General features: G+C 61.4%; 816 protein-coding genes, 20 tRNA genes, 1 other RNA gene, 3 pseudogenes and 2 riboswitches (2 of these 842 running past the window's edge). Of the genes and pseudogenes, 501 read left to right on the top strand and 339 right to left on the bottom strand.

Going from position 1 to position 922,746, the window contains the following annotated elements:
• The 6 genes from JOE32_RS11370 to JOE32_RS11345 form a co-directional block, all read right to left on the bottom strand.
• A protein-coding gene (locus JOE32_RS11370; RefSeq protein ID WP_057007087.1) for a transporter crosses the window boundary here: on the bottom strand, nt 1-278 show its 5' portion. The gene continues 745 nt to the left of window position 1, outside the view; only the first 278 of its 1,023 coding nucleotides appear in the window; it begins with the start codon at nt 276-278; its stop codon lies off the left edge, out of view.
• Between the two features lie 100 nt (nt 279-378).
• On the bottom strand, nt 379-1,551 hold the full coding sequence (locus JOE32_RS11365) for a GAF domain-containing sensor histidine kinase (RefSeq protein ID WP_209984061.1): 1,173 nt from the start codon (nt 1,549-1,551) through the stop codon (nt 379-381).
• 171 nt (nt 1,552-1,722) lie between these two features.
• The gene (locus tag JOE32_RS11360) at nt 1,723-2,037 is read right to left on the bottom strand and encodes a PepSY domain-containing protein (protein WP_209984059.1); all 315 of its coding nucleotides are present in this window, start codon (nt 2,035-2,037) and stop codon (nt 1,723-1,725) included.
• Between the two features lie 89 nt (nt 2,038-2,126).
• The gene (locus JOE32_RS11355) at nt 2,127-3,254 is read right to left on the bottom strand and encodes a glycerophosphodiester phosphodiesterase family protein (RefSeq protein WP_209984056.1); all 1,128 of its coding nucleotides are present in this window, start codon (nt 3,252-3,254) and stop codon (nt 2,127-2,129) included.
• Nucleotides 3,255-3,432: 178 nt separating this feature from the next.
• Nucleotides 3,433-3,753 carry an antibiotic biosynthesis monooxygenase gene (locus JOE32_RS11350; protein ID WP_209984054.1) on the bottom strand — a complete coding sequence of 107 codons (321 nt, stop codon included), beginning with the start codon at nt 3,751-3,753 and terminating at the stop codon, nt 3,433-3,435.
• Nucleotides 3,750-4,457 carry a CTP synthase gene (locus JOE32_RS11345; RefSeq protein ID WP_209984052.1) on the bottom strand — a complete coding sequence of 236 codons (708 nt, stop codon included), beginning with the start codon at nt 4,455-4,457 and terminating at the stop codon, nt 3,750-3,752. Before JOE32_RS11345 ends, JOE32_RS11350 begins: the two co-directional genes overlap by 4 nt.
• Before the next feature lie 80 nt (nt 4,458-4,537).
• Here JOE32_RS11345 and JOE32_RS11340 point away from each other — a divergent pair, with 80 nt between their 5' ends.
• The gene (locus tag JOE32_RS11340) at nt 4,538-5,425 is read left to right on the top strand and encodes a LysR family transcriptional regulator (protein ID WP_209984050.1); all 888 of its coding nucleotides are present in this window, start codon (nt 4,538-4,540) and stop codon (nt 5,423-5,425) included.
• A 349-nt stretch (nt 5,426-5,774) separates the two neighbouring features.
• Here the strand turns inward: JOE32_RS11340 and JOE32_RS11335 are convergent, their stop codons facing one another.
• The 3 genes from JOE32_RS11335 to JOE32_RS11325 all read right to left on the bottom strand — a co-directional run bounded on the left by JOE32_RS11335 (nt 5,775) and on the right by JOE32_RS11325 (nt 9,226).
• On the bottom strand, nt 5,775-7,094 hold the full coding sequence (locus tag JOE32_RS11335) for a PAS domain-containing methyl-accepting chemotaxis protein (protein ID WP_209984048.1): 1,320 nt from the start codon (nt 7,092-7,094) through the stop codon (nt 5,775-5,777).
• 257 nt (nt 7,095-7,351) lie between these two features.
• Entirely contained in the window at nt 7,352-8,410 is a 1,059-nt protein-coding gene (locus tag JOE32_RS11330; protein WP_209984046.1) for a diguanylate cyclase, read from the bottom strand.
• A 177-nt stretch (nt 8,411-8,587) separates the two neighbouring features.
• Nucleotides 8,588-9,226 carry a TetR/AcrR family transcriptional regulator gene (locus tag JOE32_RS11325; RefSeq protein ID WP_209984044.1) on the bottom strand — a complete coding sequence of 213 codons (639 nt, stop codon included), beginning with the start codon at nt 9,224-9,226 and terminating at the stop codon, nt 8,588-8,590.
• A gap of 121 nt (nt 9,227-9,347) precedes the next feature.
• On the opposite strand from JOE32_RS11325, the gene JOE32_RS11320 reads away from it, so the two are divergent.
• Nucleotides 9,348-10,388, top strand: a complete 1,041-nt coding sequence (locus tag JOE32_RS11320) for an MBL fold metallo-hydrolase (RefSeq protein ID WP_209984042.1) — start codon at nt 9,348-9,350, stop codon at nt 10,386-10,388.
• A 109-nt stretch (nt 10,389-10,497) separates the two neighbouring features.
• Here JOE32_RS11320 and JOE32_RS11315 read toward each other — a convergent pair whose 3' ends face one another.
• From JOE32_RS11315 to JOE32_RS11280, 8 genes and pseudogenes are all read right to left on the bottom strand, one after another.
• Nucleotides 10,498-10,722: a hypothetical protein gene (locus tag JOE32_RS11315; protein ID WP_209984038.1), complete on the bottom strand. Its 225-nt coding sequence runs from the start codon at nt 10,720-10,722 to the stop codon at nt 10,498-10,500.
• Nucleotides 10,723-10,768: 46 nt separating this feature from the next.
• Entirely contained in the window at nt 10,769-11,149 is a 381-nt protein-coding gene (locus JOE32_RS11310; protein ID WP_209984036.1) for a helix-turn-helix transcriptional regulator, read from the bottom strand.
• Between the two features lie 106 nt (nt 11,150-11,255).
• The gene (locus JOE32_RS11305) at nt 11,256-12,209 is read right to left on the bottom strand and encodes a hypothetical protein (RefSeq protein WP_209984035.1); all 954 of its coding nucleotides are present in this window, start codon (nt 12,207-12,209) and stop codon (nt 11,256-11,258) included.
• Nucleotides 12,210-12,596: 387 nt separating this feature from the next.
• Nucleotides 12,597-13,244 (bottom strand): HAD-IB family hydrolase, encoded by a 648-nt coding sequence (locus tag JOE32_RS11300; protein ID WP_209984033.1) that lies wholly within the window; start codon nt 13,242-13,244, stop codon nt 12,597-12,599.
• 71 nt (nt 13,245-13,315) lie between these two features.
• Nucleotides 13,316-13,492, bottom strand: a pseudogene (locus tag JOE32_RS11295) (HNH endonuclease); the annotation flags it as partial.
• A complete protein-coding gene (locus tag JOE32_RS11290) occupies nt 13,493-14,083 on the bottom strand; it encodes a hypothetical protein (RefSeq protein ID WP_209984030.1) in 591 nt (196 codons plus the stop codon).
• Entirely contained in the window at nt 14,080-15,330 is a 1,251-nt protein-coding gene (locus JOE32_RS11285) for a ribonucleotide-diphosphate reductase subunit beta (protein WP_209984029.1), read from the bottom strand. The genes JOE32_RS11290 and JOE32_RS11285 overlap by 4 nt, the downstream gene beginning before the upstream one ends.
• 566 nt (nt 15,331-15,896) lie before the next feature.
• On the bottom strand, nt 15,897-16,166 hold the full coding sequence (locus JOE32_RS11280) for a DUF2790 domain-containing protein (RefSeq protein WP_209984027.1): 270 nt from the start codon (nt 16,164-16,166) through the stop codon (nt 15,897-15,899).
• A gap of 397 nt (nt 16,167-16,563) precedes the next feature.
• Between JOE32_RS11280 and acs the strand changes: the two genes are divergently transcribed.
• The 14 genes from acs to astE all read left to right on the top strand — a co-directional run bounded on the left by acs (nt 16,564) and on the right by astE (nt 32,437).
• Entirely contained in the window at nt 16,564-18,519 is a 1,956-nt protein-coding gene (gene acs / locus JOE32_RS11275) for an acetate--CoA ligase (protein WP_209984025.1), read from the top strand.
• 599 nt (nt 18,520-19,118) lie between these two features.
• The gene (locus tag JOE32_RS11270) at nt 19,119-19,904 is read left to right on the top strand and encodes an ABC transporter substrate-binding protein (protein ID WP_003233533.1); all 786 of its coding nucleotides are present in this window, start codon (nt 19,119-19,121) and stop codon (nt 19,902-19,904) included.
• Nucleotides 19,905-19,996: 92 nt separating this feature from the next.
• Nucleotides 19,997-20,686: an ABC transporter permease gene (locus tag JOE32_RS11265; RefSeq protein WP_057010047.1), complete on the top strand. Its 690-nt coding sequence runs from the start codon at nt 19,997-19,999 to the stop codon at nt 20,684-20,686.
• Nucleotides 20,683-21,381: an ABC transporter permease gene (locus JOE32_RS11260; protein WP_209984023.1), complete on the top strand. Its 699-nt coding sequence runs from the start codon at nt 20,683-20,685 to the stop codon at nt 21,379-21,381. Before JOE32_RS11265 ends, JOE32_RS11260 begins: the two co-directional genes overlap by 4 nt.
• A 1-nt stretch (nt 21,382) precedes the next feature.
• On the top strand, nt 21,383-22,495 hold the full coding sequence (locus JOE32_RS11255) for a succinylglutamate desuccinylase/aspartoacylase family protein (RefSeq protein ID WP_209984020.1): 1,113 nt from the start codon (nt 21,383-21,385) through the stop codon (nt 22,493-22,495).
• 27 nt (nt 22,496-22,522) lie between these two features.
• A complete protein-coding gene (locus JOE32_RS11250) occupies nt 22,523-23,287 on the top strand; it encodes an ATP-binding cassette domain-containing protein (RefSeq protein WP_209984018.1) in 765 nt (254 codons plus the stop codon).
• Between the two features lie 210 nt (nt 23,288-23,497).
• A complete protein-coding gene (locus JOE32_RS11245) occupies nt 23,498-24,478 on the top strand; it encodes a GlxA family transcriptional regulator (protein ID WP_057010051.1) in 981 nt (326 codons plus the stop codon).
• 224 nt (nt 24,479-24,702) lie between these two features.
• A complete protein-coding gene (locus tag JOE32_RS11240) occupies nt 24,703-25,923 on the top strand; it encodes an aspartate aminotransferase family protein (RefSeq protein ID WP_209984016.1) in 1,221 nt (406 codons plus the stop codon).
• A gap of 187 nt (nt 25,924-26,110) precedes the next feature.
• Nucleotides 26,111-27,130, top strand: a complete 1,020-nt coding sequence (aruF, locus tag JOE32_RS11235) for an arginine/ornithine succinyltransferase subunit alpha (protein WP_209984015.1) — start codon at nt 26,111-26,113, stop codon at nt 27,128-27,130.
• Between the two features lie 51 nt (nt 27,131-27,181).
• Nucleotides 27,182-28,207: an arginine N-succinyltransferase gene (gene astA / locus JOE32_RS11230; protein ID WP_209984012.1), complete on the top strand. Its 1,026-nt coding sequence runs from the start codon at nt 27,182-27,184 to the stop codon at nt 28,205-28,207.
• Complete coding sequence (gene astD / locus JOE32_RS11225) at nt 28,204-29,673, top strand: succinylglutamate-semialdehyde dehydrogenase (RefSeq protein ID WP_209990482.1); 1,470 nt, start codon at nt 28,204-28,206, stop codon at nt 29,671-29,673. The genes astA and astD overlap by 4 nt, the downstream gene beginning before the upstream one ends.
• A gap of 78 nt (nt 29,674-29,751) precedes the next feature.
• The gene (gene astB / locus JOE32_RS11220) at nt 29,752-31,098 is read left to right on the top strand and encodes an N-succinylarginine dihydrolase (protein WP_209984010.1); all 1,347 of its coding nucleotides are present in this window, start codon (nt 29,752-29,754) and stop codon (nt 31,096-31,098) included.
• A gap of 26 nt (nt 31,099-31,124) precedes the next feature.
• Complete coding sequence (locus JOE32_RS11215) at nt 31,125-31,415, top strand: hypothetical protein (RefSeq protein ID WP_003214319.1); 291 nt, start codon at nt 31,125-31,127, stop codon at nt 31,413-31,415.
• A gap of 11 nt (nt 31,416-31,426) precedes the next feature.
• Nucleotides 31,427-32,437, top strand: coding sequence for a succinylglutamate desuccinylase (gene astE / locus JOE32_RS11210; RefSeq protein WP_209984008.1), 1,011 nt, complete (start codon nt 31,427-31,429; stop codon nt 32,435-32,437).
• On the opposite strand, the gene JOE32_RS11205 is transcribed toward astE, so the two are convergent.
• Both JOE32_RS11205 and JOE32_RS11200 read right to left on the bottom strand, forming a co-directional pair.
• Nucleotides 32,430-33,926 carry a M91 family zinc metallopeptidase gene (locus tag JOE32_RS11205; protein WP_209984006.1) on the bottom strand — a complete coding sequence of 499 codons (1,497 nt, stop codon included), beginning with the start codon at nt 33,924-33,926 and terminating at the stop codon, nt 32,430-32,432. The two genes, astE and JOE32_RS11205, sit on opposite strands and share 8 nt — an antisense overlap.
• 138 nt (nt 33,927-34,064) lie before the next feature.
• Entirely contained in the window at nt 34,065-34,574 is a 510-nt protein-coding gene (locus JOE32_RS11200; RefSeq protein WP_209984004.1) for a 6,7-dimethyl-8-ribityllumazine synthase, read from the bottom strand.
• A gap of 114 nt (nt 34,575-34,688) precedes the next feature.
• Nucleotides 34,689-34,858: riboswitch (FMN riboswitch) on the bottom strand.
• Nucleotides 34,859-35,040: 182 nt separating this feature from the next.
• On the opposite strand from JOE32_RS11200, the gene ltaE reads away from it, so the two are divergent.
• The 8 genes from ltaE to mgtE all read left to right on the top strand — a co-directional run bounded on the left by ltaE (nt 35,041) and on the right by mgtE (nt 42,832).
• Nucleotides 35,041-36,045 carry a low-specificity L-threonine aldolase gene (ltaE, locus tag JOE32_RS11195; protein ID WP_209984002.1) on the top strand — a complete coding sequence of 335 codons (1,005 nt, stop codon included), beginning with the start codon at nt 35,041-35,043 and terminating at the stop codon, nt 36,043-36,045.
• A gap of 147 nt (nt 36,046-36,192) precedes the next feature.
• The gene (gene alaS / locus JOE32_RS11190; protein WP_209984000.1) at nt 36,193-38,811 is read left to right on the top strand and encodes an alanine--tRNA ligase; all 2,619 of its coding nucleotides are present in this window, start codon (nt 36,193-36,195) and stop codon (nt 38,809-38,811) included.
• 95 nt (nt 38,812-38,906) lie between these two features.
• The gene (locus JOE32_RS11185) at nt 38,907-40,148 is read left to right on the top strand and encodes an aspartate kinase (protein ID WP_209983998.1); all 1,242 of its coding nucleotides are present in this window, start codon (nt 38,907-38,909) and stop codon (nt 40,146-40,148) included.
• Nucleotides 40,149-40,321: 173 nt separating this feature from the next.
• Nucleotides 40,322-40,564, top strand: coding sequence for a carbon storage regulator CsrA (gene csrA, locus JOE32_RS11180; protein WP_231422923.1), 243 nt, complete (start codon nt 40,322-40,324; stop codon nt 40,562-40,564).
• A 62-nt stretch (nt 40,565-40,626) separates the two neighbouring features.
• Nucleotides 40,627-40,717 (top strand) — tRNA-Ser (locus JOE32_RS11175).
• Between the two features lie 108 nt (nt 40,718-40,825).
• A tRNA-Arg gene (locus tag JOE32_RS11170) sits at nt 40,826-40,902 on the top strand.
• Nucleotides 40,903-40,973: 71 nt separating this feature from the next.
• Nucleotides 40,974-41,050, top strand: a tRNA-Arg gene (locus JOE32_RS11165).
• Nucleotides 41,051-41,389: 339 nt separating this feature from the next.
• Nucleotides 41,390-42,832 carry a magnesium transporter gene (mgtE, locus tag JOE32_RS11160; RefSeq protein ID WP_003233511.1) on the top strand — a complete coding sequence of 481 codons (1,443 nt, stop codon included), beginning with the start codon at nt 41,390-41,392 and terminating at the stop codon, nt 42,830-42,832.
• Between the two features lie 113 nt (nt 42,833-42,945).
• On the opposite strand, the gene JOE32_RS11155 is transcribed toward mgtE, so the two are convergent.
• The 3 genes from JOE32_RS11155 to JOE32_RS11145 all read right to left on the bottom strand — a co-directional run bounded on the left by JOE32_RS11155 (nt 42,946) and on the right by JOE32_RS11145 (nt 44,097).
• Nucleotides 42,946-43,272, bottom strand: a complete 327-nt coding sequence (locus tag JOE32_RS11155) for an Arc family DNA-binding protein (RefSeq protein WP_003193592.1) — start codon at nt 43,270-43,272, stop codon at nt 42,946-42,948.
• A gap of 407 nt (nt 43,273-43,679) precedes the next feature.
• A complete protein-coding gene (locus tag JOE32_RS11150; RefSeq protein ID WP_209983996.1) occupies nt 43,680-43,859 on the bottom strand; it encodes a PA3371 family protein in 180 nt (59 codons plus the stop codon).
• A gap of 10 nt (nt 43,860-43,869) precedes the next feature.
• A complete protein-coding gene (locus JOE32_RS11145; protein ID WP_209990479.1) occupies nt 43,870-44,097 on the bottom strand; it encodes a hypothetical protein in 228 nt (75 codons plus the stop codon).
• Between the two features lie 348 nt (nt 44,098-44,445).
• Between JOE32_RS11145 and JOE32_RS11140 the strand changes: the two genes are divergently transcribed.
• Nucleotides 44,446-44,522, top strand: a tRNA-Arg gene (locus tag JOE32_RS11140).
• A 283-nt stretch (nt 44,523-44,805) separates the two neighbouring features.
• Nucleotides 44,806-46,191 (top strand): MFS transporter, encoded by a 1,386-nt coding sequence (locus tag JOE32_RS11135; RefSeq protein WP_209983994.1) that lies wholly within the window; start codon nt 44,806-44,808, stop codon nt 46,189-46,191.
• Between the two features lie 57 nt (nt 46,192-46,248).
• Here JOE32_RS11135 and JOE32_RS11130 read toward each other — a convergent pair whose 3' ends face one another.
• The 4 genes from JOE32_RS11130 to flgA all read right to left on the bottom strand — a co-directional run bounded on the left by JOE32_RS11130 (nt 46,249) and on the right by flgA (nt 48,840).
• Entirely contained in the window at nt 46,249-46,998 is a 750-nt protein-coding gene (locus JOE32_RS11130) for a flagellar brake protein (RefSeq protein ID WP_209983992.1), read from the bottom strand.
• Nucleotides 46,999-47,094: 96 nt separating this feature from the next.
• Nucleotides 47,095-47,565, bottom strand: a complete 471-nt coding sequence (locus tag JOE32_RS11125) for a flagellar protein FlgN (protein ID WP_209983990.1) — start codon at nt 47,563-47,565, stop codon at nt 47,095-47,097.
• A gap of 48 nt (nt 47,566-47,613) precedes the next feature.
• Nucleotides 47,614-47,940, bottom strand: a complete 327-nt coding sequence (flgM, locus tag JOE32_RS11120; protein ID WP_003233506.1) for a flagellar biosynthesis anti-sigma factor FlgM — start codon at nt 47,938-47,940, stop codon at nt 47,614-47,616.
• 141 nt (nt 47,941-48,081) lie between these two features.
• Nucleotides 48,082-48,840 carry a flagellar basal body P-ring formation chaperone FlgA gene (gene flgA, locus JOE32_RS11115; protein ID WP_209983988.1) on the bottom strand — a complete coding sequence of 253 codons (759 nt, stop codon included), beginning with the start codon at nt 48,838-48,840 and terminating at the stop codon, nt 48,082-48,084.
• A gap of 81 nt (nt 48,841-48,921) precedes the next feature.
• Here flgA and JOE32_RS11110 point away from each other — a divergent pair, with 81 nt between their 5' ends.
• A complete protein-coding gene (locus JOE32_RS11110) occupies nt 48,922-49,854 on the top strand; it encodes a chemotaxis protein CheV (RefSeq protein ID WP_057010069.1) in 933 nt (310 codons plus the stop codon).
• A 42-nt stretch (nt 49,855-49,896) separates the two neighbouring features.
• Nucleotides 49,897-50,724, top strand: a complete 828-nt coding sequence (gene cheR, locus JOE32_RS11105) for a protein-glutamate O-methyltransferase CheR (RefSeq protein ID WP_209983985.1) — start codon at nt 49,897-49,899, stop codon at nt 50,722-50,724.
• An 84-nt stretch (nt 50,725-50,808) separates the two neighbouring features.
• Here cheR and JOE32_RS11100 read toward each other — a convergent pair whose 3' ends face one another.
• The gene (locus tag JOE32_RS11100) at nt 50,809-51,591 is read right to left on the bottom strand and encodes a hypothetical protein (protein WP_209983983.1); all 783 of its coding nucleotides are present in this window, start codon (nt 51,589-51,591) and stop codon (nt 50,809-50,811) included.
• 324 nt (nt 51,592-51,915) lie between these two features.
• Between JOE32_RS11100 and flgB the strand changes: the two genes are divergently transcribed.
• The 5 genes from flgB to JOE32_RS11075 all read left to right on the top strand — a co-directional run bounded on the left by flgB (nt 51,916) and on the right by JOE32_RS11075 (nt 56,108).
• Nucleotides 51,916-52,323, top strand: a complete 408-nt coding sequence (flgB, locus tag JOE32_RS11095) for a flagellar basal body rod protein FlgB (RefSeq protein ID WP_003233501.1) — start codon at nt 51,916-51,918, stop codon at nt 52,321-52,323.
• Nucleotides 52,324-52,326: 3 nt separating this feature from the next.
• Nucleotides 52,327-52,770: a flagellar basal body rod protein FlgC gene (flgC, locus tag JOE32_RS11090; RefSeq protein WP_003233500.1), complete on the top strand. Its 444-nt coding sequence runs from the start codon at nt 52,327-52,329 to the stop codon at nt 52,768-52,770.
• Between the two features lie 16 nt (nt 52,771-52,786).
• Nucleotides 52,787-53,509: a flagellar hook assembly protein FlgD gene (locus tag JOE32_RS11085; RefSeq protein ID WP_209983982.1), complete on the top strand. Its 723-nt coding sequence runs from the start codon at nt 52,787-52,789 to the stop codon at nt 53,507-53,509.
• Nucleotides 53,510-53,540: 31 nt separating this feature from the next.
• The gene (gene flgE / locus JOE32_RS11080) at nt 53,541-54,857 is read left to right on the top strand and encodes a flagellar hook protein FlgE (protein WP_209983980.1); all 1,317 of its coding nucleotides are present in this window, start codon (nt 53,541-53,543) and stop codon (nt 54,855-54,857) included.
• Between the two features lie 174 nt (nt 54,858-55,031).
• Nucleotides 55,032-56,108 (top strand): hypothetical protein, encoded by a 1,077-nt coding sequence (locus JOE32_RS11075; protein ID WP_245229014.1) that lies wholly within the window; start codon nt 55,032-55,034, stop codon nt 56,106-56,108.
• 66 nt (nt 56,109-56,174) lie between these two features.
• Here JOE32_RS11075 and JOE32_RS11070 read toward each other — a convergent pair whose 3' ends face one another.
• Nucleotides 56,175-59,069 (bottom strand): ribonucleoside-diphosphate reductase subunit alpha, encoded by a 2,895-nt coding sequence (locus JOE32_RS11070; protein WP_209983977.1) that lies wholly within the window; start codon nt 59,067-59,069, stop codon nt 56,175-56,177.
• Nucleotides 59,070-59,670: 601 nt separating this feature from the next.
• Here JOE32_RS11070 and JOE32_RS11065 point away from each other — a divergent pair.
• Nucleotides 59,671-60,396, top strand: coding sequence for a response regulator (locus JOE32_RS11065; protein ID WP_209983974.1), 726 nt, complete (start codon nt 59,671-59,673; stop codon nt 60,394-60,396).
• A complete protein-coding gene (locus JOE32_RS11060; protein ID WP_209983972.1) occupies nt 60,393-62,003 on the top strand; it encodes an ATP-binding protein in 1,611 nt (536 codons plus the stop codon). Before JOE32_RS11065 ends, JOE32_RS11060 begins: the two co-directional genes overlap by 4 nt.
• Nucleotides 62,004-62,084: 81 nt before the next feature.
• Here the strand turns inward: JOE32_RS11060 and JOE32_RS11055 are convergent, their stop codons facing one another.
• Complete coding sequence (locus JOE32_RS11055) at nt 62,085-62,801, bottom strand: 4'-phosphopantetheinyl transferase superfamily protein (protein WP_209983970.1); 717 nt, start codon at nt 62,799-62,801, stop codon at nt 62,085-62,087.
• Nucleotides 62,802-63,050: 249 nt separating this feature from the next.
• Between JOE32_RS11055 and JOE32_RS11050 the strand changes: the two genes are divergently transcribed.
• From JOE32_RS11050 to JOE32_RS11030, 5 genes are all read left to right on the top strand, one after another.
• Nucleotides 63,051-63,728 carry a response regulator gene (locus tag JOE32_RS11050; RefSeq protein WP_003233491.1) on the top strand — a complete coding sequence of 226 codons (678 nt, stop codon included), beginning with the start codon at nt 63,051-63,053 and terminating at the stop codon, nt 63,726-63,728.
• A complete protein-coding gene (locus tag JOE32_RS11045) occupies nt 63,725-65,071 on the top strand; it encodes an ATP-binding protein (RefSeq protein ID WP_209983967.1) in 1,347 nt (448 codons plus the stop codon). Before JOE32_RS11050 ends, JOE32_RS11045 begins: the two co-directional genes overlap by 4 nt.
• A gap of 421 nt (nt 65,072-65,492) precedes the next feature.
• Nucleotides 65,493-66,824, top strand: coding sequence for a dicarboxylate/amino acid:cation symporter (locus JOE32_RS11040; RefSeq protein WP_209983965.1), 1,332 nt, complete (start codon nt 65,493-65,495; stop codon nt 66,822-66,824).
• Between the two features lie 145 nt (nt 66,825-66,969).
• The gene (locus tag JOE32_RS11035; protein WP_209983963.1) at nt 66,970-67,956 is read left to right on the top strand and encodes an XdhC family protein; all 987 of its coding nucleotides are present in this window, start codon (nt 66,970-66,972) and stop codon (nt 67,954-67,956) included.
• Complete coding sequence (locus JOE32_RS11030) at nt 67,953-68,531, top strand: nucleotidyltransferase family protein (RefSeq protein WP_209983961.1); 579 nt, start codon at nt 67,953-67,955, stop codon at nt 68,529-68,531. Before JOE32_RS11035 ends, JOE32_RS11030 begins: the two co-directional genes overlap by 4 nt.
• Before the next feature lie 698 nt (nt 68,532-69,229).
• Here the strand turns inward: JOE32_RS11030 and rne are convergent.
• Nucleotides 69,230-72,349 carry a ribonuclease E gene (gene rne, locus JOE32_RS11025; RefSeq protein ID WP_209983959.1) on the bottom strand — a complete coding sequence of 1,040 codons (3,120 nt, stop codon included), beginning with the start codon at nt 72,347-72,349 and terminating at the stop codon, nt 69,230-69,232.
• Between the two features lie 758 nt (nt 72,350-73,107).
• On the opposite strand from rne, the gene rluC reads away from it, so the two are divergent.
• The 3 genes from rluC to JOE32_RS11010 are packed head-to-tail and all read left to right on the top strand — an operon-like array spanning nt 73,108 to nt 75,721.
• Nucleotides 73,108-74,067 (top strand): 23S rRNA pseudouridine(955/2504/2580) synthase RluC, encoded by a 960-nt coding sequence (gene rluC, locus JOE32_RS11020; RefSeq protein ID WP_209983957.1) that lies wholly within the window; start codon nt 73,108-73,110, stop codon nt 74,065-74,067.
• A complete protein-coding gene (locus tag JOE32_RS11015) occupies nt 74,054-74,716 on the top strand; it encodes an HAD-IA family hydrolase (protein ID WP_209983955.1) in 663 nt (220 codons plus the stop codon). The genes rluC and JOE32_RS11015 overlap by 14 nt, the downstream gene beginning before the upstream one ends.
• 21 nt (nt 74,717-74,737) lie before the next feature.
• On the top strand, nt 74,738-75,721 hold the full coding sequence (locus JOE32_RS11010) for a S49 family peptidase (protein WP_209983953.1): 984 nt from the start codon (nt 74,738-74,740) through the stop codon (nt 75,719-75,721).
• Nucleotides 75,722-75,852: 131 nt separating this feature from the next.
• On the opposite strand, the gene JOE32_RS11005 is transcribed toward JOE32_RS11010, so the two are convergent.
• A complete protein-coding gene (locus tag JOE32_RS11005) occupies nt 75,853-76,431 on the bottom strand; it encodes a nucleoside triphosphate pyrophosphatase (RefSeq protein ID WP_209983951.1) in 579 nt (192 codons plus the stop codon).
• A gap of 105 nt (nt 76,432-76,536) precedes the next feature.
• Between JOE32_RS11005 and JOE32_RS11000 the strand changes: the two genes are divergently transcribed.
• From JOE32_RS11000 to JOE32_RS10905, 20 genes are all read left to right on the top strand, one after another.
• A complete protein-coding gene (locus JOE32_RS11000; RefSeq protein WP_003233480.1) occupies nt 76,537-77,067 on the top strand; it encodes a YceD family protein in 531 nt (176 codons plus the stop codon).
• A 13-nt stretch (nt 77,068-77,080) separates the two neighbouring features.
• Complete coding sequence (gene rpmF, locus JOE32_RS10995; protein WP_003179396.1) at nt 77,081-77,263, top strand: 50S ribosomal protein L32; 183 nt, start codon at nt 77,081-77,083, stop codon at nt 77,261-77,263.
• A gap of 4 nt (nt 77,264-77,267) precedes the next feature.
• Nucleotides 77,268-78,278 (top strand): phosphate acyltransferase PlsX, encoded by a 1,011-nt coding sequence (plsX, locus tag JOE32_RS10990; protein ID WP_209983949.1) that lies wholly within the window; start codon nt 77,268-77,270, stop codon nt 78,276-78,278.
• 126 nt (nt 78,279-78,404) lie between these two features.
• Nucleotides 78,405-79,343 carry an ACP S-malonyltransferase gene (gene fabD, locus JOE32_RS10985; protein ID WP_209983946.1) on the top strand — a complete coding sequence of 313 codons (939 nt, stop codon included), beginning with the start codon at nt 78,405-78,407 and terminating at the stop codon, nt 79,341-79,343.
• Between the two features lie 28 nt (nt 79,344-79,371).
• Nucleotides 79,372-80,115, top strand: coding sequence for a 3-oxoacyl-ACP reductase FabG (gene fabG / locus JOE32_RS10980; protein WP_209983944.1), 744 nt, complete (start codon nt 79,372-79,374; stop codon nt 80,113-80,115).
• A gap of 191 nt (nt 80,116-80,306) precedes the next feature.
• Nucleotides 80,307-80,543, top strand: a complete 237-nt coding sequence (gene acpP / locus JOE32_RS10975) for an acyl carrier protein (protein ID WP_003175607.1) — start codon at nt 80,307-80,309, stop codon at nt 80,541-80,543.
• Nucleotides 80,544-80,654: 111 nt separating this feature from the next.
• Nucleotides 80,655-81,899, top strand: a complete 1,245-nt coding sequence (fabF, locus tag JOE32_RS10970) for a beta-ketoacyl-ACP synthase II (RefSeq protein ID WP_209983942.1) — start codon at nt 80,655-80,657, stop codon at nt 81,897-81,899.
• Nucleotides 81,899-82,714 (top strand): aminodeoxychorismate lyase, encoded by an 816-nt coding sequence (gene pabC, locus JOE32_RS10965; protein ID WP_209983941.1) that lies wholly within the window; start codon nt 81,899-81,901, stop codon nt 82,712-82,714. The genes fabF and pabC overlap by 1 nt, the downstream gene beginning before the upstream one ends.
• 1 nt (nt 82,715) lies before the next feature.
• Entirely contained in the window at nt 82,716-83,837 is a 1,122-nt protein-coding gene (gene mltG, locus JOE32_RS10960) for an endolytic transglycosylase MltG (RefSeq protein WP_209983939.1), read from the top strand.
• A 19-nt stretch (nt 83,838-83,856) separates the two neighbouring features.
• Complete coding sequence (gene tmk / locus JOE32_RS10955) at nt 83,857-84,489, top strand: dTMP kinase (RefSeq protein WP_209983936.1); 633 nt, start codon at nt 83,857-83,859, stop codon at nt 84,487-84,489.
• Nucleotides 84,482-85,471 (top strand): DNA polymerase III subunit delta', encoded by a 990-nt coding sequence (locus tag JOE32_RS10950; RefSeq protein ID WP_015372760.1) that lies wholly within the window; start codon nt 84,482-84,484, stop codon nt 85,469-85,471. The genes tmk and JOE32_RS10950 overlap by 8 nt, the downstream gene beginning before the upstream one ends.
• 56 nt (nt 85,472-85,527) lie before the next feature.
• Nucleotides 85,528-86,313 carry a TatD family hydrolase gene (locus JOE32_RS10945; protein ID WP_209983934.1) on the top strand — a complete coding sequence of 262 codons (786 nt, stop codon included), beginning with the start codon at nt 85,528-85,530 and terminating at the stop codon, nt 86,311-86,313.
• Nucleotides 86,314-86,756: 443 nt separating this feature from the next.
• Nucleotides 86,757-87,425 (top strand): TetR/AcrR family transcriptional regulator, encoded by a 669-nt coding sequence (locus JOE32_RS10940; RefSeq protein WP_209983933.1) that lies wholly within the window; start codon nt 86,757-86,759, stop codon nt 87,423-87,425.
• Between the two features lie 139 nt (nt 87,426-87,564).
• Nucleotides 87,565-88,533, top strand: a complete 969-nt coding sequence (locus tag JOE32_RS10935; RefSeq protein ID WP_209983931.1) for a radical SAM protein — start codon at nt 87,565-87,567, stop codon at nt 88,531-88,533.
• Between the two features lie 138 nt (nt 88,534-88,671).
• On the top strand, nt 88,672-89,277 hold the full coding sequence (locus JOE32_RS10930; protein ID WP_003233456.1) for a DUF4823 domain-containing protein: 606 nt from the start codon (nt 88,672-88,674) through the stop codon (nt 89,275-89,277).
• A 16-nt stretch (nt 89,278-89,293) separates the two neighbouring features.
• The gene (locus tag JOE32_RS10925) at nt 89,294-89,854 is read left to right on the top strand and encodes a DUF1285 domain-containing protein (RefSeq protein ID WP_209983928.1); all 561 of its coding nucleotides are present in this window, start codon (nt 89,294-89,296) and stop codon (nt 89,852-89,854) included.
• A gap of 70 nt (nt 89,855-89,924) precedes the next feature.
• Nucleotides 89,925-90,638, top strand: a complete 714-nt coding sequence (locus tag JOE32_RS10920) for a GntR family transcriptional regulator (RefSeq protein WP_209983926.1) — start codon at nt 89,925-89,927, stop codon at nt 90,636-90,638.
• Nucleotides 90,635-91,636, top strand: coding sequence for an ADP-ribosylglycohydrolase family protein (locus JOE32_RS10915; RefSeq protein WP_209983924.1), 1,002 nt, complete (start codon nt 90,635-90,637; stop codon nt 91,634-91,636). Before JOE32_RS10920 ends, JOE32_RS10915 begins: the two co-directional genes overlap by 4 nt.
• A gap of 102 nt (nt 91,637-91,738) precedes the next feature.
• Nucleotides 91,739-93,205 carry a cytosine permease gene (locus JOE32_RS10910; protein WP_209983921.1) on the top strand — a complete coding sequence of 489 codons (1,467 nt, stop codon included), beginning with the start codon at nt 91,739-91,741 and terminating at the stop codon, nt 93,203-93,205.
• Nucleotides 93,198-94,115, top strand: a complete 918-nt coding sequence (locus JOE32_RS10905; RefSeq protein ID WP_209983919.1) for a PfkB family carbohydrate kinase — start codon at nt 93,198-93,200, stop codon at nt 94,113-94,115. Before JOE32_RS10910 ends, JOE32_RS10905 begins: the two co-directional genes overlap by 8 nt.
• Nucleotides 94,116-94,251: 136 nt before the next feature.
• Here the strand turns inward: JOE32_RS10905 and JOE32_RS10900 are convergent, their stop codons facing one another.
• Nucleotides 94,252-94,518 carry a hypothetical protein gene (locus JOE32_RS10900; protein WP_057010104.1) on the bottom strand — a complete coding sequence of 89 codons (267 nt, stop codon included), beginning with the start codon at nt 94,516-94,518 and terminating at the stop codon, nt 94,252-94,254.
• 51 nt (nt 94,519-94,569) lie between these two features.
• Nucleotides 94,570-94,908 (bottom strand): hypothetical protein, encoded by a 339-nt coding sequence (locus tag JOE32_RS10895; RefSeq protein ID WP_209983918.1) that lies wholly within the window; start codon nt 94,906-94,908, stop codon nt 94,570-94,572.
• 319 nt (nt 94,909-95,227) lie between these two features.
• Here JOE32_RS10895 and JOE32_RS10890 point away from each other — a divergent pair, with 319 nt between their 5' ends.
• The 8 genes from JOE32_RS10890 to JOE32_RS10855 all read left to right on the top strand — a co-directional run bounded on the left by JOE32_RS10890 (nt 95,228) and on the right by JOE32_RS10855 (nt 106,000).
• Nucleotides 95,228-99,265: a Pls/PosA family non-ribosomal peptide synthetase gene (locus JOE32_RS10890; protein WP_209983916.1), complete on the top strand. Its 4,038-nt coding sequence runs from the start codon at nt 95,228-95,230 to the stop codon at nt 99,263-99,265.
• Nucleotides 99,220-99,819 carry a 4'-phosphopantetheinyl transferase superfamily protein gene (locus tag JOE32_RS10885; protein WP_307496415.1) on the top strand — a complete coding sequence of 200 codons (600 nt, stop codon included), beginning with the start codon at nt 99,220-99,222 and terminating at the stop codon, nt 99,817-99,819. The genes JOE32_RS10890 and JOE32_RS10885 overlap by 46 nt, the downstream gene beginning before the upstream one ends.
• Before the next feature lie 65 nt (nt 99,820-99,884).
• Nucleotides 99,885-100,364, top strand: a complete 480-nt coding sequence (locus JOE32_RS10880) for a GNAT family N-acetyltransferase (protein WP_003193496.1) — start codon at nt 99,885-99,887, stop codon at nt 100,362-100,364.
• A 236-nt stretch (nt 100,365-100,600) separates the two neighbouring features.
• A complete protein-coding gene (locus JOE32_RS10875) occupies nt 100,601-101,422 on the top strand; it encodes an SDR family oxidoreductase (RefSeq protein WP_209983914.1) in 822 nt (273 codons plus the stop codon).
• Between the two features lie 32 nt (nt 101,423-101,454).
• On the top strand, nt 101,455-102,450 hold the full coding sequence (locus JOE32_RS10870) for a substrate-binding domain-containing protein (protein ID WP_245229013.1): 996 nt from the start codon (nt 101,455-101,457) through the stop codon (nt 102,448-102,450).
• Entirely contained in the window at nt 102,447-103,949 is a 1,503-nt protein-coding gene (gene araG, locus JOE32_RS10865; protein ID WP_209983910.1) for an L-arabinose ABC transporter ATP-binding protein AraG, read from the top strand. The genes JOE32_RS10870 and araG overlap by 4 nt, the downstream gene beginning before the upstream one ends.
• 9 nt (nt 103,950-103,958) lie before the next feature.
• On the top strand, nt 103,959-104,927 hold the full coding sequence (gene araH / locus JOE32_RS10860; protein WP_069665466.1) for an L-arabinose ABC transporter permease AraH: 969 nt from the start codon (nt 103,959-103,961) through the stop codon (nt 104,925-104,927).
• A 269-nt stretch (nt 104,928-105,196) separates the two neighbouring features.
• Nucleotides 105,197-106,000: an IclR family transcriptional regulator gene (locus JOE32_RS10855; RefSeq protein ID WP_209983908.1), complete on the top strand. Its 804-nt coding sequence runs from the start codon at nt 105,197-105,199 to the stop codon at nt 105,998-106,000.
• Here JOE32_RS10855 and JOE32_RS10850 read toward each other — a convergent pair whose 3' ends face one another.
• Complete coding sequence (locus JOE32_RS10850; protein WP_209983906.1) at nt 106,001-107,053, bottom strand: NAD(P)-dependent alcohol dehydrogenase; 1,053 nt, start codon at nt 107,051-107,053, stop codon at nt 106,001-106,003. It abuts the gene before it with no gap.
• A gap of 181 nt (nt 107,054-107,234) precedes the next feature.
• Here JOE32_RS10850 and JOE32_RS10845 point away from each other — a divergent pair, with 181 nt between their 5' ends.
• Nucleotides 107,235-108,128, top strand: a complete 894-nt coding sequence (locus tag JOE32_RS10845; protein WP_209983904.1) for an AraC family transcriptional regulator — start codon at nt 107,235-107,237, stop codon at nt 108,126-108,128.
• Nucleotides 108,129-108,214: 86 nt separating this feature from the next.
• On the opposite strand, the gene JOE32_RS10840 is transcribed toward JOE32_RS10845, so the two are convergent.
• Complete coding sequence (locus tag JOE32_RS10840; protein ID WP_209983902.1) at nt 108,215-109,879, bottom strand: electron transfer flavoprotein-ubiquinone oxidoreductase; 1,665 nt, start codon at nt 109,877-109,879, stop codon at nt 108,215-108,217.
• Nucleotides 109,880-110,399: 520 nt separating this feature from the next.
• On the opposite strand from JOE32_RS10840, the gene JOE32_RS10835 reads away from it, so the two are divergent.
• The 13 genes from JOE32_RS10835 (at nt 110,400) to JOE32_RS10775 (ending at nt 121,122) form a co-directional block, all read left to right on the top strand.
• Entirely contained in the window at nt 110,400-111,149 is a 750-nt protein-coding gene (locus JOE32_RS10835) for an electron transfer flavoprotein subunit beta/FixA family protein (RefSeq protein WP_122718035.1), read from the top strand.
• 2 nt (nt 111,150-111,151) lie between these two features.
• On the top strand, nt 111,152-112,081 hold the full coding sequence (locus JOE32_RS10830) for an FAD-binding protein (RefSeq protein WP_209983900.1): 930 nt from the start codon (nt 111,152-111,154) through the stop codon (nt 112,079-112,081).
• Nucleotides 112,082-112,152: 71 nt separating this feature from the next.
• Nucleotides 112,153-112,968 carry a transporter substrate-binding domain-containing protein gene (locus tag JOE32_RS10825; protein WP_209983898.1) on the top strand — a complete coding sequence of 272 codons (816 nt, stop codon included), beginning with the start codon at nt 112,153-112,155 and terminating at the stop codon, nt 112,966-112,968.
• 9 nt (nt 112,969-112,977) lie between these two features.
• A complete protein-coding gene (locus JOE32_RS10820) occupies nt 112,978-113,340 on the top strand; it encodes a DUF4398 domain-containing protein (protein WP_209983896.1) in 363 nt (120 codons plus the stop codon).
• Entirely contained in the window at nt 113,337-114,146 is an 810-nt protein-coding gene (locus tag JOE32_RS10815) for an OmpA family protein (protein WP_209983894.1), read from the top strand. The genes JOE32_RS10820 and JOE32_RS10815 overlap by 4 nt, the downstream gene beginning before the upstream one ends.
• Nucleotides 114,147-114,419: 273 nt before the next feature.
• The gene (locus JOE32_RS10810) at nt 114,420-115,859 is read left to right on the top strand and encodes a PLP-dependent aminotransferase family protein (protein WP_209983892.1); all 1,440 of its coding nucleotides are present in this window, start codon (nt 114,420-114,422) and stop codon (nt 115,857-115,859) included.
• A 104-nt stretch (nt 115,860-115,963) separates the two neighbouring features.
• Nucleotides 115,964-116,437, top strand: coding sequence for a translation initiation factor 2 (locus JOE32_RS10805; protein ID WP_209983888.1), 474 nt, complete (start codon nt 115,964-115,966; stop codon nt 116,435-116,437).
• Between the two features lie 159 nt (nt 116,438-116,596).
• Entirely contained in the window at nt 116,597-116,851 is a 255-nt protein-coding gene (locus JOE32_RS10800; protein WP_209983886.1) for a YkgJ family cysteine cluster protein, read from the top strand.
• Between the two features lie 41 nt (nt 116,852-116,892).
• Nucleotides 116,893-117,498, top strand: coding sequence for an START domain-containing protein (locus JOE32_RS10795; RefSeq protein WP_209983884.1), 606 nt, complete (start codon nt 116,893-116,895; stop codon nt 117,496-117,498).
• Between the two features lie 103 nt (nt 117,499-117,601).
• Nucleotides 117,602-117,838: a hypothetical protein gene (locus tag JOE32_RS10790; RefSeq protein ID WP_209983882.1), complete on the top strand. Its 237-nt coding sequence runs from the start codon at nt 117,602-117,604 to the stop codon at nt 117,836-117,838.
• Nucleotides 117,839-118,052: 214 nt separating this feature from the next.
• A complete protein-coding gene (locus JOE32_RS10785; protein ID WP_057009243.1) occupies nt 118,053-118,394 on the top strand; it encodes a ribonuclease E inhibitor RraB in 342 nt (113 codons plus the stop codon).
• A 400-nt stretch (nt 118,395-118,794) separates the two neighbouring features.
• On the top strand, nt 118,795-120,204 hold the full coding sequence (locus JOE32_RS10780; protein ID WP_209983880.1) for a circularly permuted type 2 ATP-grasp protein: 1,410 nt from the start codon (nt 118,795-118,797) through the stop codon (nt 120,202-120,204).
• 114 nt (nt 120,205-120,318) lie between these two features.
• Nucleotides 120,319-121,122: a transglutaminase family protein gene (locus JOE32_RS10775; RefSeq protein ID WP_209983878.1), complete on the top strand. Its 804-nt coding sequence runs from the start codon at nt 120,319-120,321 to the stop codon at nt 121,120-121,122.
• Nucleotides 121,123-121,147: 25 nt separating this feature from the next.
• Here JOE32_RS10775 and JOE32_RS10770 read toward each other — a convergent pair whose 3' ends face one another.
• Entirely contained in the window at nt 121,148-121,954 is an 807-nt protein-coding gene (locus JOE32_RS10770; protein WP_209983876.1) for a cytochrome c, read from the bottom strand.
• Between the two features lie 717 nt (nt 121,955-122,671).
• Here JOE32_RS10770 and JOE32_RS10765 point away from each other — a divergent pair.
• A complete protein-coding gene (locus tag JOE32_RS10765; protein WP_209983874.1) occupies nt 122,672-123,394 on the top strand; it encodes an amidotransferase in 723 nt (240 codons plus the stop codon).
• Here the strand turns inward: JOE32_RS10765 and JOE32_RS10760 are convergent.
• The 3 genes from JOE32_RS10760 to JOE32_RS10750 all read right to left on the bottom strand — a co-directional run bounded on the left by JOE32_RS10760 (nt 123,391) and on the right by JOE32_RS10750 (nt 126,098).
• Nucleotides 123,391-124,362, bottom strand: a complete 972-nt coding sequence (locus JOE32_RS10760; RefSeq protein ID WP_209983872.1) for a magnesium and cobalt transport protein CorA — start codon at nt 124,360-124,362, stop codon at nt 123,391-123,393. The two genes, JOE32_RS10765 and JOE32_RS10760, sit on opposite strands and share 4 nt — an antisense overlap.
• A gap of 88 nt (nt 124,363-124,450) precedes the next feature.
• Complete coding sequence (locus tag JOE32_RS10755; protein ID WP_209983869.1) at nt 124,451-125,191, bottom strand: 1-acylglycerol-3-phosphate O-acyltransferase; 741 nt, start codon at nt 125,189-125,191, stop codon at nt 124,451-124,453.
• A 214-nt stretch (nt 125,192-125,405) separates the two neighbouring features.
• Complete coding sequence (locus JOE32_RS10750; RefSeq protein WP_209983866.1) at nt 125,406-126,098, bottom strand: crotonase/enoyl-CoA hydratase family protein; 693 nt, start codon at nt 126,096-126,098, stop codon at nt 125,406-125,408.
• Between the two features lie 319 nt (nt 126,099-126,417).
• Here JOE32_RS10750 and JOE32_RS10745 point away from each other — a divergent pair.
• Both JOE32_RS10745 and JOE32_RS10740 read left to right on the top strand, forming a co-directional pair.
• Nucleotides 126,418-126,507: transfer RNA gene (locus JOE32_RS10745), tRNA-Ser, on the top strand.
• 162 nt (nt 126,508-126,669) lie between these two features.
• Nucleotides 126,670-126,924, top strand: coding sequence for a hypothetical protein (locus tag JOE32_RS10740; protein ID WP_245229012.1), 255 nt, complete (start codon nt 126,670-126,672; stop codon nt 126,922-126,924).
• Nucleotides 126,925-127,003: 79 nt separating this feature from the next.
• Here JOE32_RS10740 and JOE32_RS10735 read toward each other — a convergent pair whose 3' ends face one another.
• From JOE32_RS10735 to JOE32_RS10700, 8 genes are all read right to left on the bottom strand, one after another.
• Nucleotides 127,004-128,818, bottom strand: a complete 1,815-nt coding sequence (locus JOE32_RS10735; RefSeq protein WP_209983864.1) for an NACHT domain-containing protein — start codon at nt 128,816-128,818, stop codon at nt 127,004-127,006.
• 206 nt (nt 128,819-129,024) lie between these two features.
• The gene (locus JOE32_RS10730; RefSeq protein ID WP_209983862.1) at nt 129,025-130,188 is read right to left on the bottom strand and encodes a DUF3596 domain-containing protein; all 1,164 of its coding nucleotides are present in this window, start codon (nt 130,186-130,188) and stop codon (nt 129,025-129,027) included.
• Between the two features lie 583 nt (nt 130,189-130,771).
• Nucleotides 130,772-131,065 (bottom strand): hypothetical protein, encoded by a 294-nt coding sequence (locus JOE32_RS10725; RefSeq protein ID WP_209983860.1) that lies wholly within the window; start codon nt 131,063-131,065, stop codon nt 130,772-130,774.
• Nucleotides 131,066-131,080: 15 nt separating this feature from the next.
• Complete coding sequence (locus tag JOE32_RS10720; protein ID WP_209983858.1) at nt 131,081-133,879, bottom strand: toprim domain-containing protein; 2,799 nt, start codon at nt 133,877-133,879, stop codon at nt 131,081-131,083.
• Nucleotides 133,880-133,883: 4 nt separating this feature from the next.
• A complete protein-coding gene (locus tag JOE32_RS10715; RefSeq protein WP_209983856.1) occupies nt 133,884-134,117 on the bottom strand; it encodes a hypothetical protein in 234 nt (77 codons plus the stop codon).
• Between the two features lie 74 nt (nt 134,118-134,191).
• On the bottom strand, nt 134,192-134,428 hold the full coding sequence (locus JOE32_RS10710) for a hypothetical protein (RefSeq protein WP_209983853.1): 237 nt from the start codon (nt 134,426-134,428) through the stop codon (nt 134,192-134,194).
• On the bottom strand, nt 134,425-134,904 hold the full coding sequence (locus JOE32_RS10705; RefSeq protein WP_280922777.1) for a YmfL family putative regulatory protein: 480 nt from the start codon (nt 134,902-134,904) through the stop codon (nt 134,425-134,427). The genes JOE32_RS10710 and JOE32_RS10705 overlap by 4 nt, the downstream gene beginning before the upstream one ends.
• 29 nt (nt 134,905-134,933) lie before the next feature.
• Nucleotides 134,934-135,146: a hypothetical protein gene (locus tag JOE32_RS10700; RefSeq protein ID WP_032870897.1), complete on the bottom strand. Its 213-nt coding sequence runs from the start codon at nt 135,144-135,146 to the stop codon at nt 134,934-134,936.
• A 141-nt stretch (nt 135,147-135,287) separates the two neighbouring features.
• Here JOE32_RS10700 and JOE32_RS10695 point away from each other — a divergent pair, with 141 nt between their 5' ends.
• Nucleotides 135,288-135,581, top strand: coding sequence for a helix-turn-helix transcriptional regulator (locus tag JOE32_RS10695; protein WP_245229271.1), 294 nt, complete (start codon nt 135,288-135,290; stop codon nt 135,579-135,581).
• Nucleotides 135,582-135,656: 75 nt separating this feature from the next.
• The gene (locus JOE32_RS10690; RefSeq protein ID WP_209983848.1) at nt 135,657-135,842 is read left to right on the top strand and encodes a hypothetical protein; all 186 of its coding nucleotides are present in this window, start codon (nt 135,657-135,659) and stop codon (nt 135,840-135,842) included.
• A 38-nt stretch (nt 135,843-135,880) separates the two neighbouring features.
• Here the strand turns inward: JOE32_RS10690 and JOE32_RS10685 are convergent, their stop codons facing one another.
• The 3 genes from JOE32_RS10685 to JOE32_RS10675 form a co-directional block, all read right to left on the bottom strand.
• A complete protein-coding gene (locus JOE32_RS10685) occupies nt 135,881-136,138 on the bottom strand; it encodes an ogr/Delta-like zinc finger family protein (protein WP_209983845.1) in 258 nt (85 codons plus the stop codon).
• Between the two features lie 75 nt (nt 136,139-136,213).
• Nucleotides 136,214-137,083 carry a phage portal protein gene (locus JOE32_RS10680; RefSeq protein WP_209990467.1) on the bottom strand — a complete coding sequence of 290 codons (870 nt, stop codon included), beginning with the start codon at nt 137,081-137,083 and terminating at the stop codon, nt 136,214-136,216.
• Nucleotides 136,995-139,043 carry a terminase family protein gene (locus JOE32_RS10675; protein ID WP_209983843.1) on the bottom strand — a complete coding sequence of 683 codons (2,049 nt, stop codon included), beginning with the start codon at nt 139,041-139,043 and terminating at the stop codon, nt 136,995-136,997. Before JOE32_RS10675 ends, JOE32_RS10680 begins: the two co-directional genes overlap by 89 nt.
• Before the next feature lie 163 nt (nt 139,044-139,206).
• On the opposite strand from JOE32_RS10675, the gene JOE32_RS10670 reads away from it, so the two are divergent.
• The 25 genes from JOE32_RS10670 to JOE32_RS10550 all read left to right on the top strand — a co-directional run bounded on the left by JOE32_RS10670 (nt 139,207) and on the right by JOE32_RS10550 (nt 158,431).
• A complete protein-coding gene (locus JOE32_RS10670) occupies nt 139,207-140,124 on the top strand; it encodes a GPO family capsid scaffolding protein (RefSeq protein ID WP_209983841.1) in 918 nt (305 codons plus the stop codon).
• A gap of 1 nt (nt 140,125) precedes the next feature.
• Nucleotides 140,126-141,145 (top strand): phage major capsid protein, P2 family, encoded by a 1,020-nt coding sequence (locus JOE32_RS10665; RefSeq protein WP_003235225.1) that lies wholly within the window; start codon nt 140,126-140,128, stop codon nt 141,143-141,145.
• Nucleotides 141,142-141,870, top strand: a complete 729-nt coding sequence (gpM, locus tag JOE32_RS10660; protein ID WP_003235228.1) for a phage terminase small subunit — start codon at nt 141,142-141,144, stop codon at nt 141,868-141,870. Before JOE32_RS10665 ends, gpM begins: the two co-directional genes overlap by 4 nt.
• 99 nt (nt 141,871-141,969) lie before the next feature.
• A complete protein-coding gene (locus JOE32_RS10655; protein WP_209983840.1) occupies nt 141,970-142,440 on the top strand; it encodes a head completion/stabilization protein in 471 nt (156 codons plus the stop codon).
• Nucleotides 142,437-142,886 (top strand): phage tail protein, encoded by a 450-nt coding sequence (locus JOE32_RS10650; protein WP_209983838.1) that lies wholly within the window; start codon nt 142,437-142,439, stop codon nt 142,884-142,886. Before JOE32_RS10655 ends, JOE32_RS10650 begins: the two co-directional genes overlap by 4 nt.
• On the top strand, nt 142,876-143,556 hold the full coding sequence (locus tag JOE32_RS10645; protein ID WP_003235233.1) for a hypothetical protein: 681 nt from the start codon (nt 142,876-142,878) through the stop codon (nt 143,554-143,556). Before JOE32_RS10650 ends, JOE32_RS10645 begins: the two co-directional genes overlap by 11 nt.
• Before the next feature lie 11 nt (nt 143,557-143,567).
• Nucleotides 143,568-144,683, top strand: a complete 1,116-nt coding sequence (locus tag JOE32_RS10640; protein WP_209983835.1) for a DUF2586 domain-containing protein — start codon at nt 143,568-143,570, stop codon at nt 144,681-144,683.
• 6 nt (nt 144,684-144,689) lie between these two features.
• Entirely contained in the window at nt 144,690-145,139 is a 450-nt protein-coding gene (locus JOE32_RS10635; protein ID WP_003235237.1) for a phage protein, read from the top strand.
• Entirely contained in the window at nt 145,139-145,357 is a 219-nt protein-coding gene (locus JOE32_RS10630) for a TraR/DksA family transcriptional regulator (RefSeq protein WP_003235240.1), read from the top strand. Before JOE32_RS10635 ends, JOE32_RS10630 begins: the two co-directional genes overlap by 1 nt.
• Nucleotides 145,354-145,560, top strand: coding sequence for a hypothetical protein (locus tag JOE32_RS10625; protein WP_003235246.1), 207 nt, complete (start codon nt 145,354-145,356; stop codon nt 145,558-145,560). Before JOE32_RS10630 ends, JOE32_RS10625 begins: the two co-directional genes overlap by 4 nt.
• Entirely contained in the window at nt 145,557-146,090 is a 534-nt protein-coding gene (locus JOE32_RS10620; protein WP_209983833.1) for a lysozyme, read from the top strand. The genes JOE32_RS10625 and JOE32_RS10620 overlap by 4 nt, the downstream gene beginning before the upstream one ends.
• The gene (locus JOE32_RS10615; RefSeq protein WP_209983832.1) at nt 146,090-146,542 is read left to right on the top strand and encodes a lysis system i-spanin subunit Rz; all 453 of its coding nucleotides are present in this window, start codon (nt 146,090-146,092) and stop codon (nt 146,540-146,542) included. The genes JOE32_RS10620 and JOE32_RS10615 overlap by 1 nt, the downstream gene beginning before the upstream one ends.
• Nucleotides 146,543-146,576: 34 nt before the next feature.
• Nucleotides 146,577-146,864, top strand: coding sequence for a putative phage tail assembly chaperone (locus JOE32_RS10610; RefSeq protein WP_186751381.1), 288 nt, complete (start codon nt 146,577-146,579; stop codon nt 146,862-146,864).
• A 23-nt stretch (nt 146,865-146,887) separates the two neighbouring features.
• Nucleotides 146,888-147,028 (top strand): hypothetical protein, encoded by a 141-nt coding sequence (locus JOE32_RS10605; protein ID WP_003235253.1) that lies wholly within the window; start codon nt 146,888-146,890, stop codon nt 147,026-147,028.
• A gap of 6 nt (nt 147,029-147,034) precedes the next feature.
• A complete protein-coding gene (locus JOE32_RS10600; RefSeq protein ID WP_209983830.1) occupies nt 147,035-149,347 on the top strand; it encodes a phage tail tape measure protein in 2,313 nt (770 codons plus the stop codon).
• The gene (locus tag JOE32_RS10595; RefSeq protein ID WP_003235256.1) at nt 149,344-149,661 is read left to right on the top strand and encodes a DUF2590 family protein; all 318 of its coding nucleotides are present in this window, start codon (nt 149,344-149,346) and stop codon (nt 149,659-149,661) included. Before JOE32_RS10600 ends, JOE32_RS10595 begins: the two co-directional genes overlap by 4 nt.
• Entirely contained in the window at nt 149,658-150,830 is a 1,173-nt protein-coding gene (locus tag JOE32_RS10590) for a baseplate J/gp47 family protein (RefSeq protein WP_209983827.1), read from the top strand. The genes JOE32_RS10595 and JOE32_RS10590 overlap by 4 nt, the downstream gene beginning before the upstream one ends.
• A complete protein-coding gene (locus JOE32_RS10585) occupies nt 150,827-151,351 on the top strand; it encodes a phage tail protein (protein ID WP_003235260.1) in 525 nt (174 codons plus the stop codon). Before JOE32_RS10590 ends, JOE32_RS10585 begins: the two co-directional genes overlap by 4 nt.
• Before the next feature lie 8 nt (nt 151,352-151,359).
• Nucleotides 151,360-153,774 (top strand): phage tail protein, encoded by a 2,415-nt coding sequence (locus tag JOE32_RS10580; RefSeq protein ID WP_209983825.1) that lies wholly within the window; start codon nt 151,360-151,362, stop codon nt 153,772-153,774.
• Nucleotides 153,775-153,782: 8 nt separating this feature from the next.
• A complete protein-coding gene (locus JOE32_RS10575; protein WP_209983824.1) occupies nt 153,783-154,490 on the top strand; it encodes a hypothetical protein in 708 nt (235 codons plus the stop codon).
• Nucleotides 154,472-155,410: a hypothetical protein gene (locus JOE32_RS10570; protein ID WP_245229010.1), complete on the top strand. Its 939-nt coding sequence runs from the start codon at nt 154,472-154,474 to the stop codon at nt 155,408-155,410. Before JOE32_RS10575 ends, JOE32_RS10570 begins: the two co-directional genes overlap by 19 nt.
• Nucleotides 155,407-155,961, top strand: a complete 555-nt coding sequence (locus JOE32_RS10565) for a DNA-binding protein (protein ID WP_209983822.1) — start codon at nt 155,407-155,409, stop codon at nt 155,959-155,961. The genes JOE32_RS10570 and JOE32_RS10565 overlap by 4 nt, the downstream gene beginning before the upstream one ends.
• Complete coding sequence (locus JOE32_RS10560) at nt 155,958-156,662, top strand: hypothetical protein (protein ID WP_209983820.1); 705 nt, start codon at nt 155,958-155,960, stop codon at nt 156,660-156,662. The genes JOE32_RS10565 and JOE32_RS10560 overlap by 4 nt, the downstream gene beginning before the upstream one ends.
• Nucleotides 156,635-157,606 (top strand): hypothetical protein, encoded by a 972-nt coding sequence (locus JOE32_RS10555; RefSeq protein ID WP_209983817.1) that lies wholly within the window; start codon nt 156,635-156,637, stop codon nt 157,604-157,606. Before JOE32_RS10560 ends, JOE32_RS10555 begins: the two co-directional genes overlap by 28 nt.
• Nucleotides 157,607-157,660: 54 nt before the next feature.
• On the top strand, nt 157,661-158,431 hold the full coding sequence (locus JOE32_RS10550; protein ID WP_209983814.1) for a hypothetical protein: 771 nt from the start codon (nt 157,661-157,663) through the stop codon (nt 158,429-158,431).
• A 651-nt stretch (nt 158,432-159,082) separates the two neighbouring features.
• Here JOE32_RS10550 and JOE32_RS10545 read toward each other — a convergent pair.
• From JOE32_RS10545 to JOE32_RS10525, 5 genes are all read right to left on the bottom strand, one after another.
• Nucleotides 159,083-159,649 carry a helix-turn-helix transcriptional regulator gene (locus tag JOE32_RS10545; RefSeq protein WP_209983812.1) on the bottom strand — a complete coding sequence of 189 codons (567 nt, stop codon included), beginning with the start codon at nt 159,647-159,649 and terminating at the stop codon, nt 159,083-159,085.
• A gap of 701 nt (nt 159,650-160,350) precedes the next feature.
• Nucleotides 160,351-160,566 carry a hypothetical protein gene (locus tag JOE32_RS10540; RefSeq protein ID WP_209983810.1) on the bottom strand — a complete coding sequence of 72 codons (216 nt, stop codon included), beginning with the start codon at nt 160,564-160,566 and terminating at the stop codon, nt 160,351-160,353.
• 740 nt (nt 160,567-161,306) lie between these two features.
• Nucleotides 161,307-161,642, bottom strand: coding sequence for a hypothetical protein (locus tag JOE32_RS10535; protein ID WP_057009237.1), 336 nt, complete (start codon nt 161,640-161,642; stop codon nt 161,307-161,309).
• A 308-nt stretch (nt 161,643-161,950) separates the two neighbouring features.
• Complete coding sequence (locus JOE32_RS10530) at nt 161,951-162,529, bottom strand: DUF4337 domain-containing protein (protein WP_209983808.1); 579 nt, start codon at nt 162,527-162,529, stop codon at nt 161,951-161,953.
• Nucleotides 162,530-162,584: 55 nt separating this feature from the next.
• On the bottom strand, nt 162,585-162,950 hold the full coding sequence (locus tag JOE32_RS10525; protein WP_209983806.1) for a DUF2784 domain-containing protein: 366 nt from the start codon (nt 162,948-162,950) through the stop codon (nt 162,585-162,587).
• Between the two features lie 109 nt (nt 162,951-163,059).
• On the opposite strand from JOE32_RS10525, the gene JOE32_RS10520 reads away from it, so the two are divergent.
• Nucleotides 163,060-163,746 (top strand): HAD-IA family hydrolase, encoded by a 687-nt coding sequence (locus JOE32_RS10520; protein WP_209983804.1) that lies wholly within the window; start codon nt 163,060-163,062, stop codon nt 163,744-163,746.
• Between the two features lie 17 nt (nt 163,747-163,763).
• Here the strand turns inward: JOE32_RS10520 and JOE32_RS10515 are convergent, their stop codons facing one another.
• From JOE32_RS10515 to JOE32_RS10480, 8 genes are all read right to left on the bottom strand, one after another.
• A complete protein-coding gene (locus tag JOE32_RS10515; protein ID WP_209983802.1) occupies nt 163,764-164,492 on the bottom strand; it encodes an aspartate/glutamate racemase family protein in 729 nt (242 codons plus the stop codon).
• Between the two features lie 31 nt (nt 164,493-164,523).
• Nucleotides 164,524-165,258: a phosphoadenylyl-sulfate reductase gene (locus JOE32_RS10510; RefSeq protein WP_057009232.1), complete on the bottom strand. Its 735-nt coding sequence runs from the start codon at nt 165,256-165,258 to the stop codon at nt 164,524-164,526.
• A gap of 151 nt (nt 165,259-165,409) precedes the next feature.
• Nucleotides 165,410-165,766, bottom strand: a complete 357-nt coding sequence (locus tag JOE32_RS10505) for a transcriptional regulator (protein WP_209983800.1) — start codon at nt 165,764-165,766, stop codon at nt 165,410-165,412.
• A complete protein-coding gene (locus JOE32_RS10500) occupies nt 165,766-166,068 on the bottom strand; it encodes a type II toxin-antitoxin system HigB family toxin (protein ID WP_209983797.1) in 303 nt (100 codons plus the stop codon). Before JOE32_RS10500 ends, JOE32_RS10505 begins: the two co-directional genes overlap by 1 nt.
• A 226-nt stretch (nt 166,069-166,294) precedes the next feature.
• Nucleotides 166,295-167,638 carry an aminodeoxychorismate synthase component I gene (gene pabB, locus JOE32_RS10495; protein ID WP_209983795.1) on the bottom strand — a complete coding sequence of 448 codons (1,344 nt, stop codon included), beginning with the start codon at nt 167,636-167,638 and terminating at the stop codon, nt 166,295-166,297.
• A 192-nt stretch (nt 167,639-167,830) separates the two neighbouring features.
• The gene (locus tag JOE32_RS10490; protein ID WP_209983793.1) at nt 167,831-168,817 is read right to left on the bottom strand and encodes an alpha-L-glutamate ligase-like protein; all 987 of its coding nucleotides are present in this window, start codon (nt 168,815-168,817) and stop codon (nt 167,831-167,833) included.
• The gene (locus JOE32_RS10485; protein WP_209983791.1) at nt 168,817-170,349 is read right to left on the bottom strand and encodes an inactive transglutaminase family protein; all 1,533 of its coding nucleotides are present in this window, start codon (nt 170,347-170,349) and stop codon (nt 168,817-168,819) included. Before JOE32_RS10485 ends, JOE32_RS10490 begins: the two co-directional genes overlap by 1 nt.
• Nucleotides 170,350-170,354: 5 nt before the next feature.
• Nucleotides 170,355-170,891, bottom strand: coding sequence for an ATP-dependent zinc protease (locus tag JOE32_RS10480; protein ID WP_209983789.1), 537 nt, complete (start codon nt 170,889-170,891; stop codon nt 170,355-170,357).
• Between the two features lie 271 nt (nt 170,892-171,162).
• On the opposite strand from JOE32_RS10480, the gene JOE32_RS10475 reads away from it, so the two are divergent.
• From JOE32_RS10475 to JOE32_RS10450, 6 genes are all read left to right on the top strand, one after another.
• A complete protein-coding gene (locus JOE32_RS10475) occupies nt 171,163-171,876 on the top strand; it encodes a GntR family transcriptional regulator (RefSeq protein WP_209983788.1) in 714 nt (237 codons plus the stop codon).
• On the top strand, nt 171,873-172,766 hold the full coding sequence (prpB, locus tag JOE32_RS10470) for a methylisocitrate lyase (protein ID WP_209983786.1): 894 nt from the start codon (nt 171,873-171,875) through the stop codon (nt 172,764-172,766). The genes JOE32_RS10475 and prpB overlap by 4 nt, the downstream gene beginning before the upstream one ends.
• 42 nt (nt 172,767-172,808) lie before the next feature.
• Nucleotides 172,809-173,936, top strand: a complete 1,128-nt coding sequence (prpC, locus tag JOE32_RS10465; protein ID WP_209983783.1) for a 2-methylcitrate synthase — start codon at nt 172,809-172,811, stop codon at nt 173,934-173,936.
• A gap of 124 nt (nt 173,937-174,060) precedes the next feature.
• Nucleotides 174,061-176,655 (top strand): Fe/S-dependent 2-methylisocitrate dehydratase AcnD, encoded by a 2,595-nt coding sequence (gene acnD, locus JOE32_RS10460; protein WP_209983781.1) that lies wholly within the window; start codon nt 174,061-174,063, stop codon nt 176,653-176,655.
• A 10-nt stretch (nt 176,656-176,665) separates the two neighbouring features.
• The gene (gene prpF / locus JOE32_RS10455) at nt 176,666-177,856 is read left to right on the top strand and encodes a 2-methylaconitate cis-trans isomerase PrpF (protein ID WP_209983779.1); all 1,191 of its coding nucleotides are present in this window, start codon (nt 176,666-176,668) and stop codon (nt 177,854-177,856) included.
• Nucleotides 177,857-178,147: 291 nt separating this feature from the next.
• Nucleotides 178,148-179,077: a hypothetical protein gene (locus JOE32_RS10450; RefSeq protein WP_231421443.1), complete on the top strand. Its 930-nt coding sequence runs from the start codon at nt 178,148-178,150 to the stop codon at nt 179,075-179,077.
• A 65-nt stretch (nt 179,078-179,142) separates the two neighbouring features.
• Here JOE32_RS10450 and JOE32_RS10445 read toward each other — a convergent pair whose 3' ends face one another.
• The 5 genes from JOE32_RS10445 to JOE32_RS10425 are packed head-to-tail and all read right to left on the bottom strand — an operon-like array spanning nt 179,143 to nt 184,616.
• On the bottom strand, nt 179,143-179,871 hold the full coding sequence (locus JOE32_RS10445; protein ID WP_209983777.1) for an alanyl-tRNA editing protein: 729 nt from the start codon (nt 179,869-179,871) through the stop codon (nt 179,143-179,145).
• 2 nt (nt 179,872-179,873) lie between these two features.
• Nucleotides 179,874-180,866 carry a serine O-acetyltransferase gene (locus JOE32_RS10440; protein WP_209983776.1) on the bottom strand — a complete coding sequence of 331 codons (993 nt, stop codon included), beginning with the start codon at nt 180,864-180,866 and terminating at the stop codon, nt 179,874-179,876.
• A gap of 37 nt (nt 180,867-180,903) precedes the next feature.
• On the bottom strand, nt 180,904-181,818 hold the full coding sequence (locus JOE32_RS10435) for a PLP-dependent cysteine synthase family protein (protein WP_209983774.1): 915 nt from the start codon (nt 181,816-181,818) through the stop codon (nt 180,904-180,906).
• Nucleotides 181,819-181,833: 15 nt separating this feature from the next.
• On the bottom strand, nt 181,834-183,696 hold the full coding sequence (gene moeB / locus JOE32_RS10430; protein WP_209983772.1) for a molybdopterin-synthase adenylyltransferase MoeB: 1,863 nt from the start codon (nt 183,694-183,696) through the stop codon (nt 181,834-181,836).
• Between the two features lie 26 nt (nt 183,697-183,722).
• Entirely contained in the window at nt 183,723-184,616 is an 894-nt protein-coding gene (locus tag JOE32_RS10425) for an EamA family transporter (RefSeq protein ID WP_209990459.1), read from the bottom strand.
• Nucleotides 184,617-184,776: 160 nt separating this feature from the next.
• On the opposite strand from JOE32_RS10425, the gene JOE32_RS10420 reads away from it, so the two are divergent.
• The gene (locus JOE32_RS10420) at nt 184,777-186,201 is read left to right on the top strand and encodes a PLP-dependent aminotransferase family protein (RefSeq protein ID WP_209983770.1); all 1,425 of its coding nucleotides are present in this window, start codon (nt 184,777-184,779) and stop codon (nt 186,199-186,201) included.
• A 34-nt stretch (nt 186,202-186,235) separates the two neighbouring features.
• Here JOE32_RS10420 and JOE32_RS10415 read toward each other — a convergent pair whose 3' ends face one another.
• Nucleotides 186,236-187,054, bottom strand: coding sequence for a pyruvate, water dikinase regulatory protein (locus JOE32_RS10415; RefSeq protein ID WP_003230310.1), 819 nt, complete (start codon nt 187,052-187,054; stop codon nt 186,236-186,238).
• 179 nt (nt 187,055-187,233) lie between these two features.
• On the opposite strand from JOE32_RS10415, the gene ppsA reads away from it, so the two are divergent.
• The 8 genes from ppsA (at nt 187,234) to JOE32_RS10375 (ending at nt 195,314) form a co-directional block, all read left to right on the top strand.
• Nucleotides 187,234-189,609, top strand: coding sequence for a phosphoenolpyruvate synthase (gene ppsA, locus JOE32_RS10410; RefSeq protein WP_057009261.1), 2,376 nt, complete (start codon nt 187,234-187,236; stop codon nt 189,607-189,609).
• A gap of 106 nt (nt 189,610-189,715) precedes the next feature.
• A complete protein-coding gene (locus tag JOE32_RS10405; RefSeq protein ID WP_209983768.1) occupies nt 189,716-190,705 on the top strand; it encodes an alpha/beta fold hydrolase in 990 nt (329 codons plus the stop codon).
• Nucleotides 190,706-190,883: 178 nt separating this feature from the next.
• On the top strand, nt 190,884-191,372 hold the full coding sequence (gene rraA / locus JOE32_RS10400; RefSeq protein ID WP_209990456.1) for a ribonuclease E activity regulator RraA: 489 nt from the start codon (nt 190,884-190,886) through the stop codon (nt 191,370-191,372).
• 25 nt (nt 191,373-191,397) lie between these two features.
• Complete coding sequence (locus JOE32_RS10395) at nt 191,398-192,393, top strand: zinc transporter ZntB (RefSeq protein WP_209983766.1); 996 nt, start codon at nt 191,398-191,400, stop codon at nt 192,391-192,393.
• Between the two features lie 87 nt (nt 192,394-192,480).
• Nucleotides 192,481-192,723 (top strand): CrfX protein, encoded by a 243-nt coding sequence (locus tag JOE32_RS10390; RefSeq protein WP_209983764.1) that lies wholly within the window; start codon nt 192,481-192,483, stop codon nt 192,721-192,723.
• 2 nt (nt 192,724-192,725) lie between these two features.
• Nucleotides 192,726-193,550 carry a mechanosensitive ion channel domain-containing protein gene (locus JOE32_RS10385; protein WP_209983762.1) on the top strand — a complete coding sequence of 275 codons (825 nt, stop codon included), beginning with the start codon at nt 192,726-192,728 and terminating at the stop codon, nt 193,548-193,550.
• A gap of 85 nt (nt 193,551-193,635) precedes the next feature.
• Nucleotides 193,636-194,226, top strand: a complete 591-nt coding sequence (sigX, locus tag JOE32_RS10380) for an RNA polymerase sigma factor SigX (protein ID WP_209983760.1) — start codon at nt 193,636-193,638, stop codon at nt 194,224-194,226.
• 107 nt (nt 194,227-194,333) lie between these two features.
• On the top strand, nt 194,334-195,314 hold the full coding sequence (locus tag JOE32_RS10375; protein WP_003230320.1) for an OmpA family protein: 981 nt from the start codon (nt 194,334-194,336) through the stop codon (nt 195,312-195,314).
• 60 nt (nt 195,315-195,374) lie between these two features.
• On the opposite strand, the gene cobA is transcribed toward JOE32_RS10375, so the two are convergent.
• From cobA to JOE32_RS10335, 8 genes are all read right to left on the bottom strand, one after another.
• Nucleotides 195,375-196,118 carry a uroporphyrinogen-III C-methyltransferase gene (gene cobA / locus JOE32_RS10370; RefSeq protein ID WP_209983758.1) on the bottom strand — a complete coding sequence of 248 codons (744 nt, stop codon included), beginning with the start codon at nt 196,116-196,118 and terminating at the stop codon, nt 195,375-195,377.
• A gap of 10 nt (nt 196,119-196,128) precedes the next feature.
• Nucleotides 196,129-198,837 carry a nitrate reductase gene (locus JOE32_RS10365; protein ID WP_209983756.1) on the bottom strand — a complete coding sequence of 903 codons (2,709 nt, stop codon included), beginning with the start codon at nt 198,835-198,837 and terminating at the stop codon, nt 196,129-196,131.
• Complete coding sequence (gene nirD / locus JOE32_RS10360) at nt 198,837-199,154, bottom strand: nitrite reductase small subunit NirD (protein ID WP_003230326.1); 318 nt, start codon at nt 199,152-199,154, stop codon at nt 198,837-198,839. The genes JOE32_RS10365 and nirD overlap by 1 nt, the downstream gene beginning before the upstream one ends.
• Nucleotides 199,151-201,604 (bottom strand): nitrite reductase large subunit NirB, encoded by a 2,454-nt coding sequence (gene nirB, locus JOE32_RS10355; RefSeq protein ID WP_209983755.1) that lies wholly within the window; start codon nt 201,602-201,604, stop codon nt 199,151-199,153. The genes nirD and nirB overlap by 4 nt, the downstream gene beginning before the upstream one ends.
• 223 nt (nt 201,605-201,827) lie before the next feature.
• Nucleotides 201,828-203,498 (bottom strand): bifunctional protein-serine/threonine kinase/phosphatase, encoded by a 1,671-nt coding sequence (locus tag JOE32_RS10350; protein ID WP_209983753.1) that lies wholly within the window; start codon nt 203,496-203,498, stop codon nt 201,828-201,830.
• On the bottom strand, nt 203,498-204,709 hold the full coding sequence (locus JOE32_RS10345) for a nitrate/nitrite transporter (RefSeq protein ID WP_003230331.1): 1,212 nt from the start codon (nt 204,707-204,709) through the stop codon (nt 203,498-203,500). The genes JOE32_RS10350 and JOE32_RS10345 overlap by 1 nt, the downstream gene beginning before the upstream one ends.
• A gap of 414 nt (nt 204,710-205,123) precedes the next feature.
• Nucleotides 205,124-205,699 carry an ANTAR domain-containing protein gene (locus JOE32_RS10340; protein WP_209983751.1) on the bottom strand — a complete coding sequence of 192 codons (576 nt, stop codon included), beginning with the start codon at nt 205,697-205,699 and terminating at the stop codon, nt 205,124-205,126.
• A gap of 13 nt (nt 205,700-205,712) precedes the next feature.
• Nucleotides 205,713-206,939 carry a CmpA/NrtA family ABC transporter substrate-binding protein gene (locus tag JOE32_RS10335; protein ID WP_209983749.1) on the bottom strand — a complete coding sequence of 409 codons (1,227 nt, stop codon included), beginning with the start codon at nt 206,937-206,939 and terminating at the stop codon, nt 205,713-205,715.
• Between the two features lie 161 nt (nt 206,940-207,100).
• Here JOE32_RS10335 and sctC point away from each other — a divergent pair, with 161 nt between their 5' ends.
• The 4 genes from sctC to JOE32_RS10315 all read left to right on the top strand — a co-directional run bounded on the left by sctC (nt 207,101) and on the right by JOE32_RS10315 (nt 210,700).
• Entirely contained in the window at nt 207,101-208,558 is a 1,458-nt protein-coding gene (gene sctC, locus JOE32_RS10330) for a type III secretion system outer membrane ring subunit SctC (protein ID WP_307496349.1), read from the top strand.
• A 166-nt stretch (nt 208,559-208,724) separates the two neighbouring features.
• Nucleotides 208,725-209,120 carry a winged helix-turn-helix domain-containing protein gene (locus JOE32_RS10325; protein WP_209983746.1) on the top strand — a complete coding sequence of 132 codons (396 nt, stop codon included), beginning with the start codon at nt 208,725-208,727 and terminating at the stop codon, nt 209,118-209,120.
• Nucleotides 209,113-209,574, top strand: a complete 462-nt coding sequence (locus JOE32_RS10320) for a transglycosylase SLT domain-containing protein (RefSeq protein ID WP_209983744.1) — start codon at nt 209,113-209,115, stop codon at nt 209,572-209,574. Before JOE32_RS10325 ends, JOE32_RS10320 begins: the two co-directional genes overlap by 8 nt.
• Before the next feature lie 85 nt (nt 209,575-209,659).
• Nucleotides 209,660-210,700, top strand: coding sequence for a quinone-dependent dihydroorotate dehydrogenase (locus JOE32_RS10315; RefSeq protein ID WP_209983742.1), 1,041 nt, complete (start codon nt 209,660-209,662; stop codon nt 210,698-210,700).
• 750 nt (nt 210,701-211,450) lie between these two features.
• Here the strand turns inward: JOE32_RS10315 and JOE32_RS10310 are convergent.
• Nucleotides 211,451-211,666 carry a ribosome modulation factor gene (locus JOE32_RS10310; RefSeq protein WP_002553055.1) on the bottom strand — a complete coding sequence of 72 codons (216 nt, stop codon included), beginning with the start codon at nt 211,664-211,666 and terminating at the stop codon, nt 211,451-211,453.
• Between the two features lie 532 nt (nt 211,667-212,198).
• On the opposite strand from JOE32_RS10310, the gene rlmKL reads away from it, so the two are divergent.
• Both rlmKL and JOE32_RS10300 read left to right on the top strand, forming a co-directional pair.
• Nucleotides 212,199-214,463 carry a bifunctional 23S rRNA (guanine(2069)-N(7))-methyltransferase RlmK/23S rRNA (guanine(2445)-N(2))-methyltransferase RlmL gene (rlmKL, locus tag JOE32_RS10305; RefSeq protein ID WP_209983740.1) on the top strand — a complete coding sequence of 755 codons (2,265 nt, stop codon included), beginning with the start codon at nt 212,199-212,201 and terminating at the stop codon, nt 214,461-214,463.
• Nucleotides 214,464-214,599: 136 nt separating this feature from the next.
• Complete coding sequence (locus JOE32_RS10300) at nt 214,600-216,984, top strand: diguanylate cyclase (RefSeq protein ID WP_209983738.1); 2,385 nt, start codon at nt 214,600-214,602, stop codon at nt 216,982-216,984.
• 111 nt (nt 216,985-217,095) lie between these two features.
• Here JOE32_RS10300 and dacB read toward each other — a convergent pair whose 3' ends face one another.
• Together dacB and JOE32_RS10290 are read right to left on the bottom strand one after the other, a co-directional pair.
• The gene (gene dacB, locus JOE32_RS10295) at nt 217,096-218,556 is read right to left on the bottom strand and encodes a D-alanyl-D-alanine carboxypeptidase/D-alanyl-D-alanine-endopeptidase (RefSeq protein WP_209983736.1); all 1,461 of its coding nucleotides are present in this window, start codon (nt 218,554-218,556) and stop codon (nt 217,096-217,098) included.
• Nucleotides 218,557-218,860: 304 nt separating this feature from the next.
• Entirely contained in the window at nt 218,861-219,205 is a 345-nt protein-coding gene (locus JOE32_RS10290; protein WP_209983734.1) for a YggL family protein, read from the bottom strand.
• A gap of 245 nt (nt 219,206-219,450) precedes the next feature.
• Here JOE32_RS10290 and JOE32_RS10285 point away from each other — a divergent pair, with 245 nt between their 5' ends.
• Complete coding sequence (locus tag JOE32_RS10285) at nt 219,451-220,776, top strand: FAD-binding oxidoreductase (RefSeq protein WP_209983732.1); 1,326 nt, start codon at nt 219,451-219,453, stop codon at nt 220,774-220,776.
• 295 nt (nt 220,777-221,071) lie between these two features.
• On the opposite strand, the gene JOE32_RS10280 is transcribed toward JOE32_RS10285, so the two are convergent.
• Genes JOE32_RS10280 through JOE32_RS10270 form a run of 3 tightly spaced genes read right to left on the bottom strand, consistent with a single transcriptional unit; the run spans nt 221,072 to nt 224,150 of the window.
• The gene (locus tag JOE32_RS10280) at nt 221,072-222,535 is read right to left on the bottom strand and encodes an aldehyde dehydrogenase family protein (protein ID WP_209983730.1); all 1,464 of its coding nucleotides are present in this window, start codon (nt 222,533-222,535) and stop codon (nt 221,072-221,074) included.
• A 28-nt stretch (nt 222,536-222,563) separates the two neighbouring features.
• Nucleotides 222,564-223,277 carry a cupin domain-containing protein gene (locus tag JOE32_RS10275; protein ID WP_209983728.1) on the bottom strand — a complete coding sequence of 238 codons (714 nt, stop codon included), beginning with the start codon at nt 223,275-223,277 and terminating at the stop codon, nt 222,564-222,566.
• 21 nt (nt 223,278-223,298) lie between these two features.
• Nucleotides 223,299-224,150: a GNAT family N-acetyltransferase gene (locus JOE32_RS10270; protein WP_209983726.1), complete on the bottom strand. Its 852-nt coding sequence runs from the start codon at nt 224,148-224,150 to the stop codon at nt 223,299-223,301.
• Nucleotides 224,151-224,651: 501 nt separating this feature from the next.
• On the opposite strand from JOE32_RS10270, the gene JOE32_RS10265 reads away from it, so the two are divergent.
• From JOE32_RS10265 to JOE32_RS10230, 8 genes are all read left to right on the top strand, one after another.
• The gene (locus tag JOE32_RS10265) at nt 224,652-225,320 is read left to right on the top strand and encodes a haloacid dehalogenase type II (RefSeq protein WP_209983724.1); all 669 of its coding nucleotides are present in this window, start codon (nt 224,652-224,654) and stop codon (nt 225,318-225,320) included.
• Between the two features lie 30 nt (nt 225,321-225,350).
• Complete coding sequence (locus JOE32_RS10260; protein ID WP_209983722.1) at nt 225,351-226,625, top strand: FAD-binding oxidoreductase; 1,275 nt, start codon at nt 225,351-225,353, stop codon at nt 226,623-226,625.
• Between the two features lie 95 nt (nt 226,626-226,720).
• Complete coding sequence (locus tag JOE32_RS10255) at nt 226,721-228,358, top strand: ABC transporter substrate-binding protein (protein ID WP_209983720.1); 1,638 nt, start codon at nt 226,721-226,723, stop codon at nt 228,356-228,358.
• A gap of 13 nt (nt 228,359-228,371) precedes the next feature.
• Nucleotides 228,372-229,328 (top strand): ABC transporter permease, encoded by a 957-nt coding sequence (locus JOE32_RS10250; RefSeq protein WP_209983710.1) that lies wholly within the window; start codon nt 228,372-228,374, stop codon nt 229,326-229,328.
• Nucleotides 229,325-230,200, top strand: a complete 876-nt coding sequence (locus JOE32_RS10245; RefSeq protein ID WP_057009186.1) for an ABC transporter permease — start codon at nt 229,325-229,327, stop codon at nt 230,198-230,200. Before JOE32_RS10250 ends, JOE32_RS10245 begins: the two co-directional genes overlap by 4 nt.
• Before the next feature lies 1 nt (nt 230,201).
• Nucleotides 230,202-232,043, top strand: a complete 1,842-nt coding sequence (locus JOE32_RS10240; RefSeq protein ID WP_209983708.1) for an ABC transporter ATP-binding protein — start codon at nt 230,202-230,204, stop codon at nt 232,041-232,043.
• A gap of 34 nt (nt 232,044-232,077) precedes the next feature.
• Nucleotides 232,078-233,235 (top strand): acetylornithine deacetylase, encoded by a 1,158-nt coding sequence (gene argE, locus JOE32_RS10235; RefSeq protein WP_209983706.1) that lies wholly within the window; start codon nt 232,078-232,080, stop codon nt 233,233-233,235.
• A 117-nt stretch (nt 233,236-233,352) separates the two neighbouring features.
• Nucleotides 233,353-234,813: an NAD-dependent succinate-semialdehyde dehydrogenase gene (locus tag JOE32_RS10230; protein WP_209983704.1), complete on the top strand. Its 1,461-nt coding sequence runs from the start codon at nt 233,353-233,355 to the stop codon at nt 234,811-234,813.
• 821 nt (nt 234,814-235,634) lie between these two features.
• Here the strand turns inward: JOE32_RS10230 and JOE32_RS10225 are convergent.
• The gene (locus JOE32_RS10225) at nt 235,635-236,561 is read right to left on the bottom strand and encodes a glyoxylate/hydroxypyruvate reductase A (RefSeq protein ID WP_209983703.1); all 927 of its coding nucleotides are present in this window, start codon (nt 236,559-236,561) and stop codon (nt 235,635-235,637) included.
• A gap of 193 nt (nt 236,562-236,754) precedes the next feature.
• Here JOE32_RS10225 and gabT point away from each other — a divergent pair, with 193 nt between their 5' ends.
• The 3 genes from gabT to JOE32_RS10210 all read left to right on the top strand — a co-directional run bounded on the left by gabT (nt 236,755) and on the right by JOE32_RS10210 (nt 239,322).
• On the top strand, nt 236,755-238,047 hold the full coding sequence (gabT, locus tag JOE32_RS10220; protein ID WP_209983701.1) for a 4-aminobutyrate--2-oxoglutarate transaminase: 1,293 nt from the start codon (nt 236,755-236,757) through the stop codon (nt 238,045-238,047).
• Between the two features lie 94 nt (nt 238,048-238,141).
• Entirely contained in the window at nt 238,142-238,789 is a 648-nt protein-coding gene (locus tag JOE32_RS10215; protein ID WP_209983698.1) for a 2-haloalkanoic acid dehalogenase, read from the top strand.
• Nucleotides 238,790-238,833: 44 nt separating this feature from the next.
• Nucleotides 238,834-239,322: an Lrp/AsnC family transcriptional regulator gene (locus tag JOE32_RS10210; RefSeq protein WP_003230384.1), complete on the top strand. Its 489-nt coding sequence runs from the start codon at nt 238,834-238,836 to the stop codon at nt 239,320-239,322.
• Here the strand turns inward: JOE32_RS10210 and JOE32_RS10205 are convergent.
• Complete coding sequence (locus JOE32_RS10205) at nt 239,316-240,512, bottom strand: benzoate/H(+) symporter BenE family transporter (protein WP_209983697.1); 1,197 nt, start codon at nt 240,510-240,512, stop codon at nt 239,316-239,318. The genes JOE32_RS10210 and JOE32_RS10205 overlap by 7 nt on opposite strands.
• A gap of 226 nt (nt 240,513-240,738) precedes the next feature.
• Between JOE32_RS10205 and JOE32_RS10200 the strand changes: the two genes are divergently transcribed.
• The gene (locus JOE32_RS10200; RefSeq protein ID WP_209983695.1) at nt 240,739-241,503 is read left to right on the top strand and encodes a GntR family transcriptional regulator; all 765 of its coding nucleotides are present in this window, start codon (nt 240,739-240,741) and stop codon (nt 241,501-241,503) included.
• 635 nt (nt 241,504-242,138) lie between these two features.
• Here the strand turns inward: JOE32_RS10200 and guaD are convergent.
• From guaD to xdhA, 4 genes are all read right to left on the bottom strand, one after another.
• A complete protein-coding gene (guaD, locus tag JOE32_RS10195; RefSeq protein ID WP_209983694.1) occupies nt 242,139-243,443 on the bottom strand; it encodes a guanine deaminase in 1,305 nt (434 codons plus the stop codon).
• 12 nt (nt 243,444-243,455) lie between these two features.
• Nucleotides 243,456-244,295 carry a xanthine dehydrogenase accessory protein XdhC gene (gene xdhC / locus JOE32_RS10190; protein WP_209983692.1) on the bottom strand — a complete coding sequence of 280 codons (840 nt, stop codon included), beginning with the start codon at nt 244,293-244,295 and terminating at the stop codon, nt 243,456-243,458.
• A 110-nt stretch (nt 244,296-244,405) separates the two neighbouring features.
• Nucleotides 244,406-246,772, bottom strand: coding sequence for a xanthine dehydrogenase molybdopterin binding subunit (gene xdhB, locus JOE32_RS10185; RefSeq protein WP_209983690.1), 2,367 nt, complete (start codon nt 246,770-246,772; stop codon nt 244,406-244,408).
• The gene (gene xdhA, locus JOE32_RS10180; protein WP_209983688.1) at nt 246,765-248,213 is read right to left on the bottom strand and encodes a xanthine dehydrogenase small subunit; all 1,449 of its coding nucleotides are present in this window, start codon (nt 248,211-248,213) and stop codon (nt 246,765-246,767) included. Before xdhA ends, xdhB begins: the two co-directional genes overlap by 8 nt.
• Before the next feature lie 279 nt (nt 248,214-248,492).
• On the opposite strand from xdhA, the gene JOE32_RS10175 reads away from it, so the two are divergent.
• The 8 genes from JOE32_RS10175 (at nt 248,493) to JOE32_RS10140 (ending at nt 259,550) form a co-directional block, all read left to right on the top strand.
• Complete coding sequence (locus JOE32_RS10175) at nt 248,493-249,152, top strand: GntR family transcriptional regulator (RefSeq protein WP_209983685.1); 660 nt, start codon at nt 248,493-248,495, stop codon at nt 249,150-249,152.
• A 2-nt stretch (nt 249,153-249,154) separates the two neighbouring features.
• The gene (smc, locus tag JOE32_RS10170; RefSeq protein WP_209983683.1) at nt 249,155-252,643 is read left to right on the top strand and encodes a chromosome segregation protein SMC; all 3,489 of its coding nucleotides are present in this window, start codon (nt 249,155-249,157) and stop codon (nt 252,641-252,643) included.
• Nucleotides 252,644-252,901: 258 nt separating this feature from the next.
• On the top strand, nt 252,902-253,762 hold the full coding sequence (zipA, locus tag JOE32_RS10165; protein ID WP_209983681.1) for a cell division protein ZipA: 861 nt from the start codon (nt 252,902-252,904) through the stop codon (nt 253,760-253,762).
• Between the two features lie 87 nt (nt 253,763-253,849).
• On the top strand, nt 253,850-256,204 hold the full coding sequence (gene ligA / locus JOE32_RS10160; RefSeq protein WP_209983679.1) for an NAD-dependent DNA ligase LigA: 2,355 nt from the start codon (nt 253,850-253,852) through the stop codon (nt 256,202-256,204).
• A 66-nt stretch (nt 256,205-256,270) separates the two neighbouring features.
• Entirely contained in the window at nt 256,271-257,437 is a 1,167-nt protein-coding gene (locus tag JOE32_RS10155) for a putative zinc-binding metallopeptidase (protein WP_209983677.1), read from the top strand.
• Between the two features lie 143 nt (nt 257,438-257,580).
• Nucleotides 257,581-257,677: signal recognition particle sRNA small type (gene ffs, locus JOE32_RS10150), an RNA gene on the top strand.
• A gap of 195 nt (nt 257,678-257,872) precedes the next feature.
• On the top strand, nt 257,873-258,832 hold the full coding sequence (locus JOE32_RS10145; RefSeq protein WP_209983657.1) for an N-acetylmuramidase family protein: 960 nt from the start codon (nt 257,873-257,875) through the stop codon (nt 258,830-258,832).
• 133 nt (nt 258,833-258,965) lie between these two features.
• Nucleotides 258,966-259,550, top strand: a complete 585-nt coding sequence (locus JOE32_RS10140) for a hypothetical protein (RefSeq protein ID WP_209983655.1) — start codon at nt 258,966-258,968, stop codon at nt 259,548-259,550.
• Nucleotides 259,551-259,640: 90 nt separating this feature from the next.
• On the opposite strand, the gene JOE32_RS10135 is transcribed toward JOE32_RS10140, so the two are convergent.
• Nucleotides 259,641-260,393, bottom strand: a complete 753-nt coding sequence (locus tag JOE32_RS10135; RefSeq protein ID WP_209983653.1) for a transporter substrate-binding domain-containing protein — start codon at nt 260,391-260,393, stop codon at nt 259,641-259,643.
• A 133-nt stretch (nt 260,394-260,526) separates the two neighbouring features.
• Between JOE32_RS10135 and dnaX the strand changes: the two genes are divergently transcribed.
• The 4 genes from dnaX to recR all read left to right on the top strand — a co-directional run bounded on the left by dnaX (nt 260,527) and on the right by recR (nt 264,809).
• Nucleotides 260,527-262,587, top strand: a complete 2,061-nt coding sequence (gene dnaX / locus JOE32_RS10130; protein ID WP_209983651.1) for a DNA polymerase III subunit gamma/tau — start codon at nt 260,527-260,529, stop codon at nt 262,585-262,587.
• A gap of 47 nt (nt 262,588-262,634) precedes the next feature.
• The gene (locus JOE32_RS10125; protein WP_003230417.1) at nt 262,635-262,973 is read left to right on the top strand and encodes a YbaB/EbfC family nucleoid-associated protein; all 339 of its coding nucleotides are present in this window, start codon (nt 262,635-262,637) and stop codon (nt 262,971-262,973) included.
• 132 nt (nt 262,974-263,105) lie between these two features.
• Entirely contained in the window at nt 263,106-264,140 is a 1,035-nt protein-coding gene (locus JOE32_RS10120; RefSeq protein ID WP_209983649.1) for an NADP-dependent oxidoreductase, read from the top strand.
• Between the two features lie 66 nt (nt 264,141-264,206).
• The gene (gene recR, locus JOE32_RS10115) at nt 264,207-264,809 is read left to right on the top strand and encodes a recombination mediator RecR (protein ID WP_003230421.1); all 603 of its coding nucleotides are present in this window, start codon (nt 264,207-264,209) and stop codon (nt 264,807-264,809) included.
• Between the two features lie 87 nt (nt 264,810-264,896).
• Here recR and JOE32_RS10110 read toward each other — a convergent pair whose 3' ends face one another.
• The gene (locus JOE32_RS10110; protein WP_057009159.1) at nt 264,897-265,445 is read right to left on the bottom strand and encodes an adenine phosphoribosyltransferase; all 549 of its coding nucleotides are present in this window, start codon (nt 265,443-265,445) and stop codon (nt 264,897-264,899) included.
• 78 nt (nt 265,446-265,523) lie between these two features.
• Nucleotides 265,524-266,258, bottom strand: coding sequence for a fumarate/nitrate reduction transcriptional regulator Fnr (fnr, locus tag JOE32_RS10105; RefSeq protein ID WP_209983647.1), 735 nt, complete (start codon nt 266,256-266,258; stop codon nt 265,524-265,526).
• A gap of 153 nt (nt 266,259-266,411) precedes the next feature.
• On the opposite strand from fnr, the gene JOE32_RS10100 reads away from it, so the two are divergent.
• Entirely contained in the window at nt 266,412-266,879 is a 468-nt protein-coding gene (locus tag JOE32_RS10100; protein WP_209983644.1) for a hypothetical protein, read from the top strand.
• A 4-nt stretch (nt 266,880-266,883) separates the two neighbouring features.
• On the opposite strand, the gene hemN is transcribed toward JOE32_RS10100, so the two are convergent.
• From hemN to ccoN, 12 genes are all read right to left on the bottom strand, one after another.
• Nucleotides 266,884-268,266 carry an oxygen-independent coproporphyrinogen III oxidase gene (gene hemN, locus JOE32_RS10095; protein WP_209983642.1) on the bottom strand — a complete coding sequence of 461 codons (1,383 nt, stop codon included), beginning with the start codon at nt 268,264-268,266 and terminating at the stop codon, nt 266,884-266,886.
• Between the two features lie 102 nt (nt 268,267-268,368).
• Nucleotides 268,369-269,052 carry a sulfite exporter TauE/SafE family protein gene (locus tag JOE32_RS10090; RefSeq protein ID WP_209983640.1) on the bottom strand — a complete coding sequence of 228 codons (684 nt, stop codon included), beginning with the start codon at nt 269,050-269,052 and terminating at the stop codon, nt 268,369-268,371.
• Nucleotides 269,045-269,257 carry a cbb3-type cytochrome oxidase assembly protein CcoS gene (gene ccoS / locus JOE32_RS10085; RefSeq protein ID WP_209983638.1) on the bottom strand — a complete coding sequence of 71 codons (213 nt, stop codon included), beginning with the start codon at nt 269,255-269,257 and terminating at the stop codon, nt 269,045-269,047. The genes JOE32_RS10090 and ccoS overlap by 8 nt, the downstream gene beginning before the upstream one ends.
• A 2-nt stretch (nt 269,258-269,259) precedes the next feature.
• Nucleotides 269,260-271,719, bottom strand: coding sequence for a heavy metal translocating P-type ATPase (locus JOE32_RS10080; protein ID WP_209983637.1), 2,460 nt, complete (start codon nt 271,717-271,719; stop codon nt 269,260-269,262).
• A 62-nt stretch (nt 271,720-271,781) separates the two neighbouring features.
• A complete protein-coding gene (locus JOE32_RS10075; RefSeq protein ID WP_209983635.1) occupies nt 271,782-272,321 on the bottom strand; it encodes a FixH family protein in 540 nt (179 codons plus the stop codon).
• A gap of 15 nt (nt 272,322-272,336) precedes the next feature.
• Entirely contained in the window at nt 272,337-273,740 is a 1,404-nt protein-coding gene (ccoG, locus tag JOE32_RS10070; RefSeq protein ID WP_209983632.1) for a cytochrome c oxidase accessory protein CcoG, read from the bottom strand.
• A 15-nt stretch (nt 273,741-273,755) separates the two neighbouring features.
• Entirely contained in the window at nt 273,756-274,166 is a 411-nt protein-coding gene (locus JOE32_RS10065) for a type II toxin-antitoxin system VapC family toxin (protein ID WP_209983630.1), read from the bottom strand.
• Nucleotides 274,166-274,420 (bottom strand): type II toxin-antitoxin system Phd/YefM family antitoxin, encoded by a 255-nt coding sequence (locus JOE32_RS10060; RefSeq protein WP_209983628.1) that lies wholly within the window; start codon nt 274,418-274,420, stop codon nt 274,166-274,168. The genes JOE32_RS10065 and JOE32_RS10060 overlap by 1 nt, the downstream gene beginning before the upstream one ends.
• 121 nt (nt 274,421-274,541) lie before the next feature.
• On the bottom strand, nt 274,542-275,546 hold the full coding sequence (ccoP, locus tag JOE32_RS10055) for a cytochrome-c oxidase, cbb3-type subunit III (protein ID WP_209983625.1): 1,005 nt from the start codon (nt 275,544-275,546) through the stop codon (nt 274,542-274,544).
• Complete coding sequence (locus tag JOE32_RS10050; protein WP_209983624.1) at nt 275,543-275,728, bottom strand: cbb3-type cytochrome c oxidase subunit 3; 186 nt, start codon at nt 275,726-275,728, stop codon at nt 275,543-275,545. Before JOE32_RS10050 ends, ccoP begins: the two co-directional genes overlap by 4 nt.
• Before the next feature lie 4 nt (nt 275,729-275,732).
• On the bottom strand, nt 275,733-276,341 hold the full coding sequence (gene ccoO / locus JOE32_RS10045) for a cytochrome-c oxidase, cbb3-type subunit II (RefSeq protein ID WP_209983622.1): 609 nt from the start codon (nt 276,339-276,341) through the stop codon (nt 275,733-275,735).
• A complete protein-coding gene (gene ccoN, locus JOE32_RS10040) occupies nt 276,341-277,783 on the bottom strand; it encodes a cytochrome-c oxidase, cbb3-type subunit I (protein WP_209983620.1) in 1,443 nt (480 codons plus the stop codon). The genes ccoO and ccoN overlap by 1 nt, the downstream gene beginning before the upstream one ends.
• A 312-nt stretch (nt 277,784-278,095) precedes the next feature.
• On the opposite strand from ccoN, the gene JOE32_RS10035 reads away from it, so the two are divergent.
• Nucleotides 278,096-278,788, top strand: coding sequence for an alpha/beta family hydrolase (locus tag JOE32_RS10035; protein ID WP_209983618.1), 693 nt, complete (start codon nt 278,096-278,098; stop codon nt 278,786-278,788).
• Between the two features lie 95 nt (nt 278,789-278,883).
• On the opposite strand, the gene JOE32_RS10030 is transcribed toward JOE32_RS10035, so the two are convergent.
• From JOE32_RS10030 to JOE32_RS10020, 3 genes are all read right to left on the bottom strand, one after another.
• Nucleotides 278,884-280,449 (bottom strand): PAS domain-containing methyl-accepting chemotaxis protein, encoded by a 1,566-nt coding sequence (locus JOE32_RS10030; RefSeq protein ID WP_003230455.1) that lies wholly within the window; start codon nt 280,447-280,449, stop codon nt 278,884-278,886.
• A 53-nt stretch (nt 280,450-280,502) separates the two neighbouring features.
• A complete protein-coding gene (locus JOE32_RS10025; RefSeq protein WP_209983617.1) occupies nt 280,503-281,402 on the bottom strand; it encodes a DMT family transporter in 900 nt (299 codons plus the stop codon).
• 64 nt (nt 281,403-281,466) lie between these two features.
• Complete coding sequence (locus JOE32_RS10020) at nt 281,467-283,092, bottom strand: methyl-accepting chemotaxis protein (protein ID WP_209983615.1); 1,626 nt, start codon at nt 283,090-283,092, stop codon at nt 281,467-281,469.
• 306 nt (nt 283,093-283,398) lie between these two features.
• Between JOE32_RS10020 and aceK the strand changes: the two genes are divergently transcribed.
• The 5 genes from aceK to JOE32_RS09995 all read left to right on the top strand — a co-directional run bounded on the left by aceK (nt 283,399) and on the right by JOE32_RS09995 (nt 291,685).
• The gene (gene aceK, locus JOE32_RS10015) at nt 283,399-285,102 is read left to right on the top strand and encodes a bifunctional isocitrate dehydrogenase kinase/phosphatase (protein ID WP_209983612.1); all 1,704 of its coding nucleotides are present in this window, start codon (nt 283,399-283,401) and stop codon (nt 285,100-285,102) included.
• Between the two features lie 150 nt (nt 285,103-285,252).
• A complete protein-coding gene (gene hrpA / locus JOE32_RS10010) occupies nt 285,253-289,164 on the top strand; it encodes an ATP-dependent RNA helicase HrpA (RefSeq protein ID WP_209983610.1) in 3,912 nt (1,303 codons plus the stop codon).
• A gap of 502 nt (nt 289,165-289,666) precedes the next feature.
• The gene (locus JOE32_RS10005; RefSeq protein ID WP_209983608.1) at nt 289,667-290,788 is read left to right on the top strand and encodes a beta-ketoacyl-ACP synthase III; all 1,122 of its coding nucleotides are present in this window, start codon (nt 289,667-289,669) and stop codon (nt 290,786-290,788) included.
• 55 nt (nt 290,789-290,843) lie between these two features.
• Nucleotides 290,844-291,458, top strand: a complete 615-nt coding sequence (locus JOE32_RS10000) for an RNA polymerase sigma factor (RefSeq protein ID WP_209983606.1) — start codon at nt 290,844-290,846, stop codon at nt 291,456-291,458.
• On the top strand, nt 291,452-291,685 hold the full coding sequence (locus JOE32_RS09995) for a zf-HC2 domain-containing protein (RefSeq protein WP_209983605.1): 234 nt from the start codon (nt 291,452-291,454) through the stop codon (nt 291,683-291,685). Before JOE32_RS10000 ends, JOE32_RS09995 begins: the two co-directional genes overlap by 7 nt.
• A gap of 8 nt (nt 291,686-291,693) precedes the next feature.
• Here the strand turns inward: JOE32_RS09995 and JOE32_RS09990 are convergent, their stop codons facing one another.
• Complete coding sequence (locus JOE32_RS09990) at nt 291,694-293,016, bottom strand: putative porin (protein WP_209983603.1); 1,323 nt, start codon at nt 293,014-293,016, stop codon at nt 291,694-291,696.
• Between the two features lie 286 nt (nt 293,017-293,302).
• On the opposite strand from JOE32_RS09990, the gene JOE32_RS09985 reads away from it, so the two are divergent.
• Nucleotides 293,303-294,427, top strand: a complete 1,125-nt coding sequence (locus JOE32_RS09985) for a GNAT family N-acetyltransferase (RefSeq protein ID WP_209983601.1) — start codon at nt 293,303-293,305, stop codon at nt 294,425-294,427.
• Nucleotides 294,428-294,439: 12 nt separating this feature from the next.
• Here JOE32_RS09985 and aqpZ read toward each other — a convergent pair whose 3' ends face one another.
• The 4 genes from aqpZ to JOE32_RS09965 all read right to left on the bottom strand — a co-directional run bounded on the left by aqpZ (nt 294,440) and on the right by JOE32_RS09965 (nt 298,956).
• Complete coding sequence (gene aqpZ / locus JOE32_RS09980; protein ID WP_209983599.1) at nt 294,440-295,141, bottom strand: aquaporin Z; 702 nt, start codon at nt 295,139-295,141, stop codon at nt 294,440-294,442.
• Nucleotides 295,142-295,377: 236 nt separating this feature from the next.
• Entirely contained in the window at nt 295,378-297,210 is a 1,833-nt protein-coding gene (locus tag JOE32_RS09975; RefSeq protein WP_209983597.1) for an ABC transporter ATP-binding protein, read from the bottom strand.
• Nucleotides 297,211-297,290: 80 nt separating this feature from the next.
• Nucleotides 297,291-297,854: a peptidylprolyl isomerase gene (locus JOE32_RS09970; RefSeq protein ID WP_209983595.1), complete on the bottom strand. Its 564-nt coding sequence runs from the start codon at nt 297,852-297,854 to the stop codon at nt 297,291-297,293.
• A gap of 178 nt (nt 297,855-298,032) precedes the next feature.
• On the bottom strand, nt 298,033-298,956 hold the full coding sequence (locus JOE32_RS09965) for a LysR family transcriptional regulator (protein ID WP_003230476.1): 924 nt from the start codon (nt 298,954-298,956) through the stop codon (nt 298,033-298,035).
• Between the two features lie 49 nt (nt 298,957-299,005).
• Between JOE32_RS09965 and JOE32_RS09960 the strand changes: the two genes are divergently transcribed.
• Together JOE32_RS09960 and JOE32_RS09955 are read left to right on the top strand one after the other, a co-directional pair.
• A complete protein-coding gene (locus tag JOE32_RS09960; RefSeq protein WP_209983593.1) occupies nt 299,006-299,320 on the top strand; it encodes a 3-phosphoglycerate kinase in 315 nt (104 codons plus the stop codon).
• A gap of 405 nt (nt 299,321-299,725) precedes the next feature.
• Nucleotides 299,726-300,592: a carboxylate/amino acid/amine transporter gene (locus JOE32_RS09955; RefSeq protein WP_209983591.1), complete on the top strand. Its 867-nt coding sequence runs from the start codon at nt 299,726-299,728 to the stop codon at nt 300,590-300,592.
• Nucleotides 300,593-300,596: 4 nt separating this feature from the next.
• Here the strand turns inward: JOE32_RS09955 and JOE32_RS09950 are convergent, their stop codons facing one another.
• A complete protein-coding gene (locus tag JOE32_RS09950; RefSeq protein ID WP_209983589.1) occupies nt 300,597-301,877 on the bottom strand; it encodes a mechanosensitive ion channel family protein in 1,281 nt (426 codons plus the stop codon).
• Between the two features lie 194 nt (nt 301,878-302,071).
• On the opposite strand from JOE32_RS09950, the gene JOE32_RS09945 reads away from it, so the two are divergent.
• Together JOE32_RS09945 and JOE32_RS09940 are read left to right on the top strand one after the other, a co-directional pair.
• Entirely contained in the window at nt 302,072-303,418 is a 1,347-nt protein-coding gene (locus JOE32_RS09945; RefSeq protein ID WP_003230485.1) for a DEAD/DEAH box helicase, read from the top strand.
• 183 nt (nt 303,419-303,601) lie between these two features.
• Entirely contained in the window at nt 303,602-304,003 is a 402-nt protein-coding gene (locus JOE32_RS09940; RefSeq protein WP_209983587.1) for a transcriptional regulator, read from the top strand.
• A gap of 113 nt (nt 304,004-304,116) precedes the next feature.
• On the opposite strand, the gene JOE32_RS09935 is transcribed toward JOE32_RS09940, so the two are convergent.
• The 3 genes from JOE32_RS09935 to JOE32_RS09925 all read right to left on the bottom strand — a co-directional run bounded on the left by JOE32_RS09935 (nt 304,117) and on the right by JOE32_RS09925 (nt 306,154).
• Nucleotides 304,117-304,980, bottom strand: coding sequence for a DUF6279 family lipoprotein (locus JOE32_RS09935; RefSeq protein WP_209983585.1), 864 nt, complete (start codon nt 304,978-304,980; stop codon nt 304,117-304,119).
• A 65-nt stretch (nt 304,981-305,045) separates the two neighbouring features.
• Nucleotides 305,046-305,768 (bottom strand): TorF family putative porin, encoded by a 723-nt coding sequence (locus JOE32_RS09930; protein WP_209983583.1) that lies wholly within the window; start codon nt 305,766-305,768, stop codon nt 305,046-305,048.
• Nucleotides 305,769-305,974: 206 nt separating this feature from the next.
• Nucleotides 305,975-306,154 (bottom strand): hypothetical protein, encoded by a 180-nt coding sequence (locus tag JOE32_RS09925; RefSeq protein WP_003193095.1) that lies wholly within the window; start codon nt 306,152-306,154, stop codon nt 305,975-305,977.
• A gap of 323 nt (nt 306,155-306,477) precedes the next feature.
• On the opposite strand from JOE32_RS09925, the gene JOE32_RS09920 reads away from it, so the two are divergent.
• The 4 genes from JOE32_RS09920 to JOE32_RS25130 all read left to right on the top strand — a co-directional run bounded on the left by JOE32_RS09920 (nt 306,478) and on the right by JOE32_RS25130 (nt 309,692).
• A complete protein-coding gene (locus JOE32_RS09920; RefSeq protein ID WP_209983582.1) occupies nt 306,478-307,314 on the top strand; it encodes a S1-like domain-containing RNA-binding protein in 837 nt (278 codons plus the stop codon).
• 53 nt (nt 307,315-307,367) lie between these two features.
• Nucleotides 307,368-307,766: a DUF2177 family protein gene (locus JOE32_RS09915; protein WP_209983579.1), complete on the top strand. Its 399-nt coding sequence runs from the start codon at nt 307,368-307,370 to the stop codon at nt 307,764-307,766.
• Nucleotides 307,767-307,964: 198 nt separating this feature from the next.
• Nucleotides 307,965-309,407, top strand: coding sequence for an NCS1 family nucleobase:cation symporter-1 (locus JOE32_RS09910; protein WP_209983577.1), 1,443 nt, complete (start codon nt 307,965-307,967; stop codon nt 309,405-309,407).
• A gap of 162 nt (nt 309,408-309,569) precedes the next feature.
• Entirely contained in the window at nt 309,570-309,692 is a 123-nt protein-coding gene (locus JOE32_RS25130) for a PA1414 family protein (RefSeq protein ID WP_015372621.1), read from the top strand.
• Between the two features lie 115 nt (nt 309,693-309,807).
• On the opposite strand, the gene JOE32_RS09905 is transcribed toward JOE32_RS25130, so the two are convergent.
• Nucleotides 309,808-311,190 carry a sodium:solute symporter gene (locus JOE32_RS09905; RefSeq protein WP_209983575.1) on the bottom strand — a complete coding sequence of 461 codons (1,383 nt, stop codon included), beginning with the start codon at nt 311,188-311,190 and terminating at the stop codon, nt 309,808-309,810.
• Between the two features lie 128 nt (nt 311,191-311,318).
• Nucleotides 311,319-312,269 carry an agmatinase gene (gene speB, locus JOE32_RS09900; RefSeq protein ID WP_209983572.1) on the bottom strand — a complete coding sequence of 317 codons (951 nt, stop codon included), beginning with the start codon at nt 312,267-312,269 and terminating at the stop codon, nt 311,319-311,321.
• Between the two features lie 152 nt (nt 312,270-312,421).
• Here speB and JOE32_RS09895 point away from each other — a divergent pair, with 152 nt between their 5' ends.
• The 8 genes from JOE32_RS09895 to JOE32_RS09860 all read left to right on the top strand — a co-directional run bounded on the left by JOE32_RS09895 (nt 312,422) and on the right by JOE32_RS09860 (nt 326,100).
• Nucleotides 312,422-313,318: a LysR family transcriptional regulator gene (locus JOE32_RS09895; protein WP_209983570.1), complete on the top strand. Its 897-nt coding sequence runs from the start codon at nt 312,422-312,424 to the stop codon at nt 313,316-313,318.
• Between the two features lie 3 nt (nt 313,319-313,321).
• On the top strand, nt 313,322-313,918 hold the full coding sequence (locus tag JOE32_RS09890; protein ID WP_209983569.1) for a DTW domain-containing protein: 597 nt from the start codon (nt 313,322-313,324) through the stop codon (nt 313,916-313,918).
• Between the two features lie 106 nt (nt 313,919-314,024).
• The gene (locus JOE32_RS09885; RefSeq protein ID WP_245229006.1) at nt 314,025-319,889 is read left to right on the top strand and encodes a DUF6543 domain-containing protein; all 5,865 of its coding nucleotides are present in this window, start codon (nt 314,025-314,027) and stop codon (nt 319,887-319,889) included.
• 107 nt (nt 319,890-319,996) lie between these two features.
• Entirely contained in the window at nt 319,997-320,899 is a 903-nt protein-coding gene (gene cysM / locus JOE32_RS09880) for a cysteine synthase CysM (RefSeq protein WP_209983567.1), read from the top strand.
• Nucleotides 320,899-322,251, top strand: coding sequence for a 23S rRNA (uracil(1939)-C(5))-methyltransferase RlmD (rlmD, locus tag JOE32_RS09875; protein ID WP_209983565.1), 1,353 nt, complete (start codon nt 320,899-320,901; stop codon nt 322,249-322,251). The genes cysM and rlmD overlap by 1 nt, the downstream gene beginning before the upstream one ends.
• A gap of 121 nt (nt 322,252-322,372) precedes the next feature.
• Nucleotides 322,373-324,616 (top strand): GTP diphosphokinase, encoded by a 2,244-nt coding sequence (relA, locus tag JOE32_RS09870; protein ID WP_209983563.1) that lies wholly within the window; start codon nt 322,373-322,375, stop codon nt 324,614-324,616.
• Between the two features lie 79 nt (nt 324,617-324,695).
• Complete coding sequence (gene mazG / locus JOE32_RS09865) at nt 324,696-325,529, top strand: nucleoside triphosphate pyrophosphohydrolase (protein WP_209983561.1); 834 nt, start codon at nt 324,696-324,698, stop codon at nt 325,527-325,529.
• 25 nt (nt 325,530-325,554) lie between these two features.
• Nucleotides 325,555-326,100, top strand: coding sequence for a DUF2058 domain-containing protein (locus JOE32_RS09860; RefSeq protein WP_014719402.1), 546 nt, complete (start codon nt 325,555-325,557; stop codon nt 326,098-326,100).
• 98 nt (nt 326,101-326,198) lie between these two features.
• Here the strand turns inward: JOE32_RS09860 and JOE32_RS09855 are convergent, their stop codons facing one another.
• The 4 genes from JOE32_RS09855 to purM form a co-directional block, all read right to left on the bottom strand.
• Nucleotides 326,199-326,387, bottom strand: a complete 189-nt coding sequence (locus JOE32_RS09855; protein WP_209983560.1) for a hypothetical protein — start codon at nt 326,385-326,387, stop codon at nt 326,199-326,201.
• 355 nt (nt 326,388-326,742) lie between these two features.
• Complete coding sequence (locus JOE32_RS09850; RefSeq protein ID WP_003238835.1) at nt 326,743-327,456, bottom strand: DUF3108 domain-containing protein; 714 nt, start codon at nt 327,454-327,456, stop codon at nt 326,743-326,745.
• Nucleotides 327,457-327,464: 8 nt separating this feature from the next.
• A complete protein-coding gene (gene purN / locus JOE32_RS09845) occupies nt 327,465-328,115 on the bottom strand; it encodes a phosphoribosylglycinamide formyltransferase (protein WP_209983558.1) in 651 nt (216 codons plus the stop codon).
• The gene (gene purM, locus JOE32_RS09840) at nt 328,115-329,173 is read right to left on the bottom strand and encodes a phosphoribosylformylglycinamidine cyclo-ligase (RefSeq protein ID WP_209983556.1); all 1,059 of its coding nucleotides are present in this window, start codon (nt 329,171-329,173) and stop codon (nt 328,115-328,117) included. The genes purN and purM overlap by 1 nt, the downstream gene beginning before the upstream one ends.
• A 357-nt stretch (nt 329,174-329,530) precedes the next feature.
• Here purM and JOE32_RS09835 point away from each other — a divergent pair, with 357 nt between their 5' ends.
• The 5 genes from JOE32_RS09835 (at nt 329,531) to JOE32_RS09815 (ending at nt 334,118) form a co-directional block, all read left to right on the top strand.
• Nucleotides 329,531-330,571, top strand: coding sequence for a DUF2066 domain-containing protein (locus JOE32_RS09835; RefSeq protein ID WP_209983554.1), 1,041 nt, complete (start codon nt 329,531-329,533; stop codon nt 330,569-330,571).
• A 36-nt stretch (nt 330,572-330,607) separates the two neighbouring features.
• Entirely contained in the window at nt 330,608-331,681 is a 1,074-nt protein-coding gene (locus JOE32_RS09830) for an AI-2E family transporter (RefSeq protein WP_209983552.1), read from the top strand.
• Between the two features lie 203 nt (nt 331,682-331,884).
• Entirely contained in the window at nt 331,885-332,589 is a 705-nt protein-coding gene (gene hda / locus JOE32_RS09825) for a DnaA regulatory inactivator Hda (protein WP_209983550.1), read from the top strand.
• Nucleotides 332,590-332,798: 209 nt separating this feature from the next.
• Nucleotides 332,799-333,428, top strand: coding sequence for an NlpC/P60 family protein (locus tag JOE32_RS09820; protein ID WP_209983548.1), 630 nt, complete (start codon nt 332,799-332,801; stop codon nt 333,426-333,428).
• Nucleotides 333,429-333,572: 144 nt separating this feature from the next.
• A complete protein-coding gene (locus JOE32_RS09815) occupies nt 333,573-334,118 on the top strand; it encodes a C40 family peptidase (RefSeq protein WP_057010337.1) in 546 nt (181 codons plus the stop codon).
• Between the two features lie 121 nt (nt 334,119-334,239).
• Here JOE32_RS09815 and JOE32_RS09810 read toward each other — a convergent pair whose 3' ends face one another.
• Nucleotides 334,240-335,553, bottom strand: a complete 1,314-nt coding sequence (locus tag JOE32_RS09810) for a sorbosone dehydrogenase family protein (RefSeq protein ID WP_209983547.1) — start codon at nt 335,551-335,553, stop codon at nt 334,240-334,242.
• A gap of 99 nt (nt 335,554-335,652) precedes the next feature.
• A riboswitch (cobalamin riboswitch) is annotated at nt 335,653-335,908 on the top strand.
• Between the two features lie 79 nt (nt 335,909-335,987).
• Here JOE32_RS09810 and cobO point away from each other — a divergent pair.
• The 13 genes from cobO to JOE32_RS09745 all read left to right on the top strand — a co-directional run bounded on the left by cobO (nt 335,988) and on the right by JOE32_RS09745 (nt 348,573).
• Entirely contained in the window at nt 335,988-336,599 is a 612-nt protein-coding gene (gene cobO, locus JOE32_RS09805; protein WP_209983545.1) for a cob(I)yrinic acid a,c-diamide adenosyltransferase, read from the top strand.
• Nucleotides 336,596-337,951 (top strand): cobyrinate a,c-diamide synthase, encoded by a 1,356-nt coding sequence (locus JOE32_RS09800; protein ID WP_209983542.1) that lies wholly within the window; start codon nt 336,596-336,598, stop codon nt 337,949-337,951. The genes cobO and JOE32_RS09800 overlap by 4 nt, the downstream gene beginning before the upstream one ends.
• Complete coding sequence (gene bluB, locus JOE32_RS09795; RefSeq protein WP_209983541.1) at nt 337,948-338,598, top strand: 5,6-dimethylbenzimidazole synthase; 651 nt, start codon at nt 337,948-337,950, stop codon at nt 338,596-338,598. Before JOE32_RS09800 ends, bluB begins: the two co-directional genes overlap by 4 nt.
• A complete protein-coding gene (cbiB, locus tag JOE32_RS09790) occupies nt 338,595-339,503 on the top strand; it encodes an adenosylcobinamide-phosphate synthase CbiB (RefSeq protein ID WP_209983539.1) in 909 nt (302 codons plus the stop codon). The genes bluB and cbiB overlap by 4 nt, the downstream gene beginning before the upstream one ends.
• Nucleotides 339,496-340,485, top strand: coding sequence for a threonine-phosphate decarboxylase CobD (gene cobD, locus JOE32_RS09785; RefSeq protein WP_209983536.1), 990 nt, complete (start codon nt 339,496-339,498; stop codon nt 340,483-340,485). Before cbiB ends, cobD begins: the two co-directional genes overlap by 8 nt.
• A complete protein-coding gene (locus JOE32_RS09780) occupies nt 340,482-341,933 on the top strand; it encodes a cobyric acid synthase (RefSeq protein ID WP_209983534.1) in 1,452 nt (483 codons plus the stop codon). The genes cobD and JOE32_RS09780 overlap by 4 nt, the downstream gene beginning before the upstream one ends.
• Before the next feature lie 1,350 nt (nt 341,934-343,283).
• Complete coding sequence (gene cobU / locus JOE32_RS09775) at nt 343,284-343,805, top strand: bifunctional adenosylcobinamide kinase/adenosylcobinamide-phosphate guanylyltransferase (RefSeq protein WP_209983531.1); 522 nt, start codon at nt 343,284-343,286, stop codon at nt 343,803-343,805.
• A complete protein-coding gene (cobT, locus tag JOE32_RS09770) occupies nt 343,802-344,857 on the top strand; it encodes a nicotinate-nucleotide--dimethylbenzimidazole phosphoribosyltransferase (protein WP_209983529.1) in 1,056 nt (351 codons plus the stop codon). Before cobU ends, cobT begins: the two co-directional genes overlap by 4 nt.
• On the top strand, nt 344,854-345,429 hold the full coding sequence (cobC, locus tag JOE32_RS09765) for an alpha-ribazole phosphatase family protein (RefSeq protein ID WP_209983527.1): 576 nt from the start codon (nt 344,854-344,856) through the stop codon (nt 345,427-345,429). The genes cobT and cobC overlap by 4 nt, the downstream gene beginning before the upstream one ends.
• A 2-nt stretch (nt 345,430-345,431) precedes the next feature.
• Nucleotides 345,432-346,160, top strand: a complete 729-nt coding sequence (locus JOE32_RS09760) for an adenosylcobinamide-GDP ribazoletransferase (RefSeq protein ID WP_209983525.1) — start codon at nt 345,432-345,434, stop codon at nt 346,158-346,160.
• A gap of 42 nt (nt 346,161-346,202) precedes the next feature.
• Nucleotides 346,203-346,607: a MarR family winged helix-turn-helix transcriptional regulator gene (locus tag JOE32_RS09755; protein ID WP_209983523.1), complete on the top strand. Its 405-nt coding sequence runs from the start codon at nt 346,203-346,205 to the stop codon at nt 346,605-346,607.
• A 63-nt stretch (nt 346,608-346,670) separates the two neighbouring features.
• Complete coding sequence (locus JOE32_RS09750; protein WP_209990445.1) at nt 346,671-347,870, top strand: MFS transporter; 1,200 nt, start codon at nt 346,671-346,673, stop codon at nt 347,868-347,870.
• Between the two features lie 151 nt (nt 347,871-348,021).
• Entirely contained in the window at nt 348,022-348,573 is a 552-nt protein-coding gene (locus JOE32_RS09745; protein ID WP_209983521.1) for a redoxin domain-containing protein, read from the top strand.
• Nucleotides 348,574-348,638: 65 nt separating this feature from the next.
• On the opposite strand, the gene JOE32_RS09740 is transcribed toward JOE32_RS09745, so the two are convergent.
• The 3 genes from JOE32_RS09740 to JOE32_RS09730 all read right to left on the bottom strand — a co-directional run bounded on the left by JOE32_RS09740 (nt 348,639) and on the right by JOE32_RS09730 (nt 351,438).
• Complete coding sequence (locus JOE32_RS09740; protein ID WP_057010350.1) at nt 348,639-349,916, bottom strand: outer membrane protein transport protein; 1,278 nt, start codon at nt 349,914-349,916, stop codon at nt 348,639-348,641.
• 548 nt (nt 349,917-350,464) lie between these two features.
• Nucleotides 350,465-350,689: a hypothetical protein gene (locus JOE32_RS09735; RefSeq protein WP_003175353.1), complete on the bottom strand. Its 225-nt coding sequence runs from the start codon at nt 350,687-350,689 to the stop codon at nt 350,465-350,467.
• A 443-nt stretch (nt 350,690-351,132) separates the two neighbouring features.
• Nucleotides 351,133-351,438, bottom strand: a complete 306-nt coding sequence (locus JOE32_RS09730; RefSeq protein ID WP_209983520.1) for a hypothetical protein — start codon at nt 351,436-351,438, stop codon at nt 351,133-351,135.
• A 458-nt stretch (nt 351,439-351,896) separates the two neighbouring features.
• Between JOE32_RS09730 and JOE32_RS09725 the strand changes: the two genes are divergently transcribed.
• Together JOE32_RS09725 and rmuC are read left to right on the top strand one after the other, a co-directional pair.
• A complete protein-coding gene (locus JOE32_RS09725; RefSeq protein ID WP_209983518.1) occupies nt 351,897-352,220 on the top strand; it encodes a sel1 repeat family protein in 324 nt (107 codons plus the stop codon).
• A 175-nt stretch (nt 352,221-352,395) separates the two neighbouring features.
• On the top strand, nt 352,396-353,760 hold the full coding sequence (gene rmuC / locus JOE32_RS09720) for a DNA recombination protein RmuC (RefSeq protein WP_209990442.1): 1,365 nt from the start codon (nt 352,396-352,398) through the stop codon (nt 353,758-353,760).
• 124 nt (nt 353,761-353,884) lie between these two features.
• Here rmuC and JOE32_RS09715 read toward each other — a convergent pair whose 3' ends face one another.
• From JOE32_RS09715 to JOE32_RS09705, 3 genes are all read right to left on the bottom strand, one after another.
• Nucleotides 353,885-357,355: a PAS domain-containing hybrid sensor histidine kinase/response regulator gene (locus JOE32_RS09715; protein ID WP_209983516.1), complete on the bottom strand. Its 3,471-nt coding sequence runs from the start codon at nt 357,353-357,355 to the stop codon at nt 353,885-353,887.
• 101 nt (nt 357,356-357,456) lie between these two features.
• Nucleotides 357,457-357,840, bottom strand: coding sequence for a YbaN family protein (locus tag JOE32_RS09710; protein WP_209983514.1), 384 nt, complete (start codon nt 357,838-357,840; stop codon nt 357,457-357,459).
• Nucleotides 357,841-357,860: 20 nt separating this feature from the next.
• On the bottom strand, nt 357,861-358,448 hold the full coding sequence (locus JOE32_RS09705) for a YecA family protein (RefSeq protein ID WP_209983512.1): 588 nt from the start codon (nt 358,446-358,448) through the stop codon (nt 357,861-357,863).
• Between the two features lie 277 nt (nt 358,449-358,725).
• Here JOE32_RS09705 and recQ point away from each other — a divergent pair, with 277 nt between their 5' ends.
• Both recQ and JOE32_RS09695 read left to right on the top strand, forming a co-directional pair.
• Entirely contained in the window at nt 358,726-360,855 is a 2,130-nt protein-coding gene (recQ, locus tag JOE32_RS09700; RefSeq protein WP_209983510.1) for a DNA helicase RecQ, read from the top strand.
• A gap of 121 nt (nt 360,856-360,976) precedes the next feature.
• Complete coding sequence (locus JOE32_RS09695) at nt 360,977-361,411, top strand: MarR family transcriptional regulator (protein WP_057010357.1); 435 nt, start codon at nt 360,977-360,979, stop codon at nt 361,409-361,411.
• A gap of 458 nt (nt 361,412-361,869) precedes the next feature.
• Here the strand turns inward: JOE32_RS09695 and JOE32_RS09690 are convergent, their stop codons facing one another.
• On the bottom strand, nt 361,870-364,059 hold the full coding sequence (locus JOE32_RS09690) for a patatin-like phospholipase family protein (RefSeq protein ID WP_209990439.1): 2,190 nt from the start codon (nt 364,057-364,059) through the stop codon (nt 361,870-361,872).
• 84 nt (nt 364,060-364,143) lie between these two features.
• Between JOE32_RS09690 and JOE32_RS09685 the strand changes: the two genes are divergently transcribed.
• Nucleotides 364,144-364,431, top strand: a complete 288-nt coding sequence (locus JOE32_RS09685) for a SelT/SelW/SelH family protein (RefSeq protein ID WP_209983508.1) — start codon at nt 364,144-364,146, stop codon at nt 364,429-364,431.
• A gap of 3 nt (nt 364,432-364,434) precedes the next feature.
• Here JOE32_RS09685 and JOE32_RS09680 read toward each other — a convergent pair whose 3' ends face one another.
• Complete coding sequence (locus JOE32_RS09680; RefSeq protein WP_209983505.1) at nt 364,435-365,319, bottom strand: DMT family transporter; 885 nt, start codon at nt 365,317-365,319, stop codon at nt 364,435-364,437.
• A 221-nt stretch (nt 365,320-365,540) separates the two neighbouring features.
• Between JOE32_RS09680 and JOE32_RS09675 the strand changes: the two genes are divergently transcribed.
• Nucleotides 365,541-366,350: a UDP-2,3-diacylglucosamine diphosphatase gene (locus tag JOE32_RS09675; RefSeq protein WP_057010361.1), complete on the top strand. Its 810-nt coding sequence runs from the start codon at nt 365,541-365,543 to the stop codon at nt 366,348-366,350.
• A gap of 31 nt (nt 366,351-366,381) precedes the next feature.
• On the opposite strand, the gene JOE32_RS09670 is transcribed toward JOE32_RS09675, so the two are convergent.
• From JOE32_RS09670 to phhA, 3 genes are all read right to left on the bottom strand, one after another.
• On the bottom strand, nt 366,382-367,581 hold the full coding sequence (locus JOE32_RS09670) for an amino acid aminotransferase (protein ID WP_209983503.1): 1,200 nt from the start codon (nt 367,579-367,581) through the stop codon (nt 366,382-366,384).
• On the bottom strand, nt 367,578-367,934 hold the full coding sequence (locus tag JOE32_RS09665; protein WP_209983501.1) for a 4a-hydroxytetrahydrobiopterin dehydratase: 357 nt from the start codon (nt 367,932-367,934) through the stop codon (nt 367,578-367,580). The genes JOE32_RS09670 and JOE32_RS09665 overlap by 4 nt, the downstream gene beginning before the upstream one ends.
• Before the next feature lie 96 nt (nt 367,935-368,030).
• Nucleotides 368,031-368,822: a phenylalanine 4-monooxygenase gene (gene phhA / locus JOE32_RS09660; protein ID WP_209983499.1), complete on the bottom strand. Its 792-nt coding sequence runs from the start codon at nt 368,820-368,822 to the stop codon at nt 368,031-368,033.
• A 256-nt stretch (nt 368,823-369,078) separates the two neighbouring features.
• On the opposite strand from phhA, the gene JOE32_RS09655 reads away from it, so the two are divergent.
• The 12 genes from JOE32_RS09655 (at nt 369,079) to fliD (ending at nt 384,449) form a co-directional block, all read left to right on the top strand.
• The gene (locus tag JOE32_RS09655; protein ID WP_209983497.1) at nt 369,079-370,638 is read left to right on the top strand and encodes a sigma-54-dependent transcriptional regulator; all 1,560 of its coding nucleotides are present in this window, start codon (nt 369,079-369,081) and stop codon (nt 370,636-370,638) included.
• 599 nt (nt 370,639-371,237) lie between these two features.
• Nucleotides 371,238-371,978 (top strand): flagellar basal body rod protein FlgF, encoded by a 741-nt coding sequence (locus JOE32_RS09650; RefSeq protein WP_209983495.1) that lies wholly within the window; start codon nt 371,238-371,240, stop codon nt 371,976-371,978.
• 57 nt (nt 371,979-372,035) lie between these two features.
• On the top strand, nt 372,036-372,821 hold the full coding sequence (gene flgG, locus JOE32_RS09645; RefSeq protein WP_003230929.1) for a flagellar basal-body rod protein FlgG: 786 nt from the start codon (nt 372,036-372,038) through the stop codon (nt 372,819-372,821).
• Nucleotides 372,822-372,874: 53 nt separating this feature from the next.
• A complete protein-coding gene (gene flgH, locus JOE32_RS09640) occupies nt 372,875-373,570 on the top strand; it encodes a flagellar basal body L-ring protein FlgH (RefSeq protein WP_057008190.1) in 696 nt (231 codons plus the stop codon).
• Nucleotides 373,571-373,591: 21 nt separating this feature from the next.
• Nucleotides 373,592-374,698, top strand: coding sequence for a flagellar basal body P-ring protein FlgI (locus JOE32_RS09635; RefSeq protein WP_003230933.1), 1,107 nt, complete (start codon nt 373,592-373,594; stop codon nt 374,696-374,698).
• A gap of 4 nt (nt 374,699-374,702) precedes the next feature.
• Complete coding sequence (flgJ, locus tag JOE32_RS09630) at nt 374,703-375,971, top strand: flagellar assembly peptidoglycan hydrolase FlgJ (RefSeq protein ID WP_209983493.1); 1,269 nt, start codon at nt 374,703-374,705, stop codon at nt 375,969-375,971.
• Between the two features lie 10 nt (nt 375,972-375,981).
• Entirely contained in the window at nt 375,982-378,027 is a 2,046-nt protein-coding gene (gene flgK / locus JOE32_RS09625) for a flagellar hook-associated protein FlgK (protein ID WP_209983490.1), read from the top strand.
• A gap of 14 nt (nt 378,028-378,041) precedes the next feature.
• Entirely contained in the window at nt 378,042-379,646 is a 1,605-nt protein-coding gene (locus JOE32_RS09620; protein WP_209983488.1) for a flagellar hook-associated protein 3, read from the top strand.
• Between the two features lie 278 nt (nt 379,647-379,924).
• Nucleotides 379,925-380,854, top strand: a complete 930-nt coding sequence (locus tag JOE32_RS09615; RefSeq protein ID WP_209983487.1) for a ketoacyl-ACP synthase III — start codon at nt 379,925-379,927, stop codon at nt 380,852-380,854.
• A gap of 265 nt (nt 380,855-381,119) precedes the next feature.
• The gene (locus JOE32_RS09610) at nt 381,120-382,541 is read left to right on the top strand and encodes a flagellin (protein WP_209983484.1); all 1,422 of its coding nucleotides are present in this window, start codon (nt 381,120-381,122) and stop codon (nt 382,539-382,541) included.
• A 75-nt stretch (nt 382,542-382,616) separates the two neighbouring features.
• Complete coding sequence (locus JOE32_RS09605; RefSeq protein WP_209983482.1) at nt 382,617-382,967, top strand: flagellar protein FlaG; 351 nt, start codon at nt 382,617-382,619, stop codon at nt 382,965-382,967.
• Nucleotides 382,968-383,048: 81 nt separating this feature from the next.
• Nucleotides 383,049-384,449, top strand: coding sequence for a flagellar filament capping protein FliD (gene fliD, locus JOE32_RS09600; protein ID WP_209983479.1), 1,401 nt, complete (start codon nt 383,049-383,051; stop codon nt 384,447-384,449).
• Between the two features lie 310 nt (nt 384,450-384,759).
• Here fliD and JOE32_RS09595 read toward each other — a convergent pair whose 3' ends face one another.
• Nucleotides 384,760-389,082, bottom strand: coding sequence for a glycosyltransferase (locus JOE32_RS09595; protein WP_245229005.1), 4,323 nt, complete (start codon nt 389,080-389,082; stop codon nt 384,760-384,762).
• 55 nt (nt 389,083-389,137) lie between these two features.
• On the bottom strand, nt 389,138-390,262 hold the full coding sequence (locus JOE32_RS09590; protein ID WP_209983477.1) for a DegT/DnrJ/EryC1/StrS family aminotransferase: 1,125 nt from the start codon (nt 390,260-390,262) through the stop codon (nt 389,138-389,140).
• Nucleotides 390,263-390,482: 220 nt separating this feature from the next.
• Here JOE32_RS09590 and fliS point away from each other — a divergent pair, with 220 nt between their 5' ends.
• The 38 genes from fliS to yegS all read left to right on the top strand — a co-directional run bounded on the left by fliS (nt 390,483) and on the right by yegS (nt 427,740).
• Nucleotides 390,483-390,887, top strand: coding sequence for a flagellar export chaperone FliS (gene fliS / locus JOE32_RS09585; protein ID WP_209983475.1), 405 nt, complete (start codon nt 390,483-390,485; stop codon nt 390,885-390,887).
• Between the two features lie 25 nt (nt 390,888-390,912).
• A complete protein-coding gene (locus JOE32_RS09580) occupies nt 390,913-391,209 on the top strand; it encodes a hypothetical protein (protein WP_003230955.1) in 297 nt (98 codons plus the stop codon).
• 168 nt (nt 391,210-391,377) lie between these two features.
• Nucleotides 391,378-392,853: a sigma-54 dependent transcriptional regulator gene (locus JOE32_RS09575; protein ID WP_209983472.1), complete on the top strand. Its 1,476-nt coding sequence runs from the start codon at nt 391,378-391,380 to the stop codon at nt 392,851-392,853.
• Nucleotides 392,854-392,962: 109 nt separating this feature from the next.
• On the top strand, nt 392,963-394,174 hold the full coding sequence (locus tag JOE32_RS09570; RefSeq protein WP_209983471.1) for an ATP-binding protein: 1,212 nt from the start codon (nt 392,963-392,965) through the stop codon (nt 394,172-394,174).
• Nucleotides 394,175-394,178: 4 nt separating this feature from the next.
• Nucleotides 394,179-395,555, top strand: coding sequence for a sigma-54 dependent transcriptional regulator (locus JOE32_RS09565; RefSeq protein WP_209983469.1), 1,377 nt, complete (start codon nt 394,179-394,181; stop codon nt 395,553-395,555).
• 319 nt (nt 395,556-395,874) lie between these two features.
• Entirely contained in the window at nt 395,875-396,204 is a 330-nt protein-coding gene (fliE, locus tag JOE32_RS09560) for a flagellar hook-basal body complex protein FliE (protein ID WP_003230964.1), read from the top strand.
• A gap of 16 nt (nt 396,205-396,220) precedes the next feature.
• A complete protein-coding gene (gene fliF, locus JOE32_RS09555) occupies nt 396,221-397,996 on the top strand; it encodes a flagellar basal-body MS-ring/collar protein FliF (protein ID WP_209983466.1) in 1,776 nt (591 codons plus the stop codon).
• Nucleotides 397,989-399,008: a flagellar motor switch protein FliG gene (gene fliG / locus JOE32_RS09550; protein WP_003230967.1), complete on the top strand. Its 1,020-nt coding sequence runs from the start codon at nt 397,989-397,991 to the stop codon at nt 399,006-399,008. The genes fliF and fliG overlap by 8 nt, the downstream gene beginning before the upstream one ends.
• A 10-nt stretch (nt 399,009-399,018) precedes the next feature.
• A complete protein-coding gene (gene fliH, locus JOE32_RS09545; RefSeq protein ID WP_209983464.1) occupies nt 399,019-399,783 on the top strand; it encodes a flagellar assembly protein FliH in 765 nt (254 codons plus the stop codon).
• Entirely contained in the window at nt 399,773-401,131 is a 1,359-nt protein-coding gene (gene fliI, locus JOE32_RS09540; protein WP_209983463.1) for a flagellar protein export ATPase FliI, read from the top strand. The genes fliH and fliI overlap by 11 nt, the downstream gene beginning before the upstream one ends.
• Before the next feature lie 3 nt (nt 401,132-401,134).
• Nucleotides 401,135-401,584 (top strand): flagellar export protein FliJ, encoded by a 450-nt coding sequence (fliJ, locus tag JOE32_RS09535; protein WP_209983461.1) that lies wholly within the window; start codon nt 401,135-401,137, stop codon nt 401,582-401,584.
• A gap of 101 nt (nt 401,585-401,685) precedes the next feature.
• A complete protein-coding gene (locus tag JOE32_RS09530) occupies nt 401,686-401,991 on the top strand; it encodes an STAS domain-containing protein (RefSeq protein ID WP_209983459.1) in 306 nt (101 codons plus the stop codon).
• Complete coding sequence (locus JOE32_RS09525) at nt 401,988-403,706, top strand: fused response regulator/phosphatase (protein WP_209983457.1); 1,719 nt, start codon at nt 401,988-401,990, stop codon at nt 403,704-403,706. The genes JOE32_RS09530 and JOE32_RS09525 overlap by 4 nt, the downstream gene beginning before the upstream one ends.
• A 30-nt stretch (nt 403,707-403,736) precedes the next feature.
• The gene (locus JOE32_RS09520) at nt 403,737-404,075 is read left to right on the top strand and encodes an Hpt domain-containing protein (RefSeq protein ID WP_209983455.1); all 339 of its coding nucleotides are present in this window, start codon (nt 403,737-403,739) and stop codon (nt 404,073-404,075) included.
• Between the two features lie 407 nt (nt 404,076-404,482).
• Nucleotides 404,483-405,832, top strand: coding sequence for a flagellar hook-length control protein FliK (locus tag JOE32_RS09515; RefSeq protein WP_209983453.1), 1,350 nt, complete (start codon nt 404,483-404,485; stop codon nt 405,830-405,832).
• 206 nt (nt 405,833-406,038) lie between these two features.
• The gene (fliL, locus tag JOE32_RS09510; protein ID WP_209983451.1) at nt 406,039-406,551 is read left to right on the top strand and encodes a flagellar basal body-associated protein FliL; all 513 of its coding nucleotides are present in this window, start codon (nt 406,039-406,041) and stop codon (nt 406,549-406,551) included.
• A 9-nt stretch (nt 406,552-406,560) separates the two neighbouring features.
• On the top strand, nt 406,561-407,529 hold the full coding sequence (fliM, locus tag JOE32_RS09505; protein ID WP_209983449.1) for a flagellar motor switch protein FliM: 969 nt from the start codon (nt 406,561-406,563) through the stop codon (nt 407,527-407,529).
• Between the two features lie 43 nt (nt 407,530-407,572).
• Nucleotides 407,573-408,040: a flagellar motor switch protein FliN gene (fliN, locus tag JOE32_RS09500; protein ID WP_057008168.1), complete on the top strand. Its 468-nt coding sequence runs from the start codon at nt 407,573-407,575 to the stop codon at nt 408,038-408,040.
• A gap of 1 nt (nt 408,041) precedes the next feature.
• A complete protein-coding gene (fliO, locus tag JOE32_RS09495) occupies nt 408,042-408,476 on the top strand; it encodes a flagellar biosynthetic protein FliO (RefSeq protein ID WP_209983447.1) in 435 nt (144 codons plus the stop codon).
• The gene (fliP, locus tag JOE32_RS09490; protein WP_003236875.1) at nt 408,476-409,219 is read left to right on the top strand and encodes a flagellar type III secretion system pore protein FliP; all 744 of its coding nucleotides are present in this window, start codon (nt 408,476-408,478) and stop codon (nt 409,217-409,219) included. Before fliO ends, fliP begins: the two co-directional genes overlap by 1 nt.
• Before the next feature lie 4 nt (nt 409,220-409,223).
• Nucleotides 409,224-409,493: a flagellar biosynthesis protein FliQ gene (gene fliQ, locus JOE32_RS09485; RefSeq protein WP_209983445.1), complete on the top strand. Its 270-nt coding sequence runs from the start codon at nt 409,224-409,226 to the stop codon at nt 409,491-409,493.
• A 4-nt stretch (nt 409,494-409,497) separates the two neighbouring features.
• A complete protein-coding gene (fliR, locus tag JOE32_RS09480) occupies nt 409,498-410,283 on the top strand; it encodes a flagellar biosynthetic protein FliR (protein ID WP_209983443.1) in 786 nt (261 codons plus the stop codon).
• Between the two features lie 3 nt (nt 410,284-410,286).
• The gene (flhB, locus tag JOE32_RS09475; RefSeq protein ID WP_209983441.1) at nt 410,287-411,423 is read left to right on the top strand and encodes a flagellar biosynthesis protein FlhB; all 1,137 of its coding nucleotides are present in this window, start codon (nt 410,287-410,289) and stop codon (nt 411,421-411,423) included.
• A gap of 621 nt (nt 411,424-412,044) precedes the next feature.
• Entirely contained in the window at nt 412,045-414,174 is a 2,130-nt protein-coding gene (flhA, locus tag JOE32_RS09470) for a flagellar biosynthesis protein FlhA (protein WP_209983439.1), read from the top strand.
• Nucleotides 414,175-414,185: 11 nt separating this feature from the next.
• On the top strand, nt 414,186-415,502 hold the full coding sequence (gene flhF, locus JOE32_RS09465; protein ID WP_209983437.1) for a flagellar biosynthesis protein FlhF: 1,317 nt from the start codon (nt 414,186-414,188) through the stop codon (nt 415,500-415,502).
• A 105-nt stretch (nt 415,503-415,607) separates the two neighbouring features.
• A complete protein-coding gene (gene fleN / locus JOE32_RS09460; RefSeq protein ID WP_003192912.1) occupies nt 415,608-416,441 on the top strand; it encodes a flagellar synthesis regulator FleN in 834 nt (277 codons plus the stop codon).
• The gene (fliA, locus tag JOE32_RS09455) at nt 416,438-417,178 is read left to right on the top strand and encodes an RNA polymerase sigma factor FliA (RefSeq protein WP_057008163.1); all 741 of its coding nucleotides are present in this window, start codon (nt 416,438-416,440) and stop codon (nt 417,176-417,178) included. Before fleN ends, fliA begins: the two co-directional genes overlap by 4 nt.
• A gap of 167 nt (nt 417,179-417,345) precedes the next feature.
• Entirely contained in the window at nt 417,346-417,720 is a 375-nt protein-coding gene (locus JOE32_RS09450; protein ID WP_015885173.1) for a chemotaxis response regulator CheY, read from the top strand.
• A gap of 18 nt (nt 417,721-417,738) precedes the next feature.
• Nucleotides 417,739-418,527, top strand: a complete 789-nt coding sequence (locus JOE32_RS09445; RefSeq protein ID WP_209983435.1) for a protein phosphatase CheZ — start codon at nt 417,739-417,741, stop codon at nt 418,525-418,527.
• Nucleotides 418,528-418,538: 11 nt separating this feature from the next.
• Nucleotides 418,539-420,776, top strand: coding sequence for a chemotaxis protein CheA (locus JOE32_RS09440; protein ID WP_209983434.1), 2,238 nt, complete (start codon nt 418,539-418,541; stop codon nt 420,774-420,776).
• Between the two features lie 49 nt (nt 420,777-420,825).
• Complete coding sequence (locus tag JOE32_RS09435; RefSeq protein ID WP_209983431.1) at nt 420,826-421,959, top strand: chemotaxis response regulator protein-glutamate methylesterase; 1,134 nt, start codon at nt 420,826-420,828, stop codon at nt 421,957-421,959.
• Entirely contained in the window at nt 421,959-422,699 is a 741-nt protein-coding gene (locus JOE32_RS09430; RefSeq protein ID WP_003236851.1) for a flagellar motor protein, read from the top strand. Before JOE32_RS09435 ends, JOE32_RS09430 begins: the two co-directional genes overlap by 1 nt.
• A 15-nt stretch (nt 422,700-422,714) precedes the next feature.
• Nucleotides 422,715-423,602, top strand: coding sequence for a flagellar motor protein MotD (gene motD, locus JOE32_RS09425; protein WP_209983429.1), 888 nt, complete (start codon nt 422,715-422,717; stop codon nt 423,600-423,602).
• Nucleotides 423,603-423,653: 51 nt separating this feature from the next.
• Nucleotides 423,654-424,442, top strand: a complete 789-nt coding sequence (locus tag JOE32_RS09420) for a ParA family protein (protein WP_003236847.1) — start codon at nt 423,654-423,656, stop codon at nt 424,440-424,442.
• Nucleotides 424,442-425,230 carry a CheW domain-containing protein gene (locus JOE32_RS09415; RefSeq protein WP_209983427.1) on the top strand — a complete coding sequence of 263 codons (789 nt, stop codon included), beginning with the start codon at nt 424,442-424,444 and terminating at the stop codon, nt 425,228-425,230. Before JOE32_RS09420 ends, JOE32_RS09415 begins: the two co-directional genes overlap by 1 nt.
• Nucleotides 425,231-425,309: 79 nt before the next feature.
• Nucleotides 425,310-425,792 carry a chemotaxis protein CheW gene (locus JOE32_RS09410; protein ID WP_003236843.1) on the top strand — a complete coding sequence of 161 codons (483 nt, stop codon included), beginning with the start codon at nt 425,310-425,312 and terminating at the stop codon, nt 425,790-425,792.
• A complete protein-coding gene (locus tag JOE32_RS09405; RefSeq protein ID WP_209983424.1) occupies nt 425,793-426,185 on the top strand; it encodes a DUF2802 domain-containing protein in 393 nt (130 codons plus the stop codon).
• Between the two features lie 634 nt (nt 426,186-426,819).
• The gene (yegS, locus tag JOE32_RS09400) at nt 426,820-427,740 is read left to right on the top strand and encodes a lipid kinase YegS (RefSeq protein ID WP_209983422.1); all 921 of its coding nucleotides are present in this window, start codon (nt 426,820-426,822) and stop codon (nt 427,738-427,740) included.
• Here yegS and JOE32_RS09395 read toward each other — a convergent pair.
• The 3 genes from JOE32_RS09395 to JOE32_RS09385 all read right to left on the bottom strand — a co-directional run bounded on the left by JOE32_RS09395 (nt 427,699) and on the right by JOE32_RS09385 (nt 429,963).
• Nucleotides 427,699-428,358 (bottom strand): response regulator transcription factor, encoded by a 660-nt coding sequence (locus tag JOE32_RS09395; RefSeq protein WP_209983420.1) that lies wholly within the window; start codon nt 428,356-428,358, stop codon nt 427,699-427,701. The genes yegS and JOE32_RS09395 overlap by 42 nt on opposite strands.
• Entirely contained in the window at nt 428,355-429,248 is an 894-nt protein-coding gene (locus JOE32_RS09390) for a sensor histidine kinase (RefSeq protein ID WP_209990434.1), read from the bottom strand. Before JOE32_RS09390 ends, JOE32_RS09395 begins: the two co-directional genes overlap by 4 nt.
• Before the next feature lie 265 nt (nt 429,249-429,513).
• Nucleotides 429,514-429,963, bottom strand: coding sequence for a hypothetical protein (locus tag JOE32_RS09385; RefSeq protein ID WP_209983418.1), 450 nt, complete (start codon nt 429,961-429,963; stop codon nt 429,514-429,516).
• 539 nt (nt 429,964-430,502) lie between these two features.
• Between JOE32_RS09385 and JOE32_RS09380 the strand changes: the two genes are divergently transcribed.
• Both JOE32_RS09380 and JOE32_RS09375 read left to right on the top strand, forming a co-directional pair.
• A complete protein-coding gene (locus JOE32_RS09380; RefSeq protein WP_209983416.1) occupies nt 430,503-431,438 on the top strand; it encodes a chemotaxis protein CheV in 936 nt (311 codons plus the stop codon).
• 39 nt (nt 431,439-431,477) lie between these two features.
• Complete coding sequence (locus tag JOE32_RS09375) at nt 431,478-432,284, top strand: MOSC domain-containing protein (RefSeq protein WP_209983412.1); 807 nt, start codon at nt 431,478-431,480, stop codon at nt 432,282-432,284.
• 47 nt (nt 432,285-432,331) lie between these two features.
• Here the strand turns inward: JOE32_RS09375 and JOE32_RS09370 are convergent, their stop codons facing one another.
• Nucleotides 432,332-432,616 carry a pyrimidine/purine nucleoside phosphorylase gene (locus JOE32_RS09370; protein WP_209983410.1) on the bottom strand — a complete coding sequence of 95 codons (285 nt, stop codon included), beginning with the start codon at nt 432,614-432,616 and terminating at the stop codon, nt 432,332-432,334.
• Nucleotides 432,617-432,679: 63 nt separating this feature from the next.
• Nucleotides 432,680-433,222, bottom strand: a complete 543-nt coding sequence (locus JOE32_RS09365; RefSeq protein WP_209983409.1) for an exonuclease domain-containing protein — start codon at nt 433,220-433,222, stop codon at nt 432,680-432,682.
• A 232-nt stretch (nt 433,223-433,454) separates the two neighbouring features.
• Here JOE32_RS09365 and JOE32_RS09360 point away from each other — a divergent pair, with 232 nt between their 5' ends.
• Complete coding sequence (locus JOE32_RS09360) at nt 433,455-434,243, top strand: transporter substrate-binding domain-containing protein (RefSeq protein ID WP_209983407.1); 789 nt, start codon at nt 433,455-433,457, stop codon at nt 434,241-434,243.
• Between the two features lie 64 nt (nt 434,244-434,307).
• On the opposite strand, the gene JOE32_RS09355 is transcribed toward JOE32_RS09360, so the two are convergent.
• Entirely contained in the window at nt 434,308-434,859 is a 552-nt protein-coding gene (locus JOE32_RS09355) for an RNA polymerase factor sigma-70 (RefSeq protein ID WP_209983405.1), read from the bottom strand.
• Between the two features lie 300 nt (nt 434,860-435,159).
• Between JOE32_RS09355 and JOE32_RS09350 the strand changes: the two genes are divergently transcribed.
• Together JOE32_RS09350 and JOE32_RS09345 are read left to right on the top strand one after the other, a co-directional pair.
• The gene (locus JOE32_RS09350) at nt 435,160-435,912 is read left to right on the top strand and encodes a thioesterase domain-containing protein (RefSeq protein WP_209983403.1); all 753 of its coding nucleotides are present in this window, start codon (nt 435,160-435,162) and stop codon (nt 435,910-435,912) included.
• 50 nt (nt 435,913-435,962) lie between these two features.
• On the top strand, nt 435,963-448,865 hold the full coding sequence (locus JOE32_RS09345; RefSeq protein ID WP_209983401.1) for a non-ribosomal peptide synthetase: 12,903 nt from the start codon (nt 435,963-435,965) through the stop codon (nt 448,863-448,865).
• A 114-nt stretch (nt 448,866-448,979) separates the two neighbouring features.
• Here the strand turns inward: JOE32_RS09345 and dsbG are convergent, their stop codons facing one another.
• From dsbG to dsbD, 3 genes are read right to left on the bottom strand one after another with little or no spacing between them, the layout of a single operon-like run.
• Complete coding sequence (gene dsbG, locus JOE32_RS09340; RefSeq protein WP_209983399.1) at nt 448,980-449,741, bottom strand: thiol:disulfide interchange protein DsbG; 762 nt, start codon at nt 449,739-449,741, stop codon at nt 448,980-448,982.
• Nucleotides 449,717-450,562 (bottom strand): TlpA disulfide reductase family protein, encoded by an 846-nt coding sequence (locus JOE32_RS09335; RefSeq protein ID WP_209983397.1) that lies wholly within the window; start codon nt 450,560-450,562, stop codon nt 449,717-449,719. The genes dsbG and JOE32_RS09335 overlap by 25 nt, the downstream gene beginning before the upstream one ends.
• A complete protein-coding gene (dsbD, locus tag JOE32_RS09330) occupies nt 450,562-452,286 on the bottom strand; it encodes a protein-disulfide reductase DsbD (RefSeq protein WP_209983395.1) in 1,725 nt (574 codons plus the stop codon). The genes JOE32_RS09335 and dsbD overlap by 1 nt, the downstream gene beginning before the upstream one ends.
• Nucleotides 452,287-452,463: 177 nt before the next feature.
• Between dsbD and JOE32_RS09325 the strand changes: the two genes are divergently transcribed.
• The 5 genes from JOE32_RS09325 (at nt 452,464) to JOE32_RS09305 (ending at nt 457,443) form a co-directional block, all read left to right on the top strand.
• A complete protein-coding gene (locus JOE32_RS09325) occupies nt 452,464-453,159 on the top strand; it encodes a response regulator (RefSeq protein ID WP_209983393.1) in 696 nt (231 codons plus the stop codon).
• The gene (locus JOE32_RS09320; RefSeq protein ID WP_209983391.1) at nt 453,156-454,478 is read left to right on the top strand and encodes an ATP-binding protein; all 1,323 of its coding nucleotides are present in this window, start codon (nt 453,156-453,158) and stop codon (nt 454,476-454,478) included. Before JOE32_RS09325 ends, JOE32_RS09320 begins: the two co-directional genes overlap by 4 nt.
• Before the next feature lie 121 nt (nt 454,479-454,599).
• Nucleotides 454,600-455,367, top strand: a complete 768-nt coding sequence (locus JOE32_RS09315; protein WP_209983389.1) for an N-acetylmuramoyl-L-alanine amidase — start codon at nt 454,600-454,602, stop codon at nt 455,365-455,367.
• 371 nt (nt 455,368-455,738) lie between these two features.
• Nucleotides 455,739-457,139, top strand: a complete 1,401-nt coding sequence (locus tag JOE32_RS09310) for an aspartate aminotransferase family protein (protein ID WP_209983387.1) — start codon at nt 455,739-455,741, stop codon at nt 457,137-457,139.
• Nucleotides 457,140-457,221: 82 nt separating this feature from the next.
• Complete coding sequence (locus JOE32_RS09305; RefSeq protein ID WP_057008136.1) at nt 457,222-457,443, top strand: MbtH family protein; 222 nt, start codon at nt 457,222-457,224, stop codon at nt 457,441-457,443.
• Between the two features lie 105 nt (nt 457,444-457,548).
• On the opposite strand, the gene JOE32_RS09300 is transcribed toward JOE32_RS09305, so the two are convergent.
• The 6 genes from JOE32_RS09300 to minC all read right to left on the bottom strand — a co-directional run bounded on the left by JOE32_RS09300 (nt 457,549) and on the right by minC (nt 464,001).
• Complete coding sequence (locus tag JOE32_RS09300; protein WP_209983385.1) at nt 457,549-459,720, bottom strand: mechanosensitive ion channel domain-containing protein; 2,172 nt, start codon at nt 459,718-459,720, stop codon at nt 457,549-457,551.
• Between the two features lie 144 nt (nt 459,721-459,864).
• On the bottom strand, nt 459,865-461,154 hold the full coding sequence (locus tag JOE32_RS09295; protein WP_209983383.1) for a M18 family aminopeptidase: 1,290 nt from the start codon (nt 461,152-461,154) through the stop codon (nt 459,865-459,867).
• Between the two features lie 107 nt (nt 461,155-461,261).
• Complete coding sequence (locus tag JOE32_RS09290; RefSeq protein ID WP_209983381.1) at nt 461,262-461,897, bottom strand: RluA family pseudouridine synthase; 636 nt, start codon at nt 461,895-461,897, stop codon at nt 461,262-461,264.
• 96 nt (nt 461,898-461,993) lie between these two features.
• On the bottom strand, nt 461,994-462,248 hold the full coding sequence (minE, locus tag JOE32_RS09285) for a cell division topological specificity factor MinE (protein WP_003175252.1): 255 nt from the start codon (nt 462,246-462,248) through the stop codon (nt 461,994-461,996).
• Nucleotides 462,249-462,251: 3 nt separating this feature from the next.
• On the bottom strand, nt 462,252-463,064 hold the full coding sequence (minD, locus tag JOE32_RS09280) for a septum site-determining protein MinD (RefSeq protein ID WP_057008132.1): 813 nt from the start codon (nt 463,062-463,064) through the stop codon (nt 462,252-462,254).
• 199 nt (nt 463,065-463,263) lie between these two features.
• Nucleotides 463,264-464,001, bottom strand: coding sequence for a septum site-determining protein MinC (gene minC / locus JOE32_RS09275; RefSeq protein WP_209983379.1), 738 nt, complete (start codon nt 463,999-464,001; stop codon nt 463,264-463,266).
• Between the two features lie 118 nt (nt 464,002-464,119).
• Here minC and JOE32_RS09270 point away from each other — a divergent pair, with 118 nt between their 5' ends.
• Entirely contained in the window at nt 464,120-465,055 is a 936-nt protein-coding gene (locus JOE32_RS09270; RefSeq protein ID WP_209983377.1) for a lipid A biosynthesis lauroyl acyltransferase, read from the top strand.
• Nucleotides 465,056-465,085: 30 nt separating this feature from the next.
• Nucleotides 465,086-466,222, top strand: coding sequence for a patatin-like phospholipase family protein (locus tag JOE32_RS09265; protein ID WP_209983375.1), 1,137 nt, complete (start codon nt 465,086-465,088; stop codon nt 466,220-466,222).
• On the opposite strand, the gene JOE32_RS09260 is transcribed toward JOE32_RS09265, so the two are convergent.
• From JOE32_RS09260 to puuE, 6 genes are all read right to left on the bottom strand, one after another.
• Nucleotides 466,219-467,004: an outer membrane protein OmpK gene (locus JOE32_RS09260; protein WP_209983373.1), complete on the bottom strand. Its 786-nt coding sequence runs from the start codon at nt 467,002-467,004 to the stop codon at nt 466,219-466,221. The two genes, JOE32_RS09265 and JOE32_RS09260, sit on opposite strands and share 4 nt — an antisense overlap.
• A gap of 290 nt (nt 467,005-467,294) precedes the next feature.
• On the bottom strand, nt 467,295-468,578 hold the full coding sequence (locus tag JOE32_RS09255) for a urate hydroxylase PuuD (protein WP_209983372.1): 1,284 nt from the start codon (nt 468,576-468,578) through the stop codon (nt 467,295-467,297).
• 51 nt (nt 468,579-468,629) lie between these two features.
• A complete protein-coding gene (locus tag JOE32_RS09250; protein WP_209983370.1) occupies nt 468,630-469,133 on the bottom strand; it encodes an ureidoglycolate lyase in 504 nt (167 codons plus the stop codon).
• Between the two features lie 119 nt (nt 469,134-469,252).
• Nucleotides 469,253-470,248 carry an allantoicase gene (alc, locus tag JOE32_RS09245; RefSeq protein ID WP_209983368.1) on the bottom strand — a complete coding sequence of 332 codons (996 nt, stop codon included), beginning with the start codon at nt 470,246-470,248 and terminating at the stop codon, nt 469,253-469,255.
• Between the two features lie 40 nt (nt 470,249-470,288).
• A complete protein-coding gene (uraD, locus tag JOE32_RS09240; RefSeq protein ID WP_209983366.1) occupies nt 470,289-470,804 on the bottom strand; it encodes a 2-oxo-4-hydroxy-4-carboxy-5-ureidoimidazoline decarboxylase in 516 nt (171 codons plus the stop codon).
• A complete protein-coding gene (puuE, locus tag JOE32_RS09235; protein WP_209983364.1) occupies nt 470,801-471,727 on the bottom strand; it encodes an allantoinase PuuE in 927 nt (308 codons plus the stop codon). The genes uraD and puuE overlap by 4 nt, the downstream gene beginning before the upstream one ends.
• A gap of 426 nt (nt 471,728-472,153) precedes the next feature.
• Here puuE and uraH point away from each other — a divergent pair, with 426 nt between their 5' ends.
• Both uraH and JOE32_RS09225 read left to right on the top strand, forming a co-directional pair.
• Nucleotides 472,154-472,507: a hydroxyisourate hydrolase gene (gene uraH, locus JOE32_RS09230; RefSeq protein ID WP_209983362.1), complete on the top strand. Its 354-nt coding sequence runs from the start codon at nt 472,154-472,156 to the stop codon at nt 472,505-472,507.
• A 140-nt stretch (nt 472,508-472,647) separates the two neighbouring features.
• Nucleotides 472,648-477,849 (top strand): DUF6543 domain-containing protein, encoded by a 5,202-nt coding sequence (locus tag JOE32_RS09225; protein ID WP_209983361.1) that lies wholly within the window; start codon nt 472,648-472,650, stop codon nt 477,847-477,849.
• Here JOE32_RS09225 and JOE32_RS09220 read toward each other — a convergent pair.
• From JOE32_RS09220 to JOE32_RS09210, 3 genes are all read right to left on the bottom strand, one after another.
• Nucleotides 477,827-478,465 (bottom strand): LysE family translocator, encoded by a 639-nt coding sequence (locus JOE32_RS09220; protein WP_209983358.1) that lies wholly within the window; start codon nt 478,463-478,465, stop codon nt 477,827-477,829. The genes JOE32_RS09225 and JOE32_RS09220 overlap by 23 nt on opposite strands.
• A gap of 33 nt (nt 478,466-478,498) precedes the next feature.
• The gene (locus JOE32_RS09215; RefSeq protein ID WP_209983357.1) at nt 478,499-479,845 is read right to left on the bottom strand and encodes an NCS2 family permease; all 1,347 of its coding nucleotides are present in this window, start codon (nt 479,843-479,845) and stop codon (nt 478,499-478,501) included.
• Between the two features lie 186 nt (nt 479,846-480,031).
• Nucleotides 480,032-480,460, bottom strand: coding sequence for a MarR family transcriptional regulator (locus tag JOE32_RS09210; protein WP_209983355.1), 429 nt, complete (start codon nt 480,458-480,460; stop codon nt 480,032-480,034).
• A gap of 82 nt (nt 480,461-480,542) precedes the next feature.
• On the opposite strand from JOE32_RS09210, the gene JOE32_RS09205 reads away from it, so the two are divergent.
• Nucleotides 480,543-481,709 carry a PLP-dependent aminotransferase family protein gene (locus JOE32_RS09205; protein ID WP_209983352.1) on the top strand — a complete coding sequence of 389 codons (1,167 nt, stop codon included), beginning with the start codon at nt 480,543-480,545 and terminating at the stop codon, nt 481,707-481,709.
• Between the two features lie 10 nt (nt 481,710-481,719).
• On the top strand, nt 481,720-482,322 hold the full coding sequence (locus JOE32_RS09200; protein WP_209983350.1) for a glutathione S-transferase family protein: 603 nt from the start codon (nt 481,720-481,722) through the stop codon (nt 482,320-482,322).
• A gap of 33 nt (nt 482,323-482,355) precedes the next feature.
• Here the strand turns inward: JOE32_RS09200 and JOE32_RS09195 are convergent, their stop codons facing one another.
• Complete coding sequence (locus JOE32_RS09195; RefSeq protein ID WP_209983348.1) at nt 482,356-483,240, bottom strand: LysR family transcriptional regulator; 885 nt, start codon at nt 483,238-483,240, stop codon at nt 482,356-482,358.
• Nucleotides 483,241-483,351: 111 nt separating this feature from the next.
• On the opposite strand from JOE32_RS09195, the gene JOE32_RS09190 reads away from it, so the two are divergent.
• From JOE32_RS09190 to JOE32_RS09180, 3 genes are read left to right on the top strand one after another with little or no spacing between them, the layout of a single operon-like run.
• The gene (locus JOE32_RS09190; RefSeq protein WP_209983346.1) at nt 483,352-484,644 is read left to right on the top strand and encodes a citrate:proton symporter; all 1,293 of its coding nucleotides are present in this window, start codon (nt 483,352-483,354) and stop codon (nt 484,642-484,644) included.
• Nucleotide 484,645: 1 nt separating this feature from the next.
• Nucleotides 484,646-485,971, top strand: coding sequence for an acyclic terpene utilization AtuA family protein (locus tag JOE32_RS09185; RefSeq protein WP_209983344.1), 1,326 nt, complete (start codon nt 484,646-484,648; stop codon nt 485,969-485,971).
• Nucleotides 485,968-486,282, top strand: a complete 315-nt coding sequence (locus tag JOE32_RS09180; protein WP_209983343.1) for a hypothetical protein — start codon at nt 485,968-485,970, stop codon at nt 486,280-486,282. The genes JOE32_RS09185 and JOE32_RS09180 overlap by 4 nt, the downstream gene beginning before the upstream one ends.
• Before the next feature lie 460 nt (nt 486,283-486,742).
• Here JOE32_RS09180 and JOE32_RS09175 read toward each other — a convergent pair whose 3' ends face one another.
• From JOE32_RS09175 to JOE32_RS09155, 5 genes are all read right to left on the bottom strand, one after another.
• On the bottom strand, nt 486,743-487,114 hold the full coding sequence (locus JOE32_RS09175; protein WP_057008115.1) for a glutathione S-transferase N-terminal domain-containing protein: 372 nt from the start codon (nt 487,112-487,114) through the stop codon (nt 486,743-486,745).
• Nucleotides 487,115-487,218: 104 nt separating this feature from the next.
• On the bottom strand, nt 487,219-487,764 hold the full coding sequence (gene folE, locus JOE32_RS09170) for a GTP cyclohydrolase I FolE (RefSeq protein WP_003192797.1): 546 nt from the start codon (nt 487,762-487,764) through the stop codon (nt 487,219-487,221).
• Nucleotides 487,765-487,842: 78 nt separating this feature from the next.
• Nucleotides 487,843-488,400, bottom strand: coding sequence for a Smr/MutS family protein (locus tag JOE32_RS09165; protein WP_209983341.1), 558 nt, complete (start codon nt 488,398-488,400; stop codon nt 487,843-487,845).
• A 74-nt stretch (nt 488,401-488,474) separates the two neighbouring features.
• Nucleotides 488,475-488,795, bottom strand: a complete 321-nt coding sequence (locus tag JOE32_RS09160; RefSeq protein ID WP_209983339.1) for a hypothetical protein — start codon at nt 488,793-488,795, stop codon at nt 488,475-488,477.
• Between the two features lie 135 nt (nt 488,796-488,930).
• Entirely contained in the window at nt 488,931-489,521 is a 591-nt protein-coding gene (locus JOE32_RS09155) for a cysteine hydrolase family protein (RefSeq protein WP_209983337.1), read from the bottom strand.
• 238 nt (nt 489,522-489,759) lie between these two features.
• Between JOE32_RS09155 and prmB the strand changes: the two genes are divergently transcribed.
• Nucleotides 489,760-490,668, top strand: coding sequence for a 50S ribosomal protein L3 N(5)-glutamine methyltransferase (gene prmB, locus JOE32_RS09150; RefSeq protein ID WP_209983335.1), 909 nt, complete (start codon nt 489,760-489,762; stop codon nt 490,666-490,668).
• Nucleotides 490,669-490,734: 66 nt separating this feature from the next.
• Here the strand turns inward: prmB and JOE32_RS09145 are convergent, their stop codons facing one another.
• Nucleotides 490,735-491,541, bottom strand: coding sequence for a hypothetical protein (locus JOE32_RS09145; protein ID WP_209983333.1), 807 nt, complete (start codon nt 491,539-491,541; stop codon nt 490,735-490,737).
• A 99-nt stretch (nt 491,542-491,640) separates the two neighbouring features.
• Entirely contained in the window at nt 491,641-492,603 is a 963-nt protein-coding gene (locus JOE32_RS09140) for an alpha/beta fold hydrolase (protein ID WP_209983331.1), read from the bottom strand.
• Between the two features lie 142 nt (nt 492,604-492,745).
• Between JOE32_RS09140 and aroC the strand changes: the two genes are divergently transcribed.
• The 4 genes from aroC (at nt 492,746) to JOE32_RS09120 (ending at nt 496,132) form a co-directional block, all read left to right on the top strand.
• Nucleotides 492,746-493,837: a chorismate synthase gene (gene aroC / locus JOE32_RS09135; RefSeq protein ID WP_209983329.1), complete on the top strand. Its 1,092-nt coding sequence runs from the start codon at nt 492,746-492,748 to the stop codon at nt 493,835-493,837.
• A gap of 77 nt (nt 493,838-493,914) precedes the next feature.
• Entirely contained in the window at nt 493,915-495,078 is a 1,164-nt protein-coding gene (locus tag JOE32_RS09130; RefSeq protein ID WP_209983327.1) for an MFS transporter, read from the top strand.
• Complete coding sequence (locus JOE32_RS09125; protein ID WP_209983325.1) at nt 495,075-495,605, top strand: acireductone dioxygenase; 531 nt, start codon at nt 495,075-495,077, stop codon at nt 495,603-495,605. Before JOE32_RS09130 ends, JOE32_RS09125 begins: the two co-directional genes overlap by 4 nt.
• A 248-nt stretch (nt 495,606-495,853) precedes the next feature.
• Nucleotides 495,854-496,132 carry a helix-turn-helix transcriptional regulator gene (locus JOE32_RS09120; RefSeq protein ID WP_209983322.1) on the top strand — a complete coding sequence of 93 codons (279 nt, stop codon included), beginning with the start codon at nt 495,854-495,856 and terminating at the stop codon, nt 496,130-496,132.
• Nucleotides 496,133-496,194: 62 nt separating this feature from the next.
• On the opposite strand, the gene JOE32_RS09115 is transcribed toward JOE32_RS09120, so the two are convergent.
• The gene (locus JOE32_RS09115; RefSeq protein ID WP_003236719.1) at nt 496,195-496,473 is read right to left on the bottom strand and encodes a DUF3509 domain-containing protein; all 279 of its coding nucleotides are present in this window, start codon (nt 496,471-496,473) and stop codon (nt 496,195-496,197) included.
• Between the two features lie 366 nt (nt 496,474-496,839).
• Between JOE32_RS09115 and JOE32_RS09110 the strand changes: the two genes are divergently transcribed.
• The 4 genes from JOE32_RS09110 to JOE32_RS09095 all read left to right on the top strand — a co-directional run bounded on the left by JOE32_RS09110 (nt 496,840) and on the right by JOE32_RS09095 (nt 500,635).
• Nucleotides 496,840-497,355 (top strand): ankyrin repeat domain-containing protein, encoded by a 516-nt coding sequence (locus tag JOE32_RS09110; RefSeq protein WP_209983319.1) that lies wholly within the window; start codon nt 496,840-496,842, stop codon nt 497,353-497,355.
• Nucleotides 497,356-497,396: 41 nt separating this feature from the next.
• Nucleotides 497,397-497,927 (top strand): hypothetical protein, encoded by a 531-nt coding sequence (locus JOE32_RS09105; RefSeq protein WP_209983317.1) that lies wholly within the window; start codon nt 497,397-497,399, stop codon nt 497,925-497,927.
• A 68-nt stretch (nt 497,928-497,995) separates the two neighbouring features.
• Nucleotides 497,996-498,187 (top strand): PLDc N-terminal domain-containing protein, encoded by a 192-nt coding sequence (locus JOE32_RS09100; RefSeq protein ID WP_003172956.1) that lies wholly within the window; start codon nt 497,996-497,998, stop codon nt 498,185-498,187.
• A 360-nt stretch (nt 498,188-498,547) separates the two neighbouring features.
• Nucleotides 498,548-500,635 (top strand): LTA synthase family protein, encoded by a 2,088-nt coding sequence (locus JOE32_RS09095; RefSeq protein ID WP_209983315.1) that lies wholly within the window; start codon nt 498,548-498,550, stop codon nt 500,633-500,635.
• 53 nt (nt 500,636-500,688) lie between these two features.
• Here the strand turns inward: JOE32_RS09095 and JOE32_RS09090 are convergent, their stop codons facing one another.
• The gene (locus tag JOE32_RS09090; protein WP_003236711.1) at nt 500,689-500,841 is read right to left on the bottom strand and encodes a DUF3309 family protein; all 153 of its coding nucleotides are present in this window, start codon (nt 500,839-500,841) and stop codon (nt 500,689-500,691) included.
• A 329-nt stretch (nt 500,842-501,170) separates the two neighbouring features.
• Between JOE32_RS09090 and JOE32_RS09085 the strand changes: the two genes are divergently transcribed.
• Both JOE32_RS09085 and csrA (JOE32_RS09080) read left to right on the top strand, forming a co-directional pair.
• Nucleotides 501,171-501,986, top strand: a complete 816-nt coding sequence (locus JOE32_RS09085; RefSeq protein ID WP_209983313.1) for an SDR family oxidoreductase — start codon at nt 501,171-501,173, stop codon at nt 501,984-501,986.
• Between the two features lie 128 nt (nt 501,987-502,114).
• The gene (csrA, locus tag JOE32_RS09080) at nt 502,115-502,318 is read left to right on the top strand and encodes a carbon storage regulator CsrA (protein ID WP_209983311.1); all 204 of its coding nucleotides are present in this window, start codon (nt 502,115-502,117) and stop codon (nt 502,316-502,318) included.
• A gap of 10 nt (nt 502,319-502,328) precedes the next feature.
• Here csrA (JOE32_RS09080) and JOE32_RS09075 read toward each other — a convergent pair whose 3' ends face one another.
• The 5 genes from JOE32_RS09075 to mnmC all read right to left on the bottom strand — a co-directional run bounded on the left by JOE32_RS09075 (nt 502,329) and on the right by mnmC (nt 509,576).
• Nucleotides 502,329-502,556 (bottom strand): YheU family protein, encoded by a 228-nt coding sequence (locus JOE32_RS09075; protein ID WP_003236706.1) that lies wholly within the window; start codon nt 502,554-502,556, stop codon nt 502,329-502,331.
• Between the two features lie 59 nt (nt 502,557-502,615).
• Nucleotides 502,616-503,800, bottom strand: a complete 1,185-nt coding sequence (locus tag JOE32_RS09070; protein WP_057008098.1) for an osmoprotectant NAGGN system M42 family peptidase — start codon at nt 503,798-503,800, stop codon at nt 502,616-502,618.
• 144 nt (nt 503,801-503,944) lie between these two features.
• Nucleotides 503,945-505,690, bottom strand: a complete 1,746-nt coding sequence (gene ngg / locus JOE32_RS09065; RefSeq protein WP_209983309.1) for an N-acetylglutaminylglutamine synthetase — start codon at nt 505,688-505,690, stop codon at nt 503,945-503,947.
• A 3-nt stretch (nt 505,691-505,693) separates the two neighbouring features.
• A complete protein-coding gene (locus tag JOE32_RS09060; protein ID WP_209983307.1) occupies nt 505,694-507,466 on the bottom strand; it encodes an N-acetylglutaminylglutamine amidotransferase in 1,773 nt (590 codons plus the stop codon).
• A 127-nt stretch (nt 507,467-507,593) separates the two neighbouring features.
• On the bottom strand, nt 507,594-509,576 hold the full coding sequence (mnmC, locus tag JOE32_RS09055; protein WP_209983305.1) for a bifunctional tRNA (5-methylaminomethyl-2-thiouridine)(34)-methyltransferase MnmD/FAD-dependent 5-carboxymethylaminomethyl-2-thiouridine(34) oxidoreductase MnmC: 1,983 nt from the start codon (nt 509,574-509,576) through the stop codon (nt 507,594-507,596).
• A 141-nt stretch (nt 509,577-509,717) separates the two neighbouring features.
• Here mnmC and pap point away from each other — a divergent pair, with 141 nt between their 5' ends.
• The 3 genes from pap to JOE32_RS09040 all read left to right on the top strand — a co-directional run bounded on the left by pap (nt 509,718) and on the right by JOE32_RS09040 (nt 514,240).
• A complete protein-coding gene (pap, locus tag JOE32_RS09050; RefSeq protein ID WP_209983303.1) occupies nt 509,718-511,232 on the top strand; it encodes a polyphosphate:AMP phosphotransferase in 1,515 nt (504 codons plus the stop codon).
• 131 nt (nt 511,233-511,363) lie between these two features.
• The gene (locus JOE32_RS09045; protein WP_209983301.1) at nt 511,364-512,548 is read left to right on the top strand and encodes a thiolase family protein; all 1,185 of its coding nucleotides are present in this window, start codon (nt 511,364-511,366) and stop codon (nt 512,546-512,548) included.
• 735 nt (nt 512,549-513,283) lie between these two features.
• Nucleotides 513,284-514,240 (top strand): DMT family transporter, encoded by a 957-nt coding sequence (locus JOE32_RS09040; protein WP_209983299.1) that lies wholly within the window; start codon nt 513,284-513,286, stop codon nt 514,238-514,240.
• Between the two features lie 352 nt (nt 514,241-514,592).
• Here the strand turns inward: JOE32_RS09040 and JOE32_RS09035 are convergent, their stop codons facing one another.
• The gene (locus tag JOE32_RS09035) at nt 514,593-515,981 is read right to left on the bottom strand and encodes a class II fumarate hydratase (protein ID WP_209983297.1); all 1,389 of its coding nucleotides are present in this window, start codon (nt 515,979-515,981) and stop codon (nt 514,593-514,595) included.
• Nucleotides 515,982-516,173: 192 nt separating this feature from the next.
• Between JOE32_RS09035 and JOE32_RS09030 the strand changes: the two genes are divergently transcribed.
• From JOE32_RS09030 to JOE32_RS09000, 7 genes are all read left to right on the top strand, one after another.
• Nucleotides 516,174-516,692, top strand: coding sequence for a DUF2059 domain-containing protein (locus JOE32_RS09030; RefSeq protein ID WP_003236690.1), 519 nt, complete (start codon nt 516,174-516,176; stop codon nt 516,690-516,692).
• A gap of 6 nt (nt 516,693-516,698) precedes the next feature.
• Nucleotides 516,699-516,992, top strand: a complete 294-nt coding sequence (locus tag JOE32_RS09025) for a BolA family protein (RefSeq protein ID WP_209983295.1) — start codon at nt 516,699-516,701, stop codon at nt 516,990-516,992.
• 188 nt (nt 516,993-517,180) lie between these two features.
• Nucleotides 517,181-518,122 (top strand): rhodanese-related sulfurtransferase, encoded by a 942-nt coding sequence (locus JOE32_RS09020; RefSeq protein ID WP_209983293.1) that lies wholly within the window; start codon nt 517,181-517,183, stop codon nt 518,120-518,122.
• Between the two features lie 3 nt (nt 518,123-518,125).
• Entirely contained in the window at nt 518,126-518,761 is a 636-nt protein-coding gene (locus tag JOE32_RS09015; protein ID WP_209983292.1) for a DsbA family protein, read from the top strand.
• A gap of 1 nt (nt 518,762) precedes the next feature.
• On the top strand, nt 518,763-520,556 hold the full coding sequence (locus JOE32_RS09010) for an ABC transporter ATP-binding protein (RefSeq protein WP_209990432.1): 1,794 nt from the start codon (nt 518,763-518,765) through the stop codon (nt 520,554-520,556).
• Nucleotides 520,557-520,627: 71 nt separating this feature from the next.
• Nucleotides 520,628-523,090, top strand: a complete 2,463-nt coding sequence (locus tag JOE32_RS09005; protein ID WP_209983290.1) for an EAL domain-containing protein — start codon at nt 520,628-520,630, stop codon at nt 523,088-523,090.
• A gap of 45 nt (nt 523,091-523,135) precedes the next feature.
• Nucleotides 523,136-523,936, top strand: coding sequence for an iron-containing redox enzyme family protein (locus JOE32_RS09000; RefSeq protein WP_209983286.1), 801 nt, complete (start codon nt 523,136-523,138; stop codon nt 523,934-523,936).
• A gap of 21 nt (nt 523,937-523,957) precedes the next feature.
• On the opposite strand, the gene JOE32_RS08995 is transcribed toward JOE32_RS09000, so the two are convergent.
• Nucleotides 523,958-524,884, bottom strand: a complete 927-nt coding sequence (locus JOE32_RS08995) for a GGDEF domain-containing protein (RefSeq protein WP_209983284.1) — start codon at nt 524,882-524,884, stop codon at nt 523,958-523,960.
• A 168-nt stretch (nt 524,885-525,052) separates the two neighbouring features.
• Entirely contained in the window at nt 525,053-526,210 is a 1,158-nt protein-coding gene (gene lldD, locus JOE32_RS08990) for an FMN-dependent L-lactate dehydrogenase LldD (RefSeq protein WP_209983282.1), read from the bottom strand.
• Nucleotides 526,211-526,308: 98 nt separating this feature from the next.
• Between lldD and JOE32_RS08985 the strand changes: the two genes are divergently transcribed.
• The 4 genes from JOE32_RS08985 (at nt 526,309) to JOE32_RS08970 (ending at nt 529,565) form a co-directional block, all read left to right on the top strand.
• Nucleotides 526,309-527,205: a LysR family transcriptional regulator gene (locus JOE32_RS08985; RefSeq protein WP_209983280.1), complete on the top strand. Its 897-nt coding sequence runs from the start codon at nt 526,309-526,311 to the stop codon at nt 527,203-527,205.
• 60 nt (nt 527,206-527,265) lie between these two features.
• A tRNA-Asn gene (locus JOE32_RS08980) sits at nt 527,266-527,341 on the top strand.
• 127 nt (nt 527,342-527,468) lie between these two features.
• Nucleotides 527,469-528,263, top strand: coding sequence for a DNA/RNA non-specific endonuclease (locus JOE32_RS08975; RefSeq protein ID WP_209983278.1), 795 nt, complete (start codon nt 527,469-527,471; stop codon nt 528,261-528,263).
• Between the two features lie 90 nt (nt 528,264-528,353).
• Complete coding sequence (locus JOE32_RS08970) at nt 528,354-529,565, top strand: YeeE/YedE family protein (RefSeq protein WP_209983276.1); 1,212 nt, start codon at nt 528,354-528,356, stop codon at nt 529,563-529,565.
• 1 nt (nt 529,566) lies between these two features.
• On the opposite strand, the gene JOE32_RS08965 is transcribed toward JOE32_RS08970, so the two are convergent.
• Nucleotides 529,567-529,728 (bottom strand): DUF2986 domain-containing protein, encoded by a 162-nt coding sequence (locus JOE32_RS08965; protein WP_209983274.1) that lies wholly within the window; start codon nt 529,726-529,728, stop codon nt 529,567-529,569.
• A gap of 246 nt (nt 529,729-529,974) precedes the next feature.
• Between JOE32_RS08965 and JOE32_RS08960 the strand changes: the two genes are divergently transcribed.
• The 5 genes from JOE32_RS08960 (at nt 529,975) to JOE32_RS08940 (ending at nt 535,517) form a co-directional block, all read left to right on the top strand.
• Nucleotides 529,975-530,277 carry a type II toxin-antitoxin system RelE/ParE family toxin gene (locus tag JOE32_RS08960; RefSeq protein ID WP_209983273.1) on the top strand — a complete coding sequence of 101 codons (303 nt, stop codon included), beginning with the start codon at nt 529,975-529,977 and terminating at the stop codon, nt 530,275-530,277.
• A 1-nt stretch (nt 530,278) separates the two neighbouring features.
• Nucleotides 530,279-530,668 carry an addiction module antidote protein gene (locus JOE32_RS08955; RefSeq protein WP_209983270.1) on the top strand — a complete coding sequence of 130 codons (390 nt, stop codon included), beginning with the start codon at nt 530,279-530,281 and terminating at the stop codon, nt 530,666-530,668.
• Nucleotides 530,669-530,684: 16 nt separating this feature from the next.
• The gene (locus JOE32_RS08950) at nt 530,685-531,380 is read left to right on the top strand and encodes a tRNA (adenine(22)-N(1))-methyltransferase TrmK (protein WP_209983268.1); all 696 of its coding nucleotides are present in this window, start codon (nt 530,685-530,687) and stop codon (nt 531,378-531,380) included.
• Nucleotides 531,381-531,647: 267 nt separating this feature from the next.
• The gene (locus JOE32_RS08945; RefSeq protein ID WP_209983266.1) at nt 531,648-533,705 is read left to right on the top strand and encodes a methyl-accepting chemotaxis protein; all 2,058 of its coding nucleotides are present in this window, start codon (nt 531,648-531,650) and stop codon (nt 533,703-533,705) included.
• 75 nt (nt 533,706-533,780) lie between these two features.
• Nucleotides 533,781-535,517, top strand: a complete 1,737-nt coding sequence (locus JOE32_RS08940; protein WP_209983264.1) for an OPT family oligopeptide transporter — start codon at nt 533,781-533,783, stop codon at nt 535,515-535,517.
• Between the two features lie 325 nt (nt 535,518-535,842).
• Here the strand turns inward: JOE32_RS08940 and JOE32_RS08935 are convergent, their stop codons facing one another.
• Nucleotides 535,843-536,469, bottom strand: a complete 627-nt coding sequence (locus JOE32_RS08935) for a glutathione S-transferase (protein ID WP_209983262.1) — start codon at nt 536,467-536,469, stop codon at nt 535,843-535,845.
• 156 nt (nt 536,470-536,625) lie between these two features.
• Between JOE32_RS08935 and JOE32_RS08930 the strand changes: the two genes are divergently transcribed.
• The 3 genes from JOE32_RS08930 (at nt 536,626) to JOE32_RS08920 (ending at nt 540,009) form a co-directional block, all read left to right on the top strand.
• A complete protein-coding gene (locus JOE32_RS08930; protein ID WP_209983260.1) occupies nt 536,626-537,357 on the top strand; it encodes a BPL-N domain-containing protein in 732 nt (243 codons plus the stop codon).
• Nucleotides 537,358-537,493: 136 nt separating this feature from the next.
• Nucleotides 537,494-538,900: an amino acid permease gene (locus tag JOE32_RS08925; RefSeq protein WP_209983257.1), complete on the top strand. Its 1,407-nt coding sequence runs from the start codon at nt 537,494-537,496 to the stop codon at nt 538,898-538,900.
• Nucleotides 538,901-538,923: 23 nt separating this feature from the next.
• Nucleotides 538,924-540,009: a GlxA family transcriptional regulator gene (locus tag JOE32_RS08920; protein ID WP_209983255.1), complete on the top strand. Its 1,086-nt coding sequence runs from the start codon at nt 538,924-538,926 to the stop codon at nt 540,007-540,009.
• A 506-nt stretch (nt 540,010-540,515) separates the two neighbouring features.
• Here the strand turns inward: JOE32_RS08920 and JOE32_RS08915 are convergent.
• Together JOE32_RS08915 and JOE32_RS25125 are read right to left on the bottom strand one after the other, a co-directional pair.
• Nucleotides 540,516-542,138 carry a methyl-accepting chemotaxis protein gene (locus tag JOE32_RS08915; RefSeq protein ID WP_209983253.1) on the bottom strand — a complete coding sequence of 541 codons (1,623 nt, stop codon included), beginning with the start codon at nt 542,136-542,138 and terminating at the stop codon, nt 540,516-540,518.
• Between the two features lie 230 nt (nt 542,139-542,368).
• Nucleotides 542,369-543,673, bottom strand: a complete 1,305-nt coding sequence (locus JOE32_RS25125) for a PAS domain-containing protein (protein WP_209983251.1) — start codon at nt 543,671-543,673, stop codon at nt 542,369-542,371.
• A gap of 180 nt (nt 543,674-543,853) precedes the next feature.
• Here JOE32_RS25125 and msrA point away from each other — a divergent pair, with 180 nt between their 5' ends.
• Together msrA and JOE32_RS08900 are read left to right on the top strand one after the other, a co-directional pair.
• A complete protein-coding gene (gene msrA / locus JOE32_RS08905) occupies nt 543,854-544,360 on the top strand; it encodes a peptide-methionine (S)-S-oxide reductase MsrA (RefSeq protein ID WP_209983249.1) in 507 nt (168 codons plus the stop codon).
• A gap of 537 nt (nt 544,361-544,897) precedes the next feature.
• Entirely contained in the window at nt 544,898-546,043 is a 1,146-nt protein-coding gene (locus JOE32_RS08900; RefSeq protein ID WP_209983246.1) for a PD-(D/E)XK nuclease family protein, read from the top strand.
• Between the two features lie 88 nt (nt 546,044-546,131).
• On the opposite strand, the gene JOE32_RS24980 is transcribed toward JOE32_RS08900, so the two are convergent.
• Entirely contained in the window at nt 546,132-546,773 is a 642-nt protein-coding gene (locus JOE32_RS24980) for a GIY-YIG nuclease family protein (protein ID WP_245229003.1), read from the bottom strand.
• 109 nt (nt 546,774-546,882) lie between these two features.
• On the bottom strand, nt 546,883-547,239 hold the full coding sequence (locus tag JOE32_RS08890) for a hypothetical protein (protein ID WP_209983244.1): 357 nt from the start codon (nt 547,237-547,239) through the stop codon (nt 546,883-546,885).
• Nucleotides 547,240-547,278: 39 nt separating this feature from the next.
• Here JOE32_RS08890 and JOE32_RS24975 point away from each other — a divergent pair, with 39 nt between their 5' ends.
• From JOE32_RS24975 to JOE32_RS08855, 8 genes are all read left to right on the top strand, one after another.
• Nucleotides 547,279-547,530 (top strand): hypothetical protein, encoded by a 252-nt coding sequence (locus JOE32_RS24975; RefSeq protein WP_245229002.1) that lies wholly within the window; start codon nt 547,279-547,281, stop codon nt 547,528-547,530.
• A complete protein-coding gene (locus tag JOE32_RS08885; RefSeq protein ID WP_245229001.1) occupies nt 547,512-548,888 on the top strand; it encodes a DUF6119 family protein in 1,377 nt (458 codons plus the stop codon). Before JOE32_RS24975 ends, JOE32_RS08885 begins: the two co-directional genes overlap by 19 nt.
• Before the next feature lie 138 nt (nt 548,889-549,026).
• A complete protein-coding gene (locus tag JOE32_RS08880) occupies nt 549,027-549,494 on the top strand; it encodes a hypothetical protein (RefSeq protein ID WP_245229000.1) in 468 nt (155 codons plus the stop codon).
• An 11-nt stretch (nt 549,495-549,505) separates the two neighbouring features.
• Nucleotides 549,506-549,829: a hypothetical protein gene (locus JOE32_RS08875; protein WP_209983241.1), complete on the top strand. Its 324-nt coding sequence runs from the start codon at nt 549,506-549,508 to the stop codon at nt 549,827-549,829.
• 619 nt (nt 549,830-550,448) lie between these two features.
• The gene (locus tag JOE32_RS08870) at nt 550,449-550,649 is read left to right on the top strand and encodes a hypothetical protein (RefSeq protein ID WP_152668463.1); all 201 of its coding nucleotides are present in this window, start codon (nt 550,449-550,451) and stop codon (nt 550,647-550,649) included.
• Nucleotides 550,650-551,096: 447 nt separating this feature from the next.
• Nucleotides 551,097-551,396 carry a hypothetical protein gene (locus tag JOE32_RS08865; RefSeq protein WP_209983239.1) on the top strand — a complete coding sequence of 100 codons (300 nt, stop codon included), beginning with the start codon at nt 551,097-551,099 and terminating at the stop codon, nt 551,394-551,396.
• Nucleotides 551,397-551,516: 120 nt separating this feature from the next.
• Nucleotides 551,517-551,750, top strand: coding sequence for a hypothetical protein (locus JOE32_RS08860; RefSeq protein WP_057008200.1), 234 nt, complete (start codon nt 551,517-551,519; stop codon nt 551,748-551,750).
• A gap of 70 nt (nt 551,751-551,820) precedes the next feature.
• The gene (locus tag JOE32_RS08855; RefSeq protein WP_209983238.1) at nt 551,821-552,120 is read left to right on the top strand and encodes a hypothetical protein; all 300 of its coding nucleotides are present in this window, start codon (nt 551,821-551,823) and stop codon (nt 552,118-552,120) included.
• 53 nt (nt 552,121-552,173) lie between these two features.
• Here JOE32_RS08855 and JOE32_RS08850 read toward each other — a convergent pair whose 3' ends face one another.
• Nucleotides 552,174-552,410, bottom strand: coding sequence for a DUF6124 family protein (locus JOE32_RS08850; protein ID WP_209983236.1), 237 nt, complete (start codon nt 552,408-552,410; stop codon nt 552,174-552,176).
• Nucleotides 552,411-552,749: 339 nt separating this feature from the next.
• On the opposite strand from JOE32_RS08850, the gene JOE32_RS08845 reads away from it, so the two are divergent.
• Complete coding sequence (locus JOE32_RS08845) at nt 552,750-553,304, top strand: nucleotidyltransferase family protein (protein ID WP_209983235.1); 555 nt, start codon at nt 552,750-552,752, stop codon at nt 553,302-553,304.
• Between the two features lie 278 nt (nt 553,305-553,582).
• On the opposite strand, the gene JOE32_RS08840 is transcribed toward JOE32_RS08845, so the two are convergent.
• Nucleotides 553,583-553,966 carry a RidA family protein gene (locus tag JOE32_RS08840; RefSeq protein WP_209983234.1) on the bottom strand — a complete coding sequence of 128 codons (384 nt, stop codon included), beginning with the start codon at nt 553,964-553,966 and terminating at the stop codon, nt 553,583-553,585.
• A gap of 257 nt (nt 553,967-554,223) precedes the next feature.
• Between JOE32_RS08840 and JOE32_RS25165 the strand changes: the two genes are divergently transcribed.
• The 3 genes and pseudogenes from JOE32_RS25165 to JOE32_RS08825 all read left to right on the top strand — a co-directional run bounded on the left by JOE32_RS25165 (nt 554,224) and on the right by JOE32_RS08825 (nt 556,940).
• Nucleotides 554,224-555,174 carry an AraC family transcriptional regulator gene (locus JOE32_RS25165; protein ID WP_209983232.1) on the top strand — a complete coding sequence of 317 codons (951 nt, stop codon included), beginning with the start codon at nt 554,224-554,226 and terminating at the stop codon, nt 555,172-555,174.
• A gap of 90 nt (nt 555,175-555,264) precedes the next feature.
• A pseudogene (locus JOE32_RS08830) lies at nt 555,265-555,501 on the top strand (isochorismatase family protein); the annotation flags it as partial.
• 224 nt (nt 555,502-555,725) lie between these two features.
• A complete protein-coding gene (locus JOE32_RS08825; protein WP_209983229.1) occupies nt 555,726-556,940 on the top strand; it encodes an aldose 1-epimerase family protein in 1,215 nt (404 codons plus the stop codon).
• Between the two features lie 195 nt (nt 556,941-557,135).
• Here the strand turns inward: JOE32_RS08825 and JOE32_RS08820 are convergent, their stop codons facing one another.
• On the bottom strand, nt 557,136-557,552 hold the full coding sequence (locus JOE32_RS08820; RefSeq protein ID WP_307496145.1) for a GNAT family N-acetyltransferase: 417 nt from the start codon (nt 557,550-557,552) through the stop codon (nt 557,136-557,138).
• Between the two features lie 233 nt (nt 557,553-557,785).
• Here JOE32_RS08820 and JOE32_RS08815 point away from each other — a divergent pair.
• From JOE32_RS08815 to JOE32_RS08795, 5 genes and pseudogenes are all read left to right on the top strand, one after another.
• Nucleotides 557,786-557,929, top strand: a pseudogene (locus JOE32_RS08815) (GFA family protein); the annotation flags it as partial.
• Between the two features lie 154 nt (nt 557,930-558,083).
• Nucleotides 558,084-558,524: a TspO/MBR family protein gene (locus JOE32_RS08810; protein ID WP_003234380.1), complete on the top strand. Its 441-nt coding sequence runs from the start codon at nt 558,084-558,086 to the stop codon at nt 558,522-558,524.
• The gene (locus tag JOE32_RS08805; protein ID WP_209983225.1) at nt 558,524-559,450 is read left to right on the top strand and encodes an alpha/beta hydrolase; all 927 of its coding nucleotides are present in this window, start codon (nt 558,524-558,526) and stop codon (nt 559,448-559,450) included. The genes JOE32_RS08810 and JOE32_RS08805 overlap by 1 nt, the downstream gene beginning before the upstream one ends.
• 208 nt (nt 559,451-559,658) lie before the next feature.
• Complete coding sequence (locus JOE32_RS08800) at nt 559,659-559,883, top strand: hypothetical protein (RefSeq protein ID WP_209983223.1); 225 nt, start codon at nt 559,659-559,661, stop codon at nt 559,881-559,883.
• A 194-nt stretch (nt 559,884-560,077) separates the two neighbouring features.
• Nucleotides 560,078-563,902, top strand: coding sequence for a response regulator (locus JOE32_RS08795; RefSeq protein WP_209983221.1), 3,825 nt, complete (start codon nt 560,078-560,080; stop codon nt 563,900-563,902).
• Here the strand turns inward: JOE32_RS08795 and JOE32_RS08790 are convergent.
• The 4 genes from JOE32_RS08790 to JOE32_RS08775 all read right to left on the bottom strand — a co-directional run bounded on the left by JOE32_RS08790 (nt 563,894) and on the right by JOE32_RS08775 (nt 567,949).
• A complete protein-coding gene (locus tag JOE32_RS08790) occupies nt 563,894-564,658 on the bottom strand; it encodes an ABC transporter ATP-binding protein (protein WP_209983219.1) in 765 nt (254 codons plus the stop codon). The two genes, JOE32_RS08795 and JOE32_RS08790, sit on opposite strands and share 9 nt — an antisense overlap.
• Nucleotides 564,655-565,659, bottom strand: a complete 1,005-nt coding sequence (locus tag JOE32_RS08785) for an iron ABC transporter permease (protein ID WP_057008049.1) — start codon at nt 565,657-565,659, stop codon at nt 564,655-564,657. Before JOE32_RS08785 ends, JOE32_RS08790 begins: the two co-directional genes overlap by 4 nt.
• Nucleotides 565,656-566,669 (bottom strand): ABC transporter substrate-binding protein, encoded by a 1,014-nt coding sequence (locus tag JOE32_RS08780; RefSeq protein ID WP_209983216.1) that lies wholly within the window; start codon nt 566,667-566,669, stop codon nt 565,656-565,658. The genes JOE32_RS08785 and JOE32_RS08780 overlap by 4 nt, the downstream gene beginning before the upstream one ends.
• Before the next feature lie 350 nt (nt 566,670-567,019).
• Complete coding sequence (locus tag JOE32_RS08775; RefSeq protein ID WP_209983213.1) at nt 567,020-567,949, bottom strand: DNA/RNA non-specific endonuclease; 930 nt, start codon at nt 567,947-567,949, stop codon at nt 567,020-567,022.
• Nucleotides 567,950-568,082: 133 nt separating this feature from the next.
• On the opposite strand from JOE32_RS08775, the gene JOE32_RS08770 reads away from it, so the two are divergent.
• Together JOE32_RS08770 and JOE32_RS08765 are read left to right on the top strand one after the other, a co-directional pair.
• Complete coding sequence (locus JOE32_RS08770) at nt 568,083-569,144, top strand: M4 family metallopeptidase (RefSeq protein WP_209983210.1); 1,062 nt, start codon at nt 568,083-568,085, stop codon at nt 569,142-569,144.
• Between the two features lie 28 nt (nt 569,145-569,172).
• On the top strand, nt 569,173-569,478 hold the full coding sequence (locus JOE32_RS08765; protein WP_209983207.1) for a protealysin inhibitor emfourin: 306 nt from the start codon (nt 569,173-569,175) through the stop codon (nt 569,476-569,478).
• A gap of 12 nt (nt 569,479-569,490) precedes the next feature.
• On the opposite strand, the gene JOE32_RS08760 is transcribed toward JOE32_RS08765, so the two are convergent.
• Nucleotides 569,491-570,882, bottom strand: a complete 1,392-nt coding sequence (locus JOE32_RS08760) for an aldehyde dehydrogenase family protein (RefSeq protein WP_209983205.1) — start codon at nt 570,880-570,882, stop codon at nt 569,491-569,493.
• A gap of 102 nt (nt 570,883-570,984) precedes the next feature.
• Here JOE32_RS08760 and JOE32_RS08755 point away from each other — a divergent pair, with 102 nt between their 5' ends.
• Complete coding sequence (locus tag JOE32_RS08755; protein ID WP_209983203.1) at nt 570,985-571,848, top strand: LysR family transcriptional regulator; 864 nt, start codon at nt 570,985-570,987, stop codon at nt 571,846-571,848.
• A gap of 203 nt (nt 571,849-572,051) precedes the next feature.
• Here JOE32_RS08755 and JOE32_RS08750 read toward each other — a convergent pair whose 3' ends face one another.
• Both JOE32_RS08750 and JOE32_RS08745 read right to left on the bottom strand, forming a co-directional pair.
• The gene (locus tag JOE32_RS08750) at nt 572,052-572,267 is read right to left on the bottom strand and encodes a hypothetical protein (protein ID WP_015372505.1); all 216 of its coding nucleotides are present in this window, start codon (nt 572,265-572,267) and stop codon (nt 572,052-572,054) included.
• A gap of 99 nt (nt 572,268-572,366) precedes the next feature.
• Nucleotides 572,367-573,563, bottom strand: a complete 1,197-nt coding sequence (locus tag JOE32_RS08745; RefSeq protein WP_209983201.1) for an amino acid aminotransferase — start codon at nt 573,561-573,563, stop codon at nt 572,367-572,369.
• Between the two features lie 364 nt (nt 573,564-573,927).
• On the opposite strand from JOE32_RS08745, the gene uvrB reads away from it, so the two are divergent.
• The 11 genes from uvrB to JOE32_RS08690 all read left to right on the top strand — a co-directional run bounded on the left by uvrB (nt 573,928) and on the right by JOE32_RS08690 (nt 583,225).
• Nucleotides 573,928-575,943, top strand: coding sequence for an excinuclease ABC subunit UvrB (uvrB, locus tag JOE32_RS08740; protein ID WP_003234351.1), 2,016 nt, complete (start codon nt 573,928-573,930; stop codon nt 575,941-575,943).
• A 395-nt stretch (nt 575,944-576,338) separates the two neighbouring features.
• Nucleotides 576,339-577,820, top strand: a complete 1,482-nt coding sequence (gene gltX, locus JOE32_RS08735) for a glutamate--tRNA ligase (protein ID WP_209983199.1) — start codon at nt 576,339-576,341, stop codon at nt 577,818-577,820.
• A gap of 147 nt (nt 577,821-577,967) precedes the next feature.
• Nucleotides 577,968-578,043 (top strand) — tRNA-Ala (locus tag JOE32_RS08730).
• Nucleotides 578,044-578,121: 78 nt separating this feature from the next.
• A tRNA-Glu gene (locus JOE32_RS08725) sits at nt 578,122-578,197 on the top strand.
• Nucleotides 578,198-578,246: 49 nt separating this feature from the next.
• Nucleotides 578,247-578,322: transfer RNA gene (locus tag JOE32_RS08720), tRNA-Ala, on the top strand.
• 79 nt (nt 578,323-578,401) lie between these two features.
• Nucleotides 578,402-578,477: transfer RNA gene (locus tag JOE32_RS08715), tRNA-Glu, on the top strand.
• A gap of 181 nt (nt 578,478-578,658) precedes the next feature.
• The gene (locus JOE32_RS08710; protein WP_209983197.1) at nt 578,659-579,198 is read left to right on the top strand and encodes a TetR/AcrR family transcriptional regulator; all 540 of its coding nucleotides are present in this window, start codon (nt 578,659-578,661) and stop codon (nt 579,196-579,198) included.
• A gap of 38 nt (nt 579,199-579,236) precedes the next feature.
• Nucleotides 579,237-579,671 (top strand): thioesterase family protein, encoded by a 435-nt coding sequence (locus tag JOE32_RS08705; RefSeq protein WP_209983194.1) that lies wholly within the window; start codon nt 579,237-579,239, stop codon nt 579,669-579,671.
• 55 nt (nt 579,672-579,726) lie between these two features.
• Complete coding sequence (locus tag JOE32_RS08700; protein ID WP_209983192.1) at nt 579,727-580,686, top strand: tRNA-dihydrouridine synthase family protein; 960 nt, start codon at nt 579,727-579,729, stop codon at nt 580,684-580,686.
• A gap of 436 nt (nt 580,687-581,122) precedes the next feature.
• Complete coding sequence (locus JOE32_RS08695) at nt 581,123-582,262, top strand: hypothetical protein (protein ID WP_209983190.1); 1,140 nt, start codon at nt 581,123-581,125, stop codon at nt 582,260-582,262.
• A gap of 375 nt (nt 582,263-582,637) precedes the next feature.
• On the top strand, nt 582,638-583,225 hold the full coding sequence (locus JOE32_RS08690) for a hypothetical protein (protein ID WP_209983189.1): 588 nt from the start codon (nt 582,638-582,640) through the stop codon (nt 583,223-583,225).
• A 10-nt stretch (nt 583,226-583,235) separates the two neighbouring features.
• On the opposite strand, the gene JOE32_RS08685 is transcribed toward JOE32_RS08690, so the two are convergent.
• Together JOE32_RS08685 and JOE32_RS08680 are read right to left on the bottom strand one after the other, a co-directional pair.
• Nucleotides 583,236-585,353: a GGDEF domain-containing phosphodiesterase gene (locus tag JOE32_RS08685; RefSeq protein ID WP_209983187.1), complete on the bottom strand. Its 2,118-nt coding sequence runs from the start codon at nt 585,351-585,353 to the stop codon at nt 583,236-583,238.
• A gap of 66 nt (nt 585,354-585,419) precedes the next feature.
• Nucleotides 585,420-586,310, bottom strand: a complete 891-nt coding sequence (locus JOE32_RS08680) for a LysR family transcriptional regulator (protein ID WP_209983185.1) — start codon at nt 586,308-586,310, stop codon at nt 585,420-585,422.
• Between the two features lie 140 nt (nt 586,311-586,450).
• Between JOE32_RS08680 and leuC the strand changes: the two genes are divergently transcribed.
• The 19 genes from leuC (at nt 586,451) to JOE32_RS08585 (ending at nt 605,390) form a co-directional block, all read left to right on the top strand.
• Nucleotides 586,451-587,869, top strand: coding sequence for a 3-isopropylmalate dehydratase large subunit (gene leuC / locus JOE32_RS08675; RefSeq protein ID WP_209983183.1), 1,419 nt, complete (start codon nt 586,451-586,453; stop codon nt 587,867-587,869).
• Nucleotides 587,870-587,879: 10 nt separating this feature from the next.
• Nucleotides 587,880-588,524: a 3-isopropylmalate dehydratase small subunit gene (gene leuD / locus JOE32_RS08670; protein WP_209983181.1), complete on the top strand. Its 645-nt coding sequence runs from the start codon at nt 587,880-587,882 to the stop codon at nt 588,522-588,524.
• 129 nt (nt 588,525-588,653) lie between these two features.
• Nucleotides 588,654-589,418 carry a class I SAM-dependent methyltransferase gene (locus JOE32_RS08665; protein ID WP_209983180.1) on the top strand — a complete coding sequence of 255 codons (765 nt, stop codon included), beginning with the start codon at nt 588,654-588,656 and terminating at the stop codon, nt 589,416-589,418.
• Between the two features lie 52 nt (nt 589,419-589,470).
• Complete coding sequence (gene leuB / locus JOE32_RS08660; protein WP_209983178.1) at nt 589,471-590,553, top strand: 3-isopropylmalate dehydrogenase; 1,083 nt, start codon at nt 589,471-589,473, stop codon at nt 590,551-590,553.
• Between the two features lie 64 nt (nt 590,554-590,617).
• Nucleotides 590,618-591,730: an aspartate-semialdehyde dehydrogenase gene (asd, locus tag JOE32_RS08655; RefSeq protein WP_003234328.1), complete on the top strand. Its 1,113-nt coding sequence runs from the start codon at nt 590,618-590,620 to the stop codon at nt 591,728-591,730.
• Nucleotides 591,731-591,969: 239 nt separating this feature from the next.
• On the top strand, nt 591,970-592,980 hold the full coding sequence (locus JOE32_RS08650) for an aspartate-semialdehyde dehydrogenase (protein ID WP_209983176.1): 1,011 nt from the start codon (nt 591,970-591,972) through the stop codon (nt 592,978-592,980).
• 161 nt (nt 592,981-593,141) lie between these two features.
• A complete protein-coding gene (locus tag JOE32_RS08645; protein WP_209983172.1) occupies nt 593,142-595,706 on the top strand; it encodes a FimV family protein in 2,565 nt (854 codons plus the stop codon).
• 169 nt (nt 595,707-595,875) lie between these two features.
• Nucleotides 595,876-596,700, top strand: a complete 825-nt coding sequence (truA, locus tag JOE32_RS08640) for a tRNA pseudouridine(38-40) synthase TruA (RefSeq protein WP_209990423.1) — start codon at nt 595,876-595,878, stop codon at nt 596,698-596,700.
• Between the two features lie 64 nt (nt 596,701-596,764).
• Nucleotides 596,765-597,385 carry a phosphoribosylanthranilate isomerase gene (locus tag JOE32_RS08635; protein WP_209983169.1) on the top strand — a complete coding sequence of 207 codons (621 nt, stop codon included), beginning with the start codon at nt 596,765-596,767 and terminating at the stop codon, nt 597,383-597,385.
• A 245-nt stretch (nt 597,386-597,630) separates the two neighbouring features.
• The gene (gene accD, locus JOE32_RS08630; protein ID WP_003234319.1) at nt 597,631-598,551 is read left to right on the top strand and encodes an acetyl-CoA carboxylase, carboxyltransferase subunit beta; all 921 of its coding nucleotides are present in this window, start codon (nt 597,631-597,633) and stop codon (nt 598,549-598,551) included.
• Nucleotides 598,548-599,855 carry a bifunctional tetrahydrofolate synthase/dihydrofolate synthase gene (gene folC / locus JOE32_RS08625; RefSeq protein ID WP_209983167.1) on the top strand — a complete coding sequence of 436 codons (1,308 nt, stop codon included), beginning with the start codon at nt 598,548-598,550 and terminating at the stop codon, nt 599,853-599,855. Before accD ends, folC begins: the two co-directional genes overlap by 4 nt.
• Entirely contained in the window at nt 599,839-600,483 is a 645-nt protein-coding gene (locus tag JOE32_RS08620; RefSeq protein WP_209983164.1) for an SPOR domain-containing protein, read from the top strand. The genes folC and JOE32_RS08620 overlap by 17 nt, the downstream gene beginning before the upstream one ends.
• Before the next feature lie 248 nt (nt 600,484-600,731).
• The gene (locus tag JOE32_RS08615) at nt 600,732-601,289 is read left to right on the top strand and encodes a CvpA family protein (RefSeq protein ID WP_003234314.1); all 558 of its coding nucleotides are present in this window, start codon (nt 600,732-600,734) and stop codon (nt 601,287-601,289) included.
• Nucleotides 601,290-601,330: 41 nt separating this feature from the next.
• Nucleotides 601,331-602,836: an amidophosphoribosyltransferase gene (purF, locus tag JOE32_RS08610; protein WP_003234313.1), complete on the top strand. Its 1,506-nt coding sequence runs from the start codon at nt 601,331-601,333 to the stop codon at nt 602,834-602,836.
• Nucleotides 602,837-602,905: 69 nt separating this feature from the next.
• Nucleotides 602,906-604,117, top strand: a complete 1,212-nt coding sequence (locus JOE32_RS08605) for an O-succinylhomoserine sulfhydrylase (RefSeq protein ID WP_209983162.1) — start codon at nt 602,906-602,908, stop codon at nt 604,115-604,117.
• Nucleotides 604,114-604,893 carry an SDR family oxidoreductase gene (locus tag JOE32_RS08600; protein WP_209983160.1) on the top strand — a complete coding sequence of 260 codons (780 nt, stop codon included), beginning with the start codon at nt 604,114-604,116 and terminating at the stop codon, nt 604,891-604,893. The genes JOE32_RS08605 and JOE32_RS08600 overlap by 4 nt, the downstream gene beginning before the upstream one ends.
• Before the next feature lie 106 nt (nt 604,894-604,999).
• Nucleotides 605,000-605,075, top strand: a tRNA-Val gene (locus JOE32_RS08595).
• A 55-nt stretch (nt 605,076-605,130) separates the two neighbouring features.
• A tRNA-Asp gene (locus JOE32_RS08590) sits at nt 605,131-605,207 on the top strand.
• Between the two features lie 106 nt (nt 605,208-605,313).
• Nucleotides 605,314-605,390 (top strand) — tRNA-Asp (locus JOE32_RS08585).
• A 232-nt stretch (nt 605,391-605,622) separates the two neighbouring features.
• On the opposite strand, the gene JOE32_RS08580 is transcribed toward JOE32_RS08585, so the two are convergent.
• Nucleotides 605,623-606,906, bottom strand: a complete 1,284-nt coding sequence (locus tag JOE32_RS08580) for an FAD-binding oxidoreductase (RefSeq protein ID WP_209983159.1) — start codon at nt 606,904-606,906, stop codon at nt 605,623-605,625.
• 184 nt (nt 606,907-607,090) lie between these two features.
• Here JOE32_RS08580 and JOE32_RS08575 point away from each other — a divergent pair.
• The 4 genes from JOE32_RS08575 to JOE32_RS08560 all read left to right on the top strand — a co-directional run bounded on the left by JOE32_RS08575 (nt 607,091) and on the right by JOE32_RS08560 (nt 609,816).
• Nucleotides 607,091-607,167 (top strand) — tRNA-Val (locus tag JOE32_RS08575).
• An 803-nt stretch (nt 607,168-607,970) separates the two neighbouring features.
• Nucleotides 607,971-608,225, top strand: coding sequence for a hypothetical protein (locus JOE32_RS08570; protein WP_209983157.1), 255 nt, complete (start codon nt 607,971-607,973; stop codon nt 608,223-608,225).
• A gap of 75 nt (nt 608,226-608,300) precedes the next feature.
• Nucleotides 608,301-609,347 carry a reverse transcriptase family protein gene (locus JOE32_RS08565; protein ID WP_209983155.1) on the top strand — a complete coding sequence of 349 codons (1,047 nt, stop codon included), beginning with the start codon at nt 608,301-608,303 and terminating at the stop codon, nt 609,345-609,347.
• Nucleotides 609,348-609,435: 88 nt separating this feature from the next.
• Entirely contained in the window at nt 609,436-609,816 is a 381-nt protein-coding gene (locus JOE32_RS08560) for a hypothetical protein (protein WP_209983154.1), read from the top strand.
• A 382-nt stretch (nt 609,817-610,198) separates the two neighbouring features.
• Here the strand turns inward: JOE32_RS08560 and JOE32_RS08555 are convergent, their stop codons facing one another.
• Entirely contained in the window at nt 610,199-610,912 is a 714-nt protein-coding gene (locus JOE32_RS08555) for a recombinase family protein (protein WP_209983152.1), read from the bottom strand.
• A 66-nt stretch (nt 610,913-610,978) separates the two neighbouring features.
• On the bottom strand, nt 610,979-611,194 hold the full coding sequence (locus JOE32_RS08550) for a hypothetical protein (RefSeq protein WP_209983150.1): 216 nt from the start codon (nt 611,192-611,194) through the stop codon (nt 610,979-610,981).
• Between the two features lie 346 nt (nt 611,195-611,540).
• Between JOE32_RS08550 and JOE32_RS08545 the strand changes: the two genes are divergently transcribed.
• On the top strand, nt 611,541-613,511 hold the full coding sequence (locus JOE32_RS08545) for a DUF262 domain-containing protein (RefSeq protein WP_209983148.1): 1,971 nt from the start codon (nt 611,541-611,543) through the stop codon (nt 613,509-613,511).
• A gap of 165 nt (nt 613,512-613,676) precedes the next feature.
• On the opposite strand, the gene JOE32_RS08540 is transcribed toward JOE32_RS08545, so the two are convergent.
• A complete protein-coding gene (locus tag JOE32_RS08540) occupies nt 613,677-613,931 on the bottom strand; it encodes a helix-turn-helix transcriptional regulator (RefSeq protein WP_209983146.1) in 255 nt (84 codons plus the stop codon).
• A gap of 116 nt (nt 613,932-614,047) precedes the next feature.
• On the opposite strand from JOE32_RS08540, the gene JOE32_RS08535 reads away from it, so the two are divergent.
• Nucleotides 614,048-614,356 carry a hypothetical protein gene (locus JOE32_RS08535; RefSeq protein WP_209983144.1) on the top strand — a complete coding sequence of 103 codons (309 nt, stop codon included), beginning with the start codon at nt 614,048-614,050 and terminating at the stop codon, nt 614,354-614,356.
• 52 nt (nt 614,357-614,408) lie between these two features.
• Nucleotides 614,409-614,828, top strand: a complete 420-nt coding sequence (locus JOE32_RS08530; RefSeq protein WP_209983142.1) for a hypothetical protein — start codon at nt 614,409-614,411, stop codon at nt 614,826-614,828.
• Between the two features lie 500 nt (nt 614,829-615,328).
• Here the strand turns inward: JOE32_RS08530 and JOE32_RS08525 are convergent, their stop codons facing one another.
• The 3 genes from JOE32_RS08525 to JOE32_RS08515 all read right to left on the bottom strand — a co-directional run bounded on the left by JOE32_RS08525 (nt 615,329) and on the right by JOE32_RS08515 (nt 618,189).
• Nucleotides 615,329-616,036: a hypothetical protein gene (locus tag JOE32_RS08525; RefSeq protein WP_209983140.1), complete on the bottom strand. Its 708-nt coding sequence runs from the start codon at nt 616,034-616,036 to the stop codon at nt 615,329-615,331.
• A 531-nt stretch (nt 616,037-616,567) separates the two neighbouring features.
• Nucleotides 616,568-617,524, bottom strand: a complete 957-nt coding sequence (locus JOE32_RS08520; protein WP_209983138.1) for a site-specific integrase — start codon at nt 617,522-617,524, stop codon at nt 616,568-616,570.
• A 242-nt stretch (nt 617,525-617,766) separates the two neighbouring features.
• On the bottom strand, nt 617,767-618,189 hold the full coding sequence (locus JOE32_RS08515) for a hypothetical protein (protein ID WP_209983136.1): 423 nt from the start codon (nt 618,187-618,189) through the stop codon (nt 617,767-617,769).
• A gap of 492 nt (nt 618,190-618,681) precedes the next feature.
• Here JOE32_RS08515 and JOE32_RS08510 point away from each other — a divergent pair, with 492 nt between their 5' ends.
• Nucleotides 618,682-619,107 (top strand): GNAT family N-acetyltransferase, encoded by a 426-nt coding sequence (locus JOE32_RS08510; RefSeq protein ID WP_209983134.1) that lies wholly within the window; start codon nt 618,682-618,684, stop codon nt 619,105-619,107.
• A gap of 62 nt (nt 619,108-619,169) precedes the next feature.
• Here the strand turns inward: JOE32_RS08510 and JOE32_RS08505 are convergent, their stop codons facing one another.
• The 4 genes from JOE32_RS08505 to JOE32_RS08490 all read right to left on the bottom strand — a co-directional run bounded on the left by JOE32_RS08505 (nt 619,170) and on the right by JOE32_RS08490 (nt 621,998).
• Entirely contained in the window at nt 619,170-619,415 is a 246-nt protein-coding gene (locus tag JOE32_RS08505; RefSeq protein WP_209983132.1) for a hypothetical protein, read from the bottom strand.
• A 214-nt stretch (nt 619,416-619,629) separates the two neighbouring features.
• Nucleotides 619,630-621,027 (bottom strand): heavy metal sensor histidine kinase, encoded by a 1,398-nt coding sequence (locus JOE32_RS08500; RefSeq protein ID WP_209983130.1) that lies wholly within the window; start codon nt 621,025-621,027, stop codon nt 619,630-619,632.
• Entirely contained in the window at nt 621,024-621,695 is a 672-nt protein-coding gene (locus JOE32_RS08495; protein WP_209983129.1) for a heavy metal response regulator transcription factor, read from the bottom strand. The genes JOE32_RS08500 and JOE32_RS08495 overlap by 4 nt, the downstream gene beginning before the upstream one ends.
• Nucleotides 621,696-621,737: 42 nt before the next feature.
• Complete coding sequence (locus JOE32_RS08490) at nt 621,738-621,998, bottom strand: DUF2790 domain-containing protein (protein WP_209983127.1); 261 nt, start codon at nt 621,996-621,998, stop codon at nt 621,738-621,740.
• A 198-nt stretch (nt 621,999-622,196) separates the two neighbouring features.
• On the opposite strand from JOE32_RS08490, the gene JOE32_RS08485 reads away from it, so the two are divergent.
• A complete protein-coding gene (locus JOE32_RS08485; protein WP_209983125.1) occupies nt 622,197-622,874 on the top strand; it encodes an HAD family hydrolase in 678 nt (225 codons plus the stop codon).
• Nucleotides 622,875-622,893: 19 nt separating this feature from the next.
• On the opposite strand, the gene JOE32_RS08480 is transcribed toward JOE32_RS08485, so the two are convergent.
• The 3 genes from JOE32_RS08480 to csrA (JOE32_RS08470) form a co-directional block, all read right to left on the bottom strand.
• Nucleotides 622,894-623,190 (bottom strand): DUF1652 domain-containing protein, encoded by a 297-nt coding sequence (locus JOE32_RS08480; RefSeq protein WP_209983123.1) that lies wholly within the window; start codon nt 623,188-623,190, stop codon nt 622,894-622,896.
• Between the two features lie 83 nt (nt 623,191-623,273).
• Nucleotides 623,274-623,528 carry a hypothetical protein gene (locus JOE32_RS08475; protein WP_209983121.1) on the bottom strand — a complete coding sequence of 85 codons (255 nt, stop codon included), beginning with the start codon at nt 623,526-623,528 and terminating at the stop codon, nt 623,274-623,276.
• A 198-nt stretch (nt 623,529-623,726) separates the two neighbouring features.
• Entirely contained in the window at nt 623,727-623,921 is a 195-nt protein-coding gene (gene csrA / locus JOE32_RS08470) for a carbon storage regulator CsrA (RefSeq protein ID WP_209983119.1), read from the bottom strand.
• Nucleotides 623,922-624,167: 246 nt separating this feature from the next.
• On the opposite strand from csrA (JOE32_RS08470), the gene JOE32_RS08465 reads away from it, so the two are divergent.
• Nucleotides 624,168-624,548, top strand: a complete 381-nt coding sequence (locus JOE32_RS08465) for an SPOR domain-containing protein (protein ID WP_209983117.1) — start codon at nt 624,168-624,170, stop codon at nt 624,546-624,548.
• Nucleotides 624,549-624,576: 28 nt separating this feature from the next.
• On the opposite strand, the gene JOE32_RS08460 is transcribed toward JOE32_RS08465, so the two are convergent.
• The 3 genes from JOE32_RS08460 to JOE32_RS08450 form a co-directional block, all read right to left on the bottom strand.
• Nucleotides 624,577-625,266: an endonuclease I family protein gene (locus JOE32_RS08460; protein ID WP_209983115.1), complete on the bottom strand. Its 690-nt coding sequence runs from the start codon at nt 625,264-625,266 to the stop codon at nt 624,577-624,579.
• 4 nt (nt 625,267-625,270) lie between these two features.
• On the bottom strand, nt 625,271-625,522 hold the full coding sequence (locus JOE32_RS08455; protein ID WP_209983113.1) for a DUF1654 domain-containing protein: 252 nt from the start codon (nt 625,520-625,522) through the stop codon (nt 625,271-625,273).
• A 150-nt stretch (nt 625,523-625,672) separates the two neighbouring features.
• Complete coding sequence (locus JOE32_RS08450; RefSeq protein ID WP_057008010.1) at nt 625,673-626,761, bottom strand: asparaginase; 1,089 nt, start codon at nt 626,759-626,761, stop codon at nt 625,673-625,675.
• Between the two features lie 492 nt (nt 626,762-627,253).
• On the opposite strand from JOE32_RS08450, the gene JOE32_RS08445 reads away from it, so the two are divergent.
• The 7 genes from JOE32_RS08445 to JOE32_RS08415 are packed head-to-tail and all read left to right on the top strand — an operon-like array spanning nt 627,254 to nt 634,221.
• Nucleotides 627,254-628,213: a sugar ABC transporter substrate-binding protein gene (locus JOE32_RS08445; protein ID WP_209983111.1), complete on the top strand. Its 960-nt coding sequence runs from the start codon at nt 627,254-627,256 to the stop codon at nt 628,211-628,213.
• Between the two features lie 57 nt (nt 628,214-628,270).
• Nucleotides 628,271-629,824: a sugar ABC transporter ATP-binding protein gene (locus JOE32_RS08440; RefSeq protein WP_209983109.1), complete on the top strand. Its 1,554-nt coding sequence runs from the start codon at nt 628,271-628,273 to the stop codon at nt 629,822-629,824.
• On the top strand, nt 629,821-630,798 hold the full coding sequence (locus JOE32_RS08435; RefSeq protein ID WP_003234269.1) for an ABC transporter permease: 978 nt from the start codon (nt 629,821-629,823) through the stop codon (nt 630,796-630,798). The genes JOE32_RS08440 and JOE32_RS08435 overlap by 4 nt, the downstream gene beginning before the upstream one ends.
• 3 nt (nt 630,799-630,801) lie before the next feature.
• Nucleotides 630,802-631,824, top strand: a complete 1,023-nt coding sequence (locus JOE32_RS08430) for a LacI family DNA-binding transcriptional regulator (protein WP_209983106.1) — start codon at nt 630,802-630,804, stop codon at nt 631,822-631,824.
• 23 nt (nt 631,825-631,847) lie between these two features.
• A complete protein-coding gene (gene rbsK / locus JOE32_RS08425; RefSeq protein WP_209983104.1) occupies nt 631,848-632,765 on the top strand; it encodes a ribokinase in 918 nt (305 codons plus the stop codon).
• Nucleotides 632,762-633,166, top strand: a complete 405-nt coding sequence (gene rbsD / locus JOE32_RS08420) for a D-ribose pyranase (protein WP_209983102.1) — start codon at nt 632,762-632,764, stop codon at nt 633,164-633,166. The genes rbsK and rbsD overlap by 4 nt, the downstream gene beginning before the upstream one ends.
• Before the next feature lie 26 nt (nt 633,167-633,192).
• A complete protein-coding gene (locus tag JOE32_RS08415) occupies nt 633,193-634,221 on the top strand; it encodes a nucleoside hydrolase (protein WP_209983100.1) in 1,029 nt (342 codons plus the stop codon).
• Nucleotides 634,222-634,252: 31 nt separating this feature from the next.
• Here the strand turns inward: JOE32_RS08415 and JOE32_RS08410 are convergent, their stop codons facing one another.
• The gene (locus JOE32_RS08410) at nt 634,253-634,465 is read right to left on the bottom strand and encodes a hypothetical protein (protein ID WP_209983098.1); all 213 of its coding nucleotides are present in this window, start codon (nt 634,463-634,465) and stop codon (nt 634,253-634,255) included.
• Nucleotides 634,466-634,636: 171 nt separating this feature from the next.
• Here JOE32_RS08410 and JOE32_RS08405 point away from each other — a divergent pair, with 171 nt between their 5' ends.
• Nucleotides 634,637-634,945, top strand: coding sequence for a hypothetical protein (locus JOE32_RS08405; protein WP_209983096.1), 309 nt, complete (start codon nt 634,637-634,639; stop codon nt 634,943-634,945).
• Nucleotides 634,946-635,088: 143 nt separating this feature from the next.
• Nucleotides 635,089-635,409, top strand: a complete 321-nt coding sequence (locus tag JOE32_RS08400; RefSeq protein WP_209983094.1) for an I78 family peptidase inhibitor — start codon at nt 635,089-635,091, stop codon at nt 635,407-635,409.
• Between the two features lie 73 nt (nt 635,410-635,482).
• Here the strand turns inward: JOE32_RS08400 and JOE32_RS08395 are convergent, their stop codons facing one another.
• Nucleotides 635,483-635,695, bottom strand: a complete 213-nt coding sequence (locus tag JOE32_RS08395) for a cold-shock protein (protein ID WP_003234260.1) — start codon at nt 635,693-635,695, stop codon at nt 635,483-635,485.
• Between the two features lie 289 nt (nt 635,696-635,984).
• On the bottom strand, nt 635,985-636,299 hold the full coding sequence (locus JOE32_RS08390) for a hypothetical protein (protein ID WP_209983093.1): 315 nt from the start codon (nt 636,297-636,299) through the stop codon (nt 635,985-635,987).
• A gap of 366 nt (nt 636,300-636,665) precedes the next feature.
• Here JOE32_RS08390 and thrS point away from each other — a divergent pair, with 366 nt between their 5' ends.
• The 12 genes from thrS to JOE32_RS08330 all read left to right on the top strand — a co-directional run bounded on the left by thrS (nt 636,666) and on the right by JOE32_RS08330 (nt 652,965).
• Nucleotides 636,666-638,588 carry a threonine--tRNA ligase gene (gene thrS, locus JOE32_RS08385; RefSeq protein WP_209983090.1) on the top strand — a complete coding sequence of 641 codons (1,923 nt, stop codon included), beginning with the start codon at nt 636,666-636,668 and terminating at the stop codon, nt 638,586-638,588.
• Nucleotides 638,588-639,139 carry a translation initiation factor IF-3 gene (gene infC / locus JOE32_RS08380; RefSeq protein WP_015884933.1) on the top strand — a complete coding sequence of 184 codons (552 nt, stop codon included), beginning with the start codon at nt 638,588-638,590 and terminating at the stop codon, nt 639,137-639,139. Before thrS ends, infC begins: the two co-directional genes overlap by 1 nt.
• Nucleotides 639,140-639,199: 60 nt before the next feature.
• Entirely contained in the window at nt 639,200-639,394 is a 195-nt protein-coding gene (gene rpmI / locus JOE32_RS08375; protein WP_002553160.1) for a 50S ribosomal protein L35, read from the top strand.
• A gap of 29 nt (nt 639,395-639,423) precedes the next feature.
• Nucleotides 639,424-639,780 (top strand): 50S ribosomal protein L20, encoded by a 357-nt coding sequence (gene rplT, locus JOE32_RS08370; protein WP_003234252.1) that lies wholly within the window; start codon nt 639,424-639,426, stop codon nt 639,778-639,780.
• Nucleotides 639,781-639,889: 109 nt separating this feature from the next.
• Nucleotides 639,890-640,906, top strand: a complete 1,017-nt coding sequence (gene pheS / locus JOE32_RS08365) for a phenylalanine--tRNA ligase subunit alpha (RefSeq protein ID WP_209983088.1) — start codon at nt 639,890-639,892, stop codon at nt 640,904-640,906.
• A 26-nt stretch (nt 640,907-640,932) separates the two neighbouring features.
• Entirely contained in the window at nt 640,933-643,311 is a 2,379-nt protein-coding gene (gene pheT / locus JOE32_RS08360) for a phenylalanine--tRNA ligase subunit beta (RefSeq protein WP_209983086.1), read from the top strand.
• A 3-nt stretch (nt 643,312-643,314) separates the two neighbouring features.
• The gene (gene ihfA, locus JOE32_RS08355; RefSeq protein ID WP_002553164.1) at nt 643,315-643,617 is read left to right on the top strand and encodes an integration host factor subunit alpha; all 303 of its coding nucleotides are present in this window, start codon (nt 643,315-643,317) and stop codon (nt 643,615-643,617) included.
• Nucleotides 643,598-643,954: a MerR family transcriptional regulator gene (locus tag JOE32_RS08350; RefSeq protein ID WP_003174972.1), complete on the top strand. Its 357-nt coding sequence runs from the start codon at nt 643,598-643,600 to the stop codon at nt 643,952-643,954. The genes ihfA and JOE32_RS08350 overlap by 20 nt, the downstream gene beginning before the upstream one ends.
• Nucleotides 643,955-644,044: 90 nt before the next feature.
• Nucleotides 644,045-644,121 (top strand) — tRNA-Pro (locus JOE32_RS08345).
• Between the two features lie 326 nt (nt 644,122-644,447).
• A complete protein-coding gene (locus tag JOE32_RS08340; protein WP_209983084.1) occupies nt 644,448-651,077 on the top strand; it encodes a DUF3320 domain-containing protein in 6,630 nt (2,209 codons plus the stop codon).
• Nucleotides 651,078-651,373: 296 nt separating this feature from the next.
• Nucleotides 651,374-652,267, top strand: coding sequence for a hypothetical protein (locus tag JOE32_RS08335; RefSeq protein WP_231423048.1), 894 nt, complete (start codon nt 651,374-651,376; stop codon nt 652,265-652,267).
• Between the two features lie 386 nt (nt 652,268-652,653).
• Nucleotides 652,654-652,965, top strand: a complete 312-nt coding sequence (locus JOE32_RS08330) for a cupin (RefSeq protein WP_209983078.1) — start codon at nt 652,654-652,656, stop codon at nt 652,963-652,965.
• A 51-nt stretch (nt 652,966-653,016) separates the two neighbouring features.
• On the opposite strand, the gene JOE32_RS08325 is transcribed toward JOE32_RS08330, so the two are convergent.
• A complete protein-coding gene (locus JOE32_RS08325; protein ID WP_209983076.1) occupies nt 653,017-653,445 on the bottom strand; it encodes a VirK family protein in 429 nt (142 codons plus the stop codon).
• Nucleotides 653,446-653,686: 241 nt separating this feature from the next.
• Between JOE32_RS08325 and JOE32_RS08320 the strand changes: the two genes are divergently transcribed.
• Nucleotides 653,687-656,089 (top strand): TonB-dependent receptor, encoded by a 2,403-nt coding sequence (locus JOE32_RS08320; RefSeq protein ID WP_209983074.1) that lies wholly within the window; start codon nt 653,687-653,689, stop codon nt 656,087-656,089.
• 16 nt (nt 656,090-656,105) lie between these two features.
• Here JOE32_RS08320 and JOE32_RS08315 read toward each other — a convergent pair whose 3' ends face one another.
• From JOE32_RS08315 to JOE32_RS08295, 5 genes are all read right to left on the bottom strand, one after another.
• Nucleotides 656,106-656,969 carry a LysR family transcriptional regulator gene (locus JOE32_RS08315; RefSeq protein WP_209983072.1) on the bottom strand — a complete coding sequence of 288 codons (864 nt, stop codon included), beginning with the start codon at nt 656,967-656,969 and terminating at the stop codon, nt 656,106-656,108.
• 424 nt (nt 656,970-657,393) lie between these two features.
• Nucleotides 657,394-658,149 (bottom strand): alpha/beta hydrolase, encoded by a 756-nt coding sequence (locus JOE32_RS08310; RefSeq protein WP_209983070.1) that lies wholly within the window; start codon nt 658,147-658,149, stop codon nt 657,394-657,396.
• A gap of 107 nt (nt 658,150-658,256) precedes the next feature.
• Nucleotides 658,257-659,669 (bottom strand): efflux transporter outer membrane subunit, encoded by a 1,413-nt coding sequence (locus tag JOE32_RS08305; protein ID WP_307496093.1) that lies wholly within the window; start codon nt 659,667-659,669, stop codon nt 658,257-658,259.
• Nucleotides 659,662-661,635 carry a MacB family efflux pump subunit gene (locus tag JOE32_RS08300; protein ID WP_209983069.1) on the bottom strand — a complete coding sequence of 658 codons (1,974 nt, stop codon included), beginning with the start codon at nt 661,633-661,635 and terminating at the stop codon, nt 659,662-659,664. The genes JOE32_RS08305 and JOE32_RS08300 overlap by 8 nt, the downstream gene beginning before the upstream one ends.
• Nucleotide 661,636: 1 nt before the next feature.
• Nucleotides 661,637-662,785 (bottom strand): efflux RND transporter periplasmic adaptor subunit, encoded by a 1,149-nt coding sequence (locus JOE32_RS08295; RefSeq protein WP_209983067.1) that lies wholly within the window; start codon nt 662,783-662,785, stop codon nt 661,637-661,639.
• Nucleotides 662,786-663,067: 282 nt separating this feature from the next.
• Here JOE32_RS08295 and JOE32_RS08290 point away from each other — a divergent pair, with 282 nt between their 5' ends.
• From JOE32_RS08290 to JOE32_RS08270, 5 genes are all read left to right on the top strand, one after another.
• Nucleotides 663,068-663,550, top strand: a complete 483-nt coding sequence (locus tag JOE32_RS08290; protein WP_269325487.1) for a sigma-70 family RNA polymerase sigma factor — start codon at nt 663,068-663,070, stop codon at nt 663,548-663,550.
• A gap of 120 nt (nt 663,551-663,670) precedes the next feature.
• Complete coding sequence (locus tag JOE32_RS08285) at nt 663,671-665,008, top strand: SidA/IucD/PvdA family monooxygenase (protein ID WP_209983065.1); 1,338 nt, start codon at nt 663,671-663,673, stop codon at nt 665,006-665,008.
• A 100-nt stretch (nt 665,009-665,108) separates the two neighbouring features.
• Nucleotides 665,109-666,329 carry a putative DNA modification/repair radical SAM protein gene (locus tag JOE32_RS08280; RefSeq protein WP_057007625.1) on the top strand — a complete coding sequence of 407 codons (1,221 nt, stop codon included), beginning with the start codon at nt 665,109-665,111 and terminating at the stop codon, nt 666,327-666,329.
• Entirely contained in the window at nt 666,326-667,159 is an 834-nt protein-coding gene (locus JOE32_RS08275) for a TIGR03915 family putative DNA repair protein (protein WP_209983063.1), read from the top strand. The genes JOE32_RS08280 and JOE32_RS08275 overlap by 4 nt, the downstream gene beginning before the upstream one ends.
• 355 nt (nt 667,160-667,514) lie before the next feature.
• Nucleotides 667,515-668,408, top strand: coding sequence for a GNAT family acetyltransferase (locus JOE32_RS08270; protein ID WP_209983061.1), 894 nt, complete (start codon nt 667,515-667,517; stop codon nt 668,406-668,408).
• A gap of 127 nt (nt 668,409-668,535) precedes the next feature.
• On the opposite strand, the gene JOE32_RS08265 is transcribed toward JOE32_RS08270, so the two are convergent.
• The 5 genes from JOE32_RS08265 to JOE32_RS08245 all read right to left on the bottom strand — a co-directional run bounded on the left by JOE32_RS08265 (nt 668,536) and on the right by JOE32_RS08245 (nt 674,677).
• Nucleotides 668,536-669,555 (bottom strand): branched-chain amino acid aminotransferase, encoded by a 1,020-nt coding sequence (locus tag JOE32_RS08265; protein ID WP_209983059.1) that lies wholly within the window; start codon nt 669,553-669,555, stop codon nt 668,536-668,538.
• A gap of 190 nt (nt 669,556-669,745) precedes the next feature.
• On the bottom strand, nt 669,746-671,125 hold the full coding sequence (lpdA, locus tag JOE32_RS08260; RefSeq protein ID WP_209983057.1) for a dihydrolipoyl dehydrogenase: 1,380 nt from the start codon (nt 671,123-671,125) through the stop codon (nt 669,746-669,748).
• A gap of 4 nt (nt 671,126-671,129) precedes the next feature.
• Nucleotides 671,130-672,380, bottom strand: a complete 1,251-nt coding sequence (locus tag JOE32_RS08255; RefSeq protein ID WP_209983055.1) for a dihydrolipoamide acetyltransferase family protein — start codon at nt 672,378-672,380, stop codon at nt 671,130-671,132.
• Nucleotides 672,381-673,439: an alpha-ketoacid dehydrogenase subunit beta gene (locus tag JOE32_RS08250; protein WP_209983053.1), complete on the bottom strand. Its 1,059-nt coding sequence runs from the start codon at nt 673,437-673,439 to the stop codon at nt 672,381-672,383.
• 2 nt (nt 673,440-673,441) lie between these two features.
• The gene (locus JOE32_RS08245) at nt 673,442-674,677 is read right to left on the bottom strand and encodes a 3-methyl-2-oxobutanoate dehydrogenase (2-methylpropanoyl-transferring) subunit alpha (protein ID WP_209983051.1); all 1,236 of its coding nucleotides are present in this window, start codon (nt 674,675-674,677) and stop codon (nt 673,442-673,444) included.
• A gap of 195 nt (nt 674,678-674,872) precedes the next feature.
• On the opposite strand from JOE32_RS08245, the gene bkdR reads away from it, so the two are divergent.
• Entirely contained in the window at nt 674,873-675,361 is a 489-nt protein-coding gene (gene bkdR / locus JOE32_RS08240) for a Bkd operon transcriptional regulator BkdR (protein WP_003234208.1), read from the top strand.
• A 40-nt stretch (nt 675,362-675,401) separates the two neighbouring features.
• Here bkdR and JOE32_RS08235 read toward each other — a convergent pair whose 3' ends face one another.
• A complete protein-coding gene (locus JOE32_RS08235) occupies nt 675,402-676,265 on the bottom strand; it encodes an MBL fold metallo-hydrolase (protein ID WP_209983049.1) in 864 nt (287 codons plus the stop codon).
• A 94-nt stretch (nt 676,266-676,359) separates the two neighbouring features.
• On the opposite strand from JOE32_RS08235, the gene JOE32_RS08230 reads away from it, so the two are divergent.
• The 5 genes from JOE32_RS08230 (at nt 676,360) to JOE32_RS08210 (ending at nt 682,172) form a co-directional block, all read left to right on the top strand.
• Nucleotides 676,360-676,695, top strand: a complete 336-nt coding sequence (locus JOE32_RS08230) for a metalloregulator ArsR/SmtB family transcription factor (RefSeq protein WP_057007617.1) — start codon at nt 676,360-676,362, stop codon at nt 676,693-676,695.
• Between the two features lie 51 nt (nt 676,696-676,746).
• On the top strand, nt 676,747-677,991 hold the full coding sequence (locus JOE32_RS08225; RefSeq protein WP_209983047.1) for an FAD/NAD(P)-binding oxidoreductase: 1,245 nt from the start codon (nt 676,747-676,749) through the stop codon (nt 677,989-677,991).
• The gene (locus JOE32_RS08220; RefSeq protein WP_209983045.1) at nt 677,992-678,798 is read left to right on the top strand and encodes a sulfite exporter TauE/SafE family protein; all 807 of its coding nucleotides are present in this window, start codon (nt 677,992-677,994) and stop codon (nt 678,796-678,798) included.
• A 588-nt stretch (nt 678,799-679,386) separates the two neighbouring features.
• Complete coding sequence (locus tag JOE32_RS08215) at nt 679,387-681,030, top strand: MFS transporter (RefSeq protein WP_209983043.1); 1,644 nt, start codon at nt 679,387-679,389, stop codon at nt 681,028-681,030.
• A complete protein-coding gene (locus tag JOE32_RS08210) occupies nt 681,027-682,172 on the top strand; it encodes an HlyD family secretion protein (protein ID WP_209983041.1) in 1,146 nt (381 codons plus the stop codon). The genes JOE32_RS08215 and JOE32_RS08210 overlap by 4 nt, the downstream gene beginning before the upstream one ends.
• Nucleotides 682,173-682,537: 365 nt before the next feature.
• On the opposite strand, the gene JOE32_RS08205 is transcribed toward JOE32_RS08210, so the two are convergent.
• The 13 genes from JOE32_RS08205 to JOE32_RS08145 form a co-directional block, all read right to left on the bottom strand.
• Complete coding sequence (locus tag JOE32_RS08205) at nt 682,538-683,395, bottom strand: aldose 1-epimerase (protein ID WP_209983039.1); 858 nt, start codon at nt 683,393-683,395, stop codon at nt 682,538-682,540.
• Nucleotides 683,395-684,675 carry a TRAP transporter large permease gene (locus tag JOE32_RS08200; RefSeq protein ID WP_209983037.1) on the bottom strand — a complete coding sequence of 427 codons (1,281 nt, stop codon included), beginning with the start codon at nt 684,673-684,675 and terminating at the stop codon, nt 683,395-683,397. The genes JOE32_RS08205 and JOE32_RS08200 overlap by 1 nt, the downstream gene beginning before the upstream one ends.
• Before the next feature lies 1 nt (nt 684,676).
• Nucleotides 684,677-685,204: a TRAP transporter small permease gene (locus JOE32_RS08195; RefSeq protein ID WP_209983035.1), complete on the bottom strand. Its 528-nt coding sequence runs from the start codon at nt 685,202-685,204 to the stop codon at nt 684,677-684,679.
• A 63-nt stretch (nt 685,205-685,267) separates the two neighbouring features.
• A complete protein-coding gene (locus JOE32_RS08190; RefSeq protein WP_209983033.1) occupies nt 685,268-686,230 on the bottom strand; it encodes a TRAP transporter substrate-binding protein in 963 nt (320 codons plus the stop codon).
• A 52-nt stretch (nt 686,231-686,282) separates the two neighbouring features.
• Nucleotides 686,283-687,158, bottom strand: a complete 876-nt coding sequence (locus JOE32_RS08185; RefSeq protein ID WP_209983031.1) for an SMP-30/gluconolactonase/LRE family protein — start codon at nt 687,156-687,158, stop codon at nt 686,283-686,285.
• 30 nt (nt 687,159-687,188) lie between these two features.
• Nucleotides 687,189-688,004, bottom strand: a complete 816-nt coding sequence (locus JOE32_RS08180) for an NAD(P)-dependent oxidoreductase (protein ID WP_209983029.1) — start codon at nt 688,002-688,004, stop codon at nt 687,189-687,191.
• 170 nt (nt 688,005-688,174) lie between these two features.
• Entirely contained in the window at nt 688,175-689,437 is a 1,263-nt protein-coding gene (locus tag JOE32_RS08175) for an OprD family porin (RefSeq protein WP_209983027.1), read from the bottom strand.
• A 165-nt stretch (nt 689,438-689,602) separates the two neighbouring features.
• Nucleotides 689,603-690,457, bottom strand: a complete 855-nt coding sequence (gene copD, locus JOE32_RS08170; RefSeq protein ID WP_209983025.1) for a copper homeostasis membrane protein CopD — start codon at nt 690,455-690,457, stop codon at nt 689,603-689,605.
• A gap of 3 nt (nt 690,458-690,460) precedes the next feature.
• The gene (gene copC, locus JOE32_RS08165) at nt 690,461-690,826 is read right to left on the bottom strand and encodes a copper homeostasis periplasmic binding protein CopC (RefSeq protein ID WP_209983023.1); all 366 of its coding nucleotides are present in this window, start codon (nt 690,824-690,826) and stop codon (nt 690,461-690,463) included.
• 120 nt (nt 690,827-690,946) lie between these two features.
• Nucleotides 690,947-691,405, bottom strand: coding sequence for a transposase (locus JOE32_RS08160; protein WP_209983021.1), 459 nt, complete (start codon nt 691,403-691,405; stop codon nt 690,947-690,949).
• Between the two features lie 496 nt (nt 691,406-691,901).
• The gene (locus JOE32_RS08155; protein WP_209990415.1) at nt 691,902-693,311 is read right to left on the bottom strand and encodes an efflux transporter outer membrane subunit; all 1,410 of its coding nucleotides are present in this window, start codon (nt 693,309-693,311) and stop codon (nt 691,902-691,904) included.
• Complete coding sequence (locus JOE32_RS08150) at nt 693,295-694,458, bottom strand: efflux RND transporter periplasmic adaptor subunit (RefSeq protein WP_209983019.1); 1,164 nt, start codon at nt 694,456-694,458, stop codon at nt 693,295-693,297. Before JOE32_RS08150 ends, JOE32_RS08155 begins: the two co-directional genes overlap by 17 nt.
• Nucleotides 694,448-697,669 carry an efflux RND transporter permease subunit gene (locus JOE32_RS08145; RefSeq protein ID WP_209983017.1) on the bottom strand — a complete coding sequence of 1,074 codons (3,222 nt, stop codon included), beginning with the start codon at nt 697,667-697,669 and terminating at the stop codon, nt 694,448-694,450. Before JOE32_RS08145 ends, JOE32_RS08150 begins: the two co-directional genes overlap by 11 nt.
• A gap of 192 nt (nt 697,670-697,861) precedes the next feature.
• Between JOE32_RS08145 and JOE32_RS08140 the strand changes: the two genes are divergently transcribed.
• Entirely contained in the window at nt 697,862-698,266 is a 405-nt protein-coding gene (locus tag JOE32_RS08140) for a hypothetical protein (protein WP_209983015.1), read from the top strand.
• Here JOE32_RS08140 and JOE32_RS08135 read toward each other — a convergent pair.
• On the bottom strand, nt 698,247-698,414 hold the full coding sequence (locus tag JOE32_RS08135) for a hypothetical protein (protein ID WP_163001008.1): 168 nt from the start codon (nt 698,412-698,414) through the stop codon (nt 698,247-698,249). The genes JOE32_RS08140 and JOE32_RS08135 overlap by 20 nt on opposite strands.
• Nucleotides 698,415-698,602: 188 nt before the next feature.
• Between JOE32_RS08135 and JOE32_RS08130 the strand changes: the two genes are divergently transcribed.
• On the top strand, nt 698,603-699,265 hold the full coding sequence (locus JOE32_RS08130) for a peptidase C39 family protein (protein ID WP_209983013.1): 663 nt from the start codon (nt 698,603-698,605) through the stop codon (nt 699,263-699,265).
• Nucleotides 699,266-699,348: 83 nt separating this feature from the next.
• On the opposite strand, the gene pbpG is transcribed toward JOE32_RS08130, so the two are convergent.
• Complete coding sequence (gene pbpG, locus JOE32_RS08125) at nt 699,349-700,272, bottom strand: D-alanyl-D-alanine endopeptidase (RefSeq protein WP_209983012.1); 924 nt, start codon at nt 700,270-700,272, stop codon at nt 699,349-699,351.
• Between the two features lie 208 nt (nt 700,273-700,480).
• Nucleotides 700,481-701,335 carry a bifunctional methylenetetrahydrofolate dehydrogenase/methenyltetrahydrofolate cyclohydrolase FolD gene (folD, locus tag JOE32_RS08120; protein ID WP_209983010.1) on the bottom strand — a complete coding sequence of 285 codons (855 nt, stop codon included), beginning with the start codon at nt 701,333-701,335 and terminating at the stop codon, nt 700,481-700,483.
• 276 nt (nt 701,336-701,611) lie between these two features.
• On the opposite strand from folD, the gene JOE32_RS08115 reads away from it, so the two are divergent.
• From JOE32_RS08115 to JOE32_RS08065, 11 genes are all read left to right on the top strand, one after another.
• Nucleotides 701,612-701,688, top strand: a tRNA-Arg gene (locus tag JOE32_RS08115).
• A 32-nt stretch (nt 701,689-701,720) separates the two neighbouring features.
• Nucleotides 701,721-701,796, top strand: a tRNA-His gene (locus tag JOE32_RS08110).
• 56 nt (nt 701,797-701,852) lie between these two features.
• Nucleotides 701,853-701,937, top strand: a tRNA-Leu gene (locus JOE32_RS08105).
• A gap of 76 nt (nt 701,938-702,013) precedes the next feature.
• Nucleotides 702,014-702,089 (top strand) — tRNA-His (locus tag JOE32_RS08100).
• Nucleotides 702,090-702,484: 395 nt separating this feature from the next.
• Entirely contained in the window at nt 702,485-703,795 is a 1,311-nt protein-coding gene (tig, locus tag JOE32_RS08095) for a trigger factor (protein WP_209983008.1), read from the top strand.
• Nucleotides 703,796-703,886: 91 nt separating this feature from the next.
• On the top strand, nt 703,887-704,522 hold the full coding sequence (clpP, locus tag JOE32_RS08090) for an ATP-dependent Clp endopeptidase proteolytic subunit ClpP (RefSeq protein WP_003238276.1): 636 nt from the start codon (nt 703,887-703,889) through the stop codon (nt 704,520-704,522).
• Nucleotides 704,523-704,634: 112 nt separating this feature from the next.
• The gene (gene clpX / locus JOE32_RS08085; protein WP_003238279.1) at nt 704,635-705,918 is read left to right on the top strand and encodes an ATP-dependent Clp protease ATP-binding subunit ClpX; all 1,284 of its coding nucleotides are present in this window, start codon (nt 704,635-704,637) and stop codon (nt 705,916-705,918) included.
• 172 nt (nt 705,919-706,090) lie between these two features.
• Nucleotides 706,091-708,487, top strand: a complete 2,397-nt coding sequence (gene lon / locus JOE32_RS08080) for an endopeptidase La (RefSeq protein WP_209983006.1) — start codon at nt 706,091-706,093, stop codon at nt 708,485-708,487.
• 149 nt (nt 708,488-708,636) lie between these two features.
• Nucleotides 708,637-708,909, top strand: a complete 273-nt coding sequence (locus tag JOE32_RS08075) for an HU family DNA-binding protein (RefSeq protein ID WP_003174819.1) — start codon at nt 708,637-708,639, stop codon at nt 708,907-708,909.
• A gap of 229 nt (nt 708,910-709,138) precedes the next feature.
• Nucleotides 709,139-711,013, top strand: a complete 1,875-nt coding sequence (locus JOE32_RS08070) for a SurA N-terminal domain-containing protein (protein ID WP_209983005.1) — start codon at nt 709,139-709,141, stop codon at nt 711,011-711,013.
• 180 nt (nt 711,014-711,193) lie between these two features.
• Entirely contained in the window at nt 711,194-711,997 is an 804-nt protein-coding gene (locus JOE32_RS08065) for a DUF2242 domain-containing protein (RefSeq protein ID WP_209983003.1), read from the top strand.
• 236 nt (nt 711,998-712,233) lie between these two features.
• Here JOE32_RS08065 and JOE32_RS08060 read toward each other — a convergent pair whose 3' ends face one another.
• The 4 genes from JOE32_RS08060 to JOE32_RS08045 all read right to left on the bottom strand — a co-directional run bounded on the left by JOE32_RS08060 (nt 712,234) and on the right by JOE32_RS08045 (nt 717,774).
• Nucleotides 712,234-713,268, bottom strand: coding sequence for an AraC family transcriptional regulator (locus tag JOE32_RS08060; RefSeq protein WP_209983001.1), 1,035 nt, complete (start codon nt 713,266-713,268; stop codon nt 712,234-712,236).
• A 4-nt stretch (nt 713,269-713,272) separates the two neighbouring features.
• Nucleotides 713,273-714,403, bottom strand: coding sequence for a carbon-nitrogen hydrolase family protein (locus tag JOE32_RS08055; protein WP_209982999.1), 1,131 nt, complete (start codon nt 714,401-714,403; stop codon nt 713,273-713,275).
• A 190-nt stretch (nt 714,404-714,593) separates the two neighbouring features.
• Nucleotides 714,594-716,096, bottom strand: a complete 1,503-nt coding sequence (locus JOE32_RS08050; RefSeq protein WP_209982997.1) for a bifunctional diguanylate cyclase/phosphodiesterase — start codon at nt 716,094-716,096, stop codon at nt 714,594-714,596.
• A gap of 52 nt (nt 716,097-716,148) precedes the next feature.
• The gene (locus tag JOE32_RS08045) at nt 716,149-717,774 is read right to left on the bottom strand and encodes a methyl-accepting chemotaxis protein (protein WP_209982994.1); all 1,626 of its coding nucleotides are present in this window, start codon (nt 717,772-717,774) and stop codon (nt 716,149-716,151) included.
• A 338-nt stretch (nt 717,775-718,112) separates the two neighbouring features.
• On the opposite strand from JOE32_RS08045, the gene JOE32_RS08040 reads away from it, so the two are divergent.
• Both JOE32_RS08040 and JOE32_RS08035 read left to right on the top strand, forming a co-directional pair.
• Nucleotides 718,113-720,152 (top strand): NADPH-dependent 2,4-dienoyl-CoA reductase, encoded by a 2,040-nt coding sequence (locus JOE32_RS08040; RefSeq protein ID WP_209982993.1) that lies wholly within the window; start codon nt 718,113-718,115, stop codon nt 720,150-720,152.
• A gap of 57 nt (nt 720,153-720,209) precedes the next feature.
• Complete coding sequence (locus JOE32_RS08035; RefSeq protein WP_209982991.1) at nt 720,210-721,100, top strand: pyridoxal-phosphate dependent enzyme; 891 nt, start codon at nt 720,210-720,212, stop codon at nt 721,098-721,100.
• 123 nt (nt 721,101-721,223) lie between these two features.
• Here JOE32_RS08035 and JOE32_RS08030 read toward each other — a convergent pair whose 3' ends face one another.
• The 3 genes from JOE32_RS08030 to JOE32_RS08020 form a co-directional block, all read right to left on the bottom strand.
• Nucleotides 721,224-721,784: a cytochrome b gene (locus JOE32_RS08030; RefSeq protein WP_209982989.1), complete on the bottom strand. Its 561-nt coding sequence runs from the start codon at nt 721,782-721,784 to the stop codon at nt 721,224-721,226.
• A 114-nt stretch (nt 721,785-721,898) separates the two neighbouring features.
• The gene (gene phnX / locus JOE32_RS08025) at nt 721,899-722,726 is read right to left on the bottom strand and encodes a phosphonoacetaldehyde hydrolase (protein ID WP_209982987.1); all 828 of its coding nucleotides are present in this window, start codon (nt 722,724-722,726) and stop codon (nt 721,899-721,901) included.
• Between the two features lie 3 nt (nt 722,727-722,729).
• Nucleotides 722,730-723,842, bottom strand: a complete 1,113-nt coding sequence (locus tag JOE32_RS08020) for a 2-aminoethylphosphonate--pyruvate transaminase (protein WP_209982985.1) — start codon at nt 723,840-723,842, stop codon at nt 722,730-722,732.
• Nucleotides 723,843-723,954: 112 nt separating this feature from the next.
• Between JOE32_RS08020 and JOE32_RS08015 the strand changes: the two genes are divergently transcribed.
• Together JOE32_RS08015 and JOE32_RS08010 are read left to right on the top strand one after the other, a co-directional pair.
• Nucleotides 723,955-724,812, top strand: coding sequence for a LysR substrate-binding domain-containing protein (locus tag JOE32_RS08015; protein ID WP_209982983.1), 858 nt, complete (start codon nt 723,955-723,957; stop codon nt 724,810-724,812).
• A 100-nt stretch (nt 724,813-724,912) separates the two neighbouring features.
• On the top strand, nt 724,913-725,620 hold the full coding sequence (locus tag JOE32_RS08010; protein WP_057007583.1) for a YebC/PmpR family DNA-binding transcriptional regulator: 708 nt from the start codon (nt 724,913-724,915) through the stop codon (nt 725,618-725,620).
• A gap of 270 nt (nt 725,621-725,890) precedes the next feature.
• On the opposite strand, the gene JOE32_RS08005 is transcribed toward JOE32_RS08010, so the two are convergent.
• Together JOE32_RS08005 and zapE are read right to left on the bottom strand one after the other, a co-directional pair.
• Complete coding sequence (locus JOE32_RS08005; RefSeq protein ID WP_209982981.1) at nt 725,891-727,192, bottom strand: leucine-rich repeat-containing protein kinase family protein; 1,302 nt, start codon at nt 727,190-727,192, stop codon at nt 725,891-725,893.
• A 40-nt stretch (nt 727,193-727,232) separates the two neighbouring features.
• Entirely contained in the window at nt 727,233-728,324 is a 1,092-nt protein-coding gene (gene zapE / locus JOE32_RS08000) for a cell division protein ZapE (protein WP_209982979.1), read from the bottom strand.
• 192 nt (nt 728,325-728,516) lie between these two features.
• Between zapE and JOE32_RS07995 the strand changes: the two genes are divergently transcribed.
• The 7 genes from JOE32_RS07995 to JOE32_RS07965 all read left to right on the top strand — a co-directional run bounded on the left by JOE32_RS07995 (nt 728,517) and on the right by JOE32_RS07965 (nt 734,882).
• A complete protein-coding gene (locus tag JOE32_RS07995; protein WP_209990411.1) occupies nt 728,517-729,008 on the top strand; it encodes a spore coat U domain-containing protein in 492 nt (163 codons plus the stop codon).
• On the top strand, nt 729,002-729,544 hold the full coding sequence (locus JOE32_RS07990; RefSeq protein WP_209982976.1) for a spore coat U domain-containing protein: 543 nt from the start codon (nt 729,002-729,004) through the stop codon (nt 729,542-729,544). Before JOE32_RS07995 ends, JOE32_RS07990 begins: the two co-directional genes overlap by 7 nt.
• Before the next feature lie 18 nt (nt 729,545-729,562).
• Complete coding sequence (locus tag JOE32_RS07985; protein WP_209982974.1) at nt 729,563-730,105, top strand: spore coat protein U domain-containing protein; 543 nt, start codon at nt 729,563-729,565, stop codon at nt 730,103-730,105.
• 2 nt (nt 730,106-730,107) lie between these two features.
• Nucleotides 730,108-730,596 carry a spore coat U domain-containing protein gene (locus tag JOE32_RS07980; protein WP_057007578.1) on the top strand — a complete coding sequence of 163 codons (489 nt, stop codon included), beginning with the start codon at nt 730,108-730,110 and terminating at the stop codon, nt 730,594-730,596.
• Between the two features lie 25 nt (nt 730,597-730,621).
• Nucleotides 730,622-731,410 (top strand): molecular chaperone, encoded by a 789-nt coding sequence (locus tag JOE32_RS07975; protein WP_209982972.1) that lies wholly within the window; start codon nt 730,622-730,624, stop codon nt 731,408-731,410.
• Between the two features lie 111 nt (nt 731,411-731,521).
• Entirely contained in the window at nt 731,522-733,831 is a 2,310-nt protein-coding gene (locus tag JOE32_RS07970; RefSeq protein ID WP_245229227.1) for a fimbria/pilus outer membrane usher protein, read from the top strand.
• 70 nt (nt 733,832-733,901) lie between these two features.
• Complete coding sequence (locus JOE32_RS07965; protein ID WP_209982970.1) at nt 733,902-734,882, top strand: spore coat U domain-containing protein; 981 nt, start codon at nt 733,902-733,904, stop codon at nt 734,880-734,882.
• Here JOE32_RS07965 and JOE32_RS07960 read toward each other — a convergent pair.
• A complete protein-coding gene (locus JOE32_RS07960) occupies nt 734,879-735,616 on the bottom strand; it encodes an anti-sigma factor (RefSeq protein ID WP_209982968.1) in 738 nt (245 codons plus the stop codon). The two genes, JOE32_RS07965 and JOE32_RS07960, sit on opposite strands and share 4 nt — an antisense overlap.
• Nucleotides 735,613-736,119, bottom strand: coding sequence for a sigma-70 family RNA polymerase sigma factor (locus JOE32_RS07955; RefSeq protein ID WP_057007574.1), 507 nt, complete (start codon nt 736,117-736,119; stop codon nt 735,613-735,615). Before JOE32_RS07955 ends, JOE32_RS07960 begins: the two co-directional genes overlap by 4 nt.
• Nucleotides 736,120-736,289: 170 nt before the next feature.
• Between JOE32_RS07955 and JOE32_RS07950 the strand changes: the two genes are divergently transcribed.
• Together JOE32_RS07950 and JOE32_RS07945 are read left to right on the top strand one after the other, a co-directional pair.
• Nucleotides 736,290-737,372 (top strand): catalase family peroxidase, encoded by a 1,083-nt coding sequence (locus JOE32_RS07950; RefSeq protein WP_209982966.1) that lies wholly within the window; start codon nt 736,290-736,292, stop codon nt 737,370-737,372.
• Nucleotides 737,369-737,917 carry a cytochrome b gene (locus tag JOE32_RS07945; protein WP_209982964.1) on the top strand — a complete coding sequence of 183 codons (549 nt, stop codon included), beginning with the start codon at nt 737,369-737,371 and terminating at the stop codon, nt 737,915-737,917. Before JOE32_RS07950 ends, JOE32_RS07945 begins: the two co-directional genes overlap by 4 nt.
• Before the next feature lie 854 nt (nt 737,918-738,771).
• Here the strand turns inward: JOE32_RS07945 and JOE32_RS07940 are convergent.
• Together JOE32_RS07940 and JOE32_RS07935 are read right to left on the bottom strand one after the other, a co-directional pair.
• Entirely contained in the window at nt 738,772-739,923 is a 1,152-nt protein-coding gene (locus tag JOE32_RS07940; RefSeq protein ID WP_209982963.1) for a M14-type cytosolic carboxypeptidase, read from the bottom strand.
• A 460-nt stretch (nt 739,924-740,383) separates the two neighbouring features.
• Complete coding sequence (locus tag JOE32_RS07935; RefSeq protein ID WP_209982962.1) at nt 740,384-740,734, bottom strand: DUF3077 domain-containing protein; 351 nt, start codon at nt 740,732-740,734, stop codon at nt 740,384-740,386.
• Between the two features lie 129 nt (nt 740,735-740,863).
• Between JOE32_RS07935 and JOE32_RS07930 the strand changes: the two genes are divergently transcribed.
• Nucleotides 740,864-741,499 carry an XRE family transcriptional regulator gene (locus tag JOE32_RS07930; protein ID WP_209982961.1) on the top strand — a complete coding sequence of 212 codons (636 nt, stop codon included), beginning with the start codon at nt 740,864-740,866 and terminating at the stop codon, nt 741,497-741,499.
• On the opposite strand, the gene JOE32_RS07925 is transcribed toward JOE32_RS07930, so the two are convergent.
• From JOE32_RS07925 to JOE32_RS07910, 4 genes are read right to left on the bottom strand one after another with little or no spacing between them, the layout of a single operon-like run.
• Nucleotides 741,496-743,424, bottom strand: a complete 1,929-nt coding sequence (locus JOE32_RS07925) for an acetyl/propionyl/methylcrotonyl-CoA carboxylase subunit alpha (RefSeq protein WP_209982960.1) — start codon at nt 743,422-743,424, stop codon at nt 741,496-741,498. The two genes, JOE32_RS07930 and JOE32_RS07925, sit on opposite strands and share 4 nt — an antisense overlap.
• Nucleotides 743,421-744,227: a gamma-carboxygeranoyl-CoA hydratase gene (locus JOE32_RS07920; protein ID WP_209982958.1), complete on the bottom strand. Its 807-nt coding sequence runs from the start codon at nt 744,225-744,227 to the stop codon at nt 743,421-743,423. Before JOE32_RS07920 ends, JOE32_RS07925 begins: the two co-directional genes overlap by 4 nt.
• Before the next feature lie 15 nt (nt 744,228-744,242).
• Entirely contained in the window at nt 744,243-745,850 is a 1,608-nt protein-coding gene (locus JOE32_RS07915) for a carboxyl transferase domain-containing protein (RefSeq protein ID WP_209982956.1), read from the bottom strand.
• A gap of 11 nt (nt 745,851-745,861) precedes the next feature.
• Nucleotides 745,862-747,025, bottom strand: a complete 1,164-nt coding sequence (locus JOE32_RS07910; protein WP_209982954.1) for an isovaleryl-CoA dehydrogenase — start codon at nt 747,023-747,025, stop codon at nt 745,862-745,864.
• A 149-nt stretch (nt 747,026-747,174) separates the two neighbouring features.
• Here JOE32_RS07910 and JOE32_RS07905 point away from each other — a divergent pair, with 149 nt between their 5' ends.
• Nucleotides 747,175-748,809: an AMP-binding protein gene (locus JOE32_RS07905; protein WP_209982951.1), complete on the top strand. Its 1,635-nt coding sequence runs from the start codon at nt 747,175-747,177 to the stop codon at nt 748,807-748,809.
• Between the two features lie 707 nt (nt 748,810-749,516).
• Here the strand turns inward: JOE32_RS07905 and JOE32_RS07900 are convergent.
• The 3 genes from JOE32_RS07900 to JOE32_RS07890 form a co-directional block, all read right to left on the bottom strand.
• Entirely contained in the window at nt 749,517-750,416 is a 900-nt protein-coding gene (locus tag JOE32_RS07900; protein WP_209982949.1) for a hydroxymethylglutaryl-CoA lyase, read from the bottom strand.
• 16 nt (nt 750,417-750,432) lie between these two features.
• On the bottom strand, nt 750,433-750,825 hold the full coding sequence (locus tag JOE32_RS07895; RefSeq protein WP_209982947.1) for a MerR family DNA-binding transcriptional regulator: 393 nt from the start codon (nt 750,823-750,825) through the stop codon (nt 750,433-750,435).
• A gap of 138 nt (nt 750,826-750,963) precedes the next feature.
• Nucleotides 750,964-751,899: a LysR family transcriptional regulator gene (locus JOE32_RS07890; protein ID WP_003238359.1), complete on the bottom strand. Its 936-nt coding sequence runs from the start codon at nt 751,897-751,899 to the stop codon at nt 750,964-750,966.
• A gap of 151 nt (nt 751,900-752,050) precedes the next feature.
• Here JOE32_RS07890 and JOE32_RS07885 point away from each other — a divergent pair, with 151 nt between their 5' ends.
• Entirely contained in the window at nt 752,051-753,280 is a 1,230-nt protein-coding gene (locus JOE32_RS07885) for an acyl-CoA dehydrogenase (protein ID WP_057007562.1), read from the top strand.
• 121 nt (nt 753,281-753,401) lie between these two features.
• On the opposite strand, the gene JOE32_RS07880 is transcribed toward JOE32_RS07885, so the two are convergent.
• Together JOE32_RS07880 and xthA are read right to left on the bottom strand one after the other, a co-directional pair.
• Nucleotides 753,402-754,733, bottom strand: a complete 1,332-nt coding sequence (locus tag JOE32_RS07880) for a phosphate ABC transporter substrate-binding/OmpA family protein (RefSeq protein WP_209982945.1) — start codon at nt 754,731-754,733, stop codon at nt 753,402-753,404.
• 491 nt (nt 754,734-755,224) lie between these two features.
• Nucleotides 755,225-756,037 (bottom strand): exodeoxyribonuclease III, encoded by an 813-nt coding sequence (gene xthA / locus JOE32_RS07875; protein WP_209982943.1) that lies wholly within the window; start codon nt 756,035-756,037, stop codon nt 755,225-755,227.
• A 169-nt stretch (nt 756,038-756,206) separates the two neighbouring features.
• Here xthA and JOE32_RS07870 point away from each other — a divergent pair, with 169 nt between their 5' ends.
• The 7 genes from JOE32_RS07870 (at nt 756,207) to JOE32_RS07840 (ending at nt 767,239) form a co-directional block, all read left to right on the top strand.
• Nucleotides 756,207-756,857 (top strand): GNAT family N-acetyltransferase, encoded by a 651-nt coding sequence (locus JOE32_RS07870; RefSeq protein WP_209982941.1) that lies wholly within the window; start codon nt 756,207-756,209, stop codon nt 756,855-756,857.
• Between the two features lie 64 nt (nt 756,858-756,921).
• Nucleotides 756,922-758,649, top strand: a complete 1,728-nt coding sequence (locus JOE32_RS07865; protein WP_209982939.1) for an autotransporter assembly complex family protein — start codon at nt 756,922-756,924, stop codon at nt 758,647-758,649.
• Entirely contained in the window at nt 758,649-762,332 is a 3,684-nt protein-coding gene (locus JOE32_RS07860; protein ID WP_209982937.1) for a translocation/assembly module TamB domain-containing protein, read from the top strand. Before JOE32_RS07865 ends, JOE32_RS07860 begins: the two co-directional genes overlap by 1 nt.
• Before the next feature lie 238 nt (nt 762,333-762,570).
• Nucleotides 762,571-763,044, top strand: coding sequence for a MarR family transcriptional regulator (locus tag JOE32_RS07855; protein ID WP_209982935.1), 474 nt, complete (start codon nt 762,571-762,573; stop codon nt 763,042-763,044).
• Nucleotides 763,041-764,492, top strand: a complete 1,452-nt coding sequence (locus JOE32_RS07850; RefSeq protein WP_209982933.1) for an efflux transporter outer membrane subunit — start codon at nt 763,041-763,043, stop codon at nt 764,490-764,492. Before JOE32_RS07855 ends, JOE32_RS07850 begins: the two co-directional genes overlap by 4 nt.
• 15 nt (nt 764,493-764,507) lie before the next feature.
• Nucleotides 764,508-765,710 (top strand): HlyD family efflux transporter periplasmic adaptor subunit, encoded by a 1,203-nt coding sequence (locus JOE32_RS07845; RefSeq protein ID WP_209982931.1) that lies wholly within the window; start codon nt 764,508-764,510, stop codon nt 765,708-765,710.
• Entirely contained in the window at nt 765,710-767,239 is a 1,530-nt protein-coding gene (locus JOE32_RS07840; protein WP_209982929.1) for a DHA2 family efflux MFS transporter permease subunit, read from the top strand. Before JOE32_RS07845 ends, JOE32_RS07840 begins: the two co-directional genes overlap by 1 nt.
• A 72-nt stretch (nt 767,240-767,311) precedes the next feature.
• Here the strand turns inward: JOE32_RS07840 and lpxH are convergent, their stop codons facing one another.
• Nucleotides 767,312-768,061: a UDP-2,3-diacylglucosamine diphosphatase gene (gene lpxH / locus JOE32_RS07835; RefSeq protein WP_209982927.1), complete on the bottom strand. Its 750-nt coding sequence runs from the start codon at nt 768,059-768,061 to the stop codon at nt 767,312-767,314.
• Nucleotides 768,058-768,561 carry a peptidylprolyl isomerase gene (locus tag JOE32_RS07830; protein ID WP_209982926.1) on the bottom strand — a complete coding sequence of 168 codons (504 nt, stop codon included), beginning with the start codon at nt 768,559-768,561 and terminating at the stop codon, nt 768,058-768,060. The genes lpxH and JOE32_RS07830 overlap by 4 nt, the downstream gene beginning before the upstream one ends.
• A gap of 260 nt (nt 768,562-768,821) precedes the next feature.
• On the opposite strand from JOE32_RS07830, the gene JOE32_RS07825 reads away from it, so the two are divergent.
• The 5 genes from JOE32_RS07825 to JOE32_RS07805 all read left to right on the top strand — a co-directional run bounded on the left by JOE32_RS07825 (nt 768,822) and on the right by JOE32_RS07805 (nt 777,030).
• Nucleotides 768,822-770,522, top strand: a complete 1,701-nt coding sequence (locus tag JOE32_RS07825) for a glutamine--tRNA ligase/YqeY domain fusion protein (protein WP_209982924.1) — start codon at nt 768,822-768,824, stop codon at nt 770,520-770,522.
• Nucleotides 770,523-770,541: 19 nt separating this feature from the next.
• The gene (gene cysS, locus JOE32_RS07820; RefSeq protein ID WP_209982921.1) at nt 770,542-771,930 is read left to right on the top strand and encodes a cysteine--tRNA ligase; all 1,389 of its coding nucleotides are present in this window, start codon (nt 770,542-770,544) and stop codon (nt 771,928-771,930) included.
• A gap of 338 nt (nt 771,931-772,268) precedes the next feature.
• A complete protein-coding gene (locus JOE32_RS07815; protein WP_209982919.1) occupies nt 772,269-772,922 on the top strand; it encodes a hypothetical protein in 654 nt (217 codons plus the stop codon).
• 38 nt (nt 772,923-772,960) lie between these two features.
• Nucleotides 772,961-773,386: a hypothetical protein gene (locus JOE32_RS07810; protein ID WP_209982917.1), complete on the top strand. Its 426-nt coding sequence runs from the start codon at nt 772,961-772,963 to the stop codon at nt 773,384-773,386.
• A 284-nt stretch (nt 773,387-773,670) separates the two neighbouring features.
• A complete protein-coding gene (locus tag JOE32_RS07805) occupies nt 773,671-777,030 on the top strand; it encodes a hypothetical protein (RefSeq protein ID WP_209982915.1) in 3,360 nt (1,119 codons plus the stop codon).
• 28 nt (nt 777,031-777,058) lie between these two features.
• Here JOE32_RS07805 and JOE32_RS07800 read toward each other — a convergent pair whose 3' ends face one another.
• The 7 genes from JOE32_RS07800 to JOE32_RS07770 all read right to left on the bottom strand — a co-directional run bounded on the left by JOE32_RS07800 (nt 777,059) and on the right by JOE32_RS07770 (nt 784,179).
• The gene (locus JOE32_RS07800) at nt 777,059-777,397 is read right to left on the bottom strand and encodes a Na+/H+ antiporter subunit G (protein ID WP_209982912.1); all 339 of its coding nucleotides are present in this window, start codon (nt 777,395-777,397) and stop codon (nt 777,059-777,061) included.
• Complete coding sequence (locus JOE32_RS07795; RefSeq protein WP_010209507.1) at nt 777,394-777,672, bottom strand: K+/H+ antiporter subunit F; 279 nt, start codon at nt 777,670-777,672, stop codon at nt 777,394-777,396. The genes JOE32_RS07800 and JOE32_RS07795 overlap by 4 nt, the downstream gene beginning before the upstream one ends.
• Nucleotides 777,669-778,157: a Na+/H+ antiporter subunit E gene (locus tag JOE32_RS07790; protein WP_209982910.1), complete on the bottom strand. Its 489-nt coding sequence runs from the start codon at nt 778,155-778,157 to the stop codon at nt 777,669-777,671. Before JOE32_RS07790 ends, JOE32_RS07795 begins: the two co-directional genes overlap by 4 nt.
• Entirely contained in the window at nt 778,154-779,836 is a 1,683-nt protein-coding gene (locus JOE32_RS07785) for a monovalent cation/H+ antiporter subunit D (RefSeq protein WP_209982909.1), read from the bottom strand. The genes JOE32_RS07790 and JOE32_RS07785 overlap by 4 nt, the downstream gene beginning before the upstream one ends.
• Complete coding sequence (locus JOE32_RS07780) at nt 779,833-780,177, bottom strand: Na+/H+ antiporter subunit C (protein ID WP_003192163.1); 345 nt, start codon at nt 780,175-780,177, stop codon at nt 779,833-779,835. Before JOE32_RS07780 ends, JOE32_RS07785 begins: the two co-directional genes overlap by 4 nt.
• Nucleotides 780,177-783,098, bottom strand: a complete 2,922-nt coding sequence (locus JOE32_RS07775; protein ID WP_209982906.1) for a monovalent cation/H+ antiporter subunit A — start codon at nt 783,096-783,098, stop codon at nt 780,177-780,179. The genes JOE32_RS07780 and JOE32_RS07775 overlap by 1 nt, the downstream gene beginning before the upstream one ends.
• A 151-nt stretch (nt 783,099-783,249) precedes the next feature.
• Nucleotides 783,250-784,179 carry a DMT family transporter gene (locus JOE32_RS07770; protein WP_209982905.1) on the bottom strand — a complete coding sequence of 310 codons (930 nt, stop codon included), beginning with the start codon at nt 784,177-784,179 and terminating at the stop codon, nt 783,250-783,252.
• Between the two features lie 92 nt (nt 784,180-784,271).
• Here JOE32_RS07770 and JOE32_RS07765 point away from each other — a divergent pair, with 92 nt between their 5' ends.
• The 6 genes from JOE32_RS07765 (at nt 784,272) to JOE32_RS07740 (ending at nt 790,451) form a co-directional block, all read left to right on the top strand.
• Nucleotides 784,272-784,835, top strand: coding sequence for an XRE family transcriptional regulator (locus tag JOE32_RS07765; protein ID WP_209982903.1), 564 nt, complete (start codon nt 784,272-784,274; stop codon nt 784,833-784,835).
• 154 nt (nt 784,836-784,989) lie between these two features.
• Nucleotides 784,990-786,186, top strand: coding sequence for an SfnB family sulfur acquisition oxidoreductase (locus tag JOE32_RS07760; RefSeq protein WP_209982900.1), 1,197 nt, complete (start codon nt 784,990-784,992; stop codon nt 786,184-786,186).
• Between the two features lie 12 nt (nt 786,187-786,198).
• Nucleotides 786,199-786,525, top strand: coding sequence for an acyl-CoA dehydrogenase (locus tag JOE32_RS07755; RefSeq protein WP_209982899.1), 327 nt, complete (start codon nt 786,199-786,201; stop codon nt 786,523-786,525).
• Nucleotides 786,525-787,904 (top strand): LLM class flavin-dependent oxidoreductase, encoded by a 1,380-nt coding sequence (locus tag JOE32_RS07750; protein ID WP_209982897.1) that lies wholly within the window; start codon nt 786,525-786,527, stop codon nt 787,902-787,904. Before JOE32_RS07755 ends, JOE32_RS07750 begins: the two co-directional genes overlap by 1 nt.
• 372 nt (nt 787,905-788,276) lie before the next feature.
• On the top strand, nt 788,277-789,044 hold the full coding sequence (locus tag JOE32_RS07745; protein ID WP_209982895.1) for an ABC transporter ATP-binding protein: 768 nt from the start codon (nt 788,277-788,279) through the stop codon (nt 789,042-789,044).
• Between the two features lie 12 nt (nt 789,045-789,056).
• Nucleotides 789,057-790,451: an FAD/NAD(P)-binding protein gene (locus JOE32_RS07740; protein WP_209982892.1), complete on the top strand. Its 1,395-nt coding sequence runs from the start codon at nt 789,057-789,059 to the stop codon at nt 790,449-790,451.
• Between the two features lie 316 nt (nt 790,452-790,767).
• On the opposite strand, the gene JOE32_RS07735 is transcribed toward JOE32_RS07740, so the two are convergent.
• From JOE32_RS07735 to JOE32_RS07720, 4 genes are read right to left on the bottom strand one after another with little or no spacing between them, the layout of a single operon-like run.
• Nucleotides 790,768-792,015 carry an HlyD family efflux transporter periplasmic adaptor subunit gene (locus JOE32_RS07735; RefSeq protein WP_209982890.1) on the bottom strand — a complete coding sequence of 416 codons (1,248 nt, stop codon included), beginning with the start codon at nt 792,013-792,015 and terminating at the stop codon, nt 790,768-790,770.
• A complete protein-coding gene (locus JOE32_RS07730) occupies nt 792,005-793,483 on the bottom strand; it encodes a TolC family protein (protein ID WP_209982886.1) in 1,479 nt (492 codons plus the stop codon). The genes JOE32_RS07735 and JOE32_RS07730 overlap by 11 nt, the downstream gene beginning before the upstream one ends.
• Nucleotides 793,476-794,675, bottom strand: coding sequence for an ABC transporter permease (locus tag JOE32_RS07725; RefSeq protein ID WP_209982883.1), 1,200 nt, complete (start codon nt 794,673-794,675; stop codon nt 793,476-793,478). The genes JOE32_RS07730 and JOE32_RS07725 overlap by 8 nt, the downstream gene beginning before the upstream one ends.
• Nucleotides 794,672-795,373, bottom strand: a complete 702-nt coding sequence (locus JOE32_RS07720) for an ABC transporter ATP-binding protein (RefSeq protein WP_209982880.1) — start codon at nt 795,371-795,373, stop codon at nt 794,672-794,674. The genes JOE32_RS07725 and JOE32_RS07720 overlap by 4 nt, the downstream gene beginning before the upstream one ends.
• Nucleotides 795,374-795,733: 360 nt before the next feature.
• Here JOE32_RS07720 and JOE32_RS07715 point away from each other — a divergent pair, with 360 nt between their 5' ends.
• From JOE32_RS07715 to JOE32_RS07705, 3 genes are all read left to right on the top strand, one after another.
• Nucleotides 795,734-796,486: a TetR/AcrR family transcriptional regulator gene (locus JOE32_RS07715; RefSeq protein WP_209982879.1), complete on the top strand. Its 753-nt coding sequence runs from the start codon at nt 795,734-795,736 to the stop codon at nt 796,484-796,486.
• Between the two features lie 301 nt (nt 796,487-796,787).
• Nucleotides 796,788-800,462 (top strand): YncE family protein, encoded by a 3,675-nt coding sequence (locus JOE32_RS07710; RefSeq protein WP_209982876.1) that lies wholly within the window; start codon nt 796,788-796,790, stop codon nt 800,460-800,462.
• A gap of 293 nt (nt 800,463-800,755) precedes the next feature.
• A complete protein-coding gene (locus JOE32_RS07705; protein WP_209982873.1) occupies nt 800,756-804,544 on the top strand; it encodes an Ig-like domain-containing protein in 3,789 nt (1,262 codons plus the stop codon).
• A 75-nt stretch (nt 804,545-804,619) separates the two neighbouring features.
• Here the strand turns inward: JOE32_RS07705 and JOE32_RS07700 are convergent, their stop codons facing one another.
• Together JOE32_RS07700 and JOE32_RS07695 are read right to left on the bottom strand one after the other, a co-directional pair.
• Nucleotides 804,620-805,681 carry an FUSC family protein gene (locus JOE32_RS07700; protein ID WP_209982872.1) on the bottom strand — a complete coding sequence of 354 codons (1,062 nt, stop codon included), beginning with the start codon at nt 805,679-805,681 and terminating at the stop codon, nt 804,620-804,622.
• Nucleotides 805,682-805,816: 135 nt separating this feature from the next.
• Nucleotides 805,817-807,433, bottom strand: coding sequence for an NADP-dependent glyceraldehyde-3-phosphate dehydrogenase (locus tag JOE32_RS07695; protein ID WP_209982870.1), 1,617 nt, complete (start codon nt 807,431-807,433; stop codon nt 805,817-805,819).
• Between the two features lie 299 nt (nt 807,434-807,732).
• Here JOE32_RS07695 and JOE32_RS07690 point away from each other — a divergent pair, with 299 nt between their 5' ends.
• From JOE32_RS07690 to JOE32_RS07675, 4 genes are all read left to right on the top strand, one after another.
• On the top strand, nt 807,733-809,097 hold the full coding sequence (locus tag JOE32_RS07690) for an MFS transporter (RefSeq protein ID WP_209982868.1): 1,365 nt from the start codon (nt 807,733-807,735) through the stop codon (nt 809,095-809,097).
• Nucleotides 809,098-809,878: 781 nt separating this feature from the next.
• Nucleotides 809,879-811,018 carry an MFS transporter gene (locus JOE32_RS07685; RefSeq protein ID WP_209982866.1) on the top strand — a complete coding sequence of 380 codons (1,140 nt, stop codon included), beginning with the start codon at nt 809,879-809,881 and terminating at the stop codon, nt 811,016-811,018.
• A 56-nt stretch (nt 811,019-811,074) separates the two neighbouring features.
• On the top strand, nt 811,075-811,251 hold the full coding sequence (locus tag JOE32_RS07680; protein ID WP_209982864.1) for a hypothetical protein: 177 nt from the start codon (nt 811,075-811,077) through the stop codon (nt 811,249-811,251).
• 14 nt (nt 811,252-811,265) lie between these two features.
• Nucleotides 811,266-811,460 (top strand): DUF6021 family protein, encoded by a 195-nt coding sequence (locus JOE32_RS07675; RefSeq protein ID WP_057007528.1) that lies wholly within the window; start codon nt 811,266-811,268, stop codon nt 811,458-811,460.
• A gap of 32 nt (nt 811,461-811,492) precedes the next feature.
• Here JOE32_RS07675 and JOE32_RS07670 read toward each other — a convergent pair whose 3' ends face one another.
• The 25 genes from JOE32_RS07670 to JOE32_RS07550 all read right to left on the bottom strand — a co-directional run bounded on the left by JOE32_RS07670 (nt 811,493) and on the right by JOE32_RS07550 (nt 838,540).
• Nucleotides 811,493-811,729 (bottom strand): DUF6555 family protein, encoded by a 237-nt coding sequence (locus tag JOE32_RS07670; protein ID WP_209982862.1) that lies wholly within the window; start codon nt 811,727-811,729, stop codon nt 811,493-811,495.
• Between the two features lie 109 nt (nt 811,730-811,838).
• Nucleotides 811,839-812,153: a transcriptional regulator gene (locus JOE32_RS07665; RefSeq protein WP_209982860.1), complete on the bottom strand. Its 315-nt coding sequence runs from the start codon at nt 812,151-812,153 to the stop codon at nt 811,839-811,841.
• Nucleotides 812,143-812,493, bottom strand: a complete 351-nt coding sequence (locus JOE32_RS07660) for a toxin (RefSeq protein WP_209982858.1) — start codon at nt 812,491-812,493, stop codon at nt 812,143-812,145. Before JOE32_RS07660 ends, JOE32_RS07665 begins: the two co-directional genes overlap by 11 nt.
• A gap of 239 nt (nt 812,494-812,732) precedes the next feature.
• Entirely contained in the window at nt 812,733-814,196 is a 1,464-nt protein-coding gene (nuoN, locus tag JOE32_RS07655; protein ID WP_209982856.1) for an NADH-quinone oxidoreductase subunit NuoN, read from the bottom strand.
• 7 nt (nt 814,197-814,203) lie between these two features.
• A complete protein-coding gene (nuoM, locus tag JOE32_RS07650) occupies nt 814,204-815,736 on the bottom strand; it encodes an NADH-quinone oxidoreductase subunit M (protein WP_003232072.1) in 1,533 nt (510 codons plus the stop codon).
• A gap of 48 nt (nt 815,737-815,784) precedes the next feature.
• A complete protein-coding gene (nuoL, locus tag JOE32_RS07645) occupies nt 815,785-817,638 on the bottom strand; it encodes an NADH-quinone oxidoreductase subunit L (protein WP_209982854.1) in 1,854 nt (617 codons plus the stop codon).
• Nucleotides 817,635-817,943, bottom strand: a complete 309-nt coding sequence (gene nuoK, locus JOE32_RS07640) for an NADH-quinone oxidoreductase subunit NuoK (protein WP_003174727.1) — start codon at nt 817,941-817,943, stop codon at nt 817,635-817,637. Before nuoK ends, nuoL begins: the two co-directional genes overlap by 4 nt.
• A 2-nt stretch (nt 817,944-817,945) precedes the next feature.
• Nucleotides 817,946-818,449, bottom strand: a complete 504-nt coding sequence (gene nuoJ, locus JOE32_RS07635) for an NADH-quinone oxidoreductase subunit J (RefSeq protein ID WP_016974946.1) — start codon at nt 818,447-818,449, stop codon at nt 817,946-817,948.
• A 9-nt stretch (nt 818,450-818,458) separates the two neighbouring features.
• The gene (nuoI, locus tag JOE32_RS07630; RefSeq protein ID WP_003174725.1) at nt 818,459-819,007 is read right to left on the bottom strand and encodes an NADH-quinone oxidoreductase subunit NuoI; all 549 of its coding nucleotides are present in this window, start codon (nt 819,005-819,007) and stop codon (nt 818,459-818,461) included.
• A gap of 11 nt (nt 819,008-819,018) precedes the next feature.
• Nucleotides 819,019-820,026: an NADH-quinone oxidoreductase subunit NuoH gene (gene nuoH, locus JOE32_RS07625; RefSeq protein ID WP_003232075.1), complete on the bottom strand. Its 1,008-nt coding sequence runs from the start codon at nt 820,024-820,026 to the stop codon at nt 819,019-819,021.
• On the bottom strand, nt 820,023-822,737 hold the full coding sequence (gene nuoG, locus JOE32_RS07620) for an NADH-quinone oxidoreductase subunit NuoG (RefSeq protein WP_209982851.1): 2,715 nt from the start codon (nt 822,735-822,737) through the stop codon (nt 820,023-820,025). Before nuoG ends, nuoH begins: the two co-directional genes overlap by 4 nt.
• Nucleotides 822,738-822,872: 135 nt before the next feature.
• On the bottom strand, nt 822,873-824,231 hold the full coding sequence (gene nuoF, locus JOE32_RS07615) for an NADH-quinone oxidoreductase subunit NuoF (RefSeq protein WP_003232078.1): 1,359 nt from the start codon (nt 824,229-824,231) through the stop codon (nt 822,873-822,875).
• Nucleotides 824,228-824,725 carry an NADH-quinone oxidoreductase subunit NuoE gene (gene nuoE / locus JOE32_RS07610; protein ID WP_209982849.1) on the bottom strand — a complete coding sequence of 166 codons (498 nt, stop codon included), beginning with the start codon at nt 824,723-824,725 and terminating at the stop codon, nt 824,228-824,230. The genes nuoF and nuoE overlap by 4 nt, the downstream gene beginning before the upstream one ends.
• A gap of 2 nt (nt 824,726-824,727) precedes the next feature.
• Nucleotides 824,728-826,512, bottom strand: a complete 1,785-nt coding sequence (gene nuoC, locus JOE32_RS07605) for an NADH-quinone oxidoreductase subunit C/D (RefSeq protein ID WP_209982847.1) — start codon at nt 826,510-826,512, stop codon at nt 824,728-824,730.
• A gap of 71 nt (nt 826,513-826,583) precedes the next feature.
• Nucleotides 826,584-827,258 carry an NADH-quinone oxidoreductase subunit B gene (locus JOE32_RS07600; protein WP_012724951.1) on the bottom strand — a complete coding sequence of 225 codons (675 nt, stop codon included), beginning with the start codon at nt 827,256-827,258 and terminating at the stop codon, nt 826,584-826,586.
• Nucleotides 827,259-827,268: 10 nt separating this feature from the next.
• Complete coding sequence (locus JOE32_RS07595; protein ID WP_015372409.1) at nt 827,269-827,682, bottom strand: NADH-quinone oxidoreductase subunit A; 414 nt, start codon at nt 827,680-827,682, stop codon at nt 827,269-827,271.
• Between the two features lie 635 nt (nt 827,683-828,317).
• On the bottom strand, nt 828,318-829,643 hold the full coding sequence (gene aceA / locus JOE32_RS07590) for an isocitrate lyase (protein WP_209982845.1): 1,326 nt from the start codon (nt 829,641-829,643) through the stop codon (nt 828,318-828,320).
• Nucleotides 829,644-829,822: 179 nt separating this feature from the next.
• On the bottom strand, nt 829,823-830,548 hold the full coding sequence (locus JOE32_RS07585) for a secretin N-terminal domain-containing protein (RefSeq protein ID WP_209982842.1): 726 nt from the start codon (nt 830,546-830,548) through the stop codon (nt 829,823-829,825).
• Nucleotides 830,549-830,769: 221 nt separating this feature from the next.
• Nucleotides 830,770-831,192, bottom strand: a complete 423-nt coding sequence (locus JOE32_RS07580) for a GNAT family N-acetyltransferase (RefSeq protein ID WP_209982841.1) — start codon at nt 831,190-831,192, stop codon at nt 830,770-830,772.
• Nucleotides 831,185-832,351: a cupin domain-containing protein gene (locus JOE32_RS07575; protein ID WP_209982839.1), complete on the bottom strand. Its 1,167-nt coding sequence runs from the start codon at nt 832,349-832,351 to the stop codon at nt 831,185-831,187. The genes JOE32_RS07580 and JOE32_RS07575 overlap by 8 nt, the downstream gene beginning before the upstream one ends.
• Before the next feature lie 83 nt (nt 832,352-832,434).
• Nucleotides 832,435-833,805 carry an adenylosuccinate lyase gene (purB, locus tag JOE32_RS07570; RefSeq protein ID WP_209982837.1) on the bottom strand — a complete coding sequence of 457 codons (1,371 nt, stop codon included), beginning with the start codon at nt 833,803-833,805 and terminating at the stop codon, nt 832,435-832,437.
• Between the two features lie 125 nt (nt 833,806-833,930).
• On the bottom strand, nt 833,931-834,554 hold the full coding sequence (gene hflD / locus JOE32_RS07565) for a high frequency lysogenization protein HflD (protein WP_209982835.1): 624 nt from the start codon (nt 834,552-834,554) through the stop codon (nt 833,931-833,933).
• The gene (gene mnmA, locus JOE32_RS07560) at nt 834,551-835,675 is read right to left on the bottom strand and encodes a tRNA 2-thiouridine(34) synthase MnmA (protein ID WP_209982833.1); all 1,125 of its coding nucleotides are present in this window, start codon (nt 835,673-835,675) and stop codon (nt 834,551-834,553) included. Before mnmA ends, hflD begins: the two co-directional genes overlap by 4 nt.
• A 59-nt stretch (nt 835,676-835,734) precedes the next feature.
• Nucleotides 835,735-836,181: an NUDIX hydrolase gene (locus tag JOE32_RS07555; RefSeq protein ID WP_209982831.1), complete on the bottom strand. Its 447-nt coding sequence runs from the start codon at nt 836,179-836,181 to the stop codon at nt 835,735-835,737.
• A gap of 133 nt (nt 836,182-836,314) precedes the next feature.
• Complete coding sequence (locus tag JOE32_RS07550) at nt 836,315-838,540, bottom strand: NADP-dependent isocitrate dehydrogenase (RefSeq protein ID WP_209982828.1); 2,226 nt, start codon at nt 838,538-838,540, stop codon at nt 836,315-836,317.
• 497 nt (nt 838,541-839,037) lie between these two features.
• On the opposite strand from JOE32_RS07550, the gene icd reads away from it, so the two are divergent.
• Nucleotides 839,038-840,294, top strand: a complete 1,257-nt coding sequence (icd, locus tag JOE32_RS07545; RefSeq protein ID WP_209982826.1) for an NADP-dependent isocitrate dehydrogenase — start codon at nt 839,038-839,040, stop codon at nt 840,292-840,294.
• A 74-nt stretch (nt 840,295-840,368) separates the two neighbouring features.
• On the opposite strand, the gene cspD is transcribed toward icd, so the two are convergent.
• Nucleotides 840,369-840,674 (bottom strand): cold shock domain-containing protein CspD, encoded by a 306-nt coding sequence (gene cspD, locus JOE32_RS25110; RefSeq protein ID WP_209982824.1) that lies wholly within the window; start codon nt 840,672-840,674, stop codon nt 840,369-840,371.
• A gap of 223 nt (nt 840,675-840,897) precedes the next feature.
• On the opposite strand from cspD, the gene clpS reads away from it, so the two are divergent.
• Together clpS and clpA are read left to right on the top strand one after the other, a co-directional pair.
• Nucleotides 840,898-841,266: an ATP-dependent Clp protease adapter ClpS gene (gene clpS, locus JOE32_RS07535; RefSeq protein ID WP_057007511.1), complete on the top strand. Its 369-nt coding sequence runs from the start codon at nt 840,898-840,900 to the stop codon at nt 841,264-841,266.
• Between the two features lie 29 nt (nt 841,267-841,295).
• Nucleotides 841,296-843,566 (top strand): ATP-dependent Clp protease ATP-binding subunit ClpA, encoded by a 2,271-nt coding sequence (clpA, locus tag JOE32_RS07530; protein WP_057007510.1) that lies wholly within the window; start codon nt 841,296-841,298, stop codon nt 843,564-843,566.
• Nucleotides 843,567-843,728: 162 nt separating this feature from the next.
• Here the strand turns inward: clpA and infA are convergent, their stop codons facing one another.
• The 3 genes from infA to aat form a co-directional block, all read right to left on the bottom strand.
• Nucleotides 843,729-843,947, bottom strand: a complete 219-nt coding sequence (gene infA / locus JOE32_RS07525; RefSeq protein ID WP_002553999.1) for a translation initiation factor IF-1 — start codon at nt 843,945-843,947, stop codon at nt 843,729-843,731.
• A gap of 100 nt (nt 843,948-844,047) precedes the next feature.
• The gene (locus tag JOE32_RS07520; RefSeq protein WP_209982822.1) at nt 844,048-844,755 is read right to left on the bottom strand and encodes an arginyltransferase; all 708 of its coding nucleotides are present in this window, start codon (nt 844,753-844,755) and stop codon (nt 844,048-844,050) included.
• Nucleotides 844,756-844,811: 56 nt separating this feature from the next.
• Nucleotides 844,812-845,492: a leucyl/phenylalanyl-tRNA--protein transferase gene (aat, locus tag JOE32_RS07515; protein WP_209982820.1), complete on the bottom strand. Its 681-nt coding sequence runs from the start codon at nt 845,490-845,492 to the stop codon at nt 844,812-844,814.
• A gap of 498 nt (nt 845,493-845,990) precedes the next feature.
• Between aat and JOE32_RS07510 the strand changes: the two genes are divergently transcribed.
• The 6 genes from JOE32_RS07510 to cysG are packed head-to-tail and all read left to right on the top strand — an operon-like array spanning nt 845,991 to nt 853,493.
• Nucleotides 845,991-848,399, top strand: coding sequence for a DNA translocase FtsK (locus JOE32_RS07510; RefSeq protein ID WP_209982818.1), 2,409 nt, complete (start codon nt 845,991-845,993; stop codon nt 848,397-848,399).
• Between the two features lie 54 nt (nt 848,400-848,453).
• On the top strand, nt 848,454-849,077 hold the full coding sequence (gene lolA / locus JOE32_RS07505) for an outer membrane lipoprotein chaperone LolA (protein WP_057007506.1): 624 nt from the start codon (nt 848,454-848,456) through the stop codon (nt 849,075-849,077).
• 27 nt (nt 849,078-849,104) lie between these two features.
• On the top strand, nt 849,105-850,427 hold the full coding sequence (locus JOE32_RS07500; protein ID WP_209982816.1) for a replication-associated recombination protein A: 1,323 nt from the start codon (nt 849,105-849,107) through the stop codon (nt 850,425-850,427).
• Nucleotides 850,427-850,801, top strand: a complete 375-nt coding sequence (crcB, locus tag JOE32_RS07495; protein ID WP_209982814.1) for a fluoride efflux transporter CrcB — start codon at nt 850,427-850,429, stop codon at nt 850,799-850,801. Before JOE32_RS07500 ends, crcB begins: the two co-directional genes overlap by 1 nt.
• A gap of 16 nt (nt 850,802-850,817) precedes the next feature.
• On the top strand, nt 850,818-852,098 hold the full coding sequence (serS, locus tag JOE32_RS07490) for a serine--tRNA ligase (protein ID WP_209982812.1): 1,281 nt from the start codon (nt 850,818-850,820) through the stop codon (nt 852,096-852,098).
• Nucleotides 852,099-853,493 carry a siroheme synthase CysG gene (gene cysG / locus JOE32_RS07485; RefSeq protein WP_209982811.1) on the top strand — a complete coding sequence of 465 codons (1,395 nt, stop codon included), beginning with the start codon at nt 852,099-852,101 and terminating at the stop codon, nt 853,491-853,493. It begins immediately after the preceding gene.
• A gap of 224 nt (nt 853,494-853,717) precedes the next feature.
• Here cysG and JOE32_RS07480 read toward each other — a convergent pair whose 3' ends face one another.
• The 7 genes from JOE32_RS07480 to JOE32_RS07450 all read right to left on the bottom strand — a co-directional run bounded on the left by JOE32_RS07480 (nt 853,718) and on the right by JOE32_RS07450 (nt 857,818).
• A complete protein-coding gene (locus JOE32_RS07480; protein WP_209982808.1) occupies nt 853,718-854,713 on the bottom strand; it encodes a glutathione S-transferase family protein in 996 nt (331 codons plus the stop codon).
• Between the two features lie 88 nt (nt 854,714-854,801).
• Nucleotides 854,802-855,803, bottom strand: coding sequence for a glycosyl transferase family protein (locus tag JOE32_RS07475; RefSeq protein ID WP_209982806.1), 1,002 nt, complete (start codon nt 855,801-855,803; stop codon nt 854,802-854,804).
• Nucleotides 855,800-856,135, bottom strand: a complete 336-nt coding sequence (locus JOE32_RS07470; RefSeq protein WP_209982804.1) for a TusE/DsrC/DsvC family sulfur relay protein — start codon at nt 856,133-856,135, stop codon at nt 855,800-855,802. Before JOE32_RS07470 ends, JOE32_RS07475 begins: the two co-directional genes overlap by 4 nt.
• The gene (gene tusB / locus JOE32_RS07465; RefSeq protein WP_209982801.1) at nt 856,132-856,410 is read right to left on the bottom strand and encodes a sulfurtransferase complex subunit TusB; all 279 of its coding nucleotides are present in this window, start codon (nt 856,408-856,410) and stop codon (nt 856,132-856,134) included. Before tusB ends, JOE32_RS07470 begins: the two co-directional genes overlap by 4 nt.
• Nucleotides 856,410-856,760, bottom strand: coding sequence for a sulfurtransferase complex subunit TusC (gene tusC / locus JOE32_RS07460; protein WP_209982799.1), 351 nt, complete (start codon nt 856,758-856,760; stop codon nt 856,410-856,412). Before tusC ends, tusB begins: the two co-directional genes overlap by 1 nt.
• A gap of 1 nt (nt 856,761) precedes the next feature.
• A complete protein-coding gene (gene tusD, locus JOE32_RS07455; protein WP_209982798.1) occupies nt 856,762-857,154 on the bottom strand; it encodes a sulfurtransferase complex subunit TusD in 393 nt (130 codons plus the stop codon).
• Nucleotides 857,155-857,323: 169 nt separating this feature from the next.
• Nucleotides 857,324-857,818, bottom strand: coding sequence for a SprT family zinc-dependent metalloprotease (locus tag JOE32_RS07450; RefSeq protein ID WP_209982796.1), 495 nt, complete (start codon nt 857,816-857,818; stop codon nt 857,324-857,326).
• A gap of 178 nt (nt 857,819-857,996) precedes the next feature.
• On the opposite strand from JOE32_RS07450, the gene ttcA reads away from it, so the two are divergent.
• Both ttcA and JOE32_RS07440 read left to right on the top strand, forming a co-directional pair.
• Entirely contained in the window at nt 857,997-858,821 is an 825-nt protein-coding gene (gene ttcA / locus JOE32_RS07445; RefSeq protein WP_003232138.1) for a tRNA 2-thiocytidine(32) synthetase TtcA, read from the top strand.
• 67 nt (nt 858,822-858,888) lie between these two features.
• Nucleotides 858,889-859,560: a DNA-3-methyladenine glycosylase I gene (locus JOE32_RS07440; protein ID WP_209982794.1), complete on the top strand. Its 672-nt coding sequence runs from the start codon at nt 858,889-858,891 to the stop codon at nt 859,558-859,560.
• 81 nt (nt 859,561-859,641) lie between these two features.
• Here JOE32_RS07440 and wrbA read toward each other — a convergent pair whose 3' ends face one another.
• Both wrbA and arsC read right to left on the bottom strand, forming a co-directional pair.
• Nucleotides 859,642-860,247: an NAD(P)H:quinone oxidoreductase gene (gene wrbA / locus JOE32_RS07435; RefSeq protein WP_209982791.1), complete on the bottom strand. Its 606-nt coding sequence runs from the start codon at nt 860,245-860,247 to the stop codon at nt 859,642-859,644.
• Nucleotides 860,244-860,597: an arsenate reductase (glutaredoxin) gene (gene arsC, locus JOE32_RS07430; protein ID WP_209982789.1), complete on the bottom strand. Its 354-nt coding sequence runs from the start codon at nt 860,595-860,597 to the stop codon at nt 860,244-860,246. Before arsC ends, wrbA begins: the two co-directional genes overlap by 4 nt.
• Nucleotides 860,598-860,712: 115 nt before the next feature.
• On the opposite strand from arsC, the gene JOE32_RS07425 reads away from it, so the two are divergent.
• Nucleotides 860,713-861,174 carry a TlpA disulfide reductase family protein gene (locus JOE32_RS07425; protein WP_209982787.1) on the top strand — a complete coding sequence of 154 codons (462 nt, stop codon included), beginning with the start codon at nt 860,713-860,715 and terminating at the stop codon, nt 861,172-861,174.
• 132 nt (nt 861,175-861,306) lie between these two features.
• Here the strand turns inward: JOE32_RS07425 and JOE32_RS07420 are convergent, their stop codons facing one another.
• The 4 genes from JOE32_RS07420 to JOE32_RS07405 form a co-directional block, all read right to left on the bottom strand.
• Complete coding sequence (locus JOE32_RS07420) at nt 861,307-861,708, bottom strand: META domain-containing protein (protein ID WP_209982785.1); 402 nt, start codon at nt 861,706-861,708, stop codon at nt 861,307-861,309.
• On the bottom strand, nt 861,705-862,145 hold the full coding sequence (locus JOE32_RS07415) for a hypothetical protein (RefSeq protein WP_209982783.1): 441 nt from the start codon (nt 862,143-862,145) through the stop codon (nt 861,705-861,707). Before JOE32_RS07415 ends, JOE32_RS07420 begins: the two co-directional genes overlap by 4 nt.
• Nucleotides 862,146-862,226: 81 nt before the next feature.
• Nucleotides 862,227-864,980 (bottom strand): response regulator, encoded by a 2,754-nt coding sequence (locus JOE32_RS07410; protein ID WP_209982780.1) that lies wholly within the window; start codon nt 864,978-864,980, stop codon nt 862,227-862,229.
• Nucleotides 864,981-865,115: 135 nt separating this feature from the next.
• On the bottom strand, nt 865,116-865,631 hold the full coding sequence (locus JOE32_RS07405; protein ID WP_209982778.1) for a DUF2062 domain-containing protein: 516 nt from the start codon (nt 865,629-865,631) through the stop codon (nt 865,116-865,118).
• A 135-nt stretch (nt 865,632-865,766) separates the two neighbouring features.
• Between JOE32_RS07405 and JOE32_RS07400 the strand changes: the two genes are divergently transcribed.
• From JOE32_RS07400 to murB, 8 genes are all read left to right on the top strand, one after another.
• The gene (locus tag JOE32_RS07400; RefSeq protein ID WP_209982776.1) at nt 865,767-867,992 is read left to right on the top strand and encodes a DNA internalization-related competence protein ComEC/Rec2; all 2,226 of its coding nucleotides are present in this window, start codon (nt 865,767-865,769) and stop codon (nt 867,990-867,992) included.
• 94 nt (nt 867,993-868,086) lie between these two features.
• On the top strand, nt 868,087-868,722 hold the full coding sequence (locus JOE32_RS07395) for a MotA/TolQ/ExbB proton channel family protein (protein WP_209982775.1): 636 nt from the start codon (nt 868,087-868,089) through the stop codon (nt 868,720-868,722).
• A complete protein-coding gene (locus JOE32_RS07390) occupies nt 868,719-869,147 on the top strand; it encodes a biopolymer transporter ExbD (protein WP_209982774.1) in 429 nt (142 codons plus the stop codon). The genes JOE32_RS07395 and JOE32_RS07390 overlap by 4 nt, the downstream gene beginning before the upstream one ends.
• Nucleotides 869,147-870,157 (top strand): tetraacyldisaccharide 4'-kinase, encoded by a 1,011-nt coding sequence (gene lpxK, locus JOE32_RS07385; RefSeq protein WP_209982773.1) that lies wholly within the window; start codon nt 869,147-869,149, stop codon nt 870,155-870,157. Before JOE32_RS07390 ends, lpxK begins: the two co-directional genes overlap by 1 nt.
• A 24-nt stretch (nt 870,158-870,181) precedes the next feature.
• Nucleotides 870,182-870,367, top strand: coding sequence for a Trm112 family protein (locus JOE32_RS07380; RefSeq protein ID WP_003174668.1), 186 nt, complete (start codon nt 870,182-870,184; stop codon nt 870,365-870,367).
• Nucleotides 870,364-871,128, top strand: coding sequence for a 3-deoxy-manno-octulosonate cytidylyltransferase (kdsB, locus tag JOE32_RS07375; RefSeq protein ID WP_209982772.1), 765 nt, complete (start codon nt 870,364-870,366; stop codon nt 871,126-871,128). The genes JOE32_RS07380 and kdsB overlap by 4 nt, the downstream gene beginning before the upstream one ends.
• Nucleotides 871,128-871,592 carry a low molecular weight protein-tyrosine-phosphatase gene (locus tag JOE32_RS07370; protein ID WP_209982771.1) on the top strand — a complete coding sequence of 155 codons (465 nt, stop codon included), beginning with the start codon at nt 871,128-871,130 and terminating at the stop codon, nt 871,590-871,592. Before kdsB ends, JOE32_RS07370 begins: the two co-directional genes overlap by 1 nt.
• Nucleotides 871,589-872,608 (top strand): UDP-N-acetylmuramate dehydrogenase, encoded by a 1,020-nt coding sequence (gene murB / locus JOE32_RS07365; protein WP_209982770.1) that lies wholly within the window; start codon nt 871,589-871,591, stop codon nt 872,606-872,608. Before JOE32_RS07370 ends, murB begins: the two co-directional genes overlap by 4 nt.
• Nucleotides 872,609-872,678: 70 nt before the next feature.
• Here the strand turns inward: murB and JOE32_RS07360 are convergent, their stop codons facing one another.
• The gene (locus tag JOE32_RS07360) at nt 872,679-873,350 is read right to left on the bottom strand and encodes a Bax inhibitor-1/YccA family protein (protein ID WP_003174664.1); all 672 of its coding nucleotides are present in this window, start codon (nt 873,348-873,350) and stop codon (nt 872,679-872,681) included.
• A 152-nt stretch (nt 873,351-873,502) separates the two neighbouring features.
• On the opposite strand from JOE32_RS07360, the gene JOE32_RS07355 reads away from it, so the two are divergent.
• The 3 genes from JOE32_RS07355 to JOE32_RS07345 all read left to right on the top strand — a co-directional run bounded on the left by JOE32_RS07355 (nt 873,503) and on the right by JOE32_RS07345 (nt 876,464).
• Nucleotides 873,503-873,593 (top strand) — tRNA-Ser (locus JOE32_RS07355).
• Nucleotides 873,594-873,901: 308 nt separating this feature from the next.
• Nucleotides 873,902-875,818, top strand: coding sequence for a methyl-accepting chemotaxis protein (locus tag JOE32_RS07350; RefSeq protein ID WP_307497637.1), 1,917 nt, complete (start codon nt 873,902-873,904; stop codon nt 875,816-875,818).
• A 187-nt stretch (nt 875,819-876,005) separates the two neighbouring features.
• Nucleotides 876,006-876,464: an Hsp20 family protein gene (locus JOE32_RS07345; protein ID WP_003232172.1), complete on the top strand. Its 459-nt coding sequence runs from the start codon at nt 876,006-876,008 to the stop codon at nt 876,462-876,464.
• 94 nt (nt 876,465-876,558) lie between these two features.
• On the opposite strand, the gene JOE32_RS25105 is transcribed toward JOE32_RS07345, so the two are convergent.
• Nucleotides 876,559-876,693 (bottom strand): hypothetical protein, encoded by a 135-nt coding sequence (locus JOE32_RS25105; RefSeq protein WP_269325489.1) that lies wholly within the window; start codon nt 876,691-876,693, stop codon nt 876,559-876,561.
• Nucleotides 876,694-876,887: 194 nt separating this feature from the next.
• Between JOE32_RS25105 and JOE32_RS07340 the strand changes: the two genes are divergently transcribed.
• A complete protein-coding gene (locus tag JOE32_RS07340; protein ID WP_003232175.1) occupies nt 876,888-877,073 on the top strand; it encodes a hypothetical protein in 186 nt (61 codons plus the stop codon).
• Nucleotides 877,074-877,287: 214 nt separating this feature from the next.
• On the opposite strand, the gene JOE32_RS07335 is transcribed toward JOE32_RS07340, so the two are convergent.
• On the bottom strand, nt 877,288-878,250 hold the full coding sequence (locus JOE32_RS07335; protein ID WP_209982768.1) for a LysR family transcriptional regulator: 963 nt from the start codon (nt 878,248-878,250) through the stop codon (nt 877,288-877,290).
• A 110-nt stretch (nt 878,251-878,360) separates the two neighbouring features.
• Here JOE32_RS07335 and JOE32_RS07330 point away from each other — a divergent pair, with 110 nt between their 5' ends.
• Nucleotides 878,361-879,860: a CoA-acylating methylmalonate-semialdehyde dehydrogenase gene (locus tag JOE32_RS07330; protein ID WP_209982767.1), complete on the top strand. Its 1,500-nt coding sequence runs from the start codon at nt 878,361-878,363 to the stop codon at nt 879,858-879,860.
• Nucleotides 879,861-879,975: 115 nt separating this feature from the next.
• Here JOE32_RS07330 and JOE32_RS07325 read toward each other — a convergent pair whose 3' ends face one another.
• From JOE32_RS07325 to xylA, 4 genes are all read right to left on the bottom strand, one after another.
• Entirely contained in the window at nt 879,976-881,112 is a 1,137-nt protein-coding gene (locus JOE32_RS07325; protein ID WP_209982766.1) for a sugar ABC transporter permease, read from the bottom strand.
• Nucleotides 881,113-882,657, bottom strand: coding sequence for a D-xylose ABC transporter ATP-binding protein (gene xylG / locus JOE32_RS07320; protein WP_209982765.1), 1,545 nt, complete (start codon nt 882,655-882,657; stop codon nt 881,113-881,115). It lies immediately after the preceding gene.
• Nucleotides 882,658-882,662: 5 nt separating this feature from the next.
• Complete coding sequence (xylF, locus tag JOE32_RS07315; protein WP_209982763.1) at nt 882,663-883,664, bottom strand: D-xylose ABC transporter substrate-binding protein; 1,002 nt, start codon at nt 883,662-883,664, stop codon at nt 882,663-882,665.
• A gap of 272 nt (nt 883,665-883,936) precedes the next feature.
• Nucleotides 883,937-885,253: a xylose isomerase gene (gene xylA / locus JOE32_RS07310; RefSeq protein ID WP_209982761.1), complete on the bottom strand. Its 1,317-nt coding sequence runs from the start codon at nt 885,251-885,253 to the stop codon at nt 883,937-883,939.
• 213 nt (nt 885,254-885,466) lie between these two features.
• Here xylA and JOE32_RS07305 point away from each other — a divergent pair, with 213 nt between their 5' ends.
• From JOE32_RS07305 to JOE32_RS07285, 5 genes are all read left to right on the top strand, one after another.
• Nucleotides 885,467-886,879, top strand: a complete 1,413-nt coding sequence (locus JOE32_RS07305; RefSeq protein WP_209982759.1) for a PAAR domain-containing protein — start codon at nt 885,467-885,469, stop codon at nt 886,877-886,879.
• Nucleotides 886,876-887,265 carry a hypothetical protein gene (locus JOE32_RS07300; protein ID WP_209982757.1) on the top strand — a complete coding sequence of 130 codons (390 nt, stop codon included), beginning with the start codon at nt 886,876-886,878 and terminating at the stop codon, nt 887,263-887,265. Before JOE32_RS07305 ends, JOE32_RS07300 begins: the two co-directional genes overlap by 4 nt.
• A gap of 88 nt (nt 887,266-887,353) precedes the next feature.
• On the top strand, nt 887,354-888,604 hold the full coding sequence (locus tag JOE32_RS07295) for a XylR family transcriptional regulator (RefSeq protein ID WP_231422942.1): 1,251 nt from the start codon (nt 887,354-887,356) through the stop codon (nt 888,602-888,604).
• On the top strand, nt 888,591-889,820 hold the full coding sequence (locus JOE32_RS07290; RefSeq protein WP_245228993.1) for a type III secretion protein: 1,230 nt from the start codon (nt 888,591-888,593) through the stop codon (nt 889,818-889,820). The genes JOE32_RS07295 and JOE32_RS07290 overlap by 14 nt, the downstream gene beginning before the upstream one ends.
• Nucleotides 889,821-889,849: 29 nt before the next feature.
• Entirely contained in the window at nt 889,850-890,692 is an 843-nt protein-coding gene (locus JOE32_RS07285) for a hypothetical protein (protein WP_245228992.1), read from the top strand.
• Here the strand turns inward: JOE32_RS07285 and adeC are convergent.
• Complete coding sequence (adeC, locus tag JOE32_RS07280; RefSeq protein ID WP_209982755.1) at nt 890,689-892,110, bottom strand: AdeC/AdeK/OprM family multidrug efflux complex outer membrane factor; 1,422 nt, start codon at nt 892,108-892,110, stop codon at nt 890,689-890,691. The two genes, JOE32_RS07285 and adeC, sit on opposite strands and share 4 nt — an antisense overlap.
• Nucleotides 892,110-892,904: a helix-turn-helix transcriptional regulator gene (locus JOE32_RS07275; RefSeq protein WP_209982753.1), complete on the bottom strand. Its 795-nt coding sequence runs from the start codon at nt 892,902-892,904 to the stop codon at nt 892,110-892,112. The genes adeC and JOE32_RS07275 overlap by 1 nt, the downstream gene beginning before the upstream one ends.
• A gap of 478 nt (nt 892,905-893,382) precedes the next feature.
• On the opposite strand from JOE32_RS07275, the gene JOE32_RS07270 reads away from it, so the two are divergent.
• Nucleotides 893,383-899,652, top strand: a complete 6,270-nt coding sequence (locus JOE32_RS07270) for a non-ribosomal peptide synthetase (protein WP_209982752.1) — start codon at nt 893,383-893,385, stop codon at nt 899,650-899,652.
• A 144-nt stretch (nt 899,653-899,796) separates the two neighbouring features.
• Here JOE32_RS07270 and JOE32_RS07265 read toward each other — a convergent pair whose 3' ends face one another.
• The 4 genes from JOE32_RS07265 to JOE32_RS07250 form a co-directional block, all read right to left on the bottom strand.
• On the bottom strand, nt 899,797-900,093 hold the full coding sequence (locus JOE32_RS07265; protein ID WP_209982750.1) for a hypothetical protein: 297 nt from the start codon (nt 900,091-900,093) through the stop codon (nt 899,797-899,799).
• 747 nt (nt 900,094-900,840) lie between these two features.
• Nucleotides 900,841-902,358 carry a glycosyltransferase family 39 protein gene (locus JOE32_RS07260; RefSeq protein ID WP_209982748.1) on the bottom strand — a complete coding sequence of 506 codons (1,518 nt, stop codon included), beginning with the start codon at nt 902,356-902,358 and terminating at the stop codon, nt 900,841-900,843.
• 8 nt (nt 902,359-902,366) lie between these two features.
• A complete protein-coding gene (arnT, locus tag JOE32_RS07255; RefSeq protein WP_209982746.1) occupies nt 902,367-904,022 on the bottom strand; it encodes a lipid IV(A) 4-amino-4-deoxy-L-arabinosyltransferase in 1,656 nt (551 codons plus the stop codon).
• A 189-nt stretch (nt 904,023-904,211) separates the two neighbouring features.
• On the bottom strand, nt 904,212-904,886 hold the full coding sequence (locus JOE32_RS07250; RefSeq protein WP_209982743.1) for a histidine phosphatase family protein: 675 nt from the start codon (nt 904,884-904,886) through the stop codon (nt 904,212-904,214).
• A 272-nt stretch (nt 904,887-905,158) separates the two neighbouring features.
• On the opposite strand from JOE32_RS07250, the gene JOE32_RS07245 reads away from it, so the two are divergent.
• From JOE32_RS07245 to JOE32_RS07235, 3 genes are read left to right on the top strand one after another with little or no spacing between them, the layout of a single operon-like run.
• The gene (locus tag JOE32_RS07245; protein ID WP_209982741.1) at nt 905,159-905,827 is read left to right on the top strand and encodes an ABC transporter ATP-binding protein; all 669 of its coding nucleotides are present in this window, start codon (nt 905,159-905,161) and stop codon (nt 905,825-905,827) included.
• 1 nt (nt 905,828) lies between these two features.
• Entirely contained in the window at nt 905,829-908,291 is a 2,463-nt protein-coding gene (locus JOE32_RS07240; RefSeq protein WP_209982739.1) for an FtsX-like permease family protein, read from the top strand.
• Nucleotides 908,281-909,345 (top strand): lipocalin-like domain-containing protein, encoded by a 1,065-nt coding sequence (locus JOE32_RS07235; RefSeq protein ID WP_209982737.1) that lies wholly within the window; start codon nt 908,281-908,283, stop codon nt 909,343-909,345. Before JOE32_RS07240 ends, JOE32_RS07235 begins: the two co-directional genes overlap by 11 nt.
• Nucleotides 909,346-909,535: 190 nt before the next feature.
• Here the strand turns inward: JOE32_RS07235 and JOE32_RS07230 are convergent, their stop codons facing one another.
• The gene (locus tag JOE32_RS07230; protein WP_209982735.1) at nt 909,536-910,159 is read right to left on the bottom strand and encodes a GAD-like domain-containing protein; all 624 of its coding nucleotides are present in this window, start codon (nt 910,157-910,159) and stop codon (nt 909,536-909,538) included.
• Nucleotides 910,160-910,172: 13 nt separating this feature from the next.
• Nucleotides 910,173-911,510: a DUF6861 domain-containing protein gene (locus JOE32_RS07225; RefSeq protein ID WP_209982733.1), complete on the bottom strand. Its 1,338-nt coding sequence runs from the start codon at nt 911,508-911,510 to the stop codon at nt 910,173-910,175.
• Nucleotides 911,511-911,877: 367 nt separating this feature from the next.
• On the opposite strand from JOE32_RS07225, the gene lexA reads away from it, so the two are divergent.
• The 6 genes from lexA (at nt 911,878) to uvrA (ending at nt 921,935) form a co-directional block, all read left to right on the top strand.
• Nucleotides 911,878-912,495, top strand: coding sequence for a transcriptional repressor LexA (gene lexA, locus JOE32_RS07220; RefSeq protein ID WP_057007451.1), 618 nt, complete (start codon nt 911,878-911,880; stop codon nt 912,493-912,495).
• Nucleotides 912,495-913,109, top strand: a complete 615-nt coding sequence (gene imuA / locus JOE32_RS07215; RefSeq protein ID WP_209982732.1) for a translesion DNA synthesis-associated protein ImuA — start codon at nt 912,495-912,497, stop codon at nt 913,107-913,109. The genes lexA and imuA overlap by 1 nt, the downstream gene beginning before the upstream one ends.
• 7 nt (nt 913,110-913,116) lie before the next feature.
• The gene (locus JOE32_RS07210; RefSeq protein ID WP_209982729.1) at nt 913,117-914,532 is read left to right on the top strand and encodes a DNA polymerase Y family protein; all 1,416 of its coding nucleotides are present in this window, start codon (nt 913,117-913,119) and stop codon (nt 914,530-914,532) included.
• Nucleotides 914,508-917,600, top strand: coding sequence for an error-prone DNA polymerase (locus tag JOE32_RS07205; RefSeq protein ID WP_209982727.1), 3,093 nt, complete (start codon nt 914,508-914,510; stop codon nt 917,598-917,600). The genes JOE32_RS07210 and JOE32_RS07205 overlap by 25 nt, the downstream gene beginning before the upstream one ends.
• 106 nt (nt 917,601-917,706) lie before the next feature.
• Nucleotides 917,707-919,419 carry an ATP-binding protein gene (locus JOE32_RS07200; protein WP_209982725.1) on the top strand — a complete coding sequence of 571 codons (1,713 nt, stop codon included), beginning with the start codon at nt 917,707-917,709 and terminating at the stop codon, nt 919,417-919,419.
• Nucleotides 919,416-921,935, top strand: coding sequence for an excinuclease ABC subunit UvrA (gene uvrA, locus JOE32_RS07195; protein ID WP_209982723.1), 2,520 nt, complete (start codon nt 919,416-919,418; stop codon nt 921,933-921,935). Before JOE32_RS07200 ends, uvrA begins: the two co-directional genes overlap by 4 nt.
• Before the next feature lie 204 nt (nt 921,936-922,139).
• On the opposite strand, the gene tkt is transcribed toward uvrA, so the two are convergent.
• Nucleotides 922,140-922,746, bottom strand: partial view of a transketolase gene (gene tkt, locus JOE32_RS07190; protein ID WP_209982721.1) — the final stretch only. 1,448 nt of this gene lie beyond the right edge of the window; only the last 607 of its 2,055 coding nucleotides appear in the window; its start codon lies off the right edge, out of view; it ends in the stop codon at nt 922,140-922,142.

The following is a 922,746-nucleotide window of genomic DNA, read 5'->3' as shown; positions in this document are numbered from 1 at the left end:
TCCACATGTTCGATACGCGTGGAGCGCGAGCCCTCGTGCAGAGCTTCGAAGAACTCCTCGGGCAAATCCAGGTGCGCCTGCATCCAGCGTTCGCACGCGGCGTGGGCCAGGTTCAGGTGCAGCCACAAAAACTCGTCGGGGTCGGCCGGTTGTTGCAGGGCCTGCAGGGCGGTGGCGGAGTCGATCTGTTCGCCCTTTTCACCGGGGCGAAAACGGAAACCGTAAAGCAGGCCAAACAGATCGGGATCCTGGTGGCTGTGGTCAATGCTGTGGTTCATGGAGTCTCGCAGGGAAAGCGCCTGTAGGACGTTTCACAGGTTCGCATGCGCGAATCATTGCAAGGCTGGATGACGATTTTGTGACGCTTTGAAAACTTGCTCAGCGCGTCGTCAGCATGAAGGTGAAGCACGTCCCCGAATGCTCGCAGGTCGATACCTCCAGATCCCCACCGTGGGCGTCGGCAATCTGCTTGACGATATACAAACCCAGGCCCAGGCCTGCTTGCGGGGTGTCGGTGACGGGGCGCGCGTAGGGCTCGAACAGGCTAGGCAAGGCCTGCCGGCTGATCTGCCCGGAATTTTTTACCGAGAGCGTGAAGAGGCCATGCTCGATCTTCGCCGTGACGTCCACAGGTCCCTCAGGGCGCCCGTGATGGATGGCGTTGGCCACCAGGTTCGAGAGTAACTGCGCCAGGCGCTCGCGGTCGCCGTGGACGCCACGCAGGTCGCCGATATCGGCGCGAATCACCCGCGTGGGGTGCACGCTCTGCACTTCGGACACCACGTGTTGCAGGGCGCTCTGCAACCCTTCGCAATCGCTCAGGTGCAGCGGAATGCCGCTGCCCATGCGGCCACGGGCGAAATCCAGCACGTCTTCGACCAACTGCGCAGCACGCCGGCCGCTGGTGAGAATGTGCTGCACCAGCGGGTCGGTGGCCGCTGATGAATGCTTGCGCAGCAGGCGTTCGGCGCTGAAGTTGATGGCGAACAAGGGGTTGCGCAGGTCATGGCCCAGCACCGCGATAAATTGCTCGCGCAGTTCTGCGGTGCCACGTTCTTCGTGCAGTTGCGCTTCGGTATGTTGCAGGGCTTCTTCGGCTTCGATCTGCAGCGACAGCACCCGCGCGAACGACTCCATGGTGGATTGGATCGCGCTGCTGCGCAGGTTGGCGGGGTTGGTGTCGAGGGCGCAGATGGTGCCGAAAAAACGCCCGTCGGTGCGGAATACCGGCACCGAAATATAGCTTTCAAACTGGTAGATACGCGGCGTGTGGTGGTCGTGATAAAGCGGGTCTTCGCTGGCCTTGTCGATCACCACGGACACATGGGAGCCGCGGATCTCGTGGCAGATAGTGGTGGTCAGGTCCAGCTCGCCGCCGACCCCGAGGCCGAATTCCAGGTGGTCGAGCACGGCGCAGGCGGTCCAGGTGTCGTCGGTCACCCTGGCCACGGCAGCGAAGCGCAGGCCGGTCATGTCGCTGATGACCTGAAGCATCGCGGGCACGGCGCTGATCCGGCCAATGGTAGCGATGTCGGCAGCTTTTGGTTCCATGCAGCAGCCTCTGTGCGCAGCGTGAAGGGCGTGGTTCCCTGCCCGATGCGGGGGATTTTAACGACCTTGGGTGGCGTGAGGGTAATTTCCTTTAATAAAGTAGGAATTTTCCTGCGTCCATAAAAAAAAACCGCGCCACCCGAAGGTGGCGCGGTTTTTTGGGGATTCAACTCAAGTGTCTTGCTTGTTTTCCAGCACGGCACCGGTCTTGGCGTCGAGCTTCACTTCAAAGCGCTTGCCGGTGGTGTCGGTCAGGTCCACTTCGTAGACATACTGGTCAGCGAAGCCGTGTTTGGTGTCCAGCTCAGTGTCAGTGATCGAAGCGCCAGGGTGAGTTGCCACGGCTGCTGCGTTGAGCTTGTCGAAAGGCATCACGGCGCCCGACTTGAGCAGGCCATCAATGTGATCCGGACGAACATCCGCCTGAGCCAAACCGGCGGTCAGGGTCAGGGCGGTGGCAGCGAACAGGGCAGTCAAAGTTTTCATGGTGTGTCCTCTTGGGTGAACTGTTTAAGTGGCGCCAGATTAACCAGCGCAACTTAATTCATCCTTAATGGCGCACTGACACCAATGCCTCAGTATTTATAGTCGTTGAGCAGGTCCTGCACGCTGGACGACGGCCAGCGCTTGTAGAACTTCAGCAGTTCGGCCGCGCGGTTGGTGAAGATGCCGTCGACACCGGCGTTCATCACTTTTTCGAAATCCACCGGCTCATCGACGGTGTAGACGTGCACCAGCAGGCCTTTATCGTGGGTCAGTTTGTTCATTTGCGGTTTCACCAGGTCGGTGTAGCTCTGGTCACCGTGATGGGTCAGCTCGGCCGAAGGGCCGGTGCCGATGGCGCCAAGGTCCTTGGCCTGGTCGACCCATTTTTCGAACTCGGCGGCGTCTTTCGGCTCTTGCTTGGCGTAGTAGGCGGCCTTGGTCGGCTCGCCGGATTCGGCGAAGGTCTGTTTGGATTTCGGCTCGATGCTGCCTTCACCCACCCACAGCAGCAGAATCTTCGGCGTGTTCGGCATTTCCTTTTGCAACTCTTTGAGGCTCGACACCTCGAAGGTTTGCAGCACCACGCGGCCCTTGCCCTGGCCGACGCCGGTGTTGCTCTTGCCCAGCTTGGAGCCGGCGGAGCTCAGCCAGCCCTTGTCCAGCAGCTTGTTTTTGAGGTCGGCTTCGATGCCCGGGAATTGCTTGGGCTCCTTGGTCTCGATGTACAGGCCGGGTTTGTGCTGCGGGTTGCCTTCGGCGATCTTGATGATGTCGTCCAGGCTCTGGATTTTCAGGCCGACGAAGCCCGGGCGGGCGCGGTCCGGGTAAGCGGCGTTGAACCAGCTGCCGGCGTCGAGGGTTTGCAGTTCTTTCCAGGTGAACTCGTTGGCCGGCGCGTCTTTGCGCTCGGGGAACTTGGTAGCCACGTCGGTGGTGCGCTGCAGGTTATTGTCGTGCAGGGCAAACAGCACGCCGTCCTTGCTGCGCTGCAGGTCCATTTCCAGGTAGTCGGCGCCCAGGTCGCGCGCGACCTTGTAGGCCGCGGCGGTGGATTCGGGGGCATCGTAGGACGCACCACGGTGGGCGATGACGGCCGGGTAGGGGATGCCTTCGTTTGTCGCCAACTCGGCCGGGCTGATCGAGTCGGCTGCCTGCGCCTGGCCAAGACCGAGCATCAGTGCGAGCAGCAAAGCGCTCTTGGAAAACGTGACAGGCATAAGCGAAGTCCTTTCGTGGAGGTAACTTGAGAAGGCTTCCTTTTTAACAAGTGATTGTGAACGGCGCTATCACCAAACCGACATTAACGTGCGCGCGGGGTGTTTTAGGGTCTTTCTTGACCCGGTAAAGATCAAATTGTGGGGAGGGAGCAAGCCCCTCCCCACAGAGGTGTGCATTTCAGACTGAAAAGGCGTAAGCCCTTTCGACCTTGCACACGCGCGTATGAAACGCCGAATACCAGCTGGCGCGCCCTTGCTCGCGTACCTGCGTGTGCTCGGCGTTTTGCTTCCACGCCAGAATCGCCGCTTCGCTGCGCCAATACGAAACCGTAATCCCCAGCCCGTCCTCGCGCGCGGACTCCACGCCGAGGAACCCCGGTTGTTCGCGGGCCAGTTCCAGCATGCGCAGGGCTGCCTGGCCGTAACCCTGGTCCCCCTCGCTGCGCAGCGAGCTGAAGATCACCGCGTAGTAGGGCGGCGCGGGTGTGTTGGCGATCATGCCGAAAGCGCCTGGCAGGCCTTGAGCAGCGCCATCGCCAGTGGCGGCGTGGTGCCCTTGAGCGCCGCACGTTCGGGCTGGAACAGCGTGGCGACGAAGAACGGGTGGTTCAGCAGTTCGACGGCGCGCGGCTCGCCGGCGGCGTCGTGGCCGCTGGCAATCAAGTCGCCTTCCAGCAGAGCGCTTTCGAAGGCGGGGTTGATGCCGTAGCGGCAGCGGTAGCCTTCTTCGAGATCCAGCTGGCCGTAGGCATCGGCGATGCGGGTGTTGGGGACCAAACGTATGGTGTCGACCGCCTCCACCAACGCGCAGCCAAGCGGCGCGATCACCGCACGCTGGGCATCCGGCACCAGTTCACCGTGTTCGGCATCGGCCCAGCCCAGTACATGGCGGGCATATTCGAGCACAGCGTGCTGAAAACCGCCGCAGGTGCCGAGGAAAGGGCGCCGCTGTTCGCGGGCAAAACGCACCGCGCGCAAGGCGCCTTGCGTGTCGCGGTAGGGGCTGGCGGGCACGCACCAGAACCCGTCGAAACCCTGCAACAGCGCCGTGGAGGTGAGCGTGTCGGTGGCGAGCCACTTGACGTGCACCGTCAGGCCCAGGGTGTGCGCGGCCTGTTGCAGCGCGAGCGGGATCGCCTGGTGCGCGATCACATCCGGGTTGTAGTCGCCGATCAGGGCAATGTGCAGAGCGGTGGTTTTCATCAGAGGCATCCCATGGCTTGTTGTGTCCTGATGCGCACTATAGATTGGCGCTCACGCAATCAAAATTGGCGTTTTCCCACATGCTCAATGCAGCTACGCACTATCAAATCGACTACACCGACCTGTCCCTGATCCTGGCGCTGGTGCGCGGCGGTAGCCTGGCGCGGGCGGCGGCGTTGTTGCGGGTGGATGTGTCCACGGTGTTCCGCGCGGTGCGGCGGCTGGAGGCGGCACTGGGGCAAACGCTGTTTGAAAAAAGCCGCGCCGGTTACCTGCCCACCGGCCTGGCAAGCAACCTGGCGCAGCAGGCTGAACGTGCCGAGCAGGCCCTGGAAGCCGCGCGCATCGGTGTGGAGCAGGGCGGCGAGGTGATCAGCGGCACGGTACGCCTGACCTGCACCGACTCTGTGCTGCAAAGCCTGCTGCTGCCGGCATTGGCGCAGTTCATGCCGGCTTACCCGGCGCTGACGCTGGAGCTGAGCACGTCGAATGACTTTGCCAACCTCAGCCGCCGCGATGCCGACATTGCCCTGCGCCTGACCCGGACGCCGCCGCAGCACCTGGTCGGACGCAACCTGGGCAGCGTGGCGTATCGGGTGTGTGCCAGCGCCGAGTATGCGCGCCGGCACGCGGGCCGCGCGTTGGCCGAGCTGGACTGGATCGCGCCGGATGATTTCCTGCCCGATCACCCCACCGTTGCCTGGCGCCGTGAACACCTGCCGGGTGTGCGCCTCAGCTACCGCTGCAACAGCATGCTCTCGGTGACCGAACTGGTGCGGGCCGGGCTTGGGGTGGCGGCCTTGCCGGACTTTTTACTGGACGCGCAACTGCAACCCCTGGGGCCTGCGCTGGCAGGGCACAATACCGCGCTATGGCTGCTGACACGCCCGGATTGCCGGGCGTTGCGTTCGGTGGTGACGCTGTTTGAGCAGTTGGCGCAGCACGTGCCCGGAGCGAGGCCCAACTGAGGTATGCAGACTCGGATGTGCAGCAATTCCCAATGTGAGAGCAAGCTCAAATGTGGGAGCGTGTTTGACGGGGCGCTTCCAGATCAAAAGCAAAAGCAAAAGCGTGGCGGCCTGAGAGCCGACCGAAATGGTCTGCCGAACGCTGTACAAAATGTGGGAGGGGGCTTGCTCCCGATGGCGTCGGCCCAGCAAACATTGATGTTGAAGACCCACCGCTTTCGCGGGCAAGTCGAATCGTCGCACCGCCGCTCCCACAGGGGAGCTGCGCTTAACTGACTGGCATTAGGGCAAGTCCCCTCCCACATTAGGCACCCTTTGGCATTGGCACCGTTTGGCGGATCAAGCAGGGTCAGTTGCTGACCCGCTCACCGGCAAACGCACTCACTGCCTGCACCGCCTCGCTGGTGCCCTGGCGAATCTGCAGGATCACCGTGCCGGCGCGGTTGGCGAGGTCCACGCCGAGGGCTGCGCGGTCGCGGGTGCCGTCCATGCTGTCGATGGCCTGGCGGGTCTCTTCCTGGATCATTGCGATCATGCCGGATATTTCCATGGTCGAACCGCTGGTGCGGGCCGCCAGTTGCCGTACTTCATCGGCCACTACCGCAAAACCGCGGCCCTGTTCGCCGGCCCGTGCCGCCTCGATGGCCGCGTTGAGGGCCAGCAGGTTGGTCTGATCCGCAATCCCGCGAATGGTGTTGACGATGGCGGTGATCTGTTGCGAACGCTCGCCCAGTTTGGCGATCAGTTGCGACGAGCCGTCGATGTCTGCGGCAATTTCGCGCATGCCACTGGCCGATTGCTGAATCACCTCGGCGCCTTGTTCCGCGATGTCGCGGGTGCTGACGGAGATGTGATACGCCTGCGCCGCACTCGCGGCGTCGGCGGCATGTTGTTGCACGCGGGCGGTGATGTCGGAAGCGAACTTCACCACCTTGCACAGGCGCCCGCTGGCGTCGTACACCGGGTTGTAGTTGGCCTCGAGCCACACGGTCTGGCCATTTTTGTCGATTCGCTCGAACTGTCCGCTGAACAGTTCGCCCTGGTTAAGACGCTTCCAGAAATCGGCATAGGCCGCGCTGTTGGCCGATTCCGGCGTGCAGAACAGGCGGTGATGCTTGCCCTGAATCTGCGCCAGGCTGTAGCCCATACGCGTAAGGAAATTCTCGTTGGCGGTGATGATGGTGCCGTCGAGGTTGAACTCGATCACCGCCATGGCGCGGCCGATGGCTTCGAGTTTGGCGTTGGCCTCGCTTTCGGCCTGCAGGCGTGGGGTCACGTCCAAGGCGTACTTCACCACTTTGATCACAGTGCCCGCTTCGTCACGCACCGGGTTATAGCTGGCTTCCAACCACACCGACTGGCCATTGCTGCTCAGCCGCTCAACGGTGCCGGACTGAAACTGGCCATTGCGCAGTTGGGTCCACAGCTGGCTGTATTGCGCGCTGCGGGCAAATTCGGGCGTGCAGAACAGGCGGTGCGACTGGCCGATGACTTGCTCGGCGCGGTAGCCCATGGCTTGCAGAAAATTGTCATTGGCGCGCAACACGGTGCCTTGCAGGTCGAATTCGATCACGGCCATGGAACGCTCAATGGCGTCGAGCAGGCTGGATTGCTGGGCAAGGGTGTGTTGCAGGGCAGTGATGGTTTTTTTGTAGGCGTTGAATAGCATGTGCAGTGCTCGGACAAGCAACGTCGTGAGTTATCCATGGATTGGCGCTTGCCCCGTTTGGCGCTTGGCCTACGGCGGACGTGCTCATTGTCGACTTCCTGATGCCGACAGAAGGTGGAACGGGCTTATGAGTGATCAGCCTGACAACAAGTTCGCCCCAGGGGCAGGACCTTTTTTGGGCAGGTGACCGATAGTGGCATTATGCTGTCGCCGGAGGACGATGAAAGAAGATTCTGACGAGGTGTCGTACGACGACTTCAGGCGAAATGGGCAATCACCTGGTCGCTGACCTTGACCCGGTTGCGTCCGGTGTCCTTGGCGTCGTACAGCGCGCGGTCCGCCGCATTCAGCCACATCGAGGCATCGCTGAAGAAGGGCTGGAAATCCGCCAGGCCGATGCTCAGGCTGACCCTTAATTCGGGAATCTGCGGGTGACGGTAATTGCTGAAGGTCTCGCGCATGCGTTCCATGATCTGCGCGGCGTCAGCCAAAGGCATTTGCGGAAGAATCACACAGAACTCATCGCCGCCGTAACGCCCGGCCAGGTCCTTTTCCCGCAGCTTGCGTCGCAGTTCCAGGCTTAGCTCGCGCAGCACTGTGTCGCCAACGATGTGGCCGTGGGTGTCATTGATCTGCTTGAAGTGGTCGATATCGATCAGCGCAATGGTGGCGTGGCTGCGCTGTTGCTGGCACTCATGGAACTTGAGGTGCAGCAGGTCTTTCCAGGAGCCGTGGTTGAGCAGGCCAGTGAGGCTGTCAGTGCGGCTCAGGGCACCGAGCGCGCGTTTGTGTTCCGACAGTTTGATTGCCAATTGGTAACAGACCATGCCGATGGCCATGGGGTAGAGCGTCAACATCGGCAGGCAGCTGTAGACCTGAAGCCGGCTGACATCGGGGTTCAAGTGCACACCGAACAGCGCCCACGCCACTGCGATGCCGACGCCCTGGGCCAGCAGGCCGCGCAGGAACAGACGCTTGCCGCCGGCCGCGACATTGTTCATGGTGATCATCGACAGGATGGTCACGGTGGTCAGCGGTGTGAATTGCACGGCGGCGACCCAGAAGCCGCCGAACACCGAGTCGTACAGGAAGTTGCGCTGTTCGGCCTGGTAGGGAAATTGCGAACGGGTCGACAACTGGTACGCCGCATGCCCCCATATGAACCCGTTGAACAGCAGAAACGCCCACACCCAACCCGGCATGGCCAGCGGGTATAACGCACCGGTGACACTGATGCTGCCGACAACCAGGCCGATGATCCTTGGCTGGTAGATACGCCTGGCAAATGAAAGTCCTTTGCCTCGTCTGTTTTCCATAAATTCCTGGCCCAGCTGATTTTTTACAGGTACGGCGGTGCGCGTTCGCTGGATCAACCGTTGATCGGATAATGACCGGGAATATTGTCAGTTATTTGTAAGGGAATAATCAGTGGCCTTGGAGGCCATTTGCACAAATCGGGTGACGAATGCGCCAAAAGCGACCGTCGATGTCGCTTATGGCACAGTGCCAGTGAGGGGCGTGGGGCGGACTTCGTAGCCCGCGAGGAACAGGTCGATGGCCGACTCGATCACGCGGGCCTGTTCGGCCGCTTCCAGGGTGGGTTGGCCGAGGGTGATCTGCGGCCAGAACGCAAAGGCCTTGAGCAGGCTTTGGATCTGGTGCGCGGCGAACGCCGGGTCGGTGCAACTGAGGCGGCCATCGTCACGCGCGGCGCGCACCCATTGGGTAAAGCCTTCTTCGCGTGAGCTCAGGCGGTTGACCATATCCTGCGCGCGCTCCGGCGAATGGATGGTGGCGGCGATCGCCACGCGCGCCAGGTCGAGGAAGTTGGCGTCCGACATCATCTGCATCTTGGCGGCGAGCAAGCCGCGCAGTTGCTCACGCAACGGGCGGTCGCCGGCGTAGCTGATGTCGAGTTGCGCGACGCTGCTGGCCCAGAGTTGATGGAGGATCTCGGCGAACAGCTCCTCTTTGCTGGGGAAGTGGTTGTACACCGTGCGCTTGGAGACGCCGGCGGTGGCGGCAATCCTGTCCATGCTGGTGACCTCGAACCCATTGGCGCGAAACTCGGCGATGGCCGCCGCCACAATGGCTTCGCGCTTGCGGTCGGTGAGGCGTTGGGGGGCAGTCATGGCGGGCGATGGGCTCCGAGAGAAATTACACTCGGCAGTTTACTTGCTCCGGGTTTTGTTGCAATCTTGAAACTACACTGTGCAGTGTAATTTTCCCGCAGTTCGCAGGAGCTTTGTTGTAATGGCCACCACCTCATCCCAAGAAACCGCGCCTGCCGAGCAGGCACAGGGGCAGTTCAGCAACGGCACCCGGGTGCCCCACGGCGGGTTTGGCAAAACCCTGGGCATCTTCTGGAAGATGCTGTTCCACAAACCGCGCAACACGCGGCCGGTGGGCGAGATCCCGGTGCAACCCTTGACGCGTGAGCAACTGCTGGCCGCGCCCGATCACAGCGTGTTTCGCTTGGGACACTCCACCGTGTTGCTGAAAATGCGCGGCAAGTTCTGGCTCACCGACCCGGTGTTTGCCGAGCGCGCATCGCCTTTCAGTTGGGCCGGGCCCAAGCGGTTTCATCAGCCGCCCATCAGCCTTGCAGCGCTGCCGCCGCTGGAGGCGGTGATTCTGTCCCACAACCATTACGACCATCTGGACCGCAAGGCTGTCATCCAACTGGCCGACAAGACCCGTTACTTTCTGGCACCGCTCGGCGTGGGCGACACGCTGGTTAAATGGGGAGTGGACGCCAGCAAAGTGCAGCAACTGGACTGGTGGGAAGGAACGGAGGTGGAGGGCATTCGTTTCGTGGCCACGCCCGCCCAGCACTTTTCCGGGCGCGGGCTGTTTGATAGCAACCAGACCCTGTGGTGTTCGTGGGTGATGATCGATGCTGCGCGGCGCATTTTCTTCAGTGGCGACACCGGCTATTTCGACGGCTTCAAACGCATCGGCGAGCAGTACGGCCCGTTCGACCTGACGCTGATGGAAACCGGCGCCTATAACGTCGACTGGCCCCACGTGCACATGCAACCGGAGCAAACCCTGCAGGCCCACATCGACCTCAGGGGCCGCTGGCTGCTGCCGATTCACAACGGCACATTCGATCTGGCGTTCCACGCCTGGCACGAACCCTTCGACCGCATCATGGCCCTGGCCTGGGAGCGCAACGTGTCGATTACCACGCCGCCAATGGGGCAGGCGTTCAGCCTGAATCAACCGGAACGCGGGCACGCTTGGTGGCTGGAGGTTGAGACTCAAGGTGCGCAGGCGCGCGTCTCAAGCTGAGGCGCGGACACCTTTGGAAAATGACTTTTCAAGGTTTTTCAGCGTTGCTACAAGCGGCAGGGGAGTGCGACCTGATCACGGCACGGCCATGAAGGGGGCGCTATCCGGCTCACTCTGTGGCTGGGGCGATTCGATGATCTCCTGGTTTACCCAGGTGATATTCCAGAGCCTGAGCCCGCAAACCCGACTGCACCGCCTGCGCCTGCGGGAAGTGCGGCGCTACGGTGACCAGATACTGGAAGGCGGCAGCCGCCATGCTGACAGCACGGCATTCCTGGCCTGGGCCGCGCGCTACCATGGCAGCAACCACCGCCTGTGCAGTGCGTGTCGGCATGAACGCTGGTTGAAACCGCTGAAGTGTCCGGTTATTCGATTGGATACTACACACCATTCGGTTGAGGGGTTGATGAGTCAATTGATGACGCTGTTGAACCCATGAACCGCGAGAGAATGCCTGGGGCGGCCGGCTCGGGCGCGGCGGTATCAAACCGGCGCACACTCATCCCCCACCCCGGCGCAAACCCCGGGAAGAACACCAGGCCTTCAGCCTCCAACCGAAACGCCAGTGCCAGGCGCACCTCATCGTCCACCTGCGCGCGGCTTTCAAACTGTTGCACCGACGCCACCAAAACCCCGGCCTGGCGGGCCAGGTCTTCGTGGCTCCAGCCCAGCATGGCACGGGCCTGTACGCTGTGTTTGGCGGTGAATTGGTGCAGGACGATCTGCTGGTCTACGAACGAGCTCATTGCCAGAGAGGACATGGGGTTTCTCCAGGATTCGACGGGAAGGCAAACTATACTGGTTTTTTGTACAGTTGTTTGCGCCGTTCATCTACTGGGCAAATGTGCCGTGTGCACGCGCGACTGCTTAAAGCGTCTGCAGCCCCGGCGCTTCGCGAATAATCAGATGATCCAGGTTCTCGATATTCGCGCTGAACACCCCGAACGTCTGCTCGGGGTTCTTTTTGCTCGGCACCTGTTTCAGCTCCGGCGTCACGCCGTAGAAGAAGCAATACAACGCCCGCTCACTGCTCGCCGCCGCCTTGATCTGCTCCAGGAACGCCGTGCGCTTGCGGTAGTTCTCGATGAGTTTTTTGCTCAGGTACACGTTGACCGAATACGGTTTTTTGTCGAGCCACACCTTCTTGTCGAAGTCGATGCGAAAGCTGCTGGTGTAGTCCTTGATGGCCTTGATCCTGCCCCAGTAGATCAGGCCCTTGTTGTCCTGCAGGTATTCGATCTTCTTGAAAAACGTCCAATAGGTCGCGGTGTGCTCGCCGATCTTCAGCGGCATCGCCTTGAGCCGGTCCTTGTCGTCGATGTTCGACACATAGCATTCCACCGGGTGGGCGAACATGCTGGTCTTGTCCGGGGTGGTGTCGCTTGAACTCACGGGCAGGCTGACGCGGTTGGCGGACGGGTTCGCAGGCTCAGGCAAGGTCTGCCCCTGGCTGCCGGCCGCTGGCGTTTTGCGCGGGTAGCTACGGCGCGTCAATACAAATTCCGAGGGGAAATTATCCTCGCGCGCGTCGTCGCTTTCTCCGCTCGCCGCCTTGTGCAGGCTGGCATAGCGACAGCCGTCGATATGCTGGGTGCCGGTCCTGTTCTTGAAGTGCGGCGTGCGCAGGTAATTGACGTTTTTCGCGTTGAACGTGGCCAGCGTATTGCCCGCCTCGAACGCCGCCCGGCATGCATCGTTGGGGCACAGGAAGCTGTCCTTGTCGGAATCGTAGGCGGCGGTTTCGTCGAAATTCAGGTCTCGCACGTCGTAGATCGACAGCTTGTCATCGAGACTCAGGCTATAGGCCGTATCGAACTTCATGGGGGCTCGGGTCCGTGAGAGGGATGGCCCGATACTACGCAACTATCAGACTGACGCAGAGCAAAAATGTGGGAGGCTCCGCCAAGTCTCCGACTTAACGCTGTCGCGCAGCAAACTGGAGCCTATGTGGCGAGCGGGCTCGCCCCGCGTTGGGGGGCGCAGCGCCCCCAATCAAGGGAAACACGGTGTAACTGACGCTGCCCGGCGCACGGTTTTGGGGCTGCTGCGCAGCCCAACGCAGGACAAGCCTGATCGCCACAGGAATGTGGCTGCCTGGAATTTCAGGTTTTAAATCAAAAAGTTATTTTGTGTTTGATAAGAGCTGTCGAGCCCCAGCGAGGCAGCGATGGGATCGCCTGGGTCCACCGCCAACCCCCACTTCGCGCATCAACGCTGCAACCGCGGCCGCCGCTTCTTTTTCGCATGAAAATGCCGAAAATGCGCATCCTGCGCCGCCGCCAGCAATTCGCGATCCCCGCGCGTGTCGCCCCAGGCCCTGAGCCGATAGGCCCCCAGGTCCCCATACACGGCTTCAAGGCGCAGCACCTTGTTCTCGCAGCGGCAATTATTCCCCGTGAGCTTGCCGGTCAGCACGCCATCCACCACCTCAAGCTCGGTCCCGATCAAGCGGATCCCCAGCCGATCGGCAAACGGCTGCAACACCAACGCCGGCGACGCCGAACACAGCGTCACCACCGCCCCCGAGCCCAACTCCTGCTCCACCGACAACACACCCGCCGGGCGCATCAACCGCGCCCAATTGCGCTGGCAATACTCCTCGGCCTTGCGCTGCACCCACGTCTTCTCCACCCCGGCCATAAAGGTGCGGATCAACTGCGCCTTCAACTCGTCCCGACTGATCTGCCGCACCAGAAAGCGCAGCCCCGGCACCGCCAGCTTCACGATGCGGCCATAGAACGCACCCGTGCCGAAAGCGAACTTGAGAAAGGGCACGAAACTGTCGTGGTGGGTGAGGGTGCCGTCGAAGTCAAAGACAGAGAGTATTTTGGCGTCAGCGGGGCCGGCTTCGAGCATGTCTGGGTTCACGGATTGGCCTCGGTCCTATCGAATATGTTTGAAGGTGCATCAGGTGTGACCGCAGGAGTTTACTCCCGTGCCAATCTTCCGACTTTGGCGTAAAGCGCTTCAGTGAAAGCATCCCGGTCGCTCGACCGGTGACAACGCTGATGGCAATTGGGGCACAAGGCTACAGCATTGGAGATGCGATCCGAACCCTTCTGGGCGAGGTGCTTGACGTGATGTACTTCAAGAAATGGCTGGCCTTATAGATAGTCCATTTGTTCCAGCCGTTCACGCGCCTTGTCCAACGCAGCTTGTTGCTCGCATAACTGCCAGCGCAGGTTGATAAGCTGTTCTTTCTGCTGTGCGATTGTTAGCCCCGTGGAGTTATCCAGTAGCTGTTGCGCATGCTGTTGGATCCTTTCAATGTTGTAGACGACAAGGCCTACTCCACGCTTTGCAGAAAGCTTGTCTGCTTTGGCTAGATGTTGGGCTTTCAGCACGATGCCGCTTGCAATCAAACTACCGCCGGCTGCCGCAATGGTATAGCTGACAAGCGCGGCGGCCAGCTTAAGGTCGGTAAAGTATTTAGCTACTTCGACGTTAGCGGCGGCTTCTTGCAAACTATAGGACAGGTATCCACCCGCGAGGGCCAGGATAAAACCTATGATGCAGAGGACAAACGGTTTCCTGAAGACAAACCCACCGAGAAACATCCAGGTGGCCAGTCCGATTGCGGTGATTATGATTAGGGTGGAGTAAAGCATTTCCATTTGCTGAATCAACCTTCTAAATTCTATTTGCAAAAAAAAGAGCCGCTCAATGGGCAGCTCTTTTGATGGTTCTAACTTCAATCCCAGCTCAACGCACCACCCGTCTGATACTCGATCACGCGGGTTTCGAAGAAGTTTTTCTCTTTCTTCAAATCCATGATCTCACTCATCCACGGGAACGGGTTGGTCGTGCCTGGATACTCTTCCTTCAACCCAATCTGCGACAGACGGCGGTTAGCGATGAACTTGAGGTAATCCTCCATCATCGCCGCATTCATGCCGAGAACGCCGCGCGGCATGGTATCCCGCGCGTATTCAATCTCCAGTTGCGTACCCTGCAGAATCATCTGGGTCGCTTCTTCCTTCATCTCGGCATCCCACAGGTGCGGGTTTTCGATTTTGATCTGGTTGATCACGTCGATACCGAAGTTCAGGTGCATCGACTCATCGCGCAGGATGTACTGGAACTGCTCGGCCACGCCGGTCATTTTGTTGCGGCGGCCCATGGACAGGATCTGGGTGAAGCCGCAGTAGAAGAAGATGCCTTCCAATACGCAGTAGTAGGCGACCAGGTTGCGCAGCAGCTCTTTGTCGGTGTCGACGGTGCCGGTTTCGAACTTCGGATCGGAGATCGAGCGGGTGTACTTGAGGCCCCAGGCAGCCTTTTTGGCAACCGACGGAATCTCGTGGTACATGTTGAAGATCTCGCCTTCATCCATGGCCAGGGATTCGATGCAGTATTGGTAGGCGTGGGTGTGGATCGCTTCTTCGAAGGCCTGGCGCAGGATGTACTGGCGGCATTCCGGGTTGGTGATCAGGCGGTACACGGCCAGCACCAGGTTGTTGGCGACCAGCGAGTCGGCGGTGGAGAAGAAGCCGAGGTTGCGCATGACGATGCGGCGTTCGTCGTCGGTGAGGCCTTCGGGGGTTTTCCACAGGGCGATGTCGGCGGTCATGTTGACCTCTTGCGGCATCCAGTGGTTGGCGCAGCCGTCGAGGTACTTCTGCCAGGCCCAGTCGTATTTGAAAGGCACGAGCTGGTTGAGGTCGGCGCGGCAGTTGATCATGCGCTTTTCGTCGACGGCGACGCGGGCGGCGGAGCCTTCGAGTTCGGCGAGGCCTTCGGCGACGTCGAGTTTGTCCAGCGCTGCCTTGGCGCGCACGATGGCGGCGGAGTCACTGGCGGTAACGGCGCGGGCTTCGATGGCGGCTGCGGCGCCGGCACCGTCGAGGCGGTCCATGTTGGCTTCGGTGGCGTGGCCGGCATTGGCGCCTTTGGTGGCGACTTCGCCGTCTTCTTCTTTGTCGAATTCGTCCCAGCTCAGCATGACGTGTCGTCTCCTGCGTGAGGGCGCAAAGGTGCCCGTGTGAAACCGGATGGTTGGGTGTTCACACGGCCCTCGGGCCGCGGTGGATCTTAAGGAATCGTTTGTTGCAACAGCTCGCGCAGGCAAAAAAACGGAATGGGCTAACGGGTGCTGCGTGAGGCTTGAGGGGCGCAGGTGCAGGTGCTTGCCCTGGCGATGCCTCAGGTCTGGCTCTTCGTCCCTGTGTAAAGGGATATTGCAGGCCCGATTTACCCGCGCATTATAGGGAAAAAATCGGCTTTGTGTTGTGGCGGATGGTCACGGTGGGGGCGCAGGCAGGCGGGTATTTGGGCTAAGGCGAGGATTTACAGGGGGTTAGCGAGGCTGGAAATTTTTGAGGGGTGGTGGGGTGGTTTGTTGATGCCGGGGGGAGGGTATTTGGCGAGGATTGTGGTGGTGTGGCGGCTATCGCCTTCGCGAGCAAGCCCGCTCCCACAATGGGATTGGGGGCAGCGCCTGAATCGCATTCCAGTCAGCAAATGGCTCTTGGCCGCAAGAACGCTGTCCTGCGGCGAGCAAGAATCCGCTTATCCGTTGGAGCAACCGCCGCCCATCACGTGGTACTTGAGAATATGCCGCTGACCCTGGGAATCGTCATATTCCATTTGCACCGGTACCACGCGGCATACATCGGGAACGTTACTCATGTGCACCACCCTGGCGACATCGAGGTGGGTGCTGTAGCTGTAATCTTCAACAATCGGCGCGTCGCGGCCGGCCAGTTCGGTGGGGGCCTCGTCGGCCAGGGCGGCGGTGGCGCACAAGCTGCTGAGGGTCATTATCAATAAAGCTTTCATCGGGTCTGTCTACCTTTTTCAGGGCGAGAGGGGTCACGAGGCCCTTGTGAGGCCACGCGTGTCACTTGAGAGTTGGGACGTTCGGATTAACGTGGCCTGGGTGGGGGCTGTTGCGTTGTTAATCGCGGTGCCTTGTTGGCGGAGTTGATTTTAGGCGTGCGGGCGTTGTTCATATACCCGTGCTTTTGATAAACACTTTTGGTGGTTTTTGTAACAATCGGCCGGCCAGGGTTTTTTCAGTACGTCGCAAAGCGCCACGGGGCGCGGGCCAGAGCAGCAAGGGCTATGGCGGGGCAATTTGTAGGGTCTTGTTACTACCATCGTCGAATGGTTCTATAGGTCTGGCCCGGCTACAACGGGGCCATACAACAACAACTATGTCACCGAGGTAAGAAAGATGAGTGCGGCTTCCCTGTACCCCGTTCGTCCCGAAGTAGCAGCCAACACGCTGACCGACGAGGCGACCTACAAGGCGATGTACCAGCAGTCGGTGGTCAATCCCGATGGCTTCTGGCGCGAGCAAGCCCAGCGTCTGGACTGGATCAAGCCTTTCACCACGGTGAAGCAGACTTCGTTCGACGATCACCATGTCGACATCAAGTGGTTCGCCGATGGCACCTTGAACGTTTCCTACAATTGCCTGGACCGTCACCTCGCTGAGCGTGGCGACCAGATCGCGATCATCTGGGAGGGCGATGACCCTGCCGAGAGCCGCAACATCACTTACCGCGAGCTGCATGAGCAGGTCTGCAAGTTCGCCAACGCCCTGCGTGGCCAGGACGTGCACCGTGGCGACGTGGTGACCATCTACATGCCGATGATCCCCGAAGCCGTGGTCGCCATGCTGGCCTGTACCCGCATCGGCGCGATCCACTCGGTGGTGTTCGGTGGCTTTTCCCCGGAAGCCCTGGCCGGTCGCATCATCGACTGTAAGTCGAAAGTGGTGATCACCGCCGACGAAGGCATCCGTGCCGGTAAGAAGATTCCGCTCAAGGCCAACGTCGACGACGCGCTGACCAACCCGGAAACCAGCAGCATCCAGAAGGTCATCGTGTGCAAGCGCACCAATGGCGCGATCAAGTGGAACCAGCATCGCGACATCTGGTACGAAGACCTGATGAAAGTGGCCGGCACCGTGTGTGCGCCCAAAGAGATGGGCGCTGAAGAAGCGCTGTTCATCCTTTATACCTCCGGCTCCACCGGCAAGCCCAAGGGCGTGCAGCACACCACCGGCGGCTACCTGTTGTACGCGGCGCTCACCCATGAGCGCGTGTTCGACTACCGTCCGGGCGAAATCTACTGGTGCACCGCCGACGTTGGCTGGGTCACCGGCCACACCTACATCGTCTACGGCCCGCTGGCCAATGGCGCGACCACTTTGCTGTTCGAGGGCGTGCCGAACTACCCGGACATCACCCGGGTGGCGAAGATCGTCGACAAGCACAAGGTCAATATCCTCTACACCGCACCGACCGCAATCCGCGCAATGATGGCCTCGGGCACCGCTGCCTGCGAAGGCGCCGACGGCAGCAGCCTGCGTCTGCTCGGTTCGGTGGGTGAGCCGATCAACCCGGAAGCGTGGGACTGGTACTACAAGAACGTCGGCCAATCCCGTTGCCCGATTGTCGACACCTGGTGGCAGACCGAAACCGGCGGCAACATGATGAGCCCGCTGCCGGGCGCCCATGCGCTCAAGCCGGGTTCGGCGGCGCGGCCGTTCTTTGGCGTGGTGCCGGCGTTGGTGGATAACCTGGGCAACCTGATTGAAGGCGCCGCCGAAGGCAACCTGGTGATCCTCGATTCCTGGCCGGGCCAGGCGCGTACGCTGTTTGGCGACCATGACCGGTTTGTGGACACCTACTTCAAGACCTTCCGTGGCATGTACTTCACCGGTGACGGTGCGCGGCGTGACGAGGACGGCTACTACTGGATCACCGGGCGGGTGGACGACGTGCTGAACGTGTCCGGCCACCGCATGGGCACGGCGGAGATTGAAAGTGCCATGGTGGCGCACCCGAAAGTCGCGGAAGCGGCGGTGGTGGGCGTGCCGCACGACATCAAGGGGCAGGGCATCTATGTGTACGTCACCCTTAAAAATGGCGAAGAGCCGAACGAAGCGCTGCGCCTGGAGCTGAAGAACTGGGTGCGCAAGGAGATCGGCCCGATTGCCTCGCCGGACGTGATCCAGTGGGCGCCGGGCTTGCCGAAGACGCGTTCGGGGAAAATCATGCGGCGCATCCTGCGCAAGATTGCTACGGCTGAGTACGACGGGCTGGGCGACATCTCCACCCTGGCTGATCCGGGTGTGGTGGCGCAATTGATCGAAACGCACAAGACCATGAACGCCGCGTAAGGCTCGGCCAACACAGAAACTCCAATGTGGGAGGGGGCTTGCTCCCGATGGCGGCGTATCAGTCAAACCTCTGTGGCTGACACACCGCCCTCGGCAGCAACCCCCTCCCACATTTTTTGAGTCACATTTGCAGGGCCAATCTCTATTACCAATAAATATCCACTTCTGCAGTGACCGACTTCCTGGCGTTACCGCCCGGCGCAAATGTGTAACCCGCCGCCCAAACCTGAGGCATCCCCCTACACCCTCGCTCCAAAAAGCCGCACCCCCATCCCCCTTTGAAATAAGATTTAACACCACACTTGCCGTGCCAGAAGGGTTTGCGAATAATAGGCCCGCAATTTGCAGCATCAACAGGTTTAATATCTTTTGTCTCTGCATAAAAATCAGAGGCTGTCAATGTGCTGGAACCGCTTTCTCAGTGCTTCTGTAAATTGTTGTCGCATTGAAGAAATATCGGCTTCCGGCCTGTCGTTAGAATGCCGATCACTCGCTCGTCGTCGCAGGCTGTGCCTGAGCACGGACGCAGCGCCGCTATTCGCCGCATCGTGGGCCATGGCTCATACTGCTGTTTTGCCCTATACCGATGGAGTCCCATGATGAAGAAACTCGTGCTGTTGGGCGCCCTGGCGCTGTCCGTGTTGTCGATGCAGGCTTTCGCTGAAGGCAAGCCTCTGAAGATTGGTATCGAAGCGGCTTATCCTCCGTTTGCCTCCAAGGCGCCGGATGGCAGCATCGTCGGCTTTGACTACGACATCGGCAACGCCCTGTGCGAAGAGATGCAGGTCAAGTGCACCTGGGTCGAGCAGGAATTCGACGGCCTGATCCCTGCGCTGAAAGTGCGCAAGATCGACGCGATTCTGTCGTCCATGTCCATCACTGACGACCGCAAGAAGTCCGTGGACTTCACCAACCGCTACTACCTGACCCCGGCGCGCCTGGTATTGAAGGAAGGCACCACCGTCAGTGACAGCCTGGACGAACTCAAGGGCAAGAAGATCGGCGTACAGCGTGGCTCGATCCACGACCGTTTCGCCCGTGAAGTGCTGGCGCCAAAAGGTGCCGACATCAAGGGTTACAGCACCCAGAACGAAATCTACCTGGACGTGGCCGCCGGTCGCCTCGACGGCACTGTCGCCGACGCCACCCTGCTCGAAGACGGTTTCCTCAAGACCGACGCCGGCAAAGGCTACGCGTTCGTGGGCCCGGCCTTCACCGACGTCAAATACTTCGGCGACGGCGTAGGCATCGCGGTACGTAAAGGCGACAAGGAAAACCTGGACCGCATCAACGCAGCCATTGCCGCGATCCGTGCCAACGGCAAGTACCAGGCCATCGAGAAAAAGTACTTCAACTTCGACATTTACGGTCCTGAAACCAAGTAAACCGTCGTAGCTGTCCGTCCCCAATGGCGCAAGCAACAGAGCATTCTGAAGTTTGCGCCATTTTTTCATCCCCCTTTTCGAGGACCTGAATCATGTTGAAAGGCTACGGGGCCGTTATCCTCGATGGCGCATGGTTGACGCTTCAGCTCGCCTTGTCGTCGATGGCCTTGGCCATTGTTCTGGGTCTGATCGGGGTCGCGCTGCGCCTGTCGCCGGTGCGCTGGCTGGCCTGGCTGGGTGACTTGTACTCCACGGTGATCCGCGGGATCCCCGACCTGGTGCTGATCCTGCTGATTTTCTACGGCGGTCAGGACCTGCTCAACCGCGTCGCGCCGATGCTCGGCTTTGACGACTATATCGACTTGAACCCCATGGCCGCCGGCATCGGCACCCTGGGTTTCATCTTTGGCGCCTACCTGTCGGAAACTTTCCGCGGCGCCTTCATGGCCATTCCCAAGGGCCAGGCCGAGGCCGGCCTTGCGTATGGCATGAGCGCTTTCCAGGTGTTTTTCCGGGTGATGGTGCCGCAGATGATTCGGCTGGCGATCCCCGGGTTTACCAACAACTGGCTGGTGCTCACCAAGGCCACCGCGCTGATTTCAGTGGTGGGCCTGCAAGACATGATGTTCAAGGCCAAACAGGCGGCCGACGCCACCCGTGAGCCTTTTACCTTCTTCCTCGCAGTGGCGGCGATGTACCTGGTGATCACCAGTGTGTCGTTGCTGGCCTTGCGTTACCTCGAGAAGCGCTACTCGGTAGGCGTAAGGGCGGCCGATCTATGATCTTCGACTACAACGTCATCTGGGAGGCCATGCCGCTGTACCTCGGCGGCCTGCTGACCACCCTAAAACTGCTCGCCATTTCGCTGTTCTTCGGCCTGCTCGCTGCCTTGCCCCTGGGCCTGATGCGCGTGTCCAAACAGCCGATCGTCAACGGCATCGCCTGGCTCTATACCTACGTGATTCGCGGCACGCCGATGCTGGTGCAGCTGTTTTTGATCTACTACGGCCTGGCCCAGTTCGAAGCGGTACGCGAAAGCGTTCTCTGGCCGTGGCTGTCGAGCGCCACGTTCTGCGCGTGCCTGGCCTTTGCGATCAACACCAGCGCCTACACCGCCGAGATCATCGCCGGCAGTCTCAAGGCCACGCCCAATGGGGAGATCGAAGCGGCCAAGGCCATGGGTATGTCGCGCTATAAGCTGTACCGCCGCATCCTGTTGCCGTCGGCCCTTCGCCGTGCGCTGCCGCAATACAGCAACGAAGTGATCATGATGCTGCAGACCACGAGCCTGGCCTCCATCGTCACGCTGATCGACATCACCGGTGCCGCACGCACGGTGAACGCGCAGTATTACCTGCCGTTCGAAGCCTACATCACCGCCGGCGTGTTCTACCTGTGCCTGACCTTCATCCTGGTGCGCCTGTTCAAGTTGGCCGAGCGCCGCTGGCTGAGCTACCTGGCTCCACGGAAGCACTGATATGGAACGTATCGATCACCTGTTGCCCTGGGGCCACCTGGGCTGCGAGCGCCAACTGAGCGTGTTTCGCTTTGGCAGCGGCGAGCGCAAGGCCTATATCCAGGCCAGCCTGCACGCCGATGAACTGCCCGGCATGCGCGCCGCCTGGGAGCTGAAAAAACGCCTCACCGAACTGGAACAGCAAGGCGCCCTGAACGGGGTGATCGAGCTGGTGCCGGTGGCCAACCCGATGGGCCTGGGCCAGCTGTTGCAAGGCAGCCACCAGGGCCGTTTCGAAGTCGGCAGCGGCAAGAATTTCAACCGTGATTTCGTCGAACTCAGCGAGCCGGTGACGCAGTTGCTGCACGGCAAGCTTGGCGATGATCCCCATGCCAATGTGCGTCTGATTCGCCAGGCCATGAGCGACGCGCTCAACGCCTTGCCCGAACCCGGCAGCCAGTTGCAGGGCATGCAGCGCGTACTGCTGAGCCATGCCTGCACTGCCGACATCGTCCTCGACCTGCATTGCGACGCCGAAGCCGCGCTGCACATGTACGCATTGCCCCAGCACTGGCCGCAGTGGCGTTCGCTGGCGGCGCATTTGAATGTGAAGGTCGGTCTGCTGGCGGAAGATTCCGGCGGCAGCTCGTTCGACGAGGCCTGTTCGTTGCCGTGGCTGCGGTTGTCGCGGGCGTTCCCCGAGGCGCAGATCCCGCTGGCGTGCCTGGCGACCACCCTGGAGCTGGGCGGCCAGGCCGATACCGGGCGTGACGAAGCCATCTTCCACGCCGAAGGCATCCTCGCGTTTCTCGCCGAGCAGGGGCTGATCAAGGGCGAATGGCCCGCGCCGCAGTACGAGGCCTGCGAGGGCGTGCCCTTCGAAGGCACCGAGTTGCTGTTCGCGCCCCACGCCGGGGTGATCAGTTACCTGCGTAAAGCCGGTGAGCGGGTAGACGCCGGCGATGAAATTTTTGAAGTGATCGACCCCGTCAACGACCGCGTCAGCACCATTTGTGCGGGCACCTCGGGGGTGTTGTTCGCCGTTGAACGGCTGCGTTATGCCCAAGCGGGTTTCTGGCTGGCCAAGGTGGCGGGGCGCGAAGCGCTGCGTCACGGGCGCTTGCTCAACGACTGACCACCTGTTTTTGTGAGAACCGACCGCATGTACAAGCTTGAAGTCCAAGACCTGCATAAACGCTATGGCAGTCATGAAGTGCTCAAGGGCGTGTCCCTGGCCGCCGCGGCCGGTGATGTGATCAGCATCATCGGCTCCAGCGGTTCAGGCAAAAGCACCTTTTTGCGCTGCATCAACCTGCTGGAGCAGCCCCACGCCGGCAAGATTCTGCTCAACAACGAAGAGCTGAACCTGGTGGCCAACAAGGACGGCGCCCTGCGCGCCGCCGACCCCAAACAGTTGCAGCGCATGCGTTCACGGCTGTCCATGGTGTTCCAGCATTTCAACCTGTGGTCGCACATGACCGCGCTGGAAAACGTGATGGAAGCCCCGGTGCATGTGCTCGGCGTGTCGAAAAAAGACGCCCGCGAAAAGGCCGAGCACTACCTGGCCAAGGTCGGCGTAGGCCATCGCAAGGATGCCTTCCCCGGCCACATGTCCGGTGGCGAGCAGCAGCGCGTGGCGATTGCCCGCGCCCTGGCGATGGAACCGGAGGTGATGCTGTTCGACGAACCCACCTCGGCGCTCGACCCGGAGCTGGTGGGCGATGTGCTCAAGGTGATGCAGGACCTGGCCCAGGAAGGCCGCACCATGGTGGTGGTGACTCACGAAATGGGCTTTGCCCGTGAGGTGTCGAACCAGCTGGTGTTCCTGCACAAAGGCATCGTCGAGGAGCGCGGCAACCCGCGCGAAGTGCTGGTGAACCCGCAGTCCGAGCGCTTGCAGCAGTTCCTGTCCGGCAGCCTGAAATAGCCCTTACTGCCTGGAATTGCTTTTGCTTTATGTGGGAGGGGGCTTGCTCCCGATAGCAGTGTGTCAGTCAACACGTGTGTCTCTGCCATACCGCCATCGGGAGCAAGCCCCCTCCCACATTGATCTTCATCAGTTTTTGAGATTTGTGTTGGTTTACGGGCTAGCATTGGCCCTTGTCTTCATTACCGTTCTTCGTTTCGGATAGCCTCAATGACCGCCCACAAAATTGGTTTTCTCATCTGGCCCAGCACCAAGGCACTGACGCTTGCGCTGGCTGAGGAGGCTTTGCGCGTTGCTCAGCGGGTGCATCCGGAGGTGATCTACGAACTGTCGTTTCTGCACGCCGAGCCGCCGATCCATGGCGCCTGGCAACTGCCGGGCGAGCCGTGGGCGGGCAAGCTCGAAGGCTTTCAGAAATTGTTTCTGCTGGCGGACGAGCCGCCCACCGTCATCGCGTCCCAGCTCAGCAGCGCGCTCAAGCAACTGGTGCGCGCCGGCTGCGTGATCGGTGGCCTGTCGGCCGGTGTGTACCCGCTGGCCCAGCTCGGCCTGCTCGACGGCTACCGTGCCGCCGTGCACTGGCGCTGGCAGGACGACTTTGCCGAGCGCTTCCCCAAGGTCATTGCCACCAGCCACCTGTTCGACTGGGACCGCGACCGTCTGACGGCCTGCGGTGGCATGTCGGTGCTCGACCTGCTGCTGGCGGTGCTGGCCCGCGACCACGGCGCCGAGCTGGCCGGTGCCGTCTCCGAAGAACTGGTGGTGGAGCGCATCCGCGAAGGCGGCGAGCGCCAGCGTATTCCGCTGCAAAACCGCCTGGGCTCCAGCCATCCGAAGCTGACCCAGGCTGTACTGCTGATGGAAGCCAATATCGAAGAACCGCTGACCACCGATGAAATCGCCCAGCACGTGTGCGTGTCGCGACGACAACTGGAACGGATCTTCAAGCAATACCTCAACCGTGTTCCCAGCCAGTATTACCTGGAATTGCGCCTGAACAAGGCGCGCCAGATGCTCATGCAAACCAGCAAGTCGATCATCCAGATCGGCCTGTCGTGCGGCTTTTCCTCGGGGCCGCACTTCTCCAGCGCCTACCGCAACTTCTTCGGCGCCACCCCCCGTGAAGACCGCAACCAGCGCCGCAGCAGCAGCCCGTTCGAGTTGTCGTCGGTGCCGTCCGAGCGCGGTTGAGGTGTGAGGCGCAAAATTCCTGCGCCACTGCCGCAAAAAACCGTCTCATCCGTTTAAACTGCGCCATTGCGATGCTATATGTCGCATTGGCGTAAACCCGCGTAAAACCGGGGTTTGCGCTATAAGAAGTTGTCGCTTGGCGGCAAGGTCGCCCGGAAAACTGTCCTTACAATCCCTGCATCGTCCGCCAGTTTCAGGCGGGCGTTCCTCTTCAGGAGACTCCGATGTCCGTTGAGCAAGCCCCGGTGCAACGTGCCGATTTCGACCAGGTAATGGTGCCCAACTACGCACCCGCCGCCTTCATCCCGGTGCGTGGCCAAGGCTCGCGCGTGTGGGACCAGGCCGGTCGCGAGCTGATCGACTTTGCCGGCGGCATCGCGGTCAATGTGTTGGGCCATGCGCACCCCGCGCTGGTCGGTGCACTCACCGAACAGGCCAACCGGCTGTGGCATGTGTCCAACGTCTTCACCAATGAGCCGGCCCTGCGCCTGGCGCACAAGCTGATCGACGCCACCTTTGCCGAGCGCGTGTTCTTCTGCAACTCCGGCGCCGAAGCCAACGAGGCCGCGTTCAAGCTGGCCCGTCGCGTGGCGTTCGACCGGTTCGGCACTGAGAAGTACGAGATCATCGCCGCGCTCAACAGCTTCCACGGCCGGACCCTGTTCACCGTCAACGTCGGTGGCCAGTCCAAGTACTCCGATGGCTTCGGGCCTAAAATTACCGGCATCACCCACGTTCCTTATAACGACCTGGCCGCGCTGAAGGCTGCTGTGTCGGACAAGACCTGCGCAGTGGTGCTCGAACCGATCCAGGGCGAGGGCGGCGTATTGCCGGCCGAGCTGGCTTACCTGCAAGGCGCGCGCGAACTGTGCGATGCCAACGACGCGCTGCTGGTGTTCGACGAAGTGCAGACCGGCATGGGCCGCAGCGGTCACCTGTTCGCCTACCAGCACTACGGCGTGACGCCGGACATCCTCACCAGCGCCAAGAGCCTGGGCGGCGGTTTCCCGATTGCGGCGATGCTCACCACCGAAGCGCTGGCCAAACACCTGGTGGTCGGCACCCACGGCACCACTTACGGCGGCAACCCGCTGGCGTGCGCGGTGGCCGAAGCGGTGATCGACGTGATCAACACCCCGCACGTGTTGGCGGGCGTGAACGCCAAGCACGAGCAGTTCAAGGCGCGCCTGCAGCAGATCGGCACGCAATACGGCATTTTCAGCGAGGTGCGCGGCCTGGGCCTGTTGATCGGTTGCGTGCTCAGCGACGCATTCAAGGGCAGGGCCAAGGACGTGTTCAACGCGGCCGAGAAAGAAAACCTGATGGTCCTGCAAGCCGGCCCGGACGTGGTGCGTTTTGCGCCGAGTCTGGTGGTGGAAGAGGCAGACATCAACGAAGGCCTGGATCGTTTTGAGCGTGCGGTAAAAACGCTGACCCAGGCCTGATAAAAATCTATCCGCCGGACCAGACCCAATGTGGGAGGGGGCTTGCTCCCGATTGCTGTCTGTCAGTTGATACATCAGAGACTGATCCACCGCTATCGGGAGCAAGCCCCCTCCCACATTGGAACTGAGTTGTACCCGGGCTTCCCGGTATTTTCCCCATGAGTTTTTCGAGTTGAGGAGTGACCCCATGCTGGTGATGCGCCCCGCGCAAATGGCTGACCTGGGCGAGGTACAGCGTCTGGCTGCGGACAGCCCGATTGGTGTCACTTCCCTGCCGGACGATGTGGAACGCCTGAGCGACAAGATCGCCGCCAGCGAAGCCTCATTCGCCGCCGAGGTGAGTTTCAACGGCGAAGAAAGCTATTTCTTCGTGCTCGAAGACACCGCCACCGGCAAGCTCGCCGGTTGCTCGGCCATCGTTGCCTCGGCCGGTTACTCCGAGCCGTTCTACAGTTTCCGTAATGAAACCTTCGTGCACGCCTCCCGCGAGCTGAAGATCCACAACAAGATCCACGTGCTTTCCCAATGCCACGACCTGACCGGCAACAGCCTGCTCACCAGTTTCTACGTGGTGCCTGAGCTGGTCGGTTCGCCGTGGTCGGAACTCAATTCCCGTGGCCGCCTGCTGTTCGTCGCCAGCCACCCCGAGCGCTTTGCCGACTCGGTGGTGACCGAGATCGTCGGTTACAGCGACGAGAACGGTGATTCGCCATTCTGGGACGCCATTGGCCGCAACTTCTTCGACCTCAATTACGCCGCCGCCGAGCGCCTGTGCGGGCTCAAAAGCCGCACGTTTCTCGCCGAACTGATGCCCCATTACCCGATCTACGTGCCGCTGTTGCCGGACGCCGCCCAGGAGGCAATGGGCCAGGTGCACCCGCGGGCGCAGATCACGTTCGACATCCTCATGCGCGAAGGCTTCGAGACCGACCATTACATCGACATCTTCGACGGCGGCCCGACCCTGCACGCACGAGTCTCGGGCATTCGCTCGATTGCCCAGAGCCGCGTGGTGCCAGTGAAGATCGGTGAGATGGTCAAGGGCGCAGGCCGCCAGTACCTGGTCAGCAACGCGCAGTTGCAGGATTACCGCGCGGTGATGCTGGAGCTGGACTATGCGCCCGGCAAACCGGTGGTCCTCGACCTGGCGGCGGCTGAAGCGTTGGGCGTGGGCGAAGGCGCGAGTGTGCGTCTGGTTGCGGTTTAAAGAGAGAGTTTCGCGGGTGGCTGACCACAGCGGCCCGTTTGAGGAGATAGCATGATCGTTCGTCCCGTACGCAGCAGCGATTTACCGGCCCTGATTGATCTGGCGCGCAGCACCGGCACCGGCCTCACCACCTTGCCGGCCAACGAGGAACGCTTGACCCATCGGGTAGGCTGGGCCGAAAAGACCTTTCGTGGCGACGCCGGGCGCGGCGATGCCGACTACCTGTTCGTGCTGGAAAACGACGAAGGCCGGGTGGTGGGCATTTCCGCCATTGCCGGTGCCGTTGGCCTGCGCGAACCCTGGTACAACTTCCGTGTCGGCCTCACCGTCAGCGCCTCACAGGAGTTGAATATCTACCGCGAGATCCCGACGCTGTTTCTGGCCAACGACCTCACCGGCAATTCCGAATTGTGCTCGCTGTTTCTGCACGCCGATTACCGCAATGGCCTCAACGGCCGCATGCTGGCCAAGGCGCGCATGCTGTTTATCGCCGAGTTCCCGCAGTTGTTCGGCAACAAGATCATCGCCGAGATGCGCGGGGTGTCCAACGACGCCGGACGCTCGCCGTTCTGGGAAAGCCTGGGCCGCCACTTCTTCAAGATGGAATTCAGCCAGGCCGACTACCTCACCGGCGTGGGCAACAAGGCGTTCATTGCCGAACTGATGCCGAAGTTTCCGCTGTACAGCTGCTTTCTTTCCGAAGACGCGCGCAACGTGATTGGCAAGGTGCACCCCGATACCGAACCGGCGTTGAGCATGCTCAAGAGCGAGGGTTTCAGTTATCAGGGCTACGTGGATATTTTCGACGCCGGCCCGGCAGTGGAATGTGAAACCGCCAGGATCCGCGCGGTGCGCGACAGTCAGGCGCTGGTGCTGGCCATCGGCACGCCGGGGGACGACGCCACGCCGTTCCTGATCCATAACCGCAAGCGCGAAGACTGCCGCATCACCGCCGCGCCGGCGCGCCTGGCTGCCGGTACGCTGGTAGTCGACCCGCTGACCGCCAAGCGCCTGCAACTGGTGGTGGGTGATCAAGTGCGCGCCGTACCGTTGTCTGCTGCCCGGGAGTCGAAATAATGAATTCGCTGTATATCGCAGGAAGCTGGCTGGCCGGCCAGGGTGAGCTGTTCGAATCGCGCAACCCGGTGACCCAGCAGGTGCTGTGGGCCGGCCACGGCGCCACTGTGGAGCAGGTCGAGTCCGCCGTGCAGGCCGCGCGCCAGGCGTTCCCGGCCTGGGCCCGGCGCTCGCTGGAGGAGCGTATCAGCGTGCTCGAAGCCTTCGCGGCCATCCTGAAAAAGCGCGCCGATGAAATCGCCCGCTGCATCGGTGAAGAAACCGGCAAGCCCCTGTGGGAGTCGGCCACCGAAGTCACCAGCATGGCCAACAAGATTGCCATCTCGGTGCAAAGCTACCGTGAGCGCACCGGCGAGAAGAGCGGCCCTCTGGGCGACGCCACCGCCGTGCTGCGTCACAAACCCCACGGCGTGGTGGCGGTGTTCGGCCCGTACAACTTTCCGGGCCACTTGCCGAACGGGCATATCGTGCCGGCGTTGCTGGCGGGCAATACCGTGCTGTTCAAACCGAGCGAGCTGACTCCCAAAGTCGCCGAGCTGACCGTGCAATGCTGGATCGACGCCGGCCTGCCAGCGGGCGTGCTGAACCTGCTGCAGGGCGCACGCGAGACCGGCATCGCGCTGGCCGCCAACCCTGGCATCGACGGGTTGTTCTTCACCGGCTCCAGCCGCACCGGCAATCACCTGCACCAGCAGTTCTCCGGGCGCCCGGACAAGATCCTGGCCCTGGAAATGGGCGGCAATAACCCGCTGGTGGTCGATGAAGTGGCCGATGTGGATGCAGCGGTGTACACCATTATCCAGTCGGCATTCATCTCGGCCGGCCAGCGCTGCACCTGCGCGCGCCGCCTGCTGGTGCCGCAAGGCGCCTGGGGCGATGCCCTGCTCGCACGCCTGGTGGCGGTTTGCGCGACCCTCGAAGTGGGCGCGTTCGACCAGCAACCGGCACCGTTCATGGGCTCGGTGATTTCCCTCGCGGCGGCCAAGGCGTTGATGGACGCGCAGGAATGGATGCTGGCCAATGGCGCGGTCGCGCTGTTGGAGATGACTCAACCCCAGGACCAGGCCGCGCTGCTCACCCCGGGCATTATCGACGTGACGCACGTGAGCGAGCGCGAAGACGAAGAACTGTTCGGCCCGCTGCTGCAGGTGATTCGCTACGCCGATTTCGAGGCGGCGATTGTCGAGGCCAACAACACTCAATATGGCCTGGCCGCAGGCTTGCTGTCGGACTCCGAAGCGCGCTACCAGCAGTTCTGGCTGGAAAGCCGGGCGGGCATCGTCAACTGGAACAAGCAACTGACCGGTGCCGCCAGCACCGCGCCGTTCGGCGGGGTAGGCGCCTCGGGCAATCATCGCGCCAGTGCGTATTACGCGGCGGATTATTGCGCGTATCCGGTGGCGTCGCTGGAGACCCCGAGTCTGACGTTGCCAGCAGCACTGACCCCGGGCATCACGCTGCTCTGAAAGTGTGTGTGCCCTTGTGGGAGGGGTGTGTTGAGACTTTTGAAGCCTATAAAAACAGATGTTCGTGGAGCCTCGCCGATGAAATCCTGTGAAGTCAATTTTGACGGTCTAGTGGGGCCGACCCATAACTACGGCGGCTTGTCCTTCGGCAACGTCGCGTCCCAGAGCAACAGCCAGCAGCATTCCAACCCCAGGGAAGCGGCGTTGCAGGGCCTGCAGAAAATGAAGGCGCTGATGGACATGGGCTTTGTGCAAGGTGTGCTCGCGCCCCAGGAGCGCCCCGATGTGGCCGCCTTGCGCAGCCTTGGTTTCAGCGGCAGCGACGCGCAGGTCATCGAGCAGGCCGCCAGGCAGGCGATGCCGTTGCTGGTCGCCAGTTGCTCCGCCTCGAGCATGTGGGTGGCCAACGCCGCCACGGTCAGCCCGAGCGCCGATACCATTGACGGCCGCGTGCACTTCACCGCCGCCAACCTCAATTGCAAATACCACCGCAGCATCGAACACCCCACCACCAGCCGCGTGCTGGGGGCGATGTTCGCCGACGCGCGGCGCTTCGCCCATCACGCCGCCTTGCCGGCGGTGGCGCAGTTCGGCGACGAAGGCGCGGCCAACCACACGCGTTTTTGCCGCAGCTATGGCGAGGCCGGTGTGGAGTTTTTCGTGTTCGGCCGCAGCGCCTTCGACCCGCGCTACCCGGCGCCGCAGAAGTACCCGGCGCGCCAGACCCTGGAAGCGTCCCAGGCCGTCGCACGCCTGCACGGCCTGGCGGATGACGGCGTGGTCTACGCCCAGCAGAACCCGGCGGTGATCGATGCCGGTGTGTTCCACAACGATGTGATCGCGGTGGGCAATGGCGAGGTGCTGTTCTATCACGAGGATGCATTCCTCAACACCGAGCAGGTGCTCGCCGAACTGCACGGCAAGCTGGCCCGGCTGGGCGGCCATTTTCAGGCGGTGTGTGTGCCGCGCGCCGAGGTCAGCGTCGAGGACGCGGTGCGTTCCTACCTGTTCAACAGCCAGTTGCTGACCCGGCCGGACGGCTCGATGCTGCTGATCGTGCCGCAGGAGTGCCGTGCCAACGAGCGCGTGTGGCGTTACCTGCAAACCCTCACCACCGCCGGTGGCGTGATCCGCGAAGTCAAGGTGTTCGACCTCAAGCAAAGCATGCAGAACGGCGGCGGCCCGGCGTGCCTGCGCTTGCGCGTGGCATTGAACGAGACCGAACTGGCGGCGGTGAACCCGGGCGTTATCCTGACCGCGCAGCTGTACGAGACCCTTACTCAGTGGGTCGACAGACACTACCGCGACAGCCTGCGCGAAACCGACCTGGCTGACCCGCAATTGCTGATTGAGTGCCGGACGGCACTGGATGAACTGACGCAAATCCTTAAACTGGGCTCGGTTTATCCGTTCCAGATCAATTAATACCCATCCACGGCTGAGAGTTATTTATGACCACCGACACCCTGAAACTGATCCTCGAAGACACCGACGGCACCCAGCTGGAAACCTCCTGCACGCGCGTTGCCGTGGTCTGGCAGGGCAAGGAGATCTGGATCCAGCACGATGGCCGTGGCCAGTTGCTGATCGGTGTGGACGTGGAAGAGGGCGACGCCGAGTACGCCAACCTGCTGATGCGCCCGTTGGCCACCAACCTGATGAGCCTGCAACTGGAAATGGAACCGGCCGACGTCGAAGGCGATGACGACGATCACGTCCATGGCCCAGGCTGCAACCACTAAGGAAGCTGCGTATGCTCGCCCTCGGCAAACTGCTTGAACTGACCCTCGCCGGTCGTGAACCGGCGCAAAAAATTCAACTGACTGTCGACGGCGTGCAGATGCGCTGGCTCAGCGAGGGCGCGCTCGAAGTGCGCCCGCCGCAGGCCCTGGACGCCGGCGGCGACCTGCTGCTGTCGTCCGGCATCCATGGCAACGAAACCGCGCCGATCGAACTGCTCGACCGCCTGTTGCATGGCATCGCCCGGGGCGAGATCAAACCGCGTAACCGTATTCTGTTTCTGTTCGGTAACCCCGAGGCCATGCGTCGCGGCGAGCGTTACCTGGAACTGGACGTCAACCGGCTGTTCAATGGCCGGCATGAACAAAACATCGGCCCGGAGGCCATCCGCGCCGCCGAGCTCGAGCAACTGGCCCGCAGCTTTTTCAGCCTGCCGGGCCGCTGGCGCTTGCATTACGACCTGCACACCGCCATTCGCGGTTCGAAGATTGAGCAGTTTGCGCTTTACCCGTGGAAAGAAGGTCGCCAGCATTCGCGCCGCGAACTGGCGCGCCTGAGCGCCGCCGGCATGCAAGCGGTGCTGTTGCAGAATAAAGCCTCGATCACCTTTACCGCGTTCACCTATGAGCAGCTCGATGCCGAGGCCTTTACCCTGGAGTTGGGCAAGGCGCGGCCGTTCGGGCACAACCAGGGCGTTGATGTGTCGCGTCTGGAAACGCGCCTGACACAGATCATCGAGGGCACGGAGCCTGCGGGCGAGACCCTGGACGGCCTGCAACTGTTCGCGGTCGCCCGTGAGGTCATCAAACACAGCGACGCCTTCCTGATGCATCTTCCGGCAGACGTGGAAAACTTTTCGCAGTTGGACAAAGGCTACCTGCTGGCCGAAGACGTGGCCAAGACCCGCTGGGTGATCGAGGAGGAGGGCGCGCGCATTATCTTCCCCAACCCGAAGGTGAAGAATGGCCTGCGCGCCGGGATCCTGATCGTGCCGATCTCGGAGAGCGCCGCCGCGTTCAAATAGGTGGAGATGAATATTGCTTGCGCGGCGGCATGCCCAGCTCCTCTCGGATACCGTTTTCGGTGAACGGTGTGGCGTTGGTGTGGGTGGGTGGCGTGGACGGGTCATTGTCGAAATCGAAAGCAATGGCGTCTGTCGGCAGGCCGACTGCCTGAAGTTCGTGATTGGGGATGATCGGGCGCGGTTTGTTGCCGTCTGCACCGTCAAGGCTGGCGCCCTGCAACGAAGTGCCGGTGACGACGTTATAGGCATGGCACAGTTCGTGATAGAGCAACGGGATATTGCTCATTCGATTGCCGATGAACGAAGGGTTGTAATACACAGCGCCGCCATAGGAGGGCGTGCCGGGCCTGTTGTCCTGAATGAATGAGGGAGGCGTCGAAGCAGGGCTGGGCACGAACAGGCCATTGGCTTCGTCCTGCAGCTCATAAATGTTGATGGGTGTACCGCTGCGCAGTTCGGCGGCATCCAGCGCCCGGAACAGGTGCTGCCCGTTGGGCGAGTTGGCCAGCAGCTGCAAGTCATCGTTTACCCGCTGTTGAAATTCCACGCTGCCGATGACTCGTATGCCGCTGTTTTGCAGGGAGAGCGGTTGGATATCGGTCACCAGCGCTTGAGGGTGAGGGCACTCGGGTGAGGTGTCCGAGGGCGTCAAACCATGTGCGATGAACTGTCCTGCCGCTGCGAGGCCGCTGTTGGGGTTGGCGAAGACCTTGTCATCTGGTTTGAGCTGCGTGACCACGTCCAGCCCTTCGCCGGTATACAGCACGTTTGAGCGGGGGCCTGCCTGTATCAAGTCGTTGCCGGGGCCTCCTGTCAGGATGTTGTGCGCGCTCCCGCCCGTTAATTGATCGTCGCCTTCGCCGCCATTGATGAACGCCAGCCCGCTTGCGGCGATAACCTTGTCGTCTCCTGCGCCGGCGTAGACGGTCATTTCACCGTCTGCGAGGGAGAAAATCTGGTCCGCGCCGTCGCCCCCTTCGATATAGGCGGGGCCTCGGTGATTCAGGATTATATCGTTGCCAGGGCCTGCAAAAATGCGCGTATAGCCGCCTCCGGCGAAGATATGATCGTCACCTTCCCCCGAGTCGACCAGTATCGGCCGCGTCACGTTCTCGGCGATGTGGATCAAGTCGTTGCCACCCTGCGTTCGAAAGACGACGAACTGGTTCAACCCGGCCAGGGTAACCACAAAGTGCTCGCTATTGATCACCACCATGAGGCCGTTATCTTGAGGGCGTATATCGACGTGGATTCGGTCGTCCTCGTCGTGGGTGGTAAACACGATGTAGTCGTGAAGTTCATCGGCCAACTCTCGTTCGACGGTGACGAGAGGCGTTTGATGCAGCGTAATGAACGTCAGCGTTTTTTGAATATCGAGGTCTCTGTTGAGAGAGCGGGTGCGGCTGGCGGGCGCGCTGAGGCGGCCGTCAATGAGCCATTGAAGGTCAGCGCCACGAGGGGCAAGGGGAAGTGAAGGAACGTGAGACATGGTGACTCCGATGATGGTTGGGAAGCGCTTGTGAAAAGCGTCAACGCCATTACATCGTCGGTACCGCGGTTGCTGGCTTTACTTATATAGGATGCCCAATCGCACGGGACTGCCCGTGCGATTGGGCGGCAATCGGACTCAGCTGACGCGCTTTTGCAGCTCGCTCTGATAGATCGCGCGAATCTTGTGCAGCGTATCGGCACAGGTGCGCGCCGCTTCCTGGCCCTTGTGCACGAAGTGCTCGTAGAAGAAGGTGTGGTGCTCGCTGCCGGCGTGGAAGTGGTGCGGGGTGAGGGACACCGAGAACACCGGCACTTCGGTTTCCAGCTGCACCTGCATCAGGCCACTGACCACCGATTGGGCGACGAATTCGTGACGGTAGATGCCGCCGTCCACTACCAGCGCAGCGGCGACGATGCCGGCGTAACGGCCGGTCTTGGCCAGCAGCTTGGCGTGCAGGGGCATTTCAAAGGCGCCGCCGACTTCGAAGAAATCGATGTCCGATTCCTGGTAGCCCTGGGCGATCATTTCGGCGAGGAAGCCTTTGCGGGATTGGTCGACAATATCCTTGTGCCAGCAGGCCTGGATAAACGCGACGCGCTCGCCGTGATGGTTTTTGCTTTTGCTGTCGATAGCGGTGGGTTGCATGTTCTGACTCCTGTTTAAGAAAAAAACAGGGCGTTATGAATCGAATGGGATTTCAAGGGTACGAACAGCGACGTCATGCAGGCATGAGGTCGACGCGCGGCGCTTGGGTGCCAATCCCGTTCTCTCTTCATCCGGACTATGACCGTCGGCCCCGGGATCACACCGGGTCTGCTGACCTTGCCGCCGTCCTGCGTGAGCAGTTCGAGGCGCCAAGCGCTCGCGGGCTATGCACATTGCGCGCAATTACCGCCGGTGGGGAATTACACCCCGCCCTGAGAACGTTGCCGTCAGAACCCTGACGGCGAAGGGTTTTTAACACGGTTTTTGCAAAACTGCACGATTGCCGTATCGATCACCTAGATCGGTTTGTTTGATGGATATTCGATTCCTGACCACACAGGGCTTGATATTGCGCGGCGTTGCCCGCAGTAATCGTCACTACACCCCACCGTCAGAGGCCTGCTTGATGAACGTCATAGACCTGCGCAGCGACACCGTGACCCAACCCACGCCCGGTATGCTTGATGCCATGGCCACTGCCGCCACTGGCGATGACGTCTACGGCGAAGACCCCAGCGTCAATCGCCTGGAGGCCGAGCTGGCCCGGCGCCTGGGGTTTGCCGCCGCGCTGTTCGTGCCTACCGGCACCATGAGCAACCTGCTGGCGTTGATGGCCCACTGTGAGCGCGGCGAGGAGTACATCGTCGGCCAGCAGGCGCACACCTACAAATACGAAGGCGGTGGTGCGGCGGTGCTCGGTTCGATTCAACCCCAGCCACTGGAGGCGCAGGCCGACGGTTCCCTCGATCTGGGCCAGGTGCTGGAAGCGATCAAGCCCGACGATTTTCACTTCGCGCCTACCCGCCTGCTGGCGCTGGAAAACACCATGCAGGGCAAGGTCCTGTCGCTCGATTACCTGGCCAGGGCCCGCGCGTTTACCCACGAACATGGTCTGTCCCTGCACCTGGACGGCGCGCGGCTTTATAACGCGGCGGTCAAGCTGGGCGTGGAGGCGCGGGAGATCGCCCGGCATTTCGATTCGGTGTCGGTGTGCCTGTCCAAGGGCCTGGGCGCGCCAGTGGGCTCGGTGCTGTGCGGCTCCACAGCGCTGATCGCCAAGGCGCGGCGCCTGCGCAAGATGGTCGGTGGCGGCATGCGTCAGGCGGGGTCGCTGGCGGCGGCGGGGCTGTATGCGCTGGATCATCATGTGCAACGCCTGGCCGACGACCACGCCAACGCCCAGTGGCTGGGCGAGGCGCTGCGCGATGCCGGCTACCCCGTGGAGCCGGTGCAGACCAACATGGTCTACGTGCAGATGGGTGACCGTCACCAGGCGTTCAAGGATTTTGCTGGCGAAAGGGGCATCAAATTGAGCACGGCGCCACGCCTGCGTATGGTCACGCACATGGATGTGAACCGCACGCAGCTCGAACAGGTGGTGCGGGCATTTGTCGAGTTTTCGCGCAACTGACAGGTGCAGGCCGTCTAATTGAACGTTTCTATCGTATAAACACGCTGTACCCCCGGCAAAGGGCCGATATAATGCGGCCCTTTGCCGTCGCTCCGTCTGATGATGTTGCGCACTGGCCTTTGGCCGCAGCCTCCGTGGAAGAACCTAATGAAAAGCGCAGAAATCCGTGAAGCCTTCCTTCGCTTCTTCGAAGAGCAAGGTCACACCCGTGTCTCCTCCAGCTCCTTGATCCCAGGCAATGACCCGACCCTGCTGTTCACCAACGCGGGGATGAACCAGTTCAAGGACTGCTTCCTGGGCCAGGAAAAGCGCGCCTACACCCGCGCCACCAGCAGCCAGAAGTGCGTACGCGCCGGCGGCAAGAACAGCGACCTGGAGAATGTCGGTTACACCGCTCGCCACCACACCTTCTTCGAAATGCTGGGCAACTTCAGCTTCGGCGACTATTTCAAGAAAGATGCGATCACCTTCGCCTGGACCTTCCTCACCGGCGTGTTGAAGCTGCCCAAGGAAAAGCTCTGGGTCACCGTCTACGCGACGGACGACGAAGCCTATGACATCTGGACCCAACAGATCGGCGTGCCCGCCGAGCGCATGATTCGCATCGGCGACAACAAGGGCGCCCCGTACGCGTCCGACAACTTCTGGACCATGGGCGACACCGGCCCGTGCGGCCCCTGCACCGAGATTTTCTACGATCACGGCGCCGACATCTGGGGCGGCCCGCCGGGCTCGCCGGAAGAAGACGGCGACCGTTACATCGAAATCTGGAACAACGTGTTCATGCAGTTCAACCGCACCGCCGACGGCGTGTTGCATCCGCTGCCGGCGCCGTCGGTGGACACCGGCATGGGCCTGGAGCGGATCAGTGCGGTGATGCAGCACGTTCACTCCAACTATGAAATCGACCTGTTCACCAACCTGCTGAGCGCCTCGGCGGCGGCCATTGGCTGCGCCAATGAAAGCCAGTCTTCGCTCAAGGTGGTGTCCGACCACATCCGTTCCTGCGGTTTCCTGATCGCCGACGGCGTGCTGCCCTCCAACGAGGGCCGTGGCTACGTGCTGCGCCGCATCATCCGTCGCGCTTGCCGCCACGGTAACAAGCTGGGCGCCACTGGCAGCTTTTTCTACAAGATCGTCGCCGCGCTGGTGGCCGAGATGGGCGAGGCTTTCCCTGAGCTCAAGCAGCAGCAGACCAACATCGAGCGCGTGCTCAAGGCCGAGGAGGAGCAGTTCTCCAAGACCCTGGAACACGGCCTGAAAATTCTCGAACAGGATCTGGCCGAACTTAAAGGCACGGTCGTGCCGGGCGACGTGGTGTTCAAACTGTACGACACCTACGGCTTCCCGATGGACCTGACCGCCGACATCGCCCGTGAGCGCGAGCTGACCATCGATGAGGCCGGCTTTGAGCGTGAGATGGAGGCCCAGCGCGTGCGCGCCCGGTCCGCCAGCTCTTTTGGCCTGGATTACAACACCCTGGTCAAGGTCGACGTGCCGACCGAATTCATCGGCTACAAGGCGACCGCCGGCGCGGCCAAAATCGTTGCGATCTATAAGGACGGCAAATCCGTCGACGTGTTGAGCGAAGGCGAAGAAGCCGTCGTGGTGCTTGACCAGACGCCGTTCTACGCCGAATCCGGTGGCCAGATCGGTGACTGTGGTTTCCTCAGCTCCACGTCCGGGCGTTTTGATGTGCGTGACACCACCAAGACCGGCGGTGCGTTCCTGCATCACGGTGTGCTGGTGCTGGGCAATCTGACGGTCGGTGCGCCGGTCGACACCCAGGTGGATGCGGACGTGCGCCATGCCACCGCGCTGAACCACTCGGCCACCCACTTGCTGCACGCGGCCTTGCGCCAGGTGCTGGGCGAGCATGTCCAGCAGAAGGGTTCGCTGGTCGACAGCCAGCGCCTGCGCTTCGACTTCAGCCACTTTGAAGCGATCAAGCCTGCGCAGATCAAGGCCCTTGAAGACATCGTCAACGCCGAGATTCGTCGCAACACTCCGGTCGAGACCGAAGAAACCGATATCGACACCGCCAAGGCCAAGGGCGCGATGGCGCTGTTCGGCGAGAAGTATGGCGACAGCGTGCGCGTGCTGAGCATGGGCGGCGCATTCTCGGTGGAGCTGTGCGGCGGTATCCACGCCAACCGCACCGGCGACATCGCGCTGCTGAAAATTGTCAGCGAAGGCGGTGTGGCGTCTGGTGTGCGGCGTATCGAGGCGGTCACCGGTGCTGCGGCTCTGGCCTACCTGAATGCGGCCGAAGAACAACTCAAGGAAGCGGCCAGCCTGGTCAAGGGCAGCCGCGACAACCTGATCGACAAACTGTCCGCCGTGCTCGAGCGCAACCGTGCGCTGGAGAAGCAGCTGGAACAGTTGCAGGCCAAGGCGGCCAGTGCAGCGGGTGACGATCTGTCGGCCGCTGCAGTGGACGTCAAAGGTGTGAAAGTACTGGCGGCACGTCTGGACGGTCAGGACGGCAAGGCGTTGCTGGCCCTGGTCGATCAGTTGAAGAACAAGCTCGGCCGCGCAGTGATCCTGCTCGGCGGTGTGCATGAGGATAAGGTCGTGCTGGTTGCGGGTGTAACCAAGGACCTGACTGGCCAACTCAAAGCCGGTGATTTGATGAAACAGGCCGCTGCGGCAGTGGGCGGGAAGGGCGGTGGTCGCCCGGACATGGCGCAAGGCGGTGGTGTGGACGCCGGTGCCCTGGATGCGGCCCTGGCCCTGACCGTGCCATTTGTCGAAGCAGGTATTTAAGGCGCTGTTAAACGGCCCGCGACCCGGTCGCGGGCGGTTGAGTGCTGGTTGAATTGGAAATCAGGCGCCCCTTTACGGGCTGAGGCGGCTTAGAAATGGCTTTGATCGTACAGAAATTTGGAGGCACCTCGGTCGGCTCTGTCGAAAGAATCGAGCAGGTCGCCGACAAGGTTAAGAAGTTCCGCGACGCCGGCGATGACCTGGTGGTGGTGCTGTCGGCCATGAGCGGTGAAACCAATCGCCTGATCGAACTGGCCAAGGCCATCAGTGGCGATCAGCAACCGTTGCCGCGTGAGCTGGATGTGATCGTGTCCACCGGCGAGCAGGTGACCATTGGCTTGCTGGCCATGGCGCTGAACAGGCGCGGCGTGCCGGCGGTGTCCTACACGGGCAGCCAGGTGCGCATCCTGACCGACAGCGCGCATACCAAGGCGCGCATCCTGCAGATTGATGATCAGAAAATTCGTACTGATCTGAAAGCCGGTCGCGTGGTAGTGGTAGCAGGGTTCCAGGGGGTGGATGAGCACGGCAACATCACCACCCTCGGACGTGGCGGTTCGGACACCACGGGCGTTGCGCTGGCAGCGGCTCTCAAGGCGGATGAATGCCAGATCTACACCGATGTGGACGGCGTCTACACCACCGATCCGCGTGTCGTGTCCGTGGCTCAGCGCCTGGACAAGATTACCTTCGAAGAGATGCTGGAGATGGCCAGTCTCGGTTCCAAGGTGTTGCAGATTCGTGCGGTGGAGTTTGCCGGCAAGTACAACGTTCCGCTGCGCGTATTGCACAGCTTCAAAGAGGGTCCGGGCACCCTCATTACTATTGATGAAGAGGAATCCATGGAACAGCCGATCATTTCCGGCATCGCTTTCAACCGCGATGAAGCCAAGCTGACGATCCGTGGCGTGCCGGATACTCCGGGCGTGGCGTTCAAGATCCTCGGTCCGATCAGTGGCGCAAATATTGAAGTCGACATGATCGTGCAGAATGTTTCGCACGATAACACCACCGATTTCACCTTCACCGTGCACCGCAACGAGTACGATGCGGCCGAGCGTATCCTGCAGAACACCGCGAGCGGGATTGGCGCCCGTGAAGTGGTCGGCGATACCAAAATTGCCAAGGTGTCGATCGTGGGTGTGGGCATGCGTTCCCATGCCGGTGTTGCCAGCCGCATGTTCGAGGCCCTGGCCAAGGAAAGCATCAATATCCAGATGATCTCCACCTCGGAAATCAAAGTCTCGGTGGTGATTGAAGAGAAGTACCTGGAGCTTGCGGTGCGCGCGTTGCACACCGCTTTTGAGCTCGATGCGCCGGCCCGACAGGGCGAGTAAGGCAGTGCCGGAACGGCGCGGTATACCGCGCCTTTCCTTTTTTGTGGGGCGCGTGGTCTTTTGCGTCGGCTCGACAATACTCAGATGCAAGGTCTACCCGCTCCTGCAGCGTAGGCTGAGCGTTTTTTTTGCAGACTGTTGTTCCAGAACTGAAGTGCGTGAGGTGAAAGGTTATGTTGATTCTGACTCGTCGTTGCGCAGAAAGCCTGATTATCGGTGATGGCGAAATCACCGTGACCGTGCTCGGCGTCAAAGGCAATCAAGTGCGTATCGGGGTTAACGCTCCGAAAGAGGTAGCGGTCCACCGGGAGGAAATCTTCCAGCGGATCAGTAAGGAAAAGGAAAAGGAGAAAGAGCAGCAGGGACGTCAGCAGCAGGACGAGGACGAGGAAAACGACGAAGAACCAAGCCATTAATTTTTATCGCTTTTTGTGTTTGCAAACGGGGATGAACGTGGTTAATATACGCCCCGTGTTGCGGAGAGCTGGCCGAGTGGCCGAAGGCGCTCCCCTGCTAAGGGAGTACACCTCAAAAGGGTGTCGGGGGTTCGAATCCCCCGTTCTCCGCCATTATTTGCTTAGTACGTTGCAGTCTGGATTTATCGGTAAGTTGTTGAAATTACTCGAAAAAATCGCTTTACATAGAGATTGAACGGCCTATAATGCGCGGCAACAAATGCACTCGTAGCTCAGCTGGATAGAGTACTCGGCTACGAACCGAGCGGTCACAGGTTCGAATCCTGTCGAGTGCACCATTTAAGAGTCAATTGCAGCAATGCGGTGACTCGGCTTCAACCAGTTGTGATCTGGTCTAAAAACACAATCTGCACTCGTAGCTCAGCTGGATAGAGTACTCGGCTACGAACCGAGCGGTCACAGGTTCGAATCCTGTCGAGTGCACCATACAAACAAAAAGCCCGCCAAGTGCGGGCTTTTTGCCGTCTGGCGTTTGTGCAGGATTTCTCCTGATCCATCACCCTGATGTGTTTTCCGCCCGGGTTGCGACGTCGCAGTTCCCGGGTGCAGCTCAGGCTCAACTTTGCCTCGCAAGCGCTTGTTCTCTCCAGTTTTTTAAGATTAAAAGCCACCGAGCGGTGTATCATTGCGCCCGTCAGCCCCGCCGGGGCTTGTGGAATACCTCCATGGACTTACCCAGTAGTAACTCAGTAACCCGCTTTACCAATCATGAATTGACTGATTGATCCTTCCGGCGTGCCCCGCTGCTGGGAGTGGAGTTCGCCTATGACCGAAGTAGAAGTTAAGAAAACACAAGACAGCCTGCAGGATCGCCTGGCTCAAGTCATCGAGCTGCTGCAGCGCCAGCGCGTGGTCGAAGACCTCACGCATCGCCAGGAAGGCCCGAATCACGACCGCGTTGAAAACCTGGTCCATCGGCAAAACCTCGTCGAGCTGCAGCGCAAGCTCGATGACCTGCACTCCGCCGACGTCGCCTATATTCTTGAAGCCTTGCCGCTGGATGATCGACTGACGCTCTGGCAGTTGGTCAAGGCTGACCGCGACGGCGACATCCTGCTCGAAGTATCCGACTCCGTACGTGAAACCCTGATCGCCGACATGGACGATCACGAGTTGCTGGCCGCCGCCAAGGAAATGGACGCCGACGAACTGGCTGACCTTGCGCCTGAATTGCCGCGTGATGTTGTCCATGAGCTGATGGAGGCGCTGGACACCCAGCAGCGTGAGCGCGTGCGTTCAGCGCTGTCGTACGACGAGGACCAGGTCGGCGCCCTGATGGACTTCGAGATGGTCACCATTCGCGAAGACGTCAGCCTCGAGGTGGTTTTGCGCTACCTGCGCCGTCTGAAGGAGCTGCCAGGTCATACCGACAAGCTGTTCGTCGTCGACTATGAAGGCATCCTCAAGGGCGTGCTGCCGATCAAGCGCCTGCTGGTGAACGATCCGGAGAAGAAAGTTGCGGACTTGATGGCCAGCGATACCGTGAGCTTTCACCCGGACGAGGACGCGTATGACGCGGCCCAGGCCTTTGAACGTTATGACTTGATCTCGGCGCCGGTGGTTGACAAGAACGGCAAGTTGATTGGCCGTTTGACCATCGACGAAATCGTCGATCTGATTCGTGAAGAGAGTGAAACCGAAGTCCTCAACATGGCGGGTTTGCGTGAGGAGGAAGATATTTTTGCCTCGGTCTGGCGCTCGCTGCATAACCGCTGGGCATGGCTGGCGGTTAACCTGATTACCGCGTTCATCGCCTCGCGAGTCATCGGGCTGTTTGAAGGCTCGATTGAAAAGCTCGTGGCACTGGCGGCGTTGATGCCGATTGTGGCGGGCATCGGCGGTAACTCCGGTAACCAGACCATCACCATGATCGTGCGCGCGATGGCGCTGGATCAGGTGAGTACCGCCAACTCTTCCCGCTTGCTGCGCAAGGAGCTGGCCGTCGGGCTTATCAACGGTCTGGTGTGGGGTGGGGTGATCGGTGTGGTGGCCTACTTGCTGTATGGCAGTTGGTCGCTCGGCGTGGTGATGACTGCCGCCATGACGCTCAACCTGCTGTTGGCTGCGTTCATGGGCGTGTTGATTCCGATGACCCTGGCACGCCTTGGTCGCGACCCCGCAATGGGGGCGAGTGTCATGATCACAGCCATGACGGACAGCGGAGGTTTCTTCATCTTCCTCGGCTTGGCGACCATATTCCTGTTGTAAGGTGCTCTGTGGGAGCGAGCAAGCTCGCTCCTGATGAAGAGTGGCCCCTCAAATTTCAGGCAAAAAAAAGCCAGCATTCAGCTGGCTTCGGCTTTCAATTTTGCAATCTTGAATCAATTGGCTTCTGCGGCCGCCTCAACGTCGTGCGCGATAAGCGAAACGAGGGCATTCTGCTGGCGGTGGGAAAGCTGACGAAAGCGCTGCAGCAGCTCGCGTTCGTGCAGTGACAACTCCGGACTGTCCAGACGCATGCTCAGCTCTTCACCCAACGCACCTTCCTGAATAAGGCTCTGCTCCAGGCGCGCGATGATTTCAGAGTTCATGCTGCGGTGATGATTGCGAGCCACCTCGGCAATGCGTTCCCGCATACCGTCTGGCAGACGTACGACGAATTTGTCAGCCGTACGGCTGGAATAAATTGCCTGTTTCAATGGGCGCATATATTTAACCGGTTAGTTCAGGGGAGCGGTTTTTGGAATTGGCCGCAAGGATGAGTGTTAAGACAAGACTCACGACCAAAGTTCAACCCGAATTGCAAAGAGGTCGCATCATGCCTCAGATTCGACATTTCCTTGGCGTCAATTCTGTGACAAATATTGAACTGCCTAAAGGCTTTATGCCAGCACTGATTTGCATTTTTGCGGACTGGTTTGAATATTTTTTGCGTGGCGCGCGCGTTAAACGCGGATCAACACGCCAACCACCGCAGCGAATGTCTGGAGGGCGCACATCGTAAAGCAATATGGCTGTTTGCCCCTAGTGCTAAGACTAGTGGCATTCTGCCAATTTACTAGGTCTATACGACGTAAGGTAGGAGAAGGCGGGGGAGGTGGCGCAACAGCAGCTTTCAGCGCAGCACAGGATCGAACTTGATACGGCGACCGACGATCAGCGTGAGAACCAGCAATACAGCGAACACCGCACTGGCGATAAAGGCTTTGATTTGCCCCTCTTGCGCAGAGGCCTGAAGGCCAAAAGCGGCGCTGATCAGGGTTAGGCAGAGAAACAACCAGGAGGATTTGGACATGACAGCTTCCTTAGAAAACCCAGTGTTCAGCGGCGGGAGCTGACTGTGCATTCTGTGTGACGCGCACAGGCGTTTGCGCATTTGCAGTCATCACCGCCAATTGCGGACGCTGCTGCAGGTGGTGTGGAACGGGCTGGCGAAGCTGCGCAACGTCATCACCTGTGGTCGACTGGAAATGAAACATCACCAAAGCGGCGAGTGCCACGGTATTAAGGGCTAACAGAAGGGCACTGTTCATGTTCATGTTCTCCGCCGATTGCTCTGCCAGGTTGGTGATGGGTTGTCCGTGTAGGACTTGTCTTATAGAAGATATTGCAGATGCCGTGCCAATGTTTATTTTCAATAAAATCAATGGGTTGGGCTTAAGCAACTGGGCTTTCTGATTGCAATTTGCAATGCTGGCATTTTGGGGGAGTGCATTTTGCACGATGCCCTGCAAGTCCCGGTTTTACTGGGCCAAGTAGCGATCTGCCGGGCGAGGAATGACCTACACGTAAAAAGCCAACGGACGACATGACAAAACGGACCTTGGCCGTTAACATGCTCGCCGTCCGTCGCCATGCCTTTGGCCGGGCGACTGTCATTTGTCCCAGTAGCTCAATTGGATAGAGCATCCCCCTCCTAAGGGGAAGGTTGGCCGTTCGAACCGGCCCTGGGACACCAGATTCAAAGCCCCGCGCAGCTCATTTGGCTGGCGGGGCTTTTTTGTGCGCGCTCGGCGCGGATCCAGTCGAACCTTGGCACTGATCCGGGTTCACAGCAGGGGCATCCGGTATTTCTCTTAAAGGTGTACCTTCCATGCGCTCGCGCGGCGTCTGAGCTGTAGTTAATCATGCTGAACACATTAATCTCCGCAAACAGCGCGTATCGCCTGTCCGGATTCGGCGACGCGGGACTATCATTCCGCTAGCCCTGACCCTACTGCAAGGAGCCGCTCGGAACGCCGATGCGCCAAATCTGGAAATCTTTTCGAGCCCTTTATTTCGCCTCTTTGATGATGCTGATCGGCTCAGGCCTGCTCAGTACTTACCTGGCACTGCGCCTCGCGGCCGACCATGTCGACAGCCTGTGGGTGGGCGCCTTGATGGCGGCCAACTATTTCGGCCTGGTGCTGGGTGGCAAGATCGGGCACCGCCTGATTGCGCGCGTCGGGCATATTCGTGCCTACGCCACCTGTGCCGGCATCGTCGGTGCGGCTGTGCTGGGCCATGGCCTGATCAACTGGTTGCCGGCCTGGATCGTGCTGCGGGTCATTGTGGGCCTGGGCATGATGTGCCAATACATGGTCATCGAGAGTTGGCTCAATGAACAGGCCGAGGCCAAACAGCGTGGCTTGGTGTTCAGTGGTTATATGATCGCGTCCTACCTGGGGCTGGTACTGGGTCAGTTGATTCTAGTGATGCATCCCGCGCTCGGTCTGGAACTGCTGATGCTGGTGGCTTTGTGCTTTGCCCTGTGCCTGGTGCCGGTGGCCATGACGCGCCGCATTCACCCGGCACCCCTGCACCCGGCACCGATGGAGCCGCGCTTCTTTATAAAGCGCGTGCCACAGTCACTGAGCACAGTGCTGGGGGCCGGGTTGATCGTCGGTTCGTTCTACGGCTTGGCGCCGCTATATGCATCTCAGCAGGGGCTGACCACCGAACAGGTCGGCCTGTTCATGGGCTCGTGCATTTTCGCCGGGTTGTTGGTGCAGTGGCCGTTGGGCTGGTTGTCGGATCGCTATGACCGCGCGCTGCTGATCCGCTGTTTCGCCTTGTGCCTGGCGGTGGCGGCATTGCCGCTGGCGATCATGACCAGGGTGCCTCTGGAAGTGTTGTTCGTTGCTGGCTTTTTCTGTTCGCTGGTGCAGTTCTGCCTGTATCCGCTGGCCGTGGCGTTTTCCAATGATCATGTCGAGGGTGATCGTCGTGTGTCGCTGACGGCCATGCTACTGGTGACCTACGGCGTCGGTGCCAGCATCGGGCCGCTGTTGGCCGGTGTGGTCATGAAGATGTTTGGCAGCCACATGCTGTATGCGTTTTTCAGCCTGTGTGCCCTGGTCCTCGTATGGCGTATCCGGCCGAAGGCGGTGACCAACCTGCATCAGGTGGACGATGCGCCGCTGCACCACGTAGCGATGCCCGACAGCATGTCCAGCTCGCCACTGGTGGCTGCGCTGGATCCGCGCGTGGACGAGGCGGTGGTGCAGGAACAGATGCAGACGCCGGTTGCAGATCCTGAGCCTGAACCCGAGTCGCCGTCACCGGTTGACGAGCCAGGCGCTGAGGAACCCGCGGAACCAGTGGACCCGGACGAACACCCTCATGACCTGAGCAGGGCGCGCCCCTGAAAGCAAAAACGGGCAGATCCCATCAGGATCTGCCCGTTTTTTGTCGCGATTCGCTTGTCAGAAATCGTCGTCCTTGTCGAACCGACGTGCTTCACGTTGCAGCTGGTACACAAACCGTTCGACCTGACGCTGCACCAGCCCGCTCATGTTATGAAAGCGCACGCCGGCGAAGGTGGTATTGATACGATCTTCGAAATGCAGGTGACGCAACTCGACGGAGGTAGTCATGCTGCCAAAGGGCAGGGCGGCGATAAACCGGTCGTACACCTGGCCCAGTTGCAAACGCTCGGAGATGTCGCCTTCAAAGCGCAGCTTGCAGCCGGTAGCGGAGATATCCAGCAGTTTTCCGTTGACCGGAAATTTGAGCCTTTCGCCACCCAGCTCGATGTTCACCAGTTGCGCCAGCTTCAGCGCGGCGCGGAAGGCGTTACGGCGCTGATGATAAACCACCTCGTCCGGCATGCTGCCGGTATAGATACGGTGGCCGTCTTTCTCGCTGATTGTGAGGGTGCCCTTGCTTTCCCAAGCGACACGCACGCCATCGTGGAAGCCCTCGATGCGAAAGGGTTCGCCGCTTTCAAGGTGGCGCTCGCCGTCGCGCGGGATCATTTCGTCCATGACCAGAATCTTGCCGTCGCGGTCCACGTCCACCAGGTAGCTCTGGAAGCGCTGGCTGCGTTCGTGGAAGGTGATGATCAGCGGGTCATGACTTTCTTGCAGCATCCGCAACGTGCTGGCGATTTCCAGAGGCGTGGTGAGCACCTTGGGTGGCTGCGGGGCATCTTCCGCATTAAGGGCGTTGAACACGGTTCTTCCATCTCCAGACAATATACGACTACTCGCAAGAACCGGCATTTTGCCAGTATGTGGCGCGCCTTGGATAGGCCGCGCTGCAAACCAGCGTCAGGCTTGGCTACGGGTACTGGGTTTGACCAGGCGGGAGGTGGAACCCTGAGCGTTGTACAGCGCAGGTGGCTCACCGCCATGAAGTATGCGCAACTGGTTGGCGGTCGTAGCTTGCTGCAGCTGGATCGACTGGCCGTTGAGGAGGTTGGCTTCCTGGCACTGGGTGAGCAATTGATTGAGCGCTTTGCTCTGCTCCAGCAGTTGATCACCGACCGAGGAATGGCTGGCCAACTGGGCGAGACCGTCGTGGTCGGCCGGCAGGCCGAGGCTGGTGAGAATCTGGCTGCGCTTCTTGCCGTGCTGTTCGAGCAGGACAATCAACGATTGTTTGCGCGCCAGGATTTCTTCGAGCAAGGGCATGTCCCGACCGTAGAGGGCCAGGGATTCTTCTTTGAGCAGCTCGAGCAATTGTTGCGTCGGCGCCAGATCATCGATGATCAGTTCAAGCAAGGTTTCGTCGTGGTGCATGGCAGGCCTTGGGGTTTAAGCGTCCAAAAGCCCGGCGCAGGCCAGTGCCTAGCGCTCGGCTTCGAAATTAAGCAGCTTGCTGGCTACGCGGTTGCTGTCGACTTTATAGCTGCCATCGGCGATCGCCTGTTTCAATTCGGCCACGCGGGCCTTGTTGACAACCGGTTGGTCGCGCAGCGAGTCAGTGACCTTCTGCAACTGCTGAGCCTCATTGCTCAAGTGTACGGATTCCCCGCTCTGGCTGGCGCTGGCCTGTTCCGTCTTCGCGGCAGGCGCTGGCTGGGCCTTGGCTTCTGCGCTTTCCTTGGTGCCGCTGGTGCGCGTAGTACCTGGCAACGCCGGGGAGTTATTTAAACGGCTGAAATCGATGACCATGATAAAAAACCTCTGGGTATTTGGACGCTTGCCATGTTTTCGGCCATACCCAAACAAACTTTAGGCTCGATTGACAATAAAACTGCGCGCGCAGGCGTCTGGCCCACAGTGTAGGAAAACCCGGCGTCCTGTACCAGTGTTCTATAAAGCCACCTCCACTTGCCCGGGCGCCGTTACGCGCGCCTTGATCACACGGTTGGAGTTGAGGTTCTTCACCCGAATCTGTTCACTCATACCGCCGTTGGACAGCGCTTCCCCCGGCATTCTTACGTTCAGCCCGCCGCTGCTGGCGGAGATCACTACCTGATCGCCCTTGCGGATGACCTCGGCCTGCTCCAGATGCACCAGGGTTATCACCTGGTCGGTGACCACCGGTCGGGTAAGTTTCTGCCCGATGGCCTGGTCGACCGAGGTCAGATAGCCCTGGCTGATCTGACTGATGTCGCGTTCACGCATCACCACATCCTCGAAACCAATAATGCCGGTGCGTTTCAGCGGCCGCGCCACGACTACCACTTCGCGGAACAATTTGACCTGCGCCGGCACAAACACGGTCCAGGGCGACGCGCCTTCGCAACGTACTTTTACCGTTACACGCCCGATTGGCTGGGCCGGACTTTCCAGGCTGGCTGTCAATTCCTTGTCGCACATCGGCATACGCAGACGCGGGTCGAGCTGCTTGACTTCGATCTCATAACGGCCGGGCGTCTGTGTGCTCGCCAGATAATCTTCTACAGTGAACTCAAGAAAGCCCTGAGTGACGCCGATAAGGAGATCAGGCAGGGTGACGTTGTCGGCGCGAGCCGCTGCGCCTGAGCCCAAGGCAAGCAATGCCAGCGTGACGCAAAGCAATCTGCGGTACGTTGGAAGGCGTCGGGAAACTGTCGTTTTAAGGTCCATGACCAATAAATAGCAAAGCTCGTGCCGTTTAGAGTGGAGTGCGCGTCGCACCCCCAAAGGTTTTAGCGTAGGAGTCTGGGCATGGCAGGTGTAATGGATTCAGTAAACCAGCGCACACAGCTGGTAGGGCAGAATCGCCTCGAGTTGCTGCTGTTTCGTCTGGACGGCAAGCAGCTGTATGGCATCAACGTGTTTAAAGTGCGAGAAGTGCTGCAGTGCCCCAAGCTGACGATCATGCCCAAGTCCAGCCCGGTGGTGTGTGGCGTGGCCAACATCCGGGGCGCGACCATTCCGATTCTTGACCTGGCATTGGCCACCAGCGCCGCCGGGTTGCAGGACCGCCAGAACCCGTTCGTGATCATCACCGAGTACAACACCAAGACCCAGGGTTTCCTGGTGCGCTCGGTGGAGCGCATCGTCAACATGAACTGGGAAGAGATCCATCCGCCGCCCAAGGGCACCGGTCGCGATCACTACCTCACGGCAGTGACGCGGGTCGATAACCAGTTGGTGGAAATCATCGACGTGGAGAAGATCCTCGCCGAAGTGGCACCGACCTCGGAAACCATCTCGGTGGGCGTGGTGGATGCCGACACGGCGCACAAGGCGATTTCGTTGCGCGTGCTGACCGTGGATGACTCTTCCGTGGCGCGCAAGCAGGTGACCCGTTGCCTGCAGACCGTCGGCGTGGAAGTGGTGGCCCTCAATGATGGTCGCCAGGCCCTGGACTACCTGCGCAAGCTGGTGGACGAGGGCAAGAAGCCGGAAGAAGAGTTTCTGATGATGATTTCCGACATCGAGATGCCGGAAATGGACGGCTATACCCTGACGGCCGAGATACGCAACGATCCACGCATGCAAAAACTGCATATCATCCTGCATACTTCGTTGTCGGGTGTTTTCAATCAGGCCATGGTCAAGAAAGTCGGTGCCGATGACTTCCTCGCCAAATTCCGCCCTGATGACCTCGCATCCCGGGTAGTCGACCGGATCAAGGCAGCAGATCACGGCTAGGGGATTTCCCCTGGCGGTCACACGATTTAAGAGGCGGTATCTTTGTCTACGGGTAATTTGGATTTCGAACAGTTCCGGGTCTTCCTGGAAAAGGCCTGTGGCATATTGCTCGGTGAAAACAAGCAATATCTGGTATCCAGCCGCCTCAACAAGTTGATGGAGCTGCAGGGTATCAAGTCGCTGGGCGAGTTGGTGCAGCGCATCCAGGGCCAACCGCGCAGCGGGCTCAAGGAAATGGTGGTCGATGCCATGACCACCAACGAAACCCTGTGGTTTCGCGACACCTACCCGTTCGAGGTACTCAAGAACAAAGTACTGCCGGAAGCCATCAAGGCCAGCCCGGGTCAGCGTCTGCGTATCTGGTCGGCCGCCTGCTCGTCGGGGCAGGAGCCCTACTCGATCTCGATGGCCATCGATGAGTTCGAAAGAACCAATATCGGCCAGTTGAAAGCCGGTGCGCAGATCGTCGCCACCGACCTGTCCGGCACCATGCTCAACAACTGCAAGACCGGTGAGTACGACAGTCTGGCCCTGGGCCGGGGCCTGTCGCCGGAGCGGCTGCAGCGTTTCTTCGACCCCAAGGGCGCGGGACGCTGGGCGGTCAAGGCGCCGATCAAGAGCCGAGTGGAGTTTCGCTCGTTCAACCTGCTCGACAGCTACGCCAGCCTGGGCAAGTTCGACATGGTGTTTTGCCGCAACGTGCTGATCTACTTCTCGGCCGAGGTAAAGAAAGACATTCTGTTGCGCATCCACGGCACCCTCAAGCGCGGCGGCTATCTGTTCCTCGGTGCTTCGGAGGCACTCAACGGTCTGCCGGATCATTACCAGATGGTGCAATGCAGTCCCGGGATTATTTACCAGGCCAAGTGATGTTCACTTGAAAAAACGGGAGGCTCTGCAAAGGCCTCCCGTTTTTTATGCGCGCAGCAAACGAGACCCTTCAGCCAACCGTACTCAGGGCCTGAGCGTCATGCGGATATTGCTCAGGGACAGGCGATGAGCCCCCCTGGGCACCGTCTGGTTGAAAATGCCCAGCCGCACGCTGGTCGTCGCGGTGGCGGTGAATGACCCGGTTCCGGTCTGTGGTTGGGCCTGGGTAATGTTTTTTACGTCAGCGCCAATCCGGCTGCCGTTCATCGTCATGCACAAGGCCGAGCCATCGCTGACAGCAGAGCCGCCAATGACGTCGAAGCTGAAATCGTAAGTGCGCCCCGCAGTCACCGGTACTGCACGCGTGATGATGTGAGCGCTGACCGGCTGGCTGATGAGCAGGTCCACCACCACGCTGCTGTTAATAACGTGCAGTAATCCGCCCACGTAGGGCCCCTGGGGTACCCAGCCTTGAAGCGTGTTATCGCTGAAATCCCATACGGTGGCAGGAGGCGGCACGATGATGGGCAGGGGATTGATAAATACTCGCGCGGTTGGCGCAGCCGAGAGCAGCCTTGCGCGGTTGATGGACAGCAGCAGATGCACGAGGGTGCCTGCGCTGACTTCTACAAAACTTTTAGGGATCAGAAATTCGAGTTTGGGAGCGCTTTGGGCAATCTGAAAGCTCTGGTTGAACTCGCCACCACGCACAGTACTGCTCAGGGTCAGAAAGACCCTGTCGTCCTTTTCAACCGGGAAATCGGCAGTCAGTCCAGCGGAGTGACCGGTAATAAGTTGGGTGTTCAGCTCCGCAGGGGTGGGTGCTGAGTTTTGTTCGTTGAATCTTGGCAGCGGGATAATCAACATTTCAAACCTCTGCGGCACACATTAAGGGGGTCGCCGAATAAGGCCTCCAGGCGACAGATACCGCAACTGTCAGAAATGACAGTCAAGACCAACGGTGGTGTCTTCCTGCCCACTCAGTGAGGGTATTGACGGGTGGCCGTCCCTGCGTAAAGCGGCAAGCACCGTTGCCGCTTTACTGGCGCCACGCGGAAGCCGGTTGCCGCTTTTCTGGCATTGCTACCAGACCTGTTCCCGCAAACCCTTGAATTACGGGCCTTGCGCACATTGGCATGCGCCTTGCTATGACCTTGTTACGAACAGCAGGTCAGCCTAAAGGTTTCCGCCATGAGCATCAGCTTCGATAAAGCGCTCGGTATTCACGAACAAGCCCTGGGCTTTCGCGCAAAGCGTGCCGAAGTCCTGGCCAACAACATTGCCAACGCCGATACCCCGAACTACAAGGCTCGGGACCTGGACTTCTCCGCCGTGCTCGCCGCACAGCAGGACAAGACCCAGAACGGCACCTTCGCTTTGAACATGACCAACAGCCGTCATATTGAAGCGCAAGGCCTGAGCAGTGGTGACGAGTCGTTGCTGTATCGCACGCCGATGCAGCCGTCGATCGACCAGAACACCGTCGATGCTCAGTTGGAACAGTCGAACTACGCCGAGAACTCGGTGAACTTCCAGGCCAGTTTCACCCTGCTCAACAGCAAATTCAAAGGGCTGATGTCAGCCCTGCGTGGAGAGTAAGCCATGTCCCTGTCCAGTGTTTTCAATATTGCCGGTAGCGGCATGAGCGCCCAGACCACGCGCCTCAACACCGTGGCCAGTAACATCGCCAACGCCGAGACCGTGTCTTCGAGCATTGACCAGACCTACCGCGCTCGCCACCCGGTGTTCGCCACCATGTTCCAGGGTGGGCAGAGCGGCGGCAGCGATTCGTTGTTCCAGGATCAGGGCAATGCAGGCTCCGGCGTGCAAGTGCTGGGTGTGGTCGAGGACCAGAGCAACCTCGAGGCGCGTTACGAGCCCAACCATCCTGCTGCGAACGAAAAGGGTTATGTCTACTACCCCAACGTCAACGTGGTCGAGGAAATGGCGGACATGATCTCGGCCAGTCGCTCGTTCCAGACCAACGCGGAAATGATGAACACCGCCAAAACCATGATGCAGAAGGTCCTGACCCTGGGTCAGTGATAAGGGGCGCCAACTAATGGCCATCGTTGATACGTCAAACAACTCGGCAGTCCAGGACCTTTTCAATTCCAAGGTCAAGACCGCCCAGGACAACACCAGCCTCACTGACGCCGCCGCAGGCGCGACGGGCAGCCAGGCAATGGGCAAGGATGCTTTCCTGAAACTGCTGGTAACCCAGTTGAAAAACCAGGACCCCTTGTCGCCGCAGGACAACGGTGCGTTTGTGGCCCAACTGGCACAGTTCAGCAGCCTTGAAGGCATCAACAACCTGAACGACTCGGTCAAGGCGATTTCCACCAACGTGACCTCGTCGCAGGCGCTGCAAGCGTCTTCGCTGGTGGGCCGTTCGGTGATCACCCAGACCGACAAGACGCTGGTCGACACCAGCAAGAGCATGACCGGCTCCGTGAATGTGCTGGCGTCGGTGGGCAATGTCGCGGTCAAGATCACCGACAAGGACGGCAACACCGTGCGCACCCTCGACATGGGCGCCCAAAGCGCCGGTTCCCAGAGCTTTATCTGGGACGGCAAGAACGACAAGGGTGAGGTTGCGGCTGCGGGGACTTACACGTTCACGGCCACCACCAAGAATGACGCGGGTGATTCCGTCGCCCTGGCCACCTCGCTGCCGGCAACGGTGACCAGCGTGACCCTGAGCCAGACCGGCGGCGAAATGCTGCTCAACCTGGCAGGCGGAAGCAGTATCAAGCAGTCGCAAATCCAGACCATCGGTTTATAGAGCCCGCTAACTACGGTGCAAGGAGAAATACATGTCTTTTAACATCGGCCTTAGCGGCCTCTATGCGGCCAACAAACAACTGGACGTGACCGGCAACAACATCGCCAACGTTGCGACCACGGGCTTCAAGTCGTCCCGTGCGGAGTTCGCCGACATCTACGCGGCGTCCAAACTGGGCACCGGCCAGAACAGCATCGGCAACGGCGTGAACCTGGCGGCGGTATCCCAGCAGTTCACCCAGGGTGACGTGAACGGCAGCGGTGGCATCCTGGACATGGCGATCCAGGGCGGCGGCTTCTTCATCCAGAAGGGCAGCGACGGTGCCTTGCAATACACCCGCAGTGGCGCCTTCCGTGCCGACAAGGACGGCTACATCACCAACAACACCGGCACCTCGCGCCTGCAAGGTTATGCCGCGGATGACAACGGCAAGATCATCAAGGGCGGCCTGACCGACCTGCAACTGAACCTGTCGAACCTGCCGCCCAAAGCCTCCAGCAAAGTCGATTCGGCCAGTAACCTGAACTCCTCGGAGGTTGTGATCGACCAGGTGGCCAAGCCGTTCAACCCGAGCGACACCAGCACCTTCACCACCCAATACAGCACCACCTTGTATGACACCCAGGGCAATTCCCACGCCATGGTGCAATACATGGTCAAGTCGGACTCCAACCAGTGGAAGTCCTACACCTTGATCGATGGTCGCAACCCTGATGGCAGCGCGCCGACGGGCACCGGTGCTGTCGCCCCGGTGGCCTCGACGCTGTCGTTTGATACCGCCGGCAAGCTCACCGGTATCGTGACCCCGCCGAGCACGGCGTCCAACACCACGTTGACCATCTCCAACTGGGTGCCGGGCACTGTGACCAATGGCGTGTGGAAGGCTAACGGCGCTGCCGCCAACGCCGCGGGTGTGGCCGTCAACATGGCCACGATCACGCAGTACAACTCGGCCAGCTACCGCAACCCGCCGGTCACCGACGGTTACGCGACCGGCCAGATCACGGGTCTGAAGATCGACGGCAACGGTGTGCTGTTCGCGACCTTCAGCAACCAGCAGAGCAAGGCCATCGGCCAGCTCTCCCTGGCCAGCTTCAACAACGAACAAGGTTTGCAGCCGGCGGGCAGCACCACCTGGAGAGAAACCTTCGCCTCGGGCCAGCCGGGCTACGACACCCCGCAATCCGGCACCCTGGGTTCAATCGTGTCCAACTCCCTGGAGAACTCCAACGTCAACCTGACCAACGAGCTGGTGGACCTGATCAAGGCCCAGAGCAACTACCAGGCGAACGCCAAGACCATCTCCACCCAGAGCACCATCATGCAGACCATCATCCAGATGACCTGATGGGGTAGCGCTCCACAGAAAGCCCCTCTTTTTGAGGGGCTTTTTTCTGGGCGTAGGAAAACGCCAGCGGACTATCAGGTTATGCCTTGAAATGCCGGCGGGAGGAACGCGCCATGCCCGCTTTGCCACTGATGGGCCAGGGCCCACGAGGCTAACCAATCAAAGGGGCGGGTTATGTGGAATTCAGGGGTATCAGGGTTTGCTGGCGCACGTGCGGGCGTTACCCCGGGGGGAGCGCGTGGCGAGACGCCTGCGGTGGTGCCGGTGGCCGAGGTGGCGGCGCTCAAGCAGTTGCTGAATGAACTCTTCGATGCACAGCAGGACGGCAAAAGCCAGACGGTCAGGGAGACGCGCGACAAGCTCAATGCGTTGCGCGAGAAGATAGGCGATGAGCCGTTCAAGAACCTCCTCAAAAAATTGATTGAGGACGCGGATCGCAAGTTTCTTCAATTTCTCAAGCAGTTACTGAGCGGATGGTTTCCTGAGGACGATGCGGCCTTGCCTTCACTGCCGTTGCCGGGAGGCGGCGGTTCAGGCCCGCGCGTCAGGCCTGAAAATTTCGGTTCCGTAGAATCCATGAGCAACAAGCCCTTCACCCAAGGGGCGCGTTTTACCCATTACACACCCGACAAAAGCAATCCGGGTAAAAAGCCTGGGATGGGCAGAGAGCCTGGCAATATCTGGTCCGGGTTCAGGCAAGGGCCGGATGGGAACTGCGTAACGGTTTCAGCCATAAAAAGCGCGATGATGAAGTTCGGTCAGAAGCCCACCGATATTTTCCGCGACGTGAAAGCGGCTGGCGATGGTTGGGATGTTCAAATGCGAGATGGTTTCCAGCTCCACTTGAGCAAGGGCGAATTGCAGCAGGCCGCCCAGCAGGCCCGCTTCCTGGGCGATGATCCGGCGATGATGACCGACGCCAACTTTCTGTATGCCGCGAGTGCCAAACGGGCGCAGATGGAAGGCAACAATGGCTTTGGCGAGGGCAATGATCACAATGCCCGCAGGAGCTACCTGGATGCCCTGGTAAGCCTGAACGACGGTGAACATGCCAGCGAAGGCCTGGATCGTTTGGGGCTCAAGGGGCTTTACCGGCAATCGTCGCGTGATGAGCTCGCCAGCGGCGCGTTGGGCGTTGTGAACTACGGCGGCCATTCGATGGCGGTCATTGGCGGGCAGGTGGAGTTATGGGGGGGACGAGGTGGGCGCCCACAACAGGAGCAGCGCGGTGAAGCGTACGCCTTTGTGTAGAGTGGGCGAGGCATGAAAAAAGCCCGTCAACCTTTCGGTTGACGGGCTTCGAGTGACGCGCTCAGCTTATTGGCAAGCTTCGCAATCCGGCTCATCAATGGCGCAAGCCTTTGGCACTGGCGCCGGACCGGCTGGAGCAGCCAGCACCGAATCATCACCGTGGTTGCCGCTGGAAACCGCGTTCAGCTTGCCGGTGTTGATGGTCGACTTCTCGGTGCTGGTCGCAGCGAGGGCACGGAGGTAGTAGGTGGTTTTCAGGCCACGGTACCAGGCCATGCGGTAGGTCACGTCGAGCTTCTTGCCCGATGCGCCGGCGATGTACAGGTTCAGCGACTGCGCCTGGTCGATCCACTTCTGACGACGGCTGGCGGCGTCAACGATCCACTTGGTGTCCACTTCGAAGGCGGTCGCGTAGAGCTCTTTGAGCTCCTGCGGGATGCGCTCGATCTGCTGCACCGAACCGTCGTAGTACTTCAGGTCGTTGATCATGACCGAGTCCCACAGGCCGCGGGCTTTCAGGTCGCGCACCAGGTACGGGTTGATCACGGTGAATTCGCCCGACAGGTTCGATTTCACATACAGGTTCTGGTAGGTCGGTTCGATCGACTGCGACACGCCAGTGATATTGGCGATGGTTGCGGTCGGTGCGATGGCCATGATGTTGGAGTTACGAATGCCTTTTTGCACACGGGCACGTACCGGCGCCCAGTCCAGGGATTCGTTCAGGTCAACGTCGATGTACTTCTGGCCACGTTGCTCGATCAGGATCTGTTGCGAATCCAGCGGCAGGATGCCCTTGGACCACAGCGAACCCTGGAACGTCTCGTAGGCGCCGCGCTCGTCGGCCAGGTCGCAGGAAGCCTGGATCGCGTAGTAGCTGACCGCTTCCATGGACTTGTCGGCGAACTCGACCGCGGCATCCGAACCGTAAGGAATGTGCTGCAGGTACAGCGCGTCCTGGAAGCCCATGATGCCCAGACCGACCGGACGGTGCTTGAAGTTGGAGTTCTGCGCCTGTGGCACCGAGTAGTAGTTGATGTCGATCACGTTATCGAGCATGCGCACTGCGGTGTTGACGGTGCGTTCCAGCTTGGCGGTGTCCAGCTTGCCGTTGACGATGTGGTTCGGCAGGTTGATCGAGCCCAGGTTGCAGACGGCGATCTCGTCCTTGTTGGTGTTCAAGGTGATCTCGGTGCACAGGTTCGAGCTGTGGACCACGCCCACGTGCTGCTGCGGGCTGCGCAGGTTGCACGGGTCCTTGAAGGTCAGCCATGGGTGGCCGGTTTCGAACAGCATCGACAGCATCTTGCGCCACAGGTCTTTGGCCTGGATGGTCTTGAACAGCTTGATCTTGCCTGGGTACTGGGACAGGGCTTCGTAGTACTCGTAGCGCTCTTCGAAGGCCTTGCCGGTCAGGTCGTGCAGGTCCGGCACTTCGGACGGCGAGAACAGGGTCCACTGGCCGTCATCGAAGACGCGCTTCATGAACAGGTCCGGGATCCAGTTGGCGGTGTTCATGTCGTGGGTACGACGGCGATCATCACCGGTGTTCTTGCGCAGCTCGATGAACTCTTCAATGTCCATGTGCCAGGTTTCCAGGTAGGCACACACCGCGCCTTTGCGCTTGCCACCCTGGTTGACCGCTACGGCGGTGTCGTTCACGACTTTCAGGAACGGCACCACGCCCTGGGACTTGCCGTTGGTGCCCTTGATGTACGAACCCAGTGCGCGCACCGGAGTCCAGTCGTTGCCCAGGCCGCCGGCGAATTTGGACAGCATGGCGTTGTCATGGATCGCGTGGTAGATGCCCGACAGGTCATCCGGCACGGTGGTCAGGTAGCAGCTCGACAGCTGTGGACGCAGGGTGCCGGCGTTGAACAGCGTCGGGGTCGACGACATGTAGTCAAAGGACGACAACAGGTTGTAGAACTCGATGGCGCGGTCTTCTTTATGCTTCTCTTCAATCGCCAGGCCCATGGCCACGCGCATGAAGAACACCTGTGGCAGTTCGAAGCGGATACCGTCCTTGTGGATGAAGTAACGGTCGTACAGGGTTTGCAGGCCCAGGTAGGTGAACTGCTGGTCGCGCTCGTGGTTGATCGCCTTGCCGAGTTTTTCCAGGTCGAAGGTGGCCAGGATCGGGTTCAGCAATTCGTATTCGATACCCTTGGCGATGTAGGCCGGCAGGGCCTTGGCGTACAGGTCGGCCATCTCGTGGTGAGTGGCGCTGTCGGCCACGCCCAGGAAGCCCAGGCCTTCGGCACGCAGGGTGTCCATCAGCAGGCGCGCGGTCACGAACGAGTAGTTCGGCTCGCGTTCAACCAGGGTACGGGCGGTCATCACCAGGGCGGTGTTGACGTCGGTCAGGGCCACGCCGTCGTACAGGTTTTTCAGGGTTTCGCGCTGGATCAGCTCACCATCGACTTCTTCCAGGCCTTCGCAGGCCTCGGTGATGATGGTGTTCAGGCGGCCCAGGTCCAGTGGTGCAAACGAACCGTCGGCCAGGGTGATGCGGATCGACGGGTGAGCCTGTACCGCGGCGTCTTCGGCCGGGGCGCGCACGGCACGCTCTTTGGCGCGCGAATCGCGATAGATCACGTAGTCGCGGGCGACTTTCTGCTCGCCGGCACGCATCAGGGCCAGTTCAACCTGGTCCTGGATTTCTTCGATGTGGATGGTGCCGCCCGACGGCATGCGACGCTTGAAAGTCGCGGTGACCTGTTCGGTCAGGCGGGCAACGGTGTCGTGGATGCGCGACGAGGCGGCAGCATTGCCGCCTTCAACTGCAAGAAACGCTTTGGTGATGGCGACGGTGATCTTGTCATCGGTGTAAGGAACGACAGTGCCATTACGCTTGATCACGCGCAGTTGGCCAGGTGCGGTGGCGGACAGATCCAGGTTCGAATCAGCGGCCTGCGGCACGGAGCCCTGCGGGTTCTCGCGAGTTGTGTCGGTTTGCATGGGGGGGTTGTCTCCACGTTCTATATTTGATTGCGAGTGCCAGGCTTTTGCCTGCAACACCCGTACCGTTTTCCATATCGGGATGGAGAACAGCTGCCATCCGCTTAAGCGATTTGGTCTACTGAAAAAAATCGTTGGTTCTACGCTGCACACGCCATAAAAAACTTGAATCAGGGACTGCTTCTGTGGTTGGGCAAATTGGGCGAAAACCCCACATGTAGGGTCTACCTTGCCGCCGAGCTACAAGATAATGCGTTTTGGAGGGGTTAGCAACGCAGTAACCTGTGGATAACTCGTGGGTAAAATGTGTAAGAAAGGTTCAGTGCCGGTGTAGGCCGCATTACTGCTGCATCTGACCGTTTGTCGTTGAACATTCAGCTCGCAATGCAGGCCGTGCAATTTCGAAGGGCGCGAACCCTACCATAAAAAAAGGCGATCACCGAATGCACTTCCTGTCTTGTGTCAGAGGGCTGGCCCATGGCTACAATCGGCCTCACTTATGCCCCCCAAATATGACAAAGACGCTATGGTCTGCGCACATTCAAATGTGGGAAGGGGGTGGTGTCCGCCGGAGGGCGTTTCATAACAACGAGGATCACCCGTGGAGCAAGCACCCTGGCACCTGTTGATCGTCGAGGACGACGAGCGATTGGCCGAGCTGACCCGTGAGTACCTGCAGAGCAACGGCCTGCGGGTGTCGGTGGAAAGTAACGGTGCGCTGGCCGCGGCGCGCATCATTGCCGAGCAGCCGGACCTGGTGATCCTCGATCTGATGCTGCCCGGCGAGGACGGCCTGAGTATCTGCCGCAAGGTGCGCGCGCGGTATGACGGCGTGATCCTGATGCTCACCGCGCGCACTGACGACATGGACCAGATACAGGGCCTGGACCTGGGCGCCGACGACTATGTGTGCAAGCCGGTGCGCCCGCGCCTTTTATTGGCGCGCATCCAGGCATTGTTGCGGCGCAGCGAACCGGCAGAACCGACCAGCGCCCCTCACCAGCGCCGCCTGCAGTTCGGCCCGCTGGTGGTCGACAGTGCGCTGCGCGAAGCCTGGCTGCACGCTGTCGCTATCGAACTGACCAGCGCCGAATTCGACCTGCTCTGGCTGCTGGTGGCGAACGCCGGGCGCATTCTGTCCCGCGAGGAAATCTTCATCGCTCTGCGCGGCATCGGCTATGACGGCCAGGACCGCTCCATCGATGTGCGCATCTCACGCATTCGCCCCAAGATCGGCGACGACCCGATCCACCCGCGCCTGATCAAGACCATCCGCAGCAAAGGCTATCTGTTCGTCGCCCAAGCCGCTGCGGATACGTCGCTGTGAACTCGATCTTCCTGCGCATCTACGGCGGCATGTGCGCCGCCCTGGTCCTGGTGGCGCTGCTCGGCGTGCTGGCCCTGCACCTGCTCAACGAAGTGCGCAGCGACCAGTACCGCGAGCGCCTGGCCCACGGCACATTTGCGCTGATGGGCGACAACCTGCAAACCATGAACACCATCGAGCGTCAACGGGCCTTGGCCATGTGGGAACGTCTGCTGGGCATCCCCCTGCAACTGCGCCCACTGGCCGACGCCCGGTTGGACCTCGGCCAGCGCAGTCGCCTGCAGCGCGGCCAGGTACTGGTGGAGCAGACCGGGCCCCATGCCGCACGGGTGCTGCGCCTGGTCAGCGAACGGGAGCAACTGCTACTGACGGGCGACGTGCAGCAGATCAGCGAGCAACTGGCCCGTGCGACGATTTACCTGCTGGCCGACGAATTGGTGCGTTTCCCCGTGGCCGAGCAGCCGCAGCGCCTGGCCGCTCTGAAAGAGGCCAAGGGTTTTGGCTTTGATATGCACCTGTTGGCCCTCGACCAGGCGGATATGGACGACGACCAGCGCCGCCGCGTGACGGAAGGCGATACGGTGATGGCGCTGGGCAAGGGCGGTGACTCGATCCGCGTGTTTGCCGGCATGGCGGGCACGCCCTGGGTGCTGGAAATCGGTCCGCTGTATCAAATGAATCCGTATCCGGTGCAATGGCTGGTGCTGATTGCGCTGGCAGGCCTGACCCTGATCGGCTTGATCGTTTATTTTCTGGTGCGCCAGTTGGAGCGGCGCCTCAAAGGCCTGGAAGCTGCCGCCACGCGGATCGCCGAGGGTGATCTGCAAGTGCGTGTGCCGGCACGCGGTGCCGATTCGTTGGGTCGCCTGGCCGCTGCCTTTAATGGCATGGCCGAGCACCTGCAGCAATTGCTGGCGATTCAGCGCGAGCTGGTGCGTGCGGTGTCCCACGAATTGCGCACGCCGGTGGCACGTCTGCGTTTCGGCCTGGAAATGCTTGGCGACGCGGCCACGCCCGAAGCGCGACGCAAATACCTGGACGGGATGGACGGCGATATCCAGGACCTTGATGGCCTGGTCGACGAAATGCTCACCTACGCCCGGCTGGAGCAGGGCGCACCGGCGCTGAATTTTCAGCGGGTCGACCTCGATGCACTGCTCGATCAGGTCATCGGCGAGTTATCGCCACTGCGTCGCGAAGTCACCGTCAGTCGAGGTGACTGCCTGTCATCAGCGCAAGGGGATGACGCCTGGGTCGATGCCGAACCGCGCTACCTGCACCGCGCCCTGCAAAACCTGGTAAGCAATGCCATGCGCCACGCCCAGGCACATGTGTTGATCAGCTATCAGGTGGGCGCGTCGCAGTGCCGTATCGACGTTGAGGACGACGGACCGGGAGTGCCGCAAAGCGCCTGGGAACGCATCTTCACGCCGTTCCTGCGTCTGGACGACAGCCGCACCCGTGCCTCCGGTGGGCATGGCCTGGGCCTGTCGATCGTACGGCGGATTATTTACTGGCATGGCGGACGGGCATTGATCGCCAAGAGCCATAACCTGGGCGGGGCGTGTTTCAGCCTGAGCTGGCCGAGGGTGCAAGGTAAGCCCTGAGACCGCTATCGGGAGCAAGCCCCCTTCCATGTTTGGAATGCGTTCCCCTGTGGGAGGGGGCTTGCTCCCGATAGCGGTGTATCAGCCGCTGACAGCCACCAGACTCAACAATTGCCCGTCATTCACCACAAACTGCCCCTCCAGCTCCTTGCCATCGCACCACTCACTGGAAAGGTCCGTCAGCAACCGCAGCCGCACGTGACCTGTGTCCGACCAGTCCAGCACCTCGGCATGCTCAAAGTAGAAGCGCTTTTGCACAATCGGATACAAGGCCTTGAACAGGCTTTCTTTCACCGAAAACGTCAGGGTCACCACCTGTGCAATCTGTGCCTGCGGCAACAGGGCCATGCGCTGCAACTCATCGGCCGTCAGAATCTCTGCGGCCAGACGCTGCGCCCGCTCCAGTGTGAGCATGTTCTCCACATCCATCCCCAGCCCGCGCCACTGCGCCTTGTGGCCGACAATCGCCGCCGCATGCCCGGTGCTGTGGGTGATGGAACCGCTGATATGCCCCGGCCACACCGGCGCGCGATCGTCGCCAATTGCCGGGGTGTAGTCCAAATGATCAAGGCATTGCAGGGCGGCGCGGGCACACACGCGGCCGGCCAGGAACTCTGCCTGGCGCTTGGCCACCGAGCGCTGGATGCTCGCTGGCGGCGGCACTGCGCAGCGCTGAAAATCGCCGTTGTCCAACCGCGCCGGGTCAAAGCGGGTGCTGAAGAACACCGTGCCGGGCAGGGGCGCGGGCAGGGGCCAGTGGCTGTCGAGTGGGGTGCAGCATGTGGGTAGGGGCGTCATGCGCGGTATTTTGCCGAGTTGGCGCGCCAGTGGATACCCCGCAGTGGTTCAGGCCAGGTTCAGAGCTTGTTCAGGGGGAGTTCAGGGGCACGTGCGTAGTCTGCATGGGACCAGCCGTCGGGGTTCTGGGCTGTGCAGGCGGGTTACCGCCTCAGCGGCCAGTGCAACGGGATTAAAATACGCCAGCAAGACTTGCAGGGCCGCTATGATATCCCTCTGTCGGACAGTTGAATTGCCTTGGAGAGCCTTATGAAATTGCTGGTGGTGGAAGATGAGGCGCTGCTGCGTCATCACCTGTTGACCCGCCTGACCGACAGCGGGCACGTGGTCGAAGCCGTGGCCAATGCCGAAGAAGCCCTGTATCAGACCGGGCAGTTCAATCACGACCTGGCCATCATCGACCTGGGCCTGCCCGGCATGGGCGGCCTGGACCTGATCCGTAAACTGCGCAGCGACGCCAAGACGTTCCCGATCCTGATCCTCACTGCCCGTGGCAACTGGCAGGACAAGGTCGAAGGCCTGGCCTCCGGCGCCGACGACTATGTGGTCAAGCCGTTCCAGTTTGAAGAGCTGGAAGCGCGCATGAACGCCTTGCTGCGCCGCTCCAGCGGGTTCACCCAGTCGACCATCGTCGCAGGTCCCTTGCTGCTCGACCTCAATCGCAAGCAAGCCTCGCTCGATGAACAGCCGCTGGCGCTGACCGCCTACGAATACCGGATCCTCGAGTACCTGATGCGCCACCATCAGCAGGTGGTCGCCAAGGATCGCTTGATGGAACAGCTCTACCCTGACGACGACGAGCGCGACCCGAACGTCATCGAAGTGCTGGTCGGGCGTCTGCGCCGCAAGCTGGAAGGCCCGGCCGGGTTCAAGCCGATCGATACCGTGCGTGGCCTGGGCTACCTGTTCAATGAGCGCTGCCTTTGATTCGCTCGCTTCGCGTACGCCTGATGCTGGCGGCCGCCACCCTCGCCGTGCTGTTCATGCTGGGTTTGCTGCCGGCCATGCAGGGCGCGTTCAGTCTGGCGTTGCAGGATTCCATCGAGCAGCGTCTGGCGTCGGACGTGACGACCCTGATCTCGGCGGCGCGGGTTGAAAACAACCGCCTGCTGATGCCAGCGCAGTTGCCGGACGAGCGCTTCAACCTCACCGACAGCCGCCTGCTCGGCTATATCTACGACCGTGAGGGCCATCTGGTGTGGCGCTCGCGGGCGACCCAGGAAGAAAACATCAACTACAAGCCGCGCTATGACGGGCGCGGCAATGAGTTTGCGCGGATTCGCGAGGCCAACGGCCAGGAATTCTTCGTGTACGACGTGGAGGTCAAGCTGCTCGGCGGCAAGAGCGCCGCGTTCAGTATTGTCGCCCTGCAACCGGTGCGCGAATACCTGCTGACCCTCGAAGGCCTGCGCGAAAATCTCTACCTGGGCTTCGGCGCCGCGTTGCTGGTGCTGCTCACCCTGCTGTGGCTGGGCCTGACCTGGGGCCTGCAAGCCCTGCGACGGTTGAGTCAGGAACTCGACCAGATCGAGGGCGGCACCCGCGAAAGCCTCAGCGAGCAACACCCGCGCGAATTGCTGCGCCTGACCGGCTCTCTCAACCGCCTGCTGCACGGTGAGCGCGAGCAACGCGCACGCTATCGCGATTCCCTCGACGATCTGGCCCACAGCCTGAAAACCCCGCTGGCGGTGTTGCAGGGCGTGAGCGAAGACATGGCGCTGCGCCCGGCAGACCGCGATCAGGCCTGGGTGCTGCAATCGCAGATCGAGCGTATGAGCCAGCAGATCGGCTACCAGTTGCAGCGCGCCAGCTTGCGCAAAAGCGGCCTGGTGCGCCATCAGGTGCGGCTTGAGCCGGTGCTGCAAAGCCTGTGCGACACGCTGGACAAGGTGTACCGCGACAAGCGCGTGGCTGTGTCCTTCGACTTGCCGGATGAATGCTATGTGCCGATCGAGAAGGGTGCCTTGCTCGAACTGCTCGGCAACCTGCTGGAAAACGCCTACCGCCTGTGTGTGAGGGAGGTGCGTATCAGCCTGCTGGAAAACCTCGAAGGCGCCGAGCTGTGCATCGAGGACGACGGCCCCGGCGTACCTCCCGACCAGCGCGCGCGGATTCTGCAGCGCGGCGAACGGCTGGACCGTCAGCACCCGGGGCAGGGGATTGGCCTGGCGGTGGTCAAGGACATTATTGAAAGCTACGGCGCACGCTTGACCCTGGGCGATTCGCCATTGGGTGGCGCGGCGTTCAAGATTCATTTCCCGGCTGTTTGATCTTCATTGGCTACACTCGCCCTGTTGCAGGCAAGCCAGCGCCCACACTTTGATTGGTGAATCCAGGCAACTGTGGGCGCTGGCTTGCCTGCGAGAGCGTGCGTCCAGGCGCCACATCCCGCAAACTTATCTCACCAAGGCGGATATCCGCCACATTGTAGGACGATAGAGGTCGGTCCGGCGGAAATCCGCCACATTGTCTGACCCGGCCGGCCATGCCCGTCCATCGCTATCCCTGGCGTCTAAAGGCCTGACGGAAATTTCCGTAAAGTGGCACGGCGTTTGCGATCAAGATTACAGCGCAGGTGTGTTTCTACAGGCCTCGCAAACAACAAATCCCTCCAGTGCAGGAGGGTTCGCAATTCAAGTGTCGTGGGCAATGGCGGATATTTGCCACACGGGACGATTGAGGAACTTTGCAATGACGACTCGTCAGCCACTCTACAAATCCCTGTATTTCCAGGTGATCGTCGCAATCGTTATCGGTATTTTGCTCGGCCACTTCTACCCGGAGACCGGCGTGGCCCTCAAGCCACTGGGTGACGGCTTTATCAAGCTGATCAAAATGGTCATTGCCCCGATCATCTTCTGCACCGTTGTCAGCGGCATCGCTGGCATGCAAAGCATGAAATCGGTGGGAAAAACCGGCGGCTACGCGCTGCTGTACTTCGAAGTCGTTTCCACCATCGCCCTGCTGATCGGCCTGATCGTGGTGAACGTCGTGCAGCCGGGCGCCGGCATGCACATCGACGTCGCGACCCTGGATGCCTCCAAAGTCGCAGCGTACGTCACCGCCGGTAAAGACCAGAGCATCGTCGGCTTTATCCTCAATGTGATCCCGAACACCATCGTCGGCGCGTTCGCCAACGGCGATATCCTGCAAGTGCTGATGTTCTCGGTGATCTTCGGTTTCGCCCTGCATCGCCTGGGTGCCTACGGCAAGCCGGTGCTGGACTTCATCGATCGCTTCGCCCACGTGATGTTCAACATCATCAACATGATCATGAAGCTCGCGCCACTCGGTGCCCTGGGCGCCATGGCGTTCACCATCGGCGCCTACGGTGTGGGTTCGCTGGTGCAACTGGGCCAGTTGATGATCTGCTTCTACATCACCTGCCTGCTGTTCGTGCTGGTGGTGCTGGGCGGTATCTGCCGCGCCCACGGTTTCAGTGTGATCAAGCTGATCCGCTACATCCGTGAAGAGCTGCTGATCGTGCTGGGTACGTCTTCTTCCGAGTCGGCCCTGCCACGCATGCTGATCAAGATGGAGCGTCTGGGCGCGAAGAAATCCGTGGTGGGTCTGGTGATCCCGACCGGCTACTCGTTCAACCTCGACGGTACATCCATCTACCTGACCATGGCTGCCGTGTTCATCGCCCAGGCGACTGACACCCACATGGACATCACCCACCAGATCACCCTTCTGCTGGTGCTGCTGCTGTCCTCCAAAGGCGCTGCAGGCGTGACCGGTAGCGGCTTTATCGTGCTGGCCGCGACACTGTCGGCTGTCGGCCACCTGCCGGTTGCCGGCCTGGCGCTGATCCTGGGTATCGACCGCTTCATGTCCGAAGCCCGTGCGCTGACCAACCTGGTGGGTAACGCCGTTGCCACCATCGTTGTGGCCAAGTGGGTCAAGGAGCTGGACACCGACAAGCTGCAAAGCGAGTTGGCTTCCGGCGGCACCGGTATCTCGGAAACCCGCGAAGTCGACGACCTGGGCGTGGCCGAAGGCCCGACTCCGGTGGTCAAGTAAACCGCTGATGGCGTGAACTGACGCCAAGGCAACCCGCAAACGCCCCGACCTGTTCGGGGCGTTTGCGTTTGTACGCACGCCCTTTTGGAATTTTTTGCTTTAGAGTCAATCGATACCTCATCAACAAACGCTCACAGGAGGGTAGATGGACAGTGTGGATCTGAACGTCCTGCGTAGCGTATTGGCGTGGCGCCAGGCCGGGCATCGCGTGGTGCTGTACAGCGTGGTGCAGACCTGGGGCAGTGCGCCGCGTCCGCCTGGGGCGATGCTGGCCCTGCGCGGCGATGGCGTGGTGATTGGCTCGGTTTCCGGCGGCTGCATCGAGGATGACCTGATCGCGCGCCTGCAGGATGGCCGTCTGGCCGCTGACGGCCCGCCGGTGCAGATGGTGACCTATGGCGTTACCCGCGACGAGGCGGCGCGCTTTGGCCTGCCGTGCGGCGGCACCCTGCGCCTGACCGAGGAGCGGGTGGTGGAGTGGGAGTGGGTCGCGCAGCTGCTGGCACGCTGTGAGGATCACCAGATCGTTGCCCGCGAGCTGAACCTGGCCACGGGAGAGGTGACCCTCAGCGATGCCAGCAAGACCGATGTGGTGAGCGTTGACGACCAGCGTCTGCGGGCCATCTATGGACCGCGCTGGCGGTTGTTGCTGATCGGCGCCGGGCAACTGTCGCGGTACGTGGCGGAAATGGCGCGGCTGCTGGATTTCGAAGTGCTGATCTGCGACCCGCGCGAGGAATTTGTCTACGGCTGGGAAGAGCAGCACGGTCGCTTTGTGCCGGGCATGCCGGACGAAGCGGTGCTGAATATCCAGACCGACGAACGCACGGCCATCGTCTGCCTGACCCATGACCCTCGGTTGGACGACATGGCGTTGCTGACCGCGTTGAATTCCAGCGCGTTCTATATCGGCGCGCTGGGCTCGCGGGTCAACAGCCAGAAGCGCCGGGAAAACCTCGCAGAACTGGGCCTGTCGAATGAGGCCATTGCACGTTTGCATGGGCCGATCGGTTTGCACATCGGCAGCCACACCCCGGCGGAAATTGCGCTGTCGCTGATGGCGGAAATTGTCGCGATCAAGAATGGCGTGGCGCCGATGCAGAAAAAGCCGCTGGCGGCGGTGGCTGAGTGACGCTGACCGCGATTGTGCTGGCGGCGGGGCAGGGCAGTCGCTTTCGCGCCGAAACGGGCGAGGATAAGTTGCTGGCTCAATGTAGCGGCCGGGACGGCGTAACGCGGCCGGTGATCGAGCATGTTTTGCTGAACTTGCCTGAGCAGCTCGTCTCGCGGCTGTTGGTGACGTCGCCGGAACGTTCGGACGTCATTCGGTTGGCCAGGGCATATGGCTGCGAGGTCCTGCTGCTGCAATCGGCGGGGATGGGCGACAGCATCGCGGCGGCGATTGCGGCCAGTGCGTCTGCTGACGGTTGGTTGGTGGTGCTGGGGGATATGCCGTTTGTCCTGCCCGCGACTATCGAGCGTGTGATCGATGATCTGCAAAGCATCAATGTGCCAGTGCATGCCGGGCAGCGTGGGCATCCGGTTGCTTTCGGTCGGGCATTTGGCCCTTCGTTAATGGCGCTGACGGGGGATCGCGGCGCAAAGCCTCTGTTTGCTCAGGCTGCCGTGAAGCAAGTGCCAGTGAATGATGCCGGCGTACTCTGGGATGTGGATGTGCCGCAAGGGCTGAGTTTCAACGCAGACTAAAATGAGGGAGGCTCCATTACCTCTGTGGCGAGCGGGCAAGCCCTAATGCCGTTCAGTCAAGCGCAGATTCCCTGTGGCGAGCAGGCTTGTCCTGCGTTGGGCTGCGCAGCAGCCCCAGAGCCAGGCGCTGAGCCGTATCAGGTACACCGCGTTTTGCTTGATGGGGGGCGCTTCGCACCCCAACGCGGGGCAAGCCCGCTCGCCACAATAAGCCCACAAATTTTCCGTTCAGTTAAGCGCAGATTCCCTGTGGCGAGCAGGCTTGTCCTGCGTTGGGCTGCGCAGCAGCCCCAAAGCCAGACGCTGAGCCGTATCAGGTACACCGCGTTTTGCTCGATTGGGGGCGCTTCGCACCCCAACGCGGGGCAAGCCCGCTCGCCACAATAAGCCCACAAATTTTCCGTTCAGTTAAGCGCAGATTCCCTGTGGCGAGCAGGCTTGTCCTGCGTTGGGCTGCGCAGCAGCCCCAAAGCCAGGCGCTGAGCCGTATCAGGTACACCGCGTTTTGCTTGATGGGGGGCGCTTCGCACCCCAACGCGGGGCTAGCCCGCTCGCCACAGGGATGTGGCTGCCTGAAGTTTCGACCTTTAAAAATCAACACGTTATTTGGTATTTGATAAGCGTCTGCTGGTTAAGGCTTTTGGACAAAAAAAGCCCCGCCTGATCACTCAGGCGGGGCTTTTTAGTGGCTGATGGAATCAGGCGAGAGGTTTAGGCTCGTGCTCTTCTTCCTGGGCCTTTGAAGCCTGGGCAGCGGCGGCTGCCTCGGCTTCCTTGCGGCGGCGACGCACTTCACGTGGGTCGTTCGGCGCACGGCCGTTTTCAGTCAGGGCGCTGGCAGGTGCGGCTTCAACCACAGGGGCCGCCACTTCAGCTGCCACCGGCGCTTCAACTACTGGCGCGGGCTCGACGACCGGAGTCGGCTCAACCACCGGGGCAGGCTCGACGACGGTGACCTCGGCAACCGCGGCTGGCGCTTCTTCCTCTACAGGGGCAGGTGCCTCAACCGCAGCGGCCGGTTCGGCAGTCCACTGGAAGGCGGTCTGTTCTTCACGAACTTCACGCATTGCCGGGGCGGCTTCTTCGACAACCGGTGTTTCGACAGCCGGCGCCTCAACAGCTGCTTCAACCACGGGCTGAGGTTCGACCACTGGCGCAGGCTCTACGGCAACCACTTCGGTTTGCGGCTGGGCGTCACGCTCCAGTGCAACTTCCACTTCCGGAACCTCGGGGGTTTCGATCGGGGTAGTCGCCTCGACGACTGGCGCTTCAACCACTGCGGTTTCGGCGACAGGCGCTTCTGCAGCAGGGGTTTCTTCGACAGCAGCGGTGGCGCGTTCAGCCTGCTCGTGAGCCTGGGCTTCAGCCGGGGCACTGATGACCGAGCTGGCAACGGCAGCGGTAACGGCCAGGCCGGCGGCCAGTTCGTTGCCTGTTACTTCGGTGCCTGTCGCTTCGTTATTGGAGCCTTCAGCGTTTTCGCCGGTCTCTTCCGAGCCTTCGATCACATTGCCGTTGGCATCACGCTGACGCTCACGGCGGTTGCTGCGACGACGCTGACCACGGGAGCGGCGGCGTGGACGATCGCCTTCGGCGTTGTCCTGGCCATCTTCCTGCAGTTGCTCTTCGCCGGTCAGCACTTCTTCTTCGCTGCTGGCTTGAGCTTGCTCGGCACGTGGCTGACGCTCTTCACGCGGCTGGCGCGGTTGGCGCTCTTCACGTGGCGCGCGTTCTTCACGCGGCTGGCGAGCCGGGCGTTCTTCGGTGCTGGCGGCAGCGACGGCCGCAACGGCTGGCGAAGCGTCCAGTGGCTCGCGCAGTTCACGCACACGCTCTTCACGCTCGCCGCGCGGCTTGCGATCTTCGCGCGGTGCACGTGCGGTGCGAGGGGCGCGCTCTTCACGGGCTACGGTCGGGGTGTCCTCGCGGGCTTCACGGGGGGCACGCTCTTCACGCGGTGCGCGTTCTTCACGAGGCTTGCGCTCTTCGTCGCGACGACCATTGCGGTTACGGCTCTGCTGGCGGCCGTTACGGCGTTCTTCATTGCGCGCAGGGCGCTCGGCAGCAGGCTTTTCAGCCACAACCGGCGCAGCCGGCTCTTCCTTGGTGGCGAACAGGCTGACCAGCGACTTCACCAGGCCCTTGAACAGGCTAGGCTCAGGCAGGGCGGCCGGTGCGGCAACCGGTGCGGCGGCTTCAACCGGAACCGGCGCATTGGCACGTGCCGGCGCGGTCTTGACGGCGGCTTCCTGGCGAACCAGGGTGCGGGTCGCAGCGGCTGGCTGGACTTCTTCCACTTCGGCAGCGGCTGCGGCGATTTCGTAGCTGGATTGGCCGCTGTGGGCTTCCGGACTGTCATCACGCAGGCGTTGCACTTCGAAGTGCGGCGTCTCGAGGTGATCGTTCGGCAGGATGACGATGCGGGCACGGGTACGCAGTTCGATCTTGGTGATCGAGTTGCGTTTTTCGTTGAGCAGGAACGCGGCCACCGGGATCGGCACTTGTGCGCGGACTTCGGCGGTGCGGTCTTTCAGGGCTTCTTCTTCGATCAGGCGCAGGATCGCCAGGGACAGCGATTCGACGTCACGGATGATGCCGGTGCCGTTGCAGCGCGGGCAGACGATGCCGCTGCTTTCGCCCAGGGATGGACGCAGGCGCTGACGCGACATCTCCAGCAGGCCGAAGCGCGAGATGCGGCCCACTTGTACGCGGGCGCGGTCGGCTTCCAGGCACTCGCGGACTTTTTCTTCCACGGCGCGCTGGTTCTTGGCCGGGGTCATGTCGATGAAGTCGATCACGATCAGGCCGCCGATGTCACGCAGGCGCAGCTGGCGGGCGATTTCTTCAGCCGCTTCCAGGTTGGTCTGCAGGGCGGTTTCTTCGATGTCGCTGCCTTTGGTGGCGCGCGCCGAGTTGATGTCGATGGACACCAGGGCTTCGGTCGGGTCGATCACGATGGAGCCGCCGGAAGGCAGTTCGACCACACGCTGGAAGGCGGTCTCGATCTGGCTTTCGATCTGGAAACGGTTGAACAGCGGCACGCTGTCTTCGTACAGCTTGATCTTGCTGGCGTACTGCGGCATTACCTGGCGGATGAAGGTCAGGGCTTCGTCCTGGGCTTCAACGCTGTCGATCAGCACTTCGCCGATGTCCTGGCGCAGGTAGTCGCGGATGGCGCGGATGATCACGTTGCTTTCCTGGTAGATCAGGAACGGCGCGGAGCGATCCAGCGAAGCTTCTTTGATGGCGGTCCACAGTTGCAGCAGGTAGTCGAGGTCCCACTGCATTTCTTCGCTGCTGCGGCCAAGGCCGGCAGTGCGCACGATCAGGCCCATGTCGGCCGGAGCGATGAGGCCGTTGAGCGCTTCACGCAGTTCGTTGCGTTCTTCGCCTTCGATGCGACGGGAGATGCCGCCGGCACGCGGGTTGTTCGGCATCAGCACGAGGTAACGGCCGGCCAGGGAGATGAAGGTGGTCAGGGCGGCGCCCTTGTTGCCACGTTCTTCTTTCTCGACCTGAACGATAACTTCCTGGCCTTCGCTCAGGACGTCCTTGATGTTCACGCGGCCTTCGGGGGCTTTCTTGAAGTATTCGCGGGAGATTTCTTTGAGGGGCAGGAAGCCGTGGCGCTCGGAGCCGAAATCGACAAAGGCAGCCTCAAGGCTGGGTTCGATGCGAGTAATACGGCCTTTATAGATGTTGGCCTTCTTTTGCTCGCGCGCACCGGATTCGATGTCCAGGTCGTAGAGGCGCTGGCCATCTACCAGTGCAACACGCAACTCTTCGGGTTGAGTTGCGTTAATCAGCATTCTTTTCATGTTGTACCGTCGGTTTCCGGGCTGCCGGAAACGGCGTTCGGCACACACGACTTCTCACGGTCGGTGTCAGGTGCGTCAAGAGTGGTTGGCCACTCCAGTGTCCAGCAATACCTGCCAATTGGGCGGGCATCGCGACGGACGCGTCCTGCTTGTTAGCGGTGGTGACAAAGGCACCACTTCAACAAAAGCTAAGGTCAGGAGGAGGAATCAACCGGCGACTGTGGACGAGATGAAGCGTCTAAATATAAGCCTAGTGCTACACGGTCCGACGGTTGTGCATCTCCACCCTACACGTATCCCTGATAATTCGGGTGCTGCCGCGCGCAGAATCCGCAGCGGGTTGGCATTTACCGTGGGCTCCAATGGGGAGTCCACGCTCATGGCTAAACAAGACTCAATGTGGGCGACTGCGCTCACATCCAGCTCTTAACAGGCGTTGTTTCCGAAGCATTCGCCGTGGTCCGGCACAAGACTGACTGCACTTTGTGAACTGGCCGTAAATATCGGCGCAAAACGCGAGTATTCACTCTGCTTTCTGCACTCGCTTCAGGCCTCATGTCACCTGCGCTTGTTACAATCCTGAGCCTTCCAGGGTGGCAAACGCCCCGTAGGACGGCCTCGCGTCCTGATGAATTGCGATGGTCAGGGCCGGCAGTTTGCCGCAAGTCCTCTGTCCAGGCCGCTTTTGGCGGCGTTCGCGACTATAGCAGCAATGATTAAGTGCTTCAATTCCATAAAAAATTGTTATCATCGCCGCCATGACGACTACCGCCCCCCCGACCCCCAGCGTCCAGCTGCTTGAGGTCTCGCCGGAATATGCCGGCCAACGCATCGACAATTTTCTCCTGGCCAGGCTCAAGGGCGTGCCCAAGACCTTGATCTACCGCATTTTGCGTAAGGGCGAAGTGCGCGTGAACAAGGGCCGGATCAAGCCCGAATACAAGCTGCAGGCCGGCGATATCGTGCGGGTGCCGCCGGTACGTGTGCCTGAGCGTGACGAGCCGGTGCCGTTGGCACAAGGCCTGCTGCAGCGCCTCGAAGCCTCCATCGTGTTCGAAGATAACAAACTGATCGTAATCAACAAGCCCTGCGGCATTGCGGTGCACGGCGGCAGCGGCCTGAATTACGGCGTGATCGAGGCCTTTCGTCAGTTGCGCCCGGACGCCAAGGAACTGGAGCTGGTGCATCGCCTGGACCGGGACACGTCCGGCCTGCTGATGATCGCCAAAAAGCGCAGCATGCTGCGCCACCTGCACACCGCCCTGCGTGGCGACGGCGTGGATAAACGCTACATGGCACTGGTGCGTGGCAACTGGGCCAGCTCGATCAAGAGCGTGCGTGCACCGTTGCAGAAGAGCAACCTGCGCTCCGGCGAGCGCATGGTCGAAGTGGACGAGGAGGGCAAAGAAGCCCTGACCCTGTTCAAGGTGCTGCGGCGTTTCGGCGATTTTGCGACCATGGTCGAAGCCAAGCCGGTCACCGGACGTACTCATCAGATTCGCGTGCACACCCTGCATGCGGGCCACTGCATTGCCGGCGATACCAAGTATGGCGATGAGGGGTTCTCCAGGGAGATTCGCGATCTGGGTGGCAAGCGCCTGTTCCTGCACGCCTACATGCTCACGGTGCCGCTGCCCGATGGCGGTGAGTTGAAGTTGCAGGCGCCGGTCGACGAGATGTGGGCCAAGACCGTGGAGCGCCTGAGTGTCGCACCTTGACTACAAGCTGCTGATTTTTGATTGGGACGGTACGCTGGCCAACTCCATTGGCCGGATCGTCGAGTCGATGCACATGGCGTCGACCCGCTCGGGCTTTGAGCTGTGTTCGGATTTTGCGATCAAGGGCATCATCGGTCTGGGCCTGCCTGAAGCGATCCGCGCTTTGTACCCCGAGATCGGCGACGCCGAGTTGATCGCGTTCCGCAACCATTACGCCGACCACTACATCGCGCTGGAAGCCGAGCCTGCGCCGCTGTTCGAGGGCGTGGTGCAGTCGCTGGATGCGTTTCGCGCCGAGGGTTATCACTTGGCGGTTGCCACCGGCAAGGCGCGCCGCGGCCTTGACCGCGTACTCAAGGCCCATGGCTGGGAAGATTACTTCGACATCACCCGTGCCGCCGACGAGACTGCCAGCAAGCCCCATCCGCTGATGCTGGAGCAGATACTCGCTCATTGTGGCGTGTCGCCGCGTCAGGCCTTGATGGTGGGCGATGCCTCCTTCGACCTGATCATGGCGCGCAACGCCGGCATGGACAGTGTGGCGGTCAGCTACGGCGCCCAATCCGCCCAGGCCCTGCAGCAATACGAGCCCAGGCTGACCATTGATCATTTTTCGCAATTGCAGGCCTGGCTTGGCCAGGCCCAATAAGTTTTTGCCGGGGTTAAGCGTATGAGTGACGAGTGGAAAGCGCCTGAAAAGGCCGAAAGCGGTGATGACAAAAGCTGGAAGCTGCTGGAGAAGACTCTCCTGGCCAGTGTCCAGGAGCAGCGGCGTGCGCGGCGTTGGGGGATTTTCTTCAAACTGCTGACCTTCACTTACCTGTTGCTGATGCTGGCACTGTTCAGCCCGCTGATGGACATGGAAAAAAGCGCCACCCGTGGCGCCCACTACACTGCCTTGATCGAAGTGCGCGGGGTGATTGCCGACAAGGAACCCGCCAGTGCCGACAATATTGTCGGCAGCCTGCGTGCAGCGTTTGAAGACAGCAAGGTCAAGGGCGTGATCCTGCGCATCAACAGCCCGGGCGGCAGCCCGGTGCAGTCGGGCTATGTCTACGACGAGATTCGCCGCCTGCGTGCCCTGCACCCGGAGACCAAGCTGTACGCGGTGATTTCCGATCTGGGTGCTTCAGGGGCCTACTATATTGCCAGTGCCGCCGACCAGATCTATGCCGACAAGGCCAGCCTGGTGGGCTCCATTGGTGTGACGGCGGCCGGTTACGGTTTTGTCGGCACCATGGAAAAGCTCGGTGTGGAGCGGCGCACCTACACGTCGGGTGAGCACAAGGCGTTCCTGGACCCGTTCCAGCCGCAGAAGGCCGATGAAACCCAGTTCTGGCAGAGCGTGCTGGACACCACCCATCGCCAGTTCATCGCCAGTGTGAAGCAGGGTCGTGGTGATCGGCTGAAGGACAAGGACCATCCAGAGCTGTTTTCCGGGCTGGTGTGGTCGGGCGAGCAAGCCCTGCCGTTGGGCTTGATCGACGGCCTGGGCAGTGCCAGTTCGGTGGCGCGGGATGTGATCGGCGAGAAGGAGTTGGTTGACTTTACGGTAGAGGAATCGCCGTTTGACCGCTTCTCCAAGAAGCTCGGTGCCAGCGTGGCGGAGAAGCTGGCCTTGTATATGGGCTTCCAGGGGCCGGCGCTGCGCTGATCTCTCAAGGCCGATGTGATTCATAGGGGTGAGGGGGCTTGCTCCCGATAGCGGTGCATCAGTCAGCTTATCTACAAGCTGGCCCGCCGCAATCGGGAGCAAGCCCCGCCACATTTGGGTTGTGTGTGGCTTCAGGGGATTTGCACGCCTTCGGCCAGCAGCATGTCCACCAGTCGAATCAGCGGCAGGCCCACCAGGCTCGTGGCGTCTGGCCCTTCGGTACTCTGGAACAAGCTCACACCCAGTCCTTCAGCCTTGAAGCTGCCCGCGCAATCATAAGGTTGCTCGGTATGCAGGTAGCGCTCGATACGTTCGGCATTCAATTCACGCATCTGCACGGTAAACGTCACGCAGTCCACCTGGCAGCGCCCGGTCTGGCTGTTCAGCAGTGCCAGCCCGGTCAGGAAATTCACACGCTTGCCGCTCGCCGCCAGTAACTGTTCGCGGGCGTTTTCGAAGGTGTGCGGCTTGCCGATAATCCGGCCTTCCAGCGCGGCAACCTGATCGGAGCCGATAATCAAGTGTCCGGGATGGCTGCCGGCCAGGGCGCGAGCCTTGCCTTCGGCCAGGCGCTTGACCAGCTCGACCGCGGACTCATTCTGGCGATGGCTTTCGTCGATATCCGGCGAGCTGCACGTGAACGGCAGGTGCAGGCGGCTGAGCAATTGCCGGCGGTAAACCGAGCTGGATGCGAGTAATAAAGGCAGCATGGGCGTCTCCTCAAGGCAGCGGCCGATTCTAGCGGCGTGACCGGCTGACGCACAGGGCTGAATTTCCTTTGACATGGCCGGGTGCATCCCTATAATGCTGCGCCTATGTTGAATGACCCGATTCCACCTCACGTTGACCCGCGCAAATTGGCTGATCGTGGCACTTCCCTTCAAGGTGAAGTACTGCTGGCCGATTTGGAGAGACTCTGCGACCCGCTTTCCGACACTGTCGGTACGGTCCAGGCCAAATTCGTTTTTGAACGAGATGAACGTAAAGCTGTGGTCATTCACAGCGTTATCGACACCGAAGTCAAAATGGTTTGCCAGCGTTGTCTTGAGCTGGTCACCCTGCCAATCCACAGCGAGTGCAGTTATGCCGTGGTGAAGGAGGGTGCGAATACCCAGTCGTTGCCGAAAGGTTATGACGTGCTGGAACTGGGCGAAGATCCTTTGGATCTGCATGCACTGATCGAGGAAGAGCTTCTGCTCGCCTTGCCCATTGTGCCTGCTCATCATCCGGAAGAATGCCAGCAGCCGGAGGGGCTCGATGACGAGCCCGAACCGAGCGAGGACGAGGTAACGCGGTCCAACCCGTTCAGTGTATTGGCGCAGTTAAAGCGTGACCCAAACGTTTAGGAGTTAATCAATTATGGCTGTTCAGCAGAACAAAAAATCCCGCTCCGCCCGTGACATGCGTCGTTCCCACGATGCTCTCGAGGCTAGCACCCTGTCTGTAGAAAAAACCACCGGTGAAGTTCACCTGCGTCACCACGTATCGCCAGAAGGCGTATACCGTGGCCGTAAAGTGATCGACAAGGGCGCTGACGAGTAATCACTTGTCTGCTCAAGTCATCGCGATTGACGCAATGGGCGGGGACTTCGGTCCCCGCAGCATTGTTCAGGCCTGCATTGCCAGCCTGTCTGCCACGCCCTCGCTGCACCTGACCCTCGTCGGTCAACTCTCCCTACTTGAAGAATTGATTGCCAGCCATCCGGCGGTGGATCGCGCGCGCCTGACGATTACGCCGGCCAGCGAAACCATCGGTATGGATGAAAAGCCATCGATGGCCCTGCGCGGCAAGCCCGATTCTTCCATGCGGGTGGCCCTTGAGTTGTTGCGCGATGGCAAGGTGCAGGCCTGTGTCAGCGCCGGCAACACGGGGGCGTTGATGGCATTGTCGCGGCATGTGCTCAAGACGCTGCCGGGGATTGATCGGCCGGCAATGGTGGCGGCAATCCCGACGCAGAAAGGCTATTGCCAGCTGCTGGACCTGGGGGCCAACGTCGATTGCAGTGCCGAGCACCTGTTCCAGTTCGCGGTAATGGGCTCGGTGGCCGCCGAGGCGCTGGGCGTTTCCCGGCCGCGGGTAGCCCTGCTGAATATCGGCACCGAAGACATCAAGGGCAATCAGCAGGTCAAGCTTGCCGCTGGCTTGTTGCAAGGTGCGCGGGGCTTGAATTACATCGGCTTTGTCGAGGGCGACGGCTTGTACCGGGGCGAAGCCGATGTGGTGGTGTGCGACGGGTTTGTCGGCAATATACTGCTCAAGTCCAGCGAAGGCCTGGCGACCATGATTGCCGCGCGGATCGAAGCGTTGTTCAGGCAGAACCTGCTGTCGCGCATGGTCGGTGCGCTGGCGTTGCCCTTGATGCGTCGCTTGCAGGCTGACCTGGCACCGGCCCGGCATAACGGTGCAAGCTTTCTGGGTTTGCAGGGCATTGTGATCAAAAGCCACGGTTCAGCGGGTGTGCAGGGCTTTCAGAGTGCGATTGCGCGGGCCGTGATCGAGATCCAGGAAAACCTGCCGCAACGCCTGCACGGCCGTCTCGAGGACCTGTTGCCTTAGGCGAATCGACCCGGGAATGCTTAAATGTGACCGGCCAGTTCAATTGACCATCCAATCTGTCAGTTTCGTGCGCTCCCATCGTAGGGGTGAGCATTTTCTACGACCAGATCATTAGGGGCTTGTTACATGTCTACATCCCTCGCATTCGTCTTTCCAGGGCAGGGTTCGCAGTCCCTCGGCATGTTGGCCGAGCTGGGCGCGCAATTTCCGCTGATCCTGGACACCTTCAAGGAAGCTTCCGAGGCCCTGGGTTACGACCTCTGGGCACTGACCCAGCAAGGGCCGGAAGAGCAACTCAATCAAACCGATAAAACCCAGCCGGCCATCCTGACCGCCTCGATTGCCCTGTGGCGCGTGTGGCTGGCCGAAGGCGGCGCACATCCGGCATTTGTCGCCGGTCACAGCCTCGGCGAATACAGCGCCCTGGTAGCGGCCGGCAGCCTGACCCTTGCTGAGGCGGTCAAGCTGGTCGAGCGTCGTGGCCAGTTGATGCAGGAAGCCGTCCCGGCCGGGCAGGGCGGCATGGCCGCTATCCTCGGTCTGGACGACGCGGTAGTGATTCAGGCCTGTGCTGAGGCGGCCCAGGGTGAGGTGGTGAGCGCGGTAAACTTCAATTCCCCTGGCCAGGTGGTCATCGCCGGCGCCAAGGCTGCGGTCGAGCGCGCCATGGAAGGCTGCAAGGCACTTGGCGCCAAGCGTGCCTTGCCGTTGCCGGTGAGCGTGCCGTCGCATTGCGAGCTGATGCGCCCGGCAGCCGAGCGGTTTGCCGAGTCCATCGCCGCCATCGACTGGCAGGCGCCGCAGATCCCGCTGGTACAGAACGTCAGTGCGGCCGTTGCCGCCGATCTCGACACCCTCAAGCGCGACCTGCTGGAGCAGTTGTACAAGCCGGTCCGTTGGGTTGAATCGGTGCAGACCCTGGCCGCCAATGGCGCTACGCAGTTGGTCGAGTGCGGCCCGGGCAAAGTCCTGGCTGGCCTCAACAAGCGCTGCGCCGACGGCGTATCGACTGCCAACCTCAATACTCCGGATGCCTTTGCTGCCGCACTCGCGGCGCAGGCTTGACCCGATTTCGAACTTAGGAGAAGCCTGCATGAGTCTGCAAGGTAAAGTTGCACTGGTTACCGGCGCCAGCCGAGGCATTGGCCAGGCGATTGCCCTGGAACTGGGCCGTCAGGGCGCCGTTGTGATCGGTACCGCCACCTCCGCGCCGGGCGCCGAGCGCATTGCCGCGACCCTCAAGGAGCATGGCGTGCAGGGTACCGGTATGGAACTGAATGTGACCAGTGATGAGTCCGTCACGGCCGTACTGGCCGAGATCACGGCACAATTCGGCGCACCGGCTATTCTGGTCAACAATGCTGGCATCACCCGCGATAACCTGGTGATGCGCATGAAAGACGACGAGTGGTACGACGTGGTCGATACCAACCTGAACAGTCTGTTTCGCCTGTCCAAGGGCGTTTTGCGCGGCATGACCAAGGCGCGTTGGGGACGAATTATCAATATTGGCTCCGTAGTGGGTGCCATGGGCAACGCAGGCCAAGTAAACTATGCCTCCGCCAAGGCCGGCCTGGAAGGTTTCAGCCGTGCACTGGCGCGTGAAGTCGGCTCGCGTGCGATTACGGTCAACTCGGTGGCCCCTGGGTTCATCGACACCGATATGACCCGCGAACTGCCGCAAGCACAGCGTGACACCTTGCTTGCGCAGATTCCGCTGGGCCGTCTGGGCCAGGCTCAAGAGATCGCGAATGTGGTCACTTTTCTGGCATCCGACGGTGCGGCATACGTGACTGGGGCTACAATCCCAGTGAACGGCGGGATGTACATGAGTTAAATTGTGACGGATCGCTTCAAAAAAATGTCATACGAGCTGTCTAAAATCCGTTATAAAGCTGCAACTTAATTTATAGGCAGGTGGCCGACCGGGTACAGGGTGAAGCTTTCAGTTGAAAAGCTGAAATGGCTTTCTATACACTTACCCACTGGCCAGCTGCCTGAATTTGTCCATTAGGAGTTAAACAAGGTATGAGCACCATCGAAGAGCGCGTCAAGAAAATCGTTGCCGAGCAACTGGGCGTTAAGGAAGAAGAAGTGGTCAACACTGCCTCCTTCGTAGAAGACCTGGGTGCCGATTCCCTTGACACCGTTGAGCTGGTGATGGCTCTGGAAGAGGAATTCGAGACCGAAATCCCGGACGAAGAAGCTGAAAAAATCACTACTGTTCAAGCTGCTATCGACTACGTTACCAGCCACCAGGCGTAATAGTTTGTAGTCGTCGCTTGCTGTCAGGGAAAAACCGCACTGCTGTAACGGCGTGCGGTTTTTTCTTTAGCGCTGATGAAAAGTGTCGTCATCAAGAAAAAGGAGAGTGCTGTGTCGCGTAGACGCGTCGTAGTCACCGGTATGGGTATGTTGTCGCCACTGGGTACGGATGTGCCGAGCAGTTGGCAGGGCATTCTGGCTGGCCGCAGTGGTATCGGTCTGATCGAACATACGGACCTTTCTGCCTATTCCACCCGTTTTGGCGGCTCGGTAAAGGGCTTCAATGTCGAGGAATATCTCTCGATCAAAGAGTCCCGCAAGCTCGACCTGTTCATTCAATACGGCCTGGCCGCCGGTTTTCAGGCGGTGCGTAACGCAGGCCTGGAAGTCACCGACGCCAACCGTGAGCGTATCGGTGTGGCCATGGGCTCGGGTATTGGCGGTTTGACCAATATCGAAGAAACCAGCCGCATCCTGCACGATTCCGGCCCGCGTCGAATTTCACCGTTCTTCGTACCGGGCTCGATCATCAATATGATTTCCGGTTTCCTGTCCATCCACCTGGGTGCACAGGGCCCCAACTATGCCATTGCCACGGCGTGCACCACGGGCACCCATTGCATCGGCATGGCGGCGCGCAATATCGCCTACGACGAAGCTGACGTGATGATCGCCGGTGGCGCCGAGATGGCCGCCTGCGGGCTGGGTATGGGCGGCTTCGGTGCGTCCCGTGCGCTGTCGACCCGCAACGACGAGCCCACCCGTGCCAGTCGTCCGTGGGACAAGGGCCGTGATGGTTTCGTGCTGTCCGATGGCGCCGGTGCGTTGGTGCTCGAAGAACTGGAGCATGCCAGGGCGCGTGGCGCCACCATCTACGCCGAGCTGATCGGCTTTGGCATGAGTGGCGACGCCTTCCACATGACCTCGCCACCGGCCGACGGTGCCGGTGCTGCGCGGTGCATCACCAATGCCCTGCGCGATGCCAAGGTCAATGCCGACCAGGTGCAGTACATCAATGCCCACGGCACCTCGACGCCGACCGGCGACCTGGCGGAAGCCGAAGCCATCAAATCGGTGTTCGGCGAGCACGCCTACAAGCTGGCGGTCAGCTCCACCAAGTCCATGACCGGCCACTTGCTGGGTGCGGCGGGTGCGGTCGAGGCGATCTTCAGCGTGATGGCCATCAAGGACCAGGTCGCTCCGCCGACCACCAACCTCGATGAGCCGGACGAAGGCTGCGACCTGAACTTCGTGCCCCACGAAGCCCAGCCGATGCCGATCGACGTGGCAATTTCCAACTCGTTCGGTTTTGGTGGCACCAACGGTTCCCTGGTGTTCCGCCGGTTCGCCGAGTGATGCACAGTTGGGTCGACGGTCAGCCAGCGGACAGCGTGCCCCTGAAAGATCGCGGCCTGGCCTACGGTGACGGCCTGTTCGAGACCCTTGCGGTCAAGGGCGGGCGGCCGGTGCTGCTCGAGCGTCACCTGCAGCGTCTCGAAGAGGGTTGCAGGCGCCTCGCCCTGGCGGCGGATCACGGGTTGATCCGCAGCGAAGTACAGGCCTTTGCCGCCGCCCTGGGTGACGGCGTGCTCAAACTGATCCTCACCCGCGGCGACAGCCTGCGCGGCTATGGCATCAACCCCGGCGCCCCGCTGCGTCGAATTCTGCAAGGCTCTGCGCCTGCGACCTATCCCTTGGCCCATGAAACTGTCGGCATCCGCCTGTTTCCCTGCGCCACCCGTTTGGCCGAGCAGCCACTGCTGGCCGGCCTCAAGCACCTTAACCGTCTCGAACAAGTGATCGCCCGCGCGGAATGGCAGGACGCCGAGCATGCCGAAGGCCTGATGCTGGACATGTCCGGTCGCGTCATCGAAGGCGTGTTCAGCAACCTGTTTCTGGTGCGCAACGGCATGTTGCTGACCGCTGATCTGAATCGTTGCGGAGTGGCCGGGATAATGCGCGCCGAGATCCTGGCCCAGGCACAGGCGCTGGGCATCCCGGTGGCCGTGGCTGACATCAGCCTGGAGCACCTGCAGCAGGCCGATGAAGTCTTCGTCTGCAACAGCGTTTATGGCATTTGGCCGGTGCGCGGCTGTGCTGCGATGAGCTGGTCGGTTGGGCCGCTCACCCGTAAACTGCAAGGCATCGTTCGCGCGCTATTGGATATTTGAGTTGATACGAAAACTGATTGTACTGCTGCTGATCGGCCTGTTCTCGGCAGCGTTGCTGGTGGGGGTTGGCGCCTGGAAATACGAGTCTGCCTTCAAGCAGCCGTTGAAATTGTCCCAGGAGCAATTACTCGACGTACCGGCCGGGGCCACCCCGACCGGCACGTTCAACCGCCTGGAAAACGAAGGCGTGATCGACGGTGCCTTCTGGTTGCGTCTGTACTGGCGTTTCAACCTCGACGGCCAGCCTCTGCACAGCGGCGAATACCGCATGACCCCAGGCATGACGGCCCAGGACTTGATTGGTCTGTGGCAGCGCGGCGAAGTGGTGCAATACAGCCTGACCCTGGTCGAAGGCTGGAATTTCCGCCAGGTGCGGTCCGCGCTGGCCAGGCACGACACGATCGTGCAATCCCTTTCCGGTCTCAGCGACAGTGAAGTGATGGACAAGCTCGGTCATCCCGGCGTGTTCCCCGAGGGGCGCTTCTTCCCGGATACCTACCGCTTCGTGCGTGGCATGAGCGATGTCGAACTCCTGAAAAAAGCCTACAACCGCCTGGACGACGTACTCGCCCAGGAGTGGAGCAAGCGCGCCGCCGATGCGCCGTATACCGACCCTTACCAGGCGCTGATCATGGCGTCCCTGGTAGAGAAGGAAACCGGTGTGCCGGAAGAGCGCGCGCAGATCGCCGGGGTGTTTGTGCGCCGCCTGAAGATCGGCATGCAGTTGCAGACCGATCCCACCGTGATCTACGGCCTGGGTGAGCGCTACAACGGCAAGTTGACCCGCGCTCACCTCAAGGAAGCCAACCCCTATAACACCTACATGATTGCCGGCCTGCCGCCGACACCGATTGCCATGGTCGGCCGCGAGGCGATCCATGCCGCGTTGAACCCGGCGCCGGGCAGCAGCCTGTATTTCGTTGCCCGTGGCGATGGCAGCCATATCTTCTCCGACGACCTGGATGCGCATAATGCCGCCGTGCGCGAGTTTCAGCTCAAGCGCCGCGCCGATTACCGCTCCAGCCCGGCGCCGGCGGTGAAGCCGCTGGACGAAGTGACGCCGCCGGCCGACGCCCCGGTCGAGCCCGCGCCGGATACGGCCGCGCCGCAAAGCCCGCAATGACTCTGACTAAGGACCGCCTGTGACTGGCCTGTTTATTACCCTGGAAGGCCCGGAAGGCGCCGGCAAGAGCACCAACCGCGATTATTTGGCCGAGCGCCTGCGTGCGCAGGGTATCGAAGTGGTATTGACCCGCGAACCTGGCGGCACGCCCCTGGCCGAGCGCATCCGCGACGTACTGCTGGCCCCGGCGGATGAGCCGATGAACCCCGACACCGAGCTGCTGCTGGTGTTCGCCGCCCGTGCCCAGCACCTGGCCGAAGTGATTCGCCCGGCCCTGGCGCGCGGTGCGGTGGTGATCTGCGACCGGTTTACCGATTCCACCTACGCCTATCAAGGCGGTGGCCGGGGCCTGTGCCTTGAGCGCATCGCCAGCCTGGAAACCTTCGTGCAGGGCGATTTGCGTCCCGACCTGACGCTGCTGTTCGACCTGCCGGTGGACGTGGGCATGGCCCGCGCGAGTGCTCGTGGCCGCCTGGACCGGTTCGAGCTGGAAGGCCATGGCTTCTTCGATGCCGTACGCAGCGCCTTTATTCGCCGCGCCGAGGCCGAGCCTGCGCGTTATCACCTGCTGGACGCCGCCCAGCCGCTGGCCCGGGTGCAACGGAATATCGACGCCTTGCTGCCCACTTTGCTGGAGCGCGCCCGTGGCTGAAGCCTACCCGTGGCAGGACGGCCTTTGGCAGCAACTGGCCGGCCGTGCCCAGCACGCCCATGCCTATCTGCTGCACGGGCCGATCGGCATCGGCAAACGCGCTCTGGCCGAGCGCCTGATGGCCAGCCTGCTGTGCCAGCGCCCGGTCAACCTGCATGCTTGCGGTGAGTGCAAGTCCTGCCTGCTGCTCAAGGCCGGCAGCCACCCGGACAACTACCTGCTGGAACCTGAGGAAGCGGACAAGGCGATCAAGGTCGACCAGGTGCGCGACCTTGTCAGTTTCGTGGTGCAAACCGCGCAGATGGGCGGGCGCAAGGTGGTGCTGATCGAGCCGGTGGAAGCGATGAACATCAACGCCGCCAACGCGCTGCTCAAAAGTCTGGAAGAACCGTCCGGCGACACCGTACTGCTGCTGGTGAGCCACCAGTCCAGCCGTCTGTTACCGACTATTCGCAGCCGCTGCGTGCAGCAGGCATGCCCGTTACCCAGTGAGGCCATGAGCCTGCAATGGCTGGCGCAGGCGCTGCCGGACTGCGGCGAAGAAGAACGCGTGGAGCTGCTGACCCTGGCCGCTGGTTCACCCTTGGCCGCCGTGAAGCTGCAGGCTCAGGGCGTTCGCGAACAGCGCGCGCTGGTGGTGGACGGTGTGAAGAAGCTGCTCAAGCAAGAATTGTCCGCCACGCAACTGGCCGAAACCGCATGGAAGGATATTCCACTGTTGCTGTTGTTCGATTGGTTCTGCGACTGGTCGAGCCTGATCCTGCGCTATCAGTTGACCCAGGACGAAAGCGGCCTGGGTTTGCCGGATATGCGCAAGGTGGTGCAATACCTTGCGCAGAAAAGTGCGCAGGACAAGGTGCTGGCGATCCAGGACTGGATCCTCGCCCAGCGCCAGAAGGTACTCGGCAAGGCCAACCTCAATCGCGTGCTGTTGCTTGAAGCGCTGCTGGTGCAATGGGTCGGCCTGCTCGGCCGCCGTTAATTTCCACGGCCGACGGGTGTACCGTTGGCCCGCCACTCCTGAAGTCGTGATTTCCTATGCTCGTAGACTCCCATTGCCACCTCGACCGTCTTGACCTCGCCCAGCACGGCGGCTCCCTCGATGCCGCCCTGGAAGCGGCACGCCAGCGCGGGGTAGGGCACTTTCTGTGCATCGGCGTCAGCGCCGAGAACGCCGCCGACGTCAAGGCGCTGGCTGAGCGCTATGCCGATGTGGATTGCTCGGTGGGCATCCACCCGCTCGACCTCAAGCCCGGGGAGGCCCCGGCCCTCGACTGGCTGCTCGGCGAACTCGACCATCCGCGCGTGGTGGCCATCGGTGAAACCGGCCTGGACTACCACTACGAGCCCGAAGCCGCCGAGGTGCAGCAGGCCTCGTTCCGCCTTCACCTGCAAGCGGCCGGGCAGACCGGCAAACCGGTGATCGTCCACACCCGTGGCGCCCGCGCCGACACCCTGACCCTGCTGCGCGAAGCCGCGCTGCCACAGGCGGGCGTACTGCACTGCTTCACCGAAGATTGGGACATGGCCAAGGCCGCTCTGGACCTGGGCTTCTACATTTCACTGTCGGGCATCGTCACCTTCCGCAACGCCGATGCACTGCGCGATGTGGCCCGCCAGGTACCCGCCGACCGTTTGCTGGTGGAGACCGACTCGCCGTACCTGGCGCCGATCCCCCATCGCGGCAAGCCGAACCTGCCGGAATACGTGCGCGACGTGGCGGATTACCTGGCGATGCTGCGCGGGGAGTCTTACGAGCGTTTTGCCGAGCAGACGACCGAGAACTTCAAGCGCTTATTCCCCCTGGCACACGTCGCCGGCTGACCCGCTCAAATCGCAGGCAAAAAAAACCCGGGTTCTGGGGGGGTGAATCCGGGTTAAGACCATTAGGAGTTAACAAGGGCACTCAGTCCGTCGGTACCCAGGTCGCCGCGTCACTTGGGGGAGATGCCGCGCCGACAGTTGAAGTATTGATCAGTATTGGATTCAGTCCAGTCGCGACTGATCGTTTTTTAAACAGATTTGGAATACGCGCGCTTCCCTTGAGTTCTCATTGGGCAGGCACCGGGGCGGATTTCGCGTATTGTTTTTGACTGGTACGGGTAAAAACGTTGGCGTATTGAAGGTAAAGTGCCGGACGGGTTCACATAGGCGTTGCTCAACGACCGTTCAGTCGGGATAATCCCTCGCACCGGGTAAATCGTATCGCCGCGTATCCGTGGCCCTGCGCGAACCCTCCCATTCCGACCTCTGCAGAACTCTTCCTCATGCACAAAGAACCCCGTAAGGTCCGTGAGTTTCGCCGCCGTGAGCAGGAAATTCTCGACACCGCACTCAAGTTGTTTCTCGACCAGGGTGAAGACAGCGTCACCGTCGAGATGATCGCGGATGCCGTGGGTATCGGCAAAGGCACCATCTACAAGCACTTCAAGTCCAAGGCCGAGATCTACCTGCGCCTGATGCTCGACTACGAGCGTGATTTGAACGCGCTGCTGCACTCGGCCGACGTCGACAAGGACAAGGAAGCCCTGTCGCGGGCCTACTTCGAGTTCCGCATGCGGGACCCGCAGCGCTACCGCCTGTTCGATCGTCTGGAAGAGAAGGTGGTCAAAGGCCATCAAGTGCCGGAAATGGTCGAGGAACTGCACAAGATCCGCGCTTCCAACTTCGAACGCCTGACCTTGTTAATCAAAGGTCGCATCAGCGAAGGCAAGCTCGAAGACGTGCCGCCATACTTCCACTACTGCGCGGCCTGGGCTTTGGTGCATGGCGCCGTGGCGCTGTATCACTCGCCGTTCTGGAGCAATGTATTGGAAGACCAGGAAGGCTTTTTCCAGTTCCTGATGGACATCGGTGTGCGCATGGGCAACAAGCGCAAGCACAGCAGCGACCAGCCCGCCGCGGAGCCGAAAACCGGCGAGACCCCGGCCACGTGAGTCATTCGCCACGGTGATGGCGTGATGATTTACTGCCGGGCGCATTACCCCAGGAATATACTCAGGCATGGACCTTGCTAAAAGCTGAGTTATAAGTCAGTTTTCAGTGCGCCCGAATTATCCGCTGCCGGAGTGATCCATGATCGTTGATCGTCAAGGCAGGCGTTTTCGCAATTTGCGAATCAGCCTGACCTCAGCCTGCAATTACGCGTGTACCTACTGCGTGCCCGATGGCAAGCGGCTGGTGGCTGCCCAGGACGAACTCTCGGCCCAGGCCATGGCCCGTGGCGTGGCGTACCTGATCGAAGCGGCCGGTATCGACCGTCTGCGCATCACCGGCGGCGAGCCGCTGGTGAGCCCCAAGCTGGAAGCCTTCATGGGCGCCGTGGGGCAGATGGGGCTCAGTGATATCAGCCTGACCACCAATGGCCAGTTGCTCGCACGCAAACTGCCGCTGCTGGTGGACGCCGGTATTCGGCGCATCAATGTCTCTCTCGACACCCTGGACGCCGACGCTTTTCGCAGCATCGCCCGTGGCGGCGACCTGGCCACCGTCCTCGACGGCATGGACCAGGCCCGCGCCGCCGGCATCAAGATCAAGGTCAACATGGTGCCGCTGCGCGGGCAGAACCTCGACCAGGTCATGCCGCTGCTCGACTACTGCCTGGAGCGCGGCTATGAATTGCGCTTTATCGAATTGATGCGCATGGGCCATCTGGCGAGGGATTCCAACGCGTTCCTGCAGCAATTCGTCAGCCTGCAGCAACTGCTCAGCCTGATCGGCGAGCATCACGAATACCTGCAGGCCAACGCTCCCGTGGATGCCACGGCGGTACGTTATGAAGTGCCGGGCAAAGGCTTCTTCGGGGTGATCGCCAACGAGAGTGTGCCGTTCTGCCGTACCTGTTCGCGATTGCGGCTGTCGTCCACAGGTTGGTTGCACGGTTGCCTGTCGTCGAGTAACCGTCACTACGTCGGCGACCTGCTGGACAAGCCGCGCCATCAGGCACTGCCGGCCCTGCAAGGTCTGCTGATGAAGGCCTTGGGCGACAAACAGGAAGTAGCCTTTTCGGGCGGGGCAACAATCATGAAAATCATCGGCGGCTAACGCTATCCCGTGATTTCACAGCATCCATGTGGGAGGGGGCTTGCTCCCACATTTGATTTGGTTTCCCTGGAGCTGGCGCAGAATCTGCATCTCGTGCCCATTCGCCGGTTTTCCGTCACCGGCTTCTGGAGAATTGGGATGCGTAGTCTGGTTTTGTTGCTGGCGTCGTTGGCGCTGGGTGGTTGCATGACCGTCAGCGATATGGCCGAAGGCACTCGCTATCAAATGAGCGATGCCGGGTTACTTGACCATAGCGACACTCGCCGGACAGCCTCCGTGCGCATACAACCGGATTCCTTCGTCTTTATTGCCCAGGGCAGCTTCGTGCCCCCAGGCAGCGCCTACCCGCGCCCGAATGTGGTGGCCGAAGAAGCCTTCAACGGTTTCGTCGAGTATTTCCCCATGGTGCGCCGCGCCCGTAAACCCGAAGGTCTCGAACAGGCGATGTCCGAGGCCCGTGCGGCCGGTGCCCACTACCTGTTGTACTGCCGCTTTGCCGCCGCCGATGACCGTATAGGCAACGCCGACGAATGGTCGGATCAGGAGGCGCTTGACCGGGTAGGGCTGGACAGCGGTGTGATCCAGATCATGCTGATCGAGACCAGCACCCAGTATTTGATTGATACTGCACGTATTCGCAGTCGTGGCGGTTTACTGACGTTCCACGACAACAGGCCACAGGACCTGATTGCCCGCCCGCTCGCGCAATACGCGCGCAGCCTGCTGGGCATGAGCAATCAGTAACAACAAGGAGACCCCCATGACCGATTCCGCCAAGGCCAACGATCTGTTGGCGCAACTGCCCAAGGGCAAAGGGCCGGCGCCGGTGCATCTGTGGAACCCGGATTTCTGCGGCAACATCGACATGCGCATCGCCCGCGACGGCACCTGGTTCTATCAAGGCACGCCGATCGGGCGCAAGCCGATGGTCAAGCTGTTCTCCAACATCATCCGCCGCGACGGCGATGATTACTTTCTGATTACACCCGTGGAAAAGGTCGGCATCAGCGTGGATGACGCGCCGTTTGTGGCCGTTACCCTCGAGGTGCAAGGGCAGGGCGAAAGCCAGGTGCTGCGCTTTACCACCCACGTTGATGACGTTGTCGAGGCCGGCCAGGAACACCCGCTGCGGGTGGTCACCGACCCCGTCACCCAGCAACCTTCGCCTTATTTGCGCGTGCGCACCAACCTCGAAGCCCTGGTCCATCGCAATGTGTTCTACCAATTGGTGGAGCTTGCGGTGAGCCGTCCGATCAACGGCAGTCACTGGCTTGGGGTATGGAGCGGCGGGGTATTTTTCCCCATCGGCCTGGAGCCCTGAGGCCGCGATTTTCATCTCCCTGAAATAATTCGCTTGCTGCGACCCTGCGCTTTCGGTTATCAATTTGTACATGATTAGACATGTTCGATTTGATAAGAAAAAACGCGTCGTCGACGAGCTCATCCGCCGTATCGAAGCCGGGGTGATGGTCGACGGTTTCCTGCTGCCGGGCGAGCACCAGTTGGCCGAGGAGTTCGCGGTCAGCCGCGGCACTCTGCGTGAAGCGCTGGCCGAACTCAAGCGCCGCAATTACATCGCGACCCAGAGCGGCGTCGGCTCCATCGTCACCTTTGACGGCATGGTGCTGGACCAGCACAGCGGCTGGGCCCAGGCCCTGGCGGACACTGGCGCACGGGTCAACACCGATATCCTGCGCCTTGAAGCCGTGACCCGCAGCGACTTGCTCAGCCGCTTCGGCAGTGACCAGTTCATTGCCCTCGACCGGCGTCGGCGTACCACCGAAGGCACCGCCGTGTCCCTGGAGCGCTCGCTGATGCCCGCGTCCGGTGGCCTGGAAAGCCTGCCCCGCGTCGGCCTGATCGACAACTCCCTGACCATCACCCTGGCCGCCTACGGTTTCATTGGCGCCGCCGGCGACCAATGGATAGGCGCCGAGCCCCTGAACGATGAAGACGCCCGCTTGCTGGGCCGCCCCACGGGCACGGTGTTTCTCAAGGCTTCGCGCACCACATACGATCGGCGCGAGCGTTTCATGGAGTACGTCGAAAGCCTGCTCGACCCCGTGCACTTTCGCCTGCACCTGCAGTTTGGAGCTTCAAAATGACCCGTGAAAATCGCGCACTCGCCGCGTTCCAGGGCCTGGCCCTGGGCGATGCGCTCGGCATGCCCACCCAGTCCCTGAGCCGCGAACAGGTGCAGCAGCGCTTCGGCGCGATCACCGCCCTTGAAGCGGCCGGACCCGACCAGCCCATCGCACCGAACATGCCCGCCGGCTCCATCACCGATGACACCGAGCAGGCGATCCTGGTGGGCCAATTGCTGGTGGAGGGTCGGGGCAACATCGAGCCCACCGTGCTCGCCCAGCGCCTGATCGACTGGGAAGCGGCGATGCGCGCCAAGGGCTCCCAGGACCTGCTGGGCCCGTCCACCAAACGCGCCATCGACATGATCCTGGCCGGCCATACGCCGGAAGAATCAGGGCGCTACGGCACCACCAACGGCGCGGCCATGCGCATCACACCGGTGGGGATTGCCGCCGATATCAGCGACCCGGCGCGCTTCATCCAGGCGGTGATCCAGGCGTGCCAGGTCACCCACAACACCAGCCTGGGCATCTCCAGCGCGGCGGCAGTGGCGGCGGTGGTGTCGGCCGGCATCAATGGTGCGGACCTGGGCGAAGCCCTGAACATCGGCGTGCAGATCGCGCAAAAGGCCGAAGGCCACGGCCACTGGATCGCCGGCGGACGTATCTCCACGCGCATCAGTTGGGCACGCACCTTGAGCGTCGGCAGCGGCGACAAAGCCCTGTTCGCCGACTTGCTCTACGAACTGATCGGCACGTCCGTCGCTTCGCAGGAATCGGTGGTGGTGTCATTTGCCCTGGCCCAACAGGTGGCGGTCGGCGCGATGAACGCGTTTGAAGCCGTGTGCCTGGCCGCGAGCCTGGGCGGTGACACCGATACCATCGCCGCGATTCTCGGCGCCATGCTCGGCGCGTGCCTGGGTATGCAGTGCTGGCCGCAGGCATTGATTGAACAGGTCAAGCGCGTGAATGACCTGGACTTGCAGCCGTTGGTCCAGGGGCTGCTCGCATTGCGCTAACGCCACAGATCAAAAAAATCGCATTGAGTCAGGACCGCTGGCTACAGCTTCAACTTGAAGATTTGCCACAACCACAACAATACAGGCACCAGGAGCACCCCCATGAGCACCCCTTCTTCCGGCCAAAGCGCCGGGCAATTGGAAACACGCGGCATCGAACCGGTCCCGGAAGGCGAGTGCAACGGCCATCCGCTGCAGCTGTTCTGGGTGTGGTTCGCTGCCAACATCAGCATCCTCGGCTTGCCGCTCGGCGCCACGCTGGTAGCGTTTCGTGGCCTGGCCATCTGGCAGGCGATCATCGTCGCGATTCTCGGCGCCGCTGGTTCCTTTGCGGTGGTAGGGATCATTTCCATCGCCGGCCGTCGTGGCCGTGCGCCCAGCCTGACCCTGTCGCGCGCGATTTTCGGTGTGCGTGGCAATATCGGCCCGACGCTGGTGTCGCTGATGTCGCGCCTGGGCTGGGAAACCGTCAACACCACCACAGCCGCCTTTGTGCTGCTGTCGCTGTGTTCGATCCTGTTCGGCTCGCCGGTCGAGGCCAAGAGTGCACCTGTGCTCACGCTGATCTTCATCGGCATCTTCGTGCTGCTGACCCTGGCGGTCTCCGGTCTGGGCCATGCCACCCTGCTGGTGATCCAGAAGTGGGCCACCTACGTGTTCGGCGCCTTGAACATCCTGGTGGGCGGCTTCCTCTGCGCCACCATCGACTGGAGCGCGGTATTCAACGCCACCCCGGCACCCCTGAGCGCGATGATCATCGGCGTCGGCACCATGGCAGCCGGCACCGGCATCGGCTGGGCCAACGCCGGTGCCGACATGTCGCGCTACCAGCACCGCAGCGTCAAGGCGGTGCGTCTGGTGGCGTCCGCCGCGTTCGGTGCAGGCATCCCGCTGGTGCTGCTGATCACCCTCGGTGGCCTGCTGTCGGTGGGCAACAACGACCTGGCCTCGGCCACTGACCCGATCATCGCGATCCGCGACATGCTGCCCACCTGGATGGCCGTGCCGTACCTGATCACTGCGTTCGGCGGGCTGCTGCTGTCGAACAACCTGTCGGTGTACTCGGCCGGTCTCACCACCTTGACCCTCGGCCTGAAGGTCAAGCGCGTGCACGCAGTGATCGTCGATATCGTGGCGATCTTCGCCGGCTCCATCTACTTCATGCTGATCGCCGACAGCTTCTACGGCCCCTTCATCACCTTCATCTCGCTGCTGGCAGTGCCGATCACCGCGTGGGTCGGGATCTTCGTGGTCGACCTGATCCATCGTCATTACTACAGCCCCAAGGACCTGCTGGACGTGAGCCCGAGCAGCGCCTACTGGTATCGCGGCGGCGTGGAGTGGCGCGCCTTCGGCGCCTGGGCCGTGGCCATTGTGCTGGGCTTCAGTTTCACCACCATCGGCACCACCGCCGAAAACATCTGGTTCGCCGGGCCGTTGTCCGACTCCTGGCTGGGCCACAACGGCCTCGGCTGGATCGTGACCTTCCTGGTGGCCGGCGGGATCTATGCGGTATTGGGCGGGGCGACTGACCGGCGTCCGGCGTTGGTCGAGCATGCCCATGTCTAGATTGCTGCACACCGGCCAGGTCATCGTCGACCTGGTCATGGCCCTCGACACCCTGCCTGCCAGCGGCGGTGACGTGCTGGCGCAAACGGCCAGTTTCGCAACCGGCGGCGGCTTCAACGTCATGGCGGCCGCGCGCCGTAATGGTTTGCCGGTGGTGTACCTCGGCCGCCACGGCAACGGCCGCTTTGGCGACCTGGCCCGCGCGGCGATGCAGGCCGAGGGCATCGAGATGGCCCTGCCGGCCAGCAGCGCCAAGGACACCGGTTTGTGCGTGGCGCTGACCGAAGCCAGCACCGAGCGCACGTTCATTTCGCACATGGGCGCCGAAGGGGAATTGAGTGCCGAGGACCTGGCCGGCGTGGTGCCCGCTGTCGACGACTACGTGTATGTGAGCGGCTACAGCCTGTTGCTCGACGGCAAGGCGCAGCCGTTGATCGACTGGCTGCTGGCATTGCCCCGGCAGATCGTGGTGGTGTTCGACCCGGGGCCACTGGTCAAGGCGCCGGAGTCGGCGCTAATGCGCACACTGTTGCCGCGCATCGACATCTGGACCAGCAACGGGCCGGAAGTCCTGGCATTCACTGGCGCGGCGGATATCGCCACGGCGTTGCCATCGCTCAAGCGGCACCTGAGCGCAGACACGCTATTGGTGGTGCGAGATGGCCCGAACGGTTGCTGGGTTGGGCGAGGCTCGGCGATTGAACATGTGCCGGGCTTCAAGGTGCAGGCAGTAGACAGCAATGGCGCGGGGGATGCGCATGCGGGTGTGTTCATCGCAGGTTTGGCCAAAGGCTTGCCGCCCGCAGAGGCCGCACGCCATGCCAACGCCGCCGCGGCGCTGGCCGTCACACGCTGGGGCCCGGCCACATCACCTGGCACCGTCGAACTCAACGCTTTCCTCGGCGGCTAAACACAAACCCAATGTGCGAGGGGGCTTGCCCCCGATAGCGGTGTATCAGAGCTGGATCAGCCAACTGACACACCGCCATCGGGAGCAAGCCCCCTCCCACATTTACATCATTTACATCAGCCGGACCCGCAATGGATCACTGAGTGCTTTCACCATCAAGCTTGCGCGCTTCATCCACGCCCGAGGCGGTCAGCTTGATGGGCAAGTTCAGCGAATATTCGCCGGCGTCGTCGGTGGTCACATGTCCATCCTTGATGAACCCACGGTCCTGGAGAAACGCCAGCACACTGGCAACCTCCTTTTCGCCGCGGTAGTTATCCAGCACCTCCTTGCCCAGACCTTGCGGGTGAGCGTGCAACAGGCGGGTGAGGACTTCTTTCTCAAGGTTTCTATCGACGTTCATGCGTACCTCTTCACTGGGAAATGATCGGCTGTTCGTCTTGCTCTCGATGCATCAAGGCGCGGGTTGTTTTGGCGCGCCTGGCACGTTCGAGTCGTTACCGGTATTGATTTTCGGCTCGTTGACCGACGGACCCATCTTGCCATTGCCCACGGCGGCCGGTGCCTTGCGGTCGGTGTCGTGGCCCTTGGTGTGCGGGTCGGCGGCGTTGCTGTTGTCGATAACCGCGCCCCCGTTGGTGTCCAGGCCCGTGCCCATGGATTTCTGCGACTCGGTGGTGGCGTTCGGCGTCGGGTCGGTCGGGCCGGTGGTGGCCGTGGCAGCCATGGCGCTCAGCGAGGCAGCGGACAGCAGGCCGGTGAGGGCGAGGGCAGCAAACTTGGAATTCTTCATGAGGGTGTCTCCATATGATTAATGTCCTTACCCCTTATTGGTCAGCCCCCCTTTGCGGTTCGTGCCTTGATGCCGACGAACGGTCTTAGGGCACCTGTAAGATTTTGTGTACCGCACGTGCAGTCGTTCAACCGCCGTACAGCTGGCCTTTGCGATAGTCCTCTGGCGTTGTTCAGGTCTTCGGGTATCTGTCGCATTCCAGACAGAACCCAGGGGGGCCATTCGCCCAGGTGTGTATCGAGGGTGATACGAAGTGGACACGCAACATTACGTATCGGCGCCTTAACCGGATGGCCCCCACACAGCGAACACTGCCGCCATGACTACCGTGAGCTTGCTGAAAAACCCCGTAAACACGCGCCCTGACGAGGTGTTGTACGGTCCCCTCCAGCCTGAACTGTTGCGTGACGAGGTGCTCGCCGACCTGCTCGAGGCCACCGCTAAACGTGATCCCCAGCAGGTAGCGCTGATCGACGGCGAGCGCCAGCTCAGCTACGGCGAGTTGGATCGCCAGGCCGCCTGTGTGGCTTCGCGGCTGATCGAGGCGGGGGTGCGGCCGGGGCAGATCGTCGGCCTGTGGATGCCGCGCGGCATGCAGCTATTGGTGATGCAGGCCGGCATCGCCAAGGCCGGCGCTGCCTGGCTGCCGATGGACGAGGACACGCCGCTCGAACGCCTGCAAGTGTGCATGGAGGATGCCCAGGCGGTCGGCGTTGTTTGCGCACACGGCAGCGCACCGGCGCTGGCTGAGGTGGGACTTGTCGCCTGGTGCGCAGACGATCTGCTCGCGCCGCTGCAAGGTGCGTTGCAACGCCGCAGCGGTGCCCGGCCCGAAGACCCGGCCTACGTCATCTATACCTCGGGCTCCACCGGCAAACCCAAGGGCATCCTGATTTCCCAGGGCAGCATCTGCCACTTCCTGCGCAGCGAGAACGCGATTCTCGGCATCCAGGCCAGCGACCGCGTCTACCAGGGTTTTTCCGTGGCCTTCGACATGTCGTTCGAGGAAATCTGGATTGCCTACCTGGTGGGCGCCACCCTGTGGCTTGGCCCCAAGGACATCACCGGCGACCCCGAAGCTCTGCCGCGCATGCTCACCCGCCAGCGCATCAGCGTGCTGCACGCGGTGCCCACCTTGCTGGCGCTGTTCAGTGAAGACGTGCCAAGCCTGCGCCTGATCAACCTCGGCGGCGAAATGTGCCCCGAATCGCTGGTGGAGCGTTGGAGTCGACCCGGTCGGCAAATTTTCAACACCTATGGCCCCACCGAAGCCACCGTTTCCGCCAGCCTGGCGCGGTTGCAGCCTGGCACTGCGGTGACCATCGGCACGCCGCTGCCCAACTACGGATTGCTGGTGATCGAAACCGACCTGGCCCCGGGCGCTACGCCGACCCTGCTGGCGCGCGGGCAGACCGGCGAGCTGTGCATCATCGGCCCTGGCCTGGCGGCGGGCTACCTGGGGCGCCCGGACCTGACCCGCGAAAAGTTCATCGACAACCCTTGGGCCAGCGGCTACCACGACGAGCGCCTGTACCGCACCGGCGACCTCGCGCGCATCGACGCCGATGGGCAAGTGGTGTGCCTGGGGCGCGCCGATGATCAGGTGAAGATCCGGGGATTTCGCGTCGAACTGGGCGAAATCGAAGCCTTGCTCGCCCAGCAGCCAGGCGTGGGTACGGTCGCGGTGCTGTTGCGCAACGACGCCGGCATGGATCAGTTGATTGCCTACCTGGTGGCGGAGGGCGGCGTGCCGGTCGAAGGCCTGCCGGCGCAGTTGCGCAAAGCCTTGCAGGCGCGCCTGCCGGCGTACATGGTACCCAGCCGCTTCGAACTGCTCGACAGCATGCCGCGCCTCACTTCCGGCAAGATCGACCGCAAAACCCTCAAGGCACGTCCGCTCGGCGTCGACACCAGCGGCGCGAGCCTGGAGTCGGACAGCCCGGAAACCCCCGGCGAAAGCGTACTGTTCGCCGCCCTGCACACACTCTTCCCCGGCCAGCCGATTCGTCGCGAGGCCGACTTTTTCAGCGACCTGGGCGGCCACTCGTTTTTCGCCGCGCGACTGGCCTCTGCGTTGCGCGCCGACCCACGCTTCGCCCACATCACCGTGCGCGATATCTATCAGCAGCGCCGCGTCGGCGCGATTGCGCAGGTGTTGCAAGCCATGCCGCAACCGGCTGCGCAACAAGCCGCCTGGACCCCGCCGTCGACGCTGGCGCGCTGGCGCTGCGGGTTGGCCCAGGCCGCGCTGCTGCCGGCGATGGTGTGCCTGCGCATGAGCCAGTGGCTGGCGCCGTTTTTCACCTATCACTACCTCACCGGCGGTCCCGGCGACTCGGTGGCCTTGGCCACGGCGGCGTCCATCGGCGTATTCCTGCTGGCGACGCTGGTGCAGTTCGTGCTGGCCATCGCCGGCAAATGGCTGATCGCCGGGCGGCTGAAACCGGGCGTCTACCCGTTGTGGGGGCTGACCTATTTTCGCTGGTGGGCCGCGTCGCGCATGATCGAGTCGGCGCCGGTCTACCTGCTCAGCGGCTCTTCGCTGTACAGCCTGTGGCTGCGGGCGCTCGGCGCCAGGGTTGGGCGCGAGGTCAATATCGGCTCCCTCGGCGTGCGCGTTCCCGACCTGTTGCACATCGGCGATGAGGTCAGCATCGGCAACGGTGTGAGCCTGGAAAACGCCCGCGTCGAGCGCGGCCAACTGCATCTTGGGCAGGTCACGCTCGACAACAATGCCTGCCTGGGCTCCTACACAATTCTGGAAGGCAACACGGCGCTCGGCCGCAGCGCCCACCTGCAAGGGCAATCGGCGCTGGCCGACGGTGCGAGTGTGCCGGCCGAGCGCATCTGGAGCGGGTCACCTGCCGTCGATATCGGCGCGTTCGACCCGGCCAGCCTGCCGCCCAGGCCGGTGGTGGGGCGTGGGCGATTGCTGCTGGAAAACCTGTTCTACGGGGTCGGCATCCTGCTGATCGCCACGCTGTTTTTCATCCCGGTGTTCCCGACGTTTTTCCTTATCGATTGGTTCGATGAGCAGCAGATCCTGCCCTGGCTGCAGGCGCAAAACGTGGGCGTACAACTGCTGCGTTACTTTGCCCTGGCCCTGCCGGCTGCTGCCGTGCTGATCGTGGCCATGGTGCTGATTTCGGCAGCGCTGCGCTGGGCCGTGCTGCCGCGCCTAAAGCCGGGCAACTACCCGGTGCACAGCCGGGTGTATTGCAGCAAGTGGCTGGTGAGCCATATTCAGGAAGCCAGCCTCAACGTGTTGTCCGGCCTGTATGCGACGGTTTACGCGCCACTGTGGTATCGCCTGCTGGGCGCGAAGGTGGGCCGCGATGCGGAAATATCCACCGCCCAGGGCGTGATCCCCGACATGCTGACCCTGGGCGATGAAACCTTTATCGCCGACGCCGTGATGCTCGGCGATGAACAGGTCGACGGCGGCTGGATGCGCATTCAGCCGACCGTGGTGTCGCACCGCAGCTTCGTCGGCAACGGCAGCTACATTCCCGACGGCACGACGTTGCCCGAGAATGTGCTGATCGGCGTGCATTCCCGCGCGCCGCACAACGCCGAGATTGCCAGCGGCGACACCTGGCTCGGCTCGCCGCCGATCAACCTGCCGGCGCGCGAACAGGTCAGTGGCTACCCGGACCACCTGACGTTCCGCCCCTCGCCGTGGCGTCGTCTGGCCCGTGGCAGCATCGAGGGCCTGCGCATCGTGTTGCCCCACGCCACAGTGATCGCCGTGGGCTACACGGTCATGATCGACCTGATGCCAGTGGCGCAGGACGAACGCTGGGGCGCGGTGTTCGGTTACCTGGCGCTGATCGGCCTGGCCTACAGCCTGGGCAACTACCTGTTGGTGGCGGCGTTGAAATGGCTGGTGCTGGGGCGCTATCGCAAGCGCTGCGAAGCGATGTGGACGCCTTTTGTGTGGCTGTCCGAAGGCATCACCAGCCTTTACGAAGGCATGGCCGCGCCCAATTTCATGAGCTACCTGCGCGGCACGCCGTGGCTGCCGCTGGCGTTTCGCGGCCTCGGCTGCAGGATCGGCCGTGGCGTGTACATGGACACCACCGACATCACCGAATTTGATTGCGTGAGCATCGGCGACCACAGCGAATTGAACGCCGGCGCCTGCCCGCAGACGCACCTGTTCGAAGACCGCGTGATGAAAATCGACCGTGTGCTGATCGGTGCACGGGTGTACATGGGGCCGCGCAGTGCGGTGCTCTACAGCGCCGAGGTCGGCGACGGCGCGCGGCTGGGGCCGCTGACCCTGGTGATGAAGGGCGAGAGCATCCCGGCGTGCAGCAGCTGGGTGGGCTGCCCGGCGGCACCGGCACGCGCCTGATGCCGGTGCCCGTGTGCATGTGGCCGGATGCGGTGCCGCGTTGGCAGGCCGGCATTCTGCTGCTTGGCTTGCGGCACATGCTCGGCACCACGCGCGATGCGGCGCGCACGCGCGTGCGTGAGGTGCTCCTGCAACTGCTGGAAGTGCCGGGCTGCAGCATCGAAGCGTCCGCCGGGGCCGGGCAGGCACCGCAGATTCTGGTGCCAGGGCATGCGCGTGCCGGGCTGTCCATCAGTCACGACGGCGATTTTTCAGTAGCGGCGGTGCATCTGCATGGCCCGGTGGGCGTGGATGTAATGGCCGTGCAGGAGACTGCGGACTGGCGCGGTGTTGCCAGCGATTACCTGGGCCCGCAGGTGCTGGCGCGATTGTGCGCGGCGAACCAGGCGCAGCGGGCGCGTCTGTTTGCCCGCGCCTGGTGCGAGCGCGAGGCGCGGCTCAAATGTGCGGGGCTGGGCTTGAGCGAATGGTCGGCAGAGTCGCAGCCGCCGGCCCGCACCCTGGAGCTGGCGTTGCCGGCGGGGCTGGTCGGCGCATTGGCGCTGCCGATATGAATTGCGCTGCATTCAGTCATGAAACGGCCTTAGTATGTGTGTTTTGAAACTGCCAAGGCTCACCCATGACCATCGAGATTCGCCCCGCCGTGCCCAGCGATGCTGCGCAGATCCTGACTTTCATCACCGAGCTTGCCGAATATGAGAAGGCCCGGCATGAAGTGATCGCCAGCGTGGTGGATATCGAACGCAGCCTGTTCAGCGAGGGTGCCACCGCCCATGGCCTGATCTGCCTGCGCGACGGTTTGCCGATTGGGTTCGCGGTGTTCTTTTTCAGTTATTCCACGTGGCTGGGCAGCAACTGCCTCTACCTGGAAGACCTCTACATCAACCCGGAACAGCGCGGCGGCGGCGCGGGCAAGAAGTTGCTGCGCCACCTGGCCAAAATCGCCTGCGACAATGGCTGCGGGCGTTTCGAGTGGAGCGTGCTGGACTGGAACGAGCCGGCGATTGCCTTCTACAAGTCCATCGGTGCCCAGCCTCAGGAAGAGTGGGTGCGCTACCGCATGGAAGGCGACGCGTTGCGCGACTTTGCCCTTGGCTGACGTACATCTCTGAAAACACTGAAGATCAACGGTGGGAGGGGGCTTGCTCGCGATTGCTGAGTGTCAGTCAGTACATCTGAAGCTGACACACCGCTATCGGGAGCAAGCCCCCTCCCACAGTGTTTGTGTATTTTCTCACTATGTGGGATGTAAATTTATATATTGAGATATTTCAGGCTCCGGGTTTATAGTCGCCTGCATCAGCACTCACTGCCAAAAATAAAACAGGTGAAGCGATGCAGGCACAACCGTTGTCACTCCCCGCCGTGCCCGAGCCGGTTTACGGCGAGCGGCTGAAGAACAAGGTGGTGATCATCACCGGTGCCGCCCAGGGCATTGGCGAGGCCATCGTGGCCTGTTTCCAGGCCCAGCAGGCGCGCCTGGTGATCGCCGATATCCAGGCCGACAAGGTCGAGAAGGTCGCAGCCCATTGGCGCGAACGCGGCGCCGAAATTTACGCGCAAGCGGTCGACATCACCTGCAAAGCGCAATGGCAGGCGCTGGTCGACATGGCCATCGAGCGCTTCGGTCGCGTCGATGTGCTGGTCAACTGCGCCGGGGTCAACGTATTCCGCGACCCGCTGGAGATGACCGACGACGACTGGCGCCGCTGCTTTGCCATCGACCTGGACGGCGCCTGGTACGGCTGCCGCAGTGTGTTGCCGCACATGATCGAGCAGGGCATCGGCAACATCATCAACATCGCGTCCACCCATTCCAGCCACATCATTCCCGGCTGCTTCCCGTACCCCGTTGCCAAGCACGGCCTGCTCGGCCTGACCCGCGCCCTGGGCATCGAGTACGCGCCCAAGGGCATCCGCGTGAATGCGATTGCACCGGGCTATATCGAAACCCAGCTCAACGTCGATTACTGGAACGCCTTTCCCGATCCCCACGCCGAACGCCAGCGCGCGTTCGACCTGCACCCGCCCAAGCGCATCGGCCAGCCCATCGAGGTGGCGATGACCGCGCTATTCCTGGCGACCGACGAGGCGCCCTTTATCAATGCCACCTGCCTGATGATCGATGGCGGGCGGTCTGTGATGTACCACGACTGAAACGTTGCTCAATAACAAGAATGAGGTGGTTCATGCTGGTTAAAAACAGGCTTAAGAAAACCCTGGGCGCCGTGGCGTTTGCATTGGCCTTCAGTGGGACTGTTTGCGCTGAAGAAGTAAAAATCGGCTTCCTGGTCAAACAGGCCGAAGAGCCCTGGTTCCAGACCGAATGGGCCTTCGCCGAAAAAGCCGGCAAGGAACACGGTTTCACCGTGATCAAGATCGCCGTGCCCGATGGCGAGAAAACCCTCTCGGCCATCGACAGCCTGGCCGCCAACGGCGCCAAGGGCTTTGTGATCTGCCCGCCGGATGTGTCCCTCGGCCCGGCCATCGTCGCCAAGGCCAAGGCCAACGGCCTCAAGGTGATTGCCGTGGACGACCGTTTCGTCGACGCCAAGGGCGCGTTCATGGAAGACGTGCCGTACCTGGGCATGGCCGCGTTCGAAGTGGGCCAGAAGCAGGGCGCCGCGATGGCCGCCGAAGCGAAAAAACGTGGCTGGGACTGGAAGGACACCTACGCGGTGATCAACACCTTCAACGAGCTCGACACCGGTAAAAAACGCACCGACGGTTCGATCAAATCCCTCGAAGAAGCCGGCATTCCCAAGGACCATATCCTCACTGCCGCGCTGAAAACCCTCGACGTTCCGGGCAGCATGGACGCCACCAACTCGGCGCTGGTCAAGCTGCCCAGCGGCGCGAAAAACCTGATCATCGGCGGCATGAACGACAACACCGTGCTCGGCGGCGTGCGCGCCACGGAAAGCGCCGGGTTTGCGGCGGCCAACGTGATCGGCATCGGCATCAACGGCACCGACGCCATCGGCGAATTGAAGAAGGCCAACAGCGGTTTCTTCGGCTCGATGCTGCCCAGCCCGCACATCGAGGGCTACAACACAGCGCTGATGATGTACGAGTGGGTCACCAAGGGCACCGAACCGCCGAAATACACGGCGATGGACGAAGTGACGCTGATCACCCGGGAAAACTTCAAGGAAGAACTGACCAAAATCGGGCTGTGGAAATGAGTGCGGCCGCCCTGCGTTTTGAGGGTATCGGCAAAACCTTTCCCGGGGTCAAGGCGCTGGACGGCATCTGCTTTACCGCCCAGCCGGGCCAGGTGCATGCGCTGATGGGCGAGAACGGCGCGGGCAAGTCGACGCTGCTGAAGATTCTTGGCGGCGCCTACATTCCCAGCAGTGGTTCGGTGCAGATCGGCGCGCAGACCATGGCCTTCAAATGCGCCGCTGACAGCATTGCCAGCGGCGTGGCGGTGATTCACCAGGAACTGCACCTGGTGCCGGAAATGAGCGTGGCGGAGAACCTGTTCCTCGGGCACCTGCCGTCGCGCTTTGGCGTGGTCAACGGCGGCCTGCTGCGCAAGCAGGCGCTGGCGTGCCTCAAGGGCCTGGCCGATGAAATCGACCCGGATGAAAAGCTCGGCCGCCTGTCCCTGGGCCAGCGCCAACTGGTGGAAATCGCCAAGGCGCTGTCCCGTGGCGCCCATGTGATCGCCTTCGATGAACCCACCAGCAGCCTCTCGGCGCGGGAAATCGACCGGCTGATGGCGATCATCGCGCGCCTGCGCGATGAGGGCAAAGTGGTGCTCTACGTGTCGCATCGCATGGAAGAGGTGTTCCGCATCTGCGACGCGGTCACGGTGTTCAAGGACGGGCGCTACGTGCGCACGTTCGAGGACATGAGCGCGCTGACCCACGACCAGTTGGTGACCTGCATGGTCGGGCGCGATATCCAGGACATCTACGACTACCGTCCGCGCGAGCACGGTGAGGTGGCGCTCAAGGTCGATGGGCTGCTTGGGCCAGGCTTGCGTGAGCCGGTCAGCTTTGCGGTGCGCAAGGGCGAGATCCTCGGGCTGTTCGGGCTGGTGGGGGCAGGGCGCACCGAGCTGTTTCGGCTGCTCTCCGGGCTGCAGCGCAGCACCGCAGGGCAGCTGGAGCTGTGCGGCGAAACCCTGCACCTGCGCTCACCGCGCGATGCCATCGACGCCGGCGTGCTGCTGTGCCCGGAAGACCGCAAGAAGGAAGGCATCATTCCGCTGTCCAGCGTGGCGGAAAACATCAACATCAGCGCCCGTGGCGCCCATGCCGCGTTTGGCTGGCTGCTGCGCGAGAAGTGGGAGAAGGGCAACGCCGGCCAGCAGATCCAGGCGATGAAGGTGAAGACGCCCAACGCCGAGCAGAAAATCATGTACCTGTCCGGCGGCAATCAGCAGAAGGCCATTCTCGGCCGCTGGCTGTCGATGCCGATGAAGGTGCTGCTGCTCGATGAGCCGACCCGGGGCATCGACATCGGCGCCAAGTCGGAGATCTACCAGATCATCCATAACCTGGCCGCCAGCGGCATTGCGGTGATCGTGGTGTCCAGTGACCTGATGGAAGTGATGGGGATTTCCGACCGCATCCTGGTGCTGTGCGAAGGCGCCCTGCGCGGCGAACAACGGCGTGAACACGCCACTGAATCCAACTTGCTGCAGCTGGCCTTGCCGCGCGGCCCGGCCCACTGAGAGACGACTATGACGACCCAAGACAACGCGCTGCCCAAAGCGCGCAAACCCCTGGACCTGCGCGCGCTGCTGGATAACTGGGCGATGCTGCTGGCGGCGGTGAGCATCTTCGTGCTGTGCGCCTTGCTCATCGACAACTTCCTCTCGCCGCTGAACATGCGCGGCCTCGGCCTGGCGATTTCCACGGTGGGCATCGCCGCCTGCACCATGCTGTTCTGCCTCGCGTCGGGGCACTTCGATTTATCGGTGGGCTCGGTGATCGCCTGCGCCGGCGTGGTCGCGGCCATTGTGATGCGCGACACCGACAGCGTGATGCTGGGCATCGGCGCTGCCCTGGGGATGGGCCTGCTGGTGGGGCTGATCAACGGCATCGTGATCGCCAAGCTGCGGGTCAATGCGTTGATCACGACGCTGGCGACCATGCAGATCGTGCGCGGCCTGGCCTATATCTTTGCCGACGGCAAGGCGGTGGGCGTGTCCCAGGATCAGTTCTTCATCTTCGGCAACGGCCAGTTGCTGGGCGTGCCGGTGCCGATCCTGATCACCATCGTGTGCTTCGTGTTCTTCGGCTGGCTGCTCAACTACACCACCTACGGGCGCAACACCATGGCCATCGGCGGCAATCCGGAAGCGGCGCTGCTGGCGGGGGTCAATGTTGATCGCACCAAGATCATCATCTTCGCCGTGCACGGCCTGATCGGCGCCCTGGCCGGCGTGATCCTCGCCTCGCGCATGACCTCGGGCCAGCCGATGATCGGCCAGGGTTTCGAGCTGACGGTAATTTCCGCCTGCGTGCTGGGCGGGGTGTCGCTGAGCGGCGGCATCGGCATGATCCGCCACGTGATTGCCGGGGTGCTGATTCTGGCGATCATCGAAAACGCGATGAACCTGAAGAACATCGACACGTTTTATCAATACGTGATCCGCGGCTCGATCCTGCTGCTGGCGGTGGTCATCGACCGCATGAAGCAACGCTGATCTCAGAATCGTATGAGGCAAATGTGGGAGGGGAAGGGTTTGAAGCCAGTGTTGGTCCTGGATTCAACGACCATGAAGCAACGCTGACCTCAAGCCTTACGAGGAACCAATGTGGGAGGGGGCTTGCTCCCGATAGCGGTGAATCAGTCAACACATCAGTCGCTGACCCACCGCCATCGGGAGCAAGCCCCCTCCCACATTGGATCTGCGCTGTTTTGACGTTGGGTATTTGCCATAATGCTGCCGCGTTCACACTTATAGGGCCCGATATGCAGGAAACATCCTCCACCCCCGGCAAAGACGTCGCCCCCACCGGCACCCAGACCCTGCTGCGTGGCCTGGGCGTGGTGCAGGCCGTGGCGGCCGGTGCGCGGGATCTGAAAGAGATCGCCCGGCGCATCGGCACCACCCGCAGCACCACGCACCGCCTGGCCAGTTGCCTGGTGGAAGAACGTTATCTGCGTGTGGTGCCGCAAGTCGGCTACCTGCTGGGGCCAAAACTGATCGAGTTGGGCTTTCAGGCGCGTGAGGAATTGCCGTTGGTGAGCCTGGCGGTACCGTACCTGGATGAGCTGTCGGCGCTGACCGGCGACACCATTCACCTGGCCATCCGTGAATACGACGATGTGCTCTACCTGCACAAGAACCCCGGCCGCAACGGCCCGGAAATGCGCTCGCGGGTTGGCCATCGCATGCCGCTGGCGCGTACCGGGGTGGGCAAGGCGATGTTGCTCGATGACAGCGTGGCGGAATGGCAGCGCTTGTACGAAGCCAGCCTGCCCGAGGGTGGGAAAAGCCTGCAATGGCCGCAACACCCGGAACAATCCTGGGCGCAGTTCGAGCAGCGCATGCATGAATACGTGGTGGGCGGTTATGCGTTCGATCTGGAAGACAACGAACCGTCGATCCGTTGCGTGGCGGCACCGGTGCGCGATGCCAGCCGGCGAATCGTCGCCGGCATCAGCATCGCCAGTACCGTGCCCTACATGCCGCTGGAGAAAATGGCCGAGCTGATCCCTGTGATCAAACAGGTGGCGGCCCGGCTGTCCGCGGAGTTGGGCGCCAAGGCCTGATCAGGCCTTGAGGGTTGCCATGTCGATGACGAAGCGGTACTTCACATCACCGGCGATCATGCGGGTGTAGGCTTCGTTGATCTGGCGGATGTCGAGCATTTCGATATCGCAGGTGATGCCGTGCTCGGCGCAGAAATCCAGGACTTCCTGGGTTTCGGCAATGCCGCCGATCAACGAGCCGGCCAGCACTTTGCGGCCCAGCACCAGCTTGGCGGCATTCACCGGCGGGTCCACTGGCTCGATCAAGCCGACCAGGATATGCACGCCGTCAAAGCGCAGGGTGTCCAGGTAGGGGTTGATGTCGTGCTGCACCGGGATGGTGTCGAGCAGGAAGTCGAAGTGCCCGGCGGCGGCTTTCATCTGCTCGGCGTCGGTGGACACGATCACATGGTCCGCGCCCTGGCGACGGCCTTCTTCGGCCTTGCTCGCGGAGCGGGTGAACAGTGTGACTTCGGCGCCCATGGCCTTGGCAAACTTGATGCCCATGTGGCCCAGGCCGCCCATACCGAGGATGCCGACCTTATCGCCGGCCTTGACGCCGTAGTGCTTGAGCGGCGAGTAGGTGGTGATGCCTGCGCAGAGGATCGGCGCGGCGCTGGCCAGGTCGAGTTTGGCCGGAATCTTCACCACGAAGTGTTCGCTGACCACGATGCTGTCGGAGTAGCCGCCCATGGTGTTGCTGCCGTCCACGCGATCAGGGGTGGCGTAGGTCATGGTCGGGCCTTCGAGGCAATATTGCTCCAGGTCCGATGTGCACGCGGCGCAGGTGCGGCACGAGTCGACCATGCAGCCGACGCCCACCAGGTCGCCGACTTTGTGCGCGGTCACGCTGGCACCGACGGCGGTAACCTTGCCGACGATCTCGTGGCCCGGCATCAGCGGGTACACGGCGATGCCCCATTCGTTGCGCGCCTGGTGGATATCGGAGTGGCAGACGCCGCAGTAGAGGATCTCGATGGCCACGTCATCGGCGCGCGGGCTGCGGCGTTCAAACGACATGGGGGCGAGGGGAGTGGTGGCCGACTGGGCGGCGTAACCGATAGCGGTATACATAGGGAAGCCTCGCAAAAACAATAACAAGTGAGGCGTGCCATTCTCCCCGCCGAGCCTGCGCGCGGCTATGGTGATTGCTCCGGGTCTTATGCCTATTCGTCCGGGAGTGCCCCTGGTTTGGATGCATTGGCCGCCAGACCTGCGATGATGTTCTCATCCCTTTTTTGCGAAGTTTTTTGCCATGTTGTTGACCCGCCATCTCGACGCCAACGCCACGCTGGTTTCCCTGATTGAGGGGCTGACGCCCCGCGATGGTTTTTCCCCGACTCACCTGCCAGGCGTGAAAGTGTTGCGCGCCAGTTGCGACGTGGCACGCGGGCCGCAGATCTATGAGCCCAGCCTGATGTTCGTCGCCCAGGGCAGCAAGGTCGCGTACCTGGGCCCGCGCACCCTCGAATACGGCGCCGGGCATTACCTGATCCAGGCGATGCCGGTGCCGTTCGAATGCGAGACCTTTGCCATGGCCCCCGACGCACCGCTGTATGGCGTGACCGTGGGGATCGACCGGGTGGTGCTGGGCGAACTGGTGATGGCCATGGGCATGCAGGCCGGGCCGCCGCCGATGCCGCAGACCCTTGAGTCGATGAGTTCAGTGGTGCTCGATGATGCCATGCGTGGTTGCGTGGAGCGGCTGTTGCAATGCCTGCACGATCCGCTGGAAAGCCGCATCCTGGGCCCGGCGCGAGTGCGCGAATTGTTGTTCACCGCGTTGCGTGGCCCGCAGGCGGACGTGTTGCGCGCGCTGGTCGAGCAGCAAGGGCAATTCTCGCGCATCGCCACCTCGCTGAGTCACCTGCATGCCCATTACGCCGAGCCGCTGAATATCGAGACCCTGGCCGGGTATGCGCACATGAGTGCATCGACCTTTCATGAACACTTCAAGCGTTGCACCCTGTTGTCGCCGGTGCAGTACCTCAAGCGTCTGCGGTTATTGAAGGCGCAGCAGTTGCTGCTGGTGGACGGCCTGAGTGTGGCGCAGGCGGCGCACAGCGTGGGGTATCAGAGCACGTCGCAGTTCAGTCGCGAGTACAAGCGCTATTTTCTGCGCAACCCTGGCGAGGAGCGGGCTGCCTAGATTCTGTTGATGCAACTCGGTCGACTGGCCTTTTTCCGAGCGCAAAAAAGGCCCCCGTCTGGGAGCCTTGTTCTCAAGCAGCTGGTTTACATATTCGGGTAAGTCGGCCCACCCGCGCCTTCCGGCGATACCCAGGTGATGTTCTGCGAAGGGTCCTTGATGTCACAGGTCTTGCAGTGCACACAGTTCTGGGCGTTGATCTGGAAGCGCTTTTCGCCGTCTTCCTTGGTGATCACCTCATACACACCGGCCGGGCAGTAGCGCTGCGCTGGTTCGTCGTAGAGCGGCAGGTTGGTGCCGATCGGGATGCTAGGGTCCTTGAGCTTCAAGTGGCACGGCTGCTCTTCTTCATGGTTGGTACCGGAGATGAACACCGAGCTCAGCTTGTCGAAGCTCAACTTGCCGTCGGGTTTGGGATAGTCGATCTTCTTGCAGTCCTTGGCCAGCTTCAGGCAGGCGTAGTCCGGCGTGTTGTCGTGCAGGGTGAAGGGGAGCTTGCCGGCAAAGATGTTCTGGTCCAGCCAGTTGAAGCCGCCGCCGAGGATGGCGCCGAACTTGTGCACGGCCGCGCCGAAGTTACGGCTGGCGAACAGTTCTTCGTACAACCAGCTCGACTTGAAGCTGTCGACGTAAGCGGTCAGTTCATCACCGCCCTCGGACTCGGCAAACAGGCGGTCGGCCACGGCGTCGGCGGCGAGCATGCCGGACTTCATCGCGGTATGGCTGCCTTTGATCTTGGCGAAGTTCAGGGTGCCGAGGTCGCAACCGATCAGCGCACCGCCCTTGAACACCATTTTCGGCAGCGAATTCAGGCCGCCTTTGCAGATGGCGCGGGCGCCGTAGCTGATGCGCTTGCCGCCTTCCAGGTGCTGGGCCAGCACCGGGTGGTGCTTGAGGCGCTGGAACTCGTCGAACGGCGACAGGAAGGTGTTGCTGTATGACAGGTCGACGATCAGGCCGACCACCACCTGGTTGTTTTCCAGGTGATACAGGAACGAGCCGCCGGTGTTCTCGGTGCCCATGATATCCAGCGGCCAGCCGGCGGTGTGCACCACGAGGCCGGGTTGGTGTTTGGCCGGATCGATTTCCCAGATTTCCTTGAGACCGATGCCGTAGTGCTGGGCGTCGGCGTCGCTGTCCAGGTTGAAGCGCTGGATCAGTTGCTTGCCGATATGCCCGCGGCAACCTTCGGCGAACAGCGTGTACTTGCCGCGCAATTCCATGCCGGGGGTGTACACGCCTTCCTTGGGTTTGCCTTCGCGGTCGACGCCGAGGTCGCCGGTGATGATCCCGCGCACCACGCCGTTTTCGTCGAACAACGCTTCCTGAGCGGCGAAGCCTGGGTAGACCTCCACACCCAGGTTCTCGGCCTGCTGGGCCAGCCAGCGGCAGAGATTGCCCAGGGAGATAATGTAGTTGCCTTCGTTGTGCATGGTCTTGGGCACAAAGAAGTCGGGCACCTTGGTGGAGGCGTCGGGGCTGCGCAGTACATAGATGTCATCGCGTACTACTGGCGTGTTGAGCGGGGCGCCGAGGGCCTTCCAGTCCGGGAACAGTTCGTTCAGGGCGCGAGGTTCAAACACGGCACCGGAGAGGATGTGAGCGCCGACTTCGGAGCCTTTCTCGACCACGCAGACGCTGATTTCCTTGCCGGCGTCAGCGGCCTTCTGCTTCAGGCGGCAGGCGGCGGACAGGCCCGCAGGGCCGGCGCCGACGATGACCACGTCGAATTCCATGTATTCGCGTTCCACAGGCTATCTCCTACTCAAGGCTCAACAGGCTTTTTTCTAATGGGTGGAGGTTCGGTGCGGCCGTGCGGCGATGGCAGGACTCACCTTTCTCTCTATGTGGCGCATTCTAGGTCGCGCAGTATATCTACACCACTGTGAGCGTCCAATACAAACGTTTGTTTGAATTGCCCGCAGGCTAGGTAAATCAAAGCAACGCGGCTTATAACTGGCTATTTTGCCGTATTGACCAGAATAGGTGTTCCGGTCAAGATACGGTCGGTTTCGCGCTTACCGTAGGCAGACTGCAGGTTTCAGGAGTACGTCCAAAAGCAGGCCAGGGCATGGGCGCTTTTTTAAAGAGCGCTCAGTTTACACGCCGCGATCAAGAATGACCTCTCAGTCACCCCTGACGAACGGTCATCGCTGTCCGTGATCAAGGTCACGTGCCAAGGTTTTTGGAGGCGCCCTTGTGTGCCGATGAGCATCAACCGCCAGGTTCGCCTAGGCGACTTTCTTTTCACCGGAGAGTAACGAGGAATCCATGAAGGTTCTTGTAGCTGTCAAACGCGTTGTCGATTACAACGTGAAAGTTCGCGTCAAGGCGGACAATTCCGGCGTCGACCTTGCTAACGTCAAGATGTCGATGAACCCTTTTTGTGAAATCGCCGTGGAAGAAGCCGTACGCCTGAAAGAGAAAGGCGTGGCGACCGAAATCGTCGTGGTTTCCATCGGCCCGACCACCGCCCAGGAACAACTGCGCACCGCCCTGGCACTGGGCGCCGACCGCGCCATCCTGGTCGAGTCCGCTGAAGAACTGACCTCCCTGGCCGTGGCCAAGCTGCTCAAGGCCGTTGTCGACAAGGAACAGCCACAGTTGGTCATCCTCGGCAAACAAGCCATCGACAGCGACAACAACCAGACCGGGCAGATGCTGGCTGCGCTGACCGGTTACGGCCAGGGCACCTTCGCTTCCAAGGTTGAAGTGAGCGGCGACAGCGTGGCCGTGACCCGCGAGATCGACGGCGGCGCGCAGACCGTTTCCCTGAAACTGCCGGCCATCGTCACCACCGACCTGCGTTTGAACGAGCCGCGCTACGCGTCCCTGCCCAACATCATGAAAGCCAAGAAGAAGCCGCTGGAGTCGCTGACGCCAGAAGCTCTGGGCGTTTCCACCGCCTCCACCAACAAGACCATCAAGGTTGAAGCACCGGCTGCACGCAGCGCGGGCATCAAGGTCAAGTCGGTGGCTGAACTGGTCGAGAAACTGAAAAACGAAGCGAAGGTAATCTAAACATGACTATCTTGGTAATCGCTGAACACGACAACAAGGTGCTGGCCCCGGCCACCCTGAACACCGTGGCCGCCGCCGTTAAAATCGGTGGCGATATTCACCTGCTGGTCGCCGGTGAGGGCGCAGGCCCGGTGGCTGAGGCCGCTGCAAAAATCGCTGGCGTAAGCAAAGTGCTGAACGCCGACAACGCCGCCTACGCGCATCAGTTGCCGGAAAACGTTGCGCCGCTGGTTGCAGAGCTGGGCAAGGGCTACAGCCACATCCTGGCCGCCGCCACTTCCAACGGCAAAAACATCCTGCCACGCGTTGCCGCGCAGTTGGACGTCGACCAGATCTCCGAGATCATCTCGGTCGAAAGCGCCGATACCTTCAAGCGCCCGATCTACGCCGGTAACGCCATTGCCACCGTGCAATCGACCGCCGCGATCAAGGTCATCACCGTGCGCGCCACCGGTTTCGATCCGGTCGCCGCTGAAGGTGGCTCGGCCACTGTTGAAGCCGTCTCCGCCGCCCACGACGCAGGTACTTCCAGCTTTGTTGGCGAAGAGCTGGCCAAGTCGGACCGTCCTGAGCTGACCGCTGCCAAGATCGTTGTTTCCGGCGGGCGCGGCATGCAGAACGGCGACAACTTCAAGCACCTGTACGCCCTGGCCGACAAGCTGGGCGCGGCGGTCGGCGCTTCCCGCGCTGCCGTCGACGCAGGTTTTGTCCCCAACGACATGCAGGTCGGCCAGACCGGCAAGATCGTTGCGCCACAGCTGTACATCGCCGTCGGTATCTCCGGCGCGATCCAGCATCTGGCCGGCATGAAGGACTCCAAAGTGATCGTTGCGATCAACAAGGACGAAGAAGCACCGATCTTCCAGGTGGCTGATTACGGCCTGGTGGCGGACTTGTTCGAAGCCGTACCCGAGTTGGAGAAGCTGGTCTAATCCAGCCGCTTCACTTATAAAGAGCCCGGTCTTGTGACCGGGCTTTTTTTTGACTATCGGAGACCTTCGCCATGGAATTGCGCCCCTGGATCGTACTGCTGGGCCTCACGCTGCTGCCAACCCTGGCGCACGCCGCCGGCAAATGTAATCGCCTGGTCATCACCGGCAGCCCGGACGCGCCACCCCTGCTCTGGCGCGACCCGCAAGACCCCGCGCACCTGATCGGCGCCACCGCCGATGTGTTGCAGCAGGTGGCCAAGGACCTCGGTCTGAAAATTGACCTGCTTTACGGCGGCAAACGCGCGGCCGCCCTGGATGAAGTGCGCAGCGGACGCATGGACATTCTCGCCGACGCAACGTTGAACCTCGGCGAGTTGCAAACCCTGGACTACATTCACCCGCCGCTGATGCAGCTCGACTACCTCGTCTGGACCCGTAAGGATTCCGCCCTGGTGTATACCACTGCGGCCGACCTGCACGGCCACTCGGGCGCAGTATCGGAACGGGCGCGCTTGAGCGCGGATTTCGACACTTTCGCCAGTCAGCAGCTCAACCTGCAACGCCTGCCCACGCTGACGCCGGCGTTTCAGAAACTGTTGTTGGGGGAGGTGGACTATGTGCTCGCCAGTCGCTATTCCGGCATGGCCATGGCCCAGAGCCTGGGCATGAGCAACGACCTGGTGGCCCGCGAAGTGCCCATCGATCAGCCCGGCCTGTACCTGGCGATTTCCCACAACTCCGCCTGCAATGATCCGTGGCTGCGCGGACAGCTGGCGAAAAAGATGACAGAATTGCCCGCGTCCGGTGTGGCGCAAGCTGCGTTGCAGCGCAATCTGGAACGCTGGAAAGCGCAATTGCAGCAACCCGTCGGCACCTCAACACAGTAGGGATTTTCAGTGATTTTTCGACCTCTTTTAGCGGCACTCGCCGCTGTCGCTCTGGCGGGATGTGCAACCGATCCCGCGCCGAATGAACAGCTGCGCCTGACCCGGCAAGCGCTTGAGCAAGCCAGCGCGGTCGGCGCCGTCGCCGAGGAGTCGGCCGAATTGAAACTGGCCGAAGACAAATTCGCCCGGGCCGAGGCCGACATGGCCGACCAGTCCTACAAGGACGCGCGCATGCAGGCCGAGCAAGCCGAACTGGATGCCCGCCTGGCCGAAGCCCAGGTGCTGACTCGCAAGAGCCAGGAGCAACTGAACGTGCTCAACACTCGCATCACCCGCTTGCGCAAGCAATTGCAGTTGGGGGAAGCCCAATGAGCCGGCTGCTCCGTGGGATGAGCGCCGTGCTGCTGGCCGGCGCCATGTTGGGTGGCTGTGCCACCCATCCGAACAGCGAGCAGGCCCTGCAGCAGGCGGCCGGCGATTTCCAGAAGGTCAAGGAAGACGCCAATGTGCTGCGCTTCGCGCCCAAGGATGTGATCCGTGCCGGGGAGTCGCTGGCCCGTGCCGACCGCCTGTCCAGCTACTGGGGCAGCGGCGCCGATGTGGAGCATTACGCCTACCTGAGCCGTCGCTACAGCGCGATTGCCCGGCAACATACCGAGCAGGGGCTCAACGCAGAGCGCGGCGCGAAGCTGGAACTGGAGCGCCAGCGCCTGCAACTGGCCCTGCGCGAAAGCAAGCTGTCGAGCGTGCAACAGCAGGGCAAGTGGCTCGAAGAGCAGATCACCAGCCTCGCCACCCAGACCGACCGCGGCCTGGTGATGACCCTGGGGGACGTGCTGTTCGACACCGGTGACGCGGAGCTAAAAAACTCGGCCAACCGCACAGTGCTGAAAATCGTGCAGTTCCTGCAACTGAACCCCAAGCGCGTGGTGCGTATTGAGGGGTATGCGGACAACACCGGCGGCGAGCAGGAAAACCTCAGGCTGTCCCGCGAGCGTGCACAATCGGTGGCCGATGTGCTGGTGGACCTGGGTATCGATGAAAAACGCATTCAGGTTGAGGGGTATGGCGACCAGTACCCGGTAGAGGCCAACGCCTCCGAGCGGGGCAGGGCGCAGAATCGCCGCGTGGAAATCGTCTTCTCCGACGCGAAGGGCCAATTGGGCGCTGCTCGCTAGGCGCCTGGCGCAGGTCAAAATGTGGGAGGGGGCTTGCTCCCGATAGCGGTGGTTCAGTCAACTTCTTTGACGACTGACACGCTGCTATCGGGAGCAAGCCCCCTCCCACATTTGTTTTGAGGTACAGCTGAAAGCTCTATCCTAAACCCTTACAGTTTTTGCTGTCACTGCCGCGCGGCCTCGACTATTGTGGCAACTGTCCCCGTACACTTCTAAACTGTGCCGGTATGTTCTACACAAAAATAAAACGCCCGTGAAATCGAGTGCTGCGTCATGACCAATCTGTTGCTTTACCAACGTATCGCCCAGCAACTGGCTGAGGACATCCGGCGCGGAGTCTATCAACCGGGGGAGCGTGTGCCTTCGGTGCGCAAGATGAGTTCCCAGCTCAACGTGAGTCACGCCACGGTCTTGCAGGCCTATGCCAACCTGGAAGACCAGGGGCTGATCAGGGCGCGGCCACAGTCCGGCTATTACGTGCACCAGACGCCCGCGCTCACCGCGCCGACGCCGGATATCGCACGGGTCGAACGCCCGGGGCTGGTCACCCGCAGCAGCATCATTCAACAGGTATTGGGCGAGTCGCGCCGCGAAGGCGTGTTTCCCCTTGGCGCCGCGGTGCCGAGTGTCGACTACCTGCCGGTGCGAGCACTGCACCAGCAGTTGGCCAAGGTCACGCGCTTCCAGAGCCCACGGGCCTTCAGCTACATGTTCAGCCCCGGTTTCGAGCCGCTGCGCCGCCAGGTGGCGATCCGCATGCGTGATGCCGGCGTGGTGATTGACCCATCCGAAGTGGTGATCACCCATGGCTGCGTCGACGCGTTGCAGATGTCCCTGCGCGTACTGACCCGTCCCGGCGACCTGATCGCCGCCGAGTCGCCGACCTATTACGGCTTGCTGCAACTGGCCGATCTGCTCGGCCTCAAAGTGATCGAAATTCCCAGCGACCCCTCCACCGGTATGAGCCTGGAAGCCCTGCAGCTGGCGGCCAACCAATGGTCGATCAAGGCGCTGGTGCTGACCACACGCTTGAGCAACCCGCTGGGTGGCACCATGCCCGAAGAGCGGCAGAAGCAACTGCTGCGTCTGGCCTCGGATTTCGATATCCAGATTGTCGAGGACGATATCTACGGCGAGTTGATGTTCGAACTGGGCCGCACCAAGGCGCTGAAAGCCTATGACCGCCTGGACCGGGTCATTTACTGCTCGAGCTTCTCCAAGACGCTGTCGCCCGGTGTGCGCATTGGCTGGATGATTGCCGGTAAATATCAGCAGGAGATCCAGCGCCTGCAGATGTTCAGTACCCACTCGGCGTGCAGCGTCACGCAGATGGGCGTCGCCGCATACCTGGAGAACGGTGGCTATGACCGCCACCTGCGCTACATCCGTCAGGAATACCGCAAGAACCTCAGCGCTTTCCAGCTGGCAGTGCAGCAGTACTTCCCTGAAGGCACGCAGATGACCCGGCCTACCGGCGGTTTTATCCTGTGGGTCAGCTTGCCGGGGCGCGTCAATACTCAGGAGTTGCATGTGCGCGCCCTGCAACAGGGCATCAGCATTGCGCCCGGGTTGATTTTCAGCAATACAGAACAGTTCAACCATTGCATTCGGCTCAACTGTGGCACGCCATGGAACCGCGAAGCAGAGCGGGCGCTGATGACCCTGGGGATGCTGGCCAGCCAATTATGCCAGGAGACCAGCGCCGGTCTCTGAGGCGCAGAACCGGGACAATTCCTGCACGGGTGTGATTGCCGCGCTTGTCATGCTGCGCACAACAAGCGAGCATATGGCCTTCTGCCGTTAATGCTGTTGGCGATATGAATTCGATTTTTCGCGCTGTAGGGATGATTGGCCTGTTAACGCTGTGCAATGTCGGCGTCTTAATGGCGGCCGCGCCCGTATCGGACACCAGGTCTGCGCCAAGTGCCGAACAGGCGGCCTCCACGAAAAAAACGGCAGAGGCCAGGAAAGCCACGGTCGCCAAGAAAAAGCGCGCCTCGGCCAGAAAAAAATCCAGATCAGCTCGTGAGGTCGCCCAGACTAAACTGCCACCGGCACAACTGGACCTGTCGCTGCCGTCCGACATGGTCAGGCATTTACAGCCTATCGGTACCATGCCCAAGCCCAAAAGCGTACCGCTGCTACCGCCGATGTTCGGCGACAAGCCCACCGATAACAGCGCGTTTCAGATCAACGGCCGCTTGCTCAGCAATGAGATGAAGCTGCAACTGCGCAACGAAGAACGCCGTGATGTTGAAGGTGCGGCGCTGGATTTCGAATTCAAGCAATAACTATTGCGCACATGTGAGGCGCTGGATCGACCATTTGTCGCGGACTGGTCAGTCACTTGTCTTTTCCGTGAAAAACCCTTGTTGGACCGTTTTAAAACGGTTGTTCAGGGGCGTACCCTAGCTCCGCCATCCCATTGAGTCGTCGAGGACCTGCCGGTCATGAAATGCCGTGAAGGCTGTGGTGCTTGCTGCATCGCCCCCTCTATCAGTTCGCCATTACCCGGAATGCCCAAGGGCAAGCCGGCGGGCGAACGCTGCCTGCACCTGTCGGTCGAACAGCTATGCCAGCTGTTCGGCAAGCCCGAGCGCCCGGCGGTGTGCAGTGACTTCAAGGCGGATCTGGAGGTGTGCGGCACCGACCAGGCTGATGCAATCCGGCTGATCGGCTGGTGGGAACAGATGACGGCGGCTTGATGGGCTTTACTCTCGGAACTTCAACAATAAGGAATACAACGATGGGTTCGCTGAAACGAATGGCTGTGCTGTGCGGTTTCACGGTGTTGTTCGCGGCCACCGCGCAGGCCGAGGACTGGCAGGTGGCCAAGGACGAAGACGGCATCAAAGTGTCCCTGAGCGAGGTTGCCGGCTCCAAGTACAAGGCCTATCGCGGTGTCACCCTGATCAAGGCGCCCGTGGCGAAAATCCAGGCCCTGCAGGAAGACGTCGCCGCTGCCTGTTCATGGATTCACGAATGCAAATCCCAGAAGCTGGTGGACAAGAAGGGCGATGAGGCCTGGACCTACACCCAGTTCAACGCACCGTTCCCGGTGACTGACCGTGATTCCTACACCCACATCACCACCACCAAAAACGCCGATGGCGGTATAACGCGCACATTGCAGGGCGTGCCGACCTACAAGCCGGAAGAAAAAGGCTACGTGCGCGTGGCGCAGGTCGAGGGTTTCTGGAAGCTCGTACCCAAGGGCGATAACCAGACCGAGGTCACCTATCAGGTGCACACGGAGCCGGGCGGCAGCGTGCCCTCCTGGTTGGCCAACAAGTTCGTGGTGGACGCGCCGTTCAACACCTTGAAAGCCCTCAAGGAACACGCCGAGAAATAACCGCTGTCGATCAGGTGCCTGCGGCCTTGAGTGGAACGTTTGACGAGCCCTCAAGGTCCAGATGGATGTGAGCCCACACATGGGTTTTATCGAGGAGGCACCGATGCAAATGTGGCAAATTACCTTCGTTGACGATCACGGTGTGCAGGCCGTGGAGCAGTTCGACTGCGACCACAAGCCCAGCCTCGAAGATGCGGCGCACATGATTCGCAACAAACTCGTGCCGGTCGCCGCCGAACTCGACCTCAACGACCTTGAGGGCCGTAAGCCGGAGCCTACGGTCAAGATCCTCAAAGACCAGAACAGTATCCAGATCCTCGACATTTCGCCCGCCGCCTGAACATTCCCTGTTTGCCAGTGCAACCCCTCTGGTGGAGGTGATAGCTTCGCGCTACTCTGCAAGCGAGATCAGCGAATGATTCGCTAGGTACTGGTCTTGTCAGCTACATGCTTGTTTTCCCTGCGGTGCAGTCATTGCCGTGGTGCTCGCGCCAGCAGCTCGCGGGCTTCGGGAGGCACGGAAAGTCTATCCATCGGTTTTAGGAGGACGTTTCATGAGCACAGCCTATCAAGAAGACATCAGCACCCACGTCCTACGCCGCATGAAAGAAGGCGGTTTTGACTTTTCACGGTTTCACCCCATCGAGTTCTACGCGATTTTCCCGGATGAAGAACGGGCGCGCAGGGCGGCGGGTGAGTTTCGCGGCGAGTCCCTGAATGCCCAGGTTAGCGCGCGCGATGACGGCGCCTGGTATCTGGAATTGAGCAAGATCATGTCAGCCACCTACGACGGCATAGGAGACTTCGAGCAGGACTTTGAAGCGGTGGTCGAGCCGTTGGGCGGGATCATTGAAGGATGGGGCGTCAAGCAGGAGGTGCGTGGGTTACCCATGTAGCCGTTTGCACAAGCACAGCGTATCGGCTGACCTTTGGGTCGGCCGATTTTGTTTGTGCCGTGGGAAAACGCTGCGCGGGTTTTTCGAAAGCAAAAAAAAGCCACCCAAGTCGGGTGGCCTAAAGGGAAGATCGTTGCGCTGAAACTGTAGGACGCGTCCTGTTCAGCAGATGTTGGCGATTATCCGCAGCTTGCGCCGCGCAGTGAAATCAAGTCTGACTATGCTGTTGATAGTAAAACGCCGCCTTGCGATGAAGCAGGCGACCATGCGCTGGGTATTCTGTGCACCAGGACGGTGCTGGCAGATCCCGGCGGCCATTCAACTCACTGATGTTCAAGTGTTTATGCCGCTGGCACGGGCCTTGCGATAGTGCTCGTGTCCGGGTGACAAGGAGTTCGGCATGATCCGCACTTATTTCGACGAAATGTACGACGGGGCAGGGCAGGTACGCCCCCATTACCGCGAATTCGCCCGTTGGCTGGCGCTGACCCCGCCCGAACTGCTGGCCCAGCGTCGGCGCGAAGCCGATTTGCTGTTTCACCGTGCGGGTATCACCTTCACCCTCTATGGCGACGAGCAAGGCACTGAACGCCTGATTCCCTTCGACATCATCCCCCGCAGCATTCCGGCCAGTGAATGGCAGATTGTCGAGCGCGGCTGCATCCAGCGGGTCAAGGCGCTGAACCTGTTTCTTGCCGACCTGTATCACGAACAGCGCATTATCAAGGCGGGCATCATTCCCGCCGAACAGGTACTGGCCAACGAGCAATACCAACTGGCCATGCAGGGTCTGAATCTGCACCGTGACCTGTATTCACACGTCTCCGGGGTTGATCTCGTACGCGATGGCGACGGCACTTATTACGTACTGGAAGACAACCTGCGTACACCCAGCGGTGTCAGCTACATGCTCGAAGACCGCAAGATGATGATGCGCCTGTTTCCCGAACTGTTTGCCGCCCAGCGCATTGCACCGATCGATCATTACCCCAACCTGCTGCTCGACACGCTCAAGAGCGCCAGCCCCATCGACAACCCCAGCGTTGTGGTACTGACTCCGGGACGCTTCAACAGCGCCTTCTTCGAACACGCGTTCCTGGCCAGGGAAATGGGCGTTGAGCTGGTGGAAGGCGCCGACCTGTTCGTGCGCGATGACCACGTGTTCATGCGCACCACCGACGGGCCCAAGGCCGTGGATGTGATCTACCGTCGCCTTGATGACGCGTTTCTCGATCCGTTGGCATTCAACCCCGATTCCATGCTCGGTGTGCCCGGTCTGCTCGCGGCCTATCGCTGTGGCAATGTGGTGCTGGCCAACGCGATTGGCACTGGCGTGGCGGATGACAAGTCGGTGTACCCCTTCGTTACCCAGATGATCCGTTTTTACCTGGATGAAGAACCGATCCTGAAGAATGTGCCAACCTTTCAATGCCGCAAGCCTGACGAATTGTCCCACGTGCTGGCCAACCTGCCGCACTTGGTGGTCAAGGAAACCCAGGGCTCCGGCGGCTACGGCATGCTGGTCGGGCCGGCATCCAGCGCCGCCGAAATCGAAGCCTTTCGCGCACGCATCAAAGCCAAGCCCCACGCTTATATCGCCCAGCCGACCCTGTGTTTATCCACGTGCCCGACCTTCGTCGACAACGGCATCGCCCCGCGCCATATCGACCTGCGCCCGTTCGTGCTGTCCGGCAAGGAAACCCGCGTGGTGCCCGGCGGCTTGACGCGTGTGGCGCTGCGCGAGGGCTCGCTGGTGGTCAACTCGTCCCAGGGTGGCGGCACCAAGGACACCTGGGTGGTGGAGGACTGATGCCATGTTGAATCGAGCTGCCTTGCACCACCTGCGGGGAAACCTCCACGCCACCTTCATCCCCTCGGTGCGCCAGTGGGGCGACGCCATTTACGGTTCCTGCACGGAGGCCCCATGAGACTTTCCATCAGTCACGAAACCACCTACCACTACGAAGACCAGGTGCGCGCCAGCATCCAGTACCTGCGCCTTACACCCCACGACAGCGAGCGCCAGCAGGTCATCAGTTGGCAGCTCGACCTGCCGCGCCCGGTGCGCGCCCAGGTGGACCCGTTCGGCAACATTCTGCATGTGCTGACCCTGGATGAACCCCACGATGCAATCGTTATCCGTGCTCGCGGCCAGGTGGATATCGACGAGCTGCGTGAAGCGGAGCACGAGGGCCAGTCGGCATTTCCTTTCCTGCGCTGCACCCGCCTGACCGAGCCGGACGAGGCTCTGCGCGGCTTTGCCGACCAGCACTGTCACCAACGTCGTGACCGCAGCGCGTTGATCGACCTGATGCACGCGCTCAACCAGACCATGGTTTACACGCCCGGCGCCACCGAGGTCGATACCTGCGCGGCCCAGGCCTTCGCTGGCGGGGCGGGCGTGTGCCAGGATCATACCCACGCGTTCCTGGCCTGCGCGCGCAGCCTGGGGATTCCGGCGCGTTATGTGTCGGGGTATTTATACAGCGAAGACAGCACGCACCTGGCCAGTCACGCCTGGGCCGAAGCCTGGCTGGAAGGCGCGTGGTACAGCTTTGACGTGACCAACCAGATGGCGCGGCCGGAGCGGCACCTCAAGCTGGCGGTGGGCCTGGACTACCTCGACGCGTGCCCGGTGCGCGGCATGCGCCGGGGCGGCGGGCAAGAGCAGATGCACGCCAAGGTGTTGGTGATGCCGACGCCGGTAATCGCTGTGCAGCAGCAATAATCGCACTGTTCCCACAGCATAAAACTCAGGGTTGGGATTTACGCCCGGCCATGTGCTTCAAATACCCCACCAGCAAATCCAGTTCGCTGTCGGGCAACACATTGGCGGCGAACGCCGGCATCTTCGCCTGTGGCCAGTGCCGCACGCTTTGCGGGTCGCGAATATAGTGCTTGAGAAAATCGCCGCTGAAATACTCGGTGGGGCTGTAGGGAATATTCAGGTCCGGGCCCACCTCTGCATCCCCGGCGCCATTGAGCCGATGGCAGGCCAGGCAGTTTTTCTGGAACAGCGCAAAGCCCTGGTTGATCGGATCATTCGCCGCCAGCTTCGGGTCGGGCAATAACGCCGGGAAACGCTCGGCCACGGTCTTCAACTGTTTGATCCGGGAAACCTGAAACGGCCACTGCTCCGGGCTGATCGGTCCCGCCTGCGGGTCGGTCCACACCAGGTAAAAAGGCCCGGCGCCAGGTTTGCCTGACGTCAGGGGCGGCCAGGGGTGGGCCGGGTCTTCCACCGCCAGCCAGGCGCGGGCGCCGGTTGTTTCCAGCAGGGGCGCGGCGCTGAGTTCGGCCGCAAACCCATCCAGGGCGACCGCCTGCAGATGACTCTGCGGCGCAAGCCCCGGCAGCAGTACCGCCAGCGGCACTGCGCGATACGTCATGTCGCGCTTGTAGGAAACGTCATCAATGATGTGCACCGTCTGCGCATCCGGGTGTTCGAGCAGCTCGGCGGTCTGCCAGGTCTTGCTGGTGTGGTCCAGTTCGATGGTCAATTGCGCGGCGCCGGCTGGCACGCTGAGCAGCAGGGCGAACAGCGCAAGGATCGTTTTCAACAGTGAGTCCGTTTTCAAGTGGCGATGACCTGCAAGATAGCGGAAATCAGCATGTAAAAAGACAGCCCCTGCAACGGGATCGCTATGCGCAATGCCTCGCAGGTGCTGTCAAAAACTGTAATTCTGATGCGGTGGGTGCACAGAACTCGTGGCTCGGATCGTTACCCGATAACCTTGGTTAAATTGGGCAGGATCAAAATCAATGTGGTGGCGAAAAGAATAAGTCCCGCCTGACGTACTTTCGAATGTTTGAACATGGCTGACTGCCTTTTGTTGTTATTCCTGAGCGTCAAATGCGTGCCGTTAAATTCAGTATCGCGATCTGGCGTGACATTTTTCTTACAGCTGCTCCAGCAAAACCCGGCAGCAACCTCTTACTGAGTTCAACCTTAGAGCGCTCGTTCTTGCAGTCTTAGACTCATTTCATATCAGATAATCGTAATTAGAGATTAAAAAGGCATAAGGCAGAACGCCATATTGGCGCCAATGCCTTGGCTAGACAGCTAAAACGATTAATCAGGTCATTCGCCCAGGTGCCTACCGTTCGTCCGGGCGCAGGGGGTCAAAGCAGTCAACGCATCCGCCATTGAAACCGTGTCAATCGGGCGTGAATAAAGGCGTACGGGGTGAATGCGCAGTTCTGCGCTTGCGTTGCAGGTATGTTTCAAGGCAGGCTCTGGGTGTTCATTATTCCCATCGCCGTGTCAGGTATTTTTTATGTCGCTACGCGTCTGCATTCTGGAAACCGATATCCTGCGCCCTGGCTTGATCGATCAGTACCAGGGTTATGGGCAGATGTTCAAGCGTCTGTTTTCCCGGCAGCCGATTGCTGCCGAGTTCGTCGTATACAACGTCGTGCAAGGCGAATACCCGCCGGATGACGAAACTTTTGATGCGTATCTGATCACCGGCAGCAAGGCCGATTCCTTCGGCACCGACCCCTGGATCCAGACCCTCAAAACGTATGTGCTGGAGCGTTACGCGCGCGGCGATAAATTGCTCGGCATTTGTTTTGGTCACCAGTTATTGGCATTGCTGCTCGGCGGCAAGACCGAACGCGCAAGCCAGGGTTGGGGCATGGGCATCCACGATTACACGCTCGATGCCAAGGCCCCGTGGATGAGCCCCGAGGTGCCGGAACTGACCCTGCTGATCAGTCACCAGGACCAGGTCACCACGTTGCCGGCCAATGCCACGGTTATCGCCTCGAGTGAGTTCTGCCCCATCGCCGCGTATCACATCGGCGACCAGGTGCTGTGCTTCCAGGGCCACCCTGAGTTTGTCGCTGACTATTCGCGCGAGCTGCTGGAAATTCTTCAGACGACTCTTGGGGAAAAGGTCTACACCCAGGGCGTCGCAAGCCTTGAGCGAGACCACCACGGCGCGACCGTGGCGGAATGGATGATGCGCTTCGTGGCGCACAAACCCGAGTCGGCTTAAAGCCAGCCCGACCGCTTGAAGCTGGCCCACAGACTGATGCAGCCGGTGGCAATCAACCCGAGTACCGCGAAGTAGCCGTAGTGCCATTGCAGCTCGGGCATGTTCTGGAAGTTCATCCCATAAATCCCCGCCACCGCCGTGGGGAATGCCAGGATCGCCGCCCAGGCGGCGAACTTGCGCTGTACCACGCTCTGGCGTGACGCCTCCAGCAACACACCGATCTCGATGGTCTGGCTGGCGATATCGCGCAGGGTGGTAAGGTCTTCCATCTGCCGCGTCACGTGGATCTGCACGTCCCGGAAGTACGGGCGCATGTTCTTGTCGATGAACGGGAAGCTCAGCTTCTGCAGTTCCTGGCTGATCTCCACCATCGGCGCCACATGGCGCTTGAGTCGCAGCACATCGCGGCGCAGGCCGTGGATCTTCTGGATATCGCGCTCGCTCAGCGAGCTGCACAGCACGTTGCGCTCCAGCTCATCGATCTCGGCATGGATCGCCTCGCTCACGGGCTGATAGTTCTCGGTGACGAAATCCAGCAGCGCATAGAGTACGAAATCTTCCCCATGCTCCAGCAACAGCGGCCGCGCCTCACAGCGCTGACGCACAAAGCCGTAGGACGCCGAGTGACCGTTGCGCGCGGTGATGATGTAGCCATTGCCGGCAAAGATATGGGTTTCGATAAACTCCAGCTTGCCGTTCTCGCGCACCGGCGAGTAGGTGACGATAAACAGCGCATCGCCGAAGGTCTCGAGCTTCGGGCGGCTGTGCTTTTCCATCGCATCTTCGATTGCCAGTTCGTGCAGGTTGAACTGGCGTTGCAGGTTGGTCAGCTCCAGGGTGGTGGGCTCTTCCAGCCCGATCCATACAAAATGACCCGGTTTGGCGGCCCAGGCCGCGCCTTCATCAAGGGTGATATCCGTGACTTTCTTGCCATCGCTGTAGACGGCGGCTGCAACAACTCTACCCATGATGCTGATCACTTCTATCGTGAGGACAGGAGTTGGGCAGCTTAGTCTGATTGACGTTCCGTTGTTGCTCGATGACATTTCACGTCGTTCAGGTGTTCTTCAGGAGCGCGTGCTCTGCAATGTCACGGTCCATCTGCGCGATGCATTCATCCATCTGCGTCTGACATGCTTGCATCAAGGCCGGAATGTCATCCGTCGTCAGACCAATCGTAGGAATCGGCGGCAACGACCGTATGAGTACATCGCCACTGTTCCAGTGATTGAGTTGCATATGCGTGACGTAATTGCTCACGCACACCTGCACCACCGGCACACCCGCGGCAATCGCCATGTGAAAGGCGCCTTTCTTGAACGGCAATAAACCCTTGCCCAGATTTCGCGTGCCCTCCGGGAACACCCAGATCGACGTGTCTTCATGTTGCAGGGTACGCGTGGTGGTGAGCATCGCCCGGCGCGCCTTGTGCGCATTGCCCCGGTCGATCAGCACATTGCCCGCCAGCCAGAACAGCTGGCCGAACAGCGGCACCCATTTCAGGCTCTTCTTGGCGATACACACGGTACGGTGGGGCACCACGGTGCCCAGCACAAACAGGTCGTAGTTGGACTGATGATTGGCGATCACCACGCAGGGCCCCGGTTTCTGACGCAGCGAGTCGACGTTCGCCTTTACATTCAGGCGCAGGATCCACATCGCCGGCACTGCGTACAGGCGGGCACACAAGCGACTGTTGTCCGGATTGAATGGCCGGCAAATACCCAACAGCACGCCTAGCACACCGGCGACCATAAAGTGCAGACCCATCAACAACATACGTAACAGAAACAGCATCGACACGGCCCATCGAGACAAAAGGTGGCGCAGTGTACGGATGTGCACTGTATTCGGCAATTGACCCTAAGGACGTCGGAGATAGCCGATGTTTAAGCACATGTTTCAACGATCGCTGACAAACCCCTTCTAGAGCGGCTAGGAAAGTTTCGGGTTCTCTTGTAAGAAAAAGCCCGACACGAGGTCGGGCTTCGGTGAGCGCTGTGCAGGAGGCTTAACTGAGGCCGTGGCTCTGGTCCTGGATGATTGCCTCATCCAGTGCCTCCAGCAGTGCCTTGCGTACCTTCAATTTGGTCTGCTTGTGCGCAGTCATATTGATCTTTTTCAACTGCCGCGCCGCTTCCAGGGCCGCCGCGTGCAATTCCTCAGGAGCCACCACCTTGTCGAGGAAACCCGCTTGCAGCGCACCTTGCGGGTCAAACATCTCGGCGTTGATCACCGAGCGGTGAAAGGCCGACTTGCGCAGACGGTCCCGCGCCAGCTCGATACCGGCGTGGTGCATGGTCATGCCGATCGCCACTTCGTTCAGGCCAATGCTGAACGGGCCCTCCACGCCGATCCGATAATCCGCCGACAGCAGCAGGAACGCGCCCTTGGCCACCGCATGCCCGGGGCACGCGACAATCACCGGGAACGGATGCGACAACAGGCGCCGCGCCAGCGTCGAACCGGAAGTTACCAGGCCGATGGCTTCCTTGGGGCCTGCGGTCATTACCTTCAAATCATAACCCCCCGACAGAATGCCCGGCGTTCCGGTGATAACCACCACCGCGCGATCCTTCTCGGCCTGATCCAGCGCCTCATTAAAAGCGCTGACCACCGCCGGAGAAATGGCATTCACCTTGCCGTTGCTCAAGGTCAGGGTCGCGATACCTTCTTCGAAGTGGTAGGCAATCAACTCACTCATGACGCGTTTCCTTGCAGGACTTGTTAGAGAAGAATGCAGCAGACGTTACCCACCACGCACGCCTCGGTAAAGCGCCGTGACTGACTACCCAGTCAGGCTTTTCCCACACCTGCAAGGGTAGATGGCCCGGAGCAGGGTGTGAAAGGCGAGTCAGAGCCATGCCACCAGTGCCCGAGAATGGCACAATCACCGCCCCCGTCGGGGACGTCCTGACGGAGCGGTCTAACCGCATGAAAATTCTGAAAAAAACCTTTGCCATCAGAAAGGCTTTCGACTACATTAGCGCGCCTCGACAGACTGAACTGGTTTGCCGAGATACGGTGAAGTGTCCGAGTGGCTTAAGGAGCACGCCTGGAAAGTGTGTATACAAGAAATTGTATCGAGAGTTCGAATCTCTCCTTCACCGCCACATTCATAAAACGCAAGCCCCTGATTTTCCTAGAGAAAGTCGGGGGTTTGTGGTTTTTGGCGTTCATAAAATAGGCTCATGGGACCACCATGGGACTGGTGCGCTGTTTTGGTGCTTGAAGAATTCTACTGAGTGATCGGGCTTCGTTTGTCGAACGACGCGATGAGCTACTCTTTCAAGACACTAATCAAGGACGGCTTGGTGAGTGATAATACGGAATCTAAAATTGTCACGGCAGATGCTCTTGCATTGCCCTTGCATAATCAGCACGCGCTTGCGACGGCAATCGAGGAATTAACGAAATGGCTCGCGGATAGCTGCGCGGAGGGTGTTGCCACCAACGCGATTACGGCAATGGAAGCTTTAGACCGTAACGCGGCACCCCTGAAGGACGCTATCATGCGCCTTCAAAGATAGCCGCCCTTGTAACCGGCCTGAGCGAGTCGAGTCAACTGTGCATTGACTTAAGATGCTTAGGGGGAAGTTAGCGATTGTTCTACGATTTTTTTCTATTGAAAATTAACTTTCGCTTGTCTTGCATTTCGACAACTTTTTGGGCGGTTGTTATTTGCTCTCGCAAGTCGTTCTCGAAGTCTTTTATTCTTTCATAGTAGTCGTCTGTTCCTAAAGCATCGAGTAAATATTTTATGTTGATTGTTACAGTTTTGTTTTTCTTGTGTATGGCTATGCTGCCTGATTTTTTTTTGTTGGAAATTAGCTTCACGCATTCTTCAGAGTTTACTAGTGAAAACGATGCCTGCATTAACGTGTTATCTATATGATTTTCCCAGGGGTCCACTAAAATGCTCATTGGTCCAAAGGATATAGGGGAGTAGTCTTTATCAAAAGTTACGCAGTAGTCGGGGTGCATGGAACTTACGAATTTTATCATTGCGGAGTCGCTACCGTCGCGAGTCAGTTCTTGCAGCTTTGCTAGAAAAGCAGGGCCTCCTTTCAAAATGTATTCCTTTGAATATCGGTAGCTATCTATAGTAGCCAAGAATCGTAAGACGTCGCCCCACTGTCTAAATCTATCTAAGCCTGCTTCTTCGTAAAAAAGTGTTGCAACTTCAGGTGACGAATGCTTTATGAAGGCTGCTGCATAATATTCAAGAATGCTTTTATGAAGGAATGTTACTTCGTTTACCCCGTCTTCCAGCATAAGGCATGCGACTTTGATTATGTCTTTTTTAAAGTTTGAAACGTCACATTCGCAGCCGTCAGCATAGTCCTGCGCTAAGTCAAAAGCTTCATTGAATTGTTCGCTTGTTAGTGATCTTCCAGCTCCTAATTGTATTGTCATAAAGCAGAATGCTTCGAAGAGCTGTTGTAGTTGGCGTTCTGAAAGCCCGCTGTAATGATCTCTCGAGAATCCAAGCTTCAATCGGTCATGGCGAGTGAAGACAACGTGAAACATTTTTTCAAAGAATTCGGGCAGTGTAGGCGGGATTTCTCTCTCGGCTTCATACACTAAAACTACTAAGGTCATCATTAGAGGTGTGCTTATTATTCCTCCGACGCTTGAGGACCGCTCAGCAATTGCATTTATTAGTTCGAATCTCTTGGTCGCTGTAACTTTTAATTTCCGTAAAAAAGGGTCGTAGTCTCCAGTGTGTAAGATGGATAAGTCTACGACCTTAAATCCGGAAACCAATTGTATATCGTTGTTAGGTCTGGATGAGATAATTATCCTCATGTCTTGATATCGGACTTGCATAAACTCTATTTCCTCTATTACGTCCTTTAATACGTCTGAAGAAATCTCGTCAAATCCGTCTAGAAGTAAAATAATTTTTCCGGAGGATGCTAAGTATTCGAATAGCTCTGGCGAGAATTCGAGGCCGACAGATTCAAAGAAACGACCGATAGATTGAAAGATGTTTTTTTTATTTGAGAGTGTTCTTAGTTCTAAAAATATAGGAATTGTGCAGTAGTCCTCATCCCGCATAGCGGTGGACGCTAGATAGCGCATGAATATAGATTTACCTTGCCCAACAATTCCTTGTATAACTAGATTGCCAGCGGGTAGCTGATTGATGTTTTTTACTTCTAGTTCTTCAAATTCGTCTTCTTTGCAAATTCTTGAAGGATAGTAAAATTCATATATTGATAATTCTTTGTCGGGTGACCATATCGTTTTCACGCTCTCGATCTTCAAAAGAGCTCGCGCTAGTTTTTTAGTTCCTGTTGCGATAGCAAGCTTTTGTAAGCTTTCCTTTACTTTTCCTTTGGCGCCTTTGTAGAGATCTGACACCACTGGACTTAGTGTGCGTGATAAAGTTGTTATGATTGCTGTGGAAACTGCCACCATATGCTTACGTCCTGTGTGTAGTTATGGGCTTGTTTTTTTAAACTTTGGGTGTGTGCGGGATTACTGGGTTATGGCCTAAAACCTGACGCGGCGCCTCAATTGGGTTTCACGTATGAGGCTAACCGCGAAAGATAATGAGCATAGCAGCCCATTTATCAGTGTGGTACTGACTTGAAGGTTATCGCAATGAGACATGACAGTATTATTCAAAGGCGGAGGGCCAATTCCAGCATTCCGATGACATCCGGCCCGTCATCACTGATCCATGTCCCGTAGTGCTGATGAATCATGTTGCTGTTGGTGTGGCCCATCTGCTCGGCGATCCAGTCGATCGAGGCCACACCCGTGGTCAGCAGTTGACTGGCGTAGGTATGTCGACATTGACCAGGCCCCCGATAACGGACGCCGGCTCCCAGCAAGTGCGCTTTGAAGAAGCGATCTCGAACCACGAAGTCATTGGCATGCGGCAGGCCGGTTTTGCTGTTCAGGAACACGAAGTGCAATGTATGTTTACGTACCGTTTTGTTGTCGCGCTCGACCACTTCCACGGTTTCCGCTTTATTGTTGCGGTTCATTGCATCAATTTTGCGCAAGGCATCCCACGCCGGTGCCAGCAGTCGGACTTTGCGCATCGAGCGCCGGGTTTTCGTCACTCGGTAAGCACCGCGTACCTTTGATCGGCGAAAGGTCACTATTCCTTGTTCTAGGTCGACATCCTCCCAAGCCAAAGCGATGGTTTCAGAAACCCGAGGACCGGCCCAAATCATGAATTGCACCATCAGCAACTCAAGCGTGCGGGAGGTCGGTGTTTCCAGGATCTTTTTGATTTCCGCCCGGGTAAACGGGTCTGGTGCCTCGGGATCGGGCAGGCGCACCATTAAACCCTCTGTAGGATCGTGTGCGACTTTCATCCTGGTGCGATACAGACGGAACACCTGGCGAACGTTGCTGATGATGTCGCGGATGGTCTTGTTTTTGAGGGTTTTTGAGAGGGTGCCCTGGATCCACTCCTGCAGGTCCAAGTGATCGATCGCATTGATCTGCACCTTGCCCCAGCGCGGTCTCACATGCACCTCGGCCTTGTTGGCGTAGCCTCGGTAGCTCGATGCCGCGACGCTGTTGGCTTTGATCCGCAACCAGATGTCCAGGTAATGGCCGAAGGTGTTTTCCACCAGCCGGGCTGAATTGGGGAAGTGGCGTGCGTAGTCAAAGGTGCCCGATTGGATTTCGTATTCGATTATAGCGAGCAAGCGTTTGGCCTGGGCGATGTTCGCCGGTGTGTTCCCTCCAGGTAACGATTCGCGACATTTTTCGCCGTCGTATTGAAAATAGATTCTCACGGAATTGCCGCGAGCTTCGACCCCACTCATGTAAACCCCTAAAGCTGTACTGGTATAGCGACAGTCTGACGATCGGAAACAAAAAGGCCCGTTTCCGGGCCAAGTATCTTGAAGCGCATCTTCTGGTGGACGCGGCTTATGGTTTGGACTTGTGGTTGCGAAGATGAGCATTCTGCAACTGGCGCCGCCGGCTGCATTTCAGGTGATTACCCTGGGCGCGCCACCTGCCACACTGGTCGCACAGGCTGGTGTAGTCGATGTTCCAGGGAAAGCGTGGCACAGGTGACCGGTCGGAGCGGTTAGACATGACGCATGCCCCCCCGGGTTTGAGGGGCGGCGAGCAGCCTAGCCACCACTGCCGCATCCGTTTCGCTAAGTTCGCCTAGCGTGTTGGCCATCTGGCTGAGACTTTCGAGGCGGGTTCGCGATTCAGGAGTTTTGTGCACAAGGTAGCCAATGACGGCCGCGCCGATAATCGCGGTGGCCACCAGGTGGCGTGCCGGTGTGGTAGCCTTCGAGCCGCTGCTGCTTAGGTTCTGTGCTTGCATGTTATAGCCCTCTGTTGCGGTTGGGTGTCGGGGAGCTGCAACTCCTCGGCACTGCTTTTTTAAGGTCAGTCCTTACGGGCCAGGTGAATCACCAGGCCGTCAAAATCCGGCTCATGCTCAACGCATGATTGCCACTCCAATACCTTCAAAATCTGTTGCCCACTACAGCCGTCCACCAGGATTTCGCGATGGCCACCGGCTGCCCGGACTTCCAGGATCTCCAGCAAGCTATCCTCCCCATATGCCCCGGCCTGGATGATCGGCGCGCTCGTGCCGGTGAATTCCAGGCGCTCCTGTACTGACTGCAGCTTGCTTGTTTTGCCGTCGCCGGCATTACCCATAAACACTTGGATCTGCATCGGTCTTGCTCTCCTTTACGCCTTGAATGTCCAGCACTTCACTGTGGTTGGCCGGGGTTGTGAACACGGATTGCGGCTATTGAACGCGGCACGCACAGCGCTGTGTACGGCCTTGTTGCTGTCCAGAAACTTGCGGGAGCGGGACTCTTTGAGCAGGTCGCGCAACGTGGCCACATCGGCCAACTTCTGTTTGTGTTCGGCGGCACGCTCGCAGAATTCGTTGAGGTTGATCGCGATCACGGTGGGGTCGCTGCTGTGGTCAACTACTGGGTCTTCGCTCAGGGATTCGAGGTAGTCGTAGACCTCCCAAAACTCGGCCACGGCTGCATGGTCGGAGCTGATCGACGCCTGGCGCTCGATGGCCATCCGCACGATCTGGCGCTGGGTGGCAGCGACCTGCGGGTCACTCAATTTCAGTACCAGGCGAATGCAGTCCAACAGCGAGAGCATTTGCGCGTGATTTTTGCTGATGCGCTCCACGCGGACGTATCCGCGCAGGTCATAGCCGCAACTGGTGCAATTGCCCTGGTCACTGGTATAGGCCGTGCTGCAGGCGAAGCAATGGGTGTGCAAACGACGCAGCTTCGATTCGTGTTCGGGCATACGCTGAGCGAACAGCTCAAGCACTGCGGACTCTTTGCCCACTGCGCGTAACAGAAAGTGGCTGAGGGCGTCGCCGTCCAAGGCGTTGAGTTGATCCGCAGCCGCACGGCTTTCAGGCGTGACGGTCGGGCGCACAAAATGCAGCTTCACAATCCGCGTCATGATTGCTTCGTGGGCAACCACGGCCGCGTTCTGGCTGATAGCGATCGTTCCACGAAATGGCGGTTCGTAGGTTTCGTTGCCTGCAGTCTTGACGCCTTTCGTGGCGAGGGTGCCACCGCCGTAAAAGTCTTTCAGCTCGTCCCATTCAAAAGTTCTAGCGTTCGCACGATCGTCGCCGTGGCGATCGGCTTCTAGGAATACAACCGGCATGCCGGAGACTTGGCCCATCAAGCGAGAGCGCCCGGCCTTGGTAGATTTCATAGGGTCAAACCCTTCATAGCCTTCTCGACCGAGCAGTTTCCAAAGGAGGTTCAGAAGTGTGGTTTTGCCGGCGCCGGCTTCACCCGTGGCTTCTAGGAATGGGAAAGACTGGTAGCGGGCGCGGATCTGCTCGCAGAACAGCGAGCCGAAGAAGAACACCAATGCGACAAAGCCCTGAGCGCCGAAGCAGGTCCACAGCAACTGCACCCACTTTTCATCAAAGCCCTTTGCTTCGCGCTGCAGCTTGATGGGGACGCCTTTCTGCAGGGTTTTCAGGCGCAGCTTGCCGAATTCGAAATAGTCTTCGCTGTTGACCTTGTAAGTGGTTCCGTCCTTGATCGCGATATCGCCGTAGACGTAGCAGGCGTATTCCTTGCTGTAGCCCACGTAGTCGATCGTCGAAACGGTTTTGATGCCGAATAGCTGATCTTTCATGAGCTTGTCGAGTTGCTGGCCACTGCCGGTGAACATTGCTCCAGCAGCCATACCGAGCAGCCGCTTTTTGAATTCGCTTGCGGCCGACAGCTGGCCACTGGTGAAGGTGTTCTTCACGCTTTCGGAGTCGTGGGGGAAGTCCACGCGCATGTAATACCAGGACTCGTCCGTTACTTCGTTACGTTGGAAATACAGCGCCTGGGGATAGCAGTTGGCGATCTCCACAACGCTGCCGGACTGCTGCAGTGCTTTTTCGCGCTGTTGTGCCTGGTTTAGTAGTTGGTCGTCGTGATTCTCGCTGTCCTCGATGTCGGACATGGCCCGGTTGAATTTCTCCATGTCCAACTTGAACCAGTACAGGCGGTTCCCAAAGCCCAGGTGAAATTCCCCGCGCTTGTTCCAGTCGTACATCAGCAAGGCCTTTTCCGCTGCGCTCTCGGCCAGCAGTAGGGCGCCCTGGTGGCGTGCTTGTTTGAGGTCAGTTGCTATCTGGTCGGCGCGTTTGGTGTCGTCCTGGATGAAGCTCCAGCGCTGATGAAGGTCGTTCCAATCAGACTTGCGGCCGTCGCGTTGTGGGATCAGTGCAGACTCGCAGACGAAGCCCAGGGCGCGGGCTTCGCGCACCCAACGCCGCGTATATACGTTGGCGCTGGGCTCGTTATCCAGGGCCCAAACCAACTTGGGCAATTTCCCGCCTTCGCGGACTTTGATCAATGCCTTGAGCGAATCCCCTGGGAATGCGTTCGAAGACATGGCCGACACTGCCGCGATGTTGTGGTGTACCAACGCGATGGCATCGAAGATCCCTTCGACAATCCAGATCTCCTTGGCTTCAAGAAGGTCGACGCAGGGCGGGCACCACCACACGCCACGATAGCTATCCTTGGATTTGAAGCGGGCCTTCATCTTGCCGAAGCGGTGCGGCTGATCGATTAGACGCTCCCACCAACCGCCTTTTTCCAAAGCGAAGCGCACCGTTGCGCTGCCAGCATTGTGTTCAGGGGAGTAAAACGTTTCCTGGGTGAACCAACCCCGGATCAGCTCAAACCGAAAGCCCCGGGCGAACTCAAGGTAGGCACGTGCTGTTGCGTTGGGATGCTGGTCTGTCGCCGGCGCTCGCTTGCTCCAGTCTTCAAACAGATCGTCGTACAGCTCTTTTACGTGCAGGGTGTGGCCGCACTTCTCGGGGCGACCACAAATCACCATCCATGGCGTGTCAAAGCGGGAATACAGCTCTTTCTTTTTGCACTTGGGGCATGTGCCACCGCGCATGTAGTCGGTGCCCGTGCGGTGCTTGAGTCCGAAGTCGGACTGGAGGCGTTGGAGCACGTCGTGACGTAAGTCTTCTTTCATGGGGTTACTTCACTGCTTTGAGGCTGTGGGACAGGGCTGCCATGAGGCGTTTTTGCGCAGCCATGACCGGTATATGAGCGAGAATCGCGCCGTGGCGAAGACCGGCCGCAACAAGTCGGAATTGGTCGGCGTACCAGTGTTCGTTGAGGCTCAAGCGATACTGTTCACGCAGGTTGGCCAGCAACGCTTCGGCCTCGGCCGGGTGCAGTTGTGTGGTGACAATTACGGCGTTTGTCATCGTTAAACCTCAATTTCGGGCGCAGCTCACCCAAACCCACGAGATGTGGGGCCGGCGATTGGTAGGGGTGAGTGTTAAGAGTTCGCGGGACGTTGGCGGCGCGCCAGGTCCAACAGCTCGATGTGGGCAAGGTCAGTCAGTTTGGTTGCAACCGGTTCGGCCACGTCGAGGTTCTCTACCAGATGAACGACTGCTCGGTTGCGTAGCGCCGACAGATCGCCCAGGTGTTCGGCTTGGTGGCGCTTAAGGAACGCCAGTGCAGCGTTCTGCACGCATTGTTGGTAGTCCAACGCATTGATTTGAGTGTTCATTTGCCTTTCCCTGACTTGGCGCGGTAGAGATCAATGGCTGCATGAATTTCGGCAGTACGTGCAGCTATGTGCAAGACGTGCGCGTTCAGGATCAATTCGGCCTCGTCTTCAGTGATTACCCCGTCGTCGATAGCCTGAGCGATAACCTGGTCGACCGTGCCCTGTTTGGCCGACGTCTGTACTGCCCGTGCGTACATCTCAACGTTGTCGAGGTTTTCCGGTTGTACGACAGGAACGAACATGCCGCCGTACATTGCCGCAACGTAGTTGGCCAGGTGCTGGGTGCCTGTGACCTGTTCCAGTTGAAATATCTGGAGGTCTGTCAGCGGGCGGCAGTTATTGTTTTCGTAAGCATGGTTATCAAACTTTTTGAGAGGTAGGCCGATGCGAGCTGCGGCGCGCTCGCGGCCACCTTCTAAGGTGCAAATAATTGCACTGACGACTTCACGGCGTGTTTTTAGAACCTGACTTTTCATCTTCTGCTGTTCCATCAGTGGCCCCGCCATTACTGTGCGATCACGCCTTCTTTGATCCCAAGGAGAACGGCAGCACGATGTGCCTCCCCACGACGGCACTGGCTCTGCCCACTCAGGACCGCATAGACGGTGCTGGGATTGAGCTGGTGCTGGGCTGCGAAGTCTTTGGCTGACTGTCCCCGCTTTTCTAATGCTTCCCGCGCTTGTCGGCGGGCTTGCTCGGTAACGCTTGAGTTCGGCATAGTGCAGATCCGTGCAATTTCATGTGGTGTGAGATGCACAATGATGCACTTAGGTGCACTTGTAAAGAGTAAGGATGAAAAAAAGTGCATCTTTCTGAAGAGATCGGGTCTCGGCTGCAAGAAGAACGGAAGCGGAGCGGCATGACGCAGAGCCAGATCGCAGAAGCTTTGGGTATTGCGAAGCGGACTCAAGCGAACTATGAAGCTGGATCGAGTGATGCAACGGCGTCGTACCTGAGCAAAGTCGCTGTTCAATTCGAATTTGACGTGCCTTATATCCTCACGGGACGCAGAACTACGCTGGCCAATGATTCGTTGGATGATGTTGAAGACAGCATCATTCGGCAGTATCGGAGCATCCCAGCAGAGGATCAAAGAGCCATTCGACGCTTCGTTAAAGCTATGGCAGATGAGGTTGTAAAAGGAGTCAATTGAAGGAGTTTCTTTAGTCTCTACAAGGACTTGCCCCCATATCAGCGCGTCAGCAATAGTTTTTATGGAGTGGTAAGCATGTTGGATCGCACAAACGCCGATGCCGGTTACGTTGAAATGTCTGCATCTGCGCGGTATGAGCTTTCGCACATTGAACGTCGCCTGATTGGCTTTTATCGCCAATTGACACATCGTGACCGCGAGCAGTTGCGCCGACTGATCGAAGCGCTTGTAAGCAACCCGGATCAGTCCGACGAAGATTGATTCCTGAGCCGCCGGCATGCCGTTGTCGGCGGTTTGCATCATGCGACTGCCTGCGATCCGAGCTTTTCGAATAGCTCCCTCTGCTGAGCCTTGGGCATGTCCCGCAGGCGATCAATCAGCAGTCTATCGAACGTCTGTGCTGACGGGCTGAGTGTGTGGGAGAACGTGAGATTTGCGACCCAGCTGTGTCCACATTTTGCGTCAAGGCACTGGCAGTAAAGCTTCGCGAAGTCGGTAGATAGCGCCTCACGCGACGCAATCCGGCCTTTATGCCCACATTTACAAGTAACTCTCATGATCCCTCCCCAGGGTGCAGCAAATTGCCACTATTTTCGCATGTGGTGCAGTATTTTTCTCTACGTTTTGAGCCTTCAGTCAGCTCTTTCCTCTGCGGTATCGAACTTTCTCCAGGCGATACGTCTGTCAACTCGAAGAGTGCCGTTCAGTTGGTTGAACAACTGACAGATCGGCCTGATCTCGTTGCTGGTGTACACACGATCGATCTTCTCGATATCCCCAAATCCGCCGCTGTTCTCCGGGATGATCCCGGCCAGGGCAGGGTTCATACGCCACGCGGCAATCACGTCATTGCGGGTGATGTTCTTCACCTTCTCCAGTTCGTCTTTGGCCTGGAAGTCTCCCACGGGGATGATCTGAATCGCGTTTTCCTTGCCGTTGGGGATGTTGACGAACATCGAGCGGAAGTTGCCCACGCCCTTACTAGCGCTGATCTGGGCGCGCAGGTTCTCTTCGTCTTCCTCGGTCAGGTCCGGGTCGTTGGTGTAGAAGATGTATCCCGCGTGTGCGCCGTTACTGTAATAGCGCCGGCGGAACAGGGTCGCGGCTTCGTTGAGCAACAGCGCCTGCAGACCGCCCAGGTAGTCGGGCACGCCGTAGATGTTCTGTTCCACGTCGTAGTCCAGGACGTGTTCGATTTCGTCCTGGTCGAAGTCCATATATTTGCTGTCTGGCAGCAGCATCCTGAAACCGCCGTCGACCTTCACCCGCATGTTGATCGCCGGTAGGTGCTGCATTTCCAGTACCTCGCCAAAGGCGTTGGTATCGCGATAGAAATATGCCTCACCAAATACCATGTAATCCAGGCTGGCCCGTCCCATGGTCTGCGTGCTGCAGCCCACGGACGGGATGAACTCACGCAGCAGCAAGTTGCGCTTGAACTTGGGGATGGCGCCGTGGTGCGCGTTGGCGCGCAGCAGCTTGGCCAGGCCCGCCCGTGACACCGGCGGTTTGTAGATATCGCCGTCGTCGCTGAGAAACACGCCCAGGTACTCGCCGATGTTGCCGGACAGCACCTGTTCCGGTTCCCCGAAGGTGAACGCTCGCATGGGCTGCTGCTGTACCTGCTGGCTGGCTTGGGGTTTTTTGCGTTGTGACTTGGGCATTGGTTCCGCTCGTGACGTAGCGGCTTCGGCGCCGCTTGTTGGTGTTGAGGGGTTCATTGAACAGGGCGTGCATGATCGACCAGGCGATATCGGCGTGGCCGGTGGCGTCGGTGCGCGAAGCGCTGTAGGTCACCTGGCCGCTGGTGGTCGTGCCCCGCTTGATGGTCAGGAATGCTTGGGCGATATCGGTCCAGCCGGCATCCCATTCAATGCGGCTGCCCTGGATCGTGTCCTGCGCCTTGAGTACCAGAGTGTTTTTGGTTTCAAGGCTGTAATGGATGGCGGTCGCGCGTGGGTAGAAGTCGCGCACCAGGTCAAACACTCCGTAGCCGATACCGGTCGTGTCGATGCCGATATGTTGCACGTTGAAACGCTCGGTAAGCTTCTTGACCTGCTCGGCTTGGTACTTGAACGACTGCCCACGCCAACTGTGTTTTTCCAGGATGCGGAATTTCGCTCCTGGCTCCAGCGGTGGGGCGACCACCACGCATGTGGCGTCGTCGCGGGTGCGGCTCGGGTCGTAGCCAAGCCACACCGGGCTGTTGCCGAATGGACGATCCAGTTCGGGGTCGTAGTCCTCCCAAAGTGAGAGGTCGGAATAGCATCGCTCCAGATCCTTGAGCCCGAACGCGCTCTGGCTGCTGTCGATGAACTTGCAGTAGAACAACTGCTGGAATTTGTCTTCGTCGTACTCGAGCTGCAGCTGCTCCAGGTCGAACAGGTCGCACCCGCCGGCGATGGCGTCGTCCAGGGTGATGGTCTTGCGCCACTGACCATCAGGGCATAGCGCGCCCTGCGTGTATGACGCCTCGGTGGGCCAGGTACCGCCGGCCTTCTTGCCGCGTTTGCTGTTGCGGAACTCCTCCCCGGACCAGAACGGATACGCCTGGTGCGACACTGCGCTGGGCGTCGAGAAGTAAGTTTTGCGCCACTTCTTGTGGGTGCCCATGGCGCTGGCCACGGTGCTGAGTTTGTCGAAGTCTCGGATCCAGAAATATTCGTCGACGTAGACGTGGCCATGGTAGCCCTGGGCGGTGCTGCTGTTGGTGCTGAGGAAGCGCAGTTCGGCGCCGTTGCTGAGCGTGATCGGGTTGCCGGTCAGCTCGATATCAAACCACTGCTTGGCAAACTGGATGATGTAGCTGCGGAAGATCTCCGACTGCGAGCGGCTGGCCGACAGAAACACTTGGTTATCGCCCGTCAGCACCGCATCCATGAACGCTTCGCCGGCGAAGTAGTAGGTCAGGCCTACCTGGCGACTTTTCAGGATATTGCGGATACGGCACGTCAGCGGGTTTTGCTTGGCCGCGAACAGCTCCTGCTGATACCGGTACATCTTGCTGATGAACTTATCCAGGAAGTCGACTTCGGTCAGCCCGCTGATATCGTTCTTGGCCTTCTTTTCTCTCTTCTTGCCACTGCCCTCGCCACGGGCCGAACGTCCACCAGGCGCGCCCTGGCGGCGTTCCTGGTGCTCGCTTGCACTCTCTCCGATCGGTGCAGACGACGGTTTCGCGGCCTGCTTTAACAGACGCTCGCGAACGCTGGTCAACCGGTCCAGCTCGTTGAGATCGTCTTTGCTCAGGCTCCCGGCTTTGTCCAAAAGCAGGGTGATTCGGCGGCCGACGGCCGTCAGCGGTTCTTCGTCCGACAGCATGTCTTCCCACCCGCCCTGACGTATCCAGTAATAGACGATGCGGATGTTGGGCAGGTTGAGCTGCGCCTGAATTTCCTTGGCCTTACAGCGGCGCAGAAACAGGCGTTTGGCGGCTTCTTTAACTTCGGTCGAGTAGTACATGGGCCGCAGTCTATGCGGCGAAAACGCAGGAAACGCGGGGTTAAATTCCGTGATCCGCCTATATCTCGAATATAGGAGAAACGCGCATTTGAACCGTTTGTTTGGCGCTCGGCGGCTCCCTATCTTGGCGGCTCATTCAACCGATTGAGCGCAGTTAAAACCCATGCCCCGTTCCCTTGTTTCGTACTGGAAACGTGTCGCCACCAGCGGCACCACCGCCGATGGTCGCGAGATCCTTCCCCAGGAACTGCGCGATATCGCTGAAACCTACAAGCCGTCCAAATATACGGCGGTGATCTGGTGCGACCACGAACGTTGGAGCGGTTCCCACGGCACTGTCTTCGCCGTGCGACTGGTGGAGGAGGGCGACGACTTGGAGCCCGGCCAAATCGGTTTAGAGGCACAGCTCAAACCAAATGATCGCCTTCTACAGCTGAATGACCAAGGCCAAAAGCTGTTCTCCAGCATTGAAATCACCCCGAATTTCGCCGGCAGCGGAAAGGCCTACCTGACCGGTTTAGGCGTCACCGATGAGCCGGCCAGCCTGGGCACCCAGGAACTCTATTTCTCCAAGCAAACCCATAAAAACTCCTTCTACGCCGCGTCCGTTGAACTGGGCTCCTTTGAAGCCGAACCGCAGAGCGAGGTCGGCAAGCTGGTCGGCTTGCTCGCTGGTCTGTTCAAGCGCTTTGCCACGGACGTCGAACCCGCCGAACCCACCACCCCAACCGAGAGCAAACCCCCAATGGATGAAGCTACAGCAACGGCCCTGAAAGCCCTGCTGGCTCAATTGCTGATTGTCGCTTCCGGCATTCAGGCTGTGATTGAGCCCGTCGCGGAAGACGCGCCAGAGCCCGACGCCGCACCAATCGACGACGTGACAACAGCTGTCGACGATATCGTCACCACCGCCGAGGATGAGCGCGAGTTCAATCGAAAAGGCGGTGCGACGAACAAGGCATTGCTCGCCAGTATGGCGAAGCTGGAGCAGCAGTTTTCCGCGCTGCAGAACACCTCGACCGGTCGCCAGTTGCCACGCAACCCTGGCCCTGTGATCGCAACCAAAAAGCGGGTGCTCTGATATGGCCCAGCCATTAAGCGCCCGTGGCGCCAAACAATATGCCGAGCTGCAGGAAGCCTACGCCGAAGCGTATGGGGTCGAAAGTTCGGCTCGGATGTTCAGCGTTGACCCGACGATTGCCCAAGAACTGAACGACGCGATCACCGCGAAAGCCGACTTCCTGGAGCGCATCAACGTCACTCCGGTCAGCGAGATCAAGGGCGAGAAGGTGTTCATTGGCGTGAACGGTCCGGTCACTGGCCGCACCAACACCAAAACCACCGACCGTGAAGCCAAAGATGCTTCGGCACTGGATAACACCCAATACGAGCTGGCTGATACCCAGTCGGATGTGGGCCTTCCATACGCCAAGATCGACGCCTGGGCGAAGTTTCCAGACTTCAAGGAACGTTATTCCGCTGCAGTGCAAAAGCGCATCGCGCAGGACCGGATCGTTATCGGTTTCCATGGCACCCACGCGGCAGCGCAAACCGACCTGGAGAAATATCCGAAGCTGCAGGACGTGAACAAAGGCTGGCTGCAGCAACTTCGCGAGCAGGCCCCGCAGCAGGTGCTGAAGGAGGGCGCTACCGCTGGCAAGGTCATGCTGGGCGCCGGCGGTGATTACGCCAACCTTGATGCCCTGGTGCACGACACCAAGCAGATGGTCGACGAGATCCTGCGCGAAGACGGCGACCTGGTCGCGATCATCGGCACCGATTTGCTCGCTGCTGACAAGGCCAAGCTGTACACCAAGCAAGGCGACACGCCGACCGAAAAAGAGCGCATCGAAAACGCGCAGGTCATCGCGACCTATGGCGGTCTGCCGGCGTTCAGCGTGCCGAACTTCCCGGTCAATGCGGTGCTGGTCACCAGTTGGGACAACCTGTCGATTTACTTTCAGGACACCAGCTGGCGTAAGCAGACGATCGAGAACCCGAAACGCTCCCGCGTTGAGGATTACAACAGCCGCAACGAAGGCTACGTGATCGAGCAGTTGGAAAAGATCGCCTTCACTGAAAACGTGGAGCTGGTGAAGTGAGCCTGGCCCTGGCGCACAAGCGGCGCACCTTGGCGTTGGGCAGCACAGCAGTGGCGGCGCTCGCCGCTACTGCTGGAATGGCCTACTCGCCAGCGGATGCCCTGAGCAGCCCGGCCAACGCCCGTAAGCACTTGCTGTTGCAGGAAGCGGCATTGGACCAGGACCTGGCCCGAATCAGCGCCATCAACGGCCTGGCCGGGCGCCAGGCCCTCAAGCGCGACGAGCTGCTGCCCAAATACCAGGAATACGTGCAGCGCTACTGCGAGTCGGGGCTGAACTTTCCCAACCGTGTCGCGGTGCAGGTGATGGTCTGGTTGTTCGATACCGCCCAGTTTGAAGATGCGCTGGAGCTGGCTGACTTCCTGATGGAGCAGGGCGGTCAGCAGATGCCGGAGCGCTTCAAGCGCCGGGATATCCAGACCTTTGTCGCCGATGCCGTGTGCGAGTGGGCCTACGCCGAATACAACGCCGGCCGCAGCCCGGAGCCCTACCTGTCCGACCTGTTGCCCCGCGTGGATGGCGAATGGCAACTGACGGAGCAGATCCCCAGCAAGTACCACAAGTTGATCGGCATGCGCGCCATGGAGGCGGAGCAGTGGCAAACCGCGCTCAAGCATTTGGAGCGCTCCACCGAGCTGTACCCGAAAGCCGGCAACGACACCCGCATCGATAAGGTCCGCAAGGCCCTGGCAAAACAAGCGGCCGCTACCCCGGCCACCGAATAACCGACTACCCCCCCCCAGCGGGGACCTGTGGAAGTGAGCCGCCCATTTATGGACCGTCCCACTGAAAACAGGCTCCCCGCCCTATTTGAGCGGCCAGCAATGAGCTTTTCCGGGAAAACCACCACCTTTGTGGAACAGACGATCGAGAACGACGGCTTTTGGCCAGACCTCTCTGTGTCCGAATTCCAGAAGGAACAACGCCTGCCTGCGGAGTACCTGGTAGAGCTGCTGGTCGACACACTGAAAAGCGCCATGGTTGAGGTGAACACCGACCTGGCCCGCGTGAAAGCTACCCTGCAGGGCGCTGGCGTATCGAGCCTGACGGCAGCGGCGGGTGCGGGCACCCCTGCGGCATGGGCCTACGCTCATAAAATCACGCTCTACAAGCGTGCGGTTCACTGCCGCGCCAAAGCCCACTCACTGCCGCAGTTCGCCACCGTCAATCGTCGCGAGAGCGCGGAGAACACCGGCAAGGAAGCCCCTGAACGTGTCGAAACGTTCCTGGCGTTCAGCCAACAGGCCGTGCGCGTACTGCAGGGCCGTGGCCGCATCACGGCTGCGCTTCAGTGATCCAGTTGAAGGCGCTGACCGCCTACCTGATGGCCCGCAACCTGGTGGAACCGGAGCAGTTCGACAGCTGGACCGAACAGGTCAGCCTGGAGCTGATCTGGAAGCCCGACCTTGACGGCCTTCACATGGCTGACATGCGCTATCGCGCTGCTTTCTCCCTGGAACGATTCACCGGTAACCCGGGCAGGCTGATGGCCCTGGTCGGCAGTTGGCTTGAAACCCACGACCCCGATCGGGACCGCCACGAACTGCCGGCGCCGCTGTTTGCGATTGAGCCGCTGGACGCTGACAGCTTCGACGTCGACCTGTCCCTGGAGTTCGTTGAGCCCCAATACCTGGCCGAAGATCCAGGCGGCGAGATTGAGGCGTTCGGCAAGACCTGGGCGTTCGTCCCATTTGATCTGTGGACAGCCGAGCAGGGCGAGGTGGGCAGCGATGGCCGCTAGTGCACTCGATCTGGATATTCGCGGCTTGCTCAACGTCGACGCGCAGCTGGCGTTGCTCGAACTGCCTCCTCAGTTGCGCCGGCGACTGCTGAACAACGTGACCAAGCGTGTACGGACGATGAGCCGTAAGCGCGTACGGGAGCAGAAGAACCTGGACGGCAGCCCGTTTGAGCAACGCAAGGGCAGTGCCAAGGGCAAAAAGAAGATGGAAGCCGGCCTGGCCAAGCTGCTGCAGGTCACGCGTGTCAGTTCCGATGAGGCCGAATTGGGCTGGAAAAACGCACTCACCCGATGGGTCGCCTCCCAGCAGCACAACGGCGTCAGCGAGCGGCGCACCGCCGCGCAGATGCGCCGCTGGAACAAAGTCCCCCCAGGAATTGCGTGCACCGACAAACAGGCAAAACGCCTGCGCCGGCTGGGCTTTCGCGTGCGGCAGAAGGGCAAAAAAGCGCTGGCCAGGCCGTCAGTGGCTTGGATTCAAGAACACGTCAACTACGCCAAGGCCGGCTTGCTGATCCGCATTTTGAACGATGAAAGAACCGAGACCACCGGCGCGCAAAGCTGGGATATCACCCTGCCCAAACGCCAGTTCCTCGGCGTGGAGACCGGGAGCGAAACCCGCGAGCTGGTTAACCAGGTCTTCCAACAAATCCTTAATTCACCCCGCTAACGAGGCACAGCATGGCACTTGGCAAAGTCAGCGTTAACAATCTCAATCTGGGCCAAGGCGCCGTGACTGAGATCGAGCGCTATTTTCTCTTCATCGGTCCCGGCACGAAAAACGTCGGCAAATTGATGCCCCTCAATACCGACAGCGACCTGGACGCCTCTCTGGGGCTGCCAGCCAGTGACCTGAAAACCCAGATAACTGCTGCACGCCTGAACGGCGGCGATCGCTGGGCGTGCCTGGCGGCGCCGATTGGGGCCGAAGGGGATTGGAAGACCGCCCTGGAGCAGTCCCAGCAGCAGGGTTTCTCTGTTGAGGCGGTTGTCATCACGCAACCGGTGGTCAAGGCCGCTGAGTTGTCAGCGATGCACGACGCCGCTGTCGCGCTTGGCAATGTCTACGGGCGCCGCGTCTTCGTTATGGCCTCCACGTCCAGCCCTACGCCACTGCAGGCCTGGTCCGAATACCTGGTTGACCAGAAAGCGATCGTGGACGGCTTGGCCGCGCCCCGGGTGCTGGTCGTCCCTCAATTGCATGGCAATGACTTGGGCGTGCTGGCCGGGCGCCTGGCCAATGCTGCGGTGAGCATCGCCGATAGCCCTATGCGCGTGGCCACCGGTGCCGTGCTGGGCCTTGGCGCCGTGCCTATCGACAAAGACGGTATCCCGTTGCCGTCCTCAATCCGCGCTGAACTGGACAAAGCACGCTTCTCCGTCTCCCAGACTTACCCCGATTACCCGGGCGTGTATTGGGGCGACGGCAACATGCTGGACACCCCGGCCAGCGACTACCAGGTCATTGAATACCTGCGACTGGCGGACAAGGCCGCGCGCCTGGTGCGTCCACTTCTGATCCGCCGCGTTGCCGATCGCCGGTTGAACAGCACACCCAACAGCATGGCGGTAAACGTCACCGCGCTGATGGCTCCGCTGCGCCGCATGGCCAAGTCGGTGAAGTTCGCCGGCGAGGTATTCCCGGGCGAGATCGAATCGCCAAAAGACGGGGACATCGTGCTGGTCTGGAAGAGCAAAACCTCCGTCGAGGCGTTCATCAAGATCAAACCCCACAACTGCCCGAAAGACCTCACGGCGAACATCGCCCTGGACCTTTCCAACGACGATTCGGAGTAACACCCCATGTCACGTATTGGCGGCAAAAACTTTGACGTGAACCTGGGCGATCTGCAGGTTCACGTCGAAAGCTGCACCCTGGATATCACCGACAACAGCAAGACTGCGCAAACCCGGGGCGTGCCTGACGGCTACGTCGACGGCGATGTTGCGGCAGCCGGTGAACTGGAGCTGGACTCCACCAACTTCAATCTGCTGATCGAGGCGGCGCGCAACGCCGGCAGTTTCCGCAAGCTCGATGCCTTCGACGCGGTGTTCTTCGCCAAGGCCGGCGACGACGAGCTGCGCATTGAGGCCTTCGGATGCAAGTTGAAGGTATCCAGCCTGCTGAGCATCGATCCCAAGGGCGGCGAGAAGACCAAGCACAAGGTGCCATTCGAGGTCACCAGCCCGGACTTCATCCGTATCAACGGCGTGCCGTACCTGGATGCAACTGAGATCGAGGGCATTAGCTGATGGTCTGCCCGTTCGATCGCGCCCAAGCCCTGGAACAACGTCAGCGGGACCAGGCTATCAACGCCCAGTTGGCCCAGGCCCGGCGTGAGTCAGCGGGCCCAAGCCTTACTCACTGCCAGGACTGTGATAACGAGATTCCTGCCGCGCGTCAGGCGCTCGGCGGCAAAACCCGTTGTGTCCCGTGCCAGTCCTTTTTCGAAAAAGGAGTGCAGCGATGAGCACGAATCAGGCGGCCCAGGACACCGCCATCGCACTGGCGAAGGCGTCACCTGCGATCGGTGTAGCGGCCACTGGGGCGACAGGGGCCGTCGACTGGTCGGCTGTCGCCTACATGCTGACCGCCGTTTACATGGTGCTTCAGATCCTGCTGCTGGTTCCCAAATATCGCCAGATGTTGCGCGATTGGAAGGTGAAGACATGAGCCTGCGCGGCAAGATCGCCGCCGGCGCCATTGCACTCTGCAGCTCCACGTTGGTGCTGTTCCTGGGCACCTGGGAAGGTAACGGCCAGAACACCGTGTATGCGGACAAGCTGGCCGGTGGCCTGCCGACTGTGTGCAAGGGCATCACCCGTCATGCCAGCCCTTACCCGGTGGTTGTGGGGGATTACTGGTCGGACGCTCGCTGCAACGAAGTGGAGCAGTTGGTGATCAGCAAAGGCCAACTGCAGTTGGCCGACTGCATCACCAATCAGGATGTGGGCCAGAACACTTTTGACGCCCTGAGCAGCCATGGCCACAACTTTGGCACGGCCAGCACCTGCGCCAGTCGCGCCGTGGGCCTGATCAACGCCGGCCGAATAAAAGACGGTTGCCAGGCCCTGGCCTGGGCGCCAGACGGCAGAACGCCGGTGTGGGCCTTTGTCACCGGCCCCCAGGGCAAAAAGGTGTTTATCCCTGGCCTACATGCGCGTCGGTTGGCCGAAGCGGCGCTGTGCGAGGCGGGGCTGTGATGCGCGACGGCATTTTCATTCTGGTGCTGTGTTTGGTGGGCTGGTTCGGTTTCGACCTGCTGGAAGGCCAACGCAACGCCGCCCGCAGCGAGCGAGACGCCGCGCTGCTTGAAGTCAGCGGCCTGCGAGAGGCGGCGCGTATCAGCGGCGAAATGCTGGCCGCGCGTGACGCCATCGATTTCCAACGTACCCAGGAACTCAACGATGAACGCATCGAAAACGACGGCTTGCGCCGCGCTGTTGACGCTGGCCTTAACCGGTTGCGCCTCAACGCCACCTGCAGCGCCCCAGCCACCCCAGCGGCCGGCGCCGGCCGCGTGGTTGATGCAGCCACCGCCGAACTCACAGCAGACGCTCGACAGGATTATTTCACCCTCAGAGATCAACTCGCCCTCAGCCGGCAAATGATCCTGGGCCTGCAGGACCACGTGCGCAGGGTATGCCTGCGCTGATTCAGCACTTTTCTAACCTCAACGGAGCAACACCATGACCGATACACGCGATATCACCCTTGAAGTCGGCGACAAGGAATTCACCTTCGCACTGACCCCGCAGGACGTGACCAAGTACTTCAATGCCGTGACGCAGACCAACAAGGTTTCGCCGGCCAACAACCTGCTGGTGACCACCGTTAAGCAGGAAGACCGCGCCACGCTCAAGGCTTTGCTGGGCAACCCGGTATTGGTCATGCAACTGGCCGGCGCGCTCCTCGAGGAGTACGGCCCGGACGTTGAAATCACCGTAAAAAAGCCCTCGACCACGCCGAACGACTGACCGAAAACGGCCTTGGCCAACTGGTGGCCCTGGCCAGCCGCTGGCTACCTGGTGCCGAGCCCACAGCCGAGGTGATGGGCACGGCCAAGTGGCTGGAGGACGAGCATTGGCGCCGGATGGAAATCGCCATTGCCAACGGCATCGCCCACGCACTCAACGGATAAACACAGATGGCTGACAAAAGCGCCCGCCTGGCCTTCATTTTGAGCCTGACCGATAAGGTCACCGCCCCTCTGGGCAAGGTCAAAATGGGCTTTGCTGACCTGGCCGAGCAGGGCCAGAAGAACATCACCCAAATGGGCCTTGGCCTGGCTGGGATGGTGGGCGCCGGCGTGGCCATCTCCGAATCGCTGGAACCAGCCTTGGAGATGAACCGGGCGCTGGGCGAGGTCCGATCGCTGAACGTTGCGGAAGATGCCTTGGATTCGCTCAATCGCAAGTCGTTGGAGTTTTCGGTGAACTACGGCGAGAACGCCCGGGACTTTGTCGCCTCGGCGTACCACATCGAGGGCGCTATCAAAGGCCTTGCGGGCAGTCAGCTGGCGACCTTCACCAACGCCAGTGCCGTGTTGGCCAAGGCCACCAAGTCCGATGCGGACACCATGGGCACCTACGTTGGCACCATGTACAACCTGTTCAAGGGCCAGGCCGACGCCATGGGCAAGGGCCAGTGGGTGGAAAATCTGGCGGGGCAGACGGCCACCGCGGTGCAGCTGTTTCGCACCAGTGGCGAGCAGATCGGCGAGGCTTTCAAATCCGCCGGCGGCCTGGCCAGCACCGCCGGAGTGAGCCTGGCCGAGCAAATGGCGGTACTGGGCACGCTGGGCAGCACCATGGACGGCGGGGAGGCCGGTGGTCTCTATAAGTCGTTTTTCGAGAATGTCAGCGGCGCCTCGGAAAAGCTCGGCATGTCCTTTGTCGACCAGCAGGGCAAGTTGCTGCCGATGATGGACATCCTGGACAAGCTCAAGGGTAAGTTCGGGGATCTGTCTATTGAGGCCAACGGCAAGAAGCTGCGTGACGCCTTCGGTGGCGAAGCGGCGCGGTTGATCACCACCTTGATGGGCGACACCGGCCGCCTGAAAAACGGCATGGAGCAGCTTGGCAACGTGCGCGGCCTGGAGAACGCCGAGCGCATGGCCAAAAACATGGTGGACCCGTGGCAGCAGTTTGGTGCCGCTGTGCAGGCGCTGCGTATCGCCTTCGGGCAGTCACTGATCCCGATTCTGGCCCCGCTGATGGACCGCCTGGTGGCCATCGCCAGTACGCTGACCCGCTGGACCCAGCTGTTCCCCAATATCACCCGCGCAATCGGCATCACGGTGCTGGTGGTGTTCGGCATCATCGCCGCTATGTCCTTGCTTACCATGACGGTTGGCATCTCGAAAATGGTCTGGCTGGGCATGGTCACCGTCTGGAAACTCCTGACCATGGCTGGCCTGCGCAGCGTGGCCATGTTCCTGTACCACACCGTCATGGTGATCGGTTTTGTCGCCGGCCTGGTGCTGATGGTCGCCTGGATGGGCTTGGTCAAGGGCGCCATGCTGCTGTGGCAAGGCGCGATCTGGCTGGTCAACACCGCGTTGCTGGCCAACCCGGTGACCTGGATCGTGATCGGAATTGTTGCTCTGGTCGCGGCCGTCGCGGCGGCGATCATTTATTGGGACCAGTGGACCAGCGCGCTGCTCAACAGCGAGGCGTTCCAATGGGTCAGCGGCCAACTGACCGCGCTGTCGGAATGGTTCGACTCGATGGGCGGATGGTCGAGCATGGCCAGCGCCGCATGGGATGCCATCGTCAACATCTTCAAAAGCGCGATCAATGGCTTGATCGAGATGCTGAACAAGATCCCCGGCGTGAGTATCGATGCGGCGTTCGGTGACATGCCGGCCGCGCCGGATCTGCCGACAATCAGCGCGCCCCAGGTCGAGGCGCCATTGCTGCCGCAGTTGGTCAGCGCACCCCAGCCACCGATCCAGGCGCCGCCTTTGGTGCTGGCTGAACAGCCAAAGGCAGCGATGCCGGCAATGCCCACGCTCAACACGCTGCAGCCCCAGGCTCAAGCGCCGGCCCTCGTGCTGGCACCGGTGCCGAAAACACCGGCGCCGGTCGCGCAACCGCTGACCGCGCCCCAAGCGCCGCGTACGGCACCGGCACTGGTGGCTGCGCCGGTCTTGAAAACGCCCGCGCCGATCGGGCCGCAGTTGCGTGTTCCCCAACCTACGCAGCCGCCCGCCCTGGTGACAGCGCCCAAACCCACCGAGAAGGCCGAGCAAAGCCAGGAACGGATCAACAGTGCAGTGACCAGCCTGTCACCCAAACGGCCGGACGCGGTGCCCCGGGGCGGCTTGCTGTCCAGCATCCAGAACAACAACCAAACCCAAAACAAGGGCACCCATGTGGAGAACGTCAACATTCACACCGGTAAAACCATGAACCCGCTGGAGCTGGAAGGCATGTTGGCCATGGCGGTGGGCGGATGAGCGATTACATCGACCTGCTGATTGTGGAAAACGACCTGGTGCTGGACCCCTCGCGTCAGCCTTTGCTGATCGAGGACCGGGCCAGCATCGCCCAGGACATTGCACACATGATCCGTGAGAGCGGCTTGCTGGTCACGCTGGTGGCAGAGCGGAGCAAGTTGCGTCAGCGCGACTGCATCCAGCAACTTGAGCTGCTGGTAGAGGCCGACGAGCGCCTGGTGCCCGGGACGGCGCTGATCAACCAGGTGCGGTCCGGCCAGTACCTGGTCACAGCCAAAACGCTGAAATTCGGCGATATCGAGGTGGTGTTGTGAGCGACGTAGATTTTAAACAGGCGCTCGCAGACGCTGGCATTCCGATCACCGAGGACGGGTTGCGCAAGGCTTGGGAAAAGGAAGTGGCCGCCCAGGGCAGCAAGATGAGCAACACCAGTGCCTATTCACCGTTCTGGCGGGTGATCACGGCCCTGGTAACCAAGCCGGTGCTGTGGCTGATCAACTTCATCAGCGGCACGATCCTGCCCAACTTCTTTGTGAAAACGGCCCAAGACAAGTGGCTCGATATGCTGGCCTGGGCAGTCAATGTGGAGCGAAAGGGCGCGACCAAAGCCCAGGGCATGTTGCTATTTACCCGTGACGTCGCCGGCGGCGTGCTGCAGCTGCCCGCCGGCATACAGGTTCAGTCCGCCGCTATTAACGGCCACGTTTATCAACTGGTCACAACCCAGGCGGCAACCTTTGCGGACGGTGTGCTGCAGCTGGAGATCCCCGCACAAGCGCAGGAGGTGGGCAGCGGCTACAACCTGGCGCCGGGTTATTACGCCATTTTACCGGTGCCCATTGCCGGCATCGTCCAGGTGGTGAACGCGGACGGCTGGCTAATTGCACCAGGTGCAGATCCAGAACCGGACGACCAACTGCGTTTGCGCGTGCGCAACCAGTTTTCGGCGGTCAACCAGTGGCACACCGATGCGGTGTACCGCGCCATGATCGCGGCCTTTCCAGGCGTGCGCCCCGATGGCGTGTATTTCCTGCACGGTGCGCCCCGGGGCCCAGGCAGCGCCAATGCCTACGTGCTGTTTGAAGCCGACGTGCCGGCCGCGACGTACCTGGGGCAAATTAACGCCCATATCCGCGACCAGGGCAACCATGGCCACGGCGACGATCTTTTGGTGTTGGTGATGCCCGAGACGCAGCACGCTCTGCGTGTGCTGCTGTGGCCGCGCCCGGTGCTGACCAGCGAGCAGCGCACCAAGCTGCAGGCCGAGGTCGAGCAGTTCATCCGGGCAGCCTTTCGCGAGAGCGGTACCGGCGATTACCAGCCGACCCTGACCTACCCACAGGCGCGCTTTTCATTCAGCCGCCTGGGCGAAGAACTCCACCAGCAGTTTGCCGGCATTGAGTCGCTGCACTTCGACAATGCCGACATTGTGTCGGAACTGACGATTCCACGGATCAGCAGCCTGCAGGTGGTGTTGCCATGATCAAGCTCGGTTTGCCGTTCTGGCTCGATGGTCCGCAGCTGGCCAAGTTGAAAGCTGCAGCGCAGTCCTGGTGGGAAACGGTCGAGGGCTGGTTGCACTGGCCGCTGCTGCAGATGGATGCGGAAACCTGTCACTTGACGGTGCTCGACCTGCTGGCCTGGCAGCGCGATATCAGCCGCTTCAAGGACGAGCCGGAAAACCTGTACCGCTTGCGGGTGAAATACGCCTTCATCAATGCCGTTGACGCCGGCAGCACGGCCGGACTCAAACGCATCCTGCAGCGCCTGGGCGTGGGTTATGTCGAGATTGACGAGCGCATGGCCGATCGGGACTGGGACGTGGTGCTGCTGCGTCTCTCCGACTCGCAGCTGTCGCAGAACCCCGAGCTGCTTCGCGTGTTGATTCAGCAGTACGGCCGCACCTGCCGGCGCTATGACTTCGTGACCATCACCCCTGTATCGCTGCGCATCGTCGCAGTGGACTTCAACGACGATCAGCAAACGCTGATCGCCAGCCTGTAGGAGCCCCCATGGGAGCCAGTATTACCCTTGCAGGTGAAAGCCTGATTGCCCAGAAAATGGGATCGCAACAACGCCTCGAAGTCGTGCGCTTTGTGTTTGCCAACGTGCCGGACCTGAACCCGAACGCACCCGTCAATCGTGCCGCCGCGAAGCCCCCGGCCGCGCAGATCGTGCACAGCTACACCATCCCCCAGCAAAACGTGGGGTATGTGAACCCCAATCAGGTGGTCTACAGCTCGATGCTGGGCAGCGATGTCGGGGATTTTGATTGGAACTGGATCGGCCTTGAGACTGCCGAGAACGTGTTGCTGGCCGTGGCCTACGTGCCGCTGCAGCAGAAGCGCAAGAACATTCCCCCGCTGCAACTGGGCAACAACGTAACCCGCAACATCTTGGTGGTGTTTGATGGTGCCCAGGCACTCACCGGCATCACCATTGATGCCAGTACCTGGCAGCATGACTTCACCGTGCGCCTCAAAGGCATTGATGAGCGTGAGCGCCTGAGTAACCGGGATGTGTTTGGCCGTGCCTGCTTTTTTGGCAGTGCGTTTCAAGTTGAAAAGGTGGGATCTGCCTACCAGCTGAATCCAGGCGTGGCGTACATCGAAGGTGTACGCATCGAGCTGGCCAAGGTCTCGCCAGTTGTGCCGGCACAAATTCCCACTCAGAGCTGGCTGCAGGTTTCATTGCGTCGGGAGCTGAACGATGTGGTGGCCTCTTGGAAAGTGGTGTTCGCGCCGGACCAAGTCGACTATGTGACCTCTGACGGTGCCCAGGTCTACTGCGTGCCCCTGGCCGATCTGACCGCCTCGGCAGTGAGCGATCGCCGGACGGTTGAGGCCATCAATGGGCCGCTGATTCAACACCTGGCTGCGCGCAACGGTGATTATCAGAGCCTGCGCGCTCGTGCGACGACCAAGGGCGATGTGGGCCTGGGCAATCTGCCGAATGCGATCAGCGACGACGATACCACCAACGACAGCTTGATTTTGGCTACGACCAGGGCGGTTAACGCCGTTCGTTTGGCGCTGCAGGACGCGATCAAAAAGCTGATCAACGGCACTACGCCGGTGGGCAAGGCGAAGCAGTTGGAAACCGCGAGAAAGCTATCGATCAGCGGCGCCGGCGCCGGCAGCGTGGACTTTGATGGCACTGCAGACGTTGATATCCGGCTGACGATGCCGGATATCGTCGCCGCCTGGAAATACACCAAGGTAACGGTCAACTCGAAAGGCTTGGTGGTCAGTGGCGAATATCTCCAGCCGAGCGATGTGCCCACGTTGGACTGGTCGAAGATCAGCAGCGGCAAGCCTACGACCCTTGAAGGGTACGGCATTACCAACGCGTTGCCGCTGGGGCTTACCAGCAAGCGGCCCCAGCTATATGCGCCTGCACCCGGGAGGGAGTTCTATACCGGCGCGTTAGAAATCCGGGAAGCCATGTTGGTCACCGATACGCAGAACAACTTCGACTACGCCCCACGTATTCAATTTCACTGGGGCGGTGTGGTTGCCGGCGATCTTGCGATGGACGTAAGCGGTGTACTGCAGTGGAAAGGTCTTCCGATTTGGACCGCTCATAACTTCACCCCAGCGGTGAAAGCAGACAAGGCCACAACGCTTGCTGGCTATGGCATCACTGACGCCATCCAGACCGGAAAATGCGGTTTGGCATCGTCCAGCGCGGCGCTGAGCCCGATCGACACCATCGGCTTGCCAGGCGGATTTCACTATTTTGGCGCAGGGCAAACGACCTTTGAGCAGTATGTCAGCGTCCTGAATATTCCCTATGGGAGCAGTGCCTACGCGGGTCAGATCGGTCTGCAGCAGGGAACGCCTGAGCCCCGGGCGCTCATTCGATCAGTGAACAACGCGGGCAACTGGACGCCCACACGTGAGCTATGGCACAGCGGCAACCTCAATCCTTCCAGCATCGTGCCTCCAGGAACGATCGTGGCGTTTGCGATGGCGACCCCTCCGCCGGGCTTTTTCAAAGCGAATGGCGCAGCGGTGTCTCGGATCACGTACGGGGCTTTGTTCGCGCAGATTGGCACGAGCTACGGGGCAGGGGACGGCGTTAATACGTTCAATCTGCCAGACCTTCGCGGCACATTCTTGCGTGGTTGGGACGACAGTCGCGGACTCGATGCTAATCGAGGACTGGGGACCCTGCAGGGCAGTCAGAACGCCAGCCACACGCACAGTGCGTCTAGCGATGTACAGGGCGCCCACAGTCACGGCATTTGGCCGATCGCGCTCAACATCACCACCGGCCAGGGCGGTGGGCACTACTCGGTAGGCGCCTCGCTTTCGGCAAACAGCGGATCCGCCGGCGCCCACAATCACAACATCACAGTCGACGCATCGGGTGGTATCGAAGCACGCCCGGTCAACGTTGCCATGGTGTATTGCATCAAATACTGAGGTCCAACATGAACACTAAAACGGTCTACCAAACCAATCAATTGGGCCTCTATGTCGGCCTGGCCGAAGCCGAAGAATCGCCCCTGGAGCCAGGTGTTTTTCTGATTCCAGGTGGGTGCGTAGAGACAGCACCGCCGAAGATTCCGGCCAACAAAGCGGCTTGCTGGAGCGGCGGCAAGTGGAGCCTGGTAGAGTATTTCGACGGCCTGATTGTCTACAGCATCACTACGGGCGAGCCTCTGACCGTCACCGGCCTCGGCCCGATCCCCAGCGGTTACACCGTGAAAAAACCAGGAGCTGATCAGGTTTGGAAGAATGGCGAGTGGGTGGACGATATCGGTGCCATTCTGGCCACGCTGTACGAACAGAAACTGCAGGAGATCAACGCTGGCTGTAATAGCCATATCGAGTCCGGTTTTATGTCCAGTGCGCTGGGTGAGCCGCACCGATATAACAGCCAGATGGATGACCAAATCAATCTGACGGGCATGGTGTTGAGTGGCCTGGACGCCAGCTACGCCTGTTTTGACGCTGACCAGGTCAAAGGATTCCGACCTCACACGGCGGCACAGTTGCACCAGGTAGGTCAGGATCTCGTGCGTTTTAAGCAGTCGGCGCTGCAGCACGCCGATAACCTCAAGCAGGACTTGGCCACTGCGCTCAAGGGCAAAAAGCTTAAGGTAATGAAGGCCATTCAATGGGCGCCGCCGGCATGACCTGGAGCGCGGTCAAAATGCGCTGGCCCGAGCAAGCCACTCAGTGGATGAGCGATCTGTCACATGCTCACGGCCTGGCCGGCAACGAGCTGGCGGGCACCACCAAGCGGCTGGACGATCTCAACGGTAAAACCACCACCAGCCCAGGGCCGGTTGGAGAGGCTGCCAAGGCGCCGATCGCTGCAGGCCGCACGGCGCTCGCCGAGCAGACGGGCGAAGCCCCGGCGTGTTTAGTGGTGACGCCATTTCAAAGTGGAGTTGGCCAGGGCCGTGGCTACCAGCGTTTCCTGTCGGCACCGAACCTGTTGCAGCATCTGGCCGGCAAACTGGTAGATGTGAGCGACACCGGCCGGCCGGATGGCCCTCAGTTCGCGCTGTGCTTGATGTTCCTGGCCACCCGATTTGATCAGTTGGCCGAGAGTCTGGCGCGCTTCAATGCGCTGTTGCCGATGCCGGACCTGGTGCGGGCTGAGCGCCGTGCACGGCACCTGTCCAAGTTGGAGACGGAGAAGTGGGAGATCCCAGCCGCCGGCGCTTTGCCGCGCTGGCAAGCGCTGCCGCTGGAGCGTTGCACGGTGGTGAAAGCCGCACAGCAATCCATGGCCGGCCAGATCGCAGTCTTGGAAGGCTACGCCGCCGACCGTTCGCCCATGGCTGACCTATCAGCGTTGGCCACCCGCAAAGCCGACCAGCAACGGAGCCGTGATCAGCAGGTGGCCGACCTTAAAGCCTCGCTCGCTGGCAGTAACGCCGATAGCAGCATGCGCGCACGTCTGATTGGCCCAGGTAATTCTGTTGAGCTGCGCCAGGCCCTGCTGACTGGTGATGCCCCAGGACATGAATGGGTGCTGTGCGCCGGCGCGCTGCTGGTAGGATCTGAAAAGGGCTTGAGCTTTGTTCGTGAGTTGGTGGGCCTATGACACTGCTACTCGACGGGCAAGAGGTTCGCGGGAAGAACCTGAAAGTCACCGGCAATCTGCGCATTGAGAGCGACGATTTGTCAGGGCAAACCAGCAACACTGACAAGGGCCACAAGGGCTTTAAGCCCAAAACCCTGACGGTCAGCCTGATGATTCCATTTGTTGACCAGGTGCAACTGCGCGACCTGATGCGCCTGGTGGAAGCCACTGAGGGCGGTGGCCAGCTCAAGACCTACCGCATCGTCAACGATACCGCCGCCGCGTTCGGCATGCGCCAGGTGACATTCACCGAGGGCGTCAGCGCCCGGGAGGACGACAACCTGCGTGGCTGGCTGATCCAGTTCACCCTGACCGAAAAACTGTCGAACCCTGAGAAAGTCGAGGGCCGGCGATCGGGCAACGCGGTGACGGCGCAGTCTGGCCCGGGCGCAGCGGTCGGTGGTGCCGGCGGTGCCGGTGGCGACTCACCTGGTGGCCCGGAGGAACTGACAGGATTTGAAGCGACCTTGAAAAAGGTAGACACCTGGTTGGGCGGGAGCCCGCAGATATGAAACTGCACAAGGAATTGGCTATCAACGGCCAGCCGTACGTGCTGGTCAAAAACGAAGTACGGCTGGATGCAAAGAGCCCCGGGCGGGCGACATTCACCATTCAAGCCTCGGCGCCGGTCAAGGGTCTGGTGACGCTCGATATTGGCTATAACGGCAATACGCTGCAGCGACACTTCATTGGTTACGTCGAACGCTCTACCACGGCCAGCAGCGGCCAGCAGGTGCTGTTCTGCCGCGAGCTGGCCGCGATCCTTGCCAACCCGCTGCCGCTGAACCTTCGCCATGTCGATCTTCGGGCCGTGCTGGTTGAGATCGGTCAGCACACCGGGTTGCGGTTCCGCGTCCCGGATCAGCCCTACGCCAGCGTGAAAGCGCCGTTCTTCTACAGCCTGGCTGCCGGCTATCAAGCCATGGACAGTCTGGCCCGGGTTTTCAATATCCCCGACTTCATCTGGCAGCAGCAGGGTGACGGGGAGGTGTTCGTGGGCAGTTGGGCTGACAGCTTCTTTGGCGTTCGCGCGCCGCTGCAGCTGCCGGTGGAACTGTTCGACGACTACCAGGGCAACCAAAGCGCAATGATTGCAGCCCTTCCCGGGTTGCGCCCAGGTGCAACGATCAACCACGGCGAGCGCATCACAAGTGTGGCGCTCATCGACAACCAGATGGCCATCCGATGGACGACGCAATCCGCCGCAGCGTAGAACGACAATTTCCCGAACTCACCGGCGGTTACCACCTGCCACGCTTTGCCCGTGTTGTTGCGGTGGCCGACGCCCCGGCCGGCGCCGGCATCTGTGACGACTTCCGGCCGCGCTATGCGGTGGACATTGAGGTCATGGGGCCGGACGGCGAGCCAGATCCCAAGCTGCCGATCCTGGCCGGCGTACCGCTACCCCTGCCCACCGGCGGCGAGGAAATGGGCATCTATGCATTCCCGGAGGAGGGCACCCAAGTAGTGGTGTGCTTTGCCTATGGGCTGCCGAACAAACCCTATATCCAAACCATTCTGCCCCACGGACTGAGCATGCCGAGCGTGCCGAAGGGTGACCAAGTGTGGCAGCACAGCGAGGCCTGTCAGCAGCGTGTCGACGCGGACGGCAACTGGCTGCGCCAAACGGACGGCAAGATCCGCGACAAGGCGATCGAGCGGGAAGTTGAGGCACTAGGGAATAAGGAGACGTTCCAGAATCACACCAGGACGGTGGACGACCATTCCACTGAGTCAGTGGGTGGTATCAAGACGATCGAGGCCCTGGGCGCGCTCAAGCTGTTGTCGGGCGGATCTGCCAGCCTGGCTGCGGTGGACGATATGCACCAGGCGACCGGGCGGGACTTGAACCTGGTGGTGGGGCAGAAGCACAACGCCACGGTCGGCGGCGATATGGAGGAAAGGATTCAGGGGCTGCGTAAGAGCGTGGCGACGGTCAGTCAGCGACTAGTCGCGCCCAAAACCTGGTTGGGATCCGAGGGGGTGAATGTGCTGCAGGTGCTTTGCGATTTGCTCGATCTGGTACAGCAGATGAACTCTCAACTGGCAAGACACACCCACGGTCCGACACCAGTACCGGGCAACGCTGCTGCTTTTGTTGCTAATTCTGCAGCAGCCGCACAATTTTCCGATGATTTGAAGGAAATAACGCAATAGGTTTATATTAAGGTCTAACAAATGGAACGAAAATCTGGCTAATGGAGTGTGCACATGGATCTATATGGGGCAGGGGATTATCTGAGCCGTGCAAAAAAAATACTTTCAGGATCAGAAAGTCATTCAATTAAATATGCTTGCCTTGAGCTAAGATTCTGTCTTGAGATAATAGCATATCGCCAACTTGAACAATACGGAGAGGAAATTCCCGGAAGTGTTGTGCGAGAGTGGAAGCCAGATCGAATTATCAAGTTGCTTGCTTCATTCAGTCCAGGGTCCGACCAAGATAGTGAGTTAAGCATCGGCCTAACTAATGCCCCTGATGAAATACCTGAAGAATGGGCTCCCGGTGGTAACGCAAAAGCAATTCCATGGGGGGTATTTAGAAAGCACTATAATAAACTTGGATCGTATTTGCATGCTCCCAAAAAAATAAAGGATTTGGAGAAAGTAATTGATAAGGAGAAGTTGAATAATATTATTTCAGATATTGAGCGCGTGCTTTCTGCAACCATTGTATTGGCTTTTAAAAGTACTATTAATGCAGAGTGTGATTGCGGAAAAACGATTTTCATAGGTCAGTCCGAGTTTGAAGATGATGAACTGGTAAGGTGTGGTAATCGGGGGTGTGGATTACTTTGGAAAAAAGTCACTCTGGACGACGGAGTCCAAGTTCTGCAGCCTGCTCGTAGATTAATTTATAAGTGTACATGTGGCTCGTTTATGCATGTATCGATAGAAAAGGTTTGGGATCGTTTTAAATGTGAAGGATGCGGTAATACGTACAGGCTTAATCTCGGTTACTCGCAAGTAACGATAGTGTGAATTTTATAAGGTCGTCGAATGGCGGCTTTAAAATTATACGTTTATCTCGACTGTAGTGCATCTATTTAGCCTAGCCGACACCACCAAGGCTGCGCGTAAGCACATCCGTCGACGTACTCAATACCGCTTAAAACAAAACCTGTCGGCGCCATTCCAGACAGCGTGGTTTTCTGCAGCAAAGTTAGCAGATACGGTTTGAGTGGCATTCCCTTGGATACTCTCGCTACGTTTGAACCACGACCTACCGCCGACTAGAGTTGGGCGTTTACAAGGACGTCTCCCTTAACCGCCGGGTAACGCCTTTTTTTCAGGGAGCTCAAAGCCACGCCGTTGTACCGCATCGGTGTGATCAGCATATGTATAAGAAGTTTGCCTATCGCTCTCCTGATTCAGAAGCGCTTCATAGGCATAAGCCAAAGAACCGTCCGCTTGAACCAAGTATCCCTGATTGATTCAACGAAAGCCGAGGCCAAACTATATTCTTCGTTATAGCTGTCGGTCTGCCACTTCTGCATCAAGATTTTTGAGCAGAAAAAAGGCGCACTCCAACAGTTAGGAAGCGCCGTTATGAGTAATATTAACATCAGATCTGAATTAGGGGTTTTCCGTTCAACCGTTCAAGTGGCATGCAGGTGCTCAACTGACACACATTTAACTGTTTTTTCCAGCCACAGCTGTCGTCACCAAATTCAAAGGCAGTGGCGGTTGACCGGGCATAGTAGGTTGAGAAGGAAGTGCTCCGCTATCAATCCAGTCCTTCGCCTGTGGAATACTGCAGTAGTGAACTACTGTCGGCTCAGCAGAGTTGAAATAGCTGCCAAAGGTCAAAATACTGGTGCGATGCAACGGACGGCTTTTCAAAGCTTCATAGCCTGAGCTGGCGTAGTACTGTTGCAGCAGCGGAACCAGTTCATCTTCTTCGCCGAGATGCGCAGACTGGAAATACCAGTTGTAGCGGTTGAAGACCGGAACCAGGCGTTCTGCCAATTGCATGACCTGTGAGGGGTGCATAGCCAGTGCATAACATGCGCCAAAAAAGCTGTCCATTTGCAAAGGCGACTGAGCTGACTCGATTTTCCCCCACGCGCTAGGCGTTTTTCCAATGGCTTGAGCAATGTATGCCTGATGAACATTACGTTCGAGCCGAATGTCCTTGAGAATAAGGGCGAGTAACGTTGAGAAGCAGGAGGCGCGTTGAACAGGGGTGGTAGGTTGCATGGGTTTAACTCCTAAGCTGTTGATGTCGGTTTTTTCAGGACTCATGGCGTCCCAAGGCGATCACTATAGTGATCGCATCAGGATACGTCAACTCCTACCGGGATCATTTGTTCTCGTCTCTAGCCTCTACGTGGCGCCTGTGCAGTGCAGTTGAATTAGCTTCCCTGTAGCTACTCGACAGCATCTACGGTGATAGCTGCGCTACTAGCACATTGTGTTAGCCCAGCCGAGCTTGGCTCTCGGCCACCAGCTTCGAGTAGCCACGGCCAAAGTGACTAGGCCTGCTATAAAAAAGCGCACCGCAAAAAAACTGACCAAAAAAACACTTATCCCCCTCCCGCCGACGGGCTCTACGTCCGTTTTTTGTGCAAAGGTTAAGGGTGGTGCATTCAGCGCTGCAGGCCAGGCGTACCGCGGGCTCGCTTTAGGAAAAGACAATTTCACAAAATGCTAAGTTTTGCTAAGAAGTGCAGCGTGGTTACAAAACGACGTGAGGTCCTGGAGAACCAAAGGAAAGGGCTGCCGTCCCGGTATCACTGGGCGGGACGAGTGAAAATCCAGAAAGGTAGCGACTTTCCAGAACGAGACATATCCATTTTTTCAGTGCATGGAACTGCTTTCCATTGCATCGAGATCCGGCCGTAGGCCGTGAGCTATAAGGGGCTCGGCGGTGTGGGAGAATTTCACAAACTGGCACGAGCCTAATTGGCTCCTCGTTTCTTGAGGCGGGCCAGACCTTGCTTGATATGCCCTGCATTCTCGCCAATCGTTTCCAAGGCGCCGCGTACGTTTTCACCGGTATCTATTGAGCCTTGTGTTTCGAGCCGCAATGTCAGCTCCATTACAGATGCTTCAAGGGCCAGCTGATTTTCGTACATCCTCTCAAGTACATCTGAGAGAGAATACTCATGTGCCATATCAAGTCTCCTATGGTGAATTCACGGGCTGGTCGCCGCACCAGGACACGCCCAATTGGGGGCTATTTTGGAACCAGGGCTGGGAAAAAGGTAATTTTGGTTAGGCAGGGCGTAAATCTTGCTGCAGCCCCCGTAATCCGTAGGTTTGGCGCATTACCTGGAGAGGTAATATTTGGTAATGGCAAAGGTAATATTCGCCGAAGTGCCCGGTTTTGCTAGGGATTATAGGGGAGAGGAATTACCAAGTGAAAAGGTAATGACCTAACCTATAAGTTACCAAATTATTACCTTCTAAAATATCTTTCAACTCATTGAATATAAAGGGTTTTATCCAATATTTTCATCGGCATTACCAATATTACCTTTTTCCCAGGCCTCAACATAAATCGGCTCGGATGCGGTTTTTGTCCACTCTACGGCTGACCTGCACTAACTTGGTGCAAAACCCATGGGACTACCATGGGACTAAAAATGTCTTTTTTTCGACGACGCAACACCGCTACAGGCCCCTTAAACCGGGCACTTTAGAAATTGAGGGAGCGTTGCGGGTAGTTTCGAATCTCTCCTTCACCGCCAAATTTGATGTAAACAAAACCCCTGGTTTCGAGAGAAATCAGGGGTTTTGTAGTTTCTGGCCCTTGAAAAGGCGCGTTCAGGCAGCTCGCAAAACCATGGGCCGTCCTCTGAGGTCTGGCCCATGATACGTCGCTTGCCAGAGTAATGACTCTGACGGTTCCTGCTTACTGCGCAGCCTTCAACTTGACCACATCACCCGAAATCTTCGTGGTATAGCCGCTCAATACCCACGCCCAGAACCACTTCTCCTGAATTTGTGTATTGATCAGCGCATCACCGCCTTTGGCCTGGATGGCGGCGGTCTGTGCACGCACGAAGCGGCTGTTCTGGCCGATCGGGATGATGCCGAACAGCATGATGCCGGTGGCGCTGGCTTCGCTGTGGCCCAGTACGGTGTACTGGCTGCTGTCGTATTGCGGGGATTTGATGGCGGTGCCGGTGCAGCCGGCGAGGGTGAAGCCGAGAACGGCTGCTGCAACTGCTTGACGGGCGTACTTCACGGGTAACTCCATGGGCTGAATATCGAGATTCAATTCTCGAAGGCGCGACACTCTAATGGCGTAAAGGCCGGATTGAAATCCGTCGTGGGAAATTTCCTGGGTTTCTGTGGCGAGCGGGCTTGCCCCGCGTTGGGGTGCGAAGCGCCCCCCATCGAGCAAAATGCGGTGTACCTGATACGGCTCAGCGCCTGGCTTTGGGGCTGCTGCGCAGCCCAACGCAGGACAAGCCTGCTCGCCACAGGGAATCTGCGCTTAACTGAACGGCATTAGGGCAAGCCCGCTCGCCACAAGGCGCGTCACGCCTTCAATCAGAGATGCAACCAGGCCAGGCTGCCGAGTATCACGGCCACGCCGCCGGCGGTATACGACAGGCGCTTGAGCCATTCCTTGCGCGTGAGCAAGGTAATCGCCGCCAACGAAATCGCGATCTGGATCGCGGTCATCGCCTGTGCCCAGCGGTGGTGCTGGTGCAGGGCCTCCTCGGACTTGTCATTCCATTCCCTGGAGGTGGCTTCAAGTTTTTCCGCCTGCTTGCGTACTTCCTCCTTCTGGCCTTTATAGCGCTGGATTTCGTCGCTGTAGTGGGCGACGTCGACACCGGGGATGTGCGTGGCCAGTTCGGCCAGATTCTGGCGGCTGGATTTGGCCTGGTAGTAATTCCACTGGTTGGCCGCTTCGGTCTTGAAGATGGCGGCGTTGTTCTTGTCCATCGCGGCTTCGCTCTCGGTGGAGCCGGCCTGATAGCTGAGCATGGCGCCGAGGGTGGCCATCAGCGCGGTCATCACGGCGATGCGGCTGGCGAACCTGTCTCCGCGGCCGTGGGCATGTTCTGTGGTGTGTTCGATGTGCTTTTCGTGGGGGCTGGGGACTTCGAAAGCTTCTGACATGGGGGGCGGCTACAAACGAACTGAGGGAGTCTGATTCTTCACTGGCGAGGCTGTCTCAAGCCTGTCCGTAACGTCGGAAAATTCGCCCATACACCGCGATATTGACCAGTAGTACCAAGGCACCCAGGCCCAGTTGAATCTGCGGCGTCAGCCCGGCCGGGTAAATCAGCGTGAGGATGTAACGCTCGACAAAGCCCCCGCCGTAGCCGTCCTGCCCGGCCAGGTGGCGAAACAGGTTTTCCCAGCGGGTCAGCGGGCAGGGCAGATGAAGCACCTCGACAACAACGCCCCACGCGGCTGCCGGCAGGTGCAACCAGAGGATCGGTCGCCATTTCAAGGCGAGCAGCCCGCCGAACAGCGCGAACAGGATGAAACACAGGTGGAACAGCACGAGGCCATCGGCGGCCAGACGGTAGAGCATCGTGGATCACTCTGTAAGGGGAGAACCTACAGTCTAAAGGGTTGCTTGCAGGCAAGCGTGGCCGCTATTGTGCTGCATCCCTCCAGTCAGTCCCCAGGATCCTTCTCCGATGAGTGCACCGCGTACCGCTGTCCCGATCAAGGCCGTGATTTTCGATATGGACGGTTTGCTGCTGGACACTGAAGGCATCTACACCGAAGTCACGCAGATCATCGCTGAGCGCTATGGCCGCACCTATGACTGGGGGATCAAGCAGCACATCATCGGGCGCGGTTCACAGGATCTGGCGGATTACGTCGTCAAGGCGCTGGACCTGCCGATCACTCCGGCCGAGTTCCTGGAGATCCGCGAGCCGCTGATGAGCGAGCGTTTTCCCAAGGCTTTGGGCATGCCCGGCGCCGAGGCGTTGGTGCGGCATTTGAAGGCGCATGACATTCCGATTGCCGTGGGCACCAGTTCGTCGCGAAACTCGTTTGGCCACAAGACCACCTTGCACCGCGAATGGTTTGGCCTGTTCGACACCATCGTCACGGCTGACGACCCGGAAGTCGGTGCCGCCAAGCCCGCGCCGGACATCTTTCTCACTGCCGCCCGCCGCCTGGGTGTGGCGCCGCAGGATTGCCTGGTGTTCGAAGATTCGCCGTTCGGCGTCACGGCCGCCAAAGCTGCGCAGATGACGGCCATTGCGGTGCCCGATGAAGCCATGGCCGACAGCAAATACCAGCATGCCGACCAGATCATCCGCAAGCTGGCGGACTTCGACCTGGCTGCCTACGGCCTGCCGCCTCTGCCCTGAACAGGCACCGTCGTTCTTCAGCGGCTGAACGTGCCCGGCCAGCCGATGATTTTCTTCGGCCTTGGCGTCGCGTAGGTGCGTACCTTTGACGTCGACAAGCCCAGGCGCACAAGGCCCTCGGCAATCGTCACCGCCGCCGTCACGCCGTCCACCACCGGCACGCCGGTGCGCTGGCGGATCTGTTCGTCCAGGCCCGCCATGCCGCCACAGCCCAGGCAGATGACTTCGGCCTTGTCTTCGGCAATCGCCAATTGCGCCTGGCGCACGATGGCCTCCATGGCGGCCAGCGGATCCTCTTCCAGTTCCAGCACCGCCATGCCACTGGCACGCACCGACGCACAACGCTGATACAAGCCGGCGAGTTTCAGCCGGTCTTCAATCAGCGGCACGGTGCGGTCCAGGGTGGTCACCACCGAATACGCATGGCCCAGGAACATCGCCGTGCTGGCGGCCGCTTCGGTGATGTCCACCACCGGCACGTTCAACAATTCCTGCAGCCCCTCGCGGCCATGCTCGCCATAGCCGGCCTGGATCACCGCATCGAACGGCTGGTCGTAGGCCATCACCCGGTCCATCACCGCAATGGCCGCCAGGTAGCTTTCGAAGTTGCCTTCTACCGACTCGGCGCCAAAGTACGGGGTGAGTCCGACGATCTCCGTGCCCGGAGAGGCCACGGTCCGCGCCTGCTGGGCGATGGCGTCGGTGATGGATTCGGTGGTGTTGACGTTGACCACGAGGATGCGCATGAAACCTCCTTGATGAGTGACAGACGTCGCCTCAAGCCTTGCTGATGATATTCCCGGCATGCAGCCCGCATTCCTTCTGCGTTGCCTCTTCCCACCACCAGCGACCTTCGCGCTCATGCTGATTCGGCAACACCGGGCGCGTGCACGGCTCGCAGCCAATGCTGATAAATCCGCGCTCATGCAGGCTGTTGTACGGCAGCTCCAGCATGCGGATATAGCCCCAGATTTCCTCACTGGTCATCTGCGCCAGTGGGTTGAACTTGTACAGGGTGCGTTCCGGGGTGGAAAAGGCCGTGTCGATTTCCAGTGCGGCCACCTGGCTGCGCGTGCCGGGGCTCTGGTCGCGGCGCTGGCCGGTAGCCCAGGCGCTGACGCCGGACAATTTGCGGCGCAGCGGTTCGATCTTGCGTATGCCGCAGCACTCGCCATGGCCGTCGCGGTAGAAGCTGAACAGGCCCTTTTCCTTGACGAAGGGTTCCAGTTTGCTCTGGTCCGGCGAGATCAGTTCGATGTCGATTTTGTAGAAATCGCGTACCTGCTCGATAAACCGGTAGGTCTCCGGGTGCAGGCGGCCGGTGTCGAGGCTGAACACCTTGACGTTCTTGTTCAGCTTCCAGGCCATGTCCACCAGCACCACGTCTTCGGCACCGCTGAAGGAAATCCACAGGTCATCACCGAACTGGCTGAAAGCCAGCTTGAGAATGTCCTGGGCAGACTTGTTGGCATAGGTCGTGGCGAGTTCAACGACGTCGAAGGCTTGGTTCATCAGGACGGTTCCTACAGGTCAGTGGCGCTGAGCGCTCTATAGGGGAGCGATGGTATCAAAATCAGCCCCGGGGTGCGGCGCTGCGCTTGAGCCATCGGGCCCGCCAACTGGCTGCGGGCATTCGGCGGTCCTGATGTGAAGCCCGTTCTGCTCAAACGCCTGCCAGCAGCCGCTCATAAGGAATGCTCAGGCCATCGTGCAGGCGCTTGATCATGGCCAGGCTCAACTTGCGCTTATGATTCAATACTTCCGAGACCCGCCCGCTGGTGCCGATAAAGGGCTCCAGGTCGCGGGCCGTCAGGCCCATTTGCTCCATGCGAAATTTGATCGCTTCCACTGGATCCGACGCCGGCATGGGGAAATGTTCCGCTTCGTACTTCTCGATGAGCACGGCAAGAATTTCCAGTTCGTCGCCCTCGGGTGAGCCGATCTGCGCTCCCCATAGCTGTTCCACCCGCGCGAGCGCGGCGGTCAGGTCTTCAGAGGAATGAATGGGTTTAATGTTCATTACACGGTCTCCGCGTTGATTTGATCGTATTGCGCGTGAGTGCCTACAAAACGTATGAACCCAAGCTGGCGCTGATAATCGATGGCCATGATGACTCGATATTTGTTGCCGCCTACGTTGAAGACGACCCTGCCGGCCTTGAGAATGCTCGCTGTTCTGAGGGTTGCCTTCAGTGCCTGTGGTGTCGGGTAGGTAGCGTTCTCCATGTACCGATACAGTTCGACCAAAGGCGTCCTCGCGTCGGCATGGTTTGGGTGGCTTTCCCAGAACCGTCGCAAGGTTGATAACGCGATTATTCGCATCGTGCAGACCTCCCGATTTGGGAGATGTTAGGCATGGGCAGGTGGAGATGCAACTCCGGAAACAAATTCTCACGAGTAAGCAGTCGCATATGTGATCCTTCACCGGCGCGTATAGGCAGTAGCCGTCGACGCTATAGGCGTGCCGGCAGGTCGTCCATCCGCGTACTGATTCAGGCTTTTTCGTGCTTCGCGCTTCGTGAGGTCAGAGGCCGGATTGCCGGGGGGACTACAGATTTTCCAGCGTCTGTAACAAAACCCGTACCTTCGTCATCGACTCCTGGTACTCCGCCTCCCACTGCGAGTCGGCCACAATCCCGCCGCCGCCCCAGCAGCACACCTGGTCGTCCTTGACCAGCAGGCTACGAATGGCGATCGAGCTGTCCATCTCGCCACGTACGTCCAGGTACACCAGCGAGCCGCAGTACAAACCGCGTCGAGTGGGCTCCAGCTCGTCGATGATCTGCATTGCGCGGATCTTCGGTGCGCCGGTGATGGAGCCGCCGGGGAAGCTGCCCGCGATCAGGTCGAGGGCGTCCTTGTCGCTTGCCAGCTCGCCGGTCACGCTGCTCACCAGGTGGTGCACGTTGGGGTAGCTTTCGAGGCTGAACAGTTCCGGCACCTTCACCGACCCGGTGCGGCAACTGCGGCCGAGGTCGTTGCGCAGCAGGTCGACAATCATCAGGTTTTCGGCACGATCCTTGGGGCTGGCCAGCAGTTCGGCGGCGTTGGCTGCATCTTCCTCGGGCGTAAGGCCGCGCGGCCGGGTGCCTTTGATCGGCCGGGTTTCGACCTGGCGTTGGCTGATTTTGACAAAGCGTTCCGGTGACAGGCTCAGCACCGCGCCATTATCCGGCAGGCTCTGGAAGCCGGAGAACGGCGTCGGGCACGCCTCGCGCAGGGCGCAATAGGCCGCCCAGGGATCGCCCAGGCAGGGCGCGCGAAAGCGCTGTGCGAAGTTGACCTGGTAGCAGTCGCCGGCCTGGATATAGCTGTGGATGCGCGCGATGGCGTGCTGATAGGCCTCGGCACTGAGGTCCGCTGCCATGGGGCCACGCAGCTTGAAACTGGCGGTTGAGGCCACGACCGGCTGACTGAATACGGCAATCAGGCGTTGCCGTTCGCTCTCTGCCAGAGTCGGGTGAAACACCAGTTGGCTGGTCTGCACCAGGTGATCACTGACCAGCGCCCAGGCATACAGGCCCAGGCGTGCGTCCGGCAGGTGCAGGTCGTCCGCGGCCAACTGCGGCATCTGCTCCAGATGGCGGCCGAAGTCATAGCTCAAATAGCCGATCAGCCCGCCGGCAAACGGTAATTCATAACCGTCGGGCACGTTCGCTTCACCTAACCGGGTAAGGTTTTTGCGCAAGCGTTGCAGGAAATCGCTGCCGCTTTCATCCGGCGATACCGTGAGGGTGGCCTGCGGCCAGGCGCTCAGGAGGTCATATCGCCCGCGCTCGGCTGTCGGCCGGCCGCTGTCCAGCAGCACCGCGCCGGGTGCATGGCGGATCGCCGCAAAGTACTGGGCGGGATTTGCCTGGTAGGGCAACGGGTAAACGGAGCAGGTCGACATGCGGGGTGGATCAGCCAAGGCGCGGGGGAGGGGATTGTAGTCCGGCGTAGGATTTGCTCCTAGAGGCAATTGCCCGCAGACGACCCGTTCAGTGTGGGAGGGGCTTGCTCGAGAGGGCGGCGGATCAGTGACAGATGAACCGACTGACACAATGCGATCGGGAGCAAGCCTCCTCCCACATTGTGTTGGCGGTCAGCCTTCCACGGGCGGAATATGCCCGAACATCTCCTGCACAAACCTCACCCGTTCTTCCGGCGTTTCCGTCACGCCATCGGCTTTCAGGGTTTCCAGCTGCGCTTCCACGGCATGGGTGCGCAGGGTCAAACCGCAATCGTTGGCGATCTGGATGTTCAATCCCGGCCGCGCATTCAGCTCCAGGATCAGCGGGCCTTTCTCCTGATCCAGCACCATGTCCACACCGATGTAGCCCAGCCCGCACAGCTCATAGCAGCCGGCCGCGAGCTTCATGAAACCGTCCCAATTGGGCAACTGCACGCCGTCCACGGCGTTGGTGGTGTCGGGGTGCTTGGTGATGATGCTGTTTAGCCAGGTGCCGCGCAGGGTCAGGCCAGTGGCCAGGTCCACGCCCACGCCGATTGCACCCTGGTGCAGGTTGGCCTTGCCGCCGGACTGACGGGTCGGCAGGCGCAGCATGGCCATCACCGGGTAGCCCATCAGCACGATGATGCGGATGTCCGGCACGCCTTCGTAGCTGATGCTCTTGAAGATCTGGTCAGGCACCACGCGGTATTCGATCAGCGCGCGGTCGCGGTGGCCGCCCAGGGAATACAGGCCGGTGAGGATGCTGGAAATCTGGTGTTCGATTTCTTCATGGCTGATGATCTTGCCCGACACTGTGCGATAGCGCCCCTCAAAACGGTCTGCCACCACCAGGATGCCGTCACCGCCGGCGCCCTGGGCCGGTTTGATCACGAAGTCACTGCGCCCGCCGATGATCTCGTCGAGCTTGTCGATGCCTTTTTCGGTGGAAATCACCCCGTACATCTCCGGCACATGCAGGCCGGCGGCCATCGCACGCTCCTTGGTAATGATCTTGTCATCCACCAGCGGATACAGGCTGCGCTTGTTGTACTTGAGCACGTAGTCGGCGTTGCGCCGGTTGATGCCCATGATCCCGCGCGCTTCGAGGGCCTTCCAGGTCTTCCAGAAACCGAACATTACTGGTCAGCCTTCAGGAAGGCCTTGAAACGCACCAGTTCGGTCAGGCGGTAGCCGCGATAACGACCCATGGCCAGCATGAAGCCCACCAGAATCAATAGGATCGCCGGGAAGGTGAACACGAAGTAGATCAACTCCGGCACGCTCATGATGATGTGCGCCAGCGATGCCGCGAACAGCGTGCCGATCGCCACTTTCAGTGCGTGGTTGGCGCCGCGCTCTTCCCAGGTGATCGACAGGCGTTCGATGGTCATGGTCAGGATCACCATCGGGAACAGCGCCACCGACAGCCCGCGCTCCAGCCCCAGCTTGTGGCTGAACAGGCTGATGGCTGCGATCAGCACCACCACGAAGGTGAGCACCACCGACAGCCTGGGCAGCATTTGCAGCTTCAGGTGTTCCAGGTAGGAGCGCAACGACAGTCCCAGCGCGGTGATAATCGTGAACAGCACAATCCCGAAGCCCAGCTGCGTCTCGCGGAACGCCAGGGCGATCAGCACCGGCGTGAAGGTGCCCAGGGTCTGCAGGCCGATCAGGTTGCGCAGGATCAGGATCACCAGCACGCCAATCGGGATCATCACCATGATCATGAACGTCTGCTGGGTCTGCAACGGCAGGCCGTACAGCGAGTATTCAAGGAAGTTGGCGTCGGTGTTCTCGTCCGTCAGCTTGGCCAGGCGAATCGCGTTCATCTCGCTGTTGTTCAGGCTGAAGGTCACCATGGCTTTCTTGCCACCGTCCACGGTGATCAGGTTTTCATCGCCGGTCCACCACAGCAGGCGGTCGGCGGGCAGGCCCTGTTCGCCGGTTTCCGGGTTGAAATACAGCCAGTCGTTACCGTTGAAGCTGCGCAGCCACAGTTCCGGGCTTTGCGGCTGGTCGGCGACCAGGCGAATGGTGTGGACCTTTTCCACCGGCACATGGGCGATGGACAGCAGCAGCTCGACGATCTTGGCCTTGTGCGCGGTGGACGGGTCGCCCGCCAGCAGCAGTTTCACGTTGTCGTCGCTGAGGTTGTTGGTGCGCTTGATCGCTTCGGTGATGAAGGTCTCGACGTCGGCCGAGTGCTGACGGATCGGCGCCAGCAGGGCTTCAGCGGCGATTTTTTCCGGGCCTTCCACGGCGATGCTGTCGCGGAAGGTCGGGCCCTTGACCTTGATCTTCTCACCGCTGTAACGCTTGGTCAGCACCAGGCGGTAATACAGGGTCTGGTTGCCCTTGGCGCGGCGTGCCGACCAGGTGACCTTGCGATTGCCATCGGTGCGGTTGACGCTGACCCCGTAGTTGTTCGAGATAAAGCTCTCGTTAAGGCTCACGAAGTCGCGGCTCAGGGGCGGCACGAACATCTGGATCTTCACCGGGTCTTTCGGATTGGCGACAAACTCGACCTTGGCGTCGATGTTCCACAGATCGTCGGTGGCATCCTCGGTAACAGGAATGCCCAGCACGAAGATCTGGTAGCAGGTGACCGAAATACCCAGCACCACCAGGATGGTGATGAGAATTTTCAGGTGCAGGGTCAGAGAGCGCATTCGGTTTACTCGGCGGTATGAGCGTCGGCGGCGCAGGCAGGCTTGCCCGCTGCGTATTTAAGACTGGGGTCGACCAGCGCATCAAAGCGCTTCAGCGCTTCGGAGCCGATCAACAGCGGGTATTGGAAGGCACTTCGGTCAGTCAAGTTCACTTCTATGCTGCGTAAAGCGTTGCCCATGCAGATATTCAGGGCAATCACCGGACGGGCGGTGTAGTTCTTGTCTTCATCGGGGTCGTAGTCACCGGCGCGGCGCTTGATCTTGCTGACGCGGGCCAGGGGCCGTTCGATGGGGTGGGAATGGGCGGTGTCGATCGCCAGGTAGAAGCGCACCCAGGATTCGCCGTTGCGCTTGAAGCGCTTTATATCGCGGGCGCTGAGGGAGGCGGTCTTGGCGCCCGTGTCCAGTTTGGCGGCCACTTCGAGGTCGATTCCGGCCAATTGCGCGTATTCGTTGAGGCCATACACGGTCTTCTCGGCAGCGACGCCAAAGCCCGGTACGGCCAGCAGGCACATCAATAAAAGGAAGGGCTTGAGTCTCATAGATCCTGAGGCGTGCAGTGCGATGTTCGATTCAAGGCGACTGGCATTGCTGCGCAAACTCCCTCGTGCGCCGTTTCATCCAATGATGTCAGGCAAAAGCGGCGGGCATTCTAACATGATGCTTTTTTGGCGCCAGCGCTGGCAGGCGGCCATGTCTGCTTGGAGCTCGTCGGAGGTTATTAGACGATTGTCGACAATATGGATTTATTCTTTGACTAATAGGGGTTGATTGGCTAGTTTTTGCCACATTGCTTTTAAAGGTGTCGACAATATGCTGGATCAGCTGCAAGCCCCGGTGCCGGCGCAGGACGATTCCCAGACCATGTCCGAGAACGTGTTCCGGCGTATCCAGGCCGCCATCGTCAAGGGCGAGATTGCCCCCGGCAGCAAGATCTCCGAGCCGGAGCTGGCGCGTACCTACGGCATCAGTCGCGGTCCGCTGCGTGAAGCGATCCACCGCCTTGAAGGCCAGCGCCTGCTGGTGCGGGTGCCTCACGTCGGCGCGCGAGTGGTGTCCTTGAGCCACGCCGAGCTGGTCGAGCTCTATGAAATCCGTGAGTCCCTTGAAGGCATGGCCTGCCGCCTCGCCGCCGAGCGCATGACCGACGCCGAGATCGAAGAACTGCGCCAGGTGCTGCACACCCATGAGCGCGACGAAGCGTTTCAGGCCGGCCTGGGCTACTACCAGCAGGAAGGCGACTTCGATTTTCATTACCGGATAATTCAAGGTGCCGGTAACCGCACCCTGACCCAAATGCTCTGCGGCGAGCTGTATCAATTGGTGCGCATGTACCGCATCCAGTTTTCCGCCACGCCCAATCGTCCACGCCAGGCCTTTGCCGAGCATCACCGCATTCTCGACGCGATTGCCGAGCGCGACGGTGAACTGGCCGAACTGCTGATGCGCCGCCATATCGGCGCTTCCAAACGCAACATTGCCCGTCACTTTCCCGACGGTTGCGCCCAATCACGAGGTGAGTCATGAGTTCCCACAATAAGCGTACGCCGGGCCAGCGTTTCCGTGACGCCGTCGCCAGCGAGCATCCCTTGCAGGTGGTCGGCGCGATCAACGCCAACCACGCCCTGCTGGCCAAGCGCGCCGGTTTCAAGGCGATCTACCTGTCGGGCGGCGGCGTCGCAGCGGGCTCCCTGGGGGTGCCGGACCTGGGCATCACCGGCCTGGACGACGTGCTCACCGATGTGCGCCGCATCACCGACGTGTGCGACCTGCCGCTGCTGGTGGATGTGGACACCGGTTTCGGCTCTTCGGCGTTCAACGTGGCGCGCACCGTCAAGTCGATGATCAAGTTCGGCGCCGCAGCCATTCATATCGAGGACCAGGTCGGCGCCAAGCGCTGCGGCCATCGTCCCAACAAGGAAATCGTGTCCCAGCAGGAAATGGTCGACCGCATCAAGGCCGCCGTGGACGCGCGCACCGATGACAGCTTCGTGATCATGGCGCGCACCGACGCCCTGGCCGTCGAGGGGCTGGAGTCTGCCCTGGAACGCGCGGCCGCGTGCATCGAGGCCGGTGCCGACATGGTGTTCCCGGAAGCCATCACTGAACTGGACATGTACAAACTGTTCGCTGCCCGCGTCAAAGCGCCGATCCTGGCCAACATCACCGAATTCGGCTCGACGCCGCTGTACACCACCGAACAGTTGAAATCTGCGGATGTTTCCCTGGTGCTGTACCCGCTTTCGGCCTTTCGCGCCATGAACAAGGCCGCCGAGAACGTCTACACCGCGATCCGTCGCGACGGCACCCAACAGAACGTGATCGACACCATGCAGACGCGCATGGAGCTTTACGACCGTATCGACTACCACACCTTCGAACAGAAGCTCGACGCGCTGTTCGCCGCCAAAAAATAAACCTTGTGGCTCCCTGAACAACGACAAAATTGGAGAAACACCATGGCTGAAGCAAAAGTATTGAGTGGCGCCGGCCTGCGTGGCCAGGTGGCCGGGCAGACTGCGCTGTCCACCGTGGGCCAGGCCGGCGCCGGTCTTACCTACCGTGGCTACGATGTGCGTGAACTGGCCGCCGACGCGCAGTTTGAAGAAGTTGCCTATCTGCTGCTGTACGGCGAGCTGCCGACCCAGGCCCAACTGGCGGACTACAGCAAAAAGCTCGGCACGTTGCGCGACCTGCCGCAAGCCTTGAAGGAAGTGCTCGAACGCATCCCCGCTGACGCCCACCCGATGGACGTGATGCGCACCGGCTGCTCGTTCCTCGGCAATATCGAGCCGGAAAAAGACTTCAGTGCGCAGCACGATGTCACCGACCGCCTGCTCGCCGCCTTCCCGGCGATCATGTGCTACTGGTACCGCTTTAGTCACGACGGCCAGCGCATCGATTGCGTGACCGACGAACCGAGCATCGGCGGCCACTTCCTGCACCTGCTGCATGGCAGGAAGCCCAGCGACCTGCACGTCAAAGTGATGAACGTGTCGCTGATCCTCTACGCCGAGCACGAATTCAACGCCTCCACCTTCACCGCGCGGGTGTGTGCCTCGACCTTGTCCGACCTGTATTCCTGCGTCACCGCAGCCATCGGCTCGCTGCGTGGCCCGCTGCACGGCGGCGCCAACGAAGCGGCGATGGAAATGATCGAGCGTTTCGGCTCGGCCGCAGAAGCGGTGGAGGGCACCCTCGGCATGCTGGCGCGCAAGGACAAGATCATGGGCTTTGGTCACGCGATCTACAAAGACAGCGACCCGCGCAATGAAGTGATCAAGGGCTGGGCGAAAAAGCTGGCTGACGAAGTGGGCGATACTGTGCTGTTCCCGGTTTCCGAAGCCATCGACAAAACCATGTGGGAACAGAAAAAACTGTTCCCCAACGCCGACTTCTACCACGCCTCGGCATATCACTTCATGGGCATCCCGACCAAGCTGTTCACCCCGATCTTTGTCTGCTCACGCCTCACCGGCTGGGCGGCCCATGTGTTCGAACAGCGCGCCAACAACCGCATCATCCGTCCAAGCGCCGAGTACACCGGCGTCGAGCAGCGCAAGTTCGTGGCAATCGAACGTCGCTGAAGACCGTCGATCCCGAATTGGCAATCGGATCCCATGTGGGAGGGGGCAAGCCCCCTCCCACATGGGATCGCGTTCCAGTTCGAGCTCCGGCTTCCTTTGCAATCACCGTGACCGAGTTCTGACGATGAACACTGAATTTCGCAAACCGCTCCCCGGTAGCCGGCTGGATTACTTCGACACCCGCGCGGCCGTCGAAGCCATCACCCCCGGCGCCTACGCCACCTTGCCCTACACCTCCCGCGTACTGGCCGAAAACCTGGTGCGCCGCTGCGATCCGGCCACCCTCGATGCGTCCCTGCGCCAGTTGATCGAGCGCAAGCGCGATCTCGACTTCCCATGGTTTCCGGCCCGCGTGGTGTGCCATGACATCCTCGGCCAGACCGCGCTGGTCGACCTCGCCGGCCTGCGTGACGCGATCGCCCTGCAAGGCGGCGACCCGGCACAGGTCAACCCGGTGGTGCCGACGCAGTTGATCGTCGATCACTCCCTGGCCGTCGAAGCCGGCGGTGCCGACCCGGACGCGTTCGAGAAAAACCGCGCCATCGAAGATCGCCGCAACGAAGACCGCTTCCACTTTATCGAGTGGAGCAAAAAAGCCTTCAAGAACGTCGACGTGATCCCGCCGGGCAACGGCATCATGCACCAGATCAACCTGGAGAAAATGTCCCCGGTGATCCAGGTGCGCGACGGCGTGGCCTTCCCGGATACCTGCGTCGGCACCGACAGCCACACCCCGCATGTGGACGCCTTGGGCGTGATCGCCATCGGCGTCGGTGGCCTCGAAGCCGAGAGCGTGATGCTGGGCCGCGCGTCGTGGATGCGCCTGCCGGAAATCATCGGCGTCGAGCTGACCGGCAAGCTGCTGCCGGGCATCACTGCCACCGACATGGTGCTGGCGCTGACCGAGTTTCTGCGCAAGCAAAAAGTGGTCGGTGCATGGCTGGAGTTCTTCGGTGAGGGCGCTTCCAGGCTCACCCTGGGCGACCGCGCGACCATCTCCAACATGGCCCCGGAATACGGCGCCACGGCAGCGATGTTTTACATCGATCCGCAGACCATCGCCTACCTCAAACTCACCGGCCGTGAAGACGAACAGGTCGCCCTGGTCGAACAGTACGCCCGCCACACCGGCCTGTGGGCCGATGACCTGAAGGGCGCGCAATACGAGCGCGGCCTTACGTTCGATCTGTCCAGCGTGGTGCGCAACATGGCCGGCCCGAGCAATCCTCACGCCCGTGTAGCCACCCGTGATCTGGCCTCCAAAGGCATCAGCGGCCAGTGGGACGAAGTACCAGGGCAGATGCCCGACGGCGCGGTGATCATCGCCGCCATCACCAGCTGCACCAACACCAGCAACCCGCGCAACGTCATCGCCGCCGGCCTCCTGGCGCGCAACGCCAACAGGCTGGGGCTGACGCGCAAGCCGTGGGTCAAGTCGTCGCTGGCGCCGGGCTCGAAGACGGTGGCGATGTACCTGGAAGAAGCGGGTTTGGCTGACGAACTGGAAAAACTCGGCTTTGGCGTGGTGGCCTTTGCCTGCACCACCTGCAATGGCATGTCGGGCGCGCTGGACCCGGTGATCCAGCAGGAAATCATCGACCGCGACCTGTACGCCACCGCTGTGTTGTCGGGCAACCGCAACTTCGACGGGCGGATTCACCCGTACGCGAAACAGGCATTCCTGGCTTCGCCACCGCTGGTGGTGGCCTACGCGATTGCCGGCACCATCCGTTTCGACATCGAAAAGGATGTGCTCGGGCTCGACGCGCAGGGCAATGAAATCCGCCTGCAGGACCTCTGGCCCAGCGACGAAGAGATCGATGCGGTGGTCAAGGCCTCGGTCAAGCCGGAGCAGTTCCGCGCGGTGTATATCCCGATGTTCGCGATTCACGAAGACACCGGCCCCAAGGTGGCGCCACTGTACGACTGGCGCCCGCAAAGCACCTATATTCGCCGTCCGCCGTATTGGGAAGGCGCGCTGGCCGGGGCGCGGCCGCTCAAGGGCATGCGCCCGCTGGCGGTGCTGCCGGACAACATCACCACCGATCACCTGTCGCCGTCCAACGCCATCATGCTCGACAGCGCCGCCGGCGAATACCTGGCAAAAATGGGCCTGCCGGAAGTCGACTTCAACTCTTACGCGACCCATCGGGGCGACCACTTGACCGCCCAGCGCGCCACCTTCGCCAACCCGAAACTGTTCAATGAAATGGTGGTGGAAAACGGCAAGGTCAAGCAGGGCTCACTGGCGCGCATCGAGCCCGAGGGCCAGGTCACGCGCATGTGGGAAGCCATCGAAACCTACATGCAGCGCAAGCAGCCGCTGATCATCATCGCCGGCGCCGACTACGGTCAGGGCTCATCCCGCGACTGGGCGGCCAAAGGCGTGCGCCTGGCCGGGGTGGAAGCGATTGCCGCCGAAGGCTTCGAACGCATCCACCGCACCAACCTGGTGGGCATGGGCGTGCTGCCGCTGGAGTTTCTGCCGGGCACCGACCGTCACACCCTGCAGATCGACGGCAGTGAAACCTATGACGTGCTTGGCGCGCGCACTCCGGGTGCGCAGTTGACCCTGGTGATCAATCGTAAAAATGGCGAACGTGTCGACGTGCCGGTGACTTGCCGTCTGGACACCGCCGAAGAAGTATCGATCTACGAGGCGGGCGGCGTGTTGCAGCGTTTTGCCCAGGACTTCCTGGCATCGGCGGCGACCGCCTGAGGGACTGACCATGGCACATGCAGCGCAAATCAGAATCCCCGCCACCTACATGCGTGGCGGTACCAGCAAGGGTGTTTTTTTCAGTCTCCAGGACTTGCCCGTTGCGGCGCAGGTGCCCGGCGCCGCACGCGATGCCCTGCTGTTGCGAGTGATCGGCAGCCCCGACCCCTATGACAAGCAGATCGATGGCATGGGCGGTGCGACGTCCAGCACCAGCAAAACCGTGATCCTGTCCAGGAGCAGCCGCGCCGAGCATGACGTGGACTACCTGTTCGGCCAGGTCGCCATCGACAAACCCTTCGTCGACTGGAGCGGCAATTGCGGCAACCTGTCGGCGGCGGTCGGTGCGTTCGCCATCAGCGCCGGGCTGGTCGATGCCGCGCGCATACCGCACAACGGCGTCGCCGTCGTGCGCGTGTGGCAGGCCAATATCGGCAAGACCATCATCGCCCACGTGCCGATCACCGACGGCGCGGTGCAGGAAACCGGCGACTTTGAACTGGACGGCGTGACCTTCCCGGCCGCCGAAGTGCAACTGGAGTTCATCGACCCGGCGGCGGAAGAGGAGGGCGGTGGTGGTGCGATGTTCCCCACCGGCAACCTCGTCGACGAGCTGCAAGTGCCCGGCGTGGGGACCTTCAAGGCGACACTGATCAACGCCGGCATCCCGACGATTTTCATCGACGCCGCAGACCTCGGCTATACCGGCACCGAACTGCAAGGTGCGATCAACGGCGACCCCAAGGCCCTGGCGATGTTCGAGACCGTGCGCGCCCACGGCGCGTTGCGCATGGGCCTGATCAGCCACCTGGACGAAGCCGCCCAGCGCCAGCACACGCCGAAAGTCGCGTTCGTGGCGACGCCTGCGGATTATGTGGCGTCCAGCGGCAAGTCGATCAAGGCCGCCGACGTGGACCTGCTGGTGCGCGCGCTGTCCATGGGCAAGTTGCACCACGCCATGATGGGCACGGCGGCAGTGGCGATTGGCACCGCGGCGGCGATTCCCGGAACCCTGGTCAACCTGGCGGCAGGTGGCGTGGAGCGCAGCGCGGTGCGCTTCGGGCACCCCTCCGGCATCCTGCGCGTGGGCGCCGAGGCCAGCCAGGTGAACGGTGAATGGGTGGTCAAAAAAGCCATCATGAGCCGCAGTGCGCGGGTGCTGATGGAGGGCTTCGTGCGCATCCCAGGCGACGCGTTCTAGAGCCAATTTCGTCCCGAAAACTGCCGACTCCCCCTGTGGGAGCGGCTTGCCCGCGAACGCGCCGGGTCAGCCAACATCAATGGTTGCTGGACTACCGCCTTCGCGGGCAAGCCAGCTCCCACATTTGATCTTCGTTGCCTTGAGCAGCCTGTTTTTTACTCGAAACAGGTTGCTACTTACGACTCCTGAACAGTACGGAACTTCTTCCGGGATAAACACCAATCAGGTAGCCATAAGACTTGCTCGAGCAGGCCTTGTGAACACCCACTACCTGAATCTTGGAAGGTACCTATGACCAGCGTAAATACTCAGTCACAAACGCCTTATACCGTCGGCTACGAAATGTCCCCCAATCCGGCGCCCATCCGTCGTGAGCACAGCGCTGAGGCCGCTGAATATTTGGCTGCTCCCCAGGATTCGACGCCGCCCCGTAGCGCCATGACGGCCCGGCAGCGCGGCCCATTTTCGGGTCACAGTGCACTGGTCAACACCGAGCAGGTGAAAGCCGCTGAACCAGACCAGGTGACGAAACTGACCCTGCAAAACCAAGCGCTCAATGAGAAATTCAGCGCATTGGTCGCCAGGTTTGAGTCGATGATAAAAGGGCTTCAGCAACAGATTGCCGACCTGACCCAGCAACTTGAACACCCGGAAAAGGCAACTCACCAAACCCCTTTTGATAACGGCAGCCAAGTCAGGAATGCCGCAGTCGAGGGGCAGAACCTCGCTCAGACTCAAGATTCGACTCCCGAGCAACAGACACGCATGCAAGAGTCACCGCAAACGCAGTCGCCGCAGACTCCTGGTCTCGGAGCACTGAGCAGCCAAACCGATCAGTTTTACCAGAAAGTCGATGAGGCACTCAGGAAGCTCGCGGAATTGCTGATGGGACTGAGTCAACAAATTGATGGCTTGTTTCAAAAGATCAGCGGCACGGGTGCCTCCCCCAGCGATACTCCGACCATGCCGGCGGATAGCGACATGACCACTGAGTCGGACAGCATGCAGCCTAAAGTACCCGCCGCCAGGCAAAGCGAAGAAACGCTTCCGGCCACTCAGCCAGCAACGTCTGAGGCCCGCACCATCGAAGAACTGAAGAGACAAAACGAGCAGCTCAACGCCCACCTTGATAACGCGGCACAGGCTTACGAGCAATTCATTGCACAACTTCAGCTGAAAGTTGACAGCTTGAGTCAGCAAGTCATTCAACAAAAGAAATAGGCTCCAGCACCCCGCCCGCCGGTATAGGAGTTACCTCCTGCACTTGGCGGCGTCAGTACCGATATTCATTCGAACCGCAGTATCACCCGACGGTTGTGCTTGCTCTTCTTCTCGATTTTCTCGCAGAACACCCGGCCGATCTCGTCGGTGTTGGCCACATGGGTGCCGCCGCACGGCTGGATATCCACGCCGGCGATGTCGATCACCCGCACCGAGCCCTGAATCACCGGCGGCGCGACTGCCTGGGTACGGGTGATCTGCAGCAGCGTGGCGTATTCCGACGCAGGCATCGACAGCGTTTTTACCTCGTGGGCCTGTTCGATCAGTGCGTTCAGGTCGCGGGTGATGCTGTCCTTGTCCAGGGTCATTTCCGGCAGGTCGAAATCCAGGCGGCCCTTGTCTGCGCTGATGCTGCAGCCGGTCACCGGCGCATCGATGATCGAGCACAGCAGGTGCAGGCAGGTGTGCATCTTCATGTGCAAGTAGCGCCGATCCCAATCAATTTCCGCCTCCACCTGGACGCCGGCGATCAACTGCGCGGGACACTGGTGCACCTGGTGCCAGATGATCGCGCGCGATACCGGGTCGCGCACGGTGCCGATCACGTCGACGCGCGTGCCATCGGTCAGAATGAAGTGGCCGGTATCGCCCGGTTGTCCGCCGCCGGTGGGGTAGAACAGCGTGTGCTCCAGGGCGATGCCGTGTTCGCCGACGGCCCTTACCCGGGCGCTGAACGTGTTCTGGTAGGGCGCGCTGTCGAACAGCGCCAGGGTTTCCATGGAGTGCACAGACATGTTCAACCTCCGACGATCAATGGGCTGGCCTGCAACACCGAGCGCACCATCGCACTCAAGCCCGGCGGGGACAGCAGGGTGATTTCAAACTCCGGCCCGCAGACTTTCAGGTTCAGCGGCAGGCGCGGCAGCGGGTTGTTCGGTTCGGTGCGATGCAGGCGAAATTGCAGGTGGTGGCGCTCCTTCATCGTGGGCTCCAGCATCAGCCCCGGCAACGGATGAAAGTCGGCGTCCAGCACCGTGACCTTGTGCCCGGCGGTGATTTCACCGACCACATGCAAGCGCTCCTCGAGGGCGAATGCGCCGAGGTAGGTGCTGTGCTCGGACGCATCGTTCTTCTGCATCTGGATCTGGTTGACCACCTTGACCTTGGTGCCCGCCGGCACGTCCTGAGTGATCACGCAGGCCGGGCTGATAAACACATTGTCGCCAATCAGCACGTAGCCCAGCACCCGTGCGCCGGAGCCGATCTCGACGTTATTGCCCAGGCGCGGGTGGCGCTTGCCGTCGGGGTTGTTGGCGATGCCGCGCGCGCCAAGTGTCACGCCACAGAGGATGTAGCAGTCGTTGCCGATTTCGCAGGTTTCGCCGATCACCGTGCCGTAGCCGTGGTCGAGCACAAACCGCCGGCCGATGCGTGCCGCCGGGTGAATGTCGGCGCCGGAGAGCATCTTGCCCTGGTTGCTCAACTGCGAGGCGATGTGCGCAAACGCCTCATCCGTCTGGTCCGGGAAATTCCACACACGGTGCGCGAGCCGGTAGTACAGCACCGCCTTGAACGAGGCGTAGGACTCCAGGATCAACTCGCCGCGCCCGCGTGAAGCCGGGTCGCGGCTGGCGTAGGCGATCAGGTCTTCGGCCACCGCCTGCGCCGCGTCCTGGATCAATGGCGCCAGGTGCGGTTCCAGCTGCTTCATCTGCGCCGGCGTGAGCGTCTTGATGAGGTGCGTGAGCAGCTCATCGTGCAGCAGTTGCATGTCGATAAAGCCCCCCATGGAGCCACCTCCGCAGTCTGGATAGTTGGAAGGCCGGTTACTCGAAGTTGGGCAGGTAGCTGTCGGCATTGTCGTAGACCAGGGTCAGCACCACCGTTTCAGGCGGCAGTTCGGGGGCGAGTTGGGCGATGGCGACCAGATTGGCGGCCGAGGACAGGCCCAGGCTGATGGCGTCGGTGCGCATGATGCGTTTGATCATGTCGACGCACGCCCGGTGCGAGACCTTGAGCATGCCGTCGATCACGTCCAGGTTGAGGATGCTCGGGATCAGGCCGATCGACAGGCCCTGAATGTCGTGCGGCGCATGCCGGTCCTTGAGCAGGTCACATTCTTCGGGCTCCACGCCCATCACGCGCAGGCCCGGCCAGGCGGCCTTGAGGGTTTCGCCGATGCCGGTGATATGGCCGCCGGTGCCGATGCCGCTGACGAAATAGTCCGCACGCAGCTCACCGAAGTCGCGCAGGATCTCCGGCGCGGTGGTGTCGCGATGGGTCTGCGGGTTGGCGCCGTTGCGTTGCTGGTTAAGCATCACGTAGTTGGGGTTTTCCAACTGCAACTCCATGCATTTCTCGCCGTGGGAGTTGTTGCCCAGGCGGCTGTCCGACAACACCACCCTGGCGCCGTAAAGGCGCAGCAGTTTCTGTTTTTCCGGGCTGTAGTTGTCGGGAATCACCAGCACCACTTTGTAGCCCAGCACATTGGCGGCCATCACCAGGCCGATGCCGGTATTGCCGCCGCTGGGTTCGATCAGGGTTTGCCCGGAATCACGGATCAGCACACCACGGCGTTCGGCGTCGAGGATCATGCCCAGGGCGATGCGCGCCTTGTGGCTGCCACCGGGGTTGAGGGATTCGAGCTTGGCGTAGACCTCGATGCCGAGGTCTTCGGAAAACTGCGCCAGGCGCACAGTCGGCGTGTGGCCGATGGCGTCGATAATCGAGTTATGCAACATCGCTCTGCCCCCCGCTCAATACAACGGCATGTCGGGTTCGACGTCGCGCACCCAATGCTTCATGCCGCCCTGCAGCACCCTGGTGTTGGCAAAACCGGCGGCCAGCAGGGTGCTCGCCGCCTGCTCGGCGCGGGTGCCGGCGTAGCAGATCAGGTAATGGGTGTTGTCGCGGCTCAGGCGGCCGAGCTGCGAATCCAGCTCGTCGAGGGGAATGTGCACCACGCCCGGCAGCTTGCACACCTCCAGTTCGCTGGCATCGCGCACATCCACCAGCACATCGGCGCTGTTCGGGTGTTCCAGCACTTGCTTGAGGACGTGCGGCTTGATGTAGCGCTCCTCGGCGAGGCACGGCTGGGGCGCCACGGCGTCGGCGCAAACTGCCGGGGCGACGGTGTGGCTGTGGCGCTGGGCGGAGCAGCACGGGCAATTGGCGCGGCGCTTGAAGCGCACCTCAGTGAATTTCATCGCCAGGGCATCGAAACGCATCAGGCGCCCGGACAACGGCTCGCCAATGCCGATCAGCAGCTTGATCGCCTCGGTGGCCTGGATCATCCCGACCACCCCCGGCAGCACGCCGATCACCCCGCCGGCGCTGCAGTTGGGCGCCAGTTCGGCCGGCGGTGGGCTGGGAAACAGGCAGCGATAGCACGGCCCGCCCTGGTAGTTGAACACGCTGATCTGCCCGTCGAAGCGGTAGATGGCGCCGTACACCAGCGGCTTGTCCAGCTGTACGCAGGCGTCGTTGACCCGATAGCGCGTGTCGAAATTGTCGGTGCCGTCGATCACCAGGTCGTAGGCGCCGACCAGCTCGAGGGCGTTATCGGCATTGAAGGTGGTGTCGTGGGTGTTGATCCGGATATGGCTGTTGAGGTCCTGCAGGCGCTGTTTGGCGGATTCGACCTTGGACATGCCCAGGCTGCTGTTGCCGTGAACGATCTGGCGTTGCAGGTTGCTGCTTTCCACCACATCAAAATCCACCAGGCCCAGGGTGCCGACGCCGGCGGCGGCCAGGTACAGGCTGATGGGCGAGCCCAGGCCTCCCGTGCCGATGATCAGCACCCTGGCCTTTTTCAGCTTCAACTGGCCTTCGCGACCGACGCCGGGCAGGGTGATGTGCCGCACGTAGCGTTGCACTTCTTCATTGCTCAGCGCGTCGACGTCCATGCCGCCGGAAGTGGCGAGCAGCACATCGATATGGGCTTTTTCCGGCAGTGGCTCGTCGGCGTCGATCAAGGCTTCTTCGGCGGTGAACAGAAAATGTTCCTTGAGCTGGTTGTTGTTCTCGTGAAACAAGTGTGCGCGCAGCTGCGGGTGGCGGCTGCACAGGTTTTCCATGACCTCGCGCAATGTCGATCCGGCGCCCTCGAGGGTCGACTCCGGCAACTTGGCCACGCGAACCAGAATGTCGGGGAAAGAGACAGCGTTCATGGACAGCTCCGCATGCAGGTCGTTGAAAGGGGTGAGGGCGAAATGCTTGCCATCCCAGGCAAACAGCTTGGAACCCTGGGCCTGGCCCTGACGGACGTCGACCACCAGATAACTGACCGGGTGGATCGGTTCGCCCATGAACAGCGCCTTGTCCTGGTCTTCATCGCTGAAATAGGCGCCGACATCCGGGTGCGAGTGGTAGATCACCACCACCGGGTTATCGCTGCGCAACGCCTTGTTCAGCAGCAGGGTGTCGGCCACGGCAAAGGTGTAGCCATTGGCCGCGCTGCGTGGGTACATCTCGGGGTTTTTGCGGTGCAGTTCGTTCTGGATATTGCAGCCCGGGTACACGCTGCCATCGGCGAAGACGAAACCGCAGCACTCTTCGGGGTAGCAGCGGCCGGCGTGGGCGTAGATTTGTTCCAGGGCGGTGGGACGAAGGACATCCATGTTGCTCTCGCGTCGTGGTGGGCGGCTCAATTTTTCTTGGCCAGGAATTTTTCGATGGGCAGCTTGGTGATCGCAAAACCGGCCAGCAGGACTGCCGAGTAGAGCATCAGGTCACGGGACAGCGCCACGCCCTCGTACCAGGCGCCGATGATCACCGCGAACACCGGGAAGATAATGAACACGAACGACAGGATGATCGGGCTCAGGCGCTTGAGCAGCATGAAGTACACGATGAAACCGCCCACCGATGCCACCAGCCCCAGGTAGAACAGCGCGCTCCAGGAGCGCAGGGTGATGTCTTCGAACGTCGGCGTTTCAAACCACAAGCCGGCCACGAACAGCATCAGGCCGGCAATCCCGATGGGCAGGGTGTTGTAGGTGATCACGCTGATGGCGCTGCCTTTTTGCTTGGTAATCACATAGCACAACGCATGCATGATCGCGGCGCCGAGGATCGCCAGCACCCCGAAGAACTCGGCGTGGTCCAGGTGCAGGCCCTGGCTGCGGATGATCATGTAGAGACTGCCGAAACCGATTCCAATGCCGACCACCTGGGAAAAGTAGATGCGCTCGCGCAAAAACAGCGCGGAAAAAATCAGGATGAACACCGGCATGCAGCTGAACAGCAGGGCGGTGAGGCCCGACGAGACATGCATCTCGCCGTAGTTGAGCAGGTAATACGGAATACTGAAGTAGGACAATGTCACGAATACGAAAAACCAGCGGCTCTCCCGAGGAAACAGGATCGGCTCGCGGCGCACCCTGGCAAAACACAGGAACAGCGGGAATGCGATCAGAAAGCGCAGGCCGGCGGACGTTAGCGGTGGCACGCTTTCCACCGCGATCTTGATACCCAGCCACGTGGTCCCCCAACTCAGGCACACGATAAGAAACATCACACTGGTGACCAGGCCGGGCAACCACTGTTTGGGTGTTTTGGTTTTGGCGGTGTTTTCGAGAACAGCAGACATTGGCATCGTTTATTGCTTCCCTGAGCCGACATTGAACTCTATATTGAGCGTGTAACAAGCGGTAAAAATCGGCGATTGAACCCGTAAAAGCACACTATTAGGGCGAAAGATGACTGTCAAAACAAATATTGACATGGTGTCAATTATGCGTGAGGGGTTGTCCAACGGACAGGGTGTCAAGTACAAGCGCCTGTCCGATGTCATGGAGCGGGGCATCCTTGAAGGCTTGATTGAACCGGGACGAAAACTGCCGCCCCATCGGGTGCTTTCGGACAATCTGGGCGTCACCATCGGCACCATCAGCCGCGCCTACGGCGAGCTGGAACGTCTGGGGCTGGTGGTGGCGCGGGTCGGTGACGGCACCTTCGTGCGCAAGCGCGGGATGGAGCGCCAGCGCGATGAAGGCTTTCGCAATGTCAGCGAGGAGCCGCGCCAGTACTTCGACATGAGCCGCAACATGCATATCCCCGGGCAGGAGACGGTGTTCCTGGCACAGAGCTTCCAGACCCTGTCGACCAACGCCAAGTTTCTCCAGGAGATCAGCGCCTACACCCCGGACGCGGGCCTGCCACGCTACCGCGAAGCCGGTGCGCAGTGGTTGGTACAGCGCGATTTCCATCCGATTCCCGAGCAGGTCATCTGCGTGAATGGCGGTCAGCACGGTTTGCTCTGCGCCATGATGGCCCTGCTGCGGGCCGGCGATACGGTGGTCACCGAACAGCTGACTTATCCGGGGTTGATCACGGCGTCACGCATGCTCGGTATCCGCCTGATCGGCCTGGAGATGGATGAGGAGGGTGTGCTGCCGGGCGCGCTGGATGAACTCTGTCGTAATCACCGAATTTCGGCGTTGTACTGCACACCCACGATTCAGAACCCTACGACGTCAGTGTTATCGGTGGCGCGCCGCGAAGCGCTGGCCAGAGTCTGTCGCGAACACAATCTGTTGATTCTTGAGGATGAGGCCCACGGCGTTCTGGTGGAAGACCGGCCGCCGCCTCTCAGCTATTTCGCGCCCGAGCGTACGATTTTGATCAGTAGCCTGAGCAAGGCGGTGTCAGCCGGGTTGCGCGTGGGTTATGTGCATGCGCCGCCCGCGCTGGTCAGCCGCATTTCTGCCGCCTTGCGCTCCACCTGCTGGATGGCCACGCCAGTGACCCTGGAGCTGGCCACCCAGTGGATCGAAAACGGCACGGCGGAATACCTGTTGCGTCAACAGATCAGTGAGATCAGCCGGCGCAAGGCGCTGGTGGAGGATTTGCTGGCTGGCCTGGCTTACCGTACTCACATGAATAGTCCGCACTTCTGGATCGAAGTGCCGGAGCCCTGGCGCGCGTCGGAAATAGAAGCCGAACTCAAACAGAACAATTACCTGATCGCCACCGCAGAAGCCTTTGCGGTGGGGCAGACGGCGGTGCCGCAGTTTATTCGGGCGAGTATCTGTAATACGTCCGGGGATGATCAGTTGTTGCGGACGGGGTTCGATGCGTTGGCAACCGCGCTGGGGCAGGGTGGCGGAAGGTTTCATCTGTAAGGCTGATCAGGCTTTTTGTGGGAGGGGGCGTTGATTACTTGAACCTGCGCTCCACCCCTTTCTCCACCAGAATCTTTGCCGAAATCTCTTCCACCGAGAAATGCGTGGAATTGATATGCGCAATATTCTCGCGCCGGAACAGATTTTCCACTTCACGCACCTCGAACTCGCACTGCGCGTAGCTCGAATAGCGGCTGTTGGGCTTGCGCTCGTTGCGGATGGCGGTCAGGCGGTCCGGGTCGATGGTCAGGCCGAACAGCTTGTGCGAGTGCGCGCGCAGGGCGGCGGGCAGGGTCAGGTGTTCCATGTCGTCTTCGGTCAGCGGGTAGTTGGCCGCGCGGATGCCGAATTGCATGGCCATGTACAGACAGGTTGGCGTCTTGCCGCAACGCGACACGCCCACCAGGATCAGGTCAGCCTTGTCGTAGTAGTGCGTGCGTGCGCCGTCGTCGTTGTCGAGGGCGAAGTTGACCGCCTCGATACGCTCCATATAGTTGGAGTTATGCCCGATGGAGTGGGACTTTCCTACCGAATAGGAGGAGTGTTCGCTCAGCTCCTGCTCCAGCGGCGCGAGGAAGGTGGAGAAGATGTCGATCATGAAACCATTGGAGGTCGCAAGAATCTCACGAATGTCCTGATTGACGATGGTGTCGAAAATGATCGGGCGGCAGCCGTCTTTTTCAGCCGCCAGATTGATTTGTTGTACCATGGCCCGCGCTTTATCCACGCTGTCTATATAAGGCCGGGTGAATTTGGCGAAGGTAATGTTTTCGAACTGCGCGAGCAGGCTTTGGCCCAGGGTTTCGGCAGTAATGCCAGTGCCATCGGAGATAAAGAAAGCAGATCGTTTCATTTGAGCCCTGGGCCTTAAGCTGATGGCGAATCTTGGATATGATAGGCGCGATTTTGCTGTCCCGCAGTGGGCCGCATTCTCACTTATTTTCCAGGCCCAGGCCACAAGCGCTGGCGAATGCTCCTACTGAGCCGTCGGCGTCCATGAGCTTTTCCAACACAGAAAGTGGAGAGATCACCTTGGTAGAGTACGTAGTTTCCCTCGATAAGCTCGGCGTCCATGATGTAGAGCACGTAGGGGGCAAGAACGCATCCCTCGGCGAGATGATCAGTAATCTTGCAGGCGCAGGTGTGTCGGTGCCCGGTGGTTTCGCCACCACGGCCCAGGCGTACCGTGATTTCCTCGAGCTGAGCGGCCTCAACGCTCAGATCCACGCCGCGCTGGACGCTCTGGACGTCGATGACGTCAACGCCCTGGCCAGAACCGGCAGCCAGATCCGCCAATGGATCATGGAGGCCGAGTTCCCTGAAAAGCTCAACGAAGAAATTCGCACCGCCTTCGCCACCCTGTCGGCCGGCAATCCGGACATGGCCGTCGCCGTGCGTTCCTCGGCCACCGCCGAAGACTTGCCCGACGCCTCCTTTGCCGGTCAGCAGGAAACCTTCCTGAATATCCGTGGCGTGGAAAACGTGATCCGCGCGGCCAAGGAAGTGTTTGCCTCGCTGTTCAACGACCGCGCCATTTCCTACCGCGTGCACCAGGGTTTCGACCACAAGCTGGTGGCCCTGTCTGCCGGCGTGCAGCGCATGGTGCGTTCGGAAACCGGCACCGCCGGCGTGATGTTCACCCTCGATACCGAATCGGGCTTCCGTGACGTGGTATTCATCACCGGCGCCTACGGCCTGGGCGAAACCGTCGTACAGGGCGCGGTCAACCCGGACGAATTCTACGTGCACAAGCACACCCTTGAGGCCGGTCGCCCGGCCATCCTGCGCCGTAACCTGGGCAGCAAGGCGATCAAGATGATCTACGGCGACGAGGCCAAGGCCGGTCGTTCGGTCAAGACCGTCGATGTGGACAAAGCCGAGCGCGCGCGCTTCTGCCTGAGCGACGCGGAAGTCAGTGAGCTGGCCAAGCAGGCGATGATCATCGAAAAGCACTACAAGTGCCCGATGGACATCGAGTGGGCCAAGGACGGTGACGACGGCAAGCTGTACATCGTGCAGGCTCGTCCGGAAACCGTGAAGAGCCGCACCTCGGCCAACGTCATGGAACGCTACCTGTTGAAGGAAACCGGCACCGTGCTGGTGGAAGGCCGTGCCATCGGCCAGCGCATCGGCGCGGGCAAGGTGCGGATCATCAAGGACGTGTCCGAGATGGACAAGGTTCAGCCGGGTGACGTGCTGGTCTCCGACATGACCGACCCGGACTGGGAACCGGTGATGAAACGCGCCAGCGCCATCGTCACCAACCGTGGCGGGCGTACCTGCCACGCGGCGATCATCGCCCGTGAGCTGGGCATCCCGGCGGTCGTGGGTTGCGGCAATGCCACCCAACTGTTGAAAGACGGCCAGGGCGTGACCGTGTCCTGCGCTGAAGGCGACACCGGTTTCATCTTCGAAGGCGAGCTGGGCTTCGACATCAAGCAGAACTCCATCGACGCCATGCCCGACCTGCCGTTCAAGATCATGATGAACGTCGGCAACCCGGACCGCGCCTTCGATTTCGCGCAGTTGCCGAACGCCGGTGTGGGCCTGGCCCGCCTGGAGTTCATCATCAACCGCATGATCGGCGTGCACCCCAAGGCCCTGTTGAACTACGACGGGCTGCCGCTGGACATCAAAGAGAGCGTCGACAAGCGCATCGCCGGCTACAACGACCCGGTGGGCTTCTATGTCGACAAGCTGGTGGAAGGCATCAGTACCCTTGCTGCGGCGTTCTACCCGAAAAAGGTGATCGTGCGCCTGTCGGACTTCAAGTCCAACGAGTACGCCAACCTGATCGGCGGCAAGCTCTACGAGCCGGAAGAAGAAAACCCGATGCTGGGCTTCCGTGGTGCCTCGCGTTACATCAGCGAAGCCTTCCGCGACTGCTTCGAGCTCGAATGCCGTGCGCTCAAACGCGTGCGCAATGAGATGGGCCTGACCAACGTCGAAATCATGGTGCCGTTCGTGCGCACCCTGGGCGAGGCGAGCCAGGTGGTCGACCTGCTGGCCGAAAATGGCCTGTCCCGTGGCGAAAACGGCCTGCGCGTGATCATGATGTGCGAGTTGCCGTCCAACGCCATTCTGGCCGAAGAGTTCCTGGAGTTCTTCGACGGATTCTCCATTGGCTCCAACGACCTGACCCAGTTGACCCTGGGCCTGGACCGCGACTCTGGGATCATCGCGCACTTGTTCGACGAGCGTAACCCGGCGGTCAAGAAGCTGCTGGCCAACGCCATCCAGGCCTGTAACAAGGCCGGCAAGTACATCGGCATCTGCGGCCAGGGCCCGTCGGATCACCCGGACCTGGCCAAATGGCTGATGGAACAGGGCATCGAAAGCGTCTCGCTGAACCCTGACTCGGTGCTGGAAACCTGGTTCTTCCTCGCCGAAGGCCAAGCGTCCGCTTAAGATCGCAACGTCAAAAGTGCCGGTCACCCGTTGCGGATGACCGGCATTCTTATCTGTACAGGGCGGGAATCCTCGCGGACGCCGCCCTTTTTTGTGCAAGAGCATTATGCAAAGCAGCAGCAATCTGTTTCCCGTCGCCCTGATCAGTGCTGAACGTCGTGGCGACCTGAGTGAAGACGTGTATCGCCTCAAACCCGGTAACAGCCCCGACGGCACCGTCGAGCTGGCAGTGACCCGTCTGGGCCTGGCCGATGTCCCGGAAAACCGGGGCATTGCGGTTATTTTGTTGCACGGCAGTTTTTCCAACCGGCGTTTCTGGTACTCGCCCAAGGGCATCGGCCTGGGCGCCTACCTGGCGCGCCAGGGGTTTGATGTGTGGATCCCGGAAATGCGCGGCCACGGGCTGTCCAGGCGTAACCAGGACTATGCGAAAAATCGCGTGGCCGACTATGCGCGTTACGATTTGCCGGCCATCGGCGCGTTTGTGCGTGAGCAAAGCGCGCAGACGCCGCATTGGATCGGGCATTCCCTCGGTGCCATCACCCTGGCTGCCGCCCTGGGCGCGCGCCACCTGGAAGCATCGGCGGTGGCGTCGGCGGCGTTGTTCGGCTGTCAGGTCAGCCGCACGCACTGGCCGTTGAAAATCCCGCCGGTGGAGTGGGCAGGTCGCTGGTTGCTCAAGCGCTTTGCCCATGTGTCCGGACCACGTTTCAAGCGCGGGCCCGAGGACGAGCCCGCCGGCGTGATGATCGAGGCGTTGCGCTGGAACGGTCTGTTTGGCCGGTTTGGCGATGCTGATGCCGACTGGTGGAAGGGCCTGGCCCAGGTCGATGTGCCCTTGCTGGCGGTGAGCGCCGCGGGCGACGAGCAAGACCCGGACTGGGCCTGCCGCCAGCTGTTCGAACAAGTGGGCAGCGAACATCGCCAATACCTGTGCCTGGGGCGTGGGCAAGGGTTTACCGGGGATTTCGGGCATGTGGAAATGCTCGTCAGCAAGGCCGCGCAGGCTGAAGTCTGGCCGTTGACGGCGCAGTGGCTGAAAGATCCGCTGACACCGTTGTCCGCTGCCCGGCCCGAGCTGATGGCCACGGCTTGATCCGGGGCTTTTCGCTGATCTGCGGTTGCGGCTAAGCTATGACGCGTTAAACGCTTCTGGTCATATTCAGTCGCTGCTGCGCGCTTGCGTTGCGGCGAAACGGATGGGATGTTGCGTACCTGCGAGGCAGACGCTTCTTTCCAAAGACAGCTTTTTGACGCAAGGGACTCTTTTCATGATCCATTACGTAACCCCTGACCTGTGCGATGCCTACCCCGACCTGGTGCAGGTGGTCGAGCCGATGTTCAGCAACTTCGGCGGACGCGATTCCTTTGGCGGCGAAATCGTCACCCTCAAATGTTTCGAAGACAACTCGCTGGTCCGGGAGCAGGTTGACCTGCCGGGTGCCGGTAAGGTGCTGGTGGTCGACGGTGGGGGGTCGCTGCGTCGCGCATTGCTGGGCGACATGCTCGCCGAAAAAGCCGCAAAGAATGGCTGGGAAGGCATGCTGATCTACGGCTGCATCCGTGACGTCGACGTGATCGCCCAGACCGATCTGGGTGTGCAGGCCCTGGCCAGCCACCCGATGAAGACCGACAAGCGCGGTATCGGTGACCTGAACGTGGTGGTGACCTTTGCCGGCGTCACATTTCGTCCGGGCGAATACATCTATGCCGACAATAACGGTGTGATCGTGTCGCCCAGTCCGCTGAAGATGCCTGAATAAACCGCAATAGCCGACAGGGGTGAGGATGTTCGAGGAAGAAAACGCGCAATGGGGGCTGGTGCATGCCCTGGTGCTGGACGGTAAAGGCGGCGCGCGTTCGATTGCCCGGACTGAACTGGATGACCTGCAACTGCAGCCGCGGGAAAGCCTGTGGCTGCATTGGGATCGCAGCCATCCGCAAACCCGCACCTGGCTGCGCCAATCCAGCGGATTGAGCGAGTTCGCCTGCGACCTGCTGCTGGAGGAGAACACCCGTCCACGCCTGTTGCCGTTACCGGACGCCGAGCTGTTGCTGTTTCTGCGCGGGGTCAACCTCAACCCGGGTGCCGAACCGGAAGACATGGTCTCGGCGCGCATCTTCGCCTCTGCCAGCCGTGTGATCTCCCTGCGTTTGCGCCCATTGCGCGCGACTGATGAGTTGCTGGTGCAACTGGCGGAGGGCAAGGGGCCGAAAAATACCTCTGAACTCATCCTTTATATGGCGCAGTACCTGACCAATAAGGTGCAGGATCTGGTTACCGACCTGTCTGAAATCGTCGATTCAGAGGAAGAAAAACTCGATGCCGACGAACGGTATACTCCGGAGCATGGCAGTATCCTGCAGATCCGTCGCAGAGCCGCTGGATTGAAGCGATTCCTGGCGCCGCAACGGGATATTTTCGGTCAGCTCACGCGGATCAAATTGCCGTGGTTCTGTGACGACGATGCCGACTACTGGAACGAATTGAACAACAGCCTGACCCGCTACCTGGAAGAGCTGGAATTGACCCGGGAGCGCGTGGGGCTTGTACTTGAGGCCGAGGACCGGCGCTTGAGCGTGCGCATGAACCGCACCATGTACCGCTTCGGAATCATCACCGGGATTTTCCTGCCGATGAGTTTTCTCACTGGTCTGCTGGGTATAAATGTGGGGGGAATTCCTTTTTCCTCCAGCCCCTATGGATTCGCGATTGCGTGCCTGTTGATGGTGTCGGTGGCGCTCGGGCAATGGTGGTTGTTTCGACGCTTGCGCTGGGTTTGACCTGAATACGAGCTGAAGGTAGGAAGGGTCGGATGTGACCTCAGGAATTTAACCCTCGTCTTTTAATTCACTTGCGAGAGGTCTTTTATGCACGATCCGTTTGAACAGTCTTTGCGTGACATGCTGAATGCTTCGCCATCCAACCGTGATGACGATGCCTGCCTGGGCCGCGTATTGAAAACCGCCAACCGTCAGGTTGGGGCGGGAGACCTGTTCGGGCTGCTCGGGCGTTGGGTGCCGGCGTTGATGATGGCCCTGAACAACGGTTCGGCCCACGTATCCCCGGTTTCCCGTGGCAAACCTCTTGCTCGCACTGATAAGGCTGATTGAACATGGAACTTGATCTCTGGACCCAGAGCCTGGTCACCGCGATGACGGCATTGTGGACCAAGGTGGCGAATTTCATTCCCAACCTGTTTGGTGCCCTGGTGCTGGTGCTGCTGGGGTTTGTCGTGGCCAAGCTGCTCGACACGCTGTTGTCCAAGCTGCTCGCGAAACTGGGCCTGGATCGCTTGATGGCAGGCACCGGCCTGACCAAGCTGCTGGGGCGCGCCGGGCTGCAAGTGCCGATCTCGACCTTGATCGGCAAGATTGTCTATTGGTTCGTTTTGCTGATATTTCTGGTTTCGGCGGCGCAATCCCTTGGACTTGAGCGAGTTTCAGCTACGCTCGACATGCTGGCGCTGTATTTGCCCAAGGTTTTCGGCGGCGCGCTGGTATTGCTGGTAGGCGTTTTACTCGCACAATTGGCCAATGGGCTGGTACGCGGGGCCGCCGAAGGCGTGGGGCTGGACTATGCTGCCGGTCTGGGGCGAATCGCTCAGGGGCTGGTGATCATCATCAGTATTTCGGTCGCGATCAGCCAGTTGGAGGTCAAGACCGACCTGCTCAACCACGTGATTGTGATTGTTTTGATTACCGTTGGTCTGGCAGTTGCGCTGGCCATGGGGTTGGGAAGCCGGGAAATTGCCGGTCAGATTCTTGCGGGAATCTACGTGCGTGAGCTGTATCAGGTAGGGCAAAATGTGCGTGTAGGCGAGGTCGAGGGGCAAATCGAGGAGATCGGTACCGTCAAAACGACAGTACTGACCGATGATGGCGAGCTGGTGTCGCTGTCCAATCGGATACTCCTTGAACAGCAGGTCAGTAGCCGCTGACCCGGCACCCTGCTAATGTACGCCGCCGCGAACCCGGCTTGCCGGGCCGTAGCGGACATTGACCTGACTGTCGGCACGACTTGTTTTGAATAAAGCTCAAACGCTGTCCACGCGCTATGACCCCCGGGAGCTCTCTGATGAGGAGCTGGTCGCGCGTGCACATACGGAGCTGTTTCACATCACGCGCGCCTATGAAGAATTGATGCGCAGGTATCAACGCACTCTGTTCAACGTTTGTTCAAGGTATTTAGGGAACGATAGAGATGCGGACGATGTCTGTCAGGAAGTGATGCTAAAGGTGCTGTACGGCCTCAAGAACTTCGAGGGCAAATCGAAGTTCAAGACCTGGCTCTACAGCATCACGTACAACGAGTGCATCACGCAGTATCGGAAGGAACGGCGAAAGCGTCGCTTGATGGACGCCTTGAGTCTGGACCCCCTTGAGGAAGCGTCTGAAGAAAAGGCGCCGGCACCCGAGGACAAGGGCGGACTCGATCGCTGGCTGGTGTATGTGAACCCGATCGATCGGGAGATTCTGGTGCTGCGATTCGTCGCAGAGCTGGAGTTCCAGGAGATCGCTGACATCATGCACATGGGTTTGAGTGCTACAAAAATGCGGTACAAACGTGCTCTAGATAAATTACGTGAGAAATTTGCGGACGAGACTGAAACTTAGTGCGTGGCAAATATCTCTTACGTGTAGGCAAGTTCTGTTAGACTTGTCGCCGAGTTGTCCCCCGGTTTGTGGGACTGCTTTACAATCACCAGATGGGGATTTAACGGATGAAACTGAAAAACACCTTGGGCTTGGCCATTGGTTCTCTTATTGCCGCAACTTCTTTCGGCGTTCTGGCACAAGGCCAAGGCGCAGTTGAAGGCGAGCTGTTCTACAAGAAGCAGTACAACGATAGCGTCAAGCACATCGAAGACGGCTTCAACCCAGGCGCTCGCATTGGTTACTTCCTGACCGACGATCTGTCCTTGAACTTGTCCTACGACAAGACTAACCACACCCGTTCGAATGACGGTACTGGTAGCCAGAAGATCAAAGGTGACACTGGCAGCCTCGTGGCCCAGTACCACTTCGGTCAGGCCGGCGTTGACAGCCTGCGTCCATACGTTGAAGGCGGTTTCGGCCACCAGAGCCGTGGCAACGTGCAAGCTGACGGCCACAGCGGTCGCGATCAGACTACTTTCGCCACCGTCGGTACCGGCGTGAAGTACTACTTCACCAACAACCTGTACGCTCGTGCCGGTGTTGAAGCTGACTACGGTCTGGACAACGGCAAGTGGGACTACTCCGCACTGGTCGGCCTGGGCGTGAACTTCGGCGGTAACGCTGGCGCAGTCGCTCCAGCTCCTACCCCAGCACCAGCTCCAGAGCCAACTCCAGAGCCAGAAGCTCCAGTTGCTCAGGTTGTTCGTGTTGAGCTGGACGTTAAGTTCGACTTCGACAAAGCCGTTGTTAAGCCTAACAGCTACGGCGACGTGAAAAACCTGGCCGACTTCATGGCTCAGTACCCGTCCACCAACGTAGAAGTTGCTGGTCACACTGACTCCGTAGGTCCAGACGCTTACAACCAGAAGCTGTCCCAGCGTCGTGCTGACGCTGTTAAGCAAGTCCTGGTTAAAGACGGCGTGGCTCCTAGCCGTGTAACTGCTGTAGGTTACGGCGAATCCCGCCCAGTTGCTGACAACGCAACTGAAGCTGGTCGCGCTGTTAACCGTCGCGTAGAAGCGTCGGTTGAAGCTACCGCTCAGTAATTACTGAGTAGTAGAAAAAAGCCCGGCTCAGGCCGGGCTTTTTTTCGTCTGCAATTTGCCTCAGGCGCTGGCGGCCACTGCGACATAAGCCGCCTGTTCAGCCGCTGCAACCCTGCCAATCACCAGAATCGCCGGGCTCTTCAACGCGAAAGCCTGTGCATCTTCCTGCATGCGCGACAGCACGCTGCGGCACTCCCGTTGCTGGGGCAGCGATGCATTCTCGATCATCGCCACCGGCATATCCGCCGTCATGCCGCCGTCCAGCAACTGCTGGCGTATTTCTTCCAGCTTCGCCACGCCCATATACACCACCAGCGTCGTCCCGCCTTCCGCCAGCGCGCGCCAGTTCAGGCGGCTGTCGTCCTGGGTATGCGCCGTGACCAGCGTTACGCCACGGCTGATACCGCGCAACGTCAGCGGGATATCGCAGTTAGTTGCGCCTGCCAGCCCCGACGTAATCCCATTGACCACCTGGGCCTCGATCCCGCGCTCGCGCAGCCACATGGCTTCTTCACCGCCGCGTCCGAAAATGCACGGGTCGCCGCCTTTGAGCCGCACCACACACTTGCCCTGACGCGCGTAACGCAGCATCAAACGGTGGATGAAATCCTGCGGCGTTGAACGACAGCCGCCGCGCTTGCCCACCGTAATCACCCGCGCATCGCCGCAATGTTCCAGCACCGCCGGGTTGACCAGATCGTCAATCAGCACCACATCGGCCTCGTTCATCGCCCGCACCGCCTTCAGGGTCAACAGCTCCGGATCCCCCGGCCCTGCGCCTACCAGCCAGACTTTTGCGCTCATATTCCTGTCCTCACACACTGATAGCGATTGGCTGCGGATGGCTGACCAGCAGACGTTTGATTTCCGGCACACAGGAGCCGCATTGCGTGCCGCATCCCAGGGACTGCTTGAGTCCATCCAGGTCCAGACCCTGGGCAATACCGGTACACACCGCGTTTTCACTGACGTTCATGCAGTTACACAACACCTTGCTGCTGGCCGCCGCACCGCCGGGCGCTGCGCTCAAGGGCGCGAGTAGCCAGCGGCGCAACTGCTCATCGGTGCGGCCTTCCAGCCACAGGCTCTGCAGCCAGTGGCGGGCGAGGGTTTCACCGGCCAGACGTACTGCCGTGATGCGGCCTTTTTCGATCTTCACCCGCTTGCCGATCGAGCGGCGCGGGTCGTCGTAGGCCATCACCGGGCCGTCGTGCAGGCCCAGCAGTTGGTCGATACGGGTCAGCAGCTCAAGCTCGGGCGCTGCGGTATGTGCCGCGCGTACCAGCAACGCCGGCCGTTCCCGCCCGGCCAGGCTCAGGCTCACATAGGCAAAACCTTCGCACAGCGGGCGCAGGGCCTCGAAGTGTTGCTGCACATCGCCCTCGATCAGCGCGAACAGCTGCCATGACAACTGCACCGCCTCCAGGCGCACGCCGCTGTGCTTGAGTTCAGGTTGTTTCGACAGCGGGTCGAACGCCGGCTGGGTGAGGGTATTCACGCCGCCCTTGAGAAACCGGTCGCCCCAGTGCATCGGCAGGAAGGCCTGGCCGGGGCGTACGCTGTCATCACTGCTCACGGCAACGATCACATTGCCGCGCCGGCTTTTGAGGTTCACCAGGTCGCCTTCCTTGAAGCGATGACGACGCAGTTCATCGGGGTGCAGGCTCAGCAGCGCTTCGCTCACATGCCCGAACAACTGCGCCGCCGTGCCGGTGCGGCTCATGCCGTGCCACTGGTCACGCAGGCGCCCGGTAATCAGGGTGAGCGGGAAGCGCGCGTCGCGCTGCTCCTTGGCCGCACGATAAGGGTCGGCGATAAAGTGCGCGCGCCCCCCGTCGGTCGGGAAAACCCCGTCGGTATACAGACGCGAGGTGCCGCTGCGCGCGCCCATGGGGAACGGCCACTGCTGCGGCCCCAGTTCGTCGAGCACGGCATGGCTGATACCCGACAAATCCAAATCACGCCCACGGGTCAGCAGCTTGAACTCATCAAAAATCTGCGCCGGATGCTCGAAGGCGAACAGGCTCGGCAGCCCCGGGCGCAGTCGCTGTTCCAGGCGTTGGGCGAAATCCACGGTGATTGCCCAGTCCGGCCGTGCCTCTGCGGGTGGGGGGATGGCGCGGCGTACGTGGGAAATACGCCGTTCGGAGTTGGTCACCGTGCCTTCTTTCTCCCCCCAACTGGCGGCCGGCAAAAGCAGGTCGGCGTAGGCGGCGGTCTCGGTGGTGCGAAAAGCTTCCTGCAACACCACGAACGGGCAGGTTGCCAGGGCGGCGCGCACAGCGGTCTGGTCCGGCAGCGATTGCGCGGGGTTGGTGCACGCGATCCACAACGCTTTGATTTTGCCGGCCTGCACCTGCTCAAACAGCTCAATGGCCGTCAGCCCGGTCGGCTCCGGCAACGCATCGACACCCCAGTAAGCAGCGACCTCTGCGCGGTGTTCAGGGTTGGCGGCTTCCCGATGGCCCGGCAACAGATTCGACAAGCTGCCGGTTTCGCGCCCGCCCATGGCATTGGGCTGGCCGGTCAGGGAGAACGGCCCACAGCCCGGCCGGCCAATTGTGCCGGTGGCCAGGTGCAGATTGATCAGCGCGCTGTTTTTAGCGCTGCCGGCGGTGGACTGGTTGAGCCCCATGCACCACAGCGACAGAAAGCCAGGGGAGGTGCCTACCCATTCGGCGCACAGGCGCAATTGTTCGACACTGATCCCGCACAGCTGCGTGACCATCTGCGGCGTGTAGTCATGCACCAGGCGCTTTAGCTCCGCCAGTCCGTCGGTATGGGCCTGGATAAAGTCGCGGTCGATCCAGTCTTCCCACAACAACAGGTGCAAGATTCCATGGAACAGCGCCACATCCGTGCCCGGCAGGATGGCCAGGTGCATGTCAGCCAATTCGCAGGTGTCGGTGCGCCGAGGGTCGATCACCACGACTTTCATCTGCGGACGCCGCGCCTTGGCTTCCTCCAGGCGTCGGAACAATACCGGATGGGCGTAGGCCATGTTGCTGCCGACGATCATCACGCAGTCACTGATGTCGAGGTCTTCATAGCTGCAGGGTGGCGCGTCGGCGCCCAGGCTGCGCTTGTAGCCGACCACCGCCGAGGACATGCACAGCCGTGAATTACTGTCGAGATTGTTGGTGCCCACCAGCCCCCGCGCCAGTTTGTTGAAGCTGTAGTAGTCCTCGGTGAGCAGTTGCCCGGAAATATAGAAGGCCACGCTGTCCGGCCCGTGTTCGGCGAGGGTGTCGGCAAACACGTTGGCCGCGTGGTCCAGTGCGGTATCCCAGCTGGTGCGGCTACGGGCCAGGCCTTTGCCCAGGCGCAACTCCGGGTACAACGCGCGCGCGCTCAGGTCGCCCGTCAGGTGCAGGCTGGCGCCTTTGCTGCACAACTTGCCGAAATTGGCCGGGTGGCTCGGGTCGCCCTGCACACCGAGGATCTGCGTGCCGTCATGCTCGATCAGCACGCCGCAGCCCACCCCGCAGTAACAGCAGGTGGACGCGGTGACCTGGCGGTCCATCAACCGGCGTCCCGCAGGGCCAGCATCACCCGGCCGTTTTCGACACGGGCGGGGTGATGGTGGGCGCAGCCGATATCCGGCGCCTGGGCTTCGCCGGAGGCCAGGTCGATCTGCCAGTTGTGCAGCGGGCAGGCCACGCGTTTGCCGTAGATCAGGCCTTGGGACAGCGGGCCGCCCTTGTGCGGGCAGCGGTCGTCGAGGGCGAAGACTTCGTCGTCACTGGTGCGAAAGATCGCGATGTCGCCTTTGGGCCCGTTGATGATGCGTGAGCCCAGTGCGTTGATGTCGTCGAGGGCGCAAATATCCAGCCAGTTCATGCCTGCACCTCCAGGTGTTTGACGGGGATCACCTCGAATTCCTTTTTCAGCAGCGGCTGTTCAAGCCGTTCTTTCCACGGGTCCTGCTCGAATGACAGCGAGAATTGCAGGCGCTCGTTCAGCGCCTTGCGCCGGGCCGGGTCTTCCAGCACGGCCTTTTTGATGTGTTCCATGCCCACGCGCTGCAGGTAATGCACGGTGCGCTCCAGGTAGAAGGCTTCCTCGCGGTACAGCTGCAGGAACGCGCCGTTGTACTCGCGCACTTCGTCGGCGGTTTTGAGCTTGACGAAGAACTCCGCGACTTCGGTCTTGATGCCGCCGTTGCCGCCGATATACATCTCCCAGCCGGAGTCGACGCCGATGATGCCGACGTCCTTGATGCCGGCTTCCGAGCAATTGCGCGGGCAACCGGACACCGCCAGCTTGACCTTGTGCGGCGACCACATGTTGAATAGGTCATGCTCAAGCTCGATGCCCAGTTGCGTCGAGTTCTGCGTGCCGAAGCGGCAGAACTCGCTGCCCACGCAGGTTTTCACGGTACGGATGGATTTGCCGTAGGCGTGGCCGGACGGCATGTCGAGGTCCTTCCACACGCCAGGCAGGTCCTGCTTTTTGATGCCGAGCAAGTCGATGCGCTGGCCGCCGGTGACCTTGACCATCGGCACGTTGTACTTGTCGGCCACGTCGGCGATGCGGCGCAGTTCCGAAGGGTTGGTCACGCCGCCCCACATCCGTGGCACGACAGAGTAGGTGCCGTCTTTCTGGATGTTGGCGTGGGCCCGTTCGTTGATCAGGCGTGACTGCGGATCATCCTTGGCTTCGCCAGGCCAGGTGGAAATCAGGTAATAGTTCAGCGCCGGGCGGCAGGTGGCGCAGCCGTTGGGCGTGCGCCAGTTCAGGTAGCTCATGGTGCCGGCGATGGTCAGCAGGTGCTGTTCGCGGATGGCCTGGCGGATTTGCCCGTGATTGAGGTCGCTGCAGCCGCAGATGGCTTTTTCGCTCTTGGGTTTTACATCGGCCGCGCCACCCACGGTGTTGATCAGGATCTGTTCCACCAGGCCCACGCAGGAGCCGCAGGAACTGGCGGCCTTGGTGTGTTTTTTCACCTCATCGACACTGAACAGGCCCTGTTCCTGGATCGCCTTGACGATGGTGCCCTTGCACACGCCGTTGCAGCCGCAGACTTCAGCGCTGTCGGCCATGCTCATGGCCTTGTCCTGGCCCTGATGGCCGACATCGCCCAGGGCGTTCTCGCCGAACATCAGGTGATCGCGGATCTCGCCGATGGCATGGTTCTCACGGATCTGGCGGAAATACCAACCGCCATCGGCGGTGTCGCCGTACAGGCAGGCGCCGACCAGGATGTCGTCCTTGATCACCAGTTTTTTGTACACGCCGCCAATCGGATCGGAGAGGGTGATGGTCTCGGTGCCTTCGCCGCCCATGAAGTCGCCGGCGGAAAACAGGTCGATGCCGGTGACTTTCAGCTTGGTCGAGGTGACCGAGCCCTTGTAGGTGGCAAAGCCCAGCTGGGCCAGGTGGTTGGCGCAGACCTTGGCCTGTTCGAACAGCGGCGCCACCAGGCCGTAGGCAATCCCGCGATGGCTGGCGCATTCGCCGATCGCATAAATACGCGGGTCGTAGGTTTGCATGGTGTCATTGACCAGAATCCCACGGTTGCACGGGATGCCGGATTTTTCCGCGAGTTCGGTGTTGGGCCGGATGCCGGCGGCCATCACCACCAGGTCGGCGGGGATGATGTCGCCATTCTTGAACTGCACCGAGCCGACCCGGCCATTGCCAGCGTCGTGCAGGGCCTGGGTGTGTTCGCCCAGGCGGAAGACCAGGCCACGGCTTTCCAGCTCGGTTTGCAGCAGTTGACCACTGGTCTTGTCCAACTGGCGCTCCAGCAACCATTCGCCGATGTGCACCACGGTTACATGCATGCCGCGCAGCATCAGGCCGTTGGCGGCTTCCAGGCCGAGCAGGCCGCCGCCGATGACTACCGCGTGTTTATGGGTTTTGGCGGTGTCGATCATGGCCTGGGTGTCGGCAATGTCGCGATAGCCGATCACACCCTGCAAGGTGTTGCCGGGGATCGGCAGGATAAACGGCGTGGAACCGGTGGCGATCAGCAAGCGATCGTACTCGGCCTCGGTGCCGTCGTCGGCGATGACTTTGCGCTTGACCCGGTCGATCTGCACCACCTTGCGGTTGAGCAGCAGCTTGACGTTGTTGTCCAGGTACCAGTCCAGGTCGTTGAGCACGATCTCTTCGAAGGTCTGTTCGCCGGCCAGCACCGGCGACAGCAGGATGCGGTTGTAGTTGGTGTGGGGCTCGGCGCCGAACACGGTGATGGCGTAGAGGTCGCTGCTCAGCTTGAGCAGTTCTTCAAGGGTACGAACCCCGGCCATGCCGTTGCCGATCATCACCAATTTGAGTTTTTTCATGTCGCTCTCCGACCAATCACGCGCAAACAAAAAAAGGCGTCCCCGCTAGTTACCTAGCGAGGACGCCTTTGTCCGGTCCCGTTCTCTCGGGAAGCTCGATCCTTCGTCGTTGAAGGGGCGGCTGTATGTGGGGTGTTGGAAAGGCTAATGCAGCGGTTGTGCCAAGTCCGCATAACCCCGGTTTTACTGGGCGTTTAAACCCACAGCCGAAACGTTTTGCCCGTTAGTGGTGCAACAGCCCATACAGCAGCACCAGATTGAGCAGCAGCGACAGCAGCGCCAATGTGCGCCACACCTTCAAGGGTTCACGCTCCAGCAGCGGGCGCGGGCGCACGCTCAGTTCGCGGCGGTCGGCCTGCTCCAGCACCAGCAGCCATTCTTCGGCGGTTTCATAACGCTGCGCCGGTTGCGCGGCCACGGCGCGCTCCAGGCTCAGGGGCAGCCAGTCCGGCAGGTCGGGGCGATAGCGGCTGGCGCTGATCGGTTGATGGAAGCGGGGGCGTTGGAAGGCTTCGATTTCGCCGTAGGGATAATGCCCCGTCAGCAGGTAATACAGCGTAATGCCGACACTGTACAAATCCTGCTGGGCCGCAGGACGCTCGCCATTGAACGCTTCGGGGGCGATAAAGCTCGGCGTGCCGGGCAGTGTGTTGATCGGGTCTGCGGAGAGGCCCGGGCAGTAGGCCAGGCCAAAATCCAGCACGCGCAGTTCACCGTCGTCGCCCAGCAGCAGATTTTCCGGCTTGATATCGCGGTGCAGAATTTGCCGACGATGCAGCAGCCCGACCGCGCGCAGCAAACGCTCGGCGATGGACTGCCATTGCGCCAGGGGCAACGGGCCTTGCTGCTTGAACAGCTCGGCCAGGGTAAGCCCAGGGTATTCGCGCATCACGTAGTACACATGCTGACGCCCGCTGGCGGGGTGGACCTGCGGGAACGCGCGCCCGGCCATCCGGCGCAGAAACCATTCCTCCGACAGCAGGGCCTGGCCCGCATCGGTGTCATTGTCATGGCTGCGCGGCAGGGTTTTCAGCAGCCAGGGCTGTTGCTGCGCGTCGCGGACCCGGTACAGCAACGATTGTCGGCTCTGCGCGACCACGCTTTCCACCTGCCAGCCTTCGAACGCCTGGCCGGGCTTGAGCGGCGGTGGCAGTGACCATTGCTGCAACTGCACCAGCGCATCGCCCAGGGTGGCGGCGCCGAGTGCGTCGATGCGCACCAGCAACGCGCTGGCGTTGTCCTGGCTGCCGGCCAAATGCGCGGCGCTCACCAGGGTGTTGACGGCCAGGTCGAGGTCGGCTTGCTCGCGCAGGATCGCACGGATGCTGTGCTCGCCCAATGTGGCCCAGACGCCGTCGCTGAGCAGCAGGAAGCACTCGCCCGCGCGCAGTTCGCCGTCGAGAAAGTCCAGCACCACGTTTTGATCCAGGCCGAGGGCGCGCTTGAGCACATGCTGCATGCCCGGTTGCTCCCACACATGGTCTTCGCTGATGCGCTGCAGCTCGCCGTCCAGCCAGCGATACACGCGGCAATCGCCGACATGCGCGAGGGTGAAGCGTTGACCGCGAAACACCAGGGCGCTGAGGGTGGTCAGTAACGGCTGGCCGCCGCCGTTGGCTTGCAGCCAGCGATTCTGTGCGAGCAATAACCGTTCGAGCGCCTGGGCCACGCCCCAGGTCTGCGGTGTGGCGTAGTAGTCCAGGGCCAGCGCCTGCAGGCTTGAGCGTGCGGCCAGGCCGCCGTCGGCACATTGGCTGACGCCGTCGGCGAGGGCGCACAGGTACCCTTTGCTCGCGGCCAGTTGCGCGCTGGGCGTGACCACCCGCAGCGCGTCCTGGTTTTCACTGCGCGGGCCAATGGCGCTGGCCTGGGCAACGCTCAGTTGCAGGCTCATCAGACGCGCGCGGCGGTCACGGCGGCCGAACCCCAGGTGGTTCTCCAGCGGCGTTTCACGCCGTAAAGGCCGAACCAGGCCAGCACGCCGAGGCTGGCGAACAGCCACAGGGCCAGTTGATAACTGCCGGTGCTTTGCTTGATCGCGCCCATGCCGGCGGCGAGGGCGAAACCACCGATCCCGCCAGCCATGCCGATCAGGCCGGTCATCACGCCGATTTCGCTGCGAAAACGCTGGGGCACCAGTTGGAAGACCGCGCCGTTGCCGGCACCCAGTCCGAGCATGGTGCAGACGAACAGTGCGAGGGCGGCGTAGGAGCTTGGCAGGTTGAAACCCACCGCGGCGATGCACACCGCCGCCACGCTGTACATGCCCAGCAGGGTGCGGATGCCGCCGAAGCGGTCCGCCAGGGCGCCGCCCAACGGCCGCATCAGGCTGCCGCCGAACACGCAGGCGGCGGTGTAGTAGCCGGCGGTCACCGGGCTCAGGCCATACTGGTCGTTGAAGTAGCCGGGCAGGGCGCTGGCCAGGCCGATGAAGCCGCCGAACGTCACGCTGTAGAAAAACATGAACCACCAACTGTCACGGTCGCCCAGGGCCTTGAAGTAGTCGGCCATGGCTTTGGCTTTCGGGCGTTGCGGGGCGTTGCGCGCCAGCCAGGCGAACACGATCAGCGTAAGCACTAACGGAATCAGCGCAAAACCAAAGACATTGCTCCAGCCAAAGGCGGCGGCCAGCACTGGCGCCAGCAACGCGGCGAACACCGTGCCGGAGTTGCCTGCACCGGCAATGCCCATGGCCTTGCCCTGGTGTTCAGCGGGGTACCACTGCGAGGCCAGGGGCAGGGCGACCGCAAAGGATGCGCCGGCCATGCCGAGGAACAAGCCCAGCAGCAAGGCTTGTTCATAGCTATGGATGCCCAGTTTCCAGGCGCCGAACAACGCGACGATCACGATCACCTGGCCAATCAGCCCGGCGGTCTTGGGTGACAGCTTGTCGGCCAGCATGCCCATCAGAAAGCGCAGCACCGCGCCCGCCAGGATCGGCGTTGCCACTACCAGGCCACGCTGTTGGGTGGTCAGGTGCAGGTCGGCGGCAATCTGCACCGCCAGCGGGCCCAGCAGGTACCAGACCATGAAACTCAGGTCGAAATACAGGAACGCGGCAAACAGGGTCGGGGTGTGCCCGGATTTCCAGAAGCTTGATTTCATCACGCACCTCAACGGTTGGGGGTCTTGTCAGAAGGCCAAAACGAAAAAAAACGCCGCCATCGGGTTCGCGAAAGCAAACCGGATGTGCGACGTCTTTGTCGTGGAAGGGCAACCGCCGTTGGCTACCTGTGATGAATGCTTAGCAAGTCCTGCGCCAACACTAAACGTTGTGCAGAACAAGCCTCCTGTGGCGAGCGGGCTTGCCCCGCGTTGGGGGGCGCAGCGCCCCCAATCAAGCAAAACGCGGTGTACCTGATACGGCTCAGCGTCTGGTTTTGGGGCTGCTGCGCAGCCCAACGCAGGACAAGCCTGCTCGCCACAGGGAATTTGCGCTTAACTGAACGGCATTAGGGCAAGCCTGCTCGCCACAACCACAATCAAAACCAGTCTGCCCATCACAAGGCTTTGCCACAGTCAGCCCAGCAACTCACTCATGGCAATAATCTGCTCGGCCACCTGGATCAGTTTCTGCTGGCGGCTCATGGCCTGGCGGCGCATCAGGGTGTAGGCCTCTTCCTCGTTGCAGCTTTTCATTTTCATCAGCATGCCCTTGGCCAGTTCGATGCGCTTGCGCTCGGCCAACTGCTGGTCGCGGGCCTGCAACTGGGCACGCAGGGCCTGATCGCTTTCGAAGCGGGCCATGGCCACATCAAGGATCGGTTGCAGGCGCTGGGCCTGGATGCCTTCGACGATGTAGGCGCTGACGCCGGCCTTGATCGCCTGGCGCATCACATTCGGGTCGTGCTCATCGGTGAACATCACAATCGGCCGCGGCTGGTCGCGGGTCACCAGCACCACTTGCTCCATGACATCGCGCCCGGCTGACTCGGTATCGATCAGGATCACGTCCGGGCGCACCGTTTCGACGCGGGCCGGCAGGTCGATGGTCAGGCCGGACTCATCGATCACCTCGAAGCCGGCCTCGACCAGCGCCGCCTTGAGCCGCCCAACCTTGCGCGGGGTGTCGTTGATCAACAGGATTCGCAACATGGTGGTGCTCCTGTCAGCGCCGGGCCTGGCGGTTGGGGTGGTCCGCCAGGGCGTGCAGACGGAAACTGCGGGCGTAGGCGGCGGGGTCGGAGCCGTCCCAGATCTTGCCGTCGATCAACTGGCTGCTGCGCGTGTCCTGGCGGCTCGCAGGCACGTCAACGGCGGCGGCGGCCTGGCGATACAGGTCCAGTTGCTGCACCTGGCGGGCAACCTGAAGGTAGTCCGGGTCTTCACGCAACAGGCCCCAGCGGCGGAACTGGGTCATGAACCACATGCCGTCGCAGAGGTAGGGCAGGTTGACCTCGCCATTGGCGAAAAAGCGCAGGGCATGGGGGTCCTGCCACTGGTTGCCCAGGCCGTCGTCATACTGGCCGAGCAGGCGCGGCTCAATGCAGTCGAGTGGGGCATCAAGGTACTCGCGGGCGCTGAGCAGTTGCGCGGTGGAACGGCGGTTTTCGTGGCTCTGCTCGATAAAACGGCTGGCTTCGAGCACCGCCATCACCAGCACGCGTGCGGTGTTGGGGTATTGATCGACGAACGCCTGGGTGCAGCCGAGCACTTTTTCCGGATGGTTTGGCCAGATCGTCTGGCTGGTCGCCAGGGTGAAGCCCTGATTGTGCTTCACTGCGCTGGCGGCCCAGGGTTCGCCGGCACAGAAACCGTCGATGCGCCCCGCCTGCAGGTGCGCAACCATCTGCGGCGGCGGCACCACCACGCTGTCGACATCCTGCAAGGGGTGAATGCCCTGGCTTGCGAGCCAGTAATACAGCCACATGGCGTGGGTGCCGGTGGGAAATGTCTGGGCGAAGGTCAGTTTTGTGCGGCTTTGGTGCACGTGGTGGTCCAGCGCCTCAGGAGTGGTCACCCCTTGTGCCTGCAGGCCGTGGGACAGATTGATGCTCTGGCCGTTCTGGTTCAGGCCCATCAACACCGCCATGTCGGTGGGCGCCACGCCGCCGATGCCCAGGTGCACCGCATAGATCAGCCCATACAGGCTGTGGGCGGCATCCAGTTCACCGCTGACCAGCCTGTCGCGCAGGTTGGCCCAGGATGACTGGCGCTTGAGGTTCAGGGTCAAGCCGTAGGGTTGGGCAAAGCCCTGGGTGGCCGCGACCACCAGCGAGGCACAATCGCTCAAGGCCATGAATCCGAGATCGAGGCTGCTCTTTTCCGGGGCGTCACTGCCGTGGACCCAGGCCAATGGATCTCTGGCCGGGCTGCTGCCTGCCGAATCGTTCATCAATGCCGCCTTTTCAATCAAAAAACCAGTGAGCAAGGCTTAGCAAGGCACATGCCACGGCCCCGTAGGCGCGGCTGGCCGTCAGTTTCTCATCAAGATTGAAACGCGACCGGCTTTCAGTATGGCCGCCTCTTTGCGCCATACAGCCAGGAACATCCACGGTGACGATCGATTCCCCTGTCATGACCCGCTTGCGCCGGTTGCTGTGCCTGGCTGTGCTGTGCGCAAGCGCGTTCGCCTCGGCCGCGGACTACCGGGCGCAGGATGAAAGCCTGCATACCGTGTTCAGCGCATTGTCAGTGCCCTTGGGGTTGCCCGTGGTGGTCAGCCGCGACGTCTCGCGCAAGCGCGTTTCCGGGGTGTTCGATTTGAGCGCGGCGCAGCACACCCTGCAGGCCGTGGCCGAGCAGCATGGCTTGATCTGGTACAGCGACGGCCAGGTACTGCGTGTGTATGACGCCAGCGAAGCGAAAAGCTCGGCAGTGACGCTGCGGCATATCTCGGTCGACCGGCTGCGCGGGTTCATGCGCCGTTCGGGGTTGGATGAATCACGCTTTCCCCTGCGCGAAAGCACCGGGCCCACCTTTTATGTGTCCGGCCCTCCCAATTATGTGGACCAGGTGCTGCACCTGGCGCAACTGATGGATCGCCAGCGCACTCAGGTGCGAGTGGGCGATCAGGCGTTTGGCGTGGTGCAGGTGTTCAACACCCACGTGGCCGATCGTCAATATGCCCTGGGTGATGAGCAGGTCAATGTTCCCGGCATGGCCTCGATGATCGAAACCGTACTGGCTGCCGAGCGCAAGGGCGGCGCGCGCGGTCCGCTGGCGGACAAGAGCCTGCTGGTGATCGCCTATCCCGACTCCAACAGCCTGCTGATCAAGGGCATGCCGGCTCAGGTGAAGGTGATCGAGGAGCTGGTGGCGCAACTCGACACGCCCAGGCGGCCGATTGAGGTGGCGTTGTGGCAGATCGACGTGGACCGTGCCGAGCTGGAAAAGCTGGCGACCGCCTGGTCCGGGGAGGGCAACGACCCGCCTTCAGTAACGCAGGTGCTGGCCCCTCTGGATGACAACCGCCTGATGGCGCAACTGGCTGCGCTGGAGCGTCGTCGCAAGGCCAGGGTGGTGGCGTTTCCGGTGATCCTTACCCAGGAAAACGTCCCGGCGGTGTTCCATGACGCCCACACCTTTTACCTGCCCAAATCGGTGCAAGACGACGCCCAGTGGCAACCGGTGCGCTATCGCACCGAAGCCAGTGTGCTGCCGCGGTTTGCCGATGCGAGCCAGATCGAGATGCAACTGAACCTTGAAGATGGGCGGCCCATGGCCGGCAAGCTCACGCCAGGTTCGACAGGGGCGGTGGGCCGCATCGCGATCAGCACGGTGGTGCGTGTGCCTCAGGGCCGCCGTTTGTGGTTGGGGGCTTTTCGCCGTGATGACGAGGGCATGCGCCGCGCCCGGGGTGCCCAGGTGCGGCTGTTCGTGATCCAGGCGCGCGCGGTGGGCGGCGAGCCGAAGCTGCTGGCGGGCGCCGTAGGACCGCCGCCACTGACCGAGACCCAATACGAGCGCGTGCGACGTGCCTTTATGGGCGTGAACCCTGAGGGCGCTGAGTGATCTGCGCGCGGCGAAAAGTCCTACTTAGTGACTCTCGAAATCCTCACGCGTATAGGCAGTTTCCTAGCTCCGTTCGGCGATCAGGTTTTTATAGTCCTGCTGTTGCCGTATCGGTCGATTCAGGAAGCAAGAAATTCAATGTCAGTAGATGGATACCGAGGTGCCCATGGCCATCGCGAATGATGAGCTGACTGCCTCATGGGTGTTTGCCGGATGGACCTTGCATGGCTATGGCCGGTTGACCGGGCAGAATGTGGACCTTCAGTTGCCGCCCAAAGAGTGGCATGTGCTGCGATTGCTGCTGGCATCCGGCGGTGCGTTGATGACCAAGGACCATTTGCTGGAGTCGGCCTGGCCCCGTAGAGAGGTGTCCGAGGAGTCGCTCACCCGCTGCATTTATTCGCTGCGCAAGCACCTGAAGACCGACAAGGGCTTTATCAAGACGATTTATGGCAAGGGCTATCGTTTTACCTGCGCCGTGAATGTCCAGTTCAGGCCGCTGCGGGAAGGGGCGCACGGGCCGCGTCTCTGCTCGGCCTGTGGCCAGGTGCAGCATGATTAAACGCCTGGTCAGCAGCATCGTATTGACTGCGGCGCTGCTCGGCAGCCCGGCCTGGGCCGATTGCTGGGCAGACGTGGCCGGTCGCTACGACATTGAACCGGAGCTGCTGCAGGCCATCGCGGCGGTGGAGTCGGGATACCGTGCGAACGCGATGAACAATGCGAACAGCGACGGCAGCCGTGATATCGGCTTGATGCAGATCAACAGCATGCACCTGCCGCGCTTGCTCAAGCAGGGCATTACCGAAGAGCGGCTGCTGAGCGAGCCGTGCCTGTCGGTTGAAGTGGGCGCTTCGATCCTCGCCGAGTTTATCCAGCGTTTCGGTTACAACTGGACGGCCGTGGGCTCCTACAATGCGGGGCCAGGGTCGGGGCCGCAGCGTGACGCCTTGCGCGAGCAGTACGCGCAGAAAATCTGGGCCCGCTATGAGGCGCTGGTCGCACTGCGTCAGTGACGATTGGGCGGCACGCCTCGCACCGGGGCGATCACCCCGGCTATAATCGCGCCACCTTTCGCCGCCATCCGAGTCTAGCCCGCCCATGTATAACCTGGCCCGCCAGCTGTTGTTCAAACTCTCCCCGGAAAACTCCCACGACCTGTCCCTGGACCTGATCGGTGCCGGCGGCCGTCTGGGGCTCAATGGCCTGGTCTGCAAGGCGCCAGCGAAAATGCCGGTGTCAGTGATGGGGCTCGAGTTTCCCAACCCGGTCGGGCTGGCAGCCGGCCTGGACAAGAACGGCGCGGCCATCGACGGCTTTGCCCAGTTGGGTTTTGGTTTTGTCGAAATCGGCACCGTGACCCCACGGCCGCAGCCGGGCAACCCCAAGCCGCGCATCTTCCGTCTGCCGGAAGCCGAGGCGATCATCAACCGCATGGGCTTTAACAACCTGGGCGTCGATCACCTGCTGTCGCGGGTTCAGGCGGCAAAGTACAAGGGCATCCTGGGCATCAATATCGGCAAGAACTTCGACACCCCGGTCGAGCGCGCGGTGGATGACTACCTGATCTGCCTGGACAAGGTCTACGCCCACGCAAGCTACGTCACCGTCAATGTCAGTTCCCCCAACACGCCGGGCCTGCGCAGCCTGCAGTTCGGCGATTCGCTCAAACAACTGCTCGAAGCCCTGCGCCAGCGCCAGGAAGACCTGGCCGTGCGGCATGGCAAGCGCGTGCCGCTGGCGATCAAGATTGCCCCGGACATGAGCGACGCAGAGACCGTGCTGGTGGCCCAGGCGCTGGTGGATTCGGGGATGGATGCGGTGATCGCGACCAACACCACCCTGAGCCGCGCAGGTGTCGAAGGCCTGGCCCATGGGGATGAAGCGGGCGGGCTCTCGGGTGCACCGGTACGTGAGCAGAGCACCCACATCGTCAAGGTGCTGGCGGCCGAGCTGGCCGGACGCTTGCCGATCATCGCCGTGGGCGGCATTACCGAAGGCAGACACGCCGCCGAAAAAATCGCCGCCGGCGCCAGCCTGGTGCAGCTTTACTCCGGCTTCATCTACAAGGGCCCCGCGCTGATTCGCGAATCGGTGGATGCCATTGTGGCGAGCGGGCCTGCCCTAATGCCAGTCAGTTAAGCGAACGCAATGCTCAAGGCAACGACGATCAAATGTGGGAGCTGGCTTGCCTGCGAAGACGATTTTTCGGTGTACATATCCGTTTCTGCGGTAACGGCTGCTGGCGGTTCCGCTCTTACAGCGGCTCACTTTTGAAAAGCGCAAAAGTAAGCAAAACGCTCTTGCCCCAACACTCGGCACCTCGCCCAGGCTCGGTGTGCCCGAACGCAGGCTTCGGAGCGTGGGCCGCCGCGATGGGCCATCCCTGGCCCAGCGCGGCTAACCCGGCGTCCTGCCGGGTTACCCACGCTCCAAAGCCTGCGTTCGGCCAGCGTGTTTGACGGGGCGCCTCAGATCAAAAGCAAAAGCGCGGCGGCCTTAGAGCCGACCGGAATGGTTTGCCGAAAGCTGTACAAAATGTGGGAGCGGCGGTGCGACGACTCCATAAGGGATCTGCGCTTAACTGACTGGCATTAGGGCTTGCCCCGCGCGAGTCTGCCAGCAGACCCAGTCATGACGCTGCGTTCTTTCAGTTGGAACCGAGTGTCCGGTTTTGGGGCTGCTGCGCAACCCAACGCAGGACAAGCCTGCTCGCCACAGAGCGGGCAATAGGGCAACCCACAAAGAACGCTAGCCTCAATGGGTTTTGCCATCCAATAAAAAAGGGCTCCATAAAGGAGCCCCTGGGCCGAAGCCCGCCGCCTGGGTCAGGCGTGCGTGGTTAAGTCGTTACATATTCAACGGTGGTATGTCGGAATTAAATGCCCTGAGTTAGCCGACGGCGTGAAGTTCGTTGAGTCTGTGGATACCCGCAGTGCCAGTCATACCGTCCCAGTTGTCGCCGCGTCCTTCTCGCCAGCCGTTGATCCAGGCTTGGCGTACCGACGGTAGAGTAAATGGGCAAAGCTCACGGGATTTGCCATGAACGCCATATTGATATCCGCGTAAAAATGCTCTTTCCAACGGATCACGCTTAAGTCTTCTCATAGGGTGTTTCCCTCACTGGTTGACTGTCTAGATATCCTTCGGCCTCGTCTGGGGCCGGGCAGAGTTTTTCTGCCGTTGGTGGGCTCGCTGCCGGCGTGGCGAGCCTGTGTGTCGGCGTCGTTACGGCGCCAACCTGTGTTGATTTCTAACCAATAGGTCACATGGATTCAATGATCGTTTTGTCATAAGCACGTAACGTTTTGGATGCTATAGCCATAAGCTGGGATGGCTTTTCGCCCCTTTTTATCGCCAAAGCCAGCTATGATGTGCCCCGCGCAGACCATGGGTGCAATCCCTTGGTGAGAATGCCCGCCCGTTGCAGTCGGTTATTATTCGACGAAGGGTCGGAATATTTCTTTTTGTTGCCTAAAATTATTGATCTGCCTTTGCATTCAGGGCCTACGGGCCCTATCGCCCGGGTGGGACGGCACATTCGTGCCACGCGAGCACTCTTCAAGAAAAGTGCTTGATTGAAAACCGAACCGGCGATGCGTCGCCCGTTCATTTATTGCTGAAAAGCCTGGAATGCCCCATGTCGGACCGTTTTGAACTCTTCCTCACTTGCCCCAAAGGCCTTGAAGGCCTGCTGATCGAGGAAGCCGTCGGGCTTGGCCTTGAGGACGCCCGCGAGCACACCTCGGCCGTGCGCGGCATGGCCGACATGGAGACCGCCTACCGCCTGTGCCTCTGGTCACGTCTGGCCAACCGCGTGCTGCTGGTGCTCAAGCGCTTCCCGATGAAGGATGCCGAAGACCTCTATCACGGCGTGCTGGACATCGAATGGGCCGAGCACATGGTCCCCGATGGCACCCTGGCGGTGGAATTCAGCGGCCACGGTTCAGGCATCGACAACACCCACTTCGGCGCGCTGAAGGTCAAGGATGCGATTGTCGACAAACTGCGCACCCCGACCGGCGAACGGCCGTCCATCGACAAGATCAACCCGGACCTGCGCATCCACCTGCGCCTTGACCGTGGCGAAGCCATCCTCTCCCTCGACCTGTCCGGCCACAGCCTGCACCAGCGCGGTTACCGCCTGCAGCAGGGCGCCGCGCCGCTGAAGGAAAACCTCGCGGCCGCGATCCTGATCCGTGCCGGCTGGCCGCGCATTGCTGCCGAAGGCGGCGCGCTGACCGACCCGATGTGCGGCGTGGGCACCTTCCTCGTCGAAGGCGCGATGATCGCCGCCGACATGGCGCCCAACCTCAATCGCGAACTGTGGGGCTTCACCACCTGGCTCGGCCACGTGCCGGCGCTGTGGAAGAAACTTCACACCGAAGCGTCGGAACGTGCCGCCATCGGCATGAACAAACCGCCGCTGTGGGTGCGTGGCTATGAAGCCGACCCGCGCCTGATCCAGCCGGCACGCAACAACATCGAACGCGCGGGCCTGAGTCACTGGATCAAGGTGTACCAGGGCGAAGTCGGCACCTTCGAGCCGCGTCCGGACCAGAACCAGAAAGGCCTGGTGATCTGCAACCCGCCCTACGGCGAGCGTCTGGGTGACGAAGCCAGCCTGTTGTACCTCTACCAGAATCTTGGCGAACGTCTGCGTCAGGCCTGCATGGGCTGGGAAGCGGCGGTGTTCACCGGCGCGCCGGACCTTGGCAAGCGCATGGGCATCCGCAGCCACAAACAGTATTCGTTCTGGAACGGCGCACTGCCGTGCAAGCTGCTGCTGATCAAGGTCAACCCGGATCAGTTCGTCACCGGCGAGCGTCGCACCCCGGAGCAGCGTCAGGCCGAGCGCGAGCAGGCCGCTTACGACCAGGCCCCGGTCGAGCCGCAAGAGCGCCAGTACAACAAGAACGGCAACCCGATCAAACCGGCGCCAGCACCGGTCGTCGAGCAGGCACGCCTGAGCGAAGGCGGGCAGATGTTCGCCAACCGCCTGCAAAAGAACCTCAAGCTGTTGGGCAAGTGGGCCAAGCGTGAAGGCGTGGATTGCTACCGCGTGTACGACGCCGATATGCCGGAATACTCCATGGCCATCGACCTGTACCACGACTGGGTCCATGTGCAGGAATACGCCGCGCCCAAGTCCATCGACCCGGAAAAAGCCTCGGCACGCATGTTCGATGCCCTGGCCGCGATTCCCCAGGCGCTCAACATCGACAAGAGCCGCGTGGTGGTCAAGCGTCGCGAGCGCCAGAGCGGCACCAAGCAGTACGAGCGCCAGAGCGCCCAGGGCAAGTTCACCGAGGTCAGCGAAGGTGGCGTGAAGCTGCTGGTCAACCTCACCGATTACCTGGACACCGGCTTGTTCCTCGACCACCGTCCGATGCGCATGCGCATTCAGAAGGAAGCGGCCGGCAAGCGCTTTCTCAATCTGTATTGCTACACCGCCACCGCCAGCGTGCACGCCGCCAAGGGTGGCGCGCGCAGCACCACCAGCGTCGACCTGTCCAAAACCTACCTGGACTGGGCGCGTCGCAACTTCTCGCTCAACGGCTTCTCCGACAAGAACCGCCTGGAGCAGGGTGATGTGATGGCGTGGCTGGAGGCGAGCCGCGATGAGTTCGACCTGATCTTCATCGACCCGCCGACCTTCTCCAACTCCAAACGCATGGAAGGCATCTTCGACGTACAGCGCGACCACGTGCAATTGCTCGACCTGGCCATGGCGCGCCTGGCGCCGGGCGGCGTGCTGTACTTCTCGAACAACTTCCGCAAGTTCGTGCTCGAGGACAACCTCAGCGAGCGCTACGCCGTCGAGGAAATCAGCGACAAGACCCTCGACCCGGATTTTGCGCGCAATGCCAAAATTCACCGCGCCTGGAAAATCACCGCACGCTGATCGGCGCGTGTCCACTGCAGGCGCGAGCTTACTTGCTTCTGCAGTGGTTTGAGGCTGGTCAAACCCCTGGCCTATGGCTATAACTAAGGCCTGGCCAACGTGACACCTCTGCACGTTGGCGTCTTGAGTGTTGTCCATGCCGTTGCAAGCCGTCCGCCCGAAAATACTAGGCTTTATCAGTGAGCAGGCATCCGCCTGGTGGGTGGCGTCGGTGGTATTCCTGGCAGGGGTTGCCTTGACCATTATCGTCGCCTGGGCCGCTTGCGAGCTCAATCAACAACAAGTGCGCCAGCGCTTCCAATTGCTGGTCAGTGAGCGCTTCAGTCGCCTGCAGGAACGTTTCGAAGACCAGGAGCAACGCCTGGGCAGCCTGCAACGTTTCTTCACTAATTCCCAGAACGTGACCCGCGCAGAATTCGACGGTTTTGCCCAGCCCTTGCTGCTGCGCGCGCGCGCCTATGCGTGGGCGCCGCGCGTAGTGCGCGCGCAGCGCAGCCGCTTTGAACAGGACATCTCGCGCGCGCTCGGCACGCCGTTCGCCATCCGTGAACTCAATGCGGCCGGCGAACTGGCTCTGGCGGCTGAACGTGATGAATACGTGCCGGTGCTGTACAACCAGACCCAGAGCCAGTTCGGCTCGCCCATGGGGTTTGACCTGCTGGCCCAGCCCCTGCGGCGCTCGACCCTTGAACGGGCGCAGAAGAGCGGCAAGCTGGCAGTGTCCCAACCGATGCAACTGGTGGGCGTGGAGCCTGCCTACGCGACGGGCGTGCTGCTGGTTGCGCCGGTCGCTTCCCAGGCAGGAGCAGAGCCGTTTGGCTTCGTGATGGCAGTGATCAGCCTACGCCAGTTGGTGGCCGACGGCTTGCCCAGGCCCGACCGCGATAACCTGGTGACGCAGATCGTTGACACCTCCGACCTGCAGCAACGCAGGCTTTATGAGTCGGGCAACACGCCGAGCGACAACGACCTCAGCGTGACCCGCCGCCTGACCCTGGGCGACCATGTCTACGCCCTGACACTGCGTCCCAGCCAGGTGTTCGACGGCACCGGCCACTCCTCGCTGATCAGCATCCTGAGCATGGGCGGGCTGCTTAGCCTGTTGGTTGCAGTCTTGCTCTACGTGCTGGTCAGCCAGCGCCAGCGCGCGCTGAAACTGGTGGAGCAGCGCACCGGGCAGCTGCGCGCGCGCGAGCAGGAACTGCGCGGTACCCACAGCCAACTGCGCAGCGTGCTGAATGCCGCCACCCAGGTCGCTATCATCGCCACCGACCTGCGTGGCGTAATCAATACCTTCAACGCCGGTGCCGAACAGATGCTCGGCTTCAAGGCCGCTGAGGTGCTTGGGCGCGCCACCCTCGAAAGCCTGCACCTGGCGTCGGAGCTGGAAGCCAGCGCCGCGAGCGTGAGCCTGCTGCTGGGCAAGCGTATCCCGCCGAGCCAGGCCATGCTGGTACAGAGCCCGGACAGCCTGCACGAGGCGCGCGAATGGACTCTGGTCCGCGAGGATGGCAGCCAGTTGATCGTGAATATGCTCGGCACCGCGTTGCTTGATGACCATGGCCTGTGGGTGGGCCACCTGGCGATCTACCTCGACGTGACCGAGCAAAAGCGCGCCTATGAGGCACTGGCCGCAAGGGATCGCCTGCTAAAAAAACTCAGCGCCCACGTGCCCGGCGGGATTTTCCAGTTCACCCTCAAGCCCCGGGGTGAGTGGCGCTTCATATATGCCAGCGATGGCATGCGCGATATCTATGAAATCGAGGTGGGGGTGTTGCAGCAGGATGCGGAAAAGGTCTTCGAGCGCGTCCACCCACTGGACGTCGAACGCATACGTGCCTCGATTCGCTCGTCGGCGGTGCAGCTGAGCCATTGGCGCGAAGAGTACCGGGTGATCTTGCCGCAGCGGGGTCTGCGCTGGATTCGTGGCGAGGCCACGCCGGAGGAGTTACCCGGAGGTGGCACGCTGTGGCACGGTTATGTGTCGGATATTTCCGATCTCAAGCGAGTGGAAGAAGAACTGCGCGCGCTCTCCATCACCGATTCCCTGACCGGCATCCACAACCGTCGCTACTTCCAGGACCGTCTCAAGGCCGAGATGGTGCGCGTCAGGCGTACGTCGGGGGCGTTGTCGGTGATCATGCTGGATATCGACCACTTCAAGCGCATCAACGACCGCTATGGTCACGGGGTGGGCGACGGCGTGCTGCAGGAACTGTGCAAGCGCATCAGCCAGCGCTTGCGCCGCACCGATGTGTTCTGTCGCCTGGGTGGCGAAGAGTTCATGGTCTTGTGCCCCGGCACCGATGGCCAGCAGGCCTACAGCCTGGCGATGGAGCTGTGGGAATCGTTGCGCAGCGTACCGATGGAGGCAGTGGGTACGGTGACCGCCAGTTTCGGCGTGGCCAGTTGGCGTGTCGATGAGGGCATCGACGGCTTGCTGCTGCGCGCCGATTCGGCGGTGTACCTGGCCAAGCAGGCCGGCCGCGACCGTGTCACGCCGGAAAAACTACCGGCCTGAAGGCAGACACAAAAACCAATGTGAGAGGGGGCTTGCTCCCGATAGCGGTGAATCAGTCAATCCATGGACTGATTGTCACACCGCCATCGGGAGCAAGCCCCTCTCCCACATTTAGAGCACCGGCGCTGCAGCCATCACTTTCGGCTGGCGGTACAGGTCCAGCAGCACCTGGTCCAGCACCGACGAGGCACCCCACGGCTTCGGATCGTTGAGAATCGCCACCACCGCCCAGGTGTAGCCGTTGTTGTCGCGGCTGAACCCGGCGATCGCCCGTACGGTGTTCAGGGTGCCGGTCTTGACGTGGGCTTCGCCGCGCATGGCGGTGGTCTTCAGGCGTTTACGCATGGTGCCGTCGGTACCGGCAATCGGCAGGGAGCTGATGTATTCGGCGGCGTACGGGCTTTTCCACGCGGCCTGCAACATGGCGGCCATCTCGCGCGCGCTGACGCGCTCGGCGCGGGACAGGCCGGAACCGTTCTCCATCACCAGGTGCGGCGCGGTGATGCCTTTCTTCGCCAGCCACTGGCGCACCACGCGTTGCGCGGCCTTGGCATCGTCGCCGTCGGCGTCGTTGCGAAACTGCGCGCCCAGGCTCAGGAACAACTGCTGGGCCATGGTGTTGTTACTGTATTTGTTGATGTCGCGGATGATTTCCGCCAGGTCCGGCGAGAACGCGCGGGCCAGTACCTTGGCGCTCTTGGGCACCGGGGCCTGGAGGTCGCGGCCCTGAATGCTGCCGCCCAACTCTTTCCAGATGGCGCGCACGGCGCCGGCGGTGTAGGTGGCGTGGTCGAGCAGCGAGAGGTAGGTCTGTGAGCTGCAGCCATCGGCCAACTGGCCGCTGACGGTCACGGTGACGCTGCCATCGGCGGCGGTGACCGGGTTGTAGCGCACATCGCCGGTGCACTGCTTGGCGTTGGAGACCTTGACCTGGTTATCGATACGAATGGTGGCAATCGGCGGCTCAACCGAGACGATCACCCGTCCGCCATCGTTACGCGTGACAAAGCGCAGGGCCTTGAGGTTGACCAGCAGCGCGTCGGGCTTGACCAGGAACGGTTTGTTCTCGTCGTTGCCGTCGTCATTGAACTCGGGCAGCAGTGGCTGGTTGAAGAAACTGCGGTCCAGCACCAGGTCGCCGGTGACCTGCTGTACGCCATTGGCCCGCAGGTCGCGCATCAGCAGCCAGAGTTTTTCCATGTTCAGCTTGGGATCGCCGCCGCCCTTGAGGTACAGGTTGCCGTGCAACACGCCACCGCTGAGGGTGCCGTCGGTATAGAACTCGGTTTTCCACTGATGGTTGGGGCCCAGCATTTCCAGGGCCGCGTAGGTGGTGACCAGCTTCATGGTGGAGGCGGGGTTCACCGAGACGTCGGCGTTGAACACGGTCGGCGTGCCCGGGCCGTTCAGCGGAATCATCACCAGGGACAGGGCGGTATTTTGCAGCTTGGCTTTCTGCAGGGCCTGCGCGACATTGGGCGGCAGGCTGTTGTTGACGGGGGCGGCGGCGGCGGAAAAGGCCAGTGGCAGAAGCAGACCGGCGAGTAACAATGGACGCAAGGATTTGATCATAAAAAATAGAACCCTACTGCTGAGGAGGGTGAAAAAAGCGAGGGGAACGTAAGAAAAATCCCTCAGTGGTCATGAAAGTGTCGGCATTATGCCCCAAGGTCGCGCCACTTGTAGCTGAACGATAGCTGGAAATTGGCGTTTTTTTGCAGGCACGGCGTTGCTTTCACTACAGAGTTGGCAGTGAGTTCATTGATCGAGTGATTTTGAGCGGTTGCCCGGCGACCAAAGTGTCGTGGGCGCGGAGCACCAGAGGAGGGGCTCGCGTAAACAAACAGGGCCATCACGAAGATGGCCCTGAGGACAATCAGGCAACCGGGTTGATCGGCTTTTCCGGGTACCAGACGTCCAGCAACGGGCTGACTTCAGCGTTGGTCAGTTCATCGCGGGATTTGAGCCAGGCTTCAACCTTGGCGCGCTGCTCTTCGCTGACCGAGCCACGCTTCTGCAGGCAGACCAGACCGTAGTCGTCACCGCCGACGTAGCCCAGGCCGTTGGCTTCCATGGCTTCTTTGAGGAATGCGTCGAGAAAAGTATCGATTGCATCGTCGGCCAGGTCTTTCTTGAATTCCAGGTTCAGTTCGAAACCCAGTTCCTGGAACTCGTCCACACACAGTTTTTTGCGCAGACGCCGGGAGCGGTTAGTGGCCATGAAACATTCCTCTTAATAAATAACGGTGCGCACTTTACCAGCTAATAGGCGCGGCCGCCTCACGGCGTTACGCAAACCCTCATCCGCTTCATCGGTAAAGTCTGCCGGGGCAAGCCTGTTAAACGGTGGTTTGTATCAGTCAGCCGGTATTTTTCGCCGTTTATGCATGGCTTCATGGTGGTGTAATAAATCCATGCTGCCGCGATGCCAGAGCCCCCACGACCGACCTTGACGGAAACCCGCCCATGCCAGCTCCCCTGATTCCTGTAGAAACCTCGCCTGACCTGCCGACGGACGCCGATGTGGTCGTGATCGGCGGCGGCATCATCGGTGCCTTTACCGCCTACTACCTGGCCAAACGCGGGATGAAGGTCGCGTTGGTGGAAAAGGGCCGTATCGGCGCTGAACAATCGAGTCGCAACTGGGGCTGGTGCCGCCAGCAGAATCGCGATGCGCGCGAGCTGCCGATGGCCACCAAGAGCCTGGAACTGTGGGCGCAGTTCGCCGCCGAAACCGGCGAGCAGACCGGCTTCACCCGCTGCGGCCTGCTTTACCTGAGCAATGACGAAAAGGAAATCGACGGCTGGGCGCGCTGGGGCGAATTTGCCCGTTCGGTCAACGTCGAGACCCATATGCTCACCGCGCAGCAAGCCGCTGAACGGGGTCGGGCCACCGGCAAACAGTGGAAGGGCGGGGTCTACGCGCCCACCGACGGCATCGCCGACCCATCCCGCGCAGCGCCTGCGGTCGCGCGCGCGATCATGGTGCTGGGCAGCACGGTGCATCAGGACTGCGCCGTGCGCGGGCTGGAGACCGAAGGCGGGCGACTGTCGGGAGTGGTGACCGAGAAGGGCACCATCCGCACCCGTCTCGCGGTACTCGCCGCCGGTGCCTGGGCGTCGTCGTTCTGCCGTCAGTACGGCATTCGGTTTCCCCAGGCGACCATTCGGCAAACGGTGCTTCGCGTGTCGCCGCCCAATCAGGAACTGCCCAGTGCGCTGCACACCTCCCAGGCCTCGATGACACGTCGCTTTGATGGCAGCTATACGCTGGCCATCAGTGGACGCGGCCGGGTTGACCCGACGCCGCAGTTGCTCAGCTTTGCGCCGCAGTTTTTACCGATGTTTCAACGCCGCTGGCGCAACCTGGCGGTGGGCGGGTTCGAAGGCGCGCGGGCAGGGCATGAAAGCTGGAAGCGCTGGCGTCTGGATGAGCCAACGCCGATGGAGAAGATGCGGATTCTGGATCCGACGCCTGATGCGGCGGCGGTGAAGTTGACTTACGCGCGGGCTGCGCAACTGATGCCGGCGTTTAAAGAGTCATCGGTGACGGCGGCGTGGGCGGGGTACGTGGACAGCACGCCTGACGGAGTTCCCGGGATTGGGGAAATGGCCAGCTTGCCAGGCTTGGTGTTGGCGGCGGGGTTCAGTGGGCATGGGTTTGGGATTGGGCCGGGGGCGGGGCATTTGATTGCGGATATTGTGAGCGGGGCGCAGCCGATTGTGGATCCGCAGCCTTATCATCCGGATCGGTTCAAGTCTTCGGCTTGGGGAAAGGTGGCGGACTTTTGAGGTTTTTTGGGGTGGGTATAGCCGTTGCTTCGGTAACGGCTAATGGCGGTTCCGCTTTTACAGCGCCCCAGATCAAGAGCGCGGCGACCTTAGAGCCGACCGAGGTTTTCCTGCCTGGCGCTGTTCAAACTGTGGGAGGGGGCTTGCTCCCGATAGCGGTGAATCAGTCAATACATAGACTGGCTGTCACACTGCCATCGGGAGCAAGCCCCCTCCCACATTTGATCTCCATTTGTCTGATAGATATCACACTGCTTTTGATCTGCTTTGCTTTGGTTTTTGCCCCTACATTAATCTACCCGCCAAACCCAACAATCGCCTTAATCTCCAGATACTCCTCAAACCCCACCACCCCATACTCCCGCCCATTGCCCGACCGCTTATACCCCCCGAACGGGGCCATCGGATCCCACGCCGGATGATTCAGATGCACCTGCCCCGCCCGAATACGCGATGCCACTGCCCGGGCAGCCTGCAGGTCCTGCCCCTGCACATGCGCGCCCAGCCCATACACCGTGTCATTGGCAATGGCCACCGCCTCGTCCACCGTGTCATACGCAATGATACAAAGCACCGGCCCGAAAATTTCCTCCTGGGCGATACGCATGCGGTTGTCCACTTCAGAGAACACCGTCGGCCGCGTGTAAAAGCCGTAATCAAAACCCGCCACCCGCCCTGGACCGCCGCACACCAGTTTCGCCCCTTCGTCGATACCGGCCTCAATCATCACTTGCACGCGTTCGAACTGCGCCTGATTGGCAATCGGCCCCAGCACCGTGTCCTCCGCTGACGGGTCACCCACGATGATCGCGTTGGCCGTCGCCGCCGCCAGGGCTTCGACCTCGGCCAACCGCGCCCTCGGCACGATCATCCGCGTTGGCGCGCTGCACGACTGGCCCACGTTGCGAAACGCCGACATCACCCCCAGCGGCACCACGTTGGCAAAGTCCGCATCGGGCAGCAGCACGTTCGGCGACTTGCCGCCCAGTTCCTGGGTCACGCGTTTGACCGTCGGCGCGGCGGCCTGCGCTACCAGGGCGCCGGCGCGGTTGGAGCCGGTGATGGAAATCATGTCGATGTCAGGGTGCGCCGCCATCGCCGCGCCCACCTCGTGACCGCTGCCGTTGACCAGGTTGAACACCCCCGGCGGCAGGCCGGCGTCGTGCACCAGTTGAGCGAACAGCAACGCGCTCAGCGGCGACAGTTCGCTGGGTTTGAGCACCACGGTGCAGCCGGCGGCAATCGCCGGCGCGACCTTGGCGGTGATCTGGTACAGCGGCCAGTTCCACGGCGTGATCAGCCCGCACACGCCGATGGCTTCGCGTTCGATGGCGGTGCTGCCTTCGAGCGTGTGAAAGCGGTAGCTCGTCAGCAGGTCACGCGCCACCCGCACATGTTCGGCCGCCAGCGGCACCTGCATGGCGCGGGCAAAACCGATGGCCGCGCCCATTTCCAGGGACAGCGCCTGGGCCAGTTGTTCCTTGCGCTCCAGAATCAACGCGTGGATGTTCCCCAGCACCACGGCGCGCGCCGCCGGAGCAGTGGCCGACCAGCCGGGAAACGCCGCACGCGCCGCAGCGACGGCACGGTCGACATCTTCGCTGGAGCCGCGCGCCACCTGCGCGGCCACCTCTTCGGTGGCCGGGTTGATCACCGCCAGGCTCGCCGGAACGGCCGGCGCCACCCAACGGCCATCGATGTAGAACTTGTCCGCCGTGTGCGCATCGACGCTGTAGCGGTTCGAAGAGTGTGTAGTCATTCAACGGGCTCCCTGGAGCGATAACAGCTTATTTCACCGCGTAAACCTTGCGCACATACACCGAGCCGCGCCAGGCGCAGGGCGCGCCTTTGGCGACGAACACGGTGTCGCCGGGGTTGACCGTTGTGTCCACGCCTTCGGCGTCCTGCAGCGTCATGCTGCCTTCGATCAGGTACATCAATTCATGCAGCTTGTGCGGGCGACCGTGACGGGCATATGGCGTGGAATCCCAGATGCCCACGCGCAGCTCGGTGCTTTCATCATCGAACAGGTTGTTCGCGCGGCACTGCGGCGCGGGGCCGATCAAAATCTGGGCGTCGGGGGCGGCAGACGGGTTGAGCGGGGTGCGTGGATCGAGCCAGGTGAGGCCGGGACGCAGCGGCGCGTCCGTGAGGTTCAGCGCGCAGAAAGCCCACCAGCTGCCGGGGCTCGCCTGCAGGGTGAGGCGTGTGCCCCGGCCGATCACGGCGCTGTCGCCGACGCCCAGTTCCAGGGTCTGCTCGGCGCTGTGCAGCAGCACGGAACCTGCCTGCACTACCAGCGTTTCGCTGTAGGGGAAATCGTCGATGACAGCTTCGCCGCTGAACGCAACGCGCCCGGCCGACACGCCGTCGTCGCTGAGCCAGGCGATCTGGCGGGCGTCGCCGAACGGGTCGAGCGTGTTCAGGGCCGCGTGGCGAAAGGGGGTGCCAACGGCGCTGCCGTCAGCGCGGGCCAGCATCAGAATACGGGGAGAGGACATGGGTAAGGCTCCAGGAAAGAATCAACCGACCGCTTGGGTGATCAGGGCAAACAGTTGGACGCCGCCGCTGGCCTTGGGCGGTGTGCCCTTGGCCATGCGGGCGACGGTTTCGACGCACTTGAGACCGGCCTGTTCGAGCCAGTCGCCGAGGCCGCACTTGGCGGGAATGTCGATGCGCACGAAGGCGTCCGGCACCTGCTCAAGCAACGTGGTGATCAGGTGTTTAGCTTGTTCGAGGGTTTCGGCCACCACCGGGCCGATGCAACGTCCGCGGCCGAATGGGCGCAGCAGCGCAAACCCGCGCAACTGGCCGTCGCGTTCGATGCCCACGGCGTGTTCCACCTGCAGGTCGCGCAGGATTTCACGGCGGTCCAGGCCGCTGCCGGCGTTGGCCAGGGCAATCACGGCGGCGTGATCGTCGGCCGTCAACGGGCGACAGTGTTCACCCACGGCCAGCGCGGTCTGCTCGGGCACCTGCACATTGCCTTGGTGCTGCTGTATATGGCCGAACTCGACAAAACCCTGGCTGGCATACAGCGGCGCGCCGGCCACGGTTGCGTTAAGCAACGGTGTGCGCGCGGCACAGGCTTTCAGCGCCAGCTCCATCAAACGCCGGCCAATGCCCCGGCCCTGATAGTCGTCGCTGACAATCACCAGGCCGATGGTGGCGTAGTCGCCCTGAGGGCAGGCGAATGCGGTGCCGATCAGGCGCTCGCCATCGAGTACCACAAAGCCGTCACTGACCCGCTGCAACATCGCCCAATCTTCCTGGCGGTGGGGCCATTTGAGTTGCACCGACAAGTTATGGGCGGCCGGCAAGTCGGCCACCGTCATCGAGCGATAGAGGTAATCAGTGTGTGGCTGGGCTGCCATGGCGGGCCTCCGTTGAGCAAAAGGGGGAGCATCATTGGAATGCCTGTATCCCACCTGTTTTCAGGGCTGGCAAGAGGGCGCGCAGTATTCGGCAGATTTGCAATGCAGGAGGGTCACACCACCATAGTTACTACTAAATTCGAGGCGGCGCTCAGCAGCAAATGCGTTGCCGTAGAGAGGGCTGTTTATGGCCGCGTCAGCGCGCAGCACCAAGCGCGGCGGCCCACCACACTTTCTGCCGCTCGCCAGCCCCATTCTTGAGCCTTCATGCCGTAAAAGGCCCATTAAGGCGCATGAATACGGGCTTTGCCCAAGGCTTGTGCGCGCCGCAAACTCTGCTGGCGCTGGCGCTAAAAACGGTGCTTTGTATTGAGGTGCGGGCGTTTTTGACGCCATCTGCTGATTTCACAGTGTTGTAATGAAGCTGTGTTGCACAGGGCTGACGCGCCGCCAGAGCCGCGAACGCTTGGCCACATTCCATTGACTCCAGGACCACACGCCATGAGCTTTCTTCGTCCCAAATTCATTACGTTCGACTGCTACGGTACGCTGACCAACTTCCACATGGGCACCCTGACCCGCGAGCTGTTTGCCGACCGCGTCACGCCTGAGCAGATGGAACAGTTCGTCAAGGACTTCACCGCCTACCGCCTCGACCAGGTGATGGGTGACTGGCGGCCCTACGATGAAGTGCTCAAGACCGCCCTGGCCCGTACCTGCAAGCGTTGGGGCATTGAGTATCGCGAAGAAGGCCAGCTGTATTACGACGCCGTGCCGACCTGGGGCCCCCATGCCGATGTGCCAGCCGGCCTGTCGAAGATCGCCGACAAGATTCCCCTGGTGATTTTTTCCAATGCCATGGACAGTCAGATCATGTCCAACGTCGAGAAGCTCGGCGCACCGTTCCACAAAGTGTTCACCGCCCAGCAGGCCCAGGCCTACAAGCCACGCCTGCGCGCGTTCGAGTTCATGCTCGACAACCTGGGCTGCGGTCCGGAAGACATCTTGCATGTGTCGTCCAGCTTCCGCTACGACCTGATGCCGGCCCACGACATGAAGATCAAGCACAAGGCCTTCGTTGCCCGTGGGCATGAAGTGCCGGCCAATGCCGCCTATGGTTACCAGCAGATTACCGATATCGGCGGGTTGCCAGGCTTGGTGGGTTTGTAAAACGAACGTCCACAGCGCGCGAGGTTAGACATGGGCAGTGAATCCTATTGGCTCGACACCGCACCGGCCTTCACCGGCGCACAGTCGGGTGACCTGCCCCGGCAGGTCGATGTGGCGGTCGTCGGTGGCGGGTTCACCGGGCTGTCGGCTGCCCGTGCACTGGCCATGCGCGGCGCCAGCGTGGTGGTGCTGGATGCCGGGCGGGTGGTCGGTGAAGCGTCGGGGCGCAACGGCGGGCAGTGCAATACCGGCGTGGCTCAGGACTACGCCGGGCTGCACGCCAGCCTCGGCGCCGACCGCGCGCGTGCCTATTACCAGGCCTATGAAAGCGCGGTGCACACGGTGGCGTCGCTGGTGGCGCAGGAGCAGATCGCCTGCGACCTGGTGCGCAACGGCAAGCTCAAGTTGGCGGCCAAGCCCCTGCATTACGAGGGACTGGCACGCACCTGCGAACTGATCCGGCGCGAGGTGGACGCCGATGTGGAGTTGCTCGACGCCGGGCAGGCCCGTGCTGAAGTCAATTCGGTGCAGTTTCATGGCGGCCTGCTGCAACGCAACGGCGTGCAGATGCATATCGGCCGCTTCGGCGTGGGGCTGGCCGACGCTGCCGCGCGACGTGGCGCGCTGATTCACGAGCACACCCTCGTCAACGACTGGAAGGCGCACGCCGGAGGCTATCAGGTCAACACTGCCAAGGGCTCGCTGCACGCCGGTCAGGTGTTGCTGGCCAGCGGCGCCTGCCAGCACGGCGGCCTCGGCTGGTATCGCCGACGCATCGTGCCGGTGGGCAGCTTTGTGATCGTCACCGAGGTGTTGCCCCAGGCGCTGATCGACCAGCTGTTGCCGCAGCACCGTGCCTATGTCACCAGCCGCATGATCGGCAATTATTTCCGGCTGACCCCGGACAACCGCCTGCTGTTCGGCGGGCGTGCGCGGTTCGCCATGTCCAACAGTGTGTCCGACGCCAAGAGCGGCAAAGTGCTGCAGGCGGCGATGGTGAACATGTTTCCGCAATTGGCGGATGTGAAGATTGACTACTGCTGGGGCGGCCTGGTGGACATGACTTCCGACCGCCTGCCACGCGCAGGCCAGCACGGCGGCGTGTTTCATTCCATGGGCTACAGCGGCCATGGCGTGCAGATGTCGGTGCACATGGGGCAGGTGATGGCCGACGTGATGGCCGGCAATACAGCGGCCAACCCGTGGCGCGAGCTTGAGTGGCCGGCGATCCCCGGACACTTCGGCACACCCTGGTTCCTGCCGTTCGTGGGCGCCTATTACCGCTTCCAGGATTACTTGCATTGAAGCGCCGCAGTTGACTCACCGTCGTTTGCGTTTCCAGGACGCTCCGGATATCCGTGAGCACTCGAATCTTTTCATCTTCGACAGGTAGCCTTGCCATGACAGACAACAAGAACACGCCCGACCTCATCTGCGGAGCAGAAAGCCTGCGGGTATTCGAAGGCCTTAACCGTGGCATGTCGCGCCGCAACGCCCTGCAGATGCTCGGCGTCGCCGGTGTGGCGGCGGCGGGTGCGGGCAGCCTGTTCGGCGCCGCCGGCAAACTGTGGGCCGATGACGCGCCGGTGGCAGGCAAGGGTAAGCCAGGCGGCAAGATTCGCGTGGCCAGCGTGGCCAGCTCCACCGCTGACACCCTCGACCCGGCCAAGGGCGGCCTGTCTACCGACTACGTGCGCCAGTACATGTTCTACAACGGCCTGACCCGTTTCGACGTGCACATGGTGCCGCAACTGGAACTGGCCGAACGCATCGATAACACCGACGCCACGCTGTGGACCATCACCCTGCGCAAGGACGTCACCTTCCACAACGGCAAGTCGCTCACCGCCGCCGACGTGGTGTATTCCCTGAACCGCCACAAGGACCCGGCGATCGGCTCCAAAGTCATGGCGCTGGTGGCGCAGTTCGAGGAGATCAAGGCCAGTGGTCCCAACGAGGTGCAGATTCGCCTCGGCGCGCCGAATGCCGAGCTGCCTTCGATCCTGGCCGTGTCGCACTTGCTGATCGTGCCCGAAGGCACCACCGACTTCAGCCAGGGCATTGGCACCGGGCCGTTCAAGGTCAAGGAATTCAAGCCAGGCGTGCGTTCGGTGGCGGTGCGCAACCCCAACTACTGGAAACCCGGCCTGCCGTACCTGGACGAGATCGAAGTCATCGCCATCAGCGACGAACCGTCGCGGGTCAATGCGCTGCTGTCGGGCGATGTGCACGCGATCAACCAGGTCGACCCGCGCTCCACCACCCGGATCAAGGCCAGCGCCGGCCATCAATACGTGGATTCACCCTCGGGCAACTACACCAACCTGATCATCCGCCAGGACCAGATGCCGGGCAAAAGCCCGGAGTTCACCCAGGCCATGAAATGCCTGCTGGACCGCGAACAGGTCAAGTCCGCCGTGTTCCGCGGGTTCGCCGTGGTGGGTAATGATCACCCGATTGCGCCCGGTTCGCGTTACTACAACGCCGACCTGCCGCAGACCGTGTACGACCCGGAGAAGGCGCGCTTCCTGCTGAAAAAAGCCGGCATGGAAAGCATCACCATGCCGCTCGCCGCTTCGCCCGCCGCGACCTCCTCGGTGGACATCGCCGTGCTGTTGCAGCAATCGGCGAAACAGGCCGGCCTCAAGCTCGACGTCAACCGCCTGCCCAGCGACGGCTACTGGTCCAACCACTGGATGAAGCATCCGTTGAGCTTCGGCAACATCAACCCACGGCCGAATGCCGACGTGATGTTCTCGCAGTTCTTCCAGTCCAAGGCGCCGTGGAACGAGTCCGGCTGGCAGAACGAGCAGTTCGATCAGTTGCTGTTGCTGGCCCGCGCCGAAACCGACGAAGCCAAGCGCGGCAAGATGTACGCCGACATGCAGACCCTGGTGCATGACCATTGCGGTATCGGCGTGCCGGTGTTCATCAGCAACATCGATGGTGTCGACCAGCGTCTGAAGGGCTACCGCACTCACCCGCTGGGCGGCTTCATGGGTTACATGTTCGCCGAGCAGGTGTGGTTGGACGCGTGATGAGGGCTTTGCGATGAACAGCACTACACTGTGGTTGATCGGCCGGCGCCTGGGCGCTGCCGTCGTGACCTTGTTGATCGTGTCCATGGTCGTGTTCGCGATCACGGCAGTCCTGCCCGGCGATGCGGCGCAACAGGCCCTCGGCCAGTTCGCGACGCCTGAACAGGTGGCGGCACTGCGCCTGAAACTGGGGTTGGACCAGCCCGGTGTGTTGCGCTACCTGCACTGGTTGATGAACCTGCTCACCGGCGATCTGGGCATGTCGGTGTCCAGCGCGATGCCGGTGAGTGAGCTGATGGGCGGGCGGGTGCCCAACACCCTGATGCTGGCGGCCACCACGGCGCTGGTTTCGGTACCGGTGGCGCTGGTGCTCGGCATCGGTTCGGCGATGGCCCGAGGCGGGCGCATCGACAACATCCTGAGCTTCGTCACCCTGGCCATGGTCGCGGTGCCGGAGTTTCTGGTGGCGACCCTGGCGGTGCTGATCTTCGCGGTGAACCTGGGGTGGCTGTCGTCGCTGTCGTATGCCAGCGATATCAGCTCGCCGTGGGAGTTCATGCGCACCTATGCCTTGCCGGTGATGACGCTGTGCTGCGTGATCGTCGCGCAAATGGCACGCATGACCCGCGCGGCAGTGATCGACCAGCTCGACAGCCCCTACGTCGAAATGGCCAGGCTCAAAGGCGTCGGCCCGATCCGCATCGTGCTGCGCCATGCCTTGCCCAATGCCATCGGCCCCATTGCCAATGCCATCGCCCTGAGCCTGTCGTACCTGCTGGGCGGCGTGGTCATCGTCGAAACCATCTTCAACTACCCGGGCATTGCCAGCCTGATGGTCGATGCGGTGACCAACCGCGACATGGCGCTGGTGCAAGCCTGCACCATGCTGTTCTGCACGGCTTACCTGAGCCTGGTGCTGATCGCCGACCTCTGCGCAATCCTCTCCAACCCGAGGCTGAGAAACCAATGAACACGCTCATTGCGAAGTCCAAGCCTGCATCCTCCGCCCTGGCACTGGCCAAAGCCTCCAACGGCCCGTCCTGGCTGGGTCTGGCCGGTGCGGTGATCTGCGTCGCCTGGCTGCTGCTGGCGCTGGTCGGCCCCTGGCTGGCGCCACACCCGGTGGGTGAAGTGGTGTCCGATAACGTCTTCGACGGCTTCAGCCTGGCGCACCCGTTCGGCACCGACTACCTGGGCCGCGACATGCTCAGCCGGGTGATGGTCGGCGCACGCTTCACCGTCGGGCTGGCGCTGGTGGCCGCGGTGCTTGCCAGCACCCTGGGCACCCTGTGTGCGCTGGTGTCGGTGGTGTCGCCCAAGTGGCTGGACGAAATCATCAGCCGCATCATGGACGCCTTCATTTCCATCCCGAGCAAAATGCTCGCGCTGATCATGGTGTCGGCTTTCGGCTCGTCGGTGACCCTGCTGATCTGCACGGCGGTCATCAGCTACATCCCCGGATCGTTCCGCGTGGCCCGCAGCATGGCGGTGAACATCGAGGCGCTGGAATACGTGCAGGTCGCCCGCACCCGGGGCGAGCGCCGTTTGTACGTAGCGTGCCGGGAGATCCTGCCGAACATCCTCAACCCGGTGCTCACCGACCTCGGCCTGCGGTTCGGCTACATCGTACTGTTGCTCGCCGGCATGAGTTTTCTCGGCCTCGGCGTGCAGCCACCCGACGCCGACCTCGGCTCGCTGGTGCGCGAAAACATCGGCGGCCTCAGCCAGGGCGCGCTGGCTATCGTTATTCCGGCGCTGGCCATTGGCACCCTGACCATCGGCGTGAATCTGTTGATCGACTACCTGTCTTCCAGGCGTAGCCGACGCACCGGAGGCCATTGAAATGACTGAATTGATTCGTGTCGAAGACTTGCGCGTGGTCGCCTGTGGCGAACGCGGCGAGGTGGAAATCGTCAAGGGCGTGAGCTTTGCCCTGGAACAGGGCCAGGTGCTGGCGCTGATCGGCGAGTCCGGTTCCGGCAAGACCACCATCGCTCTCGCGCTGTTGGGCTATGCGCGCAGTGGTTGCCGGTTGTCCGGCGGCGTGGTGCGTGTGGGTGAGCACGACATGCTGGCGGCGAGCGAAAGCCAGTTGCAGAAACTGCGCGGCAACCGCGTGTCCTATATCGCCCAGAGTGCCGCCGCCGCGTTCAACCCGGCGAAAAAACTTATCGACCAGGTGGTGGAGGGCGCCTTGATCCATGGCCTGGGCAGCCGCGTTGAGCTGGAGGCCAAGGCGATCGAGCTGTTCCGCGACCTGTCATTGCCAAACCCGGAAACCATCGGCCAACGCTACCCGCACCAGGTCTCGGGCGGGCAGTTGCAGCGGGTGATGGCGGCCATGGCGCTGATCAGCGACCCGTTGCTGGTGGTGCTCGACGAGCCCACCACGGCGCTGGACGTGACCACCCAGATCGACGTGCTGCGCGCGTTCAAGCGCGTGGTGCGCGAGCGCGGTGCCACGGCGGTGTACGTGTCCCACGACCTGGCGGTGGTGGCGCAGATGGCCGACCGCATCGTGGTGCTCAATGACGGGCAGATTCTTGAACAAAGCGACACCGCACCCTTGCTGGCGGCGCCGGCCCATGACTACACGCGCAGCCTGCTCGCGGCCGCGCGGCCCGACGCGACGATTCGCCCGCCCAGCGGCATCGCCGAAGACACACCGCTGCTGACCATCAGCGGCCTGACCGCCGGTTACGGCAACAAGAACGCCCAGGGCATGCCGCTGATCCGTGTGCTCGAAGGCATCGACCTCACCGTGCGCCGTGGCCAGGCGATTGGCGTGATCGGCGAATCCGGCTCGGGCAAATCCACCCTGGCGCGGGTGGTCGCGGGCCTGCTGACACCGGCCCTGGGCGGCCTCACATTCGACGGCCAGCCCCTCGGCGGTTGCCTGTCCGAGCGCACGCCGGAACAGTTTCGACGCATTCAGATGGTGTTCCAGAACGCCGACACCGCGCTTAACCCGATGCACAGCGTGGGCGCCATCATTGGCCGGCCGCTGAAGATGTATTTCGGCCTCAAGGGCGCGGCGTTGCGCGAGCGCACCCATGAACTGCTCGACCTGGTGCGCCTGCCGCACGCCCTGGCCGAGCGGCGCCCCAGCGAGTTGTCCGGCGGGCAGAAACAGCGGGTCAACCTGGCCCGGGCGCTGGCCGCCAAACCCGACCTGATCCTCTGCGATGAAGTGACCTCGGCGCTGGACACCGTGGTCGGCGCGGCGATCCTTGAGCTGCTGCGCGATTTGCGTCAGCAACTGGGCGTGTCCTACCTGTTTATCAGCCACGACATCTCCACCGTGCGCGCGCTGTGCGACGACATTGTGGTGATGTACAGCGGCCACAAGGTGCAGGCCGGCAGCCGCGAGTCGTTTGCCGCGCCGCCGTTCCATCCCTACACCGACCTGCTGATTCATTCGGTGCCGGAGTTGCGCCAGGGCTGGCTGGAAACCTGCGGCGCCACCAGCGGCACCCTGCCGCCAGTGGGCGCGAAGGCTGCCGTGCCGGAGCTGTGCACCTTCCTCAACCGCTGCCCGGTGCGTATCGACGGCGTCTGCAACCGCGTCGCCCCTATCCGCCACTCCCTGGACAATGGCAGTGAAATGCTCTGCCACCATGACGGCGCCCAATTGATCAAGACCCAGCGTGGCCTCGTGGTGGAAACCAGCGGAGCCTGCGCATGAGCCGATATTTTGCCCTGCAACGGAGCCAGTCCTTATGAAACCGCGCGTACTGGAGATCCTGAAAAAACTGATGGCGTTCGACACCGTGTCGTCCGAGTCGAACATGGCCTTGATCGAATACGTGCGTGAGCTGCTGCTGACCCAGGGCATCGAGTCGCTTATCGTCAAGGACCAGAGCGGCAAGAAGGCCAACCTGTTTGCCAGCACCGGGCCCGAAGTGCGCCCTGGCGTGCTGCTCTCCGGGCACACCGATGTGGTGCCGGCGGCAGGGCAGGCCTGGACCTTCCCGCCGTTTGCCGCCACCGTGCAGGACGGGCGCATCTACGGGCGTGGCAGTTGCGACATGAAGGGCTTTATCGCGCTGGCCATCGACGCCATGCTCGATGCGGCGCAGCACACCTTGAACCGCCCGTTGCAACTGGCCTTGTCCCATGACGAAGAGATCGGCTGCGTCGGCGTACGGCGCCTGCTCGATGTGCTGCACCTGGCACCGATGCGTCCGTTTCTGTGTGTGATCGGCGAGCCGACCAACATGCAATTCGTGCTGGGGCACAAGGGCAAGGGTTCCTACCGCACCTACTGTCGAGGCCTGGAGGCGCACTCGTCGCTGGCGCCGCGTTCGGTCAACGCCATCCATGTCGCCTGCGACTTTATCGCCGCACTGCGCGAGAGCCAGCAGCAGTTGCAGCACCATGGCGCCCAGGACAGCGATTACGATGTGCCCTACAGCACCGTGCATGTCGGGCAGATTGTCGGTGGCAAGGCGCTGAACATCGTGCCCAACCTGTGCACCCTGGATTTCGAGGTGCGCAACCTGCCGGCCGACAACCTGGACCTGTTTCTGGAGCAACTGCGCGAGCGCGCCGAAGTGATCGTGCACGAGGCGAAAAAACTCTCCAGCGTGGCCGCCATCGAGATCGAAACCGTCAACGTCTACCCCGGCCTCGACACGCACCCCAGCGTTGAAGCGGTGCGTTTTCTCAAGCAGTTCGCCGCGCCCGACACCGGCACCGCCAAGGTCTCGTTCGGCACCGAAGGCGGGCTGTTCAAGCAGCGCCTGGACGTGCCGGTGGTGGTGTGCGGGCCGGGCTCCATCGAACAGGCGCACAAGCCCGACGAGTTTATCGAGATCAGCCAGATGGAGGCCGGCGAGGCATTCCTGCACGGCCTGCTTGGCTCGTTGAGGGCTTAGCAGAGCCTGCCGTTGCGCGGGTAATTTCAGCACGCCACGCTGCCCACGCCACGCTTTCGGCATCCTCGTTCGCGGCACCTCCCTAGACTGGAGCGTGTCTCGGATCAGGACTCGACCATGCTCACTACTCGCCTGCAAGACCCCAGCCTTCTGGCTGAACTCGCCTACGTTGACGGCCAGTGGATCGCCGCCGCCAGCGGCGCCACCCTGGACATCCTTGACCCTGCCAGCGGCGAGGTGCTCGCACGGGTGCCGGCCATGGACACGGTCGACACCCGCCGCGCCATCGACGCCGCCGAGCGTGCCTGGCCCACCTGGCGTGCACGCCCGGCCGCCGAACGCGCAGCGCTGCTGGAGCGCTGGTACCAGGCCATGCTCGACAACCTCGAGGACCTGGCGCTGATCATGACCTGCGAGCAGGGCAAGCCGCTCAATGAAGCCCGAGGCGAGATTCGCTACGGCGCAGGTTTCGTCAAATGGTTCGCCGAAGAAGCGCGTCGGGTGTATGGCGAAACCATGCCGGCGCCCAGTGGCGACCGGCGTCTGCTGACGTTGAAACAGCCGGTGGGTGTGTGCGCCGCCATCACCCCGTGGAATTTCCCCAACGCGATGATCACCCGCAAGTGCGCGCCGGCATTGGCCGCCGGTTGCCCGATCATCGTCAAACCGTCCGACCTCACACCGCTGTCGGCCCTGGCCCTGGCGGTGCTGGCCGAGCGCGTCGGCATTCCGGCCGGCGTCTTCAATGTGATCACCGGGCTGCCCGCTGGCATCGGCGCCGAGCTGACCGGCAACCCGGTGGTGCGCAAGATTTCCTTCACTGGCTCCACCGCCGTCGGCCGCCTGCTGATGCGCCAGAGCGCCGAGCACATCAAGCGCCTGAGCCTGGAACTGGGCGGCAATGCGCCGTTCGTGGTGTTTGACGACGCCGACCTGGAGCAGGCGGTGGCCGGGGTCATGCTCAGCAAGTTTCGCAATGCCGGGCAAACCTGCGTCTGCGCCAACCGCATCCTGGTGCAGGCCGGCATCTACGAACGCTTCGCCGCGCGGCTGGTGGAGGAGGTGGGCAAGCTCAAGGTCGGCAATGGGCTGCAGGAGGGCGTGACCATCGGCCCGCTGATCAACCCTGCGGCGGTGGCCAAGGTGACGCGGCATATCGAGGATGCCCTGAGCCAGGGCGCGACCTTGTTGTGTGGCGCCATCCCGGCTGGCGATAGCCCGTTTGTGCAGCCTACGGTGCTGGGCGAAGCCCACGCCGGGATGCTGCTGGCCAACGAGGAAACCTTTGGGCCGGTGGCGCCACTGATGCGCTTTACCGACGAAGCTGAGGCGCTTGCGTTGGCCAATGCTACGCCGTACGGGTTGGGTGCCTATTACTTCACGCAGAACCTGGCACGCTCGTGGCGCTTTGGTGAGGCGCTGGAGTTTGGCATGGTCGGGCTCAATACCGGGATCATCTCGATGGAGGTGGCGCCGTTTGGCGGTATCAAGCAGTCGGGGCTGGGGCGTGAGGGGAGCAAGTACGGGTTGGATGAGTATCTTGAGGTTAAGGCATTTCATATTGGGGGGTTGGGGTGACAGCTTTTTAGCGGTGGGTACATATCCGTTATTTGGGTAACGGCTACGTAGGGTTCCGCCCTTACGGCGGGTCACTTTGGAAAAGAGCCCCAAAGTAACCAAAGGGCTCTTGCCCCACCACTCGGCACCTCGCTAGGGCTCGGTGTGCCCGCACTCCGGCTTGAATCCGTGGGCCGCCGCGATGGGCCATCCTTGGCCCAGCGCGGCTAACCCGGTGTCCTGCCGGGTTACCCACGGATTCAAGCCTGCGTGCGGCCAGCGTGGTTGACGGGGCGCCTGAGATCAAGATCAAAAGCCAGAGCCAGAGCCAGAGCCAGAGCCAGAGCAAAGCAGATCAAAAGCAGTGTGATATCCAACAGACAAATGGAGATCAACTGTGGGAGGGGGCTTGCTCCCGATAGCAGTGGGTCAGCTACCCATAAGCTGACTGACACTCAGCCATCGGGAGCAAGCCCCCTCCCACAGTTTGAACAGCGCCAGGTAGGAAAACCTCGGTCGGCTCTAAGGCCGCCGCGCTCTTGATCTTGATCTGAGGCGCCCCGTCAAACACGCTGGCCGAACGCAGGCTTTGGAGCGTGGGTAACCCGGCAGGACGCCGGGTTAGCCGCGCTGGGCCAAGGATGGCCCATCGCGGCGGCCCACGCTCCAAAGCCGGAGTGAGGGCACACCGAGCCCAGGCGAGGTGCCGAGTGTTGGGGCAAGAGCCCTTTTGGTTACTTTTGGGGCTCTTTTCCAAAAGTGACCCGCCGTAAGGGCGGAACCCTACGTAGCCGTTACCCAAATAACGGATATGTAACCAGTAATAACGGATATGTACCCCATCAATACCCCTTCCCCCGATCCACCTCCCCAACCATCCGCTCCCCGCGCTGAAACCTTCGAATATTCCCCAACAACACGCCAAACGCACTCTCCGGCTGAGTCATCGCCGCAATATGCGGCGTCAGCACAATCTGCGGATGCCCCCAAAACGGATGCTCTTCTGGCGCCGGCTCCTGCTGCAGCACGTCCAGCACCGCGCCGCTGAGTTGCCCGCTGGAAAGCGCCCCCAGCAGATCCTCCTCCACCAGGTGCCCGCCGCGTCCCATGTTGATCAGCCCCGCACCCTGTGGCAGTTGATCAAACAAGCGGCTGTTGAGAATGCCCTGGGTCTGCTCGGTCAACGGCAACACGCACAGCAGAATGTCGCACTGGCCGAGAAACGCCGGCAGTTGCGCTTCACCCGCATAACACGTAACCCCCGGCAGTTGATGTGCGCTGCGGGCCCAGCCCGACAAGGCAAACCCCAGCGGTGCGAGGGTCGCAAGGATCTGCTGCGCCTGCGCGCCCAGGCCCATCACGCCGACGCGGCGGTTGGCCGCCGGTTGCAACCGGTGCGCCTGCCAGCAGCGCGCCGTCTGTTGCTGGCGGTAGCGCAGCATGTCGCGATGCAGGGTGAGCACGGCCCAGGTGGCATATTCGCACATGCCCTGGGTGATGCCGGGATCGAGCAGGCGCACCACCGGCAAGTCGGCGGGCAAGCGGGCAAGGTCCAGTTGATCGACCCCGGCCGATACGGCAAACAGCACCTTCAGGTTGGGCAGCAATTGTTCAAGATCGTCCGGCGCCAGCCAGGCGGCGAGGTAGTCGATTTCGCTGGGGTCGCCAATGTCCGGCCAGGCGCGCCATTCGATGTCCGGCGCGTGTTCGGCAAACAGCGCCTTCCAGCGTTCGCCGCGCACGGGGTCGGATTTGTAGAGCAGGGCCATGGGCATCTCCGCAGGGCTGAAAGTAGCCATCATCATCGCGCAATGCCGGCGCAGGATCTGTTGAAACGCAGTGGAAAAACAGTCGATCCGAATTTCTCACAGGGCAAGTTCGGTGCAGTTCGTTTTTGCCAGGCCGTAATCTGAATGTCATCGCAACCACCTTCCGGTTGCCGGGCTCACCTTGGGAAATGCCATGAACAGCAGAGTCGATAAAACCCCACATTTGCTCCGTCAGCGCGATCAATTCGTACCCCGTGGCCTGATCACCGCGCACCCGCTGGTGATCGATCGCGCCCAGGGCGCCGAACTCTGGGACGTGGAAGGCAAGCGCTATCTCGATTTCGTCGGCGGCATCGGCGTGCTGAACATCGGTCATAACCACCCCAAAGTGGTCGCGGCGGTGCAGGCGCAGTTGCAGAAAGTCTCCCACGCCTGCTTCCAGGTGGTGGCCTACCAGCCTTACCTCGACCTGGCCCAGCGCCTGTGCGAGATGGTTGGCGGGGAGGCGGCGTACAAGGCGGCGTTCTTCACATCCGGCGCCGAGGCGGTGGAAAATGCGGTGAAGATCGCCCGTGCCCACACCAATCGTTCGGCAGTCATTGCCTTTCGCGGCGGCTTCCATGGCCGGACGTTGCTTGGCACGACGCTCACCGGCATGAGCCAGCCGTACAAACAGAACTTCGGACCGTTCGCGCCGGAGGTGTTCCACACCCCCTATCCCAACGCATATCGCGGCATGACCAGCGAGCTGGCGCTCAAGGCGCTGGATGAACTGCTAGCCACCCAGGTTGCCCCGGACCGCGTCGCGGCGATTCTCATCGAGCCGGTGCAGGGTGACGGCGGCTTTCTCGCCGCGCCGCCGGAGTTTCTTCAGGCCTTGCGCGCACTGGCCGACAAACACGGCATCGTGCTGATCCTCGACGAGATCCAGACTGGTTTCGGTCGCACCGGCAGCTGGTTCGGTTTCCAGCACTCGGGCATCCAGCCCGACCTGGTCACCGTGGCCAAGAGCCTGGCCGGCGGCTTGCCGCTGTCCGGCGTGGTGGGCAAGGCGCACATCATGGACGCGCCGCTGCCTGGCGGTCTGGGCGGCACCTACGGCGGTAATGCGTTGGCCTGCGCGGCGGCGCTGGCGGTGATCAGTGCGTTCGAAGAGGAACAACTGCTGGCGCGCAGTCACGTGCTCGGCGAACGCCTGCGCAACGGTTTACTCGGTCTGCAGGCGCGCTACCCGCGCATCGGTGACGTGCGTGGCACCGGCTTCATGTTGGCAATCGAACTGGTCAAGGACGACGCGGCGCGTAGCCCGGATGCCGACCTCAATCAGCGGGTGATCGACGAAGCCCGCGCCGGTGGTTTGCTGGTGATCAAGTGCGGCGTGTACCGCAACGTGCTGCGCTTCCTTGCGCCGCTGGTGACCACCGAGGCGCAGGTCGACGAAGCCGTGCAGATTCTCGACGCAGCCCTGGCACGGGTCTTGAACTGAGCCGCTACCGGCGGCGAACCCGGTTGGCGGCAGCGCCCGTGACCCGTTATGGCGCACGGGCGACCACATTGCATCATTGGAGGCGTGACCCCTCATGGGACTGACAGATTATCGAGCGTTGCTGATCGATTGTGATGGGGTGCTGGTGGACCGTGACTCGGGCGTGTTCGCCGCGTTGCAGCCGCTGCTCGACAGCCGTGGCGGGCCAGCGCCGGCCAGGGAGCAGGTGCTGGCCGAGTTCAACACGGTGATCGAGGGCCTCTACCCGCGTTTTGCCGAGCTGGGCTTCAGCGGCGTGCTGTGTTTTGCCCATCGCCAGCTCGCCGAGCGCTGGGGGCTGCACGCCAGTTGGGAGGAGGGCATGAGCTTTGCGCGTTCGGCGGGCAACTGGTCGCTGTTCGAGGATGCGCCGGGGGCGATGCTGTACCTGCGCAAGTTCTATCGTCTGCTGGTGCGCGGCGACCGCGATGCCGAGGACCGTGGGCTGTTGTGCGAGCGCCTGGGCATCGAGGCGGAGCATTTCATTTCCCTGGTCGAGGCCGAGCAATGGCTTGACCGCCAAGGGGCGCAGGTAGAGCCTGTGTTGCACGTGACCCGCGCATCAGCCGGCGCCGTTCTGGCGCTGGACCGCTGCCTGATCGGCCGTCACCGCTCGCCGCAGCCCACGCCGTGTGCAGCCGATTACTGCATTAACAGCATGGCTGACCTGGTCGCTCAGCATCAGCTGTCTTTACGGCGCTGATTTTGCTAGAAGATTGCTTACAAACGGCAGTCAAGAGGTATGCAATGGAAGGGCTCGTCAAGCTGGACCGGATCGACATCAGCATTCTGGTTGAACTGCAAAAAGATGGTCGGATGACCAACGTCAGCCTGGCCGATGCCGTGGGCCTGTCCGCCAGCCCCTGCCTGCAACGGGTCAAGCGGCTGGAGTCGGCCGGTTATATCTCCAGCTACAAGGCGCATCTGAACCTGGCCAAGATCACCGATTCGGTCACGGTGTTCACCGAAATCACCCTCAGCGACCACAAGCGCGAAGACTTCGCCAAGTTCGAATCGAACATCCGCCTGGTGGATGAGGTGCTCGAATGCCACCTCATCAGCGGCGGCTACGACTACCTCGTGCGTTTCATGACCCGCAGCATCCAGCATTACCAGGAAGTGGTCGAAGGCCTGCTGGACAAGAACATCGGTATCTCCAAGTACTTCAGCTATATCGTGATCAAATCACCGGTGCTGAAAGACGGCGTGCCGCTGCGCAAGCTGCTGCGTCATTGAGTGCGGCTGCGCCCGTTCAGGATCAGCAGGGTCAACAGCCCCGCGACAATGCCCCAGAACGCCGAGCCGATGGAAAACAGCGTCAGCCCTGATGCGGTGACCATAAAGGTGATCAGCGCCGCTTCGCGTTCCTTCGGCTCGTGCATGGCGACGCTCAGGCCATTGATGATCGAACCGAACAACGCCAGCGCCGCAATCGACAGCACCAGCTCTTTTGGCAAGGCGGCGAACAGTGCCGCCAGGGTCGCGCCGAACACCCCGGCAATGCCGTAGAACACGCCGCACCACACGGCGGCGGTGTAGCGCTTGTTTCGGTCTTCATGGGCATGCGGCCCGGTGCAGATGGCCGCGCTGATTGCCGCCAGGTTGATGCCGTGGGAGCCGAACGGCGCCAGCAGCAGCGAGGCCAGCCCGGTGACGCTGATCAATGGCGAGGCCGGCACGCTGTAACCGTCGGCGCGCAGCACGGCGATGCCGGGCATGTTCTGCGAGGTCATCGCCACCACGAACAGCGGGATGCCGATGCTGATGGTCGCCGCGAGCGAGAAGTGCGGCGTGGTCCACACCGGCACCGCCATTTCCAGGTGAAAGGCGCTGAAATCCAGCAGCCCCAGCAGCCCGGACAATGCGGTGCCGATCACCAGCGCGGCGAGCACCGCATAACGCGGCGACAGGCGCTTGATGATCAGATAGGTAAAAAACATCCCCAGCACCAGTGCGGTGCGATGTTGCGCGGCGACAAAGATTTCGCTGCCGATCTTGAACAGGATCCCGGCCAGCAAGGCTGCGGCCAGTGAGGCGGGGATGCGCTTGAGCAGTCTTTCAAAACTGCCGGTCAGCCCGCACAGCGTCACCAGCACCGCGCAGGTGATGTAGGCACCGATGGCTTCGCCGTAGCTCACGCCGCCCAGGCTGGTGATCAACAGCGCAGCGCCGGGCGTCGACCAGGCGACGGTGATCGGCGTGCGGTAGCGCAGCGACAGGCCGATGCTGCACACCGCCATGCCGATGGACAGCGCCCAGATCCACGAAGAAATCTGCGCCGTGGTCAAACCGGCAGCCTGGCCGGCCTGGAACATCAGCACCAGGGAGCTGGTGTAGCCGGTCATCATGGCGATAAAACCGGCGACGACGGCCGACGGCGAAGTGTCGGCCAGCGGGCGCAGCGGCGCGTGGGTGGCGTCGGTCATGACGGGGTGTTCCTTTTGCCTGGGTATTTGCCGGTGAGGGCGCGGATTCAAGCCTAAACTCAAAGGTAACCGGTCATTGCAATACAGCCGGGGCCGCAAACAGCCGTACAGTGTGTTGGCGTATTGGGTTGTGTACAATGTGCCCCGTTTTCAGGCGATACTTGCCAGCGCCACGCTGTTGCCGTATTACCGTTAATTCGCCGCCGTTCTCCAAACCCGAGTGCCCATGAACGAACAGTTGCAACCTCTCAAGAAACAACCGCGCGCCGGCAAGGCCGGTCGCACCGGCACCCAGGACGATATCGTCTACGCGCATATCTTCGAGGCGATCCTCGAGCAGCGCCTGGCACCCGGCACCAAATTGAGTGAAGAGGCACTGGGCGAAATCTTTGGCGTGAGCCGCACCATCATTCGCCGTGCGCTGTCGCGTCTGGCCCATGAAGGCGTGGTGCTGCTGCGGCCCAATCGCGGTGCGGTGGTTGCCAGCCCGAGTGTCGAAGAGGCCCGCCAGGTGTTCATGGCGCGGCGTCTGGTGGAGCGGGCGATCACTGAATTGGCAGTACAGCACGCCACTGCCGAGCAACTGGCTGAACTGCGCCAGATGGTCAACGACGAGCGCGACAGTTTTTCCCGGGGGGATCGCGGTGCGGGTATTCGTCTCTCCGGCGAATTCCACCTCAAGCTGGCCGAAGCGGCTAAGAATGCGCCGCTGATCAGCTTTCAGCGCAGTCTGGTTTCGCAGACATCATTGATCATTGCTCAGTACGAAAGTGGCAACCGCTCGCACTGTTCCTACGATGAACACACCCAGTTGATCGATGCGATCGAAGCTCGCGATGCGGTGCTGGCGGTGGATTTGATGATGCATCATATGGATCATATCGACAGCAAGCTTAACCTTGATGAGGAAGGGGCTTCGGATGATTTGCATGCGGTGTTTTCGCATTTGCTGCAGACCAGGAAGGCTGGGCGTTCTTCTTTGAAGGTGTGAACACATTTTTAAAAGTGTGGGAGGGGGCTTGCTCCCGATGGTGGCTTTATTGTGTACATATCCGTTGCTGCGGTAACGGCTGATATGGGTTCCGCCCTTACGGCGGGTCACTTTTTGAAGAGCGCAAAAAGTAACCAAAAACGCTTCGCCCCACCACTCGGCACCTCGCCTAGGCTCGGTGTGCCCGCACTCCGGCTTGAATCCGTGGGCCGCCGCAATGGGCCATCCCTGGCCCAGTGCGGCTAACCCGGCGTCCTGCCGGGTTACCCACGGATTCAAGCCTGCGTTCGGCCAGCGTGGTTGACGGGGCGCCTGAGATCAAAAGCCAAAGCAAAGCAGAGCAAAAGCAGGGTGATGTCCATCAGACAAATGGAGATCCAAATGTGGGAGGGGGCTTGCTCCCGATAGCAGTGGGTCAGCTACACATAAGTTGACTGACACTCAGCCATCAGGAGCAAGCCCCCTCCCACATTTTGTACAGCGTTCGGCAAACCATTCCGGTCGGCTCTCAGGCTGCCGCGCTCTTGCTTTTGATCTGGGGCACACCGAGCCTGGGCGAGGTGCCGAGTGGTGGGGCGATGTAAGGGTGGAACCGCCAGCACTGGAGATGTACACAATAACCCCGTGGCCAAAAATCAGCGTTCGTGCACCAACCGACCCGCCGCATAGGTCTGCAACACCACCCGATCATCCCCCAGCGTCATCAACACAAACAACGTCTCGGCAATAGTGTTCGACTGCTTCAAGCGATAACTGAGCAGTGGCGTAGCGTTGTAATCCAGCACCAGAAAATCCGCATCCGAACCCGGTTGCAAGGTCCCGATCCTGTCCTCCAGACGCAGCGCCCGGGCGCCGCCGAGGGTCGCCAGGTACAACGACTTGAACGGGCTCAACCGCACGCCCTGCAACTGCATGACCTTGTACGCTTCGTTAAGGGTCTGCAGCAGTGAAAAGCTGGTGCCGCCGCCCACATCGGTGCCCAGACCGACATTGAGCTTGTGCTTCTCGGCCATCGGCAGGTTGAACAGCCCGCTGCCCAGAAACAGGTTCGAGGTAGGGCAGAAGGCGACTGCCGAGCCGGTCTCTGCCAGTCGCGCGCATTCGTCGTCACACAGGTGCACGCCGTGGGCGAACACCGAGCGTTCGCCCAGCAGCTTGTAGTGGTCGTACACGTCCAGGTAGCCGCTGCGCTCCGGGAACAGCTCTTTTACCCATTCGACTTCCTGCGTGTTCTCGCTGATGTGGGTCTGCAGGTACAGGTCGGGGTATTCCCCCAGCAACTGCCCGGCCAGTGTCAGTTGCTCCGGCGTGCTGGTGGGCGCAAAGCGCGGGGTGACTGCATAGTGCAGGCGGCCCTTGCCGTGCCAGCGTTCGATCAGCGCCTTGCTGTCCGCGTAGCTGGTTTGGGCGGTGTCGGTGAGGTAGTCCGGTGCGTTGCGGTCCATCATCACTTTGCCGGCGATCATGCGCAGGTCGAGTTTTTGCGCGGCTTCAAAGAACGCGTCCACCGACTGCGGGTGCACACTGCCGAACACCAGCGCCGTGGTGGTGCCGTTGCGCAGCAGTTCCTTGATGAAAATATCCGCGACGTGCTCGGCATGGGCCTTGTCGGCGAACTGGCTTTCGCAGGGGAAGGTGTAGGTGTTGAGCCAATCGAGCAATTGCTCGCCATAGGCGCCGACCATGCCGGTCTGCGGCAGGTGAATATGGGTGTCGATCAGGCCTGGTGTGATCAGCGCGTCCTGATAATGAACGACTTCGGTGTCGGCGGGCAGGCTCGGCAGCAGGTCGGCGGCGTGGCCGACGGCGCTGATGCGGCCGTTTTCGATCACCAGCAGGCCGTCTTCGAAATACTCGTAGGAGGCTTCGATCCCCACTTCGGCAGGGTCGCCGATGCTGTGCAGGAGGGCGGCGCGGTAGGCTTTGCGAGTCAAAGGCATGAGGGTCTCGATTCAGATAGCTTGGCTGCGACGTGACGCCGGCAGCAGTTTGGCAATGGGTTCGGCGCGGGCAGCGTGCTGGCCGAAACTGGCGTTGTAGGTGGCGATGATTTCGCCGGCGATGGAAATGGCGATCTCCACCGGCAGTTTGCCCTTCACCTCGGTGAGGCCCATGGGGCAGCGCATGCGTTGCAGCTGCGCGGCATCGAAGCCGCGCTCGCGCAGGCGGTGTTCGAACTTGACGCGCTTGGTCCTGGAGCCGATCAGACCGAAGTAGGTGAAGTCATTGCGCTTGAGCAGGGCGGCGCTCAGTGCCAGGTCCAGCGCGTGATTGTGGGTCATGACGATGCAATAGCTGCCCGCTGGCAGGTCGGCAATTTCGTCGACCGGCTCTTCGCTGACGATTTTACGCACGCCCTCGGGAATCTGTTGCGGAAATTCCTGCTCGCGCGAATCGATCCAGCGCACCCGGCACGGCAGGCTCGCCAGCAACGGCACCAGTGCGCGGCCGACATGGCCGGCGCCGAACACCGCGATGTGTGCCTGCACCTGGCCCATGGGCTCGAACAGCAGCACGGTCACGCCGCCGCAGCACTGGCCCAGGCTGGCGCCGAGGCTGAAGCGCTCCAGATGAGTGTTCTGCTGGCCGCGCGCGAGCATGTCGCGGGCGATCTGCATCGCCTTGTATTCCAGGTGCCCGCCGCCGATGGTGTCGAAGGACCGGTCGGCGCTGATCACCATTTTCGACCCGGCATTGCGCGGGGTGGAGCCGAGCTCTTCGATGATGGTGACAAGCACGCAGGGTTCGCCGCTGGTTTGCAGGTGGGCGAGGGCGCTGATCCAGTTGTTCATGGTTACCTCTCGTGGTGTCTGTCAGGCCGTCATCGCGGGCAAGCCGCTCTTACAGTTGGAATGCGTTCCCCTGTGGGAGCGGGCTTGCTCGCGAAGGCAGCACCTCGGTCCTAAAGCGATACCTGCAACTGCCGCATCTGCTCACACCCCCACAACACCCGCTCCGGCGTCGCCGGCGCATCGATCTTTGGCTGATGGCGGTAATCACCAAGGCTTGCGACCGCATCCTTGATCGCGCACCACGAGGCGATGCCGAGCATGAACGGCGGCTCGCCGACGGCCTTGGAGTGAAACACCGTGTCTTCCGGGTTCTTGCGGTTCTCCACCAGCTTCACCCGCAAATCCAGCGGCATGTCCGCCACCGCCGGGATCTTGTAGCTGGCCGGTCCATTCGTCATCAGCTTGCCCTTGTCATTCCACACCAGCTCTTCCATGGTCAGCCAGCCCATGCCCTGGATGAAGCCGCCTTCGACCTGGCCGATGTCGATGGCCGGGTTCAGCGAGGCGCCCACGTCATGCAGGATGTCGGTGCGCAGCATCCGGTATTCGCCGGTGAGGGTGTCGACAATCACTTCGCAGCAGGCCGCGCCGAACGCGTAGTAGTAGAACGGCCGCCCGCGCGACTGGCTGCGGTCGTAGAAGATTTTCGGGGTCTTGTAGAACCCGGTGCTCGACAGCGATACCTGGGCGAAGTACGCCTGCTGGATCAACGCCTCGAAGCTCAGGATCTGCTCGCGCACGCGCACATGGCCGTTGCGAAATTCCACATCCGCTTCACTCACGTCGTACTTGCGCGCGGCGAATTCCACCAGGCGTTGCTTGATGGTTTCGGCGGCGTTCTGCGCGGCCTTGCCGTTCAGGTCGGCGCCGCTGGAGGCGGCCGTGGGCGAGGTGTTCGGCACTTTATCGGTGTTGGTCGCGGTGATCTGCACGCGGTCGATGTGCACCTGGAAGACCTCGGCCACCACTTGCGCGACCTTGGTGTTCAGGCCCTGGCCCATCTCGGTGCCGCCGTGGTTGAGGTGGATGCTGCCGTCGGTGTAGATGTGGATCAGCGCGCCGGCCTGGTTGAGAAAGCTGGCGGTAAACGAGATGCCGAATTTCACCGGGGTCAGCGCCAGGCCTTTTTTCAGGATCGGGCTGTGGGCGTTGTACTGGCGGATCGCTTCGCGGCGTTCGGCGTATTGGCTGCTGGCTTCAAGCTCGGCGGTCATTTCGTCGAGCATGTTGTGCTCGACGGTCTGGTAGTAGTGGGTGACGTTGCGCTCGGTCTTGCCGTAGTAATTGGCCTTGCGCACCGCCAGCGGGTCGAGCGCGAGGTGGCGGGCGATGGCGTCCATCACTTCTTCGATGGCGACCATGCCCTGCGGGCCGCCGAAGCCGCGATAGGCGGTGTTGGACGCGGTGTTGGTCTTGCAGCGATGACCGTTGACCGTGGCGTCGCCCAGGTAATACGAGTTGTCGGCGTGGAACATCGCGCGGTCGACGATCGAGTTGGACAGGTCCGGCGAGCAGCCGCAGTTGCCCGCCAATTCCAGGTTGATCCCGTGCAGCCGGCCACTGTCGTCAAAACCCACGTCGTATTCGATATAGAACGGGTGGCGCTTGCCGGTCATCAGCATGTCTTCGACGCGCGGCAGGCGCATCTTGGTTGGCTGGCCGGTGAGGCGCGCGACCACCGCACACAGGCAGGCGGGGCTCGCCGCCTGGGTTTCCTTGCCGCCGAAACCACCGCCCATGCGGCGCATGTCGACGACGATTCTGTTCATCGACACGTCGAGCACTTCGGCCACCAGTTTCTGTACTTCGGTGGGGTTTTGCGTAGAGCAGTAGACGATCATGCCGCCGTCTTCGGTGGGCATCACCGAGGAAATCTGGGTTTCGAGATAGAAGTGTTCCTGACCGCCGATGTGCAGGGTGCCTTGCAGACGATGTTTGGCCGTGGCCAATGCGCCCGCCGAATCCCCGCGTTGGTGGGTGTGGCTGTCGAGCACGAAGTGTTTGGTGCGGTAGGCTTCGACCACGTCGAGCACCGGTTCCAGGTCTTCGTATTCGATCAGCGCCGCCATCGCGGCTTTGCGCGCGGTGTCGAGGTCGCGGGCGGCCACGGCCAGCACCACCTGGCCGACGTATTGCACGGTGTCGATGGCCAGCAGCGGGTCGCCGGGCAGCAACGGGCCGATGTCTTTGAGGCCCGGCACGTCTTCGTGGGTGATGACGATGCGCACACCGTCAAAGGCGTAGCAGGGCGCGGTGTCGATGCTGAGAATGCGCGCGTGGGCGCGGTCGGACAGGCGCGCATACAGGTGCAACTGGTTGGGAAATTCCAGGCGGTCATCGATGTACTGCGCTTCACCGCTGACGTGCTTGGCGGCGCTGTCGTGCTTGACGCTGCGGCCGACGCCAGAGGTGATTTCCCCGGCGAACAGCTCGGCCAGTTCGGCCTGGGTTTTAACGACGGCGTGATGGTTAGACATAAGCGGTCACCCGAGTCTCGATGTGCGGCGTCTGCAGCTCGATGAAGTATTTGCGCAGCAGGTTCTGCGCGCTGAGCAGGCGGTATTCCTTGCTGGCGCGAAAATCCGAGAGCGGGGTGAAGTCCTCGGCCAGGGCAGCACAGGCGTGTTCGACGGTGGCGGCGTTCCAGGTGGCGCCGACCAGCGCGGCTTCGCAGTGTTTGGCGCGCTTGGGCGTGGCGGCCATGCCACCAAAAGCAACGCGCGCCTGGCGGATTACACCGTTGTCGATCTTCAGGTTGAAGGCGGCGCAGACCGCGGAAATATCATCGTCCAGGCGCTTGGACACCTTGTACGCACGAAACAGCGTGTGGCCCTTGGGCACGATGATTTTTTCGATGAATTCGCTGTCTTGCCGGGCGGTGACGCGGTAGTCGATGAAGTAGTCTTCCAGCGCCAGGGTGTGCCGGGTGTTGCCCTTGCACAGCACGATCTGCGCGCCCAGGGCGATCAGCAGCGGCGGTGAATCGCCAATCGGCGAAGCGTTGCCGATATTACCGCCCAGGGTGCCCTGGTTGCGGATCTGCAGGGAGGCAAAACGCTGCAGCAGTTCGCCAAAATCCGGATAGGCCTGGTGCAACGCGGTGTAGCAGTCGGAGAGGGCGGCGGCGGCGCCGATTTCCAGGCGGTCGTCAAAGGCGTCGATGCGCTTCATCTCGTCGATGTTGCCCACGTAGATCATCACCGGCAGCGTGCGGTGAAACTGCGTGACTTCCAGCGCCAGGTCGGTGCCGCCGGCGAGCAGCCGGGCTTGCGGGTAGGCGTCGTAAAGGTCGGCCAGGTCGGCGACTGTGAGCGGCACCAGGCAGCGTTTGTCGCCGCTGTTCAACTCGCCGGTCTGGGTGGGCGCGATGGCCTTGAGGCGGGCAATGGTCTGGGCCTGGCGACTGTCGAACTGGTCCTGGGGTTTGTTGCAGCAAGCCTGCGCGGCGGCGGCCAGGATCGGGCGGTAGCCGGTGCAGCGGCACAGGTTGCCGGCCAGGGCTTCGTGGGCTTTGTGGCTATCGGGTGAGTCGCTGTTCTTTTGCAGGGCAAACAGCGACATCACAAAGCCCGGCGTGCAAAAGCCGCATTGCGAGCCGTGGCACTCGACCATCGCCTGCTGCACGCTGTGCAACTGGCCCTGGTGCTTGAGGTCTTCGACGCTGATCAATTGTTTGCCGTGCAACGACGAAACAAAGGTCAGGCATGAATTGAGGCTGCGATAACGAATCCGCTCGGCGCCGCTGTCATCGCGGTGCAACTCGCCCACCACCACGGTGCACGCGCCGCAGTCACCGCTGGCGCAGCCTTCCTTGGTGCCGGGCTTGCCCACGTGTTCACGCAGGTAGTTTAGCACCGTCAGGTTGGGGTCCAGGGCGTGCTCGCTACGGAGTTCCTGGTTGAGTAAAAACTGGATCACGGAAGGCCTCGCAGATTCATTATTGTTGTAACCGCTTTGCGCCGAATCTAGTCATGTCTGACTTTTCGGTCAATGCTTTTCTGACTTAAGGGTCAAGAAAGCGCGATCACAGCATCCTCAATTAGGGGGCGGGCTTCTGAAGCCGGCGTTTTTACAGGGTGATGAGCTGTAATAACTGCTTATTTCATGCCAAATTCGCCCCTGTGGGCGTAGCGCCATCAGCGAGCCAATGCGCTACACTGCCGCGCTGTCAACGATAGAAGATTTTGAAGGGAAAACATGACGTTCAAGGCGCCGGACAGTCTCGCCGAGCAAATCGCTCACCACCTCGCCGAACGCATTATTCGCGGCGATTTAAAGCCTGGGGAGCGTATCCAGGAACAGAAGGTCACGCTGGCGCTGAATGTCAGCCGTGGTTCCGTGCGCGAAGCCTTGTTGATCCTCGAACGTCGCCACCTCATCGCGATCCTGCCGCGCCGTGGCGCCCACGTCACCGAACTGACGGCGCACAAAGTGCAGAGCCTGTGCACGTTGATGGGCGAGCTGTACATCCTGCTCGGCAATGCGGTCGCCGAGGGCTGGCAGACCCAGGCCGACATGGCGCCGTTCGTGCAGATCCAGCAGCGCCTGGTGAGCAATTTCGAACGCCAGGACATCCGCGCCTTCGTCGAAGAAAGCTTCAATGTGATGCGCGCCGCGTACCCCTTCGCCAACAACCCGTATCTGCAGGAAACCGTCGAGAACCTGCAACCGGCGATGAACCGTGCCTATTACCTGGCCCTGGATCAGCGCAAGGCGAGCATGAGCGAATACCTGGCGCTGTTCGAGCAACTGCTCGCCGCCGTGCTCGAGCGTGACCTGGCGCAGATTCGCGCGGTGCTGTCGGCCTACTGCCAACGCAGCAGCTCGCTGGTGATCGCCGCGTTGGCGGACGCCTAAGCGTGCGGCTCAAGTGCATCAAGCTGGCGGGGTTCAAATCCTTCGTCGACCCGACCACGGTGAACTTCCCCAGTAACATGGCGGCGGTGGTCGGGCCCAATGGTTGCGGCAAGTCGAACATCATCGACGCCGTGCGCTGGGTGATGGGCGAGAGTTCGGCGAAGAACCTGCGTGGCGAGTCGATGACCGACGTCATCTTCAACGGCTCCACCAGCCGCAAACCCGTGAGCCAGGCCAGCATCGAGCTGGTATTCGACAACTCCGACGGCACCCTGGTCGGCGAATACGCCGCCTACGCCGAAATCTCCATCCGCCGCAAAGTCACCCGCGACAGCCAGAACAGTTACTTCCTCAACGGCACCAAGTGCCGTCGACGCGACATCACCGATATCTTCCTCGGCACCGGCCTGGGCCCGCGCAGCTACTCGATCATCGAGCAGGGCATGATCTCCAAGCTGATCGAAGCCAAGCCTGAGGATCTGCGCAACTTCATCGAAGAAGCCGCCGGCATCTCCAAGTACAAGGAGCGCCGCCGCGAGACCGAAAACCGCATCCGTCGCACCCACGATAACCTCGCCCGCCTGACCGACCTGCGCGAAGAGCTTGAGCGTCAGTTGGAGCGCCTGCACCGCCAGGCCCAGGCGGCCGAGAAGTATCAGGAATACAAGGGCGAGGAACGCCAGCTCAAGGCGCAGCTGTCGGCCCTGCGCTGGCAGGCGCTGAACGAGCAGGTGGGCCAGCGCGAGGCGATCATCGGCACCCAGGAAATCAGCTTCGAAGCCCTGGTGGCCGAACAGCGCAACGCCGACGCGAGCATCGAGCGCCTGCGTGACGGGCACCATGACCTGTCCGAGCGCTTCAATCTGGTGCAGGGGCGCTTCTATTCGGTGGGCGGCGACATTGCCCGCGTCGAGCAGAGCATCCAGCATGGCCAGCAGCGTCTGCGTCAGTTGCAGGACGATTTGAAGGAAGCTGAGCGCGCGCGCCTGGAAACCGAATCGCACCTGGGCCATGACCGCACTCTGCTGCTGACCCTCGGCGAAGAGCTGGACAGGCTCACCCCCGAGCAGGAAATCACCAGCGCCGCCGCCGAGGAAGCCGCTGCTGCCCTGGAAGAAGCCGAAACCACCATGCACGGCTGGCAGGAGCAGTGGGACGCCTTCAACCTGCAATCGGCCGAACCGCGCCGTCAGGCTGAGGTGCAGCAGTCGCGCATCCAGCAGCTGGAAACCAGCATGGAGCGCCTGGCCGAGCGCCAGCGGCGCATGCTCGAAGAGCGCGCGCTGCTCGCCGCCGACCCTGAAGACGCGGCCATCATGGCCTTGAACGAGCAACTGGCCGAAAGCGAGATGACCCTCGAAGAGCTCGAAGCCAGTGAAGAACAGCAAGTGGAGCGCCTGGAGCAACTGCGTCAGCAATTGCACACGGCGACCCAGGCCCAGCAGCAGGCCCAGGGCGATCTGCAGCGGCTCAATGGCCGGCTGGCGTCGCTTGAGGCCTTGCAGCAAGCGGCCCTGGACCCGGGCACCGGCACCGCCGAATGGCTGCGCGACCAGCACCTGGCCGAGCGTCCGCGCCTGGCCGAAGGCCTGAAGGTGGACGCCGGTTGGGAATTGGCAGTGGAAACCGTTTTGGGTGCCGACCTGCAAGCAGTGCTGGTGGATGATTTTGCCGGCTTTGACCTGGCCGGCTTTGCCCAGGGCGATCTGCGCCTGCTCAGCCCGGACGCCGATGGCAAGCGGGTGCCGGGCAGCCTGCTGGACAAGGTCGAGGCGGCCGTTGACCTGTCGCCGTGGCTGGGCCAGGTCAGGCCGGTTGAATCCCTCGACGAGGCGCTGGCCCAGCGCAGCCAGTTGGCGGCGGGCGACAGCCTGATCAGCCGCGATGGCTACTGGGTCGGCCGTCACTTCCTGCGGGTGCGCCGCGCCAGCGAAGCCGAAAGCGGCGTGTTGGCCCGTGGCCAGGAAATCGTCAACCTGAGTGCCGAGCGCGAAGAACGCGAAGCCACCCTGGAACGCCTGGAAACCGAACTGCAAACCCTGCGCGCGACCCAGCGCCAGCAGGAAACCGGCCGCGAGCACCTGCGCCGTCTGCTACAGGACGAAGCGCGCCAGCAGGGCGAATTGAAGGCGCAGCTCTCGGCAAGCAAGGCCAAGGCCGAGCAACTGACCCTGCGTCGCACGCGTCTCGACGAAGAAGTTGCGGAGATGGGCGAACAACGCGCCCTTGAACACGAACAGATCGGCGAAGCGCGCCTGCAGTTGCAGGAAGCCCTCGACAGCATGGCCCTGGACACCGAACAGCGCGAACTGCTGCTGGCCCAGCGCGACAGCCTGCGCGAACGCCTCGACCGCGTGCGCCAGGAAGCCCGGCAGCACAAGGATCACGCCCATCAGTTGGCGGTGCGCCTGGGTTCAGTGCGCGCCCAGCATGCGTCCACCGCCCAGGCCCTCGAACGCCTGGAGATGCAGTCCGAACGCCTTACCGAAAAACGCGAGCAACTGAGCCTGAACCTGGAGGAGGGCGAAGCGCCGCTGGAAGAGCTGCGCCTCAAACTCGAAGAGTTGCTCGACAAGCGCATGAGTGTCGACGAAGAACTCAAGACCGCGCAGATCGCCCTGGAAGATGCCGACCGCGAATTGCGCGACGCCGAAAAGCGTCGCACCCAGGCCGAGCAGCAATCGCAGTTGATCCGTGGCCAGCTCGAACAACAGCGCATGGAGTGGCAAGCCCTCACCGTGCGCCGCAAGACCCTGCAGGACCAGTTGCTCGAAGACGGCTATGACCTGCACGGCGTGCTCAATACCCTGACCGCCCAGGCCAACGAGAAAGACGCCGAAGAAGAACTCGAACGCATTGCCGCGCGCATTCAGCGTCTGGGCGCGATCAACCTCGCGGCCATCGACGAATACCAGCAGCAGTCCGAGCGCAAACGTTATCTGGATGCTCAGGACGCCGACCTGGTCGAAGCACTGGACACCCTGGAAAACGTGATCCGCAAGATCGACAAGGAAACCCGCAACCGCTTCAAGGATACCTTTGATCAGATTAATGGCGGTTTACAGGCGTTATTCCCGAAAGTTTTCGGCGGTGGCAGCGCTTATCTGGAACTGACGGGCGAAGATCTACTCGATACAGGGGTGACGATCATGGCGCGCCCGCCGGGCAAGAAGAACAGCACCATCCATTTGTTGTCCGGCGGCGAAAAAGCCCTCACCGCACTGGCGCTGGTATTTGCCATCTTCAAGCTCAACCCGGCGCCGTTCTGCATGCTCGACGAAGTGGATGCGCCGCTGGATGATGCGAACGTCGGGCGCTATGCGCGCCTGGTCAAGGAGATGTCCCAGACGGTGCAGTTCATCTATATCACCCATAACAAGATCGCCATGGAAATGGCCGATCAACTGATGGGGGTGACGATGCACGAACCGGGGTGTTCGCGATTGGTGGCGGTGGATGTCGAAGAAGCGCTGAAGATGGTGGAGTCTTGAGCGCGGCCATCGGCGCCAATGCAGGGGGCGATAGAGGGCGTTTTACCGGTCTGAAGAAAGTGGCAAATGGACATATTTGCTCAAGGCATTTTGACAGACGGTGTAAAGTTATCTTTGGTCGTGCTAGTTTAATGTGAATTTTCGTGTACGTGGGCAAAACGTCAGTCAGAACATAGAGTTGGCGCCACGTTTTAAAGCGGTTTGCACGGTGCTAAACCCCTTATTTTTCAGCATTTTTTATTAGAGGCACGGGATTACATGGAAATCGGTCTGCGCGAGTGGCTGATCGTCATCGGCATCATAGTGATTGCCGGTATTCTTTTTGATGGCTGGCGCCGCATGCGCGGCGGCAAGGGCAAGCTTAAGTTTCGTCTGGACCGCAACCTGTCCAACTTGCCCGACGACGACGGCAGCGCCGAGCTGCTGGGGCCGCCCCGTGTGCTCGATACCCATAAAGAGCCGCAGTTGGACGAGCATGACCTGCCGTCGATGAGCGCGCCGCAGCGTGAAGCCCGCGAGCCGACCAAGCGTGGCAAGCGTGGCAGTGCAGGCGCCGCCGAACCGCACCAGGGTGACTTGAATCTCGACGTGGAAGAAGGCCCGAGCTTCAGCAGCCGCGACGATGATTTCCCGGATGAAAACGTCGGCAAGCAGGCCTCGCGTCAGTCGGTCAGCGACCAGCCGGCCGCCGAGGAAGTGCTGGTGATCAGCGTGATCTGCCGCGACGCCGGTGGTTTCAAAGGCCCGGCGCTGTTGCAGAACATTCTCGAAAGCGGCCTGCGCTTTGGCGAGATGGATATTTTCCATCGTCACGAAAGCATGGCCGGTAACGGCGAAGTGCTGTTCTCCATGGCCAACGCGGTCAAGCCGGGCACCTTCGACTTGGACGACATCGACCTGTTCAGCACCCCGGCAGTGAGTTTCTTCCTTGGCCTGCCAGGCCCGCGTCACCCGAAACAGGCGTTCGACGTGATGGTGGCGGCAGCCCGCAAGCTGTCCCAGGAACTCAACGGCGAACTCAAGGACGACCAGCGCAGCGTGCTGACCGCCCAGACCATCGAGCATTACCGTCAACGCATCGTCGAGTTCGAGCGTCGCGCCCTGACACAGAAACGCTGAGGTTCGATCTTAAGCGTTGTCTGTAGAATCCGTGCACTAACATATTGAGCAGCTTCGGCTGCTCTTTTGCTTTATGAGAGAACACCCATGACCGCCGCCCACACCCGCATTCTCGAGCTGCGCGCTGAACTGGATCAGCACAACTACCGCTACCACGTGCTCGACGAACCGAGCATTCCGGACGCCGAGTACGACCGCCTGTTCCACGAACTCAAGGCCCTGGAGGCCGAGCATCCTGATCTGGTGACGCGCGATTCGCCGACGCAGCGGGTGGGCAGTGCGGCGCTGTCGGCGTTTACCCAGGTGCGCCATGAGATTCCCATGCTCAGCCTGGGCAACGCGTTCGATGAGAGCAGCATGCTGGAGTTTGATCGGCGCGTGACCGAGGGCCTGGACCTGCCGGCCGGCGACCTCTTTGGCGCTGTCGAGTACAGCTGCGAACCCAAGCTTGATGGCCTGGCGGTCAGCCTCTTGTATCAGGACGGCGAGCTGGTGCGTGGCGCCACCCGTGGCGACGGCACCACCGGCGAAGACATCAGCGTCAACGTGCGCACCGTGCGCAATATCCCGCTCAAACTGCACGGCAGCGGCTGGCCGGCGACGTTGGAAGTGCGCGGCGAAGTGTTCATGTCCAAGGCCGGTTTCGAGCGCCTCAACGCGTCGCAGCTGGAAGTCGGCGGCAAGACCTTCGCCAACCCGCGCAACGCGGCAGCCGGCAGCCTGCGCCAGTTGGACTCGAAGATAACCGCCAGTCGCCCGCTGGAATTCTGCTGCTATGGCATCGGCCAGGTGACGGCGGACATCAGCGACAGCCATATCGGTAACCTGCAGCAACTGCAGCAGTGGGGCCTGCCGATCAGTCATGAACTGAAACTGGCCAAGGGCATTCAGGATTGCCTCGACTACTACCGCGACATCGGCGAACGGCGTAACAGCCTGCCCTATGAAATCGACGGCGTGGTGTTCAAGGTCAACCGCATTGCCTCCCAGCGCGAACTGGGGTTTCGTGCCCGCGAACCGCGCTGGGCCATTGCCCATAAATTCCCGGCCATGGAAGAACTCACCGAACTGCTCGATGTGGAATTCCAGGTCGGCCGTACCGGCGCCGTCACCCCGGTGGCGCGCCTGAAACCGGTGAAAGTGGCCGGCGTGACGGTGTCCAATGCCACCTTGCACAACATGGATGAAGTGGCGCGCCTGGGCCTGATGATCGGCGACACGGTGATCATCCGCCGCGCCGGAGACGTGATCCCGCAGGTGGTCTCGGTGGTGACCGAACGCCGCCCCGAGCACGCCCGCGCGGTGCAGATCCCCGAGCACTGCCCAGTGTGCGGCTCCCATGTGGAGCGCACGCAGTTGGTCAAGCGCAGCAAGGGCAAGGAAACCGTCAGCGAGGGCGCGGTGTACCGTTGCGTCGGCCGCCTGGCCTGTGGTGCGCAGCTCAAGCAGGCGATTATCCATTTTGTCTCGCGCCGGGCCATGGACATTGACGGCCTGGGCGACAAGACCATCGAGCAACTGGTGGATGAAAAGCTCATCGGTTCGCCAGCTGACCTCTACAAGCTCACGTACGAGCAGATCATCGACCTGGAAGGCTTCGCCGATATTTCCAGCAAGAAGCTGATCACCGCGATTGAAAACAGCAGGACGCCGACCCTGGCGCGCTTTATCTATGCCCTCGGCATTCCCGATGTGGGCGAGGAGACCGCCAAGGTGCTGGCACGCTCTCTGGCCTCGCTGGAGCGGGTGCAGCAGGCCTTGCCGCAGGTGCTGACGTACTTGCCGGACGTGGGCCTGGAAGTGGCGCACGAGATTCATAGCTTCTTCGAAGACGCTCATAACCGGCAGGTGATCGGCGCGCTGCTGTCGCCGGACGAATGTGGCCTGCAGGTGCAGGATCAGGGTGACCTGAGCGCCGAGTTCGCCGCCAGCACCACCCTGGGCGGCTTGCTCGACAAACTGCACGTACCGTCCGTCGGCCCGGGCGCGGCGCAGAAGCTCGCGGATAAGTTCGGCAGCCTCGAAGGCGTAATCAAGGCCGACTGGCTCGACATGCGCCAGGCGCTGCCCGAGAAGCAGGCCAAGGCGGTGCGCGAGTACTTCGATAACCCGGCAAACGCCAGCCACGCGTTGGCCATCGAGCAGCAGCTCAAGGATTTCGGCATGCACTGGGAGAGCGAGAAAAAGGTCGTCGAAGGCCTGCCGGAAGCCGGGCATACCTGGGTCCTCACCGGCTCTCTGGAGTTGATGAGCCGTGACGTGGCCAAGGAAAAGCTCGAAAGCCTGGGCGCCAAGGTGGCCGGTTCCGTGTCGGCGAAAACCCACTGCGTGGTGGCTGGGCCAGGGGCAGGATCCAAGTTGGCCAAGGCCAGCGAGCTGGGGCTCAAAGTGCTGGATGAGGCCGCCTTTGTAACGTTCCTGAGCAAGTACGGCAAAGCCTGACGCTGCGCGCGGGAACGATCCCGTGCGCAAGGTGATCTAGTCTCTGTCTTCCCGTGAGAGATCGCCATGTTCCGCTACTTCGAGCAACTCAGTTCGCGCATCGCCGCCCCGTTCATGGCCGGATCCTCGCGTAACAGCAAGGTCTGGCAATGCCGCTGCGGCCAGTCGCTGTTTTTTCGCAACAGCCAGTGCCTGGCCTGCTCGGCCCTGCTGGGCTACCACCCGCAGCAGAGCCGGCTGTCGTCGCTGCAACCGGGCCCGGTGGTCGATACCTGGCAGATGGATGACAACCTCGACGCCGGCGCCTTTCGCCGTTGCGCCAACCTCGACACCCCGGCGGCGTGCAACTGGCTGATCCCGGCCCACAGCACCGACACGCTGTGCGTGGCCTGCAGCCTGAACCGCACCATTCCCGACCTGTCGATTGCAGAAAATCACGAACGCTGGGGCAAGGTCGAGACGGCCAAGCGTCGGCTCGTCGCACAGTTGATCAGCCTGGGCCTGCAAGTGGTGCCCAAAAGCGTGGATGAAGAGGCGGGCCTGGCGTTCGACTTCGTCGGTGTCGACCTTGAAGGCAATGCACCCACCACCGGGCATGCCAACGGCCTGATCACCCTCGACATCAAGGAAGCCGACGACGCTCACCGCGAGAAGGTCCGCGTGCAGATGCACGAGCCCTACCGCACCTTGCTCGGGCATTTTCGTCATGAAGTCGGCCATTATTACTGGGATCGTCTGATCGCCAACAGCCACTGGCTGCAGCCATATCGCGACCTGTTCGGCGACGAACGCGCCAGTTATGCCGAGGCGCTCGACCAGCACTACCAGCACGGCCCGCGTGCCGACTGGCAGCAGACCTGCGTCAGCGCCTACGCCACCATGCACCCGTGGGAAGACTGGGCGGAAACCTGGGCCCACTACCTGCACATGATGGACGCCGTCGACACCGCCCTGGGCTTTGGCATGAGTGCCCGTGAGATGGACCTGGATTACCAGCCGTTCCCCCTCACCACCCTCTATGACCCCGAGCATCCCGGTGGCCCGGCGTTCCTGTCGTTCGTCAACGCCTGGATCGAACTGGCCGGCATGCTCAACGAACTGTCACGCAGCATGGGCCAGCCGGATTTTTACCCCTTTGTACTGCCGCCTGCAGTGATCGCCAAGCTGCACTTCATTCACCTGGTGATTCAGGAAGAGGGCGGCCGGGCTGATGAGGTCCTGCTGGCAAAATGAAAGAGCGCCAATGGTGAGGCGCAAGTCCCTGGCAAGTGCTTGAACCAGCGGATATTTTTAATCTGGCACCAACGGTTGTAACTTCCGATGAGATCGGTACAATGGCCCCGCTTGCCGAGAGGCAGGCGTCGTTATGGTGACCCCATCGGTCCCCCCGCAACGATTACCCGTGAACCTGGTCAGAGCCGGAAGGCAGCAGCCACAGCGGGAACATTGTGTGCCGGGGTGTGGCTGGTGGGGTTGCCTCCATAACGCTCTCCCTCCTGATTCAACTCACCCTCCTTTTATTCAGCCTTCTGCCCATTTTTCATGGCGCGGACGATTTCGGCTGGACAGCGTCAAACTGCCTGCTAATTTCAATCATGCAAATGACCTCAGTGCTGGAGTAGTGAAGAAGTGAAGGCGCTCAATTCCTGAAGACTTAGGATGATTGCCATGACCACTTCTGCAGATTTATCCGGTGCTATCGGTGCTTCAGTCGGCACGGCTGCCAAAGCCAGCAATGTGCCCGCTGACGTCAAATTCATTCAACAGCTGTTCAATCTGATCGCCCCCACCTCCGCGACGCCCCTGGTGGTAGACGGCAAATGCGGGCCGCTGTTGATCCAGCGTATTAGCGACTTCCAGAAAACTCGCCTCAATGTGATCAGCCCCGACGGGGTCATTGATCCGGGCGGCAGGACGTTTAAGAGTCTGCTCGAGGATGCGCGCAAGGCCGGGCAACCTGCTGCGGCGGTTCAATCGCCGGTTCAGACTGTGTCGGACAAGCAGCAGTTGGTCAACCAGGCCACCTGCGACGGTAACGTCAACCTCAGCGATGCCGACTTCAAGCGTGCGGCCCTTGCGTTGGGCAACGGCATCGAGGTGAATATCATCAAGGCGTTCGCCATCGTGGAGTCGAGCGGACGATCCGGATTCGGGCCGGAAAAATTCCCGGTGCTCGCCTACGAGCGGCACATCTTCCATAAATACACCCAGAAAAAGTATGCCAGTACCCATCCCAATCTTTCAGCCCCCTGCATGGTAAAGGCCGACACGCAATGGCGAATCAATAACAAGAATCAGGCCACCGCCTGGCAAACCTTGCGGGCGGCGTACAGCCTGGATCAGAAGGCTGCATTGATGTCCGCGTCTTACGGCATGTTTCAGATCATGGGCTTCAATTTTGCAGCGTGTGGTTTCAAGGATGTGTTTGATTTTGTTGCTGCGATGAAGCTCAACGCCGGCCAGCAGTTGAATGCGTTTGTGGGTTTTTGCAGCAAGAATGCGGCGTTGGTCAAGGCCATGAAGGCCCGGGATTATGCTGGGATGGCCCGTCACTACAATGGTCGGCAATACGGCGATTACGACCAGCGAATCAAAAAGGCTTATGAAAAGCTGCAAGCCACTAAATAGCGGGCTTACCTGGGCTGTTTCTCGGCAGGAAACAGCCTATGGACAACCCCGAACCGGCTTGTTAGCGTCCGCCGGCCTCTTGCTCATCACGTGGCAAGTGTGCGCAATTGATAGTGAACTGGGGAAAGACACGATGATCCGTTTTCTGGCGATGGGTGTGTTGTCGTTATGCGTTGTTGGCCCTGCCTTGGCGGCCGAACTGCATTCGGGCAGATACGAAGGCTTGATGCTGGCCGTGACGCCGCAGCATGAGGTCGAAGGCTATTACGCCGAACAAATGGGCGAAGGTGTGACGCGCGGTTGCGCGTTCTACCTGCAAGGCAAGCCCGACGCGCTGACCACTTGGCTCGACGCCGCCTACCCCGGCAGCGTGGCGCCGTCAGTCGATGGCGTGACGTTGACTGTGGAGCAGGGCCGGCAGCATCCCGGTTGCATGACTGTGCTGATGCCCGAGATCGCCACCGGCCTGGACTTGAGCGAGACTGCCGATACGCAATGGATCGGTCTGGTGACCGTGTCGGCCGACAAGGCCTACCTGCTTGAATCGCCGGGCGCCGACGCTGCCAAGCGCCCTTACATCGTCAAGCATGACGTGGTGGGTGTGCTGGCCTTCAAGGATGGCTGGGCCCAGGTCGAGTTCACCAATGCCGGGGATCGCACCTACACCGGCTGGATCAGCCAGGATCAGTACGCTCGGTTGACTGCGCCGAAAAGCTGACCTCAACGACACACACAATCCAGGTGTGGGAGGGAGCAAGCCCCCTCCCACATGGTTTTTCTGAGTTAAGCGAAGGTCCCTTGCCGGTCTTCAGTCCGCAGGGGCATTGGCGGCGGGGCGCCCGGTGTACAACTGGATAATGCCGTCGATTTCCCCCGACCTCTTCATTTGCTGCAAGGTGCGCAGGATCTGTTGCACCGGCACGTCCGGGGCATTGCGCACCACGCACCTGAGGTCTTGCTCTTCAATTGTCGCCACCTTGTGCAAGCGCCGCCCAACCGGGACTTTCTGATTGAAGCGATCAACGATCCATTCATTCATCACCGCATAGTCGAAGCGCCCGGCCACCAGCTTTTGCAGCACCTGTTCCTCGCTGCGGGCATCGTCGCGGCTGAGCTGGCCGCTGGCAAACAGCAGGTCGAGCAGGGGGTAGCGGTAGTTGAGCACCGTGCCGATCGGTTGCGCGGCCAGTTCGTCCACCTTCACCGGCTGGCTGTTGATGCTGACCAGCACATCGCGCTGCACCATCAGCGGCACGCTCCAGCTGTAGTCGCCCGACAGGTCGTTGACCCAGGCCTGGGCCACGTAACAGCGCACATCAATGTCGCCATGGGCCATGGCTGCCGCAATCCGCACCCGCGACAGCACATGGAAACTGATCGGGCGGCCGACCTGGGTGGCCAGGCTCGACATGAGGTCGTACACAATCCCCTGGGTGGGCACGCCGCCCTCCAGTTGCACCACCGGCATCGCCCAGCTGTCGGAAACCGAGAAACGCAGCGGCGCAGGGGCCGCCAGGGTGGCCGTGGCTATCATCCATAAAGCGCCCAGAACTACGCGCATATGCCCTCCATGTTCAGGCCTTCGAGAGGCGGTTGAGCACAGCTTAGTCAGATTAGACGAGCGTGCCGGATGCAATTTCCCCCTTGCTCCGCTAGCATTACCGGCTTCCGCTTCCCAGTTGCGACGGTTTTCGATGAGTTATCAGGTTCTTGCACGTAAATGGCGCCCGCGCTCGTTCCGCGAAATGGTCGGCCAGACCCATGTGCTCAAGGCTCTGATCAATGCCTTGGACAGCCAGCGGCTGCACCATGCCTACCTGTTCACCGGTACGCGGGGGGTGGGCAAGACCACCATCGCGCGCATCATCGCCAAGTGCCTGAACTGCGAAACCGGTATCACCTCCACACCCTGCGGTACCTGCTCGGTGTGCCGCGAGATCGACGAAGGGCGCTTCGTCGACCTGATCGAGATCGACGCCGCGAGCCGCACCAAGGTCGAAGACACCCGCGAACTGCTCGACAACGTGCAGTACGCCCCCAGCCGCGGCCGCTTCAAGGTCTACCTGATCGACGAAGTGCACATGCTCTCCAGCCATTCCTTCAACGCGCTGTTGAAAACCCTGGAAGAGCCGCCGCCCTACGTCAAATTCATCCTGGCCACCACCGACCCGCAGAAACTTCCTGCGACGATTTTGTCGCGGTGCCTGCAATTCTCCCTGAAAAACATGACCCCGGAGCGCGTGGTCGAGCATCTGACCCACGTGCTCGGCGTCGAGAACGTACCGTTCGAGGACGACGCACTGTGGCTGCTCGGCCGCGCCGCCGATGGTTCGATGCGCGACGCCATGAGCCTCACCGACCAGGCCATCGCCTTCGGTGAAGGCAAGGTCATGGCCGCCGATGTGCGCGCCATGCTGGGCACCCTGGACCACGGCCAGGTGTTCGACGTGCTGCACGCGCTGATCGAGGGCGACGCAAAGGCACTGCTCGAAGCGGTGCGCCATTTGTCGGAGCAGGGCCCGGACTGGAACGGCGTGCTCTCGGAAATACTCAACGTGCTGCACCGCGTCGCCATCGCCCAGGCGCTGCCTGAAGGCGTCGACAACGGCCATGGTGACCGCGACCGCGTTTTGGCCCTGGCCCAGGCGCTGCCGGCCGAAGATGTGCAGTTCTATTACCAGATGGGCCTGATCGGCCGCCGCGACCTGCCGCTGGCGCCGGACCCGCGCGGTGGCTTCGAGATGGTGCTGCTGCGCATGCTGGCCTTCCGGCCCGCCGACTCGGCCGACGCGCCGAGGCAGCCGCTAAAGCCAGTGGGGATCAGCCAGGCCACAGTTGATTCCGCCAACTCCGTGGCGGGTGCGGCGGTGGTTGCGCCGGTGGCGACTGCGCCTGTTGTGCCGGAGCCGGAGCCGGCGCCAGAGCCAGAGCCATTGCCCGAGCCGGCGCCGGTCGTGGCCGAACCCGAGGCTGAGCCCGAGGCGATTGTCGATCTGCCCTGGAACGAGCCGGCCCCAGTCGAGCCCGAACCCGGACAGCAGCCCGCCGTGGAGCCCGTGCTGGAAACCACCGGCGAGCAGCCCGAACTGACGCCGATGCCCACGCCGACCCCGGACAGCGTGGTGCCGGATGCCCCCGAGTGCGTGTCTGCGCCGGTGCCCGAGCCGACCGTTGCGCAGGTGGAAGCCGCCGTTCCGGCTATCGACCTCGACGACGAACCGCCACTGGACGAAGATTACATCGAGCCGGATATGGATTCGGCCTACAGCTACCTGGACGAACTGGCCAGCGAACACGTTGCCGAACCGGCCCCGGAGCCCGAGGCGGAACCCGCCGCAGCCCCGGCCACCGGTCTGGCGCTGCAATGGCTGGAGTTATTCCCGAAACTGCCGATTTCCGGCATGACCGGCAGCATCGCCGCCAACTGCACCCTGATCGCCATCGACGGCGACCACTGGCTGCTGCACCTGGACCCGGCCCACAGTGCGCTGTTCAATGCGACCCAGCAGCGTCGGCTCAACGATGCGCTCAACCAGTACCACGGGCGCACGTTGACCATCGCCATCGAGCTGATCAAACCTGAGCAGGAAACCCCGGCCCAGGCCGCGACCCGTCGGCGCATCAACCGCCAGCGCGATGCGGAACAGTCGATCCAGGCTGATCCGCTCGTCCAGCAGATGATGCAGCAGTTCGGTGCGGTGGTGCGTCACGATACTATTGAACCTGTCGAGGCTCCGGTGACCCAAGCGTCATGACACCGGGCTGTTAACTGTTTGATCCACATACTTTTGAGGTGATTCCCATGATGAAAGGTGGCATGGCCGGCCTGATGAAGCAGGCGCAGCAGATGCAGGAAAAGATGGCCAAGATGCAGGAAGAGCTGGCCAACGCCGAAGTCACCGGCAAGGCCGGTGGCGATATGGTCAGCGTGGTAATGACGGGTCGTCACGACATCAAGCGCGTGAGCATCGACCCAAGCGTGCTGCCGGGCGTGGGCGAAGATGACCTGGAAATGCTCGAAGCGCTGTTTGCCTCGGCCGTCAACGACGCCGTGCGCAAGATCGAAGCCAACAGTCAGGACAAAATGTCCGGCATGACCGCCGGCATGCAGATGCCACCGGGAATGAAGCTGCCGTTCTGATCGTTCAGCCTGGGCTGTACGTCAATGCCAGGCCTTGCGCCTGGCATTTTTGTTTGTGCCGATCCGATCGAACCCCGGCATGGCACTCGCGGTCTGCACCCTATACCGATGATTTCGATAAGGAGCACCCTGATGTCTCAAGAACCGACTCTCAACCAGCGCATCGTCCTGGTTTCGCGCCCCCAGGGCGCACCGACGCCGGAAAACTTCCGCCTCGAACGGGTGACGCTGCCGGAGCTGGCGGACGGCCAAGTGCTGCTCAAGACGCTGTACCTGTCCCTCGACCCCTACATGCGTGGCCGCATGAGCGACGCGCCGTCTTACGCGGCGCCGGTGGAAATCGACGAGGTGATGACCGGCGGCGCCGTCAGCCGTGTCGAGCAATCGCGCAATCCGAAATTCGAAGTGGGCGACCTGGTGGTCGGTTCCACCGGCTGGCAGAGCCACAGCATTTCCGATGGCAGTAACCTGGTGCCGGTGCCCAACGGCCTGGCCAGCCCTTCCATGGCGCTGGGCGTGCTGGGTATGCCGGGCATGACCGCCTACATGGGCCTGATGGACATCGGCCAGCCCAAGGCCGGCGAAACCCTGGTGGTGGCGGCGGCCTCGGGCGCGGTGGGCTCGGTGGTGGGGCAGGTGGCCAAGCTCAAGGGCCTGCGCGTAGTGGGCATCGCCGGCGGTGCGGAAAAATGCCGCTACGTGGTGGACGAGCTGGGTTTTGACGCCTGCGTCGACCACAAGAGCGAGGATTTCGCCAACGAACTGGCCGTGGCCTGTGCCAACGGCGTCGACATTTATTACGAAAACGTCGGCGGCAAGGTGTTCGATGCGGTGCTGCCGTTGCTCAATGCCAAGGCGCGCATTCCCCTGTGTGGCTTGATCGCCGGCTACAACGCCAACGAAGCACCCACCGGCCCTGATCGCCTGCCGGCGCTGCAACGCACCCTGCTGACCAAGCGCGTGCGTATCCAGGGCTTTATCGTGTTCGACGACTATGGCGACCGCCAGCCGGAATTCCTCAGCGCCATGGCGCCATGGGTGCGCGAGGGCAAGATCAAGTTCCGCGAGGACGTGGTCGACGGCCTGGAACAGGCGCCCGAGGCGTTTATCGGTTTGCTCGAAGGACGCAACTTCGGCAAGTTGGTGGTACGCGTCGCGCAGGATTGAGCATTTGACGCTAATCCGAGGCGCGGGTATAAACCGCGTCTCGTTGTTTTGTCGGACCCTTCGCCCATGAGCTTCAGCCCCCTGATTCGCCAACTGATCGACGGCCTGCGTACGTTGCCGGGCGTCGGCCAGAAAACCGCCCAGCGCATGGCGCTGCAACTGCTGGAGCGTGATCGCAGCGGTGGCATCCGCCTGGCCCAGGCCCTGAGCCAGGCCATGGAAGGCGTAGGCCATTGCCGTCAGTGCCGCACCCTCACCGAAGAAGAACTCTGCCCACAATGCGCCGACCCGCGCCGCGACGACACTTTGCTGTGCGTGGTGGAAGGGCCGATGGACGTCTACGCGGTGGAGCAGACCGGCTATCGCGGCCGTTACTTCGTGCTCAAGGGCCATTTGTCGCCGCTGGACGGCCTGGGGCCGGAAGCCATCGGCATTCCGCAACTGGTGACGCGGATCCAGGAGCAGGGCACGTTCACCGAAGTGATCCTGGCCACCAACCCGACCGTGGAAGGCGAGGCCACCGCGCATTACATCGCGCAGCTGCTGACCAACAAAGGCCTGATTACCTCGCGCATCGCCCACGGCGTGCCACTGGGTGGCGAGCTGGAACTGGTGGACGGCGGCACCCTCGCGCACTCGTTCGCCGGCCGCAAGCCCATCGCGCTCTAGGCAATACCGCAAGCCTCAAGGTGCACACCCAATAAAAATGTGGGAGGGAGCAAGCCCCCTCCCATATTTTGACTTGCGGCTTAACCGCTATTTTTCGGTCAATGCAAACTGCGTCAGGCAGAACGTGGGAATCCCCATGGCCTGCAAACGCTGCGACCCACCCAGCTCCGGCAAATCAATGATCGCCGCTGCTTCAAAGATCTGCGCGCCCATGCGTCGCACCAGGTTCGCTGCCGCAATCAGGGTGCCGCCGGTGGCGATCAGGTCATCGAACATCAGCACCGAGTCGCCTTCGCAGAGGCTGTCGGCGTGCACTTCCAGAAAAGCCTCGCCGTATTCGGTCTGGTAACCCTCGGCGAGCACGTCGGCCGGCAATTTGCCCTGCTTGCGGAACAGGATCAGCGGTTTGTTCAACTGGTAGGCGATGATCGAGCCGATCAGGAAACCGCGCGCATCCATTGCGCCGATGTGCGTGAAGTCGGCCTCGACGTAGCGCTGGGCAAAGGTATCGGCCACTAGGCGCAGAGCGCGGGGTGATTGGAACAGCGGCGTGATGTCACGGAAAATCACCCCAGGCTTGGGGAAGTCGATGACGGGGCGGATCAGGGATTTGATGTCGAACGAATCGAGGATCATCGTCGAGGGTCCTGGGAGGAAAACGGACGCGAAGTATACCTGCGGCGTCGCCGGTGCGCTTGGCCGCAGGTGTCTGGATCAGCCTTCCAGGGAGCCGCCCGCCAGCGCGCACAGCTGGATCGGGTCGAGGATGTGCACTTCCTTGCCCTCGGCGGCCAGCAATTGATTCTGTTGAAAACGCGTGAATACCCGGGACACGGTTTCCACCGCGAGGCCCAGGTAGTTGCCGATTTCATTGCGCGACATGCTCAGGCGGAACTGGTTGGCCGAGAACCCACGGGCGCGAAAGCGTGCCGAGAGGTTGACCAGGAAGGTGGCGATGCGTTCGTCGGCGGTTTTCTTCGACAGCAGCAACATCATTTGCTGGTCATCACGAATCTCGCGGCTCATCACGCGCATCAACTGGCGGCGCAGTTGCGGCAGTTGCAAGGCCAGTTCATCCAGGCGCTCGAAGGGGATTTCGCACACCGAGGTGGTCTCCATCGCCTGGGCTGACACCGGGTGCATCTCGGTGTCCATGCCTGACAGTCCGACCAGTTCGCTGGGCAGGTGAAATCCGGTGATCTGCTCTTCGCCGCTGCCGCTCAGGCTGAAGGTTTTCAACGCGCCCGAGCGTACTGCGTAGACGGAATCGAACCGGTCGCTCTGGCGAAACAGAAACTCGCCTTTCTTCAGCGGGCGCCCGCGTTTAACGATCTCGTCCAGCGCATCCATGTCTTCCAGATTCAACGAAAGTGGCAGGCAGAGGGGGGCCAGGCTGCAATCCTTGCAGTGAGCCTGGCTGTGAGCGCGCAGTTTGACTGGCTCAGGCATTTCTTAAATCCTTGTGGGAAATCACACATAAGACGTAAGGGTAACGCACCGAGGGTAGGTGAGGCCAGCGCGTACAAAACGGCGCCGACGCTATAAAGGTTCGTGTATCGGTGCCGATACAAAGGCCTATCTCATTCAATCAGGACCCGGATCATGTCTTCCATCGGTGGCCTCAATCCTTCCAGTGTGAACATTCCCACGGTGCCGGACCTCAGGAAAAACCCGGCGGCAGAAGCGGCGCGCGACGACGAAAAACCTGTCAGTGAGACCAAGGTGACCGAGGGTGTGAGCGTGTCGATCTCCAATGCCGGCTTTCGTGCCGCCAAAACCGACTCGAACAAGGACATCGATAACAGCAGTCAGACCGACCCGGTCAAACAACTACTGAAAATGATCCGCGAGCTGAAAAAGCAGATCGCCGATAAGCAGGCCGAAGTCGCTGCCGCCCAGTCCGACAATTCGATGACACCCGAGGCGCGTCAGGCGCGGGTTGCCAACCTGCAGGCGAGCATCGCCACGTTGCAGGCCAGCCTGACCATGGTGCAGATGCAGTTGGGCAAGGCCATGAAGGACCAGCCTGCCGACGCGCAGATGGAAGCCATGAGCCTGGCATCGAAGTAACGCTTCAGATCACCCGCGAAAACTGCTGCCGGTTCTGCTGCGCAAGGTAGGCATCGAAGAGCATGCACAGCGAGCGTACCAGCAGGCGCCCGGCCGGCAGTACGCGGATGCCCTGGGCGTCGAGCTTGATCAGGCCGTCGCTGGCCATGGTCTGCAACTGCGGCCACAGCGCGGCAAAATAGCCGCGAAAGTCGAGGGTGAACGCCCGCTCGATGCACTCGAAGTCGAGCTGGAAATGGCAGATCAACTGCTGGATCACCTCGCGCCGCAGTCGATCATCCGGGGTGCACAGCAGCCCACGGCAGGTCGCCAGTTGCGCACCCGCCAGCACGTTCTGGTAGACGCCGAGGTCGCTGGTGTTCTGGCAGTACAGGTCGCCTATCTGACTGATCGCCGACACCCCCAGCCCAATCAAATCGCAGTGTCCGTGGGTGGTGTAGCCCTGGAAGTTGCGTTGCAGGGTGCCGTCTTCCTGGGCGCTGGCCAGTTCGTCGTCCGGCAGGGCGAAATGGTCCATGCCGATGTAGCGGTAGCCAGCCTGGGTCAACTGTTCGATGCTGGTTTGCAGCATCAACAGTTTGGCGGCCGGGGTGGGCAGGTCATCGCTGTTGATGCGCCGCTGGGGCATGAAGCGCTCCGGCAGGTGCGCGTAGTTGAACACCGACACGCGGTCCGGTTGCAGTCGGATGACTTCCTCCACGGTGTGGGCAAAACTCAGCGGCGACTGCTCGGGCAATCCATAGATCAAGTCGATATTGATCGAGCGAAACTGCAGGGTGCGTGCCGCGTCGATCACCGCGCGCGTTTGCTCCAGGCTTTGCAGGCGGTTGACCGCGCGCTGCACGTGCGGGTCGAGGTCCTGCAGGCCGATGCTCACCCGGTTGAACCCCAGCTCGCGCAGCAGGCCCATGGTTGCCCAATCGGCTTCGCGCGGGTCGATCTCGATGCCGTAGTCGCCCGAGTCGTCATCCAGCAGATGGAAGTGCCGGCGCAGGCTGCCCATCATCTGGCGCAGTTCGTCGTGGCTGAGAAAGGTCGGAGTGCCGCCGCCCAGATACAGCTGCTCCACCACCTGTTTTGGGCCGAGGTGGCAGGCCACCTTCTCGATCTCTTGCGTCAGGCTTTGCAGATAGGGCCTGGCGCGGCCACGGTCCTTGGTGATCACCTTGTTGCAGGCGCAGTAGTAGCAGATGTTTGCGCAGAACGGCACGTGCACATACAGCGACAGCGGTCGCGCGGCCTTGCGGCTGTCGTGCAGCGCGTGCAACAGCTCGAAGGCGCCGACCTGGTTGTGCCATTGCACGGCGGTGGGGTAGGACGTGTAGCGCGGCCCGGCGAGGTCGTAGCGGTGAATCAGATCGGTGTCCCAACAAATGGCGTCGAGCATGCGGGCGCTCCCCCGGATAGGCTGATGGGCGGAGTCTAGGGGCAGGGAGGGGCAGGCATGTTGATTTGCATCAACGGGGAGTGGCGCTGTGCCACAGGCTGACTAATGCCCCATCAGCCAGTGCTGGTGCGGGCCCGGCAGGGTCCAGAAGCCGAACAACATCACCAGCACGCCACCGGCCATGCGCACCCTGCGCCGGCGCAGTAATGCGGTGACCCGCTCCGCCGCCAGGCCTGTGGCCAGCAGCACAGGCCAAGTGCCCACGCCGAAAGCCAGCATCAGCAATGCGCTGTGGGCCGCATTGCCCTGGCTCGCTGCCCACAGCAAGGTGCTGTAGACCAGCCCGCACGGCAACCAGCCCCAGAGTGCGCCGAGCAGTAAGGCACGCGGCAGGCTCGACACTGGCAGTATGTGGTTGGCCAGCGGCTGGATATGCCGCCACAGGCCACGGCCCAGGCTTTCGAGGCGGGTGAGGCCGCTCCACCAACCGGCGAGGTACAGGCCCATGCAGATCAGCAGTCCACCGGCCAGTACGCGCATGACCATCGCCGCAGGGCTGTTGGCCACCGCCCAGCCGGCCAGGCCGATGAGCAGTCCGGCGCAGGCATAGCTGAGGATGCGCCCCAGGTTGTACGCCAGCAGCAGGCGAAAACGGCGGTTGCGTTGCTCGCGGGGAATCGCCAGGGTCAGCGCACCCATCAGCCCGCCGCACATGCCCAGGCAATGGCCGCCACCCAGCAGGCCTAGGATCAGCGCGGAGATCAGCAGCGGCGCCAGGTCAAGCACGGGGCGGATCCCTGGGCGGTTGCTGCGGTGGATTGGCCTCGTCGATAGCGGCGAGGTGGTTCGCGTCCTGATCGTCGAACAGCACGCTGTGGGCCGGGCCGTCGAGGTCGTCGTACTGGCCGCTGTCCACTGCCCAGAAAAAGAGGTAGATCGCCGCGCCCACTAACAGCAGCGCCGCCGGAATCATTATGTAAAGAGCTGGCATCGCTACTCCAGGCCTGCGCGGCTCAGGCCGGCAACGGGCGGTTTGGCAACGGGCGTAAAGGGCGCCCCCGGCTGGCGTGTCAGGCGCAGGGCGTTGAGTACCACGGTCAACGAACTCACAGACATGCCGATTGCCGCCCAGAGCGGCGTGATCCAGCCCAGCGCGGCGAACGGCAGCATCAGGCCATTGTACAGGCCGGCCCACAGCAGGTTTTCAATGATCACCCGGCGGGTCCGCCGTGCCAGGCTGAACGCCTGCACCAGAGCGTCCAGGCGGTTGTTCAGCAATACCGCGTCGGCGCTGGATTTCGCCAGGTCCGTGGCCGAGCCCATGGCCACGCTGATATCGGCGGCGGCCAGTACGGGCACATCGTTGACACCGTCGCCGAGCATCAGCACCTTGCGACCCTGCGCGTGCAAGCGTTGCAGCACCTGCAACTTGTCATCCGGGCGCAGGCCGCCGTGGGCTTCGTCAATGCCCAACGCTGCGGCGACGCTGGCGACCATCGGCGAGCTGTCCCCCGACAGCAGCAGCGTGCGCCAGCCTCGTGCCTTGCACGCTGCGAGCAGCGCTGGCGCATCGCTGCGCAGGCGGTCGTCGAGCACGAACCACGCAAGCGCGCCGCTGCGGTCGCCCAAGAGCAGCCATTGCCCGGTTTGCTCCGGCGCGGCGGGCGGCGGGCAACCGCTGAGTTCACACACGTATGCAGGCTGGCCGATGCGCAGCAGGCGTTCACCCACGCGACCTTCCAGCCCCAGGCCCGCAGCGCTGCGCACGTCAACGGCGGGCAGCGGCGCCCGGCCGAATGCGCGGGCAATCGGGTGCTCGGAGCGGTTTTCCAGGGCGGCGGCGAGGCCCAGGCATTGGTCGCTGTTCAGTTCGCCCAGAGGCCGGATGGCGTTGAGGGTCAGACGACCTTCGGTGAGGGTGCCGGTCTTGTCGAAAATCACCGTATCGATCTGGTTCAGGCCTTCGAGCACATGGCCGCGTGTCAGCAGCAGGCCGAGGCTGTGCAGCGTGCCGGTGGCGGCGGTGAGCGCCGTCGGCGTGGCCAGCGACAAGGCGCACGGGCAGGTCGCTACCAGCATCGCCAGCACGATCCAGAATGCCCGCGACGCGTCGAGCTGCCACCACAGCAGACCGATCACGGCGGCGGCTATCAATGAACCCAGCAGGAACCCCTGTGCGGCGCGGTCGGCCAGCTGCGCCAGGCGTGGCTTTTCCGCCTGGGCGCGTTCCAGCAGACGCACGATGGCGGACAGTTGCGTGTCGTGGCCCAGGGCGCGCACCTGCACGGTCAGCGCGCCGTCGACGTTGAGCGTGCCGGCCGTCACGCTGTCGCCGACTTGCCGGGGGTGTGGCAGGTACTCGCCGGTCAGCAGGGATTCATCGATGCTCGACTGGCCCTCGAGGATCACGCCGTCGGCCGGCAGCACCGCGCCGGGGTGCACCAGCACACGGTCGCCCAGGGCCAGCTCGGACAGCAGGATACGTTCGCTCTGGCCGTCATGCTTGAGGCGCAGGCACGAAGCGGGCAACAGGTTGACCAGTTGCGCGGTGGCGGCAGCGGTGCGCTCCCGGGCGCGACGTTCCAGGTAACGCCCGGCCAGCAGGAACAGCGCGAACATGCCCACCGCGTCGAAATACAACTCGCCCGTGCCGGTGATGGCGGTCCAGATGCCGGCCAGGTACGCGCCGCCAATCGCCAGGGACACCGACACGTCCATGGTCAGGTGGCGCGTGCGCAAATCGCGCATCGCGCCGTTGAAGAATGGCGCGCAGCTGTAGAACACGATGGGTGTGGTCAGGAACATCGCGACCCAGCGCAGGATCACGTGCAGCTCGGGGCTGAGGTCGACATTGAATTGCGGCCAGGTCGCCATGGTAGCCATCATTGCCTGGAACCACAGCAGGCCGGCGACGCCGAGTCGGCGCAGGGCCAGGCGGTTTTCCCCGGCCAGTTGCTCGGCGGCGCGGTCGGCCTGATACGGGTGGGCGGCGTAGCCGATATGGCGCAACTCACTGAGCAGCCGGCTCAGCGGCACTTGCTCGTCGGCCCAGCGCAGGTGCAGCCGGTGGTTGGACAGGTTCAGCCGCGCCTCGGCCACGGCGGGCAGGCGGCGCAGGTGTTTTTCGATCAGCCAGCCACAGGCCGCGCAACTGATGCCTTCCATCAGCAGGGTGGTTTCGGCCAGGTCGCCGTCGTGGCGCACGAAAGGTTTTTGCACATCGGCGCGGTCGTACAGCGCCAGCTCGTCCAGCAATTGCACCGGCAGGGTGTCGGGGTTGGCCGAGGCTTCGCTGCGGTGCTGGTAATAATGTTGCAGCCCACCGGCCACGATGGCTTCGGCCACAGCCTGGCAGCCCGGGCAACAGAGCTCGCGGCGCTCGCCAAGGATCATCGCGGTGAAGCGGCTGCCGGCTGGAACGGGCAGGGCGCAGTGGTAGCAGGGGCTGGTCATGGTTGGTATCTGGGGTGGCTGGGAGGGCCTCTGTGCGAGCATTTTGAGCGAGGCGTGCGTTTTTATTGCTTCAGCTCCTCGGCGCCCTGCAGCGGTTCATCACCCAGCAGCAGGTCCTTGTCGTGGCTGACGTCTTCTTCTTCGAAGAGGCGCCAGGTCTGGTTGCCTTCCACCCCCAGCAGTTCGACGAAGCGCCGGCCCTCGACCCTGTCGGTCACCTGGCCGATGTAGCGGCCCGGTTCGCTGTCGCTGCGGGTCAGGTTGATCCTGCGGTCCTTCTGCGGCTGGGTCGGGGAAATCAGGTTGAGTTGCAGGGTGTTCGGGTTGCTGTAGCCGGTGAGGCGCAACTCGACTTCACCGGTCAGTTCGTCCAGGTGCAGCTTGCCGCGCAGTTGCAGAGTCTGGGCCAGGCGTTCACGGTCCAGGGCGCGGTTGATGCCCTTGCCGGCCTCGTAGTAATTGTCGTTGACCAGGTTGTCCGGGTTGTTCACCGCAATGGTCACCATGGACAGGGTCAGCGTCACCGAACAGGCCAGGATCGCAATGATGATCCAGGGCCAGAGGTGCTTGTACCAGGGGCTTGCGGCAGTGGCTGGGGGCATGGTTCGGTTCTCTGGTTATCGAACGGGCGGGCCGATGAATCGGCTGCCGGCTTCAATCCGGACGCCGGCGTCATCGACGTCCGTCAGGATGAATGTCACTTCGTTGGTGCTCGACGGCAACTGCTGCGGCGCGCTCGACAGGCCTACCGGCAGGCTGACGGTATCACCGGCGGCCACCCTGATTTCACGCCGGCCTTGCAGCTTGAGGTCGGGCAGGCCAGTGGCGCTGAGCAGGTAGAGGTGGTCGCGCTGGTCCTTGTTCATGATCTTCAGGCTGTAGACGTTTTCGATGCGGCCTTCGACGTCTTCGCGGAACAGCACGCGGTCCTTGCTCACATCCAGGCTCACCAGCGGACGCAGGAGGAATGCCACCACCAGCAGGCTGATCATCGCCAGCAACACCCCTGCGTAACCGATCAGGCGCGGGCGCAGTGTGTGGGTTTTCTGCCCGGACAGGTTGTGCTCGGTGGTGTAGCTGATCAGGCCGCGCGGATAGTCCATCCTGTCCATGATGCTGTCGCAGGCGTCGATACAGGCGGCGCAGCCGATGCATTCGATTTGCAGGCCGTCGCGGATGTCGATACCGGTAGGGCACACCTGCACGCACATCGTGCAGTCGATGCAATCGCCCAGGCCCTGGGCCCTGTGGTCGCTGTCTTTTTTGCGCGGGCCACGCACTTCGCCACGGCGCGGGTCGTAGGACACGATCAGGGTGTCCTTGTCGAACATCACGCTCTGAAAGCGCGCATAAGGGCACATGTAGATGCACACCTGCTCGCGCAACCAGCCGGCATTGGCGTAGGTGGCAAGGGTGAAGAAACCGACCCAGAAATACGCCCAGCCATCGGCCTGGCCGCTGAAGAACTCCACCACCAGCTCTCGGATCGGCGAGAAGTAACCGACGAAGGTCAGGCCGGTAGCCAGGCCGATCAACAACCACAGCGTGTGCTTGGCCAACTTGCGCAGACATTTGCTGGCGCTCATCGGCGCCTGGTCCAGCTTGATGCGTTGGTTGCGGTCGCCCTCGGTGATTTTTTCGCACCACATGAACATCCACGTCCACACGCTTTGTGGGCAGGTATAGCCGCACCACACGCGCCCGGCGTACACGGTGATGAAGAACAGGCCAAACGCCGCGACGATCAGGATGCCCGACAGCAGGATGAAATCCTGGGGCCAGTAGGTGGCGCCAAAAATGAAGAACTTGCGCTCCGGCAGGTTCCACCACACCGCCTGATGGCCACCCCAATCGAGCCACACCGTGCCGAAATACAGCAGCAGCAATGCGCCGCCGCCGAGCATGCGCACAGTGCGAAACAGGCCGGTGAACGCGCGCGTGTAGATCTTCTCTCGTGACGCGTAGAGATCAACGGTTTTCCCGGGCGGGGTGACGTCATGTACCGGTATCTGGTCGCTCATCATGGCATCGGCCGGTCATTGGTCCCATGGATTGATCAGTGGAACGCCGCTGGATTGGAAGTCACTGATGTTACGGGTGACCACCGTGAGTCCATGTACCAACGCAGTCGCGGCAATCAATGCATCACTCTCGTTGGCCTGGTCAGGCACATGCAGGTTGGCGCAACGCAATGCCACGGCTGCGTCAACGGGCAGGATTCTGGCATCGAATGCCGGCATCACGTGGCGCTTGAGCCAGGTACGCAACACCTTGCCCTGCGCCGGGTCTCGTCGCTCCATGCGCAGTACGCCGGTTTCCAGCTCTTTTAAGGTGATCGCCGAGATGAACATGCGCGTAGCGATAATGCTTTTGGCCCAGGCGACCACGTTCGCGTCTGCCCGGGGTTTACGAAGTTCGGAGATGACATTGGTGTCGAGCAAATACATCAAGAGAGGTCCACAGGTCGATGAGTGATCACGGCGCGCCTGGTTTCGAGGTCGATATCGGCCGCTTCCGGCATCACCAACAGGTCAACGATATCGGCGTTGAGACCTGTCAGTTTCTGGTAGTCCTCAATGCTTAGCAGCACATGAGCAGGCTTGCCGCGATCGGTGATGAAAACCGGTCCCTGGCGGGCTGCTTTTTTGGCACCACTTGTGTCCTGATTGAATTCGCGGCTGGAGATCGTCGTGATAGTCATGGGGCATTCCCCTTTCTTGAAATTAATGTAGTCACGTTACTACTTTGGCTGTGTGACGAGCAAGCCCGAGGCTACCAGCGGTCTCTGTCCAGAGCAGAAAAAACACAGTCCTGCCCAGCGCTCACTGCGCGGGGGCCTCGACGGACTTGGCATGCTCCTCAGTCTTCTCATCCCCATGAGACAAGCTGTACACATACGCCGCCAGCACATGCACCTTGTCATTGCCCTGCAGTTGCTCCTGCGCCGGCATCTGGCCCTGGCGGCCGTGGCGGATGGTTTGCTGCAACTGGGCGAAGCTTGATCCGTAGATGAATGCACCCGGGTGCGTCAGGTCCGGCGCGCCCATGGCGGGGTTGCCTTTGCCGGCCGGGCCGTGGCAGGCCGTGCAGGTGGCGGCGAACAGTTTCGCGCCATTGGCCACGTCGGCCCTGGTGCCTTCGGGCAGTGTGCGGCCGTCGAGGTTGCTCAGCACAAAACCTGCCACGTCGGCCACGCCTTGCTCGCCGATGACGGCGGCCCAGCCCGGCATCACCGCTTGGCGGCCTTTCAGGATGGACGCCTTGATGGCGTCAGGCGTGCCACCCCAGCGCCAGTCGGCGTCGGCCAGGTTGGGGAAGCCGTAGGCGCCCTTGGCATCGGAACCGTGGCACACCGAGCAATTGGAGGCGAACAGGCGAGCGCCCATCTTCAAGGCCTTTGGGTCCCTGGCCACGTCCTCGATCGGCATCGCGGCGAATGTGGCAAAGATCGGGCCGAACTTCGCCTGCGACTGGGCCATTTCCTTTTCCCATTCATGCACGGAGGTCCAGCCGGTCTTGCCGTTGGCGAAGGGCGTCTGCCGGTCGTTGTCGAGGTAGTTGTAGCCCGGCAGCAGGCCCTGCCAATTGCCCAGGCCCGGGTACAGCGCCAGGTAACCGAGGGCGAAGACAAGGGTGCCGATGAACAGCATGAACCACCATTTGGGCAACGGGTTGTCGTACTCCTCGATGCCGTCGAACGAGTGACCGACGGTTTCCTCGGTCTGCTCGCTGCGCTGGCCCTTGCGGGTCGACAGCAGCAGCCAGGTGATGGCGAACAGAGTGCCCAGGCTGAGGACGCTGACGTAGAGGCTCCAGAACGTGCTCATTGCTTATCATCCCTGGCGGCTTGCTCGACCTGCTGGAGCGCTTGCGGGTCGTCGGCGAAAGGCAGCAGGGTTGCCTCGTCAAACTCGGCCTTGCGCCGTGGGCTGAACACCCACAACGCCAGGCCGATGAAGGCCACCATCACCACCAGGGTGCCCAGGCCACGAATCATCCCGATATCCATGCGATCACCGTTTGCTCTTGATGAGGGTGCCCAGGCCTTGCAGGTAGGCCACCAGTGCGTCCATTTCAGTCTTGCCCTTGACGGCGGCGGCCGCGCCGGCAATGTCCTGGTCGGTGTAGGGCACGCCCAGGGTGCGCAGCACTTGCATCTTCTTCGCCGTGTCCTTGCCGTCGAGTATGTTTTCGACGAGAAACGGGTACGCCGGCATTTTCGACTCCGGCACCAGGTTGCGCGGGTTGTAGAGGTGCGCGCGGTGCCAGTCATCCGAGTAACGCCCGCCGACCCGCGCCAGGTCCGGCCCGGTGCGCTTGGAGCCCCACAGGAATGGGTGGTCCCACACGCTTTCGCCAGCCACCGAGTAATGGCCGTAACGTTCGGTTTCGGCGCGAAATGGACGGATCATCTGCGAGTGGCAACCCACGCAACCGTTGGCGATGTACACGTCACGCCCTTCCAGCTCCAGCGCGCTGCGCGGCTTCATGCCTTCGATGGGCTTGGTGGTCACGTCCTGGAAAAACAGCGGGACGATCTGGGTCAGCCCGCCGATGCTCACGGCAATGACCATGAAGAAGGCCAGCAGGCCAATATTCTTCTCGACGACGTCATGCTTCATCAGTGCGCTCCCGCAACGGCGATGGCGGCGGCGGCTTCGGCTTGCGCCGGGTCCGAGGCGCGCACGGTGCGCCAGACGTTGTAGGCCATCAGCAGCATGCCGCTGGCAAAGATCGCTCCACCCACGGCCCGCACGATATAGCCCGAATGGCTGGCCTGCAGCGTTTGCACGAAGGAGAAGGTGAGCGTGCCGTCATCGTTGATCGCCCGCCACATCAGGCCCTGGGTGATGCCGTTGACCCACATCGAGGCGATGTAGAGCACGGTGCCGATGGTGGCCAGCCAGAAGTGGCTGTTGATCAGCGCGATGCTGTGCATCTGCGTGCGGCCGTAGAGCCTGGGGATCATGTGGTAAAGCGAGCCGATGGAGATCATCGCCACCCAGCCCAGGGCACCGGCGTGGACATGGCCGATGGTCCAGTCGGTGTAGTGGGAGAGCGCGTTGACGGTCTTGATCGCCATCATCGGCCCCTCGAACGTCGACATGCCGTAGAACGCCAGCGACACCACCAGAAAGCGCAGGATCGGGTCGGTGCGCAGCTTATGCCAGGCGCCGGAGAGGGTCATCATGCCGTTGATCATGCCGCCCCAGCTGGGGGCCAGCAGGATGATCGACATCACCATGCCCAGGGACTGCGCCCAGTCGGGCAATGCGGTGTAGTGCAGGTGGTGGGGGCCCGCCCAGATGTACAGGGTGATCAGCGCCCAGAAATGCACGATGGACAGGCGATAGGAATAAATGGGGCGTTCGGCCTGCTTGGGCACGAAGTAGTACATCATCCCGAGGAAACCGGTGGTGAGGAAAAAGCCGACGGCGTTGTGCCCGTACCACCACTGGATCATCGCGTCTGTTGCGCCGGCATAGGCCGAGTAGGACTTGAACAGGCTGACCGGCAACGATGCGTGGTTGACGATGTGCAGCATCCCCGTCACCAGGATGAACGCACCGTAGAACCAGTTGGCAACGTAGATGTGCCGGGTCTTGCGCTTGACGATGGTGCCGAAGAACACCGTTGCGTAGGCCGCCCACACGATTGCCAGCAAAATCGCGATCGGCCATTCCAGTTCAGCGTATTCCTTGGTGGTGGTGTAGCCCAGCGGCAGGCTGACGATGGCGCCGATGATCACCGCTTGCCAGCCCCAGAAGGTGAATGCGGCGAGGCTGTCGCTGATCAGGCGCGCCTGGCAGGTTCGCTGCACCACGTAATAGGAGGTGGAGAACAACGCGCAGCCACCGAAGGCGAAGATCACCAGATTGGTGTGCAGCGGGCGCAGGCGACCGAAGGTGGTCCAGGGCAGGTCGAAGTTCAATTGCGGCCAGACCAGTTGCAAGGCGATGAATACGCCGAGCCCCATGCCGAGGATGCCCCAGACCACCGTCATGATGGCGAACTGACGGACGACCTTGTAGTTATAAGCAGTCGGGCTGATTGCTGTGCTCATTCCGGGGTTCCACGATTTAGTATTTTTATAGATAAAGCGGCCGCAGTATGGAGAAAGCGAGAGGCCATTGCAACGCACGTGATCACCGCCATCAACCAGGTTGAACGCCAGATTCTGCGGCTTTTCCGTGCTCAGTGTAGGGACAATATCCTAAATTGAAAGCTGATCAAGTGGACAGGAATATTTCCGGGCCTGTCCTGCACGCAAATCCGGCGTCGCAGGAGCGGTGTTGTGGGGGCCTCCAGGTGGTGACAGGCGGTACTTACACGGTAATGTTCATGAGCGACAGACCGATTGAATAGCGAGGCAAGCGTGGGCAAACAGCACAAGGCAAGTATTGACGGGGATCAGTGGGCACACTGTGTGCGGGAACGCGGCTGGTTGTGGGATGCCGCCGCTCAAGGCGCGTCAGGTGAGGCGGTCACATTGATGCTGGCCCATGGCGCCGGCGCGCCGATGGACTCCAGCTTCATGAGCGACATGGCTGCACGCCTTGCCGGGCATGGCGTCAACGTATTGCGTTTCGAGTTTCCCTACATGGCCCAGCGTCGGCTGGACGGCGGCAAACGTCCGCCGAACCCGGCGCCGAAACTGCTGGAGGCCTGGCGGGAGGTGTATGCCGAGGTGCGACGCCATGTCGGCGGCAAACTGGCGATTGGCGGCAAGTCCATGGGCGGGCGCATGGCCAGTTTGCTGGCCGATGAATTGGCGGCCGACGGGCTGGTGTGTCTGGGGTATCCGTTCTATGCGGTGGGCAAGCCGGAGAAACCACGGGTCGAGCATTTGGCCGGGTTGAAGACGCCGAGCTTGATCGTGCAGGGCGAGCGCGATGCGCTGGGCAATCGGGCGGCGGTGGAGGGGTATGCGTTGTCGCCGAGCATCGAGGTGATGTGGCTGGCGGCGGCGGACCATGACTTGAAGCCGTTGAAGGCGTCGGGGTTCAGTCATGAGCAGCATCTGGAGGCTGCGGCGGTGAAGGTGGCAGAGTTTCTCGGTGGCTGTTAGGGCCTCATCGGGAGCAAGCCCCCTCCCACCTTTGATTGGTTCACACATTTCCATTGGTGAACACTGTAAAGGTGGGGGCTTGCTCCCGATAGCGATTACCGGTTGAAACGCTCCACCAGCGAATACTGGGAATTGGCCGTATGGGTCAGCTCTTCGCTCAACTGCGCCGAGTTCATCGCCTGCTCCGAGGTCTGGTCCGCCAGCAACGCAATGGTGCTGATATTGCGGCTGATCTCCTCGGCCACCGAGCTTTGCTCTTCGGTCGCGGCGGCGATCTGGGTGGTCATGTCGGTGATGTGCGCCACCGCTTCGCTGATGCCGACCAGTGCCTGGTCCGCTTCCGTCACCCGCGTCACGCCTTCTTCGGCCTGGCGGCGCCCGGCGTCCATGGTCTGCACGGCGGCGTTGGCGGTCTGTTGCAGCTTGGCGATCAGGGCATGGATCTGCCCGGTGGACTCGGTGGTGCGCTGCGCCAGTTGGCGCACTTCGTCCGCCACCACGGCAAACCCCCGGCCCATCTCACCGGCACGCGCCGCTTCAATGGCGGCGTTCAGTGCCAGCAGGTTGGTCTGGTCGGCAATGCCCTTGATCACGTCGACCACGCCGCCGATTTCATCGCTGTCCTTGGCCAACTGGGTCACGGTCACGCCGGTTTCGCCCACCGCCACCGACAGGCGCTGAATCGCCTCGCGGGTTTCCCCGGCGATGTCGCGACCGCGACCGGTCAGGCGATTGGCTTCCTGGGTCGCGTCCGCCGTGCGCTGCACGTGGCTGGCGACTTCCTGGGTGGTCGCCGCCATCTGGTTGACCGCCGTGGCCACCTGCTCGGTTTCCACGCGCTGGCGTTCCAGGCCGCTGGAGCTGTTATGCGCATAGGTGTTGGATTGCAGCGCCTGGGCGTTCAAGTGTTCGGCAGTGTCCTGCAAGCGCGTAAGGCACGTCTTCAAACGGGCTTCCTGGCTGAGGATCGACATTTCCAGACGCGCCTGGGCGCCACGGCTGTCGGTGTACATCTGCGCGATCAACGGGTCTGAGGTGGTCTGCTCGGCCAGGCGCAGCAAGCGCTTGAGGCCGCGCTGCTGCCAGCGCAGGCCCAGCAGCCCCAACGGCACCGACAACCCGGCCGCCAGGGCGAAGCCCCAGTGGGAATTGAGCGATACGCCGATCATGAAGCTCAACTGGCTCACCAGGATGAACGGCAACCAGTCCTGCAACACCGGCAGCCATTTGTCGCGCCGCGGAATCGCCGACTTGCCCTGGTTGATGCGTTGATAAAGCGCTTCGGCGCGGCGGATCTGTTCGGCGGTGGGCTTGACGCGCACCGACTCGTAGCCGATCACCTGGCTGCCATCGAAGACCGGCGTCACATAGGCGTTGACCCAATAGTGATCGCCACTCTTGCAGCGGTTCTTGACGATGCCCATCCATGGCAGGCCTTGTTTGAGCGTGGTCCACATGTGCGCGAAGACGGCCGCCGGAACGTCCGGGTGACGCACCAGGTTGTGCGGTGCGCGCATCAGTTCGTCATGGCTGAACCCACTGATTTCGACGAAAGCGTCGTTGCAGTAGGTGATAACCCCTTTGGCATCTGTGGTGGAGATCAACCGTTGCTGGGCAGGGAAGGTACGTTCGCGCTGGGTAACGGGCTGGTTATTACGCATGGCAGTTCAATCCGTGAGGCTTTCGGGGGTTATCGGCCGTATCGGAGGTTTATTTAGATTCTTTTTGCAACAATCCGCTGTGGCCGCAGCACCAGCCACAATGCTCCGCCAATCAATACGCCGCCATACATGTGGGCCATCGACAACGGCTCATCCAGCAGCAGCGCGCCCCACAGCACGCCGAACGGCGGGATCAAAAAGGTCGTGGTCATCGACCTCACCGGGCCGATGGCGGTCAGCAGGCGAAAGTACAGGACGTAGGCAAACGCCGTGCACACCAGTCCCAACCCCAGCAGCGACGTCCACACCTGCCAGCCGCCCCAGCTCGCCGGGGGATGGCTGATGGCGCTGTAGGCGAACAGCGGCAACAGAAACAGGGTGGCGCCGAGCATGCTGCCCAAGGCGGACAGACGGCTGTCCAGCCCGCCCTGGCGATCCAGCCAGCGCCGCGCGAGAAACCCGGCAAACCCGTAGCAGGTGGTGGCCAACAGACACGCCAGCGCGCCCATCAGCAAGGGCAGGTCAAACGCCACCGGGCCGGCGCGGGTCAGCACACCCACACCGAACAGGCCCAGGCATACCCCGGCAAATTTCGAGGGGGTCAGGCGTTCGCTGAAGAACAACCCGCCGATCAACACGCCCATCAGCGGCGTGGTGGCGTTGAAGATCGCCGAGTAACCCGCCGGCAGCACCTGGGCGGCCACCGAGTACATCGTGGCGGGGATCCCGGAGTTGATTACGCCCAGCAGCAGCACGGTTTTGAACTTGCCCTGGAAATCCCAGCGCACGCGCATCAGCGCCAGAATCACCAGCAGGCCGGCGGCGGCGATCGACACGCGGAAAAACGCGGTCGGCACACTGCCGATTTCCGGCGCGATGATGCGCATGAACAGAAAGCTCGCGCCCCAGATGGCAGCCAGGCCCAGCAGGTACAGGGTGTCGACAGGTCTCACAGCACATTCCTACCTTGATAAGGCCGCGAGTGTTGCCCAGCGGCCTGCCTGACACAATCGCTAATTAAACGACGAACCGCGTCACCAGCCCATTGAGGTCCACGGCCAGGCGCGACAGTTCCTGGCTGGCGGCCGAGGTCTGGCTGGCGCCGGCGGCGGTCTGGGTCGACAGGGCGCGAATGTTCACCAGGCTGCGGTCGACGTCACGGGCCACCAGCGCCTGTTGCTCGGCGGCGCTGGCGATCACGCGGTTGCGCTGGTTGATCTGCGAGATGGACGCGGTGATTTTCGCCAGCGCGTTGCCGGCGTTGTTGGCCCGCTGCAGGGTATGACCGGCGTGTTCGGCGCTGCTGTTGAGTGCGCCGACGGTGTCCTGGGTGCCTTGCTGGATACTGGTGATCATCTGCTCGATGTCTTCGGTGGAGGCCTGGGTGCGTTGCGCCAGCGAGCGTACTTCATCGGCGACCACCGCAAAGCCGCGTCCGGCCTCGCCTGCGCGGGCCGCTTCAATGGCGGCGTTGAGTGCCAGCAGGTTGGTTTGCCCGGCGATGCCACGGATCACTTCGAGCACCTTGCTGATGTCCTGCGCCTTGGCGGCCAGGCCTTCGGCCTTGTTCGAGGCGCCGAGCACTTCGTCGACCAGGCTCTGGATCGCGCTGATGGTCTGGCTGATCTGGTGGTGGCCGTGTTTGCTGTCCTCGTCCGAGGCCTGCGACGCTTCGGCGCTGGACACTGCGTTGTTGGCCACGTCGTCCACGGCGACGCTCATCTGGGTGACGGCGGTGGCGGCCTGTTCGATTTCATCGTTTTGCGCCTGCAGGCCGCGTGTGCTCTGCGCCATTACCGAACTCATTTCTTCGGCCGCCGAGGCCAGTTGCTGCGCCGACTCACTGATGCCGCGCAAGGTGCCCTGCAATTGCGTCTGCATGCTGGCCAGGGCGGCCAGCAGTTGCGCCGGCTCGTCGCGACCGTGCACGGTCACGGGCTGGCTCAGGTCGCCGGCGGCGATGGTGCGCGCCACTGCCAGCGCCTGGCCCAGCGGCGTGGTGATGCTGCGGGTGAGCAGCCAGGCCAGCAGCAACGTGGCGACCAGCGCGACGACGATGATCAGGCCGACAATCCAGCGCGCACGCGCATACACCTGCGCTGCCGAGTCGGCCGCCGCTTCGACACCCCGCTTGTTGAAGTTGATCAAGGCCTCCAGATGCTGGTTGAGGGCATTGCCCAGGGGCGCCAGGCGGCTGGTGACCAGGTCGATGGCGTCTTGTTGCTGTTCCTTGTCCACCAGGCTGATCATCTGGCCGATGGTACCCATGTAGCTCGCCACCGCAGTGTTGACCTGTTGCAGCAGCGCGCGCTCGTCGTCGTTGCTCGGCAGGCTCTCATGGCTGGCCAGCAACGCCTTGAGCTGACCGGTATTGCGCGTGATCAGGCCTCGGCTGGTGTCGCGGATGCGTGATTCATCGGTGGTAACGAAGCGCAGCGCCTCCAGGCGAATGCCGGCCACGGTGGCGGCGATTTCATGGGCGTTTTCGATGCTCGGCATCCACGAGCGCTCGATGATCAGCGCGCTTTCGCGCAGTTCGGCCATCTGCCCCAGGCCGAACAGGCCGACAATCACCAGCAGGCTGGCCAATACGGCAAAACTCAGACTGGCACGCAGACCAATCCTCATGTTCCTCAACGACATCTCACTGCTCCTCGGGGGGTTGAAACCTGCTCCCGGATCGGTCTTGTGACCTTGTCAGGCTGGGAGGGCGCGGGCTATATATCAAAGCGCCATTAACGTGGTAATCAGGGTTTCCCTTACGGTGTATCAGCACGGTTACATTTGTTAGGGGCCGGATGAGCCGGGCAGGCTTTCCCTGTCAAACGCGCCAGACGGTGCCGTTAAAGGCGTACAGATAAAAAGTCCGAGTCTGAGAGTAGGGATTTGTCGTGCAGTTACTGACCGCTCGGTCGAATAAAAAAACTGAAAATAGTGGAGGTTTCTCCCATGTCCGCCCTCGCCATTGCCCGCACCCTGCTTGACGGCTTCGACGATTACCGTGAGCACTTTCGCCGGATCACCGATGGCGCCCGTGAACGTTTCGAAAAGGCCCAGTGGCAGCAGGGGCAGGCGGCGTCGGCAGCGCGGATCAACTTGTATGAAGAGAAAGTGGCCGAAGTGACGGCGCGCCTGCGGGCAGGTTTCGACAGTGCTGTGTTGCTGCAGAGCAGCAATTGGCCCCAGGTGAAGAGCGCCTATATCGGCCTGATCGACCTGCGCGTCGACGATGAGTTGGCCGAGACCTGGTACAACTCGATCTTCTGCGGCCTCTTCAGCCATGACCTGATCAGCGACGCCTGCATGTTCATCCACACCACGCGGCCAAGCCAGCGCCAGGCGAGGGCGGCGCAGACCCGCCTTTACACGCCGGCCGGGAACCTGTCGGACCTGCTGGCGCAGGTCTTCGCCGACTTCTGTTTCAGCGAGCCCTACGCCGACCTGCCCGGCGACGTGCGCCGCCTCCAGGCGCAATTGCGCGAGAGCCTGCCGGACTGGGTCTGCAAGGACCCGGACCTGAACGTCGAGTTGTTTTCTTCGGTGCTTTACCGCAACAAGGGGGCGTATCTGGTGGGGCGCATCTACACCCACGACGAACAATGGCCGCTGGTGATCCCGCTGCTGCACCGCGAAGGACGTGGCATCCAGATCGATGCGCTGATCACTGACGAAGCGCAGGTGTCGATCATCTTCTCGTTCACCCGTTCCTACTTCATGGTCGACGTGCCGGTGCCGGCTGACTTCATCGGCTTGCTGCGGCGCATCCTGCCGGGCAAGCACATCGCCGAGCTGTACACCTCCATCGGTTTCTACAAGCACGGCAAGTCGGAGTTCTACCGCGCGCTGATCAACCATCTGGCGAGCACCGACGACCGTTTCATCATGGCCCCGGGTGTGCGTGGCATGGTCATGAGCGTGTTCACGCTGCCGGGTTTCAACACCGTGTTCAAGATCATCAAGGACCGATTCTCGCCGTCGAAGAACGTCAACCGCGCCACGGTGATCGAGAAATACCGTCTGGTCAAAAGCGTCGACCGCGTCGGACGCATGGCCGACACCCAGGAGTTCGCCGATTTCCGCTTCCCGCGGAGCAAGTTCGAGCCCGACTGCCTGGCCGAGCTGCTTGAGGTGGCCGCCGGTACCGTTGAGGTGCAAGGCGACACCGTGCTGATTCGCCACTGCTGGACCGAGCGGCGCATGACCCCGCTCAACCTCTACCTGGAACGCGCCAACCCCGCCCAGGTGCGCGAAGCCCTGGACGACTATGGCCTGGCGATCAAGCAACTGGCGGCGGCGAATATCTTCCCCGGCGACATGTTGCTCAAGAACTTCGGCGTCACCCGCCACGGGCGCGTGGTGTTCTACGACTACGACGAAATATGCTTTCTCACCGAAGCCAACTTCCGCCACATTCCCGCGCCGCGCACCCCGGAAGACGAAATGGCCTCCGAGCCCTGGTATTCCATCGGCGCGCTGGACGTGTTCCCGGAAGAGTTCCCGCCGTTCCTGTTTGCCGATGCCGGCCAGCGCACGCTCTTCGATGAGCTGCATGGCGAGCTGTATGATGCCGACTACTGGAAAGGGCTGCAGGACGCGATCCGCGCCGGCAAAGTGATTGATGTGTTCCCGTATCGGCGCAAGGACCCGCTATAAACTGCACACACATCCATGTGGGAGGGGGCTTGCCCCCTCCCACATTTGTTTTCGGTTTACACCCGAGTCGCGCGTGAAGCTTGGCGCTCCCAACCGCTTTTCTGCCACACTTGCCGGCCCCGCCTAAACAGATGACCGTCAAAGTACCTGATGACTGACCAAGCGCCCGCTATCGACCCACTGCTGAAAAACCTCGATCACGCCATGCTCGCCGACCGCCACCGCTTGCGGCGCCAGTTGCTCGAGCTGCGCAAGAAGCCCGATGAGGAGAAGCTGGCGCAGTGGGTGACGCGCATGCAGGCGTCCTGCGCCCAGGTGACCGCGCGGCGCGCGAGCCTGCCGGTGATCCGCTACGACGACAGCCTGCCGATTGCCGCCAAGCGCGATGAAATCAAGGCTGCGTTGAACAAGCATCAGGTACTGATCATTGCCGGCGAGACCGGCTCGGGCAAAACCACCCAGTTGCCGAAAATCTGCCTGGAGATCGGTCGCGGCCAGTACGGCCTGATCGGTCACACCCAGCCACGCCGGATCGCTGCGCGCAGTGTGGCCAGCCGGGTCGCCGAAGAGCTTGCGACCCCATTGGGCGCGTTGGTCGGCTATCAGGTGCGGTTCGAAGACCAGAGCGATTCCAATACCCTGATCAAGCTGATGACCGACGGCATCCTGCTGGCGGAAACCCAGAACGACCGCTACCTGGAACGCTACGACACGATCATCGTCGACGAAGCCCACGAACGCAGCCTGAACATCGATTTTCTGCTCGGCTACCTGAAAACCCTGCTGCCGCGCCGCCCGGACCTGAAAGTCATCATCACCTCGGCGACCATCGACCTGGAGCGTTTCTCCAAACACTTCGACGATGCGCCGATTGTCGAAGTCTCGGGCCGCACCTTCCCGGTGGACACCTGGTACCGGCCGCTGACCCTGGAGCAGGACGAGGAGGGCAACCGCGTCGAGGACGATCTGACCGTCGACCAGGCGATTCTTGCCGCGCTGGATGAAGTCGCAGCCTACGAGCGCAGCGAGCGACGCAGCCCCGGCGATGTGCTGGTGTTTTTGCCCGGCGAGCGCGAGATTCGCGACGCCGCCGAGATGCTGCGCAAGGCCCAGCTCAAGCACACCGAAATTTTGCCGCTGTACGCGCGCCTGTCGCCGGCCGAACAGCAGCGCATTTTCCAGTCCCACCCGGGGCGGCGCGTGGTGCTGGCGACCAACGTCGCGGAAACTTCGCTGACCGTGCCGGGCATCCGTTATGTGATCGACAGCGGCACCGCGCGCATCAGCCGCTACAGCTACCGCGCCAAGGTGCAACGCCTGCCGATCGAGGCAATTTCCCAGGCCAGCGCCAACCAGCGTAAAGGCCGCTGCGGGCGGGTCGAGCCGGGTATCTGCATACGGCTGTACAGCGAAGAAGACTTTATCGGTCGCCCGGAATTCACCGACCCGGAGATTCTGCGCACCAACCTCGCCGCCGTGATCCTGCAGATGCTGCACCTGCGCCTGGGCGAAATCACCGATTTCCCGTTTATCGAACCGCCGGACGGCAAGGCGATCAGCGACGGGTTCAACCTGCTGCAGGAGCTGTCGGCGGTGGATCGCAACAGCCAGCTCACGCCGCTGGGCCGCCAGCTGGCGCGCCTGCCGGTGGACCCGCGGATGGGCCGCATGCTGCTCGAAGCCGCCAAACTCGGCAGTTTGCAGGAAGTGTTGATCGTGGCCAGCGCCATGTCGATCCAGGACCCGCGCGAGCGCCCGCCGGAGCGTCAGCAGGCCGCCGACCAGGCCCACGCCCAGTGGAAGGACCCGGATTCGGACTTCGCCGGGCTGGTCAATCTGTGGCGCGGCTTTGAAGAGCAGCGCCAGGCGTTGACTGCCAGCCCGTTGCGCAACTGGTGTCGCAAGAACTTCCTCAACTACCTGCGCCTGCGCGAATGGCGCGATTCCCATCGCCAGTTGAGCCTGATCTGCCGCGACCTGCAGTTGACCCTCAACAAAGAACCGGCCGACTACCCCAAGCTGCACAAGGCGGTGCTGGTGGGCCTGCTCAGCCAGATCGGACAGAAGACCGAAGACGGCGATTACCTCGGTGCGCGTCAGCGGCGTTTCTGGATTCATCCGTCGTCGGGCATCGGCAAAAAGCGCCCGCAATGGCTGATGACCGCCGAGCTGGTGGAGACCACCAAGCTGTATGCGCGCATGGTCGCCAAGATCGATGCCGATTGGATCGAACCGCTGGCCGGGCACCTGATCAAGAAAAACCATTTCGAGCCGCACTGGGAGAAGAAGCGCGGCCAGGTGGTGGCGTTCGAGCAGATCACCCTGTTCGGGCTGATCGTGGTCGGGCGCCGGCCGGTGCATTACGGGCCGATCGACCCGGTGGTGTCGCGCGAGCTGTTTATCCGCGAGGGCCTGGTGCGTGGCGAGATCCAGTCGCGGGCCAGGTGCCTGAGCGCCAACCAGCAATTGCTGGAGCAGCTCGACGAGCTGGAAGCCAAGGCGCGCCGTCGTGACATTCTGGCCGATGAAGAAACCCTGTACGCGTTCTACGATGCGCGGTTGCCGGCGGAGATTCATCAGACTGCCACCTTCGACAGTTGGTACAAAATCAACAGCCAGAAAGACCCGCAACTGCTGATCATGCGTGAGGAAGACGTGCTGGCCCGCGAGGCCAGTGAAGTCACTGCCGCGCATTACCCGGACACCCTGCACCTGGGCGACCTGGCCCTGGCCTTGAGTTATCACTTCGAACCCAACCACCCGCGCGACGGCGTGACCCTGCGCGTGCCGGCGCCGCTGCTGCCGGCTTTGCCGCCGGAGCGCCTGGAGTGGCTGGTGCCGGGGGTGATCGAGGCCAAGTGCATTGCCCTGGTGCGCAACCTGCCCAAGGCGCTGCGCAAGAACTTTGTGCCGGTGCCGGATTTCGTCAAGGCCGCGCTGCAGCGCATCGAATTCGGCAACGGCTCGCTGCCCCAGGCGCTGGGGCGCGAACTGTTGCGCATGACCGGCGCGCGGGTCAGCGATGACGCCTGGGCCGAGGCGGCGCAGCAGGTGGAAAGCCACCTGAGGATGAACCTGGAAGTGGTCGACGGGCAGGGCAGGTTCCTCGGCGAAGGCCGCGACCTGGCCGAGCTGACCGCACGTTTCGCCGAAGCCAGCCAGGCCGCGTTGGCCGTGCCGCAGACCGCAAAAAGTCAGGAGCCGGTGCAGGCCAGGGCGTTTGCGGCGGTGGCCGAGAAGACCCAGCAGCAGATCGCCGGCCTGTCGATGACGGTGTATCCGGCGCTGGTGGAGGAGAGCGGCACGGTCAAGGAGGGGCGCTTCTCGACGGCCGTCGAGGCCGAGTTTCAGCATCGCCGCGCGTTGCAGCGTCTGCTCCTGCAACAGTTGGCGGAGCCGGCGAAATTCCTGCGCGGCAAACTGCCCGGCCTGACCGAGCTGGGCCTGATGTACCGTGACCTGGGGCGCATCGACGCGCTGGTCGAAGACATCCTGCTGGCCAGCCTCGACAGCTGCGTGCTCGAAGGTCAAGCCAGCCTGCCGCGCGACGGTGCCGGGCTGGCCGCCTTGGCCGAGCGCACGCGGGGCGGTTGGACCGAACACGCCGAACGCCTGGCGCGCCTGACCCTGGAGGTGCTGAAACTCTGGCATGGCCTGCAAAAGCGCTTTAAAGGCAAGATCGACCTGACCCAGGCTGTGGCGCTGAACGATATCAAGCAGCAGCTAAGCCACTTGGTGTACCCGGGGTTTGTGCGGGAAACCCCGGCGCAATGGTTCAAGGAACTGCCGCGCTACCTCAAGGCCATCGAGCAACGCCTGGAGAAATTGCCGGGCCAGGTGCAAAAGGATCGGGTGTGGAGCACCGAACTGGGCGGACTGTGGACGCAGTATGAGAATCGTCTGAAAAAACACGCCCAGGAAGGCAAGCGCGACCCGCAGCTGGCACTCTACCGCTGGTGGCTGGAGGAATACCGGGTGTCACTGTTTGCGCAGCAACTGGGGACCAAAGTACCGATCTCCGACAAGCGCCTGAGCAAGCAGTGGAGCCAGGTAGAGCCCTGAACCGCCGAGTGCCCAACTGCCTCTGCGGCGAGCGGGCCTGTCGTGGCGAGCGGGCTTGTTGTGGCGAGCGGGCTTGCCCCGCGTTGGGGTGCGAAGCGCCCCCAATCAAGCAAAACGCGGTGTACCTGATACGGCTCAGCGTCTGGTTTTGGGGCTGCTGCGCAGCCCAACGCAGGACAAGCCTGCTCGCCACAGGGAATCTGCGCTTAACTGAACGGCATTAGGGCAAGCCCGCTCCCACAACAAGCCCGCTCGCCAGGTTGTTGCGCGACAGCGCCAAGGCGGCGCCTTCCGCATTTAAACCAGCGCTTGTCTGAGATGTGGCGCCAAATCCCCGGGTTTGTGGCAAACTTCGCGCCCATAAATGCCGGGATCGTCGCAAGGGCTGCGACGCGATGGAATAAAGCGATGCCAGTTTGATGCCACTGGATGGAATCAAACGACTTACAGTTTGGTACTAAAGTGCCAATACCTTCTGCCTGACCTATCCAGAGGAACGACCGTGCATAACGTCGTCATCAGCGGCACTGGCCTGTATACCCCGGCCAACAGCATCTCCAACGAAGAGCTGGTGCAGTCTTTCAATGCTTACGTGCATCAGTTCAACACCGACAACGCCGCCGCCATCGAGCGCGGTGAGGTGCAGGCGCTGACCGAGTCCAGCGCGGCCTTTATCGAGAAGGCATCGGGTATCAAGAGTCGCTTTGTGATGGACAAGGCGGGCATCCTTGACCCGCAACGTATGGCCCCGCGCCTGCCCGAGCGCAGCAATGACGAGTGGTCGGTGCTCTGCCAGATGGCCGTCGCCGCCGCCGAACAGGCGCTGCAGCGCGCCGGCAGGACCGCCGCCGATATCGACGGCGTGATCGTCGCCTGCTCCAACCTGCAACGCGCCTACCCGGCGATTGCCATTGAAGTCCAGGAAGCGCTGGGCATCGAAGGCTTCGGCTTCGACATGAACGTGGCGTGTTCCTCGGCCACCTTCGGTATCCAGAACGCCGCCAACAGCATCCAGCTGGGCCAGGCCCGGGCGATCCTGATGGTCAACCCGGAAGTCTGCACCGGCCACTTGAATTTCCGTGACCGCGACAGCCACTTCATCTTCGGCGACGCGGCCACCGCCGTGCTGCTGGAGCGCGCCGACCTTGCTACCTCCGCGCATCAGTTCGAGGTGGTCAGCACCAAGCTGCTGACCAAGTTCTCCAACACCATCCGCAACAACTTCGGCTTCCTCAACCGCGCCGCCGAAGAAGGTGTCGGCGCGCCGGACAAACTGTTCGTGCAGGAAGGCCGCAAGGTGTTCCGCGATGTGTGTCCGATGGTGGCCGAACTGATCGGCGTGCACCTGGAAGAAAACCAGTTGAACGTGAGCGACGTGAAACGCTTCTGGCTGCACCAGGCCAACCTGAGCATGAACCACCTGATCGTGAAGAAGCTGTTGGGCCGCGAAGCCACGGTGGAAGAAGCGCCGGTGATTCTCGATACCTACGCCAACACCAGCTCCGCAGGCTCGGTGATTGCGTTTCACAAAAACCAGGACGACCTGGCCAAGGGCTCTGTCGCCGTACTCAGCTCCTTTGGCGCCGGCTATTCGATCGGCAGCGTGATCCTGCGCAAGCGCTGATTTTCTGCTTGCAGGCGTGATTGGAGCGGTTTTATCCGGAATGTCGAGGTCTTGAATGGCAGCAGCGGACGACGCGCACCTGCTTGAACGCCTGCTCAAGGGAGAGCAGCAGGCCTATAAGGAACTGGTCACCGCCTACCAGAGCGCCATGCGCGCCGTGGCGTATGCCATCGTCGGCCAGCGCCACGCCGATGAAGTGGTGCAGGACGCCTGGCTGTCGGTGGTGCGCAACCTCGGCAAATTCGAGGGGCGGTCCAGTCTCAAGACCTGGTTACTGACCATCACGGCCAACGCCGCCAAGGGCCGCTACAGGCAGAACCGTCGGGAAGTGCTGCTCGACGATCTGCCTTCGCCCCATGGCACGATTGGCGCAGAGCGTTTTTCCCCTGACGATGGCCACTGGGCGGTCGCCCCGTATGCCTGGCATCAGGACAGCCCGGAAGCCTTGTTGACCGAAGATGAGCTGCGCAATTGCCTGGAGCATACGCTACTGAGTTTGTCGGACTTGCAGAGCAGCGTACTGGTGCTGCGCGAACGCCAGGGCCTGGAGCTGGAAGAAATCTGTAATCTTTTGACGCTCTCGCTCTCGAATGTGCGTGTGCTGTTGCATCGAGCGCGGCTCAAGGTATTCGCCACGGTGGAGCATTTTGAGGAAACGGGAGAATGTTGACCTGTAAGGAACAAGTGGCACGCTCCAGTGATTACCTCGATGGGCAACTGACCTTTCGCGAGCGTCTGCTGGTGCGTCATCACTTGATGTTCTGCCCGAACTGCCGCCGCTTTATCCGTCAGATGCGCCTGATGCAGGCGACGCTGAAGAAGATGCCGCAGGCACCGGTGCCGGAGGTGGATGCCCTGGCCGAACGGCTGGCTGCCGAGCGGCGCAAGGGCGGGTAGCGGCGTTATCAGAACTTGGCTTCAGCATCCAGCTGCAGGGTGTTGGTGTTGGCATCACGCTGCGTACGGCTGGCGAAGTCGGCCTTGGTCAGGAAGTACGTGGCGCCGAGGGCGAAGTTCTTGTCGATGTCGTAGCTGACCTTCATCTTGTGACCGCGCGAGCCGGTGGTGCCGTTGGCGAAGTCCGAGTCGGTAAAGGCGCCGACCACTGCGTTACGTTGAACATCGCGGTAGTTGTAGTCCAGGTTGAAACCGAACACCTTGGACTTGGCACCTACCAGCCACGCTGTGTCCTGATCGGTCACGGCATCGTTGTTTTTCACGTACTGACCATAGAACGCCAGGGGCACGGCCAGGCCGCCGATGTCTGCCTGGGCGAAGCCTTCGTACAGACGGAATTCGTTGTCGGCCGAATTACCGTTGACTGCCAGTGCGCAAGGCGTGGTGGTGGTTGTGCAGCGGCTGTCGCGGTCGTTCTGGTAGGCGTAGACGCTGCCGCCCAGGGTCATTTTCAGGTTGTCGGTGATCGAGAAGCGCGTACCCAACTGGCCGGACGTCAGGCGCAGGTCGTGGCGAAACTGCACGCCGTCGCCGTCGACGTTGTCCTTGAGGTTGTAGTTGCCCAGGCTGCCGAACAGCTCGGCGCTGCTGCCCAGTGGGTATTTGTAGGTGACTGCAAGGCCTTCGGGGTTGATGTCGCTGTCCCAGATCACGTCGCCCATGCTCACCCACGGTTGCAGCATCTTGCCGCCGATCACGTGCAGGTTCTTAATCTGGTCCGGGTGGTAGTCGATGTAGCCAAGGTCCAGCCAGATCGATTTCTTGTCGAAATAGCCGTCCTGGTCCTGGTTGGTGGAGCGCGCATCGTCGCCGCCGCCGGTGGCGATGCGGATGCCGGTGTCCACTTGCGGGTTGATTTCGGTGTAGGCGCCCAGGCGCGCACGGATACGTTGACGGTCCTTGTCACGTCCGCCGTTGTTGGGCTCGCCGTCGATCTTGATGGTTTCCTGGCGGAATCGCACGTCGCCCTTGAACTGGGTCTTGGCGGCCCAGGCGAGTTTCTGGTCGAACGTGCTCAGGTCGTTGGTCTTTTTCGCGGTGGCGGCGATCTGTTCGTTGCTCTCTTGCTGAGCTTGCCGCGCGATCTGCTGTTCTTTCTGGTCCTTGGCCAGTTCGGTTTGCAGTTCGGTGTACTGCGCCGCAGTGATCTGGCCGTTGGCCTTGAGCATGTCGAGCAATTTAGCGTCGACTGCAGCGCTGGCCGGCACGCTCAGGGCCAATAACAGGCCGCCGCACAGGACCGCTGCAGTTTTAGTGGAAGCAAGACGCATATCAATCTCCGAAAGTGAGGAGGAGGGAATAGACCCTCCAGGACACGAACGCCCTATGAAGGACGCGAAAAATGGCTATTTGGTTAGAACCAGATGCTCTAAAAAACACGGCCAGTATTGCTGTCGTTTATGACGAAGTAGTGGCTAACTCATGTCGTCTTGATGACAAATGCCTTGTCCGTGGAACTATTGGTCTAGAGCCCTGTCCGCCGTTCTCGAGGTGTGAACAGTGCCGTGATGAGCGATACTCGCCAGGCTTATATGCCAACCGCCAGTGAGGATGCCGATGCCGTTGCAACGTCTGGACAACCTGTCCGAAATCGCCCCGTCGGTGTGGGATGCGCTGGTGCCGCAGGCTCAGCCGTTCGTGCGGCATGCTTTCTTGAGTGCGCTGGAAGACAGCGCCAGCCTGGGCCCGCAATCGGGCTGGCGGCCCGAGCATCTGCTGCACTGGGAGGGTGATCGACTGGTGGCGGCGTTGCCCAGTTATCGCAAGTGGCATTCCTACGGCGAATATGTGTTCGACCATGGCTGGGCCGATGCCTGTGCGCGTGCCGGCATCGACTACTACCCCAAGCTGCTCACGGCGGTACCGTTCAGCCCGGTAAGCGGGCCGCGCCTGCTGGCGGCGAGTGCCGAGGACGGTTTCGAGCTGCTCAACAGCCTGCCGGGTTACCTGGAAATCGAAGGGCTTTCCAGTGCACATATCAACTTCACCGACGTGTTGGCCGATGACGCCTTGACCCGGCAGCCGGGCTGGTTGCAGCGCCTGGGTTGCCAATTTCACTGGCAGAACCGTGGCTACCGCGATTTCCAGGACTTCCTCGACGCCTTGAGCTCACGCAAGCGCAAACAGATGCGCAAGGAACGCGAACAGGTGGCGGGGCAGGGCATCGAGTTCGAGTGGCTGCACGGCCATCAACTGACAGAAGCGCAGTGGGATTTCGTCTACGCCTGTTACGCCAACACCTACGCGGTACGCCGCCAGGCTCCTTACCTGACCCGCGCGTTTTTCAGCCTGCTGGCCGAGCGCATGCCCGAGATGATCCGCGTGGTGCTGGCCAAACAGGGTTCGCGCCCGGTGGCGATGGCGTTCAGTCTGATCGGCGGCGACAGTTTTTATGGGCGTTACTGGGGCTGCCTGGCCGAATTCGACCGCCTGCATTTCGAGACCTGTTTCTACCAGGGCATGGACTACGCCATCGCCGAAGGCCTGCAACGCTTCGATGCAGGCGCCCAGGGCGAGCACAAACTGATTCGCGGGTTCGAGCCGGTGATCACCCGCTCGTGGCATTACCTGCGCCATCCGGGGTTGAAGAATGCCGTGGAGGATTTTCTGGAGAGGGAGCGCGTGGGGATTCTGGCGTATGCCGAAGAGGCGAGGTCAGCCCTGCCTTATCGGCAGGGCTGAACACGCCCGGTTTTAGCCTGGCGCCTCCTTGCCAAGCCATCGATACATCACGCCACCGATCACCGCACCCAGGATCGGCGCGAGCCAGAACAACCACAACTGCTCGATCGCCCACCCGCCCACCAGCAGGGCCGGGCCGGTACTGCGGGCCGGGTTGACCGAGGTGTTGGTCACGGGGATGGAGATCAGGTAGATCAGCGTCAGGGCCAACCCGATGGCGATGGGCGCGAGGCCCTTGGGCGCGCGTCTGTCGGTGGCGCCGAGGATGATCACAACGAACATCGTGGTCATCACCAGCTCACAGACAAACGCCGCCGCCAGCGAATAACCGCCCGGAGAATGCTCGCCATAGCCGTTGGACGCCAGGCCGCCAGCCAATTCAAATCCTGGCTTGCCGCTGGCGATGAAGTACAACAATGCGGCGGCGACTGCTGCGCCGATGACTTGGGCGACAACATAGGCCGGCAACTCCCGCGCCGGAAACCTTCCGCCCACCACCAGCCCCACCGATACCGCCGGGTTGAGGTGACAACCACTGATAGGGCCGATCGCGACCGCCATGGTCAGCACCGTCAGCCCGAACGCCAGCGCAACGCCCAACAGGCCAATACCGACTGCAGGAAACGCTGCGGCCAATACCGCACTCCCGCAACCGCCCAACACCAGCCAAAACGTACCCAACCCCTCTGTGACTGAACGTTTGAACAAAGACATGCAGCCCGTCCTTGATAGATCTCTATCTAATCAGTAAATCATGATGCTCCCTGCAGATTTACTTCAGCGCCCCTCTGGGCACTGCACTGATTACAGCACGGTTTTGATACAAGTCCAGGGCATGAATAATCACCAGAAGCCCGTGGCTGCTGGGGTTTGATGCAGACGTTGTTGAGTGAATTCGATCAAATATGGGAGGGGGAGAGCCCCCTCACGTATTTTAAGAGATGTTTGCGTCAGTCGATTCCGACAAACCCACCCGTCTGGTGTTGCCACAGCCGTGCATACAGGCCGCCGTGTGCCAGCAGCTGCGCATGGCTGCCGCTTTCGGCAATCCGGCCCTTCTCCAGCACCACCAGGCGGTCCATGCGTGCGATGGTCGACAGACGGTGCGCAATCGCAATAACGGTCTTGCCCTGCATCAGGGTTTCCAGACTTTCCTGAATCGCTGCTTCCACTTCCGAGTCGAGTGCCGAGGTGGCTTCGTCCATGATCAGAATCGGCGCGTCCTTGAGCAGCACGCGGGCGATGGCGATGCGCTGACGCTGCCCGCCGGAGAGTTTGACGCCGCGCTCGCCCACATGGGCATCGAGCCCGGTGCGGCCCTCGGCGTCCGAGAGCAGCGGGATGAACTCATCGGCGCGCGCCTTGTGGATCGCGGCCCAGAGTTCTTCGTCGGTGGCGTCGGGCTTGCCGTACAACAGGTTGTCGCGGATCGAACGATGCAGCAGCGATGTGTCCTGGGTGATCATGCCGATCTGCTCGCGCAGGGTTTCCTGGGCGACTTCGGCGATGTTCTGGCCGTCGATCAGGATGCGTCCGCCTTGCAGGTCGTAGAGGCGCAGCAGCAGGTTGACCAAGGTTGACTTGCCCGCGCCCGATGGGCCGATCAGGCCGATCTTTTCCCCGGCCTTGATCTCAAGGTTCAGGCCGCCAATGATCCCGCTCTGCTTGCCATAGTGGAAATCCACCTGCTCGAAGCGCACCTCGCCATGGGGGACTTGCAGGCGCTGGGCGTTGTCGCGGTCGATCACGGCCAGGGGTTGTGCGATGGTTTTGAGGCCGTCCTGCACCATGCCGATGTTTTCGAAAATGCCGTTGACCACCCACATGATCCAGCCGGACATGTTGACGATGCGGATCACCAGGCCGGTGGCCAGGGCAATCGCGCCCACCGAGATGAGCGAGTGCGTCCACAGCCACAGCGCAAGGCCGGTGGTGGTGACGATCAGCAGGCCGTTCATGGTGGTGATCACCACGTCCATGCTGGTCACCACGCGGCTGGCCAACTGGGTTTTTTCGGTCTGCTCGATGATCGCTTCCCTGGCGTATTCCTGTTCGGACTGGGTATGGGCGAACAGCTTCAGGGTGGTGATGTTGGTATAGCCATCGACGATGCGTCCCATCAGTTTGGAGCGCGCCTCGGAGGAAATCACCGAGCGCTCCTTCACCCGTGGCACGAAGTAGCGCAGTGCCAGGCTGTAGCAGACGATCCAGGTCACCAGCGGAATCATCAGGCGCCAGTCGGCCTCGGCAAACAGCACCAGTGCGCTGATGGCGTAGATCGCCACGTGCCAGATCGCGTCCACGGCCGCCACGGCGGAGTCGCGCAGGGAGTTGCCGGTCTGCATGATGCGCTGGGCGATACGCCCGGCAAAATCGTTCTGGAAGAAATTGAGGCTCTGCTTGAGCACATAGCTGTGGTTTTGCCAGCGGATCAGGCTGGTCATGCCGGGGCTGATGGTCTGGTGCACCAGCAGGTCGTGCAGTGCGCCGAAAATCGGGCGCAGCAGCAGGGCGACCACGGCCATCCAGATCAGCTCGGTGCTGTGCACCTGGAAGAAGTCGGCGGGCGGCGTGCCCTGGGCCAGGTCGATGATGCGGCTCAGGTAGCTGAACAGCGCGACTTCGATCAATGCCCCGATCAGGCCCACCACCAGCAAGGCGGCGAAGTGCGGCCATACCTGACGCAGGTAGTAGAGGTAAAAAGGCAGGACTTTATCGGGTGGAGCGGCGCTGGGCGCGTCGCGGAAGATGTCGATCAGTTGTTCAAAACGACGATAGAGCATGGGTTGACACCCGCCGGGCGGGCTCTCCTTTCAAATGCGCGCGCGGCCTTGTGGGCCGCGCACGGAACTCCCTGCAAACCTTAGTCGATGCGCTTGGCCGACTTGATCCGGACAGGGTCGATTGGCACGTTCTGCATGCCTTGCTTGGTGGTGGTCTGGGAGTTGACGATGACGTCGACTACGTCCATGCCCTTGACCACTTTGGCGAATACGGCGTAACCGGCATCGCGACCCGGGTCGAGGAAGGCGTTGTCGGCCACGTTGATAAAGAACTGGCTGGTGGCCGAATCCGGGTTGGAGGTGCGCGCCATCGCCAGCGTGCCGCGTACGTTATGCAGGCCGTTGCTGGCTTCGTTCTTGATCGGCGCTTCGGTCGGCTTTTGCGACATCTGCTGGGTGAACCCGCCGCCCTGGACCATGAAACCCGGAATGACACGGTGGAAAATCGTGTCGGTGTAGAAACCCTTGTCCACATAGGCCAGGAAGTTCTTGGTGCTGATCGGCGCCTTGACCGGGTCCAGTTCGATTTCAATGTCGCCGTTGGTAGTGGAGATCAACACATGGGGGGGCTTGGCCGGCTGGGCCGCCATCAGGTTGGCGGCAAACAGTACGGAACCGGCAAAGAAGGCAATTTTTTTCAGCATGGGGTCAGTGATCCTGAGTGGTGGTGTCGAGTGGTCGTGTTCGGCGCTGGGACAGGGTTAGGACCGGTCATCCTGGCGCGTTGTTCCTGCCGATCCCGGCGCGCAATGGCGTCGAAGCGGGCGAGATAAGCATGTTTGTGACTGTTTGCCCAGCCTTGGGCCCTGGATGAACGCCTTTTCAGCTCTGCCGGGGTGCGGCAAAAGGCGCGTCCAGCGGCGCCGTGTCAAAGCTGCGCAGCAATTCAACCAGAATTTGCGTGGCCGGCCCGAGGGGTTTGTCCTTATTCGAGTACAGATAAAACGTGGGGTGGCGGCTGGCCCCCTGTTCCAAGGGTAGCTGCTTGAGCACGCCCTCGGCGATTTCGCGTTCGATCAGGTGCCGCGGCAGCCACGCAAAGCCCAGGCCGCTGCCCACGAAGGAGGCAGCGGTGGCCAGGCTGCCGACGGTCCAGCGCTGTTCGGCGCCGAGCCAGCCCACGTCGCGCGGCTGCTGGCGCCCGGAGTCGCGAATCACCACTTGCATCTGGCTTTCCAGGTCCTGGAAGCTCAGCTCGCGATTCATGCGGTGCAGGGGGTGATCGGGGTGGGCAACGGCAATGAATTCCACGTCGCTCAGTTCGGTGCCCAGGTAACCGGCAATGCTGAAGCTGCAGATCGCGAGGTCGGCCACGCCTTCAATCAACAGCTCTTCGACGCCCGACAGCACCTCTTCACGCAGACGCACGCGGCAGCCACGGCTTTGCGGCATGAACGCGGTCAGCGCGCGCACCAGACGCGTGTTGGGGTAGGCGGCATCCACCACCAGCCGCACTTCGGCTTCCCAGCCTTGTTCCATGTGGTGGGCGAGGTCTTCCAGTTGGCTGGCGTTCTTGACCAGTTGGCGGGAACGGCGCAGCAGCACCTCACCGGCGTCGGTGAGTACGGCCTTGCGCCCGTCGATACGCAACAGCGGCACGCCGAGCTGGTCCTGCATGCGCGCCACGGTGTAGCTCACCGAGGACTGCGATCGGTGCAGCGCTTCGGCGGCCTGGGCGAAGCCGCCGTGGTCGACTACGGCCTGCAGCGTGCGCCATTGATCAAGGGTAACGCGGGGCGCTTTCAAGATGGGTTCCTCTTGTCCTAAGCTGACAATCCTTATTGGAGACTGCCGAATGAGAAAATTGTGTTGTGTGCTGCTGGCGCTGCTGCCGATCAGTGCGTTTGCCTACCCTATCGATGTGAGCAAGAAAATCGAAGGCGTAAGCATCGATTACACGGCGTCGGACGTGGACGCCGACATCAGCTCGATCCAGTTGAGCAACTACGGCAGCAACGACGCGGTGTGTTCGGTCATCTTCACCAACGGTCCGGAATCGCCGCGCCGCCGCACGGTCACGGTGCCGGCCGGTAAAAACACCCACACCACGGTCAAATTCAACCGCGCGATCATCAAGATGCGCATTGCCCTGGCGTGCAGCCCGAAATAAAGCGTCGACGGCGCTTGCTCTGCTTATAAACAACTTTATAGATGGGTTATAGCAGTTTTTTGCGCTTTTTTATCGAGTTGCCCCTGGTTAATCTCCATTCCATTGTCTGACAGCATTTGCAGATGGAGCCTACAAGCACACATGCCACGTTCTGATCATTGAAAGCTGCGGCCATCAGGGCGCGGTTTGCTCGGGTCGCCTGATCCTTTAATCGTCAGATAATCGCGCGCTGTTTACATGGCTCCACGCAAACCCTTCAAGTACGCGTACGAACCTCCCTTTGCACTTGTTGCTCCTGAGTGCTCCTGCCCGACTGCCGCTTTAGCGAGGTCGGGTTTTTTTTGCCCCGAGTTTCTTCAAGCGTCGAAAACCTTTAATGTCCCGCCCATTCGAAACGAGGCGCGCATGGGCTATCTACTGATTGTCACCCTGATTCAGGCATTTTCCTTCAGCTTGATCGGCGAATACCTCGCCGGTCACGTCGACAGCTACTTCGCAGTGCTGGTACGCGTGGTGCTGGCCGGCTTGATCTTTCTCCCGCTGACCCGCTGGCGCTCGGTGGAGCCGGCCTTCATGCGCAGCATGCTGGTGATCGGCGCGTTGCAGTTTGGCGTGACCTATGTCTGCCTGTACCTGAGCTTTCGCGTATTGACGGTGCCGGAAGTGCTGCTGTTCACCATCCTCACGCCGTTGCATGTGACGCTGATCGAAGATGCTCTCAACCGGCGCTTCAACCCGTGGGCGCTGGTGGCGGCACTGGTGGCGGTGGCGGGCGCAGCGGTGATTCGCTTCGACCAGATCACGCCAAACTTCCTGATGGGTTTTCTGCTGCTGCAACTGGCCAACTTCACCTACGCCGCCGGGCAGGTCATGTACAAGCATTTGGTGGCGCGTTATCCAAGCGATCAGCCGCACTACCGGCGTTTCGGTTATTTCTATCTGGGGGCGTTGCTGGTGGTGCTGCCGGCGTTTCTGCTGTTCGGCAAGGCCGACTTTTTGCCGCAGGCGCCGTTGCAGTGGGGCGTGTTGCTGTTCCTGGGTCTGGTCAGCACCGCGCTGGGCATGTACTGGTGGAACAAGGGCGCGTGCCTGGTCAATGGCGGCACGCTGGCGGTGGTCAACAACCTGCATGTGCCGGTGGGGCTGTTGCTGAACCTGCTGATCTGGAACCAGCATGAGCCGCTGGGGCGCCTGGCGTTGGGTGGGTTGGTGATTGTGGCGGCGGTGTGGATCAGCCGGCTTGGTATTCGCAAAGAGCCGGCTCACCCCTGAAACGTTAGAGGGCGCTGTTTTCCTGCGCAGGCAGTGGGCTGAACACGCCTGCCCGCAAGTCATTGCCGCTTGGCTGCTGATACAGGCTCAAGCCGAATTCCGGCAACACCGCCAACAGGTAATCAAAAATATCCCCCTGGATCCGTTCGTAATCCGCCCACGCGGTAGTGCGGGTAAAGCAGTAAATTTCCAGCGGCACGCCCTGGGCGGTGGTTTGCATTTGGCGCACCATGCAGGTCATATTCGGCTGAATGTCCGGATGGCTTTTCAGATAGGCCAGGGCGTAGGCGCGGAAGGTGCCGAGGTTGGTCATGCGGCGACGGTTGGCCGACAGTTGCGCGCTATTGCCCTGGGCCTCGTTCCAGGCCTTGAGTTCGGCCTGCTTGCGGCTGATGTAGTCGGTGAGCAGGTGAACCTGGGTCATGCGCACTTCTTCGTCATCGCGCAGAAAGCGCACGCCGCTGGCATCGATAAACAGGCTGCGCTTGATGCGGCGCCCGCCTGAGGCCTGCATGCCGCGCCAGTTCTTGAACGACTCCGACATCAGGCGCCAGGTGGGGATGGAGACGATGGTTTTGTCAAAGTTCTGCACCTTGACCGTGTGCAGGGTGATGTCCACCACATCGCCGTCGGCGCCCACCTGAGGCATCTCGATCCAGTCGCCCACGCGCAGCATGTCGTTGCTGGTGAGCTGCACGCTGGCGACGAATGACAGCAGGGTGTCTTTGTACACCAACAGGATGACCGCCGACATGGCACCCAGACCGGACAGCAGCAACAGCGGCGAGCGGTCGATCAAGGTGGCGACGATGATGATCGCGGCAAACACGAACAACACCATTTTGGTCAACTGCACATAGCCCTTGATCGAGCGGGTGCGGGCGTGTTCGGTGCGCGCATAGATGTCCAGCAACGCGTTGAGCAGGGCGCTCACGGCCAGCGTCATGAACAGGATGGTGATTGCCAGGGACACGTTGCCGATAAACAGGATGGCGGTCTTGCTCAGGTCCGGCACCAGGTACAGGCCGAACTGGATCACCAGGGACGGCGTCATTTGCGCCAGACGATGAAACACTTTGTTGTGCCGCAGGTCGTTGAGCCAGTGCAGGGCCGGTTGCCGGCCGAGCAGCTTGACCGCGTGCAGGATCAGGTAACGTGCCACGCGCCCGAGCAACAGGGCCACCACCAGCAATACCAGCAGGCCGAGGCTGGAATGCAGCAACGGATGCTCGTCGAGGGTGCCCCAGAGATCTTGCACGTTGCGCCACAGCTGTTTGATATCCATGGGTAAAGCCGATTCCTCTGTAAGACAAGACGGGGCCGATTAGAGCATTTAAGTGCGCTGAAGTTGACGCTATGGACAAATACACTCACAAAAAAGCTGCCGATTAGCACTGTTCGCGTAAAGAAACTCGGTTTGGACGCCCGAAACCGTTACCCTATGCAGCTGATATTTTGTATTTCTTCGAGGTAGCACCCGTGTTTTCCCAATTCGCCCTGCACGAACGCCTGCTCAAAGCCGTGGCCGAGCTTAAATTTGTCGAGCCAACGCCTGTGCAGGCAGCGGCCATTCCGCTCGCGCTCGAAGGGCGTGACCTGCGGGTGACGGCTCAAACCGGCAGTGGCAAGACCGCCGCTTTCGTCCTGCCGATTCTCAACCGCCTGATCGGCCCGGCCAAAGTGCGTGTCAGCATCAAGACGCTGATCCTGCTGCCCACCCGCGAGCTGGCCCAGCAGACCTTGAAGGAAGTGGAGCGCTTTTCGCAGTTCACCTTCATCAAGTCCGGCCTGATCACCGGCGGCGAAGACTTCAAGGTCCAGGCCGCGATGCTGCGCAAGGTGCCGGACATCCTGATCGGCACGCCGGGCCGCATGATCGAGCAGCTCAACGCCGGTAACCTCGACCTCAAGGAAGTCGAAGTGCTGGTGCTCGACGAAGCCGACCGCATGCTCGACATGGGCTTTGCCGACGACGTGCAGCGTCTGGTCAGTGAGTGCGTCAACCGTCAGCAGACCATGCTCTTCTCCGCCACCACCGGCGGCTCGACCCTGCGCGACATGGTCGCCAAGGTCCTGAACAACCCTGAGCACTTGCAGGTCAACAACGTCAGCGACCTGAACGCGACCACGCGTCAGCAGATCGTCATGGCTGACCACAACGTGCACAAGGAACAGATCCTCAACTGGTTGCTGGCCAACGAGACGTATCAGAAGGCCATTGTGTTCACCAACACCCGCGCCGCTGCCGACCGCATCTACGGTCGTCTGGTGGCCCAGGAATACAAGGCGTTCGTGCTGCACGGCGAAAAAGATCAGAAGGACCGCAAACTGGCCATCGACCGTCTGAAGGCGGGCGGCGTGAAGATTCTGGTTGCCACTGACGTCGCCGCGCGCGGCCTGGACGTGGATGGCCTGGATATGGTCATCAACTTCGATATGCCCCGCAGCGGCGACGAATACGTGCACCGTATCGGCCGCACCGGGCGTGCCGGCAACGATGGCCTGGCGATCTCGCTGATCTGCCACGGCGATTGGAACCTGATGTCGAGCATCGAGCGCTACCTCAAGCAGTCGTTCGAGCGCCGCACTATCAAGGAAGTCAAAGGCACTTACACCGGGCCGAAGAAGGTCAAGGCATCGGGCAAGGCTGTTGGCGTGAAGAAGAAAAAGACCGACGCCAAGGGCGACAAGAAGAAAGCCGGCGCCAAGTCGCCGACCAAGCGCAAGATTGCCAATCGCCCGAAGACCGACAATCTGTCCCTCGTCAGCAAGGATGGCATGGCCCCGCTCAAACGTCGCAAGCCGGAAGCGCCGGCTGCGGAATAACGCGCTGGCAACAAAAAAACCGGACAATGTCCGGTTTTTTTATGCGCGATGATGTGCGCCTGGCGCCGGGAACGTCTGGAAACTTCAGGAAAATGGCGTCTGTCCATTCGGCTGAACGCAGAGTGATGCTGTGGGTCACAGCTTTTACGGGCTACTTTTCAACGGCCTGCAGGAGGAATCAGGATGACGACTTACAACTGGGATCTGATCGAACGTTTGCTGCACGAAGTGCAGAACGGCGAGGGCAGCTTTGCTCCGCGCAAATACGCCGCGCAGGAAGCTGCTGGCAAGGCCATGGCGGGCGAATCGGCCGGCAACCTTGATGCGCTGAAAGAAACCGCTGCGGATTATGAAGCGCTGTTGCTCAAGCGCGGGTTCATTGAATCGCGCCCGGAGGCAGAGGGTGGCAATGGCGAGAATTTCATTTTGACGCCGCGGGGTTCGAGCCTGCTGTCGCTGATCGACAGTGCCATTCCCGGCGAACGCGATACGCGCCAGGTCCTCGACGAACAGGTAGATGCGCTGGATGAGGCAACTTTCGAAAAAGTGGCTTCCCAAGCCGCGATTGCCGGTGGTGCGATCTGAAGGTCATGCCCGACCCATTCGGGAGTGGGCTTGCTCCCGATAGCGGTGGGTCAGTCATCAATAGGCTGACCGACACCCGCAATCGTTAGCAAACCCCACCCCACACATGGTTATCAGTTGGCAGCCTTCAGGCACTTCAATGCTTTGAAATCACCCCGCACACCGTCGATTTTTTGCGTGAGCTTGATTCGCTGTTGTGCGGAACTCTGCGCCATCAAATCCACGATCAGGCTGCGCGCCGCCGCTTCCGTCTGGGCATAGGCTGCGCGGTATTCCGGCGTCCACAAGCTTTCGCGGTCCACCAGTAATTGCTGCACCTTCTGTGGGAAATCGGCACTCTGGCGTTGCTTCACGGCGTCGATGAGCTGGGCCTGCCAATGGGCGCGATTGCCGATCCAGGCGCTGTTCTGATCACCCAGTTCCGTTGACCAGGCCATCACGCGGTTCTGCTGGCTGGCGCTGAGCGGTCCCATCCAGGCATCCAGGCGTTTGTTCATCCGCTCGGCGCGCTCCTTGATCTGCTGGGTCAGTGGCGGCTTCAGGTATTCGTCCTGGCGTTTGCGCAGGTCCTTGGCCAGGGCGTCGTTCATCTCCTTGACCTGTTGATCATCCAGCCCCTGCAGCAGTTGAATCGCCGATGGCGTGATCTCGCGCGCGACGTCGGCGATCGCCTGTTTGGCTTCGACAGTGCGTGCTTGCAGCGCTGCATCGGTGACCTGATTGTCATCGACCATCTGCTGCAGGCGATCCAGCCAGTCCAGATAACCCGGCAACTGCGTGGTGCAATGCCAGGCCAGGTGCTGCTTGAGGGTGTCGTTGAACCAGCTCTTCTGCCCGGCATTCATGTCCAGGTAGTCGTTGAGGGTCCAGGGGATGATCACGTCGAGATTGCGGTAGGCCAGGCCCACCCGATTGCAGCCGGCGAGCACCAGGCCGAGCGTCAGCAGTACCACCAGAAGTTTGAGCCGGCGTAGCATGGGCGGGTCCTTGCGCAGAGGGGGTCACGTATCTGAACCTGCGCGAGGCGCGACAGTTCAGCCCATTAATAAAACGAGCGGGCGGCCTTCAAGGTCAATAGGCCATCGCATTGCGAGTTGTGTCCGGAGTAGGCCGAACAGTCGCCGCCGCTAAGGCTGGAGTCGCTGTAGATCAGGTCCAGATCGATGCCTTTCCATGCCCTGGAAAACTGTACCGACCAGTCACTGAAGCTGCGGATCGAGCCGTTGTCCACCGCGACCGGGGTGCCGAGTTGATGGGTGGTGTACTTCATGCTGACACCGATGCCGAAGGGCTGGGTGCCGGTGAGGTCGGCAAACAGCGTGCTGTCCTGACGATCGGGGTCGTTGCTGAAGGAAGCGCCGAAACGGTTGCCGAGCAGGTTGAGGCCGCCGTAGAACTCCTGGCTGTCGAGGGGGCTGAGCGTGGGGTAGCTGTAGTGGATCAGGCCGACTTCGTAGCCCAGGGTCTGATCGAAAGGGTGTTTGAAGCCCATGTACGAATCGACTTCGAGGTCGCGGGACGACGATAGCCCCATATTCGGCGAAAATTGACCAAAGTACAGGCCGCTGTTGTGGCTTAAATCCAGGCCGCCGTGGAATGAGTCGCTGCCGGGCGAGGTGGGCTTGACTAAGCCCTGAGCCATGGAGCGGCTGGGCGTGGTGCCCAACTTGAGGTCGAAGTCTCCCCATTCGCGCTGAAATATCTGCGCTTCGGCGAGCGGGCTGGCGATCAGGGCGCTGACCAGAAAAATGCATGGTTTGAACATGCTTCACTCCATGAAAAGCGAGGAGCAGGACGGACGAAATCGGGCAGATGCCCGTGCTAGACGTGTGCAAGCATAACGGCGAATGATCGGCGATGAGGCCCGTTCGTCGATTAGCGCAGTTTGAGGTAAAGCAGGAGGGTGTCTCGGATTCCAGTCCTAGCGCCTTGAGGACAAGACGCGTAGGGACCAGATGTGCTGCGCGGGTGTTACTTCTTGCCCAGGCTGATCTGCTTGGACGGGCCGAAAGTCTGGCCGCTCACGCCCTTGGCAATTTGCTGGATTTCGCCGCCGGACTTGAGGAAAGCAGCAATCTGGCTGTTGATCGATTCGCTGGTTTCAACGGCGGGAGCTGGCTTTGCTTTGCTGTTGGATGCTTTTACACGCATGGCGGCCACTAACCTGTAGAGAATTAACTTGGCCAGGCATCGTACAGGAAATACTTGACAATTGCTTGGCAAATATCCCCAGGAGGCTGAGTGTCAGGCTGGTAATGTAGGCCCATTAATCCCTGAATTAAATGGCTAACTTACTGTTTTAAATAGAATCAACAGGCTGGACGGTGCCAGGTAGCGCGCCAGCATCCAGCGAATTGATCAGACGAGCGGGCTGCGCCAGTGGAACGCCATGCCTGCCCGCGATTTTCGAGGGCCACGCGCGTGCCGGTCTCAACTCGGGTAGAATGCCGCCCACGTAATGAGGGTATTTGGAAATGGCTTTAGTCGGGCGCTACAACAGCTTGCAAGTGGTTAAACACACTCACTTTGGTTTGTACCTGGACGGTGCGCAGGATGGCGAAATCCTCTTGCCCAATCGGTATATCCCCAAGGATATTCCCAGTGAAGATGAAGACTGGCTTAACGTTTTCATTTATCTGGACAGCGATGACAAACTTATCGCCACGACGGAAAAACCCAAAGTTCAGGTTGGCGAATTCGCCAGTTTGAAAGTCGTTGAAGTAAATAGTATTGGTGTGTTCCTCGATTGGGGGCTGCCCAAGGATCTGTTGCTGCCGTATTCGGAAGAAAAACGCCAGTTGACCGCGGGTGAATACTGCGTGGTGCACGTCTACCTCGACAAACACACCCGGCGCATTACCGCCACCGCACGCCTCGACCGCTACCTCGACAAGACGCAGGCCAATTACCAGGTGGGCCAGGAAGTCGACCTGCTGGTGGCTGAAGCGACCGACATGGGTTTCAAGGCGATCATCAACAACAAACACTGGGGCCTGATTCACAAGAATGAGGTGTTCAAGTTCCTGCGCCCTGGCAAGGAAGAGAAGGGTTTCATCAAGGAAATTCGCGCCGATGGCAACATCAGCCTGAGCCTGCAGCCGGTCGGCCAGGAAGCGGCGTCGAGCCTCAACTCGAAGATTCTCGCCAAGTTGCGCGACAACAACGGCACGTTGCCGGTCAGCGATAAAAGTGATCCTGCGGTTATCAGCAACTTGTTCGGCGTGAGCAAGGGCAACTTCAAGAAGGCGATTGGTGCGCTCTATAAACAGGGCCAGATCGTGATTCACGCGGATCGCATTGAACTAAGCTGAGCGCGGTTTGCTCTAGCTGTAGGCGCACACTCGCTCCTACAAGGTCCTTCGTGATGTCCAAGAAAACGCTGTTTGCCTGCCTCGGCACCCTCGTTGCCTTTCTGATTCTGGACGGCCTGTGGCTTGGCGTGCTCATGGGGCCTACCTACAAATCCCTGCTCGGTTCGCTGATGCTTGATCAGCCGCGCGTGCTGCCCGCTGTGCTGTTCTATGTTCTCTACGTCATTGGTTGCGTGGTGTTCGTGGTGCTGCCCAGCGCGAGCTGGCAGCGCGCCGCGCGCATGGGCGCCTTGCTCGGACTGGTGGCCTACGGCACGTACGACCTGAGCAACTGGGCCACCTTGCAGGGTTGGTCCGCCGGGCTTGCGCTGATGGATATGGCCTGGGGCACCTTCCTGACGGCAATCTGTTGCACGGTAGGGTTCCTGTGTGCACAACGAGTGCGCCGGTGATTGTGTACAGGATTGATCTGCACCGTTGTTGAGCGCGGCTCCTGCAGCTAAAGCGCCATGTATCCCTTTGGAGCGCCGTTCCAGAGGGATTGTGTGCTATTGGCACGCAATCTGCTGACTACCTCGTATACAAACCATGCCGCCTCCCGTATGCACCCTGTTACGGATGCGCAGGCCGGTATTTCGAGGAGCCAAGCGATGACCGAACAATTGCCCAAAGGCTACAGCCCACGCCTGTACAACCAGGACCTGGGCCCGCTGCCGCAGAAATGGACCTGGTACAACATCTTCGCCTTCTGGATGAGCGATGTGCACAGCGTCGGCGGCTATGTGTTCGCCGCCAGCCTGTTTGCGCTGGGCCTGGCCAGTTGGCAGGTGCTGATCGCGTTGCTGGCCGGCATTTGTATCGTGCAGTTGATCGCCAACCTCGTCGCCAGGCCGAGTCAGCAGGCTGCGGTGCCGTACCCGGTGATCTGCCGGCTGGCATTCGGCGTATTCGGGGCAAATATTCCCGCAGTGATTCGCGGCCTGATTGCGGTGGCGTGGTACGGCATTCAGACGTACCTGGCGTCCAGTGCCTTGATCATTGTGGTGCTGCGCTTTTTCCCACAGATGGCGGTATATGCAGAGCCGCACTTCGCGGGCCTGTCTTACCTGGGCTGGTTTGGTTTCCTGACGTTGTGGGTGTTGCAGGCGGCGGTGTTCTGGGCCGGGATGGAGTCGATCCGTCGTTTTATCGATTGGGCGGGGCCGGTGGTGTATGCGGTGATGTTCGCCCTGGCGGGCTGGATCGTGTGGAAAGCGGGCTGGAGCAACATCAGCTTCACCCTGGCCGAAAAGTCCCTGTCGGGCTGGCAGGCATTCGGTCAGGTGATCGTGGCGACTGCGCTGGTGGTGTCTTACTTCTCCGGGCCAACACTGAACTTTGGCGATTTCAGCCGTTACTGCCGCAGCATGCAGGATGTGCGGAGCGGCAACTTCTGGGGGCTGCCGGTAAACTTCCTGGCGTTCTCCCTGGTGACCGTGGTGATCGTCTCGGGGACTTTGCCGGTGTTTGGCGAAATGCTGCATGATCCGATCGCCACCGTCTCGCGCATCGACAACGACATGGCCGTACTGCTGGGCGCCTTTGCCTTCGTCACCGCGACCATCGGTATCAATATCGTCGCCAATTTCGTATCCCCGGCATTCGATTTCGCCAATGTCGCGCCGAGCAAAATCAGCTGGCGCGCCGGCGGAATGATCGCTGCAGTCGCGTCGATTTTCATCACGCCATGGAACCTGTTCAACAACCCGCTGATGATCCACTACACCCTGGATATCCTCGCGGCATTCATCGGACCGCTGTTCGGGATTCTGCTGGTGGACTTCTACCTGATCAAAAAACAGAAAATCGACGTGGATGCCCTGTTCGATGACAGCCCGAGCGGGCGCTATTACTTCGACGGCGGAGTGAACTGGACGGCGGTAAAAGCGCTGGTGCCAGCGACGCTGGTGGGGGTGGCGATCACCTTCACGCCGGCATTGCAGGGGATGGCCAACTTTGCCTGGTTCACCGGGTGCTTCCTGGGCGGGCTGTTTTTTCTGATACTGGCGCGCCGTGAGCAGGTAAGGGTTGGCGCCCCGATAGTTGCCGGCTAACCCTCAGCGTGTGATAGCTTGAACGAAGCGTCAGGATCCGGATCCATTCAGTAATAGTTAGTTGTGGTTTCGTTCAAGCATTACGTAGGACTTAGGGCTACTATCAGTGTAGGAAACGGCGACATATATCCGCCGACTCGCACACCCTCAAGGGGGGCAACCATGAAAGAGAAAATCCACAACTGGCTCCATGACCTCGGCGTGGCACTCGGTTTGATCGAGCCACCCCTGCAACCGGTGCCGATCCGCACCGATGACGAGCAGCGTCGTCCGCGTCGCCGCTAAGCATTAATGTGTGGGAGCGGGCTGCTCGCGAAGGCAGTGTGTCAGTCGCTGAAAGGTTGACTGATACACAGCCTTCGCGAGCAAGCCCGCTCCCACATTTACGTTGTGCTCGTGGTTAAACCACGCGAACCGCAGCCGCCTGCGGTTTACGCGACAACGCACTCATCCCCACAAAAGTCACCAAACCCACCGCCAGGCTGTAGTAGATCGGCGTGTTCGCATCCAGCCCATCTTTGAACATGAACACCAGTGCGGTCAAAAAGCCCAACGTCATGGAGGCAATGGCCGCCGATGTGGTCGAACGTTTCCAGAAAATCGCCCCCATCAGCGGGATCAGCATGCCGCCCACCAGCAGGTTATAGGCCAGGGTCAGCGCGCTGATCACATCGCTGACCATCAACGCGATAGCCAGCACTGCCGCCCCGGTCAGTAAGGTGAACAAACGGTTGATGCCCAGGCTCGACTGCCTGCCGCCGCGCAGGCGTGGCAGCAGGTCTTCGGTGAGGACGGTGGAGGCCGCGAGCAGGCTGGCGCTGGCGGTCGACATCATCGCCGCCAGCGCCGCAGCGATCACCAGGCCGCGAATGCCGTCCGGCAGCGACAGTTTGACGATGGCGGCAAATGCGTTGTTGACGTTATCCAGGTCGGGGATCAGCACATGCGCCGCCATGCCGATCAGGGCGCAGGCCAGACCGTAGAGGATGCAGTAGAAGCCGGCGAATGTGCCGGCGTATTGGGCGACCTTCGCGTCACGCGCTGTGAACACTCGCTGCCAGATGTCCTGGCCGATCAGGATGCCGAAGAAGTAGATCATGAAGTAGGTGATGATCGTGTCCCAGCCGATTGCCGTGAAGCTGAAGCTCGAAGGGGGCAGGCGGTTCACCAGTTCATCCCAGCCACCGACGCGGTACAGGCAGATCGGCAGCAGGATGAACATCAGGCCGACGGTCTTGATCACGAACTGCACAATGTCGGTCAGCGTCAGCGACCACATGCCGCCGATGGTCGAGTACACCACCACCACACCACCGCCCAGCAACAATGAACTCCAGAAGGGCAGGCCGAACAAGACCTGCAGTACGGTGCAGATCCCCAGCACCGACGTCACGCCCAGCATCACCGCGTAGGCCAGCATGATCACCGCGCTGGCCTGCCGTGCCATGGGGTTGTAGCGCTTTTCCAGAACCTGGGTGACGGTGAATATCTTCAGCTTGAGCAGCGGCTTGGCCAGGAACAGGTTCAGCGCAATGATCCCCATGCCCAGCGCAGCGCACAGCCAGAAGCCGGAGATGCCGTGTACGTAACCCAGGCGCACGGTGCCGACGGTGGACGCGCCGCCCAGCACCGTGGCGGCCATGGTGCCCATGTACAGCGACGGGCCCAGGTTGCGCCCGGCCACCAGGTAATCTTCATGGGTCCTGGCACGGCGCATGCCGTAATAGCCGAGCACGAGCATGCCGGCGGCGTAGATGAGTACGACGAATAAATCCAAAGCCATGACGGCGGTTCTCCGATTATATTTTTTGTGGGCGAGCTGGCGGCAGACGGCTGCGCAAATACGCAAAGCAAGAATCAGGTGCCTCGGGATCTACGGCCCCGTTGGCAGTCAGTGCACGAGTGCACTCATCAGCGGCGTGCCACGCCAGGCAGCACGCAGAGCATCTCGTACAGCAGGTTGGCGCCCAGCAACGAGGTGTTGCCGGTGGTGTCGTAGGGCGGTGAAACTTCTACCAAATCACAACCAATCAGGTCGAGGCCCTGGCAGCCGCGGATGATTTCGATCGCCTGGATGGTGGTCAGCCCGCCGATTTCCGGGGTGCCGGTGCCGGGCGCCCAGGCCGGGTCGATGCCGTCGATGTCGAAACTCAGGTACACCGGGCCGCCGCCGACTTTCTCGCGTACTTCGTCCATCAACGGCGCGAGTGAGTGGTGCCAGCATTCTTCGGCCTGCACTACGCGAAAGCCCTGCTTGCGGCTCCAGTTGAAGTCTTCGGCGGTGTAGCCCTGGGCACGCAGGCCGATCTGCACCACGCGGTCGCAGTCGAGCAGGCCTTCCTCGACAGCGCGGCGGAAGGTGGTGCCGTGAGCGATTTTCTCGCCGAACATATGGTCGTTGACGTCGGCGTGGGCATCGATGTGCACCAGCCCGACCTTGCCGTATTTCTTGTGGATTGCCCGCAGGATCGGCAGCGTGATGGTGTGATCGCCGCCCAGGGTAAGAGGAATCACGTTGTGTTCGAGGATGTCATCGTAGGCTTGTTCGATGATGCGCACAGCGTCCAGCAGGTTGAAGGTATTGATCGCCACGTCGCCGATGTCCGCTACCGACAGCGAATCGAACGGTGCGGCGCCGGTGGCCATGTTGTAGGGGCGGATCATCACCGACTCGGCGCGGATTTCACGCGGCCCGAAGCGGGTGCCGGCGCGCAGCGAGGTGCCGATATCCAGCGGCACGCCGACAAAAGCGGCATCCAGGCCCCTGGCCGTTGGCAGGTGTGGCAGGCGCATCATGGTGGCGATGCCGGCGAAGCGCGGCATTTCGTTGCCGCCCAGTGGTTGATGGAAAATCTTGTCCACGCGAGTGCCTCATCGTTTTAGTGTGTCAGGGGGCCGATTCTGCGAAAAGCCAGCGAGGGGAAGAATCGCCAGCGGCAAATACTTAGTTCAGATTTTTCTAAACTGATGCCGGCGGTTAAACTCGCTCGATTGTGTGTGCCTCTGGAGACTCCATGGCCAGCGCCTTGCCCGACCTGAAACTCCTGCGCATCTTCGTCAGCGTCGTGCGGCATCAGGGGTTCGCCACTGCCCAGCACGAACTCAACTTGTCCACCTCGGCCATTTCCACCTACATGAGCCAGCTGGAAGCGGCGTTGGGCCTGGTGCTGTGCCATCGTGGCCGGGGCGGGTTCAGCCTCACCAGCAAAGGCGAACTGTTTCATCAGGAAACCCTGCGCCTGCTTGGCGAACTGGAAGGCTTCGAGCAATACGCCGCCGCGCTGAAGGGTGAATTGCGGGGCACGCTCAGACTTGGCGTGCTCGACTCCACGGTCAGCGACAAGGCCCTGCCGTTCGCAGAAGTGATCGGCGCCTACAGCCTCGAACACCCTGCGGTGCACCTGCACCTGTCGGTGATGAGCCCCTATGAACTGCAGCTCGGTGTGCAGGACAATCGTCTTGACCTGGCCATTGGCGCTTTCTCCACCCGTATGAGCGGGCTGATCTACATGCCGCTGTACCGCGAGCAGCACTGGTTGTATTGCAGCACGCGTCATCCCCTGTTCAGCGAGCGGCGTATTCCCGAACAGCTGATCACCCAGCAGCGCATGGTCGGGCGCGGTTACTGGAGCCAGGCGGAGCTGGCGCGCCACGGCTTCAAGCACAGCGCCGCCACCGTGGAAAGCATGGAAGCGCAGCTGATCCTGGTGCTGTCCGGTGCCTATATCGGTTACCTGCCCGAACACTATGCCCAGGCGTGGGCCGACAAGGGTGACCTGCGCGTGCTGTTGCCCGCGACCTTCGGTTACCAGGCGCCGTTCTCGATGATCATACGCCGCGGTCGCAGCCGCGAGCCGCTGATCCAGACTTTTCGCGACCTGCTCAAGGCGCAGCTCAACCAGGCCCGATAAATCATGTCCAGACCCCAATGTTCCCGTTGCCTCAGGCCTGCCAGCCATTGCCTGTGCGCGCTGATCCCCAGTCTGGACAGCCGCACCCGCGTGTTGCTGTTGCAGCACCCGAGCGAGGTCAACCATGCGCTCAATACCGCGCGCCTCGCGGCATTGGGTCTGAATAACGCGCAGCTGCGGGTGGGCGAGGTGTTCGATGATCTGGCGACCTTGTTGAACCCGCCCGGATATCAGGCACGCCTGTTGTTTCCGGGCGACGATGCCCAGCCGTTGCAGGCCTATGTGCCGAGCGATCAGCCGCTGTTGCTGGTGGTGCCTGATGGCACCTGGCGCAAGGCGCGCAAGCTGCTGCACCTCAACCCGTTGCTGGCGGCATTGCCACGGGTCACCCTGGCCGAGGGCGGCGTGTCGCGCTATCGGTTGCGCAAGGCGCCGGGACCTGGGGCGTTGTCGACGGTGGAGGCGATTGTGCAGGCACTGCAGGTGCTGGAAGCACCGCAGTCGTTCGAGCCATTGCTCAAACCCTTCGAGGCACTGATCGAAGGGCAGATTGCAGCGATGGGTCCAGCGGTTTTCGAAAGAAACCACGGCGCTACATAGCTACCGGGCCTGGCGCCAATCACGGGATAGGCTGGGCTTTTCAGGAACACCCGAAATGCCCGAGCCCTCTCACCCCCCTGCGCCCACTGACCCGTTGGCCGAATTCATGGCTGAGCGCCGCGCGCCATTGATGACGCGTGCGCAATGGTCTGCCCTGCAAAACCTGGATGTTCTGCGAATCAGGTTCGACGCGTTTTTTGGCGGACTCAACGACCAGGAAAAGCACGACTATGTGCGCCTGCAACAAGCCTGTATTGATGCACAACGCAGCATGGAAACAAACGTCAGGGACCTGACTCACGCATTTGAGCAGCAGGCCATGGCGTTGTTACGCGCCGAGTTGCAGGCCTTGACCGGACAGGATATCGATCCGGTCAACTCGCGCATTTATACCCGCTACCTGCCACCTGAACAGCGCGTGCGGCGTGCAGCCGAAGGCGTAGTCAAGGTCGCCAGCCTCAGCCTGTGGGACGCTGCCTGCCTCAATTATGACGGCCTGACCGGGTGGAGCTACCCTGGCCGTACCGGCCTGGCGGATGCCAGTTACCTGGATACCCACGTCAAGGCCACGGCCGCTGAATTCATCGCGCTGGTGCGCAGGCTCAATCTGGGCGAGCAGTTGCGCCAACGACTCGACGATGCGCTGAAACCCACGGGCTCACTGGGTAGCAGTGTGACGGCGCTGGCGACGGCTGAGTTTGCTTTCGCGCTGATAGAAGCGCTGAGAAACACCGTCACCAGCGGCATTGACCGAGAAAAATATCAATGGATCCAGCGTGCGTTGAGCGGTAAGGCAAGCTGGGGATCCAAGGAGGAAATGCTGCTGTTTATCCCCCACGGTGTCGACAATGCGAGCTGGATACCTCAGCCCATAGGACTTACCGGGCACTACGTGGGTACGCCGCCAGGCGACCGGTTGAACATCCCCCACCTGGTGTTTTCGGTCGCTGGCTGCAAGGGCGCGTTCAGTTTTTTCCCCAGCCGTCCGGGGGGCGCCCTGCGTCATTTTCAGAGTCACCGCAGAGCTTGCGATCATTTTCGAGTGGTCTTTGATAGCGCCTTCCGACAGGGAAACGTCGATTGGCTGTACCCGATAATGTCGCTGCGCGACTGTGCGCGTCTGAAGCGAATCGCCAAGGTCACACCGGCGCCCACCGACTTTGAAGGGGTCGCTTATTTGGTTTACCGGTTGGCTAAGGCCATCCCGCCAGTCGATACGGTCGGAAGGATCGGCTACGTCAGAAATACCGTAGAGAAAGTGCCGGTCGTAAGCCTCAGTGACTTCTACATCAAGCGGTGTCGAGCCAACCTGCAGGAAATGGCCCATCAAACGCCGGGCTTCATGACGACGCTGCTTGAGGTGTTCAAGACCCTGGCCCTCGAAATCCTCAATGTGCTCTTGATTCCCGTGCCGGGGGCCTTGAAAGGCCTGGGGCGGGTGCGCACCATTGCGATGTTCGTGGCGCTGGAGCAAGCGCTGGTCGAGGGCGGCAGTCAGGCGATGCAAGGTGAGCCGGGCGACTTGCTCCAGGGCTTCGCGGACCTGGCTGATCTGCTTATCAGCGGTCGCTTGCACACGCCCCTGGCTAAAAGCGTGCAGCGTCGTCATCAGCGCCTGTATCGGCGATTGTCCGAAGCGCGTGGCGTCACTGAACATCGCGAGCCAACCGCCCCCAAGGTGCTGGAGGCCATGCTCGGTTCGGACGCGCCAGCCCGTGAGATGCAGGTGATCCTTGTGAGCAGTACCACCTCGCAGGAGACGCTGGAGCAGGTTTGGGCCGGAGCGCAACCCTCGGCTTCACTGGTCGACGCCGTTGAGCGGTTCCAGGCTGACCGGCTGATCGACTGGGTTGGCGAGGGAGTCGACCCCACGCGTACCGTGCCGGTTGAAGCCGTTGACGTGCTCGCTCCGTTGCTCACCCAGCTGCCAGCCTGGCCAGCGGACATCGCGCTGAGTATTGCCAACCAGCAGGGCGTGGAAGTACGACGCTACAGCAAGGGCGGCTTCGTTCAGACGACCGCCGTGGTCAGCGTGACTGCACTGGAAAACCATCAGTTCGCCTACGGCACGCCGCAACAGTTCACTGCCCATTTGCCCAACGCCATCATCGAGTTGCTGCCTGAGCACTTTCCGGCGGGCGAACACGCGCTTGGTCAACAACTCGCCCTGCAAGCCAGGGCCCTGAAACCGGATCTGTTTGAAGCACTCACACGGTTTGCCGAGTTCAGCCGCTCTGCGGCGAGCGGGGCCAGCGTGGCGGTACACGCCTTGCTGCCTGATCGCGTCACCCTGGACACGCCGGTTCCCGCCGTGATTACCCAATTGCGCGCGCTGCACCCCGACATTAGCCTGGCGCGTTTGCTCGAGGTATTGCGCGAGCATCCGCTTTCCGAGCATCAACAGGCCCAGTTGCTGGCGTCGCAATTGCAACCCGAGGCGCTTTACCTGGCGTTGCGCGCTGCCCGGGTGGTGGCTCGCCGGGAAAAGATCATCGATGGGTTGTTTCATGGGCGACGCTTCGACCGACAAACCTGCAACTGGGCCTTCGAGTTTGCCGATGCTGTGCTGCGCGACCTGACCGGCCAACGATTGGTGGTCAGCCCCGCAGGGCAAGCGGTTCCCTACGTGTCCAGGGGACCAGCGGATCGCAATGTGGTCGTCATTGATCAGTTGCGTGGGCGTTTTGCAGCGTACAACCATCATCAGTTACGCACCGGAGCGACATTGAGTGGAACTGACAGCTTTTATGAAGCGATCGTCAGTCAGCTCTCGGAAGGGGACAGGCTGCAGCTGGGATTGAGTGCGCAAGGCATCGCCGATTTACGTCATCAGGTCGCCCATGCAATGCTGCGCAACCGTATGCCTGACGGATCGTTTTACCCCTGTCGAGGTGAAATTCAGCATTACGCGGTTACCACCGACACCACCGGTATTTCCCCCGAACCCGACGCATTGGGCCTTTACCGACGGGGAACGGATCACTACCTGTTCATCGAAGGTGAGTACTTCAAGGTCTTCAACGATGAGGTGCTCGGGGCCTGGCGCGTTCAGCATCCGTCCTTGAATGACGCGTATTCCCCTGTATTGACCCACAATGGCAACGGTGCCTGGCGCCATGAAGGGGAAAACCCTCTGACCTGGGACGGGCAACAACCTTTTTATCGCCTGGGGCCGTTGGCGCGCGCGCTGTCGCCGGATGCCATTGAGCAGATCCAGCAGATCAGCGCAGTGACGTCGGACATGCTGCGCAGAGTGCATGTGCGCAACGAACGCCCGCCAGCGGTTCTGGTGGACACCGTCGAGCGTTACACGCTGCAGCAGCGGGTGATCACCGGTATGGAAACGGGCCGGGATTTTTTTGATCAAGTGCTGGGCGAGGTCGGGCCTGATCTGGCCGATGAGCTGGTTGGGCGTTCAGGTGTCGCGCGGGCCGAGCAGGTTGCGTTGCTTGAAACCGGGGTGAGGATCGACAAGGCGCAGATGGAACGGCATTTCTACAAGGCACTGCGTCAGAAAAAAGCGCTGCCGTCGAAAAACCCCCATGCTCGCGTGCTGCAGCGGTATTTTCCCGGGTTGCCGGCTTGGGCTGCCAGCGATCTGGTCTACGCTATCACCCCGGCGCAGCAGCGAAGCCTGGAGGCGGGCCATCTTCCATTGAGCCTTACACCGGATATTCGCCGGACGTTGAAGTACTCGCGCAGAGTCCGGGCCGTGGAAGGCTTGTATAGCAGGTTGGCGGCGAATGAGGACAGCACGAGGCTGATCATGCGTGCGCTGCCGGACCTTCGGGGTTGGCCTGCCCACCTGCGCGTCGAGGTGTGGGAGAGAGGCCGTCTGATTGACAGCATCGGCCCTGAGGGCGCCGCACTCAGGCGGATGCTTGAACCGGTTTCTCACCACTACCAGGCGTACACACCCCTGGACAACGGTGAGCGCAAAGCGGTGGGAAGCCCTGGACCGTTCCTGACGGTTTTATTGACAGCGTTGCCGAAGGCGGAACGCGAGGCGTTGGGCTACACCCACGCATCCGGGCCCGAGGAGCTTTTACGCTCGATTGCTGAACGCGAGCGGCACACGTTGGAGAGCGCTGATACGGTGCTCGACATCGACCGTCGGCCACGCTTCAACCCGCCACGGCGCCTGGCTGATGGGCGCATCGGTTACCCGCTCAGCGGCCGTGAAGGACTTGGCCCGATGGTCCGTGAGCAAGTCGGTCGGTTGCGCGCGTTATACCCCTCCAGGAGCGACGATGAGATGGTGGCGTTGCTGCGCGAGGCAGGTGATTCGACGGATGAGCGCACTGTAATGATCGACTATCTGGTGCGCGAACGAAACGCGCTGGACGTGGGCCTGCAGCAGTGGCGCGACGCCGCTTCGGCTGGGGCGAACGATGCTGTATCAGTCCGCTCGCGGGCCCTGGCGGTGGCCCGGATTCAGCGTTGCTGGGCCAAGGAGGGCCTGACGCCTGGCATTATCGAAGAGCTCAACCTGGATGATCTGGAGCTCACAAGCCTGCCGACACTGAGCGCCCATTTCGGCCACGTGACAGTGCTGAACGTCAATGGCAATTATCTGACCGAGTTACCTGATCGGTTTCTGCGAAGCTTCCCCGGGCTTCGAGTGATCTCCTTCAAAGGTAACCGCCTCAGTCATCTACCGGATTTCGACGGGATGGCTCACCTGGCGGTGCTCAACCTTTCCAATAACCTGCTCGGGTTCAACCTGCAGGACACCTATCGACTGGCTGCGCTGACCGGTTTGAGGAACCTTGATTTATCGGTCAATCCACTGGGCCAGGGGCGGCGGCTGTCACTCTATGCGCTGACGCACTTGCGTGAGCTTAACCTGCGCAATTGCGGCCTGGACCGCTTGCCGCTGGGGGCCGTGACCCTACAGGCACTGCGCAGTTTTGACCTGCGCAACAATGCGATCAGGGAATTGGCCGAGACGGACTTGTTTATCTACCCTGACGTTCATCGGGCGATGAACCTGCGGGGTAACCCGCTTTCGCCCGAAGCACGGCAGCTATTGCGCCGAATCGGTGAGCGGCAGGGGCAGCCGGACATTGATTTCGGGCTTTGGGCGCCTTCCGCCTCTTCCGATCAGCGCGCCGATCGTTGGTTGGCGTTGCTGCCGGCTGGCGAAGTCCAGGCGCGGCAACTGGACTGGGCGGCGTTGCAGGCACAGCCCATGGCGGACTATTTTTTCGAGCTGTTGGGGAATATCGCTGATTATCCGCTGTTCGCTGATGTGGGCCATCGCACCCTGCGCGAAACGATCACGCGGCGGGTGTGGCAGTTGGTCGACGAGGCTTTGTCTCACGGGGGAGGGGAGCAGATTTATTCCGTGCGGCCCTATGGTTACATGAGCGGAGGAATCGACGGTTGCCTGTTGAGCCTGCATGAGCTGGAATTGCTCAGGCTACCGTATCGAATGCTCGCCACGGACGTACAAAACGCCGGTCCGGCGTTTGTGCATTATTACCGGGCGCTGCGTCGGTTGGACTCCATCAGCCAGCACGTCAGTCGCCACTTTCCGGGCCAGACACGCTGGCAGGCATTTACGCGAATCCACAGTTATCGCATCGCTCTGGCGGCGAGTCTTGATCTGCCGCTGGTGCTTGCTTCACGCTTCAACGTCCCCTTGGCACAACCCGACAACCTCTCCGTAGACACGCTGCGTGCCAGCATTTTGCGTGAGGAAGTGGGCATGAACTGGCCTCTGCACCTGCGCAGCAGGGAGCATTGGGTGGAGTTTCTGAAGCGCAAATACCGCAGCCGTGTTGCCACGACACTGCGCGGCTATGATCGACTGATGGAGATCGCCAGCAACAAGGTTGCAGACGCTGTAATGACGGAGGGCGAATACTTGCGCTATGTCCAAACCCTGCAGGCAGCCAGGGCAACGGCCGAAAACGCTCTGGTGGCGGAGTTGACCGATCGCGAGTGGACGGACTTTGTCATTGGCTGATCTGATGCTTATATCTTTGAGGCATAAGTACCGAACTTTGCGTGATATGGCGCGCCGACCTTTCCCGGTATGATGTTCGCCCCCGCAGTCTGGATTGCGAATACGCCATGACCTTGCAGTACCCTACAATCGCCGACTGCGTCGGCAATACGCCTCTGGTTCGCTTGCAACGCATGGCGGGTGAAACCAGCAATACCCTGTTGCTCAAGCTCGAAGGGAACAACCCCGCCGGCTCGGTCAAGGACCGCCCGGCGCTGTCGATGATCACCCGTGCCGAGCTGCGCGGGCAGATCAAGCCCGGCGACACGCTGATCGAAGCGACCTCAGGCAACACCGGGATCGCCCTGGCCATGGCTGCGGCGATCAAGGGCTACAGGATGATCCTGATCATGCCCGACAACTCCAGCGCCGAGCGCAAGGCTGCGATGACGGCCTACGGTGCCGAGCTGATTCTGGTGACCCAGGAGCAGGGCATGGAAGGCGCCCGTGACCTGGCCGATCGCATGGCGTCCGAAGGCCGTGGCCAGGTGCTGGACCAGTTCGCCAACGGCGACAATCCCGAGGCGCACTACGCTACCACCGGCCCGGAAATCTGGCGCCAGACTGGCGGCACCATCACCCATTTCGTCAGTTCCATGGGTACCACCGGCACCATCATGGGCAACTCGCGCTACCTCAAGGAACAGAACCCGGCGATCCAGATCGTCGGCCTGCAACCGATGGAAGGCGCGGCGATCCCGGGTATCCGTCGCTGGCCGCAAGAGTACCTGCCCAAAATTTACAACGCGACGCGGGTGGACCGCATCATCGACATGGCCCAGCGTGAAGCCGAAGACACTACCCGCCGCCTGGCCCGTGAAGAAGGCATCTTCTGCGGCGTGTCGTCCGGCGGTTCGGTGGCCGGCATGTTGCGCTTGTCCAGGGAAGTTGAAAACGCGGTGATCGTCGCGATCATCTGTGACCGAGGCGACCGCTACCTGTCGACCGGCATCTTCGACGAACCCAACTGATGGCCAAACATGAGAGAGGCCTGCGCTTCCAACCGACGGGCGGCAGCCGGGCGCCACAGATTCCCGTGGGCAAAAAGCAACGCCTGACCATCGAGCGCCTGGCCAACGATGGCCGGGGCATCGTGTTCTTTGAAGGCCGCACCTGGTTCGTCAACGGTGCACTGGCTGGCGAGGACGTGGAGGCACGGGTTCTGGGCGCTCACGGCAAGGTGGTCGAGGCGCGTACTGAACGTGTGTTCACCGCCAGCGAACTGCGTCGCCCGGCACCCTGCGCGCACTTCGGTCGCTGCGGCGGTTGCAGCGTGCAGCACTTGCCCCACGACGAACAGCTTGCCCTGAAGCAGCGCATGCTTGCCGAGCAACTGTCCCGCGTGGCAGGTGTTGAACCGCAGGAGTGGGCAGCGCCCTTGAGCGGGCCGGAGTTCGGCTATCGACGGCGCGCGCGGGTTGCGGTGCGCTGGGATGCCAGGGCGAAAAAGCTCGAGGTGGGTTTTCGCGCCGTGGCCAGCCAGGACATTGTCGGCATTGATGAATGCCCGGTGCTGGTACAGGCCTTGCAACCGATCATGCAGCGTCTGCCGAACATGCTGCGCCGCTTGAGCAAGCCTCAGGCGCTGGGGCATGTGGAGTTGTTTAGCGGGTCATCGATTGCCGTGTTGCTGCGGCATATGGCGCCGCTGTCCGAGGCGGACCTGCTGGTGCTCAAGGAGTTTTGCGCGTTTCATGACGCCCAGCTGTGGCTGCAGGGCGAGGGCAAGCCGGAACCTGTAGAGCCTGATCAACCCCTGGGGTTTCGCCTGGATGCATGGGACCTGGAGCTGGCCTACCGGCCGGGAGACTTCGTTCAGGTCAATGCCGCGGTCAACGAGGCGATGGTCGCCCAGGCGTTGCAATGGCTGGCGCCGCAGGCCGATGAGCGGGTGCTGGACCTGTTTTGCGGCCTGGGCAATTTTGCCCTGCCGTTGGCCGGGCAGGTGCGTGAAGTGGTCGCCGTGGAAGGCGTGCAGACCATGGTGGACCGCGCCGCACTCAACGCTGGCAGCAACAATTTGCATAATGCGCAGTTTTTTCAGGCCGATTTATCCCAGCCGTTGACTGACGCAGAGTGGGCCAAACAGGGCTTTTCTGCGGTACTCTTGGACCCACCCCGTGACGGTGCCCAGGAGGTTGTGCGCAAACTCGCCAGCCTGGGTGCCAGGCGCGTGGTGTATGTGTCCTGCAACCCGGCCACGCTGGCGCGGGACACGGTTGAGTTGGTCAGGCAGGGCTACCGGCTAAAACGTGCCGGGATCCTCGACATGTTTCCGCAGACGGCACATGTCGAGGCCATGGCGTTATTTGAAGCGGGCTAGGATGCCCGTTTAATCCGACCGGCCTGCGTTCTCCAGGGCCCATGAACTGCCACGGAGTTCGCAGTCAAGGTCGGCGATGATTCCGGCGCATCCAAGGTGCGTCGTAGGGAAGGTAATAAAGATGGTACAGGTGAGAGCACACCAGCCGATCAACACCGACGGCAGTATCAATCTGGAGGCATGGCTCGACCATGCCATCAGTGTCGATCCGGCACTGGACCGTGAGGCCTTGAAAGCGGCCTGCGAGTTCGCTCGTGAGTCCGAGCAGCAGGACAATGCGGCCAAGAACCTGTGGGCCGAAGGCACCTCAAGCTTTCGTACCGGGTTGGAAATCGCCGAGATCCTTGCCGATCTCAAGCTCGACCAGGATTCGCTGATCGCCGCCGTGCTCTATCGCGGCGTGCGCGAAGGGCACATTGAGCTGGCCACCGTCGGCCAGCGCTTTGGCTCGGTGGTGGCCAAGCTGATCGACGGCGTGCTGCGCATGGCGGCCATCAGTGCCAGCCTCAGCCCGCGCCAGTCCATGGTGCTGGGCACCCAGGGCCAGGTGGAAAACCTGCGCAAGATGCTGGTGGCGATGGTCGACGACGTACGCGTCGCCCTGATCAAGCTGGCCGAACGTACCTGCGCGATTCGCGCGGTGAAGACCGCCGACGACGAAAAGCGCAACCGCGTTGCCCGCGAAGTCTTCGACATTTATGCGCCGCTGGCGCACCGCCTGGGCATCGGCCATATCAAGTGGGAGCTGGAGGACTTGTCCTTTCGCTACCTTGAACCCGATCAGTACAAACAGATCGCCACGCTGCTGCACGAGCGGCGCCTGGACCGCGAGCGCTTTATCAGCGACGTGATGGGCCAGTTGCGCACCGAGCTGCAGGCCACCGGCGTCGATGCCGACATCAGCGGCCGCGCCAAACATATCTATTCGATCTGGCGCAAAATGCAGCGCAAGGGCCTGGCCTTCAGCCAGATCTATGATGTGCGGGCGGTGCGCGTGCTGGTGCCGGAAATGCGCGACTGCTACACCGCGCTGGGTATCGTCCACACGCTGTGGCGGCACATCCCCAAGGAATTCGACGACTACATAGCCAACCCCAAGGAAAACGGCTATCGCTCGCTGCACACGGCGGTGATCGGTCCCGAGGGCAAGGTGCTCGAAGTGCAGATCCGCACCCATGCCATGCACGAAGAGGCGGAACTGGGCGTGTGCGCGCACTGGCGCTACAAGGGCACCGACGTCAAGGCCGGGTCCAACCAGTACGAAGAGAAGATTTCCTGGTTGCGCCAGGTGCTCGAATGGCACGAAGAACTCGGCGATATCGGCGGCCTGGCTGAACAGCTGCGCGTGGATATCGAGCCTGACCGCGTTTATATCTTCACCCCGGACGGGCATGCCATCGACTTGCCCAAGGGCGCCACGCCGCTGGATTTTGCCTACCGCGTGCACACCGAGATCGGCCACAACTGCCGGGGCGCCAAGATCAACGGGCGCATCGTGCCGCTCAACTACAGCCTGCAGACCGGTGAGCAGGTCGAGATCATCACCAGCAAGCACGGTACGCCGAGCCGCGACTGGCTGAACCCGAACCTGGGTTACATCACCACCTCACGCGCGCGGGCGAAGATCGTCCACTGGTTCAAACTGCAGGCGCGCGATCAGAACGTCGCCGCCGGCAAGACCTTGCTCGAACGCGAACTGGCGCGTCTGGGCCTGCCCCAGGTGGACTTCGACAAGCTGGCCGAAAAGGCCAACATGAAGATCGCCGAAGACATGTTCGCCGCCCTCGGCGCCGGCGACCTGCGCCTGGCGCAACTGGTCAACCTGGCGCAGCAGTTGGTGGAGCCGGAGCGCGGCAACGAACAGCTGGAACTGATCCCGCGCAAGGCCACCGGCTACAAGCCCGGCAAGCGCGGCGATATCCAGATCCAGGGTGTGGGCAACCTGATGACGCAAATCGCCGGTTGCTGCCAGCCGCTGCCGGGCGATGCGATTGTCGGCTATATCACCCAGGGCCGTGGCGTGAGCATTCACCGTCAGGATTGCGCCTCGGTGCTGCAACTGGGCGGGCGTGAGCCGGAGCGGATCATCCAGGTCAGCTGGGGCCCGGTGCCGGTGCTCACTTATCCGGTGGATATCATCATTCGTGCCTACGACCGTTCCGGTCTGCTGCGCGACGTGTCGCAAGTGCTGCTCAATGAGCGCATCAACGTGCTGGCGGTCAACACCCGCTCGAACAAGGAGGACAACACCGCGTTGATGTCCCTGACCATCGAGATTCCGGGGTTGGACGCATTGGGGCGTTTGCTGGGGCGGATTTCCCAGTTGCCGAACATCATCGAAACCCGGCGCAACCGCACGCCATAAGCAGTTGAATGGGCGCGGACCAAACCTGTGGGAGGGGGCTTGCTCCCTCCCACATGTGATCTTCAGCGGAAAGAGACCGATGTATTCACTTGAAGACCTGCTGCACCTGATGAACCGCCTGCGCGACCCGCAATACGGCTGCCCGTGGGACATCAAGCAAACCTATGCCACGATCGTGCCGCACACCCTGGAGGAGGCTTACGAAGTGGCCGACGCCATCGAGCGCGGCGACTTCGATCACCTGCAGGGTGAACTGGGCGACCTGTTGTTCCAGGTGGTGTATTACAGCCAGCTGGCACGCGAAGACGGGCGTTTCGAATTTGCCGGTGTGGTCGACAGCATCACCCGCAAGCTGATCCGTCGCCATCCCCACGTGTTCCCCACCGGGGATCTCTATGCGCCGCTGGACGTGCCGCAACTGAGCGAAGACGAGGTCAAGGCGCGCTGGGAGCAGATCAAGGCTGAGGAGCGTGCAGAGAAGTCCGACGCGCCGCAGCAGCTGTCCCTGCTCGATGATGTGCCCACGGCGCTGCCGTCACTGTCCCGTGCGGCCAAATTGCAAAAGCGCGCCAGCCAGGTCGGTTTCGACTGGCCGTCCGCCTTGCCGGTGGTGGACAACGTGCGCGAAGAGCTCGATGAAGTGCTCGAAGCCATGGCCGCCAACGACCCGGCTGCGATCGCCGATGAGGTCGGTGACCTGCTGTTTGCCGCAGTCAATCTGGCCCGTCACCTCAAGGTCGACCCGGAAACCGCCCTGCGCGGGGCCAATGCCAAGTTCGAACGACGTTTCCGATTTATCGAACAGGCATTGCGCGATACGCATCAACCCATAGAAGATTGCACCCTCGAAACCTTGGACACCCTGTGGGGCGAAGCCAAGCGTCAGGAAAAGAATGTGTCCAGCTGCGGTTGAGCAGTTGCCTAAGTGAGTAAGCACCATGAGCCTTTCCCTTCGCGACCAGTTGCTCAAAGCAGGTCTGGTCAACCAAAAGCAGGCCAAGCAGGTCGGCAAAGAGAAACAGAAGCAGCAGCGCCTGGTCCACAAGGGCCAGGCCGAGGTGGATGACACCCAGGCCCGTCTGGCGGCCGAGGCGCATGCCGAGAAGGTCAAGCGTGATCAGGAACTGAACCGGCAGCAGCAGGAAAAAGCCGAGGCCAAGGCCCGTACGGCGCAGGTCAAGCAACTGATCGAGACCTCGCGCCTGCCCAAGCTGACCACCGAGGACTACTACAACTTCGTGGACGACAAGAAGGTCAAGCGCCTGTCGGTCAACACGTTGATGCGCAACAAGCTGAGCAACGGCTCCCTGGCCATCGTGCACCACGGCGGTGGCTACGAGGTGATCCCACGCGAAGCGGCGCTGAAGATCCAGGAGCGCGCGCCGGAGCGTATCGTGCAGCTCAATATCCTCACCGAAAGCCAGGTGCCGGACGAGGATGATCCGTACGCCGCCTACCAGATCCCGGACGATCTGATGTGGTAAGGCTGTAGACACGAAAAACCCCGCTCACAAGGCGGGGTTTTTCTTTGCAGGCACGCCAGCTGCTGTGTGGGGCCGGGTGCCTGCGAGATTTCAGTGTTTCAGGAACTCTGTGCCTGGCGTTTCAGTTCAAGCGTTTCCAGCTCGTTCTTATAGTTATGAGCGTCGCTTTCATTGTGAAACATGCCGACCAACAGGTCTTGTTGATGGACATCCCAGATATGAATCCCGTGGCCCAGAGCTTCATGGGACATATGTTCGTCGTCGCGTTCAGTCACTTTTACAGTCATCTGCTTGCTCCAATCTCGGGTGGATCTGCGGCAAGTCGTCGCAGGCCTTTGTTATATGTTTTGTTAGCTTGCTAAGTAAACAGTCTTTGCGCGCAACAATTTATTGCACGACACGCAACAGTGCTGCAGGCCGCGTAATCCGTGGTGCTTGGTCGTAGGCGAAGGGGTTTTATGACAAAAGTTTCATTTTGCGTTGGCCCTGTCATGGCCATCGGGAGCAAGCCCCCTCCCACATGTGGAATGCCTTCCACGTGTGGGAGGGGGCTTGCTCCCGATAGCGATATAAGCTTCAGCACCCAGATTCCAGGCAAAAAAAAGCCCCGCATTCAGCGAGGCTCTTTGTTCAATCTGCCGATCAGCTGCCTTTGATGGCCTGGCCATCAACAGTGCCATCCTGCAGCATGATGTTGTATTCCTTGCCGTCCGTCTCAACCTGACGCAACGCCACCAGCACGCCGCCCAGATCCTTGGCGAACCACATCTGGGTGATGCGCTTGCTCTGCGACGGGTCACGCACGCGCTCGACCTTGATCGCGTCAATGGCGCCTACCTTGGTCTGGACCTTTTCCGGGCCAATCACTCGGAAGTCATAAGTGTCGACGTCCGTGCCTTCGACGACGCGGTAGCTCATGCTTTTCTTGCCGGCGGCCACGTCACGTTGAAGGGCCAACTGGTAAGTCGACTTGTCGAGCATGCCGCTTTCCAGGGTGACGTTCACCGGGTCCTTGTTTTCAAAGCCGGTGACTTTCTTGGCGCTCTGGTCGAAGTCCAGGTTGACCTTCTTCGATTTGCCCAGGCCGCCACGTTCGAAGCTGTAGCTGACCGGCTGCAGGGCGTCCTTGTCGAAACGGATCACGCTGGTTTCGGTGAGGCTGGCGATCATCATGGAAGCCTTGAAGTTCAAGGTCCAGGAGCCGTTGTCATTCTTGGTCAGGCTGCGTTCGGCCGAACCGCTCATGGGCAACTGTTTCCAGTCGGCGGTGTAGCTGGCGGAGAAAGGGTGAAGGTCTGCTGCCTGCACGGCAGGCAAGGCGAACAGCGCAAAAGCGAAGAGCAGGGCGCGACGCATAAAATCTCCTAAGTTCGAATCAAGTGGCCGCTGGCCGCGAGTAACTGACCGTCCAATAATGCACCCTGTTCACCGAGAATCAACCGACCCTCGGCAAACCAGCGAACAGCCAGTGGGTAAATTCTGTGTTCCTGGGCATGAACCCGTTGCGCAAGGCTCTGCGCCGAGTCACCCGACTCTACCGGAACCACTGCCTGTACGACCAGAGGTCCGCCATCGAGTTCCTCGGTGACAAAGTGCACGCTGCAGCCGTGCTCGCTGTCGCCGGCGTCAAGCGCGCGCTGGTGAGTGTGCATGCCTTTGTATTTGGGCAGCAGGGAAGGGTGGATATTGAGCAGGCGCCCAGCGTAGTGCCGCACGAAGTCAGCGCTGAGGATGCGCATGAAACCGGCCAGGACCACGAGTTGGGGTTTGAAGGCGTCGATCAGTTCGATCAAGGCCGCGTCGAAGGCCTCGCGACCGTCGAATGCCTGGTGATCCAGCGAGCGGGTGTCGATGCCGGCGTCCCTGGCGCGTTGCAGGCCGTAGGCATCGCTGCGATTGGAAATCACCGCAGCGATGCGCAACGGGCTGTCGCCGGTGCGCGTGCTGTCGATCAAGGCCTGCAAGTTGCTGCCGGTGCCGGAAAGCAGCACCACGACATTACAGGTCCGAGGCATCAGTGAGCCTTGAGGTTCTTCAGTTCGACCTGGGCTGCGCCTTGCGCGGCAGTGGCGATCTGGCCGATCACCCAAGGCTGCTCGCCGGCTTCACGCAAGACGTTCAGCGCCGTCTCAACGTGTTCCTGTGCCACGCAGATGACCATGCCCACGCCGCAGTTGAGTACGCGGTGCATCTCGGTCTCGTCCACATTGCCCTGCTCCTGCAGCCAGTCGAAGACTGCCGGGCGCTGCCAGCTGGCTACGTCGACAATCGCCTGGGCGCCTTTTGGCAGCACGCGCGGAATGTTGTCCAGCAGGCCGCCGCCGGTGATGTGGGCCATGGCTTTTACCGCGCCGGTGTCCTTGATCAACTTGAGCAGCGGCTTGACGTAGATGCGGGTCGGGGCCATCAGCAGGTCGGTCAGCGGCTTGCCGTCGAGCTGGGTGTTTTCGATGTCGGCGCCGGACACTTCAATGATCTTGCGGATCAGCGAGTAGCCGTTGGAGTGCGGGCCGGAGGATGGCAGGGCGAGCAGGGCGTCGCCAGCAGCGACTTTGGAGCCGTCGATGATCTCGGCTTTTTCCACCACACCCACGCAGAAACCGGCCAGGTCGTAGTCTTCGCCTTCGTACATGCCGGGCATTTCAGCGGTTTCGCCGCCGACCAGGGAGCAACCCGACAATTCGCAGCCGGCGCCGATACCGGTCACCACCTGTGCCGCGGTGTCTACGTTCAGCTTGCCGGTGGCATAGTAGTCGAGGAAGAACAGCGGCTCGGCGCCGCACACCACCAGGTCGTTGACGCACATGGCGACCAGGTCGATGCCGATGGTGTCGTGCTTGTTCAGGTTCAGCGCCAGACGCAGCTTGGTGCCCACGCCGTCGGTGCCGGACACCAGCACAGGCTGCTTGTAGCCGGCCGGGATTTCGCAGAGGGCGCCAAAACCGCCCAGGCCGCCCATGACTTCGGGGCGCGCAGTGCGCTTGGCGACGCTCTTGATGCGTTCGACCAATGCTTCACCGGCGTCGATGTCTACACCGGCGTCCTTGTAGCTCAGGGAGGGTTGCTTGCTCATGATCCAGGCCTTTAGGGGGGATTTCTGGGTAACGACCGAGCCGACGGCGGCGTTTGTGAAAAGGCCTCGACGTTGACGGTCTGCGAAGGCGCGCGATTTTATCAGGCTTGAGGGGCAGCGGCCATCCTCGGGCCGACGGGCAGGGCCATATAGGCTAAAAAAGGCCGATTAAAAAAATGCTCAGCGGCCCTGCCTTGGTGCGTATTAAGGTATAGCCTTGAGCAAGCTATCGTTGTGACAGTACGAAAACTTACCGCAACCCTGTGAATGTTTTATCAATCACTGTGGTCACAGCCTGGCTGAACCGGGTGCGCGCGGTCTGTTCCACCCGCTAAATTTGTCGTTCGGGAATCTTCCATGCGTTTGTGTAAATTCTTTTTTGTAGGCTGTTTGTCGTTGTTCAGCCTGGCGAGTCATGCCGAAACCCTCAATGGCCTCTATCAAGTGCTGGAACCTGTCAGCAGCCAGTCGCCCCAGGAGCGCGACCAGGCCACCCAGCGCGCGGTGCAGACCCTGGTGATTCGCCTGACCGGCGACGCCAAGGCCGCCGAAGGCCCGGGCCTGGCGGCAATCCGCAAGGACCCGCAGCAAATCATCACGCAATACGGTTACGACGCCGGCCCGCCGGAAAGCCTGCAGGTGGATTTCGACCCGGTCAGTACTGACCGCGCGCTGCGTGACGCGGGCCTGTCGATCTGGGGCAGCAATCGCCCGTCGATCCTTGGCTGGTGGCTGAACGATTCCACCGACGGCAGCAGCCTGGTCGGTGATGGACAGCCCGTCGCCCAGGCGCTGCGCCGTGCCGCACAGCATCGCGGCCTGCCGCTGCGCCTGCCGTTGGGTGATCTGGATGAACAGGTGGTTGCTACCGCGCCGAATCTGGAAGGCGCCGACGCCACGCCGTTGCGCGCCGCTTCCGAGCGCTATGGCGCCGACGCGTTGCTCGCGGTGCATGCGCGCCAGGAAGGCAGCCAGTGGCAGGCCAAATGGCGGCTGTGGCTGGGCGATAAAAGCGAGCAGGGCACCGCGCAAGGCGCCGACACCGCTGCGGTTGCCGACGCGGTGCTGCTGGCCGTCAGCCAGAAGCTCGCGCCGCGCTTTGCCGTCAAGCCGGGCGTGACCACCGAACAGTTGCTGGAAGTGCAGGGCATGAACCTGGAGCGTTACGCCTCGCTCGCTCACCTGCTGGAACCTTTTGGCGGCCAGCCGCAGTGGGTGGACGGCAATCGCATTGTGTATCGCGTCAATGGCAGTGCCGATCAATTGCGCACCCAACTGAGCCTGGCCAGGCTGCAGGAAATTCCCGCAGGTGAAGCTCCGGTTCAGCCACCCGCAGTTGATGGCACGCAACCCGCAGCGGCACCTGAACCTCAGGCGCAACTGCGTTTTCGTTGGTAAATGTTCTTCCTTATATAGAAGCAATTGGAGTGGTGTATGGCGGATACGCGTCGTTGGGTGTGGCTTGGCGGGATTGTCCTGCTGTGCGTTTTTGTGTTCCTGCTGCATTCGATCCTGACGCCGTTCCTGGTCGCGTTGTTGCTCGCCTATCTGTTCGATCCGGTCGTGGATCGCCTGGAAAAGCTCGGCCTGTCGCGGACCCTGGGCGTGGTGACGGTGTTTGCGCTGTTCACGTTGATCATCACCGCGCTGGTGCTGGTGCTGGTGCCGATGCTGGCCAAGCAGCTGTTTCGCTTGTACGAGCTGGCGCCGCAGATGCTCGACTGGCTGCAACACACGGCGATGCCGTGGGCTCAGACCAGGCTGGGGCTGTCGGAAGGGTTCTGGAAGTTCGACAAGGTCAAGGCCGCGATCAGCGAGCATATGGGCCAGACCACCGACATCGTCGGTGTGGTGCTCAGTCAGGCCACCGCTTCCAGCCTGGCGCTGATCGGCTGGCTGACGAATCTGGTGTTGATTCCGGTGGTGGCGTTTTACCTGCTGCGCGACTGGGACATCATGATGGCCAAGATTCGCGGCCTGCTGCCGCGAGACAGCGAGGAGCGCGTGGTATCACTGGCAGCAGAGTGCCATGAGGTGCTGGGTGCATTCGTGCGTGGCCAGTTGTTGGTGATGCTGGCACTGGGCATCATCTACGCGGCCGGGCTGATGGCCATCGGCCTGGAGCTGGGCCTGTTGATCGGCCTGATCGCGGGTCTGGCGGCCATTGTGCCCTACATGGGCTTTGTGATCGGGATCGGCGCGGCGCTGGTGGCCGGGTTGTTCCAGTTCGGCGGCGACCTGTACCCGATGCTGGGGATTGTCGCGGTGTTCATGGTCGGCCAGGCCCTCGAAGGCATGGTGCTGACGCCCTTGCTGGTGGGCGATCGGATCGGCCTGCACCCGGTGGCGGTTATCTTTGCGATCCTGGCGGGCGGTGAGCTGTTCGGTTTTACCGGCATCCTGCTGGCTTTGCCCGTGGCGGCAGTGATCATGGTGTTGGTGCGCCATGTGCACGTGCTGTACAAGGATTCGGATGTGTACACGGGCGTCGAAGACCCCGAGCTGTAATCGCAGTGCGACAAACCCGGCTCATGGCCGGGTTTGTTGTTTATGAGGTGGGCGCGTCAAACACTCCGTATAAACCGGCAGGTTAACGCAAACCTTTGATTTTGCTTGTGGTCTGCTGCATTGTGCGCCCGGCGTCACGGGTATAGACTTTGCCAACTTTACACAGAGGCCACTAGCGGTTCGATGGGAGCCGTTCAGTCAGCATGAAACCGATTCAGCTGCCCCTAGGTGTGCGTCTGCGTGATGACGCAACCTTTATCAATTACTACCCAGGCGCCAATGCCGCAGCACTCGGCTATGTCGAGCGTCTATGCGAAGCCGACGCCGGGTGGACGGAAAGCCTGATCTATCTGTGGGGCAAACATGGCGTGGGACGTACCCATCTGTTGCAGGCCGCGTGCCTGCGCTTCGAGCAGATGGGCGAGCCGGCGGTGTATCTGCCACTGGCCGAGCTGATGGACCGTGGCATCGGCATTTTCGACAACCTTGAGCAATACGAACTGGTGTGCCTGGATGACCTGCAGGCCATCGCCGGCAAAGCGCAGTGGGAAGAAGCCTTGTTCCATCTGTTCAACCGCCTGCGTGACAGCGGCAGGCGCCTGCTGATCGCGGCGTCCACCTCGCCCCGGGAATTGCCGGTCAAACTGGCCGACCTCAAGTCACGCCTCACCCTGGCGCTGATCTTTCAGATGCGTCCCTTGTCCGACGAAGACAAATTGCGTGCCCTGCAATTGCGTGCATCGCGTCGCGGCCTGCACCTTACCGACGAAGTCGGGCATTTTATTCTCACCCGTGGCACCCGCAGCATGAGCGCGTTGTTCGATTTGCTCGAACAACTTGACCAGGCCTCCCTGCAGGCACAAAGAAAATTGACGATCCCTTTTCTCAAAGAGACGTTGGGCTGGTAACCGTTTGATTCGCAACGTTTCGGCATTTTTCAGGCGCCAGAAATCCTGCGTTTTAGCCTCGCCGGCTACGCATTGTGCTCATTAAATGGAATTACGGCTTAGATGGCGCAGTCCAATCGCCAAGTCACATAGACCTCGATTGAATTTGCAAATCGATCCGATAGCGGGCATAGTCTCGGCTTCTTTACATACCAGCCACGGTCGTGCCCATGCTAAATCGCTTCGCACCCCTCGTGCCTCTCGCACTTGTCACCCTGTTGTTTGGTTGCGCCTCCCAGCCCCAGCAAGTGGCTGTCCAGCAAAAACCACAGGTTCAAAGCCAGGCAAAATTCGTTGCTGCTCAGTCTGCTTCTGTTTACGAAGAAGAGCTGGCAACCGAAAAAGAGCTGACCGATTTCTCCGGCAGCAAGCCTTACCAGCTTCCGGTGCTGGCCGACAGCATCCTCGAACGCGGCATGTCGCTGATCGGTACCCGTTACCGTTTCGGCGGTACCTCTGAAGCCGGTTTCGATTGCAGCGGTTTCATCGGTTATCTGTTTCGTGAAGAGGCGGGCATGAATCTGCCACGCTCGACGCGCGAAATGATCAACGTGAAAGCACCGTTGATCGCGCGCAACAACCTCAAGCCTGGCGATCTGCTTTTCTTCAGTACAGCGGGCCGTGGTCGTGTCAGCCACGCCGGTATCTACCTGGGCGATAACCAGTTTATCCACTCCAGCAGCCGTCGCAGTGGCGGTGTTCGAGTCGACAGCCTGGGCGACAGTTACTGGAGCAAGACCTTCATTGAAGCCAAGCGCGCACTGGCCATGGCCCCGTCCACAGTGACCGCCAGTAAGTAAAGTTAAAGTGATACTTGAAGTTTGACGCGTAAGCGCTAGAATCCCTGGACATTGTTGTAATCCGTTCGCGCGAGCTTTGCTTGCGCGTTCTGGTTTTCAGCGTTCGGCAGCGAAAGCCGCATCCAGACCAGGATTGTTCTGCCCATGTCGACCTCGGCCCGCCTCATGCTTCTTGTTTGCGCCGCGCTGCTCAGCGCCTGCGCAAGCCGTCCACCGCCGCCGGCGCCTGTCGCCGTCAAGCCCAAGCCGGTGTTCAACTACGCTGCCACCCAGAGTTTCTCGCCTGCGGCCGAAGACGTGCTTTTCCGTGCACTCGGCCTGGTTGGCACACCGTATCGCTGGGGCGGTAATACGCCGGACTCGGGGTTCGATTGCAGTGGCCTGATCGGGTTCGTCTATCGTGATGCCGCCGGCATTTCCCTGCCGCGTACCACCCGCGAACTGATCGTGATGCGCGCCCAGGACGTGAGTGAACAGAACCTGCAGACCGGTGATTTGCTGTTCTTCGCCACCGGCGGCGGTTCCCGCGTCAGCCATGCGGGCATCTACGTGGGTGAAGGTCGTTTCGTGCACGCGCCGCAAACCGGCGGCACAGTGAAGTTGGATACCCTGTCCAAGGCGTATTGGCAGAATGCGTACCTGAGCGCCAAGCGCGTATTGCCGGCCGAGCATCTGGCGCGCAACCCTTAACGCTGAAACCAGGATCCATATGGGGGAGGGGCTTGCTCCCGATGACGGTGCATCAGTCCAGGAATTCATTGACTGACCCACTGCTATCGGGGCAAGCCCCTCTCACATTTTTTCGCGGCGTTTATTTAGCTGCTGAAACCCGCCACACCTTATTCCCCACATCATCAGCCACCAGCAGAGCCCCCTGCTGATCGATCACCACGCCCACCGGCCGACCCATGGCTTTCTCGTCCTTGTCGAGGAAGCCGGTCAGCACGTCCACCGGCTGCCCCTTGGGTTGCCCGCCTTCGAACGGCACGAAGATCACCTTGTAGCCACTGTGCGGCTTGCGGTTCCACGAGCCGTGCTGGCCGATGAACGCGCCGTTGCTGAACGGCGCCGGGAGTTTGCTGCCTTCGGCAAAGGTCAGTCCCAGGGACGCGGTATGCGGGCCCACGGCGTAGTCCGGCGCAATGGCCTTGGCCACAAGCTCCGGGTTCTGCGGCGTCACGCGCACATCCACATGCTGACCGTAGTAACTGAACGGCCAGCCATAAAAGCCGCCATCCTTGACCGAAGTGATGTAATCCGGCACCAGGTCGCTGCCGATTTCGTCGCGCTCGTTGACTGCCGTCCACAGTTTGCCGCTTTGCGGTTCCCAGGCCATGCCGTTGGGGTTGCGCAGGCCCGAGGCGAAAATCCGGTGCTGGCCGGTGGCGCGGTCAACTTCCCAGATCGCTGCGCGGCCTTGTTCGGCTTCCAGGCCGTTTTCGCCGACGTTACTGTTGGAGCCGACGCTCACGTACAGCTTGCTGCCGTCCTTGCTCGCCACCACGTTTTTCGTCCAGTGGTGATTCAGCGGGCCACCCGGCAAGTCCACCACCGTGGCGCCCTGGGTTTTGATCGCGGTTTCACCAGGCTGATAGGCAAAGCGCAGCAGTTTGTCCGAGTCGGCCACGTAGAGGTCGTTGCCCACCAGGGTCATGCCGAATGGCGAGTTGAGATTTTCCAGGAACACCGTGCGTGTCTCGGCCACACCGTCATGGTCGGCATCGCGCAGCAGGGTGATGCGGTTCGGGCTTGGCACGCCGGCGCCGGCGCGGCCCATGACTTTCTCCATCACCCAGCCGCGAATGCCCTTGGCATCATCCGGCTTGGGCGGCGCGTTGGTTTCGGCCACCAGCACGTCGCCATTGGGCAACACATACAGCCAGCGCGGGTGGTCCAGGCCTTCGGCGAACGCGGCCACCTGAGTACCGGCGGCGGCCGTCGGCTTGGCGCCTTCAGGCCAGCCGATGGCCGGTGCGATATTCACGGTGGGGATCAGCGTCTTGTTCGGCTGCGGCAATTTGGGCGACGGCCCGGTGCCATCCGAGACCTGCAACGTCGAGCTTTCACCGCAGGCGGCGAGGGTGCCGGCGAGCATGATGAGTAAGGCGAGTCTTGTTTTATGCATGATTTTCTCCTGAATGCCTGTAAGGGTAGAGGATTGCCTGCGCGGGATGGTTCAAGTGCCAGGCCAGCTTTAATTGACGCTCCCCCCCCAACCCACTAACCTTCGCCGCTTGTTCCAGGTGCTCCGTGGCGCGTGCGTCGACAGAGTGAAACAGGGAAGCCGGTGAGTGAGCGCACTTGTACACAGTGCTGCCGCGATCCCGGCGCTGCCCCCGCAACGGTAAATGAGTCAAAACGGTGCTGTTTGCCACTGTATCGTGCGCGATATGGGAAGGCGCGCCGCCGGCCTGCCTGCGCTTGATACGTGCAGGCGCCGCTCATGAGTCCGGAGACCGGCCTTGAACATTCAACAGCATCACGGTGGGCGATGCTTGGCTGTCTGTATGCGCTTGTTTCCTGCCCGCCGTTTTTGTCCAGCCCCAACGGAGAGCTGCCATGACCGATTCCCCCGAACGCGACGAGCGCCATCTGGCGCGCATGCTGCGCAAAAAAGCCGTGATCGACGAGCGCATCGCCAACTCGCCGAATGAGTGCGGCCTGTTACTGGTGCTCACCGGCAACGGTAAAGGCAAGAGCAGCTCGGCCTTCGGCATGCTGGCCCGCGCCATGGGCCATGGCATGCAGTGCGGTGTGGTGCAGTTCATCAAGGGGCGTTTCAGCACCGGCGAAGAGATGTTCTTCCGCCGCTTCCCCGAGCAGGTGCGCTTTCACGTGATGGGCGAAGGCTTCACCTGGGAAACCCAGGACCGCCAGCGCGACATCGCCGCCGCCGAGGCCGCCTGGGCGGTGTCCCGGGCGATGCTGCAAGACGCCTCCATTGGCCTGGTGGTGCTGGACGAACTGAACATCGCCCTCAAGCACGGCTACCTCAACCTCGATCAGGTCCTCAGCGACCTGCAGGCCCGCCCGCCGATGCAACACGTAGTGGTCACCGGCCGTGGCGCCAAGCCCGAGCTGATTGAAATGGGCGATACCGTCACCGAAATGGGCATGCTCAAGCACGCATTCCAGGCCGGTATCAAGGCTCAGAAGGGCGTCGAACTTTGAATCAGCCCCGTCATTGCCCGGCCGTACTGATCGCCGCACCGGCGTCCGGCCAGGGCAAAACCACTGTGACGGCTGCCCTGGCCCGCTTGCACCGCAACCTTGGGCGCAAGGTGCGCGTGTTCAAGTGCGGCCCGGACTTCCTCGACCCAATGATCCACGAGCGCGCCAGCGGTGCGCCGGTGTATCAGTTGGACATGTGGATGGTGGGCGAGCAGGAAAGTCGCCGCCTGTTGTGGGAAGCGGCGGGCGAGGCCGACCTTATTCTGATTGAAGGCGTCATGGGCCTGTTCGACGGCACGCCCTCCAGCGCCGACCTGGCGCGACATTTCGGCGTGCCGGTGCTCGGCGTGATCGACGGCACGGCCATGGCCCAGACCTTCGGCGCACTGGCCCTGGGCCTGGCGCGCTACCAGCCGGACCTGCCGTTCGCCGGCGTGCTGGCCAACCGGGTCGGTACCCTGCGCCATGCGCAACTGCTCGAAGGCAGCCTCACCGAGGGCCTGCGCTGGTACGGCGCGCTGTCCCGCGAGACCGGTATCGAACTGCCCAGCCGCCACCTGGGACTGGTGCAGGCCAGTGAACTCAATGACCTCGACGCGCGCCTGGACGCCGCCGCCCAGGCGCTGGGCAGCAGTTGCGAAGTGGCGGTGCCGCCGTCAGTGACCTTTGCCGTGCCTGAAGTGATCGAGGCCGAGCCGCTGCTCGCCGGCGTGCGCATTGCCATCGCTCGGGACGAAGCGTTTGCCTTCACCTATGGCGCCAGCCTGGACCTGTTGCGGGCGATGGGTGCCGAGCTGACGTTCTTTTCTCCGCTCCACGATAGCCAGCTGCCTGAGGCCGACAGCCTCTACCTGCCCGGTGGTTACCCGGAACTGCACCACCAGGCGCTGTCGCACAATACCTCGATGCTCGCGTCCATTCGCGCCCATCACGCGGCGAACAAACCCTTGCTCGCCGAGTGTGGCGGCATGTTGTACCTGCTCGACTCGCTCACCGACGTCGACGGCACCCGCGCCGAACTGGTGGGCCTGTTGCAGGGCGACGCGGTGATGCAGAAAAAACTGGCAGCGCTGGCGCTGCAGAGTGTCGAGCTGCCGGAGGGCACGTTGCGCGGGCACACCTATCACCATTCCTTGACCAGCACCGAGTGGCAGCCGATCGCCCGTGGCCTGAGCCCCAATGGCGGGCGCGGCGCCGAGGCGGTGTATCGACAGGGACGGATGACCGCTTCCTATGTGCACTTTTACTTTCCGTCGAATCCGGCGGCGGTGGCCGCGCTTTTTGCGCCGGACCTCAAGACAGCGTTCACAGATCAAACGGTGGGAGCGGGTTTGCCCGCGACTGGGCCATGACCGATCACGCATTCCCCCAGGCCGAACGCGACGCCGTCTACCGCGCCATCGCCGAACGCCGCGACATGCGCCACTTCAGCGGCGGCACGGTCACACCCGAATTATTGCAGCGCCTGCTCCAGGCCGCACACCAGGCCCCCAGTGTCGGCCTGATGCAGCCGTGGCGGTTTATCCGTATCAGCGACCGCTCGTTGCGCGGGCGGATTCAGCAACTGGTGGAAGAGGAACGCGTGCGCACCGCCCAGGCTCTGGGGGAGAGTTCCGACCAGTTCATGAAGCTCAAGGTCGAAGGCATTCATGACTGCGCCGAAGTGCTGGTGGCGGCGCTGATGGATGACCGTGAGCGGCATATCTTCGGCCGTCGCACCTTGCCGGAAATGGACATGGCCTCGCTGTCCTGCGCGATCCAGAACCTGTGGCTGGCAGCGCGGGTGGAAGGGTTGGGCATGGGCTGGGTGTCGCTGTTCGAGCCCCGGGCCCTGGCCGACCTGCTGGGCTTGCCGCCGGGCGCCAAACCCCTGGCCGTGTTGTGCCTGGGCCCGGTCGCCGAATTTTATCCGGCGCCGATGCTGCAGCTCGAAGGCTGGCGCGAGCCACAACCGTTGAGTGACATGCTGTATGAAAATGCGTGGGGAGTGCGTCAATGAGTGTGGCCTTGCTGTGCGTCGCTGCGGTGGCGCTGGACGCGCTGCTGGGTGAGCCCCGGCGCTGGCATCCGCTGGTGGCGTTTGGCAACTTCGCCGGGCGTATCGAGCAACGCTTCAACAGCGGTGGACGCGGCTGGCGCAGCCATGGCGTGACCGCCTGGGTGATCGCAGTGGTGCCGTTGACCCTGCTGGCCACCGCGTTGTCATGGGCGCCCTACATTGGCTGGGCGCTGGAGATCCTCGCGTTGTACTGCGCCCTGGGCATGCGCAGCCTGGGCGAACATGTGATGCCCGTGGCCCAGGCCCTGCGCAGCGATGACCTGGTTGAGGCGCGCACACGGGTGAGCTACCTGGTCAGCCGCGAGACCGCCGAACTGGACGCCACCGACGTCGCCCGCGCCGCCACCGAATCGGTGCTGGAAAACGGCAGCGACGCGGTATTTGCCGCACTGTTCTGGTTTGTGGTTGCCGGCGTGCCGGGCGTGGTGCTTTATCGTCTGAGCAATACGCTGGACGCGATGTGGGGCTACCGCACTGAACGCTTCGAGCGCTTCGGCTGGGCGGCGGCCAGAATTGACGATGTGCTCAACTATATTCCCGCACGGCTGGTGGCCTTGACCTACGCCGTGCTGGGCAAGACCCGCCTGGCGCTCAAGTGCTGGCGCACCCAGGGTCTGACCTGGGACAGCCCCAACGCTGGCCCGGTGATGGCGGCCGGCGCGGGCGCGCTGGGCGTGGCGCTTGGCGGTGCGGCGATTTATCACGGCGAGCTGCACCAGCGTCCACCGCTGGGCGAAGGCCCGCCGGCGGATGCCGATGCCATCGAGCGGGGCTGGCAACTGGTGCAACGCGGCGTATGGTTGTGGCTGCTGATCCTGTGCGCGGGGGCGCAATTTTATGCTTGAGCACGGCGGACGGCTGCGCAAGGCGGCCATTCAATACGGTATTGCCGAAGATCAGTGGCTCGACCTGTCCAGCGGCCTGGCGCCGTGGCCATGGCCGATCCCCGAGATCCCGCTGCGGGCCTGGGCGCGCCTGCCGGAAACCGACGATGGCCTGGAGTTGGCCGCCAGCGAGTATTACGGCGCGGCGCATGTGTTGCCTGTGGCCGGTTCCCAGATGGCCATCCAGCTACTGCCGCGCCTGCGTCGCTCCGGCAAGGTCGGCGTGTTGTCGCCGTGTTATGCCGAACATGCCGAGGCCTGGCGTCGCGCCGGGTATGTGGTGCGCGAAGTGCAGGAGCAGGAAGTCGACTTCTTTCTCGACAGCCTCGATGTGCTGGTGGTGGTCAACCCGAACAACCCCACCGGGTTGAACCTGAGCCCGCAACGTCTGCTCGATTGGCACGCCCGCCTGGCGCAACGCGGTGGCTGGCTGGTGGTGGACGAAGCGTTCATGGACGTCACCCCGCACCTGAGCCTGGCAGGCCATGCCCATCAGGTCGGGTTGATCGTGCTGCGTTCATTCGGCAAGTTCTTCGGCCTGGCCGGTGTGCGGCTTGGCTTTGTCCTGGCCGAGCGGCGGTTGCTCAAGTTGCTCGCCGAGCAGGTCGGTCCCTGGGCCGTCAGCGGGCCGACGCGCGTGCTGGGTCAGGCATGTCTGCGTGACAGCGACGGGCATACGCGCCAGCGTGCGCGGTGTGTCGAGGCCGCTCAGCGTTTGTTTGCCCTGCTCGAGCGCCACGGCTTTCAACCTCAGGGCGGCTGCGCTCTGTTCCAGTGGTTGATCACGACGCACGCCGAACGGCTGCACGAATTCATGGCCCAGCGCGGCATCCTGCTGCGCCTGTTTGTCCACAACAGCAGCCTGCGCTTCGGCCTGCCCGACACCGAGGCCGACTGGCTGCGCCTCGATACGGCCCTGGCCGCTTACCGGGAGACCGCATGAGTACGCTGATGGTGCAGGGCACCACCTCCGATGCCGGCAAAAGTACCCTGGTGACCGCGCTGTGCCGCTGGCTGGTGCGCCAGGACGTGGCGGTGGCGCCGTTCAAGCCGCAGAACATGGCCCTCAACAGCGCCGTGACCGCCGAAGGCGGCGAGATCGGCCGTGCCCAGGCCGTACAGGCCCAGGCCGCGCGCCTGGCGCCCCACACCGACATGAACCCGGTGTTGCTCAAACCCAACAGCGACACCGGTTCCCAGGTCATCATCCATGGCCGCGCCGTCACCAGCATGAACGCGGTGGCCTATCACGATTACAAAGCCATCGCGATGCAGGCGGTGCTGGCCTCTCACGCACGCCTGAGCGCAGCTTACCCGGTGGTGATGGTGGAAGGCGCGGGGTCGCCGGCAGAGATCAACCTGCGCGCCAACGACATCGCCAACATGGGCTTTGCCGAGGCGGTGGATTGCCCGGTGCTGCTGATCGCCGATATCAACCGTGGCGGCGTGTTCGCCCACCTGGTGGGCACCCTGGAATTGCTCTCGCCCAGCGAACAGGCGCGGGTTCGGGGCTTCATCATCAACCGCTTTCGCGGCGACATCGCGCTGCTGCAGCCGGGGCTGGATTGGCTGCAGGCGCGCACCGGCAAACCGGTGGTGGGCGTGTTGCCTTATGTGATGGACCTGCACCTGGAGGCCGAGGACGGCATCGACCGGCGCCAGATCGACAAGGCTGCGCAGGTGCTCAAGGTGGTGGTGCCGGTGTTGCCGCGCATCAGCAACCATACGGATTTCGACCCGTTGCGCCTGCATCCCCAGGTAGATTTGCAGTTCGTGGGGCCGGGCCAGCCGATCCCGGCCGCGGACCTGATCATCCTGCCAGGCTCGAAAAGTGTGCGCAGTGACTTGGCGTACCTGCGCGCCAATGGCTGGGACAGCGCCGTAGCGCGGCATTTGCGCTATGGCGGCAAGGTGCTGGGGATTTGCGGTGGTTTGCAGATGCTCGGCGAGCAGGTGCATGACCCGCTTGGGCTGGAAGGGGCGGCGGGGTCCAGTGATGGGCTGGGGTTGCTGGGGTTCACCACCACGCTTGAAGAAGAAAAGCAGTTGCGCAATGTGCGTGGGCGGCTGTTGTTGGAGGACGCTGAGGTCAGTGGCTATGAGATTCATGCGGGGGTGACGTCGGGTGACGGGCTGTCGCGTGCTGCGGTGCTGCTCGATGATGGGCGCAGTGATGGCGCGCTCAGTGCTGACGGGCAAATTCTCGGCACCTACTTGCACGGATTGTTCGAAACTCCCGCCGCGTGCAGCGCCTTGCTGCGTTGGGCCGGGTTGCCGGATGTGCAGGAGGTGGATTACCACGCGTTGCGTGAGCGCGATATCGAGCGGTTGGCGGATTTGGTCGAGAACCATCTGGATACCGAGTTGTTACGCAAACTGTGTGGAATCTGACGGTGTACATACGGCGTCTCTGTGGCAGCGGACTTGCCCGCGATGGCGGCCTGACAGCCGGTCACTATTCAACTGAAGCGCCGCGTTCCAAATGTGGGAGGGGGCTTGCTCCCGATGGCGGTTTTTCAGTGTACATATCCGTTGCTGCGGTAACGGCTGCTTATGGTTCCGCTCTTACAGCGGGTCACTTTTGGAAGAGCCCAAAAGTAACCAAAAGGCTCTCACCCCACCACTCGGCACCTCGCTTAGGCTCGGTGTGCCCGAACACAGGCTTGAATCCGTGGGCCGCCGCGATGGGCCATCCATGGCCCAGCGCGGCTAACCCGGCGTCCTGCCGGGTTGCCCACGGATTCAAACCTGCGTTCGGCCAGCGTGGTTTTACGGGGCGCCTGAGATCAAAAGCAAAATCAAAAGCCAGCTCAAAAGCTGATGTGCTTTTCTGTGGCAGCGGGCTTGCCCGCGATGGCGGCCTGACAGCCGGTCACTATTTAACTGAAGCGCCGCGTTCCAAATGTGGGAGGGGGCTTGCTCCCGATGGCGGTTTTTCAGTGTACATATCCGTTGCTGCGGTAACGGCTGCTTATGGTTCCGCTCTTACAGCGGGTCACTTTTGGACGAGCCCAAAAGTAACCAAAAGGCTCTCACCCCACCACTCGGCACCTCGCTTAGGCTCGGTGTGCCCGAACACAGGCTTGAATCCGTGGGCCGCCGCGATGGGCCATCCATGGCCCAGCGCGGCTAACCCGGCGTCCTGCCGGGTTGCCCACGGATTCAAACCTGCGTTCGGCCAGCGTGGTTTTACGGGGCGCCTGAGATCACAAGCAAAATCAAAAGCCAGCTCAAAAGCTGATGTGCTTTTCTGTGGCAGCGGGCTTGCCCGCGATGGCGGCCTGACAGCCGGTCACTATTCAACTGAAGCGCCGCGTTCCAAATGTGGGAGGGGGCTTGCTCCCGATGGCGGTTTTTCAGTGTACATATCCGTTGCTGCGGTAACGGCTGCTTATGGTTCCGCTCTTACAGCGGGTCACTTTTGGAAGAGCCCAAAAGTAACCAAAAGGCTCTCGCCCCACCACTCGGCACCTCGCTTAGGCTCGGTGTGCCCGAACACAGGCTTGAATCCGTGGGCCGCCGCGATGGGCCATCCATGGCCCAGCGCGGCTAACCCGGCGTCCTGCCGGGTTGCCCACGGATTCAAACCTGCGTTCGGCCAGCGTGGTTTTACGGGGCGCCTGAGATCAAAAGCAAAATCAAAAGCCAGCTCAACAGCTGATGTGCTTTTCTGTGGCAGCGGGTTTGTTCGCGATGGCAGCCTGACAGCCAAACAATTTCAGCCAACCGAAGGTGCCATCCATGCTTGAACTGATCCTCGGTGGCGCTCGTTCCGGCAAAAGCCGTCTCGCCGAAACGCTTGCCTGCGACAGTGGTTTGCCGGTCACTTATATCGCCACCAGCCAGCCGCTGGACGGTGAGATGAATGAGCGGGTTGCCTTGCATCGCCAGCGTCGACCCGAGCATTGGGGTTTGATCGAAGAGCCCATTGAGCTGGCGCGTGTCCTGCGCGACAACGCGGCAGTGGATCGCTGCCTGTTGGTGGACTGCCTGACCCTGTGGCTGACCAACCTGCTGATGCTCGAGGACGCAGGGCGCCTGGCGTTCGAGCGCGATCAACTGCTGGACACCCTGGCCTCGCTGCCTGGGCAGATCATTTTTGTCAGCAACGAGACCGGTCTGGGTGTCGTGCCGCTGGGCGAATTGACTCGCCGCTATGTGGATGAAGCCGGTTGGCTGCATCAAGCCCTGGCCGAGCGTTGTCAGCGTGTTGTCCTGACCGTCGCCGGCCTGCCCCTGACTTTGAAAGGTACTGCGTTATGAGTGACACCTGGTGGCTCAACCCGTGTAAGGCGATTGACGCCTCGGCGTACGAACAAGCCCTGGCACGCCAGCAGCAATTGACCAAACCGGCCGGTTCCCTTGGCCAACTGGAAGCGCTGGCGGTGCAATTGGCGGGGTTGCAGGGACGGGTCAAACCGTCGGTGGATCGGCTGTGGATCGCGATCTTCGCCGGCGATCACGGCGTGGTTGCCGAAGGTGTATCGGCCTTTCCCCAGGAAGTGACCGGGCAGATGCTGCACAACTTTGTCAGCGGCGGCGCGGCCATCAGTGTGTTGGCGCGCCAGTTGGATGCACAGCTGGAAGTGGTCGACCTCGGCACCGTCACGCCTGCGTTGAAACTGCCCGGCGTGCGTCATTTGAATCTCGGCGCGGGCACGGCGAATTTCGTCAAGGGCCCGGCGATGACTGCGGCCCAGGGCAGGCAAGCGCTGCAAGCCGGCCGCGATAGCGTGCTGCGCGCCGTGGAGAGCGGCGCGCAATTGTTTATCGGCGGCGAGATGGGCATCGGCAACACCACCGCCTCCAGTGCGTTGGCGTGTGCCTTGCTCGATTGCCCGGTGACAGACCTGACCGGCCCGGGCACGGGGCTCAATGCCCAGGGTGTCAGCCACAAAGTGGCCGTTATCGAGCGCGCGCTGGCGCTGCACGCCGGGCAACGCGGTGATGCGCTGCAGACGCTGTTCAACCTCGGCGGGTTTGAGATCGCGGCGCTGGTCGGCGCGTATCTGGCCTGTGCCCAGGAGGGCGTCGCGGTGCTGGTGGACGGGTTTATCTGCACCGTCGCGGCGCTGGTTGCCACGCATCTGAACCCGCCGTGCCGCGACTGGCTGCTGTTTGGCCATCGTGGCGCCGAGCCAGGGCATCGCCACGTGCTGCAACGCCTCGACGCCCAGCCATTGCTGGACCTTGGCCTGCGCCTGGGCGAAGGCAGTGGCGCGGCAACGGCGGTGCCGCTGTTGCGCCTGGCCTGCGCGCTGCACGGGCAGATGGCGACCTTCGCCGAAGCGGCCGTGGCGGACCGTCCTGCATGACCTTGCACCTGGACTTGCTGCGTCACGGTGAAACCGAATTGGGCGGTGGACTGCGCGGCAGCCTGGATGACGCGCTCACCGCCAACGGCTGGACGCAGATGCGCGCCGCCGTGGTCGAGCAGGGGCCCTGGGCCCGCGTAATCAGTTCGCCGCTGCAACGCTGTGCGCGTTTTGCCGAGGAGTTGGGTGCACGCCTCGACCTGCCGGTGAGCCTGGAAAAAGACCTGCAGGAGCTGCACTTCGGTGCCTGGGAAGGGCAGAGCGCGGCGGCACTGATGCAAACCGATGCTGAAGGCCTGGGCCTGTTCTGGGCCGATCCGTATAACTTCACCCCACCCGAGGGAGAGCCAGTCAGCGATTTTTCCGACCGCGTACTTGGTGCGGTCTCACGCCTGCATCAGGCCTATGCCGGTGAGCGCGTTCTGTTGATCAGCCACGGCGGGGTGATGCGTTTGCTGCTGGCCCGCGCGCGTGGCCTGCCGCGCGAGCAGTTGCTGAACGTCGAAGTCGGCCACGGCGGGCTGTTCAGCCTGCGCGTCGGCGCAGGCGGTGTATTAAAGGAAGACATCTGATCATGTTGCCGTTCTGGATCGCCCTGCAATTTCTGAGCAGCCTGCCGATTCGCCTGCCGGGCATGCCGCCACCCCGGGAGCTGGGGCGGTCGTTGCTGTTTTATCCACTGGTGGGTTTGCTGTTCGGGTTGCTGCTGTGGGGCTTGAACAGTCTGTTGATGGGCGCACCGCTGTTGCTGCACGCCGCGCTGCTATTGACTGCGTGGGTATTGCTCAGTGGCGGCCTGCACCTGGACGGCCTGGCAGACAGCGCGGATGCCTGGCTCGGTGGCTTCGGCGACCGCGAGCGTACGCTCAGCATTATGAAAGACCCGCGCAGCGGGCCGATTGCCGTGGTAACCCTGGGCCTGGTGTTGCTGCTCAAGTTCGCGGCGTTAGTCGCCCTGATCGAGCAGCACAACGGTGCGGCCTTGATCCTGGCGCCGCTGATCGGGCGCGCCTCGATGCTGGCGCTGTTTCTCACCACGCGCTATGTGCGGGCAGGGGGATTGGGCCAGGCCTTGTCAGATTATTTACCGCGCGTGGTGGGCCAGCAGGTGCTGATCCTCAGCGGTTTGGCCTGCCTGCTGATCGGCGGTTTCAGTGGCGGCATCGCCGTGCTGCTCGCAGCGCTGTGCTTTATCGGCCTGCGTCGGCTGATGGTCAAGCGGCTCGGTGGCACCACTGGCGATACGGCCGGCGCCGTGCTGGAGCTGCTGGAAGTGGCGGTGCTGGTCGGGCTGGCTTTGTAACACTTTCTTGCATTTGCTCAATCGCGGGTATATACACGCTCCATGCTTGCCTCCCAATGTTTATGTATCAACCTGCGTCGCGCCGCTCGTGGCGTCAGCAGGCACTACGACGGCGCCCTCGACGGCTTCGGGATCAACGTCGCCCAGTATTCACTGCTGTGCAACCTGCAGCGGCTGGATCAGCCGAGTATTTCCAGCCTGGCCGATGCCATGGGCCTGGATCGCAGCACCCTGGGGCGCAATCTGCGGGTGCTGGAATGCGAAGGCCTGGTGCAGTTGGTCGAGGGTAGCGACCTGCGAAACCGTCTGGTGATGTTGACCGATGCCGGTACAGAGCGGCTGGCTGCTGCGTTGCCGGCCTGGGAAGCGGCGCAGCAGAAACTGATTGACCGACTGGGCGCCGACAAGCGCGAAACCCTGTTGGCCTTGCTGGACGAACTCGCCTGAGGGCGGGTTCGTTCGACGATAAGCGGGTATATACCCGCGAGCGGAGAATAAGAAATGACCTCGATGTGGCGCACCAGTGGCTGGGTTCTTGTGGGGAGTGCGCTGATCCTGGCGTTGTCTTTGGGCGTGCGTCATGGCTTTGGCCTGTTTTTGTCGCCGATGAGCGCCGAATTCGGCTGGGGCCGTGAGACCTTCGCCTTCGCCATTGCCTTGCAAAACCTGATCTGGGGCCTGGCGCAGCCGTTCACCGGGGCCCTGGCCGACCGCTTTGGCGCGACCAAAACCGTGTTTGTCGGCGGCGTTCTTTACGCCGTGGGCCTGGTGTTGATGGGCTTGTCCGATTCGGCGTGGTCACTGTCATTAAGCGCGGGCCTGTTGATCGGCATCGGTCTGTCAGGCACTTCGTTTTCGGTGATCCTCGGTGTGGTCGGGCGTGCGGTGGCCCCGGAAAAACGTAGCATGGCCATGGGCATTGCCAGCGCCGCCGGGTCTTTTGGCCAATTCGCCATGGTGCCGGGCACCCTGGGTCTGATCAGTTGGCTGGGTTGGTCGGCCGCGCTCTTGGCACTGGGCTTGATGGTGGCGCTGATTCTGCCGCTGGTCAGCATGCTCAAGGACAGGCCGCTGCCGGTACTGGTCGGCCAGCAGACCCTGCGTGAAGCGTTGCGGGAAGCCTGTTCCCACTCCGGCTTCTGGTTACTGGCTTTTGGTTTCTTTGTCTGCGGTTTTCAAGTGGTGTTCATCGGTGTGCATTTGCCCGCCTACCTGGTGGACCAGCATTTGCCGGCCACGGTCGGCACCACCGTGCTGGCGTTGATTGGCCTGTTCAATATCTTCGGCACCTACACCGCCGGTTGGCTCGGCGGGCGCATGTCCAAGCCGCGCCTGCTGACGGGGTTGTATCTGTTGCGTGCGGTGGTGATCGCGCTGTTCCTGTGGGCGCCGGTGACCCAGGTCAGCGCGTACCTGTTCGGCATGGCCATGGGGTTCCTGTGGCTGTCCACCGTGCCGCTGACCAATGGCACGGTCGCGACGCTGTTCGGTGTGCGAAACCTCTCCATGCTCGGTGGGATTGTGTTCCTGTTTCACCAGCTCGGCTCGTTCCTCGGCGGGTGGTTGGGCGGGGTGGTCTATGATCATACCGGCAACTACGATTTGATCTGGCAGGTGGCAATCGCGCTCAGCCTGATCGCTGCAGGCCTGAACTGGCCGGTGCGCGAGCGGCCGGTGGCCAGGCTGCAGGCGCAGATGGAGGCAGCATGAGCGGGACAGCAAGGTCGTTGGTGATCGTCGCCGGCATCGTCCTGTTGCTGATGGCCTGGTGGGGCTGGCAACGTGGAGGACTGGCGTTGATGCAACTGGGTATGTCGATCTGTTAAGTTCGGGCTCTGAATTTTTTATAGGACATTTCCACATGCACATGCGCTGGCTTGCAGTTCCCGTGTTGATGGCGGCTTTTGGCGGGGTGGCGATGGCTGCCGAGTGTCCGCCGCTGCTCGAAGGGCAACTGCCCAAGTTGCGTGCGAAAGAATCCATCGACCTGTGCCAGCGTTTTGCCGGTAAACCGCTGGTGATCGTCAATACCGCGAGCTTTTGCGGGTTCGCGCCGCAATTCAAAGGTCTCGAAGCCTTGTACCAACGCTACAAGGGTCAGGGGCTGGAAGTGATCGGCGTGCCATCCGACGACTTCAAGCAGGAAGCCAGGACCGGCGAGGAGACCGCCAAGGTCTGCTATGTAAATTACGGCGTCACGTTCACCATGACCGAGCCGCAGCCGGTCAGGGGCGCGGATGCGGTGCACCTGTTCAAGGTGCTGGCGCAGCAGAGCAACGCGCCCAAATGGAATTTCTACAAGTACGTGGTGGACCGCCAGGGCAAGGTCATCGCCGACTTTTCCAGCCTCACCAAGCCCGACAGCCCGGAGTTGATAGACGCGGTCGAAAAGGCAATCGCCTCCAAACCCTGATGGGCGCCCATTGAAAAGCCCCGCCTCCCTTGCAGGAGAGCGGGGCTTTTTTATGCCGCTGTGAATCAGAAGCGGTAGGTCATGCCCAGGCCGAAACCATTGGCACTGTTTTCATACTTGGCGTTGTAGCTGGCCAATTGGTTGGAGCGTGCAACCTTGACGTCCTCTTCCTTCAGGTAGGAGTAGGCCACGTCGACGGTCATGTTCGGCATCACTTCGTAGCCAAGGCCCAGGCTGAAGATGGTGCGGTCGCCGGTCGGGATGCGCGGCGAGCGATCCGTGTTGTTGGTCGGCGACTGGTCGAACGTCAGGCCGGTACGCAGTACCACCTGTTTGGTCAGCTGGTACGAGGTACCCAAGGCGTAGGCCCAGGTATCGTGCCAGTTCTGGTCTTCCTTGATGGTGCTCACCAGGGCTGGCGCCAGTGCGCCGCCGGTAGCGCCGCTCACGCCCTTGTTTTCGACGGTGATGTCTTTCAGACGGCTCCAACGGGTCCAGGTCGCGCCCGCGTAGAGTTTCCACGCGTCGGTCAGGTCCTGGGTGACCGACAGGTCGTAGGACTCAGGGGTGTCGATCTTCAGCGACGCATCGTAGCGATTGCTGCGCAGGAACGGCGAAGTCGCAGTCGGTGCGGTGACTTCGGTATGGCCATCGAGCTTGTAGCTGACCTTGGAGTGATAGGTCAGGCCGACACGGGTGGTGTCGGTGGCTTGAACCAGCACGCCGACGTTGAAGCCCAGTGCGGTGTCGTCACCCTTGATCTTGATATTGGTGTCCGGCGCGGCAGGGTTCAGCGTCAGGTCCGATTCCAGGGTGCCGGCGATGCGGTTGATGGTCGGGCCAAAACCTACGGAAACGCGATCATTGAAGGCGTAGCTGACGGTAGGCTGCAAGGTGATGACTTTTACTTCGCTTTTGCTGCCAAAGCCACGGCCCTGGAAGCCGCTTTCGTAATCGGTCACCAGGCCGAACGGTGCATAGACGCCGAAGCCGACCGCCCATTGATCGTTGAGTTTATTGGTGTAGAAACCGAAAGGAACGCCAGTGAAAGGCACCATATCGCCTTTGTTGCTGCCGCGGGAGCGGCCACTCACGTCGCTGATGTCGGTGGAGGCGTCGATGGCTGCAGCGCCACCCGTGACCTGCTGGCCTTGCAGGCGTGCCATACCGGCAGGGTTGCCGTAGACAGTGCTTGCATCATCGGCAGAAGAGGAACGACCGGCGAAACCCGTACCCATCCCGCTGACGCTCTGTTCGTTCAGCGCGAAACCGCTTGCGAACAGTTGGGAAGAGGCCATGGCAACGGCGAAGCTAAGTGTGGTCTTGAGCATTACTTTTTTCATTATTAGAACTCCGTGGTGATCACCGTTGCGGAAAGTATCAATAAATTTAACATCGCGCTATAGGCTGTAATGCAGGAGATAGAGGGGTTTTGTAGGACAATCAGACCAAAATTCTCGTTATTTGACGAATCTTGCAAATTCCCCGGTCGGTGGGGGCTCATGATTCATTGGCGAAACACCGGTTTACCGAGCTTTGCTCACCATGCGTAGTCCGCTTTGAGCATGAAATATTTATTTTCAGATACGTGTCACCCGTCGATAAGGCTCACTTACGCTTCAATCAGCGGGGATGGTCGACGACGCCTGAGCGGGGAGGGCTTGGCAGCAATGAATCGAAGCTCAGGCTCGCCGAAAGCGGATCATGCCGCTCGAGTTGAAGTGTAGTGTGATATTCGTGATGTAAAAGGCTGTTTTTAAAACATCTTCTTCATTCAGTTATAACGGTTATATCTATTCGAACTGAGGTCGAAATCGCCGAGTACAAATCGCGGGCAATAAAAAACCCTGTTTTTCAGACAGGGTTTTTGCGTTTCAGCGACTCGGGTCGATCAGGCAACCAGTGCCTGACGGGTACGCTCGATCACGGCCTGCAGCGGTTCTGCGCTGGAGTATTGATCGGGGTACAGGCGTTCGCTGTGACGCGCGATGCCGTGCTCGTTGACCAGGGTGAAACTGAAGCAGCCTTTGCGAGCGGCCATGATCAGGCAGTTCATTGGGGCAAAAGCGTTGGTGAGGGTGCGGATGGCATCCTGAGTGTGAATTTGAGCGTTCATATTATGGGTGTTCCTACAAATGACACGGTTTAAGAACCGTGCAACGTTAAAACGTTCCAGTAACGTTGATCACCATTGATCAAACGAAGAACCTGACTGGAACAAAGCCGCCAGTTTGAAGCGCTGATAATTAGGCGCGCTTGGGCTGGCAGGTAGGTACTTAGGAGGGCAGGCAACACAACAAGGGCAAAGGTTCTGGGCCCGGGGTGAAGATCCTGATCAATCTGCAGGTTGGTTCGGTCAGAGTATGGAAACTTCGCGACACCCTTTGCTTATTCAAAGGCTGTGTCGTCGCAAGCGATACCTGGAAACCATCGAGGTGGTCGATCCCGCGTTGTTCAGGGGATTTGTTCGACCAGAATTGACTTTCAGCTTGGTACTAACGCCGCGGATAGTAATGGATCGAAACACGAAAGGAAAGCCCGCTGGCAAAAAAACTTCATTCAGCCGCCAAGCAGTCCGCGATACACCAGCACCGTAATCGCCGCCGCCAGCGAGCAGCCCAGCGCGTAGGTGGCCAGGGTCAGCCGCAGTGACTGGCCTGCTTCGACCACCTTCATCACATCCCCCATGTCATTGATCCGGCCCTCACCCAGCTCAATGCACAGGCTCAATGCCGTGAACGCCGCAGACACCAGAATGGCGATGGCGAACAATGCGCCGTCGGGGGAGGGCAGCGCCGCATTGATGCCCAGAGACGTCGCGCAGATGGCCAATAACAACACGGCGAATAACAGCATTCCTTTCATGTATCCGTACACCGATGCGCTGCCAGGTGGGGCAGTGTGGCGACCGGAAAGGCATTTGAAAAGTCCCGCTTTCGCACCTTCGGTAACATTTGCGCTGGTTGACGACTCAAAAAATCACGTTCATATAGCCGGATGATTGCAACTTGTGCACATTGGTTGCAGCCTGTGTCGTGCTGCCGGTACTTGCACTCCGGGGCCGCCATTTGCCTGCAATGAAAATTTAAGTCAATGAAAAACATCGCTTTTTTTTATTGGTGAAAAAATCGTCAGTTTGACTGCGGCCCCCGTTCCATGGGGCTTTGCGCAAGTTAAAGCACGGTTGTCCACTGAGTTATCCACAGCTTCTGTGGATTGTCCCACGCGCTTGCTCTAGCACGGGCGTGCAGGTTTATTTCAGCTTTACCTGCACGAAAAAAAGAGTAGAGTGGCGCGCCTTCCGATCTGTCCCACAGTGCTTTATGAAGTTTCGCTCAGTATCATCTTCTGTTACCGATACCTCCCAGACTGTTACCGCACCCAGGCGCTTCTCCCTGAAGGTCGCCTTGTGGCTGCTCGACAGTCCACGCCTGGGGCATCACACCAACGTCAAGCACTTTGCCGGGCGTTTGCTCAAGCAGCCGGCCCGCGCAGGCGTGGTGGCTGCGCAGAGTCGCCTGGGCGAACTCATGTGCCGTGAATGCGGGAATGCCCGCGACCGTCGCATCGGCCACGACCTGCTGCGCCTGGCCGCCCGCGCCGGCGATCGCCGTGCCCTGCGCGAATTGGCCCAGGTCGAAGACTGAGCTGTCCTCCAGCCCTGCGCTTGGTTAACCTTGGTCTTTTTCGGTGACGGCAAATATGGCTATGGCTTTTGACTGGACCAGCCTCGCGCTGGGCCTCGCGGGCGCCGCGGTGCCGTTATTGGCGCTGTGTTGGCAGCTTCAGCGGCGCCTGACTGCGCGCACCACCGGCTGGGAACTGCTCGAAGAACGACTGGCCACCGCGCAACTGGCCCAGGAAGGGCTTGCTGCCCAGCTGGACGCCAGCCGCGATGAGATCAGCGACTTGAGCCACGCCAACGCGGCCAAGCAGGCGGATCTGGCGGCCGTGCGTCGCGAGGTCGAATTGCTGCAGATCGATCGCGATAATGCCCGCGATGCCGCCCACGCCTGGAATCTCGACCGTAGCGCCAAGGAGACCGAACTGCGCCGCCTCGACGCCCTGGCGGCCGCGTTGCAGGCCGAGCTGCGCGAGCAACAGGACAGCCACCAGCAACGCCTCACCGACCTGCAAGGTTCCCGGGATGAGCTGCGTGCGCAATTCGCTGAGCTGGCCGGGAAAATCTTCGATGAACGTGAGCAGCGCTTCGCCGAAACCAGCCAGGAACGCCTCGGTCAGTTGCTCGATCCGCTCAAGGAACGCATCCAGTCCTTCGAAAAGCGCGTTGAAGAAAGCTACCAGAATGAAGCCCGTGAACGTTTCTCCCTGGCCAAGGAGCTTGAACGCCTGCAGCAATTGAACCTGCGCCTGTCGGACGAAGCCACCAACCTGACCCGCGCCCTCAAGGGCCAGAAAACCCAGGGCAACTGGGGCGAGTTGATCCTTGAGCGCGTGCTGGAGCATGCAGGCCTGGAGAAGGGCCGCGAGTACCAGACACAAGTCAGCCTCAAGGGTCCGGACGGCGAGCGTTTCCAGCCGGATGTGCTGATCATGTTGCCCGGCGACAAGCAGGTGGTCGTCGACTCCAAGGTCAGCCTGACCGCCTACCAGCAGTATGTGGCGGCGGATGACGAGGTGATCGGCCAGGCGGCGTTGAAGCAGCACGTGCTGTCGCTGCGCAATCACGTCAAAGGCTTGGCCGGCAAGGATTACAAACGCCTGGAGGGGTTGCACAGCCTGGACTTCGTGCTGTTGTTCGTGCCGATCGAGGCGGCTTTTTCGGCGGCCTTGCAGGCCGAGCCCAACCTGTTCCAGGAAGCGTTCGACCGCCACATCGTGATCGTCAGCCCCACCACCTTGCTCGCCACATTGCGCGTGATCGACAGCCTGTGGAAGCAGGAGCGTCAAAGCCAGAACGCGCGGGAGATCGCCGAACGTGCCGGGTGGCTGTACGACAAGTTCGTGCTGTTTATCCAGGACCTGGATGAAGTGGGCAACCGGCTGCAGCAGTTGGATAAGGCTTACAGCGCAGCGCGCAACAAGCTTACGGATGGACGCGGAAATCTGGTCAGCCGCACCGAGCAATTAAGGCTGCTCGGTGCCCGCGCCAGCAAAAGCCTGCCGGCCGATTTGCTCGAACGCGCGATGACCGACTCTGATGGCGTGGCGCACGTCCCCGAATAAAAACGCAGCCCCAGTGTGGGAGGCGACTTGCTCCCGATAGCGGCGGGCCAGCTACGTTTTGGTTGGCTGAGCGACTGCAATCGGGAGCACGCCCCCTGCCACATTTTGACCGAGTGAAGCAGGCTTACAGCGGCAGGTGCCGGCTTAACAGCGCCCGCAGCGCTGCAGGTTTTACCGGCTTGGCGAGGTAGTCCAGCCCCGCTGCGTGAACTTCGGCGACTGTCTCTGCACGGCCATCGGCGCTGATCACCACGCCGGGAATCGGCTCGGCCAGCTGCGCACGCAACCAACCCATCAGCCCGGTGCCGGTTTCGCCGTGGTCCAGGTGATAGTCCACCAACACCAGTTGCGGACGTACGCCGTCGGCAAGCAAGACGGCGCATTGCGCCTGATCGGCGGCGGTCCATACTTCGCAGCCCCACCGGGTCAGCAGGCTGCGCATACCGATCAGGATGCTGTCTTCATTGTCCACGCACAGCACGCGCGCGCCACTCAGCGGTTGGCCGGTTTCCTGCGGCGCCTTGAGCGGTGGGCTGGCTTGGTTGCGCGCCAATGGCACGCGCATGCTGAACACGCTGCCTTTGCCCGGCCAGGAGCGCACGCTCAGGCGGTGGCCCAGCACCCGGCACAAGCCATCGGCAATCGCCAAGCCCAGGCCCAGGCCTTTCTCGGCGCGGGTCTGGTGGCTGTCCAGGCGCTTGAACTCCTCGAAAATGACCTTCTGTTTATCCAGCGGAATGCCCGGGCCACGGTCCCACACCTCCAGGCACAATTCCCCGCGACGCCGGCGTACGCCCAGCAGCACCGGGCCTTCGGCATAACGGAATGCATTGGTCAGAAAATTCTGCAAAATCCGCCGCAGCAGCTTGATGTCACTGTCGACTCGCAGACGGCTGCCGCGCAGACGAAAGCGCAAGCCTTGCTCCTGAGCCAACGCCTTGAACTCGGCGCCAAGGGTGTCAAACAGTTCGTTCAGTACAAACGGCTGACGCTGCGGGTTGATCTTGCCGTTTTCCAGGCGCGAAATATCCAGCAGGTCGCTGATCAGGTCTTCAGCCGAACGCAGCGAACTGTCCAGGTGCTGCACCAGTTGCCGGGCGTCGCTCGAAAGGCCGTCGTGCTGATGGGAGAGGGCGGCGGAGAACAGACGTGCGGCGTTCAAGGGCTGCATCAGGTCATGGCTCACTGCGGCGAGAAAGCGGGTTTTCGACTGGCTGGCAGACTCGGCCACGCCTTTGGCGTCGGTGAGTGCCAGGTTGAGTTGCGACAGTTCATGGGTGCGCTCGGTCACCCGTTGTTCCAGCCCTTCATTGGCCTCGGTGAGGGCCTGCTCCGCTTCGCGGAACGCGGTGATGTCGGTGAAACTCATGACAAAGCCGCCGCCCGGCATCGGATTGCCGATCAGCTCGATCACCCGGCCATTGGGAAACAGACGCTCGGAGGTGTGCGCACGGCCCTGGCGCATCCAGTGCAGACGTCGCGCCACATGCACCTCGGCCTCGCCCGGGCCGCACAGGCCGCGTTCGGCGTTGTAGCGAATGATGTCGGCAATTGGCCGGCCCACGCTGATCAGCCCGTCCGGGTAGTTGAACAGCTCCAGGTAACGGCGGTTCCAGGCCACCAGCTTGAGTGACTGATCGACCACGCTGATGCCCTGGGTGATGTTCTCGATGGCGCCTTGCAACAGGGCCCGGTTGAACTGCAGCACTTCCGAGGCTTCGTCGGCGATTCGGACGACGTCCTCAAGCTGCATTTCCCGACCTTCAATGGCAGCTTTTACCACGGCCCGCGTCGACGAGGCGCCGAGTACCCCGGCCAGCAGGCGTTCGGTGTGGGCGATCCAGTCATTGTCGGCATTCTGGTTGGGGTTGAAACCTTTGCCCTGACGATAGGCGAAGCGGATGAAGCTCTGCTGCGCGCGTTCCTCACCGACAAAGCGCGCCGCCAGGCTGAGCAGGTCGCTGATCTGCACCGACAGCATGGAGCGCGCGCTGGCACGCTGGCTGGTCTCCTGGCCGATAAAGCGGCCGGCCTGCCAATGCTCGGAAACCCGGGTGCGCGACAACATCGACACCCACACGAAGAGAGTGAAGTTGCCTGCCAGGGAAAACACCGTGCCGAGGGTCAGCGAGGTGACGGACAACCCCAGCGGGTGCGAATGCAGCCAGGTCATGCCGGGGAAAATGCTGAAGGACCAACCGAGGCTTTTCGCGGTCACCGGTAGGACCAGGGTGTAGAACCACAGGAACGTGCCCGCCGCGAGGCCTGCAAACACGCCACGCCGATTGGCCTGCTTCCAGTACAACGCGCCGAGCATGGCGGGCGCCAGTTGGGTCACGGCGGCAAAGGCGATCTGACCGATGGTGGCCAGGCTGGCGGTGGAGCCCAGCAACCGATAGCTGACATAGGCCAGCAGCAGGATGATCACAATGCTGACCCGGCGCACCGAGAGCATCCAGTGGCGGAACACTTCGAACGGCCGCTCGGCGCTGGAACGGCGCAGCAGCCAGGGCAGCAGCATGTCGTTGGACACCATGGTCGACAGCGCGATGCTGGCCACGATTACCATGCCGGTGGCGGCCGAGGCGCCGCCGATAAACGCCAATACCGCCAGCGCCGGATGAGCTTCGGCCAGGGGCAGGCTGATCACGTAGGAGTCGGGCAATACCGAGCCGGGCAACAGCATCTTGCCGCCCAGGGCAATTGGCACCACGAACAGTGCGGCGAGGATCAGGTACGCCGGAAACACCCATTTGGCCAGGCGCAGGTCCTGCGGGTCGATGTTCTCGACCACTGTGACGTGGAACTGCCGTGGCAGGCAGATGATCGCCATCATGGCCACGCCCGTCTGCACCACCATCGACGGCCAATTGATGGTCTCTTTCCAGTATTCCTCCAGCCGGGGCGCGAGCATCGCCTGGCTGAACAGGTCGTCGAAGCCGTCATACAAGCCGTAGGTCACAAACGCGCCGACCGCAAGAAACGCGAACAGCTTGACCAGCGATTCGAATGCAATCGCCAGCACCATCCCTCGGTGGTGTTCGGTGGCGTCGAGGTTGCGGGTGCCGAAGACGATAGTGAATAGCGCCAGCACCAGTGAAACCACCAGCGCCGTGTCCTGGGCGCGGGTGCCGGTGGTGTCGGCGCCAGAGCCGATCAACAGGTTGACCCCCAGCACGATGCCTTTGAGTTGCAGCGCGATATACGGCAGCACGCCGACCAGGCAGATCAATGCAACCACCACGGCCAGCGACTGGGATTTGCCATAACGGGCGGCGATAAAGTCGGCGATGGAGGTGATGTTTTCCTGCTTGCTGATCAGCACCATCTTTTGCAGCACCCAGGGTGCCAGTACCAGCAACAGCACCGGGCCCAGGTAGATCGGGATGAATGCCCACAGCTGTTCGGCCGCCTGGCCGACGGCGCCGAAGAACGTCCAGCTGGTGCAATACACCGCCAGCGACAGGCTGTACACCCATGCGCGCACACGTGGTGGCAATGGCGCGCGGCGGCGGTCACCGTAGAAGGCGATGGCAAACATAATGGCCATATAGGCCAGGGCAACGGCGGCGATCAGCCCGCTGGACAGCGTCATGTTAACTCCGAGCACAGGAACACCCAGGCAGACCCGGCCCGGCGGGACAGTCTCGCATGATGCAGGGGGTTAGTCAGTGTCGACCAAGGTCGCCCCCTCGATCACCTCGGTGGCAGGGTTTTCTGACGCAGGATGTAAACCGTTACCAGCACGGCGCTGGTCAGCATGAACCCGCGCGCCCAGGGCGAGGGCACCAGGTAGCAGGATACGCCGATACTCAGCCACATCAGGCCGATGGCGTAGACCTTGCCCTTGAGCGGGATGCCATTGCCGTCCAGATAGCCTCGAATCCACGGGCCCAGTTGCGGGTGTTCCACCAGCCAGCGGTAGAAGCGCGGAGAGCTGCGTGCGAAGCAGGCGGCGGCGAGCAGGAGGAACGGCGTGGTGGGCAGCACCGGCATGAAAATGCCGATCACCCCCAGCGCCACGCTGAGCCAGCCGATGGCCAGCAGCGTATAGCGCAGGAGCGGCGAGCGATTGCCCATGGGTGTCACGGGCAAACCACTCAGTGGTGGCGAGGCTTGAGAATCGCCGGTTTTTCGTCAGGCGCGTTGCACAACAGGTACAGCGCGGTGAGGGCTTCCGGGATCTGTACGATCATGTCGTCCATCAGATTGGCGTCGGCGGCGATGTCGGAGAATTCAGCTTCCTCCTCGAACAGGCCCGAACCGACCATGATTGGCAGCAGCATCTCGCTGACTTCTTCTTCGGCCGATTCGAACCAGGCGGCTTCACGCAGGAACACGCCTTCCATGAAACCGATGCACCAGCCGCGCAGGTCGGAGTCATCCGGATCGTCGCCCAGGTCCAGCTCGCACGGCAGCTCGAATTCCTCGTCGGAGGCCAGTTGGCGACCGATGTGAGCCTTGAGGGCCACCAGGGTGGATTCGATTTCTTCGCGGTGGGCGTCGTCGGTGTAGTGAGGCTCTTCAGCGAACAGCGCGTCGATCCATTCACGGTCGGGGACGACGTCGGCGCAAATCGACAGGGCGGTCAGGTAGCCGTGGGCGGCCACGTAGTCCAGCGCCTCGTCATGCAGCTCATCGGCGTCGAGGAAGGCTTGCAGGCGGGTTAGTTGCTCAGCGAAGGACATTGAAGGACTACCTTGGGAATAAACGATGCTGAATTCTAGGCTTTCTTGAGCGCCCAGGCCAGCCGCACTGCATATTTGCCAGGTTTTAGCGAGAGAGGTCTATTCGTCAGTCGCGCCCTTTGCCGGATGACGCTCGGGTATACTGCCGCGTTTTGTGATGCCCCATGCAGGCCGGGCGGCGCTCCGGGAAAACTTCGCTTACGGATTATTTTCCGTGCCCGCGCAGTTTTTCGGCCAGCCTGTACAGAGGGATTTCGGCACCATTTTGGAGTTTTACATGCTCGAGCAGGCTCAACGCGTCCTCAAGGACATCTTCGGCTACGACAGTTTTCGTGGCCGCCAGGGTGCGATCATTGAGCGCGTGGCCAACGGTGGTGATGCCCTGGTATTGATGCCCACCGGCGGTGGCAAATCCTTGTGCTTCCAGGTGCCAGCCTTGCTGCGCAATGGCCTGGCGGTGGTGGTTTCGCCGTTGATCGCGTTGATGGACGATCAGGTGGCTACCCTGGAAGAACTCGGCGTCGCGGCGGCCTCGCTGAACTCCACCCTCAGCGCCGAGCAGCAGCGCGACCTGGCCGCACGCATCAAGCGCGGCGAAGTGAAAATGCTTTATCTGGCCCCCGAGCGCCTGGTGCAGCCGCGCATGCTGGCGTTTCTGCAGAGCCTGGAAATCGCCCTGTTCGCCATCGACGAAGCCCACTGCGTGTCGCAGTGGGGGCATGATTTTCGTCGCGAATATTTGCAGTTGGGCCAGTTGGCCGAGCTGTTCCCCGATGTGCCGCGTATCGCCCTGACCGCCACCGCCGACAAGCGTACCCGTGAGGAAATCGTCGAGCGCCTGCATCTGCAGAACGCCGAGCGTTTCCTGTCGAGTTTTGACCGACCGAATATCTTCTACCGCATCGTGCCCAAGGAGCAGCCGCGCAAGCAGTTGCTGGCGTTCCTGTCCGAGCGGCGCAGCGATGCCGGCATTGTCTACTGCCTGTCACGCAAAAAGGTCGATGAAGTGGCCGCGTTCCTCTGCGAGCAGGGCTACCCGGCACTGCCGTACCACGCGGGTCTGCCCAATGAGACGCGCTCGGCCCACCAGAAGCGCTTCCTCAACGAGGAAGGCCTGATCATGGTGGCAACCATTGCGTTCGGCATGGGCATCGACAAATCCAACGTGCGCTTCGTCGCCCACATGGACCTGCCCAAATCCCTCGAGGCTTACTACCAGGAAACCGGCCGCGCCGGCCGCGATGGCCTGCCGGCGGATGCCTGGATGGTCTACGGCCTGCAGGATGTGGTGATGCTCAAGCAGATGTTGCAGAACTCCGAAGGCGACGAGCGTCACAAGCGCCTGGAGCAGCACAAGCTCGACGCTATGCTGTCGCTGTGCGAAGAAACCCGTTGCCGTCGTCAGACCTTGCTCGCCTACTTCGACGAAGACATGCCCGAGCCCTGTGGCCATTGCGATAATTGCACCGATGGCGTGCAGACCTGGGACGCCACCGAGCCGGCGCGTCAGGCATTGTCGACCATCTACCGCACCGGCCAGCGCTACGGCGTGGGGCATTTGGTGGATGTCTTGCTGGGCAAGGACAACGAGAAAGTGCGCAGCTTCGGCCACGAAAAGCTCTCGGTCTACGGCGTCGGCAAGGCCCGCGCCGAGGGCGAATGGCGTTCGTTGTTCCGGCAGATGGTCGCGCGCAACCTGGTGGACATCGACATCGAAGGTTACGGCGGCCTGCGCCTTAACGACAGTTGCCGGCCGCTGCTCAAGGGCGAGGTAACCCTGGAGCTGCGCCGCGACCTCAAGCCGCAGACCACTGCCAAAAGCAGCAGCACCAGCCAGGCCAGTCAGTTGGTGCGTGGCGAAGAACGCGAACAGTGGGAAGCCTTGCGCACCCTGCGCCGCAAACTGGCGCAGGAACACAGCGTGCCGCCTTACGTCATCTTCCCCGACTCCACCTTGCTGGAGATGCTGCGCGAGCAGCCCACCACCATGGCGGAGATGGCCAGGGTCAGCGGCGTGGGCGCGCGCAAGCTGGAGCGCTACGGCCAGGCCTTCCTCGAAGTACTCGGCGGGCAAGCCGAAGCGCCGAAGGAAGTCGCCGATATCCGCCACGAACTGATCAGCCTGGCGCGAGCCGGCATGACGCCGATCCAGATCGCTGGCCAACTGCAATGCTCGGAAAAAAACGTCTACACCTTGCTCGCTGAATCCATTGGCAAGCAGCAATTGTCACTTGAGCAGGCCCTTGATTTACCGGAGGATCTGCTCGGCGAAATTCAGGATGCCTTCCTTGACGGAGAGGGCGAACTGCCACCCGTTGCGGAGATCGCACCGCTGTTCACCGGACGTGTGCCGGAAGGCGTCCTGTACTGTGTACGTGCGGCGTTGCAGTCTGAATTCGAGATTTAATGGGCCAATTGCGACAATGTAACGAATCAGTACATAGCCACTATTGCCTATGGGCATGGCTCATGCTTAGCTGACTAATAATTAGCCAAACTTTATTTTCAGTCTAAAACACGAGTTTTTTATGCCGTTAACCGATCAACACCGATTTGGCATGCAACTGGCGCAAATGTCCCGAGGTTGGCGCGCCGAGCTGGACCGCCGCCTTGCGGGGCTGGGCTTATCCCAGGCGCGTTGGCTGGTGCTGCTGCACCTGGCGCGTTTCGAAGATGCCCCGACTCAGCGGGAGCTGGCGCAGAGCGTAGGTGTGGAAGGGCCGACCCTTGCGCGGTTGCTCGACAGCCTCGAAGGCCAGGGGTTGGTGCAGCGCCAGGCTGTGGTGGAGGATCGGCGGGCCAAGCGGATTTTGTTGTGTGATACGGCTCGGCCGTTGATTGATCAGATTGAGACGATTGCGACTGCTTTGCGCCATGAGTTGTTTGTGGGGGTGGATGAGGCGGATTTGAAAGTGTGCATGCGGGTGCATGGGCATATTTTGCAAAATTTGGAGAAGTCTTGATTAAGTGATCCGTTATTTGGGTAATGGCTACTGGCGGTTCTGCTCTTACAGCGGGTCACTTTTTGAAGAGCACAAAAACTAACCCAAAACGCTTCGCCCCAACACTCGGCACCTCGCCTGCGTTCGGCCAGCGTGTTTGACGGGGCGCTTCAGATCAAAAGCAAAAGCGCGGCAGCCTTAGAACCGACGGGAATTGTCTGTCGTACGCCGTAAAATGTGGGGGCTTGCTCCCGATGAGGGTGGGTCAGTCTGCTTATGTGTAGCTGACCCACTGCTATCGGGAGCAAGCCCCCTCCCACATTTGGATCTCCATTTGTCTGATGGATATCACACTGCTTTGGTTACTTTGGGCTGGGCCGGCATTCCGGCTCTTTTCCAAACTGACCCGCCGTAAGGGCGGAACCAATAGCCGCCATTACCTAAATAATGGATATATACCCCGCCCAAAAACACCCCCCTTAAAACGTCTGCCCCAAATTCAAATAAACCGCCTTCTGCCGCTCATCATTAAACCCATAACTGAAATTCAACGGCCCCAGCGGCGTATCAAACCCCAAAAACACACTCGCAGCATTGATATACCCGCTGTCGAACTCATTATCATTGTTCCACGCCCGACCCCGCTCCAGAGAAGCCCCCAGGTACAGCGGGAAATCCAGCGGCAAGTACGACCGCGGCGTCAGTCGGCGATAGTAAACCGCTCGCATCAGGCTGATGTTCTGCCCGGAAATCGCATCCTGACGAAACCCCGACAACTGCCGCGCGCCGCCCAGCAGAAAGCTGGAAACCACCACCTCCGAGTTGTCCAGCGTGCGCCCATAACGGCCCCCCAGCACCAGCGTGTCCGGGCCATGGCTCATCGCCTTGTCCAACTTGAACTCCCATTGCCGGTAGCGCTGATCGGAGCCCAGTCCCGGTTCGAATTCGCGGAAAGCCAGGGCGATATCTTCGCCCGTGTGGGGGAAGTACACATTGTCCAGGGAATCGAAGGAATATTTGAGTTCGTAGAAGCCTTCGCTGAAGCTCGCACTCGGCAGGTCGCGTTCGCCGATGCGCACGTCCGCCTTGCCCCACGCTTCACCGACGCCGAAGCGAATCTCGCCGCTGTTGCCGATCTGCCGCCCGATATTCAGGCCAAACCCATAGCGCTCCACGCGGTATTCGGCGATCGGGTCGTTGTCCAGCACCAGTTCGACGTTTTGCGCCCTGGCGGTTAGATAGGGCGCAACGAAGTAACGCGAGCCGGCGTCCATCGGTTGATAGAACTCGCTGTACAACTCCTGCCGATCACCGATCTGCACACGCGTCAGCCATTCGGCACCGAGGCGGTTGATGCCGTTGACGCGGTAACTGGCGCCCAGGTTGAAGGCACTGTCGCCGCGCATGTCGTCCGACAGGTTCAGGCCCAGCCGCAGGTAGTCGGTACCGCTGCGCTTGCCCCGTGCGCTGATCACCAGGGTGTTGTCGCGGCCTTTTTTCACCACGCGGTATTGCACCTGTTCGAAGTAATCCAGGCCATACAGGGTGCCCATGTCCGATTGCAGGCGGCCCAGGTTGAGGGGCTCGCCCAGGGGTTGGCGGATGTAGTAGCGGATTACGTCGTCGCTGACTTTCGAGTCGTTCTCCACGTTGATGGCGGTAATCACGGGTGTGCGCTCGCCAGGGGCTCGCGCGGCCACCAGCTCGGCATCGATCTGTTCGGCGGGACGCAGGTGGGCCAGGCGCTGGTCGAGGGCGCGGGTGGCGCGGTAGCCGGCGTCGATCATGTCCCTGGCGCGGCCGAAATCGGTGACGCCGTAGGCGCTCAGTGGCGGCTGGATCAGCACGTCCTTGGGATGCAGGGCCTTGAGCTGTTCTTCGGAGTTGCGCCGGGTCATCAGGGTGATGGACTGGTTGAGTACATCTACCACCGTAGCCAGTTGCTTGCGCGAGCGTAGCGGGGTGCCGATGTCGACCACGATAGCAATGTCGACGCCCATCTCACGCGCCACGTCCACGGGAATGTTATCGGTCATGCCACCGTCCACCAGCAATCGGCCGTCCAGTTCCACCGGGGCGAATACGGCAGGGATCGACATGCTGGCGCGAATCACCTGGGGCAGGTGGCCTTTGCTGAACACCACTTTTTCGCCCGTGGTGATGTCGGTGGCCACCGCCCGAAACGGGATAGGCAGTTTGTCGAAATTACGCGTGTTGCTGCTGTGGGCGAACATGCTCTCCAGCAGCAGCGCGAGGTTCTGGCCCTGGATCACGCCCAGCGGCAGGCCGAGGCTGCCGTCGTCGCGGAAGCTGAGTTTCTGCTTGACCAGAAAATCCCGGTCATCCTGCTTGCGGCGAAACGGTACGTCTTCGCGTGGTGGTGCATCGGACAGGGCTTGCTGCCAGTCGATGCTCAGCGCGAGTTTTTCCAGTTCGTCGATCTTGTAGCCCGATGCGTACAGCCCGCCGATCACCGCGCCCATGCTGGTGCCGGCGATGGCATCGATGTGGATGCCTTGCTCCTCCAGCGCTTTGAGCACGCCAATGTGGGCCAGGCCACGCGCGGCGCCGCCGGACAGCACCAGGCCGATTTTCGGGCGTGGCGGTTCAACGGCATCGGCAAGAAGGGGAAACAGGCACAGGAACAGGCAGGACAACAGGCGGCGCATCATGAATCTCAAGGCTGGGCGATAATGGCCGGTATTATAGCCACTCGATCCGCTGAGGCCGTTACGCCAGGAGCCTGTCAAATTATGTCCGCGAACAAACCCGAGATCGTCATCACCTACTGCACCCAGTGCCAATGGCTGCTCCGCGCGGCGTGGCTGGCGCAGGAGCTGTTAAGCACCTTTGCCGAGGATCTGGCCCGGGTCGCGCTGGAGCCTGCGACCGGCGGCGTATTTCGGATTACCTGCGACGGCGTGCAACTGTGGGAGCGCAAGGCCGACGGCGGCTTCCCCGAGGCCAAGGTGCTCAAGCAACGGGTACGTGACCAGATCGACCCGCAACGTGATCTGGGCCACAACGACCGCACCGCTTAGGCGTCAGCTTGCCCCAGCCGGCTGTTTTGCCTGAGCGGCGCTGCCCATCAGGCCGGACAGCACAATGGCGACGATGATCAGCGCGCCGCCCAGCAGCATGCGCAGGGTCGGGGTCTCGGCGAACAGCAGCCAGGCCACGGTAATGCCATACACCGGCTCCATGGCGAACACCACCGACGCGGTGCGTGCCTTGATCACTGCCAGGCTGGCAACAAACAGGCTATGGGCCAGGCCCGTGCAGAACACCCCGAGCAGGCCGATCCACAGCCAGTCAATCGCACGCACCTGCGCCAGCCCCGGTGCCGCCACGGGCAACAGGCATACCGCGACCACCACGTTCTGGCACAACGCCGCCTGCACCGCCGGAATTCGCCCGGAGCCGGCACGGTTGTTCAGCGACAGCAACGAGAACAGCAACCCCGAGACGATTCCCCACAACAGGCCGCCGGTGGCTTCGCTGGCAAGATTGAAGTCCGGCGTCACCAGCACCAGGCCGACCGTGACCAGCGCCACCAGCAACACTTCATTGGCACGGATGCGTTCGCGAAAAATCAGCCCTTCAAGGATCACGGTAAACGCCGGGAACGCAGTGAACCCCAGCGTGGCAACCGCCACACCGGCCACTTTGACCGCAATAAAGAACGTCACCCAGTGCGCCGCCAGCAGTACGCCGCTGACCACCAGTCGGCGCCAGTCGCGCATCTGCAGTGGCTTCCAGGGAGCATTGCTGGCGAACCGGGCAAATACCGCCAGGGCCAGCACGGCAAACGCGGCGCGACCAAACACGATAATGGCGGGTGAGGCGGCCGCCAGTTTGCCGAATACGCCGGTGAGGCCAAACATCAGTGCGCCGATATGCAGGGCGCCGAGGGCTGAGCGGGGAGTCATTGCGATCCTTGAACCAACGAGGTGACAGAGGCGCAGTCTAGTGGGTTGCGCAGGTCGGCGTCTGTCGTCCGCCTCGCGATTTTTATCGCATGACTATTCCTACAACGCACACTGCGTCGGGATGATCGCAGCCAGTTCGCTGTCATCAGACTGACGCACCGTTGTCATGGGCTATTAATCGCCAGGGCGCAAGCTCGCGAAAACACCGCCGAGGCAAGCCCATGACCAGTGCAGAGTCCATCAAGCCCAGCCGCAAGCAAAGGGTGCGTACCCTGTGGATTTCCGACGTGCACCTGGGCACCCGGGATTGCCAGGCTGAACACCTGTCGCAATTTCTCAAGGGGTATCACGCCGACAAGGTGTACCTGGTGGGCGACATCATCGATGGTTGGAAAATGCGCGGCGGCATGTATTGGCCCCAGGCTCACACCAACGTGATCCGCCGTCTGCTGACCATGGCCAAACGCGGTACCGAGGTGATTTATGTCACCGGTAACCATGACGAATTTTTGCGCCGCTATTCCAAGCTGATCCTCGGCAATATCCAGCTGGTGGATGAAGCGGTGCACGTCACCGCCGATGGTCGTCACCTGCTGGTGATTCACGGCGACCAGTTTGACGTGATCACCCGCTATCACCGCTGGCTGGCGTTTCTGGGCGACTCGGCCTACGAATTTACCCTCACCTTGAACCGCTGGCTCAACCATTGGCGGGCGCGCTATGGCTATGGCTATTGGTCGCTGTCGGCGTATTTGAAGCACAAGGTGAAGACCGCCGTGAGTTTTATCAGCGATTTCGAAGAAGCCATCGCCCACGAAGTGACCAAGCGCGAGCTGCACGGAGTGGTGTGCGGGCATATTCACCATGCGGAGATTCGCAAGGTGGGCGAGGTGGACTACCTCAACTGCGGGGACTGGGTTGAATCCTGCACCGCGCTGATCGAGCACTGGGATGGGCAGATCGAGTTGTATCGCCTGGCGGATGCGCAGGCGAAAGAAGCGCAGCTCAAGGCCGAAATGGTCGCAGGCTGAAGGTGTGGGAGGGAGCAAGTCCCTCCCTCCTTTAGTTGGGTGACACGTCGGCGATGGCCTGGGCCAGCCTGTTCAGGCGTGTTGCATCAATGCCTGCGACGTTGGCCCGTCCCGAACTCACCATGTACACGCTGTGTTTCTCACGCAGTTGTTTGACCTGCTCGGCACTCAGGCCGGTGTAGGAAAACATTCCGCGCTGCGTCCCGATATGCGCAAACCGCTCAGCCAACCCGTGGGGGACCAGGGCGTCCACCAGCCCGGCACGCAATTGGGCGATGCGCGCGCGCATGGCTTCGACCTCGCCGCTCCACAGGGCGCGCAGTTCAACGTCGCCGAGGATGGTTGCGACCACTGCAGCGCCATGATCCGGCGGCGTCGACCACAGGTTGCGCGCGGTATTGGCCAATTGGCTGCGCACATCCGTCAGTTTCTCGGCATCGGCCGCACACACAATCAGCGCGCCCACGCGGTCGCTGTAGAGGCCGAAGTTCTTCGAGCACGAGCTGGTCACGAGCACTTCGGGCAACTCGGCGGCAAACAAGCGCACGGCCCAGGCGTCCTGTTCCAGCCCATCGCCAAAGCCCTGGTAGGCGAAGTCGATCAGCGGCAGCAACCGGCGCTCGCGCACAATCTGCAGCACCTGGCGCCAGTCATCCTGGGACAGGTCGAAGCCGGTCGGGTTGTGGCAGCAGGCGTGCAGCAGCACCACGTCGCCCTCCGGCACCGTGGTCAGCGTCGCCAGCATTGCCGCTACGTCCAGGCGATTGTCAGCCCCCACGTAGGGGTAGTGGCTGACCTTGAGCCCGGCCCTGGCGAAGATGCTTTCGTGGATCGGCCAGGTCGGGTCGCTCAGCCAGACACCACGGCCGGGCAAACTCTGGGCGATGAAGTCGGCGCTCAGGCGCAGGGCACCGGTGCCGCCCGGGGTTTGGGTGGCGCCGGCACGACGTTCGCCGAGCACCGCTGAATCGGCGCCCAGTACCAGTTCGCAGAGCAGGCTGCCGAAGGCCGCATTGCCGTGGCCGCCGATGTAGGTCTTGGTGGTCTGCGTGTCCACCAGGCGCTGCTCGGCGAGTTTCACCGCATGGGGAATCGGCGTCAGGCCCTGATCGTCCTTGTACACGCCCACGCCGAGGTCGAACTTGTGCGGGCTGGCGTCCTCGGCGTACAGCTCCATCAGGCCCAGGATCGGGTCGCCGGGCACGCGGCCAATGGCATCGAAATGCATCACTTGCGGCCCTCGGCGCCGGTGGCCACTTCGTCGGTGCGCGCGGCCATGATGAAGTCGTTGCGGTGCAGGCCCTTGATCGAGTGGCTCCACCAGGTCACGGTGACCTTGCCCCATTCAGTGAGCAGGCCAGGGTGATGGCCCTCGGCTTCGGCGATCTCACCCACAGCGTTGGTGAAAGCCAGGGCGAACTTGAAGTTCTTGAACAGGAATACCTTTTCCAACTGCATCACGCCGTCGCGCACTTCGGTGTTCCAGTCAGGGATCTGCTTGAGCAGTACCGGCAACTCTTCATCGCTGACTTGCGGGGCGTCGGCGCGGCAGGCTTCACAGTGGGCTTGGTTCAACGTGGTCATGGAGATGTCCTGAATTCGAAAGGTGAAGGTCAGTGGCGTCACCCTAAAGCAACGCGCGGCCAGGGAACAGACTCACCTGGCGTCAAAATACACGGTTCACGCAGCCTTGGGCTTGGGGGGAAACTTGGGCGCGTGCAGACCCAGCTGCATGCCGCGCTCGACCATGCCCATGATGTCTTCCTGCGCCACGTCGAACAGGCGCTTGAGCTCGGGCAGGACGAAATACAGCGGTTGCAGGATGTCGATGCGGTACGGCGTGCGCATGGCTTCCAGTGGGTCGAAGGCTTGATGTTCGGGCTGCGCTGACAGGCTGTACACCGTCTCCCTGGGCGACGACAGAATGCCGCCACCGTAGATGCGCAGGCCGGCGGGGGTGTCCACCAGGCCGAACTCGATGGTCATCCAGTACAGCCGCGCCAGGTACACCCGTTGCTCCTTGGTGGCCGCCAGGCCGAGCTTGCCGTAGGTGTGGGTGAATTCAGCGAACCAGGGGTTGGTCAGCAGCGGGCAGTGGCCGAAGATCTCGTGAAAGATATCCGGCTCTTGCAGATAGTCCAGTTCCTCGCGGGTGCGAATAAACGTCGCCACCGGAAACTGCTTGCTGGCGAGCAGCTCGAAAAAGGTCTGGAAGGGGATCAGCGCCGGAACGCGAGCCACTTGCCAGCCGGTGGTGTCGGCCAGCACTTGATTGATTTCGTCCAGTTGCGGGATGCGGTCCAGTGGCAGGGCCAGCTTGTCGATACCGTCCAGGTATTCCTGGCAGGCGCGACCCTCGATCACCTTCAGTTGGCGCGTGATCAGGGTATTCCACACCGCGTGTTCTTCCGGCGAGTAATGGATAAAACCTTGCGCATCGGGCTCGCGGGCCACGTATTGCGTCTGCTTCATACGGCTCTCCTGCTAGGCGTTCATTATTGTTATGTCCTGCGATACCGGTATTGATACGCCCTACCGGGCAGGATTCCATCCGGTTTCCAGAGTCAGTTGCAGGAAAACTCACTACCGTTCGTAAAGAATTCGTTACGGATCTGCGCTCGTCACGGCATTGGGCTGGGAAAAGGACACTGGCTGTAACATAATCTTGACGATAATCTGCGCTCAGCGACAAAAACACGCAGCGTCTTCCCACTCTTCGGGTCTCTTCATGCGTATCAAAGTGCATTGCCAGAACCGCATCGGCATCCTGCGGGACATTCTCAACCTGCTGGTGGAGTACGGCGTCAACGTCGCCAAAGGCGAGGTCGGCGGTGAGCATGGCAACGCCATTTACCTGTACTGCCCAAACCTGGTGAACATGCAGTTCCAGGCCTTGCGCCCGAAGTTCGAGGCAATTGGCGGGGTGTTCGGCGTAAAACGGGTAGGGCTGATGCCCAGCGAGCGCCGGCACATGGAACTCAACGCCTTGCTGGGCGCCCTGGAGTTTCCGGTGTTGTCGATCGATATGGGTGGCTCCATCGTTGCCGCCAACCGCTCGGCCGCGCAGTTGCTCGGGGTGCGGGTGGACGAGGTGCCGGGAATTCCGCTGTCGCGCTACGCCGAGGATTTCGACTTGCCGGAACTGGTGCGCGCCAGCAAGTCGCGCATCAACGGCTTGCGGGTCAAGGTCAAGGGTGATGTGTTCCTGGCCGATATCGCGCCGTTGCAATCGTCCGAGCACGACGACAGCGAAGCCATGGCGGGCGCCGTACTGACCCTGCACCGTGCCGACCGCGTCGGCGAGCGCATCTACAACGTGCGCAAGCAGGAGTTGCGCGGCTTCGACAGCATTTTCCAGAGCTCGCGGGTCATGGCCGCGGTGGTCCGCGAGGCGCGGCGGATGGCGCCGTTGGATGCGCCGCTATTAATAGAAGGCGAAACCGGCACCGGCAAGGAACTGCTGGCCCGCGCCTGCCACCTGGCCAGCCCGCGTGGGCAATCGCCGTTGATGGCGCTCAACTGCGCGGGGTTGCCGGAGTCGATGGCCGAGACCGAACTGTTCGGCTACGGCCCCGGCGCATTCGAAGGGGCCCGCGCCGAGGGCAAGCTCGGGCTGCTGGAGCTGACGGCGGGCGGGACCCTGTTTCTTGATGGCGTGGGGGAAATGAGCGCGCGGTTGCAGGTGAAATTGCTGCGGTTTCTGCAGGACGGTTGCTTTCGTCGAGTGGGCAGCGATGAAGAGGTGTACCTGGATGTGCGGGTGATTTGCGCGACCCAGGTGGATTTGTCCGAACTCTGCGCGCGGGGGGAGTTTCGTCAGGATTTGTATCACCGGCTGAATGTGTTGTCGTTGCATATCCCGCCGTTGCGCGAGTGCCTGGATGGCCTGGCGCCGTTGGTGGAGCACTTTCTCGACCAGGCCAGCCGGCAGATCGGCTGCCCGCTGCCAACACTGGCACCGGCGGCCATGGACCGGCTTGCTCATTACCATTGGCCGGGGAATGTGCGGCAACTGGAGAATGTGTTGTTTCAGGCGGTTTCGTTGTGTGAGGGCGGGGTGGTCAAGGTGGAGCATATTCGACTGCCGGATTACGGGGTGCGTAAGCCGCTGGGAGACTTTTCGCTGGAAGGGGGGTTGGAGGCGATTGTCGGGCGGTTTGAGAAGGCGGTGTTGGAGGCGTTGTATGTGGAGCATTCCAGCAGTCGGCAGTTGGGGAAGCGGTTGGGGGTTTCGCATACGACTATTGCTAATAAGTTGCGCGATTATGGGGTGGTGAAGGGTGCTTGAGTGCGTCTGGGGGTGGGTACACCGCTTTTACAGCGGCTCACTTCTGGGAGGAACTTTATAGTCCGGACACATGGTTGACGGGGCGCTTCCAGATCAAAAGCAAAAGCGCGGCAGCCTTAGAGCCGACAGGGGTTTTCCTGCCTGACGCTGTTCAAAATGTGGCAGGGGGCTTGCTCCCGATAGCAGGGGGTCAGCTACCCATAAGCTGACTGACACTCAGCCATCGGGAGCAAGCCCCCTCCCACATTTGGATCTCCATTTTTCTGAAGGTATCAGACTGCTTTAGATCTGCCTTGCTCTGGCCTTTGATCCTGCTTTTGATCTTGGGCGCCCCCGTTACCCAAATAACGGATATGCACACAAAAACCCAGGCAGCCCCAAAAAAACCAACCCGCGTCAGTTTCAAGACCGATACTTGCCGCCCGCGGCAGTAGTCCGCCGTTTTTTCGACTATCCCCCGTCCATCCGCCCACCTCAACTCCCCCCAAACCCCCGCCCCACCTGCACTTGCGTCCATTCCAAAAAGTTGGACCGCAAATTGCTTAAGCCTCATCAGTACAGCGGTGGGCGGCAAGCGTCCGTCAGAAAGAGGATAGAGCGTGGACAAATACCTTTACGTGGCAATGACCGGCGCCAGCCAGAATGCTCTGGCGCAGAAGGCCCATGCCAACAATCTGGCGAACATTTCCACCAACGGCTTCCAGCGCGACCTGGAGCAGGCGCGTTCGATGCCGGTGTTCGGTGACAGCTTTCCGGCGCGGGCGTTTGCCCTGACCGAGCGGCCAGGCACTGACTTCTCGCCGGGCGCCATGATCGAAACCGGTCGTGACCTCGATGTGGCCGTCAGCGGCGACGGCTGGATGGCCGTGCAAACCCCGGATGGCGGCGAAGCCTACGTGCGCAGCGCCAGCATGAATGTGGACGCGCTGGGCGTGCTGCGCGCCGCCAACGGCATGCCGATCATGGGCAACGGCGGCCCGATTGCCGTGCCGCCCCAGCAGAAAATCGAAGTGGGCACCGACGGCACCATCAGCATCCGCGCGATGGGCGAAGGCCCGCGGGTGATGGCCGAAGTGGACCGCATCAAGCTGGTCCAGCCGGACCTCAAGAACATGACCAAGGGGCTGGACGGCACCATCCACACCAAGGATGGCCAGCCTGCCCAGGCCGATGCGCGGGTCACGCTGAACTCGGGTTTCCTGCAGGCGAGCAACGTCAACGCGGTGGAGGAAATGACCGCGGTGCTGGCGCTTTCCAAACAGTTTGAGCTGCACATCAAGATGATGAACAGCGCCAAGGAAGACGATCAGGCCATGACTCGCGTCATGCAGATGAGCTAAGTCACCCACTAATTTCGCAGCACGGCGCCAACGATCAGGCGCACGAAGGAGAACAGCATGCTTCCGGCTCTATGGGTTGCCAAAACCGGTTTGTCCGCCCAGGACACCAACCTGACCACCATTTCCAACAACCTGGCGAACGTGTCGACCACGGGCTTCAAACGTGATCGCGCCGAGTTCCAGGACTTGCTCTACCAGATCAAGAAACAGCCGGGCGCCCAGTCGACCCAGGACAGCGAACTGCCGTCGGGCCTGCAGCTGGGTACCGGTGTGCAGATCGTCGGCACCCAGAAAAACTTCACCGCCGGTAACCTGCAGCAAACCGGGCAACCCCTGGACATGGCGATCAACGGCAAGGGGTTCTTCCAGATCCTGCAACCGGATGGCACGACTTCCTACACCCGTGACGGCACATTCCACCTGGACGCCAACGGTCAGGTCGTCACCGCCAATGGTTTTGCCCTGGAACCTGCGATTGTGGTGCCTGCGAATGCGCAGACCTTCACCGTCGGTAACGACGGCACCGTGTCGATCACCGTCGCCGGCAACCCGGCGTCGCAAGTGATCGGCAACCTGCAGACCGCCGACTTCATCAACCCGGCCGGCCTGCAGGCGATGGGCGGCAACCTGTTCCTGGAAACCGCCTCCAGCGGCGCGCCGCAAATCGGCACTCCAGGCCTCAACGGTTTCGGCACCACCCTGCAAAGCACCCTGGAAACTTCCAACGTCAGCACGGTTGAGGAGATGGTCAACATGATCACCACTCAACGCGCCTACGAGATGAACTCCAAGGTGATTTCCACCGCCGACAAGATGCTTTCGTTCGTCACGCAGAATCTGTAATCAAGTCTATGGGGCGCTTGCGAGCGCGTCTGCAACACCGTGAGGTTAGGGTCATGAATCGCTTTGTTTGTGTCTTGGCATTGAGTGGGATCAGCGTGCTGGCGGGGTGTGTCGCGCCGTCGCCGAAACCCAATGACCCGTACTACGCGCCGGTGTTGCCGCGCACGCCATTGCCGGCGGCCGCCAACAATGGCTCGATCTACCAGGCCGGTTTCGAGCAGAACCTGTACAGCGATCGCAAGGCGTTCCGGGTCGGTGACATCATTACCATCACCCTGAACGAGCGCACCCAGGCCAGCAAGAACGCCAACTCCCAGGTGGGCAAGACCAGCAAGGCCGGCATCGGCCTCACCTCGTTGTTCGGCGCCGTGCCCAACGTCAATAATCCGTTGGGCGATGGCGACCTGAGCCTGAGCGCTGGTTACAGCGGCGACCGTGCCACCAATGGCAAGAGCGCGGCAGGGCAGGGCAACAGCCTGACCGGTTCGATCACTGTGACCGTGGCCGATGTATTGCCCAACGGCATCATTGCCATACGTGGTGAAAAGTGGATGACCCTCAACACCGGCGACGAGCTGGTGCGCATTGCTGGCATGGTGCGTGCAGATGATATCTCCACCGACAACACCGTGCCGTCGACCCGCATCGCCGATGCCCGCATCACGTACTCCGGCACCGGCGCGTTTGCCGATGCGAGCCAGCCGGGCTGGTTCGACCGTTTCTTCCTTAGCCCGCTGTTTCCTTTCTAGGTGCCCATTAAGGTGAGAACTTTGAACCTCAAGCAACTGCTGGCGGCGGCGCTCCTGCTGAGCCTGAGCGCTGTCGCCCAGGCCGAGCGCCTGAAAGACATCGCCAGTATTTCCGGCGTGCGCTCCAACCAGTTGATCGGTTACGGCCTGGTAGTGGGGCTCAGCGGTACGGGTGACCAGACCACCCAGACCCCGTTCACCCTGCAGACCTTCAACAACATGCTCTCGCAGTTCGGCATCAAGGTGCCGGCGGGTTCAGGCAACGTGCAACTGAAAAACGTCGCGGCGGTGTCGATCAGCGCCGATTTGCCGGCGTTCTCCAAGCCAGGCCAGGTGGTGGATATCACCGTGTCGTCCATCGGTAACTCCAAGAGCCTGCGCGGCGGCACCTTGCTGATGACGCCGCTCAAGGGTATCGACGGCAACGTCTACGCCATCGCCCAGGGCAACCTGGTGGTAGGCGGTTTTGACGCCGAGGGCCGCGACGGTTCGAAGATTACCGTCAACGTTCCGTCGGCCGGACGCATCCCTGGCGGCGCCACCGTGGAACGCACCGTGCCCAGCGGGTTCAACCAGGGCAACAGCCTGACCCTGAACCTCAATCGCTCCGACTTCACCACTGCCAAACGTGTGGTCGACAAGATCAACGACATGCTCGGCCCAGGCGTGGCCCAGGCCATCGACGGTGGCTCCGTGCGCGTCACCGCGCCACTGGACCCAAGCCAGCGTGTCGATTATCTGTCGATCCTGGAAAACCTCGAGGTCGATCCTGGCCAGGCGGTGGCCAAGGTCATCATCAACTCGCGTACCGGCACTATCGTGATCGGCCAGAACGTCAAGGTCTCGCCGGCGGCGGTCACCCACGGCAGCCTGACCGTGACCATCACCGAAGACCCGATCGTCAGCCAGCCTGGGCCCTTGTCCAATGGCCAGACGGCGGTGGTGCCACGCTCGCGGGTCAATGCCCAACAGGAAGCCAAACCGATGTTCAAGTTCGGCCCCGGCACCACCCTGGACGAGATCGTCCGTGCGGTGAACCAGGTGGGCGCGGCGCCAGGCGACTTGATGGCGATCCTCGAAGCCCTGAAACAGGCCGGCGCCTTGCAAGCCGACCTGATTGTGATCTGAGGCCATGGCCATGGATATGCGCAAGAGCGGCATCAGCAGCACGGCGGACTCGGGGTCTTACTCCGACTTGAACCGGCTTAACCAGCTGAAGGTCGGCGACAAGAACAGCGACGGAAACATGCGCAAAGTGGCGCAGGAATTCGAGTCGCTGTTTCTCAGCGAAATGCTCAAGTCGATGCGCAAGGCCACCGACGCCGTGGGCGAAGACAACCCGCTGAACACCGATGCCGCCAAGCAGTACCAGGACATGTACGACCAGCAACTGGCGGTGTCGATGTCCCGCGAAGGCGGCGGCATCGGCCTCGCTGACGTGCTGATGCGCCAGATGCAGAAGAACAAGCCGGTGGACGCCCAGGCGGCCACCCTGCAAGGCCCTGGGGCAACTGAGCCGGCGAAGAAAGTCGATGTGCCGACCGAGATTGCCGCCGGCACCCAGGCTTCCGGCCCGTTGGGCCGCTCCAATGGCCAGCGGCCGTTGTGGGCGTACCGTGTGGCTGAGCCCCAGGCCGGCGGCGCGGCGTCCCACAGCAATGACGTGGCACTGATGAACCAGCGCCGCATCGCCTTGCCGAGCAAGCTGACCGACCGCCTGCTCGCCGGCATCGTGCCGACCGCGCCGGTGGCTATCGACGCCAAAAGCGCGCCGCTGCGCAACAGCGCCTCCGCCGACAATGTGGTCAACAGCAGCGCGCGTGCGTTTGCCGCGCCGAGCGGGCAGATGCAGGTATACGCCCGCGCCGTGGCCCAGCCACCGTTGGCGCCGGCGAAGAAAGCGTTCAGTTCCCAGGATGAATTTGTCGCCACCATGCTGCCGATGGCCAAGGCCGCCGCCGCGCGCATTGGCATCGATCCGAAGTACCTGGTGGCCCAGGCCGCCCTGGAAACCGGTTGGGGCAAGTCGGTGATGCGCGCCCAGGATGGCAGCAGCAGCCACAACCTGTTCGGTATCAAGGCCGGCAAGAGCTGGCAGGGCGAACAGGCCCGTGCAATCACCAGCGAGTTTCGTGACGGGGCGATGGTCAAGGAAACGGCGCAGTTCCGTTCCTATACGTCCTACCAGGACAGCTTCCATGACCTCGTCACGTTGCTGCAAAGCAATGATCGCTATAAAGATGTTGTGAAATCAGCCGACAACCCGGAGCAGTTTGTGCGCGAGTTGCAAAAAGCCGGATACGCAACCGACCCGGATTACGCCAGCAAGATTTCGCAGATCGCAAAAACGATGGGCAGTTACCAGAATTACGCTGCCGCTGGCGCAACCACACATTTATAAGGTTTGAACCATGAGTTTGCTCAGTATCGGGATGTCGGGGCTCAACGCCGCTCAAGGGTCGTTGTCAGTCTTGAGTAACAACATCGCCAACGCCAATACCTCGGGCTATTCGCGTCAGCAGACCACGCAGAACGCCAGCGCGGCCAACCCTTACGGTGGCCTGTTCGTCGGTACCGGCACCACCCTGGCCGACGTGCGCCGGGTGTACAACGAATTCCTCGACGCGGCTTACCAGAACAGCACGGCGCTCAATAACGACGCCAAGGCTTATTCGGGCCAGGCCAGCGCCATCGACAAGACCCTGTCGGACAAGACCACCGGCATGTCTTCGGTGCTGAGTGGGTTCTTTGCCGCCGTGCAGACCTCGGCGGCCAACCCCAGCGACGTGTCCGCCCGCCAGGTGCTGCTGACCAGCGCCCAGACCCTGAGCAACCGCTTCAACGCAATTTCCAGCCAATTGACCCAACAGAAAGAGTCGATTAACGGTCAGTTGAGCACCATGAGTGATCAGGTCAACCAGTTGACCTCTTCCATCGCCTCGCTCAACAAGCAGATCACCCAGGCGCAGGGCTCCAACATGAGTGCGCCGGCCAACCTGCTGGATGCGCGCAACGAGGCGGTGCGTTCGCTCAATGAGCTGGTGGGCGTCACCACCGGCGAGAAGAACGGCGTGTTCAGCGTCAGCACTGGCAGTGGCCAGTCCCTGGTGCTGGGCGACCAGTCCAACAGCATTTCGGCAGTGCCGAGCAAAAGTGATCCGACCCAGTACACCATCCAGCTCAATGCCGGTGGCAGTACCGCCATCGACCTGGGCAATGTGCTCAGCGGTGGCAGCATCGGCGGCCTGTTGCGTTACCGCAGCGATGTGCTGACGCCCACCATCAACGACCTGGGGCGTATCGCGCTGGCCACCGCTGACACCGTCAACAGCCAGCTGGGCCAGGGCCTGGACCTGAACGGTGACTTTGGTGCGTCGTTGTTCAAGGACATCAACAGCGCCGCCGCCATTGCGCAGCGCAGCCAGGGAGCGGCGGGCAACAGTGCCGGCTCCGGCAACCTGAATGTCACGATCAAGGACACCAGCAAGCTGTCGACCTACGACTACAAGGTCAGCTTCACCAGTGGCAGCACTTATACCGTGCTGCGTTCCGACGGCAAGGCGATGGGCGCGTTCGACACCACCACCACGCCGCCGCCGGTGATCGATGGCTTCACCCTGGCACTGGACGGCAAGGGCCCCATGGCCGCCGGCGACAGTTTCAAAGTCAGCCCCACCGCCAATGGCGCGACCACCATCGGCACCCAACTGACCGACGCCAATAAAGTCGCGTTCGCCGCGCCGTTGCTGGGCGAGGGCAGCAAGACCAACCAGGGCACGGGCACCTTCACTCCGCCGACCCTGACCGTGCCGATTGATATTCACGGCGGCGCCGACACCGCTCAATTGCGTACCGGGATCGAAAGCTCGATGCCGGTAAAAATGGTGTTCGGCAAGCCGGCCGCCGATGGCACCCAGAGCTACACGCTCAACGATGCCCAGGGCAATTCGATTGGCACCGGCACCATCATCCCGGGCCAGACCAACAAGATCACGGTCGACGTGCCGATGCGCGATGCCAGTGGGGCCGTGCTGGTGCCGGCCAAGAGCTTCAAGTTCGATACCACTGTCGCCGGCTCGCCCGCCAATGGCGACAGCACCACGTTCTCGTTCAATGCGACGGGCAAGTCCGACAACCGCAACGCCCAGGCGCTGCTCGACCTGCAGACCAAAGTCACGGTGGGGCTGAGTGACGGTAGCGGCGGCGGCGTGAGCCTGGTCGGGGCCAACAGTCGACTGGTGTCCACCGTCGGGGCCAAGGCCGCCTCGGGCAACACCGACACCACGGCCACGGGCGCACTGCTCAAGGCCAACCAGGACGCGCGCAACTCGGTATCCCAGGTCAACCTGGATGAAGAAGCGGGCGACATGATCAAGTTTCAGCAGTACTACACCGCGTCGTCGCAGATCATCAAGGCGGCGCAAGAAACCTTCAGTACGCTGATCAATAGTCTTTAAGGGAGCCTGGGACAATGCGCATTTCCACACAGCAGTATTTCGATACCACTGCCGCCAAGTACCAGACCAACTATTCTAGCCTGGTACAGGCTCAGGATCAGGCCTCCACGGGCGTACGCGTGCAGACAGCCGCCGATGACCCGGTGGCGGCGGCGCGCCTGTTGATGCTGCAGCAGCAGAAAGACATGCTGGGCCAGTTCAACACCAACGTCACCAGCCTGAAAAACTCCCTGACCAACGAAGAGAGCGTGCTGCAGTCGATCAACCTGGCCTTGGGCCGTGCCAGTGAACTGGCGCTGCGTGCAGGCGGCTCCCTCAGCGATGCGGACCGCCGTTCGGTGGCCAGTGAAGTCGGTGCCATCGAAGATCAAGTGCTGGGCCTGCTCAACAGCAAGGACTCGTCGGGCAACTACCTGTTTTCCGGTTCCAAGACCGATACGCCGCCCTACAGCCGTAACAGCGACGGCACCTACAACTATCAGGGCGACGAAACCCCGCTCAGCCTGCAGGTGTCCGACACCCTGAGCATCAGCGCCGGTGACACCGGCAAGAACATTCTGGAAGGCGCGGTCAACTCCAGCCGCACCCAGGCCACCTGGATCGCGCCGGCCGTGGTGCCACCGGCCACCCAGCCGGTAGCCAATGACAATAAAGTGGCGTTGTCGGCCGGGCTCGTCACCAATGGCATCGACTACACCAATAAATTCGCCGACGGCCAGCCCTACAAGCTGACCTTCAGTAGCAGTACCCAGTACACCGTGGTCGACAAGAACGGTGTTGACATCACCTCGCAGATCCCCGGTAACGGTACGTTCGATTCCACCAAGGAGGGCAGCTCCAGCGTCAACTTGCGTGGCGTGAAATTCGACATCAACTTCAACCTGGGTGACGTCGCGTCGGGCCCCAACTCCGATGCCGTGGTCAAGGATCGCTCGTTCAGCCTGGAAGCCAAGCCGGACACTTTCAGCGTGTCGCGCACCGCCAGCAACCCTTCGACGGCGCAGTTGAGCAATGCCCGCGTGACCAACCAGGCCTCGTATGCCAGCACGTTCCCGGCCAACAACGGTGCGGTGATCAAGTTCACCAGCGCCACGGCGTATCAGGTGTATGCCCAGCCGTACACGTCCGAGAGTAAATCCATCGCCACCGGCGATACCGGCGGCGGCACCACCGTCGTCGCGGCCGGGGTGACGTTCGACGTCAGCGGCACGCCGCAGAGCGGTGACCAGTTTGCGGTGGGCGCCGCTACCCAGAAGACCCAGAACGCGCTCGATACCCTGAGCCAACTGCGCCAGGCGCTTGAGCTGCCGGCCGACGGCAGCCCGGCGGCGACGGTCAAGCTCAAGGACGCGTTGTCTGCCGCGATCAGCAACTTCACCAACTCCAGTACCCAGATCGATGTGGTGCGCGGCTCCATCGGCGCGCGGCAGAATGCCCTGGATACCCAGGCCAGTGAGAACGCCAGCATCGGCCTGGCCAACACCAGCACCATGAGCGACCTGGGCAACATCGACACCGCGCAGGCGGCGATCAACCTGACCTTGCAGCAAACCATGCTGCAGGCCTCGCAATTGGCGTTCGTGAAGATCTCGCAGTTGAGCCTGTTCAACAAGATGTAAGGCTCGCGCAGCGAACGACGGCTCACTCCGAAAACGGGGTGGGCCGTTGTCGTTTTCGCGGCTGAACTGTTGAAGGGTTTTGCACAAAACGCAGAAAATTGAGTGACCTGTGAGTCATAAGGCGCATCTTCACTGTATCGTGTGAAAAGGATAAGTCGCCCAGCACACCCTGCGGTGCGGCTTTCAGCGAGATTTTACGGGGTTACCCCCTCTTATTGTCAGCACTCCAGGCGCAGTCCCGGGGGTGTTCTCCAGCTATTCGGTATTGGGAAGCCACAATGATTGGCATAAAAAGCATCGCCAGTTACGTGCCCGCGGACGGGATCGATAACTACGCCCAGGGTGCCAAATTCGCCAAGGATGAAGGATTCATCATTGGCAAGATCGGGTCGGCGTTCCTGCCGCGCAAGGAAGCTACGCAGGAAACCTCCGATCTGTGTGTCGAGGCGGTTAACGCGTTGTTTGCCAACAACCCGGAGTTGAAGCGCGAGTCAATCGACGCGCTGATCGTCGTCACCCAGAACGGCGACGAAGAAGGTTTGCCCCACACCGCCGCCATCGTGCAGGACAAACTCGGCCTGCCGACTCATGTGGCCGCCTTTGATATTTCCCTGGGCTGCTCCGGCTACGTCTACGGCATCTACGCGATGAAGGGCTTCATGGAAGCCGCCGGCCTGAAAAACGGCCTGCTGATCACCGCCGACCCGTATTCGAAAATCGTCGACCCCGAAGACCGCAACACCACCATGCTGTTCGGCGATGCCGCCACCGCCACCTGGATGGGCGAAGATGCGCCGTGGTTGCTCGGCAAGTCGAAGTTCGGCACCGACGGTTCCGGCGCGCCGCACCTCAAGGTCAGCGACGGCGTGTTCTTCATGAACGGCCGTCAGGTCTTCAACTTTGCCTTGCTCAAAGTGCCGGCCCATCTGCACGAGCTGCTCAACGAATCAGACCTCAAGGCTGACGAGATTGACGCGTTCTGCATTCACCAGGGCAGTGCGGCGATCGTCGACGCCGTGGCGCGGCGTTTTGAAGATGCACCGGTGGACAAGTTCATCAAGGACATGGTCGAGACCGGCAACACCGTGTCGTCAAGCATTCCGTTGCTGCTGGAAAAGCACGTGATGGACGCCACCTGGAAACGCGTGGCAATCAGCGGGTTCGGTGTGGGCCTGTCGTGGGGCTCGGCGATTCTGTATCGCCCGTGACACCTTAATAGAGCCGCCATACAAAACGCCGATGATCGAGAGATCATCGGCGTTTTTTATTTGGCGCCAGAAAAACACGCGATTACGGGGTTTCAGGCCCGCGTAAACCCTTGAATTGCAAGGGGTGGCACGGGGCTATTAAAAATATTCAAAAAAACACTCAAGCAACCGGCTCATACGACGATAACTATTACGAAGGTTCTCAGGCACACCCGGCGGTTGCCAGGGCCGGAAGCCGCAGTAAACCACCATCGAGGATTTCGTCATGGCTTTAACAGTAAACACCAACATTGCTTCCATCACTACCCAGAACGGCCTTGGCAAAGCAGCCAACTCGCTGCAAACCTCCATGCAGCGTCTGTCCACTGGTCTGAGCATCAACAGTGCTAAAGACAACGCTTCGGGCCTTCAGATCTCCAACCGTCTGACCAGCCAGATCAACGGCCTGGGCCAAGCGGTCAAGAACGCCAACGATGGTATCTCCATCGCGCAGACCGCTGAAGGCGCAATGCAGGCTTCGACCGACATTCTGCAAAAGATGCGTACCCTGGCTCTGTCCTCGGCTACTGGCTCCCTGAGCGACGCTGACCGTACTTCGAACAACGAAGAATACCAGGCGCTGACTTCGGAACTGACCCGTATCTCGCAGACCACTACTTTCGGTGGCCAGAAGCTGCTCGACGGTTCGTACGGCACCAAAGCCATTCAGGTTGGCGCCAACGCTAACGAAACCATCAACCTGAGCCTGAACAACGTTGCCGCCAACAACATCGGTTCGCAGCAGGTTAAAAGCGTTGGTATCACTCCTAGCGCTAGCGGCGTAGCGGGCGGCGCGATTGGCATCACCGGTAACGGCCAGACTGCCAGCGTGACTGTAGCTGCAGGCTCTTCGGCCAAAACCATCGCCAGCCAACTGAACGGCGCTGTAGGCGGCCTGTCGGCTACCGCCAGCACTGAAGCTCAGTTCGTCGTCGGCGCTGCTGCCAAAACGACTCCGGCTTCGTTCACCTTGACCATTGGTGGCCAAGCTACAACGTTCACCGGCGTGACCGATACTGCCAGCCTGGCTGACCAGTTGAAATCCAACTCCGCCAAGCTCGGCATTAGCGTCAACTACGACGAATCCAAAGGCACCCTGTCGGTCAAATCCGACTCCGGTGAGAACCTGGCATTCAGCGCTGCCACCGCAGCCGGCTCGATCACCGTTGCCACCAAAGATGGTTCCGGCAACTACGGCACCGCTGCGGCACTGGCTAACGGCCTGACCGCCACCGGTTCCGTGAACCTGGACTCGTCCAAGGGCTATGCACTGAACGGTGCCGGTGTAACCGGTCTGTTCGCCGCTACCGGCACTGCCGCAGCGTCGGCCAAAACCACCATCGCTCAAACCGACGTGACCAGTGCCTTCAACGCACAGGCCGCAGTGGCAGTGATCGACAAGGCTATCGGCGGCATCGACAGCGTACGTTCGGGCCTGGGTGCTGTTCAGAACCGTCTGACCACTACCGTAGACAACCTGACCAACATTCAGAAGAACTCCACCGCTGCACGTTCGACTGTACAAGACACCGACTTCGCTGCTGAAACAGCCGAGTTGACCAAGCAACAAACTCTGCAATCGGCCGCTACCGCGATCCTGTCGCAGGCCAACCAACTGCCATCCGCTGTACTGAAGCTGCTTCAGTAATAACCGCGCTTGGTGACTGACGGAAGGGTGCGTTTACGTGCCCTTTCGTCGTTTCGGTTTTAGAGGAGATTGGACATGGACATGAGTGTAAAGCTAGCCTCGTCTTATCCACCGGTTGCACCTCAAAGCGCACCGACCGCACTCGTTGCGGACAAGGACAAGAGCAAGGTCGAGGCCATCGCGCCGATCGCCGGCAAGCCGGAACGGGCTGACCTGGAACAAGCGGTTACCGATATTCGTGAATTCGTACAAGCGGCCCAGCGCAAACTGGATTTTTCGATTGACGATTCAACCCACCGGGTTGTGGTCAAGGTCATCGCCACCGACAGTGGCGAGGTGATTCGCCAGATTCCCTCGGAAACAGCCTTGAAGTTGGCGCAAAACCTGGCAAATGCCAGCCACGTGCTGTTCGACGAAAAGGTCTGAGCTGGCATGAAACTTGTTGCGGTGATGTCTTGATGGGTTGCTCGTCAAGAAAACGGCAACTACCGAATTAGGAGCACGATGATGGCGAGTACAACAGTTAGTGGTGTGGGTTCTGGTATCGATACCAGCTCGATCATTACGTCGCTGGTAAATGCTGAAAAAGCACCGAAACAGCTTCAGATCAACACGCAATCGCAGAAAGCGACCACTCAACTTTCGTCCATCGGAAAGATTCAGGCAGCCTTGGACGCGTTCCGTGGTGCGCTAAAGACCCAGGGGACCGACAACAGCTTCAGTGGCCTGGTCGGTACGTCCTCGGACGAAAAAGTTGCCACCATGACCGCAGGCGCGGGCGCTTCCAACGGCTCGTTTTCGCTGGTGGTGTCGCAGCTGGCCCAGCCTTCGAAGCTGAGCAGCGCCAACTTTGCCGGTGGCGCATCGAGCGTGATCAACAAGGGCAACACGGCGACCACGCTGACCATTTCGCAGTCAGGCAAGAACTTTGACGTTAGTGTGGCGCCCGGCGCGACCCTGCAGCAGGTACGTGACTCGATCAACTCGCAGTTCGGCACTGCGGGCCTGAGTGCCAACATCCTCACCGACTCCAATGGTTCACGGTTGATCCTCACCTCGACCAATGGCGGTGTGGGCACGGACTTGACCATGTCCGGCAACTCGGGTGTCGACACCGGCTACACCGTGGTCAATCCGCCGCAGAATGCCAAGTACACCATTGATGGCATTGCCGCCGAATCGAAGACCAACAACATTACCGAGGCGGTGAGTGGTGTCAGCATCAAGTTGCTGACGGTGTCGCCGCTGGCGACTGCGGGAGACAAGAGTGATAATCCTGTGCGTACGGCCCTGACCATCTCCGTCAGTACCAGCACCACCGCACTCAAATCCGGCGTCAAGGGCTTCGTCGACACCTACAACGCGCTGCTCAAGGCGATGACCGCAGAAACGGCGGTGACCAAAAGTGCGGCGGGCGACCCCGTGGCGGCGACATTGACCGGTGACTCGACCATGCGCACGCTGCAATCGGCGATTCGCAACGAGTTCAACACGATGTCGGGCAACGGTGCATTGAGATCCCTGGCCCAGTTCGGCGTCGAAACCGACCAGACCACCGGCCTGCTGTCGATCGACGACAAGCAGTGGGACAACGCGATGAAGACCAATGCTGCGGACCTCAGCAGCATCTTCACGGGCAAGGACGGCTTGCTGGCGCGCTTGACCACGGCGACCGACGCCTACGCCAAACCGACCACCGGTATCCTGGCGACGCGTTCCACCTCGTTGTCCGATAGCCTCAAGGACCTGGCCAAGCAACAGTCTGCACTCGACCAGCGGATCGATGCCTACCAGACCACGTTGACCAACAAGTACGCGGCGATGGACTCCCTGGTGGCCCAGTTGCGCCAGCAGAGCAACAACGTGTTGGGTACGCTCAACGCGCTGAACAACCAGAAAAACAACTGATTTGACTGATTGGCAAAAAGCCCGGGTCGTTGACCTGGGCTTTTTTATGCGTGCGCAGACTCCCTGTGGCGAGCAGGCGTGTTGTGGCGAGCGGGCTTGCCCCGCGTTGGGGTGCGAAGCGCCCCCCATCGAGCAAAACGCGGTGTACCTGATACGGCTCAGCGCCTGGCTTTGGGGCTGCTGCGCAGCCCAACGCAGGACAAGCCTGCTCGCCACAGGGAGTCTGCGCTTAAACTGAACGGCATTAGGGCAAGCCCGCTCGCCACATAAAAGCTCCACTGCTGGGGTTTAAGCGTTCCTCATGCACACGTCAGGGCAGCCACGCCTCTCGCCATGCCAGCAGGTTGTCTTCCCTGAGCATCCACTTGTCCAGTATCACGCTGTGCAGGGCGTCGCCGGCTGCGGCGCTGGCGTCCGGTTCGGCCAGGTGTTCGCGAATGGCGGCAATCCAGTCACTGGAGCGGTTCTTGACCCGCGTCACCGGAAGATCACCGCGATAACACAGGATGTCCGAACAGATCACCGGCAGGGCGCAGGCGCCGTATTCCAGCAGCCGCAGGTTGCTTTTGCAGGCGTTGAAAAAATTGTCTTCCAGCGGCGCCAGCGCCAGGTCCAGGTTCAGGGCTGCCAGGCGTGCCGGGTATTGGTCGATGTTCACGCCACCGTGAAACTCATGGACGTAGGGGCGCAGGGCCGGTGGGCACATGCCCATGAACACCCATTCCACCTCGCCGGCCAGTTCGCGAACCACCTCGGCAATCACTAGCAGGTCGGCGCCGTGGCTCGAACCACCGGCCCAGCCCACCCGAGGCTTGCGCCCCTGCTGGCGCAGGCTCGTCAGCCCGCTCCACCACTGGGCGGGCAGGCGGTTCTCCATCACGCGAATGTCGGCGTTGTAGCCTTTGAGCGCATTGGCCAGCGGTTGGGTCGACACCACCAGTCGATCGCACAGGGCAACGGCCTTTTTCAGGCGCTTGGCGGTGTCTTTGGGAAACAGCGAGCGGGTCAGGTTGCCCTTGGGCACATCCAGGATGTAGTCGTCCAGCTCGTACACCTTGAAGGCTTTGGACAGCGAACGGGCATTCTGGATGACTTCCAGTTGGGTTTTGGTGAACTGGCGCTGGAAGATGATCGTGTCCGGCGCCAGGCGCTCCAGTTCTACCGGTTGCAGCAGCAAATCGCTCACTTCACCGTCGATCAGTCTGGCGGCCTGCAAGGCAGCGAAGGGCTGACGCACTCGATAATGCCCGCTGCCGAAGGAGTCGCCGGGATAGCACAGAGCATAAGGCAGCGTGCGGCTGGCGAATGGCCGCCAGGCCACATCGCTGTTGCATTCGTAAGCGAAGCCGCCGCCTTCCAGGGTCAGGTTGCGATTGTAGGCAGGGTCGTTCGCCAACTGCGGCAGCCAGCGCTGATACATCACCGACTGTTCGCGCTTGAAGCGCTCGCGTTTGGCGTCCTGGCTGGTCTTGTCGACCTTGTTCTGACTCACATTGGCTTCATGCATCAGTATCGAGTAAGGCGTCCAGACCACCAGTTGCCCGGCCTGGCCGACTTTCAGGCACAGGTCCACATCGTTGTAGGAAACCCCCAGGCCGGCCTCGTCCATCCCGCCCACCTGGCGATACAGCTCGGTGCGGATCATCAGGCAGGCGGCGGTTACGGCGCTGTAGTTCTGATCGATCTGCAGGCGGTGCAGGTAGCCGTTGGACAGCATCGGGCTGTCGATGAAGCCGTGATCGGCCACGCCGCGCAAGCCAAGGACCACGCCTGCGTGCTGCACCGTGCCGTTGGGGAACAGCAGTTTGGCGCCGACAATGCCGACTTCCGGTCGCTGGGCGTGATGGAGCAGGGCGTCCAGCCAATCGCCGTCGATGACGGCGGTGTCGTTGTTGAGCAGCACCAGGTACTCGCCACGGGCGCGACTGGCGGCGAAGTTGTTGATGGCCGAATAGTTGAACGGGTGTGGGTAGCGCAGGATGCGCACCTTGGCATCGTTCAGGTGCTCCATGCCGGCGAACCATTCGCGGGCTTCGGCGGTTTGGCTGTTGTTGTCGACGATGAGCAGTTCGTAATAGGTATAGCGGGTGTTCTCCATCAGGCTTTCTATGCAGCGCATCAGCATAGGCAGTTGGTCTTTGGTGGGGATGATGATCGACACCAACGGTTTTGCGGGGTGCTGATAGACCACGCGGTGCACCATCGGCAGGGGGCCGGTGCGCAATTCGTGCGCCACGCCCAGGCGCTGCAGGTGCGCCTCGACGACCGCAGCGGAGTGGGCGATAACCTGGGCTTCACACAGCCACTGGCCGAAGTTGATAGCCTGGTGCACCAGCACTTCGGCGATATGGCCGACGCAGCCCAGCCCGTGAGCCTCGATCAGCCGCAAGAGCAGGTCTTGGGGCGCAAGTTCCGTGAAGGCAGGGTCGAAGCCATCGGCCTGCAAGGCGGCGTCGCGGCTGAACGCCAGGGTGCGGCCCACATACGGGTAACTGCGCAACAGGTCGAGGTTGAGGTCCGGCTTGAAGACCGGGTCCTGGCAGCCCGAGGCGGTGATCGAATCCTCGTCGCTGTAACAGGCACGGATGCCGGGATTCAGCGCGATCCCCTCGGCCAGCAGCAGCAGGGCATGGGGGTCGAGCTGGTCGCCGCCGCGCAGCAGGTAGTACCAGTCGGCCTGGATGCCTTGCAGCAGTTCATTGAGCTGGCTCGGCCAGGACTCTGCCAGCGGCAGCCACACCCGATTGTCGGCCGGGGTTATCCCGGCGGGCTCGACATTGGACAGTACGGCGATGGCTGCCGCCTGGTAGAGCTGGCGGTCGATGCTGTCCAGGGTGGCGCGCAAGGCGGCGATGTCACCGCTGGTATCGGTCACCACCAGCAATACGCCCGGTTGCTGCGGCCAGCTTGCCAGTCGCGCCGGCAAGCCTTCGAATTCGCTGGCGGCCAGTTGCCGGGTTGCCAGCCAGCGCTGATACAGGTGGACATTGCGCTGCTGTTTGCCGAGATGTCCCAGCACGCCGAAAAAACGTTCAAACGCGTGGGCAAGGGTGCCGTCAAGCTGGCCGGCCTCGGTTTCAAAGTCGGCAGGCGTCAGGTGCATGCGCTCCAGTGGGGCCAGTGCCTCCAGGCGCATGAAGAACATGGTGCCGCCAAAAAAATCCGCCTCGTTGATGTGCTGTGGGTCAATGCCGGCACGCTCGGCCAGGGCGAGCAGATGGAAGCGGTTGTTTTCAGACAGGTTGGTGACCACTGCCTGGCGATAGTGCTCCGTGCCCAGCAGCGGATGGTGCGTCGGGTTGGCCAGGTACTCCACCGACTGGCGAAAGCGCACTGGCCCGAGCAGGTCATCGAACAGGTCACTGGCCCATGAATTGGCGACACCCAGGTGGATCGAACGCTTGGTGTGCAGCTTGACAAGGGTGTGGATATTATCGGCGCGTAAATACGGCAGTACGCTCAAAAACGGCAGGACGTCGCGCCCATGGTTGGGCACCCGGAACAGTGAATAACCCAGGCCTACTGCCGCCAAATGGCCGCGTACTTCATTTTCGCGCCCTGCCATACAGGTGACGTATAGATGCAGACGCTCATGCAGTTGAATCAGGCGCTGCAGGATGTCTGGCAGCAAATCCGGGTGAAAGGCATGGATCACCACGGCCACGGGGGGCTCGCTGTCCTCCAGAGTGGGCCGGTGTACCTCCAGCAATTCGCACGTTTCGGCACTGCCCGCCGATGCAGTAGCTTCGGCATTGGGGGCAACGTAAGCATTGCGCAGTGCAAACGGCGTGAATGCCTGAGGGCTGAACAGGGAGCGGCGACGCACCTGCAGCAGGAACTGCGGGCGATACAATCCCAGCGCACGAATCTGCTCGACGAAGTCGGCACGGCTCTGCTTGAACAGCGCTTGCATGTCGGGCTGGTTCTGACGCTGGTCGGCATGCCGACGAAACAGCGACAGCGGCTCATGCAGAAACGCCAGGTGACCGTGCTGCAGCAGGTTCACGAACATCGCCAGGTCGTTGATGGCGCGGATCACCACGCCGCCAAGGGCACAGATGTGCGGCAGTTTGTCGCTCAACTGCGCGCGGCGAAACATCACGGTGCTGGGTTCGCCGATGAAATTCACCGGCCAGTCGCAGAGCAGCGAAATAATGTCTTCGCCGTGCAGGCAGGTGTCTTCGCTGAACACGCCGCACGTTTCGAGGATATCCGGCTGCGCGTCACCCTGGGCATCGATTATCGTGCGTCGCGAAGTGACCAGCGCGATATCGTCGCGCGCCTGGAGTACCGCCGCCATGCGCGAAACGCAGTCGGGCAGCAGCACGTCATCGTCGTTGAGAAACTTGATGTATTCGCCCTGGGACTCCTGCATGCAGCGGTTGAGGTTGAGCATGCCGCCCAACTGCTGTTCGTTGTGCAGGTAGCGCACCGGCACAGCCGACTGTGCAGCCAGGCGTTCGGTAATCAGGCGAACGCCGTCGTCGCGACAATCATCGGTGATCACCACTTCGATATTGGTGTAGCGCTGATTCAGCGCACTGCTCAATGCCGCCTCGAAGAATCGAGGGCTGTAGGCCGGTATCGCAATGCTGACCAGCGGCACGTGTGTGGCTGAAGGAGTAGTTGTCATGCTCACACCAGTTTGAACAAGGGGCGAAGGTTGAACCGGATGTCTGCGCGGGCGGTCATGTCGCAGCCGCTTGATCGGTGAGCAGGTCTGCCAGGCAGTCGATCACTCGTTCGATGTCTGCATCGGTCAATGAAAGATGGAAGGGCAAGCCCAACAGGCGTTCGGTCAACAGGTCGACCTGCGGCAGCGGGCCGGCTGCGCACGCCTGGAAGGCCGGGTGGCCGTGCAGGGGAGGGCAGTACCAGCGACGGGTTTCGATGTCTTCGCCGAGCAGGCGCAGTTGAATGTCCACGCCGCGAACGCCCGGCGGCAGTAACACCAGCATCAGGCTGTACACGCCTTCGGCGGGTTTGACTTGAAGTTTCAGTGCGGGAATCCGCTCCAGCAGGCGGGCGGCATAGCGCTGATGCAGGTTGCGCCGTGTTTCGGCGACGGTCGGCCAGTTGTCCAGCGCGGCCAGCGCAACGGCGGCGTGGTATTCGCTCATCTTGCCGTTCTCGCCCGCATCGAACACCAGGCCGCCACTCTGGGCATCGATGCCGAAGTTGCTGAGTGCGCGCATGCTCTGGCCATAAGCGTGGTGGCGAGCGGCGACAAAACCGCCTTCGCCGCCGCCCAGCGCCTTGGTGGCGTGCAGGCTGAAGGCAACCTTGGTGGTCAGGCCGACCTGTTGATTGCCCCAGGCGCCTGCGGCGTCCACCACCACCGGGATGCCGGTTTCGGCGGTGAACAGGTCCCAGCCGGCGACGTCCTGAGGGCAACCATACGTCGCGACCGGCATCACTGCGTCAAAAGGCGTTTGAGCCAGTGCTGCGCGTGCTATGGCGGGCGTCAGCAACCAGTTGTCCGAGTCCACATCGCTGATCAGCGGCGTAAGTCCCGCACGGATGATGGCGGTGGCCGTGGCGACGAAGGTCAGCCCCGGCACGAGCACTCGGCCAGCCTTGCGCAGCCTCAACGCTTCCAGAGCGATTTGCAGCGCGCAGGTGCCATTGGCCATGGACACTACATGCACCTTCGTCGGCTCGCGACTGAATGAGCGCGACAGCCGCTCTTCGAGTTCGCAGACCAGCGGGCCGAAATTGGTGTACCAGCGATTTTCATCGATCTGCTGCCAGTACGGAAGAATCTGCTCGACCTTCGGCATCTCTGGCACTAACAACTTGATGATATTTTTCATGGTGCCCGCGACTGTCAATTAAATATCGTTTCCTACGATTGGAAATGGGCAAAGCAGGAACTGTACCAAGCGGATTTGTGGCGCCCTTGCGGCACCACGCAAAAAGCCAATGCTGCGTGCATTGGCTTTTTTGATAACCGCGGGATTAAAGTTATGGGTAATCGAGTCGACATAAACGTTACTGAAATCTTTCCGCTGTCGCCTGTTACGAGGTAGAACCATGAATCCCATGAGAGCCCTTCGCCAATACCAGAAGGTCAATTCCCATGCTCAGATCTCTGAAGCCAGTCCGCACCGTCTGGTGCAGATGCTGATGGAGGGTGGGCTTGACCGCATGGCTCAGGCCAAGGGGGCGCTGGCGCGTGGTGACATTGCGCAAAAGGGCCTGATGCTCGGCAAGGCGGTGGATATCATCATCGGCCTGCGCGACGGTCTTGACGCTGAAAAGAGCGAAAACCCGGCGTATGTCCAGCAACTGGAAAGTCTGTATGCCTACATGACCAACCGTCTGATGGAAGCCAACCTGCATAACGACCCCGAGATGATCGACGAGGTTGCGCGCTTGATGATTACCGTCAAGCAAGGCTGGGATGGTATCGCTACCCCACAAGGCGCCGCACAGTAAGGCCAACGGCCTCGAGGAATACGTCATGAGCCATGCACTGCAACGCATTGATGAAACCCGTGAGGCGCTGGTAGGCGCGCTGGCGGACCGTAACTGGGAGGCCATCGGCGAACTCGACCTGGGCTGCCGCGATGTGATCGATCAGGTGCTCAGCGAAGCACCGGTCAACGAGGATGCGTTGCGTGAAAAGCTGGAAAGTCTGCTGGCGGTGTACCAGCAATTGCTCGAGGTGACGACGGGGGAGAGGCAGGCGATTTTCGAAGAGATGTCGCAGATCAACCAGGCGAAAAACGCGTCAAAGGTCTACCATCTGTTTGGTTGAACAGAGTCGGTTAACCCTAATGCGCGTCATAAATTTGACTGCGCAGGTTTTTTTGACTTAACTAGTGTTGTTTTCAGATTTCAGACGTCTACAAGGTAATGAGTCCTACGGACGTCTTGATTGCTCTCACACTGGGGCAGGAAGTTTTACTAGGGAAGTTGCTATTGCATGTGGCGTGAAACCAAAATTCTGCTCATTGATGACGATAGCGTTCGCCGCCGCGACCTGGCGGTGATTTTGAATTTTCTTGGCGAAGAAAATCTGCCCTGCGGCAGCCATGATTGGCAGCAGGCGGTCAGCTCATTGTCATCGAGCCGTGAAGTCATCTGTGTGCTGATCGGGACGGTAAACGCTCCTGGCGCAGTTTTGGGCTTGTTAAAGACACTGTCGACCTGGGATGAGTTCCTTCCGGTGTTGCTGATGGGCGATATTTCTTCGGTCGAGTTGCCCGAAGACCAACGCCGCCGCGTGTTGTCCACGCTGGAAATGCCGCCCAGCTACAGCAAATTGCTCGACTCCCTGCACCGTGCCCAGGTCTATCGCGAGATGTACGACCAGGCCCGCGAGCGCGGCCGTCACCGCGAGCCTAACCTGTTCCGCAGCCTGGTCGGCACCAGCCGTGCGATCCAGCACGTGCGCCAGATGATGCAGCAAGTGGCCGACACCGACGCCAGCGTGCTGATCCTCGGCGAGTCCGGCACCGGCAAGGAAGTGGTCGCGCGTAACCTGCACTATCACTCCAAGCGCCGCGACGGACCCTTTGTGCCGGTCAATTGCGGGGCGATCCCGGCAGAGCTGCTTGAAAGCGAACTGTTCGGCCACGAGAAGGGCGCCTTCACCGGCGCCATCACCAGCCGTGCCGGGCGTTTCGAACTGGCCAATGGCGGTACCCTGTTCCTCGACGAAATCGGCGACATGCCGCTGCCGATGCAGGTCAAGCTGTTGCGCGTGTTGCAGGAACGCACCTTCGAACGTGTGGGCAGCAACAAGACCCAGAGCGTTGATGTGCGCATCATTGCCGCCACCCACAAAAACCTCGAAAGCATGATCGAGGTCGGCAGCTTCCGCGAAGACCTGTACTACCGCCTCAACGTATTCCCCATCGAGATGGCTCCGCTGCGCGAGCGCGTGGAAGACATCCCGTTGCTGATGAACGAATTGATCTCGCGCATGGAACACGAAAAGCGCGGCTCGATCCGCTTCAACTCCGCCGCGATCATGTCCTTGTGCCGTCACGGCTGGCCGGGCAACGTCCGCGAGCTGGCCAACCTGGTGGAGCGCATGGCGATCATGCATCCCTATGGCGTGATCGGCGTGGTCGAGCTGCCGAAAAAATTCCGCTACGTCGACGACGAAGACGAGCAGATGGTCGACAGCCTGCGCAGTGACCTGGAAGAGCGAGTGGCCATTAATGGCCATACGCCAGACTTCGCGTCCACTGCCATGCTGCCGCCCGAAGGCCTGGACCTGAAGGACTACCTCGGCAATCTGGAGCAAGGCCTTATTCAGCAGGCCCTGGACGATGCCAACGGCATCGTCGCCCGCGCCGCCGAACGCCTGCGCATCCGTCGAACCACGCTGGTGGAGAAGATGCGCAAGTACGGAATGAGCCGTCGTGAAGGTGATGAACAGCCGGATGATTGACGCCTGTTTTTCAACTGACTGAAAAATAAGTCTATTTTTTTAGGCACGGGTATTGCTACAGCTCTCGCAACGTTCCGTTTAACTGACGGTCAGCCAGCGAGAGAGCATCATGCCCCACGCCGCCCAGCTATCTTCGGCCCCTGCCATCCAGGGGCTGGTTCCGCCTGTAGAGTCGCCGATCCGCCAGGGTCTTGAGCAGGCGTTCTCGCAATTCAACCAGATGTCGAGCCAACTGACCGACTCCTACAGCCTGCTGGAAGCCCGGGTTTCCGAGCTCAAGGGCGAGTTGGCGGTGGTCAGTGCCCAGCGTATGCAAGAGCTGGCCGAGAAAGAGCGTTTGGCCAACCGTCTGCAAAACCTGCTGTCGCTGTTGCCGGGTGGCGTCATCGTGATCGACGACCAGGGCCGCGTGCGCGAGGCCAACCCGGCCGCCTGCGACATGCTCGGCCTGCCGCTCGAAGGCGAACTGTGGCGTGAAGTCATCACCCGCTGCTTTGCCCCCCGTGAAGACGATGGCCATGAAATTTCCCTCAAGGACGGGCGCCGCCTGTCCATTGCCACCCGTTCCCTGGACGCCGAGCCCGGTCAGTTGGTGCTGCTCAACGACCTGACGGAAACCCGGCACCTGCAGGACCAGCTGGCACGCCACGAACGGTTATCATCGCTGGGCCGGATGGTCGCTTCTCTGGCGCATCAGATCCGCACACCGCTGTCGGCCGCGCTGATCTACGCCAGTCATTTGACTGACGAGCAATTGCCCGCCGCCACCCATCAGCGCTTTGCCGGACGTTTGAAAGAGCGCCTGCATGAGCTGGAGCATCAGGTGCGTGACATGCTGGTGTTTGCCCGTGGCGAGTTGCCTTTGACCGACCGCGTCACCCCGGCGGCGCTGATGCAGGCGCTGCAGGCCGCCGCTGCCACTCATATCCAGGACGTGCAAGTGCGCTGGCAGTGCGACAGCCATCTCGGTGAGCTGCTGTGCAACCGCGACACCCTGGTGGGCGCGCTGCTCAACCTGATCGAAAATGCCACCCAGGCCAGCGGCCCCGGCGCACGCCTGAAGATTCACTTGTACAGCCGCGAGCAAACCCTGCGCCTGTGCATCAGCGACAGCGGCAGCGGCATCGACCCGCGGGTGCTGCAACGCCTGGGCGAACCCTTTTTTACTACCAAGACCAACGGAACGGGCCTGGGCCTGACCGTGGTCAAGGCAGTGGCGCGTGCCCATCAGGGAGAATTGCTGCTGCACTCCCGGTTGGGGCGTGGCACCTGTGCATTGATGACCCTGCCGCTGTTTACCAGTGCGGCAGGCGCGGAGTAAGGATATGTCTATCAAGGTTTTGTTGGTGGAAGACGATCGCGCCCTGCGTGAGGCATTGGCTGACACGCTGCTGCTGGCGGGCCATGACTACTGCGCGGTCGGTTCCGCCGAAGAAGCCTTGGCGGCCGTGGAACAGGAGGCTTTCAGTCTGGTGGTCAGCGACGTGAACATGCCCGGCATGGACGGTCACCAGTTGCTCGGCCTGCTGCGCGCGCGCCACCCGCAATTGCCGGTGCTGCTGATGACCGCCCACGGCGCCGTCGAGCGTGCGGTGGACGCCATGCGCCAGGGCGCGGCAGATTATCTGGTCAAGCCGTTCGAGCCCAAGGCGCTGATCGAACTGGTTGCCCGGCACGCCCTTGGCGTTATTTCCAATCCCGACGGCGAGGGCCCGATTGCCTTCGAGCCGGCCAGTGCCCAGTTGTTGGAACTGGCCGCCCGTGTAGCGCGCAGCGACTCCACCGTGCTCATCTCGGGCGAGTCCGGCACCGGTAAGGAAGTGCTGGCGCGCTATATCCACCAGCAATCGAGCCGCGCCAAACAACCGTTTATCGCGATCAATTGCGCCGCGATCCCCGACAACATGCTCGAAGCCACCCTGTTCGGCCACGAAAAGGGCTCGTTCACCGGTGCCATCGCGGCCCAGGCTGGCAAGTTCGAGCAGGCAGACGGCGGCACCATCCTGCTCGATGAAATCTCGGAAATGCCCCTGGGCCTGCAAGCCAAGCTGCTGCGGGTATTGCAGGAGCGTGAAGTGGAGCGGGTGGGCGCGCGCAAGCCGATTCAGCTGGATATTCGCGTGGTCGCCACCACCAATCGCGACCTGGCGGGTGAAGTGGCGGCGGGGCGCTTTCGTGAAGACCTGTTCTACCGGCTGTCGGTATTCCCTCTGGCCTGGCGCCCGTTGCGCGAACGCCCGGCGGACATCATCCCGCTGGCCGAGCGCCTGTTGCGCAACCACGTCAAAAAAATGAAGCACGCCCAGGCGCGGCTGTCGGCCGAGGCCCAGGCGTGCCTGATCGGCTACCCGTGGCCGGGTAACGTGCGCGAACTGGACAACGCGATCCAGCGTGCGTTGATCCTGCAGCAGGGCGGCTTGATCCAGCCGCAGGATTTCTGCCTGGCCACCGGCACGGGCGCGGCGCCGTTGCCGAGCCTGGCGCCCGCGCCCGTGGTCGCCGAAGCTGAATCGGCGGGCGCGCTGGGTGACGACCTGCGTCGCCGTGAATTCCAGATGATCATCGACACCCTGCGTGCCGAGCGCGGCCGCCGCAAAGAGGCCGCCGAGCGCCTCGGTATCAGCCCGCGCACCCTGCGCTACAAGCTGGCGCAGATGCGCGACGCCGGCATGGACGTCGAAGCCTACCTCTTCGCCACCTGACTCAACCCTGCACCGGTTTGCTCAGCCACCGTGGCGAGCAGGCTTGCCCTGCGTTGGGCTGCGCAGCAGCCCCAAAGCCAGGCGCTGAGCCGTATCAGGTACACCGCGTTTTGCTCGATTGGGGGCGCTTCGCACCCCAACGCGGGGCAAGCCCGCTCGCCACAGGAGTCGTCCTCGTCAGTGGCTGGGTGAAATATAGTCCGACCGCCTTTGTCGCCTTTTCTTACGAGTTGCTCCAGAGCTGGCACCCTTGTTGCACCTACCCCTGATAACTGCTGCGTAGTGTCAAAAATTTGCGGGTTGTCGGAGAGAGAAGGTCATGAGCCAGGGTATTGAGTTCAATCGGTTGATGTTGGATATGCGCTCCATGCAAATGGATGCCATGGCCCGGCCGAAATCCGTCGCACCCGTGCCGGAACTGGGCCAAAGCAATTTTGCCGACATGCTCGGTCAGGCCATCAACAAGGTCAGCGACACCCAGCAAGCCTCCAGCCAGTTGGCCACCGCATTCGAAATCGGCAAAAGCGGCGTGGACCTCACTGATGTGATGGTCGCTTCGCAAAAGGCCAGCGTTTCCTTTCAAGCCTTGACCCAAGTGCGTAACAAAGTGGTTCAGGCTTACCAAGACATCATGCAGATGCCGGTTTAAGGGCGAGAGTTAAGTCATGGCAGAAGCAGTCACCGACAACGTACCCGCCAAAGCAGGTGGCAAGCCGCCGCTGTTTGGCCTGTCGTTCCTGGAAAACCTCTCGGAAATGACCATGCTGCGTCAGGTCGGCCTGATGGTCGGCCTGGCGGCGAGCGTGGCGATTGGCTTTGCCGTGGTGCTGTGGTCGCAGCAACCCGATTACCGTCCGCTGTACGGCAGCCTGGCGGGCATGGATTCCAAGCAGATCATGGAAACCCTCGCCGCCGCCGACATCGCCTACACCGTAGAACCCAACTCCGGCGCCTTGCTGGTCAAGGCCGATGACGTGGCCCGTGCCCGCATGAAGCTGGCCGCCGCCGGCGTGACGCCGTCCGACAGCAACATCGGTTTCGAAATCCTCGACAAGGACCAGGGCCTGGGCACCAGCCAGTTCATGGAAGCCACGCGCTACCGTCGTGGCCTTGAAGGCGAACTGGCGCGCACCATCTCCAGCCTCAACAACGTCAAGGGCGCCCGTGTGCACCTGGCGATTCCGAAAAGCTCGGTGTTCGTGCGTGACGAGCGCAAGCCCAGCGCCTCGGTACTGGTTGAGCTGTTTTCCGGCCGCTCCCTGGAGCCTGGCCAGGTACTGGCGATCATCAACCTGGTGGCCACCAGCGTTCCCGAACTGAGCAAGTCGCAAATCACCGTGGTCGACCAGAAGGGCAACCTGCTGTCGGACATGGCCGAAAACTCCGCGCTGACCCAGGCCGGCAAGCAGTTCGACTACAGCCGCCGCATGGAAAGCATGCTCACCCAGCGGGTGCACAACATCCTGCAACCGGTGTTGGGCAACGACCGCTACAAGGCCGAAGTGTCCGCCGACGTGGACTTCAGCGCCGTCGAGTCGACGTCCGAGCAGTTCAACCCGGACCAGCCAGCGCTGCGCAGCGAGCAATCGACCAGCGAGCAACGTACCGCCAGCAGCGGCCCGCAAGGTGTGCCGGGTGCCCTGAGCAACCAGCCACCGACCCCGGCCACCGCCCCGCAAACCACCGGTGGCGCCGCCGCCACCGCTGGCGCCATTGCCGCCGGGCAGCCGCTGCTCGACGCCAACGGCCAGCAGATCATGGACCCGGCCACCGGCCAGCCGATGCTCGCGCCGTACCCGGCGGACAAGCGTAACCAGTCCACCAAGAACTTCGAACTTGACCGTTCCATCAGCCACACCAAGCAGCAGCAGGGCCGCATCAATCGCCTGTCGGTGTCGGTAGTGGTCGATGACCAGGTCAAGGTCAACGCTGCCGACGGTGCCGTGACCCGTGCGCCGTGGACCGCCGACGAATTGGCGCGCTTCACCCGCCTGGTGCAGGATGCCGTTGGTTTCGACGCCAGCCGTGGCGACAGCGTCAGCGTGATCAACATGCCGTTCTCCGCCGAGCGTGGCGAAGTCATCGCTGAAGCGGCGTTCTACACCCAGCCGTGGTTCTGGGACATCGTCAAGCAAGTGCTGGGGGTGTTGTTCATCCTGGTGCTGGTGTTCGGTGTGCTGCGTCCGGTGCTCAACAACATCACCGGCAACGGCAAGAAACAACTGGCCCTGGCCGGTGGCGACGTCGAGTTGGGTGGCATGGGCGGCCTGGACGGCGAACTGGCCAACGACCGCGTCAGCCTCGGCGGCCCGCAAAGCATCCTGTTGCCCAGCCCGAGCGAAGGCTATGACGCTCAGCTGAACGCAATCAAGAGTCTGGTAGCAGAAGACCCGGGCCGTGTGGCCCAGGTCGTGAAAGAGTGGATCAACGCAGATGAGTGATAATCGAGCCGCTGTTGCCAAGCTCTCCCGAGTCGACAAAGCCGCCGTGCTGCTGCTGTCGCTGGGCGAAACCGACGCCGCCCAGGTGCTGCGTCACATGGGGCCCAAAGAGGTCCAGCGCGTGGGCGTGGCCATGGCGCAGATGCGCAATGTGCACCGTGAGCAAGTCGAACAGGTGATGAGCGAGTTCGTCGAGATTGTCGGCGACCAGACCAGCCTGGGCGTTGGCTCCGACAGCTACATCCGCAAGATGCTCACCTCGGCGCTCGGCGAAGACAAGGCCAACGGCCTGATCGACCGCATCCTGCTGGGCGGCAACACCAGCGGCCTGGACAGCCTCAAGTGGATGGAACCGCGCGCGGTGGCCGACGTGATCCGCTACGAACACCCGCAGATCCAGGCCATCGTCGTCGCGTACCTGGACCCGGACCAGGCCGGTGAAGTGCTCGGCCACTTCGACCATAAAGTGCGCCTGGACATCATCCTGCGCGTGTCGTCGCTGAACACTGTGCAGCCGGCGGCCCTGAAAGAACTCAACACGATTCTGGAGAAGCAGTTCTCCGGCAATTCGAATGCCTCGCGCACCACCCTGGGCGGCATCAAGCGCGCGGCCGATATCATGAACTTCCTCGACAGCTCGGTCGAAGGCCAGTTGATGGACTCGATCCGCGAGATCGACGACACCCTGTCCGGCCAGATCGAAGACCTGATGTTCGTGTTCAACAACCTCTCCGATGTTGACGACCGTGGCATCCAGGCGTTGCTGCGCGAGGTGTCCTCGGATGTGCTGGTACTGGCGCTCAAGGGCTCCGACGAGAACGTCAAGGAGAAGATCTTCAAGAACATGTCCAAGCGCGCGTCCGAACTGCTGCGCGACGACCTCGAAGCCAAGGGGCCGGTACGCGTCAGCGACGTCGAAACTGCGCAGAAGGAAATCCTCACGATTGCCCGCCGTATGGCCGAAGCCGGAGAAATCGTTCTCGGTGGGAAGGGCGGCGAAGAAATGATCTAAGGCGCTGTCCATGTCGAGCAAAGATGAAACGCCCAGCGACCTGATTCGCGCGCGGGACGTGGGCGGGTTCGACATCTGGTCGTTGCCCAGCTTCGACCCGCATGTGCCCGAGCCCGAACCCGCACCGGTGGTGGAAACCCCGGCGGAGATGGAAGAAGTGCCCTTGGACGAAGTCCAGCCGCTGACCCTCGAAGAGTTGGAAGCCATCCGCCAGGAGGCTTACAACGAAGGCTTCGCGGCAGGCGAAAAGGACGGTTTTCGCAGCACCACCCTCAAGGTGCGCCAGGAGGCCGAGGTGGCGCTGGGCGTCCAGCTCGCCAGCCTGGAACGCCTGATGAACGGGCTGTTCGAGCCGATTGCCGGGCAGGATGCGCAGATCGAAAAATCCATGGTTGCACTGGTGCAGCACATCACGCGCCAGGTGATCCAGCGCGAACTGGTGCTGGACTCCAGCCAGATCGAAGGCGTGATGCGCGAAGCGCTCAAATTGCTGCCCCTGGGCGTCGGCAATGTGCGGCTGTACATCAACCCGCAGGATTTCGAGCAGGTCAAAGCCTTGCGCGAGCGCCATGAAGAAACCTGGCGCATCGTCGAGGACGCCGCGCTGCAGCCCGGCGGCTGCCGGGTCGAGACCGAGCACAGCCGCATCGATGCCACGGTGGAAACCCGCATCAGCCAGATCATGGCCAAGTTGCTCGACCAGCAGCACGAACAGGCCATGAACCCGGGCGAACCCGATATCAGCATCGACCTGGACCGCCCGGATGCGCCTTGACCGTACCAGCTTCGCCAAGCGCCTGGGCGGTTACGCCGAGGCCACGCAGCTGCCCGGCCAGCCGATTCTTGAAGGGCGCCTGCTGCGCATGGTCGGCCTGACCCTCGAAGCCGAGGGCCTGCGCGCCGCCATGGGCAGCCGGTGCCTGGTGATCAACGACGACAGCTACCACCCGGTGCAGGTCGAAGCCGAAGTGATGGGCTTCTCCGGCAGCAAGGTGTTCCTGATGCCGGTCGGCAGCGTTGCCGGCATCGCCCCCGGCGCCCGCGTGGTGCCGCTGGCCGACACCGGCCGCCTGCCCATGGGCATGAGCATGCTCGGCCGCGTGCTTGACGGCGCCGGCCGTGCGCTCGATGGCAAGGGTGGCATGAAGGCCGAAGACTGGGTGCCGATGGACGGCCCCACGATCAATCCGCTCAATCGCAACCCCATCAGCCAGCCTCTCGACGTGGGCATTCGCAGCATCAACGGTTTATTGACGGTCGGGCGCGGCCAGCGTCTGGGCCTGTTCGCCGGTACCGGGGTGGGTAAATCGGTGCTGCTGGGCATGATGACGCGCTTTACCGAGGCCGACATCATCGTGGTGGGGCTGATCGGCGAGCGTGGCCGCGAGGTCAAGGAGTTCATCGAGCACAGCCTGGGCCCGGAAGGCCTCAAGCGCTCGGTGGTGGTCGCATCGCCGGCCGACGATGCGCCGCTGATGCGCTTGCGCGCCGCCATGTACTGCACGCGCATCGCCGAATATTTTCGCGACAAGGGCAAGAATGTCCTGTTGCTGATGGACTCGCTCACGCGTTTTGCCCAGGCCCAGCGGGAAATTGCCCTGGCCATCGGCGAGCCGCCGGCGACCAAGGGTTACCCGCCGTCCGTATTCGCCAAGTTGCCCAAGCTGGTGGAGCGCGCCGGTAATGCCGAGGCGGGCGGCGGCTCGATCACGGCGTTCTACACGGTTTTGTCCGAAGGCGATGACCAGCAGGACCCGATTGCCGACTCGGCGCGGGGCGTGCTCGACGGCCACATCGTGCTGTCCCGGCGCCTGGCCGAGGAAGGGCACTACCCGGCCATCGATATCGAAGCCTCCATCAGCCGGGTGATGCCATCGGTGGTAACGCCGGAGCACATGGCCCGCGCCCAGCAATTCAAGCAACTGTGGTCGCGCTATCAACAGAGCCGCGACCTGATCAGCGTGGGTGCCTACGTGGCCGGTGGCGATCGCGAGACCGACCTGGCGATTGCCCTGCAACCGCAACTGGTGACCTACCTGCGCCAGGGCCTCAACGACAACATCAGCATGGGCGAAAGCGAGGCTCACTTGCAGTCGATCTTCGCCCCGGCGCCAGGCGGTTAAGCCATGGCCAATTCGCGTTCTGCACGCCTTGCGCCGGTGGTGGAGATGGCCGAAAAGGCCGAAAAAGCCGCGGTGCAGCGCCTGGGTTATTTCCAGGGCCAGGTGCGCCTGGCCGAAAGCAAGCTGGGCGACCTTGAACGCTTTCGCAGCGAGTACCAGCAGCAGTGGATCGACCGTGGCAGCAAGGGCGTGTCCGGCCAGTGGCTGATGGGTTACCAGGGCTTTCTCAACCAGCTGGAAACCGCCGTCGGTCAGCAACGCCAGAGCCTGGCCTGGCACCAGAACAACCTCGACAAGGCGCGTGAAAGTTGGCAAGCCGCCTATGCCCGGGTCGAGGGTCTGCGCAAACTGGTGCAGCGCTACATCGACGAAGCGCGCGCGCTGGAAGACAAGCGTGAGCAGAAGCTGCTCGATGAGCTGTCGCAACGTCTTCCCCGCCAATCCCCGTTCTAAATAGGGGACAAACCCCTCCCGCGATTGATTTGCTGTGTTGCTCGGATTCCATTCAACTGCTAAACCTGTGTCACATTTACCCATGACAAGGAAGCAGTTAAATGTCGGTCGAAAAAAAAGTATCCATGGATGGGAAGACGTTGACGATTGCGATCAAGGGCCGCTTCGATTTCAGCAGCCACCAGGATTTTCGCAACGTCTATGAAGGCGTTTACCCCAAGCCCGAGACGGTCGTGGTGGACTTGAAGGAAACCACCTACATGGACAGCTCGGCGCTGGGCATGCTTCTGCTGCTGCGCGACCATGCGGGGGGCGACAAGGCCTATATCCGTGTGATCAACAGCAGTTCGGACGTGCGCAAGATCCTCGCCATCTCCAACTTCGACAAACTGTTCGATATCGAATGAGTGTCCAGGCCCCTGTCCTTGAAGCGCTGACGATTCTGATCGCCGAAGACAGCGCCGCCGACCTGCTGTTGCTGTCGACCATCGTGCGCCGTCAGGGCCATCAGGTGCTCACCGCCACCAATGGTGCTGAAGCGGTGCAGGTGTTTACCCGTGAACGCCCGCACCTGGTGTTGATGGACGCGCTGATGCCGGTGATGGATGGGTTCGAGGCTGCGCGGCGGATCAAGCAACTGGCGGGCGAAGCGCTGGTGCCGCTGATTTTCCTCACCTCCCTGCGTGAAAGCGAAGCCCTGGCCAAATGCCTGGACGCTGGCGGCGATGACTTTTTGGCCAAACCCTATAACCCGGTGATCCTCGCGGCCAAGATCAACGCCATGGACCGCCTGCGTCGCCTGCAGGCCACGGTGTTGCAGCAGCGCGACCTGATCGCCAAACACCATGAGTACCTGTTGCACGAGCAGCGAGTGGCCAAGGCGGTGTTCGACAAGGTGGCCCATTCCGGCTGCATCAACGCGGCGCCGAACATTCGCTATCTGCAATCGCCCTATGCATTGTTCAACGGCGACCTGCTGCTGGCGGCCTACACGCCGTCGGGTGACATGCATGTGCTGCTCGGCGACTTCACCGGTCATGGCCTGCCGGCGGCGGTGGGCGCCATGCCGCTGGCGGAAGTGTTCTATGGCATGACCGCCAAGGGCTACGGCCTGGCCCAGACCCTGCGCGAGATGAACGCCAAGCTCAAGCGCATCCTGCCGGCGGACATGTTCTGCTGCGCCACGCTGCTGTGCCTGAGCACCCAGCGGCGTGCGGTGGAGGTGTGGAATGGCGGCATGCCCGAGGGCTATGTGCACGAGGTCGCCACGGGCAAGCGCACGCCGTTGATGTCACGCCATTTACCCTTGGGCGTGCTGTCGGCGGAGCAGTTTGACGACCGCACCGAAGTCTGGCCGATGGCCCTGGGTGACCGCGTGTTTTTACTGTCCGACGGCGTGCTCGACACCGCCGATGCCAACGAACAATTATTTGGCGCCGAGCGCTTGCTGCAGGTGTTTGCCGCCAATCGCGAGCCGGACCGCCTGTTTGAAGACATCGAGCAGGCGCTGGCAGCGTTTCGCGGCCAGGTGCGCGATGACATCAGCATGGTGGAAATCACTCTGCAGGCCGGACAGTCGCTGCGCGCAACCGGTCCTTTGTACGCCGACAGCGGCCAGTCTTGCCCGCTGGACTGGTCGGTGAGCTTCGAGTTTCGCGCCGACACCCTCAAACGCTACAACCCGTTGCCCTATCTGCTGCAATTGCTGCTGGAAATCCACGGCCTGCGCGAGCAGAGCGGGGCGCTTTACAGCGTGATGGCCGAGCTGTATTCCAATGCCCTGGAACACGGCGTGCTGGGGCTGGACTCGCGGCTAAAGCGCGATGCCGAGGGGTTTGCGCAGTATTACCGCCTGCGCAACGAGCGACTGACACAACTGGACAGCGGGTTTGTGCGTGTGCATGTGCAGGTGGTGCCCACCGACACCGGCGGTACCCTGAGCTTGCGCGTCGAAGACAGTGGCCAGGGGTTTGACGTGGAGCAGGTACTGGCGCGGCCGCTGGATATCGACCGTCTGTCTGGCCGGGGGCTCAGCCTGGTACGCCAATTGTGCAGCGCTGTAGGCTGGTCTGATGGCGGGCGCAGTGTCTGCGTGGAGTTTTGCTGGGAGGCTCTGGCATAATCCGGCGATTCTTGATCAAGGAGCGAGCAAGTGGTTGATGTTCATATGGACCCGCAGGTGTTGGCGGGTTTGCAGGAGGTGATGGAGGGGGAGTATCCGCGCTTGCTGGATACCTTTTTGCTTGACTCCGAAGAGCGGGTGAAGGCGTTGCACATGGCGCGTGGTGATGCGCAGGCGTTGCGGCAGATTGCGCACAGTTTCAAGGGGAGCAGCGGGAATCTGGGCGCGGTGCGGTTGGCCTTGTTGTGTCAGCGGTTGGAAATGGCATCGGTGGGGGATCTTGGGACGTTGGTGGATCAGATTGACCGGGAGTTTGCTTTGGTTCGGGCGATGTATGAGGGAGAGCTTCGGCGGGTTTTTGTGGGGTGATTGGCGTTGCGCGCCCTACGGCGCGGATGGACCATCCCTGGCCCTGCGTGTTTGACGGGGCGCCCAGATCAAAAGCAAGAGCGCGAATGGTTTGTCGAACGCTGTACAAAATGTGGGAGGGGGCTTGCTCCCGATGGCAGTGGGTCAGCTACCCATAAGTTGACTGACACTCAGCCATCGGGAGCAAGCCCCCTCCCACATTTGGATTTCCATTTGTCTGATGGATATCACACGGCTTTGATCTGCTTTGCTTTGGCTGGGCGCCCGTCAACCACGCTGGCGGGCCAGGGATCGCGTAGTCATCACCCACATAACGGATATGCACCCAAGCAAACCAACCTGGCCCAACTCTTGCTATATCTCCACAACTGCATCCCACGACCCCCATGCAGTTGGAGACCCTACTTATGCCAGTCGCCCCCAACTCCCTCCTTCAGGCTGCCCCTGCGGCCAAGCCTCAAGCGCCCGTCGCTCCTTCACCTTCAGTGACGGCGGACCCACGGGACAAAGGCCCTGGCTTCGCTCAAGTGTTCGCCAACCAGGCGCCCAAACCAGTCGCCAAGCCCGACGCCAGCCCGGCCAAACCCGCGCGGGACAAGCCCGCCGAGAGCCCGGCCAAGCCCGTTGCCGACAGCGACAAACCTGCCGCCAACACGCCGGCGGTTGCCGATAGCGGCAAACCCTTGCCTGCCACGCCGCCGGCCAAGTCCGACGACAGCGCCAGCAGCGACGACGACAAACCCACCGACGCGGCCCAGGCACAACAGCCAGCGGCCGATCCGGTGGTCGACCCGGCGCTGGTGGCCACGCTCACGCCGGTGGTGGCTGTGCCGGTGCCGCCGGAAACCCCGGCCCCGGTTGCCGCCAAGCCCGACAAGGCTGATAAGACGCAACCCGCAGTCGCTGCACCTGTCGCGGCAACCGATGCCGCCAAGCCTGCCTTCGACCCCGCCGCCGACCCGCTGGACGACATGCCCGCCGTGCGCCTGGCGATGGAGCAGGGCGGTCACGTGTCGGCCACCAGCCAGGCGCCGCAGAAGGGCGCACCGACCACCACCCAGGATCAGCCTACCGCTGCGCAGACCTTCGCCGCCGGCATGGCCACTCTGTTGGACCAGCAAGCCGCCAAGGACAGCACCCATCAGGGCGGCGAGAAGGCGTTCGGTGCGCTGATCGATGACGGCCTCAAGGACCTGAAAAACGCCGGCAGCGATACACGGGTCGATAACTTCGCCGATCGCCTGGCCGCGCTGACCCAGGCTGCCACGCCGAAAACCGCCAATGCGCTGCCTCCCGTAGCCAACGCACCGCTGGCGATGCACCAGAGCGGCTGGACCGAAGAAGTGGTCAACCGCGTGATGTACCTCTCCAGTGCCAACCTCAAGTCGGCCGAGATCCAGCTGCAACCGGCCGAGCTCGGGCGCCTGGATATCAAGGTCAACATGACACCGGACCAGCAGGCCCAGGTGACGTTCATGAGCGGTCACGCTGTGGTGCGTGAAGCGCTGGAAAGCCAGTCCGGTCGGCTGCGCGAGATGTTCGCCCAGCAGGGCATGGGCCAGGTGGACGTGAACGTGTCCGACCAGTCCCGTGGCCAGGAGCAGCAACAGCAACAACAGAGCCAGATGCGCGGCGTGAGTGGCGGCGGTGGGCGGGGTGGCCGTGGCGATGTGGCTGAGCAGTCTGACGTGAGCGCCGCTGTCGCGCCCGTAACGACCAGCGTGATCGGCTCCAGCGCGGTCGATTACTACGCCTGATTTCGGCCATATGCCGCTTGAATGTGGGAGGGGGCTTGCTCCCGATAGCCGTGTGTCAGTCACTGTATGTGGCAATGACCCAACGCTGTCGGAAGCAAGCCCCCTCTCACAAGGCCATGTGCCTGTCTACTAGACAATTCTGGCATAACACTTGCTCTTGCCTTTCCGTAGATCTATGAATCCCCGAATAGTGACGGATTATTGGCATGGCGAAGAGCGAAGACGCAGCACAAGCACCCGAAGGCAAGGTCAAGGGCAAGGGCAAACTCAAGCTTATCCTGATGATTGTCCTGGGCCTGCTCCTGGCCATTGGTGCTTCGGTAGGCGGCACCTGGTACATCATGCACAGCAGTGCCAGCAAACCGGCCCCTGCCGCCGAGACCGCCACCAACGTCAAGCAACCGGCTATCTTCGAGCCGATGCTGCCGGCCTTTGTCGCCAACTACAATCAGAACGGCCGTCAACGCTACCTGCAGGTGAGCATGACGCTGCTGGCGCGTAACCAGGCGGACCTGGATGCACTCAAGGTGCATATGCCGGTGATCCGCAACAACCTGGTGATGCTGTTATCCGCACAGAGCTTCGACAGCCTGGTAACCCCGGTTGGCCAGGAAATGCTGCGCCAGAAAGTCACCGCCAGCGTGCAGGAAGTGTCCCAGAAGGAACTCGGCAAAGTCGCCGTCGAGCAAGTGCTCTTCACCAATTTCGTATTGCAGTAGGATCACGACATGGCCGTGCAGGACCTGCTGTCCCAGGATGAAATCGATGCGCTGCTGCATGGCGTGGACGATGGTCTGGTACAGACCGAAATGGCTGCCGAGCCCGGCAGCGTCAAAAGTTATGACCTGACCAGCCAGGATCGCATCGTCCGTGGGCGCATGCCGACCCTGGAGATGATCAACGAACGTTTCGCCCGCTACACCCGCATCAGCATGTTCAACATGCTGCGCCGTTCGGCCGACGTGGCGGTGGGCGGCGTGCAGGTGATGAAGTTCGGCGAGTACGTGCACTCGCTGTACGTGCCCACCAGCCTCAACCTGGTCAAGATCAAGCCGTTGCGCGGCACCGCGCTGTTCATCCTCGACGCCAAGCTGGTGTTCAAGCTGGTGGACAACTTCTTCGGTGGCGACGGCCGTCATGCCAAGATCGAAGGCCGCGAATTCACCCCTACCGAATTGCGCGTGGTGCGCATGGTGCTGGAGCAGGCCTTCATCGACTTGAAGGAAGCCTGGCAGGCCGTCATGGAGGTCAATTTCGAGTACATCAACTCGGAAGTGAACCCGGCCATGGCCAACATCGTCGGGCCGAGCGAGGCCATTGTGGTGTCGACGTTTCACATCGAACTCGATGGCGGCGGCGGCGATCTGCACGTGACCATGCCGTACGCGATGATCGAACCGGTGCGCGAGATGCTCGACGCTGGCTTCCAGTCCGACGTGGACGACCAGGACGAACGCTGGGTCAAGGCCCTGCGCGAAGATTTGCTCGACGTCGACGTACCCCTGAGCGCCACCGTGGCCCGTCGCCAGTTACGCCTGCGCGATATTCTGCACATGCAGCCCGGCGACGTGATTCCGGTCGAGCTGCCGGAAGAAATGATCATGCGCGCCAACGGCGTGCCGTCGTTCAAGGTCAAGCTCGGTTCCCACAAGGGCAACCTGGCGCTGCAGGTGATCGAGCCGATCAACCGGCGCTGATCCCCCCTCTTTTTATGAATGTTTGCTTCGCCGAGGACATGTAATGGCTACCGAACACGAAAACACTTCCGCCGAAGACCAGGCCCTGGCTGACGAATGGGCAGCGGCCCTGGAAGAAACCGGCGATGTCGGCCAGGACGATATCGACGCGCTGCTGGCCGCCGATGCCGCCACCGCGCCGGCCGGCAAGCGCCTGCCGATGGAAGAGTTCGGCAGCGTGCCGAAGAACAATGACCCGGTGAGCCTCGACGGACCCAACCTGGACGTGATCCTCGACATTCCGGTGTCGATCTCCATGGAAGTGGGCAGCACCGAAATCAACATCCGCAACCTGCTGCAGCTCAACCAGGGCTCGGTGATCGAGCTGGACCGCCTGGCCGGTGAGCCGCTGGACGTGCTGGTCAACGGCACGCTGATCGCCCATGGCGAGGTGGTGGTGGTCAACGAAAAGTTCGGCATCCGCCTGACGGACGTGATCAGCCCGAGCGAACGCATCAAGAAGCTGCGCTGACATGAAGTATTCACTGGCGGGACTGTGTCTGGCGCTGCCATTGAGCGCCCTCGCGGCCGAACCCGTGGCGAAGGCGGCCGCGCCCGTGGTCGGCAGCAGTGTCGGCGGGCAACTGACCCAACTGGTGCTGGGGTTGCTGCTGGTGGTGGGGCTGATCTTTGTGCTGGCCTGGGTGATGCGCCGCATGCAGCGCATCGGCCCGGGCAATGGCCAGGTGATCGAGATGATCGGCGCACGTGCGCTCGGACCGCGTGACCGGCTGGTGCTGGTGCAGGTCGGTGGCGAACAGATTTTGCTGGGCATCACGCCGGGCCGCATCACCCCGCTGCACGTGCTCAAGAACCCGGTGAACGTGGACTCGTCCACGCCTGCCACGCCTGAATTCGCTCAGCGCCTGATGGAGTTGCTGGGCAAGGATCAGAAGGATAAGAAGTAATGCGCGTTTTATTGACGCTCATGCTGTTGCTGGTCGCGCCACTGGCGCTGGGCGCCGACCCGTTGTCGATCCCGGCGATCACCCTGGGCACCAACGCGGCCGGCGCGCAGGAATATTCGGTCAGCCTGCAGATTTTGCTGATCATGACCGCGCTGAGTTTTATCCCGGCGTTCGTCATGCTGATGACCAGCTTTACGCGGATCATCATTGTGTTCTCGATCCTGCGCCAGGCCCTGGGCCTGCAGCAGACGCCGTCGAACCAGATCCTCACCGGCATGGCGCTGTTCCTGACCATGTTCATCATGGCGCCGGTGTTCGACAAGGTGAACCAGCAGGCCCTGCAGCCTTACCTGGCCGAGACCATCACGCCTCAGGTCGCCATCGACAGGGCCCAGGGCCCGATCAAGGACTTCATGCTGTCGCAGACCCGCTCCAGCGACCTTGAGCTGTTCGTGCGCCTGTCCAAGCGCACCGACATTGCGACACCGGATCAGGCGCCGCTGACCATCCTGGTGCCGGCGTTCGTCACCTCGGAACTGAAGACCGCATTCCAGATCGGCTTCATGATCTTCATCCCGTTCCTGATCATCGACCTGGTGGTGGCGAGTGTGCTGATGGCCATGGGCATGATGATGCTGTCGCCGCTGATCATCTCGTTGCCGTTCAAGATCATGCTGTTTGTGCTGGTGGATGGCTGGGCGCTGATAATCGGCACCCTGGCCGGCAGTTTCGGAGGGGTATGAGGCCATGACGCCAGAAGTAGCGGTCGATCTGTTCCGTGATGCGTTGTGGCTGACCACCATGATGGTCGCCGTGCTGGTGGTGCCGAGCCTGTTGGTGGGCCTGCTGGTGGCGATGTTCCAGGCCGCGACCCAGATCAACGAACAGACCCTGAGCTTCCTGCCGCGCCTGCTGGTGATGCTGATCACGCTGATCGTCGCCGGCCCGTGGCTGGTGCAAACCTTCATGGAATACATTCTGCAGCTGTACGGCAGTATTCCGCAGTTGATCGGCTGAGCCCATGCAATCGCTGCTGGCGCTGACCGACACGCAGATCAGTACCTGGGTGGCCTCGTTCATCCTGCCGCTGTTTCGCGTCACAGCGATGCTGATGGCGATGCCGGTGTTCGGCACCACCCTGGTTCCCCGTCGTGTGCGACTGTACTTTGCGGTGGCCATCACGGTGGTGATCGTTCCCGGCTTGCCGCCGATGCCGCCGGTCAACGCACTCGACCTCAGCGCCTTGCTGCTGATCGCCGAGCAGGTGCTGATCGGCGCCATGCTGGGCTTTTCCCTGACCCTGTTCTTCCAGGCCTTCGTGGTCGCCGGGCAAATCATTTCGATCCAGATGGGCATGGGCTTCGCGTCCATGGTCGACCCTACCAACGGCGTCTCGGCGGCGGTGATCGGGCAGTTTTTGACGATGCTGGTGACCTTGCTTTTTCTGGCCATGAACGGCCATCTGGTGGCGTTCGAGGTGCTGACCGAAAGCTTCACCACCTTGCCGGTGGGCTCGGGGCTGGTGGTCAATCATTTCTGGGAAGTGGTGGGGCGCCTCGGCTGGGTGCTGGGCGCCTCGCTGTTGCTGGTGCTGCCGGCGATCACCGCATTGCTGGTGGTGAACATCGCGTTCGGCGTGATGACGCGTGCGGCGCCGCAGTTGAATATTTTCTCCATCGGCTTCCCGCTGACCCTGGTGATGGGCATGGTGATTTTCTGGGTCGGCCTGGCTGACATTCTCAATCAGTATCAACCGCTGGCGACCGACGCCCTGCAGTTTTTACGTGACCTGGCACGGGCGCGCTGAGCCATGGCCGAGAGCGAGAGTGGTCAGGACAAGACAGAAGACCCCACGGAGAAACGCAAAAAGGACTCCCGGGAAAAGGGCGAGATCGCCCGTTCCAAGGAGCTCAACACCGTCGCGACCATGATGGCCGGTTCTGGCGCCCTGTTGATCTATGGCGGCGGCCTGGCCCTGGATTTGCTGGAGTTGATGAAATACAACTTCAGCCTGCCGCGCGAGGTGCTGCTCAATCCCGATGCGATGGGCCAGTACCTGATGCACTCGGGCAAGATCGCGCTGTTGGCAGTGCAGCCGATCCTGATCACGTTGATGCTGGCCGCGCTGATTGGCCCGGTGGCCCTGGGCGGCTGGCTGTTCGCCGCCAGCAGCATGGCGCCCAAGTTCAGCCGCATGAACCCGGGGGCAGGGCTCAAGCGCATGTTTTCCGCCAAGGCGCTGGTGGAACTGCTCAAGGCCCTGGCCAAATTCATCCTGATTCTGTTCGTGGCGCTGGCGGTGTTGTCGTCCGATATCGACGACCTGCTGCGCATCGCCCACGAGCCGCTGGAGTCGGCGATCATTCACAGCTTGCAGTTGGTGGGCTGGAGCGCGCTGTGGATGTCCGCCGGGCTGATCATCATTGCGGCGGTGGACGCGCCCATTCAGCTGTGGGAGAGCCACAAGAAACTGCTGATGACCAAGCAGGAAGTGCGCGACGAACACAAGGACCAGGAAGGGCGGCCGGAGGTCAAGCAGCGCATCCGCCAGCTGCAGCGTGAAATGTCCCAGCGCAAGATGATGGCCTCGGTGCCCGACGCCGACGTGATCATCACCAACCCGACCCACTACGCCGTAGCGCTCAAATACGACCCGGAGAAAGGCGGCGCGCCAATGCTGCTGGCCAAGGGCAGCGACTTTACTGCGCTGAAAATCCGTGAAATTGCCGTGGCCAACGACATCCTGCTGCTGGAGTCGGCGGCGCTGGCGCGCTCGATCTTCTACTCCACCGACCTGGACCAGGAAATTCCCGCCGGCCTGTACCTGGCTGTGGCGCAGGTTCTGGCCTATGTCTACCAGATCCGCCAATACCGCGCGGGCAAGGGCAAACGGCCGGACCCGCTCAAGGACTTGCCGATTCCGCCGGAGCTGCGGCGCGATTCCTGAGGCTGCGTGGCTCCCACTGTGTCGCATTTTTACATCGCTACCACTCGTTATTGGGTTGCGTCTACCTGTCAACTTTGACAGTAGCCAGCAGCGCCTTTGCGCGGTTCCATTGCAGTAGAAGCCGTACACAGGTTGTGAGCTATATACAGGGAGACCGGTGTTGAAGGTGTATAGAGGTACTGTCAAATCCTACGATCCGGTCAGGGCCGAGTGGGTGATTCCGGCGTTTCATTGGTTCGGTGACGTATTCGTAAACAAGAGTGATTGGGGCGGGATTGAGTTTTCGATTGGCCAGCAAATTGAATTCCAAATGATCCATCGACCCAAAGGTCTGTACGCGCTGCCGCCGATCGGATCAGCCACACCAAAACCTTGATGACGCAAGGCGCCAGCGGCGCACATCCAGTCTTTACACAAACCAGAATGTGGGAGGGGGCTTGCTCCCGATAGCGATGGATCAGTCACTCCAGCGGTGGACTGACCCACGACTATCGGAAGCAAGCCCCCTTCCGTATTTTTGATCCTGTTGCCAAAAGCAAAGTTGGACAGCTTCTTGCAATACCGCCTGCAAGTCGCCTCCTGGCGTCAAAAGTTTGCTTTACGTTACGAGGAATACCGGTGGTGGATCGCTCTCAAATGTTCGGCACGGCCCGTACGACCCTGACTGACCTTTCGCGGGGCAATCTGGGTGTGCCGTTGTTGTTGCTGGTGATGCTGGCAATGATGATGTTGCCGATGCCGCCGTTTCTGCTCGACGTGTTCTTCACCTTCAACATCGCGTTGTCCGTGGTCGTGTTGCTGGTGTGCGTATACGCGCTGCGGCCGCTGGATTTTGCCGTGTTCCCCACTATCCTGCTGGTGGCGACCCTGCTGCGGCTGGCGCTGAACGTTGCGTCCACCCGTGTGGTGATGCTGCACGGCCAGGACGGCCATGCCGCCGCCGGCAAGGTGATCCAGGCATTCGGTGAGGTGGTGATCGGCGGTAACTACGTGGTCGGTATCGTGGTATTCGCGATCCTGATGATCATCAACTTCGTGGTCGTGACCAAAGGTGCCGGGCGTATTTCCGAGGTGAGCGCGCGCTTTACCCTCGACGCCATGCCCGGCAAACAGATGGCAATCGACGCCGACCTCAACGCCGGCCTCATCGACCAGAACCAGGCCAAGTCCCGCCGCCTGGAAGTGGCCCAGGAAGCCGAGTTCTACGGTTCCATGGACGGTGCGAGCAAATTTGTGCGTGGCGACGCCATCGCCGGCCTGCTGATTCTGTTCATCAACCTCATCGGCGGCATGGCCGTGGGTATCTTCCAGCACGGCATGACCTTCGGCGATGCCGGCAAGGTGTACGCCTTGCTGACCATCGGTGACGGTTTAGTGGCGCAATTGCCATCACTGTTGTTATCCACAGCAGCAGCCATCATGGTGACTCGTGCTTCGGGCTCCGAAGACATGGGCAAGCAGATCAGCCGGCAGATGTTTGCCTCGCCCAAGGCCCTGGCCGTGGCGGCGGGCATCATGGCGATCATGGGGATCGTGCCGGGCATGCCCCACGTGTCGTTCCTGACCATGGCGGCCCTGGCGGGTGGCGGTGCCTACCTGTTCTGGAAAAAACAGAACGCGGTCAAGGTGCAGGCCCTGCAAGAGGTGGCGCGCCAGCAGGAATTGCTGCCATCCCCGGCCCGCGCCCAGGAAACCAAGGAGCTGGGCTGGGATGACGTGACCCCGATCGACATGATCGGTCTGGAAGTCGGCTACCGCCTGATTCCTCTGGTGGACCGCAACCAGGGTGGCCAGTTGCTTGCGCGGATCAAGGGTGTGCGCAAGAAGTTGTCCCAGGACCTGGGCTTCCTGATGCCTACCGTGCACATCCGTGACAACCTCGACCTGGCCCCCAGCGCCTACCGCCTGACCCTGATGGGCGTGATTCTCGCCGAAGCCGAGATTTACCCGGACCGTGAGCTGGCGATCAACCCGGGCCAGGTGTTCGGCAGCCTCAACGGCATCACCGCCAAAGATCCGGCTTTTGGCCTGGACGCGGTGTGGATCGAAGTCAGCCAGCGCAGCCAGGCGCAATCGCTCGGTTACACCGTGGTGGACGCCAGCACCGTAGTTGCTACCCACCTCAACCAGATCCTCTACAAACACTCCCACGAGCTGATCGGCCACGAGGAAGTCCAGCAATTGATGGGGTTGCTGGCCAAGGCCTCGCCAAAACTCGCCGAAGAGCTGGTGCCGGGCGTGCTCTCGTTGTCGCAGCTGCTCAAGGTGCTGCAAGCGCTGCTGGCCGAACAGGTACCGGTACGCGACATTCGCAGCATTGCCGAGGCTATCGCCAACAACGCTGCCAAGAGTCAAGATACCGCCGCGCTGGTGGCTTCGGTGCGCGTCGGATTGTCCCGCGCAATCGTGCAAAGCATTGTAGGGCTTGACTCCGAGCTGCCTGTTATCACCCTGGAGCCAAGGTTGGAACAGATTTTGCTCAATAGTATTCAGAAGGCAGGATTAGGCCAGGAAGAGGGCGTTCTGCTGGAGCCAAGCATGGCTGAAAAACTGCAGCGTTCGTTGATCGACGCCGCACAGCGCCAGGAAATGCAGGGCCAACCGGTGATTCTGCTGGTGGCAGGCCCGGTCCGAGCGATGTTGTCGCGGTTTGGACGCCTGGCAGTACCGAATTTGCACGTGTTGGCTTACCAGGAAATTCCTGACAATAAGCAAGTGACTATCGTCGCGACAGTAGGGCCCAACGGCTGAGGTAGTGGGTTATGCAAGTGAAGCGTTTTTTCGCCGCCGATATGCGTCAGGCCATGAAACTGGTGCGTGATGAGCTGGGCGCCGATGCTGCCATTATCGGCAACCGCCGCATCGCCGGCGGTGTGGAGCTGACGGCTGCCCTGGATTACACCCCCCAGGCCCTGGCGCCACGCGTGCCGAACATGGAACTCGAAGACGAGCTGCGCAAAACCGCCTCGCGCATTGTGTCGGCCCAGGCCGAGCTGAGCATGCGCGGCGACAGCGACACCACCACCAATCGCCAGCTGTTCGCCGGCCTGCCGCTGACCGCTGCCGAGCCGCTGGTGGAGCCGACTTTCGTTGAGCCGCCGCGTCCTGCCGCACCGGCCCCGGCTGCCGCCGTCGACCAGCGCGTCTTCGATTCGATGCGCTTTGAACTCAACGGCCTGCGCGAACTGCTCGAAGTACAACTGGGCTCGCTGGCCTGGAACCAGTTGCAAGGCAGCAAGCCGCAACAGGCCAACCTGTGGCGTCGCCTGCAACGCATCGGCCTGTCCGGCCCGCTGTCGCGCGACCTGCTGGCGCTGACCGGCAACATCGAGGAGCCCCGTCAGGCCTGGCGCATGCTGTTGGCGCACCTGGCGCGGATGATCGCCACCCCGGAAATCGAACCCCTCGAAGAGGGCGGTGTGATCGCCATGGTCGGCCCTGCCGGCATGGGCAAAACCACCACCCTGGCCAAGCTGGCCGCCCGTTACGTGCTCAAGTACGGCGCCAACAACATCGCGCTGGTGAGCATGGACAGCTACCGTATCGGCGCCCAGGAACAGCTCAAGACCCTCGGCCGCATTCTCAATGTGCCGGTGACCCACGTCGACCCGGGCCAGTCCCTGGCCAACGCCCTCGACCCGCTGCTGCGCAAGCGCGTGGTGCTGATCGACACCGCCGGCCTGCAAGCCAGCGACCCGGCGTTGCGCATGCAGCTGGAAAGCCTGGCCGGCCGTGGGATCAAGTCGAAAAATTACCTGGTGCTTGCAACCACCAGCCAGAAACAGGTTCTTACCGCTGCGTATCACAGTTACAAGCGCTGCGGTCTGGCCGGCTGCATCCTCACCAAGCTCGACGAAACCGCGAGCCTGGGCGAAGTGCTGAGCCTGGCAATCAGTCATGAATTACCGGTCGCCTACCTGACCGACGGCCCGCGAATCCCGGATGATCTGCATCTGCCGCGTCGTCATCAGTTGGTCAGCCGTGCCGTGAGTGTGCAAATGCAAGACGAGCCTAGCGAGGAAGCGATGGCTGATATGTTCGCCGACCTTTACCACAACCCGGCAAAACGGGTCGGTTGAGGCAGGATGAACACCGTGAAATGTACCTACATCGATGGTCTGCAAGCGATTCAAGCGGCCAAGCCATGTAGCCTGCGTCTAAGCAAGACAAGGTAAAGAAATAAAATGGGCAGCATGCATCCCGTACAGGTGATCGCGGTGACCGGCGGCAAAGGTGGCGTCGGGAAAACTAACGTGTCAGTGAATTTGTCCCTGGCCCTGGCAGAGCTTGGCCGTCGCGTCATGCTGCTGGACGCTGACCTGGGCCTGGCGAACGTGGACGTTCTGCTGGGGCTGACCCCCAAACATACCCTTGCCGATGTGATCGAAGGGCGCTGTGAGCTGCGCGATGTGCTGCTGCAGGGGCCCGGCGGGATCCGCATCGTGCCGGCTGCCTCCGGCACCCAGAGCATGGTGCACCTGAGCCCGGCGCAGCATGCCGGCCTGATCCAGGCGTTCAGCGATATCGGCGACAACCTCGACGTATTGGTGATCGACACCGCCGCCGGCATCGGCGAGTCCGTGGTCAGCTTTGTGCGCGCCGCGCAGGAAGTGCTGCTGGTGGTGTGCGACGAGCCCACTTCGATCACCGACGCCTACGCCCTGATCAAACTGCTTAACCGTGACTACGGCATGAACCGCTTCCGCGTGCTGGCCAACATGGCCCAGAGCCCGCAGGAAGGGCGCAACCTGTTCGCCAAGCTGACCAAGGTCACGGATCGTTTTCTCGATGTCGCCCTGCAATACGTTGGCGCAGTTCCCTACGACGAATGCGTGCGCAAGGCTGTGCAAAAACAGCGTGCGGTCTACGAAGCATTCCCGCGTTCCAAGTGTGCGCTGGCATTCAAGGCGATTGCCCAGAAGGTCGATACCTGGCCGCTGCCCGCCAACCCGCGTGGGCATCTGGAGTTCTTCGTCGAGCGATTGGTGCATCAGACAAGCGCGGGTCCTGTGCTATGACATCCAGCGGCTACAACCTCTATAAAAAATCGGCACGCGACAGCCAGGGCGAATTGATCGAGCGCTATGCGCCGCTGGTCAAGCGCATTGCCTATCACCTGCTGGCACGCCTTCCGGCCAGTGTGCAGGTCGAAGACCTGATCCAGGCCGGCATGATCGGCCTGCTCGAAGTGTCGACCAAGTACGACGCGAGCAAGGGCGCCAGTTTCGAGACGTATGCGGGTATTCGCATACGTGGCGCGATGCTCGATGAAGTGCGTAAAGGGGATTGGGCGCCGCGTTCGGTGCACCGCAATACGCGGATGGTCAGTGACGCAATTCGCTCAATTGAAGCAAAAACCGGTCGCGACGCTAAAGATCACGAAGTTGCGGCCGAACTCCAATTGAGTCTCGATGATTATTACGGGATTTTGAACGATACCTTGGGCAGCCGCCTGTTCAGTTTCGACGACCTGTTGCAGGACGGCGAACACGAAGGGCTGCACGAGGACGGCGCGAGTGCGCATATGGAACCGTCACGCGACCTGGAAGATGAACGTTTCCAGGGCGCACTGGCGGAAGCCATTGCCAACTTGCCGGAGCGTGAGCGCCTGGTCCTGGCGCTGTACTACGACGAAGAGCTGAACCTCAAGGAAATCGGTGAGGTCCTGGGGGTCAGCGAATCGCGTGTCAGCCAGTTGCATAGCCAGTGCGCAGCCCGTTTGCGGGGGCGTTTGGGAGAGTGGCGCGCGCGCTGACAGGCAGTGTGGGGACACTGCAGACGATACCGCGAGGGTCACGACCTTCGCGGGGTCGACCCGTGGTGGACCCGGCAGTCCTTTTTGTGTAACGCCTGTTGATTGAAATGGCGCGTCCAGGTGCTGGGCGCGTTTAAGACTGCTTGGAGGTCGAATTGGACAAGAACATGAAAATCCTCATCGTTGATGACTTCTCAACGATGCGGCGGATCATAAAAAACCTGTTGCGTGACCTTGGGTTCACAAACACGGTCGAGGCGGACGACGGCATTACGGCGATTCCGATCCTCAACAGCGGCAGCATCGACTTTCTGGTAACCGACTGGAACATGCCGGGCATGACTGGCATCGACTTGTTGCGCCATGTGCGCGCCGACGAAAAGCTGCGCAGCCTGCCTGTACTGATGGTGACCGCCGAAGCCAAGCGTGAACAGATTATCGAAGCCGCCCAGGCCGGGGTAAACGGTTACGTGGTCAAGCCATTCACTGCATTGGCGCTAAAAGAGAAGATCGAAAAAATCTTCGAACGCATCCACGGCTAATGCCATCGCGGGGGAGCTATGGAGCATAAAGAAACAACATTGGGCGATTTTGAGTCGACCCTGAAAAAACATGCTCACCAGTTGGTCGACAGCCTTGAAAAAGGTCATTTCGGCGACGCGGTGCAGTTGATCCATGAGCTTAACCAGACCCGTGACCGCGGCCTGTACCAGGAAGTGGGCAAGCTCACGCGCGAGCTGCACAGTGCGATCGTCAATTTTCAGATTGACCCGCACATGCCCCAGGCCGAAGAAATTTCGCAGATCACCGATGCCACCGAACGCCTGTCCTATGTGGTCAAGCTGACCGAGGCGGCGGCCAACCGCACCATGGACCTGGTGGAAAACGCCACGCCTCTGGTCAATGGCATGGCCACCGAGGCTCAAGCGCTTAGCCACGACTGGGGCCGCTTCATGCGTCGCGAAGTCGGTGCTGAAGAGTTTCGTGAACTGGCCCGTCGGGTCGACGGTTTTCTGTCGCGCAGCGAACAGGAAAACCGCACGGTGGCGAGCAACCTCAACGATATTTTGCTGGCCCAGGATTACCAGGACCTCACCGGTCAAGTGATCAAGCGTGTGACCCAACTGGTCACCGAAGTGGAAAGCAACCTGCTCAAACTGGTGCTCATGGCCGGGCAGGTCGATCGTTTTGCCGGCATCGAACATGACCGCGCGGCGATCCTCTCGGAAAAAGATCCACAAAAACATCTCGCCAAGGGTGAAGGTCCGCAGATTCATGCCGATAAACGTGAAGACGTTGTGTCAGGTCAGGATGATGTCGATGACCTGTTATCCAGTTTAGGCTTCTAAGGAGCACCCACATGAGCTTCGGCGCCGATGAAGAAATCCTTCAGGATTTCCTTGTAGAGGCCGGCGAAATTTTAGAGCAACTGTCCGAACAACTGGTCGAGCTGGAAAGCCGACCGGATGATGCGAACCTGCTCAATGCAATTTTTCGCGGTTTTCACACTGTAAAAGGGGGCGCCGGCTTCCTCCAGCTCCATGAGCTGGTTGAGTGCTGCCACATCGCCGAGAACGTGTTCGACATCCTGCGCAAGGGTGAACGGCAGGTCGACTCGGAGTTGATGGACGTGATTCTCGAAGCACTGGATGCGGTCAACGGCATGTTCAGCGAAGTGCGTGAACGTGCCCCGATCACCGCCGCCACTCCGGAACTGCTGGCCGCCCTGGCGCGCCTGGCAGAGCCGGCTGCCGAGGCGCCGGCCGTACCAGCTGCACCTGCGCCGGTGGCCGAGCCTGAGCCCGAGGCGGATGTCACCGACAGCGAGTTCGAACAGTTGCTCGATTCGCTCAACGCCGTGAAGGCCGAGGCCGAAGCACCGCAGACGCCACAGCCAGCGGTTGCTGCACCTGCCGCGCCAACCAGCGAAGACATCACCGACGCCGAGTTCGAATCGCTGCTCGACCAGTTGCATGGCAAGGGTCAGTTCGCTGCCGACGCCGTGGCACCGGTCGCCGCGCCGCCCGCAGCCGCAGCGAGCGCCAGCACCGATATCACCGATGACGAATTCGAAGCCTTGCTCGATCAACTGCACGGCAAGGGCACCTTTGCTGTCGATGCCTTGCCGGAAGTCGCCGCGACGGCGCCTGCCGCCGCGCCAGCCGCTCCGGCAGCCAGCGCAGCACCGGCCGGCGACGGGTTGATCAGCGATCACGAATTCGAGGCGTTGCTCGACGAATTGCACGGCAAGGGCAAGTTCACCGAAGTGGCCCCGGCCGCAGCGGCGACTGCTGCGCCTGTGGCCGCCAAATCTGCACCTGCACCTGCACCGGCAGCCGCTCCAGCCGCCAAGCCCGCACCGGCACCTGCCGCAGCACCTGCACGCGCCCCGGCTGCCGCCGTGGCCGAAAAGCCGGTCACCACCGAAGCCGAGACCACCGTACGGGTAGACACCGCGCGCCTGGACGACATCATGAACATGGTGGGCGAACTGGTGCTGGTGCGTAACCGCCTGGTGCGCCTGGGCTTGAGCAGTGGCGACGAAGCCATGCAAAAGGCCGTGTCGAACCTCGACGTGGTCACCGCCGACCTGCAGACCGCGGTGATGAAAACGCGCATGCAGCCGATCAAGAAAGTCTTTGGCCGCTTCCCGCGTCTGGTTCGCGACCTGGCACGCCAGCTCAAGAAAGAAATCAACCTGGAACTGGTGGGCGAGGAAACCGACCTCGACAAGAACCTCGTCGAGGCCCTGGCCGACCCGTTGGTCCACTTGGTGCGCAACGCCGTCGACCACGGCGTGGAAACCCCTGAAGAACGTGAAGCGGCGGGCAAGTCGCGCAACGGCAAGGTGATTCTGGCGGCCGAGCAGGAGGGCGATCATATCCTGCTGTCGATCACCGACGACGGCAAAGGGATGGACCCGGCAATCCTGCGCAATATCGCAGTCAAGCGTGGCGTGATGGACAAGGACGCCGCCGACCGCCTCACCGACACCGAGTGCTACAACCTGATCTTCGCTCCGGGCTTCTCGACCAAGACCGAGATTTCCGACGTGTCGGGCCGTGGCGTCGGCATGGACGTGGTAAAGACCAAGATCAGCCAGCTCAACGGCTCGATCAACATCTACTCGACCAAGGGCCAGGGCTCCAAGATCGTCATCAAGGTGCCGCTGACCCTGGCGATCATGCCGACCCTGATGGTGATGCTGGGCAACCAGGCGTTCGCCTTCCCGCTGGTCAACGTCAACGAGATCTTCCACCTCGACCTGTCGCGCACCAACGTGGTCGACGGCCAGGAAGTGGTGATCGTGCGCGACAAGGCACTGCCGCTGTTCTACCTCAAGCGCTGGCTGGTGGCGTCGGCCAAGCATGAAGAACAACGTGAAGGCCACGTGGTGATCCTGTCCGTGGGCACCCAGCGCATCGGCTTTGTGGTCGATCAGTTGGTGGGCCAGGAAGAGGTGGTGATCAAACCATTGGGCAAAATGCTGCAGGGGACCCCGGGCATGTCGGGCGCGACCATCACCGGTGACGGTCGGATCGCGCTGATTCTCGATGTTCCGAGCATGCTCAAGCGTTACGCCGCACGGCGTATTTGATTTTGGTGGGGCTCAGGCGGTAACGCCCGCCCCACCTAACGGAGTGTTTATGGTAGTCAAGGTCCTGGTGGTGGACGATTCGGGTTTCTTCCGCCGCCGCGTCTCGGAAATTCTTTCCGCCGATCCAAGCATCCAGGTGGTCGGCACGGCCACCAACGGCAAAGAGGCGATTGACCAGGCAATTGCGTTGAAGCCGGACGTGATCACCATGGACTACGAGATGCCGATGATGGACGGCATCACGGCCGTGCGCCATATCATGCAACGCTGCCCCACCGCGGTATTGATGTTCTCCTCGCTGACCCACGAAGGCGCCCGAGTGACCCTCGACGCGCTGGACGCCGGCGCGGTGGATTTTTTGCCGAAGAATTTCGAAGACATCTCGCGCAACCCCGAGAAGGTCAAACAGATGCTGTGCGAAAAGGTGCACAGCATTGCGCGCAGTAACCGTCGCAGCCTGTCCAGCGCACCTGCGCCGACACCGGCGGCCGCACCAGTTGCCCCAGCAGGTTCCTCGTTCAACCGCCCGGCACCTGCGCCGACGGCCCGGCCTGCATCCGCCGCACCGGCCCGTAACCCTGCGCCCGCCGCGCATGCGCATTCACCGGCGCCCAAGCGCAAGGCCTACAAGCTGGTCGCCATCGGCACCTCCACCGGCGGCCCGGTGGCCCTGCAACGGGTGTTGACCCAACTGCCGGCCAACTTCCCGGCGCCCATCGTGCTCATCCAGCACATGCCCGCTGCGTTCACCAAGGCATTCGCCGAGCGCCTGGACAAGCTGTGCCGCATCAGCGTCAAGGAAGCCGAGGATGGCGACATCCTGCGTCCTGGCCTGGCGCTGCTGGCCCCGGGTGGCAAGCAGATGATGGTGGACGGGCGTGGCGCGATCAAAATCCTGCCGGGCGATGAGCGCCTCAACTACAAACCGTGCGTGGACATCACCTTCGGCTCCGCCGCCAAATCCTACGGTGACAAGGTTCTGGCGGTGGTGCTCACCGGCATGGGCGCCGACGGCCGTGAAGGCGCACGCCTGCTCAAGCAGGGCGGCAGCGCCATCTGGGCCCAGGACGAAGCCAGCTGCGTGATCTATGGCATGCCCATGGCCATCGTCAAAGCCGACCTCGCCGACGCCGTCTACAGCCTCGACGACATTGGCCGGCATCTGGTGGAGGCCTGTCTCTGATGGATGTGTTGAGCCTGATCGGCATCACCCTGGCCTTTGTCGCAATCATTGGCGGCAACTACCTGGAGGGCGGCCACCTTGGCGCCCTGGCCAACGGCCCGGCGGCGTTGATCGTGATCGGCGGCACCGTGGGCGCGGCTTTGCTGCAGGCGCCCTTGAGTTCGTTCAAGCGCGCCATGCAGATTCTGGTGTGGATCATTTTTCCGCCGCGTGTGGACCTGGCCGGCGGCGTCGACCGCGTGGTCAACTGGAGCCTCACTGCGCGCAAGGAAGGCTTGCTGGGTCTGGAAGGCGTGGCCGATGCCGAGCCCGACAGCTACGCACGCAAAGGTCTGCAACTGCTGGTTGACGGCGCCGAGCCGGAGGCGATCCGCAGCATCCTGGAAGTGGATTTCTACACCCAGGAAAGCCGCGATATCAACGCCGCCAAAGTTTTTGAAAGCATGGGCGGCTACGCGCCGACCATCGGCATCATCGGTGCGGTGATGGGCCTGATCCATGTGATGGGCAACCTCGCCGATCCGTCGCAACTGGGCAGCGGGATTGCCGTGGCGTTCGTCGCCACCATTTATGGTGTGGCCAGTGCCAACCTGGTGCTGCTGCCGGTGGCGAGCAAACTCAAGTCGATTGCCCTGCGCCAGTCCCGTTATCGCGAAATGTTGCTCGAAGGCATCCTGTCGATTGCCGAGGGCGAGAACCCGCGTTCCATCGAATTGAAGCTTCAGGGCTTCATGGATTGATGGGGGGAGTTGCCAGTGAGCCGTCGTCGCCGCGAGCCTGAAGAACACGTCAATCATGAACGCTGGCTGGTGTCCTACGCGGACTTCATCACCTTGCTGTTCGCGTTTTTCGTGGTGATGTATTCGATCTCGTCAGTCAACGAAGGCAAGTACAAAATCCTTTCCCAGGCGCTGGTGGGCGTGTTCAACGACACGGATCGTGCGCTCAAGCCAATTCCCATTGGCGACGAGCGGCCCAAGACCGTGACCCCGGCCAAGCCGCTGGTCAACGACAGCGACGAGACCGCTGCGGGCATAGGCGGTACCAGCGACCCGTTGAAAAGCATCGCGGATGACATCAGCGCAGCGTTCGGCGACCTGATCAGCTCCAACCAGATGACCGTGCGCGGCAATGAACTGTGGGTGGAGATCGAACTCAACTCCAGCCTGTTGTTCGCCAGTGCCGATGCCATACCCAGCGATCAGGCGTTCAACATCATCGACAAGGTGGCGGCGATCCTCAAGCCGTTTGACAACCCGATTCATGTGGAAGGCTTCACCGACAACCTGCCGATCAACACCGCGCAGTACCCGACCAACTGGGAGCTGTCGTCGGCACGCGCGGCGAGCATCGTGCGCATGCTCGCCATGCAGGGTGTGAACCCCGGACGCCTGGCATCGGTGGGTTATGGCGAGTTCCAGCCGGTGGCCAACAATGCCACGGTGCAGGGCCGCGCGCGCAACCGCCGTGTGGTGCTGGTGGTATCACGCAACCTGGATGTACGCCGCAGCCTCACGGGCACCGGCACTGCAAATGCAACACCGGATGCCGCGTTGAAGCGCGCTGGCACACAAACTGCACCGCCAGCGGTTAAGCCGCCGGTTCGACAGGGCTCCGTCAATTCCCCGTCGCCGGCTCACTAATTTTATGCACTGTCTCGGTCGCGCCATTGCCTGCCGGGAGGAACCAACCGAATGAGAGTCTGGGCAGTTGCCAATCAAAAAGGTGGAGTCGGCAAGACCACCACCTCCATCGCGTTAGCCGGCTTGCTGGCCGAGGCGGGCAAGCGTGTGGTCGTGGTCGATCTGGACCCTCACGGCTCGATGACCAGCTATTTCGGCTACGACCCGGATGCGCTGGAACACAGCTGCTACGACCTGTTCCTGCACAAGGGCAGCGTGCCGGCCGACTTGCCGGGGCAATTGCTGCTGCCCACCAGTAACGAGAGCATTTCCCTGCTGCCGTCCAGTACCGCGCTGGCCACCCTTGAGCGACAGTCTCCGGGGCAGAGCGGCCTGGGCCTGGTGATCGCCAAGACCCTGGCGCAGCTGTGGCAGGAATTCGACTACGCGATCATCGACAGCCCGCCGTTGCTCGGTGTGCTGATGGTCAACGCCCTGGCGGCCAGTCAGCAGCTGGTGATTCCGGTGCAGACCGAACACCTGGCCGTCAAAGGCCTGGAGCGCATGGTGAGCACCCTGGCGATGATCAATCGCTCGCGCAAACAACCGTTGCCCTACAGCATCGTGCCGACCCTGTTCGACCGGCGTACCCAGGCATCGCTCGGCACCTTGCGCGTGTTGCGCGACGGCTACCCGGATGCGATCTGGAACGGCTACATCCCGGTGGACACGCGCCTGCGTGACGCCAGCCGCGCGGGGCTCACGCCGTCGCAGTTCGACGGCAAGAGCCGTGGCGTGCTGGCCTACCGTGCGTTGCTCAAGCACCTGTTGTCGCAGCAACTTGTGGCGCAGGTGGCATGATGAACCGACCTGTCGACTTCAAGCTCAAGACCCGGCCGCAGTTGGCACTCGAGTCCTATCTGGATGCCTTGCTGCAGGAAGCGACCGCCGAAGAATTGCCGGAGCCGATCCTGGTGCTCGAACCGGCCCCTGCGGTGCAAGCTCCGTTGGACGAGTTCCAGTTGGCGGTGCTGGAAGAACAGGCGCGCGACGCGCAGGTGGTGGTGCCGATTGTTCCGCTGCCGGTGGTGGCTGCGCCGGCGGTGGTCGAGCCCGTGGTCGAAGTGCACCTGCCGCCGAGCATCACACCGCCGACGGTGCGTGGCGACGAGCGCCCGGCCTGGGCCGCGGAGCCGTTCGAATGCCTGCTGTTCGACGTCGCCGGCCTGACGCTGGCGGTGCCGCTGGTATGCCTGGGCTCGATCTATTCGCTCGAAGGCCAGGAGTTGACGCCGCTGTTCGGGCAACCGGAGTGGTTCCTCGGTATCCTGCCGAGCCAGGCTGGCAACCTCAAGGTGCTCGACACCGCGCGCTGGGTGATGCCCGATCGCTACCGCGACGACTTCCGCCAGGGCTTGCAATACGTGATCTCGGTGCAGGGCTACGAGTGGGGGCTGGCGGTGCATCAAGTCAGCCGCTCGTTGCGCCTGGACCCGAACGAAATCAAATGGCGCAGCCACCGTGGCCAACGGCCGTGGCTGGCGGGCACCGTGATCGAACACATGTGCGCGTTGCTTGACGTCGCCGAACTGGCCGAGTTGATCGCCAGCGGTGCGGTCAAGACGATGGCGCAGAATAAACGCAGTTGATTGAACAATAAGGGCTGCGCGCAAGTGCGGTCACGCAAGTACACACGCCGTGTCTACGGTATTTGAAGGGGTCAGAGAAATGAACAAGTCAGCGTCCGCACAAGGTTTGGATGATCCGATCCTGCAATGGGTTACCTTCAAACTGGACAACGAGTCCTACGGCATCAACGTGATGCGCGTGCAGGAAGTCCTGCGCTACACCGAGATCGCGCCGGTCCCGGGTGCGCCCAGCTACGTGCTGGGTATCATCAACCTGCGCGGCAACGTGGTGACGGTGATCGACACCCGCCAGCGTTTCGGCCTGGTGCCGACCGAGGTCAACGACAACACGCGTATCGTCATCATTGAAGCCGACAAGCAAGTGGTCGGGATCATGGTCGACAGCGTGGCCGAAGTGGTCTACCTGCGCCAATCGGAAGTGGAAACCGCGCCGAACGTGGGTAACGAAGAATCCGCCAAGTTCATCCAGGGCGTGTGCAACAAGAACGGCGAACTGCTGATTCTGGTTGAACTGGACAAGATGATGAGCGAGGAAGAGTGGTCGGATCTGGAGAACATCTGATTGTTCTTTGAAGCCTTGGTGATTGTCCTGGCCCTGCTGTGGGCCGGGACGGTGGCGTTCGTGCTGCGTTATATGCGCCAGCAACGGGAGCTGGCCCTGCAACAGGCCGAGCGGGATGCGCTGCGCGAGCGGCGCATTCTCGACCTGGTCCGGCGGGTGGATCACTACCAGCAGAGTGCGGTGAGGGTGGGGGATGAGGTGCATGAACTGCGCGCGATCCTGGCGCCGATCCCGGACAAGCTGGAGCAGCTTGAGCAGCGCGACCCGGCGAATCTGTCGTTTGCCCAGGCGGCGAGGTTGGTCGGCATGGGGGCGACGGTGGATGAGCTGACGCAGTCGTGCGGGTTGACCCAGGCTGAGGCGCAGTTGATGAGCAAGTTGCACAAGAGCTAGCTTTGGGGTTGGAGTGCCTGGCTTTTGTGGGAGGGGGCTTGCTCCCGATGGCGGCTTTTTGTGTACATATCCGTTGCTGCGGTGATGGCGGCTATTGGTTGCGCCCTTACGGCGGGTCACTTTTTGAAGAGCGCAAAAAGTAACCAAAAACGCTTTGCCCCACCACTCGGCACCTCGCTCAAGCCTGCGTGCGTCCAGCGTGGTTGACGGGGCGCCTGAGATCAAGATCAAAAGCCAAAGCAAAGCAGAGCAAAAGCAGGTGATATCCATCAGACCAATGGAGATCCAACTGTGGGAGGGGGCTTGCTCCCGATAGCAGTGTGTCAGCTACACATAAGTTGACTGACCCACCGCCATCGGGAGCAAGCCCCCTGCCACATTATGTACAGCGTTCGGGCACACCGATCCTGGGCGAGGTGCCGAGTGGTGGGGCAGGAGCCCTTTGCTTGCTTTGGGGCTTTTTCTATAGCGCGGATCCGCCAGCAGCCGTTACCTGAATAACGGATAGGTCCCCAATCTGTCTGTCTCACCCAAACTCGCCATCATCAAAAAATCGCGCCAACCCCGGTAAACCAATCCCCCTCGGCAAAGGTCACATCCCTCATGCACCTTCAACTCCCGGAGTAACCCACCAATGACCACCCCCAAAGCGCTGTTGATTCTCCACGGCAAGCAAGCCCTCAACGAGGACGTGCGCAGCGCCGTGAAAGCCAGGCGCGAGCTGGGCTGGGAACTGGCGGTTCGGGTGACGTGGGAGGGCGGCGATGCACGGCGCCTGGTCGATGAAGCGCTGGCTGGCGGCTACACCCACATCATCGCCGGCGGTGGCGACGGTACCTTGCGCGATGTGGCCGAAGCCATGGCTCAGTCCAAGGCGCAGGCCAGCCTGGTGCTGATGCCCCTCGGCACCGCCAATGACTTCGCCAAGGCCGCGGGTGTGCCCCAGGAGCCGGCCCAGGCCCTGGCGCTGCTGGATACGCCGCCCAGGGCGATTGACCTCGGTCAGGTGGGCGGGCAGATCTTCCTCAACATGGCCACCGGCGGCTTCGGCAGCCAGGTCACCGCCAACACCTCAGAAGACCTGAAAAAAGTCCTCGGTGGTGCCGCCTACCTGTTCACCGGCCTCACGCGCTTCAGCGAGTTGAAGGCTGCCTATGCCGAGCTGGACGGGCCGGATTTCCACTGGCAGGGCGAGCTGCTGGCGCTGGGGATCGGTAACGGTCGGCAGGCGGGCGGTGGGCATGAGCTGTGCCCCGAGGCGATGGCCGATGACGGCCTGCTCGACGTCAGCATCCTCCCGGCGCCCCAGGAAGTGGTTGGCACACTGCGCGAGCTGATGAACAACGGCTGGGGCCTGGACGCGATGTTTGTGCGGGCGCGGCTGCCATGGGTGCAGATCAGGCAGGCGAGAGAGCTTTACATCAACCTCGACGGTGAGCCGCTCAGCGGCGATGACCTGCGCTTCGAGGCGTTGCCCAAGGCCCTGCGCGTGCACCTGCCGAAGGATTCTCCGCTAGTCGTCCAGGCTGATAATCTGCTCGCGCACGGCGAATAACACCAACCCCGCCACGTCGAAGATCTGCAGCCGCTTCATGATCTGCGAGCGGTGCGCTTCGATGGTCTTGATACTCAGGCCCAGGCCATGGGCAATTTCGCGGGTGGACTTGCCGCGCACGATCAGGCGCAGGATTTCCAGCTGCCGCGCGGTGAGCGTGTGGCTCGGCACGGCAGCCGAAGCTGCGCCCTGGCTGCGCACCAGCGCCTGGTTGATCACGGTGTGGGCGATGGCCGGGCTCAGGTAGCGCTCGTTGTTGCACAGCGCGCGCAGGGCGTGTTCCAGCTCGGTGGCGGTGGTGTCCTTGAGCAGGTAGCCATGGGCGCCGGACTCCAGCGCACACATGATCATCTCCGGGTCGGTGTGCATCGACAGAATCAACACCTTGCTCCTGGGATACTCACCCTTGAGCTGCTGCAGGGCATCGAGGCCACCGGTGTGTTTCATCGACAGGTCCAGCAGCACGATGTCCGGTTGCAGGGCGCCGAACCGCTCCAGCAACTGTGCGCCATCGCTGGCTTCGCCGATCACCGCGTAGCCGGGAATATCCGTGATCAGCGCACGCACGCCGGCCCTGATCAGCGCGTGGTCATCCACCAGGAGTACGTTGCAGGTCACTCGATAACCTTCGGGCGACTGGCGCGTTCGAGGGCGCGTGGCGCCCAGGGGAACAGCGCGTCGATGCGGGTGCCTTTGCCTGGCTGGCTGCTCACCGCCAGTGTGCCTCCCAGTTGGTCGATCCGCTCACACATGCCGGCCATGCCGCGTTGTCCTTCAAGAGCAGGGTTGCTGGCGGGGGAGAAGCCCTGGCCGTCGTCGCTGATCACCAGCGACAGGCCTTCGGGCAGGCGTTGCAGGCGTACCAGCAGATTGTGCGCCTGGGCATGGCGCAGCATGTTGGTGACCGCTTCCTGGGTAATGCGAAAGGCCGCCACGGCCATTTCTTCCGGGATGCCGGTTAGCCGTTGCTGGCATTCCAGGCTCCAGTGCACCGGGGTGTTTGCCAGGGTCTTGAGCAGATGCGCCCGCAGGCTGGCTTCCAGGCCCAGGCTGGACAATTGGCGCGGGTTGAGAATCGCGGACACGTCGCGCACCTTGGCCAGGGTTTCATTCAGGGTGTTGCACAGCACCGTGCATTGACCCTGCAGCTCGTCCGGCAGGCGGCGCTGCAGCCATTCGCTTTGCAGCTTGGCGGCGGTGAGCAATTGGCCGATATCGTCGTGCAGTTCGCGGCTGAGGCGGTGGCGTTCGTTTTCCTGTACCTGCAGCAGGCGCTCGGCAAGTTCCTGAGGTTGGAACCTGATGGCCTTGCGTGATTTCCATTGCTGCAGGCCGACCACCAGCACTATCGCCAGGTTCAGCAGCAGCACCGCCAGCGGCAGTGGGAGGGAGCGGCTGTAGGCCCACACGCTCAGCGACAGCGAGCCAAGGCACAGCACGAGGACCATGCGGCGTGCATTGCTGCGCGAAACAGACCTGGCGATAAGTGACTTGAGGCTGGCGTACATAGCGAATGGAGCCAATGAAGTTGAGTCTTCGAGCGGCGCATAGTACCACCACTATTACCGTTGGTCGCCAAGCGCATGACGTCGCCTGGCCCGTTCAGGCCAATGGCCGGGGCGGCAGTTTCGACAGGCGGGAAAGGGCGTTGCGGTGTTCAGGTGCGTGTGTATCGTCAGGGCCATTCAAGGCCAATCGATCTCTTTTTCGCTGGCACGTAAAGTTCAAACGGCGACGGTTCGCGTCGTTAACGGATATAAGCCCGGCTGCAACTCAGGCGCTGTGGTGCAAACGTTGCTGCGGTTTATAACTGAAGTTCTTCTGCGGAATCTGCAGGGAGGCGGTTGCGATCAGCGTAGTTTGTTCAGTTTCGTCCAATTGCAGTCGGCCAGTGCGAGCATCTATCAGTTCGAGTTGCCAGGCCAGTAATGTCAGGCAATCGTGCAGGGCCGCCAAGGCCTGATCATGCAGTTGCAACGGGTTTTCGGCATTGGCGATCAGGTGCTGAATGTGCCGCGAAAACTCGCTAATCCCCTGCAGGGCCAGGCTGTCGGCTTTTTCTGCGAGCGTGCTGAGACTGCTTTCCATGCAGTCGATGGCGTCACTGTCGTTGCGAATCATGTGCAGGTGGCTCAAGCACTCTTCGGACTTGGCCAGCAGTTTTTCAGCCTCCTGCTGAAACAGGGAAAGTGCAACTTGCCATTCGTTAGCGTCGTTCATCATGCAAGTCTCCACAACGTAAGGTCGGGTGGTGAGATGCCGCACTGGGTGAATGGCTTAAAACTAACGCTGAAATATGACTGAGATCTGTAGGCAGCTTCCGATATTTTGGTAGGAAGTTTATTTAAAGACGCGCCGCAGACCTGCGTGCCGAATGCAGTCGAGTTCATTCGCAGCGCTTCGGTTGCCGTCGGGTTTACGTCTGAGAGGCCTTTGGGCCGAGGGCTGGCGATGGCGAGCAAAGGCCTGACTCCATTCATGCAATGAGAATGGCGTCACATTAATGGCTATTAGATATCGCGAATATCAGGTCACGCCTGATTGCGCCTAGGGGAACCCCTTACGCGACGGAACCTCGCGTGGTTTTGAGGGTCGCGCTGCGTCGTTGTCATGCCGTATGGAGGCACCGACGAAGTAAAGCATGATATCAGTGTGACATCAATGCGTTTAAATGGCATTTTACAGGGTCAAGGTCTGGCGCCCGCCGCCGATAACCAATCTTAAGCGAACAGCACAATCCCTCAGCGCACCAGGAGCTTTCAATGGCCGGCATTCTCGACTCGGTAGATCAACGCACGCAACTGGTGGGTGAGAACCGCCTGGAGATCCTCATGTTTCGCCTGGCCGGGCGGCAACTGTTCGCGATCAACGTGTTCAAGGTTCAGGAAGTGCTGCAACTGCCCAAGCTGACCCTGATGCCCCAGCGTCATCCGTTCGTGTGCGGCGTGGTCAACCTGCGTGGTCAGACGCTGCCGGTCATCGACCTGTCCCAGGCCATCGGCATGCGTCCGCTGGTTCCGGGTCCGAACAGCACCATCATCGTCACCGAGTACAACCGCTCGGTGCAGGCATTCCTGGTGGGTGGCGTCGACCGCATCGTCAACATGAACTGGGAAGCCATCCTGCCGCCGCCGACCAGCGCCGGGCGCCAGCACTACCTCACGGCCATCAGCAAGGTCGATGACCAGTTGGTGGAAATCATCGACGTGGAAAAAGTGCTGGCCGAAATCGTGCCTTACAACGCCAAGGTTTCCCGCGAAAAACTCGAAGACCCGGTGCTTGAGCGCGCCCGTGGCCGCGAAGTGCTGCTGGTGGACGACTCCAACGTCGCCCTGTCGCAACTGCGCGACACCCTGGGCCAGCTCGGCATGAAAATGCACATTGCCAGCGATGGTCTCAAGGCGCTGAACATGCTCAAGGGCTGGGCCGACAGCGGCCAGGTGATGACCGACAAACTGCTGATGATCTTCACCGACGCCGAAATGCCCGAGATGGACGGCTACCGCCTCACCACCGAGATCCGCAACGATCCGCGCCTGCGGGAGCTTTACGTGGTGCTGCACACCTCGCTGTCGGGCAGCTTCAACGACTCCATGGTGAAGAAGGTCGGCTGCGACAATTTCCTCTCCAAATTCCAGCCGGACAAGCTGGTGGATGTGGTGCGTCAACGCCTGATGCTGGACGAAGTGTCGGCTTGACCTTAGGGTGACGGCTTTGCCCCTCAGGAAAGCAGGCTCATGCTTCGTCTCAGCGCGTTGTACCGTTACCCCTTGAAGTCCGGCAGGGCGGACGCCTTGCAGCACATCGGCCTGGATAAACTCGGGCTGCAGGGGGATCGACGCTGGATGCTGGTGGACGAAGCCAGCGGGCGATTCCTCACGCAGCGGGCGGTGGCGAAAATGAGCCAGTTGTCGGCGCTGTACAATCCTGCCGGCGGCCTCACCCTGAGCTCGCCGGGCTACGCCACGCTGGACGTGGCGCTGCCCGACAGCGCGGCTGAACTGCGCGGCATCACTATCTGGCGCGACACCTTGCGCGTGCCGGATGCAGGCGACGCAGCCGCCCGCTGGGCCAGTGAATTCATCGGCAAGCCGACGCGCCTGGTGTACATGCCGCTGGAGCGTGCGCGCGCTACCGATGCCGGCTTCGGCAAGGACACCGATCAGGTGGGCTTTGCCGACGGCTACCCGCTGCTGTTGATCGGTCAGGCGTCCCTCGACGATTTATCCGCGCGCATCGGCCGCCCCATGCCAATGCTGCGTTTTCGTCCCAACCTGGTGATCGAGGGCGCCGAAGCCTTTGCCGAGGACGGCTGGAAACGCCTGCGCATCGGCGATATCGAATGTCGCGTGGTCAAGCCCTGCTCGCGCTGCATCCTCACTACCATCGACCCGCAGACCGGCGAGCGCAGCGCCGACCGCGAGCCTTTCGCAACGCTTGAAACCTATCGCAAGACCGAGAACGGCGCGATGTTCGGCCAGAATCTGGTCAACGATGGCGTCGGTGAGTTGGCGGTCGGGATGCCGGTGACAGTGCTGGAATAAAAAATGCCCGTCTCGCAGGAGACGGGCATTTTTTCAAGCCGTAACGCTTAGCCGCGGTATTCGCACAGGTAAGCGGTGTCGACGGCGACCTTGAGGTGGAACTTGCTGTTGGCCGGCACGTTGAAGCGGGTGCCGGCTGCGAAGGTTTCCCAGTCGCTGGCGTCCGGCAGCTTGACGCTCAGGGCGCCGGACACCACGTGCATGATTTCGCGCTGGGCGGTGCCGAATTCGTATTCACCCGGGGCCATGACGCCGATGGTCGCCGGACCTTCTGCGGTGCCGAAGGCGATCGACTTGACGGTGCCGTCGAAGTACTCGTTGACTTTGAACATGGGCGAATCCTCGCAAAAGGGTCTGGAAAGGTCGGCCAGTATGCCCAACGCCGCAGTAGCTGCCTAGACCGGCAAAATCAGCGGCAGCAGGCGCGCGGTGTTGCGTGCATCCTCCAGTGCCCGGTGCTGCTGGCCAAGGAACTGCATGCCGGCCAATTGCAGGGCGCCGTTGAGCCCCAGCGGTTTGTCCAGGCGCCGGGCCTTGGCGAAGCGCTGTTTGAGGTTCACATGCAGTGTCTGGGCGAGTGCGCTGACCAGGCCATGGCGCTGCCATTCGAGCTCCAGCTGCGCGCGATCATAGTCACCCCAGCTGGCCCAACCTTCCAGGCGCGATTGATGCTGGCCCAGCCAGCGTTCGAACAGCGGCCACACCTCGGTGATCGGCGCAGCAGCGTCGATATTCGCCTGGGTGATGTGGGTGAGCTGGCGGCAAAAGGGCGTCAGCAGTGGCCGGCGCAACGGCCGCACAAAACGCTGGAAATGATCCAGCTCGCGGCCCTGGCGGTTGACCAGGCTCGCGCCGATTTCGATGACTTCCATCTCCGTCACGGGCCAGCCGCCTTCATCCGTCGTGGCTTCAAGGTCAATAATCAGCCAATGAGGCATGGTGCAGGTTCCCGTACTGTTCCCGTCCTGATGGGGATAGAGCGTAGCCCGGGCCTGTAGTTCCGCGCTGCTTTTCGATTAAGGCCCGGACTGGGGTTTGCCCGGGCAAGCGCGGCGGGCGGTGCGCTACGCCGATGGAGACGCAAACTATTAATTTGCCAGTACAAAGTTGTCTCCGCGGACAAAAACGCCTAGCTTATCGCCATCAGAGAATCGAACGGTGTGTGCCTTGATGTTTTCGCCATGGCGGCTGGCTGCAGGACTGACTTTATGGGCACTGGGCACCGCAGGGTGGGCGCAGACCAATCCCGCGCAAGTGGTCAGGATCGGCGCCGCGCATTTCCCGCCCTACACCGTACGCCCCGAGCAGGGCGCCGACACCGGCCTGCTGCCGCAATTGATCGAAGCCCTGAATGCCACGCAGGCCGACTACCGCTTTGTGCTGGTGCCCACCTCGATCCCCCGGCGTTTTCGCGACCTTGAGCAAGGCCGGATCGACATGGCCATCTTCGAGAATCCCGACTGGGGCTGGCAGGAAATCCCCCATACCACCGTCGACATGGGCCTGGAAGATGCCGAGGTGTTCGTCGCCCAGCGACAGTCCGGGCGCGACCAGGACTATTTCGCCGACCTCAAGGGCAAGCGCCTGGCGGTGTTCAGTGGCTACCACTATGCCTTTGCCAACTTCAACCCTGACCCCAGGTTCATGGCCGAGCAGTTCAACGCGACGTTGACCTACTCCCACGACAGCAACCTGCTGATGGTCGCGCGCGGCAGGGCGGATATCGCGCTGGTGACGCGCTCCTACCTGAGTGATTTTCTGGTGCGCAATGCCGACATGGCCCGGCAATACCTGGTCTCCGAACGCGTTGACCAGGTGTATCACCACTATGCACTGCTGCGGCCGAACGCGCCGATCAGCGGGGAAGCGTTCGCCGAGTTGCTCAAGCGCCTGCGCGACAGCGGCCAGCTGTTGAAGATTTTCGAGCCGTATCGCATCGACGTGATGCCAGCGCACTGAAGCGAAAGACAAATCAAAATGTGGAAAGGGGCAAGCCCCCTTCCACATGAATGCGTGTCGTCTATCAGACCCGGCGCGCAAACGTATCGCTATGGCTGCCCGACACCTTGCGGCAATGCACCAGCGCGTCGCGGATCATGAAGTTCACCAGCGTCGGCGAAACCCCCAGTTCCTTGGCGATATCCTTTTGCGGCACGCCGTGCAGGCGGTACATCTCGAACGCGTAGCGGGTGCGCTGGGGCAGCTCCGTCAGGGCGTCGGCGATGTTTTCCAGGGTGTTGAAATTGATATGCGAGGTTTCCGGTGACGCGCCGTGAATCACCACATTCAGGCCTTCCTCTTCGGTTCCCGAATATTTGAGCTCCAGCGCCTGCTTGCGATAGTGATCGATGGCCAGGTTGCGCACGATCTGGAACAGGTAACTCAACTGGGCCTTGAACGATGACGTGATCGTCGGCGCCGATTGCAGTCGGAAGTAAGCGTCCTGCACCACGTCCTCGGCCCGGGAGCGGCACCCGGTGATACGCGCTGCGATCTTCACCAGAATCAGCCGATTGTCGACAAAGGCCTGGAGAAGCGGTGAGTCGCACCGGCCTGAGAATACTTGTTCCGTCATGGAAATCACCTGACTGCTGAATAGGTTAGGGGAGGGCTTCCTTGCTGAGGCCTCCTACACATCGGGCAACAAATTATGCTTAATGATAATGATTGTCAAATGAGAAGACGAACTAATCGTGGCCTTGCCTGTTTGCAGTGAGTCTCTCTCGCTCGCCGTCGACGACTAATTATTTGCCGGTGCCGTCCGTTCTTCTGGGTGACAGGCCTGTTGGAAAACGGCCATGGATCAGCACCCGCAGGAGGACGCAATGGGTTTGTACCGTGCACACAGCATGTCTCTGTCTGGAGTTCCGGCTCGATGAATATGCCAACCCGACTGCGGCTGTTTTGCCTGCCTTACTCAGGCGCCAGCGCCATGGTGTATGCGCGCTGGCGTCGATCCCTGCCGGACTGGCTGCAAGTGTGCCCGCTGGAATTGCCCGGCCGCGGCATGCGCATGGACGAGCCGTTGCAGCGCGACATCAAGGCTCTGGCCGCGCAGCTTGCAGAGGAAATCAGCCGCGACGTGAGCGGCCCATACGCCTTGTTTGGTCACAGCCTCGGCGGCCTGCTGGCCTTCGAACTGGCCCACGCCTTGCGCGCCCTCAACGTGCCCGCGCCGCTGGCGCTGTTTGCCTCCGGCACGGCCGGCCCTGCCACCAGAGATGTCAGCGAATACGCCGTCGAAAAGACCGACGAACAACTGATCGCCCGTCTGCGCGAACTGCAGGGCACCGCCGAAGAAGCCCTGGCCAACCCCGAATTGATGCAACTGATGCTGCCGATCCTGCGCGCCGACTTCCTGCTGTGCGGCAGTTTTGTCTACGGCCAGCGTGAGCCGCTGGGCCTGCCGATCCATGTGTTCGGCGGCAAACAGGACAGCGTGCGCGCCGACCAGTTGCTCGACTGGCAACTCGACGCCGCCAGCGGTTTTTCCCTGGACATGTTCGACGGTCACCACTTCTTTCTCATGCAGCACGAAAGCGCCGTGCTGCGCTGCCTGCGCCGCTACGCCGAAGACCACCTGGCCCGCTGGCGCAATGGTGCGGCGCGGCAGCTGGCCGCCGGCTGACAACCCCCTATTTCCCGATTTACCGCAAGCCGATTTCAGGCAGGAACCCCATGATGGACGCCTTCGAACTTCCCCGCACCCTGGTCCAGTCCCTTCAACGCCGCGCCGCGCAGACTCCGGACCAGGTCGCCCTGCGTTTCCTCGCCGAGTCCGCCGAGCACAACGTGGTGCTCAGTTACCGCGACCTCGACCTGCGCGCGCGCACCATCGCCGCCGCCCTGCAAACCAGCGCCGCACAGGGTGATCGTGCAGTGTTGCTGTTCCCCAGCGGGCCGGACTATGTGGCGGCGTTCTTCGGCTGCCTGTACGCCGGGGTGATCGCGGTGCCGGCTTACCCGCCGGAGTCCACCCGGCGTCATCACCAGGAGCGCCTGCTGTCAATCATCAGCGATGCCGAACCGCGCCTGCTGCTGACCATCGCCAGCCTCGCCGAGGGCCTGGCGCAGATTGAAAACGCGCCGCCGATACTCAGCGTCGATACCTTGCCGGGCGCCGGCGACTGGACCGCCCCCGAGCTGCAGCCCGACGACATCGCCTTTCTGCAATACACCTCCGGCTCCACCGCACTGCCCAAGGGCGTGCAGGTCAGCCACGGCAACCTGGTGGCCAACGAAGTGCTGATCCGCCGTGGCTTTGGCATCGACCTGAACCCACACGACGTGATCGTCAGCTGGCTGCCGCTGTACCACGACATGGGCCTGATCGGCGGCCTGCTGCAACCGATCTTCAGCGGCGTGCCCTGCGTGCTGATGTCGCCGGCCTACTTCCTCGGCCGGCCGTTGCGCTGGCTGGAAGCGATCAGCGAATACGGCGGCACCATCAGCGGCGGTCCGGATTTCGCCTACCGCCTGTGCAGCGAACGGGTCAGCGAGTCCGCGCTGGAGCGCCTCGACCTGAGCCGGTGGCGCGTGGCCTATTCCGGTTCCGAACCGATCCGCCTCGATACCCTGGAACGCTTCGCCGAGAAATTCGCCGCCTGCGGGTTCAGCGCCAACAACTTCTTCGCCTCCTATGGCCTGGCCGAAGCGACCCTGTTTGTCGCCGGTGGCCGCCGTGGCCAGGGCATCCCGGCGCTGCGGGTGGACGACCGGGCCCTGGCCGCCAACCGTGCCGAACCGGGGCAGGGCAGCGCGATCATGAGCTGCGGCACCGGTCAACCTGACCACGCTGTGCTGATCGCCGACCCGCATACCCTGAGCGAACTGGCGGACAACCACGTCGGCGAACTCTGGGCCAGCGGCCCGAGCATCGCCCACGGCTACTGGCGCAACCCTGAAGCCACCGCCAACACTTTCGTGCAGCACGCTGGCCGCACCTGGCTGCGCACCGGTGACCTGGCATTCATCCGCGACGGCGAGGTGTACATCACCGGTCGTCTGAAGGACCTGCTGATCGTGCGCGGCCACAACCTGTATCCGCAGGACATCGAACGGACCATCGAGCGCGAAGTGGAAGTGGTGCGCAAGGGCCGGGTTGCCGCGTTTGCGGTAAACGACCAGGGCCTGGAAGGTATCGGCATCGCCGCCGAAATCAGCCGCAGCGTGCAGAAGATTCTGCCGCCCGAAGCGCTGATCAAAGCCATTCGCCAGGCCGTGGCCGAGACGTATCAACAGGCGCCGAGCGTGGTGGTGCTGCTCAATCCGGGTGCGCTGCCCAAGACCTCCAGCGGCAAAGTGCAGCGCGCCGCCTGCGCGCTTCGTCACGCCGATGGCAGCCTCGACAGCTACGCGCAGTTCCCCGGCCTGCACGCGCAGGCCGGTGATGCGGTGCTGGAATCCAACCTGCAACACCAGATCGCCGCGATCTGGTGCGAGCAACTGCAGGTCAACGAGGTCGCTGCCGACGATCACTTCTTCCTGCTCGGCGGCAACTCCATCACCGCCACCCAGGTGGTCGCGCGGCTGCGTGAAAGCCTGGGGCTGGAGCTGAACCTGCGCCTGTTGTTCGAAGCGCCCACCCTGCAAGCTTTTGCCGCCAGCGTCGCCCGTTTGCAGCTGGACGGCGGCGTCGCCGAAGGCGCGATTCAGGCCCTGCCGCGTGAGGTCGAACTGCCGCAATCCCTGGCGCAGAACCGTCTGTGGATCACCTGGCAGTTGGAGCCTGACAGCAGCGCCTACACCATCCCCGGCGCGCTGCGTTTGCGCGGCGAGCTGAATGAAGACGCCGTGCGCGCAAGCTTCCAGTACCTGGTGCGGCGCCACGAAGCGCTGCGCACGCGCTTCTACGAGCGCGACGGCCACGCCTTCCAGCGCATTGAGGCGAGCGTGGCGTTCGAGCTGCACGTCATCGACCTCAGCGACCTGCCCGCCCATGAGCGTGACGCCCGCGCGCAGCAGATTCGCGAGGAGCAGGCGCATACCCGGTTCGATCTCGAAAAGGGACCGCTGCTGTGGGTGACCCTGGTGCGTCTGAACGATGAAGAGCACCACTTGCTGGTGACCCTGCACCACATCATCGCCGACGGTTGGTCGCTGAATATCCTTATTGATGAATTCTCGCGCCTCTACGCCGCCGCCTCCCAGGGCCAGCCTCTGGAGCTGCCGCCGCTGACCCTGCGATACGCCGATTACGGCAGCTGGCAGCGCCAATGGTTGGCCGAAGGCGCAGGCCAGCGGCAACTGGCGTACTGGAAGGCTCGGCTTGGTGATGAGCATCCGGCCCTGAGCCTGACTACCGACCACCCACGCTCGGCCCATCACCGTCACAGTGCCTCGCGCCACAGCGTGCGCCTGAGCGCCGACCTCAGCGACGCGGTGCGTAAAGCGGCCCAGGCCCATGAGTCGACGCCGTTCATGCTATTGCTCGCCACATTCCAGACGTTGCTCCATCGCTACAGCGGCCAGCGCGATATCCGAATCGGCGTACCCAGCGCCAACCGTCCGCGCCAGGAAACCCAGGGGCTGGTCGGCTTCTTCATCAACACGCTGGTGCTGCGTGCCGAGCTGGACGGGCGCCTGCCATTCAATGAGCTGCTGGCGGCGACCCGCCAGGCCGCCCTCGGCGCTCAGGCCCATCAGGACCTGCCCTTCGAGCAATTGCTGGAAGCTTTCCCCCAGGCCCGCGAACAGGGCCTGTTCCAGGTCATGTTCAACCACCAGCAACGTGATCTCGGTGCGTTGCGCCGCCTGCCCGGCATGCTCGCCGATGAGCTGCCATGGCACAGCCGCGAAGCCAAGTTCGACCTGCAGCTGCACAGCGAAGAAGACCGCAATGGGCGCCTGAGCCTGGCGTTCGACTACGCCGATGAGCTGTTCGATGGCGCAACCATCCAGCGCCTCGCCGAACACTACCTCACGCTGCTGCAAGCCGCCTGCACGCACCCACAACAGGCGATCGGCGATTTGCCGCTGATGCTTCAGGACGAGCAGCGCCACTGGAGCGCCGCGCCCTGTGCGCCTGCCACCCAGTGGCTGCCCGAGTTGCTCAATCAGCACACCTCGCACGCTACCGCGCTGGTCTGGGAGCACGGCAGCCTGAGCTTTGCCCAACTGCACACCCAGGCCAACCGCCTGGCCCATTACCTGCGCGACAAAGGCGTCGGCCCGGACGTGTGCGTGGCCATCGCCGCCGAGCGCTCGCCGCAGCTGCTGGTCGGCCTGCTGGCGATCATCAAGGCTGGCGGCGCCTACGTGCCGCTCGACCCGGATTACCCGGCCGAGCGCCTGGCCTACATGCTGCACGACAGCGGCGTGCACCTGCTGCTCACCCAGACCTCACTGCTGGCGCAACTGCCCAGCGCCGAAGGGGTGTGCGTCATCGCCATGGACAGCCTGCACCTGGACAGCTGGCCAACCCAGCCGCCCGGCCTGCACCTGCACGGCGACAATCTCGCTTACGTGATCTACACCTCCGGCTCCACCGGCCAGCCCAAGGGCGTGGGCAATACCCATGCGGCCCTGGCCGAGCGTTTGCAGTGGATGCAGGCCACCTATCAGCTCAACGCCACTGACGTGCTGATGCAAAAGGCGCCGATCAGTTTCGACGTGTCGGTGTGGGAATGCTTCTGGCCATTGATCACCGGGTGCCGTCTGGTGCTGGCAGGGCCCGGCGAGCATCGCGATCCTCATCGCATCGCGCAGTTGGTGCAGGCACATGGCGTGACCACGCTGCACTTCGTGCCGCCACTGTTGCGGGTGTTTATCGACGAACCGCTGGCGGCCGAGTGCACCAGCCTGCGTCGCCTGTTCTCGGGCGGCGAAGCCTTGCCCGCCGAGTTGCGCAACCGCGTGCTGGCGCAATTGCCGGCGGTGCAGTTGCACAACCGCTATGGCCCGACGGAAACCGCGATCAACGTCACTCACTGGCATTGCGCGGTGGCCGATGGCGAGCGCTCGCCGATTGGCCGGCCGCTGGGCAACGTGATCTGTCGGGTAGTGGACGCGCAGCTCAACCCGCTGCCGGCCGGCGTGCCGGGTGAGCTGTGCATCGGCGGCAGCGGCCTGGCCCGGGGTTACCTGGGCCGTGCCGGGCTGACCGCCGAACGCTTTGTCGCCGACCCGCTGGGCGAGTCGGGCACGCGCCTGTACCGCACCGGTGACCGCGCGCGCTGGAGCATTGACGGCGTGCTCGAATACCTCGGCCGTCTGGATCAGCAAGTGAAGCTGCGCGGGTTTCGCGTGGAGCCGGAAGAAATCCAGGCGCGCCTGCTCGCCCAGGCCGGAGTCGCCCAGGCCGTGGTGCTGGTGCGCGATGCGCAGTTGATCGGCTACTACACCGGCCATGCCGAGCTGGACGCTCATACGCTGAAAACCGCCCTGGCTGCCGAGCTGCCCGAGTACATGGTGCCCGCCGTACTGATGCGCCTGGACGCAATGCCCCTGAGCCCCAGCGGCAAACTCGACCGCCGCGCATTGCCGGAGCCGGTGTGGCACTCCCGCGAACACGTCGAGCCGCAATCACCGTTGCAGCAGCAAATCGCCGCGATCTGGCGCGACGTGCTCGGCCTGCCGCGTATCGGCCTGCACGACGACTTTTTCGCCCTCGGCGGCCACTCGTTGCTGGCCACGCAAATCATCTCGCGCACCCGCCAGGCCTGCGACGTCGAACTGCCATTGCGCACCCTGTTCGACGCCAGCGAACTGGGCGCCTTTGCCGCGCAGGTTGCGCGGATCCAGGGCGCCGGCCAGCGCAATCAGCAAACCGCCATCGCCCGGGTCGACCGCAGCCAGAAAGTGCCGCTGTCCTACTCCCAGCAGCGCATGTGGTTCCTCTGGCAAATGGAGCCCGACAGCCCGGCCTACAACGTCGGCGGCATGGCGCGCCTGCGCGGCGTGCTGGATGTGGGACGGTTCGAGGCGGCGTTGCAGGCGTTGATCATGCGCCACGAAACCCTGCGCACCACGTTCCCGAGCGTCGATGGCGTGGCGTATCAGCGGGTCGCGGCGCAAACCGGCTTGCGCATGGACTGGCAGGATGCCTCGGCGCTGAACGAAACCGAGCGCCAGCAACGCATCCAGCAACTGGCCGATCACGAAGCCCACACCCCCTTCAACCTGGAAACCGGGCCGTTGCTGCGCGCTTGCCTGGTCAAGGCCGCCGAGCAGGAACACTACCTGGTGCTGACCCTGCACCACATCGTCACCGAAGGCTGGGCCATGGACATCTTTGCCCGTGAGCTGAGCGCCCTGTACGAAGCCTTTATCGACGAGCGCGACTCGCCGCTGGCGCCGCTGCCCGTGCAATACCTGGACTACAGCGTGTGGCAACGCCAGTGGATGGAAGCCGGCGAGCGTCAGCGCCAGCTCGATTACTGGACCGCGCAACTCGGCCATGAGCATCCGTTGCTGGAGCTGCCCGGCGACCGTCCACGGCCGTCCGTGCAAAGCCATCGTGGCGAGTTGTATCGCTTTGATCTGAGCGATGATCTGGCGGCGCGCGTGCGTGCGTTCAACGCCAAACGCGGCCTCACGCTGTTCATGACCATGACCGCGACGCTGGCGGTGTTGCTTTACCGCTACAGCGGCCAGACCGACCTGCGCATCGGCGCGCCGGTGGCCAACCGCATTCGCCCGGAAAGCGAAGGGCTGATCGGCGCGTTCCTCAACACCCAGGTGCTGCGCTGCCGGCTCAACGGGCAGATGAGCGTCGGCGAGCTGTTCGAGCAGGTGCGCCATACGGTGATCGAGGGCCAGTCCCACCAGGACCTGCCGTTCGACCACCTGGTTGAAGCCCTGCAACCGCCACGCAGCGCGGCGTACAACCCGCTGTTCCAAGTGATGTGCAACGTGCAGCGCTGGGAATTCCAGCAAAGCCGCCAGCTGGCCGGCATGAGCGTCGAGTACCTGGCCAACGATGCGCGCGCCACCAAGTTCGACCTCAATCTGGAAGTCACCGACCTCGACCATCGCCTGGGTTGCTGCCTGACCTACAGCACCGACCTGTTCGATGAACCACGCATTGCACGCATGGCCGCGCATTGGCGCAACCTGCTCGAAGCGCTGATCGCCGATCCGCAGCAGCGCCTCAGCGAATTGCCGTTGCTCACGGCAGTAGAGCAGCGTGCATTGCAGGACAGCCTCGGGGTTGAAGCCGGCGAGCACCGTCTCGACCAGTGCCTCCAGCAGCTGTTCAGCCAGCAGGCGCGTCAGCGTGCCGACGCACCGGCACTGACCTTTGCCGGTGAAACCCTGACCTACGCAGAACTCGATGCGCGCGCCAATCGCCTGGCCTGGGTGCTGCGCGAGCGCGGCGTGGGCCCGCAGGTGCGAGTGGGCCTGGCGTTGCCGCGCTCACTGGAAATGGTCATCGGCTTGCTGGCGATCCTCAAGGCTGGCGGCGCTTACGTGCCGCTGGACCCGGAGTATCCGCTGGACCGTCTGCACTACATGATCGAAGACAGCGGCATCGGCCTGTTGCTCAGCGATGCGGCGATGCTCGAAGCCCTTGGCCCATTGCCGGCGACGGTGGCCTGCTGGTGCCTGGAAGATGACCTGCCGGCGCTGGCGAACTACCCGGCCGATGAGCTGCCGTTTATCAGCCTGGCGCAACACCAGGCGTACCTGATCTACACCTCGGGCTCCACCGGCAAACCCAAGGGCGTGGTGGTGTCCCACGGTGAAATCGCCATGCATTGCCAGGCAGTGATCGAGCGTTTCGGCATGCGTGCGGACGACTGCGAGCTGCATTTTTATTCGATCAACTTCGACGCCGCCACCGAGCGTTTGCTGGTGCCGCTGCTCAGCGGCGCGCAGGTGGTATTGCGCGCCCAGGGGCAGTGGGATGCCGAGGAAATCTGCGCGCTGATCCGTACCCATCGCATCAATATTCTCGGCTTTACCCCCAGCTACGGCAGCCAGTTGGCGCAATGGCTGGCCACGCAGCAGCAGACGTTGCCGGTGCGCATGTGCATCACCGGTGGCGAAGCGCTGACCGGTGAACACCTGCAGCGCATTCGCGCCGCGTTCCAGCCGCAGGTGTTTTTCAATGCCTATGGCCCGACCGAAACCGTGGTGATGCCGCTCGCCAGCCTGGCCCCGGAGCAACTGGAGGAGGGTGCTGCCAGCGTACCGATCGGCAGCCTTATCGGCGCGCGCGTCGCCTATATTCTCGACGCCGACCTGGCGCTGGTGCCGCAAGGCGCAACCGGCGAGCTGTACGTCGGCGGTGCCGGTCTGGCCCAGGGGTATCACCAACGGCCGGGCATGACGGCGGAGCGTTTTGTCGCGGACCCGTTTGCCCGCGAGGGCGGTCGCCTTTACCGTACCGGCGACCTGGTGCGCCAGCGTGCCGACGGGCTGGTCGAGTACCTGGGCCGCATCGACCATCAGGTAAAGATTCGTGGCTTTCGCATCGAGCTGGGCGAGATCGAAACCCGCCTGCTCGAACACCCGGCCGTGCGTGAAGCGGTGGTGCTGGCGCTGGATGCGCCGAGCGGCAAACAGCTGGTCGCTTATTGGGTCAGCGATGCGCAGCACGGCGCGTTGCGCGATGCGCTGAAGGCGCACCTCAAGGCGCACCTCAAGGCGCAGTTACCGGACTACATGGTGCCTGCGCACCTGATTGTGCTCGACAGCATGCCGCTCACCGCCAACGGCAAACTCGACCGCCGCGCCTTGCCGCAGCCCGACCCCGAAGCGAATCGCCAACAGTACGTGGCGCCACGCACCGCACTGGAAAGCACCCTGGCCGCCATTTGGTGCGCGGTGTTGAACGTGCAACAGGTTGGCCTCGACGATAACTTTTTTGAACTGGGCGGCGATTCGATCCTGTCGATCCAGGTGGTCAGCCGCGCGCGTCAGGCCGGAATTCACTTCAGCCCGCGCGATTTGTTCCAGCACCAGACCGTGCACACCCTGGCCGCCGTCGCCACGCGTGCCGAGCAGGTAGTGGCCGAGCAAGGGTTGCTCACGGGCGCCTCGGCGCTCACGCCAATCCAGCACTGGTTCTTCGACACCGACATCCCGGCGCGCGAGCACTGGAACCAGGCGTTGCTGCTCAAGCCGCTGCAATTGCTCGACCCTCATCGCCTGGAGCAGGCGTTGCTGGCGGTCCTGGAACATCACGATGCACTGCGCCTGAGCTTCACCCGGCGCGATGCGCAGTGGTACGCCGAACACCTGGGCGTGCCGCACGGTGGCGTGCTGATGCAGGCGCAGGTGCAGGACATGGCGCAATGCGTCGCACTGTTCACCGAAACCCAGCGCAGCCTCGATCTGCAACATGGCCCGCTGCTGCGCGCGTTGTTGGTCGACGGTCCCGAGGGGCAGCAACGGCTGCTGATCGCGATCCATCACCTGGTGGTGGATGGCGTGTCGTGGCGCGTGTTACTCGAAGACCTGCAGAACGTTTATCGCCAACTGAGCGAAGGCCGCTCCGTCAGCCTGCCGGCCAAGACCAGCGCGCTGCGCGAGTGGGCGGCACGCTTGCAGGCGTATGCCCATAGCGAATCCCTGCGTGAAGAGTTGAGCCTGTGGCAACGTCAGTTGGCCGGGCCTGCCTCGCTGTTGCCGGTGGCGCGACCACAGGGCGCGTTGCGCAACCGCGATGCCGAGACGGTCAGCGTGCGCCTGGATGCCGAGCGCACCCGCCAGTTGTTGCAGCAGGCGCCGAGCGCCTACCGCACCCAGGTCAACGATCTGCTGCTGACCGCCCTGGCGCGGGTGGTGTGTCGCTGGAGCGGCCACGACTCGGCCGTGATCCAACTGGAAGGCCACGGCCGCGAAGCACTGTTCGATGACATCGACCTGACCCGCAGCGTCGGCTGGTTCACCAGCGCCTATCCGGTGCGCCTGACGCCGGCGGCTGCGCAGGGCGATTCGATCAAGGCGATCAAGGAGCAACTGCGCGGCGTGCCGCACAAAGGCCTGGGCTACGGCGTACTGCGTTACCTGGCCGACGACCTGTGCCAACAGACCCTGGCGGCGCTGCCGGATGCGCCCATTACCTTCAACTACCTCGGCCAGTTCGACCAGAGCTTTGGCAGCGACGCGCTGTTCCATCCGCTGAATGAGTCGGCCGGCCTGGCGCACGACCCGGACGCGCCGCTGCCCAATGAGCTGAGCGTCGACAGCCAGGTGTACGGCGGCGAACTGGTGCTGCGCTGGACCTTCAGCCGCGAACGCCATGAGCCGCAGACCATTCGCGCGCTGGCCGACGGGTATCTGGCCGAGCTGCAAGGCCTGATCGCCCATTGCCTGGAAGACGAAGCTTTTGGCCTCACGCCGTCCGACTTCCCCCTGGCGCACCTGAGCCAGGGGCAGCTCGACAGCCTGCCGGTGGCGGCAAACCGGATCGAAGACGTCTACCCGCTGACGCCGATGCAGGAAGGCCTGCTGCTGCACACCCTGCTCGAACCGGGCACCGGCCTGTATTACATGCAGGACCGCTACCGCATCGACAGCGTGCTCGACCCCGAGCGTTTCGCCCAGGCCTGGCAAGCGGTGATCGCACGCCACGAGGCCCTGCGTGCGTCGTTCTGCTGGAACGTCGGCGAAGACATGCTGCAAGTGATCCACAAACCCGGCAACACGCCGATCGAGTACCTGGACTGGAGCGGCGACCGCGAAGACCAGCACGAGCCGCGCCTGCAAGCGTTGCTCAAGCAGGAGCGCGAAGCCGGGTTCGATCTGCTCAACCAGGCGCCGTTCCACCTGCGCCTGATCCGTGTGGGCCAAGCGCGCTACTGGTTCATGATGAGCAACCACCACATCCTCATCGATGCCTGGTGCCGTTCGCTGCTGATGAACGACTTCTTCGAGATCTACCTCGCCCTCGGCGAAGGCCGCGCGGCGCAACTGGCCACGCCGCCACGTTACCGTGACTACATCGCCTGGCTGCAACGCCAGGACCTCAACGAAGCGCGCCAGTGGTGGCAGCGCAACCTGCAGGGTTTCGAGCGCACCACGCCGATCCCCAGCGACCGGCCGTTCCTGCGCGAACATGCAGGCCACAGCGGCGGCATGCTGGTGGGCGACTGCTACACCCGACTGGATGCCCGTGACGGCGCGCAACTGCGCGAACTGGCCCAGGCCCATCAACTGACCGTCAATACCTTTGCCCAGGCGGCATGGGCCCTGGTATTGCGGCGTGTGAGCGGCGAGCGTGACGTGCTGTTCGGCGTCACCGTGGCCGGGCGCCCGGTGGACATGCCCGAGATGCAACGCACCGTTGGCCTGTTCATCAACAGCATCGCGCTGCGGGTGAAGCTGCCCGAGGACGACCAGCCCTGCAGCGTGCGCCAGTGGTTGAACGACCTGCTCGACAGCAACATGCAACTGCGCGAGTACGAATACCTGCCGTTGGTGACGATCCAGGAACACAGCGAACTGCCCAAGGGCCAGCCGCTGTTCGACAGCCTGTTCGTGTTCGAAAACGCGCCGGTGGACACCTCGGTGCTGGACCGCGCGCAGAGCCTGAACGCCACCTCGGATTCCGGCCGCACCCACACCAATTTCCCGCTGACGGCGGTGTGCTATCCGGGCGATGACCTCGGTTTGCACCTGTCCTACGACCAGCGTTACTTCGATGAAACCACCGTGCAAGGCATGCTCGGTGAGTTTAAACGCCTGCTGCTGGCGCTGATGCAGGGCTTTCACGGCGACATGACCGACCTGCCGCTGATCGGCGAGCAGGAGCGTGCCTTCCTGGTGGAGGGCTGTAACCAGAGCGCACAGGATTACCCGCTGGCGCGCAGCTACGTTGAGCTGTTCGAAGAACAGGTGGCGCAGCATCCGCAGCGCATTGCCGCCAGTTGCCTGGACCAGCGATGGACCTATGAGGCACTGAACCGCCGCAGCAACGGCCTGGGCCATGCGTTGATCAGCGCGGGTGTCGGCGTGGATCAACCGGTGGCCTTGCTGGCCGAGCGCAACCTCGACCTGCTGGGCATGATCATCGGCAGCTTCAAGGCCGGTGCCGGTTACCTGCCGCTGGACCCGGGCCTGCCTGCTCAGCGGCTGAGCCGCATCATCGCGCTGAGCCGCACGCCGTTATTGGTGTGCAGTGAAGCGTGTCGCGAACAGGCCATCGAGTTACTCGATGGCACCGATTGCCAGTTGCTGGTGTGGGAGGAGGTGCCGGCCCGTGGTGAAAATCCTGGCATCTACAGCGCACCGGATAACCTCGCCTACGTGATCTACACCTCGGGCTCCACCGGCCAGCCCAAAGGCGTGATGGTCGAACAGCGTGGCATGCTCAATAACCAGTTGAGCAAGGTGCCGTACCTGGACCTGTCGCCAGCGGATGTCATCGCGCAGACCGCCTCGCAAAGCTTTGATATTTCCGTGTGGCAATTTCTCGCGGCGCCGCTGTTCGGCGCGCGGGTGGATATCGTGCCGAATGCCATCGCCCATGATCCCCAGGGCTTGCTCGAACATGTGCAGACCCAAGGCATTACCGTGCTGGAAAGCGTGCCGTCGCTGATCCAGGGCATGCTGGCCCAGGAACGCGTCAGCCTGGACGGGCTGCGCTGGATGCTGCCGACGGGTGAAGCGATGCCGCCGGAGCTGGCGCATCAATGGCTGCAACGCTATCCGCAGATTGGCCTGGTGAATGCCTACGGCCCGGCTGAATGCTCGGACGACGTGGCGTTCTTCCGCGTCGACCTGGCCTCGACACGCGGCACGTACCTGCCGATTGGCACGCCGACCGACAACAACCGTTTGTACCTGTTGGACGGTGCGCTGGACCTGGTGCCGCAAGGCGCCGTGGGCGAGTTGTGTGTGGCCGGCACCGGTGTGGGCCGTGGCTATGTCAGCGATCCGTTGCGCACCGCCCAGGCGTTTGTGCCCAACCCGTTCGGCGCGGCGGGCGAGCGTCTCTATCGCACCGGTGACCTTGCCCGTCGCCGCAGCGATGGTGTGCTGGAATACGTGGGACGTATCGACCATCAGGTGAAGATTCGCGGTTACCGCATCGAGCTGGGTGAAATCGAAGCGCGTCTGCACGAACAACCCGAAGTGCGCGACGCGGCGGTGGGGGTGCAGGAGGGCGTCAACGGCAAACACCTGGTGGGCTACCTGGTGGCCGCCGACGCGGCGCTTGACCCCGGCGAACGCCTGGATCGCATCAAGCAACGCCTGCGCGCCGAACTGCCGGAATACATGGTGCCGCTGCACTGGCTATGGCTTGACCGCCTGCCGCTGAACGTCAATGGCAAGCTCGACCGCAAGGCCTTGCCAGCCCTGGAGATCGGCCAGTTGCACAGTCAGGCCTACCTGGCGCCGCGCAACGCGCTGGAAACCACCTTGGCCGCGATCTGGGCCGAAGTGCTCAAGGTTGAGCGTGTCGGCGTTGAGGACAACTTCTTCGAACTGGGCGGCCACTCGTTGCTCGCCACACAGATCGCCTCGCGGGTGCAGAAAACCCTGCAACGCGACGTGCCGCTGCGGGCGATGTTCGAGTGCAGTACGGTGGCGGAGCTGGCCGAGTATATCGAGGGGTTGGCGGGCAATGAGATCAGCGTGGAGAAGGTGGGCAGGTTGAGTGATTTGATGGCCGAGTTGGAGGGGCTTTAACCGCTTCTGTCTGTTCTGGCCTCATCGCAGGCCAGCCAGCTCCTACATTTGATGTGTGAATACAGTCAAGTGTGGGAGCTGGCTGGCTCCCGATAGCGTCAGCCCGGACGCCGCCTATTTGGGCCCAAGTATCTTCGCCAACTTGTCCGGCGACGGGGCGCCTTGCTGTTGTTGCAGGCCGCCTTTGTCATCCAGGTAGAAAATAGCCGGCGTTGCCGATAACTCCAGCTCTTCCATCAGCTTCATGTTGGCGTCGAGCTTGGCCTCGATAGTGGCCGGGATTTTGTCCAGCGCCTGCAACTTGCTGGCCTTGCCGGCAGCCTCGTGTTCCTCCAAGGCTTTTTGCGGATCCTTGGCGGCGAACAGGGCCGCGGATTTTCCGGGGCTGTCCTCGCGAATAATCCCGACCATGATGTGGCGCAACTGCACCTTGCCGGCGTTTACCCACGGGCGTGCCTGCTCCCAGAACATGTTGCAGTACGGGCAGTTGGGGTCGCTGAACAGGTAAACGGTGCGCGGCGCGTTTTTATCGCCATCCTGGATCCAGCTGCTTTTTTCCATCTTGGCCCATACTTCCTTGGCCATCGGCGCGTACACCAGTTTTTCCAGGGGCGCGCTGCTCAGGTCATTGCCCTGTGCGTCGTACAGGTTGCCGGCGAGCACGCTGTTGCCGTCGGCGGTCAGGTACAGGGCCATCCCGCGGTTCTGGTATTGCGCGGCGTAGCCGGTCAGGCCGCTGGGGGCGTCGAACTTGCCGAGGATCTTTGCGCCCTTGGCTTCGATCTGTTTGATCGGGGCCGGCCAGTCTTCGGCCTGGGCCAGGGTGGCCGCGAGCGTCAGCGGCAGCAGGGTCAGCAGGTGGCGGAGGCTTGGCATGTCGGTTTCCTTTGCGGTGCAGTGTCGAAGGGTTCCATGGCGCGGGCCAGGCTGGCTTGGGACAACTCGCCCAGGTGGCTGTTGATCAGGCGCCCATCGGCTTGGTAGAACAAGGTGGTCGGCAAGGCCATGGAGCCCACGGCCTGGCCGAGACGGCCGCTGGCATCGAACAGCACGTTATCGAGGGTCAGGCCCTGGGTGGCCAGGAAGGTGCTGACGCTTTGCATGCTTTCGGCCTGGTTGACGAACAGGAACGTCACGTCCGGCCGTTGGTGTTGCGCGCGTTCCAGCACCGGCATTTCGCGACGGCACGGCGGGCACCAGGTGGCCCACAGGTTGATCACCAGCGGGCCGCCCTTGTAATCGGCAAGTTGCACCTCCTGGCCATCGGCAGTGCGCAGGGTGATCGAGGGCAGTTGCGAACCCTTGTCGTAGAGGTTCAGCGACAGGCTGGTGATGCCCCAGAACAACAGCCCGGTGATGACGCCCGCGCTCAGCGGCTTGCGCAGGGCCGGGCGGCGCCAGCCGTAGGCGAGGGCGGCAAGCACCAGCGCGATGATGCCGGGCCAGGCGAGAAAACCGCCGTCGCGCAGGTCAACCATCTGCAGCCAGTCGCTGCGATAGTCACTCCAGTACATCAGCACGAAGCTCACCCGCGCCGCGAGCATGCCCAGCAGAAACAGGCTGAACAGCACCGACTCGGGGTTCTCACCGCCACGCTTGGCCACACGCCAGCCCACCAGGGTGGCGAGAATCAGCGCGCTGATCAGCAGGATGTGATTCAGCGCGATGGCGAAGGTGCCGATGGTCAGGGTCAGCATCAGCGGGCGTCCCGGGTCTGAGTCCAGCGTTGCAGGAAGGCGTCGGCGTCGACTTCACCGGTGATGCGCCGGGCGCGGCGTTCTTCACCGTCGGGGCCGATCCACACGAAGCTTGGCGGCCCCGGCACCTTGTAGCGGCCGAGCAGTTCGCGGCTGGCGGCGTTGTCGGCGGTGACGTCCAGGCGCAGCAGGCGCACGTCCTTGAGGGCCTGCATCACCTCGGCGTTGCCGAACACCTGTTTTTCCATGATCTTGCACGACACGCACCAGTCGGCGTAGTAGTCCACCAGCACCCACTGGCCCTGGGCCCTGGCGCTGTCGAGCTGATTTTGCAGGGCGACCGGGTCGTTGATCGTGGTGAAGGCGTCGTGTGCCTCGGCGGTAGCGGCGCGCGAGCCGCTGTAGACGCTCAACGGTTGCCACAGGTCGTCGCTGCCACCGGCTGCACCCACCACCAGTACCGCACCCCACAGGCCCAGCACCACGGAGCCGGCGCCAAATACCTTGGCGGCCAGACCGTATTCACGGGCCAGGCCCCAGCCGCAGTAGGCCATCACCAGCGCCAGTGCGCCCCACAGGCCAAGCCACAGGCTGTCGCCGACCACTGGGCGAATCATCAGCACGGCCGTGCCCAGAAACAGGAAACCGAAGATGCCCTTGAGCACGTTCATCCAGGTGCCCGGTTTGGGCAGGAAGCGGTTGCCCACGGTCACCAGCAGCAACAGCGGCACACCGATGCCGATGCCCATGGCGAACAGGATCAGACCACCATGCAGCGCATTGCCGCTCTGGGCGATATAGAGCAGCGCGCCGGCCAGTGGCGCGGTCATGCACGGGCCCACCAGCAGCCCGGACAAGGCGCCGAGGATGCCGGCGCCCACCAGGCTGCCACCGCTTTGCTGGCGGCTGGCGTTGTCCAGGCGGTCACGCAGGAAGGTCGGCAATTGCAGTTCAAAGAAGCCGAACATCGGCAGGGCGAGGATCACAAACAGGGCGGCGAAACTGCCGAGGATCCACGGGGTTTGCAACAACGCGGCGAGGTTGCCGCCGGCGAGTGCGGCCAGCACGCCCAGCGCGGCATACACCAGCGCCATGCACACCACGTAGCTGCCGGCCAGGGCCAGGCCACGACGTGGGCTGGCGCCACTGCCCACCACCAGCCCGGCAAGAATCGGCAGCATCGGCAATGAACACGGGGCAAACGCCAGCAACAGGCCCAGGCCGAAGAACGCCAGCACACTCCAGCCCAGGCTGCGCTCTTGCAGGCCGCTGGCCAGGCTCTGGTCCTGAGCCTGGGCGGTGGCGGCTACGGCCGGGTTGCCGCCCAGGTCGACGGTGATCGATTGCGGCGGGTAGCACAGGCCCGCATCGGCGCAGCCCTGCCAGCCGAGCTTGAGCTGGCCGGTGGCACCGGCGGGGATCTTCACTTCCAGGCCCTGGCGATACACCTCCTGCTCGCCGAAGAACTCGTCGCTATGGGCCTCGCCCTTGGGCAGCGTCGGCTTTTCGGCCAGGCCTTCGAACTTCATGCGTTGCTGGTACAGGTAATAACCGTCGGCAATCTGCCAATACAGCTGGGTCTCGCCACTTTCCAGGCGCTCGGAAGTAAAGGTGAACGCCTTGCCCACCGGGAGGAAATCGGGTTTGGTGTCGAAAGGGTTGCCAGGCGAGGCCTGGGCCAATCCCGCAAGCATTACCAGCAAAAAGGTAAACAGATGCCGCATGGTCAAGCCTTAATCCCGTACAAGTTGAGGCACACAATGTGTGGCGTTGATTAACCGATGATTAACCGGGCGCTATTCTAGAGTGTACGGATCAGCGGGTGTTGCCAACATTGGCGGCATAATGCGCGCTTAATCCCTGCATTCTCTAATCACGCCATCTTTCATGAAGGGTTCAGCATGCACGTACTGGTCTGTGAAGACGATGAACTGATCGCCAGCGGCATCGTGGCCGGTCTCACCGCCCAGGGCTTCACCGTGGAGCGCGTGGCGAGCGCCGGCGCGGCGCGGGCGATGCTCAAGGCAGCAGCGTTCGACATCATGGTGCTCGACCTTGGCCTGCCCGACGAAGACGGTCTCAAGCTGCTGCAGCAACAGCGCAGCCAGGGCCTGGAAATCCCGGTGCTGATCCTCACCGCACGGGATTCGGTGACCAACCGTGTCGACGGCCTGCAAGCGGGTGCCGACGACTACCTGCTCAAACCCTTCGACCTGCGTGAACTCGCCGCCCGCCTGCAAACCCTGCTGCGCCGGGTGGCGGGGCGCAGCGTCAACCTGATCGAACATGGCCGCCTGGCCTACGACCCCAGCAGCCGCGAGACTTTCCTCGGCGGCCAGCCGGTGGACCTGTCGCGCCGCGAGCAGGCGTTGTTGCAGGCCCTGCTGCACAACAAGGGCCGGGTGCTTTCCAGCGAACAGCTCAAGGACAGCGTCTACGGTTTCAGCGACGAGCTGGAAAGCAACGCGCTCAATGTGCATATCCATCACCTGCGGCGCAAATTGGGCAATGGCATCGTCGAGACGGTGCGTGGCCTTGGCTATCGTTTGGGCGCTGCCGATGAAGGTCGCCCTGATGAGGGAGAGAAGGTTTCGTGAAAAGCCTGCGCCTGCGCCTGACGTTCAAGCTGGGCGCTGCTTTTGTGTTGATCTGGGCGCTGGCGGCGACCTGGATGCTCAACGACCTGCGTAACCAGATGATGTTTTCCCTCGACCAGCGTCTGGTCGCATCGGCGCGCATGGTGGCGGGGCTGACCGAGCAGATGCCGGGCCTGGCCAGTGTCAGTGGCGGCGCGCGTTTCAGCGCCGAACACCTGCATGTGCCCGGTGGCATGGCCTGTCAGGTCAGCTCCTTGCGCGGGGAAGTCCTCGCGCGCAGCCACACCACCCCGGATGAGGGCCTGGAGTCGCACCAGAGCGGCTTTCGTGACCAGCTGATCGACGGCGTGGCCTGGCGCAGTTTTACCCTCAGCCGTGGCGACCTGTTGATCACCACCGCCGACCGCCATGCGGAGCGCGAAGCGTTGAACACGTCGATCCTGCTGGCGGCCTCGGTGCCGGTGGGTGCGGCGATGCTGGGGTGTCTGTGCCTGTTATGGCTGGGCATCGGCCAGAGCCTGCTGCCGCTCAATCGTATGCGTGATGCCTTGATGCGGCGCAGTGCCGACTCCCTCGAGCCGTTGCAGATTCACCCGTTGCCCAGCGAACTCAAACCGCTGCTCGACACGCAGAACCAACTGTTGCAGCGTATTGCCAAGACCATCGAGCGGGAGCGCCGCCTCACCGGCGACGCCGCCCACGAATTGCGCAGCCCGCTGACGGCGATCAAGACCCACCTGCAAGTGGCCCGCATGACCGATGGTGCGGCTCGCGACCAGTCGCTGGCCCATGCCGAGGCAGGCGCCGACCGCCTGCACCGCACCCTCGAGCAATTGCTGCTGCTGGCGCGGGTGGAGGGCAGCCTGTCGTTCGACGATGGTGTGCAGTCCAGCGCCGAAGAGGTCGCCAGGCTGGCGATCCAGGATGCGAATGCCGGTGACAACAGGCGTATCGACCTGATCCTGCCGGACAACCTCTCGGCCGCCCCGGTGGAAATGCCGGTGGGCCTGGCGGTCGCCGCGCTGCGCAACCTGCTCGACAATGCCCTGCGCCATACTCCGGCGGATACCCGCGTGGAACTCAGTGTGCTGACCGCCGCCGACTGCGTGATCTTTCGCGTGCGTGACCATGGCAAGCAGATCTCCAGCGAAGACCTGCAGTACCTGACCCAGCGCTTCTGGCGCAACGGCAACAGCGAAGGCTGTGGCCTGGGCCTGGCAATCGTGCAGGCGATCGTGCAGCGCTGTTCCTGCTCATTGAAATTCGACAGCCAGCCGGATGGTTTGCGCGTCGAACTGGGCATGCCGCTGCGGCGTTGATTGTTTTTTCAGGTGCCAGATAGTTACCGCCATCCTGGGGTTCAAGCCTTCAGGATGGCGGTAATTTTTTTGCGCTTGAACGGGCTGAACGATTCGGCCTGTATTGAAAAGGATGGTTCTTATGTTGGTCATTGACAGCAGTTTCCCCGCCACGGGTTTCAATCAGCGCAACGGCGAGCAGGTGCAGCAGGTAATCCTGCACTACACCGCCGCGCCGTTTGCCTCCTCGTTGCGCACCCTGACCCAGGATGGGGTGAGCGCCCACTACCTGTTGCCCGACCCGAACGAATCCGGCTATCGCTGCGCCGGGTATGACGAGTTGCGCGTGTTTCGCCTGGTAGAGGAAGACCAGCGGGCGTGGCATGCCGGGGTGAGCCATTGGGGTGGGCGGGACAACCTCAACAGTCGTTCGATTGGTGTGGAGATCGTCAACCTGGCGCGGGATGACAAGGGGGTGTTCACGTTTCCTGCGTATGCGCCGGAGCAAGTGCAGGCATTGATTGCGCTGGTGCGCGATGTGCTTGGGCGGTACCCACAGATGGGGCCGACCGACATTCTTGGGCATTCGGATGTGGCGTATTGGCGCAAGAGTGATCCAGGGCCGCAGTTGCCGTGGCGGTGTTTGTTCGAGGCGGGGGTGGGTGCCTGGTTTGATGAGGCGACCCGCAGAATGTATCTGCGGCGTTTCAACCTCGGGTTGCCGCCGGAGGTGGAGTTGGAGCGGGCGTTTCAGCGGTATGGCTACAAGGCGGCGGCGAATCGTCAGGGGTTTGAGCTTCGGACGCGGGCGTTTCAGATGCATTTTCGGGGGCGGGATTATGGTGGGGTTTTGGATGCTGAGACGTGTGCGATTTTGTATGCCCTGAATGAGAAGTATCGGGGGCTTTGATGGGGGGTATATCCGTTATTCAGGTCACGGCGGCTTAGGGTTCCGCCCTTGCGGCGGTTCACTTCGAAGACAACATGGGGGAGGGGGCTTGCTCCCGATGGCTGAGTGTCAGTCAGCTTATTGGTCGCTGACCCACTGCCATCGGGGGCAAGCCCCCTCCCACATTTGGATTTCCATTGGTCTGATGGATATCACGCGGCTTTTGATCTCAGGCGCCCCGTCAACCACGCTGGCCGCACGCAGGCGAGGTGCCGAGTGGTGGGGCAAGAGCGGGATATACACCCAACTAACCGAAAAAGCCCCCTAAATCCCCCCCACCCTCAAGCGTCTCCAACTCAAGCAACCAAACAGCGTATTGAGGGATTCGAAAGATGTCAGTCGCTACCAGCCGTATCGAAACCACCCCGGCGCACCCCGCCGAAACGCTCTACCAGTTCGACGAAACCCCACTCCTGGCCCGCCAGCGCCAACAGGAATCCAACGCGCGCAGTTACCCCCGGCGCATTCCTCTGGCGCTCAAGCGGGCCAAGGGTATCTACGTGGAAGACGTTGAGGGCCGCAGCTTCATCGATTGCCTGGCCGGCGCCGGCACGCTGGCGTTGGGGCATAACCACCCGGTGGTGATCGAGGCGATCCAGCAGGTGCTGGCCGATGAGTTGCCATTGCACACCCTGGACCTCACCACGCCGGTCAAGGATCAGTTCGTGCAGGACCTGTTCGGGCTGCTGCCGGCCGAGCTGGCGCGGGAAGCGAAAATCCAGTTCTGCGGCCCCACCGGCACTGATGCGGTGGAAGCGGCGTTGAAGCTGGTGCGCACCGCCACCGGGCGCAGCACGGTGCTGTCGTTCCAGGGCGGTTACCACGGCATGAGCCAGGGTGCGCTGAGCCTGATGGGCAGCCTGGGGCCGAAAAAACCCTTGGGTGCGTTGCTCGGCAATGGCGTGCAATTTCTGCCTTATCCCTATGACTACCGTTGCCCGTTCGGCCTGGGTGGCGCGGAGGGTGTGCGGGTCAACCTGCATTACCTGGAGAATTTGCTCAACGATCCCGAAGCCGGGGTGCTGCTGCCGGCGGCGGTGATTGTCGAAGTGGTGCAGGGCGAAGGCGGTGTGATCCCGGCCGATCTCGACTGGCTGCGTGGCTTGCGCCGCATCACCCAGCAGGCAGGGGTTGCGTTGATTGTCGATGAAATCCAGAGCGGTTTTGGCCGCACCGGCAAGATGTTCGCCTTTGAACACGCAGGCATCATCCCGGACGTGGTGGTGCTGTCCAAGGCCATCGGCGGCAGCCTGCCGCTGGCGGTGGTGGTGTATCGCGACTGGCTCGACACCTGGCTGCCGGGCGCCCATGCCGGTACGTTTCGCGGTAATCAGATGGCCATGGCGGCGGGGTCGGCGGTGATGCGCTACCTCAAGGAACACGACCTGCCGGCCCACGCGACGGCGATGGGCGAGCGCCTCGGCGAGCACTTGCGCATCCTGCAGCGCGATTACCCGCACCTGGGCGATATTCGCGGCCGCGGGCTGATGCTGGGGGTGGAGCTGGTCGACCCACTTGGTGCGCCCGATAGCCAGGGCCATCCGCCGGTGCATCGCGAGTTGGCGCCGCTGGTGCAGCGCGAATGCCTCAAGCGTGGGCTGATCCTGGAACTGGGCGGGCGCCATGGCAGCGTGGTGCGCTTTCTGCCGCCGCTGGTGATTACCGCTGCCGAGGTCGACCGCGTTGCCGACCTCTTCGGCCGCGCCCTGGCAGCGGCCGTCGCCGGCCTCTAATTTTTTCCACGGCCGGTACGTTTCTACAGATATCAGCGCTGCGCGTGGTGCGCAGCCAGCCTTTGAGCGATGGAGAACAGCAATGACCTCAGTATTTGACCGCGACGACATCCTGTTTCAGGTAGTGGTCAACCACGAAGAACAGTATTCCATCTGGCCTGACTACAAAGCCGTGCCGGAAGGCTGGCGCACTGTGGGCAAGAGCGGTTTCAAGAAGGAGTGCCTGGCTTACATCGAAGAAACCTGGACCGACATGCGCCCGTTGAGCCTGCGCCAGAAGATGGATGGCGCCGCGTTGGCCTAGGCACCACAGATCAAAATGTGGGAGGGGGCTTGCTCCCGATAGCGATGGGTCAGCAATGCATACAGCGGCTGACACTCAGCCATCAGGAGCGAGCCCCACCAACCTTTAATTCGTGCTGCCTTGCGACTTGTCTTTTTCCAATCCCGCCGTCACCACCTGCACACTCAAGCGCGGCGTCGCCAGATCCATTCCGGCCTCGTCCAGCTGCCGCTTGAGCGCCAGGTTGAACGCTCGCGACACCTCCCATTGTTTGATCGGCGCGGTCTTGAACCGCGCGCGCAGGATCGCGCTGCCCGACTCGAAACTCTCCACCCCCTGAATCTCCAGCGGCGACCAGATATTGCGCCGTTGCAGCGGGTCGTTGCGCATCTTCTGGCCGACGTCGCGCATCAGCTTGATCGCGTCGTCGATTTCCATGTTGTAGGGGATCGCCACACGGAAGATCGCGTAGCCGAACTCCCGCGAGTAGTTCTTGATGCTTTTGATTTCGCTGAACGGGATGGTGTGCACGATACCGTCGATGTCGCGCAGGCGCACGGTGCGGATGGTCAGGCCCTCGACGGTACCGAGATGGCCGCCGACGTCCACGTAGTCATCGATGGCCAGGGAGTCTTCGATGATGATGAACAAGCCGGTGATCAGGTCTGCCACCAGCGACTGCGCGCCAAAACCGATGGCCAGGCCGATCACACCGGCACCGGCCAGCAGTGGCGTGACGTTCATGCCCATGTTCGCCAGGGCGACGATGGCAGCGATGATGAAGATGGTCACGAACAGCACGTTGCGGATCAACGGCATCATGGTCTGCGCACGTGCATTGGCCAGGCCCTTGCGCGAGCGGGTCAGGGCGTGATGGATCGCGGTGTCGCTGAGGATCCAGATCAGCCAGGCAAACAGCAGCGTGCCGCCCAGGCCGAACAGCTTGACGCTGATTTCATGGCCGTCGCCTTCGGTAAAGCGAATCAGCGACAGGCCCCATACCCGCAGGCCCAGTTCGATGAACACCAGCCACACCGCGAGGTGGGCCAGGGTGTAGACGAAGTTTTTCAGGCGCTCGGAGTACAGCGCATGGCGCTTGTGCCCGCGCATCGGCTTGAGGGCGTGGCGGCGCACCAGACCGTTGATGACCATGCACAACACCAGCAACACCGTGCACAGCAGCGATTGGCGCAGGGCGGTGCTGGTGTCGCCGGCAGACAGGAACGTGGCGAACAGCGAGATGCCCACCAGCAGCAGTGCCGGGAGATACCAGAACGAGCCGATGATCGACAGGGTGTCGCTGATGGCGCGGCGATTAAGGCGGCGCGACAGCGGCTGGTTACGGATCAGGTGCGCAATCGGCCGGCGAAAGCGCAGGATAAACACGCCGGTGGACAGCGCGGCCATCACATTCGCCACAGTCGCGGCGGTATGGGCCAGGTGCTGTCCGAGGGCCTGCATCATGCGTGGGTCGCTCAAGGCTTCGCCGAACGCAGCGAAACTGCCGATCAGCCACAACGGGCGGAAGGCCTGGTGGCGCAGGATGTACAGCGCGCGATGGCGATGCGGGCCATCGAGCAGGGAAAAGGCAATCACGCAGATCGCCGAGAAACAGGTGCCCACCACCAACGCATAGGCCAGCACCATCGCCAGGGATTTACCCAGCGACGAGGGCAGCGCGTAGCTCAGGTACACGGTGATCACCAGTGCGATCAGCCACGGGCCGAGCTTGCGCAGGGCGAAGCGCAGCATGTCCCAGGTGCGCGGGTGTTGCGGCAGTTCCTCGGGCAGGCCAAAGCGCTCGCGCAGGCGGTGGCTCAGCCAGATCAGCGCGGCAGCCAACAGGCTCCACAGCGCAAGGATCAAGGCGAAACCAAAGATGATCGGCAGCCATTCAGTGGCCGGCAGCATCAGGGCGCTCAATTCGTCCCTGGCCTGGTCGACTTCACTGGACCAGCGTCCCAGCGGGCTGTCAGCCCCGGAAAACTGTGATTCGAGGCCCGTCAACGTACTGCCGATCAACCCCAGCACGCCTTGCTCGGCCGCCGGCTGGGCCTTTTGCGTGGCGGCACGCAGTTTCTTCAGATCGCTCAGCAGTTGAGTGCGCTGCTGGTCGTTTTCGAGGGTCTTGATCACCTCGTCCAGCGACTGGCCCAGCGGCACTTCTGCCTGGGGTTGGGTCTTGGTACCGCTGCCCAGCAGGCCGGGCAGGCCCACGGCCTGCGCAGGTGAGAGCGGCAGCAGAGTGAGCAGGGCGATCAACAGGTAACAGGGCAGGGCAAACAGACGGGAAAGCACGAGGCGGTCAACCTTGAAAACGACGAGTGGCCCGAGTGTACGATTGCACGCGGCATTCGGCCAGTTTGGCGAAAGTCTTGTGCACGACAGTGCAGGTCAGGTGCACACAGAATCTCTGAGGGAGGGGGCAAGCCCCCTTCCACATCAGGGCAGGTCGCGACTGCTGTAGAACGCGCCGAGTACCTTCACCAGATGCGCCAGGTCATGGCTGCCGCACAGCTCGCGGATCGAATGCATGGCGAATGTCGGCAGGCCGATGTCTACGGTGCGCACGCCCAGGTGACTGGCAGTGATCGGGCCGATGGTCGAGCCGCAGCCCATGTCGCTGCGCACCACGAAGCTCTGCACCGGCACTTCCTGGGCCATGCACAGGTGGCGGAAGAAGCCTGCGGTTTCGCTGTTGGTGGCATAGCGCTGGTTGCTGTTGACTTTGATCACCGGGCCGGCATTGAGCTTGGGGCCGTGGTTGGCGTCGTGCTTTTCCGCATAGTTGGGGTGCACGCCGTGGGCGTTGTCCGCCGACACCAGCAGTGATTTCTGGAGGGTGCGCACGAACGCTTCGCCTTCGGGCAACAGGCGGCGCAGGGTCTGCTCGAGCATCGGGCCATCGGCACCGCAGGCCGAGCAGGAGCCGACTTCTTCGTGGTCGTTGCACACCAGCACGCAGGTTTCGTCGCTGTCGCTGGTGAGCAGGGCCTGCAAGCCGGCGTAGCACGACAGCAGGTTGTCCAGGCGCGCGCCGGCGATGAAGTCGCCGTGCAGGCCAATCACGGCCGCGCTTTGGGTGTCGTAGAAACTCAGCTCGTAGTCAAGCACCACATCGGCGTTCAAGCCGTGTTCGCGGGCCAGTTGATCGGTGAGCACGGCGCGAAAGTCCACACGCTCGTCACCGGCAAACTGCGCGAGGATCGGCGGCAATTCGGTCTGGGCATTGATCGCCCAGCCCTGGTTGGCTTCACGGTTCAGGTGAATGGCCAGGTTGGGAATGATGGCAATCGGCAGCTTGAAGTCGATCAATTGGCTCTCGACCTTGCCGTCGCGGCGGAAGGTCACGCGGCCGGCCAGCGACAGGTCGCGGTCGAACCACGGTGCCAACAGTGCGCCGCCGTAGACTTCCACGCCCAACTGCCAGAAACCCTGGCGTTGCAACTCGGGCTGAGGCTTGACGCGCAGGCACGGGCTGTCGGTGTGGGCGCCGACCATGCGGATGCCGTCCTGCAGCGGCGACTGACGGCCGAGCTTGAAGGCGATGATCGAGGAGTCGTTACGGGTGACGTAGTAGCGACCGTTGGCCTCGGTGGCCCAGGTGTCGCGCTCGTCGAGACGCTGATAGCCGGCCGCTTCCAGACGCTGGGCGAGGGCGGCAGTGGCATGAAAGGGAGTAGGGGAGGCCTTGAGAAAGTCGATCAGGCCTTGATTCAACGCTTCGCGCATAAATAGCTCCAGACAGCAGTGCGCGGAGTTTACCGTCCGATTGTCAGAAGTGCACAGTACAAATGTGGGAGCAAGCCCCCTCCCACATTTTTAATGCATTGGCAGCTTTAGAACGGGGCGGGGCACTCGAAGCGCAGCCGCTCGCCGCTCTGCGGATGCGTAAAGCTCAACATGCTCGCGTGCAGGCACAGGCGCGGCCATGCGGCCAGGGCCTGTTCATGGGCGTACAGGCCATCGCCCAGCAACGGATGGCCAATCGAGAGCATGTGCACGCGCAACTGGTGCGAGCGCCCGGTGATGGGTGTCAGCTCCACGCGGCACCAGTCGCCGCAACGTTCCAGCACCTTCCAGAAGGTCAGCGCGTGCTTGCCGAATTCGTGGTCCACCACGTGGCGCGGCTTGGTCGGCGGGTCATAGCGCAGGGGCAGGTCGATGCTGCCGCTGTCCAGTGCCGGCTGGCCCCAGGCCAGGGCGGTGTAGGCTTTTTCTGTTTCGCGGTCGTGAAACTGGCGAGACAGTTCGCGATGGGAATCCGCGTCCCGCGCCAGCAGGATGATCCCCGAGGTTTCCCAGTCCAGGCGATGCACAATGCGCGCTTCGGGGTAGCCGTTTTCCTGCAGGCGGGTGATCAGGCAGTCTTTGTTGTCGTCGGCCCGACCGGGCACCGAGAGCAGCAGGGTAGGTTTGTTGACCACCAGGACGGCGGCATCCTGATGCAGGATATGGATGTTGGACAGCGGCATTAAACAGCCTCGTAACAAACGCCAACGGCGGCTCGACCACCCGGTTCCCCTACAGGGATCAAGGTGACCGAGCCGCCGCAGCGGCCGCCTGTTCGATCAACGATCAGGCAGGGTGATATTGAGTTCCAGAATCGAGCAACTGCCGTCGTTTTCCAGGGCGACATGCACGTCATCGTTGCCGATATTGACGTACTTGCGGATCACTTCAACCAGTTCCTTCTGCAAGGCCGGCAGGTAATCCGGGGTGCTGCGTTGGCCGCGTTCGTGCGCCACGATGATCTGTAGACGCTCTTTCGCGACCGACGCGGTACTTGGCTTTTTGTTGGCGCGAAAGAAGTCGAGAAATTTCATTGTTCAATTGCCTCCAAAGATACGCTCGAAGAATCCCTTCTTCTTGACGTCGAGGAAGCGATGGTCAACGGTCTTGCCCAACAGGCGGTCAACCGCATCGCTGTAGGCCTGGCCGGCGTCGCTCTGGTCATCGAGAATCACCGGCACGCCCTGGTTGGACGCCTTCAGCACCGCCTGGGATTCGGGGATCACACCCAGCAGCGTCACCGCGAGGATGTCCTTGACGTCTTCCACGCCGAGCATTTCGCCATTGCTGACGCGCTCAGGGTTGTAGCGGGTGAGCAGCAGGTGTTCCTTGATCGGCTCTTCGCCTTTCTCGGCGCGCTGGGACTTGCTGGCCAGCAGGCCGAGCATGCGGTCCGAGTCACGTACCGACGACACTTCCGGGTTGGTGACCACGATGGCTTCATCGGCGAAGTACATCGCCAGGTGAGCACCGGTTTCGATACCGGCCGGGGAGTCGCACACCACGTATTCGAAGGTTTCCTTCAGTTCGGCGAGGACTTTGCCTACGCCTTCCTTGGTCAGCGCGTCCTTGTCACGGGTCTGGCTGGCGGCCAGCACGTACAGGTTCTCAAGACGCTTGTCCTTGATCAGGGCCTGTTGCAGGTTGGCTTCGCCGTTTACCACGTTGACGAAGTCATACACCACGCGGCGCTCGCAACCCATGATCAGGTCGAGGTTACGCAAACCGACGTCGAAGTCGACGATGACTGTCTTGTGGCCGCGCAGTGCGAGGCCGGTACCGATAGCGGCGCTGGTGGTGGTCTTACCCACACCACCCTTGCCGGATGTAACCACGAGAATCTTGGCCAAGGTGTTTCACCCCTAAGGAAAAAGGACTTTTCAGCCCCTGAAAAACATCTCTTGAAACTCGCTGCAGGCGGACAGCCTGTGTAGGAAAAAGACTCGGTTTCCACGGGGGACGCCAACTTTCAGTTATTCCTACGCAAGTATTGCCGGTTTCGCTTTGCTATCAGAGTCTAGAGATGCTTGGAAAATGCGGCAGTATCCGTTAAAGACGGGTGATGTTCAACACATCGCCCGACAGGCTGACCTGTACCCCGGCCCCCCACAGCGGGTCGCGGCGTAAATCTTCGGCAACCTTGTACTGACCCGCGATGGATACCAGCTCAGCGGTCAACTGCTGGCAGAAAATACGGGCCCTGGTATCACCCTTGATGCCGGCGAGCGCACGGCCGCGCATCGGACCGTATACATGGATGTTGCCATCGGCGAGAAGTTCCGCGCCGGGACTGACCGAGGAGACTACAACAAGGTCGCCGCCCTGGGCGTAAATCTGCTGCCCGCCGCGTACGGGGGTGGTGATGATCTTTGTAGGCTTGATCAGCGGTTCCGCCGGTTTTTCCGGTTTTTTCTTCACCTCGCCTTCGCCTGGATCCAGCGGACGCTCGCGTGCGCCGGACGGTGGCAGTACTGGCAATTCAATTGCGATGGCCGCGGCAATGTCTTCGATCCGGCTGGCGCGAATCGCCAGGGTGCGCAGACCGTGGGAGCGGCAGACGCGCATCAGGCCGGGCAGGTCGACAGCGCCCTGACCGGCGGGCAGTTTGTCCAGGGCCAGTACCAGCGGGGCATTGTTGAAGAAGTTCGGCGCGAGGACGACCTTGGCGGCGAGCTGGCGGTCCAGGGCGTCGAGGTCGTTGCGGGCCAGTTCCAGCACGGTGATGGCGAGCATGCTGCCTTTCAGCTGGAACACGGGATCTTGGTCTAGCGGTTCGGTTTGGCTCATGGTCGGCAAAAGCGGCTTGTCACGAAAAGTGTCGAGACTTATAACGAGAACATCCACTGGCCGCAAGCCGAGTCGAACCGTTGTAGAATGCGCGGCCCTGTCTTTACCGGAATCTGTAATGGATCGCCCGCGTTTTCGAGCTGTATTTTTTCACCCGCGTTTTTGGCTGCTATGGCTGGGGCTCGGCCTGCTGTGGCTGGTCACCCAATTGCCGTACCGGGCGCTGTTGACCATTGGTCGCCTGCTGGGTGCGGGCATGTACCGCGTGGCCGGCGAGCGTCGCCGCATTGCCGCGCGCAACCTCGAGCTGTGCTTCCCGCAGAAGTCCGCCCGGGAGCGCAAGCGTCTGCTCAAGGAAAATTTCGCCTCCACCGGCATCGCCTTTTTCGAAATGGCCATGAGCTGGTGGTGGTCGCGCCAGCGCCTGGCGCGTCTGGCTCACGTCGAAGGGCTTGAACACCTCAAGCAGGCGCAACTGGACGGCAAGGGTGTCATCCTCATGGCCCTGCACTTCACCACCCTGGAAATCGGCGCGGCCCTGCTCGGCCAGAAACACACCATCGACGGTATGTACCGCGAGCACGGCAACCCGCTGTTCGACTATATCCAGCGCCGTGGCCGCGAGCGGCACAACCTCGACTCGCTGGCGGTGGAGCGTGAAGACGTGCGCGGCATGCTCAAGCTGCTGCGCGCCGGGCGCGCCATCTGGTACGCGCCGGACCAGGACTATGGCGCCAAGCAGAGCGTTTTCGTGCCGCTGTTCGGCATCCAGGCCGCCACCGTCACCGCCACCAGCAAGTTCGCCAAACTCGGTAAGGCGCTGGTGGTGCCGTTCACCCAGGAGCGTCTGGCCGACGGCAGCGGCTATCGTCTGGTGATCCACGCACCATTGACCGACTTCCCCGGCGAGAGCGATGAAGTCGACGGCCTGCGCATCAATCAGTGGGTCGAGGCTGCTGTGAGTGAATGTCCCGAGCAATATTTGTGGACCCACCGCCGCTTCAAGAGCCGGCCACCGGGCGAGCCCAAACTGTACGAAAAACGCCGTCGATAACCGCCATTTTTCCCCACATGGAGTGATGCAATGCGTTCAGCCGAACCGGTCACAGGCTTGATTCTTTCCGGCGGCGGGGCGCGAGCGGCCTATCAGGTGGGGGTACTGGCGGCGATTGCCGAACTGTTGCCGCCCGGTGCGCCCAATCCGTTTCCGGTAATCGTCGGCACCTCGGCCGGGGCAATCAATGCGGTGAGCCTGGCCAGTGGCGCGATGGATTTTCGCGCGGCGATCCAACGGCTTATGGCGTTCTGGCAGGGTTTTGGCAGCCATCAGGTGGTGCGCAGCGACTGGCCCGGGGTGATGCGCCAGGCCAGTCGGTTTTTCATCCACAGCCTGCTCGGCCTTGGCCGGCAATGTCCGGTGGCGTTGCTCGACAGTTCGCCCCTGCGCGACCTGTTGCAGGACAAACTGCACTTGCCGGGCATCGATGAGGCGATCCGCAACAAGCACCTGCATGCGGTTGCGGTCACAGCCTTTGGCTATGAGTCCGGGCAAGCGGTGACCTTCTATCAGGGCGGCGGCACCATTGAGGCGTGGTTGCGCCACCGGCGCATCGGCGTCCCCACGCAACTGACCGTCGAACACCTGCTGGCAAGCTCCGCGATCCCCTTGCTGTTCGCTCCGGTAAAACTCGACCAGGAATACTTCGGCGACGGCGCGGTGCGCCAATCCGCCCCGATCAGTCCGGCCCTGCACCTGGGCGCCAGCCGGGTACTGGTGGTGGGCGTCAGCGGCAATCTACGCAGTCATGAACCGTCGATGCCGCGCAGTTTTACCGGCCAGCAGCCGACCCTGGCGCAGATCGGCGGGCATATGCTCAACAGCACGTTCATCGACAGCCTGGAGAGCGATATCGAGTTGCTGGAGCGCTTGAACCAGTTCAGTCATGCCGCGCCCGGCGTTGCGGCAGTGGAGGTGCTGGTGATCGCGCCCAGCCAGCCGATCGATGAAATTGCCGCGCGGCATCGCCAGGAATTGCCGGCGGCGCTGCGGGTGTTTCTGAAGGGGCCGGGGGCGACGAAGACGAGCGGGGCGGGGGTGTTGAGTTACTTGCTGTTCGAAGCGGGTTATTGCAGCGAGTTGATTGAGTTGGGCAGGCGTGATGCGTTGGCCAAGCGCGAGGAAATCACCCGATTCCTCGGCCTGCCCGCAATCAACGTTTAGAAGTGGTATTTGACCAAAAAGCTCGCCGTGTCCTGGGTGGTCTTGAACGCGCCGGAGTCTTCGATGCCGTACTTGTTCTTCCAGTAGTCGTACTCAAAGCCGACATACAGTTGTTTCTCGCCCCACTGCAGCGCCTTGCCCAGGTCGTATTTTACCTGCGGGTTAAAGTGCAGGTTGGCGTGGTAAGTGCCGCGGGCGTTACGGTCGTTGTCCACCACCCAGTCGATGAAACCATCAATCAGGATGTTCGAGTTGCCCACCGGCAGGGTGTAGGCCCACACCGGCGTGATCTGCCAGACACCGTCACCCGGGCGATTGCCTTCGGTCTGGCGCTGGTAGAAGTTCAGCTGGAAATAGTCGAAGCCGGGGACGTTCAAATCAAAGGCCGGGCCGAGCAGGTAGGACTCGTTATCGCCTTCGCCGAACTCGTAGGTGAAGGCCAGCAACACGTCCTTGATCGGGCCGAGCGACAGGTCCTTGTCCAGAATCTTGCCGAATGACAGGCGCGGGCTGAACTCGCCGTAGTAGGTATTCGGGCCGACGTTGCCGTCTTCCTTGCCGTTGTAGAAGATGCGGTCGAGGAAGAAGAAGTTGTCGCCGTACTTCCAGGCGTCGGCATGTTCGAAGGTCACGGTTTGCTGGATCTGTGGGTTGACCGTAAAGTTTTTGCCCCACAGGTAGGTCAGGCTGTTGTTCTGCCACTGCAGCAAATCATCGGCCATGGCCTGGCCGCCGGCCAGCAGGGATCCTGCCAGCATCAGGCCTTTGAACATAGATTTCATTCGGTGCTCCCGAGTTTAAGGTGGTGTGTTTCTTCTAGTGGCGCTCTGGTGTGGCGCCTTTGGGTTTGCTGCAAAAATCGTCTGATCGGTCAGCTTTGATACTGATAGCAAGAGCCGCGCCAAGGCAGGCAGTGGCAATCAATTCGAGCGGGCGCGGAGAATACTGACTCGCGCACCCTGGCTCAAGTGCGCCGTTGCGGCGCACGGGTTGGGTAGCGCGCATCATGAGCGAACAAACACTCTTCCCTGTGCGAGCAGCCCGCTCCCACCATTGGATCTGCGTCAGCCTGTCAGTTGATGTGCGCGCCCTGGCTGATCCAGGTGCCGATCAAATCCCGCTCCTGCTGGGTCATCTGGGTGATGTTGCCCAGCGGCATGATCGGGCTGGCGATGGCCTGTGCCTGGATGCGTGCGGCCTGCTGCTGGATCTGCGCCGGGGTGTCGAACATCACCCCGGCTGGCGCAGTGCTGAACAACGGGCTGGTGGGCCTGGCCGAATGGCACACGGTGCAGCGTTGTTCGATCACGCTGTGCACCTGGCCGAAATCGATGGCAGCCTGGGCCGGTGTCGGTTCGGCAGGTGGTGCGGCGGGCGCGGCGGGTTTCAAGCCACCGCCCAGCGCGGTTTCCGGCAACGGCTGGTACTCGATGGCAGCCGGCAACTTGGCCACGTCCACCGCCGGCTTGGGCCCGGTCACGTACGCCAGGCAAATCATCGCCAGGGCACCCACCGGTAAGGTCCATGCGTACTTCTGGCTGTTGTGCCGAGTGTTGAAGTAATGCCTCACCAACACGGCCGCCACCGCAATCCCTGCCAGGATCAGCCAGTTGTACTGGCTGCCGTAGGTGCTCGGGAAGTGGTTGCTGATCATGATGAACAGCACCGGCAAGGTGAAGTAGTTGTTGTGGCGCGAGCGCAGCAAGCCCTTGGCCGGCAGCGCCGGGTCGGGTGTGCGGTGTTCGGCAATGGCCGCCACCAGTGCGCGCTGGGCGGGCATGATGATGCGGAACACGTTGCCCACCATGATCGTGCCGATCACCGCACCCACGTGCAGGTAGGCGCCACGGCCACTGAAGACCTTGCTGAAGCCGTAGGCCGCTGCAATCAACAGCACGAACAGGATCAGGCCGAGCAGGGCGGGGCGCTTGCCCAGGGCCGAGTCGCAGAGAAACGAGTAGATGAACCAGCCGGCAAACAGCGAGCCGATGCCCAGCAACACGCCTTCGGTGCCGCTGAGGCTGCTGCCCGGCGCCAGCAGGTACAAGGTCGGGTTCCAGTAGAACACCACGCACAGCAACGCAACGCCCGACATCCAGGTGAAATAGGCTTCCCATTTGAACCAGTGCAGGTTGTCCGGCATGGTCGGCGGGGCCAGTTTGTATTTTTCCAGGTGATAGATGCCGCCACCGTGGATCGCCCACAAGTCGCCGGCCAGGCCGTCCCTGGGGTTGACGCGGTTGAGGTTGTTTTCCAGCCAGACAAAGTAGAAAGAAGCGCCGATCCAGGCGACGCCGGTGATCATGTGAACCCAGCGCACGCTGAGGTTCAGCCATTCCAACAGATGTGCTTCCACAGTCTTTACCTCTCGCCTGTCACCCTTGTTGTCGGGTGATCCGGCCTTCTCTTATTGGTGGGGGGCGAGGATCAACCGCTCATCCTCTTGAAAAAAATGCTCATCGCAGTTATTGCCGGTGCCACTGCGATCAACCACCAGGAAGTCATCCCGCTTTTCGATCGTCAGCACCGGGTGGTGCCAGACGCCGCGATGGTAATTGATGCCCTGCCTGCCGTTGGTGACGAAGGCGCGGACCAAGCCCGATACAGGTGCATCGCCAAGTGGCGCGACCACGATCAGAAAGGGGTTGCCGAGCAGCGGAATGAAGGCCTGGCTGCCCAGCGGGTGTCGCTCCAGCATGCACACGGTCATGGGCATGTCCTGCGCGTCGGCGCGGAAGATGCTGATGATTGCGTGGTCTTCAGGCTGGGCGGTTTCTACCGTTGCCAGCTTGTGAAAGCGCATGGTCGACCCGTTGTTGATCATGAAGTGATCGCTGCCGTCGGTTTCGATAACGTCACCGAAAGGGGCGAAGGCTTCTTTGGTCAGGGGTTCGATCATCAGTGTGCGCATGGCTGTCTCTTATCCGAATGCTGTGTTGTTTGGTCTGACGCCTTCGCGAGCAAGCCCGCTTCCACAGGGGAAAGCATTTCAAATGTGGGAGCGGGCTTGCTCGCGAATGGTTTCAACGCTTACTTCGCTACCTTGCCGAGAACCCGCAGGCGACTCACCCCACCATCCGGGAACACATTCAAGCGAATGTGGGTAATCGGCCCCAATGCCTTGATCTGCTCGGCAAACGTATGCTCGGCGTGCATTTCCAGCTTCTGTGCCGGCAGCAGTTCGCGCCAGAACAACGACTGGGTTTCGATCTGGCTGTCGGTGCCGCCCTTCACGAAAGCAGCCTGGATCGAGCAAGTGTCAGGGTAGTTGCCTTTGAAGTGCAGGGTGTCGACGATGATTTTCTCGACCTCGCCAGCATGCCCCAGGGCAACGATCACCCAGTCATTGCCGGGCGTGCGACGACGCGCGGTTTCCCAGCCATCGCCCATGTTGACGCCACGGCCAGGGTTGAGGATGTTGCTCATGCGTCCGAAGTGTTCATCGGAACAGGCCAGCGCACGACCGCCATTCAAGGCCGCGGCCAGGTCGAGTTGTTCGTTGTCGCCCACCGCCGACCAGTCGCGGAACGGCACGCCGTACACCCGCAGGCGGGCCACGCCGCCATCCGGGTAAATATTGAAGCGCAGGTGGCTGAACGCCTGGTCGTTGTTGATTTCATGGAAGTGATGGCTGTTGCCCTGTAGCTCGACAGCCGACAGGATCTCAACCCATTGGGTGTTGTCATCCGGCTCGCCGCTTGCGAGGAAGCACGCTTCGAGGGACGCCGACGGTGGGTAGTTGCCGGTGAAGAATGAGGTGTCGATGTCCACGCCCTTGATCGAACCGGGCACGCCCAGCTGAATCACCGCGCTGTCGTAGCCTTCGAAGCGCTTGCGGCGCGACTCCCAGCCGTCCATCCACTTGCCGTTGTCATCGAACACGCCCTCCTTCCACACGGCCGGGGTAGGTTGGAACAGGCGATTGGCGTCGGCGAACCAGTCATCGGTCACCGAAAGAATCCGGGTGCCCAGGCGGGCGTCGGCGAGGTTGACGAACTTCTCGAAAGGTACGGCGTGAGCTTTCATTCTTCTTGTCTGCCTTGAGTTGAGTGGCTGGGGCGGGTCTTCAAAGGGTGAGTAAACGGAACAACGCGATTTTGTTGATCTCGTCCAGTGCGCATTTGAATTCGGTGTCCGCCGAATGATGAATGCGCGTTTCGAACGCAGCGAGGATCTGGTGCCGGTTGCTGCCTTTTACCGCCATGATGAAGGGAAACTTGAATTTGGTCTTGTAGGCTTGGTTCAGCTCGGTGAAGCGGGAAAACTCTTCGGCCGTGCACTGGTGAATACCGGCGCCAGCCTGTTCGTTCGTGCTGGCTTCGGTCAGTTGGCCCTGCACGGCGGCTTTGCCGGCCAGGTCCGGGTGCGCGTTGATCAGGGCCAACTGGCTGGCATGATCGGCGCTGAGCAGGATATCGCTCATGCGCTGGTGCAGGGTTTCAATCTGGTCGATGGACGCATCCTGGCCCAGGTCGAAGGCCTTTTCGGCCACCCAGGGCGAGTGCTCATAGATATCGGCAAACGCGGCGACGAACGCCTCGCGGCTCAGGCTCGAGGGTTTCAGCGTGTTGAAGGCGGTCATTTCGCAACTCCCGTGTACGGGTGGGTGGCGTGCCAGTGTCGCGCGATATCGACGCGACGGGTAAACCACACCTGTTCATGGCCTTTGACGTATTCGATAAACCGCTGCAACGCGGCCAGGCGTGCCGGGCGGCCGATGAGGCGGCAGTGCAGGCCGATGGAGAGCATTTTCGGTGCCTCGGCGCCTTCGGCGTAGAGCACATCGAAGGCGTCCTTGAGGTACTCAAAAAAGTCATCGCCCTTGTTGAAACCCTGCACCTGGGTAAAGCGCATGTCGTTGGTGTCGAGGGTGTAGGGAATCACCAGGTGCGGCTTACCGGTGGGGGTGTTCGGTTCCCAGTAGGGCAGGTCATCGTCGTAGGTGTCGCAGTCGTACAGGAAACCGCCTTCTTCCATCACCAGCCGCCGGGTGTTGGGGCCGGTGCGGCCGGTGTACCAGCCCAGCGGGCGTTCACCGGTCAGCTCGGTAAGGATGCGGATCGCTTCGCGCAGGTGTTCGCGCTCCTGGGCCTCGTCCATGTACTGGTAGTCAATCCATCGGTAGCCGTGGCTGCAGATTTCGTGGCCGGCGTCGACCATCGCACGGATCACGTCCGGGTGGCGCTGGGCGGCCATGGCCACCGCGAAGATGGTCAGCGGGATATCGAACTGCTTGAACAACTTGAGGATGCGCCACACGCCGGCACGGCTGCCGTATTCGTACAGCGACTCCATGCTCATGTTGCGCGCGCCCTGCAGCGGCTGGGCCGAGACCATTTCCGAAAGGAAGGCTTCGGACTCTTTGTCGCCATGCAGGATATTGCGCTCGCCACCTTCCTCGTAGTTGAGCACGAACGACAGCGCGATACGTGCCTCGCCCGGCCAGTGGGGGTGAGGAGGGTTACTGCCGTAACCGATCAGGTCGCGTGGGTAGTCAGCGCTCACTGCAGTCTTCCTTCTTGTGCGTGGTAGCAGGTGTGTGGCGGCAAGGCCTTGAAAATACTGGGTGGCGTCACAGCAATGCGTGATTGTATACAACTTTTCGTGGAATTTGTAAGCCTGCATTTCTGCATTTTTTCCTGATTCAATCACTGCAAGAAACTTGCCCAACTGGTCAGTTAATCCACAGAAAAGCTACTGCAGGAGCGACGTTGCTCGCGAAGATCTGAAGGGCAGCCCTTTCCTGCTCCAACAGCACATCATCGTTGACGTTTTTTGCGAGCAAGCTCGCTCCTACAGTGAACTGGGCTCCTGTTGAAATTATTGTGTACAGTTTTTTATAAAAATGTCTTAATCGGCTATTGCCGACTTTTTGCTGCCCTGAAAAAGTGCGGCCTCTTCTTCTACTGACCTCGGGAGGCGCGTAACGCCATGGGACGTTTGACCACGCACGTTTTGGACGCCGCACACGGCTGCCCCGGCAGCCATATCCAGATAGAGCTGTACCGCGTCGAGGGTGCCCAATTGGAACTGGTGTACACCGCCATGACCAACAGCGACGGCCGTTGCGACGCGCCGCTGCTGCAGGGCGAAGACTACCGCAGCGGTGTGTACCAATTGCAGTTCAGTGCCGGCGATTACTACCGCGCACGGGGTGTGCCGTTGCCCGAGCCGGCTTTTCTGGATGTGGTGGTGCTGCGTTTTGGTATCAGTGCCGAACAGGAGCACTACCATGTGCCATTGTTGATCTCGCCTTACAGCTACTCCACCTATCGCGGTAGCTGAGCGTTACCTCGCTTCACACCACAAAGTCCTTCGTTGGTTTTTTGCCCGCCCACACTGCGGGCTTTTTTACGCTCAATTATGCAGTGCCTTGAGAGCACCCGCGATGCCTAGGCTTTTCCTCATTTAGAGATGGAAAAACCATGACCTCGTCCCAAACCATTCGCGACCAACTGACACTGCGGATCAACGCCGCTACCCACCCCAGCCGCCTGATCAACCAGATCGGCCTTGCCGACCGGCGCAGCGCCGAGTCGACGCGGGCGCTGACACGCCTGACATGGCGTTCGCCCAGAGTGCTGCAGGTCATTCGCGCCGAGTTGCGCGAAGAGTTCGATATCGACCCCGACAGCCTGTTGTTCACCGAACTCCCGCCATCCACGTCCAGCTGTACCGTCGAGAGCCTGACCGATAAAGCGCTGTTGCTGTTGGTTCGGCCTGCCGTTGAGGCCAACGTTAATCGCTTCACTGTCCTGAGTGTCAAGGGGGAGCCGAACCGTGGGTTGCCCTACACACCGCTGGACGTGTTGCGCCGGGTTATCGCGATGAGGCTTTTCGAACGGCTGGATCGGGCTGCAACTGACTATTGGCTTGGCCTTGCAGACGGTTCCTGGCTGACCCGGCGCGAGCACTGGGTTCAATTGCAAAGGGCACTCTTCGCTGATCGAGCCTTTATGGCGCGACAACTGGATGAGCTGTCGAGTGCGGGAATGGCCATGGTTCAGGCCCTGATCGACGCCCCCACCGCCGAGGCACGCCAGCACGCCGGCGCAGCATGGGCGCGTGTAAAGGTGGGCCAGTTGGTGTGGCCGGGCAATGAGTCGGCAGCACTTCCCGGCGCCTTGCATATCTTTGTTGAAGGCGACGCCAGTCCTGTGCTCCATGTGATTTACCTGCCGGGTGTGACGCGCAACTTCCATGAGTATTCGTCCCTTGACAGTTTGCAACGTGGCTTGCTGGCGTTGGGGGAAGCCGTGTTCGACAACCTCTGGCAGTGCTTGCCGCTGGGTCGTCGCAATGAATTGTGCGCGCCCGATAACCTGTCCCGCACATGCGGTTTTGTTGGCGGTATTGAGCTGTTGGGCGACGCCTTGACGTGGAGTGCCGAGTCGCTGCTGGACGGGCAGTGGAGCAACGAACTGGCCTGTGCTGTGCAGATCAATCATGCGTACGTGTTTTCTACCCAAACGCCCGCGCGGCGGTTGAGCGCCGTGCCTTTTCTCACTTATGTCGAGCGTGCCCGCAAACAGTTGGTGGGCAGCGCCAGGCTTGGTGATCTTCGTGAGCCGCTGCTCAAGTGGGACCAGCAGCGAAGGGGCGCAGAAATAGCCTTCGCCAGTGCCGGTTCGAACTTGGCGCTTCACACCGCAGAGCAACAGCTCACGCGTTACGAAATGGGCCTGGTGGCGCTGCTGCAGCGGGATGACCCAAGTGTTGAGACAGCAGCTTATAAGGAAGTGTTGTCGCTGATGAGCCAGCTCAACGCCCATTACCAGGCGCTGACTGACTTGCTGCAGGGGGCGCAGCAAAGGTTACTGAAAGTGAGCTTCTGGACTGAACGTCCCGCCGGCAAGCAATCGTTGAGGCGTGCGTCGCTCTTCATGCAGGCCCAAACCGAGGCGCTGCGCTGCGAGGTTGAGCTGCAACATCGCCTCAAGCTGTTGAGCACTGCGCACAGGGACCTGGTGATCGAAGTGGTGGAGCAACCCTTGGCGAGCAAGCGCGAGGGCAGCGAAACCCAGGTGTTGTCGATTGCAGTGGGCATTGAGCCGGATGCGTTCTATGCGATCCATAACCTTTGGGTGGTCACCACAGCGTCAGCGCTGAGGAGGCCCGCTCGCCAACTGCCGGTCACGCTATGTGCGTTCGGCCGCAGTGGCGCGGTGAAAGCGTTTGCCGGCCTCGACGCATTGATCCACAGCCTCAAGGCCAGCCTGAACAGTCGTGACGACTCGGTGTTATGGCGCTATGTCGAGCGGAATAAACGCAAGGATTTGCGCGGCCATGTGGCGCGGGAAACACTGGCGGTGCGGCTGGTACCCATCGAGGGGAAGCCCGCGTTCCTCTCTCTGAAGAAACTGCTGGGCAGCTATGATCGCCTGCATAAAAGCGACGAAGACATCACGCGTATTTTCAGCGAAGTGACGGACGCCGCGGTCAGCCGTGAGTTGTTGATGGTTGAGCTGCAAGATCACCTGAAGATGCCCGTCAATAGCCTCCTCAATCAGGCGCAGACTACGATTGAATTGCTGCGCAAGGCCGCCGCCGAGGCGAAGAAAATGCCGGCCTGGCTGGCGAATGCGACACCTGTACAGCATAAAGGCTTCAGGCGCCTGCAACGGGTTTACCTGAGTGGCGTGCTTGCCTATCAACAACGAGTTGAACAACATTTGCCGGGCCTGGACACGTTTGCCCAGCGCGCCTTGACCACCCGCTTGCGCCAGGATGGCATCGCTGCGTCGTTGGATATTTATCAGCCCTTTATCGATATGCCCGATGACGTCACCGCGAGGTATTGCTCGAGCCCGTCGTTTTGTACGCGCGTCGGCCAGATGATCGTATATACCCCGACCACTGCGCGCACCACCTTCAGTCTGATGCAGTTGGCGCTGCACAACCTGGACCCGTTGGCGGCCTGGACCGATTGGCGATTCAGGTACGCCCGTTTTCTGCAGCCCGAATGGAAGCGTCAGATTAATTCCACTTACCTGATAAGTACGGTGTCGGCATTGGATATCGCCGGGCAGTATGACCGATTGCTCAACAGGGTGTTTTATCCGCCTGGGGACGCTCACGGCAAGCTCGGCGAAGGGCGTATTCCCCCGCTATTGAATCGCGCGTTGCAGGCGTGTTTTGCGCAGCAGCTTTTTTCGTCGGTTCAAGAGGGGCTGTCGGTGAATGACCAATGCCTATTCAATACCGCGATGGCGGCGCGTACGTCGCAGGACTTGTTGAAAAACCAGCATCAATTGCAATTGTATGTGGTCCATCTGGTGGGCCACACGATGCAACATGACCGTTACATCGCCGGGATTGTGGCGGTGCATGACAAGCGCTCCGGGCGCTGTCTGGTGTACTGGCCAAAGGCCCCTGAAGGCATGGTTCTGACGCTCTACAGCTGCTTGCAGCACGCCCATACGGAACTCAATTGCATCGGCGCATTGCCTGACAACGCCAGGGCACTGGCACGTCAGGTCGCCCCTTGTTGGGCATTTGAAGCCATCACGCATCACCCGATCAGAGCCGATGAGCGTGCCCAGGAATTCAACATGTTCGATAGGGTTACGTTTGCCATGGTCAACGGCGTTCGTCAGTCCAAGGACTTTATTCGCTCATTTGCCATCCGGCATCTTGAGCCTACGGCTGTGCCTGAGGAAATTGAACAACAGACGTTTGAGCAGATTGCCAGTGATCCCCAGAACTGGCTGGCCCTGGTCGCCACCTCCCACAGTAACGCTCAGGCATTGTTGTATCGTGCCAGCCTGCTTGCGCGGCAGCGTCAGACCCAGGCTGTCAGTCGCTCTGCAACAGAGCTGCAGTCCTATCGAATCCGGCGCATTGCCGAGCGGCGCAATGCGGCGCTACGCAATCTGGTCGCCTCCTCCAGCTCGGTGATCGGGTGGTTCATCGATGTTTACGAACTGTTGCTTGCCGCGCGTCACTATCATCGCTTCGGCGACTCCGACGATGCCATTGATGTGGGTTTCAGGACCGCACTTATTGCGACTGACCTGCTGCTGAGTTTTTTGCCAGGGCCCAGGCGAATCGGCGCTGTAAAGCCGCGCACGCTGCAGCCCGCGCTTAGGTCTGCCCTGGGGCAACTGAAACGCTGGCGTATGACCGCGCAGGCTGTATCCGCCCCGTCGCCCGTCACCCGACTCAATGCCCTGGAACGTTTCCAGCGCAAGGGTGTGCCTGAGGGCGCCGTAGCGTTGAAAGGCCTGAGTGAGCAAGGCGTGTTCGTAAAAAATGGCGAGCTGTTTGTGGCCGATGACTCATCCCATTACCCACTTTACCGGCGCGACAATGAACCGTTCTATCGCTTGAAAAACCAGCAGGCACCGGGGAAGGATGAACTGATCCTGAGCATCCATCGGCCCGGAGAGTGGCTGCTCGACGCGGACGCCCCACAGCCGGTGGCAGGCAGCAGTTCAGGGCGACTCAACCCGTGGCGTGCGCCTGCGCAGCCGCCGCCGGACTGGCAGTCGCCCACCTCGGCTACGCGCGTGGCCACACACACGGCCATTGTGCAGTCGTATGTGACGACTGATCACTGGACAGCGTGGTCCATTCCGTTTCAGCGCGACATGCAGTTGATTTCGTCGGACCCGGAGGTGTTTCAGATCACCCAGGGTTCCTCAGGCGCTCGCCATAAAATCATCCGGATGGCCCCGGCAAACGTCGGGCCTGCCGATCCTTCCAGCAGTTACTTCAGGTTGCTTTCGGAGGGCGATCAGGCCCCTCTTGATAACATCGTGTTTATCCGCAAGGACGACACACCGGGTTCATCGGCCAGGGCTGATATCGAGCGATGGACAAGCACAGCCCTTGATGAGCAGCCTCTGGCGGTGTCGCGTATTGCAACGGGCGGCTGGCTGGTCCACGCGCCCTTGTTCGACAGGTCTTTGCCGGATTATGTGGGTGCGGCTTTCCCCACCATGACGCATCAAAGCCGGGCGTTCGCAGCGGCAAGGATGATTGAGTTGAGCGATCCTGACAGCGCGGCCACGGCCAGCCACCTGCTCAATATTCGCGCGACGTTGGACCGCTGGTTGCCTGCGGCGCCCGCCAGGCCCGGTCAAACGGACGATTTGCTGAGAATGCTGCGCCCGACTAAAAGAAGCGGTGTCAATGTGAATATCGGGTTCGAGGGCACGTCGCCCGGCTTCATCCGTGTTGACTTCACGCCGCCTTTCTCGTTGAACCCCAGACTCAAATTCGTGGCCACTGCAGTCGGGGATGAGCGGTTTATTGCACAACATGCAGCGGTCAGGGCCGTGCTGGAAGCCCAGGGTTTCTCCGTGCTGGACCTGTCAGTGCGACGTCAAGGCGCGACGGCCGGATTGGGCAACCTTGAATCAATCGCGACGCATATCGATTCGGACAAGCTGTATTACTTGACCTATCGATGGATTGGGACCGGGCAACTTTCAGTGGGGAAGAAACTCACGGACGCCTGGATTAACCTGGCAATCAAGCAACACGACGCATCGTTGTTAATGGCAGCGGTCGATAACGCGATGCGAAGCGGTCGTCTGGGGCGAATTTTCGCTGGCATTCAGTGGCCCACCAAGGACTTGTCGCCTCCAAGCGTCTATTTCGTCAAAGTGGATTCCCTGCATTGATCAGCGACGCGGCGCCGGCGCCGCCGAACAGCCCGGCGCTGACCCGGTTGAACCAGCTCTGGCCATTGCCGCTGCGCAAGTATCGCGCCGCAGCATGGGCGCTCAGGCCGTAAGCGAGCTTGCACAGCAGGTCGAGCACCGTCCAGGTCGCGATCATGATCAGCAGTTGCGGCAGGAACGGCTGCTGGCCGCTGAGAAACTGCGGCAGGAAGGCGGCGAAAAACAGGATGTCCTTGGGGTTGCTGGCGCCCAGCACGAAGGCACGCCCAAACAGCGCACGAAAGCGCGGCACGGCTGGCGCCTGCGGCACGTTGGCTGCCTGGGCCGGCCGGCGCGACTGCTGCCAGCTTTGCCAGGCGAGGTAGAACAGGTACAGCGCGCCGACGATTTTCAGCGCGTTGAACAGGTGCTCCGAAGCCAGCAGCAACGCGCCCAGGCCCAGCGCCGAAGCGCTCAGCAGGCAGATTGACGCAAACACCCCGCCGAGAAATGCCGGGTACGAGCGACGCAGGCCGTAGTTGAGGCTGTTGCTGATCATCAGCAGCGACAGCGGGCCGGGAATCAGAATCACGATCAGTGCGGCGCCGCTGAACAGCAGCCAGGTTTCAAGCGTCATTTCATTGCTCCAGTGTTTGGCAACTGCACGTGTTCATAACCATACAAACTTGGCGATAAAGATCGCACACAGCACCCACAGGCTGACGGAAATCTCACGGTACTTGCCGGTACCGGCCTTGAGCGCCACGTACGTAATAAAACCCAGGGCAATCCCGTCGGCAACCGAAAACGTCAGCGGCATCATGATCGCGGTGACGATCGCCGGAATGCTGTCGGTGGCCTCATCCCAATTGATATGGGCCATGCTGCCCATCATCAGCATCGCCACATAGATCAGCGCGCCAGCGGTGGCGTAGGCCGGGATCATGCCCGCCAATGGCGCAAAAAACATCGCCGCCACGAACAGGACGCCCACGGTCACCGCCGTCAGCCCGGTGCGCCCGCCAGCCGCGACGCCCGCGGCACTTTCCACATAGCTGGTTACCGGCGGCACACCGACCATGGCGCCGAACACGCTGGACGCGCTGTCGGCCTTCAAGGCGCGGGACAGGTTGTCGATCCTGCCGTCGGCATTCACCAGGCCTGCGCGTTGCGCAACGCCCATCAGTGTACCGGCAGTGTCGAACATGTGTACAAACAGAAAGGCAAATACCACGCTGATCATGCTTACATTGAACACACCCATCACGTCCATCGCCATCCAGGTCGGCGCCAGGCTCGGCGGCGCGGCGAGAATGCCGTTGTAGTGCACCAGGCCCAGGCCCCAGCCGGCCAGGGTCACGGCGATGATGCTGATCAGAATCGCGCCGAACACCCGGTGATAGCTCAGGATGGCAATCAGCAGAAAGCACACCGCCGCCAGCAGCGGCGCCGGCTCATGCAACGAGCCGAGCCGGAGCAGGGTGGCCGGGCTGTCGACAATGATGCCGGCGGTTTTCAGGCCGATGACCCCAAGGAACAGGCCAACCCCGGCGCCCATCGCGTGGCGCAGGCTCACCGGAATGCTGTTGAGCAGCCATTCACGGATGCGCGACAAGGTGAGGATCATGAACAGCACACCGGAGATGAATACCGCGCCGAGTGCGGTTTCCCAGCTGTAGCCCATCGTGCCGACCACGGTGTAGGTGAAGAACGCATTGAGCCCCATGCCGGGCGCCAGGCCCACCGGCCAGTTGGCGTACAGGCCCATCAGCAGGCAGCCCAGCGCGGCGGCGATGCAGGTGGCGACGAATGCCGCGCCGTGATCGATGCCGGCGTCCGCCATGATGTTGGGGTTGACGAAGATGATGTAGGCCATGGTGATGAAGGTGGTAAGGCCGGCGAGCAATTCGGTCTTCACCGTGGTGCCATGCACGCGCAGTTTGAACAGGCGTTCGAGCAAGCCGCTGCGTGGCGCGGCGAGGTCGAGCGTAGAAGCTTCGGGTTTGCGGCTATCCACAGCGAGTACTCCTCAAGCATTTTATTGTTATGTCCAGCGCTGCTCGCCTGAGTGGGCTGCGGCGCTGTGAGGGAGTGGCGAGTTTGTTGACCATCTAGTCAGGAACTCGCACGAAGCGAATTATGCTTTTGTATACAAATAAAGCAAATAGTGTTTTCGATTAACTTGCCCAGAGAACGTGCAAGGCTATCCGGCAAGGGCCTGATTGACCGCCAGCCATCCCATCACCGCTGCTTCGCCGGCCTCACTGAATGCGCGCTGCAACAGCTTCACCTGTTCACGGCGCAGCGACTGCTCGAAACGCCGGCCCTCGTCGGTCAGTTGCAGCAGGCGCTTACGCTTGTCGGTGTCGCACGCCACGCTGTCCACCAGGTGCATTTCCTGCAATTGGCGCAGCGGTATGTTCAGCGCCTGTTTGCTCACCCCCAGCAGTTCCAGCAGTTCCTTCACGCTCAAGGCCGGGTAGCGCGCGATAAAAAACACGATGCGTTGGTGCACCCGGCTCAGGCCACGGCGCTCGAGCATTTCATCGGCTTTGGCGGTAAAGGCCTGGTAGCCGAAGAAGAACGCTTCCATGGCCTGCTGCTGGCTGGTCGAGTTTTTAAGGTCAATCATCTTGACGTATCCACGCAAGTCGTCGTAATTTCGGTCAAGCAGTTTGACGTATTTCCCACAGCCTTCGCTAGCGGTGACTTTCATGGCCTTCTCTGAACGTGTTTCGCGCTTAAAAAGCTCCCTGATCCGTGAAATCCTCGCGGCGGCGCAACGCCCGCACGTGATGTCGTTCGCCGGTGGCCTGCCGGCCGAGACCATGCTGCCGGCGCTGAACTGGGATGACATGCCGCTGAACATCGGCCAATACGGCATGAGCGAGGGTGAGCCGCAACTGCGTGAACTGCTCGCCGCGCAGGCGCGCGCCCTGGGCGTACCCTGCCAGGCCAGCCAGGTGCTGGTGGTCAGCGGCTCACAGCAAACCCTGGACCTGGCGGCCAAGCTGTATATCGACAAAGGCACCAAAATCCTGCTGGAAGGCCCGACTTACCTGGCCGCCTTGCAGATATTCCAACTGTTCGGCGCCGATTGCCTCACCGTGCAACTGGAAGCTGACGGCCCCGATCTGGCCAGCCTGCGCGCCAACCTCGAACGCCATCGCCCGGCGTTCATCTACCTGATCCCGACGTTTCAGAACCCCTCGGCCGTGCGCTACAGCGAAGCCAGGCGCGAAGCCGTCGCGGCGCTGCTCGACGAGTTCGGTGTGACCCTGATCGAAGACGAACCCTACCGCGAGCTGACTTTCGATGGCGGCAGTGCCAGGCCCATCGCCGGTCGCCTGAAAAAGGCCAGCTGGATTTATACCGGCACTGTGTCCAAGACCTTGTTGCCGGGCCTGCGCGTGGGCTACCTGATCGCCAGCCCGGACCTGTTCCCGCACCTGCTCAAGCTCAAGCAATCGGCCGACCTGCACACCAACCGCGTTGGCCAATGGCAGGCGATGCAGTGGATCGGTACCGAACAGTATCAGCAACACTTGGCCGAACTGCGCAGCTTTTACCGCGAGCGTCGCGACGCGTTCCAGACTGCATTGACGCGCCACTTCGGTGACCTCGCCGACTGGCAAGTGCCCCAGGGGGGATTATTCTTCTGGCTGACCTTGAAACAACCGCTCGACACCCGCACCTTATTGGCGCCAGCACTGGAGCAGGACGTCGCATTCATGCCCGGAGAGCCGTTCTTTTCCGAGCCGGACCAGCACCTGGGTTCATTGCGCCTCAACTTCAGCCATATCGACCCGGCCCGCCAGGATGAAGGGCTCAAGCGTCTGGCCGCGGTGGTCCGTCAAGCACAGCTCGCGCAAGCGGCATAAGGGGAGCTTCATGTACAAGGTTTATGGCGATTACAAGTCGGGCAACTGCTACAAGGTCAAGCTGATGCTCAACCTGCTGGGCATCCCGTATCAATGGATCGATGTGGATATTCTCAACGGCGACACCGAGACCGCCGAGTTCCTGGCGAAGAACCCCAACGGCAAGATCCCCGTGCTGGAACTCGAAGACGGCACCTGCCTGTGGGAGTCGAACGCGATCCTCAACTTCCTCGCCGACGGCAGCGAGTTCCTGCCGAGCGAGCCGCGCCTGCGGACCCAGGTGCTGCAGTGGCAATTCTTCGAGCAGTACAGCCACGAGCCGTACATTGCGGTGGCGCGGTTCATCCAGTTTTACCTGGGGCTGCCCCAGGAGCGGCAGGAGGAATACAAGAAGTTGCACAAAGGCGGCTACAAGGCGCTCAAGGTGATGGAACGCCAACTGCAGCTGACGCCGTACCTGGTGGGGGAGCAGTTCTCGATTGCCGATGTGGCGCTATATGCCTACACCCACGTGGCCCATGAGGGCGGGTTTGACCTGAACGCCTATCCGGGTGTGCAGGCGTGGCTGGCGCGGGTGGCCGACCATCCCGGGCATGTGGCGATGCTGGATTGATCGATACGCTGCTTCCCTCATTCAGTTCGAACGTTATTCAGATAAGTGCTCATGCAGCAGTTCGAAACAGCGCTGTGCCGCCGGGCTTAATGCGATCCCTGTGCGGCTGATCAACCCGATCTCCCGGTTAACGCCGGGATGATCGATATCAACGCGCTGCAATCCCTCCAGGCTGTCCGCCGCCGACTCCGGCAGAATACTGATCCCCAATCCCTGGCGCACCAATGCCAGCACCGTCGACATGTAGTTGGCCTCAATCCCCGCGTTCATCGTCAAGCGCGTCTCATCGAACAACCTGTCCACTTGCTCGCGCACGCTGCTGTCGCGCCCGGTGAGGACGATCGGGTGCTCGGCCAGTTGCGCCAGCGTCACCCGGCGGTGGCGACTGAGGCTGTGGTCCTGCGGCACGAATGCGCACAACCGGTCATTGAACACCGGCACGAAATCCAGGCCATGGCTGAGTTTGGCGCGCACGCCGATACCGAAGTCCACTGCTCCGGCGCGGACCTCGGCGTGAATGCGCTGGGCCACCAGGTCATGCAGGCGCACCTCGATTCCGGCAAAGCGCTCGCGAAACAGGCGCAGGGCCGGCGGCAGGGTGTCGGCGCACACCGAGGGCAGGGCGGCGAGGGTGACCACGCCGCGCCGCAGGGCGGCGAGATCGCGCGAGCCGGTGACGATGTTATCCAGGTCCAGCAGCAGTTTTTCCATGGGGCCACGGGCGTCGCGGCCGGCGGCGGTGAGGCTCAGATGGCGCGGGCTGCGGTCGAGGAGGGCGACGCCCAGCCAATCTTCCAGTTGCTGCACCTGCACGGTGAGGGCCGAGGGCGACAGATTCAGTTCGTTGGCGGCTTTAACGAAGCTGCCCAGGCGCGCCACCGCGAGGAAGGCCTGGATATGCTGGACTGAGTTTTTCATTTTGTTTTTCCGAACACACAGGGCTGAATATTCCAATTTACAAAGGCTGGCGTGCTTTTGATACTCCGGGGAAAACAATAACCGGCCATCAAGGCCGCTCTGGAGTAACCCATGCTCGCCACTCTGGGTGTCATCACCATTCTGTGCCTGCTCGCTGCTGTCATGAGCAAACGCCTCTCGCCCCTTGTCGCCCTGATCGCGTTGCCGATTATCGCCGCGCTGCTCGGTGGGTTCGGTCTGCAAACCAGCGCGTTCATCATCACCGGTATCAAGAACGTCGCCCCCGTGGTGGGCATGTTCGTGTTCGCGATTCTGTTCTTCGGGATCATGACCGATGCCGGCATGCTCGACCCCATCATCGACCGCATCCTGCGCACGGTCGGCACGCGTCCTACGCGCATTGTGGTGGGCACCGCGACCCTGGCGTTGCTGGTGCACCTGGATGGCTCCGGCGCCGTGACCTTTTTGGTGACGGTGCCGGCGATGCTGCCGCTGTACACCCGCCTGGGCATCGACAAACGCATCCTCGCCTGCGTGTGCGCCATGGCCGCCGGGGTCAACTTCCTGCCCTGGACCGGTCCGGTGCTGCGCTCGTCGGCGGCGCTGCATGTGCCGGTGGCAGACCTGTTCCAGCCGCTGATCCCGGTGCAGATCGTCGGCCTGATTTTCGTATTCGCCTGCGCCTGGTGGCTGGGCCGGCGTGAAGAAAAACGCCTGGGCCTGGGCGCCGGCTCCACGGTGGATGCGGTGCCGCAACGGGTGCTCAGCGACGACGACATCAAGCTGCGCCGGCCCCGGCTGTTCTGGGTCAACCTGATGCTGACCCTCGCGGTGATGGTGGTGATGATCGCCGGCTGGGTCGATCCGGTGGTGATGTTCATGCTCGGCACGGTATTGGCGCTGTGCATCAACTACCCTAACGTCGATGCCCAGCGCGCCCGCATCGACGCCCACGCCAGGACCGCCCTGACCATGGCCAGTATCCTCCTCGCCGCCGGGGTATTCACCGGCATCATGCAAGGCACCGGCATGCTCAAGGCGATTGCCGAAGTGGCAGTGGCACAGATTCCGGCCGGTCACGGCAAGCTGATCCCGGCGGTGGTGGGTTTTATCTCCATGCCGCTGAGCATGCTGTTTGACCCCGATTCCTATTACTTCGGCGTGATGCCGGTGATCGCCGAAGTCGGCAAGGCCCTGGGCGTCGACCCGCTGCAGGTGGCCCAGGCTTCGCTGCTCGGCGTACACACCACCGGTTTTCCGGTCAGCCCGCTGACCCCCGCGACCTTCCTGCTGGTGGGCCTGTGCAAGATCGAATTGGCCGATCACCAGCGTTTCACCATTCCTTTTCTGTTTGCCGCGTCGGTGTTGATGACCCTCACCGCATTGCTCCTGGGAGTTATCTGAGATGAAAACCTTGCGCATTGGCTCCGGCGCCGGTTACTCCGGCGACCGTATCGAACCTGCCGTGGAACTGGCCGAGCAGGGCGATCTGGATTACCTGGTGTTCGAATGCCTGGCCGAACGCACCATCGCCCTGGCCCAGCAGGCGCGCATCGGCGACCCGGCTGGCGGTTACGACCCGTTGCTGGCTGAACGCATGCGCCGGGTATTGCCATTGGTGGGCCGCCACGCAGGCAAGCGACGCTTGCGGGTGATCACTAACATGGGCGCGGCCAACCCGGTGTCGGCGGCTGTCGAGGTACGGCGCATCGCCAGTGAGTTGGGCCTGAGCTGCAAGGTCGTGGCCGTGGTCGGGGATGATGTGCTGGAGGGGTTGCGCCCCGAGCATGTGCTGGATAACGGCCAGACGCTCGGCTCGCTGGGCGAGCGGCTGATCTCGGCGAATGCCTACCTGGGCGTCGATGGCATTCTGGACGCCCTGCGCGAGGATGCCGATGTGGTGATCACCGGGCGGGTGGCCGATCCTTCGTTGTTTCTTGCGCCGCAGATGTTTGAATTCGGCTGGGCGGCGCACGATTGGGAACTGCTGGGGCGCGGCACCCTGGTCGGGCATCTGCTCGAGTGTGCGGGGCAGGTCAGCGGCGGCTACTTCGCCGAGCCCGGTTTGAAGGACGTGGATGATCTGGCGCGCCTGGGCTTTCCGCTGGCCGAGATCGACGCAGACGGTGCTGCGGTGATCACAAAGGTGGCCGGCTCCGGTGGCCTCGTCAGCCCTGCTACCTGCGCCGAACAGTTGATCTATGAAGTGCATGACCCGGCGGCGTATTTGACCCCCGACGTGACGGCGGACTTTTCCCAGGTGGCATTTACCCAGGAGGGCATCGACCGCGTGCGCGCCGAGGGGGCGTCGGGGCGGGCGCGGCCGGAGCAGTTGAAAGTCAGTGTCGGTTATCTGGATGGCTGGATCGGTGAGGGGCAAATGTCCTATGGCGGACCGGGAGCGGTCGCGCGGGCGCAACTGGCGCGGGACATCGTCCTCAAGCGCCTGGCGTTGACGGGCGTACAGATGCAGGAGGTGCGCGCCGAACTGATCGGCATGGACGCGCTGCATGGCCCGCGCAGCAGCGTCGAACCCTGGGAAGTGCGCCTGCGCGTGGCGGCGCGCTGTGATGAGCGCAGCGACGCGGTGCGCGTTGGCAATGAAGTGGAAACCCTTTACACCAATGGCCCGGCCGGCGGCGGTGGCGCAAGCAAAAGCGTACGTCAGGTGGTGGCGGTGGCATCGTTGATGCTGCCCCGTGGTAAGGTCAACGCGAGGATCGAAGCATGAAATTGCACACCCTGGCCCACTCCCGTACCGGGGACAAGGGCGACACGTCGAACATCTCGATCATTGCTTACCGCGCCGAGGATTACCCGTTGTTATGTGAACAACTGACCGCCGAACGCGTGGCGCAGTTTTTCGACGGCTTGCGCGAACCGGGGGCTGCGCCGGTGCGGCGCTATGAACTGCCCAACGTGCAGGCGCTGAACTTCGTGCTGCCGGGGATCCTGCGCGGCGGCGTGACCCGCTCGCTGGCGCTGGATGCGCATGGCAAGTGCCTGGGTTCGGCGTTGTTGGAGCTGACAATATTTGACTGAAGGTGACCCAATCTTCGAACAGTGGCAAGCGGGCACGTTGTGGCAAGCAGGCATGTTGTGGCAAGCCCTAATGCCGTTCAGTTAAGCGCAGATTCCCTGTGGCGAGCAGGCTTGTCCTGCGTTGGGCTGCGCAGCAGCCCCAAAGCCAGGCGCTGAGCCGTATCAGGTACACCGCGTTTTACTCGATGGGGGGCGCTTCGCACCCCAACGCGGGGCAAGCCCGCTCGCCACAATAAGCCCACACATTTTCCTTAACTGAACGGCATTAGGGCTTGCCCCAATGCCGTTCAGCTAAGCGCAGATTCCCTGTGGCGAGCAGGCTTGTCCTGCGTTGGGCTGCGCAGCAGCCCCAAAACCAGGCGCTGAGCCGTATCAGGGACACCGCGTTTTGCTCGATGGGGGGCGCTTCGCACCCCAACGCGGGGCAAGCCCGCTCGCCACAGGGATATTCGCAGGGCGGTCAGATCGCAGCGAAGCGCTTGTCGAGGTAGTCGATGATCACTTTTGAGTCATACATCCAGGTGGTCTGGCCATTCTCTTCGATGCGCAGGCACGGCACCTTGATCCGGCCGCCTTGCTCCAGCAGGGTCTGGCGATCATGTTCGTTGTTCTTCGCGTCCTTCAAGGCCACCGGCACATTGAGGCGGTGCAGGGTGCGACGGGTTTTCACACAGAACGGGCAGGCGTGGAACTGGTACAGGGTCAGGTCCCTGGCCGCCGCATTCACCTGGGCCTGTTGCTCGGCGGGACGCTGTTTTTTGCGGGGGCGGGTAAGAAAGTCGCCCGCGATGATGAGTTGGCCCAGGCCCACTCGAAGTGCTTTGACGAACATGGCTGAAACCTCTGGCCCTAAACTTGAGGGGTGGCAGCTTACCTGAATTCTGCAGGCGAAAAAAAACCGGCGATGAACGCCGGTTTTTTTATCGAAGCAGCCCGTTACTTGATCAGGCTGAGAAACTCGCTGCGGGTGGCCGCATTTTCGCGGAACTCACCGAGCATCACCGAGGTGATCATCGACGAATTCTGTTTCTCCACGCCGCGCATCATCATGCACATGTGCTTGGCTTCGATCACCACGGCCACGCCCAGCGCGCCGGTCACTTCCAGTACCGCATCGGCGATCTGACGGCTGAGGTTTTCCTGGATCTGCAGGCGGCGCGCGTACATGTCGACAATCCGCGCTACTTTCGACAGGCCCAGCACCTTGCCACTCGGGATATAGGCGACATGTGCCTTGCCGATAAAGGGCAGCAGGTGGTGTTCGCACAACGAGTACAGCTCGATGTCCTTGACCAGCACCATCTCGCTGTTGTCGGAGCTGAACAAGGCACCGTTGGTGACTTCTTCGAGTGTCTGTTCATAGCCGCGGCAAAGGTACTGCATCGCTTTGGCGGCACGCTTTGGCGTGTCGAGCAGGCCCTCGCGGGAGACGTCCTCGCCGAGCTGGCCGAGAATCTCTGTGTAATTCTGTTCCAGGGACATGAAACTACCTGTTGTATTTTCGCAAAGCGCAAGGTTACGGGGGCGGGCACATCGCTGCAAGCCTGACGATGGCACTTGTTACTCGTCGCGGCCTTCCATCATGGTGCGCTTGAGCATCACATACACCGCACCGGCACCGCCGTGGCGGGCCTGGCAGGAAGTAAAGCCGAGCACCTGGGTGTGCTGGCGCAGCCAGGTGTTGACGTGGCTCTTGATCATCGGCCGCTTGCCGTCCAGACGCACGGCCTTGCCGTGAGTGACGCGCACGCAGCGGATTTCGAATTTTGTGGCTTCGGCGAGAAAGGCCCACAGGGTTTCCCGGGCTTTTTCCACGGTCATGCCGTGCAGGTCGAGGCTGCCTTCGAAGGGGATCTGGCCGAGCTTGAGCTTGCGCATCTGGCTTTCCTGCACGCCGTCGCGGGCCCACATCAGCTCGTCCTCGGGGCCGACGTCGATCACGAACTGGTCCGACAGACCATCCACGGTGGTGGCATCGGTGCGCACGGTGGCGGCCTGGCGCAGCTTGGCGATCTGCGCCCGGTCGGCTTTGGGTTTGCCGGTGTCGGCGCGGTCGTGCTTGATCGGCTTGACGCCGCGCAGCTCGTTTTTGAACAGGGAAAAGTCGTCGTCTTGCATGTCAGCCTCCGCGAGGGGCGGGCAGTTTACCTAATCGCGGCGGCCAGGGCGCAGGAAACGCTATCCAGGCGCCATCAGTCGTGCTTTTTCATCAGGTGCGAGGCGATATTCAGTGACGAGGTCTGGCGCATTTTCCGACGGCTGCGGCGCCACAACCATACGCCGAACCACAGCACCAGAAGGCCGATTACCAGCAGAATCGCCGAGCCACCGGGGCTGGCATTCAGCTCACCAAGGGCCGGCGAGTGACCAAACAAACCGGCGCCACCAGCGCCGGCCAACAACAGACCACACATCGTCAGCAGCGCGGCAAAGCACGCCACCAGACGCAGACGCCAGTTGCTCGGGCCCTTGGGGCGCAAGCGACGAGCATCAAAACCATCGGATATCTTCATTCCGACCTTTCCTCCAGGGTATCGGCCCTTCGACCGGAAGATACACAGGTTGTTCCGGGTGGAGGGGTAAATGCGCCAAATGAAAGGGCTTTGCGGATGAGTGGGGTTTAAACACACCGCTCACCCGCAGGTCGATCAAATCAGATCTTTGGTCAGCGCGAGGGTCGCGAAATTGTCGGCCATGATGGCCATTTCGGTCTGCTGCACGTGCTCGGCACTCAGGATACCGCCTTTGCAAGGCAGGTCGCGGGTGGCGCAGGCGTCCTCCACCAGCGTGCAGCGAAAGCCCAGGTTCTTGGCGGCGCGCACGGTGGTGCTGACGCTGGAGTGGCTCATGAAGCCGCAGACGATCAGGTCCAGCGAGCCCAGGTCCTGCAGGTGTTTTTCCAGGCCGGTGCCGTGGAAGGCGCTTGGCAACAGCTTGCCGATGATGGTTTCGTCACCCTCAGGCTCAAGGCCGGGGATGAATTCGCCGCGCTCGCCCTGGGGGTCAAACAGGCCGCCGACGGTGCCGAGATGACGCACATGCACAATCGGGCGCCCGGCATTGCGCGCCGAGGTCACCAACTGCCTGATGTTGGCGACGGCCGCGTCCATGCCCGAAAGGGCGAGCGGGCCGCTGAGGTATTCCTTCTGGGCGTCGATGATCACGAGGGTCGCATGGGCAAGGTTCGCTGCTGCGTAACCACGACCGCTGAGTTGAAACATCGTCTTTGGAACGGACATTCTGGGGCTCCTGTCAGGGGGGCGTTTGCGACATTGTCCACTGGCAGAGCGGTTCTGTGAATCGCTACCATCGCAAGCTGCGCCGTTGCTGGCGTGCAGCCCTGTCAAGAGACTGCCGTGTTTAACCAGAGGGCAGCCATTTGGATGAAATCCGACAGATGGCGCGAGCACTGCACTCATCGTCGGTCCCGGCGAAGGCTGTTAGAATCGCCAGTCGTTTTTTCCAGGAGCTTGCCCCGTGATCACTTCCCGCCTGCGCACTTTGCGCGACCATATCCGTTGGGCTGTCAGCCGTTTCCACGGGGAAGACCTGTTTTTTGGCCATGGCACCGACAACGCCTGGGACGAAGCCCGGCAACTGGTGCTCGGCGCTCTGCATCTGCCCTGGGAAATTGCCGACAGCTATCTGGACTGCAACCTCGAAGAAGAGGAAATCTCCCACGTGCAGCGTTTGCTGCATCGCCGCATCCATGAGCGCGTGCCCACGGCTTACCTGTTGAAGGAAGCCTGGTTCTGCGGTCTGTCGTTTATCGTCGATGAGCGCGTGTTGATCCCGCGCTCACCGATTGGCGAACTGATCGAAAACCGCTTCGAACCCTGGCTGGCCCAGCCGCCTGCGCGCATCCTCGACCTGTGCACCGGCTCCGGTTGCATCGGCATTGCCTGCGCCTACGAGTTCCAGGAGGCTGAAGTGGTGCTGGGTGATGTGTCCTTTGAAGCATTGGAAGTGGCCAACCAGAACATCGAGCGCCACGGCGTTGATCAGCGCGTGTACACCGTGCAGGGCGATGGCTTCGATGGCCTGCCGGGCCAGCGTTTTGACTTGATCGTGTCCAACCCGCCCTACGTGGATGCCGAAGACTTTGCCGATATGCCCGACGAATATCAGCACGAGCCGGAGCTGGGCCTGGCCTGCGGTGACGACGGCTTGAACCTGGTACGGCGCATGCTCGCCGAGGCGGCGGACCACTTGACCGAGAAGGGCTTGCTGATTGTCGAAGTGGGCAACAGCCAGGTGCACGTCGAGGCGCTGTACCCGCAAGTGGATTTTGCCTGGCTGGACTTCCAGCGCGGCGGGCATGGCGTGTTCATGCTCACGGCTGAACAGTGCCGCGAGCATCAGGCCGTCTTTGCCGCCCGGGTCTAGCTGAGGAAGTGAGGTCAATGTGGGAGGGGGCAAGCCCCCTCCCACATGTTGATCGCATTGCATTTATCAGCGGTGCGTGGCAATCCAGATCAACAGCCCCGCCTGAAACACCGTAAATGCCACCAGGCAGGTAATGGTAAAGCGCAATCCGCTGTCCTCGCGCTTGAACTTGGTGACCTTTTCCTCCTCCTTGCGCAGCTTCACTTCCTGCTCCTGCAGGTTCTGCTCGGCCTGTTGCAGCATCTGCGCCGCTTCCAGAATCTGCACGAACTGCACCTTCTCGGTGTTCCAACTGTCCAGCACGTCGCTGACCTTGCCCGGCTGCACATTGCCTTTCAAATGCTGCACATCGGCGTAGGCCACATCGAAACCCTGAATGCGCAGGAAGTGATCACGGCGCAGGCGCGTGGCTTCGTTGAGTGCATCCTTGTTGGCCAGGCTCACGCCGTCGACGCGGTAGTGTGACCACTTCCTTTTCGCCCAGGCGGCGGCCTGGGCCACCAGGAAACGACCAAGGCCACGGTTGACCGGTTCGATCTCCAGGCTGTTGCCCGGGCCGAAGTGCACACGGTGTGTTTCGTGGTCCACCCACACGTCGAGCTGGTTCTGCTCACGCCGCACGCGCTGGCTCGGTAACTCGATGACCATGCGCAACAGGCTGCGTTGCGCATCATGCCGCTCGGCGTAGCCGAACTGCACAAAGCGCAAGGGCCGTGCTCCGGTGGCACGGTCGATTGCCAGGGGCGCCAGGCGCAGCATCTTGAAATGTTCGGCCTGCACGTCCGCCCACGGCAGGGCCGCTGCCTCGACGGCCTCGGGCATGTCGGCCGGGGTGTCGCTGGTCGGTTCCGGTGTTGCTTCGGTGATTGTCATGCGGCGCGATCCTGTCCAAGCCGTGCGAGCCGACAGTCTTTTTACTGTCGACCCTGGGCTTATCGGCCGGTTCTGCCAGGACTGGAGGCCAATACTTGCTTAGCGCGAGCGCAGTCCGTCGATAAAGCGTACCAGGCGCTCGCCCAGCTCGGCGGCCAGCGGCAGTTTCGGGTCGTTGTAGGAGGCCAGTTGCTGCTTGACGTTGTTGGGCACGATGCGCATTACGTGGTTCATGCCTTCGATGATGGTCAACTGCGCGTCGGGTTTGGCCTGTTGCAGTTGCCGCGCATCGGCCACACCGACCTGGATATCGTTGGTGCCCTGGATGATCAGTGCCGGCATGTGCAGCCTGGCGAACGCGGCCGATGGGTCGGCGCGAAACAGGCTGATCAGGTAAGGCTGCACGCTGGGCCGGAAAATCCCTTCCAGGGGAGTCGGCACATCGGCATCCACCTGACCGGCCTTGAGGTGGTCGAGGATTTCATTGCTGCGCAGCAACAGGGCAGGAGGCAGATGGTCGGCCAGTTGCTGGCGGATCACCTGGTCGACCGGGCGCGCGCTGCCGGAGAGCGACACCACCCCGGCCGGGTCCAGTTGCGGCGCGGCGAGGGCGGCGACCAGTGCGCCTTCGCTGTGCCCCAGCACGATCAGCGGGCCCATGCGTGTGTCCGCCTTGAGCCGTTTGCCCCAGGCCACGGCGTCGGCCACGTAAGCGTCGAGGGTGAGGTTGCGCTCGTCGGGTGTGGCCGCAAGGCTTGCGGCCACACCGCGCTTGTCGTAGCGCACGCTGGCGATGTTATGCCGCGCAAGCACCCAGGCCAGACGCTTGAGGCTGTCGTTGCGTGCACCGTCGGCACTGTTGCCGTTGCGGTCGGTAGGGCCGGAGCCGGCGATGATCAGCACTACCGGCACCGGTTTGTCCGATTGTGGCAACAGCAGCGAGCCGAACAGCTCGCCGCTGCCGGTGTCGAGGCTGATGGGGCGTTGCAGCACCACCGGGGAGGCGGCATGGGCCAGGCTTGTAAAGAGGGTAAGGGCTAACAGCAGAACTCGAAGCATCATCGCGCCATCATTGGAAGGTGCCGGTTGGACACGTGTCCACCGCTAAGGTTTCGAGGATGAACTAGTCGGTTAGCCTGCGTATACTGGCGGCCTTAAGTTATTACGGTTGACTTGATTCAACTGATTTCACGGAGCGCCCTGCATGTCCGGCAATACCTTCGGCAAGCTGTTCACTGTCACCACCGCGGGCGAAAGCCATGGCCCGGCGTTGGTCGCCATTGTCGACGGCTGCCCGCCCGGCCTTGAGTTGTCCCTGGACGACCTGCAGCGTGACCTCGACCGCCGCAAGCCCGGCACCAGCCGCCACACCACCCAGCGTCAGGAGCCCGACGAAGTCGAGATCCTCTCCGGCGTCTTCGAAGGCCGCACCACCGGCTGCGCCATCGGCCTGTTGATCCGCAACACCGACCAGAAGTCCAAGGACTATTCGGCGATCAAGGACCTGTTCCGCCCGGCCCATGCCGACTACACCTACCATCATAAATACGGCGAACGCGACTACCGTGGCGGTGGCCGCAGCTCGGCTCGCGAGACTGCGATGCGGGTGGCCGCCGGCGCCATCGCCAAGAAATACCTGGCGAGCCAGGGCATCGTGATCCGTGGCTACATGAGCCAACTGGGGCCCATCGAAATCCCGTTCAAGACCTGGGACAGCGTCGAAGACAACGCTTTCTTCTGCTCCGACCCGGACAAGGTGCCGGAACTGGAAGCCTACATGGACCAGTTGCGCCGCGACCAGGACTCGGTCGGCGCGCGCATCACCGTGGTGGCCGAAGGGGTCAAGCCGGGCCTGGGCGAGCCGATCTTCGACCGTCTGGACGCCGAGCTGGCCCACGCGCTGATGAGCATCAACGCCGTGAAGGGCGTGGAAATCGGCGCCGGTTTTGCCTGCGTGTCCCAACGTGGCACCGAGCATCGCGACGAGCTGACCCCGCAGGGTTTTCTCAGCAACAACGCAGGTGGCATCCTCGGCGGCATCTCCTCGGGCCAGCCGATCGTGGCGCATCTGGCGCTGAAGGCCACGTCCAGCATCACCACGCCAGGCCGCTCGATCGACGTGCACGGCAATCCGGTGGACATCATCACCAAGGGTCGTCATGACCCCTGCGTGGGCATTCGCGCCACACCGATTGCCGAAGCGATGATGGCCATCGTGCTGATGGACCACCTGCTGCGCCATCGTGGGCAGAACGCCGATGTACACGTGAACACTCCGGTGCTGGGCCAGCTGTGACGGTCCGTTGTGGCGGGCGAGCTTGCTGTGGCGAGCGAGCTTGCTCGCGTTGGGCCGCGAAGCGGCCCGTGTAACCTATGACGTCAACGCTCCCCTACTGGCGCCTCTCCAGCTTCTACCTGTTCTACTTCGCCCTGCTGGGGGCCACCGCGCCTTTCCTGGCGCTGTACTTCGATCACCTGGGCTTCTCCAGCGCGCGCATTGGCGAACTGGTGGCCATCCCTATGCTGATGCGCTGCGTGGCGCCCAACCTGTGGGGCTGGCTGGGCGACTACACCGGCCGGCGCCTGGCCATCGTGCGCTTTGGCGCGGTGTGCACCCTGGCCAGTTTTGCGCTGATTTTCGTGAGCAAAACCTACGCCTGGCTGGCGCTGGTCATGGCCCTGCATGCGTTTTTCTGGCACGCGGTATTGCCGCAGTTCGAGGTCATCACCCTGGCGCACCTGCGCGAGCAGACCGCACGCTACAGCCAGCTGCGGCTGTGGGGTTCCATCGGCTTTATCCTCACCGTGGTGCTCATGGGCCGCCTGTTCGACTGGCTGAGCCTGGACATCTACCCGGTGGTGGTCGTGGTGATCATGGCCGGGATTATCGTGGCCAGCCTGTGGGTGCCGAATGCGCAACCCGTCAGCCACGGCAACCGCCCGGCCGGCGACGGTTTCCTCGGACAACTGCGCCGCCCCGGCGTGCTGGCGTTTTATGCCTGTGTGGCGCTGATGCAATTAAGCCACGGCCCGTATTACACCTTTCTCACCCTGCACCTTGAGCACCTGGGCTACAGCCGTGGCGTGATCGGCCTGCTGTGGGCCCTGGGCGTGGTAGCCGAAGTACTGATGTTTTTGGCGATGAGCCGCATCCTCATGCGCTTTTCCCTACGCCGGGTGCTGCTGGCCAGTTTCCTGTTGGCGGCGCTGCGCTGGCTGCTGCTGGGCACCTTTGCCGAATTCTTCTGGGTGCTGCTGTTGTCGCAAGTGATGCACGCTGCGACCTTCGGCAGCTTTCACGCCGCAGCGATTGCCTTTGTGCAACGCAGCTTCGGCGATAAACAACAGGGTCAGGGCCAGGCGCTGTACGCCGCTCTGGCCGGCACCGGTGGCGCCCTCGGCGCCCTCTATTCGGGCTACAGCTGGAACCTGCTGGGCCCGACCCTCACGTTCGGCATCGCCAGCGCCGCCGCCCTGGCCGCCGCCGTTATCATCGGCCTTCGCTTGCACGAGCAGAATCAAGGAACCGTCCCATGAGCCATGTCGCCGTCTACGCCCTTGCCACACTGGATACTCCGAACAAAGTCCTTACCCACGCCGACGATATTGCCTCGACCCTGGCCGACCACGGTGTGCGGTTCGAGCGCTGGCAGCCTGGTCCGCTGGAGAGGGGCGCCAGCGAGGCGCAGATGATTGCCGCGTGCCAGCCGCAGATCGACGCCCTGGGCTACAGCGCGGTCGAGGTGTTCAGCGTCGGCAGCGATCAACCGCACCCGCAAGCGTTGCGCGCCAGGCACCTGAAGGCGCGATGCTACAGTGAGGACCACGCGCGTTTGTTCATCGCAGGTCAGGGCTTGTACACCCTGCAAGTGGGTGACTACCTGTATGCCGTGCGCTGTGAAAAAAACGACCTGCTGGTGATCCCTGCAGGCTTGTCACACGGGTTCGACATCGGCGAGAACCCCTGCTGCGTGACGTTGTGCCTGTCCAACAGTGTGCAGGGGCTGACGCCTGAGTTCACGGTGGGCGCGGTGACTGAAGGCTTACCGGGACTGGATGACTGATGGTCCGCACGCGCTGACAGGGCGAGGTAGTGCAATAGCCAGGTAAATGTTCAACCGCAAAGAGTTGGATTTTTTTGTGGGAAGAGCCGTATTTACGTGTAGGTCACGGCTATTTATGTCGCGACCAAGCGCACGGCTGCGTGGGTTATGTAACGCTCTCAAGCTTCGGTGCTTATACCAGCTGTCAATAGGAGGAATCCGAAGGTCGGTATAGGCATCCGCCAAGCGCTTATAAGAAGGAGAGCGGCATGAGTGGCCCACAGGAGTTGTATCCACCCGCGACCGGGCTGTGCGACACGGCCATGGCGGCGCGAAAGCGCTTGAGTCTGTCCGGCAAACCCCTGACGCCCACGGAGCTGGAAATCCTGCGCTGGGCCTCGGAGGGCAAGACCGTCTGGGAAATCAGCAAGATTCGCGCGACCTCCCAGGCGGCGGTCAAATTTCATCTGCGCAATATCTACGGCAAGCTTCAGGTGAGCAATCGCGTGCAGGCAGTCAATGAGGCGGTGCGCCAACGGCTGTATTGAACGCATGAAAAAGGGCCGCGACGTTCAACGACGTCGCGGCCCTTCTCGTAAAAAGCCGTTGCTTAAGCCGAATGGTAGGTCGGCAGGGCAAAGCGGTTCTGGCTTTGCAGCATCGAAATCTGCGGCAGGTCACTGGCTTGTTCAGCCAGGTCGCGGCGGATGGCACTGATTACCCAGGTCAGTTGGTCGGCAGTGTGCAACTGCTGATAGGAAATCGAGCGCTTGACCTGTTTGCCTTCGCCGTTGCGCAGGGTCAACAGGATGCCGCCGTCCGGACGGGGCTGGGTGGTGACGTCGTATTGGGAAAATACTGAAGCGAATTTATCTTGGATCAGGCTCATGTCTATCAGCTCCGTTGGCTCAAGTTGGCAAGCATGGAGTGATAGGTGCAGTGATTGTGCCAGCTAGTGGCTATTTAAAATATCGTTATAAATCAATGGCTTGAATTTATTCTGGATTTTCGGTTTCGTGCAAATTGCATGAAGGGCCATCGTGCACCCCTGCATTTTGCGCTGTCTGGTCAGCGGCGGTTGCAAGGTCCCTAAGCTAAAAGACTCGAAACATACGGTTAAATTCCCTTCTGTCGTTGCTGCCGGTCTGAACAGGTGATTGATTGTCGCTATGACGACTTTTGACAAAAAAGCCATGACAGGCGGGAACTCCCTCGCAACACTGGCGCCTATTCAGTACTGATCAAGGAGCCCCATATGTCAGACCAACCCAAACAGATGACCGACGACGAAGCTGCCGAATTTGCCGAGCAGGTCTTCGATGTTGCCCGCAAAGGCGACGCCGCCATGCTCGCCGCGCTGCTGGCCAAGGGGTTGCCCGCCAACTTGCGCAATCACAATGGCGACACCTTGCTGATGCTCGCGGCCTACCACGGCCACGCCGACGCGGTAAAAGTGCTGCTCGAATTCAAGGCCGACCCGCTGATTGCCAACGACAAGAACCAACTGCCGATTGCCGGCGCGGCGTTCAAGGGCCATATGGCCGTGGTCAAGGCGCTCATAGAAGGTGGCACCCCGCTGGAGGCCGCATCCTCCGATGGCCGTACCGCATTGATGATGGCCGCGATGTTCAACCGTATCGAAATGCTCGACTACCTGCTGGAGCAGGGCGCCAATCCCAAGGCGACCGATGCGCAGGGCGCCACGGCGCTGGCGGCGGCGCAGACCATGGGCGCGGTGGATGCGGCGGCGAAGTTACAGAAACTGGTGTAGGCTTTGCGCCCTCCAAAACCCGCCCGCCACAGGATTGCCCCATGAAAACCGCCCTCGTCGAACTCATCAGCCACATCAGCGCCGGCGTCATGGGCGAGGACGAGGTGGCGCGCATTGCCGATGAGGCCGCCCAGGCGTATGCCGATCCGGCGGCGTTTTTGGCGGCGAACCCGGACATCAACTACGACGACAGCTTCCCAATCCCCCTTGGCGAGTGGGTGGTGGTCGGCAGCCTGCCGGACACGGTGCTGTTCCAGGCCGACAGTTATGCCGATCTGTTCGCGCAGATCGTTGCCTCGTTCGGCCCTGGCGTGGCGTTCAACCTCAAGCCCAAGCAACTGGCCAAGGCCGACGACCTCACGGCGCTCAATCGCATTCAGATCCAGATGAGCGCGTTGAGTGCCGAAGACGGTGGCTATGTGCTGGTGAATTTCAGCCAGTTGCTGGATGACGCCATCCAGGTGGTGCTGGTGCATGGCAATCACCTGCCGCACGTCTTGCAACGCTGCGCCGAGGTCGGCATCCAGGCTGAACCGGCCCTGGAAGCCCTGCGTGTGGCCGTACACGTCTGAATTAAAACGGAACGATGGCTGGCAGCGCCTATCCTAAGCAGGCATGACCTCACTTAAGGAGCGACACCATGGGTTCTACCTTTAATGGCCTGATTGGCCTGATCATCCTGGCGTTGGATATCTGGGCGATCATCAACGTGTTCAAAAGCGGCGCAAGTACCGGCGCCAAAGTGTTGTGGATCCTGTTGATCCTGCTGCTGCCTGTGCTTGGCCTGATCATCTGGGCAATCGCCGGGCCACGGGGCAACGTGCGGATCTGACACCCCTCTATAGCGGGAGCGGGCACGGTAAGTGTGGGAGGGGGCTTGCTCCCGGTAGCGGTGTATCAGCCAGTCAATCTGGTACTGAAACACCACTACCGGGAGCAAGCCCCCTCCCACATTTGCATTACGGTGCCAGGGGAGATTTGTGTGTCGAAATATTCGCTGCACAGAATTTTCACATTTCATCCAAGAGAATTCGCTGGCTCTATCCTCCGGCCACGGGCCTGCCCTGGGCGCTTTTAAAGGCGTGGTAGCGTTACTCGTTCAGTAATTAATAGCCTTGCCGGCACTGATCGGGCACCATTCGCGCCACTGCAATGCTTCGTCACTTAACTTCCAATGGGTCCTGAAAACGACATGGCAAACCCGGACGCCCTGAGTCAGCAGCGAGCTTCGAATCGCCTGCTGCAACCGACCGTCAAATCCCATCTGGCTTACACGCTGCTCTGTGCACTGGTCATGATGGTGATGTTCTCCCTGCTGCGCCTGGCGCTGCTGGTCTACAACCGCGAGATGATCCTCGACACGCCGGCCGCGACCTTCCTCGAAGCGTTCGCCAATGGCCTGCGTCTGGATCTGCGCCTGGTGGTGTACCTGCTGATCCCGTTGTTGCTGGCGCTGTTCAGCGTGCGAGCCATGGCGGCGCGCGGGTTCTTCCGTTGCTGGCTCACCGTTGCCTCGAGCATCGCGCTGTTCCTGGGCCTGATGGAGATGGACTTCTACCGCGAGTTCCACCAGCGCCTCAACGGCCTGGTGTTCCAGTACGTCAAGGAAGATCCCAAGACCGTAGTGAGCATGCTCTGGTACGGTTTTCCGGTGGTGCGCTACCTGCTGGCCTGGGCCGTGGGCACGCTGATCCTGAGTATGGCGTTCAAGGGCGCCGACCGCGCCACCCGTCCGCGCGGCCCGTTCAGCGGCGGCAGTATCGGCACCCGCCAGGTGGCGCAGTGGTACAGCCGCATCGCCGTGTTTGTGGTGTGCCTGCTGATCGCCGTGGTCGCCGCCCGTGGCACCCTGCGCCAGGGCCCGCCGCTGCGCTGGGGTGACGTGTACACCACCGATTCCAACTTCGCCAACCAGTTGGGCCTCAACGGTACGCTGTCGTTGATCGGCGCCGCCAAGGCACGTTTCTCCGAGCATCGCGACAACGTGTGGAAAGCCACCCTGGAACAGCCGTTGGCGACTCAGACCGTGCGCGACATGCTGGTACTGCCGAGCGAAAAACTGGTGGATACCGACACAGCCGCTGTGCGCCGCGACTACACGCCACCGGCCGAGAAGACCCTGCCGATCAAGAACGTCGTGGTGATCCTGATGGAAAGCTTCGCCGGTCACTCGGTGGGCGCATTGGGCCGCCCGGGCAACATCACGCCTTACTTCGACAAACTGTCCAAGGAAGGCCTGCTGTTCGACCGCTTCTTCTCCAACGGCACCCACACCCACCAGGGTATGTTCGCCACCATGGCCTGCTTCCCGAACCTGCCGGGTTTCGAATACCTGATGCAGACCCCGGAAGGCAGCCACAAGCTGTCGGGCCTGCCGCAGTTGCTCAGCGCGCGTGACTTCAACGATGTGTATGTCTACAACGGCGATTTCGCCTGGGACAACCAGTCGGGCTTCTTCAGCAATCAGGGCATGACCAACTTCATCGGGCGCAACGACTTCGTCGACCCGGTGTTCTCCGACCCGACGTGGGGCGTGTCCGACCAGGACATGTTCAACCGTGGCCTCGAAGAGCTCAAAGCCCGTGAAGGCGGCAAGCCGTTCTACGCGCTGCTGCAAACCCTGTCCAACCACACGCCGTACGCGTTGCCCAACCCTTTGCCGGTGGACAAAGTCACTGGCCGTGGCAGCCTCGACGAGCATTTGACGGCGATGCGCTACTCCGACTGGGCCCTGGGCCAGTTCTTTGAAAAGGCGCGCAAGGAGCCGTACTTCAAGGAAACACTGTTCGTGATCGTCGGTGACCACGGGTTTGGCAACGAGCAGCAGATCACCGAAATGGACCTGGGCCGTTTCAACGTGCCGATGCTGATGATTGCACCGGGCATGCAGGAAAAATTCGGCGAGCGTGACCACACCGTGGGCACCCAGATCGACATCGTGCCGACCATCATGGGCCGCCTCGGTGGCGACACCCTGCACCAGTGCTGGGGCCGCGACCTGCTGAACCTGCCGGAAGGCGACAAGGGCTTCGGCGTGATCAAACCTTCGGGCAGCGACCAGACCGTGGCCTTGCTCACCGGCGACCGCGTACTGGTATTGCCCAAGGAGATGCCGCCGAAGTTGTGGCAATACGAACTGGGCGCGAACCCGACCGGTAAAGTGATCGCTGAATCGCCGGACGAAGCCGCGTTGAAGCAGAAACTTGAATCGTTCCTGCAAACGGCCACCAAGAGCCTGTTGGATAACACCGCCGGCGTAGTGGACGGCAAGCCCGACTGATTCACGGGCAATAAAAAAGAGGCCTTTAAAAGGCCTCTTTTTTTGTCCGGCTTTTAGATGCGGCCGAGCAACAACAACACCACCAGTACTACCAGCACAACACCCAGGATACCCGACGGGCCGTAGCCCCAGTTACGCGAGTGCGGGAACACGGGCAGACCGCCGACCAGCAGCAGAATCAGGATAATGATCAGAATGAGGCTCATGGTTTTATTTCCTTATAGGCCTTCAGCGAGACCGGTTATTTATCAAGAGGCTCGCACCGTTAATTGCGTACGCCTTAACAACTCGGACTAGAGGGTGTGATAAAAAATTCAGTAATTTTTTAAAGTATTTCGATTAGTTGCTTATTTCTTTTTCACCGAACAAAAAACTTTTCCCTTAGTTGAAAAAATCGCCTCTGAGCAATAGATCGGCAGCCGACCGGGCCGACGGTTTGCCTGGGGCATTCATCACCCTGATGGTGCGTGGTTGGCGCAAAATCCTTCGCTACACTGCCGCTCACTTCTTCCGTGAACCACAAGGCAGCTCTCCTATGCAAAATCGCATGATGATCACTGGCGCCGGGTCCGGCCTGGGTCGTGAAATCGCTCTGCGCTGGGCCCGTGAGGGGTGGCAGCTGGCCTTGTCGGACGTCAGCGAGCCGGGCCTGCAGGACACCTTGAAAAGGGTACGCGAGGCGGGCGGTGATGGCTTCACCCAGCGCTGCGACGTGCGCGACTACAGCCAGCTCACCGCCCTGGCCCAGGCGTGCGAGGTCAAGCTGGGTGGCATCGATGTGATCGTCAACAATGCCGGCGTGGCCTCGGGTGGCTTCTTCGCCGAGCTGTCTCTGGAAGACTGGGACTGGCAGATCGCGATCAATCTGATGGGCGTTGTCAAGGGCTGCAAAGCGTTCCTCCCGCTGCTGGAGAAGAGCAAGGGCCGCATCATCAATATCGCGTCAATGGCTGCCTTGATGCAGGGGCCAGCGATGAGCAACTACAACGTGGCCAAGGCCGGCGTGGTGGCGCTGTCGGAAAGCCTGCTGGTGGAACTCAAGCAGCAGGAAGTGGGCGTGCACGTGGTGTGCCCGTCGTTTTTCCAGACCAACCTGCTGGATTCGTTTCGCGGGCCCACCCCGGCGATGAAAGCGCAGGTAGGCAAGTTGCTCGAAAGCTCACCGATTTCGGCGGCGGACATTGCCGATTACATCTACCAGCGCGTGGCCGCAGGCGAGTTCATGATTCTGCCCCACGAGCAGGGGCGTATGGCCTGGGTATTGAAGCAGAAAAATCCCCAGTTGCTGTATGACGAAATGACCACCATGGCCGACAAGATGCGCGCCAAGGCGCAGGCTGTTAAAGGCTGATTTAGGCGTGGTCTGTCAGGCAAATTACCCGCAGGTGTAGGTAAGGCCTGATTTGATCGCGCACCATTGTCGCGACACGCCCCGTGCGCGCATGGTCAATGTCCTGTCATTCGAAAAGGACAATCGACATGCTGGTATTAAGCCGCGCAGTGGGCGAAATCATCGCCATCGGCGATGACATCGCTCTGCACATTCTTGAACTCAATGGAGGCCAGGTGAGGTTTGGCGTTGCGGCGCCGGCGGGCGTCAACGTCCATCGCGCCGAGGTCTACCGGAAAATCCAGCGTAGCCAGGACGCCAACACCCATCCGGTGCCGGTGCCCAATCCCTGATTGCAGGGTGTCAGTCAAACAGATGCTTGGGCACATCGTGCTTGAGCATCAACTGGCATTGCTCGCTGTCGGGGTCGAACACGATCAGCGCCTGGCCCTTGGTCAGCGCCTGGCGCACGCGCAATACACGGGTTTCCAGGGGCGTGTCGTCACCGTTATCGGTGCCGTCGCGGGTCACGAAATCTTCGATGAGGCGGGTCAGGGTGTCGACTTCAAGTGCATCGTAGGGAATCAGCATACAAGCCTCAGGTAGCGGGTCCCGGCGATGCTACTGCGCCGGGCCCCGAGTTGCCAGTATCAGGTCTTGTTCCCGACCAGGCTGTCCACCGACGGCACGCGCGTGTCGCTCTCCATCTGCGTTTCATGCTCGATCTGATGACTGAACCGGTCCAGTGAACCCTGGGCCGGTTGCGCATCGCTGGCGAACACCGGCGGGCTGAGGATGTAGGCGCCCAGCAGACGGCTCAACGCGGCCAGGCTGTCGATGTGGGTGCGCTCATAACCGTGGGTCGCGTCGCAACCAAACGCCAGCAGGGCGGTGCGAATGTCGTGGCCGGCGGTCACCGCCGAGTGCGCATCGCTGAAGTAATAGCGGAACAGGTCGCGGCGCACCGGCAGGTCGTTGTCCGCCGCCAGGCGCAGGAGATGACGCGACAGGTGGTAGTCATACGGCCCGCCGGAATCCTGCATCGCCACACTCACCGCATGTTCGCTGGAGTGCTGCCCGGGTGCGACCGGGGCGATATCGATGCCGACAAACTCACTCACGTCCCACGGCAGGGCGGCCGCGGCACCGCTGCCGGTCTCCTCGGTGATGGTGAACAGCGGGTGGCAGTCGATCAGCAACGGCTCGCCGCTGTCGATGATCGCCTTGAGTGCCGCGAGCAGGGCGGCCACGCCGGCCTTGTCGTCCAGATGTCGCGCGCTGATATGCCCGCTCTCGGTGAACTCGGGCAGCGGGTCGAAGGCTACGTAGTCGCCCACGCTGATGCCCAGCGAATCGCAGTCGGCACGGGTCGCGCAGTAGGCGTCCAGGCGCAGTTCCACGTGGTCCCAGCTCACCGGCATTTCGTCGACGGCAGTGTTGAACGCGTGTCCGGAGGCCATCAGCGGCAACACGCTGCCACGGATCACGCCGTTATCGGTGAACAGGCTGACGCGGCTGCCTTCGGCGAATCGGCTCGACCAGCAACCCACCGGGGCCAGGGTCAGGCGACCGTTGTCCTTGATCGCCCGCACGGCGGCGCCGATGGTGTCCAGGTGCGCCGACACGGCCCGATCGGGGCTGTTTTTCTGGCCCTTGAGGGTGGCGCGAATGGTGCCGCGCCGAGTCATTTCAAACGGAATGCCGAGTTCTTCCAGGCGCTCGGCGACATAGCGCACGATGGTGTCGGTGAAACCGGTGGGGCTGGGAATGGCGAGCATTTCCAGCAGGACTTTCTGCAGGTAATTCAGGTCCGGTTCGGGGATGGTTCGGGTCATAAGGACTCCTGTTGAAGTGGCAGGCCTGAGGAAGGGTGGCGCCGGTATCGGCGCCTTCGCGGGCAAGCCGGTTTCCACAGTGGCATGCGGTCAGCCTGTGGGAGCGGGCTTGCCCGCGAGGCGGCCGATCAGGCAACGCCTCTCTCAAACCGTTGACTGGCTGTGGGGAAACAACAGATCCACAAATTTCTCGGCAGTCGGCTGCGGCTCATGATTGGCCAGGCCGGCCCGTTCGTTGGCCTCGATAAATACATACTCGGGTTGATCGGCGGCGGGCACCATCAGGTCCAGGCCCACCATGGGAATGTCCAGGGCGCGAGCGGCCCGCACGGCAGCGTCCACCAGCGTCGGGTGCAGGATCGCGGTCACGTCTTCCAGGCAGCCGCCGGTGTGCAGGTTGGCGGTGCGGCGCACGGCCAGGGTCTGGCCTCGGGGCAGGATGCTGCTGTAGTCGTAGCCGGCGGCGTGCAGGGTGCGTTCGGTTTCCGCATCCACGGGAATTTTACTTTCGCCATCGGTCGCGGCCTGGCGCCGCCGACTCTGAGCCTCGATCAGCGCACCGATGGAATGCTGACCATCACCTTTGACTTCGGCAGGGCGGCGGATCGCTGCGGCCACCACTTCAAAACCGATCACCAGAATGCGCAGGTCCAGGCCTTCGTGAAAGCTTTCGAGCAAAATACGGCTGTCGAACGCACGCGCCGCTTCGATGGCCTGCTGCACCTCTTCAATGGTGCGCAGGTCCACCGCCACGCCGTGGCCCTGTTCGCCGTCGAGCGGCTTGACCACGATGCGCTGGTGTTCGTCGAGAAACTCCAGATTGTCATCGGCACTGCCCGCCAGTTGTTGCGAGGGCACGTTCAAACCGGCAGCCTTGAGCACCTTGTGGGTCAGGCTCTTGTCCTGACACAACGTCATGCTGATGGCGCTGGTCAGGTCGCTCAACGATTCGCGACAACGCACGCGGCGCCCGCCGTGGCTGAGGGTGAACAGGCCGGCGTCGGCGTCGTCCACCTGCACATCGATACCGCGCCGATGCGCCTCTTCGACAATGATCCGCGCATACGGGTTGAACCCCGCCTGCGGGCCCGGGCCGAGAAACAGCGGCTGGTTGATGCCGTTCTTGTGCTTGATCGCAAAGGTGGTCAGCGCGCGAAAGCCCAGCTTGGCGTAGAGGCTCTTGGCCTGGCGGTTATCGTGCAGCACCGACAGGTCGAGGTAGCTCAGGCCACGGCTCATGAAGTGCTCCACCAGGTGGCGCACCAGCACCTCGCCCACGCCTGGGCGCGTGCACTGCGGATCGACCGCCAGGCACCACAGGCTGCAACCGTTCTCCGGGTCGTTGAAGGCTTTCTGGTGATTGAGGCCCATCACGCTGCCGATCACTGCGCCGCTGTCTTCGTCCTCGGCCAGCCAGTACACCGGGCCGCCCTGATGACGCGGGGTGAGGCGTTCGGTATCGACCGGCAACATGCCGCGTCCCTGGTAGAGGCGGTTGACCGCCTGCCAGTCCGCCTCATTCTGCACCCGACGAATGCGAAAGCCGCGAAACACCCGGGTGGCCGGGCGATAGTCGCTGAACCACAGGCGCAAGGTGTCGGACGGATCGAGGAACAACTGCTGCGGATCAATCCCGAGGATCTGCTGGGGCGCGGCCACATACAACGCAATATCGCGCTCACCGGCTTGTTCATTGAGCAGTTCCTCGGCCAGGCTCGCCGGGTCCGGGAAGGTATGGCCGATCAACAGCCGTCCCCAGCCGCAATGCACCGCGATATGGCCGGGGCTCTGCGGGTTGCCGTCCTCGGCCAGGCGGGCTTGCAGGCGCTCATAGGTCGGCGCCTGGCCCTTGAGCAAGCGTTGGCTGTACGCCGCGGCGTTCTGTTTCATCAATCAGATTCCTTGTTCGCTGAGCCACAGGTTCAGCGCCGCCAGTTGCCACAGCTTGGAGCCGCGCAGCGGGGTCAGTTGGCCCTGCGGGTCGGTCAGCAGGCGGTCGAGCATGGCCGGCTTGAACAGGCCGCGATCCTGGCTCGGGTCCAGCAACAGTTCGCGCACCCAGTTCAAGGTGTCGCCCTGCAAATGCTTGAGGCCCGGCACCGGGAAATAGCCTTTTTTGCGGTCGATGACTTCGCTCGGGATCACCCGGCGCGCCGCCTCTTTCAACACCTGCTTGCCGCCATCGGGCAGCTTGAATTTACCCGGCACCCGCGCCGACAGTTCCACCAGGCGATAGTCCAGAAACGGCGTGCGCGCTTCCAGGCCCCAGGCCATGGTCATGTTGTCGACGCGTTTGACCGGGTCGTCCACCAGCATCACCGTGCTGTCCAGGCGCAGGGCCTTGTCCACGGCGGCATCGGCACCGGGCATTGCAAAGTGTTCACGCACAAAATCCCCGGCGGCGTCGTTGGCGGTCAGCCATTTCGGCGCGACGGTGGCGGCGTAATCGTCGTAGCTGCGGTCGAAGAACGCCTCGCGATAGGCCGCGTAGGGATCGCTGGCGCCGTCCACCTGCGGGTACCAGTGGTAGCCGGCAAACAGTTCGTCGGCGCCCTGGCCGCTCTGCACCACCTTGCAATGCTTGGCCACTTCCCGCGACAGCAGGTAGAAGGCAATGCAGTCGTGGCTGACCATCGGCTCGCTCATGGCGCGGAACGCCGCCGGCAGCTGTTCGATGATCTCGCTTTCGGCAATGCGCAATTGGTGATGGCGCGTGCCGTAATGCTTGGCGATCAGGTCCGAATACTGGAATTCGTCGCCGCGCTCGCCGCCGGCATCTTCAAAGCCGATGGAGAAGGTCGACAGGTCCTGCACGCCCACTTCGCGCAGCAGGCCGACGAGCATGCTCGAATCGACGCCGCCGGAGAGCAGCACGCCCACGTCCACTGCCGCCCGTTGACGAATGGCCACGGCGTCGCGGGTGCTGTCGAGGACACGGTCGGTCCAGTCCTGCAACGTCAGGTTTTTTTCATCGTCATGGGGACCGTAGGGCAACGTCCACCAGGTTTTCTGTTCGGTGGTGCCGTTGGCGTCGATGCGCATCCAGCTCGCCGGGGGCAGTTTCTCAATGCCCGCCAGCAACGTGCGCGGCGCAGGCACCACGGCGTGGAAATTCAGGTAATGGTTCAGCGCCACCGGATCGAGGATCGGGTTGATGTCGCCGCCCTTGAGCAGTGCCGGCAATGCCGACGCAAAACGCAGGCGCTGACCGGTGCGCGACAGGTACAACGGCTTGACGCCAAGGCGGTCACGGGCGATGAACAGGCGCTGGGCATCACGCTCCCAGATGGCGAAGGCGAACATGCCGTTGAGCTTGGGCAGCAGCGCTTCGCCCCAGGCGTGGTAGCCCTTGAGCAGCACTTCTGTGTCGCCGCCGGAATAGAAGGCATAGCCCAAGGCTTCCAGCTCTTCACGCAATTCCGGAAAGTTATAGATCGCACCGTTGAACGCCAGGGACAGCCCCAACTGGGCGTCGATCATCGGCTGCGCCGAGCCGTCCGACAGGTCCATGATCTTCAGGCGCCGATGGCCCAGGGCAACCGGCCCCTGGGCATGAAAGCCCCAGGCATCGGGGCCACGCGGGGCCAGGTGATGGGTGATGCGCTCAATCGCTGCCAGGTCGGCAGGTTGGGCATCGAAACGTAATTCTCCAGCTAATCCGCACATAAATTCCTTACCGGTTTTTCCGTTGGGGAGGGTCAATACTCAATACGCCCAAGAGGGCGCGTACCCAGAAACTGACCCGGTGCTATACGTGGAGTTTTAGAACAATAAGTTATAAGGCAAAACGCCGTCAGCGTGGAACGGGCGCATGGCTGCGGATCAGGCTGCGCACGGCAAAGCGATTGGGGTGGCAGGCTTCGGCGACGCTGCGTGGCAGCGGCAAGGGCTCGTTGTCCAGCCAGGCGGCGAGCAGCTCGGCCGACAACGGCGCGGTAATCAGGCCGCGCGAGCCATGGCCGCTGTTGACATACAGGCCGTCAAGCCACGGGCAGGCGATGGCGGGCACCTGGCGCGCATCCTTGCGCAAGCCGGCATATGCCTGGTCAAAGGCGGCCGCGTCGGCCAGTGGCCCGACAATCGGCAGGTAGTCCGGGCTGGTGCAGCGAAAGGCCGCACGGCCTTGCACCGTGGCCGGGTCGAGGCTGTCGACGCGCAGGCGTTGGGCCAGGTCCACGGAAATACCCTTGAGCAGTTCCAGGTTGCCGGCGTGTTCGGCGGCGGTGGGCGTGAGGTCATCGCTCTTGAAGTCAAAGCTGGCGCCAAGGGTGTGCTCACCCAGGCGTGGCGGTGCCACATAGCCTTCGGCGCAGACCACCGTGGCGAGGGCCTGGCTTTCGGCGGTTTGCGCCAGCGAGGTGATCTGCCCGCGGATGCGCTTGAGCGGCAGGTTGGCGAAACGTTGCACCTCGGCGGCGCCAGCCAGGACCACCACCGGGGCATCGCCGAGCAGCCGCTCGCCTTCCCAGGCTTGCCAGCGTCCGTTGATGTTGCGCAGGTCCAGCACCTCGTGATGCGTCAGCACGGTGATACCGCCGCGCTGCGCTTGCCATGCACACAAGGCGGGCGGGTGGACCCAGCCGCCCTCCGGGAAAAACAGCCCGCCGTGGGCCAGCGCGACCCCGGCGCGAGCCTGGGCCTGTTCGCGGTCGAGCTGATGCAGCAAGCCTGGCGCGAAGGCCTCGGCCAGTTGTGCCTGGCGCTCGCTTTCCTTGGCATCGAAGGCCAATTGCAGCACGCCGCAGCCGTCCCATGCCACGCCGCGCTGCAGGTGCTCAAGCACGCGACGGGTGTAGCCGAACCCGGCCAGAATCATCTGCGACAGCGCCGTACCGTGCGCGGAGAGCTTGAGGTACAGCACGCCTTGCGGGTTGCCCGAGGCTTCCTGGGCCAGGGCTTCATGGCGCTCCAGCAGGCTCACCTGCCAACCTCGGGCCGCGAGGCTGGCAGCGGTGGCGCACCCGGCCAGGCCGGCGCCGATCACCAGGGCCGTGCGCTCACCGCTAACGGCGGGAGGGCGGGCGAACCACGGCTTGATGCCCGGCGCTGCCGGGGTGTCGGCGGGCCAGCCAAGAAACTCACCGCGCAGGATTTCCCATTTATGCCCGATGCCCGGCGTGCGTTTCATCTTGAACCCGGCGGCATTGATCAGCCGGCGTACCCAGCCGGTGCTGGTGAAGGTGCTGATGGTCGACCCCGGCGCGGCCAGGCGTGCCAGTTCGGCGAACAGCTCGGCGGTCCACATGTCCGGGTTTTTCGCCGGGGCAAAACCGTCGAGAAACCACGCATCGATCTGTGCGTCCAGTTGCGGCAACTGCTCCAGGGCGTCGCCGATCAACAGGGTCAGGGTCACGCGGCCATTGTCCAGCACCAGCCGCTGGAAGCCCTGGTGGATGGCAATGTAGTGGGCCAGCAGTTGTTCGGCGAACGGCGCAAGTTCCGGCCAGAGGGCGAGGGCGCGTTGCAGGTCGGCGTGGCTCAGCGGGTATTTTTCGACGCTGACAAAATGCAGGCGCGCGCCCGCCATGGCGTGCTGTTCGAACAACTGCCAGGCGCATAGAAAATTCAGCCCGGTGCCAAAACCGGTCTCGCCGATCACCAGCCGCCCGCCCGCAGGCAAGGCAGCAAAGCGTTCCTGCAGGCGGTTCTGCTCAAGAAACACATAGCGGGTTTCTGCAAGGCCCGACTGGTCGGAGAAGTACACGTCGTCGAAGACCCGCGAGTGCGGGCGACCTTGGTCGTCCCAGTCGAGCTGGGCGTGGGTTACGGGGTTCATGGGCGGCTCGGCAAAGGCAAGGTGGCCATTCTAGCCGATCGTCCGGCAATGATTTGCCCCGTGACAGGCGCCGGTGGAATTTCCTCCCGCGTGTCGTTGCCCAATCCACTAGTCTTGAGCCATCTTGAAACGGAGCTGCCCATGTTCGAATCCGCCGAAATCGGTCACGCCATCGACAAAGACACCTACGAGGCAGAGGTTCCCGCGCTGCGTGAAGCGCTGCTGGACGTGCAGTACGAGCTGCACCAGCAGAAACGCTTCCCGGTGATCATCCTCATCAACGGCATCGAAGGCGCCGGCAAGGGCGAAACCGTCAAGCTGCTCAACGAATGGATGGACCCGCGCCTGATCGAGGTGCGCACCTTCGACCAGCAGACCGACGAAGAACTGGCGCGCCCGCCGGCCTGGCGCTACTGGCGTCAGCTCCCGGCCAAGGGGCGCATGGGCATTTTCTTCGGCAACTGGTACAGCCAGATGCTGCAGGGCCGGGTGCACGGGCAGATCAAGGATGCCCGGCTCGACCAGGCCATTGCCGGTGCCGAGCGGCTGGAGAAAATGCTGTGTGACGAAGGCGCGCTGATCTTCAAGTTCTGGTTCCACCTGTCCAAAAAACAGATGAAGGCGCGGCTCAAATCGTTGGCCGACGACCCGCTGCACAGCTGGCGCATCAGCCCGCTGGACTGGCAGCAATCGAAGACTTACGACAAGTTTGTCCATTTTGGCGAACGCATCCTGCGTCGCACCAGCCGCGACTATGCGCCGTGGCACGTGATCGAGGGCGCCGACGCGCACTACCGCAGCCTCACCGTGGGCAAAATTCTCCTCGAGGGCCTGCACAGTGCATTGACGTTGCCCAAGGCCAAAACCAGTGGCATGAACCCCGCACCGTTGCTGGCCTCGGTCGATCAAAAAAGCCTGCTCGACAGCCTCGACATGACAGTGAGCCTGGACAAGGACGATTACGAAGAACAACTGATTACCGAGCAGGCGCGCTTCTCTGGCCTGATGCGTGACAAGCGCATGCGCAGCCACGCGCTGGTCACTGTGTTCGAAGGCAACGACGCAGCAGGCAAGGGCGGCGCCATCCGCCGGGTCGCCGCCGCGCTGGACCCGCGCCAGTACCACATCGTGCCGATTGCCGCGCCCAGCGAAGACGAGCGCGCCCAGCCTTACCTGTGGCGCTTCTGGCAGAAAATTCCGGCGCGCGGCATGTTCACCGTGTTCGACCGCTCGTGGTACGGCCGTGTGCTGGTGGAGCGGGTCGAGGGTTTCTGCACCCCGGCCGACTGGATGCGCGCCTATGGCGAGATCAACGACTTCGAAGAGCAACTGCGCGACGCCGGGGTGATCGTGGTCAAGTTCTGGCTGGCCATCGACAAGCAGACCCAGCTCGAACGCTTCCAGGCGCGCGAGGAGATTCCGTTCAAGCGCTTCAAGATCACCGAGGACGACTGGCGCAACCGCGACAAGTGGGACGCCTACCGCACCGCCGTCGGCGATATGGTCGACCGTACCAGCACCGAGGTTGCGTGCTGGACGCTGGTGGAGGCCAACGACAAGCGCTGGGCGCGGGTCAAGGTGTTGCGCACGATCAACCGGGCGCTGGAAGAGGCGTTCGAGCACGCTGGCAAGCGCGGGAAGAAGAAAAAGAAATAACTGTCAGCCGCTTGCCACAGGCAGCCTGATCACCATGCTTTTGTATAGGCCGGGTGAATGATCATCGCGGTGGGGCAGGTCTGGATCTATCCTCGATTGATCTGCCAACAACCACAAGATCGAGGTAGCCCATGCGTGAAGTAGTGATCGTCGACAGCGTGCGAACCGGCCTGGCCAAGTCCTTTCGCGGCAAGTTCAACCAGACTCGCCCGGATGACATGGCGGCCCATTGCGTCAACGCGCTGCTCACCCGCAACGGCATTGACCCGGCGACGGTGGAAGACTGCATCGTCGGCGCGGCCTCCAACGAAGGCGCCCAGGGCCAAAACATCGGGCGCAACGTGGCGGTGCTGTCGCGGTTGGGCACCGGTACGGCGGGGATGACGCTCAACCGCTTTTGCTCATCCGGCCTGCAGGCGATTGCCATGGCGGCCAACCAGATTGCCTCGGGCTGCAGCGAGATCATTGTCGCCGGCGGCGTCGAGTCCATCAGCCTGACTCTCAAGAGCATCAACACTGACAACCTGATCAATCCGTTGCTCAAGGAACAGGTGCCGGGCATCTATTTTCCCATGGGCCAGACCGCCGAAATCGTCGCGCGCCGCTACCACGTCAGCCGTGAAGCGCAGGACGCGTATGCGCTGCAAAGCCAGCAGCGCACCGCGCAGGCGCAGGCGGATGGCCTGTTCGATGATGAAATCGTGCCGATGGCGGTCAAGTACCGGGTCGAGGATAAGGACACGGGCGGCGTGCAGATCCTCGACGGTGTGGTCGACCGCGACGACTGCAACCGACCCGACACCACCCTGGCCAGCCTCAGCGGTTTGAAGCCGGTGTTTGCCGAAGACGGCTCGGTGACGGCGGGCAATGCCTCGCAGTTGTCCGATGGCGCATCGATGACGCTGGTGATGAGCCTGGAGAAAGCGCTGGCACTGGGGCTCAAGCCCAAGGCGTTTTTCCGTGGCTTTACCGTGGCCGGCTGCGAACCCGACGAGATGGGCATCGGGCCGGTGTTCTCGGTGCCCAAACTGCTCAAGGCGAAGGGCTTGCAGGTGGCGGATATCGACTTGTGGGAGCTCAACGAAGCGTTCGCGTCCCAGTGCCTGTATGCGCGTGACCGGCTGGAAATCGACAATGCCAGGTACAACGTCAATGGCGGCGCTATCGCTATCGGCCACCCGTTCGGCATGACCGGTTCGAGGCAAGTGGGGCATCTGGTGCGCGAACTGCAGCGACGTCGTTTGCGCTATGGCATCGTCACCATGTGCGTGGGCGGCGGCATGGGCGCGAGCGGACTCTTTGAAGCCGTGCGCTGAACCAGCGCTGTCGCGCAGCAAACTGGCGCCTCTGTGGCAAGCCCTAATGCCGTTCAGTTAAGGAAAATGTGTGGGCTTATTGTGGCGAGCGGGCTTGCCCCGCGTTGGGGTGCGAAGCGCCCCCCATCGAGCAAAACGCGGTGTACCTGATACGGCTCAGCGCCTGGCTTTGGGGCTGCTGCGCAGCCCAACGCAGGACAAGCCTGCTCGCCACAGGGAATCTGCGCTTAGCTGAGCGGCATTGGGGCAAGCCCTAATGCCGTTCAGTTAAGGAAAATGTGTGGGCTTATTGTGGCGAGCGGGCTTGCCCCGCGTTGGGGTGCGAAGCGCCCCCCATCGAGCAAAACGCGGTGTACCTGATACGGCTCAGCGCCTGGCTTTGGGGCTGCTGTGCAGCCCAACGCAGGACAAGCCTGCTCGCCACAGGGAATCTGCGCTTAGCTGAACGGCATTGGGGCAAGCCCTAATGCCGTTCAGTTAAGGAAAATGTGTGGGCTTATTGTGGCGAGCGGGCTTGCCCCGCGTTGGGGTGCGAAGCGCCCCCCATCGAGCAAAACGCGGTGTACCTGATACGGCTCAGCGCCTGGCTTTGGGGGCTGCTGCGCAGCCCAACGCAGGACAAGCCTGCTCGCCACAGGGAATCTGCGCTTGCCTGAACGGCATTAGGGCATAGCCCGATCTGTTTGCTTGGCCCTAGAATGCAGGCTCTTCTACCTCAGGCATTTGGGGCAACTCATGCACATATCTTCCGGTCGCTGGGTCTACGGTTTTCTCCTGACCCTGCTGACCGCATTGCTCTGGGGCATTCTCCCGATCAAGCTCAAACAGGTCTTGCAGGTGATGGACCCGATCACCGTCACCTGGTTTCGCCTGATGGTGGCCGGCGGTTGCCTGTTCATCTACCTGGCGGCGACCCGGCGTTTGCCCAGCTTGAAGGTGCTGGGCGCCAGAGGTGGCGGGTTGGTAGCAATGGCGGTGTGCGGACTGGTGGGCAACTACGTGCTGTACCTGGTGGGCCTGAAAATGCTCAGCCCCGGCACCGCGCAACTGGTGGTGCAGATGGGGCCGATCTTTCTGATGGTCGCCAGTGTGTTTGTGTTCAAGGAGCGCTTCAGCCTTGGGCAAGGCGTGGGGTTGGTCGTGTTGATTGTGGGTTTCGGGTTGTTCTTCAATCAGCGCCTGGCGGAGCTGCTCACGTCCATGGGCACTTATACCGCCGGGGTGTTGACGGTGCTGTTGGCGACCACGATCTGGGTGTTTTATGCGCTGGGGCAGAAGCAGTTGCTGACGGTGTGGAATTCGCTGCAGGTGATGATGGTGATTTATCTGTTTTGCGCGGCGTTGTTGACGCCGTGGGCGCAGCCGCTGGAGGCGTTGGCGTTGAGTCCGTTGCAGGGGGTGTTGTTGCTGGCGTGCTGCATGAACACGTTGATGGCGTATGGGGCGTTTGCGGAGGCGCTGGCGCACTGGGAAGCTTCCCGGGTGAGTGCGACGTTGGCGTTGACGCCGTTGGTGACGTTTATAGCGGTAGCGTTGGCGGCGTGGTGGTGGCCTGGGTTTGTGCAGGCTGAGGAGATTAATGCGTTGGGGTATTTTGGGGCGTTGGTGGTGGTGATGGGGTCGGCGATGGTCGCTTTGGCGCCTTCTTTGATTGCCGGGCTCAGGGCTCGTCGGTTAAGACTGGCTTCCTAATGTGGGAGGGGGCTTGCTCCCGATGGTGGTTTGGTTGTGTACATATCCGTTGCTGCGGTTATGGCGGGTATTGGTTCCGCTCTTACAGCGGGTCACTTTTGGAAAAGAGCCCCAAAAGTAACCAAAAGGGCTCTTGCCCCACCACTCGGCACCTCGCTAATGCTCGGTGTGCCCGCACGCAGGCTTGAATCCGTGGGCCGCCGCAATGGGCCATCCCTGGCCCAGTGCGGCTAACCCGGCGTCCTGCCGGGTTACCCACGGATTCAAGCCTGCGTGCGGCCAGCGTGGTTGACGGGGCGCCTGGGATCAAGGTCAAGATCAAAAGCAGATCAAGATCAAGATCAAGGGCTTTTTAATGGCCGGCTTCCAGCATGTTTTCAGGGCGTACCCATTTGTCGAATTCTTCGTCGGTGAGGTAGCCCAGGTCCAGTGCGGCCTGGCGTAGGGTCAGGCCTTCGGCATAGGCTTTTTTGGCGATCTGTGCGGACTTGTCGTAGCCGATGTGTGGGTTCAACGCGGTGACGAGCATCAGGCCGCGTTCCAGGTGTTCGGCCATTTGTTCGGCGTCCGGTTCAAGACCTGCGATGCAGTGTTCCTGGAAGTTGTTGCAGCCGTCGGCCAGCAGGCGGATGGATTCGAGCAGGTTGTGGATGATCACCGGCTTGTACACGTTGAGCTGCAGGTGGCCCTGGCTGGCGGCGATGCCGATGGTGACGTCGTTGCCCAGCACCTGGCAGGCCAGCATCGACAGGGCTTCGCATTGGGTGGGGTTGACCTTGCCGGGCATGATCGAGCTGCCGGGTTCGTTGGCCGGCAGTTTGACTTCGGCCAGGCCGGCGCGGGGGCCGGAGCCGAGCAGGCGCAGGTCGTTGGCGATCTTCATCAGGGCCACAGCCAGGGTTTTCAGCGCGCCGTGCAGCGTCACCAGCGGTTCGTGGCCGGAGAGGGCTGCGAATTTGTTCGGCGCGGTCACGAACGGCAAGCCGGAAAGGGCAGCCAGCTCGGCGGCGATCGCTTCGCCAAAACCGTGGGGCGAGTTGAGTCCGGTGCCGACGGCAGTGCCGCCCTGGGCCAGCTCGCACACGGCGGGCAGGGCACTGCGGATGGCGCGTTCGGCATAGTCGAGCTGGGCGATGAAGGCCGAGAGTTCCTGGCCGAAGGTGATCGGCGTGGCGTCCATCATGTGGGTGCGGCCGGTCTTGACCAGCTTCATGTGCCGCGCCGCCAGCTCCGCCAGGCCGCCGGACAATACCGTGATCGCCGGCAGCAATTGTTCGTGCACCGCTTTTACGGTGGCGATGCTCATGGCGGTGGGGAAGCAGTCGTTGGAGCTTTGTGAGCGGTTCACATGGTCGTTGGGATGCACCGGGCTCTTGCCGCCGCGGTTGTTGCCCGCCAGTTCGTTGGCGCGTCCGGCGATCACTTCGTTGGCGTTCATGTTGCTCTGGGTGCCACTGCCGGTCTGCCATACCACAAGCGGGAACTGGTCGTCATGAGTACCGGCGAGCACTTCGTCGGCGGCCTGTTCGATCAGGCGGGCGATGTCGGCGGGCAGGTCGCCGTTGCGGTCGTTGACGCGCGCGGCGGCTTTCTTGATCAGGGCCAGGGCGTGCAGCACTGCCAGCGGCATGCGTTGCTCGCCAATGGCAAAATTCACCAGCGAACGTTGGGTCTGGGCGCCCCAGTAAGCGTCATCCGGGACGTGAACGTCTCCCAGGCTGTCGGTTTCGATACGGCTCATCGGGCACTCTCCTTGAAGTCAGTCAGCGCAGTTTAGGCCGTGATGGGGCAGGGGGGTTCCATAAAAGACTTTTCATCGGATTAAAGCGGCGCTGATCCTTGTCCGACAAGGCCTGGGGTTGAGCCGCGAGGTTTTTTAGGCGCAGAATGGTCGCCCTTGGGGTCTTACCTCGCCTGTAGAAAAGGAAACTCGATGACTCGTCTTCGTGCCATCTGTACCGCGGTTGCTCTGGTTTGCGCCAGCGGCCAGGTTTTTGCCGATACCGCCAGCCACAACGCCAGTGCCGAAGCCTTTCTTACCCTGGCCCATGCCGACAAGCTGGGAACCCCGGTGTACATGCAAGTGCAACAAATGTTCGCCCAGCGTTTCGAACAGACCAAGGCGCCTGCCGCCAAGCAGTCCGTACTGGACAGCTACCAGGCCAAGGCCAACGCCGCGCTCGATCAGGCCATCGGCTGGCCGAAGCTGAAACCGGACATGGTCAAGCTCTACACCACCAATTTCAGCGAGTCCGAGCTCAAGGACCTGGTTGCGTTCTACCAGTCGCCGCTGGGCAAGAAGGTCCTGGAAAAAATGCCGCAACTGACCCAGCAATCGGCTCAGATGACCCAGGCCAAACTGGAAAGCGCCGTGCCGGTAGTGAACAAGCTGTTGGAAGACATGACCAACGAGCTGACGCCAAAAGCCGCCGCACCGGCCAAGAAGAAGTAAGCAGGAATGACCATGCAACAGCGTATCGAAACCGCGCTCGCCGCCCTGAGCCCGCAACACCTGAGCGTGCTGGATGAAAGCCACATGCACAGCCGTGGGTTGCAGACCCACTTCAAGGCCGTGCTGGTCAGCCAGCAGTTCGAGGGGCTCAACCGCGTCAAGCGCCACCAGACGGTCTACGCCACCCTGGGTGACCTGATGAGCGAGTTTCATGCGTTGGCGCTGCATACCTACACGCCTGATGAATGGGCGAAAATCGACGCAGCCCCGGCCTCGCCGACCTGCGCCGGAGGGCATTGAGGCAGCCACAAGTGTCAGCTGCCAGCGACAAGATTAGAGCCCTCGCAGCTGCCTTCTTGCTACAATCCCCAACGCGCCGCCCAGTCGGCGCGTTTTTTTTGCTTTTACTTGCAGCTTGCGGCTAAAAACTCGCAACTGCCGTTATCCGGTTCACCCCTTACGAGGGTAGCCACCTGGAGAGAACACCCATGACCCACCCCATCGTCGTGGCGGCACTGTACAAGTTCGTCACCCTCGAAGATTACGTCGCCCTGCGCGAGCCACTGCTGCAGGCAATGGTCGACAACGGCATCAAGGGCACCCTGCTGATTGCCGAAGAAGGCATCAACGGCACCGTGTCCGGCAGCCGCGAAGGCATTGACGGCCTGATGGCCTGGTTGAAGAAAGACCCGCGCATGGTCGACATTGACCACAAAGAGTCCTACTGCGACGACCAGCCGTTCTACCGCACCAAGGTCAAGCTCAAGAAAGAGATCGTGACCCTGGGCGTCGAAGGCGTCGACCCGAACAAAAAGGTCGGCACCTACGTTGAACCGCAGGACTGGAATGCGCTGATCAGCGACCCCGAGGTGCTGTTGATCGACACCCGCAACGACTACGAAGTGTCCATCGGCACCTTCGAAGGCGCGATCGACCCGAAGACCACCAGCTTTCGCGAGTTTCCCGACTACATCAAGGCCCACTTCGACCCGGCCGTACACAAGAAGGTCGCGATGTTCTGCACCGGCGGCATTCGCTGCGAGAAGGCCTCCAGCTTCATGCTCAGCGAGGGCTTCGATGAGGTCTATCACCTCAAGGGCGGCATCCTCAAGTACCTCGAGGAAGTGCCGCAGGCAGAAACCAAATGGCAAGGCGACTGCTTTGTGTTCGACAACCGGGTGACCGTGCGCCATGACCTCAGCGAGGGCGACTACGATCAGTGTCACGCCTGCCGCACACCGGTCAGCGTCGAGGACCGTGCGTCCGAGCACTATGTGGCCGGCATCAGTTGCCCGCATTGCTGGGATAAGCTGCCGGAGAAAACCCGTCGCAGCGCCATCGACCGGCAGAAGCAGATCGAGCTGGCCAAGGCCCGCAACCTGCCGCACCCAATTGGCTTCAACTACAAGCAAACCCCTTCCGAGGCCTGACCCATGTCCGCGCGCCTGCTCTATGTGATGGACCCGATGTGTTCCTGGTGCTGGGGCTTTGCCCCGGTGGCGCAGGCACTGGTTGAGCAGGCCCAGGCGGCCGGCGTGGACGTGCACCTGGTGGTGGGCGGCCTGCGTACCGGCAGCGGCGCGGCGCTGGAGCCGACCACCCGACGCTACATCCTTGAACACTGGCAGGCTGTCACCGACGCCACCGGCCAGCCGTTCAAGCGCGAAGGGGCCTTGCCCGACGGCTTTGTCTACGACACCGAACCTGCCTGCCGCGCCATCGTCACCGCGCGCAGCCTGGCGCCGGATTGCGCGTGGATCCTGCTGGGGCTGATCCAGCGCGCGTTTTATGTCGAGGGCCGCGATGTGACCCTGGCCAGCGTACTGGTTGAATTGGCCGAACAGGCGGGCATCCCGCGCATCGAATTTGCCGGTGCCTTCGACCGTGCCGAGCAGCATGCGGCGACGGCGGCGGATTTCAGCTGGGTGCAGGACCTGGGCATCGCCGGTTTCCCGACGCTGCTGGCCGAGCGCGATGGCCAACTGGCCTTGCTGACCAACGGCTACCAGCCATTGTCCGAGCTTTCGCCGTTGTTGAGCCGATGGCTTGAGCGAGCGGCCAGTGCCTGAGCTGCCCGCCCGCATCGACCGCCTGACCTGGGCGGAAATTCGCCGCCTGGCCTTGCGTCACAAAAAATCCCTGTGGATTGCCAATGGCGTGGCCGTGCTGGCGACCCTGTGCAGCGTGCCGATTCCCCTGCTGCTGCCGCTGCTGGTCGACGAAGTGCTGCTGGGCAGCGGCGATGCCGCGCTCAAGGTGATGAACCACGCGCTGCCCCTGGGTTGGCAAAAAGCCGCTGGCTATATCGGCCTGATGCTGCTGGTCACCCTGACCCTGCGCTGTGGCGCGCTGGTGTTCAACGTGGTGCAGGCGCGCCTGTTTGCGCGCTTGGCCAAGGACATCGTGTACCGCATCCGCGTGCGCCTGATCGAACGGCTCAAGCGCATCTCCCTCGGCGAATACGAAAGCCTGGGCAGCGGCACCGTGACCACGCACCTGGTCACCGACCTGGATACGCTGGACAAATTCGTCGGCGAAACCCTCAGCCGCTTTCTGGTGGCGATGCTGACGCTGGTGGGCACCTCGGCGATTCTGGTGTGGATGCATTGGCAGCTGGCGCTGTTGATTCTGCTGTTCAACCCGCTGGTGATCTACTTCACGGTGCAGTTGGGCAAGCGCGTCAAGCACCTCAAGAAGCTGGAAAACGACAGCACCTCGCGCTTCACCCAGGCGCTCACCGAAACCCTGGACGCCATCCAGGAAGTGCGCGCCGGCAATCGCCAGGGCTTCTTTCTCGGACGCCTGGGCGAGCGTGCCCGGGAAGTGCGTGACTACGCCATCCATTCACAATGGAAAACCGATGCCTCCAGCCGCGCCAGTGGCCTGTTGTTCCAGTTCGGTATCGACATTTTCCGCGCGGCGGCGATGCTCACGGTGCTGTTTTCCGATCTGTCCATCGGCCAGATGCTCGCCGTGTTCAGCTACCTGTGGTTCATGATCGGCCCGGTGGAACAGTTGCTGAACCTGCAATACGCCTACTACGCGGCGGGCGGTGCGCTGACACGGATCAACGAGCTGCTGGCGCGTGCCGACGAGCCGCAGTATGCCGGTGGTGAAGACCCGTTCAGCGGGCGCGAGACCGTCGGTATCGACGTGCGCGGCCTGGATTTCGGCTATGGCGAAGAGCGGGTGCTGAACCAGTTGAACCTGACCATCGCGCCTGGTGAGAAGGTCGCGATTGTGGGGGCCAGCGGCGGCGGCAAAAGTACCCTGGTGCAACTGCTGCTCGGGTTGTACACGGCGCAAGCCGGCAGCATCCGGTTCGGCGGTGCAACCCAGCAGGCCATCGGCCTTGAGACCATCCGCGAAAACGTGGCGGTGGTGCTGCAGCATCCGGCGCTGTTCAACGACACGGTGCGCGCCAACCTGACCATGGGCCGTGAACGCAGCGATGAGGCCTGCTGGCAGGCCCTGGAAATCGCTCAACTGGATGTGACCGTCAAGGCCCTGCCTCAGGGCCTGGACAGTGTGGTGGGGCGCTCCGGTGTGCGCTTTTCGGGCGGGCAGCGTCAGCGGCTGGCGATTGCGCGCATGGTGCTGGCCGAACCCAAGGTGGTGATACTCGACGAGGCCACCTCGGCGCTGGATGCGGCCACCGAGTACAACCTGCATCAGGCATTGGCGCGGTTTCTCAGCGGCCGTACTACACTGATCATCGCCCACCGTCTGTCGGCGGTGAAGCAGGCCGATCGAGTTTTGGTCTTCGATGGCGGTCACATTGCCGAAGATGGCGACCACCAGCAGTTGATCGCCGATGGCGGGCTTTACGCCAAACTTTACGGGCACCTGCAACAAGTGCGTTGATTTGGCCTAGGCTGAGCTATCGGAAGCAGATTTTCGTGCGCTTACCCAGCTGTGCATGTGCAAGGGACTTCATGAAGCAAAAGCGGACTCTAGGAACGCCACGGCTGCTGGGCATCGTCTGGCCCTTCATTGCCGTCGTACTGTTTCAGGCACTGTTGGGCTGTCTCAGTCTGTACGTGCTGTCGGCGGTGCGTGGCTATGTGGCGGGTGAAAGCTTGTGGTCCAAGGGCCAGAAGGACGCCATCTATTACCTCACGCTCTACGCCGATAACCGCGACGCGGCCACCTATCTCAAGTACCAGCAAGCCATCGCCGTGCCCCAGGGCGGGCATGAACTGCGCATCGCGCTCGACCAGCCCGTGCCGGACACCGAGGCCGCGCGCCAGGGCATCCTCAAGGGGGGGAATCACCCGGACGATGTGTCCAGCCTGATCTGGCTGTACCTCAACTTTCGCCATTTCAGCTACCTGGAAAAAGCCATCGAGCTGTGGACGGTGGGCGACGGCTACCTGGTGCAACTGGATGACCTGGCCCGCTCGATGCACGGCGCGATCAACAGCGGCCAGGTCAGCGAGCGGGATGTGCGGCGCTGGAAGGCGCATATTTTTGCGATCAACGATGGCGTGACGCCGGCAGCCATGGCCTTCAGCGATGCCTTGGGCGAGGGGTCGCGGATGATTCTGCGGCTGCTGGTGATCACCAACCTGGCCACCGCCCTGGTTTTGATCGCACTGGCGCTGCTGCGCACGCACAAACTGCTGACCCAGCGCCACGCGTTTGCCGATGCGCTGCAACTCGAGAGGGAGCGCGCGCAGATCACCCTGGAGTCAATCGGTGACGGCGTCATTACCACTGATGTCGACGGCGCGATCACTTACCTGAACCCGGCTGCCGAAGCGCTGACCCACTGGACCTCGGCCCAGGCCCAGGGTTTGCCGCTGGCGGCGCTGTTCAAGTTGCTGGATGAAGATGCCGAGTCCGATGGCTTCACCCTGATCGAACACATCATCAAAGGGCAGCTCAGTGGCGGCAGTGACCATTCAACGCTGATCCAGCGCCTGGACGGCAGCACTGTTTCGGTGACGCTGGTGGGGGCGCCGATCCGCAGCGCAGGCAAGATCAGTGGCGCGGTGCTGGTGCTGCATGACATGACTCAGGAGCGTCAATACATCGCCAACCTGTCCTGGCAGGCGACTCACGATGCCTTGACCGGTCTGGCCAATCGGCGCGAATTCGAGCACCGCCTGGAGCAGGTGTTGCAGCAGGCGGGGCGCCAGCCCAATGCCCGGCATGCGCTGATGTTCCTCGACCTGGATCAGTTCAAGCTGGTCAATGACACCTGCGGGCACGCGGCAGGTGACGAACTGCTGCGGCATATCTGCGCGTTGTTGCAATCGGACCTGCGCGAAGATGACACCCTGGCACGGCTGGGCGGCGACGAGTTCGGCATCCTGCTGGAGAACTGCCCGGTGCCGGTGGCGGAAAAGATCGCCGAAAGCCTGCGCCATACGGTGCAAAGCCTGCATTTCGTTTGGAAGGGCCGGCCGTTCATGACCACCGTGAGCATCGGCCTGGTGCATATCACCAGCACGCCGACCACCCTGGAAACCTCGCTGCGCACGGCCGACATGGCGTGCTACATGGCCAAGGAAAAAGGCCGCAACCGCGTGCAGGTCTACCATGCCGACGATTCCGAGCTGTCCATGCGCTTTGGTGAAATGGCCTGGGTACAGCGTTTGCACATGGCACTGGAAGAAGACCGTTTTTGCCTGTACGCCCAGGAAATTTCGCCGCTGGGGCAAACGGAGGGTGGCAGTGGCCACATTGAAATCCTGTTGCGCCTGCACGATGAAACCGGCCGCATCATTCTGCCGGACAGTTTTATTCCTGCGGCCGAGCGTTATGGGCTGATGACGTCTCTGGATCGCTGGGTGGTGGAAAACGTGTTCAAGATTATCGCCCGCTGCCTGCATGAGCGCCCGGGCCGGCCCATGGCGATGTGTGCGATCAATCTGTCAGGCATCACCATTGGCGATGATGATTTTCTCGGCTTTTTACGTGAGAAATTCAACACTTACAGTATTCCACCGGAAATGATTTGTTTTGAAATAACCGAGACAAGTGCTATCGCCAATTTGGGCAGTGCAATTCGCTTTATTAATGAACTCAAAGCCTTAGGTTGCCACTTCTCCCTCGACGACTTTTGCGCCGGAATGTCCTCATTCGCTTATCTGAAACATTTACCTGTAGACTTCCTGAAGATCGATGGAAGTTTCGTAAAGGATATGCTGGACGACCCGATTAACCGTGCCATGGTTGAAGTGATCAACCATATCGGCCATGTCATGGGTAAGCGCACAATTGCCGAGTTTGTAGAGACACCCCAAATCGAACAGGCGTTACTGGAGATTGGTGTGGATTACGCTCAGGGCTACCTGATTGAACGCCCGCAATTGTTTACCTTCGATAGCCTGCAGTGCCGACCCGCGCGGCCGCAGCCATTGTTATTCAAGGCGCCCGGCACATTCCGCTGAAACATTTGCTGGTCTGTACAATCACACTTAAAAAGGAGCCCTACAGTGATCGACACATTCAACCGAACCGGCCCGCTTATGGAAGCCTCGAGTTACCCAGCCTGGGCGCAACAACTGATCCAGGACTGTAGCGAGAGCAAGCGCCGGGTTGTCGAACACGAACTGTACCAGCGCATGCGCGACAATACGCTCAGCGCCAAAACCATGCGCCACTACCTGATCGGTGGCTGGCCTGTGGTGGAACAGTTTGCCTTGTACATGGCACAAAACCTCACCAAAACCAAGTTCGCGCGCCATCCTGGGGAGGATATGGCGCGACGTTGGCTGATGCGCAATATTCGTGTGGAACTCAACCACGCCGACTATTGGGTTCATTGGGCCCGTGCCCATGGCGTCAGCCTTGAAGAACTGCAGGCGCAAAACGTACCGCCGGAGCTGCACGCACTGAGCCATTGGTGCTGGCACACCAGTTCGTCCGATGCGTTGATCGTCGCGATTGCCGCCACCAACTATGCGATCGAGGGGGCGACCGGGGAGTGGTCGGCCGTGGTGTGTTCAACCGGTGTGTATGCGGCGGCCTTCCCTGAGGAAGACCGCAAGCGGGCGATGAAGTGGTTGAAGATGCATGCCCAGTACGACGATGCTCACCCATGGGAAGCGCTGGAGATCATTTGCACCCTGGCCGGCATGAACCCGACCAGAGCCCTGCAGGAAGAACTGCGCCAGGCCGTGTGCAAGAGCTACGACTACATGTACCTGTTCCTGGAAAGCTGCATGCGTCTGGAGAGAGAAACAGCGTCCGTGGCCGCCCGAGAACGGCCGGTACGCGTGGCCAGCGAAGCATGATGTAAACCCAGTGGCGGGGGCTTACCCCGCCATTGCCAAACGGTTGCGACCTTCACGCTTGGCGACATACAAGGCGTTGTCGGCGCGGCGCAGCAGGCTCTCGGCGGATTCGGCCGCCAGCAAGGTGGAGCAACCCAGGCTCACCGTCAGATCGATGCGGGTATCGTCCGCCCAATAATTCTCGGCCTGTGCCGCCTGGCGCAGTCGCTCGCCGACCATCGCCGCCGCCTCCCGGCTGGTGTTGGAGAGCAGGATCAGAAATTCTTCCCCGCCATACCTGAACACCATGTCCACATTACGCAACTGGCCCTTGATCGACGCCGCCACTGCGCGCAGCACGTGGTCGCCGGCGCTGTGGCCATGGGTGTCATTGATGTGCTTGAAGTGATCGATGTCCAGCATCAGCAGCGACAATGGGTTCAAATGCCGGCGCGCCATGTCGATTTCGCGCTGCAGGGTCTGGTCCATGGCGATGCGGTTGCCCGTCTGGGTCAGCGGGTCGCGCAGCGCGCTGCGGGTGGCCGTGCGATAAAGCAGGGCATTGCGCATTGGGTAGAGCAGGGTGGACAGCAGTGATTCGAGCTGCCCCAGTTCTTCCTCGGCCAGGCGCTGATTGCGGCGCAACACCAGTTCGCCCAGAGGTTCGCCCTCGTGGCTGAGGGTGTAACTCACCGAGTGATGGCCGCGCTGGCCGAACTCAAGTCGCAGGTCGCTGGCCTGATGGCGATAAACCATCGCGTCGAGGGGCACCAGTCGCTGGATTTCGCGAAAGAACAGACCCAGGATGCGCTCCGGCTCCAGGCTGGTTTGCAGATGCTGCCCCAGTTGCTGGCGTAACTGAGCCAGCGTTACGGGGCGGTGCGCCAGCGGCGAGGGCTGACCGAAACCCAGGCGTTGCAATTTGGCGCTGTCGAAGTCGATTGCGTGGATCTGGGTAGGTGTTTTCATCAGCAATCGGCCTCTCAGCACTTGAACGTCTTACAGGCTAAGTCAGCGTGTCGGGTGCCATTACTTGCCCTGCTTGGGAAGTGTTAGAGCGAGATTCATGCCAATTCGTTTAATTAAAAAAAAACACCTTACAAATCAATGGCGGTTTCTACGGGCGCAAACGCCTGCCTAAGTGTCACGCCGGTTATTTGGCTGATGCACCAGGATGTTGTGATCAATCTGCTCAATCGACGTCACGCCGGTCAGTGTCATGGCCACGCGCATTTCCCTGGCGAAGATGTCCAGCAGGTTTTCCACGCCCTGCTGGCCATCGGCAGCCAGCGCATAGGCAGTGGCGCGCCCCAGCAGGCAGGCCTTGGCACCCAGGGCCAGCATGCGCACCACGTCGAGACCGGAGCGAATGCCCGAATCCACCAGCACGGTCAGCTCATCGCCCACCGCGTCGGCAATGGGCGGCAGCGCCCTGGCGGTGGACAGCACGCCATCGAGCTGCCGCCCGCCATGGTTGGACACCACGATGCCGTCCGCGCCGAAACTCACCGCGTCCCTCGCATCCTGCGGGTCGAGGATGCCCTTGATAATCATCGGGCCCTTCCAGACGTCGCGGATCCATTCCAGGTCTTTCCAACTGATCGAGGGGTCGAAGTTGTTGGCCAGCCAGCCCATGTAATCTTCCAGGTGCGTGGGTTTGCCCAGATACGTTGAAATGTTGCCCAGGTCGTGGGGGCGGCCCATCAACCCCACATCGAACGCCCACTGCGGCTTGGTGATGGCCTGCAACAGCCTGCGCTGAGCGGCGTACGGCCCGGACATGCCCGAGTGCGCGTCGCGGTAGCGTGCACCGGGCGTCGGCATGTCGACGGTAAACACCAGAGTGGTCACGCCGGCAGCCTGCGCGCGCTCCAGTGCGTTGCGCATGAAGCCGCGGTCCTTGAGCACATACAACTGAAACCAGAGGGGCTGCGAGCTTTGCGACGCCACTTCCTCAATCGAACACACCGACACCGTCGACAGGCAAAAGGGAATGCCCTTGTTGGCCGCCGCCCTGGCCGCCTGCACTTCACCGCGCCGCGCGAACATGCCGGTCAGCCCCACCGGACTCAGGATCACCGGCAAGGCATGTTCCTGACCGAACAACGAGGTGCTGAGACTCAGGTTGTCGACGTTGCGCAGCACCCGCTGGCGCAGGCCGATGTCGGTCAAGTCCGAGCAGTTGGCGCGCAAGGTGTGTTCGGCGTAGGCGCCGCCGTCGATGTAGTCGAACAAAAAACGCGGCAACTTTCGCTTGGCGGCGGCGCGGTAATCGGAAGCGGACGAGATGATCATTGGGCAGTGTCTCCGGCAGGATGCGTTAACCATAGGCAAAGATCTGGCATGATAAAAACAACTTTTATCACTACAGCCAAGTCGCAAAAGGAATGCCGATGAACCTGCGCACATTGCGCGCCTTTGTTGAGGTGGTGCGCCAGGGAGGGTTCTCCCAGGCGGCCGAGGTGGTGTCCCTCACCCAGTCCACCGTAAGCAAGGCGGTCAAGACCCTGGAAGAGGAATTGGGCATGCCGCTGCTCAATCGTCTCGGTCACCGAAACGAGCTTACCGCCGCCGGCGAAATGACCTACCGCCACGCGCTGGCGCTGCTCGCCGAACACGCCAACCTTGTGGCCGAAATCCACGACCTGCGCGGCCTCAAACGCGGCGTATTGCGCATCGGCTTGCCGCCGGTGGGCTGCGGCCTGCTGTTTGCGAGCATGTTTGCGATTTACCGCAGCCGCTACCCGGACATCGAGATCGAGCTGACCGAATACGGCAGCAAGAAACTGCGCGAATGCCTGCAAGCCGGTGAGGTCGACCTCGCGGCACTGCTGTTGCCCGTGGATGAAGGCTTCGACTATCAGCCCGTACGCAATGAACCCTTGATCGCCGTCTTGCCGGTCAGCCATCCTCTGGCGCTGCGCAGCCGCATCGACTTCACGGATCTGGCCGACTCACCGTTCATCCTCTTTGAAGCCGGCTTCGCGCTGAACGCCAAGATCCTCGCCGCCTGCGAGCGCAGGGGTGTGACACCCAAGGTCACCGCGCGCAGCGCACAGATCGACTTCATCGTCGATCTGGTCGCCGCCGGCCTCGGTGTCGCCTTCCTGCCGCGCATGCTCGCGCTCAAGCACCAGCACGCCGGCATTGCCCTGATCCCCCTGGACGAACCGCACACCGACTGGCACATCGCCCTGGCCTGGCGCAGCAGCGCACACCTGCCGCCGGCGGCGCGGGCCTGGCTGGATCTGGCCGAGGAGCAGCAGCTTTCTGCAGGCCATCCGCTTTAAACCTGGCAGTCAGCAGGGCAGGGTTGACTTCTTCTTTTTAATCAGTAACATACGGCGCATTCCGCGATAGCTCAGTTGGTAGAGCAAATGACTGTTAATCATTGGGTCCCTGGTTCGAGTCCAGGTCGTGGAGCCAGATAGAAAAGCCTGCAGCGATGCAGGCTTTTTTTTGCCTGGGATTTGCCGAAGGTAACAGACCAGGCCGGGCAGGCACTAAAGTGAAAAAGGGCGGTCAACAGGCCCCCACTTTCAAGATATGAAACATGCACTTACGTATTATTGCCGCTGCCTTGTCTGCCCTGGTTTTCCTTGCGCCTGTCGCCCACGCCCGCAACCTGTCGGCCCTCTACTCGAACGACGAAAAGCGCCTGTCCTTTGACAGCTGCGCCGACCTGTTCCCGGCCGCACCGATCAACACCGCCACCGTACCCGCCAGCCTGAAACCGCTGGCGCTGTGTTCCGACAACTTTGCCGTGCTCTACTCGCAAACCAGCAAGACGCCGCTGGTGGTGGTCGAACGCCTCAACGCCGCCTTGTTGAAAGCTGCGAAAGGCGAAGAGCGTACCAACCAGTTCTACGCCGACCCGCGCATTCCCAAAGGCGGTCGCGCGGAGCTGAGTGACTACCATGCCCAGCACCCTGCGGTGGACCGCGGCCACCAGTCGCCGGCCGCCGACGCGCCAGACGCGCATGCCATGGCGCAGTCGTTCGCGCTGTCGAACATGGTGCCGCAAGACCCCACCAACAACCGCAAGATCTGGAGCAAGGTCGAGTCCGATGTGCGCAAGTTCGCCGCGCGCGCGGGCGGCGATGTGTTTGTGTTCACCGGTCCGTTGTTCGACGCGGGCTACGGCACCATTGGCCGCAATAAGGTGTGGGTGCCGACGCGGCTGTTCAAACTGGTGTATGACGCCGCTTCCAAACGTGCCTGGGCCTATGTGCTGCCTAATTCGGAAACCCGCATTCAACGGCCGATGGATTACGACAGCTTCGTGAAAACCACCGGGCTGAAGTTGTTGGGCAATCTGCCGGTGAGCGGTTCGATAGGCCGTGGCTGATCGAGCGTCCCACGGTAGGAGCGGGTGAGCCGGCTGCTACGAAAAAACGGCATACTGGCCGTCCTGCAATCAACGTCAAACGAGATCTCCATGAGCACCTCCCTTTCGCTGGCGCCCACGCGCAAGCCAGTCGCGCCGCTGCTGGCCTTTATCCTGCTGGTCGCCGGCGCGCTGTTCCTGCAAAACACGGTCGGCGCGCGCCAGGTGCTGTTGCTGGTGGTCGGCGCTGCCCTGGGCCTGATCCTCCACCACGCCGCCTTCGGTTTCACCTCGGCGTGGCGCGTGTTCATCAAGGACCGGCGCGGTGCCGGGCTGCGTGCGCAGATGGTGATGCTGGCGGTGGCGGTGCTGCTGTTTTTCCCGGCGCTGGGCGCGGGCACGCTGTTTGGCCAGCCGGTTGTGGGGCTGGTGGCGCCGGCCGGGGTGTCGGTGGTGTTTGGCGCCTTTATCTTCGGCATCGGCATGCAACTGGGGGGCGGCTGTGCGTCGGGCACCTTGTTCACCGTGGGCGGCGGCAATGCGCGCATGCTGGTGACACTGTTGTTCTTTATCTGTGGTTCGCTGATCGCCACGCACCATGTGGATTGGTGGTTTGCGCTGCCGGCGTTCCCGGCGATGTCCATCGTCAAGAGTTTTGGCGTAGTACCAGCATTGGTCCTGAGCCTGGTGGTGTTTGCGGCGATTGCGTTGCTGACCGTGCGCCTGGAAAAAGCCCGGCACGGCCAGCTTGAAGAAGGCGTGACAAGCGAGCACCAGGGGCTGCGCCGCTTCCTGCGCGGGCCGTGGCCGCTGGTGTGGGGCGCGATTGGCCTGGCGCTGCTCAACTATGCCACCCTGGCCCTGGCCGGTCGGCCATGGGGTATCACCTCAGCGTTCGCGCTGTGGGGCGCCAAGGTGGCGAGCGGGTTGGGGGTGGACGTGTCCGGCTGGGCGTTCTGGCAGATGCCCGGCAATGCCAAAGCCCTGGCCGCGCCGGTATGGGAAGACATCACCAGCGTGATGGACATCGGCATCGTTCTCGGCGCGCTGCTGGCCGCAGGCCTGGCCGGACGCTTCGCCCCCAGCCTGAAAATCCCCGCGCGTTCGCTGATAGCCGCAGTGATCGGCGGGCTGCTGCTCGGCTACGGCTCGCGCCTGGCCTACGGCTGCAACATCGGCGCGTACTTCAGCGGCATTGCCTCGGGCAGCCTGCATGGCTGGGTGTGGCTGGTGGCGGCGTTTATCGGCAACGGCGTGGGTGTGCGCCTGCGGCCGTTTTTCTTCGCAGGTGAAAGGCCGCAGGTGGCGTTGAACGGTTGCTGAATCAGCTCTGCGGGGAAAGCCCGGGTGTTTGATCCGCTTCGTTCGCCAGCCTTTCCCGCTCGGCCTTGCTGATGTATTTGTCTTTGCTTTTAGGCGCCAATTTGGCATTGGCCTTCTTCGCCTTCGCTTTGAAAAGTTGCTGCAGTTTCTTTTGACGGTTCATGGTTTCCAGTCCGGATGTGTGCAGGCGCGGATGATAGCAGTTTGAGTTGGCATGACCGCTGGCTGGTCGGGCTCAAGTGGTTTACCTGGCTTGATTGCGCGACGCGATCCAACCTGGAAACAAGCGTTAATAGAATCGATCAGCAGCCACTACACGGGCTGGACTAGGTTTTTTTGACCGGTACGCACCGGCATCTAAAATCCACTAGCATTGGCAAGGAGTAGCCGATAGGCTACAAGTGATACTGTGACCAATTTGATCGGCAGGACGCCCGAGTTCGATACATGGCTCGACGGTATGAGGGATGTTTGGGGCAAGACTGCTGTGTTGGCCCGACTTGACCGCGCTGAAGAAAACAACTTTGGCGATTGTGAGTCGATAGGCGAAGGCCTGAGTGAAATGCGTGTTTTCGTCGGCCCCGGCTACAGGGTTTACTTTGTACGTACGGGAATTACTGCCTACCTGATGCTGTGGGGGAGTGATAAAACCGATCAGAAGAGAGGAATCAAACGGGCAAAAGAGATTCTTGATGCCCTGAGAGGTCAGTGAGATGAGCGAGTCAAAATTCAAGCCAGAGGACATGCCGATCCTCGACCTGGACACTACCGGCACCCGCACCTATGAAGCTTCGCGCTTCCTCGACAGCCCGGAATCCATCAGTGCTTACCTGGCGCACAGCATGCAGGCCAATGACCCGCAGTTGCTGATGAAGGCGCTGGCCGAGGTCGCTAAAGCGTTGGGCGTGAGCAAGGTGGCAGAGGCAGCCGGGGTGAACCGAGAGAGTCTGTATAAAACCCTGAAGGGCGGTAGCAAAACGCGCTATGAGACTGTCCAGAAATTGATGGCGGCGCTGGGCGTCGAGCTGACGGTGCGGCCAATGGCTGCACCTGCCAGTCAAAAAACGGTACGGGCCAAACATGCCGTCGCCGGCGATTCATGATCCAAAGGACCCACAGTTGAACGAACACACATTATCCCGACGCCTTGAGCGCGTGGCGGCGCAGGTGCCGGCGGGGGCGCGCCTGGCGGATATCGGTTCCGATCACGGTTACCTGCCGGTGGCGTTGGTGCATCGCGGGGTGATCACGGCGGCGGTGGCAGGGGAGGTGGCCGAGACGCCCTTTCGGGCGGCCGAGCGCAGTGTCCGTGAGAAGGGGCTGGAGCCGCTGATCAGGGTGCGCCTGGCCAGTGGGCTGGCGGCCATCGAACCGGATGACGGGATTACCGCCATCAGCCTGTGCGGCATGGGCGGGGAGACGATTCGCGACATTCTCGACGCTGGCAAGGCGCGTCTCACCGGCCAGGAACGCCTGATCCTGCAGCCCAATGGCGGTGAGCAACCGCTGCGTCAGTGGCTGATGGACAACGGCTACCGAATCCTCCACGAGGAACTGCTGCACGAGAACCGTTTCTACTACGAAATTATCGTTGCCGAACGTACCGGGCCGGTCGCCTATACGCCCGAACAACTGTACTTCGGCCCACTGAACCTGCAGGCACGCAGCCCGGTGTTTTTCGCCAAGTGGCAGCGTCTGTTGCGCCTGAAGCAGCGCACCCTCGCAGGCTTCGAGCGAGCGTTGCAAGGGGGCCCGGAACACAGGCTGCAAGCACTTCAACGGCAGGTGCGATGGATCACCGCCTTGCTGGCGTAACACCTCGCCATGATCAGCGCATTCCCACAGGGCGCCGCACCAATCCGGTGCCCGGTTACAGTGTGCGCCACACACTGAGTGCTTTCGCCCCAATTTTGCGCACCTCCCACGGGGCGGCTCCTCGCCACACCGCCAATTTCGGGCCTGTGGCCAGCGGCCCATATCTTGCTTGTGCCAGCCCAATCAATGACATGGCATTTTGCCGTTAGTCGTTTCAAGGCTTCGCCTCGCCGTGCACGGTGTGGGTTGTTCCAGGAGTTGTCGGCAATGCACAGTCTGTTATCACCCGGTATGCGCCTGCTCGGGCGCTTCGGTTTTGCGCGCAAGTTTCAGATTCTATTCCTCCTGTTCATGCTGCCGCTGGTCGGCAGCCTGTGGATGATCGCGGCGGACTACCGCGAGAAAAGTGCGGTGATTTCCAGCGAAAAGTCCGGCGTTCAGCAACTGTTGGCCATGGACTCCCTCGACAGCCAACTCACCGCCCAGCGCAACCTGGCCGCGCGGTGGAAAGCGGTGGACCTGCTGCGCGAACCCACCCCGGCAGCCAAAGCGGCGATGGACAAGGTCGATGCCTTTAACCCCATGATCCAGCAGAGCCTGCAAGCCCTGGGCGACACGCTCGCTGCCCAGCAGGCCAGCGCCGAAACCCTGGCCCGGTTTACGGCGTTGCAAGCGACGGTCAAAGGCATGGACACGCAATCCCTGCGCACCGTCGGCTGGTGGCCGGACGGCTACGACCGCTTCACTTCGGCGCTGACCGCGATGCAAGGCCTGCGCGAGCAAATCGCCCTCGACACCGGCCTGATCCTCGACCCGTGGCTGGAAACCTACCTGTTGATGCAGATCTCCACCCAGCAGACGCCGGACCTGATCGAGCGCGTTGGGCGCATGGCCAGTGTGGGGCAGTCGTCCATCGCGTCCGGGCAGTTCACCCTGCAAAGCCGCTTGCAGATGCGCGACCTGCGTAGCCGCATCGGCGACGCGCGGGACCAGTTGGTCAAGGCCGCCGCCTCGCTCAAGGCCAAGCCCTACGCCGGTCTCGAGGCGTGGAGCGCGCAGTACGATAACAGCCTGCAACTGCTCGACAGCGAACTCAAAATCCTCGACGACGGCGTGTTCGGCGGCACCATCAAGCTCGACAGCGCCGCCTTCGACCGCAGTGTCGACGCCATGCTCGGCGGCCTCGGCGCGCTGCGCAACCAGTCGCTGAACTCGCTGGACGCGCGCCTGAACTATTACCACGCCCGTTCCCTGCAGCAATTCGTGCCGGTGGCGGCCACGTTCAGCCTGCTGGCCCTGGCGGCGCTGTACCTGTTCATGTGCCTGCAGGCCTCGATTCAACGCAGTGCCAGCGGTATCACCACGCTGGCCGAGTCGTTGCGCGACGGCAACCTGTGCGTGGAAGTGGCGGTGCAAGGCCGTGACGAACTGGCCGCCATCAGCGCCGCGCTCAACGTTGCCGTGGCGCAGTTGCGCACCAGCCTGCTCGGCGTCAACCACGAGACCCAGCAGCTCGGTTCGGCGGTGCTGACCCTCAATGCCCAGTCGGGCAGTACCCTCAACGAGGTTGAAGACCAGCAGCACCAGATCAGCCAGATCGCCGCCGCTGCCACCCAACTGGCGGCCACGTCGATGGGCGTGGCCAGAAGCTGCGAGCAGGCATCCGGCAGCGCCCAGCAGACCCGGCGCATCGCCGAAGACAGCAGCCGCGACAGCCAGCGCACCACCGCCAGCATCCAGCAACTCAACCAGCGCCTCACCGACACCGCCAACGCGCTGGAGCAGGTGAGCCAGCAGGGCCAGCAGATCCAGTCGGTGGTCGACACCATTCGCGGCATCGCCGAACAGACCAACCTGCTGGCGCTCAATGCGGCCATCGAAGCCGCGCGCGCAGGGGAGCAGGGCAGGGGCTTTGCCGTGGTAGCCGATGAAGTGCGCAGCCTGTCGCAACGCACCCAGGCCTCCACCGCGCAGATCGCCAACACGGTGGACAGCCTGCGCGCCACGGTCAGCCAGGCCGTCAGCCTGATGGGCGCTGCCTGCGAGCAGGCCCTCACCGACGCCGAGTCGGTCACCGGCCTGGGCACGCGCCTGGGTGAAATCGCCGGCGCGGTGCAGAACGTCACCGACACCCTGGCGCAGATCGCGGCTGCAGTGGAAGAACAAGCCACCACCGCAGATGAAGTGAGCGGCAATATCCAGCAGGTGGACCAGGCGGCCGGGCGCTTGCTCGACGGTGCACGGGCGGTGAACCAGGCGGCGGATACCTTGAGCAGAGGCAGCCGCGCCTTGAGCGACAACACCGCGCGGTTCCGCCTGGGCTGAGGCTGCGGATGAACCTTCGAGGGTTACGGGGCTCACTTGTTAAGTCGCCCTGTGCCCTTGCCGAAAGGAATCCGCATGCCTTCAACCCCGCCAACATCCCCTTTGCACGGCCCCGTCGAACGTGAACTCAGCCCGCGCGCGGTCATTACCGGAGTCGTGCTCGGCATCCTGTTGACCCCCTCCAATGTCTACGCCGGCCTGAAGATCGGCTGGTCATTCAACATGTCAATCATCGCCTTGCTGGTCGGTTACGCGATCTGGCAAGGCCTGGCCAGGCGCTCCAGCACGGCACTGCCGTGGACGCTGCACGAGAGCAATATCAACCAGACCGTCGCCTCGGCGGCGGCGTCGATCATTTCCGGCGGGCTGGTGGCGCCGATCCCGGCCTACACCTTGCTCACCGGCCACCAACTGGACCCGATTCCGATGATCGCCTGGGTGTTTTCGGTGAGCTTTCTGGGCATCTGGATTGCCTGGTACCTGCGGCCTTCGTTGCTCAATGACAAGGCGCTGAAGTTTCCCGAAGGCATGGCCACCCTGGAGACCTTGCTGCACATCTACAACCACGGCCGCGAAGCCGCGACACGCTTGAAAGTGCTGCTTGGCGCGGCGTTGCTGTCCGGGCTGGTCAAGTGGGTGGATACCTTCATGTGGGCGTTCCCGCGCTGGTCGCCGAGCGTGCAGCTCGAACGCCTCACGTTTACCGCCGATCCTTCGCTGTTGCTGCTCGGGTTTGGCGGCATCATCGGCTTGCGCGTGGGCCTGACCCTGTTGCTCGGTGCGCTGCTCGCCTGGGGCGGGCTGGGGCCGTGGTTGCTGGCGCAGCATCTGGTGAGCCTGCCCGAGGGCAGCCGTGGCCCGCAGTTCGCCGTGCTGGTGGAATGGCTGCTGTGGCCGGGCGTGAGCCTGATGGTGTGCTCGACCCTGGCCTCGCTGGCGATCCGCCTGTGGGCATTGCATGCCTCGAGCAAAGCCGGCGGCGGTACGCCCTGGACCCTGCCCAGGCCCGGGCCGGCGGCGGGTTTCGTGCTGTCGATCATCCTGGTGGTGAGCCTGCAGGCGCTGCTGTTCGGCATCAACCTGGGCATGGCCCTGCTGACCATCCCCCTGGCGATTTGCCTGGCGGCCGTGGCGGCGCGGGTGGTGGGCGCCACCGGCATTCCGCCGATCGGGGCGATCGGGCAATTGTCCCAGTTGAGTTTCGGCATCGTCGCGCCGGGGCAGGTGCCGATCAACCTGATGAGCGCCAACACCGCCGGTGGTTCGGCCGGGCAGTGCACCGACCTGATGAACGACTTCAAGGTGGGCAAGGCGATTGGGGCGACGCCACGCAAGCAGATGATTGCGCAGATCCTGGGGATCTTCGTCGGCAGCATCGTCGGCGTGTTTGCGTACCTGGCGCTGATCCCCGATCCGCAGGGCATGCTGCTCACCGAGGAGTGGCCGGCACCGGCCGTGGCCACCTGGAAAGCCGTGGCGCAAACCCTCACCCATGGCCTGGATTCACTGTCGCCGAGTATTCGCTGGGCGATCGGCATCGCCGGCCTGATCGGCGTGCTGCTGGGCGTGCTCGACAGCACCTTGCCGGCCCATCGTGCGCGCTACCTGCCGAGTGCCGCCGCCCTGGGCCTGGCGTTTGTGCTGCCGGCCTCGGTGTCGTTGATGATGGCGCTGGGCGCGGTGCTCACCTGGCTGGTCAGCCTGCGCTGGCCGAGTGTGACGCAGCGCTTTGCGATCACGGCAGCAGCGGGGTTGATTGCCGGTGAGAGCATCACCGGCGTCGGGGCGTCGTTGTGGCAGATGTTTCGCTAAGCCGGCAGATCCGATGTGGGCGTGAGATATTTCAGCCAATCCCATTTCTGTGGCGAGCGGGCAAGCCCTAATGCCGTTCAGTTAAGGAAAATGTGTGGGCTTAGTGTGGCGAGCGGGCTTGCCCCGCGTTGGGGTGCGAAGCGCCCCCAATCGAGCAAAACGCGGTGTCCCTGATACGGCTCAGCGCCTGGCTTTGGGGGCTGCTGCGCAGCCCAACGCAGGACAAGCCTGCTCGCCACAGGGAATCTGCGCTTAACTGAACGGCATTAGGGCAAGCCCGCTCGCCACAACAAGCCCGCTTGCCACAACAGACCGGCTCTACGCCTCACTTGGCGAACGCATACTCGCCACCTTGCTCCACCGCCTTGCGATACGCCGGCCGCGCCTGGAAGCGCTGCACCCACGCCGCCAGGTTGGGGTAAGCCTGCAACTTGCCCTGGGCCTTGGCGATTTCGCCGATAAAACTCATCTGGATATCCGCGCCGCTCAACTCATCCCCCAGCAGGTAGGGCGAGTTTGCCAGGGCGTTATCCAGATACCCCAGGTAATTGGCCACTTCCGACTCGATACGCGGATGCAACGGCGCGCCCGCTTCACCCAGGCGGCCCACATACAAATTAAGCATCAGCGGCAACATGGCCGAACCTTCGGCAAAGTGCAGCCATTGCACGTACTGATCGTAGCTGGCACTGCCGGCGTCCGGTTGCAGGCGGCCGGCGCCGTGGCGGCGGATGAGGTAGTCGACAATGGCGCCGGACTCGATCACCACGTTGCCACCGTCCTCGATCACCGGCGACTTGCCCAGCGCATTGATTGCCTTGAGTTCCGGCGGCGCCAGGTTGGTTTTTGGGTCGCGCTGGTAACGCTTGATCTCGTACGGCAGGCCAAGCTCTTCCAGCAGCCACAGGATGCGCTGGGAACGTGAATTGTTGAGGTGATGGACGGTGATCATGGACGGCTCCAGAGTAGGGGGGTGTGCAGGAATGGACTGTCACAGGGCCGCAGAGTGCCCCGGGATCCCCCAGGGCGTTTACAACTGTTAACTTTTTTAAGCGGCCATTCGCTTTAGGCTATGCGCGTGCCCCCAATCTGTGAAGAACCCGCCACCATGAAACTGCACGCCGTTGTCGCCACCTTCCTTGCCTTCGCCGCCTTCCAGGCGTACGCCGCCGCGCCGATCACCCATGTCGCCATCTACCGGGGCCCGGCAGGGTGCGATGACTGCTCGGAAAATGTGAAAAGAGCCCTGCTGCGCCTCAACCCCGGCTACCAGGTCGACTTCGTCGGCGCGGACGAGGACATCGACATCACCGCGCAAACCCTCGCGCGTTACGACCTCTACGTGCAGCCAGGCGGCGGCCAGGACATTCCCGGCGCGCTCGACAGCCTGGGCGACGAGCGCGCCGAGGCTATCCGCAACTATGTGGCCAAGGGCGGCCGCTACCTGGGCCTGTGCATGGGCGCCTATCTGGCGGACGACAACAACCTCGGCCTGATCCCCGACGCCATCGACACCGAAGCCGGTCGTCCAGGCTTTGAAGTCAGCGGCATCGACGACGCAGCGGTGCGCGTCACCTGGGCCGGCAAGCCGGACTACGTGTTCTATCAGGACGGGCCGTACTTCCCCACATCCACCGCAGCCACGCCTTACCAGACCCTCGCGACCTACCACAATGGCGACGTCGCGGCCGCGCGCTACACCTATAAAAAGGGCGTGGTGGTACTCAGTGGCCCGCACCCGGAAGCCGGGCGCGAGTGGTTCGAGAACGCCGATATCCCGCTGGACAAAATGCCCCGTGGCGACCTGTTCGGTGCGTTGATCCGCAGCGTTCAGGAGTAACGCCGCCGGCGTCACGGGCGGCCTGCGTTTTTGTGCATGTCGACATCAGGCACGATCGTGACGTACTCAGGCCTTTTCGCCTGGCTCTGCGCCCGTATGGTGGTGCGCAATTGGGTCGCAGAGCACAACAAAAACAATGATTAACCTCAACTCCAAGGATTCCAGCGGTCAGTTGGCGCAGGGCTTCAAGCCACGCCATGTGACCATGCTGTCGATTGCCGGCATCATCGGCGCCGGGCTGTTTGTCGGTTCCGGGCATGCCATCGCGGCCGCCGGGCCAGCGGTGTTGCTGGCGTACCTGGCCTCCGGGTTGCTGGTGGTGCTGGTGATGCGCATGCTCGGCGAAATGGCGGTGGCGCGGCCTGACACGGGCTCGTTCTCCACCTATGCCGACCAGGCTATCGGCCCCTGGGCCGGGTTCACCATCGGCTGGTTGTACTGGTGGTTCTGGGTGCTGGTGATCCCGATTGAAGCGCTGGCCGCCGGGCACGTGCTCAACCAGTGGTTCCCGCAGGTGGACGCCTGGCTGTTCGCGCTGCTGTCGATCATCCTGCTGGTGATCACCAACCTGTTCAGTGTGGCCAAGTACGGCGAGTTCGAATTCTGGTTCGCCATGGCCAAAGTGATCGCCATCGTCGGCTTTATCGGCCTGGGCTTCAGCGTGCTGATGGGCTGGATTCCGCACCGCGAAGCCAGCGGCCTGAGCCGCCTGATGCAGGAACACGGCGGTTTTGCGCCCAATGGCCTGTCGGCGGTGGTGGGTGCGTTTATCACCATCATGTTCAGCTTTATCGGTACGGAAGCGGTGACCATCGCCGCCGCCGAATCGAGCAACCCGGCGCAGAACATCGCCAAGGCCACGCGCTCGGTGATCTGGCGCATTGGCGTGTTCTATCTGCTGTCGATCTCCATCGTGATTTCGGTGGTGCCGTGGAACGATCCGCTGCTGGCCTCCGTGGGCTCTTATCAGCGTGCGCTGGAGTTGATGAATATCCCCAACGCCAAATTCATGGTCGACCTGGTGGTGCTGATCGCCGTGGCCAGTTGCATGAACTCCTCGATTTACATCTCTTCTCGGATGCTGTTCTCCCTGGGCAAACGCGGCGATGCGCCGCGTGCGCTCAAAGCCACCTCGGCGGCGGGCGTGCCCCGGGCGGCGGTGATCGCGAGCACCATCATCGGCGCGGGCATCACGCTGCTGAGCTATTTCATGCCGGCCGGGCTGTTCCAGTTTCTGCTGGCAAGCTCCGGCGCCATCGCGCTGCTGGTGTACCTGGTGATCGCGGTTTCGCAATTGCGCATGCGCCGTTTGCTGCTGCGGCAGAACGTTGAGCTGACCTTTCGCATGTGGCTGTTTCCCTGGCTTACCTACCTGGTGATTGTGTTCATCTGCCTGGCGCTGGGGGTGATGATGGTGACGCCGGACCACCGCCTGGAAGTGTCGTCGACCATTGGCCTGGCGCTGGTGATTTCGTTTATCGGCCTGATCACCGCGCGCCAGCACGGGCCGGCGGTCACGCCGGTGGCGCTGGAGCAGTCCTGATCAGCCGCTGGGGAGTGACTGCCATGGCACCTGATGCGCCGGCCTGCCAGACCATCGGCTTTTTGCTGCTGGACCAGTTCACCCTGATTTCCCTGTCCTGCGCGGTCGAGCCGTTGCGCATGGCCAATCAACTGGCCGGCGAGGAGCTGTACCGCTGGCAGACCCTGAGCCTCAACGGCCAGCCGGTGTGGGCCAGCGATGGCGTGGCGGTCACGCCGGATGCGTCCACCCGCGACCCGCTCAGCCTCGACGCGGTGGTGGTGTGCGGCGGCATCGGCATTCAACAGGCCGTGACCGCCGAGCATATCGCCTGGCTGCGCAACCAGGCGCGTCTGCATTGCCGGCGATTGGGCGCGGTGTGCACCGGCAGTTGGGCGCTGGCCCTGGCGGGGCTGCTCGACGGCTTCCAGTGCAGCGTGCATTGGGAGCTGATGGCCTCGATGCAGGAAGCCTTTGCCCGCGTCACGGTGAGCACCAGCGTGTTCAGCCTTGATGGCAACCGTTTCACCAGCTCCGGCGGCACCGCGCCGCTGGACATGATGTTGCACCTGATCAGTTGCGATCATGGCCATGAACTCTCGGCGGCGATCTCGCAGATGTTCGTGTACGAGCGCATTCGTAATGAACGCGACCAGCAGCGCGTGCCCCTCAAACACCTGCTCGGTACGCAGCAGCCGAAGCTGCAGGAGGTGGTCGCGCTGATGGAAGCCAACCTGGAAGAACCTATCGAACTGGACGACCTGGCGGCCTACGTGCAGGTCTCGCGGCGCCAATTGGAGCGCATGTTTCAGCGTTATCTGTTTTGCACGCCGTCGCGGTACTACCTCAAACTGCGCCTGACCCGCGCGCGGCAACTGCTGATGCAGACATCCCTGTCGATTGTCGAACTGGGGGTGATCTGCGGCTTCGTGTCGACGCCGCATTTTTCCAAGTGCTACCGCGATTTTTTCGGCGTTGCCCCCAGCGACGAACGCGCCGACATGCGCCTGCCCCCGCCACTCGCCTCACCGCCGCCGCTGCATGCTCCCGCGCCGGCAACCCCCAGAAGCACCCTGGAACAGGCACGCGACGAACCGACCTTCGCCAGCGTGCGCATTCAACGGCGCTGATGATCACCACGCTGGAAACTGCGTGGCTAGGGAGCTGGTTGTGGCGAGCGGGCTTGCCCTGATGCCGTTCAGTTAAGCGCAGATTCCCTGTGGCGAGCAGGCTTGTCCTGCGTTGGGCTGCGCAGCAGCCCCAAAGCCAGGCGCTGAGCCGTATCAGGTACACCGCGTTTTGCTGGATCGGGGGCGCTTCGCACCCCAACGCGGGGCAAGCCCGCTCGCCACAAGACCGACCCCAATCAAATGTGGGAGCTGTCGAGCCCCAGCGAGGCTGCGATGGGATCGCTGCGGTGTACCTGCCAGACCGGGTCGCCTGCATCGCAGCCTCGCTGAAGCTTGACAGCTCCCACAGGGGTGATCGCCGTGCTGGCCGCCATTGAGAGGAGGGACGCGAGGGCTGCGGTTTTCAGAGGCATGAGCCAGGTTCTTTGCCGGAAAGGATATTTCTCCGACTGCAACGGGGCGGGCTTCGTTCAGCGTGCGCCGAGCTCAGCCCCGCAGCCTGTGGGTTACAACTGGAACTTGCTCACTTCATGCTGAAGGCTGGTGGCCAGGTTCTTCAGGCCGCCGCTGGTTTTGAGCAACTCCTGCACCGACACGTTGTTCATTTCCGCCATCTGCGCCGAGCGCTCAACGTTGCGCGCAACGTCCTGGCTGGCCATGGTCTGCTCACGCAAGGCGAAGGAGATCTGATCGACCACCTGCAGCACTTTCTCCGAGCTTTCGCGAATTTCGACGATGGCCGCACCGGCGGTACCCGCCGTTTCCACGCCCTGGCTCACTTCGAGCACACCGCCGCGCATGCTTTCGACGGTTTCGCGCACGCCGGCCTGGATTTTCTCGATCATGATCGCGATTTCCTTGGTCGACTTGCCGGTGTTCTGCGCCAGCAGGCGCACCTCATCGGCCACCACGGCAAACCCGCGCCCTTGCTCGCCGGCCCGGGCCGCTTCGATGGCGGCGTTGAGCGCCAGCAGGTTGGTCTGGTCGGCAATGCCCTGAATCACGCTGATGATCGAGGAAATCTGTTCGGAGTGCTGGCCCAACCCCGCCACCTGAGTGGAGGAGTGCTGCACGGTTTTGGCAATGCCGTTCATGCTCGCCAGCGTATTTTCGATGACCCGCGCGCCGTCCTTGGATTGCTCGCCCGAACGGCTGGCAAGCTGGTGCGCCTCGTCGGCGTTTTCCGAGACGTGATGGATGCTCACGGTCAGCTCTTCAATGGTGGCGGCCATCATCGAGGCCGAGGTCGACTGCTCCTGAATCGCACCGGACAGTTGCTCCGACGCGCCGGAAATCTGCTGCACCGATACCACCAACTGGTTGGCCGCTTCGCTGATCTGTTGAATCATTTCCCGTAGGCGTTTCTGCATGCGGTCGAAGGCTTTGGGCAACTCGTCATGGCTGCTGGTGTCGATCACCGTATCCAGCTTGCCGTTGGCAATCGCGGTGGCGGCATCAATCGCCAGTTGCAGGCGCCGAGTGGTGCTACGGCCCAGAGAGGTGGCGAGGATCAACGACAACGCAGCCGACAAGATGCCGCCCACGATCAGGATCATCAGCGCCATGTGCTTGGCATCGATCATTTCCTGGCTTCTTTGCGCCAGCAGGGCGGTTTCGGTGGCGGTGATTTCAGCCAGGGTCGCACGCATGCTGTCCATCTTGGCCTTGTCTGCGCCGGCGGTGATGCGCGCGTCCAGTTCGTCATCGGGCAGTTTGCTTGCGGTGAGGCTTCTGCGCAGGGCGATGATCGGGTCGATGTCTTCGGCAAGCCAGCGCTTTTGCGTGTCGCCCAGGGTGGCCAGGCGTTGTTGCTGCGTCGGGTTATCCGCCGTCAGGCGTTTGAGCAGCTCCAACTTCTCTAAAAAGCGTTTTTCGCCGGCTACCAACGGCTCCAGAAAGTTGTCTTTGGACGCGATGACGAAACCGCGCATACCGGTTTCGATGTTGATCAACTGTTCCAGCGCCAATTGTGCGGCGCTTAATACTTCATAAGTGTGCACGTTACTATTTGTAGCATCTTCTACAGTTTCGAAGCCTCTATACGCGCTCCCCACCAATAAACCGATCAGTACAACGACTGCCGTAAAACTTGCATAAAGTTTTTGCGAAATGCTTAGTTTGCTGAACATGATGTTCGGTCCTGAAACGAGCCTATCCATGGCATATATAGTGGGATTGTTGTGTGTTTCGGGCAGGGATTAAGCGCTCCGTAATTAACTATCGGCCGTGCTGTTGTTAACTTTAGAGGCGGCCTGCAAAGGGGGGGATAGTTCGCTACTTTTTTGCTTTTTTTACGTCTTGTTCATTGATTCAACAAGCGCCTCTCGCCGCAGCGGGAGAGGCGCCTGAAATGGGCGATTTACCGAGCAATCATCCCGGCCGCCTGTTCGGTGGCTTCGGTGGTGCGCGTTGCCAGCTTGCGCACCTCGTCGGCCACCACTGCGAAACCACGCCCGGCCTCGCCGGCACGCGCCGCCTCAATCGCGGCATTCAGTGCCAGCAGGTTGGTCTGGCTGGCGATGCTCTGAATCGTCCCGACAATCTGCGACAACTGCGCAATGTTGGTTTCCAGCGTGCGCTGGTGCTCGCCCTCCGCCGCGCGCAACGCTTGCTGTTCATGCTGCAAGTGCACATCCACCAGCGCGCCCACCACCCGCAGTGGCGCACCCTGCGGATCGCGGCGCGTCTGGCCGCGCGCGCGGAACCAGCGGTATTCGCCAGTTTTCATCTTCAACCGGTATTCGATATCAAACGGCGTTTGCCCGGACTTGTCATTCAAGTGCGCGCCAAACGCATTCAGGCTGCGCTCCTTGTCATCCGGGTGCAGCCGGGAGGCCCAGCTGTCCAGCACATCGGGAAACTCCTGCACCGTTTCAAAACCCAGCAGGCGTCGAAACTGAGGCGACCACCAGAAGGGGTTCTTCGGGTTCACCGGGTCGCCGGCAATCACTTCCATGTCCCACAAACCGTCGGAAAGCATCTCCCTGGCCAGTTCGAAGCGGGTGATGATCACGTCGTGTTCCTGATCGCGCTGCAGCTGATCATGAATATCGCGCAACGCCCCGGCCACACGGATCGGCGTGCCGCGCTCATCGCGCAGCGTTTCACCCTGGGCGTGAAACCAGCGGTAGGAACCGTCCTTCATCGCCAACCGATTGTTCACGTTGTACGGCGTGCTTCCCGACTTGTCGTTCAGATGCCGCGCAAAGGCGTCGAGCGTCGCCTGCTTGTCCTGCGGATGCAGGCGATCGGCCCAACTGGCCAACACGTTTGGAAAATCACGCTCGTCAGAGAAGCCGAGCAGGCTGCGAAATTGCGGCGACCACCAGAAACGGTTCTTCGGATTAATCGGGTCGCCCGCCACCACCTCCATGTCCCAGAGGCCCTCGCTGGAGGCGCGGTTGACCAGGTCGAAGCGGATTTCCGAAGCCTGGGCGGAGGCGGCCGACTCGCGCAGCAATTCACGGGCAGATTCGAGTTCGTTTTCGAGCTGGGTGATGCGCGATTGCGCTTCACGGCTGGATGATTCAAGCACGGCCAGCGCATCAAGCACCGCTGGGGCGGTTGTGCGGCGATCGATATGAGGCTGCTGGCCGCTTTTGATCGCCGCTGTCAGTTGGTGCAGGGCGCGACGGTCACGGTGTAGAAAGGCAAAGATGGACATAGCGTAAAGGCTCAATAAGTGATGCGGGCCTCATCCATGGCACCTTGCCATCTATGTCGACAGGTTATTGAGAAACTGTACATTTATTTTGGTTTTGCATCGGTGTTTGACGCGTTGACTTGCTATTGGCGGGCACAGCCCCATAACTACCTGCATATCCATTCAGCGTGAGGGCAAACCATGACCAACCACACCGAAACCGCCATCCTCGCCGGCGGCTGCTTCTGGGGCATGCAGGACCTGCTGCGACGCTACCCCGGCGTGCTGCAAACACGCGTCGGTTACACCGGCGGCGACGTGCCCAATGCCACCTATCGCAACCATGGCGACCATGCGGAAGCGATCGAGATCGTGTTTGATCCGGCGGTGATCACGTATCGGCAGATTCTGGAATTCTTCTTCCAGATCCACGACCCCAGCACGCCCAACCGCCAGGGCAACGACCTGGGGCCAAGCTACCGTTCGGCTATTTACTACCTGAGCGAAGCCCAGCGTGAAGTGGCCGAAGACACCGTGGCTGATGTTGATGCATCGAAGCTATGGCCGGGGCCGGTGGTGACCCAGATTGAACCGGCGAGGGAATTTTGGGAGGCCGAGCCGGAGCATCAGGATTACCTGGAGCGCATTCCTGACGGGTACACGTGTCACTTTGTGCGGGCGGGCTGGAAGTTGCCGAAGCGTGCCTGACCCGATACCAGCCAGCATTGTGGTGAGCGGGCTTGCCCCGCGTTGGGGCGCGAAGCGCCCCCAATCAAAGAAAACGCGGTGTACCTGACACTACGCAGAACATGATTTTGGGGCTGCTGCGCAGCCCAACGCGGGGCAAGCCCGCTCGCCACAGGAACGTGGCTGCCTGAAACTTCAGGTTTAAAATCAATAAGTTATTTTGTGTTTGAGAAGAGCTGCGGTGCGACGATTCGACTTGCTCGCTCCAACAGGGGATCTGCGCTTAACTGAACGGCATAACCGCCATGTGCAATCGCTGTAGTTGGCGCACACCGAGCTGAAAGTGCTGAGCCGACAAGCCTTTAGCCATTAACTTCCAGAGTGAAAGCTACGTTTCTGCCGGCTATTCCTATAACGGCCAGCAAACTTTTCGTTTCACCCCACAGGTGGGGCAGGATTATGAGTTGATTCTCTTGGCAACGAAAAATGCAAGCGTGCACGATAAGTACTGGCGCAATACAATCACCGCCTGGACTTGCCCTCATAAGGAAATGAACCTTGCAACCCTTGATCCACCGCGCCGCATTACTGCGTGCCGAACTGCACCGCCCTCCGGCGTTCAACCTATTCACCCTGCTGCGCAGCAGCTCCGACGAAGTGCGCCTGCACTCTCGTTACTTGGCCTTTTTGCTTAATCCTCAAGGCGCCCACGGTGCCGGCACCAAGCTGCTGCAATTGTTGTTGGCCGCGTTGAACATCGAAGGTTTCGACTGCACCGAGGTGACGGTCGAGGTCGAGTACCGCAATGTCGACATCCTGATCCGCAACAGCAAGCGTCAGGCAGTCATCATCGAAAACAAGCTCTACGCCGCAGACCAGGACGCGCAGCTTCACCGCTACCTGCAAACCCTTCAAGGCGAAGGCTGCCAGACCTACCCTCCGCTCTACCTAACCCTGGATGGCCGCGACGCCGACCGGCGCAGCTGCCTGGGCATTGACTATCAGCGCATCAGCTACGCCAATGACATCCTGCCGTGGCTGGAGCAATGCCAGCAATGGGTTATCCGCGAAGCCGGCGTGCGCGAAAGCCTGCTGCAATACATCGACCTCGTCGCAACACTGACCTTCCAGAACCAGGGACACGCCTACATGGACGCGCTCAAACAGACACTGCGCCAAAACAACAACCTGCTGGTGGTACGCGACCTGCAAAAAGCGTTCGTCGAAACCCTGAAAGACCTGCAACTGGAATTCTGGCAAGCACTTGCCCAATGCATCAAAGAAAAATACCCCGAGTTGCCCAAACCCTCTGACGCGCCGACGGCGGAGGTGGTCGACCGCTACTACAGTGCCACTCGGGATAATCGCTGGTACGGTCTTTATTACGACTTGGGATTTGTGCCGGGCTCGGTGTATATCGAACTCGATCACCGGTTTTATTGCGGCTATTACTGCGATGCGCTATCCCACCCGACTGCGCATGCCTGGCTGACGACGTTGACGCAGAAAGTGGTGAATAACGGCGTCGGCAGCGGTGGTTTGCTTTGGCGGTATACCACTGAGCTTAATATGAAGAATCCGAGTGATGAGGATTTGATGGTGTTGAATGAGCCGGTGAAAAGAGCGCAGGCGGTGGAGCGGATGGCGGATGATGTGTATGGGTTGTGGGGGGAGGCGCGGGCGTTGCATGGGGTGGAGGGTTAAGCTAAACAATTTCTTCAGCGGCGGCCAGAAGCGGACGGTTAGAACCGGGTAAATAAACGGTCCCTCGTGGCCAGAAAAACTTGCCTCCTTAGCTCGTCTCAATACTCCGGTGGACGGCGATTAGGTCTGGCAAAAACTTCAGGCAATGCGCTGTGAAAAACTCTCGGGACTTATTGATCCGATACTTATCGAAAAGGCAATGCAAGGCCTGCTCAAGCTTTGAATAGTTTGTGGTTTCAAGCTGACTTACGATTTTGAAGCGAAATGGCACACCCGTCGTGTAAAGCTGGGTAATGCGCTTTTCGACCGGACCGGTGGTGATCCCAATCTTGACTATCTCGATTTGATCAGCGGTATAGAGCCCGGTGGAGAGCACGTACAACGTGCCGATATCAGCCTCCAGCTTGGCGAGATCCTCACCCTCAATGAACTCATCATCCTTGATTTCGACTGATCCCGAATCCGGCAGAAGAGTCATCAGGTGAGGTCTTTGGCTTTTATCTGCAGTAATGTCTGAGGCGCCTCGGCAGGCCAGATATATTCGGGCCAGAACAGCGTGGTCAACGTCCTTGTAATTGCCGGCAGCAACGTTTTTCAAATGGCTTGGGGTGCCGACGTACAGAGGGTATTCAACCTTAACGATCTCTCGGATTTGCTGGGGTGTGAGACCTTCAGGATGCTGGCGAAGAATCTCGCGTACTACATCGGTGAAACTGAGTTCGGTCTGCATCTTCAATCCTAATAATGTTGCGTTCCGTTGATGTGCTAGTGGTGTTGAGGTAGGGAGCATAGCTTGTGGGGTCGAAGAATAGCGTGTTCTGAGGCAGAGTTACCGTTGGTCAAGGGCAGCAATCGGCCAGAAGCAGATATTTGCGATTTCTTTCATGGGCCCCAGCATCGTCATCGTGGTCAGCGACCATGCCGAACTGCATCGTCTCTGGTTCTTTCAACACAAAATTCAATTCCACCACGTTGACGAGGCTTCCGCTGAATTTAACGGATAAAGGCACGCGGCCAGCTTCAGTTTTGTCAGTTCCATATCCGGCACTTCCGCATATCGCCTCGCTGGTAGAGGTGTCGCAGTGGGCGCGATGGCTCGGAGTAGGTGGTGTACTGAAAACTTCTAAACCACTGATTTCATTTACTAATATCCTTGCAAAAAATAAAGTCTTGCAGTCCATGCTGGCAAATGGCAATTTCTCATTCGGATCCGGCCATCTTCGAATGGAAACGACATGTCAAACACTTATAATATTTATAAAATTAAGCATCATAAGATTAAAGAACTAAAAGAAAAGCTTAAGTCCGTAGGGCTAGTTGAGCAAAAGACCCTTCACGCTTTCAATTACTCTAATACTTTTTATTTCTCAGAAAACATTAAAGGGAATGATGTTTGGTGGTGGGAAACCTATAAAGAGTTTTTTAACGATAATATAAAGGAGCGAAAAATACTTTTAATTTTGGCGTTTTGCTGTGCCAAAATCTAGAGGACGAAGAGAAAATTTATGCTGTGAGCTTAGGAAAGTCCCACTTTTATCTCTCCAAATTTATTCACCTCGATTTTGGGATCGATCTTGCGATTCATGTTGCAGATGAGAGCTCAATATTGCTGAAAAAAAGCCGCTACTTCACGGGCACAAAAAGACAAGACGTGTCCTCCTATCAACATTTTCAGAAAGATAGCTATGAGGCAGGCGAATCGGTCGACCACTTAAAGCTCAAGGCAGCTAACAAGGAAGTATGGGGTGAGCGCAATATAATTTTTGCCGATTCCATTCAGATGGATATGGATAAACAACCTTTGGAGTTGTCCGCAATTTTCCAGCTGATTGATGAAAGTTTCTGCGGTGAAAAAATTATACATTTACCTAAGCTTGAATCAGTCGGAGCCGAGGCAACAAGTGAGCTTGACGAGCTATTGCTCGAACACCTCAACAATGCAGGCGGTGAAGTTCTAATTGAAGAGTTTCAGGTACATGGCATAGCCATTTGCTTTAGCTTTCATGATTACGATTATGAAATCAAGGCGAAGGGAGAAAATAGTAACTATCGCAAGGCTTTGGGTAATAGCATTGATGTTCAGTCTATCTCGGACTTCTTGGGAGAACATCCCGATATTACTGACATTAACAACGTTACTGTTCAATTCAAAAACGAAGATTCAGGACGTTTTACGCGATCCCTGAAGGAAATTCTTGACTGCCCAATCGAATACGAAGAGCAACAATATTTCCTAAAAAATGGAGAATGGTTTCTCTTTAATCAAACGTTCATGGAGTACCTGAGGCGATCTTTAGGCAGTATTGAGATCAAGCTGGAAGAGCCATTGGTTGAATCCGCATTCATTGCTTGGCAAAAAGAAAAAAGGGAAAATGCGAAACCGGACGATGACAAAGTTGACTATCGAGAGGCGTATTTTAATCAGAAAATATGCGTCGAACGAGGTTGTCTGCTTTTAGATCGGGTTCTGACAGATATTAAATCACTCGAAAAAAAAAGACGTAGCTATCAAGTGGAAGTTGCCGATATCTATAAGGATGGGGAAATTATATCGGTAAAAATCTCAAAGAAGAAACCAGAGCTAATTTACAATATCGAGCAGTCCAGAGATGCCATCACGCTGATAAAAAACAAAACAATAAAATTTGATGAAAAACTACATAGCGCCGGGCTATGGTTTGTATTTGAAGATGATATTAAAAAAATCACCGACGTTAACTCCATTCAATTCCTTTTGGCTGTGGAGTCTTGGCACAAATTAGTCACGAGTCATGGGCTCATCCCCAGGATCTATATATCCAAACACGAAAGAGATGTTGATAAAGAAGGAAAGAAAAAAACGTAGGCCTCAACAATTAATTTGAATATATTGCAGTTGAATTAAATTCTTAGACTCTAACCGTGAATGCGTTTTTGTTTTGCTCGGCAATTTGCTCGAGTCGTTCCACTGGCTTGGATGAGAGAAACATCGAGGAAAGGAAGCATGGAAACCGATGAGGTCTATGAGATCCTAAGAGACGCGAAGGTTCTAGCTAAGCGCTATTACCATCTTACTAAAAAGCCTCTAGGTGTTACTGGAGAGGTCGCAGAGTATGAGGCTGCTCGGATTCTCGATCTCAAATTGGAGTTTGCCAGGCAAGCCGGCTATGACGCTACGGAGTTTAAGGACGGATCGACTATCAAAATTCAAATCAAAGGTCGGTATTTTTCCAATTCTCGGATGCGAGGGGGGCGGGTTGGATCGATCGATTTGAAGCAGTCCTTTGATACCGTTCTCCTAGTGCTACTTGATGCTGATTACGACGCGTTCCAAATTTTTGAGGCAGCTAGGCCTGCGGTTGTGGCGTTACTGACTAGGCCTGGATCAAAAGCTAGGAACGAGCGTGGATCGGTAGGTATTAGCCAATTCAAAGCAATCAGCACACTACGCTGGGAGCGGACAGGAAAATAGGAAAACTTCTTATGGCACGAAACATATCATTTGCGCTACTCGGATCTATCGCTCTTGCTTTCACTGAGCCGTCATTAGCTGAGTCAGGCGTCGTAGTTTTCTATAAATCCGGTTGTGACTACTACATCGTCTCGACTAATCAAGGTTTTTCTCTTTTGGAATGGTACGGAGGGGATGACCCTATGGAGGGCGATACGCTTACCGGGAACATGATGGCGTACGGCATGCAGTCGCTTGTGAACCAAAGAACAGAAAATGAAACTCAGGCATGGGTAGACGATTTCTTGCTTAATCAATACACCGTGCTGCAGTCGTACCAAGAGCAATGTCGCTAGGCGAAATTCCAGTCATGAGGGAAAAGATTGAAAGGGTGGGGAGGGTTTTTTTGGAAATGAATCTGTCCCATTTTTTATTTTTTCAGCCAAGTGGATGCCAAGAAGCTATGCTTTTAGGCATCCGCGCTCAGGCGCTATTTAATTAACTTTAGTGCATCAGGGAAGTTCATGGACATCATTACGACGATAAGCACATCGATAACGTTAGCCAAACGGCTACGGGAGATCTCCAAGAATATCGACGACGCCGAGTTCAAAAACTTGCTTGCAGACCTATCTAGTGAACTCGCCGACCTCAAACTAGAGGCCGCTGCTCTTAAGGAACGTATTGCAGCGCTACAGGAAGAGAACGCTCTGTTAAAGCAGACGTCTCCGCCTGCTGATGAAAAGCCTGTAGGAAGAAAATGGGGATGCTATCAATTCGAGGGGGATAGTGTCCTCTACTGTCCGGCATGTTGGGACTCCAAGCGTAAGAAGTCGTCAACCACTCGAGTGAACACTCGGTTTCGCCACTGTCCTGTTTGCAACGCGCCTATTGGTGCAGGCTAAATACTCATCCACGGGTTAGGCTCTATGCAAGTCACCTGCACTAAATTCGAAGCAGCTTGTCGGCAGTTAAATGAAGCAATTAGCTTATTTTTTGCCGACCATGATCCATTGGCAGTGCGAACACTGGCAGCTGCCTCTCATGGCTTCAGCATTCCCTGGCATGGATAAGCTGGCCCGAGAGGAACGTCTCAATGCCGGCCTGAATTTCTTGGCGTCAGCCATCACTAAAGACGGCGACAGTTCTATCAGAAAGAAAAAGCCTCTGGCCTAGAAACTTATCCTCCTGGCAAGAATGCCAAGCCTAATCGGTAGGGCAATCTAAGGCCCCAGCTTCGCTGTGGGGTATTTCGCCACGCTGCACCGGTGTTTGTGTGGTCACTCACTGATTTTCGATGCTCACTTTGATGCCTGCTTGGCCGGAAGGTGCCGCTCTCAAGCGTCCGCTATTGGCCGATTGCTGCCTCTCACGAAGGGCTGTAATCGGCCGATTAGAGCCCCTTCCCAGCGCCCCCTCTCAGCCTTTGTAGCCCCTAGCTCTGCCTGAAAAGGAATCCGTCACGGCCATTCTCCAGATTCAACGCCATCCAGAATGACGTTCGCTTGGACGTCATACGCCCCATGACTCACCACCACCGCCACACTCAAACCCCCAACCGCGGGAACGACCCGCTACCGCCATCAGTCTACCGACACCCAATCATCGGTAAGGTACAGCGCAATGGACAAGACAATCACCGTGGACCAACTGGCGACCACCGACCTCAGATCAATCAACGAAATATGGCTCGGCGGCACGCATACCGAGCTGTGCCTGTGGCGTGGCGAGGCGGTTTTCACCCACGAAATGCTCAGCGAGGGCACTCACGATCAGAATGTTCGACGCCTGTGCCTGCAGTTGGTCGACCCTGATGATCAGGCCGCAGTGGCCCACGTTGAGGTAATCGTGCGCGAGCGGCTGGAAAAAATGGGCAAGGAGGGCGAGTTTTACCCGGCCAAGGAGGCGGACACTCGTCAATAGTCGCTGTGGCGCTGCGGGCGATAGGGGGCGAAAGCAGCCCTCAACGGCGCAAACCGGTCTACCATGGCGGCCCGGCAGTGGTTCACTGCGCTTCCGTTCATTTTCTATAAAGGCATCGCGATGACCATCGACCAAATCTCCCTCCCCAAAGGTGTAGGCCCTCATGCGGCCAAGCTGCTCGACGCTATCACTGGCGCCTCCACCCACGAAGAACTCAACCGCGCAGGCGGCAAGGCTGAAGGGTTTGTCTTGGGGCTGGAGTCGACCAAAGCGATCAAAAGCCAGATCGCCGAGTCGTTGTATGTGGCGTATGACGACGCCGCCAGCAATCGGGCGGGTGAGTTGAAGGGATAGGCGTTTTCGCGGCACGGACCGCGCGGCTTTAGATCGACTGGATGCCTCAATTTTTCAGGATGAAATGCTCATGTTCAAAGCTGCCCTTGCTTCGCTGTTGTTGACCTGCACGTTTTGCGCCCACGCCGGTACGACGGTCGATGTGTCGAAGATTTACGGCAAGATCCAGTTCGTGGACAGCTATCCCGACTACAAGGTGAAGGTGGTGAATCAATACCCCGACCTTAAGGTGAAGAAGGTGGTTTCCTGGCCGGACTCTGTCGGCAAATGGCAAACCGTCGACAGCTACCCCGACTACAAGATCCAGATTGTCGATTCCTATCCGGACTTCACTATTGAATATGTTGAGAGCTGGCCTGGGGTCAATTGATCGCGGCAAGCCGTTGCAGGTGGCCTGCGACGGCTTGTCGGGCGGGTTGCTGATCAGCCAGGGCAGGGCGCTTCACGGTCGAGCAGCTTGGCGGTGAGGAGTACGCCCAGTTCGCTCAGTTGGTGGATCGCCAGGGCGATGTCGCGGTGTCTGCCGTTCAGGTCTTCGGACAGGTCGAGCAGCAGGGTGCTGACTGAGGTGAAGGTTTCGTAGCTGTTGGTGATGAGGGTTTCGGTGCTGGCGTTGGGGGCGACGGTGAAGAGGTTTGAATCCGGAGTGATTTTAAACATATGGATATCCTGGATTGGGCCGCCACCTTGCCGCTACTAAACGAAAGGGGGGCAGCTGTACGCAGGTTAGTAGACCGGTGGATATCCAAAGCCGGCGCGCCCGAAAGCGCCCTACGCACAGCTACCATCAAGCAAAGACGCAATGTCTTGCTGATGAAACTTATGCACTTGAAGATACCCACAATTCAGGCTACTAAACCCGATCACCGAGAGATTCAGCGACCGAGCCACCTTAGAGACGGCCTACCCAGTGCACAAGCCGGCGGATTCTGACGCAGGTGTAGGCAAGGGAGCAAGGCGTTGCGGGGGATTCGGATTTTGCCTTCAGGAGCGTTAACCGTGACGTTGAGCACTGACGCATTTATCACACTGGCCATGGCCAACCCGCTCAATGCTGAAATCACCGCGCGCCTGCCGGCGCTTGGGGTGGATCAATGCCTGCTGACGGCGGGGTGCCTGTTTCAGGCAGTGTGGAATCATCAGGCGAATCTGCCGGCGGATCATGGGGTGAAGGACTACGACGTTTTTTACTTCGATACGGACCTGTCCTACGAGGCTGAGGACGTGGTGATCCAGAAGGCGAACGCGCTGTTCGCGGACCTGGGGGTGAATGTCGAGGTACGCAATCAGGCGCGGGTTCATCTCTGGTATGCCCAGCGGTTTGGCCGGCCGTATTTGCAACTGCACTCGGCGCGTCAGGGGGTTGATCGGTATCTGGTGGCCGGCACGTGCGTGGCGCTGGAGGTGGCGACGGGCGAGGTGTATGCGCCGTATGGGTTGGCGGATGTGGAGCAGGGGATTTTGCGGATCAACCCGCTGCATCCGGAGCGGGCGTTGTTTGAGGTCAAGGCGCAGAGTTATCAGGCGCGGTGGCCCTGGCTGAGGATTGTTTGATGCCGATCTCTATTATGTTGTGGCGAGCGGGCTTGCCCCGCGTTGGGGTGCGAAGCGCCCCCAATCGAGCAAAACGCGGTGTACCTGATACGGCTCAGCGCCTGGCTTTGGGGCTGCTGCGCAGCCCAACGCAGGACAAGCCTGCTCGCCACAGGGAATATGCGCTTAACTGAACGGCGTTAGGGCAAGCCTGCTCGCCACAACAAGCGTGCTCGCCTTTTCCGCCGTCTTTTCCATGGCCGTTTTTTGGGAGGTTTGCACACTGCTCTAACAGCCCGTTACACCCCGAAAATGGCTTCAATTTCGATATTCAGTTCCGGGGAAAACAACTTTGAAACTTCGACCAGAGAGCTGGCAGGGAAGTGCCCTTCATAATGCTGACCCAACACCTTACGCAGCTCCCCGGCTTGGCTGAAGTCGGTGATGAATATAGTCACTTTCAAGAGTGAAGACATACCGGAGCCCTCTTCGGTGGCAACCGCTTTAATCTGCTCCAAAATAGCATTGGCCTGTTTTTCAAGGCTCAGCCCTTGAGCATCAGTTCCAAACGCTGTGAAGCCTGACAGGTACAGGGTATTGCCATTTTTCACCGAATGCGAATAGGGGCCCACGACGGGAGGAAGTGCATCATAAATTTTACGTTCGATTTTATTGCTTGGCATAGTTGCGCGTCCGAATTTTTAGTGCGTGGTTGATCTTGAGGTGTCTAAAATCAAGTGATTACTCAGGAATTTTCCGAGTTGGCTATACTCTCAAAAGCCGGCAATAGACAGTAGTCACGTTTCTATACGGTTAATGCCTGTTTCTCTATGTGTTGAATCTTGCAATATTTCAGGCTCGCGTACGTATGTCATAATCCCTTTGGCAGCGTGTAAAGATAGGTCGCGCCCCGATATTCTTGCGCAGGAGGTATTAGTAGGTGAAGAATTATCGTTATGCCGCTGAAGAGGGTCGCGTGGCGCTCAGGGAAATATTACTTGGCTTTCTTCCTGAGGCGGGCCGGTTCCCAACGCCTATAGAGGGGTTTGCGCTGCACCGCTATGACCATTCAGACACGGCAAAGCCCCATTTCTACAATCCGATACTGATCGTCGCTGTACAGGGGAAGAAATGGGTTCGTATTGGTATCAACGATATATCATTCGGAGAACACACGTGCTTTATCGCCGGCGTGAACATGCCAGTCACCAGTTGCCTCTTGGAAGCAACCCCGGAAATGCCTTACCTGTCGATGTCCTTGGACCTTGACAGGCATTTGATGGCTGCGTTGGCCGCTAAAACTCCACCGCCAATTGAATATAACACCGACACTGCAGTTGGCGCCGCAGTGCAAGAACTCACCCAGGAATTGCTCGATGCCTTTTTACGAATGATTGAATTACTCGACCAACCAGAGCAGGCGAAGACACTGGGCGCGTTGATATATCAAGAAATTCACTATCGATTGCTCGCAACGCCCTTTGGGCACCAGCTTCGCCTATTGAATTCAGTGGGTTCTCAAAGTCATAAAATTAATCAAGCTATCCTGTGGTTGCGGGAGAATTACCGGGAAGCGTTGCAGGTAGATAAATTGGCTGCAACACTGAATATGGCGTCTTCGACCTTATATAAACACTTTAAAGAAGTCACAACGCTCAGTCCCCTTCAATATCAGAAACGTTTGCGTCTAGATGAGGCGCAGCGCTTGATGCTGGTTGAAAATTGCGATGTCATTCAAGCGGCGTTAATGGTGGGTTACGAAAGTGCCAATCAATTCAGTCGAGAATATAAACGGCTGTTTGGTGAACCGCCTAGAAAGAATGTCGTAACAATAAGGACGGGTAGGCAGTCGTCACTCGAAACGGGGGTGGGGCGATCCTCGCGCTCATAAATCAACCGTTCCCGCGACAGCCAGTGCCTCGCGAGCATATCTGCGCTCCCTCTAACTCTGCCGAGGTGATCCGAGCCATACAGATATCTTCGGTTAAAGGCTTGTGGATCTCTGGCCGTAGTTATTGCCGGAATGAAGACCCAGTACTGTGTCGACAGCACCTGTCGCGCCGCACGAGATCTTGGATTCGATACAGTGCTGATCGCCGATGGTCACACCTGCACTGACACCTCTTTACTGACGGCCGAAAATATTGTCGCTCATCACAATGCAACCTTGTCGGGACCGTTCTGCCGTGTCATTCACGCTGAGGACTGGTGTTTCTAATCGGTATAGATAGATCGGCTCGAGATTGGGTCGATCTTTCACCAGTGGGTCAATCGAGCCCTTCGCGACAGACTGTAATCGGCCAATCAGCGATGGCATGGACTCAATTTTCCGATTTGTCCGAAATTTACCTGCCATCGGCCGGTGCTGGATTTCTTTTTAAGCTTGCTGAAACGTTTCACCCGGTTTATAAAAATGGCACAACTCCAAGAAAGGCCGCCGCCATGACCCCGCTCAAACTTTTTGTTGCCATCAGCACGCTGTCCGCTGCCTCCCACGCCATGGCCTGGGATTACGTTCTGCTCGACACTGACAAAGCCGCCCAGAGCTGGCAGATCACCAGTCAGCAACTCGGAATAAAAGCCGACAAACCCTTCAGCGTTACCCTGCGCACCTTGCACGGCGGTCGGCAGGAGGGCGTCAGCATTGTCGACATCGATAACGGCACGATGAAACTCTCGGTAGTGCCGACTCGCGGAATGAACGTCTTGCAGGCCTCGGTTGGCAATGTACGCATGGGCTGGGATTCGCCGGTCAAGGAAGTGGTCAATCCGTCCTTCATCGAACTCAATGGCCGCGGTGGCCTGGGCTGGCTGGAAGGTTTCAATGAGCTGGTCACCCGCTGCGGATACGAATGGGTCGGCCATCCCGGCGTCGACAACGGCGAACTGCTGACCCTGCACGGTCGGGCCGCCAACATTCCTGCGAATAAAGTCACGCTGCACATCGATGAAAAACCACCGTACGCCATCACCCTGCGCGGTGAACTGAAAGAACAGGCGTTCAAGAAGGTCGACTTCTCGGTCGCGACCGAACTGGTTACCGAACCCGGCAGCGTCGCGTTTGCCCTCAACGACACCCTGACCAACAACGGCGACTATCCGAAGGAATACCAGGCGCTGTATCACAGCAACTTCAGCACCCCGTTCCTGGAGCAGGGCGCTCGTTTCGCCGCGCCGGTGAAACAGGTGTCGCCTTTCAACGACAAGGCCAAGGGCGAGCTGCCCGACTGGCAAACCTACCGCGCACCGACCAGGGACTACGACGAAACGGTTTACAACGTGGTGCCGTATGCCGACGCCAAGGGCGATACGTTGACCGTGTTGCATAACAAGGCTGGCAGCCTGGGCGTTTCGGTCGGCTTCAATACTCAGACACTGCCCGTGTTTTCCCTGTGGAAAAACACCGATACCCAAGGCCAGGGCTATGTCACGGGGCTGGAGCCGGGGACGAGTTTTTCCTACAACCGCCGTTATCAGCGGCCACTGAACCTGGTACCGACAATTGGGCCCAAGGAACACAGGCAGTTCCGCATCAGCTACAGCTTGTTGGCGGACAAGGCGGCGGTGGATAAGGCCTTGAAGCAGGTGAGCGAGATTCAGGATGGGCGGGAGACTGAGGTGCGGCAGACGCCGTTGGTTGATCTGACCAAGGAGTGACACCAGATGGAGCATTTTCGGCCGTAAATAGTCGCGTCTGATCACGTCGGCGTGTTCAAGATCCGCCAGTGAGCGCGCGACCTTGAGCAGTCGATGGGCTGCTCGCAAAGATTCGGTCACTGTCCGCTCCTGGTCGTTTTCAGCCGATCACCTCAGGCAGAAAACGGCCAGAAGCTGGCTTCATCGGCGTGACTATCAAGCGTGGCGCTCATAGGTAAGGTAGTCGTGTGCCCCTGTCCCGGTACACAGAAAACCCGCTTTTTGGTACATCAATTTTGCAGGGTTGTCAGGCCGTACACTTAAACGCAATTGACTGAATCCCTGCGCTGCCGCGTCCAGCGCATACGCCTCCAGAAGTGCCATTCCTACGCCGCTACGCCTATGGTCTGCCACTACGTGGATAGTGCTAAGTTCTGCGTGGTCTTGATCAGGCGTCCAAAGCGAGTATCCCGCGAAGTGGTCACCCATGAGCGCGATTGTAAACCGTTCGAAATTTTCCACCCAGCGCGTCAGGTGCCGCTCCAGTTGCAAGCGCCACGTAATTTCATGCTCAGGTTCCCAGCACCGAATATAGCTTTCCTCGCCTCGGTAGATAGCCGGAATATCAGTCACACTTGCTTGCCTTAGTCGTATTGCCATTCCATTAGTCCGTGATTGAACGAAACTGCATGATATGGCGCGCTTGGTCTTTCGCAAACTCGCGAACCACGCCGCTAAGCGACTGCTGGATATCACGGGTGGACTAGTAGATCGTTCAAGCGCGATTGGACGTTGGGTAACAACGACGTCGCAGAGGTTTGGAGGGCTGGCAAGGCAGCCATCATTAAAGGGATTCAAGCTTACGAATCGGCCAGGAATCTTCGGCCGTCAGTTATGAGCTATCCACCACACCTGAAGCCGTCAGTCATTGTCATTGCAGCCAGTGTCGCAAAGCTCATGGCGCCGCATTTGCTTCGTACGGCAGCGTTCCGCGTAGCGCGCTGCGAATATAAGGTAGGCTCAAGCGAGCACCTTCTTTATGGTGATTTGTTTTCGCGCTTCATTCCCGCACGACGGGTAGGAATGATCCTTGCCATCGGCGATGAACTTTTAACCCCGTATTGCCCGTCCAAGGTGGGAACCCTTCCAGATCAAGGATCGTCCATGACCTTTTTTATCTTCCTGCTCGCCTGCGCCGCTGCGGCCAGTACCGGTGTGATTTTCAAGCCGGGTGCCTGGTACGAATCCCTTGTCAAACCCAGCTTTACCCCCCCCAATTGGCTGTTCCCGGTCGCCTGGACGATTATCTATCTATTGCTCGCCTGGGCCGGTTATCGCCTCAGCCTGATCCCGGGCAGTGAGCTGGTACTGGCGCTGTGGGCGGCGCAGATTGCGTTGAATACGCTGTGGACGCCGGTGTTTTTCGGCGCCCATCGGTTGTTTGCGGGCATGGTGATTATTGTGTTGCTGTGGCTCACCGTGGCGGCGATGGTGGTGTTCGCGGTACGCCTGGACTTGATCACTGGCTTGATGCTGTTCCCTTACCTGGCGTGGCTGTGTGTGGCGGCGGCGTTGAATTTTTCGATTTTGCGGAATAACCGTTAATGGCCCATAAACACTGGCCCGCCTCCGAGGCCGAACTCGCCCAGATGCGCCGCTTCAACCAAAAGCTCGGGTGGATGCCGCGCTTCAAGATCCGCAACCGCGTCACCCCGCGTCTGATTCAGGCGCTGTTGCGCGTCAGTCAGAAGATCAAGCGCGCAACACCGGCTGAGAGCAGGGTTGTGAATGGCGTGCCCGTGCGCATTTTGCGGCCATCCGGCACGCCCAAGGGAGTGGTGCTGGATATCCACGGTGGCGGCTGGGTGATCGGCAATGCTCAGATGGACGACGCGCTGAACCTGGGCATGGTGCGGGCGTGCGATGTGACGGTGGTGTCGGTGGATTATCGGCTGGCGGTCGACACGCCGGTTGAGGGGCTGATGGACGACTGCCTCGCCGCCGCGCGGTGGCTGCTGACGGCCGATGAGTTTGCAGGCTTGCCGGTGTTTGTCGTCGGTGAGTCGGCCGGTGGGCATTTGGCGGCCGCGACCTTGCTGACGCTCAAGCAATGGCCTGATCTGCTCAAGCGTGTGAGCGCGGCGGTGTTGTATTACGGGGTTTACGATTTGACCGGCACGCCGAGCGTGCGCACCGCCGGGCCGGACACCTTGCTGCTGGACGGCCCGGGAATGGTCGACGCTCTGCGCCTGCTGACGCCGGGATTGAATGATGAAGAACGCCGACAGGCGCCATTGTCGCCGCTGTATGGTGACTTTGACGGGATGCCGCCGGTGTTGATGTTCGTCGGGGAGCTGGATCCGCTGAAGGATGACACGCTGCAGATGGCTGAACGTTGGCCGGGGGCCGAGACCCATCTTCTGCCGGAATCTGCCCATGGGTTTATCCATTTTCCGGTGGCGATGGCGGAGGGTGTGTTGGTTTATAGCCGGCGGTGGATTACCACCTGCATTCACGACGAGCGTGGTTGAAAGGAGCGCCCAAGAATCAAAAGCCAGAGCAAAGCAAATAGATCAAAACCAGTGTGATATCTATCAGATAAATGGAGATCAAACGGTGGGAGGGGGCTTGCTCCCGATGGCAGTGGGTCAGCTGCAAATAAACTGACTGACATTCAGCCATCGGGAGCAAGCCCCCTCCCACATTCATACCGCCCTCCACCCGCCAAAGGACACTGCGATGCGCGAATACACCGTCACCTACCTCTTCAACAACCAGTCCCGTACCCACACCTTCGAACTCAACCAACCCGAACTCCCCGATCACGACGCTGCCCTGCACCTGCTGGCCCTGCACCTGGGCGACGCCGAGAACAGCCTGATCCTGCCGCCCGCCGATGCCACGCCTGAACAGATCCTCGCGCAAGCCGCCATCGTCGGCATCACCCGGATCCAAGTGGCATGAGCGCGCATCCAAGCCGGCAAGTGATTTCTGGCTGCGCCAGGGCTTTGAATTCGTTGATATCGAAGACGATCCGCTGTGGCAAACCACGCACATGCAGCGGCCAATAAATGCTTGACTCACCCATGGGAGGATTTCTGTCGGCGGCGGTCAGACTGACTACTACGCGCCCTTAAATCTGCTGGTGGTTCAATCCCGTGATTACGCATTCCTTCTTGTCGGGGGGCGGCGAGCTGGCCTCCCTGATCCAGTCCAGGGATTGGTCGGCAACGCCGTTGGGTCCGATCGAGCACTGGCCGCAGAGCCTGCGCACCACCGTCAGCCTGTGCCTGGCGTCGAACTTCCCGATCAATATCATCTGGGGGCCGGAGAACACGCAGATCTACAACGACGGCTACAAGGTGTTGTGTGGCGAGTCGCACCCGCGCGCGCTGGGCGAGGGTTACCACGTGACCTGGGCCAGCGCCTGGCCGGCCATCGGCGAGCCGTTCACGCGGGCGCTGGCAGGGGAGACCAGCTTTCTCGAAAACCAGCGTATGTTCCTCACGCGCAACGGTTACCTGGAAGAGACCTTCTTCACCTTTTCCACCTCGCCCATCCGCGATGAAACCGGCGGTATCGGCGGGCTGTTTCACCCGGTGACCGAAACCACCGTGACCATCCTGGCCGAGCGCCGCACCCGTGCGCTGCGTGACCTGACTGGCCGGCTGGCGGTTGCCGAGGAATTGCCTCAGTTGATCGCGCTGACGGTCGAGACACTGGCGACGTTCAACTTCGATATTCCCTTCCTGCTGTTTTACGCGCGGGAAGCCGACGGCTACCGCCTGGTGCAGCACGACGGCATTGGCGCAGATACCGCCGCATCCCCGGCCTGGATCAGCCTGGATGACACCGCGCCATGGCCGCTGGGCGCGGCGTGCGCGCAAAAGCGTACGCTGCAGGTGGACGACATCGAGGCATTGTTCGCCGGCATTGACTGCGGGCCATACCCGGAATCGCCGCTCACGGCTTTCGTGTTGCCGCTGGTGGTGCCCGACGATACGCAGACGCCGCTGTTCCTGGTGGCCGGCGCCTCGCCGCGCCTGCCGATGAATGATATTTACCGCGGCTTTTTCGAGCTGTTGGGCGCCGCGCTCTCGGCGGCGCTGGCCACCGTGCGGGCGCGGGCCTACGAACGTCAGCGCGCCGATGCCCTGGCTGCCATCGACCAGGCCAAGACCACCTTCTTTACCAATATCAGTCATGAATTCCGCACGCCGCTGACCCTGATGCTCGGGCCGCTGGAGCAATCGCTGGCCCTGGGCGACGCGCTGCCTGCCGATGAGCGCGAGCGCGTGACCCTGGCCTATCGCAACGGCCAGCGCCTGCTCAAGCTGGTCAATTCGCTGCTGGAGTTTTCGCGCATCGAGGCCGGTCGCGCCCAGGCATCCTACGAGCCGGTGGACCTGCCCGAATTGACCGCCGACCTCGCCTCCAATTTTCGCTCGGCCTGCGAGCGTGCGGGTCTGGCGCTGATCATCGACACCACGCCATTGCCAGACACGGCCTACGTCGACCGGGACATGTGGGAAAAGGTGGTGCTGAACCTGATTTCCAACGCCTTCAAGTTCACCCTGGCCGGGCAGATTCGGGTCAGCGTCGAACCCGGCGCCGATGGCGCGAGTGCCCAGGTCTGTGTCACTGACACCGGCACCGGCATTGCGGCCGATGAACTGCCGCGCCTGTTCGAGCGTTTCCACCGGATCGACAACCCCGCCGGCCGCTCGTTCGAAGGTTCGGGTATTGGCCTGGCGCTGGTGGATGAGCTGGTGCGCCTGCAGGGCGGCAGGCTTTCGGTGAACAGTGAAGTCGGAGTGGGCAGCACCTTCACCATCACCTTGCCGCTGGGCCGCCGCCATGTGCCCAAACCGCTGCACAGCCCGGCGCTGCTGCACGGTTCTACTACCAACGTCAGCGCCTTTGTCGAGGAAGCTATGGGCTGGTTGCCCGACGCGCCGGCGCCGCAGGTGCAGGATGAGCCTGACGCCGAACCGTTTGAAGAATGCGTGCTGCTGGCCGATGACAACGCCGACATGCGCGCCTATGTCGCCCGCCTGCTGCAAGCCGAAGGCCTGCGCGTGGAGACGGCGACCGATGGCCAGGCGGCGCTGGAGGTTGCGCGCGAGCGCTTGCCGCAGTTGATTCTTACCGACGTGATGATGCCGGTGCTCGATGGCTTTGGCCTGTTGCGCGCGGTGCGTGAGGACGCGCGCCTGCAGGCGACCCCGGTGATTCTGCTGTCGGCCCGCGCCGGCGAAGAGGCGCGCGCCGAAGGCCTGGCGGCGGGCGCCGATGACTACCTGATCAAACCGTTTTCAGCGCGCGACCTGATCGCGCGCGTCACCTCGCAGTTGGCCCGTGCGCGCAATCGGCGCGAGGCCGCGTTGCGCGAAAGTGAAGCGCGGCTGCGCCTGGCCATCGACGCCGGGCAGATCGGTGAATGGGAGCTGGACATTGGCGCCGACAGCTCGGTGCGCGCTGCCCGGCATGACCAGATTTTCGGCCACAGCGCGCGGGTCGAGCACTGGGGCATCGACACCTTCATGTCTCACGTGTTGCCCGAGGACCGGCCCGATGTGGAGGCGTCGTTCAAGCGGGCGGCCGAGCAGGGCACCGGCTGGGATTTCCAGTGCCGTATCCGCCGCGCCGAGGACCAGCAGGTGCGCTGGATCCTCGCGCGCAGCACGCCGCAGCTCGATGCTCAGGGCCGCACCCTGAAACTGTTCGGCCTGGTGCAGGACATCACCGATCAAAAACGCGTCGAGCTGGGCATGCAGGCGCTCAACGAAACCCTGGAGCAGCGCATCACCGAGGCCATGGAAGAGCGCAGCAAGGCTGAAGAACAACTGCGCCAGGCGCAGAAGCTCGAGGCGCTGGGCCAGCTCACCGGCGGCGTGGCCCACGACTTCAACAACCTGTTGACGGTGATTCGCTCGTCCCTTGACCTGCTGGAACGCCCGGAATTGCCCGAGGTGCGGCGCAGCCGTTATCTGGCGGCCATCTCCGACACGGTCAATCGCGCGGCGCGTCTTACCGGGCAACTGCTCGCCTTCGCACGCCGACAGGCGTTGAAGCCGCAGGCCTTCGACGTCAGCCAGAGCGTGACCTCGCTGGTGGAAATGATGGAATCTTTGTGCGGCGCCCATATCCAGATCAGCACCGACCTGGCGCCCCAGGACTGTTGTGTGTACGCCGACTCCAGCCAGTTCGACTCGGCGCTTGTGAATGTGGCGGTCAACGCGCGGGATGCGATGAAGGGCGTTGGCCGTTTGACCATCGCCGTGGCGGCAGTCGACACTCTCCCTGCGCTGCGCGGCCAGCCGCAGGTGCAAGGCGACTTTGTTGCAATCGCCATGCGCGACACCGGCAGCGGCATTCGGCCGGAGCATCTGGAGCGGATTTTCGAGCCGTTCTTCACCACCAAGAATGTGGGGCAGGGCACCGGGCTTGGCCTCAGCCAGGTGTTCGGCTTTGCCAAGCAATCGGGCGGCGAAGTGCGGGTGAGTACTGAACTCGGCCAGGGCTCGACCTTTACCCTGTACCTGCCCCGTGTCACCGCGCAACCACTGGAGCCCGATGTGCCGCTGGAGCCGGCGCTCCTCACCGACGGGCAGGGCGGCCGCGTGCTGGTGGTGGAAGACAATATCGAAGTCGGCACCTTCGCCACCCAGGCGCTGGAGGAGCTGGGCTATCAGGCGACCTGGGCGGTGAATGCCGAGCAGGCACTCAAGTGTCTGACCGACGCCGCCGAGGATTTCGACGTGGTGTTTTCGGACGTGATGATGCCGGGCATGAATGGCCTGGAACTGGCCAAGGAGATCCAGCAGTTGTGGCCGGCGTTGCCGATTGTGCTTACCAGTGGCTACAGCCATGTGCTGGCGCAGCAAGGCACCCACGGCTTCGACTTGCTGCACAAGCCGTATTCGATTCACCAGTTGCTGCAGATCCTGCGCAAGGCTTGTGTGAAACAGGGGTCAGCTTGAGCGCAGGCGCAGGATCTGTGCGCCGTCGAACGGGTCGGTCAGGTAATGGCCCTGCACGCCGAAGGTGTCCTGCAACCGCTGTGGCGTGAGCACCTCCAGCGGTTTGCCCAGCGCTACCAGCCGTCCGCGATCCAGCACGGCGAGGCGGTCGCAGGTCAGCGCCTGGTTGAGGTCGTGCAAGGCAATCAGGGTGGTCACCGGTAACGCTTGCACGCCTTTGAGGATCGTCAGTTGGTGCTGGATGTCGAGGTGATTGGTCGGCTCATCCAGCAGCAGAATCTGTGGCCGTTGCGCCAGCGCACGGGCGATGTGCACGCGCTGGCGCTCGCCGCCGGAGAGGCTGCGCCAGGCACGCTGGCTGAGGTGGGTGGCGTCCACGTCGTGCAGGGCCTGGTGCACAATGGCCTCGTCCTCGTGGGACCAGGGGCTCAGCGCCGACAGCCAGGGCGTGCGGCCCAGGGCCACGGCGTCGAACACGCCGATGGCGTCGTCGGTGTCGGCCTGTTGTTCCACCACCGCCAGTTGTTGCGCAATGACGCGGCGCGACAAGCTGCCCAGACGCTTGCCGCCCAGGCGCACGTCGCCGCTGGCGGGCGTGCGCAGGCCGGCCAGCAGCTTGAGCAGGGTGGATTTGCCGGAGCCGTTCGGCCCGACGATGCCCAGGGTTTCCCCCGCCTGCACCTCCAGGTGAATATCGTGCAGCAACTGCGCATCGCGCACCCTGAAGCCCAGGCCGCTGCAACTCAATACGCTCATCGCGCGTTTCTCCGGCCGATCAGGATCAACGCGAACACCGGTGCGCCGACCAGTGCGGTGACTACTCCGACCGGAATCACCTGGCCCTTGATCAGGCTGCGCGAGAGCACGTCCGCCGCGATCAGAAACAGCGCGCCGCCCAGAGCGCTGGCCGGCAGCAGCCGCGAATGCGCGGTGCCGAGCAGCAAGCGCACGGCGTGGGGAATCACCAGGCCGACAAAGCCGATGGCGCCGACAATCGATACCATCACCGCCGTCACCAGCGCGGCGCAGCCCACCAGCACGCATTGCACGCGGCGCACCGGAATGCCGAGGGAGGCCGCCGAGTCGCTGCCGAAGGTAAACGCATCCAGCGCGCGGCGGTGCCACAGGCACACGATCAGGCCGGCGACCGCCACCGGCACGGCCAGCCACACCGATGGCCAGCGCACGCCACTGAGGTTGCCGAGTAGCCAGAACATGATGCCGCGCGCCTGTTCGGAGCTGGCCGATTTAGTGATCAGGAACGCGGTGAGCGCATTGAACAGCTGGGAACCGGCGATGCCCGCGAGGATGATCTGCCCAGTGCCGCGCGCCGAGCCACTGGCCCGTGCGAGCAGGGTCACCAGCGCGAAGGCGGCCATGGCGCCGACGAATGCCCCCGCTGACAGTGAAATCAGCCCGCCGCCCACGCCGATCAGGGCGACCAGCACCGCGCCGGTGGAGGCGCCGGCGCTGATGCCCAGCAGGTACGGGTCGGCCAACGGGTTGCGCAGCAACGACTGCAGGATCACCCCGCAGGTCGCCAGCCCGGCCCCGCAGGCGGCGGCCACCAGCGCGCGGGTGAGGCGGTAGTTCCACACCACGCCCTCGTCGATGGGGTCGAGCACGTAGCCGGCCGCCCACAGTTTATTGGCCAGCACCTTGAGCACCACCTGCGGTGCGATGGCGGTTTCGCCGATGGCCACCCCGGCGAGCAGGGCGATCAGCAGCAACGTGAGGGCGAGCAGGGTGCGCATCATTGGGGCAGGTCGTAGCCGTCGATGGCGCCGGCCAGTTGTTCCAGACCGTCGAACATGCGGATGCTGGCCTGCAGCGCCAGGGCGTCGAGGACGATGATGCGGTTGTGTTTGACGGCGTCCATGTTGCGGGTCACCGGGTCGCTGCGCAGGAAGGCAAGTTTCTGTTGATGGTCGTCGGCGGGGTAGCGGCGCCGGTCCATGCGTGCGATCACCAGAAAGGTCGGGTTGGCCTTGGCGATGGTTTCCCAGCCGACGGCGGGCCACTCTTCATCGGACTGCACCACGTTGGACAGGCCCAGGGTGTGCAGCATGAATTCGGGGATGCCCTTGTGGCCGGCCACGTAGGGATCGCTGGCCATCTCGGCGCTGGAGAACCACACCAGCGCGCTGGCCTGCTTCAAGCCTTTGCCTTGCGCGGTGGCGACGGATTTGGCCAGGCGTGCCTTGAGTTCGTCGTTGAGCTGTTGACCGCGCGCCTGCACGTCGAAGATCTCGGCCAACTGACTGATGCTCTTGTAGATCGTGTCGATGCGAAACGGCTCCAGCCGCGTGCCGTCGGCGCCCGCCAGGTTGTCCTTGCCTTCGCAGTCCGACGGCAGCAGGTAGGTGGGGATGTTCAGTTCATGAAACTGCTCGCGGGTGCCTACCACGCCTTGTGCGCCGACCACCCATTCCAGCTCGGCGGCCACCAGCTGCGGGCGCTTGGCGATGACGGATTCGAAGCTCGGCTCGTTGTTGGCCAGGCGCTCAATGCCATCGTTGAGGGTTTTGTACTGCGCCAGCACGTTGTTGAACCACAGCGAGGTGCCGACCACTTTGTCACCGACGCCCAGGGCATAAAGCATTTCGGTGGCGGCCTGGCCGATGGTCACGCTGCGTGCGGGGGCCTGGGCGAAGCTGATGTGGCTGCCGCAGTTTTCCAGGGTCAGCGGGTAGTGGGTCGGCGCGGCGTGGGCCTCTGCAACGGACAGCCCGAGGCCGATCATCAAGGCGGTAACGCGTGGCAGCATGGGGGCAATCTCCGTTTGAACCGTTGGCGAAACCCCAATGAGTCCCGTCCGGGAAACGGCGCGGTATGGTAGTGCATGGCGGGGTGGGCGGGAAGATGCGGGGCAGCTCTCAACAGCAGACCGCTTCCATTGTGGCCAGCAGGCTTGCCATGTGGCGAGCGGGTTTGCCCTGTGGCGAGCAGGCTTGCCCTGCGTTGGGGTGCGAAGCGCCCCCAATCAAGCAAAACGCGGTGTACCTGATACGGCTCAGCGCCTGGTTTTGGGGCTGCTGCGCAGCCCAACGCAGGGCAAGCCTGCTCGCCACGGGGCAAGCCTGCTGGCCACAGGGCAGGCGCGCTATCGGCGGTGTATCACAAACGAATATCTTCCGGGCCGCGAATCAGCGCTTCAATGCGCGTGCCTGTGGCGCGCTCTTCGTTGCTGAAGCCGTCGTAATCGGCCAGGTTGCCGAAGCGAACGCCGGTCAGCTGTTCTATCTGAAGCACGCTGCGCTGGTAGGTCCGCAACTGGCCGAACACCAGGTCGAGCTGGCCCAGTTCGCGGCTCTGGTCGATCATGTACGCGCTGGCTGAGGGCTTGCCATCGTCGCTGAGGTAGGCGACGACTTTCCAGAAGGCCTTGGGAATCCGGATACCCCGGTAAAGGCGGTCGTCTTCGCCGAACACCGGGCCGGTAAACACCGTGGCGCGGGCTTTCCAGCGCTGGGTGTTGTCGAGGATATAGTCTTCGAGTTCCAGCCAGGTCTTCTGGTTGAAGCCGCTCATCTGCGGCGAGCAGTTGGTGAAATGGAAGGTGTCGACGTTGGCGGTGGCGGCCTCGGCGCCCCAGTTGGGGGCCTGGCGTCGCACCAGGTGGCCACGGTCCAGGCCATTGCCGGCGTAGAGCTCCTCACCGACCTGGGCGTCGACGGGCAAGCGGCCGTCGTAGGCCCAGGTGTCGTTGCTGCGCACGATGTCCACGTGTTGCGCGCCGTCGATATTGACGCCGACGTAGAAGGCCAGGCGCCTGGAGCGCGACATCGTGATGGAAAAATGCGTGTAGTCCAGGCGCTTTGGCTGCAGATCATCGGCCAGGGCCTGGTCAACCGTGGGCCAGGGCACTTCGAAGCCGCCAAGAAAGTCCTCGGCATAGCCGGTGCGGTTTTTCAGGTCCTTGGCGGCAGTGATGCGCGGGGTTGCCGCCCGCGCCTGCAGCAGGGAAGGGCTGGCCGTGACCAGCGGGCGCAGATCGCCAAGGCGGGGACGGTGTGACAGGTCGATTTTGCGGGTGCGGGGTGGCATGGACTGCTCCTTGCGGGCCTGGAATAAACACTACTGCAACACAGGTTCATGACAATTTAGGCCAGTTTCCGTCGGCGGGACTATCCTGAAACGGTTATTCGGAGTTCATCACACGTCAAAAGGGAGCCAGCTTATGTGTATTCGCCATCCCCGCAACCCGATCTTCTGCCTGATCCCGCCGTACATGCTCGATCAGATCGCGCGCCACGGCGATAAAGCCCAACGCGAAATCGCACTGCGCACGCGCGCCAAGGACAGCACGTTCCGCTCGCTGCGCATGCTTGCCGTGCCCGCCAAGGGCACCGCGCACATGGCCCTGGCCATGGCCGCAGAAAAACGCCGTTCCATCTACAGCGCCGATGGCACCGACACCCTGCCGGGCAAGCTGATCCGCAGTGAAGGGCAGCCCGCCAGCGGCGATGCGGCAGTGGACGAGGCCTACGACGGCCTGGGCGCGACCTTCGATTTTTTCGACGAGGTGTTCGACCGCAACTCCATCGACGATTCCGGCATGGCGCTGGACGCCACGGTTCACTTTGGCCAGGCCTATAACAATGCATTCTGGAACTCGACCCAGATGGTGTTCGGCGATGGCGATCAGCAGTTGTTCAACCGCTTCACCATTGCGCTCGACGTGATCGGCCATGAGTTGGCCCACGGCGTCACCGAGGACGAAGCCAAGCTGATGTACTTCAACCAGTCCGGTGCGTTGAACGAGTCGCTGTCGGACGTGTTCGGCTCGCTGATCAAGCAGTACGCGTTGAAGCAGAAGGCCGAGGACGCCGACTGGTTGATCGGCAAGGGGCTGTTCACCAAAAAGATCAAGGGCACGGCGCTGCGCTCGATGAAAGCGCCGGGCACCGCGTTTGATGACGCCCTGTTGGGCAAGGACCCGCAGCCCGGGCATATGGATGACTTTGTGCATACCTATGATGACAACGGCGGCGTGCACATCAATTCCGGTATTCCCAACCATGCGTTCTATCAGGTCGCGACGAAGATCGGCGGGTTTGCCTGGGAGCGTGCCGGTCGCATCTGGTACGACGCCTTGCGCGACGCACGGCTGCGGCCGAACTCGGGGTTTCTGCGTTTTGCGCGCATCACCTATGATGTGGCCGGTCGCCTCTACGGCGCCAACAAGGACGAGCAGAAGGCCGTCAAGGCAGGCTGGAAAGCGGTGGGTATCAACGTCTGACAAACCGCCTGGGCGGTGAGGAACAGCCATGCGAATTTCGATCAAGGAAAACGGCGGCCCGGCATTTTTTCCGGGCCTGGCCAAACCTCGCAGCGTCGAGCTGGATGCGCTGCCCGAGCCGGATCAGCAGGAGCTGCGCCAACTGATCCAGGCGTCGGACTTCTTCAAGTTGCCGCAAAGCAATGCGCCGGAGCCCGGCAAGCCGGGCCAGGTGCATTACACCCTGACCGTCACGGAGGGCGAACGCGAGCACACGGTGTGCGTGCTCGCGCCGGTCAAGTCCCAGGCGCTGGATGGGCTGGTGCAGTGTGTGAGGCGCCACAGCCGATCTTGAGGTGATGTGCGATTACTTGCGGTCCAGCCACACGGTCTGTGCGTTGCAGAACTCGCGCACGCCAAAGTGCGACAGCTCGCGGCCGAACCCGCTTTTCTTCACCCCGCCAAACGCCACGCGGGGGTCGGAGACGCTGAACGCGTTGACGAACACGCCGCCGGTTTCCAGCTCGTCGGTGATCGCCTGTGCCTTGGCCGCGTCGCGGGTGAAGATGCTGGCTGTGAGGCCGAACTCGCTGTCGTTGGCCAGCGCCACGGCATGCTCGGCGTCGCGCGCGGTGATGATCGAGGCCACCGGGCCGAACAGTTCCTGTTTGAATGAGGTCATCTGGTCGGTGACGTCGGCCAGGACGGTCGGCGCGTAGTAGTTGCCGGCGCCGTCGATTTTATGGCCGCCCAGCAGCAGGGTTGCACCTTGCGTGAGCGTGGCCTGGACCTGGCCGTGCAGCTCGTCGCGCAGGTCGAAGCGTGCCATGGGGCCGATGTAGGTGGTGGCGGATGTCGGGTCGCCCGTCACCAGGGCACGGCTGGCGTCGAGGAATCTTTCGGTGAAGGCCTGAACCACGCCCTCTTCGATGATCAGACGCTTGGCGGCGGCGCAAACCTGGCCGCTGTTCTGGAAGCGGCCGATGAGGGCGGCTTGCACGGCGGCGTCGAGGTCGGCGTCGTTGAGCACGATGAAAGGGTCGGAGCCGCCCAGTTCCAGCACGCATTTTTTCAGCGCAGCACCGGCCTGGGAGCCGATGGCCATGCCGGCGCGCACGCTCCCGGTGAGGGTGACAGCAGCGATGCGCGGGTCGGCAATGGCCTTGGACACGCCGTCCTGGGTCACGTTAATCACTTCGAACAAGCCTTCGGCGAAGCCGGCTGTGCGCAACGCCTGCTGGATCAGGTAGGCGCTGCCCATCACGTTCGGCGCGTGTTTGAGCACGTAGGTATTGCCGGCCAGCAGGCTCGGCACGGCGCCGCGCAGCACTTGCCACACCGGGAAGTTCCACGGCATCACCGCAAGGATAGGGCCCAGCGGGCGGTACTCAATGCGTGCGCTGCCGTTGTCGACCAGGGTCGGTTCCGCGGCGAGCATGGCCGGGCCGTGGGCGGCGTACCACTCGGTCATCAGCGCACATTTTTCGATTTCGGCGCGGGCCTGGGCGATGGGTTTGCCCATTTCCCGGGTGATCATCTGCGCCATGGTTTCGGCTTGCTCACGCAGGGCGCGGGCCAGGGCCAGCAGCAATTCGGCGCGCTGGCTCACAGGCTGGCGGCGCCAGGTGCGGAAGGCGGCGGTCGCACGGTCGAGCGCGGCATCCAGTTGCGCCTGGGTTTCGTACGGGTAGCTGCCGATGGTTTCGCCATTGGCGGGATTGATCGACAGGGCGTGAGTGTTGGAGGAAATCGCGTTCATGGCACCGTCCGGCTGAATAAGTGAATGACGCCAGCCTACGGGGCTGTATGTTTTCTTGAAAGTGAATAATATTAAGCAATACGTTCACGATTGGAGAATGGTGTGGATCTGGTGCAGCTGGAAATTTTCAAGGCCGTGGCCGAGCAGGGCAGTATCAGCGCGGCCGCGCAGTTGATTCATCGCGTGCCGTCGAACCTGACCACGCGCATCAAGCAACTGGAGCAGGACCTGGGCGTGGCGTTGTTTATCCGCGAGAAGAGCCGCCTGCGCCTGTCGCCGGCCGGCTGGAATTTCCTTGGCTACGCGCGGCGCATCCTCGATCTGGTGCAGGAGGCCCGAGCGACGGTGGCGGGGGAGGAGCCCCAGGGTGCGTTTGCGCTGGGCTCGCTGGAAAGCACGGCGGCGGTGCGTATCCCGGCGTTGCTTGCGGCCTATAACCAAAAGTACGCCAAGGTCGAGCTGGACCTGAGCACCGGGCCGTCGGGCACGATGATCGAAGGGGTGCTGTCCGGCCGGCTGGCGGCGGCGTTCGTCGATGGGCCGGTGCTGCACGCGACCCTTGAAGGCGTGGCGGTGTTCGAAGAGGAAATGGTGGTGATCGCGCCGCTGCACCATGCGCCGATCAGCCGGGGGCGGGACGTGAATGGCGAGAATATCTATACGTTTCGTTCGAACTGTTCCTACCGGCACCACTTTGAGCGCTGGTTCTCACACGATGGCGCGGTGCCGGGCAAGATCTTCGAGATGGAGTCGTACCACGGCATGCTGGCCTGCGTCAGCGCCGGTGCGGGCCTGGCGCTGATGCCGCGCAGCATGCTGGAAAGCATGCCGGGGTTTGCGGCGGTGAGCGTATGGCCACTGGCAGACGGGTTTCGCATGCTCAACACCTGGCTGATCTGGCGACGCGGCACCGTGTCCCAGAGCCTGAACAGCTTCGTGCGGTTACTGGAGGAACGCGCAATCTGAGCTATTTCAGGCAAGCCCATCCCTGTGGCGAGCAGGCTTGTCCTGCGTTGGGCTGCGCAGCAGCCCCAAAGCCAGGCGCTGAGCCGTATCAGGTACACCGCGTTTTGCTCGATTGGGGGCGCTTCGCACCCCAACGCGGGGCAAGCCCGCTCGCCACGACAAGCCCGCTCGCCACAGAGGGGCCAGTTCGCCTGGGCTGGTGATCAGCCGCCGAATTGAAAGGTGCCCATGGCCAGTTTGGCCATGATCGCCGTTGCGCCCAGTTGCACCAGCCACAGCGCCAGGCCACCGAGGAACACGCCGAGCGCCACTTGCAGCACCAGGCTCTTCTGGCGCTTGGCGTGCGGCGCGCGCGGGGTGAAGTCGTGCAGTTCGTCGCGGTCGGCGCGCAGGTCAAGGTCCAGGTCGTCGTTTCTCATAGGGCTCTCACAGCAAAAGGGCAGTCGGGGTTCAGTCTAGGGGCTGCACACGAAAAAGGGGAAACCATCGGTTTCCCCTTTTTCATCACGACCGCCGGCTTACAGCACCTGGACGATCGCTTTTGTGACGGCGCCAATGTTCGATTGGTTCAACGCCGCTACGCAGATGCGCCCGGTGTCCAGCGCGTAGATGCCAAACTCGCTGCGCAGGCGCGTGACTTGCGCCACGCTCAGGCCGGAGTAGGAGAACATCCCGCGCTGACGGCCGACGAAGCTGAAGTCGTGGCCCGGTGCAGCTTTGGCCAGTTCGGCGACCATCTGCTCGCGCATGCCACGGATGCGCAGGCGCATTTCAGCCAGTTCGGCTTCCCACTGGGCGCGCAGCTCAGGGTTGTTCAGCACGGCTGCGACGATGGCGGCGCCGTGGGTCGGCGGGTTGGAGTAGTTGGTGCGGATCACGCGCTTGACCTGGGACAGGATGCGCGCGCTTTCTTCCGCGGATTCGCTGACGATCGACAGCGCGCCCACCCGTTCGCCGTACAGGGAGAACGACTTGGAGAACGAGCTGGACACAAAGAAGGTCAGCCCCGACTCGGCGAACAGGCGCACCGCAGCCGCGTCTTCGTGGATGCCGTCGCCGAAACCCTGGTACGCCATGTCGAGGAACGGCACGAGGTTTTTAGCCTTGACCACGTCCAGCACGTCCTGCCAGTCGGCCGGGCTGAGGTCGACGCCGGTCGGGTTGTGGCAGCAGGCGTGCAGCACCACGATGGATTGTGGCGGCAGGGCGTTGAGGTCTTCGAGCAGGCCGGCGCGGTTGACGTCGTGGGTGGCTGCGTCGTAGTAGCGATAGTTGTGGACCGGGAAACCGGCGGTTTCGAACAGCGCGCGGTGGTTTTCCCAGCTCGGGTCGCTGATGGCGACGACGGCGTCTGGCAGCAACTGCTTGAGGAAGTCAGCGCCGATTTTCAGCGCGCCGGTACCGCCGACGGCCTGCACTGTGACCACACGGCCGGCGCTCAGCAGGGGCGACGCGTCACCGAACAACAGGGTTTGCACGGCCTTGTCATAGGCAGCGATCCCGTCAATCGGCAAGTAGCCACGGGCCGCGTGTTGCGCCACGCGTATTGCTTCCGCTTCGGCAACGGCACGCAAGAGTGGAATCTTCCCCTCCTCGTTGCAGTAAACGCCCACGCCAAGGTTGACCTTGGTGGTTCGTGTGTCGGCGTTGAATGCTTCGTTGAGGCCCAGGATTGGATCGCGTGGTGCCATTTCGACAGCGGAGAACAGGCTCATTTTGCGGCAGCTCTATGGGGGGAAGGGAGGGACGTGTCGCGCTCCGGCCGGAGGCACTAGAGCGGTGCACAAACGGGGAGCTAGTATAGAGGCCCGCACGGCCGAGGGCGACCGTTGAAACGGCTTTTCGGCCAAGTTTTTCGGTTGAGGCGCCGACCGTTAGTCTTATTGGCATTCAACAGGCCGGGGCTGTACAGGGGCCATACTGGCGCTATGTAGGACAAGTGCCTTGAAACCCGTCGCCTTCGCCACCACTTCTACAGCTATCATGATTTTTTCCTGCAGCTGGCGAAGCGTATTCGCCGGTTGCTGAGCTATTCGTCCTTGGCGGCCACAGGCCCGGGGTGACTGAAAGAGGTACGTTATGTCTGATTTCCAGCTCGTCACCCGCTTTGAACCGGCCGGCGACCAGCCTGAAGCCATTCGCCAGATGGTCGAAGGCATCGAGGCCGGCCTGGCGCACCAGACGCTGCTCGGGGTGACCGGTTCGGGCAAGACCTTCAGCATTGCCAACGTGATCGCGCAGATCAACCGCCCGACCCTGGTGCTGGCGCCGAACAAGACCCTGGCCGCGCAGCTGTACGGTGAGTTCAAGGCGTTCTTCCCGAACAACGCGGTGGAGTATTTCGTCTCCTACTACGACTACTACCAGCCCGAGGCTTATGTGCCGTCGTCCGACACCTTCATCGAGAAGGATGCGTCGATCAACGACCATATCGAGCAGATGCGCCTGTCGGCGACCAAGGCGTTGCTGGAGCGCAAGGACGCGATCATCGTCACCACCGTGTCGTGCATCTACGGCCTGGGCAGCCCGGAAACCTATCTGAAGATGGTGCTGCACGTCGACCGTGGCGACAAACTCGACCAGCGCGAATTGCTGCGTCGCCTGGCAAGCCTGCAGTACACCCGCAACGACATGGATTTTGCCCGCGCCACCTTCCGCGTGCGTGGCGATGTGATCGACATCTACCCGGCCGAATCGGACCTGGAAGCCATCCGCATCGAGCTGTTCGACGATGAAGTCGAAAGCCTGTCGGCCTTCGACCCGTTGACCGGCGAGGTGATCCGCAAGCTGCCGCGCTTCACCTTTTACCCCAAGAGCCACTATGTAACGCCCCGGGAAACCCTGATGGGCGCCATCGAAGGCATCAAGGTCGAGCTGGCCGAGCGCCTGGAATACCTGCGTGCCAACAACAAGCTGGTGGAAGCCCAGCGCCTGGAGCAGCGCACCCGCTTCGACCTGGAGATGATCCTGGAGCTGGGCTACTGCAACGGCATCGAAAACTACTCACGCTACCTGTCGGGCCGTGACTCCGGCGCGCCGCCGCCGACGCTGTACGACTACCTGCCGCCGGACGCTTTGCTGGTGATCGACGAGTCCCACGTCAGCGTGCCGCAGGTGGGCGCGATGTATAAGGGCGACCGCTCGCGCAAGGAAACCCTGGTGGAGTACGGTTTCCGCCTGCCATCGGCGCTGGACAACCGGCCGATGCGGTTTGACGAGTGGGAGGCGATCAGCCCGCAGACCATTTTTGTGTCGGCCACGCCGGGCAATTATGAGGCCGAGCATGCGGGCCGGGTGATCGAGCAGGTGGTGCGACCGACCGGCCTGGTCGACCCGCAGATCGAAATCCGCCCGGCGCTGACCCAGGTCGATGACCTGCTGTCGGAGATCAACAAGCGCGTGGCGCTGGAAGAGCGGGTGCTGGTGACCACGCTGACCAAGCGCATGTCCGAGGACCTCACCGACTACCTGGCCGACCACGGCGTGCGCGTGCGATACCTGCACTCGGACATCGACACGGTGGAGCGGGTGGAGATCATCCGCGACCTGCGCCTGGGTACCTTTGATGTGCTGGTGGGCATCAACCTGCTGCGCGAAGGCCTGGACATGCCGGAAGTGTCGCTGGTGGCGATTCTGGATGCGGACAAGGAGGGCTTCCTGCGCTCCGAACGTTCGCTGATCCAGACCATCGGCCGCGCGGCGCGTAACCTCAATGGCCGGGCGATCCTCTATGCGGACCGCATCACCGGTTCCATGGAGCGCGCGATTGGCGAGACCGAGCGGCGCCGTGAAAAGCAGATTGCCTTCAACCTCGAGCACGGCATTACCCCCAAAGGCGTGTTCAAGGACGTCGCCGACATCATGGAAGGCGCCACCGTGCCGGGCTCGCGCAGCAAGAAGCGCAAGGGCATGGCCAAGGCCGCCGAGGAAAGCGCCAAGTACGAGAACGAATTGCGCTCGCCGAGTGAGATCACCAAGCGGATTCGCCAGTTGGAAGAGAAGATGTACCAGTTGGCGCGCGATCTTGAGTTCGAAGCGGCGGCGCAGACGCGCGATGAGATTGGCAAGTTGCGCGAGCGGTTGCTGGCTGTTTGATTTGTAGTGGTTGTGCCGGCCTCATCGGGGGCTTGCCCTAATGCCGTTCAGTTAAGCGCAGATTCCCTGTGGCGAGCAGGCTTGTCCGGCGTTGGGCTGCGCAGCAGCCCCAAAGCCAGGCGCTGAGCCGTATCAGGTACACCGCGTTTTGCTCGATGGGGGGCGCTTCGCACCCCAACGCGGGGCAAGCCCGCTCGCCACAATTAGCCCACACATTTTCCTTAACTGAACGGCATTAGGGCAAGCCCCCCTCCCACCTTGATGTGTGAACACGGTCAAATGTGGGAGGGGGCTTGCCCCCGATAGCCGCGCCTCGGTTTTCCAGATATCACCCAGGCTGTTACCATTCGCCCCTTGTTTCAATTTTCAGTTATATCGCCCATTCGAGACCTGCCATGACCACCGTCCGCACGCGCATCGCGCCATCGCCTACCGGCGATCCCCACGTCGGCACTGCTTACATCGCCTTGTTCAATTACTGCTTTGCCAAGCAGCACGGCGGTGAATTCATCCTGCGGATCGAAGACACCGACCAACTGCGCTCCACCCGCGAGTCGGAACAGCAGATTTTCGATGCCCTGCGCTGGCTCGGTATCACCTGGGCCGAAGGTCCGGACGTTGGGGGCCCGCACGGCCCGTATCGCCAGAGCGAGCGTAGCGATATTTACCAGCAATACACTCAGCAGCTGGTCGACATGGGCCATGCGTTCCCATGCTTCTGCACCGCTGAAGAGTTGGACCAGATGCGCGCCGAGCAACAGGCCCGTGGCGAAACCCCGCGCTACGACGGCCGCGCGCTGTTGCTTTCGAAAGAAGAAGTGGCCCGCCGCCTGGCCGCCGGTGAGCCGCACGTGATCCGCATGAAGGTGCCGAGCGAAGGCGTGTGCGTGGTGCCGGACATGCTGCGCGGTGACGTCGAGATCCCGTGGGACCGCATGGACATGCAGGTGCTGATGAAGACCGACGGTCTGCCGACGTACTTCCTGGCCAACGTGGTCGATGACCACCTGATGGGCATCACCCACGTGCTGCGCGGCGAAGAATGGCTGCCGTCGGCGCCGAAACTGATCCTGCTTTATGAATACTTCGGCTGGGAGCAGCCGCAGTTGTGCTACATGCCGCTGCTGCGTAACCCGGACAAGAGCAAGCTGTCCAAGCGCAAGAACCCGACCTCGGTGACGTTCTACGAGCGCATGGGCTTCATGCCTGAAGCGATGCTCAACTACCTGGGCCGCATGGGCTGGTCGATGCCGGACGAGCGCGAGAAGTTCTCGCTGCAGGAAATGGTCGACAACTTCGACTTGTCCCGCGTATCGCTGGGCGGGCCGATCTTCGATATCGAAAAACTGTCCTGGCTCAACGGCCAGTGGCTGCGTGACTTGCCGGTGGAAGCATTCGCCAGCCGCGTGCAGCAGTGGGCGTTGAACCCTGAGTACATGATGAAGATCGCGCCGCTGGTGCAGGGCAGGGTGGAGACCTTCAGCCAGGTCGCTCCGTTGGCCAGCTTCTTCTTTGCCGGTGGCGTGAACCCGGACGCGAAGCTGTTCGAGTCCAAGAAGCTGTCGGGCGACCAGGTGCGCCAGTTGATGCAGCTGATTCTGTGGAAGCTCGAAAGCCTGCGCCAGTGGGAGAAGGACGCGATCACTGCGACGATTCAGGCGGTGGTCGAGTCCCTGGAATTGAAGCTGCGCGATGCCATGCCGCTGATGTTCGCTGCGATCACCGGGCAGGCCAGCTCGGTGTCGGTGCTCGATGCGATGGAAATTCTCGGACCGGATCTCACCCGCTTCCGCCTGCGCCAAGCGCTTGATTTGCTGGGTGGTGTTTCCAAGAAAGAAAACAAGGAATGGGAAAAGCTGCTGGGCGCTATCGGCTAAGTCCTCTGTGGCAGTGACGAAACCCCGGCTTTCCGGGGTTTCGTTGGTAAGTGATTGTTATCCCGGCAAAAAACTTTGGAAATTGTTGAAAATAAATTTGACACACTTCCAAACCGCCATTAAGATTCGCCCCGTCCTCACCGATGAGGGGCTATAGCTCAGCTGGGAGAGCGCTTGCATGGCATGCAAGAGGTCAACGGTTCGATCCCGTTTAGCTCCACCAATTTACAGGTTCAAGGTCTGGCCACACCGGCCTTGAGTTGATCAGCTCTCAGCGCTGATCAGTTGTACAGAAGGTTTTGTCCCCTTCGTCTAGTGGCCTAGGACACCGCCCTTTCACGGCGGTAACAGGGGTTCGAGTCCCCTAGGGGACGCCAGTTTCAACAAGCAGTTCGCAAGATCTGCTGCGCCGCCAGGCGATAAATCGGGGCTATAGCTCAGCTGGGAGAGCGCTTGCATGGCATGCAAGAGGTCAACGGTTCGATCCCGTTTAGCTCCACCAATCTACAGGTTCAAGGTCTGGCCACACCGGCCTTGAATCGATCAGCACTCAGCGCTGGTCTGTTGTACAGAAGGTTTGTGTCCCCTTCGTCTAGTGGCCTAGGACACCGCCCTTTCACGGCGGTAACAGGGGTTCGAGTCCCCTAGGGGACGCCACGATTACCCGCTTTGCGGGATTTTTAAGGGTCATTCAATTATTGAATGGCCCTTTTGTTTGTCTGGCGTTTGGCCAATCCGCTGCTGATCCCTTCTCCCATTCCAACCTGCCGTCGCATCGCTCGCCTGCCAAGTATTATCATGATAATAATATCCGGCCCATGAACGACGGAGCCCTTTGATGAGCGATAAAAAAGCGCAAACCCGCGAACGCATTCTGCAGGCCGCCAGCGCCGCGCTGATCCAGCGCGGCCCGGCCGAGCCGAGTGTGGGCGAAGTCATGGCGGCGGCGGGGCTGACCGTCGGTGGTTTCTACGCGCACTTCGAAAGCAAGGACGCGTTGATGCTGGAGGCCTTTACCGCGTTGCTGGCCAGGCGTCGCGCGGCGATTCAGGACATCGATGCCCAACTCAGTGGCGAAGAGCGTCGCGGCCTGGCGGCGGCCTTCTACCTGTCGCGCAAGCATCGCGACTCCACCACGCAAGCCTGCCCGCTACCGGCCACCGTGGGCGAGATGGGCCGCCTGCCGGATGAATTCCGTCAGGCGCTCAATGAGCACACGGAGCTGATGGCCGCTCAACTGGCCGCCAGCCCCGAAGACACCGACAAGGCCCTGGCGGGCATGGCCTTGATGATCGGTGGCTTGTCACTTGCGCGCGCCCTTGGACCTGGCGAATTGTCGGATCGCGTGTTGCGCGCAGCGAAGTCGGCGGTGCGTTGATACACTGCCGCGCCGACATCAAACGACAGGAGCAAGGCATGGGCTGGGATCTGGCAACGCCGTTCATCATCGATCTGCAGGTCGCTCCCGAGGACATCGACGGCCTGGGGCACGCCAATAACGCGGTGTACGTATCCTGGCTGGAACGCTGCGCCTGGCGGCACTCACAGCGTCTGGGGCTGGACCTCACAGAGTATCGCCGCCTGGACCGTGCCATGGCCGTGGTGCGCCATGAGATCGACTACCTGGCGGCCGGCTACGAAGGCGATGAGCTGCAACTGGCCACCTGGATCGTCGACTGGGACCAGCGCCTGAAGATGACTCGCCGCTTTCAACTGATGCGCCCGCGTGACGGTGTCACCCTGTTGCGCGCGCAAACCACCTTCGTGTGTATCGAGCTGTCCAGCGGCAAGCCCAAGCGCATGCCCAGTGAGTTTCTCGACGGTTACGGCCCTGCGCTGACCGGGGGTTAACGTTTCCCGCAGGAAACCCAGTAAACTGCGCCACGATTTTTGTTGAGTGTTTTCCATGCAAATTGCCCTGGCGCCCATGGAGGGGTTGGTCGACAACATCCTGCGTGACGTGCTGACCCGCGTCGGCGGGATCGACTGGTGCGTGACCGAGTTCATCCGCGTCAACGACCGCCTGCTCACCCCGGCCTATTTCCACAAGCTCGCCCCTGAACTGCTGCAAGGTGCCCGGACCGCTGCGGGTGTGCCGCTGCGTGTGCAGTTGCTCGGTTCGGACCCGGTGTGCCTCGCGGAAAACGCCGTCTTGGCCTGTGAGCTGGGCTCGCAGGTGATCGACTTGAACTTCGGCTGCCCGGCCAAGACGGTCAACAAGTCACGCGGTGGTGCGGTGCTGCTCAAGGAGCCGGAGCTGCTCAACCGGATTGTCGAGCACGTGCGCCGCGCCGTCCCGGCGCATATCCCGGTGACCGCCAAGATGCGCCTGGGCTTCGACAGCCCGGATGGCGCGCTGGTGTGTGCCACCGCGCTGGCCGAGGGCGGCGCGGCGCATATCGTGGTGCATGCGCGCACCAAGACCGACGGCTACAAGCCGCCGGCCCATTGGGAGTGGATCCCGCGAGTGCAGGACGTGGTCAAGGTGCCGGTGTTTGCCAATGGCGATATCTGGAGCGTTGAAGACTGGAAGCGTTGCCGCGAAATCAGTGGCGCCGAACACATCATGCTGGGCCGTGGTCTGGTCGCACGGCCCGACCTGGCGCGGCAGATTGCGGCCGCACGTGCCGGTGAGGACGTGGTGGAGATGACATGGGCGCAGATGCAGCCGATGCTCCATGACTTCTGGAGGCAGTCGGTGGCGCAGTTGACGGAAAAGCAGGCACCCGGTCGCTTGAAGCAGTGGCTGGCGATGCTGACGCGCAACTATCCGCAGGCGGTGGAGTTGTTCCACGCCTTGCGCCGCGAGACCGCATTGGACAAGGTCGCGGAGTTGATCGGTGTGCAACCTGCACTGAACGATTAAGTTCATATTCATAACGTTTTTAAACACTAAATCAGGGGTGCCATGGGCGCTCCTTTTTTTTGATCGTCTAAACGTAGTGTTCGGCAGTTGATTGATGTTGGCGCGGCGGCGGGAATCGCGCGCGCGTATTAACATGGGCGTCAGCCGAGGGAAGGGCTTAATGATTTCATGAGTTTAAAGTGTGGTCTGCTTATTACTTTATATATCTGTGCAAGCGCCGTTTGCACCGGCCAACACTCTGATTTTCCTGGGACAAAACGGGGTAAAGTCTGATTTTTGATTTTGTTTTCCTTATGTGATCGCGGATTTCTGGAACTCAATATCGCCGCGCCCCACGAAAGTAGGGACTGCGAAGTGATGATGTTTACTTGCAGCCCAATCTATCGTTGCCGGTGTTAAATGATGACTGCGCCGGCGGCGTCACCCCAGGAATGAGATGAATCAGATGTCTACTATATCGATGAATAATGTTGCGGGTTTCAAGTCGGATGTTAATGCGAAAGGCGACACGGCTGCGCAGATAACGCAAGCGATGGAAAAGCCGGTCAATAACCTCGGGTTTGTTCCAAAAAGCAACATGGCGCCGCGTCTCGACACTGTCGAGGGCGGCGCCAAGCAAGTGACCGTGAGTGCCGATGCCCTGGAAAAAATGTTGGAAATGTTCGAACTGGTCCTGAAAGCAATGCGCAACTTTCTATCGGGCTGGGGCGGCAGTTCCAAGTTGCCGGTTGATGTGCAGAGTCCGCCGGTAACGTTGGTGAAATCCGATGTCCAGATGAAAGCGGGTGCTGAAGGTAATGTGCAAGTGAGCTTGAAAGATGCTGACACCCAATCCAAGCCTGCAAGGGCCGAGACTGGCGCTCAGGTGAAGCTTGGCGCTGATGGCGGTTTACAGATCGACCTGAAAGATGCTGACACCCAAGTGCTGCCCAAGAACCAAGAGCAAGCGGTAAAAGTCAAGCTTGGCGCCGAGCAAGGCGTGCAGCTAAGCGCACGTACTGACAGCCCTGCACCGGTAGCGCAAGGCATTGAAAAAGACGCGTCGCTGGATGTTTCGGCCGATGGTGATGCGCAGGTGACGGTCATGCCCGATGGCAGCACCCAGGTGAACTTGACGCCCGAGAGCGGCAAACAGTACAGGATCAGCCTGGCTGCCGGCGTTCAGGTCAAGGTGACTTCCCATGACGGGTCGAGTACAGCCTCGTCGATCAAGCCACGATTGATAATCGACGAGGCAAAGGTCGGTGAGCCCGACGGCGCTGCCTTGATCACCGAAACCAGGACCGCGAACCCGTTACGCGCTGAGGCGAAAACCCTTGCAGCGACGCCGAGTGCGTTCAAAACGGAGGCCGAGATGAAGGCGGACGCAGAAGGAAAGGTCGATACCGCGCTGGACGCAGGGGCGCAAACGACGACCGCAGCAGAGACGGTGCATGAGCATGAGCACACAACGGCCGCGCACAAGGACGCTAAGCGGGAGACCACCGTAGGGGCTGACAGCGAGATCAAGGTCCGCCCAGGTATCAGGTCGCCTGCTCCAGCCGCTGGACATCCGATCTTTGGACGTTTTGGCTGAGACCGTCGGCGGGCTATGTCGATACAGCCTCGCAGACATCTTCACTAGCTAATGGCTGACCAAGACTCCCCGACTGCCCATGCAGTCGGGGAGACGCGTTCAAGGGGGGGGGTCATGTTTTCAATCTTCAATACATGTGCAGCAGGTTTCAGGGATGAGTATTACCGGGCGGTTACGGGCGTGTGCAGCGCTGTCCGCCACACGCCTTCGCGCGTCCAGCAGCGTTACGTTTATCCCGAGCCTTCATGGGCGTTCGTACAACGCCACCGCGAGTGTTGCCGGCTTGCCGGTAACGGCCTGCACCTGGCGAGCCTCTTCAGGACGGTGGTGAACCAATGGCGGGGTGTCAGCGCAAGCGTGGAAAGCCCCCTGCACGTGTCCACAAAAGCCGTTGGCGAACAGCCCGCTGATATATGGCGCGGTTTTCGCCAGAGCAATCAGGGCAACTGCGTCACGGTGGCAGCGATCAAGGTGGCCATGGCCCGGTTCGGCCAGAGCCCCGTAAGTATTTTCGAAAGGGTTCAGAGAACGCCGCGCGGCTATGACGTGACACTGCGGGACGGCCATACGCTCAGCGTGTCCAAGCGGGAGTTGTCACAAGCCGCTCGCGAAGCACGCTTCAAAGGCGCGGATGCCGGAATGCTCAAGGATGCCAACTTTCTGTTTGCCGTCAGCGCCAAGCGCGCGCAGGAGCAAAACAACGACGGCACGGCGGGCGCCAGCTTCAGCGCGGCCATCAACAGCCTCAACGACGGTGAAGACGAGCAGGAAACCGGCGAGGCGCTCAAGCGCCTGGGTTTGAGCCGTTATGTGAGAAAAACCTCAGTCGCGGCCTTGGCCTGCGGCCAGTTGGGCATGATCAACACCGACGTCCATTCGGTTGCGGTGATTGGCGGACATGAAGAACTGTGGGGCCGCAGGGGCGGCGGGCCGAGGGAGGGCGAAGCGGTCGCCCTGGTGTGAGCGCCGCGCGCTACATCAGCAGCGTCCTGAACCGCTCGATGGGCAGCGGCCGGCTGTGCAGGTAACCCTGATACAGGTGACAGCCCAGGCCTTGCAGGAACGCCAGCTGTTCCAGGGTTTCCACGCCCTCGGCGATCACCTCCAGGTTCAGGCTGCGCGCCATCGCCACGATCGCGCGGATGATCTCGGCGTCGTTGGGGTCGTGGGTTGCATCGCGCACGAACGACTGGTCGATTTTCAGCGCATCCACCGGCAGGCGCTTGAGGTAGGTCAATGACGAATAGCCGGTGCCGAAGTCATCCATGGCAAAGCTCACGCCGAGCTTTTTCAGGCGGCGCATCTTCAGCACCGTGTCGTCCAGGTTCTGGATCACGATGCCTTCGGTGATTTCCAGTTTCAGCAGGCTGAACGGCAATGCATGCTGTTTGAGGCTGTGCTCCACCCGTTCCACAAAGTCGTTCTGGCGAAACTGCCGTGGGCTGATGTTCACGCACAGGCTGAAATTCAGCGGGTCCACCAGGCCGTCGGCGATCAATTGCGCAAAACCTGCGCAGGCCTCATCAAGAATCCAGGTGCCCACCTCCAGGATCAGACCGCTGTCTTCCAGTACCTTGATAAATTCGGCCGGCGACTGCGCGCCCAGTTGCGGATGCTGCCAGCGCACCAGGGCCTCGGCCCCGACGATGTGGCTGCCGCGCGCATCCACCTGGGGCTGGTAATGCACGCTGAACTCGCCGCGCGAGAGCGCCAGACGCAGGTCGGTTTCCATGCGCAGGCGTTCGCTGGCGGCTTTCTGCATGCTGTTGTGAAACATCTGCGTGGTGTTGCGCCCCGAGTCCTTGGCGCGGTACAGCGCAATGTCGGCGCGCTTGAGCAGGTCGGTCGGGGTCGAGCCATGGTCGGGAATCAACGCCACGCCAATGCTCGGTGTGACCTGCAGGCGGTGGCCGTCCAGGAACATCGGCTCCGAGAGCAAGTGGCGCAACGTCTCGGCGAGGTCCTGCACCTGCCGGCTGACCTCTGTGCGTGAACCTTGCAGGCCACTGAGCAGCACCACGAACTCATCGCCACCCAGGCGCGCGACGGTGTCCTCCATGCGCACGCTGGCTTCCAGGCGCGCGGTGATCATTTTCAGCACGGTGTCGCCCACCGGGTGCCCGAGGGAATCATTGATGTGCTTGAAATGGTCGAGGTCGAGAAACAGCAGGGCGCCACGCAGGTCATGGCGCTTGAGCAGGGCAATCTGCTGGCTCAGACGGTCCATCAGCAGCGCGCGGTTGGGCAGGTTGGTGAGTGGGTCGTGGTAGGCCAGGTGGCGGATCTGCGCCTGGGCGTTTTTCAGCAGGCTCACGTCCCGCGCGGTCAACAGCAGGCACGGGGTTTCATTGAGGGTAATCGGTTCTACCGAGACCTCCACCGACAGCACTTCGCCACGCCGGTTGTGCCAGAGCATTTCCAGGTGATGAATGCGGCCCTTGATCGCGAGTTCGGCCAATAACGACGAGCGCTGGTTTTCATCGGCCCAGATGCCGATCTGGTACAGCGTGAGGCCGATGGCCTCCTCGGCGCGATAGCCGGTCAGGCGGCAAAAGCCGTCATTGACCTCGACATACCGGCCCGTGTCGCGTTCGGTGATGGAAATCGCGTTGGGACTGGCATGAAATACGCTGGCGAATTTTTCTTCGGAGGCAATGAGCCGTTGTTCGCGCTCGACCTGGTCGGTGATGTCCAGCAGGGTGCCGGCCATGCGCAGCGGGGCGCCGTGTTCGTCGCGATACAGCCGGGCGCGGCTTTCCAGGTAGCGCACGCTGCCGTCTTCCAGAGGCACGCGGTAAATCAGCTGGTAATTGCCGGCCGGGCCCTTGCGCAGAGTGCGGTAGGCGCTGCGCATGTTGTCGCGATCGGAATCGGGCATGCCCTCGAAAAATGCCTCGAAAGGCTCATGGAAGGGTTCGGGTGGCAAGCCATGCAGTTGAGCGGCGCGGGCCGAGCCGTAGAGCATGCCGGTGGGAATGTGCCAGTCCCAGGTGCCCAGTTGCGCCGATTCCAGCGCCAGGTCGAGGCGCTCCTGGCTGTCCTTGAGCGCCTGCTCGGCAGTGTTGTGCTCGGGGTTGACAGGGGTGTGCATTATCAAAGGGCCTTGGCTCGATGGGCAGACAGCGCGGTTTTGTTCAAGGCCCACGGCCGCACGGTGTTATGCCGGTATCCCTGGCAGATCGACCTGTGCATCCAGCAGGCTCATGAAGGCTCGTGCAGCGTTCGACAGCGTCCTTTCGGTGTGCACGATATAGCCTAGCTGGCGACTGAGCTGTATGCCGGGCAAAGCGATGCTTGTCACCTGATCATCGAGCATGGTACGCGGCAGCACGCTCCAGGCCAGGCCGATGGAGACCATCATCTTGATGGTTTCCAGGTAATTGGTGCTCATCGCGATGTTGGGCGTGAGGCCCTGGGCGCCGAACAGCTTGCTGACAATATGATGGGTAAAGGTGTTGCCGCCGGGAAAAACCGCCGGATGCCGTGCGATATCGGCCAGGCTCACGCGGGCGTTGCCGGTCAGGCTGTGTTCCGGCGCCACCACAAAGTCCAGCGGGTCATCCCATACCGGCGTAGCGCGCACCAGGTGATGGGGCGCGGGCGCCAGGGTGATCACGGCCACTTCGGCGCGGCCGTGGAGGATTTCTTCGTAGGCCACTTCCGAATCGAGGAACTGAATATCCAGCGCGACGTGGGGGTATTCCCGGGTAAAGGCGCGCAGGATCGGTGGCAGGCGATGCAGGCCGATGTGGTGACTGGTGGCCAGGGTGAGGCGCCCGCTGACTTCGCCGGTGAGGTTGGTGAGCGCGCGGCGGGTGTCATCCAGCACATTGAGGATCTGATAGGCGCGCGGCAGCAAGGCCCGGCCCGCCTCGGTGAGGCCTACCTCGCGGCCCAGGCGGTCGAACAGCCGTACGTTCAATTGCTGTTCCAGGCCGGCAATGCGTTTGCTGATGGCCGGTTGGGTCAGGTGCAGGCGTTCGCCGGCACCGGAAAAGCTGCCGCTCTCGGCGATGGCAATAAAGGCATTGAGGTTGGCCAGGTCCATAATGGTATTCCAGTTGGTAATCCAAAGCATAAAAATTATGAATTTGAGTTATTTAATGTAGCGCCATACCATCAGCCTCACAAGCCAAAGGGTTATTGAAAAGCCCGGCATAAAGATGCACCGCTGATGAGGACCGACTGATGGCCGGCAAAACGCTGTACGACAAGCTTTGGGATTCCCATGAAGTGAAACGTCGCGATGATGGATCGTCGCTGATCTACATCGACCGTCACATCATCCATGAAGTGACCTCGCCCCAAGCGTTCGAAGGCCTGCGACTGGCCGGGCGCAAGCCCTGGCGCGTCGACTCGATCATCGCCACTCCCGACCACAACGTGCCGACCACCCCGGAACGCAAGGGTGGCATCGACGCAATTGCCGACACCGTGTCGCGCCTGCAGGTGCAGACCCTCGACGACTATTGCGACGAATACGGCATCACCGAATTCAAGATGAATGATGTGCGCCAGGGCATCGTCCACGTGATCGGCCCGGAGCAGGGCGCGACCTTGCCGGGCATGACCGTGGTCTGCGGTGACTCCCATACGTCCACCCACGGCGCGTTCGGTGCCCTGGCCCATGGCATCGGCACGTCCGAGGTGGAGCACGTGTTCGCCACTCAGTGCCTGGTCGCCAAAAAAATGAAGAACATGCTGGTGCGCGTCGAAGGCACGTTGCCGTTCGGCGTGACTGCCAAGGACATCGTGCTCGCCGTGATCGGCAAGATCGGCACCGCCGGCGGTAACGGCCACGCCATCGAGTTCGCCGGCAGCGCGATTCGCGACCTGTCCATCGAGGGCCGCATGACCATCTGCAACATGTCCATCGAAGCCGGTGCCCGTGTAGGCATGGTGGCGGCGGATGAGAAAACCGTCGAGTACGTCAAGGGGCGTCCGTTTGCGCCACAAGGCGCCGATTGGGACGCTGCGGTCGAGGCCTGGAAAGACCTGGTCTCCGACGCCGATGCGGTGTTCGACACCGTGGTCGAGCTGGACGCTACGCAGATCAAGCCGCAAGTCAGCTGGGGCACCTCGCCGGAAATGGTCCTGGCCGTCGACCAGAACGTGCCGGACCCGGCGCAGGAAACCGACCTGGTCAAGCGCGGTTCCATCGAGCGCGCCTTGAAGTACATGGGTCTCAAAGCCAACCAGGCGATTACCGACATTCAATTGGATCGCGTATTCATCGGCTCCTGCACCAACTCGCGCATCGAAGACCTGCGCGCGGCGGCGGTGATCGCCAAGGGCCGCAAGGTGGCTTCGACCATCAAGCAAGCGATCGTGGTGCCGGGCTCGGGCCTGGTCAAGGCGCAAGCCGAAGCCGAAGGCCTCGACAAGATCTTCCTCGAAGCCGGTTTTGAATGGCGTGAGCCGGGCTGCTCGATGTGCCTGGCGATGAACCCGGACCGCCTTGAGTCGGGCGAGCATTGCGCGTCCACCTCCAACCGTAACTTCGAAGGCCGTCAGGGCGCCGGCGGGCGTACTCACCTGGTCAGCCCGGCCATGGCCGCTGCGGCCGCCGTCAACGGTCGTTTCATCGACGTTCGCGAATTGATCTGAGGGATTCCTGATGAGAGCTTTTACCCAACACACCGGTCTGGTCGCGCCGTTGGACCGTGCCAACGTGGACACCGACCAGATCATTCCCAAGCAGTTCCTGAAGTCGATCAAGCGCACCGGTTTCGGCCCCAACCTGTTCGACGAGTGGCGCTACCTGGATGTGGGCTATGCCTATCAGGACAACTCCAAGCGCCCGCTGAACAAGGATTTCGTGCTCAACGCCGAGCGTTACCAGGGCGCCAGCGTGTTGCTGGCGCGGGAAAATTTCGGTTGCGGCTCCAGCCGTGAACACGCGCCGTGGGCCCTGGAAGAATATGGCTTTCGCAGCATCATCGCGCCGAGCTACGCCGACATCTTCTTCAACAACAGCTTCAAGAACGGGCTGCTGCCGATCATCCTCACCGATGCCGAAGTGGACGAGCTGTTCAAGCAGGTGGAAGCCGAAGAGGGTTACCAGTTGACTGTCGACCTGGCGGCACAGACGGTGACTCGTCCGGATGGCAAGGTGTACCACTTTGAGGTGGACGCGTTCCGCAAGCACTGCCTGATCAATGGCCTGGACGATATCGGCCTGACCTTGCAGGACGGCGATGCGATTGCGGCATTTGAGAGCAAGCATCGGGCGAGCCAGCCCTGGTTGTTTCGTGATGCCTGAATTGATGTAGGCAGGGCCGCCGTCATCGGGAGCAAGCCCCCTCCCACAGGTGGAATGTGTTCCCCTGTGGGAGGGGGCTTGCTCCCGATGAGGCCAGTGTTAACACCACAACACCCAAGGACAGTCCCCATGACCCAGACCGCCCACACCCAAGTCGTGCAAAAACAATTCGGCGAGCAGGCCTCGGCCTACCTGAGCAGTGCCGTGCACGCCCAGGGCAGCGAATTTGCACTGCTGCAGGCCGAACTGGCTGGGCAAGGCGATGCACGCCTGCTGGACCTGGGCTGCGGCGCCGGGCATGTGAGCTTTCACGTTGCGCCGCTGGTTAAAGACGTGGTGGCCTACGACCTGTCCCAGCAGATGCTCGACGTGGTGGCCGCCGCCGCGCAGGACCGTGGTTTTACCAATATCAGCACCGTCCATGGCGCCGCCGAACGTCTGTCCTTCGCCGATGGCGAGTTCGACTTCGTGTTCAGCCGCTATTCGGCTCACCACTGGAGCGACCTCGGCCTGGCCCTGCGCGAAGTGCGCCGCGTACTCAAGCCGGGCGGGGTAGCGGCGTTCGTCGACGTGTTGTCGCCGGGCAGTCCGTTGCTGGACACTTACCTGCAAACCGTCGAAGTGCTGCGCGATACCAGCCATGTGCGTGATTACTCGGCCGCCGAGTGGATGCGCCAGCTCAGCGAAGCCGGTTTGCATGTACGCAGCAGCAGCCGTCAGCGTCTGCGCCTGGAATACACCTCCTGGGTGGAGCGCATGCGCACGCCGCCGGCCTTGCGTGCGGCCATCCTTGAGCTGCAACAGGCGATGGGCCAGGAAGTGCGCGATTACTTCGAGATTCAGGCCGATGGCACCTTCAGCACCGATGTGCTGGTGGTGTGGGCCGAACGCTGATCAATTTTCCCGACCTGCCTTCGGGCGGGTCGCTTGATGAAATGAGGAACCCATGAGCAAGCAGATTCTGATTCTCCCTGGCGACGGTATCGGTCCGGAAATCATGGCCGAAGCGGTCAAGGTGCTGGAATTGGCCAACAGCAAGTACAGCCTGGGCTTCGAACTGAGCCACGACGTGATCGGCGGCGCGGCCATCGACAAGCACGGCGTGCCGCTGGCCGACGAAACCCTGGACCGCGCCCGTGCGGCCGACGCCGTGCTGCTCGGCGCCGTGGGTGGGCCCAAGTGGGACAAGATCGAACGCGACATCCGCCCCGAGCGCGGCCTGCTGAAGATCCGCGCGCAACTGGGCCTGTTCGGCAACCTGCGCCCGGCGATCCTCTATCCGCAACTGGCCGACGCTTCGAGCCTCAAGCCGGAAGTGGTGGCGGGCCTGGATATCCTCATCGTGCGTGAGCTGACCGGCGGCATTTACTTCGGCTCGCCACGGGGCGTGCGTGAGCTGGAAAATGGCGAGCGCCAGGCCTACGACACGCTGCCATACAGCGAGAGCGAAATCCGCCGTATCGCCCGTGTCGGGTTCGACATGGCTCGCGTGCGTGGCAAGAAGGTCTGCTCGGTGGACAAGGCCAACGTGCTGGCCTCCAGCCAACTGTGGCGCGAAATCGTCGAAGAAGTCGCCAAGGACTACCCCGACGTCGAACTGAGCCACATGTACGTCGACAATGCCGCCATGCAGCTGGTGCGCGCGCCCAAGCAGTTTGATGTGATTGTCACCGACAACCTGTTCGGCGACATCCTGTCCGACCAGGCCTCGATGCTCACCGGCTCCATTGGCATGCTGCCGTCAGCGTCCCTGGACACCAATAACAAAGGCATGTACGAGCCGTGTCACGGTTCGGCGCCGGACATCGCGGGGCAGGGCATTGCCAACCCGCTGGCGACCATTTTGTCGGTGTCGATGATGCTGCGTTACAGCTTCAACCTGGGCGACGCGGCGGACGCTATCGAGAACGCCGTCAGCCTGGTGCTGGACCAGGGTTTGCGCACCGGCGACATCTGGTCGCAGGGTTGCACCCGGGTCGGGACGCAAGAAATGGGCGACGCAGTAGTCGCCGCGCTGCGGAATCTGTAATCTCTCGGGCCCGTTTGCAGTTGTTGCTGCCAGGCGGCCCACTTTTGAACAAGGTGTAGTTGCGATGAAACGTGTAGGTCTGATCGGTTGGCGCGGTATGGTCGGTTCCGTGCTCATGCAGCGGATGCTGGAAGAGCAGGATTTCGATCTTATTGAGCCGGTGTTTTTCACCACTTCGAACGTGGGTGGCCAAGGGCCGTCTGTGGGCAAGGATATTGCTCCGCTCAAGGACGCCTACAGCATTGAAGAGCTGAAAACCCTCGACGTGATTCTGACCTGCCAGGGCGGCGACTACACCAGTGAAGTCTTCCCCAAGCTGCGTGAAGCCGGCTGGCAGGGTTACTGGATCGACGCCGCCTCGAGCCTGCGGATGCAGGATGACGCAGTGATCATTCTCGACCCGGTCAATCGCAAGGTCATCGACCAGCAACTGGACGCCGGCACCAAAAACTACGTCGGCGGCAACTGCACCGTCAGCCTGATGCTGATGGGGCTGGGTGGCCTGTTCGAAGCCGGTCTGGTCGAATGGATGAGTGCCATGACCTATCAGGCGGCGTCCGGCGCCGGCGCGCAGAACATGCGTGAGCTGATCAAGCAGATGGGCGCGACCCACGCTGCCGTTGCCGATCAACTGGCTGACCCGGCCAGCGCGATCCTCGATATTGACCGCCGTGTGGCTGACGCCATGCGCAGCGAGGCTTACCCGACCGAGAACTTCGGTGTGCCATTGGCCGGCAGCCTGATCCCGTGGATCGACAAGGAGCTGCCGAACGGTCAGAGCCGCGAAGAGTGGAAGGCCCAGGCCGAGACCAACAAGATCCTCGGTCGCTTCAAGAGCCCGATCCCGGTGGATGGCATCTGCGTGCGCATCGGCGCCATGCGCTGCCACAGCCAGGCGCTTACCATCAAGCTGAACAAGGACGTGCCGATTGCCGATATCGAAGGGCTGATCAGCCAGCACAACCCGTGGGTCAAGCTGGTGCCGAACAACCGTGATATCAGCATGCAGGAGCTGAGCCCGACCAAGGTCACCGGCACCCTGAATGTACCGGTGGGCCGTCTGCGCAAGCTGAACATGGGCAGCCAGTTCCTTGGCGCGTTCACCGTGGGCGACCAACTGCTGTGGGGCGCGGCCGAGCCGCTGCGTCGGATGCTGCGGATTCTGCTGGAGCGTTGATGGCTGTCGGATGTTGAAAACCCCGTGCTCTGGTGACAGGCGCGGGGTTTTTTATTGGCTTTGCGGGCCTCATCGGGAGCAAGCCCCCTCCCACATTTAATAGTGTTCACACATCGAAATGGGGGAGGGGGCTTGCTCCCGGTAGGGCCATCAGCTTCACCACCAGACCCAGCCCAATTGCCTCACCCCCAACCACCCGGTAAAGTGCCGCTCCCCCCGCAATGCCCGAGGCAGCCTCCATGACCCAGACCTTTGAAATCGCCGTGATCGGCGCCACCGGCACCGTCGGCGAGACCCTGGTGCAGATTCTCGAAGAGCTGTCATTCCCGGTCGGCACTCTGTATCTGCTGGCGGGCAGCAATTCCGCCGGTGCGTCGGTGCCGTTTCGTGGCAAGAACGTGCGGGTGCGGGAAGTCGATGAGTTCGATTTCAGCAAGGCGCAGTTGGCGTTCTTCGCCGCAGGGCCGGCGGTGACCCTGGGTTTCGCCCCGCGCGCCATCGCAGCCGGGTGTGCGGTGATCGATCTTTCCGGCGCGTTGCCGGCCGAACAGGCGCCGCCTGTGGTGCCGGAAGCCAATGCCCACGTGCTGGAAGGCTTGAAAAAACCGTTCCAGGTCAGCAGCCCCAGCCCATCGGCGACTAACCTCGCCGTGGTGCTGGCGCCGTTGCGCGGCCTGGTGGATATCCTGCGCGTCAGCGTCACCGCCAACCTGGCGGTGTCGGCCCTGGGCCGCGAAGCCGTCAGCGAACTCGCCCGGCAAACCGCAGAATTGCTGAACGTGCGTCCACTGGAGCCGGCTTTCTTTGACCGGCAAATGGCCTTCAACCTGTTGGCACAAGTCGGCAAGCCAGATGCGAAAGGTCATACAGACCTTGAGAAACGTCTGATACACGAACTGCGCGCAGTGCTGGACACTCCGGCGCTGAAAATTTCCGCCACCTGCGTTCAAGCCCCGGTGTTCTTTGGCGACAGCCTCACGGTGTCGTTGCAACTGGCGGCGCCGGTGGATCTTGCCGCCGTCAACCGCGCACTCGAAGCCGCGCCGGGTATCGAGCTTGTGGAGGAGGGGGATTACCCCACCGCCGTGGGCGATGCGGTGGGTCAGGACGTGGTGTATGCAGGGCGCGTTCGCGCAGGTGTGGACGACCCTGCGGAACTAAATATGTGGCTGACGTCAGATAACGTACGCAAGGGCGCAGCCCTGAATGCAGTGCAGTTGGCGCAGTTGTTGATAAAACGCCTTGTGTAAAAGATACTTGGCGGCAATTTGTAGATTGATTCTAACCAGGCGCTATGCTTGGTCGGAAGCGGCACAGAAGCGCGTCGGTAACCTATCGGCTCGCCATGCCTAATGGCAGCGGTTACCAACCTTCTCGCAGGCCGGGGAGTGTTCAGACAAAGGATGAGGCTATGGTTCAAGTTCGCAAACTGGTGTTAGCAATAGCGGCCGCCTCGGCGCTGTCTTCCGGTATGGCGCAAGCGCTGCAGCTGGGGGAGATGACCCTCAAGTCCAAGCTGAACCAGCCGCTGTCGGTGGACATCGAATTGCTCGATGTCGGTGGCCTTACCGCCGCCGAAATCACGCCGAGCCTGGCGTCCTCCCAGGCCTTTGTCGATGCGGGCGTGGATCGTCAGGCGTTTCTCGATGACCTGACGTTCACCCCGGTGATCAACCCCAACGGCCGCAGCGTGGTGCGGGTCACCTCCAGCAAGCCGTTGCCCGATTCCTACGTACGTTTTCTGCTGCAGGTGCAGTGGCCCAATGGCCGCCTGATGCGTGACTACAGCGTATTGCTCGACCCGGCCAAGTTCGATCAGGCAACGCCGGCCGCTGCGCCCGCGCCGCGTCTGTCGGCGCCCGCCGGCAGCGCTCCGGCTGCGGCACGCTCCTCGGCCCAGCACACCACCACGTCCCGCGACACCCTGTGGGAAATCGCGCAGAAGAGCCGCAATGGCGGCTCGGTGCAGCAGACCATGCTGGCCATTCAGGCGTTGAATCCTGACGCCTTCATCGATGGCAACATCAACCGTTTGAAGACCGGTCAGGTCCTGCGCCTGCCCGATGCCACGCAAAGCACCGCGCTGCCGCAACCCCAGGCGATTGCCGAGGTGCGTGCGCAGAACGAAGCCTGGCGCCAGGGCCGCCGCAGTGCGACCAATCAGCCCGCCGGCCGCCAGCAACTGGACGCCACCCGCCGCACCCAGGCGGGCAATGCCGCCGCGACCACCGACGCCAAGGACACCTTGAGCCTGGTCTCCGCCGAAGCCGCGCGCAAGGGCGCCAAGGGCAACGCCGGCGACAGCCAGGCCCTGGGCGAGAAACTGGCCGTGACCCAGGAACAGCTGGACACCACCCGTCGCGACAACGAAGAACTCAAGAGCCGCGCGGCCGACCTGCAAAGCCAGCTCGACAAGCTGCAAAAGCTGATTCAACTGAAGAATGATCAACTGGCCAGGCTGCAGGCTGAAAAAGGCCAGCCGGCCACGGCGACGGCGGCGATGCCGGCGCAGTTGGCGGCTGATCCTGCTGCTGACCCGGCGGCTGCGGATTCAGCGGCTGAAGCGCCTGAAGCGCCTGCGACTCAAACCCCTGCCATGCCAGCTGCCCCCGCGTCTGCAACGCCTGCACCAGAGGTGGACACGCCGGCGGCAACACCTGCCAGCACCGAAGGCAAGTTCAACGACCTGCTCACCAATCCCATCGTGCTCGGCGTCATTGGCGGTGCGGCCGGCTTGCTGGTGCTGTTGTTGCTGCTGCTGTGGGCGCGCCATCGCAATGCCCGGCTTGAAGAAGAAAAGCACCTGCGCATGGCCCGCGCGCTGGCCGAGGAGGCGGAATTCACGTCGAGCATCGACCGTGACCTGCCCTCGGACAGTTTCGAAGGCCTGGAAGTCGCACCGCCAAGTGTCAAGCTGGCCCCCGCGCCTGCACCCGTGGTCGAGCCGGTAGCCGTACCAACGGTGGCTTCGGTGCTTTCGCCGTTGGCCGCCGCGGTAAACCCGACCAATGCCAGTGGTGCGCTGGTACAAGCCCAGTCCCACATCGACCGTGGTCACTTGAACCAGGCGGCCGATGTGCTGGAGCAGGCGATCAAGCGCGATCCCAAGCGCAGCGACCTGCGCCTGAAGCTGATGGAAGTCTACGGCCTGCAGAACGACAAGGACGGGTTCGTGACGCAGGAGCGTCAGCTGGTAGCCACCGGTGAAAACCACGCCCAGGTCGAACAGCTCAAATCGCGCTTCCCGGCCATGGCCGTCCTCGCGGCGGGCGTGAGTGCCGCCGTTGCGGCTGCGGCGCTCGATGCCCAGTACGTCAAGGACCTGCTCGAAGAAAAGCCCGCGCCCGCGCCCGATGCATCAGCCGTCGATTTCGACCTTAGCCTGGATGAGCTGGAAGCTGCTTCGCCCGCGCTAGTGACCGCCGATCAGCCGACCTTTGAATCGCTGTTGAAGCAACAGACCAACGACCAAGCCACGTCGAATGAAGGCTCGGACTTCGATCTGCAACTGGATCCGCCGTCCTCCCAGGCCGATGACGACTTTCTTTCCGGTCTTGAAGACCCGATGAACGTTGAACCGCCGCCCCTCAAACCCACTGCCGTGGATGACTTCGAGCTGCCGGAAGACTTCGACCTGTCCCTGGCCGATGAGCCTGAAGCGCCAGCGGCGTCCAAGCCGGATGCATTCGCCTCGGAACTGAATGATGTCAACGCCGAGCTCGATCGTCTGTCCCAGAGCCTGGAGCATCCGCCGATCGAGCCTACCTTTACCGCTGAAGACGCGGCGCTGGGGGATGACGAGCCGGAGTTCGACTTCCTCTCGGGCACCGATGAGGTCTCCACCAAGCTGGACCTGGCCCAGGCCTATATCGACATGGGCGATGCCGATGGCGCACGTGACATCCTGTCCGAAGTGCTGACCGAAGGCAGCGAAGAGCAGCGCAGCGAGGCCAAGGAAATGCTCGGCAGAATCTGAAGCCCGATGCAGGGGACGTGTGGGAGTGGGGGGCTGCCTCCCACATTTGTATCAGCGTCCATTGCGAACAAAAGCGCCCCGGCTTCGTCCGTCGCCTTTATAATGCGCGCCTTTGCGCAACTCATCGGGCTCTCAGTTCTTGGCAAACATAGATAACGCGGCCGCCGAAATGGCGGCCGCAGGCTTTTACCGCATCGCCCTCGGCGTCGAATACAAGGGCTCGCGCTACCGCGGCTGGCAGCGTCAGGCGTCGGGTGTGTTGACGGTGCAGGAAACCCTGGAAAATGCCCTGTCCAAGGTCGCCGACTCGCCGGTGTCGCTGATGTGCGCCGGGCGTACCGACGCCGGTGTGCACGCCTGTGGTCAGGTGGTGCACTTCGATACCCAGGCCGAGCGCACCATGAAGGCTTGGGTGATGGGCGCCAATATCAATCTGCCCCACGACGTCAGTGTGACCTGGGCCAAGGTAATGCCTGCGCATTTTCATGCGCGTTTCAAGGCCATCGCCCGGCGTTACCGCTATGTGATCTATAACGACCAGATCCGCCCGGCGCACCTCAATCAGGAAATCACCTGGAACCATCGTCCGCTGGATGCCGAGCGCATGGCCCAAGCTGCGCAGCATCTGGTGGGCGTGCATGATTTCAGCGCATTCCGCGCCGGCCAGTGCCAGGCCAAGTCACCGATCAAGGAAGTCCACCACCTGCGCGTCACCCGGCACGGCAAGATGATCGTGCTGGATATTCGCGCCGGGGCGTTCCTGCACCATATGGTGCGCAACATTGCGGGCGTTCTGATGACCATCGGCACCGGCGAGCGTCCAGTGGAATGGGCCCGCGAGGTGCTGGAAAGCCGTGTTCGCCGCACGGGCGGCGTGACGGCCCATCCGTTTGGTCTATATCTGGTGGGCGTGGAGTACCGCGACGAGTTCGAGCTGCCGGAGCGCTTCATCGGGCCACACTTCCTCACAGGTTTCAGCGAACTTGGCGGCTGACGCCCGGAAAAGCTTTTGTTACCATCCGGGACTTTCTCGGTGCAATCCCTGAGGTTTCCAAGACATGTCAGCCGTTCGCAGCAAGATTTGCGGGATTACCCGCATGGAAGACGCGCTGGCGGCAGTCGAAGCGGGGGCGGATGCCATTGGCCTGGTGTTCTATGCCAAAAGCCCGCGGGCGGTGAACGTGTTGCAGGCGCGGGCGATCATTGCCGGGCTGCCACCGTTTGTCACCACCGTGGGGCTGTTCGTGAATGCCAGCCGCTGCGAGCTTGACGAGACCCTCGATGCGGTGCCTCTGGATATGCTGCAGTTTCACGGCGACGAAAGCCCCGACGAATGCGAAAGCTATCAACGCCCGTATATCAAAGCGCTGCGGGTCAAGGCCGGTGATGACATTGCCGCCGCCTGTGCCACTTATGCGGGCGCTCGCGGGATCCTGCTGGACACCTACGTCGAAGGCGTCCCGGGCGGCACGGGTGAAGCGTTCGACTGGTCGCTGATCCCTGGAGGGTTGAGCAAGCCGATCATCCTTGCCGGTGGCTTGAACTGCGCCAATGTCGCGGCGGCCATCGAACAGGTTCGGCCGTATGCCGTGGATGTGAGCGGCGGAGTAGAGCAGAGCAAGGGCATCAAGGATCACCACAAGATTCGCGCATTCATGCAGGCCGTGCGCGCGATGTGACGGCTGGCAGTCTGCCGCCGTCAGTAACTACCACTGTGTAACGCAGCATCGGCGCCGCCTGCGGGAGGGCCGGGAACGAAGTGACAACCCTGCACAGGCAGGTTGTCTGGAAGGCTGAGGATGCGGACGGGAAATGGCTGGTCGAACGTCTGACCCCGACCCGCCCGCGTCATCGCCACACATGAATTTAGCTCAAGGGCATACGCGGGGCTGTGTTCAAGCCACCGGTACTGGAGAAAGAAAGCATGAGCAACTGGTTAGTAGACAAACTGATCCCTTCGATCATGCGTTCCGAGGTGAAGAAAAGCTCGGTTCCTGAAGGTCTGTGGCACAAGTGCCCTTCCTGCGACGCGGTGCTGTACCGCCCGGAGCTGGAAAAGACCCTGGACGTTTGCCCCAAGTGCAATCACCACATGCGCATCGGCGCGCGCGCGCGCATCGACATCTTCCTCGACGCCGACGGTCGTAACGAACTGGGCGCTGATCTGGAGCCGGTCGACCGTCTCAAGTTCCGCGACGGCAAGAAGTACAAGGACCGCCTCACTGCTGCGCAGAAGCAGACCGGCGAGAAAGACGCACTGATTTCCGTCAGTGGCAAGCTGCTGGGCATGCCGGTGGTGGTCTCGGCCTTTGAATTTTCCTTCATGGGCGGTTCCATGGGTGCCATCGTCGGTGAGCGTTTTGTGCGCGCCGCCAATTACGCGCTGGAAAACCGTTGCCCGATGATCTGCTTCGCCGCCTCCGGGGGGGCGCGCATGCAGGAAGCCCTGATTTCCCTGATGCAAATGGCCAAGACCTCCGCGGTGCTGGCGCGTCTGCGTGAAGAAGGCATTCCGTTTATCTCCGTGCTGACCGACCCGGTCTACGGCGGTGTTTCCGCCAGCCTGGCCATGCTCGGCGACGTGATCGTCGGCGAGCCCAAGGCCCTGATCGGCTTTGCCGGCCCGCGCGTGATCGAGCAGACCGTGCGCGAAAAGCTGCCGGAAGGCTTCCAGCGTAGCGAATTCTTGCTGGAGCACGGTGCAATCGATCTGATTATCCCGCGCGGCGAGCTGCGTCCACGCCTGGGCAACCTGCTGGCACAAATGATGGGGCTGCCGACACCGGTGTACGTCGCGCCTAAAATCGAACCGATCGTCGTGCCGCCGGTGCCTGCAAACCTATGACCCAACGTACCCTGGGCGAATGGCTCGCCTACCTTGAGCAGTTGCATCCGTCCGCCATCGACATGGGCCTGGAGCGCTCGCAACAGGTAGCGACCCGCCTCGGGTTGGGCCGGCCGGCGCCGCGTGTGATCACGGTGACCGGCACCAACGGCAAAGGCTCGACCTGCGCCTTTGTCGCGGCGCTGCTTCAGGCTCAAGGCCTGAGCGTCGGCGTCTACAGTTCTCCGCACCTGCTGCGTTACAACGAGCGGGTGCAGCTCAACGGGGTCGAAGCCACCGATGAGCAACTCTGTGAAGCGTTCGCCGCACTTGATGCCGGACGTGGCGAAATCTCCCTGACCTACTTCGAGATGGGCACCCTGGCGGCGTTCTGGCTGTTAGAGCGTGCGCAACTGGATGTGGTCGTGCTGGAAGTGGGCCTGGGCGGTCGTCTGGACACGGTCAACGTGGTGGATGCCGACCTGGCGCTGGTGACCAGCATTGGCGTTGACCATGTCGACTACCTGGGCGATACCCGCGAATCGGTGGCCTATGAAAAGGCCGGTATCTTCCGTGCGGGCAAGCCTGCGTTGTGCGGTGATCTGGATCCGCCGCAACCCCTGCTCGACAAGGTGCGTGAGCTGGAATGCCCGTTCTTCCTGCGTGGTCGCGAATTCAGCCTCGACATCGGCGAGCAGCACTGGCAGTGGCGCGGGCGCGATGCGCGCGGAAAAACGGTTGAGCTGCACGATTTGCCGCTGTTGAACCTGCCGATGGAAAATGCCGCGCTTGCGCTGCAGGCCTATCTGTTGCTGGACCTGCCATGGGATGCTGCGCAGATTGCCGCGACATTGTTGGCGACCAGGGTCGTGGGGCGTCTGGATCGTCGTGCAGTCGAGTGGCAGGGCAAGCGTCTGAACCTGCTGCTGGATGTGGGGCACAATCCCCATGCGGCGCAGTACCTGGCGCAGCGCCTGGCGCGCACGCCGCCGCAGGGGCGACGACTCGCCGTATTCGGTCTGTTGGCTGATAAGGACCTCGATGGCGTGGTTGCGCCGTTGCTCGACAGTGTCCAGACGTGGGCGGTTGCGCCGCTGGATACGCCGCGCAGTCGACCGGCGGCGGAGTTGGAACTGGCCTTGCAGAACCTTGGTGCGCGCGTGGCGTCGTATGCAAGCCTGACCGCAGCCCTCGAGGCCCAGTGCGCGGTGGCAACGACCGAGGACGAGATTCTGTTGTTCGGATCATTTTATTGTGTTGCCGAGGCGCTTGAGTGGTTGGCCCGGCGTCCCACGGAGGAAGCTGCACATGGCATTACTGGATAGCGCATACAAGCAGCGAATGGTCGGAGCTCTGGTGCTGGTGGCGTTGGCGGTGATTTTCCTGCCGATGCTGTTTTCCCGTCAGGACGAACAGCGCCAGGTAGTCGTCGAAGCCCCGGCAGCGCCCCAGGCGCCCGCCGTGCCTCAGGTGCAGGTCGAGCCGGTGGTGGTGCCCGAGCCGCAGGCATTGCCCGAAGACGAGCCGGTGCCTGTCGAAGAGCCTGCTGCTGCGCCGTCAGCGCCCGTGCAACAGAGCGTGCCGGTGGTCAAGCCAGCGCCTGCGGTGGCGGCCAAGCCCGCCGCGCCGACACCTGCGCCCAAGCCGGTCATACCGCAACCGGCAGCGCCGGGCAAGCCGGATGTGGGGCAGAGTCGTATCGACCCCAATGGCCTGCCGATCAGTTGGTCGATCCAGGTGGCCAGCCTTGGCAATCGCGAAGGTGCCGACGCGTTGCAGAAAAAACTGCGCAGCCAGGGTTACAACGCCTATATCCGCAGTGCCGATGGCAAGAACCGCGTGTTTATCGGGCCGCTGATCGAGCGCGCCGAGGCGGATCGCCTGCGGGACTTGCTGGATCGTCAGCAGAACCTGAAGGGGTTCGTGACCCGCTTCCAGCCTGAGCGCGGCTGATTTCAGCCTGGAGTGCAATCAACTGTGGGAGGGGGCTTGCTCCCGATGACGATGTAGCAGTCAGCCTGTTCAGTGACTGATACACCGCCATCGGGAGCAAGCCCCCTCCCACATTGTTTTTTACGGTGGCCTTGAAAGGGGCTTTGCCCGCTACACATCATTGATTTGCAAAGCGCTCGCAAACACCGCTTACCGACAGCCCGGCGCTCTGCTAAAATGCGCCGCCTTATCCGTCCGTAGGCTCTAACGTGCCATTTACCTGGGTTGATTGGGCGATTGTTGCCATCGTCGCCATCTCTGCTTTGATCAGTCTGAGCCGCGGCTTCGTAAAAGAAGCGCTGTCGTTGCTGACCTGGATCATCGCAGGAGTCGTAGCCTGGATGTTCGGGGGTTCACTGTCGGTTTATCTGGCCGGCTACATCGAGACACCTTCGGCCCGCGTCATCGCGGGCTGCGCCATCATGTTCATCGCCACGCTGCTGGTGGGGGCAATGGTCAATTACCTTATTGGCGAATTGATACGCGTCACCGGCCTTTCCGGGACCGATCGATTTCTCGGCATGGCTTTTGGCGCGGCGCGTGGCGCGTTGTTGGTGGTGGTGGCGGTCGGGCTGTTGAGCCTGGGACCGGTTCAGCAGGATGCGTGGTGGCAGGAGTCGGTGCTCGTGCCAAAATTTCTTTTGGTTGCAGACTGGTCCAAGAACCTCATATTGGGGTGGAGCAGTCAGTGGCTGGCCAGCGGAATCAGCGTACCCGCTGATCTTCCGTTCAAGGAACACCTCTTACCGGCCAAAACGCCTCAGTAAGCAGGGTTCAGTCAAGATTCATTAAGTAGGGGTTGCGTCGCATGTGTGGCATCGTCGGTATCGTCGGTAAGTCGAACGTGAATCAGGCGCTGTATGACGCGCTAACCGTCCTCCAGCACCGCGGCCAGGACGCTGCCGGTATTGTGACCAGCCACGACGGCCGGTTATTCCTGCGCAAGGACAATGGCCTGGTGCGTGACGTGTTCCACCAGCGTCACATGCAGCGCCTCGTCGGGCACATGGGCATTGGCCATGTGCGCTACCCGACTGCCGGCAGCTCGACGTCGGCCGAAGCTCAGCCGTTCTACGTCAACTCGCCGTACGGCATCACCCTGGCGCACAACGGCAACCTGACCAACGTTGAACAGTTGGCCAAGGAGATTTACGAATCCGACCTGCGCCACGTCAACACCAGTTCCGATTCGGAAGTGCTGCTCAACGTGTTCGCCCATGAGCTGGCCCAGCGCGGCAAGCTGCAGCCTACCGAAGAAGACGTGTTTGCCGCTGTGATCGACGTGCACAACCGTTGCGTCGGCGGTTACGCCGTGGTGGCGATGATCACCGGTTACGGCATCGTCGGTTTCCGCGACCCCCACGGCATCCGTCCGATCGTGTTCGGTCAGCGTCACACCGACGAAGGCGTCGAGTACATGATCGCATCCGAAAGCGTGTCGCTGGACGTGCTGGGCTTCACCCTGATACGCGACCTCGCGCCGGGCGAAGCGGTGTACATCACCGAAGATGGCAAGCTGCACACCCGTCAGTGTGCAGTGGCGCCGAAGCTGACCCCGTGCATCTTCGAACACGTCTACCTGGCCCGTCCGGACTCGATCATCGATGGCGTCTCGGTCTACAAGGCGCGCCTGCGCATGGGCGAGAAGCTGGCCGACAAGATCCTGCGCGAGCGTCCCGAGCACGATATCGATGTAGTGATCCCGATTCCGGACACCAGCCGCACCGCCGCCCTGGAGCTGGCCAACCACCTGGGCGTCAAGTTTCGCGAAGGCTTTGTGAAGAACCGCTACATCGGCCGCACCTTCATCATGCCCGGCCAGGCTGCGCGCAAGAAATCGGTGCGCCAGAAGCTCAACGCCATCGAGCTGGAGTTTCGCGGCAAGAACGTAATGCTGGTGGACGATTCCATCGTGCGCGGCACCACGTGCAAGCAGATCATCCAGATGGCCCGCGAAGCCGGTGCGAAGAACGTGTACTTCTGCTCCGCCGCGCCTGCCGTGCGTTACCCGAACGTGTATGGTATCGACATGCCGAGCGCCCATGAGCTGATCGCTCACAACCGTTCGACCCAGGACGTGGCCGACCTGATCGGCGCCGACTGGCTGATCTACCAGGACCTGCCGGACCTGATCGAGGCCGTCGGCGGTGGCAAGATCAAGATCGATCAGTTCGACTGTGCCGTGTTTGACGGCAAGTACGTGACCGGCGACGTCGACGATGCCTACCTGAACAAGATCGAGCAGGCGCGTAACGACTCGTCGAAGGTCAAGACCCAGGCGGTCAGCGCGATCATCGATCTGTATAACAACTGAGTAAACACCGGCCCTGAGGGGCCGGTTTTGTATCTTAAATAAAGAATTTCGAGAGTAAGGAGTCGCAGCATGAGTCAGGAATGGGATGCCGGTCGGCTGGACAGCGACCTCGACGGCGTAGCTTTCGATACCCTGGCTGTGCGCGCCGGCCAGCACCGTACCCCGGAAGGTGAGCACGGTGATCCGATGTTCTTCACCTCCAGCTACGTATTCCGCACGGCCGCCGACGCTGCCGCGCGTTTTGCCGGCGAAGTGCCGGGCAACGTTTATTCGCGCTACACCAACCCGACCGTGCGTGCATTCGAAGAGCGTATTGCCGCGCTGGAAGGCGCCGAGCAGGCCGTGGCCACGGCCACCGGCATGGCGGCGATCCTGGCGGTGGTGATGAGCCTGTGCAGCGCCGGCGATCATGTGCTGGTGTCGCGCAGTGTGTTCGGTTCGACCATCAGCCTGTTCGAAAAGTATTTCAAGCGCTTCGGCATTGAGGTGGACTACGTGCCGCTGGCGGACGTGTCCGGCTGGGATGCGGCGATCAAGGCCAATACCCGGTTGCTGTTTGTCGAGTCACCGTCCAACCCCCTTGCCGAACTGGTGGATATCGCCGCGTTGGCCGAAGTGGCTCATGCCAAGGGCGCGATGCTGGTGGTCGACAACTGCTTCTGCACGCCGGCGCTGCAACAGCCGCTGAAGCTGGGTGCCGATATCGTCGTGCACTCGGCGACCAAGTTCATTGACGGCCAGGGCCGCTGCATGGGCGGAGTGGTGGCCGGTCGTGGCGAGCAGATGAAGGAAGTCGTCGGCTTCCTGCGCACTGCCGGGCCGACCCTCAGCCCGTTCAACGCGTGGATTTTCCTCAAGGGCCTGGAAACCCTCAGCCTGCGCATGAAGGCCCATTGTGCCAATGCCCAGGCCCTGGCCGAGTGGCTGGAGCAACAGGACGGCATCGAAAAGGTGCACTACGCCGGCCTCAAGAGCCACCCGCAACACGCATTGGCCCAGCGCCAGCAGCGCGGTTTCGGGGCGGTGGTGAGTTTTGAAGTGAGGGGCGGCAAAGAGGGCGCCTGGCGCTTTATCGATGCAACGCGTCTGATCTCGATCACCGCGAACCTGGGTGACAGCAAGACCACCATTACCCACCCGGGTACCACGTCCCACGGCCGTCTGGCCCCGCAGGAGCGTGAAGCGGCGGGCATTCGTGACAGCCTGATCCGTGTTGCGGTAGGCCTGGAAGACGTGGCTGATTTGCAGGCAGACCTGGCCCGCGGGTTGGCTGCCTTGTGATCGAGTGGTCCACCGAGGTCGCAGTGGCCAGTAATGGGCGTGTCGCGCTGGTAACCGGCGCAGCTCGCGGGATTGGTCTGGGCATCTCTGCATGGCTGATCAGCGAAGGCTGGCAGGTGGTGTTGGCCGACCTGGATCGCGAGCGTGGCTCCAAGGTGTCCAGGGTGCTCGGCGACAATGCCTGGTTTATCACCATGGACGTGGCTGACGAGAAGCAGGTGGTTCAGGGTGTTGCGCAAGTGCTGGGGCAGTTCGGGCGTCTGGATGCGTTGGTGTGCAACGCCGCGGTGGCCGATCCGCACAATATCACCCTGGAAAGCCTGGACCTGGCCTACTGGAACCGCGTGCTGGCGGTGAACCTCAGCGGGCCGATGCTGCTGGCCAAACATTGCGCGCCTTACCTGCGTGCCCATGGGGGCGCCATCGTCAATCTGGCGTCCACCCGCGCCCGTCAATCGGAGCCGGACACCGAAGCCTATGCGGCGAGCAAGGGCGGCCTGCTGGCCTTGACCCACGCCCTGGCGATGAGTCTGGGGCCGGAGGTGCGGGTCAATGCGGTGAGCCCCGGCTGGATCGATGCGCGGGATCCCTCGGCGCGGCGTGCCGAGCCGCTGAGCGATGCTGATCATGCCCAGCATCCGGGGGGCAGGGTGGGCACCGTGGAGGATGTAGCGGCGATGGTTGCGTGGTTGCTGTCACGTCAGGCCGGGTTTGTGACCGGGCAAGAGTTCGTGGTGGATGGTGGCATGAGCAAGAAGATGATTTACAGCGAGTGAGGCGAGCTGGCGCTTGAAGCAATTTTGTCTTTTTCAGGAAAACTTCAAGCAGGCTATTGACTTAGGTCTGCTATCTGCGTAAATTTCGCGGCCTCAACGAAGCAAAGGGTGATTAGCTCAGCTGGGAGAGCATCTGCCTTACAAGCAGAGGGTCGGCGGTTCGATCCCGTCATCACCCACCACTTCTTGAGAGTTTTGCTTACGGGCAAGACGCAACGTTAAAGGTTGCACCGACGCGCAGCGGTAGTTCAGTCGGTTAGAATACCGGCCTGTCACGCCGGGGGTCGCGGGTTCGAGTCCCGTCCGCTGCGCCATATTTTCCAGGTTCGAATGGTCGGGCTTGAGATTGAACAGCCGAGGCTGATCGATCAGATCTTTAAAGACGGTTGAGGGCTTCACGCTTAACCGGTCAAGCGATACGCAGCGGTAGTTCAGTCGGTTAGAATACCGGCCTGTCACGCCGGGGGTCGCGGGTTCGAGTCCCGTCCGCTGCGCCATATCTGCTTCAAGGCCCGCTGAACGCCTTCAAGCGCAAAGAAAGCCGTTGGCTGCTTTGATCCGATAGCAAAGACCCTGGTCGAGAGACCGGGGTTTTTTGTGTCTGCGATTTGGTTATGAGCGGCGGGCGGGGCTCACAGCGCAACCTGATGAAACGTGTAGTTGGGCGGAGGTGGCTGCAAGGCGTACTCGGGTCGGCCGAGGGAGCCGTAAACCGGCTCCCGCTTTATGTCAGAACCCCAGCTTATCCCGCAGCCCGTAGTACCAGGCACCCAGCGCGGCGAACGGTGTACGCAGCATCTGCCCACCGGGGAAGGGGTAGTGCGGCAGGTCGGCGAACGCATCAAAGCGTTCCGCCTGACCGCGCAGGGCTTCGGCCAGCACTTTGCCGGCCAGGTGCGTGTAGGTCACGCCGTGGCCGCTGCAGCCTTGGGAGTAATAGATGTTGTCGCCCAGGCGGCCCACCTGAGGCAGGCGCGACAGGGTCAGCAGGAAATTGCCGGTCCAGGCGTAGTCGATCTTTACGTCCTTGAGTTGCGGAAACGCCTTGAGCATTTTCGGACGAATGATCGCTTCGATATTCGCCGGGTCGCGCGCGCCATAGACCACGCCGCCGCCGAAGATCAGACGCTTGTCACTGGTGAGACGGTAGTAGTCGAGCAGGTAGTTGCAGTCTTCTACGCAGTAGTCCTGTGGCAACAGGCTCCTGGCCAATTCATCGCCCAGGGGGGCGGTGGTGATCACTTGCGTGCCGCAGGGCATCGACTTGGCGGCCAACTCCGGCACAAGGTTGCCCAGGTAGGCGTTGCCCGCGACAATAATGAACTTGGCCCTGACCTTGCCTTCGGCTGTATGCACCACCGGATTGGCGCCGCGCTCGATACGCAGAGCGGCAGATTGTTCGTGGATCGTACCGCCCAGGGACTCAACGGCGGCCGCTTCACCCAGGGCCAGGTTGAGCGGATGGATGTGCCCGCCGCTCATGTCCAGCAGGCCGCCGACATAGTTGTCGCAGCCCACCACTTCGCGGATGCGGCGCTCGTCCAGCAGCTCCAGTTGCGTATGACCGTAGCGCTCCCACAGGCGTTTCTGCGACTCGAGGTGGCTCATGTGCTTGCTGTTGAGTGCAGCGAATACGCCGCCGTTCTTCAGGTCGCACTGGATCTGATACTTGGCCACGCGCTCACGAATGATCCTGCCGCCCTCGAATGCCATCTCGCCCAGCAACTGCGCCTGCTTGGGGCCGACGCTGCGCTCGATCACGTCGATATCGCGGCTGTAGCTGTTGACGATCTGCCCACCATTGCGGCCCGATGCACCGAATCCCACTCTGGCGGCCTCCAGCACCGTGACGCGAAAACCGTTCTCCAGCAGAAACAGCGCGCTGGAAAGGCCGGTATAGCCGGCGCCGATCACACAGACATCGGTTTCGACTTCACCTTGCAGCATCGGACGAGGCGGAACCGCATTGGCGGATGCGGCGTAATATGACTGGGGATAGGGGGTGTTCGCCATCCTGGAACCTCTGTTTTATATTTTTTACGAGTGTCGCGATCCTACCTGAGTTGAAAATTGCCCGCCAGCCACCGGGAAAACACGGGCGTGCGTTCCGAAAATAAAAAATTCGCATATTCATGGGGTTAGCTGCGAAAAAGAGGTTGACACACCTTCGGAATTCCGTAGAATGCCGCCTCACAGCAGGCACGTAGCTCAGTTGGTTAGAGCACCACCTTGACATGGTGGGGGTCGTTGGTTCGAGTCCAATCGCGCCTACCAAACAAAATCCGCTCTGCTGGGCGGTCTGGAAGGGCTCACCGAAAGGTGGGCCCTTTTTTGTTGCTTGGATTTCATGCAGAACGTTCACAAAATATAGGGTTCGTTCACACTGGGCAATGTGAACGCGGAATCTGCGTTCCGTCTTTCATCTTGGAGCCGTTGTGGTTTGCAGTTTGTTCGACTGGTGGTTTGCTTTGTTTCGGGCTCTCGGGGCATTGAACATACTAGCGACCAGAGGCTCGAAAGAGCTGGGAATGCTCATAGTAGTGGCGTGCGCGTGTGGAAGACGGCTTGACCAATGATGCGGGCTTTGAATTTAGGATTGGGGCGTTCGACCTTGCTCTCGTTATCCTGTAATGGCATATCGACATATTTGATTGCCAAGCGACTTGGCTAGGAGTATAAGAAAAGTTGCTGGGCGTACCGTCCAGGTGCTCTTTAAACATGGTCAAATTCTCTGGGCTTGCAGTTGGTGGTTGGGCAACCGGCCAGCTTTGGTGTTCGTCAAAGCTACCTCTCCGCAACGACCCGTTCCCTTATGTCGTACCTGTGTGTCGATACGAAGCTCCGATGTCTAAGGTGTCGCCTATCGTTCGCTCTGATCGATTTCGCTGCCTAAGGCGTTACAGCGGTACTTGGTAATTCGCTCGCAGATGCAATATGAGGTGACGTGGAGTAGTACGTTGTGGCGGCGGCTTATCGGAAACGATAAGCAGAACTGTGATTTGTAGTGGTGTCTTGGTAGTTCCATTCGGCCCGGAATGCTTTGGCGGCGGCAATTTCGCCGGCCAGGAGCTACACCCATGTTGCGTATAAAGAAGGCGGCTCGTCTTCGGACCAAGCTGCAAAAGCACAATAACCAAGACACCCGCGTTACAGTTGAGAGTCAGTGCTCGCAATGCAAGAAGGGCAAGGGCGAAAGGTGGAAAGCGATCCGTCGCAGTTTGGAGGCTTTCTTGATTCGCCAAGTGTTCATCGATGCGTGGGAGAACAGGCAGGAATACTGGGAGTTTGCATGCGAAATTGTAAGCAGGCTCTTTGAGGCATTAGGCTCATGACGCAACAAATCACATCATTCGAATTCTGAAGGGCCGATCTGTGTATCGGCCTTTCTTCATTCTAGGGATTGGAATATGGAAGCTCCCATCTACCCCTTCAAGCCAATCTATAGTGCACAGTCGTTGGCGTTGGCGCTCGGCGAGAGTGAGCACTTGCTAGAAAGGCTTGCAGTCCGTGCTGACCGAATGTATCGCCATGTGCCCCAAAAGAAGAAAGGCAAGCCGGGTGAGACGCGGGATACCTACGATGCTTATGAGCCACTCAAGCGAGTTCAGCGAAAGCTCGTTGACAGGGTGTTGTCCAAAGCTATCTTCCCGGCATATCTGCACGGAGGCATAAGAGACCTTAAGTCTCCACGAAGCATTCATAGCAATGCTGCTGTGCATGCGGGAGCAAGGTTCGTCATTCTCCAAGATATCCGTAACTTTTACCCATCCATATCAAAGATCCAGGTGGACACCTTGTTTCGCGGACTGTTTGGGTTCGCAGCGGGTGTATCGGCCCTACTGGCATCAATATGTACCCGGGGCGAGAGTACGCCCCAAGGTGCTAGTACGAGTGGATACATCGCCAACCTAATTTTCTGGGATGTTGAACCGAAGATTGTGAAAAGCCTCACGGACCGCGGCTTTCAATATTCGCGATTCGCTGACGACATCACTATCTCCTGTATCCGCGAGCCCTCGTCGGAGGAGCTTTCCGACATAGTTTCTACCATCACTGGGATGTTGGCTTCTAAAGGTTGTCATCAGAAGCGTTCTAAGCTCCATATGCGGGTCCGAGGTCAGGGTATCAGAGCTGATGACGCTACCTTCCTGCCGGTCACGGTAACAGGATTGAGCGTTTTCAATGGCACTCCAAGCCTGACCAAGCTGGAGCGAAAGCGTATACGGTCAGCGGTCAAGGAGTTAGAGGTGATTAGCGGGTCGATGCCGGAATGGGCTGCACTTGAGCCGATGTATCATCGTGCTATGGGGCGGGTGGGAAGGCTTCTCGCGTGCGGTCATCCAGACGGCGAGGCATTGAAGGCTCGTCTCAATGTGATCAAACGGTCATATCAAACGCCATTGCTCGAACGATATCAGCAAACATTAAATGCTGAATACGAAGGATTGAATTGATCACTGAGCGAGATGCATAGCTGGAAGCAACATGCATGATGCCGCCCGGTGGTAAAACCCAGCCAAAAATGTGAAGGAGCTGTGTGAGATGACGTGGAAGCGATTTGAACGTTGGTCGTTCGTTTTGTTGCTGCTGGGTACGGGATGTTGTGTTGTTGCGACTGGATGGCACTTCGCAACAGATGGAAAAAGTGCTGCGAAGTTTCTCGGCTCTGCGGGGCTTCTTGCAACGGTGGCAGGGCTGTTTCAGCTCGATATCAGTGGGCTGTTTGACCGGGTTTTGGAGGTGTATGGCGACTCGGATAAGTACCCGTTTGGTCCTCCCTCGCACATAACCCGACAAATAATCGATAACCCAGACAGGCCGTTTCAGGCATGGCTTCGTAACCGCTGCTTTTTCGATGTGAGGACGGGGTTCTGGATCATTGTGATCGGCACGCTGGTTCAAGTGGTCGCTGTATGGATTTAGATTTTCACGCTACCTTGAATGAGGCGCTATTTTCTTCTGTGTTGTAGATCAGGTGGGGCTGACGGTTCGCCGCCTTAGGCAAGAAAGCGTTTTCCTGTGTGATTCCCAATTTCCCGCCAAAAATAAGTGAGCGTCTGCTGTCGTTCCCAGGATGACGGGACGGAAAATAATGGCTGCGGATCTTGAGTCAGGATTGAGCAAGAGAGGCGCTAAGCACGTCACTAGTAGGCCAAATGGCAAGCTGCGGAAAATAGGAATAAGTTGGGCGGGTCTGAATCCTCTAAAGCCTGAACGAGACGTTAAAGACGAGCATGATGCGACACCGGTGTTGGTGTGCACTCGCTGCCACGAGCGGTACACGGCCTCCTGAATGGGCCTGGAGTCAAACAAGAGACAAGTTCAATCGTTCCATCAGACGCTTCACTGTCATAGGTTGGAATGCGTTCCCACGTTCGGTGGTTATACCTTTAGCGTTCAAGCATTTGGCGATGGCGGCGAATGTAGGTTGACCATCGTACAAACAGGCTTTTAGTTCGGCTTCCAATGCCTTTGCACGGTTGTTAGCGTTGATAGCCTTAGCAGCTACAGCAGCACCATTCCCCACTGCCCAAGCAGCCCTACGGCCAGCATCCCGGCTGGCAATCTTCTGGCGAGCTTCTTCACCTTTAGCCGTATCAAGAAGTGCGTCCTTCTTCAGTTCTGCTAATCCGTCCTTGGTACGTTGGCGAATCTTGATCAACTCTTCTTCAGCTAGCAGAGATTTGATATTGCGGACAAGACCACTGCCATGTACGTCTTCAGCTTCGATGAACTTGAATTTCTTTTGCAGGGTGATGAAGTGCGCGTGGTCACGACCTAGACGGTCGAGGCGGTGAACGATGATCGGGCAACCCAAGCCTTTCGCCATGGCTAAGGCAAGTCTGCACTGCGGACGCTCTAGGGGGTCGATGCTGCCTGAGACGCCTTGATCAGTGAACTCAGCAACAATCTGCCACCCGTTGGCCTGTGCTGCGATCTTGATAGCGGCGAACTGACCAGCTACGGAAAGCGACTGATCGTCCGTACTAACCCGTGCATAAGCCACTACCTGTTTCATTGTTCGTTCCTGTCATTATTGGTGATGGGCTATCTTAACATATTGCTGACGTTCGTCAGCGATATGTTAATTTGGTTCTTGACGGAGGGCCCTGATAAGGCTGGATAGGCTTTCGGCGTTCTGGTCGAGTGTCTCAAGTGCTCCTAAAGCATTTGTGTGTGTCATCTCACTTCCGCGTTGAAGAATCCAGCGAGATAATTCCTCAACGGCTGCTCCAAGGGCATTCTGATTGATCATCATCAACTCTAATGCGTCGGCAATTTTGGCATCGCTGGTGCACATAAGGTATATCCTGAGTAAGTTAGGTTATTTTAAAATAAAAGAGTATTAGTTCTGTTGCAAGTGATTTGGAGGTGAATGGAAAATATCATGTATAGGTACCTTTAGGGGGGAGTGTAAAATTGATCTGTTCTTTAGATTATAATTTATTCATTTAAAAGAGGGTTGCTGTTACAATTTTTTGCGATTTTTGATATTAACTAAATGAGGTTTTTTATTTCTTAGGTGGTTAGTGTTGACAGTAATGTCATAAGTAGATGTGTAATGCTTTGGCTGGCCCCCCCCTCTGGCGGTGAATTGAGTTTCGATGTAAGATCAGTCATATCACTCACGCTAACAGGGATGCTGTATGGATAATCAGTTGCTGACGCTCTCAAAAATATTTACGGAGCGCCTTTTTAGAATTCCCGACTATCAACGCGGTTACGCTTGGACGGAGAAGCAACTCAAGGATTTTTGGAGTGATATAAGGCAACTTGACGCTGTCAGTAATCACTATACTGGTGTTCTGACTTTGGAAGATGTACCAGCTGAGGTATATAGTAGCTGGGATGAAGATCTTTGGATAATCAGTGCAAAAAGTTATCAGCCGTACTTTGTTGTTGATGGTCAGCAGCGACTAACTACTGCTATTGTTTTGGTGCAGTGCATTCTCGAAACTCTTGGGGATAACGAGGTTCTAAATTTTACAGAAAAGGCCGACATTCAGAGGAAGTTTGTTTTTGATTCGAAGGATGGAGGTATTTCTAGATCTTATGCGTTCGGCTATGAAAAAGACAATCCGAGCTACGAATTTTTAAAGACTAAGATATTTAAAGAGCACTCTCCAAGTTCGCGAGAAGAAGAGACAATATATACGCAGAATTTAGCTGCGGCAAAGAGTTTTTTTTCAGAAAATCTTTTGGGTTTGTCGAGGGAAGATATAGAGGTTCTTTATAAGAAAGTAACTCAGCAGCTCCTGTTCAATATTTTTACGATCACTGAAGATGTTGATGTTTGTGTTGCTTTTGAAACGATGAATAATAGAGGTAAGCCACTATCTTATTTGGAGCTTTTGAAAAATAGATTAATTTATTTGTCTCTTAAGTTTGATGCTCCTGATTATGAGAGGAGGAAACTTCGTAGTACGATAAATGACTGTTGGAAATCTATTTACCATAATCTTGGTAGAAATAAAGATATGCCGCTTGAGGATGATGACTTTTTACAGGTTCATTATTTGGCTTATTTTGGGCACTCATTTTTTTCGTCGGCTGATACAGATGATGTGCCAGAAATTAATTATCGTAAGCTTCGTCGGGCTGATTACTCTTCGGACTTATTAGAGAAGAGATTTGTTGCTCGAAATGTAATGCCCGATGCATCAAGTGAAAAACGTGTAACGTTAAATGATATTTACAAGTATGTGAACTCGTTACAAGAGTCGGTAGTGACTTGGTATAAAATGTGGAATCCTTTTGATTCAGACTTTTCGGACGAGGTGAAGCATTGGTTGGATAAGCTTACGCGTTTTGAAAATCAAGAGGTCAATCTGTTAGTGCTTGTGTTTTTGCAGAAGGTGCAAGCGCAGGGTAAGCGTATCGAGTTCTTGCAGGCTCTAGAGCGGCGTCTTTTTGTCTCGACGTTGATAAGTAGGCATTATGGGTACACCTATTTAGAGCCAGGGGTACATAATGCTTTAACCCAAGCAGTTTCATTAAATTCTGGAAAGCTGTCTGCTGATAAATTGATTAAGCAAATTTCTGATACAACTAACACGTGGACTAAATCGGAGAATTTTTCTTCTAACGTATTTGGAGCGTTGAGGTCGGAGGGCTACTACTCATGGGGGGGGATTCGATACTTTTTGTTTGAGTATAACCTGGATATGCAGGGGAATTCTAAGACCGATAGACCGAAAATATTCTGGCCGGAGTTTACTGAGCCACGAAATGACTTTGTGTCTGTTGAGCATATTTATCCGCGCCATGCAAGAAATCAGTATTGGACCTCTCGATTCGGTTCGTTTGGGCAAAAGCAGAAAGAAACTATTCGTAATTCTTTGGGGAATTTATTGCCGTTGTCTAAGCCTAAAAATTCTAGTTTATCTAACAAGCCGTTTCCTGAGAAGGTCGAAGGGAAGCAGGGACAATGCATCGGTTATACTTATGGGTGTTATGCAGAGAATGAAGTCTCTAGGGAGGAGGAGTGGTCTCCAGAGAAAATTTTAGCTAGGGGTATAAAGTTATTGAAGTTTATGGAGAGGAGGTGGGGTATTAATTTGGGTGATGATGTTAAGAAAAGAAAATTGCTCGGTCTCGAATTTTTACCACTTCCGTAGTCAAGAGCGTATTAAGGGCCTAAGATATTTTTCCTTAGGTCCTTTTATTTTTCGTATGTAAAGTTTTTTGTTGCAGTACGATAACTTATCTATAGCCGTAATTTAATTATTCACATTTTCAATTATTTATCTTGAAAACTCATTCGTCATGAGGGCTTCCTATCGTTAGGAAGCAGACTTTTTCAAGCAGCTTTCAAAATCTCGTATCAGATCTTGTAGGTCAATTCCTAGTACATTACACAGATCTCTCAGCTGAATGATGTCCAACCGCCGCGATCCTGTTTCAACATCGCTCATGAAGGATTGCGGTCGCTCCAGCGCCTTTGAGCACTCGACCTGAGTTAAGCCTGCTTCCTTTCTGTACCTCTTGAGTAGCAACAAGAGGACATCGTGTTCGTGACGATAGATGGTTTTAGACATAAATAAGCTGGCTGCGATTCGCGGCCTTCTAAACTATCTCTGGTTGTCAAATATCTGAATTTGGGATATTTTGGAGGTCAACGAATCTCTGCTAACCCTTTTCGACGGATAAAGTCATGAACGAAAAGTTGTTTGTACTCACGACCCAGAAGAAAAACACGAACCACATCTTGCACGTGATTATGACCGTCGTGACTGGAGGTCTATGGTTGATCGTGTGGGGGATCACCATGTTGAGCAATGATGCTCATAACAAAAAGCTCGATAAGCAGATCAATCAGGTCATGGTCTATAAGACTCAAGGGTTGAGTGATACCGAAACTTACCAACAGATCAAGAGCGACGAGCTGAACGCTGAAGTATTTCAAGGTCGGGTGATTTTTGTCGTTCTGGTTGTCGTGTTCCTTTATTTCTACTTGCGATAGTCGTTGCACGCCGAGAGCAATACCTCCTCAACCGAAACAAGGGGTACGTAATATGAAGTCAGTAAACACATTAACTTTTTCTACACTGATTATCATTGGAGTTGTAGGGGTTTCAGTTGCTCAAGCTCAGACCACTGCTGGCTATTATCGAACGTGTGCAAATTACAATCCAGACTACCAAGAGGTGTATGATAACTCTCAAACTCTTCCATTTGCCGAGCGCCGAAGTGATGATTTAACAAAGTATCTTCGTGATAGCGGGTGCCGCAAGCAAGTCATTAGAGCCGTAGATGTCATTAGAGACAAGAGCAAGAAGTGCGCAATTCCTAGTCATCCTGATTATGACACCTATCAACGCGCTTTGATTGACTATCTAAAAGGGGATGGTTTCCAGAGCAATGATGCGCTAATGAATACTTCGATTGAAATGGTTGCACCGGAAGTCATGAAGTATGTACTGAAGTGTTCGTAACTCCTCACTGGACTGCTCGCACCGAAAACGGCTGCGATCATGAGCTAGTACGGAGAATGGCAACGCCATAGATTTAGCACGCTACAGCGGCAAGCTGTAGTACTGAATCGCCCTTCAGGATTCCCTATCGAATTTTTAAAACAGGAATTAATGAACGTTAGTGAATCCTGTATTTGGAGTAGTAATTTTCAGACTTCGTCTGTCTTGTGCTAATCGTGAACATGCGTTCACAAATATGATCAGCATCTAAGGCTAGCCTTTGGTAGTAACAACTTTATTTGGGCCATTCATTTCATTCATTAAATGGCCCTTACTATCTTGTTAGAATCAATTTTAAACTGTGCGTGACATCCTGCTTTCAGCCATGCTGAAGTTCGAATCGAGAAGTTCCTTCTTCGGTGCTCAGGCTGAAAGCTCACGCTTTCGCCCTGCATACTGTCTCGCCTGTCCGGCTCTAAAGTATGGTGGTCGCGAACTGGACAAACGAAACTAATTCTCAATTATGCAAGCCTGCCTTCAACCTCTTTCATCCAGCCTTGAGATGCGACGAAATCGAGGAACGGGTCAGTACGTGACGGCTCCGGGTAATACTTCAGAGCGTCTGCATCAGGTCTGTAATGACCATCAGACTCCTTTGCTCGTACTTGGGGGATAAGTGAGTCAGGTGTCCCTTCAAGAGCGTCAGTGAGAGCTACAGAGCGTTCCAGCAGCTTGTCCAGTGGTTCTTTACTATAACCCTGAATAGCCAACTTCAGCAGGTGGTGCCTTGCCGCATACAGTTGCTTGCGTTGGGCATGGCCGGCTTCCTCGCTGTCTTCTCTCCAGCGTGTGGCGTGGCGTTCCATGTACTCGTTGACGTAGTCTTCAATTCGGCTCATTAAGTCGCCAGCGGCAGCTTCTAGAAACTCCCTACCCGCAGTCGGTGCTTCTTCATCTACCCAATCCATTACGAACAGGGCATTGCAACCTTCTTTTGCTGCTCGGAGTCTCACATTCTCTCGGACGCGCTTGATGACGTTGTTGTCGTAGTCGCTGACGTACCGGCCTGTAGTGGTGTCCCAGGTACTGCCATACTCGCGGTGCAAGATGTCACGTAGTTCGTAGTCACGAATACCACACGGCCTTACAGCCAAAGTGAACACGCATTCCGCTGCCTTAGCAAATGGTGTAATGATCTGCTTAACCTTGGCGACTCCCTTGGTTAACACCTTGACTTATCGTTCTGGCAGTCCGGTAGCTTTCATGATGTTGGCATAGGACATGCCTGCTTGGCGTAGCTCGACAGCTTTTTGTTCGATTGCGTTGCTCATTGTTCATTCTCCTTGTTTAAGTTGTTTTCATTGGCGTTACCTCGGGTATTGCCGGTTAGTGTTGGTAAATGACGCCCACAAAAAAGCCTCTTCTAAAACGCTGTCGTAACAGTGTTCGTGAGAGGCTATTCGAGGTGTCGGTCTGTCCGTCGAGACAGGCGAACATCATACACTTTCTAGGTAAAAAGTCAATCCACTCTATTGACTTTCTCAGTTGTTAAGTACTTCGAAAACCGGTTTTGAGCGGGAGAGAACGCCCCCTGCTTAGTCCATGCACCCATGCAAGCCCGTAAACACTAGGTAGAACAGAAGTGCTCGTCGAGAGCAGGCGAATCTAGAGCTGGTTTTGACGTGGTTTTCGGGGGTATTGGGTAAGTTTCTAGAGCTGGCAACCCTAAGTTCGTCAAGGTTGGCAGTCTGTTCGGTTGATCAGTCGATGAGGTGCAGTACGTCCCTGACGTTCAGGTGCGAGTATCGTGCGACGGATCGAGTATCCCTGTGGCCCGATACGATCATGATCTGTGCGTTGTTGAATCCTTTCTTCGCCACATTAGTGATTCTGGTATGCCTGAGCTGGTGCAGCCTTACGCTGCTATCAAGTCCAGCCTTTACACGCGCCAGACGGACAGCCTGTGATACTGCGTGTGGAGTAACTTGGAAGAGTATGCCGTGTGGGTGGCGTTCCACAGTGGCACATAGTTGGGCGAGTTCAAGAATCTCAACGGCTCGGCGGGTGAGAGGGACTGATCGTGTGCCGTTCTTTCCGTCGATAACATCGGCAATACGATCTTTGAGGTGTAAGCAGTCTTTCGTCAGTTTCAGGATTTCAGATCGTCGCATGGCAGTTTCATATGCCAGTTCAACAATCAGCTTCATGGTTGGTGATAGTTTCTCAAGCAGTCGTTCAAGCTCACTCGCACGGATCACCTTGTCAGAAGACCGATCAGGCTTTGGGAGTGCGATATCACTCACGGGGTTGTGAATGTCGATCAGCAATCCGCGTTTAGCGAATCGATAGAAACGTGACATGAATGCGAGCTGCGTTCTGCACGTGGACGGCATGACCTTCTTCAATCGCATGATCTTGAAGTCATTGATCATCTGCGGCGTGATCTCATGAATAGGCTGGGTGAAATACCTGCCTAGGTGCTCAACGATCTTTAGGGCGTGGTTGTAGCTGCCTTTACCCTTGAGCATGGTTTCGCAGTAAATCATCCCGAGCGTATAGATAGTGTGGTGCTTGCGATCCAACGTCACGGCTTCGATTTGTTTCGCCCATGACTCTGCTTCGGCCTTGGTGCTGAAGGTTTTCGACTGGGGGGATTTGCCTTTAACCCGTACCTGAGCATTCCAGTTGCCGGACGGAAGTAAGCGGAAATTTGCCATTGTTGACGCCTCATAGATGTGAATGGGCGTTCTGTGAAGTCCAAGAGCAGCAGGGCTAGGAGCCTACTCCTAGCAGACCTTGACATGGTGGGGGTCGTTGGTTCGAGTCCAATCGCGCCTACCAAACAAAATCCGCTCTGCTGGGCGGTCTGGAAGGGCTCACCGAAAGGTGGGCCCTTTTTTGTTGTCTTGCATTTGGGTCAATCAAAACGCCCGAAGAGTCGTCTCGGGCGTGTTGCGTATCAAGCGGTGGTGCTGACCATCGAGCCCGAACTGCTCTTGCCCTCACTGGTAACAGCCTGCAACAAGGCTGCGCTCACGGTCTGCAAAGCAGCTGATGTGCTTGCCACCTGCACTTGCGCTGCTGCGATCGTCACGGCCTTTGCCTCTGCGTTTTCGTTACTGGACTGCGCTTTTTGCAGCGCCTGCTGTTGCTGCAGGAGCTGCTTTTGCAACTGTTCGATTTGTTTTTTCAGTTCCTTGATCGTTTCCGACTCTTGCTTGGCCGGAGGCGCATCGCTACCGCCCACGCCGGTCGAACCTTTAGCGTCATGGTCAAGGCTGACCGTCAGGCTGCCTGGGCTGTCAGCTTTCGCGGCATCAGTCGTGTCTTTGGACGCCGGTGGGGTGGGGACCGAGGCTGGAATATTAAGATTGATCAGCATGAAAAGTACCCGGTTATGAGGTGTCCGATTAAATCGACCCGTGGCCGACTTACTTCAGCGCGACTCCTGTCCCGCCCCAGGAGGGTCCTGCATTAACGTGACAGTCTTTGTGTCGCGATTTGATGGCGGGAGAGGGATGTTGATGCTTTTACCGGCGTCGACAAGGGACCGAACTGAAGGCGCAAGCTCGTGCATGGCCCCTGAACCGGGCTATGCGTTGCCAAGCCGCTTAGAGTGCTGTGTAGAGGTGGCAACCCCAATCAGCAGAAAAGCGAAGCCAGCGCTAACAGGCAGATAATTTGCGCAACCAATTGGCACCGTATTTCGCCATTTGTTGTTGCCATGCCACTCATTTGTCCGGCATACATGATCGCTACCTTTTTGGCTGAATCACCGTGAGCCCGGCGTGGGAACGCGTCGTTACTGCGCTGAGTATAGGCCTTGAAATTAAAGTCGTAATAATGGTGTTTGCACTGAATGCAGGAGAGGGCAATGGAGCTGGCGATGGAGGTGTCGTTCGACGTAACGGAGCAGGAGCGTGAGGCGATTCTCAAGCCGCTGAGGGCTTACAACCTCAGTCGCACAGGCAGTATGCCATTTGAAACCGTGGGCATCCTGCTACGCGATCCTGCCACTGATGAGGTGGTGGGCGGACTCTACGGAAAAATTTCCTACGGATGGCTGTTCATCGAGCTGCTGAGCATCCCCGATCAGATGCGCACCCAGGGCACCGGCACGCGCTTGATGCGTACTGCCGAAGACCTTGCCCAGCAGAAAGGCTGTACCGGGATCTGGCTGGACACGTTCAGCTTTCAGGCGCCCGGGTTTTATCGCAAGTTGGGGTTCACTGAGGTGGGCCAGATCATTGATTACCCGCCGGGTCACCGGCGCCACTTTTTCCAGAAGCGCCTGCGCTGAAACGCCGCACCGCTTCGTGCGGCGCCGTGCGCGTCAAATCAGCTGACTGGCCGCCGGTTGCGTCAGGTGATCAAGACCCGGCCAAGGCCGAAGGTGATGGCGCAGGCCAGTGACGTCATCGCGAACGCTGTCGCGACGTACCATTTGATGAGATTCAGCTCCGTGGTTGCCAGGTCCGCCTTGGTCGCGAAGTGCTTTTCGATGGCGGTGGAGTGTTGCTCCATGGCGTCAGTCCTGCTCGAAACGGCGAATAGTTTTTCTTTCATCTCTGCCAGCCCTTTTTCCAGTAGGCCCATGCGTTTTTCCATGCCTGAGCCTCCGTCATGACCTCCACCGTCTCCGCCTTGAGCCGGGATGTTCAGCGTGTTTACTGCTGCGAATTGATACTGTTTCTTCTCCAAAGCCGGACACCTGTGTTTTGAACAATGTGAGATAGCGTTTGGGAGATCAGAATAGTGGGTGTTTGACCGGTCGGTGACCGCAAGTGTTTTGCAAAATACCACCGAGGTTTCGGTGTCGCGCTCAGTCTTCCCGCCGAGGGAACACCAACTCGAAAGACGTCACTCCGGCTTCGCTGCTTACGCTGTATCGGCCGTTATGCAACTGCATGATGGTCGCCACAATTGACAGCCCAAGCCCGTTGGACTGGGCCGAGCGTTCTCGAGACGCGTCCACCCGATAGAACCGCTCGAACAAGCGTGGCAAATGCTCGGCTGGAATGGTCGTGCCCTGGTTGCTGACTTTCAGATGAACGCCCTCTGTGTCGGGTATCGCCTGGATCAGCAGGTCGCAGTCGGGCGCGCCATATTTGATGGCGTTGGCGCACAGGTTGGCCAGCGCACGTCGCAGCAGCATCGGTTCCGCCCAGATCACGCCTTCGCCCTTGGCCAGAATGCGCATGCCCGCATCACCGGCCAGGCCCTCGAAGTAATCGGCCATGCGCTGTACTTCATCGGCTGCGCTCAATTCCTGTCGTTGGCGCAGGGCACTGGCGGGATCGGTGCGGGCCAGGAACAGCATGTTGTCGAGCATCCGCGCCAGGCGTTCCAGCTCTTCGACATTGGATGCGAGCAGTTGCTGGTAGCTCTCGATGCTGCGGTCCTGTTGCAGGGCGACCTGGGTTTCTCCCAGCAGGTTGTTGATCGGTGTGCGCAGTTCATGGGCCATGTCGGTGGACACCTGGCCCAGTTGCACGAAGCCCTTGGCCAGACGCTCCAGCATGGTATTGAACGACTCGATCATTGGCAGCAATTCCCTGGGGGCACCACGACCGTCGAGGCGTTCGGCCAGGTTGCTCACGCCGATGCCGTGCGCATGCCGGGCCAGACGCCGCAAGGGCAGCAGCCCACGGCGCACCAGTATGTAGCCCACCACGGCGAGGATGAGCGCCGCGATACTGGCCAGGATATAGACGCTCAACCGGTAACTGGCGAGCACGGCGGTGCGCTCGGTCATCAGGCGCCCGCTGGTCACTTGCAGGCTGCCCAGGTCGCCGGAGTCGATGGAGGCGGCGACGGTTGAAAAGGGTACGCCATTGATTCCCGGGAGGTGTTGTACGTCGCTCAATGTGAGGATGTGGTCTTTGGGCACCGGATTGACGGGAGGCAGCTCGATGTTCGCGGGGTTTACCAGCAGCAGCGGTTTTTGCCCTGGTGCGGCAATGCTCAGCACCGATTCGCGATTGCCCAGCATATTCTGGAACAACTCCGGTTTGGTGCGGATCAGGTCCAGGGTGTTGCTGTCGTTGAGCAGGTTGCGCAGTTGATCGACCCGCGATATCAGCGCAGCGTCGTCGCGGCGCACCAGTTCCTGTTCCAGCTCGCGGTAAAGTGCTACGCCAAGGGAGGTCAACAGGGCGAAGGCGAGCAGGGCAAAGATCAACGCCAGGCGTAGCGTGAGGGAGTAAGGGCGGCGGCTCATGGCTGGGTATCGAAGCGGTAGCCAATGCCACGCACGCTGTGAATCAGTTTGAGCTGAAAAGGGTCGTCGATTTTCAAACGCAGGCGCCGCACGGCCACGTCGACCACATTGGTGTCGCTGTCGAAATTCATGTCCCACACCCGCGAGGCGATCAGCGAGCGCGACAGTACCTGGCCGGGGTGGGTGGCAAACAGGTGCAGCAGGGCGAACTCCTTATTGGTCAGGGTGATCCGCGTGCCGGCGCGGGTGACGCGGCGTTTTAGCACGTCTATCTGCAGATCGGCGATGTTCAGCTGTTCTTCTTCGCGGCTCGGGCCTCGCCGGGTCAGCGTGCGCAGGCGTGCGACCAGTTCGGCGAACGAGAAAGGCTTGATCAGGTAGTCATCGGCGCCCAGTTCCAGCCCTTTGATGCGGTCTGCGATGTCGTCGCGGGCGGTGAGAAACAGCACGGGCGTGTCCGCTTCCGTGCGCAGGCGCCGCAGTACCTCCCAGCCATTCATTTTCGGCATCATCACATCCAGCACTATGACGTCGAACGGCGTTTCCAGCGCCTGGTGCAAGCCGTCCACACCATCGCGCGCGAGGCTCACGGAATAACCCAGTTCCTGCAAGCCGTTGAGCAGGTAATTACCGGCCTTGGGTTCGTCTTCGACGACGAGGATGTTCATGGGAGTTGCCCTGTTTCAGTAGGTGGCGCCAGTTTAGCGTGATCAATTCTCACTGGGGCAACCGATGGCTTGCACCTTATAGTCCAGCACGTGTTCGCGGTTCTGGTGATCGAGGTAGCGCAGTTGCGCAGGCACGATGCCGCACTGGCCATAAGTGTCGCTGCTCGACAGTTGCCTGGCGATATCCAGATGCACGAAGAAGCCGGTTTTATCGTGGATTACCCTTGTATCTGAGGCGGGCTCGGCTGCGAACACCGAAGCGGTGACGAGCAAAGCGGCAAAACCTGCGGCAAATCGTTTCATGTTGGTTCCTCTCTCAGAAGTCGGCTGCCGGGCCTGGCAGTGAGTTCACAGTAACCAGGCGATCCGAACAGACGGCCAACAGGACGATGACAAGTTCGTAATGAAAGGCCCGCAGTGCCGATGACGTTTACAAGCATCAGGCTGGGCCGTAGATTGCATCGGGCCGATTACGCCTACAGCTCAAGAGGAAGCCACGCAGTGTCCATCCAAGGTTCAGCTTTACCTGCACGACCGTACCGCGCCTTTCTGTTCGATATGGACGGGACCTTGCTTAACTCCATCGCCGCCGCAGAGCGGGTGTGGAGTACCTGGGCCGAACGTCACGGTCTGGATGTGGCGGCGTTCCTGAAGACGATCCATGGCGCGCGTGCAATCGATACGATCACGCGCCAGGCGCTGCCCGGTGTGGATCCCGACGTGGAGGCACAATGGATAACCCAGGCCGAACTCGATGATGTCGACGGTGTTGTGGCGATACCTGGCGCAGTTGAGTTCCTCAATGGCCTGCCGGGTGATCAATGGGCGCTGGTCACGTCCGCGCCCAGAGCGTTGGCATTGCGGCGCCTGCACGCCGCAGGCATTGCCCCGCCGGCTGTGCTGGTGACGGCGGAGGATGTCGCCCGAGGTAAACCGGACCCTGCTTGCTACGTATTGGGAGCGCAACGACTTGGCGTAACCGTCCAGGATTGCCTGGTTTTCGAGGATGCGACGGTCGGAATTCGAGCCGGGGAGGCAGCGGGAGCGGACGTGATGGTCGTGACCTCGACCCACCTCACGCCAATGGTGACGGCGCACGCCTGCATCGATGGCTATGAGCACATTCATGTTCAACGTGACAGTGAGGGTTTGCTTTACCTGCGGAGCCTGGCGAGTTGATACGAAAAGGTCGAGCCGGTTATCGGTCTAGGCCTTTCACACTGTCGGAATGATCGGGTGGCGTGTGCAGCCGGATGTTTTTCATGCCCTGACGCGAAAGCACCATTTCTCTGAGTATCTCATTGGCAAGACGGGCAATGGCTTGCTCGCCATTGTAGTGAGCGCGGACGATGCCGGTAATCGCGAAGTGGTCGGTTTCGGGACTGCTGAGCATGGCTGAAAGCGTGCCATCGGCATGCAGCGTGCAGGTGATCCGATAGCTGGGCAGACGGGCTGCCAGTGCGGCTTCGATTTGGGATTTATTGAGCGTTTCCATCTGTTTCAGCGCCCTTTACTGACCGTGCAAACCCAAGCATAGGCGCTGTTGCATAGCTGTAAATACCGGCGATCAGATAGCTCTCAACCTGCAGATTTTTGCCGCGCACGTTGAATGGCGTGCTGGCACAACTTGCGTTGCACTGTCTTCTGAAGTGGCTTGAGGCAAAACACGAATAGATAAGCGCCCAGCAGCAATGCCAGATCCAGCCACGAAGGGGCATCGGCGCCAGCCACTTCGAACCTCAAGCCAAATTCCACACCCACGAAGACGAGTCCGATCAGCAGGACAATCATCCAGGAATGGAGGGCAAAGCGTTTCGTTGAGGAATACCTCATCGACAGGCTCCCGAGTTTGCTTGGGCAGTAGTGAGTACTATCAGGAATTGGGCTGGGGATCGCGCAACAAGTTCCGGGCATGGGAACAGTTTCATCTTCGGCGAAGACGAGAGCAGGAGCATGAAAAAAGCGCGATTGAATCGAATGGGTCTTCGCCAGCCGTGACAGTGAACGAAAAGGCTGGCTACTGAGTGCGCTTCAAGGCGTCTGGTTTTTTTCCGGAGCGGTAAGGCCTTCCTGGATGCGCTTATAGATCTCTTCACGATGCACGGCAACGTCTTTGGGAGCGTTGATGCCGATTCTTACTTGCTGGCCGCTGACGCCCAGAATGGTGATCGTAATGTCATCACCGATGTTTATGCTTTCACCAACTTTGCGGGTGAGTATCAGCATGGACTTCTCCTTGATTACTTTTAAGGACACATGTTTCAGACAGGGCAGGTGTCGGATGTGTGTAGCTTACTGCTAAGCGCTTCCCTGTGACTGCCTCTTTTAGGACGCATAGAGGCGACATTAATTCCCATGGCGGCATCATACAGGTCTGCGATACATCATTCGCATTGTTTAAGCCAAGGTTTATGAAGGCCAGAATAGACAGTGGATGATAAAGTTGCCTCTTTTCCTTAAAGGAGCAGGGCAGTGCGTAAAGTAGCGATGGCAATGGCGGTGGTGGCATTGGCCGGTTGCGGTGAGGGTAAGCCTGTCGAGGCGCCCAAGGCCAGAGCTGCCGCGAGCCAGAGCCAACCGCAGAGCGGTGCGATTGCCGCCCAGGAATGGGACCTGCGCGTAGGCCCGCCAGACCACAAATTACAGGCGATCACCGACCTGACGGCCTGGTTGCTGGAGCATGGTTTCAGTTTTTATATCGTCAAGGTGGACGGCAAGGACGAGGTGCTGCTCGGGCCGTTCGCCAGCAAGGCTGAAGCTGAAGCCAGGCAGGCATTGCTCGCGGAGAAAATGGCCCGCGCCAAGAAAACCGATACCGTGTCGGAAATCATCGAGCACAAGGCGGCGCAGTAACGCCAATTGGGCGGGCTCCCGCCCAGTTTCAGCCGCAGGCTTTCAGGTTCACCGGGCCGACAAACGCATTGCCGCGCCCCATTACACAGGCAACGGTCTGGTTACGCTGGCGCTCCCAGGTTTGTACCGGATAGGTCTTGTTCCAGGCTTCATACAGCTGCCGGTCCTGCTTCGACAGGCGCAACCCGTATTGTTTACTCATATAAAAATAGGTTCGAGCAATCATGCCGCGAATCGACGGTCGTGGCATGACCTTCTTCGCCTTGAAGTCGACCTGGGTCAGGCATGAGCCGTATTGCCCGTTCTGCACCGGCAACCAGCCAAAACTGAAGTTGTTACGATCACCATTGACCTCACCGATACTCGGCACCAGGTTATGCAGGTCCGCCTCGGCGCGTTGGAACACAGCGTCATGGCGCGTACAGTTCTTGCGCCCGCCGTTTTGCCAGCATTGGCGCTGATGCCCGATCTGCCAGGCAGGAACGATGTGCTCCCACTCGATACGTGCGGCGCGACTGGCATTTTTGCGCGGGATGTAACCGCAGGCTTTCAGGTCGACACGGTTGCCGGTGTATTTGCAGCCGCAATAGAACTCGGTGGATTGCGGAGCGTAGAGTTTCCAGGCGACTTTCTTGGCTTCACTGAACGTTCGGGGTGCCTGGGCGTGGGCGGTGATAGCGAATAAAAGGCAACAGACAGCAATAAAACGGACACTCATTGAATCAATCTTCCTTCGGCACAACCCAGAAAATCTGCACACCGCCATCGTCCCGATAGGCGAGGGTGACGTTGTCGTTTTCCGCGATTTCCTCCAGCAAACGTGCCCATTCATCCTCAGGTTCTTCCGGCAGGCGGAAGATCAAAGCTGCCTTGGCTCTTTGCGCATTGGTCGAATTGATGATTTTTTGCACGCGAACGGCCAGTTGCTGATAGGCGTCCGGCGCTGTTGCAACGGCGGGAGAGGACTTTGCCACGGAGTATTCCTTAATAAGCTGTACGCACATACAGTATTTAACTGTAGGCAATTTCGCAACTGCTTAAAATCCGAGAGGTCCGTCTGACGGTAATTTGCGGTGCTTGGTGCAGGAGCGAGCAAACTCGCTCCTGCAGGGTAGTGTCAGGAATCAGTATTCCCAGAATATCCGTTGCAGTTCCTTGCTGTCCTGGGTCCGGGTCAGCGCCACCATCGCCAGAATCCGCGCTTTCTGCGGGTTCAGGTCCAGGGCGGCAACCCAATCGTATTTGTCGTCAGGCTGTTCGGCGTTGCGCAGCACCATGCCGCCGGCGTTGACGTGGGAGGAGCGGATGATCTGCACGCCCTGCTTGCGCAATTCCACCAGCGCGGGAACCACTTTGGACGACACCGAGCCATTGCCAGTGCCAGCGTGGATGATGGCTTTGGCGCCGGCCTGAGCCAGGGCCTTGTAGGCGGTATCGCTCACGTTGCCGTAGCCGTAGGCAATTTCCACATCCGGCAGGCTTTTGATGGTCTTGATATCGAATTCCGAATCCATGGTGTGGCGCTTGGCAGGCAGGCGGAACCAGTAGGATTTGCCTTCAACCACCATGCCCAGCGGGCCCCACGGACTCTTGAACGCTTCAGTCTTGATGTTGATCATCTTGCTGACATCGCGCCCCGACTGAATTTCGTCGTTCATCGTCACCAGCACACCTTTGCCGCGTGCTTCTTTGCTGCTTGCCACGGCAACGGCGTTGTACAGATTGAGCATGCCATCGGCCGACATGGCAGTGCCTGGACGCATCGAGCCGACCACCACGATAGGTTTGTCGGTCTTTTCGACCAGATTGAGGAAGTAGGCGGTCTCTTCCAGGGTGTCGGTGCCATGGGTGATCACGATGCCGTCGACGTCCTTGCTGTCGGCCAGTTCCGCGACGCGTCGGCCCAGCTGCAACAGGTTGTCGTTGTTGATGCTCTCAGATGCAATTTGCATCACTTGTTCGCCGCGAACATTGGCAATCTGACTAAGCTCAGGAACGCCTGCGATCAGTTGTTCGATGCCGACTTTGGCCGCCTGGTAGGTGGCACTGTTGGCGGCACTGGCGCCGGCGCCAGCAATGGTGCCGCCGGTGGCGAGAATCACTACGTTGGAGAGTTTGGTGTTGGTCTCGACTTCCTTTGCCTGGGCGGCAACGGGGAACAGCAGCAGGAGGGCCAAAGCGCCCGGGACAAAAGTTTTCAATGCAGATTTCATTATTTTTCTCTCTGGTTTTTGATGAGTGCTGTTGCAGGTTCATCTAGAACCCTCGGACGTCTCTGAACGCGTCGAGGTGCAGGGGAAGAGCAGGATTTGTACCAGCCTGATTTTGCCAGGCGACATAAATTAACTTTTTGATTTAAAACAACTATTTTTGACTTTTTGGGTTGGGGAACAGCGCGTCTGTCCGGCTTTCCGAACAATTGGGCGATAGCGCGTTCGGTTGTCCGACAATACCCGGCGTCTGCTGCCGTGTGCTGAGCGCCGGGCAAGTAGCAGCCTGTCGTTTTAAAGAACGAGCTGGCGCAGGCGAGGTTTAAAGGGCAGAGCAGACGAACCGCAACGTCGCGTGCTGGAGGGTTGAATGAAAGGCACTTTTCCGGCGTTGACAAATCTCGACAAGGTTCTCATAGTTCGATTAACGCAAACGTTTGCGAGATATTTCGTTGCAAGCGTTGCTTACAATAATCATAAGATCGGAGTGAACCCATGAAGCTGCCATTCGCTGCACGTCTTCTCGCTGTCGCTGTGCTTGCTGCCGCATCCGCTGCTCTGCCTCTCTCCTCTGCATTCGCCGATGACGCCGCCGCCAAACCCAAGGTCGGCCTGGTGATGAAGTCTCTCGCCAACGAATTTTTCGTGACCATGCAGGAGGGCGCCAAGGCCTATCAGAAAGAGCATGCCGCCGACTTTGACATGATCACCAACGGTATCAAGAACGAGACCGACACCAGCGCCCAGATCGATATCGTCAACCAGATGATCCTCGCCAAGGTCAACGCCATCGTTATCGCCCCCGCCGACTCCAAGGCGCTGGTCACCGTGCTGAAGAAAGCCTCCGATGCCGGCATCAAGATCGTCAACATCGACAACCGTCTCGACCCGGACGTACTGAAAAGCAAAAACCTGAACATTCCATTCGTAGGCCCGGACAACCGCAAGGGCGCCAAGCTGGTGGGTGATTACCTGGCCAAGCAACTGGCTTCGGGTGACAAGGTCGGCATTATCGAAGGCGTACCGACCACCACCAATGCCCAGCAGCGCACCGCAGGCTTCAAGGACGCGATGGACGCTGCCGGCATGAAGATCGTTTCCACACAATCGGGCAACTGGGAAATCGACCAGGGCCAGAAAGTGGCATCGGCCATGTTGAGCGAATACCCGGACCTCAAGGCGCTGCTGGCCGGTAACGACAACATGGCCCTCGGTGCTGTGTCCGCAGTTCGTGCGGCAGGCAAGGCCGGCAAGGTGCTGGTGGTGGGCTATGACAATATCGAAGCCATCAAGCCGATGCTGCAGGATGGCCGCGTCCTCGCAACGGCCGACCAGGCTGCCGCTCAGCAAGCCGTTTTCGGTCTGCAGAACGCGCTCAAGCTGGTCAAGGGTGAAACAGTCGATGCCAAGGACGGCGTGATCGAAACCCCGGTCGAACTCGTCCTCAAGAAGTAATCCCGGCAGCACCCAACAGCGCCCGCTTGTCCTGAGCGGGCGCCTGGAGATTTTCCTATGTCACCTTCCGCCCAGGCGGCTGTCCTTTCGGTCAGCGGTATCGGCAAGACCTATGCCCAACCGGTGCTGTCCGACATCACGCTGACGCTCAATCGCGGGGAAGTGCTGGCGCTTACCGGCGAGAACGGCGCAGGCAAAAGCACCTTGTCGAAGATCATCGGCGGGCTGGTCACGCCCACCACCGGGCAGATGCAGTTCAACGGCCAGGATTACCAACCAGGCAGCCGTACCCAGGCCGAGGCGCTGGGTGTGCGCATGGTCATGCAGGAGCTCAACCTGCTGCCGACCCTGACCGTGGCCGAGAACCTGTTCCTGCATAACCTGCCCAGCCACGGTGGCTGGATCAACCGCAAGCAACTGCGTAAAGCCGCAATTGAAGCCATGGCGCAGGTCGGCCTGGACGCGATCGACCCGGACACGCTGGTCGGCAGTCTGGGTATTGGCCATCAGCAGATGGTCGAGATTGCCCGCAACCTGATCGGCGACTGCCACGTACTGATTCTCGACGAACCCACGGCGATGCTCACGGCCCGAGAAGTCGAGATGCTGTTTGAACAGATCACCCGTCTGCAGGCTCGGGGCGTGGCGATCATTTATATTTCACACCGGCTCGAAGAGCTGGCCCGCGTCGCCCAGCGCATTGCGGTATTGCGCGATGGCAAGCTGGTGTGTGCCGAACCGATGGCCAATTACAACAGCGAGCAACTGGTCACCTTGATGGTCGGCCGGGAGCTGGGCGAACAGATTGACCTGGGCCCGCGCACCATTGGCGGCCCGGCCTTGACGGTCAAAGGCCTGACACGGTCGGACAAGGTTCGCGATGTGTCCTTTGAGGTACGCGCCGGCGAGATCTATGGCATTTCCGGCCTGATCGGCGCCGGCCGCACTGAACTGCTGCGTCTTATCTTCGGTGCAGACCTGGCCGACAGCGGTACCGTCGCCCTGGGTTCGCCGGCAAAGGTGGTGAGCATTCGCTCGCCGGTCGACGCAGTGGGGCACGGTATCGCCCTGATCACCGAAGACCGCAAAGGCGAGGGCCTGCTGCTGACCCAGTCGATCAGCGCGAATATCGCCTTGGGCAATATGCCGGAAATTTCCGGCGGCGGGGTGGTCAACAGCCGCGATGAAACCGCCCTGGCCAAGCGTCAGATCGACGCCATGCGAATTCGCAGTTCCAGCCCGGCGCAATTGGTCTCGGAACTGTCCGGCGGCAACCAGCAGAAAGTCGTGATCGGCCGCTGGCTGGAGCGCGACTGCCAGGTGATGCTGTTCGATGAGCCCACCCGCGGTATCGACGTCGGTGCCAAGTTCGACATTTATGCCTTGCTCGGCGAGTTGACCCGTCAGGGCAAAGCGCTGGTGGTGGTGTCCAGTGACCTGCGCGAGCTGATGCTGATCTGCGACCGCATCGGCGTACTGTCCGCCGGTCGCCTGATCGAGACCTTCGAGCGCGACAGCTGGACCCAGGACGAATTGCTCGCCGCCGCGTTTGCCGGCTATCAGAAACGTGATGCGCTGCTCAACGACGCAGTGCTTAGGGATACCCCATGAAAACCACAACTTCCCCCGGCAAGACTGGCGGCAACTTCTACGGCCTGGGCACTTACCTCGGACTGGCGGGTGCCTTGCTGGCGATGATCGCGCTGTTCTCGGTACTCAGCGATCACTTCCTGTCCTACGACACCTTCAGCACCCTGGCCAACCAGATCCCCGACCTGATGGTGCTGGCAGTGGGCATGACCTTCATCCTGATCATCGGCGGCATCGACCTGTCGGTGGGCTCGGTGCTGGCATTGGCCGCGTCGGCGGTCAGCGTGGCTATCCTGAGCTGGGGCTGGAGCGTGTTGCCGGCCGCTGTGCTGGGCATGGGCTGTGCCGCATTGGCCGGCACCATCACCGGTTCGATCACCGTGGCCTGGCGCATTCCGTCCTTTATTGTGTCGCTCGGCGTGCTGGAAATGGCACGCGGCGTGGCGTACCAGATGACCGGTTCGCGTACGGCCTACATTGGTGACTCGTTCGCCTGGCTGTCGAACCCGATTGCCTTCGGTATTTCGCCGTCGTTCATCATTGCCTTGCTGGTGATCATCGTTGCCCAACTGGTGCTGACCCGCACGGTCTTCGGTCGCTACCTGATCGGCATCGGCACCAACGAAGAAGCTGTGCGCCTGGCCGGTATCAATCCCAAGCCCTATAAGATCCTGGTGTTCAGCCTGATGGGCCTGCTCGCCGGTGTGGCGGCGTTGTTTCAGATATCGCGTCTGGAAGCGGCCGACCCGAACGCCGGTTCCGGCCTGGAGCTGCAAGTGATCGCGGCGGTAGTGATCGGCGGCACCAGCCTGATGGGCGGGCGCGGTTCGGTGATCAGTACGTTCTTTGGCGTGTTGATTATTTCGGTGCTGGCCGCAGGCCTGGCGCAGATCGGTGCCACGGAACCCACCAAACGTATCATCACCGGTGCCGTGATCGTGATTGCGGTGGTCCTCGACACTTACCGCAGCCAGCGCGCCAGTCGGCGAGGCTGAACCATGGCAACGATCAAGGATGTGGCAGCGCTTGCGGGTATTTCCTACACCACGGTGTCCCATGTGGTGAACAAGACACGCCCGGTCAGCGAGCCTGTGCGCATCAAGGTCGAGGCGGCGATCAAACAGCTCGACTACGTACCGAGCGCCGTCGCGCGCTCGCTCAAGGCCAAGACGACCGCCACCATCGGTCTGCTGGTGCCCAACAGCCTCAACCCGTACTTCGCCGAGCTGGCCCGCGGTATCGAGGATTACTGCGAACGTAACGGTTATTGCGTGATTCTGTGCAACTCCGATGACAACGCTGCCAAGCAACGCAGCTACCTGCGGGTGCTGCTGGAAAAGCGCATCGACGGCTTGATCGTCACCTCGGTAGGCGGCGACGACAGTGGCCTGGCGGCTGGCCTGAGTGCGGTGCGCACCCCCATGGTCATTGTCGACCGCGCGCTGGACGGCATAGATGTCGACCTGGTGCGCATTGACCACGAAGAGGGCGCTTACCTCGCGACTCGGCATTTGCTTGAACTGGGCCATCGCGACATCGCCTGCATTGGCGGGCCCAGTCATACCCGCGTCGCGCAAATGCGCCTGGCGGGCTATCACCGTGCGCTCGACGAGGCAGGGGTGGACGTTGCGCCGGGCCGCACAGAGGAAAGCGATTTTACCAGCACCGGCGGTTACGCCGCCGCCGTGAAGTTGTTGTCCGGGAACCCGCCCAGCGCGATTTTCGCCAGCAACGACATGATTGGTTTCGGCGTGTTGCGTGCAGCCGCGGAACGCAATATTCGGGTGCCGGCCGAGCTCTCGGTGATCGGTTTTGATGACATACAAATGGGCCGCTACGTCTACCCGGCATTGACCACGGTCGGGCAATCGATCGTGCAGCTGGGCGAAACAGCGGCCGAACTGTTACTGCGACGAATTGCTACCCCCCAGCTGCCGATCGATCAACGTATCGTGACGCCGAGCATTGTGTTGCGTGAGTCGACGGCGCCGGTCGCTGGTGCGTTCGCGCAATACCGCTGAACCGAATTGATGAGTACTGATGTATGCCAGCAAAAGTAGTGGTAGTAGGCAGTTTGAACATGGACCTGGTCACCCGCGCCAGTCGCTTGCCGCGTGCCGGCGAAACGCTGATCGGTCAGTCATTTTCGACTGTGCCGGGCGGCAAGGGCGCCAACCAGGCCGTCGCGTCCGCGCGCCTTGGGGCGGAGGTGGCCATGATTGGCTGCGTGGGCACTGACGCCTATGGCGATCAATTGCGCGATGCGCTGCTGGTCGAGGGTATCGACTGCCAGGCCGTCAGCACGGTGGACGGCTCCAGCGGGGTGGCGTTGATCGTGGTGGATGACAGCAGCCAGAACGCGATCGTCATTGTCGCCGGCAGCAACGGTGAGTTGACGCCTGCCGCGATGCAGGCGGTGGATGCCGTGTTGCAGGCTGGCGAAGTGATTGTCTGCCAGCTTGAAGTGCCGATGGACACGGTGGGCTACACGCTCAAACGTGGCCGCGAGCTGGGCAAGACAGTGATTCTCAACCCGGCGCCGGCCAGCGGCCCGCTGCCGACCGAGTGGTACGCCTCGATCGATTACCTGATCCCCAACGAAAGCGAAGCCAGCGCACTGAGCGGTGTGACCGTTGACTCCCTCGACAGCGCCAGACTGGCGGCGACGCAACTGATCAAGGCCGGTGCAGGCAAGGTCATCATTACCCTGGGCGCCGAGGGGGCATTGTTCGCCGATGGCGAGCGCTTCGAGCACTTGGCGGCGCCGAAGGTCAAGGCGGTCGACACCACTGCGGCCGGCGACACCTTTGTCGGTGGTTTTGCTGCGGCGCTGGTCAATGGCAAAACCGAAACCCAGGCCATTCGCTTTGGCCAGGTTGCTGCGGCGTTATCGGTCACGCGTGACGGTGCGCAACCTTCCATTCCCACGCTAAACGACGTTCAAGGTTTTGTGCCCTCATGAAAAAGACCCCTTTGCTCAATATTGCCCTGTCCCGTGTGATCGCCTCCCTTGGCCACGGTGACATTCTGGTCATCGGTGACGCGGGTTTGCCGGTGCCGCCGGGGGTCGAGTTGATCGACCTTGCGCTGACCCAGGGCATCCCCGATTTCATCAGTACCCTGCGCATCGTGCTGAGCGAGATGCAGGTGGAGAGCCATGTGCTGGCCGAAGAAATCCTGCTCAAGCAGCCGGCTGCGCTGGCCGACCTCGACAGCCTGACCGCGCAGGCCGCGCTGGGTGAGCGACGCCTGCTCAGCCACGATCAGTTCAAGCAACTGAGCCGCTCGGCGCGCGCGGTGGTGCGCACCGGTGAGTGCCAGCCTTATTGCAATATCGCGCTGGTGTCCGGCGTCACGTTCTAGAGTTTCCCAACGACAAGGAGTGTTTTATGCAACGTAGTCTCCCGACCCTGAAAAACCTGTTCCGGAGTGTTCTGCTTTTGTCCGCGCTCACTGCTGCAAGCGCCCAGGCGGCGGAAAAAATCGACCTGATCATCGACACCGACCCGGGTGCCGACGATGTCGTGGCCTTGCTGTTCGCCATGGCATCGCCGGATGAGTTGAGCATTCGTGCGCTGACCACCGTGGCCGGCAACGTGCGTCTGGACAAGACCTCCCGCAACGCGCGTCTGGCGCGTGAGTGGGCAGGGCGCGAGGATATCCCGGTGTATGCCGGTGCGCCAAAGCCGCTGCTGCGCACGCCGATCTATGCCGAGAACATCCATGGTAAGGAAGGTATTTCCGGCGTCACCGTGCATGAGCCGAAAAAGGGCCTCGCAGAAGGCGACGCCGTGGATTACCTGATCAAGACCCTGCGTGCTGCCAAGCCACACAGCATCACGATCGCCATGCTCGGCCCGCAGACCAACCTGGCGCTGGCATTGACCCAGGACCCGGAAATCACCCAGGGCATCAAGGAAGTGGTGGTGATGGGCGGCGCGCACTTCAATGGTGGCAACATCACGCCGGTGGCCGAATTCAACCTGTTTGCCGACCCGATAGCGGCAGAGATCGTGCTCAAAAGTGGCGTCAAGCTGACCTATCTGCCCCTGGACGTGACTCACAAGGTGCTGACCAGTGAGGCTCGCCTGAAAAAGATCGCCGACATCAACAACAACGCCAGCAAAATCGTGAGCGACATTCTCAATGAATACGTCAAGGGCGATATGGAGCACTACGGTATTCCGGGTGGTCCGGTGCACGACGCCACTGTCGTTGCCTACCTGCTCAAGCCTTCGCTGTTCAGTGGCCGTGAGGTGAATGTGGTCGTGGACAGCCGCGAGGGTCCGACCTTCGGCCAGACAGTCGTCGATTGGTATGACGGCCTGAAACAACCGAAAAATGCATTCTGGGTTGAAAACGGCGACGCCCAGGGCTTTTTTGACTTACTGACTGAACGTCTGTCTCGTCTGAAATAAGGTTTGCCGGTCGGCGCCCGCCTGCCGGGCCTTATTCGCGCTCGGGGTCGTGCGCCCCTGTGTGATCAGCCGGGTATTTCTCGAATACCTGGCTGATGAAGGCCTGCGCGGCTTGTGTGCCCAGTTCCTTGACCAGCAGGTCGATACCAATGATCGCCAATTCTTCCGGGCTTCCGGGGCTGTAGGAGCTTTGTCCCTGAGGCCATTTGGCTTTGATGTCGGCTTGGAGAATAACGGTGCTCATGGTCGGGGCTCACGGGTCGGAAAAACGGGGGCAGTGCGCTGGAACGCGGCTCTTGCGGACGCAGTTAACCATTTTGCGCAGCATTTGGCACTGCGACTTAGGCATGAAGCGCTTGGCAAAAGGTAAGGCTGTGCGACACTGTCCTCCCTTTGAATCAGCGGGGAACACCGCGTGCAGATCGACTTGAACAGTCCCGATAACCTGACGCCGGCGGCGGTGCGCCAATTGCTCGCCAGTGCCAGCGATGACGAACACACGCAATTGCGCGTGAGCAAAGAAGGGATCGCGTACATTTCCTCCGGCAAGGCCGTGGGCGGTGTCGAGATCGAGGGCCTGCTGTTTCGCCTGGAAACCTGGGCCAAAGGCTCTGGTTATGTGGGCAACGTGGCCGCCAGTGATGAGGTCTGGGTCATGCAGATTTTCAACGCGTTGAAACAGAACTGGCCGGTGCCGGCGTTTGACTACATCGATATCTACTGAGCGCATTCATATCTGGTGACGATTGACGGAGCGAATGCCGGTGCTGAGTCAGGCAGACTTGTCTGCGCACGTTTTACGTCTTGAAACCAATCGGTCTGACGGCTGTCGCACAATCTCTGTCCACTTTTTTCATAGGAGGCTTCATGCCTTGGAAGCTCGCATCATTCGGCTCTTTGTTGGCGGCACTCGCACTGGCGGGTTGCAGCACCCCGGGTGCCTCTGAGCCAGGCAAAGACGCCGCAGTAGCCGATTCCAGTCATACCCGCTGTGAGTCGAAGGCTGCTGAATTTGCAGTTGGCCAGAAAGCCTCGCCGCAGTTGCTGGATCAGGCCCGCACCCGCGCCGGTGCGCAGAACGCTCGAATCCTCAAGCCCAGCGATATGATCACGCTGGAATACCGCTCCGACCGCCTGAACCTGAATACCGATGACAATCTGGTCATCACGCGCGTCAATTGCGGCTGAGGTTCACCAGGCTTTTGCAGCGCCCATAAAAAACCCCGTCACATGGACGGGGTTTTTTTAGCTCAGCGGAGAATTACTCGCCGCGAACCTGTGCAGCTTGCATACCCTTTTGGCCTTTCTCAGCCACGAAGGAAACGGTTTGGCCTTCTTTCAGGCTTTTGAAACCGTCGCTTTCGATAGCTTTGAAGTGTACGAACAGGTCGTCACCGCCACCTTGAGGAGTGATGAAGCCGAAGCCTTTTTCATCGTTGAACCATTTAACGGTGCCGGTTTGGCGATTAGACATGGTGTATCTCCAAGAAACTTATATTTTCAGTAGTGCTGTGCTGCTCAGGCCAACTGGGCACACCGGGCTATCATAGTCGAAATGTTCGGCTTGGGAGCCCCCCCAAGGCATTGTTTGCTAATCAATAGCGTTGCGTTTAGCGCAATGATCGGCTGAAAGCCCCGATCTACGGGGCTTGCGCCAGTAATATCAGCTGATAAAAAAAGCCGTAAAAGCTGCGTAATTTGTGAGAAAAGGCAGTTTTCAGGCTGTTTTTTCAGCAAAACAGGCGCCTGAAGGCGTTTCGTTGTTACTTTTTCTTCACGACTTTGCAGGACGAAATAGCGGCCACGGCTTTGTTTTTAAGCTCCGGGCTGGCGTTCTGGTTGGTCATGAGCTCTTTGATTTCGGCAGTGCTCAACTCGGCGTTGATCTTGTTGGCGCCACAATCGCAGTGATCTTTGGCGGTCTTGGCGTCCACGTTCTGGCTGGCGGCGGCGCTGCAGTCTTGAACGAAGGCTTCGCGGGCACCGGCTGGCCAGTTTGATGGGGCGGCAGCCTGAGCACCGAGGGACAGCAGGCTCAGGGTGGCAGCGATAGCGAGGGTCGAAGTAAAACGCATCATGGGATGCTCCTTTGGGTCGAGGACGAACGGCGATTCTCGGTGGGTTTGAGGCCTGTCGTATAGCCCAAGTTCACTTTGGCGACCATAAAGGCTGGAAACTGCCTTAACAGACACGTCGCCGGCGCGATGACCGTTCATCTGTGCTAGCATCTGTCGCCTGGCTATTTCGGGGTGTGCCATTGGCCGCCTTGCCATGTTTCTTTTCAGCTCAATCCAGTCACTCTGGTTCGATTATCGGTTGGCCGAAAGGCTCCTGCCGCTGTAAGGCAGGCGTTCATCACTGAACGGCCTGGTATTGGATCTTGTACTGGCTCATCCCAACCCACGTGACCTTTGGTAGGGGTCACCACTAGGAGAGGAGGCGCCATGCCAACTATTACTCTACCCGACGGCAGTCAACGTTCATTCGATCATTCGGTTTCCGTAGCCGAGGTCGCCGCATCCATCGGCGCGGGCCTGGCCAAGGCCACCGTGGCCGGCAAGGTCGACGGCAAACTCGTGGACGCCAGTGACCTGATCACTGGCGACGCGAGCCTGCAGATCATCACGCCCAAGGACCAGGAGGGGCTGGAGATTATTCGCCACTCCTGCGCGCATTTGATTGGCCATGCGGTCAAGCAACTGTATCCAACCGCGAAGATGGTGATCGGGCCGGTCATCGATGAAGGCTTCTATTACGATATCGCCTACGAGCGTCCTTTTACGCCGGATGACCTGGCGGCCATCGAGCAGCGCATGCACGCGCTGATCGAGAAAGACTACGACGTGATCAAGAAGGTCACGCCGCGTGCTGAAGTGATCGATGTGTTCACCGCCCGCGGCGAAGACTACAAGCTGCGTCTGGTGGAAGACATGCCGGACGAGCAGGCCATGGGCCTGTATTACCACGAAGAATATGTCGACATGTGCCGTGGCCCGCACGTGCCGAACACGCGCTTTCTCAAGTCGTTCAAGTTGACCAAGCTGTCCGGTGCCTACTGGCGCGGCGACGCAAAAAATGAGCAGTTGCAGCGGATCTACGGCACGGCCTGGGCTGACAAGAAGCAGCTGGCCGCCTACATCCAGCGCATCGAGGAAGCCGAGAAGCGCGATCACCGCAAGATCGGCAAGCGCCTGAACCTTTTCCACCTGCAGGAAGAAGCGCCGGGCATGGTGTTCTGGCATCCGAACGGCTGGACCTTGTACCAGGTGCTCGAGCAGTACATGCGCAAGGTTCAGCGCGACAACGGTTACCTGGAGGTCAAGACGCCGCAGGTCGTTGATCGCAGCCTGTGGGAAAAATCCGGGCACTGGGCCAACTACGGCGACAACATGTTCACCACGCAGTCGGAAAACCGCGACTACGCCATCAAGCCGATGAACTGCCCGTGCCACGTGCAGGTGTTCAATCAGGGCCTGAAGAGCTACCGCGAGTTGCCGCTGCGTCTGGCCGAGTTCGGTGCCTGTCACCGTAACGAGCCATCGGGTGCGCTGCACGGCATCATGCGTGTTCGTGGCTTTACCCAGGACGACGCGCATATCTTCTGCACCGAAGAACAGATGCAGGCCGAATCCGCCGCCTTTATCAAGCTGACCATGGACGTGTATCGCGATTTCGGCTTTACCGAAGTCGAAATGAAGCTGTCCACTCGTCCGGAAAAACGCGTTGGCTCCGATGAGCTGTGGGATCGCGCTGAATCTGCACTCGCCGCAGCGCTCGACAGTGCGGGCCTTGCGTACGACCTGCAGCCAGGGGAGGGCGCGTTCTACGGTCCGAAGATCGAGTTCTCGCTGAAAGATTGCCTTGGTCGCGTCTGGCAGTGTGGTACCCTGCAGCTCGATTTTAACCTGCCGATCCGTCTGGGAGCCGAATATGTCTCCGAAGACAACAGCCGTAAACACCCGGTTATGCTGCACCGGGCGATCCTCGGCTCGTTCGAGCGGTTCGTCGGTATCCTGATCGAGCACTACGAGGGTGCATTCCCCGCGTGGCTGGCTCCGACTCAGGCAGTGATCATGAATATCACTGATAAACAGGCAGATTTTGCCGCTGAGGTTGAAAAAACTCTCAACGAAAGCGGATTTCGTGCCAAGTCCGACTTGAGAAATGAAAAGATCGGCTTTAAAATCCGCGAGCATACCTTGCTCAAGGTTCCCTATCTTTTGGTTATTGGAGATAGGGAAGTCGAGATGCAGACTGTCGCTGTGCGTACTCGCGAAGGTGCTGACCTGGGCTCGATGCCCGTCGCCCAGTTCGCTGAGTTCCTCGCGCAAGCGGTTTCCCGGCGTGGTCGCCCAGATTCGGAGTAATTATTATTAAGCGTGAAATGAGACAAGATAAACGAGCTGCACCGAAAGCCCCGATCAACGAGAATATCTCGGCACGCGAGGTTCGGTTAATTGGCGCTGACGGCGAGCAGATTGGCATCGTCTCGATTGATGAAGCGCTTCGTATTGCAGAAGAGTCCAAATTGGACCTGGTGGAAATCTCCGCCGATGCAATCCCACCCGTATGCCGGGTGATGGACTACGGCAAGTCGATCTTCGAGAAGAAGAAGCAGGTTGCCGCGGCGAAGAAGAACCAGAAGCAGATTCAAGTAAAAGAAATCAAGTTTCGTCCAGGGACGGAGGAAGGGGATTACCAGGTAAAACTGCGCAACCTGGTACGTTTCCTGAGTGATGGGGACAGGGCCAAGGTATCCTTGCGATTCCGCGGCCGTGAGATGGCCCACCAGGAGCTGGGGATGGAACTCCTCAAGCGGGTTGAAGCTGACCTGCTCGAGTACGGTTCGGTCGAACAGCATCCTAAGATGGAAGGACGCCAGCTGATCATGGTCATCGCCCCGAAAAAGAAGAAGTAATCAACAGGGCACGGCAGGCCTTCTGATTATGTTTATCAACTGAATGCGGAGTATCCGAACATGCCAAAGATGAAGACTAAAAGTGGTGCTGCTAAGCGGTTTCTGAAAACTGCTAACGGTATCAAGCACAAGCACGCTTTCAAGAGCCACATTCTGACCAAAATGTCGACCAAGCGTAAGCGTCAACTGCGCGGTAGCAGCTTGCTGCATCCGTCTGACGTGGCAAAAGTCGAGCGCATGCTGCGCCTTCGTTAATTTTGGATCAAGAATAGAGGAAGTAACTCATGGCTCGTGTTAAGCGTGGCGTCATGGCCCGTAAGCGTCACAAAAAAATTCTGAAACTTGCTAAAGGTTACTACGGCGCGCGTTCACGCGTATTCCGTGTTGCCAAGCAAGCGGTAATCAAGGCAGGCCAATACGCCTACCGCGACCGTCGTCAGAAAAAACGTCAGTTCCGCGCTCTGTGGATCGCTCGTATCAATGCTGGTGCTCGTGTTAACGGTCTGTCCTACAGCCGTTTCATCGCTGGCCTGAAAAAAGCGTCCATCGAAATCGACCGTAAGGTTCTGGCTGAACTGGCCGTGAACGAAAAAGCGGTGTTTGCTGCGATTGTCGAGAAAGCTAAAGCCACCTTGGCTTAAGTACCCCCGACAGTCACTCTGGGTTGCTCCTGCAGCCCAGGGTGGTAAACGTCATAAATAGGGGAAGAGCCTTCAAGCTCTTCCCCTATTTTGTATCTGGAGTCTGTACATGGAAAACCTGGACGCGCTCGTTGCCCAAGCTCTTGAGGCTGTGCATAGCGCTGAAGATATCAATGCCCTGGAGCAAATCCGGGTTCACTACCTTGGCAAAAAGGGTGAATTGACTCAGGTGATGAAGACCCTGGGGAATTTGCCGGCAGAGGAGCGTCCGCAAGTCGGTGCGCTGATCAACGTTGCCAAGGAGCGCGTCACCGAGGTTCTCAATGCGCGCAAGGCGTCGCTCGAGGAGGCCGATCTTGCGGCCAGGCTCGCGGCCGAGTCCATTGACGTGACCTTGCCTGGCCGTGGCCAGGCGTCGGGCGGTCTGCACCCGATCACCCGGACTCTGGAACGTATCGAACAGTTCTTCACCCACATCGGCTACGGCATCGCCGAAGGCCCTGAGGTCGAAGACGACTATCACAACTTCGAGGCGCTCAACATCCCAGGCCATCACCCGGCCCGGTCGATGCACGACACCTTCTACTTCAATGCCAACATGCTGTTGCGCACCCATACCTCGCCGGTACAGGTGCGCACCATGGAAGCGAACAAGCCGCCGATCCGCATCGTCTGCCCTGGCCGCGTGTACCGCAGCGACTCCGATATCACCCACTCGCCGATGTTCCACCAGGTCGAAGGCCTGCTGGTTGACCGCGATATCAACTTCGCCGACCTCAAGGGCACCATCGAAGAATTCCTGCGGGTGTTCTTCGAGAAGGAACTGGCCGTGCGTTTCCGTCCATCCTTCTTCCCGTTCACCGAGCCGTCCGCTGAGGTCGACATGGAATGCGTGATGTGCAGCGGCAAAGGCTGCCGTGTCTGCAAGCAGACCGGTTGGCTGGAAGTGATGGGCTGCGGCATGGTGCACCCCAATGTGCTGCGCATGTCCGGGATCGACCCGGAAGAGTTCTCGGGCTTTGCCTTCGGCATGGGCGTTGAGCGTCTGGCCATGCTGCGTTACGGCGTGAACGACTTGCGTCTGTTCTTCGACAACGACTTGCGGTTCCTCGCGCAATTTCGCTAGTCGTAACGAATCTTTAGGAGAGCAGGATGAAATTCAGTGAACAATGGCTGCGTGGCTGGGTAAGCCCGCAGGTAGATCGCGACGAGCTGGTTGCTCGTCTGTCGATGGCCGGTCTTGAGGTCGATAGCGTGACGCCGGCCGCCGGTATTTTCAGCGGCGTGGTGGTGGGTGAGGTGCTGAGCACCGAGCAGCACCCGGATGCCGACAAATTGCGTGTGTGCCAGGTCAGCAACGGCGCCGAGACCTTTCAGGTCGTGTGCGGAGCGCCCAACGTGCGTCCGGGCCTGAAGATCCCGTTTGCCATGATCGGTGCCGAGCTGCCGGGCGACTTCAAGATCAAGAAGGCCAAGCTGCGCGGTGTCGAATCCAACGGCATGCTGTGCTCCCAGGCCGAGCTGCAAATCGGTGAGGGCAATGACGGCCTGATGGAGCTGCCGGCGGATGCGCCCGTGGGTCAGGACGTTCGCATTTATCTCGAATTGGAAGACGCCAGCATCGAGGTCGACCTGACCCCGAACCGTGGCGACTGCCTGTCCCTGGTGGGCCTGGCCCGTGAAGTGGGCGCGCTGTACAACGCCCCGGTTACCCGCCCGGTAGTCACCGCCGTGCCAGCAGTGCACGACGAAGTGCGCCCGGTTGAAGTGCAGGCCCCCAATGCCTGCCCGCGTTACCTGGGCCGGGTTATCCGTAACGTCGACCTGTCCAGACCAACCCCGCTGTGGATGGTCGAGCGCCTGCGTCGCGCCGACGTGCGCAGCATTGACGCCGCAGTCGACATCACCAACTACGTGATGCTGGAGCTGGGCCAACCGCTGCACGCTTTCGATCTTGCCGAAATCAACGGCGGCATCCGCGTGCGTATGGCCGAAGAAGGCGAGAAGCTGGTGTTGCTCGATGGCCAGGAAGTCAGCCTGCGTACCGATACCCTGGTGATCGCCGACCATTCCCGAGCGCTGGCCATTGCCGGTGTGATGGGGGGTGAGCACAGCGGTGTATCCCCAACCACGCGCGATGTGTTCCTCGAAAGCGCGTTTTTCGATCAGATCGCCATCGCCGGCAAGGCCCGTTCCTACGGCCTGCACACCGACGCCTCGCACCGTTACGAGCGCGGTGTGGACTGGCAATTGGCCCGTGAAGCCATGGAGCGCGCCACTGGCCTGCTGCTGGAAATCACTGGCGGCGAAGCCGGCCCGATCACCGAAGTGGTCAGCGAGCAGCACCTGCCGTCCGTTGCGCCTATTACCCTGCGTGCCAAAAGTGTCGAGCAAATGCTTGGCCTGGTGATCGCGCCTGCTGAAATCGAGCAATTACTGTCGGCCCTGGGGCTGGGCATTTCGGCCAGCGGGGAAGGGCAGTGGCACGTTGATGTGCCAAGCCATCGCTTCGATATCAGTCTCGAAGTCGATTTGATCGAAGAACTGGCTCGCCTGTACGGCTACAACCGCCTGCCGGTTCGTTACCCACAGGCTCGCCTGGCACCGCAACCCAAGGCCGAAGCGCGCGCGCACCTGCCTGAGCTGCGTCGTCTGCTGGTAGCCCGTGGTTATCAGGAAGCGGTGACCTACAGTTTCATCGATCCCCGGCAGTTCGAGCTGTTCAACCCAGGCGTCGAGCCGCTGTTGCTGGCTAACCCAATCTCCAATGACATGGCGGCCATGCGTTCATCGCTGTGGCCAGGCTTGGTCAAAGCGCTTTCCCACAACCTCAATCGCCAGCAAGACCGCGTGCGCATGTTCGAAAGCGGCTTGCGTTTTGTCGGTCAGTTGGGCGACCTGAAGCAAGAGCCTATGTTGGCTGGCGTGGTCTGCGGCAGCCGTTTGCCGGAAGGCTGGGCTCAGGGCCGCGATCCCGTGGACTTCTTCGACGTCAAGGCTGACGTGGAAGCGGTGCTGGGCTTTGCCGGTGCATTGGATGCCTTCACGTTTGTGCCGGGCAGTCATCCTGCGCTGCACCCGGGCCAGACAGCCCGCATTGAGCGCGACGGTCGCTTGGTAGGCTTTGTTGGCGCGATTCACCCCGAGCTGTCGAAAAACCTGGGGCTGGACCGTGTGGTGTTCGTTTTTGAACTGGTTCTGGCGGAAGTCGCTGCGGGCAAAATGCCGAAATTCAGCGAGTTGTCGCGCTTTCCTGAAGTGCGCCGCGACCTGGCCCTGATTGCCGATCGTGAGGTTGCTGCCACTGCTGTTCTGGACGTAATCCGTGAAAATGCAGGGGAATGGCTGACAGACCTCAGGCTATTTGACGTCTATCAGGGTAAAGGCATTGATCCGCATAGAAAAAGCCTCGCCGTCGGCTTGACCTGGCAGCATCCATCGCGCACTCTTAACGACGATGAGGTGAATACCACGACACAAAATATCCTCACCTCGCTTGAACAAAGGTTAAACGCCACGTTAAGGAAGTGACGTATGGGGGCTTTGACGAAAGCTGAGATGGCGGAACGTCTGTACGAAGAGCTGGGTCTGAACAAGCGCGAGGCCAAGGAATTGGTCGAGCTGTTTTTTGAAGAAATCAGGCACGCTCTGGAAGACAACGAACAGGTCAAATTGTCCGGTTTCGGCAATTTTGACCTGCGGGACAAACGCCAGCGTCCTGGCCGCAATCCAAAAACGGGAGAAGAAATCCCGATCACGGCTCGCCGTGTGGTCACCTTTCGTCCAGGGCAGAAGTTAAAGGCCCGAGTTGAGGCTTATGCTGGAACCAAGTCATAACGACGAGCTACCCGTCATCCCGGGCAAACGCTACTTCACCATTGGTGAGGTCAGCGAGCTGTGTGCGGTCAAACCGCACGTGCTGCGCTATTGGGAGCAGGAGTTTCCTCAACTCAACCCCGTCAAACGCACCGGGAACCGTCGGTATTATCAGCGCCAGGACGTGCTGATGATCCGACAGATCCGCGCGTTGCTGTACGACCAGGGATTCACCATCAGCGGCGCGCGTCAGCGCATGTCCGGTGATGAGGCCAAAGACGACACCACCCAATACAAGCAACTGATCCGCCAGATGATCTCCGAACTCGAAGATGTGCTGGTGGTGCTGAAGAAGTGAATTGAGCTTTTAAAATACTTCCACATTTCAAAAGCTTGCGGTATATTCCTGATCGCTTCGTTGCGAAGCAAACCCAGTAACACGCCTAGTCGGGGCGTAGCGCAGTCCGGTAGCGCACTAGCATGGGGTGCTAGGGGTCGAGTGTTCGAATCACTCCGTCCCGACCATATAATTCAAGGGGTTGCGAGATTTTATCTCGCGACCCCTTTTTTGTTTGCAGGTGTTTTTACCCCACAAAACGCCCGGCTCTTGATGGACATTTCGATGTGATACCACTATCGGAGTTTGCCCAGTGCACTTCGATCCTTTTTCGATATTGAGCTGTGTCGGTCGTAGTATGTGACGTTCGATGATGGGCTGAGAAATCAGTGACGACCAAAGGCACATTACGGCTGTCGCTATAAGAGATATCATCCCGCCATCAGCTCAAGAGGGGCTCCCTGGCCGTTCAGTTTCGGCACTCCCTTGAGCATAACGACAAGGATTGTTGCGCATGGACGATATCGTTCAGCCCCTCACACCCCAAGAAGAAGCCCCGCCTAAGGAAGTAAAGGTCCTTGCCACCTTGGTAGCAAAGCTAAATCTTGCAGATTTCCAGAACGCTATCCCTGTGATTCGAGAGCTTCGTATCTCGAACGAAACGAGTAATCGTTTCGTCAATGCCACTCTTACGCTTAGCTCGGCCCCCGAGGTATTTAAGTCCAAGATTTGGCGGATCGACGAGATCGCTGCAGATAGCTTCCGGGTCATACCTGGGCTTGATCTTGTCTTGGACGGCCCGTTGTTGAGTCGCCTGACAGAGTCAGAAATGTCGACCTTTACGTTTGTCCTCGAAGCCGATGACAAGGAGGCGGAGAGCGGTCGCAAGGAAGTCGCTCGGCTTGAACAGGTTGTAGACCTTTTGCCCAGAAACCAGTGGGGCGGATTGCGGCATATACCAGATATGACTGCGGCTTTTGTTCAGCCGAATGATGCAGCGGTTGAGCGGTTGCTCAAACAGGCGGCCGAGTTGCTTCGTCTTAGCGATAAGCCGTCGGCACTTGATGGATATGAGGGTGGCCCCAAAAGAGCTTGGCAGTTGGCGTCGGCAGTGTGGGGCGCTGTGGCGCGCATGAAGCTCGACTATGCGTTGCCGCCGGCTAGCTTTGAACAATCAGGACAGAAGATTCGTAGCCCCAGTCAGATTGCTGACTCCGGGTTGGCTACTTGTCTCGATCTGACTCTGCTTTTCTGTGCAGCATTGGAGCAGATCGGTCTTAACCCTGTGATCGTATTCACCCATGGTCATGCCTTTGCTGGTTTGTGGCTTAAGCCAGAAGAGTTCACGACTGCCGTGGTGGATGATGTCACTGCAGTACGTAAGCGGGTGAAGCTTCAGGAGCTCGTGCTGTTTGAGACCACTCTCATAACCCACGCCTCGATACCGCCATTCTCTTATGCGGTAGAGATGGGCACGAAACAGGTAGCCGAAGATGCTGAAAGTGTTTTCGAGATGCTGCTAGATATCCGTCGCGCCCGTTTGCAACGTATCAAACCGCTCGCCAGCTCAGAGGCTCAGATTACACGCGTCGCCGTTGCTGAGTCTGATGAAGCCCCATCGATTCTTGTGGAGGACGGGATCGGCATCTCCGATGACAATATTAAGGCACAGGTTGAGGATCTGTCTAAGCTCGACCCAGCAGATCGCCTCGGCCGATGGCAGCGAAAGCTTCTGGATCTGTCGCTTCGAAATAACTTGCTCAATTTCAAAATGGGTAAGCGAGCGCTGAAGCTTGAATCTCCTGATCCTGGTGCTCTTGAGGACATTCTTGCAAGTGGACAGTCTCTAAAGCTGCTTACCAGGCCTGACCTAATGGATGGCGCAGATCCGCGTGAGCGCGCACTCTATGAGCAGCGTGAGCGAGAAGATGTTCGCCGCCGTCATGCTGAAGATGCTCTCAAACGTAGGGAAGTATTCGTTGCGCTGACGTCTGCCGAAATGGATGTCCGATTAACCGAGTTATATCGAAGCGCTCGTACTGCTTTGCAGGAAGGTGGCTCCAACACGCTTTTCCTGGCCATCGGTTTTCTAAGCTGGACGCGTGAGGATAGGGCCGGGCAGAAGTACAAAGCGCCACTGGTCTTGGTTCCTGTCACTTTGGAGCGTAAGAGTGCGCGTTCTGGATTCACCATGGTGCTGCACGATGATGAGCCTCGTTTTAACCCGACTCTGATCGAGATGCTGCGTCAAGACTTTGAACTGGGCTTGGGTTCACTGGAGCAGGAGCTGCCTCGGGACGACTCCGGTCTGGATATCGCATCCATTTGGAACAAAGTTGGTCATGCTATCAAGGATATCCCTGGCTGGGAGCTGAACGAGGACGTTGTTCTCTCGATGTTTTCGTTTGCCAAGTATCTTATGTGGAAGGATCTTGCCGAGAATGCAGAGCACCTTCGACAGAGCCCTGTAGTCCAGCACCTTCTGGATACGCCACGTGATTCGTTCATCTCCGAGACCCCGTTTCCGGAGGCGGAGTCACTGGACCGTGATTACGGTCCGACTGATGTATTCTGCCCATTGCCATCTGATTCATCTCAGCTTGCTGCTGTGATGGCAGCAGCGAAGGGAAAAGATTTCGTTCTCATAGGTCCACCGGGCACGGGTAAAAGCCAAACGATTTCAAACATGATCGCCCAGTCCATCGCTCAAGGGCGCCGGGTGCTGTTCGTATCTGAGAAAATTGCTGCTCTGGATGTCGTGTACCGGCGCTTGCGTGAAATCGGTCTGGGTGAGTTTTGCCTTGAACTTCACTCCAGCAAGGCTCGAAAAACGGATGTCCTTGCTCAGTTGCAGTCGGCTTGGGAAGCGAAAGGTGAGGTAGATGCTTCCGCTTGGGAGGTGGAAGCGCAGCGGCTGGCTTCCCTGCGTGACAGCCTCAATATTTATGTCGAGCGTCTGCACCGCCGGCACCGCAACGGCTACACCATCTACGATGCTATCGGGACAGTGACATCGGGTGTTGATGAGGCAGTAGCTGCGCTTTCTTGGCCATCCCCGGACATTCATGATCAGAAGGCCATGCTTGCGCTTCGAGAGCTGGGCGACCGCCTTGAAGTGAACGCGCAGGCTGTGGGCTACGGTCAGCTGGCAGGCAACGCTTTGTCCGGGGTAGGCCAAGCAGAGTGGTCGCCTCATTGGCAGCAACAATTCGTACAGGCGGCTCGTGACGTGCTTCCTGCTGTGCTTGAAGTCCAGCGAGCTGCCGATCGCTTTGTTGAGCTGTCAGGGCTTCCTGTTACGGAGTACACCCCAACAGCGCTTGAGGGGCTGTCGATTCTTTCTCGAGTACTTCCCGCTGCCGCTGGGCATGATTGGCGGTTCGCACTTCGCCCCGATGCTCGCTCGATTTCTAAACGCCTGAGTGACGGCTGCACTTGGGTCGACGAACACCGGAACATTAACTCCAGACTCTCATCCTTCTGGTCCTCCCGTATTACTGCTGAAGCTAAACAAGGCATTGATCTGCTGCAACAACGCCGCGCTACATTCGTTGATCTAGGCCCGGCCTGGCCAGAAAATGTCACTGACGTTCTCGGGCAAGCTGTCATATTGCTGCGTCAGATAGACGACCTCAAGCACCAGCTAACGGCGTCCTACGGGGATGCGATTGAAGTACTTGATACCGAACGCCTACTGCGCGAATGGAAAGAAGCGGAGGAGTCTTTCTGGCCTAAGTCCTGGTTCGGAAAACGCCGCATCGCTGGGCTATTGGCGCCGACGCAGACATCAACAGGTGAAATCGACAATGGCAAGGATCTCGCTACTTGGGTAGAGATTCGGTCGGTACGTCGAGCAATCGACGAGCTGGAGCCAGGTCATGAGTGTGTTGCTGTTTGGCAAGGTGCCAAATCCGAATCAACGCATCTCGCGACAGCGATCAAGCTGCAAGAGGCTATGCGGCTTCAGAAAAGTAATTCTGCTTGGATCGATGACGGCTTGCAGTTGGTTGAGCAGGGCCAGCTAGGTGATGAGCTGAAGGAGGAACTCCGCCGGCTGCGTGCGCTGACTCGTCTCGATGCTGGGTTAGATGAGCTGGTTGATCTCAGCTTAGCAACTAGCTCTCTCTGGAGCGGTTTGACCACTGATATTGACGTGCTGACTGCAGCGCTACGTTTCCAGGCTGAACGACGTGACATTGAAGAACGTGGTCGGCTTGTCGACGATCATCCTCATATAGAGGAAGGGCGTTGTGGCTCGTCGTTCAAAGCTGATTTTGAACTGCTCAAGAAAAGAGCAGCAGTTGAACGAGAGTTGGTGGATCTGGCTGATCTGCGAGAAATCGTTCCTGTCTGGAATGACTTAAAAACGAAGGTTGACGTCGCACTTACGGCGGTAGCCTTCCAAGGGGAGATGGCTGCCGCGGTAGCGAAGCTAGCACTCAATCCTGAGCAGGTCGCGGCCTACAAAGCACCGCTTCAAACTTTGCTGGGTGATGGTAACGCATTACTTGAGCCGGAGGCTGCTATAGCCATTGCCGGCGCTACCCTTCGTGAAAAACTCGAGCTGCTCCAGGAGCGAGCAACGCACCTGACTACCGTCGGTCATTTCACCGAAATGGGCGTCATCGAAACTGCCAACCTGGCACTAAGTGATATCAAGAAAAACTGCGAAACTGTTGTTTCGTCTGAATCGCGCCTGAAGGCATGGTGCGCTTGGCGGAAGGTTCGCGATGAGGCCTACGCTGTCGGCCTGGCTCCGATTGTTCAATCGATGGAAACAGGAGCCATCAGCTCTGGAAAAGTCCGTCGTGCATTGGAAGTAAATTATGCCCGCTGGTGGCTGAACACGACGGTCGACAACGAAGAGGTGATCCGGACGTTCGTTAGCGTAGAGCATGAACAGCGCATTCGTGATTTCCGGGCTTTGGATGACAAGTTCACTGAGTTGACCAAGGACTGGCTCCGGGCTCGGCTATGTTCCGACCTACCAAGCCAAGACAGTGTAAGTCGCTCTTCAGAGTGGGGAGTCCTGCGACATGAGATGGGCAAGAAGACCAAGCACATTCCATTGCGGGAGCTGATGAGTCGTGCGCCAGAAGCGCTAACCAAGCTGACTCCATGTTTGCTCATGAGCCCTCTATCCATTGCTCAGTATCTGCCTCCTGCCTCGACGCCATTCGATCTCGTTATCTTCGATGAGGCATCTCAAATACCTGTCTGGGATGCCATCGGCGCAATGGCCCGAGGGAGGCAAGTGGTGATGGTGGGCGACCCCAAACAGCTCCCTCCGACTTCGTTCTTTAACCGAGCTGAGTCGACCGCTGAAGATGAGGATGTAGAGGCTGATCTCGAGAGTATTCTGGACGAGTGCATCAGTGCCAATTTGCCAATGCGTAATCTGAACTGGCACTACCGTAGCCGCCACGAAAGTCTGATCGCTTTCTCGAACCAGCGATACTACCAGTCGAAGCTGGTGACCTTCCCATCACCGTTTACGGCCGACAAAGCAGTACGGTTATGCCCAGTCCCGGGTGTATATGACAAGGGTGGGTCGCGAACAAACTTAATTGAAGCAAGATATTTAGTTGCTGATTTGGTTGCCCGCCTACAGTCTCCGGCCTTCCGCGAAAGCGGGCGGACCGTGGGGGTCGTAACCTTTAACGGCGAGCAACAGAAGCTCATCATGGACATGCTGGATGAGGCTTGCCGGAAAGACCCATCACTCGATTCGTATTTCGCTGAGTCCGAGCTGGAGCCTGTATTCGTCAAGAACCTTGAGAGCGTTCAAGGCGATGAGCGAGACATCATCTATTTCTCGACCACCTACGGAAAAGACGCTGCCGGTGTGCTGTCCATGAACTTCGGTCCGATGAACCGCCCTGGTGGTGAGCGTCGACTGAACGTGGCAATAACCCGTGCTCGCCAGGAGCTTGTGGTGTTTTCGACCTTGCGCCCAGAGCATATTGATCTAGCTCGTACGCAAGCGATCGGGGTTCGAGATCTTAAGCACTTCTTGGAGTTTGCAGAGCGTGGCCCACGGGCTCTCGCAGAAGCTGACTTTGGTAGCGTGGGTAGTTTTGACAGCCCATTCGAAGAGGCAGTTGCAGCGGCCTTGGCTAAAAAGGGATGGCAGATATTTACCCAGATTGGCGTTTCCTCCTTTCGGATAGACCTTGGGGTTGTTCACCCTGACAAACCTGGACGGTACCTTGTCGGGATTGAATGCGACGGTGCTACCTATCACCGCAGTGCGACCGCTCGTGATCGTGACAAGCTCCGTGAGTTTGTACTGCGTGGACTTGGTTGGGAGATCGTTAGGATATGGTCGACAGACTGGTGGGTTGATGCAATTGGAACTGCCGAAAAGGTACATCTACGTCTGAACGAACTCGTTGCTGAGTCCCGAGCCAAGCAGGCTGTCATCGATGCCGCTCAAGAGGCAGAGCGACTGAAAGTCGATGTAGCTATGGCTGAAGTCATTGAAGTAGTAAGTCAGGTTGCTGTGGTCGCCACAGTGGATAGTGCGGGCGAATCCAATGATCCCTCAGGTGCATTCCCTGATTTTAAGTACGCCAAGGCTGCATCTATCAAGCCAGATGAGGATGTCCTGGCTCTTGCTCGTCCCCTTGAATATTTGATTTATAAAGAATCCGACCCTCGTCAGGCGGTAGGGTTGGTCGATCCAGATCAGTTCTTTGAGGCGAGTTACACGGAAACGTTGGAGCAGATGATTGCTCATGTCGTGGCGGAAGAGGGACCGGTTCTGGACACGGCGCTTGCGAGGCGCATTGCCCGTGCTCATGGCTGGGTACGAACCGGCTCACGGATACGTGATCGCGTTGACCAAATTGCTCGGGCGCGATTCCGCTCACATGAAGAGGAGCAGACAGGAGTCTTTTTCTGGCCGACTCATATCGAGTCGGATGCCAGTGTCGTCTTTCGTAAGCCCGGCGATGAAGACACCACGAGAGGGCTATCTGAAATCTGCCTGCCAGAACTACGTGCTTTGGTTGACGAGATGGTGCAGCGGGGGCACGAAGGGGAGGCCCTAATATATGCGGTCGCGAAGGAAGCTGGTGTAAGCAAGCTTGCTCATGCGGGACGCCAGCGGATTGAGAGAGCCGTACGTCAAATGGCGGGGTAAACAAGGGGGCCGTCAAGGTCCTCTTACTTCTGGGAAACTGAACGCGCCCTCGCTCTGAGAAGCGTGGAGTACAAATGCATTCCTTATGGGCTAGCTGATGTTTCGGTAACGAAATGCGTAGGTGATTCAGTCAACGCCAAGAGTTATTTTAACGTGCCATCATATGGGCGTTATGGAGAGTCGTGATGGGTTGGAAAGGGACTGTACGTTCGCTGCAAGCGTCTGCGCGGCGATCAGAGCGTAACGCTCATCGCCGTCAGCGTGAACTTGAAAAGCGACAGAAAGAGTACGCAAAGATGGAAGCGCTGGAACAAGCAGCGTATGAAGTTGAGGTGTACGAAAATCACATAGATATCATCCTTTCAATGCACAAGGAGTGTGCTGAGGCTGTGAAATGGAAACGACTTCTCTCCAATCCTGAACCTAGACAGCCACTCAAGAGCGGTACTCTTGAACAAGAAGCTACGCACGCGGCCGCTACATATCACCCCAATTTCTGGGCTAGGCTCTTCAAGCTAGAGGCTCGTCAGCGTGCAGCCCTGAAAAGCAAGATTGGCGCCGCGCAGGCGGAAGACGAAAGGCGATATCAGGCTCAGCTTGATGAATGGAAAACTGCCCATACCGAGTGGGCAGAGGAGAGGGGCATTGCGATCCGTATCCTTGATGGTGACCGTCAGGCCAAGCTAGATGCCATCGAAGCTTTCGAGTCGTTTGCAGAAATATCACACCTCGGCTCAGCTATTCAGATGATTGTTCATGACGGTGGTGTCCTAGAAGCCAAAGTCGCTATCCATGGCTCCGACGTGATTCCTACCGAAATCAAATCTCTACTCAAAAGCGGCAAGTTGTCGACCAAAGCTATGCCAATTGGTCGGTTCAACGAACTCCATCAGGACTACGTGTGCAGCTGCGCGCTGCGAGTAGGTCGAGAGTTGTTGGCAATCCTGCCGGATGATTTGGTCATCGTCACCGCTCTGGACAATGTGCTCAACAGCTCGACAGGTCATATGGAGGAGCAGCCGATTCTGAGTGTTGCATTCTCTAGGTCAACTGTTGACGGACTTAACCTCGAAACCATCGATCCGTCTGATGCTATGAAGAATTTTGTCCATAACATGTGCTTCAAAAAGGGCGCTGGGTTCTCGGCTGTTGCCACCCTTGATGCTCAGCGCTTCGCCGTATTCGTATAACTGAATCATCTGAGAATCCAGAGAATGACATGGCCAGCGCGCTTACTGCAGAGCCAAGCAAGGCCATGGTAGTTGCAACTCGATCTTAGCGAACGACCTGCGTTATGCCTGTAACGTGGAAACCAGCGGGATTAGCTGCAATAGCATCAGCGACAGTGATCAGCGCTATCAGCGTAACGCGAAAACCAATAACGGTGGTTGCGGTTCGATCTCCGACAGGAATCTACGTGCTCAATGCGATGCTCTGAAGCGTTAATTTTCAGCACCGACGATGCATTTTGACAACGTTACTCTTTAAGAGATTTCGATACCGGAAATGCTACGGTCTCTTCAAGCCAAAGAATGCGTGATAGGCAACTTCAACTCAGCCACCAGGGAGAAAACAATTGAAGGTAATCCGGAGTAAAGAGTTCACCGCTGCTCGCGCATGGGGGGCACTGGATATTGCAAACATGCACGGCACGACGGTGCGTCTTCATTGGACGGATCAGCCTTACAAGTGGCATGTGAACGATGGCGAGGAAGTATTTGCGGTTCTGGACGGCGTCGTCGAAATGCACTATCGCGAGCTAGGTATTGAACACGTTGCTGTGCTGTCGGCGGGGGATGTGTTTTTTGCGGGTATCGGTTGTGAGCACGTTGCTCACCCTCTTGGCGAAGCTCGAATACTTGTGATTGAGCGCGAGGGTAGCGTTTGATTGAGAGCGGGCTGGTCCGATGCTACCAGCGCACTCTCAACCCTCCTGAATTCAACCCCCCGCAAAAAACCTCAAACCCTTGCCAATACCGCATTGATACGTGAGCGTTTTATCAATCTGCCGGTAATCAGGCACCGAGAATATCGTCATGCTGAACTCGCCGCTGCCGTCCGGGTGCACCCGATAGCGCAAAAATTGATTAATAGGCTTGCCGTCACGGTTCACACTGAAATGATCGTCGGCGAATGCCAGGGTGCCGTCTTCGGTCACGCGAAAGGCGTCAATACGCAGCCCACCGCGGGTTTTGGTGGGCTCTACGTCGCTCGATCCCGGTGTGCAGAGCCCCAGGTCAAGTACCACGGAGACGGACTTTCCGGCCAATAACGACTGTGTCACTGCGGGCAAGTCGGGCAAGGCATCGCTGGCCCAGCTCATGGCGGGGACTGACAGGGCGAGCAGAAAGAGGCAGGACTTGTTCATAGCGTCTCCAGTAATGGTCGGGGTGGGAGCAGGTTCTCTGTAGCGGTTTTTGACAGTACGCCGCGTGGATGAACGTTGCAGTGCGGTCTTGCCCACAGAGCGGCTAGCCAATTGACGAGCTGTTCCACTGAATGTTCCCCAGCACCTGTTTTCGATGGACTCTGGTATTGCGCCTGCGCCTGTCCCTTTTTTTCACCTCACCTGTCATACCCGGTAAGTGAACAAAATCGAGAGCCTTCCCATGTCCGCCGTTTTGCCCCCGCGCTTGCGCCCTTTGTTTCGTTTGAGCCTGATGCTGAGCCTCAGCGCCAGCCCGCTGTTCGTCTCCCTCAGCTACGCCGAAGACACCACACGCCGCAGCTATCAGGTACCCGCCGGGAGCCTGAGCGCCGCGCTGACCCGGTTTGCCGGCCTGGCTGGCGTCAATCTGTCGGTGGACCCGGCGCTGGTCAGCGGTCGCAACAGCAGCGGCCTGACGGGCGAATATGCTGTGGAGGAGGGCTTTGCCCGTCTGTTGCAAGGTTCAGGCCTGCAGTTGCAGCCGATGGGCGAGCAGGCGTTCATGCTGGTGCCGGCGCCCGAAGGCAGCAGCCTGCAACTGGCGCCGACGTCTATCCTCGCCACCAACGACCTGGCGGGGGGGGATGCCTACGCCGGTGGGCAGGTTGCGCGCCGGGGCTCGCAGGGGTTGCTGGGCGCGCGGGACTTCATGGAAACGCCCTTCAGCATGACCACCTACACCCAGGAGGCGGTCAAGAATCAGCAGGCGCGCACGCTGGGCGACCTGATTGCCAGCGACCCTTCAGTGCGCACCACCAACCCGGCGGGTGGGCGGTATGAGCAGTTCACCATTCGCGGTTTCAGCCTGTTCAACAGTGATGTGTCCTACAACGGCCTGTACGGCGTATTGCCGACATACACGATTGACATGGAAATGGCCGACCGCGTCGACATCCTCAAGGGCCCGAGCCAGTTGATCAACGGCATCTCGCCGCGCGGCAGTGTGGGTGGCGGCATCAACGTGGTGCCCAAGCGGGCGACCGACAAGGCTATCAATTCGTTTACCGGCACTTGGGCTTCGGGCAGCCAGGCGGGCGGGGCGGTGGATATTGGCCGTCGGTTCGGCGAGGACAATAAGTTCGGCATTCGTTTCAACGGCGTGAAGCAGGCCGGCGACACCGAGTGGGACCACCAGAGCGTAGACCGCGAGATGGCCGTGCTCGGCCTGGATTTTCGCGGCGAGCGCCTGCGTCTCTCGACAGACATCGGCCGCACCGCGCGGGACACCGACGCGCCTCAGGAGCGTGTGCAGGTGGCCGCCAATGCCAGGGTGCCAAGCGCCAGCGATGTGCGCCGCAACTACGCGCAGTCCTGGAGCAAGGCCAGCACCAACGACACCTTCGGCACGTTCAATGGTGAGTTCGACCTCAGCGACAATGTGCTGCTGTACGGCGGGGTCGGCGCGCGCAAGAGTAACCACGACTTCCTGCGCCATGCGGTGTCGGTCAGCAATAACGCCGGCGACTTCAGTGTGCAGCCGCGTGATTTTACCCGTGACGAAAATGTGCGCACCGCCACCGCCGGCGTGCGCAGCTGGTTTCACAGCGGGCCGGTGAGCCATGAGGTCAACCTCGCGGCCAGCTACTTCTACATGGACTTTGAAAACGGCGGCGCGCGCTACGCGGCCCCGCCGAGCAACCTCTACAACCCCGTGCAAACCCCGACGCCTTCGCGGCCGACGCGTTTTGACTCCAAGGTGTATACCGAAAACACGTTCAGCGGCCTGGCGTTGTCCGATACCCTGGGCTTTTTTGACGACCGCCTGCTGCTGACCCTGGGCGCACGCTGGCAGCGCGTGAAGGTCGACGACTGGACCGACAACGTCAAAGGCGCCACCGCCTACGACGAAGAAAAGATCTCACCCTCGGGCGGCGTGCTGTTCAAGGCCACCGACACCCTCTCGCTGTACGCCAACTACATGGAAGGCTTGAGCCAGGGCAAGATCGCGCCGTCCACCTCGATCAACGAAGATGAAATCTTCCCGCCCTTTATCAGTCGTCAGGTTGAGGTGGGCGCCAAGTACGATGCCGGAGCCTTCGCTGTGACGGCGGCGGTATTCCGCATCAAGCAACCGGCCTACGAAACCAATGCCGGCTCGCGGGTGTTCGGCCCCAATGGCAAGCGGCAGAACGATGGGGTTGAGCTGAGCCTGTTTGGCGAGCCGCTCAAGGGCTTGCGTCTGCTCGGCGGCGTGATGTACATCGACAGCGAATTGACCCACACCACCAACGGCACCTTCGACGGCAACCGCGCGCCGGCAACGCCCAAGTACAACGTCAATCTGGGTGCAGAGTGGGATGTACCGACCCTCGAAGGCCTGACCCTGACCAGCCGCGGCATCTATTCCAGCTCCCAGTACCTGGACCAGGCCAACGTCAAGCAGATCGATGCCTGGAACCGCATCGATGTTGGCGCGCGTTACGCCTTCAAGGTGGATGACAAGCACATCACCCTGCGCGCAAACGTGGAGAACGTGGCCGACAAGCGCTACTGGAGCTCGGCCGGTGCCTCGGATGACAGCGAGCCGGGTTTGACCCTCTCGACGCCGCGCACCTACCTGTTGTCGGCCACGGTCGATTTCTGAGTTGACACAGGGGGATTCAGATCAGCGGGTCCCAGCGCTGTGACCAGTCACTTTCCGCCCTGACCACCTCGCGCAGCAGTGCCAGTGCCTGCTGCAACACGGCCGAGTCCCGCGCCCGCGCGTACACCAGGTAAGTCGGAAAGCTGAACTCCGGTGCCTTGGGCACACGCTGCATCACGCCGCTGTCCAGGTAGCTTTGCACCACGCGCGTGCGGAAATACCCCGCGCCGCCATTCTCCAGAATGTACTGCAAGGCCAGCGGCCCCACATTGAAACTCAACGCCGCGCGGGCCTTGTCGGGCAGGGCGGCGTCGTGCTGCTGGCGAAAGCCCGGGCCCCAATCGATATACACGTAAGGCGCCGGCTTGCTCACCAATTGCACCAGAATCAGTTTTTCTTCGAGCACCTGCTCCACCTGCAACCCCGGCCAGTACTGCGGCTGGAACACCAGCGCGGCGTCGAGCACGCCCAGTTCCAGTTGGCGCAGCAGGTGCTGGCCTTCGCCGATTTCGGTGCGCAGTGCGTGCCCGGGAATGTGTTCGCGCAGGGCCTGGGCCCAGCCAAGCATGAGCGGGTTGCACAGGCTGACCTCGCCGCCGATGTGCAGCATGTTGCGATAGCCTTCGGGCAATGGCAGGTCGCGGCGCGCGGCCTCCCAGGTCTGCAGCAACTGGTTGGCATACACCACGAAGGCCTCGCCGTCGGCAGTCAACCGCGCACCGGCGCGGTTACGGATGAACAACGTGCTGCCCAGCTGGCTCTCGAGACTCTTGACCCGCGCGGTAATGGCCGTCTGGGTGACGTGCAGCTTCTCGGCCGCCGCCGCCAGGCTGCCGCAGCGGATAATTTCAAGAAAGGTGCGAGCCAGTTCGATGTCCATAAAATGCCTTGCGATTGAGTCCGGGCATTGTAGTGGAATGCGTGGGGCTGTGAGCGTTCGCACTCCTGTGGCAAGCCCCAGTGCCGCCCAGTCAAACGCAGATTCTTGTGGCGAGCAGGCTTGCCCTGCGTTGGGCTGCGCAGCAGCCCCAAAACCAGACGCTGAGCCGTATCAGGTAAACCGCGTTTTGCTTGATTGGGGGCGCTTCGCACCCCAACGCGGGGCTTGCCCTAATGCCGTTCAGATAAGCGCAGATTCCCTGTGGCGAGCAGGCTTGTCCTGCGTTGGGCTGCGCAGCAGCCCCAAAACCAGGCGCTGAGCCGTATCAGGTACACCGCGTTTTGCTCGATTGGGGGCGCTTCGCACCCCAACGCGGGGCAAGCCCGCTCGCCACGGAGCTGCGGTCACATGTGACGGGCGGTTGTTATTCCCACGCCCCGCGGTCCAGGCAGCGCGCGGACGCAGGCGGTTGTTTGCCGTCGGCGAGGAAGTCGCCAAGCCAACGGGTCACGCAGCCATTCACGTCGGCGCTGGAGGCGTCCTTGAGCAGCAATTGCTCCACCCCTGTGGCCATCGGCGAGCCTTTGCTCGCGTTCACCAGCACCATGCGTGCGACCCGCTCGGGAAACAGCGAGCCATAACGGCTGCCGAGCAGGGTGGCGTCGGCATTCCCCACAAAGCTGAGCTGCGCCTCGCCCAACTGCCCGCGCACGTATTCCATGTCCTGCGCAGCCTGCTCGACCGCGTTGTCCTGCGACAGGTCACGCACGCTCAGTTCGATCACGTCATACCGGTCAACCAGCTTGCGGTAGGACGGTGTCGCCAGGGATTCCCAGCGGCTGGCCAATTGCAGTGCGAAATGCACGCCGCTGGCCGTGCCTGATGTGCCCGGCTGGATAAACACCACGCCTTCGCGGTTCAGCGGCTGCCGGGCACCTACCCGGGTCAGGGTGAGATTCACGCGACCGCGCCCGGGGGCGGCATGGTCGCGCGGCACGCTCACCTGACCGCACTGGGTGCGCGCCACCACCTCGGGGTCCAGCGGCACAACGCCGGAAAAGGGGCAATCCAGCAGCCAGTCAATGGCGGTCGGCGTGATCAACGGATCGGCCAGCAACAGGGGAGCTGCAAGCCAACAGCCGAGGCAGGCCAGGCATTTTGCTAGAGCGCGGAGTTTCATCGAGGGGGGTCGGTCAGCCGTGAGATAGCGGCTTTTTTACCAAGGACCCCAGTCTGGATAATGTAGGGTAAATAAACGGTTTGTGTAGGAAAGCGGAGATTCGTTTATCAACTGTCGGTATTCCAGCCGCCCCCCAGCGCCTTGAACAGCGCGATGCTGGCTTGCAGGCGCGACAGCCGCAGTTGCACGTTCGCGTCCTGGGCCGCGTACAGGGTGCGCTGGGCCGCAAGCAGCGTCAGCCAGTCTTCGGCGCCGGCCTGGTAGCGGCTTTCGGCGATCTGCAATGCCGTCTGCGCTTGCTGTAATTCTTCGTCCTGCCATTGGCGCTGCTGGTCCAGGCGCGTGATGCTGCTCAGGGATTTCTCCACATCGGCAAAGCCATTGAGGATGGCGGCGCGATAGGTTTGCAGCAATTCATCCTGGCGTGCACGGGCCTTGTCGCGCTCGGCGCTTAGACGGCCATGGTCGAAAATCGGCGCCACCAGGCCGGCCGTCAGCGTGTAGTAGGGGCTGCGCAGGATCTCTGCGGCCTTGTAGGCATCTGAGCCAACGGTGGCACCCAGGGTTACGGCGGGCAGCATGGCGGCGCGGGCGACTTTGACATCTGCCTTGGCCGCCGCCAATTGTGCTTCGGCCTTGGCCAGGTCGGGGCGCCGGCTCAGCAGTTGGCTGGGCACGCCGGGGCCGATGCTCGGCCACGTCAGCGTGTGGAAGGGTTCGGCCTCCAGCGCCAGAGCCTGCACCGGTTGGCCGAGCAGGGTGGCCAGGCTGATCCGCGATTCTTCGGCCAGTTGCTGGATCAAGGGCACCTGGCGCTGCTGTCCGGCCACCAGGCTTTTCTGCTGGGCCAGCTCCAGCGCCGTGGCTGCGCCTGCGTCGTAGCGGGTCTGCACCAGCTTGAGCACGTTGCGTGCGTTGGTCAGGTTCAGCTCGGCAATCTGCAGGCGCTCGCGTGCCGCCAGGGTTTGCGCATAGCGGTCGGCGACGTTGCCAAGCAGGGTCAGCTCCACGGTGGCCCGGTCGGACTCGCTGGCGCGCAACCCATAGAGGGCGCTGTCCCGTGCGGCGGCGCGCCCACCCCAGAAGTCCACTTCATAGCTGGCGCTGAAATTGGCGCCGAAATTGTCGACGGCATCATCATTCTGCGACACATCCAGGTCGGGGCCGCCCTTACCGCGCAGCAGTTTCTGATGGCCGGTGGCGAGGTTGAATTTTACCTCGGGCAACAATGGCGCCCCCGCAATCACGGCGCTCGCCTGGGCCTGGCGTACGCGCGCGATGGCGGCGGCAACATCGAAGCTGTCACGCCGGGCCTGGCCGATCAGCCGATTGAGCTGCGGGCTGCCAAACTGCGTCCACCAGCGCTGGTGGGTCGCCCGGGCCGCATCGCGCTCGGCGAATTGCCACGCGGCGGGGGCGGTGATGCCGCCGTCGACGACCGGCGGGTTGCCGCCGCAGGCGCTGAGCAGCAGGGACAGGCTGACGGCCGACAGGTGCGGGATAAACGAAGATTTATTCACTGGACAATGCCTTGACTGGATCGAGCCGGGCTGCTTTTCGCGCCGGCATGAAGCCGAACAGCACGCCGGTGGCCAGTGCACAGCCAAACGCGCCGAGCACCGCCAGCAGCGAAAACTGCACCGCCACCTTGGCCAGCACCAGCACACCGCCCACCAGCAATGCCAGGGCAATGCCGAACAGGCCGCCCACCACCGAGAGCATCACCGCCTCGGTAAGGAACTGGCGCAGAATGTCGCGCTGGCGGGCGCCGGTGGCCATGCGGATGCCGATTTCACGGGTGCGTTCGCGCACGGTCATCAACATGATGTTCATCACGCCGATCCCGCCCACCAGCAGGGAGATCGCGGCAATCGAGCCCAGCATCAGCGACAGCGTGTTCTGCGTGTGCGCCTCGGCCTGGATCATCGCCGCATTGTTGGTCAGTTCGAAGTCGCGCTTGCCGTTGTGCAGCTTGAGCATCAATTCATTGATGGCCTGTTCGGCCTCCCGCACCTTGCGCGCATCGGCGGCGGCGATCACCACGTATTCGGGGTTGTAGCTGCCAAACAGGCGCACGCTGGCGGCGGTGTAGGGGATGGCGATGCGGTCGTCGCTGTCCTTGTTGCCGGAGCTTGCGCCTTTTTCCGCCAGCACGCCGACCACCTGGAACGGCACGTTTTCGATCAGGATGTACTGGCCGATGGGATTGGCGACATCCTTGAGCAGCTTCTGGCGCACGCGATGGCCGATCACCGCCACTGTGGCGGCATTGCGTTCGTCGGCTTCGCTGAAATAGCTGCCCTCGACCACCGGCCAATTGAAGATGCCGGGGAAGTGGGTGTCATTGCCGCCCACATACGCCATGTAGTCGACATTGCCAAAGCGCACGCCGGCATCGCTGCCATTGACCGGCATGATGCGCTGCACCTGAGGCAGCGTGGCCAGGGCGGCAACGTCACTGAGGCTGACCACCCCCTGCGGCGTGCGCGGGTTGGGCGAGGTACCGCTGAGGTAGAGGATGTTGGAGCCGAACGCGCCCATCTGCGCCATCACCTGGCGCTTGCTGCCTTCGCCCACCGCCAGCATCACCACCACCGATGCCACGCCGATGATGATGCCCAGCAAGGTTAGCGCGGTGCGGAAGCGATTGACCCACATCACGCGCCACGCCGCTTGCACGGCGTCCACCAGTTCGGCCTTCCAGGCGCCGTTGTGTTCGGCGCCGTCGGCCAGGCGCTGGCGCAGGTCCACGGCCTGCAGCGCGTTGCCGTTGGCCGATGCCGGCACGCTGCTGTCGCTGTCGGCGGAATCGCTGATGATCAGGCCATCGCGAATCTCGATGATACGGTTGGCGCGCGCCGCGACTTCGCGGTCGTGGGTGATCAGAATCACCACATGGCCCTGGCTGGCCAGTTCGTCGAGCAGGGTCATGACCTCGGCGCCGCTGTGGCTGTCGAGGGCGCCGGTGGGTTCGTCCGCGAGGATGATATGGCCGCCGTTCATCAAGGCGCGGGCGATGGACACCCGCTGCTGCTGGCCGCCGGAAAGCTGGTGCGGGCGGTTGGCGGTGCGCTCGGCCAGGCCCAGCCGGGTGAGCAGGGCGTTGGCGCGGGCATGACGTTCGGCGGCGCTGATGCCGGCGTAGATCGCCGGCATCTCGACGTTTTCCTGGGCCGAGCCGGACGGAATCAGGTGGTAGCCCTGGAACACGAAACCGAAGGCTTCGCGGCGCAGCCAGGCCAACGCATCGCCGTCCAGGTGCGCGACGTTTTCCCCGGCGAACAGGTAGTCGCCCACGGTCGGGCGGTCGAGGCAGCCGAGGATGTTCATCAGGGTGGACTTGCCGGACCCGGACGCGCCGACGATGGCGACGAATTCGCCGGCATGGATCGACAGGTCGATGCCGCGCAGCACATCCACCTGCGGGCTGTCGCCGCCGCCGTAGGATTTGCGGATGTTCTTGAGTTCGATCAGCGGCGTGTTCACCTCAACCTCCGCTGCCGTCGACCGGGCCGATCAGCAGGTGATCGCCCTCGCTGAGGCCGTCGAGCACTTCGACCCGCAGCCGGTCGCTGATGCCCAGGCGCACCTGGCGCTCCTCAATGCGCCCGTTCTGCGCGACCACGCGGGCCGTGCTGCCGTGTAAGGCGGCGACCGGCGCGGTGAGGGCGTCCTTGACCTGACCGGCGACGAAAAATACCTGGGTGGTCATGTCGGCCATCAACGCGTTGTCGGTGTTATCCACGTCCAGCAGCACGGTGTAGAGCACCACGCGGCCGCTGCCGCTCTTGCTGCTGGGGCTGCCGCCGCCCTGGCTGGTTTCGTTCAGCGGCTTGGGCGGAATCGGCAGGATTTGCCGCACGGTGCTGGTCCAGCGACGGCTGCCGCCACTGAGCGTGGTGAAGTAGGCGGTCATGCCCGGTTTGACGTGACCGATGTCGGCTTCCGACACCTCGGCCCACACCGTCATCGGCGACAGCCTGGCGATGCGCAGGATCAAGGGCGTCTGCTGCTGCGCGTTGAGGGTCTGGCCGACGCGGGCGTCCACCGCCACCACCGTTCCGCTCATCGGCGCATAAATGCGTGTGTAGCCCAGCTCGGCTTCGTCGCTGCGCAGGCTGGCCTGGGCCTGGCGGATCTGCGCCTGGAACATTTCGACGCGCGCCTGGGTGGCGCTCAGCTCGGCCCTGGCGGCTTGCACGTCTTCTTCGCGCGTGGCGTTACCCGCCGCCAGGCGCTGCTGACGTTGGAATTTCTGCCGCGCCAGTGCGTGCAGGGCCTGTTGTTCCTGCAATTGGGCCTTGAGGTTGTCGATGGCGTAGCGACTGGCGTCGAGTTTGGCTTTTTGTGTGGAAGGGTCGATCTCTACCAGCAGTTGGCCTGCCTCGACCTGATCGCCGGCCTCGACATGAATGGCGCGGATCTGCCCCGACGCCTGGGCACCCACATCCACGTACCGGCGCGGTTGCAGGGTGCCCAGTGCGGTGACGCTGTTTTCAATGTTGCCACGCGTGACGGTGACGGTGGTCAGCGCATCGCGGCTCGGCGGCAGGGTGTACCAGGTGATCAGCGCGATGAGGGCAATCAGGCACGCCACAGCAGGCAGGGCGCGTCGGGCGAGGCGAGGGCGTTTCATGCGTGGGTTCCAGCCGGGAGGTATGGCCGCAGTCGCGGAGAGCTGACTGTTATACGAGGGCATGGCGCGCAAATTTAGGCGGTTACACAGGCTGTAACAGCGCCGATGAGTAAAAAAAACCGCGTCAAAGGCGAGACTTCTTTAAAAGTAGATGAGAATTACTATAAATTGCACGCACTCAAACTGCCATCACGGTGGCTTGCCTGCAGGCGCGGACAAGCTTGCGTCTGCAGGGGTGTTCTTATTCAAGAGTCTTATCGCTGCGCGACACGGACGGGAGTCATGTTGGAAAACTACTATCGCGAGCTGGTGTGTTTCCTCAACGCCAAGCTGGGCAACCGTCAGGTGGCCGAAGATGTGGTGCATGACGCTTACGTGCGAGTGCTGGAGCGCACCAGCGACACGCCCATCGACCAGCCCCGCGCATTTTTGTACCGCACCGCGCTGAACCTGGTGATCGACGGCCACCGGCGCAACGCCCTGCGCCAGGTCGAGCCACTGGAGGTGCTCGACAGCGAGGAGCGTTTCGCCAGCGGCTCGCCCCATGCCACTCACGATCAGGCCCAGCGCCTGGACATGCTCGAACGCGCCCTGGCCGAGTTGCCGAGCGCCTGCCGCGACAGTTTCCTGCTGCGCAAGCTCGACGGTTTGTCCCACCTGCAGATCGCCGAGCGCCTGTGCATTTCCCGCGCGCTGGTGGAAAAACACATCGTCAACGCCATGAAGCACTGCCGCGTGCGCATGCGCGAGTGGGACGCGCACTGATCAGCTGTTAGTTAAATTTTATTTCACTGTCCTCGTTTCCTATCAACACACGGCCTGTTGTTCAGGCCTTGACGGTATTCCCGCCCCGTCCGCCAAGGGGCTTATCCAGAGGACACTGGAATGACACAGGCAATTGCTTCGCCCGCGGTTCACGACCTGATCGGTATCGGTTTCGGCCCTTCGAACCTGGCGCTGGCCATCGCCCTGCAGGAGCGTGAAAAAGCCCAGGGTAAACTGGACGTGCTGTTTCTCGACAAGCAGGCCGACTACCGCTGGCACGGCAATACCCTGGTGACCCAGAGTGAACTGCAGATCTCCTTCCTCAAGGACCTGGTCACCCTGCGCAACCCCACCAGCCCCTATTCCTTTGTCAATTACCTCAAGGCCCACGACCGTCTGGTGGACTTCATCAACCTGGGCACCTTCTATCCGTGCCGCATGGAGTACAACGACTACCTGCGTTGGGTGGCGGGGCAGTTTCAGGGCCAGGCCAACTACGGCGAGGAAGTCCTGGCCATCGAACCGATCCTGCACCAGCAGCAGGTCGAGGCGCTGCGCGTGATCTCCCGTGATACACAAGGCGAGCAGCACGTGCGCACCACCCGTGCGGTGGTGGTCAGCGCCGGCGGCACACCGCGAGTGCCTGATGCGTTCAAGGCGCTCAAGGATGACGGCCGCGTCTTCCACCATTCCCAGTACCTGACGCGCATGGCCCAGCAACCGTGCGTCGAGGGCAAACCGATGCGCATCGCGGTGATCGGCGGCGGCCAGAGCGCGGCCGAAGCCTTCATCGACCTGAACGACAGCTTCCCTTCGGTGCAGGTCGACATGATCCTGCGCGGGTCGGCGCTCAAGCCGGCCGACGATAGTCCGTTCGTCAACGAAGTGTTCTCGCCGGCCTTTACCGACCTGGTGTTCCAGCAGGTCGGTGCGGAGCGCGAGCGGCTGGTGGCCGAGTACCAGAACACCAACTATTCGGTGGTCGACCTGGACTTGATCGAGCGCATCTACGGCATCTTCTATCGCCAGAAAGTCTCGGGCATCGCGCGCCAGACGTTCCGCACCATGACCGTGGTCGAGAAAGCCAGCGCCGGCCCCCTGGGCATCGAACTGGCCCTGCGCGACAACGCCACCGGCGAAACCAGCGTCAGCCACTACGACGCGGTGATCCTCGCCACCGGCTACGAGCGCCAGATGCACCGTGAACTGCTGGCGCCGCTGCACGCCTACATGGGCGATTTCGAAGTGGCGCGCGACTACCGCATCGTCACCGACGAGCGTTGCAAGGCGGGCATATACATCCAGGGGTTCAGCCAGGCCAGCCATGGCTTGAGCGACACCTTGCTGTCAGTGCTGCCGATCCGCGCCGATGAGATTGCCACTTCGTTGTATGAAAACGATCGTCATCGTGGTCAAGGCCGCTCGGTCCAGGATCTGTTGCTGGCCACCGCCAGTTGATCTCCCTTTGCAGGGGCGAGTTCGCTCGCTCCTACAGACGGTACTTGTGACACCGTTGGGCCGCTGATACTGTACAAAAAACCAGTATCGGTAGCCTTTCATGCAGTTGATCGAAAAACTCAGCATCCTCGCCGATGCCGCCAAGTACGACGCCTCCTGCGCCAGCAGTGGCGCGCCCAAGCGCAGCTCGGAAGGCAAGGCGGGGCTGGGCTCCACCAATGGCATGGGCATCTGCCACAGCTATACGCCCGACGGCCGTTGCGTGTCGCTGCTCAAGGTACTGCTTACCAATTTTTGCCTCTACGACTGCCAATACTGCGTCAACCGCCGCTCCAGCGATGTGCCCCGCGCACGGTTCAGCCCGGAGGAGGTGGTCACCCTGACCCTGGACTTCTACCGGCGCAATTGCGTCAGCGGGCTGTTTCTCAGTTCCGGCATCATCCGCTCGTCGGACTACACCATGGAGCAACTGGTGCGGGTGGCCAAGCTGCTGCGCGAAGAACACGACTTTCGCGGCTACATCCACCTCAAGACCATCCCCGACGCCGACCCGGCCCTGATTGCCGAGGCCGGGCGTTATGCCGATCGCCTCAGCGTGAACATCGAGCTGCCGACCGAAGCCAGCCTGCACACCCTGGCGCCAGAGAAGCAGATTGTCTCCATCAGGCAGGCCATGCAGACTATCTACACCGGCGAACAGACCGTGCGCAACGAACCCCGCGCGCCACGCTTTGCCCCGGCCGGGCAGAGCACGCAGATGATCGTCGGCGCCGACGACACCGACGACAGCACCATCCTCCACGGCGCCGAAGCGCTCTACGGCAATTTCAAGCTGCGCCGTGTGTATTACTCGGCGTTCAGCCCGATCCCCAACAGCCCGAAAAGCGTGCCCCTGGCCGCGCCACCCTTGATGCGCGAGCACCGTCTGTACCAGGCGGATTTCCTGTTGCGCAGCTACGGGTTCAGCGCCGGCGAGCTGCTTGCTGGCCCCGGCGACCTGGCGCTGGATATCGACCCCAAGCTGGCCTGGGCGCTTGAGCATCGCGAAGTTTTCCCCCTCGACCTCAACCGCGCCGAACCGACCCTGATCGCGCGCATCCCGGGCATTGGCCTGCGTACCACCCAGCGGCTGGTCGACCTGCGCCGCGAACGCAAGATCCGCTTTGAAGACCTGGCGCGCATGCGCTGCGTGCTGGCCAAGGCCAAGCCGTTTTTCATCACCAGCGACTACCACCCGCAACAGGCCGAGAGCACCAGCGTGCTGCTGCGCGAGCAATTGCGCGACCGCCCGGCGCCGCAGCAAATGGGCCTGTGGGGATGATCAGCCTGGAATGCGACAACCTGTTCAGCACCTGGCGCGAACAGGCGCGCTGGCTGCTCAGTCATCAGGTCGACCCGAGTCAGGTGAGCTGGGGCGCGACGGAAGTCGCCGACCTGTTTGCCACCGACCAGGCCATTCCCGACTCGCCGGGGCCGTTCCAGGCGCGGATTCCCAAGGCGCTGATCGACCTGCTGGCGTCTGCCGCGTGTTATCACGGCGACCAACGCTGGAGCCTGCTGTACGAGGTGTTGTGGCGGGTCAGCCATGGCGACCGCACCGCGATGCTTGCCGGCGACAAACTGGGCAGTGAGTTGCAGCGGCGCATCAAGCAGGTGAGTCGCGAGGCGCACCATTTGCACGCGTTCGTACGCTTCATCGCGCTGCCGCCCGAGGCGGGTCCGCAGTTACCGGAATACGTGGCCTGGCACGAACCGGCCCATGACATATTGCACTCGGCCAGCCAGCACTTTATCGGGCGCATGGGCCGCCACCGCTGGATGATCGCCACGCCGCTGGATGGGGTGTATTACGACGGCGAGCAGTTGATTCATCAACGCAAGTGCCCCGAGGCGTGGCAGCAACTGGCGCAGAATGTCGACGACCCGCACAGTGCCATGTGGCTGACCTATTACAGCCATATCTTCAACCCGGCGCGGCTCAACCCCAAGGTCATGGAAGGGCACTTTCCGAGCCGGTTCTGGAAGAATCTGCCGGAGGGCAAGTTGATCCCGGGGCTGATCACCGAAGCGCGCACGGGCAAGCAGAAGGATGGGCAGGCCAGTTTGATCGGCGCCAAGCCTGGTAAACGCATCTCGAGCGGGCAGGGTTAAAACCCGTGGGAGGCTGCTGGATATGCACGCTCTGTGGCGAGCGGGCTTGCCCCGCGTTGGGGTGCGAAGCGCCCCCAATCAAGCAAAACGCGGTGTACCTGATACGGCTCAGCGTCTGGTTTTGGGGCTGCTGCGCAGCCCAACGCAGGACAAGCCTGCTCGCCACAGTGATGCGGCTGTCTGAAATTTCAGGATTTAAATCAACACGTTATGGTGTGCTTGATAAAAGCGGCCTGCTCGCGAAGACGCTGGATTGATGGACATCTTCAGTGATTGATACGCCGCATTCGCGAGCAAGCCCGCTCCCACATTGGTATTGTGGTGTTTGCTTAACCGCCGTCAGCCAGGAGGAATCATGTCTACCGCCGTTCGCCTCGCCCAAACCGCCGATGCCGTGGGCATCAGCCAGGTCGTCCTGGCGGCCTTGCACAGCAGCAATGCGCGGGATTACCCGGCCGATGTGATTGCCCGGGTGGCGGGCAACTTCAGTCCCGAGGCGGTGCTGGCGCTGCTCGAACGCCGCGTCGTGCTGGTGGCCACTCAGGATCAGACAATCGTCGCCACGGCGGCCCTCGATGGCAATGTGGTGCGTTCGGTGTTCGTCAACCCGGCGCTGCAAGGGCAGGGCATTGGCCGGCTGCTGATGATCGAAATCGAACTGCGGGCCCGTGAAGCTGGCGTAACGGTATTGAGTGTGCCGTCCTCGCTGACGGCCGAGCCGTTCTATACCCGGCTGGGGTTTCACACGGTACGCAACGTTTACCACGGCAATGAGCGCACGCTGGTGATGGAAAAGGCGCTGTCGTCGCGCCACCCCATCGGGCCGTATCGCGACCGTCAGCATCGCGCACAGGTGGCGGCGTTGTGGCGGGAAGCCTTTGGCTACGACACCGCGCATAACCTGCCAACCCTGGCCATCGATAAAAAGCTGGCGGTCAACGACGGTTTGTTCTTCGTGGCGACGGATAAAAAAATCGTGATCGGCACGATTCTCGCCGGGTATGACGGTCATCGCGGCTGGTTGTATTCGGTGGCGGTGCTCGCGGACTATCGTCGGCACGGCCTGGGCTCTTCACTGGTGCGCCATGCGGAACAGGCGTTGACTGCGCTGGGTTGCATGAAGATCAACCTGCAGATCAGCGGCGGCAATGAGGCCGTGGTGGGGTTCTATGAGGCGCTGGGGTATGGCGTGGAGCCGAGGACCAGCATGGGCAAGAAGATTGCCGAGAATATTCCGCCGCCCTCCTGAGAGCGCTGCAACCAAATGTGGGAGGGGGCTTGCTCCCGATGGCGGTGTGTCAGTCCATACAGGTGCTGACTGACCCATTGCCATCGGGAGCAAGCCCCCTCCCACAGTGTTTTGCGGTGTTGCCGGATCAGACCTTGACGATCCAGCCCGCCGGCGCTTCAACATCGCCAGTCTGCACGCCGGTCAGCTCTTTGTAGAGCTTCTGGGTGACCGGGCCCACTTCGGTTTCGCTGTGGAACACATGCATCTTGCCGTTGTACTGGATGCCGCCAATCGGCGAAATCACCGCAGCAGTGCCGCAGGCGCCGGCTTCCTTGAACTGGTCCAGCTTGTCGATGAACACGTCGCCCTCGACCACGGTGAGGCCCAGGCGGGTCTCGGCCAGTTCGATCAGCGACAGGCGGGTGATGCCCGGCAGCACCGACGGCGACTTCGGCGTGATGAACTGGTTGTCGTGGGTGATCCCGAAGAAGTTGGCCGAGCCGACTTCCTCGATTTTCGAGTGGGTCATCGGGTCGAGGTAGATCGCATCGGCGAAACCGGACTTCTTGGCTTCGGAACCCGGCATCAGGCTGGCGGCGTAGTTACCACCGACCTTGGCGGCACCGGTGCCTTGTGGCGCAGCGCGGTCGAAGGTGGAGATCTGGAAGTTGTGGGGCACCAGGCCGCCCTTGAAGTAGGCACCAACCGGGATGGCGAAAACCGAGAAGATGAACTCCGGCGCCGTACGTACGCCGATGTTGTCACCGGTGCCGATCACGAACGGGCGCAGGTACAGCGCGCCGCCGCTGCCGTACGGCGGGATGAACCGCTCGTTGGCCTTGACCACTTGTTTGCAGGCGTCGATGAAGTCTTCGGTGGACACCTGCGGCATCAGCAGGCGCGCACAGCTGCGTTGCATGCGCGCAGCGTTCTGGTCCGGGCGGAACAGGTTGACCGAGCCGTCCTTGCAGCGGTAGGCCTTGAGGCCTTCAAAGCACTGTTGACCATAGTGCAGGGCGGTGGAACCCTCGCTGATGTGCAGCACGTTGTCGTCGGTCAGGGTGCCTTCCTGCCATTCGCCGTTTTTCCAGACCTGGAGAAAACGTTTGTCGGTCTTGATGTAGTCAAAACCCAGCTTGTCCCAATTGATGCTTTCGTTACCCATGACACCCTCTATCTCTGGTCAAGTCGGTTTTTTCTGGATGGTGGCAACAATACTGCATTCTTGGCCGGTGTGGGAGCCACAGGGTGGACAGCTCCAGCCTCTGTATCGCCATCGCAGGCAAGCCAGCTTCCACATTGGAATGCATTACCCCGGTGGGCGCTGGCTTGCCTGCGATGGCTTCGCTCCGGTTTTACAGGTGCAACGCGTGACCCAATGCCCTTAATGCCGCCTCCTGCATCGCTTCGCCGAGGGTCGGATGGGCGTGGATGGTGCCCGCCACATCTTCCAGGCGCGCGCCCATCTCCAGGCTCAGGCCAAACGCGGTGGACAGCTCCGACACACCCACTCCCACCGCCTGCCAGCCGACAATCAGGTGGTTGTCACGCCGCGCCACCACTCGCACGAAGCCACTTTTGGACCCCAGTGTCATCGCCCGCCCATTGGCCGCGAACGGGAAGCTTGCCACGATGCAATCCAGGCCTGCGGCCGTGGCGTGCTCCGGAGTCTTGCCGACCACCACCAGCTCCGGGTCGGTGAAGCACACTGCCGGAATCGCCGCCGGGTTGAATTCGCGGGCCTTGCCGCTGATCAGTTCGGCGACCATTTCGCCCTGGGCCATGGCACGGTGCGCCAGCATCGGCTCGCCGCTGAGGTCGCCGATGGCATACACATTGCGCATGCTGGTCTGGCAGCGGCTGTCGATGTTGATCGCCGCGCCGTTCATGTCCAGGTTCAGCGCTTCGAGGTTCCAGCCCCGGGTGTTGGGGGTGCGGCCCACGGCCACCAGCACCTGGTCGGTGTCCAGGGACAGGGTCTCGCCATTCGGATCACGCACCTGCAGGCGGTTGTCGGCAAAACCGGTCACGCTGTGCTGAAGGTACAGCGTCACGCCCAAGTGCTTGAGCGAATCGGCCACCGGCTGCGTCAGCTCGGCGTCGTACGCCGGCAAGATGCGATCCTGCGCCTCAACCACGCTCACGTCCGCCCCCAGCTTGCGATAGGCAATGCCCAGCTCCAGGCCGATATAACCGCCACCCACCACGATCAGGCGCTTGGGCACCCGTTGCGGCGACAGCGCTTCGGTGGACGAAATGATCGGTCCGCCGATGGGCAGCATCGGCAGGTTGACGCTTTTCGAACCGGTGGCCAGTAGCAGGTGCTCGCACTGGATGCGCTGGTCGCCGACCTCGACGGTCTTGCCGTCCACCACCCTGGCCCAGCCGTGGATCACCTGCACCTTGTGCTTCTTCAGCAGCGCGGCGACACCGCTGGTCAGGCGGTCGACGATGGCGTCTTTCCATTCCACGCTTTTCTGAATGTTCAGGGTTGGCGCGGCCACTTCGATGCCCAGCACTGACCCCTGGCTGTGATGCTCGGTCTGCTGAAACTGCTCGGCCACGTGGATCAGTGCCTTGGACGGAATACAGCCGATGTTCAGGCAGGTGCCGCCCAGGGCCTGGCCTTCCACCAGGATGGTCGGGATGCCCAGCTGGCCTGCGCGAATCGCCGCCACATAGCCGCCGGGGCCGCCGCCGATGATCAGCAGCGTGGTGTGTAATGTCTGGGTCATGCCCTTACTCCAGGAACAGGCTGGCGGGTTGTTCGAGCAGGCCGCGAATGGCCTGGATGAATTGCGCCGCGTCCATGCCATCGACCACGCGGTGATCGAAGGAGCTGGAGAGGTTCATCATCTTGCGCACCACGATCTGGCCCTTGACCACCATCGGCCGCTCAACGATGCGGTTGACGCCGACAATGGCCACTTCCGGCAGGTTCAGCACCGGCGTGCTGACGATGCCGCCCAGCGCGCCGAGGCTGGTGAGGGTGATGGTCGAGCCGGACAGCTCCTCACGGCTGGCCTTGCCGTTGCGCGCAGCGGCGGCCAATCGCGCGATTTCCTCCGCACTGCCCCACAGGCTGCGCGCCTCGGCGTGACGCACCACCGGCACCATCAGGCCAACATCGCTCTGGGTGGCGACGCCCACATGCACCGCGCCCAAGCGAGTAATCACCTGAGCCTCATCGTCGTAACGCGCGTTGATCTGCGGAAACTCCCGCAGCGCGACGACCATGGCCCGCACGATAAACGGCAACAGGGTCAGCTTGCCGCGGGTGGCGCCGTGCTTCTCGTTAAGGTGCACGCGCAACTCGTCCAGCGCCGTCACGTCGATTTCTTCCACATAGCTGAAATGCGCGGCGCGGCGGGTGGCGTCCTGCATGCGCTGGGCGATCTTGCGGCGCATGCCGATCACCGGGATCTGCTCTTCATCGTGGCGTTCGGTGTAAGGGTTCGACGCCATGGAAGCCTTCGCCGAACCCTGTTGCAGATACGCGTCGAGGTCTTCATGCAGGATTCGCCCGGCCGGGCCGGAACCCTGCACCAGGCGCAATTGAATGCCGGCATCCAGCGCATGCTTGCGCACGGCGGGGGAGGCCAGCGGGCGTTCGTCGCCTTCACGGGCCACCGGCGCTGCTGCGGGTTTCGCTTGCGTCACCGCCAGCGCTGGTTTGGCGGCGACCACCGGCGCGGCCTGCTCGGGCTCGCTTGCAGCCACGGCCGGCGCCTCTTTGGCATTGCCCGCGCCTTCCACTTCAATGCTGATCAGCACACTGCCCACGGCCATCACTTCACCCGGCTCGCCGCCGAGGGCAATCACCTTGCCGTGCACCGGCGAGGGAATGTCCACCATCGCCTTGTCGGTCATCACATCCGCCAGCACCTGGTCTTCGACGACCATGTCGCCGACCTTTACATGCCACACCGACAACTCAACTTCTGCGATGCCTTCGCCAATGTCCGGCATCTTGATAACGTGCGTGCCCATTCAGACCTCCATGACCCGTTTCAACGCCGCGCCCACGCGGGACGGCCCTGGGAAATACGCCCACTCCTGCGCGTGCGGGTAGGGCGTGTCCCACCCGGTGACGCGCTCGATTGGCGCTTCCAAGTGGTGGAAGCAGTGCTCCTGCACCAGCGCCACCAGCTCGGCGCCGAAGCCGCAGGTGCGCGTGGCTTCGTGCACCACCACGCAGCGGCCGGTCTTTTTCACCGACTTGACGATGGTGTCCAGGTCCAGCGGCCACAGGCTGCGCAGGTCGATGACTTCGGCGTCGATGCCGGTTTCTTCGGCGGCGACCTGCGACACGTACACGGTGGTGCCATAGGTCAGCACGGTCACGGCAGACCCCGGGCGCACGATGGCGGCCACGTCCAGCGGCACGGTGTAGTAACCATCCGGCACTTGCGCCTGCGGGTGTTTCGACCACGGCGTCACCGGGCGGTCGTGGTGGCCGTCGAACGGGCCGTTGTAGAGGCGCTTGGGCTCAAGGAAGATCACCGGGTCATCGTTTTCGATGGAGGCGATTAACAAGCCCTTGGCGTCGTACGGGTTGGACGGCATCACCGTGCGCAGCCCGCACACTTGAGTGAACACCGCTTCGATGCTCTGGCTGTGGGTTTGGCCGCCATAGATGCCGCCGCCGCAGGGCATGCGCATGGTCAGCGGTGCGGTGAACTGGCCAGCCGACCGGTAACGCAGGCGCGCCGCTTCGGAGATGATCTGGTCGGTGGCAGGGTAGACGTAGTCGGCGAACTGGATTTCGGCGACCGGGCGCAGGCCATACGCGCCCATGCCCACGGCCACGCCGACGATGCCGCTTTCGGAGATCGGTGCGTCGAACACCCGCGAGCTGCCGTACTTGGTCTGCAAGCCTTCGGTGCAGCGGAACACGCCGCCGAAGTAGCCGACGTCCTGGCCGAACACCACCACGTTGTCGTCGCGCTCAAGCATCACGTCCATGGCCGAGCGCAGCGCCTGGATCATGGTCATGGTGGTGGTGGTCATGGCGGTTTCCACTTCGATGCTGTTGTTGTGATCGTTCATGGTCAGATCCCCAACGCTTGACGCTGGCGCTTCAAGTGCTCCGGCATCTCTTTGTAGACGTCTTCGAACATGGTCGCGGCGCTTGGAATCTGGCCGCCGGCGAGGGTGCCGTACTGTTCGGCCTGTTTTTGCGCGGCGATCACGTCGGCTTCAAGTTCGGCGCTGACCGCCGCGTGTTCCTCTTCGGACCACTGGCCGATCCTGATCAGGTGCTGCTTGAGGCGCGCAATCGGGTCGCCGAGGGGAAAGTGGCTCCAGTCGTCGGCCGGGCGATATTTGGACGGGTCATCGGAGGTGGAGTGCGGGCCGGCGCGGTAGGTCACCCACTCGATCAGGGTTGGCCCAAGGTTACGGCGCGCGCGCTCGGCGGCCCAGGCAGACGCCGCATACACGGCGATGAAGTCGTTGCCGTCCACACGCAGGGAGGCGATGCCGCAACCCACGCCGCGTCCGGCGAAGGTGGTGGCTTCACCGCCGGCGATGGCCTGGAAGGTGGAGATGGCCCACTGGTTGTTGACCACGTTGAGAATCACCGGCGCGCGGTACACGTGGGCAAAGGTGAGGGCGGTGTGGAAGTCCGATTCGGCAGTGGCGCCGTCGCCGATCCAGGCCGAGGCGATCTTGGTATCGCCCTTGATCGCCGAGGCCATGCCCCAGCCCACGCCTTGCACGAATTGAGTGGCGAGGTTGCCGGAAATAGTGAAGAAGCCGGCATCCCTGACCGAGTACATGATCGGCAACTGACGGCCCTTGAGCGGGTCGCGCTCGTTGGACAGCAGTTGGCAGATCAGATCCACCAGCGGCACATCGCGGGCCATCAGGATGCTTTGCTGGCGGTAGGTGGGGAAGCACATGTCGTCGATGTTCAAGGCCAGGGCCTGGGCGCTGCCGATGGCTTCTTCGCCAAGGCTCTGCATGTAGAACGACATTTTTTTCTGGCGCTGGGCGACCACCATGCGGTTGTCGAAGATGCGCGTCTTGAGCATGGCGCGCATGCCCGCGCGCAGGATGTCGACGGGGATGCCTTCGGCCCATGGGCCCAGAGCCTGGCCCTGGTCGTCGAGCACGCGGATCAGGCCCTTGGCCAGGTCGGCGGTGTCGGCGGGTTCTACGTCGATGGCGGGTTTGCGCACCAGGCCGGCGTCGGTCAGGCGCAGGTAGGTGAAGTCGGTCTTGCAACCTGGTCGCCCCGAGGGTTCGGGAACGTGCAGGCGCAGCGGTGCATACGGCTGATTCATGGCTTTCTACGCTCGATCTTGTGAATTTCTTGTAGTGGGCGCGCTAGCTGACAGTCAGTCTTCGGGTAGAAGAAATCCTGTCCTACAACAATCATAGGCGGGGCGTAGAAGAATATTTATCTGTGTTTCGTTGCGCTGCCGATCATTTGCGGATAAAAAAACTGCATAAACATAATAAACAGGTGATTTTGTCTCATGCGCAAACTGGACCGTACGGATATCGGCATTCTCAACGCACTGCAGGAGAACGCCCGCATCACCAACGCCGACCTGGCCCGCTCGGTCAACCTGTCGCCCACGCCGTGCTTCAATCGGGTGAAGGCCATGGAAGAGCAGGGGTTGATCCGCGAGCAGGTGACGCTGCTGGATGCCGATCTGCTGGGGCTGCATGTGAATGTGTTCATTCACGTGAGCCTGGAGAAGCAGAACGAGCTGGCCCTGCAGCAGTTTGAAGGGGCGATTTCGGACCGGCCGGAAGTGATGGAGTGCTACCTGATGGCCGGCGACCCGGATTACTTGATCCGGGTGCTGGTGCCGACGATTCAGGCGCTGGAGCGGTTCATGATGGACTTTCTGACCAAAGTGCCGGGGGTGGCCAATATCCGGTCGAGTTTTGCGTTAAAGCAGGTGCGCTACAAGACGGCGTTACCACTGCCGGCCAACGGCATCAGCCTCGGTTCCTGACCCAACACTGAACAATGTCGGTGGGGGCTTGAATCGCATGTCAAAGTTTGTTGATGGGGATCTTGAGATAGGTCACGCCATTCTCTTCCGCTGGCGGCATATTTCCCGCCCGCACATTCACCTGGATCGCCGGCAGCAACAATGTTGGCATCCCCAACCCGGCGTCGCGGGTGGTGCGCATCGCTACAAACGTCGCCTCATCCACACCGTCATGCACATGGATGTTGCCCGCGCGCTGCTCGGACACGGTGGTCAGGCACCTGGCTTCGCGGCCCTCTGGCGGATAGTCATGGCACACATACAGCTGGGTGTGCGGCGGGAACGCCAGCAGCTTACGCATGGAGGCGTACAACTGCCGTGCATCGCCGCCAGGGAAGTCGCAGCGGGCGGTGCCGACGTCGGGCATGAACAGGGTGTCGCCCACCAGGATCAGGCGGTCGTCGATCAGGTAGGCCATGTCGGCCGGCGTATGCCCCGGCACATGCAGCGCCTGGGCCTTCAAGCCGCCGATATGAAAGATTTCGTCCGGCGCGAACAGATGGTCGAACTGCGAGCCATCGGCGCGGAACTCCGGCTCCAGGTTGAACAGGTTCTTGAACACGCCCTGCACCTTGCTGATCGACTGGCCGATCGCGATCTTGCCGCCCATGATGCGGCGCAGGTACGGTGCGGCGGAGAGGTGATCGGCATGGGCATGGGTTTCCAGCAGCCACTGCACCTGCAGGCGATGCGCCCGCACGAAGGCAATCACCATGTCGGCCTGTGCGGTATCGGTGCGCCCGGACGCCGGGTCGTAGTTGAGCACTGAATCGACAATGGCGCAGGGGCCACCCTCGGCTTCATAGACGATGTAGGTGTAGGTCGACGATGCCTCGTCCAGAAAGGCTTGAATCAACGCTGGCATGGCGGCTATCCCCGATGAAGAAAAAAGTGGTTACAATCAGTTTACGTTTAAACATAATGTTTTGAGCTTAAGTGAGATAAAGGAGCCGAGGCAAATGGAATCTACGTTGAGCGAGGGCGAAGTCGCCCAATTGCGTGCATCGGCGTCCAAGGCCTGTTCCTTGCTCAAGGCGTTGGCCAATGAGGACCGCCTGTTGATCCTCTGCCAGTTGACCCTGGGCGAACGCAACGTCGGCGAGCTGGAAGCCCAGACGGGCGTGCGCCAGCCGACGCTGTCACAACAGTTGGGCATTTTGCGGGACGAAGGGTTGGTCGCCACCCGTCGGGAAGGTAAATACATCTTCTACGGGCTGGCCAGCCACGAAGTGATCCAAGTGATGAAGACCCTGTCCGGCCTGTACTGCGGCGCGGTCATAAAAAGCTGGGCGTGACGCCATCCGGCAGCGACCCTTGTGTGCATTGACTCAAAAAGGCAGTAGACAATGACCGAACAACACTGGGGACCCACCATCAGTGGCGATATCGTCGTCATCGGCGGCGGCTCGGCAGGCATCGGCCTGCTGGCCAGCCTGCTCAAGCGCGACCCGCAACTGAACATCATCCTGATCGAACCCAACGACTTTCATTGCTATCAGCCCGCCTGGACCCTGGTGGGCGGCGGCGCCTATGACCTGCAAAAGACCCGCCGCCCGCTGGCCGACGTACTGCCCAACGGGGTCACCTGGATCCAGGCCGCCGCCAGCGAGTTATTGCCTGACGAGCAGACCCTGGTGCTCGACAGCGGCCAGCGCGTCACCTGGAACAACCTGATCGTCTGCCCCGGCCTGCGCCTGGCGTGGGAGAAAGTCGAAGGCCTGCAGGATACCCTCGGTCGCCACGGCGTCACCTCCAACTACAGTTACGAACACGCAGCCTACACTTGGCAACTGGTGCAGCAGCTCAAGGGTGGCAAGGCGCTCTTCACCCAGCCGGCCATGCCGATCAAATGCGCCGGTGCGCCGCAGAAAGCCATGTACCTGTCCTGCGACCACTGGCTCAAGCAGGGCAGCCTGAAAAACATCGACGTCGAATTCAACCTGGCCGGTGCCGCGCTGTTCGGCGTGGCGACCTTTGTGCCACCGTTGATGAAGTACGTGGAAAAGTACAACGCGCGGCTGGCCTTCAACTCCAACCTGATCAAGGTCGATGGCCCGGCACGCAAGGCCTGGTTCGAGGTGAAGGGGGCCGACGGCAACGTCAGCGTTGCGGAAAAGTCCTTCGACCTGTTGCACGTGGTGCCGCCGCAAGTCTCCCCGGATTTCATCCGCCAAAGCGCGCTGGCCGACGCGGTCGGCTGGTGTGACGTGAACCCTCACAGCCTGCAGCATGTGCGCTACCCACACATCTTCGGCCTGGGCGATGTGTGCGGCACCAGCAATGCCAAGACCGCCGCAGCGGTGCGCAAGCAGATCGTGGTGGTCGCCGAAAACCTGCTGGCCCTGCGCAAACAGGCGCCGTTGCCGCTCAAGTACGACGGCTATGGCTCCTGCCCCTTGACGGTGGAGAAGGGCAAGGTGGTGCTGGCCGAATTCGGCTACGGCGGCAAGCTGCTGCCGACCTTTCCCCTCGACCCGACCCGGGCACGGCGTTCGATGTGGTTCCTCAAGGCCACGCTGCTGCCGTGGTTCTACTGGAACGGCATGCTCAAGGGGCGCGAGTGGCTGACCCGCCTGAGCAAGGTGGACTGAATGCTGCTGGCGAGTGTTCTTGGGGTATTGATGGGCCTGGTCATGGGCCTGACCGGCGCGGGCGGCGGCATTCTCGGGGTGCCGGCGCTGGTGTTGGGACTGGGGTTGACGATGACCCAGGCCGCGCCGGTGTCGTTGCTTGCCGTGGGCGCGGCGGCAGCGGTCGGGGCGATTGACGGCCTGCGCCACGGACTGGTGCGTTATCGCGCGGCGCTGTTGATCGCCTTGCTCGGTGCGCTGTTTTCACCGTTGGGCGTGTTTGTCGCTCATCAGCTCTCGGAAACGGTGCTGATGGGGCTGTTCAGCGCGCTGATGGTGCTGGTGGCCTGGCGCATGCTGCAGCGCGAAAAGATCGAGCCCGGGCCTAGCGACCATGGTGCCGCGCTGTGGGGGCAGAAGAACTGCATGCTCAATCAGCAGACCGGGCGCCTGGCCTGGACCGCCAAGTGCAGCGCCACCCTGGCTGCATTGGGTGCCGTTACCGGTGCTGTATCGGGCTTGTTGGGCGTGGGCGGCGGCTTCCTGATCGTGCCGGCGTTCAAGCAACTGACCGATGTGCAAATGCGCGGGATCGTTGCGACTTCGCTGATGGTTGTCAGCCTGCTTTCGCTGATCGGCGTGGTGGGGGCGTTTCATGCGGGGGTGAGCATCGAGCCGGTGGGCTGGGCGTTTATCGGATCGAGTGTCGTCGGCATGTTGGTTGGGCGGCGGCTGGGGTCGGTGATCGCGGCGCGCACGTTGCAGGTGGGGTTTGCCAGTTTGTGCGTATTGGTTGCGGTTGGGATGTTGTTGAAGGCTTTGGTTTAGGGGGGGACATATCCATTATTGGGGTAACGGCTGATTAGGGTTCCGCCCTTACGGCGGGTCGGCGTCCTGCCGGGTTACCCACGCTCCAAAGCCTGCGTTCGGCCAGCGTGTTTGACGGGGCGCCTCAGATCAAAAGCAAAAGCGCGGCGGCCTTAGAGCCGACCGGAATTCTCTGCCGAACACTGTACAAACTGTGGGAGGGGGCTTGCTCCCGATAGCAGTGGGTCAGTCAACTTATGTGTAGCTGACCCACTGCTATCGGGAGCAAGCCCCCTCCCACATGTAATCTCCATTGGTCTAATGGCTATCACGCTGCTTTTGATCTGCTTTGCTTTGGCTTTTGATCGTGATCTCAGGCGCCCCGTCAACCATGTGTCCGGTCCATACAGCGCTCTTCAAAAAGTGACCCGCCGTAAGGGCGGAACCCTAAGCCGCCGTTACTCAAATAACAGATATGTACACCACAAACCCCCAACAGCTACCCCCCTCATTTGCCCAACCACCGCTGGCAAGATGAACTCCACTCGCGTTTACTGTCTCTGAGCATGGATTTCACCGACTTCCCCGTCGGCTCACCAAGGTCACCGAATGGACAACTACACCCCCCACCCCTGGCAGCCTCACGAGCGACCGACCTTGCCCGGCTCGCCGTCGACGCCGCTGCATCCCACCCACAAGCGCTGGCTGTTCGCGCTGGTCGGTGCGCTGGTGGCGATCACCGGGGGGCTGGGTAACGCGCTGGTCATCGCCAACCTGCAATACCTGCAAGGCGCGCTGGGGGCGACCACCGCAGAGATGGCCTGGCTGCCCGCCGCCTATGTGATGACCAACGTGTGCATGAACCTGTTGCTGGTGAAGTTTCGCCAGCAGTTCGGCCTGCGTGCGTTCACCGAGGTGTTTCTGTTGCTGTACGTGCTGGTGACCTTCGGCCATTTATTCGTGAACGACCTCAGCTCGGCCATCGCCGTGCGGGCGGCCCATGGCATGGTGGGGGCGGCGCTGAGTTCGTTGGGCTTGTACTACATGATCCAGGCCTTCCCGGCCAAGTGGCGCTTGCGCTCGCTGGTGCTCGGGCTGGGCACCGCGCAGCTGGCCTTGCCGTTGGCGCGGTTGTTCTCCGAAGACTTGCTGCAGATTGCCGAGTGGCGCGGCTTGTACCTGTTTGAGCTGGGGCTGGCGCTGATCTGCCTGGGTTGTGTGTTCCTGCTCAAATTGCCGCCCGGCGACCGCTTCAAGACCTTTGAAAAACTTGATTTTCTCACCTTCGCCATCCTCGCCACTGGCGTGGCTTTGCTCTGCGCGGTGCTGTCCCTGGGGCGTATCGACTGGTGGCTGGAGGCGCCGTGGATCGGTGTGGCGTCGGCCTGTTCCCTGGTGCTGATCATGGCGGGCCTTGCCATCGAGCATAACCGCGCCAACCCGCTGCTGATGACGCGCTGGCTCGGCAGCGGGGTGATGATCCGCCTGGCGCTGGCGGTGATCCTGATTCGCATGGTGCTGTCGGAGCAGTCCACCGGCGCGGTGGGTTTCATGCAGATGCTCAACATGAGCTACGAGCAGATGCACACGCTGTACGTGGTGATGCTGGCCGGGGCGCTAGCGGGGCTGGTGGTCAGTGCGTTGACGATCAACCCGGCGCACCTGCTGATGCCGCTGGTGATCTCCCTGGCGCTGATGGCAACCGGCTCGGTCATGGACAGTTTTTCCAGTAACCTCACCCGGCCGCAGAACCTGTATGTCAGCCAGTTCCTGCTGGGCTTCGGCGGCACGTTTTTCCTCGGGCCGACCATGGTGCTCGGCACCAAAAACGTGTTGGCCAACCCGCGCAACCTGGTGAGCTTCTCGGTGATGTTCGGCATTTGCCAGAACCTCGGCGGCCTGATTGGCGCGGCGTTGCTCGGCACCTTCCAGATCGTGCGCGAGAAGTATCATTCCAGCATGATCGTCGAACACCTGACCCTGCTCGACCCGCGCGTGGCGGCGCGGGTGCAGAGTGGCGGGGCGGCCTATGGCGGGGTGATCGCCGATCCGCAGCTGCGCAACCTGCAGGGCATTCGCAGCCTCGCCACGGCGGCGACCCGTGAGGCGAATGTGATGGCCTACAACGATGTCTTCATGCTGATCGCGATCATCGCGATCCTCACCATGAGCTGGATCTTCATTCGCAGCCTGTGGCTGATGAGCACCACCCAGGCAGCTCCTCCCGTTCAACCCAGCGGCGCACCTTCATGACCGAATCGACCACCACAACCACCAATGCCATCGCTGCCACGCCGGAAGGCAGTACGCCGCCGGGCGCCACGGCGACCGAGCCGCGCTCCTTGCGGGTGCGCATCATCTCTTCTCTGGGCTTTGCCGCGATTGCCATCGTCGGCGTGCTGATCGTGCTCTACGCCTGGCAGTTGCCACCGTTCAGCAGTGCGGTGGAAACCACCGAGAACGCCCTGGTGCGCGGCCAGGTGACGATCATCGGCCCGCAGCTCAGCGGCTATGTGTTCGAGGTGCCGGTGCAGGACTTCCAGTACGTCAAGGCCGGCGACCTGCTGGTGCGCCTGGACGACCGCATCTACCAGCAGCGCCTCGATCAGGCGCTGGCGCAACGGGCGGTGCAGAAGGCGGCGTTGGCCAACGTGGTGCAGCAGCGCAACAGCGCGCAAGCCACCATCAAGCTGCGCCAGGCCGCGCTGGTGGACAGCCAGGCCCAGGCGCGCAAAAGCAGCGCCGACCTGCGCCGTAATGAAGAGCTGATCAGCGACGGCTCGGTGTCCAGGCGCGAACTGGACGTGGCCCGCGCCGCCCAGGCGCAAACCGTTGCGGCGGTGGCCCAGGCCCAGGCCAACCTGGAGATCGCGCGGCAGGACCTGCAGACGGTGATCGTCAATCGCGGTTCGCTGGAAGCGGCGGTGGCGAGCGCCGATGCCGCAGTGGCGCTGGCGCGCATCGACCTGGCCAACACGCGCATCACCGCGCCCCGCGACGGCCAGTTGGGGCAGATCGGTGTGCGCCTGGGCGCCTACGTCAATTCCGGCGCGCAGTTGATGGCGCTGGTGCCCAATCAGCTGTGGGTGATCGCCAATATGAAAGAAACCCAGATGGCCGACGTGCAGGTCGGCCAGCCGGTGACCTTCACCGTGGATGCGCTGAACCACCGCAGGTTTCATGGCACGGTGCAGCATATTTCGCCGGCGACGGGCTCGGAGTTCAGCCTGTTGCAGGCGGACAACGCCACTGGCAACTTTGTGAAGATCGCCCAGCGGGTGCCGGTGAGGATCACCGTGGACCCGGGGCAGGCAGAGAGTGAGCGGCTGCGGCCGGGGTTGTCGGTGGTGGTCAGTATCGACACCGCCGGCCGCCTGAAAAACAGCCCGCCCTGATACACCGCTATCGCAGGCAAGCCAGCTCCCACATTTGATCGCGTTCACATTCCCCATTCCGGTCGGCTCTCAGGCCGCCGCGCTTTTGCTTTTGATCTTAGGCGCCCCGTCAAATACGCTCCAAAGCCTGCGTTCGGGCACACCGAGCCCAGGCGAGGTGCCGAGTGTTGGGGCAAGCCCCGCGTTGGGGCGCGAAGCGCCCCCAATCAAAGAAAACGCGGTGTACCTGACACTACGCAAAACATGGTTTTGGGGCTGCTGCGCAGCCCAACGCGGGGCAAGCCCGCTCGCCACAGAGGCCCAGTTTTCTGCGCGACAGCGCTAAGTCGAAGACTTGGCGGAGCCTCCCACAGATTTTTTTGGTGTTACAGGGGCGTGTATTTCAAGGTGAAATCGAGGTGGGTTGACTGGTGTTGTTCCAGCAGCTTCAAGCCGGGTCGGCCGGGCAGGTGGTGGGCATTCACCGGATGGCTCACCGGCTCGATGCAAAAGAACTCAAGCCCCGCAGGGCAGTACAGCAGGAAGTAATCGGCCCCGGTGGCCTGGCATTCCAGCGCATAGCCCAGTTCCGGCTGTTCGATCCGGCAGTGCCCGTCCCACTGGCAAAAACCGTTATCCACCGGCTCCTCCGGCAGGCTCTTGAGTTGGCGAAAGTCCCACGCTTCGGGTATCTGCGCCAACGCCGTGGGTAATTTGGACGCATCGCTCATCCACACCTGCGACGCCTTGGCCTGCAACCGCGTGCCCGGCCTGCGGGGCAGGTAGGGGTGCAATCCCAACCCGTGCCAGGCCGGCTGTGCAGCCAAATGGGTCACCCGCAGCGCAATACTCAGTTCACCGTCACTCAAGCGAAACCGCTGCTCGGCGCGATAAGCGAACGGCGTCTCACAGACCACCGCCAGCACCACATCATCCGCTGTCCGGCTCACCACCTGCCAGGCCTGTTGCCACGCCGAGCCATGAATCGGCAGGGGATCGGTGAGGCTGTTGGGCGTCAACGCCAGCCAGCCCTCAGGGTTGGCAAAACCGCCCTCGGCCACCCGGTTCGACCAGGGCGCCAATGGATAGCACCCCAGCTTGCCCGGCAACCCGGTAGTGATCGCGTGCTCATCGCTGTGTCGCAACAGCGGCTGCCCGGTGGCGCGCACCGTCCAGTTGACGAGGCTGCCACCCACTGCCGGGGACAGGGTGAGGCGGGTCAGCCGATCTTCAAGTTCAATCATTACAGCACCACGCTTGGCAGCCACAGCGACAGCGCCGGGATGTAGGTCACCGCCATCAGCACCAGAAACAGCACCGCGTAGAACGGCAGCAGCGCCTTCACGGTTTTCTCGATGGTGGTCTTGCCCACCGCCGCGCCGACAAACAGCACCGCGCCCACCGGCGGGGTGATCAGGCCGATGCCGAGGTTCACCAGCATGATCATGCCGAAATGCACCGGGTCGACACCGATGCCGACGATCACCGGCAGCAGGATCGGCGTGAGGATGAGGATCAGCGGCGCCATGTCCATCACCGTGCCCAGCAACAGCAGCATGGCGTTGATGCACATCAGGATCACGTAGCGGTTGTCCGACAGGGTCAGGAACATCGTGGTGATCTTCGCCGGGATCTGCATCAGCGTCATGATGTAGCCGAAGCTGGCGGCGAAGGCGATCAGGATCATCACAATGGAAATGGTGCGCACCGTGCGGTGCATCAGCTTGGGCAGCTCGCGCCATTTGTAGTCGCGGTAGATGAACATGGTCACGAAGAACGCCCACAGCACCGCAATCGCCGCCGACTCGGTGGCGGTGAAAATGCCCGAGAGGATGCCGCCGAGGATGATCACCATGGCCATCAGGCCCCAAAGCGCGTCGGCGGCGATTTTCAGTGCCTGCTTCAGGGGGATGACGTCGCCTTTGGGGTAGTTGCGTTTTTTCGCGAAGATCAGGCACAGCACCATCAGGCATGCGCTCATCAGCAGCCCTGGCACCACGCCGGCCATGAACAGCGAGGCAATCGATACCGTGCCGCCGGCCGCCAGGGAGTAGAGCACCGAGTTGTGGCTGGGCGGGGTCAGCAGGGCCTGCACCGAACCGCTGACGGTGACCGCCGTTGCAAACTCCCGGGGGTAGCCACGGCGTTCCATTTCCGGGATCAGCACCGAGCCCACCGAGGCCGTGTCGGCCACCGACGAGCCGGAGATGGCGCCGAAAAACGTCGAGGCCATGATGTTGACCAGCGACAGGCCGCCGCGCACAAAACCCACCAGTACGCCGGCAAACGCCACCAGCCGTCGCGACATGCCGCCCTCGGCCATGATCGCCCCGGCGAGTACGAAGAATGGAATCGCCATCAGCGAAAACTTGTTCACCCCACCGGCCACCTGAATCATCAGGGCCTGGAACGGAATGTCGATCCACCATGCGCCGATCAACGCCGACAAGCCCAGGGCGTAGGCCACCGGCATACCGATCAGGATCAGGGCGATAAAGCTGCCGAGCAGAATCAATGCGTCCATATCAGGCAGCTCCTTCGCTTTCTTCCACCAGGTCAAAGCGCACCACGCGCCGTTGGCTCTGGTCGCCCAGCACGAGTTTTTCCAGCACGAACACCAGCGTCAGCAGCCCGCCGATCGGGATCGGCATATAGGTAATGCCCACGCGCAGGGTGGGAATGGCGCTCATGAACTGGTTCCAGGTGGACAGGCACAGCTTGCTGCCCCAAATAGTCATGAACAGGCAGATGGTCGCCATCAACAGTTGCGAGAGGAGGCCGACGATGCGGCGTTGGGTGGGCGGCAGGCGGTCGGTGACCATGGCCACCGACATGTGCGCGCCGGCGCGGTAGCTGGCGGCGGCGCCGACGAAGGTGAATACCAGCATCAGCAGGATCGCGGTGGGCTCCGGCCAGCTGGAGCCGGTGCCGAGGATGTAGCGGGCGAAGATGCCCCACGGAATGATCAGCGCCACCCCCAGCACCGAGAGGCCGGCGACCCAGATGCAGGTCATGTAGAGGCGGTCATTGAAGCGCAGCAGTAGATTCTTCATGGCGTTCACCGTGACCGGGCGCGTCGGTGCCGACCGCGCCGGGCCTTGTCAGGAAGGAGGGCGTTATTGAACCGCGTCGATGCGCTTGATCAGGTCAGCGTAGGGCGCGCCGTACTTGGCGCGCACTGCTGCGGTGGCGTCATAGAAGGGCTTTTTGTCGACGCTGATGAACTCCACCCCCGCAGCCTTTAGCCTGGTTTCGCTGCTGGCGGATTTGGCGTCCCACAACACACGCTCATCGGCCTGCGCGGCCTTGGCGGCTTTTTTCACCATGTCTTGCTGGGCGGGGGTGAGTTTGTTCCAGGTGATCTTCGACATCACGATGGGCTCGGGCAGGATCAGGTGTTCGGTGAGGGTGTAGAACTTGGCGTTCTGGAAGTGGTTGTGTTCAAGCAGGGTCGGCGGGTTGTTTTCCGCGCCGTCGATCACGCCGGTCTGCAGGGCGCTGAAGATCTCGCCGGTGTCCATGGCGATGCCGTTGGCGCCCATGGCATTGAAGGCGTCGATGAACAGTGGGTTGCCCTGCACGCGAATCTTCATGCCCTTGAGGTCTTCGATTTTGCGCACCGGCTTTTTGGTGTAGAGGTTGCGCGTGCCGCCGTCCATCCAGGCCAGGGCCACCAGGCCGAATTCGGAGTCGGTGATGGTGGCGAGGATCTCGTCGCCGATCTCGCCATCGATGACCTTGCGCATGTGCGCCTGGTCGCGGAACACGAACGGCAGGTTGAACACGTTCACCGCCGGCACCACCGGGCCGACGATGCCGAGGCTGACGCGGGTCATCTGCACGGCGCCGACCTGGGCCTGTTCGACCACTTCTTTCTCGGAGCCCAGTACGCCGCCGGGAAAGAACTTGAAGGTCAGTTCGCCGTTGCTCTCTTTGGTCAGCGCGGCGCCCATGTTCTTTTCGGCCACCACGGTGGGGTAGCCGTCGGGGTGGATATCGGCGAATTTGATTTCCAGCGCCTGAGCGGCGCTGCTGAGGGTGAACAGTGCGGCGACGAGCAACGTGCGTTTGAAGTCCATAGGGGTATCACTCCTGTCTTGTTATTTTTGTATTCAAGGCACAGCGATGCAGCTAGAGGATGAAGCGCGGTTCGGGCAGTCCCTTGACGCCGGGGTTGAGGGCGAACACGCCGCCGGACAGGGACTGGTCACTGTTGTCATCGCGAATCGAGGTGACGAACAACGTATCCAGACGGCTGCCGCCGAAGGCGCACATGGTGGGTTTTTTCACCGGTACGGTGAGTGACTGGTCGAGGCGACCGTCGGGGGTGAAACGGTGCACCAGGCCGGCGTCGTTGGCGCAGATCCAGTAGCAGCCGTCGGCATCCACCGCCGCGCCATCGGGGCGGCCGAGGAATTTATGCATGTCGACAAACACGCGGCGATTGCTCGGAGTGCCGCTGTCGGTGTCGTAGTCAAAGGCCCAGATCTGCTGCACCAGCGGGTGCGAGTCCGAGGCGTACATCGTGCGGCCATCGGGGCTGAAGGCCAGGCCGTTGAGGGTGATGAAACCGTTCAACTGGGCATGCGGCGCGGCGCCGCTGGCATAGCGATAGAGCGTGCCTTCGGCCGCGTTCAAGCCCATGTTCAGCACCATGCTGCCGGCCCAGAAACGGCCCTGGCGGTCGCAGCGGCCGTCATTGAGGCGCATGTCGTCGCGCGCGTGCTCGACGCCGGCCAGTGGCGTGGTGTCGAGGCTGCCATCGTTGTAAGGCGTGAGCTGGAAAAAGCCCGACTCCATGCCCGCCACCCAATTGCCCGCGGTGGTGCGGGCAATGCAGGCGAGCATCTGCGGGGCTGTCCACGCGGCGATGTGGCCGCTGCCGGCGCTCCAGCGCTGCAGGCCGCCGTTGGGGATATCCACCCAGTACAGAGCGTTTTCCTCGGGCACCCACACCGGGCATTCGCCCACGGCATTGCGGGCGTCGACAATCAATTCAGCGGTCATGGCCACTCACTCCCTGGGTTGGAGGCAGACTCAGTCACCGAACGGCCCGGCCGCGCAGAACGCGCCGCCCTGATACACCGCCGCCGGGTCATCGGCAGGCACGGGCGGTTGTTTTTCCACTTGGGCGCGGAACACTTCGGAGCTGTCCCTGGGAGCAAAGCCCAGGTGCGCGGCGTAGCGGTTGTCCCACCAGGTGTCGAGGTTGTTCGACATGCCGTACACCACGGTGTGGCCGACGTTTGGCGTGTAGAGCGCGCGTTCGAGCAGTTGGGTGAGGTCGTCGAAGCTGAGCCAGGTGTGCATCATCCGGCGGTTCTGCGGTTCGGGGAATGAGGAGCCGATACGGATGCTGACGGTCTCGATGCCGTAGCGGTCGAAGTAGAAACTGGCCATGTCTTCGCCGTAGGACTTGGACAGGCCGTAGTAGCTGTCCGGGCGGCGGGGTGAGTGGGCGTCGAGTGGCTCGCCCTGTTTGTAGAAGCCGATCACGTGGTTGGAGCTGGCGAAGATCACGCGCTTGACGCCATGGCGGCGTGCGGCTTCGTAGATATGGAAAATCCCGCTGATATTGGCGCCGAGTACTTCTTCGAACGGGCGCTCAACCGACACGCCGCCAAAATGCAGGATGGCGTCGACGCCTTCGACCAGGTGGTGCACGGCCTGTTTGTCGGCGAGATCGCACGGCTGCACTTCTTCGTGGGCGGCGGCGGGGGCCATGTCGGCGATGTCCGACAGGCGCAGCACCTGGGCGTAAGGGCGCATGCGCTCGCGCAGTACCTTGCCCAAGCCGCCGGCGGCGCCGGTGAGCAGCAGGCGGTTGAATGGAATGGCGGAGGAGGTGGTCATGGGCGTTCCATTTATTGTTGTAAGTTGTCGTATGACTTTGTCAAAGTATTGTTAGGGTTTCACCGGCTTGTCAACGTTCTTGCAGACAGAATGAAAGCACAGTGAGGATCAAAATGTGGGAGGGAGCAAGCCCCCCTCCCACAGGGTTGCCGGCGAGTGGGGGTTGAGTGTTACAGCAGGGAAATCGGATAGCTCACAAACAGCCGGTTTTCATCGAACTCGTTGGTGCTGTAATCCCGACGCATAGTTGAGTTGCGCCAGCGCACATTCAGGTTCTTCAGCGCACCGCTTTGTACGGTGTAGGCCAGCTCGGACTCGCGTCCCCATTCCTTGCCATCGGTGATCGCCCCGGTGTGTACGTTGCTGCCGCTGATGTAGCGGTTCATCAAGGTCAGCCCCGGTACGCCCAGCACCACGAAGTTGAAGTCATGCCGCACCTGCCAGGATTTTTCCCTGGCGTTGTCGTAGCTGGAGTTGTAGCTGTCGTTGGCCAGGGTGCCGCCGCTGGTGCCGTTGACGCGCATCCACACGCTGTCGCCGGTGAGTTTCTGCAGGCCCACGTAGAAAGTGTGGCCCTGGTACCTGGCCGAGAACAGCGCGGAGACGGTTTTGTTGTCCAGGTCACCGGCCAGGGCGCTGCCGTCTTCCTTGCCGTTGAAGAAACCGAGATTGGCGCCCAGGGTCCAGTCGCCCACGGGCTGGCTGTGGGTGAGGTTGAGGTATTGCTGCTGGTAGATATCGCTGAGTTCGGCGTACCACAGGCCGACCTGGGTGCGCTTGTCGTTGAAGGTGTATTCGCCGCCGCCGAAGTTGAAGCGGTCGGAGGTGAACGCCGCTTTGCCGTTCATGAACATGTCTTCCATGCTCGCATCGTTGCGCGGGCTGTTGCCGCGAAACTGGCCGCCGTAGAGGGTCAGCCCGGCAATCTCGTTGGAGGTGACCTGACCGCCGCGAAAGGTTTGCGGCAGGGAGCGGCCATCGTCGGAGCGCAGAATCGGCAGCACCGGCATCCATTCGCCGACCTTCAGTTCAGTCTTCGACAGCCGGGTTTTCAGGGCCACGCCCAGGCGCCCGAAGTTATCCGCCGGGCGGCCGTCGCTGTGCACCGGCAGCAGTTGCGTGCCGGCGGTGCCTTTGCCGCCGTCGAGCTTCTGCGAGTACAGCCCCAGCACATCCAGCCCGAAACCTACGGTGCCCTGGGTGAAGCCGGACCTGGCGTCAAGAATGAAGTTCTGCGTCCACTCTTCAGCCTTGGCCTGGGGGTTGGCCGGGTTGGTGAAATTGCGGTTGAAGTAGGCGTTGCGCAGGTTGAGCGAGGCCTTGGCATCGTCGAGAAACCCATCCGCCTGGGCGGCGAGGGGCAGGGTAAACGCAAGGCTGGCGAGGCTGATGAGACCGAGGTGCGAGGAGGAATTGCGGGCGAATTGACTCACAGTGAAGCTCCCATTTTCTTTTGTTGTTTTTATTATTTGTTATACGTTGTCGTACAACATTGGAGCGGATATTTGCGGGGTTTGGTGGGGGTGTCAAGCGGAAGTTATACGATGACTGAATAAACTACCCAGGTGAGCACCTTCAAGGTCGGACGGCGTGTCAAGTCAGCCCGTCATGGTCATTGGCGGAAGGGTGCCCAATAGAGAAACCGCTGCCACTGCTGAAACACCGAGTAACCATTCCAGCGTCACACTGGCTTTCAACGTGCTCACGCGCTGCTCACAGTGCTCCAGACGCAAACGGTTCAGCAGCGCCAACCCCAGCATGCCGAGTACCAGCAGCACCTTGATCAACAAAATCAGCGCGAACCCGCTGAACAACGGTGTCGGCCACAGTTGCCCGGTCAGTACGCGCACGTTGATCAAACCCGTCACCAGCAGGCCGGCCACCAAGCCATAACCGACGCCGCTGAAGCGCCGCAGGATCGGCTCCAGTGCCGGCGTTGGCGAGCGCAGTATCAGCACCAGCAACATTAAACCCCCGAGCCAGGCGCCGACGCACACCAGGTGCACCACCTGATTGAGGATCAGCAACTGCCCGCTGAGGCCGTCGAGCATTGCGCCGTGGCCCACGGGTGCAAGGGTCGCCAGTAACGACGCGAGCAACGGCAGGCGCAGCACTGGCCAGGGTTTGATCAGCGCGATCACCAGCAGCAGGTTCAGCAACAGATGCCACACCCACACCTGGCCAAAGAAGGTCTTGCCCAGTACCCGTCGCACTGTCGCCGGTTGCAGGGCCGCGTCCCAGTTACCGGCCATGCTCGCGGTGATCAACAGCAGCCACACCACGCCCGAAACGAGCCCCAGCCAGGCCAGGCCACGGGTGATGCGCAGCAGTTGCCGGTCCAGCGCCGGTTGCGCGTGCGTGCCCAGCAGCCAGGGCCTGAACGCGCAGGCCCCGAACATCAGCAACACGACGATGAAATGCACGAAACGGCACAGCACCAGCAGCGTCGCCATGGATTATTGGCCGACCTTGAAGCTGTATTCACCGTTGCTCTTGTGGGTGTCGACGGAGACGGCGTTCCACACCACCTTGTAGTGACCGGCCGCCAGTGGCGCAGCGGGTGTCACGACTAACACCTTCTTGTCTTTATCCAGTGTCTCCAGGCCTTTGATCGCGATTTCGGTGCCGTCCTTGCTCAGTGAGACTTTGCTGAACGTGGCTTCAACGCCTTCGGTAAACGTCAGGCGCAGATCCTTGGGCGCAGCGACGCTGCTGTCCGCCGCAGGCTCCGAGCTTTTCAAGTGTGCGTGGGCGAAAGCTGACGCAGCGCCCAGCAGAGAAGCCAGCAGCGCGACGGTGGTGAGGGCTTTTTTGATCAACATTGCGCAATACCAATCAATGAGTAGGGCGGGCAGTGTACGAAGTTTCGGATAAGGCTGTGAGTGGGAGTTAGTGTTTAAGCCAGGAATGCAGTTAAAAAAGGCGGAAGGGGGCTCGCGGCGCTACAGCCATATCGCGTCCCACAGCGGGTAGTCGCCAATTCTGCGCACCAGCCCGGCCCGCAGGGGATTGGCCACCACATACCGCGCCATTTTCAGCAGGTCATCCTGCTTGCGCAGCGCCCGGTCATGGAAACTCTCCTGCCAAAGCCGGCCCTTGCGCCCGCTCGCGCCGTTAACCGTGCGGGTGCTTTGGGATTTTACCTGGCACATCAGGTCCGCCAGCGAGCCTTTTTGCAGCTCGATAATCCAGTGAAAGTGGTCGGGCATGATCACCCAGGCGAGGGAGTTCGCCCGGCCTTGCAACTGAGCGATCCGCATCTGCCGGACAACCAGCCGGCCCAACTGGAAATCGCTGAAAATGGCGATGCGTTCGTGGGTATTGGTGGTGATGAGGTAGATGCGGTTCGGCTCGCTGAATCGGCCGATGCGCAGGCGGTGTGACGCGGGTAGATCAGGCATTCCCTGGCCTCTCTGCATGGGTGTTCAAGAGAGGCTAGGTGCTGTGGCTGAGCTTGATCGGCAAGCTTTTGGCAGGATGTGTCTGGAAGGGCGCCATCGGGAGCAAGCCCCCTCCCACAGGGGCCAGCGGTGTTCATACATAGTGTGTCTGGCGCAGAGTCGGTGGGTCAGCGACACTTGCATCAGCTGACCCGCTGCCATCAGAAGCAAGCCCCACATGAATCCAGCGGTGTTCATACCTAGTGTGTCTGGCGCAAAGCCTGTGGGAGGGGGCTTGCTCCCGATAGCGGTGGGTCAGCGACACTTGCATCAGCTGACCCGCTGCCATCAGAAGCAAGCCCCACATGAATCCAGCAGTGTTCATACCTAGTGCGTCTGGCGCAAAGCCTGTGGGAGGGGGCTTGCTCCCGATAGCGGTGGGTCAGTCACACTTGTATTGGCTGACCTACTGCAATCGGGAGCAAGCCCCCTCCCACATGTGGCGTTGCGTAGGGCCTTAAAACGTGCCGGGTTCCCAACCACCTCCGAGCGCCGCCAGCAGCCCCACACTTGCCTGTAACTGCCGCGTCTGCACCGCCTGCAACGCCCGTTGGGCCTGCAATGCCGCAGTCTGCGCGGTCACCACATCCAGGTAACTCACCGCGCCCGCCTGATAGCTGTTCATTGCCAGCGCCTGGGTGTGCTGCGCCGCATCCGCCGCGGCCTGTTCATCCTCGGCCTGGCGCTGCAAGTCGCGCAGTTGCGCCAGGTTGTCTTCCACCTCGCGCACAGCCTTCAGCACCTGGCTGCGGTACTGCGCCGAAGCTTCTTCGAACTCGGCTTTGGCCTGGCGCTCATTGGCGCTCAAGCGCCCGCCGTCGACGATCGGCAGGTTCACCAGCGGTCCCAGCGCCCAGTAACGATTGCTGGCAGACAGCAGGTTGCCAACGCCCTGGGTCTGTCCGCCGATCAAGCCGGTCAGGCTGAAATCCGGGTACCACGCCGCTCTGGCCACGCCGATCGTTGCGTTGGCCGCAAACACGCGACGCTCCGCTGCCGCAATGTCGGGGCGACGTTGCAGCAGGTGGCTGGGCAGTTGCGCAGGAATCTGCGGCAGGGCGAGCAGATGCGGGCTGGGCGCCAAGGAAAAATCACTCGCCGCCACGCCCACCAGCTCACCGATGGCATGTTCGGCAAGGTTGCGTTGGCCGCGCACTTCATCCAGCTGCGCCCTGGCCTCTGCCAGCTGACTTTGCGCGCGCGTCAGGTCCAGCGCTGAAGCGATCTGGCCTTCATAGCGACTGCGCGTCAGTTGCAGCGCCTGGCTGAAGTCATCCAGCGAACGCTGCAGAATCCGGCTTTGCGCGTCCAGTCCGTCGAGCTGCACATACAGGGTCGCCAGCCGCTGCTGCAGGCTCAAGCGTGCCATCGCCAGCTCATCCCCGGACGCTTGCGCCTGGGCATCACCCGCCGCCACCTGGTTGCGGATTTTGCCCCACAGGTCCAGGTCGTAGCTCAGGGAAAATCCGGCCGTATCACTGTTGTACAGCGACGGCTGCGTACCCCCGCGCAGCGGCCGCGTATCCGACTGCCGCTGGCGCAGCGGCTGTGCGCTGGCGCTGATCTGCGGGAACAGTCCGGCATGCAACTGGCTGGCATACGCCTGGGCCGCGTCGTAATGCGCGAGCGCCGCCGCCAGGTTCGGGTTGGCCTGGAGCAGTCGCTGCTGCAGGTCATCAAGACGCGCATCGTTGTAGAGCGTCCACCATTGCGGCGTCACTCGGTCGGACGGCTGTGCGCTGTGCCACGGCCCCTCGCGGTAATCCGCCGGCAGGTCCACCGTCGGCACCTTGTAGGCCGGCGCCATCGAGCAACCCTGCAACGCCAGCAGCATCAACGCCACAACTGATTCACGCCGCATGCGCACCTCCCGCGACAGCGGCCAGTTGCACCGGATCGCCTTCGCGCAAGGCATCGGGCGGGTTGTCGACCACGCGGTCGGCGGGGTTGAGCCCTTGATCGATCACCAGCCGTGCGCCCAGGTCGAGGCCGATATGAATGCCTTGCAAGTGCACACGGTTCTGCGCATCCAGCAGCGCCACCTGAGTGCCTTGGGCGCGGAAGATCAACGCGCTGGCGGGGATGCTCACGCCGTGGGTATCGGCCGGAAGCGGCAGGGTGGCTTCGGCGTAATCGCCGGGCAGCAACGTGTCGCCGGGGTTATCGACGACGAACTGCGCGAGCAGCGTGCCGGAGCGGCGGTCGATGGCGGTGGAATCGCCGATCAGGCGCGCGTTGAAGTGTTCGCCGGGATGCTCGGGCACCGTCAGTTCGGCTTGCAAGCCGGGATGGATAACCGCCGCGTAGTTCTGCGGCACCGGCACATACAGGCGCAATTGGTGCGTATCGGCGAGGTTGAACAAGGCCAGTTTGCTGTCGGTATCGGCCTTGATCAACTGGCCGATATCGGTGTTGCGCGCGGTGATGATGCCGGCGAACGGCGCGCGCAGGGTCTTGTAGCGCTCCAGTGCACACAGTCGCGCATAGTCGGCCGCGGCGGCTTCGGCGTTGGCCTTGGCCGCAGCCGCAGCCGAGGTTTTCTCGTCGGCTTCCTGGCGCGACACCGAATGGCTCGCCAGCAGGTGTTGCCAGCGCGTGGCGGTGGTGGCCGCCAGGCGTGCATTGGCTTGCTGCTGGACCAGGCGCGCATGGGTTTGCGCCAATTGCTGGTCCAGGTCCGGGCTGTCGATGTCGGCGAGCACTTGCCCGGCCTTGACCCGGCTGCCGATATCGACTTTCCAGTCCTTGAGATAGCCGCTGACCCGCGCATGGATCGGCGCCTTGCTCCAGGCCTCCAGGTGCGCGGGCAAGCGCAGGGTGTCGCCGGCGGCGCTGCGTTCGGGTTGCACCACGCTTACCTGCGCGATGGCGGCGGTTTCGGTCCAGGCGCTGACCGACCGTGCGTGCAGCGCGCGCGCATGCAAACCGTTGGCGACCAGCAGGGCGGCCAGGGTCAGGCCGCCGACGCCCAGGAGCATCAAACGCTTGCGCGAGGGGGTGTGATCAGACGACATGAGGGGTTTCTCCGGCAGTGGCGCGAGTAGGGTGGCGCCCGTGGACCAGGCTGAAAACCACGGGAACGAATAACAGGGTGGCGACGGTGGCGAAGATCAGGCCGCCAATGACGGCACGGCCCAGGGGCGCGTTTTGCTCCTGGGAAAGCGCCAGGGGCAACATGCCGATGATCATCGCCAGGGCGGTCATGCACACCGGACGAAAGCGTGTGTAGCCGGCCTCCAGCGCGGCCTTCAGCGCATCGCCATGGGCGGCCAGGCGCTCACGGCAGAAGCTCACCACCAGGATCGAGTTGGCAGTGGCCACGCCCATGCACAGGATCGCGCCGGTGAGTGCCGGCACCGACAGCGATGTGCCGCTGAGGAACAGCATCCACACAATGCCGGCCAGCGCGGCCGGCAATGCAGTGATGATCACGAACGGGTCGGCCCAGGACTGGAAGTTGACCACGATCAACAGGTAGATCAGCAGCACCGCGCCGAGCAGGCCGACGCTCAAGCCGGTAAAGGCTTCGTGCAGTGCATCGATCTGCCCGTGCAGGCTGATCGTCGCGCCTTTGGGGCGCAGGTGCGCGGTGTCGTCCAGTACGGTTTGTACGTCACGGGCGACGCCGCCGAGGTCACGGCCCTGCACGTTGGCGTAAAGGTCCAGGGTCGGCTGGATGTTGTAGTGGGTCACCACGGCCGGGCTGTGGGTGCGGGAAATGCTGGCAACGCCGCCGAGGATCTGCGACTGGCCGTCGGCGCCGGTCACCGGCAGCGCTTCGAGCGCCGGCAAGCTGTCGAGGCGGTATTGCGGCGTCGCCGCCACAATCGAATACGACACGCCATTGGCCGGATTGAGCCAGAACGTCGGCGCCACCTGGGAGCTGCCGGCCAGCGATGCCACCATGCTGTTGGTCACGTCCTTTTCCGTGATGCCCAGGCCATTGGCACGCAGGCGGTCGACATTCACCTGCAACGACGGGTAGCCGGTGGACTGCTGCAGGCGCAGGTCGGCGATGCCCGGCACATGCTGCAAGCGACGCTCAAGTGCCACGGCATAGGCGCGGTTTTCGGCATCGCTGCGCCCGGAGATTTTAATGTCCAGGGGCGCCGGCGTACCGAAGTTGAGGATCTGGCTGCTGATGTCCGCAGGCAGGAACGCGAACTGGCTGCCGGGGAAGCTTTGCGGCAAGGCTTCGCGCAGTTGTTTGACGTAGTCGGCGGTGGGCGCGTGATCCTTTTTCAGGCTGACCTGAATATCGCCGTCCTGCGGACCGATGGTGCCGCTGCTGCTGTAGGCCATGTCGATGCCGCTGAGCGGTATGCCGATATTGTCAACGATAGTGTCCAGCTCCGTGGCCGGGATCACTTGGCGGATGCGCGCTTCAATGCGGTCGAACGCGGCCGCGCTTTCTTCGATGCGCGTGCCCAGCGGCAGGCGCACGTGAAGCGCCAGGGCACCGGCATCGGTGGCGGGGAAGAAGTCCTCGCCCAGGCTCGGCAGCAGCAGGAACGAAGCCAGCACGCAGGCGAGAAAGCCTGCGATAAAGCGCTTGCGTCGGCCCAGGGCGAGCCTCAGCAGGCCATGGTAGGTATCGCGCAGGTTCGAGAAGTGGCGCTCGAAGCCCTGCTGGACATTCACCACCAATTGCAGCACACGATGGCGCGGCTGCGGGTGATGCTCGCCCTCATGGTGATTGATGAAGGCGTCTTCCGGATGCTGGCCTGGGCCCGGCTCCGGTGCGTGTGGCTTGAGCAAATACATCGCCAGGGTCGGCACCAGGGTGCGCGAGAGGATGAACGAGCTGGCCATGGCGAACATCACCGCCAGCGCCATCGGCCGGAACAGATAGCCGGCGATGCCTTGCAGCAGAAACATCGGCACAAACACGATGCAGATGCACAGCAGCGAAACGAAGGCCGGGCCGACGATCTGCGCGGCGCCGTCGAGGATCGCGGTCTTCACCGCCTTGCCCTGTTCCAGGTGCCAGTTGATGTTTTCGATGGTCACCGTGGCGTCGTCCACCAGAATCCCTACCGCCAGCGCCAACCCGCCGAGGGTCATCACGTTGAGCGTTTGCCCGCTGACGGCGAGCAGCGCGATGGCCGACAGCACGGCCAGCGGAATCGACGCGGCGATGATCACCGTGGAGCGCCAACTGCCGAGGAACAGCAGGATCATCGCGCTGGTCAGCAGCGCAGCGATGATGCCTTCCCGGGCCACGCTGCCCACCGATTGTTTGACGAACACCGAGGCGTCGCCCAGCAGCGAAGTCTTCAGCGACGGCGGCAGGGTTTCGTTGATGCGCGGCAGCATCTGGCGGATGCCGTCGATGATCGACAGGGTCGAGATGCTGCCGTTTTTCAGCGCCGGCATCAGCACCGCGCGGTGGCCGTCGACGCGCACGATGTTGGTCTGCGGCGGCGAGCCGTCGCGCACATGGGCCACCTGACCGATGGTGATCAGCGCGCCGTCGACGGTCTTGATCGGCAGGTCGTTGAGTTCGTCGATGGCCTTGGGGCTGTTGTTGAGCAGGATCGTGTATTCGTTGGGGCCAAGCTTGGCGGTGCCCACCGGGATGATCTGGTTCTGCAGCGCCAGGGCCGTGCCCACGTCCTGCGCCGACAGGCCTTTGGCGGCCAGGGCCTGCGGGTCCAGGTCGAGGGTGATCTGGCGCTGCCTGCCGCCCATGGGGGTGGGCATGGCCAGGCCGGGCAGGGCGCTCAGGGGCAGGCGGATATTGTTCTGCACCAGGTCGCGAATCTTCGCTTCCGAGAGACTGGGGCTGGAAAACGCCATTTGCAGGATCGGCACCGTGGACGCGCTGTAATTAAGGATCAGCGGCGGCGTGATGCCCGGTGGCATCTGCTTGAGCACGGTTTGCGAAACGGCGGTGACCTGGGCGTTGGCGGTGCGGATATCCACGCCGGGCTGGAAGAAAATCTTGACGATGCCCATGCCGGGCAGCGATTGCGATTCGATATGTTCGATGTCGTTGACGGTGGTGCTCAAGGCGCGTTCGTAGGTGTAGATCACCCGACCGGCCATGGCGTCCGGCGACAGGCCGTTGTATTGCCATACCACCGCAACCACGGGGATGCCGATATCCGGGAACACATCGGTGGGGGTACGCAGGGCCGCCATCGGCCCGATGATGCAAATGATGATGGCCAACACGATGAAGGTGTACGGCTTGTGCAGTGCGGTCTTTACCAGCCCGAGCATGCGTGACTCTCCAAAAAGGCGGGATTGCAAACCCCGGCAGTCTTGGGCGACCCACCTAACACGCACCTTTCAGCCAGATGAAGGAAGATTTAGTCAGCGGCTTAAGATTGCTTCATCTCTATTCATTTGTTCTGCGAACGACCGCTCTTCAAGCTTGTTGCCCATCGCAACTGTCTTTTTCGGAGCTTTGTCATGTCATTGAAAACGCTGTACTTGATTCCTGTTGTCGCCGTATTGCTGTCGGCCTGCGCGGGCCCTGTCCCCAAGGCGGATCCGGGCGATGCGTGGATCGGCCTGAAGGAAGAGACGCCGAATGACCTGATGGCCGAGCGGGTGGACGGCAAGCGCGTGGACGACGGGCGCTTTTTCGAAGTGACACCGGGGGACCATCGGCTGGACGTGACGTTATTCGAGGAGCCGGCGGGCGACGACAATCAGCAGGACTGCCAGGGCCGGGTCGAGTACAGGCATTTCAAGGCGGGTGAGCACTACACGTTGGTGGAGTCCAGCCTGGGCACCGCCGTGCGCGCAGCCCTGATGGATGGGCACGGCAAGGAGGTAGCGGCGACTCAGGACTTCAGTTGCATGCCTGGCTAGGCGTGGCGCACCGCGCCTTTTGCGGTTTTACGGGGGTGGCGTGGGGGTGATGGTGCCGACGGGCAATGCGCAATACCCCCCACAACATGGCGGCGGCTACCGCCAGCCAACCGCAGATCAACATCGCAATGGTTGTTACAAGGCTCATTCCGGCCTCCTCTCGCCCGCACGGGGCACACTCGGTCTTCTTGGTTGACAGTGTAGCGACGTGGCGGTTGCCTGTTATTGACCAATGGTCATGGCGTCCAACTCGTTTGCTATAACCACGGCCGTGGTGAGCGCGTGATTGGGCTATGATTTGAGCCCTCATCGGCGGTTGAACAAGAGAGTAGAAAATTGCGCTTACCCTCGAACCTGAAACCCACCTTGTTGCTGGCCTGTGCATTGGGGCTGGCGGCGTGTTCGTCGCACCCCTCGAAGCTCGCGGGCCTGCCGGAACGCGTCGAACTCAACGGCGTGCCGACCTTTCGCAGCGAGGCCTATCAAAGCGGTCCCACGGCATTAGCCAGCATGCTGTCGCAACAAGGCATTGTCATGACACCGGGCCTGCTGGATAAACCGTTGCACTTGCCCGGCGCCGAGGCGGACCTTGCGCGCAACATGCAGGTGCTGGCGCGTGAATACGGGCTGATGGTGTACCCGCTGGATGCCAGGCTGACGGCGGTGCTGGCGCAGGTGGCGGCGGGTTACCCGGTGATGGCGCGCCTGGGTGGCGGGCTGTGGTCGGACGCGCGGTACGTGGTGGTGGTCGGCTTCAACCAGCAGAAGAGCACGGTGTTGCTGCGTTCGGGCATGAACCGGCGCCTGTTGATGGACTTCAGTGATTTCGAATCGAAATGGAACAGCGCCGGGAGTTGGGCAATCCTGACCCAGCGCCCGAGTCAGTTGCCGGCGAATGTCGATGCGCAGCGCTGGCGCGACGCCGCCAATGCCACCGCCCAGGCCGGGCAGGAGCAGGCAGCGGCCCAGGCGCTCAAAGTGTTGGCCGAACACAAATAGACGGTTGGCATGCAAATAACGGTGGGGGGAGCCAGCCCCGTCCCACCGTTGGAGCTGCTTCACATTGGCGCCTGCTGCGTTATTCAGCGCTGCACGTGCGCCGCATTCGGGCGACTTTTCAGATTCTTGTCAGCCTTGTAGCGCAGTGCCACATCCGGCACCGAACCGCTCTTGCCGGTCTCGACCCAGTTGCGAATACGGCTGGCATCGGCAAAGTGGGTGAATTTGCCGAACGCATCCAGGATCACCAGTGACACCGGGCGGTTGCCCATGCTGGTCACCAGTACCAGGCAGTGGCCGGCCTGATTGGTGAAGCCGGTCTTGGTCAGCTTGATGTCCCAATTGGCGCGGTTGATCAGGTGGTCGGTGTTGGAGAAGCCCAGGGTGTAGTTGGGCTTGCGGAACGACACGGTCTTTTCCTTGGTGGTGCTCAACTGGCTGAGCAGCGGGTAATGCCGTGCGGCGGCCAGCAGCTTGCTCAGGTCGCGGGCGGTCGACACGTTGTGGATCGACAGGCCGGTGGGCTCCACATAATGGGTGCTGGTCATGCCCAGCGCCTTGGCCTTGGCATTCATCGCCGCGATAAAGGCTGCGTAACCCCCCGGATAGTGGTGCGCCAGGCTCGCGGCGGCGCGGTTTTCCGAGGACATCAGGGCGATCAGCAGCATTTCCTTGCGCGGCATCTGGCTGCCGATCTTCACGCGGGAGAACACGCCTTTCATCTCCGGCGTGTCGGTGATGTTGATATCGATGTACTCGTCCATGTTCTGCTTGGCTTCCAGCACGATCAGGCCGGTCATCAGCTTGCTCACCGAGGCGATGGGCACCACCACGTCGGGGTTGCTGGAATAGATGACTTTGTTGGTTTGCAAGTCCACCAGCATGGCGCTGCCGGAAGCGATCTGCAGTTTGGAAGTGTCACGCGGGGCCTGGGTGGTTTCGGCGGCGTGGGCGAATGTGCCGGTCAAAGCGAAAAAAAGACTGACGAGAGAAAGACGAATTTTCACGCGGGTGAACTCGCTAAAAAGTAATGAAAGACCGCTGGGGAAACGGCTGGTAAGAAAAATGACGTTACATTCTAGGAGTATGGATGGATAACTGTCGAATGTTCTTCCAGAACCAGACGAAAGTGCTTAAAAAATAACAAAAAACAGTTTTTCAGCAGGCAATAAAAAGCCCCGCGATAACGCAGGGCTTTTTCAGTCCGCAAGGTTATTAGCCGTGCAGGGTCTCTGCGGCGTACAGCGTGTTCTCCAGCAGGCAGGCGCGGGTCATCGGACCCACGCCGCCCGGTACCGGTGTGATCCAGCCGGCGCGGGGCAGGGCGGTGTCATACACCACGTCGCCCACCAGCTTGCCGTCGTCCTGACGGTTGATGCCCACGTCTATAACGATGGCGCCTGGCTTGATCCACTCACCTTTCACCAGGCCCGGCTTGCCGGCGGCGACCACGACCAGGTCGGCACGACCGACATGGCCGGCCAGATCCTTGGTGAAACGGTGGGTAACGGTCACGGTGCAGCCGGCCAGCAACAGCTCCATCGCCATCGGGCGACCAACGATATTCGAGGCGCCAACCACTACCGCGTCGAGACCGTAGAGGTCGACCCCGGTGCTTTCGAGCAGCGTCATGATGCCTTTCGGGGTGCACGGGCGCAGCAGCGGGATACGCTGGGCCAGACGACCGACGTTATAAGGATGGAAGCCGTCGACGTCTTTGTCCGGGCGGATGCGTTCGAGCAGTTTGGACGCGTCCAGGTGTTCGGGCAGTGGCAGTTGCAGCAGGATGCCGTCGATGCGCGGGTCGTCGTTGAGGCCGTCAATCAGGTCGGTAAGCGCCTGTTGAGTGGTGTCGCTGGGCAAGTCGTAGGCCTTGGAAATAAAGCCGACCTCTTCACAGTCTTTACGCTTGTGCGAGACATAAACCTGAGAGGCAGGATCGCTGCCCACCAGGATCACCGCGAGGCCCGGCGTGCGCAGGCCTTGCTCGCGACGCTCGGTGACGCGTTTGGCGATCTGCTGGCGCAGGCTGGCGGCGATTGATTTGCCGTCTATAAGTTGTGCAGTCATTACGCGTGATTAACCATCGAGAGGGGGAAGAAAAGTGCGCGCATTCTCGCACGCCGAGGCGTGAGGGCAAAGGCGCTTGGTCCGCAAATTGCCCTAAGCCCTTAAATAAAATCAGTTTTTTTCAAAAAAGATTTGACGGGTTTCCGGGCCCTCTATACTATTCGTCGCACTTGTCGGGCACAGCCTAGCACTGGTTAAGAAGGTCGAGCAGAATCGTTGTTCTGCAAGGCTGGAAAGCACTTAGTTTGTAATCCTCCAAGAGTACAGATTAATAAGGCGCCCGTAGCTCAGCTGGATAGAGCATCCGCCTTCTAAGCGGATGGTCGCAGGTTCGAGTCCTGCCGGGTGCGCCATTAGGCAGCTTTGGCACAAGTAGCGCTAGATGGTGGGCGTAGCTCAGTTGGTAGAGCACGGGATTGTGACTCCCGTTGTCGAGGGTTCGATCCCCTTCGTCCACCCCATATTTTGAAAGGCGCCAGATTAACCATCTGGCGCCTTTGCTTTAAGAGCTGCAAGCGCGGATGTGGTGGAATTGGTAGACACACTGGATTTAGGTTCCAGCGCCGCGAGGCGTAAGAGTTCGAGTCTCTTCATCCGCACCAATCAAGCGTCATCGAGCCACTGGGCTTGATGAGGCCAGACGAAGAAGTTGTTTGAGTGCTTCGTCGATGCTAGATGGTGGGCGTAGCTCAGTTGGTAGAGCACGGGATTGTGACTCCCGTTGTCGAGGGTTCGATCCCCTTCGTCCACCCCATATTCGAAAGGCGCCAGATTTAACAGTCTGGCGCCTTTTTTGGTTTTGGCGGTTCGAGAATTCGGCGGCTGCAGGTATTGGGTCGCAAGGGCAGGGCGCTTCATCGTTTTTGTGTCTCGATGATGCCGCGCTGCCTGCCGTCCCTGTCAGCAGGGAGGGTCGTCAGGGAGATGAATGGCCTCTTTGCTATATAGAAGAGGCGGCGCAGAGCTCTGGCGCGATTGGCTGTATTTGTCACCGGGGCGAAGTCCGTCAGTGCCTTCGTACCGATAAAACGGCGGCTGTTTTCGCGCGCATTTTCAGCAGGGTGACTTCTTGAGTTTGACCCACTAGAATGCATGCCCTTGATTGGGGTCGGAAATGGCCGGCTAATGTCTGTGCAACGAGGAATATCCATGCAAGTTTCTGTTGAAAATACTACTGCTCTCGAGCGCCGCATGAGCATCACCGTGCCGGCTGAGCGTATCGAGACTGCGGTCAACAAGCGTCTGCAGCAGACCGCCCAAAAAGCCAAGATCGCTGGTTTCCGTCCAGGCAAAGTGCCAATGAGCGAAATCAAGCGCCGTTTTGGTGCTGATGCGCGTCAGGAAGCGGTAGGTGACGTGATCCAGGCTTCCTTCTACGAAGCTGTGGTTGAACAAAAGCTGAATCCGGCTGGCTCGCCTTCCATCGAGCCCAAGTCCCTGGAAGCGGGCAAGGACCTGGAATACGTTGCCGTATTCGAAGTGTTCCCGGAGTTCGAAGTTGCCGGTTTCGACGGTATCGAAATCGAGCGCCTGAGCGCCGAAGTGGCTGATGCCGACCTGGACAACATGCTCGACATCCTGCGCAAGCAGAACACCCGTTTTGAAGTGGCCGAACGTGCCGCCCAGAACGAAGACCAGTTGAACATCGATTTCGTGGGCAAGGTTGACGGCGAAGCATTCGCTGGCGGCTCCGCCAAGGGTACTCAGCTGGTGCTGGGCTCCAACCGCATGATCCCGGGTTTTGAAGACGGTCTGGTTGGCGCCAAGGCCGGCGAAGAACGCGTGCTGAGCCTGGAATTCCCGGCTGACTACCAGAACCTGGATTTGGCCGGCAAAGCCGCCGAGTTCACCGTCACGGTCAACACCGTGTCCGAGCCCAAGCTGCCTGAGCTGAACGAAGAGTTCTTCGCTCAATTCGGTATCAAGGAATCCGGCATCGAAGGCTTCCGCACCGAAGTTCGCAAGAACATGGAGCGCGAGCTGCGTCAGGCTATCAAGTCCAAGGTCAAGAATCAGGTCATGGACGGTCTGCTGGCCGCCAACCCGATCGAAGTGCCAAAGGCTCTGCTGTCCAACGAAGTGGACCGTCTGCGCGTACAGGCTGTTCAACAGTTTGGCGGCAACGTCAAGCCTGACCAACTGCCGGCCGAGCTGTTCGAAGAGCAAGCCAAGCGTCGCGTTGTACTGGGTCTGGTCGTGGCTGAAGTGGTCAAGCAATTCGACCTCAAGCCTGATGAAGACCGCGTGCGTGAGATGATCCAGGAAATGGCTTCGGCCTACCAGGAGCCTGAGCAGGTTGTGTCGTGGTACTACAAGAACGACCAGCAACTGAACGAAGTACGTTCGGTTGTGCTGGAAGAACAAGTTGTGGATACTGTTCTGCAGAAGGCTAAGGTGACCGACAAGACGGTCTCTTACGAAGAAGCAGTCAAGCCGGCGGAAGCAGCACAAGCCGACTGATTGTCCAACTCGTTGGAAATTCAACCATAAGCCAGCCTCGCGCTGGCTTATGCGTTTTCAAGACATGACTATTTGGGAGTAACTGCAGAGCATGTTCCGTAATTCCTATATTCAGCAGAACTCTGATATCCAGGCCGCAGGCGGCCTGGTCCCGATGGTTGTCGAGCAGTCCGCTCGTGGCGAACGCGCCTACGACATCTACTCGCGCCTGCTCAAGGAGCGAGTAATCTTTCTGGTGGGTCCGGTAGAGGACTACATGGCCAACCTGATCTGTGCGCAGCTGCTGTTCCTTGAAGCGGAAAACCCGGACAAGGACATCCATCTGTACATCAACTCCCCAGGCGGTTCGGTAACGGCGGGCATGTCGATCTACGACACCATGCAGTTCATCAAGCCGAACGTGTCGACGACCTGTATCGGCCAGGCCTGCAGCATGGGCGCCTTCCTGCTGACCGCGGGTGCCGAGGGCAAGCGTTTCTGCCTGCCGAACTCGCGAGTGATGATTCACCAGCCACTGGGTGGTTTCCAGGGCCAGGCGTCGGACATCGAAATCCACGCCAAGGAGATTCTCTTCATCCGCGAGCGCCTCAATACGCTGATGGCCAAGCACAGCGGTCACACCCTGGAAGAAATCGAGCGCGACACCAATCGCGACAACTTCATGAGCGCCGAAGCCGCACGTGCGTACGGGTTGATCGACGCCGTGATCGAAAAGCGCCCAGCCTAATATAAGCAGCGCAAAACAAGGCTGATCGGTTTGTCCGATCATCGGCGGGCTTGAAAAAGCCCGCATAAGCCTTCATCTTGTGTTGCAAGCCTATCGGATTTGGATCGAACGAATGACTGACACCCGCAACGGCGAGGACAACGGCAAGCTGCTCTATTGCTCCTTCTGTGGCAAAAGCCAGCATGAAGTACGCAAATTGATTGCCGGTCCCTCGGTCTTTATCTGCGACGAGTGCGTCGACCTGTGCAATGACATCATCCGCGAGGAGGTGCAGGAAGCCCAGGCCGAAAGCAGCGCGCATAAATTGCCATCGCCTAAAGAAATCAGCGGCATCCTTGACCAGTATGTCATCGGTCAAGAGCGTGCAAAGAAGGTTCTGGCCGTAGCGGTGTACAACCACTACAAGCGTCTGAACCAGCGTGACAAGAAAGGCGACGAAGTCGAACTCGGCAAGAGCAACATCCTGCTGATCGGTCCTACAGGCTCGGGTAAGACCCTGCTTGCAGAGACCCTGGCCCGCCTGCTGAACGTTCCGTTTACCATCGCCGACGCCACCACCCTCACCGAGGCTGGCTACGTGGGTGAGGACGTCGAGAACATCATTCAGAAGCTGCTGCAGAAGTGCGACTACGATGTGGAAAAGGCCCAGATGGGTATTGTCTACATCGACGAAATCGACAAGATTTCGCGCAAGTCCGACAACCCGTCGATCACCCGGGACGTTTCCGGTGAAGGCGTGCAGCAGGCCCTGTTGAAGCTGATCGAAGGCACGGTTGCTTCCGTACCGCCACAAGGCGGCCGCAAGCACCCGCAGCAGGAATTCCTTCAGGTGGATACGCGCAACATTCTGTTCATCTGTGGCGGTGCATTTTCGGGGCTGGAGAAAGTTATCCAGCAGCGTTCCACCCGTGGCGGCATCGGTTTCAGTGCAGAAGTGCGCAGCAAGGAAGAAGGCAAGAAGGTGGGCGAGTCCCTGCGTGAAGTCGAGCCTGACGATCTGGTCAAGTTCGGTCTCATTCCGGAATTCGTTGGTCGTCTGCCGGTCCTGGCCACGCTGGACGAGCTGGACGAGGCTGCTTTGATTCAGATCCTCACCGAGCCGAAAAACGCCCTGACCAAGCAGTACGCCAAGCTGTTCGAGATGGAAGGTGTAGACCTGGAGTTCCGTACCGACGCGCTCAAATCGGTGGCCAAGCGGGCACTGGAGCGCAAGACCGGCGCTCGCGGTCTGCGCTCGATTCTCGAAGGCGTGTTGCTCGACACCATGTACGAGATCCCTTCGCAGTCCGAAGTGAGTAAAGTGGTGATCGACGAAAGCGTTATAGAAGGCAAGTCCAAGCCACTGTATATCTATGAAAACAGTGAGCCGACTGCCAAGGCTGCGCCAGACGCGTAAGCGTTTGCAGCCGCGATGCAAACAAGGGGCCTCCAGGGGCCCCTTTGTTTTGGCTGGGTTTTTACCTGCGAGCGTTTACTGCGTTTAACTGCTGGCAATAAGCTTGTTTTTTTTGCATGCAGCCCCCATCTTGGTTTCATGCTTATTTTTCAACTGTCATAGAGGCGAAATCATGAAGACAACCATTGAATTGCCTCTCCTGCCGTTGCGTGATGTCGTCGTCTATCCGCACATGGTTATCCCGCTGTTCGTGGGGCGCGAGAAGTCTATCGAAGCCCTCGAGGCCGCGATGACGGGCGACAAGCAGATCCTGCTGTTGGCCCAGAGAAATCCTGCTGATGATGATCCGGGCGAAGACGCCCTGTATCGCGTCGGTACCATTGCCACTGTCCTGCAATTGCTCAAGCTGCCTGATGGCACCGTCAAGGTGCTGGTGGAAGGCGAGCAGCGCGGTGCGGTCGAGCGCTTCATGGAAGTGGACGGTCACCTGCGCGCTGAAGTGGCGCTGATCGACGAAGTCGAAGCGCCTGAGCGCGAGTCCGAAGTATTCGTACGCAGCCTGCTCTCGCAGTTCGAGCAGTATGTGCAGTTGGGCAAGAAAGTCCCGGCTGAAGTGTTGTCGTCCCTCAACAGCATCGATGAGCCGAGCCGCCTGGTCGACACCATGGCTGCGCACATGGCGTTGAAGATCGAGCAGAAGCAGGACATCCTCGAAATCATCGATCTGTCGGCCCGTGTCGAGCACGTGCTGGCGCTGCTGGATGCGGAAATCGACCTGCTGCAGGTCGAGAAACGCATCCGTGGCCGCGTGAAGAAGCAGATGGAGCGTAGCCAGCGCGAGTACTACCTGAATGAGCAGATGAAGGCCATTCAGAAAGAGCTCGGCGACGGCGAGGAAGGCCACAACGAAATCGAAGAGCTGAAAAAGCGTATCGATGCCGCCGGCCTGCCCAAGGATGCGTTGACCAAGGCGACCGCCGAGCTGAACAAGCTCAAGCAGATGTCACCGATGTCGGCTGAAGCCACCGTGGTGCGGTCCTACATTGACTGGCTGGTGCAGGTGCCGTGGAAGGCCCAGACCAAGGTGCGTCTGGATTTGACCCGTGCCGAAGAAATCCTGGATGCCGACCACTACGGCCTCGAAGAGGTCAAGGAGCGCATCCTCGAATACCTCGCCGTGCAAAAGCGTGTGAAGAAGATTCGCGGTCCGGTGTTGTGCCTGGTCGGTCCGCCTGGCGTGGGTAAAACGTCCCTGGCCGAGTCGATCGCCAGTGCCACCAATCGTAAATTTGTGCGCATGGCGCTTGGCGGCGTGCGTGATGAAGCGGAAATTCGTGGTCATCGCCGTACCTACATCGGTTCGATGCCAGGAAGATTGATTCAAAAGATGACGAAAGTCGGGGTGCGTAACCCGCTGTTCCTGCTTGATGAAATCGACAAGATGGGCAGCGACATGCGTGGCGATCCGGCGTCGGCGTTGCTGGAAGTGCTTGATCCCGAGCAGAACCACAACTTCAATGACCATTACCTCGAAGTCGACTACGACCTGTCCGACGTCATGTTCCTGTGCACCTCCAACTCCATGAACATTCCGCCGGCGCTGCTGGACAGGATGGAGGTGATTCGTCTGCCGGGTTACACCGAAGACGAGAAGATCAACATCGCGGTCAAGTACCTTGCGCCCAAGCAAACGTCGGCCAATGGTCTGAAAAAAGGCGAGATCGAGTTCGAGGTCGAGGCAATCCGCGACATCGTGCGTTACTACACCCGCGAGGCCGGTGTACGGGGTCTTGAGCGCCAGATCGCGAAGATCTGCCGCAAGGCGGTGAAGGAACATGCGCTGGAAAAACGCTTCTCGGTGAAGGTTTCGTCCGACTCACTGGAGCACTTCCTCGGTGTGCGTAAATTCCGCTATGGCCTGGCCGAGCAGCAGGATCAGGTTGGCCAGGTGACCGGGCTGGCATGGACCCAGGTGGGCGGCGAACTGTTGACCATTGAAGCGGCGGTGATTCCGGGCAAGGGTCAGTTGATCAAGACCGGCTCCCTGGGGGATGTGATGGTCGAGTCCATCACGGCCGCGCAGACCGTGGTGCGCAGCCGCGCTCGCAGCCTGGGGATCCCTCTGGACTTCCATGAGAAGCACGACACTCACATCCATATGCCGGAAGGCGCGACCCCGAAAGACGGCCCCAGCGCTGGCGTAGGCATGTGCACCGCGTTGGTATCGGCTCTGACCGGCATTCCGGTGCGTGCCGATGTGGCCATGACCGGGGAAATTACCCTTCGCGGTCAGGTGCTGGCCATTGGTGGCCTTAAAGAGAAATTGCTCGCGGCACACCGGGGTGGCATCAAGACCGTGATCATTCCTGAAGAGAATGTTCGCGACTTGAAGGAAATTCCTGACAATATCAAGCAGGATCTTCAGATTAAACCGGTTAAATGGATTGACGAAGTCCTGCAAATTGCGCTGCAATACGCGCCGGAGCCCTTGCCGGATGTGGCTCCGGAGATAGTCGCCAAGGATGAAAAACGCGAGTCTGATTCCAAGGAAAGAATTAGCACGCATTAATGTGTTGAAGCCTTGGGGGTTTCCTTGACAGCTTTTTAGAGCCCTTGTTATAAAGCGGCTCTTAAGTGTCTGTAGGCCATTCAGCACCGTTTTTTGCTGTTACAAAAAAACTTAGAATCATACTCAATAGATATATAAGGGGACTTAGAGTGAACAAGTCGGAACTGATTGATGCTATCGCTGCATCCGCTGATATCCCGAAAGCTGCTGCCGGCCGTGCGCTGGACGCAGTAATCGAATCCGTCACTGGCGCTCTGAAGGCTGGCGACTCCGTGGTACTGGTAGGCTTCGGTACTTTCTCCGTGACTGATCGCCCAGCTCGCACTGGCCGTAACCCACAGACCGGCAAAGCACTGCAAATCGCTGCTGCCAAGAAACCAGGTTTCAAAGCCGGTAAAGCCCTGAAAGAAGCGGTTAACTAAGCTTCGTTCACGCCTTGCCTACCCGGGCCAGACGCAGGTCTGGCCTGGCAGCGGAGCGGCAGCTGACCCACGTATCCATTGGGTCGCACGCCGGGGGTGTGGGTTCAAACCCCCGTCCGCTCCGCCAGTTACGAGAAGGCGCATCCTCGGATGCGCCTTTCTTCTATCCGGATTCTACCCACGCTCCACGGTTGCCAATTTTTGAAGTTCAACCGTTTCTGGGGGACGCATGCTGCAAAATATCAGGGACAATTCACAAGGCTGGATTGCCAAGACCATTATCGGGATCATCGTCGCATTGATGGCGTTCACCGGTATCGAGGCCATTTTCCAGGCCTCGACCAACACCAAGCAGGACGTGGCCAAGGTCAACGGTGATGAAATCACCCAGACTGAGCTGAGCCAGGCTGTCGACATGCAACGGCGCCAGCTGATGCAACAGCTGGGCAAGGATTTCGACGCTTCCATGCTCGACGAGAAACTGCTGCGCGAAGCGGCGCTCAAGGGCTTGATCGATCGCAAGCTGCTGCTGCAAGGCGCGGCGGATTCCAAGTTCGGCTTCTCTGAAGCGGCTCTGGACCAGGTGATCCTGCAGACACCGGAATTCCAGGTGGACGGCAAGTTCAGCGCCGAGCGCTTTGACCAGGTGATCCGTCAACTGGGCTATACCCGGATGCAGTTCCGTCAGATGCTGACTCAGGAAATGCTGATCGGCCAGGTTCGCGCAGGCATCGCCGGCAGTGGTTTCGTGACCGACGCCCAAGTGCTGGCATTCGCCCGACTGGAAAAACAGACCCGCGACTTCGCCACCGTCAACATCAAGGCTGACCCTGCGGCGGTGAAACTCACCGACGACGAGGTCAAGGCCTATTACGACCAGCACGCCAAGGAGTTCATGACGCCGGACCAGGTGGTCATCGACTATCTGGAGCTGAAGAAGTCGTCTTTCTTCGACCAGGTTACGGTCAAGGATGATGAGCTGCAGGCGGCCTATCAGAAAGAAATCGCCAACCTCGCTGAACAGCGTCGTGCCGCGCATATCCTGATTGAAGTCAACGACAAGGTCACCGAGGCACAGGCCAAGGCCAGGATTGAAGAGATCCAGGCACGCCTGGCCAAGGGCGAGAAATTCGAGGCGCTGGCCAAGGAGTTCTCCCAGGATCCAGGTTCGGCCAACAATGGCGGCGATCTGGGCTTTGCCGGCCCTGGCGTCTACGATCCGGACTTCGAAACGGCCTTGTACGCCTTGAACAAGGACCAGGTTTCGGCGCCGGTACGCAGTGCGTTCGGATGGCACCTGATCAAGCTGCTGGGCGTTGAAGCACCTCAGGTGCCGACGTTTGCCAGTCTGAAAGACAAGCTGACCCGCGAGCTGAAGACCCAGCAGGTTGAACAGCGTTATGTCGAAGCCACCAAGCAATTGGAAGATGCGGCCTTCGAAGCCTCCGACCTGGCCCAGCCGGCGTCGGACCTGAAGCTCACTGTGCACACGTCTGCGCCGTTTGGCCGTGAAGGTGGCGAAGGTGTTGCAGCCAACCGTGCCGTGGTAACTGCTGCGTTCAGCCCGGAAGTGCTGGATGAAGGCGCCAACAGCAGCGCCATCGAGCTGGACCCTGAAACCATCATCGTGCTGCGCGCCAAGGAACACCTGAAGCCTGCGCAACTGCCGCTGGAAAAAGTGTCTGACGCGATCCGTGCACAGATGACCAAGGAGCGCGCAATCGCCGCTGCCAAAACCCACGCCGACGAGTTGATCGCTAGCCTGCGTGATGGCAAGACCGCGCTGAACCAGCCTATTGATGGTCAGGCCTGGAAAGTCACCGAAGCGGCTACCCGTAGCCAGGAAGGGATTGACCCGGCTGTGTTGCAGGCCCTGTTCCGCATGCCCAAGCCTGCGGCCAAGGACAAGCCGTCCTTCACCACCGTGACCCTGGCTGACGGCAGCCTGGTGCTGGTGCGCTTGAACGGTGTCAACGAAGCGGCTGCCCCAACGGATGAAGAAAAGGCGCAATACCGTCGTTTCCTCGCTTCCCGTGTTGGTCAGCAGGACTTTGCTGCGTACCGCAAGCAGTTGGAATCGCAGGCGGACATCAAGAAGTACTGATGTCGGCTTGAACAAAAAGACCCCGTCCTGAAAAGGCCGGGGTCTTTTTTTTGCGCCTGTTGATCCAATATTGAAGCGCCGATGTGTGAGGGCCCTGGAATTTTTCCTGACAGGAATGCGCGCGCCCGGAGACCGTTCTGTTGCACAATACCGGCCGGACTGTTTTTCTCAGGATTTTCGATGTCGATATCATTTCACTTGCGTGGCCTCGGGCTGGCGTTGGTGCTGGCGGGCGCTGCGGGCTGCTCGTCACCCAAGACCGCTATTTATGAGCATGAGAACTTCGACGACTCCGGCACGTTTTCCCGTGATTACCCGGTCAGCGACGTCGCCGCGTGCGAAGCCGCCCGGCGTGCATTGCTCAGCCAGGGCTATATCATCACCAGCAGCGATCCGAAGTTGGTGGTGGGCAACAAGAGCTTTCAGCAGACCGGCGAGACGCACCTGCAGATCAGCTTCAACGTGGTGTGCGCCGATGATGGCAGTGGCAAGCATTCGACGATGTTCGCCAACGCCTTGCAGGACCGCTACGCGCTGAAGAAGGTCAACAACTCTGCGAGCCTCGGCGTGGGCGTGCTGGGCTCGGTGTCGATGCCTATCGGGTCCACCGACGACTCGATGGTGAAAGTGGCGAGTGAGACGGTTTCAGCGCCCAAGTTCTATGACCGCTACTTTGCGCTGGTGGACGTGTTCCTGCCCCAGGAAGTGAAAAAGGCGGCGCACATTCCGGAGACGCCCAAGGCAGACCTGGGCATGCCGGAACCCAAGGCTGCGCCGTTGGCGACACCGACAGCCGAGAAGGTCGAAACGCCGAATCAAGAGCCGGCCGCGTCGCAGCCGCTCGCTCCGCCACCTGAGGCAGCGCCGATTGCGCCGCAGGCAGAACCGGCGGCGGCGCCTGCAACCGAGCCGGCACCTGCGCCGACCAATCCAAACCTGCCCGCGCCCACGGAGGCGATTCCGCCGCTGCCAACGCAGCCTTGAGCCTTGTATACAGTGGAAAGCCGCACATTCTGAAGTGCAGGAACTTCACGGTGTTGCCTTTTTTTCGTCATGACGGCACTTTAGGCTGGTGATACAGGTCATTAACCTGTCATCGCTGTCCATTCAAAAAGGAGCCCACCATGGACGATTATCAGGAAGAACTGCTGGAGTATCAGGCCTTTGAGTTGGATCCACTGGATCCGGTCGACGACGCCACCGAGTTGTAACCCCCGACTTCAGGCGGAATGCCGCTGACTGCGGCGAAATTCCCCTGGGGTCTGGTTGTTCCAGCGCCTGAAGGCCCGTTGAAACGCCTGGGCCGAGGCAAAACCGAGCAGGTAGGCGATCTCGCCAAATGCCAGTTCCGTATCGCGAATGTAGGTCATGGCCAGGTCGCGGCGAGTGTCGTTGAGAATGGCGCGAAATTGAGTGCCTTCGTCGGCCAGTTTGCGCCGCAGTGTCCAGGTCGGCAGCTGCAAGCGTGCTGCCACTTCTTCAAGGTCGGGTTCCCGGCCGCCATTGAGCATTGGCCCGAGCAAACGGGTGATGCGCTCGCGCAGGCTGCGTGTGCGTGTAAGCTGCTCCAATTCCCTTTCGCACAGTTGCAGCAACAGCTGCCAGGTACTCGGGCAATGCTGTGGGTTGCGCAGGGCGAGGCTCTGTCGGCTCAGTCGCAGTTGGTTGGCCTCGGCGCCAAAGTGGATCGGGCCGTCCGCCAACACGCTGTATTGTTCGTGGTAGTCCGGCGCGTCGAATTCGATGTCGATGCGCTGCGCTTGCACGGGCTGTCGCGCCAGGCTCGACAATTGCTGCAGCCAGCCGGCAATGATCGAGTCCACCACAAAGCGGTTATAGGCGTTGTAAGGGCTGATGGAATAGAACCGTAGCCACGCGCCATCGGCATCTTCGTGAAAGCTCGACTGCCCTCGATAGTTGGAGCCGTACAACGCTTCGAAGCGCGTGAGCGTGCGAGCGGCCTCGCGCACCGTAGGCGCCTGGGCGGCGGTGACGCCCGCCAGGCCCGTCTGATTCAGCCGGCTGAGCCTGCCCATGCGCAGGCCCAGCCCCGGGTCGTTGGTGAGTTGGATGGCCGCATGGCCCAGGCGCATGTAGCGCGGGATCGACAAGCGTGCGCCGGCCTCAGCGAGGCGCGCCGGGTCAAATCCGTATTGCAGCAGCAGCGGTTGCGGATCAAGGCCATGGCTTTGGATCGCGTCGGCCAGGCTGTGCACGAAGCCGACCGACAAGTCCCCAAGGCGCACCGGCTTCACGCTGTTACAGCCAGATATTCAGCAGGCGTGCGCCACGGGCACTGCCGTCGGCAAACACCTGGCCGTTGCTGCTCAAAAAGCTCTGGCCGGAGCTGCCCAGGTCCCAGAACTGTCCACGCTGGAACACACTCATGCCGGCGGTGGCCTGGCTGATCGGTTGCTGGCTGATCAGCGTCAGGCGATGCCAGGCCTGACCCTCGCTGAGTTCTTCGGGCTTGAGGCTGATTTCCGTGGGGGTGGACACGCTTTTGAAACCGCGCCATGGGCGGTCCCAAGTATCCCGACCGATCACATAGGCCGGCACCGCGATGAGTTGCGCGCCTTGTTCGTTGAGCTTGCGGTAGTTGTCGGGGTACCAGCTGTCGCTGCCGATCAGGATGCCCAGGCGCCCGGCCGGGGTGTCGACCACGCTGACGATGTTTTCATCGCCCGGCTCGATAAAACCGCGCTCGTCGTAGATCGGGTAGAACTGGCGTTGTGGCTGGCCCACTGCCAGGCCGTCGGCGGCGAATACCACGCTGGCGTTATACAGCGCGCCATGGCCGACCTGCAGTTGTCCCTGGCTGATAGTCGGGTTGGGCAGGGCGATGGAACCGGCCACCAGGGTTACACCGAACTCCTTGGCCAACCCGCCGAACAGCAATTGATAGTCGCGCGCCATGGTTTCGGCTTTCATGCGCAGGTACGCGTCGTTCATGCGGTTGTCGCCGGTGGCGCTGATCCATGCCCGCGCGAACGACAGCGGGTTGCTGAGCGACAGCCAGCTCATCGCGTCCTGCCAATGCGTGGCCTGGTACAACTCGTTTTTTTCGCCGCCGAGCATCAGCCAGGTGCCGATATGTTCGGGCATGACCACGATGGTTTTGTCGTTGATAAAGCCTTGGTCGCGCGCCTTTTGCAGATAGGCTGCGAGTTTCAGGTGCAGGCGCTCCACACTCTGGTAATCGGCGGGGAACAGCTCAGGCTGGATGCCCAGCAGGTTGCCCCGGTCGGCAGGCTGGCCCTGGTTGACGGCGACATTGATGCGCAGGTCCGACAGGTAATGCGCCACAGGGCGATCCTGGGTCCAGACCAGATAGGCGGTGAGGGCGGCAACCAGGGCCATGGTGACGGTGAGGGCTAAGAGTTTACGCATGGATAACGGACAACGAACCTGGGACGGGGCATGAATTTTCGACTGAAGTGCGAATGAGGATACACAGAGTCAGCGGGTTACAGGAATTATTGGGGCGATGCGCAGCTTTTTCCTGGCACCGACGGCAGTTTCGCCAATGTTGACGCCTGCGCGTTGGAACCGGATCGTCCGGCTTGGTTCCTGCCCGGCTTTATTCTTTGCCGCCCGCAAAGGCTTGCCCGCCGGCTATCCATTCACGCAGGGCGTCGGGCGACAGGGGTTTGCAGAAGAAATAGCCCTGGCCCTGATGGCACTGCCAGTCACGCAAGAGCCGGTAGTTCAACAGGGTTTCCACGCCCTCGGCCACCACGGTGAGATTGAGGTTTCGCGCCAGGCTGATGATGCCTTTGACGATATGCCAATTGCTGGTGTCGGGCCGCAGATCCACCAGCAGCGAGCGATCGAGCTTGACGCTTTTTGCCGGGATGTCCCGCAGGTACCGCCAGTTGCTGTAGCCGCTGCCAAAGTCGTCGATGGCGATGGCCACACCCAACCGGTGCAGGCGCATGAGCTGGTGCTGGACGGCGTCGAAGTCGGGAATCAGCACGCTTTCGGTGAACTCCAGTTCAATGCATTGCGGCGCCAGGTTGAACTGCGCCAGTGAGTGGGTCAGCTCATCAATCAGTTGGCCATCGGTCAGGTCTATCGACGACACATTGAGCGACACGTTCAGGTGCAGACCCTGGCTCCGCCACGCGTCTATCTGCTTGCACACGTTTCTCACCACCCAACTGGTGATATGCCGGATGGCGGCGGTGGTCTCCGCCAGGCCGATGAATTCGGCCGGCCCGATTTCTCCCAGTACCGGGTGCGTCCAGCGCAAAAGCGCTTCGACCGAGTCACAGCGTTTGTCGGCCAGATTGATTCGAGGCTGATATTCTAGGCGTAGCTGGTCCGGCGCGAGCAATGCGGACTCGATCGAGTGAAGCAGCATTGCACTGCGCTGTGCGTGGGCATCGATGGTGGCGTCGTAATACAGCCACCGGTGCTCGGAGCGCCGTGCCGTGTCAGTCACGCTGGCCATCAGCCGCACGTTATCGACAGGGGGCAGGGCGCTGGGGCCGATCCTGAGCACGCCGATGCCCACGTCGGCGAACACCGGCACATTCTGGAAGTGCACGGGCTGCGCCAGAGCGGCGGTGAGTCGTTGGATAAGTGCGGGCAGGTCAACCTCGGGGCCATCCTCCATCAGCACGGCGAAGCTCAGCGTGCCGGCGCGATACAGGCGTGCATGCCCGGGCAGTACAGCGGCGAGTACATTTTTTACCCCCAGCATGAACTCGACGAAACAGTCCAGGCCCAGGGCTTTCACCAGCCTGTCCATGCCGAATGCGGTCAATGGCTCGACCAGTATGGCCAGACGTTGCGGCAGGCCTGCCGCTTCTCTGGCAACGTCGCGTTCAAAACACGCGCGATTGGGCAGCCCGGTCAGCGCATCGACGAAGTGCCTGTCGTGAATGAAGTCCAGGCGGGCGGCGGCGACTGCGGCGGCGTTATGCAAAAACAGGTTGTCCTGCTCGCTCATCGGCGTGCGTCTGCCTGCATCAGTCGGCGCCGCAAAATGCGCCGACACCATGGCCACGATGCTGTCGAGCACCTCATCCACCTCGGGCACACGCGCTTGTTCAGTCAACTCGGATAAGGAATTGGGCATTTTTTCAATCCTGTAAGGGCAATGAACAAGGTGGCGTGTGCCGGGCAGCGCGTCAGGTTTTAAAGCGCAGCACCAGCCCGTTCAAGTTGACGGACAGACGTGAGAGCTCGTTGCTCGCGGTCAAGGTCTGGCGAGTACCCTCGCTGCTCTGAATGGCAAGGTCACGGATGCTGATCAAGCTGCGGTCAACGTCACGTGCAACGTGCGCCTGTTCCTCGGACGCGGTCGCAATCTGCAGGTTTCGATCATTGATTTCAAGCACCGAATCGGTGATCTGGCGCAGGGACTGGCCTGCCTGTTCGGCCGTGTCTCGGGTGTTGTGAACCTGTGATGTGCTTTTGCTCATTGAGTCGACGGCTGCGCGTGAGCCTACCTGGATCGCAGTGATCATGTGCTCGATTTCTTCGGTCGAGGTTTGTGTGCGATGCGCCAACGCCCGCACTTCATCGGCCACCACCGCAAATCCGCGTCCTTGTTCGCCTGCGCGCGCGGCTTCGATGGCCGCGTTCAATGCCAGCAAGTTGGTCTGTTCGGCAATGGCACGGATAACGCTCAAGACTTTGCTGATGTCCTGTGCCTGCCCGGCCAGCACTTTGACTTGATCCGAAGACGATTCAACCAGGCCCGTCAGGTTTTGCATGGCGATCAGCGTTTCGTTCACACGCGTGTTCCCCAGGTCTGCCGACAGGCTCGACTGCTGGGCGGCCTCGGAGGTGGAAGTGGCGTTCCTGGCGACTTCCTCAACGGCAGCGCTCATCTCGTTAACGGCCGTTGCTGCCTGTTCGATTTCGCTGTTCTGCTGTTGCAACGTGCGATCGGCATTCTCGGTGATCGCGGTCATCTCCACCGCTGCCGTGCTCAATTGGGCGGAGGCTCCCGAGATTTCCAGAATCGTGTTGCGCAGATTTTCGCGCATCAGGTTGAGTGCGTTCATCAGGCGCGAGGCTTCATCCGAGCCACTGACCTCAAGCCCATGGGTCAAGTCGCCCTCGGCAATGTCCTCTGCCAACCGCAGCGATGAGGTCATCGGACGGACAATACTGCGGGTAAAGAACGTCGCGAGCATGACGGTGAGGATGGCGGCGGCGAGCAGCACGGCGATCAGGACGCTGACGCTGTGATCGTACACGTTGCCGGCCTCCTTGCCGGATTCAGCGGCTTGACGCGCGTTTTGCTCGCGCAGCAGCGTCAGTTGCTCCTGGTAGTCATTGCCAAGCTGCATCTGTTCGGTGTTGGCCATCGCCACTGCCTGTTCGTGATTGGACGTGTCCAGCGCTATGACGCGATTCAACCCTTCGATGTAGCTGTTCATCACCTGATTGGTTTTTTCAAACTGGTCCTGGTCCTGGGTTCCCGATATCAGGTGGGTGCGATAGAACTCCGTGCGTGAAGTGAGCGTCTGCAAACCCTCTTGAACCTTGTTCAATGACGCTGCGCGCACCTCTTCAGTCGCGCGTGAGAGCATGCGAATGCTTTCAAGGCGGATGTGCAGCAAGGCGATTTGAATATCGTCGATGACTTGAATGCTGGGCAGCGAGTTGGTCTCGATATCCTGCTCGGCGCTGCGCAAGTGCCCGATCTGCACGTAGGAAAAACCGGCGAAACTGAACAGCAGTAGGGTGATCAAGCCAAAGCAGACGAATGCGCGGCGTGCAATATTCAATGATCTGAGAGTCATTGGGGGCCTCCGATGGCCAGGATTGGGACGTGGTAAATGCACGGCGGCATTAAACAGGTGGAAGACAGGGGCTCCAGGCAAATCCCGGATGGCCGCTTGGTAGCAGAATGATGGCGTCGCGCGGTTTAATGAAGTCAGCAAATTGGATCGGGTTGATAGGGGCGCTACATCAGTGCGCGCAGTGAAGTGACAGATACGGCGCTGTGCATTTCGGTCAATAAGTTGTCAGTTTGGGTCATTGAGCGGCAGTCCATCGCCTCTTAGTCTGTGGGACATAAACCGATGGGGTGTCATTCGAATACCTCACGTCCCGTGATGATCCGTTGTGGAGCTGTACCATGACCGCTGTTGCCTACCCGCACCTGCTGGCCCCGTTGGACCTGGGTTTTACCACCTTGCGCAACCGCACCCTGATGGGTTCGATGCACACCGGCCTTGAAGAAAAACCCGGCGGTTTCGAACGCATGGCAGCTTACTTCGCCGAGCGTGCCCGAGGCGGCGTCGGCCTGATGGTCACCGGCGGGATTGGTCCGAATGATGAAGGCGGGGTGTATGCCGGCGCGGCCAAGCTGACCACCGAGGAAGAAGCGCACCAGCACAGAATCGTCACCCAGGCGGTGCACGCAGCTGGCGGCAAAATCTGCATGCAGATCCTTCACGCCGGCCGTTACGCCTACAGCCCCAAGCAGGTGGCGCCGAGCGCGATTCAGGCGCCGATCAATCCGTTCAAGCCCAGGGAGCTGGACGAAGAGGGCATCGAAAAACAGATTCGGGATTTCGTCACCTGCGCGCGGCTGGCCCAGGTCGCCGAGTACGACGGCGTGGAAATCATGGGGTCCGAAGGCTACTTCATCAATCAGTTCCTCGCCGCCCACACCAACCACCGCACCGACCGTTGGGGCGGCAGCTACGAGAACCGCATGCGCCTGGCGGTGGAAATCGTGCGTCGGGTGCGTGAAGCCGTCGGCCCGAATTTCATCATCATCTTTCGCCTGTCGATGCTTGATCTGGTGGAAGGTGGCAGCAGTTGGGAAGAAATCGTGCAACTGGCCAAGGCCATCGAGCAGGCCGGCGCGACGATTATCAACACCGGCATCGGCTGGCACGAAGCGCGAATCCCGACCATCGCCACCAAGGTGCCACGGGGTGCGTTCAGCAAGGTCACGGCCAAGCTGCGTGGCGCGGTGCAGATCCCGCTGATCACCACCAACCGCATCAACACCCCGGAGATTGCCGAGCAGATCCTTGCCCAGGGCGATGCGGACATGGTCTCCATGGCGCGCCCGTTTCTGGCCGACCCGGAGTTCGTCAACAAGGCTGCGGCCGGGCGTGCCGATGAGATCAATACCTGCATCGGCTGCAACCAGGCCTGCCTGGACCATACCTTTGGCGGCAAGCTGACCACCTGCCTGGTCAATCCGCGCGCATGTTACGAAACCGAACTCAACTATTTACCGACCACCCACCGCAAAAAAATCGCCGTGGTCGGCGCAGGCCCGGCCGGGTTGGCCGCTGCCACCGTGGCCGCCGAACGCGGCCATCAGGTGACGCTGTTTGATTCGGCGAGCGAAATCGGCGGCCAGTTCAACATCGCCAAGCGTGTGCCAGGCAAGGAAGAGTTCTTCGAAACCCTGCGTTACTTCACGCGCAAGCTGCAAACCACCGAGGTCGAGCTGCGCCTGAACACGCGCGTGGATGTCGCGCAGCTCGCGGCGGGCAGCTATGACGAAATCATCCTGGCCACTGGTATTGCACCGCGTACTCCGGCCATTGCGGGAGTCGACCACGCCAAGGTGTTGAGCTACCTGGACGTGATTCTCGAACGCAAGCCGGTCGGCAGACGCGTTGCGGTGATCGGTGCCGGTGGCATCGGTTTCGACGTCTCGGAGTTTCTCGTGCATCAGGGCGTGTCCACCAGCCTGGACCGCGACGCGTTCTGGCGGGAGTGGGGCATCGACACCCAACTGCAGGCCCGTGGCGGCGTGGCCGGGATCAAGCCGCAGCCGCACCTGCCGGCGCGTGAAGTCTTCCTGCTGCAACGCAAGGCCTCCAAGGTCGGCGACGGCCTGGGCAAGACCACCGGCTGGATCCACCGCACGGGGCTCAAGAACAAGCAGGTGCAGATGCTCAACAGCGTCGAGTACTTGAAGATCGATGACGACGGTCTGCATATCCGCATCGGCGCCGAGGGTGAGCCCCAGGTGCTGGCGGTGGACAATATCGTCATCTGCGCAGGGCAGGACCCGCTGCGCGAACTGCACGACGGTCTGGTCGCGGCGGGTCAGAACGTGCACCTGATCGGCGGCGCCGATGTGGCGGCCGAGCTGGACGCCAAGCGCGCCATCAACCAGGGCTCGCGCCTCGCCGCCGAGCTGTAAGACCCGGGCGGGGGCGGTGTTAGACTACCGCCCCTTTTTCGCGCAGGTGCCACCCGGATGGCCCCCTTCGACTGGCTCCCCCACGCGCCCCTTGAACCCGTGCAGCTTGATTGGCTGCGCGGCGTCGAGCTTGCGGTGCTGCGCCTGGACCTGATCGACCCGCTGATCAGCGGCAACAAATGGTTCAAGCTCAGCGGGCATCTGGCCCAGGCGCGGCAGGCCGGCGCCAGCGGCATCATCAGCCTGGGCGGTGCCTACTCCAACCATCTGCACGCGTTGGCGGCGGCAGGCCAGCGCTTCGGTTTTGCCACGGTCGGCCTGTTGCGCGGTCACCCGCAGGACACGCCCACGGTGCTCGACCTCAAAGCGTTCGGCATGCACCTGCACTGGCTGGGGTATGACGGCTATCGTGCGCGTCACGAACCGCGGTTCTGGGAACCGTGGCATGAGCACTATCCCCACCTGCATGCGGTGCCCGAGGGCGGTGGCGGATTGACCGGGGCGTTGGGATGTGGGGTATTGGTCGAACAGGCGCGTACGCAGTTGAATGCGTTGGGCTGGGACGACTATGACGCCTGGTGGCTGGCCGCCGGCACCGGCACCACGTTGGCGGGGTTGGTGCTGGCCGAGGCGGGCGGCCATCCGGTGTACGGCGCACTGGCCGTGCCGGATGACCACGGTGTGGCGCGCACTGTGCAGTCAATCGTGGCGCAAGGTTATGAACTGCTGGACGCGAGCAGGGGCGGCTTTGCCAACGTCGACCCGTTGTTGCTGGCGTTTATTGACGCCGCGCAACAGCAATGCGGCCTGCCGCTGGAGCCACTCTACACCGGCAAGGCGCTGCTGGCGCTGAAACAGCAGATCGAGGCCGGCCGCTTCGCCCCCGGCACCCGCCTGATCTTCATCCACACCGGCGGCCTTCAGGGCCGCCGCGGATTCAATCCCTGATGCGACACCCTGCGGGAGGCTCTGCCTGGCAATGTGGCGCAACAAACTGGAGCCTCTGTGGCGAGCGCGCTCGTCAAAGGAGTGTGGTTGCCTGAAATCGCTCATGCTCCCGACAGCGGTGTGTCACTCAACCGGTTGCCGCCTGCCTGGCAGCATTCGCAACGCCGTGTTATCGCGCATCACATAATGGTGAAAAATCCCTGCCAGCGCATGCAGCCCGATCAGCCAGTAGCCGATCTGCCCGAACAGTACGTGCCAGCCCTCGATCTCCTTGGCCAATGCCTTGTTCTCGGCGATCAACGGCGGCAATTCCATCCCGTAGAACATCACCGAGTGCCCTTCGGCGCTGACGATCAGCCAACCGGCGATCGGCATGCCGATCATCAGCGCATAGAGTGCGGTGTGCGTGAGCCTGGCCAGCAGACGCTGCCATAGCGGCGGGGCGGGGACGATCTTTGGCGCAACCCCCAGGCTGCGCGCAAACAATCGCAGCCACACCAGCACAAACACGGTCAGGCCGAACATGAAGTGCATTTCGACGATCAGCGTGCGTGCGCCGCTGCCCTTGGGGAACTGCCCGCGCAATTCGATGCAGGCATAGACCACCGCCAGCAGCACCACCATCAACCAGTGCAGCGCAATCGACATGGTGCTGTAGCGCGTATCGGAATTTTTCCACGGCATCGCTGGTTTCCTCACTCATCAGGGCATGTTTCCGTTCTTTGGCGACGGAGTCTGTTTACTGTATGCCTGATTCAGCCGCGGCGCGCGTCCGGGATGCCGTTTTCCTTATTTGCGTCAGGCGCCCTGGGGCATCTCACCGCGCGCCAGGCGCCCGTTGATGTCGGCGATCACCGCCGGCAATTGGTTGATCGTGTCGATCAGGTAGTGCGGGCGCGAGCCGGCGAACATCGCTTCGATACGCATGCGCTCGGTGGTGAGCGTGGCGCTGTCCAGGGCCAGAAACTGCGCGTAGGTCAGGCCCAGCGCATTGCCGGAACAGGTCAGCGCCACGGTCCACATGCCGGCGCGACGGCCTTCGAGGATGCCCGGCACGGTGTCATCGACCTTCACGCACGCCGCCACATCGTCAATGCCCAGGGCGATCACGTTGGCCAGGGCCTGGGCCGGCCACGGGCGGCCGTTGGGGACGTCATCGGTGGCCACGACGTGGTCGGCGACATAACCGTTGCTCGCCGCCAGGGCGACCACCTTGTCCATGACCTGCCGGGGATAGCCGGAGCAGGAGCCGATTCTGATGCCCTGCACACGCAGTTCCGCAATGGTATCGAGGGCGCCCGGGATCAGCGCCGAGTGCTCGGCGATTTTTTCGATCTGCAACGGCATGAAGCGCTGGTAGATCGCGGTCACGTCCGCATCGGTGGGCGTGCGGCCGACCGCCTGGCGGTAGCGCTCGGCCACCGCCGGCTGGTTGCAGAGGGTACGGATATGGTCCCACTTGCCCATGCCCATGGGGCCACGGGCTTCTTCGATGGACACCTGCACGCCGAATTCGGCGAAGGCTTCGACGAAAATCTGCGTGGGCGCGAACGAGCCGAAATCGACCACGGTGCCGGCCCAGTCGAGGATCACGGCTTGCAGGGTGTTGGGGTTTTGATACTGCATGGTTCAAGTCCTGTGGAGGCTGGTGTCTAGTAGAAGCGCTTCACCGATCGCGGTGACCGCTGCTTGCATGTGCGCGGCGTCGACGTGGCCAATGCAGCCGACGCGAAACGTCTCCACCTGGGTCAGTTTGCCGGGGTACAGGATGAAGCCGCGGGCCTTGACCCGTTCGTAGAAGTCCTGAAACCGATAGCGCGGGTCTTGCGGGGCGTGAAAGGTGACGATGATCGGTGCCTGGATGGCGGCCGGCAGGAAGCTGCGCAGGCCCAGGGCGGCCATGCCGTCCAGCAGCGCCTGGCAGTTGCTGGCGTAGCGCCGGTGACGGGCGGGCAGGCCGCCTTCTTCGTCAAATTGCAGCAGCGCCTCATGCAGGGCGGCAACCACGTGGGTCGGCGGGGTGAAGCGCCACTGGCCGGTGCTGGCCAGGTAGCTGTGCTGGTCGAACAGGTCCATCGCCAGGGAGTGGCTGTTGCCCTGAGCTGCGGCCAGCGCAGCTTTCCGTGCGAACACAAAGCCCATGCCCGGCACGCCTTCCAGGCATTTGCCCGAGGCTGCGATCAGCGCGTCGAAGGGTATTTCGCGAGCATCGATGGGCAGCGCACCGAACGAGCTCATGGCGTCGATGATCAGCCGCCTGCCGTGACGTGCCACCACCTGCGCAATCTCCGCCAGCGGGTTGAGGATGCCGGTGCTGGTTTCGCAGTGGACCAGGGCGACATGGCTGATGCGGCTGTCGGCGTGCAGCAGGCGGTCCACATCGGCGGCGGTGGTGGGGGCGTCCTCGGCGGTTTCGAAGGTGCTGAACGTGCGCCCGAGCACCGCGCAGATCTTCGCCAGACGCTTGCCGTAGGCGCCGTTGATCAGCACCAGCACCTTGCCGTCGCGGGGCACCAGCGTGCCGATGGCGGCTTCGACGGCGAAGGTGCCGCTGCCCTGCAGGGGGATGCAATGGTGGCTGTCCGCACCGTTGAGAATCGTCAGCAGCCGGGCGCAGACGCTGTCGGTGAGTTGATTGAAGCGCGCATCCCATGAGCCCCAGTCTTCCAGCATCGCCTGGCGGGTGCGCAGCGAGGTGGTCAGGGGCCCGGGAGTCAGCAGGAGCGGCGCGGCAGTGGTCATTTCAGGTTCTCGCGAGGCGTTGGTGTGAAAGCTACGGCGCCTAAATTGCAGTTTGGCTTGTCATCAATCAAATTGTTTGTTGTTATGCGAGCCATCAGTGAGGCCGATAATCATGAATCTGTTTCAATTGCGGGCGTTTGACGCCGTGGCTCGCGAGGGCAGCTTTACCCGGGCGGCGGCGCGGCTGTTTATCAGCCAGCCGGCGGTGACCGGGCACATCAAGGCGCTGGAAGAGCACTATCAGATTCCACTGCTGCGCCGCACCGCACGACGGGTGGAATTGACCGAAGAGGGCACGCGCCTGGCGGCAATCACGCGGGCGATCTTCGGCCTGGTGGACGAAGCGCAGACCCTGCTGGAGGCCAATCGCCAACTGCTCAGCGGACGCCTGGAAGTCGCGGCGGACGGCCCGCACCTGGTGATGCCGATGATTGCCAGCCTGCGTGCGCGCTATCCGGGTATCACCGTGAACCTGCGCCTGGGCAATGCCCAGGAAACCCTGGCAGCGCTGTTGGCCGAGCACGCGGATGTGGCCGTGCTCACCGAAGTGGCGCCGCGCAATGGCGTGCACCTGCAGCCCTTGAGTGAGTCGCGTATTTGCGCACTGGTGCCGGCGGCGCACCCGTGGGCGAGCCTGCGCGAAGGTATTGCGCTCAAGCAGTTGCATGACGTGATCATGGTGCTGCGCGAGCCTGGCTCCATCACCCGGCGCACCTTTGACGACGCCTGCCGGGCGGCCGATGTGCAGCCCAGGGTGTTGCTGGAACTGGACAGCCGTGAAGCGGTGACCGAAGCGGTCGCGGCCGAACTGGGCGTCGGGGTGGTGTCCTCGATTGAAGTCAGCCCCGACCCGCGGGTGCGCGCGGTGCCGATCCAGGGCGATGGCCTGGTCAACCGGCACTTGCTCGGCTGTCTGCAACGGCGGCGCTCGCAGCGCATGATCCAGGCGGTTTTCGAGTTGGCGCCCTGAGGGTTTTTTGCTGGAAGGAAGCGTGGCTGCGCTATAAACTCTGCCCCCAAAGCGCCGGCCAGTAGACGTTTCGGCGCCATGGACAGTTAGAGAGTGAGTCATGGGCGCACAGTGGAAAGTCAAACATAAAGAAGCGGCATCCAATGCCAAGGGCAAGATCTTCGGCAAGCTGGTGAAGGAAATCACCATTGCCGCGCGCAACGGCGCCGACACCGCCACCAACGCCCACCTGCGTCTGGTGGTGGAGCAGGCCAAAAAGGCCTCGATGCCCAAGGAAACCCTGGAGCGCGCGATCAAGAAGGGCGCCGGCCTGCTCGGTGAAACCGTGCAGTACCACCGCGTGACCTACGAAGGGTTTGCCCCGCATCAGGTGCCGTTGATCGTCGAATGCGTCACCGACAACATCAACCGCACCGTGGCGGAAATCCGCGTGGCGTTCCGCAAGGGCCAACTCGGCGCATCCGGCTCGGTGGCCTGGGACTTCAACCATGTCGGCCTGATCGAAGCCTCGCCGGACAGCCCGGACGCCGATCCCGAGATGGCTGCCATCGAAGCCGGTGCCCAGGATTTTGAAGAGGGTGAAGAAGAAGGCACCAGCCTGTTTATCACCGAGACCACCGACCTGGACGCCGTGCAGAAAGCGCTGCCGGAGCAGGGCTTCACCGTGCTGTCGGCCAAGCTGGGCTATATCGCCAAGAACCCGGTGACCGGGTTGAGCGATGAGCAGATGGCCGAGGTCGAAGCGTTCCTCGAAGGCCTGGATAACCACGACGATGTGCAGGACATGTTTGTCGGTTTGGCAGGCTGATCACTGGGAAAACGCAGACCCAATGTGGGAGGGAGCTTGCTCCCTCTTATCCAACACAAAATAACTTATTGATTTTAAAACCTGAAGTTTCAGGCAGTCACATTCCTGTGGCGAGCGGGCTTTGTGGCGAGCGGGCTTGCCCCGCGTTGGGCTGCGCAGCAGCCCCAAAACCATGCGCTGAGCAGTGTCAGGCACACAGCGTTTTTCTTGATTGGGGGCGCTGCGCACTCCAACGCGGGGCAAGCCCGCTCGCCACAGAGGCACCGTTGTTTAGCGGTGTTGGAGAGCATCGAGCAGGGCTTCGATGTCTTCGAAGCCGGGCCGCGCCAGCACATCGGGCTGACAGCAGTTTTTGTGCAGTGCCAGCAGTTCGTCGCTCACCTGGCCGTCAACCCGCTCCAGCAATTCCCCCAGCAACACGCCGAACGCTCGCACTTCAATCCTCTGCAAGGCCCGGGTCTCCAGCGTGTCGGCCATGGCGTGGAACGACGCGGCACCAAAGTCCCCCAGCAGACACTCCCCGGCTTCATTCCACAGAATATTGTGGCCGTACAGATCGCCATGGGTGATGCCGTGCCGGTGCAGGTGCGCCGCCACCGAGGCGATACCGCGCGCCATGCGCAGTGCCACGTCGAGGCTGAACCGGGTGGCGGGCGCGTAGATGTCGCGGGTGCAGGACGCCAGGCTCGGCAGGGCAGCGAGGTTGCGGTAGCTCGGCTCGATCAGGTCCATCACCAGCGCAGCCTGTTCATCGGGGTGGCCGACCACGCGGCCGCGCACCTTGATCAGGTTGGGGTGCAGGCCGGCGGCGATGCAGGCCTGCATTTCGTGCAACGGTGAGCCGTCGCTGGTGATCGTGCCTTTGTAGAGTTTCACCGCCACCGGCAGCGCCTGGGGGGTCCACAGCGCCTGGCGGATGATCCCCGACGCACCTTCACCCAGCACCTCGCCCAGTGCCAGTTCGGTCCAGGCAATGTTCGGCGTCGCGTCCTCGCTTGCGAGGTCCGCTGCCATTTCCACCGGATTGCCGGCGTAGGCCAGCCAGGTCAGGCTGGGCAGCGTCAGCAGCCAGCGCGGCAGGTGGGTCAGGCGATTGGCGGCGATGCGGATCAATTCGAGGTTCTGACAGTTGGCCAGGCTCTCGGGCAATTGCGCCAGCCGGTTGCCGGCCAGCATCAGTTTTTGCAGCAGCGGTCGCTGGCCCAGCTCGTCGGGCAACTGGCTGATGCGGTTGTCGGTGAGGATCAGCCAGCGCAATTGCGGCGGCAACGCGGCCGCCGGTACATGGCTGATCTGGTTGGCCTTGAAGCCGATCATGCTCAACGTCGCGCAGTGGCCCAGGCTCGCCGGCAGCTCGGTAAAGGCGTTGTCCGAACAGAACAGCACGCGCAGGCGCGTCAGCCGGTGCAGGTCGTCGGGCAGGCTGCTCAGGGCGTTGCCCGTGAGGTTGAGGATTTCCAGGGTGTCGGCCAGTTCGAAGATTTCCCGGGGGAATTCGGTCAGCCCGCAGGACAGGTCCAGGCGCGTGGCACCGGCCAATTGGCCGGCCTTGAGTTGGGCGAGGGTATTCATGAACGGCGCGGTCACTCGGCAAGGGGGCGTAAAAAGGCGCTCATGATAGCGGCTCGGGCGCAGGTTGCGGGCACGCCTGTTGCAATTGCCCAAGACGGCTGGCGGTGCGCGCGAGGTCGATGGCCTGGCCGCTCATGGCCTGTGCCAGTGATTGTTCACCGATCAGCGTCAGCTGTTTGTCACGGTCGTAGAGCACGTCCACCAGATTGATAAAACGCTGTTGCACGGCAATCGGGCAGTCGGCGAGGTGGGGCAGGCCGTCGATGATCCAATGGTCATAGTCCTGGCACAGCAACAGGTAGTCCATCACGGCGGTGAGTTGTTCGCACAGATCGGCGAACGTGAAGGCGATGGTGCGCGCCTGATGGCCGCGACACGTCAACTGCCGGTTGCCCACCGTCAGGCTGTGCTCGGCGGCGTCCGGCCCGGGCAGGCCAAGCGCCTCGCGTTGCGCCGGCGTGCCCGGCCACACGTAGTGCCCGCTGGTAAAACGCTGTTGCGCGTGAGCCTGGGGCAGGCTGCGAAAATCCTCGGGTGAACTGACTTCCAGCACCTCCATGCGCGCGGCGATCAGGTCGATCACCGGCTTGAAGCGCTCATGGTACAGCGGGTTGGGCAGCAGGCCTTCGGGCGCATAGTTGGACGTCACCAGCACCAGCACGCCACGCTGGAACAGCGCTTTGAACAGCCGGCTGATCAGCATGGCATCGCCGATATCGTGCACATGGAACTCGTCGAAACACAGCACCCGGCAGCCGTCCAGTAATTCATCCAGGGTCACGGCAAGGGCGTCGTCCTGCGCGCGGTGCCGGAACATGCCCTGGTGCAGGCGGCTAAAAAACTCATGGAAGTGCACGCGCTGTTTCTCGGCCAACGGCAACGCCTGGAAAAAACCGTCGAGCAACCAGCTCTTGCCGCGCCCCACCGGACCGTGCAGATACAGGCTGCGGGTAGGCCGGCCGGCGAGCAGGTGCGTGGTCTCGCGGTGCATGGCGGCAATCGCCCGGGTCTGGCCGGCACTGAGGGTATAGCCCTGCTGCGCGGCTTTTGTCTGAAAGAACATCGCGATGGATACGTCGGTGCGGGTGTCGGGTTTTTTACCGAGCAGGCGACGAATCAGGGAACCGGCCAATACAAGTCACTCCAGGGTGCGGTGGTGGCCTACTTTAGGCGACCGCTGCAGTCTCGAAAAGCCATGATCCAGGCTAAATCCTGCCTCGACTGGCAGATTCCGCCCGAGTGGCTAACCTCATACACAGGTGTCACCCGCGCATAAGGATTTGGTGCTGTGAAGGGACGAGCGGTATTGGCAATCATGGGCGCAATGCTCTGCAACACGGTTTATGCGGCGCAACTTCAGGTTGTGGTGCGTATCGACGTGCAGCGCGGTTGCCAGTTGGTAGGCACCACGCGCAGTGCGGGTGTGGAGCAGCTTGGCGTGCTGGATTTTGGCAGCGGCCCGCGGTTGGACGACCCGGCCGGGCCGCTGAGTGCGGCGTTGATCAGCCAGCGCCAGCCGCGCCTTGAGTGCAACCCCGACACGCCGTATCAGATGCGCGTAGACGGCGGCCTGCACGGTGGCACTGGCGAAGTGCGTTATCTGGGCAATGCCACCTCTTCGAGCACACCCATTCCCTATCGTATTTATGCGGACGCCGCGCGGCTGATCCCGTTGCCGGTGAACGTGCCGGTCAGCGGCCGCGTGCCAGAAAGCGGCTCGGTCGACCTGCCGCTCTACGGCCGCATCGAACCGCTCAAGGACATTCCCGCCGTCGGCCGCTACACCGACCTGCTCAAGGTGACGGTCACGTGGTAGGCCGTCGTTTGACCCTGATGGCCATGGGCGGCCTGTGGTTGCTGGCGCCGGATGCCCGGGCGGCGGTGGCCAGCGGCTTTATCCAGGCGCGCATGGTGATCACCGCCAGTTGCGAGGTGAGCAAAGGCACGGACGTGGCCCCCGTCAGCCCGACCGGCGGCACCGCCATGCTGGATTTCGGCAGCCAGGGGCCCACCTGGAGCAACCCGTTGGCGGCCGGCATGTCGGCCGGCGATAACGCGCCGTTGATGGTCGCCTGCAACCCGACGGTCGCCAGTTTCACCGTGACCATCGACGGCGGCACCAATGCCGTCGGCACCACTCGGCGCCTGAGCAACGGGCGCCAGACAATCGCTTACCACCTGATGGCCGACCCGCTCGGGCGTATTCCGTACAGCATCGGCGAGCAACGCAGTTTCGTCGCCAGCAATGGCACGCAAATGACCATCCCGGTGTGGGGCGCCGTGGTGGCCAATACCACCGCCCTCCCGGCAGGAACCTACACCGACACATTGACCGTGACACTGGATTGGTAAACCCAAAGGATGACTCTCATGCACCCACTTGTATCGCGAATCGGCGTCTGCGCCCTGGGCCTGGCGATGGCCTCCAGCCTGAATGCGGCGACCACTGTCACCGGGCAGATCACCTCCAGCCTGACGTTGATCGCCAGCTGTCAGGTCAACGGCTCCGGTGCCGCAACCGGGCTGAATTTCGGTGCCTTGAACTTCGGCACCATCAACAGCCTGTTCACCAATGCCGACGCCCAACTGCTGGGCGGCACCGGTACCGGCGGGGCCTTGTCGATCCTGTGTTCGGCCGGCACCACGCCGGCGGTGAAGGTGCGCGCCGGCGCCCATGACGGCGCCTCGCCGGGCGGCACCCGCGCCCTGGCCGACGGCGCCGGCAACTTTGTGCCGTACGACTTCTACACCGACAGCGGGCACTCCGCGCTGCTGGCGATTGACGGTGTGGTGACCCTGGCCGCCAGCACCGGTGTAGCGCAAACCGTTGCGCTGTACGGTCGGGCCGTCGGCAAACCAGGGTTGCCGGCGGGCACCTACACGGACACGGTGGCCGTTGAACTGACGTTCTGACCATGTGGCGCACAGCGTTGCTGGCCTTCGGGCTGGCGCTGCCGTTGCCGTTGTCGGCGGTTACCAACCAGAGCTTCCAGGTGAGCGCGACCATTACGCCGGGCTGCCTGATCGTGGGCGGTGGGGTCAATTACGGTTCGCTGAACTACGGCAGCTATTCCGCCCTGGCCACCAGCACCGTGACAGCGGCCATGACCGGTGGCATCACTCTGCAATGCACGCCGGGGGTGGCACTGAGCGTGAGCGTCGACGGCGGGCTGCACAGCACCAGCGGGCGCAACCTCAAGCACAGCAGCGGCAGTGCGCAGGTGGGTTACCAGTTATTTCGGGATGCCGCATTCAGCCAGAGCCTGGGCGTGAGCCAGAGCGTCAGCGTGAGCTACAGCGATGCAAACAACATCCGTCTGCCGATCTACGGGCGGGTGGTACTGCCGGGCAATCAGCCGAATGGGACGTACAGCGACACGCTGCAGGTGCAGCTGTCTTGGTAGGGATTTGAGTATGAGGAGTGGTTTTATGCGTTCACCTTCCCGGCGCTTGTGCGCCGTGGGCATTGCCTTGCTTGCCGCGGGCCTGAGCGGGCTTGTGCAGGCCGCAAGCTCGGTGCTGATCTGGCCGATTGACCCGGTGCTGGAGGCCGATCAGCAGGCCAGCGCACTGTGGCTGGAAAACCGTGGCACCGAGACCGCCAACCTGCAGGTGCGCGTGTTTGCCTGGAGCCAGCAGAACTTCGACGAGCAGTACCAGAACCAGCGCGATGTGATCGGCAGCCCGCCCGTGGCAAGGATCGAGCCAGGCCAGAAGCAACTGGTGCGGCTGACCCGCACCAAGGAAGTACCGCCGGGGCAGGAGCAGGCCTACCGCATCATCATCGATGAAATCCCCTCCGCGCTGCAGGTGCCCGCGCCACCGGAAGGCAAGAACACCGCAGCGGCGATTCGCTTTCAGATGCGCTATTCGGTGCCGTTGTTTGCTTACGGCGCGGGCCTGTGGAGCAAGGAAGACGCGACCCGCCAGCGTGACCCCAAGGGCGCGGGCAAGCCGGAACTGAGCTGGCACAAGGTCAATGTGGCCGGGCGCAGCTACATCGAAGTGCGTAACCAGGGCGCCGTGCATGCGCGGCTCACTGACGCTTCCTTCAAGCAGAACGGGCAGACCCGGCCGCTGGTCGATGGTTTGCTCGGCTATGTGCTGCCCGGCGCGACCATGCGCTGGCCGGTGCCGGACGCCGTGTCGGCCGACCAGCCGTTACAGGTACGGATCAACGGTGCGCCGCAACTGGAGAGCCTGGCGCCCAAGCGGTAGGCGTGAAGCAGCGGGACGGGCGGTTGCCCGGGTGTTAACAGGAGGGAGATGTCCATTGAAGGACACAACGCCATGGTGAGCTGTGGTCAGACTCGCGGCATATGGCTGTCGATGGCCGTGGCTGGCGGGCTGTGGGGCGCAGCGGTGGCGGGCGAGCTGCCGCCGCCGCCGAGCAGCATGGAGGCGGTCGCCGATGCCCAATTGTTTCTGCAGTTGGTGGTCAACCAGATGGACACCGGACGTGTGATCGCGGTGGATCAGCGTGCCGGGCAGCTTTTCGTGCCCGCCGGTGCATTGCAGGAGGTGGGCATGACCCTGCCCGGTGACTTCGGGCCCAGCGTGGCTCTGGATACGGTGCCCGGCCTGCACAGCGACTACGACAGCACCGGCCAGCGCCTGCTGCTGGATGTGCCACCGTCCTGGCTGCAGGAGCAGTTCATCGGCAACCGCAGCACCTACCCGCGCACCCAGGCCATGAGCAGTTTCGGCGCGTTGCTCAACTACGATGTCTATTTCAACGATACCGATGAAGGCGGCAGCTACCTGGCCGCCTGGAACGAGGTGCGGCTGTTCGACAACTGGGGCACCTTGTCCACCACCGGGCAGTTTCGTCAGACCCTGGCCGGCGGCATCAGCGACAGCACACTCAATAACGGTTACCGGCGTTACGACACCGCCTGGCGCTTTTCCGATGATGAGCGCTTGCTCACCTACGAGGCGGGCGATCTGATCAGCGGCTCGCTGCCCTGGAGCAGTTCGGTGCGCCTGGGCGGGGTGCAGCTGTCGCGGGACTTTGCGGTGCGCCCGGACCTGGTCACCTATCCCTTGCCGCAGTTTGCCGGGGAGGCGGCAGTGCCGTCGTCAGTGGATCTGTTTATCAACGGCTACAAATCCGAAAGCGCGTTGCTGCAACCCGGGCCCTACACCCTCACCAACATTCCGTTCATCAATGGCGCCGGTGAAGCCGTGGTGGTCACCACCGATGCACTGGGCCGGCAGGTGTCGACCACGGTGCCGTTCTACGTCACCAGCACGCTGCTGCAACAGGGCCTGAGCGACTTCTCGGTCGCCGCCGGTACCTTGCGTCGCGATTATGCCCTGCGCGATTTCGGCTACGGGTCGGGCGTGGCCAGCGGCACCTTTCGCTATGGCTACTCCGACAATGTGACCCTGGAAAGCCATGCCGAAGCGTCCAGCAACCTTACCCTTGGCGGGCTTGGCGGCAATCTGCGCCTGGGCAACTTCGGCGTGCTCAATACCGCCATCAGTCAAAGCCGATTCGACGGCCGTAGCGGCCAGCAACTGAGCCTGGGTTACCAGTACAACAGCACGCGCTACAGCCTGTCGTACCAACGGGTCGAGCGCCGCGACGAGTATGCCGACCTGACCCTGGTCGACACGCCCTACGCCAGCCTCAGCAAGCGCAGCGAGCAGGTCACCCTGAGCCTCAATCTGCAGCGTTTCGGCAGCCTGGGCGTGGGCTATTTCGATGTGCATGCGGCGGACGATTCGCGCACGCGGCTGCTCAACCTGAGCTGGAGCAAACCGCTGTGGCGCAACACCAGCTTTTACCTGTCGGCCAACCGCGAGATCGGCGACAGCAACTGGGCCATGCAGGCGCAACTGGTGATTCCGTTCGACCTCAATGGCAGCCTGGCGGTAAGCACCGAGCGCAGCAAGGACGGCGCCAGTCGCCAGCGCCTCAACTACAGCAGCGCAGTGCCCAGCGAAGGCGGGGTGGGCTACAACCTCGGGTATGCCCAGGGCGATGGCCCGACCTATCGCCAGGCTGACCTGACCTGGCGCTTGCAGTCGGTGCAGTTGCAGGCCGGCGTGTACGGCAGCAGCGATGCCGAAACGCGCTGGGCGGACGCCAGCGGCTCACTCGTCTGGATGGGTGGCAACGTGTTTGCCGCCAACCGCATCAACGACGCGTTTGTGGTGGTGAGCACCCAGGGGTTCGCCGGGATTCCGGTGCGTTACGAGAACCAGTTGGTCGGCCAGACCGATCGGCATGGCCACCTGCTGGTGCCATGGAGCAGTGCGTATTACCGCGCCAAATACGAGATCGATCCGCTGAACCTGCCGCCCAATATCCAGAGCCAGAATGTCGAGCAGCGGGTCTCGGTGCGTCGGGGCAGCGGCTACCTGCTGGAGTTTCCATTGCGACGGGTGCTTGCCGCGAGCATCACCCTGGTGGACCGCCAGCATCAGCAATTGCCGCTGGGCAGCCTGGTGGTGCATGAGCAGAGCAACACCCAGGCGGTGGTGGGCTGGGATGGCCTGGTCTACCTGGAAAACCTCAGCGCCCATAACACGCTGCAGGTCACCCTGGGCGAAGGCCAGAGCTGCCAGGCCACATTCGACATGGACGAGCAACAACAGGACGTGCCGCTGATCGGGCCGTTGGTGTGCCAATGAACGCGCCATTTTCTTTGTTGAAAAAGCTGTTGTGGCAAGCCCGCTCGCCACAGGGACAGGAACGGGGAGTATGCGGGTGAGGGGCAAGGGATGGCTGTTGGGTCTGGGGCTGCTGTGTTCGGGCCAGGCGATGGCGGCGTGTTCGGTGGCGGCCAGTGTGCCGGCCAGCTTCGGCTCGATCAGTTCGATGACGGTACGCACGGCTGCGCAGGCCAGTTCCACCACCAGCGCCGGGTTGACGTGCACCTCGGCGTTGATTTCGCTGCTGGTGCCGTCGGACCATTTTTACGCCACCATCACCTCGGCCAGCAACGGCATGGTCGGCCCGACCGGTGATGTGATCGGCTACACGATCTATGGCACCAATACCGCGAGCTTTCCGATTGCACGCAACACTCAGTTCGATTTTGGCGGCACGGGCGGCATTGCCCAGCTTATCGGGCTGATCGCAGGGCCTAGCGCGAAAACCGTGCCGCTGTACATGGGCACTATCACCGGCAGCAACGTCGCCGCCGGCCTGTACAGCGAGACACTGAACATCGCCTGGAACTGGAACTATTGCTCGGGGGTGGGCCTTGGCGGCATCTGCCTGGGGCGCGATATCGGTAACGGCACAGCCACCCTGACCGTCAGCATGACGGTGACCAACGACTGCCAGATCACCGCGCCGAATATCCTCTTTGGCAGTGCGCCGGTGGTCAGCGGTTTCACCGCAGTGACCGGACAGACCATCAACATCGCCTGCACCAAGGGCAGCGCCTATACCGTCGGGCTCAGCGACGGGCAGAACCCGGTGAGTGTCGGCGGGCGGCGGCGGATGGTTTCCGGCACCAACTACCTGGCCTACGATATTTTCAAAAGTGCCGGCACCACGCGCTGGGGCAGTGTCGGCGCGGCGCGGCGCGCCAGTTCGACGGCCGAAGTCAACCCGGGCAATGGGCTGGGCATCGGCAGCCAGGTGTACAACTACAACGCCAGGGTCTACACCGATCAGACCACGCCACCGGCCGGCGTCTATGTGGACAACGTGGTGCTCGACGTCGGCTTCTAGAACTTCAGCAGCGGCGTGCCGGGCTGGCCCACCGGGCTGACCATCGCATAGTTGTAGCCGTCACCGGACCAGTACTCGGCCTGCAGACCGTCGGCGCTGCGACTGCCACGGGGCAGGAAGCCGTTTCCCGGGCCCGGCGGGCGAATGTAAAAGCTGATGCGTCGGCCCTGCGGGTCTTCGTACAGCACCATGGCGGCCGCGCCTTGCTCGGTGGTGAGCAGGCGCCCGCTGACCGGCCTGAAACCCGCCTGGCTCAGGTCGGGCAAGCGATGGGCCTGGTTGAAGTAGCGGTCGAGCCAGGCTTGCATTGTGCCGCTGTCCTGGGTGTTGTAGTCGGCGGGCATGATGCCGTCCTGGGCAAACAGGCGGTAGGCCTGCATCGCATCGGTCATTGGCAGCGTCGGCGGATGGGTGGCTTCGCGGGCGTGCCAGCCGCCCAGCCCGCCGAGGCTGACGGCGATCATCAGCACGGCGGCTGTGGCCAGGTGCCGACGCGACCGATGCCGGATGCGCTGGCGAATCAGTGCCGGGTCCAACTGCGGGTTGGCGGGTGTTTGCAGGGCGCCGCTCAACGAGGCGCGCAGCAATTGCGCATCCTGTTGCCAGGCGTGCACCTGGGCCGCCACCTCCGGGTGGCCGGCCAGCCAGGTTTCCATCGTGCGGCGATCATTCTCCAGCAGTTGATGATCGACGTAGGCATGTAAATCGCGTTCGCTGGGAGGCAGGCTGATCATTTGAGTATCCGCAGGGAAGGGCTGGCAATTTCGCCATCGCTGAGTTGGCGCAGGGCCTGGCGGGCGCGAGACAGGCGTGACATCACGGTGCCAAGGGGCACCTCGAGTATGTCGGCGACTTCCTTGTAGCTCAGGCCTTCGACCGACACCCACAACAGCAGGGCGCGCTGCTCGGTGTTGAGTTTATCGAAGGCTTGCAGGGTGGACTGGGCCATCACCGTGCGCTCTACCGACGGCTGCGCGTCGTCGCGTCCGGTGAAGAATTCGAGCATGCGCGCGTAGCGTCGGCTGCGACGGTGGGCGTCGAGAAACTGGCGATAGAGAATCGAGAACAGCCAGGCGCGCAGGTCACCTTCGACGCGTTTGTCGGCCCAGCTGATGATCGCCCGCTCGAGTGTCGACTGCACCAGGTCGTCGGCGCTGCTGGCGTTACGGGTCAGGGACACGGCAAAACGCCGCAGCCTGGGGATGAGTTCACGTAACGGTTCGTCGAGTGCATGCATGGGCGTCTGGCTGTCCACTACGCTTGGACTTGAGAGACGTCCGGCGTTGAAGGTTATTCCCCCGCACTGAAAAAATAAATCCAGCGCCGGGGAATAGGGTGGATCGGCATTCGTCTCAATGCTCCGACCTTATGTTTCATCCCTAAGGCCATTGGCCCTGGAGTTCCTTCATGGTAGATCACTCATCACCGCCGCGTCCCGCGTTGAGCACGGCGAGCCTGATCGCACGACTCGCCGGTATCGGTGCTGTGGTTGCGGTTGTAGCCGGGGCGTTTGCCTACGTCAACGGCACACTCGACCCACAACGCCTGCGTCCCAAGACCCTGGTCAATGCGCTGGAAACCAACAACGGTGTGCATCCCGGTTTTCGACGCAACCATGCCAAAGGCGTGTGCGTGGCGGGATATTTCGAGAGCAGCGCCGAGGCCCGCGCGTACTCCCGTGCGCAGGTGTTCAGCGAGGCGAGGACGCCGGTGATCGGCCGGTTCGCCTTGCCCAGCGGCAACCCCTACGCGCCGGACAGCAGTGTGCCGATCCGCAGTTTTGCCGTGCAGTTCAGCCAGGCCAACGGCCAGCAATGGCGCACGGGCATGAACAGCATGCCGGTGTTCCCGGTGGGCACGCCCGAGGCGTTCTACCAGATGCTCAAGGCCGGTGCGCCCGACCCGGCCACCGGCAAGCCGAACCCGGCGAACATGCCGGCGTTTTTTGCCGCGCACCCTGAGACGGCGGCGTTTCTGGCGTGGGTCAAGACAGCGAAGCCTTCTGCCAGTTATGCCACCGAGTCCTATAACGGCATCAACGCGTTTTACCTGGTGAATGCCGAGGGCAAGCGCCAGGCCGTAAGGTGGGGCGTGGTGCCGCAGAGTCAGGATGCAGCGGGCGATGTCGCCCCGTCGGGCAGCGACTTTCTGGAAAAGGACCTGGTGCAGCGCCTGACGGCGGGGCCGCTAAGGTGGCAACTGAACATGACCCTGGCCAACCCCGGCGATCCGGTGGACGACGCAAGCAAGGCCTGGAGCGGTGAACACAAGGTGCTGAACGCCGGTACGCTGGTGCTGCAAGGCAGCCAGCCGCAGGCGGATGGCGATTGCCGTGACATCAACTTCGACCCGCTGATTTTGCCGAGTGGCATCGAAGCCTCCAGTGACCCATTGCTGGCCGCGCGTTCGGCGGCTTACGCCAGTTCGTATTTACGCCGCGCCGGTGAAGTCAGCCCGCTGCACAGCGCCCCGCAGGAGTCGAAACCATGAGTGCTCAACCGCGTTTTTTTGCGCCGCTGGCGCGCCTGCTGCATTGGGTGATGGCGCTGATGGTCATTGCCATGCTGTTTATCGGTGCGGGGCTTGCGGCATCGGTATCGGAACGGCATGAGTGGCTGCTGCACCTGCACAAGCCGCTGGGCATCGCGATTCTGGCGTTGGTGATTGTGCGGTTGGTGGTGCGCTTTTCCACGCGTCAACCGCCGCTGCCGGCTGATTTGCCGCTGTGGCAGGTGTTGGCGGCCAAGGCGTCTCATCTGCTGCTGTATGGGTTGATGCTGGTGTTGCCATTGCTTGGCTGGGCGATGATTTCAGCGGCCGGAGATCCGGTAATGCTCAGCAGTTCGGTGCAGTTGCCGGCCTTGGTGGCGGCGAATGCGCCGTTGTTTGCGCTGTTGCGCAGGGCCCATGGGTTTTTGGCGTATGTGCTGTTTTTTACCGTGCTGGCGCACCTGGCGGCGGCGCTGTTTCACGGGTGGATTCGGCGCGATGGGGTGTTGCAGAGCATGACTGGGCGCGATGCTGGAGCAGATTGAGCGCTAACTGCGTGAGGCTCCTAGCGCTGTCGCGCAGCAAACTGGAGCCTCTGTGGCGAGCGGGCTTGCCCCGCGTTGGGGTGCGCAGCGCCCCCAATCGAGCAAAACGCTGTGTATCTGATACGGCTCAGCGCCTGGCTTTGGGGCTGCTGCGCAGCTCAACGCAGGACAAGCCTGCTCGCCACAGGGGAGCGGCGGTGCGACGATTCGACTTGCCCGCGAAAGCGGTGGGTCAGTCAACATCAATGTTTGCTGGGCCGACGCCATCGGGAGCAAGCCCCCTCCCACATTTGTACAGCGTTCGGCAGACCATTTCGGTCGGCTCTCAGGCCGCCACGCTTTTGCTTTTGCTTTTGATCTGGAAGCGCCCCGTCAAACACGCTGGCCGAACGCAGGTTTTGGAGCGTGGGTAACCCGGCAGGACGCCGGGTTAGCCGCGCTGGGCCAAGGATGGCCCATCGCGGCGGCCCACGCTCCAAAGCCTGCGTTCGGGCACACCGAGCCTGGGCGAGGTGCCGAGTGTTGGGGCAAGAGCCCTTTTGGTTACTTTTGGGGCTCTTTTCCAAAAGTGACCCGCCGTAAGGGCGGAACCCTAAGTCGCCGTTACCGCACAAACCGATATGTACACCGAAAAGTCGCACCGCTCGTTGCTTCGAGCATCACGCTGGCTTAACTGAACGGCATTAGGGCAAGCCCCGCGTTGAGCTGCGCAGCAGCCCCAAAGCCAGGCGCTGAGCCGTATCAGGTACACCGCGTTTTGCTCGATGGGGGGCGCTGCGCACCCCAACGCGGGGCAAGCCCGCTCGCCACGGGCGTATGGCTGCCTGAAATTTCAGGTGCGCCATGTAAATGGATCAGCGCAGGCTCGTGGCGACATCCGCCACGGTACTCAACACATCCTTGCCCAGTTGCCTGGAGCGATCCCCTGACCAGCCGGTTTTGGGGTTGGGTGCATCGTCGTTGTCCTTGAACGGCATCTCCAGAGTCAGCGACAGGCAATCGTACTTCTGGCCCACGGCGTTGCAGGCCAGGGTCATGTTGGCTTCGCCCGGCAGGTCGCGGGTGTAGCCGTGAGTGGTCTGGAAGTCGCGGGTCAAGGCGCTGAGGTGGCTGCGAAAGTGTTTTTCCAGCGCTTCGATGCGCGGCGTATAGCCCGGGTTGCCTTCGCAGCCGGCGGTGAACACGTAGGGGATTTCTTCGTCGCCGTGGATATCGAGGAACAGGTCCACGCCGTACTTTTCCATCTGTTGCTGTACGAACAGCACTTCGGGGCTCATTTCCTGGCTGGCGCTCTGCCAGGCGCGGTTGAGGTCCTGGCCCATGGCGTTGGTGCGCAGGTGGCCGTGGAAAGCGCCATCGGGGTTCATGTTGGGCACCAGGTACAGGTCGGCGACCGCCAGCAGCTTTTTAAGCTCGGTATCGCCGTCGCGTTGCAGACGTTCGATAACGCCTTCCATGAACCATTGCGCCATGTGCTCGCCCGGGTGTTGCTGCGCGATGATCCACACTTTGAGTCGGCCTTCGCCGCCTTTGCCACGGCGCAGCAACTGGATATCGCGGCCTTCGACACTTTTACCGGTGGCCAGCAGTTGGGTACCGGCGTGTTTCAGGGCCTGGTCGATCAGCCAATCGTGGCGCTCACGGCTGTAGGGTTCAAAGTAGGCGAACCAGGCATGTTTCTCGCGGCTTTGAAGGCTGATGTGCAGCGTCTCGCCGTCAAAGCGCGTGGGCACGCGGAACCAGTTGACGTGATCGTACGACGCCACGGCGTTGTAGCCGCTCCAGGCATTTTTATACGAGGAATGGCTCGCGTTGCTCAGGCGGAAGGTGTGGGTGTGGCCCACGTGCATGCCTTCGGCCTTGAAGTGGAACCACTGGAAATGCTGGCTGCGGGTATCGGGTTTGATCGCCAGCAGCAACTGATAGGCATCGCTGGCATCCAGGACCTGGATGTTGCCGCTGTCGAAGTCGGTGCTGATCTTGATGGAGGTCAAGGCCACGGTCATGGTCTGGTTGCCTGAATATGAGTTGTGGCGGCTATATTACACAGAGGCTGGGCAAAATCTTGATGCAAAATTGTTGCAGGGGAGGGGGCATTCTTCCTGATCCGGCGGCGGCTTGAAAACGGTGAGATTGATTCTCAGGCGCTGTTTCTCAAAGATCCCGTCCAGAGCGGTTGGGCGACTTTCATTGGGCAATGGTCTTTTGCTACCATGCGCGCCATCAAGCAACACACAGTCTTCATTAGCCTGAAGCCACGCCAGGGAAACTGGCAAAAAAAAGACCCGGCCAAAGAGCCGGGTCAAAAACCGTGATTAGCCTGATGAGGAGATATTCCAAGAGTCCGACCTAAGGTCTCTTGGTCTATCGACTGATCTCGCGATCAGCTGAGTCCAATAATAATCATTATCATTTGCAAGTCAAATGTTTTTATCCACTGGATAGAAATATTTTTGCTTCGCGTCCTCACACGTTTGCCTCGGCCTGCGGCCGTAGCAACGATCGCTCTACCATCGCCTTCGCCATATCGATCAGATACACCACTGAAAACGCCAGGTCGCGCTGATTGCCCTGATGGCTGCTCGCAGATTCGTAAGCCGTAGCGGCTGCACTGCGCAGCAGGTCGGAGGCATGCACCAGGGCTTCTTCATGGCTGATGCCGGGTTTGATGTGAAAGAAGGTGTCGTCTGCCCTGGAGTCGGACATATTCGCTTTCAAGTAATAGTCCAATGCACGTTGGGCGGCGCCGCTGGTGTGCATGTCGAGTGCTTCGTCAGTGGAAGGTGTTTCGAGCGGTAGATACGGGGTGGTCGTCATCGTGGGCGATACTCTGATGGGGGCGGAATCCTTGAGATTGATAATAGTACGTATCGTATTTATGTCGTTTCGTGGATTACTACAAACTGTTTATTGCCCTGAAAAATACGCAACGTATTGTCACGCACCATGGATAAATGGATAGCGTTGGTACGGGCCAACATGAAAGACCGCAAGGTCACCCAGGATGAACTGGCCGAACGCCTGGGCATGTCCCAGGGGGGTGTGGGCCATTGGCTCAACAAACGCCGGGTGCCCAGCCTTGCGGACATGAACCGGGTGCTGGCGGAACTGGGACTGGGCTATCTGGAGGTGGCGCTGGAGATTCGTGAGCGGGTCGACGCAGAGCGGCCACTGGAACACCACTACAACCCGTATTTCCGCTACCCGGTCAGCGACTGGAACGGGCTCTGTGAAGTGCGCGAAGAACGTGCGCCCTATGGCCCCGAGCGCTTTGAGCTGACGGACTATCACGCGGGCGGCGAAGCCTTCTGGCTCCCCGTAACCGGCGACGCCATGACCGCCCCTACAGGGCTCAGCGTCAGCGCAGGCATGCTGATCCTGGTCGACCCTTCCATCGATGCCGTTCCCGGCAAGCTGGTCGTTGCGCAATGGGACGACAGCCCCCGGGCCACCTTTCGCCAATTGCAGGAAGAAAGCGGCCAGCTGTACCTGGTGCCGCTCAATCCCACCTACCCGAAGCTGCTGTTCACCGACGATTGCCGCATCCTCGGTGTTGTCGTGCAAGCCACCGCGAGGTTCTAGTCGGCTATTTCCAGTTCCACCAGTGCACTGCCTTCAGCCACCATCTCGCCTTCCTGGCAAAACAGCGCCTTGACCACTCCGGCCACGGGCGCGCGAATGCTGTGTTCCATTTTCATTGCTTCGAGCACCACCAGTTGCGTGCCGGCTTCGACAGGCTGACCAACCTCCACCAGCACCCGCACGATGCTGCCGTTCATGGGCGCAGTGAGACCGCCCTGTTGCGACTGGCCCGCCTCCACCGCCGCAATCGGGTCAAACAGGCTGACCGCCTGCATCTCGCCGTCCCAGCGCAGGTATACGGCGCTTTCATGACGCACCGCCAGGTGCGCGCGGCGTATGCCCTGATCGTCGATCAGCAACTGCTCACCGTGCATCTTGTGCGCAGCGCCGGCAGCCAATGTCACCACCCGATCCTGCCCATTGCAGCTCAAGTGCAGCGAAACCTGCGCCGGCAGCCCCGCGCGAAAGCCCCGGGTATCCGCCCAAGGCCCTTCACCGCGCGGCAGACTCTGCATGAACGCCGAACCCGCCGCCTGCCAGAACCCGTCGCTCAACGCACCCTCCGTCGGCAGCAACTGCGCCTGATAACGCGGAATGAACCCGGTATCGAGCTCGGCCGCCGCAAACGCCGGATGGCCGATGATGCGTCGTAGAAAACCCAGATTGGTCTTGAGCCCACCCACAGCGAACTCGTCGAGCATGGCCAGCAGACGCAGGCGCGCCTGCTCGCGGTCCTCGCCCCAGGCAATCAGCTTGCCCAGCATCGGATCGTAGAACGGCGAGACCCTGTCACCTTGCTCCACGCCGCTGTCCACGCGACGTCCAGGCCCCGGGTCGCACTCGCGGTACAGCGCCAGGTGCCCGGTGGCAGGCAGAAAATCATGGGTCGGATCTTCGGCATACAGCCGCACCTCGATGGCGTGGCCATTCAACGGCACCTGCGCCTGAGTGATCGGCAGCGCTTCGCCCTGGGCCACGCGGATCTGCCAGGCCACCAGATCAAGGCCGGTAATCGCTTCGGTCACCGGGTGCTCCACCTGCAGCCGGGTGTTCATCTCCATGAAGAAAAACTCGCCACGGGCATCCAGCAAAAACTCCACCGTGCCCGCGCCCACATAACCAATCGCCTGCGCCGCGCGCACTGCCGCTTCACCCATGGCCTTGCGCTGTTCAACACTCAGCCCCGGCGCCGGGGCTTCTTCCACCACCTTTTGATGACGCCGCTGGATCGAGCAATCGCGCTCATTGAGGTACAGGCAGTGGCCGTGCCCATCGGCGAACACCTGGATTTCCACATGGCGCGGCTTGAGCAGGTATTTCTCCACCAGCATCTGCCCGTTGCCGAACGAGGACACTGCCTCACGCTGGGCTGAAGCCAGGGCTTCGGCCAACTGGCTGATGTCTTCGACCACCTTCATGCCCTTGCCGCCGCCGCCGGCAGTCGCTTTCAGCAGCACGGGATAGCCGATGCGCGCGCAGGCGTCGCGAAAGGTGTCCAGGTCCTGGGCCTCGCCGTGATAACCCGGTACCAATGGTACTCCGGCGGCTTCCATCAACGTCTTGGCCGCCGACTTGCTGCCCATGGCATCGATGGCCGAGGCGGGCGGGCCGAGGAAGATCAGGCCGGCAGCCTCGATGGCGCGGGCAAACGCTGCGTTTTCCGAGAGAAAGCCATAGCCCGGATGAATCGCCTGGGCGCCACTGGCCTTGGCGGCGGCGATGATCTTGTCGATTTGCAGGTAACTTTCCGTAGCTTTGCTGCCGCCCAGGTCGACGCGAATGTCCGCCTCGCGACTGTGCCGCGCATCGCGGTCGATGGCGCTATGCACGGCTACCGTGGTCAGCCCCATCGCTTTGGCGGTGCGCATGATCCGGCAGGCAATTTCGCCACGGTTGGCGACCAGCAGGGTGGTAAGTGGTCTCATGGGCGTGGCTCCCGGGACTGCCAGACAGGCGCGCGTTTTTGCAGGAATGCACGCAAGCCTTCCTGGCCTTCGGCGCTGACGCGAATACGCGCGATGGCATTTTCGCAATAGCGCCGCAGGGCTGGCGTGAGGGCGCCGTGGCCCACTTCGCGCAGCAGGTCCTTGCTGGCGCGCATGGCCGCCGGGCTGTTCTGCAGCAGGTTGGTCACCCAGACGTCCACTTGCTGCTCCAGCGTGTCGGCCGGATAACTCTCCGCCAGCAGGCCGATTTCCCGCGCACGCTGGCCGCCAAATCGCTCGGCCGTCAGAGCATAGCGGCGGGCCGCGCGCTCGCCGATGGCCTGCACCACGAACGGGCTGATCACCGCCGGTGCCAGGCCGATGCGCACTTCCGACAGGCAGAACTGCGCATCATCGGCGCCGATTGCCATGTCGCAGCAACTGATCAAACCCAGCGCCCCCCCATAGGCGGCGCCTTGCACCACGGCCAGGGTGGGGATTTTCAGCTTGGCGAGGTTGTACATCAGCTCCGCCAGTTCGCGCGCGTCGTCCAGGTTAGTGTGGTAGTCCAGCTCGGCCGACTGCTGCATCCAGGCCAGGTCAGCCCCTGCGCTGAAGTGCCGGCCGCGTCCGCGCACCACCAGAAAGCGCAGGGAAGGGTCGCCCTGCACGTGGTCCAGGGCGAGGATCAATTCGCGGATCATCTCGGCGTTGAACGCGTTGTTCTTGGCTTCACGACTGAGCCATAACGTGGCAAAGCCACGGCTATCGGTGATCAGTTCGAGGGTGTTGAAATCGTGCATGGGGACAAGCTCCATTTACATGCGGAACACGCCGAAGCGGCTCGGCTCGATGGGGGCGTTCAGTGCGGCGGACAGTGCCAGGGCGAGTACCTCGCGGGTCTGCACCGGGTCGATGACGCCGTCGTCCCACAGGCGGGCGCTGGAGTAATAGGGATGGCCCTGGGTTTCATACTGGTCGAGGATCGGCTGCTTGATCGCGGCTTCATCCTCGGCGCTGAAGGCAGTGCCGGCGCGTTCGGCCTGTTCGCGCTTGACCTGCACCAGCACGCCGGCCGCCTGCTCGGCACCCATCACGCCGATGCGCGCGTTGGGCCACATCCATAAAAAACGCGGGTCATAGGCGCGCCCGCACATGCCGTAGTTGCCGGCCCCGAAGCTGCCGCCGATGATCACGGTAAATTTCGGCACCCTGGCGCAGGCCACCGCCGTGACCAGCTTGGCGCCGTGCTTGGCGATGCCGCCGGCTTCATACTTCTGGCCGACCATGAAACCGGTGATGTTCTGCAGGAACAGCAGGGGAATCCCGCGCTGGCAGGCCAGCTCGATAAAGTGCGCGCCTTTCTGCGCGGCTTCGGCGAACAGGATGCCGTTGTTGGCGAGGATCGCAATCGGGTAGCCATGCAAGTGCGCAAAGCCGCAGACCAACGTGGTCCCGAACAGCGCCTTGAATTCATCGAATACCGATGCATCCACCAGCCGCGCGATCACCTCGCGCACATCGAATGGTTGCTTGGCCTCGGCCGGGATCACCCCGTAGAGCTCTTCTGCGCTGTACAGCGGCGCTACCGGCGGGCGTAGGCGCAACTCGCCCAGCTTGCGCCAGTTGAGGTTGGCCACGCTGCGGCGGGCCAGGGCCAGGGCGTGTTCGTCGCTGTCGGCGTAGTGGTCGGCCACGCCGGAGATTTTGCAGTGCACATCGGCGCCGCCCAGGTCCTCGGCGCTGACCACTTCGCCGGTCGCCGCTTTGACTAACGGCGGGCCGGCCAGGAAGATCGTGGCCTGCTGGCGCACCATGATCGCCTCGTCGGCCATGGCCGGCACATAGGCACCGCCGGCGGTGCACGAGCCCATCACCACGGCGATCTGCGGGATGCCCTGGGCGCTCATGTTGGCCTGGTTGAAGAAGATCCGCCCGAAGTGTTCGCGGTCCGGGAACACCTCATCCTGGCGCGGCAGGTTGGCGCCGCCGGAGTCCACCAGGTAGATGCACGGCAGGCGGTTCTGCTCGGCGATGGTCTGCGCGCGCAGGTGTTTTTTTACTGTCAGCGGGTAGTAGGAGCCGCCTTTGACCGTGGCATCGTTGGCGACAATCATGCATTCCACACCCTCGACGCGGCCAATCCCGGCAATCACCCCGGCGGCCGGCACGTCTTCGCCATACACCTGATGGGCGGCCAGTTGGCTGAGTTCGAGGAACGGCGAGCCCGGATCGAGCAGACGATTGATGCGTTCGCGCGGCAGCAGTTTGCCGCGCGAGGTATGCCGCTCCTGGGCCTTGAGGCCGCCGCCTTGTTGTACCTGGGCGAGGAGGGCATGCAGGGCGTCGACCTGCTGACGCATCGCCGCGCTGTTGGCGGAAAATTCCGCCGAGCGTGGGTTGAGCTGGGTGTGCAAGGTGGCCATGGCGCGCTCCTTCAGCGGGTTTCGTTGAACAGTTCGCGACCGATCAACATGCGCCGAATCTCACTGGTGCCCGCGCCGATTTCATACAGCTTGGCATCACGCAGCAGGCGCCCGGCGGGGAATTCGTTGATGTAGCCATTGCCGCCGAGAATCTGGATCGCGTCGAGGGCCATCTGTGTGGCGCGCTCGGCGCTGTAGAGGATCACACCGGCGGCGTCCTTGCGCGTGGTCTCGCCGCGCTCGCAGGCCTGGGCCACGGCGTAGAGGTAGGCGCGGCTGGCGTTGAGCTGGGTGTACATGTCGGCGACCTTGCCCTGGATCAGCTGGAATTCGCCGATGCTCTGGCCGAACTGCTTGCGGTCGTGAATGTAGGGCACGATCAGGTCCATGCAGGCCTGCATGATCCCGGTGGGCCCGCCGGCCAGCACCACGCGCTCGTAGTCAAGCCCGCTCATCAGCACTTTCACGCCGCCGTTGAGCACACCGAGGATGTTGTCTGCGGGCACTTCGACGTCGTCGAAAAACAGCTCGCAGGTGTTGGAGCCGCGCATGCCCAGCTTGTCGAACTTGTTGCTGCGGCTGAAGCCTTTCCAGTCGCGCTCGACGATGAATGCGGTGATGCCGTGGGCGCCCCTTTCCAGGTCGGTCTTGGCATAGATCACGTAGGTGCTGGCATCGGGGCCGTTGGTGATCCAGGTTTTGCTGCCATTGAGCACGTAGCAGTCGCCGCGTTTGTCGGCGCGCAGTTTCATCGAGACCACGTCGGAGCCGGCGTTGGGCTCGCTCATGGCGAGGGCACCGATGTGCTCGCCGCTGATCAGTTTGGGCAGGTACTTGAGCTTCTGTTCATGATTGCCGTTGCGGTTGATCTGGTTGACGCACAGATTGGAGTGCGCACCGTAGGACAACGCCACGGAGGCCGAGCCGCGGCTGATCTCCTCCATGCTCACCACATGGGCCAGGTAACCCAGGCCGGCGCCGCCGTATTCTTCCGCCACAGTGATGCCGAGCAGGCCCATGTCACCGAACTTGCGCCACAGGTCGGCGGGGAACAGGTTGTCGATGTCGATCTGCGCGGCGCGTGGTGCGATTTCCTTGGCCACGAAGGACTGCACCTGGTCGCGCAGCATGTCGATGGTTTCGCCGAGGGCGAAGTTCAGGGACGGATAACTCATGGCAGGCACCTTACTGTGAGCTTTGTTGTTGTGTGGGTCGAGTGCCGGGGAGGGCTATGACCTTTACGTTAACGTAAGCTTGCGTTAAGGCGCTGTCAATCGTAGTTTACGTTTACGTCAACCCACAAAAAACACAACAGGGGATGGTGATGGATCAACCGAACCAGAGCTACAGCCGTGGCGCCCAGGACAAGGCGCTGCTGGCGATGACCATCGGCCAGGCCTTCGATCAGACTGCCGCACGCTATCCCGAGGGCGAGGCGCTGGTGGTACGCCATCAGCGGCGCCGCTTCAGCTGGCGGCAACTGGCTGAAACGGTCGACCTGCACGCCCGCGCTTTCCTGGCCCTGGGCATGCAAGCTGGCGACCGCCTCGGTATCTGGGCGCCCAACTGCGCCGAGTGGTGCATCACCCAGATCGCCAGCGCCAAGCTCGGGGTGATTCTGGTCAACATCAACCCGGCCTATCGCAGCAGCGAACTGGACTACGTGCTCAAGCAATCCGGCTGCCAATGGCTGGTGTGCGCCGGCGCGTTCAAGACGTCCGATTACCACGCCATGCTGCAGGCGCTCGCGCCCGACCTGCGTGCCACCGTCAGCCTCGACCCCAGCCCGCCCGAGGGCTTCGTACCCTGGGCGCAACTGGCGAGCATGGGGGCGGAGATTGCTCATGAACACTTGCAGCAGCGCCAGGCCAGCCTGCACTTCGATCAACCCGTGAACATCCAGTACACCTCCGGCACCACCGGGTTTCCCAAGGGTGCCACCCTCAGTCACCACAATATTCTCAACAACGGCTACATGGTCGGCGAAAGCCTTGGCCTTACCGCGCAGGATCGTCTGGTGATCCCGGTGCCGCTGTACCACTGCTTCGGCATGGTGATGGGTAACCTGGGCTGCATCACCCATGGCACCACCATGATCTACCCCAATGATGGCTTCGACCCGTTGCTCACCCTGACCGCCGTCGCCGAGGAGCGCGCCACGGGCCTGTACGGCGTGCCGACGATGTTCATTGCCATGCTTGATCATCCGCAGCGCGGCGAGCTGGACCTCGCCAGCCTGCGCACCGGGATCATGGCCGGCGCTACCTGTCCCATCGAAGTGATGCGCCGGGTCATCAGCGAGCTGCACATGGGCGAGGTGCAGATCGCCTATGGCATGACCGAAACCAGCCCGGTGTCGTTGCAGACCGGCCCGGATGACGACCTGGAGCGACGCGTCACCACCGTCGGTCGCACCCAGCCGCACCTGGAAAATACAATCATCGACGCCGCCGGTAACACCGTGGCACGTGGCGAGATCGGTGAACTGTGCACCCGTGGCTACAGCGTGATGCTCGGCTACTGGAACAACCCCGAGGGCACCCGCCAAACGATCGACGCGGCGGGCTGGCTGCACACTGGCGACCTTGCGACCATGGACCCGCACGGTTACGTGTGCATTGCCGGGCGCAACAAGGACATGATCATCCGTGGTGGCGAGAACGTGTACCCGCGCGAGCTGGAGGAATTTTTCTTCACTCACCCGGCGGTGGCCGACGTGCAGGTCATCGGCATTCCCGACGAGCGCTACGGTGAAGAAATCGTCGCCTGGATCAAATGCCATCCGGGCCATGTGGTCGATGCGCTTGAGCTGCAAGCCTGGTGCAAGGGCCGCATCGCACACTTCAAGACGCCCAGGCACTTCAAGTTCGTGGATGAGTTTCCGATGACGGTGACGGGCAAGGTACAGAAATTCCGCATGCGCGAGATCACGCTTCAAGAGCTGCGAACGCAGTCCTGACAGCCACGCAAAATCCCTTGTGGGAGCAGGCTTGTTGTGGCGAGCGGGCTTGCCCTAATGCCGTTCAGTCAAGCGCAGATTCCCTGTGGCGAGCAGGCTTGTCCTGCGTTGGGCTGCGCAGCGGCCCCAAAACCAGACGCTGAGCCGTATCAGGTACACCGCGTTTTGCTCGATTGGGGGCGCTGCGCACCCCAACGCGGGGCAAGCCCGCTCACCAAAGGTTTTCTGTTGGCTGTGCGACAGCGCAACGTGGAGCCTCCAACCTTTAAGGGCAGAAACGACAAAAGGGACACGAAGGTCCCTTTTAATGTGTCGCTGCGTGCTCTTTTTTTATTATTGAGGGGCGGCCTGTTGTTGTTTTTGGCAGCCGTGGCCCTTTACTGCTGTTTTGGGTGACCCCCATCCGGGGTCAAGAGCAAACGTATTTTTTTGAGCGCTGAAGTGCTTCCAAAAAAATCTGTTAGCTGCGTCTCTGCCGTGTTGTTTTTGTTATGTCAGAGTCGTTACGTCTTGTTTTTATTAGGCTTGGTGCTTTTTATTCTTGTTATGCAATAGAGATAGCAGGAGCCATGCCAACTTTTAAATTTCTATTGAAATCAATAGCTTGTTTTTTATGCCGTGATTGCCTCTGCGCAAAGGCGGCCAATTATGTTCCCGCGTTACCCGCTGTGTCGGCGCCCGGTAACACATTGTCACAGCCTTGCTACTCAACTGGCGCTACGCACCTTCGCCACCCGCGACCCACTGGCGCGCCCCAGCACCTGGCTGATCTGCCGGCCCGCGTCAATCAGGCGCGAGAGGTCGATGCCGGTGTGGATGCCCAGCCCGTCGAGCAGGTACACCACGTCTTCGGTGGCGACGTTACCGCTGGCGCCCTTGGCATACGGGCAGCCGCCAAGGCCTGCGATAGAGCTGTCGAACACCTGGATACCTTCCAGCAGGCTGGCATAGATATTCGCGATCGCCTGGCCGTAAGTGTCGTGGAAGTGTCCGGCAAGCTTCTCCCTTGGCACCTGGGCGCCAACGACCTCGAACAACCGCCGCGTATCGCCTGCCGTGCCGGTGCCGATGGTGTCGCCCAGGGACACTTCATAGCAGCCCATGGCGTACAGCTCGCGGGCCACCGCAGCGACCTGTTCCGGCGCGACGTCACCTTCGTAAGGGCATCCCAGCACACAGGACACGTAGCCGCGCACGCTGACACCGTGCTGCCGGGCTGCGCTCATGATCGGTGCGAAGCGCTCCAGGCTCTCGCTGATCGAGCAGTTGATGTTGCGTTGCGAGAACGCCTCGGACGCGGCCGCAAACACTGCGACCTCCTTGACGCCGGCCGCCAGCGCATCTTCAAAGCCGCGCAGGTTGGGCGTTAGCGCGCCGTAGGTCACGCCGGGCTTGCGCCGGATCTGCGCAAACACCTCGGCGGAGCCGGCCATCTGCGGCACCCATTTGGGCGACACAAAGCTGCCCACTTCGATATAGCCCAGCCCGGCGTCGCTCAAGGCGTCCACCAGACGGACTTTGTCCGTCACGGCGATGGGCTGGGCTTCGTTCTGCAAACCGTCGCGTGGGCCGACTTCAACCAGGCGTACGTGGGAGGGGAGGGGCATGAGGATTACCTTCTGTTCAATGGCCAGACTGGCTCATGGTGTGGGCCAGGGCTTGAGTGCAGCGTTCTTCGGCGGTGTCCAGTTCCAGCTTCATCTGTTCGATGTCCAGCAGTTGCTGTTCCAGCTGTTCACGCCGCTCGGCGATCTTGGCCAGCATGCTGTTGAGCTGGATGTGGTTGCCGCTGGTGGGATCGTAGAGTTCGATCAGCTCGCGGCATTCGGCCAGGGAGAAACCGATGCGCTTGCCGCGCAGAATCAGCTTGAGGCTGACCTTGTCCCGCGCCGAGTAGATACGCTCCTGGCCCCGACGCTCCGGGGTCAGCAGGCCTTGCTCTTCATAAAAGCGAATGGCGCGGGTGGTGATGTCGAGCTCGCGGGCGAGGTCGGAGATGCTGTAGGTGGTGCTCATGGCGGCGCTCGGCGGATGGCTTGGCGCTAAGCTAATGGCTGGTTGACGTAAACGTCAATAACATCCCATGGCTTTCATCTTGCCGTGGCGAGCGGGCTCGCCACCACGACAACCCCGGCAAGCCCGCCCAGTCAAAGGTCAGGCCTGTTTGCCATCGAGCTTCTTCTCATGGGCCGTCACCTGCTGGCACAGCTCGATCATCTGCTCGCGCATCCAGCGGTTGGCCGGGTCCTGGTCGGTGCTTTCATGCCAGTACAAATGGGTTTCCACGGGCGGCACGTCGTTCACCGGCAGGTTGACCCAGTGCAGTTCGTGGCGGCGGGCGAAGCGCTCGGGCACGGTCATGACCATGTCGGTCTGCTGCAGCACCTGCGAGGCCATCAGGTAATGCTGGGAACGCAGCGCGATCTTGCGCTGGATGCCCATCTTGCCCAGGGCCAGGTCGACATGGCCCAGGCCGTTGCGGCGGCTGGAGATATGAATGTGGGTCAGCGACAGGTAATCATCCAGGCTGAGCTTGTCCTTGCCCGCCAGCGGATGGCCCTTGCGCATGGCGCACACGTAGCGGTCTTCCATCAGCTTGACGTGACGCACCTGCGGGTCGGTGTTGAGCGGTGCGTCCACGGCAAAATCCAGGCGCCCGGCCGCCAGTTCCTTGGTGGTCTCGCGGCGCTTGGACAGGAAACTTTCGATCACCACCGTGGGTGCCAGCCGGCGCAGGCGCTGGAACAGCAGCGGCAGAATCACCGCCTCGGTGAGGTCGGTCATGCTGATGCGATAGGTCTTGGCCGCCTGTTGAGGATTGAAAATCCGGCTTTCCTGCACCGATACCCGCAGCAACGACAGCGCATTGCGCACCGGGCCGATGATGTTCTGCGCCATCGGCGTAGGCACCATGCCCTGGGCGGTGCGCACGAACAGCGGGTCGTTGAAGGTCTCGCGCAGGCGGGCCAGCGCGTTGGACACCGCCGGTTGCGTAATGCCGACGATCTGCCCGGCGCGCGTCAGGTTGGCTTCGGTGTAGATCGCATCAAAGACGATGAAGAGGTTCAGGTCGACCTTGCTCAGATTCATTGCGTTGCGCTCTTATTGTTAGGTGCCGATAGGCTGATCATATATCGGTGATGAATGTTAATACACGCCGAGAATAGGCTAGGTAAATTATCAGCGCTGTTCTAGCATCGAATTCATGACCTAAACAACCTCTCAGAGAAGGGAGCTGCCCATGGATTTCGCCTATTCGCCCAAGGTTCAGGAACTGCGTGAACGCGTCACTGCATTCATGGACGCTTACGTCTACCCGGCCGAGCCGGTGTTTGAACGCCAGGTCAGCGAAGGCGACCGCTGGCAGCCCACAGCGATCATGGAAGAACTCAAGGCCCGCGCCAAAGCCGAAGGCCTGTGGAACCTGTTCCTGCCCGAGTCCGAACTCGGCGCCGGCCTCACCAATCTGGAATACGCGCCGCTGGCCGAAATCATGGGCCGCTCGCTGCTGGGGCCGGAGCCGTTCAACTGCTCGGCCCCCGACACCGGCAACATGGAAGTGCTGGTGCGCTATGCCAACGAAGAACAGAAACAGCGCTGGCTCGAACCGCTGCTGCGCGGCGAGATCCGTTCGGCCTTCGCCATGACCGAGCCGGACGTGGCTTCGTCCGATGCCACCAACATGGCCGCCCGTGCCGAGCGCCAGGGCGATGAGTGGGTCATCAACGGCAAAAAATGGTGGACCTCCGGCGCCTGCGACCCGCGCTGCAAGATCCTCATCTTCATGGGCCTGAGCAACCCGGACGCGCCGCGTCACCAGCAGCATTCGATGATCCTGGTGCCGGTGGACACACCCGGTGTGAAAATCCTCCGCCCGCTGCCGGTGTTCGGCTACGACGACGCGCCCCACGGTCACGCCGAAGTGCTGTTCGACAACGTACGGGTGCCCTACGAAAACGTCCTGCTTGGCGAAGGCCGTGGCTTCGAGATCGCCCAGGGGCGCCTCGGCCCCGGCCGTATTCACCATTGCATGCGCTCGGTGGGCATGGCCGAACGCGCGCTGGAACTGATGTGCAAACGTTCGGTCAGCCGCACCGCATTCGGCAAGCCGTTGGCACGCCTGGGTGGCAACATCGACAAGATCGCCGACTCTCGCATGGAAATCGACATGGCGCGCCTGCTGACCCTTAAGGCCGCGTACATGATGGACACCGTGGGCAATAAAGTAGCGAAAAGCGAGATCGCGCAGATCAAGGTGGTCGCGCCGAACGTGGCGCTGAAGGTGATCGACCGCGCGATTCAGATGCACGGCGGTGCCGGCGTTTCCAATGATTTCCCGTTGGCCTACATGTACGCCATGCAACGCACCCTGCGCCTGGCCGATGGCCCGGATGAAGTGCACCGCGCGGCGATCGGCAAGTTCGAGATTGGCAAGTATGTGCCCAGGGAGATGATGCGCGGCGGGCAGTAGCACTGCGTCGCCTGCAATCGGGAGCAAGCCCCCTCGCACATTTTGAATTGTGAATACAGTGCAAATGTGGGAGGGGGCTTGCTCCCGATGAGGCCCGTCCTGATAACCCCAAACTCCAGCCTCAGTACACCCAGACCTCCACCCGCCGATTCTTGATCCGCCCCTCATCCGCCGTATTCGCCGCCACCGGCATCTGCGCGCCAAACCCGCGAATATCGCGCAGCACCACGCCGCTCTTGACCAGTTCCCTGCGCACCGCCATCGCCCGCAACTTCGACAGCAACGCTGCGCGCTGGGGATCATTCTTGGCATCGCCAAATCCCACCAGCGTCACCTGCTTGTCGAGCTTGCCGTGGCTTTTCAGGTAGTCCACCACCCGCAGCACATCCTGGCGCGCCTTGGTGTCCAGGCTGGCGCTGCCTTCCTCGAAACGAAAATTGACGCTCAGGCGCTGGGCATCGCGGGCAATCGCTTGATAGTCCGCCGGCATCGACGCACGCGGTTGCACGCCAATGGCCTGCACCTGCTGGGCAATAAAACCGTTGGCCGCGACGATTGCCTGGCCCTGGCTGCTCTGGGCAAAGTCCACCAGCGCCCGGGCCCACGGGTTGTGGCTCGCCGGCGGCAGGTAAAAGAACAGGCGCCGCGACAGCGGGTAATCTTCGGTGGCGATCAAGCTATTGAGCGGCAACATCGGTTGTGAATCGCCATCGGCAATCGCCACCGCCTTGGCCTGGCGTATGTAGGGCAGGCCGATAAAGCCGATGCCCTGGGGATCGCGGCTGACTGCATCGGACAAAGCTTCGCTGGACTCGAAACGCCGGGCGCTTGAAGCCAGCGGTTTGCCGCGCCGGTTCAGCACCAGCTCCTTGAACGTGTCGTAGGTGCCGGACTGGTCATCTCGCGCATACACATGAACAGGCCCGCCGACGCCGCCCAGTGCTTCCCAGGTGCTGACCTCGCCGTTGAAGAGCTGCGCCAGTTGTTCGGTGTCGAGGGTGTTCAGCGGGTTGAGCGGGTTAACGATGATGGCCAGGCCATCGATGGCGATCACCTGTTCGGCTTCGGGGCTTTTCAGGTCGCCCAGTGGCTCAAGGTCCACCAGCTCGCTGTCCTTGATCGGGCGGGACGCTGCCGCGAGGTCTGCGCTGGCTTTTTTCAGCGCGGCAAAGCCGGTGCTGGAGCCATGGGCCGCCACCTCGATGGTCACGCTCCTGCCCTGGCGCGTCTTGCCGACTACGCGCTGCTCGTTTGGTCCGTCGCCCGGTTCGATGTGCACCCGTTGCACGCCCTCGTGCTCCAGCAAGCCCTTCACCAAAGCCGGGCCCAGCGCTGCGCCGATGGTATTGGAGCCCTGAATGCGCAGGGCAGGGCCGTGCTCGGGTACGGGCAGTTGCGCCGACACGGCAATCAGAGGGAAAAGGGTCAAAAGAAACAGAACGCGCAGCATCATGCCGGCACCTTCAAAGAGAGTGCGACGAGATTAAGTCAGAGAGTTTGCAGAAATATGACTGAGACGCGCCCGTCAAGCGGCGCCAGGAATGAGTGTGGGAGGGGGCTGCCGCCTCTTATCAAGTGAGTTTTTCAGCAACTACATCCCTGTGGCGAGCGGGCTTGTCCCGCGTTGGGCGGCGCAGCGCCCCCAATCGAGCAAAACGCGGTGTACCTGATACGGCTCAGCGCCTGGCTTCGGGGCTGCTGCGCAGCCCAACGCAGGACAAGCCTGCTCGCCACAGGGAATCTGCGCTTGTGGGCTTATTGTGGCGAGCGGGCTTGCCCCGCGTTGGGGTGCGAAGCGCCCCCAATCGGGCAAAACGCGGTGTACCTGATACGGCTCAGCGCGTGGTTTTGGGGCTGCTGCGCAGCCCAACGCAGGACAAGCCCGCTCGCCACGGAGGTTCCAGTTTGCTGCGTGACAGCGCCAGGTCGAAGACCGTCAGGGGTTCAGCTCAATTCGAGCCAGATCGGTGCATGGTCCGACGGCTTCTCCAATCCACGCAGGTCGTAGTCCACGCCGGCATCCTTGACCCTTGGCAGCAGCCCATTGGACGCCATGATCACGTCAATCCGCAGCCCGCGCTTGGGCTCGTCCTCAAACCCGCGGCTGCGGTAGTCGAACCAGCTGAAGCGGTCGGTCACGTCCGGGTAGAGGTGCCGGAAACTGTCCACCAGGCCCCAGTTTTTCAGGCGGGCCATCCATTCGCGTTCTTCCGGCAGGAAGCTGCACTTGCCGGTTTTCAGCCAGCGCTTGGCATTGTCGGCGCCGATGCCGATGTCGCAGTCCTGCGGGGAGATATTCACGTCGCCCATCACCACCAGCGGCTGCTCGTTGCTGAACCGGCTTTCCAGCAATTGTTGCAAGTCCTCATAGAATCGCTGCTTGGCGGGGAACTTGGTCGGGTGGTCGCGGCTTTCGCCCTGGGGGAAATAGCCGTTCATGACCGTGACCGGTTGGCCGTTTTCATCGGAAAACGTGCCCCAGATGAAACGGCGCTGGGCGTCCTCTTCATCACTGTCGAAGCCCTTGTGCACGCTCAAGGCTTCCTTGCGCGACAGCAAGGCCACGCCGTAATGACCTTTCTGACCGTGGTAGTACACGTGGTAGCCCAGCGCCTGCACCTCGGCCAGGGGGAACTGGTCATCGTGAACCTTGGTTTCCTGCAGGCCGATGACGTCGGGTTGGTGCTTGTCGATCAGCGCCGCCAACTGATGAGGGCGGGCGCGCAGCCCGTTGATATTGAAGGAGACGATTTTCATGGTCGACAATCCGGTCTGGCAAAAAGGGCGATGCTAGCCGACAAGTCCGGCCGGGGCCAGCGTGGTGACAGGGCATCTGCGTTGCCAATGTCTTGGAACGACTGCTGCGCCGCAGGTTCGTAACCCTATGAACGCCGCCTTTCGAGTGGCGCCCAGGGAGATTGACTGCATGCTTGACACTTCAACCGCCGCTGCCCAGATCCGCGTGCTCAACAGCGGCTATTCCCGCGAGGCCCGCGCGCTGCTGTACCAGGCTTATCGCCATGAGCCGACCTTCGCCTATATTTTCGAAGCGCAGCGCCCCGGCTATGAATTGCGGGTGCGCGCCACGGTGCGTGAGCTGGTCAAGCAACATTTCTTCCAGAAGCTCCCGGCCATTGGGCTGTTTGTTGATGACAAGATGATCGGCATCGCCCTGATCGCGCCGCCGCAACGGCGCCTGGGTATCACCGAGAGCTGGGCCTGGCAAATTCGCATGTGGCTGAGCACCGGCGTGCGCGGCACCCGACGTTATCTGGATTATCACCACGCGGTGCTGGCGTGCCTGCCCACCGATTCGGTGCATGTATTACCGCTGCTGGGCGTTCACCCGCAATTCCAGGGCCAGCACTATGGCGAGCAGTTGCTTGAAGCGGTGCACAACTGGTGTGCCGACGACCCGCATTCCTCGGGCGTGGTGCTCGACACGGGTAATTCACGCTACCTGGCGTTCCTCGAACGTCAGGGCTACGAGGAAATCGGTGAAGTTGCCGTAGGACCCGTCCTGGAGCATGTGTTCTTTCATGCCAACCCCCAGTCTTTGCGGGCTGTAACGGTTTGAGACAGATTTTTTCAGAAAAATCCGGGTTCAAAGACTCCCTCTCGCTCATGTAGCATCCGCGCCTATGAAGCTTCCAGGAAGATTTACCAGCAGCCTGGTCCTGCTGTTCACAAGCTGTGGCGCATGGGCGCAGAGCGAATTGGACGTGCGGATCAAGCCCTCAAACGACGCGTTGAAAGCCAACATCGAAGGCTATATCGGCGGGGTTGGCGATCGTGACGAAGAAGCCTTGCTGCGGTTCAGTCGCGGTGCCGAAGAGCAGGCGCGCAAAGCCGCCCAGGCGTTGGGCTTCTATCAGTCGCAGATCGCCAGTGACGTGAAGGGCGGCAAGAACCCGCGCCTGATCCTCACCATCGACCCCGGCGAGCCGGTGCATTTGCGCAACGTGACCATTCGGGTCGATGGCCAGGCTGCGAGCCTCAAAGCCTTTCGCCTGCCTGCCAGCGACGACCTCAAGTCCGGCGCGGTGCTCAACCACGGACATTACGAAGACGCCAAGCGCCTGATCCAGAACCAGGCCTCGCGCTATGGTTTTTTCAGTGGCCGCTTTACCAGTCAAACCCTCTCGGTAGACCCGAAGGCGGGCGTGGCCGATATCGACCTGGTGTATGACAGCGGCCCGCGCTACAGCATGGGCAAAGTCAGCTTTACCGGCGATACGCCGTTCGACGAAGACTTGCTGCAACGCATGGTGCCGTTCAAGAGTGGCACGCCGTACGACTCCGAACTCATCGCCGAGCTCAACCAGAACCTGCAAGCCAGCGGCTTCTTCGAAGGCGTGCGGGTGGATGCGACCCCCGCCGGCGCCAAAGACGACGTGATCCCGGTGGCCGTGCAACTGGAAACCCGCAAGCCACGCACCATGGGCCTGGGCCTTGGCTACTCCACCGACGTCGGCCCGCGCGGCAAGGCCAACTGGACGCGCCATTGGGTCAACCCCCAGGGTCACAGCTATGGCTGGGAGGCGGAGCTGTCGGCGCCACGGCAGAACGTTGGCCTGTGGTACGACGTGCCGCTCGACCCGCCGCTCACCGACAAGCTTCGCTTCGCTGGCGGCTACCAGAATGAGGAAATCGCCAACACCGACGCCCTGAGTAAATTGCTCACCGTCGGCCCCGAGTGGCACAGCAAATTGCCCAGCGGCTGGACCCGCGTGATCTCGCTCAAATACCAGCGTGAAGAATACCGCCTGGGCAACGACTCGGGCCTGAGCAACCTGGTGATGCCGGGTATCAACTATTCCTACTTGCGCAGCGACAACCGCATCGACCCGCATAACGGTTATCGCCTGGCCTTCGATGCCAAGGTTGCCAAGGAAGGCCTGGGTTCGGACACCAACCTGCTTTACGGCACCGCGACGATCAAGGGCTTGACCACCCTGTGGGACAACCACCGTTTCCTCGGCCGTGCGCAGTTCGGCGGCAGTGCCACCAACGGCTACCAGTCCGTGCCGCCGTCCTTGCGTTTCTTCGCCGGTGGCGACCAGAGCGTGCGGGGTTACGAGTACCAGACCCTGTCGCCGGAGAACGACCGTGGCGACCGTATCGGTGGCCGTTACATGGTGGCCCTGAGCGCCGAGTACCAATATTCCATCGCCGAAAAATGGCGGATCGCAACCTTCATCGACCAGGGCAACTCGTTCAATACCCTGGACATGCCGAGCCTTAAAACCGGTGTCGGCGTCGGCGTACGCTGGGTCTCTCCGGTAGGTCCGATCCGTCTCGACCTGGCCCATGCCCTGGAAGACCCGGGCGGCATCCGACTGCACTTTTCCATGGGGCCTGAGCTGTGATGCGTGGTTTGAAAATAGCGGGGCTGGCGTTGATCGCTGTCCTCGCCTTGTTGTTGCTGGCGCTGTGGACGGTGCTGGGTACGCAGGCCGGTAGCCGCTGGGTGCTGGGCCAGGTACCGGGGTTGAGCGTGGAGAATTTCCAGGGCCGCTTGGGCGGGCAGTGGAGCGCCGATCATCTGCTGTGGCAGCAGGGCTCCAGCCGCGTCGAGCTGGATGCGCCGACTCTGGTCTGGTCGCCGGCCTGCCTTTTGCGCATGACCCTGTGCATCGAGCGGCTGGATGTGGAGCAGGTCAACCTGCAATTTGCACCGAGCGGTGAAGCGAGCAGCGGGCCCATCGCGTTGCCGGATCTGAAGCTGCCCTTGGCGATTCAACTCGGTGAGGTGCACGTCGGCAGCCTGCTGTTCAACGGCAGCGAGCAACTCAAGGGCCTGCAGTTGGCGGCGCACTGGACCGCCGCAGGCATGCGTATCGACTCGGTGCACCTGGAGCGCGATGGCCTGGTGCTCGACCTCGCTGGCCTGCTGCAACCTGTCGGCGACTGGCCGCTGAACGCTAGCGGCAACCTCCGCCTGCCGTACGCGCCCGGTGGCGCGCCGTGGACGGTTGCGCTGAAGGTCGAAGGCGACCTGCTCAAAACCCTTAAGCTTGATGCCGACAGCAGTGGTTACCTGCCAGCCAGGCTCACCGGCGAGCTGCAACCGCTGGAAGAGAACCTGCCGGCACAGGTGCGCATCACCGCGGACAGCTTCAAGCCCAGCGCTGATCTGCCCGCGACTCTGCAACTCAATCAACTGGATGTCACTGCCAGGGGCGACCTGAAAAGCGGTTACCAATTGCTTGGCAAAGCCGTATTGCCTGCGGAAAAAGGCCCGGTGGCTCTTCTGCTGCAAGGCAGGGTCGACGCCAGGGGCGCGCAGATCGCCGGGCTTGATCTGAACGCCGGCGACAAACAGAACCTCAAGCTCAGCGCCAACCTGGATTGGCAGCAAGGCTTCAGCGCCGACGCCAAAATCGACTGGCTCGACTTCCCCTGGCATCGCCTTTACCCGCTGATTGACCAGCCGCAGGTCACCTTGCACACCTTCAACGGCGAAATCTCCTATAAAGACGGCAACTACCTGGGCAACCTCAAAGCCGATCTCGACGGTCCGGCGGGCAAGTTCACGGTGGTCACGCCGTTCAGTGGCGATCTCAAACAGGTGTTCCTGCCCGAGCTGAAACTCACCGCAGGCCAGGGCAAGGCCGCAGGCCATCTGAATCTGCAGTTCGCCGAGGGTATCGCCTGGGACACGGCGCTGGATCTGTCGGCGCTGAACCCCGCGTACTGGGTGGCTGAATTGCCTGGCACCCTGGCCGGGCCCTTGCGCAGCAAGGGTGAGTTCAGGAACGATCAACTCAAGCTCGACGCCGACCTCAACCTCAAAGGTCAACTGCGCGGGCAAACCGCCGTGTTCGCCGCCAAGGCCGAAGGCGCGGGCGAGCAATGGACCCTCGCCAACCTGGATCTGCGCCTGGGCGACAACCGCATCAACGGCAGCGGCAGCCTGCAACAGCGTTTGGCCGGCCAGATCGACATCAAGCTGGCGCGCCTGGCCCAGTTGTGGCCGCAACTGCGCGGCCAGGTCAACGGCCGGCTCGACGTGGCTGGCACCTTGAAGGCGCCGCAAGGCAAGCTTGGCCTCAAGGGCCAACAACTGGCGTTTGCCGACAATCAGCTGCAAAACCTCAGCCTCGACGCCACCCTGGATAACGCCCAGCGCGCGAAGATCGACCTCAAGGGCAGTGGCATTCAAAGCGGCGAGACTCAGGTGGGCACACTCACCGCCAGTGCCCAGGGCGATATCAAGAGCCAGAAAGTCCAGTTGGACCTTGCCGGCCCGCTGGTCAAGCTGGCGCTCGCGCTGGACGGCAACCTCGACAAAGGCAACTGGCGCGGGCGGCTGGCCAGCGGCGACGTGCAAGCCGGTGGCCAGGACTGGCGGCTGCAGGCCCCGGCCCGGATCGAGCGTCTGGCGGATGGCAAGCTGACGTTCGCCGCCCATTGCTGGGTCTCCGGCGGCGCGAGTCTGTGCGGTGAAGACCAGCGCCTGATGCCCGAGCCCAAGCTGCGCTACCACCTCAAGCAATTCCCGATCGACAGCCTGGCGGCGTTTTTGCCCAAGGATTTTGCCTGGCAGGGCAGGCTCAACGCCGACGTGCAGCTCGATCTTCCAGAGAGCGGCCCGAAGGGCGTGGTCTCGGTGGACGCCAGCGGCGGCACCTTGCGTGTCAAGGACAAGGCCCAGTGGCTGGATTTTCCCTATGACACCCTCAAACTGGAAACCACCCTCAATCCCAAGCGCATCGACACCCAGCTGAATTTCCGTGGCGGCAAACTGGGCGAGCTGTTGTTGCAGGCACAGATCAATCCATTGCCCGCCAACAAGCCGATCACCGGCAACTTCAGCCTCACCGGCCTGGACCTGGCGGTGGCGCGGCCATTTGTGCCGATGGTGGAAACGCTCACCGGCAAGCTCAACGGCACCGGGCGCATTTCCGGCGGTTTGCTTGCGCCCCTGGTCAACGGCAGCGTCAATCTGGTGGGCGGCGAAATCTCCGGGCCGGAGCTGCCCCTCAGCCTCCAGGACCTCAACGTGCAAGCGCTGATCGCTGGCGAAAGCGTGCAACTCAACGGCGGCTGGCGCAGTGGCAAGGCTGGGCAGGGCAGCCTCAAGGGACAGATCGACTGGGGCCAGGCGCTGGCGGCCGACCTCAGCCTCACGGGTTCGCAGTTACCGGTGACGGTCGAGCCTTACGCCGTGCTGGAAGTGGCGCCCGACCTGAAGATCAGCCTCAAGAACGACAAGCTGGCGGTTGCCGGCAAGGTCCGTATCCCGCGTGGCGACATCACCGTGCGTGAGTTGCCGCCGTCCACGGTCAAGGTCTCCGATGACACGGTGATCGTCGGCAGCCAGACTGAAGAGGGCAAGGCGCCGATGGCAATGGCCATGGATATCGATGTGGAGGTTGGTGAAGACAAGCTCAACTTCGCCGGCTTCGGCCTCACCGCCAAGGTGCAGGGCCATGTGCATATCGGTGACAACATGGACACCCGCGGCGAGCTGTGGCTCAACGACGGTCGCTACCGCGCTTACGGGCAGCGCCTCAATGTGCGGCGTGCGCGATTGTTGTTCGCCGGGCCCCTGGACCAACCGTTCCTGGACATCGAAGCGGTGCGCGTCACCACCGAGGCCTCGCGAACGGTGACGGCCGGTATTCGCCTGAGCGGCAGCGCCGAGCAGCCCACCACGCAGATCTTCTCCGAGCCGGCCATGGCCCAGGAGGATGCGCTGTCGTATCTGGTGCTGGGGCGTTCGCGTACCAACAACGGTGAAGACAACAACATGCTCGCCGAAGCGGCGCTGGGCCTGGGCTTGATGGGCAGCTCGGGGGTCACCACCGACATTGCCAACAAGCTGGGCATCCAGGATTTTGACCTCGACACCCAGGGCGCCGGCAACAAGACCGCTGTGGTCGCCAGCGGCAAGATCAACGAGAAGCTGAGCCTGCGTTACGGGGTAGGCGTGTTCGAACCGGCCAATACCATCGCCTTGCGCTACCTGCTGAGCAAAAAGGTTTACCTGGAAGTGGCGACCGGCGTGGCCAGCTCGCTGGACATCTTCTACAAACGCGATTTTTAAACCATCACTCAATCAGAAACGGTGGGAGGGGGCTTGCTCCCGATAGCGGTGTATCAGTCAGCTTATCTGCGGCTGACACACCGCCATCGGACGCAAACCCCCTTTTTATGGTTGATGGCATTTCAGCCATATCTCAGCTAGATACCAAGCAAGCTAATAATTCCATTTGACATTCGCTGCCTAAGCAGTAACATCTCGTCACACATTCGCTGCCTAGGCAGTAATAAGGTGACTTCCGATGACCCATTTCACCCCTGACAGCTTTCGCCACTGTCATCTCGGCTTGTTGCTGGGACGGGCTGCGTTGCTCAAGGACCGCATCATCGACACCCATATGGAACCCCACGGCGTCACTGCCGCGCAGTTCAAGGTGTTGATCATCATTGCCCAGTTCGACGTCGACACCCCGGCCGAGCTGTGTCGCAACCTGTCGCTGGACAGCGGCTCGATGACCCGCATGCTCGACCGCCTCGAACAAAAGGGCCTGCTGGTGCGCCAGCGTTCCGAGCAGGACCGGCGCCAGGTGCGGCTGGTGCTCACCGAAGAAGGCCAGCGCCTGGCGGACATGCTGCCGCACATCGGCGCGCAGTCGATGAACGAGTTGGCCGGCGCCCTGGAGCCCGGCGAGCTGCAGACCCTGGAAAAAATCCTCAAGAAAATCCTCGTTGCAGCGGGTGACGCCATCGTCATCCAGCGGGTAGGTACAGAATGAACACACGTGCGTTATGCCTGGTGCTGGTGGCCATGAGCATGGCCGGTTGCGCCAACTACAGCGGCCTCGACACCCAGGGTCGGCGCCTCGACGCCAACACCCTGCAAACCGGCAAGTCCCTCGCTGGGGTGACGCTCTCGAGTGCGGCCTGGCCGGCGGCCGACTGGTGGAAGAGCCTCGGCGACCCGCAGCTGGACGGCCTGATCCAGGAAGCCCTGCGCAACAGCCCGGACATGCAAGTGGCCAGCGCCCGCGCCCATCAGGCCGAAGCGGCCGCCTATGCGGCCAACGCTGCGCGCCTGCCCACCGTAGATGCCAGCGCCGGTGTGAGCCGTTCGCGGCTGGCCCGGGACCAGGACCCGCGCGGCGAGGGCGATGCCTATTCGACCGTGCGCAACATCGGCGCGAGCTTCAATTACACCTTCGACCTGTGGGGTGGCCAGCGTGCCGCCTGGGAAGCCGCGTTGGGGCAGGCCCGAGCCGCCGAAGTCGACCAGCAGGCCGCGCGTCTGACCCTCGCCGCCAACGTCGCCAAGGCCTACAGCGACCTGGGCCAGGCGCATATCGTGCGTGACCTGGCCAATGACGACCTCAAGCGCACCCGCCAGATGCTCGACCTGAGTCAGCGCCGCCTGAACTCCGGGATCGACAGCCAGTACCAGTACCAGCAAACCGAAAGCCTGGAAGCCAGTAGCCAGTCGCAACTGATCGATGCGGAAAAACAGCTGCAGAGCGCCAGAATCGCCCTCGCGGTGTTACTCGGCAAAGGTCCGGATCGTGGCAATGAACTGGCCCGTCCCGCAGTGCTGCAACCCGCCGCCGTGGCGGTGCCTTCGGTGCTGCCTGCCGAGCTGCTGGGTCGTCGCCCCGACCTGATCGCCGCGCGCTGGCGCGTCGAAGCTGCGAGCAAGGACATTGCCGCCAGCAAGACGCGCTTCTACCCCAACCTCAACCTGAGCGCGAGCGCCGGGGCCGAGTCGTTGCTGGGTGATGCGATGTTCGGTTCGGCCAGCCGCTTCTTCAACATTGCGCCGACGATCTCGCTGCCGATCTTCGACGGCGGCCGCCTGCGCGCCGACCTCGATGCGCGCGACGCCGATTACGACCTGGCCGTGGCTCAGTACAACAAAACCCTGGTGCAGGCCCTGGGCGATATCGGCAGCACGCTCGCGCAACTGCGTGACACCGCGCGGCAGATCCAGGCCCAGCAACACGCGGCGGACATCGCCCGGCAGTCCTACGACACCGGGCTGCAACGTTACAGCTCAGGCATCGGGAATTATCTGGATGTGCTGAGCATCGAGCAGCAACTGCTCCAGGCCCAACGCCAGTTGGCCAGCCTGAAGGCTGCGCAGATCGATCTGTCGATTCAATTGATGCAGGCCCTGGGTGGCGGCTACAGCGCCGCAGACGTTGCGTCGACCACCCCCGCTGCACGCACGGAATAATGTGAGGTATTTGTCATGGCCACTGCCGAAAACAGCAACGCAACAGAGCAACCCAAAACCGACAGCAACCCGCGCAAACGCAGGATCATGCTGGTCGGCCTGGCGCTGATCGTCATCCTCGGCGCCCTGGGCGTGTGGGGCTGGTATGAGTTTTACGGGCGCTTCAATGAAAGCACCGACGACGCCTATGTGAACGGCAACGTGGTGGAAATCACCCCGCTGGTGACCGGCACCGTGGTCAGCATCGGCGCCGACGATGGCGACCTGGTCCACGAAGGCCAGGTGCTGATCAACTTCGACCCCAACGACGCCGCCGTCGGTTTGCAAAGTGCCCAGGCCAACCTGGCCCGCACCGTGCGCCAGGTGCGCGGCTTGTACAGCAATGTCGATGGCATGAAAGCCCAGGTCAACGCGCAGAAGGCCGACGTGCAAACCGCCCAGGACAACTACAACCGTCGCAAGACCCTGGCCCAGGGTGGGGCGATTTCCCAGGAAGAGCTGTCCCACGCCCGTGACAGCCTGACCGCCGCGAAAAATGCCCTGACCAACCTCGAGCAACAGCTCAAGACCAGCAATGCCCTGGTGGACGACACGGTGATTTCCTCCCACCCGGATGTGCAGACCGCCGCTGCGCAACTGCGCCAGGCCTACCTGAGCAATGCGCGCAGCACCTTGATCGCGCCGGTCACCGGCTATGTGGCCAAGCGCACCGTGCAACTGGGCCAGCGCGTGCAGCCCGGCACCGCGTTGATGGCGGTGATCCCGCTGAACCAGCTGTGGATCGATGCCAACTTCAAGGAAACCCAGCTGCGCGACATGCGCATTGGCCAGCCAGTGGACATCGAGTCGGATATCTATGGCAGCGACGTCAAATACAGCGGCACCGTCGACAGCCTCGGCGCCGGCACTGGCAGCGCGTTCGCCCTGCTACCGGCGCAGAACGCCACCGGCAACTGGATCAAGATCGTGCAACGGGTGCCGGTGCGCATCCATATCAACGCCGAAGAGCTGGCCCAGCATCCGCTGCGTGTGGGCTTGAGCACCGTGGTCAATGTCGACCTGCACGACAAGAGCGGTCCGGTGCTGGCGCAGCAGGCGCCGCAAAAGGCGACGTTCACCACCAATGTGTATGACCGCCAATTGGCCGAAGCCGATGCCATGATCAGTCAGTTGATCCATGACAACAGCGTCGCCGCTCCCAAGGCAGCGCAACGCTGATGAGCAATAACGCCTCCTTCACGCCGCCCAGCCTGCTGATGGCCACCATTGGCCTGTCGCTGGCGACCTTCATGCAGGTGCTCGACACCACCATCGCCAACGTGGCACTGCCGACCATCTCCGGCAACCTTGGCGTGAGTTCGGAGCAGGGCACTTGGGTGATCACCTCGTTTGCGGTGAGCAACGCGATTGCCTTGCCGCTCACCGGCTGGTTGAGCCGGCGCTTTGGCGAGGTGAAGCTGTTTTTGTGGGCGACCATGCTGTTTGTGCTGGCCTCGTTTATGTGTGGCATTTCCACCTCGATGCCCGAGCTGATCGCGTTTCGTGTGGTGCAGGGGCTGGTCGCGGGGCCGTTGTACCCGATGACCCAGACCTTGCTGATTGCGGTTTATCCACCCGCCAGGCGGGGCATGGCCCTCGCGTTACTGGCGATGGTGACGGTGGTGGCGCCGATTGCCGGGCCCATCCTTGGCGGCTGGATCACCGACAGCTACAGCTGGCCGTGGATCTTCTTTATCAACGTGCCGATTGGCGTCTTTGCGGTGATGGTGGTGCGTTCCCAGTTGAAGAAACGTCCAGTGGAAACCAGTTACCAGCCGATGGATTACATCGGTCTGCTGAGTTTGATCGTCGGGGTCGGCGCCTTGCAGGTCATCCTCGACAAGGGCAATAACCTGGACTGGTTCGAATCGGACTTCATCATCATCGGCTCGGTGATCTCGGCGGTTGCCCTGGCGTTTTTCGTGATCTGGGAAATGACCGACAAGCACCCGGTGGTCAACCTGCGGCTGTTTGCCTACCGCAACTTTCGGATCGGCACCATCGTGTTGATCGGGGGCTATGCTGCCTTCTTCGGCATCAACCTGATCCTGCCGCAGTGGTTGCAGACCCAGATGGGCTACACCGCCACCTGGGCGGGTCTGGCGGTGGCGCCGATTGGCATTCTGCCGGTGCTGATGTCGCCGTTCGTGGGCAAGTACGCGAACAAGTTCGACCTGCGTCTGCTGGCGGCGCTGTCGTTCCTGGCCATGGGGTTGAGCTGTTTCATGCGTGCGGGCTTCACCAGTGAGGTGGACTTCACGCATATCGCGCTGGTGCAGTTGTTCATGGGTATTGGCGTGGCGCTGTTCTTCATGCCCACCCTGACCATCCTGATGTCCGACCTGCCACCGAGTCAGATTGCCGACGGCGCGGGGCTTGCGACCTTCCTGCGCACCCTGGGCGGCAGCTTTGCGGCCTCGCTCACCACCTGGATCTGGATTCGCCGAGCGGACCAGCACCATGCCTACATGAGCGAGAGCATCAACACCTACGACCCGGCCACCCGCGATGCGCTGCAGGCGCTTGGCGGGGCAGGGCAGAAAGCCTATGCGCAACTCGACCAGGTCGTCACCAGCCAGGCGTACATGATGTCCACCGTGGATTACTTCACGCTGATGGGCTGGCTGTTCGTGGCGTTGATGTTGCTGGTGTGGCTGGCCAAGCCGCCATTCGGCGCCAAGGCCGGGCCGCAGGCTTCCGGGCACTGACCTGAGCCTGTACCGGGTCAAAAAGTGGGAGGGAGCAAGCCCCCTCCCACATTTGATTGTTGTGTTCTTGCGTCAAGCGCCTGGCAGGGCCAGCTGTGGGTTCACAAAATCAAACGTCGCCAGAGCAAACCCTTGCTCATCCACCTGCAACGCCCAGCCCTGCCTGTCCCAATCCCCCAGCACAATGCGCCTGGCCGCCTGGTCGCCAATCTGCAGCTTATGGATGGCCGGGCGGTGCGTGTGGCCGTGGACCAGGGTGCGCACGCCAAATTGCTGCATCACCTGCGGTACTTCGTCGGGGGTGACATCGACAATGTCGTTGGCCTTCATCCGCGTTTGCGCGCGGCTTTCGCTGCGCAGCTTTCGCGCCAGCTTGTGGCGTGTGCCCAGAGGCAGGTGGCGCAGGATAAACAGCACAATCGGGTTACGCAGGATGCGCCGCAGCTTCATATAGCCGAGGTCGCGGGTGCAGAGGCTGTCGCCGTGCATCAGCAGCACGGGTTCGCCGTACAATTGCACGACACTCGGGTCCTTGAGCAAGCTGGCGCCTGCGGCTTTGCAGAACGCCTTGCCGATCAGGAAATCGCGGTTGCCGTGCATGATAAAAATCGCGGTGCCGCTGTCGCTCAGTTCGCGCAGCGCGTCACAGATGGAACGCTGGAACGCGGTCATCCCATCGTCGCCAATCCAGGCTTCGAAGAAGTCCCCCAGAATGTACAACGCCTGGGCACCACGGGCGCGGCCGTGGAGCAGATCCAGAAACGCCCGGGTAATGTCCGGGCGATCCTCTTCCAGATGCAAATCTGAAATCAGCAATATCACCCAACGATCTCGGCTTTCTCGACGATGACGTCTTCTACCGGAACGTCCTGGTGACCGGCTTTACCGGTGGTCTGCACGCTTTTGATCTTGTCAACGACGTCCTGGCCTTCGATGACTTTACCGAATACCGCGTAGCCCCAACCCTGCACGTTCTTGCCGCTGTGGTTGAGGAAGGCGTTGTCGGCGACGTTGATGAAGAACTGCGCGGAGGCCGAATGCGGCTCCATGGTACGGGCCATGGCGACGGTGTACTTGTCGTTGGAAAGGCCGTTGTCCGCTTCGTTCTGGATGCTTGGACGCTTGTCTTTCTTCTCTTTCATGCCCGGCTCGAAACCGCCGCCCTGGACCATGAAGTTGCCGATGACGCGGTGGAAAACCGTGTTTTCGTAGTGGCCGGCCTTTACGTACTCGATGAAGTTGGCGACGGTGATCGGCGCTTTCTCGGCGTTCAGCTCGATGACGATGTCACCGTGGTTGGTGGTCAGTTTGACTTGAGTCATGTTCACTACTCTTTTCAGGGAATTCGTGGGTTTGGGCGTTTGAACGCTTTACCTGTCTGGCCAAACGGCGGCCAGGGCGCGCAGTTTAGCGTGCCTTGCAGGAATTTTGAGGTGGTTTTTTACCGCGCCTGTCATTAAAGCAGCAATTAAAGCAGCAGTTTTCGGCCGTGCCCTGTCAGGTGGTTGACCGCTTCGGCTATGATAAGCCCTTTGTTTTGTCTGGCCTCACCCGGCCACGAACCTGTCTGTTCAAGGATCCTATGAGCAAGCCCACTGTCGACCCTACCTCGAATTCCAAGGCCGGACCTGCCGTCCCGGTCAATTTCCTGCGTCCGATCATCCAGGCGGACCTCGATTCGGGCAAGCACACGCAGATCGTCACCCGCTTCCCGCCAGAGCCCAACGGCTACCTGCACATCGGTCACGCCAAGTCGATCTGCGTGAACTTCGGCCTGGCCCAGGAATTCGGCGGTGTCACGCACCTGCGTTTCGACGACACCAACCCGGCCAAGGAAGACCAGGAATACATCGACGCCATCGAAAGCGACATCAAGTGGCTGGGCTTCGAATGGTCCGGTGAAGTGCGCTATGCGTCCAAGTATTTCGACCAGTTGTTCGACTGGGCCGTCGAGCTGATCAAAGCCGGCAAGGCCTATGTGGACGACCTGAGCCCGGAACAGGCCAGGGAATACCGTGGCACCCTGACCGAGCCGGGCAAGAACAGCCCGTTCCGCGACCGTTCGGTAGAAGAGAACCTCGACTGGTTCAACCGCATGCGCGCCGGCGAGTTCCCGGACGGCGCCCGCGTGCTGCGCGCGAAGATCGACATGGCCTCGCCGAACATGAACCTGCGCGACCCGATCATGTACCGCATCCGCCACGCCCATCACCACCAGACCGGCGATACGTGGTGCATCTACCCCAACTATGACTTCACCCATGGCCAGTCCGACGCCATCGAAGGCATCACTCACTCCATCTGCACCCTGGAGTTCGAAAGCCATCGCCCGCTGTACGAATGGTTCCTGAGCAATCTGCCGGTACCGGCGCAACCGCGTCAGTACGAGTTCAGCCGCCTGAACCTGAACTACACCATCACCAGCAAGCGCAAGCTCAAGCAATTGGTGGATGAAAAGCACGTGCACGGTTGGGATGACCCGCGCATGTCTACCCTGTCGGGCTTCCGCCGTCGCGGTTACACCCCGGCGTCGATCCGCAATTTCTGCGAGATGGTCGGTACCAACCGTTCCGACGGTGTGGTCGACTTCGGCATGCTCGAGTTCAGCATCCGCCAGGACCTCGACGCAAACGCGCCGCGCGCCATGTGCGTGCTGCGGCCGTTGAAAGTCGTGATCACCAACTACCCTGAAGGCCAGGTCGAAAACCTCGAGCTGCCGCGTCACCCGCAAAAAGAAGAGCTGGGCGTGCGCAAGCTGCCGTTCGCGCGGGAAATCTACATCGACCGTGACGACTTCATGGAAGAACCACCAAAAGGCTACAAGCGCCTGGAGCCGAACGGCGAAGTGCGCCTGCGCGGCAGCTACGTGATCCGCGCCGACGAGGCAATCAAGGACGCCGATGGCAACATCGTCGAACTGCGCTGCTCGTACGACCCGGACACCCTCGGCAAGAACCCTGAAGGCCGCAAGGTCAAAGGCGTGGTGCACTGGGTGCCGGCTGCGGCCAGCATCGAGTGCGAAGTGCGTTTGTACGATCGCCTGTTCCGTTCGCCAAACCCCGAGAAGGCCGAAGACAGCGCGAGTTTCCTCGACAACATCAACCCTGACTCCCTGCAAGTGCTCACCGGTTGTCGTGCCGAACCCTCTTTGGGCGACGCACAGCCGGAAGACCGTTTCCAGTTCGAGCGCGAAGGTTACTTCTGCGCGGATATCAAGGACTCGAAACCTGGTCGGCCGGTATTCAACCGTACCGTGACCTTGCGTGATTCGTGGGGCCAGTGATTCTGTTTAAGGAACTGTCGTGCTAACGATCTACAACACACTCAGCAAGACCAAAGAAGTCTTCAAGCCGCTGGATGGCAACAAGGTGCGCATGTACGTGTGCGGCATGACCGTGTACGACTACTGCCACATCGGCCACGGCCGCAGCATGGTTGCCTTCGACCTGGTGGCCCGCTGGTTGCGGTTCAGCGGCTATGACTTGACCTATGTGCGCAACATCACCGACATCGACGACAAGATCATCAACCGCGCCAATGAAAACGGCGAGTCGTTCGACGCACTGACCGCGCGCATGATCGCCGCGATGCACGAGGACGAGGCGCGCCTCAACATCCTCAAGCCGGACATGGAGCCGCGTGCCACCGATCACATCGCCGGCATGCACGCAATGATCCAGACCCTGATAGACAAGGGTTACGCCTACGCTCCGGGCAATGGCGACGTGTACTACCGCGTGGCCAAGTTCATGGGCTACGGCAAGTTGTCGCGCAAAAAAATTGAAGACCTGCGTATCGGCGCGCGCATCGAAGTCGACGAAGCCAAGCAGGACCCCCTCGACTTCGTGCTGTGGAAAGCCACCAAGCCCGGCGAGCCGAGCTGGGAATCGCCGTGGGGCGCCGGGCGTCCGGGCTGGCACATCGAATGCTCGGTGATGTCGACCTGCTGCCTGGGCGAAACCTTCGACATTCATGGCGGTGGCAGCGACCTGGAGTTTCCGCACCACGAAAACGAAATCGCCCAGAGCGAAGCCGCCACCGGCAAAACCTACGCCAATGCCTGGATGCACTGCGGCATGATCCGCATCAATGGCGAGAAGATGTCCAAGTCCTTGAACAACTTCTTCACCATTCGCGACGTGCTGGAAAAGTACCACCCGGAAGTGGTGCGTTACCTGCTGGTGTCCAGCCATTACCGCAGCGCCATCAACTATTCGGAAGACAACCTCAAGGACGCCAAGGGCGCCCTGGAGCGTTTCTACCACGCGTTGAAAGGCTTGCCCGCCGTGGCCCCGGCCGGCGGCGAAGCGTTCGTCGCGCGGTTTACTGAAGTGATGAACGACGACTTCGGTACGCCGGAAGCCTGCGCGGTGCTGTTTGAGATGGTGCGTGAGATCAACCGCCTGCGTGAGACGGATCTTGACGCAGCGGCGGGCCTGGCGGCGCGCTTGAAAGAGCTGGCCAGTGTGCTGGGCGTGCTGCAGATGGAAGCCGATGACTTCCTGCAGGCCGGTGCCGAAGGGCGAGTGGATGCAGCGCAAGTGGATGCGCTGATCCAGGCGCGTCTGGCTGCCAGGGCTGGCAAAGACTGGGCGGAATCCGACCGTATCCGTGACCAACTGACCGCGATGGGTGTGGTGTTGGAAGACGGGAAGGGCGGGACGACGTGGCGGTTGGCAGATCAGGTTTGATCGGTAAACGCTGAACAAAAAAATGCCCCGACTGGTTCGGGGCTTTTTTTGTCGTGCAAATAGCCGATGGAACCTCCGGCTTGCGTCATGCCACTGAGCGATTGGGCCGTTCGGCCTTTCAATCAGCCAGTGGAGAAAAACCGAACATGTGGAATCCGGGAGTGATGGGATCGGTAGATGGGCGTGCGCGTTATTCGCCCATTCAGTCGCACCTGCAGGCGAGGCCTGCCGCGCACGAGGCCGACGTTGCTGCGGTCAGGTAATGGGTCAATGAGTGGCTTCGTGCTACGCCGGGGGCCCGGACGCAGTGGGCGCCAGGCCTGGTAGACAGGTTAAAGGTGATTCGGGATAAAACCGATGATGGCGGCTTCAAGAACAATCTCAACCAACTGATTCATACCGTGGAGGCCTACGGGCAGTCACGGATGGCTCGTCAGCCGACGACGCAGCCGGCCCCGCATGCAGACGTTTTGCGACGGCCCGAGCCGAGGTCCGTAGCCGTTCAACGACCTGCGTACCACAGACCTTCACTGCATAACCCGCAGCGCTTTTATCAGCAGGCTCCCACTCAGTGGGTGAATCACCACGATGTCTACACGGCAAGGACTGATCCTGGCAGGAGGCCTGGCGTTGGCAATGAACCCGGCAATATCTGGAGTGGTTTCAAGCAGGGGTCCAACAAGGGCAATTGCACCACGGCTGCATCGATAAAGATCGCGATGATGAGGTTTGGTCAGAAGCCTACCGATATCTTCAAGCAGGTGATCGCTTCGGCTGATGGCTGGAACATCCAGATGCGCGATAACCGTTGGTATCACCTGTCCAAGTCTGAGCTGACGCAGGCAACGCGTAGATCTGAATTCAGTGGTGATAGTCCTTCGATGGTGGCAGACGCTAATTTCCTGTATGCCGTGAGTGCCAAACGGGCACAAATGGAGAACAAGCTGCCGGCGGTTACGTCGTCAGCGGAAGCAAAAAACCGTGCACCCTGACTCACCACTTCGACGTCATCACCTTTGATGTGAACTACGTGGACCCTGAAGGCCGCACGCACCTGGGGATCGGCGCAGGTGTTGCCGGCGACCCACGTATCGAACGCAAACCGTTCTGGTCGGTTCCGCATTTGCAGGCCGCGGACAGTCATGAGGTCAGGTTCAATAATCTCGTGGTGCCCGACGCCATGATGCACTTCAGCACAGCGCTGGATGATCAACTCGGTGATACCGAGCAAGGCATGGGCAGCCATGTGTTCGCCATCTGGTTTCAATTGCTGGCCAGCGCGTCCTATCTGGGGATGGCCTGCGCGTTGGCGTCTCGCGCATTGCTGTCGCGCAAAGGCTCGCCGGAGGATCGCGCGCTGTTACTCATTGATCTGCAGGTGGCTTCGCGGGTACTGGCCTTTCATCCGTCCTCCAGGGCCGCCAGCAGCGCATTTTTGTGCGAGCAACTGAGCTAACCCCGGGGACGGTTGCATAGCCTGTCGCCGTATTGAATCAGTCGCGGACGCCAGGGTTTTTCGCGGGGGTTACCGGCGTTTTCCTATAGTGGGCGAGCAATTCTATTCCTACCTTGGCGTTAACAGTTCTCAGGACGAGGACGCTTTCACTAGCGCTTTGCCGAGGATTGAACATGCCTGCTTCCTTGACCGGGTACCCCACGCACCCAATTGCGTATCCATTCCCACCTGAAAGCCAACCGGATAGCCCAGCGCCTTCTACCCCGCTTGCTGACAGCCCGCTTATGCCTGCCGAGCATCAGCAAGCGGTACCTGGCTTACCGCGCCACCAGACACGCAGCGGGCCAGTATTGCCTGGGCTGCTGCGCAACCCCGCCGACTCAGTCGAGTTTGAACACGGCGCGTCACGGCGCCGCAAACGTGAGAGCGTGCAGGCGCCAGAAAAACCCAGGCGCCATACGCTAGGTGTGTTGGGGAACCCGCCATCTCATTCCGGCGATGCAGATAAAAACCTTCAGGCGCAGTTGATCTCAACGATGGGCAGCGTGACTGATTCGTCAGTGACGGTGCCTGCACGGTCTCTGATTTCTCAACCCTACGCCCTCTTCAAGCAGGTGGTGAATCAGCCCGAGGTATTGGCCTGGCTCAGGGGCAAGGGTTTCTCGCTGGACTCGGTGGTTATCGGCAGCAACAGCGTGTCGGGCTTTGTCACCCATAACGGCGTGGTCTCTCGTCAGACCTACAGCCTGCAGGACACGTCCGGCTGGTGGCAGGTGTCCGCGCGCGTGAGGCGCGCGCTTGAGGCGTTGGACCCCACTCACCACGGTGTTCCTTATGTCACAGCAGATAGCCCGCACGTTTCGCGAAACGTGGCGAGTCTGTTCTACGGCGTTCAGCCCGCCGTTACCCAAGAGCAGGCGAGCACGCTTGTGAAACAGATGGAGGCGAACTGGCCCCCGTTGTCTGCGACAGAGACACGCAATCACCTTCTCAGGCTCGAATGGTCAACACGCGGAATCAACGCGCTCGACGATCAGGAAAACCTCGCAGACGCTCTGGAACGGGCGGCCAGCGGCATCGCTGACAGCGCGCCGATTTCGTTGGCGAATATCGGGTTCAGCCCAGTGTTGAGTGAACCCGTGCCAGGCGCGCCATGCACCGATGAGCGTTGTACGCTGCAAGAGGTCGCCAGGTCGATGAACCTGGATGAACTCGACACGGCAGGTGACGTTCGCGCCGCGGCCAACTGGCTGCGTACGCGCTTTGCGCCGCCCCCACAAGACAGCAATTACGCGCAGCTGCTGCCCAAGCAGTGGGCTGTTGGTACCTTGTCGGCGAATGACAAGCGCGCGCTGGCGGCGTTGGCGACCGATCAGAAGTATGGCGCCAATACGGTAGGGGCCCAGTTGGGGCGTCGACTCGTGACGCAGGTTATCCCGCAGGACACCGCCGCTAATGCAGACCGGATCTGGCACCAGTTGCTCAACACGCCGCTGGCGCAGGCGTGGGGCAGAGAGCTCGCCCAGCATTTGAACTGGACTCAACGAACGGATGACGATGCTGCCGGTGCCAGGCAGCGACGAGCGCTGGTGACCAGCGCCATCCTGCTCAGTGTCGATCCGCAGGCGCCCGCAAGCCCCGGCCACTCGGCGGGTTATCACTTCTACGCCCCGGCCAATATGGGTCGCGAGATGGGGGCGGTGCGCAAGGATTTCGAAAGGCACCTGGTGGAGGAAAAGGGCGTGAGCGTGCGCGCCGCGCCCTTGTTGGCGCACCTGTTCCTGGCGCATGCCGCACCGGAGTTCCTGGTAAAACCGAATCCGCCACACGCCGACAATACGCTTGAGCAACTTGGGTTGTCGGTGGATGCAATACGCATTGGCAGCCCTGCGTGGATGACCCTCAACCTGGGAACGGCCCTGGCGGAGGTGTGGGGAGGGGCAGGCGCCAGCCGTGGCATGAACCTCAATGAGCTGGGCGCGCTGACCATGTCGCAAGCCTTCCCGCCGGCGCAACAGGCCCTGGTCGAAGGGTTGGGCGCAAAAGTGGTGCTCGACGTCGGGGTCATGGCGGGCATCGTGCCTCAGCGCAGCGACGATCAATACACCGCTGAGGATTACCACAAGGCCCGCGACGGCATTGAACGTCGTGCTCAAATGCTCGAAAACGCCATCGAAACGCTCGGCGTATCGCCCCCTACCCGCACCGGTCTGGCGTTCAAGGCACTTAAACCGACGTTTCCGGAGTTGACGGACGACGAACTGCAAACCCTCACGTTGCGAAAGCCCGCCACCAAATTCGATCTTATAGGGAGTGGGGTCAATGCAAAAAAGCCCACGCTGGTGGAGGCTTATGCAACGGGGGATCTGCACAAGGGGCCGTTTGGCTTCACCCATCCGCTCATCACCCAGGCAGAGTTCGACAGGCGGATCGCATCACTCGAAAAAATTGCCGACCAGGTCCCCGGCGCAGTCGATGGGTATCTGGGCGACACCAAAGCTGCGATGCCTGCCCTAATGAAAATGACACTTGCGAACTTGCCGCTCGACATTCGACAGGCGTTGGAATGGGGAACCGTTGATATCTACAGACTGCGCCAGGAAACCGGTGAGACTCAGCCTCAAGACGCCGCCACAGGCAACAAGGTCGCCCGCAATCGAGGCTGGCACGGGTCGTTGTTGCGCGTCCGCTATCAGGATAAAACCCATTACTGTGAGTTCTTCCCGGCGTCCGGGAAAATCATTGATCGCACGGCAGATCTGGCCGGAAAAAACCTGAAACTGAATGAGGGCGTGATCGAAGAGGTGCGAGAGTACCTGGTGCGAAAACCTTCCAGGGTGCATCGGTATTTGCGTGGTACCCAGCAGCCGTTCGACTTCAACGCTTACCTCACTGGCGAGGCACCACGTCCCGGCGCATCGTCGAAAGTCATCATCTCGAGAGTGGGCGCATCGCTGGGTGGGTCGTCTGCGATCGGGCAGGGTGGCAGCCGCAATGAGTGGGTTCCCGACACCTTTGAGTCGGTCAAGACTCAGGCGATCGTCGACACCCTCCTTCAGGGTAACTACATCGGCAATTACAGCGGTCATCGCCAGGCAATGCTCGATTATGCGAATGCGGTGCTACCCAGCGAAGACAACGCAATGGGCTATGTGGATCGTTTGATGAGCAAGGAGAACGGGCGCGCGCTGGTGTCGATGATTTCGTTTGTCGGCGCGCTGGTCGACATCTACGAAGGGAGTGTCAGTCAAGGAGTGAAAGGGTTGCTGATTGATCTTGTGTCGCTCATCGGCACAGGCGGTTTACAGACGGTCTACAAGACGGGGAAGGCCATCAGACTGGCTTCACGCTTGAACAGACAGGCCTTCGTGGCTAACTCCCTTAAGGAAAGCAATGCGTTGCTTCGTGCGTTGTTCAATCCGACAGAGGGATTTCTGGGACTGTGGGATCAACCTGGCAAATTATCGAAGTTTTTGACGCGTACCCAACGAGGCCTTCCCGTGAAAGTGGGGATGGGGGTATATGTACCTGCGGATCTTTTTGAAAAGGCGCGCTTTTCCCAGGGCACGTTCCCCAGTGTGTCCGAGATGCTCGAGAAGGCAAACGCGGCACCGTTCGCATCGGTACCGAGCGTTGTCAATTAAGAGGTGGGCCGCCCCCTCCCGGTTAGCTTCAACGGCGGCTGCTGACCTCCGCAGGTACATCGTCGCCAGCCATGCGTTTACGGAACAACGCCGTGCGCGCCAGCAGCAGCGTGGTGACCGGCACCGTGATCGACAGCAAAATCGGAATCAACCACCCGTGCAGCACCGGCCCGGACTTGAGCACCGAAAAGTAGATAATCGACGCCAGCGCCACACACCAGGCGCCCAGCGTCGAGGCCAATGCCGGCGGGTGCATGCGCTGGAAGAAGTCCTTCATGCGCAACAACCCCAGCGCGCCGATCAGCGCAAACACACTGCTTGACACCAGCAGCACCGCCACCACGATCTCCATCCACATCGGCATCATTCAATCACCTCCCCACGCAGCAGGAATTTGGCCAGGGCGAACGAGCCCACGAAGCCGAACAGTGCAATCAGCAACGCCGCTTCAAAGTAGGTGTCACTGGCATAACGAATGCCCAACACCAGCATCATCAGCATCGCCAGGATGTACAGGTAGTCCAGCGCCAGAACGCGGTCCTGGGCCGACGGGCCCTTGAACAGGCGGATCAGGGTCAGCACCATGGCCAGCGAGAACAGGAACAGGCTGAGCAGGATCGCATTGGAGAGCAGGGCGCTCATTCGAAGATCTCCATCAGGGGGCGCTCATAGGTGGACTTGAAGTGTTCGATAAATGGCGCTTCGTCCTCCAGGTCGAACACGTGCAACAACAGCACGCTGCGGTCCAGCGCCAGTTCCGACCAGATGGTGCCGGGCACCACGGTGGTGATCATCGACAGCGCAGCGAGGCCGTTGGGGCTGCGCAGGTCCAGGGGGACCCTCACAAAGCGCGAGCGCGGCGGGCGCGCGCCGCACACCAGCACACCCCACGCCACTTGCAGGTTGGACACAATCACATCGCGGCCCACCAGCAAAAACAGGCGGATGATCACGCCAGGGCGGCGCAGGCTGATCGGCTGCGGACGCAGCGGCGCCATCATCAGCGGGGCGAGAAACCCCAGCAGCGCGCCGAGCAACAGATTGCCGGGGCTCACCGACAGGTTGAGCACCAGCCACAGCACCCACAGTGCCAATGACAGCCACGGCGCAGGCAGCAAGCGCTTCATGGTTGCACCTCCAGGGCGGCGGCCTTGCCTTCGGGGCTCGGCACCGGGCGCGTGGCCATTACCGCCATCACGTAGCTCTCGGGGTTGTTCAGGCTCTTGGCGGTCGCCAGGGTATAGCGCATCAACGGCTCGGCCTTGAAGGTCAGCGCGATGCACAGGCCCAGCAGCAGAAAGATTGGCACGCACTCATAGCGGCGCAGCAGCGGCGACGGGCGCTCTTCCGGGGTCCAGAAGCGCTGGGTGCCCAGGCGCGCAAAGGCAATCAACGAGGCCAGGCCGGAGAGGATCAACAGGGCCACCAGGCCCCAGGCGGCCGGCCGGATCGGCTCATTGACCGCATTGCCCAGGCCCAACGGATTGACCAGCGCACTCAACAGGCTGAGCTTGCCGATAAACCCGGACAGCGGCGGCATGCCGATAATCAGCAGCGCACAGGCGACAAAGCTCAGGCCGAGGAACGCCATCGTCCACGGAATCACCTGGCCGACCACGGCTTTCTGTTCGTCATCGAGGTTGACGCCGGGGCGCGGATGCAAGGATTCCATGGCCTTGGGCAGTGCGTCGATTTCTTCATCCAGCGGCAGGTCATTGGCCGAGCGCGAGCGCTCGATCAGCTCCGCCAGCAGGAACAGCGCACTCAAGGCCAGGGTGGAACTCACCAGATAGAACAGCGCGCCAGCCGTCAGGCTGGGCTGGGCAAAACCCACCGACGACAGCAGGATGCCGGCCGACACCAGAATGCTCAGGCTGGCCATGCGCTCCAGTCGTTGTGCCGCCAGCATCGCCAGCGCCGCGCAGACGATGGTCGCCATGCCGCCGTACACCAGCCAGTCGCCGCCGAACAGCGCTGACGCACCGGCCTGGCCGGAGAACAGCAGGGTCCACAGGCGCAGCACGGTGTACACGCCGACCTTGGTCATGATCGCGAACATCGCCGCCACCGGTGCACTGGCCGAAGAGTAGGCCGGCGCCAGCCAGAAGTTCAGCGGCCACATGCCGGCCTTGGCCAGGAACGCCGTGGCGAGGATCGCGGTACCGGCGTGCAACAAGCCACGGTCAGCCTCCGGCACCAGCGGAATTTTCAGCGCCAGGTCGGCGAAGTTCAACGTGCCGGTCACGCCGTAGATCATCGCTGCGCCAATCAGAAACAGCGACGAGGCCAGCAGGTTGATCGCAATGTAGTGCAGCCCCGACGACACTCGCGCGCGGCCGGAACCGTGCAGCATCAGGCCGTAGGACGCGGCCAGCAGCACCTCGAAGAAGACGAACAGGTTGAACAGGTCGGCGGTGAGAAACGCGCCGTACAGGCCCATCAACTGGATTTGGAACAGCGCGTGGAAACTGGTGCCGGCACGGTCCCAGCGGGCCATGGCGAACATCAGTGCGCTCACGCCAATGATCCCGGTCAGCACCAGCATCAGCGCCGACAGTTGATCCACCACCAGCACGATGCCGAACGGCACCTGCCAGTTGCCCGGCAGGTACACGCCAATGGAGCTTGGGCCACCCTGTTGCGTCCAGTACAGCAGCAGAGCCGCCACGCCGACGCCGAGCAGGCTCGACAGCAGGTTGATCTTGGCCTTCAGCGGGCGGCGTTTCTCGCCCAGCATCAGCATCAGCCCCGCCGTGAGCAACGGCAGCAGAATCGGTGCGACGATCAGTTGATTGACCCAATTCATTCCTTGGGCTCCCGGCCGTCGACATGGTCAGTGCCGGTCAGGCCCCGAGACGCCAGCAACACCACCAGGAACAGCGCGGTCATGGCGAAGCTGATCACGATGGCCGTGAGCACCAGCGCCTGGGGCAGGGGGTCGGTGTAGTTGAGCAGGTCCTGAGGCACGCCGTCCTTGATGATCGGCTCCTTGCCGATAAACAGGCTGCCCATGCTGAAGATGAACAGGTTGACCCCGTACGACAGCAGGCACAGGCCCATCACCACCTGGAAGGTCCGTGGCCGCAGGATCAACCAGACGCCCGAGGCCGCCAGCACCCCAATGGCAATTGCAATGACTTCTTCCATCAGGCGGCTCCTTGTGTTGCGGCAACCACTTTGGCCTGGTTGCTGGGTTTATGGGCGCGCACCGATTGGTGACCCAGGGCGGTGAGCATCAGCAGGGTCGAACCGACCACCATGGCGTACACGCCAACATCGAAGAACAGCGCGCTGGCGACGTGAATATCGCCCAGCACCGGCAGGCTCAAATGCCAGGTGTGGGTGGTGAGGAACGGGTAACCGGCAAACAACGCGCCCAGCCCGGTGAGGGTGGCCGAGAGCAGCCCGAAGCCCATCCAGCGCATCGGCCGCAGGTTCATCTGCGCCTCCACCCACTGGGTGCCGGCCACCATGTATTGCAGGATAAACGCCACCGACATCACCAGGCCTGCGACAAAGCCGCCGCCAGGCTGGTTGTGCCCGCGCATGAACAGGTAGAACGACACCACCATCGCAATCGGCAGCAGCAGGCGCACCAGCACCGCTGGCACCATCATGAAGCCCAGTGCGGTGTCGCTGGCCTGGCGCGGGTTGACCAGGTCAGTGGCCACATCCGGCGCCAACTGACGCTGTTGCGTGGGCAGTTGCATGCTTTCCTTCGAGGGGCGGAAGCGTCGCAGCAGCGCGTATACGGTGAGCGCCACGGCGCCGAGCACGGTGATTTCACCCAGCGTGTCGAAGCCACGGAAGTCCACCAGCATCACGTTCACCACATTACTGCCGCCGCCTTCGGGCAGGGCACGGCTCAGGTAGAACGAGGAGATATCGTTGGGCGTCTGGCGGGTCAGCATCGCGTAGGACAACAGCGCCATGCCGCCGCCCACCGCGCTGGACAGCAGGAAGTCGCGCAGGCGGCGGATGCGCGCCTTGCGCAGCGTGCTCGGCAGCGGCGAGACCTCTTCGATCCGCCTCGGCAACCAGCGCAGGCCGAGCAGAATCAGCACGGTGGTCACCACTTCGACCACCAGTTGCGTGAGTGCCAGGTCCGGTGCCGAGAACCACACGAAGGTGATGCAGGTCATCAAGCCGCACACGCTGACCATGGTCAGGGCCGCGAGTCGGTGGTACTTGGCTTGCCAGGCGGCGCCCAGGGCGCAGGTGATGGCCAGTACCCACAGGGTCACGAACACCACCGAGCCAGGGATCTTCGGCCGGTCGCCCCAGGTGAGGCCGCTGCCCAGCATGGGGATCATGGCGCCGATCACCGCCACCAGCACCAGCAGGAACAGCTGGGTCTGCAGGCGCTTGGTGCTCAGGCGTTTTTCGATTTTGCGCACGCCGCGCATCATCACCACCAGGCTGCGCTCGAAGCCGCGCTTGCCGTTGAAGTAGCTGATCAGCGGCGGGTACTTGAAGCGCCCGCGCTTGAGTTGCTTGCGCAGCATCAGGTACAGCACCACACCGCCGGACATCGCCACCAGGCTCATGACCATCGGCGCGTTCCAGCCGTGCCAGATCGCCAGGCTGTACTCGGGCAACACGCCGCCCACCACCGGCAGCGCCGCCGCCGCGAGGAGCGGGCCGACCACCTGGGCCGGGAAGATCCCCACCAGCAGGCAGGTGAACACCAGCAGCTCGACCGGCGCGCGCATCCAGCGCGGCGGCTCGTGGGGTGTGTGGGGCAGGTCGGTCGCCGGCGGGCCGAAGAACACGTCAACGGTAAAGCGCAACGCGTAGGCCACACTGAACGTGCCGGCAATGGTCGCGATCAGCGGCAGGGCGATTTCCACCCATTCGGTGGACGAGATAAACACGGTTTCGGCGAAGAACATCTCTTTGGACAGAAAGCCATTGAGCAACGGCACGCCGGCCATGGACGCACTGGCCACCATCGCCAGGGTCGCGGTAAACGGAATCAGGCGCACCAGGCCGCTGAGCTTGCGGATATCCCGCGTGCCGCTTTCGTGGTCGATGATGCCCGCCGCCATGAACAGCGAGGCCTTGAAGGTGGCGTGGTTGAGGATATGAAAGACGGCGGCGACCGCCGCCAGCGGGCTGTTGAGGCCCAGCAGCAGGGTGATCAGCCCGAGGTGGCTGATGGTGGAATAGGCCAGCAGGCCCTTGAGATCGTTTTGAAACATGGCGCAGTAAGCGCCGAGTACCAGGGTAATGGCGCCGGCACCGCCGACGATCCAGAACCATTCTTCGCTGCCCGACAGCGACGGCCACAGACGGGCCAGCAGGAACACGCCGGCCTTCACCATCGTCGCCGAGTGCAGGTACGCAGAAACCGGTGTAGGCGCCGCCATCGCGTGGGGCAGCCAGAAATGGAAAGGGAACTGCGCACTTTTGCTCAGCGCGCCCACCAGCACCAGAGCCAGCATCACCGGGTACAGCGAGTGCGCGCGAATCTGATCGCCCGCCGCCAGCACCTGATCCAGGTCGTAGCTGCCGACGATATGCCCCAGCAGCATCACCCCGGCCAGCAGGCACAGGCCGCCGGCACCGGTGACCATCAACGCCATGTAGGCGCCGCGTCGCGCATCGGCGCGGTGGTGCCAGTAGCCGATCAGCAGGAACGAGAACAGGCTGGTCAGTTCCCAGAAAAACACGATCTGGATCAGGTTGCCGGAGATCACCAGCCCGAGCATGGCGCCCATGAAGGCCAGGAAAAACGCAAAGAAACGCGGCACCGGGTCATCCGGCGACATGTAGTAGCGCGCATACAGCGACACCAGCGTACCGATGCCGAGCACCAGCATCGAAAACAGCCAGGCAAAACCGTCCATGCGCAGCACGAAGTTCAGGCCGAGGCTGGGCAGCCACGTGAATTCCTCGCGGATCACGCCACCGTAGGCGATCTGAGGGTAAAGCAGGGCGACCTGAACCGTTCCGACCAGCGCCACAAGGCCTGCCAGCAGCGATTCGGTATTACGTGCATTGTGCGGCAGCAAGGCCGCCAGACAGCTGCCAATGAATGGCAGAAGCAGTAGAACTATCAGGGACATAGGCTTCTAATCTGCGGGAGTTTGGGATGCATCATACGTGCCGCTTTCTCGATCACCAAACGCCAAGGTGTGGCAGGATCCTACAGAAGCGGTCGAATAATCTCATTTGGCAATATTTCAAGCCGCACCGTTCAATGTGGACGGTCCGCCCTCAGCCCCGCTGTTCCTCTTCCAGCGCATCCTGAAGTTCCAAGGCCTTTTGCCCCTTGGTCTTCAACTCGCTCACGATCACCGCCACCACAATCAACAACGCCCCCAGCATCGCAATCGGCGGGAAACGTTCCCCGGCAAGGCGCCCGACCACGCCTGCCCACACCGGCTCCCCGGCGTAGATCAGCGTGGCCCGTGTCGGCGAAACGCTCTGTTGTGCCCAGTTCATCGCCACCTGAATCACCGCGCTGGTCAGGCCCAGGCCTGCCGCGCTGAACAGCAGCAACCACGAGAACCCCGGCAGCGCCTCGCCCATCGGCACCACCATCAGGAACGACAGCAACGAGGCGGTGGCCAGTTGCACCACCGTCACCCGGCGCACGTCCACCTGGCCTGCGAAGGCGCTGATCAGGATGATTTCGGCGGCAATCGCGACAGCGCCGATCAACGTGGCGATTTCCCCTGCGCTGAAATTCAGCGACGCGCCCGCCGGGCCAGTCAGCAGCATCAACCCGGCAAACGCCAGCATGATGCCAATGCTCGGCATCAACCCCGGGCGCCGGCCCAGCACCAGCCATTGCAGCAAGGGTACGAAGGGCACGTACAACGCGGTAATGAACGCCGACTGGCTGCTGAGGATGGTTTGCAGGCCGATGGTCTGCAAACCGTAGCCGAACATGATTGCCACGCCGATGAACACGCCGGCCTTCAGCTCGAACAGGGTCAGGTCGCGCAAGGTGCGCACGGAAAAGAACCCCACCACAATGGCGGCGGCGGCAAAGCGCAGCCCCACGAAGAACATCGGCCCGCTGACCGCCATGGCGTGCTGCACCAGCAAAAAGGTGCCGCCCCAGATCATGGTGATCACCACCAGGATGCATTCGGCTTTGCTGAAACGGTTGAAACGCGACGGGGAGTTCGGGGTAGTCATGGCGGCTCGGTCTTGCAAGGGAGGGGCACGGACCGCACAATGCGCCGCACGCTGGGCAGTATACTGCGCACACCCACCCATTGAGCAATATAGTGCACAAAGAAAATCCACACCGGGCCTCGGTCCTGCAGCACGTCAGCCAGAACGTGCGTCGCCTGCGTCACGCCGCCGACCTCAGCCAGACTGCGCTTTCGGAAAAGTCCGGGGTCAGCCGGCGCATGCTGGTGGCCATCGAGGCCGGCGAGAAAAACGTCAGCCTGTCCACCCTCGATCGCGTGGCCGAAGCGCTGGACGTGGCTTTCAGCGACCTGATCCAGGCGCCTGGTGCACCCGACCACAGCCGCATCAACGAGCTGGTCTGGGCCGGCGAGATTGCCGGCAGTAAAGCCGTGTTGCTGGCCAAGGCCACCGCGCGCCGCGAGGTCGAACTGTGGGAGATGCACCTGGCGCCGGGTGATCGCTACACCCCCGGTTCCGACCCGGACGGCTGGAGCGTGCAACTGTTCGTGTTCGAAGGCTGCCTCACCTTGCTGGTGGGCGCTGAAGAAAAGCGCGTCGCCGCCGGTGAGTTCTACATGTTCGCCAGCCGCCATGTGCACGACTATCGCAATGATGGCGAGGTGGCCGTGCGGTTTGTGCGCAACGTTGTGATCTGACTGTTGGTGCGGCAACAGTGGCTGAACACTTTGCTGGTTTCAGCCTTGTAAAGATCCCCGAATACCGCGGCAAACGCCTGATTTTGCTGGTGATTACATTCAGGCACGACTCCTGCAATCACGCCGATAACCTATCGGAGCCTGGAGTCGGCCCATGTCAGCCCATCCTCAACACCCTGCCCACCTCATCCGCTCGGACGCCGAAGCCATCGAGGTCGCCACCCGCCTGGCCGCACGCTTTGCCGTCGAGGCCAGCGCGCGCGACCGCGAGCGTCGCCTGCCAGTGGCCGAGCTCGACGAGTTTTCCGCGAGCGGACTGTGGGGCATCACGGTACCCAAGGCCTACGGCGGCGCCGGTGTGTCCTATGTGACGGTGGCCGAGGTGATCAAATTGATCTCCGCCGCCGACCCGTCCCTGGGCCAGATCCCGCAGAACCACCTGGGCATCGTGGATATCCTGCAGCAAACCGCCAGCGAATCGCAAAAGCGCCATTACTTCGAAAAGGTCCTCGCGGGCTATCGTTTCGGCAACGCGTTCTCCGAAGCCAAGAGCAGGAACGCCGGCACCTTCGACACGCAGATTCGCTTCCACGGCGACACCGCGCAGGTCGACGGCGAAAAGTTCTACTGCACCGGCGCGCTGTTCGCCCATATCGTGCCCACCGTCGGCAACAACGAACACGGCCAGGCGTTTATCGCCCTGCTTGAGCGCGACGCGCCGGGCCTGAGCGTGATCGACAACTGGGACGGCTTCGGCCAGCGCACCACGGCCAGCGGCGGCGTGACCCTCGACGGCGTGACGGTGCCCCTGAGTGCGGTCATCCCGGCGCATGAGGCCTTCGACCGGCCAACCGCCCACGGCCCGATCTCACAGATTATCCAGGCCGCCGTCGACACCGGCATCGCCGTCGGTGCGCTGGAACAGGCAAAGCTGCATGCGCGCCAGGCTCGCCCGTGGATCGACAGCCAGCAGGACCACGGCTGGCAGGACCCTTTCACCATCGCCGGCATCGGTGACCTGCAATGGCGTGTGCACGGCACCGAAGCCATTCTCGCCCGGGCCGGCCGGGCGATCGACCTGGCGCTCGCCGAACCCAACGAAGACACGGTCGCCAACGCGTCGCTGATCGTGGCCCAGGCCAAGGTCCTGTCGGCTGAAACCGCGTTGCTCGCCAGCAGCAAGCTGTTCGAGCTGGCCGGCACCCGCTCGGTCACCGGCAAACACAACCTCGACCGCTTCTGGCGCAACGCGCGCACCCACACCCTGCATGACCCGGCTCGCTGGAAGTACCACCTGATCGGCAACTTCGTGCTCAACGGCGTAAAACCTGCGCGCCACGCCTGGAACTGAGGAACCCCGCCCATGACCGCCCTGAACCAAGCCCGCCAACTGCTGGAAACCACCCGGCGCTTCGTCGCCCGCAGCGACGACCCCTATGTGATCAGCCGCTTCGGCGACTTGCAGATCCGCGTCGACCTGGCCGCGGCCCTGCTCGAACGCGTCGACACCCACCCCAGCCCGGTGGCGCTCACCGAGGCGCATATCGCTGCCGCCGAGGCCCTGATCGCCGTGAGCAACGCCGAATTCGAACTGACCGGCCAACGCACCGCGCTGCCGTCGACCCTGGATGACCCGTTGCGCCACAAATACCGGATCGTCGGCAACTATCACCTCAACGGAGTGTTTTGATGGCCCGTGAAATCCGCTTGAACGCCTTCGACATGAACTGCGTCGGCCACCAGTCTCCCGGCCTGTGGGCGCATCCGCGTGATCGTTCGTGGCAGTACAAGGACCTGGAATACTGGACGGACCTGGCGAAAATCCTTGAGCGCGGCAAGTTCGACGGCCTGTTCATCGCCGACGTGCTGGGCATTTATGACGTGTACAACGGCACGGGCGACGCGGCGATTCGCCAGGCGACCCAGGTGCCGGTCAATGATCCTTTGTCGCTGATCGCACCGATGGCGCTGGTCACTGAACACCTGGGGTTCGGCCTGACCGCCTCATTGTCGTTCGAGCACCCGTATCCGTTCGCCCGCCGTTTGTCCACGCTGGACCACCTGACCAAGGGCCGCATCGGCTGGAACATTGTCACGTCTTACCTGGAAAGCGGCGCCAAGAACCTCGGCCAGCAAGCCCAGACCGAACATGACGCGCGCTACGACTACGCCGAGGAGTACCTTGAGGTCTGCTACAAACTCTGGGAAGGCAGTTGGGAGGAGGGCGCGGTGCTGCGTGACCGTGAGCGGCGGATTTTCAGTGACCCGAGCAAGATTCACGAGATTCGCCATGTGGGCAAACACTTCCAGGTGCCTGGCATTCACCTGTGCGAGCCGTCGCCGCAGCGCACGCCGGTGCTCTACCAGGCCGGCGCTTCCAGCCGTGGCAAACAGTTCGCGGCCGAACAGGCCGAGTGCGTATTCGTCGCCGCACCGTCCAAGGTGCTGCTGAAAAAGACCGTCGCCGATATCCGCCGTCGTGCTGCCGAGGCCGGGCGCGACCCGAGTAAAATCCTGATCTTCAACCTGCAGACAGTGATCGTCGGCGAGACCGATGCCAAGGCCAAAGCCAAGTTCGACGACTACAAGTCCTATGTCAGCTACGAAGGCGCCATGGCGCTGATTTCCGGCTGGACCGGCATCGACTTCAGCCGTTTCCAGCCGGATGAACCGCTCAAGCATGTGCACACCAACGCCATCCAGTCGGCGGTGGAAGCGTTTTCCACGGCTGACCCGAACAAGGTCTGGACCCCCAATGAGCTGGCCGATTGGGTTGGCATCGGCGGATTCGGTCCGCTGTTCGTCGGTGGCCCGCAAACCGTCGCTGACCTGCTGCAGGAGTGGGTGGAAGAGACCGACGTGGACGGCTTCAACCTGGCTTACGCGCTGACCCACGAAACCTTCATCGACGCCGTGGACCTGCTGGTGCCCGAATTGCAGAAGCGCGGCGTGTACAAGACCGACTACGCCCAGGGCACCCTGCGCGAAAAGCTGTTCGGCGACGGCGCCCGCCTGGCGCCCAACCACCCCGGCGCCGGCTACCGCGACCTCAAGGCAAGCGCGCTGTAACCGCCGAACTTTTTGGTGTGGCGAGCAGGCTTGCCCTGCGCTGGGCTGCGCAGCAGCCCCAAAACCAGCGTCCACGGAGTATCTGAGACACCGCAGTCGCCTTTATCGGGACTGCTGCGCAGTCCAACACGGGGGAAGCCCTAATGCCGTTCAGTTAAGGAAATTTTGTGGGCTTATTGTGGCGAGCGGGCTTGCCCCGCGTTGGGGTGCGAAGCGCCCCCAATCAAGCAAAACGCGGTGTACCTGATACGGCTCAGCGTCTGGTTTTGGGGCTGCTGCGCAGCCCAACGCAGGACAAGCCTGCTCGCCACAGAAGCCCTTCCTGCCGGGGGGTGCGCTGGCCGACTCAAACCTGCAGCGGAGATCAACACCATGAACCAACCTGCCACACAACCCGCGCGCCCGGCGCTGCTGAGGGTCGACGACATTGAGGTGATCTACGACGGCGCGATCCTGGCTGTGGCCGGGGTATCGCTGAGCGTGCCCAAGGGCGCCATCGTGGCTTTGCTCGGCGCCAATGGCGCGGGCAAGAGCACCACGCTCAAGGCCATCTCGGGGCTGGTGCGCGCCGAGCGTGCCGACGTCAGCCGGGGCGTAATCGAATACGCCGGGCAGGACCTCGCCGGTATCGACCCCAGCCTGCGTGTGCGCCAGGGCATGGTGCACGTGCTCGAAGGTCGCCACGTATTCGGCCAGTTGACCGTCGAAGACAACCTGCGCAGCGGCGGCTTTGTGCGGCGCTTGAGTCGCAAGGCCATGGCCCAGGACCTGGAGCGCATCTACTGCTGGTTCCCACGGCTCAAGACCAAACGCCACACCCGCGCCGGGCTCACGTCGGGAGGTGAGCAGCAGATGGTCGCGATTGGCCGTGCGTTGATGACGCGCCCAGAGCTGGTATTGCTCGACGAGCCGTCCATGGGCCTGGCGCCAATGATCGTGCAGGAGATCTTCGCGATCATCGCCCAGCTCAACCGTGAGCAGCAGGTGAGTTTTTTGATCGCCGAGCAGAACATAAACGTTGCGCTCAACTATGCGTCCCATGGCTACGTGCTGGATACTGGGCGCGTTGCCTTGAGTGGCAGCGCCGCTGAACTGCTGGCGCGGGGCGACCTGCACGATATTTACCTGGGCAAACAGTAAGGGCCAACCCGCATGACTGAATCCACCCGCAACGCTGATGTTCTGATCATCGGCGGCGGCCTGAGCGGCACGATGCTCGCCGTGCAGCTGTTGCGCCTGCCCGGCACACGCCAAATCCTGGTGATCGAGCCGCGCGCCGAGCTGGGGCGCGGCGAGGCCTACAGCGCGGTCGAGCTGGGCCACACGCTGAACGGCAACGCGGCGCGCATGAGCGTCGACCCGGACAATGCCGATGACCTGACCCAGTGGCTCACCGACCATATCGCCGCCGGTGGCTGGCCGGAGTCCGATCAGCAGCACGTGCCGGTCAGTGAATTGTTCCCGCCACGCGGGCTGTTCGGCCTGTATGTGCAGCAGCGCCTGGCCGAAGCCAAGGCGCAGTCCACCTCCACCGTCGAGCATGTCCGCGCTGAAGCGGTCGACCTGCAGGTCGAGGCGGGCGCTGCGCTGTTGACCCTGGATAACGGCGAGCAATTGCGCGGTGCCCATGCCGTACTGGCCACCGGCATGTTCCCGGCGGCGCGCACGCCACAGACTGACTCCAGCGGCGTCAACGCAGCGGCGGTGGACCCTTGGGACGTGCAGGCGATGACGCGGATCGACCCGCAGGGAAGTGTGCTGATCATCGGTTCCGGGCTGACCATGGTCGACGCCGTGGTGTCTCTTGAGCAGGCCGGGCATCGTGGGCCGATCGAAGTGTTTTCACGCCACGGCCTGCTGCCCCATGTGCGCCGGCAGCCGCCAGCCTGGGAGGACTTTTTGAGCGCCGACCCTGCGCTGCGCAGCCCTCGGCAATTACTGCGCGCGCTGCGCCGCCAGTGCCGCCGCGCGCTGGCGCAGGGCATTGATTGGCAGGCCCCGCTGGACACCGTGCGTGCGCACATTGCCCGGCTGTGGAGCCAGGCCAGCGAGGGCGAGAAGCGTCAGTTCGTGCGGCATGTACGGCCGTGGTGGGAAAGCCATCACCACCGTGCGCCGCCGTTGAGTGCCGAGTTGGTGGCGCGGTTGCAGGCGCAGGGGCGATTGCGCATCCGGGCGGCATCGTTCAAGGGCCTGGCGCCTGCCGCCAGCGGCGTGAGCATTCGCCTGCGTTTTCGCGGCGAGCAAGGCATTACCCAGGTGAGCGGCGCCGCGCTGATCAACTCCAGTGGCATCGAATACGACTGGCGCCGCGTAGCCCGGCCGCTGCCGCAACAGTTGCTCAAGCGCGGGCTGATCCAGCCCGGCCCGCTGGCGTTGGGAATCGCGGCGGATGCGACCGGTGCGGTGCTCGATGCCCAGGGTAGGGTCAGCACGCACCTGTTCGCCATGGGCCCGCCATTGCGCGGGATGTGGTGGGAAAGCACAGCGGTGACCGACGTGGCACTCCAGGCCAAGGCCCTGGCCCTGGAACTGACGACGATCTAAAAGTGCGAGCGGGCCTACTGTAACAAGCGTGCTTACTGTGACAAACGGGCTTGTTGTGGCGAGCGGGGCAAGCCCTAATGCCGTTCAGTTAAGCGCAGATTCCCTGTGGCGAGCAGGCTTGTCATGCGTTGGGCTGCGCAGCAGCCCCAAAACCAGACGCTGAGCCGTATCAGGTACACCGCGTTTTGCTTGATTGGGGGCGCTTCGCACCCCAACGCGGGGCAAGCCCGCTCGCCACAATAAGCCCGCTCGGCACAAAAAAACCGCTCGGCACAGGGATGTGGGGGGCTGAAATGGCTCTTGTGCAGTCAATACTTCAAGGTCTCGGGATTTTCACGAAGCCGGGCTTGAGGCCGAACACCTCCACGCCCTGCGGCGTCGATTGCCCGGTGGTCACTTTCACTCGCTCCACCGGCTGATCCATCGCCGCGCGATATTCCACGGTCATATCCGCCCCAATCGCCTGGCCTGGCACCACCATTGCCTGCGCATTGTTGTAGGTCACGATGGTCAGGCGCGCACTCATGCCCAGGCGCACCCGTTGCAACTGCTGCGGGGTAAGTGTGGGGATCGCCAGGGTCACCGGAAATTGCGCGCTGCCCTGGCCCTCACTGGCAATCGCCAGGCCGCTGACCACGCTCACCGTCCCGCTCAGCCGCTCGCCATCAAAACCATCGCCCAGTACCTCCACCGCCTGGCCCTGGTGCAACTGGTTGATGTCCAGTTCGGAGACCTTGGCGACGATTTTCAGCCGCTCGATATTCGCCAGCCCGAACAGCACCTGGCCCTGGCTGACCTTGCTGCCGGACTGCACCGGGGCATTGGTATTGCCGCCCGCTTGCGCCGAATTGTTGCCGGGCGCGGGCACCACAATGCCGGAGAACGGCGCCCTGACCTCCTTGCCAGCGAGTAGTTGCTGCAGCGCTTCGTATTTCACCGTGGCGTTGGTCAGCTCCATATCGGCGATCTGCCGGTATTCGCCGCGACCCTGGTCCTGGGCCTGTTGCAGTTCGGCGCGGGCTGCCGCCAGGTCCAATTGTTGCTGCCGGGCCTGCTGCTTGAGGTCGTCGAGTTCGTTGCGCGGGATGATGCCGCGCTTGAACAGGTCTTCGCTTTCGCTGAGCCTGCGCCGGGTTGTGTCGGCGGTCATTTCGGCGGTGCGCAGGCTGCGGCGGGCGCGACTCACATTGGCGCTGCTGTCCCAGTCCTGCATGTCCTGCACGGCGCGGCGCGCCTTGAGCTGGGCGGAGAGGGCGTCGCGCAGTTGCACCTCGAGGGTGGCCGGGTCCATGCGCAACAGCACCTGTCCGGCTTCGACGCGCTGGCCTTGCTCCACCAGATTGGCCTGCACATTGCCGTCGAACGGCGCCGTGAGGGTGACGGTAGTGTCGGGCTCGATTTTGCCCACCAGGCCGATCTGGTGCACCAACTGATCAGGTTTCACCGCCAGCCATTGCTCGTCGGCGCTGCCCGGCGTTTGCGCCGGGCTGCGCAGGGCCAGGCCGGCAGCGCCCGCCAGCACGATCAACAGAGCAACCAGCAGGCGTTTTTGATTAGTAGTCATTGAGGGCGATTTCCCAGCTTTCCAGGGTCATGCCCAGCGTCAGGTCGAGCTGGGTCTGGGCGTTCAGGTAAGCGATCAGCGCATTGAGCTGCGCGTTCTCGGCGTTGCGCAGGTCGGTCTCGAAGCTCAGCACCTGAAAGTTGGTGGAGCGCCCGGCGCTGAGTTTGTCACGCTCGATCTCGATCTTGCGCCGCGACAGCTCCACCGCGCGCCGCGAGATTTCATACTGGCGCCAGCGGGTGCCCAGGTCACGCACCACATCGTTGACCGAGCGTTCGAGCTCCTGGCGGGCGTCGGTGATACGGATCTCCTGATCTTCCACATTCACCCGCGCGCGCACTTCGGCCTGGCGCGTGCTGATGTCGCCGATGGGGATCTGCACCTGCACGCCAGCGTAGCTGTCCCAGCTACGGTTGTTACTGCGCCCGTTGTCATTGTCATAGGCGTCGCGCACCTGGTTCGCGCCGGCCACCAGGTCCACTTGCCAGCGCCCGGAGTCCTTGGCGATCACCAGGTTGAGGTCGGCCTGCTGACTGCCGAGCAGGGCGGCAAGGTATTCCGGTTGCTGGGTTTGCGCGAGGTTGAAGGCCTGGCGCTTGTCGATCTCCATGGGCCTGGCCTCCAGGGCTTCGCTGGCGCGAATCGGCGTGGACAGGTCCAGCGCGAGCAGGCGCAGCAACGCCAGGCGGCTGCTATCGAGCTGGTTCTGCGCTTCTTCGACGCCCAGTTGCTGGGTGGCGATATCGGCTTCGGTCTGCACGATTTCAAATTCGGCCATGCGTCCGGCGCTGATCAGCGCTTTGTTTACCTCCAGCAACGTGTTGGAGCGCTTGAGGGCTTCCTGCACGATCAGCAGTTGCTCCTGGGCGCGCAGCAATTCGCGGTAGGTGGCGATGATCTGGCTGATGGTGCCTGCCACGGTGGCTTTGAGGTTCAGGCGGTTGGCCTGTTCGGACAGGCGCGACAGACGCAGCGGCGCGGTGGTGGCGTCCCAGCCGGCGCCGCGTGCCAGCGGTTGGATGACGGCCAGGTCCAGGCCGTCGCTGCGGTATCGGCCGGCGCGGTCGGCGTTGTTCAGTTGCTGGGTCCAGGCCATGCTCAGGCGCGTACCATATTCGCCGAGCAGGCTGGTGGACGGTGCGAGGTTGGCATTGCGCGCGCTGTCCTGGGAGCCGCGGGTGCCACGGTAATAGCTGTTGAGGGTGAGCTTGGGCTTGAACACGTCTTCGGCCACCCGCAGGTCGAACTTCTGCGCGACCCGCTGCAGGTACGCGCTGCGAATCGCCGGGTTGTTGCGCAGGCCCAGGTACACGGCGTCGCCCAGGGTCAGGCTGGTGGCCTGGGCATTCAGCGACACGCCTCGGTCGTAGCCGCTGCGGGAGGTGCTCGGTGCCGACGGCTTGATCACCACCTCGGCGGCCATGCCGGGCAGGCTGAGCAGGGCCAGCAGCCACAGCCATTTACTCATCGCGCAAGGCCTCCACCGGCTGCAACCGGGAGGCCGAGACCGCCGGGTAAATGCCAAAGAACAAGCCCACCAGCAGCGTGCTGCCCACTCCCAGGGGCAGGGCCGCCACCGCCAATGAAAACACCCAGCCCGACAGCCACGCATACAGCCACGCCGCCGTCATGCCGAGCACGGCGCCGCAGACGGCGCCGACAGCGGTGAGGGTGACGGCTTCGAGCAGGAACAGGTTGCGAATATCCCGCTGGCGAGCGCCCAGCGCCATGCGAATGCCGATTTCGCGGCGCCGTTGCGAGACGTTCATCAACATCACGTTCATCACCCCGACACCGCCGCCCACCAGCGAAATCGCGCCCAGGGCCAGCAGCAGATAGGCGAAGGTGCGGCTCTGGCGGGTCATGCCGTCGATCATTTGCTGGGGCACGGTAATGTCGACGTTGTGGTCGACCAGCTGACGTTGCAGCGCAGCGGCGGCTTCGCGGGCGATGCGCTCCATGTCCTGCCCCGGCGCTGCGCGGATGATCACATTGCCGATCTGCGGGTTGGCGTAGATGCGGCGCATGCCCTCGGCGGGGATGAACAGCGACTCGTTGGCCTGCACCGGCATCAGCATCGCCCGGGGCTGGTTGTGCAGAATGCCCACGATCAGAAACAGGTAGTCGTGGATGCGCACACGCTCGCCCAGCCTGAGCGGATCGCCCGGTGCGCCGAGGGCCTGGGCCACCTGGTCGCCGATCACCGCGTAGGTTTCATTGGCATCGAAGGGCGACAGGAAGCGTCCTTCGCGCAGCACCAGGCGCATGGCCTCGTGGATATCCGGTGTGGTGCCGACCAGGTTGGCATTCGCCGTGCGGCCGTTGAACACAACGGGGCCGCTGAACAGGCTGAGCGCACCGATATGGGCGATGCCGGGGACGGCGCTGCGCACGGCGTCCAGGTCGAGATGGGCGCGCATGCTCAGGTTACCGCTGCGTTTGGTCGGGAATTGCGCGATCAGGGTGTCGGTGCCCATGTCCTTGAAAATCATCGCGGCATCCACTGCCGCGTTGTGGCCGATATTGATCAGCGCCACCACCGACGAACTGCCGATCACAATGCCCAGCAACGCGAGGACCGAGCGTTTGCCCAGGGTGCGCAGGCTGACGAACGCTTCATGCAGCAGTTGGCTCAGGCTCTGTTCAACGCGCAGGCTCATGGGCCGGCCTCGTTCACCACGCCGTTGCGCACCAGGATCTTGCGCTGCAGGCGCTCGGCGATCTGCGCATCGTGGGTGACGATGATCAGGGTCACCTGCTGCTCGCGGTTGAGCGTCAGCAGCAGGTCCATGATGTCCTGGGCGGTGCTGCTGTCGAGGTTGCCGGTGGGTTCGTCGGCGAGGATCACCGAGGGGTTGCCCACCAGCGCCCGCGCAATGGCAACGCGCTGACGCTGGCCGCCGGAGAGGTCGGCAGGGTGATGGTGCGCGCGTTCGGCCAGGCCCACCTGGTCGAGCATGCGCAGCGCCTGTATCACCGATTCATGGCGCGACACGCCGCGATAACTCAGGGGCAGCGCGACGTTGTCCAGGGCGCTGAGGCGTGGCAGCAGGTTGAAACTCTGGAACACGAAGCCGATCTGCTGGTTGCGGATCGCCGCCAGTTCATCCGGCGTGGCGCTGAAGATATCGTGGCCGGCAAAGCGATACTGGCCGCCGTTGGGTAAATCCAGCAGGCCGAGGATATTGAGCAGGGTGCTTTTGCCGGAGCCGGAGGCGCCGAGGATGCCGCAGCTGTCGCCGCGCGTGATGGACAGGCACACGTCATTGAGAATCGGCAGGTCTTGCCCCGCCAGTTGATAGCGCTTGCCGATGCCTTGCAGGGAGATCAATGGGGGTTGCGCGAAGTGCTCTGTCATCGTCGCCTACGCCTGCAGTCTGGATGCCGCCGTCACCTCTCGGAAAAACGTTGAAATAACTTCGAGGGCTGCGTGAGGCGTGTCGAGGACTGATTTGTTTCTTGTTTTTAAAATATTGTTTGAATAGTAACCGCGTTCCAGGCGCTTCGCCAGCCATTGGGGTAGAGCGGTTTTACGCTTGGCAAAGATTTATCCGACAACTGGACGCCGCCGCCGAGCAGGCGCTCGACTACTGTTTGGAGGCCCGTGGACCGTGGCTTTCGATCGTATGGCAACCTGTCAGTACTTGCTTTCAAGGGACAGCCCCGGTATAAAAAATCAAATTATTTTTTAAAACAATATTTCCGCCGTGGAACCTTTATGGTCGCTAAGAAAATCAGCACGCCAAACATTACCAAGACTCGATTGCTGGATGCGACAGAGGCACTCTTTATCAAGTACGGGTACGACGCGGTTTTGTTACGGCAGATAACCGAGCGTGCCCAGGTGAACCTGGCCGCCGTGAACTATCACTTCGGGGACAAGGACTCCCTGATGAAGACCCTGCTGATGCAGCGCCTCGAGCCGCTCAACGAGCAGCGCCTGGAATTGCTCGCGCGCTGTGAGGCCGAATCCGACGGGCCGCTCGACTGCGATACCTTGCTCGGCGTGCTGTTTGCCCCGGCCATGGGCCTGGAGCGCAGCGACCCGGGCAGCGGGGAGGGGCGCTCGTTCATCCGCTTCCTCGGTCGCGTGTACAGCGATACATCGCCGTTTATCCAGGAATACCTCAAGGTGCATTACCAGCCGGTGTTCCAGCGTTTCTTCGAAGCTTTTGCCCTGGCGCTGCCGGACCTGCCGCGTAACGAACTGGGCGTGCGCCTGCAGTTTGCGCTCAAGGCGATTTCCGGCGTGATGGCCGGGACCGAACTGCGCCTGCTGATGAACTCCATGAGTCTTGGTCGCCCGGCCACTGACGCCGAGGTGATGGCCAAGCTGATTACCCTGGTGTCGGCCGCGATCCGTGTGCCGCAGCAAAGCCCCGAAGCACAAACTGCGCTGGCCAGGGTGCTGGACACCCAGCGCGTCATTCGTGAAGAAGCTGCAGCGCCTGTGACGAGGGCAACGCGCTGAGCTCGAATTGCAGGCAAAAAAAACCCGCTGGGGCGGCGGGTTCTTAATGTGCAGCATTTGTAACGGATGAGGCTTCACAGTACGGCCCAGGGTGTGAATAAATCGTGAAAAATATGTAAGAAAAAGCGTGCGCTGCGGCCGATTCAACAGGAATTCATCAAGGCCTGGTTTTTTCGAACAGGCTGCCTTTCGTCGGCACTGTCAATTCTGACAGTAGATCACCCTGCAGACTCAGGCGCCTCATTCACCTTGCCCCGTCGCGCGCGCTCCCGCGCGAACTAACCCCAGCAAGGTGATGGTTATGTCGACTATTCCCGTTCCTTCGTATGACGATCTCCCGTCTGACCCTTATTCCGCCTACCCTTCAGTTGACCTGACCAACGCCCGATATCCGGAAAAGGCGGCGTGGGGTGTAGGTACCAGCGCCATGTCCTTTGGCAAACTGACCATGGCGATTGAGGCTTGGCATAATCTTTCAGTGGGTGATTACTACGCTGTTCGCATCAAGGACTTGAATAACCCGGCAGCTTCGGCGTTCGTTCAGGATGTCACTGACCGTTACTACTTGTCGGTCGACAAGGAAAAAGTACCGGAGGGCACCGTTGAAGTGTTTTGCCGGGTGCTTCGTGCCGGCAGCCGCCAGGAAAGCCGCTCATCCACCCAATGGGCGCTGTTCAAACAAACGTTGCCGGGCGGTTACGATCTCAGAGTCTGGGAGCCGTGGCACAGCGAGTTGAAACTGTCCCTTGAAGGCTTGCCGGAAGGCTCGATCATCACTGCAGATGGCGTTGCGAACGGAGTGTGGTGCCTGATTGAAAAGTATCAGCACATTCGCCAGAACGACACCATCAGCATTGTCTGGGCCGGGATTTACTTCGATTACATTGTGAGCCCCGCGGATGCTGCCAGTGCCGGGCCGCTTCGGATCGAGGTGCCTGCCGACGTGATCGCCCAAGGCAATCAATATGGGCTGGTGTACGTCGTGTTCAAGGTTGTGGATGTGGTGGGGAATACGTCTGGCGGTAAATACGAGTTCTCCAAACCCTACCCGGTACGCGTGGAACTGGACACCAAACTGTATGAACCGCCGATCTTTACTGTGGACACCGAAGAGGCGATTCAAGTCGATTTTGATACGCAAAGCCGCTCCGTCTTTGCGTTAAAACCCACGCTGCCGCGATACACCACGGTGCCTAACCCGCGCCATATGGTCACGGTTGTTATCACCATTATCCAGGCAGGCCAACCGGACGAAACAGTGCGCTTGCCGGCAGTTCCCGACAAGAACCTCAGGGGCGAGCCGATCAATGTGCCCGGTTCCATTATCGAGAAGGCGGCAGGCGGGCGCTTTCTGGCCTATGTCGAGGTGAACAGATCCACCGGCGCGCTGCTGGGTCGGTCGGGCAGCACGGAGGTCTCGGTGGTGGGGACGCCGAGCAGGATGCCCGCGCCGCAGATCATGCCGATCGAGGGCACGCTGATTCCGATGGATACGGATATCGCTGTCACGATTCCAACGTACCAACCCCATGATGGCAGTTGGCTGGAAGCTCTCGTGTTCCAGGAGGGGGAGTCGGGTGGCGGCGGTTTGCTGCATGTCCAGACGCGGCTGGCCGGGCCTCAGGGTGGCGTGCGGGACGTGAGCAAGGACGATCTCAGGCAGTTTGATGGCAAAGGCCCGTTCTCGATTTTCTACCGCACCAATAACGGTCGGGGCCTTCCTTCTTCGATTCGTGAGTCAGAGAGTCGGACGGCCGAGATCGGTTTTCGGGAAACCGATTTGCCGGCGCCGATCATCAAGTTTGCCGAGGACGGCAACATCGACCCCAAGGATGTGAAACGCTCGATCTTGCTGATGTCGTTTCCGTACATCGGCGCAACTTCTGGCAGCACCCTTTACTGGACCGCGATTGGCGCGGACTCCGATAGCTCGGACTGCGGCAGTATTCTGATTGACGCTGCGACCGAAGGTCCACTTTTGACGGAGCTGCTGATTGAGCTGAAACCGCAAGTCTTGCTCGGAAATATCGATGGCGTCATTGCGTTTAGCTATAGCGTGCTCAAGGCGGGTGTGTACGTGCGCTCCAGAAAGCTTAACCTCACCGTCGGTCCACGTATGGTGCTGGAGCTGCCGAAGTTATTGGAAGCCGATAAAGTCTACCAGGATCAACTGTATCCCAAGGATGTGTTGAACGGCGCCACCGTGCGGGTGGAGTTCAAAACCATGCAGGCCATGGACGATATTATCGTCCGGTGGGAAGGAGAGTTTGGCATCAGCCAAACGGAGGTGTCCGTCAAGGGCAACCCGCTGACGAACAGTGTTGATGTGCGCATTCCACCCGAAATTATCGCGTTGGCTATTCGTGAAAAAGGCAACAACATTAAAGTGGATTACCGTTTTACCCGTGGGCAAACCACGTATCGGTCCAAGCCACTGAACGTCAGGTTAATGCTGGTCACGACCCTGCCGTCACCGATGCTCAACGGGGTCGGAGGTGTGGTCTTCCCGCTGCTCGCGTTGGGGGATGAGGCGAGGATAGAAGTCGCTCCGTGGATTTTGATCCAGCAAGGCCAAAGGAAGTTTTTGACTGTCAAGGGCACTTTCTCGGATGGAAAACCGTATGTCGAGACGCTATACGTGGCCGACAAGGTCACCGCAGAAGAGGTCGCGCATGGCATTCGCGTATTCGGTGATGTGACTAGCCTTGGACGGCTCAAGGACGGTTCGGTGCTGAGTCTTGAGTTTGGCGTCAGCTACGCACAAAGAGACCAACCGGATACGCAAGTGCCGTTTGGGACGCGCGAATATCGCATTCAAGCGGTGATGGCGACCCTTCCGGCTCCCTCCTTCAACAACATGCCAGGGCCAGCACTGACTATCGCTCCTTTGAGTTACGTGAGTGGCGCCTTTGTGGCCGTACAGTACGCAGGCATGACCACTGCACAGGTCATCACCCTTGAATGGATTTTCCCGAACGGCAGGCTTGCTGCCATTACTGCACAGAGTGGGGTAAGTGGAGGTCGGGTCGACGTTCCCATCAGTTCGCAAATTATTGCTGCAAGTATGGATAAGGACATTACGTTGCGTTACAACGTAAAGACAGGAACCAGGACCACTCCGTCAGACACTCAGGTTTTGACGGTGCAAACTATCCCCGTGTCGAACTTACCTCAGGCGCGGATTAACAACTTGCCGGATGGCGCCACACTCGATCTGAGGGATATTCCTGGTTCATTGACCCTGGCATTACCTGCCTGGCCATTTATTGCTTCCGGTCAGAAGGTGTGGATAACCTTGCGCAGCAAGGAGTCCTTGCCATTATCCGTACTTGAGGGGCATGTGGTTTCGGCGGGCGAGGTAAAAGGAGGGTTGATCAATATTCCTGTATCGAGAAGTTGGCTGGAGTCGGCATTTAACGAAGGGCAGATTTTACTGAGCAGCATGGTGGGATTTGGTAATGACGCAAAGGAGTCAGATGCGCTGCCGATGAAGGATACAACGTATCGTCTGAAGATTTACGATTTCGTCAGTCTGGGCGTTGCACCTATGCAATATATTAGGGTGCCAGGCCAGTCGATATCCGGCCCGCTCCTGAATATCAAATTTATGAGTCAGGCTCATACGATTGACTATATACAATATAGTTCAAATTCTGTGTTCGGGTTGACGATCTACAATTATGTGGGTTACGCCAGTGACGTTAAGTTCCAGGCCTATCAGCTGGTGGTTGCCAATAGGACCTCGCGCAGGATTACGTTTAATCTTAAAGGTGGGAATATCGTCATTGTGAACCCCTCTTTAATCATCAATTTTTTGGATGAGGCCGGGGTTTTGGTTGGGCAGAAAGTGTTGAACTTTCCATACACTTATTATCACAATACGATTCCTTTCGATTCAGGAGTAACGAAGGCTATAAAGTCTGTACAGTTCATCACGAACTCGGCGTTTGAGGTCAGCAATATCAGACTTTATTAATAAACCTGAGTGGAAAGAGGCAGCCTATCTAACCGTAGGCTGCGCTTTTCACGGTCTACATTTTTTCGATTAAGGTTCTGGCCAGGCGCAAATACATCGAGTTCACCTCGCGCATCCATTGCGGCTTGGATATTTCAAGACTCCTTCGAGCTTTCGCTTATTTTCTGACGCCACTCGACCATCCGTCGGCACTGTCAATTCTGACAGTAGATCACCCTGCAGACTCAGGCGCCTCATTCACCTTGCCCCGTCGCGCCGCTCCGGCGCGAACTAACCCCAGCAAGGTGATGGTTATGTCGACTATTCCCGTTCCTTCGTATGACGATCTCCCGTCTGACCCTTATTCCGCCTACCCTTCAGTTGACCTGACCAACGCCCAATATCCTGAAAAGGCGGCGTGGGGTGTAGGTACCAGCGCCATGTCCTTTGGCAAACTGACCATGGCGATTGAGGCTTGGCATAATCTTTCAGTAGGTGATTACTACGCTGTTCGCATCAAGGACTTGAATAACCCGGCAGCTTCGGCGTTCGTTCAGGATGTCACTGACCGTTACTACTTGTCGGTCGACAAGGAAAAAATACCGGAGGGCACCGTTGAAGTGTTTTGCCGGGTGCTTCGTGCCGCCAGCCGCCAGGAAAGCCGCTCATCCACCCAATGGGCGCTGTTCAAACAAACGTTGCCGGGCGGTTACGATCTCAGAGTCTGGGAGCCGTGGCACAGCGAGTTGAAACTGTCCCTTGAAGGCTTGCCGGAAGGCTCGATCATCACTGCAGATGGCGTTGCGAACGGAGTGTGGTGCCTGATTGAAAAGTATCAGCACATTCGCCAGAACGACACCATCAGCATTGTCTGGGCCGGGATTTACTTCGATTACATTGTGAGCCCCGCGGATGCTGCCGGTGCCGGGCCGCTTCGGATCGAGGTGCCTGCCGACGTGATCGCCCAAGGCAATCAATATGGGCTGGTGTACGTCGTGTTCAAGGTTGTGGATGTGGTGGGGAATACGTCTGGCGGTAAATACGAGTTCTCCAAACCCTACCCGGTACGCGTGGAACTGGACACCAAACTGTATGAACCGCCGATCTTTACTGTGGACACCGACGAGGCGATTCAAGTCGATTTTGATACGCAAAGCCGCTCCGTCTTTGCGTTAAAACCCACGCTGCCGCGATACACCACAGTGCCTAACCCGCGCCATATGGTCACGGTTGTTATCACCATTATCCAGGCAGGCCAACCGGACGAAACAGTGCGCTTGCCGGCAGTTCCCGACAAGAACCTCAGGGGCGAGCCGATCAATGTGCCCGGTTCCATTATCGAGAAGGCGGCAGGCGGGCGCTTTCTGGCCTACGTCGAGGTGAACAGATCCACCGGCGCGCTGCTGGGGCGGTCGGGCAGCACGGAGGTCTCGGTGGTGGGGACGCCGAGCAGGATGCCCGCGCCGCAGATCATGCCGATCGAGGGCACGCTGATTCCGATAGATACGGATATCGCTGTCACGATGCCAACGTACCAACCCCATGATGGCAGTTGGCTGGAAGCTCTCGTGTTCCAGGAGGGCAAGTCGGGTGGCGGTGGTTTGCTGCATGTCCAGACGCGACTGGCCGGGCCACAGGGTGGCGTGCGGGACGTGAGCAAGGACGATCTCAAGCAGTTTGATAGCAAAGGCCCGTTCTCGATTTTCTACCGCACCAATAACGGTCGGGGCCTTCCTTCTTCGATTCGTGAGTCAGAGAGTCGAACCGCCGAAATTGGCTTTCGGGTTATCGATTTGCCAGCGCCGGCTATCAAGTTTGCCGAGGGTGGCAACATCGACCCCAAAGACGTGAAACGCTCCGTGTTGCTGATGTCGTTCCCCTACATAGGCGCAAGTCCTGGCAGCACCCTTTACTGGACCGCGATTGGCGCGGACTCCGATAGCTCGGACTGTGGCAGTATTCTGATTGACGCTGCGACCGAAGGTCCACTTTTGACGGAACTGTGGATTGAATTGAAGCCGCAGGTCTTGCTTGGGAACGTCGGTGGACTGGTAGCTTTCAGCTATAGCGTGAAAAAGGCGGGTACAGCCACCACACCAGACACGTTCCTGCGCTCCGAGGTGCTTAACCTCACCGTGGGGCCAAGGCTTGTGCTGGCACTGCCGAAAGTCCTTGAGGCCGATAAGGTCCTGCAAGACCAGTTGTATCCCAAGGATGTGTTGAATGGCGCCACCGTGCGGGTCAGTTACAAAACCATGCGGGCTGACGACGACATCATTGTCAGTTGGAAAGGCGAATTTGGCATCAGCATCGCTGAAGTTACTGCCAAGGGCGATCCGTTGACGAACACTGTAGATGTCCGTATCCCACCCGACATTATCGCGCTGGCTATTCGTGAGGGGGGCAACTACATCACGGTAAGTTACCGTTTTACTCGTGGGCAAACGACCTACAGGTCCGAGCCGTTGGCGCTGCGCTTATTGCTGGTAACAGCGCTGCCGCTGCCGACGCTCAATAACGTCACCGATATGGTCTTCCCGTTATTGGCGTTGGGCAATGAGGCGACGATCAAAGTCAACAAGTGGATCTTCATTCGGAAAAATCAAAAGAAATTCTTGACCATCAGAGGGACCCTGGCAGATGGCAAGCCGCTTGTGGAGGCGGTTTACCTCGCCGATGAGGTTACCGACGATGAACTCGCGAACGGTGTTTCCGTTTTTGTACCCGTTGACAGGCTTCGTGCTTTAAAAGACGGCACCATTCTCAGCCTTGATTTCAGCGTGAGTTTCGCAGAGCGAGACGAGCCGGAGACTGCGGTATCGTTCGGGCATCGCGAATATCGGGTCCAGGCTATCCCAGCGAACCTACCGGCGCCCGCTTTCGATAACAAGTCCTTGCCTTCGCTGACTATTGCACCGCTGAGTTATGTCTCAGGGGCCGTGGTGGCGGTAGTGTACACAGGCATGACCACTTCGCAGATCGTGACGCTGGAGTGGATCTTTCCGGATGCGACCATCGCCCAGATCGCTACTCAGAATGGGGGGAGCGCCGGGCGTGTCGATTTCGCTATCAGCCCGCAGATCATCGCCCAGAGCGTGGGTAAAATCGTCACTTTGCGCTACAAAGTGACATCGGGCAGCAAGACGATTACGTCAGAGCCTCAGGTGTTGACGGTGAGTCTGATTCCCGTGGAAGGCTTGCCACAGGCATTGATCAATGTAATAGCCGACAAGGGCACTCTTAATCTTGCGGGCTTTGCCGGCAATGCCACATTGAGTTTGCCGCAGTGGAAGCTTATCTCCCCAGGCCAACGCGTCTGGATCAATCTGCGAAGTGCAGGTGTGGCGCAGCTGCCCGTGCTGGCAGGCTACGTGGTCACGGCCACAGATGTAGCAAAAGGGTTGGTCAATGTACCGGTGCTGAGAACGTGGTTGGAGGGGCTGGGCATTAACAGTGCGATCACAGTGGACGTGTTCGCGACATTTGATGGCAATGCCAAGCCGGAATATCCAGTGATATTCAAACCGACAACCTACACCGTTATGGGGCAGTTGAAGATCGCTCCAACGGCAATGTCCTTATCTGGCGTGGCTATCAAGAATCCAACCTGGGCAAGAACCGGTTTGGTCTCAATTGGCAATACTGCGTCCCGAGTGCCTACCGGTGGCTTGGGTCCGTATACCTTTAGTTCGAGTAACCCGCGAGTGGCGTCGGTAGATGCAGGGGGTAACGTGACGGGTAATGTGAACGGATCGGCTGTCATCACCGCCAAGGACCGGAACGGGGCAAGCGCGTCTTACCCTGTGTATGTCTCCAATGTATTCACGATGGCGCTGAATGATAACTTAATGAACTGGGAAACGACCTTGAGGTGGGCAGCTTCCGTTGGAGGCGGTCCTCTATTTGATGCTGCCATCTACGACGTTTTGCGGGTTTACGGCGCTCACGCACCGGTTTTTTCGCGGCAGCGCTGGACGAGTTCCGGAAGTGGGTGTCCAGGGTATTGGGCACCCTATATCGCTAATAGTCCCAATACGGGGGCGGTTGCGTGTCAGTACTACACCACTCAACTTGCCGGCATTTGTTTGGTTGCTCTTTACTAAAGAGAGCCTCGCATTGATGTTGAAGTAGTTAAAAGGGACGGCTCTACTGTACGTGGACTGTCCCTTTTCTTATCCTCAAATCCTCCAATGCCCCGCCGTCTTCGCCAACCGCACTCGCATCCCGTCCACATTCCCCGCCAACTGCAACGTCAACAACCGATACCCATCCAGCGCATTCTGCACCGGCGCATCCAGCCCGCCTTCCTCCACCACCTTCGCCGCAGGCCGATCCAGCCGCTCGGTAAACCCCGATTTCAATGCCCGCGCCATCCCCACCAGTTGCACTCGAATCTGGCGGTGCTCGGTTTTCAATGCCAGTTGCATGCGCGCCGTTGCCTGCGCATCACGCGGATCAGGGCGGGTATTGCCCAGAATCTCCAGGGTGCTGATGCACAGGCGCAAGTGCCGCTGGATCGCGTCCAGCTCAGTCATTGAAATGCGCACTTCCTTGGACACCGACGGCATCAGCGAACGCAGTTGCACCATCGCCGCGTTCAGGCGGTTGAGCAGCTTGAGGTGTTCATCGTCGGTCACCGACTGGCCGCTGATAATCCGGCTGTAGATTGCCGCACAGTCGCGCAACGCACTGGCCAGGTTGTAGCGCCAGGAGTAAACCGCGTACAGCGGCAGGGCGAACGAAAACGCCAGCGCCAGTGCGATGCCGATCAGGATGTCCACGGTGCGCCACAAGCCGTCCGAGATCGGATTGTCGCCGTGCCCGGCCACGATAAACACCGTGATCGCCGACAGCAGCGCGATGTAGCCGCCCTTGCCGATGGCGTGATAGGAAAAGAACCCGCACACCACCGACATCAGCAGGTAAGTCAACAGCGGCAGGCCGAAGTAGGCCTGTTGCACCACCAGCAGCAAGCCGACACTGGCACCGATCAAGGTGCCGTAGGCGCGTTCCACTGCCTTTTTGCCGATGTTGCCGTGGTGCTGCAAGCCGCCGATCACGATGAGCATGGTCACCGACGCCCATTCGCCGTGGGGCAGGTTGAGCCCGGTGGTGAGCAGGATTGTCGCCAGCAGGCCGATGGACACGCGCACGGCGTGGATCAACTTGGCATGGCGATAGCGGCGGTAGGGGTCCAGCAACGGGCGCAAAAGGCGCCGGGCAAACAGGGGCAAATTCATCGGTAGTAAAGTGACCTCGGTAATCAGGGGGAAATGCTATCCACTGTGAGAACTGGCTTGCCTGCGATAGCCTCACCGCTGCGTGGTAGACAGACCGAGGAGCCTGCATCGCAGGTAAACCAGCTCCCACATTCGTCAGAAGATGTAATCGGTGGTCAGAAAACTTGAATCCCGGTTACGCAGAATATCGCTGACCAACGCCTTGTTGCTCTCCTGGAACTTGGTTGCCACCAGTGTGCGAATCGAGAATACGCGCAGGGCGTCATGCACAGACAGCGTGCCTTCGGCCGAGTTCTTGCGCCCGTTGAACGGGAAAGTGTCCGGCCCGCGCTGGCACTGGGCATTGATGTTGATACGGCCCACCTGGTTGGCGAAAACGTCTACCAGCCGCCCGACTTCCGCAGCATTGGTGCCGAACAGACTCAATTGCTGGCCGAAGTCGGAATCGAGCACGTAGTCGATTACCTTGTCCAGATCACGGTAGGGCACGATCGGCACCACCGGGCCGAACTGTTCTTCGTGGTACACGCGCATTTGCGGGTTCACCGGGTACAGCACGGCCGGATAGAAGAACGCGCCGCGACTTTCGCCGCCGTTCGGGTTCACCACCCTGGCGCCGTGCTGCTCCGCATCGGCCACCAGCGCGTTGAGATAGTCGACCTTGCCCACCTCCGGCAGCGGCGTCAGCGACACACCATCTTCCCACGGCATGCCTGGCTTGAGCGTGGCCAGTTTGGCATTGAATTTTTCGATGAAACGCTCAACCACATCCTCATGCACAAACAGGATTTTCAACGCGGTGCAGCGCTGGCCGTTGAACGACAGAGCGCCGGTGACCGCTTCGCTCACGGCATTATCCAGGTCGACCTCCGGGAGCACGATGCCGGGGTTTTTCGCATCCAGGCCCAGGGCCGCGCGCAGGCGGTGCGGCTTGGGGTGCAGCTTTTTCAAATCGCTGGCGGCCTTGTTGGTGCCGATAAACGCAAAGATATCGATCTTGCCGCTGGCCATCAGCGCGCTCACGGTTTCGCGACCGCTGCCGTAGATCACGTTGATCACCCCGGCCGGGAAGCTGTCGCGAAACGCCTCCAGCAACGGACGAATCAGCAGCACGCCGAGCTTGGCCGGCTTGAACACCACGGTATTGCCCATGATCAGCGCCGGGATCAGCGTGGTGAAGGTCTCGTTCAGCGGATAGTTGTAAGGGCCCATGCACAATGCGACGCCCAGCGGCACGCGGCGGATCTGGCCGAGGGTGTCCTGTTCCAGCTCGAAGCGGCTGGAGCGACGGTCGAGTTCCTTGAGGGCATTGATGGTGTCGGTGATGTAGTCGCAGGTGCGGTCGAACTCTTTCTGCGAGTCCTTGAGGTTCTTGCCGATCTCCCACATCAGCAGCTTGACCACCGCATCGCGCTGTTCGCGCATACGCCGCAGGAACGCTTCGACATGCTGGATACGCTCCGCCACGCGCATCGTCGGCCACTCACCCTGGCCGCGGTCGTAAGCACGCACGGCGGCGTCGAGCGCGGTAAGAGCGGTGTCGGCATCCAGCAGCGGCGTGCTGCCGATATGCACACGCTCATCTCCCAACTGCACCGGGCTTTGCACGCGGGCCAGCGGGCCGTTCCAGACCTGCAAGCGGCCATCGACCAGGTAATCACGCTGTTCAATCGGCGCGGCCAGGCGAAATTGTTCGGGAATATCGGTGGAGGCGGTGGGAAACAGCTGGGCGAGCAGGTTGCTGGTGGTCATGTCGCTACCCCGGGAATAGTGGCCAAACATGACGAGAGAGTTACCCATCCACCGGCTTGATGGCAAGGGCTACGCAGCTTTGCCGAACGCTGTACACAATGTGGGAGGGGGCTTGCTCCCGATGGCGGTGGGTCAGTAAGCATCAATATTTGCTGACCCTCTGCTCCCACAGCGAGTCTGCGTTTAACTGAACCTTGCTCGTCCCAGGATGAATATTTTGACAGCCAGCCGATTGTTGCCTGAAAAAAATCCGCGCTGCCCGTAACCTACAGGCCCCTTGTCACCCGTGCGGAGCGTTCATGTCTTCTGTTGCCGATGGGCTTGCCCTCAATAAACGCCTGCCGGCCGTTATCGCGCTGTCCCTGGGCATCGGCATGGCGACGCTGGACACGGCCATCGTCAACACGGCGTTGCCGACCCTGGCCGAAGGTATCGGCACCGATTCGGCCTCGGTGATCTGGGTGGTCAACGCCTACCAGTTGGCGATCATCGCAACGGTGCTGCCGTTTGCGTCGTTGAGCGATGTGCTGGGGCATCGCCGCGTGTACCTGGGCGGGCTGCTGCTATTTATCGTCTCGTCGCTGTTGTGCGGGCTGGCCGGTTCGCTGTTGACCCTCACCGCCGCGCGTGTGGCCCAGGGGCTGGGGGCGGCGGCGTTGATGAGCGTCAATACCGCGTTGCTGCGCCATATCTACCCCTCGAAGATGCTCGGGCGGGGCCTGGGCTATAACTCGCTGGTGGTGGGGCTGGCGTTTACGCTGGGGCCGACGGCAGCGTCGGCGATTCTTTCGGTGGCCAGTTGGCACTGGTTGTACCTGATCAATGTGCCGTTGGGGCTGCTGGCCCTGGGCCTGGGGGTGCGCTCGCTGCCCACGCTGCCGATCAGCGGGCACGCCTTTGATCGCCTGGCAGCGTTGCTGTGTGCCGGTTTGTTCGCGTTGCTGGTGCTGGGCCTGGGCGCCGCCGTGCATGGCGCGCAGGGTGCATTGACCATCGGGCTGGTGGCGCTGGCAGCGGTGTGCGGTGCCCTGCTGCTGCGCCGCGAGGCCGGGCACCCGGCGCCGATGCTGGCGGTGGACCTGTTCAAGCGCCCGGTATTTGCCTTGTCCTCCCTTACCGCCATTTGCGCGTTCAGCGCCCAGGGCCTGGCGTTTGTGTCACTGCCGTTTCTGTTGCAGGCGGCGTTGGGCCATAGCCAGGTGGAGACCGGGTTTCTGATGACGCCATGGCCAGCGGTGGTGGCGGTGATGGCGTTGGTGGCCGGGCGTCTGGCGGATCGGGTGTCCCTGGGCCTGTTGTGCGGCGTCGGCCTGCTGATGCTGAGCCTCGGCATGGGCGCGCTGGCGACGCTGGGCAATGAGGCCTCGGCATTTGATATCGGCTGGCGCATGGCGTTGTGCGGCGCCGGTTTCGGGTTTTTCCAGTCGCCCAATCTCAAGGCCCTGATGACCAGCGCCCCTTTGGCACGCAGTGGCGGGGCCAGCGGCATCGTGGCGATTTCGCGGCTGCTGGGGCAGACACTGGGCGCCTCGTTGGTGGCCCTGTGTTTTCACCTGTCCGTGAGCAGCGGCCCGCACTACGCGCTGTGGCTGGGGTGTGCGTTCGCGCTGGTGGGCAGTGTGGCCAGCGGGCTGCGTTTGTTGCCGTATCAACAGCGAATCTGACTGTAATGCCATTCCCCGTGGCGAGCAGGCTTGTCCTGCGTTGGGCTGCGCAGCAGCCCCAAAACCAGGCGCTGAGCCGTATCAGGTACATCGCGTTCTCCTTCACTGGGGGCGCTTCGCACCCCAACGCAGGACAAGCCCTAATGTCAGTCAGTTAAGCTCAGATCTCCTGTGGGAGCGGTGGTGCGACGATTCGACTTGCCCGCGAAAGCGGTGGGTCTTAAGCATCAATGTTTGCTGCGCCGACGCCATCGGGAGCAAGCCCCCTCCCACATTTTGTACAGCGTTCGGCAGACCATTTCGGTCGGCTCTCAGGCCGCCGCGCTTTTGCTTTTGCTTTTGATCTGGAAGCGCCCCGTCAAACACGCTGGCCGAGCGCAGGTTTTGGAGCGTGGGTAACCCGGCAGGACGCCGGGTTAGCCGCGCTGGGCCAAGGATGGCCCATCGCGGCGGCCCACGCTCCAAAGCCTGCGTGAGGGCACACCGAGCCCAGGCGAGGTGCCGAGTGTTGGGGCAAGAGCGTTTTGCTTACTTTTGCGCTTTTCAAAAGTGAGCCGCCGTAAGGGCGGAACCCTAAGCCGCCGTTACCGCACAACCGATATGTACACCGAAAAGTCGCACCGCTCGTTGCTTCGAGCATCACGCTGGCTTAACTGAACGACATTAGGGCAAGCCCGCTCGCCACAGGGCGCAAACTCACTGACCGGCAGCGGATCTGACCCTTGTAAAACAGCGCGGGTGAAGGCTAGTGTGACGACTTGATTCTGAATGTTTCAGCTTTATGACCAGTCAGGCCCACCGTATCGCCGATACCACCTCGCGCCGCGCCGCGCTGACTCTCGGGTTCTGCCTGCCCAGTGACGTGTTGCTTTATCTGCTGCTGCCGATGGAGTCCGAAGCCTTCGGCATCACCTTGGCCCAGGCCGGCGTGCTGTTGGCGGCCAACCGCCTGGTGCGGATCTTCGGCTATCGGCATGTGCTCAAGTTCTATGCACGTAACGGCGATCGCCTTACCTGCATGCTCGCCGCCGGCGCTGCTGCGCTGTGTGCCCTGGGCAACTCGGTGCTGTCCGGCTTTGCTGCCTTGCTCGGCCTGCGGCTGGTGTGGGGGCTGTCTTATGCCGCGTTGAATCTGTCGACTCAGGTATTGGCCACTGCCGAACCGCAGGGTGCCGCGCGCCGCGCCGGACGTTCACGGGCGTTGATCGCCCTGGGGCCGATGCTGGCCTTGCCGCTGGGCGGGCTGCTGACCTTGTGGGCCGGGCCGCGCCCGATTTTCCTGATCCTTACCCTGTGCTGCCTCATGGGGCTGTGGCTGGCGCGCGGGCTGCCCAGTACCGGGCACGATCTGCACAGCACGCCGGGGCGACGCTTCAACTGGCCCGACAGCGTGGCGTTGTGGTCGTTTATCGAAGGCGTGGCGCTGGACGGCCTGTTTATTTTCGGGCTGTCGATCCAGGCGCAGAAGATCGTCGGCGGTGACGCGGTGCTGATTGCCGGTGGCCTGATGGGCTTGCGGTACCTGTCGGAATTGCTCCTGAGTCCGCTGGGCGGTCACGCGGCGCAGCGGTTCGGTGCCACCTCGATGCTGCTGCTGTTTTCATTCATGAGCGCCCTGGCGCTGGGGGCGTTCGGCAGTGAGTGGGTGATTGCCGGCGCAGCGGCGGTGCTGGTGCTGCGTGCTTTGCAATTGCCGCTGGTGACCACCCTGGTGACCGAGCGCAACCCGGGTTCGATGCGGGTGTCGGCGCTGGCGTCCAACGCGGTATGGCGCGATATCGGCGCGGGGCTCGGGCCGTTGCTGGCGGGTCTGGTATTGCCGGTGGCCTCGGCGTCGCTGGTGTTTGGTCTGGCGGGCGCGGCGATTGCGATCAGTGCGTTGTGCTGCTGGCGCACCCAGGCACGCGGGCAAACAAGTTGAACGATGGCCGAAGGCGGTTTCTCTAAACCTGTGAAGCCCTTTACAGGTACGCCATCATGCCCGAATACAAGCAGCCACCGCCGGGTACGCCCGATACCCATCGCACCCCCGGCGAAGAGGAGCGCGACAACGATGCGTTGCGCCCCAACGACCCACAGGACCGACCGGACGACGATGTGAAGCAGGTCGAGGAAAACCTCGACACTCTCCACGATAAAGCCCGCCCGTTGTAAGAGAGGAGGTCACCATGAGCAATCCCCCTAAAGGCCCGCGTTCAAGCGAGCATTCAAGCGGCAAGGATGAGCTGGGTTTCGACCCGGACTCTCCCGATGTGTCAGACCCGCAGGTCGATCCCATCGGCCCGGCCATCGCCCCGCTGGACGAGAAAAAGCAGTCGGAAAAAAAGCCGCCCTACGATCCGTTGGGCGACTTGAAAAAGTAAAAAAAGAGCCCCGCCATTGTGCGGGGCTTTGTTTATTTGGGTGGGTTCCAGCTGACTTCGGTGATGCCGTATTTCTCCGCCCAGGGGCGCGTGGTTTTCTTCACCTGTTCATGGCCTACGCGGCCAATACGACTAACGTGTGCAATGTCGGCATCAACGGCCGCCCAGTGCCAGGCTTCAGCGTTGTTCATGACTTCGGCGCGTACGACAAAGGATTTCGGCTTACCGTGCAGTTGATAGTGGATGGTGTAGATTTTTGCGGTACTCATGTTGCCTCCCTGTCTTGTTATAAATGGATAGGAAGCTGTTCTAAAAGGTTCATTCAAAATGACAACGTGCATGATGCCCAGCCGCTTCGCGAGCGAAACGCGCAGCCCATCAAGTCAATGCGGCCAAATGCGCCACGGTTTCCGGAAAGCGTGCCACCAGACGGATCAGCGTCACGGCCTGGGCATTGGGTTTGGCGCGCCCTTGTTCCCAGTTTTCCAGCGTGCGGATATTGGTGCGCAAGTACAGGGCGAATACCGAGCGCGAAAGGTTGAGCTGCTGGCGCACGGCAACCACTTCTTCGGCGGTAAGCGGTGCCAGGTGGGTGAGTTGAACCTTGTGGGTACGCAGGGTGACCTTGCCTTGGCGCGCTTCGGCCAAGGCGTCGAAGCCTTCGACCAGTTCGGAAAAAATTTCACGTTTCATGGTGTGTTCTCGCTTTGATTTCCCTGTCCAGCATCTGTTTTAAGGATTTTTTGTGGTGAGGTGCCAGGTCGTCCTGTTCGTGTTTGCCGTACAGGGTGAACAGCCAGAATTGGGTGCCGCCTGACCACCAGTAGTAAATGATCCGCAGGCCACCGCGTTTACCTTTGTTGCGCCGCTCATCGACGAAGCGGACCTTGCGCAGCCCGCCGGTTCCCTCGATCACGTCTCCTGCTTCCGGGTTCTTCATCAACGCCTGTTGAAAACCGTGGAAAAGCTCGTCACTCAGATAATCCTTGCGATGCCGCTCGAAGGCCGGCAGTTCGATAAATAGAGCATCCATGTTCTGTACGTAGCCTGCGTATAGTTTGCTGGCCCACTCGCAAGGGGTCAAGTGACCGCGCTGTGGGAACCTTCCTAAAACGCAACCACCATAAGGTCGCCCCCAGCGCATGGATGCCAGATGAAGAGGTAGATGGAATAGGAAAATTCTGCGAACAGGGAAGGGCAGCGGCAGCGCGACCCGGAAACGCAAAACGGCGCCCGAAGGCGCCGTTCTGTTTATCGCATGTGACTAAGTGATCAAACGCCCAGCACCGCATGCTGCACCAGGGTGAGCAACGGTTGCGGGTACACGCCCAGGAAGAACGCGAGCAGGGCGATGGCCAGCAGCATCACGCCACCTGCCTTCTGTTCCCAGTGCAGCTCGGCGTCCACGCGGCGCAGGTTCGGCTCGATCAGGTACAGGGTGACCATCACGCGCAGGTAGTAGAACACGCCGATGGCGCTGCCCAGTACCAGGGAAGCAACCAGCCACCATTGGTGCGCTTGCACACCGGTAGCGACGATGTAGAACTTGCCGATAAAGCCCGCTGTCAGCGGGATGCCGGCCAGGGACAACATCATCACGGTGAGCACGGCGGTCAGGTACGGACGGCGCCAGAACAGGCCGCGGTATTCGTACAGTGCGTCGGCATCACGGCCCTTGTACGGCGACGACATCAAGGTGATCACGCCGAATGCGCCGAGGCTGGTGATCACGTAGGTCACCAGGTACACGCCGATGGCTTCCACGGCCAGGCCGTTGCTCGCCACCAGGGCGATCAGCAGGTAGCCGAAGTGGGCGATGGACGAGTAACCCAGCAGACGCTTGAGGTTGTTCTGGGTCAGCGCCAGCAGGTTACCGAACAGGATCGACGCAATGGCGATCACGGTCAGCACGTTGCTCAGCACGCCGGTGTTGGCCGCAGGCGAGATCTGGAACAGCCGCACCATCACCGCAAACACCGCCACCTTCGATGCGGTTGCCAGGAACGCGGCCACCGGCGCCGGGGCGCCTTCGTACACGTCCGGGGTCCACAGGTGGAACGGCACCAGGGAGAGCTTGAACGCCAGGCCGATCAGCATCATCGCCAGGCCCAGCTGGGCAATCGGCGCAGGCATGCTGGTGGCGGCCAGGGCGTGACCGATGCCGGTGAAGCTCAGGCTGCCGGCTTCGGCGTAGAGCAGGGCCATACCGAACAACAGGAACGCGGAACCGGCGGCCGACAGCACCATGTATTTGATGCCGGCTTCCAGGGAGCGCTTGTTGAAGAAGGCGTAGGCCACCAGACCGTAAGTCGGGATCGACAGCAGTTCCAGGCCAATGAACAAACCGGCCAGGTGCTGCGCACTGACCAGCACGATACCGCCGGCCGCCGCCAGCAGGATCAGCAGGTACAGCTCTTCCTTGTTGCCCGGGTAGCCGCTGCCGCCTTCGCCGAGGTAGGCGTGGGCGAGGGTGACGCAGGCCAGGGTGGCGACCAGGATCAGCGCGATGTACAGCAGCGCAAAGTCATCGACCATCATCAATGGCGTGACCGCCAGTGGCGCGACCTTGAGCGCCGGGATGATCGACAGCAGGGCCAGGTTCAACCCGGCGCAGGACAGCAGGAACGTTTGCGAATGATTGCGGCGCCAGGCGATCGCCAGCATCACCACCACGATGGTGAGGCTGGTGATCAGCAGCGGCGCAAGCGCGATAAAGTGTTGGATCGTGAATTCCATAGCGCTCTTACCGGGCCGAAGCGAGTTGAGAGAAGGCGGTGCCGAACCACTGCTGCACGCCATGCATCGTTGCGGCAGAAGTGTCCAGGAACGGTTGCGGGTACACGCCGATGTAGATCAGCAGCACCGCAAGGCCGAGCACCATGATCAGTTCGCGCGCATCCATCCCTTGCAGGACGGTGTCGGACTTGGCCGGGCCGAAGTAGGCGCGGTGGATCATGATCAGCGAGTAGACCGAACCAAACACCAGGCCGGAGGTAGCAATCGCGCTGATCCACGGCGTTTGCACGAAGGCACCCATCAGGATCAGGAACTCGCCGATAAAGTTGCCGGTGCCTGGCAAGCCCAGGGACGCGGCGGCGAAGAACAGGCTGATCGCCGGCAGGTAGGCGATGCGCGACCACACGCCCCCCATTTCACGCATGTCACGGGTGTGCAGGCGCTCGTACAACTGGCCACTGAGGATAAACAGCGCGGCGGCCGACACACCGTGGGCCAGCATCTGGATCACCGCGCCCTGCAGCGCCAATTGGCTGCCGGAGTAGATGCCGATCAGTACGAAGCCCATGTGGGAAACGGACGAGAAGGCAATCAGACGCTTGATGTCGGTTTGCGCGAACGCGAGGAACGCACCGTAGAAGATTCCGATCAGACCCAGGGTCATGGCGATCGGCGCAAACTCGGCCGAGGCATTCGGGAACAGCGGCAGGGCGAAACGCAGCAGGCCGTAGGCCGCCGTCTTCAACAGGATACCGGCGAGGTCGACGGAACCGGCGGTCGGCGCCTGGGCGTGGGCGTCCGGCAGCCAGGAGTGGAACGGTACCACCGGCAGCTTCACCGCAAACGCGATGAAGAAGCCCAGCATGAGGATGTACTCGGTGGTCAGGGACATCTTGGTTTTCAACAGGTCGGCGTAGTTGAAGGTAATCACGCCCGTGCTGTTGAAGTTGACCAGGACCAGACCGAGGATCGCCACCAACATGATCAGGCCGGAAGCCTGGGTGAAGATGAAGAACTTGGTCGCCGCATAGATCCGGGTTTTCTTGCCGTCCGACGAACTGTGGCCCCAGAGCGCGATGAGGAAGTACATCGGCACCAGCATCATTTCCCAGAAGAAGAAGAACATGAACAGGTCGAGGGCGAGGAACACGCCGACCACGCCGCCCAGGATCCACATCAGGTTCAGGTGGAAGAAGCCCACGTGACGCTGGATCTCTTTCCAGGAGCAGAGTACCGAGAGGATACCCAGCAGGCCGGTCAGCAGGATCATCAACAGCGACAGGCCATCGAGGGCCAGGTGCACGTTGATGCCGAAGCGCTGGATCCACACGTGCTTGAACTCAAGCGCGAAGGTGGGATCGACGCCCGGTGCCGGCGCGAATGAATAGTCGCCATGGGCCCACAGCCAAAGGCCGAGCGCAAGTTCCAGGGACATGGTCAGCAACGCGATCCAGCGGGGCAGGGTGGCGCCGAAGCGTTCACCCATCCAGCAGAGCAGGCCGCCGATAAAGGGGATCAGGATTAGCCAGGGCAGAATCATGACGGGCTCGTTTCCTTTCGCAGGTTCTTACAATTCGCAAGGTTCATATCAGACCGCTACCACTACGATGGCGCCGATCACCAGCACGGCACCGATCGCCATGGACGCTGCATACCAACGCAACTGGCCGGTTTCGCTGCGGCTCAGGGCGGTATGACCGGCCTTGGCGGCGCGCGGGATCAAACCAATGGTCTGGTCGAGCGGGTCTTTGCGCAGTACATGGCTGATCGCAAGGTACGGTTTGACGAACAGTTTGTCGTAGAGCCAATCGAAGCCCCAGGCAGCGAACCACCAGGCCGACAGGAAGCGCCCGATGCCACTGTTGGCAACGCCCGTGACGAAGCGGCGCTTGCCGAGGAACAGCAGGGCCGCGAGCAGGATACCCGCCAGGGCGATGGCGCCCGAGGCGATTTCCAGGCTGTGCTTGGCGGCGCCACCGGCATGCCCGGCGCTTTCCGGCAGTACACCGGCCAGTGGCGGGGTAATCAGGGCGCCGATGAACGTCGACAGGATGATCAGCACCGACAACGGCAGCCAGTGCGAGATGCCGTGGCCCGCGTGCGCTTCGGTCTTGGCTTCACCGTGGAAGGTGATGAAGATCAGGCGGAAGGTGTACAGCGAGGTCATGAATGCACCCACCAGGCCTGCGTAGAGCAGGTTCTGGTTACCGCTGGCAAACGCTTCCCAGAGGATTTCATCTTTCGAGTAGAAACCGGCAGTCACCAACGGCAGGGCGGCCAGGGCGGCACCACCGACGATGAAGCTGGCGTAGGCCAGCGGCAGTTTCTTCCACAGGCCGCCCATCTTGAAGATGTTCTGCTCGTGGTGGCAGGCCACGATCACTGCACCGGAGGCAAGGAACAGCAGCGCCTTGAAGAAGGCGTGGGTCATCAGGTGGAAGATCGCCGCGTCCCAGGCGCCAACGCCCAGGGCCAGGAACATGTAGCCGATCTGGCTCATGGTCGAGTAGGCGAGGATGCGCTTGATGTCGGTCTGCACCAACGCGGCGAAGCCGGCCAGTACCAGGGTCACGCCACCGACGATGCCCACAAGATGCAGGATATCCGGCGCCAGGGTGAACAGACCGTGGGTCCGCGCGATCAGGTAGACACCGGCGGTTACCATGGTTGCCGCGTGAATCAGTGCGGAAACCGGGGTCGGGCCGGCCATCGCATCCGCCAGCCAGGTTTGCAACGGCAGTTGCGCCGATTTACCGACGGCGCCGCCCAGCAGCATCAGGGTCGCCAGGGTGATCCAGAAGTCGCCGACCTGGAATTTCTGCGGTGCCAGCACCAGCAGTTCCTGGATATTCAGCGTGCCCACCTGTTGGAACAGGATGAACAGACCGATGGCCATGAACACGTCGCCGATGCGGGTGACGATAAACGCCTTGAGGGCCGCGTTACCGTTGTTGCGGTTGCTGTAGTAGAAACCGATCAACAGGTACGAGCACAGACCCACGCCTTCCCAGCCGAAGTACAGGAACAACAGGTTATCGCCCAGTACCAGGAACAGCATGCTGGCGATAAACAGGTTGGTGTAGGCAAAGAAGCGCGAGTAGCCCGCTTCGCCGCGCATGTACCAGGACGCGAACAGGTGGATCAGAAAGCCCACACCCACCACCACGCCGAGCATGGTGATCGACAGGCCGTCGACGTAGAGGGCGAAGTTGGGCTTGAAGCCCTCCACCGACATCCACTGCCACAGCACGAGCGTGTAGTGACCGCCTTCCGGCGGCGCCACGTTGAATTGCCAGATGACATAGGCGGCCACGATGGCCGACAGGCCAATGGAGCCCACGCCGATCAGGGCCGAGAGGTTTTCCGACCAGCGCCCGCGAGAGAACGACAGCAGCAGGAAACCGATCAGGGGAAATACGAAAGTCAGAAAGATCATGTTCATCCGCGCATCTCACTGGCAGCGTCGATATCAAGCGTGTGGAAGCGACGGTACAGCTGCAGCAGGATCGCCAGGCCGATACTGGCCTCGGCGGCTGCCAGGCTGATCACCAGAATGAACATGACTTGTCCATCCGGCTGGCCCCAACGTGCGCCCGCCACGATGAACGCCAGTGCCGCAGCGTTCATCATGATTTCCAGGCTCATCAACACGAACAGAATGTTACGGCGCACCATCAGGCCGACCAGGCCAAGGCAGAACAGGATGCCGGCGACCGCCAGACCATGCTCCAAAGGGATAGCAGGCATCGTCATTGCTCCTTGGCTTCGTTGCGGCCCAAGTGGAAGGCGGTGATGGCTGCGGCGAGCAGCAGCATCGAAGCCAGTTCGACCACCAGCAGGTACGGGCCGAACAGGCTGATGCCCACGGCTTTGGCGTCTACGGTGGTGTGGCCGATGGCCTGGCCGCTCTGGTGAGCGAACAGCACATACAGCAGTTCACCCAGCAGCAGGGCTGCGAGGATCACCGGGCCGAGCCAGATGCCGGGCTTGAGCCAGACGCGCTCCTGGGCGACCGAGGCCGGCCCGAGGTTGAGCATCATCACCACAAACACGAACAGCACCATGATGGCGCCGGCGTAGGCGATCACTTCCAGCACACCGGCAAACGGCGCGCCGAGTGCAAAGAAGGTCATGGCCACGGCGATCAGCGAAATGATCAGGTAGAGCAGGGCGTGCACGGGGTTGGTGTTGGTGATCACGCGAAGCGTGGACACAACCGCGATACCCGATGCGAAATAGAAAGCGAATTCCATCTTTCTTCCTTAAGGCAGCAAGCTCTTCACGTTGATCGGCTCGGCTTCGTTTTGTGCGGCGCCCTTGGGCTTACCGGCAACGGCCATACCTGCAACACGATAGAAGTTGTAATCAGGGTTTTTACCGGGACCAGAGATCAGCAGATCTTCTTTCTCGTACACCAGGTCCTGACGTTTGAACTCGGCCATCTCGAAATCCGGCGTGAGCTGGATCGCGGTGGTCGGGCAAGCTTCCTCGCAGAGGCCGCAGAAAATGCAGCGCGAGAAGTTGATGCGGAAGAAGTCCGGGTACCAGCGACCGTCTTCGGTTTCAGCTTTCTGCAGGGAGATGCAACCCACCGGGCACGCCACGGCGCACAGGTTGCAGGCTACGCAACGCTCTTCGCCATCGGGGTCGCGGGTGAGCACGATGCGGCCGCGATAGCGCGGCGGCAGGTACACCGCTTCTTCCGGGTATTGCAGGGTGTCGCGTTTGCGAAAGCCGTGACCGAACACCATCACCAGGCTTCGCAACTGGGTACCGGTACCCTTAACGATGTCGCCAATATATTTGAACATGGGTCAAATCCTCACTGAACCGCGGCCGCTGGCGTGTTCAACAACACAACGGCAGCCGTCACCAGCAAATTGATCAGGGTCAGTGGCAGGCAGAAGCGCCAGCTGAAATCCATCACCTGGTCGTATCGTGGACGCGGAATGGAAGCGCGCAGCAGGATAAACAACATGATGAAGAACGCGGTCTTCAGGAAGAACCAGAAGAACGCCAACTGCGGCAGGATGCCGAACGGACCGTGCCAGCCGCCGAAGAACAGCGTCACCAGCAGGGCCGAGATCAGGATGATGCCGATGTACTCACCGACGAAGAACATGCCCCACTTCATGCCGGCATATTCAATGTGGTAACCGTCGGCCAGTTCCTGTTCCGCTTCCGGCTGGTCGAAGGGGTGACGGTGAGTCACGGCCACGCCAGCAATGAAGAAGGTACAGAAGCCGAAGAACTGCGGAATGATGAACCACAGGTTCTGCGCCTGGTACTCGACGATGTCGCGCATGTTGAACGAGCCGACCTGCACCACGATGCCCATCAGCGCCAGGCCCATGAACACTTCGTAGGACACGGTCTGGGCCGAGGCGCGCAAGCTGCCCAGCAGGGCAAACTTGTTGTTGCTCGACCAACCGGCGAACAGTACCGCATACACCGACAGACCGGCCATGGCGAAGAAGAACAGCAGGCCGATGTTCAGGTCCGCCACGCCCCAGGTCGGGGTGATCGGGATGACCGCAAAGGCGATCAGCAAGGCGCTCATGGCCACCACCGGCGCCAGGGTGAAGATCACCTTGTCGGCGAACGGCGGCGTCCAGTCTTCCTTGAAGAACATTTTCAGCATGTCGGCGGCGATCTGGAACATGCCGAACGGGCCAACGCGGTTCGGACCGTAACGGTCCTGCCACCAGCCCAGCAGACGGCGTTCGACGAAGCTGAGCAGGGCGCCCGCGACGACCACGGCCAACAGGATCACGATGGCCTTGAGGACCGAGATGATCACGTCGATCACTTCAGGGGTGAACCAGGTCATTGCGCTGCCTCCTGCAGACCGTCAACGGTTTTGCCGAAAATGGCCGGAGGGATGCCCGCAAGACCTTTAGGCAATGCAACCAGGCCAGCCCCCAACTCATCATTGATGCGCAGCGGCAGACGCAGGGTCTGGCCGGCCACGTTCAGGCTGAGCAGGGCACCGTCATTGACGCCCAGGCGATCGGCTTCGGACTTGGCCAACGACACGTAGGCGTCTGGAATGCGCTCTTGTACCGGCGCGGCCTTGGAAGAGGTCTCTTCGCTGCCGAACAGGTGGAACAACGGCACCACCTGCCAGGTGCCCGGCGCCGGGTTGAACGGACGCGGTACGGCGGCGAACCAGTTCAGCGAATCACCCGTGCTTTCGATCAGGCGAGTGCCCGGGTCGCCCGCGCGGATATGACCACCGACTTCGTCCTGGAACTTGTTCCAGGCCTGCGGCGAGTTCCAGCCCGGCGACCAGGCGAACGGCACCTGTTGACGCGGTTCGGCCGAACCCGAGTAGCCTTCCATGGAGAAGGCGAACGCGGTGTCGTGGTCTTGCGGGGTGCGCGGTTCGTGCACGCTGATGTCGGCGCGCATGGCGGTACGACCGGAGTAACGCAGCGGTTCGCGGGCCAGTTTCATGCCCTTGATGCGGAACGCGGCGGACGGTGCGGCATCGACAATCCGCGCCAGCTGCGGCGCGCTGGCGGCGGTGGCGGCGGTCACGTGATCGAGCTGGGTCCAGTCGATCGGCTGGTTCAGCAGGGTCGCGCGCAGGGCATGCAGCCAGCGCCAGCCTTCGTGAACCAGGATGCTGGCGTCCATGTATTTCGGATCGAACACCTGGAAGAAGCGCTGGGCGCGGCCTTCCTGGCTGACCAGCGTACCGTCGCCCTCGGCGAAGGTGGCGGCCGGCAGTACCAGATGGGCGCGTTCGCTGGTGGCGGTCTGCTGGTGGTCGGCGACGATCAGCACCTTGGCGGCGTTGAGCGCGGCGTCAACTTTGGCCGCGTCGGTGCGGGTGTACAGGTCGTTTTCCAGCACCACGATGGCGTCGGCGTTGCCGTCGATCACCGCTTGCAGGCCGGTGTCCAGCGACTCGCCACCGAGCATGGCCAGGCCAAGGCTGTTGGCTTCCGGCACGACCAGGCTGATGGAGCCGTTCTTGTCGCGCAGCTTCAAGGCCTTGGCGATGTTGGCAGCGGCCTCGATCAGTGCCTTGGAACCCAACGAGGTGCCGGCAATGATCAACGGACGCTTGGCCGCCAGCAGGGCGTCGGCGATGCGCTGGGCCAGCTCGAGGGCTTCAGTGTCCAGGCCTTCGACGGCCGGTGCGCTGGCGTCGAGGGCGTGGGCCACGGCGAAACCGATGCGGGCCAGGTCGTCCGGTGCGGCGTGCACGCATTCTTCGGCGATGTCGTCGAGCTTGGTTTCAGCCAGGGAGGCGATAAACAGCGGGTTCAGCGCGTGCTGGCCGATGTTTTTCACGGCGGCGTCGAGCCACGGCTGCACGCGCATGGCGTCGGCCATGTCTTCGGCCTTGCCCTTGACCGACTGGCGCAGGGACAGGGCCACGCGCGCTGCGGTCTGGGTCAGGTCTTCACCGAGCACGAAGATCGCATCGTGGTCTTCGATGTCGCGCATGTTCGGCACGGGCAGCGGGCTGTCGTTGAGCACTTGCAGGACCAGACGGACGCGTTCCAGCTCGGCGGCTTCGATACCGCAGTAGAAGTGCTCGGCGCCGACCAGTTCGCGCAACGCGAAGTTGCTTTCGAGGCTGGCGCGTGGCGAACCGATACCGACAATGTTGCGGCCGCGCAGCAGGTCGGCGGCTTTATCCAGCGCGCTGTCCAGGCTCAGTTGGGTGCCATCGGCCAGCAATGGCTGGCGCGGGCGATCCTTGCGGTTGACATAGCCGTAGCCAAAACGGCCACGGTCGCAGAGGAAGTACTGGTTGACCGAACCGTTGAAGCGGTTTTCGATGCGACGCAGTTCGCCGTAGCGCTCGCCCGGAGAGATATTGCAACCGCTGGAGCAGCCATGGCAGATGCTCGGCGCGAACTGCATGTCCCACTTACGGTTGTAGCGCTCGGAGTGGGTCTTGTCGGTGAACACACCGGTCGGGCAGACCTCGGTGAGGTTGCCGGAGAACTCGCTTTCCAGAACGCCGTCTTCAACGCGACCGAAGTACACGTTGTCGTGGGCGCCGAAGACGCCCAGGTCGGTGCCGCCGGCGTAGTCTTTGTAGAAACGCACACAGCGATAGCAGGCGATGCAGCGATTCATTTCGTGGGAGATGAACGGGCCCAGTTGCTGGTTCTGGTGAGTGCGCTTGGTGAAGCGATAACGGCGCTCGTTGTGGCCGGTCATCACCGTCATGTCTTGCAGGTGGCAGTGACCGCCTTCCTCACAGACCGGGCAGTCGTGGGGGTGGTTGGTCATCAGCCATTCGACGACACTGGCGCGGAACGCCTTGGATTCTTCATCTTCGATGGAGATCCAGGTGTTGTCGGTGGCTGGGGTCATGCACGACATGACGATACGACCACGGGTGTCGTTCTCGTCGGTGTACTGCTTGACCGCACACTGGCGACAGGCACCGACGCTACCGAGCGCGGGGTGCCAGCAGAAATACGGGATGTCGAGGCCGAGTGACAGACATGCCTGTAACAGGTTGTCCGCCCCATCGACTTCGAGCGCTTTGCCGTCTACGTGGATAGTGGCCATGGTTCAAAGTTCTTCGTTGGCCCGTTGTCAGTGGGCGTGGCTAATGGAATCTTGTTATTCATGTGCATCGATACAGCCATCAAGGCGTCAGCACATGAGAAAGCGAAGGGCACGGGCCCTTCGCCTTTTAAAGCGTTACGCGCCGACCATGGTCGGCGATACCACCTGAGTCAGCTCGCCCGCGCGGGTGGGCGCGATGCCCGCCTCGAATTCAGGGCGGAAGTATTTGATTGCGCTGCCCAATGGCTCCACGGCGCCCGGTGCGTGAGCACAGAAGGTCTTGCCTGGGCCGAGGAAGCCGACCAGGCCGAGCAGGGTTTCGATATCCCCCTCGCGGCCTTCGCCGTTTTCCAGGGCCATCAGCAGCTTCACGCTCCACGGCAAACCGTCGCGGCATGGGGTGCAGAAACCGCACGATTCACGCGCGAAGAACTGCTCCATGTTGCGCAGCAACGAAACCATGTTCACGGTGTTGTCCACCGCCATCGCCAGGCCGGTACCCATGCGGGTGCCGACCTTGCCGATACCGCCGGCATACATTTGTGCGTCGAGGTGTTCAGGGAGCAGGAAGCCGGTACCGGCGCCGCCTGGCTGCCAGGCTTTCAAGGTGTAGCCGTCGCGCATGCCGCCGGCGTAGTCCTCGAACAGCTCGCGTGCAGTCACGCCGAACGGCAGCTCCCACAGGCCAGGGTTCTTGACCTTGCCGGAGAAACCCATGAGCTTGGTGCCCATGTCTTCACTGCCTTCGCGGGCCAACGATTTGTACCAGTCCACGCCGTCGGCAATGATCGCCGGCACGTTGCACAGGGTTTCGACGTTGTTCACGCAGGTCGGCTTGCCCCACACGCCCACGGCGGCAGGGAAGGGCGGCTTGGAGCGCGGGTTGGCGCGGCGGCCTTCGAGGGAGTTGATCAGTGCGGTTTCTTCACCGCAGATATAACGCCCGGCGCCGGTGTGCACGAACAGTTCGAAGTCAAAACCGGAACCGAGGATGTTCTTGCCCAGCAGGCCGGCTGCCTTGGCTTCTGCCACGGCGCGGTTGAGGTGCTTGGCGGCGGTGGTGTATTCGCCACGCAGGAAGATGTAGCCACGGTAGGTCTTGAGCGCGCGTGCGCTGATCAGCATGCCTTCGATCAGCAGATGGGGCAGTTGCTCCATCAGCATGCGGTCTTTCCAGGTGTTCGGCTCCATTTCATCCGCGTTACACAAAAGGTAACGGATGTTGATGGATTCGTCCTTGGGCATCAGGCCCCACTTCACGCCGGTGGGGAAGCCCGCGCCGCCGCGGCCCTTGAGGCCGGCGTCTTTCACGGTCTGGACGATATCGTCCTGGGCCATGTCGGCGAAGGCCTTGCGTGCAGCGGCGTAGCCGTTCTTGGTCTGGTACTCGTCGAGCCAGACCGGCTCGCCGTCGTCACGCAGGCGCCAGGTCAGCGGGTGGGTCTCGGCCGAACGCTTGATCAGGTTGGCCGGGCCGAAAGAGGTCAGGGTCATTGGTAGCCCTCGAGCAATTGGGTCACGCCAGCAGGCTGTACGTCACCGAATGTGTCGTCGTCGATCATCAACGCCGGCGCCTTGTCGCAGTTGCCCAGGCAGCACACCGGCAGCAGCGTGAAGCGGCCGTCTGCGGTGGTTTGGCCGAGGCCGATGCCCAGTTTGGCCTGGATTTCGCTGACCACCGATTCGTGGCCACCGATGTAGCAGACCATGCTGTCGCACACGCGAATGATGTGGCGACCCACCGGCTGGCGGAAGATCTGGCTGTAGAACGTGGCCACACCTTCAACGTCGCTGGCCGGGATGCCGAGGATCTCGCCGATGGCGTAGAGGGCGCCGTCCGGCACCCAGCCACGTTCCTTCTGCACGATCTTCAGGGCTTCGATCGACGCCGCGCGCGGGTCTTCGTAGTGATGCAGCTCGTGCTCGATGGCCGAGCGCTCGGTTTCACTCAAGGTGAAACGGTCTGTCTGGATAAGCGTGCTGTTCATGCTTAGCGGTCCACGTCGGCCATAACGAAATCGATACTACCCAGGTACGCAATCAAGTCCGCGACCATTTCACCTTTGATCACCGAAGGGATCTGCTGCAGGTGCGGGAAGCTTGGGGTACGAATCCGGGTGCGGTAGCTCATGGTGCCGCCATCGCTCGTCAGGTAATAACTGTTGATACCCTTGGTCGCTTCGATCATCTGGAAGGATTCGTTGGCCGGCATGACCGGGCCCCACGAAACCTGCAGGAAGTGCGTGATCAGGGTTTCGATGTGCTGCAGCGTGCGCTCTTTGGGCGGCGGCGTCGTCAGCGGGTGATCCGCCTTGTACGGGCCGGCCGGCATGTTGCGCATGCATTGCTCGATGATCTTCAGGCTCTGGCGCATTTCTTCGACGCGCACGATGCAGCGGTCGTAGGCATCGCCATTGGCGGCCGTCGGAATCTCGAATTCGAAGTTCTCGTAGCCGGAGTACGGGCGCGCTTTACGCAGGTCGAAGTCGCAACCGGTGGAACGCAGGCCGGCACCGGTGACGCCCCATTCCAGGGCCTCTTTGGTGTTGTATTGCGCGACGCCGATGGTGCGGCCCTTGAGGATGCTGTTGTCCAGCGCGGCCTTTTGGTACTCGTCCAGACGCTTGGGCATCCAGTCGATGAATTCCTTGACCAGACGTTCCCAGCCGTTGGGCAGGTCATGCGCCACGCCGCCGATGCGGTACCAGGCCGGGTGCAGGCGGAAACCGGTGACGGCTTCGATGACCTTGTAGGCGCGTTGACGGTCGGTGAAGGTAAAGAACACCGGAGTCATGGCGCCCACGTCCTGGATGTAGGTACCCAGGAACAGCAGGTGGCTGGTGATGCGGAAGAACTCGGCCATCATGATGCGGATGGTGTCGACGCGGTCCGGCACCTTGATACCGGCGAGCTTCTCGACCGAGAGCACGTACGGCAGGTTGTTCATTACGCCGCCGAGGTAGTCGATACGGTCGGTGTACGGAATGAAGCTGTGCCAGGACTGACGCTCGGCCATTTTTTCGGCACCACGGTGGTGGTAGCCGATATCGGGCACGCAGTCGACGATTTCTTCGCCGTCCAGTTGCAGGATGATGCGGAAGGCACCGTGAGCTGAAGGGTGGTTCGGGCCCAGGTTGAGGAACATGTAGTCCTCGTTGGTGCCGGAGCGTTTCATGCCCCAGTCTTCCGGGCGGAAGCGCGCGGCTTCTTCTTCGAGCTGTTGCTTGGCCAGGGTCAGGCTGAAGGGGTCGAATTCGGTGGCGCGCGCAGGGTAGTCCTTGCGCAACGGGTGACCTTCCCACGTCGGCGGCATCATGATGCGCGTGAGGTGCGGGTGGCCCGGGAAGTCGATACCGAACATGTCCCAGACTTCGCGCTCGTACCAGCTTGCGTTGGGCCAGATACCGGTGACGGTCGGCACGCTCAGGTCGCCTTCGCTGAGGGCAACCTTGATCATCACATCGCTGTTACGTTCCAGCGACATCAGGTGGTAGAACACGGTGAAATCGGCGCCGCTGGGCAGCCCCTGGCGCTTGGTGCGCAGACGCTCGTCCACGCCATGCAGGTCATAGAGCATGACGTACGGCTTGGGCAGGTTGCGCAGGAAGCTCAGGACTTCGACGAGCTTGGCCCGCGCCACCCACAGCACCGGCATACCGGTGCGTGTGGCCTGGGCGGTGAAGGCGTCAGGGCCAAAACGGTTATTGAGTTCGACAACCACGTCCTGGTCGTCTGCCTTATAAGGCGGGATGTACAGAGCACTGCCTGTAGTCATGGTTTTTTATCGCTTTCGGTCAACGTAAAGAATGAGGCCAGGTGTTCGTTCTATAAAAGAAGCGGGCTGGATCAGACTTCGTCGGGGCTGCGCAGGTTGGTGACTGCGATTCGCTGTTCGCGGCGCTGTTCCTTTTGTGACGGCATCTCGGCGCGGTACACGCCTTGATCGCCGACGACCCAGGAAAGCGGGCGACGCTCCTTGCCAATCGATTCCTGCAGCAGCATCAAGCCTTGCAGAAAAGCTTCAGGGCGGGGCGGGCAGCCAGGCACGTAGACGTCCACGGGCAGGAACTTGTCCACCCCCTGAACCACGGAGTAGATGTCGTACATGCCACCGGAGTTGGCGCACGAACCCATGGAGATAACCCACTTTGGCTCGAGCATTTGCTCGTAGAGGCGCTGAATGATCGGCGCCATCTTGATAAAGCAGGTACCGGCGATAACCATGAAGTCCGCCTGGCGCGGCGATGCCCGGATAACTTCGGCGCCAAAGCGCGCGATGTCGTGGGGCGCCGTGAAGGCGGTGGTCATTTCCACGTAGCAGCACGAAAGGCCGAAGTTGTACGGCCACAGGGAGTTTTTACGCCCCCAGTTGACCGCGCCACTCAGCACGTCTTCGAGCTTGCCCATGTAGATGTTTTTGTGGACTTGGTCTTCTAACGGATCGGAGACGGTTTCCCGTTCGCCGATGGGGTACTGATCGTTAGGAGCATCCGGGTCGATCCTGGTGAGATTGTATTGCATCGCCAAAGCCTCATTGTTTCAGCTTCGCTTGCCGCTTGCGACGAGCTTCCGGAGCCCAGTCAAGGGCGCCCACTCGAAATAGGTAGACAAGGCCTGCCAACAGAATTGCTATGAAAACGAGGGCTTCGACGAATCCGGTCCAGCCGCTTTCGCGGACGGACACAGACCAGGCAAAGAGAAAAAGGGCTTCGATATCGAAGATCACGAAGAGCATCGCGACCAGATAGAATTTGGCTGAGAGCCGCAAGCGGGCGCCACCTGTAGGCAGCATGCCGGATTCGAACGGTTCATTCTTGCTGCGCCCCCAGGCTTTTGACCCGAGGAGGCTGGAGACGCCGAGCATGAAGGCGCAAAGCCCCACAACACCGAGGAGGAAAATGGCAAAGCCCCAGTTGTGGGCGATGAGTCCTGTCGCTTCGGTCATGCTGGAAATCCTTAACAGAGAGCAAAGGTCTCTGAGCTCGAAAAAGTAACGATGCAGTGACGATATGTCGCACTGCAATCAATCCCGGTGATTTTATGGCTAAACACCGGGCAAGTAAAATTCCTGCGGCGAAATTATTCGGTGGATGAAGCACATAGTGCACCTTTGTGGGGCTGTAGCCCTTGCTCTGCGGGCATTAGCGGGCTTTGAATCAATTACGTCTTGTTTAAGCTATAACGAAGTTTTCAGCGGCCAAATGATAATGAATATTGTTTGCGTGGGGTTTAAGCGATTGTTTCTCATGTGGCGGGGGAAGTTGCCGTTACTTGCTTGAGTGTCGCTTAGTTGTCGCAGCGATTCTTTTAACCGATTCGGTGTGTGCGAATACCGCTCTGGATCAATGTTTGCGCAAAATTCCTTGTGGGAGGGGGCTTGCTCCGGATAGCTGAGTATCAGCCAACTCATCTGTTGCTGATCCACCGCTATCGGGAGCAAGCCCCCTCCCACATTTGGTCTGTAGTGCATCGGTAGGTTTTGTGCAGGCAAAAAAACGCCCCGAACCAGTCGGGGCGTGATTGTTGCGCGGCACTGCAGTTAGGTCTTCCCTGGGGCCGCAGTGGCCGTGTACGCGTTATTTAGTGGAACTGCTCTTCTTCAGTCGAACCCTTCAGCGCAGTCACCGACGAGGTGCCGCCCTGGATCACGGTGGTCATGTCGTCGAAGTAGCCGGTGCCCACTTCCTGCTGGTGCGCCACGAAGGTGTAGCCCTTGGCGGCGTCAGCGAACTCCTGCTCCTGCAGCTTCACGTAGGCGGTCATGTCGTTGCGGGCGTAGTCGTGCGCCAGGTTGAACATGCTGTGCCACATGTTGTGAATGCCGGCCAGGGTGATGAACTGGTGCTTGTAGCCCATGGCCGACAGTTCGCGCTGGAACTTGGCGATGGTCGCGTCGTCCAGGTTCTTCTTCCAGTTGAAGGACGGCGAGCAGTTGTAGGACAGCAGCTGGTCCGGGTATTCCTTCTTGATCGCTTCGGCGAAACGACGCGCTTCGTCCAGATCCGGCTTGGCGGTTTCGCACCAGATCAGGTCGGCATACGGCGCGTAGGCCAGGCCACGGGCGATGGCCTGGTCGAGGCCGGCGCGCACCTTGTAGAAACCTTCCTGAGTGCGTTCGCCGGTCACGAACGGCTGGTCGTACGGATCGCAATCGGACGTCAAGAGGTCGGCCGCGTTGGCGTCGGTACGGGCAAGGATAATGGTCGGGGTGCCGGCCACGTCAGCGGCCAGGCGCGCAGCGGTCAGCTTCTGTACCGCCTCCTGGGTCGGAACCAACACCTTGCCGCCCATGTGGCCGCATTTTTTCACCGAGGCCAACTGGTCTTCGAAGTGCACGCCGGCAGCGCCTGCCTCGATCATGCTTTTCATCAGTTCGTAGGCGTTGAGTACGCCGCCGAAACCGGCTTCGGCATCGGCCACGATGGGGGCGAAGTAGTCGATGTAGCCTTCGTCGCCCGGGCCTTTGCCGGCTTTCCACTGGATCTGGTCGGCACGGCGGAACGAGTTGTTGATGCGCTTGACCACGGTCGGCACCGAGTCCACCGGGTACAGCGACTGGTCGGGGTACATGGATTCAGCGGAGTTGTTGTCCGCCGCCACTTGCCAGCCGGACAGGTAGATCGCCTGGATACCGGCTTTTACCTGCTGCACGGCCTGGCCGCCGGTGAGGGCGCCCATGCAGTTGACGAAATCCTTGTCGGGGCGGAAGGACGGCTTGGCGCCCTGGGTGACCAGGTTCCACAGCTTCTCGGCGCCGAGTTTGGCAAAGGTGTGCTCAGGTTGAACCGAGCCGCGCAGGCGGACGACGTCAGCAGCCGAATAAGCGCGGGTCACGCCTTTCCAGCGTGGGTTTTCAGCCCAGTCTTTTTCGAGGGCTGCAATTTGCTGTTCGCGTGTCAGTGCCATGGAGATAAACCTCGTCGTCGCGTCTTGTTAGGGTTCAAGGGCCCCTTGCCAGGGCCCTGGATTAGCGGGAGCGAGGCCATCATGCACAGCCTTTTTTGGGGCGTCAAATGTTTTGTAGTGCTTTTTTAAAAGCACTACATATTTGCCTTTGTGCGACTTGTCAGTCAGTTTTTGGTGCCTCAGTTCAGGCTGTCGACTTTGACCCGTACAGTCAGGTCATCGCGGCCCTGAGTAGAGTAGCTGCGGGTTGTAGAGGATTTGTCGGCTTGAGTCGCGCGGTTGATGCCGGCCAGGGAAATCCACTCGCCCAGACGACCGCTGACGGTTGTGTCGGTACTTTGCACATTCACTACATCGGGACGTTCCTGGCTCATACGGTCACGGTTGGTACTGATCGCCAGGTGAACGGTCTCGCCGGTGACGCTGGCCGTGACGTAGAAACCCTGGGTGACATTGCGGTACTGGGTCTGATTCTGCAGGCGACCGTAACTGTCCTGCTGAGTGCTGGTCAGCGGCACGCTCTGGCCCACCTGGATCAGTGCGGGCACGCCTTCGCTGGCCTGGATCTGCTGGATGCCGCCTTCACGGCTCTCGGTGCTGTAGCTGATCACCTGACCATTGGTTTGCTGGTTGTTTTCATGGGTGTCGACGGTGATCAGCAGGCGCTTGGCGGGTGTGTCCAGCTGCGCGAGCAGGGCGCGCAAACCCTCGATTTTATCCGGTTGCGCATTGACGATCAGCTGATTGCCATAGGCGCTGACGGTGCCGTCCTTGCCAATGAAGTTTTGCGCCACGGGCAGCAGGTCGGCGCTGGTGCGGTTGCTCAGGTCGACCACGGCCGTGTCGGCCATGGCGGACACGCTCGTGGTCAGGAGGAGGGCGGTGAGCAGGGTGCGTAGGGACATGTCCGTGATCTCTGCGATTGGTTCAAGCTTGGATAGTGCCAGTTTGTCGGCCTGGCGGGTCGCAAGTTGAATCCCGGACAGCAAAATGCCCTGACAAGGCAGGGCATTTTGGGGTGTTGCTGAAACAGCCATCGGGGGCAAGCCCTCTCCCACACTTGAAGATGTACTCGGTCAAAATGTGGGAGGGGGCTTGCCCCCGATAGCCGCGACGCGGTCCTGGATCAGTCCCCGCGCACCATATCCACATGCGGAATCCCGACCTCAAGAAACTCATCGCTGACAATCTTGAAGCCCAGCCGCTCGTAAAACGGCGCCGCGTACACCTGCGCACTGAGGAACTGCCGGGTCTGCCCGCGTTGCTCGGCCACGCCGATCACCGCTTCCATCAGCTTGTCGCCCACTCTCAGTCCACGCCAGTCTTTAAGTACCGACACGCGGCCGATCTCGCCGCTGGGCAGCAGGCGCGCGGTGCCAATGGGAAAGTCGCCTTCAAACGCCAGAAAATGCATGGCACCCGCGTCGTCCGCGTCCCACTCCAGCTCGGGTGGAACCGATTGTTCCGCGATAAACACCGCTTCACGAATGCGCCGAATCTCGTCGATATCCTTTCGCCAGTCCGCGACACTTACGTGAATCCTATTCATCGGCGAACCCCAGGCTGCCCTGCTTGACCAGCTCGCACAGCAGGTCACGGCTGTCTTCGTCGGCCAGCCATGGGCCGAGGTTGTCGCTGTGCAGCGCATCGGCCGAGCACACCAGCTTCAGCAGCTCGCGCAGCTTGCCTGGCAGGTAGCGGCTCTGGCCGCTGGCGAACAGCAGCACGTCGTCGTCGACTTCCGACCAGGCCAGGCGCGCGCTTGGGTTGCGCACCAGGATCGCGCCGTCCTGCAGGCTGGCAATGAAGTCGTCTTCGCCCAGCTCTTCGCCGGCCACCAATTCCGGGTAGCGCGGCTCGGTCATGAACTGGCCGAACCAGGTGAGCAGCATGCGCTCGTCGCTCATGTGCTCGGCCAGCAGGCTCTTGAGGCGGTCGAGGGCGTCGCTCTGGATCTGGTGTGGGTCGCTGACCGGCTGTGCATCGGCGTCGGTGTAGCGTTCTTCGTCGGTCAGGTACTGGCTGAGGAAGTCGGTGAAGTGGGTCAGCACTTCGGCGGCGCTTGGCGCGCGGAAACCCACCGAGTAGGTCATGCAGTCGTCTTCGGCGATGCCAAAATGGGCCAGGCGCGGCGGCAGGTAGAGCATGTCGCCCGGCTCCAGCACCCATTCGGCGCTTTCTTCGAAGTCGGCGAGGATGCGCAGGTCGGCATGCTGCAGCAGCGGGCTCTCGGAGTTGCACATCTGGCCGATCTTCCAGTTGCGCTTGCCCTGGGCCTGCAGCAGGAACACGTCGTAATTGTCGAAGTGCGGGCCCACGCTGCCGCCCGGTGCGGCGAAGCTGATCATCACGTCGTCAATGCGCCAGCTCGGCAGGAAGCGGAACTGTTGCAGCAGCTCGGCCACTTCCGGCACGAACTGGTCAACCGCCTGCACCAGCAGGGTCCACTCGCGCTCGGGCAGGGTGCTGAAAGCGTCTTCGGCGAACGGCCCGCGACGCAGTTCCCATGGACGTTCGCCATGCTCGATCACCAGGCGCGATTCGACTTCTTCTTCCAGCGCCAGGCCTGCCAGTTCGTCGGCGTCGATCGGGCTTTCGAAATCGGGGATGGCCTGACGGATCAGCAAGGGTTTCTTCTGCCAGTAGTCGCGCAGGAACTCCCGTGCCGTGATGCCGCCCAAGAGTTGAAGAGGGATATCAGGATTCATGTGTAACCTATTGAAAAAAAGCACTTTTAAGACTGAAATGAAAACGCCCGGCGCGGCCGGGCGTCTCAAGGGTCTTGCGATGGTCAGATGCGCTTGGCTTGCGCGACAGCGTTGCCGATGTAGTTGGCCGGCGTCAGCAGTTTCAGCTCGGCTTTGGCCGCGGCTGGCATGTCCAGGCCGTCGATGAAAGTTTGCAGCGCTTCAGGGCTGATGCCCTTGCCGCGCGTCAATTCTTTCAGCTTTTCGTAGGGGTTTTCGATGTTGTAGCGGCGCATCACGGTCTGGATCGGCTCGGCCAGCACTTCCCAGCAAGCGTCCAGGTCAGCGGCGATTTTCTGCTCGTTGAGCTCAAGCTTGCTGATGCCTTTGAGGCTGGCTTCGTACGCGATCACGCTATGGGCAAAGCCCACGCCGAGGTTGCGCAGTACGGTGGAGTCGGTCAGGTCGCGCTGCCAGCGGGAGATCGGCAACTTGCTGGCCAGGTGCTGGAACAGTGCGTTGGCGATGCCGAGGTTGCCTTCGGAGTTTTCGAAATCGATCGGGTTGACCTTGTGCGGCATGGTCGAGGAACCGATTTCGCCGGCAATGGTGCGCTGCTTGAAGTAGCCCAGGGAGATGTAGCCCCAGATATCACGGTCGAAGTCGATCAGGATGGTGTTGAAGCGCGCAATGGCGTCGAACAGCTCGGCGATGTAGTCGTGGGGTTCGATCTGCGTGGTGTAGGGGTTGAAGCCCAGGCCCAGCTCGTCTTCGATGAAGGCGCGGGCGTTTTCTTCCCAGTCGATCTCGGGGTAGGCCGAGAGGTGCGCGTTGTAGTTGCCCACGGCGCCGTTGATCTTGCCCAGCAACGGCACGGCCGCCACCTGAGCGATCTGGCGTTCCAGGCGGTACACCACGTTGGCCAGTTCTTTGCCCAAAGTGGTCGGCGACGCCGGCTGACCGTGGGTACGCGACAGCATCGGCACGGCGGCGAAACGGATGGCCAGCTCACGGATGGCCTCGGCAGTCTGGCGCATCAGCGGCAGCATCACGTCATCACGGCCTTCGCGCAGCATCAGGGCGTGGGACAGGTTGTTGATGTCCTCGCTGGTGCAGGCAAAGTGGATGAACTCGCTGACCTGGGCCAGTTCCGGCAGCTTGGCCGCCTGCTCCTTGAGCAGGTACTCAATGGCTTTGACGTCGTGGTTGGTGGTGCGCTCGATCTCTTTCACACGCTCGGCGTGCTCCAGGGCGAAGTTGTCCGCCAGGGTGTTGAGCACTGCGTTGGCTTCGGCGGAGAACGCCGGCACTTCGCTGATGCCAGGGTGAGCGGCCAGGCGCTGGAGCCAGCGCACTTCAACCAGCACGCGCGCACGGATCAGGCCGTACTCGCTGAAAATAGGGCGCAGGGCCTGGGTTTTGCCGGCGTAGCGGCCGTCAACAGGGGAAACCGCAGTGAGCGAAGAAAGCTGCATGGGGTGCTCTCGGACAGTCGGGCAACGAAATGGGGCGCGTATCATACATGAAAAGATCCGCCGGTCCGTTGCCAACTGACCGGCGTATTACGCGTAACGGCGTGAAAACAGTCTGTTGCGGCGACTTATTCGTTGCGCATCAACGGGTAAAGCTCTTTGAGCAATTTGCGTCGGCTGATCACCAGCTGCCAGCGATGGCCGCCCAACTGACGCCACAACCGCGCCGAACGAATACCGGCCAGCAGCAGGGCGCGGATCTTCGAGGCGTTGTTCGGTTGCTGCAGGTTGCGCATGTCGCCGTGCACCTGGATGCGCTGGCGCAGGGTGCTCAGGGTGTCCTGGTACAGCGCGCCGCAGGCGGCGACCACGTTTTCGTGGGCCGGGCCGAAGTGTTCAACCTGGGACTGGATCTGCGGCAGGCGTTTGCCGATGGTGTCGAGCAGGTCGTCGCGCTTGGCCAGTTGACGCTCCAGGCCGAGCATCGACAGGGCGTAGCGCAACGGCTCGCGCTGCAGGGTGCTGGGGTCGCGCTCCAGGGCGCCGATCAGTGCGCGGTAGCCTTCACGCAGCGCCAGATCGTCGCCACCGTAGACTTCCAGAGTGTCCTTGGGGTCGCGGATCAGCAGGCTGCCGAGCATGCAGGTCAGGCCGGCTTCGGTGACCTGGCCGGTTCTGGCGATCTTGTCCACCAGCACCGCCGCGAGGAACACGCCGCCGAGCGCCGTCAATTGCTCCTGGGTCGGGCTCATGCCGGGTGGCTCCAGGCTTGCGCGACTTCAATCACGCCGCCGCCCAGGCAGATTTCGCCGTCGTAGAACACCACGGACTGGCCTGGCGTGACCGCGCGTTGCGGGTCGTCGAAGGTGGCGCGGTAGCCGTTGGCGGTTTTTTCCAGGGTGCAGGGCTGGTCGCCCTGGCGATAGCGCACCTTGGCGGTCAGGCGGCGCGGCGTGCTGAGGTCTACAGGGTTGACCCAGTAGATCTCGGAAGCGAGCAGCGCGCCGGAGAACAGCAGCGGGTGCTCGTTGCCCTGGCCGACGATCAGCACGTTGTGTTCCAGGTCCTTGACCAGCACGTACCACGGCTCTTCGCCGGCGTCCTTCAAGCCGCCGATGCCCAGGCCCTGGCGCTGGCCGATGGTGTGGTACATCAGGCCGTGGTGGCGGCCGATCACTTCGCCTGAAGGGGTTTTGATCTCGCCCGGCTGCGCCGGCAGGTACTGCTTGAGAAAATCGCTGAAACGGCGCTCACCGATAAAGCAGATGCCGGTGGAGTCCTTCTTCTTGGCGGTGGCCAGGCCGTGTTGCTCGGCGATCCTGCGCACTTCGGGTTTTTCCAGTTCGCCCACCGGGAACAGGGTCTTGGCGATCTGTTCGCCGCCGACGGCGTGCAGGAAGTAGCTCTGGTCCTTGTTCGGGTCCAGGCCCTTGAGCAATTCGGTGCGGCCATCGATATCGCGGCGGCGCACATAATGCCCGGTGGCGATCAGGTCGGCGCCGAGCATCAGGGCGTAGTCGAGGAACGCCTTGAACTTGATTTCGCGGTTGCACAGGATGTCCGGGTTCGGCGTGCGGCCGGCCTTGTATTCGGCCAGGAAGTGCTCGAACACATTGTCCCAGTACTCGGCGGCGAAGTTGGCGGTGTGCAGCTTGATGCCGATCTTGTCGCACACGGCCTGGGCATCCGCCAGGTCGTCCATGGCAGTGCAGTATTCCGTTCCATCGTCTTCTTCCCAGTTCTTCATGAACAGGCCTTCCACCTCATAACCCTGCTCCATGAGCAGAACGGCGGAAACGGAAGAATCCACGCCGCCGGACATGCCGACGATGACGCGCTTCTTTTGTGTGTCAGAAGGGGCTGGATCACGCATAGGGTTTCAACGGGTGTCTTGAAAAAGGACGCGATTCTAGCAGGCCGCAGCCGCTAAGGCTAAAGAGAAGGGCGGATCAATTCCAGACTGTGCTTCTGGCCGGCCAGATAATCATCGATACAGCGGATGATCAGCTCGCTGCGCCAGTCGGCGCGCAGGGCGATCAATTCGTCGCGGGACAGCCAGCGGGCGCGCAGGATGCCTTCGTCGAGTTGATAGTCGGTGTGGTGCTTAAGCGCTTTGGCGATAAAGCATACACGCTGGTAGGTCACGCCATTGCTCGGTGCGGTGTAGAGATAAATGCCGACGATGCCGGTGGCTTCGACGTCCCAGCCGGTTTCTTCGAGGGTTTCGCGCACGGCGGCTTCGGTGAGGGTCTCATTGGGCTCCAGATGCCCGGCGGGCTGATTGAGCACGGCGCGGCCGCCCTTGAGTTCTTCGACCATCAGGAAGCGGCCGTTGTCTTCGACGAGGGTGGCGACGGTGATGTGGGGGAGCCAGGTCATGGGCAAGTCTCTCTATGCCAGTGTGGGTGGGAGCAAGCCCCCTGCCACAGTTTGATCGGGTTTCTTCAGTGACTGAGCGGTGGAAACACAAACCCCGGCACTCGGCCGGGGTTCGTGGTACTGCGTTACAGCCTTACTTCAACTTGGCAATCGCCGCATTGAGCGTATTGCTCGGGCGCATGGCCTTGCTGGTCAGCTCAGGGTTCGGCGCGTAGTAGCCACCGATGTCCACAGGCTTGCCCTGCACGGCGTTGAGCTCGGCAACGATGCTTGCTTCGTTCGCGGCCAGGGTTTTCGCCAGTTCGCCGAACTGCGCCTGCAGCGCGGTATCTTCAGTCTGGGCGGCCAGGGCCTGGGCCCAGTACAGCGCCAGGTAGAAGTGGCTGCCGCGGTTGTCGATGTTGCCGACTTTGCGCGAAGGCGACTTGTTGTTGTCGAGGAACTGTCCGGTGGCCTGGTCCAGGGTTTTGGACAGTACCAGCGCTTTCGGGTTGTTGTACGTCACACCCAGATGCTCAAGGGACGCGGCCAGGGCCAGGAATTCGCCCAGGGAGTCCCAGCGCAGGAAGTTTTCTTCCAGCAGTTGCTGCACGTGCTTGGGCGCCGAACCGCCGGCGCCGGTTTCGAACAGGCCGCCGCCGTTCATCAGCGGCACGATCGACAGCATCTTGGCGCTGGTGCCCAGTTCCATGATCGGGAACAGGTCGGTCAGGTAGTCGCGCAGGACGTTGCCGGTCACCGAGATGGTGTCCAGGCCCTTGCGGGTGCGCTCCAGGGTGAACTTCATCGCGTCGACCGGCGACATGATGCGGATGTCCAGGCCTTCGGTGTTGTGGTCTTTCAGGTAGGTCTGAACTTTTTCGACCACGACACCATCGTGCGCGCGCTGCGGATCGAGCCAGAAGATGGCCGGGGTGTCGCTGGCGCGGGCACGGTTGACGGCGAGCTTGACCCAGTCCTGAATCGGCGCGTCCTTGGTCTGGCACATGCGGAAGATGTCGCCGGCTTCGACGGTCTGTTCCATCAGCAGGTTGCCCTTGCTGTCGGTGACGCGCACAACGCCGTCAGCCTTGATCTGGAACGTCTTGTCGTGGGAGCCGTACTCTTCGGCTTTCTTGGCCATCAGGCCCACGTTCGGCACGCTGCCCATGGTAGTCGGGTCGAAGGCGCCATGAGCCTTGCAGTCTTCGATGACGGCCTGGTAGATGGTCGCGTAGCAGCGATCCGGGATCACGGCCTTGGTGTCGTGCAACTGGCCGTCGGTGCCCCACATCTTGCCGGAGTCACGGATCATTGCCGGCATCGAGGCGTCGACGATCACGTCGCTCGGCACGTGCAGGTTGGTGATGCCCTTGTCGGAGTTGACCATCGCCAGGGATGGGCGAGCGGCGTAGACCGCCTGGATATCCGCTTCGATCTGCGCTTGCTGCTCGGCCGGCAGGGCCTTGATGCGTGCGTACAGGTCGCCGATGCCGTTGTTCAGGTTGAAGCCGATCTGCTCAAGCACGGCGGCGTGCTTGGCCAGGGCGTCCTTATAGAACTCGGCAACGATCTGGCCGAACATGATCGGGTCGGAGACCTTCATCATGGTGGCTTTGAGGTGAACCGACAGCAGCACGCCCTGTTTTTTGGCGTCTTCGATTTCGGCGGCGATGAAGCTGCGCAGTGCGTTTTTGCTCAGCACGGCGGTGTCGATGATTTCGCCGGCCTGTACCGAGGTCTTTTCTTTGAGGACGCTGGCAGTGCCGTCCTGAGCGACCAGTTCGATCTTCACTGCGTCAGCGGCGTCGATCTGTACGGATTTTTCGCTGCCGTAGAAGTCGCCATTGCTCATGTGCGCGATGTGGGACTTGGAGTCAGCTGCCCAGGCGCCCATTTTATGCGGGTGCTTGCGCGCGTAGTTCTTGACCGACAGCGGTGCGCGGCGGTCGGAGTTGCCTTCGCGCAGTACCGGGTTCACGGCGCTGCCCTTGACCTTGTCGTAACGCGCACGGGTTTCTTTTTCCGCGTCGGTGGTTACGGTTTCCGGGTAGTCCGGCAGGGCATAGCCCTGGGCCTGCAGTTCCTTGATCGCGGCTTGCAGCTGCGGGGTCGAGGCGCTGATGTTAGGCAGCTTGATGATGTTGGCTTCAGGGGTTACGGCCAGGTCGCCCAGTTCGGCGAGGTGGTCCGCTACAGCCTTGGCGCCCAGTTGCTCGGGGAAGCTTGCGAGGATGCGCCCGGCGAGGGAAATATCGCGGGTTTCCACGGCAATATCAGCGGAGGCGGTGAAGGCCTCTACGATAGGCAGCAATGAATAGGTGGCGAGGGCCGGGGCTTCGTCGGTGAAGGTATAGATGATCTTCGAGCGGGTGGGCATATTCGGATTAACTCTCTTCATTTGCTGAAAGCGTGCGCAGAAACTCGAGATGCGCCTGGGTTGAGCGCGTTCGTTCAAAGTCATCCATGAGCGAAATGTCGAGGTTTCTTCGCGGTGATGTTGAGTTGCATCAGTCGAGCGTCAAGCGGGTGGACTATTGTAGTAGTCCGGCTCGGCAGCTGAAGGCACCTGTTCCAGAGCGGTCAGCCGTCGTGACTCTTGGGTCAGCGGCGGCATTATACATAGGTCGCTATGCTCACGTAGAGCCTTCACACAAAAGGTGTGTCGTCCATTGGTCTAAAGGTCGCAGGCGGGCGGGGCAGGCTTGAGGTTGCGCGATGTGCTCAGGATTGGCGATTTTGCCATGGGTATAAAGCTTGTAGGCGACAAATGATGCTGTTTTCGATGCAAATGAGCAGGGCGCCAGGTGTCAGGTGTCATTTATCTGGAGTAGGCTCGAACGCAGCCAGATGTTCAATCCATAGATGGAGTTCAGCATGGGATACCAGAAGATTCAGGTTCCGGCCGTCGGCGACAAAATCACCGTCAATGCAGACCATTCGCTCAATGTGCCTGACCACCCGATCATCCCTTACATTGAAGGTGATGGCATCGGCGTCGACATCAGCCCGGTAATGATCAAGGTGGTCGATGCAGCGGTTGAAAAGGCCTACGGTGGCAAACGCAAAATCTCCTGGATGGAGGTGTATGCCGGCGAGAAGGCCACTCAGGTCTACGATCAGGACACCTGGCTGCCCCAGGAAACCCTCGATGCGGTCAAGGATTACGTGGTGTCCATCAAGGGCCCGCTGACCACGCCAGTGGGCGGCGGGATCCGTTCGCTGAACGTGGCCCTGCGCCAGCAGCTGGACCTGTACGTGTGCCTGCGCCCGGTACGCTGGTTCGAAGGTGTACCCAGCCCGGTGAGAAAGCCAGGGGATGTGGACATGACCATCTTCCGCGAAAACTCCGAGGACATTTACGCAGGCATCGAATGGAAGGCCGGCTCGCCGGAAGCGATCAAGGTGATCAAGTTTCTCAAGGAGGAAATGGGCGTCACCAAGATCCGCTTCGACCAGGATTGCGGGATTGGCGTCAAGCCCGTCTCTAAAGAAGGTACCGAGCGTCTGGCGCGCAAGGCCCTGCAGTACGTGGTGGACAATGACCGTGAGTCGCTGACCATCGTGCACAAAGGCAACATCATGAAGTTCACCGAGGGCGCCTTTAAGGAGTGGGCCTACGGCATCGCCGAGAAGGAATTTGGCGCGACCCTGCTCGACGGCGGCCCATGGATGCAGTTCAAGAATCCCAAAACGGGCAGGAATGTGGTGGTCAAGGACGCCATTGCCGACGCCATGCTTCAGCAGATCCTGCTGCGGCCGGCTGAATATGACGTGATCGCCACGCTCAACCTGAACGGTGACTACCTGTCCGATGCGCTGGCGGCGGAAGTGGGGGGGATCGGCATTGCGCCGGGGGCCAACCTGTCCGACACCGTGGCCATGTTCGAGGCTACCCATGGGACGGCGCCCAAGTACGCAGGCAAGGACCAGGTCAACCCGGGCTCGCTGATTCTGTCGGCGGAAATGATGTTGCGCCATATGGGCTGGACCGAGGCAGCAGACCTGATCATTAAAGGCACTAACGGGGCTATTTCGGCCAAGACTGTGACGTATGACTTCGAACGCCTGATGGACGGGGCCACGCTGGTGTCGTCGTCGGGCTTTGGCGAGGCGTTGATTTCGCATATGTAAGCGACCCCAAAAAAAACGGCCACCTTTTCAGTCAAAGTGGCCGGTTTTTTTAGGCTCTGTACCGGGGTGGCGGGTCAGGCCGGTTGTTTAACCTTTGATGGGGAGGCCTCGTTGTCAGCGGTTTTCTCGTGTGCCTCGTCGTGGGTTTTGCTTGAGTCTGCCGCGCAAGCCGCACAGATAGCGACGGCATGCAGCCCCTTGGGCCCCTGGATAACCTCAAACGTCACTTCCTGGCCCGCTTTCAGCGTTTTATACCCATCCATGGTAATCGCCGAATAATGCGCAAAGAGGTCTTCATTTTTCCCGATTTCATTAATGAAGCCGTAGCCTTTGGCATTGTTAAACCATTTGACCTTGCCATTGATCTTGACGCCAGACATACCATATCCCTCTGCACCAGACTCCATCACTGGAGTATCATCCAGTTTATCCGTCCTAACCCGAATAAATAAGGTTGACTGCGCGGACCTTTTTTACCCACTGTGGGTTCTATTGGTTGTAACACCGATTTGCCGATAGTCAAGGCGACCCGCCGTCGGGAGTTGAAATTCTGACAGCCCGCCCCCACCACTGTTATTGAACCACTGACGAACCTTTCTTTCCATGCATGCAATCAGCCAGATTCGACTAACCTTCAATCAGGATCGCCCGGATCACCAACACGATGACGACGGTTCTGCAGGCATTGCTGTTCAGGAGGCCAAGCCTGCTTTACAGGCGCCGCCGATGTACAAGGTGGTTTTGTTCAATGATGACTACACACCGATGGATTTCGTGGTCGAAGTGCTCGAGGTGTTTTTTAACCTGAACCGCGAGTTGGCGACCAAGGTAATGCTGGCCGTTCACACAGAAGGACGAGCAGTATGTGGAGTGTTTACCCGCGACATCGCCGAGACAAAGGCCATGCAGGTCAACCAGTACGCCAGGGAAAGCCAGCATCCGCTACTCTGTGAAATCGAGAAGGACGGTTAACGCCGACCACTTGGGTATGAGGTGAAGCTATGTTAAACCGCGAGCTCGAAGTCACCCTCAATCTTGCCTTCAAGGAGGCTCGTTCGAAGCGTCATGAATTCATGACCGTCGAGCACCTGCTGCTGGCACTTTTGGATAACGAAGCTGCCGCCACCGTTCTACGTGCGTGCGGCGCCAACCTCGACAAACTCAAGCATGACCTGCAGGAGTTTATCGACTCCACCACGCCGCTGATCCCCGTGCATGACGAGGACCGCGAAACCCAGCCAACCCTGGGCTTTCAGCGGGTCTTGCAGCGTGCAGTGTTCCACGTTCAGAGCTCCGGCAAGCGTGAAGTCACCGGCGCCAATGTGCTTGTGGCCATCTTCAGCGAACAGGAAAGCCAGGCCGTGTTCCTGCTCAAGCAGCAGAGCGTGGCCCGTATCGATGTGGTCAATTACATCGCCCACGGTATCTCCAAGGTGCCCGGGCACGGCGATCATTCCGAGGGTGAGCAGGATATGCAGGACGACGAGGGCGGTGAGTCTTCTTCTTCAAGCAACCCGCTGGACGCTTATGCCAGCAACCTCAACGAACTGGCGCGCCAGGGGCGGATCGATCCGCTGGTAGGGCGTGAGCTTGAAGTCGAGCGCGTGGCGCAGATCCTTGCACGTCGGCGCAAGAACAACCCGTTGCTGGTGGGTGAGGCGGGCGTTGGCAAGACCGCGATTGCCGAAGGCCTGGCCAAGCGCATCGTCGACAACCAGGTGCCGGATCTGCTGGCCAACAGCGTCGTCTACTCCCTTGATCTCGGCGCGTTGCTCGCCGGTACCAAGTACCGTGGCGACTTCGAGAAGCGCTTCAAGGCGTTGCTCGGCGAGCTGAAAAAACGCCCGCAAGCCATTCTGTTCATCGACGAAATCCACACCATCATCGGTGCCGGTGCGGCGTCCGGCGGGGTGATGGATGCTTCCAACCTGCTCAAGCCATTATTGTCGTCGGGTGATATCCGTTGCATCGGTTCGACGACATTCCAGGAATTTCGCGGCATCTTCGAGAAAGACCGTGCGCTGGCACGGCGCTTCCAGAAAGTCGATGTTTCCGAGCCTTCTGTCGAAGACACCATCGGCATTCTGCGCGGGCTCAAGGGGCGCTTCGAAGCGCACCATGGCATCGAGTACACCGATGAGGCGTTGCGCGCGGCGGCCGAGCTGGCGTCACGCTACATCAATGACCGGCATATGCCGGACAAGGCCATCGACGTGATTGACGAGGCGGGTGCCTACCAGCGCCTGCAGCCGGTCGAAAAACGTGTGAAGCGCATTGATGTGCCTCAGGTTGAGGACATCGTGGCGAAGATCGCGCGGATTCCGCCAAAACACGTCACCAGTTCCGACAAGGAGCTGCTGCGTAACCTGGAACGTGACCTCAAGCTCACTGTGTTCGGCCAGGATGCGGCGATCGATTCGCTGTCCACGGCCATCAAGCTGTCGCGTGCGGGCCTCAAGTCGCCGGACAAACCGGTCGGTTCGTTCCTGTTCGCAGGTCCTACCGGCGTCGGCAAGACCGAAGCGGCGCGGCAACTGGCCAAGGCCATGGGTATTGAGCTGGTGCGCTTCGACATGTCCGAATACATGGAGCGCCACACCGTTTCGCGTCTGATCGGTGCGCCACCCGGCTATGTCGGTTTCGACCAGGGCGGTCTGTTGACCGAGGCGATCACCAAGCAACCGCATTGCGTGCTGCTGCTCGATGAAATCGAGAAGGCCCACCCGGAAGTCTTCAATCTGCTGTTGCAGGTGATGGACCACGGCACCCTGACCGACAACAACGGGCGCAAGGCGGACTTCCGCAACGTGATCGTGATCATGACCACCAACGCCGGTGCCGAAACCGCCGCGCGGGCTTCGATTGGCTTCAGTCATCAGGATCACTCTTCCGATGCAATGGAAGTGATCAAGAAGAGCTTTACGCCGGAGTTCCGCAACCGTCTGGACACCATCATCCAGTTTGGTCGCCTCAGCCATGAGGTTATCAAAAGCGTGGTGGACAAATTCCTTACCGAACTTCAGGCGCAACTGGAAGACAAGCGCGTGCAGTTGGACGTAACGGAAGCGGCGCGCAGCTGGATCGCCGAGGGTGGTTACGACGCGGCAATGGGCGCTCGCCCGATGGCGCGTCTGATCCAGGACAAGATCAAGCGGCCATTGGCCGAAGAGATCCTGTTCGGCGAACTGGCCGATCATGGTGGGGTGGTGCATATCGATTTGAAGGATGGCGAGCTGACCTTCGAGTTCGAGACCACCGCAGAAATGGCCTGATCGTTCCACAGCAATACAAAAGGCGCCGAAAGGCGCCTTTTTGCTGTCTACAATCCACTTTCAACACAGCAGAGATCAAAATGTGGGAGGGCGGTGTTGGTAAATAAATAATACGCACACACAAAAACGCCCGGCATAACCGGGCGTTTTGTATTGACTTGCTTAGCGAGCGCGGTAAGTGATGCGCCCTTTGCTCAAGTCATAGGGCGTCAGCTCGACGCGCACTTTGTCACCGGTAAGAATACGGATGTAGTTCTTGCGCATCTTGCCGGAGATATGCGCGGTTACGACGTGCCCATTTTCCAACTCCACACGAAACATGGTGTTGGGCAGGGTGTCGACGACAGTGCCTTCCATTTCGAAGCTGTCTTCTTTCGACATGCAGTAAAGCCCTCGGTATCCAGTGAATGGCCCGGTGCAACTGCGCCAGGCAAAAGCGGCGTGCATTGTGCCCGAAAAAGAGTGTTCAAGCCAAGGGGTTCTAGTTAAGCGTCACCCATCTTTGATTAATCAGCAGCTCAATGGGCCGATATTGGGTCTTGTAGTTCATCTTTTGGCAGTTTTTGATCCAGTAACCGAGGTACACCGCCTCCAGTTCCTGGCGCAGCGTTTCGCCGATCTGCCACAGGATTGCAAAACGTCCGAGGCTGCGGCGCTCTTCCCTGGGCTCATAGAAGGTGTACACCGCCGACAGGCCGTTGGGCAGCAAGTCTGTGACGGCGACGGCCACCAGGCGGCCTTCCAGGCGAAACTCGTAAAAACGTGAAAAGGGCAGGTCACGCACCAGAAAGGTGGAAAACTGGTCGCGGCTGGGCGGGAACATATCGCCGTCGGCATGCCGCTGTTCGATATAGCGCTGATAGAGGTCGAAGTATTCCTCGGTGAACCTGGGCAGGGCCGGCGTCACCGTAAGGTCGGCGTTGCGCTTGAGAATGCGCTTCTGGTTGCGGTCCGGCACAAACTGCGCAACCGGGATGCGTGCCGGCACGCAGGCATTGCAGTGCTGGCAGTGTGGTCGGTACAGGTGATCGCCGCTGCGCCGAAATCCCATCTCCGAGAGGTCGGCGTACACATGCACGTCCATGGGCTGGCTGGGGTCGAGGAACAGCGTGGTGGCCTGCTCATCGGGCAGATAGCTGCAGGAGTGGGCTTGAGTGGCATAAAACTTCAAGCGCGCCAGCTCGGTCATGATCAACCCTCGGGATAAGCGTTGAAATAAGTGTAAGCCAGGTGCGCGGATGTCGCCTAGGAAACCCACGGGCCTGCGTTGGGCTGATCCAGATGTTTGTGCAGGAAATCGGCGAATTCCCTGCGCGGGATGGCGCGGGCGCCCAGGCTGTGCAGATGATCGTTGGGCATCTGGCAGTCGATCAGCACGAACCCCCAGGCCTGCAATTGGCGGGCAAGGGTGACAAAGCCGAATTTCGAGGCATTGTCGGCGCGGCTGAACATGGATTCGCCAAAGAACAACTGGCCCATCGCCAGGCCATACAGCCCGCCCACCAGTTCACCGCCGTCCCATACCTCCACCGAATGCGCATAACCGCGCTGATGCAGGGCCAGGTACGCGCTCTGGATGCCTTCGGTGATCCAGGTGCCGTCGGCGTAGCTGCGCGGCGCCGCGCAGGCCTGGATCACCGCAGCGAAGTCCTGATCGTACGTCACGCTGTAACGCTGCTGGCGCAGCAACTTGCCCAGGCTGCGTGAGACATGCAGTTCGTCGGGGAATATCACCGTGCGCGGGTCCGGCGACCACCAGAGAATCGGCTGCCCCTCGGAGAACCAGGGAAAGCAGCCGTGGCGGTAAGCCTGGATCAGCCGTTCGGCCGACAGGTCGCCACCGGCGGCCAGCAAGCCATTGGGTTCACGCATGGCTTTGGCCAGCGGCGGAAAAGTCAGGGTGTCGCGTTGTAACCAGGTCAGCATGGCATCCAGGCTTTGCAGAAGGGGAGGGGAGTGGCAGATATGACGCCTGCCGCTTGAGCGGTGATTATTGTCGAGGTGGCAGCGCACGGCCAGTACGAAGGGCACATTGTCGGGTATTAGCGTAAACGAGTGTTTCTGCAACTCTGCGCAAGGGGTGCGGTCGTAATCGGGTCGCGCCAATGCAGGCCCTTTGCCAAGCTTGCCTTGAATGATAAAAACCACGCATAAGCCTTTGTCAGCTAAGGCAATGCATGCTCAAATTGAACAGGCCATGACACGCCAATTATCCAGGCTGGCGGGTGAGGGGCAAGTGTGTGGCATCACGCACGCAAACCCGTACAATGCGGCCATCGTGGCGTTATCGTCGTTTCGCCTGTCCAACGCCCTGTATTAACAGTAGATTTACCGACATTCGTTCATTTTTCAGCTGCTCGGATTGGGCAGCATGTGCAGTCATTCAACAGATGGACGCGCCAAAGGCGCAGGAAAAGACCCGTTTTGAAGAAATCCGCCGCAACACCCAAAGCAGCAGTCGTGCCGGCCTGGCGCCAGCACCTGCACTACCGACTCAAGGAAGGTGCGCTGATCGCCATCGGTGCCCTGTGCCTGTTCCTGATGATGGCCTTGCTTACCTACGGCAAGGACGATCCGGGCTGGAGCCACAACAGCAAGATCGAAGACGTGCAGAACTTCGGCGGGCCTGCCGGTTCCTACAGCGCCGATATCCTGTTCATGGTGTTGGGTTACTTCGCCTATATCTTCCCGTTGCTGCTGGCGATCAAGACCTGGCAGATCTTCCGCCAGCGTCACGAGCCGTGGCAGTGGAGCGGCTGGCTGTTCTCCTGGCGCCTGATCGGTCTGGTATTCCTCGTGCTGTCCGGCGCCGCGCTGGCGCATATTCACTTTCATGCGCCCACCGGCCTGCCGGCGGGTGCGGGCGGTGCGCTGGGCGAAAGCCTCGGCGACCTGGCACGCAAGAGCCTGAATATCCAGGGCAGCACGCTGATGTTCATCGCGCTGTTCCTGTTTGGCCTCACGGTGTTCACCGACCTGTCGTGGTTCAAGGTGATGGACGTGACCGGCAAGATCACCCTCGACCTGCTGGAGCTGTTCCAGGGTGCCGCCAACCGCTGGTGGTCGGCGCGTGTCGAGCGCAAACGCATGGTGGCGCAGTTGCGCGAGGTGGACACCCGCGTCAACGAGGTGGTCGCGCCGACCACGCCGGACCGCCGTGAGCAGGCCAAGGTCAAGGAACGCCTGATCGAGCGCGAGCAGGCCCTGAGCAAACACATGTCGGACCGCGAGAAGCAGGTGCCGCCGGTGATCGCCCCGGCACCGACAAAGGCTCCCGAGCCGAGCAATCGCGTGCAGAAAGAGAAACAGGCGCCGTTGTTCATCGACAGCGCGGTGGAAGGCACCTTGCCGCCGATCTCGATTCTCGACCCGGCCGAAAAGAAACAACTCAACTATTCCCCGGAATCCCTGGCGGCAGTCGGCCATCTGCTGGAAATCAAGCTCAAGGAATTCGGCGTCGAAGTCTCGGTGGACTCGATCCACCCGGGCCCGGTGATCACCCGTTACGAAATCCAGCCGGCCGCCGGTGTAAAGGTCAGCCGTATTTCCAACCTGGCCAAAGACCTGGCGCGTTCCCTGGCGGTGACCAGCGTGCGCGTGGTGGAAGTGATCCCCGGCAAGACCACCGTGGGTATCGAGATTCCCAACGAGGACCGCCAGATCGTGCGCTTCTCCGAGGTGCTGTCGACCCCGGAATACGACAACTTCAAATCGCCGGTCACCCTGGCCCTGGGTCATGACATCGGCGGCAAGCCGGTGATCACGGACCTGGCGAAAATGCCTCACCTGCTGGTGGCCGGTACCACCGGTTCCGGTAAGTCGGTGGGCGTGAACGCGATGATCCTGTCGATCCTGTTCAAGTCCGGCCCGGACGACGCCAAGCTGATCATGATCGACCCGAAGATGCTCGAACTGTCGATCTACGAAGGCATTCCGCACCTGCTGTGCCCGGTGGTCACCGACATGAAGGACGCCGCCAACGCCTTGCGCTGGAGCGTGGCCGAGATGGAGCGGCGCTACAAGCTGATGGCCAAGATGGGCGTGCGTAACCTGTCGGGCTTCAATGCCAAGGTCAAGGAAGCCCAGGACGCCGGCACGCCGCTGACCGATCCGCTGTACAAACGTGAAAGCATTCACGACGAGGCGCCGCTGCTGACCAAGCTGCCGACCATCGTGGTGGTGGTCGACGAATTTGCCGACATGATGATGATCGTCGGCAAGAAGGTCGAAGAACTGATCGCGCGGATCGCGCAGAAGGCGCGTGCCGCCGGTATCCACCTGATCCTCGCCACCCAGCGCCCGTCGGTGGACGTGATCACCGGCCTGATCAAGGCCAATATTCCGACCCGCATGGCGTTCCAGGTGTCGAGCAAGATCGACTCACGGACCATCATCGACCAGGGCGGCGCCGAGCAGTTGCTGGGCCACGGCGACATGCTCTACATGCCGCCCGGCACCAGCCTGCCGATTCGCGTGCACGGCGCCTTCGTGTCCGATGATGAAGTGCACCGTGTGGTGGAAGCGTGGAAACTGCGCGGTGCGCCGGAATACAACGACGACATCCTCGCCGGTGTGGAAGAGGCCGGCAGCGGCTTCGACGGCGGCAGCGGCGGTGGCGACGATGATGCCGAAACCGATGCGCTCTACGACGAGGCCGTGGCCTTCGTGCTGGAAAGCCGTCGCGCCTCGATCTCCGCCGTGCAGCGCAAGCTGAAGATCGGCTACAACCGCGCCGCGCGCATGATCGAATCGATGGAAAACGCCGGCGTCGTCACCGCAATGAACACCAACGGCTCGCGTGAAGTCATTGCCCCCGGGCAGGCGCGCGACTGACCTCGCGCCGCGTGGCAGCACGCGGCGCGCCCTGATTACTCAATGAGGACTCCCATGCGCCTTATCCGCATGCTGTTGTTGCCGGCCCTGGCCCTGACTGCTGTTTCGGCCCACGCCGACCCGGCCTCCGTCGCCAGCCTGAAAAACCTGCTGGACAAATCCCAGACCCTCACCGCGCGCTTCTCCCAGCTGACCCTGGACGCCGGCGGCACCCGCTTGCAGGAAACCGCCGGCGAGATGGCCGTGCAGCGCCCCGGCCTGTTCTATTGGCACACCGAAGGCAAGTCCGAGCAGACCATCGTCTCCGACGGCCAGAAGGTCACGCTGTGGGACCCGGACCTGGAGCAGGCGACCATCAAGAAGCTCGACCCGCGGCTGAATCAGACCCCGGCGCTGCTGCTGTCCGGTGATGTGTCGAAAATCAACGACAGCTTCGACATCACCTCCAAGCAAACCAGCAACGTGATTGAGTTCACCCTCAAGCCAAAATCCAAAGACACGCTGTTTGACAGCCTGCAACTGTCGTTCGGCAATGGCGTGATCAACAACATGCGCCTGATCGACAGCGTCGGCCAGCGCACCGATATCCTGTTCACCGGGGTCAAGGCCAATACGCCGGTGCCTGCGTCCCGGTTCAAGTTCGACATCCCCAAGGGTGCCGACGTGATCCAGGAATAATCTGCCCAGAGGTTACAAACGCTGCCCATGGACCTGTTTCGAAGTGATCCGATTGCCCAGCCCCTGGCCGCGCGCCTGCGCTCGACCAACCTGGATGAGTATGTCGGTCAGGAACACCTGCTCGCGCGCGGCAAGCCCCTGCGCGAAGCCCTGGAGCAGGGTGCGCTGCACTCGATGATCTTCTGGGGGCCGCCCGGTGTGGGCAAGACCACCCTGGCGCGGCTGCTGGCCAAGGTCTCGGACGCTCACTTTGAAACGGTCTCGGCGGTACTCGCCGGGGTCAAGGAAATCCGCCAGGCGGTGGAAGTCGCCAAGCAGCAGGCCGGCCAGTACGGCAAGCGCACCATCCTGTTTGTCGACGAAGTGCATCGCTTCAACAAGTCGCAGCAGGATGCGTTCCTGCCCTACGTCGAGGACGGCACGCTGATCTTTATCGGCGCCACCACCGAAAACCCCTCTTTCGAACTCAACAACGCCTTGCTCTCGCGGGCGCGGGTCTATGTGCTCAAGAGCCTGGACGCCGCCGCCATGCAGAAGCTGTTGCAGCGCGCCCTGGGCGAAGACAAGGGCCTGGGCAAGCGCCAGTTGAGCGTCAGCGACGAAGGCTTTCAGATTTTGCTCACCGCCGCCGATGGCGATGGCCGGCGTTTTCTCAACCTGCTGGAAAACGCTTCGGACCTGGCCGAAGACGGCAGCGAGATTGGCGTCGATCTCCTGCAAAGCCTGTTGGGCGATACGCGTCGACGTTTCGACAAGGGCGGCGAAGCCTTCTACGACCAGATTTCGGCGCTGCACAAATCGGTGCGCGGCTCCAACCCGGACGGCGCGTTGTACTGGTTTGCGCGGATGATCGATGGCGGTTGCGACCCGCTGTACCTGGCGCGGCGTGTGGTGCGCATGGCCAGCGAGGACATCGGCAACGCCGACCCGCGCGCCCTGAGTCTGTGCCTCGCCGCCTGGGACGTGCAGGAGCGCCTCGGCAGCCCCGAAGGGGAGTTGGCGGTGGCCCAGGCCATCACGTATCTCGCCTGCGCGCCAAAAAGCAATGCGGTGTACATGGGCTTCAAGTCGGCATTGCGCGCGGCGGCCGAACACGGCTCCCTCGAAGTGCCGATGCACCTGCGCAATGCGCCGACCAAGCTGATGAAGCAATTGGGCTACGGCGATGAATACCGCTACGCCCACGATGAGCCGGACGCCTACGCCGCCGGCGAAGATTATTTCCCCGATGAGCTTGAGCCATTGCCGCTCTACCAGCCGGTGCCCCGTGGCCTGGAGCTGAAGATCGGCGAAAAGCTCAATCACCTCGCTCAACTCGACCGTCTCAGCCCCAGGCAACGGAGAAAGTAGTGCTCAAGACGATTCTTGCCGTGTCCGCTGCCGGCATCGCTGGTACATTATTGCGTTTCGCCACCGGGACGTGGGTGAGCGCCAACTGGCCGAAGCATTTTTACGCGGCGACCCTGGCGGTCAATCTGGTGGGGTGCCTGATTATCGGGCTGTTGTACGGCTGGTTCCTGTTGCGTCCGGACGTGCCGATTGAGATTCGCGCCGGCTTGATTGTCGGCTTTGTAGGCGGTCTGACGACCTTTTCATCCTTTTCACTGGACACGCTGCGCCTGCTGGAAAGCGGCCAGGCCCTGGTCGCCTTCGGGTACCTGGGCATCAGCGTGTTCGGCGGGCTGCTCGCCACCTGGGCCGGCCTGTCCTTGACCAAACTTTGATAAACGAGAGACCGACATGCTCGATTCCAAACTGTTACGTAGCAACCTTCAGGACGTAGCGGACCGCCTGGCATCCCGTGGCTTTGCCTTGGATGTTGCGCGCATCGAAGCGCTGGAAGAACAGCGCAAGACCGTCCAGACCCGCACCGAAGCACTGCAGGCTGACCGTAATGCGCGCTCCAAATCCATTGGCCAGGCCAAGCAGCGCGGCGAAGACATCGCGCCGTTGATGGCGGACGTCGAGCGCATGGGCAGCGAGCTGTCCGAGGGCAAGGTCGAGCTGGACAGGATCCAGTCCGAGCTGGATTCGATCCTGCTCGGCATCCCCAACATCCCTCATGAGTCAGTGCCGATTGGCGCCGACGAAGACGGCAACGTCGAAGTGCGTCGCTGGGGCACGCCCAAAGCGTTTGATTTCCAGATCAAGGACCACGTCGCCCTGGGCGAATTGACCGGCGGCCTGGATTTCGAAACCGCTGCGAAGATGTCCGGCGCGCGCTTTGCCTTGCTGCGCGGCCCGATTGCACGCATGCATCGCGCCCTGGCGCAGTTCATGATCAACCTGCACACCGCCGAGCACGGTTACGAGGAAGCCTACACGCCTTACCTGGTGCAGGCGCCGGCGCTGATGGGCACCAGCCAGTTGCCCAAGTTCGAAGAAGACCTGTTCAAGATCAGCCGCGATGGCGAAGCCGACCTGTACCTGATCCCGACCGCCGAAGTGTCGCTGACCAACATCGTCGCCGGCGAGATCCTCGACGCCAGGCAGCTGCCGCTCAAATTCGTCGCCCACAGCCCGTGTTTCCGCAGCGAAGCCGGTGCCTCGGGTCGTGATACCCGCGGCATGATCCGCCAGCACCAGTTCGACAAGGTTGAAATGGTGCAGGTGGTCGAACCCGCCAAATCGATGGAGGCCCTTGAAGGCCTGACCGCCAACGCCGAACGCGTGCTGCAGCTGCTGGAGTTGCCTTATCGTGTGCTGGCGCTGTGCACCGGCGACATGGGCTTCAGCGCCGTGAAGACCTACGACCTGGAAGTGTGGGTGCCGAGCCAGGACAAATACCGCGAGATTTCGTCGTGCTCCAACTGCGGCGATTTCCAGGCGCGGCGTATGCAGGCGCGTTTCCGTAACCCGCAAACCGGCAAACCGGAACTGGTGCACACCCTCAACGGGTCGGGCCTGGCCGTTGGCCGTACCCTGGTGGCCGTGCTGGAAAACTACCAGCAGGCAGACGGTTCGATCCGCGTGCCGGAGGTGCTCAAGCCTTACATGGCGGGTGTCGAGGTCATCGGTTAAATGGAATTTCTGCCGCTGTTTCATAACCTGCGCGGCAGTCGTGTACTGGTGGTTGGCGGTGGGGAAATTGCCTTGCGCAAATCCCGCCTGCTGGCCGAAGCCGGTGCGTTGCTGCAGGTGGTTGCTCCCCAGGTCGAAGGTCAGTTGCGTGAACTGGTGCTGGGCAGTGGCGGGGAGGTCGTGCTGCGCGGTTATCAGGAGGCTGACCTCGACGGTTGCGTGCTGGTGATTGCGGCCACCGACGACGAGCCGTTGAACGCGCAAGTGTCCAATGATGCCAAGCGCCGTTGTGTGCCGGTCAATGTGGTGGATGCGCCGGCGTTGTGCAGCGTGATCTTCCCGGCGATTGTCGACCGCTCGCCGCTGGTGATCGCAGTGTCCAGCGGCGGCGATGCGCCGGTGCTGGCGCGGTTGATTCGCGCCAAGCTGGAAACCTGGATTCCATCGACTTACGGTCAACTGGCCGGCCTGGCGGCACGCTTTCGCGCTCAGGTCAAAGGTTTGTACCCGGATGTGCAGCAACGCCGTGCGTTCTGGGAAGAGGTGTTTCAAGGCCCGATTGCCGACCGTCAGTTGGCCGGGCAGGGGGCTGAAGCCGAGCGCCTGTTGATCGAAAAGGTCAACGGTGCGCCGCCTTATGCGCCGGGCGAAGTGTATCTGGTAGGCGCCGGCCCGGGCGATCCGGACCTGCTGACCTTCCGCGCGCTGCGCCTGATGCAGCAGGCCGATGTGGTGCTGTATGACCGCCTGGTGGCACCGGCGATTCTGGATCTGTGTCGTCGCGATGCTGAGCGTGTCTACGTTGGCAAGCGCCGCGCTGAACACGCGGTGCCGCAGGAGCAGATCAACCAGCAATTGGTCAGCCTGGCCAAACAGGGCAAGCGCGTGCTGCGCCTCAAGGGGGGCGATCCGTTCATTTTTGGACGTGGCGGGGAAGAAATCGAAGAGCTGGCGGCCCATGGCATCCCGTTCCAGGTAGTCCCGGGGATCACTGCGGCCAGCGGGTGCGCGGCCTATGCCGGGATTCCGCTGACCCACCGCGACTATGCGCAATCGGTGCGTTTCATCACCGGGCATTTGAAGAACGGCACCTCGGACCTGCCCTGGCGGGACCTGGTCGGCCCGTCGCAGACCCTGGTGTTTTACATGGGGTTGATTGGGTTGCCGATCATCTGCGAACAGCTGATCCAGCATGGCCGCGCGCCGGACACCCCGGCTGCGTTGATCCAGCAGGGGACGACCGCCAACCAGCGCGTATTCACCGGCACCCTCGCCGACCTGCCGCGCATGGTGGCGGAGCATGAAGTGCATGCGCCGACACTGGTGATCGTGGGTGAGGTGGTGGTGTTGCGTGAAAAACTCAAATGGTTCGAAGGCGCCCAATCCCAGGTCTGACATCGCCTCCTGATGGCAACCCCGGGGTTTGTGGGCTTATTGTGGCGAGCGGGCTTGCCCCGCGTTGGGGTGCGAAGCGCCCCCAATCGAGCAAAACGCGGTGTACCTGATACGGCTCAGCGTCTGGTTTTGGGGCTGCTGCGCAGCCCAACGCAGGACAAGCCTGCTCGCCACAGGGAGTCTGCGCTTGACTGAAGGCAGGCCCGCTTCCCAGAGTTGTGCAGTCAGCCGTGAACGCCCTGGCCAGTCAGCCTGTTGCGATCATGCTCGCCATCAAACCCCAGCAGCGGCCCCTTCGGCACGATCCCGGTCGGATTGATCGTGCGATGGCTCGCATAGTAATGCCCCTTGATATGCGCAAAATCCACCGTCTCGGCCACCCCCGGCCACTGATACATCTCCCGTAGCCAGTTCGACAAATTCGCATAATCGGCAATGCGCCGCAGGTTGCACTTGAAGTGGCTGTAATACACCGCATCAAAGCGAATCAGCGTGGTGAACAAGCGCACATCCGCCTCGGTCAGGTACTCACCGGCCAGGTAGCGATGCGTGCCCAGGTGCTGTTCCAGCTGGTCCAGCTCGGCAAACACATCATCAAATGCACTTTCATACGCCTGCTGCGACGTGGCAAAGCCCGCGCGGTACACGCCGTTGTTGACGGCCGGGTAGATGCGCTCGTTCAGTGCGTCGATGGTCGGGCGCAGTGGCTCGGGGTAGAAGTCCAGGGTGTTGCCGGTCAACGCGTTGAACGCGCTGTTGAACATGCGGATGATCTCCGCCGATTCGTTGCTCACGATGCGCTTGAGTTTTTTGTCCCACAGCACCGGCACGGTGACGCGCCCAGTGTAATCGGCGGTGTCGGCGGTATAGCGCTGGTGCATGAACTGGAAATCATCCAGAGCGTCGCCTGTGGAGCCGTGGGCCTTGTCGAAGGTCCAGCCGTTTTCCAGCATCAACCAACTGACCACCGACACGTCAATCAGGCTTTCCAGCCCCTTGAGTGTGCGCAGAATCAAGGTGCGGTGCGCCCACGGGCACGCCAGCGACACGTAGAGGTGATAGCGGCCCGCTTCGGCCTTGAAACCACCTTCGCCGCTCGGGCCGGGCGCGCCGTCGGCGGTCACCCAGTGACGACGTTGTGCCTGTTCGCGTTGGAAAGCGCCATCTGCGCTACTTTCGTACCACTGGTCTTTCCAGTGTCCTTCGATCAGCAAACCCATGATTGGCTCCTTGGCTAATAAGCGTTGGAGCCCAGTCTAAAGGCGTGAGTTCGAACTAAAAGCGCAAATACCCGGCGACAATCATCGATTAAATCGATTTGTCCCGCGCTAACCAGTAGTGCCGGGCCAGTTCGAACGCCTGCTCCCGTGGCTGGCCAAGACCGCGCAGGGCCAGCGCCATGGTCGCGATCAGTGCCAGTTGCGGGTAGCTGTCCTCGACATCGCCGCGCCACAGCGCTGTCAAGTGCTCGGGCTCAAGGCTGGCCGGTTTGACGTGGCGCTGGGCGGAGAGGGCAGGCCACTCTTCGTCCCAGCTCTGGCCGCCGGTGGTGCCGTACAAATGGCTGAGGGTGTCGGGGTTGATCTCGATTTCGCCGCCGTCGCCTTTCACCACGATCACGTTATCGCCCAGCAGGCCGCTGGCGTCGCGGTGCACGCCCTGGTAGCCCGGATGGAAAATGCTTTGCAGGCCGCAACGGGCCTTCAGCGGGTTGAGCAGGCGCGCCAGCGAGTGGATCGGCGAACGCAGGCCCAGGGTGTTGCGCAGGTCGATCATGCGTTGCAACTGCGGCGCCCAATCGCCCAGCGGGATAAACGCCAGGTTGCCATGCTCATAAGCCGCCTCGACCTGTTGCCAGGTGCGGCACAGGGGGATTTGCAGGGTTTCAAGCAATTGCTCGGTGTACAGCCGCCCGGCGGTGTGCGCGCCGCCGCCGTGCATCAGGATGCGCACGCCGTTCTGCGCCAGGCACTTGGCCGCCAGCAGGAACCACGGCAGGTGGCGCTTTTTGCCGGCATAGGTGGGCCAGTCGATGTCCACATTCAACGCCGGCGCGTTCAGGCGCTCGCGCACGGCTTCGGTGAAGCCGGCGAGTTCTTCCGGGCTCTCTTCCTTGTGGCGCAGCAGCATCAGGAAGGCGCCGAGCTGGGTGTCCTCGACCTTTTCGTCGAGCAACATGCCCATGGCTTCGCGGGCTTCGGCGCGGGTCAGGTTGCGCGCGCCACGCTTGCCTTTGCCGAGGATGCGCACGAACGGCGCAAACGGGTGCTCTTCGGGCGTAGCGAGGGTCAGTGGGGCAAAGTCGGTCATAAGCAATTCGTCGGCCTGGGCAGGCCCGCCAGTTTGGCGGCGAGTTTGGCGGGAGTGCCGTTGAACAGTTTGTTGAGGTGCAGGCTGTTGCCCTTTTCCGGGCCCAGCTTCAAGGCGGTGTACTTGATCAGCGGGCGCGTGGCCGGAGACAACTGGAACTCGGCATAAAAGCCGCGCAGCAACTCGAGGATTTCCCAGTGAGCGGGGGTCAATGCCAGGCCTTCGGCAGCGGCGAGGGCGTTGGCGACGTCCACGCACCAGTCGTTGAGGTCGACGAGGTAGCCGTCCTTGTCCAGTTCGAGGCAGCGCGCGCCTACGGTGAGGGTGTTCATAGCCAGGTGTTGACCTTGTCGTAGCCGACGGATAGCTGCACGAAGCCGGGGTAATCGACACTGTCGGCCCAGTCGGGCAGTGGCAGGTTGCGCGCCTGGCTGTCTTCGGCCAGCACGAAGACTTTCACGCCCTTGCCTTGCAGCGCGGCATTTTGCAGGCCGTAGGCGCCGTCGCCGCAGAGCAGAATCGCGTCCTCGGCGCCACAGATGCGCAGGCAGCTGTCGAGACGGCTGTCGGTGAACGGGGAGTGGGAGAGCACATGGAGAGTCGACATCAGAGGGTTATCACCTGGTCGTAACGGTCGATCAATTGGGCAATGGCGTCGCTGCCCAGGCCTTGGGCGCTGGCCGGCGCATTCAGTCCGCGTACTTCCAGGCTGTGGTTGCAGGCGAACACATCGTCGATGCCGAACAACTCCAGCGCCTGCAGGTTGGCGCTCAGATCCTTTTGCTGCACGGCCCTGGCGTTCTGGTCCGAGGCCAACTGAAACACGCCGTCGTCCATGAACAGCAGGCCGATCGGCAGATCGAATGCGCCACCGGCCAGCACGATATCCAGGGCTTCCCGCGCGCTTGGGCCGGACCACGGCGCCTGGCGGCTGATCACCAACAAGGATTTGGACATGTCACGGCCCTCCAAAACAGATCAGGCGGTCGGCGTCCTGGATGGCGTCATGCAGTTGCCCCAGGCCCGACAGCGCCCAGGGCGCATCCAGATTCACCGCGCTGCGCTGATAACGGGTGGCTTCGTCGCGGTCAAGCACGCCACGGCGCAGGGCGGCGGCGATGCACACCACGCCGTCAAGCTGATGCTGGCTGACAAAATCACGCCACTGGCGCGCAATGTCTTGCTCATCCTGCGGCGCAACGATGTTGTTGGACGCGCTGTACACGCCGTCCTGATAGAAGAACAGCCGCACAATGTCGTGCCCGCCGGCCAATACCGCCTGGGCGAACAGCAAGGCGCGGCGCGAGGAGGGCGCATGGGCGGCGCTATACAGTGCAATCGCGAACTTCATGGAACACTCGGCAAACAAACGTAGCCTCATGATAAAGCGGCGGCTGCGAAAAAGCCCGCCGTGATCAAAACAGTGGGGTGACGGGGCCGTGCGCTATCGCAGGCAAGCCCCAATGCCAGTCAGTTAAGCGCAGATCGCTGTGGGAGAGGGCTTGCTCCCGATGAGGCCCTTATTCCACGCGGGTTTCCCCGCTGAACACCAACGTCTGCCGACACCGCCGACACAGATACCTGCGCCCCTGGGCCACCATGCCATGGCGCTGCGCGGAAAACGCAAAGTCGCTGTCCGCACACGGGCATCGGTAGATGTAGCGAGTGACTTGGCGGCGCTTCACCGCATAGGTGTGACAGCGATCCGGCGGCAGTTCATAAACGCCGCGCATGATCAGTTGCCATTCCTCGCCATGGGGCTGGATGCGCTCGCCAAACAATTGGTGGGCAATCAGATGCGCCACCTCATGGGCCACGGTCTGCTTCAGGAAGTGCTGGCTGTTTTCGCGGTACAGCTGTGGATTGAAGCGCAGCAGATTTTCGTGCAAATGCGCGACACCGGCTTTCTGGCCCCGCAGCTTGAGGCTGATCCGGGGGCGTTTGAAGCTTCGTTTGAAAAAGGATTCGGCTTGCAGGAAACAATCTTCGACGCGGGTATTGAGTGGCTCGGACATGCTGTATCTATCTCCAGAGCGGTCCAGTATGCCGCAAAGCGGGGTGTTTCCGAATCTGTCAGGCGCCGAATGGTCATTGCCCAGGGTTTAAAGGCTCAGCGGGCGCATTGGAACTTCTCCGGCCTTATCGGTAAAATGCTGCGCTTTTCGTCACACACCTCCAGCGGATCCAAGCGCCATGGGCACTCTTACGGTCAACCAGAACAAACTGCAAAAACGCCTGCGTCGCCTGGCCGGTGAGGCGGTTGCCGATTTCAACATGATCGAGGACGGCGACAAGGTCATGGTCTGCCTCTCCGGCGGCAAAGACAGCTATACGATGCTCGATGTGTTGCTGCACCTGCAAAAGGTCGCGCCGATCAAGTTCGACATCGTTGCCGTCAACATGGACCAGAAACAACCGGGGTTTCCCGAGCATGTGCTGCCGGCCTACCTCAAGGCATTGGGCGTGGAGTACCACATCGTCGAGAAGGACACCTATTCGGTGGTCAAGGAACTGATTCCCGAAGGCAAGACCACCTGCTCGCTGTGCTCGCGCCTGCGCCGGGGCACGCTCTACACCTTTGCCGACGAGATTGGCGCGACCAAGATGGCCCTGGGTCATCATCGCGACGATATCGTCGAAACCTTCTTTCTCAATATGTTCTTCAACGGCTCGCTCAAGGCCATGCCGCCCAAGCTGCGCGCCGATGACGGGCGCAACGTGGTGATCCGCCCGCTGGCGTATTGCAACGAGAAGGATATCCAGGCCTACTCCGACCTCAAGCAGTTCCCGATCATCCCGTGCAACCTGTGCGGCTCCCAGGAAAACCTGCAGCGCCAGGTGGTCAAGGAGATGCTGCTGGACTGGGAGCGCAAGACACCCGGGCGTACCGAGAGCATCTTCCGCAGCCTGCAGAACGTGATCCCGTCGCAGTTGGCCGACCGCAACCTGTTCGACTTCACCAGCCTGCGTATCGACGAGAGCGCCGCCTCGCGCTTCGTCAATGTAGTGAACCTCTGAGGCCCTGCAACGCTCTGAAGGACGGCGCTCACGGGCGCCGTTTTCATTTCAATCCCCGGGAGAGGGCATGCGCGATTACAAGTGGCTGAACGAATATTGTCTGAACCGCTTCGGCTCGGCGGCCAAGCTGGAAGCCCACCTGCCAACGCCCAAAACGGCCGCGCAGCTGCGCAAGATCAGCGATGACCGCTACCTGTCGACCCTGGCGTTGCGGGTGTTTCGCGCAGGCCTGAAGCACAGCGTGGTGGACGCCAAGTGGCCGGCATTCGAGCAGGTATTCTTCGGTTTCGACCCGGAGAAAGTCGTGTTGATGGGCGCCGAGCACCTGGAACGGCTGATGCAGGACACGCGCATCATCCGCCACCTGGGCAAACTCAAGAGCGTGCCGCGCAACGCGCAGATGATCCTGGATATCGAGCAGGAAAAGGGCAGCTTCGGCGCCTTTGTCGCCGACTGGCCGGTGACCGACATCGTCGGCTTATGGAAATGCCTGAGCAAGCACGGCCACCAGTTGGGCGGGCTGTCGGCGCCGCGCTTTTTGCGCATGGTGGGCAAGGACACCTTTGTGCCCAGTGATGATGTGGTGGCGGCGCTGAATGCGCAGAAGATCGTCGACAGGGCGCCAACCAGCCTGCGGGATCTCGCGGCGGTGCAGGGCGCGTTCAACCAGTGGCACGCCGAGAGCGGGCGGCCGATGTGTCAGTTGTCGATGATGCTGGCTTATACCGTCAATCATTGAGACCCAGATGAGCCCTTCTCCGGTAAGTCCGCTCCCACATTTGGCATGCATTGCAAGCTGTGGGAGCGGGGTGGCAGGACCTTAGCCCGGTTGGCCGTCCAACAGCCGGGCGGTTTTTGCCAGGCGCTGGCCCAGGGCGCGGCACAGGGCGGTTTCATGTTGATCGAGCAGGCGCTTGCCGTCCGCTCCGGCATGGTGGCTCGCGCCATAGGGCGTGCCGCCGCCCTGGGTGTCGAGCAGCGCCTGCTCGCTGTAGGGCAGGCCGGTGATCAGCATGCCGTGGTGCAGCAACGGCAGCAGCATCGACATCAACGTGGTTTCCTGGCCGCCATGCAGGCTGGCGGTGGAAGTGAACACCCCGGCCGGCTTGCCGACGAGGGCGCCGGTGAGCCACAGGTTGCTGGTGCCATCGAGAAAATACTTGAGCGGCGCGGCCATGTTGCCAAAGCGCGTCGGGCTGCCCAGGGCCAGGGCCGAGCAGTTCTTCAGGTCATCCAGGCTCGCATACACTGCGCCTTCTTCCGGAATGCCCGGCGCCACGGCTTCGCACTCGGCGGAAATCGCCGGCACCGTGCGCAGGCGCGCTTCCAGCCCGCCTTGCTCGATGCCACGGGCAATCTGCCGGGCCATCTCGCTCACCGAGCCGTTACGGCTGTAATACAGCACCAGCACATACGGCGTACTCACGGCAAAATCTCCAGTATCTTCTCGGGCGGGCGACCAATGACGGCCTTGTCGGCGGTTTCCAGGATCGGGCGTTCCATCAACTTCGGATGCGCGGCGATGGCGGCGATCACCTGGGCTTCGCTCAAGGTGGCGTCGGCGAGGTCGAGGGTCTTGTATTCGTCTTCACCGGTGCGCAGCAGTTGGCGCGCAGTGATGCCGAGCTTGCCGAGCAACGCCGTCAGTTGCGCGGCGTTCAACGGGGTTTCGAGGTAGCGCACCACGGTCGGAGCGAGGCCACGGGCTTCAAGCAGTTCGAGCGCACCGCGGGATTTCGAGCAGCGCGGGTTGTGATAAAGCGTCAGATCGGTCATGTGCGGGTCGCATCTTGCGTAAGGTGGCGGGTATTCTACCCGCGTGGCGGCCCGTCCTTAAACCGTAAGAGGCAACCGGTCGCAGCCCACGTTCATTTTTGCAAAGGATTACTCCATGACAAGGCGACTGATCGGTGCATTGGCGATCATCACAACCCTGCTGCTCAGCGGCTGCGGCAACGACTATGGCGTCGACCAGTACGGCCAGAAGGTGGCGGCGGAGCGCCTCGACAAGCAGTGGGTGGTGGTCAACTACTGGGCGGAATGGTGTGGCCCGTGCCGCACGGAAATCCCCGAGCTCAATGCGTTGTCTGAACAGTTGAAAGCCCAGAACGTCGGCGTGTTCGGGGTCAATTTCGACAATGTGCAGGGCGAGGAACTCAAGGCCGCCAGCGAGAAACTGGGGATCAAGTTCACCGTATTGGCGCAGAACCCCGAAGAGCTCTTTGATATCCCGCGCAGCGAGGCGTTGCCGGTGACCTACATCATTGACGACAAGGGCAAGGTGCGCGAGCAGTTGATGGGCGAGCAGACGGCGGCAGGGGTGCTGGCCAAGCTCAAGGCGTTGCGCGGCTAAAGGGCATACCCCAAAAAAATGTAGGAGGGGGCTTGCTCCCGATTGCAGAGTGTCAGTCCATACATCGATTGACTGATACACCGCTATCGGGAGCAAGCCCCCTCCCACATTGGGTTTGCGCCAACCTTGCGATCAGCCTTCTTCGAGCCACAGGCGAATCGGTTTGCCTTCGGCCGGCCAGAAGCGGGTCTGTTCGATAGGCGAGATGTCCCAGCGTTGCACGCTTTGCAGGGCCTGGAAGAAGCGCTGTTCCTGCTCCATCAAGGCCTCGGCGCAGAGCTTGCGGGTGCTGCCGATCTTGCCGAAGCTGAGGGTGTCGCCGTTCACGGTGTAGGGCGCAAACCAGTGGTTGCAGCCACCGTTGCCGTAGGCGCGGCCATCGGCACCGAGGGTAACGGTCAGGTTCGCGTCATCCATCAGCGGCCGTTCACCGATCCATTCCACCACGTAGCTGTGATCCTGCTTGAGCTTGACTGCGTGAGCGGCGCAACCGCTCAGGCCGGCCGCCAGGGCGATGAGCAACAAGCCTCTCATTGCGCGGCCTGCTGGCATTTCGGGCAGCGGTGCCTGTCGCCATCGCTGGCCCAGCCCAACGCCTTGATGCGCGCGTTGGCCGCTGGCTGCAGCGGCGCTTTGGTCAGCTTGGTTTCCACCGCAAATTCAAACTCCAGCACGTTGTCGCAGCTGTCGCAGTTGACCTTCCAGGTGTGAATCTCAAGCTCGCCGAATTGCGGCCCGTGGGCCATGGCGACCCACTGGCCAGCGGGGCGGATGGAGTAGCGTGCGTCCCCTTCGACAGTCAGGCGCATCGACAGGGTTTTACTGCCGCGCAGGGTGACGATCAGCACGTCGCCATGCTTGATCGAACCGCCGTTGCCGGTCACTTGGTAACGGCCCGGCACCAGGGCGCGGCATTCGATCAGGGTGTGTTGCGGGCTCAGCAAGCTGAAGCGGAAATCGTGTTCGGCCATGGATCCTCCAAATAGGCGCGGCATCCTATCACGGGTGCCGGCCTATCATGAGCCCGGTATGTGACCGCTGATCAACAGGAGTCAGGCGCTCACCCGTGCCTCACTGGCCAGCCGGGTGATGGCCATGTCCAGTTCATCCAGCGCCGCCGCGGCCTTGGCATCGTCCTGCTTGAGCAGGGTTTCGGCGCGCTGGCAGGCGGCGCGCAGTTGCGGCACGCCGCAATAGCGCGTGGCGCCGTGCAGGCGGTGGACGCGCTCGATCAGGGCCTGATTGTCGTTGGCTTCGCGGGCGACGGTGATGGCCAGGCGGTCGGCCTCCAGCGACGCCAGCAGCATGGCGAGCATGTCGGCCGCCAGCTCAGTCTTGCCGGCAGCCAGGCGCAGGCCTTCTTCATGGTCGAGCACCAGCAGTTGCACGCCGTGGCCGAGGTTTTCAGTGACCCGCTCGGGGCCCTGGTTGCGCAGGGCCAAGCCGGTCCATTTCAACACCACCTGGGCCAGTTGCCGTTCGCTGATCGGCTTGGTCAGGTAGTCGTCCATGCCGCTCTGCAGCAGCGCGCGTTTTTCGTTGGCCATGGCGTGGGCCGTGAGCGCGACCACCGGCAGCGGCGTGCCGTGGCGTTCGCTTTCCCACTGGCGAATCGCCTCAGTGCTCTGGCGTCCATCCATGCCCGGCATTTGCACATCCATCAACACCAGGTCGAAGGTTTCCTGCTTCACCGCATTGATCGCCGCGTAACCGCTGTCCACCGCCTGCACCTTGGCGCCCATGTCTTCGAGCAGGGTCTGCACCAGCAGCAGGTTCGCCGGGTTATCGTCGACGCAGAGCACTCGCGGCGCACGGCTGGAGAGCGGCTCGCCAGGCTCGGCGCGCAAGGGGCGCGGGCTGATCAGGTCGGCCAGGGCACGGCGCAGTTTGCGCGTGCACGCCGGTTTGGCCTGCAACTGGCTGTTGGGGTTGGGCACCGACTGGTTGAACAGCATCTGCTCGGTGGTCGGGCACAGCACCAGCACTTTGCAACCCAGATGTTCGAGGTCCCACAGGTGCTGGTTGAGGCGCTCGGGCGGAATGTCGTTGGCGGTGACGCCAAGCACCGCCAGGTCGATGGCCTGTTCGGTCTGGTGTGCGCTGGTGATGCCGTTGGTCAGGTTTTCCAGGGTATTGAATGGCGTGACCGCCAGGCCGCAGTCTTCCAACTGATGTTGCAGGGCCTGGCGCGCCAGTTCGTGGTTTTCCAGCACGGCGACGCGGCGACCGAGCAGCGGCGCGCAGGGCAGGTCGTCGACATCGTCGCGGGTCTTGGGCAGGTTGAGGCTGATCCAGAACTCCGAGCCTTCGCCCGGTGTGCTGTCGACGCCGATTTCGCCGCCCATCTGTTCGATCAGGCGCTTGGAAATCACCAGCCCCAGGCCGGTGCCGCCGGGCTGGCGTGACAGCGAATTGTCAGCCTGGCTGAACGCCTGGAACAGCGCGCGCACATCCTGGCTGGACAGGCCGATGCCAGTGTCCTGCACGCTGATGCGCAGTTGTACGCTGTCTTCCTGTTCGTCTTCGATCATTGCACGGGCAACGATGGTGCCTTCGCGGGTGAACTTGATCGCGTTGCTGATCAGGTTGGTCAGGATCTGCTTGAGGCGCAGCGGGTCGCCGACCAGCGCCAGCGGGGTGTCGCGGTACACCAGGCTGACCAGTTCCAGCTGCTTGGCATGGGCGGCGGGGGCGAGGATGGTCAGGGTGTCCTGCAACAGGTCGCGCAGGTTGAACGGCACGCTGTCGAGCACCAGCTTGCCGGCCTCTATCTTCGAGAAATCAAGGATTTCGTTGATGATGCCCAGCAGGTTGTCGGCGGATTTTTCGATGGTGCCCAGGTAATCCAGCTGGCGCGGCGACAGTTCGCTTTTTTGCAGCAGGTGGGTAAAGCCCAGGATGCCGTTGAGCGGGGTGCGGATCTCATGGCTCATGTTGGCCAGGAACTCCGACTTGATGCGGCTGGCTTCCAGGGCCTCCTTGCGGGCCAGGTCCAGCTCGATGTTCTGGATTTCGATGGTTTCCAGGTTCTGGCGTACGTCTTCGGTGGCCTGATCGATGCTGTGTTGCAGTTCTTCGCGGGCGTTTTGCAGGGTTTCGGCCATGCGGTTGATGCCCGAGGCGAGTTGGTCAAGCTCCTGGCTGCCCAGCGCTGGCAGACGGGTTTCCAGGTTGCCGTCCTTGAGCTGGGCCACGGCCTGCTTGATCTGGCCGATCGGCGCGTTGATGGTGCGGCTGATGCGCAGGGCCAGCGCGGCGGTGAAGATCAGGCCGACGGCGATCAGCAGGAGGCTGGCGAACAGGCTGCGGTAGCCGCGCAGCAGCATGCCGTTATGGGACAGCTCTACCTCGACCCAGCCCAGCAGGCGGTCGGCTTCATCGGGGATCAGCTCGCCGGCCAGGTTGCGATGGCGGCCGAACACCGGCAGCAAATAGCGCGTGGCGTCATTGCCGGTGCGTTGCAGCAGGTGTGAGCTGTTACCGGTCGGCGGCGGGTTGAGCATGCTCGGGCCGGCATGGGCCAGGGACGTGCGGTCCGGTGCGAGGAACGACACGGTGCGCACGTCCGTCTGCTCAAGGGATTGGGTGGCGATGCGTTCCAGCAGGTCGGCGTTCTTGCTGCTCAGGGCCGGGGCCACCAGCGGCGCCAGTTGTTCGGCGATCATTTCGCCGCGTTGCAGCAATTGGGTCTGCAGTTCCGAGAGCTGCATCCAGGTGAAATAACCGCCCAGCAACACGGCCATCAGGCTGGTCGGCAATAAGGTCAGCAACAGTACGCGGCCTTTAATTCCCATTCTTCTAAGCACGCCACTTCTCCTGCTACCACTGATATCAATCTTCCACGCGGGCATCCGGCCCGCGCCACCTGCGCAGTGTAGCCATTTGCGCGGCCTGGAATCCTGAAAATTAATGGTGTTGAGCGGGAGCCTGGGTGTCGGGTTTCAGCGGCGGCGCAGTTTGCGGCGTTTCCATTGGCGCGCGACCCACCAGCGCCAGTAGCCCATGGTCAGGCAGTAGGCCAGTGCGCCAAGCACCAGCCCCAGCACCACCGAACCCAATAGGAACGGCTGCCACAGCGTGTTCAGCTGGCCGCTGATCCATTCCCAGGTGAGGTGGTCGGGCAGGCTGCGCGGCGGCACGTTCATCAGCCAGGCGCCGGTCATGTAGGTACACACGAACACCACCGGCATGGTGATCGGGTTGGTCAGCCACACCAGGCTGACGGCGATGGGCATGTTGCCGCGCACCACGATGGCCAGCACCGCGGCCAATAACATCTGCAGGGGAATCGGGATAAAGGCCGCGAACAGACCCACGGCCATGGCCCGCGCCACCGAGTGCCGGTTCAGGTGCCAGAGGTTCGGGTCATGCAGCAAGGTCCCAAGAAACTGTAATGACTTGTGTTCCCTGATACTGCTGGGGTCGGGCATGTACCGTTTGAATAAGCGCCGGGGCATAAGGGGTCCAGGTCAGTTCGAGGGGCAAGTATGCCCGGATTCTATAAACAGAAAATTCAGACTTTGTGACAAAACATCATAGGCGCCGTCCGACGCCCGGCTAAGACTGAGTGGGTCATTTGAGAAGGATGATTCATGAAGACAGGGATGTTTGCATTGGCGCTGGGGTTGCTGACTCTGCGTGTTTTACCCGCATTGCCAGCGACGGGATGGCTGCTGGCCATGCTGGTGCTGGCCTTGATGCTGTTGCCGTTTCGCACCTTCGCGCTGGCCTTTTTCCTGTTTGGTTTGAGTTGGGCGTGCATCAGTGCGCAGTGGGCGCTGAATGACCGATTGCCCTCCGCACTGGACGGCCAGACGCGTTGGCTGGAAGGGCGGGTGGTCGGGTTACCGCAGCAGACATCCACTGGCGTGCGCTTCGAACTGGCCGACAGCCGGTCACGCCATACCCGCTTGCCCAGGCGCATCCGGGTGTCCTGGCACGGCGGGCCGGCGGTGCACAGTGGCGAGCGCTGGCGGTTGGCCGTGACCCTGAAGCGACCGTCCGGCCTGCTCAACTTTCAGGGGTTCGATCACGAAGCCTGGCTGTTGGCGCAGCGCATCGGCGCGACCGGTACGGTAAAGGACGGCGAGCGTCTGACGCAGGCCCGCAACGCCTGGCGCGATACGCTGCGCCAACGCCTGATGACGGTGGATGCCCAGGGCCGCGAAGCGGGGCTGGCCGCGCTGGTGCTGGGCGACGGCTCCGGGCTGGCGGACGAAGACTGGCAAGTGCTGCAAGACACCGGCACCGTGCACCTGCTGGTGATCTCCGGCCAGCACATTGGCCTGCTGGCGGGGTTGATCTACGGGCTGATCGCGTTGCTGGCGCGTTATGGTTGCTGGCCCGCCACCTGGCCGTGGTTGCCCTGGGCCTGCGGCCTGGCCTTTGTTGCAGCGCTGGGTTACGGCTTGCTGGCAGGGTTCGGCGTGCCGGTGCAGCGGGCCTGCGTCATGGTGGGGCTGGTGCTGCTGTGGCGGTTGCGTTTTCGCCACCTGGGTGCCTGGTGGCCGTTGCTGCTGGCACTCAACGGGGTACTGGTGCTGGAACCGCTGGCGAGTCTGCAGCCCGGATTCTGGTTATCGTTCGGTGCGGTTGCGGTGTTGATACTGGCCTTCGGCGGGCGCTTGGGCCCGTGGCGCCTGTGGCAGGCCTGGACGCGTGCGCAGTGGTTGATCGCCATCGGTCTTTTTCCCCTGTTGTTGATGCTTGATTTGCCGATCAGCCTGAGTGCTCCCCTTGCCAATCTGGTCGCTGTGCCCTGGATCAGCCTGGTGGTGTTGCCGCTGGCATTGCTGGGGACTGCCCTGCTGGCGGTGCCGCTTGTGGGGGAGGGCCTGCTGTGGTTGGCGGGCGGCGCGCTGGACCTGTTGTTTCAGGGCCTGGCGCTGCTGGCGGCGCACCTGCCTGCGTGGATACCGGCCGAAGTGCCCCTGGGGTATTGGCTGGTGAGTCTGGCCGGCGCGGTGATCGTGCTGCTGCCGAGCGGTGTGCCTTTTCGGCTGTTGGGTTGGCCGATGCTGTTGCTGGCGGTGTTTACGCCGCGTGAGCTGGTGCCCCATGGGCGGATGGACGTAGTGCAGCTGGATGTCGGCCAGGGGCAGGCGATTATCCTGCGCACCCGTCATCACAGTGTGCTCTACGATGCCGGCCCGCGTTCGCGGGCCACAGACCTGGGCGCGCGGGTGGTGTTGCCGTCGCTGAAAAAGCTTGGCATCGCGTCGCTGGATTTGATGCTGATCAGCCACGCCGATGCCGATCATGCCGGCGGGGCGGCCGCGGTGGCGCGCGGGCTGCCGGTCAAGCGTGTGGTGGGGGGTGAAACCGACGGCCTGCCCGAGTTTCTCGGCACTCAACCTTGTATCAGCGGCGAACGCTGGCAGTGGGACGGTGTGTCATTCGAGCTGTGGCAATGGCCCGGTGCCGTCGACGGTAACCCGAAATCCTGCGTGTTGCAGGTGCAGGCCAATGGCGAACGGTTGCTGCTCACCGGCGATATCGATCGCGCTGCCGAGCGCGCGTTGCTCGACTCGCCGCTGGCGCTGCGCACCGACTGGCTGCAAGCCCCTCACCATGGCAGCCGCAGTTCGTCGTCGCGGCCCTTTGTGCAGCAGTTGGCGCCCACGTCGGTGCTGATCTCGCGGGGGCGCGGCAATGCATTCGGCCATCCTCACGCCCAGGTGCTGGAGCGTTACCGCGCAGTGGGCAGCCGGGTGTATGACAGCGCCGAGCAGGGTGCGGTACGCCTGCAGTTGGGGGCTTTCGAGCCCGCCACGGTTGCACGCGCGCAACGCCGCTTCTGGCGTGAACCGTTACGCTGATTCGCTATCCAACGCGCTCACGGCCTGCGACGGGCGGGCCCCGCGACCGAACCTATATGGTAAAGTGGCGCACTTTTTCGAGGGGACATTCACTGTGTGGGAATTGGTCAAATCCGGTGGTTGGATGATGTTGCCGATCATCTTGAGTTCCATCGCAGCGCTGGGCATCGTTGCCGAACGCCTGTGGACCCTGCGTGCCAGTCGCGTGACCCCCGAGCATCTACTGGGGCAGGTGTGGGGCTGGATCAAGAACAAGCAGCTCGACAAACAGAAGCTCAAGGAACTGCGCGCCGATTCACCCCTGGGGGAAATCCTCGCGGCGGGCCTGGCCAACTCCAAGCATGGTCGCGAGATCATGAAGGAATGCATCGAAGAGGCCGCTGCCCGCGTCATTCATGAGCTTGAGCGCTACATCAATGCGCTCGGCACCATCGCCGCCATGGCGCCGTTGCTCGGCTTGCTCGGTACCGTGCTGGGCATGATCGATATCTTCAGTTCGTTCATGGGCTCGGGCATGACCACCAACGCGGCGGTGCTGGCCGGCGGTATTTCCAAAGCCTTGATCACCACCGCAGCGGGCCTGATGGTGGGTATTCCATCGGTGTTCTTCCACCGTTTCCTGCAACGGCGTATCGATGAGCTGGTGGTCGGCATGGAGCAGGAAGCCATCAAGCTGGTGGAAGTGGTGCAGGGCGACCGTGACGTGGATCTGGTTGAGGACAAGGTGTGAAATTTCGCCGCAAGCGACGGGAAAATGTCGATATCAACCTCGCGTCGCTGATCGACGTGGTGTTTATCCTGCTGCTGTTTTTTGTCGTGACCACCACCTTCACTCGGCAGACCGCGCTGCGGGTTGATCTGCCGGAAGCGGTGAGCGGCTCGCCGGCCGAGGACCAGGAGGTCAAGCAACTGGACATCGCCATCAGCGCTGATGGCGTGTTCACTGTAAACAACCAGTTGCTGGAGAAAAACGACCTCAATAGCTTGATGGACGCGCTGCAGAAGGAATCCGGCGGCGATACCAAAATGCCGTTGTCCATCAGTGCCGATGGCAAGACCCAGCACCAGGCTGTGATCACTGCGATGGACGCCGCCGGCAAGCTGGGCTTCAGCCACTTGCGCATGAGCACCGTCGAGGCGGCGGGCCAACCCTGATGGCAATGTCCGACCGTCTGCTCAAGGCCTGGTACACAGGCCATCCGGCCCTGGCGCTGCTGACACCGTTGGAGTGTCTGTATCGTCGGGTGGTGCAGCGCAAGCGCGCGCGCTTCGTGGCCGGGGAGGGTGACATCTATAAGGCGCCTGTGCCAGTTGTAGTGGTGGGCAATATCACCGTGGGCGGCACCGGCAAGACGCCGTTGATTCTGTGGTTGATCGAACACTGCCGCCGCGCCGGTCTGCGGGTGGGCGTGGTCAGCCGTGGCTACGGCGCCAAACCGCCGCAGCTGCCCTGGCGCGTCGAGGCCGACCACAGTGCCGCCGTGGCCGGCGACGAGCCGTTGCTGATCGTGCAGCGCAGCGGTGTGCCGCTGATGATCGACCCCAATCGCAGTCGTGCAGTAAAAGCCTTGCTGGAAAGCGAACCCCTGGACCTGATTCTGTCTGACGACGGCCTGCAGCATTACCGCCTGGCGCGTGATCTTGAACTGGTATTGATCGATGCCGCCCGTGGCCTGGGCAACCGCCGTTGCCTGCCTGCCGGGCCGCTGCGCGAACCGGTGGAGCGTCTGCAAAGCGTCGATGCGCTGTTATATAACGGCTCGGGGGCCGACCGTGAAGACGGTTTCGCCTTTCGCCTGCAGCCCACCGCCCTGATCAACCTGCACAGCGGCGAACACCGGCCGGTCGATTATTTTCCGGCGGGCCAGGCCATGCATGCGGTCGCCGGTATCGGTAACCCGCAGCGTTTCTTCACCACCCTTGAAACGCTACACTGGCAGCCCATACCCCATGTATTTGCCGACCATGCGCAGTACAGCGCCGAGGTCTTGAGTTTTACCCCGTCATTGCCGCTGGTGATGACCGAGAAGGACGCGGTGAAGTGCCGCGCCTTCGCACAGCCCGACTGGTGGTACCTTGCGGTGGATGCGCTGCCGTCGCCGGCGTTTGTCGCCTGGTTCGACACGCAACTGACGCGCCTGCTGCCCGCACGTCCCTTGCCCTAACACGCTTCTTTCCAGGAAATATTCATGGACACCAAACTGCTCGATATCCTTGCTTGCCCGATCTGCAAAGGCCCGCTCAAGCTCAGCGCCGACAAAACCGAGTTGATCAGCAAAGGTGCGGGCCTGGCCTACCCGATCCGCGACGGTATCCCGGTGATGCTGGAAAGCGAAGCGCGTACCCTCACCACCGATGAGCGTCTGGATAAATGACCACCGCCTTTACCGTTGTCATTCCCTCGCGCTATGCATCGACCCGTCTGCCGGGCAAACCGCTGCAATTGATCGGCAGCAAGCCGATGATTCAGCTGGTGTGGGAACAGGCCTGCAAAAGCAGCGCCGAGCGGGTGGTGGTGGCCACCGATGACCCGCGCATCATCGCCGCCTGCCAAGGGTTTGGCGCCGAGGCGGTGCTGACCCGCGAAGACCATAACTCCGGCACCGACCGCCTGGCCGAAGTGGCCACGCAACTGGGCCTGGCGCACGATGCCATCGTGGTCAACGTGCAAGGTGACGAGCCGTTGATTCCGCCGAGCGTGATCGATCAGGTCGCCGCCAACCTGGCCGCCCATGGCGAAGCGCGCATGGCCACCCTGGCCGAACCGATCGAAGATGTGGAAACCCTGTTCAACCCGAACGTGGTCAAGGTGGTCAGCGACATCAACGGCCTGGCGCTGACGTTCAGTCGTTCGACCTTGCCCTGGGCGCGCGATGCCTTTGCCAAACACCCCGATTTGTTGCCCGAAGGCGTGCCTTACCGCCGCCACATCGGCATTTACGCCTACCGCGCCGGCTTCCTGCACGACTTCGTCAGTTGGGGCCCGTGCTGGCTGGAAAACACCGAATCCCTGGAGCAACTGCGGGCCCTGTGGCATGGCGTGCGCATCCATGTCGGCGATGCACTCGAAGCGCCGCCGGCCGGTGTCGACACCCAGGAAGACCTCGAGCGCGTTCGTCGCCTGCTGGGGGCCTGATGGAGGTTCTGTTTGTCTGCCTGGGCAACATCTGTCGCTCGCCCACGGCGGAAGGCGTACTGCGCCATAAATTGCGCGAAGCGGGGCTGGCGGGGCAGGTCGACGTGGCCTCCGCCGGCACCGGTGAATGGCATGTCGGCAACCCGCCGGACCAGCGCAGCCAGCGTGCGGCGCTGATGCGCGGTTATGACCTGTCGTCCCAGCGTGCCCAGCAGGTCAGCCGCGCCGATTTTTCGCGCTACGACCTGATCCTTGCGATGGACCACAGTAACCTGCGTCACCTCAAGCTGATGCAGTCAGGGCAGGGCAAGGCGGAGCTGGATCTGTTCCTGCGCCGCTTCGATGCCGACGTGGACGAAGTGCCAGACCCTTACTACGAAGGCGAACAAGGCTTCGACAGGGTGCTGGACCTGATCGAGCGCGCCTGTGATTTATTGGTGATCGAATTGAAGGGGCGGTTATGACCTTGCAGGTGCAGGCGCAGGTCTCGCTCAAGCCCTTCAACAGTTTCGGCATCGATGTGCGTGCCCAACTGTTCGCCGAGGCTCATGGCGATGCCGATGTGCGTGAAGCCCTGGCTTACGCCGCTGCGCAGGCACTGCCGTTGCTGGTGATCGGTGGCGGCAGCAATCTGCTGCTGACCCAGGACATTTGCGCTTTGGTATTGCGCATGGCAACCCGCGGCATTCGGGTATTGCAGGACGACGGCAGCCGCGTGGTGATCGAAGCCGAAGCGGGTGAGCCCTGGCATCCGTTTGTGTTGTGGACCCTGGAACATGGTTTCTGCGGCCTGGAAAACCTCAGCCTGATCCCCGGCACTGTCGGCGCAGCGCCGATGCAGAACATTGGTGCTTATGGAGTGGAGATCAAGGATGTATTCGCCGGCCTCACCGCCCTGGATCGCCAAACCGGCGAACTGCGCGATTTCAGCCTGGAAGAGTGCCAGTTCGGCTACCGTGACAGCCTGTTCAAGCAGCACACCGGACGCTGGCTGATCCTGCGCGTGCGCTTTGCCCTGAGCCGCATCCGCCACTTGAAACTCGACTACGGCCCGGTGCAGCAGCGTCTGGCGGCGCAGGGCATCACCGATGCCACGCCGAGTGACGTCAGCCGTGCGATCTGTAGCATTCGCCGCGAGAAACTGCCGGACCCGGCAGAGCTGGGCAATGCTGGCAGCTTCTTCAAAAACCCGCTGGTCTCCCAGGCACTCGCAGCCGAGCTGAAAAGCCAGTACCCGGACCTGGTGGCCTATCCCCAGGCCGACGGGCAGATGAAACTCGCCGCTGGCTGGCTGATCGACAAGGCCGGCTGGAAGGGGTTTCGAGACGGCGATGCCGGCGTGCATAACATGCAGGCGTTGGTGCTGGTCAACTACGGCGGTGCCACCGGGCAGGACATTGCCAATCTCGCGCGGCGTATCCAGCAGGACATCGCCCAGCGTTTCAAGGTTGAGTTGGAGATGGAACCCAACCAGTATTGAGTCCCGCGCCAACAAAAATGCCCCGTATCTTTCGATACGGGGCATTTTTTATTGCGGCAATGAAAATGAATCAGTCGTCGCGGCTCATGATGCCGAAGATCTGCAACAGGCTGATAAACAGGTTGTAGATCGACACATACAGGCTGACGGTCGCCATGATGTAGTTGCGCTCGCCGCCGTGGATGATCGCGCTGGTCTGGAACAGGATGCACACCGACGAGAACAGCACGAAACCTGCGCTGATCGCCAGTTGCAAGCCGCTGATCTGGAAGAACATGCCCGCAACCACCGCCGCCAGCAACACGAAGAAGCCTGCGGTGATGAAGCCGCCGAGGAAGCTCATGTCCTTGCGGGTGATCAGCACATAGGCGGACAAGCCACCAAACACCAGCGCCGTCATGGCAAACGCCGAACTGACCACTTCCGCGCCGCCGGCCATACCCAGGTAACGGTTGAGGATCGGGCCAAGGATAAAGCCCATGAAACCGGTCAGGGCAAACGCCGACACCAGGCCCCAGGCCGAGTCACGCAGCTTGTTGGTCAGGAAGAACAGACCATAGAAGCCGATCAGCACAACAAAGATATTCGGGTAGCCAACACGCATCTGCTGAGCCACGAACGCCATCACACCGCTGAAGGCGAGGGTCAGGGCGAGCAAGCCGTAGGTGTTGCGCAACACGCGGCTGACTTCAAGCTGCTCAGCCTGGGCGTTGCCATTCACTGCGTAATTCTGTTCGCGCATGGCGACACTCCTGTGGTTTTGAAACGTTCAGTCGCAAAGATCATAACAGACGCTCTGTAACAAGCGATGGCGAGAGTTTGACAGTGTGTTTCATTCGGGTATTATGGCGCCCGCTGAGACGGGAAGGGTTACTATAATCCCGTGATGCACAAGGGAAATTGGCAGAGTGGTTGAATGCACCGGTCTTGAAAACCGGCGAACGTTAATAGCGTTCCCAGGGTTCGAATCCCTGGTTTCCCGCCAAGATTGACACGAGAGCCTCGCGAAAGCGGGGCTTTTGCGTTTCCGGGGTTTGTAAACACCCTCAGGTGTCCAGGTTCACGCGCAGTCCATTTTTTCCGGCAGCTCTAAAGCTCGATAGCTTCAGGCCGAGATAGTGTAAACGGAAGAAAAACGGCTATGGCGGGCTCAAACTGGATCATCTTTGGCTCCTATAAACGTCGATTTCACTAGAACGTGCGCCGGAGGTAATTATTAGACAAAATTTGTAAGTCCCGAGGTTTGTAATGCTTAGCAATGCTCCTTTGAGTACCAAGCTGCTGCTTATTCTGATTTTTCCTTTGCTCGGATTTCTGGCCTTTGCGGGCATTTTCATTGCGGACAAAAGCGCTACGCTGGGGTCAATGAATCGCGCAGTTGCCGCCACCACCGCCGCACAGAAATTCAGCAATGTCGTGACAACCCTCCAACGCGAGCGCGGCGCCAGCGGCGTTTTTCTGGGCAGCGGTGGCAAGTCCATGCAAGACAAGCTCAAGGCCTTGCGCCAGGAGACCGACACGTCAATCGGCGCGCTGCGAGGGCAATCGAGCGAGGGTATTCCAGCCCCGAACGAAGCATTGCGCGCGCTGGGTGAGCTGGCCGCCTTGCGTTTGAAAGTCGATAACCTGGCGATTAACAACACAGAGTCCGGTGCTCTTTTTACTGACCTGATTAAAACCCTTGTGGGCTTCAATTATTCGTTGGAAGCCAGCATTGATGACCCCCAGATTCTGCGTGCGTTGGGCTCGCTCAATCAATTTGTCGATATGAAAGAGCGCGCCGGGCGCGAGCGCGTATTGCTGGGCCTGGCGTTCAATCAAAATCGCTTCGACGCTGCATTGTTGTCGCGCTTCAGCCGTAACCTCGGTGAGTTCTCCGGCTACTTTGAAGCCTTCCAGCGATGGGCTCCGGCAGCCTTCAAGAGCAAGCTGGATGCCGTCCTGCAACAACCCGGATCACTGGAAGTCGCACGCCTTCAGCGGCTCGGTTTTGACACACCCCTGGGCAACCCGCTCAATATCAAACCTGAAGACTGGTTCAACCTGTCGACCAGTCGTATCGACCTCATGGCTGGCGTCGAAGCGGAGCTGGGCCAGACCGTGGTTGGCCTGGCCCATCACGAGCGTGACGATGCCGAACTCAGTCTGTATGTGGCCATAGCGACCGTTATCGTGATGTTGATCGCCTTGCTGTGGCTGGCGTTGGTGATCATCCGCAATATCAAGCTGGCAGTGACCGATGTGAACCGCACCCTTGCATCGCTTTCCACCCGCGACCTGACGGTGCGCACCCGCTACACCGGCAAGGACGAGTTTGGCGAAATATCACGCAACCTGGACAACATGGCGCTTCAGATAAGTGGCGTGGTCAGCGAAATCGGCAGCGCCACGGCGCAGGTTGCCACGGCTGCCGAGCAGTCCTCGGCGGTGGCCTTGCAGACCAGCCAGAACGTGGCACAACAGCGTCAGGGGACCGACCAGGTGGTGACCGCGATCAGCGAGATGAGCGCCACGGTCAAGGATGTAGCGCGCATCACCACTGACGCCGCCGAAATGTCACAGCGTGTCAACGCCAGCACGATGCAGGGCAAGACTGAGATCGATAACACCATCAGCTTGATCCAGGGCCTGGAAGTGCAGGCCGAACAAACCTCGAAGATCATCAACGAACTCAAACTCGAAAGCGATTCCATCTCTTCGGTGCTGGACGTGATTCGCGGTGTTGCGGAGCAGACCAACCTGCTGGCACTGAACGCCGCCATCGAAGCGGCGCGTGCGGGGGAGCAGGGCCGTGGTTTTGCGGTGGTTGCGGATGAAGTGCGCAATCTGGCGAAAAAGACCCAGGACTCCACGGTCAGCATCCAGAACATGATCGCCAACCTGCAGTCGGGTTCCGACCGCGCCGCGGTCTCCATGCTGGAGACCCTTGGCAAGGCGCAGGAAGGTGCGAGCAATGTGGTGCGTGCCGGCCACTTGCTCAATGAGATCGCCGAAGGCATTGCGTCCATCAGTGACCGTAACATCCAGGTAGCGTCCGCTGCCGAGGAGCAAAGCCTGGTGGCCGAAGAAATTCATCGCAACGTCAACGACATCAACTCACTGGTGATCCAGGTCAGCGCCGGCGCTGAGCAAACCGCCGCCACCAGCCGCGAGCTTGCTCGATTGGCCGAGCATCAGCAGGGATTGGTGAGGCAGTTCAAGGTCAACTGACTTGACACCAAGGAAAAATCCCGCGAGCCAGAGGCTTCGCGGGATTTTCAGCCCACGGCCAGCGAGCCCGTAAAAAAATTTCAAACCCGCCCCTTGAAATCTTCTCTCCCGCACATAAATTCCCTTCACGCGACGCCGAATCAGGGTCGCGCTTTAAATCACTTGGATCTAATCAGGAGATTTTAAAATGGCTACTACTCTTTCCCTGGCCCCTCTGTTCCGTCAGTCGGTGGGCTTTGATCGCTTCAATGACCTGTTTGAGTCTGCGCTGCGCAGCGAGGCTCCGAACACCTATCCGCCTCATAACGTGGAAAAGCACGGTGATGACGAATATCGCATTGTCATTGCAGTTGCCGGGCTTACTGAGGCGGATCTGGATATCCAGGTCGAGAAGGGCGTTTTGACGGTTGTGGGTGACAAACGTGAAAGCGAGAAAGAGGTGACTTACCTGCACCAGGGCATTGCGCAACGGGCCTTCCGGTTGTCGTTCCGCCTGGCGGATCACATTGAGGTGCGCGGTGCTTCGCTGAACAACGGATTGCTGAGCATCAACCTGCTGCGCGTGGTGCCTGAAGAGGCCAAGCCCAAACGCATCACGATCGGTAGCGACAGTGATCCGCAACTGCGTCAGGTAAGCCTGCAGTGAGTAAAAAAGGGCCGGGCGGGCCATGTGAAAACGCGGTCTACTCCGGCTGACAGCAAATGCCCCGACTCGTCGGGGCATTTGTTTTTGTGTGACCTTACTCCACCGTGCAGATCCAGCGGTGATTGTGCCGATAAGGTGCACGGGTAAAGTGCACATCCGACACCAGATTCAAGCCGCGTTCGCGCAGCGCTTCGGTCAGTTGTACGAGTGTCTCTGCCTGGATAGTCATTGCGCTCACCTCGTCAGATTGACTGCGTTCATAATTCTTGACCGGGAAGACAATCTGCTAATTCAAATTTTCTACACCGCCGATAGAGCGAGGTCCGAACAGGCCACCGTTCGTCCATCAAACGGCACTTGTCAGACCACGATGCTTCTCATGTTCAAGCGCGGATATCCCGAACGCCCAAGCGGAGAGCCAGCATGGAAATCGACGAGAACGCCCCAGGCAACATTTCACAGCAGCCCGTTACCCGAGGCACGGACAGCGAAACCGGTCACGATCCCAAGCGCGACGCGCCGGAGCAGTCGTTGCCGGCTGATGACGAGGAAGACATGTCTGACGTGGACGCTGCGGATTCGGTGGCGAGTGAGCATCCTGACAACTGAGGACCGCTCCATAACAAAAAGCCCGGCCATTAAGCCGGGCTTTTTGCATTCAGGGCAGGCACTGCGCGCAATGCCTTTTGCGCCAGACAAAGAAAAGCCCACGATGGGGGCGCGGGCTTAAAGGTGTTCACTTAGGAGCTGGGTGGAGCTTAAGCGTGCGCCTGTGAAAACTGTGTGAAATGTCCTACGCATTGCAGCATTTTCAAAAAAATGTTCAGCCCGCTCTCGTCGCGACCTGCCGCGCGCCAGAACCGAAGCCTGCCGACAGCTTGTCCTTCAGAAACCCCACCAGCGCACTCACTGCCTTTGGCACATGGGGCGAATACGGCCGAATCAAGTAGATCTCGTCGGCAAACGCACCCTTCAAGCGCCAGCCCTTGAGCACTTGCTTGAGCGTGCCATTGGCCAGCGCCGCGTGGGCGCTGAAATCCGGGAGCAGGGCGATGCCCAGGTGATTGAGCGCCGAGTCACGCAGTGCCTCGCTGTTATTGGTAGAAAAGCTGCCGGCGATGGGCACGGTGATGCGTTCTGTCTGTTTAACGCCGCGCTCGAAGGTCCACGCGGGCTGGTCGGCGCCGCGCGGATAGTAGAGGCAGTTGTGGGCGCTGAGGTCGGCGGGTTCGCGGGGTTCGCCGTGGTGGTGCAGGTAGTCCTGGGTGGCGACCAGTACCGAGGCGGTGTCGCAGAGTTTCCAGGCGACGTGGGTTTCCGGCACCTGGAAGCCATGGCGCACGGCCAGGTCGTAGCCTTCGGCGGCGAGTGAGCTTAACGCATCGGACACGTCCAGCTGAATGCGAACCTGCGGGTGCTGACGCAGGAATTCGGGCAGATGCGGCACCAGTTGCTGGCGCGCGAAGGCGACCGGAGCGGTGAGGCGCACCAGGCCACGGATTTCGCCGGCCGAGTCGCGCACCGAGGAAAAGCTGCGGGCGATGTGTTCGTAGGCGCTGCGCACGTCGCGGGTCAGTGAGCGCCCGGCGTCGGTGAGCCGCACGCTGCGTGTGGTGCGGGTGACCAGGCGGGTGCCGGTGGCGGCTTCCAGCTCGCAAATGCGTTGGCTCACCGCCGATTTGCTCACGCCCAGCCGCGCAGCGGCAGCGGTGTAGGTGCCGTGTTCTTCCAGCACGGAGAGCCAGTGGATGTGCGTCCACAGGCCTTCGATCTCGGTTTTTTCCATGGGACTATTGTTCGCCTGTGTGCACAATCAGTTCTGGATTCTGCTCTGGTTTTGAACAAAGCGGAAGCCTATGGTAGGTGCCAACGCTAATCGACCCGGGATCCGCTGTTATGACCATCACCCTTGAGCATTACATCAACGACCAGCGCGTCAGCCGCGATGATCGCTATCAGGACGTGTACAACCCCGCCACCGGTGAAGTAACCGGCCGCGTCGCCCTGGCCAGCCGCGACACCGTGGGCGAAGCGGTGGCCGCCGCCCAGGCTGCGTTTGCCGACTGGGCCGACACGCCGCCGATCCGCCGCGCCCGCGTGTTGTTTCAGTACCTGCATCTGCTGCGTGAGCGCAAGGACGAACTGGCAAGCATCATCGTCGCCGAACACGGCAAGGTGTTCACCGATGCCCAGGGCGAGGTCGACCGTGGCATTGATATTCTCGAATTCGCCTGCGGCATCCCCAACCTGCTCAAGGGCGAGCACTCCGACCAGGTCTCCCGTGGCATGGACAACTGGACCCTGCGTCAGCCCCTGGGCGTGGTGGCGGGCGTGACGCCGTTCAATTTCCCGGTGATGGTGCCGATGTGGATGTACCCGATCGCCATCGCCGCCGGCAACACCTTTATCCTCAAACCCAGCCCTACCGACCCGAGCGCCTCGCTGTTCATGGCCGAACTGTTGCGCGAAGCCGGCTTGCCCCAGGGCGTATTCAACGTGGTGCAGGGCGACAAGGAAGCGGTGGATGCACTGCTTGAACACCCGGACGTCAAGGCCCTGAGTTTTGTCGGCTCGACGCCGATTGCCCACTACATCTACGAAACCGGCGCGCGCAACGGCAAGCGCGTGCAGGGCCTGGGCGGTGCGAAAAACCACATGGTGGTGATGCCCGACGCCGATATCGAAAAAACCGTCGACGCCTTGATGGGCGCCGCCTACGGCAGTGCCGGCGAGCGCTGCATGGCCATCTCCGTGGCGGTGCTGGTGGGCGATGTGGGCGATAAAGTCGTCGCCGCCCTGACCGAACGAGCCAGGCAGTTGCGCATCACCGACGGCCGCGACCTGAAGGCCGAAATGGGCCCGATTGTTTCCCGTGCGGCGCTGCAGCGCATCAGTGGCTACATCGAACAGGGCGTGCAGGCCGGCGCCCAGTTGCTGCTCGACGGCCGTGATTACGTGCCCTCCGAACCCGGCCTGGAAAACGGTTTCTGGCTCGGCGCGACGCTGTTCGATCACGTGAGCAAGGAGATGAGCATCTACCGCGAAGAAATCTTCGGCCCGGTGCTGGCCTGTGTGCGGGTGAATGACTTTGCCGAGGCGGTGCAACTGGTCAACGACCATGAATTTGGCAACGGCGTGAGCTGCTTTACCCGCGACGGCAATATCGCCCGCGAGTTCGCGCGGCGCATCGAAGTGGGCATGGTCGGCATCAATGTGCCGATCCCGGTGCCGATGGCGTGGCACGGATTTGGGGGCTGGAAGAAAAGCCTGTTTGGCGACATGCACGCCTATGGCACCGAAGGTGTGCGGTTCTACACCAAACAGAAGTCGATCATGCAGCGCTGGTCGGAGAGTATCGAGCAGGGCGCGGAGTTTGCGATGCCGGTGTCCCGCTAAGGTCTACAGATTACGGTTAACCCAAGGGGCTTGTTCCCGCTGACGGTATGGCAGTCACCTTATCTGTGGCTGACCTAGCGTTATCGGGACCAAGCCCCTTCTCGCACCAATGACCTCAGCGACGCCCGGCTCGCGTACTCACATCCACCCACACCGCCAGCACCAGAATGCTGCCCTTGACGATCATCTGCCAGTAACTGTCCACGTCCAGCATCGACATGCCGTTATCCAGGCTGGTAATCACCAGCGCCCCCAGCAGCGCGCCATACACCGTGCCCGAGCCGCCGCGCATCGAGGTGCCGCCGATAAAGCACGCGGCAATCGCATCCAGCTCTCCCATGTTCCCGGCCGACGGCGAACCGGCCGCCAGGCGCGCGGTATTGACCAGGCCGGCGAGGGCGCACATCACGCCCATGATGCCGAAGATCCACAGTTTCACCGCCTGCACATTGATGCCCGACAGCCGCGTGGCTTCCATGTTGCTGCCCACCGCATACACCCGGCGGCCGAACACGGTCTGGCTGGTGACGTAGCTGAACACCCCGAGCAGCGCCAGCAACAGCAGCACCGGCACCGGAATGCCGTCGTAGCTGTTGAGCGTGGTGACAAACCCGGCCAGCACCGCGCCGATCAGCACCACACGCAGCCCGTCACGCACCGGCGAATGCGCGGCCAGGCCGTGCAGTGCGCGATTGCGCCGTTGCTTCCAGGTGAGAAACACGGTGAGTGCAAACAGCAAGACCCCAAGCCCGATACCCACCTCATGCGGCAGATAACCCTGGCCCACATACACCAGCGACGGCGACACCGGCGCGATGGTGGTGCCGCCGGTGATCCCCAGCAGAATCCCGCGAAACGCCAGCATGCCGCCCAGACCGACAATGAACGAGGGGATGCGCAGGTACGCCGTCATGTAGCCGTTGGCCAGGCCGATCATCAGCCCGCACAACGCCACCAGGCTCAGGTTGGCCAGCAGCGGAACGTGATACACCACGTCGAGAATCGCCGCCAGCCCGCCCAGCAATCCGAGCAACGAGCCCACCGACAAATCGATCTCGCCGCTGATGATCACCAGCACCATACCGCACGCCAGAATCCCGGTGATCGACATCTGCCGCAGCAGGTTGGACAGGTTGCGCGGCGTGAGAAAACCGCCCTCGGTCTGCCAACTGAAAAACAGCCAGATGAACGCCACGGCAATTACCAGCGCGAGCATTTTGTAGCGGGTAAAAAGGTGTTTGACCTGATTCATCTAGGCGGTCTTCCGATCGTTATTGTTTTGACTGAGCGCAGCGGCGAGCACCTGTTCCTGGGTAAGGCCTTGGTTGTCGAAGTCGCCGCGCAGCTGGCCGTCGCCGATCACCAGCACGCGGTTCGACACCCCCAGCACTTCGGCCAGCTCCGACGACACCATGATGATCGCCACGCCCTCGGCCGCCAGTGCAACCATCAGCTTGTAGATCTCGTATTTGGCGCCCACGTCCACCCCGCGCGTGGGCTCGTCGAGGATCAGCACCCTGGGCTTGGCCATCAGCATTTTCGCCAGCACCGCCTTTTGCTGGTTGCCGCCGGAGAGGCTGGTGATCGGCAAGAACGGGCTGGCGGTTTTCAGGTGCATGCGCGCGATCTGCTGGTCGATGCTCCCCAGTTCGGCCTCGGCATCGATGCGCGTCAGGTGCGCATAGGTGTCGAGCACCGCCAGGGTGATGTTCTGGCCCACGCCGAGGTCGGGAATGATGCCCTGGCGCTTGCGGTCCTCGGGCACCATGCACAGCCCGGCGCGGATCGATTTGAGCGGCGTGCGCGTGTCGATCACTGCGCCATCCAGCCACACCTCGGCGCTGTAGCGGCCGGGGTAGGCGCCGAACAGCGCCGATACCAGCTCCGTGCGCCCGGCGCCCACCAGCCCGGCGATGCCGAGGATTTCGCCACGCTTGAGCACGAAGGAAATATCGTCGACGCGCTTGCGCCTGGGGTTGTCCACGTCGTAGCAGGTGACGTGACGCGCCTCGAAGATCACATCGCCCACCGCGTCAGGCCTGGCAGGGTAGAGGTTGCTCATTTCACGCCCGACCATCTGCGTGATGATCTGCGGGATATCCATGTCAATCATGGCCGTGGTTGCGATGTGTTTGCCGTCGCGGATCACCGCAATGGTGTCACACACCGCCGCCACTTCATCAAGCTTGTGGGAGATGTACACGCAGGCCACGCCCTTGGCCTTGAGCCCCTTGATGATGTCGAGCAGCACCTCGATTTCCGAGCGGGTCAGGGCCGAGGAGGGCTCGTCGAGGATCAACAGGCGCGCCTGTTTGTTGAGGGCCTTGGCGATCTCCACCAGTTGCTGGTGGCCGCCGCCATACTGCGACACCGGCAGCGCCACGTTCATGTCCGGCACTTTGAGTTCGCGCATCAGGGCTTCGGCGCGGTGCAGCATCGCCGGGTAGTTCATGCGCCCGCCGGGCAGGGTCAGCTCGTGGCCCATGAAGATGTTCTCGGCCACCGAAAGGTCCGGCACCAGCGTCAGCTCCTGGTGGATGATGACGATGCCGGCGGCTTCGGTTTCGCGGATGGACTGAGCCTGGAGCGGCTGCCCGTCCCAGAGGATTTCGCCCTCCCAGGTGCCGTGCGGGTAGACCGCCGACAGCACCTTCATCAGCGTGGATTTGCCGGCACCGTTTTCGCCGCACAGGCCCAGGCACTCGCCGGGCCGTACCTTGAGATCGATGCCGTTCAGCGCATTGACACCGCCAAAACGTTTGGCGATGCCATTCATCTGCAGCAGGTAGTCGGACATGACGGTCACTGCCCGCCGATCTGCTCTTTGGTGTAGAAACCGTCCTTCACCAGCAGGTCGACATTGGCCTTGGTCAGCGGGGTCGGCGTCAGCAGAATGGTGTCGACCTTTTTACTGCCGTTGTCGTACTGCGAGCTGTAGGCCGGTTTTTCGCTGCGGGCCAATTGCACCGAGAGTTTGGCGGCTTCAGTGGCGATCAGCTTGAGCGGCTTGTACACGGTCATGGTCTGGGTGCCGTCGATCACGCGCTTGATCGCGGCGAGGTCGGCGTCCTGCCCGGAGATCGGCACCTTGCCCGCCAGCTTCTGCGCGGCCAGGGCCTGGATGGCGCCGCCGGCGGTGGCATCGTTGGAGGCGACGATGGCGTCGATCTTGTTGTCGTTACGGGTCAGGGCATTCTCGACGATGCTCAGGGCTTCGGTGGGGTTCCATTCTTTGACCCACTGCTGGCCGACAATCTTGATATCGCCCTTGTCGATGGCCGGTTGCAGCACCTTCATCTGGCCTTCGCGCAGCACCTTGGCATTGTTGTCGGTGGGCGCGCCGCCGAGCAGGAAGTAATTGCCCTTGGGCGCCGCCTGCAGCACGCCGCTGGCCTGCATCTCGCCGACTTTTTCGTTATCGAAGGAGATATAGGCGTCGATGTCCGCGTTGAGAATCAGGCGGTCATAGGACACCACCTTGATCCCGGCCTTCTTGGCCTCGGCGACCGCGTTGGTCAGCACCGTGGCGTTGAACGGCACGATCACGATCACGTCGACGCCCCGGGAGATCAGGTTTTCGATCTGGGAAATCTGCTTTTGCTCATTGGCATCGGCCGATTGCACAAACACCTTGGCATCGAGCTTTTCCGCCGCCGCCACAAAATAATCACGGTCGCGGGACCAGCGCTCCAGACGCAGGTCGTCGATGGAAAAGCCGATTTTCGGGTGGGCGGGATCGGCCATCACCGGCAGGGCGAGCACCGCCAGGGTGGCGGCAAGCAGTGTACGTTTGAATGACTTCATGGTAGTGCGTCCTTTTATTGTTGTTGGAAGACTCTAGGCAAACACATTACTGATTGTGGCGAGCGGGCCTCTGTGGCGAGCGAGCTTTATGTGGCGAGCGGGCTTGCCCCGCGTTGGGGCGCGAAGCGGCCCCCAATTCATACACCGCAGTTTTACCTGATACAACCGAGGCGTCTGGTTTTGGGGCCGCTTCGCAGCCCAACGCGGGGCAAGCCCGCTCGCCACAACAAGCCCGCTTGTCACAGAAGCAGGCTCACCACAGAAGCCAAACCTCACCGATAGATAAACCGGTTGACCACACCCTCCAGCATCTCCTGCCGCCCACTCACCGCCTGCGGGTTAATCTCATGGGTGAACGCATGCTCGGCCAGCGACTCAAGGCTGAATTCCCCCGCCAGCACCGCCTGGCCAAGGGGCTGCCGCCAGCCAGCATAGCGCTGATCCTTGAACTGCTGCAGTGTGTCGTTCTGCATCATCGCCGCCGCCCGTTCCAGCGACAGGGCGAGCACATCCATGGCCGCGATATGCCCGTGGAACAGGTCCACTTCGTCCAGGCTCTGGCGACGCACCTTGGAATCAAAGTTATAGCCGCCGTTCCTGAATCCGCCAGCCTTGAGGATCTCATAGGTGGCCAGGGTCATTTCCTCGACGCTGTTGGGAAACTGGTCGGTGTCCCAACCGTTCTGCGGGTCGCCACGGTTGGCGTCGATACTGCCGAAAATGCCCAGTGACACGGCCGTCGCGATTTCATGGTGAAAACTGTGTCCGGCCAACGTTGCGTGGTTGGCCTCGATATTGACCTTGATCTCATGCTCCAGCCCGTACTCGTGCAGGAAGCCGAACACCGTGGCGCTGTCGTAATCGTACTGATGCTTGGTCGGCTCCTGAGGCTTGGGCTCGATCAGCAGGTCGCCCTTGAAGCCGATCTTGTGCTTGTGCTCCACCACCATGCGCATGAATCGGCCGAGTTGTTCGCGTTCGCGCTTGAGGTCGGTATTGAGCAGGGTTTCATAGCCTTCACGGCCGCCCCACAGCACATAGTTGGAGCCCTTGAGCCGCAGTGTGGCGTTCATCACGCTGAACACCTGAGCGGCGGCCCAGGCAAACACTTCCGGGTCCGGGTTACTCGCGGCGCCGGCGGCGAAGCGCGGATTGCTGAAGCAATTGGCGGTGCCCCACAGCAGCTTGATGCCGCTCTGCTCCTGATGGCGTTCCAGATGATCGACCATCTGCGCAAAGTGATGGCGGTATTCCTTGAGCGAGCTGCCCTCGGGCGCGACATCGGTGTCGTGAAAGCTGTAGTAGTCGATGCCCAGCTTGGAGAAGAACTCGAAGGCCGCATCCGCCTTGCCAATGGCGACGTCCATCGGATCACCGCTGCGCTGCCACGGTCGCTTGAAGGTGCCTGCGCCAAACACATCCGCGCCCGGCCACACAAAGGTGTGCCAATAACAGACGGCCATGCGCAGGTGTTCGCGCATGGGTTTGCCGAGGATCAGCTTGTCGGCATCGTAATGGCGAAAGGCGAGGGGGGCGTCGCTGTCTGGGCCTTCGAAGCGAACCTTCTCGACACCGGGGAAGTACGGCATGGCGTTTTCCTTATTGTTCTTGGCGGTGTCTGGATACTAGCAACGGCGCCTGCCTTGCCGATTATGAAAATCACCAAAGGGGGGTGCGATTTTGAGTGAACGGATCGGAACGGATTTGGGAGTACAGGATTTAAGGAAACGTCTGACTTTACGGTGGGGGTATGCCTCTTCAAAGTTTAGTTGTTGATCAACTTTAGCTAAGCGGTGCAGTAAATGAGCAAAGGACACTATGTTGTTTTAGGTGACCAAACGACCTGCGGCGGACGAATTCTCGAAGGTGATCCAACATTCAAGTTACATGGCCTTCACCGTGCTCTGGAAGGTGCTCGGGTCACGTGCGGAAATCATGCAGGGAACTTCCGGATCCTAGGCGGAATTTTCCATATGAGGCGTAATGGAAAACGTGTTGCTGGCACGCTGGACAGTGTCAGCAGTTGCCCCTGTGGAGCCCGGCTGATTCCTTCGGTGTTAACTGCCACCTACGAGAAGCGAGAAGCAGAACCGCCAGCGAGCCAACGGGTTGCTCAACCGAACGAGGCAACTGTAAACGGTAACCCTGTAACGCCGCCTCAATCTGCTTTCACGCCGTCCGCTCGTACAGTGCCAACGACATTTACCGATGTGCAAGGCCGGAAGCCTGGCTTCTATATCGTGCCTCAGAGCATCACCCGCGAAGCGCTGGAGGCCACACTTTTTCCGACGCCCGATCCGGCGGTGATGCGCAAGTTTCAAGCGCTTAATCTCAATACGGGTAACGTAAAAGCCGGCTCGATGATCGTGCTCAGCGATCCGAACAACACCTCCTGCACGTATGAAGAAGCTCAACTGATGCAGGCTGCACAACACGTCAGCGCATCACTGGATGAGCTGACGCCGGATGAGGCCGACTTTCTGTATCGCCATGGCGTTGAAATCGCTGGGTTCATCGGCCATACCTCAACCTGGCTAGGCGTCAGTGCGGTGGTGATGGAAAAGCACCTGAGCAACTTGCGCGACACGCTGCAGGCCATGGAACGCCTGCATCAAGACAGCTATCGGCGGCACGGGCATCTCAGGTCACCGCAGTTCTTTGCTGATCGCCAGCGGTTGATGAACCAGTTGGATGCTCATCTGCTCAACTCCACCCGCTTGCGCGGCCAAACCACACTGGGCGATCACCCCAAGTTGAAAACGGCCTTGGGTATATCCAGCCGCAGCTTGGTGCATCACTGGGACAAGGCGGGCGGGCCGGGGCAGATTCCGGGGTATGCTGCTCATGTGGAGGCGGTCAGTCGTGCCACGAAGTACATGAAGGCAGGGGGGTACATCGGCATTGGGCTTGGCGGGGTGTCTTCGTTGTTGGCGGTTCAGCAGGTGTGTAATGGGGATTCCGATGCAGCATGTGAAAAGGTTAAGTTTACCGAAGGAGGAAAATTCGTCGGGTCAACCGCTGTAGGTGGTGCAACCGGATTGGCAGCCAGCTATGCCAGTACTGCGGTCTGCGTTGCGCTTGGCGTCACAACAGGGGTAGGTGGTGTTATTTGCGTTGCTGCTGTTGTAGGTACCGGCGCATGGGTGGGTACGACTTACGGTGGTAAAACGGGTGAGTACTTAGGTGAAAAAATTTACGAGGCCAGACAACCATGACCAGTATTGATACTTGGCCTCCTTGGATTGCAATCATTGTTACAGGTGGGCCAGTTTTTCTCGCAGTTGCTGGCGTTACCTTTAGTTTTTACCTAAGTCGTCGGCACCTGGAGTCTATGAAAGAGGCACTGAGGAACAGTCGCTTTATTTATATATGGGGGACAAGCCTGGGAAAGAGGGGGGTAATCTGGTCGCTTTGGGAAATATCAAAAATTGCCGGAATGGTGACGTTGCCAAAGGCGTCTCTTCGCATCGGAGAACTGGACCCTGTCGATCTCAAAAATTTTCCGCCTCACCTAAAACGCCTGTTGGTCATCAATATGATGATGTTGATCGGTTCCGTCTTTTGGTCAGTAATTGCAGCCATGCTGGTGGAATTTAGGTAAGTTGAGCGGGCCTCATCCCAGGTCCGCTATCCTTGGCAGTCAGACCTCTGCGTACCTGTTTGCACCGACCGGCCCCAGGATAAAAACAATGAAAACCCTACCGCCCGTCCACCGCATCGCCTTGCTCTTCAACGGCAGCAAAATCTACGACCGCGGCATCATTGCCGGCATCGGTAATTACCTGAGCAGCACCCGCGCGTCCTGGGATCTGTTTCTGGAGGAGGACTTCCTGTGCCGCCTCAAGGGCATCGAGCGCTGGCAGGGCGATGGCATCATTGCGGATTTCGATGACCCGCTGATCGGCGAGGCGCTGGCCGGGAGCAGGTTGCCAGTCGTGGCGGTGGGCGGCTCCTACGAGGATGTGCACGCCTATCCCAAGGGCATTCCCTACGTGGCCACCGACAACCATGCGCTGATGAAGCTTGCCTACGAACACCTGATCGAAGCCGGGCTGGCCCGGTTTGCCTGTTTCAGCCTGCCCGAAGCCCAGGCCAATCGCTGGGCCCAGGAGCGTGAGAAGGCCTTTCGTGGGCTGATGCAGCGCGACGGTCTGGCGGTGCAGATCTATCGCGGCCTGGGCACCAGCGCGCCGCTATGGGACAGCGCGGTGGAGCAGCAAATCGCCTGGCTGCACAGCCTGCCCAAGCCCATCGGTATTATTGCCGTCACCGATGCCCGCGCCCGGCAGCTCTTGCAGGCCTGCCTCACGGCGGGCATTGCGGTGCCGGAGCAGGTCGCCCTGATCGGCATCGACAACGACCCGCTGACCCGCACGCTCACGCGGGTGCCGCTCAGCTCGGTGATCCAGGGCACCGAGACCATGGGCCGCACCGCTGCCGCGTTGCTGCACCAGATGCTGCACGGCAAACCCTGCACGGGCACCCAGGTGCTGGTGCCACCGGACGCGATCAACGTGCAGGCCTCCAGCCTGCATCAACCGCTGGGCAATCCGTATGTGATGCAAGCCCTGTTGTTTATTCGCCAGTACGCCTGCCAGGGCATCAAGACTGCGCAGGTAGCAGCCTATGTGGGTGTGTCGCGTTCGTCCCTGGAAGCGCACTTTCGCAAGGTACGCGGCTGCAGCGTGCATGACGAGATCCTGCGCTTCAAACTCGCCGCAGCAGCCAAGGGGTTGGGCAACCAGGCGCTGGCGATTGCCGATATCGCTTCACGTTGCGGCTTTACCTCGGCGCAGTATCTGCACACGGTGTTTCGGCGTGAGTATGGCTGTACACCGCGTCAGTTCCAGCAGGGCAGCGTGCCTGCGCACAAACAGGCCGAGGCTGCGGATTTCTCCGATGGTAATTGTTTGAAATCGAAGGTCGTTGTTACGTATTAGCCCGCTGGCGGCCGGAACGATCATCTTCGATTCGCCACGCAAAAGTACCCCCGTTGACGGGTTGACCTTTTATTTCAATTACCGAGACTTGAATGTCATGCTCATGAGTTCTGCGTACAACAATCGTCTGATGATGCCTCCCGTGGGCGGTGAAACTCCCGCGCCCATCAGCAAAATGCCTGAACCAGTCGATCATCAACCGGCGGCGAGTCATGGCGTTAATCCTCTTCGACCGTTCTCGGCACTCAGTGAGATCGGCCAACATTTAACGGCGCAGGAAAAAGATCCCGAGTTGGCTGCCTTGTTGAAGATGTACGACGCATTGGTCGGTGCATTGAATAAATGGATGGCCAAGGATAAAACGCTGCCCAGTCCACCGCCGCCCATGGACGTCGCGCCCGCTCCACGCACTGAACCGGTGTCCATCGACAATGTCTGGCGCAACAGGCTGGCACCGTTCATGGAACGATCAAATCTGGCGGCTACCCGTACCCATTTTGATAGCGAACTGACTGAGATGTTTGCAACTGAACATTATGAGCCGGTCACAGACTTCTTATCGGCGGTACCCAAAGGACAAAAGCCGGCTGACATCCTCAACGGGCTGCGTGCGTCATACGAACACTATCCTTACTTTGGCAGCGCTGGCAGGGAAGAACATGTAGGCGCCATCAAAGTTGCAATGATGAAGTTTGGACAGAGCCCGGCCAGTGTATGTGAGGACGTTGTAAATGCCGGGGACGGCTACAGCATTACAATGAGGGATGGCTTCAAACTCACTCTATCGAATGAAGAGTTGAACCTGGCGTTCAGGGCTGCAAAGTTCAGCGGCGGCGATGAAGGAATGGTCAAGGATGCCAGCTTCCTGTTTGCCGTGATGAACAAGCGCAAGAGCCTGGAGCTGGACCTTCACAAAGCGTCGGATCCGTTCATGAAGATGTATGGCACGGACAGCGACTATCACGCGCGCCGCACGTATCCGGGCGTGCTGGCAGTGGCGGGCGAGGGCATCGATGGGTACTCGGCCCTGTCCTTGCTGGGCCTGGAACAGCAGATCAGGGTTGTCGATGCGCACACGCTGGGGTCGCAAGTGGGTGTGCCGGTGATGTCAGGCGGCAGCCACAAGAACGGCGTCATCATTGATGGGGTGATGGAGGGGCAGTTATATAACAGGCCCGTCTCACCTTCCCTGAAAGTTGCCACGCTGGCTGATTGACTGCACCGGTCACACATTGGAGGTGAAAAATGCTGGGGCTGAATGTGTATTTTGGAAGGACCGATTATTCCGCAGCGCAGATGCCGAGTGAGCCCGCGTCAAGGCAGAATGCAGAGGGGTTGATCAGCGCGCTGGGCGTGTTGGGCGAACGGCTCAGGCAATTGTCCGAACGCAGGAGTGGGCGGTATGACACCCATGAAGTGAATCGCCGACGCATCACACAGGCTGAAAATCTGGATCCGGGGGTGGGTGGAGCTGGCCGGTTCATCCGCGGAACGGCGGCCAACATCGGCATAAAACCCGCTGACGTATTCACGGACTTTTACCAGAACGTTGAAGGGAATTGCGTCACCATTTCCGCAATCAAGGCCGCCATGATGAGGTTTGGTCATAATCCCCACGGTGTCTTCAAGCGCGTCCAGGCGACGGCCACGGGTGTTGAGGTTGTCATGCGCGATGCCTACAGACTGCGCATCAGTTACGCAGAGTTGGAGCAAGCCGGCAAAGCCTCGGACTTCAAGGCCGACAGGCCCAATGATGTGCTGGTCAATGCGCAGTTTCTGTATGCCGTCAGCGCCAAGCGTGCTCAGTTGGAAAACAATGATGGCGTCGGCCACCTGGGTTATGCCGCTGCCCTGAACAGCTTGAACGATGGCGAGTACCCAGGGCAGGCCCTGCGCCGCCTGGGCCTGAAGAACTACGTGACCCCGGCTACTCTTGAAGACTTCAGGCAGGGAGCGATCGGCACGGTCTCTGGCTTAGCGCATTCAATGGCAGTCATCGACGGCAAGCTGGATAACTACGGGAAGGCATCCGAGCTGCGCGAATCGGATTGGAGCAACCGTTCAATCATCGGGCTGAAACTGCTCTAGGGCGAAGCGGCCAGGCGCGGGGCTTCGGCCCACGCGCCACCCAGCGCCGTATACAGGTTCACCTCTGCCACCAACTGCGCCAGTCGATCCACAATCAGCGCCTGCTGCGCGCTGAACAGCGAGCGTTGTGCGTCCAGGAACGTCAGGTTGCTGTCCACTCCGCTGCGATAGCGGTGCTGGGCGAGGTCGTAATAGCGCTGGCTGGCGGCCACAAAATCCCGTTGCGCGTTGAGCTGGTCGACGAATGTCTGGCGCGCGGCGAGACCATCGGCCACTTCCTGAAAGGCGGTCTGGATCGATTTTTCGTACTGGGCCACCGTGATGTCTTTTTGCAGCCTGGCGTAATCGAGGCTGGCACGCAGGCTGCCAGCGTTGAAAATCGGCAGGTTGATCTGCGGTTGGAACGTCCAGGTGCCCGAGCCGCCCTTGAACAACCCCGACAGCTCGGTGCTGGCACTGCCGGCATTGGCCGTGAGGCTTACCGAGGGGAAAAACGCAGCGCGGGCGGCACCGATATTGGCGTTGGCGGCCTGCAACTGGTATTCGGCCTGGAGGATATCCGGGCGGCGCTGCAGCAGGTCCGAGGGCAGGCCGGCGGGCACCCGAGCTACCAGGTCGTCCGCCAGCGGGCGCGACGGCAGGTTTGGGTCCACCGGGCCGCCGACCAGCAAGGCGAGGCTGTTGAGGTCCTGGGCCACCTGGCGCTGGTAACGGGCCAGGCTGGCGCGGGTGCTTTCGACACTGGTGCGCGCTTGCACCACATCCACCGCCGAGGCCTTGCCCGCGCTTTTGCTGCGCTCGGTGAGGTGCAGGCTGCGTTCGTTGGCGGCCAGGGTTTGCCGGGCCAGGTCCAGCAGTTCCTGGTCGGCGCGCCACGTGAGGTACGCGTTGGCGACATTCGCCACCAGGCTCAACTGCGCGCTTCGCCTGGCTTCTGCGGTGCCCAGGTAGGTGAGCATCGCCTGTTCGCTGAGGCTGCGTACACGGCCGAACAGGTCCAGTTCATAGGCGCTGATGCCCAGGGTGGCCGAATAGCTGGAGGTGATCGCTGACTTGCCGGTGCCCGTCACATCCCCCGGCACGTTCTGGCGCTTGCCGGCACCGGTGGCGGACACCGCCGGAAACAGGTCGGCACGCTGGATGCGGTACTGCGCCTGGAACGCCGCGACGTTCAGCGCCGCCACCCGCAGGTCGCGGTTGTTGACCAGTGCATCACTCATCAGCTGTTGCAGCGCCGGGTCATGGAACAGGTGCTGCCAGTCCGAGGTGGTTTGCGTGCCCGCTTGCGCCTGGCGATACACCCCGTCCTGGGGGTAATGCTGCGGCACCGGTGCCTGGGGCCGGTGGTACTCGGGAATCAGCGAACAACCGCCGAGCAGGCAGGCCATGCCGACGGCGGTGAGGGTGGTTCTGGTCATCAAGCGCCCACCATCCATTTGGCCAGGCCATGGCGGCCACTTACGCCCAGTTTGGCGGCAGCGCGCTTGAGGTAGGTTTCAATCGAGCTGTTTTTCACGCTGAGTTTTTCCGCCATCTGCGGCACGGTGCCGCCAGTCAGCAGGCCCAGGCAGACTTCCTGCTCGCGTGCCGACAACGTGATATCGCTCAGCGACAGCCGCTTGTAGAACTCGCGCTGCAATTGCGATTGCTCCAGCGGGTTATGCACCGGTTCCCTGCCGCTCTGCGGCGCCTGGTGAAGCCATTGGGCATGACGCTCCAGCAGCGGCAGCAGGGTGTCCGACAGGCACTTGAGAAACGACAGCTCCGCCAGGGAGAACCCACGCTGGGCCGGCGGGCGGTAGAACGAAATCACCTGGCGCCGATTGCCCTGGCGTGCCACGAGGTTGCACTGGTGCGAGGTGCCGCGCGGGTGCGCGCTGTTGGGTTGGGCGCGCATTTGAATCAGCAGCGGGTCCTGCATGCGCAGCATCTCCCGCAGCAGCGGATGGTCCTTGAGCGGGTGCAGGGTCTGGGGCGCAGACAGCTCGCTTTTGAGCCCCGCACTGCCCAGCAGCTTGATATCGAGCACGCGGTCGTGCAGTTCGTCGAGGGTCCACTCGCTGAGGTCAACCATGTGGATCGGCACCCATTTGTCCACCAGGTGCAGCATGTGCGCGGCGAAATCTTCCTGGCCGCTGTTTGAAATCAGTTCGCCCATTTCGGCATAGAAATGCGGGCTGGTTGTGTTGCTCATGGTGCGCGTCAGACTCATAGCCATCTCATCCTTGATGTCGAAAACCGCCATCGGGCGCCCTGGGTCTGTGCGGGGCGCGCCGTGTTGCTTGAACGTGACTCGGCGTTCGAGATTTCATTTAGCCATATGGATTTGTCCTACGTATGTAGCGGAAACGTGGGACACAACCTGCCATAAAAGTACCGCCATTAAATCGACGGTTCTGTCAGGTATTTCCACAGACGAATAACCAGCTCGGAATTTTATAATTTTATAAATTATTGATTTATAAAGATAATTCAATTTTATAGCGAGGGTGTCTAATTGCCATCCTCGGCGTTATATAGCCAATGTCCTACACCGCTTTAATCGTTTCAGCGGTGAACCTTCAGCCGAGCCGGTTCCATTCATTTGAATGTCCGGGTTTGGGGTGTCAGGCAGCCCCGTACCCCCATGCTCAAATCCGGCAATTTCGCCGTGATGGACCTCCCTGGCGAGCCCCCATGAGAAGGATCTTATGCCGCACATTTCCAGCCCGTCGCCCAGCTTCCCGCTCACCGCCGCCCAGCAGGATATCTGGCTCGACCAACAGCGCGCGGGTGACTCGCCGCTCTACAACATCGGTGGTTTTCTCGACTTTGCCGGCCCTGTGGAGCCCGCGCTGATTCAGCAGTCCATCGAGCAACTGGTGGCCCTGCACGATGGGCTGCGCACCCAATTGTTCAGCGATGCTGACGGCTTGCCACGCCAGCACTTCGCAGCGGCATTGACGGTAGAGGTGGCGCGGTATGATTTCTCGTCCTTGCCCGAGCCGCAGGTTGCCGCGCAGGCCTTGATGCAGGCGCAGATGGCTCGGCCCTATGGGTTGCAGGGCGAGCCGTTGTTCCGCTTTTTTCTGGTCAAGCTCGACGCTGACCGCTATTGGCTCGGCACCCAGGCCCATCACCTGATCCTCGATGGCTGGGGCTTCGGCCAGATGCTGTACTCCCTGGCGCAGCTCTACACGGGCCTGGTGCAGGGCCGTCAGCCGCAGCCGCTGGCGCCGTCGTATATCGACTTCATCGACGCCGACCAGCACTACCGGCAGTCGTCGCGTTACGTCCGCGACCGCACTTATTGGCTGGACAAATACCAGACCTTGCCCGAGCCGCTGCTGACGCCACGGCACACCGCGCCAGCGCCGAGCAGCACCTTGGTGCAAGGGTTTCCCGTGGCGTTGCTGCACCGCATGGAAGACATGGCCAAGCGTTACCAGGCCTCGGCGTTCCATGTATTGCTGGCGGCGTTATATGTGTGTTTCACCCGCACCTATCAGCGCGAGGAATGGGTGGCAGGACTGCCGATGCTCAACCGCGCCAACGCGCGTTTTCGTGCGACGGTAGGGATGTTTGCCCAGGTCAGCGCGGTACGTTTTCAATTCAGCGAGCAGCTGTCTTTCGCCGAACTGGTGCGCGGCGTGCGCGACCAGCTCAAGCAGGACATGCGCCACCAGCGCTTCCCCTTGAGCGACATGAACCGTGAGCTGGGGCTGCGCCGTAGCGACCGCGGCCAGCTGTTCGAGGTGTCGGTGTCCTACGAGCAGGACGATCATGACCTGCGCTATGGCGAGGTCCAGGCCCGGGCCATCAAGGTTTCCAACCACCATGAAGCGCTGCCGCTTGCCATGCACCTGCGCAGCAATCGCGTGCAGGACACCGCATGCCTGCATTGCGTGTACAACGAGGCGTATTTCAGTCACGACGAGGTCCAGGCACTGACTGAACGCGTCATCGGGTTGCTGGAGCAGGGCCTGGAGGACACGGCGCTCACCCTCGCCGAATTGTCCCTGATTACCCCGGCTGAGCAGGCGCAACTGCAACAGTTCAACGCCACCGCCCAGCCCGATACTCAGCCGAGCACCCTGCACGCGCGCATCGAAGCCCAGGCTGCGCGCACGCCGCAGGCCTCGGCGGCGGTGTATCAGGGCCGGCAACTGAGCTATGCCCAGCTCAATCAACAGGCCAATGCCCTGGCCCATCAGCTTATCGAACAGGGCGTACAGCCGGACGATCGCGTGGTGATCCTGGCCCGGCGCGGGCTGGACACCCTGGTGGGGCTGCTGGCGATTCTCAAGTCCGGCGCCTGCTATGTGCCGCTGGACCCGGCCCATCCCGCCGAACGCCTCAACTACCTGCTGCACGACAGCGCCCCGGTCGCCGTGCTGACCCAGCATGACTTGCGCCAGCGCCTGCCTGCGCTGGACGTACCGGTGATCGCGCTGGACCGTCCCGCGTTGCACCTGGGCACCAACCCTGACGTGGCGGTGCAGCCCACGCACCTTGCCTACGTGATCTATACCTCCGGTTCCACCGGCCTGCCCAAAGGCGTGATGGTCGAGCACCACAGTGTGTCGAACCTGGTGGACTGGCACTGCCGGGCCTTCAACCTGCGCGCGGGCAGCCACACCGCCAGCGTCGCCGGGTTCGGCTTCGATGCGATGGCCTGGGAGGTGTGGCCGGCCCTGTGCGTGGGCGCCACGCTGCACCTGCCGCCGGCCCATGACGGTGCCGAAGACATCGACGCGCTGCTCGACTGGTGGCGCGCCCAGCCGCTGGACGTGTGCTTCCTGCCCACGCCGGTGGCCGAGTACGCTTTCAGCCAGCGCCTGGAACACCCGACCCTGCACACCTTGCTCATCGGTGGCGACCGCCTGCGTGCGTTCAACCGTGCACAAACCTTCGATGTGATCAACAACTACGGGCCCACCGAAGCCACGGTGGTCGCCACGTCCGGAAGGGTTGAAGTGGGAAGCCTGCTGCCTATCGGCGCGCCTGTCGCCAATGCCCAGGTCTACGTATTGGATGCCCGGCAACGCCTGCTGCCGATTGGCGTTGCGGGTGAGTTGTATGTCGGCGGCAAGGGCGTGGCGCGCGGTTACCTCAACCGCCCGGACCTCAGCGCCGAACGTTTTCTGGATGACCCGTTCAGCGCCGGCCGTCTGTACCGCACCGGCGACCTGGCGCGCTGGCTGCCCGATGGCAACCTTGAATACCTGGGGCGCAATGACGACCAGGTGAAAATTCGCGGCGTGCGCATCGAACTCGGGGAAATCGAAACCGCCCTGGCCGGCCATCCCGCCGTCAAGGAGGCCGTGGTGCAGTTCCGCGAGGGACAACTGCTGGCCTGGTTCATCGAGCATCACCCTATCGATATCGACACCCTGCGCGCCCACCTGCAAACGTCGCTGCCCGACTACATGCTGCCCGCCGCCTACGTGAAGCTGACCAGTCTGCCCCTTACCGCCAACGGCAAACTCGACCGCAAGGCGTTGCCGGCACCGACCCAGGATGCCTTTGTCAGCCGCCGTTACGAAACCCCGCACGACGGTGCGGAAACCATCCTGGCGCAGATCTGGGCCGAGCTGCTGCAGGTGCGGCAAGTGGGCCGGCATGATCATTTCTTCGAACTGGGCGGGCACTCACTGCTGGCGGTGCAACTGGTGCAGCGCATGCGTCAGGCCGGGCTGCATGCCGACGTGCAGGTGCTGTTCGGCCAGCCCACCCTGGCGGCGCTGGCAGCCGTCAGCCAGCGCCGCGAGGTGGCGGTGCCGGCCAACCGAATTGCGCCAGGTTGCACCCACATCACCCCGGACCTGCTGGCCCTTGCCGAACTCGACCAGCCCAGCATCGACCGCATCGTCGCGGGCATTCCCGGCGGCGCAGCGAATGTGCAGGACATCTACCCGCTGGCGCCGTTGCAGGAGGGCTTGCTCTACCACCACCTCACCGATGAGCGCGATCCGTACCAGCAGCACGCGATGTTCAGCTTTGCCCGGCGCGAACAGCTCGATGCCTTTGCCCAGGCCCTGCAACAGGTGATCGACCGGCATGACATCCTGCGCACCAGCCTGGCCTGGGATGCGCTGGAGCAACCGATGCAGGTGGTGTGGCGCAAGGCGCAGTTGCGCGTCGCACCGCTGGGCGACAGTGATGAGCCGCTGGACCTGCGCCAGGCGCCGCTGATGGCCATGGACTACGCCGAACAGCCGCAGCAGCAACGCTGGATTGCGCGATTGCGCTTTCATCACCTGGTCAACGACGCCACCTCGACCACCGTGCTGGTGGACGAGATTCGCGCGCACCTGCTCGGCCAGCAGGCGCAACTGCCGGCGCCGGTGCCGTATCGCAATGTGGTCGCGCAGAGCCGCTTGCCGGCGCGCCAGGCCGCGCACGAGGCGTTTTTCCGTGAGCGTCTGGCGGATGTCGACGAGCCGACACTGGCGTTCGGCTTGCAGGAGCGCCAGGCCAATCGCGCCGACAGTGAAGAGGCCGAACAGGCCCTCGACGAGCACCTCAATCAATGCGTGCGCGAACAGGCCCGCGCCCTGGGCGTGAGTGCCGCGAGTCTGTTTCACCTGGCCTGGGCGCAGGTGCTCAGCCGTGTGTCGGGCCGCGATGACGTGGTGTTCGGCACCGTATTGCTGGGTCGCCTGCAGGCGGGCGAGGGCGCCGACCGCGCACTGGGCATGTTCATCAATACACTGCCGCTGCGGGTGCAACTGGCCGGGCAAACTGTGCTGGATGCGCTGAGTGATACCCACGCCCAACTGAGTGCCTTGCTCGTTCACGAGCAGGCGTCGCTGGCGCTGGCCCAGCGTTGCAGCAGCGCCTCGCCGTTGTTCAACAGCCTGCTCAATTACCGGCATACCTCGGCCGACCCCGAGTTGAAGCTGGTGCCCGGGATTGCCCTGCTCAGCAGTGAGGACATCCTCAGCTACCCGCTGATGCTCACGGTGGACGACACCGCCGAGGGGTTTCGCCTCAAGGCCAAGGCGCCGCGCAAGGTCGGCGCCGCGCGGCTGCTGGCCTACCTCGACACGGCCGTGCGCGGCCTGGTGCAGGCACTGGAACAGGCGCCGACATCGCCGCTGCGCGACGTGCCGGTACTGCCCGCCGACGAGTTGCACACCTTGCTGGTGGACTTCAACGCCACCGACACCGTCTACCCCGACACCCTCAGCGTGCAGGCACTGTTCGAGGCGCATGCGCGACATACCCCTCACGCCATCGCGGTGCAGGCCGGCGAACACCAGCTGAGTTACCAACAGCTCAACGAGCGCGCCAACCAGTTGGCCTACCACCTGCGTGAGCGCGGGGTACAGCCCGATTCGCGGGTGGCGCTGTGCGTCGAGCGCGGGCTGGATCTGGTCGTGGGCCTGCTGGCGATTCTCAAGGCCGGCGGCGCTTACGTGCCGCTGGACCCGGGCTACCCGCGCGAGCGCCTGGCCTACATGCTGCACGACAGCCAGCCGGTGGCGCTGCTGGTGCATGCCGCAACGCGCGACCTGCCGGGCGACGTGTCGATCCCGCTGATCGACTTCGACTGCTGCGCCTGGCGACACGCGCCGATCGGCAATCCGTTGGTGCCGGGCCTGAGCGCCGCCAACCTGGCCTACGTGATGTACACCTCCGGCTCCACCGGCACGCCCAAAGGCGTGATGATCGAGCATCGCGGGCTGAGCAACCTGATGCACTGGGGCTCCACACTGTGCCCGAACGCTGAAGGCGGCGCGCTGCTGCAACGCGCGCCGTTCAGCTTCGACGGCTCGGTGTGGGAGCTGTTCTGGCCGCTGACCAATGGCATGCGCCTGGTGCTGGCGCGACCTGACGGGCATCGGGAACCAGCGTACCTGGCGCAAGTGATTCGCGAGCAGCGCATCAGCGTGATCAAATTCGTGCCGGCGATGTTGCAGCAGTTTCTGGAACTGGACGAGTCAGCGCTGTGCACCAGCCTCACCGACGTGCTGTGCGGCGGCGGTGAACTCACCGAAGCCCTGGCCCGTGGCGTGCAAACGCGCTTGCCGCAGGTGCGCCTGCACAATGTCTACGGTCCCACCGAAGCCACCGTCGACAGCAGCGCCTGGACCCTTGAACCCGGCGCACCGGTGCCGGCACTGCAACTGCCGATCGGCCGCGCGATCAACAACACCCGCCTGTATGTGCTCGACGACCACGACGCGCCGGTGCCACTGGGCGTCAGCGGCCAGTTGCATATCGGCGGGGTAGGCGTGGCACGCGGATACCTGGGCCTGGCGCAGATGACCGCCGAGCGCTTTATCGACAGCCCGTTCGTGGCCGGCGACCGCCTGTATCGCAGCGGCGATCTGGTGCGTTACCTGCCGGACGGCAACCTGGAGTTTCTGGGGCGCAATGACTTCCAGGTCAAGCTACGCGGCGTGCGCCTGGAGTTGGGCGAGATCGAATCACGCCTGCTGGCGCACCCGGCGTTGCGTGAAGTGGCGGTGCTGATCCGCGAAGAGCGGCTGGTGGCGTATTTCACCGTGCGCGAACAGGCACCGAGCCTGGAAGCGCTGCGCATCCATGTGCTGGAGCAACTGCCCGAGTACATGGTGCCGGCGGCCTTCGTGCAGCTCGATGCGCTGCCGCTGAACCCGGCCGGCAAACTCGACCGCAAGGCCCTGCCGGAACCGGGCCTGGAAGCGGTGATCAGCCGCGCCTACGAAGCACCGCAAGGCGAGGTGGAAACCACCATGGCCGGAATCTGGGCCGACGTGCTGAAGCTGGAACGGGTGGGGCGTCATGACCACTTTTTCGAGCTGGGCGGGCATTCCCTGCTGGCGGTCAACCTGGTGGCACGCTTGCGCAAGGCCGGGCTGGAAGTGGATGCGCGCACCCTGTTCAGCCAGCCGACACTGGCACAACTGGCAGCGCGCACCCAGGCGCGGGTGCAGCGAGTGGAAGTGGCGCAAACCACCATTCCGCAACTCAATCGTCGTCGCAGGATTTGAGGGCCAGAATTACGCTGAACCTGATCTTGAAATACGCTCACTGTGGGAGGGGGCTTGCTCCCGATGGCAGTGGGTCAGCCAATGATTGGCTGACTGATTCACCGCCATCGGGAGCAAGCCCCCTCCCACATTTTTTTCGCGCGTTCAGGCAGTGGTTTTTGGGTTGTTCATGCAGTGGATAGAGCGATCCACCGTGGTCCTGGCAATCTCCAGCAAATGCCACACCGCCAGAATCTTCGCCCGTTCGGGGCTCTCCAGGTGCTCACTGCAATCGAGTGCCGTCACCGAGGCGCTGTCCAGCAAGCTGGCGGTGAAGAGCAGGGCATCTTCGAAGCTCAGGTCTTCATTGACGCAATGGAAGTCTTTTGTGGGTGAGTGACGGTCAATGGCGCGGTGGAAGGCGCTGCGATCGTGGGGTGGATCGGGTAAGGCTTTGTTCATGGTGTAACTCCACATGGTTTGGAGCCGACACTCTTCGCGACTAAACGATGGGCGGTGGCTGTACGCAGGTTAGTCGACCGGCCACATGGCAAACCGGCGCACCCGAAGGTGCCCATACGCACAGCCACCATAAAACATCACGGGGGACCATGCGCCATATGAGATCCGGGCGACTAAACCCGATCACTGAATTGGCAGTGACGGGCCACAGACTAGCCACCGACTCCAACAGGCGCAAGGCGGCAGAGATTGTCTAGGAAACGTCCTGCAATTAAAAGGGACGCGCCTTGCTGGCCCTTAACAAACCATGACCAAATCCCATTAACCAACGCCCCTATAGATTGCGGTCAATGTGGGAGATTCGGTTAGCGCTGTCGCGCAGCAAACCGGAACCTCTCTGACGAGCGGGCTTTTGTGGCGAGCGGGCTTGCCCCGCGCTGGGGTGCGAAGCGCCCCCAATTCGACAGAACGCGGTTTACCTGACGCTGCGCAGAGCATTACCGGTCGGCTCTCAGGCCGCCGCGCTCTTGATTTTGATCTGAGGCGCCCTTTGGGGCTTCTCCAAAGTGACCCGCCGTAAGGGCGGAACCCTAATTCGCCGTCACCGCAGAAACGGATAGGTACACCGAAAAATCACCTTCGCGAGCGAGTCGAATCGTCTCCAGTTTGCTGCGCGACAGCGCTAAGTCGAAGATTTGGCGGAGCCTTCCACACTGGGTATTCAGTGTCTGTAAGCACCGGGTCGCTTCATTTACTCACTGGAAGAAACCCCACACTCCCACCTTCGCGCTTGTGAAACAACCGCTCCCCATTATCCGGCTGGGTAACGATCACGTGGTGATCTACTCCCAGAAACGCCAGCGGCGTCGGGTCGTCTTTGGAGAACTGCGCGATGATGATGGTGTGCTGTGGATCAAATTCCTGGCCGCTGGTTTTCTCCAGCCAGGCCATGAACGCGGCGCTGTCGCCCTGGCGCGGGAAGTTTTGGGTTTCGCTGACGTAGTAGAACGGCTTGCCGCCATTGTTCAGGTACATCGGCAGCTTGTTGTCGACTTCCACCAGCACCATCTGCCACTGATCCCACGGTGCTGTTTTCACCGCCTGTGCTTTCACATCCTCGACAAACTGCGTCACGCCGCCATTGCCGTTGGTCCAGGGATACACGCCGCCGATCACCAGCAGCATCAAGCCCGCAGCGCAGCCAAAGCCCTTTTGCCAGCGCGGCCAACCGGCGGGTTTTTTCTCCAGGCGTTCAGTCAACCACCACGCTGCCAGCAGTTGCGCAAAAGGTACCAGGGGCAGTACGTAGTAGCTGCGTCGGCTACCGCTGGCGGTAAAGAACACGAACAACAGGCCCAGGCCCCACACCAGCCAGCGCACATTGGGCGGCGTTTCGCGCCAGTGGCGCAGCGCCAGCCACAGGCCGAGCATCCAGCAGGGTGCCCAGGGCAGGGTGTACGCCGGTAGGTAGATCAGGTAGGTGTAGATCGGCCCCATATGGTCGAAGGGGTCGAAGAAGCGCACTACGTTTTCCTTGAACACCAGCTCCAGGCCGCTTTCGCCATAGGTGGGGGCGCCATAGAGATGGGACAGTACGAAGGGAATCGCGTAGAACGCGCCGGCGATAATCACGGCCAGCAGCAGGCGCAGGTTGAAGTGGCGTTTGTAGCGCTGTTCGCTGAGCAGGTGCGGTAACAGCACCAGGCCCGGCAGTACGAAGCCGATCAACCCCTTGAACAATGAGGTCGCCGCCAGCAGCAGGAAAAATACTGTGTAGCGCCCCAGCCGGGTGTCGTCCGGCCCGCGCCAGTACCACCACACGGCGGCCAGCACGCCGCACACGGTGAGCACATCCGCCGTGGCCACCCGCGCCCAGAACAGAAAATAGAACGTGGTGGCCAGCATCCAGCCGGCAATCAGCCCGGTGCCCTTGCGAAACAGGCGCTCGCCGATCAGGTACACCAGCCAGATGCTCAGCCACGCGGCGATCACCGACGACAGGCGCAGCGACCACGGGCCCAGGCCGCCCATCAGGTTGGCAAAGCCGGTGATCAGCCAGTAGGAGGGCAGGGGTTTGTCATAGTAGGGTGCGCCCTTGAGATAAGGGTCGAAGTAGTCGCCGCTTTGCAGCATCTGCAGGGCGATATTCGCCCAGCGTGTTTCCGGTCCCCACAGGTCGCGGCTGCCCAGGCCCAGCAGCAGGAGCAGGGCTGATACGCCCAGCAGCAACAGCAGTGCGCCGCGTTCGGTCTTGCAGAAACTCATGGGTATTCCTAAGGGGATTGCGGGTAGAGGGTAATGACCAGGTCGCCCTTGCGGTAGCGCTTGCCACCGGGTGGCAGTTGCCCCTCTTCACGGTGTTCGCTGGTGCTTCTGACGCGCAGCAGCACGCCGACCGAGCCGTGCTTGCGCGCCTCGGCGAGCCAGGCCTGGACAGTGTCCAGGTTGACCTTGCGGTGCGCTGCATCCGCATACGTCAGGCCGTAGCGCAGTTCGCCTTCGGTGTTGTAAAGCGTGACGTCCGCGCGGTTCAGTCGCCAGGCCAGCGCGGAGGCCGATTCCAGTTGATTGCTCAACAGCGCCTGGGTCTGCTGCAGTTCGTCCAGGTGTTCGAGCACGAACTGGTCGGGCATTTCGCTGTTGGCGATCTGCGCCGGCATGCCCACCGGCAGCAACACCACCAGCAGGCCGATGCCCAGCGCCGGTGTCGCCCACAGCGTCAGCGGGCGGAAGGCCTGCAGCAGGTTGGCAAGGATCCAGCCCAGCAGCACGATAAATGCCAGCGACAGGCTGAACATCTCGGCATGGCTGTTGCCGTACAGCGGGCGGTCGATTTGCAGGTAGATCAAGGCCACCATCGCGAGCAGGCCGACGACCAGATTGATCACGCCGTTGAGGCGGATGGCGCGTGGCTTGTGCTGGTGAACCAGGTCGATCAGCGCATGCCCCATCAACAGGGCCAGCGGCAACAGGCACGGCATGATGTAGGTTGGCAGCTTGCCCCGGCTCAGGCTGAAAAACGCCAGCGGCAGCCACAGCCAGAGGGAAAGGAACACGATGGCCGGCTGGCGTTTTTCCCGCCAGCTTTTGAGCAGTGTGCTGGGCAGCAACCCGGCCCAGGGCAGGCACGCCACCACCATGATCGGCAGGAAGAACCACCACGCCCGCGCATGCTGTGCATCATCGGCGGCAAATCGGCGGATGTGTTCGTGCCAGAAAAAGAAGCGCCAGTAATCCGGTTCCTGCACATGAATCGCCCAGGCCCAGGGCAGGCACAGCAGCAAGGCAACGCCCACGGCCAGTGGGCCATAGCGCAGCAATTCACTCAGCCTGCGTTGCCACAACAAGTAGGGCACCGCGATCAGCACCGGCAGCAGCCAGGCCAGGAACCCTTTGGTCATGAAGCCCATGGCGCAAGCCACCCCGAGCAGCGCCCAGGCGCCGAGTCGGGCCCGTGGCGTGCGGCTGTCGAGGGCGAACCACAGCGCCACCAGACTGAGATTGACCCAGAGCGTGAATTGCGGATCGAGGTTGGAGTACCCGGCTTGCCCGGCCACCAGGCCGAAGCTCAGGTAGAGCAGGGCGCAGGCGTAGCTTTTGCGCGGATCGTTCCACAGGCGGCGGGCGATCAGGTAGGCCAGCAATACACTCAGGGCGGTGGTGAGTGCCGAGGCAATCCGCACGCCGAACAGGTTCTGGCCGAACACCGCCTGACCGAGGGCGATCAACCAGTAGCCGCCGGCAGGTTTTTCGAAGTAGCGCAAACCCATGAAATGCGGGGATACCCAGTTGCCGCTGGTGAGCATTTCCTGGCTGATCTGGGCGTAGCGGGTTTCGTCGGGCACCCACAGGCCATGCAGGCCAAGGGGCAGCAGGTAAAATGCGGCGATTGCCAGCAACAGTAAGGGCAGAGGTTTTAGTCGGGTCATGAGCGCGCGGCGCCTTGACACTTAATGACGGAGTGGGGGGCTATATAAGTAATAAGAGCAAGACTCAAAATGTTCACTAACTGGGTCGAGTTATGTGGAGCGCCGTTAATTAACGGGCGCGGCTCAACATGCCAGAACAGGCCTGTCATTTTGCTGAATAGGTAATGCTGGATATGTAAAAAAGTGTGTTCAGAGGTTTTTCAAAACAGCCGTCCATGCCGGACCATTGACCAGTCCCAGGGTGTCGAACCTGCCGTCGGCCCTTGCCCGTATGAACAGCGCACTGCCGTATTGGGGAAACGCCGCGTGGGGGTAGCCCAGGGCTTTTTCGAAGTCGGCGATGCAGCCACTGTGAGTGACGAAGATCAGGTTGCGCCCGGGGTGTTTGTGCTGCAGCAGCTGTTCGCCGATCGCCTCGCCGCAGATGGCCTGCGGATCGGCCGTCAATTGGACGTTGCCGAACATTGCATGGGCCGTCTGGGCCGTGCGAGTGGCGGGGCTGGCGAGCACGTCGGTGCGCGTCATGCCCAATACGTTGAAGGCTTTGCCCAGCGCCTCGGCATGTTGGTGGCCGACGACGGTGAGGCCGTCGGACGGGCCGAGGCAGGGGTTTTTCGAGCGATCACAGCGCTCTTCATGGCGCACCAGCACGATCAGTTCGCCTTCCCGCCAGGCAGGCAGCAGGTGCGCAGTCAGCAGGCGCTTGCCCACACCCAGGTCGCGGGGTGTTGCAGGCCACAACAGCCAGCCCGCAAGCATCAGGCTTACGACGGCAAGGCTCATCCGCCACGTTCGCCAGCGCTTGATAAAGCGTCGGCGCGTGCGCGGTTTGGTCAGCGTGAGGTCAACCACATCATTCACCATGGCCGTATTTATTAATATTCAAGTAGGCGCAATGCATTAACGGAGGCCCGCAGTGGGATAAAGAGGCTGTCACAGGGTGGCTGTCTTTTGGCTGAACATCCTGCGGTTAAAAGTTGTCGCACTGAATAACTAACAAGTTGCCGATTCATCAGTAATGCGCCGGCAATTTAAAGTGACAGGGGTGGGCAGGTGGTGAAATCCATGTGAAAAATTTGCGTACTTGGCGCCATCAGCCGTTATTCTCGTTTTCAGTTTTCCAAGTGAGCGTGTTTATGTTGCAGGTGCACGGCGTGCGCAAGAGCTACACCACCCCCCAGGGGCCGCTGGCGGTGCTGGCCGGCGTCGACCTGCAGCTGGGCGAGCGCAGCAGCCTGGCGCTGATGGGGGAGTCGGGCAGCGGCAAGAGCACGCTGCTGCATCTGGTGGCCGGGCTCGACCGTGTGGACGCCGGCAGTATCCAGGTGGGCGAGCAGCGCCTGGACCAACTGGGCGAGGCGCAACTGGCGCAGTGGCGGCGCAGCGAAATCGGCCTGGTGTTCCAGCAGTTCAACCTGATCGGCAGTTTGCGCGTCGACGATAACCTGGCCTTCCAGGCGCGCCTGGCCGGGCGTTTTGATCCGCAGTGGCAGGCGCAGTTGGTCGAGCGCCTGGGCCTGGGCGACTTGCTCAAGCGCTATCCCGAGCAACTCTCCGGCGGTCAGCAGCAGCGGGTGGCGGTGGGCCGTGCGCTGGCGTCACGGCCGGGCCTGCTGCTGGCGGATGAACCCACCGGCAATCTCGATGAAGCCACCAGCGATGACGTGCTGCAACTGCTGCTGGACCTGCTGCGCGACAGCCCCACCAGCCTGTTGATGGTCACCCACAGCCCGCGCATCGCGGCGCGTCTCGACCGCCAGGTGGTGCTGCATCGCGGGCTGGTCGTGCCCGCCGTTGCCTCTTGAGATGAGGGTATTTTATTGGGCGTTGCGCGCGCTGCTCAGCCACTGGCGGCGTCACCCCGTGCAGTTTTTCAGTGTGCTCACCGGCTTGTGGCTCGCCACGGCGTTGCTCACCGGTGTGCAAGCCCTCAACAGTCAAGCGCGGGATAGCTACGCACGCGCCGGCCAGTTGATCGGCGGTGAGCCGCAAGCCAGCCTGAGTGCGCCGGATGCGGCCGCTTTCCCCGAGGCGCTGTTTGCCCAGTTGCGTCGCGCCGGCTGGCCGGTGTCGCCGGTGGTGCAGGGGCGCGTGTTGCTCAAGGGGCATGAAGACCAGCGCCTGCAGTTGATGGGCATCGAACCGCTGTCCCTGCCCGGCAGTGGCGCGGTGGCAGGGCAGCGCTTGAGCCAGGCGCAGATGCTCGCGTTTTTTGCCGCGCCGGGGCGCACCTGGATTTCGCCGCAGACCCTGCACGCGCTGGGCCTGCGCGAGGGCGAGCAAGCGCATACCACCAGCGGGCAAGCCCTGCCGCCTTTGCAGGCCCAGCCGGACATGGCCCCCGGGCTGCTGCTGATGGACATTGGCTTTGCCCAACCCTTGCTGGGCATGCCCGGGCAATTGTCGCGCCTGCTGCTGGACAAAACCTTCGCCGCCACCCATCCCACGCCGCCGGCCGGCTTGCAGCTCAAGCAGGGCGAAGACAACAACCTCGCGCGCCTCACCGAAAGCTTTCACCTGAACCTGGATGCCCTGGGTTTTCTGTCCTTTGTGGTCGGGTTGTTTATCGTCCACGCCGCCATCGGCCTGGCCCTGGAGCAACGACGCAGCCTGCTGCGCACCTTGCGCGCGTGCGGGGTCAGCGCGCGCCTGCTGATCCTCAGCCTGGGCGTGGAGCTGGGCGTGCTGGCGTTGCTCGGCGGCGTGCTGGGCGTGGCCAGCGGGTACTTGCTGGCCAGCCTGTTGCTGCCGGATGTGGCTGCCAGCATACGCGGCCTGTACGGCGCCGAGGTGCCGGGCCAATTGAGCCTCAGCCCGGGCTGGTGGGTAGCCGGGCTCGGCTTGAGCCTGCTCGGCGCGCTGCTCGCCGGCGCCGGCAGCCTGTGGCGCGCGGCACGCTTGCCGCTGCTGGCGCTGGCCAATGCCCAGGCCTGGCATGAGGCCCATGGCCGCTGGTTGCGGCGCCAGGGTTGGGTGGCGGGAGCGGCGCTGCTGATTGCGCTGCTGGCGCTGTGGCTGGGCAACAGCCTGGCCGCCGGGTTTGTGCTGATGGCCGCACTGTTGCTGGGCGCGGCGCTGGGCTTGCCGGTGTTGCTCAATGCGCTGCTCAAAGGCGTGCTGGGGCGCAGCCGTTCGGTGTTGGGGCAGTGGTTTCTCGCCGATTGCCGTCAGCAACTGCCGGCCCTGAGCCTGGCGCTGATGGCGCTGCTGTTGGCGCTGGCGGCCAATATCGGCGCGGGCTCCATGACCTCGGGCTTTCGCCACACCTTCGATAACTGGCTGGAACAGCGCCTTACCGCCGAGCTCTACCTCAACCCGCAAAACCCGGCGCAGGCCGAGCAGATGCACACCTGGCTGGCCCGCCAACCGCAGGTGCAGGCGGTGCTGCCCGCCTGGCAGGTCAGCGTGCAATTACAGGGTTGGCCGGCGGACGTGTTCGGCGTGGTCGACGACCCCACCTACCGCCAGCACTGGCCGTTGCTGGAAGCCGTCGGCCAACCCTGGGACCGCCTGCATCAAGGCGATACGGTGATGCTCAGTGAACAATTGGCGCGGCGCTTGAAAGTGCGATTGGGCGATACGCTCAGCGTGCCCACCGCGCAGGGCAACTGGTCGCCTTCGGTGGTCGGGATTTACGCTGACTACGGCAACCCCAAGGGCCACCTGCTGGTCGATTCACAGCACCTGTTGGCGCACTGGCCGGGGCTGTCACCGGTGCGCTTCAACCTGCGGGTGTTGCCGCAACAGGTACCGTCGCTGATCCAGGCCGTGCAGCGCACCTTTGCCCTGGAGGACAGCCGCATTGTCGATCAACAGCAGCTCAAAGGCTGGTCGAGCCAGGTGTTCGAACGCACGTTTGCCGCCACGGCCGCGCTCAACAGCCTCACCCTCGGCGTCGCCGGCGTGGCGCTGTTCATCAGCCTGTTGACCCAGAGCCAAAGCCGCCTCGGCCAACTCGCGCCGTTGTGGGCGCTGGGGGTGACGCGCCGACAACTGATGCTGCTCAACCTGGGCCAGACCTGGCTGCTGGCGGTGCTGACCCTGGTGCTGGCCTTGCCCCTGGGCCTGCTGCTGGCGTGGTGCCTGGACGCGGTGATCAACGTGCAGGCCTTTGGCTGGCGCCTGCCGTTGCAGGTATTTCCGTGGCAGCTGGCGCAACTGCTGGGCCTGGCGATGCTCGCCACGCTGCTGGCCTCCGCCTGGCCGCTGTGGCAGTTGTACCGCAGCCGCCCGGCGGATCTGCTGAGGACCTTCGCCCATGAAAATTAAAGCCTGGTTGTGGTGTGCGTTGCTGCTGTTGAGTGCGTGCGACAAAGCCCCCGCCCCCGAAGAAAGCTTTGCCGGCCTTGGCAGCGATGCCGCGGATTTTGCCCAGGTGGTGCCAGGCAAGGTGTTTACGTTTCCCGCAGACCACGGTGCGCATCCAGGCTTTCGCATTGAATGGTGGTACGTCACCGCCAACTTGAAGGACGCCCAGGGCAATGTGTTTGGCGTGCAGTGGACGCTGTTTCGCAACGCCTTGCAGGCGGGCCCCGCGCAGGCCGGTTGGCGCGATTCCACCGTCTGGCTGGGCCACGCGGCCGTCACTTCTGCCACCCGCCACTACGCTGCCGAGCGCTACGCCCGTGGCGGTGTCGGCCAGGCCGGCGCCCAGGCGGAGCCGTTTGCTGCCTGGATCGACGAGTGGAATTTTGCCAGCCGTCCCGGCGCGGCCAGCCCCTTGGCAGACATGCAACTCAAGGCCGGCGGCGCGCAGTTTGCCTACGATTTGCGCTTGACCTCCAGCCGCCCACTGGTGCTGCAAGGTGACCGTGGCTACAGCCGTAAATCGGATCAGGGCCAGGCGTCGTATTACTACAGTCAGCCGTTTTTTACGGCCAGCGGCAGTGTCAGCCTGGATGGCAAGGTGTATCAGGTGACCGGGCCGGCCTGGCTGGATCGGGAGTGGAGCAGCCAACCCCTGGCCGCCAGCCAGACGGGCTGGGACTGGTTTTCGCTGCACCTGGACAGGGGCGAGCAGTTGATGCTGTTTCGTGTGCGGCAGAAGGACGGTTCGGGCTACCTGACGGTTACCTGGATTGATCCGCAAGGGGGGACGCAGACCTTGCACAACGCCGATATCCAGCTCACGCCATTGGCCACCACCGAGATTGACGGGCGCCGTATTCCCACGCGCTGGTCGCTGAAGATTCCCGGCAAGGGCTTGGATATCACGACTCAAGCCGTCAACCCCAAGGCCTGGATGGATTTGAATATTCCGTACTGGGAAGGGCCGGTGGAGTTTGAGGGTGGGGTGGGGTATCTGGAGATGACCGGGTATTAGACGCTCGGTGTGTACTCAACCCTCCCACATTGGAACTGTGTACATTCCTTGCCCTGGATTCACCGCCCCAGTGGCGAGCGGGCTTGCCCCGCGCCGGGCTGCGCTGCAGCCCTGAGATTGAGCATTCTCACGCGGGAGCATGGGACGATCTCCATCTTCAAGTACTTCGTCCACCGACGTCTCTTTTTGATCAGAACTGAATGTCTGAAAAACTATAAGGCTCAAGCTCGGCGAGCTGAGAGAGAAAGATCAGGTGCTCAACAGTCTTCACCTTTTCAAGATGATCAAGCGTATCCGGGCCACCGAGCATAATCGCTGGAACGAAGCCATACATCTCGTCGTGGCGAAGAGTGCCGAGCTTTTTCCTGGCGGGTTTGAATAAGTCATCGAAGTCGTTAGAGTCTAACTCTATGGATAATAGGAAGTCTTGAGTCTTGCGATCCATTTGCTCCGGTGTGGGTTTAAAGTCGTCGAAGACGCTTCGAGAAATAAAGCTAATTATCTTTAGTGAGTAGCCCGTTTTTTCGCCCCATAGATACAGATCGCCAAATGCGCCACGTGCGATCAGGTGGTAAGTGTCGCGCTTTTCGAATTCCGTCCCCTCAATCCATGCAGCCACTACCCCCTCATATTCCTGCGGATTTACCAGCCAGAAAATCCCGTCACCGTATCCGCACCAGCCGTGCTCAGCCCAATACTCCAGCAGTTGATTGGGTAGCTTACCCCTGTAGCGTTCCACACTTGACGCAGGCACTTCCTGTCGATCAATAGGGGGACCAAACGTCTCTAAAAAGCTAGCAAATACTTTGTCCACGATGCCTCCTTGATCAGCACTTATGTAATTTTACGTTGAGAAAAGTTGAGGCGCGCTGGGATTTTGGCACCTTCTCAGCAGCCTCTTTCAGGTTTTTAATTTTTGGCCGCCACTGCGGCCCAATGGTGGAATTAACTTGCCGATCACCAAAATCGGCGATGATATCTTTGCCGCCAGCCTTCAGGTCTGGATTGTGAAGTCCAGCAAGACTTGCCATCGTCTCCTTGGCTTTCTTGGCAGCTGCTGCCGTTGAATCCACTGAATCCATATCAGGAAAATCATTCTGAAATCTCTTCCGTAATCTATCTTCCAACTCTCTTCTGGATCGCTTGGCCGCTACCGGATCCCGCTTCACCGGACTCGCAATATTCTCCAAATACTCCTCAATCGTCAGCCGATTCAACCCACCTTCCTGCCCCTTCAACTGCCGCTTGAATTCTCCCACCTTGTAAACCGGCAGCTTGTCCGCCTTGAAACACTCAACATTATGCAGCGCCATCCTGCCGGGCCTGGTCACGGTCGGCTGTCTGGATTTTGCAGGAGTGGCTACCGGAGCAGGCTGCTGAGGCACATACGACCCAGTGTGCGATCTTGCCGTTTGCAGTTCCGGACGATTTTTCAGGGCTTCTTCATGTTTCAGTACCCAGGCGCCCAGTCGCTTGCCTTTGGCGCTGGCTTGCATTTGTTGGGCGAGGGCGTGCGCGTCGCCGCGACCGCGCGTGAGGTAGCTGACAATGGCGCCCAGCAGCAGGATGACGGCTTCTACATGGCCCTTCGCGATTTCCTGGGAGGCGCAATAAATGGCGAAAGAATCGTCATGGCTATAGGCCGTCAGCCCCTCTTCACCACGCGGTGCGCCCCAGGCGGTGCGAATGCCCCTGAGGTAATACTCGGCAATTGCAGGCAATCCCTCGGCAAAGAACTCCGTCAGTGCGGCCAACCCAAGCACACTCAGGATCCCGCCGGCGACTTGCAAGCCCAGGGCAGCACCGGTGGCGCCCAGCGGAATGGCGCCGGCACCAGCGCCCAGCACGCCCACGCCGGCACCGATCACAGCACCGGTTAAAACGCTCCCGGCCACAATCATCGCCATTTGAGCGACGGCGTCGATCAAATCGTTAAGGACGCTGGATATGTCCAGGTCAGCGAAGCGTCGTCTCAAAAGATCGGCGGCTTCCCACTCGGCATGGATGAAAGCCGTTCTGATGCATTTAAGCCGACGCAGGTTAAACGCGAGAGAGGGAACAGACTCGTTATACGCGGTACGAAAGCTGGCGCCTGACTGATAACCCATTGCATGGGTCAAGCGTGACTCTATGTCGAACCAGGAAGGCACTGGCAATGCAAGCATTCACTGTCTCCAGCGTCCGCCCTGCCTGATCTTGATTAAGTTGGAAGAACCCAACTAACTCACGATAAGGATTGGCAGGTGTGCGGCTTAACGTTATTCGGTCGAGCAACTTACTGAGCCGAAGAAACTGCCGCCATAGGTAAACGCCGCAAAACAGTTAATTAGAACGTTCCTATAGTTCGCCATGAAATAAGTGTAAGAACGGTACTACGCCGACGCACAATTCTAGAGGTGGCTTATATAAGCGGACAAAGATAAAGCGTCACTTCATTCGCACACTTTCAAAGCCCTGACACCGGGCAGTCATGCAATCCGTACCGGTCTCCCGACTGCCGGTAATTGTCAGAAATTTCCCGCAGGAGTACAAATGTACTCCATGACGACTCTAACCCCACGCCGTACCGCCATCCTGACCTTTATCCGCGATCGCATCGCGCAGCAAGGGCAGCCTCCCAGCCTCGCCGAGATCGCCGAGGCGTTCGGCTTTGCCTCGCGCAGCGTGGCACGCAAGCATGTGCTGGCGCTGACTGAAGCCGGTTTTATCGAGGTCAACCCCAACCAGGCCCGTGGCATTCGCCTGCTCAATCAGCCGGCGCGGCCCGACTGGCTGGATGTTCCGGTGCTCGGTCGCGTGGCCGCCGGGCTGCCCATCGGTGCCGATGCCGAGGTGCACAGCCGCCTGCAACTGGACCCGACCACGTTCGCCAAAACTCCGGATTACCTGCTGCGGGTGCAGGGCGATTCGATGATCGAAGACGGCATTCTCGACGGTGACCTGGTGGGCGTGCGCCGCAGTGCCGAGGCCGTAAACGGGCAGATCGTGGTGGCGCGCCTGGATGGCGAAGTCACCATCAAGCGGTTCGAGCGCCATGGCGACAGCGTGCGCCTGTTGCCGCGCAACCCTGCGTATCAGCCCATCGTGGTGGGGCCTGACCAGGACCTGGCCATCGAAGGGGTGTTCTGCGGCCTGGTGAGGCAGGGTTGATGGGCGCCGTCATTGCGCTGGACACGCTGTTCAATGGCGGCCGCGTGTGGAAAGGCCGGCCCGCCGCGCCACCGGCCAGCGTGCACCCCACGGGGCTGGCGGCGCTGGATGCGGTGCTGCCCAGCGGTGGCTGGCCGGAGTCAGCCCTCAGCGAAATCCTGATGGCCACGGAGGGCGTAGGCGAATTGCAACTGGTGCTGCCGACCCTGGCGCGCCTGTCGGCGGCGGGGGAGCGCATCGTGCTGGTGGCGCCGCCTTACACGCCGTACGCCCATGCCTGGCACAACGCCGGGGTAGACCTGCGCCAGCTCGCCGTCATCCAGGCCGAGGAACGCGACGCGCTGTGGGCGGCGGAACAGTGCCTGCGTTCCGGCAGTTGCGGCGCGGTGCTGTGCTGGCCGCGCAAGGCCGATGACCGCGCCTTGCGCCGCCTGCAGGTGGCGGCGGAAACCGGGCAGACCCTGGCGTTTGCCTGGCGCGCATTGGGCGAGGCGGTCAATGCGTCGCCGGCGGCTCTGCGTCTGGCGGTCGAGGCGCGGCCTGCGCAGGTGCGCGTGCTCAAGTGCCGGGGCGGGCTGGCCCATCCGGCGCCGATTGCGCTGGCCGGGCACTGAGGTTGCCATGCGCTGGGTGTGTATTGTCTTCCCGCAATTGGCGCTGGACGGGGTGCAGCGTCTGCATCCCGAGCCGGACCAACCGCTGGTGCTGCTGGCGGGCACGCCGCAGCGCCGCGTCGTGCAAACGGCCAATGCCGCCGCGCGCGCCTTGGGCTTGCGCCCCGGTCAGTCGCTGACGGCCGCCCATGCGCTGAGCAAAACCTTTGCCAGCGCCGAGTACGACCCGGTTCAAATCGAACACTGGCAACAGTTTCTCGCGGCCTGGGCCTACCGTTTCAGTTCCCAGGTCAGTGTGTTTTATCCGCGTGCGCTGCTGTTCGAGATCGAGTCGAGCCTGGGCCTGTTCGGGCCCTGGCCGCAGTTCGAGGCGCGCTTGCGCAAGGAACTCACCGAACTGGGGTTTCGCCACCGCATCGTCGCCGCCCCCAACCCGGCGGCGGCGCGGGTGCTGGCGAACCTCTACGATGGCCTGGCCGTGGCCGATGACAGCGCCTTGCTGCACGCCCTGGCGCCGCTGCCCATCGACCGTGCAGGCCTGAACCCGCAGGCCGCCACCGCCTTGTCGCGCATGGGCCTGCGCACGCTGGCCCAGGTGCAGGCGCTGCCCCGGCATACCCTGGCGCGGCGCTTTGACGCCGGGCTGCTGCAGCACCTGGATACATTGACCGGGCAGCGCCCCCTGGCCCTGGCCTTCTATCAGCCGCCGGACCAGTTCGATGCGCGTATCGAATTGAATTTCGACGTGCACTCCCACCAGGCGCTGCTGTTTCCCTTGCGCCGCCTGACCGGCGATCTATCAGCCTTCCTCTGCGGTCGCGACAGCGGCGTGCAACGGTTCGACCTGCACCTGGAACACGCCCAGGCGCCGGACAGCGTGATCAAGGTCGGCCTGCTCAGCGCCGAGCGCGAACCGGCGATGCTGTTCGAGCTGGCTCGCGGGCGGCTTGAGCAGGTGCAGGTTACCGCGCCGGTACGCGGCTTTCGCCTGGTGGCCGAGGACCTGCCGTTGTTCGTGCCCCAGCGCCAGGACCTGTTCGACGACCGCCCGCAACAAACCCTGCCGTGGGAACAGTTGCGCGAACGCCTGCGCGCGCGCCTGGGGGATGAGGCGGTGCAGGGCCTGCGTTTTCATGCCGATCACCGCCCCGAATGTGCCTGGCAGGCGGTGGTCGACAAACACCCCTGCCCACCCCTGAACAAGGTGCAACGCCCCGGCTGGCTGCTGCGCGAACCAACCCTGCTGGCCGAGCAGGGGGTGCAGATTCTGATGGGCCCGGAACGCATCGAATCCGGCTGGTGGGACGGCGCCGACATCCGCCGCGACTACTACCTGATCCAGACCCGCGCCGGTCAGCAGGGCTGGGCCTACCGCAGCGTGGGGCAAAGCGACGGGTTATGGCTGCAAGGCTGGTTTGCATGAACTACGCCGAACTGCACTGCCTGTCCAACTTCAGCTTCCAGCGCGGCGCCTCGAGTGCGCTGGAGTTGTTCGAGCGTGCCAAACAACAGGGTTACCGCGCGCTGGCGATCACCGATGAGTGCACCTTGTCGGGCATCGTGCGGGCCTGGCAGGCGGCGAAGGCGGTGGAGGTGCCGCTGATCATCGGCAGCGAGATGCGCATCGAAAACGGCCCGAGACTGGTGTTGCTGGTGCAGGACCTCATCGGTTACCAGCACCTGTGCCGGCTGATCACCCTGGCCCGGCGGCGTGCCGAAAAGGGCGGTTATCGCCTGCTGCGGGAGGACTTCGACACACCGTTTTCCGGCCTGCTGGCGCTGTGGGTGGCCGAAGACGGCAATACCCAGGCCGATATCCAATGGCTGCGCCGCACCTTCGTCGACGGCCTGTGGCTGGCGGTGCACCTGCACTGCGGCCAGGACGATGCGCGCCATCTGGAGCAGCGCCTGCAACTGGCCGCCAGCCTGCACATCCCGGCGGTGGCCTGTGGCGATGTGCACATGCATGCGCGCGGTCGCCGGGCCCTGCAAGACACCATGACCGCCATCCGCCATCACGTACCGGTGGCCGAAGCCGGCACGCGCCTGCACCCCAATGGCGAACGCCACCTGCGCAGCCGCGAGGTCCTGGCCGCGCTGTACCCCCAGGCCTTGCTCGACGAAACCCTGGCCATCGCCCGCCGCTGCACCTTCGACCTCGGCCAGTTGCGCTACCACTATCCGCGCGAGCTGGTGCCCGACGGCCACAGCGCCAAGAGCTGGCTGCGTACCCTCACCGAAGAAGGCATTGCCCGGCGCTGGCCCCAGGGCGTCGAGGCCGGCACCCTGGAGCAGATCAACATCGAGCTGGCGCTGATCAGCGAGCTGGGCTACGAAAGCTACTTCCTCACGGTGCACGACATCGTACGTTTCGCCCGCAGCCGTTCGATCCTGTGCCAGGGGCGCGGCTCCGCGGCCAATTCGGCGGTGTGCTTTGCCCTGGGCATCACCGAAATCGACCCGAGCCTGACCCGGCTGCTGTTCGAGCGCTTCCTGTCCAGGGAGCGCAACGAACCGCCGGACATAGACGTCGACTTCGAGCACGAACGCCGCGAGGAGGTGCTGCAATACGTGTTCCAACGCTACGGGCGTGCCCGCGCGGCGTTGACGGCGGTGGTCAGCAGTTATCACGCGGCCGGCGCAGTGCGCGATGTGGCCAAGGCCCTGGGCTTGCCCGCCGACCAGATCAACGCGCTGGCCGAGTGCTGCGGGCGCTGGAGTGATGATGCGCCACCGCTGGCACGCCTGCGTGAAAGCGGCTTCGACCCGGACAGCCCGATCCTGCGCCGGGTGCTCACGCTGACCCAACAGTTGATCGGCTTTCCCCGGCACCTGTCCCAGCACCCCGGCGGCTTCGTGATTTCCGAACATCCGCTGGACACCCTGGTGCCGGTGGAAAACGCGGCCATGGCCGAGCGCACCATCATCCAGTGGGACAAGGACGACCTCGACGCCGTGGGCCTGCTCAAGGTGGATATCCTCGCCCTGGGCATGCTCAGCGCGATCCGTCGCTGCTTCGACCTGCTGCGCCGCCACCGCAACCGGGACCTGACGCTGGCGTCGATCCCCAAGGAAGACCCGGCCACCTACGCGATGATCAGCAAGGCCGACACCATCGGTGTGTTCCAGATCGAGTCGCGGGCGCAGATGTCGATGTTGCCCAGGCTCAAGCCGCAGACGTTTTACGACCTGGTGATTGAAGTCGCCATCGTACGGCCCGGGCCGATTCAGGGCGGCATGGTGCATCCGTATCTGCGTCGGCGTAATAAAGAAGAACCCACGACTTATCCGTCGCCTGCCTTAGAAGAGGTGCTGGAACGCACTCTGGGCATCCCGCTGTTCCAGGAACAGGTGATGCAGATCGCCATGGTCGCCGCCGACTACAGCCCCGGCGAGGCCGACCAGTTGCGCCGTTCCATGGCTGCCTGGAAACGCCATGGCGGGCTGGAGCCCCATCAGGAACGCCTGCGCACCGGCATGATGAAGAACGGCTACACCGAAGCCTTTGCCGCGCAGATCTTCGAGCAGATCAAGGGCTTTGGCAGCTATGGTTTTCCCGAATCCCACGCGGCCAGCTTTGCCCTGCTGACCTACGCCAGTTGCTGGCTCAAGTGCCATGAGCCGGCGGCGTTCGCCTGTGCGCTGATCAACAGCTGGCCTATGGGTTTCTACAGCCCGGACCAGATCCTGCAGGACGCACGCCGCCATCGCCTGCAGATCCGCCCGGTGGACGTGCTCGCCAGTGACTGGGATTGCAGCCTGGAGCCCATCGACGGCCAGCAACCGGCGATTCGCCTGGGGCTGCGCATGATCTCGGGGTTTCGCGAAGACGACGCGCGGCGCATCGAGGCCGCGCGCGGGCGTCGTGTGTTCGGCGACATTGCCGACCTCGACGAGCGGGCCGGGCTGGATTCGCGTGCCCAGGCCCTGCTGGCCGATGCCGGTGCATTACGTGCGCTGGCCGGCAACCGGCACCAGGCGCGCTGGGACGTGGCCGGGGTGCATAAACAGCTGGGGCTGTTTGCCGGCCTGCCCGGCGCCGACGCAACCCCGGTGGCATTGCCCGCGCCAACGTTGGGCGAAGACCTGTACGCCGACTACGCCACCCTCGGCACCACCCTGGGCCCGCACCCGCTGGCCTTGCTGCGCGCGGAGTTGCGCAAGCGGCGTTGTCGCAGTTCCCGCGAGCTGGCGACGGTGGAGCATGGGCGCAACGTCAGTGTGGCGGGGCTGGTCACGGGGCGGCAAAGGCCCGGCACTGCCAGCGGCGTGACCTTCGTCACCCTGGAAGATGAATTCGGCAACCTCAATGTGGTGGTCTGGCGCGACCTCGCCGAGCGCCAGCGCCAGGCCCTGGTGGGTTCGCGCCTGCTCAAGGTGGATGGGCGCTGGGAGGCGGTGGGCGAAGTGCGGCACCTGATCGCCGGGCGTCTCACCGACCTCACGCCGCTGCTGGACGGCATCCATGTGCGCAGCCGGGATTTCCATTGAAGCCGTTGATTGCATAGTGTTTGCGCCCTAAATAAGTCCGGATGAAACCATCTACAACTGGCATGCTCCAAACCTTGCAAACGTCCTCTTTGTGCAGAGCCCAACCATGCAATTTTTATCCAACCCCCATGACTGTGAAGGCTGGGCCGGTGAAATGGCCCAACGCATTCGCGCGTTCGACTGGTCGAACACCGACCTGGGGCCGCTCGACGAATGGTCGACCAGTCTGGCTTGCACGGTGCAGATGATGCTCGCATCTCCCGTGCCGATGGTGATGCTGTGGGGGCGGGCGGGTTACATGATCTACAACGACAGCTATTCGGTGTTCGCCGGCGGGCGCCATCCCTACCTGCTAGGCACGCCGGTGGAGCAGGGCTGGCCGGAAGTGGCCGAGTTCAACCGGCATGTGGTGGACACCTGCCTGGCCGGCGGCACCCTGTCGTTCAACAACAAGGAACTGGTGCTGTCGCGTCACGGCAGGCCCGAAACCCTGTGGCTCGACCTTTATTACAGCCCGGTTGCCGGCGACAACCAGCAACCGGCCGGGGTGTTGGCGATTGTGGTGGAGACCACCGAACTGGTGAAGTCCGAGCGGGTGCGCCAGGAGCTCACCCACAACCTTGAGCAGCGCGTCGCCGCCGAAGTGCAGGCGCGTTCGACCGCCGAGGAACAGTTGCGCCAGTCGCAGAAACTCGAAGCCATCGGCGGCCTGACCGGCGGCGTGGCCCACGACTTTAACAATCTGCTGCAAGTGATCGCCGGCAACCTGCACCTGCTGGCCCGGCATGAGCCGGATAACCCTCAGGTACAGCGCCGCGTCACGGCGGCCATCGCCGCCGTGGAGCGGGGCGCCAAGCTGTCCTCGCAATTGCTCGCGTTTGCCCGTCGTCAGCCGCTGTCGCCGGCGGTGTACAACCCTTTGCGCATTTATGAAAGCCTCGGCGAGCTGTTGCAGCGTGCGCTGGGTGAAACCATCCATATCGATGTGCAACTGCCGCGCGACCCGTGGCGCATTCACGTCGACCGCAACCAGCTGGAAAATGCCCTGCTCAATCTGGCGATCAACGCGCGGGACGCCATGAAAGGCGAAGGCGTGATTCGCATCAGTGGCGAAAACATCATCCTCAATCCCAAGGATTGCGTGGGCAAAAGCATCAGCCCCGGCGAGTACGTGCGCCTGTCGGTGAGCGACACCGGGGTGGGCATGTCACCGGCGATCCAGGCCAAGGTGTTCGAACCGTTCTTCACCACCAAGCGCGACGGCCACGGCACCGGGCTGGGCTTGAGCATGGTGTTCGGCTTTGTGCGCCAAAGCGGCGGGCATGTCGACGTGTGCAGCGCCGAAGGCAAGGGCACCGTGGTGCAGTTGTATTTCCCGCGCAGCCTTGGTGAGGAATGCGGGGAGTCGGTGGATGAGCCCGTGGAGACTGTCGGCGGCCAGGAAACCATCCTGGTGGTCGAGGATAACGAAGGCGTGCGCCTCACCGTGGTGGAAGTGCTCGAACAGTCGGGCTACACCGTGCTCACCGCCGACGACGGCGACCAGGCCATGCAAAAGCTGCAAACCGGCCTGCAACCGGAACTGATCTTTACCGACGTGGTGATGCCGGGCCGGGTCAAAAGTACCGACCTGGCCGACTGGGCTCGCCAGCAACAGCCGCCGGTGCCGGTGCTGTTCACCTCCGGCCACACCCGCGACATTCTCTCCAGCAACCACCTGCTGAGCCCCGACATTCATCTGCTGAGCAAGCCCTACAGCCCCGAAGCCCTCACGCTACGGGTGCGCAGCATGCTTACCGCACGACAAGGTTGCCAATGACTTCACCGCGCAGCATTCCCCCGATCTCCGTCCAACGCCCAGGTTTCGTCCGGGTACGCGGCGCCCGCGAACACAACCTGCGCAACGTCGACGTGGATATTCCACGGGATGCCCTGGTGGTGTTTACCGGCGTGTCAGGTTCCGGCAAGTCGTCACTGGCGTTTTCCACGGTGTATGCCGAGGCCCAGCGCCGTTATTTCGAGTCGGTGGCGCCTTATGCGCGGCGCCTGATCGATCAGGTCGGCGTGCCGGACGTGGATTCCATCGAAGGCCTGCCGCCGGCCGTGGCCCTGCAACAACAGCGCGGCACGCCGAGCGCGCGTTCCTCGGTGGGCAGTGTGACCACCTTGTCGAGCCTGATCCGCATGCTGTATTCGCGCGCCGGCAGCTACCCGCCGGGCCAGGCGATGCTGTATGCCGAGGACTTTTCGCCGAACCTGCCCCAGGGCGCCTGCCCGGAGTGCCATGGCCTGGGCCGCGTGTATGAGGTGACCGAGGCGCTGATGGTGCCCGATCCCTCATTGACGATCCGCCAGCGTGCGGTGGCCGCCTGGCCGTTGGCGTGGCAGGGCCAGAACCTGCGCGACATCCTCGTGACCCTGGGCTATGACGTCGATATCCCCTGGCGCGACCTGCCGAAAAAGCAGCGTGACTGGATCCTCTTCACCGAAGAAACCCCGACGGTGCCGGTGTACGCCGGCTTCACCCCGGCGCAGACCCGCGACGCGTTGAAGCGCAAGCTGGAGCCGAGTTACCAGGGCACATTCAGCGGTGCGCGGCGCTATATCCTGCACACCTTCAGTCACACCCAAAGCGCGCTGATGAAAAAGCGCGTGTCGCAGTTCATGCAAGGCAGCGCCTGCCCGCTGTGCGAGGGCAAGCGCCTGACGCGTGCGGCGCTGTCGGTGAAATTTGCCGGGGTGGATATCGGCGAGTTGTCGCAGCTGTCTCTTTCGCAACTGGCCGAACTGTTGCGCCCGGTGGCGGCAGGGCAGGACCGCATGAAGTTGTCGGTGGAGAAACGCCTGGCCGCGCAACGCATCGCCCAGGACCTGCTCGAACGGGTCAGCACCTTGATCGACCTGGGCCTGGGTTACCTGTCCCTGGAGCGCAGCACGCCGACCCTGTCGTCCGGCGAGTTGCAGCGTTTGCGCCTGGCCACGCAATTGGGCTCGCAGTTGTTCGGCGTGATCTATGTGCTGGACGAGCCCTCGGCGGGCCTGCACCCGGCCGATGGCGAGGCGCTGTTCACCGCGCTCGAGCGCCTGAAAGCCGCCGGCAATTCGCTGTTCGTGGTGGAGCATGACCTGGAAACCATGCGCCGCGCCGACTGGCTGATCGACGTGGGCCCGGCCGCCGGCGAACACGGCGGGCAAGTGCTGTACAGCGGCCCGCCGGCCGGGCTGGCGCACGTGCAGGCTTCGCAGACCCGCGCGTACCTGTTTGCCGAAGGGCAGGCGTTGCCCTCGACGCGCCGTGAGCCCGCCCAGTGGTTGCAGCTGGAAGGGGTGACGCGCAACAACCTCAATGACGTGAAGGTGGATTTCCCGTTGGGCTGTTTCACGGCGGTGACCGGTATTTCCGGCTCGGGCAAATCCAGCCTGGTCAGCCAGGCGCTGCTGGACCTGGTGGGCAGCGGCCTCGGCAGCCGGGTGGTCAATGACGAAGAACCCAGCCTGGAGGACGACGCCCCGCAAACCAGTGGCGGGCACATCCGCTCCGGGCTCGAGCATATCCGTCGGCTGGTGCAGGTGGACCAGAAACCCATCGGCCGTACGCCGCGTTCCAATCTGGCAACCTACACCGGGCTGTTCGACAACGTGCGCAAACTGTTTGCCGCCACGCCGGCGGCCACGAAGCACGGTTATGACGCGGGACAGTTCTCGTTCAACGTCGCCAAGGGCCGTTGCCCGCAGTGCGAGGGTGAAGGGTTTGTCAGCGTTGAGTTGCTGTTCATGCCCAGCGTGTACGCGCCATGCCCGACCTGTCACGGTGCGCGCTACAACCCCGAGACCCTGGCGATCAAATGGCAAGGCCTGAGCATCGCCCAGGTGCTGGGGCTGACGGTGGAACAGGCGGTCGAGGTGTTCGCCGAGCAACCTGCTGTGCTGCGTTCACTGCAGGTGCTGCGCGATATCGGTTTGGGCTACTTGCGCCTGGGTCAGCCGGCGACCGAGCTGTCCGGTGGCGAAGCGCAACGCATCAAGCTCGCCACCGAGCTGCAACGCAATGCCCGGGGCGCGACCTTGTATGTGCTCGACGAGCCGACCACCGGATTGCATCCCCGCGACGTCGACCGCTTGCTCAGCCAGCTCAATCAACTGGTGGACGCAGGGCACACGGTGGTTGTGGTGGAGCATGAAATGCGCGTAGTGGCCCAGAGCGACTGGGTGATCGACATCGGGCCGGGGGCCGGCGATGAGGGCGGCACCGTGGTTGCCTGTGGCACGCCGCAAAAGGTCGCCAGGAGCAAGAAAAGCCGCACCGCGCCGTTTCTGGCGCGCGAGCGGGTCTAACAACCAGGGAAGGTCACTTGTGAGAGGGTGTTGGGTCAGTTGGATGTGTGTTTGGGCTTCTTGAGTAAATCTCAGGTGATCCCGAACCTGTGCGGCCACCTTCGGCCAATGTGGGAGGGGGCTTGCTCCCGATAGCGGTGGGTCAGTCAATGCAGATGTTGACTGTGACACCGCCATCGGGAGCAAGCCCCTCCCACAGGTGGATCAGTGTTGATTCAGCTGGATTTGCTGCTTGGCCTGCTTGACCACATTTTCCACGGTGAAGCCGAACTTCTCCTGCAGTTTGGCCAGTGGGGCCGAGGCGCCGAAGCTGTTCATCACCACTTTGGCGCCGGTCTGCCCGACATAGCGGTCCCAGCCCAGCGGGCCGGCCTGTTCCACCACCACGCGGGCTTTCACCGCGGGCGGCAAGACGCTGTCGCGGTAGGCCTGGTCCTGGTCTTCGAACAGTTCCCAACTGGGCATCGAGACGACCTGCGCGGCAATCCCTTCACCCTTGAGCTGTTCATACGCCGCCACCGCCAGGCTCACTTCACTGCCCGTCGCCAACAGCAGCACTTGAGGTTGCTCGGCACCCGCCAGCACATAGGCACCCTTGGCCGCGCCGCTGGCGGCTGCGTACTTCGTACGGTCCAGGGTCGGCAGCGGCTGGCGCGAGAGCACCACACAACTGGGCCGATGGGTTTGCGCCAGCGCCACTTTCCACACTTCCAGGGTTTCATTTGCATCGCCCGGGCGCAGGGTCAGCAGTCCCGGTGTGGCGCGCAGTTGGGTCAGGTGCTCGATGGGCTGGTGAGTGGGGCCGTCTTCG

It is taken from the genome of Pseudomonas sp. PvP025 (genome assembly GCF_017832155.1).
Classification (GTDB): domain Bacteria; phylum Pseudomonadota; class Gammaproteobacteria; order Pseudomonadales; family Pseudomonadaceae; genus Aquipseudomonas.
The sequence above is the reverse complement of the archived record's forward strand: the minus strand, read 5'-3'. Positions and strand labels throughout refer to the sequence as shown.

Bases quoted from the DNA above. Each gene is read 5' to 3' on its own strand.
- JOE32_RS09385 (WP_209983418.1), bottom strand. From the start codon at position 429,963: ATGATGAACGACGCTAACGAATGGCAAGTTGCACTTTCCCTGTTTCAG.
- nuoH (WP_003232075.1), bottom strand. From the start codon at position 820,026: ATGACCTGGTTCACCCCTGAAGTGATCGACGTGATCATCTCGGTCCTC.
- asd (WP_003234328.1), top strand. From the start codon at position 590,618: ATGAAACGTGTAGGTCTGATCGGTTGGCGCGGTATGGTCGGTTCCGTG.
- JOE32_RS09525 (WP_209983457.1), top strand. From the start codon at position 401,988: ATGAGTGTCCAGGCCCCTGTCCTTGAAGCGCTGACGATTCTGATCGCC.
- JOE32_RS08530 (WP_209983142.1), top strand. From the start codon at position 614,409: ATGAAGTCAGTAAACACATTAACTTTTTCTACACTGATTATCATTGGA.
- JOE32_RS09075 (WP_003236706.1), bottom strand. From the start codon at position 502,556: ATGCTGATTCCCTACGATGCACTTGAAGTCGACACCCTGACCCGCCTC.
- JOE32_RS10850 (WP_209983906.1), bottom strand. From the start codon at position 107,053: ATGTATACCGCTATCGGTTACGCCGCCCAGTCGGCCACCACTCCCCTC.
- JOE32_RS10145 (WP_209983657.1), top strand. From the start codon at position 257,873: ATGACCACTTCTGCAGATTTATCCGGTGCTATCGGTGCTTCAGTCGGC.
- JOE32_RS10100 (WP_209983644.1), top strand. From the start codon at position 266,412: ATGTCTTCCATCGGTGGCCTCAATCCTTCCAGTGTGAACATTCCCACG.
- JOE32_RS08275 (WP_209983063.1), top strand. From the start codon at position 666,326: ATGATCAGCCTGGAATGCGACAACCTGTTCAGCACCTGGCGCGAACAG.
- JOE32_RS09025 (WP_209983295.1), top strand. From the start codon at position 516,699: ATGACCATGCAACAGCGTATCGAAACCGCGCTCGCCGCCCTGAGCCCG.
- JOE32_RS07950 (WP_209982966.1), top strand. From the start codon at position 736,290: ATGGTAGATCACTCATCACCGCCGCGTCCCGCGTTGAGCACGGCGAGC.
- JOE32_RS08205 (WP_209983039.1), bottom strand. From the start codon at position 683,395: ATGATTGAACTTGAAGATCGGCTGACCCGCCTCACCCTGTCCCCGGCA.
- cobC (WP_209983527.1), top strand. From the start codon at position 344,854: ATGACCTTGCACCTGGACTTGCTGCGTCACGGTGAAACCGAATTGGGC.
- JOE32_RS10250 (WP_209983710.1), top strand. From the start codon at position 228,372: ATGAACAGCACTACACTGTGGTTGATCGGCCGGCGCCTGGGCGCTGCC.
- purM (WP_209983556.1), bottom strand. From the start codon at position 329,173: ATGAGCAAGCAACCCTCCCTGAGCTACAAGGACGCCGGTGTAGACATC.
- JOE32_RS07405 (WP_209982778.1), bottom strand. From the start codon at position 865,631: ATGCCCCGGCGCTTATTCAAACGGTACATGCCCGACCCCAGCAGTATC.
- JOE32_RS08975 (WP_209983278.1), top strand. From the start codon at position 527,469: ATGCACTTACGTATTATTGCCGCTGCCTTGTCTGCCCTGGTTTTCCTT.
- JOE32_RS09570 (WP_209983471.1), top strand. From the start codon at position 392,963: ATGCCCCACGCCGCCCAGCTATCTTCGGCCCCTGCCATCCAGGGGCTG.
- JOE32_RS07335 (WP_209982768.1), bottom strand. From the start codon at position 878,250: ATGGAAAAAACCGAGATCGAAGGCCTGTGGACGCACATCCACTGGCTC.
- JOE32_RS10405 (WP_209983768.1), top strand. From the start codon at position 189,716: ATGCAAAGCAGCAGCAATCTGTTTCCCGTCGCCCTGATCAGTGCTGAA.
- clpS (WP_057007511.1), top strand. From the start codon at position 840,898: ATGCATGCAATCAGCCAGATTCGACTAACCTTCAATCAGGATCGCCCG.
- JOE32_RS07305 (WP_209982759.1), top strand. From the start codon at position 885,467: ATGAGCAAAGGACACTATGTTGTTTTAGGTGACCAAACGACCTGCGGC.
- JOE32_RS08970 (WP_209983276.1), top strand. From the start codon at position 528,354: ATGAGCACCTCCCTTTCGCTGGCGCCCACGCGCAAGCCAGTCGCGCCG.
- JOE32_RS09130 (WP_209983327.1), top strand. From the start codon at position 493,915: ATGACGTCAACGCTCCCCTACTGGCGCCTCTCCAGCTTCTACCTGTTC.
- JOE32_RS08760 (WP_209983205.1), bottom strand. From the start codon at position 570,882: ATGAACGCGATTTCCTCCAACACTCACGCCCTGTCGATCAATCCCGCC.
- rluC (WP_209983957.1), top strand. From the start codon at position 73,108: ATGACGACTACCGCCCCCCCGACCCCCAGCGTCCAGCTGCTTGAGGTC.
- JOE32_RS09565 (WP_209983469.1), top strand. From the start codon at position 394,179: ATGTCTATCAAGGTTTTGTTGGTGGAAGACGATCGCGCCCTGCGTGAG.
- JOE32_RS08645 (WP_209983172.1), top strand. From the start codon at position 593,142: ATGGTTCAAGTTCGCAAACTGGTGTTAGCAATAGCGGCCGCCTCGGCG.
- JOE32_RS11200 (WP_209984004.1), bottom strand. From the start codon at position 34,574: ATGCAACCCACCGCTATCGACAGCAAAAGCAAAAACCATCACGGCGAG.
- JOE32_RS10780 (WP_209983880.1), top strand. From the start codon at position 118,795: ATGATCCGCACTTATTTCGACGAAATGTACGACGGGGCAGGGCAGGTA.
- JOE32_RS09365 (WP_209983409.1), bottom strand. From the start codon at position 433,222: ATGCCTCATTGGCTGATTATTGACCTTGAAGCCACGACGGATGAAGGC.
- JOE32_RS09755 (WP_209983523.1), top strand. From the start codon at position 346,203: ATGCTTGCCTCCCAATGTTTATGTATCAACCTGCGTCGCGCCGCTCGT.
- JOE32_RS08535 (WP_209983144.1), top strand. From the start codon at position 614,048: ATGAACGAAAAGTTGTTTGTACTCACGACCCAGAAGAAAAACACGAAC.
- JOE32_RS07425 (WP_209982787.1), top strand. From the start codon at position 860,713: ATGACAAGGCGACTGATCGGTGCATTGGCGATCATCACAACCCTGCTG.
- JOE32_RS09820 (WP_209983548.1), top strand. From the start codon at position 332,799: ATGCTAAATCGCTTCGCACCCCTCGTGCCTCTCGCACTTGTCACCCTG.
- adeC (WP_209982755.1), bottom strand. From the start codon at position 892,110: ATGACCAGAACCACCCTCACCGCCGTCGGCATGGCCTGCCTGCTCGGC.
- JOE32_RS08005 (WP_209982981.1), bottom strand. From the start codon at position 727,192: ATGAATACCCTCGCCCAACTCAAGGCCGGCCAATTGGCCGGTGCCACG.
- flhF (WP_209983437.1), top strand. From the start codon at position 414,186: ATGCAAGTGAAGCGTTTTTTCGCCGCCGATATGCGTCAGGCCATGAAA.
- JOE32_RS09390 (WP_209990434.1), bottom strand. From the start codon at position 429,248: ATGTACGCCAGCCTCAAGTCACTTATCGCCAGGTCTGTTTCGCGCAGC.
- JOE32_RS10710 (WP_209983853.1), bottom strand. From the start codon at position 134,428: ATGAACACTCAAATCAATGCGTTGGACTACCAACAATGCGTGCAGAAC.
- JOE32_RS09760 (WP_209983525.1), top strand. From the start codon at position 345,432: ATGTTGCCGTTCTGGATCGCCCTGCAATTTCTGAGCAGCCTGCCGATT.
- ltaE (WP_209984002.1), top strand. From the start codon at position 35,041: ATGAACGTCATAGACCTGCGCAGCGACACCGTGACCCAACCCACGCCC.
- JOE32_RS10420 (WP_209983770.1), top strand. From the start codon at position 184,777: ATGACTGTCAAAACAAATATTGACATGGTGTCAATTATGCGTGAGGGG.
- fliR (WP_209983443.1), top strand. From the start codon at position 409,498: ATGCAATCGCTGCTGGCGCTGACCGACACGCAGATCAGTACCTGGGTG.
- flgJ (WP_209983493.1), top strand. From the start codon at position 374,703: ATGGCCATGGATATGCGCAAGAGCGGCATCAGCAGCACGGCGGACTCG.
- JOE32_RS09175 (WP_057008115.1), bottom strand. From the start codon at position 487,114: ATGTTCGTCAAAGCACTTCGAGTGGGCCTGGGCCAACTCATCATCGCG.
- JOE32_RS08490 (WP_209983127.1), bottom strand. From the start codon at position 621,998: ATGAAACGATTTGCCGCAGGTTTTGCCGCTTTGCTCGTCACCGCTTCG.
- JOE32_RS08515 (WP_209983136.1), bottom strand. From the start codon at position 618,189: ATGCTGATCAATCTTAATATTCCAGCCTCGGTCCCCACCCCACCGGCG.
- JOE32_RS09305 (WP_057008136.1), top strand. From the start codon at position 457,222: ATGACCTCAGTATTTGACCGCGACGACATCCTGTTTCAGGTAGTGGTC.
- uraD (WP_209983366.1), bottom strand. From the start codon at position 470,804: ATGACCGCCTTCAACACGCTGAAACCCTCGAGCCTGAGCCGCGAGGCG.
- JOE32_RS09030 (WP_003236690.1), top strand. From the start codon at position 516,174: ATGACTCGTCTTCGTGCCATCTGTACCGCGGTTGCTCTGGTTTGCGCC.
- JOE32_RS10110 (WP_057009159.1), bottom strand. From the start codon at position 265,445: ATGATCCTCGATTCGTTCGACATCAAATCCCTGATCCGCCCCGTCATC.
- prpB (WP_209983786.1), top strand. From the start codon at position 171,873: ATGAGTTCCCACAATAAGCGTACGCCGGGCCAGCGTTTCCGTGACGCC.
- fabG (WP_209983944.1), top strand. From the start codon at position 79,372: ATGAGTCTGCAAGGTAAAGTTGCACTGGTTACCGGCGCCAGCCGAGGC.
- JOE32_RS10825 (WP_209983898.1), top strand. From the start codon at position 112,153: ATGGAATTGCGCCCCTGGATCGTACTGCTGGGCCTCACGCTGCTGCCA.
- flhB (WP_209983441.1), top strand. From the start codon at position 410,287: ATGGCCGAGAGCGAGAGTGGTCAGGACAAGACAGAAGACCCCACGGAG.
- JOE32_RS10925 (WP_209983928.1), top strand. From the start codon at position 89,294: ATGACCGATTCCGCCAAGGCCAACGATCTGTTGGCGCAACTGCCCAAG.
- JOE32_RS08480 (WP_209983123.1), bottom strand. From the start codon at position 623,190: ATGGAAACGCTCAATAAATCCCAAATCGAAGCCGCACTGGCAGCCCGT.
- JOE32_RS10645 (WP_003235233.1), top strand. From the start codon at position 142,876: ATGGCCGCTAGTGCACTCGATCTGGATATTCGCGGCTTGCTCAACGTC.
- xylA (WP_209982761.1), bottom strand. From the start codon at position 885,253: ATGCCGTACTTCCCCGGTGTCGAGAAGGTTCGCTTCGAAGGCCCAGAC.
- JOE32_RS08705 (WP_209983194.1), top strand. From the start codon at position 579,237: ATGGGCTGGGATCTGGCAACGCCGTTCATCATCGATCTGCAGGTCGCT.
- purF (WP_003234313.1), top strand. From the start codon at position 601,331: ATGTGTGGCATCGTCGGTATCGTCGGTAAGTCGAACGTGAATCAGGCG.
- JOE32_RS09895 (WP_209983570.1), top strand. From the start codon at position 312,422: ATGGCCAGCGCCTTGCCCGACCTGAAACTCCTGCGCATCTTCGTCAGC.
- JOE32_RS11335 (WP_209984048.1), bottom strand. From the start codon at position 7,094: ATGCTATTCAACGCCTACAAAAAAACCATCACTGCCCTGCAACACACC.
- JOE32_RS10445 (WP_209983777.1), bottom strand. From the start codon at position 179,871: ATGTCTGTGCACTCCATGGAAACCCTGGCGCTGTTCGACAGCGCGCCC.
- araH (WP_069665466.1), top strand. From the start codon at position 103,959: ATGACGACCCAAGACAACGCGCTGCCCAAAGCGCGCAAACCCCTGGAC.
- JOE32_RS07240 (WP_209982739.1), top strand. From the start codon at position 905,829: ATGAGGGTATTTTATTGGGCGTTGCGCGCGCTGCTCAGCCACTGGCGG.
- JOE32_RS08050 (WP_209982997.1), bottom strand. From the start codon at position 716,096: ATGCCCAATTCCTTATCCGAGTTGACTGAACAAGCGCGTGTGCCCGAG.
- JOE32_RS08940 (WP_209983264.1), top strand. From the start codon at position 533,781: ATGCCTTCAACCCCGCCAACATCCCCTTTGCACGGCCCCGTCGAACGT.
- JOE32_RS09960 (WP_209983593.1), top strand. From the start codon at position 299,006: ATGAGAAAATTGTGTTGTGTGCTGCTGGCGCTGCTGCCGATCAGTGCG.
- gabT (WP_209983701.1), top strand. From the start codon at position 236,755: ATGAACAGCAGAGTCGATAAAACCCCACATTTGCTCCGTCAGCGCGAT.
- JOE32_RS09995 (WP_209983605.1), top strand. From the start codon at position 291,452: ATGTTGACCTGTAAGGAACAAGTGGCACGCTCCAGTGATTACCTCGAT.
- JOE32_RS09575 (WP_209983472.1), top strand. From the start codon at position 391,378: ATGTGGCGTGAAACCAAAATTCTGCTCATTGATGACGATAGCGTTCGC.
- JOE32_RS09615 (WP_209983487.1), top strand. From the start codon at position 379,925: ATGATTGGCATAAAAAGCATCGCCAGTTACGTGCCCGCGGACGGGATC.
- JOE32_RS10615 (WP_209983832.1), top strand. From the start codon at position 146,090: ATGCGCGACGGCATTTTCATTCTGGTGCTGTGTTTGGTGGGCTGGTTC.
- rbsK (WP_209983104.1), top strand. From the start codon at position 631,848: ATGCCAGCAAAAGTAGTGGTAGTAGGCAGTTTGAACATGGACCTGGTC.
- JOE32_RS09070 (WP_057008098.1), bottom strand. From the start codon at position 503,800: ATGACCCGAACCATCCCCGAACCGGACCTGAATTACCTGCAGAAAGTC.
- JOE32_RS10215 (WP_209983698.1), top strand. From the start codon at position 238,142: ATGGGACTGACAGATTATCGAGCGTTGCTGATCGATTGTGATGGGGTG.
- JOE32_RS07805 (WP_209982915.1), top strand. From the start codon at position 773,671: ATGCCTGCCGAGCATCAGCAAGCGGTACCTGGCTTACCGCGCCACCAG.
- clpX (WP_003238279.1), top strand. From the start codon at position 704,635: ATGACTGACACCCGCAACGGCGAGGACAACGGCAAGCTGCTCTATTGC.
- JOE32_RS08475 (WP_209983121.1), bottom strand. From the start codon at position 623,528: ATGAGGTATTCCTCAACGAAACGCTTTGCCCTCCATTCCTGGATGATT.
- pheT (WP_209983086.1), top strand. From the start codon at position 640,933: ATGAAATTCAGTGAACAATGGCTGCGTGGCTGGGTAAGCCCGCAGGTA.
- ccoP (WP_209983625.1), bottom strand. From the start codon at position 275,546: ATGAGCACGTTCTGGAGCCTCTACGTCAGCGTCCTCAGCCTGGGCACT.
- JOE32_RS08780 (WP_209983216.1), bottom strand. From the start codon at position 566,669: ATGCTGCCACGCGTTACCGCCTTGATGATCGGCCTCGGGCTGTCCGTT.
- uvrA (WP_209982723.1), top strand. From the start codon at position 919,416: ATGACTTCACCGCGCAGCATTCCCCCGATCTCCGTCCAACGCCCAGGT.
- xylF (WP_209982763.1), bottom strand. From the start codon at position 883,664: ATGAAGTCATTCAAACGTACACTGCTTGCCGCCACCCTGGCGGTGCTC.
- JOE32_RS10390 (WP_209983764.1), top strand. From the start codon at position 192,481: ATGCACGATCCGTTTGAACAGTCTTTGCGTGACATGCTGAATGCTTCG.
- JOE32_RS07775 (WP_209982906.1), bottom strand. From the start codon at position 783,098: ATGTCCCTGATAGTTCTACTGCTTCTGCCATTCATTGGCAGCTGTCTG.
- JOE32_RS08445 (WP_209983111.1), top strand. From the start codon at position 627,254: ATGAAGCTGCCATTCGCTGCACGTCTTCTCGCTGTCGCTGTGCTTGCT.
- JOE32_RS09410 (WP_003236843.1), top strand. From the start codon at position 425,310: ATGAACAAGTCAGCGTCCGCACAAGGTTTGGATGATCCGATCCTGCAA.
- aceA (WP_209982845.1), bottom strand. From the start codon at position 829,643: ATGGCACTGACACGCGAACAGCAAATTGCAGCCCTCGAAAAAGACTGG.
- JOE32_RS11265 (WP_057010047.1), top strand. From the start codon at position 19,997: ATGTTGAAAGGCTACGGGGCCGTTATCCTCGATGGCGCATGGTTGACG.
- accD (WP_003234319.1), top strand. From the start codon at position 597,631: ATGAGCAACTGGTTAGTAGACAAACTGATCCCTTCGATCATGCGTTCC.
- JOE32_RS07580 (WP_209982841.1), bottom strand. From the start codon at position 831,192: ATGAATAGGATTCACGTAAGTGTCGCGGACTGGCGAAAGGATATCGAC.
- JOE32_RS11005 (WP_209983951.1), bottom strand. From the start codon at position 76,431: ATGCTGCCTTTATTACTCGCATCCAGCTCGGTTTACCGCCGGCAATTG.
- JOE32_RS09045 (WP_209983301.1), top strand. From the start codon at position 511,364: ATGCGTGAAGTAGTGATCGTCGACAGCGTGCGAACCGGCCTGGCCAAG.
- JOE32_RS10740 (WP_245229012.1), top strand. From the start codon at position 126,670: ATGAGCTACTCTTTCAAGACACTAATCAAGGACGGCTTGGTGAGTGAT.
- arsC (WP_209982789.1), bottom strand. From the start codon at position 860,597: ATGACCGATCTGACGCTTTATCACAACCCGCGCTGCTCGAAATCCCGC.
- JOE32_RS09115 (WP_003236719.1), bottom strand. From the start codon at position 496,473: ATGAGCCTGATCCAAGATAAATTCGCTTCAGTATTTTCCCAATACGAC.
- JOE32_RS08180 (WP_209983029.1), bottom strand. From the start codon at position 688,004: ATGACCACCTCCTCCGCCATTCCATTCAACCGCCTGCTGCTCACCGGC.
- JOE32_RS10385 (WP_209983762.1), top strand. From the start codon at position 192,726: ATGGAACTTGATCTCTGGACCCAGAGCCTGGTCACCGCGATGACGGCA.
- acs (WP_209984025.1), top strand. From the start codon at position 16,564: ATGAGTGCGGCTTCCCTGTACCCCGTTCGTCCCGAAGTAGCAGCCAAC.
- prpC (WP_209983783.1), top strand. From the start codon at position 172,809: ATGGCTGAAGCAAAAGTATTGAGTGGCGCCGGCCTGCGTGGCCAGGTG.
- JOE32_RS08545 (WP_209983148.1), top strand. From the start codon at position 611,541: ATGGATAATCAGTTGCTGACGCTCTCAAAAATATTTACGGAGCGCCTT.
- lon (WP_209983006.1), top strand. From the start codon at position 706,091: ATGAAGACAACCATTGAATTGCCTCTCCTGCCGTTGCGTGATGTCGTC.
- JOE32_RS08860 (WP_057008200.1), top strand. From the start codon at position 551,517: ATGACCATCGACCAAATCTCCCTCCCCAAAGGTGTAGGCCCTCATGCG.
- JOE32_RS10835 (WP_122718035.1), top strand. From the start codon at position 110,400: ATGAAGGTTCTTGTAGCTGTCAAACGCGTTGTCGATTACAACGTGAAA.
- hda (WP_209983550.1), top strand. From the start codon at position 331,885: ATGAAACCGATTCAGCTGCCCCTAGGTGTGCGTCTGCGTGATGACGCA.
- pabC (WP_209983941.1), top strand. From the start codon at position 81,899: ATGCACAGTTGGGTCGACGGTCAGCCAGCGGACAGCGTGCCCCTGAAA.
- cobT (WP_209983529.1), top strand. From the start codon at position 343,802: ATGAGTGACACCTGGTGGCTCAACCCGTGTAAGGCGATTGACGCCTCG.
- JOE32_RS07500 (WP_209982816.1), top strand. From the start codon at position 849,105: ATGGACCTGTTTCGAAGTGATCCGATTGCCCAGCCCCTGGCCGCGCGC.
- JOE32_RS10485 (WP_209983791.1), bottom strand. From the start codon at position 170,349: ATGCGCTCTCTGACCCTGCACCTGAAAATTCTCATCACCATCCTGGTG.
- JOE32_RS11305 (WP_209984035.1), bottom strand. From the start codon at position 12,209: ATGAAGTTCGATACGGCCTATAGCCTGAGTCTCGATGACAAGCTGTCG.
- thrS (WP_209983090.1), top strand. From the start codon at position 636,666: ATGCCAACTATTACTCTACCCGACGGCAGTCAACGTTCATTCGATCAT.
- JOE32_RS07745 (WP_209982895.1), top strand. From the start codon at position 788,277: ATGAACCAACCTGCCACACAACCCGCGCGCCCGGCGCTGCTGAGGGTC.
- nirD (WP_003230326.1), bottom strand. From the start codon at position 199,154: ATGAACTGGCTGGATATTTGCGCCCTCGACGACATCAACGCACTGGGC.
- JOE32_RS09730 (WP_209983520.1), bottom strand. From the start codon at position 351,438: ATGAAAGGAATGCTGTTATTCGCCGTGTTGTTATTGGCCATCTGCGCG.
- JOE32_RS10675 (WP_209983843.1), bottom strand. From the start codon at position 139,043: ATGTACTACTCGACCGAAGTTAAAGAAGCCGCCAAACGCCTGTTTCTG.
- JOE32_RS09360 (WP_209983407.1), top strand. From the start codon at position 433,455: ATGTTTTCGCCATGGCGGCTGGCTGCAGGACTGACTTTATGGGCACTG.
- leuB (WP_209983178.1), top strand. From the start codon at position 589,471: ATGAGCAAGCAGATTCTGATTCTCCCTGGCGACGGTATCGGTCCGGAA.
- JOE32_RS11085 (WP_209983982.1), top strand. From the start codon at position 52,787: ATGGCCATCGTTGATACGTCAAACAACTCGGCAGTCCAGGACCTTTTC.
- JOE32_RS11110 (WP_057010069.1), top strand. From the start codon at position 48,922: ATGGCAGGTGTAATGGATTCAGTAAACCAGCGCACACAGCTGGTAGGG.
- JOE32_RS07420 (WP_209982785.1), bottom strand. From the start codon at position 861,708: ATGAGAGGCTTGTTGCTCATCGCCCTGGCGGCCGGCCTGAGCGGTTGC.
- JOE32_RS07725 (WP_209982883.1), bottom strand. From the start codon at position 794,675: ATGAGCCTGCGCGTTGAACAGAGCCTGAGCCAACTGCTGCATGAAGCG.
- aruF (WP_209984015.1), top strand. From the start codon at position 26,111: ATGCTGGTGATGCGCCCCGCGCAAATGGCTGACCTGGGCGAGGTACAG.
- JOE32_RS07695 (WP_209982870.1), bottom strand. From the start codon at position 807,433: ATGACCACCAGCAACCTGCTCGCCCAGCTGTTTCCCACCGCCTCCACC.
- JOE32_RS08045 (WP_209982994.1), bottom strand. From the start codon at position 717,774: ATGACTCTCAGATCATTGAATATTGCACGCCGCGCATTCGTCTGCTTT.
- JOE32_RS09110 (WP_209983319.1), top strand. From the start codon at position 496,840: ATGTCAGACCAACCCAAACAGATGACCGACGACGAAGCTGCCGAATTT.
- JOE32_RS10705 (WP_280922777.1), bottom strand. From the start codon at position 134,904: ATGAAAAGTCAGGTTCTAAAAACACGCCGTGAAGTCGTCAGTGCAATT.
- csrA (WP_209983119.1), bottom strand. From the start codon at position 623,921: ATGCTGATACTCACCCGCAAAGTTGGTGAAAGCATAAACATCGGTGAT.
- JOE32_RS09595 (WP_245229005.1), bottom strand. From the start codon at position 389,082: ATGACAACTACTCCTTCAGCCACACACGTGCCGCTGGTCAGCATTGCG.
- JOE32_RS09620 (WP_209983488.1), top strand. From the start codon at position 378,042: ATGCGCATTTCCACACAGCAGTATTTCGATACCACTGCCGCCAAGTAC.
- ccoN (WP_209983620.1), bottom strand. From the start codon at position 277,783: ATGAGCACAGCAATCAGCCCGACTGCTTATAACTACAAGGTCGTCCGT.
- JOE32_RS08150 (WP_209983019.1), bottom strand. From the start codon at position 694,458: ATGTCGTCTGATCACACCCCCTCGCGCAAGCGTTTGATGCTCCTGGGC.
- JOE32_RS10795 (WP_209983884.1), top strand. From the start codon at position 116,893: ATGGGTTCGCTGAAACGAATGGCTGTGCTGTGCGGTTTCACGGTGTTG.
- arnT (WP_209982746.1), bottom strand. From the start codon at position 904,022: ATGACCCGACTAAAACCTCTGCCCTTACTGTTGCTGGCAATCGCCGCA.
- JOE32_RS10135 (WP_209983653.1), bottom strand. From the start codon at position 260,393: ATGCGCGTAGTTCTGGGCGCTTTATGGATGATAGCCACGGCCACCCTG.
- JOE32_RS10275 (WP_209983728.1), bottom strand. From the start codon at position 223,277: ATGTCCTCTCCCCGTATTCTGATGCTGGCCCGCGCTGACGGCAGCGCC.
- JOE32_RS08765 (WP_209983207.1), top strand. From the start codon at position 569,173: ATGCGAATTTCGATCAAGGAAAACGGCGGCCCGGCATTTTTTCCGGGC.
- bkdR (WP_003234208.1), top strand. From the start codon at position 674,873: ATGCGCAAACTGGACCGTACGGATATCGGCATTCTCAACGCACTGCAG.
- JOE32_RS08390 (WP_209983093.1), bottom strand. From the start codon at position 636,299: ATGATGCGTTTTACTTCGACCCTCGCTATCGCTGCCACCCTGAGCCTG.
- JOE32_RS07400 (WP_209982776.1), top strand. From the start codon at position 865,767: ATGAAGACAGGGATGTTTGCATTGGCGCTGGGGTTGCTGACTCTGCGT.
- fliD (WP_209983479.1), top strand. From the start codon at position 383,049: ATGGCGAGTACAACAGTTAGTGGTGTGGGTTCTGGTATCGATACCAGC.
- JOE32_RS08280 (WP_057007625.1), top strand. From the start codon at position 665,109: ATGCAGTTGATCGAAAAACTCAGCATCCTCGCCGATGCCGCCAAGTAC.
- JOE32_RS08245 (WP_209983051.1), bottom strand. From the start codon at position 674,677: ATGAATCAGCCGTATGCACCGCTGCGCCTGCACGTTCCCGAACCCTCG.
- JOE32_RS08520 (WP_209983138.1), bottom strand. From the start codon at position 617,524: ATGGCAAATTTCCGCTTACTTCCGTCCGGCAACTGGAATGCTCAGGTA.
- JOE32_RS10555 (WP_209983817.1), top strand. From the start codon at position 156,635: ATGGACGACGCAATCCGCCGCAGCGTAGAACGACAATTTCCCGAACTC.
- JOE32_RS09955 (WP_209983591.1), top strand. From the start codon at position 299,726: ATGGGCTATCTACTGATTGTCACCCTGATTCAGGCATTTTCCTTCAGC.
- JOE32_RS10140 (WP_209983655.1), top strand. From the start codon at position 258,966: ATGATCCGTTTTCTGGCGATGGGTGTGTTGTCGTTATGCGTTGTTGGC.
- JOE32_RS10815 (WP_209983894.1), top strand. From the start codon at position 113,337: ATGAGCCGGCTGCTCCGTGGGATGAGCGCCGTGCTGCTGGCCGGCGCC.
- JOE32_RS07550 (WP_209982828.1), bottom strand. From the start codon at position 838,540: ATGCCCACCCGCTCGAAGATCATCTATACCTTCACCGACGAAGCCCCG.
- JOE32_RS09690 (WP_209990439.1), bottom strand. From the start codon at position 364,059: ATGCGCCGCCTGTTGTCCTGCCTGTTCCTGTGCCTGTTTCCCCTTCTT.
- fliG (WP_003230967.1), top strand. From the start codon at position 397,989: ATGAGTGATAATCGAGCCGCTGTTGCCAAGCTCTCCCGAGTCGACAAA.
- JOE32_RS10510 (WP_057009232.1), bottom strand. From the start codon at position 165,258: ATGAACCAAGCCTTCGACGTCGTTGAACTCGCCACGACCTATGCCAAC.
- lolA (WP_057007506.1), top strand. From the start codon at position 848,454: ATGCGCCTTATCCGCATGCTGTTGTTGCCGGCCCTGGCCCTGACTGCT.
- JOE32_RS11350 (WP_209984054.1), bottom strand. From the start codon at position 3,753: ATGATCGCCAACACACCCGCGCCGCCCTACTACGCGGTGATCTTCAGC.
- JOE32_RS07600 (WP_012724951.1), bottom strand. From the start codon at position 827,258: ATGCAATACAATCTCACCAGGATCGACCCGGATGCTCCTAACGATCAG.
- JOE32_RS08785 (WP_057008049.1), bottom strand. From the start codon at position 565,659: ATGATGCGCACCCTGCTCGCCCTCACGTTGCTGCTGATCGCCCTGCTC.
- JOE32_RS10620 (WP_209983833.1), top strand. From the start codon at position 145,557: ATGAGCCTGCGCGGCAAGATCGCCGCCGGCGCCATTGCACTCTGCAGC.
- JOE32_RS25105 (WP_269325489.1), bottom strand. From the start codon at position 876,693: ATGACTATCCAGGCAGAGACACTCGTACAACTGACCGAAGCGCTGCGC.
- JOE32_RS11360 (WP_209984059.1), bottom strand. From the start codon at position 2,037: ATGAAAACTTTGACTGCCCTGTTCGCTGCCACCGCCCTGACCCTGACC.
- JOE32_RS10290 (WP_209983734.1), bottom strand. From the start codon at position 219,205: ATGGCCACTAACCGCTCCCGGCGTCTGCGCAAAAAACTGTGTGTGGAC.
- nuoE (WP_209982849.1), bottom strand. From the start codon at position 824,725: ATGAACAGCACGCTTATCCAGACAGACCGTTTCACCTTGAGTGAAACC.
- JOE32_RS11205 (WP_209984006.1), bottom strand. From the start codon at position 33,926: ATGTCTCACGTTCCTTCACTTCCCCTTGCCCCTCGTGGCGCTGACCTT.
- JOE32_RS08015 (WP_209982983.1), top strand. From the start codon at position 723,955: ATGAATCTGTTTCAATTGCGGGCGTTTGACGCCGTGGCTCGCGAGGGC.
- hrpA (WP_209983610.1), top strand. From the start codon at position 285,253: ATGACTGACCAAGCGCCCGCTATCGACCCACTGCTGAAAAACCTCGAT.
- fliE (WP_003230964.1), top strand. From the start codon at position 395,875: ATGAGCCAGGGTATTGAGTTCAATCGGTTGATGTTGGATATGCGCTCC.
- JOE32_RS10475 (WP_209983788.1), top strand. From the start codon at position 171,163: ATGCTGGATCAGCTGCAAGCCCCGGTGCCGGCGCAGGACGATTCCCAG.
- JOE32_RS09680 (WP_209983505.1), bottom strand. From the start codon at position 365,319: ATGACTCCCCGCTCAGCCCTCGGCGCCCTGCATATCGGCGCACTGATG.
- JOE32_RS10030 (WP_003230455.1), bottom strand. From the start codon at position 280,449: ATGCGTAATAACCAGCCCGTTACCCAGCGCGAACGTACCTTCCCTGCC.
- ngg (WP_209983309.1), bottom strand. From the start codon at position 505,690: ATGAAACAGAACGCCGCGGCGTACAGCCAACGCTTGCTCAAGGGCCAG.
- JOE32_RS07940 (WP_209982963.1), bottom strand. From the start codon at position 739,923: ATGACCGTGGCCTTGACCTCCATCAAGATCAGCACCGACTTCGACAGC.
- JOE32_RS11315 (WP_209984038.1), bottom strand. From the start codon at position 10,722: ATGCCGACACGCACTGCACAGGCGGTGGTTGCTGCCATGGTAGCGCGC.
- ttcA (WP_003232138.1), top strand. From the start codon at position 857,997: ATGGGCACTCTTACGGTCAACCAGAACAAACTGCAAAAACGCCTGCGT.
- JOE32_RS08135 (WP_163001008.1), bottom strand. From the start codon at position 698,414: ATGAGCCTTGTAACAACCATTGCGATGTTGATCTGCGGTTGGCTGGCG.
- JOE32_RS08255 (WP_209983055.1), bottom strand. From the start codon at position 672,380: ATGGGCACGCACGTTATCAAGATGCCGGACATTGGCGAAGGCATCGCA.
- JOE32_RS08335 (WP_231423048.1), top strand. From the start codon at position 651,374: ATGGAAGCGCTGGAACAAGCAGCGTATGAAGTTGAGGTGTACGAAAAT.
- JOE32_RS07890 (WP_003238359.1), bottom strand. From the start codon at position 751,899: ATGAATCTGAGCAAGGTCGACCTGAACCTCTTCATCGTCTTTGATGCG.
- flgB (WP_003233501.1), top strand. From the start codon at position 51,916: ATGAGCATCAGCTTCGATAAAGCGCTCGGTATTCACGAACAAGCCCTG.
- JOE32_RS10205 (WP_209983697.1), bottom strand. From the start codon at position 240,512: ATGACCGACGCCACCCACGCGCCGCTGCGCCCGCTGGCCGACACTTCG.
- JOE32_RS07440 (WP_209982794.1), top strand. From the start codon at position 858,889: ATGCGCGATTACAAGTGGCTGAACGAATATTGTCTGAACCGCTTCGGC.
- JOE32_RS07760 (WP_209982900.1), top strand. From the start codon at position 784,990: ATGTCAGCCCATCCTCAACACCCTGCCCACCTCATCCGCTCGGACGCC.
- JOE32_RS09665 (WP_209983501.1), bottom strand. From the start codon at position 367,934: ATGACCACGTTGAACCAAGCCCACTGTGAAGCCTGCCGCGCCGACGCC.
- JOE32_RS10520 (WP_209983804.1), top strand. From the start codon at position 163,060: ATGAGTGCACCGCGTACCGCTGTCCCGATCAAGGCCGTGATTTTCGAT.
- JOE32_RS07285 (WP_245228992.1), top strand. From the start codon at position 889,850: ATGCTGGGGCTGAATGTGTATTTTGGAAGGACCGATTATTCCGCAGCG.
- JOE32_RS09705 (WP_209983512.1), bottom strand. From the start codon at position 358,448: ATGTCCTTCGCTGAGCAACTAACCCGCCTGCAAGCCTTCCTCGACGCC.
- JOE32_RS07345 (WP_003232172.1), top strand. From the start codon at position 876,006: ATGGCTACTACTCTTTCCCTGGCCCCTCTGTTCCGTCAGTCGGTGGGC.
- cobD (WP_209983536.1), top strand. From the start codon at position 339,496: ATGCTTGAGCACGGCGGACGGCTGCGCAAGGCGGCCATTCAATACGGT.
- JOE32_RS07670 (WP_209982862.1), bottom strand. From the start codon at position 811,729: ATGAGTACCGCAAAAATCTACACCATCCACTATCAACTGCACGGTAAG.
- JOE32_RS08685 (WP_209983187.1), bottom strand. From the start codon at position 585,353: ATGCACACCCCTGTCAACCCCGAGCACAACACTGCCGAGCAGGCGCTC.
- JOE32_RS07595 (WP_015372409.1), bottom strand. From the start codon at position 827,682: ATGACCGAAGCGACAGGACTCATCGCCCACAACTGGGGCTTTGCCATT.
- JOE32_RS10595 (WP_003235256.1), top strand. From the start codon at position 149,344: ATGAGCGATTACATCGACCTGCTGATTGTGGAAAACGACCTGGTGCTG.
- JOE32_RS10805 (WP_209983888.1), top strand. From the start codon at position 115,964: ATGAATTCGATTTTTCGCGCTGTAGGGATGATTGGCCTGTTAACGCTG.
- JOE32_RS07470 (WP_209982804.1), bottom strand. From the start codon at position 856,135: ATGAACACCCTCACCGTAGGCGCGCGCTGCCTCGAACTGGACAAGGAC.
- JOE32_RS10255 (WP_209983720.1), top strand. From the start codon at position 226,721: ATGACAGACAACAAGAACACGCCCGACCTCATCTGCGGAGCAGAAAGC.
- JOE32_RS10855 (WP_209983908.1), top strand. From the start codon at position 105,197: ATGCAGGAAACATCCTCCACCCCCGGCAAAGACGTCGCCCCCACCGGC.
- flgH (WP_057008190.1), top strand. From the start codon at position 372,875: ATGAATCGCTTTGTTTGTGTCTTGGCATTGAGTGGGATCAGCGTGCTG.
- JOE32_RS09580 (WP_003230955.1), top strand. From the start codon at position 390,913: ATGAGCCATGCACTGCAACGCATTGATGAAACCCGTGAGGCGCTGGTA.
- JOE32_RS10300 (WP_209983738.1), top strand. From the start codon at position 214,600: ATGCCGTTGCAAGCCGTCCGCCCGAAAATACTAGGCTTTATCAGTGAG.
- JOE32_RS08800 (WP_209983223.1), top strand. From the start codon at position 559,659: ATGCGCGAATACACCGTCACCTACCTCTTCAACAACCAGTCCCGTACC.
- dsbD (WP_209983395.1), bottom strand. From the start codon at position 452,286: ATGCGGCATCTGTTTACCTTTTTGCTGGTAATGCTTGCGGGATTGGCC.
- JOE32_RS10635 (WP_003235237.1), top strand. From the start codon at position 144,690: ATGTCACGTATTGGCGGCAAAAACTTTGACGTGAACCTGGGCGATCTG.
- JOE32_RS10265 (WP_209983724.1), top strand. From the start codon at position 224,652: ATGAGCTTTCTTCGTCCCAAATTCATTACGTTCGACTGCTACGGTACG.
- JOE32_RS08410 (WP_209983098.1), bottom strand. From the start codon at position 634,465: ATGAGCACCGTTATTCTCCAAGCCGACATCAAAGCCAAATGGCCTCAG.
- JOE32_RS10695 (WP_245229271.1), top strand. From the start codon at position 135,288: ATGACGCAGAGCCAGATCGCAGAAGCTTTGGGTATTGCGAAGCGGACT.
- JOE32_RS08555 (WP_209983152.1), bottom strand. From the start codon at position 610,912: ATGAAACAGGTAGTGGCTTATGCACGGGTTAGTACGGACGATCAGTCG.
- JOE32_RS09060 (WP_209983307.1), bottom strand. From the start codon at position 507,466: ATGTGCGGATTAGCTGGAGAATTACGTTTCGATGCCCAACCTGCCGAC.
- JOE32_RS10260 (WP_209983722.1), top strand. From the start codon at position 225,351: ATGGGCAGTGAATCCTATTGGCTCGACACCGCACCGGCCTTCACCGGC.
- JOE32_RS09325 (WP_209983393.1), top strand. From the start codon at position 452,464: ATGCACGTACTGGTCTGTGAAGACGATGAACTGATCGCCAGCGGCATC.
- JOE32_RS10415 (WP_003230310.1), bottom strand. From the start codon at position 187,054: ATGAAACGATCTGCTTTCTTTATCTCCGATGGCACTGGCATTACTGCC.
- JOE32_RS07985 (WP_209982974.1), top strand. From the start codon at position 729,563: ATGCACCCACTTGTATCGCGAATCGGCGTCTGCGCCCTGGGCCTGGCG.
- JOE32_RS08290 (WP_269325487.1), top strand. From the start codon at position 663,068: ATGTTGGAAAACTACTATCGCGAGCTGGTGTGTTTCCTCAACGCCAAG.
- JOE32_RS08160 (WP_209983021.1), bottom strand. From the start codon at position 691,405: ATGCCTGATCTACCCGCGTCACACCGCCTGCGCATCGGCCGATTCAGC.
- JOE32_RS11050 (WP_003233491.1), top strand. From the start codon at position 63,051: ATGAAATTGCTGGTGGTGGAAGATGAGGCGCTGCTGCGTCATCACCTG.
- JOE32_RS09715 (WP_209983516.1), bottom strand. From the start codon at position 357,355: ATGACGCTGTCCAGCGGGCTGATCGCCGCCGTTGCCCTGGCCTATATG.
- cobU (WP_209983531.1), top strand. From the start codon at position 343,284: ATGCTTGAACTGATCCTCGGTGGCGCTCGTTCCGGCAAAAGCCGTCTC.
- JOE32_RS09750 (WP_209990445.1), top strand. From the start codon at position 346,671: ATGTGGCGCACCAGTGGCTGGGTTCTTGTGGGGAGTGCGCTGATCCTG.
- JOE32_RS08745 (WP_209983201.1), bottom strand. From the start codon at position 573,563: ATGAGCCTGTTCTCCGCTGTCGAAATGGCACCACGCGATCCAATCCTG.
- phhA (WP_209983499.1), bottom strand. From the start codon at position 368,822: ATGAAGCAGACGCAATACGTGGCCCGCGAGCCCGATGCGCAAGGTTTT.
- JOE32_RS07860 (WP_209982937.1), top strand. From the start codon at position 758,649: ATGCGTGGTTTGAAAATAGCGGGGCTGGCGTTGATCGCTGTCCTCGCC.
- JOE32_RS08010 (WP_057007583.1), top strand. From the start codon at position 724,913: ATGGGCGCACAGTGGAAAGTCAAACATAAAGAAGCGGCATCCAATGCC.
- astE (WP_209984008.1), top strand. From the start codon at position 31,427: ATGCTCGCCCTCGGCAAACTGCTTGAACTGACCCTCGCCGGTCGTGAA.
- JOE32_RS08880 (WP_245229000.1), top strand. From the start codon at position 549,027: ATGGAAACCGATGAGGTCTATGAGATCCTAAGAGACGCGAAGGTTCTA.
- csrA (WP_231422923.1), top strand. From the start codon at position 40,322: ATGTTGATTCTGACTCGTCGTTGCGCAGAAAGCCTGATTATCGGTGAT.
- JOE32_RS09515 (WP_209983453.1), top strand. From the start codon at position 404,483: ATGCCAGTCGCCCCCAACTCCCTCCTTCAGGCTGCCCCTGCGGCCAAG.
- astA (WP_209984012.1), top strand. From the start codon at position 27,182: ATGATCGTTCGTCCCGTACGCAGCAGCGATTTACCGGCCCTGATTGAT.
- recR (WP_003230421.1), top strand. From the start codon at position 264,207: ATGAGCTTCAGCCCCCTGATTCGCCAACTGATCGACGGCCTGCGTACG.
- JOE32_RS10270 (WP_209983726.1), bottom strand. From the start codon at position 224,150: ATGGCAGCCCAGCCACACACTGATTACCTCTATCGCTCGATGACGGTG.
- JOE32_RS10545 (WP_209983812.1), bottom strand. From the start codon at position 159,649: ATGCAACCTACCACCCCTGTTCAACGCGCCTCCTGCTTCTCAACGTTA.
- hemN (WP_209983642.1), bottom strand. From the start codon at position 268,266: ATGCTCGACGCCATTTGTTGGGACACCGATCTGATTCACCGCTACGAC.
- JOE32_RS10230 (WP_209983704.1), top strand. From the start codon at position 233,353: ATGCTCACTACTCGCCTGCAAGACCCCAGCCTTCTGGCTGAACTCGCC.
- JOE32_RS10570 (WP_245229010.1), top strand. From the start codon at position 154,472: ATGGGCGCCGCCGGCATGACCTGGAGCGCGGTCAAAATGCGCTGGCCC.
- JOE32_RS09355 (WP_209983405.1), bottom strand. From the start codon at position 434,859: ATGACGGAACAAGTATTCTCAGGCCGGTGCGACTCACCGCTTCTCCAG.
- ligA (WP_209983679.1), top strand. From the start codon at position 253,850: ATGACCGCCGCCCACACCCGCATTCTCGAGCTGCGCGCTGAACTGGAT.
- JOE32_RS10310 (WP_002553055.1), bottom strand. From the start codon at position 211,666: ATGAGAAGACTTAAGCGTGATCCGTTGGAAAGAGCATTTTTACGCGGA.
- JOE32_RS07585 (WP_209982842.1), bottom strand. From the start codon at position 830,548: ATGTCCCTACGCACCCTGCTCACCGCCCTCCTCCTGACCACGAGCGTG.
- JOE32_RS09925 (WP_003193095.1), bottom strand. From the start codon at position 306,154: ATGCGTGTAAAAGCATCCAACAGCAAAGCAAAGCCAGCTCCCGCCGTT.
- JOE32_RS10580 (WP_209983825.1), top strand. From the start codon at position 151,360: ATGGGAGCCAGTATTACCCTTGCAGGTGAAAGCCTGATTGCCCAGAAA.
- JOE32_RS09920 (WP_209983582.1), top strand. From the start codon at position 306,478: ATGGCTTTAGTCGGGCGCTACAACAGCTTGCAAGTGGTTAAACACACT.
- JOE32_RS09005 (WP_209983290.1), top strand. From the start codon at position 520,628: ATGAAGCAAAAGCGGACTCTAGGAACGCCACGGCTGCTGGGCATCGTC.
- fliM (WP_209983449.1), top strand. From the start codon at position 406,561: ATGGCCGTGCAGGACCTGCTGTCCCAGGATGAAATCGATGCGCTGCTG.
- copD (WP_209983025.1), bottom strand. From the start codon at position 690,457: ATGGCGACGCTGCTGGTGCTGTGCCGTTTCGTGCATTTCATCGTCGTG.
- JOE32_RS08665 (WP_209983180.1), top strand. From the start codon at position 588,654: ATGACCCAGACCGCCCACACCCAAGTCGTGCAAAAACAATTCGGCGAG.
- truA (WP_209990423.1), top strand. From the start codon at position 595,876: ATGGCGGCCGCAGGCTTTTACCGCATCGCCCTCGGCGTCGAATACAAG.
- JOE32_RS07360 (WP_003174664.1), bottom strand. From the start codon at position 873,350: ATGCGCGAACAGAATTACGCAGTGAATGGCAACGCCCAGGCTGAGCAG.
- JOE32_RS08875 (WP_209983241.1), top strand. From the start codon at position 549,506: ATGGCACGAAACATATCATTTGCGCTACTCGGATCTATCGCTCTTGCT.
- JOE32_RS10505 (WP_209983800.1), bottom strand. From the start codon at position 165,766: ATGAACATTAAACCCATTCATTCCTCTGAAGACCTGACCGCCGCGCTC.
- JOE32_RS09185 (WP_209983344.1), top strand. From the start codon at position 484,646: ATGAAAACCTTGCGCATTGGCTCCGGCGCCGGTTACTCCGGCGACCGT.
- JOE32_RS10315 (WP_209983742.1), top strand. From the start codon at position 209,660: ATGTATAACCTGGCCCGCCAGCTGTTGTTCAAACTCTCCCCGGAAAAC.
- JOE32_RS07830 (WP_209982926.1), bottom strand. From the start codon at position 768,561: ATGACTCAAGTCAAACTGACCACCAACCACGGTGACATCGTCATCGAG.
- tig (WP_209983008.1), top strand. From the start codon at position 702,485: ATGCAAGTTTCTGTTGAAAATACTACTGCTCTCGAGCGCCGCATGAGC.
- folC (WP_209983167.1), top strand. From the start codon at position 598,548: ATGACCCAACGTACCCTGGGCGAATGGCTCGCCTACCTTGAGCAGTTG.
- nuoL (WP_209982854.1), bottom strand. From the start codon at position 817,638: ATGAACATGATCTTTCTGACTTTCGTATTTCCCCTGATCGGTTTCCTG.
- JOE32_RS09940 (WP_209983587.1), top strand. From the start codon at position 303,602: ATGACGACTTACAACTGGGATCTGATCGAACGTTTGCTGCACGAAGTG.
- JOE32_RS08925 (WP_209983257.1), top strand. From the start codon at position 537,494: ATGATTAACCTCAACTCCAAGGATTCCAGCGGTCAGTTGGCGCAGGGC.
- JOE32_RS09975 (WP_209983597.1), bottom strand. From the start codon at position 297,210: ATGCTCTATCGTCGTTTTGAACAACTGATCGACATCTTCCGCGACGCG.
- JOE32_RS09420 (WP_003236847.1), top strand. From the start codon at position 423,654: ATGAGAGTCTGGGCAGTTGCCAATCAAAAAGGTGGAGTCGGCAAGACC.
- JOE32_RS07785 (WP_209982909.1), bottom strand. From the start codon at position 779,836: ATGAATTGGGTCAATCAACTGATCGTCGCACCGATTCTGCTGCCGTTG.
- JOE32_RS07475 (WP_209982806.1), bottom strand. From the start codon at position 855,803: ATGACCGACTTTGCCCCACTGACCCTCGCTACGCCCGAAGAGCACCCG.
- JOE32_RS07715 (WP_209982879.1), top strand. From the start codon at position 795,734: ATGGTCGCTAAGAAAATCAGCACGCCAAACATTACCAAGACTCGATTG.
- JOE32_RS11135 (WP_209983994.1), top strand. From the start codon at position 44,806: ATGCGCCAAATCTGGAAATCTTTTCGAGCCCTTTATTTCGCCTCTTTG.
- JOE32_RS07995 (WP_209990411.1), top strand. From the start codon at position 728,517: ATGCTCTGCAACACGGTTTATGCGGCGCAACTTCAGGTTGTGGTGCGT.
- JOE32_RS07700 (WP_209982872.1), bottom strand. From the start codon at position 805,681: ATGAATTTGCCCCTGTTTGCCCGGCGCCTTTTGCGCCCGTTGCTGGAC.
- JOE32_RS10755 (WP_209983869.1), bottom strand. From the start codon at position 125,191: ATGCTGTTTCTGTTACGTATGTTGTTGATGGGTCTGCACTTTATGGTC.
- JOE32_RS09970 (WP_209983595.1), bottom strand. From the start codon at position 297,854: ATGCTGAAAAAAATTGCCTTCTTTGCCGGTTCCGTACTGTTTGCCGCC.
- dnaX (WP_209983651.1), top strand. From the start codon at position 260,527: ATGAGTTATCAGGTTCTTGCACGTAAATGGCGCCCGCGCTCGTTCCGC.
- moeB (WP_209983772.1), bottom strand. From the start codon at position 183,696: ATGGATGTCCTTCGTCCCACCGCCCTGGAACAAATCTACGCCCACGCC.
- flgE (WP_209983980.1), top strand. From the start codon at position 53,541: ATGTCTTTTAACATCGGCCTTAGCGGCCTCTATGCGGCCAACAAACAA.
- JOE32_RS07480 (WP_209982808.1), bottom strand. From the start codon at position 854,713: ATGGGTTTGCTGATCGAAGGACACTGGAAAGACCAGTGGTACGAAAGT.
- JOE32_RS07900 (WP_209982949.1), bottom strand. From the start codon at position 750,416: ATGCCCCTCCCCTCCCACGTACGCCTGGTTGAAGTCGGCCCACGCGAC.
- JOE32_RS07740 (WP_209982892.1), top strand. From the start codon at position 789,057: ATGACTGAATCCACCCGCAACGCTGATGTTCTGATCATCGGCGGCGGC.
- JOE32_RS07450 (WP_209982796.1), bottom strand. From the start codon at position 857,818: ATGTCCGAGCCACTCAATACCCGCGTCGAAGATTGTTTCCTGCAAGCC.
- argE (WP_209983706.1), top strand. From the start codon at position 232,078: ATGAAACCGCGCGTACTGGAGATCCTGAAAAAACTGATGGCGTTCGAC.
- JOE32_RS08825 (WP_209983229.1), top strand. From the start codon at position 555,726: ATGACCCCGCTCAAACTTTTTGTTGCCATCAGCACGCTGTCCGCTGCC.
- JOE32_RS07925 (WP_209982960.1), bottom strand. From the start codon at position 743,424: ATGAGACCACTTACCACCCTGCTGGTCGCCAACCGTGGCGAAATTGCC.
- JOE32_RS10750 (WP_209983866.1), bottom strand. From the start codon at position 126,098: ATGAGTGAGTTGATTGCCTACCACTTCGAAGAAGGTATCGCGACCCTG.
- JOE32_RS08500 (WP_209983130.1), bottom strand. From the start codon at position 621,027: ATGAGCCGCCGCCCTTACTCCCTCACGCTACGCCTGGCGTTGATCTTT.
- JOE32_RS09910 (WP_209983577.1), top strand. From the start codon at position 307,965: ATGACCGAACAATTGCCCAAAGGCTACAGCCCACGCCTGTACAACCAG.
- JOE32_RS11035 (WP_209983963.1), top strand. From the start codon at position 66,970: ATGGACAGTGTGGATCTGAACGTCCTGCGTAGCGTATTGGCGTGGCGC.
- JOE32_RS11365 (WP_209984061.1), bottom strand. From the start codon at position 1,551: ATGGAACCAAAAGCTGCCGACATCGCTACCATTGGCCGGATCAGCGCC.
- JOE32_RS10940 (WP_209983933.1), top strand. From the start codon at position 86,757: ATGCACAAAGAACCCCGTAAGGTCCGTGAGTTTCGCCGCCGTGAGCAG.
- uvrB (WP_003234351.1), top strand. From the start codon at position 573,928: ATGTCTGATTTCCAGCTCGTCACCCGCTTTGAACCGGCCGGCGACCAG.
- JOE32_RS09345 (WP_209983401.1), top strand. From the start codon at position 435,963: ATGATGGACGCCTTCGAACTTCCCCGCACCCTGGTCCAGTCCCTTCAA.
- JOE32_RS07665 (WP_209982860.1), bottom strand. From the start codon at position 812,153: ATGAAACGTGAAATTTTTTCCGAACTGGTCGAAGGCTTCGACGCCTTG.
- JOE32_RS08915 (WP_209983253.1), bottom strand. From the start codon at position 542,138: ATGTTCAGCAAACTAAGCATTTCGCAAAAACTTTATGCAAGTTTTACG.
- flgA (WP_209983988.1), bottom strand. From the start codon at position 48,840: ATGGACCTTAAAACGACAGTTTCCCGACGCCTTCCAACGTACCGCAGA.
- JOE32_RS08805 (WP_209983225.1), top strand. From the start codon at position 558,524: ATGGCCCATAAACACTGGCCCGCCTCCGAGGCCGAACTCGCCCAGATG.
- JOE32_RS10050 (WP_209983624.1), bottom strand. From the start codon at position 275,728: ATGGATATCGGGATGATTCGTGGCCTGGGCACCCTGGTGGTGATGGTG.
- JOE32_RS09695 (WP_057010357.1), top strand. From the start codon at position 360,977: ATGCCGTTAACCGATCAACACCGATTTGGCATGCAACTGGCGCAAATG.
- JOE32_RS08540 (WP_209983146.1), bottom strand. From the start codon at position 613,931: ATGTCTAAAACCATCTATCGTCACGAACACGATGTCCTCTTGTTGCTA.
- JOE32_RS10810 (WP_209983892.1), top strand. From the start codon at position 114,420: ATGACCAATCTGTTGCTTTACCAACGTATCGCCCAGCAACTGGCTGAG.
- alc (WP_209983368.1), bottom strand. From the start codon at position 470,248: ATGAAAGCTCACGCCGTACCTTTCGAGAAGTTCGTCAACCTCGCCGAC.
- JOE32_RS10340 (WP_209983751.1), bottom strand. From the start codon at position 205,699: ATGTTGCGAATCCTGTTGATCAACGACACCCCGCGCAAGGTTGGGCGG.
- JOE32_RS07370 (WP_209982771.1), top strand. From the start codon at position 871,128: ATGGAGGTTCTGTTTGTCTGCCTGGGCAACATCTGTCGCTCGCCCACG.
- JOE32_RS07880 (WP_209982945.1), bottom strand. From the start codon at position 754,733: ATGATGCTGCGCGTTCTGTTTCTTTTGACCCTTTTCCCTCTGATTGCC.
- JOE32_RS10625 (WP_003235246.1), top strand. From the start codon at position 145,354: ATGAGCACGAATCAGGCGGCCCAGGACACCGCCATCGCACTGGCGAAG.
- fliI (WP_209983463.1), top strand. From the start codon at position 399,773: ATGCGCCTTGACCGTACCAGCTTCGCCAAGCGCCTGGGCGGTTACGCC.
- JOE32_RS09225 (WP_209983361.1), top strand. From the start codon at position 472,648: ATGACCTCGTCCCAAACCATTCGCGACCAACTGACACTGCGGATCAAC.
- JOE32_RS10935 (WP_209983931.1), top strand. From the start codon at position 87,565: ATGATCGTTGATCGTCAAGGCAGGCGTTTTCGCAATTTGCGAATCAGC.
- JOE32_RS08350 (WP_003174972.1), top strand. From the start codon at position 643,598: ATGCTGGAACCAAGTCATAACGACGAGCTACCCGTCATCCCGGGCAAA.
- JOE32_RS10730 (WP_209983862.1), bottom strand. From the start codon at position 130,188: ATGAGTGGGGTCGAAGCTCGCGGCAATTCCGTGAGAATCTATTTTCAA.
- nuoN (WP_209982856.1), bottom strand. From the start codon at position 814,196: ATGGAATTCACGATCCAACACTTTATCGCGCTTGCGCCGCTGCTGATC.
- csrA (WP_209983311.1), top strand. From the start codon at position 502,115: ATGCTGGTATTAAGCCGCGCAGTGGGCGAAATCATCGCCATCGGCGAT.
- JOE32_RS09445 (WP_209983435.1), top strand. From the start codon at position 417,739: ATGGAGCATAAAGAAACAACATTGGGCGATTTTGAGTCGACCCTGAAA.
- JOE32_RS10700 (WP_032870897.1), bottom strand. From the start codon at position 135,146: ATGCCGAACTCAAGCGTTACCGAGCAAGCCCGCCGACAAGCGCGGGAA.
- JOE32_RS07295 (WP_231422942.1), top strand. From the start codon at position 887,354: ATGAAAACCCTACCGCCCGTCCACCGCATCGCCTTGCTCTTCAACGGC.
- relA (WP_209983563.1), top strand. From the start codon at position 322,373: ATGGTACAGGTGAGAGCACACCAGCCGATCAACACCGACGGCAGTATC.
- guaD (WP_209983694.1), bottom strand. From the start codon at position 243,443: ATGCCTTTGACTCGCAAAGCCTACCGCGCCGCCCTCCTGCACAGCATC.
- JOE32_RS08695 (WP_209983190.1), top strand. From the start codon at position 581,123: ATGAATCAGATGTCTACTATATCGATGAATAATGTTGCGGGTTTCAAG.
- JOE32_RS11330 (WP_209984046.1), bottom strand. From the start codon at position 8,410: ATGGAAAACAGACGAGGCAAAGGACTTTCATTTGCCAGGCGTATCTAC.
- JOE32_RS10450 (WP_231421443.1), top strand. From the start codon at position 178,148: ATGACCAGCGTAAATACTCAGTCACAAACGCCTTATACCGTCGGCTAC.
- JOE32_RS08145 (WP_209983017.1), bottom strand. From the start codon at position 697,669: ATGCTCGGGCTGGTAAAGACCGCACTGCACAAGCCGTACACCTTCATC.
- JOE32_RS07870 (WP_209982941.1), top strand. From the start codon at position 756,207: ATGCTTGACACTTCAACCGCCGCTGCCCAGATCCGCGTGCTCAACAGC.
- folE (WP_003192797.1), bottom strand. From the start codon at position 487,764: ATGTCCCTGGAACAGAATTACACAGAGATTCTCGGCCAGCTCGGCGAG.
- JOE32_RS09375 (WP_209983412.1), top strand. From the start codon at position 431,478: ATGCTTCGTCTCAGCGCGTTGTACCGTTACCCCTTGAAGTCCGGCAGG.
- JOE32_RS09370 (WP_209983410.1), bottom strand. From the start codon at position 432,616: ATGTTCAAAGTCAACGAGTACTTCGACGGCACCGTCAAGTCGATCGCC.
- JOE32_RS09200 (WP_209983350.1), top strand. From the start codon at position 481,720: ATGTACAAGGTTTATGGCGATTACAAGTCGGGCAACTGCTACAAGGTC.
- JOE32_RS07205 (WP_209982727.1), top strand. From the start codon at position 914,508: ATGGCTGCAAGGCTGGTTTGCATGAACTACGCCGAACTGCACTGCCTG.
- JOE32_RS09655 (WP_209983497.1), top strand. From the start codon at position 369,079: ATGCGTATCAAAGTGCATTGCCAGAACCGCATCGGCATCCTGCGGGAC.
- JOE32_RS09885 (WP_245229006.1), top strand. From the start codon at position 314,025: ATGGCTGAGCGCCGCGCGCCATTGATGACGCGTGCGCAATGGTCTGCC.
- JOE32_RS07660 (WP_209982858.1), bottom strand. From the start codon at position 812,493: ATGGATGCTCTATTTATCGAACTGCCGGCCTTCGAGCGGCATCGCAAG.
- JOE32_RS09140 (WP_209983331.1), bottom strand. From the start codon at position 492,603: ATGATGCTTCGAGTTCTGCTGTTAGCCCTTACCCTCTTTACAAGCCTG.
- JOE32_RS10345 (WP_003230331.1), bottom strand. From the start codon at position 204,709: ATGAAATCAAGCTTCTGGAAATCCGGGCACACCCCGACCCTGTTTGCC.
- JOE32_RS07200 (WP_209982725.1), top strand. From the start codon at position 917,707: ATGCAATTTTTATCCAACCCCCATGACTGTGAAGGCTGGGCCGGTGAA.
- JOE32_RS10910 (WP_209983921.1), top strand. From the start codon at position 91,739: ATGAGCACCCCTTCTTCCGGCCAAAGCGCCGGGCAATTGGAAACACGC.
- JOE32_RS07330 (WP_209982767.1), top strand. From the start codon at position 878,361: ATGACCATCACCCTTGAGCATTACATCAACGACCAGCGCGTCAGCCGC.
- JOE32_RS10080 (WP_209983637.1), bottom strand. From the start codon at position 271,719: ATGACCAGCCCCTGCTACCACTGCGCCCTGCCCGTTCCAGCCGGCAGC.
- JOE32_RS09685 (WP_209983508.1), top strand. From the start codon at position 364,144: ATGTCCGCGAACAAACCCGAGATCGTCATCACCTACTGCACCCAGTGC.
- JOE32_RS08775 (WP_209983213.1), bottom strand. From the start codon at position 567,949: ATGCCACCCCGCACCCGCAAAATCGACCTGTCACACCGTCCCCGCCTT.
- JOE32_RS08855 (WP_209983238.1), top strand. From the start codon at position 551,821: ATGTTCAAAGCTGCCCTTGCTTCGCTGTTGTTGACCTGCACGTTTTGC.
- JOE32_RS09380 (WP_209983416.1), top strand. From the start codon at position 430,503: ATGGCCGGCATTCTCGACTCGGTAGATCAACGCACGCAACTGGTGGGT.
- JOE32_RS09725 (WP_209983518.1), top strand. From the start codon at position 351,897: ATGAAGTTTCGCTCAGTATCATCTTCTGTTACCGATACCTCCCAGACT.
- JOE32_RS10790 (WP_209983882.1), top strand. From the start codon at position 117,602: ATGCAAATGTGGCAAATTACCTTCGTTGACGATCACGGTGTGCAGGCC.
- dacB (WP_209983736.1), bottom strand. From the start codon at position 218,556: ATGATCAAATCCTTGCGTCCATTGTTACTCGCCGGTCTGCTTCTGCCA.
- JOE32_RS08200 (WP_209983037.1), bottom strand. From the start codon at position 684,675: ATGGACGCATTGATTCTGCTCGGCAGCTTTATCGCCCTGATCCTGATC.
- aroC (WP_209983329.1), top strand. From the start codon at position 492,746: ATGTCCGGCAATACCTTCGGCAAGCTGTTCACTGTCACCACCGCGGGC.
- fliQ (WP_209983445.1), top strand. From the start codon at position 409,224: ATGACGCCAGAAGTAGCGGTCGATCTGTTCCGTGATGCGTTGTGGCTG.
- JOE32_RS09250 (WP_209983370.1), bottom strand. From the start codon at position 469,133: ATGCGCACACTGATGATCGAACCCCTGACCAAAGAAGCCTTCGCCCCT.
- lpxK (WP_209982773.1), top strand. From the start codon at position 869,147: ATGGCAATGTCCGACCGTCTGCTCAAGGCCTGGTACACAGGCCATCCG.
- JOE32_RS07260 (WP_209982748.1), bottom strand. From the start codon at position 902,358: ATGAGTTTCTGCAAGACCGAACGCGGCGCACTGCTGTTGCTGCTGGGC.
- JOE32_RS09710 (WP_209983514.1), bottom strand. From the start codon at position 357,840: ATGGGCAATCGCTCGCCGCTCCTGCGCTATACGCTGCTGGCCATCGGC.
- mnmC (WP_209983305.1), bottom strand. From the start codon at position 509,576: ATGAACCCCGTAACCCACGCCCAGCTCGACTGGGACGACCAAGGTCGC.
- JOE32_RS08460 (WP_209983115.1), bottom strand. From the start codon at position 625,266: ATGAGTGTCCGTTTTATTGCTGTCTGTTGCCTTTTATTCGCTATCACC.
- JOE32_RS10895 (WP_209983918.1), bottom strand. From the start codon at position 94,908: ATGAAGAATTCCAAGTTTGCTGCCCTCGCCCTCACCGGCCTGCTGTCC.
- JOE32_RS08650 (WP_209983176.1), top strand. From the start codon at position 591,970: ATGACCCAGACCTTTGAAATCGCCGTGATCGGCGCCACCGGCACCGTC.
- JOE32_RS10280 (WP_209983730.1), bottom strand. From the start codon at position 222,535: ATGACTACACACTCTTCGAACCGCTACAGCGTCGATGCGCACACGGCG.
- JOE32_RS10525 (WP_209983806.1), bottom strand. From the start codon at position 162,950: ATGCTCTACCGTCTGGCCGCCGATGGCCTCGTGCTGTTCCACCTGTGT.
- imuA (WP_209982732.1), top strand. From the start codon at position 912,495: ATGGGCGCCGTCATTGCGCTGGACACGCTGTTCAATGGCGGCCGCGTG.
- JOE32_RS11355 (WP_209984056.1), bottom strand. From the start codon at position 3,254: ATGCCTGTCACGTTTTCCAAGAGCGCTTTGCTGCTCGCACTGATGCTC.
- JOE32_RS07970 (WP_245229227.1), top strand. From the start codon at position 731,522: ATGGCCGTGGCTGGCGGGCTGTGGGGCGCAGCGGTGGCGGGCGAGCTG.
- JOE32_RS10655 (WP_209983840.1), top strand. From the start codon at position 141,970: ATGAGCTTTTCCGGGAAAACCACCACCTTTGTGGAACAGACGATCGAG.
- JOE32_RS07905 (WP_209982951.1), top strand. From the start codon at position 747,175: ATGGATCAACCGAACCAGAGCTACAGCCGTGGCGCCCAGGACAAGGCG.
- JOE32_RS08620 (WP_209983164.1), top strand. From the start codon at position 599,839: ATGGCATTACTGGATAGCGCATACAAGCAGCGAATGGTCGGAGCTCTG.
- JOE32_RS11240 (WP_209984016.1), top strand. From the start codon at position 24,703: ATGTCCGTTGAGCAAGCCCCGGTGCAACGTGCCGATTTCGACCAGGTA.
- JOE32_RS08270 (WP_209983061.1), top strand. From the start codon at position 667,515: ATGTCTACCGCCGTTCGCCTCGCCCAAACCGCCGATGCCGTGGGCATC.
- JOE32_RS09835 (WP_209983554.1), top strand. From the start codon at position 329,531: ATGCGTTTGTGTAAATTCTTTTTTGTAGGCTGTTTGTCGTTGTTCAGC.
- JOE32_RS10775 (WP_209983878.1), top strand. From the start codon at position 120,319: ATGAGACTTTCCATCAGTCACGAAACCACCTACCACTACGAAGACCAG.
- fabD (WP_209983946.1), top strand. From the start codon at position 78,405: ATGTCTACATCCCTCGCATTCGTCTTTCCAGGGCAGGGTTCGCAGTCC.
- JOE32_RS09105 (WP_209983317.1), top strand. From the start codon at position 497,397: ATGAAAACCGCCCTCGTCGAACTCATCAGCCACATCAGCGCCGGCGTC.
- JOE32_RS08435 (WP_003234269.1), top strand. From the start codon at position 629,821: ATGAAAACCACAACTTCCCCCGGCAAGACTGGCGGCAACTTCTACGGC.
- JOE32_RS07325 (WP_209982766.1), bottom strand. From the start codon at position 881,112: ATGAATCAGGTCAAACACCTTTTTACCCGCTACAAAATGCTCGCGCTG.
- JOE32_RS09860 (WP_014719402.1), top strand. From the start codon at position 325,555: ATGAGCCTTTCCCTTCGCGACCAGTTGCTCAAAGCAGGTCTGGTCAAC.
- JOE32_RS08295 (WP_209983067.1), bottom strand. From the start codon at position 662,785: ATGAAACGCCCTCGCCTCGCCCGACGCGCCCTGCCTGCTGTGGCGTGC.
- fliJ (WP_209983461.1), top strand. From the start codon at position 401,135: ATGGCCAATTCGCGTTCTGCACGCCTTGCGCCGGTGGTGGAGATGGCC.
- lpdA (WP_209983057.1), bottom strand. From the start codon at position 671,125: ATGACCCAGACATTACACACCACGCTGCTGATCATCGGCGGCGGCCCC.
- JOE32_RS10600 (WP_209983830.1), top strand. From the start codon at position 147,035: ATGGCTGACAAAAGCGCCCGCCTGGCCTTCATTTTGAGCCTGACCGAT.
- JOE32_RS11340 (WP_209984050.1), top strand. From the start codon at position 4,538: ATGCTCAATGCAGCTACGCACTATCAAATCGACTACACCGACCTGTCC.
- JOE32_RS08560 (WP_209983154.1), top strand. From the start codon at position 609,436: ATGACGTGGAAGCGATTTGAACGTTGGTCGTTCGTTTTGTTGCTGCTG.
- JOE32_RS09990 (WP_209983603.1), bottom strand. From the start codon at position 293,016: ATGCGTCTTGCTTCCACTAAAACTGCAGCGGTCCTGTGCGGCGGCCTG.
- JOE32_RS10880 (WP_003193496.1), top strand. From the start codon at position 99,885: ATGACCATCGAGATTCGCCCCGCCGTGCCCAGCGATGCTGCGCAGATC.
- JOE32_RS09890 (WP_209983569.1), top strand. From the start codon at position 313,322: ATGTCCAGACCCCAATGTTCCCGTTGCCTCAGGCCTGCCAGCCATTGC.
- JOE32_RS10020 (WP_209983615.1), bottom strand. From the start codon at position 283,092: ATGTCGTTGAGGAACATGAGGATTGGTCTGCGTGCCAGTCTGAGTTTT.
- rne (WP_209983959.1), bottom strand. From the start codon at position 72,349: ATGAAAAGAATGCTGATTAACGCAACTCAACCCGAAGAGTTGCGTGTT.
- clpP (WP_003238276.1), top strand. From the start codon at position 703,887: ATGTTCCGTAATTCCTATATTCAGCAGAACTCTGATATCCAGGCCGCA.
- fliH (WP_209983464.1), top strand. From the start codon at position 399,019: ATGTCGAGCAAAGATGAAACGCCCAGCGACCTGATTCGCGCGCGGGAC.
- JOE32_RS09310 (WP_209983387.1), top strand. From the start codon at position 455,739: ATGTCAGTCGCTACCAGCCGTATCGAAACCACCCCGGCGCACCCCGCC.
- JOE32_RS07960 (WP_209982968.1), bottom strand. From the start codon at position 735,616: ATGATCAGCCTGCCTCCCAGCGAACGCGATTTACATGCCTACGTCGAT.
- JOE32_RS07800 (WP_209982912.1), bottom strand. From the start codon at position 777,397: ATGATGCCGATGTGGATGGAGATCGTGGTGGCGGTGCTGCTGGTGTCA.
- JOE32_RS07520 (WP_209982822.1), bottom strand. From the start codon at position 844,755: ATGACCGAGCTGGCGCGCTTGAAGTTTTATGCCACTCAAGCCCACTCC.
- JOE32_RS08930 (WP_209983260.1), top strand. From the start codon at position 536,626: ATGAAACTGCACGCCGTTGTCGCCACCTTCCTTGCCTTCGCCGCCTTC.
- JOE32_RS08985 (WP_209983280.1), top strand. From the start codon at position 526,309: ATGAACCTGCGCACATTGCGCGCCTTTGTTGAGGTGGTGCGCCAGGGA.
- JOE32_RS11125 (WP_209983990.1), bottom strand. From the start codon at position 47,565: ATGCACCACGACGAAACCTTGCTTGAACTGATCATCGATGATCTGGCG.
- JOE32_RS11040 (WP_209983965.1), top strand. From the start codon at position 65,493: ATGACGACTCGTCAGCCACTCTACAAATCCCTGTATTTCCAGGTGATC.
- JOE32_RS07965 (WP_209982970.1), top strand. From the start codon at position 733,902: ATGCGGGTGAGGGGCAAGGGATGGCTGTTGGGTCTGGGGCTGCTGTGT.
- JOE32_RS08700 (WP_209983192.1), top strand. From the start codon at position 579,727: ATGCAAATTGCCCTGGCGCCCATGGAGGGGTTGGTCGACAACATCCTG.
- JOE32_RS10575 (WP_209983824.1), top strand. From the start codon at position 153,783: ATGAACACTAAAACGGTCTACCAAACCAATCAATTGGGCCTCTATGTC.
- JOE32_RS07955 (WP_057007574.1), bottom strand. From the start codon at position 736,119: ATGCATGCACTCGACGAACCGTTACGTGAACTCATCCCCAGGCTGCGG.
- JOE32_RS10945 (WP_209983934.1), top strand. From the start codon at position 85,528: ATGCTCGTAGACTCCCATTGCCACCTCGACCGTCTTGACCTCGCCCAG.
- JOE32_RS09205 (WP_209983352.1), top strand. From the start codon at position 480,543: ATGGCCTTCTCTGAACGTGTTTCGCGCTTAAAAAGCTCCCTGATCCGT.
- JOE32_RS08550 (WP_209983150.1), bottom strand. From the start codon at position 611,194: ATGTGCACCAGCGATGCCAAAATTGCCGACGCATTAGAGTTGATGATG.
- JOE32_RS07380 (WP_003174668.1), top strand. From the start codon at position 870,182: ATGGACACCAAACTGCTCGATATCCTTGCTTGCCCGATCTGCAAAGGC.
- JOE32_RS11055 (WP_209983970.1), bottom strand. From the start codon at position 62,801: ATGACGCCCCTACCCACATGCTGCACCCCACTCGACAGCCACTGGCCC.
- JOE32_RS10640 (WP_209983835.1), top strand. From the start codon at position 143,568: ATGGCACTTGGCAAAGTCAGCGTTAACAATCTCAATCTGGGCCAAGGC.
- JOE32_RS08055 (WP_209982999.1), bottom strand. From the start codon at position 714,403: ATGCGTAAACTCTTAGCCCTCACCGTCACCATGGCCCTGGTTGCCGCC.
- cbiB (WP_209983539.1), top strand. From the start codon at position 338,595: ATGAGTGTGGCCTTGCTGTGCGTCGCTGCGGTGGCGCTGGACGCGCTG.
- JOE32_RS08140 (WP_209983015.1), top strand. From the start codon at position 697,862: ATGTCATTGAAAACGCTGTACTTGATTCCTGTTGTCGCCGTATTGCTG.
- cobA (WP_209983758.1), bottom strand. From the start codon at position 196,118: ATGAGCGCAAAAGTCTGGCTGGTAGGCGCAGGGCCGGGGGATCCGGAG.
- cysG (WP_209982811.1), top strand. From the start codon at position 852,099: ATGGAATTTCTGCCGCTGTTTCATAACCTGCGCGGCAGTCGTGTACTG.
- JOE32_RS10725 (WP_209983860.1), bottom strand. From the start codon at position 131,065: ATGCAGATCCAAGTGTTTATGGGTAATGCCGGCGACGGCAAAACAAGC.
- JOE32_RS07750 (WP_209982897.1), top strand. From the start codon at position 786,525: ATGGCCCGTGAAATCCGCTTGAACGCCTTCGACATGAACTGCGTCGGC.
- JOE32_RS08810 (WP_003234380.1), top strand. From the start codon at position 558,084: ATGACCTTTTTTATCTTCCTGCTCGCCTGCGCCGCTGCGGCCAGTACC.
- mazG (WP_209983561.1), top strand. From the start codon at position 324,696: ATGTATTCACTTGAAGACCTGCTGCACCTGATGAACCGCCTGCGCGAC.
- JOE32_RS07265 (WP_209982750.1), bottom strand. From the start codon at position 900,093: ATGAACAAAGCCTTACCCGATCCACCCCACGATCGCAGCGCCTTCCAC.
- JOE32_RS08225 (WP_209983047.1), top strand. From the start codon at position 676,747: ATGACCGAACAACACTGGGGACCCACCATCAGTGGCGATATCGTCGTC.
- zipA (WP_209983681.1), top strand. From the start codon at position 252,902: ATGGAAATCGGTCTGCGCGAGTGGCTGATCGTCATCGGCATCATAGTG.
- nuoC (WP_209982847.1), bottom strand. From the start codon at position 826,512: ATGACTACAGGCAGTGCTCTGTACATCCCGCCTTATAAGGCAGACGAC.
- araG (WP_209983910.1), top strand. From the start codon at position 102,447: ATGAGTGCGGCCGCCCTGCGTTTTGAGGGTATCGGCAAAACCTTTCCC.
- JOE32_RS08400 (WP_209983094.1), top strand. From the start codon at position 635,089: ATGCCTTGGAAGCTCGCATCATTCGGCTCTTTGTTGGCGGCACTCGCA.
- JOE32_RS10365 (WP_209983756.1), bottom strand. From the start codon at position 198,837: ATGGACCGCCAGGTCACCGCGTCCACCTGCTGTTACTGCGGGGTGGGC.
- nirB (WP_209983755.1), bottom strand. From the start codon at position 201,604: ATGAAAAAACTCAAATTGGTGATGATCGGCAACGGCATGGCCGGGGTT.
- JOE32_RS07720 (WP_209982880.1), bottom strand. From the start codon at position 795,373: ATGACAGAGCACTTCGCGCAACCCCCATTGATCTCCCTGCAAGGCATC.
- cspD (WP_209982824.1), bottom strand. From the start codon at position 840,674: ATGTCTGGCGTCAAGATCAATGGCAAGGTCAAATGGTTTAACAATGCC.
- acnD (WP_209983781.1), top strand. From the start codon at position 174,061: ATGAACACTGAATTTCGCAAACCGCTCCCCGGTAGCCGGCTGGATTAC.
- rplT (WP_003234252.1), top strand. From the start codon at position 639,424: ATGGCTCGTGTTAAGCGTGGCGTCATGGCCCGTAAGCGTCACAAAAAA.
- fliS (WP_209983475.1), top strand. From the start codon at position 390,483: ATGAATCCCATGAGAGCCCTTCGCCAATACCAGAAGGTCAATTCCCAT.
- JOE32_RS08865 (WP_209983239.1), top strand. From the start codon at position 551,097: ATGGACAAGACAATCACCGTGGACCAACTGGCGACCACCGACCTCAGA.
- JOE32_RS11300 (WP_209984033.1), bottom strand. From the start codon at position 13,244: ATGCTCGAAGCCGGCCCCGCTGACGCCAAAATACTCTCTGTCTTTGAC.
- JOE32_RS07910 (WP_209982954.1), bottom strand. From the start codon at position 747,025: ATGAGTTATCCGTCCCTGAACTTCGCCCTCGGCGAAACCATCGACATG.
- JOE32_RS09350 (WP_209983403.1), top strand. From the start codon at position 435,160: ATGAATATGCCAACCCGACTGCGGCTGTTTTGCCTGCCTTACTCAGGC.
- JOE32_RS10225 (WP_209983703.1), bottom strand. From the start codon at position 236,561: ATGGCCCTGCTCTACAAATCCGACCCCGTGCGCGGCGAACGCTGGAAG.
- aceK (WP_209983612.1), top strand. From the start codon at position 283,399: ATGTCCGCCCTCGCCATTGCCCGCACCCTGCTTGACGGCTTCGACGAT.
- pheS (WP_209983088.1), top strand. From the start codon at position 639,890: ATGGAAAACCTGGACGCGCTCGTTGCCCAAGCTCTTGAGGCTGTGCAT.
- JOE32_RS07575 (WP_209982839.1), bottom strand. From the start codon at position 832,351: ATGAATCCTGATATCCCTCTTCAACTCTTGGGCGGCATCACGGCACGG.
- JOE32_RS24980 (WP_245229003.1), bottom strand. From the start codon at position 546,773: ATGCAGACCGAACTCAGTTTCACCGATGTAGTACGCGAGATTCTTCGC.
- mgtE (WP_003233511.1), top strand. From the start codon at position 41,390: ATGACCGAAGTAGAAGTTAAGAAAACACAAGACAGCCTGCAGGATCGC.
- tusB (WP_209982801.1), bottom strand. From the start codon at position 856,410: ATGTCGACTCTCCATGTGCTCTCCCACTCCCCGTTCACCGACAGCCGT.
- JOE32_RS07210 (WP_209982729.1), top strand. From the start codon at position 913,117: ATGCGCTGGGTGTGTATTGTCTTCCCGCAATTGGCGCTGGACGGGGTG.
- uraH (WP_209983362.1), top strand. From the start codon at position 472,154: ATGGGACGTTTGACCACGCACGTTTTGGACGCCGCACACGGCTGCCCC.
- JOE32_RS10335 (WP_209983749.1), bottom strand. From the start codon at position 206,939: ATGAACGATTCGGCAGGCAGCAGCCCGGCCAGAGATCCATTGGCCTGG.
- JOE32_RS09985 (WP_209983601.1), top strand. From the start codon at position 293,303: ATGCCGTTGCAACGTCTGGACAACCTGTCCGAAATCGCCCCGTCGGTG.
- fliF (WP_209983466.1), top strand. From the start codon at position 396,221: ATGGCAGAAGCAGTCACCGACAACGTACCCGCCAAAGCAGGTGGCAAG.
- JOE32_RS10735 (WP_209983864.1), bottom strand. From the start codon at position 128,818: ATGGTGGCAGTTTCCACAGCAATCATAACAACTTTATCACGCACACTA.
- fliO (WP_209983447.1), top strand. From the start codon at position 408,042: ATGAAGTATTCACTGGCGGGACTGTGTCTGGCGCTGCCATTGAGCGCC.
- JOE32_RS11310 (WP_209984036.1), bottom strand. From the start codon at position 11,149: ATGTCCTCTCTGGCAATGAGCTCGTTCGTAGACCAGCAGATCGTCCTG.
- JOE32_RS10565 (WP_209983822.1), top strand. From the start codon at position 155,407: ATGACACTGCTACTCGACGGGCAAGAGGTTCGCGGGAAGAACCTGAAA.
- JOE32_RS08235 (WP_209983049.1), bottom strand. From the start codon at position 676,265: ATGCCAGCGTTGATTCAAGCCTTTCTGGACGAGGCATCGTCGACCTAC.
- JOE32_RS08750 (WP_015372505.1), bottom strand. From the start codon at position 572,267: ATGAGAAACGACGACCTGGACCTTGACCTGCGCGCCGACCGCGACGAA.
- JOE32_RS09155 (WP_209983337.1), bottom strand. From the start codon at position 489,521: ATGTCCGTTCCAAAGACGATGTTTCAACTCAGCGGTCGTGGTTACGCA.
- JOE32_RS09290 (WP_209983381.1), bottom strand. From the start codon at position 461,897: ATGCCGCTGTCCAACATCCATATCCTGCATCAGGATGCCGCCGTCCTG.
- JOE32_RS25125 (WP_209983251.1), bottom strand. From the start codon at position 543,673: ATGTCCATCTTTGCCTTTCTACACCGTGACCGTCGCGCCCTGCACCAA.
- purB (WP_209982837.1), bottom strand. From the start codon at position 833,805: ATGCAGCTTTCTTCGCTCACTGCGGTTTCCCCTGTTGACGGCCGCTAC.
- lldD (WP_209983282.1), bottom strand. From the start codon at position 526,210: ATGATCATCTCGTCCGCTTCCGATTACCGCGCCGCCGCCAAGCGAAAG.
- JOE32_RS09120 (WP_209983322.1), top strand. From the start codon at position 495,854: ATGAGTGGCCCACAGGAGTTGTATCCACCCGCGACCGGGCTGTGCGAC.
- JOE32_RS09780 (WP_209983534.1), top strand. From the start codon at position 340,482: ATGAGTACGCTGATGGTGCAGGGCACCACCTCCGATGCCGGCAAAAGT.
- fliL (WP_209983451.1), top strand. From the start codon at position 406,039: ATGGCGAAGAGCGAAGACGCAGCACAAGCACCCGAAGGCAAGGTCAAG.
- JOE32_RS09675 (WP_057010361.1), top strand. From the start codon at position 365,541: ATGACCAGTGCAGAGTCCATCAAGCCCAGCCGCAAGCAAAGGGTGCGT.
- JOE32_RS24975 (WP_245229002.1), top strand. From the start codon at position 547,279: ATGTCAAACACTTATAATATTTATAAAATTAAGCATCATAAGATTAAA.
- JOE32_RS08955 (WP_209983270.1), top strand. From the start codon at position 530,279: ATGAGCGAGTCAAAATTCAAGCCAGAGGACATGCCGATCCTCGACCTG.
- JOE32_RS07865 (WP_209982939.1), top strand. From the start codon at position 756,922: ATGAAGCTTCCAGGAAGATTTACCAGCAGCCTGGTCCTGCTGTTCACA.
- minE (WP_003175252.1), bottom strand. From the start codon at position 462,248: ATGAAATTTCTCGACTTCTTTCGCGCCAACAAAAAGCCAAGTACCGCG.
- JOE32_RS09165 (WP_209983341.1), bottom strand. From the start codon at position 488,400: ATGCAAGACGACGACTTTTCCCTGTTCAAAAACGAGCTGCGCGGCGTC.
- gltX (WP_209983199.1), top strand. From the start codon at position 576,339: ATGACCACCGTCCGCACGCGCATCGCGCCATCGCCTACCGGCGATCCC.
- JOE32_RS10350 (WP_209983753.1), bottom strand. From the start codon at position 203,498: ATGAGCCTGCAACTGAGCGTTGCCCAGGCCAGCGCCATTGGCCCGCGC.
- rpmF (WP_003179396.1), top strand. From the start codon at position 77,081: ATGGCTGTTCAGCAGAACAAAAAATCCCGCTCCGCCCGTGACATGCGT.
- JOE32_RS07935 (WP_209982962.1), bottom strand. From the start codon at position 740,734: ATGACGACCACCCCGTATCTACCGCTCGAAACACCTTCCACTGACGAA.
- JOE32_RS10685 (WP_209983845.1), bottom strand. From the start codon at position 136,138: ATGAGAGTTACTTGTAAATGTGGGCATAAAGGCCGGATTGCGTCGCGT.
- JOE32_RS08505 (WP_209983132.1), bottom strand. From the start codon at position 619,415: ATGGAAAAACGCATGGGCCTACTGGAAAAAGGGCTGGCAGAGATGAAA.
- JOE32_RS10125 (WP_003230417.1), top strand. From the start codon at position 262,635: ATGATGAAAGGTGGCATGGCCGGCCTGATGAAGCAGGCGCAGCAGATG.
- JOE32_RS10000 (WP_209983606.1), top strand. From the start codon at position 290,844: ATGGCAGCAGCGGACGACGCGCACCTGCTTGAACGCCTGCTCAAGGGA.
- JOE32_RS11215 (WP_003214319.1), top strand. From the start codon at position 31,125: ATGACCACCGACACCCTGAAACTGATCCTCGAAGACACCGACGGCACC.
- nuoJ (WP_016974946.1), bottom strand. From the start codon at position 818,449: ATGGAATTCGCTTTCTATTTCGCATCGGGTATCGCGGTTGTGTCCACG.
- JOE32_RS11255 (WP_209984020.1), top strand. From the start codon at position 21,383: ATGGAACGTATCGATCACCTGTTGCCCTGGGGCCACCTGGGCTGCGAG.
- JOE32_RS10630 (WP_003235240.1), top strand. From the start codon at position 145,139: ATGGTCTGCCCGTTCGATCGCGCCCAAGCCCTGGAACAACGTCAGCGG.
- JOE32_RS09850 (WP_003238835.1), bottom strand. From the start codon at position 327,456: ATGCGTCGCGCCCTGCTCTTCGCTTTTGCGCTGTTCGCCTTGCCTGCC.
- JOE32_RS08495 (WP_209983129.1), bottom strand. From the start codon at position 621,695: ATGAACATCCTCGTCGTCGAAGACGAACCCAAGGCCGGTAATTACCTG.
- JOE32_RS11070 (WP_209983977.1), bottom strand. From the start codon at position 59,069: ATGCAAACCGACACAACTCGCGAGAACCCGCAGGGCTCCGTGCCGCAG.
- JOE32_RS09035 (WP_209983297.1), bottom strand. From the start codon at position 515,981: ATGAGCCGTATCGAAACCGACAGCCTGGGAGACGTTCACGTCCCGGAT.
- acpP (WP_003175607.1), top strand. From the start codon at position 80,307: ATGAGCACCATCGAAGAGCGCGTCAAGAAAATCGTTGCCGAGCAACTG.
- JOE32_RS08030 (WP_209982989.1), bottom strand. From the start codon at position 721,784: ATGCCGTGGAAAAATTCCGATACGCGCTACAGCACCATGTCGATTGCG.
- JOE32_RS09160 (WP_209983339.1), bottom strand. From the start codon at position 488,795: ATGAAGATATCCGATGGTTTTGATGCTCGTCGCTTGCGCCCCAAGGGC.
- nuoG (WP_209982851.1), bottom strand. From the start codon at position 822,737: ATGGCCACTATCCACGTAGACGGCAAAGCGCTCGAAGTCGATGGGGCG.
- JOE32_RS08450 (WP_057008010.1), bottom strand. From the start codon at position 626,761: ATGAAATCTGCATTGAAAACTTTTGTCCCGGGCGCTTTGGCCCTCCTG.
- JOE32_RS08310 (WP_209983070.1), bottom strand. From the start codon at position 658,149: ATGAAACTCCGCGCTCTAGCAAAATGCCTGGCCTGCCTCGGCTGTTGG.
- JOE32_RS07415 (WP_209982783.1), bottom strand. From the start codon at position 862,145: ATGGCCGAACACGATTTCCGCTTCAGCTTGCTGAGCCCGCAACACACC.
- JOE32_RS08285 (WP_209983065.1), top strand. From the start codon at position 663,671: ATGACACAGGCAATTGCTTCGCCCGCGGTTCACGACCTGATCGGTATC.
- JOE32_RS11345 (WP_209984052.1), bottom strand. From the start codon at position 4,457: ATGAAAACCACCGCTCTGCACATTGCCCTGATCGGCGACTACAACCCG.
- JOE32_RS08210 (WP_209983041.1), top strand. From the start codon at position 681,027: ATGACCGAATCGACCACCACAACCACCAATGCCATCGCTGCCACGCCG.
- JOE32_RS08250 (WP_209983053.1), bottom strand. From the start codon at position 673,439: ATGAACGATCACAACAACAGCATCGAAGTGGAAACCGCCATGACCACC.
- JOE32_RS09145 (WP_209983333.1), bottom strand. From the start codon at position 491,541: ATGACAATCACCGAAGCAACACCGGAACCGACCAGCGACACCCCGGCC.
- JOE32_RS07675 (WP_057007528.1), top strand. From the start codon at position 811,266: ATGAGCAATCCCCCTAAAGGCCCGCGTTCAAGCGAGCATTCAAGCGGC.
- folD (WP_209983010.1), bottom strand. From the start codon at position 701,335: ATGACTGCACAACTTATAGACGGCAAATCAATCGCCGCCAGCCTGCGC.
- JOE32_RS10550 (WP_209983814.1), top strand. From the start codon at position 157,661: ATGGATCTATATGGGGCAGGGGATTATCTGAGCCGTGCAAAAAAAATA.
- JOE32_RS09415 (WP_209983427.1), top strand. From the start codon at position 424,442: ATGAACCGACCTGTCGACTTCAAGCTCAAGACCCGGCCGCAGTTGGCA.
- flgK (WP_209983490.1), top strand. From the start codon at position 375,982: ATGAGTTTGCTCAGTATCGGGATGTCGGGGCTCAACGCCGCTCAAGGG.
- JOE32_RS10320 (WP_209983744.1), top strand. From the start codon at position 209,113: ATGATTAAACGCCTGGTCAGCAGCATCGTATTGACTGCGGCGCTGCTC.
- JOE32_RS09020 (WP_209983293.1), top strand. From the start codon at position 517,181: ATGACCCACCCCATCGTCGTGGCGGCACTGTACAAGTTCGTCACCCTC.
- JOE32_RS08710 (WP_209983197.1), top strand. From the start codon at position 578,659: ATGAGCGATAAAAAAGCGCAAACCCGCGAACGCATTCTGCAGGCCGCC.
- nuoF (WP_003232078.1), bottom strand. From the start codon at position 824,231: ATGACCCTGACCTCTTTCGGCCCGGCCAACCTGATCAAGCGTTCGGCC.
- JOE32_RS07225 (WP_209982733.1), bottom strand. From the start codon at position 911,510: ATGCTTGCATTGCCAGTGCCTTCCTGGTTCGACATAGAGTCACGCTTG.
- JOE32_RS08195 (WP_209983035.1), bottom strand. From the start codon at position 685,204: ATGAAGAATCTACTGCTGCGCTTCAATGACCGCCTCTACATGACCTGC.
- yegS (WP_209983422.1), top strand. From the start codon at position 426,820: ATGACCACCCCCAAAGCGCTGTTGATTCTCCACGGCAAGCAAGCCCTC.
- prpF (WP_209983779.1), top strand. From the start codon at position 176,666: ATGGCACATGCAGCGCAAATCAGAATCCCCGCCACCTACATGCGTGGC.
- JOE32_RS09100 (WP_003172956.1), top strand. From the start codon at position 497,996: ATGGGTTCTACCTTTAATGGCCTGATTGGCCTGATCATCCTGGCGTTG.
- JOE32_RS10175 (WP_209983685.1), top strand. From the start codon at position 248,493: ATGACGTTCAAGGCGCCGGACAGTCTCGCCGAGCAAATCGCTCACCAC.
- JOE32_RS08920 (WP_209983255.1), top strand. From the start codon at position 538,924: ATGGCACCTGATGCGCCGGCCTGCCAGACCATCGGCTTTTTGCTGCTG.
- JOE32_RS09740 (WP_057010350.1), bottom strand. From the start codon at position 349,916: ATGAAAAAAGTAATGCTCAAGACCACACTTAGCTTCGCCGTTGCCATG.
- JOE32_RS10915 (WP_209983924.1), top strand. From the start codon at position 90,635: ATGACCCGTGAAAATCGCGCACTCGCCGCGTTCCAGGGCCTGGCCCTG.
- JOE32_RS08870 (WP_152668463.1), top strand. From the start codon at position 550,449: ATGAAGCAATTAGCTTATTTTTTGCCGACCATGATCCATTGGCAGTGC.
- JOE32_RS11010 (WP_209983953.1), top strand. From the start codon at position 74,738: ATGAGTGACGAGTGGAAAGCGCCTGAAAAGGCCGAAAGCGGTGATGAC.
- JOE32_RS08340 (WP_209983084.1), top strand. From the start codon at position 644,448: ATGGACGATATCGTTCAGCCCCTCACACCCCAAGAAGAAGCCCCGCCT.
- JOE32_RS09015 (WP_209983292.1), top strand. From the start codon at position 518,126: ATGTCCGCGCGCCTGCTCTATGTGATGGACCCGATGTGTTCCTGGTGC.
- copC (WP_209983023.1), bottom strand. From the start codon at position 690,826: ATGTTGATCAAAAAAGCCCTCACCACCGTCGCGCTGCTGGCTTCTCTG.
- JOE32_RS10435 (WP_209983774.1), bottom strand. From the start codon at position 181,818: ATGTTGCATAACTCGATTATCGACGCCATCGGCCACACGCCGACTGTG.
- JOE32_RS10155 (WP_209983677.1), top strand. From the start codon at position 256,271: ATGTTCCGCTACTTCGAGCAACTCAGTTCGCGCATCGCCGCCCCGTTC.
- JOE32_RS10490 (WP_209983793.1), bottom strand. From the start codon at position 168,817: ATGTTCGGTTTCTGGAAGACCTGGAAGGCCCTCGAAGCGCGCGGGATC.
- JOE32_RS10500 (WP_209983797.1), bottom strand. From the start codon at position 166,068: ATGCGAATAATCGCGTTATCAACCTTGCGACGGTTCTGGGAAAGCCAC.
- JOE32_RS10120 (WP_209983649.1), top strand. From the start codon at position 263,106: ATGTCTCAAGAACCGACTCTCAACCAGCGCATCGTCCTGGTTTCGCGC.
- JOE32_RS09195 (WP_209983348.1), bottom strand. From the start codon at position 483,240: ATGAAAAACTCAGTCCAGCATATCCAGGCCTTCCTCGCGGTGGCGCGC.
- JOE32_RS08265 (WP_209983059.1), bottom strand. From the start codon at position 669,555: ATGGGTAACGAAAGCATCAATTGGGACAAGCTGGGTTTTGACTACATC.
- JOE32_RS09435 (WP_209983431.1), top strand. From the start codon at position 420,826: ATGGTAGTCAAGGTCCTGGTGGTGGACGATTCGGGTTTCTTCCGCCGC.
- rlmD (WP_209983565.1), top strand. From the start codon at position 320,899: ATGGCCAAACATGAGAGAGGCCTGCGCTTCCAACCGACGGGCGGCAGC.
- JOE32_RS10905 (WP_209983919.1), top strand. From the start codon at position 93,198: ATGTCTAGATTGCTGCACACCGGCCAGGTCATCGTCGACCTGGTCATG.
- JOE32_RS07855 (WP_209982935.1), top strand. From the start codon at position 762,571: ATGACCCATTTCACCCCTGACAGCTTTCGCCACTGTCATCTCGGCTTG.
- JOE32_RS11250 (WP_209984018.1), top strand. From the start codon at position 22,523: ATGTACAAGCTTGAAGTCCAAGACCTGCATAAACGCTATGGCAGTCAT.
- JOE32_RS08430 (WP_209983106.1), top strand. From the start codon at position 630,802: ATGGCAACGATCAAGGATGTGGCAGCGCTTGCGGGTATTTCCTACACC.
- xdhC (WP_209983692.1), bottom strand. From the start codon at position 244,295: ATGAACAACTGGATCAGCGCCCTCGCCCACCTGCAAACCAGCGGCGAA.
- JOE32_RS07975 (WP_209982972.1), top strand. From the start codon at position 730,622: ATGCGTTCACCTTCCCGGCGCTTGTGCGCCGTGGGCATTGCCTTGCTT.
- clpA (WP_057007510.1), top strand. From the start codon at position 841,296: ATGTTAAACCGCGAGCTCGAAGTCACCCTCAATCTTGCCTTCAAGGAG.
- fliA (WP_057008163.1), top strand. From the start codon at position 416,438: ATGACATCCAGCGGCTACAACCTCTATAAAAAATCGGCACGCGACAGC.
- cysM (WP_209983567.1), top strand. From the start codon at position 319,997: ATGACCTTGCAGTACCCTACAATCGCCGACTGCGTCGGCAATACGCCT.
- JOE32_RS09915 (WP_209983579.1), top strand. From the start codon at position 307,368: ATGTCCAAGAAAACGCTGTTTGCCTGCCTCGGCACCCTCGTTGCCTTT.
- JOE32_RS10065 (WP_209983630.1), bottom strand. From the start codon at position 274,166: ATGTATTTGCTCGACACCAATGTCATCTCCGAACTTCGTAAACCCCGG.
- msrA (WP_209983249.1), top strand. From the start codon at position 543,854: ATGACCAACCACACCGAAACCGCCATCCTCGCCGGCGGCTGCTTCTGG.
- fnr (WP_209983647.1), bottom strand. From the start codon at position 266,258: ATGCCTGAGCCAGTCAAACTGCGCGCTCACAGCCAGGCTCACTGCAAG.
- JOE32_RS08415 (WP_209983100.1), top strand. From the start codon at position 633,193: ATGCAACGTAGTCTCCCGACCCTGAAAAACCTGTTCCGGAGTGTTCTG.
- leuD (WP_209983181.1), top strand. From the start codon at position 587,880: ATGAGAGCTTTTACCCAACACACCGGTCTGGTCGCGCCGTTGGACCGT.
- JOE32_RS07250 (WP_209982743.1), bottom strand. From the start codon at position 904,886: ATGGTGAATGATGTGGTTGACCTCACGCTGACCAAACCGCGCACGCGC.
- JOE32_RS07825 (WP_209982924.1), top strand. From the start codon at position 768,822: ATGAGCAAGCCCACTGTCGACCCTACCTCGAATTCCAAGGCCGGACCT.
- JOE32_RS10515 (WP_209983802.1), bottom strand. From the start codon at position 164,492: ATGCGCATCCTCGTGGTCAACGTCAACACCACCGAATCCATCACCGAC.
- JOE32_RS10210 (WP_003230384.1), top strand. From the start codon at position 238,834: ATGGAAGGGCTCGTCAAGCTGGACCGGATCGACATCAGCATTCTGGTT.
- JOE32_RS07915 (WP_209982956.1), bottom strand. From the start codon at position 745,850: ATGGCCACCTTGCACACCCAGCTCAACCCACGCTCGGCGGAATTTTCC.
- JOE32_RS09190 (WP_209983346.1), top strand. From the start codon at position 483,352: ATGCTCGCCACTCTGGGTGTCATCACCATTCTGTGCCTGCTCGCTGCT.
- JOE32_RS09935 (WP_209983585.1), bottom strand. From the start codon at position 304,980: ATGCTACGCCGGCTCAAACTTCTGGTGGTACTGCTGACGCTCGGCCTG.
- JOE32_RS07235 (WP_209982737.1), top strand. From the start codon at position 908,281: ATGAAAATTAAAGCCTGGTTGTGGTGTGCGTTGCTGCTGTTGAGTGCG.
- infA (WP_002553999.1), bottom strand. From the start codon at position 843,947: ATGTCGAAAGAAGACAGCTTCGAAATGGAAGGCACTGTCGTCGACACC.
- rpmI (WP_002553160.1), top strand. From the start codon at position 639,200: ATGCCAAAGATGAAGACTAAAAGTGGTGCTGCTAAGCGGTTTCTGAAA.
- JOE32_RS11260 (WP_209984023.1), top strand. From the start codon at position 20,683: ATGATCTTCGACTACAACGTCATCTGGGAGGCCATGCCGCTGTACCTC.
- flgM (WP_003233506.1), bottom strand. From the start codon at position 47,940: ATGGTCATCGATTTCAGCCGTTTAAATAACTCCCCGGCGTTGCCAGGT.
- JOE32_RS10480 (WP_209983789.1), bottom strand. From the start codon at position 170,891: ATGAGACTCAAGCCCTTCCTTTTATTGATGTGCCTGCTGGCCGTACCG.
- JOE32_RS09590 (WP_209983477.1), bottom strand. From the start codon at position 390,262: ATGAAAAATATCATCAAGTTGTTAGTGCCAGAGATGCCGAAGGTCGAG.
- pap (WP_209983303.1), top strand. From the start codon at position 509,718: ATGTTCGAATCCGCCGAAATCGGTCACGCCATCGACAAAGACACCTAC.
- tusD (WP_209982798.1), bottom strand. From the start codon at position 857,154: ATGAAGTTCGCGATTGCACTGTATAGCGCCGCCCATGCGCCCTCCTCG.
- JOE32_RS08770 (WP_209983210.1), top strand. From the start codon at position 568,083: ATGTGTATTCGCCATCCCCGCAACCCGATCTTCTGCCTGATCCCGCCG.
- JOE32_RS08840 (WP_209983234.1), bottom strand. From the start codon at position 553,966: ATGCCAAGCAATAAAATCGAACGTAAAATTTATGATGCACTTCCTCCC.
- JOE32_RS11000 (WP_003233480.1), top strand. From the start codon at position 76,537: ATGTTGAATGACCCGATTCCACCTCACGTTGACCCGCGCAAATTGGCT.
- JOE32_RS25130 (WP_015372621.1), top strand. From the start codon at position 309,570: ATGAAAGAGAAAATCCACAACTGGCTCCATGACCTCGGCGTGGCACTC.
- aqpZ (WP_209983599.1), bottom strand. From the start codon at position 295,141: ATGTCTTTGTTCAAACGTTCAGTCACAGAGGGGTTGGGTACGTTTTGG.
- ccoS (WP_209983638.1), bottom strand. From the start codon at position 269,257: ATGCCAGCTCTTTACATAATGATTCCGGCGGCGCTGCTGTTAGTGGGC.
- JOE32_RS10610 (WP_186751381.1), top strand. From the start codon at position 146,577: ATGACCGATACACGCGATATCACCCTTGAAGTCGGCGACAAGGAATTC.
- aat (WP_209982820.1), bottom strand. From the start codon at position 845,492: ATGCTGACCTGGTTACAACGCGACACCCTGACTTTTCCGCCGCTGGCC.
- JOE32_RS08965 (WP_209983274.1), bottom strand. From the start codon at position 529,728: ATGAACCGTCAAAAGAAACTGCAGCAACTTTTCAAAGCGAAGGCGAAG.
- JOE32_RS08605 (WP_209983162.1), top strand. From the start codon at position 602,906: ATGAGTCAGGAATGGGATGCCGGTCGGCTGGACAGCGACCTCGACGGC.
- JOE32_RS09040 (WP_209983299.1), top strand. From the start codon at position 513,284: ATGCACATATCTTCCGGTCGCTGGGTCTACGGTTTTCTCCTGACCCTG.
- JOE32_RS08070 (WP_209983005.1), top strand. From the start codon at position 709,139: ATGCTGCAAAATATCAGGGACAATTCACAAGGCTGGATTGCCAAGACC.
- JOE32_RS10900 (WP_057010104.1), bottom strand. From the start codon at position 94,518: ATGAACGTCGATAGAAACCTTGAGAAAGAAGTCCTCACCCGCCTGTTG.
- JOE32_RS11100 (WP_209983983.1), bottom strand. From the start codon at position 51,591: ATGTTGATTATCCCGCTGCCAAGATTCAACGAACAAAACTCAGCACCC.
- rlmKL (WP_209983740.1), top strand. From the start codon at position 212,199: ATGTCGGACCGTTTTGAACTCTTCCTCACTTGCCCCAAAGGCCTTGAA.
- rbsD (WP_209983102.1), top strand. From the start codon at position 632,762: ATGAAAAAGACCCCTTTGCTCAATATTGCCCTGTCCCGTGTGATCGCC.
- astB (WP_209984010.1), top strand. From the start codon at position 29,752: ATGAAATCCTGTGAAGTCAATTTTGACGGTCTAGTGGGGCCGACCCAT.
- JOE32_RS10200 (WP_209983695.1), top strand. From the start codon at position 240,739: ATGAACGAACAGTTGCAACCTCTCAAGAAACAACCGCGCGCCGGCAAG.
- JOE32_RS10785 (WP_057009243.1), top strand. From the start codon at position 118,053: ATGAGCACAGCCTATCAAGAAGACATCAGCACCCACGTCCTACGCCGC.
- JOE32_RS11075 (WP_245229014.1), top strand. From the start codon at position 55,032: ATGTGGAATTCAGGGGTATCAGGGTTTGCTGGCGCACGTGCGGGCGTT.
- JOE32_RS10875 (WP_209983914.1), top strand. From the start codon at position 100,601: ATGCAGGCACAACCGTTGTCACTCCCCGCCGTGCCCGAGCCGGTTTAC.
- JOE32_RS07920 (WP_209982958.1), bottom strand. From the start codon at position 744,227: ATGCACGATTTCAACACCCTCGAACTGATCACCGATAGCCGTGGCTTT.
- JOE32_RS10075 (WP_209983635.1), bottom strand. From the start codon at position 272,321: ATGCCCCCAGCCACTGCCGCAAGCCCCTGGTACAAGCACCTCTGGCCC.
- JOE32_RS08035 (WP_209982991.1), top strand. From the start codon at position 720,210: ATGGCCCCCTTCGACTGGCTCCCCCACGCGCCCCTTGAACCCGTGCAG.
- JOE32_RS09815 (WP_057010337.1), top strand. From the start codon at position 333,573: ATGTCGACCTCGGCCCGCCTCATGCTTCTTGTTTGCGCCGCGCTGCTC.
- bluB (WP_209983541.1), top strand. From the start codon at position 337,948: ATGACCGATCACGCATTCCCCCAGGCCGAACGCGACGCCGTCTACCGC.
- JOE32_RS07685 (WP_209982866.1), top strand. From the start codon at position 809,879: ATGACCAGTCAGGCCCACCGTATCGCCGATACCACCTCGCGCCGCGCC.
- JOE32_RS09180 (WP_209983343.1), top strand. From the start codon at position 485,968: ATGAAATTGCACACCCTGGCCCACTCCCGTACCGGGGACAAGGGCGAC.
- JOE32_RS07690 (WP_209982868.1), top strand. From the start codon at position 807,733: ATGTCTTCTGTTGCCGATGGGCTTGCCCTCAATAAACGCCTGCCGGCC.
- JOE32_RS10325 (WP_209983746.1), top strand. From the start codon at position 208,725: ATGGCCATCGCGAATGATGAGCTGACTGCCTCATGGGTGTTTGCCGGA.
- JOE32_RS10560 (WP_209983820.1), top strand. From the start codon at position 155,958: ATGAAACTGCACAAGGAATTGGCTATCAACGGCCAGCCGTACGTGCTG.
- phnX (WP_209982987.1), bottom strand. From the start codon at position 722,726: ATGCAGTATCAAAACCCCAACACCCTGCAAGCCGTGATCCTCGACTGG.
- JOE32_RS07340 (WP_003232175.1), top strand. From the start codon at position 876,888: ATGGAAATCGACGAGAACGCCCCAGGCAACATTTCACAGCAGCCCGTT.
- JOE32_RS07270 (WP_209982752.1), top strand. From the start codon at position 893,383: ATGCCGCACATTTCCAGCCCGTCGCCCAGCTTCCCGCTCACCGCCGCC.
- JOE32_RS08580 (WP_209983159.1), bottom strand. From the start codon at position 606,906: ATGGCGAACACCCCCTATCCCCAGTCATATTACGCCGCATCCGCCAAT.
- JOE32_RS10760 (WP_209983872.1), bottom strand. From the start codon at position 124,362: ATGGGTAGAGTTGTTGCAGCCGCCGTCTACAGCGATGGCAAGAAAGTC.
- JOE32_RS07980 (WP_057007578.1), top strand. From the start codon at position 730,108: ATGTGGCGCACAGCGTTGCTGGCCTTCGGGCTGGCGCTGCCGTTGCCG.
- JOE32_RS10765 (WP_209983874.1), top strand. From the start codon at position 122,672: ATGTCGCTACGCGTCTGCATTCTGGAAACCGATATCCTGCGCCCTGGC.
- JOE32_RS07680 (WP_209982864.1), top strand. From the start codon at position 811,075: ATGCCCGAATACAAGCAGCCACCGCCGGGTACGCCCGATACCCATCGC.
- JOE32_RS10800 (WP_209983886.1), top strand. From the start codon at position 116,597: ATGAAATGCCGTGAAGGCTGTGGTGCTTGCTGCATCGCCCCCTCTATC.
- JOE32_RS10285 (WP_209983732.1), top strand. From the start codon at position 219,451: ATGCCAGCTCCCCTGATTCCTGTAGAAACCTCGCCTGACCTGCCGACG.
- JOE32_RS09440 (WP_209983434.1), top strand. From the start codon at position 418,539: ATGAGCTTCGGCGCCGATGAAGAAATCCTTCAGGATTTCCTTGTAGAG.
- JOE32_RS11270 (WP_003233533.1), top strand. From the start codon at position 19,119: ATGAAGAAACTCGTGCTGTTGGGCGCCCTGGCGCTGTCCGTGTTGTCG.
- JOE32_RS10530 (WP_209983808.1), bottom strand. From the start codon at position 162,529: ATGTCAGAAGCTTTCGAAGTCCCCAGCCCCCACGAAAAGCACATCGAA.
- nuoM (WP_003232072.1), bottom strand. From the start codon at position 815,736: ATGATTCTGCCCTGGCTAATCCTGATCCCCTTTATCGGCGGCCTGCTC.
- JOE32_RS09530 (WP_209983459.1), top strand. From the start codon at position 401,686: ATGTCGGTCGAAAAAAAAGTATCCATGGATGGGAAGACGTTGACGATT.
- JOE32_RS07945 (WP_209982964.1), top strand. From the start codon at position 737,369: ATGAGTGCTCAACCGCGTTTTTTTGCGCCGCTGGCGCGCCTGCTGCAT.
- JOE32_RS10585 (WP_003235260.1), top strand. From the start codon at position 150,827: ATGATCAAGCTCGGTTTGCCGTTCTGGCTCGATGGTCCGCAGCTGGCC.
- JOE32_RS07555 (WP_209982831.1), bottom strand. From the start codon at position 836,181: ATGACCTGGCTCCCCCACATCACCGTCGCCACCCTCGTCGAAGACAAC.
- minC (WP_209983379.1), bottom strand. From the start codon at position 464,001: ATGAGCCAAACCGAACCGCTAGACCAAGATCCCGTGTTCCAGCTGAAA.
- JOE32_RS09430 (WP_003236851.1), top strand. From the start codon at position 421,959: ATGGATGTGTTGAGCCTGATCGGCATCACCCTGGCCTTTGTCGCAATC.
- JOE32_RS07790 (WP_209982910.1), bottom strand. From the start codon at position 778,157: ATGAAGCGCTTGCTGCCTGCGCCGTGGCTGTCATTGGCACTGTGGGTG.
- JOE32_RS09210 (WP_209983355.1), bottom strand. From the start codon at position 480,460: ATGATTGACCTTAAAAACTCGACCAGCCAGCAGCAGGCCATGGAAGCG.
- JOE32_RS07245 (WP_209982741.1), top strand. From the start codon at position 905,159: ATGTTGCAGGTGCACGGCGTGCGCAAGAGCTACACCACCCCCCAGGGG.
- JOE32_RS07930 (WP_209982961.1), top strand. From the start codon at position 740,864: ATGGATAAATGGATAGCGTTGGTACGGGCCAACATGAAAGACCGCAAG.
- pabB (WP_209983795.1), bottom strand. From the start codon at position 167,638: ATGTCGACCTGCTCCGTTTACCCGTTGCCCTACCAGGCAAATCCCGCC.
- hflD (WP_209982835.1), bottom strand. From the start codon at position 834,554: ATGAGCCCGACCCAGGAGCAATTGACGGCGCTCGGCGGCGTGTTCCTC.
- kdsB (WP_209982772.1), top strand. From the start codon at position 870,364: ATGACCACCGCCTTTACCGTTGTCATTCCCTCGCGCTATGCATCGACC.
- JOE32_RS09735 (WP_003175353.1), bottom strand. From the start codon at position 350,689: ATGAACGCTCAAATTCACACTCAGGATGCCATCCGCACCCTCACCAAC.
- murB (WP_209982770.1), top strand. From the start codon at position 871,589: ATGACCTTGCAGGTGCAGGCGCAGGTCTCGCTCAAGCCCTTCAACAGT.
- leuC (WP_209983183.1), top strand. From the start codon at position 586,451: ATGGCCGGCAAAACGCTGTACGACAAGCTTTGGGATTCCCATGAAGTG.
- JOE32_RS09605 (WP_209983482.1), top strand. From the start codon at position 382,617: ATGGACATGAGTGTAAAGCTAGCCTCGTCTTATCCACCGGTTGCACCT.
- ihfA (WP_002553164.1), top strand. From the start codon at position 643,315: ATGGGGGCTTTGACGAAAGCTGAGATGGCGGAACGTCTGTACGAAGAG.
- cobO (WP_209983545.1), top strand. From the start codon at position 335,988: ATGACCGATTCCCCCGAACGCGACGAGCGCCATCTGGCGCGCATGCTG.
- JOE32_RS08220 (WP_209983045.1), top strand. From the start codon at position 677,992: ATGCTGCTGGCGAGTGTTCTTGGGGTATTGATGGGCCTGGTCATGGGC.
- JOE32_RS11325 (WP_209984044.1), bottom strand. From the start codon at position 9,226: ATGACTGCCCCCCAACGCCTCACCGACCGCAAGCGCGAAGCCATTGTG.
- purN (WP_209983558.1), bottom strand. From the start codon at position 328,115: ATGCCTCGGACCTGTAATGTCGTGGTGCTGCTTTCCGGCACCGGCAGC.
- JOE32_RS10870 (WP_245229013.1), top strand. From the start codon at position 101,455: ATGCTGGTTAAAAACAGGCTTAAGAAAACCCTGGGCGCCGTGGCGTTT.
- JOE32_RS09090 (WP_003236711.1), bottom strand. From the start codon at position 500,841: ATGAGCCTCATTCTGATCATTATCCTGATTCTGCTGCTGGTCGGCGGT.
- JOE32_RS11155 (WP_003193592.1), bottom strand. From the start codon at position 43,272: ATGCGCCCATTGAAACAGGCAATTTATTCCAGCCGTACGGCTGACAAA.
- JOE32_RS07845 (WP_209982931.1), top strand. From the start codon at position 764,508: ATGGCCACTGCCGAAAACAGCAACGCAACAGAGCAACCCAAAACCGAC.
- JOE32_RS10890 (WP_209983916.1), top strand. From the start codon at position 95,228: ATGACTACCGTGAGCTTGCTGAAAAACCCCGTAAACACGCGCCCTGAC.
- xylG (WP_209982765.1), bottom strand. From the start codon at position 882,657: ATGTCCGACTACCTGCTGCAGATGAATGGCATCGCCAAACGTTTTGGC.
- JOE32_RS10670 (WP_209983841.1), top strand. From the start codon at position 139,207: ATGCCCCGTTCCCTTGTTTCGTACTGGAAACGTGTCGCCACCAGCGGC.
- xthA (WP_209982943.1), bottom strand. From the start codon at position 756,037: ATGAAAATCGTCTCCTTCAATATCAACGGGCTGCGCGCCCGCCCTCAT.
- JOE32_RS11150 (WP_209983996.1), bottom strand. From the start codon at position 43,859: ATGTCCAAATCCTCCTGGTTGTTTCTCTGCCTAACCCTGATCAGCGCC.
- JOE32_RS10930 (WP_003233456.1), top strand. From the start codon at position 88,672: ATGCGTAGTCTGGTTTTGTTGCTGGCGTCGTTGGCGCTGGGTGGTTGC.
- JOE32_RS09220 (WP_209983358.1), bottom strand. From the start codon at position 478,465: ATGACGCTTGAAACCTGGCTGCTGTTCAGCGGCGCCGCACTGATCGTG.
- JOE32_RS11320 (WP_209984042.1), top strand. From the start codon at position 9,348: ATGGCCACCACCTCATCCCAAGAAACCGCGCCTGCCGAGCAGGCACAG.
- JOE32_RS07770 (WP_209982905.1), bottom strand. From the start codon at position 784,179: ATGACTACCCCGAACTCCCCGTCGCGTTTCAACCGTTTCAGCAAAGCC.
- JOE32_RS08570 (WP_209983157.1), top strand. From the start codon at position 607,971: ATGTTGCGTATAAAGAAGGCGGCTCGTCTTCGGACCAAGCTGCAAAAG.
- fleN (WP_003192912.1), top strand. From the start codon at position 415,608: ATGGGCAGCATGCATCCCGTACAGGTGATCGCGGTGACCGGCGGCAAA.
- fliP (WP_003236875.1), top strand. From the start codon at position 408,476: ATGCGCGTTTTATTGACGCTCATGCTGTTGCTGGTCGCGCCACTGGCG.
- JOE32_RS10845 (WP_209983904.1), top strand. From the start codon at position 107,235: ATGTTGTTGACCCGCCATCTCGACGCCAACGCCACGCTGGTTTCCCTG.
- JOE32_RS10440 (WP_209983776.1), bottom strand. From the start codon at position 180,866: ATGGGGGGCTTTATCGACATGCAACTGCTGCACGATGAGCTGCTCACG.
- lexA (WP_057007451.1), top strand. From the start codon at position 911,878: ATGTACTCCATGACGACTCTAACCCCACGCCGTACCGCCATCCTGACC.
- JOE32_RS08945 (WP_209983266.1), top strand. From the start codon at position 531,648: ATGCACAGTCTGTTATCACCCGGTATGCGCCTGCTCGGGCGCTTCGGT.
- mnmA (WP_209982833.1), bottom strand. From the start codon at position 835,675: ATGCGTGATCCAGCCCCTTCTGACACACAAAAGAAGCGCGTCATCGTC.
- JOE32_RS10720 (WP_209983858.1), bottom strand. From the start codon at position 133,879: ATGAAAGAAGACTTACGTCACGACGTGCTCCAACGCCTCCAGTCCGAC.
- JOE32_RS08325 (WP_209983076.1), bottom strand. From the start codon at position 653,445: ATGAACAAGTCCTGCCTCTTTCTGCTCGCCCTGTCAGTCCCCGCCATG.
- JOE32_RS09335 (WP_209983397.1), bottom strand. From the start codon at position 450,562: ATGCTGACCCTGACCATCGGCACCTTCGCCATCGCGCTGAATCACATC.
- JOE32_RS08850 (WP_209983236.1), bottom strand. From the start codon at position 552,410: ATGTTTAAAATCACTCCGGATTCAAACCTCTTCACCGTCGCCCCCAAC.
- JOE32_RS09930 (WP_209983583.1), bottom strand. From the start codon at position 305,768: ATGTTCAAACCATGCATTTTTCTGGTCAGCGCCCTGATCGCCAGCCCG.
- JOE32_RS08190 (WP_209983033.1), bottom strand. From the start codon at position 686,230: ATGGACTTCAAACGCACGTTGCTCGTCGCCGCACTGTTCACCCTCAGC.
- JOE32_RS08510 (WP_209983134.1), top strand. From the start codon at position 618,682: ATGGAGCTGGCGATGGAGGTGTCGTTCGACGTAACGGAGCAGGAGCGT.
- JOE32_RS10690 (WP_209983848.1), top strand. From the start codon at position 135,657: ATGTTGGATCGCACAAACGCCGATGCCGGTTACGTTGAAATGTCTGCA.
- JOE32_RS11185 (WP_209983998.1), top strand. From the start codon at position 38,907: ATGGCTTTGATCGTACAGAAATTTGGAGGCACCTCGGTCGGCTCTGTC.
- JOE32_RS08040 (WP_209982993.1), top strand. From the start codon at position 718,113: ATGACCGCTGTTGCCTACCCGCACCTGCTGGCCCCGTTGGACCTGGGT.
- JOE32_RS11145 (WP_209990479.1), bottom strand. From the start codon at position 44,097: ATGAACAGTGCCCTTCTGTTAGCCCTTAATACCGTGGCACTCGCCGCT.
- JOE32_RS08440 (WP_209983109.1), top strand. From the start codon at position 628,271: ATGTCACCTTCCGCCCAGGCGGCTGTCCTTTCGGTCAGCGGTATCGGC.
- JOE32_RS11285 (WP_209984029.1), bottom strand. From the start codon at position 15,330: ATGCTGAGCTGGGACGAATTCGACAAAGAAGAAGACGGCGAAGTCGCC.
- JOE32_RS09855 (WP_209983560.1), bottom strand. From the start codon at position 326,387: ATGACTGTAAAAGTGACTGAACGCGACGACGAACATATGTCCCATGAA.
- flgG (WP_003230929.1), top strand. From the start codon at position 372,036: ATGCTTCCGGCTCTATGGGTTGCCAAAACCGGTTTGTCCGCCCAGGAC.
- JOE32_RS10240 (WP_209983708.1), top strand. From the start codon at position 230,202: ATGACTGAATTGATTCGTGTCGAAGACTTGCGCGTGGTCGCCTGTGGC.
- JOE32_RS09610 (WP_209983484.1), top strand. From the start codon at position 381,120: ATGGCTTTAACAGTAAACACCAACATTGCTTCCATCACTACCCAGAAC.
- JOE32_RS08935 (WP_209983262.1), bottom strand. From the start codon at position 536,469: ATGATCACCGTCCATCACCTCAACAATTCACGTTCCCAGCGCATCCTG.
- ccoO (WP_209983622.1), bottom strand. From the start codon at position 276,341: ATGAAGCATGACGTCGTCGAGAAGAATATTGGCCTGCTGGCCTTCTTC.
- JOE32_RS07705 (WP_209982873.1), top strand. From the start codon at position 800,756: ATGTCGACTATTCCCGTTCCTTCGTATGACGATCTCCCGTCTGACCCT.
- JOE32_RS09265 (WP_209983375.1), top strand. From the start codon at position 465,086: ATGCGTTCAGCCGAACCGGTCACAGGCTTGATTCTTTCCGGCGGCGGG.
- JOE32_RS10395 (WP_209983766.1), top strand. From the start codon at position 191,398: ATGTTCGAGGAAGAAAACGCGCAATGGGGGCTGGTGCATGCCCTGGTG.
- ccoG (WP_209983632.1), bottom strand. From the start codon at position 273,740: ATGAGCGACCAGATACCGGTACATGACGTCACCCCGCCCGGGAAAACC.
- JOE32_RS08680 (WP_209983185.1), bottom strand. From the start codon at position 586,310: ATGGACCTGGCCAACCTCAATGCCTTTATTGCCATCGCCGAGAGCGGC.
- JOE32_RS09830 (WP_209983552.1), top strand. From the start codon at position 330,608: ATGGCGGATACGCGTCGTTGGGTGTGGCTTGGCGGGATTGTCCTGCTG.
- JOE32_RS09095 (WP_209983315.1), top strand. From the start codon at position 498,548: ATGGCAAACCCGGACGCCCTGAGTCAGCAGCGAGCTTCGAATCGCCTG.
- serS (WP_209982812.1), top strand. From the start codon at position 850,818: ATGCTCGATTCCAAACTGTTACGTAGCAACCTTCAGGACGTAGCGGAC.
- JOE32_RS08995 (WP_209983284.1), bottom strand. From the start codon at position 524,884: ATGAAAACACCTACCCAGATCCACGCAATCGACTTCGACAGCGCCAAA.
- JOE32_RS09450 (WP_015885173.1), top strand. From the start codon at position 417,346: ATGAAAATCCTCATCGTTGATGACTTCTCAACGATGCGGCGGATCATA.
- JOE32_RS07300 (WP_209982757.1), top strand. From the start codon at position 886,876: ATGACCAGTATTGATACTTGGCCTCCTTGGATTGCAATCATTGTTACA.
- tusC (WP_209982799.1), bottom strand. From the start codon at position 856,760: ATGTCCAAATCCTTGTTGGTGATCAGCCGCCAGGCGCCGTGGTCCGGC.
- JOE32_RS08565 (WP_209983155.1), top strand. From the start codon at position 608,301: ATGGAAGCTCCCATCTACCCCTTCAAGCCAATCTATAGTGCACAGTCG.
- JOE32_RS10920 (WP_209983926.1), top strand. From the start codon at position 89,925: ATGATTAGACATGTTCGATTTGATAAGAAAAAACGCGTCGTCGACGAG.
- JOE32_RS09125 (WP_209983325.1), top strand. From the start codon at position 495,075: ATGAGCCATGTCGCCGTCTACGCCCTTGCCACACTGGATACTCCGAAC.
- JOE32_RS07275 (WP_209982753.1), bottom strand. From the start codon at position 892,904: ATGAGTCTGACGCGCACCATGAGCAACACAACCAGCCCGCATTTCTAT.
- JOE32_RS08185 (WP_209983031.1), bottom strand. From the start codon at position 687,158: ATGACCGCTGAATTGATTGTCGACGCCCGCAATGCCGTGGGCGAATGC.
- JOE32_RS09295 (WP_209983383.1), bottom strand. From the start codon at position 461,154: ATGCGCGAAGCGTTGAATCAAGGCCTGATCGACTTTCTCAAGGCCTCC.
- JOE32_RS07755 (WP_209982899.1), top strand. From the start codon at position 786,199: ATGACCGCCCTGAACCAAGCCCGCCAACTGCTGGAAACCACCCGGCGC.
- JOE32_RS07850 (WP_209982933.1), top strand. From the start codon at position 763,041: ATGAACACACGTGCGTTATGCCTGGTGCTGGTGGCCATGAGCATGGCC.
- JOE32_RS10245 (WP_057009186.1), top strand. From the start codon at position 229,325: ATGAACACGCTCATTGCGAAGTCCAAGCCTGCATCCTCCGCCCTGGCA.
- JOE32_RS09085 (WP_209983313.1), top strand. From the start codon at position 501,171: ATGCAAAATCGCATGATGATCACTGGCGCCGGGTCCGGCCTGGGTCGT.
- JOE32_RS09260 (WP_209983373.1), bottom strand. From the start codon at position 467,004: ATGAAATCTATGTTCAAAGGCCTGATGCTGGCAGGATCCCTGCTGGCC.
- JOE32_RS07795 (WP_010209507.1), bottom strand. From the start codon at position 777,672: ATGAGCGCCCTGCTCTCCAATGCGATCCTGCTCAGCCTGTTCCTGTTC.
- flgC (WP_003233500.1), top strand. From the start codon at position 52,327: ATGTCCCTGTCCAGTGTTTTCAATATTGCCGGTAGCGGCATGAGCGCC.
- JOE32_RS10060 (WP_209983628.1), bottom strand. From the start codon at position 274,420: ATGACTATCACGACGATCTCCAGCCGCGAATTCAATCAGGACACAAGT.
- icd (WP_209982826.1), top strand. From the start codon at position 839,038: ATGGGATACCAGAAGATTCAGGTTCCGGCCGTCGGCGACAAAATCACC.
- JOE32_RS07895 (WP_209982947.1), bottom strand. From the start codon at position 750,825: ATGAGCACCACCTACAGCATCTCCGACCTCGCCCGCGAGCTCGACATC.
- alaS (WP_209984000.1), top strand. From the start codon at position 36,193: ATGAAAAGCGCAGAAATCCGTGAAGCCTTCCTTCGCTTCTTCGAAGAG.
- JOE32_RS07710 (WP_209982876.1), top strand. From the start codon at position 796,788: ATGTCGACTATTCCCGTTCCTTCGTATGACGATCTCCCGTCTGACCCT.
- JOE32_RS08230 (WP_057007617.1), top strand. From the start codon at position 676,360: ATGGAATCTACGTTGAGCGAGGGCGAAGTCGCCCAATTGCGTGCATCG.
- JOE32_RS07730 (WP_209982886.1), bottom strand. From the start codon at position 793,483: ATGAGTAAATGGCTGTGGCTGCTGGCCCTGCTCAGCCTGCCCGGCATG.
- JOE32_RS09745 (WP_209983521.1), top strand. From the start codon at position 348,022: ATGCACATGCGCTGGCTTGCAGTTCCCGTGTTGATGGCGGCTTTTGGC.
- fliN (WP_057008168.1), top strand. From the start codon at position 407,573: ATGGCTACCGAACACGAAAACACTTCCGCCGAAGACCAGGCCCTGGCT.
- JOE32_RS10540 (WP_209983810.1), bottom strand. From the start codon at position 160,566: ATGGCACATGAGTATTCTCTCTCAGATGTACTTGAGAGGATGTACGAA.
- JOE32_RS08020 (WP_209982985.1), bottom strand. From the start codon at position 723,842: ATGACCACTGCCGCGCCGCTCCTGCTGACTCCCGGGCCCCTGACCACC.
- JOE32_RS07840 (WP_209982929.1), top strand. From the start codon at position 765,710: ATGAGCAATAACGCCTCCTTCACGCCGCCCAGCCTGCTGATGGCCACC.
- JOE32_RS10375 (WP_003230320.1), top strand. From the start codon at position 194,334: ATGAAACTGAAAAACACCTTGGGCTTGGCCATTGGTTCTCTTATTGCC.
- JOE32_RS11245 (WP_057010051.1), top strand. From the start codon at position 23,498: ATGACCGCCCACAAAATTGGTTTTCTCATCTGGCCCAGCACCAAGGCA.
- JOE32_RS10665 (WP_003235225.1), top strand. From the start codon at position 140,126: ATGGCCCAGCCATTAAGCGCCCGTGGCGCCAAACAATATGCCGAGCTG.
- recQ (WP_209983510.1), top strand. From the start codon at position 358,726: ATGCTCGAGCAGGCTCAACGCGTCCTCAAGGACATCTTCGGCTACGAC.
- JOE32_RS10830 (WP_209983900.1), top strand. From the start codon at position 111,152: ATGACTATCTTGGTAATCGCTGAACACGACAACAAGGTGCTGGCCCCG.
- dsbG (WP_209983399.1), bottom strand. From the start codon at position 449,741: ATGCCAAGCCTCCGCCACCTGCTGACCCTGCTGCCGCTGACGCTCGCG.
- JOE32_RS09810 (WP_209983547.1), bottom strand. From the start codon at position 335,553: ATGCATAAAACAAGACTCGCCTTACTCATCATGCTCGCCGGCACCCTC.
- JOE32_RS08065 (WP_209983003.1), top strand. From the start codon at position 711,194: ATGTCGATATCATTTCACTTGCGTGGCCTCGGGCTGGCGTTGGTGCTG.
- JOE32_RS08320 (WP_209983074.1), top strand. From the start codon at position 653,687: ATGTCCGCCGTTTTGCCCCCGCGCTTGCGCCCTTTGTTTCGTTTGAGC.
- nuoI (WP_003174725.1), bottom strand. From the start codon at position 819,007: ATGTTCAAATATATTGGCGACATCGTTAAGGGTACCGGTACCCAGTTG.
- JOE32_RS08395 (WP_003234260.1), bottom strand. From the start codon at position 635,695: ATGTCTAATCGCCAAACCGGCACCGTTAAATGGTTCAACGATGAAAAA.
- JOE32_RS09950 (WP_209983589.1), bottom strand. From the start codon at position 301,877: ATGGATATCAAACAGCTGTGGCGCAACGTGCAAGATCTCTGGGGCACC.
- JOE32_RS08315 (WP_209983072.1), bottom strand. From the start codon at position 656,969: ATGGACATCGAACTGGCTCGCACCTTTCTTGAAATTATCCGCTGCGGC.
- JOE32_RS08790 (WP_209983219.1), bottom strand. From the start codon at position 564,658: ATGAGCGTATTGAGTTGCAGCGGCCTGGGCTTCAGGGTGCGCGATGCG.
- xdhB (WP_209983690.1), bottom strand. From the start codon at position 246,772: ATGTCTAACCATCACGCCGTCGTTAAAACCCAGGCCGAACTGGCCGAG.
- JOE32_RS10715 (WP_209983856.1), bottom strand. From the start codon at position 134,117: ATGACAAACGCCGTAATTGTCACCACACAACTGCACCCGGCCGAGGCC.
- JOE32_RS07885 (WP_057007562.1), top strand. From the start codon at position 752,051: ATGGATTTCGCCTATTCGCCCAAGGTTCAGGAACTGCGTGAACGCGTC.
- JOE32_RS08215 (WP_209983043.1), top strand. From the start codon at position 679,387: ATGGACAACTACACCCCCCACCCCTGGCAGCCTCACGAGCGACCGACC.
- JOE32_RS07780 (WP_003192163.1), bottom strand. From the start codon at position 780,177: ATGGAAGAAGTCATTGCAATTGCCATTGGGGTGCTGGCGGCCTCGGGC.
- JOE32_RS07735 (WP_209982890.1), bottom strand. From the start codon at position 792,015: ATGACTACTAATCAAAAACGCCTGCTGGTTGCTCTGTTGATCGTGCTG.
- JOE32_RS09315 (WP_209983389.1), top strand. From the start codon at position 454,600: ATGTTGGTCATTGACAGCAGTTTCCCCGCCACGGGTTTCAATCAGCGC.
- JOE32_RS11280 (WP_209984027.1), bottom strand. From the start codon at position 16,166: ATGAAAGCTTTATTGATAATGACCCTCAGCAGCTTGTGCGCCACCGCC.
- nuoK (WP_003174727.1), bottom strand. From the start codon at position 817,943: ATGCCTGCTATCCCTTTGGAGCATGGTCTGGCGGTCGCCGGCATCCTG.
- JOE32_RS09905 (WP_209983575.1), bottom strand. From the start codon at position 311,190: ATGGCTTTGGATTTATTCGTCGTACTCATCTACGCCGCCGGCATGCTC.
- JOE32_RS09270 (WP_209983377.1), top strand. From the start codon at position 464,120: ATGGATCGCCCGCGTTTTCGAGCTGTATTTTTTCACCCGCGTTTTTGG.
- JOE32_RS08635 (WP_209983169.1), top strand. From the start codon at position 596,765: ATGTCAGCCGTTCGCAGCAAGATTTGCGGGATTACCCGCATGGAAGAC.